The sequence below is a fragment of the Bradyrhizobium sp. AZCC 2262 genome (assembly GCF_036924535.1).
Lineage (GTDB): Bacteria > Pseudomonadota > Alphaproteobacteria > Rhizobiales > Xanthobacteraceae > Bradyrhizobium.
The window spans coordinates 5,423,113-6,345,858 of record NZ_JAZHRT010000001.1 but is presented as its reverse complement, the minus strand read 5'-3'; the positions used below and the strand labels follow the sequence as shown (position 1 = coordinate 6,345,858).

General features: G+C 60.7%; 801 protein-coding genes, 5 tRNA genes, 28 pseudogenes and 1 riboswitch (2 of these 835 cut by a window edge). Of the genes and pseudogenes, 479 read left to right on the top strand and 355 right to left on the bottom strand.

Going from position 1 to position 922,746, the window contains the following annotated elements; genetic code table 11:
• The 3 genes in view from V1283_RS29690 to V1283_RS29680 are tightly spaced (at most 16 nt apart) and all read left to right on the top strand, a layout consistent with a single transcriptional unit that may run on beyond the window.
• Nucleotides 1-101: the end of an amino acid ABC transporter permease gene (locus tag V1283_RS29690; RefSeq protein ID WP_334390158.1), read on the top strand. Its footprint begins 553 nt before the window's first position; only the last 101 of its 654 coding nucleotides appear in the window; its start codon lies off the left edge, out of view; it ends in the stop codon at nucleotides 99-101.
• Entirely contained in the window at nucleotides 98-829 is a 732-nt protein-coding gene (locus tag V1283_RS29685) for an amino acid ABC transporter ATP-binding protein (protein ID WP_334390157.1), read from the top strand. The genes V1283_RS29690 and V1283_RS29685 overlap by 4 nt, the downstream gene beginning before the upstream one ends.
• A 16-nt stretch (nucleotides 830-845) precedes the next feature.
• Complete coding sequence (locus V1283_RS29680) at nucleotides 846-2,138, top strand: NAD(P)/FAD-dependent oxidoreductase (protein WP_334390156.1); 1,293 nt, start codon at nucleotides 846-848, stop codon at nucleotides 2,136-2,138.
• Between the two features lie 302 nt (nucleotides 2,139-2,440).
• Here V1283_RS29680 and V1283_RS29675 read toward each other — a convergent pair whose 3' ends face one another.
• Nucleotides 2,441-2,677, bottom strand: coding sequence for a hypothetical protein (locus V1283_RS29675; protein WP_334390155.1), 237 nt, complete (start codon nucleotides 2,675-2,677; stop codon nucleotides 2,441-2,443).
• 74 nt (nucleotides 2,678-2,751) lie between these two features.
• The gene (locus V1283_RS29670) at nucleotides 2,752-4,344 is read right to left on the bottom strand and encodes a gamma-glutamyltransferase (protein ID WP_334390154.1); all 1,593 of its coding nucleotides are present in this window, start codon (nucleotides 4,342-4,344) and stop codon (nucleotides 2,752-2,754) included.
• A gap of 200 nt (nucleotides 4,345-4,544) precedes the next feature.
• On the opposite strand from V1283_RS29670, the gene V1283_RS29665 reads away from it, so the two are divergent.
• Nucleotides 4,545-5,276 (top strand): gamma-glutamylcyclotransferase, encoded by a 732-nt coding sequence (locus tag V1283_RS29665; RefSeq protein WP_334390153.1) that lies wholly within the window; start codon nucleotides 4,545-4,547, stop codon nucleotides 5,274-5,276.
• A 168-nt stretch (nucleotides 5,277-5,444) separates the two neighbouring features.
• On the top strand, nucleotides 5,445-7,109 hold the full coding sequence (locus V1283_RS29660; RefSeq protein WP_334390152.1) for a flavin-containing monooxygenase: 1,665 nt from the start codon (nucleotides 5,445-5,447) through the stop codon (nucleotides 7,107-7,109).
• 143 nt (nucleotides 7,110-7,252) lie between these two features.
• On the opposite strand, the gene V1283_RS29655 is transcribed toward V1283_RS29660, so the two are convergent.
• The 4 genes from V1283_RS29655 to V1283_RS29640 all read right to left on the bottom strand — a co-directional run bounded on the left by V1283_RS29655 (nucleotide 7,253) and on the right by V1283_RS29640 (nucleotide 10,072).
• On the bottom strand, nucleotides 7,253-7,864 hold the full coding sequence (locus tag V1283_RS29655) for a hypothetical protein (protein WP_334390151.1): 612 nt from the start codon (nucleotides 7,862-7,864) through the stop codon (nucleotides 7,253-7,255).
• A gap of 170 nt (nucleotides 7,865-8,034) precedes the next feature.
• Nucleotides 8,035-8,886: a phytanoyl-CoA dioxygenase family protein gene (locus V1283_RS29650; protein WP_334390150.1), complete on the bottom strand. Its 852-nt coding sequence runs from the start codon at nucleotides 8,884-8,886 to the stop codon at nucleotides 8,035-8,037.
• An 82-nt stretch (nucleotides 8,887-8,968) separates the two neighbouring features.
• Complete coding sequence (locus V1283_RS29645) at nucleotides 8,969-9,469, bottom strand: L-2-amino-thiazoline-4-carboxylic acid hydrolase (protein WP_334390149.1); 501 nt, start codon at nucleotides 9,467-9,469, stop codon at nucleotides 8,969-8,971.
• 219 nt (nucleotides 9,470-9,688) lie between these two features.
• On the bottom strand, nucleotides 9,689-10,072 hold the full coding sequence (locus V1283_RS29640; protein WP_334390148.1) for a nuclear transport factor 2 family protein: 384 nt from the start codon (nucleotides 10,070-10,072) through the stop codon (nucleotides 9,689-9,691).
• Between the two features lie 176 nt (nucleotides 10,073-10,248).
• Between V1283_RS29640 and V1283_RS29635 the strand changes: the two genes are divergently transcribed.
• A complete protein-coding gene (locus V1283_RS29635) occupies nucleotides 10,249-10,656 on the top strand; it encodes a TfoX/Sxy family protein (RefSeq protein ID WP_334390147.1) in 408 nt (135 codons plus the stop codon).
• A gap of 52 nt (nucleotides 10,657-10,708) precedes the next feature.
• On the opposite strand, the gene V1283_RS29630 is transcribed toward V1283_RS29635, so the two are convergent.
• On the bottom strand, nucleotides 10,709-13,384 hold the full coding sequence (locus V1283_RS29630; protein ID WP_334390146.1) for a flavin-containing monooxygenase: 2,676 nt from the start codon (nucleotides 13,382-13,384) through the stop codon (nucleotides 10,709-10,711).
• 380 nt (nucleotides 13,385-13,764) lie between these two features.
• Nucleotides 13,765-14,709 (bottom strand): LysR family transcriptional regulator, encoded by a 945-nt coding sequence (locus V1283_RS29625; protein WP_334390145.1) that lies wholly within the window; start codon nucleotides 14,707-14,709, stop codon nucleotides 13,765-13,767.
• A 219-nt stretch (nucleotides 14,710-14,928) separates the two neighbouring features.
• Here V1283_RS29625 and V1283_RS29620 point away from each other — a divergent pair, with 219 nt between their 5' ends.
• Entirely contained in the window at nucleotides 14,929-15,906 is a 978-nt protein-coding gene (locus V1283_RS29620) for a Bug family tripartite tricarboxylate transporter substrate binding protein (protein ID WP_334390144.1), read from the top strand.
• 127 nt (nucleotides 15,907-16,033) lie between these two features.
• Here the strand turns inward: V1283_RS29620 and V1283_RS29615 are convergent, their stop codons facing one another.
• The 25 genes and pseudogenes from V1283_RS29615 to V1283_RS29495 form a co-directional block, all read right to left on the bottom strand.
• A complete protein-coding gene (locus V1283_RS29615; RefSeq protein WP_334390143.1) occupies nucleotides 16,034-17,224 on the bottom strand; it encodes an ABC transporter permease in 1,191 nt (396 codons plus the stop codon).
• Nucleotides 17,225-17,226: 2 nt separating this feature from the next.
• A complete protein-coding gene (locus tag V1283_RS29610) occupies nucleotides 17,227-18,387 on the bottom strand; it encodes an ABC transporter permease (protein ID WP_334390142.1) in 1,161 nt (386 codons plus the stop codon).
• Nucleotides 18,384-19,064, bottom strand: coding sequence for an ABC transporter ATP-binding protein (locus V1283_RS29605; protein ID WP_334393226.1), 681 nt, complete (start codon nucleotides 19,062-19,064; stop codon nucleotides 18,384-18,386). Before V1283_RS29605 ends, V1283_RS29610 begins: the two co-directional genes overlap by 4 nt.
• A gap of 49 nt (nucleotides 19,065-19,113) precedes the next feature.
• A complete protein-coding gene (locus V1283_RS29600; RefSeq protein WP_334390141.1) occupies nucleotides 19,114-20,196 on the bottom strand; it encodes an efflux RND transporter periplasmic adaptor subunit in 1,083 nt (360 codons plus the stop codon).
• A 415-nt stretch (nucleotides 20,197-20,611) separates the two neighbouring features.
• Complete coding sequence (locus V1283_RS29595; RefSeq protein ID WP_334390140.1) at nucleotides 20,612-21,625, bottom strand: zinc-dependent alcohol dehydrogenase family protein; 1,014 nt, start codon at nucleotides 21,623-21,625, stop codon at nucleotides 20,612-20,614.
• Between the two features lie 72 nt (nucleotides 21,626-21,697).
• Nucleotides 21,698-22,324 carry an FMN-dependent NADH-azoreductase gene (locus V1283_RS29590; RefSeq protein ID WP_334390139.1) on the bottom strand — a complete coding sequence of 209 codons (627 nt, stop codon included), beginning with the start codon at nucleotides 22,322-22,324 and terminating at the stop codon, nucleotides 21,698-21,700.
• 13 nt (nucleotides 22,325-22,337) lie between these two features.
• Nucleotides 22,338-23,915: an isochorismatase family protein gene (locus V1283_RS29585; protein ID WP_334390138.1), complete on the bottom strand. Its 1,578-nt coding sequence runs from the start codon at nucleotides 23,913-23,915 to the stop codon at nucleotides 22,338-22,340.
• Nucleotides 23,916-23,937: 22 nt separating this feature from the next.
• Entirely contained in the window at nucleotides 23,938-24,786 is an 849-nt protein-coding gene (locus V1283_RS29580) for an MBL fold metallo-hydrolase (RefSeq protein WP_334390137.1), read from the bottom strand.
• Between the two features lie 30 nt (nucleotides 24,787-24,816).
• Nucleotides 24,817-25,707, bottom strand: a complete 891-nt coding sequence (locus tag V1283_RS29575) for an amidohydrolase family protein (RefSeq protein WP_334390136.1) — start codon at nucleotides 25,705-25,707, stop codon at nucleotides 24,817-24,819.
• Nucleotides 25,704-26,822, bottom strand: coding sequence for a vWA domain-containing protein (locus tag V1283_RS29570; RefSeq protein ID WP_334390134.1), 1,119 nt, complete (start codon nucleotides 26,820-26,822; stop codon nucleotides 25,704-25,706). Before V1283_RS29570 ends, V1283_RS29575 begins: the two co-directional genes overlap by 4 nt.
• Nucleotides 26,819-27,700 carry an AAA family ATPase gene (locus V1283_RS29565; protein WP_334390133.1) on the bottom strand — a complete coding sequence of 294 codons (882 nt, stop codon included), beginning with the start codon at nucleotides 27,698-27,700 and terminating at the stop codon, nucleotides 26,819-26,821. The genes V1283_RS29570 and V1283_RS29565 overlap by 4 nt, the downstream gene beginning before the upstream one ends.
• Before the next feature lie 8 nt (nucleotides 27,701-27,708).
• Nucleotides 27,709-28,731, bottom strand: a complete 1,023-nt coding sequence (locus tag V1283_RS29560; protein WP_334390132.1) for a xanthine dehydrogenase family protein molybdopterin-binding subunit — start codon at nucleotides 28,729-28,731, stop codon at nucleotides 27,709-27,711.
• Between the two features lie 2 nt (nucleotides 28,732-28,733).
• Nucleotides 28,734-30,326, bottom strand: coding sequence for a xanthine dehydrogenase family protein molybdopterin-binding subunit (locus tag V1283_RS29555; RefSeq protein ID WP_334390131.1), 1,593 nt, complete (start codon nucleotides 30,324-30,326; stop codon nucleotides 28,734-28,736).
• A gap of 11 nt (nucleotides 30,327-30,337) precedes the next feature.
• On the bottom strand, nucleotides 30,338-30,817 hold the full coding sequence (locus V1283_RS29550; RefSeq protein ID WP_334390130.1) for a (2Fe-2S)-binding protein: 480 nt from the start codon (nucleotides 30,815-30,817) through the stop codon (nucleotides 30,338-30,340).
• Between the two features lie 5 nt (nucleotides 30,818-30,822).
• Entirely contained in the window at nucleotides 30,823-31,641 is an 819-nt protein-coding gene (locus V1283_RS29545) for an FAD binding domain-containing protein (protein WP_334390129.1), read from the bottom strand.
• A 16-nt stretch (nucleotides 31,642-31,657) separates the two neighbouring features.
• Nucleotides 31,658-32,101, bottom strand: a complete 444-nt coding sequence (locus tag V1283_RS29540) for an SRPBCC family protein (protein WP_334390128.1) — start codon at nucleotides 32,099-32,101, stop codon at nucleotides 31,658-31,660.
• A 1-nt stretch (nucleotide 32,102) separates the two neighbouring features.
• On the bottom strand, nucleotides 32,103-32,540 hold the full coding sequence (locus V1283_RS29535) for an SRPBCC family protein (protein WP_334390127.1): 438 nt from the start codon (nucleotides 32,538-32,540) through the stop codon (nucleotides 32,103-32,105).
• 9 nt (nucleotides 32,541-32,549) lie between these two features.
• Nucleotides 32,550-35,432 carry a flotillin family protein gene (locus V1283_RS29530; protein WP_334390126.1) on the bottom strand — a complete coding sequence of 961 codons (2,883 nt, stop codon included), beginning with the start codon at nucleotides 35,430-35,432 and terminating at the stop codon, nucleotides 32,550-32,552.
• 24 nt (nucleotides 35,433-35,456) lie between these two features.
• Nucleotides 35,457-36,290: a phosphoenolpyruvate hydrolase family protein gene (locus V1283_RS29525; protein WP_334390125.1), complete on the bottom strand. Its 834-nt coding sequence runs from the start codon at nucleotides 36,288-36,290 to the stop codon at nucleotides 35,457-35,459.
• 2 nt (nucleotides 36,291-36,292) lie between these two features.
• Nucleotides 36,293-38,521: an ABC transporter permease gene (locus tag V1283_RS29520; protein WP_334390124.1), complete on the bottom strand. Its 2,229-nt coding sequence runs from the start codon at nucleotides 38,519-38,521 to the stop codon at nucleotides 36,293-36,295.
• The gene (locus V1283_RS29515) at nucleotides 38,514-39,296 is read right to left on the bottom strand and encodes an ABC transporter ATP-binding protein (protein WP_334393225.1); all 783 of its coding nucleotides are present in this window, start codon (nucleotides 39,294-39,296) and stop codon (nucleotides 38,514-38,516) included. The genes V1283_RS29520 and V1283_RS29515 overlap by 8 nt, the downstream gene beginning before the upstream one ends.
• Nucleotides 39,289-40,371, bottom strand: coding sequence for a branched-chain amino acid ABC transporter permease (locus V1283_RS29510; protein WP_334390123.1), 1,083 nt, complete (start codon nucleotides 40,369-40,371; stop codon nucleotides 39,289-39,291). Before V1283_RS29510 ends, V1283_RS29515 begins: the two co-directional genes overlap by 8 nt.
• A 1-nt stretch (nucleotide 40,372) precedes the next feature.
• On the bottom strand, nucleotides 40,373-41,383 hold the full coding sequence (locus V1283_RS29505; RefSeq protein WP_334390122.1) for a branched-chain amino acid ABC transporter permease: 1,011 nt from the start codon (nucleotides 41,381-41,383) through the stop codon (nucleotides 40,373-40,375).
• Nucleotides 41,384-41,512: 129 nt separating this feature from the next.
• Nucleotides 41,513-42,340: a helix-turn-helix transcriptional regulator gene (locus V1283_RS29500; RefSeq protein WP_334393224.1), complete on the bottom strand. Its 828-nt coding sequence runs from the start codon at nucleotides 42,338-42,340 to the stop codon at nucleotides 41,513-41,515.
• 142 nt (nucleotides 42,341-42,482) lie between these two features.
• Nucleotides 42,483-43,734, bottom strand: a pseudogene (locus V1283_RS29495) (ABC transporter substrate-binding protein).
• Between the two features lie 474 nt (nucleotides 43,735-44,208).
• On the opposite strand from V1283_RS29495, the gene V1283_RS29490 reads away from it, so the two are divergent.
• Entirely contained in the window at nucleotides 44,209-45,114 is a 906-nt protein-coding gene (locus V1283_RS29490) for a DUF2066 domain-containing protein (protein WP_334390121.1), read from the top strand.
• Nucleotides 45,115-45,175: 61 nt separating this feature from the next.
• On the opposite strand, the gene V1283_RS29485 is transcribed toward V1283_RS29490, so the two are convergent.
• Entirely contained in the window at nucleotides 45,176-45,910 is a 735-nt protein-coding gene (locus tag V1283_RS29485) for an SDR family NAD(P)-dependent oxidoreductase (protein ID WP_334390120.1), read from the bottom strand.
• Nucleotides 45,907-46,956, bottom strand: coding sequence for a LacI family DNA-binding transcriptional regulator (locus tag V1283_RS29480; RefSeq protein ID WP_334390119.1), 1,050 nt, complete (start codon nucleotides 46,954-46,956; stop codon nucleotides 45,907-45,909). The genes V1283_RS29485 and V1283_RS29480 overlap by 4 nt, the downstream gene beginning before the upstream one ends.
• A 183-nt stretch (nucleotides 46,957-47,139) precedes the next feature.
• Here V1283_RS29480 and V1283_RS29475 point away from each other — a divergent pair, with 183 nt between their 5' ends.
• From V1283_RS29475 to V1283_RS29435, 9 genes are all read left to right on the top strand, one after another.
• On the top strand, nucleotides 47,140-48,441 hold the full coding sequence (locus tag V1283_RS29475; RefSeq protein ID WP_334390118.1) for an ABC transporter substrate-binding protein: 1,302 nt from the start codon (nucleotides 47,140-47,142) through the stop codon (nucleotides 48,439-48,441).
• 50 nt (nucleotides 48,442-48,491) lie between these two features.
• Nucleotides 48,492-49,379 (top strand): carbohydrate ABC transporter permease, encoded by an 888-nt coding sequence (locus V1283_RS29470; protein ID WP_334390117.1) that lies wholly within the window; start codon nucleotides 48,492-48,494, stop codon nucleotides 49,377-49,379.
• Nucleotides 49,380-49,387: 8 nt separating this feature from the next.
• Complete coding sequence (locus tag V1283_RS29465) at nucleotides 49,388-50,215, top strand: carbohydrate ABC transporter permease (protein ID WP_334390115.1); 828 nt, start codon at nucleotides 49,388-49,390, stop codon at nucleotides 50,213-50,215.
• Between the two features lie 8 nt (nucleotides 50,216-50,223).
• A complete protein-coding gene (locus tag V1283_RS29460) occupies nucleotides 50,224-51,228 on the top strand; it encodes a zinc-dependent alcohol dehydrogenase family protein (protein WP_334390114.1) in 1,005 nt (334 codons plus the stop codon).
• 5 nt (nucleotides 51,229-51,233) lie between these two features.
• Nucleotides 51,234-52,307, top strand: coding sequence for an ABC transporter ATP-binding protein (locus tag V1283_RS29455; protein ID WP_334390113.1), 1,074 nt, complete (start codon nucleotides 51,234-51,236; stop codon nucleotides 52,305-52,307).
• A complete protein-coding gene (locus V1283_RS29450; protein ID WP_334390112.1) occupies nucleotides 52,304-53,263 on the top strand; it encodes a sugar kinase in 960 nt (319 codons plus the stop codon). Before V1283_RS29455 ends, V1283_RS29450 begins: the two co-directional genes overlap by 4 nt.
• On the top strand, nucleotides 53,260-54,297 hold the full coding sequence (locus tag V1283_RS29445) for a tagatose 1,6-diphosphate aldolase (protein ID WP_334390110.1): 1,038 nt from the start codon (nucleotides 53,260-53,262) through the stop codon (nucleotides 54,295-54,297). Before V1283_RS29450 ends, V1283_RS29445 begins: the two co-directional genes overlap by 4 nt.
• A gap of 285 nt (nucleotides 54,298-54,582) precedes the next feature.
• Entirely contained in the window at nucleotides 54,583-54,867 is a 285-nt protein-coding gene (locus V1283_RS29440; RefSeq protein WP_334390109.1) for a hypothetical protein, read from the top strand.
• A 476-nt stretch (nucleotides 54,868-55,343) separates the two neighbouring features.
• Nucleotides 55,344-58,481 carry a CHAT domain-containing protein gene (locus tag V1283_RS29435; RefSeq protein ID WP_334390108.1) on the top strand — a complete coding sequence of 1,046 codons (3,138 nt, stop codon included), beginning with the start codon at nucleotides 55,344-55,346 and terminating at the stop codon, nucleotides 58,479-58,481.
• 94 nt (nucleotides 58,482-58,575) lie between these two features.
• On the opposite strand, the gene V1283_RS29430 is transcribed toward V1283_RS29435, so the two are convergent.
• The 9 genes from V1283_RS29430 to V1283_RS29390 form a co-directional block, all read right to left on the bottom strand.
• Nucleotides 58,576-59,412: a shikimate dehydrogenase family protein gene (locus V1283_RS29430; RefSeq protein ID WP_334390107.1), complete on the bottom strand. Its 837-nt coding sequence runs from the start codon at nucleotides 59,410-59,412 to the stop codon at nucleotides 58,576-58,578.
• A gap of 81 nt (nucleotides 59,413-59,493) precedes the next feature.
• The gene (gene aroQ / locus V1283_RS29425) at nucleotides 59,494-59,946 is read right to left on the bottom strand and encodes a type II 3-dehydroquinate dehydratase (protein WP_334390106.1); all 453 of its coding nucleotides are present in this window, start codon (nucleotides 59,944-59,946) and stop codon (nucleotides 59,494-59,496) included.
• Nucleotides 59,943-61,352: an alpha/beta fold hydrolase gene (locus V1283_RS29420; RefSeq protein ID WP_334390104.1), complete on the bottom strand. Its 1,410-nt coding sequence runs from the start codon at nucleotides 61,350-61,352 to the stop codon at nucleotides 59,943-59,945. Before V1283_RS29420 ends, aroQ begins: the two co-directional genes overlap by 4 nt.
• Before the next feature lie 62 nt (nucleotides 61,353-61,414).
• On the bottom strand, nucleotides 61,415-63,049 hold the full coding sequence (locus V1283_RS29415) for an AMP-binding protein (RefSeq protein WP_334390103.1): 1,635 nt from the start codon (nucleotides 63,047-63,049) through the stop codon (nucleotides 61,415-61,417).
• A 53-nt stretch (nucleotides 63,050-63,102) separates the two neighbouring features.
• Nucleotides 63,103-63,870, bottom strand: coding sequence for an SDR family NAD(P)-dependent oxidoreductase (locus V1283_RS29410; RefSeq protein ID WP_334390102.1), 768 nt, complete (start codon nucleotides 63,868-63,870; stop codon nucleotides 63,103-63,105).
• Nucleotides 63,871-63,900: 30 nt separating this feature from the next.
• A complete protein-coding gene (locus V1283_RS29405) occupies nucleotides 63,901-64,377 on the bottom strand; it encodes a lipocalin-like domain-containing protein (RefSeq protein ID WP_334390100.1) in 477 nt (158 codons plus the stop codon).
• A 63-nt stretch (nucleotides 64,378-64,440) separates the two neighbouring features.
• Nucleotides 64,441-65,079 carry a protocatechuate 3,4-dioxygenase subunit alpha gene (pcaG, locus tag V1283_RS29400; protein ID WP_334390098.1) on the bottom strand — a complete coding sequence of 213 codons (639 nt, stop codon included), beginning with the start codon at nucleotides 65,077-65,079 and terminating at the stop codon, nucleotides 64,441-64,443.
• Nucleotide 65,080: 1 nt separating this feature from the next.
• Nucleotides 65,081-65,806: a protocatechuate 3,4-dioxygenase subunit beta gene (gene pcaH, locus V1283_RS29395; protein ID WP_334390097.1), complete on the bottom strand. Its 726-nt coding sequence runs from the start codon at nucleotides 65,804-65,806 to the stop codon at nucleotides 65,081-65,083.
• 160 nt (nucleotides 65,807-65,966) lie between these two features.
• Nucleotides 65,967-67,370: an MFS transporter gene (locus tag V1283_RS29390; protein WP_334390096.1), complete on the bottom strand. Its 1,404-nt coding sequence runs from the start codon at nucleotides 67,368-67,370 to the stop codon at nucleotides 65,967-65,969.
• 1,077 nt (nucleotides 67,371-68,447) lie between these two features.
• Here V1283_RS29390 and V1283_RS29385 point away from each other — a divergent pair.
• The 12 genes from V1283_RS29385 (at nucleotide 68,448) to dhaK (ending at nucleotide 78,489) form a co-directional block, all read left to right on the top strand.
• Nucleotides 68,448-69,779 (top strand): ABC transporter substrate-binding protein, encoded by a 1,332-nt coding sequence (locus V1283_RS29385; RefSeq protein WP_442895892.1) that lies wholly within the window; start codon nucleotides 68,448-68,450, stop codon nucleotides 69,777-69,779.
• Nucleotides 69,780-69,888: 109 nt separating this feature from the next.
• On the top strand, nucleotides 69,889-70,848 hold the full coding sequence (locus tag V1283_RS29380; protein ID WP_334390095.1) for a carbohydrate ABC transporter permease: 960 nt from the start codon (nucleotides 69,889-69,891) through the stop codon (nucleotides 70,846-70,848).
• Nucleotides 70,845-71,798, top strand: a complete 954-nt coding sequence (locus tag V1283_RS29375; RefSeq protein ID WP_334390094.1) for a carbohydrate ABC transporter permease — start codon at nucleotides 70,845-70,847, stop codon at nucleotides 71,796-71,798. Before V1283_RS29380 ends, V1283_RS29375 begins: the two co-directional genes overlap by 4 nt.
• Nucleotides 71,795-72,007, top strand: a complete 213-nt coding sequence (locus tag V1283_RS29370; RefSeq protein WP_334390093.1) for a hypothetical protein — start codon at nucleotides 71,795-71,797, stop codon at nucleotides 72,005-72,007. Before V1283_RS29375 ends, V1283_RS29370 begins: the two co-directional genes overlap by 4 nt.
• Before the next feature lie 5 nt (nucleotides 72,008-72,012).
• Nucleotides 72,013-73,110, top strand: coding sequence for an ABC transporter ATP-binding protein (locus V1283_RS29365; protein WP_334390092.1), 1,098 nt, complete (start codon nucleotides 72,013-72,015; stop codon nucleotides 73,108-73,110).
• Complete coding sequence (locus tag V1283_RS29360) at nucleotides 73,103-74,110, top strand: ABC transporter ATP-binding protein (protein ID WP_334390091.1); 1,008 nt, start codon at nucleotides 73,103-73,105, stop codon at nucleotides 74,108-74,110. The genes V1283_RS29365 and V1283_RS29360 overlap by 8 nt, the downstream gene beginning before the upstream one ends.
• Nucleotides 74,107-74,721, top strand: coding sequence for a dihydroxyacetone kinase subunit DhaL (gene dhaL, locus V1283_RS29355; RefSeq protein ID WP_334390090.1), 615 nt, complete (start codon nucleotides 74,107-74,109; stop codon nucleotides 74,719-74,721). The genes V1283_RS29360 and dhaL overlap by 4 nt, the downstream gene beginning before the upstream one ends.
• Nucleotides 74,718-75,119 (top strand): dihydroxyacetone kinase phosphoryl donor subunit DhaM, encoded by a 402-nt coding sequence (gene dhaM, locus V1283_RS29350; protein ID WP_334390089.1) that lies wholly within the window; start codon nucleotides 74,718-74,720, stop codon nucleotides 75,117-75,119. The genes dhaL and dhaM overlap by 4 nt, the downstream gene beginning before the upstream one ends.
• Complete coding sequence (locus tag V1283_RS29345; protein WP_334390088.1) at nucleotides 75,112-75,426, top strand: HPr family phosphocarrier protein; 315 nt, start codon at nucleotides 75,112-75,114, stop codon at nucleotides 75,424-75,426. Before dhaM ends, V1283_RS29345 begins: the two co-directional genes overlap by 8 nt.
• A 5-nt stretch (nucleotides 75,427-75,431) precedes the next feature.
• On the top strand, nucleotides 75,432-77,030 hold the full coding sequence (gene ptsP, locus V1283_RS29340; RefSeq protein ID WP_334390087.1) for a phosphoenolpyruvate--protein phosphotransferase: 1,599 nt from the start codon (nucleotides 75,432-75,434) through the stop codon (nucleotides 77,028-77,030).
• Nucleotides 77,027-77,458 carry a hypothetical protein gene (locus V1283_RS29335; RefSeq protein ID WP_334390086.1) on the top strand — a complete coding sequence of 144 codons (432 nt, stop codon included), beginning with the start codon at nucleotides 77,027-77,029 and terminating at the stop codon, nucleotides 77,456-77,458. The genes ptsP and V1283_RS29335 overlap by 4 nt, the downstream gene beginning before the upstream one ends.
• 41 nt (nucleotides 77,459-77,499) lie before the next feature.
• Nucleotides 77,500-78,489, top strand: coding sequence for a dihydroxyacetone kinase subunit DhaK (gene dhaK / locus V1283_RS29330; protein ID WP_334390085.1), 990 nt, complete (start codon nucleotides 77,500-77,502; stop codon nucleotides 78,487-78,489).
• Between the two features lie 959 nt (nucleotides 78,490-79,448).
• Here dhaK and V1283_RS29325 read toward each other — a convergent pair.
• Together V1283_RS29325 and V1283_RS44820 are read right to left on the bottom strand one after the other, a co-directional pair.
• Nucleotides 79,449-81,281 (bottom strand): tetratricopeptide repeat protein, encoded by a 1,833-nt coding sequence (locus V1283_RS29325; RefSeq protein ID WP_334393416.1) that lies wholly within the window; start codon nucleotides 81,279-81,281, stop codon nucleotides 79,449-79,451.
• Nucleotides 81,282-81,695: 414 nt separating this feature from the next.
• Nucleotides 81,696-82,544 (bottom strand): annotated as a pseudogene (locus V1283_RS44820) (AAA family ATPase); the annotation flags it as partial.
• A 458-nt stretch (nucleotides 82,545-83,002) separates the two neighbouring features.
• On the opposite strand from V1283_RS44820, the gene V1283_RS29310 reads away from it, so the two are divergent.
• Complete coding sequence (locus tag V1283_RS29310) at nucleotides 83,003-83,191, top strand: hypothetical protein (protein ID WP_334390084.1); 189 nt, start codon at nucleotides 83,003-83,005, stop codon at nucleotides 83,189-83,191.
• Nucleotides 83,192-83,238: 47 nt separating this feature from the next.
• Nucleotides 83,239-83,967, top strand: a complete 729-nt coding sequence (locus V1283_RS29305; protein ID WP_334390083.1) for a sulfite exporter TauE/SafE family protein — start codon at nucleotides 83,239-83,241, stop codon at nucleotides 83,965-83,967.
• Nucleotides 83,968-84,941: 974 nt separating this feature from the next.
• Here V1283_RS29305 and V1283_RS29300 read toward each other — a convergent pair.
• From V1283_RS29300 to traA, 4 genes are all read right to left on the bottom strand, one after another.
• Nucleotides 84,942-85,208, bottom strand: a complete 267-nt coding sequence (locus V1283_RS29300) for a helix-turn-helix domain-containing protein (RefSeq protein ID WP_334390082.1) — start codon at nucleotides 85,206-85,208, stop codon at nucleotides 84,942-84,944.
• A gap of 131 nt (nucleotides 85,209-85,339) precedes the next feature.
• Nucleotides 85,340-85,567 carry a hypothetical protein gene (locus V1283_RS29295; RefSeq protein ID WP_334390081.1) on the bottom strand — a complete coding sequence of 76 codons (228 nt, stop codon included), beginning with the start codon at nucleotides 85,565-85,567 and terminating at the stop codon, nucleotides 85,340-85,342.
• A 317-nt stretch (nucleotides 85,568-85,884) separates the two neighbouring features.
• Nucleotides 85,885-86,097, bottom strand: coding sequence for a helix-turn-helix transcriptional regulator (locus V1283_RS29290; RefSeq protein ID WP_334390079.1), 213 nt, complete (start codon nucleotides 86,095-86,097; stop codon nucleotides 85,885-85,887).
• 129 nt (nucleotides 86,098-86,226) lie between these two features.
• Nucleotides 86,227-89,190, bottom strand: a complete 2,964-nt coding sequence (gene traA, locus V1283_RS29285) for a Ti-type conjugative transfer relaxase TraA (RefSeq protein ID WP_334390078.1) — start codon at nucleotides 89,188-89,190, stop codon at nucleotides 86,227-86,229.
• Between the two features lie 171 nt (nucleotides 89,191-89,361).
• Here traA and V1283_RS29280 point away from each other — a divergent pair, with 171 nt between their 5' ends.
• Nucleotides 89,362-89,688, top strand: coding sequence for a conjugal transfer protein TraD (locus V1283_RS29280; protein ID WP_334393222.1), 327 nt, complete (start codon nucleotides 89,362-89,364; stop codon nucleotides 89,686-89,688).
• A gap of 1 nt (nucleotide 89,689) precedes the next feature.
• A complete protein-coding gene (locus tag V1283_RS29275) occupies nucleotides 89,690-89,959 on the top strand; it encodes a conjugal transfer protein TraD (protein WP_334390077.1) in 270 nt (89 codons plus the stop codon).
• A gap of 1,195 nt (nucleotides 89,960-91,154) precedes the next feature.
• On the opposite strand, the gene V1283_RS29270 is transcribed toward V1283_RS29275, so the two are convergent.
• From V1283_RS29270 to V1283_RS29260, 3 genes are read right to left on the bottom strand one after another with little or no spacing between them, the layout of a single operon-like run.
• The gene (locus V1283_RS29270; RefSeq protein ID WP_334390076.1) at nucleotides 91,155-92,171 is read right to left on the bottom strand and encodes an ADP-ribosylglycohydrolase family protein; all 1,017 of its coding nucleotides are present in this window, start codon (nucleotides 92,169-92,171) and stop codon (nucleotides 91,155-91,157) included.
• Nucleotides 92,172-92,180: 9 nt separating this feature from the next.
• Nucleotides 92,181-94,331: an ADP-ribosylglycohydrolase family protein gene (locus tag V1283_RS29265; protein WP_334390075.1), complete on the bottom strand. Its 2,151-nt coding sequence runs from the start codon at nucleotides 94,329-94,331 to the stop codon at nucleotides 92,181-92,183.
• A 23-nt stretch (nucleotides 94,332-94,354) separates the two neighbouring features.
• Nucleotides 94,355-95,401 carry a LacI family DNA-binding transcriptional regulator gene (locus tag V1283_RS29260; protein ID WP_334390074.1) on the bottom strand — a complete coding sequence of 349 codons (1,047 nt, stop codon included), beginning with the start codon at nucleotides 95,399-95,401 and terminating at the stop codon, nucleotides 94,355-94,357.
• Nucleotides 95,402-95,475: 74 nt separating this feature from the next.
• Between V1283_RS29260 and V1283_RS29255 the strand changes: the two genes are divergently transcribed.
• The 4 genes and pseudogenes from V1283_RS29255 to V1283_RS44815 all read left to right on the top strand — a co-directional run.
• A complete protein-coding gene (locus V1283_RS29255) occupies nucleotides 95,476-96,819 on the top strand; it encodes an ABC transporter substrate-binding protein (RefSeq protein ID WP_334390073.1) in 1,344 nt (447 codons plus the stop codon).
• Nucleotides 96,820-96,827: 8 nt separating this feature from the next.
• Nucleotides 96,828-97,676, top strand: coding sequence for a carbohydrate ABC transporter permease (locus V1283_RS29250; RefSeq protein WP_334390072.1), 849 nt, complete (start codon nucleotides 96,828-96,830; stop codon nucleotides 97,674-97,676).
• 29 nt (nucleotides 97,677-97,705) lie between these two features.
• Nucleotides 97,706-98,500 carry a carbohydrate ABC transporter permease gene (locus tag V1283_RS29245; protein ID WP_334390071.1) on the top strand — a complete coding sequence of 265 codons (795 nt, stop codon included), beginning with the start codon at nucleotides 97,706-97,708 and terminating at the stop codon, nucleotides 98,498-98,500.
• A 1,592-nt stretch (nucleotides 98,501-100,092) separates the two neighbouring features.
• Nucleotides 100,093-100,284, top strand: a pseudogene (locus V1283_RS44815) (hypothetical protein); the annotation flags it as partial.
• Here V1283_RS44815 and V1283_RS29240 read toward each other — a convergent pair.
• From V1283_RS29240 to V1283_RS29230, 3 genes are all read right to left on the bottom strand, one after another.
• Entirely contained in the window at nucleotides 100,282-101,217 is a 936-nt protein-coding gene (locus tag V1283_RS29240; RefSeq protein ID WP_334390070.1) for a glutathione S-transferase family protein, read from the bottom strand. The pseudogene V1283_RS44815 and the gene V1283_RS29240 sit on opposite strands and share 3 nt — an antisense overlap.
• Before the next feature lie 324 nt (nucleotides 101,218-101,541).
• A complete protein-coding gene (locus V1283_RS29235; RefSeq protein ID WP_334390069.1) occupies nucleotides 101,542-102,036 on the bottom strand; it encodes a cupin domain-containing protein in 495 nt (164 codons plus the stop codon).
• A 109-nt stretch (nucleotides 102,037-102,145) separates the two neighbouring features.
• On the bottom strand, nucleotides 102,146-102,541 hold the full coding sequence (locus V1283_RS29230) for a putative quinol monooxygenase (protein ID WP_334390068.1): 396 nt from the start codon (nucleotides 102,539-102,541) through the stop codon (nucleotides 102,146-102,148).
• 146 nt (nucleotides 102,542-102,687) lie between these two features.
• Between V1283_RS29230 and V1283_RS29225 the strand changes: the two genes are divergently transcribed.
• From V1283_RS29225 to V1283_RS29205, 5 genes are all read left to right on the top strand, one after another.
• On the top strand, nucleotides 102,688-103,197 hold the full coding sequence (locus V1283_RS29225; protein WP_334390067.1) for a MarR family winged helix-turn-helix transcriptional regulator: 510 nt from the start codon (nucleotides 102,688-102,690) through the stop codon (nucleotides 103,195-103,197).
• A gap of 159 nt (nucleotides 103,198-103,356) precedes the next feature.
• The gene (locus V1283_RS29220) at nucleotides 103,357-103,848 is read left to right on the top strand and encodes a (2Fe-2S)-binding protein (protein ID WP_334390066.1); all 492 of its coding nucleotides are present in this window, start codon (nucleotides 103,357-103,359) and stop codon (nucleotides 103,846-103,848) included.
• Nucleotides 103,845-106,136: a xanthine dehydrogenase family protein molybdopterin-binding subunit gene (locus tag V1283_RS29215; RefSeq protein ID WP_334390065.1), complete on the top strand. Its 2,292-nt coding sequence runs from the start codon at nucleotides 103,845-103,847 to the stop codon at nucleotides 106,134-106,136. Before V1283_RS29220 ends, V1283_RS29215 begins: the two co-directional genes overlap by 4 nt.
• A 137-nt stretch (nucleotides 106,137-106,273) precedes the next feature.
• Nucleotides 106,274-106,849: a MarR family winged helix-turn-helix transcriptional regulator gene (locus tag V1283_RS29210; protein ID WP_334390064.1), complete on the top strand. Its 576-nt coding sequence runs from the start codon at nucleotides 106,274-106,276 to the stop codon at nucleotides 106,847-106,849.
• A 705-nt stretch (nucleotides 106,850-107,554) separates the two neighbouring features.
• On the top strand, nucleotides 107,555-108,502 hold the full coding sequence (locus V1283_RS29205) for an MBL fold metallo-hydrolase (RefSeq protein WP_334390063.1): 948 nt from the start codon (nucleotides 107,555-107,557) through the stop codon (nucleotides 108,500-108,502).
• 361 nt (nucleotides 108,503-108,863) lie between these two features.
• On the opposite strand, the gene V1283_RS29200 is transcribed toward V1283_RS29205, so the two are convergent.
• From V1283_RS29200 to V1283_RS29185, 4 genes are all read right to left on the bottom strand, one after another.
• Nucleotides 108,864-109,991, bottom strand: a complete 1,128-nt coding sequence (locus V1283_RS29200) for a hypothetical protein (protein WP_334390062.1) — start codon at nucleotides 109,989-109,991, stop codon at nucleotides 108,864-108,866.
• Nucleotides 109,992-110,044: 53 nt separating this feature from the next.
• On the bottom strand, nucleotides 110,045-111,154 hold the full coding sequence (locus V1283_RS29195) for an NAD(P)-dependent alcohol dehydrogenase (RefSeq protein ID WP_334390061.1): 1,110 nt from the start codon (nucleotides 111,152-111,154) through the stop codon (nucleotides 110,045-110,047).
• A 12-nt stretch (nucleotides 111,155-111,166) separates the two neighbouring features.
• Nucleotides 111,167-112,249 (bottom strand): phosphotransferase, encoded by a 1,083-nt coding sequence (locus tag V1283_RS29190; protein ID WP_334390060.1) that lies wholly within the window; start codon nucleotides 112,247-112,249, stop codon nucleotides 111,167-111,169.
• Nucleotides 112,250-112,414: 165 nt separating this feature from the next.
• Nucleotides 112,415-113,683 (bottom strand): cytochrome P450, encoded by a 1,269-nt coding sequence (locus tag V1283_RS29185; protein ID WP_334390059.1) that lies wholly within the window; start codon nucleotides 113,681-113,683, stop codon nucleotides 112,415-112,417.
• A gap of 103 nt (nucleotides 113,684-113,786) precedes the next feature.
• Here V1283_RS29185 and V1283_RS29180 point away from each other — a divergent pair, with 103 nt between their 5' ends.
• The 3 genes from V1283_RS29180 to V1283_RS29170 are packed head-to-tail and all read left to right on the top strand — an operon-like array spanning nucleotide 113,787 to nucleotide 117,699.
• Nucleotides 113,787-114,425 (top strand): TetR/AcrR family transcriptional regulator, encoded by a 639-nt coding sequence (locus tag V1283_RS29180; RefSeq protein ID WP_334390058.1) that lies wholly within the window; start codon nucleotides 113,787-113,789, stop codon nucleotides 114,423-114,425.
• 25 nt (nucleotides 114,426-114,450) lie between these two features.
• Nucleotides 114,451-115,548, top strand: coding sequence for a hypothetical protein (locus V1283_RS29175; protein ID WP_334390057.1), 1,098 nt, complete (start codon nucleotides 114,451-114,453; stop codon nucleotides 115,546-115,548).
• Between the two features lie 57 nt (nucleotides 115,549-115,605).
• Nucleotides 115,606-117,699, top strand: a complete 2,094-nt coding sequence (locus V1283_RS29170; protein WP_334390056.1) for an alpha/beta hydrolase domain-containing protein — start codon at nucleotides 115,606-115,608, stop codon at nucleotides 117,697-117,699.
• A 63-nt stretch (nucleotides 117,700-117,762) separates the two neighbouring features.
• On the opposite strand, the gene V1283_RS29165 is transcribed toward V1283_RS29170, so the two are convergent.
• Together V1283_RS29165 and V1283_RS29160 are read right to left on the bottom strand one after the other, a co-directional pair.
• Complete coding sequence (locus V1283_RS29165; protein WP_334390055.1) at nucleotides 117,763-118,254, bottom strand: hypothetical protein; 492 nt, start codon at nucleotides 118,252-118,254, stop codon at nucleotides 117,763-117,765.
• 13 nt (nucleotides 118,255-118,267) lie between these two features.
• Nucleotides 118,268-118,561 (bottom strand): annotated as a pseudogene (locus tag V1283_RS29160) (IS110 family transposase); the annotation flags it as partial.
• A 1,126-nt stretch (nucleotides 118,562-119,687) separates the two neighbouring features.
• Between V1283_RS29160 and V1283_RS29155 the strand changes: the two are divergent.
• Nucleotides 119,688-119,961 (top strand): annotated as a pseudogene (locus V1283_RS29155) (DNA -binding domain-containing protein).
• A gap of 531 nt (nucleotides 119,962-120,492) precedes the next feature.
• On the opposite strand, the gene V1283_RS29150 reads toward V1283_RS29155, so the two are convergent.
• Nucleotides 120,493-122,493, bottom strand: a complete 2,001-nt coding sequence (locus V1283_RS29150) for a molybdopterin-containing oxidoreductase family protein (RefSeq protein WP_334390054.1) — start codon at nucleotides 122,491-122,493, stop codon at nucleotides 120,493-120,495.
• Between the two features lie 240 nt (nucleotides 122,494-122,733).
• On the opposite strand from V1283_RS29150, the gene V1283_RS29145 reads away from it, so the two are divergent.
• The 5 genes from V1283_RS29145 to V1283_RS29125 all read left to right on the top strand — a co-directional run bounded on the left by V1283_RS29145 (nucleotide 122,734) and on the right by V1283_RS29125 (nucleotide 130,678).
• Nucleotides 122,734-124,131: an MFS transporter gene (locus V1283_RS29145; protein ID WP_334390053.1), complete on the top strand. Its 1,398-nt coding sequence runs from the start codon at nucleotides 122,734-122,736 to the stop codon at nucleotides 124,129-124,131.
• Between the two features lie 75 nt (nucleotides 124,132-124,206).
• Complete coding sequence (locus V1283_RS29140) at nucleotides 124,207-125,631, top strand: 6-hydroxynicotinate reductase (RefSeq protein ID WP_334390052.1); 1,425 nt, start codon at nucleotides 124,207-124,209, stop codon at nucleotides 125,629-125,631.
• A 214-nt stretch (nucleotides 125,632-125,845) separates the two neighbouring features.
• Nucleotides 125,846-126,619, top strand: coding sequence for a ferredoxin--NADP reductase (locus V1283_RS29135; protein WP_334390051.1), 774 nt, complete (start codon nucleotides 125,846-125,848; stop codon nucleotides 126,617-126,619).
• Between the two features lie 43 nt (nucleotides 126,620-126,662).
• Nucleotides 126,663-127,166 (top strand): (2Fe-2S)-binding protein, encoded by a 504-nt coding sequence (locus tag V1283_RS29130; protein WP_442895891.1) that lies wholly within the window; start codon nucleotides 126,663-126,665, stop codon nucleotides 127,164-127,166.
• Between the two features lie 2 nt (nucleotides 127,167-127,168).
• Nucleotides 127,169-130,678, top strand: coding sequence for a molybdopterin cofactor-binding domain-containing protein (locus tag V1283_RS29125; RefSeq protein WP_334390050.1), 3,510 nt, complete (start codon nucleotides 127,169-127,171; stop codon nucleotides 130,676-130,678).
• Nucleotides 130,679-130,766: 88 nt separating this feature from the next.
• On the opposite strand, the gene V1283_RS29120 is transcribed toward V1283_RS29125, so the two are convergent.
• The gene (locus V1283_RS29120) at nucleotides 130,767-131,492 is read right to left on the bottom strand and encodes a GntR family transcriptional regulator (protein WP_334390049.1); all 726 of its coding nucleotides are present in this window, start codon (nucleotides 131,490-131,492) and stop codon (nucleotides 130,767-130,769) included.
• Nucleotides 131,493-131,692: 200 nt separating this feature from the next.
• Here V1283_RS29120 and V1283_RS29115 point away from each other — a divergent pair, with 200 nt between their 5' ends.
• The 7 genes from V1283_RS29115 (at nucleotide 131,693) to V1283_RS29085 (ending at nucleotide 140,247) form a co-directional block, all read left to right on the top strand.
• Complete coding sequence (locus V1283_RS29115; RefSeq protein ID WP_334390047.1) at nucleotides 131,693-131,851, top strand: hypothetical protein; 159 nt, start codon at nucleotides 131,693-131,695, stop codon at nucleotides 131,849-131,851.
• A 144-nt stretch (nucleotides 131,852-131,995) separates the two neighbouring features.
• A complete protein-coding gene (locus V1283_RS29110) occupies nucleotides 131,996-134,041 on the top strand; it encodes a hydantoinase/oxoprolinase family protein (RefSeq protein ID WP_334390046.1) in 2,046 nt (681 codons plus the stop codon).
• A gap of 1 nt (nucleotide 134,042) precedes the next feature.
• On the top strand, nucleotides 134,043-135,737 hold the full coding sequence (locus tag V1283_RS29105) for a hydantoinase B/oxoprolinase family protein (RefSeq protein WP_334390045.1): 1,695 nt from the start codon (nucleotides 134,043-134,045) through the stop codon (nucleotides 135,735-135,737).
• A gap of 558 nt (nucleotides 135,738-136,295) precedes the next feature.
• Complete coding sequence (locus V1283_RS29100) at nucleotides 136,296-136,658, top strand: RidA family protein (protein WP_334390044.1); 363 nt, start codon at nucleotides 136,296-136,298, stop codon at nucleotides 136,656-136,658.
• A gap of 231 nt (nucleotides 136,659-136,889) precedes the next feature.
• Nucleotides 136,890-138,029, top strand: coding sequence for an ABC transporter substrate-binding protein (locus V1283_RS29095; protein WP_442895890.1), 1,140 nt, complete (start codon nucleotides 136,890-136,892; stop codon nucleotides 138,027-138,029).
• 101 nt (nucleotides 138,030-138,130) lie between these two features.
• Nucleotides 138,131-139,165 carry an aromatic ring-hydroxylating dioxygenase subunit alpha gene (locus V1283_RS29090; RefSeq protein ID WP_334390042.1) on the top strand — a complete coding sequence of 345 codons (1,035 nt, stop codon included), beginning with the start codon at nucleotides 138,131-138,133 and terminating at the stop codon, nucleotides 139,163-139,165.
• Nucleotides 139,166-139,185: 20 nt separating this feature from the next.
• A complete protein-coding gene (locus V1283_RS29085; RefSeq protein WP_334390041.1) occupies nucleotides 139,186-140,247 on the top strand; it encodes a hypothetical protein in 1,062 nt (353 codons plus the stop codon).
• 88 nt (nucleotides 140,248-140,335) lie between these two features.
• Here V1283_RS29085 and V1283_RS29080 read toward each other — a convergent pair whose 3' ends face one another.
• On the bottom strand, nucleotides 140,336-140,701 hold the full coding sequence (locus tag V1283_RS29080; RefSeq protein ID WP_334390040.1) for a 5-carboxymethyl-2-hydroxymuconate Delta-isomerase: 366 nt from the start codon (nucleotides 140,699-140,701) through the stop codon (nucleotides 140,336-140,338).
• 884 nt (nucleotides 140,702-141,585) lie between these two features.
• On the opposite strand from V1283_RS29080, the gene V1283_RS29075 reads away from it, so the two are divergent.
• The 7 genes from V1283_RS29075 (at nucleotide 141,586) to V1283_RS29050 (ending at nucleotide 147,532) form a co-directional block, all read left to right on the top strand.
• Nucleotides 141,586-142,341 (top strand): SDR family NAD(P)-dependent oxidoreductase, encoded by a 756-nt coding sequence (locus V1283_RS29075; RefSeq protein WP_334390038.1) that lies wholly within the window; start codon nucleotides 141,586-141,588, stop codon nucleotides 142,339-142,341.
• A gap of 41 nt (nucleotides 142,342-142,382) precedes the next feature.
• Nucleotides 142,383-142,583, top strand: coding sequence for an SDR family NAD(P)-dependent oxidoreductase (locus V1283_RS44810; RefSeq protein ID WP_442895788.1), 201 nt, complete (start codon nucleotides 142,383-142,385; stop codon nucleotides 142,581-142,583).
• On the top strand, nucleotides 142,486-143,103 hold the full coding sequence (locus V1283_RS29070; RefSeq protein ID WP_334390037.1) for an SDR family NAD(P)-dependent oxidoreductase: 618 nt from the start codon (nucleotides 142,486-142,488) through the stop codon (nucleotides 143,101-143,103). The genes V1283_RS44810 and V1283_RS29070 overlap by 98 nt, the downstream gene beginning before the upstream one ends.
• Nucleotides 143,104-143,663: 560 nt before the next feature.
• Nucleotides 143,664-145,556: an ABC transporter permease gene (locus tag V1283_RS29065; RefSeq protein WP_334390036.1), complete on the top strand. Its 1,893-nt coding sequence runs from the start codon at nucleotides 143,664-143,666 to the stop codon at nucleotides 145,554-145,556.
• The gene (locus V1283_RS29060) at nucleotides 145,553-146,320 is read left to right on the top strand and encodes an ABC transporter ATP-binding protein (protein ID WP_334390035.1); all 768 of its coding nucleotides are present in this window, start codon (nucleotides 145,553-145,555) and stop codon (nucleotides 146,318-146,320) included. Before V1283_RS29065 ends, V1283_RS29060 begins: the two co-directional genes overlap by 4 nt.
• Nucleotides 146,317-147,021: an ABC transporter ATP-binding protein gene (locus V1283_RS29055; protein ID WP_334393220.1), complete on the top strand. Its 705-nt coding sequence runs from the start codon at nucleotides 146,317-146,319 to the stop codon at nucleotides 147,019-147,021. The genes V1283_RS29060 and V1283_RS29055 overlap by 4 nt, the downstream gene beginning before the upstream one ends.
• A gap of 334 nt (nucleotides 147,022-147,355) precedes the next feature.
• Complete coding sequence (locus V1283_RS29050; protein WP_334390034.1) at nucleotides 147,356-147,532, top strand: GntR family transcriptional regulator; 177 nt, start codon at nucleotides 147,356-147,358, stop codon at nucleotides 147,530-147,532.
• Nucleotides 147,533-147,647: 115 nt separating this feature from the next.
• Here V1283_RS29050 and V1283_RS29045 read toward each other — a convergent pair whose 3' ends face one another.
• The gene (locus V1283_RS29045) at nucleotides 147,648-148,448 is read right to left on the bottom strand and encodes a carboxylesterase family protein (protein ID WP_334390033.1); all 801 of its coding nucleotides are present in this window, start codon (nucleotides 148,446-148,448) and stop codon (nucleotides 147,648-147,650) included.
• A gap of 589 nt (nucleotides 148,449-149,037) precedes the next feature.
• Here V1283_RS29045 and V1283_RS29040 point away from each other — a divergent pair.
• The 3 genes and pseudogenes from V1283_RS29040 to V1283_RS29030 form a co-directional block, all read left to right on the top strand.
• The gene (locus tag V1283_RS29040; protein WP_334390032.1) at nucleotides 149,038-149,463 is read left to right on the top strand and encodes a PaaI family thioesterase; all 426 of its coding nucleotides are present in this window, start codon (nucleotides 149,038-149,040) and stop codon (nucleotides 149,461-149,463) included.
• A gap of 328 nt (nucleotides 149,464-149,791) precedes the next feature.
• The gene (locus V1283_RS29035; protein ID WP_334390031.1) at nucleotides 149,792-150,118 is read left to right on the top strand and encodes an SDR family NAD(P)-dependent oxidoreductase; all 327 of its coding nucleotides are present in this window, start codon (nucleotides 149,792-149,794) and stop codon (nucleotides 150,116-150,118) included.
• 60 nt (nucleotides 150,119-150,178) lie between these two features.
• A pseudogene (locus V1283_RS29030) lies at nucleotides 150,179-150,744 on the top strand (acyl-CoA dehydrogenase); the annotation flags it as partial.
• Nucleotides 150,745-150,761: 17 nt separating this feature from the next.
• Here the strand turns inward: V1283_RS29030 and V1283_RS29025 are convergent.
• Entirely contained in the window at nucleotides 150,762-151,994 is a 1,233-nt protein-coding gene (locus V1283_RS29025; RefSeq protein ID WP_334390030.1) for an acyl-CoA dehydrogenase family protein, read from the bottom strand.
• 513 nt (nucleotides 151,995-152,507) lie between these two features.
• On the opposite strand from V1283_RS29025, the gene V1283_RS29020 reads away from it, so the two are divergent.
• From V1283_RS29020 to V1283_RS29005, 5 genes and pseudogenes are all read left to right on the top strand, one after another.
• Nucleotides 152,508-153,275, top strand: a complete 768-nt coding sequence (locus V1283_RS29020) for an SDR family NAD(P)-dependent oxidoreductase (RefSeq protein WP_334390029.1) — start codon at nucleotides 152,508-152,510, stop codon at nucleotides 153,273-153,275.
• 85 nt (nucleotides 153,276-153,360) lie between these two features.
• A complete protein-coding gene (locus V1283_RS44805) occupies nucleotides 153,361-153,444 on the top strand; it encodes a hypothetical protein (RefSeq protein WP_442895889.1) in 84 nt (27 codons plus the stop codon).
• A gap of 296 nt (nucleotides 153,445-153,740) precedes the next feature.
• Nucleotides 153,741-154,259, top strand: a complete 519-nt coding sequence (locus V1283_RS29015; RefSeq protein WP_334390028.1) for an SDR family oxidoreductase — start codon at nucleotides 153,741-153,743, stop codon at nucleotides 154,257-154,259.
• A 195-nt stretch (nucleotides 154,260-154,454) separates the two neighbouring features.
• On the top strand, nucleotides 154,455-156,089 hold the full coding sequence (locus V1283_RS29010; RefSeq protein ID WP_334390027.1) for a GMC family oxidoreductase: 1,635 nt from the start codon (nucleotides 154,455-154,457) through the stop codon (nucleotides 156,087-156,089).
• A gap of 450 nt (nucleotides 156,090-156,539) precedes the next feature.
• Nucleotides 156,540-156,755: pseudogene (locus V1283_RS29005) on the top strand (transposase); the annotation flags it as partial.
• A gap of 26 nt (nucleotides 156,756-156,781) precedes the next feature.
• On the opposite strand, the gene V1283_RS29000 reads toward V1283_RS29005, so the two are convergent.
• From V1283_RS29000 to V1283_RS28980, 5 genes are all read right to left on the bottom strand, one after another.
• On the bottom strand, nucleotides 156,782-157,189 hold the full coding sequence (locus V1283_RS29000) for a hypothetical protein (RefSeq protein ID WP_334390026.1): 408 nt from the start codon (nucleotides 157,187-157,189) through the stop codon (nucleotides 156,782-156,784).
• On the bottom strand, nucleotides 157,086-157,634 hold the full coding sequence (locus V1283_RS28995) for an SDR family NAD(P)-dependent oxidoreductase (protein ID WP_334390025.1): 549 nt from the start codon (nucleotides 157,632-157,634) through the stop codon (nucleotides 157,086-157,088). The genes V1283_RS29000 and V1283_RS28995 overlap by 104 nt, the downstream gene beginning before the upstream one ends.
• Before the next feature lie 111 nt (nucleotides 157,635-157,745).
• The gene (locus V1283_RS28990) at nucleotides 157,746-158,897 is read right to left on the bottom strand and encodes an acyl-CoA dehydrogenase family protein (RefSeq protein ID WP_334390024.1); all 1,152 of its coding nucleotides are present in this window, start codon (nucleotides 158,895-158,897) and stop codon (nucleotides 157,746-157,748) included.
• Nucleotides 158,897-159,967, bottom strand: coding sequence for an acyl-CoA dehydrogenase family protein (locus V1283_RS28985; protein WP_334390023.1), 1,071 nt, complete (start codon nucleotides 159,965-159,967; stop codon nucleotides 158,897-158,899). Before V1283_RS28985 ends, V1283_RS28990 begins: the two co-directional genes overlap by 1 nt.
• Before the next feature lie 171 nt (nucleotides 159,968-160,138).
• The gene (locus tag V1283_RS28980; RefSeq protein ID WP_334390022.1) at nucleotides 160,139-161,572 is read right to left on the bottom strand and encodes a cytochrome P450; all 1,434 of its coding nucleotides are present in this window, start codon (nucleotides 161,570-161,572) and stop codon (nucleotides 160,139-160,141) included.
• A 949-nt stretch (nucleotides 161,573-162,521) separates the two neighbouring features.
• On the opposite strand from V1283_RS28980, the gene V1283_RS28975 reads away from it, so the two are divergent.
• On the top strand, nucleotides 162,522-163,292 hold the full coding sequence (locus V1283_RS28975) for an SDR family NAD(P)-dependent oxidoreductase (protein ID WP_334390021.1): 771 nt from the start codon (nucleotides 162,522-162,524) through the stop codon (nucleotides 163,290-163,292).
• Between the two features lie 478 nt (nucleotides 163,293-163,770).
• Nucleotides 163,771-165,006, top strand: a complete 1,236-nt coding sequence (locus V1283_RS28970) for an ABC transporter substrate-binding protein (protein ID WP_334390020.1) — start codon at nucleotides 163,771-163,773, stop codon at nucleotides 165,004-165,006.
• Nucleotides 165,007-165,760: 754 nt separating this feature from the next.
• Here the strand turns inward: V1283_RS28970 and V1283_RS28965 are convergent.
• From V1283_RS28965 to V1283_RS28955, 3 genes are all read right to left on the bottom strand, one after another.
• Complete coding sequence (locus V1283_RS28965) at nucleotides 165,761-165,991, bottom strand: hypothetical protein (protein ID WP_334390019.1); 231 nt, start codon at nucleotides 165,989-165,991, stop codon at nucleotides 165,761-165,763.
• Nucleotides 165,992-166,307: 316 nt separating this feature from the next.
• The gene (locus tag V1283_RS28960) at nucleotides 166,308-168,089 is read right to left on the bottom strand and encodes a class I adenylate-forming enzyme family protein (protein ID WP_334390018.1); all 1,782 of its coding nucleotides are present in this window, start codon (nucleotides 168,087-168,089) and stop codon (nucleotides 166,308-166,310) included.
• 112 nt (nucleotides 168,090-168,201) lie between these two features.
• Complete coding sequence (locus V1283_RS28955) at nucleotides 168,202-169,047, bottom strand: enoyl-CoA hydratase/isomerase family protein (RefSeq protein WP_323050570.1); 846 nt, start codon at nucleotides 169,045-169,047, stop codon at nucleotides 168,202-168,204.
• A 108-nt stretch (nucleotides 169,048-169,155) separates the two neighbouring features.
• Between V1283_RS28955 and V1283_RS28950 the strand changes: the two genes are divergently transcribed.
• Entirely contained in the window at nucleotides 169,156-170,118 is a 963-nt protein-coding gene (locus tag V1283_RS28950; RefSeq protein WP_334390017.1) for a winged helix-turn-helix transcriptional regulator, read from the top strand.
• A 161-nt stretch (nucleotides 170,119-170,279) separates the two neighbouring features.
• Here V1283_RS28950 and V1283_RS28945 read toward each other — a convergent pair whose 3' ends face one another.
• The 5 genes from V1283_RS28945 to V1283_RS28925 form a co-directional block, all read right to left on the bottom strand.
• Complete coding sequence (locus tag V1283_RS28945; protein ID WP_334390016.1) at nucleotides 170,280-171,386, bottom strand: NADP-dependent oxidoreductase; 1,107 nt, start codon at nucleotides 171,384-171,386, stop codon at nucleotides 170,280-170,282.
• Between the two features lie 155 nt (nucleotides 171,387-171,541).
• Nucleotides 171,542-172,726, bottom strand: a complete 1,185-nt coding sequence (locus V1283_RS28940; RefSeq protein ID WP_334390015.1) for an ABC transporter substrate-binding protein — start codon at nucleotides 172,724-172,726, stop codon at nucleotides 171,542-171,544.
• Nucleotides 172,727-172,870: 144 nt separating this feature from the next.
• On the bottom strand, nucleotides 172,871-173,845 hold the full coding sequence (locus V1283_RS28935; protein WP_334390014.1) for an NADPH:quinone oxidoreductase family protein: 975 nt from the start codon (nucleotides 173,843-173,845) through the stop codon (nucleotides 172,871-172,873).
• A gap of 267 nt (nucleotides 173,846-174,112) precedes the next feature.
• On the bottom strand, nucleotides 174,113-175,684 hold the full coding sequence (locus tag V1283_RS28930) for an AMP-binding protein (RefSeq protein WP_334390013.1): 1,572 nt from the start codon (nucleotides 175,682-175,684) through the stop codon (nucleotides 174,113-174,115).
• Between the two features lie 74 nt (nucleotides 175,685-175,758).
• Entirely contained in the window at nucleotides 175,759-176,817 is a 1,059-nt protein-coding gene (locus V1283_RS28925) for a phosphotransferase family protein (RefSeq protein ID WP_334390012.1), read from the bottom strand.
• Between the two features lie 318 nt (nucleotides 176,818-177,135).
• Here V1283_RS28925 and V1283_RS28920 point away from each other — a divergent pair, with 318 nt between their 5' ends.
• The 7 genes from V1283_RS28920 to V1283_RS28890 all read left to right on the top strand — a co-directional run bounded on the left by V1283_RS28920 (nucleotide 177,136) and on the right by V1283_RS28890 (nucleotide 183,497).
• Entirely contained in the window at nucleotides 177,136-177,906 is a 771-nt protein-coding gene (locus V1283_RS28920; protein ID WP_334390011.1) for an SDR family NAD(P)-dependent oxidoreductase, read from the top strand.
• A gap of 449 nt (nucleotides 177,907-178,355) precedes the next feature.
• Entirely contained in the window at nucleotides 178,356-179,552 is a 1,197-nt protein-coding gene (locus V1283_RS28915; protein ID WP_334390010.1) for an ABC transporter substrate-binding protein, read from the top strand.
• A gap of 37 nt (nucleotides 179,553-179,589) precedes the next feature.
• Nucleotides 179,590-180,753, top strand: a complete 1,164-nt coding sequence (locus tag V1283_RS28910; RefSeq protein ID WP_334393219.1) for a thiolase domain-containing protein — start codon at nucleotides 179,590-179,592, stop codon at nucleotides 180,751-180,753.
• A 3-nt stretch (nucleotides 180,754-180,756) separates the two neighbouring features.
• Nucleotides 180,757-181,161: a Zn-ribbon domain-containing OB-fold protein gene (locus V1283_RS28905; protein WP_334390009.1), complete on the top strand. Its 405-nt coding sequence runs from the start codon at nucleotides 180,757-180,759 to the stop codon at nucleotides 181,159-181,161.
• A gap of 83 nt (nucleotides 181,162-181,244) precedes the next feature.
• Nucleotides 181,245-181,922 carry a 3-oxoacid CoA-transferase subunit A gene (locus tag V1283_RS28900; protein ID WP_442895888.1) on the top strand — a complete coding sequence of 226 codons (678 nt, stop codon included), beginning with the start codon at nucleotides 181,245-181,247 and terminating at the stop codon, nucleotides 181,920-181,922.
• Entirely contained in the window at nucleotides 181,910-182,584 is a 675-nt protein-coding gene (locus tag V1283_RS28895; RefSeq protein ID WP_334390006.1) for a 3-oxoacid CoA-transferase subunit B, read from the top strand. The genes V1283_RS28900 and V1283_RS28895 overlap by 13 nt, the downstream gene beginning before the upstream one ends.
• Before the next feature lie 43 nt (nucleotides 182,585-182,627).
• Nucleotides 182,628-183,497: an MBL fold metallo-hydrolase gene (locus V1283_RS28890; protein ID WP_334390005.1), complete on the top strand. Its 870-nt coding sequence runs from the start codon at nucleotides 182,628-182,630 to the stop codon at nucleotides 183,495-183,497.
• A gap of 68 nt (nucleotides 183,498-183,565) precedes the next feature.
• Here V1283_RS28890 and V1283_RS28885 read toward each other — a convergent pair whose 3' ends face one another.
• From V1283_RS28885 to V1283_RS28870, 4 genes are all read right to left on the bottom strand, one after another.
• Nucleotides 183,566-184,489, bottom strand: coding sequence for a Bug family tripartite tricarboxylate transporter substrate binding protein (locus V1283_RS28885; protein ID WP_334390002.1), 924 nt, complete (start codon nucleotides 184,487-184,489; stop codon nucleotides 183,566-183,568).
• Nucleotides 184,490-184,669: 180 nt separating this feature from the next.
• Nucleotides 184,670-185,893, bottom strand: coding sequence for an ABC transporter substrate-binding protein (locus tag V1283_RS28880; protein WP_334390001.1), 1,224 nt, complete (start codon nucleotides 185,891-185,893; stop codon nucleotides 184,670-184,672).
• Between the two features lie 221 nt (nucleotides 185,894-186,114).
• Complete coding sequence (locus tag V1283_RS28875) at nucleotides 186,115-187,125, bottom strand: LysR substrate-binding domain-containing protein (RefSeq protein WP_334390000.1); 1,011 nt, start codon at nucleotides 187,123-187,125, stop codon at nucleotides 186,115-186,117.
• Nucleotides 187,126-187,182: 57 nt separating this feature from the next.
• Nucleotides 187,183-188,001, bottom strand: a complete 819-nt coding sequence (locus V1283_RS28870; protein WP_334389999.1) for a FadR/GntR family transcriptional regulator — start codon at nucleotides 187,999-188,001, stop codon at nucleotides 187,183-187,185.
• Nucleotides 188,002-188,284: 283 nt separating this feature from the next.
• Between V1283_RS28870 and V1283_RS28865 the strand changes: the two genes are divergently transcribed.
• From V1283_RS28865 to V1283_RS28805, 13 genes are all read left to right on the top strand, one after another.
• On the top strand, nucleotides 188,285-189,991 hold the full coding sequence (locus tag V1283_RS28865; protein ID WP_334389998.1) for an FAD-dependent oxidoreductase: 1,707 nt from the start codon (nucleotides 188,285-188,287) through the stop codon (nucleotides 189,989-189,991).
• A complete protein-coding gene (gene prpB, locus V1283_RS28860; RefSeq protein WP_334389997.1) occupies nucleotides 189,988-190,914 on the top strand; it encodes a methylisocitrate lyase in 927 nt (308 codons plus the stop codon). The genes V1283_RS28865 and prpB overlap by 4 nt, the downstream gene beginning before the upstream one ends.
• 55 nt (nucleotides 190,915-190,969) lie before the next feature.
• Nucleotides 190,970-192,016: a cupin domain-containing protein gene (locus V1283_RS28855; RefSeq protein WP_334389996.1), complete on the top strand. Its 1,047-nt coding sequence runs from the start codon at nucleotides 190,970-190,972 to the stop codon at nucleotides 192,014-192,016.
• Between the two features lie 27 nt (nucleotides 192,017-192,043).
• Complete coding sequence (locus V1283_RS28850) at nucleotides 192,044-192,943, top strand: fumarylacetoacetate hydrolase family protein (RefSeq protein ID WP_334389995.1); 900 nt, start codon at nucleotides 192,044-192,046, stop codon at nucleotides 192,941-192,943.
• Nucleotides 192,944-193,135: 192 nt separating this feature from the next.
• Complete coding sequence (locus V1283_RS28845) at nucleotides 193,136-193,954, top strand: SDR family NAD(P)-dependent oxidoreductase (protein WP_334389994.1); 819 nt, start codon at nucleotides 193,136-193,138, stop codon at nucleotides 193,952-193,954.
• Nucleotides 193,955-193,970: 16 nt separating this feature from the next.
• A complete protein-coding gene (locus tag V1283_RS28840) occupies nucleotides 193,971-195,173 on the top strand; it encodes a cytochrome P450 (protein WP_334389993.1) in 1,203 nt (400 codons plus the stop codon).
• Nucleotides 195,174-195,193: 20 nt separating this feature from the next.
• Nucleotides 195,194-195,391, top strand: coding sequence for a ferredoxin (locus V1283_RS28835; protein WP_334389992.1), 198 nt, complete (start codon nucleotides 195,194-195,196; stop codon nucleotides 195,389-195,391).
• A 36-nt stretch (nucleotides 195,392-195,427) separates the two neighbouring features.
• Nucleotides 195,428-196,696, top strand: coding sequence for a CaiB/BaiF CoA transferase family protein (locus V1283_RS28830; protein ID WP_334389991.1), 1,269 nt, complete (start codon nucleotides 195,428-195,430; stop codon nucleotides 196,694-196,696).
• A 61-nt stretch (nucleotides 196,697-196,757) separates the two neighbouring features.
• On the top strand, nucleotides 196,758-197,924 hold the full coding sequence (locus V1283_RS28825; RefSeq protein ID WP_334389990.1) for a 2-methylaconitate cis-trans isomerase PrpF family protein: 1,167 nt from the start codon (nucleotides 196,758-196,760) through the stop codon (nucleotides 197,922-197,924).
• A gap of 127 nt (nucleotides 197,925-198,051) precedes the next feature.
• On the top strand, nucleotides 198,052-199,011 hold the full coding sequence (locus V1283_RS28820) for a Bug family tripartite tricarboxylate transporter substrate binding protein (RefSeq protein WP_334389989.1): 960 nt from the start codon (nucleotides 198,052-198,054) through the stop codon (nucleotides 199,009-199,011).
• A 68-nt stretch (nucleotides 199,012-199,079) separates the two neighbouring features.
• On the top strand, nucleotides 199,080-199,586 hold the full coding sequence (locus V1283_RS28815; RefSeq protein ID WP_334389988.1) for a nuclear transport factor 2 family protein: 507 nt from the start codon (nucleotides 199,080-199,082) through the stop codon (nucleotides 199,584-199,586).
• Nucleotides 199,587-199,618: 32 nt separating this feature from the next.
• Nucleotides 199,619-200,806 (top strand): NAD(P)/FAD-dependent oxidoreductase, encoded by a 1,188-nt coding sequence (locus V1283_RS28810; RefSeq protein ID WP_334389986.1) that lies wholly within the window; start codon nucleotides 199,619-199,621, stop codon nucleotides 200,804-200,806.
• Complete coding sequence (locus tag V1283_RS28805) at nucleotides 200,799-201,311, top strand: MarR family winged helix-turn-helix transcriptional regulator (protein ID WP_334389985.1); 513 nt, start codon at nucleotides 200,799-200,801, stop codon at nucleotides 201,309-201,311. The genes V1283_RS28810 and V1283_RS28805 overlap by 8 nt, the downstream gene beginning before the upstream one ends.
• 188 nt (nucleotides 201,312-201,499) lie before the next feature.
• Here V1283_RS28805 and V1283_RS28800 read toward each other — a convergent pair.
• The 3 genes and pseudogenes from V1283_RS28800 to V1283_RS28790 form a co-directional block, all read right to left on the bottom strand.
• A pseudogene (locus V1283_RS28800) lies at nucleotides 201,500-201,805 on the bottom strand (carboxylesterase family protein); the annotation flags it as partial.
• A gap of 207 nt (nucleotides 201,806-202,012) precedes the next feature.
• Complete coding sequence (locus V1283_RS28795; protein WP_334389984.1) at nucleotides 202,013-202,612, bottom strand: NADPH-dependent FMN reductase; 600 nt, start codon at nucleotides 202,610-202,612, stop codon at nucleotides 202,013-202,015.
• Nucleotides 202,613-202,727: 115 nt separating this feature from the next.
• Nucleotides 202,728-203,120, bottom strand: a complete 393-nt coding sequence (locus V1283_RS28790) for a winged helix-turn-helix transcriptional regulator (RefSeq protein WP_334389982.1) — start codon at nucleotides 203,118-203,120, stop codon at nucleotides 202,728-202,730.
• A 26-nt stretch (nucleotides 203,121-203,146) separates the two neighbouring features.
• Here V1283_RS28790 and V1283_RS28785 point away from each other — a divergent pair, with 26 nt between their 5' ends.
• Nucleotides 203,147-203,452 carry a hypothetical protein gene (locus tag V1283_RS28785; protein ID WP_334389981.1) on the top strand — a complete coding sequence of 102 codons (306 nt, stop codon included), beginning with the start codon at nucleotides 203,147-203,149 and terminating at the stop codon, nucleotides 203,450-203,452.
• Nucleotides 203,453-203,693: 241 nt separating this feature from the next.
• On the opposite strand, the gene V1283_RS28780 is transcribed toward V1283_RS28785, so the two are convergent.
• Both V1283_RS28780 and V1283_RS28775 read right to left on the bottom strand, forming a co-directional pair.
• Nucleotides 203,694-204,335: a LysR substrate-binding domain-containing protein gene (locus tag V1283_RS28780; RefSeq protein WP_334389979.1), complete on the bottom strand. Its 642-nt coding sequence runs from the start codon at nucleotides 204,333-204,335 to the stop codon at nucleotides 203,694-203,696.
• Between the two features lie 339 nt (nucleotides 204,336-204,674).
• Complete coding sequence (locus V1283_RS28775) at nucleotides 204,675-205,316, bottom strand: HD domain-containing protein (RefSeq protein WP_334393218.1); 642 nt, start codon at nucleotides 205,314-205,316, stop codon at nucleotides 204,675-204,677.
• 521 nt (nucleotides 205,317-205,837) lie between these two features.
• Here V1283_RS28775 and V1283_RS28770 point away from each other — a divergent pair.
• From V1283_RS28770 to V1283_RS28750, 5 genes are all read left to right on the top strand, one after another.
• Nucleotides 205,838-206,497, top strand: a complete 660-nt coding sequence (locus tag V1283_RS28770) for a nuclear transport factor 2 family protein (protein WP_334389978.1) — start codon at nucleotides 205,838-205,840, stop codon at nucleotides 206,495-206,497.
• A gap of 780 nt (nucleotides 206,498-207,277) precedes the next feature.
• Entirely contained in the window at nucleotides 207,278-208,024 is a 747-nt protein-coding gene (locus V1283_RS28765; RefSeq protein ID WP_334389977.1) for a response regulator, read from the top strand.
• A complete protein-coding gene (locus V1283_RS28760; RefSeq protein WP_334389975.1) occupies nucleotides 208,021-209,346 on the top strand; it encodes an ATP-binding protein in 1,326 nt (441 codons plus the stop codon). The genes V1283_RS28765 and V1283_RS28760 overlap by 4 nt, the downstream gene beginning before the upstream one ends.
• Before the next feature lie 169 nt (nucleotides 209,347-209,515).
• On the top strand, nucleotides 209,516-212,014 hold the full coding sequence (gene bamA / locus V1283_RS28755; protein WP_334389973.1) for an outer membrane protein assembly factor BamA: 2,499 nt from the start codon (nucleotides 209,516-209,518) through the stop codon (nucleotides 212,012-212,014).
• Between the two features lie 62 nt (nucleotides 212,015-212,076).
• Nucleotides 212,077-212,562 (top strand): EF-hand domain-containing protein, encoded by a 486-nt coding sequence (locus tag V1283_RS28750; RefSeq protein WP_334389972.1) that lies wholly within the window; start codon nucleotides 212,077-212,079, stop codon nucleotides 212,560-212,562.
• A 175-nt stretch (nucleotides 212,563-212,737) separates the two neighbouring features.
• Here V1283_RS28750 and V1283_RS28745 read toward each other — a convergent pair whose 3' ends face one another.
• Nucleotides 212,738-213,637: a LysR family transcriptional regulator gene (locus V1283_RS28745; RefSeq protein ID WP_334389970.1), complete on the bottom strand. Its 900-nt coding sequence runs from the start codon at nucleotides 213,635-213,637 to the stop codon at nucleotides 212,738-212,740.
• Between the two features lie 137 nt (nucleotides 213,638-213,774).
• Between V1283_RS28745 and V1283_RS28740 the strand changes: the two are divergent.
• Nucleotides 213,775-214,759, top strand: a pseudogene (locus V1283_RS28740) (aldo/keto reductase).
• A 329-nt stretch (nucleotides 214,760-215,088) separates the two neighbouring features.
• On the opposite strand, the gene V1283_RS28735 reads toward V1283_RS28740, so the two are convergent.
• The 10 genes and pseudogenes from V1283_RS28735 to V1283_RS28690 all read right to left on the bottom strand — a co-directional run bounded on the left by V1283_RS28735 (nucleotide 215,089) and on the right by V1283_RS28690 (nucleotide 223,824).
• Nucleotides 215,089-215,301, bottom strand: a complete 213-nt coding sequence (locus tag V1283_RS28735) for a hypothetical protein (RefSeq protein ID WP_334389969.1) — start codon at nucleotides 215,299-215,301, stop codon at nucleotides 215,089-215,091.
• A gap of 332 nt (nucleotides 215,302-215,633) precedes the next feature.
• The gene (locus V1283_RS28730; RefSeq protein ID WP_334389968.1) at nucleotides 215,634-216,857 is read right to left on the bottom strand and encodes a tyrosine-type recombinase/integrase; all 1,224 of its coding nucleotides are present in this window, start codon (nucleotides 216,855-216,857) and stop codon (nucleotides 215,634-215,636) included.
• Nucleotides 216,858-217,040: 183 nt separating this feature from the next.
• Nucleotides 217,041-217,121: transfer RNA gene (locus V1283_RS28725), tRNA-Ser, on the bottom strand.
• Nucleotides 217,122-217,125: 4 nt separating this feature from the next.
• Nucleotides 217,126-218,328 (bottom strand): tyrosine-type recombinase/integrase, encoded by a 1,203-nt coding sequence (locus tag V1283_RS28720; protein ID WP_334389967.1) that lies wholly within the window; start codon nucleotides 218,326-218,328, stop codon nucleotides 217,126-217,128.
• Between the two features lie 1,329 nt (nucleotides 218,329-219,657).
• Nucleotides 219,658-219,837, bottom strand: a pseudogene (locus V1283_RS28715) (acyl-CoA dehydrogenase); the annotation flags it as partial.
• A gap of 363 nt (nucleotides 219,838-220,200) precedes the next feature.
• On the bottom strand, nucleotides 220,201-221,199 hold the full coding sequence (locus V1283_RS28710) for a SphA family protein (protein ID WP_334389965.1): 999 nt from the start codon (nucleotides 221,197-221,199) through the stop codon (nucleotides 220,201-220,203).
• Nucleotides 221,200-221,403: 204 nt separating this feature from the next.
• Nucleotides 221,404-221,676 (bottom strand): helix-turn-helix domain-containing protein, encoded by a 273-nt coding sequence (locus V1283_RS28705; protein WP_334389964.1) that lies wholly within the window; start codon nucleotides 221,674-221,676, stop codon nucleotides 221,404-221,406.
• Between the two features lie 246 nt (nucleotides 221,677-221,922).
• Complete coding sequence (locus tag V1283_RS28700) at nucleotides 221,923-222,627, bottom strand: glutathione S-transferase N-terminal domain-containing protein (RefSeq protein WP_334389962.1); 705 nt, start codon at nucleotides 222,625-222,627, stop codon at nucleotides 221,923-221,925.
• A gap of 282 nt (nucleotides 222,628-222,909) precedes the next feature.
• Nucleotides 222,910-223,365 carry a carboxymuconolactone decarboxylase family protein gene (locus V1283_RS28695; RefSeq protein WP_334389961.1) on the bottom strand — a complete coding sequence of 152 codons (456 nt, stop codon included), beginning with the start codon at nucleotides 223,363-223,365 and terminating at the stop codon, nucleotides 222,910-222,912.
• A 42-nt stretch (nucleotides 223,366-223,407) separates the two neighbouring features.
• On the bottom strand, nucleotides 223,408-223,824 hold the full coding sequence (locus V1283_RS28690) for a cupin domain-containing protein (RefSeq protein ID WP_334389960.1): 417 nt from the start codon (nucleotides 223,822-223,824) through the stop codon (nucleotides 223,408-223,410).
• A gap of 619 nt (nucleotides 223,825-224,443) precedes the next feature.
• Between V1283_RS28690 and V1283_RS28685 the strand changes: the two genes are divergently transcribed.
• From V1283_RS28685 to V1283_RS28665, 5 genes are all read left to right on the top strand, one after another.
• The gene (locus V1283_RS28685; RefSeq protein ID WP_334389959.1) at nucleotides 224,444-225,676 is read left to right on the top strand and encodes an urea ABC transporter substrate-binding protein; all 1,233 of its coding nucleotides are present in this window, start codon (nucleotides 224,444-224,446) and stop codon (nucleotides 225,674-225,676) included.
• Between the two features lie 107 nt (nucleotides 225,677-225,783).
• On the top strand, nucleotides 225,784-226,650 hold the full coding sequence (locus V1283_RS28680; protein ID WP_334389958.1) for a branched-chain amino acid ABC transporter permease: 867 nt from the start codon (nucleotides 225,784-225,786) through the stop codon (nucleotides 226,648-226,650).
• A complete protein-coding gene (locus tag V1283_RS28675; RefSeq protein WP_334389957.1) occupies nucleotides 226,650-227,693 on the top strand; it encodes an ABC transporter permease subunit in 1,044 nt (347 codons plus the stop codon). The genes V1283_RS28680 and V1283_RS28675 overlap by 1 nt, the downstream gene beginning before the upstream one ends.
• A gap of 50 nt (nucleotides 227,694-227,743) precedes the next feature.
• Nucleotides 227,744-228,415, top strand: coding sequence for an ATP-binding cassette domain-containing protein (locus tag V1283_RS28670; RefSeq protein ID WP_334393217.1), 672 nt, complete (start codon nucleotides 227,744-227,746; stop codon nucleotides 228,413-228,415).
• The gene (locus V1283_RS28665) at nucleotides 228,415-229,119 is read left to right on the top strand and encodes an ABC transporter ATP-binding protein (protein WP_334389956.1); all 705 of its coding nucleotides are present in this window, start codon (nucleotides 228,415-228,417) and stop codon (nucleotides 229,117-229,119) included. Before V1283_RS28670 ends, V1283_RS28665 begins: the two co-directional genes overlap by 1 nt.
• A 136-nt stretch (nucleotides 229,120-229,255) precedes the next feature.
• On the opposite strand, the gene V1283_RS28660 is transcribed toward V1283_RS28665, so the two are convergent.
• On the bottom strand, nucleotides 229,256-230,254 hold the full coding sequence (locus V1283_RS28660; protein ID WP_334389955.1) for a helix-turn-helix domain-containing protein: 999 nt from the start codon (nucleotides 230,252-230,254) through the stop codon (nucleotides 229,256-229,258).
• A gap of 282 nt (nucleotides 230,255-230,536) precedes the next feature.
• Nucleotides 230,537-231,460, bottom strand: a complete 924-nt coding sequence (locus tag V1283_RS28655; protein WP_334389954.1) for a LysR family transcriptional regulator — start codon at nucleotides 231,458-231,460, stop codon at nucleotides 230,537-230,539.
• 441 nt (nucleotides 231,461-231,901) lie between these two features.
• Here V1283_RS28655 and V1283_RS28650 point away from each other — a divergent pair, with 441 nt between their 5' ends.
• The 3 genes from V1283_RS28650 (at nucleotide 231,902) to V1283_RS28640 (ending at nucleotide 235,653) form a co-directional block, all read left to right on the top strand.
• Nucleotides 231,902-233,086, top strand: coding sequence for a cytochrome P450 (locus tag V1283_RS28650; RefSeq protein ID WP_334389953.1), 1,185 nt, complete (start codon nucleotides 231,902-231,904; stop codon nucleotides 233,084-233,086).
• Between the two features lie 12 nt (nucleotides 233,087-233,098).
• Complete coding sequence (locus V1283_RS28645; protein WP_334389952.1) at nucleotides 233,099-234,067, top strand: PDR/VanB family oxidoreductase; 969 nt, start codon at nucleotides 233,099-233,101, stop codon at nucleotides 234,065-234,067.
• Between the two features lie 107 nt (nucleotides 234,068-234,174).
• Nucleotides 234,175-235,653: an amidase gene (locus V1283_RS28640; RefSeq protein ID WP_334389950.1), complete on the top strand. Its 1,479-nt coding sequence runs from the start codon at nucleotides 234,175-234,177 to the stop codon at nucleotides 235,651-235,653.
• Between the two features lie 266 nt (nucleotides 235,654-235,919).
• On the opposite strand, the gene pdxR (V1283_RS28635) is transcribed toward V1283_RS28640, so the two are convergent.
• The 6 genes from pdxR (V1283_RS28635) to V1283_RS28610 all read right to left on the bottom strand — a co-directional run bounded on the left by pdxR (V1283_RS28635) (nucleotide 235,920) and on the right by V1283_RS28610 (nucleotide 242,113).
• The gene (gene pdxR, locus V1283_RS28635) at nucleotides 235,920-237,398 is read right to left on the bottom strand and encodes a MocR-like pyridoxine biosynthesis transcription factor PdxR (protein WP_334389949.1); all 1,479 of its coding nucleotides are present in this window, start codon (nucleotides 237,396-237,398) and stop codon (nucleotides 235,920-235,922) included.
• A gap of 366 nt (nucleotides 237,399-237,764) precedes the next feature.
• Entirely contained in the window at nucleotides 237,765-238,679 is a 915-nt protein-coding gene (locus V1283_RS28630; protein WP_334389947.1) for a LysR family transcriptional regulator, read from the bottom strand.
• 105 nt (nucleotides 238,680-238,784) lie between these two features.
• Nucleotides 238,785-239,963, bottom strand: a complete 1,179-nt coding sequence (locus V1283_RS28625; protein ID WP_334389946.1) for a muconate/chloromuconate family cycloisomerase — start codon at nucleotides 239,961-239,963, stop codon at nucleotides 238,785-238,787.
• 70 nt (nucleotides 239,964-240,033) lie between these two features.
• The gene (locus V1283_RS28620) at nucleotides 240,034-240,903 is read right to left on the bottom strand and encodes an intradiol ring-cleavage dioxygenase (protein ID WP_334389945.1); all 870 of its coding nucleotides are present in this window, start codon (nucleotides 240,901-240,903) and stop codon (nucleotides 240,034-240,036) included.
• Nucleotides 240,904-240,983: 80 nt separating this feature from the next.
• A complete protein-coding gene (locus V1283_RS28615; RefSeq protein ID WP_334389944.1) occupies nucleotides 240,984-241,508 on the bottom strand; it encodes a flavin reductase family protein in 525 nt (174 codons plus the stop codon).
• Entirely contained in the window at nucleotides 241,505-242,113 is a 609-nt protein-coding gene (locus V1283_RS28610) for an FAD synthetase (RefSeq protein WP_334389942.1), read from the bottom strand. The genes V1283_RS28615 and V1283_RS28610 overlap by 4 nt, the downstream gene beginning before the upstream one ends.
• Nucleotides 242,114-242,391: 278 nt before the next feature.
• Here V1283_RS28610 and V1283_RS28605 point away from each other — a divergent pair, with 278 nt between their 5' ends.
• The 5 genes from V1283_RS28605 to V1283_RS28585 all read left to right on the top strand — a co-directional run bounded on the left by V1283_RS28605 (nucleotide 242,392) and on the right by V1283_RS28585 (nucleotide 247,045).
• Complete coding sequence (locus tag V1283_RS28605; protein ID WP_334393216.1) at nucleotides 242,392-243,975, top strand: 4-hydroxyphenylacetate 3-hydroxylase N-terminal domain-containing protein; 1,584 nt, start codon at nucleotides 242,392-242,394, stop codon at nucleotides 243,973-243,975.
• Nucleotides 243,976-244,164: 189 nt separating this feature from the next.
• On the top strand, nucleotides 244,165-244,554 hold the full coding sequence (locus tag V1283_RS28600) for a hypothetical protein (RefSeq protein ID WP_334389941.1): 390 nt from the start codon (nucleotides 244,165-244,167) through the stop codon (nucleotides 244,552-244,554).
• The gene (locus V1283_RS28595; protein WP_334389939.1) at nucleotides 244,551-245,396 is read left to right on the top strand and encodes an alpha/beta fold hydrolase; all 846 of its coding nucleotides are present in this window, start codon (nucleotides 244,551-244,553) and stop codon (nucleotides 245,394-245,396) included. The genes V1283_RS28600 and V1283_RS28595 overlap by 4 nt, the downstream gene beginning before the upstream one ends.
• Nucleotides 245,397-245,469: 73 nt before the next feature.
• Nucleotides 245,470-245,865 (top strand): RidA family protein, encoded by a 396-nt coding sequence (locus V1283_RS28590; protein ID WP_334389938.1) that lies wholly within the window; start codon nucleotides 245,470-245,472, stop codon nucleotides 245,863-245,865.
• Nucleotides 245,866-246,229: 364 nt separating this feature from the next.
• A complete protein-coding gene (locus V1283_RS28585; protein ID WP_334389937.1) occupies nucleotides 246,230-247,045 on the top strand; it encodes an alpha/beta hydrolase in 816 nt (271 codons plus the stop codon).
• A 330-nt stretch (nucleotides 247,046-247,375) separates the two neighbouring features.
• On the opposite strand, the pseudogene V1283_RS28580 reads toward V1283_RS28585, so the two are convergent.
• Nucleotides 247,376-247,597: pseudogene (locus tag V1283_RS28580) on the bottom strand (cupin domain-containing protein); the annotation flags it as partial.
• A gap of 88 nt (nucleotides 247,598-247,685) precedes the next feature.
• On the opposite strand from V1283_RS28580, the gene pdxR (V1283_RS28575) reads away from it, so the two are divergent.
• A complete protein-coding gene (pdxR, locus tag V1283_RS28575) occupies nucleotides 247,686-249,092 on the top strand; it encodes a MocR-like pyridoxine biosynthesis transcription factor PdxR (protein WP_334393214.1) in 1,407 nt (468 codons plus the stop codon).
• A gap of 247 nt (nucleotides 249,093-249,339) precedes the next feature.
• On the opposite strand, the pseudogene V1283_RS28570 reads toward pdxR (V1283_RS28575), so the two are convergent.
• The 5 genes and pseudogenes from V1283_RS28570 to V1283_RS28550 form a co-directional block, all read right to left on the bottom strand.
• A pseudogene (locus V1283_RS28570) lies at nucleotides 249,340-250,071 on the bottom strand (LysR substrate-binding domain-containing protein).
• A gap of 290 nt (nucleotides 250,072-250,361) precedes the next feature.
• On the bottom strand, nucleotides 250,362-251,000 hold the full coding sequence (locus tag V1283_RS28565) for an HD domain-containing protein (RefSeq protein WP_334389936.1): 639 nt from the start codon (nucleotides 250,998-251,000) through the stop codon (nucleotides 250,362-250,364).
• A gap of 100 nt (nucleotides 251,001-251,100) precedes the next feature.
• Complete coding sequence (locus V1283_RS28560; RefSeq protein WP_334389935.1) at nucleotides 251,101-252,123, bottom strand: RES family NAD+ phosphorylase; 1,023 nt, start codon at nucleotides 252,121-252,123, stop codon at nucleotides 251,101-251,103.
• Nucleotides 252,124-252,244: 121 nt separating this feature from the next.
• On the bottom strand, nucleotides 252,245-252,499 hold the full coding sequence (locus V1283_RS28555; protein WP_334389934.1) for a hypothetical protein: 255 nt from the start codon (nucleotides 252,497-252,499) through the stop codon (nucleotides 252,245-252,247).
• Nucleotides 252,500-252,928: 429 nt separating this feature from the next.
• Complete coding sequence (locus V1283_RS28550; RefSeq protein WP_334389933.1) at nucleotides 252,929-253,843, bottom strand: LysR family transcriptional regulator; 915 nt, start codon at nucleotides 253,841-253,843, stop codon at nucleotides 252,929-252,931.
• Nucleotides 253,844-253,947: 104 nt separating this feature from the next.
• On the opposite strand from V1283_RS28550, the gene V1283_RS28545 reads away from it, so the two are divergent.
• The 4 genes from V1283_RS28545 to V1283_RS28530 all read left to right on the top strand — a co-directional run bounded on the left by V1283_RS28545 (nucleotide 253,948) and on the right by V1283_RS28530 (nucleotide 256,620).
• Nucleotides 253,948-255,057: an S-(hydroxymethyl)glutathione dehydrogenase/class III alcohol dehydrogenase gene (locus V1283_RS28545; RefSeq protein WP_334389932.1), complete on the top strand. Its 1,110-nt coding sequence runs from the start codon at nucleotides 253,948-253,950 to the stop codon at nucleotides 255,055-255,057.
• Between the two features lie 33 nt (nucleotides 255,058-255,090).
• Nucleotides 255,091-255,654 (top strand): S-(hydroxymethyl)glutathione synthase, encoded by a 564-nt coding sequence (gfa, locus tag V1283_RS28540; RefSeq protein WP_334389929.1) that lies wholly within the window; start codon nucleotides 255,091-255,093, stop codon nucleotides 255,652-255,654.
• 46 nt (nucleotides 255,655-255,700) lie between these two features.
• The gene (locus tag V1283_RS28535) at nucleotides 255,701-256,150 is read left to right on the top strand and encodes a hypothetical protein (RefSeq protein WP_334389928.1); all 450 of its coding nucleotides are present in this window, start codon (nucleotides 255,701-255,703) and stop codon (nucleotides 256,148-256,150) included.
• Nucleotides 256,151-256,218: 68 nt separating this feature from the next.
• On the top strand, nucleotides 256,219-256,620 hold the full coding sequence (locus V1283_RS28530; RefSeq protein WP_334389927.1) for a hypothetical protein: 402 nt from the start codon (nucleotides 256,219-256,221) through the stop codon (nucleotides 256,618-256,620).
• A 53-nt stretch (nucleotides 256,621-256,673) separates the two neighbouring features.
• Here the strand turns inward: V1283_RS28530 and V1283_RS28525 are convergent, their stop codons facing one another.
• From V1283_RS28525 to V1283_RS28515, 3 genes are all read right to left on the bottom strand, one after another.
• Nucleotides 256,674-257,150, bottom strand: a complete 477-nt coding sequence (locus V1283_RS28525) for a hypothetical protein (RefSeq protein WP_334389926.1) — start codon at nucleotides 257,148-257,150, stop codon at nucleotides 256,674-256,676.
• A 245-nt stretch (nucleotides 257,151-257,395) separates the two neighbouring features.
• Nucleotides 257,396-257,551: a hypothetical protein gene (locus V1283_RS28520; protein WP_334389924.1), complete on the bottom strand. Its 156-nt coding sequence runs from the start codon at nucleotides 257,549-257,551 to the stop codon at nucleotides 257,396-257,398.
• 95 nt (nucleotides 257,552-257,646) lie between these two features.
• Nucleotides 257,647-257,865 (bottom strand): hypothetical protein, encoded by a 219-nt coding sequence (locus V1283_RS28515; RefSeq protein ID WP_334389923.1) that lies wholly within the window; start codon nucleotides 257,863-257,865, stop codon nucleotides 257,647-257,649.
• Between the two features lie 285 nt (nucleotides 257,866-258,150).
• Here V1283_RS28515 and V1283_RS28510 point away from each other — a divergent pair, with 285 nt between their 5' ends.
• The 5 genes from V1283_RS28510 (at nucleotide 258,151) to V1283_RS28490 (ending at nucleotide 263,276) form a co-directional block, all read left to right on the top strand.
• Nucleotides 258,151-258,858: an ABC transporter substrate-binding protein gene (locus V1283_RS28510; RefSeq protein WP_334389922.1), complete on the top strand. Its 708-nt coding sequence runs from the start codon at nucleotides 258,151-258,153 to the stop codon at nucleotides 258,856-258,858.
• A 179-nt stretch (nucleotides 258,859-259,037) separates the two neighbouring features.
• Complete coding sequence (locus tag V1283_RS28505) at nucleotides 259,038-260,504, top strand: amidase family protein (protein WP_334389921.1); 1,467 nt, start codon at nucleotides 259,038-259,040, stop codon at nucleotides 260,502-260,504.
• 37 nt (nucleotides 260,505-260,541) lie between these two features.
• Nucleotides 260,542-261,891, top strand: coding sequence for an MFS transporter (locus tag V1283_RS28500; RefSeq protein WP_334389920.1), 1,350 nt, complete (start codon nucleotides 260,542-260,544; stop codon nucleotides 261,889-261,891).
• 253 nt (nucleotides 261,892-262,144) lie between these two features.
• Nucleotides 262,145-262,891: a hypothetical protein gene (locus V1283_RS28495; RefSeq protein WP_334389919.1), complete on the top strand. Its 747-nt coding sequence runs from the start codon at nucleotides 262,145-262,147 to the stop codon at nucleotides 262,889-262,891.
• The gene (locus tag V1283_RS28490) at nucleotides 262,857-263,276 is read left to right on the top strand and encodes a hypothetical protein (RefSeq protein WP_334389918.1); all 420 of its coding nucleotides are present in this window, start codon (nucleotides 262,857-262,859) and stop codon (nucleotides 263,274-263,276) included. Before V1283_RS28495 ends, V1283_RS28490 begins: the two co-directional genes overlap by 35 nt.
• 56 nt (nucleotides 263,277-263,332) lie before the next feature.
• On the opposite strand, the gene pdxR (V1283_RS28485) is transcribed toward V1283_RS28490, so the two are convergent.
• Entirely contained in the window at nucleotides 263,333-264,769 is a 1,437-nt protein-coding gene (pdxR, locus tag V1283_RS28485) for a MocR-like pyridoxine biosynthesis transcription factor PdxR (protein WP_334389917.1), read from the bottom strand.
• A gap of 605 nt (nucleotides 264,770-265,374) precedes the next feature.
• Entirely contained in the window at nucleotides 265,375-265,626 is a 252-nt protein-coding gene (locus tag V1283_RS28480; RefSeq protein ID WP_334389916.1) for a hypothetical protein, read from the bottom strand.
• Between the two features lie 446 nt (nucleotides 265,627-266,072).
• On the opposite strand from V1283_RS28480, the gene V1283_RS28475 reads away from it, so the two are divergent.
• From V1283_RS28475 to V1283_RS28455, 5 genes are all read left to right on the top strand, one after another.
• Nucleotides 266,073-266,936 (top strand): VOC family protein, encoded by an 864-nt coding sequence (locus V1283_RS28475; protein WP_334389914.1) that lies wholly within the window; start codon nucleotides 266,073-266,075, stop codon nucleotides 266,934-266,936.
• Nucleotides 266,937-267,917: 981 nt separating this feature from the next.
• The gene (locus V1283_RS28470) at nucleotides 267,918-269,420 is read left to right on the top strand and encodes a class I adenylate-forming enzyme family protein (RefSeq protein WP_334389912.1); all 1,503 of its coding nucleotides are present in this window, start codon (nucleotides 267,918-267,920) and stop codon (nucleotides 269,418-269,420) included.
• A complete protein-coding gene (locus tag V1283_RS28465; RefSeq protein ID WP_334389911.1) occupies nucleotides 269,420-270,427 on the top strand; it encodes a zinc-binding dehydrogenase in 1,008 nt (335 codons plus the stop codon). Before V1283_RS28470 ends, V1283_RS28465 begins: the two co-directional genes overlap by 1 nt.
• On the top strand, nucleotides 270,424-270,876 hold the full coding sequence (locus V1283_RS28460; RefSeq protein WP_334389910.1) for a PaaI family thioesterase: 453 nt from the start codon (nucleotides 270,424-270,426) through the stop codon (nucleotides 270,874-270,876). The genes V1283_RS28465 and V1283_RS28460 overlap by 4 nt, the downstream gene beginning before the upstream one ends.
• A gap of 467 nt (nucleotides 270,877-271,343) precedes the next feature.
• Nucleotides 271,344-272,834, top strand: a complete 1,491-nt coding sequence (locus V1283_RS28455) for an aminotransferase class V-fold PLP-dependent enzyme (RefSeq protein ID WP_442895787.1) — start codon at nucleotides 271,344-271,346, stop codon at nucleotides 272,832-272,834.
• A 482-nt stretch (nucleotides 272,835-273,316) separates the two neighbouring features.
• On the opposite strand, the gene ald is transcribed toward V1283_RS28455, so the two are convergent.
• Both ald and V1283_RS28445 read right to left on the bottom strand, forming a co-directional pair.
• Complete coding sequence (gene ald / locus V1283_RS28450; RefSeq protein ID WP_334389909.1) at nucleotides 273,317-274,429, bottom strand: alanine dehydrogenase; 1,113 nt, start codon at nucleotides 274,427-274,429, stop codon at nucleotides 273,317-273,319.
• 402 nt (nucleotides 274,430-274,831) lie between these two features.
• Nucleotides 274,832-275,311, bottom strand: a complete 480-nt coding sequence (locus V1283_RS28445; RefSeq protein ID WP_334389908.1) for an Lrp/AsnC family transcriptional regulator — start codon at nucleotides 275,309-275,311, stop codon at nucleotides 274,832-274,834.
• Between the two features lie 713 nt (nucleotides 275,312-276,024).
• Here V1283_RS28445 and V1283_RS28440 point away from each other — a divergent pair.
• From V1283_RS28440 to V1283_RS28430, 3 genes are all read left to right on the top strand, one after another.
• A complete protein-coding gene (locus V1283_RS28440) occupies nucleotides 276,025-277,689 on the top strand; it encodes a pyridoxamine 5'-phosphate oxidase family protein (RefSeq protein ID WP_334389907.1) in 1,665 nt (554 codons plus the stop codon).
• A gap of 353 nt (nucleotides 277,690-278,042) precedes the next feature.
• Nucleotides 278,043-278,906 (top strand): VOC family protein, encoded by an 864-nt coding sequence (locus V1283_RS28435; protein WP_334389906.1) that lies wholly within the window; start codon nucleotides 278,043-278,045, stop codon nucleotides 278,904-278,906.
• Nucleotides 278,907-279,160: 254 nt separating this feature from the next.
• Nucleotides 279,161-279,682, top strand: coding sequence for an Lrp/AsnC family transcriptional regulator (locus tag V1283_RS28430; RefSeq protein ID WP_334389905.1), 522 nt, complete (start codon nucleotides 279,161-279,163; stop codon nucleotides 279,680-279,682).
• Between the two features lie 54 nt (nucleotides 279,683-279,736).
• On the opposite strand, the gene V1283_RS28425 is transcribed toward V1283_RS28430, so the two are convergent.
• The 9 genes from V1283_RS28425 to V1283_RS28385 all read right to left on the bottom strand — a co-directional run bounded on the left by V1283_RS28425 (nucleotide 279,737) and on the right by V1283_RS28385 (nucleotide 286,987).
• A complete protein-coding gene (locus V1283_RS28425) occupies nucleotides 279,737-280,900 on the bottom strand; it encodes a M20 aminoacylase family protein (protein WP_334389904.1) in 1,164 nt (387 codons plus the stop codon).
• 311 nt (nucleotides 280,901-281,211) lie between these two features.
• Entirely contained in the window at nucleotides 281,212-281,769 is a 558-nt protein-coding gene (locus tag V1283_RS28420; protein ID WP_334389902.1) for a molybdopterin-dependent oxidoreductase, read from the bottom strand.
• Between the two features lie 9 nt (nucleotides 281,770-281,778).
• Complete coding sequence (locus tag V1283_RS28415) at nucleotides 281,779-282,552, bottom strand: ABC transporter permease (protein ID WP_334389901.1); 774 nt, start codon at nucleotides 282,550-282,552, stop codon at nucleotides 281,779-281,781.
• On the bottom strand, nucleotides 282,549-283,349 hold the full coding sequence (locus V1283_RS28410; protein WP_334389900.1) for an ABC transporter permease: 801 nt from the start codon (nucleotides 283,347-283,349) through the stop codon (nucleotides 282,549-282,551). Before V1283_RS28410 ends, V1283_RS28415 begins: the two co-directional genes overlap by 4 nt.
• Nucleotides 283,346-284,140 carry an ABC transporter ATP-binding protein gene (locus tag V1283_RS28405; protein ID WP_334389899.1) on the bottom strand — a complete coding sequence of 265 codons (795 nt, stop codon included), beginning with the start codon at nucleotides 284,138-284,140 and terminating at the stop codon, nucleotides 283,346-283,348. The genes V1283_RS28410 and V1283_RS28405 overlap by 4 nt, the downstream gene beginning before the upstream one ends.
• Nucleotides 284,137-285,204 carry an ABC transporter substrate-binding protein gene (locus V1283_RS28400; protein ID WP_334389898.1) on the bottom strand — a complete coding sequence of 356 codons (1,068 nt, stop codon included), beginning with the start codon at nucleotides 285,202-285,204 and terminating at the stop codon, nucleotides 284,137-284,139. Before V1283_RS28400 ends, V1283_RS28405 begins: the two co-directional genes overlap by 4 nt.
• Nucleotides 285,205-285,412: 208 nt before the next feature.
• Complete coding sequence (locus V1283_RS28395) at nucleotides 285,413-286,042, bottom strand: HD domain-containing protein (RefSeq protein WP_334389896.1); 630 nt, start codon at nucleotides 286,040-286,042, stop codon at nucleotides 285,413-285,415.
• A gap of 44 nt (nucleotides 286,043-286,086) precedes the next feature.
• Nucleotides 286,087-286,548, bottom strand: a complete 462-nt coding sequence (locus tag V1283_RS28390) for a carboxymuconolactone decarboxylase family protein (RefSeq protein ID WP_334389895.1) — start codon at nucleotides 286,546-286,548, stop codon at nucleotides 286,087-286,089.
• Between the two features lie 22 nt (nucleotides 286,549-286,570).
• Nucleotides 286,571-286,987, bottom strand: a complete 417-nt coding sequence (locus V1283_RS28385; RefSeq protein ID WP_334389894.1) for a cupin domain-containing protein — start codon at nucleotides 286,985-286,987, stop codon at nucleotides 286,571-286,573.
• A 90-nt stretch (nucleotides 286,988-287,077) separates the two neighbouring features.
• Between V1283_RS28385 and pdxR (V1283_RS28380) the strand changes: the two genes are divergently transcribed.
• The 3 genes and pseudogenes from pdxR (V1283_RS28380) (at nucleotide 287,078) to V1283_RS28370 (ending at nucleotide 290,604) form a co-directional block, all read left to right on the top strand.
• Nucleotides 287,078-288,484, top strand: a complete 1,407-nt coding sequence (gene pdxR, locus V1283_RS28380) for a MocR-like pyridoxine biosynthesis transcription factor PdxR (protein ID WP_334389891.1) — start codon at nucleotides 287,078-287,080, stop codon at nucleotides 288,482-288,484.
• Nucleotides 288,485-288,939: 455 nt separating this feature from the next.
• Nucleotides 288,940-289,234: pseudogene (locus V1283_RS28375) on the top strand (integrase core domain-containing protein); the annotation flags it as partial.
• A gap of 326 nt (nucleotides 289,235-289,560) precedes the next feature.
• Nucleotides 289,561-290,604 (top strand): substrate-binding domain-containing protein, encoded by a 1,044-nt coding sequence (locus V1283_RS28370; protein WP_334389890.1) that lies wholly within the window; start codon nucleotides 289,561-289,563, stop codon nucleotides 290,602-290,604.
• Here the strand turns inward: V1283_RS28370 and V1283_RS28365 are convergent.
• The 3 genes from V1283_RS28365 to V1283_RS28355 form a co-directional block, all read right to left on the bottom strand.
• Nucleotides 290,547-291,194 (bottom strand): hypothetical protein, encoded by a 648-nt coding sequence (locus V1283_RS28365; RefSeq protein WP_442895786.1) that lies wholly within the window; start codon nucleotides 291,192-291,194, stop codon nucleotides 290,547-290,549. The two genes, V1283_RS28370 and V1283_RS28365, sit on opposite strands and share 58 nt — an antisense overlap.
• Nucleotides 291,195-291,268: 74 nt before the next feature.
• Complete coding sequence (locus V1283_RS28360) at nucleotides 291,269-292,003, bottom strand: amidase (protein ID WP_334389889.1); 735 nt, start codon at nucleotides 292,001-292,003, stop codon at nucleotides 291,269-291,271.
• Nucleotides 292,004-292,016: 13 nt separating this feature from the next.
• On the bottom strand, nucleotides 292,017-293,462 hold the full coding sequence (locus tag V1283_RS28355; RefSeq protein WP_334389888.1) for an amidase: 1,446 nt from the start codon (nucleotides 293,460-293,462) through the stop codon (nucleotides 292,017-292,019).
• A 555-nt stretch (nucleotides 293,463-294,017) separates the two neighbouring features.
• Here V1283_RS28355 and V1283_RS28350 point away from each other — a divergent pair.
• From V1283_RS28350 to V1283_RS28280, 15 genes and pseudogenes are all read left to right on the top strand, one after another.
• On the top strand, nucleotides 294,018-295,562 hold the full coding sequence (locus V1283_RS28350) for an ABC transporter substrate-binding protein (protein ID WP_334389887.1): 1,545 nt from the start codon (nucleotides 294,018-294,020) through the stop codon (nucleotides 295,560-295,562).
• Between the two features lie 116 nt (nucleotides 295,563-295,678).
• Entirely contained in the window at nucleotides 295,679-296,635 is a 957-nt protein-coding gene (locus V1283_RS28345; RefSeq protein ID WP_334389886.1) for an ABC transporter permease, read from the top strand.
• 10 nt (nucleotides 296,636-296,645) lie between these two features.
• A complete protein-coding gene (locus tag V1283_RS28340) occupies nucleotides 296,646-297,545 on the top strand; it encodes an ABC transporter permease (protein WP_334389885.1) in 900 nt (299 codons plus the stop codon).
• An 80-nt stretch (nucleotides 297,546-297,625) separates the two neighbouring features.
• The gene (locus tag V1283_RS28335; RefSeq protein WP_334389884.1) at nucleotides 297,626-298,660 is read left to right on the top strand and encodes an ABC transporter ATP-binding protein; all 1,035 of its coding nucleotides are present in this window, start codon (nucleotides 297,626-297,628) and stop codon (nucleotides 298,658-298,660) included.
• A 38-nt stretch (nucleotides 298,661-298,698) separates the two neighbouring features.
• A complete protein-coding gene (locus tag V1283_RS28330; protein WP_334389882.1) occupies nucleotides 298,699-299,535 on the top strand; it encodes an ABC transporter ATP-binding protein in 837 nt (278 codons plus the stop codon).
• A 159-nt stretch (nucleotides 299,536-299,694) separates the two neighbouring features.
• Nucleotides 299,695-300,234, top strand: coding sequence for a cysteine hydrolase family protein (locus tag V1283_RS28325; protein WP_334389881.1), 540 nt, complete (start codon nucleotides 299,695-299,697; stop codon nucleotides 300,232-300,234).
• Between the two features lie 371 nt (nucleotides 300,235-300,605).
• Entirely contained in the window at nucleotides 300,606-301,028 is a 423-nt protein-coding gene (locus V1283_RS28320) for a MarR family winged helix-turn-helix transcriptional regulator (protein ID WP_334389880.1), read from the top strand.
• A gap of 244 nt (nucleotides 301,029-301,272) precedes the next feature.
• Nucleotides 301,273-301,635, top strand: a complete 363-nt coding sequence (locus V1283_RS28315) for a hypothetical protein (protein ID WP_334389879.1) — start codon at nucleotides 301,273-301,275, stop codon at nucleotides 301,633-301,635.
• Between the two features lie 102 nt (nucleotides 301,636-301,737).
• Nucleotides 301,738-302,190: an urease accessory protein UreE gene (gene ureE / locus V1283_RS28310; protein WP_334389878.1), complete on the top strand. Its 453-nt coding sequence runs from the start codon at nucleotides 301,738-301,740 to the stop codon at nucleotides 302,188-302,190.
• A complete protein-coding gene (locus V1283_RS28305; protein ID WP_334389877.1) occupies nucleotides 302,183-302,860 on the top strand; it encodes an urease accessory protein UreF in 678 nt (225 codons plus the stop codon). Before ureE ends, V1283_RS28305 begins: the two co-directional genes overlap by 8 nt.
• Before the next feature lie 9 nt (nucleotides 302,861-302,869).
• Nucleotides 302,870-303,568, top strand: coding sequence for an urease subunit beta (ureB, locus tag V1283_RS28300; RefSeq protein WP_334389876.1), 699 nt, complete (start codon nucleotides 302,870-302,872; stop codon nucleotides 303,566-303,568).
• 4 nt (nucleotides 303,569-303,572) lie between these two features.
• Complete coding sequence (gene ureC / locus V1283_RS28295; protein WP_334389875.1) at nucleotides 303,573-305,279, top strand: urease subunit alpha; 1,707 nt, start codon at nucleotides 303,573-303,575, stop codon at nucleotides 305,277-305,279.
• Entirely contained in the window at nucleotides 305,276-305,908 is a 633-nt protein-coding gene (ureG, locus tag V1283_RS28290; RefSeq protein WP_334389874.1) for an urease accessory protein UreG, read from the top strand. Before ureC ends, ureG begins: the two co-directional genes overlap by 4 nt.
• Nucleotides 305,909-305,931: 23 nt before the next feature.
• Entirely contained in the window at nucleotides 305,932-306,726 is a 795-nt protein-coding gene (locus V1283_RS28285) for an urease accessory protein UreD (RefSeq protein ID WP_334389873.1), read from the top strand.
• A 6-nt stretch (nucleotides 306,727-306,732) separates the two neighbouring features.
• Nucleotides 306,733-306,894, top strand: a pseudogene (locus V1283_RS28280) (protocatechuate 3,4-dioxygenase subunit alpha); the annotation flags it as partial.
• 289 nt (nucleotides 306,895-307,183) lie between these two features.
• On the opposite strand, the gene V1283_RS28275 reads toward V1283_RS28280, so the two are convergent.
• Nucleotides 307,184-308,161, bottom strand: a complete 978-nt coding sequence (locus tag V1283_RS28275) for a GlxA family transcriptional regulator (RefSeq protein ID WP_334389872.1) — start codon at nucleotides 308,159-308,161, stop codon at nucleotides 307,184-307,186.
• A 110-nt stretch (nucleotides 308,162-308,271) separates the two neighbouring features.
• Here V1283_RS28275 and V1283_RS28270 point away from each other — a divergent pair, with 110 nt between their 5' ends.
• The 6 genes from V1283_RS28270 to V1283_RS28245 all read left to right on the top strand — a co-directional run bounded on the left by V1283_RS28270 (nucleotide 308,272) and on the right by V1283_RS28245 (nucleotide 313,197).
• Nucleotides 308,272-308,913, top strand: a complete 642-nt coding sequence (locus V1283_RS28270) for an HD domain-containing protein (protein ID WP_334389871.1) — start codon at nucleotides 308,272-308,274, stop codon at nucleotides 308,911-308,913.
• Nucleotides 308,914-308,961: 48 nt separating this feature from the next.
• Nucleotides 308,962-310,443, top strand: a complete 1,482-nt coding sequence (locus V1283_RS28265) for a catalase (RefSeq protein ID WP_334389870.1) — start codon at nucleotides 308,962-308,964, stop codon at nucleotides 310,441-310,443.
• Nucleotides 310,444-310,644: 201 nt separating this feature from the next.
• A complete protein-coding gene (locus tag V1283_RS28260; RefSeq protein ID WP_334389868.1) occupies nucleotides 310,645-311,370 on the top strand; it encodes an alpha/beta hydrolase in 726 nt (241 codons plus the stop codon).
• Between the two features lie 370 nt (nucleotides 311,371-311,740).
• Nucleotides 311,741-312,070: a hypothetical protein gene (locus tag V1283_RS28255; protein ID WP_334389867.1), complete on the top strand. Its 330-nt coding sequence runs from the start codon at nucleotides 311,741-311,743 to the stop codon at nucleotides 312,068-312,070.
• A gap of 27 nt (nucleotides 312,071-312,097) precedes the next feature.
• A complete protein-coding gene (locus tag V1283_RS28250) occupies nucleotides 312,098-312,826 on the top strand; it encodes an autoinducer binding domain-containing protein (protein ID WP_334389866.1) in 729 nt (242 codons plus the stop codon).
• A 200-nt stretch (nucleotides 312,827-313,026) separates the two neighbouring features.
• Nucleotides 313,027-313,197 carry an acyl-homoserine-lactone synthase gene (locus tag V1283_RS28245; RefSeq protein ID WP_334389865.1) on the top strand — a complete coding sequence of 57 codons (171 nt, stop codon included), beginning with the start codon at nucleotides 313,027-313,029 and terminating at the stop codon, nucleotides 313,195-313,197.
• Nucleotides 313,198-313,551: 354 nt separating this feature from the next.
• Here the strand turns inward: V1283_RS28245 and V1283_RS28240 are convergent.
• The 5 genes and pseudogenes from V1283_RS28240 to V1283_RS28220 all read right to left on the bottom strand — a co-directional run bounded on the left by V1283_RS28240 (nucleotide 313,552) and on the right by V1283_RS28220 (nucleotide 318,448).
• Nucleotides 313,552-314,133 (bottom strand): annotated as a pseudogene (locus V1283_RS28240) (amino acid synthesis family protein).
• Nucleotides 314,134-314,192: 59 nt separating this feature from the next.
• Nucleotides 314,193-314,999, bottom strand: coding sequence for an IclR family transcriptional regulator domain-containing protein (locus V1283_RS28235; protein WP_334389864.1), 807 nt, complete (start codon nucleotides 314,997-314,999; stop codon nucleotides 314,193-314,195).
• A 102-nt stretch (nucleotides 315,000-315,101) separates the two neighbouring features.
• Nucleotides 315,102-316,436 (bottom strand): Rieske 2Fe-2S domain-containing protein, encoded by a 1,335-nt coding sequence (locus V1283_RS28230; protein WP_334389863.1) that lies wholly within the window; start codon nucleotides 316,434-316,436, stop codon nucleotides 315,102-315,104.
• A 172-nt stretch (nucleotides 316,437-316,608) separates the two neighbouring features.
• A complete protein-coding gene (locus V1283_RS28225; protein WP_334389862.1) occupies nucleotides 316,609-317,460 on the bottom strand; it encodes a sugar phosphate isomerase/epimerase family protein in 852 nt (283 codons plus the stop codon).
• A gap of 103 nt (nucleotides 317,461-317,563) precedes the next feature.
• Nucleotides 317,564-318,448, bottom strand: coding sequence for an alpha/beta fold hydrolase (locus V1283_RS28220; RefSeq protein WP_334389861.1), 885 nt, complete (start codon nucleotides 318,446-318,448; stop codon nucleotides 317,564-317,566).
• 604 nt (nucleotides 318,449-319,052) lie between these two features.
• Between V1283_RS28220 and V1283_RS28215 the strand changes: the two genes are divergently transcribed.
• The 5 genes from V1283_RS28215 to V1283_RS28195 all read left to right on the top strand — a co-directional run bounded on the left by V1283_RS28215 (nucleotide 319,053) and on the right by V1283_RS28195 (nucleotide 323,395).
• The gene (locus tag V1283_RS28215; RefSeq protein ID WP_334389860.1) at nucleotides 319,053-319,850 is read left to right on the top strand and encodes an ABC transporter ATP-binding protein; all 798 of its coding nucleotides are present in this window, start codon (nucleotides 319,053-319,055) and stop codon (nucleotides 319,848-319,850) included.
• Nucleotides 319,851-319,980: 130 nt separating this feature from the next.
• Entirely contained in the window at nucleotides 319,981-320,604 is a 624-nt protein-coding gene (locus tag V1283_RS28210; protein WP_334389859.1) for an ABC transporter permease, read from the top strand.
• 17 nt (nucleotides 320,605-320,621) lie between these two features.
• Complete coding sequence (locus tag V1283_RS28205) at nucleotides 320,622-321,587, top strand: ABC transporter substrate-binding protein (RefSeq protein WP_334389858.1); 966 nt, start codon at nucleotides 320,622-320,624, stop codon at nucleotides 321,585-321,587.
• Nucleotides 321,587-322,435, top strand: coding sequence for an ABC transporter permease (locus V1283_RS28200; RefSeq protein ID WP_334389857.1), 849 nt, complete (start codon nucleotides 321,587-321,589; stop codon nucleotides 322,433-322,435). The genes V1283_RS28205 and V1283_RS28200 overlap by 1 nt, the downstream gene beginning before the upstream one ends.
• A 162-nt stretch (nucleotides 322,436-322,597) precedes the next feature.
• Nucleotides 322,598-323,395: an IclR family transcriptional regulator domain-containing protein gene (locus V1283_RS28195; protein ID WP_334389856.1), complete on the top strand. Its 798-nt coding sequence runs from the start codon at nucleotides 322,598-322,600 to the stop codon at nucleotides 323,393-323,395.
• 75 nt (nucleotides 323,396-323,470) lie between these two features.
• Here the strand turns inward: V1283_RS28195 and V1283_RS28190 are convergent, their stop codons facing one another.
• The 3 genes from V1283_RS28190 to V1283_RS28180 form a co-directional block, all read right to left on the bottom strand.
• Entirely contained in the window at nucleotides 323,471-325,156 is a 1,686-nt protein-coding gene (locus V1283_RS28190; RefSeq protein WP_334389855.1) for an amidohydrolase, read from the bottom strand.
• Between the two features lie 107 nt (nucleotides 325,157-325,263).
• Nucleotides 325,264-326,955 (bottom strand): amidohydrolase, encoded by a 1,692-nt coding sequence (locus V1283_RS28185; RefSeq protein WP_334389854.1) that lies wholly within the window; start codon nucleotides 326,953-326,955, stop codon nucleotides 325,264-325,266.
• A gap of 537 nt (nucleotides 326,956-327,492) precedes the next feature.
• A complete protein-coding gene (locus V1283_RS28180; RefSeq protein ID WP_334389852.1) occupies nucleotides 327,493-328,242 on the bottom strand; it encodes a GntR family transcriptional regulator in 750 nt (249 codons plus the stop codon).
• Between the two features lie 173 nt (nucleotides 328,243-328,415).
• Between V1283_RS28180 and V1283_RS28175 the strand changes: the two genes are divergently transcribed.
• On the top strand, nucleotides 328,416-328,907 hold the full coding sequence (locus V1283_RS28175; protein ID WP_334389850.1) for a 3-hydroxyanthranilate 3,4-dioxygenase: 492 nt from the start codon (nucleotides 328,416-328,418) through the stop codon (nucleotides 328,905-328,907).
• A 137-nt stretch (nucleotides 328,908-329,044) separates the two neighbouring features.
• On the opposite strand, the gene V1283_RS28170 is transcribed toward V1283_RS28175, so the two are convergent.
• Nucleotides 329,045-330,073, bottom strand: coding sequence for an amidohydrolase family protein (locus tag V1283_RS28170; RefSeq protein WP_334389849.1), 1,029 nt, complete (start codon nucleotides 330,071-330,073; stop codon nucleotides 329,045-329,047).
• Nucleotides 330,074-330,076: 3 nt separating this feature from the next.
• Nucleotides 330,077-330,481 (bottom strand): Rid family hydrolase, encoded by a 405-nt coding sequence (locus tag V1283_RS28165; RefSeq protein ID WP_334389848.1) that lies wholly within the window; start codon nucleotides 330,479-330,481, stop codon nucleotides 330,077-330,079.
• Between the two features lie 381 nt (nucleotides 330,482-330,862).
• Between V1283_RS28165 and V1283_RS28160 the strand changes: the two genes are divergently transcribed.
• A complete protein-coding gene (locus tag V1283_RS28160) occupies nucleotides 330,863-332,227 on the top strand; it encodes a 3-carboxy-cis,cis-muconate cycloisomerase (RefSeq protein ID WP_334393208.1) in 1,365 nt (454 codons plus the stop codon).
• Here V1283_RS28160 and V1283_RS28155 read toward each other — a convergent pair.
• Nucleotides 332,220-333,197 carry a LysR family transcriptional regulator gene (locus tag V1283_RS28155; protein WP_334389847.1) on the bottom strand — a complete coding sequence of 326 codons (978 nt, stop codon included), beginning with the start codon at nucleotides 333,195-333,197 and terminating at the stop codon, nucleotides 332,220-332,222. The two genes, V1283_RS28160 and V1283_RS28155, sit on opposite strands and share 8 nt — an antisense overlap.
• 531 nt (nucleotides 333,198-333,728) lie before the next feature.
• Here V1283_RS28155 and V1283_RS28150 point away from each other — a divergent pair.
• The 7 genes from V1283_RS28150 to V1283_RS28120 all read left to right on the top strand — a co-directional run bounded on the left by V1283_RS28150 (nucleotide 333,729) and on the right by V1283_RS28120 (nucleotide 339,027).
• Nucleotides 333,729-334,943, top strand: a complete 1,215-nt coding sequence (locus tag V1283_RS28150; RefSeq protein ID WP_334389846.1) for an ABC transporter substrate-binding protein — start codon at nucleotides 333,729-333,731, stop codon at nucleotides 334,941-334,943.
• On the top strand, nucleotides 334,919-335,662 hold the full coding sequence (locus V1283_RS28145; protein ID WP_334389845.1) for a nitroreductase: 744 nt from the start codon (nucleotides 334,919-334,921) through the stop codon (nucleotides 335,660-335,662). Before V1283_RS28150 ends, V1283_RS28145 begins: the two co-directional genes overlap by 25 nt.
• Before the next feature lie 23 nt (nucleotides 335,663-335,685).
• Nucleotides 335,686-336,225 (top strand): 4-hydroxylaminobenzoate lyase, encoded by a 540-nt coding sequence (locus V1283_RS28140; RefSeq protein WP_334389844.1) that lies wholly within the window; start codon nucleotides 335,686-335,688, stop codon nucleotides 336,223-336,225.
• 94 nt (nucleotides 336,226-336,319) lie between these two features.
• Nucleotides 336,320-337,024: a protocatechuate 3,4-dioxygenase subunit beta gene (gene pcaH / locus V1283_RS28135; RefSeq protein ID WP_334389842.1), complete on the top strand. Its 705-nt coding sequence runs from the start codon at nucleotides 336,320-336,322 to the stop codon at nucleotides 337,022-337,024.
• Complete coding sequence (gene pcaG / locus V1283_RS28130) at nucleotides 337,024-337,614, top strand: protocatechuate 3,4-dioxygenase subunit alpha (RefSeq protein WP_334389841.1); 591 nt, start codon at nucleotides 337,024-337,026, stop codon at nucleotides 337,612-337,614. The genes pcaH (V1283_RS28135) and pcaG (V1283_RS28130) overlap by 1 nt, the downstream gene beginning before the upstream one ends.
• A 14-nt stretch (nucleotides 337,615-337,628) precedes the next feature.
• Entirely contained in the window at nucleotides 337,629-337,970 is a 342-nt protein-coding gene (locus tag V1283_RS28125; protein ID WP_334389840.1) for a 5-carboxymethyl-2-hydroxymuconate Delta-isomerase, read from the top strand.
• 433 nt (nucleotides 337,971-338,403) lie between these two features.
• Complete coding sequence (locus V1283_RS28120; RefSeq protein WP_334389839.1) at nucleotides 338,404-339,027, top strand: FMN-dependent NADH-azoreductase; 624 nt, start codon at nucleotides 338,404-338,406, stop codon at nucleotides 339,025-339,027.
• A 40-nt stretch (nucleotides 339,028-339,067) separates the two neighbouring features.
• On the opposite strand, the gene V1283_RS28115 is transcribed toward V1283_RS28120, so the two are convergent.
• The 3 genes from V1283_RS28115 to V1283_RS28105 form a co-directional block, all read right to left on the bottom strand.
• Nucleotides 339,068-339,631, bottom strand: coding sequence for a cupin domain-containing protein (locus V1283_RS28115; protein WP_334389838.1), 564 nt, complete (start codon nucleotides 339,629-339,631; stop codon nucleotides 339,068-339,070).
• A 277-nt stretch (nucleotides 339,632-339,908) separates the two neighbouring features.
• Nucleotides 339,909-340,715, bottom strand: a complete 807-nt coding sequence (locus tag V1283_RS28110; RefSeq protein WP_334389837.1) for an aminotransferase-like domain-containing protein — start codon at nucleotides 340,713-340,715, stop codon at nucleotides 339,909-339,911.
• Between the two features lie 110 nt (nucleotides 340,716-340,825).
• Nucleotides 340,826-341,707 carry an SDR family NAD(P)-dependent oxidoreductase gene (locus tag V1283_RS28105; RefSeq protein WP_334389836.1) on the bottom strand — a complete coding sequence of 294 codons (882 nt, stop codon included), beginning with the start codon at nucleotides 341,705-341,707 and terminating at the stop codon, nucleotides 340,826-340,828.
• Nucleotides 341,708-341,860: 153 nt separating this feature from the next.
• On the opposite strand from V1283_RS28105, the gene V1283_RS28100 reads away from it, so the two are divergent.
• Both V1283_RS28100 and V1283_RS28095 read left to right on the top strand, forming a co-directional pair.
• A complete protein-coding gene (locus tag V1283_RS28100) occupies nucleotides 341,861-343,084 on the top strand; it encodes a Rieske 2Fe-2S domain-containing protein (RefSeq protein ID WP_334389835.1) in 1,224 nt (407 codons plus the stop codon).
• 69 nt (nucleotides 343,085-343,153) lie between these two features.
• On the top strand, nucleotides 343,154-343,477 hold the full coding sequence (locus V1283_RS28095) for a Rieske (2Fe-2S) protein (protein ID WP_334389834.1): 324 nt from the start codon (nucleotides 343,154-343,156) through the stop codon (nucleotides 343,475-343,477).
• Between the two features lie 83 nt (nucleotides 343,478-343,560).
• Here V1283_RS28095 and V1283_RS28090 read toward each other — a convergent pair whose 3' ends face one another.
• The gene (locus V1283_RS28090; RefSeq protein ID WP_334393206.1) at nucleotides 343,561-344,748 is read right to left on the bottom strand and encodes an ABC transporter substrate-binding protein; all 1,188 of its coding nucleotides are present in this window, start codon (nucleotides 344,746-344,748) and stop codon (nucleotides 343,561-343,563) included.
• Nucleotides 344,749-345,066: 318 nt separating this feature from the next.
• On the opposite strand from V1283_RS28090, the gene V1283_RS28085 reads away from it, so the two are divergent.
• On the top strand, nucleotides 345,067-345,600 hold the full coding sequence (locus V1283_RS28085) for a MarR family winged helix-turn-helix transcriptional regulator (RefSeq protein ID WP_334389833.1): 534 nt from the start codon (nucleotides 345,067-345,069) through the stop codon (nucleotides 345,598-345,600).
• A gap of 19 nt (nucleotides 345,601-345,619) precedes the next feature.
• Here V1283_RS28085 and V1283_RS28080 read toward each other — a convergent pair whose 3' ends face one another.
• The 3 genes from V1283_RS28080 to V1283_RS28070 form a co-directional block, all read right to left on the bottom strand.
• Nucleotides 345,620-346,417 (bottom strand): IclR family transcriptional regulator domain-containing protein, encoded by a 798-nt coding sequence (locus tag V1283_RS28080; RefSeq protein WP_334389832.1) that lies wholly within the window; start codon nucleotides 346,415-346,417, stop codon nucleotides 345,620-345,622.
• A 65-nt stretch (nucleotides 346,418-346,482) separates the two neighbouring features.
• The gene (locus V1283_RS28075) at nucleotides 346,483-347,721 is read right to left on the bottom strand and encodes an NAD(P)/FAD-dependent oxidoreductase (protein WP_334389831.1); all 1,239 of its coding nucleotides are present in this window, start codon (nucleotides 347,719-347,721) and stop codon (nucleotides 346,483-346,485) included.
• Nucleotides 347,718-348,041: a 2Fe-2S iron-sulfur cluster-binding protein gene (locus V1283_RS28070; protein ID WP_334389828.1), complete on the bottom strand. Its 324-nt coding sequence runs from the start codon at nucleotides 348,039-348,041 to the stop codon at nucleotides 347,718-347,720. Before V1283_RS28070 ends, V1283_RS28075 begins: the two co-directional genes overlap by 4 nt.
• Nucleotides 348,042-348,268: 227 nt before the next feature.
• On the opposite strand from V1283_RS28070, the gene V1283_RS28065 reads away from it, so the two are divergent.
• The 17 genes from V1283_RS28065 (at nucleotide 348,269) to V1283_RS27990 (ending at nucleotide 367,075) form a co-directional block, all read left to right on the top strand.
• Nucleotides 348,269-349,975, top strand: a complete 1,707-nt coding sequence (locus V1283_RS28065) for an amidohydrolase (protein WP_334389827.1) — start codon at nucleotides 348,269-348,271, stop codon at nucleotides 349,973-349,975.
• A gap of 35 nt (nucleotides 349,976-350,010) precedes the next feature.
• Nucleotides 350,011-351,369: an aromatic ring-hydroxylating dioxygenase subunit alpha gene (locus tag V1283_RS28060; RefSeq protein WP_334389826.1), complete on the top strand. Its 1,359-nt coding sequence runs from the start codon at nucleotides 350,011-350,013 to the stop codon at nucleotides 351,367-351,369.
• 37 nt (nucleotides 351,370-351,406) lie between these two features.
• Nucleotides 351,407-352,843: a glutamine synthetase family protein gene (locus V1283_RS28055; protein WP_334389825.1), complete on the top strand. Its 1,437-nt coding sequence runs from the start codon at nucleotides 351,407-351,409 to the stop codon at nucleotides 352,841-352,843.
• A gap of 55 nt (nucleotides 352,844-352,898) precedes the next feature.
• Complete coding sequence (locus V1283_RS28050) at nucleotides 352,899-354,074, top strand: ABC transporter substrate-binding protein (protein ID WP_334389824.1); 1,176 nt, start codon at nucleotides 352,899-352,901, stop codon at nucleotides 354,072-354,074.
• A 135-nt stretch (nucleotides 354,075-354,209) separates the two neighbouring features.
• Nucleotides 354,210-355,076, top strand: coding sequence for a branched-chain amino acid ABC transporter permease (locus V1283_RS28045; RefSeq protein WP_334389823.1), 867 nt, complete (start codon nucleotides 354,210-354,212; stop codon nucleotides 355,074-355,076).
• A 1-nt stretch (nucleotide 355,077) separates the two neighbouring features.
• On the top strand, nucleotides 355,078-356,079 hold the full coding sequence (locus tag V1283_RS28040; RefSeq protein ID WP_334389822.1) for a branched-chain amino acid ABC transporter permease: 1,002 nt from the start codon (nucleotides 355,078-355,080) through the stop codon (nucleotides 356,077-356,079).
• The gene (locus V1283_RS28035; RefSeq protein WP_334389821.1) at nucleotides 356,076-356,840 is read left to right on the top strand and encodes an ABC transporter ATP-binding protein; all 765 of its coding nucleotides are present in this window, start codon (nucleotides 356,076-356,078) and stop codon (nucleotides 356,838-356,840) included. The genes V1283_RS28040 and V1283_RS28035 overlap by 4 nt, the downstream gene beginning before the upstream one ends.
• A complete protein-coding gene (locus tag V1283_RS28030; RefSeq protein ID WP_334389820.1) occupies nucleotides 356,821-357,534 on the top strand; it encodes an ABC transporter ATP-binding protein in 714 nt (237 codons plus the stop codon). The genes V1283_RS28035 and V1283_RS28030 overlap by 20 nt, the downstream gene beginning before the upstream one ends.
• A gap of 29 nt (nucleotides 357,535-357,563) precedes the next feature.
• Nucleotides 357,564-358,514, top strand: a complete 951-nt coding sequence (locus tag V1283_RS28025; RefSeq protein WP_334389819.1) for a glutaminase — start codon at nucleotides 357,564-357,566, stop codon at nucleotides 358,512-358,514.
• 25 nt (nucleotides 358,515-358,539) lie between these two features.
• Nucleotides 358,540-359,475 (top strand): MBL fold metallo-hydrolase, encoded by a 936-nt coding sequence (locus tag V1283_RS28020; RefSeq protein WP_334389818.1) that lies wholly within the window; start codon nucleotides 358,540-358,542, stop codon nucleotides 359,473-359,475.
• Nucleotides 359,476-359,817: 342 nt separating this feature from the next.
• Nucleotides 359,818-361,503 (top strand): amidohydrolase, encoded by a 1,686-nt coding sequence (locus V1283_RS28015; protein WP_334389817.1) that lies wholly within the window; start codon nucleotides 359,818-359,820, stop codon nucleotides 361,501-361,503.
• Nucleotides 361,504-361,555: 52 nt separating this feature from the next.
• Nucleotides 361,556-362,500 carry an ABC transporter substrate-binding protein gene (locus V1283_RS28010; RefSeq protein WP_334389816.1) on the top strand — a complete coding sequence of 315 codons (945 nt, stop codon included), beginning with the start codon at nucleotides 361,556-361,558 and terminating at the stop codon, nucleotides 362,498-362,500.
• A 42-nt stretch (nucleotides 362,501-362,542) separates the two neighbouring features.
• Entirely contained in the window at nucleotides 362,543-363,415 is an 873-nt protein-coding gene (locus V1283_RS28005; RefSeq protein ID WP_334389815.1) for a polysaccharide deacetylase family protein, read from the top strand.
• A 141-nt stretch (nucleotides 363,416-363,556) separates the two neighbouring features.
• Complete coding sequence (locus V1283_RS44800) at nucleotides 363,557-363,868, top strand: helix-turn-helix domain-containing protein (protein WP_442895887.1); 312 nt, start codon at nucleotides 363,557-363,559, stop codon at nucleotides 363,866-363,868.
• 206 nt (nucleotides 363,869-364,074) lie between these two features.
• Nucleotides 364,075-364,713 carry an acyl-homoserine-lactone synthase gene (locus V1283_RS28000; RefSeq protein ID WP_334389814.1) on the top strand — a complete coding sequence of 213 codons (639 nt, stop codon included), beginning with the start codon at nucleotides 364,075-364,077 and terminating at the stop codon, nucleotides 364,711-364,713.
• Between the two features lie 57 nt (nucleotides 364,714-364,770).
• Nucleotides 364,771-365,307, top strand: a complete 537-nt coding sequence (locus V1283_RS27995; protein WP_334389813.1) for a hypothetical protein — start codon at nucleotides 364,771-364,773, stop codon at nucleotides 365,305-365,307.
• A gap of 358 nt (nucleotides 365,308-365,665) precedes the next feature.
• Complete coding sequence (locus tag V1283_RS27990) at nucleotides 365,666-367,075, top strand: DUF1254 domain-containing protein (protein WP_334389812.1); 1,410 nt, start codon at nucleotides 365,666-365,668, stop codon at nucleotides 367,073-367,075.
• 534 nt (nucleotides 367,076-367,609) lie between these two features.
• On the opposite strand, the gene V1283_RS27985 is transcribed toward V1283_RS27990, so the two are convergent.
• Nucleotides 367,610-368,779, bottom strand: coding sequence for an IS110 family transposase (locus V1283_RS27985; RefSeq protein WP_334393204.1), 1,170 nt, complete (start codon nucleotides 368,777-368,779; stop codon nucleotides 367,610-367,612).
• Nucleotides 368,780-369,311: 532 nt separating this feature from the next.
• Between V1283_RS27985 and V1283_RS27980 the strand changes: the two genes are divergently transcribed.
• The 22 genes from V1283_RS27980 to V1283_RS27875 all read left to right on the top strand — a co-directional run bounded on the left by V1283_RS27980 (nucleotide 369,312) and on the right by V1283_RS27875 (nucleotide 395,215).
• Nucleotides 369,312-371,324 carry a ParB/RepB/Spo0J family partition protein gene (locus V1283_RS27980; protein ID WP_334389811.1) on the top strand — a complete coding sequence of 671 codons (2,013 nt, stop codon included), beginning with the start codon at nucleotides 369,312-369,314 and terminating at the stop codon, nucleotides 371,322-371,324.
• 804 nt (nucleotides 371,325-372,128) lie between these two features.
• Nucleotides 372,129-372,440, top strand: coding sequence for a DUF736 domain-containing protein (locus tag V1283_RS27975; protein WP_334389810.1), 312 nt, complete (start codon nucleotides 372,129-372,131; stop codon nucleotides 372,438-372,440).
• Nucleotides 372,441-372,829: 389 nt separating this feature from the next.
• Nucleotides 372,830-374,020 carry a DUF932 domain-containing protein gene (locus V1283_RS27970; protein WP_334393202.1) on the top strand — a complete coding sequence of 397 codons (1,191 nt, stop codon included), beginning with the start codon at nucleotides 372,830-372,832 and terminating at the stop codon, nucleotides 374,018-374,020.
• Nucleotides 374,021-374,540: 520 nt separating this feature from the next.
• Nucleotides 374,541-375,362, top strand: coding sequence for a DUF2285 domain-containing protein (locus V1283_RS27965; RefSeq protein WP_334393200.1), 822 nt, complete (start codon nucleotides 374,541-374,543; stop codon nucleotides 375,360-375,362).
• Between the two features lie 156 nt (nucleotides 375,363-375,518).
• Complete coding sequence (locus V1283_RS27960) at nucleotides 375,519-375,737, top strand: helix-turn-helix domain-containing protein (protein ID WP_334389809.1); 219 nt, start codon at nucleotides 375,519-375,521, stop codon at nucleotides 375,735-375,737.
• 10 nt (nucleotides 375,738-375,747) lie between these two features.
• A complete protein-coding gene (locus V1283_RS27955; RefSeq protein ID WP_334389808.1) occupies nucleotides 375,748-376,266 on the top strand; it encodes a S26 family signal peptidase in 519 nt (172 codons plus the stop codon).
• Nucleotides 376,267-376,540: 274 nt separating this feature from the next.
• Nucleotides 376,541-377,728, top strand: a complete 1,188-nt coding sequence (locus V1283_RS27950) for a Fic family protein (protein WP_334389806.1) — start codon at nucleotides 376,541-376,543, stop codon at nucleotides 377,726-377,728.
• Nucleotides 377,729-378,108: 380 nt separating this feature from the next.
• On the top strand, nucleotides 378,109-380,073 hold the full coding sequence (gene rlxS / locus V1283_RS27945; protein WP_334389805.1) for a relaxase/mobilization nuclease RlxS: 1,965 nt from the start codon (nucleotides 378,109-378,111) through the stop codon (nucleotides 380,071-380,073).
• Between the two features lie 214 nt (nucleotides 380,074-380,287).
• The gene (locus V1283_RS27940; protein WP_334389804.1) at nucleotides 380,288-381,874 is read left to right on the top strand and encodes a DUF2235 domain-containing protein; all 1,587 of its coding nucleotides are present in this window, start codon (nucleotides 380,288-380,290) and stop codon (nucleotides 381,872-381,874) included.
• Between the two features lie 341 nt (nucleotides 381,875-382,215).
• Nucleotides 382,216-384,243 (top strand): conjugal transfer protein TraG, encoded by a 2,028-nt coding sequence (locus V1283_RS27935; RefSeq protein WP_334393198.1) that lies wholly within the window; start codon nucleotides 382,216-382,218, stop codon nucleotides 384,241-384,243.
• Between the two features lie 11 nt (nucleotides 384,244-384,254).
• Nucleotides 384,255-384,809: a CopG family transcriptional regulator gene (locus V1283_RS27930; RefSeq protein WP_334389803.1), complete on the top strand. Its 555-nt coding sequence runs from the start codon at nucleotides 384,255-384,257 to the stop codon at nucleotides 384,807-384,809.
• Nucleotides 384,802-385,785, top strand: coding sequence for a P-type conjugative transfer ATPase TrbB (gene trbB, locus V1283_RS27925; RefSeq protein WP_334389801.1), 984 nt, complete (start codon nucleotides 384,802-384,804; stop codon nucleotides 385,783-385,785). The genes V1283_RS27930 and trbB overlap by 8 nt, the downstream gene beginning before the upstream one ends.
• An 88-nt stretch (nucleotides 385,786-385,873) precedes the next feature.
• Nucleotides 385,874-386,173 (top strand): TrbC/VirB2 family protein, encoded by a 300-nt coding sequence (locus V1283_RS27920; RefSeq protein ID WP_334389800.1) that lies wholly within the window; start codon nucleotides 385,874-385,876, stop codon nucleotides 386,171-386,173.
• Nucleotides 386,173-386,430, top strand: a complete 258-nt coding sequence (locus V1283_RS27915) for a VirB3 family type IV secretion system protein (RefSeq protein ID WP_334389799.1) — start codon at nucleotides 386,173-386,175, stop codon at nucleotides 386,428-386,430. The genes V1283_RS27920 and V1283_RS27915 overlap by 1 nt, the downstream gene beginning before the upstream one ends.
• Nucleotides 386,424-389,018 (top strand): conjugal transfer protein TrbE, encoded by a 2,595-nt coding sequence (gene trbE / locus V1283_RS27910; protein WP_334389798.1) that lies wholly within the window; start codon nucleotides 386,424-386,426, stop codon nucleotides 389,016-389,018. The genes V1283_RS27915 and trbE overlap by 7 nt, the downstream gene beginning before the upstream one ends.
• A gap of 45 nt (nucleotides 389,019-389,063) precedes the next feature.
• Entirely contained in the window at nucleotides 389,064-389,819 is a 756-nt protein-coding gene (gene trbJ / locus V1283_RS27905) for a P-type conjugative transfer protein TrbJ (protein ID WP_334389796.1), read from the top strand.
• Nucleotides 389,820-389,830: 11 nt separating this feature from the next.
• Nucleotides 389,831-391,012, top strand: a complete 1,182-nt coding sequence (trbL, locus tag V1283_RS27900) for a P-type conjugative transfer protein TrbL (RefSeq protein ID WP_334389794.1) — start codon at nucleotides 389,831-389,833, stop codon at nucleotides 391,010-391,012.
• Between the two features lie 4 nt (nucleotides 391,013-391,016).
• On the top strand, nucleotides 391,017-391,721 hold the full coding sequence (trbF, locus tag V1283_RS27895; protein WP_334389793.1) for a conjugal transfer protein TrbF: 705 nt from the start codon (nucleotides 391,017-391,019) through the stop codon (nucleotides 391,719-391,721).
• The gene (trbG, locus tag V1283_RS27890; RefSeq protein ID WP_334389792.1) at nucleotides 391,718-392,743 is read left to right on the top strand and encodes a P-type conjugative transfer protein TrbG; all 1,026 of its coding nucleotides are present in this window, start codon (nucleotides 391,718-391,720) and stop codon (nucleotides 392,741-392,743) included. Before trbF ends, trbG begins: the two co-directional genes overlap by 4 nt.
• Entirely contained in the window at nucleotides 392,740-394,023 is a 1,284-nt protein-coding gene (locus tag V1283_RS27885; RefSeq protein WP_334389790.1) for a TrbI/VirB10 family protein, read from the top strand. Before trbG ends, V1283_RS27885 begins: the two co-directional genes overlap by 4 nt.
• Nucleotides 394,020-394,313, top strand: a complete 294-nt coding sequence (locus V1283_RS27880) for a DUF2274 domain-containing protein (protein ID WP_334389789.1) — start codon at nucleotides 394,020-394,022, stop codon at nucleotides 394,311-394,313. The genes V1283_RS27885 and V1283_RS27880 overlap by 4 nt, the downstream gene beginning before the upstream one ends.
• A gap of 674 nt (nucleotides 394,314-394,987) precedes the next feature.
• Nucleotides 394,988-395,215 (top strand): helix-turn-helix domain-containing protein, encoded by a 228-nt coding sequence (locus tag V1283_RS27875; RefSeq protein ID WP_108519123.1) that lies wholly within the window; start codon nucleotides 394,988-394,990, stop codon nucleotides 395,213-395,215.
• 125 nt (nucleotides 395,216-395,340) lie between these two features.
• Here V1283_RS27875 and V1283_RS27870 read toward each other — a convergent pair whose 3' ends face one another.
• The 5 genes from V1283_RS27870 to V1283_RS27850 form a co-directional block, all read right to left on the bottom strand.
• On the bottom strand, nucleotides 395,341-396,036 hold the full coding sequence (locus tag V1283_RS27870) for an AbiU2 domain-containing protein (protein WP_334389788.1): 696 nt from the start codon (nucleotides 396,034-396,036) through the stop codon (nucleotides 395,341-395,343).
• Nucleotides 396,036-396,794: a hypothetical protein gene (locus tag V1283_RS27865; RefSeq protein WP_334389787.1), complete on the bottom strand. Its 759-nt coding sequence runs from the start codon at nucleotides 396,792-396,794 to the stop codon at nucleotides 396,036-396,038. The genes V1283_RS27870 and V1283_RS27865 overlap by 1 nt, the downstream gene beginning before the upstream one ends.
• Nucleotides 396,795-396,796: 2 nt before the next feature.
• A complete protein-coding gene (locus tag V1283_RS27860; protein ID WP_334389786.1) occupies nucleotides 396,797-397,867 on the bottom strand; it encodes a competence protein ComEC in 1,071 nt (356 codons plus the stop codon).
• A 698-nt stretch (nucleotides 397,868-398,565) separates the two neighbouring features.
• Nucleotides 398,566-399,810: a hypothetical protein gene (locus V1283_RS27855; RefSeq protein WP_334389784.1), complete on the bottom strand. Its 1,245-nt coding sequence runs from the start codon at nucleotides 399,808-399,810 to the stop codon at nucleotides 398,566-398,568.
• A gap of 254 nt (nucleotides 399,811-400,064) precedes the next feature.
• Nucleotides 400,065-401,402, bottom strand: a complete 1,338-nt coding sequence (locus V1283_RS27850; RefSeq protein ID WP_334389782.1) for a hypothetical protein — start codon at nucleotides 401,400-401,402, stop codon at nucleotides 400,065-400,067.
• A 163-nt stretch (nucleotides 401,403-401,565) separates the two neighbouring features.
• On the opposite strand from V1283_RS27850, the gene V1283_RS27845 reads away from it, so the two are divergent.
• Together V1283_RS27845 and V1283_RS27840 are read left to right on the top strand one after the other, a co-directional pair.
• Entirely contained in the window at nucleotides 401,566-401,826 is a 261-nt protein-coding gene (locus V1283_RS27845; RefSeq protein WP_334389780.1) for a hypothetical protein, read from the top strand.
• Between the two features lie 27 nt (nucleotides 401,827-401,853).
• Nucleotides 401,854-405,546 carry a hypothetical protein gene (locus V1283_RS27840; protein WP_334389779.1) on the top strand — a complete coding sequence of 1,231 codons (3,693 nt, stop codon included), beginning with the start codon at nucleotides 401,854-401,856 and terminating at the stop codon, nucleotides 405,544-405,546.
• An 11-nt stretch (nucleotides 405,547-405,557) separates the two neighbouring features.
• On the opposite strand, the gene V1283_RS27835 is transcribed toward V1283_RS27840, so the two are convergent.
• Together V1283_RS27835 and V1283_RS27830 are read right to left on the bottom strand one after the other, a co-directional pair.
• A complete protein-coding gene (locus V1283_RS27835) occupies nucleotides 405,558-410,882 on the bottom strand; it encodes an ATP-binding protein (protein WP_334389777.1) in 5,325 nt (1,774 codons plus the stop codon).
• 119 nt (nucleotides 410,883-411,001) lie between these two features.
• Entirely contained in the window at nucleotides 411,002-411,856 is an 855-nt protein-coding gene (locus V1283_RS27830; RefSeq protein WP_334389776.1) for a hypothetical protein, read from the bottom strand.
• Nucleotides 411,857-411,928: 72 nt separating this feature from the next.
• Between V1283_RS27830 and V1283_RS27825 the strand changes: the two genes are divergently transcribed.
• Complete coding sequence (locus tag V1283_RS27825) at nucleotides 411,929-412,897, top strand: DUF4917 family protein (RefSeq protein WP_334389774.1); 969 nt, start codon at nucleotides 411,929-411,931, stop codon at nucleotides 412,895-412,897.
• A 49-nt stretch (nucleotides 412,898-412,946) separates the two neighbouring features.
• Nucleotides 412,947-413,402, top strand: coding sequence for a hypothetical protein (locus tag V1283_RS27820; RefSeq protein ID WP_334389773.1), 456 nt, complete (start codon nucleotides 412,947-412,949; stop codon nucleotides 413,400-413,402).
• A 44-nt stretch (nucleotides 413,403-413,446) separates the two neighbouring features.
• Here V1283_RS27820 and V1283_RS27815 read toward each other — a convergent pair whose 3' ends face one another.
• From V1283_RS27815 to V1283_RS27800, 4 genes are all read right to left on the bottom strand, one after another.
• On the bottom strand, nucleotides 413,447-414,484 hold the full coding sequence (locus V1283_RS27815; protein WP_334389772.1) for a restriction endonuclease: 1,038 nt from the start codon (nucleotides 414,482-414,484) through the stop codon (nucleotides 413,447-413,449).
• 35 nt (nucleotides 414,485-414,519) lie between these two features.
• A complete protein-coding gene (locus tag V1283_RS27810; protein ID WP_334389771.1) occupies nucleotides 414,520-415,362 on the bottom strand; it encodes a hypothetical protein in 843 nt (280 codons plus the stop codon).
• A gap of 113 nt (nucleotides 415,363-415,475) precedes the next feature.
• On the bottom strand, nucleotides 415,476-416,138 hold the full coding sequence (locus V1283_RS27805) for a hypothetical protein (RefSeq protein ID WP_334389770.1): 663 nt from the start codon (nucleotides 416,136-416,138) through the stop codon (nucleotides 415,476-415,478).
• Nucleotides 416,139-416,635: 497 nt separating this feature from the next.
• Nucleotides 416,636-416,711: transfer RNA gene (locus V1283_RS27800), tRNA-Ile, on the bottom strand.
• Nucleotides 416,712-416,880: 169 nt separating this feature from the next.
• Here V1283_RS27800 and V1283_RS27795 point away from each other — a divergent pair.
• Nucleotides 416,881-417,846: a TAXI family TRAP transporter solute-binding subunit gene (locus V1283_RS27795; protein ID WP_334389769.1), complete on the top strand. Its 966-nt coding sequence runs from the start codon at nucleotides 416,881-416,883 to the stop codon at nucleotides 417,844-417,846.
• A gap of 150 nt (nucleotides 417,847-417,996) precedes the next feature.
• Here the strand turns inward: V1283_RS27795 and V1283_RS27790 are convergent, their stop codons facing one another.
• Entirely contained in the window at nucleotides 417,997-419,208 is a 1,212-nt protein-coding gene (locus V1283_RS27790; protein ID WP_334389767.1) for an ABC transporter substrate-binding protein, read from the bottom strand.
• Between the two features lie 188 nt (nucleotides 419,209-419,396).
• Here V1283_RS27790 and V1283_RS27785 point away from each other — a divergent pair, with 188 nt between their 5' ends.
• The 3 genes from V1283_RS27785 to V1283_RS27775 are packed head-to-tail and all read left to right on the top strand — an operon-like array spanning nucleotide 419,397 to nucleotide 423,648.
• On the top strand, nucleotides 419,397-420,503 hold the full coding sequence (locus V1283_RS27785) for a molybdopterin-binding protein (protein WP_334393196.1): 1,107 nt from the start codon (nucleotides 419,397-419,399) through the stop codon (nucleotides 420,501-420,503).
• A 13-nt stretch (nucleotides 420,504-420,516) separates the two neighbouring features.
• Entirely contained in the window at nucleotides 420,517-422,466 is a 1,950-nt protein-coding gene (locus V1283_RS27780; RefSeq protein ID WP_334389766.1) for a molybdopterin biosynthesis protein, read from the top strand.
• Between the two features lie 51 nt (nucleotides 422,467-422,517).
• A complete protein-coding gene (locus V1283_RS27775; RefSeq protein WP_334389764.1) occupies nucleotides 422,518-423,648 on the top strand; it encodes an FAD-dependent monooxygenase in 1,131 nt (376 codons plus the stop codon).
• 8 nt (nucleotides 423,649-423,656) lie between these two features.
• Here V1283_RS27775 and V1283_RS27770 read toward each other — a convergent pair whose 3' ends face one another.
• The 3 genes from V1283_RS27770 to V1283_RS27760 all read right to left on the bottom strand — a co-directional run bounded on the left by V1283_RS27770 (nucleotide 423,657) and on the right by V1283_RS27760 (nucleotide 425,984).
• Nucleotides 423,657-424,274, bottom strand: coding sequence for a hypothetical protein (locus V1283_RS27770; RefSeq protein ID WP_334389762.1), 618 nt, complete (start codon nucleotides 424,272-424,274; stop codon nucleotides 423,657-423,659).
• 158 nt (nucleotides 424,275-424,432) lie between these two features.
• The gene (gene mobA, locus V1283_RS27765) at nucleotides 424,433-425,104 is read right to left on the bottom strand and encodes a molybdenum cofactor guanylyltransferase MobA (RefSeq protein ID WP_334389761.1); all 672 of its coding nucleotides are present in this window, start codon (nucleotides 425,102-425,104) and stop codon (nucleotides 424,433-424,435) included.
• Nucleotides 425,097-425,984 (bottom strand): formate dehydrogenase accessory sulfurtransferase FdhD, encoded by an 888-nt coding sequence (locus tag V1283_RS27760; protein ID WP_334389760.1) that lies wholly within the window; start codon nucleotides 425,982-425,984, stop codon nucleotides 425,097-425,099. The genes mobA and V1283_RS27760 overlap by 8 nt, the downstream gene beginning before the upstream one ends.
• A 195-nt stretch (nucleotides 425,985-426,179) precedes the next feature.
• On the opposite strand from V1283_RS27760, the gene mobB reads away from it, so the two are divergent.
• The 8 genes from mobB (at nucleotide 426,180) to fdhF (ending at nucleotide 438,641) form a co-directional block, all read left to right on the top strand.
• On the top strand, nucleotides 426,180-426,707 hold the full coding sequence (mobB, locus tag V1283_RS27755; RefSeq protein WP_334393195.1) for a molybdopterin-guanine dinucleotide biosynthesis protein B: 528 nt from the start codon (nucleotides 426,180-426,182) through the stop codon (nucleotides 426,705-426,707).
• An 8-nt stretch (nucleotides 426,708-426,715) separates the two neighbouring features.
• The gene (locus V1283_RS27750) at nucleotides 426,716-427,972 is read left to right on the top strand and encodes a molybdopterin molybdotransferase MoeA (protein WP_334389759.1); all 1,257 of its coding nucleotides are present in this window, start codon (nucleotides 426,716-426,718) and stop codon (nucleotides 427,970-427,972) included.
• Nucleotides 427,973-428,013: 41 nt separating this feature from the next.
• Nucleotides 428,014-428,265: a sulfurtransferase TusA family protein gene (locus V1283_RS27745; protein ID WP_334389758.1), complete on the top strand. Its 252-nt coding sequence runs from the start codon at nucleotides 428,014-428,016 to the stop codon at nucleotides 428,263-428,265.
• Nucleotides 428,266-428,361: 96 nt separating this feature from the next.
• Nucleotides 428,362-429,795: a sigma-54-dependent transcriptional regulator gene (locus tag V1283_RS27740; RefSeq protein WP_334389757.1), complete on the top strand. Its 1,434-nt coding sequence runs from the start codon at nucleotides 428,362-428,364 to the stop codon at nucleotides 429,793-429,795.
• On the top strand, nucleotides 429,788-431,812 hold the full coding sequence (locus tag V1283_RS27735) for a sensor histidine kinase (protein WP_334389756.1): 2,025 nt from the start codon (nucleotides 429,788-429,790) through the stop codon (nucleotides 431,810-431,812). Before V1283_RS27740 ends, V1283_RS27735 begins: the two co-directional genes overlap by 8 nt.
• A 412-nt stretch (nucleotides 431,813-432,224) precedes the next feature.
• Nucleotides 432,225-433,880, top strand: a complete 1,656-nt coding sequence (locus V1283_RS27730) for an OFA family MFS transporter (protein WP_334389754.1) — start codon at nucleotides 432,225-432,227, stop codon at nucleotides 433,878-433,880.
• 286 nt (nucleotides 433,881-434,166) lie between these two features.
• Nucleotides 434,167-435,879 carry an NADH-ubiquinone oxidoreductase-F iron-sulfur binding region domain-containing protein gene (locus V1283_RS27725; protein ID WP_334389752.1) on the top strand — a complete coding sequence of 571 codons (1,713 nt, stop codon included), beginning with the start codon at nucleotides 434,167-434,169 and terminating at the stop codon, nucleotides 435,877-435,879.
• Nucleotides 435,876-438,641, top strand: coding sequence for a formate dehydrogenase subunit alpha (gene fdhF / locus V1283_RS27720; RefSeq protein WP_334389751.1), 2,766 nt, complete (start codon nucleotides 435,876-435,878; stop codon nucleotides 438,639-438,641). The genes V1283_RS27725 and fdhF overlap by 4 nt, the downstream gene beginning before the upstream one ends.
• A 56-nt stretch (nucleotides 438,642-438,697) precedes the next feature.
• Here fdhF and V1283_RS27715 read toward each other — a convergent pair whose 3' ends face one another.
• The 4 genes and pseudogenes from V1283_RS27715 to V1283_RS27700 all read right to left on the bottom strand — a co-directional run bounded on the left by V1283_RS27715 (nucleotide 438,698) and on the right by V1283_RS27700 (nucleotide 441,831).
• Nucleotides 438,698-439,846: a LysM peptidoglycan-binding domain-containing protein gene (locus tag V1283_RS27715; protein WP_334389750.1), complete on the bottom strand. Its 1,149-nt coding sequence runs from the start codon at nucleotides 439,844-439,846 to the stop codon at nucleotides 438,698-438,700.
• Between the two features lie 108 nt (nucleotides 439,847-439,954).
• Nucleotides 439,955-440,970: pseudogene (locus V1283_RS27710) on the bottom strand (CorA family divalent cation transporter).
• A gap of 124 nt (nucleotides 440,971-441,094) precedes the next feature.
• Nucleotides 441,095-441,310: a hypothetical protein gene (locus V1283_RS27705; protein ID WP_334389748.1), complete on the bottom strand. Its 216-nt coding sequence runs from the start codon at nucleotides 441,308-441,310 to the stop codon at nucleotides 441,095-441,097.
• A 2-nt stretch (nucleotides 441,311-441,312) separates the two neighbouring features.
• A complete protein-coding gene (locus V1283_RS27700; RefSeq protein ID WP_334389746.1) occupies nucleotides 441,313-441,831 on the bottom strand; it encodes a hypothetical protein in 519 nt (172 codons plus the stop codon).
• A gap of 235 nt (nucleotides 441,832-442,066) precedes the next feature.
• On the opposite strand from V1283_RS27700, the gene V1283_RS27695 reads away from it, so the two are divergent.
• Nucleotides 442,067-442,333 (top strand): hypothetical protein, encoded by a 267-nt coding sequence (locus V1283_RS27695; RefSeq protein WP_334389744.1) that lies wholly within the window; start codon nucleotides 442,067-442,069, stop codon nucleotides 442,331-442,333.
• Entirely contained in the window at nucleotides 442,330-442,512 is a 183-nt protein-coding gene (locus V1283_RS27690) for a hypothetical protein (RefSeq protein ID WP_334389743.1), read from the top strand. The genes V1283_RS27695 and V1283_RS27690 overlap by 4 nt, the downstream gene beginning before the upstream one ends.
• Before the next feature lie 45 nt (nucleotides 442,513-442,557).
• Here the strand turns inward: V1283_RS27690 and V1283_RS27685 are convergent, their stop codons facing one another.
• The 5 genes from V1283_RS27685 to V1283_RS27665 form a co-directional block, all read right to left on the bottom strand.
• Nucleotides 442,558-442,956, bottom strand: coding sequence for a hypothetical protein (locus tag V1283_RS27685; protein ID WP_334389742.1), 399 nt, complete (start codon nucleotides 442,954-442,956; stop codon nucleotides 442,558-442,560).
• Nucleotides 442,957-442,967: 11 nt separating this feature from the next.
• The gene (gene dapA, locus V1283_RS27680; RefSeq protein WP_334389740.1) at nucleotides 442,968-443,933 is read right to left on the bottom strand and encodes a 4-hydroxy-tetrahydrodipicolinate synthase; all 966 of its coding nucleotides are present in this window, start codon (nucleotides 443,931-443,933) and stop codon (nucleotides 442,968-442,970) included.
• 70 nt (nucleotides 443,934-444,003) lie between these two features.
• Complete coding sequence (locus tag V1283_RS27675) at nucleotides 444,004-444,267, bottom strand: hypothetical protein (RefSeq protein ID WP_334389739.1); 264 nt, start codon at nucleotides 444,265-444,267, stop codon at nucleotides 444,004-444,006.
• Nucleotides 444,268-444,393: 126 nt separating this feature from the next.
• A complete protein-coding gene (locus tag V1283_RS27670; protein ID WP_334389738.1) occupies nucleotides 444,394-444,663 on the bottom strand; it encodes a hypothetical protein in 270 nt (89 codons plus the stop codon).
• A 13-nt stretch (nucleotides 444,664-444,676) separates the two neighbouring features.
• Complete coding sequence (locus tag V1283_RS27665) at nucleotides 444,677-445,144, bottom strand: hypothetical protein (RefSeq protein WP_334389737.1); 468 nt, start codon at nucleotides 445,142-445,144, stop codon at nucleotides 444,677-444,679.
• A gap of 376 nt (nucleotides 445,145-445,520) precedes the next feature.
• Here V1283_RS27665 and V1283_RS27660 point away from each other — a divergent pair, with 376 nt between their 5' ends.
• The 7 genes from V1283_RS27660 (at nucleotide 445,521) to V1283_RS27630 (ending at nucleotide 454,386) form a co-directional block, all read left to right on the top strand.
• The gene (locus V1283_RS27660) at nucleotides 445,521-445,610 is read left to right on the top strand and encodes a K(+)-transporting ATPase subunit F (RefSeq protein ID WP_016846764.1); all 90 of its coding nucleotides are present in this window, start codon (nucleotides 445,521-445,523) and stop codon (nucleotides 445,608-445,610) included.
• A 119-nt stretch (nucleotides 445,611-445,729) separates the two neighbouring features.
• A complete protein-coding gene (gene kdpA / locus V1283_RS27655; RefSeq protein ID WP_334389736.1) occupies nucleotides 445,730-447,433 on the top strand; it encodes a potassium-transporting ATPase subunit KdpA in 1,704 nt (567 codons plus the stop codon).
• 25 nt (nucleotides 447,434-447,458) lie between these two features.
• Nucleotides 447,459-449,573: a potassium-transporting ATPase subunit KdpB gene (gene kdpB, locus V1283_RS27650; protein ID WP_334389735.1), complete on the top strand. Its 2,115-nt coding sequence runs from the start codon at nucleotides 447,459-447,461 to the stop codon at nucleotides 449,571-449,573.
• Nucleotides 449,574-449,584: 11 nt separating this feature from the next.
• Nucleotides 449,585-450,187: a K(+)-transporting ATPase subunit C gene (locus V1283_RS27645; RefSeq protein ID WP_334389733.1), complete on the top strand. Its 603-nt coding sequence runs from the start codon at nucleotides 449,585-449,587 to the stop codon at nucleotides 450,185-450,187.
• Nucleotides 450,188-450,228: 41 nt separating this feature from the next.
• Nucleotides 450,229-452,940 carry a sensor histidine kinase KdpD gene (locus tag V1283_RS27640; RefSeq protein WP_334389732.1) on the top strand — a complete coding sequence of 904 codons (2,712 nt, stop codon included), beginning with the start codon at nucleotides 450,229-450,231 and terminating at the stop codon, nucleotides 452,938-452,940.
• On the top strand, nucleotides 452,937-453,626 hold the full coding sequence (locus V1283_RS27635; protein ID WP_334389731.1) for a response regulator transcription factor: 690 nt from the start codon (nucleotides 452,937-452,939) through the stop codon (nucleotides 453,624-453,626). Before V1283_RS27640 ends, V1283_RS27635 begins: the two co-directional genes overlap by 4 nt.
• 154 nt (nucleotides 453,627-453,780) lie before the next feature.
• Nucleotides 453,781-454,386 carry a pyridoxamine 5'-phosphate oxidase family protein gene (locus V1283_RS27630; RefSeq protein WP_334389730.1) on the top strand — a complete coding sequence of 202 codons (606 nt, stop codon included), beginning with the start codon at nucleotides 453,781-453,783 and terminating at the stop codon, nucleotides 454,384-454,386.
• Between the two features lie 12 nt (nucleotides 454,387-454,398).
• Here the strand turns inward: V1283_RS27630 and V1283_RS27625 are convergent, their stop codons facing one another.
• Nucleotides 454,399-456,006 carry an AMP-binding protein gene (locus V1283_RS27625; RefSeq protein WP_334389729.1) on the bottom strand — a complete coding sequence of 536 codons (1,608 nt, stop codon included), beginning with the start codon at nucleotides 456,004-456,006 and terminating at the stop codon, nucleotides 454,399-454,401.
• Nucleotides 456,007-456,160: 154 nt separating this feature from the next.
• Between V1283_RS27625 and V1283_RS27620 the strand changes: the two genes are divergently transcribed.
• Nucleotides 456,161-456,388, top strand: a complete 228-nt coding sequence (locus tag V1283_RS27620; protein ID WP_334389728.1) for a DUF6496 domain-containing protein — start codon at nucleotides 456,161-456,163, stop codon at nucleotides 456,386-456,388.
• Nucleotides 456,389-456,514: 126 nt separating this feature from the next.
• Here V1283_RS27620 and ku read toward each other — a convergent pair whose 3' ends face one another.
• On the bottom strand, nucleotides 456,515-457,399 hold the full coding sequence (gene ku, locus V1283_RS27615) for a non-homologous end joining protein Ku (protein ID WP_334389727.1): 885 nt from the start codon (nucleotides 457,397-457,399) through the stop codon (nucleotides 456,515-456,517).
• Between the two features lie 61 nt (nucleotides 457,400-457,460).
• Between ku and ligD the strand changes: the two genes are divergently transcribed.
• Nucleotides 457,461-460,142: a DNA ligase D gene (gene ligD, locus V1283_RS27610; protein WP_334389726.1), complete on the top strand. Its 2,682-nt coding sequence runs from the start codon at nucleotides 457,461-457,463 to the stop codon at nucleotides 460,140-460,142.
• A gap of 152 nt (nucleotides 460,143-460,294) precedes the next feature.
• Here the strand turns inward: ligD and V1283_RS27605 are convergent, their stop codons facing one another.
• Entirely contained in the window at nucleotides 460,295-460,459 is a 165-nt protein-coding gene (locus tag V1283_RS27605) for a DUF3309 family protein (protein ID WP_021080901.1), read from the bottom strand.
• 163 nt (nucleotides 460,460-460,622) lie between these two features.
• On the opposite strand from V1283_RS27605, the gene V1283_RS27600 reads away from it, so the two are divergent.
• On the top strand, nucleotides 460,623-460,934 hold the full coding sequence (locus tag V1283_RS27600; protein ID WP_334389725.1) for a polyhydroxyalkanoic acid system family protein: 312 nt from the start codon (nucleotides 460,623-460,625) through the stop codon (nucleotides 460,932-460,934).
• A 7-nt stretch (nucleotides 460,935-460,941) separates the two neighbouring features.
• Here V1283_RS27600 and treY read toward each other — a convergent pair whose 3' ends face one another.
• From treY to treS, 5 genes are read right to left on the bottom strand one after another with little or no spacing between them, the layout of a single operon-like run.
• Nucleotides 460,942-463,731 (bottom strand): malto-oligosyltrehalose synthase, encoded by a 2,790-nt coding sequence (gene treY, locus V1283_RS27595; protein WP_334389723.1) that lies wholly within the window; start codon nucleotides 463,729-463,731, stop codon nucleotides 460,942-460,944.
• A 4-nt stretch (nucleotides 463,732-463,735) separates the two neighbouring features.
• The gene (gene treZ, locus V1283_RS27590; protein WP_334389722.1) at nucleotides 463,736-465,493 is read right to left on the bottom strand and encodes a malto-oligosyltrehalose trehalohydrolase; all 1,758 of its coding nucleotides are present in this window, start codon (nucleotides 465,491-465,493) and stop codon (nucleotides 463,736-463,738) included.
• A complete protein-coding gene (gene glgX, locus V1283_RS27585; RefSeq protein WP_334389721.1) occupies nucleotides 465,490-467,565 on the bottom strand; it encodes a glycogen debranching protein GlgX in 2,076 nt (691 codons plus the stop codon). The genes treZ and glgX overlap by 4 nt, the downstream gene beginning before the upstream one ends.
• A gap of 3 nt (nucleotides 467,566-467,568) precedes the next feature.
• Entirely contained in the window at nucleotides 467,569-469,716 is a 2,148-nt protein-coding gene (gene glgB, locus V1283_RS27580) for a 1,4-alpha-glucan branching protein GlgB (protein WP_334389720.1), read from the bottom strand.
• Nucleotides 469,713-473,027 carry a maltose alpha-D-glucosyltransferase gene (gene treS, locus V1283_RS27575; protein WP_334393194.1) on the bottom strand — a complete coding sequence of 1,105 codons (3,315 nt, stop codon included), beginning with the start codon at nucleotides 473,025-473,027 and terminating at the stop codon, nucleotides 469,713-469,715. Before treS ends, glgB begins: the two co-directional genes overlap by 4 nt.
• 275 nt (nucleotides 473,028-473,302) lie before the next feature.
• Here treS and malQ point away from each other — a divergent pair, with 275 nt between their 5' ends.
• Nucleotides 473,303-475,249 carry a 4-alpha-glucanotransferase gene (gene malQ, locus V1283_RS27570; RefSeq protein WP_334389719.1) on the top strand — a complete coding sequence of 649 codons (1,947 nt, stop codon included), beginning with the start codon at nucleotides 473,303-473,305 and terminating at the stop codon, nucleotides 475,247-475,249.
• A gap of 116 nt (nucleotides 475,250-475,365) precedes the next feature.
• On the top strand, nucleotides 475,366-477,165 hold the full coding sequence (locus tag V1283_RS27565; protein WP_334389717.1) for a glycoside hydrolase family 15 protein: 1,800 nt from the start codon (nucleotides 475,366-475,368) through the stop codon (nucleotides 477,163-477,165).
• On the opposite strand, the gene V1283_RS27560 is transcribed toward V1283_RS27565, so the two are convergent.
• Nucleotides 477,116-478,147, bottom strand: a complete 1,032-nt coding sequence (locus tag V1283_RS27560) for a helix-turn-helix transcriptional regulator (RefSeq protein ID WP_334389716.1) — start codon at nucleotides 478,145-478,147, stop codon at nucleotides 477,116-477,118. The genes V1283_RS27565 and V1283_RS27560 overlap by 50 nt on opposite strands.
• Nucleotides 478,148-478,741: 594 nt before the next feature.
• On the opposite strand from V1283_RS27560, the gene V1283_RS27555 reads away from it, so the two are divergent.
• The 3 genes and pseudogenes from V1283_RS27555 to V1283_RS27545 all read left to right on the top strand — a co-directional run bounded on the left by V1283_RS27555 (nucleotide 478,742) and on the right by V1283_RS27545 (nucleotide 482,296).
• Nucleotides 478,742-479,734 carry a formylglycine-generating enzyme family protein gene (locus V1283_RS27555; RefSeq protein WP_334393193.1) on the top strand — a complete coding sequence of 331 codons (993 nt, stop codon included), beginning with the start codon at nucleotides 478,742-478,744 and terminating at the stop codon, nucleotides 479,732-479,734.
• 130 nt (nucleotides 479,735-479,864) lie between these two features.
• Nucleotides 479,865-480,219 (top strand): annotated as a pseudogene (locus tag V1283_RS27550) (efflux transporter periplasmic adaptor subunit); the annotation flags it as partial.
• 13 nt (nucleotides 480,220-480,232) lie between these two features.
• Nucleotides 480,233-482,296: an adenylate/guanylate cyclase domain-containing protein gene (locus V1283_RS27545; protein ID WP_334389715.1), complete on the top strand. Its 2,064-nt coding sequence runs from the start codon at nucleotides 480,233-480,235 to the stop codon at nucleotides 482,294-482,296.
• Between the two features lie 645 nt (nucleotides 482,297-482,941).
• On the opposite strand, the gene V1283_RS27540 is transcribed toward V1283_RS27545, so the two are convergent.
• The 8 genes from V1283_RS27540 to V1283_RS27505 all read right to left on the bottom strand — a co-directional run bounded on the left by V1283_RS27540 (nucleotide 482,942) and on the right by V1283_RS27505 (nucleotide 491,915).
• A complete protein-coding gene (locus tag V1283_RS27540; RefSeq protein ID WP_334389714.1) occupies nucleotides 482,942-483,745 on the bottom strand; it encodes an HAD family hydrolase in 804 nt (267 codons plus the stop codon).
• A complete protein-coding gene (locus tag V1283_RS27535) occupies nucleotides 483,742-484,230 on the bottom strand; it encodes a gluconokinase (RefSeq protein WP_442895886.1) in 489 nt (162 codons plus the stop codon). Before V1283_RS27535 ends, V1283_RS27540 begins: the two co-directional genes overlap by 4 nt.
• A gap of 22 nt (nucleotides 484,231-484,252) precedes the next feature.
• Nucleotides 484,253-485,008, bottom strand: a complete 756-nt coding sequence (gene pgl, locus V1283_RS27530; protein ID WP_334389711.1) for a 6-phosphogluconolactonase — start codon at nucleotides 485,006-485,008, stop codon at nucleotides 484,253-484,255.
• Nucleotides 485,009-485,011: 3 nt separating this feature from the next.
• Nucleotides 485,012-486,523, bottom strand: a complete 1,512-nt coding sequence (gene zwf, locus V1283_RS27525; RefSeq protein ID WP_334389710.1) for a glucose-6-phosphate dehydrogenase — start codon at nucleotides 486,521-486,523, stop codon at nucleotides 485,012-485,014.
• Between the two features lie 6 nt (nucleotides 486,524-486,529).
• Complete coding sequence (gene gnd, locus V1283_RS27520) at nucleotides 486,530-487,525, bottom strand: phosphogluconate dehydrogenase (NAD(+)-dependent, decarboxylating) (RefSeq protein WP_334389709.1); 996 nt, start codon at nucleotides 487,523-487,525, stop codon at nucleotides 486,530-486,532.
• A gap of 12 nt (nucleotides 487,526-487,537) precedes the next feature.
• Nucleotides 487,538-490,384, bottom strand: coding sequence for a bifunctional transaldolase/phosoglucose isomerase (locus tag V1283_RS27515; protein ID WP_334389708.1), 2,847 nt, complete (start codon nucleotides 490,382-490,384; stop codon nucleotides 487,538-487,540).
• A gap of 402 nt (nucleotides 490,385-490,786) precedes the next feature.
• Nucleotides 490,787-491,236, bottom strand: coding sequence for a DsrE family protein (locus V1283_RS27510; RefSeq protein ID WP_334389707.1), 450 nt, complete (start codon nucleotides 491,234-491,236; stop codon nucleotides 490,787-490,789).
• 73 nt (nucleotides 491,237-491,309) lie between these two features.
• Nucleotides 491,310-491,915: a hypothetical protein gene (locus V1283_RS27505; RefSeq protein ID WP_334389706.1), complete on the bottom strand. Its 606-nt coding sequence runs from the start codon at nucleotides 491,913-491,915 to the stop codon at nucleotides 491,310-491,312.
• A 503-nt stretch (nucleotides 491,916-492,418) separates the two neighbouring features.
• On the opposite strand from V1283_RS27505, the gene V1283_RS27500 reads away from it, so the two are divergent.
• Genes V1283_RS27500 through V1283_RS27490 form a run of 3 tightly spaced genes read left to right on the top strand, consistent with a single transcriptional unit; the run spans nucleotide 492,419 to nucleotide 497,197 of the window.
• Nucleotides 492,419-494,362 (top strand): PrkA family serine protein kinase, encoded by a 1,944-nt coding sequence (locus V1283_RS27500; RefSeq protein ID WP_334389705.1) that lies wholly within the window; start codon nucleotides 492,419-492,421, stop codon nucleotides 494,360-494,362.
• Between the two features lie 13 nt (nucleotides 494,363-494,375).
• A complete protein-coding gene (locus V1283_RS27495; RefSeq protein ID WP_334389703.1) occupies nucleotides 494,376-495,656 on the top strand; it encodes a YeaH/YhbH family protein in 1,281 nt (426 codons plus the stop codon).
• On the top strand, nucleotides 495,653-497,197 hold the full coding sequence (locus tag V1283_RS27490) for a SpoVR family protein (RefSeq protein WP_334389702.1): 1,545 nt from the start codon (nucleotides 495,653-495,655) through the stop codon (nucleotides 497,195-497,197). Before V1283_RS27495 ends, V1283_RS27490 begins: the two co-directional genes overlap by 4 nt.
• An 18-nt stretch (nucleotides 497,198-497,215) precedes the next feature.
• On the opposite strand, the gene V1283_RS27485 is transcribed toward V1283_RS27490, so the two are convergent.
• The 11 genes from V1283_RS27485 to pqqA all read right to left on the bottom strand — a co-directional run bounded on the left by V1283_RS27485 (nucleotide 497,216) and on the right by pqqA (nucleotide 509,090).
• Nucleotides 497,216-498,271, bottom strand: coding sequence for a 2-oxoacid:ferredoxin oxidoreductase subunit beta (locus tag V1283_RS27485; RefSeq protein WP_334389701.1), 1,056 nt, complete (start codon nucleotides 498,269-498,271; stop codon nucleotides 497,216-497,218).
• Nucleotides 498,272-498,401: 130 nt separating this feature from the next.
• Nucleotides 498,402-500,252 carry a 2-oxoacid:acceptor oxidoreductase subunit alpha gene (locus V1283_RS27480; protein WP_334389700.1) on the bottom strand — a complete coding sequence of 617 codons (1,851 nt, stop codon included), beginning with the start codon at nucleotides 500,250-500,252 and terminating at the stop codon, nucleotides 498,402-498,404.
• Nucleotides 500,222-502,021 carry an FAD-dependent oxidoreductase gene (locus tag V1283_RS27475; RefSeq protein ID WP_334389699.1) on the bottom strand — a complete coding sequence of 600 codons (1,800 nt, stop codon included), beginning with the start codon at nucleotides 502,019-502,021 and terminating at the stop codon, nucleotides 500,222-500,224. Before V1283_RS27475 ends, V1283_RS27480 begins: the two co-directional genes overlap by 31 nt.
• A 296-nt stretch (nucleotides 502,022-502,317) precedes the next feature.
• Nucleotides 502,318-503,514: a chromate efflux transporter gene (gene chrA / locus V1283_RS27470; protein ID WP_334389698.1), complete on the bottom strand. Its 1,197-nt coding sequence runs from the start codon at nucleotides 503,512-503,514 to the stop codon at nucleotides 502,318-502,320.
• A 456-nt stretch (nucleotides 503,515-503,970) separates the two neighbouring features.
• Nucleotides 503,971-504,633, bottom strand: coding sequence for a hypothetical protein (locus tag V1283_RS27465; protein ID WP_334389697.1), 663 nt, complete (start codon nucleotides 504,631-504,633; stop codon nucleotides 503,971-503,973).
• Nucleotides 504,634-504,645: 12 nt separating this feature from the next.
• Nucleotides 504,646-505,632 (bottom strand): prolyl aminopeptidase, encoded by a 987-nt coding sequence (gene pip / locus V1283_RS27460; RefSeq protein WP_334389696.1) that lies wholly within the window; start codon nucleotides 505,630-505,632, stop codon nucleotides 504,646-504,648.
• Nucleotides 505,622-506,830, bottom strand: a complete 1,209-nt coding sequence (gene pqqE / locus V1283_RS27455; RefSeq protein WP_334389695.1) for a pyrroloquinoline quinone biosynthesis protein PqqE — start codon at nucleotides 506,828-506,830, stop codon at nucleotides 505,622-505,624. The genes pip and pqqE overlap by 11 nt, the downstream gene beginning before the upstream one ends.
• On the bottom strand, nucleotides 506,827-507,138 hold the full coding sequence (pqqD, locus tag V1283_RS27450) for a pyrroloquinoline quinone biosynthesis peptide chaperone PqqD (protein WP_334389694.1): 312 nt from the start codon (nucleotides 507,136-507,138) through the stop codon (nucleotides 506,827-506,829). Before pqqD ends, pqqE begins: the two co-directional genes overlap by 4 nt.
• Before the next feature lie 6 nt (nucleotides 507,139-507,144).
• On the bottom strand, nucleotides 507,145-507,900 hold the full coding sequence (gene pqqC / locus V1283_RS27445) for a pyrroloquinoline-quinone synthase PqqC (RefSeq protein ID WP_334389693.1): 756 nt from the start codon (nucleotides 507,898-507,900) through the stop codon (nucleotides 507,145-507,147).
• Between the two features lie 32 nt (nucleotides 507,901-507,932).
• A complete protein-coding gene (pqqB, locus tag V1283_RS27440) occupies nucleotides 507,933-508,862 on the bottom strand; it encodes a pyrroloquinoline quinone biosynthesis protein PqqB (protein ID WP_334389691.1) in 930 nt (309 codons plus the stop codon).
• A gap of 147 nt (nucleotides 508,863-509,009) precedes the next feature.
• Nucleotides 509,010-509,090, bottom strand: a complete 81-nt coding sequence (gene pqqA, locus V1283_RS27435; protein WP_138835738.1) for a pyrroloquinoline quinone precursor peptide PqqA — start codon at nucleotides 509,088-509,090, stop codon at nucleotides 509,010-509,012.
• Between the two features lie 306 nt (nucleotides 509,091-509,396).
• On the opposite strand from pqqA, the gene V1283_RS27430 reads away from it, so the two are divergent.
• The 7 genes from V1283_RS27430 (at nucleotide 509,397) to serA (ending at nucleotide 515,537) form a co-directional block, all read left to right on the top strand.
• Nucleotides 509,397-509,654 carry a DUF6894 family protein gene (locus tag V1283_RS27430; protein WP_028347078.1) on the top strand — a complete coding sequence of 86 codons (258 nt, stop codon included), beginning with the start codon at nucleotides 509,397-509,399 and terminating at the stop codon, nucleotides 509,652-509,654.
• Nucleotides 509,655-509,839: 185 nt separating this feature from the next.
• Nucleotides 509,840-511,123: a PQQ-dependent sugar dehydrogenase gene (locus V1283_RS27425; protein WP_334389690.1), complete on the top strand. Its 1,284-nt coding sequence runs from the start codon at nucleotides 509,840-509,842 to the stop codon at nucleotides 511,121-511,123.
• Between the two features lie 127 nt (nucleotides 511,124-511,250).
• Nucleotides 511,251-511,817, top strand: a complete 567-nt coding sequence (locus V1283_RS27420) for a c-type cytochrome (RefSeq protein WP_334389689.1) — start codon at nucleotides 511,251-511,253, stop codon at nucleotides 511,815-511,817.
• A 73-nt stretch (nucleotides 511,818-511,890) separates the two neighbouring features.
• Nucleotides 511,891-513,282 carry an amidase family protein gene (locus V1283_RS27415; protein WP_334389688.1) on the top strand — a complete coding sequence of 464 codons (1,392 nt, stop codon included), beginning with the start codon at nucleotides 511,891-511,893 and terminating at the stop codon, nucleotides 513,280-513,282.
• Nucleotides 513,283-513,298: 16 nt separating this feature from the next.
• A complete protein-coding gene (locus tag V1283_RS27410; protein ID WP_334389687.1) occupies nucleotides 513,299-513,775 on the top strand; it encodes a glutathione peroxidase in 477 nt (158 codons plus the stop codon).
• Complete coding sequence (locus V1283_RS27405) at nucleotides 513,772-514,041, top strand: DUF3297 family protein (protein ID WP_334389686.1); 270 nt, start codon at nucleotides 513,772-513,774, stop codon at nucleotides 514,039-514,041. The genes V1283_RS27410 and V1283_RS27405 overlap by 4 nt, the downstream gene beginning before the upstream one ends.
• A 227-nt stretch (nucleotides 514,042-514,268) precedes the next feature.
• A complete protein-coding gene (gene serA / locus V1283_RS27400; protein WP_334393192.1) occupies nucleotides 514,269-515,537 on the top strand; it encodes a phosphoglycerate dehydrogenase in 1,269 nt (422 codons plus the stop codon).
• Between the two features lie 7 nt (nucleotides 515,538-515,544).
• Here the strand turns inward: serA and V1283_RS27395 are convergent, their stop codons facing one another.
• The 3 genes from V1283_RS27395 to V1283_RS27385 form a co-directional block, all read right to left on the bottom strand.
• Complete coding sequence (locus V1283_RS27395) at nucleotides 515,545-516,711, bottom strand: DUF418 domain-containing protein (RefSeq protein ID WP_334389685.1); 1,167 nt, start codon at nucleotides 516,709-516,711, stop codon at nucleotides 515,545-515,547.
• 46 nt (nucleotides 516,712-516,757) lie between these two features.
• On the bottom strand, nucleotides 516,758-518,110 hold the full coding sequence (locus V1283_RS27390) for a malonyl-CoA decarboxylase (protein WP_334389684.1): 1,353 nt from the start codon (nucleotides 518,108-518,110) through the stop codon (nucleotides 516,758-516,760).
• A gap of 115 nt (nucleotides 518,111-518,225) precedes the next feature.
• On the bottom strand, nucleotides 518,226-519,026 hold the full coding sequence (locus tag V1283_RS27385; RefSeq protein WP_334389683.1) for an AraC family transcriptional regulator: 801 nt from the start codon (nucleotides 519,024-519,026) through the stop codon (nucleotides 518,226-518,228).
• Between the two features lie 68 nt (nucleotides 519,027-519,094).
• Here V1283_RS27385 and V1283_RS27380 point away from each other — a divergent pair, with 68 nt between their 5' ends.
• Nucleotides 519,095-520,273 (top strand): MFS transporter, encoded by a 1,179-nt coding sequence (locus V1283_RS27380; RefSeq protein WP_334389682.1) that lies wholly within the window; start codon nucleotides 519,095-519,097, stop codon nucleotides 520,271-520,273.
• 23 nt (nucleotides 520,274-520,296) lie between these two features.
• Here the strand turns inward: V1283_RS27380 and V1283_RS27375 are convergent, their stop codons facing one another.
• Complete coding sequence (locus V1283_RS27375; protein WP_334389680.1) at nucleotides 520,297-521,913, bottom strand: GMC family oxidoreductase; 1,617 nt, start codon at nucleotides 521,911-521,913, stop codon at nucleotides 520,297-520,299.
• Between the two features lie 78 nt (nucleotides 521,914-521,991).
• On the bottom strand, nucleotides 521,992-522,750 hold the full coding sequence (locus tag V1283_RS27370; RefSeq protein ID WP_334389679.1) for a bestrophin-like domain: 759 nt from the start codon (nucleotides 522,748-522,750) through the stop codon (nucleotides 521,992-521,994).
• A gap of 174 nt (nucleotides 522,751-522,924) precedes the next feature.
• Between V1283_RS27370 and V1283_RS27365 the strand changes: the two genes are divergently transcribed.
• From V1283_RS27365 to V1283_RS27345, 5 genes are all read left to right on the top strand, one after another.
• A complete protein-coding gene (locus tag V1283_RS27365; protein WP_334389678.1) occupies nucleotides 522,925-523,344 on the top strand; it encodes a hypothetical protein in 420 nt (139 codons plus the stop codon).
• Nucleotides 523,344-524,018, top strand: coding sequence for an OmpA family protein (locus V1283_RS27360; RefSeq protein ID WP_334389676.1), 675 nt, complete (start codon nucleotides 523,344-523,346; stop codon nucleotides 524,016-524,018). The genes V1283_RS27365 and V1283_RS27360 overlap by 1 nt, the downstream gene beginning before the upstream one ends.
• A gap of 118 nt (nucleotides 524,019-524,136) precedes the next feature.
• Nucleotides 524,137-524,886, top strand: a complete 750-nt coding sequence (locus tag V1283_RS27355; protein ID WP_334389675.1) for a transporter substrate-binding domain-containing protein — start codon at nucleotides 524,137-524,139, stop codon at nucleotides 524,884-524,886.
• 651 nt (nucleotides 524,887-525,537) lie between these two features.
• Nucleotides 525,538-526,362, top strand: coding sequence for a formate/nitrite transporter family protein (locus V1283_RS27350; protein WP_334389674.1), 825 nt, complete (start codon nucleotides 525,538-525,540; stop codon nucleotides 526,360-526,362).
• 162 nt (nucleotides 526,363-526,524) lie between these two features.
• Complete coding sequence (locus tag V1283_RS27345; protein ID WP_334393191.1) at nucleotides 526,525-528,264, top strand: bifunctional protein-serine/threonine kinase/phosphatase; 1,740 nt, start codon at nucleotides 526,525-526,527, stop codon at nucleotides 528,262-528,264.
• Between the two features lie 170 nt (nucleotides 528,265-528,434).
• Here V1283_RS27345 and V1283_RS27340 read toward each other — a convergent pair whose 3' ends face one another.
• Both V1283_RS27340 and V1283_RS27335 read right to left on the bottom strand, forming a co-directional pair.
• Entirely contained in the window at nucleotides 528,435-529,229 is a 795-nt protein-coding gene (locus tag V1283_RS27340; RefSeq protein WP_334389673.1) for a substrate-binding domain-containing protein, read from the bottom strand.
• A gap of 223 nt (nucleotides 529,230-529,452) precedes the next feature.
• The gene (locus V1283_RS27335) at nucleotides 529,453-530,676 is read right to left on the bottom strand and encodes a polyhydroxyalkanoate depolymerase (protein WP_334389672.1); all 1,224 of its coding nucleotides are present in this window, start codon (nucleotides 530,674-530,676) and stop codon (nucleotides 529,453-529,455) included.
• A gap of 163 nt (nucleotides 530,677-530,839) precedes the next feature.
• Between V1283_RS27335 and V1283_RS27330 the strand changes: the two genes are divergently transcribed.
• Complete coding sequence (locus V1283_RS27330) at nucleotides 530,840-531,493, top strand: glutathione S-transferase family protein (protein ID WP_334389671.1); 654 nt, start codon at nucleotides 530,840-530,842, stop codon at nucleotides 531,491-531,493.
• A gap of 308 nt (nucleotides 531,494-531,801) precedes the next feature.
• Nucleotides 531,802-532,236, top strand: a complete 435-nt coding sequence (locus tag V1283_RS27325; RefSeq protein ID WP_334389670.1) for a cupin domain-containing protein — start codon at nucleotides 531,802-531,804, stop codon at nucleotides 532,234-532,236.
• A gap of 245 nt (nucleotides 532,237-532,481) precedes the next feature.
• On the opposite strand, the gene V1283_RS27320 is transcribed toward V1283_RS27325, so the two are convergent.
• Nucleotides 532,482-532,697, bottom strand: coding sequence for a hypothetical protein (locus V1283_RS27320; RefSeq protein WP_334389669.1), 216 nt, complete (start codon nucleotides 532,695-532,697; stop codon nucleotides 532,482-532,484).
• 185 nt (nucleotides 532,698-532,882) lie between these two features.
• Between V1283_RS27320 and V1283_RS27315 the strand changes: the two genes are divergently transcribed.
• Nucleotides 532,883-533,287 (top strand): hypothetical protein, encoded by a 405-nt coding sequence (locus tag V1283_RS27315; protein ID WP_334389668.1) that lies wholly within the window; start codon nucleotides 532,883-532,885, stop codon nucleotides 533,285-533,287.
• A gap of 10 nt (nucleotides 533,288-533,297) precedes the next feature.
• On the opposite strand, the gene V1283_RS27310 is transcribed toward V1283_RS27315, so the two are convergent.
• Nucleotides 533,298-534,404, bottom strand: a complete 1,107-nt coding sequence (locus V1283_RS27310) for a mandelate racemase/muconate lactonizing enzyme family protein (protein ID WP_334389667.1) — start codon at nucleotides 534,402-534,404, stop codon at nucleotides 533,298-533,300.
• A gap of 119 nt (nucleotides 534,405-534,523) precedes the next feature.
• Here V1283_RS27310 and V1283_RS27305 point away from each other — a divergent pair, with 119 nt between their 5' ends.
• The 5 genes from V1283_RS27305 to V1283_RS27285 all read left to right on the top strand — a co-directional run bounded on the left by V1283_RS27305 (nucleotide 534,524) and on the right by V1283_RS27285 (nucleotide 539,277).
• Nucleotides 534,524-535,360 carry an AraC family transcriptional regulator gene (locus V1283_RS27305; RefSeq protein ID WP_334389666.1) on the top strand — a complete coding sequence of 279 codons (837 nt, stop codon included), beginning with the start codon at nucleotides 534,524-534,526 and terminating at the stop codon, nucleotides 535,358-535,360.
• A 147-nt stretch (nucleotides 535,361-535,507) separates the two neighbouring features.
• Entirely contained in the window at nucleotides 535,508-536,434 is a 927-nt protein-coding gene (locus V1283_RS27300) for an SMP-30/gluconolactonase/LRE family protein (protein ID WP_334389665.1), read from the top strand.
• 154 nt (nucleotides 536,435-536,588) lie between these two features.
• Nucleotides 536,589-537,182 (top strand): GNAT family N-acetyltransferase, encoded by a 594-nt coding sequence (locus V1283_RS27295; protein ID WP_334389664.1) that lies wholly within the window; start codon nucleotides 536,589-536,591, stop codon nucleotides 537,180-537,182.
• Nucleotides 537,183-537,206: 24 nt separating this feature from the next.
• Nucleotides 537,207-538,850 (top strand): GMC family oxidoreductase, encoded by a 1,644-nt coding sequence (locus V1283_RS27290; RefSeq protein WP_334389663.1) that lies wholly within the window; start codon nucleotides 537,207-537,209, stop codon nucleotides 538,848-538,850.
• Between the two features lie 16 nt (nucleotides 538,851-538,866).
• Nucleotides 538,867-539,277 carry a hypothetical protein gene (locus V1283_RS27285; RefSeq protein WP_334389662.1) on the top strand — a complete coding sequence of 137 codons (411 nt, stop codon included), beginning with the start codon at nucleotides 538,867-538,869 and terminating at the stop codon, nucleotides 539,275-539,277.
• 21 nt (nucleotides 539,278-539,298) lie between these two features.
• Here V1283_RS27285 and V1283_RS27280 read toward each other — a convergent pair whose 3' ends face one another.
• Genes V1283_RS27280 through V1283_RS27270 form a run of 3 tightly spaced genes read right to left on the bottom strand, consistent with a single transcriptional unit; the run spans nucleotide 539,299 to nucleotide 542,096 of the window.
• A complete protein-coding gene (locus tag V1283_RS27280) occupies nucleotides 539,299-540,279 on the bottom strand; it encodes a PDR/VanB family oxidoreductase (RefSeq protein WP_334389661.1) in 981 nt (326 codons plus the stop codon).
• 10 nt (nucleotides 540,280-540,289) lie between these two features.
• A complete protein-coding gene (locus V1283_RS27275) occupies nucleotides 540,290-541,042 on the bottom strand; it encodes a GntR family transcriptional regulator (protein WP_334389660.1) in 753 nt (250 codons plus the stop codon).
• Nucleotides 541,043-541,046: 4 nt separating this feature from the next.
• Nucleotides 541,047-542,096 (bottom strand): aromatic ring-hydroxylating dioxygenase subunit alpha, encoded by a 1,050-nt coding sequence (locus V1283_RS27270; protein WP_334389659.1) that lies wholly within the window; start codon nucleotides 542,094-542,096, stop codon nucleotides 541,047-541,049.
• Between the two features lie 286 nt (nucleotides 542,097-542,382).
• On the opposite strand from V1283_RS27270, the gene V1283_RS27265 reads away from it, so the two are divergent.
• Nucleotides 542,383-543,426, top strand: coding sequence for a Bug family tripartite tricarboxylate transporter substrate binding protein (locus tag V1283_RS27265; protein WP_334393190.1), 1,044 nt, complete (start codon nucleotides 542,383-542,385; stop codon nucleotides 543,424-543,426).
• A gap of 20 nt (nucleotides 543,427-543,446) precedes the next feature.
• A complete protein-coding gene (locus tag V1283_RS27260; protein WP_334389657.1) occupies nucleotides 543,447-544,406 on the top strand; it encodes an MOSC domain-containing protein in 960 nt (319 codons plus the stop codon).
• 7 nt (nucleotides 544,407-544,413) lie between these two features.
• Here V1283_RS27260 and pdxR (V1283_RS27255) read toward each other — a convergent pair whose 3' ends face one another.
• Nucleotides 544,414-545,919 carry a MocR-like pyridoxine biosynthesis transcription factor PdxR gene (gene pdxR / locus V1283_RS27255; RefSeq protein WP_334389656.1) on the bottom strand — a complete coding sequence of 502 codons (1,506 nt, stop codon included), beginning with the start codon at nucleotides 545,917-545,919 and terminating at the stop codon, nucleotides 544,414-544,416.
• Between the two features lie 339 nt (nucleotides 545,920-546,258).
• Here pdxR (V1283_RS27255) and V1283_RS27250 point away from each other — a divergent pair, with 339 nt between their 5' ends.
• The 12 genes from V1283_RS27250 to V1283_RS27195 all read left to right on the top strand — a co-directional run bounded on the left by V1283_RS27250 (nucleotide 546,259) and on the right by V1283_RS27195 (nucleotide 560,463).
• Nucleotides 546,259-547,827, top strand: a complete 1,569-nt coding sequence (locus tag V1283_RS27250; RefSeq protein ID WP_334389655.1) for an extracellular solute-binding protein — start codon at nucleotides 546,259-546,261, stop codon at nucleotides 547,825-547,827.
• A gap of 65 nt (nucleotides 547,828-547,892) precedes the next feature.
• Nucleotides 547,893-548,870, top strand: a complete 978-nt coding sequence (locus V1283_RS27245; RefSeq protein WP_334389654.1) for a carbohydrate ABC transporter permease — start codon at nucleotides 547,893-547,895, stop codon at nucleotides 548,868-548,870.
• Complete coding sequence (locus V1283_RS27240; RefSeq protein WP_334389653.1) at nucleotides 548,867-549,727, top strand: carbohydrate ABC transporter permease; 861 nt, start codon at nucleotides 548,867-548,869, stop codon at nucleotides 549,725-549,727. Before V1283_RS27245 ends, V1283_RS27240 begins: the two co-directional genes overlap by 4 nt.
• A complete protein-coding gene (locus V1283_RS27235; RefSeq protein WP_334389652.1) occupies nucleotides 549,724-550,821 on the top strand; it encodes an ABC transporter ATP-binding protein in 1,098 nt (365 codons plus the stop codon). The genes V1283_RS27240 and V1283_RS27235 overlap by 4 nt, the downstream gene beginning before the upstream one ends.
• An 11-nt stretch (nucleotides 550,822-550,832) precedes the next feature.
• Entirely contained in the window at nucleotides 550,833-551,948 is a 1,116-nt protein-coding gene (locus V1283_RS27230; RefSeq protein WP_334389651.1) for an ABC transporter ATP-binding protein, read from the top strand.
• A 22-nt stretch (nucleotides 551,949-551,970) separates the two neighbouring features.
• On the top strand, nucleotides 551,971-554,022 hold the full coding sequence (locus tag V1283_RS27225; protein WP_334389650.1) for a molybdopterin-containing oxidoreductase family protein: 2,052 nt from the start codon (nucleotides 551,971-551,973) through the stop codon (nucleotides 554,020-554,022).
• A 72-nt stretch (nucleotides 554,023-554,094) separates the two neighbouring features.
• Nucleotides 554,095-554,838 (top strand): type 1 glutamine amidotransferase, encoded by a 744-nt coding sequence (locus tag V1283_RS27220; protein ID WP_334389649.1) that lies wholly within the window; start codon nucleotides 554,095-554,097, stop codon nucleotides 554,836-554,838.
• A gap of 24 nt (nucleotides 554,839-554,862) precedes the next feature.
• The gene (locus tag V1283_RS27215) at nucleotides 554,863-556,245 is read left to right on the top strand and encodes a glutamine synthetase family protein (protein ID WP_334389648.1); all 1,383 of its coding nucleotides are present in this window, start codon (nucleotides 554,863-554,865) and stop codon (nucleotides 556,243-556,245) included.
• Nucleotides 556,245-557,702 (top strand): amidase family protein, encoded by a 1,458-nt coding sequence (locus V1283_RS27210; RefSeq protein ID WP_334389647.1) that lies wholly within the window; start codon nucleotides 556,245-556,247, stop codon nucleotides 557,700-557,702. Before V1283_RS27215 ends, V1283_RS27210 begins: the two co-directional genes overlap by 1 nt.
• A gap of 997 nt (nucleotides 557,703-558,699) precedes the next feature.
• On the top strand, nucleotides 558,700-559,551 hold the full coding sequence (locus tag V1283_RS27205; RefSeq protein WP_334389646.1) for a recombinase family protein: 852 nt from the start codon (nucleotides 558,700-558,702) through the stop codon (nucleotides 559,549-559,551).
• On the top strand, nucleotides 559,437-559,781 hold the full coding sequence (locus tag V1283_RS27200) for a zinc ribbon domain-containing protein (protein ID WP_334393189.1): 345 nt from the start codon (nucleotides 559,437-559,439) through the stop codon (nucleotides 559,779-559,781). Before V1283_RS27205 ends, V1283_RS27200 begins: the two co-directional genes overlap by 115 nt.
• Nucleotides 559,684-560,463, top strand: coding sequence for a hypothetical protein (locus V1283_RS27195; protein WP_334389644.1), 780 nt, complete (start codon nucleotides 559,684-559,686; stop codon nucleotides 560,461-560,463). Before V1283_RS27200 ends, V1283_RS27195 begins: the two co-directional genes overlap by 98 nt.
• Before the next feature lie 916 nt (nucleotides 560,464-561,379).
• Here the strand turns inward: V1283_RS27195 and V1283_RS27190 are convergent.
• Nucleotides 561,380-561,447, bottom strand: a tRNA-Met gene (locus V1283_RS27190).
• Nucleotides 561,448-562,155: 708 nt separating this feature from the next.
• Nucleotides 562,156-562,268: riboswitch (guanidine-I (ykkC/yxkD leader) on the top strand.
• A 77-nt stretch (nucleotides 562,269-562,345) separates the two neighbouring features.
• On the opposite strand from V1283_RS27190, the gene V1283_RS27185 reads away from it, so the two are divergent.
• From V1283_RS27185 to V1283_RS27160, 6 genes and pseudogenes are all read left to right on the top strand, one after another.
• Nucleotides 562,346-563,419, top strand: coding sequence for a putative urea ABC transporter substrate-binding protein (locus tag V1283_RS27185; RefSeq protein ID WP_334389642.1), 1,074 nt, complete (start codon nucleotides 562,346-562,348; stop codon nucleotides 563,417-563,419).
• A 36-nt stretch (nucleotides 563,420-563,455) separates the two neighbouring features.
• Nucleotides 563,456-564,274 carry an ABC transporter permease gene (locus V1283_RS27180; RefSeq protein WP_334389639.1) on the top strand — a complete coding sequence of 273 codons (819 nt, stop codon included), beginning with the start codon at nucleotides 563,456-563,458 and terminating at the stop codon, nucleotides 564,272-564,274.
• Nucleotides 564,271-565,062, top strand: coding sequence for an ABC transporter ATP-binding protein (locus V1283_RS27175; RefSeq protein WP_334389638.1), 792 nt, complete (start codon nucleotides 564,271-564,273; stop codon nucleotides 565,060-565,062). Before V1283_RS27180 ends, V1283_RS27175 begins: the two co-directional genes overlap by 4 nt.
• Before the next feature lie 40 nt (nucleotides 565,063-565,102).
• Nucleotides 565,103-565,942, top strand: coding sequence for an urea amidolyase associated protein UAAP1 (locus V1283_RS27170; protein ID WP_334389637.1), 840 nt, complete (start codon nucleotides 565,103-565,105; stop codon nucleotides 565,940-565,942).
• Between the two features lie 2 nt (nucleotides 565,943-565,944).
• Nucleotides 565,945-566,586: an urea amidolyase associated protein UAAP2 gene (locus V1283_RS27165; protein ID WP_334389636.1), complete on the top strand. Its 642-nt coding sequence runs from the start codon at nucleotides 565,945-565,947 to the stop codon at nucleotides 566,584-566,586.
• A gap of 4 nt (nucleotides 566,587-566,590) precedes the next feature.
• Nucleotides 566,591-570,143, top strand: a pseudogene (locus V1283_RS27160) (5-oxoprolinase/urea amidolyase family protein).
• 343 nt (nucleotides 570,144-570,486) lie between these two features.
• Here V1283_RS27160 and V1283_RS27155 read toward each other — a convergent pair.
• Complete coding sequence (locus V1283_RS27155; protein WP_334389634.1) at nucleotides 570,487-571,473, bottom strand: GlxA family transcriptional regulator; 987 nt, start codon at nucleotides 571,471-571,473, stop codon at nucleotides 570,487-570,489.
• Nucleotides 571,474-571,693: 220 nt separating this feature from the next.
• On the opposite strand from V1283_RS27155, the gene V1283_RS27150 reads away from it, so the two are divergent.
• The 3 genes from V1283_RS27150 to V1283_RS27140 all read left to right on the top strand — a co-directional run bounded on the left by V1283_RS27150 (nucleotide 571,694) and on the right by V1283_RS27140 (nucleotide 574,880).
• Nucleotides 571,694-572,335, top strand: a complete 642-nt coding sequence (locus V1283_RS27150) for an HD domain-containing protein (RefSeq protein WP_334389633.1) — start codon at nucleotides 571,694-571,696, stop codon at nucleotides 572,333-572,335.
• A gap of 76 nt (nucleotides 572,336-572,411) precedes the next feature.
• Nucleotides 572,412-573,860 (top strand): catalase, encoded by a 1,449-nt coding sequence (locus V1283_RS27145; protein ID WP_334389632.1) that lies wholly within the window; start codon nucleotides 572,412-572,414, stop codon nucleotides 573,858-573,860.
• Between the two features lie 93 nt (nucleotides 573,861-573,953).
• Nucleotides 573,954-574,880, top strand: coding sequence for a LysR family transcriptional regulator (locus V1283_RS27140; protein WP_334389631.1), 927 nt, complete (start codon nucleotides 573,954-573,956; stop codon nucleotides 574,878-574,880).
• Between the two features lie 26 nt (nucleotides 574,881-574,906).
• On the opposite strand, the gene V1283_RS27135 is transcribed toward V1283_RS27140, so the two are convergent.
• Complete coding sequence (locus tag V1283_RS27135) at nucleotides 574,907-575,935, bottom strand: LacI family DNA-binding transcriptional regulator (RefSeq protein ID WP_334389630.1); 1,029 nt, start codon at nucleotides 575,933-575,935, stop codon at nucleotides 574,907-574,909.
• Between the two features lie 184 nt (nucleotides 575,936-576,119).
• Between V1283_RS27135 and V1283_RS27130 the strand changes: the two genes are divergently transcribed.
• Genes V1283_RS27130 through V1283_RS27115 form a run of 4 tightly spaced genes read left to right on the top strand, consistent with a single transcriptional unit; the run spans nucleotide 576,120 to nucleotide 579,684 of the window.
• On the top strand, nucleotides 576,120-576,965 hold the full coding sequence (locus V1283_RS27130; RefSeq protein ID WP_334393188.1) for a dioxygenase family protein: 846 nt from the start codon (nucleotides 576,120-576,122) through the stop codon (nucleotides 576,963-576,965).
• A 44-nt stretch (nucleotides 576,966-577,009) separates the two neighbouring features.
• Nucleotides 577,010-577,732: an SDR family NAD(P)-dependent oxidoreductase gene (locus tag V1283_RS27125; protein WP_334389629.1), complete on the top strand. Its 723-nt coding sequence runs from the start codon at nucleotides 577,010-577,012 to the stop codon at nucleotides 577,730-577,732.
• Nucleotides 577,733-577,742: 10 nt separating this feature from the next.
• Nucleotides 577,743-578,654: a 3-keto-5-aminohexanoate cleavage protein gene (locus V1283_RS27120; RefSeq protein ID WP_334389628.1), complete on the top strand. Its 912-nt coding sequence runs from the start codon at nucleotides 577,743-577,745 to the stop codon at nucleotides 578,652-578,654.
• 19 nt (nucleotides 578,655-578,673) lie between these two features.
• On the top strand, nucleotides 578,674-579,684 hold the full coding sequence (locus V1283_RS27115) for a quinone oxidoreductase family protein (RefSeq protein WP_334393187.1): 1,011 nt from the start codon (nucleotides 578,674-578,676) through the stop codon (nucleotides 579,682-579,684).
• A gap of 207 nt (nucleotides 579,685-579,891) precedes the next feature.
• Here V1283_RS27115 and V1283_RS27110 read toward each other — a convergent pair whose 3' ends face one another.
• From V1283_RS27110 to V1283_RS27085, 6 genes are all read right to left on the bottom strand, one after another.
• Nucleotides 579,892-580,530 (bottom strand): hydrolase, encoded by a 639-nt coding sequence (locus V1283_RS27110; RefSeq protein ID WP_334393185.1) that lies wholly within the window; start codon nucleotides 580,528-580,530, stop codon nucleotides 579,892-579,894.
• Nucleotides 580,531-580,733: 203 nt separating this feature from the next.
• Nucleotides 580,734-581,816: a LacI family DNA-binding transcriptional regulator gene (locus tag V1283_RS27105; protein WP_334389627.1), complete on the bottom strand. Its 1,083-nt coding sequence runs from the start codon at nucleotides 581,814-581,816 to the stop codon at nucleotides 580,734-580,736.
• A gap of 127 nt (nucleotides 581,817-581,943) precedes the next feature.
• Nucleotides 581,944-582,930, bottom strand: a complete 987-nt coding sequence (locus V1283_RS27100; protein ID WP_334389626.1) for a sugar ABC transporter substrate-binding protein — start codon at nucleotides 582,928-582,930, stop codon at nucleotides 581,944-581,946.
• Between the two features lie 65 nt (nucleotides 582,931-582,995).
• A complete protein-coding gene (locus tag V1283_RS27095) occupies nucleotides 582,996-583,979 on the bottom strand; it encodes an ABC transporter permease (RefSeq protein WP_334389625.1) in 984 nt (327 codons plus the stop codon).
• Nucleotides 583,976-584,953, bottom strand: a complete 978-nt coding sequence (locus tag V1283_RS27090) for an ABC transporter permease (RefSeq protein ID WP_334389624.1) — start codon at nucleotides 584,951-584,953, stop codon at nucleotides 583,976-583,978. The genes V1283_RS27095 and V1283_RS27090 overlap by 4 nt, the downstream gene beginning before the upstream one ends.
• Nucleotides 584,950-586,455 carry a sugar ABC transporter ATP-binding protein gene (locus V1283_RS27085; RefSeq protein ID WP_334393184.1) on the bottom strand — a complete coding sequence of 502 codons (1,506 nt, stop codon included), beginning with the start codon at nucleotides 586,453-586,455 and terminating at the stop codon, nucleotides 584,950-584,952. The genes V1283_RS27090 and V1283_RS27085 overlap by 4 nt, the downstream gene beginning before the upstream one ends.
• Before the next feature lie 377 nt (nucleotides 586,456-586,832).
• Between V1283_RS27085 and V1283_RS27080 the strand changes: the two genes are divergently transcribed.
• From V1283_RS27080 to V1283_RS27070, 3 genes are read left to right on the top strand one after another with little or no spacing between them, the layout of a single operon-like run.
• On the top strand, nucleotides 586,833-587,297 hold the full coding sequence (locus V1283_RS27080) for a RidA family protein (protein ID WP_334389623.1): 465 nt from the start codon (nucleotides 586,833-586,835) through the stop codon (nucleotides 587,295-587,297).
• An 18-nt stretch (nucleotides 587,298-587,315) separates the two neighbouring features.
• Nucleotides 587,316-587,639 (top strand): DoxX family protein, encoded by a 324-nt coding sequence (locus V1283_RS27075; protein WP_334389622.1) that lies wholly within the window; start codon nucleotides 587,316-587,318, stop codon nucleotides 587,637-587,639.
• 2 nt (nucleotides 587,640-587,641) lie between these two features.
• Nucleotides 587,642-588,076 (top strand): RidA family protein, encoded by a 435-nt coding sequence (locus V1283_RS27070; RefSeq protein ID WP_334389621.1) that lies wholly within the window; start codon nucleotides 587,642-587,644, stop codon nucleotides 588,074-588,076.
• Between the two features lie 116 nt (nucleotides 588,077-588,192).
• On the opposite strand, the gene V1283_RS27065 is transcribed toward V1283_RS27070, so the two are convergent.
• On the bottom strand, nucleotides 588,193-588,573 hold the full coding sequence (locus V1283_RS27065; RefSeq protein ID WP_334389619.1) for a nuclear transport factor 2 family protein: 381 nt from the start codon (nucleotides 588,571-588,573) through the stop codon (nucleotides 588,193-588,195).
• A 318-nt stretch (nucleotides 588,574-588,891) separates the two neighbouring features.
• Here V1283_RS27065 and V1283_RS27060 point away from each other — a divergent pair, with 318 nt between their 5' ends.
• The 11 genes from V1283_RS27060 to V1283_RS27010 all read left to right on the top strand — a co-directional run bounded on the left by V1283_RS27060 (nucleotide 588,892) and on the right by V1283_RS27010 (nucleotide 598,485).
• Nucleotides 588,892-589,212 (top strand): 2Fe-2S iron-sulfur cluster-binding protein, encoded by a 321-nt coding sequence (locus V1283_RS27060; RefSeq protein WP_334389618.1) that lies wholly within the window; start codon nucleotides 588,892-588,894, stop codon nucleotides 589,210-589,212.
• 477 nt (nucleotides 589,213-589,689) lie between these two features.
• Nucleotides 589,690-590,484 carry an alkene reductase gene (locus tag V1283_RS27055; protein WP_442895785.1) on the top strand — a complete coding sequence of 265 codons (795 nt, stop codon included), beginning with the start codon at nucleotides 589,690-589,692 and terminating at the stop codon, nucleotides 590,482-590,484.
• A complete protein-coding gene (locus V1283_RS27050; RefSeq protein ID WP_442895885.1) occupies nucleotides 590,375-591,157 on the top strand; it encodes an ABC transporter substrate-binding protein in 783 nt (260 codons plus the stop codon). Before V1283_RS27055 ends, V1283_RS27050 begins: the two co-directional genes overlap by 110 nt.
• Nucleotides 591,154-591,945, top strand: coding sequence for an ABC transporter ATP-binding protein (locus tag V1283_RS27045; protein ID WP_334389616.1), 792 nt, complete (start codon nucleotides 591,154-591,156; stop codon nucleotides 591,943-591,945). The genes V1283_RS27050 and V1283_RS27045 overlap by 4 nt, the downstream gene beginning before the upstream one ends.
• On the top strand, nucleotides 591,929-592,714 hold the full coding sequence (locus V1283_RS27040) for an ABC transporter permease (RefSeq protein ID WP_334389615.1): 786 nt from the start codon (nucleotides 591,929-591,931) through the stop codon (nucleotides 592,712-592,714). The genes V1283_RS27045 and V1283_RS27040 overlap by 17 nt, the downstream gene beginning before the upstream one ends.
• Nucleotides 592,711-593,529 carry an ABC transporter permease gene (locus V1283_RS27035; RefSeq protein WP_334389614.1) on the top strand — a complete coding sequence of 273 codons (819 nt, stop codon included), beginning with the start codon at nucleotides 592,711-592,713 and terminating at the stop codon, nucleotides 593,527-593,529. Before V1283_RS27040 ends, V1283_RS27035 begins: the two co-directional genes overlap by 4 nt.
• 11 nt (nucleotides 593,530-593,540) lie before the next feature.
• Nucleotides 593,541-594,344: an enoyl-CoA hydratase/isomerase family protein gene (locus V1283_RS27030; RefSeq protein WP_334389613.1), complete on the top strand. Its 804-nt coding sequence runs from the start codon at nucleotides 593,541-593,543 to the stop codon at nucleotides 594,342-594,344.
• Between the two features lie 78 nt (nucleotides 594,345-594,422).
• Nucleotides 594,423-594,803, top strand: coding sequence for a RidA family protein (locus tag V1283_RS27025; protein ID WP_334389612.1), 381 nt, complete (start codon nucleotides 594,423-594,425; stop codon nucleotides 594,801-594,803).
• A gap of 332 nt (nucleotides 594,804-595,135) precedes the next feature.
• Entirely contained in the window at nucleotides 595,136-595,864 is a 729-nt protein-coding gene (locus V1283_RS27020) for an autoinducer binding domain-containing protein (protein WP_334389611.1), read from the top strand.
• Between the two features lie 589 nt (nucleotides 595,865-596,453).
• Nucleotides 596,454-597,653 carry a Fic family protein gene (locus V1283_RS27015; protein ID WP_334389610.1) on the top strand — a complete coding sequence of 400 codons (1,200 nt, stop codon included), beginning with the start codon at nucleotides 596,454-596,456 and terminating at the stop codon, nucleotides 597,651-597,653.
• Between the two features lie 379 nt (nucleotides 597,654-598,032).
• The gene (locus tag V1283_RS27010; protein ID WP_334389609.1) at nucleotides 598,033-598,485 is read left to right on the top strand and encodes a hypothetical protein; all 453 of its coding nucleotides are present in this window, start codon (nucleotides 598,033-598,035) and stop codon (nucleotides 598,483-598,485) included.
• A 119-nt stretch (nucleotides 598,486-598,604) separates the two neighbouring features.
• On the opposite strand, the gene V1283_RS27005 is transcribed toward V1283_RS27010, so the two are convergent.
• The gene (locus tag V1283_RS27005) at nucleotides 598,605-599,516 is read right to left on the bottom strand and encodes a LysR family transcriptional regulator (protein WP_334389607.1); all 912 of its coding nucleotides are present in this window, start codon (nucleotides 599,514-599,516) and stop codon (nucleotides 598,605-598,607) included.
• A gap of 178 nt (nucleotides 599,517-599,694) precedes the next feature.
• On the opposite strand from V1283_RS27005, the gene V1283_RS27000 reads away from it, so the two are divergent.
• From V1283_RS27000 to V1283_RS26975, 6 genes are all read left to right on the top strand, one after another.
• On the top strand, nucleotides 599,695-600,441 hold the full coding sequence (locus tag V1283_RS27000) for an SDR family NAD(P)-dependent oxidoreductase (RefSeq protein ID WP_334389606.1): 747 nt from the start codon (nucleotides 599,695-599,697) through the stop codon (nucleotides 600,439-600,441).
• Between the two features lie 92 nt (nucleotides 600,442-600,533).
• Nucleotides 600,534-601,280, top strand: coding sequence for an SDR family NAD(P)-dependent oxidoreductase (locus tag V1283_RS26995; RefSeq protein ID WP_334389605.1), 747 nt, complete (start codon nucleotides 600,534-600,536; stop codon nucleotides 601,278-601,280).
• A 168-nt stretch (nucleotides 601,281-601,448) separates the two neighbouring features.
• Entirely contained in the window at nucleotides 601,449-601,886 is a 438-nt protein-coding gene (locus V1283_RS26990) for a GlcG/HbpS family heme-binding protein (protein ID WP_334389603.1), read from the top strand.
• Complete coding sequence (locus V1283_RS26985) at nucleotides 601,883-602,764, top strand: alpha/beta fold hydrolase (protein ID WP_334389602.1); 882 nt, start codon at nucleotides 601,883-601,885, stop codon at nucleotides 602,762-602,764. Before V1283_RS26990 ends, V1283_RS26985 begins: the two co-directional genes overlap by 4 nt.
• A gap of 51 nt (nucleotides 602,765-602,815) precedes the next feature.
• Nucleotides 602,816-603,562: an SDR family oxidoreductase gene (locus V1283_RS26980; RefSeq protein WP_334389601.1), complete on the top strand. Its 747-nt coding sequence runs from the start codon at nucleotides 602,816-602,818 to the stop codon at nucleotides 603,560-603,562.
• A gap of 156 nt (nucleotides 603,563-603,718) precedes the next feature.
• Nucleotides 603,719-605,290, top strand: a complete 1,572-nt coding sequence (locus V1283_RS26975) for an MFS transporter (protein WP_334389600.1) — start codon at nucleotides 603,719-603,721, stop codon at nucleotides 605,288-605,290.
• Between the two features lie 231 nt (nucleotides 605,291-605,521).
• On the opposite strand, the gene V1283_RS26970 is transcribed toward V1283_RS26975, so the two are convergent.
• Nucleotides 605,522-606,781, bottom strand: coding sequence for a hypothetical protein (locus V1283_RS26970; RefSeq protein WP_334389598.1), 1,260 nt, complete (start codon nucleotides 606,779-606,781; stop codon nucleotides 605,522-605,524).
• A gap of 281 nt (nucleotides 606,782-607,062) precedes the next feature.
• Here V1283_RS26970 and V1283_RS26965 point away from each other — a divergent pair, with 281 nt between their 5' ends.
• On the top strand, nucleotides 607,063-607,302 hold the full coding sequence (locus V1283_RS26965) for a hypothetical protein (protein WP_334389597.1): 240 nt from the start codon (nucleotides 607,063-607,065) through the stop codon (nucleotides 607,300-607,302).
• Nucleotides 607,303-607,616: 314 nt separating this feature from the next.
• A complete protein-coding gene (locus V1283_RS26960) occupies nucleotides 607,617-608,120 on the top strand; it encodes a methyltransferase family protein (RefSeq protein ID WP_334389595.1) in 504 nt (167 codons plus the stop codon).
• A gap of 275 nt (nucleotides 608,121-608,395) precedes the next feature.
• Here the strand turns inward: V1283_RS26960 and V1283_RS26955 are convergent, their stop codons facing one another.
• The 5 genes and pseudogenes from V1283_RS26955 to V1283_RS26930 all read right to left on the bottom strand — a co-directional run bounded on the left by V1283_RS26955 (nucleotide 608,396) and on the right by V1283_RS26930 (nucleotide 614,093).
• Complete coding sequence (locus V1283_RS26955) at nucleotides 608,396-609,031, bottom strand: tyrosine-type recombinase/integrase (protein WP_334389594.1); 636 nt, start codon at nucleotides 609,029-609,031, stop codon at nucleotides 608,396-608,398.
• Between the two features lie 617 nt (nucleotides 609,032-609,648).
• Nucleotides 609,649-611,826 (bottom strand): xanthine dehydrogenase family protein molybdopterin-binding subunit, encoded by a 2,178-nt coding sequence (locus V1283_RS26945; RefSeq protein ID WP_334389593.1) that lies wholly within the window; start codon nucleotides 611,824-611,826, stop codon nucleotides 609,649-609,651.
• An 11-nt stretch (nucleotides 611,827-611,837) separates the two neighbouring features.
• Entirely contained in the window at nucleotides 611,838-612,287 is a 450-nt protein-coding gene (locus V1283_RS26940; RefSeq protein WP_334389592.1) for a (2Fe-2S)-binding protein, read from the bottom strand.
• Between the two features lie 215 nt (nucleotides 612,288-612,502).
• Nucleotides 612,503-612,781, bottom strand: a pseudogene (locus V1283_RS26935) (tyrosine-type recombinase/integrase); the annotation flags it as partial.
• Between the two features lie 448 nt (nucleotides 612,782-613,229).
• On the bottom strand, nucleotides 613,230-614,093 hold the full coding sequence (locus tag V1283_RS26930; protein ID WP_334389591.1) for a LysR substrate-binding domain-containing protein: 864 nt from the start codon (nucleotides 614,091-614,093) through the stop codon (nucleotides 613,230-613,232).
• On the opposite strand from V1283_RS26930, the gene V1283_RS26925 reads away from it, so the two are divergent.
• From V1283_RS26925 to V1283_RS26900, 6 genes are all read left to right on the top strand, one after another.
• A complete protein-coding gene (locus V1283_RS26925; RefSeq protein ID WP_334389590.1) occupies nucleotides 614,092-614,859 on the top strand; it encodes a flavin reductase family protein in 768 nt (255 codons plus the stop codon). The genes V1283_RS26930 and V1283_RS26925 overlap by 2 nt on opposite strands.
• A 119-nt stretch (nucleotides 614,860-614,978) precedes the next feature.
• Nucleotides 614,979-615,458, top strand: coding sequence for a (2Fe-2S)-binding protein (locus V1283_RS26920; protein ID WP_334389588.1), 480 nt, complete (start codon nucleotides 614,979-614,981; stop codon nucleotides 615,456-615,458).
• Complete coding sequence (locus tag V1283_RS26915; RefSeq protein ID WP_334389587.1) at nucleotides 615,455-617,656, top strand: xanthine dehydrogenase family protein molybdopterin-binding subunit; 2,202 nt, start codon at nucleotides 615,455-615,457, stop codon at nucleotides 617,654-617,656. The genes V1283_RS26920 and V1283_RS26915 overlap by 4 nt, the downstream gene beginning before the upstream one ends.
• A 38-nt stretch (nucleotides 617,657-617,694) precedes the next feature.
• Nucleotides 617,695-618,414, top strand: a complete 720-nt coding sequence (locus tag V1283_RS26910) for a hypothetical protein (RefSeq protein ID WP_334389586.1) — start codon at nucleotides 617,695-617,697, stop codon at nucleotides 618,412-618,414.
• A 384-nt stretch (nucleotides 618,415-618,798) separates the two neighbouring features.
• Nucleotides 618,799-619,998 (top strand): ABC transporter substrate-binding protein, encoded by a 1,200-nt coding sequence (locus V1283_RS26905; RefSeq protein WP_334389585.1) that lies wholly within the window; start codon nucleotides 618,799-618,801, stop codon nucleotides 619,996-619,998.
• Between the two features lie 5 nt (nucleotides 619,999-620,003).
• Nucleotides 620,004-621,638 (top strand): long-chain-fatty-acid--CoA ligase, encoded by a 1,635-nt coding sequence (locus tag V1283_RS26900; protein ID WP_334389584.1) that lies wholly within the window; start codon nucleotides 620,004-620,006, stop codon nucleotides 621,636-621,638.
• An 88-nt stretch (nucleotides 621,639-621,726) separates the two neighbouring features.
• On the opposite strand, the gene V1283_RS26895 is transcribed toward V1283_RS26900, so the two are convergent.
• The gene (locus V1283_RS26895; protein ID WP_334389583.1) at nucleotides 621,727-622,239 is read right to left on the bottom strand and encodes a winged helix-turn-helix transcriptional regulator; all 513 of its coding nucleotides are present in this window, start codon (nucleotides 622,237-622,239) and stop codon (nucleotides 621,727-621,729) included.
• Between the two features lie 252 nt (nucleotides 622,240-622,491).
• On the opposite strand from V1283_RS26895, the gene V1283_RS26890 reads away from it, so the two are divergent.
• Together V1283_RS26890 and V1283_RS26885 are read left to right on the top strand one after the other, a co-directional pair.
• Nucleotides 622,492-623,130, top strand: coding sequence for a 2-hydroxychromene-2-carboxylate isomerase (locus V1283_RS26890; RefSeq protein WP_334389582.1), 639 nt, complete (start codon nucleotides 622,492-622,494; stop codon nucleotides 623,128-623,130).
• 121 nt (nucleotides 623,131-623,251) lie between these two features.
• On the top strand, nucleotides 623,252-624,451 hold the full coding sequence (locus V1283_RS26885) for a CaiB/BaiF CoA transferase family protein (protein ID WP_334389581.1): 1,200 nt from the start codon (nucleotides 623,252-623,254) through the stop codon (nucleotides 624,449-624,451).
• Nucleotides 624,452-624,482: 31 nt separating this feature from the next.
• Here V1283_RS26885 and V1283_RS26880 read toward each other — a convergent pair whose 3' ends face one another.
• Together V1283_RS26880 and V1283_RS26875 are read right to left on the bottom strand one after the other, a co-directional pair.
• Nucleotides 624,483-625,160 (bottom strand): glutathione S-transferase family protein, encoded by a 678-nt coding sequence (locus V1283_RS26880; RefSeq protein WP_334389580.1) that lies wholly within the window; start codon nucleotides 625,158-625,160, stop codon nucleotides 624,483-624,485.
• Nucleotide 625,161: 1 nt separating this feature from the next.
• Entirely contained in the window at nucleotides 625,162-625,905 is a 744-nt protein-coding gene (locus V1283_RS26875; RefSeq protein ID WP_334389579.1) for an SDR family NAD(P)-dependent oxidoreductase, read from the bottom strand.
• Nucleotides 625,906-626,151: 246 nt separating this feature from the next.
• On the opposite strand from V1283_RS26875, the gene V1283_RS26870 reads away from it, so the two are divergent.
• From V1283_RS26870 to V1283_RS26825, 10 genes are all read left to right on the top strand, one after another.
• Nucleotides 626,152-627,726 (top strand): class I adenylate-forming enzyme family protein, encoded by a 1,575-nt coding sequence (locus tag V1283_RS26870; RefSeq protein WP_334393183.1) that lies wholly within the window; start codon nucleotides 626,152-626,154, stop codon nucleotides 627,724-627,726.
• A 26-nt stretch (nucleotides 627,727-627,752) separates the two neighbouring features.
• Nucleotides 627,753-628,490, top strand: coding sequence for an SDR family oxidoreductase (locus V1283_RS26865; protein ID WP_334389578.1), 738 nt, complete (start codon nucleotides 627,753-627,755; stop codon nucleotides 628,488-628,490).
• A gap of 13 nt (nucleotides 628,491-628,503) precedes the next feature.
• Nucleotides 628,504-629,685: an acyl-CoA dehydrogenase family protein gene (locus tag V1283_RS26860; protein WP_334389577.1), complete on the top strand. Its 1,182-nt coding sequence runs from the start codon at nucleotides 628,504-628,506 to the stop codon at nucleotides 629,683-629,685.
• 21 nt (nucleotides 629,686-629,706) lie between these two features.
• A complete protein-coding gene (locus V1283_RS26855; protein ID WP_334389576.1) occupies nucleotides 629,707-630,837 on the top strand; it encodes an acyl-CoA dehydrogenase family protein in 1,131 nt (376 codons plus the stop codon).
• A 48-nt stretch (nucleotides 630,838-630,885) separates the two neighbouring features.
• Complete coding sequence (locus V1283_RS26850; protein WP_334389575.1) at nucleotides 630,886-632,073, top strand: acetyl-CoA C-acyltransferase; 1,188 nt, start codon at nucleotides 630,886-630,888, stop codon at nucleotides 632,071-632,073.
• A 54-nt stretch (nucleotides 632,074-632,127) separates the two neighbouring features.
• Nucleotides 632,128-633,132, top strand: a complete 1,005-nt coding sequence (locus tag V1283_RS26845) for an NAD(P)H-dependent flavin oxidoreductase (RefSeq protein WP_334389573.1) — start codon at nucleotides 632,128-632,130, stop codon at nucleotides 633,130-633,132.
• A gap of 76 nt (nucleotides 633,133-633,208) precedes the next feature.
• Nucleotides 633,209-634,033 carry an enoyl-CoA hydratase-related protein gene (locus V1283_RS26840; RefSeq protein ID WP_334389572.1) on the top strand — a complete coding sequence of 275 codons (825 nt, stop codon included), beginning with the start codon at nucleotides 633,209-633,211 and terminating at the stop codon, nucleotides 634,031-634,033.
• Nucleotides 634,034-634,179: 146 nt separating this feature from the next.
• Nucleotides 634,180-634,884 carry an SDR family NAD(P)-dependent oxidoreductase gene (locus V1283_RS26835; RefSeq protein ID WP_334389571.1) on the top strand — a complete coding sequence of 235 codons (705 nt, stop codon included), beginning with the start codon at nucleotides 634,180-634,182 and terminating at the stop codon, nucleotides 634,882-634,884.
• 57 nt (nucleotides 634,885-634,941) lie between these two features.
• Entirely contained in the window at nucleotides 634,942-635,559 is a 618-nt protein-coding gene (locus V1283_RS26830; RefSeq protein WP_334389570.1) for a TetR/AcrR family transcriptional regulator, read from the top strand.
• A 30-nt stretch (nucleotides 635,560-635,589) separates the two neighbouring features.
• A complete protein-coding gene (locus V1283_RS26825) occupies nucleotides 635,590-636,363 on the top strand; it encodes an enoyl-CoA hydratase-related protein (RefSeq protein WP_334389568.1) in 774 nt (257 codons plus the stop codon).
• 27 nt (nucleotides 636,364-636,390) lie between these two features.
• Here the strand turns inward: V1283_RS26825 and V1283_RS26820 are convergent, their stop codons facing one another.
• From V1283_RS26820 to V1283_RS26805, 4 genes are all read right to left on the bottom strand, one after another.
• Nucleotides 636,391-637,245, bottom strand: coding sequence for an FAD binding domain-containing protein (locus V1283_RS26820; RefSeq protein WP_334389567.1), 855 nt, complete (start codon nucleotides 637,243-637,245; stop codon nucleotides 636,391-636,393).
• Nucleotides 637,242-639,614 (bottom strand): xanthine dehydrogenase family protein molybdopterin-binding subunit, encoded by a 2,373-nt coding sequence (locus tag V1283_RS26815; protein ID WP_334389566.1) that lies wholly within the window; start codon nucleotides 639,612-639,614, stop codon nucleotides 637,242-637,244. The genes V1283_RS26820 and V1283_RS26815 overlap by 4 nt, the downstream gene beginning before the upstream one ends.
• Complete coding sequence (locus V1283_RS26810; RefSeq protein WP_334389565.1) at nucleotides 639,607-640,104, bottom strand: (2Fe-2S)-binding protein; 498 nt, start codon at nucleotides 640,102-640,104, stop codon at nucleotides 639,607-639,609. The genes V1283_RS26815 and V1283_RS26810 overlap by 8 nt, the downstream gene beginning before the upstream one ends.
• 77 nt (nucleotides 640,105-640,181) lie before the next feature.
• The gene (locus tag V1283_RS26805) at nucleotides 640,182-640,907 is read right to left on the bottom strand and encodes a hypothetical protein (RefSeq protein ID WP_334389564.1); all 726 of its coding nucleotides are present in this window, start codon (nucleotides 640,905-640,907) and stop codon (nucleotides 640,182-640,184) included.
• 148 nt (nucleotides 640,908-641,055) lie between these two features.
• On the opposite strand from V1283_RS26805, the gene V1283_RS26800 reads away from it, so the two are divergent.
• The 4 genes from V1283_RS26800 (at nucleotide 641,056) to V1283_RS26785 (ending at nucleotide 644,494) form a co-directional block, all read left to right on the top strand.
• Complete coding sequence (locus V1283_RS26800; protein WP_334389563.1) at nucleotides 641,056-641,523, top strand: winged helix-turn-helix transcriptional regulator; 468 nt, start codon at nucleotides 641,056-641,058, stop codon at nucleotides 641,521-641,523.
• Between the two features lie 224 nt (nucleotides 641,524-641,747).
• The gene (locus V1283_RS26795; RefSeq protein ID WP_334389562.1) at nucleotides 641,748-642,545 is read left to right on the top strand and encodes an enoyl-CoA hydratase/isomerase family protein; all 798 of its coding nucleotides are present in this window, start codon (nucleotides 641,748-641,750) and stop codon (nucleotides 642,543-642,545) included.
• Nucleotides 642,546-642,547: 2 nt separating this feature from the next.
• Nucleotides 642,548-643,813 carry a CaiB/BaiF CoA transferase family protein gene (locus V1283_RS26790; RefSeq protein WP_334389561.1) on the top strand — a complete coding sequence of 422 codons (1,266 nt, stop codon included), beginning with the start codon at nucleotides 642,548-642,550 and terminating at the stop codon, nucleotides 643,811-643,813.
• 165 nt (nucleotides 643,814-643,978) lie between these two features.
• Nucleotides 643,979-644,494 carry a winged helix-turn-helix transcriptional regulator gene (locus tag V1283_RS26785; RefSeq protein WP_334393182.1) on the top strand — a complete coding sequence of 172 codons (516 nt, stop codon included), beginning with the start codon at nucleotides 643,979-643,981 and terminating at the stop codon, nucleotides 644,492-644,494.
• Nucleotides 644,495-644,792: 298 nt separating this feature from the next.
• Here V1283_RS26785 and V1283_RS26780 read toward each other — a convergent pair whose 3' ends face one another.
• Both V1283_RS26780 and V1283_RS26775 read right to left on the bottom strand, forming a co-directional pair.
• Nucleotides 644,793-646,430, bottom strand: coding sequence for a GMC family oxidoreductase (locus tag V1283_RS26780; RefSeq protein WP_334389560.1), 1,638 nt, complete (start codon nucleotides 646,428-646,430; stop codon nucleotides 644,793-644,795).
• Between the two features lie 44 nt (nucleotides 646,431-646,474).
• A complete protein-coding gene (locus V1283_RS26775; RefSeq protein ID WP_334393181.1) occupies nucleotides 646,475-647,716 on the bottom strand; it encodes an MFS transporter in 1,242 nt (413 codons plus the stop codon).
• A 644-nt stretch (nucleotides 647,717-648,360) separates the two neighbouring features.
• Between V1283_RS26775 and V1283_RS26770 the strand changes: the two genes are divergently transcribed.
• Nucleotides 648,361-649,548, top strand: a complete 1,188-nt coding sequence (locus tag V1283_RS26770; RefSeq protein ID WP_334389559.1) for a cache domain-containing protein — start codon at nucleotides 648,361-648,363, stop codon at nucleotides 649,546-649,548.
• A gap of 19 nt (nucleotides 649,549-649,567) precedes the next feature.
• On the top strand, nucleotides 649,568-650,923 hold the full coding sequence (locus tag V1283_RS26765) for an ATP-binding protein (protein WP_334389558.1): 1,356 nt from the start codon (nucleotides 649,568-649,570) through the stop codon (nucleotides 650,921-650,923).
• A gap of 136 nt (nucleotides 650,924-651,059) precedes the next feature.
• Here V1283_RS26765 and V1283_RS26760 read toward each other — a convergent pair whose 3' ends face one another.
• From V1283_RS26760 to V1283_RS26740, 5 genes are all read right to left on the bottom strand, one after another.
• Complete coding sequence (locus tag V1283_RS26760; protein WP_334389557.1) at nucleotides 651,060-651,794, bottom strand: response regulator; 735 nt, start codon at nucleotides 651,792-651,794, stop codon at nucleotides 651,060-651,062.
• Nucleotides 651,795-651,798: 4 nt separating this feature from the next.
• Nucleotides 651,799-652,032, bottom strand: a complete 234-nt coding sequence (locus tag V1283_RS26755) for a hypothetical protein (protein WP_334389556.1) — start codon at nucleotides 652,030-652,032, stop codon at nucleotides 651,799-651,801.
• On the bottom strand, nucleotides 652,029-652,913 hold the full coding sequence (locus V1283_RS26750; RefSeq protein ID WP_442895884.1) for an alpha/beta fold hydrolase: 885 nt from the start codon (nucleotides 652,911-652,913) through the stop codon (nucleotides 652,029-652,031). The genes V1283_RS26755 and V1283_RS26750 overlap by 4 nt, the downstream gene beginning before the upstream one ends.
• Before the next feature lie 137 nt (nucleotides 652,914-653,050).
• On the bottom strand, nucleotides 653,051-655,246 hold the full coding sequence (locus tag V1283_RS26745; RefSeq protein ID WP_442895784.1) for a molybdopterin cofactor-binding domain-containing protein: 2,196 nt from the start codon (nucleotides 655,244-655,246) through the stop codon (nucleotides 653,051-653,053).
• 13 nt (nucleotides 655,247-655,259) lie between these two features.
• A complete protein-coding gene (locus V1283_RS26740; RefSeq protein WP_334389555.1) occupies nucleotides 655,260-655,712 on the bottom strand; it encodes a (2Fe-2S)-binding protein in 453 nt (150 codons plus the stop codon).
• Between the two features lie 275 nt (nucleotides 655,713-655,987).
• Here V1283_RS26740 and V1283_RS26735 point away from each other — a divergent pair, with 275 nt between their 5' ends.
• Complete coding sequence (locus V1283_RS26735; protein WP_334389554.1) at nucleotides 655,988-656,464, top strand: MarR family winged helix-turn-helix transcriptional regulator; 477 nt, start codon at nucleotides 655,988-655,990, stop codon at nucleotides 656,462-656,464.
• 198 nt (nucleotides 656,465-656,662) lie between these two features.
• Here V1283_RS26735 and V1283_RS26730 read toward each other — a convergent pair whose 3' ends face one another.
• A complete protein-coding gene (locus V1283_RS26730; protein WP_334389553.1) occupies nucleotides 656,663-656,881 on the bottom strand; it encodes a hypothetical protein in 219 nt (72 codons plus the stop codon).
• A gap of 1,014 nt (nucleotides 656,882-657,895) precedes the next feature.
• Between V1283_RS26730 and V1283_RS26725 the strand changes: the two genes are divergently transcribed.
• From V1283_RS26725 to V1283_RS26705, 5 genes are all read left to right on the top strand, one after another.
• Nucleotides 657,896-658,777: an AraC family transcriptional regulator gene (locus V1283_RS26725; RefSeq protein WP_334389552.1), complete on the top strand. Its 882-nt coding sequence runs from the start codon at nucleotides 657,896-657,898 to the stop codon at nucleotides 658,775-658,777.
• Nucleotides 658,778-659,374: 597 nt separating this feature from the next.
• Nucleotides 659,375-660,115, top strand: a complete 741-nt coding sequence (locus V1283_RS26720; RefSeq protein ID WP_334389551.1) for a response regulator — start codon at nucleotides 659,375-659,377, stop codon at nucleotides 660,113-660,115.
• Between the two features lie 107 nt (nucleotides 660,116-660,222).
• On the top strand, nucleotides 660,223-661,707 hold the full coding sequence (locus V1283_RS26715; protein WP_334389550.1) for a xylulokinase: 1,485 nt from the start codon (nucleotides 660,223-660,225) through the stop codon (nucleotides 661,705-661,707).
• Nucleotides 661,708-661,819: 112 nt separating this feature from the next.
• The gene (locus tag V1283_RS26710; protein ID WP_334389549.1) at nucleotides 661,820-662,083 is read left to right on the top strand and encodes a hypothetical protein; all 264 of its coding nucleotides are present in this window, start codon (nucleotides 661,820-661,822) and stop codon (nucleotides 662,081-662,083) included.
• Between the two features lie 587 nt (nucleotides 662,084-662,670).
• Nucleotides 662,671-664,053 carry a glycosyltransferase gene (locus tag V1283_RS26705; protein WP_334389548.1) on the top strand — a complete coding sequence of 461 codons (1,383 nt, stop codon included), beginning with the start codon at nucleotides 662,671-662,673 and terminating at the stop codon, nucleotides 664,051-664,053.
• 128 nt (nucleotides 664,054-664,181) lie between these two features.
• Here V1283_RS26705 and V1283_RS26700 read toward each other — a convergent pair whose 3' ends face one another.
• Nucleotides 664,182-664,952 (bottom strand): SDR family NAD(P)-dependent oxidoreductase, encoded by a 771-nt coding sequence (locus V1283_RS26700; protein ID WP_334389547.1) that lies wholly within the window; start codon nucleotides 664,950-664,952, stop codon nucleotides 664,182-664,184.
• Between the two features lie 77 nt (nucleotides 664,953-665,029).
• The gene (locus tag V1283_RS26695) at nucleotides 665,030-666,697 is read right to left on the bottom strand and encodes a flavin-containing monooxygenase (RefSeq protein WP_334389546.1); all 1,668 of its coding nucleotides are present in this window, start codon (nucleotides 666,695-666,697) and stop codon (nucleotides 665,030-665,032) included.
• A gap of 120 nt (nucleotides 666,698-666,817) precedes the next feature.
• On the opposite strand from V1283_RS26695, the gene V1283_RS26690 reads away from it, so the two are divergent.
• A complete protein-coding gene (locus V1283_RS26690) occupies nucleotides 666,818-667,225 on the top strand; it encodes a MerR family transcriptional regulator (RefSeq protein WP_334389545.1) in 408 nt (135 codons plus the stop codon).
• A 374-nt stretch (nucleotides 667,226-667,599) separates the two neighbouring features.
• Nucleotides 667,600-669,342: an FAD-dependent monooxygenase gene (locus V1283_RS26685; RefSeq protein WP_334389544.1), complete on the top strand. Its 1,743-nt coding sequence runs from the start codon at nucleotides 667,600-667,602 to the stop codon at nucleotides 669,340-669,342.
• Nucleotides 669,343-669,491: 149 nt separating this feature from the next.
• Here V1283_RS26685 and V1283_RS26680 read toward each other — a convergent pair whose 3' ends face one another.
• Nucleotides 669,492-670,289: a crotonase/enoyl-CoA hydratase family protein gene (locus V1283_RS26680; protein WP_334389543.1), complete on the bottom strand. Its 798-nt coding sequence runs from the start codon at nucleotides 670,287-670,289 to the stop codon at nucleotides 669,492-669,494.
• Between the two features lie 723 nt (nucleotides 670,290-671,012).
• Between V1283_RS26680 and V1283_RS26675 the strand changes: the two genes are divergently transcribed.
• The 4 genes from V1283_RS26675 (at nucleotide 671,013) to V1283_RS26660 (ending at nucleotide 674,141) form a co-directional block, all read left to right on the top strand.
• Nucleotides 671,013-671,405: a hypothetical protein gene (locus V1283_RS26675; protein ID WP_334389542.1), complete on the top strand. Its 393-nt coding sequence runs from the start codon at nucleotides 671,013-671,015 to the stop codon at nucleotides 671,403-671,405.
• 62 nt (nucleotides 671,406-671,467) lie between these two features.
• On the top strand, nucleotides 671,468-671,746 hold the full coding sequence (locus V1283_RS26670; protein ID WP_334389541.1) for a hypothetical protein: 279 nt from the start codon (nucleotides 671,468-671,470) through the stop codon (nucleotides 671,744-671,746).
• 247 nt (nucleotides 671,747-671,993) lie between these two features.
• Complete coding sequence (locus tag V1283_RS26665; RefSeq protein WP_334389540.1) at nucleotides 671,994-672,692, top strand: alpha/beta fold hydrolase; 699 nt, start codon at nucleotides 671,994-671,996, stop codon at nucleotides 672,690-672,692.
• Nucleotides 672,693-673,676: 984 nt separating this feature from the next.
• Nucleotides 673,677-674,141, top strand: a complete 465-nt coding sequence (locus V1283_RS26660; RefSeq protein WP_334389539.1) for a hypothetical protein — start codon at nucleotides 673,677-673,679, stop codon at nucleotides 674,139-674,141.
• 479 nt (nucleotides 674,142-674,620) lie between these two features.
• Here the strand turns inward: V1283_RS26660 and V1283_RS26655 are convergent, their stop codons facing one another.
• The 3 genes from V1283_RS26655 to V1283_RS26645 all read right to left on the bottom strand — a co-directional run bounded on the left by V1283_RS26655 (nucleotide 674,621) and on the right by V1283_RS26645 (nucleotide 677,381).
• Nucleotides 674,621-676,123 carry a flavin-containing monooxygenase gene (locus V1283_RS26655; protein WP_334389538.1) on the bottom strand — a complete coding sequence of 501 codons (1,503 nt, stop codon included), beginning with the start codon at nucleotides 676,121-676,123 and terminating at the stop codon, nucleotides 674,621-674,623.
• 73 nt (nucleotides 676,124-676,196) lie between these two features.
• Nucleotides 676,197-677,039: an AAA family ATPase gene (locus V1283_RS26650; RefSeq protein ID WP_074273765.1), complete on the bottom strand. Its 843-nt coding sequence runs from the start codon at nucleotides 677,037-677,039 to the stop codon at nucleotides 676,197-676,199.
• A 99-nt stretch (nucleotides 677,040-677,138) separates the two neighbouring features.
• Nucleotides 677,139-677,381 (bottom strand): GlsB/YeaQ/YmgE family stress response membrane protein, encoded by a 243-nt coding sequence (locus tag V1283_RS26645; protein ID WP_334389536.1) that lies wholly within the window; start codon nucleotides 677,379-677,381, stop codon nucleotides 677,139-677,141.
• A 140-nt stretch (nucleotides 677,382-677,521) separates the two neighbouring features.
• Here V1283_RS26645 and V1283_RS26640 point away from each other — a divergent pair, with 140 nt between their 5' ends.
• The 3 genes and pseudogenes from V1283_RS26640 to sseA all read left to right on the top strand — a co-directional run bounded on the left by V1283_RS26640 (nucleotide 677,522) and on the right by sseA (nucleotide 680,120).
• The gene (locus V1283_RS26640) at nucleotides 677,522-678,697 is read left to right on the top strand and encodes a vWA domain-containing protein (RefSeq protein WP_334389535.1); all 1,176 of its coding nucleotides are present in this window, start codon (nucleotides 677,522-677,524) and stop codon (nucleotides 678,695-678,697) included.
• Nucleotides 678,698-678,752: 55 nt separating this feature from the next.
• Nucleotides 678,753-679,161 (top strand): annotated as a pseudogene (locus tag V1283_RS26635) (rhodanese-like domain-containing protein).
• Nucleotides 679,162-679,265: 104 nt separating this feature from the next.
• Nucleotides 679,266-680,120: a 3-mercaptopyruvate sulfurtransferase gene (sseA, locus tag V1283_RS26630; RefSeq protein WP_334389534.1), complete on the top strand. Its 855-nt coding sequence runs from the start codon at nucleotides 679,266-679,268 to the stop codon at nucleotides 680,118-680,120.
• A gap of 16 nt (nucleotides 680,121-680,136) precedes the next feature.
• On the opposite strand, the gene V1283_RS26625 is transcribed toward sseA, so the two are convergent.
• Complete coding sequence (locus V1283_RS26625) at nucleotides 680,137-680,949, bottom strand: hypothetical protein (protein ID WP_334389533.1); 813 nt, start codon at nucleotides 680,947-680,949, stop codon at nucleotides 680,137-680,139.
• A 345-nt stretch (nucleotides 680,950-681,294) separates the two neighbouring features.
• Between V1283_RS26625 and V1283_RS26620 the strand changes: the two genes are divergently transcribed.
• On the top strand, nucleotides 681,295-682,635 hold the full coding sequence (locus V1283_RS26620; protein WP_334393178.1) for a L,D-transpeptidase family protein: 1,341 nt from the start codon (nucleotides 681,295-681,297) through the stop codon (nucleotides 682,633-682,635).
• Between the two features lie 212 nt (nucleotides 682,636-682,847).
• Nucleotides 682,848-683,813: an NAD-dependent epimerase/dehydratase family protein gene (locus V1283_RS26615; RefSeq protein WP_334389532.1), complete on the top strand. Its 966-nt coding sequence runs from the start codon at nucleotides 682,848-682,850 to the stop codon at nucleotides 683,811-683,813.
• Between the two features lie 222 nt (nucleotides 683,814-684,035).
• Here the strand turns inward: V1283_RS26615 and V1283_RS26610 are convergent, their stop codons facing one another.
• Together V1283_RS26610 and V1283_RS26605 are read right to left on the bottom strand one after the other, a co-directional pair.
• Nucleotides 684,036-684,995 carry a D-2-hydroxyacid dehydrogenase family protein gene (locus V1283_RS26610; protein ID WP_334389531.1) on the bottom strand — a complete coding sequence of 320 codons (960 nt, stop codon included), beginning with the start codon at nucleotides 684,993-684,995 and terminating at the stop codon, nucleotides 684,036-684,038.
• Nucleotides 684,996-685,120: 125 nt separating this feature from the next.
• Nucleotides 685,121-685,315 carry a hypothetical protein gene (locus V1283_RS26605; RefSeq protein ID WP_334389529.1) on the bottom strand — a complete coding sequence of 65 codons (195 nt, stop codon included), beginning with the start codon at nucleotides 685,313-685,315 and terminating at the stop codon, nucleotides 685,121-685,123.
• A 231-nt stretch (nucleotides 685,316-685,546) separates the two neighbouring features.
• On the opposite strand from V1283_RS26605, the gene ettA reads away from it, so the two are divergent.
• From ettA to V1283_RS26575, 6 genes are all read left to right on the top strand, one after another.
• On the top strand, nucleotides 685,547-687,196 hold the full coding sequence (ettA, locus tag V1283_RS26600; protein WP_334389528.1) for an energy-dependent translational throttle protein EttA: 1,650 nt from the start codon (nucleotides 685,547-685,549) through the stop codon (nucleotides 687,194-687,196).
• Nucleotides 687,197-687,346: 150 nt separating this feature from the next.
• The gene (locus tag V1283_RS26595) at nucleotides 687,347-687,619 is read left to right on the top strand and encodes a hypothetical protein (RefSeq protein ID WP_334389527.1); all 273 of its coding nucleotides are present in this window, start codon (nucleotides 687,347-687,349) and stop codon (nucleotides 687,617-687,619) included.
• A 9-nt stretch (nucleotides 687,620-687,628) separates the two neighbouring features.
• Complete coding sequence (gene grrM, locus V1283_RS26590; protein ID WP_334389525.1) at nucleotides 687,629-688,759, top strand: cyclophane-forming radical SAM/SPASM peptide maturase GrrM/OscB; 1,131 nt, start codon at nucleotides 687,629-687,631, stop codon at nucleotides 688,757-688,759.
• Nucleotides 688,760-688,771: 12 nt separating this feature from the next.
• Complete coding sequence (locus tag V1283_RS26585) at nucleotides 688,772-691,177, top strand: hypothetical protein (protein ID WP_334389524.1); 2,406 nt, start codon at nucleotides 688,772-688,774, stop codon at nucleotides 691,175-691,177.
• A gap of 305 nt (nucleotides 691,178-691,482) precedes the next feature.
• Nucleotides 691,483-692,073, top strand: a complete 591-nt coding sequence (locus V1283_RS26580; RefSeq protein WP_334389522.1) for a TIGR00645 family protein — start codon at nucleotides 691,483-691,485, stop codon at nucleotides 692,071-692,073.
• Between the two features lie 73 nt (nucleotides 692,074-692,146).
• Nucleotides 692,147-693,340 carry a lytic murein transglycosylase gene (locus tag V1283_RS26575; RefSeq protein WP_334393177.1) on the top strand — a complete coding sequence of 398 codons (1,194 nt, stop codon included), beginning with the start codon at nucleotides 692,147-692,149 and terminating at the stop codon, nucleotides 693,338-693,340.
• A 214-nt stretch (nucleotides 693,341-693,554) separates the two neighbouring features.
• On the opposite strand, the gene V1283_RS26570 is transcribed toward V1283_RS26575, so the two are convergent.
• A complete protein-coding gene (locus V1283_RS26570) occupies nucleotides 693,555-693,827 on the bottom strand; it encodes a hypothetical protein (protein WP_334389521.1) in 273 nt (90 codons plus the stop codon).
• Between the two features lie 234 nt (nucleotides 693,828-694,061).
• On the bottom strand, nucleotides 694,062-694,376 hold the full coding sequence (locus tag V1283_RS26565; protein ID WP_334389520.1) for a hypothetical protein: 315 nt from the start codon (nucleotides 694,374-694,376) through the stop codon (nucleotides 694,062-694,064).
• Nucleotides 694,377-694,556: 180 nt separating this feature from the next.
• Here V1283_RS26565 and V1283_RS26560 point away from each other — a divergent pair, with 180 nt between their 5' ends.
• The 3 genes from V1283_RS26560 (at nucleotide 694,557) to bfr (ending at nucleotide 695,913) form a co-directional block, all read left to right on the top strand.
• Nucleotides 694,557-694,835, top strand: a complete 279-nt coding sequence (locus V1283_RS26560; protein ID WP_334389519.1) for a hypothetical protein — start codon at nucleotides 694,557-694,559, stop codon at nucleotides 694,833-694,835.
• 178 nt (nucleotides 694,836-695,013) lie between these two features.
• Nucleotides 695,014-695,289, top strand: a complete 276-nt coding sequence (locus tag V1283_RS26555; protein WP_334389517.1) for a (2Fe-2S)-binding protein — start codon at nucleotides 695,014-695,016, stop codon at nucleotides 695,287-695,289.
• 138 nt (nucleotides 695,290-695,427) lie between these two features.
• Nucleotides 695,428-695,913 (top strand): bacterioferritin, encoded by a 486-nt coding sequence (gene bfr / locus V1283_RS26550; protein WP_334389516.1) that lies wholly within the window; start codon nucleotides 695,428-695,430, stop codon nucleotides 695,911-695,913.
• A gap of 143 nt (nucleotides 695,914-696,056) precedes the next feature.
• Here the strand turns inward: bfr and V1283_RS26545 are convergent, their stop codons facing one another.
• From V1283_RS26545 to V1283_RS26525, 5 genes are all read right to left on the bottom strand, one after another.
• Complete coding sequence (locus tag V1283_RS26545; RefSeq protein WP_334389515.1) at nucleotides 696,057-696,659, bottom strand: MSMEG_1061 family FMN-dependent PPOX-type flavoprotein; 603 nt, start codon at nucleotides 696,657-696,659, stop codon at nucleotides 696,057-696,059.
• A 65-nt stretch (nucleotides 696,660-696,724) separates the two neighbouring features.
• The gene (locus V1283_RS26540; RefSeq protein WP_334389514.1) at nucleotides 696,725-697,078 is read right to left on the bottom strand and encodes a hypothetical protein; all 354 of its coding nucleotides are present in this window, start codon (nucleotides 697,076-697,078) and stop codon (nucleotides 696,725-696,727) included.
• Nucleotides 697,079-697,343: 265 nt separating this feature from the next.
• Complete coding sequence (locus tag V1283_RS26535) at nucleotides 697,344-697,631, bottom strand: MmcQ/YjbR family DNA-binding protein (RefSeq protein ID WP_334389512.1); 288 nt, start codon at nucleotides 697,629-697,631, stop codon at nucleotides 697,344-697,346.
• Between the two features lie 29 nt (nucleotides 697,632-697,660).
• A complete protein-coding gene (locus V1283_RS26530) occupies nucleotides 697,661-698,725 on the bottom strand; it encodes an alpha/beta fold hydrolase (protein ID WP_334389511.1) in 1,065 nt (354 codons plus the stop codon).
• 228 nt (nucleotides 698,726-698,953) lie between these two features.
• Nucleotides 698,954-699,193, bottom strand: a complete 240-nt coding sequence (locus V1283_RS26525) for a DUF2188 domain-containing protein (RefSeq protein ID WP_212420341.1) — start codon at nucleotides 699,191-699,193, stop codon at nucleotides 698,954-698,956.
• A gap of 130 nt (nucleotides 699,194-699,323) precedes the next feature.
• Between V1283_RS26525 and V1283_RS26520 the strand changes: the two genes are divergently transcribed.
• Entirely contained in the window at nucleotides 699,324-699,590 is a 267-nt protein-coding gene (locus V1283_RS26520; RefSeq protein ID WP_108518865.1) for a DUF2277 domain-containing protein, read from the top strand.
• Between the two features lie 42 nt (nucleotides 699,591-699,632).
• Here V1283_RS26520 and V1283_RS44795 read toward each other — a convergent pair.
• A pseudogene (locus V1283_RS44795) lies at nucleotides 699,633-699,809 on the bottom strand (transposase); the annotation flags it as partial.
• Between the two features lie 46 nt (nucleotides 699,810-699,855).
• On the opposite strand from V1283_RS44795, the gene V1283_RS26515 reads away from it, so the two are divergent.
• On the top strand, nucleotides 699,856-701,838 hold the full coding sequence (locus V1283_RS26515) for an adenylate/guanylate cyclase domain-containing protein (protein WP_334389508.1): 1,983 nt from the start codon (nucleotides 699,856-699,858) through the stop codon (nucleotides 701,836-701,838).
• Between the two features lie 67 nt (nucleotides 701,839-701,905).
• On the opposite strand, the gene V1283_RS26510 is transcribed toward V1283_RS26515, so the two are convergent.
• Nucleotides 701,906-702,043 (bottom strand): hypothetical protein, encoded by a 138-nt coding sequence (locus V1283_RS26510; protein WP_334389506.1) that lies wholly within the window; start codon nucleotides 702,041-702,043, stop codon nucleotides 701,906-701,908.
• 34 nt (nucleotides 702,044-702,077) lie between these two features.
• Between V1283_RS26510 and V1283_RS26505 the strand changes: the two genes are divergently transcribed.
• A complete protein-coding gene (locus tag V1283_RS26505; RefSeq protein WP_334389505.1) occupies nucleotides 702,078-702,302 on the top strand; it encodes a hypothetical protein in 225 nt (74 codons plus the stop codon).
• A 101-nt stretch (nucleotides 702,303-702,403) separates the two neighbouring features.
• Nucleotides 702,404-702,817, top strand: a complete 414-nt coding sequence (locus V1283_RS26500; protein WP_334389504.1) for a hypothetical protein — start codon at nucleotides 702,404-702,406, stop codon at nucleotides 702,815-702,817.
• A gap of 16 nt (nucleotides 702,818-702,833) precedes the next feature.
• Here V1283_RS26500 and V1283_RS26495 read toward each other — a convergent pair whose 3' ends face one another.
• Nucleotides 702,834-704,006: a cytochrome P450 gene (locus V1283_RS26495; RefSeq protein WP_334389503.1), complete on the bottom strand. Its 1,173-nt coding sequence runs from the start codon at nucleotides 704,004-704,006 to the stop codon at nucleotides 702,834-702,836.
• A 9-nt stretch (nucleotides 704,007-704,015) separates the two neighbouring features.
• A complete protein-coding gene (locus V1283_RS26490; protein ID WP_334389502.1) occupies nucleotides 704,016-704,783 on the bottom strand; it encodes an SDR family NAD(P)-dependent oxidoreductase in 768 nt (255 codons plus the stop codon).
• Between the two features lie 233 nt (nucleotides 704,784-705,016).
• Here V1283_RS26490 and V1283_RS26485 point away from each other — a divergent pair, with 233 nt between their 5' ends.
• On the top strand, nucleotides 705,017-705,562 hold the full coding sequence (locus tag V1283_RS26485; RefSeq protein ID WP_334389501.1) for a DUF2380 domain-containing protein: 546 nt from the start codon (nucleotides 705,017-705,019) through the stop codon (nucleotides 705,560-705,562).
• A gap of 101 nt (nucleotides 705,563-705,663) precedes the next feature.
• Here V1283_RS26485 and V1283_RS26480 read toward each other — a convergent pair whose 3' ends face one another.
• A complete protein-coding gene (locus tag V1283_RS26480) occupies nucleotides 705,664-706,053 on the bottom strand; it encodes a RidA family protein (RefSeq protein ID WP_334389500.1) in 390 nt (129 codons plus the stop codon).
• A gap of 378 nt (nucleotides 706,054-706,431) precedes the next feature.
• Here V1283_RS26480 and V1283_RS26475 point away from each other — a divergent pair, with 378 nt between their 5' ends.
• Both V1283_RS26475 and V1283_RS26470 read left to right on the top strand, forming a co-directional pair.
• A complete protein-coding gene (locus V1283_RS26475) occupies nucleotides 706,432-706,872 on the top strand; it encodes a hypothetical protein (RefSeq protein WP_334389499.1) in 441 nt (146 codons plus the stop codon).
• A 129-nt stretch (nucleotides 706,873-707,001) separates the two neighbouring features.
• Nucleotides 707,002-707,547: an HD domain-containing protein gene (locus V1283_RS26470; RefSeq protein WP_334389497.1), complete on the top strand. Its 546-nt coding sequence runs from the start codon at nucleotides 707,002-707,004 to the stop codon at nucleotides 707,545-707,547.
• A 3-nt stretch (nucleotides 707,548-707,550) separates the two neighbouring features.
• On the opposite strand, the gene V1283_RS26465 is transcribed toward V1283_RS26470, so the two are convergent.
• Nucleotides 707,551-708,054: a DUF1993 domain-containing protein gene (locus V1283_RS26465; protein ID WP_334393176.1), complete on the bottom strand. Its 504-nt coding sequence runs from the start codon at nucleotides 708,052-708,054 to the stop codon at nucleotides 707,551-707,553.
• Between the two features lie 250 nt (nucleotides 708,055-708,304).
• Complete coding sequence (locus tag V1283_RS26460; protein WP_334389496.1) at nucleotides 708,305-709,669, bottom strand: lytic murein transglycosylase; 1,365 nt, start codon at nucleotides 709,667-709,669, stop codon at nucleotides 708,305-708,307.
• 331 nt (nucleotides 709,670-710,000) lie between these two features.
• Here V1283_RS26460 and V1283_RS26455 point away from each other — a divergent pair, with 331 nt between their 5' ends.
• The 4 genes from V1283_RS26455 to V1283_RS26440 all read left to right on the top strand — a co-directional run bounded on the left by V1283_RS26455 (nucleotide 710,001) and on the right by V1283_RS26440 (nucleotide 714,471).
• Nucleotides 710,001-710,873: an FAD binding domain-containing protein gene (locus V1283_RS26455; RefSeq protein WP_334389494.1), complete on the top strand. Its 873-nt coding sequence runs from the start codon at nucleotides 710,001-710,003 to the stop codon at nucleotides 710,871-710,873.
• Nucleotides 710,874-710,889: 16 nt separating this feature from the next.
• On the top strand, nucleotides 710,890-711,381 hold the full coding sequence (locus tag V1283_RS26450; RefSeq protein ID WP_334389493.1) for a (2Fe-2S)-binding protein: 492 nt from the start codon (nucleotides 710,890-710,892) through the stop codon (nucleotides 711,379-711,381).
• A 16-nt stretch (nucleotides 711,382-711,397) separates the two neighbouring features.
• On the top strand, nucleotides 711,398-713,659 hold the full coding sequence (locus tag V1283_RS26445; protein WP_334389492.1) for a xanthine dehydrogenase family protein molybdopterin-binding subunit: 2,262 nt from the start codon (nucleotides 711,398-711,400) through the stop codon (nucleotides 713,657-713,659).
• A gap of 242 nt (nucleotides 713,660-713,901) precedes the next feature.
• Nucleotides 713,902-714,471: a DinB family protein gene (locus V1283_RS26440; RefSeq protein ID WP_334389491.1), complete on the top strand. Its 570-nt coding sequence runs from the start codon at nucleotides 713,902-713,904 to the stop codon at nucleotides 714,469-714,471.
• Nucleotides 714,472-714,548: 77 nt separating this feature from the next.
• On the opposite strand, the gene V1283_RS26435 is transcribed toward V1283_RS26440, so the two are convergent.
• Nucleotides 714,549-715,244 carry a class I SAM-dependent methyltransferase gene (locus tag V1283_RS26435; protein ID WP_334389490.1) on the bottom strand — a complete coding sequence of 232 codons (696 nt, stop codon included), beginning with the start codon at nucleotides 715,242-715,244 and terminating at the stop codon, nucleotides 714,549-714,551.
• Between the two features lie 103 nt (nucleotides 715,245-715,347).
• Here V1283_RS26435 and V1283_RS26430 point away from each other — a divergent pair, with 103 nt between their 5' ends.
• Nucleotides 715,348-715,761: a VOC family protein gene (locus V1283_RS26430; RefSeq protein ID WP_334389489.1), complete on the top strand. Its 414-nt coding sequence runs from the start codon at nucleotides 715,348-715,350 to the stop codon at nucleotides 715,759-715,761.
• A 136-nt stretch (nucleotides 715,762-715,897) separates the two neighbouring features.
• Here V1283_RS26430 and V1283_RS26425 read toward each other — a convergent pair whose 3' ends face one another.
• From V1283_RS26425 to V1283_RS26415, 3 genes and pseudogenes are all read right to left on the bottom strand, one after another.
• Nucleotides 715,898-716,173, bottom strand: coding sequence for a hypothetical protein (locus V1283_RS26425; RefSeq protein ID WP_334389487.1), 276 nt, complete (start codon nucleotides 716,171-716,173; stop codon nucleotides 715,898-715,900).
• A gap of 258 nt (nucleotides 716,174-716,431) precedes the next feature.
• Entirely contained in the window at nucleotides 716,432-716,686 is a 255-nt protein-coding gene (locus V1283_RS26420) for a hypothetical protein (protein ID WP_334389486.1), read from the bottom strand.
• Between the two features lie 941 nt (nucleotides 716,687-717,627).
• Nucleotides 717,628-719,074, bottom strand: a pseudogene (locus tag V1283_RS26415) (helix-turn-helix domain-containing protein).
• 181 nt (nucleotides 719,075-719,255) lie between these two features.
• On the opposite strand from V1283_RS26415, the gene V1283_RS26410 reads away from it, so the two are divergent.
• The 4 genes from V1283_RS26410 (at nucleotide 719,256) to V1283_RS26395 (ending at nucleotide 722,672) form a co-directional block, all read left to right on the top strand.
• Nucleotides 719,256-720,893: an isocitrate lyase gene (locus V1283_RS26410; RefSeq protein ID WP_334389485.1), complete on the top strand. Its 1,638-nt coding sequence runs from the start codon at nucleotides 719,256-719,258 to the stop codon at nucleotides 720,891-720,893.
• Nucleotides 720,894-720,915: 22 nt separating this feature from the next.
• On the top strand, nucleotides 720,916-721,122 hold the full coding sequence (locus V1283_RS26405) for a DUF4170 domain-containing protein (protein ID WP_212033207.1): 207 nt from the start codon (nucleotides 720,916-720,918) through the stop codon (nucleotides 721,120-721,122).
• Nucleotides 721,123-721,373: 251 nt separating this feature from the next.
• Complete coding sequence (locus tag V1283_RS26400) at nucleotides 721,374-721,931, top strand: hypothetical protein (protein WP_334389482.1); 558 nt, start codon at nucleotides 721,374-721,376, stop codon at nucleotides 721,929-721,931.
• A gap of 75 nt (nucleotides 721,932-722,006) precedes the next feature.
• Nucleotides 722,007-722,672 (top strand): glycine-rich domain-containing protein, encoded by a 666-nt coding sequence (locus V1283_RS26395; RefSeq protein ID WP_334389481.1) that lies wholly within the window; start codon nucleotides 722,007-722,009, stop codon nucleotides 722,670-722,672.
• 8 nt (nucleotides 722,673-722,680) lie between these two features.
• Here V1283_RS26395 and V1283_RS26390 read toward each other — a convergent pair whose 3' ends face one another.
• Nucleotides 722,681-723,571, bottom strand: a complete 891-nt coding sequence (locus tag V1283_RS26390; protein WP_334389480.1) for a metallophosphoesterase family protein — start codon at nucleotides 723,569-723,571, stop codon at nucleotides 722,681-722,683.
• 88 nt (nucleotides 723,572-723,659) lie between these two features.
• On the opposite strand from V1283_RS26390, the gene V1283_RS26385 reads away from it, so the two are divergent.
• The 4 genes from V1283_RS26385 (at nucleotide 723,660) to V1283_RS26370 (ending at nucleotide 726,924) form a co-directional block, all read left to right on the top strand.
• Nucleotides 723,660-724,148 carry an NUDIX domain-containing protein gene (locus tag V1283_RS26385; protein ID WP_334389478.1) on the top strand — a complete coding sequence of 163 codons (489 nt, stop codon included), beginning with the start codon at nucleotides 723,660-723,662 and terminating at the stop codon, nucleotides 724,146-724,148.
• Between the two features lie 77 nt (nucleotides 724,149-724,225).
• Nucleotides 724,226-725,365 carry a hypothetical protein gene (locus tag V1283_RS26380; RefSeq protein WP_334389476.1) on the top strand — a complete coding sequence of 380 codons (1,140 nt, stop codon included), beginning with the start codon at nucleotides 724,226-724,228 and terminating at the stop codon, nucleotides 725,363-725,365.
• A gap of 42 nt (nucleotides 725,366-725,407) precedes the next feature.
• A complete protein-coding gene (locus V1283_RS26375; RefSeq protein WP_334389475.1) occupies nucleotides 725,408-726,343 on the top strand; it encodes a glycosyltransferase family 2 protein in 936 nt (311 codons plus the stop codon).
• 68 nt (nucleotides 726,344-726,411) lie between these two features.
• Nucleotides 726,412-726,924, top strand: a complete 513-nt coding sequence (locus V1283_RS26370; protein WP_334389473.1) for a GNAT family N-acetyltransferase — start codon at nucleotides 726,412-726,414, stop codon at nucleotides 726,922-726,924.
• Between the two features lie 44 nt (nucleotides 726,925-726,968).
• On the opposite strand, the gene V1283_RS26365 is transcribed toward V1283_RS26370, so the two are convergent.
• The 7 genes from V1283_RS26365 to V1283_RS26335 form a co-directional block, all read right to left on the bottom strand.
• On the bottom strand, nucleotides 726,969-728,768 hold the full coding sequence (locus V1283_RS26365) for a cation:proton antiporter domain-containing protein (RefSeq protein WP_334389472.1): 1,800 nt from the start codon (nucleotides 728,766-728,768) through the stop codon (nucleotides 726,969-726,971).
• 120 nt (nucleotides 728,769-728,888) lie between these two features.
• Nucleotides 728,889-731,279 carry a TonB-dependent receptor gene (locus tag V1283_RS26360; RefSeq protein WP_334389471.1) on the bottom strand — a complete coding sequence of 797 codons (2,391 nt, stop codon included), beginning with the start codon at nucleotides 731,277-731,279 and terminating at the stop codon, nucleotides 728,889-728,891.
• Nucleotides 731,280-731,383: 104 nt separating this feature from the next.
• Entirely contained in the window at nucleotides 731,384-731,797 is a 414-nt protein-coding gene (locus V1283_RS26355) for a DUF2946 family protein (protein WP_334389470.1), read from the bottom strand.
• A 134-nt stretch (nucleotides 731,798-731,931) separates the two neighbouring features.
• Nucleotides 731,932-733,995, bottom strand: coding sequence for a hypothetical protein (locus V1283_RS26350; RefSeq protein ID WP_334389468.1), 2,064 nt, complete (start codon nucleotides 733,993-733,995; stop codon nucleotides 731,932-731,934).
• Nucleotides 733,996-733,998: 3 nt separating this feature from the next.
• On the bottom strand, nucleotides 733,999-736,809 hold the full coding sequence (locus V1283_RS26345; RefSeq protein WP_334393175.1) for a DUF4159 domain-containing protein: 2,811 nt from the start codon (nucleotides 736,807-736,809) through the stop codon (nucleotides 733,999-734,001).
• A complete protein-coding gene (locus V1283_RS26340; protein ID WP_334389467.1) occupies nucleotides 736,809-737,753 on the bottom strand; it encodes a DUF58 domain-containing protein in 945 nt (314 codons plus the stop codon). Before V1283_RS26340 ends, V1283_RS26345 begins: the two co-directional genes overlap by 1 nt.
• Nucleotides 737,753-738,754, bottom strand: coding sequence for an AAA family ATPase (locus V1283_RS26335; protein ID WP_334389466.1), 1,002 nt, complete (start codon nucleotides 738,752-738,754; stop codon nucleotides 737,753-737,755). The genes V1283_RS26340 and V1283_RS26335 overlap by 1 nt, the downstream gene beginning before the upstream one ends.
• A gap of 260 nt (nucleotides 738,755-739,014) precedes the next feature.
• Here V1283_RS26335 and V1283_RS26330 point away from each other — a divergent pair, with 260 nt between their 5' ends.
• From V1283_RS26330 to V1283_RS26310, 5 genes are read left to right on the top strand one after another with little or no spacing between them, the layout of a single operon-like run.
• On the top strand, nucleotides 739,015-739,626 hold the full coding sequence (locus V1283_RS26330) for a DUF1285 domain-containing protein (RefSeq protein WP_334389464.1): 612 nt from the start codon (nucleotides 739,015-739,017) through the stop codon (nucleotides 739,624-739,626).
• A gap of 8 nt (nucleotides 739,627-739,634) precedes the next feature.
• The gene (locus tag V1283_RS26325; RefSeq protein WP_442895783.1) at nucleotides 739,635-740,297 is read left to right on the top strand and encodes a CoA pyrophosphatase; all 663 of its coding nucleotides are present in this window, start codon (nucleotides 739,635-739,637) and stop codon (nucleotides 740,295-740,297) included.
• The gene (locus tag V1283_RS26320; RefSeq protein ID WP_334389461.1) at nucleotides 740,294-740,557 is read left to right on the top strand and encodes a DUF6111 family protein; all 264 of its coding nucleotides are present in this window, start codon (nucleotides 740,294-740,296) and stop codon (nucleotides 740,555-740,557) included. Before V1283_RS26325 ends, V1283_RS26320 begins: the two co-directional genes overlap by 4 nt.
• The gene (locus V1283_RS26315; protein WP_334389460.1) at nucleotides 740,554-741,813 is read left to right on the top strand and encodes a CCA tRNA nucleotidyltransferase; all 1,260 of its coding nucleotides are present in this window, start codon (nucleotides 740,554-740,556) and stop codon (nucleotides 741,811-741,813) included. Before V1283_RS26320 ends, V1283_RS26315 begins: the two co-directional genes overlap by 4 nt.
• Nucleotides 741,810-742,571, top strand: a complete 762-nt coding sequence (locus V1283_RS26310; protein WP_334389459.1) for a TSUP family transporter — start codon at nucleotides 741,810-741,812, stop codon at nucleotides 742,569-742,571. The genes V1283_RS26315 and V1283_RS26310 overlap by 4 nt, the downstream gene beginning before the upstream one ends.
• A gap of 4 nt (nucleotides 742,572-742,575) precedes the next feature.
• Here the strand turns inward: V1283_RS26310 and V1283_RS26305 are convergent, their stop codons facing one another.
• The 7 genes from V1283_RS26305 to V1283_RS26275 all read right to left on the bottom strand — a co-directional run bounded on the left by V1283_RS26305 (nucleotide 742,576) and on the right by V1283_RS26275 (nucleotide 747,352).
• On the bottom strand, nucleotides 742,576-743,616 hold the full coding sequence (locus tag V1283_RS26305; RefSeq protein WP_334389458.1) for a hypothetical protein: 1,041 nt from the start codon (nucleotides 743,614-743,616) through the stop codon (nucleotides 742,576-742,578).
• A gap of 143 nt (nucleotides 743,617-743,759) precedes the next feature.
• Nucleotides 743,760-744,488 (bottom strand): HAD family hydrolase, encoded by a 729-nt coding sequence (locus V1283_RS26300; RefSeq protein WP_334389457.1) that lies wholly within the window; start codon nucleotides 744,486-744,488, stop codon nucleotides 743,760-743,762.
• A gap of 141 nt (nucleotides 744,489-744,629) precedes the next feature.
• Nucleotides 744,630-744,893 (bottom strand): YodC family protein, encoded by a 264-nt coding sequence (locus V1283_RS26295; RefSeq protein ID WP_334389454.1) that lies wholly within the window; start codon nucleotides 744,891-744,893, stop codon nucleotides 744,630-744,632.
• 69 nt (nucleotides 744,894-744,962) lie between these two features.
• On the bottom strand, nucleotides 744,963-745,850 hold the full coding sequence (gene hemF / locus V1283_RS26290) for an oxygen-dependent coproporphyrinogen oxidase (protein WP_334389452.1): 888 nt from the start codon (nucleotides 745,848-745,850) through the stop codon (nucleotides 744,963-744,965).
• 5 nt (nucleotides 745,851-745,855) lie between these two features.
• Complete coding sequence (locus V1283_RS26285; protein WP_334389450.1) at nucleotides 745,856-746,221, bottom strand: 6-carboxytetrahydropterin synthase; 366 nt, start codon at nucleotides 746,219-746,221, stop codon at nucleotides 745,856-745,858.
• 16 nt (nucleotides 746,222-746,237) lie between these two features.
• A complete protein-coding gene (gene queE, locus V1283_RS26280) occupies nucleotides 746,238-746,870 on the bottom strand; it encodes a 7-carboxy-7-deazaguanine synthase (protein WP_334389449.1) in 633 nt (210 codons plus the stop codon).
• Nucleotides 746,867-747,352, bottom strand: coding sequence for a tRNA (cytidine(34)-2'-O)-methyltransferase (locus tag V1283_RS26275; protein ID WP_334389447.1), 486 nt, complete (start codon nucleotides 747,350-747,352; stop codon nucleotides 746,867-746,869). The genes queE and V1283_RS26275 overlap by 4 nt, the downstream gene beginning before the upstream one ends.
• Nucleotides 747,353-747,631: 279 nt before the next feature.
• On the opposite strand from V1283_RS26275, the gene petA reads away from it, so the two are divergent.
• From petA to V1283_RS26255, 4 genes are all read left to right on the top strand, one after another.
• Nucleotides 747,632-748,162 (top strand): ubiquinol-cytochrome c reductase iron-sulfur subunit, encoded by a 531-nt coding sequence (petA, locus tag V1283_RS26270; protein WP_334389446.1) that lies wholly within the window; start codon nucleotides 747,632-747,634, stop codon nucleotides 748,160-748,162.
• Between the two features lie 66 nt (nucleotides 748,163-748,228).
• Nucleotides 748,229-750,301 carry a cytochrome c1 gene (locus V1283_RS26265; protein WP_334389445.1) on the top strand — a complete coding sequence of 691 codons (2,073 nt, stop codon included), beginning with the start codon at nucleotides 748,229-748,231 and terminating at the stop codon, nucleotides 750,299-750,301.
• Between the two features lie 237 nt (nucleotides 750,302-750,538).
• Nucleotides 750,539-751,213, top strand: coding sequence for a dienelactone hydrolase family protein (locus tag V1283_RS26260; RefSeq protein WP_334389443.1), 675 nt, complete (start codon nucleotides 750,539-750,541; stop codon nucleotides 751,211-751,213).
• A gap of 140 nt (nucleotides 751,214-751,353) precedes the next feature.
• On the top strand, nucleotides 751,354-752,253 hold the full coding sequence (locus tag V1283_RS26255; protein WP_334389442.1) for an NAD-dependent epimerase/dehydratase family protein: 900 nt from the start codon (nucleotides 751,354-751,356) through the stop codon (nucleotides 752,251-752,253).
• Nucleotides 752,254-752,391: 138 nt separating this feature from the next.
• On the opposite strand, the gene V1283_RS26250 is transcribed toward V1283_RS26255, so the two are convergent.
• Nucleotides 752,392-753,396, bottom strand: a complete 1,005-nt coding sequence (locus tag V1283_RS26250) for a VOC family protein (RefSeq protein WP_334389440.1) — start codon at nucleotides 753,394-753,396, stop codon at nucleotides 752,392-752,394.
• Between the two features lie 327 nt (nucleotides 753,397-753,723).
• On the opposite strand from V1283_RS26250, the gene V1283_RS26245 reads away from it, so the two are divergent.
• Both V1283_RS26245 and V1283_RS26240 read left to right on the top strand, forming a co-directional pair.
• Complete coding sequence (locus V1283_RS26245; RefSeq protein ID WP_334389439.1) at nucleotides 753,724-755,886, top strand: anthranilate synthase component I; 2,163 nt, start codon at nucleotides 753,724-753,726, stop codon at nucleotides 755,884-755,886.
• A gap of 115 nt (nucleotides 755,887-756,001) precedes the next feature.
• Nucleotides 756,002-756,541, top strand: a complete 540-nt coding sequence (locus tag V1283_RS26240; RefSeq protein WP_334389438.1) for an adenine phosphoribosyltransferase — start codon at nucleotides 756,002-756,004, stop codon at nucleotides 756,539-756,541.
• Nucleotides 756,542-756,688: 147 nt separating this feature from the next.
• Here V1283_RS26240 and V1283_RS26235 read toward each other — a convergent pair whose 3' ends face one another.
• The 9 genes from V1283_RS26235 to V1283_RS26195 all read right to left on the bottom strand — a co-directional run bounded on the left by V1283_RS26235 (nucleotide 756,689) and on the right by V1283_RS26195 (nucleotide 766,909).
• Nucleotides 756,689-757,021: a GIY-YIG nuclease family protein gene (locus tag V1283_RS26235; protein ID WP_334389437.1), complete on the bottom strand. Its 333-nt coding sequence runs from the start codon at nucleotides 757,019-757,021 to the stop codon at nucleotides 756,689-756,691.
• Nucleotides 757,022-757,125: 104 nt separating this feature from the next.
• Entirely contained in the window at nucleotides 757,126-757,794 is a 669-nt protein-coding gene (locus V1283_RS26230; RefSeq protein WP_334389435.1) for a hypothetical protein, read from the bottom strand.
• A gap of 60 nt (nucleotides 757,795-757,854) precedes the next feature.
• Entirely contained in the window at nucleotides 757,855-758,607 is a 753-nt protein-coding gene (locus V1283_RS26225; RefSeq protein WP_334389434.1) for a hypothetical protein, read from the bottom strand.
• A 170-nt stretch (nucleotides 758,608-758,777) separates the two neighbouring features.
• Complete coding sequence (locus tag V1283_RS26220) at nucleotides 758,778-759,962, bottom strand: M48 family metallopeptidase (RefSeq protein WP_334389433.1); 1,185 nt, start codon at nucleotides 759,960-759,962, stop codon at nucleotides 758,778-758,780.
• Between the two features lie 116 nt (nucleotides 759,963-760,078).
• On the bottom strand, nucleotides 760,079-760,639 hold the full coding sequence (locus V1283_RS26215; protein ID WP_334389432.1) for a LemA family protein: 561 nt from the start codon (nucleotides 760,637-760,639) through the stop codon (nucleotides 760,079-760,081).
• A gap of 234 nt (nucleotides 760,640-760,873) precedes the next feature.
• Entirely contained in the window at nucleotides 760,874-761,842 is a 969-nt protein-coding gene (locus tag V1283_RS26210) for a small ribosomal subunit Rsm22 family protein (protein ID WP_334389431.1), read from the bottom strand.
• A gap of 110 nt (nucleotides 761,843-761,952) precedes the next feature.
• Nucleotides 761,953-765,417 (bottom strand): chromosome segregation protein SMC, encoded by a 3,465-nt coding sequence (gene smc, locus V1283_RS26205; protein WP_334389430.1) that lies wholly within the window; start codon nucleotides 765,415-765,417, stop codon nucleotides 761,953-761,955.
• 239 nt (nucleotides 765,418-765,656) lie between these two features.
• A complete protein-coding gene (locus V1283_RS26200; protein WP_334389429.1) occupies nucleotides 765,657-766,313 on the bottom strand; it encodes a DsbA family protein in 657 nt (218 codons plus the stop codon).
• 116 nt (nucleotides 766,314-766,429) lie between these two features.
• Nucleotides 766,430-766,909 carry a DUF721 domain-containing protein gene (locus V1283_RS26195; RefSeq protein WP_334389428.1) on the bottom strand — a complete coding sequence of 160 codons (480 nt, stop codon included), beginning with the start codon at nucleotides 766,907-766,909 and terminating at the stop codon, nucleotides 766,430-766,432.
• 202 nt (nucleotides 766,910-767,111) lie between these two features.
• On the opposite strand from V1283_RS26195, the gene mutY reads away from it, so the two are divergent.
• Both mutY and V1283_RS26185 read left to right on the top strand, forming a co-directional pair.
• Entirely contained in the window at nucleotides 767,112-768,215 is a 1,104-nt protein-coding gene (gene mutY, locus V1283_RS26190; RefSeq protein ID WP_334389427.1) for an A/G-specific adenine glycosylase, read from the top strand.
• Nucleotides 768,216-768,293: 78 nt separating this feature from the next.
• Nucleotides 768,294-768,749, top strand: coding sequence for a PaaI family thioesterase (locus tag V1283_RS26185; RefSeq protein WP_334389426.1), 456 nt, complete (start codon nucleotides 768,294-768,296; stop codon nucleotides 768,747-768,749).
• On the opposite strand, the gene V1283_RS26180 is transcribed toward V1283_RS26185, so the two are convergent.
• The gene (locus V1283_RS26180) at nucleotides 768,718-770,004 is read right to left on the bottom strand and encodes a flavin-dependent oxidoreductase (protein WP_334389425.1); all 1,287 of its coding nucleotides are present in this window, start codon (nucleotides 770,002-770,004) and stop codon (nucleotides 768,718-768,720) included. The two genes, V1283_RS26185 and V1283_RS26180, sit on opposite strands and share 32 nt — an antisense overlap.
• A 166-nt stretch (nucleotides 770,005-770,170) precedes the next feature.
• On the opposite strand from V1283_RS26180, the gene V1283_RS26175 reads away from it, so the two are divergent.
• Both V1283_RS26175 and V1283_RS26170 read left to right on the top strand, forming a co-directional pair.
• A complete protein-coding gene (locus V1283_RS26175) occupies nucleotides 770,171-770,788 on the top strand; it encodes a glutathione S-transferase family protein (protein WP_334389424.1) in 618 nt (205 codons plus the stop codon).
• 79 nt (nucleotides 770,789-770,867) lie between these two features.
• Entirely contained in the window at nucleotides 770,868-772,031 is a 1,164-nt protein-coding gene (locus V1283_RS26170; RefSeq protein ID WP_334385105.1) for an IS110 family transposase, read from the top strand.
• A 437-nt stretch (nucleotides 772,032-772,468) separates the two neighbouring features.
• Here the strand turns inward: V1283_RS26170 and V1283_RS26165 are convergent, their stop codons facing one another.
• A complete protein-coding gene (locus V1283_RS26165) occupies nucleotides 772,469-773,389 on the bottom strand; it encodes a LysR family transcriptional regulator (protein WP_334389423.1) in 921 nt (306 codons plus the stop codon).
• Nucleotides 773,390-773,481: 92 nt separating this feature from the next.
• On the opposite strand from V1283_RS26165, the gene V1283_RS26160 reads away from it, so the two are divergent.
• Nucleotides 773,482-774,039, top strand: coding sequence for a carboxymuconolactone decarboxylase family protein (locus V1283_RS26160; RefSeq protein WP_334389422.1), 558 nt, complete (start codon nucleotides 773,482-773,484; stop codon nucleotides 774,037-774,039).
• 53 nt (nucleotides 774,040-774,092) lie between these two features.
• On the top strand, nucleotides 774,093-774,524 hold the full coding sequence (locus tag V1283_RS26155; protein WP_334389421.1) for a nuclear transport factor 2 family protein: 432 nt from the start codon (nucleotides 774,093-774,095) through the stop codon (nucleotides 774,522-774,524).
• A 146-nt stretch (nucleotides 774,525-774,670) separates the two neighbouring features.
• Here V1283_RS26155 and V1283_RS26150 read toward each other — a convergent pair whose 3' ends face one another.
• The 3 genes from V1283_RS26150 to V1283_RS26140 all read right to left on the bottom strand — a co-directional run bounded on the left by V1283_RS26150 (nucleotide 774,671) and on the right by V1283_RS26140 (nucleotide 777,247).
• On the bottom strand, nucleotides 774,671-775,357 hold the full coding sequence (locus V1283_RS26150) for a glutathione S-transferase family protein (RefSeq protein ID WP_334389419.1): 687 nt from the start codon (nucleotides 775,355-775,357) through the stop codon (nucleotides 774,671-774,673).
• Nucleotides 775,358-775,543: 186 nt separating this feature from the next.
• The gene (locus V1283_RS26145; protein WP_334389418.1) at nucleotides 775,544-775,870 is read right to left on the bottom strand and encodes a hypothetical protein; all 327 of its coding nucleotides are present in this window, start codon (nucleotides 775,868-775,870) and stop codon (nucleotides 775,544-775,546) included.
• A gap of 243 nt (nucleotides 775,871-776,113) precedes the next feature.
• On the bottom strand, nucleotides 776,114-777,247 hold the full coding sequence (locus V1283_RS26140) for a site-specific DNA-methyltransferase (protein ID WP_334389417.1): 1,134 nt from the start codon (nucleotides 777,245-777,247) through the stop codon (nucleotides 776,114-776,116).
• Between the two features lie 254 nt (nucleotides 777,248-777,501).
• Between V1283_RS26140 and ypfJ the strand changes: the two genes are divergently transcribed.
• Nucleotides 777,502-778,437: a KPN_02809 family neutral zinc metallopeptidase gene (ypfJ, locus tag V1283_RS26135; RefSeq protein ID WP_334389416.1), complete on the top strand. Its 936-nt coding sequence runs from the start codon at nucleotides 777,502-777,504 to the stop codon at nucleotides 778,435-778,437.
• A gap of 106 nt (nucleotides 778,438-778,543) precedes the next feature.
• Nucleotides 778,544-779,104: a molybdenum cofactor biosynthesis protein B gene (gene moaB, locus V1283_RS26130; RefSeq protein ID WP_334389415.1), complete on the top strand. Its 561-nt coding sequence runs from the start codon at nucleotides 778,544-778,546 to the stop codon at nucleotides 779,102-779,104.
• Nucleotides 779,105-779,230: 126 nt separating this feature from the next.
• Here moaB and V1283_RS26125 read toward each other — a convergent pair whose 3' ends face one another.
• Complete coding sequence (locus V1283_RS26125) at nucleotides 779,231-780,160, bottom strand: bifunctional helix-turn-helix transcriptional regulator/GNAT family N-acetyltransferase (protein ID WP_334389413.1); 930 nt, start codon at nucleotides 780,158-780,160, stop codon at nucleotides 779,231-779,233.
• Between the two features lie 141 nt (nucleotides 780,161-780,301).
• Nucleotides 780,302-780,874 carry a glycosyl transferase gene (locus V1283_RS26120; RefSeq protein WP_334389412.1) on the bottom strand — a complete coding sequence of 191 codons (573 nt, stop codon included), beginning with the start codon at nucleotides 780,872-780,874 and terminating at the stop codon, nucleotides 780,302-780,304.
• Between the two features lie 190 nt (nucleotides 780,875-781,064).
• Here V1283_RS26120 and V1283_RS26115 point away from each other — a divergent pair, with 190 nt between their 5' ends.
• From V1283_RS26115 to V1283_RS26095, 5 genes are all read left to right on the top strand, one after another.
• Nucleotides 781,065-782,225 carry a PA0069 family radical SAM protein gene (locus tag V1283_RS26115; protein WP_334389410.1) on the top strand — a complete coding sequence of 387 codons (1,161 nt, stop codon included), beginning with the start codon at nucleotides 781,065-781,067 and terminating at the stop codon, nucleotides 782,223-782,225.
• 67 nt (nucleotides 782,226-782,292) lie between these two features.
• Entirely contained in the window at nucleotides 782,293-782,739 is a 447-nt protein-coding gene (locus tag V1283_RS26110) for a VOC family protein (RefSeq protein WP_334389409.1), read from the top strand.
• A gap of 61 nt (nucleotides 782,740-782,800) precedes the next feature.
• Complete coding sequence (locus tag V1283_RS26105) at nucleotides 782,801-783,376, top strand: GNAT family N-acetyltransferase (RefSeq protein WP_334389408.1); 576 nt, start codon at nucleotides 782,801-782,803, stop codon at nucleotides 783,374-783,376.
• Between the two features lie 59 nt (nucleotides 783,377-783,435).
• The gene (locus tag V1283_RS26100; RefSeq protein WP_334389405.1) at nucleotides 783,436-784,215 is read left to right on the top strand and encodes a ribonuclease HII; all 780 of its coding nucleotides are present in this window, start codon (nucleotides 783,436-783,438) and stop codon (nucleotides 784,213-784,215) included.
• A gap of 80 nt (nucleotides 784,216-784,295) precedes the next feature.
• Nucleotides 784,296-785,804 carry a glycosyltransferase family 39 protein gene (locus tag V1283_RS26095; protein ID WP_334389404.1) on the top strand — a complete coding sequence of 503 codons (1,509 nt, stop codon included), beginning with the start codon at nucleotides 784,296-784,298 and terminating at the stop codon, nucleotides 785,802-785,804.
• A gap of 43 nt (nucleotides 785,805-785,847) precedes the next feature.
• On the opposite strand, the gene V1283_RS26090 is transcribed toward V1283_RS26095, so the two are convergent.
• Nucleotides 785,848-786,675, bottom strand: coding sequence for a uracil-DNA glycosylase (locus V1283_RS26090; RefSeq protein ID WP_334393174.1), 828 nt, complete (start codon nucleotides 786,673-786,675; stop codon nucleotides 785,848-785,850).
• 134 nt (nucleotides 786,676-786,809) lie between these two features.
• Between V1283_RS26090 and V1283_RS26085 the strand changes: the two genes are divergently transcribed.
• The 3 genes from V1283_RS26085 to V1283_RS26075 all read left to right on the top strand — a co-directional run bounded on the left by V1283_RS26085 (nucleotide 786,810) and on the right by V1283_RS26075 (nucleotide 791,427).
• Nucleotides 786,810-788,468, top strand: coding sequence for an electron transfer flavoprotein-ubiquinone oxidoreductase (locus V1283_RS26085; RefSeq protein ID WP_334389403.1), 1,659 nt, complete (start codon nucleotides 786,810-786,812; stop codon nucleotides 788,466-788,468).
• A 265-nt stretch (nucleotides 788,469-788,733) separates the two neighbouring features.
• Nucleotides 788,734-790,515 carry a tetratricopeptide repeat protein gene (locus V1283_RS26080; protein ID WP_334389402.1) on the top strand — a complete coding sequence of 594 codons (1,782 nt, stop codon included), beginning with the start codon at nucleotides 788,734-788,736 and terminating at the stop codon, nucleotides 790,513-790,515.
• A gap of 27 nt (nucleotides 790,516-790,542) precedes the next feature.
• Entirely contained in the window at nucleotides 790,543-791,427 is an 885-nt protein-coding gene (locus tag V1283_RS26075; RefSeq protein ID WP_334389401.1) for a 4-(cytidine 5'-diphospho)-2-C-methyl-D-erythritol kinase, read from the top strand.
• On the opposite strand, the gene V1283_RS26070 is transcribed toward V1283_RS26075, so the two are convergent.
• Both V1283_RS26070 and V1283_RS26065 read right to left on the bottom strand, forming a co-directional pair.
• Complete coding sequence (locus V1283_RS26070; protein ID WP_334389400.1) at nucleotides 791,424-792,050, bottom strand: LysE family translocator; 627 nt, start codon at nucleotides 792,048-792,050, stop codon at nucleotides 791,424-791,426. The two genes, V1283_RS26075 and V1283_RS26070, sit on opposite strands and share 4 nt — an antisense overlap.
• A 4-nt stretch (nucleotides 792,051-792,054) precedes the next feature.
• Nucleotides 792,055-793,065, bottom strand: coding sequence for a polyprenyl synthetase family protein (locus V1283_RS26065; protein WP_334389399.1), 1,011 nt, complete (start codon nucleotides 793,063-793,065; stop codon nucleotides 792,055-792,057).
• A gap of 133 nt (nucleotides 793,066-793,198) precedes the next feature.
• Between V1283_RS26065 and V1283_RS26060 the strand changes: the two genes are divergently transcribed.
• The 7 genes from V1283_RS26060 to V1283_RS26030 all read left to right on the top strand — a co-directional run bounded on the left by V1283_RS26060 (nucleotide 793,199) and on the right by V1283_RS26030 (nucleotide 799,620).
• Nucleotides 793,199-793,426: a putative signal transducing protein gene (locus tag V1283_RS26060; RefSeq protein ID WP_212420243.1), complete on the top strand. Its 228-nt coding sequence runs from the start codon at nucleotides 793,199-793,201 to the stop codon at nucleotides 793,424-793,426.
• On the top strand, nucleotides 793,419-794,186 hold the full coding sequence (locus tag V1283_RS26055) for a tRNA1(Val) (adenine(37)-N6)-methyltransferase (RefSeq protein WP_334389398.1): 768 nt from the start codon (nucleotides 793,419-793,421) through the stop codon (nucleotides 794,184-794,186). The genes V1283_RS26060 and V1283_RS26055 overlap by 8 nt, the downstream gene beginning before the upstream one ends.
• A 247-nt stretch (nucleotides 794,187-794,433) precedes the next feature.
• Nucleotides 794,434-795,345, top strand: coding sequence for a S49 family peptidase (locus tag V1283_RS26050; RefSeq protein WP_334389397.1), 912 nt, complete (start codon nucleotides 794,434-794,436; stop codon nucleotides 795,343-795,345).
• A 120-nt stretch (nucleotides 795,346-795,465) separates the two neighbouring features.
• Nucleotides 795,466-795,654 carry a hypothetical protein gene (locus tag V1283_RS26045; RefSeq protein WP_334393173.1) on the top strand — a complete coding sequence of 63 codons (189 nt, stop codon included), beginning with the start codon at nucleotides 795,466-795,468 and terminating at the stop codon, nucleotides 795,652-795,654.
• Nucleotides 795,655-795,838: 184 nt separating this feature from the next.
• Nucleotides 795,839-796,774 carry a glycine--tRNA ligase subunit alpha gene (locus V1283_RS26040; RefSeq protein ID WP_334389396.1) on the top strand — a complete coding sequence of 312 codons (936 nt, stop codon included), beginning with the start codon at nucleotides 795,839-795,841 and terminating at the stop codon, nucleotides 796,772-796,774.
• Nucleotides 796,774-799,014, top strand: coding sequence for a glycine--tRNA ligase subunit beta (gene glyS / locus V1283_RS26035; protein ID WP_334389395.1), 2,241 nt, complete (start codon nucleotides 796,774-796,776; stop codon nucleotides 799,012-799,014). The genes V1283_RS26040 and glyS overlap by 1 nt, the downstream gene beginning before the upstream one ends.
• Nucleotides 799,015-799,017: 3 nt before the next feature.
• Nucleotides 799,018-799,620: a class I SAM-dependent methyltransferase gene (locus V1283_RS26030; protein ID WP_334389394.1), complete on the top strand. Its 603-nt coding sequence runs from the start codon at nucleotides 799,018-799,020 to the stop codon at nucleotides 799,618-799,620.
• A 106-nt stretch (nucleotides 799,621-799,726) separates the two neighbouring features.
• Here the strand turns inward: V1283_RS26030 and V1283_RS26025 are convergent, their stop codons facing one another.
• Complete coding sequence (locus V1283_RS26025) at nucleotides 799,727-800,089, bottom strand: DUF1236 domain-containing protein (protein WP_334389393.1); 363 nt, start codon at nucleotides 800,087-800,089, stop codon at nucleotides 799,727-799,729.
• Between the two features lie 231 nt (nucleotides 800,090-800,320).
• Between V1283_RS26025 and V1283_RS26020 the strand changes: the two genes are divergently transcribed.
• From V1283_RS26020 to V1283_RS25980, 9 genes are all read left to right on the top strand, one after another.
• On the top strand, nucleotides 800,321-800,476 hold the full coding sequence (locus tag V1283_RS26020) for a DUF3096 domain-containing protein (RefSeq protein WP_171708346.1): 156 nt from the start codon (nucleotides 800,321-800,323) through the stop codon (nucleotides 800,474-800,476).
• Nucleotides 800,477-800,692: 216 nt separating this feature from the next.
• Entirely contained in the window at nucleotides 800,693-803,566 is a 2,874-nt protein-coding gene (ppdK, locus tag V1283_RS26015) for a pyruvate, phosphate dikinase (protein ID WP_334389391.1), read from the top strand.
• Nucleotides 803,567-804,039: 473 nt separating this feature from the next.
• The gene (locus tag V1283_RS26010; protein WP_334389389.1) at nucleotides 804,040-805,488 is read left to right on the top strand and encodes a cell wall hydrolase; all 1,449 of its coding nucleotides are present in this window, start codon (nucleotides 804,040-804,042) and stop codon (nucleotides 805,486-805,488) included.
• Between the two features lie 308 nt (nucleotides 805,489-805,796).
• A complete protein-coding gene (locus V1283_RS26005) occupies nucleotides 805,797-807,053 on the top strand; it encodes an MFS transporter (protein WP_334389388.1) in 1,257 nt (418 codons plus the stop codon).
• A 43-nt stretch (nucleotides 807,054-807,096) separates the two neighbouring features.
• Nucleotides 807,097-808,083, top strand: coding sequence for an acrylyl-CoA reductase (NADPH) (gene acuI, locus V1283_RS26000; protein ID WP_334389387.1), 987 nt, complete (start codon nucleotides 807,097-807,099; stop codon nucleotides 808,081-808,083).
• Between the two features lie 107 nt (nucleotides 808,084-808,190).
• Complete coding sequence (locus tag V1283_RS25995; RefSeq protein WP_334389385.1) at nucleotides 808,191-808,799, top strand: hypothetical protein; 609 nt, start codon at nucleotides 808,191-808,193, stop codon at nucleotides 808,797-808,799.
• A 230-nt stretch (nucleotides 808,800-809,029) separates the two neighbouring features.
• A complete protein-coding gene (locus tag V1283_RS25990) occupies nucleotides 809,030-809,263 on the top strand; it encodes a DUF6894 family protein (protein WP_334389383.1) in 234 nt (77 codons plus the stop codon).
• Nucleotides 809,264-809,432: 169 nt separating this feature from the next.
• Nucleotides 809,433-811,118 carry a methyl-accepting chemotaxis protein gene (locus V1283_RS25985; RefSeq protein ID WP_334389382.1) on the top strand — a complete coding sequence of 562 codons (1,686 nt, stop codon included), beginning with the start codon at nucleotides 809,433-809,435 and terminating at the stop codon, nucleotides 811,116-811,118.
• A 391-nt stretch (nucleotides 811,119-811,509) separates the two neighbouring features.
• Entirely contained in the window at nucleotides 811,510-813,480 is a 1,971-nt protein-coding gene (locus V1283_RS25980) for a methyl-accepting chemotaxis protein (protein ID WP_334389381.1), read from the top strand.
• A 19-nt stretch (nucleotides 813,481-813,499) separates the two neighbouring features.
• Here V1283_RS25980 and V1283_RS25975 read toward each other — a convergent pair whose 3' ends face one another.
• The 7 genes from V1283_RS25975 to ygfZ all read right to left on the bottom strand — a co-directional run bounded on the left by V1283_RS25975 (nucleotide 813,500) and on the right by ygfZ (nucleotide 820,827).
• Nucleotides 813,500-814,474, bottom strand: a complete 975-nt coding sequence (locus V1283_RS25975; RefSeq protein WP_334389380.1) for a zinc-dependent alcohol dehydrogenase family protein — start codon at nucleotides 814,472-814,474, stop codon at nucleotides 813,500-813,502.
• Between the two features lie 49 nt (nucleotides 814,475-814,523).
• Nucleotides 814,524-815,099, bottom strand: a complete 576-nt coding sequence (locus V1283_RS25970) for a TetR/AcrR family transcriptional regulator (protein WP_334389379.1) — start codon at nucleotides 815,097-815,099, stop codon at nucleotides 814,524-814,526.
• A 45-nt stretch (nucleotides 815,100-815,144) separates the two neighbouring features.
• On the bottom strand, nucleotides 815,145-817,853 hold the full coding sequence (locus V1283_RS25965; RefSeq protein WP_334389377.1) for a DUF2339 domain-containing protein: 2,709 nt from the start codon (nucleotides 817,851-817,853) through the stop codon (nucleotides 815,145-815,147).
• 174 nt (nucleotides 817,854-818,027) lie between these two features.
• Complete coding sequence (locus V1283_RS25960; protein ID WP_334389376.1) at nucleotides 818,028-818,534, bottom strand: tyrosine phosphatase family protein; 507 nt, start codon at nucleotides 818,532-818,534, stop codon at nucleotides 818,028-818,030.
• Nucleotides 818,535-818,627: 93 nt separating this feature from the next.
• Nucleotides 818,628-819,239, bottom strand: coding sequence for an HD family hydrolase (locus V1283_RS25955; protein WP_334389375.1), 612 nt, complete (start codon nucleotides 819,237-819,239; stop codon nucleotides 818,628-818,630).
• An 86-nt stretch (nucleotides 819,240-819,325) separates the two neighbouring features.
• The gene (locus V1283_RS25950; RefSeq protein ID WP_334389373.1) at nucleotides 819,326-819,949 is read right to left on the bottom strand and encodes a DNA-3-methyladenine glycosylase I; all 624 of its coding nucleotides are present in this window, start codon (nucleotides 819,947-819,949) and stop codon (nucleotides 819,326-819,328) included.
• Nucleotides 819,946-820,827, bottom strand: coding sequence for a CAF17-like 4Fe-4S cluster assembly/insertion protein YgfZ (gene ygfZ / locus V1283_RS25945; RefSeq protein WP_334389372.1), 882 nt, complete (start codon nucleotides 820,825-820,827; stop codon nucleotides 819,946-819,948). Before ygfZ ends, V1283_RS25950 begins: the two co-directional genes overlap by 4 nt.
• A gap of 162 nt (nucleotides 820,828-820,989) precedes the next feature.
• Here ygfZ and V1283_RS25940 point away from each other — a divergent pair, with 162 nt between their 5' ends.
• Nucleotides 820,990-822,324, top strand: a complete 1,335-nt coding sequence (locus V1283_RS25940; RefSeq protein WP_334389370.1) for a dihydroorotase — start codon at nucleotides 820,990-820,992, stop codon at nucleotides 822,322-822,324.
• A 160-nt stretch (nucleotides 822,325-822,484) separates the two neighbouring features.
• Here the strand turns inward: V1283_RS25940 and V1283_RS25935 are convergent, their stop codons facing one another.
• The 5 genes from V1283_RS25935 to V1283_RS25915 all read right to left on the bottom strand — a co-directional run bounded on the left by V1283_RS25935 (nucleotide 822,485) and on the right by V1283_RS25915 (nucleotide 825,019).
• Nucleotides 822,485-822,751, bottom strand: coding sequence for a hypothetical protein (locus V1283_RS25935; protein ID WP_334389369.1), 267 nt, complete (start codon nucleotides 822,749-822,751; stop codon nucleotides 822,485-822,487).
• A gap of 152 nt (nucleotides 822,752-822,903) precedes the next feature.
• Nucleotides 822,904-823,548, bottom strand: coding sequence for an HAD family hydrolase (locus V1283_RS25930; RefSeq protein ID WP_442895782.1), 645 nt, complete (start codon nucleotides 823,546-823,548; stop codon nucleotides 822,904-822,906).
• 4 nt (nucleotides 823,549-823,552) lie between these two features.
• Complete coding sequence (locus tag V1283_RS25925) at nucleotides 823,553-823,930, bottom strand: TIGR02301 family protein (RefSeq protein ID WP_334389368.1); 378 nt, start codon at nucleotides 823,928-823,930, stop codon at nucleotides 823,553-823,555.
• Nucleotides 823,931-823,993: 63 nt separating this feature from the next.
• Nucleotides 823,994-824,413, bottom strand: coding sequence for an NUDIX hydrolase (locus tag V1283_RS25920; RefSeq protein ID WP_334389367.1), 420 nt, complete (start codon nucleotides 824,411-824,413; stop codon nucleotides 823,994-823,996).
• Between the two features lie 93 nt (nucleotides 824,414-824,506).
• The gene (locus V1283_RS25915) at nucleotides 824,507-825,019 is read right to left on the bottom strand and encodes a hypothetical protein (protein ID WP_442895781.1); all 513 of its coding nucleotides are present in this window, start codon (nucleotides 825,017-825,019) and stop codon (nucleotides 824,507-824,509) included.
• A gap of 62 nt (nucleotides 825,020-825,081) precedes the next feature.
• Here V1283_RS25915 and V1283_RS25910 point away from each other — a divergent pair, with 62 nt between their 5' ends.
• Nucleotides 825,082-825,849: an SOS response-associated peptidase gene (locus V1283_RS25910; RefSeq protein WP_334389366.1), complete on the top strand. Its 768-nt coding sequence runs from the start codon at nucleotides 825,082-825,084 to the stop codon at nucleotides 825,847-825,849.
• Between the two features lie 109 nt (nucleotides 825,850-825,958).
• On the opposite strand, the gene V1283_RS25905 is transcribed toward V1283_RS25910, so the two are convergent.
• Complete coding sequence (locus tag V1283_RS25905; protein ID WP_334389365.1) at nucleotides 825,959-826,381, bottom strand: Tautomerase enzyme; 423 nt, start codon at nucleotides 826,379-826,381, stop codon at nucleotides 825,959-825,961.
• Nucleotides 826,382-826,524: 143 nt separating this feature from the next.
• On the opposite strand from V1283_RS25905, the gene V1283_RS25900 reads away from it, so the two are divergent.
• Nucleotides 826,525-827,085: a TetR family transcriptional regulator gene (locus tag V1283_RS25900; RefSeq protein WP_334389364.1), complete on the top strand. Its 561-nt coding sequence runs from the start codon at nucleotides 826,525-826,527 to the stop codon at nucleotides 827,083-827,085.
• 25 nt (nucleotides 827,086-827,110) lie between these two features.
• Here V1283_RS25900 and V1283_RS25895 read toward each other — a convergent pair whose 3' ends face one another.
• The 4 genes from V1283_RS25895 to V1283_RS25880 are packed head-to-tail and all read right to left on the bottom strand — an operon-like array spanning nucleotide 827,111 to nucleotide 830,604.
• Nucleotides 827,111-827,695 carry a GDP-mannose pyrophosphatase gene (locus tag V1283_RS25895; protein ID WP_334389363.1) on the bottom strand — a complete coding sequence of 195 codons (585 nt, stop codon included), beginning with the start codon at nucleotides 827,693-827,695 and terminating at the stop codon, nucleotides 827,111-827,113.
• A 16-nt stretch (nucleotides 827,696-827,711) separates the two neighbouring features.
• Nucleotides 827,712-828,173 carry a GNAT family acetyltransferase gene (locus V1283_RS25890; protein WP_334389362.1) on the bottom strand — a complete coding sequence of 154 codons (462 nt, stop codon included), beginning with the start codon at nucleotides 828,171-828,173 and terminating at the stop codon, nucleotides 827,712-827,714.
• Nucleotides 828,170-829,597: an FAD-binding oxidoreductase gene (locus V1283_RS25885; RefSeq protein WP_334389361.1), complete on the bottom strand. Its 1,428-nt coding sequence runs from the start codon at nucleotides 829,595-829,597 to the stop codon at nucleotides 828,170-828,172. The genes V1283_RS25890 and V1283_RS25885 overlap by 4 nt, the downstream gene beginning before the upstream one ends.
• A gap of 20 nt (nucleotides 829,598-829,617) precedes the next feature.
• Complete coding sequence (locus V1283_RS25880; RefSeq protein WP_334389360.1) at nucleotides 829,618-830,604, bottom strand: L-threonylcarbamoyladenylate synthase; 987 nt, start codon at nucleotides 830,602-830,604, stop codon at nucleotides 829,618-829,620.
• Between the two features lie 69 nt (nucleotides 830,605-830,673).
• On the opposite strand from V1283_RS25880, the gene V1283_RS25875 reads away from it, so the two are divergent.
• Nucleotides 830,674-830,750, top strand: a tRNA-Pro gene (locus V1283_RS25875).
• Nucleotides 830,751-830,921: 171 nt separating this feature from the next.
• On the opposite strand, the pseudogene V1283_RS25870 reads toward V1283_RS25875, so the two are convergent.
• From V1283_RS25870 to V1283_RS25860, 3 genes and pseudogenes are all read right to left on the bottom strand, one after another.
• Nucleotides 830,922-831,623: pseudogene (locus V1283_RS25870) on the bottom strand (tyrosine-type recombinase/integrase); the annotation flags it as partial.
• Nucleotides 831,624-831,720: 97 nt separating this feature from the next.
• Nucleotides 831,721-832,113: a hypothetical protein gene (locus tag V1283_RS25865; protein WP_334389359.1), complete on the bottom strand. Its 393-nt coding sequence runs from the start codon at nucleotides 832,111-832,113 to the stop codon at nucleotides 831,721-831,723.
• 128 nt (nucleotides 832,114-832,241) lie between these two features.
• Nucleotides 832,242-832,946 (bottom strand): hypothetical protein, encoded by a 705-nt coding sequence (locus tag V1283_RS25860; RefSeq protein ID WP_334389357.1) that lies wholly within the window; start codon nucleotides 832,944-832,946, stop codon nucleotides 832,242-832,244.
• Between the two features lie 113 nt (nucleotides 832,947-833,059).
• Here V1283_RS25860 and V1283_RS25855 point away from each other — a divergent pair, with 113 nt between their 5' ends.
• The 5 genes and pseudogenes from V1283_RS25855 to V1283_RS25840 all read left to right on the top strand — a co-directional run bounded on the left by V1283_RS25855 (nucleotide 833,060) and on the right by V1283_RS25840 (nucleotide 842,991).
• Entirely contained in the window at nucleotides 833,060-833,587 is a 528-nt protein-coding gene (locus tag V1283_RS25855; protein WP_334389356.1) for a hypothetical protein, read from the top strand.
• 14 nt (nucleotides 833,588-833,601) lie between these two features.
• Nucleotides 833,602-834,072: pseudogene (locus tag V1283_RS44790) on the top strand (DEAD/DEAH box helicase); the annotation flags it as partial.
• A 273-nt stretch (nucleotides 834,073-834,345) separates the two neighbouring features.
• Complete coding sequence (locus V1283_RS25850; RefSeq protein WP_334389354.1) at nucleotides 834,346-840,192, top strand: helicase-related protein; 5,847 nt, start codon at nucleotides 834,346-834,348, stop codon at nucleotides 840,190-840,192.
• The gene (locus tag V1283_RS25845) at nucleotides 840,192-842,306 is read left to right on the top strand and encodes a UvrD-helicase domain-containing protein (protein ID WP_334389353.1); all 2,115 of its coding nucleotides are present in this window, start codon (nucleotides 840,192-840,194) and stop codon (nucleotides 842,304-842,306) included. The genes V1283_RS25850 and V1283_RS25845 overlap by 1 nt, the downstream gene beginning before the upstream one ends.
• A gap of 217 nt (nucleotides 842,307-842,523) precedes the next feature.
• Nucleotides 842,524-842,991 (top strand): metallophosphoesterase family protein, encoded by a 468-nt coding sequence (locus V1283_RS25840; protein WP_334389352.1) that lies wholly within the window; start codon nucleotides 842,524-842,526, stop codon nucleotides 842,989-842,991.
• Nucleotides 842,992-843,786: 795 nt separating this feature from the next.
• Here V1283_RS25840 and V1283_RS25835 read toward each other — a convergent pair.
• The 3 genes and pseudogenes from V1283_RS25835 to V1283_RS25825 form a co-directional block, all read right to left on the bottom strand.
• A complete protein-coding gene (locus V1283_RS25835; protein ID WP_334389350.1) occupies nucleotides 843,787-844,074 on the bottom strand; it encodes a hypothetical protein in 288 nt (95 codons plus the stop codon).
• A gap of 550 nt (nucleotides 844,075-844,624) precedes the next feature.
• A pseudogene (locus V1283_RS25830) lies at nucleotides 844,625-845,080 on the bottom strand (transposase); the annotation flags it as partial.
• A gap of 1,685 nt (nucleotides 845,081-846,765) precedes the next feature.
• The gene (locus V1283_RS25825) at nucleotides 846,766-847,644 is read right to left on the bottom strand and encodes a hypothetical protein (protein ID WP_334389348.1); all 879 of its coding nucleotides are present in this window, start codon (nucleotides 847,642-847,644) and stop codon (nucleotides 846,766-846,768) included.
• A 511-nt stretch (nucleotides 847,645-848,155) separates the two neighbouring features.
• Here V1283_RS25825 and V1283_RS25820 point away from each other — a divergent pair.
• From V1283_RS25820 to V1283_RS25760, 13 genes are all read left to right on the top strand, one after another.
• Nucleotides 848,156-849,391, top strand: a complete 1,236-nt coding sequence (locus tag V1283_RS25820; protein WP_334389347.1) for a metal-dependent hydrolase family protein — start codon at nucleotides 848,156-848,158, stop codon at nucleotides 849,389-849,391.
• Between the two features lie 6 nt (nucleotides 849,392-849,397).
• On the top strand, nucleotides 849,398-850,636 hold the full coding sequence (locus V1283_RS25815) for a metal-dependent hydrolase family protein (RefSeq protein ID WP_334389345.1): 1,239 nt from the start codon (nucleotides 849,398-849,400) through the stop codon (nucleotides 850,634-850,636).
• A 70-nt stretch (nucleotides 850,637-850,706) separates the two neighbouring features.
• Nucleotides 850,707-851,537 (top strand): ABC transporter permease, encoded by an 831-nt coding sequence (locus V1283_RS25810; protein ID WP_334389344.1) that lies wholly within the window; start codon nucleotides 850,707-850,709, stop codon nucleotides 851,535-851,537.
• A gap of 2 nt (nucleotides 851,538-851,539) precedes the next feature.
• Entirely contained in the window at nucleotides 851,540-852,592 is a 1,053-nt protein-coding gene (locus V1283_RS25805) for an ABC transporter ATP-binding protein (protein ID WP_334389343.1), read from the top strand.
• 31 nt (nucleotides 852,593-852,623) lie between these two features.
• A complete protein-coding gene (locus V1283_RS25800; RefSeq protein WP_334389342.1) occupies nucleotides 852,624-853,667 on the top strand; it encodes an ABC transporter substrate-binding protein in 1,044 nt (347 codons plus the stop codon).
• A 21-nt stretch (nucleotides 853,668-853,688) separates the two neighbouring features.
• On the top strand, nucleotides 853,689-854,573 hold the full coding sequence (locus V1283_RS25795) for an ABC transporter permease (protein WP_334389341.1): 885 nt from the start codon (nucleotides 853,689-853,691) through the stop codon (nucleotides 854,571-854,573).
• Nucleotides 854,574-854,592: 19 nt separating this feature from the next.
• A complete protein-coding gene (locus V1283_RS25790; protein WP_334389340.1) occupies nucleotides 854,593-855,810 on the top strand; it encodes a M24 family metallopeptidase in 1,218 nt (405 codons plus the stop codon).
• A gap of 332 nt (nucleotides 855,811-856,142) precedes the next feature.
• Nucleotides 856,143-869,477, top strand: coding sequence for a SpvB/TcaC N-terminal domain-containing protein (locus V1283_RS25785; RefSeq protein ID WP_334389339.1), 13,335 nt, complete (start codon nucleotides 856,143-856,145; stop codon nucleotides 869,475-869,477).
• 267 nt (nucleotides 869,478-869,744) lie between these two features.
• Nucleotides 869,745-870,877 (top strand): IS3 family transposase gene (locus V1283_RS25780; RefSeq protein ID WP_334389338.1). Its coding sequence is split into 2 segments (ribosomal slippage): nucleotides 869,745-870,000 and nucleotides 870,000-870,877, totalling 1,134 coding nucleotides; the frame shifts between segments, so codons are not numbered across the junction.
• Nucleotides 870,878-872,001: 1,124 nt separating this feature from the next.
• Nucleotides 872,002-874,689 carry a GAF domain-containing protein gene (locus tag V1283_RS25775; RefSeq protein ID WP_334389336.1) on the top strand — a complete coding sequence of 896 codons (2,688 nt, stop codon included), beginning with the start codon at nucleotides 872,002-872,004 and terminating at the stop codon, nucleotides 874,687-874,689.
• Nucleotides 874,679-875,434 (top strand): hypothetical protein, encoded by a 756-nt coding sequence (locus V1283_RS25770; RefSeq protein WP_334389335.1) that lies wholly within the window; start codon nucleotides 874,679-874,681, stop codon nucleotides 875,432-875,434. Before V1283_RS25775 ends, V1283_RS25770 begins: the two co-directional genes overlap by 11 nt.
• Nucleotides 875,364-876,170, top strand: coding sequence for a CHAT domain-containing protein (locus V1283_RS25765; protein ID WP_334389334.1), 807 nt, complete (start codon nucleotides 875,364-875,366; stop codon nucleotides 876,168-876,170). Before V1283_RS25770 ends, V1283_RS25765 begins: the two co-directional genes overlap by 71 nt.
• An 11-nt stretch (nucleotides 876,171-876,181) precedes the next feature.
• On the top strand, nucleotides 876,182-877,474 hold the full coding sequence (locus tag V1283_RS25760) for a hypothetical protein (RefSeq protein ID WP_334389333.1): 1,293 nt from the start codon (nucleotides 876,182-876,184) through the stop codon (nucleotides 877,472-877,474).
• Between the two features lie 554 nt (nucleotides 877,475-878,028).
• Here the strand turns inward: V1283_RS25760 and istB are convergent.
• Together istB and istA are read right to left on the bottom strand one after the other, a co-directional pair.
• The gene (gene istB, locus V1283_RS25755) at nucleotides 878,029-878,892 is read right to left on the bottom strand and encodes an IS21-like element helper ATPase IstB (protein ID WP_334387784.1); all 864 of its coding nucleotides are present in this window, start codon (nucleotides 878,890-878,892) and stop codon (nucleotides 878,029-878,031) included.
• Between the two features lie 8 nt (nucleotides 878,893-878,900).
• Nucleotides 878,901-880,363: pseudogene (istA, locus tag V1283_RS25750) on the bottom strand (IS21 family transposase); the annotation flags it as partial.
• A gap of 229 nt (nucleotides 880,364-880,592) precedes the next feature.
• Here istA and V1283_RS25745 point away from each other — a divergent pair.
• Nucleotides 880,593-881,615: a branched-chain amino acid ABC transporter substrate-binding protein gene (locus V1283_RS25745; protein ID WP_334389331.1), complete on the top strand. Its 1,023-nt coding sequence runs from the start codon at nucleotides 880,593-880,595 to the stop codon at nucleotides 881,613-881,615.
• A 366-nt stretch (nucleotides 881,616-881,981) separates the two neighbouring features.
• Here V1283_RS25745 and V1283_RS25740 read toward each other — a convergent pair whose 3' ends face one another.
• Nucleotides 881,982-883,646, bottom strand: coding sequence for a recombinase family protein (locus V1283_RS25740; protein WP_334389330.1), 1,665 nt, complete (start codon nucleotides 883,644-883,646; stop codon nucleotides 881,982-881,984).
• A 115-nt stretch (nucleotides 883,647-883,761) separates the two neighbouring features.
• On the opposite strand from V1283_RS25740, the gene V1283_RS25735 reads away from it, so the two are divergent.
• The 4 genes from V1283_RS25735 to V1283_RS25720 all read left to right on the top strand — a co-directional run bounded on the left by V1283_RS25735 (nucleotide 883,762) and on the right by V1283_RS25720 (nucleotide 889,558).
• The gene (locus V1283_RS25735) at nucleotides 883,762-884,115 is read left to right on the top strand and encodes a hypothetical protein (protein WP_334389329.1); all 354 of its coding nucleotides are present in this window, start codon (nucleotides 883,762-883,764) and stop codon (nucleotides 884,113-884,115) included.
• A gap of 285 nt (nucleotides 884,116-884,400) precedes the next feature.
• A complete protein-coding gene (locus tag V1283_RS25730) occupies nucleotides 884,401-884,859 on the top strand; it encodes a TIGR03668 family PPOX class F420-dependent oxidoreductase (protein WP_334389328.1) in 459 nt (152 codons plus the stop codon).
• A 67-nt stretch (nucleotides 884,860-884,926) separates the two neighbouring features.
• On the top strand, nucleotides 884,927-885,769 hold the full coding sequence (locus V1283_RS25725) for an LLM class F420-dependent oxidoreductase (protein ID WP_334389327.1): 843 nt from the start codon (nucleotides 884,927-884,929) through the stop codon (nucleotides 885,767-885,769).
• A 579-nt stretch (nucleotides 885,770-886,348) separates the two neighbouring features.
• Complete coding sequence (locus V1283_RS25720; RefSeq protein WP_334389326.1) at nucleotides 886,349-889,558, top strand: heparin lyase I family protein; 3,210 nt, start codon at nucleotides 886,349-886,351, stop codon at nucleotides 889,556-889,558.
• A 545-nt stretch (nucleotides 889,559-890,103) separates the two neighbouring features.
• On the opposite strand, the gene V1283_RS25715 is transcribed toward V1283_RS25720, so the two are convergent.
• The 3 genes and pseudogenes from V1283_RS25715 to V1283_RS25705 form a co-directional block, all read right to left on the bottom strand.
• Nucleotides 890,104-890,961, bottom strand: a complete 858-nt coding sequence (locus tag V1283_RS25715) for an SDR family oxidoreductase (RefSeq protein WP_334389325.1) — start codon at nucleotides 890,959-890,961, stop codon at nucleotides 890,104-890,106.
• A gap of 71 nt (nucleotides 890,962-891,032) precedes the next feature.
• The gene (locus V1283_RS25710; protein ID WP_334389324.1) at nucleotides 891,033-892,631 is read right to left on the bottom strand and encodes an FAD-dependent oxidoreductase; all 1,599 of its coding nucleotides are present in this window, start codon (nucleotides 892,629-892,631) and stop codon (nucleotides 891,033-891,035) included.
• Between the two features lie 79 nt (nucleotides 892,632-892,710).
• Nucleotides 892,711-893,430 (bottom strand): annotated as a pseudogene (locus V1283_RS25705) (DUF72 domain-containing protein).
• A gap of 270 nt (nucleotides 893,431-893,700) precedes the next feature.
• On the opposite strand from V1283_RS25705, the gene V1283_RS25700 reads away from it, so the two are divergent.
• On the top strand, nucleotides 893,701-894,216 hold the full coding sequence (locus tag V1283_RS25700) for a YciE/YciF ferroxidase family protein (RefSeq protein WP_334389323.1): 516 nt from the start codon (nucleotides 893,701-893,703) through the stop codon (nucleotides 894,214-894,216).
• Between the two features lie 134 nt (nucleotides 894,217-894,350).
• Here the strand turns inward: V1283_RS25700 and V1283_RS25695 are convergent, their stop codons facing one another.
• Nucleotides 894,351-894,545: a hypothetical protein gene (locus V1283_RS25695; protein WP_334389322.1), complete on the bottom strand. Its 195-nt coding sequence runs from the start codon at nucleotides 894,543-894,545 to the stop codon at nucleotides 894,351-894,353.
• Between the two features lie 986 nt (nucleotides 894,546-895,531).
• Between V1283_RS25695 and V1283_RS25690 the strand changes: the two genes are divergently transcribed.
• Nucleotides 895,532-896,170, top strand: coding sequence for a ParA family protein (locus V1283_RS25690; RefSeq protein WP_334389320.1), 639 nt, complete (start codon nucleotides 895,532-895,534; stop codon nucleotides 896,168-896,170).
• Nucleotides 896,171-896,270: 100 nt separating this feature from the next.
• Complete coding sequence (locus tag V1283_RS25685) at nucleotides 896,271-897,005, top strand: phasin family protein (RefSeq protein WP_334389318.1); 735 nt, start codon at nucleotides 896,271-896,273, stop codon at nucleotides 897,003-897,005.
• 1,499 nt (nucleotides 897,006-898,504) lie between these two features.
• Here the strand turns inward: V1283_RS25685 and V1283_RS25680 are convergent.
• Both V1283_RS25680 and V1283_RS25675 read right to left on the bottom strand, forming a co-directional pair.
• A complete protein-coding gene (locus V1283_RS25680; protein WP_334389317.1) occupies nucleotides 898,505-898,684 on the bottom strand; it encodes a hypothetical protein in 180 nt (59 codons plus the stop codon).
• Complete coding sequence (locus tag V1283_RS25675) at nucleotides 898,669-899,028, bottom strand: nuclear transport factor 2 family protein (RefSeq protein ID WP_334389316.1); 360 nt, start codon at nucleotides 899,026-899,028, stop codon at nucleotides 898,669-898,671. Before V1283_RS25675 ends, V1283_RS25680 begins: the two co-directional genes overlap by 16 nt.
• Before the next feature lie 313 nt (nucleotides 899,029-899,341).
• Between V1283_RS25675 and V1283_RS25670 the strand changes: the two genes are divergently transcribed.
• Entirely contained in the window at nucleotides 899,342-899,686 is a 345-nt protein-coding gene (locus tag V1283_RS25670; protein WP_334389315.1) for a response regulator, read from the top strand.
• A 38-nt stretch (nucleotides 899,687-899,724) separates the two neighbouring features.
• Here V1283_RS25670 and V1283_RS25665 read toward each other — a convergent pair whose 3' ends face one another.
• The 3 genes and pseudogenes from V1283_RS25665 to V1283_RS25655 form a co-directional block, all read right to left on the bottom strand.
• Nucleotides 899,725-899,922, bottom strand: a complete 198-nt coding sequence (locus V1283_RS25665; RefSeq protein ID WP_334389313.1) for a hypothetical protein — start codon at nucleotides 899,920-899,922, stop codon at nucleotides 899,725-899,727.
• A gap of 1,080 nt (nucleotides 899,923-901,002) precedes the next feature.
• The gene (locus V1283_RS25660; RefSeq protein ID WP_334389311.1) at nucleotides 901,003-901,518 is read right to left on the bottom strand and encodes an inorganic diphosphatase; all 516 of its coding nucleotides are present in this window, start codon (nucleotides 901,516-901,518) and stop codon (nucleotides 901,003-901,005) included.
• A gap of 1 nt (nucleotide 901,519) precedes the next feature.
• Nucleotides 901,520-902,637 (bottom strand): annotated as a pseudogene (locus tag V1283_RS25655) (YihY/virulence factor BrkB family protein).
• Between the two features lie 255 nt (nucleotides 902,638-902,892).
• On the opposite strand from V1283_RS25655, the gene V1283_RS25650 reads away from it, so the two are divergent.
• Nucleotides 902,893-903,114 (top strand): hypothetical protein, encoded by a 222-nt coding sequence (locus V1283_RS25650; RefSeq protein ID WP_334389309.1) that lies wholly within the window; start codon nucleotides 902,893-902,895, stop codon nucleotides 903,112-903,114.
• Nucleotides 903,115-903,165: 51 nt separating this feature from the next.
• Here V1283_RS25650 and V1283_RS25645 read toward each other — a convergent pair whose 3' ends face one another.
• The 3 genes from V1283_RS25645 to V1283_RS25635 form a co-directional block, all read right to left on the bottom strand.
• Entirely contained in the window at nucleotides 903,166-903,507 is a 342-nt protein-coding gene (locus V1283_RS25645; RefSeq protein ID WP_334389307.1) for a DUF1236 domain-containing protein, read from the bottom strand.
• A gap of 567 nt (nucleotides 903,508-904,074) precedes the next feature.
• Complete coding sequence (locus V1283_RS25640; protein WP_334389306.1) at nucleotides 904,075-904,266, bottom strand: hypothetical protein; 192 nt, start codon at nucleotides 904,264-904,266, stop codon at nucleotides 904,075-904,077.
• Nucleotides 904,267-904,384: 118 nt separating this feature from the next.
• Nucleotides 904,385-904,579: a hypothetical protein gene (locus tag V1283_RS25635; RefSeq protein WP_057852314.1), complete on the bottom strand. Its 195-nt coding sequence runs from the start codon at nucleotides 904,577-904,579 to the stop codon at nucleotides 904,385-904,387.
• Between the two features lie 283 nt (nucleotides 904,580-904,862).
• On the opposite strand from V1283_RS25635, the gene V1283_RS25630 reads away from it, so the two are divergent.
• From V1283_RS25630 to V1283_RS25605, 6 genes are all read left to right on the top strand, one after another.
• On the top strand, nucleotides 904,863-905,453 hold the full coding sequence (locus V1283_RS25630) for a hypothetical protein (protein WP_334389305.1): 591 nt from the start codon (nucleotides 904,863-904,865) through the stop codon (nucleotides 905,451-905,453).
• On the top strand, nucleotides 905,453-905,725 hold the full coding sequence (locus V1283_RS25625) for a hypothetical protein (protein WP_334389304.1): 273 nt from the start codon (nucleotides 905,453-905,455) through the stop codon (nucleotides 905,723-905,725). Before V1283_RS25630 ends, V1283_RS25625 begins: the two co-directional genes overlap by 1 nt.
• Before the next feature lie 174 nt (nucleotides 905,726-905,899).
• Complete coding sequence (locus V1283_RS25620; protein WP_334389302.1) at nucleotides 905,900-906,067, top strand: hypothetical protein; 168 nt, start codon at nucleotides 905,900-905,902, stop codon at nucleotides 906,065-906,067.
• Between the two features lie 1,363 nt (nucleotides 906,068-907,430).
• Nucleotides 907,431-907,652 (top strand): hypothetical protein, encoded by a 222-nt coding sequence (locus V1283_RS25615; protein WP_334389300.1) that lies wholly within the window; start codon nucleotides 907,431-907,433, stop codon nucleotides 907,650-907,652.
• A gap of 972 nt (nucleotides 907,653-908,624) precedes the next feature.
• Complete coding sequence (locus V1283_RS25610; RefSeq protein ID WP_334389298.1) at nucleotides 908,625-909,392, top strand: hypothetical protein; 768 nt, start codon at nucleotides 908,625-908,627, stop codon at nucleotides 909,390-909,392.
• Nucleotides 909,393-909,595: 203 nt separating this feature from the next.
• Nucleotides 909,596-910,306 (top strand): tyrosine-type recombinase/integrase, encoded by a 711-nt coding sequence (locus V1283_RS25605; protein WP_334389296.1) that lies wholly within the window; start codon nucleotides 909,596-909,598, stop codon nucleotides 910,304-910,306.
• A 63-nt stretch (nucleotides 910,307-910,369) separates the two neighbouring features.
• On the opposite strand, the gene V1283_RS25600 is transcribed toward V1283_RS25605, so the two are convergent.
• Together V1283_RS25600 and V1283_RS25595 are read right to left on the bottom strand one after the other, a co-directional pair.
• Nucleotides 910,370-910,439 (bottom strand) — tRNA-Ser (locus V1283_RS25600).
• Nucleotides 910,440-911,291: 852 nt separating this feature from the next.
• Nucleotides 911,292-911,621, bottom strand: coding sequence for a tyrosine-type recombinase/integrase (locus V1283_RS25595; protein ID WP_442895883.1), 330 nt, complete (start codon nucleotides 911,619-911,621; stop codon nucleotides 911,292-911,294).
• Between the two features lie 73 nt (nucleotides 911,622-911,694).
• Between V1283_RS25595 and V1283_RS25590 the strand changes: the two genes are divergently transcribed.
• The 8 genes from V1283_RS25590 to V1283_RS25555 all read left to right on the top strand — a co-directional run bounded on the left by V1283_RS25590 (nucleotide 911,695) and on the right by V1283_RS25555 (nucleotide 919,398).
• Nucleotides 911,695-912,864 carry a transporter substrate-binding domain-containing protein gene (locus V1283_RS25590; RefSeq protein ID WP_334389294.1) on the top strand — a complete coding sequence of 390 codons (1,170 nt, stop codon included), beginning with the start codon at nucleotides 911,695-911,697 and terminating at the stop codon, nucleotides 912,862-912,864.
• Nucleotides 912,861-913,475, top strand: coding sequence for an ANTAR domain-containing response regulator (locus V1283_RS25585; RefSeq protein WP_334389292.1), 615 nt, complete (start codon nucleotides 912,861-912,863; stop codon nucleotides 913,473-913,475). The genes V1283_RS25590 and V1283_RS25585 overlap by 4 nt, the downstream gene beginning before the upstream one ends.
• Nucleotides 913,476-913,721: 246 nt before the next feature.
• The gene (locus V1283_RS25580) at nucleotides 913,722-914,612 is read left to right on the top strand and encodes a nitrilase family protein (protein WP_334389291.1); all 891 of its coding nucleotides are present in this window, start codon (nucleotides 913,722-913,724) and stop codon (nucleotides 914,610-914,612) included.
• A 52-nt stretch (nucleotides 914,613-914,664) separates the two neighbouring features.
• Nucleotides 914,665-915,834, top strand: a complete 1,170-nt coding sequence (locus V1283_RS25575) for a substrate-binding protein (protein WP_334389290.1) — start codon at nucleotides 914,665-914,667, stop codon at nucleotides 915,832-915,834.
• 67 nt (nucleotides 915,835-915,901) lie between these two features.
• Nucleotides 915,902-916,738: a branched-chain amino acid ABC transporter permease gene (locus V1283_RS25570; RefSeq protein ID WP_334389289.1), complete on the top strand. Its 837-nt coding sequence runs from the start codon at nucleotides 915,902-915,904 to the stop codon at nucleotides 916,736-916,738.
• Nucleotides 916,731-918,575 (top strand): branched-chain amino acid ABC transporter ATP-binding protein/permease, encoded by a 1,845-nt coding sequence (locus V1283_RS25565; RefSeq protein WP_334389288.1) that lies wholly within the window; start codon nucleotides 916,731-916,733, stop codon nucleotides 918,573-918,575. The genes V1283_RS25570 and V1283_RS25565 overlap by 8 nt, the downstream gene beginning before the upstream one ends.
• Nucleotides 918,572-919,273 carry an ABC transporter ATP-binding protein gene (locus V1283_RS25560; RefSeq protein WP_334389287.1) on the top strand — a complete coding sequence of 234 codons (702 nt, stop codon included), beginning with the start codon at nucleotides 918,572-918,574 and terminating at the stop codon, nucleotides 919,271-919,273. Before V1283_RS25565 ends, V1283_RS25560 begins: the two co-directional genes overlap by 4 nt.
• Entirely contained in the window at nucleotides 919,270-919,398 is a 129-nt protein-coding gene (locus V1283_RS25555) for a hypothetical protein (protein WP_334389286.1), read from the top strand. The genes V1283_RS25560 and V1283_RS25555 overlap by 4 nt, the downstream gene beginning before the upstream one ends.
• A gap of 129 nt (nucleotides 919,399-919,527) precedes the next feature.
• Here V1283_RS25555 and V1283_RS25550 read toward each other — a convergent pair whose 3' ends face one another.
• Together V1283_RS25550 and V1283_RS25545 are read right to left on the bottom strand one after the other, a co-directional pair.
• Nucleotides 919,528-920,973 (bottom strand): PepSY domain-containing protein, encoded by a 1,446-nt coding sequence (locus V1283_RS25550; protein WP_334389285.1) that lies wholly within the window; start codon nucleotides 920,971-920,973, stop codon nucleotides 919,528-919,530.
• 2 nt (nucleotides 920,974-920,975) lie between these two features.
• Nucleotides 920,976-922,746, bottom strand: the 3' portion of a protein-coding gene (locus tag V1283_RS25545; RefSeq protein WP_334389284.1) for a TonB-dependent receptor. Its footprint extends 503 nt past the window's final position; the window shows 1,771 of its 2,274 coding nt (coding positions 504-2,274); its start codon lies off the right edge, out of view; the stop codon is at nucleotides 920,976-920,978.

Below are 922,746 nucleotides of genomic sequence, written 5' to 3'. Positions count from 1 at the left end.
ACACCAGCGTATTCACCCTGGTGGCGCTGATGTATCTGACCATGAGCATTCCACTCATCCTGCTGGTTCGGCATTTCGAGAAGAAGGCGAACCGGAAATGATCGAGCTCCAGGACGTCCATAAGAGCTTTGGCAAGGTCGAGGTGCTCAAGGGAATCTCCGCATCGATTGCCAAGAGCGAGGTCGTCTGCATCATCGGCCCCTCGGGCTCCGGCAAGTCGACCATTCTCCGTTGCATCAACGGACTCGAAAGCTACGATCGCGGCGACATCCGCATCGAGGGCGCCCGGGTCGACCGCAACGCGGCCTCGATCGTTTCGGTCCGGACGCAGGTCTCGATGGTGTTCCAGCGCTTCAACCTGTTTCCGCACCGCACGGCGCTCGAAAACGTCATCGAGGGGCCGGTCTATGTGAAGAAGGAGCCGCGTGCCGAGGCGCTGGAGCGTGGCCGCGCGCTGCTGGCGCGGGTGGGGCTGGCTGAAAAGGCCGATGTCCATCCGCCGCAACTCTCGGGCGGGCAGCAGCAGCGCGTTGCGATTGCCCGCGCGCTGGCGATGCAGCCGAAGGCGATATTGTTCGACGAGCCGACCTCCGCGCTCGATCCGGAACTGGTCGGGGACGTGTTGGGCGTGATGCGCAAACTTGCCGATGACGGCATGACCATGGTCGTCGTCACCCATGAAATGGCATTTGCCAAGGACGTCGCCGATCGCGTGCTGTTCATCGACGGCGGCGTGATTGTCGAACAGGGGCCGGCAAAATCCGTTCTCAACCAGCCGCAGCATGCGCGCACGCAGGACTTTTTGCGGCGCGTGCTGCATCCGCTCTAAACTTGGGTTGCTGTCCATGATTTCGCCTGTCTCGCTGCCGCTGCCGCCAAGTCTCTACGCCGATACGGCGGTGGCGCCGACACCGACGCCGCCGCTCGATGCGGACAAGAATATCTCGGTCGCGATCATCGGCGGCGGTTTTACGGGCCTGTCCACCGCGCTGCATCTCGCCGAGCAGGGCGTCGACGTGACCGTGCTGGAGGCGCAGCAGCCGGGTTGGGGCGCGTCGGGCAATAATGGCGGCCAGGTCAATCCGGGACTGAAGCACGACCCTGACCAGATCGAGGCCGATTTCGGCACTGAGCTTGGCGACCGCATGATCGCGTTTTCCTACGGCACCACGAACTACACGTTCGACCTGATCCGCCGCCACCAGATCCCCTGCGAGGCGCGGCAGAATGGCACGCTGCGCGCGGCCTACAATGAAGCGAGCGCGGCGGGAATCGAGAACACCGCAAAACAATGCATCCGCCGCGGCATGCCTGTGTCGCTTTTGGGTCGCGAGCAGATGCGCGAGATGACCGGAACCGACCGCTATCTCTGCGCCATGCTGGACAATCGCGGCGGCGACCTGCATCCGCTGAGTTATGCGCGCGGCCTGGCACGCGCCGCGATCGCGGCCGGCGCTGCCGTTCATGGCGAGACGCCGGCGCTCTCGCTGTCGCGTGAAGGTGCCGGCTGGCGCATCGAGACGCCGCGTGGAATCGTGAACGCCGAAAAGGTGCTGCTGGCGACCAACGGTTTTACGGATGATCTGTGGCCGGGCCTGCGCCGCACCATCGTGCCGGTATTTTCCTCGATCGCGGCCACCGCGCCGCTGCCCGAGGCGATCGCGCGCGAGATCATGCCGACGCGCCCGGTGCTGTACGAAAGCGGCCACATCACGGTCTATTACCGCATCGATGCGCATAACCGGCTACTGATGGGCGGCCGCGGGCCGATGCGCTGGATCAGCAAGCCGTCGGATGTTGCCTATCTCATCCGCTATGCGGAGCGGTTATGGCCGGGCGTGAAGGGTGCGACCTGGACGCACGGCTGGAACAGCCGGCTCGCAATCACGCCCGATCATTATCCGCATGTGCATGAGCCGGCGGAGCATCTCCTGATCTCGCTCGGCTGCAACGGCCGCGGCGTCGCACTCTCGACCGCGATGGGCGGGCAGCTCGCGCGCCGTCTGATCGGCGGCAAGAACGCCGCGATCGACATGCCCGTGACCACCATCAAGCCGATGCCGCTGCACGCGTTCTGGCCCGTCGGCGTGACCGCGGCGGTGCTGGCGGGACGGGTGCGGGACCGGCTGGGGATGTAGTCGGAACGGATCGTCGGACTTCACCATCGCGTCTATTCGCGAGCAGCATGGTGAACGTGGAGAATTTCTACCGTGTCACCCGATACCCGATAGAAAGATTTTGTATGGATATCGGATCAGCGGTGCGACACGAACTCCTGGTCGCTCGGAAACTTCCTGTGCGCTCTCTGGCCATCGGCCGACGCGCGCAATGACTGCGTGAAGCCGATGTTGGAACGCATCGGAAATGGCGGGGTAATGGTTAGCGATGTAGTCGAGGATACCATCGAGGTCAGCAAGCGCCTCGGTAGTATACACCACGTTCATGCAGGGCGGTGTTTCTGAAAAACCTGCTTGACCTGATCGTCGGTAGCGAAGCGGCCTTCGCGCGCTGCCTTCAAGCCTCTATCGATACCCTCAAGTTCCTTCGGTGTCGCATGATACGTACCCGCAGCCAGGCCTGCTTCAATCTCCAATGCGATCTCTGCGAGTTCGACCTGAGCTGCCTCAGGCCAAGCCTCGACACGGCGCAATGCGTCCTGAAGGATCTTGGTTGTCATGCCAGCAAATATAGCATGTTGTTCGCCCAATTAAAGAGGCGGTCGCGCTGGCGCGCATCTTCGTGTTTTAGACCTCACCCCTCCGCCACCGCCTCGCTCCACGGCTGGAACACCTCGGTCGCGCCGCTGTTGGTGTCGCCGTCGCGCAGCACGATGCTGGGGCAGGCGAATTTCATCGGCAGGGTCTGGACGCGCGCTTCCTCATAGTCGAAGCGCGTGCGCAGGGCCTCGCGCGCGGCCTGCGGCAGGCGCATATCGCCGATCACAACGGCGCCTTCGCTGGCATCGATGCGGGGCTGGTGGATCACCGCATCGAGGTCCATGCCGTAATCCATCACAAAGGACAGCAGCTGGCTCACCGCCGGCAGGATGCGCCGGCCGCCGGAAGCGCCGATCGCAGCGCGGCGGCCGTCGTGGGCCTGCGCCAGCACCGGCGTGTAATTGGTCAGGCAGCGCTTGCCCGGCGCCAGCGAGTTCGGCGCGCCCGGCGCCGGATCGAACCACATGATGCCGTTGTTCATGGTGATGCCGGTCTGGCTAGATACGAATTTGGAGCCGAAGGTCGACAGCAGCGTCTGCGTCACCGCGGCCATGTTGCCGTCGCGATCGACCGCCGAGAAATGCGTGGTGCAGGCCGGCGCCAGCGCTTCCGCGCCGAGCGCGCGCCTGCCGTCTTGATCGCCCATGTCCTTCAGCCGTTCGCGATAGGCCGCCTGCAGCGCCGAGGCGTAGGCGACATAGGCCGCCGCATCCGGTACGCCGCGCGCGGGCTTGAGATCGTTCTGCAACAGGCCGAGCGTGCGCGAAAGCGTTGGACCCGCGGTGAGTTCTGGTGTCGCGAACACCTCGCCGCCGCGATAGGGAATCGCCAGCGGCTCACGCACAGCGCTGCGGAACGGCTTGAGGTCTTCGACCGACAGCGCGCCGCCGGCGGCCTGGATGTCGGCGGCGAGGTTTTGCGCCAGATCGCCTTCGTAGAAGTCGCGCGGGCCGGCGCTCGCCAGATGCGCCATCGTGGCCTTGAGCCGGTCCTGGGGCATGCGGACGTTGGCCTTGATGCTCCATTGCGGATTTGGCGGCAGCCCGTCCTGCAGATAGGCCGCGGCGCTCGCGGGGTAACGCCGCAGATCCGCAGCCGCACTCGAAATCATCAGCGTGGTCCACCAGTCGACCGCAAGCCCTTCGTCGGCAAGCTTGACGCTCGGCGCCAGCAATTCCTTCCACGGCAGTTTGGCGTGGCGGCGATGCGCTTCCTCCATGCCGGCGACCACGCCGGGTACGGCGATCGAGCCGGGACCATGAAGGTTGCGGTCGTCCTTGACCCGCGGCCAGGGAAAAATATCCGATGCCGCGCCGTCGCCGGTCAGCGGATATTCCGCAAGGTTGAGGCTCGCCGGCGCGCGCATGCCGTAGTCGATCACTTCATAGCGGTCTTCGCGCGCCCGGTAGAGCACCATTGCGCCGCCGCCGCCGAGCCCGCTCATCCAGGGCTCCAGCACGCCCAGCGCAAACGTGGTCGCGATCACGGCGTCGACGCAGTCGCCACCCGCGGCCAGCACCTCGGCGCCGACGTGCCCGGCCCGGCTCGATTGCGCTGCGACGATGCCGCCTTTGGAGGTGACGGCGGGTTTGCGGATCGCTTGCGTGTTGGAAAACTGGTCGCGCATCGGGTGACTTTCGATATCGGGTGGAAGTTTGCGGGGAGGGCGTGGTCGAGGTGGACTTCATTACACCCTAAAAATCCTGGGCGAGCCATGACAGAATAACATGCAGGGGGAGCGCATCTGTTCGTCTTCATGGTTGGCGCCGGGCGGCCGACAATGGCAGATTGCGGAGAATTGTCGCGTCACCAAAGGGGCATGCCGGCTTGACTGCGGACGCATTCATTCATTTGCCCGAGCTTCGGACCCGGGTGACGCATCCGGAAAAATCGCTGCTGCGGCTGACACCGGAGATGTTTGCGATGTGGGAGCAGCGTGCGCGCGCCGCGGGATGGCCGGAAGGCTGGCGGCTGCCGGACGAGGTGATCGAGGCGTCACGGCTTGCGGTGCTCGGCGATCACAGAGCGGGCTGCGACCTCTGGATCTATTCCTACGGCTCGCTGATGTGGGACCCCGGATTTCATTTCGCCGAAGTCCGGCTCGCCGATGTCGAGGGCTATCAGCGCCGCTTTACGCTGAAGATCAATCTCGGCCGCGGGTCGCACGACTATCCAGCGCTGATGCTTTCGCTGGAGCCGCAGGAAGGACGTTGCCACGGACTGGCGTTCCGCATCGCTGCCTCCTCCGTCCATACAGAGACCGCGATCCTGTGGCGTCGCGAGATGCTGCGCGGCGGCTATGCGCCGGCGATGGTGCCGTTGCTCACGCCGCAGGGGCCGATCGAGGCGCTGGCCTTCGTGTCGAACCCTTCGCACCCGAGCTATGTCGGCGAACTGCCGTTTGCGGAGACCGCGCGCCTGATTGCGAGCGGGAAAGGTATCCTCGGCACCAACAGGGACTACCTCGTGCAACTGGCGACGCAACTCGACGCGCTGGGGATCGAGGATCCCTATGTCGCGCAGCTCCACGCCGAGCTTGGTGTCACGCCGGATATCTGAAGCAGCTAGCGGGGAGGCGACAACACGCGCCGCTTTTCAAACAATGTTTGAGCGCCCGTTTCCGCAGGCCCACCGGCATCCTGACGCAAGTGCATGGCGCGAATAATTCGGTATAGTCGAACCCGACTGCGCCAAATCGTCCAAGAAACAACAACGGGGAAGCCGCGCATGACCGGGGACATCAAGTCGCATTACGAGGTCGTCGTCGTTGGCGCGGGCGTGTCGGGCATTTACCAGATCAAGCGGCTGGCCGATCTCGCGGTGGATGCGCTGGTGTTGGATGCCGCCCCCGACCTCGGTGGAACCTGGTACTGGAACCGCTATCCGGGCGCGCGTTTCGATTCCGAGAGCTACACCTACGGCTATTCCTTCTCGAAAGAGCTGCTCAACGAGTGGCACTGGAAGGAGCGGTTTTCGGCGCAGCCGGAAAACCTCCGCTACCTCAACTACGTCGCCGAAAAGTTCGACCTGCGCAAATACATGCGGTTCAACCGCAGGGTGGCGGCGGCGGTCTTCGACGAAGCAAATCATCTGTGGCGGCTCAGACTCGACGACGGCTTTGAGCTGACCTGCCGGTTCGTCATTCTAACGGTCGGGTTGCTGGCGATACCGACGCTGCCGCGGCTGCAAGGCATGGACGCGTTCAAGGGGCGCTCGTTCCACACGTTTCATTGGCCGCACGAGCCGGTCGAGCTGGCCGGCAAGAGGGTCGGCATCATCGGCACCGGCGCCACCGCGATCCAGGTGATCGGCGAGATCGCGGACAAGGTGGGTGAACTCACGGTGTTTCAGCGGCGTCCGAACTGGAGCGCGCCGCTCAACAACAGCCCGATCTCCGACGAGGAGATGGCCGACATCCGCGCGCGCTACGAAGACATCTTTGCCGCCTGCACCCGCACGCCCGGCGGCTTCGAGCATGAGCCGGACCGGCGCGGCTTTTACGAGGTTACGGCCGAGGAGCGGATCGCGCTGTGGGACAAGCTCTATGACGAGCCCGGCTTCGGCATCTGGCTGAGCAACTTTCGCGAGATCTTTACCGATGAGGCGGCCAACGCCGAATTTTCCGCCTACATCGCCGGCCGCATCCGCCGGCGCGTCAAGGACCCGGTGACGGCGGAAAAGCTGATCCCCAGGGATCATGGCTTTGGCGTGCAGCGGGTGCCGCTGGAGACCAATTATTTCGAGGCCTATAACCGCTACAATGTACATCTCGTCGACATCAGCGAGACCCCGATCGAACGGGTGACCCCGACCGGCCTGCGCACCAGCGCACGCGATTACGAGCTCGATATCCTCGTCTATTCCACCGGCTTCGATGCCATCACCGGCTCATTCGATGCGATCGACATCACCGGCGTCGGCGGGGTCAAGCTGGCCGACCAATGGCGCGACGGACCCTCGACCTTCCTCGGCATGATGGTCCACGGTTTTCCGAACCTGCTGATGCCGACCGGGCCGCAGAGCGGTTCGGCTTCCACCAATTTTCCGCGCGGCATCGAGAACGGCGTCGGCTGGTGCATGGGCCTGCTCGAGCACATCTGGCGCCGGGGCTACACGCGGGCGGAGCCAACGCCCGAAGCGCAGGCGCGCTGGACCGCGCATGTAACCAAGATGTACGCCATTATGCTGATGCGCAAAGCCAAGTCGTGGTTCACCGGCTACAATTCCAACATCCCCGGCCACGAGCACGGCAAGACGCGCTATCTCGTTTATAATGGCGGCACGCCGAAATACGTTGCCGCCATCACCGACGTTGCACAGAAGGGCTATGAGGGCATCATGTTCGATGCAGACGCGCGGGCATCTGTAAGGTCCGCGATCGCCGCGGAGTAAGTCTGGACAGGATGGGTAGAGCGCAGCGAAACCCATCATCTTCTCGCCGCGCCAGCCGCGACGATATCGAAATTGGTCGCGCAGATCGGCAGCGCGCCGAGTCCAGTTCGCCGAACGCACGAATCGAGCGGGAAGGACCACCGTCAACCGAACCCCATTTTGGTAAGTTGGCCAAGCCAAGCCAAAACCGAAGGGGCGAAGATTTCCAATAGAGCGACGACGATCAGAAGTAAGGCTGTATAAGTTGCTGCTCCGCGCAGCAGCCGCCGCGTTAGCGGCGGATATGGGGGTTCATTGTTCGCGGGCCAGGCAAATTGCTCTTCCCAGGTTTTCTGGGGAATGTCGGACGGCCTTATTTTCTCAAGCGGCAGCCAGGCTCGGTAAGCCTGAATGCCACGATCCCGCGCAATGAGATTTCTTGACCACAAGAAATTCCGTTTCCCCATCAAATCGATTGCAGCTCTGAATATGACGCGCCAAAGGAGCAGAATTAACAAGCAGGCGAGATAGACATACGCAATCATGAATCCTGACGTAAGCCATGATTTTGTGAAAGACTTCACTGTGAAAATTCTGGAAAACAATTGCACGGTAGAGTCGACGAGTTTATCGAGGCTATTGAATATCTGACCGAACGTCGATGCATCATCGGCAGCCTGGAGCCACAGAATGACGACAATAACGATAATGAGCTGAAAGAGGGGAAACCTTACGACAGTGCGGATTGGAGCCGAAAGCAACTTGATCACGCTCATAGTTGCTCCTGTTCATGCTTGGCAAGGCTAGAGCTGATTTTCGTAATTGCGCAGGATGGTTGAGCGCGGCGAAACCCATCATCCTCCGAGAAGCCAGGCGATGGGTTTCGCAAGAGCTCAAACCATCCTATGAGTTCTATCGTCCCGCTCGTGCCTTCGCCAGCATCGCGTCATTGCGTCCGAAGCAGGCGCCTGGGATGGACGCCGTCGACATATCCCATGAACGGCGGATGGATCGAGTAGCCGATCAGCTCGCGGGCGCGCTCCGGCAATTGGCTGGCCACTTCGGCAGGGACGGCGAGCGCCATGTTCTCGAGTTGCCGCACCCAGCCCACGCAATATTGCGGCGTGATGATCAGGCGCGGGTGGTCGGACCAGTTGGCGCCGCCACGGTGCCACAGTGTTCCCTTGGTGATCGCCAGCGATCCCGCCGGCATGGTCAGCTTGACGGCGTCCGGCCGGTTGCCCTCATCGTGATGGGCCTGGTGGGTGAAGTGGGCGGGCTGCACCGCGCCCTCGATATATTGCCCGTCCCACAGATGGCTTCCCGGAATGATTTCGGTGGCGCCGTTCTGTTCGGTCGTGTCGTCGATCGCCCAGAACGTGCTGATGCCAAGGGCAGGGCGGGGCCGCGGGATCTTGACGCCGCCGTCGTCGAAGTGCCAGGGCTGCACCGTCTCGCCGGGATGCAGGTTGATCGCGAGCATGGCAGACAGCAGGCAGCTCTCGCCGAGTTCGGCTTCGACAAAGGCCATGGCGAGCGGATGGGTCGCAAGCTCCGCGAAAACAGGTGATTTCGCCAACAGGGCATACACCCGGTTGGTTTTGGTGCCTTCAAAATCGTTGCGGCCGAGCAGGTCGCGCGCCAGATGCGGCGCCAGCGCCGCGCGGATTTCAGCGACGCGCTCGGGCGCCAGAACGCGTTCGAAGATCAGGTAACCGCTGCGGTCGAACTCTTCCCTTAAGGAGGCGAATGATCGCCCCTTGAGCCAGGGTGACGCTTGCTCCGCTGTCGCTGCCATCGGCGCTCTCCCTTGCGAGCCGGTAAGACCACGGCTTCTTTGGGAAGCATCATACGCAATTGAGAGCACTTTCACGAGGTATTTATGATCGCGGCGCGAACCTGTAACGGAACGTGCAGCTTGGCGCGCCCTGCATCAGGGTCTGGTCGCGCGTGAGGCCGACGTCGCTGCCGCCGGCGGCGACGATATCGAAGTCGGTGGCGCAGACCAGCAGCGCGCCGAGCTCCGGCTCGCCGAGCGCGCGAAAGAATTCCGCGAACCGGCAGTGCGTGACGTCGAATTCCAGCGCTTCCTTGTCGTGCCGGTGCATCTCCACCGTCACTTCGCGCTCGGTGATTTCGGTCAGCGCGGTCTGCATGGCCGCCCATTTGCGCCGCGAGCTACCCTCGACGCTCTCGCCCACAGCGGCGAAGAGCTGCTTCGACCAATCGCGCAAGGCTTGTCGCGCAATCGCGTCGGCTCTTTCCTTGCCGAGTTCCGCGCGCAACGCCCGCAGCACCGGCACAAGGACCTGGGCCTGGATCCGCGTCTTGTCCAAGAGCGACAGGCGGGGATCGACCATATAATCGTCGAGTACGTTCATCGCGGGCCTCCTTCCATGTTGCGACGCGCGGTTCTCTTCAACCTCGCCCCGCTTGCGGGGAGAGGTCGGATTGCGAAGCAATCCGGGTGAGGGGGTACAGGTCTCACGTCGTTCAGAGCTCGCGGATAGAGCCCCTCACCCCGACCCTCCAAGAGCGAGCTTCGCTCGTCTCGACCCCCGCAAGAGGCGGGGAGAGAGAGTGGAGAGAGCTTGCGGAGATCATTCCCGCAGCTCGGTCATGAAAACTTTTTGCGCGATCTGCCAGCGGCCATCGATTTTCAACAGCGACAGCTGATCGGTAAAGAAGCGCGGCGGAATCGCACATCGGAGCTTGACGTAGGCCATCGTCGGACCGACGAGGTCGATCGACAGGACTTCATCGTGCCGCGGCAGGCCCCGGTGCTTCGGTGATGGCCTGTTGCGGACGTTCTCCAGCCAGGCGTCGCGGGGCGTGATCGCCAGCTCGCCTGCCTCGGAGATGCTGGTCAGCGCGCTGGTCGGATGAAAGGCGCTGGCGATCTTGGCTGGATCGCCCTCGTGGAGACCGTCGAGGTAACACTGAATCACGCCTTCGATGGCTTTTGCGTCGTCTGTAGCGGTCATGAGATTTGATTTCCGATGTTTTGCGATCTTGGTAGGAAGCCCGGATGCAGCCCGGGGTCACGGCGACAATAAGCGAAATTCATTGGGCGGTTGACGTAGAAAATCTATTGCATGACAGTCTGCCTTATCCCGCAAATAAGCGGCGCGACCGAGTTTGAACCAGGCCGGATGGAAGGATGGTTGCCAGCGAAACCTATGCCGAGTTTCTGCGCGAGCAGCTCGCGCCGCTCGGCCGTGTTACCCTGCGGCGCATGTTCGGCAAGAGCGGCGTGTTCTGCGATGGGGTAATGCTTGGGATGGTGACGGAGAACACGCTTTATTTCCGGGTGGACGATCAGAACCGGGAGACGTTCAAGGAAGCCGAGGTGTTTCCGCCGCTCAATTACGCGAAGCAGGGCGAGACGATAGATCTCGCATTCTGGCGTGTACCGGAGCGGCTGTTCGACGAGCCCGACGAGTTCATCATTTGGGCGCGCGCCGCGCTGGCGGCGGCGCACCGGGTTGCGGCGAAGAGGCCGGCGCCGAAGCAGCCCAAAGGGTCAAGTCAGCGCAAAGGCTCAAGGCCCCATAAACGTCCGTCGTGAGCGGCCCGCACCTTGAGGCCGCTCAAAGGACAGGCCATCATTGCCTTGCGCGCTATCCCGCGGCAGCGTTCACGGCGATCGGCGAGATGTCCGCGCTCTCTTCCAATTTCCGGGGCAGACCCGCAAAGCCGCGCAACGCTTCCGCCATCTTCACACGTCCGCTGACGCCGGTGATCACCACGTCCACCATCACCAGGGATGAGTGGATGTGGCCGCGCGCCTGCAGTTGCTCGACCGGGACACCGGCGGCAGCAAGCGCTTCGGCGTATTCGATGCCCTCGTCACGCAGCGGGTCGAACTCGCAGGTCGCAACGAACGCCGGGGGCAGGTTCGCCAGATTGCCGCGCAGGGGCGACGCGCGCGGGTCGGTGCGGTCGGCGGGCGAACAATAGATGTCCCAGAACCAGAACATCAGCGCCCGCGTCAGGAAATAGCCGACCGCGTTGTCGGCGTAGGACGGACGGTCGAACCGGCAATCGGTGACCGGGCATACCAGGAGCTGGCCCGCAATCTGGGGACCGCCGCGGTCGCGCGCCAACTGGCAGGTGACAGCGGCAACGTTGGCGCCGGCGCTCCAGCCTGCAACCAGCACCGGTCCCGGCCTGCCGCCAAGGTCAGCGGCATGCTCGGCGATCCAGCGCGTCGCTGCATAGCCATCCTCGGCCGCCGCCGGGAAGCGATGCTCGGGCGCATGGCGGTAGCCGACGCTGACCACGATCATGCCGCTGCGGCGGCAGAGGTCGCGGCAGAACGGATCGTCGGATAATTCATCACCTAATACCCAGCCGCCGCCGTGGAAATAGACCACGATCGGGTGCGGTCCCGGCGTTGCCGGCCGATAGAGGCGATAGGGCAGCGGGCCTTCGGCGCCTTGCAGCGCGCCGCTGCCGACCTCGCCGACCGGGCGGCCGGCGGGACGGCCCTTGTTGAATTCGGTGAGGAAGTCGCGTGCGCCTTGCGCGCCCAGCGACTCGATTTGCGGCAGGTTCATCTCCGCCAGCATGCCCAGCACCAGCCGCACATCCGGCTGCAAGCGAACCACCTCGCCATCGTTGCATTGCCCGGCAACGTTGGGGCCGGTCAGCTTGAAGCCGAGCATGCCGCGTCCGACGACCTCGTTGCAGATGCTGCGGTAGGGGCCGACGCCGCCCGTGTAGGGCATCAAGCCCTGCACCTTGCCGGGAACGTTGGCGCCCGTGTACCAGGTGTTGGCGAGCCGATGCAGCGTGATCATCGAACAGTCGGCCATGTGCTGCGCCCAGCCGGCCTGCGCGGTTTCGGTTGCTTCCATGGTCGTGAAGCCGGCGTCGCGCAACGTCGCCAGGCGATCGACCACCCAGTCGGCATGCTGCTCGATCGAGACCGCCATGTTTGAGAGCACCGAGGGGCTGCCTGGGCCCGTGATCATGAACAAATTGGGGAAGCCGGCCACGGTAAGCCCGAGATAGGTCTGCGGGCCATCGGCCCAGACGTCGGACAGCGATTTGCCATCGCGGCCCGTAATCGGATGCACCGCCTTGATGGCGCCGGTCATGGCGTCGAAGCCGGTCGCGAACACGATCACGTCGACATCGACGCTGCGCCTGTCGGTGGCGATGCCGGAGGCGGTGATCGCCTTGATCGGCTCTTGCCGCAGATTCACCAGCGTGACGTTGGGACGGTTGTAGGTCGCGTAGTAGTTGGTATCGAGGCACGGCCGCTTGGCGCCGAATGGATGGTCATGCGGGCTCAGTGCCGCGGCAGTTTCGGGGTCCTTCACGACCGCGCGGATCTTCTCGTGAATCAACTTGCCGATCAGTGCGTTGCCGTCGAAATCGACGCCCTGGTCGGCCCAGAGCTGGGTCAGGATGTGGACGAGATCGCCGGCCGCCCACGCTTTCTCGAAGCGCTCGCGGCGCTCGGCATCGCTCAGTTGCCAGCTCACCGCCATCTCCTGCGGATACGGCACGCCCGCGAGAGACCAGCGCGCCTGCTCGCGATAGGCGGCGCGGTCAGCCTCAAAGTAGGTCTTGCGATCGTCGGGCGCCGGACCGTTATGCGCGGGCAGCGCAAAACTCGGCGTGCGCTGGAACACGGTGAGATGCGCCGCCTGTTCCGCGATCAGCGGAATCGACTGGATGCCCGATGATCCCGTCCCGATCACGGCGACGCGCTTGCCTGCGAGATTGACGCCATCATGCGGCCAGCGCCCGGTGAAATAGATCTCGCCCTTGAAATCCTTGACGCCATCGATCTCCGGCGGTTTTGGCGCGGAGAGGCAGCCGGTCGCCATGATGTAGTGGCGGCAGGAAATGCTCGCGCCGTTATCGGTGACGAGCTGCCAGCGCTCGCTGGTGGCATCCCAGTTCGCGGCGTTGACCCTGGTGCCGAAGCGGATGTCGCGACGGAGGTCATAACGATCGGCGACGAAGCCGAAATAGCGCAGGATTTCCGGTTGCGTTGCGTATTTTTCCGACCAGGTCCAGGCGCGATCGAGTTCGGGATCGAACGTGTAGCCGTAGTCGATGGTCTGGATGTCGCAGCGTGCGCCGGGATAGCGGTTCCAGTACCAGGTGCCGCCGACGTCGCCGGCCTCCTCGATCACGACAGCCGAGAAGCCGGCCTTGCGCAGCTTATGCAGGAGATAGAGGCCGGCAAACCCGGCGCCGACCACCGCGACGTCAACTTGTTGCGTTGCACCGCTGTTGGTCGTTTCAGAAGAACGTGCTGCGACCGCTGCGTCTGGCATGCCACTCCTCCCATGTGTTTTATATTTTGGGGCAGGCTACTGCCGCGTATTCAGTTTGTCATCAGGACAAATGCAATCGTTGGATGTTTCGTGCAAATGCGATGTGCCGAGGCTCCAGGTTCATGATTTGGCGAATTTCTTCGTGCGAAGCAGCGACTTACCCGCAACGCTCTGCACTCTCTCAACGTCGTCCCTGCGAACGCAGGGACCCATACGCCGCGGCCGTCGGAATGGGCAGGAGAGGAGACGGCTTTGCTTCGGCAACTCACAACAGTAGGCGGCCAACGCAGGGCGTCTGCGACCGCGCTTCCTTGATGGATCACGCGGTATGGGTCCCTGCGTTCGCAGGGACGACCATGAGTGTGCCGCGCGCTCGTTCGCTATATGCGCCTGCGCCGTTCGCTCGTGCGGCGGCGCTCGTTGCCGATCGCCGTCCAGTTGGGGCTGAAACCGAGCGTGAAGTCGCGAAAGCTCTCCACGGCGGGCGAGAGCGATGCGCTGTTCGTTACGAACATCGCGATCTTCCATTTGACGGCCGGCTGCAGCAGCGGCAGGAACGTCAGTCCGAAGCCGCGCACCAGCGGCTCCGCCATCGAAGGACAGATCACGGCGCCCTGTCTGACCCGCAGCATCGACAGCGCGGTGTTCACCCGGTGCACCGGCACCAGCTCCCTGGGGTGATGCCGGGACGGGACGTTGCTCAACACGTTGATGGCGATGTTGGGCATGTAGTTGAGCAGCGGCCGCTCGCGCAGATCCTTCCAAGCGACCGACTTGCCTTTTGCCAGCGGGTCATCGCTGCGCAGCGCCACAAAGAGCGGGTCGGCGCAAATCATGTGCACTTCGACCGATTGATCGGGGACGACGCCGGCCGGGCCGAAGCCGATGTCGGTGGAGCCGCTTTGCAAGCCCGCCAGCACCTCCTGGATCGGCACGTCGTCGAAGCGGACGTCGACGCCGGGATGGCTGTTGTTGTATCCGGCGATCAGCTCCGGCAGCAGCGTGCAGGATAGCGTTTCGGGGGCAGCTACACGCACCAGGCCACGGCGCAGCTCCTTGAGATTGGTCAGGTTGTCGAGCGCCTCGTCCAGGTGCGAGAGCACGCGCCGCGCCATCGGGGCAAAGGTCTCGCCGACCGCAGATGCAGAAACTTTTCGCGTCGTGCGGTCCAGCAGGCGGACGCCGACGCGGCTTTCCAGCTCCTTGATCAGGCCCGAGAGCGCGGCCTGCGACAGGTGCATGGCCTTCGCGGCTTCCGAGAAGCTCGCGCTCTCCAGCACGGCTACATAGGCGCGCAACTGCCGCAATGTCACGTCCATCGCCATGTCGAGCCTCCCGGCGTCGCCGTTTCGGTATTCATAGGCCAGGCTTATCAATCGGTCAAAAAATACACATTGTTCGATAGAAGGCGCCTCTTTATCGTTGCAGCCTCGATAAGACGAAGGCCCGGCGGTCCAGCAATGCGATCGCGCCAACGCGGCCCGACGAAGACGGGACGGACTGGCCGCCACTGCAGGCGGCTCCTTTTTCCCCAGGAGGCATTCATGAAAATCACCCGCCGATCCCTGCTGGGGACCATCGTCGCCGGCTTCGCCGCAGCTCCGCACCATCAGGCGTTTGCCGAAGGCGATTGGCCGTCACGGATCGTGCGGCTGGTGTCGCCCTACGGCGCGGGCGGGGCAAGCGACATCTCGTTGCGTATCCTGGCCGAGCAGTTCGGGCGCAGCTTCAACCAGCAGTTCATTGTCGAGAACAAGCCGGGCGCGGGCACCCGCGTCGCCAACGAGCTGGTCTCGCGCGCAGCGCCGGACGGATACACCTTCCTCTATGCGGCCGCGCCGTTTGCGACGGCCGAAGCCCTGTTCGAGAAACTCAACTACAACCGCAAGGATCTGCAGCCGGTGGCGATGGCGATGATGGCGCCGTTGTTCCTGGTGGTGAACGCGCAGGCGCCCTTCAAAACCCTTCAGGAAATGATCGACTACGGCAGGTCGAAGCCCGACGGCCTGACCTTTGGTTCTCCGGGCGCCGGCTCGCAGCCGCATCTCGCCGCCGAGTTGCTGTTCAGGGACGCCGGCATCAAGGGCCTCATCGTTCCCTTCCGCGGCGACAACATGGCCTACACGGAGCTGCTGGCGGGCCGTCTCGACGCCACGTTGACTGCGATCAGCACGGCCTTGCCGCACATCCAGAGCGGTCAGTTACGTGTGCTGGGTGTGGCATCGGCCGAGCGCAGCCCGATTTACCCCGAGGCTTTTACCTTGCGCGAGCAGGGACTTTCCAAGGTGATCGCTTCCGGCTGGTACGGCTTCATGGCGCCGGCGGCAACGCCGGGCGCGATCGTTGATCGCTTGCAGGCCGAGGTTATTCGCGTGCTTGCCGATCCCGAGGTGAAGCAGAAGCTGCTGGTCCAGGGGCTGGAAGCACGCCCCGGCACGGCGGGCGAGTTCGGCAAGTTCATCGGCGACGAGACGCGCAGATGGGACGAGGTGATCCGCGCGGCAGGCCTCAAGGGGGAATAGCTCAAAAGCGTTTTCGAGCGAAAGCCTGCCCCGGACTTGATCCGGGGTGGACGCCGGTTCGCGTCAAGAAAACGCGTCAAAACAAGAATCTAGAGCTCGGTTCTGATCCGATCAGAACCGAAAGGCTCTAGTGCGCGTAAAGGCCTTCGACGATCGGCAACCGCGCGGCCCGCAGGGCCGGAAACAGTCCGCCGATCAGGCCCACGATCAGCGCAAGCGCAACGCCCTCGGCGATCAGCCAGGGGCTGAGCTTGAAGTCGAACACCACCTGCGTGAAGTTGCCGCCAAGGGTCGAGGCCGTAACGCCGTCGAAAATCAGGTAGGTCGCGGCGGCGCCGAGCACGCCGCCGATGACGGCGAGCAACAGCGATTCGGCCAGTGTTCCGACAAACGCAGGAAAGCCACCGAAGCCGATGGCACGCAGTGTTGCGATTTCCGTCGCGCGGGCTGCGACCGATGAATACATCGTGTTGAGCGCGCCGGCGACCGCGCCGAGCGCCATCGCGATTGCCAGCGGCCAGCCGAGTTTCTGAATCAGATCTGAGGTCTGCGAGGCCTGTTCGGCGAAGTAGGCGGCTTCGGATTTGACATCGAGCTTCAGCCGCGGATCGTTGTCGCTGTAGCTCTTGAGTTCATTGAGCGCGGCCGGCCCGGTGAGGCGCGCGCGCACGGTCTGGACGACGTTGTTGCGGTTGAACAGGCTCTGCACCACGTTGAGATCGGCCCAGATTTCGGATTCGAATACGCTGCCGCCGGCCTCGAACACGCCGACGACGTTCCAGCGCGTGGCGCCGAACGACACGGTAGAGCCGATGTCGAAGCCTTCGAATTCCCGCAGCAAGGCCTTGCCGACCACCACCTCATTGCTGCCGCGATTGAACATGCGGCCGGCGGTGATGGTGATGTCCTTGCGCAACGCGGTGCCCTGTTCGCCGATCCCGCGCAGCGGCAGGTTGGCCTTGGTCCTGGTCGAACGCTTGATGCCGTCGACCACGAGATAGAGTTCCGGCGAGATCAGGGGCTTGCCGTCGCCGCCGCGCGCGATGCCGGGACCGTCCTCGATCAGCCGCACCTGATCGCGGCTGACCGTGCTGTTGATTTCGGCCTGCGAGCCGGCCCGCAGCACGATCGCGATGTCATCAGCTCCGGAGCCTGCGATGGTGCGCTGAAAACCGTTGGCCATCGCCAGGAAGGCGAGCAGCACGATCACAACAAGCGCGATCGCGATCACCGTCGAAAGCGAGAGCCAGCGCCGCTGTCCAATGCTCTTGAGATTGATGGCAGTGACGGCAGCCACCTGAAGCCAAAGCGAACGCATGCCTATCCCCGTCCGAGCGCGGTTGCAATTTTGAGGCGCATGGCGTTGAGCGCCGGAATGATGCCCGTGATCAGCCCAAGCGCGATCATCAGCGCCAACCCTTGCAGGGCGATGGTCGGCGATACGGCAAAAGCCGGCGCGACGTTGGCGAGGCTGTTGCGGAGCGCCACTGCGATCAGCGCCGCAATCACCAGCCCCGGAATGCCGCCCAGCAGCGCCAGCAGCACCGATTCGCCGAGCACCATTGTCAAAATTCGCGGGCCTGAAAACCCGAGCGTCTTCAGCACGCCGATCTCGCGGGTGCGCTCCCGGATCGACAGCGCCATGGTGTTGCCGACGATCATCAGGATGGTGACGAAGGCCGCACCGACCACCAGCAACACGATCAGCGCGATGTTGCCGAATTGCGCGGCGAACGCCTTGCCGAATGCCTTTTCGGTGTCGGTCGAAGTCTCGGCGGTGGAATTGGCGAACATTGCGTCGATCGCCTTTGCGACGCGATCGTTGTTTTCCGGCGAGGTGGTCTGAAGGATCATCCAGCCGATGGTGTCCTTGCCGAACGAGCGGGTCTCGTCGAAATAGGGGTACTGGAACAGCATGAAGTTGGTGTCGACGTGCTCGGCCTTGCCCTTGACGATGCCGGCAATGGTGAGGTCCCAGGTGTGGCCGCCGCTCTTCTGGCTGAAGATGTTGCTATTGAGAGGGATGCGATCGCCGATCTTCCAACCCCACTTTCGCGCCAGCTTTTCGCCGACCACCGCGCTGCCGCGGTCGCGGGTGAAGGCCTGAAGCTGGTCAGGCGCAACCTCGAATTCGCTGCGATATACGTCGAAATAGGTGTTCGGCTCGATTGCGAGCGCCATGATGAAGTTTTTCGGGTCCTGATAATAACCGCCGAACCAGTTGGCGAAGGTCACCTGCCGCACCCCTTCGACCGTTTTCACGCGGTTGAAATACGCAATCGGCATCGGCTGCGTGAAGTTGATCTTGTTGACGGTGATCATCCGGTCCGCGGCCGCGCGATCTTCGCCGGCGGTGAAGGCGCGGTAAAATCCCGCGAGCACGCCGAAGATCATGAAGGCGATCAGGATCGACACGATCATCAGGCTCGCGCGCAATTTGCGGCGGAACAGGTTTTTCCGGACCAGGTCGAAATCGTTCACGCGGCAAGCTCCCGTTCGACGAAGCGGCCCTTGTCGAGATGCAGGACGCGCTTGGCATAGTTTGCCGCGGCGGGATCGTGCGTCACCATCACGATAGTCTTGCCGAGCTCGCCATTGAGCAGTTGCAGGATCGAAAGGATCTCGTCGGCGGATTGCCGGTCGAGGTCGCCGGTCGGTTCGTCGCACAGCAGCAAGTTCGGATCCGAGACAATGGCGCGCGCAATCGCCACGCGCTGCTGCTGTCCACCAGACATTTCGCGCGGGCGATGCTTGATGCGATCGGCGAGACCGACCACGGAAAGCGCGGTATGAACGCGCTCGGCGCGCTCCTTGCGGTTCAATCGGGTGAGCAACAGCGGTAGCTCCACGTTCTGCGCCGCCGTCAGCATCGGCATCAGATTATAGAACTGGAAGATGAAGCCGATATTGGCGGCCCGCCAGGCGGCTAGTTCGCCCTCAGAGAGACCATCGATGCGGCGGTCTGCGACGGAAATTTCGCCGGCGTCGGCGCGGTCGATGCCGCCGAGCAGGTTGAGCAGCGTGGTCTTGCCCGAACCTGATGGTCCCATGACCGCGATGAAATCGCCGCGGGGGATCGCCAGATCGAGATGATCGAAGATCGAGATCGTTTCCTTGCCCTTGGTGAAACGCTTAGCTACGCCGGTAAGGCGAACCATCGGATGCTCGGCTGTCACGCTTGTCTCCTTCAGGGATTCCGGCTGGAAGCTAGTTCGCGGCGGTGGTTTCGGTGGCGCCCTTTGTCTTGCCGTTTTCTTTGGCGTCGGCCAGAAAATTCACCTTCACCGCCATGTCGGGCAGAATGCGCGGGTCCTTCTTGTCGAAGCGGATGCGCACCTTCACCGTGGCCTTCTCGCGGTTCGCGGTCGGCACGATCGCGATCACCGAGGCGGGAATGGTCCAGTCCGGATAGGCATCCAGCATCGCGTTCACGGCGCCTCCAGGGACGACCCGGCCGATAAAGGCTTCGTTGACGTCGACTTCGATTTCGATCGAATCCATGTCGACGATGGTGCAGATGCCGGTGCGCGTGTAGCCGCCGACCGACATCGGCGAAATCATCTCGCCGGGCTGCGCGCTACGGTCGATGACGACGCCGGAAAATGGCGCACGGATTTGATGCTTGTCGAGCATCGAGGCGCTGCGCTTGGCGTCGATCTTGGCGGTCTCGAATTGCGACTGGGCCTGGCGCAATTGCGCGCTGAGCACGCCGACCCGGGCCTGCGCCTTGGTCAGGTCGGCCTCGGTCGCGAAATTCTTCTGCGACAGTGTCTGGACCCGCGTCATGATGCGGGTCGCGTCCTCCAGATCGGCGGTGATCGCGGCGATCGCAGCATCAGCCGTCTCGACGCGCGAGCGGGCCAGCTCATAGTCCCTTTCGGCGAGCACGCTGTCGAGCCGGGCGACGACCTGGCCCTCGGTCACCGTCATGCCCTCGTCGATGAAGACCTCGACCACCTTGCCGGTGATCTCGGCCGCGACGGTCGCCTTGCGGCGCGCCACCACATAGCCGGAAGCCGCCAGACTGCCGGCCGTCTTGCTATTCGTTGGCGCCTGCGGAGGTTGCTGAGGTGTCTGTGGCTGCGCGGCGGACTGTTGCGCGATCTGCGATGCGGTTTCTTTCGGCGGGTCTTGCCTGCGGAACTCGTAAGCGCCAAAGGCCGCGAATGCGACGACGCAGGCAACAATCGCAGCCGAAATCGGCAGCCAGCGGCGACTGGATCGCTCGGCCTTGTTGGCGCTGCGATCGATGGAAAGCGATCTCAGCAATTTGCTCTTGTCGTCGGTCATTATTCATTTCCATCCGGCTGCTCGCTGCAATTTTCGCGCGGGCGGCATCATCTCCAGCGCTGGTGGTCTCGCTCACAGCCGGTTCACATGTCTCGCCATCGAAGGGGGGCAGGCCTCAAGCTTTCCGCACGGCAGCGACCCCAGCTCGGTTGTAATCCCGTTGAGCTCTCGCGAGCGCCGGGCGGCGCCCGATTTTCGACGAGGCGAGTGTACCACGAATTTAAAGCCTATTGGCGACGGAGGCAATTCCGGAAACCAGCAAGAGTTGTACGCTCCGTGTTGCCAGTTGTGGCCATGCGCATCGAGGATCCTTCGCTGAGAGGCCTGTCGATCGCGGAAATACGCTCAAAACCCGGCAAAATCTTGCTGCGGGAACCACCCGCTGGAATCGGCAGTCGATGGCGAAATGTCGCGGTCAGCCGATCTCGATCGCCACTTTGCCGAAATGCGCGCCGCTTTCCATATGGGCAAATGCCTGTTTCACCTGATCGAACGAGAAGGTCTTGTCGATCACCGGTTTCATGCGACTTGCCGCGATGCCATCCACCATCGCCTTGAGGTCCTCGACCGATCCGACGGTGACACCCTGCAGCCGCTGCTGTTGCATGACCATCAATGGCAGCCGCGAGTTGGACGGCGGCGGTCCGGCGAGCACGCCGATGAACGCGATCGTGCCGCCGATCCTGGTCGCCCGGATCGATTCGTTCAGCGTGCCGACGCCGCCCACCTCGACGACCAGATCGACGCCGTGGCCGCTCCATTCGCGGGCTTTCTTTCCCCAGTCGGGTGTCGCTTTGTAGTTCAACGTGAAGTCGGCGCCGAGCATCTTGAGACGTTCGATCTTCGCATCGCTCGACGAGGTCGCGATGACGCGCGCGCCGCACATTTTCGCAAACTGAATTGCAAAGAGAGATACTCCGCCGCTGCCTTGTGTCAGAACGGTCTCGCCGGGTTTCACGCCACCGAGCTTGACGACCGCGCTCCACGCCGTGAGCGCGGCGCAGGGTAGCGCTGCGGCCTCGATGTCACTGAGGTGCTCCGGCGTTCTGACCAGCGCGTGCTTCGGAAAGATCCGATACTCGCTAAGGACGCCGTCCACGGCGCCGCCGAGGTTTGTGCGCATCTTTGCTTCGCTGGGCTCGCCGCTGATCCAGCTTTCGAAGAAACTGCCGATGACGCGGTCGCCGTCGGCGAATTCCCGCACGCCCGGGCCAACGCGCTCGATCACCCCCGCACCGTCGGACACCGGCACAAGCGGAAATTTCTGACGCGAACCGTAACCGCCCTTGACGATGAGAAGATCGCGATAGTTCAGCGTGGCCGCCCTGAGCCGAACCAGCACCTCGTTCTCACGGGGCTCCGGCACAGGCTTGTCGACGAGGGCGAGTCCATCGATTCCGCTCGGTCCCTGTAGCTCGTAACACTTCAAGGGGGCCTCCTTCGGCGCAGCCGGGTAAGTGCCATATTGCCGCAAATGTTACGGTTCCGCCAAGCCTATGGATCAGAATCGCGCGGCCATCTCGGCCAACCGCCGATGCGCACCGTGGCGTGCGGTGCGGATCGGCTCTAGCGGCCCGGTGGTCGGTCCGATCGGCACGAAACGCACGTCGCTGATGCCGATGAAGCGCAGCGCCTCGCGCAGATAGGGGGTCGCCATATCAATGCGGCCGCGATTCATGCCCGTGATGAAATCGCTGCCGCTCGCCAAGATGACGACCGTCGGCCGGTCCTTGAACAGCGGCAGATATCCTTGCGCGGGATCGAAGCGGAACGCCAGCCCGGGTTGCGTGATGACGTCGATCCATTGTTTCAGCTTGTAGGGAATGCCAAAATTCCACATCGGCGTCGAAATCAGCACACGGTCCGCGAGCGCGAACCGGAGTGCGATGCGCTCAGTGACCGCAAAGGCATCGCGCTGCGAATCCGTGAACGCCCGCCCGCCGATGCGGGCGTATTTGGCTTCCAGTACATAACCCTCGAATTCCGGCAGGTGATCGCGCCACAGGTTCATCACGTCGATGTCCCAGTCCGGCCGTGCCTGGCGGAAGCGGTCGATAAAGACCCGCGCGCCGGCGGAGGATTCCGAGTCTGCGCGCGGTGAGCAGCTCAGATGAAAGAGTTTGGGCATGGCCGCGCTCTGTTCATCCCAATCCCCTGATGACCGCATCGGCGTTGGTGACGACGGCGACGTTCTGCATCGCGAAATTGATGGAGGCGTTGTGCCAGTCGGCGTTCATGGTCGAGCAGCAGTCTTCAGGCACGATCATGAAGTAGCCCTTGTCGGCGCCGGTGCGGGCGGTGTGCTCGACCGACATGTTGGTCCAGGCGCCGGTGTTGATGATCATGTCGCGGCCGGTCGCCTTAAGGATGGTTTCCAGCCTGGTGCCTTCCCAGGCGCTCATCCGCATCTTTTCGACGATGAAATCGCCGGCGCGCGGCTCCAGTCCCGAAACCGGCGCGGCGCCCCAGCTTCCGCGCACCATCGCGCCGCTGTCGACCAGTCCTTCGAACAGCGGCGCATTGAGCGTGACGCCGGGCGCGCCGGGCTCGACGATGAACCATACATGGATGATGACGACTCCGCGCGCCCGCGCCGCCTCGGCGAGGCGGCGGACATTGTCGACCACCCGCTGCTGGCGCGCATGGCCGGGCGAGCCGGAATCGGCGAACGCGCCGCCCTCCATGATCACGTCGTTCTGCAAATCCTGAATGATCATCGCGCAGCGACGGGGATCGAGCTGCATGTCGCCGCCGGCGAGTTGAGGAGAGGTTGGCGCAGCGGAGGCCGTATCGGGGCCCGTCGAAGCGCGGCCGCTCATATAGGGTTCGTGGCGCGGTCCGGCCTTGACCGGGATGGCATAGACCGAATGGGTCGCGGTCAGATAGAGCGTGCGAAACTCAGGCCCGCCCCAGGCAAGATTGGCGACGAGTTCGGGCACGCGCACCTTGCCGAGCAATTCGCCGGCCGACGAATAGACCCAGACGCCGCCGGGTGCGGTGACCCAGACATTGCCGCGCTGGTCGCACTTCATGCCGTCGGGCAGGCCGGGTTCGAGTTCGGAGCGAATGCCGCTGGCGAAGACGCGTGCATTAACGAGCGAGCCGTCGGCTTCGACATCGAAGACGCGGATCAGCGCCTGCACGGTGTCGTTGACATAGAGCAGGCGTTCGTCGGGCGAGAAGCAGAGGCCGTTGGGCTGATCGAACAGATGGCGATCGACGACGAGTTTTGGTGGGCCGCCGCCCGGCGGAACGCGATAGACGCCCTGGAAGCCGAGCTGCCGCGGCCGCTCGACACCGTAGACCGGCATGCGGCCATACCAGGGGTCGCTGAAATAGATCGCGCCGCTCGAATGCACGCAGACGTCGTTCGGGCTGTTGAGCTCCTGATTCTCGAAATGCGAGGCGATCACCTCGCGCCTTCCGTCGGGCCGCTCGCGGATCAAGGAAGAGGTGGCGTGCTCGCAAACGATCAGGTTGAGCTCGGCGTCATAGGTCATGCCGTTGCATTTGTTCGACGGCCGCTTGGCCTCGACGACGCCGCGCTTGGCATCCCATCGCCGGCGCACATCGCCGGGCATATCCGAAAACAGGAGATAGTGATGGACCGGATGCCAGATCGGCCCCTCCGTGAAATCGAAGCCAGTGCCGACCTGGCCGACCGGCGCGTAGGGGTCGATCAGGGTTTCGAATTCCGGGCGCAGCGTGACATGCGTCATCGGTCCGTCCTTTTCTCGGCGCTCAGGCCGGGAACCAGTTGCGCTGGGGCAGACTCTGAACCACGGGGCCCGGCACCTGGTCGTGCAGCCGGCCAACCACCACGCCGCCTTCGATCTTGGCCGGACGGTCGTGAACCGGGAGCAGATAGCGCGAACTGCTCAGGAGCTTTTTGATCGCTGCCTTTTCCGCGCGCTTGCTGGTGCCGTGGTTGCCGGTTGTGCGCGGTTCGGCGTCGTGGATTTCGTTGAAGGGGGTGACGATCTGGTCGTTGAAATCGTAGATGACGTCGCCGCAGATGGTGGCGATGCCGTCAGCCGTATGAACATGGATGTTCATCGAGCCTTCGGTATGCGCGTTGGCGGCGTCGCAATAGACGCCCGGCATCAATTCGATCGGGCCGGTCACTTCGAGATCGAGAAAGCGCAGCGCGCTTTTGGTGTGCAGGCGGTCGATCAGGTGCTTGATGTCCGGCGCCGGATATTGCGGGTGCATCAAGCCGGAGACGGAGTATTCCAGCTCCTTGCGGTTGAGCACGACCGTCGTGTTCATCGGAAACAAATCGTCCTTGCCGGCGTGGTCGATGTGCAGATGGGTGTGGCAGACATAGCGGACATCGCCCATGCGCACGCCGTGACGCGCGAGCTGGTTCTCGATCATGTTCTCGTGAAACTGCAGGCCGCGCATGCCCAGTGTTTCCATGATCTGGTTGGAGCGATAGCCGGTGTCTATGACGACGGGGTAGGGCCCGCCAACGATCAGAAAGCCGAGCGTGAGGACACGGCGGGTCCGGCCGCAATCGCGGCCGAGCACGAGAAAGCTCGATTCCAGTTCGATATCCCCATAATCCAAAATCTTGATTTCAAGCGGCATGTCTCTCTCTCCCCGAATCCTCTTATTCGCTTAACTTCCCAGCCGATAAACGCGCAGCGCGGTTGTTCTTAAGATTGCATCGCGCTGGTCTGCGCGAAGATGCGCCGTCGCGGCGAGATAGGCGTCCACCAGTTCGCGATAGCTGGTCCAAAGTTTTTCGATTGGAAAATTGGATCCGAACAGGCAGCGCTCGGCGCCGAAGATCGTCACCGTCTCGGTGAGGACATCGAATACATGCGCGGGATCGTTGCGATGGATGAAGGTGCCGAGCCCGGAAAGTTTTGAAACGATATTGGGGCAGGCCGCGAGCCGGGTCATGCCGGCGCGCCAGGCGGATCGGCCTTCCTGCGAAAGATCTTCCAGCATGCCGGCATGCTGCAGGATGAAGGTCACGTCGGGACAGGTTTCGGCGAGCCCGGCGGCGCCCGCCATCTGCGGCGCGAACACCTGCAGGTCGAAGCTGAAGCCGTAGTCGGCGAGCCGGGCGATATTGCGCTGGATTTTTGGATCGGCGCAGAGGTCCGGCCGGGCCGCAAAGCGATAGAGCGGGTTGTCGTGCCAGTGCAATTGCATGCGCACGCCGCGCACCAGCGGATAGCGCGCGAGACGATCGAGTTGCGGGCGGACATCGTCGACATTGAAATCGGCATAGGAGACGATGGCGTGCGGCCAGCCATGATCTCTCGCGGTCTGCTGCACCCAGGCGGTTTCGTCCTCGAAGCGGTCGTTGGCCCAGTTGGTCTGCACATAGACCGAGCGCGTCACCCCGGAGCCAGTGAGGTCGCCGAGATATTCCTGGATCGGATAGTCGCGCCTGATCGGCTCGTAGGGGCCGAAGATGCGCGGCTGCATCGGGCCGCTCAGCCAGGGCAGGTCGGCCTGACGCCAGATATGATGATGGGCATCGATGATATCGGTCATGCGGCCTTCTTCTGTCCAAGTGAAAGAACGTGCGAGACGATCGCGGCGGTTGATCCGCCGTCGACCAGGTCATCCACAAAACGGCGGATGGCGATCAGTGCCTCGGTCTGCGGTTGAAAACCGGGACCGGCGGCGAGCGGCGTCAGCCAGCTCAGCCGCCAGGCGCGCCGCGACAATCTTGCGACGGCGTCCTGCAAGGCAGAAGGATCGCCGCGCTCAAGGCCATCCGAGAGAATGACGACGGCGGCGCCGCGCGCATAGCTGCCGAATCTTGGCACCGCCAGGAACGCCTGCAGCGCGTCGCCGATGCGGGTGCCGCCGTCCCAATCGCTGACCAGATGGGCGGCGGCGGACAGCGCCTGCTCGCGGCGCTTGAGACGCAGCGCGCGGCTGACGCGGGTGAGCCTTGTGCCGAACGTGAAGACCTCGACGTGAGGGATGGCGTGCGATAGCGCATGCGCGAGCTTCATGTTGTCGTCGGTGCGCCCCTTCATCGAACCGGAGACGTCGATCAGCAACAACACCTTGCGCGGGCGGGCGCGGCGCTTCAGGCGTCCGAGCCGCAGCACCTCGCCGTCGTTGCGCACGCTTTCGCGCAGGGTGCGGCGGAGATCGGCCCAGGGGCCGCGGCGGGCGCGCATGCGGCGATGGCCGCGCCGCCGGGGCAGCCGGGCAGGGGCCTCGCGCGACAGTTTTCGTAAGGCATCGCCGGTTGCGCTTACCGCGAAGCGGCGTTCGACCAGCGCCTCGGCGCGGGCTGCGGCAAGTCCTGATTCGTTGGCTTCGTCGGCCAGCAGCGTTTCGTCCTCGCCGCGGCCTTCCTCCTGCAGGCGAACCACTCCCTCATCTTCAGCGCCCGCTTGGTCGATCGCTTCGCTGCCGATGAAATGGATGTCGAACAGCCGGTCGTAGGTCGCGCGCCGCTCGGGCGGCGGGGCGAGCGTCGCCAGCCCGGCCTGCCGAATGGCTTCGAGGCTGCGTGGGCCCAGCAGCTCGATCGCGGCCAGGAACGCCGTTGTCTGTTCGGGCGCCACGGCGAAACCATTGATGCGCAGCAGCGCGACAAAGGAGACGAAGACGCGGGCCGCGTGCGGTAGCTGAAATTCTTCGCTCACGCGGCAGCCTCCGCAATGAGGGCGTCGAGCCGGCCGGAGATGAAGGTCAGATCCTCCTCGTCCTTCAGCGCAACGCCGATCGAGCGCTTGAAGGCATCCGGCCAGCGGGCGCCGCGCTCGTGCAGCAGCGTGGCGGCTTCGGCCCAATCCACGGCCTCGGCGATGCCCGGCGCCTTGCTGAGCGGCTCGCGCCGGAGCTTGCCGACGGCCGCGACGATGGCGCGTGCGGTTGCTTCGGCGACGCTCGAAGCCCGCATCATCACGATGCGCGCCTCGCGCTCGGCCGTGGGGTACTCGATCCAGTGATAGACGCAGCGCCGTCGTAACGCCTCGTGCAGATCGCGGGTGCGGTTCGAGGTCAGCACGACAACGGGCCGTTCTGCGGCACGCACCGTGCCGCGCTCGGGGATGGAAATCTGGAAGTCCGAGAGGAATTCGAGCAGGAACGCCTCGAACTCCTGGTCGGCGCGGTCGATTTCGTCGATCAGCAGCACGGTGGAGTCAGGCGCGCGCAAGGACGCGAGCATCGGCCGCTCGATCAGAAAAGTCTCGCCATAGATGTCGATGCTCTCTTCGCCGGCCTGGCGGATCGCAAGCATCTGGCGCGGATAGTTCCATTCATAAAGCGCGGCTGATGCGTCGATGCCCTCATAGCATTGCAGCCGGATCAGGCGGCGGCCGAGCACGGCGGCGATGGCTTTTGCGGCTTCGGTCTTGCCGACACCGGGCGAGCCTTCCAGCAGCAGCGGCTTGCCGAGCGCGAGCCCCAGATAGGCCGCCGTCGCCAGGCCGTCGTCAGCGAGGTAATACGCTGTCCGCAGCGCCCGTTCGAGCGCCTCGGGACTATCGATGCCGACGATGTTGCCGCGAACCGTCATGTTGTGCCTCAGCGCCGCGCCTGCGGCCGCGCGCCGCCCTGGGCCTTGATCGCCCGCAAGACTTTCTCCGGCGTGATCGGCAATTCATCCATCCGCACGCCGACCGCGTTGAAGATGGCGTTGGCGACCGCTGGCAGCACGGGGTTGGCGCACATCTCGCCGGGCCCCTTGGCACCGAACGGTCCGTCGGCTGCGGGGCGTTCCAGCACCGCGATATCGTGCGGGCAGATGTCTCCGGGGCCGGGCATCAGATACTCGACAAAGTCGCGCGGGCCATGCGCGGGATCGGGATAATAAGGCTCGGGCGTTTCAAACAGGGTGTGGCTGATTCCCATCCACGCGCCGCCGACGAGCTGCTGCTCGACGAGGCGCGGATTGAGCGCGCGGCCCAGTTCATACGCACTGTCCATGCGTACCATCGCGATCTCGCCGGTCTCGTCGTCGACCTCGACCTCGGCGACCAGGCAGGCGTGCGCGTAGCAGGTGGCGGGGGACATCTCGCCGGTCTCGGGGTTCACCTCCGATAGCGGCACCAGAAAGATGCCGCGTCCGGATATCGTCTTGCCTTGCTTGAACTGCGCGGCGATGGCGACGTCCTTGGTGGAGATCGAGCGGTGCGGCGCGCCCTTGACGTGGATGTTGCCGCGCCCGTCGGTATCGAGGTCGGCGGCGTTGACCTCCAGCTCCTCGGCGGCTGCCTCCATCATGACGCCGCGCGCTTCCTTGGCCGCCGCCATGACGGCGTTGCCGACGCGATGGGTGCCGCGCGAGGCGAACGAGCCCATGCAGTGCGGGCCGGTGTCGGAGTCAGCGGTGTCGACATAGACGTCCTCGACCGGCACGCCGAGCGTCTCGGCGCAAATCTGCCGCGTCACCGATTTCATGCCCTGGCCGAGATCGATCGACGACAGCGACACCGTGAACTTGCCGCTGGGGTTGGAATGAACCAGCGCCTGGCTCGGATCGCCGCCAAGGTTCATGCCGATGGGATAGTTGATCGATGCGATGCCGCGTCCGCGATGCCTTGCCATGGTCAGCGCCTCCTGGTGCCGAAGACGGAAGAGAAACGGGCCGCGCCATGCGACGGCGACGGAGCCTGTGCCCGTGGGGGAGGGGTCGGCGGCGTCGGCGTGGGGGGCGGCGGGGGCTGGATCGTCGCAGGCGGCGCACGGTCGTAGGTTGTTCGCTGTTGCGATGCCGCGGCGCGTTGCGGTACAGGCTCGCGCGGCGTCAAGGATATCGCGGCACGCATGCCGCCGCCGTCCTTGAGCGACGACATGCGCTTGACCTCTTCGCGAAGCGGCCACTTGGCCTTTTCGGCCGCGACCTGGACGCATTCGATCAGCGCGGTGTTCTTGGCTTCGCGCCGATGCGCCTTCATGTCGCCGTCGCGATAGGCGTTGAGGATGCGGAATTCCATCGGGTCGATGCCGACGAGATGGGCGAGCTTGTCCATCTGGCATTCGAGCGCAAAATCCATCGCGGTGACCCCGAAGCCGCGCATCGCCGTCGCAGGCGTGCGGTTGGTGAACACGCAGTAGATATCGCCGTAGACGTTGGGGATCGTATAGGGGCCGGGCAGGTGCGCCGCGCATTTGACGACGGCGTAGCTGGACAGCCGGGTATAGGCGCCGCTATCGAAATAGGCGCGAATCTTGCGCGCGACGATGCGGCCGTCGCGCATCACGCCGTCCTTGATGAAGATGCGCTCGGCGCCGCGCGGCGAGCCGAACTGCATCTCCTCCTCCCGGCCGAGCTGATAACGTACCGGACGCCCGGTCAGCATCGCGCCGAGAATGGCGAGCGGTTCGGTGAGGGTATCCACCTTGCCGCCGAAGCCGCCGCCGACAGTGCCGCCGATGAAATGAAAGGTGTTGGAGGGCACGTCGAGGATCTTTGCGCAGGTATCGAGCGAGAAGAACAGCGCCTGCGTCGAGGTGTAGACGACATAGCGACCATTGGTGTCGGGCGCTGCGATCGAGCCGTTGGTTTCGGTCGGCGCATGCTCGATCGGCGACATCTGGTAGCGCTGTTCGAGGATATGGTCAGCCTCGGCGAAACCGCGCTCGACATCGCCGAACCGCAGTTTCTGGTGATCGTAGACGTCGTGGTAGACGAACGTGTTTTTGGGGTAGGTCTCGTTGACGACGGGCGCGCCCGGCTTCAGCGCCTCCTCGACGTCGAACACCGCGGGCAGCGGCTCATAATCGACGCGCACTTTCGCGAGTGCCTCAAAGGCTTCCCGCGGACTGTCGGCGACGACGGCGACGATCGGCTCGCCCTTGTAGCGCACTTTATCGACGGCGAGCGACGGCTCGTCGTCCTTGCCGAAGTTGATCAGGCTGAGGAGCGTGTTGAGATTGATCGGCACGTCGGCCCCGCGAATGATGCGCCGAACGCCGGGCGCGCGTTCCGCTTCCATCGTGTCGATGCGGCGCAGGCGGGCGTGGGCGTGCGGGCTGCGCAGCACTTTAAGATGGAGCATGCCCTGCAGCTTGTGGTCGTCGAAATAGGTCGAGGTGCCCGTGACATGCCCGAGCATGTCCTGGCGCTGCGTGCCCTTTCCGATCTCCTTCAGATTATCGTCGCGCTCGTCGGCGAAGATGTCCTTGCGCAATTCCAGCATGGTCGTTCCCTCTAAGCGCGTGCGCGTCCGCTCGTGGCGGCGGCGAGGACGGCATTGATGATCGGCTCATAGCCGGTGCAGCGGCAGATATTGCCCGAGATCGCCTCGACGACCTCGGCGCGGGTCGGCGAGGGGTTGCGATCGAGCAGCGCCTTCGCCGCCATCAGCATGCCCGGCGTGCAATACCCGCACTGCGCCGCGAACTGCTCCATGAAGGCGCGTTGCAGCGGATGCAGATTGGGCCCGTCCTTCATCCCGTCGAGCGTTTCGATCGCGCGGCCGTTGACGGTTTCCGCCAGCGTCAGGCAGGAGAGATGCAGTTCGCCGTCGATCAGCACGCTGCAGGCGCCGCAGCCGCCCTGGCCGCAGCCGAATTTCGGCGTCATGTCGCCGATCAATTCGCGAAGCGCGACCAGCAGATTGACGCCACCGTCGACGAACAACGCGACGTCGCGGCCGTTGTGACTAAACTGGAGCGGGGTCTTGGTCATGAATCTTACTCCAGGCCGGACAGCAGGCGGCGCAGATGGACGCCGACGATCTCGCGGCGATACCACGCGCTGCCAAGGGCATTGTCGGCGGGCGATACGCCCTCCGTTGCGGCCGCGGCCGCGGCGCTGATCGCTGCATCGTCAAGCGGGCGGCCCTCCAGTGCGCGTTCGGCGGCCCTTGCGCGAATCTGCGTCGCGGCCATCGAGCCGAGCGCGATGCGGGCTCCCGATATGCGGCCGCTGCTCGACGGAAGGTGCGCCGCCAACGTGATCACCGAGCCGCCCTTTGGCTTGATGCGGGCGATCTTGCGATAACGGAAGGCGTCGGCGCTTGCGGGCCTCTGACAGGAGACAGCCAGCACAAGCGCACCGCTCTGGCGCTCGCGGGATTGCAAAAATTCCTCGATCGGAATGTCGCGGGCGCCTAGTCCGCCCTGGACGGAGACGGTCGCGTCGAGCGCCAGCAGCGCGACGGTGAAGTCGCCATAGGGAATGGGCGCGAACAGATTGCCACCGACTGTACCCATGTTGCGCACCGCCGGCCCGCCGATCGAACGGGCGGGGGCGTGCAGAAAGCCAAGATCGCGTTCGGCCAGAATTTTTGCAAAAGTGACGCCGGCGCCGAGCGTGATCCGTGCGCTCGCGACATCGATGCGGGACAGCGCCTGATCGGTCGCACGCACCACCGTCGAGATCGAGACGTCGCCCTCGTTGAGGGCGCGCATGACAAGCGTGCCGCCGCCGAGATAGCGCGCGCCGCGATCCGACGACAGCGCCGATGCCGCTTCGCCAGAACTGGCAAATGTCCTCACCGTGACGGGCATCGTTTTGCCTCCGCTTTCATGCGGCCTCCTTCAGGTGCCGGCGAATGGAATCGAAGCCGGCTTGATAGATCTGTTCCGCGACCATCTGCGTCAGCCTTTCGGCATCCGCGGGCCGCGTGGTGAAGCGGGATTCCCAATGCCAGAAGGTGCGGTCGCCGTCGGTGACCGGCAGCAGGCGAACATGGGCCACGTAATTGAACATTGGGATCGGCGTATCGAGCAGGCAATAGCTGAAGGCCTGTTCGAGGTCCGACAGCGCCAGCAGTTGCTCGCGCAGCTCCGAGCCGTCCTGCAGCTTGAAGCGTCTGATACAGCCGATCTTGTCGGAGGCCTGCGCGCGCTCGATCGTGCTGGTGGCGACCGCCGGGTGCCAGCGGTCGTGACCGTTGAAATCGCGCAGCACATTCCAGACCGCGCCGGTCGGCGCGTCGAGGATGGTGCTTTTGACGATATGCGGCACGCTAGCCTCCGAAGGCGCGCTTGAGAGCATCAAAGCCGCCCTGAAACACACCGGTCCCGATATTGCCGACCAGTTCGTTCTCGCGCTCGGGTGCACAGTCGAACTCGGCGGTCCATTCGAGAAAAGTCTGGTCGCCGTCGGTCACTGGCGTGAGCCGCAAGGTAGCGACGTAGTTCTCCACCCCCATCGGGGACTCCAGGATGGAGTAGGTGCAGAACATGTCGTAGTCCGAGAGCCCGAGCAGCTTTTCGCGGATGCGATCGCCGTTGCGCAGGCGAAAATCCCGCACGCATCCGATCTTGTCGGCGGGTTCGCCGCCCTCGATGCGGCTCTCGGCGATGGCGGGATGCCAGTTCGGCAGGCCGTTGAAGTCGCGCACCCGCGCCCAGACGCGGTCGTTGCGGGCGTTGACGACGGTGGAGACGTAGACCCGGGCCATGGCGTGATCTCAACCTTTCTTGCGTGGTCCGCGTTCGGGGGCCGGCTCGCCGGAGGCGGCAGGGGGCGCGTCAGGCTTGGTTTGGCTGCCCTTGCGCGTGGATTCCTTGATGCCCTGCATGTCGCGCGCCTCGCGAATGAGGCCGGGCATTTTGGCAAGGCTGCCGCCCTCGACGCCGATATCGGCGAGGATCGAGTCGATCAGCGGCGCCTGCACCCGGTAACGCAGCGCCGAGTCGATCACCTCGTCGGTGGCGCTGCGGCCGCCATTGCCGCCGCCATTGAGCCCGTCCACCTGAAGGATGCGGATGCCCTCGATCTTCTCCATCGGCTTGACGCTCTCGCGCACGATGCCTTCGATGCGATCGAGCAGCTTGCGGCGGAACAGCGAGTAGCGTGCCTGGTCGGTGAGCACGTTTTCGGCTTCGTTGAGCAGCCGCTGCGCCTCGGCCTCGACGGCGGCGCGTACGCGCTCGGCGTCGGCCGCGATCTTCGTCTCCTCCGCCCGTTTCTCCGCCAGCAGCACCTCGATGGTCTTCTGGCGCTTGGCGATCTCGCTGTCGCGGGCGGTGACGACGCGCTCGGCTGCCTCGGTCGCTCCCGCGCGCGCATCCTCCGCCGCCACCTTGGCGGCCGATTCCTCGAGAGACTTCTGATACAGGGCGATGGCCTTTTCCATCAGCGCCGTTTCGACTTCCTTCTCGCGATTGACCTCCAGCTTGCGCAGATCGCGCTCGCGGCCGACGCGCGCTTCGTCGAGACCGCGGTCTGAGGCGATGCGCGCCCGTTCGACTTCCTCGCGGGAGGCGATCTCGGCTTCCTGCAGCGCCTGGACGCGGCCGACTTCGAGCTGCTCGATCGCACGACGGCGGGCGAGCCGCGCGGCTTCGAGCGCCTGTTCGCGCGCGACATCTGTTGTCTCGACTTCCTTGCGCGCGATGATCTCGGCCTGCTTGACCTGGCGATCGGCATCGATGCGCTCGGAACGTTTGGCGGCGAGCGCGATTACGCGCTCCTCGTCGGCGATCTCGACCGCCTTCTTCTGGTCGATATTGAGCACCTCGCGGGTCTTCGACGAGGCGATGCGTTCAGCTTCGAGCGCCAGCTCAACCTCGACACGCCGACGTTCGATGGCATCGCGCCGCTTGAGTTCGGCGGCCTCGATCGATTCGGTGCGGTCGATTTCGAGCCCCCTGGTTTCCTTCTCGGCACGGATGCGCTGAGCGGCGATCACCTTCTCCTGGGCAATGCGCGCGGCCTCGATGGCTTCGCGCGAGGCGATGTCGGCCTCCTCGATCGTGCGGTTGCGCGCGATTTCGAGCGAGCGAACGCGCTCTTCCTGGGCGATGCGGGAGGCTTCCGTTGCCTCGCGCGCGGTGATCCCTGCGACTTCCAGCGCCTGGTTGCGCTCGATTTCCAGCTTGCGCGTAGAGTGCTCGGCGCCGATCCGCTCGGCCGCCAAGGTGCGCTCGCGGGCGATCCGTGCGGCTTCCACCGCTTTTTGCGCCTCAATCTCCGCTTCCTGAATAGTGCGCACCTGCGCAATCTCCAGCGAGCGGGTGCGTTCGTCGGAGGCGATACGTTCGATGTTGACGATCGTGGTCTGGGCGATGCGAGCCTTTTCGGTCGCCTCGCGCGCCGCGATTTCGGCTTCGTCGATCGCGCGGGTGCGCTCGATCTCGCGCCTTCGAGTCTCTTCCTCGTTGGCGATCCGCGCATCCGTGATCGAGCGATCCTGCTGGATACGTGCCTTCTCGACCGCTTCGCGCGCCGTGATCTCGGCTTCCTCGACCGATCGCGTGCGCTCGATGTCGCGCTGCCGCACCTCGCGCTCGGAGGCAATGCGGGCGGTATCGACCGCGCGCTGATTGGCGATTTTGGCCTTTTCGATTTCCTCGCGCGCTAGCAGTTCCTTTTCCTCCACCGCGCGCGTACGCTCGATCTCGCGGTGACGGGTCTCACGTTCGGAGGAGATGCGGGCTTCGGCGATCGCCTGTTCGTTGGCGATGCGGGCCTTCTCGATCGCCTCACGCGCCGAAATCTGCGCCTGTTCGGCCTCGGTCTCGCGAAGCGCGCGTTCGCGCGCCACCTCGGTGCGCTGCAGCGCACGGCGCATCTCGATGTCGCGTTCCTGTTCGAGGCGCGCGGTCTCGCTCTCGCGCTCGATCTCCAATGCCTGGCGCTCGGCATCGAGGTTGCGGGTGCGGATCTTGATCATCGAATCCTGTTCGATGTCATTGCGCAGCTTGCGCTTGGCCTCGATGTCCTCCATCAGGCGGGTCAGACCTTCGGCATCGAACCGGTTCGACGGATTGAAATATTCCAGATCGGTTTGATCGAGATCGGTGATGGCAACAGATTCAAGTTCAAGTCCGTTCTGAGCCAGCGCCTCGGCTGCGGCGGCCTTGAGCCGCGTGACGTATTCGCCGCGCTGCTCGTGCATCTGTTCCATGGTCATTTCGGCGGCGACCGATCGGATCGCGGAGACGAACTTGCCGGAGAGCAGGGCATGCAACTGCTCGGGTTCGAGCGTGCGCCGTCCGAGCGTGGCGGCGGCGATTGCGACCGCCTCGCGCGTCGGCTGCACGCGGACGTAAAAATCGGCTTCGATGTCGACACGCATGCGGTCGCGGGTAATGACCGCGTCGTGCTTGGCCCGCACGATGCCCATTGGCAGCACGTTCATGTTGACGGGCGTAAAGTCGTGGATGAACGGCAGCACGAAGGCGCCGCCATTGATCACGACGCGTTCACCGAGCAGACCGGTTCGCACAAAGGACACTTCCTTCGACGAACGGTGGTAGAGCCAGTTCACGATGTAGACGACGATGGCGATCACGACGATCGCTATGATCAGCCAGAGAATCAATTCGCCAACCAGAGTCCCCGACATCTTCTCCTCCTTTTGGTCTCGGCGTTACCGCGCGCCGATCGCCTTGAATTTACGAACCTGTTCTGTCAGCGCCCGCTCCACCGGCAGGCGCTCCATCGAGGAGGCGCCGTAGAAGCCGTGGCACTTGCGCGTGTGTTTCATGATGAAGTCGGCGTCATCAGGCTCGGCGATCGGACCGCCATGGGCCAGCACAAAAATGTCCGGATTGACGCTGAGCGCCGCCGCCGCCCAGGTGTCGATCTGTTCCGGGCAGTCTTCGAGTTTTAGCGCGGTGTGTGCGCCGATCGCACCGCCGGTGGTCAGGCCGAGATGGCAGACGATGATGTCGGCGCCTGCGATCGCCATCGCCGCGGCCTCACTTTCGCTGAATACATAGGGCGTCGTCAGCATGTCCTTGTCACGCGCCTTGGCGATCATGTCGATCTCGAGCGCGTAGGACATTCCGGTCTCCTCGAGATTGGCGCGAAATACGCCATCGATCAGCCCGACGGTTGGAAAGTTCTGCACGCCGGCAAAGCCCAGCGCCTTTAACTGATCGAGAAAACTGTCCATGTCGCGGAACGGATCGGTGCCGTTGACGCCGGCCAGCACCGGCGTCTTCGTGACGACGGGGAGCACCTCGCCCGCCATCTCGACGACGATCGCGTTGGCGTCGCCATAGGGCATCATGCCGGCGAGCGAGCCGCGCCCGGCCATGCGATAACGTCCCGAATTGTAGATGACGATCAGGTCGACGCCGCCAGCTTCCTCGCATTTGGCTGATAATCCAGTGCCGGCGCCGCCGCCGACGATCGGCTCGCCCCTGGCGGCCATGTTGCGAAACTTCTTCAGAATGGCTGAACGTTCGAACTTCGCCATGGTCACCTCGCGACTTTCCGACGGGTCCCCGGGCGTCCGACCAGAGGGCGGAGCGCGTTGACGATGGCGGATGCAAATTCGGGCTCGTTGATGTGGCGCTTGACGCGGATAAGCTGGCGATTGCTGGTCTGGCGCACGCTGCGGTCCAGCGCGCCAAACAACGCCGCATCGGCTTCCGGATCCCAGAATGGCTGGCCCGGCGCATCGAGCGCGGAAACGCCGCCTTCCGGCAGAAAGAAGCGCACCGGCCCGTCCATGCGGTTGAGCTTGTCGCCGATCCAGCGCCCGATGCGCTCGTTCTCCTCCGGCGTGGTGCGCATCAGTGTCACCTGCGGATTGTGAACGTGGAATTTGCGCTGGCGGTAGCGTTCGGGGATGGTGTCGGGCGCGCCGAAATTGACCATGTCGAGCGCGCCGACAGAGCCGATGAAGGGCACGCGGCTGCGGATGATTGCGCCAAAGCGGTCGTCGGTGGCGGGAAACACGCCGCCCATCAGGAGATCGCAGACTTCCGTCGTCGTGAGATCAATGACCCCGGCGAGCATTCCGGAATCGACCAGCTTTTCCATCGAGCGGCCGCCAACGCCGGTGGCGTGGAAGACGAGACATTCGAAATCGCCGCGCAAGTCGGCCGCGATCTTCTGCACGGCCGGCGTCGTCACGCCGAACATGGTGATACCGATCGCCGGCAGATCAGCCGGCGCGCTGCGCTCGGTCCTGGCCTGATTTTCGAGCCGTGCCTTCACCATGCCGGCGATGGCGTTGGCGCCGTTGGCAAGCACCGCGCGCGAGATCGAGTTGAGGCCCTGCACGTCGGTTACCGAATACATCATGGTGATATCGGCAGGCCCGACATAGGGGCCGACATCGCCCGACGCGACGGAGGAGATGATGAGCTTTGGCACGCCGACGGGGAGGGCGCGCATGGCGGGCGCGACCAGCGAGGCGCCGCCGGAACCGCCCGCCGAAATGATGCCTGCGACATTGCCCTGACGGCGCAGCCAGTTGGCGAAGGCGTCCGCCATCGCCGTCACCGACGCGCCGCGGTCGGACCCAAACACGCTCGATCCGCCGCGCCCATGGTTGAGCGCGATTTCCTGGGCGGAGACGTCGCAGGTGGATAGCTTGCCGCTGGTGGACACGTCGACCAGCCGCGTCCGCAGACCGTGCCGGGCGATCAAATCGCGAATGAAACGCAACTCCTCACCCTTGGTGTCGAGCGTGCCGACGACCAGCACGACGGGCGGGCCCGATGCGTTTTGCAGTCCGGCGCCGCTTTGGCGTTTCTGCCGTGCAGCGTCTTCGATCCGCGTGACGCCCGTCGAAAGCGTGCGCGCTGCGCCCTCGATGCGCGCAATGGGCGCTGGTTGCGACCAGCGCGTCGGCAGCGTGGGATTGGAGATGTAGACCCGGATCGGTGCGGCGCCGGTGGCGCGGGGTGCCGCGGGACGGCCCCCGGCCTCGGCGCCTGTATCGACAGCTTCGACATCCGCTTCCTGTCCGACATGGACGCCGACGCCGAGCAGACGCTGTTGCAACTCGCGGTCGGCCGCCAGACGCGCAGAGTCGATGATGCGATTGACGCGGCCATTGACCATGATCGCGACGTTCTTTGAGATCGCGGTGGCGACGCCGATATTCTGCTCGATCACGAGCACCGACATGTCGCCGTCCTCGCCGAGGCGCACCAGCATTTCCTCGACCTGGGCGACGATGACGGGCGCGAGGCCTTCGGTCGGCTCATCCATGATGAGCAGATGCGGATTGGTCAGAAGCGCGCGCGAGATCGCCAGCATCTGCTGCTCGCCGCCCGAGAGCTGACCTCCGCCATGGTCCTTGCGTTCGGCGAGGCGGGGAAATGTCTCGTAGATGCGGTCGATGGTCCAGGCGCCGCGTCGCATCCCGGCGGCCAGGCTCAAATGCTCGGCGACGCTGAGCGAGCGCCACAGCCGCCGCCCTTGCGGTACATAGCCGACGCCGAGCCGCGCGATCCGCGCCGGGCTGAGGCGGGTGATTTCCTCGCCGCGAACACGAACCGAACCGCCGCTTGCCCGCAACAAACCCATGATGGTCTTGCACAGGGTGGTCTTGCCCATGCCGTTGCGGCCGACCACCGAGAACACGCCTGAGTCCAAAGTCAGGTCGACGCCCTGCAATGCGTGCGAATGGCCGTAATAGACGTCGAGGCCCCTGACTTCGAGGGCGGGTGCGGAGCGGCGGACCTCACTCATGGCCGGCCCCCAGATAGAGTTCCTGGACCTCGGGGTCGGCTTCGATCTCGTGCGGCAGGCCTTCCTTGAAGATACGGCCGTTGTGCATCATCGTGACGCTTTCGACGACGCGCAGCGCGACATCCATGTCGTGCTCGATGATGATGTAGCCGATATGGGCGGGCAGCGATGTCAGGATTTCGATCAGCTCGCGCCGCTCGGCAGGCGACAGGCCCGCGGCCGGTTCGTCGAACAGGATGAAGCGCGGGGCGCCGGCGAGTGCGAGCGCGATCTCGAGCTGTCGCTGCTGGCCATGCGCGAGTTCCGCGACCAGCTGTTCCCTGACCGGCGTCAGATGCACCGCCTGGATCAGCGCTTCGGCTGCATGCATCAAGGCGTCGTTCGCGCCCGGGCGCAGCGGAGAAAATCGTCCGCGGGAAACGCCGCGGCAGGCGAGGTAGACATTGTCCCGCACCGTGAGGCCGGGGAACAGCGCCGATATCTGGTAGGTGCGGCGCAAGCCGCGCCTGATACGTTCGTAAGGCGGGAAGTGGGTGATGTCCTCGCCGAAGAAGCGGATGGTGCCGGAGGACGGCGGAAAATCGCCGGTCACGCAATTGAACAGCGTGGTCTTGCCGGCGCCGTTGGAGCCGAGCACGGCGCGGCGTTCTCCCGGGCGAACCGTGAGGGTGACGTCGGTCAGCGCCGCAAGCGCGCCGAACAGCCGCGTCACGCCGCGCAGCTCCAGTGCGGCGCCGGCACCGACGGCCGAGAAGCGTGGCGCGGCGCTATCCATGGCCATGGCCTCCGCCTCCGCGTTTTTCTGGAGTGGCCGCACGGTGGCGCCATCGCTCCCAGAGCCCGATCACGCCGTCTGATGACCAGAACACGATGGCGAGGAAGCCGAGGCCGATCAGCAACCGGAAGCGATTGCCGTCGAGTCCGAACTTGACCAGGAGATCGAGCGCAAAGGTGCGCAGGATGACGAAGATGAAGGCGCCGATGAAGGGGCCAACGGGGCGGGTGATGCCGCCGACCACGGCGATGATCAGGATATCGATGCAGGCGCCGACGCTGACCGAGCCGGGCGAGATCTGCCGGTAGTTCCAGACCTGCAGCACGCCGCCGAGCGCGGCGATAAAGGACGCGAAGGCGTAGGCCGCCACGCGATGCGCGTTGACATTGAAGCCGAGCGCCGCCATGCGGCGGGGATTGTCCCGCACGCCCTGCAGCGCGAGGCCGAACGGCGCGCGTGAGACATATTGAACCGCGAAATAGCAAAACGCCGCGACGCCCAGCGTGATGTAATAATAGGGGACGTCGGAGCGCCAGTCGACGCCCCAGAACTTCGGCGTGGCGATGGTGTTGATGCCGGTGTGGCCGCCGAAGATCGCCCAGTTCTGGTTGGTGAAATAGTAGAAGGCCGCGCCGATCGCGAGCGTGATCATGATGGTGTAGATGCCCTCGGTGCGCACCGCGAGTGTGCCGCCGAGCGTGCCGAAGATGGTCGCGAGCACCAGCGCCATCGGCGTTGCAAGCCACCACGGCCAGCCGAGGCTGATATTGGTGTTGGCGCTCATGCCGAACACCGCGACCATGTAGGCGGCAAAGCCGGCGATGGTGAGCTGCATCAGGCTGACCATGCCGCCATAGCCCGCCAGGAACATCAGGCTGAGGGCGATGGTCCCCAGGATCAGCGTGGTGGCGAAGATCTCGATCAGGAAGAAGCCGCTGGCGATGAACGGCATGATCAAGAGGATCACCGCCACCAGCCAGACAGCCGGCTTGTTGAATTCCGGCCACGCCAGCAGCGTCGCGCGCGCATCTCGCGGCTGTCTGGTCTCTTGATGCGCGCCCTGGACCAACGACATGTCAGCGCCTCGCCAACAGGCCCTGCGGCCGCAGCGCCAGCACCAACACCATGATGAGGAAGGTCACGACGATCGCGTAGGTCGGGATGTAGACGGAGCCGAGCTGCTCGGCGAGGCCGATGATGACGGCGCCCAGCGCAGCACCGGGGATCGATCCCATGCCGCCGACGATGACGACGACGAGGGAAGCCAGCAGAAAGCGGGTGTCTTCGCCGGGCGAAAGCGACTGAAAGGTTCCGCCGACCACGCCCGCGATGCCGGCAAGGCCAGCGCCGAGCGCGAACACGACCACGAAGACGAGCTGGATCGGCACGCCGGTCGCGGCGAGCATATCGCGGTCATCGACGCCGGCGCGCACCATCATCCCGACGCGGGTTCGATTGAGCGCCAGCCACATCACGATGCCGATCGCAACGGCAGCAACGAAGATCACGAGCCGCACCATCGGATACCGCAGATAGACCGCCTCGCCCGACGATTTGACCGCGGTGACCAGCGGCAATTCGACCGGGCCGACCAGCCAGTTCGGGGTCTGGATCTGATAGAAATCGCCGCCGAATACCCACAGCATCAGATCCGCAAACACGATCGAGAGCCCGATCGTGACCATGGTCTGGCGCAAATCCTGCCCCTCCATGCGGCGGAAGACGGCGATCTGCAGGACGATTCCGAGCAGCGCCACACCGAGAAACGCGATGATGAAGCCGAGGATCCAGGAGCCGGTCCAGGTACTGATGGCGTAACCGATGTAGCCGCCGAACAGATAGAGCGAGCCATGCGCCAGATTGACGTTGCGCATCAGGCCGAAAATCAGCGTGAACCCGCTGGCCACCAGGAAGTAGAGGCTGCCGAGCGTGATGCCGTTGAAAACGGCGTTGAGAAAGACCCGCTTCCGGCCGATCGCCTCTTCGAGGCCGGGTGGCCAGACGGCAAGGATCAGCCACAGCATCACCGCGACCGCGATCAGCAGGATCAGCGCCCATGCCGGATGACGTTCGATGAACCTTGTCACGGTTTTGGCCCGGCCGTCGCCATGCCGTCCTCCCAGACGCCGCGGCCGTTTCGGCTCGCGTTTTCGGCCATCCTAATGGCGCCGCGGGCCTTGCACTTGATTGTCAGTATCTTTTCGCGCCGGGTGCGCTCAGGGGCGCAAGACTTTGGCGGCGCGGCGGTATTCGGTCGGCGCCATCCCGACATTGGCCGCGAAGAAGCGGGTGAAACCGCTCTGGGAGGAGAACCCGAGATCGAAGCCGATATCGGCGATCGGCACTTCGGTCGCGACCAACGCGTCCAAGGCCTGTTCCATGATGAGCGTGTTGAGATAGAGGTTCGGGGTGACGCCGGTCTGGGTGCGGAACAGCCGGTAGAAGTGTGGGCGCGACAGCCCGGAGGCGCGCGCGATCGAATCCAGTTCGATCTCGGCGCCAGGACTTTCGGACATCAGCTTGATGGATTTGCGGACGCGAAAGTCGGTGACGGCGGCGGCGGTGCGGGTCTCCTGGACCGGCTCGGACCTCTGCCAGCTCTCTTCATAGCAGCTGTCGATCAACTGCCTGAGTTCGCAATCGAGGCTGCTGAGTGAAGGCGCGCCGCAGACAAGTGCCGCGGATCGGCGAATATGCCTGTCCAGCGTGGCCGTGCGCTTGAAACAGGTGCGGCCGAACCGCAGGCCGTGGGCCCGCGCCGCATCGGGAGCGAACCATTCGGCGTTCACGTAGAGCACGAAGAAGATCGCGCCGTTCTCCATATCCGTCGGGACAAAATTGTGTGGTTCCCAAGGGTTGATGGCAACAATCGAGTCTTCCATGAGGAGCCATCGCTCATCGCACACATCAATGCGGGCTGGCGTTCCACCGACATGAAAAATCAGATGCCCTTCGCGATGCGCATGCATGTTGAAGGGGCGGTTTAACTGATAGACCGTCGCGCGACCGAACCGGCCGTGGAAGACGGCGAGAGCCTTGCTCATGCCTTCCCTCCCGCGGGGATGTTCTTGTCTTTTCAATAAGCGTTCAACATCCGCCGTGAGAATGCAAGGGAAGATCACATCCCGCCGGGTCCGGCCCGGGCCCCGGCGCGTGACCGGGGCCCGTTCGCAAATGCGAAGAAACTCAGTACTTCTTGCACTCCGGAACCGTCCGGCTCGGCAGTCCGATCTTGGAGAATACCGCCGGGTCGTAGCCCAAGGTCTGGTTCACGTTCGGGATCACCTTCACGACCTTGCTGAACAAGGCACCCTTGCCGTCATCCACCACTTCGGTGACGAAGTTGGTGCCGATGGCCTGGCGGTTGGCGTCGAGCTTGATCTTGCCGTTGGGGGCATCGATCTCGGTCTTGGCGAGGGCTTCCTTGAGCTTCGCCTGGTTGTTGCTGAGGTCGCCGTTGACCTGGCGCAACGCCTGAATCAGTGCCATCGTCGAGCCGTAGTAGTTGGTGGCGAGCAGCGACGGGCTCGGGAACCGCTTGTTCGGCGGGAAGGCATCCTGATAGGCCTTCACGAACTTCTGCCAGCCCGGATCCCTCCCAGGTGTCGGCCTGGCCGCTCGCCGCAATGGTGCCGAGCAGCGCATTCTTGGCGTTGCCCTTGGCGGAGAGGATGGTCTGGTCGACCATGATCGAGCCGCCCATCAGATGCGCCTTGCCGCCGGCCTGCTGATACTGGTTCAGGAAATTGACGGCGTCCGCGCCGCCAAGGCCGAGATAGATCGCATCGACATCGTCGGGCAGCGCGGCAATGACCGAGGCGAAGTCCTTGGTGCCGAGCGGCACCCATTGCCGGTTGGTGACCTGCCCGCCGGCGCCGCAGAACTCCAGCACCAGTCCGAACACCTGCGTGTAGATAAATGAGTAGTCTTCGCCGACGGTTGCGATCTTTCGATAGCCCTTGGTCTCATAGGCATATTTGCCAAGGCCGACCTGCCACTGGGCGCCGTCCATGTTGTAGCGGAAGAAGTTCGGCGCCGGATCGACGTAAGTGGTTTCCTGCGCGCCGGAGGCGGCGTTGACGAAGGTCAACTCGGGCCGCGTCTTGGCAAAGTTCTTGACCGCAATGCCTTCGTCGCCGGACAGCGGCGAGAGCAGGATCTGGACCTTGTCCTGCTCGATCAGCTTGCGCACGGCGCGAATGGCGGAGTCGGGCGTGGCATCCGTCGACGCGATGATGAATTCGAGTTCCTTGTCGCCGACCTTCTTGCCAAGCGTATTGAGCGCCGTCTGATGGCCCCGTATGCCGTCCTCGCCGAGCACCGTATAGGTGCCTTCGAGCGTCGCGGTGACACCGACCTTGATCTTCTCTTGAGCTAAGGCGGCGCCGGAAAGCAACAGGCTGCTCAGCGCGACCAGTCCCGCACAGCTTTTAAACATCGAACCCCTCCCTTGTATCGCCAGTTTTTAGGTCGTTCCAAATCGCCATGCGGCCGATGCCGGTTGCGTACCGTGCAGCCGGAATGCATTGCGACAGAGATCGCCGGGGCTGAAGCTAACCGATGACGGGGGCCGCGCACGCAACTTCACCTGCTGCAACTTGACAGGTAGTCTCATTTTGCATGCTGCGCCGCGACGAGGTTTGCGGTGATTTGGCAGCGGTGATTGAAGCATGTAGGACGTACAGACGAAGCAATAAGTCCCTGATTTCACTCGCGGGTGCCGCAGGACTTGAATCACGACCGGAGCGCCGGTTGAGTTGCTGGTTGAAGCATCGCAAGAGCGCCACCGCGATGAGTCCGCTCGTGGCCCTTTGCGCGGCTGCAAGCGGTCTCGGAAAATTTGCGTTTCCGCAAAAACGAACGAATGTTTGGAGAAAAGAACATCCCCAGGCGGAATCGCGGAGGCATCGTCATGGCCGATCTGCATAGGACGACACGCCGGTCTATCCTGACAGGCCGTGGTGCGGACCGCGCGATTATCAGCATTTTTCTGACAGCCCTCCTGACCTGGTGCGCCGGCACCATGGCCGCGGCGGCGGCTGATCTCTATCGTACGAAGGTCACCGTGACAGGCCAGGGTGAGGCGAACCGCATGACCGGCTTTGCCGCCAGTCTGGAGGACGTCCTCATCAAGGCATCCGGCGCACAGAAACTCAGTGGTGACCGGCGATTGGCCGCCTACAAGTCGAAGGCAAAGGATTTCGTCAGGGCATTCAGCTATCGCGATCAGTTCTTTGGCAAACCTATTCGTGACGAGCAGGGTACCCGCGACCGGCCTTTCGATCTCACCGTGGAGTTTGAGGAAGACAAGATCGACGACATTCTTGGGGCGTTTGGCCTCAAGCCCTGGCTTTCACATCGCCCGTCCCTTGCCGTCTTTGTCGAGATGGAACAAGGCGCGAAGAACTATATCGTGACCGCGGATGGGACCCAGTCCGACTTGCAGCGTGACGCGCTGCTCGCCGCGGCCGACAAGCGTGGCATGGACATCGTGCTGCCCGGCACGGCGGCGTTGGCGAAATCGAACATCACCGGCGCGGAGCTCAGGACGCCGTCTTTCCCGGCGCTGGCGCCGGTTGCGGCGGCGCAGGGTGGCGAAGTCGTTTTGGTCGGGCGATTGGTCTGGGATGACCGGGACCTCGGCTGGGCCACGCAGTGGCAGATGGACTGGCGCGGCCAAACGCACCGTTGGCAAATTCGCGGCGTCACATTCGATGAAACCTTTCGACGCGGCATCGGCGGCGCGGCCCAGATCCTGTCAGGCAATGGCGATCCGGTCACCCGATCGTCGTCAGCGGGAGCAAACAAGCTTCATTGATACGGTTGATGCTTGACGCGTTTTCTTGACGCGAACCGTTCCCACCTCGCGGGAAAACGCGTTATCCGGCGAGAAAGCCGCCATCGACCGCGACCACCGTTCCGGTCGCATATTGCGACGCCGGCATGCAGAGGAAAGCGACCGCGCCGGCAACGTCTTCCGGCTGCCCCCATCGCTTGAAGGCGGTGCGGTCGGCGATGCGCTGGTAATGCGCAGCGTCGGACCGGCCGGCGGCGTTGATCGAGGTCTCGATATAGCCCGGCGCCACCGCATTGACGCGGATGCCTTCCTCGGCCCAGGCCAAGGCGAGCGACTTGGTCAGCATCACGACGCCGCCCTTGCTGGCGCAATAGGCGGGAATGCGTGGCAGCGCCAGCGTTGCATTCATCGAGGCGATGTTGACGATCGAACCCTTGGCCTTGGCCAGCAGCGGGCGGAACGCCATGCAGGTCCGGAACGTGCCGGTGAGATTGACGTCGAGCACCTTGGTGAAGGTCTCGATCTCATATTCCTTGTCGCGGGCGAGGATGCCGGCGCAATTGACCAGCGCGTCGACGCGGTGGTGCCGTTGCGCAAGTGCTGTGACCGCGGCGTCGTTGGTGACGTCGAGCGTCGTCAGCTCAAGCCCGGCCCGCGGCTCAAGCGGCGTCCGGGCAAGATCGGCTTCGTTGACGGCGGTGGCGGTGACGGTTGCGCCTAATTCGCACAACAAATTGCTGATGGCGGCGCCGATATCGCCGGCGCCCCCGATCACGACGGCATGAAAACCCTGAGCCAGCGAGAAGGTGCAGGTCATCGCGATCGTCCGTGTCGTTTCAGGGGCGGGGCCGTCGACTCGCGAACGACGAGCGAATGGTCGATCTCGTGATGCATGATGGTCTGTTCGCCGGCCAGCCGCCGGACCAGATACTCGCCGGCGCGCTGCCAGGTCTCGCCGGTGGGAACGTGAATGGTGGTCAGGCTCGGCCGCAAATGCCGGCTCCAGTCGAGATCGTCGAAGCCGACCACGGAGAGGTCGCGCGGCACCGAGAAACCGCTGCGCTCGGCTTCCAGCAGCACGCCGTAGGCGATGACGTCGTTGCCGCAGACCACCGCCGTCGGACGGTCATCGAGGCTGAGCAGATAGCGCGCCGCCTCGCGCGCATCGTCGAGCGTGTAGGGCACCTCGACATGCCATTTCTCCGGCAGTTCGATGCCGCCTTCGGCAAGCGCGCGGCGGAAGCCGGCGACGCGGGCGCTGGCGCGATCGTTGTTGCGCTGGAGGGCGGAGACGATCCCGATCCTGACATGTCCGAGTTCAACGACATGGGCGGCAGCGCGGTAGGCCGCGGCCTCATTGTCGGTGCCGACGCAGGGGTAGGGACGATCGGGCCGGTAGATGCCGACATTGATGAAGGGCACTGCGTTGTCGGCGAGCATCTTGCGCAAGGCGTCATGATGGCAATCGCCGCGCAGCACCAGCCCATCGACGCCGCGACTGATGAGGTTGCGCGCCTGTTCCAGCTCGGCTTCGAGATCGTAACCGCTGGTGGTCAGGAACAGCATGTAACCGACGGAGGAAAGATATTTTTGCAACGAGGCGATGCCGCGCGCGAACATGGTGTTGTCGATGGTCGGCACGATCGCACCCAGCGTGCGCGAGCGGCGCGACGAAAGAATGCGGGCAGGCGCATGCGGGATGTAGCCGACCGCCTCGATCGCTTGCGAGATGCGTGCGCGCAAGGAGGGGCTGACCGCTTCGGGATTGTTGATCGCGCGCGAGACCGACGCCGTCGAGACGCCGGCGCGCGCAGCGACGGCGCGGATGCCTTGCTTCAATGAACTGACGGCAGTCGGGCTCATGGGTTTGTCAATGTAACGTTACATAAATGGTTGAGCGCTTCATCGAAGATCGCTTCGCAATTCTGCTCGATGTTCGATGAATTGTCCATCTCTTGACAGGCGGAGGACGGCGCTTAGGATGTAAACGGTTTCAGAAAGGCGCTGCCGAACAGGCAGACAACAAGCCGGTCAGGGAGGAGTTCAATGAACCCCAGGATGTTTGCGGCGCGCGTCGCGTTGCCGGTTCTCGCGGCGGCCGCCGTCAGCGCACAGGCGCGTGCGGCCGATTTCGAATGGAAGAAGTTCCAGGGCAAGACCGTCACGTTCCTCGCCAACAACAACCCCGTGGCGCTGGCGCTGCTGACCTACAAGGCCGATTTCGAGAAACTCACGGGAATAACGCTCAAGGTCGACGGCTACCAGGAGCAGCAGATGCGCCAGCGGCTGGTCACCGTCATGAATGCGCGCAGCGACGAGGTTGATGTGTTCATGACGTTGCCGTCGCGGGAAGGCGAGCAGTTCGCCGCCGCAGGCTGGTATGCCGATCTGGCGGCGATGTCGAAGAACGAGGTGGCGACGGACTACGATCTTGCCGGCCTGAGCCAGGCGCTGCTGAAAGCCGGGACATACAACGGCAAGGTGACCAGCATGCCCATGAACATCGAGGGGCCGATCCTCTATTACCGCACCGACGTCCTCAAGAAATGCGGCGTCGAGAAGCCGGCGACCATCAAGGACGTCGAAGCCGCGGCGCAAAAGATCAAGGCCTGCGACTCTACCATCACGCCGTTTGTCTCGCGCGGGCTGAAGCCCGCGATCGCCTACACCTTCAGCAACATGCTGCACAATATCGGCGGCAGCTACATGGCAAATGGAAAATCCAATCTTTGCTCGGCGAAGGGCAAGGAGACGCTGGATACCTACAGCCGGCTGCTGCGGGACTATGGCCCGCCCGGCGTCGTCAACTACAGCTTCCAGCAGATATCGGCGCTCTATCGCAGCGGCCGCGTCGCGATGTCGTTCGAATCCTCCAATGAACTGCGCACCGTGATGGACGGCGGCGAGCGGCTCAAGGACACCGGTCTGGCGCCGTTCCCGGCAGGCGAGGCCGGGCAGGTGCCGACCGCGATCGGCTGGGGCATGGCGGTGTCCGCCTACAGCAAGCAGCCGAGTCCCGCCTGGTACTTCGTGCAATGGGCAACCAGTCCGGAGATCCAGAAGCGCATGGCGCTGCAGGGGATCGCGCCGCCGCGGCCGGCGGTCGCCAACGATCCCGAATACCGCAAATGGATCGACGCCGAGCCGGTGCGCAAGGAATGGCAGGCCGCGCTCGACGTGCTCGCAACCAAGGGATCCTCCGAGGTCGGCTACCCGATCGTCGCCAATCCCGAGTCGCGCGAATTCATCGGCCAGGCCGTGCAGGATCTGATCCTGAAGCAGAAGAGCGTCGATCAGGCCTGTGCCGATGCGGACAAGGCGCTCGATGCGCTGATCGCGCAAAAGTAGCGGCTGGCGTGACGTCGACGGGTGGGATGATCTGAAAGGGAAGTGTACGCATGTCGGATGCGGCTGCGACATTGACAGAGGACCGGCAACGGCTGGAACTGTCGGCGCTCTCGGCGCCGGCAGTGATCTTCACTGTCGCCATGATCGCGTTCCCGGTCGTCTACACGATCTGGCTCGGCTTCCAGAGTTTTTCGTCGACCGGCAAGCAGTCCTTTGCCGGCCTGGCGAACTATTCGAAACTCATTTCCGATTACGAGTTCTGGCACGGGCTGTGGGTCACCATCGCGCTCTACGTGCTCTCGCTGGTTCTGCAGCTCGTGTTCGGCGTCTGGCTGGCGCTGGTTCTGTTTCACGCCAAGCGCCTGCCCGGAATCGTGCGGTCGATGTTCATCTCGCCCTTCATGATGCCGCCGGTGGTCGCCGGCATGATGTGGCTCGTGATCCTCGATCCGTCGCTCGGGGCGGCAAACTACATCCTGCAATCGCTCGGCCTGCCGCCATCGGAGTGGCTGGCCTCGCCGAGGTGGGTCATTCCGACCGTCGCGCTGATCGACAGTTGGCAATGGACGCCCTATGTCGCGCTGATCGTGCTCGGCGGGCTGCAGTCATTGCCGCCGAGCGTCTATGAAGCAGCCCAGATCGACGGCGCTTCGGCGTTCAAGACCTTTCAGCGCATCACGCTGCCGCTCCTGCTGCCGACCATCGTCACCGCAGCCATCCTGCGTAGTGTCGACCTGCTGCGCTTCTTCGACATCATCTACATCACTACCCAGGGCGGTCCCGGCAACGCATCGAACACGCTCAATATCTACGGTTTCCGGGTCGGATTCGAATTCTTCAACATCGGCTATGCCAGTGCGTTGATGCTGACGCTGACCGCGATCGTGTTCGGCGCGGTGCTCGCATTCAACCGCTTGCGCGGCGCGGTCGCCTGGTAGGTGCTGACATGACCGACGCACCGACCACCGACCGCTGGATTCGCCACCTCAACCTGCTGCAACTTGTGCTCGCCGGCATCATCATCATGACGCCGACGGTATGGATGGTGGTGTCGTCGCTAAAACCCTCGTTCGAGGTGACGGCGTATCCGCCGACATTGATGTTCTCGCCGACGCTGGAGAACTACGTCCAGCTCATGAAGACGACACCGTTCGTGAGCTATGCGGTCAACAGCCTGATCGTCACCATCGGCTCGACCAGCCTCGGATTGCTGTTCGGAATTCCCGCGGCCTTCGCCGTGTCATGGACCCGGATTTCATGGCCGGCCATCCTGACGCTGGCGGCGCGCATGGCGCCCGGCACGCTGTTCCTGCTGCCGTGGTACGTCATGTTCCGCCAGGTCGGCATGATCGGCTCCTACACGGCGCTCATTCTCAGCCACGCCGTCATCACGCTGCCGATCGTGATCTGGGTGCTGATGCCGTCCTTCGATGGCATCCCGCGCAGCGTCTTCGAAGCCGCGCAAGTCGACGGCTGCAGCGTCACGCGGATCCTCTGGCGGATCGCGCTCCCGCTGGTTGGTTCGGGCATCGCGGTGGCGGCGATCCTGGCCTTCGTCTTTTCCTGGAACTATTTCCTGTTCGCGCTGGTGCTGTCGAACGGTGACAGCAAGACACTGATCGCGGCCGCCTTCAATTTCATCGGCGAAGGCTCGACGCAATGGGGCGCGCTGATGGCGGCGGCGACGCTGATCGCGCTGCCGCCGCTCATTCTCGCCGCGCTGGTTCAGCGCTGGCTGGTCTCCGGGCTGACGCTCGGTGCGGTAAAGGGTTAGGTGCTCCGATGAACGTCTCTCCATCAGCGAATTCGATCATGCGCGCTGCGGTCTTCCACGGCCACGAACGCATCACCATCGAGCGCGTAGCGACGCCGGAAGTCGCTGCTGGCGAGGTGCTGGTGCGCGTCTCGCGCACGGCGCTGTGCGGCTCCGACTTCAAGCTCTGGCACAAGGGCGCGGAGTTCACGGCGGGTCACGAGATATTCGGCGTGGTCGAGCAGCCGGGCCATCGCCTGCATGGCCGCCGCTGCGCCGTCTATATCCCACTTCATTGCGACCGTTGCGCCGCCTGCAAGCGCGGCGACACCCAGATGTGCCTCGAAGTATCGAGCCTGATCGGCTGGAACCGGCCGGGCGGCTATGCCGAATATGTGCCGGTACCGGAGAACTGCCTGCTGCCGGTGCCTGACGACATCGAGGACAGCCTCGCGCCGCTGCTCCTCGATGTGATCGGCACCTCCGGTCACGCGGTGCGGTTCGTCAGCCGCGTGGTGCCGCCGCAGGAGGCTGCTCCTGTTCTGGTGATGGGGGCGGGGCCGGTCGGGCTTGGCGTCGTGCTGGCGCTGCGCAGCCTCGGCTATGACGACATCCATGTCGCCGATCCCAACGCTGCGCGGCTTGCCATCGCGCAATCCTTCGGCGCAAGCGCGCACCCGGTCGGCGACACCTCGAAACGCTTTGCGCTGATCATGGAATGCTCGGGCGCGCATGCGGCGCGCAATCTCGGCATCGAACTGGTGCTGCCCCGCGGCGCGCTGGTGCTGGTCGGCGAGAACGCCGCGCCCTGGACCATCGAGGAAGGCAAGGTGTTTCGCCGCAAGGATTTTTACATGATCCGCACTTTCTATTTTCCGATCGCCGATTTCGAGCCGAACGTTGCGCTGTTGCGCCGCTACAAGGACGAATATCGCGTCCTGGTCGACGGCGAATTCGGCCTTTCGAGCTTGCCGGAAAATTTTGCACGTTTTGCCAAAGGCGAGCTGATCAAGCCCGTGCTGGCGCTGGACTGACCATTATGGCCTCGATCTCGATCCGCAATCTCGTCAAGCGCTACGGCACCTTGGCCGTGATCCCCGATCTCAATCTCGAGATTGCCGATCACGAGTTTGTCGTCTTTGTCGGCCCGTCCGGCTGCGGCAAGTCCACGCTCCTGCGGATCATCGCGGGGCTCGAGCCGATCACGGCGGGCGACGTCTATATCGGCGACAAACGCGTCAACGGCATCCCGGCGGCGCAGCGCGATATCGCCATGGTGTTCCAGGACTACGCGCTCTATCCGCATATGCGGGTCTACGACAACATGTCCTTTGCGCTCGAGCTGCGGGGGACGCCGAAGGCCGAGATCGATGCGCGGGTGAAGCGCGCCGCGGCGCTGCTGCACATCGAGCCCTATCTCGACCGCAAGCCGAAGGAATTGTCCGGCGGCCAGCGCCAGCGCGTGGCGATGGGACGCGCCATCGTGCGAAATCCCAAGGCGTTTTTGTTCGATGAGCCGCTCTCCAATCTCGATGCAAAGCTGCGCGGGCAGGTGCGGGCCGAAATCAAGGCGTTGTCGCAGGAGCTGAAGACCACGATGGTCTTCGTCACCCATGATCAGATCGAGGCCATGACCATGGCCGACCGCATCGTGGTGTTGCAGAGCGGCACGGTGCAGCAATACGACACGCCGGAGGCGGTCTATGAGCGGCCGGCCAACCAGTTCGTGGCGGGCTTCATCGGCTCGCCGACGATGAATTTCTTCCCCGTAGAGTGGCGTGGGGACGGCGTGGTGTTTTCCCAGAGCGGCGCGGTAGTGCCGCTGGGTGCTGCGAGTTGCAGCCCGCTGCGCCAGGCCGCCAAGGGCGTGCTCGGAATCCGTCCCGAGCATTTTGTCGTGGCGGCGGATCCGGCCGACGGCATCGCCGTGACGATCAAGCTGGTCGAGCCGCTCGGCTCGGATACGCTGATCCATTTCGACCTGGCAGGCGCCTCGGCGATTGCGCGCGTCGATCCGTCGCTGCGGCCGAGGGTCGGTGACCTCCTCAGCCTTCGCCCGCAGCCGGGGAAAACCCATCTGTTCGACAGCAACGACGGCCGGGTGCTGCAGTGACCGCGCGCGAGGCGACCGAAGATCGCGGGGTGATCGCGGATATCGCGTCGAGGGCCGGGCGGGTCCGTATCATCTGCCTCGGGCTCTCGGCGCTTGATCAGGTGTGGCGCGTCGACCGGTTTTTTTCTGGCCAAAGCGAGAAGATCAGGAGCCCCGACTATGCGACGCTCGGCGGCGGAATGGCGGCAAACGCCGCCGTGACGGGGGCGCGGCTCGGCGGCTCCGTCGCATTCTGGGGCCGTGCGGGAGACGATGCCGCGGGGCGCGAAATGCGGTCGGCGCTGGCTGCCGAAAGAATCGACGTCGCAAATTTCAGATTGTTTCCGGACGGACGCTCCTCGGTCTCGGGGATCATCGTCGACAGCGCCGGCGAGCGGCAGATCGTGAATTTTCGCGGGACCTTTCCCGAGGCTGCCGATTGGCTGCCGCTGGATGAAGTAGTGCAGGCGTCCGCGGTGCTTGCCGATCCGCGCTGGGTCGAAGGCGCGATCGCGCTGTTCGGCAAGGCGCGCGCGCTTCGTATTCCGACCGTGCTCGATGGCGATGTCGCCGGCGCCGAGGTGTTCGAGCGCCTGCTGCCGCTCACCGATCACGCCGTTTTCTCCGAGCCTGCGCTCGCTTCCTTTGCCGGGTCGGCGGACGATGCATCCCTGAACAAGCTCGCGCGCTTCAATTGCCGTGTCATGGCCGTCACGCGCGGCAGCGAAGGGGTGAGCTGGTACGAGGACGGCCATCTGCGGCGGCGCGCCGCATACCCTGTTGCCGTCGTCGACACGACGGGTGCCGGCGACGTCTTCCACGGCGCCTATGTCTTCGCGATCGGCGCGCGCCTCGATGTGCAGGATGCCATGGCATTCGCGGCTGCGGCCGCTGCGCTGAAATGCACCCGGTCGGGCGGCCGCGCCGGAATTCCTTCCATCAATGACTGTCTTGCCTTCATGAGGACGCACCAATGAGAACGATCGGAAAGAACCGGGGCATCGCGCGCCTGGCGGATGCGGATGGCCACTTTCGCATGGTTGCGCTGGATCAGCGGCCGCCGCTGTTCGACGCCATCGCCCAGGCAAAGGGCATCACGCGCGATCAGGTCGAGTATTCCGATGTCACCGCCGCCAAGCGCCTGCTGGTGGAAAGCCTCGCGCCGCATTGCAGCTCGATGCTGTTCGATCCGAACTTTGCCGTCCCGGCCGCGATCGACCTGCTGCCCGCGCGCTGCGGTCTCATCATGACGCTGGAGGAGCACCGCGTTGAGGAGGCCGCCGGCGGCCGCAAATCACGCGCCATCGCCAACTGGAGCGTGGAGAAGATCCGCGCGATCGGCGGTGACGCGGTCAAGGTGCTGGCCTGGTACCGTCCCGATGCTGACGCTAGCGTCAACGAACATCAGAAGCGGTTCGTCCGCGAGATCGGGCAGGAGTGTGCGCGCCACGACATTCCCTATGTGCTGGAGCTGCTGGTCTATCCGTTCCTCGGCAGCGCCAATCACACCGCTGACTATGTGGAATCGCCCGGCAAGCTGCCAGGACTGGTGATCGACAGCGTGCACGAGTTCGTCAAGCCGGAATACGGCGTCGACCTGCTGAAGCTGGAGAGCCCGCTCGCCGCCAACAGCCTGCCGCCGCGGGACGGGAGCGCGGCGGCGCAAGCCGCGCAGAAGGAGTTCGATGCCATCGGCGTGATCTGCCGCGAGCGGAACATTCCCTGGGTGCTGCTGTCGGGTGGTGCAGCGCCCGAGAAATTCGAGCGGGTGCTGGAGTTCGCCTATGCGGCGGGCGCCGGCGGCTTCCTTGCGGGACGCACGATCTGGCTTGACGCCGTTCGCAAGCATTTTCCGGATCGTGCGGCGGTGGCGGCAAGCCTGCGCAAGGACGGCGTTGCGGTGCTTGAAAGCCTCAATGCCCTGACAAAGGCCAAGGGCACGCGATGGCAGGCGCGCTTTCCGGCCTTTGGCGAGATCAAGCAGGAAGGTGATTTCGCACGCGCTTACTAGTCGCGTACTGGTAAATGTCGTGTGGCCTTCTCCGTTCGCACAATCCAGGCGTTCGGTTACCGCTATCCGCTGTCTTGCCCCATCGGGTCTTGACGCACCCACCGGGTCCGACGGCACCCGTTGCTGCAACGCCCGATTGGCGCAGAAGCGGATCGGCCGAGATGAGGCCTTCAGCGCAGAATCCTGTCGGGATTGTAATGATCTGCTCGCGCAATCGTGTGCGGCCGGGCGGCGCGCGGCACCTACCTTTAAGTTCAGGTCGTCGCAACGCATGGAGTGTGAACCATGAAACCAGTTTCGCTTCTCTTGTTCGCCGCCTGCCTTGTGCTCTCGGAAGCCGCGTTTGCCCGTGGCGGGATGGGATCCCACATGTCGATGTCGATAGCAGGCGGCGGAGCGCTCGGCACGAGCGGTGCTGCACCGGGGACGAATTCTCTGGGTACGGCACTGCCATCCGGCATCGGTGGCCACGTCATGAACGGGCCGTTGCTTGGTACGGACCCGACCATCGACAAGGAAGACGCGCGGCTCCAGAAGATGCTTGAAGGATCAATCTGCCGCGGCTGTTGAGGAAAGCTCGGCTGGACTCGAACCTGCAACCAGACCGCTATGAGCGGCGTAATCCAGGTCGCGTCTGTTGATTTTCCTGCACTTTTCGTGGCTTTCGCACGCGATCGCCGTATCTCGTCAACGCCCATTCTGGTGCGAAACCTGTGCAAGCGCCCTCTCCAGGTTCGGCAAGCCTGCGAACTCGGCCCAAACGAGGGATGATAGTTTACGTCAATCCGATGACGATCCGACAACAAGGGTATCAATCATTCTGGATCCGCACGGCGTCTTGCGAAAGCCTGTGATGCGGCAGAGTTTGGCTTTCGCCATGCTACGGCCTCAGAGAGCAGCGATGTCAAACTTCTTGCAGTGCGGATTCGGGCGGTTGAGGCATGCGAGTAAGTCGAAGATTTGCTGGCTTAACTATTGTCACCGTGTTTCTCGCAGGCATGGCTGTGTTGCCTTGCCGGGCGGGCCCGCAGGAAATGCTGACGCTGATGCAACGCATTACGGCGCTTGCTCAGGAAGGGCGATACGGGGAAGCCGTAGCGCTGGCGCGCAAACTGACAAGTGAAGCCGAAAAAGTTTCAGGACGGCAGTCGCCTTTGACGGCGACGACCCTTGTCGTGCTTGGTCAGACGCTGCAAGCGCAGGGCGAAACGACCGAGGCTGCAACGGTGCTTGGAAGAGCGCTTGCCATCCGCCAGAAGACGCTCGGTGTAAATCATCCTGATGTTGCCGCTGTGCTCGCCCCGCTCGGCCAAATCGCATTCAGCCAAAACCGGCTGAAGGACGCCGAACGCGATGCTTTGCGCGCGATCGCCATCGATGAAAGCACATTGGGCCGCGACCATCTCACGACGGCATTGGCGCGGATGCAACTGGGCAATGTCCGTCACAATCAATTGAGAGAGGCGGAGGCGCTCGATATCTACGGCCAGGCGCTGGAAGTTTTCAAACGCGCATCGGGGCAAGCGGATATCATGGTCCCGGTTGCCCTCAACAACATAGCAGAGGTGTACAAGGCGCAAGGCAGGCTGCAGCTCGCTGAGGAGCGCTTCCTTGAAGCGCTTGCGCTTCAGGAAAAGCGACATGGCCCCGATAGCCTCCATGTTACCGCAACGCTCAACAATCTGGGAGAACTGAGGCGTCTGCAGGGGCGGCTCCAGGAGGCCGAACAACTGGCGCGACGTGCATTGGCCATCAGGGAAAAGGCGCTGGGGGCCGCTCACCCCGACGTCGCCGCCAGCCTCAACAATCTTGCGATTGTTTTCTCGAGAGAGGGCAGGGCTTCAGAAGCAGAAGGCCTGCTTGTTCGTGCCCTTGCCATTCAGGAAAAGGCTTTCGGACCGGATCACCCAAACGTGGCGATTGCACTGAACAATCTCGCTGACGCGAAGGCATACGCCGGTCGAAAGAAGGAAGCCGAACCGCTGTTTCGCCGATCGCTGGCCATTCGCGAAAAAAGCCTCGGACCGAACCATCTCGATGTCGCTATCGCGCTCGACAATCTCGTGACGCTGATTAGCGACGATGAGCGTTACGCCGAAGCAGAAGTTTTGGCGCGCCGGTCTCTTGCCATACGCGAGGGCGCGCTCGGCAAACTCCACCCGCTGGTCGCCAACAGCCTCAATAATCTGGCTGTGATCATGGATAGCAGTGGAAGGCCTCAGGAGGCAGAACCGCTCCTGAAGCGGGCGCTGGATATCCGTTTGAGTGTCCTGAGCGAGGTGCATCCGGACGTCGTCACCAGTCTCATCAATCTCGGCGCGCACTACCTGGACTCGAAGGATTGGCAGCAGGCCCACGATGCGTTTGCACGCGCCTCGGCAGCATCGATCGGCCGCAGCTCCAATGAATTGAGCGAGGCGCAGACAACAGCCGAGCCAAAGATCCGCGACACCACAAATCCTTTCCCCGGGGCAATCGTTGCCGCCTACCAGCTCGCAGAGACCTCCGACAACGCCAAGGCGATCACGTTGCGATCCCAGGCTTTCGAGGCTGCGCAGTGGATCGGCGACGGGCAGGCGGCAAGGGCGATTGCCGGAATGTCAGCGCGCGTTGCGGCGGGCAGCGGGGACCTGTCGGCACGGGTTCGTCAGCGGCAAGATCTGAGTGACCAGGCGCTTGCGATCGATCGATTGCTGATCGCGGCCATTTCACAGCCGAATGCCGCGCGCAACCCGCAGACAGAGCAGGAAATTCGCGCGCAGGCGTCGGGCATTGCCAACCAGATAAGAGAACTGGATCGCTCGATCGCCGCCCAATTCCCGGGATATGCAACGCTCATCACCAAGGCCCCCATTGCCATCGAAGATATTCAAAAGCAGCTCGGTCCGAATGAGGCGCTGCTGTTGTTCACTACGACCTCGCGCTTCACCTTCGTCTGGGCCGTCACGCGCCTGGACGTCCGATGGCATGCCACTCCGATCGGTGCAAAGGAACTGGCAGAAACGATCGGCATCTTGCGCTGCGGCGTTGATCAGGAAGCATGGATGGACGCCACCAGGGCTTGCGCTGAAAAGCTCGGCCTTGGCCGGTCACCGGCTGCAGGCGACCCATTGCCGTTCGATTTGAACAAAGCGTTCGGGCTTTACCAGGCGCTCCTTGAGCCGGTCGCAAAGGATATTGCGGGCAAGGAGCTTATTCTTGTGCCATCCGGTCCGCTGGCCACGCTGCCGTTCCAGCTTTTGCTGACCGAGAAGCCGGCGCCGGGCGGCAGCCGGCAGGATCTCGCCAAGGCGCCATGGCTGGTCAAACAGTTTGCGGCGACCGTCCTGCCGTCGGTCTCAAGCCTCAAGGCGCTACGTCAAGTCGCGCAAAAGAGCAGGGCGCAAAAGCCGTTCATCGGTTTTGGAAATCCGCTGCTGAACGGAGATGGTCAGAGCTGGGTTTTGGATCGCGTCAAGCAGGCGCGCCTTTTTCAGAATTGCGCGGAAAGCTCGGAGCTGCGAACGAGTCAGCTAGCTCAAAGAGGGCGACGTTCAGCCGTGGCGCTTTCAGGCGGCACCGCCGACATCGAGCAGCTCAAGCGCTTGACGCCGCTGCCCGAGACGGCCGTCGAATTGTGCATGGTGGCGAGTAGCTTTACGCCGAAAGGCGACGTTTATCTCGGCAATGAGGCAAGCGAAGCCAGGATAAAGTCGCTTAGCGAAGGCGGACGCCTCGAACAGTATCGCGTTCTCCACTTTGCGACGCACGGGGCGCTTGCAGGCCAGGTCCATGGTTCGATCGAGCCTGGATTGATCCTGACACCGCCTGCCGCAGCCACGCAGGCCGATGACGGCTATCTCTCGTCATCGGAGGTTTCCGCCCTCAAGCTCGACGCCGACTGGGTCGTGCTTTCAGCCTGCAACACCGCAGGCGGCGGCGACGCATCAAATTCTGAAGCCTTCTCCGGCCTTGCCAGAGCGTTCTTTTATGCAGGCGCACGTGCCCTGCTGGTCTCACACTGGCCTGTCGGTTCGGACGCGGCCGTAGCTATCACCACGGGCGCAACCCGTGCCATGGCGTCGCATTCCGATATCGACCGCGCCGAGGCGCTTCGCCGCTCGATCGCGACCTGGATTGCCAAGGGCGGCGAGACTGCGCATCCCAGCGTCTGGGCGCCTTTTGTGCTGGTGGGAAATCCATAGTGCCACGCGGCAGCGTTCGCTCGCTTCGCGAGCGAACGTGTTTGGCTTGCCTGGCCGTAGCTGGCTCGAACGGCCCGCCCTGAGGACGATCTTCTCAGTAGTCGATCTGCGCGACAGCCCTGAGTTCCTCCGGCGTGGTGGTGCGAAAGCCGAAGAACTCGAGATAGGCTGGTATTTGCTCGAACAGCATGTCGGTGCCGACCTGAATTTCGCAGCCACGCGCCCTTGCCGCCGCCAGAAACGGCGTGATTTCCTGCTTCATCACGACTTCGCCGACGAGCGTCGAGGAAGCAATTCGATCAACGTCCATCGGCAACGGGTCACCATCCTTCATTCCGAGCGGCGTTGCGTTGACGACAACATCGAATCCGGCCGGATCCCTGGAACCGACCTCTATCTTCAACGCCGGATAATAGGCTCGCAAACGCTCCGCCAAACCGTTCATTGTCGCAGCAGAGGCATCGAACAGCGCAAGCTCGGCCACGCCAGCCTTGGCCAGTGACGCCACAATCGCTGAGCCGACGCCACCGCCCCCAACGACCAGCGCGCGCGCTCCCGCCAACACCCGGCCTTTGCGCAGAATGCCGCGAACAAAACCTTCGCCGTCAAACATGTCACCGACGAGGGTGCCACCCGGGCCAAGACGGACTGCGTTGCACGCACCCGCGACCTTCGCCGTGGTCATGACCTCATCCAGCAATGGGACAGTGGTCACCTTGTGCGGCATGGTGACAAGCGCACCATGGATATTGGAAAGCTTGAACACGAGCTCGAGAAAGGCAGGGTAGTCCTCGGCTTTGCAGCCCATCGGAACGACAACGGCGTCAATGTTGTATCTCTCGAAATAGGGGTTGTAGATCATTGGCGCCTTGAAGCTCTCGGTCGGATAGCCGAGATGGGCAATGAGCTTTGTGCGTCCGCTGATCGTCATTGGCGTGTTCCTCTTCTCATCAAGATGGCCGTGCAGAGCGGAGGATGGCGATTTTCGACGCCGCCGCCCTGGAATCCGAACTCATTTTGCGGCTGATTTATCGAGCAAGTGCGCAAGACGGCGCAGCGCCAGCGCATATCCCTGGGTTCCAAGCCCGGCGATCACGCCATCGGCGCGAAGCGAGACATAGGAGTGATGGCGGAATTCCTCGCGCTTGTGAACGTTCGAGATATGGACTTCGATGACGGTGGCTTCGAAGGTATTGAGTGCGTCAAGGATCGCAACCGACGTATGTGTAAATGCGGCAGGATTGATCACGATGCCGGACGCAACTTCTCTTGCCTCGTGAATCCAGTCGATGATCTCGTACTCGCGGTTCGACTGGTGAAAGCGAAGTTCAAGTCCGTGCTCGCTGGCGACCTTGCGGCAATCGGCCTCGACGTCAGCAAGAGTTTCGTGGCCGTAGATGTGAGGCTGGCGTTTGCCAAGGAGATTAAGGTTGGGACCGTTCAATACGTAGACGAGGCGGCTCATGGTGACTCCGATGGTTCGATCAGTTCGATCTGAATGTTTCGCAACACTTGTGGCAAAGCGGCCATGGCAAGAAGCAGCGACCAGCCGGACGCGATGAAATGGGATCGAATGCCGGAAGGCATGTCAGGGTGGCGGGAAGCATTGAGTACGACGATGTCGGACACCCATTCCTTATGGGCCTCGGCCATCGCCGATGCGAACGGCACACCGGAGGCGGCAGCTACCAGCACCGCCTTCCTGCCGATTCGTTGGGTAACGGCGCCTATCAAACCCGTTACCGATTGGTCGTCCATATTCACGGACAGGCCGGTGGTCGCCGGGCGATAGCCGAGCACCTTGAGCCAATTCGAGAGCAGCAGGAAAGGCAGATTGTTGCTGAAGTCCGGGACGAGGATTATTGGCTTGCCGTCACCAAACTGAGCCTTGCCTGCGAAATAGATCGATTGCCGGGCGATCGTCATCGTATCGATCCCGGCTCCCGCCAGCATCCACGGCAAGTCCGTAAAAAGGTCGACTGCGGGCGTGAAAAGGCCGACGAAATCTTCCAGCGTGTCGTCACCGTCTTGCGAGACAGGCGAAGCCATATTTTCGCGACGCTCTTCGGAAACGCTCAGAAATTCCGTGACGAACCCGATACATTCATCGGTGGCTTCCCACATCATTCGATGACCGCAGCGAGGAATGACGACCAGGCTCGCCCCCGGAATGTGACTTGCGATGAGTTTGGAGTTCTGCGGTGATACCAACCGGTCGAGATCGCCGGTCAGCACAAGAGTTGGGGCTTTGATGTTCGGAAGCGCTTTGGAGCAATCGAATTCCGCAAACGCCTGAAACTGTAGATCCGCGGCGTGCAAAGGGGTTGGCGCCGCGATCTCGCGCCGCATCTGGTCTTCGGCCAGGTCCCGGTGGTTCTCGAGGTATCCCGGCGAATATGTAACCTCCCAGATCCGCCGGGCGATTTCCTCCGGTTTCAACCCGTCGAGCTCTCGCATCACGCGGACAACGGACGGTGGTGCGTATACTGCGCGTGGACCGCCGCACGTCGTCGCGCAAAGCACCAGACCCAAGACCCGATCGGGAAATTGCCGAATGAATTCCTGCGCGATCGCGCCTCCCATTGAATAGCCAAGGACATGGGTCCGCGCGATTTTCAAATGATCTAGAAGGCCCCCTACATCCCTGGCCATATTTGAGATTTCATAACCGAATGTGGGCTTGTCGCTTGTACCCGTCCCGCGATTATCGAACAGCACCACGGTAAACCGCTCCGCCAGCGCCTCGATGAAGGCGAGCGGCCATGCGAGCGAACCGAGGCGATAACCCATGATGAGAACAAGCGGTGGCCCCGAGCCCCGGACGCCGTAAGCGATCGTGATACCGTTGGCCTCGGCGTGCTGCATCGTCATGGAACGCCCAACCGGTGAGCGGTCCACCTTGCGATGCTCTTTCGCGCTATCAGGCCCTTTGTTCACAATGCGCCCGCCTGATCACGGAGCACAAACTTTTGTATCTTTCCTGTCGATGTCTTCGGCAGCGCGCCGTAGATAAAAACCTTGGGAACCTTGAAACGTGCCAGGCGTGCCTGACAGAAGGCAACGACCTCTTTGTCGTCGGGCCGGGTCGCGCCTGGCTTGAGTTCGAGGAATGCGCAGGGTGTCTCGCCCCACTTCGGGTCAGGACGGGCGACGACTGCCGCTAACATCACTGCAGGGTGCTGCGTAAGCACCTCTTCGACCTCAAGGCTCGAAATGTTTTCGCCGCCGGAGATGATGATGTCCTTGGAGCGATCCTTGATCTCGATCGCACCATCGGGATGCCAAACAGCGAGATCACCGGAGAGGCACCAGTTTCCGACGAGGGTTTTTGCCGTTGCAGCTTCGTTCTTGAGATACCCCTTCATCACGGTGTTGCTGCGCACCATGATCTCGCCGACTGTCGTGCCATCGCGCGGAACCGGGACCATTGTCTTGGGATCGGCGACGGTAACCGCCTCGACCATGGGATATGCAACACCTTGCCGCGCCATCCTGGCAAAGCGCTCATCATCCGGCAGCGCGTTCCACTCCGGCTGGAAGACGCAGGAAGTCGCGGGTCCGTAGGTCTCGGTAGCCCCATAAAGATGTGTCACCCGAAAGCCGAGGGCTTCCATCGACCGGAAGACGGCAGAGGGCGGTGCCGCGCCACCGGTCGCAACCGTCACCGTGTGCTGGAACGGCACTCGCTGTTCTGCGGGCGCGTGAGCCAGCATATTCAGGACGATAGGTGCACCGCAAAGATGCGTGACCCGATGTTCTGCGATCAGCCGGAAGATCTGTGCTGGCTCGACCTTGCGAAGACATATCTGCGTGCCGCCCGCGGCGACAACTGCCCATGGATAAGACCACCCGGAACAGTGGAACATCGGCAATGTCCAAAGGTAGATGCTGTCGAATGTGAGTCCGAAGCTGAAGCCGTTGCCGAGCGCCGAAAGATAGGCGCCGCGGTGACTATAGACGACGCCTTTTGGGTCGCCGGTGGTCCCTGAAGTATAGAGCAGGCATAGCGACTGCCATTCATCTGTAACGCCAGGCCAGTCAAAATTCGGGTCGCCGGTGCCGAGGAGCGCCTCGTAGGCATGCGTGCCTAGTGGGTCGACCGGTAAATCAGGGGAAGCGATATCGATGACGACGATCTCTCGATCTACCTGTTGCAGGGCTTGCCGCACCAGCGGCGCATATTCCGCGTCGACGATCAAAACCTTGGCGCTTCCATGCATCAGTGAGAAAGCGATATTCGCAGCGTCGAGGCGCGTATTGAGTGGATTGAGTACAGCTCCAAGCATCGGTACGGCAAAATGCGCTTCGATCATTTCTGGAATGTTCGATGCGATGATCGCCACGGTGTCGAGCCGCTTGACCCCAAGCCGCGCCAATCCGGATGCGAGCCTGATACAGCGATCAAGGAGCTGCGCATAGGTATAGCGACGCTCGCCATCGATCACGGCCAATTTGCTGGCGAAGGCGCTTGCGGCGCGGGTCAGGAAGCTGACGGGCGACAACGGTATGTAATTGGACGGATGCCGGTCCAAGTTGGTCTCGAAAGGATGCCTGTCGTTTGCGTTCATTGGAACATCATCCTTGCTTCGCTGAAGCTTTGAAGTCCGTAAGAAGCCACCATTCAAAGGGTCGAAACGACGTGGCCGCCGTCTGCGACGATCACGCTTCCGGTCATGTAGGAACCAGCCTGCGAAGCCAGCAGCAGAAGCGGCCCCTCGAGTTCCCGCAATTCGCCAAGCCGCCGCTGCGGAATCCGCTTGATGAGGGCCTCGCCCGCGGCCTCCCGAAAGAAATCGTCGTTGAGTTCGGTTTCGAAGTAGCCGGGCGCAAGTGCGTTCACACGAATGCCATAGCGCGCCCATTCCAACGCCAGCGCCTTCGTCATTTGTACCACGCCGGCTTTCGAGACGGCATATGGAGCGACGGAACTTGCGACCCGCAGGCCAAGGATCGAAGCCACGTTGACGATCGAGCCCTTCACCTCATGCGCGACCATTCGTCGTCCAACTGCTTGCGCGACCAGCCAGACTCCTTTCAGATTGGTATCGATAACCTTGTCCCAGTCTGCCTCGTCCTGCTGCAGGGCCGGTCGGGTCGCCGTCACGCCGGCGTTGTTGATGACAATCTCCACCGGACCGAAGTGTGCTTCGGCGGCGTCCAACGCGGTCTCAATGCTCGCTGCGACAGTGACATCCATCACGACGCTTTGAGCCTGGCCTTTGGCGTTGCCGATATCTTCGACGGTCTTTGCCAACGCTTCGGCACGGCGCGCACCGACGGTTACGCGCGCCCCTCGCGCGGCAAGAAATACCGCGAAAAAACGTCCGAGGCCGCTCGAGCCGCCCGTAACCAGCACATGCGCTCCCTCGATTGTAAATGGATCATTCATCGCAAATCTCTCGCGGATAGAAGCGTGGCATCAGGACACCTTGTCCCAGACGAGAATCGACCGGCCCATGGTGCCATCCAGATAGCTCTTGTACGGAGCGGTCGTGATCGTCAGGGTATTCGCCTCCAGTACGAAGTGCCGGATCTGGTTGGTGCCGGTCCATGCCTGATTCCAGGATGTGTCGATGTGATGAACCACGACATTTTCTCCCAATGAGAAAGTGCCGGCATAGGCGACCATGGTACCGAGCAATTGAACGCCTTCTTCGTCAGTAGGCACCACGTCGCGAGGCGCCACGCGGTCGTCGCGCGTGAAGATGGCGTACATCCTGCCGTCCGGCGCATAACCGATGTAGCCGTCCGGTGCTTCTCCGAACTGGTTGTGCCGTTGGCCGTCAGACAAGCGCTCGCGAACATAGGTTCGCAGCCGCCAGGTGCCGAGCACGGGGCAATTGACCGGTGGCTTGCCGGGCCTTACCGAGGCTAGGATCTGCTCGTCCGTCGCCATATCATCTTCCTCCGTTGGTGGTTGGTCCAAAACCCATCTGTGCCGATCGTCGGCGCAGTCACTTCAAACATCGAAGAACACAGTCTCCCGATCGCCCTGAAGATAAATGTCGAACGTATAGACGAGCGCACCGTCGCGTTCCGATCGCGGCGCTATCAATGTTTTGCGCCGTTCCGGTTGCTCGATAATGTTCAGGACCGGATCATCGGAATTCGCCGCTTCCTCGTCGCCAAAATACATGCGCGTAGCGAGGCCGATATTGATGCCGCGAGAGGCCAGCCAGAAATTGACGTGAGGCGCCATCGCCTTGCGGCCCTTACGGCCCGCCACGCTTCCCGGCTTGATGGTGCGGATTGTGTAAAGTCCGGTGGCGAAGTCCGTTCCGGTCCGAGCCCACCCGCGGAAGTTATGGTCGATTGTCTTGTTCTGCATGTCAGCCGGATGATTGTATCGCCCGGCCGCGTTCGCTTGCCAGGTCTCCACCAGGACGTCCTTTGTCACGTGGCCGGCGCCATCGAAGATTCGTCCCTCGATGATGATGCGTTGGCCCACGACATCCGGACCGGCGATATCGCCGCTGAAGTTGTTTTCGAAGATTTCAAAGCCCGCTTGTTCCGGTATGAGACCGATGTGAACGTAGGGGCCGGCCGTTTGTGACGGCGTCTCCGGCAGATAGGAAGGAATGAAGGGGGGCGGTGTCATGTCAGCTTCCCTGAAGCTTGTTTTCGAACAAGGTCTGGCGGCGCCCGCGCAACACAATATCGAAGCGGTAGGCGAGGCACTCCAGCGGGCGCGATGCGTTGAGGTCGAGCCTTGCGGTCAAACGATCTGCCGCCGACTTGTCGGGGATGGTTGCGATGATGGAATCGTGGGGGATGAGCAGATCGCCTTCGAAATACATCTGGGTTATCAGTCTTTGCGCAAAGCCGGTTCCGAACACCGAAAAATGGATGTGGGCCGGCCGCCAGCTGTTGATGCGATTTCGAAACGGATATGCGCCAGGCTTGATCGTCCGGAAGAAGTAATAGCCCCGCTCATCGGTCAGCATCCGGCCGCAGCCACCGAAATTCGGGTCGATCGGCGCGATATAGGTGTCGTTGCGGTGACGGTAGCGTCCGCCGGCGTTGGCCTGCCATACCTCGACTAGCGTGTTGGATACCGGCTGGCTATTGCCGTCGAGTACGTAACCGTGAACGATCGTCTGCTCGCCGATCGCCTCGCCCTGTTTGGCATAATTGAGGACGAGATCGTTATCGAGCGGACCGAGTTCGTCAGGCGAAAATATCGGGCCGGTTACCTCCGATAGCGAATTTTGCAGAGACCAAAGCGGGATGCGCGGTGAGCGCAGTACGCTCGTCTTGTAAACGGGCGTGTGCGCCGGAGGATGAAGATCGCGATCGCGTTGGTGAAACTCGGCTTGGGGTGTCATGCTGCCGTAGTCTCTCGTGTCTGGTTAAATTATCGGGAGCCAGCTGCCGCCTTCGTTCGGTTTGCTTCGATGGCGGCAGCTTCACATTTAGGCACGGTACACCGCGCAATCGCTGCGACGTTGCGGCTTTTCCCTCGTCTCTTCGGGTCTCATCCAACCATCACGTCAGAACAACAGCTGCTCCACTTGCGGCCTGAGCCCGCATCCTCTCATAGTCTGCCTTCGGCATTGGAACAGCGCCGGGATTTCCGAGATCATTGATGTTGATCCGATAGGTTTCCCGGGCAGTCACAGCCGCCAGCGCTGCGATCACGGTAATAGCGAAGGCGATTGCTCCGACGGTGAGGGGGATGTTGGTCGAGCCCGGAGGCGCCACGATTGCAAACAGCGCAGGAAGCAGAGCCGTGATCGTTGTCCCGATGTTCTGGGATATCGCCATCGCCGAGACCCGGGTTCGCGTCGGGAATAGTTCGGGGTAGAAGCTCGGGAAGATGGCGTTGTAGCCCTGGTAGACGACGCCCCACATCAACAGCGATATGAAGATTGCCAGCGGCACATTGTGGATGCTGATCGCGTAAAGATAGCCGAACGCAAGCAATCCGGAAGAGAGGGCGCCGACGATGATCGGCGGTTTGCGGCCGACCTTGTCCGACAGGTTGCCGACGAACGGGATGACGAACACGGCCAGCATGTTGCCGAGAACCGGAATCCACAGGTAGACATCTTTTTCGAAGCCGATGCCGTATGCCGGTTGGACCGCATAAGCCGCGCCGAATATCGTGGCGACCACCGGGATAACGTTCATGAGCGCCATGCAGACGACACGGATCATGTCTCTCCAACTGTGCTTGACGGCCTGGACGATCGGCGCTCTCGGAACGTTGCCCTCCTTGTCCTCCTTGGCAAAAGCCGGCGTCTCGTCAACTTCACGACGGATGATGTAGCCGGCGACGATGACAAAGAAGCTGAGCAGGAAGGGTATCCGCCAACCCCAGCTGTTGAACGCCTCGGTAGGCATGTAGGCTGCCAGTGGCAGGAAAACCGCCGCCGCAAGAATCTGTCCGGCCTGTACGCCTTGCAGCGTAAAGCTCGCATAGAATCCGCGCCGGCCAAACGGAGCATGTTCCAGGATCATTGAGCTGGCTCCGGATATTTCTCCGGCGACGGCGAAGCCCTGGATGAGGCGCAAGATAACGAGAAGCACCGGCGCCAGTATACCGACCTGCTGATACGTGGGCAGGAGGCCGACTGCCATCGTGGAGATGCCCATCAGGAACATGCAGAGGATCAACACGGTTTTTCGGCCGTGGGTGTCGCCCCAGTGCCCGAGAAAGAATGCGCCGATAGGCCGTGCAACGTAGCCGACGCCGTATGTCGCAAGCGAAGCGACGATGGCGACGGTAGGATTCTCCGATGGGAAAAATATCTGCGGGAATACCAGCGACGCTGCCGTCGCATAAATAAAGAAGTCGTAGTATTCGAGCGCCGATCCAATCCAGCCGCTGGCGGCGGCCTTCTTCGACTGACTCTTATCGTGTTCGCTTTGAGCTGGTGAACTTGCCACGTTGGTTTCTCCCAATTGTGTTTGCTGAAAGTCCCTTGACGGGCTTCTTCGAAAAATTGCATGCAACGAGCCGAGCGCTTGTTGCGTCTCGACTTTCCAGTTCGCGTATTGACGGTTGTGCATTTCACTATCGACCTGGACTGCGCCGCCGGTCGAATGCCGCGCCACGATAGTTCATCGACGAAATAACACAATTACTCTGTTATTCGAGAAACATAACACAATGTTAAGTGCCGCTTTGCGCGACCTGGAGCGTCGTTGGCCTGAGATACCCGCTTTGATAGAAATCAATAAGCGCAGATTTTTTAATCGCGCCTGAAGCCAGCTGGCGTGTCGCAACGTGAGCGACGGGAAGTAGTGATGTTTTCTCGTGGCGGATTTTCTTATGGCTACTTGCGAAGAAGTGGCCGACACCGCACACGTTGGGATCGGGTATTGTGCGAGTCCTCGGCACGAGGTCTGAACCGCAAGTTCGATCTCGAACGGATGGGCTCGAATTGCAGGAGCAGCAAATTGACGCGTTTCTGGTGTGGTGAGCCAACAGGCCGTTTCTGGTGCGAAACTGGTGCGGATGCTCGGTTCGCCATTCGAACGATGCGCGATCGCCTCGCGCCCCCAAGTTGCCACGTTGTCGCGAGCAATCCGGAATATCGATGGGTGACCGCAGCGGACTGTGAACTGGCGCAGCAAAATGAATTGCGTTGATATTGGAGCGCCAGCGGGCCGCGCGAATCCGCCGCCCAAAGCGTCTGAGCTAATTGCTTTGTGAGCTTTGCCCCGGCTGCCACAAGCAAGCGGGGAAACCACGATAAGGGACACTGGCTTGGGATCCGGCTCATTTCGAGCCCACATCGCGCCTGGCAGCGACAGCTCACTTGCAATGTTTAGTAAATCGTGCCTAACTAAACAAATCGAGCTTCGCCGGTCCTTAAGAATCCGGGAAAGCGCGAGGAAACGTTAGTTTAGTGAATCAAACCGTCACGGACTGTGTCGCACTGCTCGAAGCATTCGAGCGGGCAGGAACGCCGCGCCATGTCGATGGCGGGGCTCAAATGGAGGGAAATGCGCATGAACACGATGAAGGCGCTTCTTGTTGCAGGCGGTGCCCTTGGCGCCGTGCTCGGTAGCGGAGCTATGACCACGCCCGCGCAAGCCCAGGGCAAAACCATCACGCTGTGCTGGGCCGCTTGGGACCCGGCCAACGCACTGGTCGAACTGTCGAAGGACTTCACCACCAAGACCGGGATCGGCATGAAGTTCGAATTCGTGCCCTGGACCAACTACGCCGACCGCTTCCTCAACGAACTCAATTCGCGCGGTTCGCTGTGCGACCTCCTGATCGGCGATTCACAGTGGATCGGCGGCGCCGCCGAGAACGGCCAATACGTCAAGCTGAACGATTTCTTCAAGAAGGAAGGCATCAGCATGGACGACTACATGCCGGCTACCGTGGTCGGCTATGCACAGTGGCCGAAGAACACGCCGAACTACTGGGCGCTGCCGGCGATGGGCGACGCGGTGGGCTGGACCTATCGCAAGGACTGGTTTGCGCGGCCCGACGTGCAGAAGGACTTCAAGGCCAAATATGGCCGTGATCTCGCCGTGCCGAAGACGCTCGACGAACTCCGTGACATCGCGCAATTCTTCCAGGGCCGTGAGATCGACGGCAAGAAGGTCTATGGTGCGTCGATCTATACCGAGCGCGGCTCGGAAGGCATTACCATGGGGGTTTCGAACTATCTCTACGACTACGGCTTCAAATACCAGGACCCCAACAAGCCCTATGCGATGGACGGCTTCGTCAACTCGCCGGGTGCCGTCAAGGGGCTCGAAGCCTACAAGGAACTGTACAAGTGCTGCACGCCGCCGGGCGCTTCCAACTCCTACATGTCGGAAGGCCTTGACGCCTTCAAGTCCGGCCAGGTGGCATTGCAGATGAACTTCTTTGCCTTCTTCCCGGGTCTTCACAAGGATCCGAATGTCGGCGGCGACAAGATCGGCTTCTTTTCCAATCCCGCCGCCACCACCCGGGCAACCCAGCTCGGCGGACAGGGAATCTCCGTGGTTTCCTATTCCAAGAACCAAGGCGAAGCGCTGCAATACATCAAATGGTTCGCCGGCGGCGACGTGCAGAAGAAGTGGTGGGCGCTGGGCGGCTATTCCTGCGCCAAGTCCGTGCTGAACGACCCAAGCTTCCCGGACAGCGCCCCGTTCGCCAAGGAATTCCTGACGTCGATGGGCATGGTCGTCGACTTCTGGGCCGAGCCGTCCTACGCCCAGCTCCTGCAAGCCGAGCAGAAGCGCGTCCATGACTACGTGGTCGCCGACAAGGGCACCGCGCAGGAGGCGCTCGACGGGCTGGTGAAAGACTGGAAAGCCATCTTCAAGGAAGAGGGCAAGAAGTTCTAGGATAGCGGCCTGGAGCGCGGTTCGCTCGCGCTCCAGGCCATTCTTTCCGGGAATACCAGGACTTGCTTCAGTCGCCGACAATAGCGGCGCATCAGGACCAGTCGACGCCATGAACGATTTGAGTGCCTCATCGCGGATTACTTACGGCGCCGTGCCCGTGCAGGCCGCCGTGGTGCGTCGTATCCGGGGCTTGTCCGACAAGGTGCTCGCATGGCTGTTCATCACCCCGACGATCGTGCTGCTGCTGGCGATCAACATCTTCCCGCTGGTCTGGACCATCTATCTGTCGTTCACCAACTATCGGGCCAACCGGGCCAATGCCCCGGTGAAGTGGCTCGGGATCGATTGGTATCAGACCATCCTGACCGATCCGGACATCTGGGCGGCGATGCAGGTGACGGCCCATTTCGTGTTCTGGACCGTCGTCATCGAAACCGTGATCGGATTTGGTCTTGCTTTCCTGATCGACAAGAAATTCCGCGGCCACGGCATGTGGACGACCATCATTCTGCTGCCGATGATGCTCTCGCCAGCTGTGGTTGGCAATTTCTGGACGTTTCTCTATCAGCCGCAGATCGGGCTGTTCAACTATGTGGTCGGCTTTCTCACGGGCCGCTCCGCCTCGTCGTTCCAGATGCTGGGTGATGTGACCCTGAGCCCCTGGGCGATCGTCATCGTCGACGCCTGGATGTGGACGCCTTATGTGATGCTGATCTGCCTTGCCGGCCTGCGATCGATACCGGACTACATCTATGAGGCGGCGGAGGTCGACCGCGCATCGAAATGGCGGCAGTTCTGGTCGATCACGCTGCCGATGGCGTTGCCGTTCATCATGCTCGCCGTGCTGTTTCGCGGCATCGAGAACTTCAAGATGTTCGACATGGTCAACCTGCTCACCGGGGGCGGGCCGGGATCGACCACGGAGGTCGCCTCGATCACGCTCAAGCGCGCGGCGTTCGAGAGCTGGCGGACCGGCTATTCGTCGGCGTTTGCGATCATTCTTTTCGTGACGGTGTTTGGTCTCGCCAACATCTATGTCAAGGCGCTGAACCGGGTGAAAAGCCGATGAGCATCGCCAACACAGCCCATTCCGTCGTCGAACCATCACCCAATACAAGGCGATTGGCTGGTTCGCTCGTGGTTCTCTACGCCGTGATCACGATGATTCCGTTGGTCTGGATCGTTCTCACCTCGGTCAAGTCGCCGGACGATGCGATCTCCTATCCGCCCAAGGTCTTCTTCACGCCGTCGCTCGAAGGCTTCTGCAATCTCTTCACCACGCGCTCGCGCCAGACGCCGGAATTCATCCGCACGCTGGGACCGCCCCAGGGAACGTGCGATGAAATTGCTCGTAGCCGCAACATGGTTGTCGCCGGACCGTCGAATTATGTGCCGCGCTTCGTCAATTCTTTGATCATCGCCTTCGGCTCGACGGTGCTCGCGGTTGCTCTCGGCACGTTGTCGGCCTACGGGTTCTCGCGGTTCCGCGTGCCGCTGAAGGACGATCTGCTGTTCTTCATCCTGTCGACGCGGATGATGCCGCCGATCGCGGTCGCGATCCCGATCTACCTGATGTACCGCACCATCGGGTTGTCGGATACACGGCTAGGCATGATCCTGCTCTACACCTCGGTCAATGTCTCGCTCGCCGTCTGGCTTCTCAAGGGCTTCATCGACGAGATCCCGCGCGAGTACGAGGAAGCGGCCATGATCGACGGCTACACGCGCTTTCAGGCCTTCGTGAAGGTGGTGCTGCCGCAAGCAACGACAGGGATCGCGGCAACTGCGATCTTCTGCCTGATCTTCGCCTGGAACGAGTACGCCTTCGCAGTGCTCCTGACCTCCGGGAACGCACAGACAGCGCCGCCCTTTATTCCGATCATCATAGGCGAGGGCGGGCAGGACTGGCCCGCGGTCGCCGCCGGCACCACGCTGTTCCTGGTGCCGATCGTCCTATTCACGGTGCTGTTGCGCAAGCATCTGTTGCGCGGCATTACCTTTGGAGCCGTTCGCAAATGAGCCTCGGTGCAAACTCCTCCATGACGGGCCGCCGCTTGACGGACAGAATTCTGCGGCGCGGTCCGCTGGAAGCCGTCGCGACGGCGATCATCGCCGCCGGCGTCTTCATGCTGATGCAGCCGTTTTCGCTGACACTCTATTCCTGGTCGTTCGCGACCACGCTGCTCGGTACCGTGATGTTCACCATCGTTTCGAAAATCAGGGAGTAGGGAGGATGGCACAGATCAAGGTCGAAGCGCTCGACAAGTCGTTCGCCGATTTCCATGCTGTCAAGGCTGCCAGCTTCACGGTGGAAGATGGCGAGTTCCTCTGCCTGCTCGGACCTTCGGGCTGTGGCAAGACAACGACGCTCCGCATGATTGCAGGGCTTGAACTGCCGACGGCCGGTACCATCCGGCTTGACGGCGAGGACGTCACGATGAACCGCGCCTCGGCGCGCGATATCGCCTTCGTATTCCAGCTCTTTGCCCTCTACCCGCATATGAACGTCCGGCGCAACATCGGATTCCCGTTAAAATGCGAGGGCATCGGCGCGGCCGAGTCCGACCGGCGGGTCGTGGAGGCCGCGCGGATCCTGCGCATTTCGCACCTTCTCGACCGGCCGGTGTCGGGTCTTGCCGGCGGCGACCGGCAGCGTGTCGCGCTAGGGCGGGCGATCGTGCGCAAGCCGAAATGCTTTTTGATGGACGAGCCGCTCGGCGCACTCGATACCGAAATGCGCGAGGCGATGATCCGTGAATTGCGTGCGCTGCACGACCGGCTCGGAGCGACCACGGTCTATGTCACGCACGACCAGCTGGAGGCCATGGCGATGGCCGATATGATCGCCGTGATGAACAACGGTGTCGTCGAGCAAGTCGCGAGCCCGCGCGACATCTATGATCGGCCTGCCTCACTCTTTGTTGCAGATTTCATTGGCTCGCCGCCGATGAATTTCCTGCCGTTCCGCGGCGACCTGCAAGCCGGCGCGCGGGCGATCCGACTCGGCGAGCGCGATGTTGCCATCCCCGCGGCGCGCGAAGGGCTGCCGGAGCGCGATCTCGTTCTCGGGGTCAGGCCCGAGCATGTGCGCTTCGCCGATCTCGGCGCCGTGCGGGGCGAAGTCTACGGATCGGAATATCTCGGCACGACGCAGATCGTGACGGTGACGACGCGCTATGGCGCGCTCAAGGCCCGGTCTCCCGCCAGCGTGTCATTTCGAACCGGGCAGAATGTCGGGCTCGACTTTCGGCCCGATACGCTGTCGATCTTCGACAAGACGTCCGGCCGGGCGATCCGCACTGCGTTGCATGACGGAGGCACGCATGGCTGAGGTCGAAATCAGGGCGGTCTCCAAGGCGTTCAAGAAGGCACAGGCGGTCAGCGATCTGTCGTTGACGGTAGGAGATGGCGAATTCGTTGCCTTGCTCGGGCCGACGGGGGCCGGCAAGACGACGACATTGCGCCTCGTTGCCGGACTGGAGATGCCGGACCGCGGTTCGATCCGGATCGGCGGACGCGACGTCACCGGGGACGCGCCGGCCGATCGCGACGTCGCCTTCGTCTTTCAGCAATATTCACTGTACCCGCACCTTACCGTGTTCGAGAACATGGCGTTTGCGCTGCGTGCGCCGATCCGTCGCGTAGCGGAGGCCGAAATCCGCGCCAGGGTGCGGGAAGTCGCGCGCCTGCTTCACATCGAGACCAAGCTGGAAAACAAGGCAACCCAGTTGTCGGGCGGACAGATGCAGCGCGTCGCGATCGGCCGGGCCCTGGTACGGTCGCCCGCGATCTATCTGATGGACGAGCCGCTCTCATCGCTGGATGCCAAGCTGCGCGGTGAAATGCGGCTTGAACTCAAACGCATCCAGACCGATCTCGGCGCGACCATCCTCTATGTCACCCATGATCAGACCGAAGCCATGACCATGGCTTCGCGCATCGGTGTCATCGAGGCCGGGCGACTGATGCAGATCGGTACGCCGCGGGAGATCTACGAGAACCCGATCAACGCCCATGTCGCCGCGCGGCTTGGGCAGCCGGCGATCAACCTGTTGCCGGCGGCTCTCTTTGCCGGCGCGCCGGTCGGGGCCAGGACCATCGGCGCTCGCACCGAGCACCTGACCATCGCCCGCGGTGGCGGCGACGTGTCGGCGACCGTCACGCGGATCGAGCATCTCGGCGACCAGAGCCACCTCCACCTCGATCTCGGCGGCCAACCCGTCGTGACGCTGTCCGACCCTGAAGCAAGGCTCGGCGCCGGGGACGTCGTGTCGCTCCAGCTCAAGAACCCGCTGTTCTTTGACGCGGCCGGTGTGAGGGTCGCGGCATGACTCTCGATAGGGAAGCGAGGGAAAGACTGGTGCGGGCATTGGCGGCGACGGTGATCGCGCACGCCGAGGAGTTGACTAGCCTCGACCAGGCGATCGGCGACGGCGATCATGGGTTGAACATGAAGCGCGGCTTCGAGGCCGTGCTCGCGACGCTGCCTGGCCTTGCAGATAAATCCTTGCCGGAGATGCTGAAGGCGATCGGCATGACGCTGGTGATGAAGGTTGGTGGTGCATCCGGACCGCTGGTCGGCACCTTCTTCATGGAACTTGGCAAAGCCCTTCCGGACGAGCCGGCGCGTGCCGATCTCGTCGCGGCGGTGGGCAATGCGATTGCGGCGGTCAAGACGCGCGGACGTTCGGAGGCGGGGCAAAAGACCCTGCTGGATGTCCTGGTGCCGGTGCAGGCCTTACTTGCTGGCGGCGGTGATGCGAGGGCGATCGTGGCCGAGGCGGCGCAAGCCGCCGATCGCACAGTGCCGATGCTTGCGACCCGCGGTCGGGCATCTTTCCTCGGCGAAAGATCCATCGGCCATATGGACCCTGGGTCGCGTTCGGCGTCCCTATTGATCAGTGCAGCGATTGCGGCACTGGAATTCGAGGCAACTTCATGAGCAATTCAAGTTCCGGCAATGTCGGCATCGTCATCGTTTCGCATTCCTCCAAAATCGCGGAAGGCGCGGCGGATATGGTGCGCCAGATGGTAGGCAACGCCGTGCCGCTCGGCTGGACCGGCGGCGATACCGATGGCGGGCTCGGCACAAATGTCGCCGGCATCCTCGAAGCGATCGAAACGGCATGGTCGCCGGCAGGCGTGGCGATTCTGGTCGATCTTGGCGGTGCGGAGACTAATTCGGAAATGGCTGTGGAGATGCTGGCTGAAGATCGGCGCGCGCGCGTCGTTGTCTGCAATGCGCCGGTGGTTGAGGGTGCCGTGATCGCCGCGACCGAGTCCTCGGGCGGTTCGTCGCTCGCCGCGGTCAAACGTAGCGCGGAGGAATTCTATGCATGATGTCAACGCCAGCCGGGCGGCCAACGCCTTCGCGCCGCTGACGGCCTCGGCGGTTCTCGTCAACGCCGTCGGTCTTCATGCGCGGCCGTCGGTCAAGCTCACGCAGTGCGCGAAAGGCTTCGCAGCGAAGATCGAATTTGCGCTTGCGCCGGACGGGCCCTGGACCGATGCGAAGAGTCCGGTGAAGGTGATGCGCGTCAAGGCACCGCAGGGAGCGACGCTGCATTTCCGCGTCGCCGGCCCCGATGGCAAGGCAGCGCTTGCTGCCGTGCTTGCGCTGGTGCAAGACGGTTTCGGCGAGGCCTGATCGCGGTGGCAGAGATTCATCTCATCGGTCGTGCTGCCTCGCCGGGTCTCGCGATCGGACCGGTCACCATGCTGACTGCGGCTGTGGCCAGGCGAACGGCGAGCGACGATCCCGCGCAGGAGGCGGCGGCACTGCGGGCGGCGATTGAAGGCGCGAGGGCGGAGATCGCCGAGCAGATCAAGACGATTCAGGGCGAGGTGGCCGACATTCTGGAATTCCAGGTCGCCATGCTTGAAGATGATGCGCTGGCGGTTGCGGCATATGAGGTCATCTCGGTGGGGATCACGGCCGACCATGCCTGGCGCTTGGCACTCGATACAGAGATCGATGGCTATCGCAGCGCTGAAGATGAATACTTCCGTGCCCGTGCCGCGGATATCATCGACATCCGCGACCGCGTGCTCGCGCATCTGAGCGGCGTGGACACCGTCGCCAGGATTGCCGGTGGCGCGATCGTTGCGGCCGACGACATCACGCCTTCCGCCTTTCTTGCCGCCGACTGGACGCGGGGCGGCGCCATCGCGCTGGCCGGGGGCTCGCCTTCCTCGCATGTTGCGATGTTGGCGCGCGCGCGGGGTGCACCCATGGTGGTTGGACTCGGCCCGTTACCGTGGAACGGTCACCCGCCGGCGCTGGCGCTGGTCGATGGCGATTCCGGCACCGTGATCTTCGATCCCGAGCCGGAGACGCGCCGCCTGTTCGAGCAGCGCATGGCGACCGCGAACGCCGCGCAAGCCGCCGCCGAGATCGGCCGCGTTGCGCCGGCCTGCACCGCCGACGGCCGGCGCATCGCGGTTCTGCTCAACATCGCCGCCCCTGAAGACCTTGCGGGCCTCGATCCCGAGATATGCGACGGCATCGGCCTCGTGCGCACCGAATTTTTGTTTGAGGCATGCCATGGCTTGCCGGACGAGGACACGCAATACGACTTCTATCGGCGCATTCTCGACTGGGCCAGGGGAAGGCCGGTGACGATCCGCACCCTCGATGCCGGCGGCGACAAGCCAATTGCCGGTGTGACCATCGATGGTGAGAGCAATCCGTTTCTCGGCCTTCGCGGCATTCGCCTCTCGCTGGCGCGGCCGGAAGTGTTTCGCGTGCAATTGCGGGCATTGGCGCGTGCGGCCGTGCACGGGGTGCTGAAAGTAATGCTGCCGATGATCGCCGTCCCCTCGGAACTCGATCGCGCCGGCGCGATGCTCGACGAGGAGGTCGCCGCACTCCAGGCGAAAGGGGTCGCCTGCGCTCGCCCACCGCTCGGCATCATGATCGAGGTTCCGGCGGCGGCACTCTGCGCCGAGGATTTCGGGGCCGCGTTCTATTCGATTGGTTCGAACGACCTGACCCAATACACGATGGCGGCGGCGCGCGATATCGGTGCGGTCGCCGACCTCAACGACGCGAGCCATCCGGCGGTGCTGGCGCTGATTGCCCGCACCGTTGAGGCCGCCCGCAAGCGCGATGTCGAGGTCTCGCTGTGCGGCGACGCCGCGGCCGACACCCGCTTGACTACGGCGCTGCTGGCGACCGGCTTGACGACCCTTTCGGTGGCGCCGGTGACCGTAGCGCGGCTCAAGGCGGCGATCGCAAAGGTAGGTTCATGACGGACGAAACAGCCGAAGACGCCCGGGCACCTGGCGACAGCAATGTTGCCGACTACAAAGCCATCCTGCGCCGGGTGCTCGACAACCGGCCGTCCGGGACCAGGCTCAAGCTTGCGGCGGCGCTGGGCAAGAACCGCTCTTTCGTGACCCAGATTACCAATCCGGCCTATCTGGTGCCGATTCCGGCGAAGCATGTCGCGATCATTTTCGAAATCTGCCATTTGTCCGGTACCGAGCGTGCGGCCTTCCTGCAAGCCTACGGACGCGCGCATCCTGGCCGGCTGCGAGCACCCCATCGTGAGGCGCGCACGCGTACCATCGCGGTGACGGTGCCTGACCTCGGCGACGACAAGAAGAACCGTGCGCTCGAACAACTCGTGATCGATTTTGCGGCGCAGCTCGCGCGCTATGCCGAGAGCGTCGGCTGACGGACTGATTCGAACCGCAAATAAACCATCGGGAGGGCGTTATGAAAAAGCTGATCAACGGCGCCGATACGGTACTCGAAGAAAGTCTTGACGGCTTTGCGGCCGCGCATGCGGATATCCTGCTGCTTGGTGCCGAGCGCAAATTCGTGCGCCGCCGGTCGTTGAAGCCGGGCAAGGTCGCACTGATTTCAGGCGGCGGTTCGGGGCATGAACCGCTGCATGCGGGGTTTGTCGGCCGCGGTATGCTCGATGCCGCCTGCCCCGGCCAGGTCTTCACCTCGCCGACGCCGGACCAGATGGTCGAGGCCGCCGAGGCCGTCGATACCGGTGCGGGCGCTCTCTTCATCGTCAAGAACTACGAAGGCGATGTGATGAACTTCGCCATGGCTGCCGAGATGGCCGGCCGGGAAGTGGCGAGCGTGGTGACGAACGACGACGTAGCGGTCGAGAAGTCGACCTACACGACTGGTCGCCGCGGTGTCGCGGGGACGCTAATCGTGGAAAAGATGGTCGGCGCGGCGTCCGAGACCGGAATGGCGTTGGCGGCTCTCAAGGCGCTCGGCGACGACGTCAACCAGCGCACCCGCTCGATGGGCGTGGCGCTCATGCCGTGCACTGTGCCGGCGGCGGGACGGCCGAATTTCACGCTGGCCGACAATGAAATGGAAATGGGGGTCGGTATTCATGGCGAGCCCGGCCGGCGCAGGGTCGCGCTCGTTCCCGCCGATGCGATTGCGGCAGAGCTGGGCGAGGCAATCCTCAAGGATCTTGCGCCGAAGCCGGGCAGTGAAGTGCTGCTGCTTGTCAACGGGTTCGGCGCAACGCCGCTGATCGAACTCTATCTGATGGTCAACAGTGCCAGGCGAATTCTGGACGGTGCGGGGCTCAAGGTGACACGTTTCCTGACCGGGTCCTACGTGACATCACTCGACATGGCCGGCGCCTCGATCACGGTATCCGTGCTCGACGACCAGGCAAAGGAGTTATGGGATGCGCCGGTGCACACCGCAGCGCTCCGCTGGGGAGGCTGATCCGATCTCCCGGCCATTGTTGTCAGTTATTTTGGCTCATGACTCCGTCGATGGACGAAGAATGACACCTTGCGGCGGCTGTCTTCGAGGAAATCATTTCACCTGATTGCCGGAATATTTCATCGGCAATGTCTGAAGGTGGGCACAACACGGACCCATGCGTAACACGGTCGACCGTTGATAGGCAGATCGACGATGGAAGCGCAAATCGCTGTTCGGCTGTTTGGTGCGACAGGGCCGTCGATTCTGCGACCGAGTGGAAAAGCCGTAGCCCGATCGGACGTGACGCCCTAGCTTAGAGGCCATGGGGACCATGACCACGCGGGACGATAGATTCGTCCCACTGATTTGCCCGACGTGTCAAATGCCGCGGCTTCGCCGGCATAGCTGCCGGCGATCGCCATTTCTACTGTGCATGGGGTTGTTTTCGATATTTTGGTTGAGAGCGAGAGACCGGCACGGGTCCGCCTTCGCCCTGCGAGCTTCGGCGCGACGGCCTTGGCTCGCTTCGCTGAGTGCTCTCGGCACAGGCTTGCCGAGCCGAAGCTCGCGAAGCGAGCGAAGGCTGGTGGGCCCGGCAGGACTCGAACCTGCAACCAGACCGTTATGAGCGGCGGAATATCGAACAAGTTCGTTGATTTTGTTGTCTTTTCGTTTGAATTCGATGGCGCTCGTTGCGCTTTGGTTGGAGCGTTTCTGGTGCGAAACTGGTGCGGTTCATCTGGAGGTCGATTACCCGAGGCTTTGTGCTTAAGAATTCCGCTTCCGGATCAACGCGGACAATCCTTGGTTCATCGAGGTTCGCCTTGGGCCCAAAAGCAGACGTCAAGTGCGGATGATGCGTGTGCACTTTGAATGCGAAGCCGGCGTTCGCTTTGGCGGTACTCCAATGCGACGCACAGCCCCGCTGGCCGGTATCGAGGACGTCAGTCCCAAACGCGTGTGGCAAGCCCCGTCGGCTAAGCGGGCCGCGAAGGCAGCGAGGTCATCGCTTCCAGTTGCGCTGTTCGCGTTGCCAACACAGCGAGCAAGCTCTTGTGCAGGCAATCCTCGGGTTCGAAATTTTGCGCGAGCCTTCGGACGGTCTCGACAAATCGCAAGCGATACGTCGCGGCCCTGTCGATGTCTCCGTACTTCGCGAAGATCTCGGCGGCCGTGCGGTACACCCGCCAGGAAGCGATCGGGAAGTCGGCATTGTCGACGATCTCCAGCGCGCGGGACAGGTGCAACTGAGCCTCCGCTGAATCACCCAAGCCAAGCGCCGTACGCGCGAGCAGTCCGTGGGCCTGGGCCAGGTGATTGAGATCTGGAGCCGATGCCACATAGTCGTGGAGCTGGCGCGCACAGCTTTGAGCCTGCGTAAAGTCGTCAACCTGCAAGTAATATTCGCCGAGGCAATGATACACCTGCGTCGCGGCGGTAAATTCGATGTCGATGCCTTCTTCATGCCTGCGGCGCTCAATATCGTCAAATTGCCTGCGAGCTCCCGACGGATCGTTCAGGCCGACATAGGCCTTCGCAAGGACGGCCCGCTTGTGGAAATAGGTCGACTGATCGCCGACCAGCAGACTATCGTCGACGCTTTCGCAGAGCTCCCGGGCTCCATCAAAATCCATCGCTTCGACGTGCAACCACGCAAGCGTCAGCCGGCACAATGCGCTGCTGGGGCCGTTCGCGTTCCTGACGGCCAGTTCCAGGCCAGCCGTGATTTCACGTCGCAATTCGCGCCATTCGCCCAGATGGATGAGCGCGATTGATTCAAGAACGTTGAACAGAACAAAAGTGTAGACGTCGCCAGCCAAACGCGCCAATCGCTTTCCTTCCGTGCCCGCGCGGCGGCACTCCTGGTACCGCGACCTCCAGCAATCAACGATACCGGATATTCCATTGCGTCTGATCAAGATGCCATAGTTCGTGGCACTCGCACTCAGCTCGATCGCCCTGTCGCAGAGCGTGGCGTCCTGTTGGCGCCAGCCATTGAGGAAAAGGTTGACGCTCGCGCTGCTGCCCTGGATCAGAGCCTTGAATGTGTCGTCGGCAAGCGCCTGGCTTCGCGACAGTACGTCTTCAGCGGCCTCAAGGCAGGCGTGGCGATCCACGCGCAAGCAGAGACTGCTCACAGCCGTGAGGCCGTTGAGCTGTTGCTTGATCTCGCCCGCCTGTTCGGCGCACGCAATCATGTCTCGCAGATCGCGGATGGAGCCGACGAGGTCGCCGCACGAGCGAAGAGCCCAGCTTCGCTGCCGCAGAAGAGCGACGCGAGCTGAGAATTCGTCGGCAGCATCGAAACGATCAAGTATGCCAAGCGCGCGGGTGAGATAGCTTGCGGCCTCCGCATGGCCGAGGCGTTTCGTCGAGCTCTCTGCCGCTTCCCGGAGGTAGCGCAACGCGTTCGGAAATTCGCGACCCTGCTCAAAGTGAAGTGCGAGCACGGGCGCTATTTCAGGAGTGCGGCCGGCATGGGCCTCCTCCAGCCTCTTGCCCAGGCGCTTGTGCGTTTGTGCGCGGTGTCCCGGCGGCAGATTCTGGTAAATGATATTCTGATAGAGAATGTGACGGAAAGCGTAGGAGCCCGAATATGTTCCATCGGGCCACTCGGAAACCCCCGAACGAACAAGGATATGATCCTTCCGGATCAATGCTTCGATGTCCCTTTCAACGTCGATCGCATCATCGGACAGGCCGGCTGCAACGAGAGCCGCAGAAAAATCTTCGCCGGCAACGCTGGCGACATCGAGCAGACGTCGTTCGTTGTCGGTGAGGCGGTCGAGTTCATGGCCGATCATGTTCAAGAGGCTGTCTGGAATGCGATCTTGAGCAAATGCCGCCTGCGAAGACAGGCGCCATCGGCCGTCCATTTCGACGATCGACTCCTGGTCGATGAGGTGTTTGAGCAGCGAGGCAACGAACAGAGGGTGCCCCAGCGTCCGCTCGAATACCGGCTTTGACAGGCTCGAGGCCAATTCCGCGTCGTCGAAGCGCAATGCGAGATAGCGCTCGACCTCCGAGTGCGACAATCGATCGAGGCGCAATTCGCTGCAACATCCATGAATCTCGAGATCACGATGCAGGCGACGGATCGGATGCCCGTCCGCGGCGCTGTCGGCTGGACGATAGGAGCAAAGGGCCAGCACGCGCGCCTTGCCGTTCGCGCGCGCGAAGCGAGACACCACGTCAAGCGTCGCGAAGTCGCTCCAATGCAGATCTTCGAGAACGAGGACCCACGGGCGGCCGGCGCTCAGCGCTTCCAGAAGATCGCAAAACTCCCGCAGCATCCGCTCGCGCGTCGCACCGAACACCTCATCCTGGAAAGCCGCGCGTTCCGATGCGTCGATGGCACCTGGCAATTGCAATATCCAGGTGGGCGCGTGCGCGCGAACGGCCGAAATCAGTTCCGGGCCGTTCGCCCGATAACGGTTCACCAGCGCATCGATGAGTGGCAGGAAGACTTCGTCCGTTCCAAACCGTTCGGTGCAGCGTCCATAGAGCAGGTCGAAGCCCTGTTCCGTCAATCGCTCGATCGCCTTGGCGATGAAGGCCGTCTTGCCGATCCCGGCTTCTCCCGTGACAAAGGCCATTTGCCGTTGACCGGACAATGCGTGCCGCGTCATCCGGTCGATCGTCTCGAAGGGGGCTGTCCGGCCCACCAGGCTGGATATCTCGACCTTCGGAGGTGCGACCGCGCTCTCGACCTCCTTGGCTGCTTCGCGCACCGCGCCGATAAAGCGCACGCCTTTGCGCGGCAAGGTCTTGATTAGTCGCTGCGCCTCGCCGGAATCGCCTATTCCCGTGCGGGCTGCGTTGATGCGGGTCGTGAGCGATGACTCCGAGACGATGCGACCGCCCCAAATTGCACCGATCAGATCGTCCTTGGTCACCACCCGGGCTCGGTGGCGGATCAGATACGCGAGGAGGTCGAAAACCTGAGGCTGCAACGGAATCGGAGATCCGTCACGGCGCAATTCCCGCTGGTCGGTGTCGAGAACGAAATCGTCAAATAAATACAGCAAAACAATGCCTTCGCAGCAGCGGTGAGGTGGATATTCAACCGGCACGCGGGCCCGAAATCAAGGACATCCTTCAAGAATCAAGGAAACGATAAGGACAAGTTAAGCTCGCGTTAAAGCGTGGCCCGGCGTCCCGTTCGATACTTCCAGCCGCATCCAGTCACTCACATACGGTGTTCGTGTCATGCGCATGGAAGAAAAGGCACGGCGCCTCACTCGCGTGTTCTATGGGTTGTTGTTTCACAAGATGTTTCAGTCGATCGCGGCATCGTTCGTACCATTGTTTGACAGCAGAGCTTCAACCAGGAGTGATGCATCATTTTCAGCGAATTTGTTTGCTGCCTCCGAGAGGTCTTCTCGAAAGGAAGGCTCGTTTGGGCGCCTCCTTCAAGCGTTGCACTATTCGCGACGGCTGCAGGCAGGGCGCACCCTTCGACAGTATCGTCGCCTGATCGACGATAGGTGGCACCAGTTTGACTCTCGGTCAGATGTTGGAGGACGTGACGATGTCGCTCAGTGAAACGTCGTCCGAACGCAAACGTCAGATTTCGGCACCGGGCGAGAATAGGCTGCTGGCAACGATCGCCATCTGCTTTGTCATTCTGCACATCCTTGCGGCCACGATATTGACCTCCGCCCGCCAGAGCGACGCCGGGGCAGCGCCCGAGTCGCCCGGACTGTCGTCCGGCGACTAATCGCCAAGCTGTTATTCCAGGATATTATCCACCGGGAGGGTTCGCTCATGGGCGACATGGCGTCGTTTTGCCTGCTCAGTATCGCCGTGTTTTGCGGCGCCTTCGTCTCGGGCCTCGCGGGCTTTGCCTTTTCGGCGGTGGCCGGCGCGATTCTCCTTCACGTTCTCCCACCACTGGAGGCGGTCCCGCTGATGATGGCCTGCAGCATCACCGTGCAGGCCACGAATCTTTGGGCGTTGAGAAAAAGTATCCGCTGGAAGCAGAGCTCGGTATTGATCGTCGGCGGATTGCTTGGCGTCCCGATCGCCGTCTGGTTGCTGCAAGCTGCAGACGCGCGGATCTTCAGGGAGAGCTTTGGTCTCGCCATCGCCTGTTATGCAGTCTACACGTTATTCCGGCCGGTGCTTTCTCACCGCCTGCAGATGAATGTGGGACGCAATGCACTAATCGGCTTCGGCGGCGGCTTTGTCGGCGGGTTGACGGCAATGCCGGGTGCAATACCGACCATATGGTGTGACATCCACGGCGTGCCAAAAACTGAGCAGCGCGGGCTGGTTCAGCCTTTCATTGCTGCCATGCAGATTTTCGCGCTCGTGCTGATGTTGTTACAAAATGATTTGTCTTCGAAGGTCTTGGTAAAGTTCGTCGCCAGTATTCCGGCACTGCTTGCCGGCGCGGCGCTGGGGATTTTCGCTTTCCGCCGTGTCAATGAAGCGTCGTTCCGGCGGATCATCCTCACCATGTTGCTATTTTCTGGATTGCTGCTGGTCTTGTAGTTACGCCAGTCGCGCCTCTGGTTACGATGGCAGCCATTCGAGCACGTACGGGCTCGCTTTACGTCGGCTTCGGGTCAAACGGTGACCTCGTGCGAGCAAAGCGGACACTTGCGAGCGGCCGTTCATTGGCAGCACAAACACGCTGCTTCGGCCTTTTCTTGCGATAAAGCCCGTCGTAGCTACGATCGATTGGAAAGGCCATCGTAAGATCCGAATATGGAGCGGTAGCTTGATGGTTCGCTGAAGCAGAGCAACAAGCGACGATGGAATAGTGCCGCTGATTTGCCCGACGTGTCAAAATGTTTTCGCCGGATCGCTCGAGGCATCGACCGCGTGGCTACTTTGCATGGGGTTGTTTTCGATATTTTGGTTGGGAGGGGCGTCGTTCACCTTGCAGCTGCCTTCCGGAGATGATCGCAGGGTGGCTTGCCGAGCCGTAGCTCGCGGGCCGCGCCCGCCTTCGCCCAAGTGGGGCTTCGGCGCGGCAGCCTCACTCGCTTCGCGAGCGAAGGCTGGTATTTTGGTTGGGAGGGGCGTCGTTCACCTTGCAGCTGCCTTCCGGAGATGATCGCAGGGTGGCTTGCCGAGCCGTAGCTCGCGGGCCGCGCCCGCCTTCGCCCAAGTGGGGCTTCGGCGCGGCAGCCTCACTCGCTTCGCGAGCGAAGGCTGGTGGGCCCGGCAGCGGCCATATGAAGCTACTTTTCTTGAGGGGTTTCCTGGTCTTAGCAAAATGTTGATTCAACGAGTACCAACAAAGATACCAACAAAGTTGCCAAGGGGAAGAAGATCGGTCCGCCGCCCCTACGCGCAGTCGCCAGCGGCGCTCAGGTCGTCCATCGCGTCCGATCGAACTACGAAGGCAGCTCGATCGCTATCAGTCGGAAAAGTATTTTTTGAAGTTGGTCCGGCACGAGCAGCTCGATTGTCGATGCCACGGCGAGCTGTAGGTCAATCTTGCATTTCGGCGCAAATATCTAGCGATGCCCGTGATCGACCTGGCTCTCATCCGATTCGCTCAGGTGCCGAAGCCGTGCCATAAACGCGGCAAGGTCGGCAGCGTAAAACAACGTCTTCTTGCCGAACTTGACGCGTTTGAGGTCACCTCGTTTGACCGCTGCGTACAGCGCAGTGCGGCCGATACTGAGCAACTCAAGTGTCTCGCCGACCGCGTACGCTACTTTCGTGAAGCCGAGGGCCGAAGGGTCGATCGGATCAACTCCGGTGCTCTTATCGTCGTCCACACTCGACACTGCCTTGTTCGTCGAAACGTGGTCATGGGATGTGCGAGGGTGAGCCATGGTACGCATTGTGTCACGCGCCTTGGCTTAAATGAACAGCCCAAGTCTGCGCTACGCTACGCTATGGCGTCCTCTCAGTGGGCGGTGAGACTGTCCTGTTTGGCCTCAAGCTCGGTCAGCCGGTCGGACAGGGCGCGGTGCCATCCGCGTTGCTCGATGACGAGCACGATCTCCGCGATGGGCTTTCGCGGCTTAGGCAAGCTTGGGCGGGTGGATTCCGATGAGCTTCGGCGCTGGCGGTTGAGCCGATTGGTTTCCTGCGTATAGGTGCGCATGGCCTCGGCGGCGATCTCCGGCGTCATCATGCTCGCGCAGCCCGGTCAGCACGCGGCTTTCCAGAGCCTTGCGGTCCACGGTGCGGGCGTTGTCGCAGCCAGTGCCAAGCACATGGTTGGTACAGGTATAGCAGTCCGGATTGGGAGCGCTGTGCGCCCCTAATCCGCCTTTGTCTGCTTGGAGAGCCCAAACCGGGGCGGCATCAGGCCGTCAAGGCCGAAGCCGCGAAGCGGGGGCGCGACAGCGCCAGCCTTTACGGCCTGAGGCCGGTCCGGTTCACTGCTGTCAGCAGCAAAAGGACATGCCGCCGGATGGTCTGGCCGAAGGCAGGCAACCACCGACCTCACAAGATCTCATCGAACTCGCGCGGACGCCATGAGACGGGATCGGCGACCCAGCGGTTGATGTCGGATTCATGCCACCCAGTCCCGTTGGTGCTGATTTTGAGCTGAGCCGGGAACGTGCCCTCGGCGATCTTGCGGTAGATGGTGGACCGGGACAGCCCGGTCCGGGAAAGAACGGTTCTCAAGCGAATGATACGGTCTGGTTCGCGCATAGCCGCGCCGCCTCCTGCTGGCTGTTTCTGACGGCTTCTGAGACCAGACAGGGCAGGCATTCAAGGGCACGCAAGCGGGTTCTACACGTCGCCGTACTTTGGCGAAGAGTCGGCGGTAAATCGGATGGGTCAAATTCCGATGCCCCGGCCTCTGCCAATGTCGATGCCGTGAGTGAAGGCCAATTCCTGGCCGAGTCGGCGGCCTGATTCAAATGCGATGCCAAGTTCCTGCTTGCGGTTGGCGAGGATGGATTCCAGTTGCGGATCGCGTTCGAGGATTTTCGCCATGTTGCCCATCGCCGAGCGCGTCGCCTTGTAGCCGGAGATGTCGCCCGCCTCATACTGGCGCTGACTGGCCTGGTCGAGCTTCTGCCAGCGCTCCACGAAACGGTCGGCGCGGCGGCTTGGATCGGTCCGCAGCTCGGTTTCGAGTTGGAGAGCGCGGATGGCGCGGTTGACCTGGCCGCCAGCCGCCTCGCGGACAAGTTCCGGCTTCTTCTTGTAGGCGGCTTCGGCGTCCTGCGAACCGTAGGGCCGCACCTCCTCGAAGACCTTGCGGGCCTCCTGCAATTCCTTTACCTGCGCCGGGCTGGCCTTGCCGCCCCGCTCCTGCATCTCGAAGATCGCATCCACGGCTCGGGCATGGCGGGTGAGGGCCTTGGTGCGGGCTTTACGCAGCGCCGCTTCCGGGTCCTCCGCCGTCTTCCTTTCCGACGCTTCCCGTTCCGGCCTCCGCGCGCTGTCCGTGCCAGGCACAGCTTCGGCAGACGGGCGCAGGCCATCGAACATGTTGCGCACCCTCTCGGGCACGACCCTGCGCAGGATCTCGGCAACGCGCTCGCCGAAGGTGATCCCGCGCCGCTCGGCATAGACTTGCGCCGGATCGCGCTGCTCGTAGTCGGAGGCCATGTCCTTGGCCCGGTCACGCGACAAGGTTCGGGTGAGGCGGTCCGGATTGGCAAAATCGTCGCGGCCGTAATGCAGCGCCAAGCCATCCCGGTGTCGCGACAGGGCGACATAGCTGCTATGGGCATCCATGCCCGGCGTCGCCAGCACATGGATGCGGTCCACAGTCATGCCCTGCGCCTTGTGAATCGTCGCCGCATAACCGTGGTCGATCCGATTGTAATCCCTGAGGTCGAAGCCAACGGATCGGCCATCGTCGACGCGCACAATCATGGACCGCGCGTTCACCTGTTCGATGGTGCCGAGCGTGCCGTTCTTTACGCCAAGGCCTCGTTCGTTTTGCAGAAACATGACGCGATCCCCGCTGGCGAAGCCGCGCTCGCCGCGCTCGACCGTCACATGCACCTCACTGCCCAGATCACCGGCGACACGCATCCGCATCCGCGCAGCCTCGTTGAGGGCCCGCACCTCGTCATTGGTATGGGTGAGGATGATGCGGCTCCCGTCGGGCGACGTTTGCCGGTCGTGATCCCAGCGGTCGATCAGATCACCGCGCGCCTGCTCGCGTGTTGGGGCCTCATGCACCATGCCGTGGGAGCGGTAGGCTTCCAGCGCGTTGCCGGTTCGGCGATTGGCGAGATCACGCGTGGCGTCCCGCTGCCACTCCTGACGCTGGCGGCGCACCTCGCCGATTTCCGCGCCGCCATGGCGCTCATGGATCGAACGGAACCCCGCGCCCGCCTCTATTGATTGCAATTGCTGCGGATCGCCGACCAGGACAACCTTTGCGCCAGCTTCGGCAGCATGGGACATCACGCGTTCCAACTGCCGTGTGCCGACCATGCCCGCCTCGTCGATCACCAGCACATCGCGGGTCGTGAGCAGGTCGCGGCCCTGTTGCCAACCATACTCCATGCTGGCGATGGTGCATGACGCGATGCCCGATCCGCTTTCGAGGTTTTCGGCGGCGATGCCGGACAGCGCCGTGCCCCGGACCTCGTAGCCCGCCGCTTCCCAGGCCTCCCGCGCCACGCCCAGCATCGCGCTCTTTCCCGTTCCGGCATGGCCGACCACGATGCCGAGATCGCGCCCATCCGTGACATGCGCCAGCGCATCGGCCTGCTCGCCGGAAAGGACAAGGCCGCGCTGTACGGCGCGCGCCACGGCGGCTTCTCTGTCCCTGTCATAGACGTCATGGCGTTGCCGTTCTGCGATGAGTTTGGCGGCGCGGTGCAGGCGCTGTTCCGCCTCGATCATGGCGCGGGTCGTGAAGCGATCTTCGCCGCGAGCGTCCTTGCCGAGTTCGACCAGATCGGGCGCACTGCGCATCGCGCCCATGACCGCGTTGAACTGATCGATCCCATCGCTGTGCCGGTGCACGAAGACAGCCATGTCGCGGCGCGTGAACGTCGATTGCTGATGCGTGATCGCGTCCAGCCCAAGCGATGGATCGGCGATGATCCGTGCGCCGTTGCCGCGTGCGATCTCGCGGTGCATCTCCGCGCGGTTGGCCTCGATCCTCTCGCCCTCGATGCCCCGAACCTCGATACGTTTGGCGGGCGCGCCGATCTGGCTCTGCGGCTCCAGCGCGATACCCTGCGCTTCCAGACTGCGATGGTCGATCCGCGCGTCGATGTCGAGTTCCGCCAGGCGCTCGTTGACAAGCTCGGCCCAGCGTTCGCGCCAGCGCTCGACCATCTCGGTGCGGTTCCAGTCCCGCACCTTCGGACCAAAACCGTTCTCGTCCACCGCGCGCATGGTGAGCATGACGTGGGCGTGGGGTTTGGCCAGGCCGTCTTCGGCGATGTCCCAATGCACGTTGAGATCGGCGACCATGCCCAAACCTACGAACTCCGCCTGCGCGAAGTCGCGGGCGAGTTCAATGCCCTGTGCTTGCGTCATCTCGCGCGGAAGGGCGAACTCGACCTCGCGGGCAAGCTGCGCGTCTTTTCTGACCTCGAACGCCTCGACATCGTTCCAGAGCCGTTCACGGTCGCTCCATGCTTCCGGTGCATTCTCCGGCAGCAGCACCTCGGAATGGATGACACTGCGCTTGGCGGAAAAATCGTGGCTGCGATCAAGCCGCTCGTCGCGCAGCCGCGAGCCCGAGCGGTAGGCAGCTGACGCCACCGCGCTGGAGCCAGACTTGCGGCCAATGACCTTGACGTGAAGATGATAGATCGCCATCGCGATCAGATCAGTGGCACGGTCAAGCGCACGTCGGAACGACGTATAAGCGCGCCCTCCCTCGAAAAATTCTCGGGCGGGACTACCGCATCCCAGGCCGTCCCGGCGACCTTACAGCATTATGCCCAGGGCTCAACTATCATCCCCTCATTAACATTGCTGGAGAACGTGATGCGTAAGCCGCGAGATTTCGACGGGGAACTGAAAGCGCTTCAGGACAAGGCGCGAGACCTCAAGAGCCGCAAGGTGCAGCAGCTCGGCGAACTGGTCATCGCCACCGGGGCAGATAGCCTCAACGTCGATGAACTGGCAGGCGCGCTGATCATGCTGACTGAGACCAAAGATGCTGGAAAGAGGGAGGCGTGGGCCAGGCGAGGAACCGCGTTCTTTCAGAGCCGGGCGCGGCGAACTGCGCCGGCAGCTGAGCGCCACACTGGCGGCGCTCGGGCGCAACCGGGCGGCACGCAGCCGTCAACAGGCAGCAAGGGCGCGGCATGATATGCGCGCCTGGCAAGTCGAGCGCCGCAAGCGCACGCGGCACCTGATCGAACTGGGCGGCCTCGTCGTCAAGGCTCGTGTGGTGGACCTGACTGGCGATGATCGCGCCATCATCCTCGGCGCGCTGCTCTGGATGGCAGACAAGCTCAAAAGCAATCAAGGCGAACAGGCGCGAGCGCTCTGGGCCGCAAAGGGAAAGGAGGCATTCGCTTTGGAACGGGCGACAGATGTGCCCACCATCTCGCAGGAAACGCCGCAGGATTGGGCATGACCGATGGCGCGCGGCGCGGAGACTCGAAATATCGCAGCGCTGCCCGCCATCGCGCGGCTTGGCACCTGTGAATCGGCGCGGGGTCCCGACGCCGATGGGCACGTTAAGCTATTGATCCAATTTGCGGTGGAGGGGGCACTCTCGGGCGCTTATTCACAATAGCCCTGATCAGTGCCATCGGCTCGTTCGGTGGTGCCGCGTGCCCGGCATTTGTTGGCTGGCTGACCGTCAAAACCGGAAGCCTTTATGGCGCGATCGCCGCCGTTGGGGTGCTGCACGCCGTCGGAATGATCGTGCTTCTGATCTGGGCGCCGCTGGGCATCCGAGGTGGGGAAGCGAGTAGCACCACATGCTGCGAGGGGCCTGCAAAGAGCGCACGATGACGCTAGCCTCGACTTCGTGTTTGGCGGCATGCTGGACTTCTGCCAGCGTCTGACTTCTCGTAGCGAGAATCTGCGACGGACGGTGAGGATCCCCTTTTGCGCTTACAGTCCACAACGACCCCTTCTGGCCGCAAAGCGGTCGTTGGCCTAAATTGCCATGTGCGCTAGGCAGCCCTGCGACGACTCCTTGGTCAAGCCTCAATGAAAAACCGGACCTTTATGCAGCAGCCATCTGCATAAAGGTCCGGTCAGACTGTTCGTTGCGCGGATATTCTGCGACGAAGGCTGCCGCCGATCCGTGCGGCGAAGAATGGACCTCAGACGCAATCTGATTGCAATGAGGTTTCGTCGAACGATTACTTCTTTTTCGACTTGGCCGTCTTCTTGGCTGTCTTCTTTGCCTTCTTCGCTTTCTTGGCCATGTTACCCTCCATCATCCCAAAAGTTGTCTCAATGCAGGTCGACCATCGACATGCATGCATTCAGAGTACACCATAATATTAGAATTGATACCGCGCGCTTCGAAGAGGGTAAACGATGGTCGCGCCGTCTTCCGACCGGATGAAGCCCTCGCGTGATGTGTCCACACGCCTTGCTTTGCCGGATGAGTGGATGACCCGGTATTTTCGAACTCGACGAATGCACCAGAGAGACCGCGGATACCTGTTCAGAAAGTCGTGTTTTATGGCTGTCCACATCATTTCCGGCTTGAAGTCCCTCAGATCGCTGCCTGCAGCATTACGTTCGCGCGAGCCTGGTTGTGTGCTGCTCAAGGACCTTCACCTTTGTCTGAGATATGAGGTACGGTGCGGTCACCGCGCGCCGATCGGACAGCGCGCTATTGCTTTCAACTCGCTCTCCATTTTGCTGCGCGTCACGGCCGTCAGTCGCGAGGCCAGATCCGCCTGGGCACGCTGCGCTTCGATCGGCAAGCGCATGACCAGCTCCGTATTCTCGGCCGAAATGCCACTCAGCGCGCCGCAGATGCCAGCCGCGATGCACGCGATGGTATCGGCGTCACGCCCGAAATTAGCGCCGAGACAGGCGGCAAGCCTCGGATCGCCCCGCGCGAGGCGGACAATCGCGAGCGATGCCGGCACCGTTTCGCGGCTGTCGCAGGCAATCCGTTGCCGGAATTTGAGGTGATAGCGATCGCGGAACGCCTTGTAGTCGCCGGCTTCATCGGCAAGTTCCAGCGCCGCCGTGATCAGAGACCGCATCTCCCCGCCACTCCACGGCTTTAAATGCGCTATCGAAACCTTCAGCACCGAATCAACAGTGGCTTCCGGTATCAGCGCTTCCGCGACGGCGGCAGCAACCGCCGCCGCGCCATCCTGACAGAATGCGACATCCGTCACATGGATCAGGCTTGCGATTTCCATTGCCTGCGCAGCCGCGGCCCTCGGGTTGCCGGCATTAACGATGCCGACGGGGGCGATCGCCATGGCCGAGCTCGAACTCGGCATCGTGCCCGCCGCAATGGTGCGCGGCGCGTAGCCGTGGCGCAGCTTGGCGGCCGCGTGCAGAACGGACGGAAAAAAGCGCCCGACCTTGCCGCCGAAGATCGCATCGTGCCTATCGCGCCATTCCTCGGCCCAATGGTCCGCGTCGGCATAGCCACCGGTGCGGATCAGCGCGGAGGCGACCAGGTCCCGCATGATCGTGTCATCGGTTCCGTCACCCTCGAACCAATCCACCCAGCCGAAGCGCTGTTCGATCTCGGCAGGCTCGAGATTCTCGGTTGGCGTTCCCGTTGCGTCGCCGATCACGCCAAACACCAGGCACGCCAGAACGTGGGCTTCAAACCGGCTGGCCGTGGCGGTCAACATTGCAATCCCTCATATTGGAGAAACGTGAACCGCCTGGGTGGCGATCGATCCCGTATCGACGACGAGTCCGATCGCTCCGCCACGCAGCGGCTGTCCGTCTTCATCGCGCACCAGGAACATCTCCTTGCCGTCGATGAGGGCCTGGATCTCCGTGCCGCGCAGTCGCAATTCCACGGCGTAGGGCCGGTCCAACTCCCATCCGAAGCGATCCGTGGCCAAGATGGTCTCGTCGTGATCGCGCTTGACGAGCTTGACCCGACCGCCATCGACCGCCTCGAACATCAGCGCATAGTAGCGTTCGCGTCCCTGCACCCGGGCAGCAAGGCCCCACGATCTGGCGAGCAGCGGCGTGATCTCTGACCTGACGCGGTAGTCGCGCCAGTCCCGTGTGCCCTGCGAAATGAAACCGATGCCTTCGCCGTTGGCGACGCGCAGTCCCTCCCAACGGGTCTCAAACTGGCTGACATTATTCACCCAGGCATGCTTCCACATCGTGCTCTGATTGTTGTCCGGCCGACGAAGCTCGACCTCGGGCGCGCCCGCCCAAGTCAGATAATCGAGGTAGGCCTTGCCATCGATTCCGAACGAGTCCTGTGTTTCAAGTTCGAGGCCGATTTCAAAAATCGGATAGCCGCCGCTATCCGGAACGCGCCAGGCCAGGATGGTTTCGCCACCTGGCGCCAACGGCTGGCGCTCGCCATGGATATAGCCAAGCTCGTCACGCTCGTTGTACACGCTCGCAAAAAGACGCACCGAAACGTCCTTTGCGCCCGGTTCGGCCTCAACCCTGCATTCGACGTGCTGCCCCGAGTACAGGGTCGGACACGCCAGAAGCTGATAGATCGGCATCGTGAAGACGTCCTTGTCGAAAAACGTCGGCGTGGCAACGCGCGCGACCCGGCCCTGCGACAGACACCGAAAGCCGATCGCAAGGCTGCGACGGCCGTCCCGGCTGTGACCTTCCACGTTGCCGATCTCAACGTCGTGAAGAAAAGCCGGTCCGCTGGACGTTACGGAAAATCCCTGCAAACTGCCGGGAAATTCGAAATTGAACCGCGCTCCATTCTTGACCGGAGCGGGCGCTTTCGATCCCGCGAGAATATGACCGGCTTGAATCAATGCATTTGCCTCGATGACGGCATCGGTGATCGACGCGCCGCCATCGGCCGTCGAAATATACATCCGGTCCGCGATCGGCTTGCGAAAATCGGGGCCTGCATCGATGCCGGCAAGCCCTCTCCTGATGCCGAACAGGCATCCGACGTTGCCGGCATTGCAATCGGTATCCCAGCCTGCCGTGTTGGCGATGCGCATGGCGCTCTGGAAATTGTCGGCGCCATAGAGCGTCGCCAGGATGATCAGGGCGTGGTTGGGAATGACGTGGCAGTTGCCCTTGAACTTGTCGTAGCCATAGCGCTCTGCGATCAGCGCCCGAGTCCTCTCCCAATCATTCCTGTTGTCGCCCGCATGCCATTCGCGAACATCCTCGACCACGCGGCGGACAAGGCAGTCCTCGGGAACAAATCCAAGACCGACATCCAGCAGTTTCTGGATGTCCACTTCGACAAAGGCCTGCGCCTCAATCGCTGCAAGCAATTTGGCCGCATGGACGGATTCGCCATCGTGACTGACACGGCCTGCCTGCTCCGCGAGGTAGGCGGCCTGTTCGGGGTTGCCGGGGCTCGCCATCGCCCAGCCATCAATGAAGATTTGAGCCCCGATCTGCTCGGCCACGGTCTTGCCGTTGAGTTCGATCGAGCCGCTCTGCGGCGCCGGGATGCCGGACTTGAGCCGCAGATAGGCGGTGTGTTCGGTCGAATTGCCCAGGCCGCCCCACCACAGGACCGAGCGATCCTCGACGATATAGTTCAGCCAGCCGTTTCCGATTTGCTCTGAGCTGATGCGTGCGGGAAAGCCGCAATCGGCGAGCGCGCGTGGGAACGCGAAGGTGCCGGAAATATCGTCGTCGGTCACGACGAGATGGTGTGAGCGCAGCGCGACGTCGCGCCGCTCGTTCACGTAGAAGTTGATCGGACCGAGCTCCTGCATGATACGTTCATAGGTCCAGCCCTCGAACGGACGCCCCAGATAGACGCCAATCAGCTTCCCGAGTACGCCCGCATAGACGCGCTCGGCATAGTCGCTTGGTATGGCTGGCACGCCTGGCTCCCTTGTCCGCCCGTTCAAGCCGACGAACGCTTCATGATTTCGAATTTCAGTTCGAGGCTTTGGCCGTGCAGCTTCAACCCGCCGGGCTGAAGCCGTTCGACCAGTGTGCGCGCGGCGAGCGCGCCCAGATCGAACTCCGGCTGGCGGACGGTGGTCAGGCCAAGCAGCTTCGCCGCGGGGATGTCGTCGAATCCGGCGATCGCGATGTCGCCGGGAACCGACAGGCCTGCGCTACGCGCGAAAACCATCGCACCGACCGCGAGCATGTCGTTGGCGCCAAATATCGCTGTGGGTCGCTCTTGCCCTCTTGCGAGGATCTCGCTCATGGCACGCGCGCCCGATTCTTCCGAATACCGGCTGTCCGTCACTACGTCGGGACGGAGTCCGGCAGCCCGCATGACCGAGGCGTAACCCAGCGCTCGCTGCCGGCTCGGCCCGACTTCGGCGAGGATCATGGCGATGCGACGGTGTCCGCGCTCTATCAGGTATCGCGTCATGGCTGCCGATGCTTCGGCGTTATCGATATAGACGCTGTCGATCGGCAAATCGCCGCCTGCCTTGTGCTGGCTCTCCAGACGCACGATCGGAACGCCTTGTCCGGCGAGGGCCGCCAGCTTCGGAACGGGGAGATGAAAGAAAGTGCCTACCACGCCATCCGCGCGTCCCTGCAGCAGCCAGTTGACGGCGCGGACCTCGCCATCTTCGCGGCCGTCAGTATTGAACATCAGCACATCGTAGCCGGTCGGGGCCGCAATTGATTGCACGCCCCGGACGAGGCCCGGATAGAATGGGTTGGTGATGTCGGGCACCACGCAGGCGAGCGCCATGGTCCGGGCACGGCGCAACATGCGCGCGGGATGGTTTGGCTGGTAGCCCATTGCGCGGGCGACTTTGAGGATGCGCGCCCGAGTCGTGTCGGGAACGGACGGCGTTTCGGCCTTGTTGAGCACGAGCGACACGGCCGCCTGCGACACGCCGGCGGCGAGCGCAATGTCCTTTTGTGTCGGGCGCAGTCCTGCGCGCGCGCTGCGTCCGCCCAGTGTTCGTGTTGACGCTCTCATGGAAACTAGTTATACGTATTACCAAAGTAATATCAACAGTCATGTTCAGCTGTCCGCAGGGAAGGGGAAGCGCCATGCCAGTCACCCGACGCCAAATCGTTGCTGCCATACCAGCCGCGGCCGTTGTGGCGAGCCTGCCGCGCGCACGTGCCGTGGCGCAGGACGGACGCAAGGTCGTGACCTTCTGGTTTGCGCAGGCCAATTCCGACGGCCAGGCGGCGCTGCACAGCAACCTCGTCGACGCCTTTAACGCCTCGCAGGACAAATATCTGCTTCAGCTCGAGGTAAAGGGCGCGGCGGTCAACAATCTCCTCAAGGTCGCGCTGCTTGCCGGCAACGGGCCCGACATCGTTCAAACATCGGGCCCGTCCTACCTCACAGGCATCGCCAATGCGGGCCACCTGCTGCCGCTCGACGATTTTGCGGCGAGGTACAAATGGAAGGAGCGTTTCCTGCCCACGTTGCTCAACACCGGCGTCTATAGCGACAAGCTCTATGCGCTGCCGCGCGACTACGAATCGATGCACCTGTTTTACAACAAACAGTTGTTCAGCCAGAACGGGTGGAAGGTTCCGACCAACCGTGCGGAGTTCGAGCAGGTCGCAGATGCCGCTCTTGCCAAGGGCATCACTCCGTTCAGCAACGGCAATGCCGACTGGAAGGGTGTCAATGAATGGCTGATGACGGTTTTCTTCAACAACGTCGCGGGACCCGACAACGTGCGCAAGGCGCTCGGCGGTGAACTGCCCTGGACCGCGCCGCCTTTTGTCGAGGCTGTCGATCTCTCCAAGGCCTGGTACAACAAGGGTTACTTCGGAAAGAACTACTTCTCGCTCACCAATGAACAGAGTTTTCTGCAAGTGGTGAACGGCAAAGCGGCCATGGCGTGGAACGGCACATGGTCGTTTGGCACCAAGTCCTACGGCATGTCCAAACCGGATACCGTGATGGACGTGGTTCCGATCCCCGGTCTGAGCGACAGGGTGACCGAGCCGTTGTTGCATCTGGCATGCGGCGCCACCCTTTCGATCGCAAAGACCTCACCGAATGCGGAAGGTGCGGCGGCGGTGTTCGAGTTCATGCTGTCGCGGAAGTTCTACCAGGACATGAATCGCGACTGGCCCGGCAAATGGGCATTGCCGATCAAGGACCTGCCGCCCGATCTGTTGCAAGGCATCGGCTATCCCCTGTTCGAAAAGACCATCGTCAGCCTGCAAGAGGCGTTCAGCAAGGGGCGGTATGGCTTCACGACCTGGACGTTCTGGCCGAATGCCGCCAACGTCTATGTCATGGAAGGGATCGAGCAGGTTTGGCTCAACCGGATCACTACCGAAGCTTTCCTCAACCGCCTGCAGACGGTGTTCGCCCAGGAATTGAAGGAAGGCAAGGTGCCGCCGCTTCCTCCCCGTTCGGCGTGAGCGGCGCGATGTGGCTGTTTGCGCTGCCGGCGTTGCTCATCAACGTCTGCATTATCCTGATTCCGGCGCTCCTGACGCTCGCAGGAGCGTTCTTCCTTTGGGACGGCATCGGCACGCCGGTATGGGCGGGACTGGCGAATTTCCGGGCCCTGTTCGATGATCCCGTGTTCTGGTCGGCGCTGACCAACAATTTCATCTGGACCGCGATCTTTCTGATCGTACCGATGTGCATGGCGCTGATCATGGCAGCCGCGCTGATGATGGTTCCACATTCCCGCATCGTGGTGCAATCGATCATTTTTCTGCCGCGGATTCTCGCTGCCGCCATCACCGGCCGCATCTTCCAGGGCATGATCTTCAGCCCGGCGACCGGACTGGTGGGTTGGCTGAACGGGTTAGGCCTGTCCATCTCGGATCCGCTCGCCAACCCCGATCGATCACTCTATGCCGTTGCCGCGGTCGACATCTGGCATTGGTGGGGATTTCTCGCGGTAGTGTACTTCGCCGCCATGCGGCAGATCAGCATCGATCAGATTGAGGCCGCGCGCCTCGACGGAGCCGGCTTTTTTGCACTCTTGCGTTACGTCCTGTTACCGGGGATACGACCTACGCTGGTGCTGATGATGATCCTAACGGTGATCTGGTCTTTCCAGGTCTTCGAGTTCATCTACATCGTGACCCAGGGCGGCCCTGCCTACGGCAGCGAAGTACTGGCGACGCTCGCTTACCGTCAAGCGTTCTTCGCAAACGACATCGGCAAGGCGACTGCCGCAGCTTGCGTGATGAGTTTGTTCGGTCTGGGCGCGACATCGCTGTATCTTTGGCTGCAAATTCGCGAGGGCGCGCGCGCCGCATGATGGACAGCCGCCTGAACCGGACGCTTTGCTTGACGTTGATCGGCGTCGCGTTGTTCGTCTCGCTGCTGCCGATCGTGCTCGCGGTGATGAATGCGCTGAAGACGACGGTCGAGATCAGCACCAATCCACTCGCGCTGCCCAGTCAGTTCCAATGGCAGAATTTCGTCAATGCGTGGAAGAACGCCTCGCTCGGCCCGAGCCTGCTGCACAGCGCCCAGGTGGCCGGCCTCACCATTGTCCTGGTGTGCCTCACGGCCGCGCCTTGCGCTTACGTGCTGGCGCGCCAGCGGGGACAAGGATTCCGCTTCCTCACCTTTTACTTCATGGCTTCGATCACTGTTCCGGTGCAGCTATATCTCTATCCGCTGTATTTCATTTTTGCGAAGCTCGGTCTGGTCAATTCGATCCCGGCCGTAGCCGTGGTCTACACGGCGATGTTCTCGCCCTTTTCGATCTTCCTGCTGCGCACCTACGTTCTCTCGATTCCCGAGGCGCTGGAGGAGGCCGCCGAAGTGGACGGCGCGACGGCCTGGCAGAAATTCTTCTATGTCATTCTGCCGATGATGCGGCCGGGTCTGCTGACCGTTGCTATCATCGTCGGCCTCAACGCCTGGAATGAATTTGTCATCGCCGTAACGTTCCTGCAGAACGACGCCAATGTCACGGCCATCGTGAAATTCTACAATTTAACCGGGCAATATTCGACCGATTGGGGCGAGATGCTTGCTGCAGCGGTGATCATCGTGCTGCCGGTCGTATTGGTCTTCGTGCTGCTGCAACGTCGCTTTATCGACGGCATGACGGCTGGCGCAGTGAAGTCGTAAATTCCGCGATCAGCCCTCTTTGATTCGGACGGGGGACATGATCGGAGGAATGGTCGCGTTGCGTCCGAATTCACCAAAATAATTTGGCCTTTCCATGTCGCTTCTGAAGTTGCCTCGAAGGGTGGTGTCCATGGTGCGGTTTCTGTGCCCTGGGCGCGCCATCAGGTCGCTGCCTTCTGCTGAGATCCAATTCACGAGATAGCAATTGTGGAATGACTTCTTCTGGCGCAAAGCGGCCGTTTCCTTAGTATTCCGCTGTCACTATGGGCTAATTCGGAAGAACAAAAAGAAAGAGCAGCGCCCTTCCTCGCAGGCATCCTTGAGCTTGCGGACCTGTGGCCGACCGCGAGAATAGCCTTTCGATACACCCGCCCCCAGTTTCTTCGAAGCCCCAAGAAGTCGTTGGCCACGATCAGCCCCTTCGCCGTCTTGCGAGCGTCGCCGCCGCAGGCGGAAATGGCCCGCTCGGTGGCTGCGTCCAGCTCGACGCAGATGACGCAAAGGGTTGGGGCGCAGCGGACGCTTGGGATGGGCCAATGGCTGGTAGCCAGGACCGTAGGTTCCCACGTGCCGAAATGAAAAATAGCTTTTGCATCAATGGGGATTGACTGACACTCTCTCTGCCATATCCTATTGAAATATAAGGAAAATCCGTGTTTTCGATAGTTGACCGCCGGATTACTTCTAGGCGGGGCAAGGGTTTGGAAAGCTAGTGCGATCCGTTCTGAAATTCGGTCGAGAGCCGAGCTTGACTGCGCTTTGCCTTTGTTTCTGCACCCTTCACACCAACGAGATACCGCGCACAGACCTATTGGTACAGGTCGACTACGCGCTCGTCGTAGATTTGGATATTGGCGCGAGCAAATCGGACATCTGCGCGATCAGAGTGGTCACCATTTCGGAGCGCGCCGGCAGAACTCGAGCCCGCAACCGCGGGTTGGTGTAGAAACAGCTATCGAAAACGTTGAGTCTACGGTCGTCCGGCGATTGATCGCTAAAGAGGCGGGGGTTCGAGCCTTCCGCCCCGGCCAGGCATTCATGCGTTCGGCCAAGTTTCCCAAGAAACGCGAGAATGGCCGGGAAAATCCGGCATTTTGCACATTCGATTTCGTCTCCGGACTGCTGGTTCGCCGATCCTGTGCAATTTGCTGAAAGTCTCCGGCCTTGATGGCGAATATTCCCGTTTTGCGGAGACTATCGCCGGAGACCAGTTTGATCACCCGCACGTGGCTTTGTACTCGCTATTCTGAGCCACGCCACGGTGATGATTAAGGACTAGACTTTCATTGGTTTTGGCGGGCGACCGGGCTGGCCCGGTTTAAAGGTAGAGCAACCACTTTGAGGATCTACATTCGCGAGCGCTGGTTAACCTGGACCAAGAAGCACCGCGATCAATAGCCGTCGTCGCTTGCCCGACGCCAATCGATGTCGGAGACTCAAGTTTCTGCCGCCGACTCGAATCCCCGACGGGTCGAAATAGAGCCGCGTGTGCTTGTCTTCCGACGAGGCACCGAGATATCCGGTCAGCATCAATGTGGCGGGTGAATTCACGATTGCGCATAGCGAACTTCCGCTCGACCGGCCACCCTTCGCGCCGGCTGGATGATCCCGAACTCGCGCCGGCGCGCGTTTCGCAAGCCGAGGGAATTTCGGAACGATATCTGCAGAAACTGTTCGAGGGCGCCGGCGACAATTTTACCCACTACATTCCCGAGCGAAGATTGCAACGAGCCTGGGCCGATCTCGAATCCGCACCTGTTCAATCTCGCGACGCTTCGCGCTTAGGCGGCTTGCCTTTCCGCAAGAGTCGCATCAAAGCCGACTCGCGGGAAGCGCAGGTTCACTTTGCCAACCGAAGGGTCTTCATGCCGGATGACAATCTCATCGGGCGCCCAAGCAAGAATGCTTCCGCACACGGGATTGCCATAGTCGTCGGGAGTTACGCTGACCCAGTCACCACGCCGGAGGCCGACATTCTGCGCCTCTGACGACCATTCGTCGGGCTCACTCGGTTCATTCGCCTTGGCAACTTCGATCGCTTGGTCGGGTGTCATTTCGGAGAATTTGCCGTGCCCAATGGCCGCAACTCTCGCGTACCACGGGTCGATCACGGTTGCGAAAGAGATCAGCTCATTTACCTCGCTGCCACCATTCTGCCGTGCAAACCAAATCGGGTGGTAAACTGATAAGTCGGCCGCGGAAGGATCTGTCCCGAATACGAACTTGCGACCATCGGCCAGGACTTCAGCGAGCCATGCAATGTGTGCGTTGACCCTCTGCAAGTACAGCGCTCGCTTGGGACGTAATGCCTCCGGGTCCAGATTGACCCGGAAGAGCGGACGTCGTTCCTCGACAAGTTCTTGAGGCAGCCCTGCCATGTTGCCGATCGTGAGACAGACCGCATTCATGAAGGAGCCTTTCTCGATCCACCAGCCAAGAGCCTTTGCGAGCCCTTCCTGACCTTTCGGATAAAGCGATCCCGAAGAGCCCAATTCTTCAATGGCTCGGAGAATGTGCAGCGTATCGCAGTGGAACTCCGCCCCGACTTGAAGGATCGGAGTTCGCCGGTAGCCTCCCGTCATCGGCGTCAGTTTGGGGCGCGGCGTCCATACCGGAATATCGACTGAGTTCCAGCTTACGCCCTTGAGACCCAGGGCAAGGCGTATCTTTTCCGAGTAAGGCGAAAGTGGGTAGTGATGCAGGATGACCTGTGACATCTGTTTCCCTCCCTGGGTTGTCTGCCGGACATTCCGTTCCGGCTAATTGTTGAAGTCCGCCCCCCTTTGTTCGGGAGCGCTCGTTCGCCGGCATTTCGCGAGAGTGGGGCCCGGGCGAGCCCGGGCCCTTGAGCGGCATCCCGGCCGCCGCACTTGAGGGACGGCGATGAGGAAACGCTTTGCACGGTGGAAGCTGCCAACTACCTACTTTCGCAATACCGGCATATCGAAACCGAAGAATTCAAACGCCGCGTCGCCGTTGACCCAGCCATGCAATGGGGTTGCCACCATTGGATCTTTGCTCGCGCCGATGGGCTGGCGTTACTATTTCTTCGGCGCCTGCATGTCGAAGCCGAGGAATTCGAACGGCGTATCGCCATTGACCCAGCCGTGCCACGTATGCGGCTGGAACAGAATGACGTCATCGGGCTTGTAGGTGATATCGCCGTACTTTTTGCCATCCTTGTCGTTCAGGGTCATCTTGCCAGTGCCGCTGATGACGTAAAGAACGTATGTCTGTTCCGCTGGTCCCTCGTGAAGCGCGATCAAGCCGTTGGCGTCGACGTGCCCGCGCATCACATTGATGCCTTTGCCGATATCAATGCTGTTTGGTGGCACTTGATAGAGTGCCCCATAGTTGAAACCCTTGTTCGGTATGCCGCCAATGTCCGGTATCGGCGCGAGCTTTCCAGGCTCCTTCTTGACCGCAATCGCTTTGCCGCTGGGATCGACTTCAATGCTCGTCAGATCGCCGGCAAGCGCCGGAGCAGCAATTGCGAGTGCCACCACCGCACCTAACCCATAGATTAGACCACGCATTCTTCCCTCCCCGTTGCTATACTTGCTTCGAGATATCGATCGAGTGTCGTTCCGGGCCGCTGCGGAAGCAGCGCCCCCGCCGTTGGGTAATATTCAGCAGACCTTCTGCTTAGCCGCCCGTTCGCGCGTCGAGGAAAAGCTGAGTGAACGGCTTTGCCAGAACGGGCTCGAGCTTTGGCACGATTGCCTTGATCTCCGGGGTAACCATGTGGCCTTCGAGGGCAGCCTTGTCGGTCCAGCGCTCGAAGGTCAGGAAACGCCCTGGCTCGCCGATCACTTCCATCAGCGTGTAGACCAGGCAACCTGGTTCCTTGGCCGACTTCTCGGCGAAGGGCACGAGCAGCGCGCGGAGATCGTCCGCCTTGTCCTTCTTGGACACGATTTCGGCGATCACGAAGTAACCGGTCTGCCCCGCCGCCATCGCGGATGAAGCGGCAAGAACGGCAGCCGCCACGCCACCCACAGCGGCGGCGCCAACGAATGCACGGCGATCCATATCAGGCATGATGATTTCTCTCCCTTGAGTTTGTTTTCTTGTGATGACCAGCTGCCGGCCTAAAGGCGGAGGCAGGTCACGCCTTCTTCTTAACAGTCGTTGACAGTTACAGAAGACACTATTAGTTTGCACACGATATAATAAGAGTCAATGATATGGGACGCTATGTAAGAAGAAAAAGCTCGATTGCTCCGGTAGAAATGCCAGGGCTCGACAGCCATCTTTGCTTCGCGCTCTACGCCGCCAGCAATCACATGACACGTCTGTTCGTGCCCTTCCTTCAAAAGCTCGGCGTGACCTATCCCCAATATCTGGTTCTCGTCGTGCTTTGGGAGCGTGGCGCGCAAGGCGTGGGAGACCTCGCCTCACTGCTGCGTATGGAGTTCGGCACTCTTTCCCCGATGCTCAAGCGTATTGAGAGCAAGGGGCTGATCACGCGGCAACGGCCGCCCAGCGACGAACGTCGCGTGCTTGTCGCTCTAACATCGAAGGGGGCTTCGCTTCGGAAGCGAACCGAGCAGATGTTGGGTGAGTTTTACTGCTTTCTGAACATGCCCTTGGACGAACTCACTGACCTGAAGGATCGGCTTCATCATTTCGTGAAATCGGCAGGACCGAAGGAGTCTCCGGCACTTCCCCGCAAAATTTTGAAGGTGGTTTCCTGAGCTTGTCGCTTGGTCGATCGAGGCCGGTAGCTGCGAGACTGCCGGAGGGCACGAAAGTCGTGTGTTCGTAGAGACAAATATTTCCACAAGAAGATGGAGTGACATGGCCGGATAGGCGGATGGCCATGTTAACCGATAGACACCGCCTTCGGAGGAAACATGACCACCTTGAACGTCAACGGGCGGAATATGTCCGTCGAGGCGGCCAATGATACGCCGCTGCTCTGGGTCATCCGCGAAAACTTGCAGATGACCGGCACGAAATTCGGATGCGGCGCCGGCCTGTGTGGCGCTTGCACGGTTCACGTCAACGGCGAGGCCGTCAGGTCCTGCCAGACCTCGGTCAGCGACGCCGTCGGCAAGAAGATCACCACCATCGAAGGCCTCAGCGCCAAGGGCGATCATCCGCTGCAGAAGGCCTGGATCGCCGAGCAGGTTCCGCAATGCGGCTACTGCCAGTCCGGCCAGATCATGCAGGCGGCTTCGCTGCTGTCGAAGAATTCCAATCCGACCAAGGATGAAGTCGTTGCGCATATGGACGGCAATCTGTGCCGCTGCATGACCTATTCCCGAATCCAGAAGGCCATCATGCGCGCCGCCGCCGACATGCGCACCGCGTCCAACGCCGGCACCGAGCGGAGGCCCACATGAATACGCACGTGAAAACAATCTCCGGCGAGCCCGCCGACCTCAGCCGCCGCTCGTTCCTGGTCGGCACCGCCGCCGCGGGCCTCGCGCTCGGCTACTCCGCCGTTCCCGGTCTTGTGGGCTCCGACCAGGCCTTCGCAGCACCGGCGAATTTCGATGCCAGCGTCTGGTATTCGATCGCACCCGACGGCATCGTCACGGTAACGTGCGGCAAGGCCGACATGGGCCAGCACATTGCCTCGACCATGGCGCAGATCGTGTCCGAAGAACTCGGCTCGAGCTGGAAAGACATGCGGGTGCAGCTCGCTTCCAACGATCCGAAGTTCAACGACCCCGTGCTCGGCGCGCAGATTACCGGCGGCAGCTGGAGCACGATGATGAACTTCGACGCGATGAGCCGCGCGGGCGCCGCGGGGCGTATCGCGCTGACGGAAGCCGCAGCCGCATCGATGGGCGTGCCGGCCAGCGAACTCGTGGTGCGCAATTCCACGGTCTCGCATCCGAAGTCGAAGAAGTCGATGAGCTTTGCCGACATCGTCAAGAGCGGCAAGATCACCAAGACCTTCACGCCGGATGAACTCAAGGCGCTCAAACTGAAAACGCCCGATCAGTACACCATGGTCGGCGTCTCGGTGCCGCAGCTCGATATCCCGCCGAAGACCAACGGGTCAGCCAAATACGGCATCGACGTCAATCTGCCGGGCATGGTCTACGGCAAGGTGGTCACGCCGCCGGTGCGCTTTGGTGCTACGGCGAAGGCGGTCGACGAGTCAGCGGCAAAGAAGGTGCCGGGCTTCATCAAGGCCGTCACGCTCGACGACAAGACCGGAAGCACCACCGGCTGGGTGGTGGCGGTGGCCAATACCTATGCCAACGCCCGCAAGGCGGCCGATGCGCTGAAGATCAGCTATGACGGCGGTCCGAACGCAAAATTGTCGAGCGAGTCGCTGCTGGCGGAAGCCAAACGGCTGCAAGGCCTGGAAGATTCCGGGCAGTTCTTCGTCAAGGACGGCGATACCGCAGCCGCCTTCGGGACGGCGGCGAAAGTGCTGGAGGCGGAATACACCACCAGCATCAACATCCACGCGCCGCTCGAGCCGATGAACGCCACCGCCGAGCTGAAGGGCGATATTTGGCACATCTATTCCGGCAACCAGTTTGCGACACGCTCCGGCGCGATCGCGGCGGGAGCTGCCGGGGTCGATCCCAAATTCGTCGTGATGCATCAGATGTGGCTGGGCGGCGGCTTCGGTCGGCGTCTCGACGCCGACATGATGGTACCGGCGGTGCAGGCGGCCAAAGCCGTCGGCAAGCCGGTCAAGGTGATCTACTCCCGCGAAAACGACATGACCATGGACTATTCGCGGCCGCTGACGTTCCAGAAGGTCAAGGCGGGCCTCGATGCCGATGGCAAACTGATCGCGCTCAATCACGACGTGGTCAGTGCGTGGCCGACGCAGCGCTGGGGCATCCCCGATTTCCTGTCGCCTTCGGTCGACAAGAAAGGACCGCTGGATGCCTTCACCGTGAACGGGGCGGATTTCTTCTATTCCGTGCCCAATCACAACGTCCGTGCGATCAAGAACGAGATGGCGCACAACGCCACCCCGTCGGGTCAGTTGCGGTCGGTCGCGCCCGGTTGGACCTTCTGGGCGATCGAAAGCATGATCGACGAACTCGCCAACGCCGCCGGCAAGGATCCCGCGCAATACCGGATCGCGCTGCTGGACGGCAAAGGCAAGAACGATGGTGGTGCGCAGCGTCTGCGCAACACCCTGCTCGCGGCGATGGGTCTTGCCGGTTACGGCACCAAGCAACTGCCGAAAGGTGAGGGCATGGGCGTGGCCTGCGTATCGTCGCAGGAACGGGCGACCGCAAGCTGGACCGCGTGCGTGGCCCATGTTGCGGTGTCATCAAGCGGTGAGGTCAAGGTCAAGAAGCTGACCGTGGCCACCGACGTCGGCATGCAGGTGCATCCCGACAACATCCGCGCCCAGGTCGAGGGTGCGGCGCTGTGGGGCATGTCGCTTGCGTTGTTCGAAAAGGCGACGCTGAAGGATGGCGGTATCGAGCAGACCAACTTCGATACCTACACACCGTTGCGGATGAGCCAGATGCCGGAAGTCGCCGTCCACGTCATTGCCAATGGCGAGAAGCCGACCGGCGTCGGCGAGCCGGCGGTGACGGTGATCGCGCCCGCACTCGGCAACGCCATCTTCAACGCCTGCGGCGCCCGCGTCCGCGCGTTGCCGATCACGGCGGAAGCGGTCAAGGCGAACATGAAGGCGTAAGCCAACCGCGCGTCAGGCGACAACAATGATCCGCCGGAGGAAGCTCCGGCGGATTTTTTGTGCGCGACTTGCGTGGCCGGGACTGCTAACTGTACGATTCGGCTCAACTAATGCTTTATACACGAAACGGCGGTCTAATGGGCCCGTATCCATATGCTCTCAAGCGGTTGTTGGCAGCTATCCCGGAAGTCGGTGGTATGCAACGCGAACTTAGAAGAAAAAGCCTGAACGCTAAAAGCACCATTGCGCCGGTGGAAATGCCGGGGCTCGACGGCCACCTTTGCTTCGCGCTGTACGCCGCCAGCAATCACATGACACGACTGTTCGTCCCGTACCTCCAAAAGCTCGGCGTGACCTATCCCCAATATCTGGTTCTGGTCGTGCTTTGGGAGCGTGGCCCGCAAGGCGTCGGAGATCTGGCCACCGTTCTACGAATGGATCTTGGCACGCTTTCGCCTATGCTTAAACGGCTCGAGGCCAAGGGACTCGTTACTCGACGACGGCAGGCCACCGACGAGCGTCGCGTACTTGTCGATCTAACACCGAAGGGGGTTTCCCTTCGGAAGCGAACTGAGCAGATGTTGGGTGAGTTTTACTGCTTTCTAAACGTGCCTTTGACAGAACTTTTCGACCTGAAGGATCGCCTTCGTCATTTCGTCCGCTCAGCGGGACCTAAGGAGATAAGGACGAATCCTGTCAAAGGGTCAGAGTGAGCTTTCTGAGCTATCGTTTCAACGCCACCTTCCGACGAGTAATCGCGACCTCAATCCCAATCTCCGCTGTCACCTTCGTTCGCCTTCGATCCGGGTATCATCAAGCCAGCCTCGCGACGGGGCGCAGGAGATCGGGGCAAACCTCGGAAGCAGGGACGGCAGCACTAACCCGTCTGCTCTTTGCATTCGATGATCGGGCCGGATTGCTGCGATTGGCGTGCTGCAATTAAGGATGCAGACTGCCCAGCCACCTGAGCAGAGATCGCGACACTTCCGTCGACTGCTCCTGTTGAGTCCAGTGGCCGCAGCCCTTGAGTATGTCATCCCGCGAAGTTGGGGAACTAGCCCACGCATTGCGCATAGGGATTTCGAGCTTGCCCGCGTATTATTCTGGAATGCTCGACGGCACTTGTTACCGTGACAACTCGCCAACACTTTAAGCCCAGTCGACTTCATCATTCCGTTGATTTAAGCGGGAGTAGGTAGCATGGCCACGGCGACGCAGGCTGATCTATTTTTCGTTGGCCAATTCGGTTGTTGGCACCTTTGAGACATGTTGACCGTTCTAGGAATTGTCCGCATATGGAGAAGATCGGAACCGATCGGCCCTCCTATTTCAACCATGAGGCTTTGGCTATGTACAATTGCGCCGAAAAAACATCAAATCTCGTGACCCGTCGTGGAGTGTTGTATGGCGGCGCTGCGATGATAACGGCAGGTACAGCCCTGTCGCATGAAACGACGGTTCACGCGGCCGCGCCCATCGCGGCGAAGCAGGCTCCCGGCTTCTATCGCTACAAGGTCGGCGACTTCGAGGTCACTGTCATCACTGATGGTGCGCTGGCATTCCCGGTCGAGAACTTCGTTTCAAACGCGACAACGGAGCAGGTCAAGGCGGCGCTTGCGGCTGCCCATCGCGCGACCGATGCCCTGTCCGTTCCATTCTCGCCCATCGTCGTGAACACGGGGTCGAAGCTGATCCTGATCGACACCGGTCTCGGCGATGCGGCGTTTGAGCGAAGCAAAGGCACAGTCGGGCAATTCGCGACGAACCTGAAGGCCGCGGGTCTTGAACGCTCGAATATCGATGCCGTCGTGATCTCTCACTTCCATATCGATCATGTCGATGGCCTGGTTGCGGCGGATGGCAAGCCGGCATTCCCGCATGCGGAGATCTTCGTGCCGGCCGCTGAATGGAAATTCTGGATGGACGAGGGCGAGATGAGCCGGGCGCCGAAGGGCCGGATCGAGGGCTTGTTCAAGAACAGCCGCCGGGTTTTTGGCGCGCTTGGCGGCAAGGTCACGCCTTACGAGGAAGGCAAGGAGGTCTTGGCCGGGCTAACCGCCATTGCTACGCCCGGGCACTCCGTTGGGCATACGTCGTTCGTTCTGTCCTCCGGCGCCAGCAGCGTATTTATTCAGGGGGACGTGGCGCATATTCCGGTGCTGTTCGTCGCTAATCCTGGTTGGCATGCATCGATTGATCAAGACCCGGTCATGGCCGAAGCCACGCGCCGAAAGGTCTACGACATGCTCGTGGCCGAAAAGATGCTGGTTCAGGGCTTCCATTACCCATTCCCCGCTCTCGCCCATGTAGAAAAGACCGCGAACGGTTATCGCGAAGTCCTGATGCCGTGGAATCCCAACATCTAGGTATCCCTGGAGAATGACTCCTGACTAAACGAATTTGGCACCGGCACGTAGCTCCATGAGGAGCCTTGCTCTCTCGCCAAATGGGCGCGCGCCTTGAGGCTTCTTCTCTGCAGAATGACGCTGGGTCGGCCGCTGTAGGCGGGCGCCAAACCATCCCAGGAATCCGGGCAAATGTCCGTTGTCGGGAACTAAGCTCCGTTTGAGTATTTCGCAGTTTGAAACCGAAGCGGACCTGGGTTGCGCACATTTCGATGAGTATGTGAGATTTTATCGGTGGGATCGCGAATGGTCCGGCGACAGCACGCCATGGGGGAAGTTTCTCGATGCGTATCGAAATATCGATACAAGAAGTTGCTGGTCTCTAATCTTTTGCTCCGTCGAAGAGGCCGGTGAACCGGGACGGCTCATAGGGACCGAGACAGATCTGCTCGAGCACACCGACGCCGGTGCGCTGTCCATCGCTGGCGCGGACAACCTGCTGGACGTGAAGATGCTCCGGCGCGAGTGGGTCAAGCTGTTGCGGATCGAATGACTCCCCACCGATCTCCAACTCGCCCTTCCACATCCCCTGTCCCCATTGGGGATGGCCGTAGCCAAGGCCCTTCATCTGGAACTTCAGGATTGGTTCGAGGGCGATCGTACGTGTCTTGCCGTCGTGATCAATCAAGTCGATCTCGGCGGACCGCGCCAGCCGCGTGCCGGGGACATAGTTCACCCGATGACGCGCTGTCGCCATGCGCTGGTCCTTCCCGTCCTCAACGCCGGGCACGTCGGCTTCGGCCGGATAGAGAGGCGCAACGATGCCTTCCCTGATCAAGGCCTCGCCGCGCGGACCATCGAAGAAGATGGCGTGGGAAATGTGGTCGTCCCACACCAGCGGCGCCCAGAGGAAGAACACGCTCGGCGGTGCAGCCGGCGCACCGCCGACCTCGCGCTCGCCGACGCTGCGCACGCCCCAGGAGCGGTCCTTGGTCCCGTGGCAGACCGCTTCATCGACCTTGATCTCCCCGTCCGGATGGTGCACCACGCCGCTCCAGCGGCCGAACTGGTCGAAGCGGGTGGCGTCCATCACGCGCCGCGCGCCCCTCCACAGGGTCTGGCGGGCTTCCCGGATCGCCGCCGTGCGGGCAGAGAAGGTCAGGTCGCAGGAGATGCCGCTGGCGTTGTCCTCCAGCACCACCCGGGCTCGGCGCATCGGCTCGATTACCTGTAGACGGAAGGGACCGACCTGCATGTCGGTGCGCTCGAGCGGGGCGCGGCGCGAGCCGTAGAAGCAGTGCTGTCGCCCGCCCGGCTGCACGACGCTGAAGGCGCAGTCGAGGATCCCGCGATGCGGATAGATCGCCATTCCGACTCCGAAATAGTAGGAGCCGTCGCTGGAGTAGCCATTAAACCATGTCCGATCGTAGACATTGCGGTCGCTGGTCACGGGAACAGCAATCGGCTCTGGTGTCTGGTGGATCGGGAAGTCGTCGAGCTTGTTGAGCATAGGGCTTCCGTTACTGGTCCGACGGCAGAACCGGCGATCGTGATTAAGTTTGCTCAGGCGGATGGCAAGGTCAGTACCACTTTGACGCAGTCGCCTTGGTGCTGCGCCAAGATGGCGTGGTTGATCTGGTCAAAGGGAAAGGCGTGGATCAGCATCTCTAATGGCAGCCGGCCGGCGCGCCAGTGATCGATCAGTATCGGCAGGAAGAACTCCGGGTCGCTATCGCCCTCGATGATCCCCCGCACGGTCTGACCCAATTGGAGCACGACCCCAAGTTGGCCCGGCATGGGTGTGCCTACCGGCGGAATCCCGACGATGCCGAGCACACCCTTGGGCGCCAGCGCGCCCATCGCGGCGGTGAGGATCTCAGGCTGGCCGGTAGTGTCGAAGGCATAGTCCACCCCGTTTGGCAGGATGGCTCGCACCGCCGCGGCGAGGTCCGGACATTCGTTCGGGGCGATCAGGTGCGTGGCACCCAATTGTTGTGCCAGGACACGCCGCGCCGCATGTGGCTCCACCACGATGATGGTCCGGCAGCCTTGGATCGCTGCTCCCATCACCGCCGACAGCCCAACAGTCCCGCCGCCGGTGATCAGGATTGAGGAGTTCCGGGGGCAGGCGAGGGCCAGCATCACCCCGCCCGCGCCGGTCTGGACGCCGCAGCCCAGGGGTGCGGCGATCTCGAAGGGGATGTCGTCCGGGAGCTTCAGGACATTGCGTTCGTAGGCCAGCGTATGGCTGGCGAAGGACGACTGGCCGAAGAAGTTATACGAGATGGCGATGTCGCCATGACGGATCGCCGTTGAGCCGTCAGGCCTCATGCCGATATAGTTGAGTATCGGCATGGTGTAGCAATAGGCTGGATCGCCGCTCCCGCAGCGGTCGCACGATCCGCATGATCGGAAGATGATGGCCACGCGGTCGCCTGGCGCGATCTTGGTCACCGCCGAACCGACCTTCTCTACGGTCCCGGCGCCCTCGTGGCCCAGCACAGCCGGCATGGAGAAGGGCATGACGCCATCCCGCGCCACGAGGTCGGTGTGGCAGACGCCAACCGCGGCGATGCGCACTAGAATCTCGTCAGCCCGCGGCTCGTCGAGCTCGACAGCCTCCAGGGTGAAGTTTGCGCCCGGCTCGCGGACGACTGCGGCTGTAATCTGCATGGGCGTTTCCCGTCAGGCCTGCCAGAGTTCAATGCTTTGGTGGTCGAGCGCCTGTTCGCAGGCGCCCCTGGTCATCTTCAGGAAGAGCGCATCGCCCCGTTCGGTCCGCTCGACGCTGAGGGCGGAGAACACGCCCATCAGAATGCCGTGGAAGGTCTGACGCCGATACTCATGCCAGCAATGATCCCAGTCATAGTTCCGCACGCCACGCCGGGTCAGCTCGGCGTGATAGAAATGCACCAGATCGGCTTCGTGCTGCCGCCGCTCGGACGGCTCGAGGCCCGCGGACAGGAAATAGGCCACGTCCATGGCACCCGGTCCGATTCTCAAGGTCTGCCAATCGAGCGTCGCCATCGGCCGCGCTCCGCCCTTGACGTCGAACAGCACATTGTCGAGCCGGAAGTCCGCATGCTGGACCGTGCGCGGTGACGATTGGTCCTCGCGGCTGCGCGCCAGCACTTCGGGAAGTTTTTTCACGAGCGCCAGGTACTCCGGTTCGAGGGCGTCCCGGTAGCGGTCCTTGAAGAGACCGATGATGGGAGGCAGCGTCTCATGGACCGCGGCCGAGGCCCGAGCCGGGCGGGCCACCAGCCAGTCCAGCGATTGCAGCGCCGGGTCGTCCCAGCGTGATGCGTGCAACGCCGCAGCCTCCGCCATCACGGTCATGGCGTCGTCGAGTGAACAGCCGGCGAGCTGATCGGCTTGCCGGAAAGGTGTCAGGTCTTCCAGGATCAAGATGAAGTCGTCGGATTCCGGATCGATCTCGGCGACGAAGGGGCGGGGCGTATGGATGGCGAGGGTATGCGCGAGCTCGCGATAGAACGACACCTCGCGCAGATAGAGCAGGTGCTCAGATCCCGAACGGCGGCTGTTCGGATCGGCCGCAGGAAACTTGCCGATTACGCTGGCCGGCGCGCCGGGCTCGACCCCTTCATAGGTCAGGCTGAAACGGTAGCTGTCCCCAACAAGTCCGTTACCTACCGGCTTGCAGGTCATGTCTACAACCCTGGCCTCGCGTATCGCGTCAGCCCGCCGCAACGCATCCGTCATCCACTCCGGGTCGATCTGGAGCGGGCCCGGGATCAGAAAATTCATCGTCGCACCCTCCCCATTCCTCCAAGCAACCGGCGTTTGGGCGGTCTTCTTCATTAGCCGGTGAAGGTCCGTCAATTCGCGCTGGGCATCGACCCAGGTACGGATGGGCGCCGTCGCGAAACGCCAGCCGAGCGATTTCGGCTCGGCATCGACGCGCCCGCGGGCCTAAGAGAATTCGAACCGGATCGGCAAGCTCTTCAGCCCGTTGACGAACAGGGCCTGGGACATCTTCGGCTCGCCTGCGAGTTCGACGGATTTCAGCCGCGGCAGAAGCTCCTCGTAGAGTATGCGCATTTCCATTTTGGCGAGGTGCTGGCCGAGGCAGAGGTGCGCGCCATAGCCGAACGCAAGCTGCTTGTTCGGCTTGCGGTCCGCGCGGAAGCGATTCGGCTCATCGAACACGGCCTCGTCGCGATTGCCCGACGCGTAGCAGAGCATCAGCCAATCGCCCTTGGCGATCGCCTGACCGCCAACCTTTGCGTCCGCCGTCGCCGAGCGCATGAAGGTCTTGACCGGCGTCGTCCAGCGAATGGCCTCGTCGATGAAGCCCGGCACGCGCGAGAGATCTTCCTTCACATAGGCGAACTGGTCCGGGTTCTCGCACAAGGCCCGCATCGCCCCGGCGGTGGTCGATGAGGTGGTATCGTGCCCGGCGGTGGCGACGATGACGTAGTAGCTCATCGCCTCGAATTCGGAGATGAGCCGTCCATCGACCTGGCTGGTTGCAATGACCGTCGCCAGATCGTCGCGGGGATTGGCGCGGCGATCCGCGCTGATCTTCGCGAAGTATTGATAGAAGTCGGCCAGCACCGCCTGGATCGAACCGATATCACCGGGGACGGCCGCTGCGCCGGGGGCGCGACCGAGCTCAGGATCCGTCGCGCCGAACAGTTCTTGAGTCAGCATCAACATGCGCGGCTCGTCCTCCTCCGGCACGCCCAGAATTTCCATGACGACGTGCAGCGGATAGTGGAGGGCGACCTCGCGGACGAAGTCGCATTCGCTGCCTTTCGCGGCCATGCGCTCGACCGAGGCGCGGGCGATGTTGCGGATTCGCTGGTCGAGGCCGACGATGTTGCGTGGCATGAACCAGGCCTGGGTCAGGGCGCGATATTTCGCATGATCCGGCGCGTCCATCTGAACCAGGCTGCGTACAAGGTGCGGGCTGCCGCCGGTCTGCTTGCGGATATGATCGTCGGCCGCCTTGTTGGTGATCGTCGTCGCCCGATCGCCGCTATGAAAGAGATCGTTCTGGCGGCTGATATCGAGGATATCCGCGTGCCGGGTGACGACCCAGAACGGATCGTAGCCTGCTGGTTGTGCTACCCCGAGCGGATTGTTGGCGCGAAGCCAAGCATAGCTCTCGTAAATTTTTCCGTCCGCGTAAGCCTTGGGATCGACGATGGTGTCCGCCACCTCCTGGGGAATGGTCATCTCAAATCTCTCCCTTGCGGTATTCTTGGACGTCGGCTGCGGCTCTGCGACGGCAAGCTAACATTAAGATAGTAGTTCTCCAACTACTAAGTTATAAGGGGGTATGTTTCAGATGATCGACCGATCAGCCATGCGCGTTCGCCGTACCCAGGCCGAACGTCGGGAAGATTCCGAACGCGGCCTCGTCAGGGCCGCAATCTCCGTTACCGCCGAACACGGTGTCAGCGCGGCTACGTTCGAAGCGATCGGCCAACGAGGAGGCTATAGCCGCAGCCTGGTCACACGCCGGTTTGGCTCAAAGCAAGGGCTGATCGACGCCGTAATCAGTTATCTCCATGACCGCCGAACTGTGTTGGCCGCGGAGCTCGGCATCGATCAGATGCCTGGGCTTGATGCGCTACTCGCCGATACGGACCTCTATCTGCGGAGCCTGTCCGAGAAGGGCGAGCTGAAAGCTTACTTTATGTTGTTGTCGGCCGCGGTAGCCGATGCGAGTTCATTGCGTACGGCGTTCGCCGCATCGCATGAGCAAGTAAGGACGCGACTTCGGGGCTATGTCCAAAAAGGACAAGCCGAGGGCTGCATCCGATCCGATCTGGACGCCGACGCCGCGGCGCTGATGGTGGGCAGCCTGCAGCTGGGCCTCTCCATGCAACTGCTCGTCGATCCAACGATGAACCTTGATCCGATCCGCAAAACCACTCTCGCCACGCTGCGTCTCAGTTTTGAGGCCAGACGATAAAGCCATGCCAGGAGAAGCCGGACCCATGCATCGCAGCAAGAATGGCCACGTTCGGCTGGCGGATCGTCCTGCCGATTACGAGAGACTTGGCATCGACCCCGTCCAAATAGCGCAGTTTGAGGACGGTCAACGCATCGGTACGGAAAAAGGCCTCTACGAATGGTGGTACTTCGACGCCCATCTCGACGATGGTGCGACTGTAGTCGTGGTTTTCTATACCAAACCCAATGTCAGCCCGAGCGGTCCACTTGCACCAAGGGTCACCATCAACATAACCCTGCCTGACGGCCGGATCTACGACAAGCTCCTCGACACCACCCCGGAGATGTTCACCGCATCGAAATCTACCTGCAACGTTAAAATCGGAACGAACCACTTCGTCGGAGATCTCAATCGCTACCACATCACGGCAACCATCGGGGAAATATCGGTCGACATCGAATTGACGGGAGACGTTCCCGCCTGGCGTCCCAAGTCCGGTCATTCATATTTTGGGGTCGAAGGGCGAGAAAAGCTGTTTGCGTGGCTTCCCGCCGTGCCCCATGGACTGGCAAATGTCCGCTACAGCATCGGCAAAGAGGAATATGGCGCCTCCGGCAGCGGATATCACGATCACAATTGGGGCGACGTCCCCATGCAGACGCTCATGCACAACTGGTACTGGGCGCGGGCCAGCGTCGGTCCCTACACGGTCATCGCATCCTACATCACAGCCACCGAAGCCTACGGCTATGAAACGCAGATCGTCTACATGCTGGCCAGGGACGGCAAGATCATCGCTGACGACGATGCCAAAGTATCCTTCGAGATGGATCGCGTCGTGATCGACGGCAAGACCGGCAAGCCGGTGGCTGATGTCACGCGCTACACCTATCGCGACGCTGATACGCGCTATGTCGTGTCATTCGAGCGCGAGGAGACCATTCTGCAAGCCATTTTCACCGAACGTATGCCGCTCCTGAAGCGGATCGTCGCCCGGCTGATCGGCTTTGACGGCGCCTATCACCGCTTCACCGGCAAGGTCACGATCGAGAGATTCGAGGGGGATGCGCGGGTGGAGCATTTCGACGATCGTGCGATCTGGGAACTAATGTATTTCGGCAAGGCGCGACCCGGCGTGTAGAGTTCTGAAATTTCGTGAAGGGGATCGAGGCTGAGTTCGAAGGGATAGGAACATCTAATGAGAATCCTTCGCGGGTGCATTTCCGTAGCGGCGTTGGCGGTAGCTTTGGTTGTGACCCACCTGGCGCAGGCGCGTGTCACCCGGATCGTCGTGGATCAAACGATCGCACTTCCTGGCGGACGAAATAAAAGTCTGTCTGGGCGCGCTTACGGTGAACTCGATCCCAAAAACCCCCTCAACGCTATCATCACCGATATTCAATACGCGCCCCTAAACGCGCGCGGTCAGGTCGAATATGTCTCGCATTTCACGCTGATCAAGCCTGTCAATATGAGCATGGCGAGCGGGGTGCTCTGGTATGACCTGGTCAATCGCGGCCGGCCGGTTGCCATGAACAACAGTCCCAGCTCGATTGGTCCGTCCGCCACCAAACCCCAGGATTTCGGTCACGTTGCGCTGATCAGCGGTTGGCAGGGCGATATCGAGCAGACGGCGGTCAATTGGACGGTTCAGGTTCCAGTGGCGCGCAATCCCGACGGGTCCTCGATCACAGGAGTCGTACTGGCCCGCATCGCGAATGCACCAAATGGCTCCAACACCCGTCCACTGGGGATGGTCGCGACGCTGATTCCCTACGATGCTGCGTCCCTTGATACGACCAAAACTCGCTTAATCGCCAAGAGCTCGGAGACACGCTCTGGCGAAACTGGCGTTTCAAAAGAAATCCCCGACAGCGATTGGGCCTTTGCTGACTGTACGAAGATTCCATTTCCCGGCAGCGCCAACCCCCGCTCGTTGTGCTTGAAGAACGGGTTTGATCCGGGTCTGCTGTACGAACTTGTCTACGAGGCGAAGGATCCAAAGATACTGGGCATAGGCCTCGCGGCGATGCGCGATGTCGCATCGTTCTTCCGTTTCGAAGCCGCTGACGATCAGGGCTCGCCAAATCCGATCGCGGGCACGATCCATCATGCCGTGGTGCAGGGCATTTCCCAGTCGGGTAACGCATTGAAGACTTTCATCCTGCTCGGCTTTAATCAGGACGAACAAAAGCGCCGCGTGTTCGACGGAGCTAACCCTCACATTGCTGGGCGACTGACCTCTATCAATGTCCGCTTTGGACTGCCGAGTGGGTCTGGAACCCTCTACGAGCCTGGAGGAGAAGGAGTTTTATGGTGGGCCTCCTACATCGATATCAAGCGTGGTCGAGGCGAGGCGAGCCTTCTGGACAGGTGCACCGCGACCGGGACTTGCCCAAAAATCTTCGAAACCTTCGGCGCCAGCGAGTATAATGCCAGACTGATGACGATCGCGGAGACGGGTACAGACGGGAAGGCTGATCTTCCCTTGCCGCCAATCGTGAGGCGTTACTATTTTCCGGGTACCACGCATGGCGGAGGGGCCGGCGGTTTCGGCCTGACATCTCGCCCGGCCGCCGGTTGCGTTCTTGCTCAGAATCCCAATCCCGAAGACGAAACGATGAACGCGCTGCAGGTTGCGTTGGTCGACTGGGTCGTGCAGGGGATAGAACCACCACCCAGTGTCTATCCGACGCTCGGCGGTGGCGATTTAGTGCCCAACACGATGGAAGCCATGCATTTCCCGTCAATCCCCGGAGTGCCTCCGCCAACTGGCCTGGCGGTCGGGCTGTTCGACTATGACTTCGGAAGCAAGTTGGACTACGCGAATTTCTCTGGGATCATCACGCGACAACCCCCTGCCATCAAACAGATCATCCCAGCTCTTATGCCGCGAGTTAATCAGGACGGGAACGAACGGGTAGGCGTGGCATCGGTGCTGCATCAGGTGCCGCTCGGCACTTATACCGGATGGAACGTTACGGCAGCAGGGTTTTTCAAGGGGCAACCCTGCGGTGGCGGTCTGACCGGGGGATACATCCCGTTCGCCAAGTCGAAAGCCGAGCGTGACGCCATCGGTGATCCACGGCCCTCGTTGGAGGAGCGATATGGCACCCAAGCGGGCTATATCTGCGCGGTGAAGAAAGTTGCCAAACAAGAAGTCGCGCGCAGGTTTCTGAGATCGGAAGACGCCGATCGTCTGGTCGCAGAGGTCTCGACGGTCGACAATTTCTCGGACATTCCACCAAATCCAGAGAGAGACAAGGTGGCCAGGGCTCTCTGTGAGTTCTAGCCGCAACATGTGAATCGTCGTGGGGTCCGGAAGCCGATCGGCGCCGCAACCTTATGACTCTACTCACACCAGAGGGGTCAAGGTCTGGCGCCGATCCACAGCGGACGCTACCGAGACGAGTTGAAAGCTGGAGAACGCGAGGCAGGAAAGCAGCTTCAGCGTGCTAAGATCCTGCTCGCGGGTCGATCGCTTGGCGTTGTCGAACGCCCGCGTTTTGGGCGAATCCACGCAAAGGGTCCCGGCCACGAGCATCTGCTTGTATATAAACCAGTCCTTCGTTTCGCGGGCATCGGCATTGGGCAAGGTTCCGTAGATCGGATACACCGCAAGCGAGCGATAGAAGGGCAGCGTCTTGTCGTTAGGATGGAGAAAGCGTTCATCCCGCAACTGGAGCACGAGGGGCTTAATATCCCTGTCGATGTAAAAGTCCTCGCTGATCTGCGTCGAGAACATGCGGTTGTGGACGTAATTGTCGGCGATCCTGGTCGGTTGGCCGAACTGGTCTTTCTCAAAGGCGAGCCGCGCATCGCCGTCGGCGCCGACATAGCGGGTCAATTGGGAATATTGAACACAACGCCTCGGCGTCGGCCGCGTCGTTCTTACCGCGCTTCACGTAAGCCTTCACATACTGAGGTGGGATCAGCTTCACCTCGTGACCGAACGACTGCAGCAGGCGCGCCCAATGATGCGAGCTGCCGCAGGACTCAATGGCGACTAGAACCGGCGGAAGCCGCTCGAAGTAGCGGATCATCTCGGCTCGCCGGAACTGGCGGCGGACAACCACCACCTCGTTCTCGTCAACACCGTGAAGCTGGAAAACCGACTTAGAAGTATCCATACCGATGCGAATAGGAAGATTCATCAGACTTTCCTCTCATCTAGCTGTGACGCCGAGAGCGCCATAGAACCGTGGGGATGAGAGGCCGTCCACACCAGCACATGAATTGCAGCGTTACTGCTGATCCTTCGGCGTGGCCCCGCCCGCCGCGTCGGGGACCGACGGACCGGACTCTTCGGATGGCGTACCTGTTCTTAGCTCCGGTGTCGCCGTGCATTCGCCCGCCCAGAGCTTCGTTCCCTTGACCGTTCCGACGAGCTTGCAACCAACGGGCGCTCTCGGCTTCGTCTGAACGAACGGCTTCGCGCTGACGATCGGCCGCTTTGCAGTTGTTGCGCCTTGAGCGAGCGCAATCGTGGGAATGAGCAACATAGCGAAGCAAAGCGCTGTCCTCATAACGGGGTTCCACTTCTTCAAAAAGGGCGAGCGTCCGCAAAAATCAGCTCACCAACTTGTTGGCGCGCGCCAGATCCTCCAGTGCGTCGGAAAAATCAAAATCGGCTCATCGGCCCAAGCATTGTACCATCCCCCCAATTTTCGACGGCAGGGAAAACCCAATGGGATAATGCCAGTCTTATCAAGTTCGCCAACTTCCAAATCGCAATCTTCCGGCGCGAGTTGGATCGGTCGCCACCGCAGAGCCCGACACGACATCCCTGAGAGCCTAAAGGGCGCGCGTAATTAATGCCGCCAACCGGCTATGGAAGCCGCCAATCTGTCTGAAAGCATCCTGCCGTTCGGATGATCCCTTAGGAAGCCGTTGCGCGGCTTCCCATAAGCTCGCTAACACCCTTGTCATGTCTTTCAATTCATCGGCCTCGGGCATTCCAAATGTGCGTCGGCTCAAGGTTAGGTCCTCGTTGTACGAACGGATAAATGTGGGTGTGGGGGCCGCGACGGGATAGCGCGGCGAGTAAAGGAAGAGAGTAAGTACAAATGGCAGTATCTATGCAGTTGCCGCGCGGGAAGTACTGGCGCAGCAAAAGGTGCTCTTCTCCACGCACGCGGCGTAACATCGATCTCCTCGTTTTACTCATGTTGAAAACGAGGAGATCGGCCAGCATTTGCGGCATACATTTACGGGAGTTCCCTAGGTCATTGGGGAGTAGCTGTTCTTTCTGACGCGTTTCGCTAAAAACCGAGCGCGCGTATGAAAGAGCCGCAACTCAATCCGCAAGTCACTGATGTTTGCGCCAAGCGGGCCAGTCCTCACTGCTTATGACGAGGAACACATGATCACGTACATGCGGGTACTTGATGCTGATCAACAAGGCGCTGACTGGCGTGAAGTCTCTCGGATCGTGCTGCGCATCGATCCAGACACTGAGGCCCACCGCGCGCGGCGAGCCTTCGAAAGCCACCTCTCGCGTGCCAGATGGATGACCGAGCAAGGTTATCGCCAACTGCTGCGCGGCGGCGCGTGATCACCGAAGCCTGCCTTTGCCTATAGCTCTCGATCATCACGGGCGTCACATCGCTAGGATAGCAAAGCGGTGTCGCGCTGCCCGGCCGAGAATAGGCGCTCCGAGAGCCGCACGCTCTGCCGTTGCGCATGGTGTCATCCGGGCAGGCGCATGACCTACCGGTGGCATGATACTGGTCTCGACTTGCCTTGATTAGGATTGCAGCGATTGCCGCGGCCTTCAGTGCGATCTCAGGAGCAGCTTCCGCAGCTTCCTGATTGCCGCGCTTAGAGAAATCTGCGGTCTGACATGCGCCGCTCAATCCCCGCTCAAGGCGGGCGATCCAGGTCCCGTTCCCCAGTTCAGCACCGTCCGTGATCTCGACGCAGGACGGCAGTCTGGTCGTATGTCGGAGAACGCATTCGAACCCATCACTACGGACTTCCTAGTTGCCGGCTCTTCGGGTTCTGGCGGATTGCCGTGCCTCGAATTGCTTTTAGGATTCGCGCGTGCTGCCCGACAATCGCCTGCATCCTGAAGCTGGGGAATTCATCATGCGGTCATTTGCAAATCAACGCCGCGAGTAGCGGCGGCCAGCGCCGGTTCCAGCGGCTCAAGAAGAACGCGTGTTTCTCCGTACGCGGCCATCTCTCCGAAATTCGTCATGATGTCTTCCGTCAGAATGTTTACGCCGCCGTGGCGTTTCATCCATGTCCCGACGGCCATGATCACCATCTCCTTGCCGACGCGCGGATCGACCTGTACCTCGACCACGAGTTCTCCGACAGCGGAGCGTAGCCGCATCTGCCGGCCGTTCTCAATCCCATGGTTTGCGGCCCAGTCGGCGCCGACGCGGACAGTGGCAAGCTTGGGATGTTCGGCTTCCGTCATCTGTGACAGCAACCATTTCTTGCTAAAATTGGTAACCAGCGTGAGGGGAAACGCCGGATCCCTCCGTTGCTCGACTTCGATCTCGGAGATGAATTCGAAGTGCCCCGACCTCGTGGGAAACTTCTTGTCTGCAAACGGTATAAGAGGCGCCACCGGGCAGCGAATGGGGCCGTCCAGAAGTGCATCGACCGTCACACCCTTTGCCTCCATCGGGCTCATGACGCGCCTCAACCACTCGCGCGGCGTGCCGGCCATCTCTTCCCCGATACCCAACCGATCGGCGAGCTGCTGCACAATACAGAGATCCGACCTGGATTCTCCGACGGGATCAATGGCGGGGTTTACACCGCCGAGAATGTTGTGGCCCCACGAGACGAGTGCGTCTTCTTCCTCCAGAAACGTCGTCGTCGGAAGGAAGATATGTGCGTAGTCCGTCGTATCGGTTAGAAAACTGTCGACGACGACAACAAAATCTAGTTGCGTGAGCGCCTTGGCGACCAAATTTGAGTTAGGCGATTGGTTTACCGGATTTCCGCCGTTCACGAACATCATGCGGACGGGAGGATCGGAGGCTTCCAGCAATCCGCGGCCCAGGAGAGGCTCTGGAATCGCCCGATGAAATTCCGCCCTGTCGGATGCTTCTATCGTCTTGTCGAAAAGACGTTGGGTGTCATAACCGTGGGTCACGCCGCCGCCGGGAATGCCGATCTGACCGCAGAGCGCGGCGAGGGCATCGACGCAGCGGAAGATCTCCGCGCTGCTCTTGTACTTGTTCAATCCCCATCCGAGCTGGATGGACGCCGGCTTCGTTGTTGCGTATTCGCGCGCCAACTCCCGCAGGTCCTCGATCGACAATCCGCAACGGTCGCTGAGCGATTGGAGCGAATGGGAATCGACGAGAGTTCGGAATTTTGCGAACCCGTCGGTGTGACGTTCAATGAAGTCCTTATCCTCCAGGCCCTCTTCCAGGACGATTTTGGCCAGAGCAAGCGCAAATGAGGCGTCCGTTGCGACGCGCGGCTGGACGTGCCGATCGCAAATCGTCGCTGATTCGCTTTTAACGGGATCGACAAGGATCACCCTGCCGCCTTGCTCACTGACCGTTTTCAGTAGTGGCACCAAGTGCAGGTTCGTGGCTAGAGGATTGCGTCCCCAGAGAAGGACAAGCTTGCTGTTGACGATGTCTGAAGGATCGTGACCTAAGCGAATGCCAAAGTCGAGCTTCTGTCCGGCGCGCGCGGCTCCGCTGCACAGTGAGCCGCTTGGCGTTGTTACACCGCCCAATAGATTCCAGAAGCGGTGGTTGAGTTTCTTCGTCACTCCCCACGATCCGGTCCGCTGATAGTGCATGATCGAAAGCGAGCCCGTTTCCGCCTTGAAGCGGCGGATTCTGTCGGCCACCAGGTCCAGCGCTTCATCCCACCCGATGCGTACCCACGGCGAGTCGATGGATCCGTTTGCGCGCTTGAGCGGATGAAGCTGCCGCTCAGGACTATAGAGCCGCTTCGGAAATCTATAGGTCTTGGCGCAGAGGTAACCCTTCGTAAATTCGTGATCCGGATGTCCCTCAAGCTTCACCACGCGGCCATTGTCGACATGGGCAATGATTCCGCACCCGTCGGGACAATCCAGTGTGCACGATGTGTAGATCTTTTTGGTCATTGCCGGCCTCCCACTCGAGCTTCAGTGCCAGTTTGGCAACCATTTGTCGACAAACGAACCCTGAACGAAGATTATAGTATCCAAGATTATTAGTACTGGATGTATAAATTATAGACTTGTATGCTTAAATTTTAGCCCATAAGTTAGCTGTGCCGGCGATAGCCGGCAAAGGAAATAACGCAGAACGTTGTTTTAACTACATAATTCTGGATATGGTGTCACGGATCGGCGGTTTGGCAGGTGGCACGAACCTTGCGAAGTCGCTCATTGGTCAAAAATAGGAGTATTTCCATGGGCAGTGCTGTCTCGACCTCGGTGCGTCAACCCGAGCGCGCCGCCACCGCCGCCTTCGCGGGCACCACAATCGAATGGTACGATTTCTTCATTTACAGCACGGCTTCCGCACTGGTCTTTCCGCAGCTCTTCTTCCCCAACAGCGACCCCAACGTGTCGCTGCTGATCTCCCTTGCCACTTTCGGCGTCGGTTTCTTTGCGAGGCCGCTTGGAGGTTTCTTCTTCGGTCATCTGGGTGACCGGTTCGGCAGAAAAAAAGCGCTCATTGCGACGCTGCTGCTGATGGGATTGTCGACGTCGGCTATCGGCGTCCTGCCCACCTACGCTCAGGTCGGAATATGGGCACCCGTGATGCTCATTGTTCTTCGGATCTGCCAGGGCATCTCGGTAGGTGGAGAGTGGGGCGGGGCGGTTCTGATGGCCGGCGAACATGCGCCCGAGGGTCGTCGGACCTGGTATGCCTCGTTCGCGCAACTTGGCAGCCCCGCCGCGGTGTTGCTCTCGATGGGCATCTTCGCGATCGTTTCACGCGCGTCGGGCGACAGTTTCGCGGTCTGGGGATGGAGAATTCCGTTCCTGTTGAGCCTTGTTCTCCTCGTTGTCGGAATAGCGATTCGTCTGGGGGTCAATGAGTCGCCCGAATTCACCGCGGCGAGCGAAAGCAAGAAGCTGGCGCGCTTCCCGATCGCCGAAGCCTTCCGGCAAGCTACGTGGCCGATCCTGTTCACGATGCTGGCCTTCACCATCGGCACCGCCGGGTTCTACTTCACGAACACATTCCTGATCGCCTACACCACCCGCACCCTGGGCCTCGATCGTGCGGTAATTCTCGACTGCCTCGCCATGGTGGCGGTCGTGCAATTCCTTGGGCAGCTCGCGGCCGCTAAAATCGCGGAGCGGATCGGTGACAGCAGATTTTTGCTCGTGGCTTCGGCGCTCGCAATGCTTGCGCCCTATCCGATGTTCCTGCTGGTTCAATTAAAGACGACAACCGGCATCGTCGCCGGGGTTTCGATCGCGACACTGTGCGCCTCCGGCTTCTATGCGGTCATCGCTGGTTACGCGAGCAAGGTGTTCCCGGTGGAGGTTCGGTACAGCTCGATCTCGGCATCGTATCAGCTCGGAGGCGCCATCTTTGGCGGCTTCACACCGGTGATCGGCGTGGCTCTGTCGGCCAGTTATCCGGGCCAGTGGTTCCCGCTGGCGATCTTCTACAGCATCCTCGCTGGAGTCTCGTTCCTTGGCGTGCTGCTTCTCGCGATGGCCGGCTTCGCGACAAAGACGAAAACGGACGGCGTCGCGGTCATGATCGCGGCGCCCACCCACGAGGCAGTGGCGCAGTAACCGACGAAAGGGCGCGACGTTTGACCGCGCTGCGCCCTTCTTCGGCCCGATAACTTTCCACAGGACGATACCGTCATGAATCCCCCAGCGACCCAATTGGACGCCGCCAGCGACAAGATCAGATGCGATGCCTGTCCGGTGATGTGCTACATCAAACCAGGCGCAGCGGGCGCGTGCGACCGCTATGCGAATGTCGAAGGGGAGCTGGTCCGCGTCGACCCGCACGTAATCCTCGAAAGGACGGTTGCACAAGGCGGACATCTCGTCCCGTTCCGAAGCAGCAAAGATTGGGACGGCTCGCCGCTTCATGAGCGCAGAACTTTCGTGACCGCCATTGGTGCGGGCACGACGTATCCCGACTACAAGCCGGCACCGCTGATCGTATCCTCCGCAATCGACGGCGTCGACATGGTGACCGTCGTCACCGAGGGAATATTCAGTTACTGCGGCGTCAAGATCAAGATCGACACGGACCGTCACCTCGGCGCGGAAGCGGCAACGGTTCGCTCGCAAGGCGAGGCGGTCGGGCACGTCACGACGAGCGAATACGGCTCGCAGATGTTTTCGCTGGGCGGCGTGCACCACCTCACCGGAGGATCGAAAAAGGAGGGACGCGCGACCTGCGATGCCCTGGTGTCACTCTGCAACGGCAATCCGCTTGAACTAACGGTGGACGGCGGTGCTTCCGTTATCGTGCAATCCGGACACGCGCCCATCGTGAACGGCGTCGACGAACTGCGCATGCGCGCCGGCTGCGGCTCGGCAACGATCGGAATGTTCGCCAAGCAGTGGTTAGGCCAAATCGACGAAGTGGTGGCTGTCGACGACCACATTACCGGCGTGTTGTCCGAACATCAGGCCGGCAAGATGCTCGGCATTCCGGGAACGGGAATTAAACTGAAGGGCCGTCGCTCGACCCCGGGCCGCTATTTTCAGGTCGCCGAGCCGGGAAGCGGGTGGGGCGGCACCGATATCGCCGACCCGCTTACGATTCTCGGCCCTTTCGATACGAAGCAGGCCTGGCCGGGTCTGCGATTGCTCATGGTAAGCACAACGGGCGAGCAATGGGCCTACTATGAACTCGACCAGGGCCTGCGTCCTATCGAGAAGGCGTTGCCGGTCCATCTAACACCGTCGATCGAACGCATCAGCGAAAACTGCGAGCCGGGAATGTGCACGGTGTTATTCATGGGCGGGGCCGGAGGCTCGCTGCGGTCCGGCGTCACCGAAAATCCCGTGCAACTGACGAACTCAGTGAAGGAAGCGATTACGTCAGTCACGTGCGGCGGCGCGCCTGTATTTGTCTGGCCCGGCGGCGGCATCACGTTCATGGTCGATGTTTCTCAACTTCCCAAGAACGCATTCGGCTACGTGCCGACGCCGGCGGTCGTTGCACCTATCGAATTCACGATGCGGCGTGATGACTATGCAAGGCTAGGAGGGCATGTCGATCACATCCAGCCGCTGTCTTCGCTGAAGGCGATGAAGACATGGCAATGATTCGGGCAAAGCTCAACGCGCGAAAACTGTCGCGGTCAACTCTCCAGATAGGCATCGATCAAAGATCAGCATGATGATCCGATCGATCTGATCACGGAATAGGCCCCCTCGTCGAACACAGACGTCTCCTGGCCCCAAACGCAAATCGCAGCAAATGCGGACGCGACCGTCAACACAGTTTCGGTCGGGCCCGCCAATGGAAAGAGAAGGAACGATGGCAAATTTCAACCAGGAAAGTGTCCTGAACGTCCATCACTGGACGGACAACCTGTTCAGCTTCACGACCACCCGCGATCCGTCGTTCCGCTTCCGCAACGGCGAGTTCGTGATGATAGGACTTGAAATCGGCGACAGGCCGCTGATGCGCGCCTATAGCGTCGCGAGCGCGAATTACGAGCCCAACCTCGAGTTCTTCTCCATCAAGGTGCCGGACGGGCCCCTCACGTCGCGGCTTCAGCATCTGAAGGAGGGCGACCAGATCATCGTCGGGCGCAAATCGACGGGGACACTCGTCATCGACAACCTGACAAACGGCCGAAATCTTTATCTGATCGGAACGGGTACGGGCCTCGCGCCGTTCCTGAGTGTGATCAAGGATCCGGCAACCTACGGCCGCTTCGAGAAGATCGTTCTGCTCCACGGATGCCGCCGTGTCGTGGAACTCGCATATGGCGAGATGATCACGGAGAAGCTGCCGCAGGATGAATTGATCGGCGAGTTGATTAGAGAGCAACTGATCTACTATCCGACTGTGACGCGCGATCCCTTCCGCAACCGTGGACGCATCACCAGTCTCATTACTTCAGGCAATCTCTTCTCCGACATTTCGCTGCCGAATCTGGACGCGGCAAAGGACAGGATGATGATCTGCGGTAGCCCGGCCTTGCTCGCCGACACGAAATCCATCCTCATCGAAAAAGGATTCGAGGAAGGCAATCACGGGCAAGCCGCGGATTTTGTCGTCGAGAAGGCTTTCGCGGAGCGATGATCTCATGACGAGTTCGTCCGGCCTGAAGACCGGCCACTCCACGATGCCGAACAAGCCGTCGGAAGCGAAATCTAATCAGACCATGCTCCTGCAGGTTAACGGAAGCACGTGCGAGATCGTAGCTGCCCGTACTACGCCGTTGCTGTATGTGCTGCGCAACGATCTGAAGCTGAACGGCCCCAAATTCGGATGCGGCCTCGGAGAATGCGGCGCATGCACAGTCATCCTGGACGGACTGCCTGCGCGATCGTGTGTCATTCCCGTCGGCGGCTGCGTCGACCGAAGCATCCTCACACTTGAGGGTTTAGGCTCGCGGTATGATCTAGATCCGATCCAAAGCGCTTTCATTGCGGAAGAAGCGGCGCAATGCGGCTATTGCCTCAACGGGATGATCATGACGACAAAAGCCTTGTTGGCGCGAAACGCCCGCCCGTCCGAACAAGAAGCTGCCGAGGCGCTGAAATACAATCTTTGCCGATGCGGCGCCCATGTCGAAATTCTGCGGGCGGTGATGAGGGCAGCCTCCGAAACGGCAAGTTCGGAGTAGTCATGCCGAACATTGAAATCCCGGCGGTAACCGCCGGTACCGGTCCCGATGGAACCTTATCCGTCGTGCGGCGATCGTCTAGAGGTGCGACCGAGAACTTTCTCGTTCTAACGTCGGACGGGTCGATAACTGCCTTCAGCGGTCACGTGGATCTTGGAACGGGCATTCGTACCGCTCTCGCGCAAATCGTTGCCGAAGAGCTCGATGTGGCATTCGAACGCGTCGTCATGTCCCTCGGCGATACCGCACGAACGCCCGATCAAGGCCCGACGATCGCAAGCGAGACCATTCAGCTCGCTGCAGTGCCGATCAGAAAAGCGGCTGCCCAGGCCCGCCAATTCCTGGTTGCTCGTGCCGCGGAGCGCTTCGATGTGCATCCGGACGAACTATCCGTCGAGGACGGACTCGTCCGTTGCAGCGGAAACCGCGGCGCGAGTTATGGCGAGTTGATCGCGGGGCAAACATTCGCGATAGAGCTTACCGACAACGTCGCGGTGAAATCCTTTGAATCGTACAGAGTCGTGGGCAAACAGGCTCCGCGTGTCGACCTTGTCGCAAAGGCTACCGGCGAACTCACCTACGTCCACGACGTGCGTGTCCCCGGCATGGTCCATGGGCGCGTCGTGCGTCCGCCTTATGCCGGCGTCGATGCAGGAGATTTCGTCGGAAACAGCCTGATTTACGTCAACGAAGCATCGGTCGCGGACCTTCCCGGGATGATCGGCGTCGTGACAATCGGGGATTTCGTCGGCGTCATCGCAGAACGCGAGGAAAATGCCATCAAGGCGGGCGAGCTTCTCGAAGTCGCGTGGAAGCCGGTGCCGCCGGTTCCAGACCTGAAGGACATCGAAACCGCGTTGCGCGCCAACCCGTCAACGCCCAGGACGCTGATCGACAAGGGTGACGTGGGGGAGGCTATCTCGAAAGCCGATAAGCGGATCAAGGCCAAATATATCTGGCCTTACCAGATGCACGCATCGATCGGACCTTCGTGTTCGGTGGCGGACTACCGGGATGGCTTCCTCCGCGTTTGGTCCGGTACCCAGAATCCTCACATACTCCGCGCCGATCTTGCGTTGCTTATGCAGATGGACGAAGCGCAGATCGACATCGTGCGCATGGAGGCCGCGGGCTGCTACGGACGCAACTGTGCAGACGACGTCTCGGCCGATGCGACACTGCTATCGCGGGCAACCGGCCGTCCCGTGCGCGTCCAACTGAGCCGCGAACAGGAGCATGTCTGGGAGCCGAAGGGCACCGGGCAGTTCCTCGAGGTGGACGGTGGCCTCAACGCTGACGGCAGCGTCGCAGCTTACGATTTCACGACGCGGTATCCCTCGAACAATTCGCCGACGCTCGCGCTTCTGCTCACCAACACCATATCTTCCGCTCCCGAGGTGATCGGGATGGGAGACCGCACCGCCATCCCCCCATACGAATTCGACTCGATGCGCGTGGTCGTGCACGACATGCCACCGATCGTGCGTGCATCATGGCTCCGGGCCGTGTCGGCACTCCCGAACACGTTCGCGCATGAATCCTATATCGACGAGCTTGCCGCGGAAGTCGGCGCTGATCCGATCGAATATCGTCTGCGCTATTTGAAGGATCAACGCGGAATAGATCTCATCAAGGAGGTCGCCGCGCGGGCCGAATGGACGCCCCGAACTCCGCATCCGAATCAGCTCGGGGAAGGCGATGTCGTCTCGGGCCGGGGATTCGCATACGCCCTTCACCTCCACGGCAAGTTTCCAGGTATTGCGGCGGCCTGGTCGGCATGGATCGCCGACGTGACGGTGAACAAGACCACCGGCGACGTCAACGTGACGCGTGTGGTCATGGGCCAGGACGCCGGCCTGGTGATCAATCCTGATGGTGCGCGGCACCAGATACAAGGCAACGTCATACAGTCGACGAGCCGGGCGCTGATGGAAGAGGTGGCGTTCAATCGCGCGGGTGTCGTGAGTCGAGAGTGGGGCGCCTATCCGATCATCAAGTTTCCGGACGTCCCCAGAATCGATGTTTTGCTGATGCCGCGCCAGGACCAGCCGCCACTCGGAATCGGAGAGGCGTCTTCGATCCCGAGCGCTGCGGCGATTGCAAATGCGATCTTCGACGCAACCGGCGTGCGTTTCAGGGAGTTGCCCTTCACGCCAGACCGTATCAGGGTCGGCCTGAACGGCGCGACGTCCGGGGCACTGTCGCGAGCCAAGAAGCGCACCGGCCTTTTTGCCGGGTTGATAAGCGCGTGGGTCGCGGTGGCCGGCTTCGCTACGATGGCAATGCCTTGGAAGTCGGCGATAGCGCCGATCCCAAGACCCGATGCGACCGTTTATTCAAAGTCGACGATCAATCGCGGAAAGCAGCTTGCCGCGCTAGGCAATTGCGCGGTATGCCACACGACGGATAACGGTATCGCGAACGCTGGGGGACTCGCCATAGAGACGCCGTTCGGGACGATCTACAGCACAAACATCACGCCCGATATTGATACCGGAATCGGAGATTGGTCGTATCCCGCCTTCGAGCGGTCCATGCGCGAGGGCATCCACCGCGACGGACGGCATCTTTACCCGGCGTTTCCATACAATCATTTCGCGAAGACGTCTGATGCCGACTTGCAGGCGCTCTATGCGTATCTCATGTCCCAGTCCCCGGTCCATGCGGAAAATCGCAATTCGGAATTGGCGTTTCCATTTGGCGCGCGTCCTCTGGTTTCAGTTTGGAACGCCGCATTTCACAGCGCCGCCGTGTTTCAGGCGGATCCGTCGAAATCTGAGGCTTGGAATCGCGGCGCTTATCTTGTGGAAGGGCTTGGCCACTGCGGCGCGTGTCATACTCCGCGCAATCTCTTTGGCGCGGAGAGGGGAGGGGCGCCGGCTCATCTCGGTGGGGCGATGGTCAAGGGTTGGGAGGCTCCGGCGCTGAACTCCCTATCTCACGCGCCAATTCCCTGGACCGAGGAAGAGCTGTTCGCCCATCTGCGGACCGGTACGTCCCGCTTTCACGGCGTAGCCGCCGGACCCATGGCGCCCGTCGTCAAGGAGCTCGCGGTCCTCCCCGACAGCGACATCAAGGCAATGGCCAGCTATATCGCCTCTTTCAATGCCGACAGACATGATCCGGTGGGGCAGGAAACATTGGCCAAGCAGATCGAAACGGCGGCAGGCGCCAGATTCATCACGGCGTCGTCGATCGGCGAGAAAATCCATGAAGGCGCCTGTGCAGTCTGCCATCAGGCAAGCGCGCCGGGGCTGTTCGGTACGAGGCCATCGCTCGCCCTCAACAGCAATCTCCACAGCCAGAGGCCTGACAATCTGATCCAGGTGATCCTTCACGGGATTAGCTCGCCCGTCTCAAGCGACCTCGGCTACATGCCCGCCTTCAAGAACAGTCTGGACGACGAGCAGGTTGTCGAACTCGTTTCCTATCTGCGGCAAAAATTTGCGCCCGAGAAACAAGCCTGGATCGGTGTCCCCGAAACCATTCGGCGGATCCGAATGAGCCGGTAAGCCGCTTGCAGCGATTGGAGGAGCCGGCGAAGGCCATCGCAAAGTGTCGCTGCAGGCCGGGGCGTGCACCTGCCCACGGAGCATTATCTTAACTGTCGGCCATTTGGTTCGAAAATGATGCGATAACGAATTCGCCGGATTCCATGACGTGATCCACCATGGCCCTGCGCGCACGCGCCGGCTCGCGGTCCTCAAGCGCTTTGAGGATTCGTTCATGCTGGACGATGTTCTGCTCAATTCGGAAGCTATTCATGCCGAAGGCCGAAGACAGCATGACGCTCCTCGCATATCCCGATGTCACATCCAGAATGGTGCGGGCGAGATATCGATTGTTCGACGCATCATTGATGGTCTTGTGAAACTTCGCGTTCATGTCGATCCAGCGCTGCGCGGCCTGCTCGAACCACTTCGGATCGGCGCGCGACGTGGAATCCCGATCGCCGCGAAGCTCCTTCACAGCTTGCACGAACTCGTCATGGGAAATTCTGAGATCCACCAATTGCTGATCAGTGATCCAGCGCGCCGCAAGCTGCGCGGCCAGGCCCTCAAGTTCGGCTCTTACCTGGTACATTTCGGATATTTCACGGCTGGAAGGCGCGCGGACCACCGCGCTGCGGCGCTGGGCCTGACTGACGATCCCCTTGGCCTCCAGCCGCGAGAGTGCCTCCCTGATTGGAGTACGGCTTACGTCAAATTGCTGGGCCAGCACTTCCTGCTTCAAGCGTGTTCCCGGTGGGTATTCGCCGGCGACGATCTTGGCCTGGATCCGGTTGGCCAGATCCTCGATAAGCTTCGGAGAAGCTGCTGCTTTCAAGGGAGTTCCGCCTTTCTTCTATGTGACATCCGGTAAGGCCGACTCGGCGGCAAAGCAAGCCGGGGAGCGGACATCCGTGACTAAAATGTTAGCTGTTCTTGATGAACCGAATACCACCAAGCGAACAATCGCGCTTGACTAGCATATTTTTGGATACAATGATATAAATTATGGATGTAAAATTCCACCGGGAGAAGACCATGACCACCGATAATCCCACAGATTTCGCGCCAGAGTACTGGCACGTAAACGACATGGAATGGGTAGTGGGCCGGCCGCAAGATCATCTTCCTCAAGTATCCCGGTCCGAGGACGTGCGCGACGCCGATCTACGCCGGCCGCATGAACCTCAAAGCTGAGCAAGTAAAGCGAGCCTCCTGACCTCGATCACTAAGCGTACGGAACCGGCGCCGAGTTTGCCCTGATCGGGCATCTATCGCCGCGATCCGGGCACAGGAAATGCATCGAATTATTCACTGAGATATCATTGGAGATAGTTGGAAATGGGTGCGGTCATTGTCGGCTGTGATGTCGGCGGCACGTTTACGGATCTAATTCTGCATGACCCCTCCAACGGAGGGCTGCAGTTGGCAAAGGTGCCGACCACGACCGCCAACCAGGCTCATGGCGTGATCGCTGCGCTCGAAAAGACCGGAATGAGTGCGCATGGGGTCGACCTTTTCATTCACGGCACGACCGCGACGACGAACGCCGTGCTTGAGCGCAAGCTCGCGAAATGCGGACTGATCACGACCAGAGGCTTCCGAGACGTCCTCGAACTCGGCCGACGAACACGGCCGAACCCCTACGGTTTGATCGGAACGTTCGAGCCCATTATTCCCCGCGACCTCCGTTTCGAAGTCACGGAGCGCATGGATGCTTCGGGCTCAGTCGTAGATCCGCTTTCCGAGGACGAGGTCCGCGAAGTCGTGAAGAAGCTGCTTGCGCTGGGCGCCGAGTCCGTCGTTATCCATTTTCTGCATTCCTACGCCAATCCCGATCACGAATTGCGAGCCGCGGAGATCGTGAGATCGCTGTGGCCCAACGAGTACGTTACGGCAGGCCACCAAATCATCGGGGAATGTCGAGAGTACGAGCGCGGCGTGACCGCTGCCGTCAACGGTTCGGTCCAGCCGATCCTGCATCGTTATTTGAACAAGCTCGAAGCTGAACTCAAGGACCGCGGGCTGAAACGCCAGCTTCTCGTCATGCAGGGAAACGGCGGTACGGCATCGTCCTCGATCGTGACCCACACCGCCGTCCAGACCGTCATGTCGGGCCCCGCCTCAGGCGTGATCGCAGCTGCCAGTACAGCTACGGCTGCCGGATTTCCTAACGTCGTTACCTATGACATGGGCGGCACGTCGACAGACGTCGCTCTGATTCAGGACGGGGTGCCGCTGGTCTCCTCCGAACTGGAAATCGAATATGCGATGCCCATCCACGTACCAATGGTGGACGTTCACACCGTTGGTGCCGGAGGAGGTTCGATCGCGCACGTCGACGAAGCCGGCCTGCTTAAGATCGGGCCGAAGAGCGCCGGAGCCATTCCCGGCCCGATCTGCTTTGGCAGGGGCGGGACCGAACCTACAATCACAGACGCCAATCTGGTCCTGGGCCGGCTAAACCCCGCGCGGCTGCTGGGCGTGCAGAACTTGACAACGATGACCGTTGTGGAAGAGGCCTTGATGACCCAAGTGGGAGCTGCGCTGAAACTTAGCGCGGAACAGGCCGCAGCTGCTGTCATCCGGGTGGCCAACGACAAGATGGCCGGCGCCATCCGGCTTGTCTCGCTGTCGCGTGGGCATGATCCTCGGGATTTCATCCTTCTGGCATTCGGCGGTGCAGGACCGCTCCATGCGGCCGCGTTGGCGCGCGAGCTTGGCATTCCCAAAGTTCTTATTCCGGCCCGTCCTGGTCTGACGAACGCTTTGGGTTGTCTCGTTGCGGACTTGCGGCATGACTTTGTGCGGACAATCAACAAGCCGCTTTCCATGGTCAACGAGGTGGACGTCCTCTCCGTGCTCGACGCGCATATCGAAGAGGGAAACAAAATTCTTCAGCACGAAAATATCGAAATTGAAAACGTGCAGGTCTTTCACACAGCTGACATGCAGTTCCAGGGTCAGACGCATATCCTGAACGTCGCGTTGTCAGGACGCGGAGTAAAGATTGCCGACCTCGACAAGGCGTTTGCCGAAGCCTACTGGAACCGCTTCAGGGTTGCGCTTCCCGAAATCAAACCCGTGCTCGCCAATCTGCATACCGCTGTGATCGGAAAGAGAAGGCCTTTCCCAGTCGACGCATTGACATCCAGCACCGCCGCCAAGAATCTCGACGACGCAAAGATAGATATGAGACGCGTCTGGTTCGAAGACGGATGGCTGTCGACACCGATCTTCGATCGAGACCGCTTGCCGCTGAATAGCGAATTTCTGGGTCCCGCGATTCTGGAGCAATTGGATGCAACGACCGTGATTCATCCCGGTGACCGGGCGCAGGTGGACCTATTGGGTAATGTGATCATCCATGTTGGGAAGGGACAATAACGTGACGACGATCGATCCGGTAACGCTAGCGGTCATTCAGAACGGATTGCAGCAGGTCTGCAACGAGATGGACACTACCTTCGTCCGCGCGGCGTTCAGTCCGGTGATCGCAGAAGGCCTCGATCGCTCCGACGGCATCTATCATCGCTCAACCGGGGAGCTCATCGCGCAGGGTGAGTTGGGGCTCCCGATCTTCGTGGGGACGATGCAGTTCTCGACGCGCGCGGTGATCGACCGCGCCAAGAACCTCGAGGAAGGCGACATCTTCATTCTGAACGATCCCTATCTCGGCGGCACGCACCTGATGGACGTGAAATTCGTCAAGCCATTCTTCTACAGGGGGCATCTTTTCGCCTGGCTTTCGAACACTGGCCACTGGCCGGATACCGGCGGCATGGTGCCCGGAGGCTTTTCAGCTAAGGCGACCGAAGTCGAACAAGAAGGACTTCGAATTCCTCCGGTGAAGCTCTACAAACGTGGCGTGATCGACGAGGAAATACTGTCGATCATCCTCTCAAACATCCGAATAGCTGATCAGCGGATCGGCGATATCAGGGCGCAAGCAGCCGCGCTTGAGATCGGAGAGCGCCGCTTGACCGCGCTGCTCGATCGTTATGGCGCTGACACTGTCGAGCTCGCGATCGAACTTCTCAAGCAGGGCGCCTGCCAGCAGATGAAGGCCAAGATCACTGCGATACCGGATGGCGACTACCGCAGCATTACGATCGTCGATTCCGACGGCGTCGTCGATGAGCCGCTCGAGATTAACCTTTTGATCCGCAAGCGAGGCGAGAGTCTCGAGTTCGACCTTTCGAAATCAAGCCCGCCTTGCCGCGGACCTATGAACAGCGTGATCGCGACCACCAAGTCCGCAATCTACCTCGCGATCAAGCATATCTTCCCGGAGGTTCCAATCAACGCCGGGACGTTCGAACCACTCCACGTGCCCGTGCCGACCGGTACATTCCTCGATGCACAATATCCGCGTCCCGTGTCCGGATGTGCCGCCGAAGTCAGCCAGCGCATCGCGGAAGCCGTTTTTCTGGCCCTCGCCGAAGCGCTACCGGAACGACTGTTCGCAGCGCCCGCCGGCACGAGCGGAAACCTGGCGATAGGGGGCACGGACCCCGAGACCGGCAGCAACTTCGTTATGTACATCGTGACTGGCGGCGGATACGGCGGATCGATCGAGTTCGACGGCATCTCGAACGGATGTTCGACAATTGGCATTGCGAAGACGCCGCCTATCGAGATCCTGGAGCAGCGTTTCCCCGTTCTGTTCAAGGAATTTGCGATAGCCGAAGAGTCTGCCGGCGCGGGAACGCATCGCGGAGGATTCGGTGTTCGCTATTCCATTGCGCTGCGGCGCGGCGAAGCTCGCGCCTCCTTCGTGATGGATCATGGCAGGGTGGGGCCGCCTGGCGTCCTCGGCGGCGAGGCCGGCCAGCCGAACCGCATTGTGATTCAACAAGGCGGCAGGACGTTCGTGCCCCTGCACTTGTCGAAGGACCAGGACATTCAGCTTCGCGCCGGTGATATCATCAACGTGCAGACGCCCGGCGGCGGAGGCTATGGAAATCCGGCGGATCGACCTGCCAAGCTAACGGCGAAGGATGCGAAGCATGGCTACCGGGCCTTTCCATCGACTTCGGGAGCCGCAGATCGTTCTGTCGCCAAGCTGAAGGCAGCTGAATAACTTCCAGACGGCTATCAGAAAAGTGGTTTCGGCTAACGGCCACTTCAATGAAAGCGTACCTATCCGTGGATAAGGACGCGCCAGTCACACGCGCGTCGCGAAAGCTGGACCGCATCATTGCCCGCCCCAATCATTGAGGTTTGTACCTAGCCAATCGAAATCGCGGGCAGGGCGGCAGACCCATTCCTGCCCGGATACCGCTCGGCCGAACCGCGTCTCCCTCGGAGATTGCTGCTCTGGTGCTTTGGCTGGTTGAAGGTGAGGGGAGAGATTGGCCAGCACCTCAACTTAGACTTTCGGGCTTTTAGGGACAGCCCTCGCTATTGATCGCAAAGGTGTCCGACCGCTGTGTGGGATACACGTGGCTATTATTGGATACAGTTGCTATAATTTTGGACTCGTATTTTCAGGACCCGTATCCTTTAGTGGAACTCCGGCCGATGCCAGAAACGGAAACAACATGGTTGCCAGCAATTTCGGAGCCCGTCTCGCTGCACGGGGCCTCACCCTTCCTCCAGCGGTTGTGCCGATAGCGAATTCTAATACTGGGCCGGTGAGATGATGGTCCTCGCTGGTTTCGGCCATTGGAAGTCGGATGGCACCTGCATCCGGGGTCACGTGGGAAAAGGGCTCACCGTGGAGGAGCGTTATGCAGCAGCTCGGCTCAGCGGGCTTAGTTTATTAGCAACTTTCCGCCCCGACTTCGGAACGCTCGACGGCGTAGAGCGCATTGTGCCCGGATTCATGGCGTCGCCGCCGGCCTCCGCCGGCCATTCGAGCGTCGTCGAGCGCTGCACAGATCTTTTTGTCGACTTGTTCGGTGACGAGGGGCGGTCCGCGCGATCGGCGTCGCGTGGTTTCGCGGTCGAGATCGAGGCCGCGGCCTGGGCGCGCCTGCCTCACACACCGCAGCCATCTTAGTCCTCACGGTCGGGGATAAGGGGACTTTTCAGCTGTCAGAACCAAAATCGGAAACGTCCGCAAACTAGAATCAAGCAGAGGGGACTTCAGATGTTAGAACTCAAATGTACCAAGCCGGACGTCGCCAAATCTGGCGCGGCGATCTCGCGACCGAGCAAGTCTCTTCGACGAAACTACTGGGCGTTCGCGCTTGGTACGGTGCTTACCGTTTTGTGTGCGCCCACCGCTGCGATGGCCCAGACGCCGATCAAGGTTGGGGACATCAACAGCTACAGCAACCAGGCGCCGTTTACGGAGCCCTATCGCCGGGGTGCCGAGCTCGCCATCGAAGAAATCAACGCCGCCGGCGGCATCAACGGGCGGCCGCTTCAGGCTATTTTCCGTGACGACGCCGCCAAGGCCGGTGATGCTATCCGCCAGGCCGAGGAACTGACCGCATCGGAGGGGGTCAGCGTGCTCGCCGGCGGCTTCCTCTCCAGCGTCTGCCTCGCCCTCGCGGACTTCGCCCAGCAGCGCAAAGTACCGTTCGTCTGCGGCATTGCGTCCAGCGACGCCATCGTCTGGGAGAAAGGCAACCGCTACACCTTCCAGACCGCAGCCACCACTTACATGAACACACTGGCTCTTGCGGAAATCGCGGCGAAGCTTCCTGCAAAGACATGGGCGACGGTTGCACCTAATTATGAGTATGGCACTTCGAATATAGCCCGTTTCAAGCAACACCTCCTGCGCCTGCGCCCGGACGTGAAGTTCGTGGCTGAGCAATGGCCGGCTCTCGGCAAAATCGATCCGGGACCGACCATCGACGCGCTCCTGGCCGCGCAGCCAGACGCAATCTTTAATGCGGAATTCGGCACCGATCTTGTCCGCCTGGTGCGCGAAGCTAATACACGCGGCGCGTTCAAGGGCAAAACAGTGGTGAGCACCCTCACCGGGCAGCCCGAATATCTCGACACGCTGCAGGACGAGACGCCGGAAGGCTGGATCGTCACCGGTTATCCCTGGCAGAGCATCGATACGCCCGAGCACACGGCGTTTCGTGCCGCCTACGAAAAGAAGTTCAAAGACTATCCCCGCGTGGCATCGATAAACGGTTACATGACCTACAAGGCCATCGCCGCGGCAATTAAGAAGGCCGGCAGCACGGATCCGGAAAAAATCGTTGACGCGTTCGCCGATCTCACCATTCCGACGCCATTCGGTCCAATCACTTACCGTGCGGCCGACAATAAATCAACAATCCCTGTGTTCACAGGCAAACTTGCCAAGAAGGATGGCAAGGGCGTGATGGTGGACTGGACCGTTATCGACGGCGCCAAGCTGCTGCCGCCGCCAGCGGAAGTGGCAAAGCTACGCCCGGGCAAGCCGTGACGTCACGGCAACACCTGAAGATGCACCCACCAGCACAACATCCGCGAGCGCGCCCACACGAGCGCCTAAACGGAAATCCAATAGGTAGCGAAGAATCTGACATGCGATATGTACGCAACACGTGGTACCCGCTCGCTTGGTCGCACGACATAACGCGCACGCTCACGCGTCGGACCGTCATTGAGCAGAATGTAGTTCTTTACAGATCGAGCGACGGCTCTGTTGTCGCGCTCGACGACTTATGTCCTCACCGCATGCTTCCGCTTTCCCTTGGCCGGTTGAAGGGGGACGCGATCGAGTGCGGTTATCATGGAATGACTTTTGACGGCGCGGGCAAATGCATCCGTGTTCCCGGTCAGAACGTCATTCCAAGGAATGCCGTCGTGCGATCTTATCCGACGGGCGAAAGACTCGGTCTGGTTTGGATCTGGATGGGAGATCCGGAATTGGCCGACCGGAGCAAAATTTTTGATCTTCCCGAGTTTCACGACCCGAACTGGTCGGTCGTCTTCGGTGACGCCCTGCACAATCAGTCCAACTACCTCAACCTGGCTGACAATCTCTGCGATCCTTCACACGTCAGCTTCGTTCATTCCGGTTCATTGGGCAATGCGGCGAGCGAAGACATTCCCGTACAGAGCGAAAGGGATGGCGAGAAGATCTTGGTCTGGCGCTGGGTTCCCGATGCGCCCCCGATCGGAATTTTCCAGAACTATCGAAAATTCAGCGGCAACGTCGATCGTTGGCATTATTATCATTACTATGCACCGTCGATCGCCGTAATCGACTTTGGAACGGCGCCGGCCGGCAGTATTCCTGTAGACGGCGATCGCAACCGAGGAATGCGGATTTTTGCCGGACATTTCATCACGCCCGTCGACGAGCGAACGAGCATCGACCATTGGCTTCATATCCGGAATTTCAATCAAGACGATCCGGATGTCGCGTCGCAGTTGAATAGCGATTTTCGCGCCGTCTTCGACGAAGACAGATTGATTCTCGAAGCGCTGCATCGTGAAGAGGAGGCGCGTCCTGATTTCAAACGGATCAACCTGGCTATCGACGCAGCGCCGAACAAGATGCGTCGTATTGTGGATGATATGATCGCCCGTGATCAGACTCTCGCAAGCCAATGAACATTTTGAGAGCCGCACCGATGACCTCGAATTTCAAGATCGGATGCAACGGACGCGGTGCCCAACAGTCGTCTCTTCAGAATCCGGTTGCGCTGGAAGAAGCGTTCATCGACGAACAATTTCGCCTGGTAAAAGAGGCCGGCGTGTTCGACTACTTCGACCGGCTTCCGTCGGCTGAAAACCTAGATGAATACCGAAAGGCTATAGACAAGTACGATCTCCCGGTGCTTACGGCGAGCTGGTTTTACCGATTGGGAGAAGAGGACGACTTAATACCGAAAAACCTTCGGATCGCCAAAGAGATCGGTGCATCGCTGCACAATATCATGATCTATACGCGTCATGCCGATGGTCATGTTTTGCGCAACGAGGAAATAGTCGATTGTTATCTGCGTACCTATGACGAAGGATTGAAGATCGGAGTCGAGCCGACTTTCGAACTTCATGTCAACATGTGGTCCGAGGATTTTCGTCGCGTAACGCCCGTCGCGTCGGAGGTGCAACGACGCGGCGTGCCCTTTAATTTGACGCTTGATTACAGCCATGTAAATTTCAAGATTGGAAACCCGGAGGAACTGGATATCTCGTGCGTCCGCGAGGACGTCGAAACCGGTCGCTTGATTCTGGACCCGTTCGAGCAGGGTAACCTGTGTGACGAGTGGCTAGCGATGGGCATCGTACGCTGGATGCAAGTTCGCTCCGCTGCGCCGGACGGACCAAGAAATATCTGGTCCAGATTCGATCCCGGCAACGTCATCGCCGCTGTTCCCAGCGATGCGACAGATACAAACAGAGCCGGCGATCCAGGTCGTGGGATATTGTATCCCTTCACAAAGCCCCTTCCCGGTGAGTGGCATTCGGCATGGCATGCCTACAAACTGGAGCCTACAAAGGAAGTCGTGCGAAAAGTCTTGCGGCACCATAAAAATGATCCCGCAAAAAGGCTAAAATTCATCACCACGGAAATGATCAACCTTCCCGACTATGCTCACAACGCCAAATTCTCGTTGATAGGCCAGAATGCAGCGATCGCTCAGTTCGTGCGGGATACTTGGGCCGAAATAGACTCAAGCGTCGCATGAACAATGCAACTCTCGAATCCTTGTTAGGAGGCCGGCCATAAGCAGCAGATGAAGAAGTCACCGCAGATGGCGTCGTGATCACTAATAATCAACCTTCCAATGTTTCAACTCGATAAGTGTCTCGATTCATTTCTATCATCTCGACGCTAACTAATATGCGAACTCCCGGTAGGCGTGGCACGTGTCGACGAAGAACGGATGCGATTCGGTTCGCGAGATCCTTCCTGGTTTCCGGTGACCTTCCAGGGAAGAGATAAAACTGAGCGTACACAAAGGCTCGGTTTTCCTCTTGAGTGCCAATCTTGTAGTTGGATAAGGCGCTGACACTTGATTTTAGATCGAATTCGTCGCGAATGGCTTCGCTTTCGGCCAGCAGTTCATTGACTTTCGCGAGTATCACGGGTGCGGGAAAGTCGAGTAGGTTATCGGTATAGTCGATTTTTAAGTATGGCATTGAGTGATCCCACAAGTAGTCGGTACCAGTGTACGCGTCAGGTACGTCACGCAAATCGAAAATTATGTCACGTTAAAAATAGTCCGGATAGCTTGATAGGGTGCTTCACGAATGAATGTGATGTCGGGGCACCAGAGTTGAATAGGGATCGCGGCGCCGCTTTCCAGCCATAGGTCTCGGTGGGTGGTGCGAAATCCATTCAGCCCACAACATTTGCCGGCGTCGCATTGAAGCCACTGGTGAGTTGTTATCAATGTCGTAGGCCACGAGTGTCGCCGCGGATGGTCGCCTCATCCGAAGCCGTCCCACCGCAACTTGATGAGATCGCCCATATTGGCTTGCCGTCGAAGCCAGCCTTCGCATCGGCGTACCGCGGCTAGCGGCGGCCAAGGCCGCGCTCGAATGCAGACGGTCGCGCACGATCCAGCTTAGCTTCGGACGGCGGACGACGAGATGGTTCGTCGGAATTCCGAAAACACGGTGACGTAGGATATGCACACCGCGCATGTTTGCGCGGCGAGCATGTAAAAAAATTGTCTGAGGGTTGACGGCATATGCGCGCTTATGCCAAAAATTGTATCCACAAAAAGATCTTTTGCATCCGAAAATGGTTGCGATCACAGAAGGTCTAAGGAGAAGGTTTTCATGATCGCAAGTCATAAGCGGGGTTTGCTGACGGAGGCATTGGTTGGGCTCGCCGTTCGCGGAAACCACACCTTTGCTGAGACCCGATTCTCCTACGATCAGATCGGAATTCTTACGGACATATCCGGTCTCTGCGCCGTTCTGGCCGGACCTGGCTCGGCGGAAGCGGGCGTGGGGTACACAAACGCGGTCGCTTTTGCAGATCAGATTGATCGCCAATCGCTCGGGGGGACGAATACGTGACGATTCAATCGGAACAGATCGAGGGCTGGATCGTCGTCACCGGCGCTGGCAGGGGCATAGGCGCAGGCATCGCGCGACGCCTCTGCGAGCGAGGCGCTTGTGTGATGGTCGCGGACCTCGATCTCGCGGCGGCGGAGGAGACGGCGGAGTGCCTGTGCCGCGATGGACACCGAGCGCAGGCCGGACATGTTGATGTCACCGAAGAGAATTCGGTTGAAGCACTGGGAGATGTGACCGTACGGCTCGGCAAACTTGTCGGCTGGGTCAACAATGCCGGGATTTCCGAGGTCATTCCGCTGACCGACATGTCTGTCGAGGCCTGGGACCGCATGATGAGCGTCAACGTCCGGGGTGTCTTTCTCGGCACGCGAGCGGCTGCGAGAAGAATGGAGAGCGGCGGAGCCATCGTGAACCTTGCAAGTGTGTCCTCAGTCATCGCGTTTCCCCACCGATCCCATTACGGCGCATCCAAAGGTGCTGTCGTCGCGTTTACAAAGCATGCAGCGATAGATCTCGCGCCACGGGGTATTCGCGTCAACGCCGTCGGGCCGGGAACGATCGAGAGCCAGATGACACAGGGTCGCCTCTCGGATCCGGAACAATTGCGATGGACGCTGCAGCGGGTACCTGCCGGTCGAGTTGGCCAGCCGGAAGATATTGGCAACGCCGTGGCGTTCTTGTGTAGCCAGGATGCAGCTTACATCACCGGTGTCGTGCTGATGTGCGATGGCGGCTGGACCGCTGCTGCCTGAACCTTATTCGCTTCTGTTCTATTTGATTCAATCGGAAAGACATGCCAATGCCCTCCACCGAAAAGCCTCTTGTCGTTATCTCGGGAGCAGCGAAGGGAATCGGGCGGGCCTGTGCGGAGGCATTCCTGGCGACTGGATGGCACGTTGCGGCGCTTGATTACGATGCCGAGCCGCACCTTCGCGGCAGGAAAAAGCAATGTCTCTCCAATCGTGACAGACGTTGCCGATCGGGCATCGGTTGAGGCCGCAACGAGCCAACTGACGCAGCCAGCACGGGCCCTCGTCAATGCTGCCGGAATTTTTCCTCTGTCGTCACTGGCGACTGCCGACGTTGCAACCTACCGGCGCATCTTTGATATCAACGTGCTTGGAACAGTGTTGCTCAGTCAGGCCATCGCGCGAACGATGCCCGCTGGCGGCGCGATTGTTCACTTCGCGTCGATCAACGCGTTCATGGCCAAGCCGGACCAATTGCTTTACAACGCGTCCAAAGCGGCGGTTGTGAGCCTGACGCGGGGTATGGCTGCGGATCTTGCCGAACGTCGTATACGGGTCAACGCTGTTGCGCCCGGCCCCGTCGATACCGAAGGCTTGCGCGCAATACCCGGACGACTCGAGAAAATTTCCGCTCAGATACCGCTCGGCAGAACCGCGTCTCCCTCGGAGATGGCTGCTCTGGTGCTTTGGCTGGTCGAAGGTGAGGGGGCCCAGTTGATGACCGGGGAGACAGTCGTGAGCAGCGGCGGCGTGCTGATGCGATGATGACCGGCCCATGTGCCGAGCCAGGGGTAGATACGGATTACGACGTTGTCCGGCTGGCACCGCTGGATTGTGCGCGCCTCATCAACAGCATCGTCGTTCGGAGACCCATCGCCTGGGTGACGGGTCATCATCGCGACGGCGTGGGTCGATATCCGACCTCGACAATATCGAACAGGCGCTTACGGAGTGTCCAATGCGACGCCCACCTTTCGGATCCGAACGAGCCCTGGTCCGGTAAGCGTTGCCGGATTTGGCCAGGTTAGCACTGCTTGCCGATGGCTTCGCGAGTCCGGTGCGAAGCGTAGCTGACATAGATACCAATTTGAACAAGCCGGCCAGGTCGGCACCCCCGAACGGGATGCATACGACTATTTTTTGGATACAACTGCTACAATTTTGGACTCGATTTTTCCGGAACCTTGTCCTTCAATGGAACCTAGGCAGAAGACGGAAACGCCAAGGTCGCCAAAAATTTCGAAGCCTATCTCACTGCGCTGGGACTTCCTCCGGCGACGCCCAGGCAGGCCGCGACGTCACCGCAACACTAAAGGCGTTTGCTTATGCACCTCGATGCGCAGACCTTCTTCTCGCTGCTGATGAACGGATTGGCCAGCGGTTCGATGCTCTTCATCGTCGCTTGCGGTCTGTCGCTTATCTTTGGGGTCACGCAGATCGTCAATTTCGCCCACGGCTCGTTCTACATGTTGGGCGCCTACATCGCCTACACGCTGACTCGCCATTGGGGCGGAAGCGGGTTTGGTTTTTGGACTGGCGTAGCCGCATCGGCTGCACTAACGGGGGTGATCGGCGGGCTCGTCGAAATCATTATCCTCCGGCGCCTCTATAAGGCGCCGGAACTACTTCAATTACTTGCTACGTTCGGCGTTGTACTCGTGGTGCAAGACGTCACACGTTACGCCTGGGGCAATGAAGACCTCATAGGGCCGCGCGTGCCGGGCCTTGCGGCAGTTGAATTCTTCGGCGTCCGTTTCCCGTCCTATAATTTGTTCCTGATGTTGCTAGGGCCTGCGATTCTGGGCCTGTTATGGCTTACGTTTCATCGCACTCGATGGGGCACGCTCGTACGCGCTGCGACCGAGGACCGGGAAATGGTAGGGTCCCTTGGAGTAAACCAGCGTTGGCTGTTCACTTCCGTTTTTGTTCTCGGCTGCGCCTTGGCCGGTCTTGGCGGCGCGGTGCAGTTACCGCGGGATGCCGCTAACTTGGGCATGGACTTTAATCTGCTTACTGAAGCCTTCGTTGTAGTCGTTGTGGGTGGGCTCGGCAGCATCCCCGGTGCCTTTGCGGCAGCGCTGATGATCGGCGTCGTCCAATCGTTCGGCACGCTGCTTATGCCATCCATGACCTTGGTCACAATTTTCATAGTCATGACCGTGGTGCTCGTCTTTCGGCCCCACGGTCTTGCCGGAAAGCCCCAAGTGCTGGTACGCGATCCTCGGCAGGCTGACGATACAGTGCTGTCGCCCGGCGGCCGGGAGCAATGGATCTACTGGGGATTGGGCATCGCCTTCGTAGTGTTCGCGCCGTTGCTGCTCGGCGACTACGGCGTCACACTGGTGATCGAAGCTCTCATATTCATCCTGTTTGCGGCTAGCCTACATTTTCTGGTGGGGCCGGCCGGCATACTTAGCTTTGGTCATGCCGCTTATTTCGGACTCGGCGCCTATTTCGTTGCACTCGGCGTGAAGTATTTCCACCTACCGTTTATCGCGGCCCTGATCGGTGCGCCGATAGCGGCCGGACTGGGCGCGGCTCTGTTTGGCTGGCTATGCGTGCGGCTCAGCGGCGTCTACCGCGCAATGCTTACGCTTGCACTTGCGCAAATCGTTTGGTCTGTGGCTTGGCAGTGGATCAGCGTGACAGGAGGCGACAACGGCATTTTGAAGGTGTGGCCGGATACTTGGGCGCGCAATCACATCGTCTATCTCTATCTCACCTTCGCCATTGTGGCGGCTGCAATCTTTGTCTTGCGCAAGGTGGTTTTCTCGCCTTTCGGCTACGCCTTAAGAGCGACGCGCGATTCACCGTCCCGGGCAGATGCCGTCGGCATCAATATTCGACGAACGCAATGGTTTGGCTTCATTCTCGCCGGCGCGGCCGCCGGACTCGCTGGAGCTCTTTACGCTTTCGCCAAAGGCAGTGTGTTCCCGGATGTCGTGTCGATTTCTTTGTCGGTTGATGGCCTCGTCATGCTTCTGCTTGGCGGGTTAGAGAGCATGGCCGGTCCCATCGTCGGCGCCGCCGGTTATCATTGGCTTTTGGCGGAGCTTCAGCGCACCACAGAATTCTGGCGCGCGCCTCTTGGCGTCGTGATCGTGCTTGCCATCATGTTCTTTCCGCGTGGCATTGTCGGGATGCTCCAGAAAATCTGGCCTTTGGTGTGGCGCAGCATGCCGATTTCCAAACGCGTTTCTGTGGGGGACGCGCCATGAGTGTCGCCGGCGAACTCACTGTTCGATCCATCCAGAAGGCCTTTGGTGGCGTGAAAGCTGTGGACGACGTCTCCTTCCTCGTTAATCCGGGCGAGATGGTTGCAATCATTGGCCCCAACGGCGCCGGAAAGTCGACCTGCTTCAACATGCTGGGTGGCCAGATCACGCCGGACGCGGGCGAGATACGTTTCGACGGCCACCTCATCAACGGCCTTGGCCCGTCTAAGATCTGGCGGCTCGGCATTGGCCGGACATTCCAAATCGCCGCTACGTTCCCATCCATGAGCGTGCGCGAGAATTTGCAGATGGTACTGCTGTCGCACCACAAAAAACTCAGTAGTTCGTGGCGACCTGCACCATCTTACTTTCTCGATCAAGCAGATCATCTGCTCGATCGCACGGGTTTGCGCGCGCAGGCTCGCCGGCCTTGCGGTGTGCTCTCCTATGGCGATCTAAAGCGCCTGGATCTTGCCATGGCACTCGGTAATAGCCCTAGGCTGCTGCTGATGGATGAACCAACGGCAGGCATGGCGCCGACCGAGCGTATCGCCATGATGAAGCTGGTACGTAACCTCATGGAGAGCGAAGGGGTCTCCATCCTGTTTACGGAACACGATATGGACGTGGTCTTCGGCCATGCGGACCGCGTTATTGTGCTCAATCGCGGCCAAGTCATCGCTAGCGGGGTGCCCACCGCCATTCGCGAAGAAAAGCTCGTGCAAGATGTGTATCTGGGCGGCGGTACGATGTACGGGGCGGCATAATGCTGACAGTTAGCAACATCAATAGTTTCTATGGCGCCGCGCATATCCTGCACGACGTGTCGCTTACCATTAGCCAGGGCGAGGCCGTCGCATTGTTGGGTCGTAACGGCGCGGGAAAATCGACGCTAATGAAATCGATCATCGGAATTGTCCCGCCCCGTTCGGGCAATATCATGTTCGAAGGGAAGGAAGTAAGCGGGCTCGATCCCTTCGTGATCGCTCGGCGGGGTGTCGGCTTCGTTCCAGAAGATCGACGGATTTTTGTAAGCCTAACCGTCGAGGAAAATCTTGAGGTGGGACGCCGCCACGCCCCGATGGGGCGCGAACCCTGGACGCGCGAAAAGCTCTACTCAATTTTCCCCAATCTCGCTGAAATGCGCGGGCGCCTGGCCGCCCATATGAGTGGCGGTGAACAGCAGATGCTAACCGTCGCGCGCACACTCATGGGAAACCCCTCTCTCATTCTTCTGGACGAGCCCTCCGAAGGCCTCTCGCCCAAAATCGTCGAGCAAGTCGCGCAAGCAATAATTCACGTCACTGCGTCCGGCATTACAGTCTTGCTGTCGGAGCAGAATATGCATTTCGCCAGTTTGGTCTCGGAGCGCGCCTATGTGATCGAGAAGGGCCAGATTAAGTTCTCCGGTACCATCGATAGTCTTCGATCGAACGATGATATCCGGCGAAACTATCTCGCCATTTAAAGGTCGACCGATAATGTGGATATCGGTGATGCGGCTCTGTGCCAGTGCGTCGAGTCCATGCGCGGCGACGTCGGTGTGAACCAGATCGCTGGGCGTCTTCGCCAATATACGTGACACGTCCAACGCAACCTTGCCATTGCCGACAATTACCGCGACTTTGCCGCAGAGGTCGAACGCAAAGTCGCGATAGTGAAGGGTGCCCATTGTACCATTCGACGAATTCGGTTGCGGTATTGCTGCCGGAGAGTTTCTCGCCGCGAATGTCCATGGTGAACGTGGCAACGGTCATTCTCGGATATAACCCAAATCTCAATTATTTTACCCAGAGCAGGAAATGCTGGCTGAAGAATTCGCCGTAAGCCGAACGCCGATCCGCGAAGCGCTGTCCCGCCTGGAGGCGCAGGGGATCGTTGCCCAGGAGCAGCAGCGCAGCACGGTAGTCTCGACGCAGGCCCTTGCCGTTCGGATTGCCGGTCCTGGCGAAGTTGGTCCAGTGAGCGTTTTAGGATAATCCTCCCCAGTCATTGGCTTCTTGATGTCGAGTTCGGTGAGACTCGTAAACCAGGTCCATTCGTCGGCATTGTTGCTCATCAGAATAGGCACCTTGTGGAACTTGCCTTCCGCCATCAAGGCCTGCATCTGCGCCGGCAGGATTGTGCCGTGCACCGAGCGCACCGCACCGTTGAGGAAGCGGCCCGCCTTGGCGATGATCTCGTCCACGGACTTGGAGCGCATGCATACCGCGGTCGGTCCTCGCAACCCATCGTGGACGCGAAGTCCAAACCTGTCTTTTCGGCCATCTCAAGCGGAGTCTGCGCTGGCGCCGACACCCCGCTTTCAAGGATGACCTTTTGAAACAGGCCCGCGGCGCCTGGCGAAACGAGGTTGAACATGATGGCTATGCCACCGGCGCTTTCGCCGAATACCGTCACATTGTTAGGGTCACCGCCGAACGTCTTGATGTTCTGTTGCACCCATTTCAGCGCAGCCTGCTGGTCGAGCGTGCCGTAATTGCCGAACGGATGGCCTTCCTTGTCGAGCGACGGATGCGCCATATAACCGAACACGTTCATGCGGTAGGTCGTGGACTCCACGACGAGGTCACCGTCTTTGACCAGCTTGCGCGGGTCATAGTCGTTGGTACGGCCGTTGAGCAGGCCGCCGCCATGGAGCCACACAATCACCGGGCGTAGCTTGCTGCGGCCCGACGCCGGCGCGAAGACATTCAGATAAAGACTGTCTTCCGTGGTGCTGCGGACAGCCATGACACCGAAGAGGTGTTTGTCTGCACGCAAGCGGGGCGAAGGCACGGGCGTCACGCTCGCCTGTCCACTCGGCAGGCGGAGCGGGCGCTTCCAGCGCAGTTCGCCGACCGGCGGCGCCGCGAAAGGAATGCCGAGAGAAGCGCCTGATGCCGTTCGCGGCATAGCCTTTCAGCGACCCGTCGCTGATCTTCGCCACTTCGGGCTTGCCTGACTTGACATTGCCGAACAGATCTTGGCGTCTGCCGAAGTCGCGCAGGACAGCGCCGGCGTCATCAACGCCGCTTTGCCGGAGTGACCGCCTTTGGCGCAACAACTGGCGTAATGAAGGGGTTATGGAATGACGTTTTTGGCGTGAAGCGGAAATAGGCCAAAACGGCGAGATCAGCTAAGCCGCGGCTAACGAGTCGTGCCGCGTTCATGATACCTAAATCCTCTAAGGTCATCGGGAATGAGTATTTGTGTTGGCACCGAGACCAAATCATTGTTGGCGATCCTAGGCCGTGCTTCCTGGCAACTGCCACAAAGCACAAACTACAGAACGTACCTTTTTGACGCGTGAGCAAGGCTGTGAAACCCACTTGTTTCAAGTTGCACGCTTGTATTCCTGCAAGTTATCGAAGTTGTCGCCGGCGAAGGGGAGGTGGCAATGAGTGCGGTGGCTCTCGCGACTAAGGTCGCTCAATTCGTTTTTGGGCCGAACGAATCCCTTTGAGAGCCGCGGGGCGCCGCTCGACTAAACCAAGGATCATCGGTGGAAGATATCGCACCAGACGATTTTGAGCCGATTTTTCGAACGAATGGCTTCGATTCGGCTTTTGGCACAGTTTATCTGAATCGAAAGACGACGACGCTTGGATTCCGTGTCATGGAGTACCACACCAATGCTACCGGAAATTGTCATGGTGGCGCGATGGCAACCTTTGCCGACATGCAGATCGCAGCCATCATGCGTTCGGGATTAATAACCACGGAACGTCATACGCCAACAATCAGCCTATCCGTCGACTACATCGCTCCTGCGCCGCTTGGTGCTTGGGTTGAGGCAAACGTGATTCTTATTAAAGAAACCAAATCGCTGATTTTTACCCAGGCTCTTATCACGGCGAACGGTGAACCGGTCGCCCGGGCAAATGCAACTTATCGAAACTATAGCGCGGTGGCTGTTCCTCGTCGCTGAGGCCTGCCTTTTGCTCTCAAGGAGACGAAAACCTACTTTATGAATAAATTTGGAAAACCTCCGGCGATGCCCTGCCGGAGTTGTCTTGTCCAGAGCTCATTACGGAATGAGTCCCAGCCAGTGGATCGGGCGCTAACGAATCGGCGCACTGCGCGCCTATTCTCATGCACGCAGATGCAACACTATTTTCTTGGGAAGATACTGTCCATTCTGGAGTATTCCGAAATACAAACGAATTCGGGAGATGGCGGACGGATAAGAGTTAGCACGCATCCTCAGCTTGCGTCGGCCGCGGGGTCATCCGCGAACCGCTGCATCTGAGTTATCCATGATTGCGAGGAAAGACAGAATGGACGAGTTATTTGATCTGACCGGAAAGGTCGCCTTGGTCACGGGAGGCTCCCGAGGGCTTGGTCTGCAAATGGTGCGCGCATTCGCCCAGCGTGGAGCCGACGTGGTTATTTCGAGCCGCAAGCTTGATGCCTGTGAGGCGGCCGCTGAGGAAATGCGAAGGCTCGGTCGTCGCGCGCTGGCCATCTCGGCAAACGCCAGCCGGTGGGATGACGTTGATCGGCTCGCCGCAGCCGCCTATCAGGCGTTCGGTCGTATCGACATCCTCGCGGCACGTCGCCCGCCATTCCTTCCCACGAGATAGCGGAAGCGATGTTTGACAAGATCGTTTCCCTCAATTTCAAAGGTCCTTTCCGGCTCGCTTCTCGCCCGGAAGGGCTATCCGACCCAGGACGGAATGCACGCGGCCGACATCGCCTTCACGGGCGTCGAGGTCGATGCCGATGCAGCGATCGGCGACCCCGAGAATGGCCTGCCACTGATCGAACGCGTGGTCGATGACGGCCGCATCGCGTTATGCGCCGCAGCCGGCGGGGCGATGGATGAATCGTTCAAGACCACCGTCGAATATCTCAAGACGCGAACCCAGTTCGGCGTCGCCATCGGCACCTTCCAGACCCTGCAGCACCGCGCCGCCGACATTTTCGTCGCCGCCGAGCAGGCCCGCAGCATGTCGATGTTCGCGACCGTGGCTTGCGATTTCGACGACGCCAGGGGACACGCCACCGCGGTCGCGGCGGCGAAGGTGCAGATCGGCAAGTCGCTGAAATTCGTCGGCCTGCAGTCGATCCAGCTCCATGTGACGGCATCGGCATGACCATGGAGGCCCGGATCGGCCATTACTTCAAGCGGCTGAGCATTATCGAGAACACATGTGGCGATACGGACTTTCATCTCCGCCGCGTGGCCGGGTGCGGGGGTTTGATCTAGCCCGCCCGTTCCGCACGTCAGATCAAATCGCCGCCAGCGGCTGAAGCCGTGGTGCCGTGCTTGCGGAAGGCCTTGATGACGTTACGGCCGACTTTCCATTTGTGCACCTCGTCAGGACCGTCGACCAGACGCTGCATACGAACCTCCGTATACCACTTCGCCAGCGGAAGATCCTGGCTGTAGCCCAACGCACCATGCAACTGGATCGCGGTATCGATGACTTTGTGCACCATGCGAGCCAGATAGACCTTGGCGATGGAGTTTTCCTGCGTTAGGTCCAGGCCCTTTTCAGCCTTGTAAGCAATATGCAGCAGCATCAGCCGAGCCATATAGAGCTGGCTGGCGCAATCGGCCAACATGAACTGGACAGCCTGCCGATCGGCGAGCAGCACGCCGAAAGTCGAACGCTTGGTGACATATTCCGTCGCCATATCGAGAGCCCGCTGGGCCTTGGCGACGTTGTGCATGCCATGGCGCAATCGGCCGTAGGCAAGGCGGTGTTGTCCCATATCGAAGCCGTTGCCTTCGCCGCCCAGCAGATTTTCGGCGGGCACCTTGAGATCCTTGATCTCGACCTCCGAATGTCCGCCGGAAAGCGCGTGGGCATGCGGCCCCTCGATCGCCATGGTCTTGATGTCGCGTTTGATGTTGTAGCCGGGGTTGGGCAATTCCACGATGAATGTCGAAAATTGCTTGTGCCGTGGCGCGTTCGGATCGGTCTTGGCCATTACCAGGGCCAGGTCGGCGACACCGGCGGATGACGTAAACCACTTCTCGCCGTTGAGAATATAATTGGCATTGCCATCTCTTTCCGCGCGGGTCTGCATGCCCGTAGCATCGCCACCCGCCACCTTCTCAGTCATCGAGAAGCAGATGCGCTTCTCCCCGTTCAATAACGGCTTGAGGAATTTTTCCTTCTGATGTTCCGTTGCGTGCGTCATGATCGTCATGATCGAGGCATCATCGGGCCCCTGCGTGTTCATCGACAGCGCACCGAGTGTGCTTTCGCCGAGCTCCATCTGCACCAGTGAGTTGGCGAGCGGGCCGAGCCCCATGCCGCCATATTCCTTCGGAGCGAACGGGCACCAGAGGCCTTGCGCGCGCGCTTTGGCGCGCAGCCTGCCCAGCACTTCCTTCAACGGCTTAGTGTCCAGTTCCTTTTCCGCCGGGATACATTCATCGTGAACCCATTTGCGGACTTTCTCCCGGACCGCCTTCGCCTCTGCCGGGATTTCGAAATCTATCGACATAATTCTTCCTCGCTGTACTGGATAATCAAGCTTATAGGGTGACATACGCCCGTGGCGAGGCGCTTGGTGGCGTGATTAAGATCGATACGATATCGAATGAGATCGATACGATATCAGCCCATATTTGCCTTGACGCCGTCAGGCGAGTGATGATGTTGATCGCGGACGTAGGCTTTTAATCGCTGTTTGGCGTCCCATGGAAACTGCCGGCGGCGGATAGGGGAAAAACGTTTGCGTGGAGGACATCCCACAGGGGCCTGTAAGGCCGATCAAGCTACCGACGACCGGCTTCATGTCGCACCTCGTCTCTGTGTAACGCAGTGAAGGGCTCAGCGCGTGAAGCCGCAGGGAGCTCCGATGTGCCAAGCGAGAACTACGGGTTGGTCTGAGCCCAGACTGACTTCTGCTACACTGACTTGTCGTTACATTTATTGTTTTCACAATGGTTAGCTTGATTGAAGCGGAAAGCGGGCTCACCTGACGCCGGGCAAACATCTAAGAAATGAGGGACGCATGACTCTGTTCGATATGTCCGGGAAAGTTGCAGTCATCACTGGCTCTTCGCGGGGGATAGGTCGTGCTATCGCGGAGCGGATGGCCGAACACGGTGCTAAGGTTGTGATCTCCTCACGCAAGCAACAGGCTTGTGACGAAGTGACGGAGGCGATTAACGATACGGCCGGCAAACAGGTCGCGCTCGCCATTGCGGCGAACATCTCGGTCAAGGAAGAACTCAAGGAGCTCGTCGAAAAGGCCAACGGCGCGTTTGGCAAGGTCGATACGCTGGTCTGCAACGCGGCGACGAACCCATATTACGGACCGCAGGCGGGAATTTCCGACGACCAGTTTCGCAAGGTTCTCGAAAACAACATCATAGCCAACCATTGGCTAATTACGTTCGTAGCGCCCCAGATGATCGAGCGCAGAGATGGTTCGATCACCATCGTCTCATCCGTCGGCGGTCTCAAAGGGACGACAAATCTGGGCGCCTACTCGATTTCGAAGGCTGCCGATATGCAACTCGCCCGGAATCTGGCCTGTGAATACGGCAAGCACAACGTCCGCGTGAACTGCATCGCGCCTGGCCTGGTCAAGACGGATTTTGCCCGGGCGCTTTGGGAAAATCCGGAAACGCTGAAAGCCATAACCGCCACTGCGCCGCTGGCACGCATCGGAGAGCCCGATGAAATTGCCGGCGCCGCGGTTTTTCTGGCATCAGCGGCCGGTACCTTCATTACGGGACAGACAATCATCATCGACGGCGGAGCATTGATCAGCTGAGTGCTGCAATTGTGGCTTTACCTGCGCTGCGATTTAAGCTCGCCAAAAAGCCAACACCCGAGATCTCATTGTCGGCGTCCCCGAGATGATCGCGATGGCCTCCTCAGTCATGACGCTCTATCCGGGTGACATCATTGCAAACGGGACCCCGCCGGTGTCGGGCCGCTAAAAGCGGGAGATCGGGTCGCAATCCGGATCGCAGGCGTCGGTGAGATGACGCTGGATGTAAAGCAAGGAAGGAACGGTGCGCATCCAGTTTGGAAATAAAGCGCCGGCCATGAGTCCTGCATAAGATAATGGCGGTTCTCTCCGGAGGGCCGCTCATGTTCGGGCGGCGCTTGTTTCGCGCTGCAGATGGCTCGCATCAATGCATTTTCGGCACCGCTCCAATGCATCACGGTGGCCGTGTTGACCTTCGAAGGCTATGGGTCTATGGTTGGACCAAAGAACATATGAGGGCCAGGGATGGCGGCAGACGGTTTTGATGCGGCGGCACAGGTGGCTGTCGTTACCGGCGGTGGAAGCGGCGTCTGGCAGGCGCTCTGTGGGGCACTTGCCCAATCCGGCATTCGCGATCTCGAAGCAGCCCGACGGGTAGCGGCTGCGATCAATGAGACGTACTCCCACAGTCCCGCGCTGGCGCTTGAACTCGATGTAGTTGAAAGCCGATCCGTCGAAGCCTTGGTGGAGAAGGTCGAAACGGAGATCGGCCCGATCGATCTCTGGTGCTCGAACGCTGGAATTCACGCCGGCGACGGCCTTGGCGAAACGACTAATTGGCGGAGGTCGCTCGACGTCAACCTGATGGGTCACGTCAACGCCGCGCGAGCCGTCATTCCACGCATGGTCGAGCGCGGAAACGGACACTTTGTCGTCACCGCTTTCGCGGCCGGGCTGCTGACGGACTTCCGCTGTGCGCCTTACGCAGCTAGCAGGCACGCCGCCGTCGCGTTGGCCGAATGGCTCGATTACGTATGCCGATGATGGCGTCTCGGTCTCGTGCGTCTGCCCAGAGGGTGTACGGACCGGAATGACGAAGCCCGACAGTCTCAGGGCTGGAGTTTCGAGCAACTTTCTCGCGCCGGAAGACGTCATTCGAGAAATTATCGAGGCCGTGTAGTAGTGATTGTGCTCTGAATTATTCGCGAAACGCCAACTTCATGTTCGTTGAGAGCGGTCGTGCCAGAAAAATATGATTATATCATTGTCGGATCCGGTTCGGCAGGCGCGGTCATAGCAAACCGCCTCACCGAAACAAGCCGCACCCGCGTATTGCTTTTGGAAGCCGGCGGGCCGGATAATAATCCTCTGCTTTCTATGCCTCTTGCTTTTCGAACGGTGTTCAGCAGGCCAGCCTATAGCTGGAATTATATGTCGGAGCCTGAACCCGGTCTGGGAGGGCGGCGGCTGCCAATCCCGCGAGGACGGACGCTCGGAGGGACATCGAGCATCAACGCTATGATCGCGATTCGCGGAAATTCGCGCGACTTCGATCAATGGGCTGACTCGGGGCTGCAAGGCTGGGGCTATCAGGACGTTCTTCCCTATTTCAGACGTCTCGAGCGGAGTTGGCGCGGCGACAACGTCTACCATGGTGGAAGCGGGCGGGTCGAAATCACCCAGATGACGTCGCCGGACATGCTCTACGAGCCTTTGCGGAAGGCGGCGGAGAGCATCGGAATTCGCTCGAACGACGATCCTAACGGCCAGTCCCAGGATGGAATCAGCAGGATGGAGGCCACGATCGGCGGAGGATATCGTTCGAGCACGTCGCGAGCCTATCTGAAGGACGCGAGAAAGCGGTCGAACTTAACTGTCCTGACCAAGGCCGTAGCTTCGAAAATCATTCTTGAAGGCGTGCGAGCCATCGGCATCGAGTATGTCCGAAACGGGCTTCGGGAATCTTCTTTCGTTGGAAAAGAAATCATTGTTTCGGCAGGGTCGTACAACTCACCCCAACTGCTGATGCTGTCCGGCATCGGTCCTGCCGAGCACCTCCGCGAGAAGGGTATCGTTCCTGTGGTTGACTTGCCTGGCGTGGGACGAAATCTGTCCGAGCATCCCAATATTATTATGGCGTTCGGTACGCCAGGCAAACTGGGATATACGAAGTTTCTGAGGTTTGACCGCGCAGCCATGGCCGTTGCACAATGGTTTCTCTGGCATAGCGGGCCTTTCGCAACGAACGGAGCGGCTGCAAATATCTTCCTCCGTACTCGCCCCGAGTGTGACCGTCCCGATATGCAAATTATTTGCATGCCCGTGAACAACACGGCGACCCTCTGGTTTCCGGGAGTGCGGCCTCAGGAGATCGTCGGACTTTCGGCGCGATTGGGAGCACTTCATCCGAAATCGCGCGGTGCGGTCGAACTGCGTTCCAGCGATCCGGCGGAAAGCCCACGGATCTCTTTCAACATGTTTTCCGAACGGGACGATCTTGCCACCATGGTCGCGGGGGTTAAACTGTGTCGCGAGATTTACAAGGCGCTGCATCGCGACGGCATCGTCACAGAAGAAATTCTGCCCGGTTCGCAGGTTCAAACAGACCAGGACATCGAGGAATTCATCCGCGAAAATGCGGGTCATCGATCGCATCCTGTGGGGACTTGCAAAATGGGGACAGATCGGATGTCCGTAGTTGATGAGCAATTGCGGGTCAAGGGCATCGCCGGTCTTCGCATTGCAGATGCCTCGATTATGCCGGAGTTGCCAAGCGGCAATACGAACCTGCCGTCGATCATGATCGGAGAGAAGGCGTCCGATCTATTGAAAGGCAAACTGCGTTATGATAGCGAGGGCGCGGGTCGCGCATGATTGCGCGCGTTTGAGTTTTCCTTCCCCGCCGCCAGACGCGCCATGGGACCGCAGCGGCGGTCGGTTTTCCCGGCCTTGTGCTGATCAGCCTTTTCATTGTCGGCCGCTCGATCCCAGACATCACCTAGGATTCAGGTACTCCACGATCCGATCTTTCAGATGTATGTGGCGTTCTGGATTTTCGTCTGCTTCACCATTCGTCCGAGACCAGCTTTTTTCGACCGGGCCGATCGGTGTGACGCATCTCACGCAAAGCAGAAACGATCACCAGACAAGCCGTCTCACGATGAGGGCGACATCGGCCGCTGGGCGCTTAGCTTACGCGCCGTGATATGCCCGATACCAATCCACTAACCGCCGATGCGGGTTTCGATCGGCGTGGCGGTGGTCTGCCCCCCTTGAAAGTGGTCCTCCCTGAAGTATGGCTTTAAGCCTGATGGGGGATGCAGAATGCCCGAGAAGAGACATATGGCGGAAGAGATTGTCGCGAAGTTGCGGCAGGTTGAAGTGCTGACAGCGCAGGGCAAACCGGTCGCTGAAGCGATCCGATCGATAGGGGTGACGGAAGTTACATTCTATTGCTGGCGGAATGAGTATGGCGGGTTGAGGGGCGACCAGGTGAAATGGCTGAAGGAGTTGGAGGCGGAGAACACCCGGCTTCGGCGTTTGCAGTCTCGGTGTCAATCGGCGCCTCAGCTTTTCGGAAGGATGGTCGGGCGTCCTAGTCCCATCCATGCGATCGGTGAGGAACAGGCCTCCGGATTGCTTTCCACGCGCCATTCGGCCGCGACGATGCGTCGGGCGGTAAAGTTGTTGGCCTGATCGGAGACCAGCCACTTCAACGGTTCGGCCATGATTTTCGGTTGCAGCATCGCTTTCCGGTCGAGGCCGGATTGCATGGGCACGAAGTCCGTATTAACGGGACCGCCTGGGACGAGGACATTGGATGTGACGCCGGTTCCTTCCAAATCGGCAGCCATGACGGCGGCCGCCGCCTCAGCCGATGCCTTGCATGGGCCGTAAGGAATGCGCCCGCGATAGATCATGCTGTTGAGACCCGTGGTATTGACGATAAGGCGTCCCCATCGCCGCGCAATCATCGCCGGCGTAACGGCCCGTGCGAGCCGGAAGAGTCACTTCAGCATGGATTGCGCTGAATTCGCGCCACTGCTCTGCCGTAACCTCCCAAAATGGCACGGGATTTTGCCAGCTATCCGCCCGGATGGAGCCCGTGCCGATGCCGGCATTATTAATCAGTACGTCGATCCGCCTTTCGCTTTCGAGGACCTTCGCGACCGTATCTTCCGGCGCCTGACCTGAGGCGAGATCAACAAACATCGTTCGTAGCCGTTCCGTATTGCCGCCGAGCGCCTCGCGCAATTCACGGGTGCTTTTCTCGTATCGCCCGAGAGCGACAACGATGAACCCTTCCTCAAGAAGCGCTTGCACCATGACGCGCCCCATTCCTCGCGTGCCACCAGTGACGAGGGCAACCTTCGGGGTTTGTCCGACCGAGCGCTCCGAAGAGCTGATTTCTGTTTCCATTTTGAGTGGCGGCCTTCGGAGTTGCATGATGTTTAGCGTGTCGCTATTCAACTGACTCGAAGATAATCTCAAGCGGCATGATTGGTAGAATAAAGTCCAAGACAGGCCGTTCTATCTCGGAAGTCCCAGGACGCCCGCGGCCAGAATATTGCGCTGAATTTCCGATGTTCCGCCAAAAATGGTGGTCGGTCTGGCGATGAGAAATTGTTCGCCGACCGAGACGTCAGTGCCCGGCAGGGCACCGACCCGGCCCGCATCTTCCTCGCAGATCAGGAGCGTCCATTCGGTCAACCTCTGATAAAGCTCCGACTGGTTTATCTTCAGCATGGACACGTCGGCGCCCAAGTCGCCGCCGTCCCGAAGACGATCGACGAATGTCTGATAGAGCGCTGTGTGATCTTCCAGATCCAGGCGCAGTTGAACGTACCTGCTCACCGAAACGGGATCGTCCCATGCCTTGACCCGTCTCATGACCTCATTAAGTTGGGCAAGAGCATTTTCCGATTGCTTTGGAGATCCTAGCGAAATTCGCTCGAAGCCTAAAATGGCGTTTGCCATTTTCCATCCCTGACCGACTCCACCGACCAGATAATCGGCTGGCACTCTCACATTTTCGAAGCGAACCTGGCACAGATCCTCATCGCCCGAAATGTCGAGAATGGGCCTAACGCTGATGCCCGGAGCATCCATAGGCAAGAGCAGAAAGCTGATACCCTCCTGCTTTCGCTTCTCTTGGCTTGTCCTGAAAAGCCCGAACATCCAGTTGCAATTCGCGCCTCTCGTCGTCCAGATCTTTTCGCCGTTGATGACCCATTCATCTCCTTGGCGCTCAGCCCTGGATTTGAGGCTCGCAAGGTCGGACCCGGCATTCGGTTCGCTATATCCTTGGCACCAGGCGTCTTCGCCCGACAGAATCCGGGGAAGAAAATGGGCTCGCTGGGCGTCGGTCCCGTAATGGATGATGAGCGGGCCGATCATGACGATACCAGTTTCATTTAGGCGAACGGCGCCGAAGCGGGCCAATTCCTCCGTGATGATCAGCTGCCTGACGGACGACATGCCTTGCCCGCCATACTCCACCGGCCAGCCGGGCGCCAGCCAGCCGCGCGCATGAAGCGCCTGATACCAGGGCAGGGCAACCTCGAACGGAACCCGCTTTGGTGAATTGCGCACTTCGAAGGGGTAATTGTCCGCAATCCACTCGCGCGCACGTAACCGAAATTCCTCGTCGCTCAGTTCATTGTCGGAAGCGACTTGCAACATCACAACTTTCCTCGTGCTGCGCATACAAGCGTCAAATAGCGAGCGCGGTGCGCAGTCGCTGATCCGTAGCAATTCATAAGGGCCATCGCTTTGCGCAGGAACAAGCCTATGTCGGCTTCATCCGTGTAGCCAATGCCGCCATGAAGTTGAACCGCCTGCCTTGTGACCAGAAGAGCCACATCCGAAGCACGAGCCTTCGCCCGTGACACTGCCTGTTTCGCTGCCGCAAGAGAGGGGCTCGATTCCAGTATCGCTGCGGCCTGCTGGATGGATGCGCTCACCAGCTGAATCTGGATATAGAGATCTACCATGCGATGCTGGATGACCTGAAAACTACCGATCGATCGATCAAATTGCGTCCGCGTCGTAACGTAATCCTTTGTGATCGCGAACGCTCTGCGCATGACGCCCAGCAGGTAAGCAGCGATTCCAAGCGTAATTTCTTCCTGGACCGTTTCGAAGGACCCCTTGATCGGCTCGGTCGGCGTGTTGTCGAACGTCAATTCGGAAAAATGCCCACCATCCTGCAGGGGCGTCGTCAGCACACTTAGTCCGGGTGCATCCTTTCGTACAAATTGCAGTCCGTTAGAGGTCGTAACCACGAAGCCGCCTGCGGCCTCAGCCATATGAACGTATTTTTTCGACCCGATCAGCTTGCCTTGCGCCAAGCGAACCGTCGGCGCTTTCGATTCAAGGTCCCCCGCGCGTTCCTGCCATGCCGGCAGCACGATCAAGGATCCACTCATCACGTCTTCGAGAAGAGTGCCGCTCAGAAAAGGCGCGGTGCATATCGCCTCTGGAACGGGCTCGGGCGCCATACAGGCTCCCAAACGCTCGGAGAGAACGCATAACTCCTGAATTCCAAGACCGATGCCGCCCTGTTCGTTTGGCACGCGCAGCGAAAGCCAGCCGAGCTTTGAAACTTGTTCCCAGAAGTCGCGGCTAATTCCTGGCCGATGACCTCGAAGCGCACGCGCGCGCCGCAATTGTTCCAACGATTCGAGAAAGGCCGCGCTTCCAACAATGAGCGCAAGGGTTTCCGCGCGATCGCCGGTCTCCTTGTCTGTCATCGCGCTGCCTCCTTACTAATGATTAGCGCGTCCACGGCCTGTCCCCGCGGGCTTGCGATTTCTGGATGCCGTGCAATTGCCGCTTGGATTTCCATTTGCAACCTTTATCCGTGGGTTCTCGGTCGAGTTTTCGAGTTTCTGATGAATTGACCTGGTTCACTCATTCTTTCACTACGCCGCAACTTTCCGCATCGTGTAACTGATGGGAAGCCGTTCGAGGCCGCACACGAAATTGGCATCCGCCCATGACACATCGCCATCGAGGCTTACGGCATCGAGGCGCGGTAACAATTGAGCGTAAAGCGCGCGCATTTCCATTCTGGCTAGGTGCATGCCGAGGCAAAGATGCGCGCCATAACCGAAGGCCAGGTGACGGTTGGGCGATCGATCGACCTTGAACGAGAAGGGATCGTTAAATGCCTCCTCGTCCCGATTGGCCGACTGGTAGCACATCATGAGAGAGTCGCCCGCTTTGATATTGCGACCGCGCAACACGTAATCTTCCTGCGCGGTGCGGAAAAAGTGCTTGACCGGAGTCACCCAACGGAACATTTCCTCAATGGCGCTCGGTATCAGGGCGGGATTGTCCTTGAGCTTTCTGAGTTCGTCCGGATTTTGCATCAGCGCAAGAAGTCCGCCAGCGGTGCTGGCGCTCGTCGTGTCGTGGCCGGCGGTGGCGACAATCACAAAGTACGAAATTGCCTCGCGAGCATCGATCGGCTTTCCAGCGATGGTCGCGTTGGCGAGCACCGTAGTAAGGTCATCGCGCGGATCCGAATGGCGTTCCGCCGACAGCCTACCAAAATACTCCGAAAATCGTTTAACCGCGTCCAAACGCACTTGTGAACTCGTACGTCCTCGCATCACGTCCGGATCATTCGAACCGAACAGCTCTCGCGTCAAACTCAGCATCAGCGCATCGTCCTCGCGCTGGACTCCGAGGATCATCATAATGACGCGCAGTGGATACCACACCGCGACGTCTTTCACAAAATCGCAGCGTCCACCTAGGGCCTCGAGGCGATCGACAAATTCCCTCGCAAGAATGGTGAGTCCCTCTTCCAACTTCTTCAAGTTTGGCGGCATAAACCAGCCTTGGGTCAGCGCGCGGTAAACCCGATGATCAGGATTGTCCATGCTGACCAGGGTTCGAACACTGGACACGCTTCCAGTTGCAGCCTTCATCCGTTCGTCGTCCGCGGCGAGCTGAAGGATTATACGCTGTTCGTTGGTGAATCGATCATTTTGGCGTTCGATTTCCATGACGTCCGAATGTCTGCTGACAGTCCAGAACGGATGATAACCTTCGGGCTCGGTCCAATGGACTGGATCGTCGCGCCGAAGGTCGCGAAACAGATCGTCGTATGCGCCCGGCGTTGAGTAGGTAGTTGTTGCAACAATCTTGCTGTCCATGGTCTTGCTCATAATGCCTTTGTCCATGATGCCCTTGTGTGCCGTGACGTTGGCAAATGCATTCAATTCGACGAATTTCGGCGGTCTGGAGGCGTTGATTGAGACCATCAGGGATAGCCGCAAGGCCGGATCGCGGTACTGTTGGCTAGCTTCATGCACAATGAAGTAGAAACGGCGTTTTCCTCGTTGCAACTATCTTTGCGTCGTTATTGTTTTTGCTGGGTGACGCGCTTTTATTGGGTGAGCGCGCTTAGAGAGAGTACTTATGACAGCCTTCCGAAGGCGGCGTCTAATATCCTTATAGTATCCGGTGATACTGCTATCCTATTAGTAGAGACGAACTTACGTTTGATTTCAGACCGGACATAAGAGAGAACCGGAGGATCAGTCGAAGCAAAAAGGAGCAGAGGATGGAAGAGGTGATGTCTTTAAGGGGAAAAGTAATTGTTGTTACGGGCACAGCGCGCAGGGGATTGGGCGCGCGATTGCAGCGGCGAAAAGTGGTCTTCTAGGGATGACAATGACGGCCGCAAAGGAATGGTCGAAGTTCGGCGCCGCACGAATTCGGTTTGTTTCGGAGTGGGCAAAACCCCCATGACGGAAACGATCCGGGCGACTAATTTCGCGATGGCATTTTGGCGCGGATCCCGATGGGCCGTTGGGCACAGGCGGAAGAGGCCGTGAAGCCCGTTTGCTTTCTGCTCTCTGACGCCGCTTCATTATTACGGGTCAACACATCGCGGTTGACGGCGGATTCCACATCTCTATCTAGCGGAATGCTGCTGAACGACCTTCTCCAGGCGCGGTTGATCTCCGCAAGCTGAGTGTGCGCGGCTTGCCTAAGTGTTGCGACGACGTCGCCTTCGTCCGCGGCTTCGTGTTTCAGTTCTCGTCCATAATAGGCACGTCGCGTTTCGCGTTTACTATACGTAAATCCTCTAAGGTCATCCGCAATGAGTCTTTGTATTCGCACCGAGACCATCTCACTGTTGGCACTCTTGGGCCGCGTTTCCTTGGCAAGTGCCGAAAAACGCAAACTACAGAACGTGCCTTTTACTAAGTTGCGCGCTTCTATTCCCGCAAGTTGGCGAAGTTGTCGCCGGTGACGCACGCTAGCGCGCGATCTTGAAAGGAAAATGTAATGGGGTCGGGACCTCAGAGAGTCGCTCTCGTAACCGGAGGAAGCCGCGGTATTGGAGCTTCGACGTGTTTAGCTTTGGCCCGGAATGGGATCGATCTCGCGATTGGGTACCGCACCAGCGAAGACTCAGCACATCGGATCGCTCAGGAAGTTCGAGCGATGGGTCGAAGAGCTGAAATATTTGGCGCAGATGTCACGGTGGAGGCGGAAGCTCAGACGCTTGCCGAGCAGGCACTCGCAGCCTTCGGCGCGATCCACATTCTAATCAATAACGCCGGCTTCGGAAGTGGTGTTGTAGGACGGCCTCAAATTACAGAAAGCCGGCTGGATCATCTAGATCTTCTCATGCGCGCTCACGTTTACGGACCCCTTACACTGTGTCGCGCACTGGTGCCCCAGATGAGAAAACACGAGCGAGGAGATGTTATAATGGTGTCTTCCTCGAGCGTTCAGATGCTCGGCAGAAATATGGGCACTTACATCATGGCTAAGGCTGCAATGGAAGCGATGGCGGGCGTCCTGGCGCGTGAAGAGCGATCTCACGGCATCCGCGTCAACATAGTCGCTCCAGGTCTTACCGATACCGACATGGGTCTTGGTTTCATGAGAATGCGCGCGGGGATCGAAAGTATGCGAGATGTTGATGCTAAGATGCCATTTGGCTTCGTTTGCCAACCGTCCGACGTCGCGAATACAGTCGCGTTCTTAATCTCGGATAAAGCGCGCTATATTGCTGCTCAACGACTAACGCTCGATGGGGGTAATTTCTAAACGATACTTTGCTGCCACTGAATTCGCGCGGCTATCATACGGAAAGGCGCCGCGCACCGAACCATACGCAACCCGTATGACGTCGGTCGCAAGCAATCTTAGACAATGGCTTCCCCGGTCCGCATGGTGCGCAGGCACGAACTGTTGACGGGACCGGGCATCCTGAGGATGCCGGGGCATTGCAGACGAAGCAAGCCGGTTTCAAGGCGCTCTATCTGTCAGGCGCTGCGATGTCGGCTTCGATGGGCTGCCGGACCTCGGGATCATCAGCAAGGAAGACGTCTGTATCTTTGTGAGGCAAATCTGCGGCTCTTGGCGTGAAGCGGCCGACGCTAGAGTCTGCTGGCGGCTGACAAACCCGTTCGCTACTCGATTTCGTCGATCCTCGAGATCGTCGTTTGCTGCGCCGTGGGCGTCAGCCCACGGGGATGTGTATTAGTTTATCTGGCAGGCCTTCTCAAACGCCAAGGATTTGGACATGGTTTCATTGGACATGGTTTCAAGGAGTGTTGCGGTCGCGGTCGGTGCGTTTCTGCTTGCGGTTTCTCAACCTGCTTTGGCCGAGAAGAAATACGGTCCGGGCGTAACAGATACCTCGATCAAGTTCGGCCAGACAATGCCATATAGTGGCGGGGCATCCGGCCTGAGTGCGGTCGGTAGGGTCCAGACCGCTTATTTCAAAATGATCAATGCTCAAGGGGGCATTAACGGGCGCGCGATCAACCTGATCTCGAAGGATGATGGATTCAGCCCGCCCAAGACAGTCGAACAGACGCGCTCCCTGGTCGAAGGTGACGAAGTCCTGGCAATGTTTTCGTCGATGGGATCAGCGCCAAATCTGTCCGTCGCCAAATATTTAAATAGCGCGCAGGTCCCGCAAATAATGGCGCTGGCCGGTACTCCGAAGGCCATCGACCCCGTTAACTTTCCCTGGACGACAACATTCTATTCGACGTTGACAGTCGAGGCGAAAGTGTTGGCGGCTTACTTGCTGGAGGTGAAGCCGAACGCCAAGATAGGTATTCTTTATCAGAACGACGAAAGCGGTAGGACATATCTCGAGGGTATGAGGGCTGGCCTGGGTGACAAGGCTGGAACGATGATTGTGAAGGAAGTTGGATTCGACCTGAGCTATCCGACTATCGATTCTCAGATCATCTTGCTTCAGTCGTCTGGGGCCGACACCGTCTTCGTCGCGTCAGCGGCGCCGAAATTTGGTGCTCAGAGCATCCGCAAGATCGGTGAGCTCGGTTGGAAACCATATCTAATTTTGGCGCCAGGCGCGTCAGTGATCGAGACCTCGCTAAAGCCGGCTGGCCTGCAATATGCTGTGGGCGCCGTCAGTGTGCAATTTTACAAACAGCCTGGCGATTCCAAATGGGATGCGGACCCCGGGATGATGGAGTATTATACGTTCATGAAAAAATGGGCGCCGGCAGAGGTACCTGAGGACGCGCTCGCGGTCATTGGCTACAGTGCGGCGCAGATGCTCATCGACACGCTAAAGCGATGTGGTGACAATCTGACGCGAGAAAACCTAATTTACGAGGCGACCCATATTAAAGACTACGAGCCAACTTTGTTCCTCCCGGGCGTAAAGGTCAATGTCACTCCGGAAAGTCGCATCCCGTGGCGGCAGAGGCAGATAATCCAGTTCGACGGCACGAACTGGACCTTTGTGGGCGGCGTTGTGACTGCAGGCGGTGAACGATAATTCGATAGGACGTCTCCAGGCAGATAGCCGTGCTAGCTGGAGCGCACAAACAAAAGCTGACGGGCGAGGGTGTCTCCTACGGGCAATCATCCGTTTGGCCGCATTCGCGGTGCTTTGATCAATTGGGCATCCTGTCCGCTGGCGCCATTGCGACGGCACACGAAATTAGTCGTGAATGCGTTTAGTTGCGGTTGGAGATATGAAAATCGTCTTCGGAGTGTGCCGGTTCCGTGACGCGTCGAAGCGGGCTGGTTACGTTTCGGCGGTTGCTTTCGTTGATTTAAGAATGGGAATTTTATGAGGACTCTTCGCGGAAAGTTTGCTGTCGTTACCGTTACCGGAGCCGGTGGCGGGATGGGACGGGTTTACGTACATCGGCTGGCCAGCCTCGGCGCTGATGTTGCAGTCCTCGATGTCGATCTCAACGTCTCTAAGCGTTATAATGAACGCCTATACCTGGTCTCGGGCGCAGGAAGCCCTGTCACAAGTGGTCGGGCTTGATCCGGATCCTTCGACGACACGCTTCTCGAATATCAGAACCCTCTGACCGGCGGTCCCGCGCTGCCGACAATCGGCACCGCAATCCAGACGCTACGGCCCGGCGCAAATGCAAACCGCATCGTCGCACAATCCATTCTGGCGGAATCGGAACTCCTTGGCGCGATTTTGTTCCCTACTTCTGGTCAGACTTGTACGGAGTAAGTCTACAAATGTTCGGTTCCGCGGTTGATGCCGACGACATACGGATTGTGCATCAAGACAACGAAAAGCAGGCGTTCGTGGTGGAGTAGTCATGGTAGCTGTCGAGGAGCGCGGGCCAGCGCGGAACCTGCTGCTCCAGAAAGCCATCGATCTTGCCGAAATCTTCCAGCCCAGCTGCCTTGTAATCGAAACGCCCGAGCGCCAAAGCGCCGTCGACCAGCGCAAATCCCGTGCGCCGCCGGACCGCGGCATCTCCGGCATGGAGCGGCGGCAGCGCAACCATGGCACTGAACCCCGCCACCGGCTCCATCAAATAAAAGGCCGCGCCGATTACGTCGGTCGATGAGCAGGCAGCGATCAGGCCGGGATGCGAACGTCGGAACCGGCGAGGGCGCCGAGCACCCGCGCCTCACGACGGTTGGTGGCATTGCCGTCGCCACGCGGACTGCGTGCCGACCGCCGTAGGACGTAGCTGCGACCGTCGCGTTCGAACCGCAACAGAATATCCGAGCATTGTCATGTACCTTTCTCATCATTAATTGCGTTGCTTTCTCGCCATCGCGTCGCGCGAACCTAAGGGCCGTGGGGTGCCATCGCCGTCAAATAGGCCGTGAGCAGGGTGGCGTCGGGACAACTGTTCTCAGGCCCCAAGTGTCGGTCAATTCGGACCGGATTTGGGGCTTGAGCAGCTTTCCCGTGGTGTTCCTGGGGAGCGGTGACCGCCTCAGCTCGATCATCACCGGAATCTTGAATGCTGCCAGACGCGTCGAAAGAAATCGCTTCAGCTCTTCCTCACTCACGTCGTCGTTTTGGGGGATTTCAACGACGGCGGCGACTTGTTCACCGAGTGTTGGATGGGGAAGGCCGATGACAGCCGCATCCTTCACCGCCAAATGCTCAAGCAGAGCGTTTTCCACCTCGACACAGTAAACGTTCTCGCCGCCGCGGATGATCATGTCCTTCGCGCGGTCGACGAGGTAGACGAATCCATCTTCGTCGAGCCGACCGAGGTCACCGGTGCGCAGCCAGCCATCGACGATCGTAGCCTTAGTCGCTTCGGGATCGTTCCAATACGCCTTGATCACGCCAGGACCGCGAACCCGGATTTCGCCGATTTCACCGGCTTGCGCCTCATGGCCGTCGGCGGCGATGACCGCGATATCGACCACCGGCATGGGATATCCGGCGCTGGCGGGATGATCGGCGCAGTCGGGACCCACAACCATCGCAATCATTCCGGAGGTCTCGGTCAGCCCATAGCCAGTCGCCGGCACTACCGTAGGAAACGCCTTCATCAGCCGCGCCGCGAGCTCGGGCGGCGATGGAGAGCCACCATAACTGATCATCTGAATGCTGTCAGTGGCAACCTTGCCGTTCTGGGCCTCCTCAACCGCCTGCAACATTGCCGTCGGTACACCGCTGAAATTGGTGATGCGCTCCTGCTCGATCAGCTCGAATCCACGGGCCGCATTCCATTTGTACATAAGGACGAGCTTAGCACCGCCCGCGACAGCCGGGAGTAGCTGCGCAAAGCAGGCAATTACATGGAACAGCGGCCCCATGGCGAGCAGCGCGCGCGGCGGCATGGGTTTGGCCAGATCGCTTAGAGCGCCGCCCGAGCGGAGTTTTGCGCGCGCAAGAGACACCGCGCTATTCATGAGACTTGTGCACGCGCCGCGGTGAGACCCCAGGGCCCCCTTCGGCCGGCCGGTAGTGCCGGACGTGTAGAAGAGGGTCGCGCGGTCGTCTGGCCGCAACTCGCGGCTTGGCATCGCAACGCTTGTATTGGAGCGATAGCTTCCGTGCTCGCCAATGATCGACTCCAGGCGACAGGCAAGGGCGGGTAATTCCTGTTCCTTCAGGCGCGTGACTATTGCCCCGCGAAGCGGAAGGTCAGGAAGGAACGGCGCGAGTACGCTGTAGCGCTCAGCGTCGAGGAGGATTACCTTCGTGCCGCTATCCGCTAACGCGTAGTTGAGCTCGGTGCCGACCCACCACGCGTTCAGCGGCACCACGATAGCACCGATCGCCACGCCGGCCCAGAACGAGATCGACCATTCCGGGAGATTGCGCATCGCGATTGCAACCCGATCGCCCTTCCCGACGCCGTAGCGTTCAACCAATTCGTGCGCGAGCAACGCCACAGCCTGATAGTGTTGCTCAAAGGTCAGACGTTCGCTTTCATAAACGATGAACTCCCGGCTGCCCCAGTTCCGGCTTGTCTCAAGAAGCTCACCCAGATGTCGTGGTGCCTTCTTGTAGGTGCGTAGGGGAATGCCATCGATCTCTTGGGTCTGAAGCTCGAATGGTGCTCCCGGACCGGTAAGAACCCGATCAACTTCGGGTAGAGTCGGCAGCGCTTTCGCCATAAGCGACGACATGAGATATCTCCCTAGTTTTATTGATCTTTCTAACGGCCGCTTGCGCGGCTTCCACCGCGCAAGCGTAACGTTTCACTCTTTCCGAGGCGTGCGCCCAGGATAGTCCCGCGGCTCAGTCCTTCCAGATCGCGTTGGCGAGTACCCGGCGTCTGTCCCGCCCTTCCTTGTTTACGAAATCGCGCACACCCTCCGGGCGGCCCCTGCTCGTCGTGCGCGGCGGCGCACCCTCGAATGCAAGGCCGATCTCGGTCGAGCATTCGGCGGCAGCGTTAAGGAAGTGCTTGGTGCAGCGAACGGCCGTCACGTCCTTTTCGAGCATGGCCGCGGTCAGGTCCTGAACATCGCGTTCAAGGCGCTCCGGCGTCGTCAGGCGGTTAACGAGATCATAGCGCTCTGCGGTCTCGCCCGTGAACATGGCGCCGAGCAGGTTCCACTCCTTGGTCTTGCGGGGTCCAGCGTACCGAGCGAGGCGGGAGCAGCCGCCCCAGCCGGGCGTAATGTCCCAATTGATCTCCGGCATGCCCCAGCGCGAGCTGCTTGTCGCAATGACGAAGTCGCATACCAGCGTCAGCTCGAGGCCGCCACCGGTGCACACCCCATCGACCGCTGCGATTGTGATGGGATACATGTTTTGAATGATATCGACCGTCTCCTGATACTGGCGGATCTGCCACGGACCGTCGTTCGGCCCCCATGTGCTGATCTCCTTGATGTCGTCACCAGCGCAGAAGGTGTTGCCGGCGCCTTTGAAGATCACGACGCGGCAGTCGCGATCCACGTTGATTTCTTTCACAACCGCATTGAGCTCCGCCGAAATTTCCTTGTCGAGGGCATTGTGCACTTGAGGGCGGTTCAACGTGACAGTCGTGACGGGACCATTGCGCTCCACGAGCAGTTTTCCGGACTTGGACGGTACAGCACCGGACGACTTGGTAGCTTGAGCTGAGTTGGCAGACATGTGTTTCCTCCCATGGGTTTGACTTGCGTAAGGGAACTTAATGCAACTTAGTTCCCATATGCAAGTCGAAATTTGCATGTTTTGTTGCTTTTTGCGATACAGGATGGAATGACCGCGACCGTCCGTAAAATGGGACCCGATCTCTTGGCCGCCGATCTGCTCGGTGATGCCTGGTCGTGGATGATTTTGCGTGACGCCATTTACGACGGCGTAACCCGGTTCGAGGAGTTCCATCAGCGGCTGGGCATTGCGCGCAAGGTTCTCAGCAAGCGGCTGGAGAATCTGACGATGAGGGGCTTATTCCTACGCCGGCACGTTCGCCAGGACGGCGGGCACCTGGAGTACGTGCTGACAGAGATGGGCCGCGATTTTCACCCCTGCCTTCTCACCGCCCAACGCTGGGGCGATCGCTGGTGCAGCGACAGGGGAAATACGACCCGTCGCGCGCTCCATGTTCCGTTCGGTCATTCCATGGAGGCCGTGCTTTGCTGCTCGGAATGCGGACACAAACTCGAGGCACGTGAAGTCACTGTCGCCTCGGTTTACCGCGCCTCTACCGAGTCGACCGGCGCGCGACGGCATCGGTCGCCGGACCTCGACTTGATCGAACGTTCGCAAGCCTGTTCGATTGCCCGAGCGCTGCGGATCATAGGAGATCGCTGGAGTTCGCTGATCGTCCGCGAATGCTTCCTCGGCACCCGGCGGTTTGGCGAATTCGAGGCGTATCTCGGGATCGCGCCGAATATCCTGGCCAGCCGGCTCAATCGGTTGGTCGACCTGGGCGTGCTGGTGAAAACGGCCTACCAGAAGACGCCGGAGCCACGCGAATATCGGCTGACCGAAAAGGGCCTCGATTTCTACCCGGTCCCCTTGGCGTTGCTGACTTGGGCTGGAAAATGGCTCTCAAACGGCCGGCCTGTAATCGATCTCCGACACAAGCCGTGCGGCAAACACGTTGTTCCAGTGCTGACCTGCGCGACGTGCGGGGAGCGCGTGGGCGCTGACGACATTGCCATCGAGCACGTTCCGCGTGGCAATTCTGCTGCCCATGACACAGCCGTCGCGGGTTAGAGCAAGTTTGCCACTTCATTATCGATCTCGATCACAAGCTTTCCGGCAGCCTCGACTAGCCAAGGATCTCCGGGCACGCCTGCGTTTGTACCGAGGGGAAAACCGGTTCCCGCTTTTCCGGATTATGCTCGGCTCTAGGAATTCCCCGGCCTTCAGTTTGATTAGAACCGCACCTGCAATTTGCCGGAACGCGAATTCGCATAAAGGCCAGCGACCGCGCCCGGCAGATTCTCGAAACCCTCCACGACATTGTTGACAGGCTTCAATGCGCCGCTGCGTAAATGTCGGGACAGATCGTCCTCGGCTCTCAGCCGCTCATGATAGAAGGCATCGACGATCCAGCACTCTGACTTGATGTTGCGTTTCTTCAAGACGGCTTCGACATACTCCGAAATGCCAAAGGCCTGCCGCAACGAGGGACGCTGCTGCGGCGCGTCGGGCTTGTCGGCATAGTAAGCCGCCGCACCCCCGTAGGAAAACAGGCGCCCATTCTGGTTCACGAAGGAGATAACGGTCTCCGTCATCGCGCCGCCAATCCCGTCGGAGAAGAAGTCAATGCCTTCGGGGAACGCGGATTCGAGCTGCCCGGCGAGATCGCCAGCGCGATAGTCGATGCACTTGTCGATGCCGAGTGTATCCACCACCCATTGGCAGCGCTCCGGCCCGCCGCCGAACCCAACCACATGACACCCGGCTATTCTGGCGAGCTGCGCGGCAATTGAGCCGACCGAGCCGGTGGTGCCGGCGACCGCGACATTATCCCGCGGTATCAGCGGACCGCATTCCCTCAGACCGAAATAAGCGGTCATTCCCGAGGTGCCGAACATTTCCATCAGCACTTCGGTCGACCACATCTTCACCATCGCCGGCCTGAAGACGTAGTTCCATTGCGAGTTGGTGCCATTCAGGGCCTTCGTGAGGTCGCTGGCGGGGCCGTAACCCACGCAGGCGTCTTCGCTGCTGACAATCTGGTAATCCTGCCATCCCGCCTGACACGCAATCACATCACCTTCCTTGAAGGTGCGGTCACGCGACTGAATCACTTCAGCACAGGCATAGTTGCTTTTGTCGGTATCGCCGAGCTTGGTCATCCCGTTGGTCATGCGCGCGCGCGTGCCGGAATGAATGTTCACAAGCTTGACGCGGACCAGCGCCTGCTCCTGCAGCAGTTCGGGAATCGGGACTTCACGCAGTTCAAACTGCTCCGGTCCGAGGATGTTGTCGACCATCGGCCGGGAATAAATCCACCGTCGCAATTTTTCAGGCATCTTCAGGCTCCAGCTCCGAAGGACCAGGGACTTCGAACGCGGCCCAGCGCTGCGGCTGCATTACGATACGTTCTAGGGTTAGAACGCATCAATTCTTCCAGTCTGACAAATACGATTCTACTTTCCTTTTTGCGAAGGTCTGACCGCCCACATATCTAGTCGACGAGCCACCATCGATCGCCCTTGAAGACCTGCAGGCGAATGTTCTTGATAGGACGGTAATCGTCAGGGGATATCTTATAGCGGATGCCGGGCAGCAGCATCGGCCTTTCGAGGTCCAGATTGGTTGCCTGCTTGAGGATGTTCTCGCGGCTAAGATCGCTTCCGCATTGTTCAAGGACCTTGGCCATCACCTGCGCATTGTTGAAGCCGCTGATGTAGAGACCCTCCGACTTGTTCGCACCCGGAAGATATTTGTCCATCCAGGCCGCATATTCCTTGTAACCCGGATCGTTCGCCCATCTCGGATCGTCCGGATCCTTGAGATAAGCGCCCGAGTTGATGCCCTGAGCTGTTTCTAACCCTGCCGGCACTAGAGCCGACGCGAGCGAGCTTCCCGTTGCCGCGACATAGGTCTTTGCATTCCAGCCGAGCAGATGCTTTCTTCGAAGGATCTGCGCGCTGAATTTGGGGGTCGCCTGATAAAAGAACACGTCCGCGCCTGTCGCCGCCAATGCTACGACCTGGGAATCCACAGTCGGATCGGTCGATTCATATTTCAGCTCGCTGACGATTTGACTGACCTTGGCGCCAAGTCCCGCCTTGAAGGCGGCGGCATAGTCCCGGCCGGCATCATCGTTAGAATATAAAATTGCGATTTTGGCATTGGGTGTGTTCTTGAGGATGTCCGCGGCATAGAGTTTCGCCTCGTCGGAATAGATCCATACGCCCGGTATGGTCCATGGAAAATGCTCCGGATCGGCGAAAGCCGATGCGCCGGCCACGATGAACAACTGCGGAATCTTGCGCCCATTCAAGTATTTTTTGATAGCTGAGTTCGTAGGTGAACCCAGTGTTCCGAAGATTGCCGCGACCTCATCTTGCTCGACGAGGCGGCGCGTCTGTTCAAAGGTTTTGGGTGGGCTGTAAGCGTCGTCCAGGCTGATCAGATTGACCTTGCGGCCATTGATGCCACCGTTATCGTTGATCATCTGGAAATAGGCGGTCTCCGCTTTGCCCTGAAGTCCGTAGGCTGAGGCGGGACCGCTATAAGGCTTGGTTTGACCCAGCTTGATTTCCGTCGCCGTGACGCCCGGGGTTTGCGCGACGGCGATGCCGGCCACACCCCAGTCCATGCTCAGGAAACCTAGAAGCGCTAATAAGACCTCAAGTTTCTTCATCTTCTTCTCCGTTAAGGTGTTCGAAGCCTGACGCCCATTTTCTCTTCCGCGCATCAATCCGCGATCTGGTTTGAAGCATTTCCGGCCATGGCATAGCCACGACTAGCCGCTTCATAGGCAAGCCGAACTCCATTCAGGCTTTTGCTAATCGATCTCGATCACGAGCTTTCCGGTCGCCCGACCTTCCATTAGGTCCGCGATGGCGCGCGGGGCTTGCTCAAGACAGTAGCGCGCCCCGATGTGCGGCTTCAGCTTGCCCTCCGCGAGCCACCCAATGAGATCTTGCATATCGGTCTGGAATTGCTCCGGCTGCTGCTCAACGGAGGCCCCCCAAAAAACACCGATAACCGAAGCACCCTTCAGCAAAGGCAAGTTGAGGGGTAAGGCTGGAATCCGACCGGCTGCGAAGCCGATCACAAGAAACCGCCCGTACCATCCGAGTGAGCGGAAAGCCGGCTCCGACAAATCCCCGCCAACGGGATCATAAACGACATCCACTCCCTTGCTCCCGCAGAGTTTCTTCATCTCCTGACGGAGATCGACCATGCGATAGTTGATCAAATCATCCGCGCCACAACGCGCCGCGACATCGAGCTTCTCGGCGCTGGAGGCTGCAGCAATGACCCGTGCCCCGAGCAGCTTGCCAAGTTCCACAGCAGCGCTGCCGACGCCACCGCCGGCACCCAACACGAGCAACGTCTCACCCGGACGAATTCTCGCCCGAGTCCGCAAGGCATGGATGGTCGTTCCATAGGTCACGGTGAAAGCTGCCGCGATATCAAAACCGACCGACGCGGGCAGGTGCAGCGCCCGGTCCGTGTCGACGATCACCTGCTCAGCGTAGGAACCTCTGACGAAAGCCGCCACCCGGTCGCCAGGCACGAAGGCCGTAACGCCCTTTCCGACAGCATCGACGACGCCCGCACCTTCTCCTCCCGGCACGAACGGCGGCTCGAGCTTCGTCTGATAACTGCCCGCGACGATCAACCCGTCGGGGAAATTGACGCCGGCCGCATGCAACCGTATCCGGATTTGGCCGGGGCCAGGCTCGGGTGTCGGCAAATCCCGCACCTTTAATAGGTCTGGGCCACCGAATTGTTCGCAGACGACTGCACGCATGCTTACTCCCAATTTCCATCAGGTCATCGACGCTGCACAACAGATCGCGCAGCGTCGCGATGTCGTCCGGCGGCTAGACGGAGGTGACAGACCGATCGATCCGGATCACGTCAGCGCCGTTGTCCGCCAGCATCATCCCAGCGAACGCGCCCGGCCCACGCTGCCGATTTCGATCGCGCGCAAGCCTTGCAATGGCCCGCTCATCGTCTTCCCGGAAATGCTCCGCTCTGGATGTCGTCGGGACAGCCTCTATTTGGCATACCCGCATCAAGCCGCCTCGCTACCACCGATACTTACCAACTTCAGATAGTGCTCCCGCAACTCACGCTTCAACATCTTGCCGTTCGGCAACCGTGGGAGTACCGCGAAATCAACTGTCTTGGGACATTTGTAGGAGGCGATACGTTCTCGACAAAAGGCGATCATATCGGCACCGAGTTCTTCGCTTTCCTTGGCGCCGGCCTTTAGTTCGACGACGGCTTTGACATCCTGTCCGAACTCGAGGCTCGGAACACCGATAACTGCGACGTCTAACACCGATGGATGTTGGATAAGCACATCCTCGATTTCCCGCGGATAGATGTTGACGCCGCCGGAAAGGATTAGATCCGCGCGCCTGTCACACAGATATACAAATCCGTCCGCATCGACGTGACCAATGTCGCCCAGCGTGCTCCAGCCCCGCGCGTTATGTGATGATGCTGTTTTTTCAACGTCCTTGAAATATTCGAACCGGCTGCCCCCACTGAAATAGATCGTGCCGACTTCGCCGGTGGGCAATTCTTCGCCGTCCTCGCCAACGATGTGAACCTGGCCAAAAACGGGACGGCCTACCGTGCCGGGATGACTGAGCCAGGTTGGCGTGTCGACTGCCGTCAGGCCGCTAGCCTCGCTCCCGGCGTAATACTCATAGACGATGGGGCCTAGCCATTTGATCATCTTCCGTTTGATTTCCGGCGGACAAGGTGCCGCCGCGTGAATGACGACCTTCAGACTGGAGATGTCATATTGCGTCCTCTCCGCTTCTGGCAGGCGCAGCATTCGCACGAACATCGTCGGAACGAATTGGGAGTGCGTGACCTTGTAGGTTTCAATCAGCCGGAGCGTCTCGAGCGAATCGAACTTGTTAACGACCACCACTGTGCCGCCGGCGCGCAGTACGTTCATGCTCCACGCGAGGCCGGCCGCGTGATAGAGCGGCGCCGGAACCAGATAGACGGTGTCACGATCGAATCCGTAAAATGAGCGCAAGAATTGAGTGATAGGAGGTTGCTGCCCCCACGAAAGTTGTCCGCGTTCCGTCTTGAAGATGCCCTTCGGACGGCCTGTTGTGCCGGACGAATAGAACATGCATTCGCCCTCCAAGAGGCCAACGTCCGAACCATCCGAGGTGCTCTCGATGACCTCTCCGAGATTGCGAAACCTCCCGAAAGCTTGCCCATGCGTGAGGGCAACGCTCACGCCCGGGATATCTTGCGAAATCGCTTCAGCAACATGGCGGACCTCTTCCGACACGACGAGGATTTTGGCTTCGCAATTCTGCACGATATAGGCTACTTCGCTCGCGGCAAGATGCCAGTTGATAGGCGTGTAGATCAGGCCCAAACGCTGGGCGGCCCAGCAGACGACAAAATAGTCTTTGCTGTTGTTCATCATGATCGCGAGGTGGTCCCCTGGAACAATACCTTGTTCGTTCAAGTATCGCGCGAGTTTGCGCGACTGCCTGTCCAGTTCGGAATAGCTGATCACGTCGCCAGTCGTCCCCATCACAAACGCAGGCCGGTTCGGGGTTTCTTTCGCATAGATTGCGATATGGTACGGGCGCTGTTCGATTGTCATATAACCTTCCCTTGTCGTCTCTTCTCTTGTTCGTCCCACTGTTCTTTTGGGCGCATCGGCTGCCGCCAATCCGCCTAGATCAACTTATCCCGCTCAAGCCATCCCAGCGCGCGCTGGAATAACGTCACAGATGCACCGTGCAGCCGATCTCCCGTCAACTTTGATGCGACGCCCGCGCATGCACGCGCGTGAGTGCCTTCAAGAATGATCCCCAATTTGTAGCAACCGAGAACGCCGTACCAACGCATATACGAAGTGTCGCGAGTGCTTCCCGCCGCATAATGGGCGAGCAGTTCCTCAATGCGCGGAAAGCCCTCCCATGGCTCAATCGGGTTCCCGGAGATGGACCGGCCGTCGGGCTCTGGCCAAGTCGCCATAACCCAACCCATGTCGAGCAGCGGATCACCAATCGTGGCTAGTTCCCAATCAACGATCGCGGCAAGCTCGGGACCATCGTTGCAGAACATGACGTTGGCTAGATGATAGTCGCCATGCAGAAGACCCGGCGTGAAGCGGGGTGGGGTATTGCCGATCAGCCAATTTGCTACAGTCGCAATGCCCGGGATCGAAGCCGGACCGGGCCAGTCCTTATAGTCACGGTAGCTGTCGAGGAGCGCGCGCCAGCGCGGAACCTGCCGCTCCAGAAAGCCATCGATCTTGCCGAAATCCTCCAGACCAGCTGCCTTGTAATCGAAACGCCCGAGCGCCAAAGCGCCGTCGACCAGCGCAAATCCCATGCGCCGACGGGTCGCGCCATCTCCAGCATGGAGCGGCGGCAACGCAAGCGTGGCATTGAACCCCTTCACCGGCTCCATCAAATAAAAGGCCGCGCCGATCACATCGGTCAACGAGCAGGCAGCGATCAGGCCGGGATGCGGAACGTCGGAACCTGTGAGGGCGCCGAGCACCCGCGCCTCACGACGGTTGGTGGCGTTGCCGTCGCCACGTGGACTGCGCGGCGATCGCCGCAGGACATAGCTGCGACTGTCGCGTTCGAACCGCAACAGAATATTCTGGGTGCCGCCCGCCAAGGCCGTGGGATTCTCAATCGGGCCTCCTCCAAGGTCACGAGCGTCCATCCACGCGCGCAGCTTCCCGAGATCGACGAGATCCTGCCAGGGCTCCCCGCTCATGCGTCACTCCCAATAGGCCGCGATCAATTTCAACTTCGACAAAGACTTCATCTTTCGAGGCTGGATCAAATTGACCGGTTCAATCGATGACGGCATTTCCGGATGTCGTGTATTCGGCGCTTCCTGGGTGAGAGCCGAGTGTTATGAGTGAGCTCTTCGAGTAGGTGTGACTATGACAGCCTTCCGAAGGCGACGTCTAAGATGATTATTGTATCCGGTAATACTGCTATCCTATGAGAAGCGACTAATCTCACATTTGATTTCTGAGTGGAGATAAGAGAGAAGCGGAGGATCGGTCGAAGCAGACAGGAGCAGTCGATGGAAGAGATGATGTCGTTAAGGGGAAAAGTAATTGTTGTTACGGGCGCGGCGCAGGGGATTGGGCGCGCGATTGCAGCGTTGGCGATTGACTTAGGTGCGAGGGTTGTCGGTGTTGATCTCAACGCAGAGAAGCTGGAAGCATTGGCAACAGCCAAGAACGGTCACCTGCTGCCTTACGTTGGCAGCGTCGCGGACCCGGAATTTGCCGAGGCGACTGTGCGCGACGTCACTTCACGTTTCGGCTCCATACACGGCCTCGTGAATAATGCTGGAATCACCAGGCCGGCGATGATCGAGAAGATGACGTTGCAACAGTGGACCGAGGTCATTGCGGTACACCTGACAGGAGCCTTTCTGTGGACACAGGCCGTCGGTCGGACCATGGTCAAGGAGGCAAAGGGCGGTCAGCAAAACTCCGGATCGATCGTCAATATATCGTCGGATGCGGGACGAGCCGGGGCTATTGGCCAGATAAACTATGCTGCGGCGAAGAGTGGTCTTCTCGGGATGACAATGACCGCCGCAAAAGAGTGGTCGAAGTTCGGCGTCCGCACGAATTCGGTTTGTTTCGGGGTGGTCGAAACACCAATGACTGAAACGATCCGGGGCGACAAATTTCGCGATGGCATTTTGGCGAAGATCCCGATGGGCCGTTGGGCGCAGCCGGAAGAGGCGGTCAAGCCTGTTTGCTTTCTGCTCTCTGACGCCGCTTCGTATATTACCGGCCAACACATCGCGGTTGACGGCGGATTTCACATTTCAGTTTAGCACAGAGCACCCGAGCAACCTTCCGAGGAGACTGCTTGCCTAAAGTCCGCTTCGCTTGGCGGAAGCGGAAGAAACATTGTTTCGGAACGAAACGTCGCGAAGGCTGTCGGTGCCCGCCGAGGCCGTGATCCCGGCATGCGCAACCAAAAAGGGGGGCCGACAGAGATCAGCGACGCGATCGCAGTGTCGACGTATTGCAACACGTTTCGGCAAACTTGCAGCCAACCATCACCCCATCGTCAAGCTGGCAGCTATCCAGTCTGGCTACGTACGCCGCGTCAATCATATGTATATCCTCTCAGGTCATCGGCAATGAGTATTTGCGCTTGCTTTGTGGTCATCTCATTGTTGCGTTCCAGGGGCGTGTTTCGTTGGCAAGCGTCCGCAAAAGACGGACCCCGCTCTAAGTAAAAACTACCGAACATCCCTTTCGAAGAGTGAGCAAGGCTGTGAAACTGCTTTTCCTAGGTTGCGCGCTGCTATTCTTGCAAGTTGGTGAAGTTGTCGCCAGCGACGCAAAGCCGGTTCCAGGCGTGAGCGCCACGGAAATCAAGATCGGCAATCTGATGCCTTATAGCGGTCCGGCATCCGGATATAGTCTCTTGGGAAAAGTAGAGGAGGCCTACTTCAAGAAGATCAACGACGAAGGCGGCATCAACGGCCGAAAGATTGCCTTCATTTCCTATGACGACGCCTTTAGCCCTCCCAAGTCCGTCGAACAAACGCGAAAACTCGTTGAAAGCGACGAGGTATTCGCGATTTTCAGTTCCCCCGGAACAGCATCGAATACCGCTACGATGAAGTATCTAAATCAAAAGAAGGTCCCGCAGATATTTGTGGCCTCCGGAGCTACGAAATTTGGTGATCCAACGAGATTTCCATGGACGATGGGATGGATCCCTCACTACCAACGCGAAGGGGTGATTTACGGAAAACACATCATTTCGCAGAACCCGAGCGCCAAGATTGCGATTCTTTATCAGAATGACGATTTTGGTCGGGACTACTTAGCCGGTCTAAAAGAAGGACTTGGCGAACGAGCTCCCGAAATGCTTGTTGCCCAAGCGTCTTATGAGACTTCCGAGCCGACGATTTCGTCGTCGGTGATCACTCTAAAGGCGGCTGGAGCCGATACACTCGTTGTCGCGGCTATTTCTAAGTTCGCAACTCAGGCCATCAGAACTGTTGCCGAGTTGGCGTGGAAGCCTACGATCTATGTCAGTAACACAGCCGCGACAATCGACACCACGCTGAAGCCCGCGGGTTTGGGGAATGCGGTCGGAATAATGTCGGCCGCCTATAGGAAAGATCCAGAGGATCCGGCTTGGGCCAAGGATCCGGGAATGCTGGAATTCTTCGCCTTCATGGACCGGCATTATCCATCTGGTGCCAAAGACGATATTGCCGCACTCGGTTACGCTTCTGCGCAGAGCCTTGTGTATTTGCTTCGCCAATGCGGAGACGATTTGACCCGCGAAAACTTCATGACGCAGGCGGCGAATCTTCGCAATGTAGAAATCGGGCTGTTGCTTCCCGGTATTACGATGAACACGAGCCCTACCGATTTTGTTCCGATCGATCAATTCCAAATGATGCGGTTCAACGGCGAGCATTGGGTTCTGTTTGGGCCGATCCTAAGTCCATAAGCCGCAAGAAACCGTTGAAATCCAGGAGCGCAAGTTGCTGACGAGACCATCAAACCCGGGAGCAGCATACATCGCTGGAGCCTTCGAGCATCCGACGCGGCTTGCGACTGGTCTAAGTATTGCCCAGCTTCATGCCGAGGTCGCCCGGGGCGCGTTGGAAGACGCGGGGCTAGGCATCGCGGACGTTGATGCCTTCTATACGGCGGATGCCCCCGGTTTAGGCCCCATCGCCATCGTCGAGCATCTTGGGATCAAGCCGCAAATCGTTGACTCGACCGATGTCGGAGGGTCGTCCTATTTACTGCACGTGAATCACGCGACTCAGGCCATAGCAGCGGGCAAGTGTTCAGTCGCGCTTATCACACTGGCGGGTCGACCCAGGGCTGAGGGAAAGATCACTGTTGCGTCGAGATTCGCAGGGCCCGACGTCGGTTTCGAGAGCCCTTATCGATCATCGGTCGTTGGTATGTACGCGATGGCCGCTGCACGCCATATGCACGAATTTGGCACGACGGGCGAGCAACTCGCGTGGATCAAGGTCGCGGCTTCCGTCCATGCCCAACACAACCCGCTGGCGTTGCTCCGAAACGTCGTGACGGTGGAGGAAGTTGTCAATTCCCCAATGGTGGCCGATCCTTTGCACCGGCTGGACTGCTGCGTCATAACTGACGGTGGAGGAGCCCTCGTTGTTGTAAGCCCTGAGATCGCCAGGTCGCTCGCTCGCCCTAAGGTCAGGGTCCGAGGCGCCGGAGAGTTCGTGAAGCATATTCGTGGCGGCTATCCGGATATAACGTCGTCCGGCGCGGTCGTCTCCGGCGCACAAGCTCTTGCCGAGGCGGGCGTTACTCCGAAAGATATTAAGTGCGCCTGCATTTACGACAGCTTCACGATTTCTGTTCTTATCGCGCTTGAGGATTTGGGTTTTTGCGAGAAAGGGAAGGGCGGCCAGTTCGTCAGCGAAGGAAATTTGATCTCTGGGGTCGGTCGGCTGCCGTTTAACACCGATGGAGGCGGCCTTTGTAACAACCATCCATCAAACCGCGGTGGAATGACCAAGGTGATTGAAACAGTTCGTCAGCTGCGCGGTGAGGCCCATCCCCGTGTCCAGGTCCCGAACTGCGATATTGCGCTTGCTCATGGCACGGGCGGCTGGATTGCCTCGCGTCACTGCAGCGCGACACTGGTTCTGGAAAGAGAGTAGACGATGGCCGAAACCATTCAGACCGATGTGCCGCCCCCTAATGTTGATTTGGACAACGAGCAGTTTTGGGCCGCGGCGAACAGGCGACAACTCCGAATCGGCCAGTGCACGAAGTGTCAGAAGGCGTTCTTTTACCCGCGGCATTTTTGTCCGTTCTGCCTTTCTGCCGACGTCGACTGGGCGTTGGCTTCGGGCAAGGCACAGATCTACTCATATACCGTGATGCGAAGGGTCGATAATCCGTATGTACTCGCTTACGTGCAGCTCGACGAGGGACCAGCGATGATGACGAACATTGTCGAGTGCGACTTCGAAAGCCTCAGAGTCGGCCAGATAGTCGAGGCTGTATACGCTACGTCAAAAAACGGATCGCTCGTTCCGATGTTTAGACCGATAGATGGACATTAGTCGAGGCTGTTCACTTAACAAACGAGCGTCGATTGTGGGTTTCCTATTCGCCGAGCGATTGCGCATGAAGGGGTCTAAGGTTGATCAATAAAGAAGTAAAAACATGTGCCGAAGCGGTGGCTGGGATCAGCGACGGCGCTATCGTGCTGGTCGCGGGGTTTGGTGCGGTAGGTGTGGCCGATCATCTACTGGATGCACTTCACGACCAGGGCGCCAAGGAGCTAACTGTCGTTGCCAACAACGCTGGCACCGGCGACTACGGACTGGCGAAGTTGATCGATTCGGGTCGTGTCCGAAAAGTGATCTGCTCATATCCTCGCTCTGGCGACTACCGTGCCTTCCTTGCAGCCTACCGGGCCAAGTCGCTTGAGCTTGAACTGGTGCCGCAGGGTACCATTAGCGAGCGAATGCGATGCGCCGCTGCCGGTCTCGGCGGCTTTTTTTCACCGGTCTCCGCTGGCACCAAGCTCGCCGAGGGTAAAGAAACCCGCGAGATCGGCGGCCGGCTCCACGTGTTCGAGAGCCCACTCAAGGGTGACGTCGCGTTTATCAAAGCCAGAACGGCCGATCGTTGGGGCAATCTAGCTTACGCCAAATCGGCGCGAAACTTCAATCCGGTCATGGCAACGGCCGCCGAACTTACTGTGGTGGAGGTAGACATGATGGTTGAACTTGGTGAAATGGATCCGGAAGCGATCGTGACGCCAAGTATATTCGTTGATCGGGTCGTCGTGGTCGGAGAAGGCGCATGGTCAAGCTGACGCGAGAACAGGTCGCATGGCGTGCCGCGCAAGACCTGAGAGAAGGTGCCTTCGTCAATCTCGGAATTGGCATTCCGACACTGGCAGCAAACTTCGTGCCGAAGGATCGAGAAGTCATCTTTCATAGCGAGAACGGCATTCTGGGCCTCGGGCCACGGCCGACATCCGGGATGGAAGATCCGAATTTAATTGACGCAGGCAAGAGTCCAGCGACTTTGGCCATTGGCGGTTGCTATATGCATCACGCCGATGCGTTCCTGATGATTCGTGGTGGGCACCTCGACGTTAGCTTGCTGGGTGCCTTTGAGGTTTCAGAGGCGGGAGATCTGGCAAACTGGGCTACCGACGATCCGACGTTTCCGCCCGGCGTTGGCGGAGCAATGGACTTGGCGGTTGGTGCCAGACAGGTTCGCGTCCTCATGGACCACGTCGGAAAAAACGGCGAACCGCGTATCAGGCATCGGTGCACCTTGCCACTCACGGCATCATGCGTTGTCAAGCGAATCTATACAAATTTGGCGGTCATCGATGTTCAGCCGAACGGACTCTTGGTGAGGGAGATCGTCGGTGGGATAAGCAACATTGAGCTTCAGTCGCTGACGGAGCCGAAACTCCAGTTTTCCACCAACTTGCAGATCTTGGCTCCGCCACTTGCGGCCTGAGCCTGGGGAGGCTGCTTCTGATTCTCGCGCGGTTCAATCGATCATGATGCAATATTCGATCGGCGAGATATCGATAATTCAAGTCATCGAGCAGCGCGGAGCTAGCTTTGCGCCCGAGGTTCTGTTCCCGGATTGGGACCCTGCGCTTTTGCAGCAGTATCGGGCGCTGATGGTGCCGGCGTGCTTCGATGAGCGGGAGGGGCGCCTGATCTCGAGCATTCACACGTGGGTGTTGCGGACCCGACACCATACGATTCTGATCGACAGTTGTGCCGGCAATCACAAGAACAGACCCGGTGCCCCGCGCTTTCATCAACTCGATCTGCCGTTTCTTAAGGGGTTGGCGGCAGCCGGAGTTTCACCGGAGTCCGTGGACTACGTGATGTGCACACATCTTCACGTCGACCATTGTGGATGGAATACAAGGCTGGTCGACGGCCGCTGGGTGCCGACGTTCTCCAATGCGAGATATCTGTTTTCCAGGGCTGAATATGAGCATTGGCGAGGTCCTGCGGGGAAGCAGGGTGTCAACGCCGGCGTCTATGAGGACAGTGTTCTGCCGGTGGTCGAGAGCGGGCAGGCGGAAATCGTCGACGGAGAGGGCGCGGCGGGAGATGGCCTTATGTTTCATCCGACGCCAGGACACACGGTTGGTCACGTCGCCATAAAGCTCTTAAGCGGTGCAGACCAGGCCGTCTTCAGCGGAGACATTATGCATCAGCCGTTGCAGGTGTTTCGTCCCGACTGGAACAGCGCGTTTTGCGAGGATCCGACCCTTGCGCGTGCCTCGCGCCGTTGGTTGCTTGAGCACGCGGCGGATACCGGGTCGACGGTATTTACCGCGCATTTTGCGAACAGCTCTGCTGGCCGCATTACACGCCACGGCGACCGCTTCGACTGGCGTTTTATCTGAAGAGAACAGTCCGCGCTGACCCAGGCAGTCGCAAATCTGCGAGGTGGTCTTTCATGACCTCACCTCGCTTACTCGATCGCTATCTTCTGTGCAGCAATAATTGGTCTCCAGCGCTCCACTCCGTCTTTCCGCATCTGATCGATTTCTTCGTATGATCTTGGTTGTTGTGGAAGAAGTCCGGATCTCAGAAGCAGGGCCCGGAATTCCGGATCGACGATGGCGCGGTCGGCACTCGACTTCAGCGCGAGCGCAATGTCGGGTGATATGCGCGAGGGCGCGGCGATTACGAACCATGAACCTGAAATGAAGTTAGGATATCCGCTCTCTATCATTGTCGGGACGTCTGGAAGCAACTCCAGACGATCGGAACTTGTGACCGCGAGAGCCCGCAAGTCACCATTCTTGACGTAGGGTAAGAAAGTTGATGTTTCTCCGAAATAGAAGTCGATCTGCTCACCCAAGAGAGCGGTTGAGGCTGGGTTTGAACCGGAAAACGGCGCGTAAGTAGAATCTATCTTTGCATGAACCTTCAGCATTTCGGCCGTAACATGGGTAATACTCCCCACACCCGCCGAGCCAAAGGTCAAAGTCTTTCCGCTCTTCGCCAAACTCACTAGTTCGGCAACTGTCGTCGCAGGGGAAGATTTTTTCACCAAAAGTATAAATGGTGAGTCCGCGACGATCGACAAAAGACGAAAATCACTCTGTGGATCATACTGAAGGTTCTTATAGATATGCGGATTAAGAACGAGCGGCGAACTCGACATCATGATGAAGGTGGTACCATCTGGGGTCGATCGCGCGACTGCGGTTGCGCCAATTCCCATCCCAGCGCCGGCTCGGTTTTCAATTATAAAAGTCTTCTTGAGATCCTTTGCCAGAAATTGAGCGGTAGCTCGACCCAAAAAGTCTACGATTCCTCCCGGTGACACTGGAACGACAATCTTAATCGTACGGTCGGGCAGGGGACTGGCTTCGGTAATCGAAGGCAAGCAGCAAGCTCCTGCTGCCAAGAGTACTGAGCGTCGAGAAATGTTCATGGCTCATTCCTGATTTGCTCTACCTACGAGCGTTTTTTTGCGTTGCAGTTGCCGGAAAAAGCCGCTGTCGCACCAAGGCGACAGCGGTCCAGTCAAGGGAGAAGCAGACTAACCGGTCTGCAAGCGGAACTATTAGTTGTTTTTCATCACAAACGAACACTTCCCGTCAGCGAGCGAGCGATACGCCTGGTCGCCGGGAAGCGATCCGATCTTTTTGAAATAGTCCCAAGGGTATTTCGATTCCTTGGGCGATTTTACCTCGAACAGATGCATGTCACGGATCACGCGGCCATCCTCCCGGATGTAGCCGGAGGCGCCGGTCGGGTCGTCGACCTTTAGCTCCTTCATCTTCTTCATGACCGCCTGGGTGTCCATCGTTCCCGCGGCTTTGATCGCCTTCAGGTAATGGTAGAGGCCCTCATAGGCGTTCACCTGCGGTGCGGTCGGCATCTTGCCATTGCGATCGAAGAAGCGCTTCGACCAGGCCCGGGTCTTGTCGTCCAGGTCCCAGTAGAACGTGTCGACGAACTCGATGCCCGCGGTGTCTGTGAGTCCAAGGCTGTGGACTTCCATGATGTAGAGGAGGAAGACGGCCGTCTTCATTTTGAGCCCGAATTCGTGCGATTGCTTGACCAAATTGGCCATATCGGCGCCGGGGCTGGCGATCGCCAGGACCTTTGCGTTGGAAGCCTGCGCCTGCAACAGCAAGGAAGCAAAATCAGACGTTCCAAGCGGGTGCTTCACGGCGCCGAGCACCCTGCCGCTATTTTCTGCGATGGCCTGACTGGCCGAATTCACCAAGGCGTGTCCCAAGGCATAGTCGACGCTGACAAAAAACCAGGTATCGAGACCGTTCTTTGTCAGCATAGAAGCGATGGTCCGCGAATTGGAATAGGTATCGGGCAGCCATTGCACCAAATTGGGCGAGCAATCCTTTCCTGTCAGGCTGTCCGACGCCGCGGCCGTTGCGAGCAGGATCTTGTTCTTGGCCAGGACCAAATTGTTGGCGGCGAGGGCAATCGCGGAATTGTTCATGTCCATGACCGCGTCGACGCCATCGACGTCGAGCCATCGCCTCGTGATGCCGGCGCCGATATCGACCTTGCCCTGGTGATCTCCTACCAGGAGTTCGATACGCCTTCCGAGAATCGTTCCACCAAAGTCCTCGATGGCCATACGAGCGGCATCAACGCCGGCAGGGCCGTCGTTGCTCGAACTCGGACCTCCAACGTCGGTCAGATAGCCGATCCGTATCGGCGGGTCCTGGGCTTGCGCCGAGGCCGGTACGATGCCTTCTCCGGCAGCGAGGCCGATCAGGATTGCCAGAGTCGAGGCGATACGAAATCCGGTCTGCAACTATACCTCCCCGCGTGCCTTGATTTACGGAATTTTGTTCTTGGATCGTCAGCCGCGCTGCGCGATCGCAAACGGCAGGGCAGACGATTATTAACTGAGGATGCATTTCGGCCCCTGTGCTGTCTAATACACAGATCGATCGTGCTGAGACCGGATTCGTCTAAATAGCTGCCAAGCTGGTGATGGCAGACTCAACTGGGCACTTGCTTCGGGAATCCTGGCTAACGCTGATCCGATGGTTTGCCGGTGCCGAGCGTGGCTCCCAGCTCCGGCGCCAGGCTTTCGACCATGCGGACGAAATTGCCCAACACGGCCGACGAATTCTCCCTGTTGTACACGAGTTGAAGCGTTGTAATCGGAGTCTTCTCGCGCATTCGAATGTATCTGACTTGCGCAATTTGCAGGTTCTGGAGCGACGCCGGCACCAATGACACCCCGACTCCTGCGGCAACCAGTCCGAGGAGGGTGTGTGTGTCCGAAACCTCTTGCACGATGTTGAGCTTGTGTCCTTGGTCGAGCAGGGCCCCGAACATGCGCCGGCTGAAATCCCGGTTTGCGGTGGGATAAATCCGGATCAGAGGCTGGTCCGCGATCTGGGCTAGCGTAAGTGATTTCTCCCGACAGAACTCGTGGCCACTCGGAACCACGGCGACGAACGGTTCCTGAAACAATGTCACCGCTTCAAGCTCCCGCTCGTTGATCGGACCACGAAGGATGCCGGCATCGATACGATGTTCTTTCAGGGCCGAAATCTGCTGCGAGATGGTCATCTCCTGAAGGTGCAGCTTGACCTTGGGATACTTTTTTATGAACGGCGGGAGGATGCGGGGAATGACCGCGTAGATCGACGAGAAGATGGCGCCCAAAGCGAGCGGCCCATCCTCTCCGCGCGCGATCGCCTGAACGACTTGCGCTGCCATCTGGGTGGTGTTGTTAAGGCGGCGGGCAAAGCTTACCAGCGCTTCGCCTTCCGGCGTCAGCGCGACGTTGCGGCGTGACCGGACGAAGAGCTTGACGTCTAATTGGCGTTCGAGCGCCAAAATATGCTGACTGAGCGGAGGTTGGGCAATTCCCATCTGTTCCGCGGCGCGCGTGAAATTGAGGTGTTCGGCGACAGCCAGGAAATATCGCAGCTGTCGGAGTTCGATCCGTGGCGTGTGCTCGTAGACGTCGGCCCGTCCGCCTTTCTCGTCCAGCGGCACGGGACTGCGGGTCTTTCGGTTGCGTGCCAATTCAGTCCTCCGAGTTCATGCGAAATCCCCGTCCGGCCGCCAATCCGACCGAATTAGTCAGGTGACCGGCTTGAGCGCCGGGCCGCCACGCCGCTTGCGGGGCGGTTTGCGAGGGGAGGCTGCTCCGGTGTTTTCGCCGCGGAGCCAGAGTTCATGGAGTTCTTCCAGATAGGTCTCCAGTTCCTTGTGCGCGGCCTTGGCATCACCGGCCCGCAGGTTCTTGACGATGGCCCGCCGGGACCTGATCACCCGGTTGCCGCTCAACGAGCCGAGCCGGACCACCCATTGCTGCAGGAGATCGACGAAGGAATCGGCGATGGTGACGAGGATCTTGTTTTCGCTCGCTTCCGCAAGCTGGCGATAGAACTGAATAAGAATGGCCGAGCGTTTCTGGGGATCGTCGATGACCGCTTCGGCTGCCTTGATATTGGCTTCCATGGCCTGCAAATCGGCCTCGCCCAAAGTCGGCATCGCCGCATCCAGCAGCATGACGGTGATGGCGCGCATCGCCTGGGTCAGATCAGCCACGGAAAAATCCGTCAGCCGAAGCGCGCTCGTCAGCTGGCTGTTGAGAATTTTTGGATCGCTGGCCGCGACGAATGCGCCGCCGGTCGGTCCTCGTTTCAGCGTTATGAAGCCGCTTATCTCCAGCGTTCGCAGCGCTTCGCGCACGGTATTGCGGCTGACCTGGAATTGCGCGGCGAGCGCACGTTCGGTAGGCAGCTTGTCGCCGCGTTGGAGCCGCCCGTCCTCGATATTGGCCTTGATCTGGTTGATGATCTCTTCAAACGTCCGGCGTGGCCTCGCCGGACTGAACATCGGATTCTTTCCGGACTCCGGAAAGAGCTCTGGTTTCTTCACCGGCGTGGGGCTCATGGGATTCTCATTGACTGCGAAAACGCTGATCGGAACTCGGGGGAACCGGGGACGGTAATGCGATTTACCCGCTTATAGGCTTATTCGGCGCTTGGTCCAACCTTAGACCGTTTTGTCCGGGCTGGCGCGGATGGGCATCGGGCCTGCCGGGTCCGGGCGCCGGAACCATAGCGAATGCGTATGACGTTGGTCGCAAGCAATCTTAGACAATGGCTTCCCCGGTCCCCATGGTCGAGCCCAGGCATTGCCGACGGCAACGCCTTTGGCTCGGAGGTTTGTTCGAATGACCAGCCGCAAGGTACCGGTCCTTATTGTCGGCGCGGGGCCGGTCGGGCTCGCTTTGGCCGGAGATCTCGGCTGGCGAGGCGTGCAATGCTGCCTGGTCGAGAAGACCGACGGAGCGATCTATCAGCCCAAGATGGACATGGTCGGCATTCGTACCATGGAGTTCTGCCGGCGATGGGGAATTGCCGGTTGGGTCGAGAACTCGCCCTATCCCCGCGACTATCCGCAGGATAACGTCTGGCTCGAATCCCTGACCGGCTTCGAGTTTGGCCGCGAGCGCATGGCCAGCAAGAGCGAAGAACCGTGCCCGCCGCAAAGTCCCCAAAAGAGGGAACGGTGCCCTCAGGACATGTTCGATCCGATCCTTCGCCGCTTCGCCGGTCAGTTCAGCGCGGTCGAATTTCGCTATCGAACGGAATTGATAGATCTTGAGGAAGGCCGCACAAGCGTCGTGGCAACGCTTCGCGATATCGAGACCGGACAGGAAGACAACGTCGTCGCCGACTATCTGGTTGGAACCGACGGCGCGGCAAGCATCGTCCGCGAAAAGCTCGGTATCTCCATGCGGGGGGAACCGGTTCTCACCTACACCACCAACGTGATCTTTCGATGCCGCGACCTTCCGTCATTGCACGACAAGGGCAAGGCATACCGCTTCATTTTCATCGACCGCGAGGGGACCTGGCTAACGATCGTCGCGATCGACGGCGCCGACCGATGGCGAATGTCGATCATCGGCGACAAGTCGAAGCGGGAAATCCCGGAAAGCGAGATCCGCGCATTGATCGTTCGGGCCATGGGCAAGCCGTTCGACTTTGAGATCGAATCGATCATGCCCTGGGTGCGACGCGAACTGATGGCTGAAAGCTATGGTACCGATCGCGTCTTCCTGGCCGGCGACGCCTGCCACCTGATGTCGCCGACCGGCGGCTTCGGCATGAACACCGGCATTGCCGACGCGGTTGATCTGTCGTGGAAGCTGGAAGCCGTCGTCGAGGGATGGGGCGGCGAGGGGCTGCTGCGGTCCTACGGCATCGAGCGCAAGCCGGTTGCGGAGCGGGCCGTGAAGGAAGCAAGCGGCAATTTGGGACGCATGCTCGCGGCGCGCAGGAAGGGTCCACCGGAGATCGCCTTCCAGCCCGGTCTGGCGGGCGACGCGGCGCGGAAAGTGTATGGCGACTGGTACACCGAGACCATGAAGCGGGAATGGTACTCGACCGGCATCCATCTCGGATTTGATTATTATCACTCTCCCGTCGTCTGCCCCGACAATACGCCGGCGCCACCCGATGAAGTCTCGAACTACGTCCAGACCGCGCGACCTGGTCATCGTGCGCCGCATGCCTGGCTGAAGGATGGCAGATCGACTCTTGACCTGTTCGGCCGCGGCTTTGTGCTGGCTTGCTTCACAGTGGCCGGTTCCGTGGGCGACAGCTTTGCTGCGGAGGCAAGAAAACGCGGCTTTCCCCTGCTGCTCGTAGATCTCAACGATGAAACCAAGATCCGCGAACTTTACGGCGCGAATTACGTTCTTGTCCGTCCCGATGGACATGTCGCTTGGCGAGGCAACGCACAGCCTGAAAGTGTGGGGCACGTTATCGATGTCGTGCGCGGCTTGGCAGCGCGCCGCGCGGGAGCGCGCCTTGCAGGGGCCGATCATCAATTAGTCAAGGAACAGGCGGTTCCGGCCGGGAGCACTCAATGACCTATCTTGTTGCAACATCGCGCGATGCGCGACCGGCGGGCGATCGCTTTCGCGAGCTGTTGACTGGGCCGGGCATCCTGAGGATTCCGGGAGCCTTTAATGGCTTGGCAGCATTGCAGGCGAAGCTGGCCGGTTTCAAGGCGCTTTATCTGTCAGGCGCTGCGATGTCGGCTTCGATGGGGCTGCCTGACCTCGGGATCATCAGCAAGGAAGACGTCTGTTTCTTTGTGAGGCAAATCTGCCGTGCTGCCGATCTTCCCCTCGTGGTGGACGGCGATACCGGGTTCGGCGGCATCTTAAATGCCATGGACATGGTACGCAGCTTCGAAGATGCGGGCGCTGCCGCGGTTCAGATAGAGGACCAGGAACTGCCGAAAAAGTGCGGACACCTCAACGACAAGAAATTGATCTCGCCCGATGAGATGGCCGCCAAGATTGCGGCTGCGGCCCGTGCGCGCAAACATCTCTACATCATTGCCAGGACGGACGCGGCGGCCAGCGAGGGATTTGAGGCGGCGGTCCGCCGGGCGAAGCTTTACCTCGAGGCCGGCGCGGATGCGATTTTTCCGGAGGCCTTGACCACAGAGGACATGTTTCGTGACTTCGCCAAACAGGTAAAGGCGCCGCTGCTCGCGAACATGACGGAGTTCGGCAAGACGCCCTATCTCTCCGCAAGCGCGTTCGAGGCGTTCGGGTACAAGATGATCATCTGGCCGGTCAGCGCACTCCGCATTGCGGCCAAGGCGCAAGGGACCTTCTACGATCACGTGCGGCAATATGATCGCGCGGACGGAATGCTGGGCAGCATGCAGACACGCGCGGAACTCTACGATCTCATCGGTTATGCGGACCATGAGGCACTCGACGGTTCGCTCAAGAAGACCGTCGTTACGGATGCGATGCGCGGTGTCGCGGCCGAGTAGCCGCGACAGCAGGCTTCGGCTTCATCTGAAGCCTAGGAACGAAAGGGAGAGAAACATGGCCTCTGAAGTCATGAGCGACGCAAGGCAGCGTCAGGAACTCGCCGATGAATTGGCAAAGTACGGCGTTCGGGTCGCGCAACCGGACGATCCTCCGTTGTTCACCAAAGAGCCCAAAAGCACAATGCAGCCGTTTCACTGGAAAGCGGCTGATCTAGCGCGGCTGCTTGAAAGGATCGGCGCATCGCTCAAGCTCGAACAGGGAGGACAGCGTCGCACGCTGCGCCTGACCAATCCGGGCCTGCCCTACGGCACGACGCCGACGTTCTGGGCTTCCATTCAATATATTCTTCCCGGCGAAATCGCGAGCGCGCATCGTCATGCGGCGACCGCGCTACGGTTCATCATGGAGGGCAGCGGCGCCGACACCATCGTCAGCGGCGAGCAATATGTGATCAACGAGGGCGATCTCGTCCTGACGCCAAGCTGGACCTGGCACGACCACGAGCACAAGGGCAGCAAGCCGATGATCTGGCTTGACGTACTCGACATTTCGCTGGTGCGCTTGCTGCATGCGACGTTCTTCGAGGGGTCAAGCGAACCGCGCCAGAGCGTCAACCGGATCTCGGATCGCTCCTATCGCGAGTTCGGAAGCGGTCTGCTACGGCCGATGCATGAAAAGCGGGCCAGCGGTTCGAGTCCCGTTCTGGCCTATACCTGGTCGCGAGCGCAGGAGGCTCTCTCGCAAGCGGTCGGGCTTGATCCGGATCCCTTCGACGACACGCTCCTCGAATACCAGAATCCCCTGACCGGCGGTCCGGCGCTGCCAACGATCGGCACCGCGATCCAGGTGCTACGTCCCGGCGCGAAATGCAAGCCGCATCGGCATACCGGAAGCGTGGTCTACTACGTCGTGCGCGGGCAGGGCACGACCGTGATCGATGGAAAACAGTTCGACTGGTCGAAAGGCGATTTCCTGGCCTTGCCGCCCTGGGCCGTCCACGCCCACGAAAACCGCTCGGACAAGGCAGACGCGGTGTTGTTTCAGGTCAACGATATCCCGGTGTTGAAGTCGCTCGGCCTTTACCGAGAAGAAGCGGCCTGACGGCTCGATATTACGAGGAACAGCAGCATGAAGATCGCGAATTTCAATCAAGGGCGAATCGGAATCGTCGAGGATACGGCCATCGCCGACATCTCCGGCGTCATCGGCTACGACCCGATCGCATGGCCGCCAACGGGCATGCTGCGCTTCATCACGGCGTTCAATCACATCAAGCCGCGAATCCTTGAGAAACTGCAGACCGCGGAACGGATCCCGTTCGCGGAGGCACAACTCAATTGCCCGGTGGCATGGCCGAACAAGGTCATCGCCTATCCCGCCAATTATCACGCTCATATCGACGAGATGAAAACGGGCACAGGGCTGATCTCGAAATTTGATGCAAGCGGACAAGGGTTTTTCCTTAAGGCGAATTCGAGCCTTAGCGGGCCGAACGATCCCATCGTGCTGCCTGTTCTGCCCGATCGTGAAATCCACCACGAGTGCGAACTCGCGATCATCATCGGCAAGGGTGGCCGCAGCATTTCGCGTGAGCGGGCGCTCGAGCATGTGTTTGGCTATTCGTGCCTGATTGACGTCGTCGTTCGAGGCAAGGAGGAGCGTGTGATGCGCAAGTCATTCGATTCGTTCTGCCCGATGGGCCCCTACCTCACGACAGCAGATGAGGTTCCACGTTACGACGACATCGATCTCGAACTGAGCGTCAACGGCGATCTGCGGCAAAAGGCTAACACACGCAACCTCATCGTCGGCGTTCCCGAGATGATCGCGATGGCGTCCTCGGTCATGACGCTCTATCCGGGCGACATCATTGCAAGCGGGACCCCCGCCGGTGTCGGGCCGCTAAAAGCTGGAGATCAGGTCGCAATCCGGATCGCGGGCGTCGGCGAGATGACCCTGGATGTAAAACAGGGAAAAGACGGCGCGCATCCGGTCTGGAAAAAAGTCCCGACAATGAGCCTCGCATAAGGCGATCTCGGTTCCCTGCAGAAACATTCACTAAGGCGAGCCATGAGTGTTTTGGCCGCACGGATTGTCTCGCGCTGCAGATTGCTCGCCGTCAATGCATTTCAGCATCGCTCCAATGCATTGCGGCGAACGGGTTGACGTTCGGAAAGTTATGGGTCTATGGTTGGACCAAAGAGCATATAAGGACCAAGGATGGCTGACGGCTTCGATGCAGCAGGACAGGTAGCTGTGGTTACCGGTGGCGGGAGCGGCATCGGGCAGGCGCTCTGCCGGTCGCTAGCGCAATGCGGCATTCGCAGCGTGGTCGTGGCCGATCGCAATATCGAAGCAGCCCAGCGGGTAGCGGCTGCGATCAATGAGACATGTTCCAGCGGCCCCGCGCTGGCGCTTGAACTCGATGTGGCCGAAAGCCGATCCGTCGAAGCGGCGGTGGCGAAGGTCGAAGGCGAGATCGGTCCGATTGATCTCTGGTGCTCGAACGCCGGAATTCACACCGGCGACGGTCTTGGCGAAGCCAGCGATTGGCGGATGTCGCTCGATGTCAACCTGATGGGTCACGTCAACGCCGCGCGAGCCGTCATCCCACGCATGGCCCGACGCGGAAACGGACACTTTTTCGTCACCGCCTCTGCGGCCGGCCTGCTGACGGATTTTCGCTCCGCCCCCTACGCGGCCAGCAAGCATGCGGCGGTCGCACTCGCCGAATGGCTCTCGATCACCCACGCCGACGATGGCGTTTCGATCTCCTGCGTCTGCCCGGAGGGCGTTCGCACCGGCATGACGAAGCCCAGCAGCCTCAAAGCGGGCGTGTCGAGCAATTTTCTCGAGCCGGACGACGTTGCCCGGGAAATTATCGAGGCGCTCAGGACACGACACTTTTTGGTGTTGCCCCATCCGAAGGTCGCCGAATACGAGCAGCGCAGGGCGGCGGACCGGGAAAACTGGCTGGACCGGATGCGTGCGGCCCGACGCAAACTGACGCAGGCGACGCCGTCGGCGGCTGCGTCCTGAGATCAAGGAGAACAAGATGTCACAGACTGTTGCCGAACTCGCCTATCCAATGAGCCGGACTGAGCCGTTCAATCCGCCCGACGACTATGCGGGACTGCGCGCGCACGAGCCTTTTGCGCGGGTGCGGCTATGGGACGGGACTTATCCGTATCTCCTGACCAAATTCGACGACATCCGTGCCGTGCTCAGCAATCCCATGTTCAGTTGTGAGCCGAACCGGGAAGGGTTCCCTCACGTCTTCGAAGGGCGCATGGTTGCGGACAAGGCGGACAGGTCGTTTCTTCGCCTGGACAATCCCGAGCATGATCGCCTGCGCCGGATGGTGACAAAGGAGTTCACGGTTCGCCGGATCGAGCAGTTGACGCCGCGCATCGAGGAGAGTGTGGACAGGCTAATCACGCAGTATTGCCAATTGCCGCAAGGGGCCGATTTTGTCGAGCATTTCTCGGCGCCGCTGCCGACCGAGATCATTACCTTCCTGCTCGGAATTCCCTACGAAGACCACGCGTTCTTCCACGAGGCCACGCGAATCCAGTTCGGATCGAAATCCACGCCGGCCGAAGTCCGCAAGTCGCTCGACGACCTCTTCGGCTATCTCGACGCGCTGATCACCCGCAAGGAGCGCGAGCCGCAGGACGATATCGTGTCTCGGCTGGTCGTCGAACAGCTCAAGCCGGGTCACGTCGACCGGTTGACGCTCATCAACATTGTCCGCCTGCTGCTGAGCGCGGGTCATCAGACCACCCAGAACATGACGGCGCTGGGCGTGCTCACCCTTCTGCAGCATCCAGACCAGCTTGCCCTGATCAAGAGCAATCCCGAAATGATCCCGGGGGCGGTCGAGGAACTGTTGCGGTTCTCAAGCGTGCTGCACGTCGGCGCGCGCCGCGTGGCAATGGAGGATATCGACGTCAACGGCAAGCTGGTAAAGGCGGGGGAGGGCGTCATTTGCTCGATTCCGGCCGCCAACCGCGATCCTGATCTGTTTCCGGATCCGGACAAATTCGACGTGGAACGGGACGCGGCCCGCCACGTCGCATTCGGCTTCGGCATCCATCAATGCCTGGGCCAGGTGCTCGCGCGGGCTGAGCTGCGCATCGTCTATGGATCGCTGTTCAACCGGCTCCCCAACCTCCGCCTCGCCGTCCCATTCGAGAAGCTCCGCTTCCGCCATGACATGTTTGTCTACGGAGTGCACGAGCTTCCCCTGGCCTGGTGAACCAACCGAAAGCAACTCTCATGCGTATTACCATCAATAGATTACGTTGCATTGCGGCCGGACAATGCGTTCTCAAGTCGCCCCACGTATTCGACCAGGACGAACAGGACGGCATCGTGGTCCTCCTGACCGAAAATCCGGCGCCCGAATTCGAAGCCTCGGCGCGGCTCGCCGCGCGCGTCTGTCCGTCCGAAGCTATCACCGTTCATGACGAATAATCGTCGGCGAAAGACGCGAGAGCGTGGGGAATTCATATGAATCAGCATCAGAAGACCATTTCGGCCGACGTCGCATCGGAGCACCCCCGCGCGCTGACGGGGGTCAAGATCCTTGACCTCACACAGTGGGAGGCAGGATCGGCGTGCGCGCAGTCACTCGCTTTTCTCGGCGCCGATGTCTTCAAGGTCGAAAGGCCGAAACTTGGCGATCCCGCGCGTATTGCCTCGGCGGATTCGCCCGACGCCGACTCGCTCTATTTCCTGGTGCTGAATTCGAACAAGCGAAGCATCACGATCGATTTGCAGAACAGCAAGGGTAAAGAAGTTCTGACCCGGCTGATCCGCGAGTGCGATGTCTTCCTGGAGAATTTTGCGCCGGGCACCACAGATAAACTCGGCCTCAGTTATGAAGCCGTCAGCAAGATCAATCCGCGGATCATTTACGGCACCGTGCGCGGGTTCAGCGAGGAAAGCCCGTACAGAGACTTTCGCTGCTTCGATGCGATCGCACAATCCGCCGGAGGCGCGGTCGCATTCACCGGCGAGCCGGATGGACCGCCGATCAAGCCTGGTCCGACTTTTGCCGATACCGGGTCCGGGCTGCATCTGGCAATCGGCATTTTGGGCGCGCTCTATCAGCGGGAGTTCACCGGCAAGGGGCAAAGCATACGGGTCGCGATGCAGGAAGCTGTCATGAACTTCAGCCGGATCACGTTCGCTCGCCATCAACTGACCGGGAAGCCCGTGACGCGTGTAGGTAATGGCTCGCCGAGCAGCACCGCGGCGCCGTCGGGACTTTATCCGTGTAAGGGCGGGGGCCCCAACGACTATTGCTTCATCTACACGGCGCGGGACGAACTGACCGGCAATCGCCAATGGCGCGCCCTGCTGAAGACGATCGGGCGATCCGATCTGCTCGACGACATCAGGTTTGTAACTCCGGAAGCCCGCTTCGAGCGCAAGGAAGAGGTTGATGAGATCATTCGTCCCTGGATGTTGAGCCAGGACAAACGGACCGCGATGGAGATGTTGAACGGCGCCGGCGTTCCGGCGGGAGCCGTATTCGATACTGGTGACCTGATGAACGATCCGTCCTTCCGGGCTACCGGCATGCTGACGGAAATCATCCATCCGACACGGGGTCCTGTGGTGCTGCCTGGTTGGCCGGTCAAGATGAGCGGATCGCCGACACCCCCGATCAGTTGCCCGCCGATGCTTGGGCAACACACGGACACCATCTTGCATGATCTCCTCGGGATGGACGAATCCGAGATCGGCGACTTGCGCAGCAGCCAGGCGATTTGAGACGACGGATTTCCGGTGACGGCGAAGCGGTACGAGGGATGCCGCAATTCGGGAGAAAGTCTTGAGCCAGCAACGATTAAGGGCGGCATTCTATCGCGGCGGAACCAGCAAGGCGGTGATCTTCCGCAAGGCCGATCTGCCGCCTGGCGAGCCGCCGGAGAATTGCGCCGAATGGGACCGCTTGTTTCTTTCGCTCATGGGCAGCCCCGATGGCGCCGAGCGTCAGCTCGACGGCATGGGGGGCGGGATCTCTTCGCTCTCGAAGATCGCGATCATCTCTCCGTCCGCACGAGAGGGAATCGATATCGACTACACCTTCGCCCAGGTTGGTATCGAAAAACCGGTCGTGAGCTATCGGGCAAACTGCGGCAACATCAGCTCAGCTGTCGGGCCGTTTGCCCTGGATGAAGGTTTGATTTCCGCGGCGGATGGGCAGGTGACCGTGCGGATTTTCAACACCAACACGAACAAGAAGCTGGTCGCAGAGTTTGCGGTTGAGAGCGGCAAGGCCAAGGTCGCCGGCGTTTACAAGATCGACGGCGTATCGCGGCCGGGCTCCCCGATCAAACTGACATTCGTCGACCCGGCCGGGGCGGCGACCGGCAAGCTCTTGCCGACCGGCAATGTTCGCGACTTGCTGGATATCGGGAGAGGTCGCAGGATCGAGGCCTCGCTTGTCGATGTCGCCAATCCCGTCGCCATCATCAACATGGACGATGTTTGTTCGGAGGTGCAAGGGTTTGATACGGCGTGGTTCCAATCGGTCGAGCAGCGCCAATTGCTCGAAGAGGTCAGGATTGCTGCCGCGCTGGCGATGAACCTTGTTGCTGACGAGGATACCGCCCGCACCCGAATGACCAATCTGCCGCTGGTCGCGATCGTCAGAAAGGCGACCGGCTACAAAACGGGTTCCGGGGCCGATGTCGATGCGAACAGGGTCGATATCGTCACGCAAATGATGTCCATGGGCTTGCCGCACAAGGCAACGCCTCTGACTGGCGCCATGTGTCTGGCAGCGGCATGCAAGATCACCGGCACCGTCGCCAACGCCGTCGCGAGTCCGGCTGGCCTTGGCCGGGAGGAGTTCCGGATCGGCCATCCGTCCGGCGTTCTGCAACTGACGGCGGCTTGCGAATGCGTCGAAGGCGCGTGGCGGGTAGCGGAGGCCGGCGTCTTCCGAACTGCCCGCCGGCTGTTTGAAGGAAGCGTTCTGCTTCCAGCTGCTTGAAGAGTTCTGAGCGACATCGTTTCGATGCGTCATCGAGGAGTAGTTGAAATTGCATCGGATAAATTCAGTTGCATCGAAACGCAAAATTTCGTCGAGAATCGAGTGGCGAACTATCGCGACGCTTGCAGTGGGGGCATTCATTGCGCTAGCAATCAGCGCTGGCCTTGCCAGCGCCGTTCACGCACAAAGCTATCCGTCGCGTCTCGTGCGTTTCGTCGTGCCGTTTCCCGCCGGTGGCGGTGTCGATCTCGTCATTCGCGCTGCCGCACAGGAGCTCAGCTCGAAATGGGGCACGCCTGTCATCGTTGAAAATCGGGTGGGTGCCGGTGGTACGGTTGGAACGGAAGCGGTGTTTCGCGCAGCGCCCGACGGCTACACCCTGCTGGCCACCGTCAATCAAACCATCACGACGGCGCCCTATTTGTTCAAGTCCCTGCAGTACGATCCGTCAAAGTTCACGCCGATAACCCTGATGGTGCAGAGCGACAACTTTGTCCTGGCTCATCCGGCGGTGCCGGCCAACAGCCTTCGCGAACTGGTCGATCTCGTCAAAAAGCAACCCAAGAAATGGAACTACGGTTCGTTCGGACGCGGTTCACAACCGCAATTGCTGTTTGAGTATTTGAACAGCAAGGAGCGTCTCGACCTCCAGCATATTCCTTACAACGGGATATCGCCGCTTCTGATCGCGATGATTACCGGAGAGGTGTCATTCACGACAGGAAGTGCGGGCGTCGCCGGCGAATTCCTGCGAGCGGGAAAACTGAGGGCGCTCGCGATCGCCGGCAAGAAACGATCGCCGCAGTTTCCGGATGTGCCGACAACCGAGGAGGCGGGCTTCGGTTACCTGCAATCCTCGATCTGGTACGCCGTGTTCGCCCCACCAGGTACATCCGATGAGATTGTGCAGAAAGTCGGAAGCGATCTCCGTGCCATTCTTAAGCAGCCGGATTTTGTCGAACACCAGATAACATCGAAGGGCCTCGAGGTCATCGCTAGTACGCCCCAGGAACTCGCCGACGTCGTGCAACAAGAAAATGCCTCGTTCAAGACGATGATCGAAGCGGCCGGCATCCAGCCTGAATAGGGACATTCAACTACGTCGGTCTGCATTGCCAGACCGCGAATTACGGAGAGCTCGATATGAATCGTCCAGTGCCTGGCCTTGGCGCGCTTCTCAAGAGCGATGAAGATCCATCCGATTCGCCCATCGGGCGACGAGCGGCCAAGGATGCCATCCTTCGCTTCTTTAAGGCGATCGCCACAAGGGATGCTGCGGCTATCGCCGACGTCATCACTGAAGACGCGGTGCATGAAATTCCGTTCAGTGAGAGCGGATCTACCGCCCCGGGAGGGTTTCGCCGCTATGTAGGAATTGCCGAGGTGGTCGACTTCTGGATGACCACCACCGCCAACGGTCTGAAGAATCTGGGAGCCGAAGAGGTGGAGCTTTCCATCACGGGCGATGGCAGCCGGGTCTTCATCGAGCAGCGCGGCAACATGATTTTGTCCGACGGACGCGAGTATCGCAATCGATATGTATTCCGGTTTTCGATCCGCGACGGGCGGATCAGCCACGTCCGGGAATACGTCAATCCGGTGATCGCTGCTTATGCGTTCAGGCGAAAGATTGCCAATTCGTTTATCGTCGAGACCCTCTGAATAATCGGCGTTGGCCGCAAGAAGGCGAAAGCATGGCGGATAGTGTACTCATCATCGGTGCTTCGGTAGCCGGCGTAGGCGCGGCGAATGAGCTGCGGCGATGCGGCTTCCTTGGCAGGATTACCCTGGTCGATGCACAGGCTCACTTGCCTTACGACCGGCCGCCATTGTCCAAGGCGGCGTTGCAGGTTGAAGTAGCGTTGCCGGACCTGCTATTTCATGATCGTGGCCACTATGCGCGATCAAAGATCGATCTGCAACTCGGAAGCGCTGTGCAAAGGCTCGACCTCCATACGCGTACGGTCTCCCTCGAATCGGGTCAATCGCTCACCGCAAAACGCATCATTATTGCGACGGGCGCACGCGCCCGGCCATTCCATGCCGATCGTTGCACAGGCACAGTTCATTTGCTGCGTGGTCTGGACGACGCAACGCAGTTGCGTGCCCTTTTTCGCCCGGGCAAGCGCCTCGTGGTCATTGGTGGGGGCTTTATCGGGGCTGAGGTGGCATCTACCGCTTCTAGTCTCGGGCTCGACGTCGTCGTGATCGAAGCGGCGAGGCTTCCGTTCGAGCGGATTCTGGGTAGCCAGATCGCCGCTCGGCTTGCAGATTTGCATGTCCAGGCTGGCGTCGAACTTCTGTGCGGCGTTGCCGTCGAAAGGATCGAAAGGGCGGCTTGCGGGCAGCGAGTTTTCATCGCCGATGACATGCGAATCGACGCGGACGTCGTGGTTGCGGGCCTGGGCTCGCTACCCAACGTGGAATGGCTGGCTTCCTCCGGACTTGAGTTATCGAATGGTATCCTCTGCGACGAGAAGGGAAGGACGGGGGCGCAGGGCATTTTTGCAGCAGGAGATGTCGCGGCGTGGCTTGATCCATTGAGCGGACTGCATGTACGACACGAACACTGGACGGCAGCGAGGGAGCAGGCTCGCATCGTCGCACAATCCATTTCTGGCGGAATCGGAACTCCTTGGCGTGATTTTGTTCCCTACTTCTGGTCAGACTTGTACGGAGTACGTCTACAAATGTTGGGTTCCGCGGTTGATGCCGACGACATACGGATTGTGCATCAAGACAACGAAAAGCGGGCCTTCGTGGCGGAGTATCACAAGGCGGGGGAACTCATCGGCGTCGTAGGATGCAACGCTGGTGCAAAGACCATGCGTTATGGTGCTAGGCTTGCCCGTGGCGTTATGGGCCTTGGTGCCGATGCATAAGGTTAAGACCAAGTCGCCCAAGGCCGAAGCTCGTTCCGCTGTGGGAGACAAATCGCTCGAAGACATTGCCCGCACGCTCAAGCTCGACAAGGGACTTGGCTTCCTCGTGCGGCTGCTCGATACGCGCTTCAAGAGTCTATACGAGCAATTGACCACACAGAGTGAAATCACGCCACGTCAGTTCGGTGTGTTGTTGACCTTGTACCAGTGTGGCACGCTTACGCTGACGAAACTCGCGGGACACATCCGGGTCGATCGCAGCACGCTAGGCGAAATGATCAGTCGCATGGAGGAACGTTCCCTGATCACCAAACGCATCAACAAGAATGATCGCCGCTCAGCCGAGGTATCTTTGGCTCCTTTCGGAAAACATGCGCTGTTGGAGCTGGTTTCTGGTGTATCTCAATTGCAAACCGTACTGCTCGCGCCGCTGGCACCCGAAGACCGACCGCATTTCATGAGGTGCATGAAGTTTATCGCAGAGCCTGGAATTGAGAGAGGCTAAGCGGGCATAATTTTGCGAGTGGATGACCTCAGTTTTTGACCAAGGCTGCGTGAAACGCTGTCTGAAATGATTCTCCTGCGATTCGGCCGGAGGCCTTTCTTAGTTACATTGCGTTACAATATGTCCCAGAAGTCGCATTTGCGGTCCTTGGCGAATTCCGTGCCCGTCGCGATCTTCATATCGAGCATTTAGGACTGTTCCGTGGCTCGCGTCCATTGCGGCCAGTTCGGCAGGCCCTTGCCGTTCGGATTGCCGGTCCCGGCGAAGTTGGTCCAATACTTGATCATCGCGTTGGACAACATCTGCTGGTCGGCACTGAGCGGCTTCTTCACACCGGCCGCGCCATGATAGCCCGGGAAGATGTACTGCAGCTCAAGCGTATGTGCCGCGCCATACGGGTAGGACGCTGGCGGGAGATATTGCGGTGCTTTGCGGTCATTGAATTCGAAGACATAGACCGGTGAATCGCTCTTCGACGCCGAGCGCATCGCGCGGCGGGACGGGTTCGGTTCGCGACAGCTTCCCCGACTAGACTCGCCTGGTCGGCGTAGGAGGGCATGCTGAAAACTTCCGCGACGCTAGTGTAGTCCATGTAGCCGAGCCGGGCCAACGGTCTGATTGCCCCGCCGCGTGCAACTTTCCATATCCCACGCAGCCGCACGGTAGTAGCGCACTTTTGCCGATCCCGTGGTGACCAGAACTCAGGCTGCCTCGGCGACCCTGTCGCCGGAGCGGCCTTCCTTGAGCGTGTTGGCCCACCAGACGAGTTCGTCCAGCATCGGCTTGGCGTAGTCGTCGAGGTAGGGATAGTCCGCCATGGACTTGCCCTCGCGCATCATGCCCATCATCTCGATCATGCCGATATGAACGGCGCGCGGGAGCGAGGCCACTTGCGCCGTGGCGAGGATATTCCGCAAATGCTCGACGGCGCGGGCTGCGCCGCCCCCGCCATAGCCCAGGAAGGTCGCCGGCTTGCGGTGGATCTGGGACCAAAGATAGTCGAGGGCATTCTTCAGCACGGCCGGAATGCTGTGATTGTATTCCGCCGTGACGAAGATGTAGCCGTCGAGGCTGGCGATCTTCTCGCCCCAGCGCAGTGCGACTTCGTTCTGCGGCGGCGCAACGTGCAGCGGCACCCTTTCCTCGAAGAACGGCATGGGATAATCGCGGAGATCGACAATCTCGAAATCGGCGTCATTGCGGTCCTTAGCGATATTGAACAGCCAGTTCGTCGGGACTTCCCCGAACCGCCCGGGACGGGTTGTGCTGATGATGATGCCGATTTTGGGTCGTTTTTGCATAGTCGCTTTCCTAGACACTTACGATTGGTAAGCCACCATGTAGCGGTAACCGCGGTGGGCGCAAGATCGCACTTTTTCCGCAGTGACTTACCCGGCAGTAAGTGAGGTCGCGGCTTTAATCGTCGATGACGGCGCTATCCTCAGGGGATTGCTGTCGGAGTCGCTCGCGCGCCTCTTCGATGTCGGTCTGGTTCTCCATCACCCACCTACCGATCGGGGCCAGCGCAAGCTTGAGCGAGCGTCCGCGGTCGGAGAGTTCGTATTCGACCCGCAGCGGAATCGTGACGTAGACTGTCCGGATCAGGATCCCGTCGTGCTCGAGATTTCGCAGCGTAACGGTCAACATGCGCTCGGAGATGCCATCGATCGCCCGGTGCAATTCCGTGAAGCGCATCCGCCGGTCGCCGAGCACCATCAGAAGCAGGATTGTCCATTTGTCACTGACCCGCGCTAGGATGTCTTTGGCCCGGCGGCAATCAGCGGGAAGTTGTTCTGGTTCAATGCTCATGCAGCAAACATAAGGTCGATCACGCCATGAATAAAGACCGCAGGCGCATCGATTTTCGTGATGGGCTTTCATCTGGCCGCGGGGAAAGCCATCAAGCTGATGGCCCCTACAGCCTCCAGCGTGTCAATCGGCTCGGGCTCAGGGCGCTGCGGTGCCGGTCTGATCAGGCGGACAAACCGGATGATTGCTCAGGCGTGGTCGAGCAGCATCAGCTTTTTGCATCGGCGCTGACCGGAAAAAATCCCGAGCGGGCGTCGAGAGAGGCATGGCTTCACATCGAAACCTTCGGCAGAGAGCTGATGTCACTGATGCGAGACGAGAATAACGCTTGATAGTACGAACTTGGGATTGTCGAATGCCAGTAATCAACGCGCCTCTGCCCAGAGCAAGAAGGGCGAAACAACCGGCCCCTTCGCAGCAAGCTTCGGTTTCACCAAGGCAGAAGCGCACCGCGTTTCGGTGTTCTCGAGGTTTAAAGACAAAGCTCGGTGCTAGATGGTGGTCAGTCGCCGGCTGATCGAGTGGTTCCTAGGAGACGCCTGAGCCGACCAAATACTTGGCTGTATGCGCGCATCATATGTAGCGCTGAGAATCAGCGTCGTTCGTTCCAACGATGCATCTGAAATAAGTCGACACCGCATCGGCGTGCGCCGTTCCCAATTCATGAAGCCATTCCCTGAACGCGCGAACCGGAGGCCTGTTCTCCTGGCCCGTTCTGCACAGAACATGGTAGCTATCGTCTGGCGCCATCAATTCTGGAAACGGCGCGATCAAGCGGTTTGTGCGCAACTCGGCCTCTATCAGATAGACAGGAGCGATCGCACCAAGCCCGTCCATCGCGGCACCGAGTGCGAGGTTGGTGTGGTCGAACGTCACCCAGCGCGCCGGGCTCAGGCCCGCCAGCCCGGCTTTGGCAAGCCAGCGCTGCCAGTCATCCGAGCGCATCGTCGCCGTCAGCCAGGTCGTATTGGCAAGATCCGCTGGCGCGCGGATGTTGTCCCGACCGGGCAGGCCCGCACCGAACACCGGCAACAGGGCTTCTGGCATGAAAGGATCGGCGGAGAAGCCGGTCGCATCTGCCAGCCCGCGACGGACAGCGACATCGGCATGTTCCGGCAACGCCCGACTTCGATCCCGCTTGTTGTCGAGTTGGATCTCAATGTGCGGATGGCGCTGTTGGAACAGGCCGAGCCGGGGCACCAGCCAATACGCCATGAAGACGGGGGCGCGCTGATGCGCAAGGCGTTGGGCGATCGACGATCGACCTGCCGGCTGGCGGCTTCGATCTGGTCCAGGGCCGGCCCGATCTCTTGCAGCAGGCGCCGTCCTGCCTCGATCAGGAGGAGTCCGCGACCGGCGCGCTGAAACAGGGCACACCCGAATCACCGCTCCAGCCTTATGATCTGCTTGCTGACGGCGCCTGCCCAGGGCGCCGTCGCGACCGAGTATGGGATCGGCGGGTGTCAAGCGTCAAAGCCGATTGACACATTGGGCAATACCCAAGACTTTTCGGAACGCATAGATTCCGGCCAAGCCGACAATCTTGCGAGAAGTTTACCCTCGCCAGGCGGAGGCGCGGATCACGCTGCAGAAATTGCCGCGCCTGAAGGACGGATCCTTATCCGCCAGAACATCTGCTTTCACATTGCCGAAGGTCGTCTCCGGCTTGTGCTTGATCCCGCCATAGAAGGCTTGGATGATGTCTTCTTTGAAATGCGCAGTACGCGGATGTGCATGCACCACCGCCTCGCGCTCTACGTCGCTGTACTCGGCATAGCTTAACCCGAGCACATCCATTTCGACGCCGGCGGTCACTAGAGCTACGACCGGGTGCATGTGCTTCGGGATGCCGGGCGTCGTGTGCAAGGCGATGGCGGTCCAGACCGTGTCGATATCTTGTTGCGCGATGCCGTGGCTGCGCAGGAAGTCACGGGCGACATTCGCGCCGTCAACTTCGAAACGCTCGTCCGCGCTGCTGTGCTGATGGGTCAGGCCCATGTCGTGGAACATCGCGCCTGCATAAAGCAGCTCGGGATCGGACCTGAGTCCGCGACGCTTACCTGCCAGAGCGCCCCAGTAATAGACGCGGCTCGAATGGTGAAAGAGCAGCGCCGATTCGGCGTCCTGCACCAATTCCATTATTTCGCGAGCAAGCTTGCTATCGGGAATTCTGATCCCCGCAAGATCGATAGTCATCGTGAGATCGATATTCATTGCACGTCTCCTGGCGATTGATCTTGAGAGAAGATTGTCAGGTGCGGCCCGGCACGACGTCTGTTGACGGAATTGCGATTGCGAGAACCGGGCACGAAATGAAAATGTATCCATCCGCTTCGCAATGACTTGGTTCTGTTGCTGTGGTTGCACCGGTCTTGCTTCAATCTTCAGAAACCGAAAATTATTCTGCTGTCGCTGCCCAGGAGCCGGTGCATACGAGCGCACAGCGTCGATCAGAGGGATGCCGTCTCGAGCCGGCAGCAACCGGGTTGTCTCGAACATATCAATCTGCCAGAAAACCAAGTCCCTTGCTGTGATTGCCTGATCTTGCGCCAATCCTCTGTGGCATCACGTCTTGGTCTCGCCGCAACGCGGCGGTCTTCAATTCAAACAATCGTGGGGGCAGCTTCAACACTGCGTGAGGAGCCAGGCTGCGCGTCTTGATCGTCCCTATTAGGAGCGTCTGGGCCTGAACAGGCATCATAGCAGGGAGTCGAATAGTGGTTAGCTCCGCCGAAACGACCTTGAATCAATCCGCTGCTCTTGCGCCCCGTCCCGCACGTCCGATTGGAGAGGAACCTCGAATGCAAACGAACCTGCAAGACAGGATGGATATCGCTGACCTGATGACGGGCTGGATTCATCGCGATCTCGCTCAGTGGGATGACCTACGCGCCCTGTTCCATCCGGACGGCGAGATCGAGGTCACGTGGTTTGAAGGTAAGGCGAGCGACTTTGTCGATGCCTCGATGCGCATGGGCGCATCGGATCTGCGGACGAAACACCTCATCACTTCGCCGGTGGTGGCGTTCAACGGCTGCAAGGCAGTGGTCGAGACCAACGTAGTGATAATTGGCGAGAACCTGAAGCTTGGTCTCGGCTGCGCGGGACACAGCCGCTTCTACGATCTCGTCGAAAAGCGCGGCGGCGTCTGGAAAACAGTCAAGCGTCAATGCATTTACGACATGGGATCTTTCACATTTCCGACCGGGATTGTCGACATCGACAAGGCAATCGTTGCCCGTTATCCCAGCGCTTATGCACCGCTTGCCTATCTGCTCGAAAAAAGCGGCTTTCCGGTGCGCCGCGTCTTTGCGACGAAGGGTAGCGACCTCGAAGTACAGATGAAGAAGGGTGGGCAGGCCTGGCTCGCGCAATGATCGCGTACGACGTCGAAGGCACAGTCCACCGTTGCTGCCGGTGGTTGGCGGCAACGGCGACAGTAAGCCGTGCGCGGGTCCCTCCCGTACTTCTCGACCTCCCACAACTCGACTACCTGATTTCTCTTTTCGGGGCTGAGCAGGAAATCACGATCATACTTCCGATCCGAATTGGCTGAGCTTTTGTGTCGCCATAAGGCCCCCCTTGCGTATGACCTGCCCCTTGTAAGTGCCATGCGCGCGGCGGCATGCATGGGGCATGGTTGGCAGCATGCACGACGGTATTTCGGGCGGTATGCATAGTTATGGCACGAGCGGGTTGATGGCACCGGCAAATCCGACCGTCCCGCCCGCAGCGCGCACCCCTTCCACTGGATCAACAACCGACGTACGCCAACAGTGCTTCGCCAGACATTCTGCTTAGACCTGATCCGGAGGACGCAGCGGTTGCTGACGTCCGCCGAACCGATACTGAAGGCCTGTAACGCGGCTTGACGTGTGCGTGATTGGTTCTTGGCTGTCGGTTTGCTTTGGGTGTTTTCATTGCAGCAACACAATGAAACGTCGTGGAAACAAATGGAAAAGATGATCTTGGATCACACGCGCGTGTTCGGCGGAAGCGACTTATTGTAGCGGCAAATGGCGGTGGTGACGCCGTAACCCGATGGGCGTTGACGGCGCAAGCACGGCCTTTTTATTGCCTTGCTGGCATGTTGCCTCATGTTGCGAGGACGACGTCAGAACTATTCCGAAACAAGAATCTCACGTAAAGACTTGGGCATGGCCACGGCATCGCCGAACATTCTTGTCGTCGAAGACGATCGCGAGACGCGGACGCTGATCGCGAAATATCTGCGTACCAACGCCTGCAATGTGACGACGGCAAACGACGGACGCGAAATGGCGCGGGCGATGGCCGACCGTCGCGTCGATCTTCTTATCCTCGACGTCATGCTGCCCGGCGAGGATGGCCTCAGCCTGTGCCGCAAGGTTCGCGCAGAGTCGCAAATGCCCATCATCATGCTGACCGCGCGCGGCGAGGACGTCGATCGGATTCTCGGGTTGGAAATGGGCGCCGACGACTACCTTGCCAAACCGTTCAATCCGCGCGAATTGCTGGCCCGGATCAACGCCGTGCTTCGCCGCCAGGCATCCGCCCAGACCGTCAGCGCCACCGATGGCGCAACCGCCCTCAGCTTTCTGGGGTGGCGGATCGATTTCAGGTTGCGGGAGCTTCGCAATCCAGCCGGCGCGCGGGTTGCGATGACCAGCGCCGAATTCGATCTGCTGCGTACCTTCTGCGAGCGGCCAGGCCGCGTGCTGTCGCGCGACAGCCTGCTCGATCTCACCCAGGGCCGCAACGTCGGCTCATTCGAGCGAAGCATCGATGTGCTGGTGAGCCGTATCCGGCGCAAGATCGAACCCGATCCACTAGACCCCACCATGATTAAGACGGTGCGTTCCTGCGGCTACATGTTCACCCCCACGGTGGATACGGTCACACCCCCAGCAGACAGCCGATCATGAAGCTGCTCGGTTTTCTGAATCTGAGGGGTATCAGCGGACAGATCGCAGCGCTGGTAATCGCCTCGATCATTGCAATTCACCTGATCCTCACCACAACCTTTCTTATCTACCGGCCGGACTTGACGCCGGTCGGCCGCGGACACAGTCAGCTGGCCGCGGTGGTCCAGCTTCTCGGCGCCACGCCCATGGCCGAACGGCCACGGCTTTTCGCCGACGTCGCGCGGGCCTTTCCGCAACTGGACATTAGAGATCTTGCGCCGGGTGCTGCTCCAGCGGCGGACCAACCGGATGGTCCAAATCTGCGCAGTCTGCATCGCCACCTCGGCAGCAACTACCGGATATCGTCACTCCCGCATGAAGACACCCGCAAGGTCGGTATTGCGCTGCCGGATGGCGCGATGATTTCCGCAAGTCTCCTGCCGGACCAGCGGCCACGTCCGTTCTGGATTGGACCGTGGTTCCTGACATTGCTGTTTGCCGCCATCAGCGTCACGTTGCTTGGCCTGTGGACGGCGCGCGCCTTGACGGCGCCGCTGTCGTCGTTCGCCAGCGCCGCCGAAAGCTTCAGCCTGAACGGCGCCCCTGCGCCGCTGCCCGAACGCGGCCCCGAAGAAATTCGTTCGGTTGCAAAGGCGCTCAACCGCATGCGGGAACGGATCAGCACCCTTATCGACGACCGCACCAGGATGCTGGCCGCGATCAGCCACGACCTGAGGACTCCGATCACCCGAATGCGCCTACGCTCCGAATTTATCGAAGACGATGGGCATCGTAGCTGCATGTTGGGCGATCTCGATCAGATGCGATCGATGCTGGAGTCGGTGCTTTCCTTCCTGCGCAACGACCGTAGACTCGAATCCATGACGCTGGTCGACATCGCCAGCACGTTGCAGCTCATCACCGATCAATTCGCCGATATGGGACACAAAGTCGCTTACTACGGGCCGCAACACGCGATGGCCACGTTGCGGCCAGACGATCTGCATCGCAGCATTACCAATCTTGTCGAAAACGCGGTCAGATTCGGTGCCGAGGTCACGATCCGTCTAAGGATGTCGCCAGATACCGTGACGATCGACATTGAGGACGACGGTCCCGGCATTTCCGATGCGCGCAAGGATGCGATGCTCGAACCATTCGTGCGTGGCGACGTCGCGCGGAACATGGATGAGGCCGCCGGCTTTGGTCTCGGGCTTTCGATCGCCCGTGCTATCGTGCTGGCGCACAGCGGCGAGCTGTCGCTCCATGATCGGCAACCTCATGGGTTGATTGCGCGCGTTGAATTGCCGGTTCACCAGCAGAGCCAGGAGGCCGCGGCCTGAGCACGCAAAATCCCGAGCAATGATGTTCGCCCGAAGCCACATGAGCCGAACTCGTTGCGGCTCCAATTACCATTGAGCAACATTTCAAAATGACTGGAAACGTTTCGGAGGCTTTTTAGCCGCATCCACACTTTAGCGTGCCGCTCGGAATGGCGAGGGCGCGTTGGGCATGAATGTTGGAATGCAGTTGCGGGGAGGCTTACTGGCCGTTCTGATGATGTTGGCAATACCGGTCGCTGCTACGCTGTCATCGTCGCCTGCGGTCGCCCAAACGGTGTCTTCGATTGAGGTCGAAGGTAACCGGCGGGTCGAAGTCGAGACCATTCGCTCGTATTTCAAGCCGGGTCCCGCCGGGCGCCTGGATCAGGCGCAGATAGATGACGGTCTGAAGGCGCTGATCGAGACCGGATTGTTCCAGGACGTGAAGATCACCCAGACCGGTGGTCGCCTGCTGGTGACCCTGGTCGAAAACTCGGTGATTGGCCGCATCGCCTTCGAGGGCAACAAAAAGGTCAAGGACGAGCAGCTTTCGGCCGAAATCCAGTCCAAGCCGCGCGGAACGCTGTCGCGTCCCATGGTGCAGTCGGACGCTCAGCGCATCGCCGAAATCTATCGTCACTCGGGGCGCTACGACGTGCACGTTACCCCCGAAATCATCGAGCAGCCGAACAACCGGGTCGACCTCGTCTTTACGATCGAGGAGGGGTCGAAGACCGGCGTCAAGTTGATCGAGTTCATCGGCAACAACGCGTATTCGTCCTATCGCCTCAAGGACGTCATCAAGACGCACGAATCCAATCTGTTGAGCTTTCTCGGCGGCAACGACGTCTATGACCCGGACCGGGTCGAGGCCGACCGCGACCTAATCCGCCGGTTCTATCTCAAGAACGGCTTTGCCGACGTGCAGGTGGTGGCCGCGCTGACCGAATACGATCCGGAGCGCAAGGGTTTCCTGGTCACCTTCAGGATCGAGGAAGGCCAGCAATACCGGGTCGCGTCGGTGGATTTCCAGTCCTCAATCGCAACCCTGGCTCCGAACGTGCTGCGCTCGTTCTCGCGCGTCAGCGTTGGTTCGCTGTACAACGCCGAAGCACTTGAGAAGTCGGTCGAGGAAATGCAGATCGAGGCGTCGCGACGTGGCTACGCCTTCGCGATGGTGCGTCCACGCGGCGACCGCAATTTCGAAGCGCACACCATCTCGATCGTCTTCACCGTCGACGAGGGTCCGCGCAGCTATATCGAGCGCATCGATATACGCGGCAACACCCGTACCCGCGATTACGTGATCCGCCGCGAGTTCGATCTTTCCGAAGGCGACGCCTACAACCGCGCGTTGGTCGATCGCGCCGAACGCCGCCTGAAGAACCTCGACTTCTTCAAAAGCGTGAAGCTCGTCACCGAGCCCGGTTCCTCCAGCGATCGCGTGATTCTGATTGTTGATCTTGAGGAGAAATCGACCGGCGACTTCTCGATATCGGGTGGCTATTCGACCACCGACGGCGCGCTCGCGGAGGTCAGCATTTCCGAACGCAACTTCCTCGGCCGCGGCCTGTTTGCGAAGGCGTCGGTAACCTATGGCCAGTATGCGCGTGGTGCTTCGCTGTCGTTTGTCGAGCCCTATTTGCTGGACCACCGCGTCGCCCTCGGCCTTGACGTATTCTATCGCGAGCAGCTTGCGAACGATTACGTTTCGTACGGCACCACCACGCTCGGCTTCAGTCCGCGACTTGGATTTACCTTGCGAGAAGATCTGTCGCTGCAGCTTCGATATTCGCTCTATCAGCAGTCCATCACGCTGCCCACCACGCTCAACAACTGCAATAACCTCGCGGGGCCGGCATTTTTCCCGACGCCGACTTACATCAATACGGTTCTGGGCGGTGTCGACCCGACCGGTAATGCCCAGGCCGGACTGCTTCCGGGCTGTTTGTCGGACGGAGAGTCTTCACTACCAGTCCGACAGGAATTGGCAAACGGCGCGACATGGACGTCGTCGCTGGGCTATTCGCTGAACTACAACACCCTCGACAACAACAAAAATCCGACAGACGGCCTGCTGATCGACTTCAAGCAGGATTTTGCCGGTGTCGGAGGCGACGTCAGCTACCTGAAATCCGCCATCGATGCGAAATACTACACCCCGCTGGTTGCCGATATCGTCGGGGTGATCCACGCCCAGGGCGGCATGCTCAACAGCATGGGCAGTCAGCTTCGAATGCTTGACCAATTCCAGATGGGTCCAAATCTTGTTCGTGGCTTTGCGCCAAACGGGATAGGTCCGCGCGATCTCACCTTCTACCCCTATACCGGATCGGGCGACGCCTTGGGGGGTACCAAATATTGGGGCGTGTCGGCGGAACTACAGATGCCGTTCTGGTTCCTGCCGAAGGAGGTCGGTCTTAAGGGCGCGGTCTATGCCGATGCGGGGTCGCTTTGGGGCTATCAGGGTCCCACCTCCTGGACCGCAACGGGGGAAGTGAATTCACCGACCTGCCCGACCTGTGCCATGCAGTATGACGACACCAACATTATCCGGACTTCGGTGGGTGTGGGCTTGATTTGGCAGTCTCCCTTTGGACCCCTTCGCTTCGACTATGCGGTCCCGCTGACCAAAGGCAAGTACGATATCGTGCAGCAATTCAAGTTCGGTGGCGGGACGTCGTTTTGACATTCAACTCCAGAATATGTTGCTTCAGATGGCGGGAGGCACCAAAACAGAAGAGAGATTTGTTGCGCACGACGTCCGCTCGCGGCATGAGCATCGCCGTGGGATTGCTCATGATGGCCGCACCCTACGCTTCTGCACAATCCGTTCCAGCCGGAGACGCGGGGCGTGGCCCCAAATCGACCAAAGACGCTCCGCCGACAAACGGCCCCGATATCTGGGACGCCAATCATGATGGTATCAATACCTGCGAGGAGTGGAAGAGTTACCTTGATCGGCTATTTAACCTGGCCGATCGCAACCGCGACGGACATCTCGATACAGCCGAATTCACCATCATCCGTCGAGTCGGGACTGCCTTCGCCGATGCAGACTTCGGCTACTTTGACGAAAATCAAGACGGAAAGATCACCCACAGCGAATTTGTGGACAAGCCGAGTGAATTTATTTTGCAGAATGACAAGAACGGTGATTGCCGCGTCACGCAGGACGAAATGAAAGGCGCAAGCGCTGATCGAAAACCGCAGAGTGGCAGGGGCAAGAAATTCTGAGGGGCGACGTCGCCTCTTGCACGACGCAAGCGCGGGCCAGCCAACAATGTGTTGCGCCGTATTGCGCCAGAAAAAGTTAGCGCATTGTTGTCTCGGTTTGTTTGGTCTCCAGCACAGAGACAGCGCGGCCCTCAATCAGCCGCTGGCCTGGATGTGGGGCCGTCATTCGGCCTGCTTATAGATGAGAGTTGGCCCGGAGTTCCTCCAGCAGCGCGGCGAACGCCGGAGAGGGGTGACGCCGGTTAGGGTAATAGAGATGGTAGCCGGAGAACGGCGGGCTCCAGTCTTCCAATACCCGGACCAGGCGTCCATCGGCGATGAACGGCGCCGCCATGTCTTCCATCACGATCGCCAACCCCGCGCCATGCAGGGCGGCGTCGATGAGCAGGTGCATGTCATTCAGGACGAAGGGGCCATCGACCTGGAAGTTGACGCTGCGTCCGTCGCGCTCGAACTCCCAGGCATAGAGGCCGCCGGAGGTCGGCAGGCGGATGTTGCAGCAGCGGTGATGCGTGAGGTCCTGCGGTTCGATCGGGATGCCGTCGTCAGCGAGGTAGGCCGGGCATCCGACCACCACCATCGGTAGATCAGAGCCGATGCGCAGGGCGATCATATCCCGGGCGATCTGTTCCCCCAGCCAGACACCGGCGTCGTACTGTTCGGTGACGATGTCCGTGAGAGCGGGTTCGATCGACACCTCAACCTTGATGTCGGGATAGCGCGAATTCAGCCGAAGCAGGGCGGGCCACAACACCGTCTGAACGGCATGCCGGCCGGCGGTAAGCCGGAGCGATCCCGAGGGCAATTCGCGCAGCTCGCTGAGCGCATTAAGCTGGGCCTCAATCTCGCTCAGAGCGGGGCGAAGGGTGCTTAAGAGTCGCTCGCCCGCAGGCGTCGGCATCACGCTGCGGGTCGTGCGCGTGAGCAGACGCAGCTTCAGGCGCTCTTCCAGCCGGCGAACCGACTGGCTTAAGGCTGACTGCGACTTCCCAAGCTTGGCCGCCGCCCGTGTAAAACTGCGGGCATCAGCGACGGCGGCGAAGATCGCGAGATCGCTCAGTTCGTCGTTCAGCATTCATAAGTCCGACTAATAACTTCATGCGCGATTACCACTCTAATCGGCTGCACGCGGCCAGTCCATCTTCACACCACACCACCGACGGCCAGCGCGCCGACGGCGCTCGGCCGATCCGGTTCGATAGGAGTTGCAACATGCGTATGAGAAAGTTGGGCGCCCTGGAGGTGTCTGAACTCGGCTTTGGGACCCTGAGCTTCGCTAGGACCTACGGCCAAGCGCCGGAAAAGGCCGAGAGCATCCGTGTCATTCGCGGGGCCCACGAGCTTGGCGTCACCCTGTTTGACACTGCCGAGGTCTACGGTCCCTGGACTAACGAAGCCCTGGTCGGGGAAGCGCTGGCGCCCGTCCGCAACGAGATCGTGATCGCCACCAAGTTCGGCTTTGACATTGATCCTACGACGGGCGAACGCCGCGGGCTCAACAGCCAGCCGGAGCACATCAAGCGCGTAACGGACGCGATGCTGCGACGCCTCGGCACGAGCCACATCGATCTTCTCTACCAGCACCGCGTCGATCCGAACGTCCCCATCGAGGACGTCGCCGGCGCGGTGAAGGACCTGATCGTGGCCGGCAAGGTGCGCCACTTCGGTCTTTCAGAAGCGGCGGCGGACACCATTCGCCGTGCCATGCCGTCCAGCCTGTCACCGCGATCCAAAGCGAATACTCACTGTGGACCCGCGACCCAGAGCCGGAGGTGCTGCCTCTCTGCGAGGAACTGGGCATCGGCTTCGTGCCCTGGGGCCCGCTCGGGACCGGCTACCTGACCGGCAAGATTGCGAGTACCTCGAGCTTCGGTGTGAACGACTTCCGCGCGGGATCCCCGCGATTCACTCGCGAGGCGATGAAGGCCAACCGGCCTGTGGTCGAGGCGGTCGAACAGCTTGCCGCGGCCAAGGCTGCCACGGCCGCGCAGGTGGCGCTCGCCTGGCTCCTCGCAAAGGGCCCAGCATCGTGCCGATCTTCGGCACGCGCCGCCTGGACCGCGTGAAGGAAAACCTCGGCGCGGCCGAGGTGAGCCTTTCCGATGAGGACATGGCCGCTATCGAAGCGCGCCTGGCCCGGATCGAGGTCGCTGGCGAGCGACTACCGCCCGCTGTCCTCAAAATGTCTTACCGCTAATCACCGCACCCGGAGTAAGAAGATTAAGAGCGTGAATCGGGCCGGAGCGGCCTTGTGGTCTCTGCCATCGGCCTCGGCTGTATGGGTATGAGCGCAAACTACGGCCCGCCAGCCGACAGGGTCGAGATGATCGCCCTGCTGCGTAGCGACAACCGTCAACTACACCTCAAACCTCCTTACATGCACCGCCGCAGCCGTTATTGAGCGGGTTGGGGGCACTTGAAGAATCGAATGCTGCACCGCGTTCAAGGGTGTGGTCCTGCCCAATTGGCGCACAGACCCCAATCGGCGCGTGTTTGGCGGCCGGAGCCGGTGACGCCGCCAGCCTGTCAATCTACAGTCGGCAAATGCCGGATCGCAAATTCAATCTGACCATCGGGAAGCTGTCGCCATTTCTCGATGACTGGCAAGAAGCCGCTGCGTGGAGGCTGGTCAATAAACTCGCGGGCTTTGCAGCGAGCCGCATCAACGGGCAGCGTGAATATTTGTGACTGCTGCGTGCCGGACATTTGGTCTGCCAAATCACGCGGGCGGGCGATCATGTCAGAACTCCGAGGTTGGTCAAACCGACGATCGCGTACATCCGACCGTGGGATTAGATAATTGCAATCAATCCGGCTGTCTTGTCCCCGCTGTCCACCGAGCTAGCGGAGCGGCTCCATCCATCTATCTCGCGCACCTTTGGCGTCGCTGCATGGCGCCGCTCCAGGTAACGGCGGAAGCGCAATGGGCGTTCTCATCACCGATAGCCGCCGCGGGCTGAGCATCTTTAGCTGTTGAGCCTCGCCGGATTGAATGTTCCTCTTCACCGTGAGCAGCGATGAAATATTCGCCGCGTCAGGCGCAATACGACCGCTTGGTGCAATTCACTTAGCTAGCCGGCGCGCGACAACGGAATGATTTTATCTCCTTCGAGAGCCAACGCTGTAATATGGTCTGCCCACCACTGCATCATTCTTCGACGGTCAGGCATCCACTCCGCAGCGTTGTAAGCGCGTCGCACTTCATTTCGTTCTACGTGCGAAAGCTGGCGTTCGATCCAATCTCGGTTGAACAAGTTGGTTTCGTTCAAGATCGTGGAAGCGACGGCGCGGAAACCGTGCGTCGTGGCGCGGCCGTGATATCCCATCCGGTAGATGGCATAGAGCATGGTGTTGCTGGACATGCAGTCGCCTTTTCCGGGCGAAGGAAAGATGTTGGGGCTGCCGCCCGAAAGCGCGCGCAGCTCGCGCAATACCGCGACGGCTTGGCGTGACAGAGGCACCAGATGCTCCAGGCGCACTTTCATGCGTTCGGCCGGAATGCGCCACACAGCGGAATTTTCATCCAGGTTCTCCAGTTCGCTCCACTTGCCGGCGCGCAGCTCAGTCGTTCGAAGAAACGTCAGGGTTACCAGTTTCAATGCAAGTTTGGTCTGCTGCTCGCCACTGTAACATTCCAACTTCTGCAAGAACGTTGGTAGCTCTGAAAGCGGCATCGCTCTGTGACGCTGCGGTTCTCCGGTGGCTCGTAAGGCGTCCTTGAGATCAACAGAGGGGTCCCGCTTCGCTCGGCCGGTTACGATAGCGAAACGGAATATTTGTCCGACGAGTTGCTTTAGCCGTCGCGCCGTTTCGTTCACCCCGCGCTTCTCGACTTTGCGCAGCATGTCCAGCAGTTCTGGCGGTTCGAGCGCCGCAATCGGACGGCGGCCGATCGCCGGGAAAGCATCCGCCTCCAGACGTCGGAGGATCTGGGCAGCGTAGTAGGGGCTACGTGCACCTTTCCAGTTTTCGTGCCACTCGCGCGCGACGGCCTCGAAGGTATTGTCAGTCGCAATCTTTGCGGCCCGCTTACGCTCCTGTTTGACTACGGAAGGATCGATGTCAGCAGCAAGGTTACGTTTGGCTTCATCCCGCGCAGCGCGCGCCTCCATCAACCCAATGGCCGGATAGACGCCGATTGCGAGGGTGCGTTGCTTGCCACGCCACCGATAGGCCAAGCGCCAGTATTTGGCTCCGTCAGGATTGATTAAGAGGTGCAAGCCACCGCCGTCGGAGAGCTTGCATGGCTTGATTTGCCCCTTGGCATTCCGGCACTTCGTATCCGTGAGCGGCATGTTGGTATCTCGCTTGGGCTTCGATAAGATACCAACAAATATGCCAACAAAACGGCGGGATGTTAGCAAACGGCATGCGAACGTCGGCGAACGTTTGAACGCCGCAGACCATTGGAAAATTGGGAAAAGTATCGTTTTAGCGAATGAGGACGCATCGTTGCGAACGCTGGCGGACTATCAATGTGGTGGGCCCGGCAGGACTCGAACCTGCAACCAGACCGTTATGAGCGGTGGAAACTCGTAGTATTCCCACTAGAAATGCCCATTTTCATTGAATTTTGACGACGTTCGTTTCCTTCTTTTCCACTCGTTTCTGAGGCGAAGCTGAGGCGGTAGGCTTGGCCGTCATCTTGGCGACGGCATCCTTCAGGTGGTCCGGGTGGTGGTGCCCGTACACGCGCAACAATGTCTCGACGCTCATGCCGAGATACCCGGCGGCTTGCCATGGGTCGGTACCGTTCTGCATTAGCCACGTTGCTGCGGTGTGCCGTAGCGTATGCGGCGAAACGCCGGGCCCGAGCTTGGCCAGCGTCACCGCATGTTTGAACGCGGTCTTCACGGAAGATACACCGTCGCCGTTGAACTCGACAAAGTGTCGCGCAATAATCTTGCGTTCCTTCCAGCGTCGCAGGTGTGCCAGCAGGCGCGGTGGAATCGGCATCGGCGGCTGCCGTTTGTTAGTCTCCTGCTTTCCCTGGGCGCGTCGGTAATAGACGCCACGTTCAAGGTCGACAAAGGACCGCCCGATAGCTGCGGTCGGCGATGCTGACGCAATAGCGCCCGCGCGTGTCCCGCTATAGACCCCGATAAGGATGAACCGGGCGAGATGGCGGAGGGGTCGCTTATTCGTTTCAACCTGCTGTCCCTTATTGGGTCCGCGGTGCACGGTCTGTATCTCGCGGGCGCGCCAACACGTCCAGATTAGATGGGCAGCTTCACCGCGGGTCAGCCATCGATCGCGGGCAGGGCCCTTCTTGGGAAGCGTGACCTTCACAATGGCACGGTGCAGCCCTTCCGCCGCATGGTTGGCGATGGCTGCCCTGAGATCCTCCAGATCTCGGCGGGCACCGCCTTTATTGCCACGGTGTTGTTGGTACTCACGGCACGTGGTCCGTGTTACCTCCGACAACATGAGCTTTCCCCAAAATTCTTTGAGGCGCCCGATCCGGTTGAGATACTTCTGAGCGTCGGAGTTCTCGACGTAAAGGTCGGGGCGGTCGTCAATGAAAATCGAAAGCACGTCGGCGACGGGGATTTTCTCTAAGTCTTGTTCCTTGCGCGCCGGCGCGTACTTTTTTGCAATATAGTTCTTGAGGACTTGCTCAGCCGCTGCAACTTCGCGTTCAGCGCATCCAGTGGCGTAATATCCCGTGCCGTCCCGGATGACCCAAGTGGCTTGATGAGTGAGCTTTCCGGCCCTGTAGCGGGCTGGTCTGAGGTGGAGACGGGCACCCTTACTTCTACGCGGCATCGGCCACGCATCCTTTCAATTTCATTGAGGGTCGTAAACGCCTTGCCTGCAATAATCTCGATCGTAAGCCGCCCGCGCTTCGCTTCTCGTCTCAAGCTGCTCTCCGAAATACTCCGATCCGGAAACGCGATCGCAGCTGCTACGGACAGCCTCAGCGGTGTATCAGGTCCTATGTTCTCGAACGATGTTAGCGCTGATTTGCGCAAGGGTCATCTCACAAATGATTCAAGCGAGCAAGCGGCCGCAAGTAGCGCCCACGGAAGCCCTCAAGGTGCTCGGCTACGATATTTCCGACTTAATACGTTCGAGCGAAGCACCGCATTTGTGCAGAACTCCCTATCGCATCGCCCAGCAGTTCCAGGAAGAAAGCCGAAGTGCTTTTGCGGTTCTCGATTTCTATGACCAACTCAAACGCTCTTTTGCGTCTTACTCAACTGCGTGCAGGAGAAATTTGCCGCAACATGGCCCGAGGCTAGGAAAGTGGGCTTCACTTCGTATGGTTTAGTGCAACTAGAGCCGTGCGATCATATTTTTGTAATCAATGCCATTTCCTCACTCTGGAGGAATTCGCGTTGGACCTGCCGAGCCTCCATTTCGGTCCCATTGTTGGACTGGACGACTGAGCAGAAAAAGCAAGGCACGATCAGTAGTTAAGCATGGTCGCCGTCAGCCATGCTGTACCAAATGCAGTACTGGCCATCTTCAAATAGCCAACTAGCGGGCAATTTCGCGTTGTTGTTTTCGGTTGGTAGCCGCTTCGTAGCGCAGCGTATCGTGCCAATCCAGCAACTGACCTCTTCGAACAAATGGCCGCTCTGAGATATCCCAGGAAGGTCCAGCGCAATTCAGGAGCATGATCGTCACCCATCTTCCCGGTCGAAGGCCCTTCGTGGCGAAGGGTCGTTGACGTTCAGGCGTTAGATCTCGCTAACTGCGGATGGATGGGCCTAGCTAAAACCCTATCACGGACTGGACCGAATAGCATTGTCGTGCCTCCAACGCCTAGTGAGGCGGTAGCCCTAAAAGAGTATTTTCGTGGAATTGTCGGCCTTCGGATTCCAATCTCGCGGATCACGGCGGCCATACACACTACTCGCACGGAAGGTTCGACGACCCGATCGTATCGCCAATCCGAAAAAATGCCGGGATCTTTCGCAAGACCCCGGCAAGTTAGGGAGGAGACACCTGACAGGTGTCTACCGCTATTTGCCAGTCGATTGTGACCGGCTCCGTAGCGGCGTACGGAATCAAAATTCGGGCAGTCAGCTGCTCGGAAGGGTCAACGAATTCCAACCGCATCGAGCCGCGTCAGTACCTTACGAGAGCGCCATAGATGTTCACGGTTTCCAAATTCGCGGTGTGGCGCATCACGTGATATTCGATCTGGATGCCGTTGCCACCACCGTGCACGTCGCGGGACACGCGTGCGATATCGAGCACCTCGCCGCAATTGTTGCACTTGACAATCGAGATCATCTCCGAGGCCATCTTGCCCTCGTCCATCTTGCGGTATGCCTCGGCCCGAAGACAGATTCAGTCTCATGGTATTGGTGGCATACGCAATCCGCGCTGCACGGCCGGCCGCGCCAGCCCCTGCTCGAGCCAGGGCGGTCTAGTACGGGAGCGAATGGATTGGGCTCCCGCACATTGTTGCCGATACTAAGAAAATACACCCCACGAGAAGCGTCGGTTGTGCCTGCTGCCCGGAAAAGTGGAAACGCGGCGAATGACACCGCGTTTCCAAGTGTAGCGCTCCTCTAGGGAGACGCGCCGGGAGGACCTCTAAACGATCTGCAGGGCCCTTTGCTCCGCGACCTCAGTACGGAAACTCAATTCCCTATTGATGGTCCTCTAAGCGCGTGGGGATCACTTTCACTTACGAAACTGCGGCCGCGTTGGAGATGACGAAGCGTCTGGCGCCCAGAGCCGAAAGCTCAAATTCGCAAACACACTCGTGCCCTTTGCGATGGTCGCGGAATCAATACCCGTAGCCGGTGTGCCACCGGAAGCGTTCGCCGAGACGTCTTGAAAGGCCCAGACCGTCAGAGATGCCGGCCCGAAGTTGTAGCCGACCATGCCACCAACCGCCCATTTGCTATATCGATCGACGTTGATGGCACCGTTATAAAATGCGCTGGATTTGTCGTCGCTGACCTGGCCTACGTAGTACGCAACCGGCCCGACCGTCCAGTTCCCGATCGTCTTGGCAGCCGTAAATTCCGCATGAAAGACGTTGCCGCTTCTATAGTCGGTGATCGTATTCTTGGTGTTAATCTCTTCGTAAAGGAACGTCGTAAGATTCCAGCCATCCTTCAGGTAGGAGACAATCAACTCGGGCTGAAACGTCCACCAGGGATTCCCGACGTTGCCGAGCCCGTTGGCGCCAGTCTTTGTGCCGTCCGGCACATACATACCGAGGCCCGCCTTGACGAAGAAGCCACTTTCTCCGAGTTTCCAGCTTAGCTCCGCAGGCACGATATAGGTGTTGTGCATGCCCGCCGCCTGCACATTCACGGGACTTCCGACGCTGTCCATCACAAACGGCTGCACCAGCACGGCGCTGTAGTCTCCGCCAAGAAAGGTCCAGCCGGGAACGAACAAGAAACCGGTCGCGCTGACCGCGACCTGAACACCTGTCTTCGTGCCGGCAGCGTTGAGTAGTGCGCTGCCAGGCCCAACCAAATTTGCTTGGGTGGTGAAGACCTGATTGAACGAATAGATACCCGGCGGTGGAAGCCCCGCGCTTGCTCCGATCGTGACACCAGGTGTTTGCGTAAATCCAGGATAGCCCAACTCATACGCGTTCGCGTTGGTGAGCGCGGCGCCTGCAAGTAGAAATGCAGCACCGCTCAATACCGTCCTCAAATTCATTTCCCCCTCCAGATCACCGGTGCCGGCACATTTGCCGCGCACTTCGGTTGCAGCACCGCTGACAAGCTCCGGCGTGCGGGAGAGATGACAAATCAAAAACGTTGATCAGGCAAGTATAGGCATAAGTAACTCGTACGTATTATTTCCAATGTTGTTCACTCGATACATGGTGATCAAAGTCGATATCTCAGATATCAATCGGTATTACTTTTGACCTTTCTCCGTGCGGTGCGAGGCACAGCTGGCAGTCAGCCGTACGCACACACCGGGAGAAGGCTCTCCGACAAACTCGATGCCGGCTTCTTCAAGCGTGCGCCTGATCTTCTCGACGGTCTCGAAATGCGCGTTGATAGGTCCACTCATTCTTTCCAGACGTCGAATCGTTGCGATACCGACACTCGCCTTCGTTGCGAGTTGGAACTGCTCCCATCCGATGAGTGAACGCGCGGCTTTGATCTGGCGCGCCCAAACCAACATCTGTGATGTCCCTTACTGTGAATCAGCCAGTCACGCATCGTAGCCCAGCCGATATCGCCGAAACGAGCAGTCAATCAGTATCTATCAAGATGTTCTTACGAGCGAGTTGCCGCATCCGTCCAGTCCAGGTGACCATATCTCAACCGACATGTCAGGTGCACGCAGCTGCAGCTCCATCTACATAAGGTAGCTGCTCTCGTGGTAGCCATCTTGCGGTATGCCTTGGCTGCGAAGGCAGAGTCAGTTTCATGATAATGATGGCAGGTGCAATCCGCGCTGCACGGCCGGCCGGGCCAGCCCCTGCTCGAGCCAAGCCGGGACGTTCTTGAGGCTGTCGAAGTCGACGAGCTCGCGCGCCTCGTAGAAGTCGATGACGTTGCGCACCCAGCCCAGCATCGAAATGTCGGCGATCGTGTACTCGTCGTCCATGAACCATTTCCGGCCGGCGAGATGTTCGTCCATCACGCCAAGCAGGCGCTTAGCCTCATTTACGTAGCGCTGCAGCGGGCGCTTGTCCTCGTAGTCCTTGCCAGCGAATTTGTTGAAGAAGCCGACTTGGCCGAAGATCGGGCCGATTCCGCCCATCTGGAAATGCACCCACTGGATGGTCTGCCAGCGCCGAGCCGCGTCCGATGGCAAGAGCTTGCCAGTCTTCTCGGCAAGGTACTGCAGGATCGCGCCACTTTCAAACAGGGGCAGTGGCTTGCCACCGGGGCCATTTGGATCAATGATCGCGGGGACCTTGCCGTTGGGATTCAACGACAGAAACTCCCGCGTGTGCTGGTCGCTCTTGTTAAAGTCGACGAGGTGCGCCTCGTAAGGTAGTCCTGTTTCCTCCAACATGATCGACGCCTTGACGCCGTTAGGCGTCGGTAGCGAATAAAGTTGCAGGCGGTCAGCGTGTTTCGGAGGCCAGCGTTGGGCTACCAGGAATGCAGAAGCGTTAGTCATCTTTCAACTCGCTCGTTCCGGTGGGACTGAGGTACTTTTCGAGAGTGGGTAACGTCGAGGCTGCGTGCGCAAGGACCGGTTCATGTGACAGCGGAATGTTTTCGAGGCGCGAGTATGCGTCTCATGAAATCAATGCATGACGGAATCAATCGCCGTGCGGCGCGTCAAGCTGCGCCCGCGACGAATATCTTCCTGAGTAACCCGTACTTGGCGCACAACATCGCGGAACTTGGAACATATCCGGAATGAGAGTAGCGCCACTTCGCGAGCCGCGCTCAGCGCTTACTTTTCGTGTACGGCCTGTGGTGTGTTTCTAAAGCTGATTGCCATGCGGTTGTAGGCGTTCATCAGGCTGATTGCGATCGTAAGGTCCACAAGGTCGCGCTCACCAAACACGGCTCGTGCCGCTTGGTACGCTTCGTCGGGCACACCAGTCTCGGCAACGCGCGTCACCGTTTCTGCCCAGCCGAGGGCGGCCCGCTCCCGCTCGTCAAACAGACTCCCTGCTTCCGCCCAGGCTTGCACCAGCGCGATTTTATCGACCTGTTGCCCGTTCTTCAACAAGTCGCGCGTGTGCATATCGAGGCAGTAGGCGCAGTTGTTGATCTGAGAGATGCGCAGATACACCAACTCGACAAGCGTGTTGGGGAGGCTGCTTTGCGCGACGTAGCCATAGACACCACCCAGAGCCTTGATACCTGCCGGCGCGAGTTGTGTGTAGTCGAGACGCTTGCTCACTCGTTTCTCCTTATTACTTAATACAACGTCTGGGAGTCGTAATCATTTGTCAGGTGTAGTGAGCGCGCGATCTTTGGTATCGACCACGAACACCGCGAGTAGTTTCGCGGGCTCCGTCGAACTAGCATTGCGGCTGACGACGTGGTGGGCGCCTGGGAGCTCGAAGAAGCTCTCGCCGGCATGGTAGATCCGCTGTTGCCCGTCGTTCACCTGCGACTCGATGTTGCCGGAGATGACAAAGGCGTAGATAAAGGCGGACTTGGCATGGCTGTGCGAGGGCGAGGCTGCGCCAGGAGCATAGTCGACGGTCACGGCGATCAACGATTTTCCTGGAATCCCAGGTAGCGCCTGATCGAAGTTCGGTGTGACTACCTCGCCTTTGTTTTGTGCGACGCTTGGCGTCGCAGCAGCGATGGCGATGCAGGTGCATGCCGCACCGAGTACGGTTCTTATATTCATCTAAGCGCCCCCTTTGATTGTCAGATCGATTGCTTTACTTACCGTTCTCCGATCGACGGGAAAGTACCAAGAACGGAGAAAAATTGTGCACTACCATGGGCACATGATACTGGCGTTGCCGAGTGTGAAGCGCCAATCTTGGACGCGAAGGTCCTTCGTCCGACCCGATGGTGGCAAAGGTTTCGCGAAACGCAAGGAGCGTTGTCGGTAGGGCGGGCGAAGAGAGGCGACTCTCTGCCACTACACCATTCTCCACTATATCCAATCGTTCGGATCGACTGCAAAAGTATCGGGTAGCGTGACGAAAGCTGTTGTGGCTATCCGCTCTTGCACCGACCAATGTATGTCTCTCCGGCTGCGGTGCTCGGTTTCGGCGTTTCCTTTGTAAGACCGTTGGACGTGTGGCGCTTCACTAATAATGACAAGCCAGAGAGCCTGGTGCTCGACAGCCCCTGAGGGCAGGCTACGCGAGCGGACTTGTCAGCGCAGCCGGAAAAGCGATTGACTGGCACACTCAGACAATCTCGTGGCAACTCCAAGCAAGCGGGGGACCAAAGTCCGAGCTAACCTCCGATCGGTCAACCTGTTGTGATCAATAGCCCCGGGGGGAGGCATTGCCATGGTTATGAATCGAAGATCCTTGCTGAAGGGCGGTGCGGCTGCGACGGTGTTCGCTCCCACATTGCTTCGCCAAGCCGTTGCGGAAGGCGGCCCGATTGTCGTCGGCAGCATGTACGACCTGTCCGGCGGTCTTGAAGCGTACGGAAAGTCGATGTCCGACGCTCTCAAGTTTGCGGTGGACGAACTGAATGCAGCCGGCGGGCTGCTTGGCCGTCAGATAAAGGTCGTCAGCTTCGATACCCAGTCCAATATGCAGCTTTACGCGCAATATGCCCAGGAGGCGGCGCTCAAGAGCAAGGTTGCCGTCGTGCACGGAGGAATTACGTCCGCCTCGCGCGAAATCATCCGGCCGGTGCTCAACAGGTACAAGACGCTCTACTTCTATTCGATGCCGTATGAAGGCGGTGTCTGCGACCGGAACGTGTTCGTAGATGGCGCGACCCCCGGACACAATACCGAGGTGATGGTCGACTACGCAGTGAAGACCTGGGGAAAGAAGGGCTATATTCTTGCCGCGGACTACAACTATGGCCAGATCAGCTCCGACTGGGTGAAGAAGTATGCCAAGGAGCGGGGCGGGGGGGTTATCGGTACTGAGTTCTTCCCGATTGACGCGACTAACTTCAGCAGCACAATTTCCAAAATCCAGGCTGCGAAGCCCGACTGGATCATGACAGTGCTTGTCGGTGGCGGCCCGATCTCGTTCTATCGGCAGTTCAATGCGGCTGGGTTGTCCGGCAAGATTCCGATCATGTCGACCACCTTTGGGGGTAGCAATGAGCAGATGGTACTCACGAATGAAGAGTCCAACGGTATCGTTGTTGCGTACAACTATGTAGAGGATATCGACACTCCCGCAAACAAGGACTTCTTGCGGCGCTTCCGCGCGAAGATGGGGGCTGACTATCCGCCGGTGACGGACTTGACGATGTCGAGCTACCTAGGCGTCCTGCAGTGGGCCGAGGGTGTCAAGAAGGCAGGCACGATCGACCGCGACAAGGTGATCGAGGCGCTTGAGAGCGGACTGACGATCGATGGGCCGAGCGGAAAAATAATGATCGATCCGCAAACCCATCACAGCATCTTTGACGTTCGCCTCGCAAAATTCAAGGACAAGAAGACCGTCATTCTCGATACGCTGCCCCAGCGCAAGCCGATCGATGTTGCCGCAGTCTGTGACTTGAAGAGGAATCCCCGTGAATCGAAGCAGTACGTGATCACTGTCAAGTGAGACGTGATTGTCATTCAGGTGTCTGCGGCCCGCCGGTAGTACGATCGTAACATCGTCTGAGAAACAGCGCTCGCACGACCTCTCGGTCCAATTCTGGAGATATTTAGTTGGATTTCGTCATCCTCGTTGGAATTGATTTCGTTAACGGCATTGCGACGTTGGCTCTCATGAGCATCGGCCTTGCCGTCGTCTTCGGCATGATGCGCATTATAAACCTGGCACACGGAGAGTTTATGGTCATGGGCAGCTACAGCGCCGCTGTCGCAACCCATTTTCACGTCAACATATGGATTGCGATCCTGATTGTCCCACCGATCACGGTGGCCATCATCGGGTTGCTCGTTGAGCGCGTCATCATGCGTCATCTGTACGGACGGATGGTGGAAACAATGCTGGCGACCTGGGGGCTGAGCCTATTCATAGTCGGCTGCCTGACAATGGTTTTCGGCGATCACACCGAAGGCGTTCCGGCTCCCCTGCCAGCGATCAAGGTGGGAGACTATCAAGCGAGTGGCTATGGGCTCTTTGTCATCTTCATGTCGACGGTCACGATTGCCGGGGTGTATGCGGTCTTGCGCACGACGCGGCTCGGGCTGTTAGCCAGGGGAACGATGCAGAACGCCGAGATGGCTGCAGCCCTGGGTGTTGATACCTCGAGGATCTATGCAACAACATTTGCGTTTGGCGCGGGGCTCGCCGGACTGGCCGGGGGGGTGCTCGCGCCGATCTCCGGTGTTTTCCCGTCCATCGGCGGGTCCTATATTGGTCGTGCCTTCATCACCGTCATAGGCGGCGGGCCGGCGCCGCTTGTGGGTACGATTTCGGCTTCCGCCGTATTCGGATTCGTCAATCAACTTGCAACATTCGTCTCCAACCCCGTCTACGGGGAGGTGGCGCTGCTTATTGGCGCGGTTATCTTGATCCGTCTGTTGCCAAACGGGATCACCGGCCGATATTTCCGACGAGCACTCTGATGTACGCTTTTGTTCGCTCCAATGCTTCCCTTTTCGCAGTAGGCGTCATCGGGATTGCGCTGCTCATCGGGTTGCCTCTCGCACTTGACTTGTTCGCTCTTCTGCGGGCCACGTTGTATGTGATCTTCGCCATTCTCGCCCTCAGCCTGGCCTTCATCTGGGGCTATGGCGGGATTCTTTGCTTCGGCCATTCCGCCTTCTTCGGCCTGGGGGGCTACGCCTACGCGGTGGGTGTGCTCAATCTTGGAGACAGCACCATCCCTATGGCAATCGCGATGGCGTTGCCGGCCCTGCTCGCGGCCACGCTCGGCTATTTCATGTTCTATGCGCGCATCAGTGACGTCTACGTCGGGGTGATCACCCTGACGGTGACGCTGATCTTCTATAACGTGGTCAATTCGACCGCGGGGCCGCAGTATCGTATTGGCGACGTTCCTCTCGGCGGATTCAACGGGATCCCGAACGTACCCGCCCTGAACGTGCCCTTTAATCCGGACGTGGTGCTCGATCCCGAGGGCATGTTCGCCGTCTGCATGGTCGTGCTGATACTCGTCTACTTCGCATTGCGAGCGTTGCTTCGCATGCGGTTCGGGCGGGTGCTCGTCGCAATCAGGGAGAATGAGAGTCGGGTCGAATTCCTGGGCTACGATGCGCGGCTCCACAAGCTGATTGCATTTGCAATCGGCGGCGCGATTGCGGGCCTCGCTGGTGGGCTGTTTACGGCGTGGGCAAATTTCATAAGCCCGACGGCGTTCAGCGTGGTTCAATCCGCCCAGATCATCATCTGGCTGATGGTCGGGGGAGTCGGAACGTTGGTTGGCCCAGTGATCGGCGCGGTGTTGATCGCATGGCTGACCGCAAGCCTTGGATCCCAGCAGACCATCGATGCGAACGTCATTCTGGGGACGGTTCTGTTAGCCTTTGTGCTGCTTGTTCCCAAGGGCGTGGCGCCTATCGTGACGGACCGGCTGGTCCCTTGGCTGCTCTCGCTGCGCCGTTGGCCGATCGCAGTTACGAACGCGCCGCAGAAGGATAAACCGTGAGTACCCCTCCACTGATCGAGACGGTTGGGCTGGTCAAGCATTTCGGCGGCATGCAGGCCATTCGCGGCGTCGACTTTTCGCTCGCGGAAAGCGAAATTCGTTGTCTGATTGGACCCAACGGCGCGGGAAAGAGCACTTTCTTCAAGCTTCTCACCGGCCAGATCAAGCCGACGAGCGGATCCGTACGTTTTCGAGGCAACGACATCACGTCGCTTCAGGCCCATGAAATCGCCCGGCTTGGCATCGGCATCAAGACTCAGCAACCCAGCATCTTCGACGGCCTCTCGGTGCGCGAGAATCTGTGGATCGCCGCGGCACGACGCAAGAAGGGAAAAGCGATCGAACAGGCGGTCGATACCCAGGTCGAACGGTTGTTGCTTGGCGGTTTCGTGAACAGCATGGCAGGACAACTAGCGCATGGTCAGCGCCAGTTGGTCGAATTGGGGGTGGTGTTATGCGGCGACCCCGAATTAATCCTGCTAGACGAGCCTGCCGCCGGGATGACCGAGGAAGAGCGAGTGAAGACGGCGACGCTCATCGTTGAGATCAATCGAACGCATCCGATAATTGTGGTCGAGCACGATATGTCTTTTATTCGAAGCATCGCGAAGCGTATTACGGTATTCAATCAGGGAACGATACTCATCGAAGGGGGAGTCGAAGAGGTCTTCAGCGATCAGGTAGTCAAAGACATCTATCTCGGCAAGCGGGCTGCTGCGTGATGCTCCAAGTTGAAAACGTTCACGCCGGTTACGGTCGCATTCCGGTCCTCACGGGCATCAACTTCACCCTCACCGATGGTCAGGTCATCGGCGTGCTCGGACACAACGGAATGGGAAAGACGACTCTACTCAAAACGTTGGTCGGACAGACCTCACTGACAAGCGGTGCTATTAGATTTGATGATGCCGATATCACGCACAAATCGTCGTTTTTGCGTGCACGGGCCGGTATCGGCTACGTACCGCAAGGTCGCGCCATTTTTCCGAAACTGTCGGCTCTTGACAATCTGCGGATGGGCTTTGTTCCAAGCCGCGACCTTTCGGAAGAAGAGGCCATCAAGGGTATCGTGACCGAGTTTCCTCGGCTTGCTTCCATCCTCGATCGCGCCGGAGGAGCGTTATCGGGAGGCGAGCAGCAGATACTGGCGCTTGCGCGCTGTCTCTGTGGGCGTCCCAAGCTGCTCCTGCTGGACGAGCCGACGGAGGGAATTCAGCCTTCAATCGTGGACGAAATTCTGCAAGTTCTGATCCGGTTGCACCTCGAGCGGGGATTGGCCATCGTTGTTGTTGAACAACACCTCGACTTCATTCGCCGCTTGTCCGATCGCGTGCTGCTGATTGAGAAGGGCGCGATCACGGGAGAGATATCGCCCGATAAGGTGGACGAAGTTCAAGAGTATGGCGGGTATGTTTCCGCCGGATGATGTCATCCTTGGTTGAGACCAAGCAGGAGACGGCATTCCAATCAGGTCATGCCGGCCAATTCCCAGCCCAAAACAGAGCTCCGTCGGCGCTGCGGTCACGGTTGCGCTCACCGACTGTCGCCGCCCCAAGATCGAGTTAGCGGCGCGGGTCGCTCGCAATTCCCGCAAAACCCGACGGCGGATGTATGCGCCCGCGAATAAGCGTCTGTGGAGATTGGCCATATGCGGCCTTAAACGCGCGACTGAAGTGCGCACAATCGCTGAAGCCAAAGTTCAATGCCGCGTCGGTCACATAACTGACGTGTCCTTCCGCAAGTGCGTTAAAACTCGCGGCCAGCCGCTGTTGCCACAACCAGCGAATTGGCGTCGTGCCTTCCGATGCAAACAGGCGATTGAGGGTGCGAGTTGACATTTTCTGGATCTTGGCGATCGTATCGAGGTCCAGCTTGGGATTGTGGAGGTTTGCCCTGACAAATCGTTGCACCTGAGCCAGGCGCCGCGTCTGCGCCGTGGTGTCATCCGTTCTTTCCGCCAGCTGAACCTCAATCGTGGTAGCCAAAATATCGAGCGCCGAAGAACCGACGCGCCCGGCTACCTCGTCGGACGTGTCCCCCAGCGCAATTGATTGACGTATAATCGCGGCGGACAGTTTCCCGAGATTTGTGTCGCCTGAGATTCGACGGGCAACGAACTTGCTCGCTGCGGGTAGGCGCGAGATCATCAGGGGGCGCGGAATTGTTATCAATATGGCGTCGTGCCGGGGACCGAACTCCAGAGCGAAAGGGCGAGCCTGGTCCTGCAGGACCAAGTCGCCGGGCTGCATCCGTGCTTCGAGCCCGCCCTGTGCAAATACCGCGCTACCCGCAGTTATAAGCCATAGCTGAAAGTCGTCCCGACAATCTCTTCGAAGGTGGGCCGGCGTGCGGGTGATTGTGATCAAGTTATCGACGGCGGTGCTGCAGGACAGGTCGCTGATCACCAGTGCGCCGAACCGCCAAACCGAGATATGCGCGCAGAAATGTTTGATGGAGACGGGTCTACATTCCGTCACGGAGTAGTTGCGGCAAGTGACCTCATGCCAGTGGTCGAAGCTGTCGCCACGCTTGACGTTGATCGGGATTTTTTCCGCGAGCATTGGTCAACCTCCCCGGGATTTGTCGACCACGTAAAGTTGAACCTTTCGCAGTCCAGTTCACTCCGCAGTTCCTAGTTCTCGCATCCGAACGGCATTGTGTCGTGGTCACGACCGCAACGCGAGACAAAGCACCACGCTAACATCGTTGCAACGCGAATGTATATGGCAATTCCAGTCAGTGGGCAGGGCAGCCATGGTCAAGCCGTCGAAAGCCGAAAGAGCGTGTTTGCAAGAGGTTCGGCGCGCGGCATGCGTCGAGAGATCGAGCAACATAGTCACGAGTCACGCTTTCAGTCCCGCGCGTGCCGACGTGACCTTTTTCGCAATCTTCAGGAAGTTGAAGAGATGAGGCATGCGGTTATCGCGCCTGTAGTTCAGCGAGAGAGACGCGCCAGGATTGCTTCCTATATAAGTGCAATAAGTGACGCCTGGTCGTTCCGACTGGGAAACGGATTCCGGTACCAGCGCAATCCCGACTCCGACGGAAATAAGACTGATTGCGGTCTGAAAATCCTGGGCCAGCACCTGCGATTTGGGAATGAAGCCCTCATCCAGACAGATCTTGAGAATGTAATCGGCGAAGCTCGGGCGTGGCTTTCGCGGGTAAAGAACGAACGTATTGCTCTTGATATCTGCCAGCCGTATTGGGCGCGCTTGAGCCGACGCTAACGCGGCGGGCAAAGCGAGAATCAGGGGCTCATGGTGAAGAGGTTCCACTTTAAGTTCCTCATCATCTAGTGATGGCCGTGCGACGGCAATGTCGATTTCGCGCTGGATGACGGCCCGCTTCAGCTCAGCATTGTTCATCGCCGACAGTGCCAGTTCGACTTCTGGATATGCCAAACGAAATGCCTTGATGACGTTAGGAAGAACACCATAAGTAGCTGAGCCAACGAACGCGACGCGAAGATGTCCCGAAAAACCTTCTCCGATTCGCTTTATCTCGCGCTGGGCGCGATCGAGCCGTTCCAAGACGTCGCGTGCACGCTCAAGCAGGACAGATCCGGCTTGGGTCAAACGTATCTGCATCCGGCTGCGGTCAATGAGTATGACCCCCAAATCGGCTTCGAGCTGAGCTACCTGGCGGCTGAGCGGTGGCTGCGCGATTGCAAGCCGCGCTGCTGCCCGCCCAAAATGCAGCTCCTCCGCCACTGCAACGAAATAGATGAGCCGCCTTAGATCTATCGCATCTGCGCGGTCGTTCACGGTCTACCTGATCCTTCGCGAGCGTTCTTCAACAAAGTGCAATCGGATCACTCGTGGGTTCTCGCTCGTCAGAAAATGTCCAGTGTTGACCGTATCACATGGTCGCATCTGGGGCATCGTATCCGCTGCTTAACTGAGCGTTCTCTGATCGTTGGAAAAAGTACCAAGAATTGAGAAAAATCATGTACCACAAGGCCTGACAAAACAGTTGCTATTGGGACTCGACCGATCTGCAAAAATGCCGCTGGCGAAGCAAATCCGAAAGGGTATCAGCGCGGCAATCAAGACCCTGCCGCAATCGCTTTGACTCGTCTGGATTCATCTATTTCAGATCCGCTGGATCTATGTGGCACGCCCCGCATGACCTACGGTCATGACCAACTTGCCGCAAAGGAACCGCTACGTCAGTAGTTGGTCACCCGGTTCGGAACAAATGGGGGGATGTTTTTCATGCCAAGCGACTTGCCGCGCTTTGACGTCGACTTGTTTTCTGATGAAGTCTTGAGTGATCCGCATCCCACCTACAAGCGCTTGCGTGACGCCGGGCCGGTTGTTTGGCTCGAGCAGCTGCAGGCCTACTGTTGCGCTCGATATGCAGAGGTGCGGCAGGTCCTTGGTGATAATGCGACCTTCATTTCGGGCAAAGGTGTAGGATTCAACGAGTTCCTGAATCAAGCCTTCGAGGGATCTATTATCCAGAGCGACCTTCCACAGCACACCGCTCTTCGAAATGCCCTCGGTGATCGACTTACGCCCAAGGGCATGAATGAAATTCAATCTTATGTCCAGGCCGAGGCGGATGCCCTCGTCAGAGCGGCAGTACAGCGTCGGAAGTTCGACGGCGTTAGCGATCTTGCCGCTGTGTTTCCTCTGAAAATCGTCGGCGAACTGATCGGGCTGCCGAAGGAGGGGAGCGACCAGCTGCTCGCGTGGGGCGCTGCAAACTTCAACGTTATGGGGCCCCAGAATGAACGTTACGAACGTTCTCTTCCCGTGTTTGTGGAATGTTTTGAGTACATCAAGTGGCTGGACCAGGATCCGAACCGGCTCCGTCAAGGCAGCTTGGGCGCTGCGCTGTACGAAGCAGCCGAAAAAGGCATCATCCAGCGTGATCAATGCCCGCGCCTTATGGCGGCTTACCTGGTAGCAGGTATCGACACGACCATAAGCTCAATAGCGAATGCGATTGATCTGTTCGGGCGAAATCCCGACCAATGGGAAAAGCTGCGGGAGCGGCCTACAATCGTGGGGCGCGCTTACAACGAAATCCTGCGCATCGAATCGCCTGCGTTGGGCTTCAAGCGGGTGACAAGTCGCGCCACCGAATTGGCCGGAGTTGCCCTGCCCGAGAACGCAGACGTTGTTGTTCTGTATGCATCGGCAAATCGAGACGAAAGAAAGTACAGCGATCCAGATCGCTTCGACATTGGCCGTAACGCGGCAGACCACGTCGCTTTTGGTCACGGCTTGCACGTGTGTGCCGGCCAGATGTTGGCAAGACTTGAGGCTAGTGCCGTACTTACGGCGATGGCAACTCAGGTCGCTCGGATAGAAATCGGTGAGAGGAAACATCAGTTGAACAACACTGTGCGGAGTCTTGAATCTCTGCAGGTTACGTTTCATTGATGAGCCCTGACAATGCTAGATAAGGATGCGATCACAGTTCAGGTCGCGAAGAAAGTGCAGCGTGCGCCTGACGTGTATTCATTCGAACTTGTGCCAACCTCCGGCGCCAGTCTTCCCGAATACACGCCCGGTGCACATATAGACGTCGAGATCGAGGCCGGAATCGTTCGACCATACTCCCTCTATGGCGATCCCGGCGACCGCACTCGCTATTGTATTGCTGTTAAGCGCAGCGCGGAATCCCGAGGTGGATCGAGCGCGCTTCACAGTCATACTGCGGTCGGCAGTATTCTTCGTGTGGGCGCCCCACGGAATCTCTTTCAGCTGAATTCGGAAGCGAAGCCGCGAATGTTCTTGGCTGCCGGCATCGGGATTACGCCCATCTTTTGCATGACAAACTGGCTATTCCAACGAGGGGAGGATTTCTGCCTTCACTATTCGGCTCGGTCTTCTCGCGAGGCCGCGTTCTATGAAGAAATCTGCAGCTCTGGCCTTCGCGGACATGTCACGTTTCATTTTTCGAAGGATGGCTCATCGCAGCGAATTGATCTTCGTGCGTTGGAGCAGAGGATGCGATCTTTTGCAGAGATCTATGTCTGCGGTCCTGCCGGCTATATGAAAGATGTTTGCGAAACGGCGCATCGAGCGGGGTACGAACCGGCCAATGTGCACTGCGAGCTATTTATAGGTGAGGATCCACGCGTCGAGGAGAATTCCTCGTTCGAAGTCGAACTCGCGAAGACGGGAAAGATTCTAGTGGTTCCGCCGGAGCATTCGGTCGCAGAAATCTTGAACCAGAACGGTGTTTCCGTTGGGCTATCCTGCGGCCAAGGCCTTTGCGGGAGTTGTCTAACTGGCGTGTTGGCGGGCCAGATCGATCACCGGGATCGCTATCTGACGGAGGAAGAGCGGTCGCGCCATGACTGCTTTACCCCCTGTTGCTCGCGCGCGCTGAGTTCGCGCCTTGTCATAGACCTCTGACACGTGCGTTCGCGTCGGTCTAAGCTTCTCTGAATCGGACGGGCAGCCCCGACACCACTTGATCTCGTACCGTTGGCCGATAAGGCCGCACAATTAGGGTAAGTACCATGTCGACAAACGATGCATCGAAGGACACCTGCTTTCTCACTGCGACAGAACAGAAGGCGCTTCTGGCGTCGCGACGCATCAGCGCACTCGAATTGCTCGAACTGCACCTCGATCGGGTCAGGCGCGTCAATCCATCTTGCAGCGCCGTTGTGGCAACGGATGAAGACGGGGCGCGTCGTCAGGCTCGCGCCGTCGACGAGAAACTCGGGCGCGGCGAAATGGCGGGACCACTTCACGGCCTACCCGTGACCATCAAGGATTCGTTCGCCGTCGTGGGCATGCCCGCGACCTGCGGCTTGGAAGAGCTGCGCAACTATCTGCCGGGAGAGGACGCGGTCGCGGTCGCGAAGATCCGCGCGAGCGGTGCGGTCATCTTCGGCAAGACGAATTGTCCACCGGGAGCCTCCGACCACCAGTCCCGCAACACGCTGTTTGGGTTGACGCGTAATCCCTGGAATCCCGAACGAACCGTCGGCGGCTCCTCAGGCGGTTCGGCTGCAGCGCTTGCGACGGGGCTGACGTCGCTTGAACTCGGTAGCGACCTCGGTGGATCTATTCGCGTGCCAGCCCATTTCTGCGGCGTTTACGGCCACAAACCGAGCTACGGCCTCGTCAGCACCGAGGGACACATTCCGCCGCTCGGCCATCTTGCACCCGGCGAGTTAGGCGTCGCCGGGCCTCTAGCCCGCAGCGCATTCGATCTTGAACTGCTGCTCGACGTGGTGCTCGGAACGCCCGATCTTGAGGCGGCCGGTGCGGAACTCCGGCTGCCGGCCGCGCGGCACGACGATCTCAGTTCCTTCCGAGTCGCGGTCTGGAACGATGCGCAAGCCTTTCCACTTGATCAGTCTTATGCGATCGCAATTGACGGGCTGGTTGATGATCTTGCGCGCCTTGGCGCAACGGTGAACAGGGTCGCGCGACCGTCCATCGATCCTGCCGCGAGTCATGAGGTGTATCTGCAAACCCTGTTCGGGGTCATCGGCACGCGCTTGCCGCCGCCAGCGCGCGAAACGCTGATAGCCGCCGGCGAGGGAGCCGAGAGCGGAAGCTACGCGCAACGGGTCGTGGACGCCGTCCGTCAATCGCTGCCACAATTTGTCGCCGCGACGGAAACGCGACATCACCTATTTCGCGCATGGCATCGCTTCTTCGCCAATTATGATGTGCTGCTGTGTCCTGTTACGCCCACCGTGGCGTTCCCCCACGACGCCGAGCGCCTCGAACTTGAGGCGCAATTTACCCGGCACCTTGTCGTGAACGGCGCCACGGTTCCGTACATGGACAATCTGGCCTGGCCCGGTCTCGCCACAGTTGCCAATCTGCCGGCCACCGCTATTCCGACAGGCCGCTTGGTCGGTGGCCTCCCCGCCGGTGTACAGGTTATTGGCCCATATCTCGGCGACCGTACCACGCTGAGATTTGCTCAACTCGTCGAGCGCGCATTGGGTGGATTCACTCGTCCGCCGAGCGTGTAATCGCTGCTGTCGGAGAGACCTTCACGCGAGGATGTAAGTATCAGCACCGGAGTGGTCGTCCACGTAGCGGCAAGATATGTAGGTTAATGTGCGTCGGGGTCCATCGACCCAGCCCTACGTTTGAGCGCAGCGTGACCCCATGGGGTCACCTCGCTAGTGGGGTTGCAGCTTTACTTTTGGCGGGCGAGCACAGGACATGGTCAGCGGCGGCGGAATAGGTCGACGATGCAATCACTCAGCATAGCGCGGTAAGAGATCGCAGTTTGCTAACTGGCACGTTTGCCAATCACGGTAGCGAGTCGAGCAATCGCCGTGCGGATTTCAGCCTCGGATAAAGCGGCGTAACCAATGACCAACGAGCGGTCACGGTAGCGTGGTAAACTACCGTATTCATGCGCTCCCGCTCGCTGAAGCGGATAGAGACCGACTCCGCAATTCAACGCCAAATTCTGCATTTCATCAGCGGCAGGAAGATAAGGCGGGAGCGTCCACATCACGTGCATTCCGCACTCCCTGCCTAACAGGGCGCCGCCCGGGAAGAATTGCTCGATCGACTCGATCAGAGCATCTCTGGCGCCCATATACATTCGTCGGATACCCCGAAGGTGTTGGAGAAATGCACCCTTGTTCAGGAAATCCGCGACGATCGCCTGCTCCAGCCAAGGCGCTCCAATATCCAGCAAAGTCTTTACGCTCCTGGCTTGATCGAGGAGATGCGGAGGTAGAACCGCGTAGCCAACCCGAATTCCGGCGCCGATCGATTTGGAGAATGTGCCAAGGTAGATAACGTGCTCGCGACGGTCTAAACCCGCCAGAGCGGTCAAAGGTGGACCGTCGTATCGGAAATCGCTGTCGTAGTCATCTTCGATTACATAGCTTCCGGTCTGATAGGCCCAATCTAATAGTTGAAGCCTCCGATCGTGGCTCAACGTGCAACCAGTTGGAAACTGGTGGGACGGTGTCACATAGACCAGGTTGCCTGAGAATCCCCCCAACTGCGATACGATCAGGCCCCGGTCATCCAGCTCTATTGGGTACAAATGGGCGCCGTAGCTCCTGAACAGGAAGGCCGCCCCTTGATAGCATGGATTTTCGACCGCAACCGATTGGTCCGATCCGTCAAGGAACAGGCGAGCTAACACGTTGAGCGCTCCCTGAACGCCTGAGGTAATCATCACCTGATCAGGGTCAGCATCAATGCCCCGCGCGGCTCCCAGATGGTCGGCCACTGCTTTGCGCAGCGTGTCCAGACCACGCGGATCTCCGTACTCTGTTTGAAGGCCGCGCGAATGGGCCAGAAAATGCGCCGCGGAGCGTTGCCAGAAGCTCGCTGGAAAGCTTTTCGCATGCGGACGCCCAACAGCGAAGTCAAATTGGGGACGTGTCCGCCTGTCACTCCATGCCTCTAGAGCGCGCCCGGAGGAAACATGCTTCTTCTTTAGGTGAACGCATCTCGCCTGTGAAACTTCGTCAGGGCGCTCCACCAAAAAGGTCGTATCGGGGATCTCATTGACAAAGATACCGGTCTTTGGGCGCGCGGCGATATAGTCCTCGACGGAAAGACGCTCGTAGGCCAGTGTTACGGTGTTGCGGGCAATACCCAACTGCTCCGAGAGACTTCGGGAGGAGGGCAGTTGCTTCCCCGCTTTGAGCGCGCCACTTATGATCAACTCGCGGATCGAATCGTAGAGCTGAACTTGCAATGGTCGCTTGTCCGCGCGGTTCACATTGATCAACATATGCATCGAAGTCCCTAGAAGCAGATACGTTAGACGATGTTCGATAATTCGTTGTGCTGTGGTTTTCGACGGCAGCGCAGGTCGCCTCTGCTTTCAAGTTGCGCTGATACCCCACTCCAGCCCAGCATCGTTACAGTGCAACAAGAGGCTGATAGGTCGAGTAGAGACACGGCAGTTCTTGACTTCCGGTGAAGGCGCAGCAGACGAGCTAAGTTGGCTAGCAGCTGCACCGACGAGAAAAGATCGCGAATGCCAACGGTACCGACTGCTAGTATCGTAGTCTCCCAACGGCGAAGTGTGCAGCACAGCCTGCGGTGGTGAAAGAAAGTGGATTCATACGGACGTCCTCGTTTTAGTTAACCAAGTGATTCATCAGTCGCGCGCGTGCCGGATGAGTTTCTGCGCAATCTTCAGGAAGTTGAACAGGTGAGGCATGCGGTTGTCGCGCCTGTAATTCAGCGAGAGAGAGGCGCCGGGATTGCTTCCTTCATAAGCGCAAAAGGCGGCGCCTGGTCGTTCCGACTGGGAGACGGATTCCGGTACCAGCGCAATCCCAACTCCGACGGAAACAAGACTGATTGCAGTTTGAAAATCCTGGGCCAGCACTTGCGATTTGGGAATGAAGCCCTCAACCAGACAGATCTTGAGAATGTAGTCGGCGAAGCTTGGGCGTGGCTTTCGCGGGTAAAGAACGAACGTATTGCTCTTGAGACCTGCCAGCCGTATTGGACGTGCTTGAGCCGACGCGAACGTCGCGGGCAAAGCGAGAATCAAGGGTTCATGGTGAAGAGGTTCCGCTTTCAATTCCTCATCATCCAATGATGGCCGCGCGACAGCAATGTCGATTTCGCGCTGAATGACGGCCCGCTTCAGCTCAGCATTGTTCATCGCCGATAGTGTCAGTTCGACGTCTGGATATGCCAAGCGAAATGCCTTGATGATGTTAGGAAGAACACCATAAGTAGCTGAGCCAACGAACGCGACGCGAAGATGCCCCAAAAAACCGTGCCCGATCCGCTTGACTTCGCGTTCAGTACGATCGAGACGCTCCAGCACGTCACGTGCGTGTTCGAGAAGAACGGTCCCGGCTTGCGTCATACGTAGCTGGCTCCGGCTGCGATCAATGAGTATGATTCCCAAATCGGCTTCGAGTTGCGCTACCTGGCGGCTGAGCGGCGGCTGCGCGATCGCAAGCCGCGCTGCTGCCCGCCCAAAATGCAATTCCTCCGCCACGGCCACGAAATATGCGAGCCGCCTGAGATCCATCGCATCTTCGCGATCGATCACGGTTTACTCGGGCATTCGCTTGTGTACTCAAGAAAGTTGCGAGTTCTGCCGATCGCCTCCGCGTTCCAAGGTTTGCGACTGCGTCCGCCTGTCCCTGGCATTGCTTCAGTCCGTGCGCGCAAAGGAGCGAAGTTTATCCTCGTCGATCTCGACGCCCAGACCAGGTCCGTCTGGGACGTAAACCTGAAATTCTTCAAATCTGAGAGGTACCACCGCAAGATCCTCGACCAATATGCGCGGACCAAAGTGCTCGGTACCCCATTCAAGCTTCGGTAAGGTCGAAAATGCGGCAAGGTGGGCCGCGGCCCCGATGCTGCTTTCAAGCAGGCAACCACCATAGAGCTCAATACCGTGGGCGGCCGCTACGCCTGCGGCACGCTTCATCTCGAAGAGACCGCCGCTCTTGACGAGTTTGAGAGAGTAGACGGTTCCGCAGCCCATACTGGCAGCTCGCGCTATTTCCTCTTTGGTAAAAGCGGCTTCGTCTATAAGTAGCGGAATGGAGGTGCGAGCAGCAATTCGTGCCATGGCCTCGAGTTGGAGCGCCGAAACGGGCTGTTCGACCAATGCCACGTCAAGTTCTTCCAGGGCCGGCATGAAGCGCAGGCACTCGGCCTCGCTCCAACCCTGGTTTACGTCAACGATGAGGGGCACCTCGCCGCCAAGGCCCAAACGCAAAGTCTGCAGCCGCTTCAAATCGGCCCGGGGGTCCTGAAAGCCGAACTTGATCTTGAACTGTCGATGCTCGCGTCGTCGGAGCTTTTCCTGTGCTTCCTCCAATTCCTGGCTGCTGTCACCCGAAGCCAGCGCCCAGATAACTTCCATGCGGTCGCGGACGCGTCCTCCGAGTAGTGCGCTCGACGAAAGACCGAGCGTTTTTCCGGCTGCGTCGAGAACCGCCGATTCAATCGCCGCCTTGGCCGCGAAATTGCGGGTGGCTGCCTTCCCGAGGCGAACTGCGTTCGCCTCGAACGCCAATGCTGATTGACCATCCATCGTCGGCGCAAGATACTTCGTGATCACAGCCTGAATTGATTCTACGCTTTCCTCGGCCCACCGCGGGCCTCCGAGCGTCGACGCTTCGCCGATACCCGACACTCCATTTTCCAGTAGAACGCGTACAAGAACGAGCCCCTGATGCGTGATCTCCGTGTTGGAAAGCCTATGTCGACGGCGCGTCGGGGCGTCCACAATGGTAGCGCTAATGCTACGGATCGCGGTGTCTTTGGCGGCAGCCCGCGCGTCCTCCACGGTTTTGGCGATTTCGACCAAAGCAGTTTCCATAATTCCTCTCACTTGCAACTCCGGTATCCCTGCCAAACGTCAGACGTTTGGCAGGGATTACGCCGTCTGCTTACTCGGCCGCGATGAGCGTCTTTGCCGACGCCTTCTTCAGTTTGAAGTCGAAACTCAAGACAAGATCAGTCTCAGAGCCTGCTGGTGCTCTATTGAACTTACCGATGAGGCTTTCCTTGACCGCGAATACCGAGTCGTTGTCGAGATATTTTGTGTCGGCGTCGTAGATTTGCGAGATGAGCGATTGATATCCAATTCTGGAGATCATGAAGTGAATGTGGCCAGGTCGCCACGGATGGTGGCCCATATACTTCAAGAGTTCGCCGCCAGCACCGTCATAGGGAATTGGATAGGGTATCGGACGGAGCGCGATGAAGGCATACTCCCCGTTTTCGTCCGTCGTGAAACGACCTCGCAGGTTGTAAGCGGGTTGCTCGGGGTCCTGAAGGTCATAGAGACCATTCGGTGCATCTTCCCAGATATCGATCGCAACACCTTCAATGGGATTTCCGGCGGTATCGGTGATCCGGCCACTGACCTTGACCGTCTCCGAGTTCTCGAAGTTCTTCTGGATAACCGACGCTCCCTTGGGCAGAACTGGTGGGTTCTCTCGATAAAACGGTCCAAGCACAGTCGATTCGCTTTCACCTTCGGTGATGCGATGATCGAGCATATCCACTAACACCTCGACTCCGAGGATATCGGAGATCAGAATGAACTCGTTTCGCTTTTCATTCGAGATATCGCCGGCACGACGCAGAAACTCGCAAGCTGAAAGCCACTCTGCAAAGGTAAGATTTACCTCTTTACAGAAGTCGTGCATGTGCCGGATCAGGCTTGTCATGACCTCGCGATTTCGCGGCGGAATGTCATTCGAGAGAGCCTTTGTCACCACTTCCGTGATGTTTTCCTTGGTTACGTTTCGCATCTTGGAGCCTCCTTTTGTGCAGTCGATCGCGACTGCTTGCTGGTCATGGTCGATAGTGAAATCAAGGTCGTGTTATATTCTCACCAAATAAATTCGTGATGCGCGCAGTCCAGCATCGGCGGGGCAGGACGCGGATCGGCCAGGCCACCAAATCGACCTCGGAAGAACAAAAGCGGGCGTTTACCGGAATCGTAGGACATCTCGCGGACGTGGCCGATGAAGATCGAATGGTCACCGGCTTGAATCTCGTTGGCGAGATCCGTCACAAAGTACGCGGCGGCGTTAGCGATGGTGGGCATCTGGTCGTGGCGGTTGAAAAAGTCGCAGAGTCCTGTCTTTGGCTTTCCGCCAAAGTGCCAAGCGAGATCTTCCATGCCTTCCGCCAGAATGCTTACCGCAAACTGTCGAGACTGCTCGACTTTGGCATGCATCTTGGCGTGCTTCGAAATCGAGATCGCCACAAGAGGGGGATCAAGCGAGATCGACATGAATGCGTTTGCCGTCATGCCATGGTCGTGCCCGTCGTGTCGTGTCGTGATGATCGTCACTCCCGTGCCGAATTGACTGCAGGCGTCGCGCAGTTGCCGGGTATCGATTACGCTCATGAGTCAACACTCCTGGCCAGCATGGGAAGTTCCTTCGGGTTGAAGAGTGCGCTGCTCCACCCCTCCAACGCCGCAGCCGCGGCAGTGAAGCCGGATCTACGCAGAGAGCGGATTCTGCTGCTGGACACGATCTGCCCTTGGCTGCACCGAACGGGCGGCACCGTAAAAGTATCGAAATGCCGCTGCAAAAGACTAACGTTCCCGCCCTTACATGAGCCAAAACGGAAGTCTTCGCCCACGATAAGCAGCTTGGGATTGAGGCTCGCGAGCTCCGTCACGAAATCTGCTGCGGTGCGCCGGGCATAACCGAGGTCGAACCGAGCAACTATGATGTGGTCGGGTAGAAATGCAGAAATGCGGTCGAGTTTCTCGGTCAGAGGAATCAATGCCTCGGCTTCGCCGAAGAAGACTTTTGGCGGTGTATCGAAAGTGTATACGACGGACGGTACGCTGAGTTGTTGCGCTCTTCCGACCGTCTGCCAGATCAATTCTTGATGACCCCGATGCACGCCGTCAAACGCGCCGATCGTCACGACGCTTGCAGCGAGATGCAGCTCGTTTTCGTGATGGAAACGCACAGCCAAGCTGTCGAGCCCGTCGCTCATAATTCGCTCCCCAGCCGATGGTGCGGGACTTCGCCCGCTGCGGCATAAGCGCCAGCAATTGGTCGTTGACGACCAGGCCGCGCGCCTTAGCCATAGCGGAGGTGAGTAGCTAATGCGATGACCGCCGAAGTATTGATTGATACCTTTCTCCGCTTTGATCCGGCGTTTAGCGTGCCGTTCGACAGCCGCGACTAGAGCGTTGGCGACAAACCGTCGGACCGGCTCGGCTTACGCTGTCCGGTCGACTAACCACCGGAGGAGGAGAAACGTTCATGACCATGGCAACTGCCGCGCCACCCGCGCCACCCAAGACTGACACGATTACGAAGACCGGAGCCTTTACCGGGGCCGAATTCCTGGAAAGCATCCAGGACGGACGCGAGATCTATATCTATGGTGAGCGCGTCAAGAATGTTACTACACATCCGGCGTTTCGGAATAGCGCGCGCATGGTCGCGCGCTGGTATGACGGCTTTCACGAAAAGAAACAGCAAATCGGCGTGCTGACTGATACCGGCTCGGGGCAATTGACCCATCCGTTCTTTCTCGGTTCGAAAACAACCGAGGATCTCATCAAGTGCCAGCAGGCGATTGCCGAACTTCAGAAGATTTCATTCGGCTGGATGGGGCGATCGCCTGACTACAAAGCGTCGTTCCTTGGTACGCTCGGTGCAAACTCTGGCTTCTATGGTGAATATGCCGGCAATGCCAAGAAGTGGTATGCTCGCTCTCAGGAACGACTTGATTTCTGGAATCATGCAATCGTCAATCCGCCTGTTGACCGCGACCGCCCGATCGAAGAAGTGCGCGACGTCTTCATGCATGTCGAGAAGGAGACGGATGCGGGTGTGATTGTTTCGGGTGCAAAGGTAGTCGCGACCGGATCCGCGCTGACGCACTTTAACTTTATCGCCCATTACGGTATCCCGATCAAGGACAAGTCATTTGCGCTGATCTTCACTGCGCCCATGGACGCCAAGGGCGTTAAGCTGATTGCTCGATCGTCCTACGAATTTATGGCTGCGGCCACGGGCTCGCCTTTCGACTATCCCTTGTCCAGCCGGCTTGACGAGAACGATTCCATTCTCGTGTTCGATAAGGTTCTGGTTCCTTGGGAGAACATCTTCGTCTACGGCGACATCGAGAAGATCAATACGTTCTTCCCGGCGTCCGGCTTTATACCGCGCTTCACGTTGCACGGAGTGACGCGTTTCGCCGTGAAGCTTGATTTCATCGCGGGCTTGTTTTCGATGGCCGTGGAGGCAACCGGGACTAAGGATTTCCGCGGCGTTCAGGCTGCGGTTGGAGAAGTGATTGGTTGGCGCAATCTCTTCCACGCCATCTCTGACGCGATGGTGAAGTCGCCGATCGCATGGCAGGGCACAGACGGCTACAACTTGCCCAATATGAACTATGCTCTCGCTTACCGCATTTTCGCCCCGATGGCCTACCCGCGTATCAAGGAGCTGATTGAGCGACATGTCGCGAGCGGTCTGATCTATCTACCGTCGAGTTCGGCTGATCTGGAGAGCGACGCTATCCGTCCTTACCTCGACCGCTATGTTCGGGGCTCCAACGGCTATGCTGCTATCGACCGGATCAAGCTGCTCAAGCTTCTCTGGGATGCGGTGGGCACGGAGTTCGGCGGGAGGCACGAACTCTACGAACGAAACTATTCGGGCAACTACGAGAACTTGCGGGTGGAAACGTTGTTGACCGCAACTGCAACCGGAGACCTCGCGGGCATGCAGGAGTTTGTTCGTACTTGCATGAGTGACTACGACGTCTCGGGCTGGACCGCTAAGGATATGATAAATCCGGATGACATCAACCTCATTAGCCGAGGCATGGTGCAGGGGTGAGGTGTACAGCTTTCTTGGCACGGTCGTAAGGTCGGACCGTATCAAGCAGGCCTCTAGCCAGCGTTCGCTACCCCCGCTCGTCGTGCCCGGCGGGTGGGGGGCGGAACATGCCTCGAGTTGCCGCATCGCCTTGGAAGCGTCGAAACCACGTGGAATCAACAGCAGGCGCGAAAGAGAAGCACTGATCCTATGCCGCTCAACTCCGAACAACTATTATCGCGATTCCGTGGAATGGGAGAGCGTCTCACCGCGATCGAACATTTGCGTCAGTTGGGTCGGCTATTCGATGCCACGGTGCTGATTGAGGTCGATGGCACCGAAATCTATCTTACGTTTGATCGCGGCAGCATCACTCGGATCGTCCAAGAAATGGGTCGGAAGATTCCCTGGCAGTTTGCGTTCCGAGTGAGGGCTGAGGCTTTGCAGCGATTCTGGGAGCCGCTGCCTGCGCCTGGGTACCACGATATCTTTGGTCTTGTGAAGCTTGGAGTTGCCCGCATCGACGGAGACATTCTGCTCCTCGTAAAGAACCTGCGTTTCTTCAAGGAATTTTTGGCTTTGGGGAGGACGGGGTCGTGAGCGCCGAGATCGAGTTAATTAATGGTCGTTATGTGCGTCTCGAAATGCCCGCCGTCTGCCATCGACTTTACTTCGAGGAGGCGGGGCGAGGCCGTCCAGTCGTGCTCTTGCACACGGCAGGAGCCGATAGTCGGCAGTGGCGGCACGTGCTGAACGATGCGGAATTGACATCGCGGCACCACTTTATTGCGTTTGATATGCCGTGGCACGGCAAGTCATTTCCGCCTGACGGGTTCGAAACGGCGGAGTACCTGCTCACAACAGAAACATATATCGAGACCATTCTGTCGTTCTGCGAAGCTCTGCAACTTGAGAAGCCCGTTATCGTTGGGTGTTCGATGGGCGGGCGGATCGCACTGCAGCTTGCCGCATTGTATCCAGAAAGGTTCGCGGGGGTCATCGCGATTGAGGCGTCCGACTTCCAGCCAGCATGGTATGATATTGATTGGTTTCATCGCCCTGATGCCCATGGAGGCGAGATGGGTGCCGGCCTTGTCTCGGCCAATATCGCACCGCAGGCGCCGAATTCCGATCGATGGACGACGCTCTGGATGTTCATGCAATCTGGCCCGGGCGTGTTTCGCGGCGACCTCAGTTTCTATACCAGGGATGACAGCTTGGTCGGACGCTTGTCGCGGATCGATACAACGAAATGCCCCGTACACGTACTCTGTGGCGAGTATGATTTGACCTGCACACCAGCGGACGCACAGCGAACGGCCGCAGGCATACCTGGAGCGACGATCGAGATCATGCAAGAGCTGGGACACTTTCCGATGAGCGAGAATCCGGCCGCTTTCAGGCGGTATTTCGTCGAGGCGCTCGAGAAAATGCCGCAATAAGTCTACTCGGTTTCGAAGGCACCTTCAGCCGAGTTTTCACTGCCAGGATCCGGTTTCGACTATATTAGCCACGATGGAGTTCGATCGAATGTCAGCTAACAGCCCGGCTAGGCCTCGCTACTCGCCCGCCCGACGTGTCCCGCTTGGCGCCAGCGGAGATCTGCTTTTTTTGTCGGGTGTCGTCTGCCACGATGAAGATGCACGCGACAACATCGAAATACAAACTCGTCGAATCTTTGCCCGGATCGCTCAAGTACTTGAGGAACATGGGGCCGCGTTGACCAGCATTATCAAGACGACATCGTTCCTTGTGGATTTGGCAGATTACGATTGCTTTAATCGCGTCCGCGTCGAAACCTTCAAGGATTGCAGGGAGCCACCTGCGAGCACAGCCGTAGGTGCCGGCTCGTTGCTCGGCCAGGGCACGCGGTTAGAAGTGGAAGTTGTCGCATTGGTTCGTCCGTACTGACGAAGCAACTGTCGGTATTTGTCTCGCGGCGTTATCGTCCGGTGCTGCTGGGTGTGTTTGTGGAGTACTAGCATGAGGATCAGTGATCACGGTGACCGGCTACGTGTAGTTCAAGCGCTACTGCTCGGTCTCGACGTTCGTCAGACGGCAGCACTGCTCATCGTGATACTGCTTGGTACGATTGCCGGCGTCTATGTTTGCCGCGGAGTCCTCGTCAACAGTACCGGGAGTGACCCCGAAAATCCTGCGTTGTGCTTAAGCTCTGGCTCGGCGCCGAGGGGGCTGAATTGAAATCACAACCTCTTCGCGCTGCCCTATCTCCCGTGCCGGGCTTGATCCTGGTGAATTCCTTCGGAGCAACAGAATGACTAGTGCAGTCGACAAGAGTGGAGTGTCGCGCCGCGACGGCATCAAGATCTGGTCAGCCTTCGCAACGGTCGCCTTGGCTGGCGGATCTCAACCCGTCTTTGCGCAAAATGCCAAACGAACATTCGTTCTTGTGCATGGCGCTTGGCATGGAGGTTGGGTTTGGAGAGAGGTTGCAGTCGCGCTACGTGCAGCGGGTCATACGGTTACGACACCTACAAACACCGGTCTCGGCGAGCGCAAACATCTTCTGAGTGACAAGGTCGATCTTGAAACGCATGTAGAAGATATTGTCTCTCACATAGAGATGGAAGATCTCCGCAATATTGATCTTGTCGGCTGGAGCTACGGGGGCATGGTGACGACGGGAGTGCTCGCGCGAATTAAAGACAGAATTCGTTCGATGATCTATCTCGATGCCTTCGTTCCAGAAGACGGCAAAGCACTTGTCGACTATGCCGATGCTGATACCAAGGCTCTTCTTGACAAGAGCAAGATGGCAGGCCAGCCGTTACCACCCATCCCATTTGAGGCGTTCGGCGTCAAAGATCCCGAGGTCATCAAGTTTGCAGGACCAAGGCTCGCGCTCCAGCCGTGGCGGACCTTCTACCAGCCGGTGAGCGCGCTCAAGTCCAGGCCCGATATTCCTCACACTTACGTGCGTGCGCTCGGTTTCAATCCGTCGCCGTTTATCTATTTCTACGAGGAGATGAAAAAGGATCCAAAGGTCAAGACAATTGAGCTCCAGGGCAGTCACCTCTGCATGTTGACCGAGCCCAAAGCTGTGATCGACATTCTCCTCAATACAGTTTGATCAGTCAAAGTCACAAACTCGCGCGGCCGGCATCTGGGGTGATCGCATTGCGGTCCTCGCGACATTCAGGCGAACTCTTCTTAGAGCGCTTGGAGTATCGCAAAAGTTGGTCGTCGCGCTGAACGAAGTTTCTCCCGTGCTGATGATCAGCACTACCTCTACGGGGGATCCACTTTGGATCCCCCGTTTTTTTTCAGAGCTCAATCTGCCCTCCAACTTCCCGTAGGCTTGTCGAAGGGCAGCAAAGCCTATGCACCGCTGCCGGTTGATAACGGATTATCGAGCGCATCTGCGAGTGATTGAGCCGCAGGCGCAGGGCTATGATTTCTCTAGGACGTAGCCGAAGATGAAAGCCGACTTCGCATGCGATGGCGATGCTCCGCCCGGCGCATAGTCGACGACCACGGCGATCAGCGACTTGCCAGGAATGTTGGGGATCGCCTGTTCGAAGTGCGGCGTGACTTTTGCGCCGGCGTCCTGGGATGCGGAAGGCGTTGCAGTGGCGATGGCGACTGTGGTGCAGGCCGCGCCGATGATGGATCCTATTCTCATGGTGGTGTTTCCTTTGTCCCCACAAATGCTCCTCTCATGGTCCATAAAAAAGGACCAATAAGTGATAAAAATCGTGTACCACGAAGACATGACCAAGCCACTGAACTTGCCGCTCGATCGGTCCGCGAAGACGCCACTGACTGAGCAGATCCGCAAAGGCATCACGGCCGCCATCGAGAGCGGCGTGCTCGCGCCGGGAGTGCGTCTGCCATCCTGGCTGGACCTGGCCGCCCAGCTTGGCGTCGCCCGAGGCACCGTTCGCTCGGCGTACGAAAAACTGTCTGCTGCCCAGCTCATCGTCGCCTCGCGCGCGACCGGAACCCATGTCGCGGATCGGCTTTCCACCACCGTTCGACAGGAAGTCGCGCCCGCTCCTGGCGCGTTCATGCGAATGTATCAAGAGCTCACCGTTGGGCCGGCGATTTTCCAGATGGGTGTGCCCGCGCAGGAAACCTTTCCCGCCAAAATGTTCGCCAGAATTCGCTCATCCGCCGTTCGCGCAGAATTGAGCGCGCCGGCCCTCTATCCGGACCCACGTGGCGAACTGGAACTGCGGCGGGAAATCGCCGCCTATCTGGCCATCGCGCGTGGCATCGAGTGTTCGCCGTCCCAAATCATCATCACCGGCGGCTTCAGCAGCGGCCTCGGACTGGCGCTTCGTGTGCTCGGACTTGAAGGGCAAAAAGTCTGGGTCGAGAATCCCGGCTTCCCGTTCACGCGGCGCGGCCTGGAGCTCGCAAGATTATCGCTCGCGCCGATACCGGTTGATGCGGATGGCATGGATGTCGATTACGGCCTCAACCATGCCTCGGATGCCGCGCTGGTTGTCGTAACGCCGGGGCAGCAGGCGCCGCTCGGGTTCACATTGTCGCTGGCGCGGCGTTTACGCCTACTCGACTGGGCCGCTCGGGAAGGGGCGTGGGTGGTCGAGGATGATTATCTGAGCGAGCTTCAGCTGAAGGGTCGGGCAACGCCTGCGCTTGCCTCGCTCGATCGCGCCGGGCGCGTCATTCACATCGGATCCTTCAGCAAGACACTGACCCCTGCCTTGCGCCTCGGCTTTCTCGTCGCTCCCTTCCAGCTGGCGAGCCGGTTTGCCGAAGTCTCAGCGTGCCTTTCGCCGGCGCCTGGGCCGGCGGTGCAACTCGCGACCGCGGCGTTCATGCGCGACGGCCACTACATGCGGCATCTCCGGCGCACCAAGCGCGTCTATGCAGCGCAAAGCGACGCGCTGCTGAAATTTCTTCGCCCACGCGCCAGCGACGTTTCGATTGCCGGATTGGCCGTGCTGCTGCGATTGCCGGACGGCGCTCCGGACCTCTCGATCGCCAGAGAGACGCTGCCGTTCGGATTGGCGCCCACGCCGCTGTCACTCTGGTATGCGTCGGCGGCTTCGGCGCGACCTGGTCTGTTGCTTGGCATCGCCACTTCTCCACAAAAGAGAATCGAGGCGTCCTGTGATCGGCTCATTCGGATCATCGATCGCCTTAGGTGACGAACGCAGATGCCGCAGGCGATCGTGGCTTGAGGGCTCCAAAGTCCCAAATTGGAGTTAGAACGGCAGGACTTTCCGGCTGCTGGGTGTGCGGCTGGCCGGGGTCAATACGACCCCTGACGGCTACCGCCTGATCAAATCGCTCCGACCGCAACGCTTCGATGGAGAGCGTTGGGTTCCGATTTCGAGCACCACGGCAGCTCAATAGGGGCGTAGCACCAGTCTCCTGAGCTAAGCTTACTATCCGCTACCGCCCGCGCCGGAGTTCCTCGGTCGCGCGCCGGAGGATTTCGTGAAGCCATTCGTGCGATGGCTCGCCCTCAACACGCTCGTGCCACAGCAGTCGGACCTCGACGGGTGTCGTGGTGTAGGGCAGCTCGTGGGTCGTGATCGCATGGGTGTGCTCGAGCGCCCTCGCCACCGGGCGTGGGACAATCGCCGCCAGTTCGGAATCCACGAGCAGCGCGGGCAGGGTAAGAAAATGCGGCAACGAGACCGCGATTCGCGGCGGCCGGTCGCTTTCGGACAGCGCCCGTTCGAGCGCGGCGCGGTCGTACATTTCCGACCGCCTGGCAAGACCCCGCTCGGAGATGAAGCCCCCGATCGCTCCCTCCTGTTCGCCGCCAAAGGAGACGACGACCACCGGCAGGCGTACGCGTTTAGCCTTGTCGAGCCGGCCGAGCTAGCGTTTCCCGCCGGCGATCAGCACGACGTCATACTCGAACAGCAGTGCCGTGCGGAAACGGGTTGGAGGGACCGAGAAGACGCCGATAGCGACGTCGATGCGGCCAAAGTCGATCTGCTCGGCAAGGTCGATCCGCGTTACCGGCTTGATGACCAGGTCGATCGCTGGCGCCTCGCGACCGAGTATCTTTAGCAGCGGAGACGCCAACACCATCGTGGTGAAGTCGTTGGCGGCAAGCGTGCATTGCTTGGTGGCGACCGCCGGAACGAAAGTCGGCAGCTCCTTTGCGGCCATGGTATCCCCGACCCGAAAGAGGATCTGGTCTGAGAGAAGGCAGTGAGCGGGTGACCGGCGGCGGGCAGTCCAGCGTTCAGATATCGGGCCAAGCCAGACAACAGCCTAGCGACCGCAAAGCCTGCGGTGCCTATTGCGAAGGCGCCGAGAGCTAGCCAGAGGAGGTAGTTGAGTGATCTTGGTATGGGGCTCGCAACACGGAACGGTACACTTCCACGGCAGCAACGAGTTGTGTGGATGCCACAACCATCGCCCATTCAGAATTCACGGGAACAAACGTCCACGGCGGTTCAGCTACGCCAAGGCGCGTTGCGGATCAGAATGCATGCATTTGGCATGTGAAATTTGTGGTCGTGTTCTTGGATGTAGTCGGAATTGACGGTGCCGTGAGTCGTCAGAGGCTTCTTTAAGGCCGAGCAAGTCTGAACCTGGATAAAATCTCTTTTGAAATTATCACCGCGGGGAAGGGCGGCGATGACCTGGTCGCGTTGCTCTGGCGTGTATTCATCATATCCAATCCCGACGACGTCCACCAGGACACCCGCGTTTGTGAGACCGATCTCGGGCCGCATAAATTGGGGGATGCCGGGCGTGGTATGTAGCGCGATCGCTTCCCACACCAGGTCCGCTTTCGGGTCGGGAATGCCATGGCTGCGGAGGAATTCGCGCGCAGCGTCGGCGCCATCGACTTCAAACCGCTTTGTGTCGGTATGATAAGCATCGACAAGCCCTAAGTCGTGAAACAGCGCTGCGACATAGAGAAGTTCAGAGTCGAACTTTAGATTCTGGCGAATGCCTTTCATCGCACCAAAGACAAAAACGCGAACTGAGTGGTTGAACAACAGCTCAGACTCATGCTGTCGTACGAGCTCGGCGGCTTCGCGCGCGATCTTGCTATCGGGAATCTTGATGCCAGAAATGTCAGCCATTGGAACGCCTATCTCTGTGTGTGTGTGTGATGTACGCCGTCTGCATTGACCAGGTTAAGGCGAAGCCTGATCGCTCCGATCGCTGGTGTTAGCGACCGGTCTAAAAATTGATGCTGTCCTGTTGTTTCCGACGGTGCCTTTTCACCCCAAATTCGTCCGTCGCGAAATCGAGGCGCTTTACGCGATGCACCACCACGCTTTCCGGCACGATGCGCAAACTATGGTCGCGCCAATCGTCATCCCCAGGATTAAGAGGCATTGCTTCCGCAATTGCGGTAGACTCCGGCCATCCCGACTCGTTCTTATCAATTTCCCCGTGCAAAGGCGGAACTTTCTCAAGCACTTCGTAATCTTCCACCCAACCATCCTCTGCCCAACGGCCCGTGCTCGCGCTGATCTCTGTTCCCTCTGGAACGTTCAGGGGCTCGACGCGGGCTGCCTTATGAAAAAGGATGACATTGAGGACGTCTCCGGCGGCCTGCACTGATGGAAAAATGATGCCGTCAATCGGCGCCGAAGCCTCGGTCGCAAGAAAATCGACTATGGCCTGCGTTGCGACGTATCCAAGCGGTTCGTCATCGGGCATTGTCGGCCGCGTGATATGTCCACTCAGCGACCGCAGGAACACGGCGCTCTCCATTCTCCCAGCTAACCCGAAATCGGCAAGGCTTCCAGTGACGCGGACGTCCCTAAGAGCGGTCAAGTCGAGCAGTCGAAGATTCCTAACGATTTCGAATTGGGCCACCGCGACCTGACTACCAACAGGCGGCCGCACCTCGGCAACAACCGCATTGTGATTGTTTGCACCATAGAAGACCGAGATGCCACGTGCGTTCATTCGGTTGGCCGCTGCCAAGGGGGGCGGCGGCGAGCCGAGGTGGATGTCCGGCCTGCCGAGGGCGGCTCTGAGTTTGTCGTCAGATTGAAAGACCCGAGCGCGATAGAGGATATGAAAATCCGTTCCAGGACCCGCATCCACGACGAGTGGGCGACCGTCGCGCGTTTGCAACTCACCAATACCATCGAAGATTGATGTAAGCTGACTTGCTGCCGTGCGACTGAAAAAGTGGGCCTCGGTTTCGAATGAATTCTCGAAGCTGCGCCAATCCGGGCCTTGAATCATCTAAATTCTCCTTAAGAAGCATCAAGCTTTGGTCGAGTGCCAACGCTGATCGTGCGGCTCCTTCCGCTTTAGACCCAATCACAAGAGATTGAGGTTGCATCAGAGCCGCTCGGGCCGTTGGTTATGGCGAATAGATGCGTTGCGCTTGCGCATAAAATAGCACCAAGATTGATGATTCTGGCTGTACCACAGCGCGATGGCTACCCTCCCCATCCAACTCGATCGTGTCAGTCTGGCCCTGCCAAGTCGTGATGACGTGCCAGTTCGTCTTGCCTTTTTCAGGTTCGCGCTTGACGTCGTCGATCCGCGCAAACAGGTCGTCAATATTGATGCCGTTGACGACTGTCTGTTCGGCTGTCTTCGTTGATGCACCCATGATGGGCTTCCCTTGTTTGGAGTGGGGTGGACTTCACATTTGGATTATTGCAGCGTTGCGAGTACCTGCTGGATGCGCTGGCCCTGTTCACGAGCGGTAGCGACAGGCGGCGAGGCGCACCTGACCCGGAATTACGGGGGAGATCAGGACAACCTCGCCAGCGACGTGCAACCGAGTTTCGTGACCGCGGCGGCGGGTCGAGCAGGCGTTGTTCGGGGAGCGGTTGACCATCTGTAGACAACACGAGTCACGCGCTCATCCGAGAGCAGCCTAACGCGGTTGTCGCTGCCGTCCGCAACTAGGAGAAAGAAGATGCTCTAGCCCTGATCCCCTCGCGGGCACAGCTCGCGCCGGACGAAGCGTGCCAATGAACATTGCCAGCGAGCCGATGCCGACGCGGCCCTTTTCGAGCACGCGGGGTTACGATGTTCATCGCGCAGCATTGTGATCATCGACATGGCGGATCTCGGATGATAGGGAAAGATTCACCTGCAAGAATCTGATCAAAGCGGCGATCCTCGACGGCTGGGGCGATCGCTTCGGAAAAACCGCCCAAATCGCCTGGTCAGAAGGGCGTTCTTCGGCAAGCAGCTCTACCAGCGTTCCGTCGCGTAGATGATCCTGCACGTAGAAATCGGGAAGCTGGCAGAGCCCCAGGCCTTGAATTGCGGCATCCAGCACCGAAAAGCCGCTGTTGCAGCGCCACCGTCCCTGCGGGGCGATTTGATTTTCCTGTCCTGCGGTCTTGAATTGCCAGCGTTGGGCTGTTCCAAGCAGGCATGCGTGGGCGTTTATGTCCGACGAACTCGCGGGAGCGCCGTGGCGTTCCACATAGGCAGGAGCTGCACACACGTGAAGCGACCTTGACCCAAGTTGAACCCGACCAAGACGAGCGTCGGTGATTTCCCCAATCCTCACTCCGAGATCCACGCCGTCGGCGACCAGATCGAGCACACGGTTGGTGAGCTCCATGTCGACGCTGATTTCGGGATGCTCGGCTACGAATCGTCCAATGATCGGGGTGATTGTTCGCTCGCCGTAAGCTACGGCGCAAGTCAATCGGATCAGCCCCTTGATCGCATCCTTGCCGGAAATAACGGAATCGAAGGCCGCTTCGCGGTCATCGATTAGTTGACGGCAGCGCTGCTCAAACAGGCGTCCGTTTTCCGTCAGCGCAACACGTCTGGTATTGCGCACCAACAGCTGCGTGCCTAGGCGCTCCTCAAGCCGATTTATTTCCCGGCTGACCTGAGAGATCGATACTCCGAGGCGGCTGGCCGCGCGGGTAAAGTTACCAGTTTCGGCGACAGCCACGAAGGCATCGAGACCCTCCCAGCTCTGCATTTACATCCTCATCTTTGCGAATTGGGAAAACTGTTTTCAGAAAAAGCTGGATTATCACCATGTCGCGAAGCGACTAGCGTTCGGCCACAGGGAGGACGACATTCATGAGGACGCGCGCTGCCGTTGCGTTTGAAGCCAAGAAGCCGCTTGAGATTGTCGAGATCGACCTTGATGGGCCAAGGTTCGGTGAGGTTCTGGTGGAGATCATGGCAACAGGGATCTGCCATACTGATGCCTATACGCTCGATGGTTTCGACAGCGAAGGTATCTTTCCGTCCGTCCTGGGACATGAGGGCGCTGGAGTTGTCCGGGAGATCGGACCAGGAGTGAGCTCGGTCAAACCGGGTGATCACGTGATCCCGCTTTACACGCCCGAGTGCCGTCAGTGCAAGTCGTGCCTGTCGGGCAAGACCAATCTCTGCACCGCCATCCGTGATACGCAAGGTAAGGGAGTGATGCCGGACGGAACGTCGCGCTTCAGCCACAAGGGCAAGACGATCTTCCACTACATGGGCTGCTCGACGTTCTCCAATTTCACCGTCTTGCCGGAGATCGCAGTTGCCAAAATTCGTGAAGACGCGCCATTCGACAAGAGCTGCTACATCGGCTGCGGCGTCACCACGGGCATCGGCGCGGTGGTCAACACCGCCAAAGTCACGCCTGGCGCCAATGTAGTGGTGTTCGGGCTTGGCGGAATCGGACTTAACGTGATCCAGGGCGCCAGGATGGTGGGCGCCGACAAGATCATTGGGGTTGATCTCAACGACGCCAAGGAGGAATGGGGGCGCCACTTTGGCATGACGCATTTCGTTAATCCATCCAAAGTCGGTGGCGATATCGTTCAGCATCTGGTGACGCTTACCGATGGCGGCGCCGACTACACCTTCGACTGCACCGGCAACACGACCGTGATGCGCCAGGCACTCGAGGCGTGCCATCGCGGTTGGGGCGTCTCCGTCGTGATCGGCGTGGCGGAATCCGGCAAGGAAATCGCCACACGGCCGTTCCAGCTGGTGACCGGCCGGATCTGGAAGGGCACCGCGTTCGGCGGCGCGCGGGGCCGCACCGACGTGCCGAAGATCGTCGACTGGTACATGAACGGAAAGATCCAGATCGATCCGATGATCACCCATGTGCTCAAGCTGGAGGAGATCAACAAGGGATTCGATCTGATGCACGAAGGCAAGTCGATCCGCTCGGTCGTCATATTCTAAAGCAAAAACGCCAAACACTAGGAGGACAGACCTATGACTGCTCATATTCATCCATCGGTTGACAACGGAATAAAGAAAGGCTCCGGGCACTTTGCCGGCGGAACCTTGGCCTGCAAATGCAAGGACAGACCGGTCAACGTCGGCATCAAGGGCGACGTCGCCCATAATCATGCCTGCGGCTGCACCAAGTGCTGGAAGGCCGCCGGCGCGATCTTCTCGGTGGTCGCGGTGGTGCCGCGCGAGAACGTGACCGTGCTCGAGAATGGCGACAAGCTGCACGTTGTCGACGTCTCGGCGGCGATTCAGCGCCACGCCTGCAAGGTCTGCGGCACGCATATGTATGGCCGCATCGAGAATAAAGGCCATCCCTTCTATGGCCTCGACTTCATCCACCCCGAACTTTTCCAGGAAGCCGGCTCGGCAGCCCCGGGGTTTGCCGCGTTTGTGTCGTCCGTAATCGAGTCTGGCGTCGCCCCATCGGCGATGGCGGGCATTCGATCGCGTCTCAAGGAACTCGGGCTTGAGCCTTATGATTGTTTGTCTCCGGCGCTGATGGATGCGATCGCGACCCACGTCGCGAAATCGAAGGCGGCCTGAAACCCCAGCGAAAATGGCGCAGCTTGCGTGACACAAGCTGCGCCTGTTGCTGTTTAACAATCACGGTGCCTTCCATGTTGCCCAGAACTTCCGGGACTTCGATAAATATGGTGATCGAAACCATGTCGCTCTTTCAGTCGCACAGCGGAATGCAGGGCGTATATCTTCCGTCAATAGCCGGGGTGGATCGTCCTGCACGTATAACGTAATTATCGATAGTATCGCCGTTCCTCTGACCGGCAATCCCGGCGAACCGGCGTTCAAGAACACGCTCGGCGCGGGCGATCGCAATACCCTAGCACTGGCTTTCTTTTTTGCATCCCTTGATCGGGATGCGCACCTCGCGCAAAAAATTGTCGTGATCGATGATCCAATGACGAGTTTAGACGAAAGCCGATCACTGACCACAGTGCAGGAGTTGCGCCGCCAGGGTGGGGCAAGTTATCGTGCTCTCCCACTCGCGACCCTTTTTATGCACTGTGTGGGAGAAGGCTGATCGAGTTTTCCCGTGCAGCCATAAAGGTCATCAGCGAAAACGATGGATCGAGCCTAGTTGCTTGGAACGTGCAGCAGGACTCGATTACCGAGCACGATAAGCGGCATGCCAAGGTGGTCGCATACATCGCTTCGAACAACGCCGCCGACGAGCGCGAAGCTGCTGCATCGCTCCGGCCACTTCTCGAAGCCTTTATGCGGGTGGCATATCCGCAGGAGTTTCCGCCCGACACATTGCTCGGCCCCTTCCTCGGCCTATGCAGGCAGCGTCTCGGCAAGCCAGATGAGATATTGGCGGCGACGGACTCCGCAGAACTACAGGATTTGCTCGAATATGCGAACAAGTTCCATCACGACACCAATGCCGCCTATAAGACCGAAATCATCAACGATCAGCAGCTGCAGCAGTTTTGCCAACGCTCTATCAGGTTAACTCCCGACGATAAGATAGGGCGTAGCAATACATTCTGAACTAGATGCCGGTCCCAACTGTCCGCCGGTAGGAACGCGGCCTTCTCTCTATGTCAAACGGCATCAACGCAATCCAAAGCTTTGAGTACCAGGCCACGGTCATCTTGGATCGCCTCTTCGACCATTTCGATCGCAATGGTCCGGCTGCGCGCGTGCGTCCAGAAGGCATCGAGGACCTCGATCTCTACTGGACGGTAGGTGCGATCGAACGACGTCACTACTTGCAGATAAAGAAGCCGAGAGAAGATAACGACGGTCATCTTAAGCCGAAACCCTGGACGCTGTCTGAGGCAGTTACCGAGCTGCTGCCGAGCACAATCAGAAATCTGCGTGGCAACCAATTCGAGCAGACCTGGCTCATCGGAGACGCCGTCTCCGATGAGCTGCGGTCCCTTCTTGATGGTGGGGTCGATGCCCCAGCCGTCGCCGCGGAAGCCTATTGGACTGCAGTGCATCTGCTTGTGCGCAATGAAATAATAGACGGCGAGAAACACCGCGCGCCGGTCTGGCTTGTGTGATTCGGGCTGCACGTGCGTCCCCTCTTTAGCAGCTTGCACGCCGTGCCTTGCGAGACCGCGCCAAGCTTTCCTTGAAGAGCTTTTCTGGGGCGTCGTCGGGTAACCCGAGATATCCTGCTGTTGCTCGCGGGATTGCGCCGCCGTAACTCAAGCCCTTGGCGGCGATAGAATCAGCGTTTGTGTCGCCGTAGATCAGATTGTGCGAGTAGCCGTCGTGCGGCAAACAAGCCGATCGGAAGCGTACGGCGTACGCCGTGTCATCCACCCGTGACGGCGAGCACCGTTTTCTTGACCTTCGTGACCGCGTAATTCTCGATCTGCTCTAGATCGAGATGCGGCAAGTTCGGCACTTCGTCCGGCGCTACGAACACATCGATGATGGCCGGATTATGTAGCTGGAAGTCCGGTGGCAATTATAATGCTTCCTTACATATCTCACTGGCCGATTGGTTTATTGTGGTTGCCAGTTCGTCGACGACGGGCTGCACTGCATCACCTTGTGTAAGGCTCACTTGCCCAGGGAGCGAAGTCCGGCGCGGATTTCGCTCACGAGCTCTTCGGGTTTTTCCAAAGCTGCGAAATGTCCGCCGGACGGCATCGCGGTGTACTGAACGACGTTGTAACCGCGCTTCGCCGCGCTTAGCGGTGGGTTGGAGATCGGATAATCACCCGGAAAGATAGTGATTGCGGTCGGCGTCTTCACGTACCTAGTGAAAAAAAAGGCCATTTCACCTTAAGCAGGTTCAAGTCCAATGTCTTGAAAGAAACGGACACGATATGGATCCAATCGATGGCGAACCGTCCGCCCACGTGTTGCTGCGATCGATTCCAGTTAAAGCCAGACGCGCTGCAGACCCAACTGAGTGGACGAAGAATGCTGCGGCGTTGCAGACGCCGGCAGTATGAATGCTGTTCAGGACCTCTCTGCAAGAGTTTCACTTCCGCAACCGGGCGATCCCGTCATTATCGTGGCAGCCGTGGGTGGAGGAGACGGGCAGTGAGATTTTGCGTGATGTCGATCGCAGCTGTCAAAGGCAATGCTATCGGGGCCGTCATGGCGTCGACACTGTTCGTGACGTCCGCGATGCAGGACGGTCCGGTCAAGCTCGGGGTCCTGACCGACATGTCCTCGCTTTACGCCGATAATGGCGGCCAGGGATCGGTGGTTGCGGCGCAGATGGCCGTTGACGACTTCAAGGGCAAGGTACTGGGTCGTACCGTTCAGGTTGCCGGCGACCATCAGAATAAGGCAGATGTGGGATCGATGATCGTGCGGCGTTGGCTGGAGAATGAGGGCGTCGAGGAGATCCTCGACGCGCCGAATTCCGCCGTTGCTTTGGCGGTGCAAGGCATCATGCGAGACAAGAAGAGGCTGTTTCTCGCCACAGGCGCCGCGACGTCTCGCCTGACCGGAGATCAATGCTCGATGACGGGCATTCACTGGACCTATGATACCTACGCACTGTCTCAGGGTACAACCAGGGCGATCTCGCGTCTCGGCGCAAAGACATGGTTCTTCCTCTCGGCCGATTACTCTCTCGGCTCGCAGCTTGAGGCCGATAGCCGCAAGGTCATCGACGCGACGGGCGGCAAGGTCGTCGGCGCAGTGAAGCATCCGATCAACACGTCTGAGTTCTCCTCGTTCCTGCTGCAGGCGCAATCCTCCAAGGCGCAGCGCATATCCATAAGTGCAGGATTCAACCAGCAGTCCGCTGCTTGATAAGACCGAATGCAATCAGGTCGCATTACGTTGTCGATTGGGCCAATGCTTAATGACATTGCTACCCGACACTTGGCCGAAATTGCGCCAAGTTTGTCCGATCGCGACGTTTAGGATTTCTGTTGTCAGAGAGGCGAACTCGACGCAATGCAAAACGACGCGGGTAGAAAGGGATTGTGATGAGTTTCAAGTTTGGATCAGGTGACGCGGCTGATCGTAGCACATCCGAGTTGCCGTCTGAGGTGTGGCGCTGGGATGCTAAGGACGTTGCTGATCAGATACGTGCTGGCACAATCTCATGCTCTGAAGTTGCCGCAAGCTATTTGAAACGTATCTCTCAGGTGAATCCGAAGTTGAACGCCATTGTTCATCTGGACGAGGAGCGCGTTCTCCGAGCTGCCAAGCAGGCTGACGAAACGCTAAAGCGTCAAGGCGCGGTCGGGCCGTTGCACGGTGTTCCAGTCACGATCAAGCTCAACGTTGATGTAAAAGGTGAGGCGACGACGAACGGAGTCGTTGCCAATAAGGCGCTTATCGCTCCCGAAGACAGCGCTGTGGTCACCAATCTTCGTAGGTCTGGAGCCATCATTCTGGGCCGTACCAATGTGCCATCTTTCTCGTACCGATGGTTTACGGAAAATCCGCTCTACGGGCGAACGCTTAACGTTTGGAGTGATGAGATTACAAGCGGTGGATCCAGTGGCGGCGCCGCGGTATCCGTTGCGGCCGGAATGTGCCCACTTGCACATGGCACCGATATCGCAGGGTCAATTCGCTATCCCGCCTATGTTTGTGGTGTGGCTGGCCTCAGACCGACACCGGGGCGAGTTCCGGCGTATTCATCGACGGTGTCGTTGCGTGCATTCGGTTTGCAGACGATGTCCGCGCAAGGACCGATTGCTCGATCCGTTGGTGATCTCCGTCTGTCGCTGAAGGAGATGGCGCAGCGGGATACGCGTGATCCCATGTGGGTCGATGCTCGGCTCGAATATGAAGATGACGACAAGCCGGTCCGAGTCGCTCTTGTTGACGATATGGACGGAGTTGTCATCGCACCTGAAATCAGGGATGCGCTGGTGCGGGCCGCTGGATGGCTTTCAAATGCCGGCTATTTTGTCGAACGCGTCCGCCCACCGTCGATCGTTGATGTAGCTCAGATGTGGCTTTCGTGTGCGAGAACGGAAGCAGAGACTGGCATGCTCGCGGCAGTCGAGGCGACAGGCGATCCGATCATCATGAAATCAGTTCATGATTTGTTTGGCTTGGCAAAACCTTTGGATGCTAGTGGATACGTGAATTTGATGAAGACGCGGGATGTGATGCGGCGTGAGTGGAATGAGTTATTTGCTCGCTTTCCATTAGTGCTGATGCCGACATCGTGTCAGCTTCCGTTTCAATGGGGTGAAGATTTGCAAGGGCCAAACCGATACGAACGGATGGTGTCGGAGCAGAGCCCTCTGATGGCAACGGCTGCACTTAGTCTTCCCGGCTTGAGTGTGCCGGTTGGACTTGTGAATGATATTCCGGTCGGCGTTCAACTCGTCGCTGAGAGTTTTAGGGAGTTTCGTATGCTGGCTGCTGGCGAGGTCATCGAGCGGGCAGCTTCCATGCCCAGGAGTTATGACCGGATCTTCGACATCAAGTGACGATTTCAATCTGACCCTCGGACGTTAAGAGAGCGACATGTTGAATAAGGAAGTTCCTAGCAGCCAACCTTCCCGTGTAGATGTGGCAAAGGTAATCGACGAGGCAAGCTTTGGAGGATTCCATCTCCGGACTGCACTCCTGCTATTCGCGATTATGTTGCTTGACGGATTTGATACTCAAATCATTGCGTTTGTCGCTCCGGCCATTGGCAAGGAATTGCATATTCCTCCTACAAGTTTTGGAATTATCTTTTCGGCTGGCCTCTTTGGGGCGGCATGCGGGGCCTTCGTTCTAGGGAGGTTGGCCGACCGAATTGGCAGAAGAGTTGTCCTTCTTGCATGTATATTTGGATTTGCGCTCGCAACTCTCGCTTGCGCCTATGCGAAGTCGTACGAGCTTTTGGTTGCCTTGCGGGTATTGGGAGGGATCGGGTTGGGGGGGGCCATGCCAAACCTGTTTGCATTGGCTTCGGAATATTCGCCTGCCAAATACCGTATAACGGTTGTAACGATGACTTTATGGGGGATTCCGCTTGGCGGTGTTCTGGGCGGGTTCCTAACGGCTGCGCTTATTCAGGACTTTGGCTGGCCCATAGCTTTCTGGATTGGTGGTGTTGTGCCGCTCTTTTTGTTGCTGATTTTCTACTTCGTGGTGCCGGAATCGGTTCGATTCCTCACTCTTCAGGGGCGCTCTCCCGAAGTAGTCGCTCGGACCTTGAATAAAATCGTTTCGGGCAACCAGTTTGCACCGACGGACAAATTTGTGCTCCAGGAAACCAAGGTATCGTCCGCTCGAATATCGGATCTTTTTAGTCGTGAATTCAGGGCTGGAACGGTGCTTCTCAGTCTGACGCTGTTTTTCAGTTTCGTGATTGTTTTCCTGCTGACAAGCTGGATCCCGTTAGTGTTGACAAATTCGGGGCTGCCCATCGAGCGAGCGGTGATGGGTACCGTTGTCTTTAATATCTCGGGAATTGTCGGAAGCTTGATCGTGTCTTGGATTGTGCAGCGCGTGAACCCATTGCCGATCATATGTGGGGGTTACTTCATCGGTGCGTGTGCTGTCGTTGCGATTGGGCTCGTTCCTGCGCAGGCCACTCCTTTAATGATTTGCATTTTTCTTGGTGGCTTCTTTATTGTGGGAGTGCACCTTTCGATCGTTGGCTATATCGCCGCGTTTTATCCCACCCAAATTCGCGCCACGGGCATTGGATTTACGCAATCCATCAGCAGAATCGGCTCGTTCATCGGTCCAATGCTGGGTGGATTACTGATCTCATTCAACCTGTCGCACGATCATCTCTTTCAATGGATCGCTCTGCCTTCTGTGATTGCTGCGATAACGGTATTTGCGTTGGAAAAGAGTCAGTCCGGCAAGGTTGCCTAACGCTGGCGCAATGCCGCGCCGGTAAGCTCGTTGCAGCGAGAGGCGGCTTCGTGCCATCGCAGCCTCCAATCACCACATTTCGACGCCGAGTCGACACATCGCCCAACGCATATCATCAGGAGGCTGCTTCGTGAATGCCGCGCCCATGAGCTACGCCGACTATTACCGCTCTATATAGCCGTTCAAGCAAGAGCACAGATCTGCTGGTGGACTGAAGCTGTTCCGTGCGCCGCGGCACCTAGCCGGTGAGTACGTGGAATCTGCCCATGGAGTATCGCTTCAGATTAGCCGCGCGTCTCGGCCCGGTCGGTCTGTCATCGATCTCGGCGCAGGCCGTTTCACCGCCGATCTGTCCGCACCAAACTATCTAGTCGCGCCTCCCGATCATGCCTGCACGTATAACCTCACCTCCGACATCGATCTTCTCGTCGTTGAATTTTCGTCCAAGATTTTTTGGGATGATCCCTGGCGCCTCCAAGACTGCGGACCGCTCTATCATGGCGCGCGCTATGACACGTTGCCGCTTCTGCTCGCCGAGCAACTTTGGGAACTAAGCGCGCATGGATTGACGCAGTTGGAGGCCGACAGTCTTGGCATGGCGCTCGCGACCTTGCTCGCGCGAGCCTCGCAGCCTGCGTTCGGCATGAAACCGGCGAAAGGCGGGCTAATACCGAAAGAGTTGAAGCTCCTTACTGAGTACATGAAGGGCCAACTCGCGAGTGACTTGTCGCTCGCCGAGCTTGCTGCACTTGTTTCTCGCTCTCCTTATCATTTCGCACGCGCCTTCAAGGTCAGCACGGGAGTTCCGCCCTGTCCTCGCGTTCGCCTTAACGCTCGTTGTTGCGGTCGTTCTGCGCGCGTTTACTTTAGTGTCTGCCGAAGAGTGGCGAAACCGAGTGCGTATCCTTTTTCGAGCGGTATCGGCAAGCATTCTGGTCATTGTTTCGGGAGCCATGATTTGGCTCATGATCATGCCGCGCGCCGATCAGCCGATGCTTGACCTCCTGGAGTGGGCTAGTGGCATCGGTCCCGAGGCGTTCTTGACGCCGATCGAGCGAGCGGTCTATGCGGATGCCGCGAGGGACGCCGGCCTTCGGCAATCGCAGGCAACGGAGCTGACCAACTTAGAGCGGCAGTCGCGCTGGCAGGGAGCGGAGCTTTCCGACGAGGCAGTGCGACGCCTCAGCACTTTCCAGCAAGCCTTCAATGAGATGGCTCGCGGTGAGGAGTTCGTGCTCAAGTCGCTGTCTGCACGCGCCCGCGAGCGCGAGCGCTGGGACGTCGGGGCGCCCCTGCTTACGGTAGCCGTTTTGGGCCTTCTGGTCCTGCTGCCGGGTAAATGGGCCGCTGGCCGGTGCGGACCACGCCCGGCGCAATCGGCCTGATCCTCGTCCGCGTTACCCTTACGCCTCGGACGCCGAGATATGGAGCAGACTAGACACTAGATACCTCTATGTATCTTCCTAGGAAGATTAGCGTCCTTTCCCTTGTTTGCGGCAGCTTTCGGATATCGGCGCGCCGAAAGTACCACCTTTAAGCGGTCCATAGTTTCCCCGAGCACGGTGGGGGAGCAGGCCGAATATCCGAGCACCAGGCCTGGATGACCGCGCCGAATGCGGAAGGATGCGAGAGGGGCGGTCTCCACGCCGACCCGTCTCGTCATTTCGGAAAAGGCGACGTCGTCGACGCCTTCCTCGAAGAGGGCAGTCAGATGCGTGCCGCCCGCTGCCTCGATCGGTTGGAGTCGACCATTGGTCCTGTCGGCGATCGCGGCGACAAGATCTAGTCGGCGTTTGCGATACAGAGCCCTCATCTTCCCGAGATGGCGGTCGAAGGATCCCTCTTCGATGAAACGACGCACCGCATCCTGCATAAAATACGGTTGGTGGCCGTCCATGACCTGACGCATCTCGGAGAAGCGCCCCACCAACGCGGGCGGTATGACGGCGTACCCGATGCGTAGGGAGGGAAACAGCACCTTGCTGAACGTCCCGATGTAGACAACCCTCTCGTCGCTCATGGTGCCAGCCAACGAATCGGGAGGCTTACCGGCGAAATGGAATTCCGTGTCGTAGTCGTCTTCGACTATCCACGCCCTCGATGATCGGGCCCAGTCCAGCAACTGCCGGCGCCTTTCGTCGCTCATCGACATTCCCAATGGGAATTGATGTGCCGGGGTCACCACCGCCAGCTTGGCATCCGGCCACAGATCGGTCCCGGCCTTCACCATCATGCCATCGGCATCGATGGGAACGGGGCGCGCTGCCATGCCGTTGAGCCGGAGGGTGTCCCTAGTGGGACCATGTCCAGGATCCTCAACCCATACCTGATCTCCGTGCTGGAGCAGCGAGCGGATGACGAGGTTCAGCCCCGCCTGGTAGCCAGGAACAACCACGATCTGGTCGACGTCGCATCGCAAGCCCCGTCTAGTGAGAAGGTAGGCGGCAAGCAGCCGACGGAGACCAATGTGTCCGGAGGTGTCCTGATAGGCCAGGTCGCCAACGGTCTGTGCGCGGGCGCTTCGGTTGACCGTTGCGTTCCAAGCGCGCATCGGGAAGTTCAGGTAGGCTGGCACCCCGACCTTGAACGGCGCATGCTGTGGCACGGACGTCGAAGGGTCGTGCGAGAATGGAACCTGATCGAGTTCGCGATGCTCGAAGTCGAAGCGCCGTTCGGACAGCGGCCTCACCGTGGTCCCGCCGCCAATCTGCGCTTCGATGAGTCCTTCTGTATCGAGAAGTTCGTAGGCAGTTACGATAGTGTTTCGGGACACGTTCAACTCGGCGGCCAGACTCCTCGTCGAGGGAAGTCTGGCGCCAGGCTGAATCTGTCCCGACAAGATCGCGTGTTTCAGCCGCTCGAACAGCTGGCGGTGCAAGTGCGTTCTTACGCCGACCGGAGCTCTTAGTGAATAGAGGAGCGAGGCCCGCGAGAGTCCCCCGGCTCGTGTCGATAAATGTCCCCTCGCGCGATCCAAAGTGGCCTCCTCGAGAGATCGGGAATTGGTACTTCACCACCTTGAAATTGAAACCGCAACAGGGCGAGGAGTGGATTCACGAAATCAAGTACGACGTATATCGCGTCCCGGTGCCCGTTGAAAAGGGCGTGTGAGGATCTTTACCCGCCGGCCACGATTGGAAAAACGCCTCCATCTCATGCGTGCGCCACCAACACGTCAGCTGCAAACGCAATCATCGACGGCGAGCTGGTGGTCGTTCAGTGAACTGCAAGCCGATCTCGGTTCAGGCAAGCAGCGCCGGCTCGCCTTTTATGCCTTCGATCTTCTCTAAGTCGACGGCTCGATTTGAGGAGCTCACTGCAGCTCGATCGTAAGCTGGCGTTAAAACAAGTCTTCGATCGAGCTAAGCTCAAGTCCCCGATCATCTATCGACGCCTGCTCACTGATGCTCAGCGGATGTTGAACACACCTGCAGTCTGATTTGGGAAGGCATCATCTCAAAACGCGCAGACGCGCCGTATCACTCAGACCGCAACGAAGGTTGGCTCAAGATCGAATGCTCGCAGCGCGGCAAGTTTCCGGTGGTTGGCTTCGTCAAAGAGCTCGGTGGGATCGCTGCGCGTTACCTCGGAAAGCGCGAGGGCGGTGAGCTGACCTATGTAGGCAAGGTAGGCACTGACTTCGCAACGCCGCATCGGCGGACATGCGCCGACGTCTTGAGCTCTGGTGACGCCAGAACAGAAGCTGACACGCACAACAAGAAAACCAAAGGCCACCTGGGTCCGTCCCGAAGTCTTGGGCTGAGGTCGAATACCGAGACATCACCTCAGACGGACAGCAACGTCAGACCGGCAGGCCCATCCCCACCTTCGGCACGCGCGTTCTTCAGCGCTCAAGCCACATCATCGTCGCCATCACGTCCTTACTAATGTCCGGGAAAAAATCCGAGCGGTAATCGCGCGGGAGAGGAAGTCTTCAATCGGCGCCCGTTTTTCCGCTGTATCCCTGGTCTCGACCTCGTTTCTCCTGCGAGCAATCGCTCCACCCTTTCCCGCGCTCTGCGGCTAACCGGTCGCGCTGTGCAGAGGCCCCGTATGGGCATTTGATTGCGTAAAAGGCTAGATTGGCGCGCGACTTTGCAAGCCAATACCAACCGCTGTGTGGGACGTTCCAGTTGCTTTTAAGGACAAAGCTTTTAACTTGTAAGTGGTAGGGGAACTAGATGCAGGCAGCTCTCGACCATCTCGTGGTCAACGTGCGGGACAAGATGGACGAGGCGGCCATGCGCTATCGAAAGCTCGGCTTCCACCTTCCTCCTGAGGGCCGGCATTCGCTTGGGTCGAATAACCACGTCATGGTGTTCGAGACCGAGTATCTCGAGCTGATGGGCCTGCCGCCTGAAGTTGCGGCGAGAGGCGGAGGGCCGGACATCACGCGCGACCCGGTCGGTCTCGCGGCCTGCGCGCTGACCACCGTTGACGCGGGGGCGACCCACCGGGACCTCCAGGCGCTCGGCATTTCCGCGAAGGAGCCTGCTTCCTTCTCCCGGCCGGTGGACCTCGGGGAGGTGACGCGCGAAGCGGCATTTACCATCACCCGCATCGACCCGGCCGAGACGCCGGCCGGCCGGGTCTTCTTCTGTCAGCATCACACCCGCGATCTCGTCTGGCGCCCGGAATGGCAGACGCATCCGAACGGCGCCCTCGGGATCGCGGAAGTTGACGCAGTCGTGCCTGAGCCCGCGGAGTCCGCAGTCTTCTACGAAACCCTTCTCGGTCGCGACGCGGTGCAACGAACGGCGGGTTCGGTCCACGTCACCCTCGGATCAGTGACGCTGCGGCTGATGACCAGGGCCGAGCTGTCGGCCTTGTACGGAGTGGGCTCGGCTCCGAACGACAGCAGGCCGGCCTACCTGGCCGCGGTGACGCTAAAGGTCGCCGACGTGGATAAGACGGCGACCTATCTCAACAGCAAGGCTATCGTCTACGCAGTCGCGGACAGGGCAGTGGTCGTGCCGGCCCACGAATGCATGAACATGATCGTGCGGTTCCGGAACGATCCAGAACCGAGGTCGCCTCACCCGTGAACTTCGTCCATCTCGTGGACCGCGTTTGGGCGGCTTAGCCGGCGCTGGTCGAGGTAGGCGAGCCAGCCTCCTCTCGCGCACCTTAGCCCTCCGGGAATTTGCGCGAGCAACCGCCGACGGCCTCGCCCACACCGGCGACGTGCTGCGACCGACGAGGGGTACTTCGATTTCGTCGGCCGGACCGACGACATGTAAGGTCTTCCGGCACACGGTCGAGTTCATCCTCGAACGTCATCCCGCCATACGCAAGATCGTGCGTCGCTTCCGTCCCAAACCCCAATCAAGCGCGCTAAGCCGGTCGCCTTCGTTGCGCATCTTGCGGCGATCAGCGCCGCCTACGCTTCAACGTGAGGCGATCATGCTCTAGGAGGCGATCCGCCGTCACGCGATGTCGCACGGTCCGCCTTCCAGCATCCCTAGCTCGTCTTCGTTCCGTAGAAGGCACGCGGTAAACCGTGGAGAGTTTTGGGTACGTGCTATCGCCAAAAGGCGAAACCGACGGAGCGCAAGCTCATTGTTTGATAGCGTCATAAATCGAAATCAGCTTCTAAGGCATCGGAAGAATATAGGGCAATTTGGCACCCAGCTGTCTAACGTCTTGTGTAGGGTCGTTACCGGGATTGTAGATCTCTGACGCGGGGGTTCAGCGGTTCGCGACGTTTTGGTATGCCGCGTGACTTTTCTGAAGAAGCAGGCGAATGGCGTTGAATCTTACAGCGACTCTATCATGTCGTGATAAATGCGAGGGAGAGATGGATGAGCCTGCCGACTTCTATCGCCGCCTTGGTTTCACGCTCGCGGAACGAGGCTATTTCGGTTCGATCAATCATCTAGCGTTGTTAGGCGCCGACCCTCTGGAGTTGATCGGCATCCCTAACGGCGCGCCGGCCGGCCGAATCGGACTGCTGGAGGTCTCAAGGGCCTCGTGTTTGGCCTTGTGCTCGCGCGTAACGCTATGAACATGGCTCTGGAGTTTGTCGAATGATGGAAATCGATCGGGACAATCAGGGCGCCGCGATCTCTGGTGCGGTGCCGGAGGACAGTCTGGCGCTTATCGATGTCGGCGGGAACGGCGAGGGGCGACGTTACAATTATGGCGAACTAATACGACTGAGCGGTGGGTTCGCGAGAGGTTTGCTCAAACGTGGTTTACAACGCGGCGACGCTGTTGCCATTTTCTCCGCCAACCGCGCGGAATTTCTTATTGCGTTCCTCGGTACTTTGCAGGCTGGACTAATTGCCGTCCCGGTGAATTGGAAACTGCCGAGTGATACAATCGCGTTCATTCTAGACGATTGCCAGGCGAAGCTCGTTGTTGGAGATGACGAGCGCCTGAGATTGTCGCCTCGGCATCTACCACGCGTCTCCTTCGACTCAGCATTTCCCCAGTTTCTGGACAATGGTCCATTCGTCGCCGTGAAGATGCAGCCGGATCATCCGGCGATGTTCTTATATACATCTGGTTCGACCGGCCGCCCAAAGGGCGTGGTGTTATCACACTACTCGCACTTATGGTGCATGCATCAACGCAAGCGCGGGCCTGTCCCTCACGGGCAACGATCGTTGGTTGCCGCCCCCCTCTATCATATGAACGCGTTAGCGGTTTGTCAGAACGCGTTTAATCAAGGGGATACGATCATTCTGTTGCCGAGTTTTACGACCAAAGGTTTCGTCGAAGCTGCCGCAGAATACCGAGCCGACATCCTAACAGCCGTGCCAACAATGATCGCGATGATCATGCGCGAAAAGGACTTGTTGGCCAACAACGATCTTTCAGCCGTGAAAGCCGTCAGGATGGGTTCGGCGCCCCTAACCCAATCGCTGATAGATCGCGTTCGCGAGGTGTTTCCTCGCGCGTTGATCGTCAACGGATATGGGACCACGGAAGCTGGTCCTATCGTTTTTGGTCCGCATCCAGGCGGGCTCCCTCAGCCGCCGCTATCTACCGGTTATCCACATCCAGCGGTTCATCTCCGACTTACTCGCGATGGTCAGAGCGTTTCTGACGAAGGCGTCCTAGAGATGAAATGTCCGGCGGTCATGACCCGCTATCACAATTTGCCTGACGCAACAGCAAAGGTAATCACCGCGGACGGCTACTATCGTACTGGCGACGTCTTTCGGCGAGATGAAAATGGTTTCTTTTTCTTCGTAGGGCGTGCCGACGATATGTTCGTTTGCGGTGGTGAGAATATCTATCCCGGTGAGGTCGAGAAGATGCTCGAGCGCCATCCGGGTATCCACCAGGCGGCCATTTTGCCTGTCGCTGATGAATTAAGAGGCTTCAAGCCGATCGCGTTCGTCGTCCGGAGCCCGGCCTCCGAGATCAATGATGATGACGTAAAACAGTATGCGCTTGAGAATGCGCCAGCCTACCAGCATCCCCGTCGTGTCATATTCGTCGACGAGATGCCGCTAGCCGGAACTAATAAAATCGATAAGCGCGTACTAGCCGCAAAGATTACCCCTGAGGAGATGTCTTGATGAAAGCCGCAGTCGTTCGCGAGCATGGTGGCTCTGACAAACTTAATTTTGAAACTGACTTTCCCGACCCGATACCACGGGAAGGCGATGTGATTGTTGCTGTGAAGGCGTCGTCGTTGAATCATCATGACGTATTCACGCGAAGAGGTATGCCCGGCATTAAAATTCCCATGCCGGCCATCATGGGTCTGGACGTCGCGGGCGAAATCGCGGAAGTGGGGCCGAGGGTTATCGGGTGGAAGAAGGGAGATCGCGTCCTTGTCGATCCGATCAACCGTGTGGAAGGCGGATTGTTGGGGGAAACCGTGCATGGCGGCCTGGCAGAGCTTTGCCGGGTGCCTGCGCATCAATTGATCCGCGTTCCTGATGGCGTCAGCTTTCCAGATGCCGCGGGTCTACCCGTAGCTTATGGCACCGCCCTACGCATGATGAACACTATCGGTCAGGTTGCAAATGGCGAAAGGGTCCTCATCCTAGGCGCTTCCGGTGGCGTTGGCGTTTGCTGCTTGCAGCTTGCCAAGCTCGCGGGGGCGCACGTTGTAGCGTGCGCGGGCACCGACGCCAAGGCAAAGCGCTTGATGGAAATAGGGGCTGATAAGACCATCAATTATACGACGCATGATTTCAAAGAAGAAATCTACAAGATGTATGGCAAGCCGACCCGTCGGGGGACGGATCGAGGAGTTGATGTCGTCGTCAACTACACCGGCGGTGACACGTGGGTAAAATCTTTGAAGGTTTTGAAGGTTGGCGGACGGATGCTCACTTGCGGCGCTACTGCCGGCTTCGATCCGAAAGAGGATATTCGGTACATCTGGACCTTCGAATTGAAGGTGATGGGATCCAACTCGTGGGCTCGATCCGACATCGAGAAGTTGCTTGAGCTGGTGGAGGTCGGCAAGCTTAAGGTGATTGTCGATAAAGTATTCCCTTTAAAGGAAGCTCGCGAAGCTCTCAGGGTCCTCGAGGACCGCGAATCTTTCGGTAAAGTCGTGGTGGCACCATGATTAACGCGACCAACACCCTCGGGGCCGACGATATCCAGAATATGCTTCGTCAGTCGCCATTCATTGCGTTCCTTGGCCTAACGGTCGAACAAATTGATCCCAGAAACGAAACGATCATTATGGAATGCGCCATGCGGCCGGAGTTCGAGCGCGGCAAAGGCTCAGGTCAATGGCACGGCGGTCCGATTGCAGCAGTCATCGACACGGTTGGCGATTACGCTCTTGTCATGGCACTGAGGCGACCACTACCTACCATCAATTTCCGCGTCGACTATTTACGGCCAGCGGTCAATACGAAGCTCGTCGCGAAAGCTACGGTGCGGCGTAACGGAGCAACCGTGGGGGTCGTGGATGTCGATGTTCGGAACGAACAAGGGCAATTACTCGCCATCGGCCGGGCAACGTACGCTACAGCATCCGCTTCAACATCATTGAGTAACGTCGGCTAGCGTTATGCCAAGCCGCTTGCGTAAGGACATTGGTCGCATTGCGCCGGGCGTCCTGCTGTGCTCGACGATCGCTCTCGTGGCGGCCGCCGTCCAGACGGCAGAGGAACATGTTTTCGGCTACCCGTATGTCGAAGGGCTCGTGGCGGCGATAATTCGCGGCGTAGGCATTCGCACGGTGTGGTACCTGGGTCAGCGATGGCGACCATGCATTCCGTTCAGCGGGACACTTTTCGGAAGCAATATTGCTCATACGCGCAATTCGAAACGTATTCCTTGTCGAACGGATTGCGGTGTAACGATGGTTCCAGCGCGCCGAAACCGTAATGCAACGCCGCGTCGACAAGTGCTTGAGACGGTATTGTCATAGCACCGCGGCCCGTGAGTACCTCGTCCTCATAACGCGCACCGGCGGTCAAACCAAATCCGCGGAGCCATTTTAGAAGATTACGCAGTTGGAGGGTTATGCGATGAACGCGGTGAGTCACGAGCTGGAGATACCCACAGACTCGTTTGCGGGGTTCACAGAAGCGCTTATGGAGGGCGACCATCTTTCTCGTCTCTCCGCGGATCTAATTGGCGGTGACGCGAAGGTCATTGGTCCTTTTGGGCCTAAGACGTTGGTGTACGCTGATTACGTAGCATCTGGCCGAGCGATGTATTCGGTCGAGCGCTTCGTGATGGAACGCGTTCTACCCTATTATGCTAACAGCCACACAGAGGCGTCGTACTGCGGGGGTGCGATGACGCGCCTGCGCCGCGCTGCCCGTAGTGCAATTGCGAAATGCTGTGGGGCTGATGAAGATTGCGCGGTGATTTTTTCCGGATCGGGTGCCACGTCCGGCTTAAATCGTCTGGTTCATTTGCTGGGAGTGCACGACAGTGTTCGCGCCGGCATAATTCCCCGGATTATTATCGGCCCATACGAACACCATTCAAATATTCTACCCTGGCGCGAGAGTGGCGCAGAGATTGTCGAGATTGAAGAGGCTGCAGTGGGGGGGGCAAGTATCACCCACTTGGAATCGGCGCTTCGTAGCGCGAAGGGACGATCAGTAATCTGCGCGTTTTCCGCCGCTTCTAACGTAACGGGAATTATCGCGGACGTGACCGGTATAACGAAGCGGGTTAAGGAAGCGGGTGCCAAGATCATCTGGGACTACGCTGGCGCAGGCCCTTATCTGCCGATTTCGATGAATCCTCCGAATGGATCGCTCATTGACGCCATAGTCGTCTCTCCTCACAAGTTCATAGGCGGGCCAGCAGCTTCTGGCGTACTCATTGTTCGCCGTAGTGCGGTGGTTGCTACCAAGCCTACGTGGCCCGGCGGAGGTACCGTAAAATTTGTTACGCCAAAGGCACACGACTATAGCGACGCGTTAGAGGTACGTGAGGAAGGGGGAACGCCTAATGTGGTCGGGGATATTCGTGCAGCGCTTGCGTTCCTCGTAAAGGAAGCGATCGGTGAGCGGGCGATGTCGGATCGTAATGTGGCGCTTCGCTCCCGCGCATTACTTTCGTGGAGTAAAGTTGACCGGATCGAGCTTCTCGGCAACTTGCAGGCCAAGAGTCTCCCCATTTTCTCGTTCCGAATAAAGGACGGGAAGGGCGGTTATGTTCATCAGCAACTTATAACTCGCCTACTTAGCGACCGGTACGGAATTCAGGCGCGCGGTGGGTGTGCATGTGCCGGACCTTACGTGCATAGGCTCCTGAATATCGATGAAGTGTCGTCGGATGCATTGCGAGTTGCGATTGCTGAGGGCGAGGAGATTCGAAAACCAGGCTTCACTCGCCTAAATTTGAGTGTTCTGCTTAGCGACGAGAAAGTGCAGTATATTCTGGATTCTGTTTCAGCGCTGGCGAATGATGCTGTCGGGCTGTCGGGCAGATATGCCGTCGATTTACGCAGGGCTATCTTTTTTCCGCGCGAGGAGTCCGTCCTATCCGACATTCAATGACATCCAATTCAAGATCGGGACGCGAGTGAGCTGCAACACCCAAGGTCCAATATGATTGAATCCAAGCCTGGAAGGCCGCAGGTCGAGGCGTTTTTCGATCCGAAGACATCGACGCCGTCTGTCCAGCGGAACGCACGTTTTTAAGCGTGTATTGTTCTGTGTAATGTTCGTTGTAGCAATTTGCGTTATTTATCGGAGTGGGCAGTCGATCTAAGTTTAAGGAAACGGTAGTTCGCACTGGAGCGGATTGTGTCGTCAGTCAATCCGATGAATCGTGTAAAGTGTAATCGGGTTCTCATCAGCGCTTATAAGCGTTGAAGGAGCGGGGCTGACATTTGGTCGTCGGACATACCCGTGAAATGCTGAAGGAGAACTCCAGCGGTTAGCGCCAATCTTTAACCCTGCTGCGCATTCCGTATGGCGCCGCAGTGAAAGAGGTGGCCGCGGTCCGACGAACCGCGGCCCAAGTTGGGAGGATACAGCTAGGCCAACAGAGCCTCTGGTGTCCGATATGGCAGGTTGAGGCTTTTTGCGACTGCAGCACAGGTTAGCTGTCCTCGGCGGACGTTCAGGCCAGCACGCAAATGTTCATTGTCTAGTATTGCTGCGAAGCCCCTATTCGCCAAAGCAAGACCAAACGGAAGCGTCGCATTGTTCAAAGCGATGCTGGAGGTTAGTGGAACAGCGCCCGGCATGTTCGCCACACAATAGTGAATTATGCCGTCTACTTCGTAAGTTGGATCGTCGTGCGTAGTTGCGCGAGAGGTTTCGAAACATCCTCCCTGGTCAATGGCGACATCAACGAGAACAGAACCTCGCCGCATGCTTGATAGCATTGCCCGACTTACGAGTTTGGGCGCGCTTGATCCGGGCAGCAAGACTGCACCAATCACAACGTCTGAATCTAGGACCTCATCTTCGACAGCCTGAATAGATGAGAAGCGAGTTTTTACCCGCCCTTGGAACAATTCATCAAGTGCGCGAAGACGGGGAATGGAGCGGTCTAGGATGGTGACATCCGCACCAAGTCCAACAGCCATACGGGCCGCGTGAGTACCGACAACGCCACCGCCCAAAACCAGGACTTTGGCTGGCTTGACGCCGGGTACGCCTCCAAGGAGAAGGCCACGACCGCCCGCGTGACGCTTCAGTGCTACACCCGCGGCCTCTATTGACAATCGGCCCGCTACCTCGCTCATTGGAGCCAACAAGGGAAGGCCGCCTCGTTCGTCCGTGACAGTCTCGTAAGCCACTGCCGTACAACCCGACTCGAGCAGACCGCGTGTTTGATCCGGATCGGGTGCCAAATGCAAATACGTAAAGAGAATTTGATCTCGCCTGAGCTTTGTCCACTCCTGCGGTTGCGGCTCCTTCACCTTGACGATCATGTCTGCCGTTGCGAACACCTCGGCTGCACTCTCCACGCACCCGGCGCCGGCGGCATTGTAAGTAGCGTCAGTCGCACCAATGCCGCTACCGCAACTGTTTTCCACAATAACAGTGTGGCCCGCAGCAGCATATTCCCTGACCGCATCTGGCGTTAGGCCTACTCGGTACTCATGCCTCTTAATCTCTCGTGGGACGCCGACAATCATTTGGTTGCTCCATGTTGAACACCTCTATTGTTCACACGGTTGTCTAGGGCGGTTCCTGCAAATATCGGCGGTGATCAAGCGTCGTTTGCTGGGAAGCGGCGCGGAATGCAGAGATGACGCAGGAATCCGACAAAACGATTAAGAGAGAATCGCGTTTGCAGTGATGCTCAATGATTGTTTGAGAAGGCCTCTGCAAGGTCTGCAATCAACTTGGACGAGGTATCGAAAATCTTAGATCATTTGTGATAAATTTCGGATTTGTAGATTACCTGACAGCAAATCGACCGAAAACGTCCAAAGGAAGGTGCGGATTTGGTTGCTTCCTACGAGTATTCTCCCCTAACTACAGTATCGACACGACAGCATGTCGGCCCAAAAAGCGTCATTGAGTGGAACGAGACGCTAGTCGCCAACTAGAGCAGACGTGGAAATGCTTCGCTTTATCACGCTGCGCATCACAAAGCTGGACTGCAGTCTTATGACACCCGGCAGGCGCGATAGGTATTGGTTATGGACGCGTTCATAGTCCTCCATGTCCCGAACCAGTACTTGAACGAGATAGTCATGGCTGCCGGACATTAGATGACATGATGTGACGTCGGGACAGTTCCTTACCGCTCTCTCGAATGCTGCAAGCGCGTTCTCGTTCTGATGATCGAGGGAGATGTGTACGATCGCTTGCATGCGATAGCCGAGAAGAGAGGGATCTATGTCCGCTGAGTATCCGTAGATAATCCCGATCTTCTCCAGGTGCTGTAGACGACGTGCACAGGCAGTTGAAGAAAGCCCGACGCGTTCCGATAAGATTACGTGACTAATTCTTGCGTCGTGTGAGAGTTCACGCAGTATTTTGTAGTCAATCGGATCAAGATCGGTGGGCATCAAAACTCTCGGGGTGAACAACTTGAATCAAGCGTCTGGCGAGCTCGTAATATACTTTATTATGGAGCATTTCGTCAGCGGAATATGTCTCTAGGTACCTAATGAATCCGACGATAGTGAAAATCGAGCGAGAGTGATGCATCCGGCATTGGAGCGGCGACGCGTTTTTCTGCCATAGGGGCATATGTTGATGCGGTGGATGCCGCAATGGACGCTATGAGTGGGGCAACGTCTCGGCCGGCCTTTGGATCAATGGCTGACGGTCTAAAGAGCACGGATCGCGCCACGGGGCCGTCGTCGGAATCGATCCACCAAATCAGCTCGTATTGGGAGGCTGTGCGAGACACTACAAACCATTTTAAAGTGGGTTAAGAGCTGGCACGTCCGATGTCTACCGTCATCAAAATGCCCGGTGGCCACTTTAAATCTGAAAGAAACTCCTAGTCGAAGGAAGTCTCGCGCCAGGCTGTATCAGTCCCGACAAGATCGGTTGTTTCAGCCGCTCGGACAACTTGCGGCGCAAGTGCGTTCTTACGCCGACGGGAGCTATCAGTGAATAGAGGAGCGAGGCCCGCGAGAGTCCCCCGCTCGTGTCGATAAATGTCCCCTGTACGATCCAAAGTGGTCTCCTCGAGAGATCGGGAATTGGTACTTCACCGCGATTAAAAACCACAACAAGATCGTCGTGCAAGTTTCGCGAGAAGGAACCTGGAATGTCGGACGAATTTGAGATCACGGAACGGTCCAGGGTAAGCCTGTTCGGGAATCGGGCAAGTCATCGGAAGGACGATATCTACGCCGCGATCGACGCTTCGCTCTATGGAACGATCGCCTATTCGATCGGCGATCAACCCTACGCGACACCTACGATGATCTGGCGGCGAGGTGACTACATCTATTGGCATGGTTCCGCGGGAAGCCGGATGCTGAAGACCGTCGCCGCAGGCGCTAAGGTGAGCGTCACATTCGTCCACGTCGATGGTTTCGTGCTGTCGCGCTTGGCCTCGGCCCACGCGATGAACTACCGCTCCGTGATGGTGTTCGGAAATGCGGAACCGGTCGAAAGCCTCGATGAGCGCCGGAGCCAACTTGAGTTCTTTCTCTCGCGGCTGTTTCCGGGTCGTTGGGATGAGGTGAAGCAGCCGTCGCCGGAAGAGTTGAAGGGCATCATCATGGTCCGGATGCAGATCCAAGAGGGTTCGCTGAAGAGGCGGGCTGGTTTGCCGGGCGACGGCCGTCCAGTCTTCGGAGGCGAAAAGCTCTTCGAGCAAAGTTGTTGGGCCGGCACCCTTCCAATAGAATCTTGCGTCGGAATTGCGGAGGACGCCAATCGCTTGAAGGAGCCGGTGAGGCTTCCAGATTACATTTCGGATTTCGCGCAGCGGTTCGGAATGGGTACCAGGCAAGAGCAGCGGACGGCGAACGTGGAGGCCGAGGTCGTGGCCGTCCGCAACGTTGCGCGTAGCGTAAAGCTCCTGCGTCTGAAACCGAAGGCAGGGCTTTTCCCGACCGCGAGTGCCGGAGCCCATGTCAAGATTAGCGTGATTCTGGTCGATAGAACGAGGGATTTCCGCCAATACTCGATAGTCAAATCCGATCCCGGCGGCCGGTGGTACGAAATCGCAGTGCGTCGGGATCCGGCCGGGCGAGGCGGCTCGATGTATGTGCACGACGAGCTCGGGCTCGGACATTCTGTCAGCGTCATGCCAGCGGAAAACGACTTTCCGCTGGACAGCAACGCCACCCATTCCATCCTCATCGCGGGCGGAATAGGCATTACTCCGATTCTCGCGATGGCCAACGAACTCGAGACGTCGGCGCGATCCGCCGAACTCCACTATAGTGCGAGGGGGACCGAGGAAGCTGCCTTCGTCGACGCCCTTGGAAACCTACGGTCGGTGCGCACTACTTTCTACGACACCTCCGCAGGCGCCGATCGACGCATGGATCTCAAGAAGGTGCTCGGACTGTTCGAGAAAGGACGGCACGTCTACGTCTGCGGACCAGAGCGACTGATCGGCGATGTCATCGCTGCGGGCGAACTTCTCGGGTATCCGCCGGATCACGTGCATAGCGAGGCCTTCGCCGCGCCGACTCCGCAATCTTCGGACAAGCCGGTGGAGATCAAGTTTGCCAGGACGGGCAGATCGGCCACCGTGCACCCCGGCCAGTCCATTCTCGACGTTGCCCTCGCTGAAGGTTTCGCTGTGAATCACAGTTGCAAGCGCGGCGAATGCGGCCTCTGCGCCACGACGGTCCTACAGGGCATTCCCGATCATCGGGATCGCTTCCTGACGGCCGGCCACAAGGAGCAGGAGCACAAGATGTGCATTTGCGTTTCCTGGGCGAACTCGCCGTCTCTACTTTTGGACTTGTGATGGGCCGCGCTTTCTTCGGCGCGCATCATGCGGTGCCAGCGGGAGGGAAGACAAAGAATTGTTGTGCCGGGTCACCGGCGACGGCCCGATGGGAAATGCGTCGTGCTGGTCTGACCAAAAAACGCGGAACGCTCGTGTAGGGACCGACGCTCCCTGCGATCGCCAACCCGGCCGCCTTTGCCTAGTCATGAGCATTCTGCACAGGCTCAAAAATTTTTCTTGCAAGGGAGGGTCTTCCCGTGCATTCTCATCTCCGAACTTATGTTCGCCTATCGAACAATTCTGCTCCACCTGCTTTGAAGTACAAAGCTTTCTGACTTTAACTTTTAGCTTGGAAGTTACAGGGGAACTAGATGCAGGCGGCCCTCGACCATCTCGTGGTCAACGTACGGGACAAGATGGACGAGGCGGCGATGCGCTATCGAAAGCTCGGCTTCCACCTTCCTCCTGAGGGCCAGCATTCGCTTGGGTCGAATAACCACGTGATGGTGTTCGAAACCGAGTATCTCGAGCTGATGGGCCTGCCGCCTGAAGTTGCGGCGAGAGGCGGAGGGCCGGACATCACGCGCGACCCGGTCGGTCTCGCGGCCTGCGCGCTGACCACCGTTGACGCGGGGGCGACCCACCGGGGCCTCCAGGCGCTCGGCATTTCCGCGAAGGAGCCTGCTTCCTTCTCCCGGCCGGTGGGCCTCGGGGAGGTGACGCGCGAAGCGGCATTTACCATCACCCGCATCGACCCGGCCGAGACGCCGGCCGGCCGGGTCTTCTTCTGTCAGCATCACACCCGCGATCTCGTCTGGCGCCCGGAATGGCAGACGCATCCGAACGGCGCCCTCGGGATCGCGGAAGTTGACGCAGTCGTGCCTGAGCCTGCGGAGTCCGCAGTCTTCTACGAAACCCTTCTCGGTCGCGACGCGGTGCAACGAACGGCGGGTTCGGTCCACGTCACCCTCGGATCAGTGACGCTGCGGCTGATGACCAGGGCCGAGCTGTCGGCCTTGTACGGAGTGGGCTCGGCTCCGAACGATAGCAGGCCGGCCTACCTGGCCGCGGTGACGCTAAAGGTCGCCGACGTGGATAAGACGGCGACCTATCTCAACAGCAAGGCTATCGTCTACGCAGTCGCGGACAGGGCAGTGGTCGTGCCGGCCCACGAATGCATGAACATGATCGTGCGGTTCCGGAACGATCCAGAACCGAGGTCGCCTCACCCGTGAACTTCGCCCATCTCGTGGACAGCGTCTGGGCGGCTTAGCCGGCGCTGGTCGAGGTAGGCGAGCCAGCCTCCTCTCGCGCACCTTAGCCCTCCGGGACTTTGCGCGAGCGACCGCCGACGGCCTTGCCCACACCGGCGACGTGCTGCGACCGACGAGGGGTACTTCGATTTCGTCGGCCGGACCGACGACATGTTCACCCGCGGCGGTATTGGAACGACACTGTCTCGAAAATGGCCACCTTGGAATAGCATTTCATGGATCGCATCGATTGTAGGATTCTAGTGGCGTTGCAGGAAGACGCTGGGCTTCCATTGGCGGAGATCGCGGAGCGCGCGGGCCTTTCCCCGTCCCCATGCTGGCGACGAATGCAAAAGCTCGCTGACTCAGGCGTCATCCGAAAGCGGGTTGCACTCGTCGACCCGGAAACGTTGAACGTCGGCACTACGGTTTTTGTGAGCATTCGCACCAACTGCCATGATCCCAAGTGGTCTCGCGACTTTTGCGAAGGGGTCGCGCGGATTCCGGAAGTGATGGAATTCTACCGCTTGTCAGGGCAGGTCGATTATCTTCTCAAGATCGTCGTTCCAAATATCGCTGCCTATGACAAAATCTACCATAAGATAATCCAAATCGCGGCGATATATGACGTAAGCTCCAGCTTTTCGATGGAGACCATCAAATACACGACTGCTCTCCCGGTCGCTTACGCCGAACTGGACGGATCTTCCAATAAACTTGTCAAAAAGACCAGGCGCAAAACTTCGCGCCGGGCCTGATTTCAGAGGAGGGCATGTCGCGACATGATAAGGACATGCCCCGATCAAGACAATTCAACCAAGGCGATGTTCGACCAATTTTGCCCAATAGTTGATCCCTATCGGAATTATCTCATCATTGAAGTCGTAACGAGGATTATGGAGTCCAGGCCCGTCGCCCTGCCCGATAAATATAATGGCTCCCGGACGCGCTTCTAACATATAGGCGAAATCTTCGCCGGCCATGATGGGGTCCATGGCGCGATTGACCTCAATGCCGGGCATTGAAGCAGCTGCATCGGCAGCGAACTCCATGTATGCCGCATGATTGAATGTCACCGGATAGTCGCGGTTGTAACGTACCTCCGCCTCCATGCCGAACGCCGCGGCCGTACTGTGCACTAACTCGCACAAACGCTTTTCTGCCAGATCGCGCGTTTCGTTCGTGAGAGTGCGGACAGTGCCTATCAATTCGACGGATTGAGGGATGACATTGTGCGTGGTCCCGCCATTGATCGTGCAGATTGATACAACGGCGCTCGAAAGGGGGTCGACATTTCGAGACACGATCGATTGGGCGTTCATGACAATAGCACACGCCGTCACGACGGGATCGCCGCAGAAATGAGGACGTGCTGCATGGCCGCCTTTCCCGTTGACTTGGATCCTGAAATTGTCGACCGAGGCAAAAATAGAACCGGCCCGTATGCCAAATTTCCCGACTGGCATACTAGGAGTGTTGTGCATCCCGTACACCTCCTGGATGCCGAACCGCTCCATCATTCCATCCTGCACCATCTCTCGGCCGCCGCCACCGCCCTCTTCCGCAGGCTGAAAGATAACGACAACAGTCCCGTCAAAATTGCGCATCTCCGATAGGTATTTGGAAGCTCCAAGAAGCATCGCCGTATGCCCGTCATGCCCACAGGCATGCATCTTACCCTCGTGCGTAGAAGCGTAAGGCTTGCCAGTCTCCTCGACTATCGGCAATGCGTCCATATCAGCGCGGAGGCCGATGACCCTACCTGATCGGTTGGACTTGCCATGAATGACGCCTACGACGCCGGTCCTGCCCAATCCCGTGACAATCTCGTCAACGCCAAACTCCTTCAGTTTGCCTGCCACAAACTCTGCCGTTCGATGAACGTCGAAGAGAAGCTCAGGATGCTTATGAAGATCTTGCCTCCATTCGGTTACCGTCGAATGCATATCTGCAATTCGGTTGTTGAGGACCTGCATGGGGTTACTCCTTTTGCTTTCTATCGGGGCAGGGGGCACTCGCGCCAAACGTATCCACGGCTGGCCAATCGAATGCAGTTACACGCGGTGGGGAAACGTCTTCCACGAGAATGGTCTCCGCTGCGGGCGAATGCCAAAGTTTTGACGTTCCGGAGCCGAAAGTGACGACATTTGGATTGCCGTGCTCCTTCAGAGAACCCGGCTCCCCAGGCACCTCAGGATCGCAGTTTTCGGTCATAACGGCGTCCAAATCATCTGGCTTTGATCCTTCGAATCGTCGCGGGACGGGCTAGTGTTGAGCAAACGATTGTTCAACTTTCGTGCGTGCTCCGTCCAAGCTGGAGTGTCGTGCAATGTTGCACCACTCGAGTCGATCGCCGTGTTCTTAAGATGCCCCCAGACATCGCGACTAGCTTCGTATGCGCCGCAACCTCGGGCCAAAGTGTCACAAGAGCGAACGCGTCCGAGCGCCTAAGGACCTGGGGAACGATGCCAGCTGCGGCACCGAAGCTGTGGTTGCTGAGCTTGTCGACATAGCCGCCAATTAGCTCAAGGAACCGTTTGAGAACACTCGGCAAATGATGAAGCCGCCCGGCACTTGCCCAGCCGTACGAGCCCCCGTAGAAAGATTCGTTACCAAAACCAGCGCGAACGCGTCGCAACTCTTGTTCAATAGGGGTCAACGCGGCTTCCCAGATCACGGGGCCAAAGAATTCGCCGCCGCGATTGCTTTTATCAGCGGCATTGCGCTTCAAATAGTCGTTGCGCTGGTCGCAAGCGAACGGCGTGACCGAACCAATGGAGCCATCGCGGGAGGTTTCGACGTTGTATACGCCCCAATGCGAAGCCGTTTGCGTATGTCGAGACATGGGCGCGCGCTATTGCGTCTGCACGCGCGCAGCGGCTTGCCAGAACACAATACGCCTGTGAAGGTACCGGGTGGCAGCGGAAGCGATTGAGCCAATGAGCGCCAGCAGGACGATAGCGGCGAACATCGAGGAAACGTCAAGTTGATCGGAAAGCACCTTAATTAAATGACCAAGGCCATGAACTGAAGACACAAACTCGCCGACCACGCAGACGATCAAACTTACAACGACGGCTACCTGGAGCCCTGAGAAGATGTAGTTCAGCGCGCTTGGAAGACGAAGCTCCCACAGGGTCCGAAACCTGCCCGCAGCAAACACTCTGAAAAGATCGCTGAGGTCGCCATTTGTAGCGGCAAGCCCCGCCACCGTACTTATAAAAACCGGAAAGAAGCAGCTGAACGCGACCAATATGATTTTTGATCCCAGATCGATACCCAACCAGACAGCAAGCAGAGGTGCGATGGCGATCGTCGGCATCGATTGCGCGCCTAATATCACGGGATAGAAAAAACGGCTGACGGTCTTGGATTCGCCGACCAATATTCCTGCGACGAGGGCTACGAGCGATCCGATAATTAGTCCGGCACCAGCTCCATACAGCGTATAGAGAATATCGACATGCATGACACCGCCGATGACGCCTCGGTTCAAAACGCCCAGCACGGCCTCTGGAGGAGGCAAAATCGTTTGATCCCACTTCAATGTGTGAGACCCGAACCACCAGATGCTGAAGAGCATCAGTACGCTGATCGACGCCAGCACTATCCGCAAGCTCGCTGTCATTGGTCGGCTCTCGCAACGCTCAATCGACGACCCTCTGTCGGTTCCCAAAAAATTAGTCGCTGACGTAACCTGCGTATGGCGAGGCCTGCCGATGCACCTATGAACGCCAGCAAGACCATCGCAGCGACACCCGACGCCGTATCGAGGTGATTGGCAGAGTCTTGTATCAGAAAGCCGATACCCTGTGTCCCGACCAAAAATTCAACAACGACACAACCAATCAACGAGAATCCCACAGCGATTTGAAGGCCGGCGAAAATCTGCCCCGCCGCGGCAGGAAGGGCGAGATGCCAGAACTTAAACCATCTGCTTGCGTTAAAAGTTCTGAGCAAATCGACGAGCCGGCTATCAATCCCCTTAAAGCCGGTGAGCGCGCTGCTAAAAATTGGAAAAAAAACGATCAGCGCGACAAGAATGATTTCTGAGACTATGCCATACCCCGTCCAGATGAGGAGAAGGGGAGCCATTGCGACTTTCGGTATGGCTTGGAAACCGGAGAAAAGCGGGTAGGCAAGGGCATCCAATATTTGGCTCTCACTCAGGACCCCAGCAATAGCTAAAGCAACGATTGTAGCTATCAGGTAGCCGCATACGGCGGTAACGAGGGTCCAGTAGAGACTGGTAAGAAGGTCGCCTCTAACAAGTCCCGCGTAGAAGCGCGTTGCTACCAGCCAGGGCGACGGAAGCACATGCGACGGCAGGCTGGAGGAGACCACGACGATCTGCCAGCCGACGAGCAAGACAACTACCGTCGCAAATGGTGCGGCAGCGCCGAAAATGCGCTTAGGTAGGCTCAAGATACCTGCCCCTCAGACATGTGTGTGAAAAGGCTCCGAAGATACCTCGCCTTTTCGCCGAATTCCGCAGTGCTTAACATATCTATCGATCGAGGCCTTTCCGCGTCGACATCGACAACGTGGATAACCTTGCCAGGCCTATGGCTAAACACGACGATGCGATCCGAGAGGAACAGAGCCTCGGGAATGGAGTGCGTAATGAACAAGACGGCCTTGTGGCTTTCCATCCATATCCGCTGCAACTCCACCATCATGTTCTCTCGCGTCATGGCGTCGAGTGCAGCAAAAGGTTCGTCCATGAGCAGCAGTGACGGATCATGAATGATGCCGCGCGCAACAGCGGCCCGTTGTTGCATTCCACCCGACAGTTCGTGCGGGTAGGCTGAAGCGAATCGTTCCAAACCGACAAGCTTTATAAGGTTGTCGGCACGCGCTTGATACGAGCGCAAATCGCGTCCCATGGCTCGCAGTGGCATCATGATATTGCCGCGCACGGTCTGCCACGGCAACAAAGTCGCCTGTTGGAAGACCATGCCGACATCGGGGCGCGGCGTACGAACAACAGCACCGTCGAGTTCAATAACGCCAGAGCTTGGAGCGATGAGTCCTGATACAAGGCGCAGCAATGTCGATTTGCCGCAGCCTGAGGGTCCGAGTACTGAAACGAACTCACGCGGCTTTACGTCCATGGATAGCCCGTTGAGAACTTTAAGATCGCCTCTATTTGTCGAATAGGTGAGATGTACATCGCGGATGGACAATCCGCTTCTTTGCAAGCCCTGAGCGTTCATTGCGCTGCTTTTGCGCGCGCTGCGATCTCTGCGCGGTTCCAGTTGTTAATTCCAGTGAGGAACTCTCGAGTATAGACCTGCTCGACAGGGAGAGACTTTGAAGAAACTTGGCCGCCTTCGTACATCAGATCTGCGAGATCGCGCCAAATGGCAGGGTCGTAATCTCCCCACCGGTCCTCTTTCGCGCCGGCGATGAAGGTATGATATCCTGCGAGGAATAGGGACACGTTGCGAGCAATGGTCTCAGCTTCCTTGTCCGCAGGTGGCCTCGCAGCGGGATTGTAGTCCCAATAGGATCGCATGCAGCTTTCCGGATTTTCTCGGCATGCGAAATATGACTTTGCCCAGGCGCGGCCAAAACCCTCCACGAGTTTAGGATTCGCCTTCATTGTATCTGCATTAGCGACGATGGCATTAGAAAACAGACGCTTGAATTTGTCTGGCATAGGAAGGCGGCGTATCGCCGTCCCGGACGCGGCCATCTGATTGTTCGTACCCGTGTAGAGATTGAGCGCATCGACATCGCCAACGCGCAATCTACGCCAAGCGGTAGGACCGATTCCGACAGGCACCACCTGAACGTCTTTCATCCACTCGACGCCGGCGTCTTTTAAAAATACACGCGACATGGGAAGGTTTCCCCACGTCAGCGCGCCGACGCCGAGTTTTTTTCCTTTCAGATCCGAGAGCGTCTTTATCGGGCTATCTTCGAGAACGGTGAATTCAAACACCTGCTCGCGCATGTAGTTGAAAAAAGCCTTGACGGGGTAAGGCTCGCCCTTGTCCAAGGCGACTAGCATCAGGTCTGGATTTGTTATAGCGAATTCCACGGCCTTGCTCGCTACCTGAGGGTAGATCGCCGCAGAACCCTGCAGGGCAATGAATTGCGGGTCCAAACCTTCTTCAGCAAAAAAGCCGAGTTTTTTGCCAAAAATTGGGGAAGGGTCATGTGCTTGCCACTCCGCAGGCGTGGCAACGCGGACTTTTGCGAATTGGGCAAATGTCGCTGTGCTCGCGCACAGCAGACTTACGAGACCACATAAAATCGTCAGCGCTTTACGCACTCTGTCCCCCCCGAACACCGGTTCACAAGCATGTCGCATATCATATGAGGTGGCGGGAGAAATCGCTTGCCTCACTTCGCCACATAAAGAGGTTTTTTTGGAATTTGGGGCCGTCAGAACCTAGAAAAGCGGCATTCAATGCTAAAGATCCTCCGAAGAAGGCGCGCGGTAAACCGTAGAGAGTTTTGGGTTAAACGCCCACAATAGTTCAGGTAAGCCAAGGAGTGTTGCGGATCCGAGTGCATGCGTTTGGCTTGTGAAATGTCAGGTCGCGATGTTCGATGTAATCGAAATTGACCGTGCCGAACGTCGTCAGGGGCTTCTTCAAGGCCGAGCAAGTCTGAACCTCGATGAACTCGTTCTTGAAATCACCGCGAGGAAAGTCGGTAATGACTTGGGCCCGTTGCTCTGGTGTATAGTCATCATATCCAATTCCGACGACGTCCACCAGGACACCCGCATTAGTGAGAGCGATCTCGGGCCGCATATATTGGGGGATACCGGGCGTCGTATGCAGGGCGATCGCTTCCCACACCAGATCTGCCTTCGGTTCGGGGATGCCATGGCTTTTGAGAAATGCGCGCGCGGCATCGGCGCCGTCGACCTCAAACCGCTTGGTCTCGGTATGATAGGCGTCAGCAAGACCCAAGTCATGAAACAGCGCGGCAACGTAAAGCAGTTCAGAGTCGAATTTTAGATTCTGGCGGATGCCCTTCATCGCCCCGAACAGGAAGACGCGAACCGAGTGGTTGAACAGCATCTCGGATTCGTGCTGCCGCACCAGTTCGGCGGCTTCACGCGCGACCTGGCTGTCAGGAATTCTAACGGCGGAAATCATGGGGTCTCCTTATCTAATTGCGACTTGGTCGGCCGGGCGGCGGGTCAGGCGGCCTTCTCGATCACGGCTTGCGGCGTGTTGCGGAAGCTGATCGCCATGCGGTTGTAGATATTCATCAGGCCGATCGCGATCGTGAGATCGACAAGCTCGCGCTCCTTGAAGACCGCGCGTGCAGCCTGGTACGCTTCATCCGGTACGCCGGTCTCGGCGACACGCGTCACCGTTTCTGCCCATGCAAGAGCGGCGCGCTCGCGCTCGTCAAAGAGGTTGCCGCCTTCGGCCCATGCCTGTACCAGCGCCAGCTTTTCGATCTTCTGCCCTTTCTTGAGCAGGTCGCGCGTGTGCATGTCGAGGCAATAGGCGCAGTTATTGATCTGCGAGATTCGCAGATAGACCAGATCGACCAGCACAGCGGGAAGGCTGCTCTGCGTGACGTAGCCGTAGACGCCGCCCAGCGCCTTCACGCCTGCCGGTGCGATCTGGTTGTAGTCGAGACGCTTACTCATTTTCTTTCCCTTGATGGTCGGATTATTTGACTGAAGTGGTTAGTTCCTTGTCGTCAGTATCGACGACGAACACCGCGAGCAGGCTTGCAGGGTTGGTCTTACTCGCATTGCGGCTGACGGAATGGCGATCGCCCGGAGCTTCGTGGAAGCTTTCGCCGGCACGAAAGACCTTCTTGGGTCCGTCGTTCACCTGCGACTCGATTTCTCCCGACAGGACATAGGCGAAGATGAAAGCCGACTTGGCGTGGGTGTGCGCAGGCGATGCTCCGCCCGGCGCATAGTCGACGACCACGGCTATCAGCGACTTGCCGGGAATGTTGGGTATCGTCTGTCCGAACTGCAGCGTGACTTTTGCGCCGGCGTCCTGGGCTGCGGAAGGCGTTGCAGTGGCGATGGCGATAGCAGCACAGGCTGCGCCGATGATGGACCGCATTCTCATGGTGGTGTTCTCCGTTGCCCCTACAAATGCTCCTCTCCTGGTTTATAAAAAAGTACCAAGAAGTGGAAAAAATCGTGTACCAAGCAGGCTATGACCAAGCCACTGAACTTGCAGCTCGATCGGTCCGCAAAAGCGTCACTAACCGAGCAGATCCGCAAAGGCATCACGGCCGCCATCGAAAGCGGCGTGCTCGCGCCGGGAGCGCGTCTGCCGTCCTGGCTGGACCTCGCCGCCCAGCTTGGCGTCGCCCGAGGGACCGTTCGCTCGGCGTACGAAAAACTGTCTGCTGCTCAACTCATCGTCGCCTCGCGTGCGACCGGTACCCATGTCGCGGATCGGCTTTCCATCATCGTTCGACGGGAAGAAACGCCCAATCCCGGCTCGTTCATGGAGATGTATCAAGAGCTCACCGCGGGGCCGGCGATTTTCCAGATGGGCGTGCCCGCGCAGGAAGCCATCCCCGCCAAACTCTTCGCCAGAATTCGCTCGTCCGCCGTTCGCGCAGAATTGAGTGCGCCGGCGATCTATCCGGACCCGCGCGGCGAGCTGGAACTGCGGCGTGAAATAGCCGCCTATCTTGCGATCGCCCGTGGCATCGAATGTTCGCCCTCCCAAATCATCATCACCGGCGGCTTCAGCAGTGGCCTCGGACTGGCGCTTCGTGTGCGTGGCCTTGAAGGGCGAAAAGCCTGGGTCGAGAATCCCGGCTTCCCGTTCACGCGGCGCGGCCTGGAGCTCGCAGGATTATCGCTCGCGCCGATACCGGTTGATGCGGACGGTATGGATGTCGATTACGGCCTGAACCATGCACCGGATGCCGCGCTGGTTGTCGTAACGCCGGGGCAGCAGGCGCCGCTCGGGTTCACCTTGTCGCTTGCACGGCGTTTGCGCCTGCTCGACTGGGCCGCCCAGCAAGGGGCGTGGGTGGTCGAGGATGATTATCTGAGTGAGCTTCAGCTCAAGGGCCGGGCCACGCCTGCGCTTGCCTCGCTCGATCGCGCCGGGCGTGTCATTCACATCGGATCCTTCAGCAAGACGCTGACCCCTGCCTTGCGCCTCGGCTTTCTCGTTGCTCCCTTGCCGCTGGCGAACCGGTTCGCCGAAGTCGCAGCGTGTCTCGCGCCGGCGCCTGGGCCGGCGGTGCAACTCGCGACCGCGGCGTTCATGCGCGACGGCCACTATATGCGGCATCTCCGGCGCACCAAGCGCGTCTATGCAACGCAAGGCGACGCGCTGCTGAAATGCCTTCGCCCGCGCGCCAAGGACGTTGTGATTGCCGGATTGGGCGTGCTGCTGCGATTGCCGGACGGAGCTCCGGACCTCTCGATCGCCAGGGAGACGCTGCCGTTCGGATTGGCGCCCACGCCGCTGTCACTCTGGTATGCGTCGACGGCCTCAGCGCGATCCGGTCTGTTGCTGGGCATCGCCATGTCTCCGCCAAAGAGAATAGATGCGTCCTGTGATCGCCTCATTCGGGTCATTGACCGCGTCAGGTGACAAACGCTGATGCACCAGTTCGCGGTCAAATACGAGTTCGCCGAAACTAAATGCTACGGCCAGGGTACACAACCTCCCGGGTCGCGAGATCGATGATCAAGCGCTGATCTACACGGTTCAGAAAAGCTGACAAGCCTCAATGATTTCAGTGGCCCGACCGAACTGAAAATTTGGTTCTCCTGCAATTCTACTCAACGAGCCGCAAGCGTTGTGTATCATGCGAACCGCTCGCGTGATGGCGGCGACTAGAACGCAAGTATTCCGGGCGAGGGGGGCGACCCTGATGCTGTTCGCGAGCAAGTCACCGATTTGACGAGCTATTACTTCGATATTCCACTGCAGGGCAAAGATATGCGGCTCTGTCGCGCCCTCGTGTACCCAAAGTAAAGAAGAAATGTTGCCGGGTATCGGCTAGAGCGTCAGTCTTGCATACTGGCTTGTCAGGATCGTCGCGGCACGTGCGGGGAGCACCGTATCACCCGCAAACCCAGGGCAAGATCGAGCGCTGGCACCAGACTTTGAAGAATCGCATTCTGCTCGAAAACTACTATCTACCCGGAGATCTCGAACGCCAGATCAGAGATCTTTGTCGAGCACTACAATCACGTTCGCTCTCACGAGAGCATCGAAAACGTCACACCGGCCGATGTCTACTTTGGCAGAGCGGAGAATATCCTTGCAGAACGCAGACGCATCAAACTTGCCACCATTGCAAACCGTCGCTTGCAGCATCGACTGCAGGCCGCTTAAACTCTAACCTTGATTAGCCAGAGCCTCTCTTCTCGAAATGCCTGATCAGTCTCGAATTGCCTGACGACGAACAATCTTTGCTTCCGGCCACGGCTCGTGGCTGCGGGCAGACACGGGGCTTTGTCCAGCGACATGCATCGTCCGTTCCGCTACCCAGAGAATCATCGGGATAAAATGCGCTTTGACAGGTTGGAGCCTTCGTTGCACAGTGGACCGGTCCAAATAAACGCAGGCGCCACGGGAACTGCATGGCACTGCTTCCAACGGAGCGAAAGCTTCATTCGGAAGTGCCAGGCGGTCGTGGTAGAGCCATGGGAACAGGACCGATGAAGATTGGACTGCTTTATAGTCGAAGCGGTGCTTGTGGCATCTGGGTGCCTGCCAAGGACGCCGCCGCAACCGTAGCCGCCGCCGAGATCAATGCCGGCGGCGGGATTCTGGGCAAGGATGCCGAACTCGTCATCGCAGATTGCGGCTCCTGCAATTCCCAGGCGATCGAGGCCGTTGATACACTGGTCAAGGTCGAGGGTGTCGACGTCATCATCGGCGTTCATCCCAGCGGCATTCGCTATACCATCAGCAACAGGCTGGCCGGCCAGGTCGCCTATGTCTATACCTCGCAATACGAGGGGGTCTTGTGCGGTCCCTCGACACTTGCGATCGGCCCGCAGGATGAGGACTTCCTGACACCGGCTCTGCGTTGGCTGCATCAGGAAAAGGGCATGGAGCGGTTCTATTTCGTCGGCAACGATTACATCTGGCCGCACATGGCGTTCGATACGACGTGGAAGCTCGTGGCGGAGCAGGGTGCGCAGGTGGTTGGCGCCTCCATCCTGCCGCTACAGGTTCCCGATTACACGGAACTCATGGCGAAGATCGCCAGGAGCGGCGCCCAGGTCGTCGTTCAGGCGCTGGTCGGTCAGGCCGCCGTCGAGTTCAATCGCGCCTTCGCCGCTGCGGGGCTGGACGAACGTATCCTGCGCTTCGGTTTGATCACCGACGAAACGATCATCTGTGCCACCGGCGCGGATGCGTCCCGCAACCTGTTCACGGCGGCACGGTTTTTTGCCAGCCACCGTTCCCGCACCAACGACCTGTTTCTCGAAACCTATCATGGCATGTTCGGGGAATATGCGCCGCCGATCTCTTCGGTCAGTCTTGCCTGTTATCAGGGTGTCCACTTCGTTGCCGAACTGGCGCGTACGCTGGGCACCCGCAATCGCCGCGATCTAGCGCGCCATCTGCGCAGGCCGATGGAAAAGCGCTCCACCTACAGCCTGCTCGACGGCAAGCCGGGCGTAGCGCCGGAAGTCTACATGGCAAGCGCCGATGGCGTGAGGCTCGAGGTCGTCGCCAAGCTGACCCGGTGACGACCTCGATTGTCCTGTTTCAAAAGCCGGCGGGTCGGCGGGTGTGCCAGTCGGTTGCCTGCTGGTGGGCGTCCGCAACGCGCAGAAGCAGGGCTTCCGAGCTGTGCGTGCCGACCAGCTGGAACGCCACGGGGCGTCCGTCCTGTGAGAAGCCGCAGGGCAGGGTGACCGTTGGCACGCCCGCCGCGTTCAAAGGCGAGGTGAAGCAGAAGAGGGCGTTCGCATCCCCCGCGATGGCTGCCCGCATTTCGCCCCAGGTCGGGGTCATCAATCTTGAAGACCGGCAGGACCGTGATCTGGACGTCATCGAACATACGCCGGACGCTGCCTGTGAACTTGCGCCGCTCCCAATGCGCCTTGGCAAGATCCGTCGCCTTGGCGGCAAGACCGGTTTCCAGTCCCTTGCGAATGTAGGGGCCATAACGGTCAGCCTTGGCCGGATAGGTTTCCTCATGCGCCGCCGCCAGTTCCGACATGGACATGAAGCGGTGCCGCTTGATCAACTCCTCGATCGACGGGAAAACGGTGGGGACCACGTCGGCACCGAGGGTTTCCAGCATGTCGATGGCGGCCTCGACCAGCGCCAGCACGGCGGGATCGGCATCGAGGCCGATGAAATCGCGATCGATGCCGATCTTGACGCCGCGGGCGCCGTCGATTCCGGTCAGGGCTGCCAGATAGTCCGGCAGCGGTGCCGGAGCGACGTCGTGTCGAGAGGATCCCAGCCCGCCAGAACCTGCAGCATGGCGGCGCAGTCCGCCGTCGAGCGCGCCATCGGCCCGAGATGATCGAACGTGGCGGCCAGATCGAAAATGCCGTGGCGGCTGATGAGGCCCCAGGTCGGTTTCACCCCCGTCAGATTGTTGCAGGCAGACGGGAAGCGGATGGAACCGCCTGTGTCCGAGCCTATCGACGCGTAGGCCAGGCCGGCTGCCGGCGCGACACCGGAGCCGGACGAGGATACGCCCGTCCACAGATCGGATTTCCACGGATTGACAGGTTGCGGCAGGTCGGGATGGTGCTCCATGGTCGCCCCCTCCGTCATGTGCAGCTTGCCCAGCAGCACGGAGCCGGCGTCACGAAGACGGGTGACGACGGTGGCGTCATAATCGGGCATGAAGTCGGCGTGGATCGCCATGCCGCCGGTCGTGCGGATGCCCTTGGTGAAGCACAGATCTTTCACGGCAACTGGCACGCCATGCATCGGGCCGCGATAGCGGCCGCAGACAATCTCCGCCTCCGCCGCGCGGGCCTGATCCATCGCCAGTTTGGCTGTGACCGTCGTGTAGCTCTTGAGGCCGGGATCGAAGGTCCCGATCCGGCCCAGGAGCGTTTCGGTCAGTTCGACCGGCGATATTTCCCTGCGACGGATGGAATCGGAAATCACGGTGAAGGGCAAGTAATGGATGTCGTCAAACGGTATGGAGAGCTCCAGTCGGCATGGTGGCGGTGACCGTCGAGGACATGGGACGGCGGGTGTTGAGGGCCGCCGATGCCTCGAAGGCGGCAGCGATACGAAACAGCGTGGCTTCGTCGAAGGCGCGGCCGACAAGCTGGGCGCCAAGCGGCAGGCCGTTCGCGGAGAAGCCGATCGGAAAGGCGAGGGCGGGATGGCCGGTGGCGTTGAACGGCCCGGTCATCATGCCGCTCCATGGCGCAACGTCCTCGCTGTAGGTGTCCATCGCAGGGGCGGGCGTCAGCCCGGTCGGCGCGAGGATCGCGTGATAGGGGCCGAGAACCGTGTCGCTGATATAGGCCGCAAGTTCGCGGCGCAGTCGCAGCGCCTGGAGATAGTCGGCGGCGGACAGGATGCCACCCTGCAAAAGGCGCTGATAGGCGTAGCGGCCATAAGCCATCGGCCGGGTCTTCAGATCCTGTTCGTGAATGGCGAACGCCTCGGCATACATGATGGTCCGCTGGCAGGCAGCGAACTTGTCGTAGGGCGGCAGCGTCACCTCCTCGACAATGGCGCCAAGCGTGGCGAGGCGTTCGGCAGCGGCGTCCAGCATCGCGACGATTTCGGGATTGGCGACCGGATTGCCCACAAGGAAGTCACGGGCATAGGCGATCCGCATGCCTTTGAGATCCTGGCCGAGCCCCGCCGTGAAATCGGGAACGGGGACATCGACGGAATGGGGGTCGAGTGCATCGTGGCCGGCGATGACCTGCATCGTCAGTGCGGCATCCTCCACCGTCCAGGTCAGCGGGCCAGCATGGTCGAGCGTGTAGGACAGCGGGAAAATGCCGCGCTTCGGCACGCGGCCATAGGTCGGCTTGGTGCCGACGATGCCGCAATATGCCGCCGGACCGCGGATCGAGCCGCCGGTATCGGACCCCATGGCCATGGGAACCATGGAGGCCGCCACGGCCGACGCCGATCCCGAGGAAGAGCCGCCCGTCGTGTGATCGCGGTTCCAGGGATTGCGGGCCGGCGGATGGAACAGATCGAAACTCGGACCGCCGATGGCGAACTCGTAGGTGCCGAGCTTGCCGATCAGCACGCCGCCGCCAGCCGCCAGTCGTTCGGCAACCGTGCAATCCTGTTCCGGAACGTTTTCCAGACGCAGCCGCGAATGGCATGTGGTGCGGATGCCGGCGGTGTCGAAAATGTCCTTCAGGCCGTAGGGCACGCCCTGCATCGGTCCCTTGTCCACGCCCGCGGCAAAGTCGGCATCGGCCTTTCGGGCATCGGCCATCGCGCGCTCGGGTGTGAGGAGGACGAATGCGTCGAGATCGCCATCGACCGCCGCAATGCGGGCAAGGCTCGCTTCGGTCAGTGCGACCGACGATGTTTCCCCTGCCCGGAGTGCCCGACCCGCCTCGGCAATCGTCATTTCATGAAGGATCTTTGCAGTCATCACTCGGCTCCCGGCTTGAGCGTGAAGATATTGGAAGGCTCGGCCGCCGCCGTGCGTGGCCCGCGCAACCAGAACAGGATGCCCAGCGCCCGCTCGGCCTCCTCGACGCACCCTTGGCGCGTTCGGCCGGAATGCTGATGCCGGCCGTCATGAAGCGTGTACGCGCGCCGCCGTCGGAGGGTGGCTTGATGTCGGACATTTGTCGTCTCCCTGATGTTAGAATTTCTAAATAGTTGAAATTAAAAATATCAAAAAGCGATGTCTGAAGGCAATTGCCGAAGAAATATACGTATCAACATGTTGAAATAAAAGAATAAATTAACAAGTGCACAAAATCGCATAGTAGGCATGCGCAATAAAAGTTTGATATAGATAATATTGCGTGCGTCCATAACGCACGCAATGTGCGCCATGTCGGAGATATGGCTTCAGCACTCGAAACTTCTCTGCCGTTCAAGCCGGCTCATGGTCACGGAGATGTCACCGCCAATGAAACCACTATCCATGCACGGGGTTTGCAAAGGGGCTGCAGCCCGAGGTGTCGCGATTGCGACGATGTTGGTCGCAACCATGGCGGCTGTGCCCGCGTCGGCGGGGGGAACGCTGCGCGTGGCGATGACGGCCGCCGATATTCCCGATTGGGGCAGTGTGCCCGACCAGGGTTACGAAGGCCGCCGTTTCGCCGGATACACGCTCTATGACGGACTTGCGAACTGGGACCTTTCCAAGCCGGATGTGGCCGCCGACATCAAGCCTGGCCTTGCTACCGGCTGGCAGATCAATCCGGCCAACAACAAGCGCTGGACGTTCAACCTGCGGCCGGGTGTCAAGTTCCACGATGGTTGCGAGTGGAATGCGGACGGCGCGCTATGGAATTTCGAGCGCCTGCGCAACGACAAGGCGCCGCAGTACAACATCCGCCATGCCGGTCCGAGTGCGTCGTTTCTCATCAACGTCGATACGATCGAGAAGGTCGATGACCTGACGATCGCCATCAATACGAAAATTCCCGATTCGCTACTGCCCTACGAGATGTCGCTGGTCCTGATGATCTCGAGATGTGCGGTTGAAAAGGCCAATTACGACTACACCGCCGCATTGCAGACGCCCATGGGCACCGGCCCTTACAAGTTTTCCAGCGTCGTTCCGCACGAGCGGCTGGAACTGATACCCAACACGGAATACTGGGACAAGGAACGTATTCCTAAGCAGGACAAGCTTGTTCTCCTGCCGATGCCCGAAGCTTCGACGCGCGCTGCGGCACTTCTGTCTGGCCAGGTCGATTTCGTAGAGGCTCCGGCGCCGGACACGATCCCACAGCTTAAGGGTGCCGGAATGCAGATCGTCACCCGGCCCTATCCGCACAACTGGACCTATATCCTCCGCCACGACCGTCCGCCGTTCAGCGACGTGCGCGTTCGACAGGCGATGAACTACGCGATGAACCGCAAGGAAATGGTCGAGATGCTGCAAGGGCTTGCAGTTCCCGGTTACCAGACGCTGACCGAAAGCCAGCCATGGTATGGCAAGCCGGTGCGCTACGAATATGACCCCGACAAGGCCCGCAAGCTGCTTAAGGAAGCCGGCTGCATGCCGTGCAAATTCAAGGTCGGTATCTCCACGTCCGGTTCCGGACAGATGCAGCCCCTGCCGATGAATGAACTCGTCAAGGAACAGCTCGAGGCTGTCGGCTTTGAAGTCAAACTGGTTCCGATGGACTGGAGCGCGCTGGTCGGCGTGTGGCGCGGCGGCGGCCAGAAGAGCGAATTCGACGCCATCAACTTCTCGCTTGGTCCGATGGATCCGATGCAGGGTATCGTCAAAAAGTGGACGACGCGCTATTTCACGCCCAACGGCTTCAACTGGGGCCGTTACGCCAGCGCCGAGATGGACAGCCTTGGCGATCAGGCCCTTGCCACATTTGACATTCCCGCCCGCGATGCGCTCCTGACCAAGATGAACGAGCTTTCTGTGAAGGATGCGGTCGAACTCTACGTCGTGCACGATCTCAATCCGCGGGCCATGTCACCCAAGGTTAAGGGCTTCGTGCAGGCCCAGAGCTGGTTCCAGGATCTGACGCCGATTTCTGTCGATCCCTGACCCGTGTCTTGCGCTCTTCCTCTTCATGCCGGGGAAGGGCGCCGGCCGGGCGGACGGCCGCGGCAAACCGCTTTCGCCTCGCCATTTCCGCAACTCGAGCCGAGTGACACCGAACGATGTGGCTTTATACGCTCAGACGAATCCTGATGACCGTCCCCATTCTTTTCGGGGTAACGATCATCTGCTTCGCGCTGGTGCATATCGCCCCCGGCGATCCTATCCAAAACCTCCTGCCACCCGATGCGACCGAAGCCGATGCCGCACGCATGCGCTCCTTTTACGGTCTCGACCGGCCGGTACCGATCCAGTATCTGGTGTGGCTAGGCAACGTTCTGCGCGGCGATTTCGGCTTTTCGATCTCGAATAATTCCGCCGTGCTGGGTGAAATATCCCGCGCGTTCGGCAATACGGTGGTCGTCGCTATAGTATCGGTCCTGCTTGCGTTTTCCCTGTCGCTCGTTCTCGGTATCATTGCCGCCTACAACAAGGGTGGCACAATCGACAAGATCATCACGGCCATCTCCGTTTTCGGCATCAGCGTTCCCATGTTCTGGCTCGGTGTTGTGCTCGTCATCATCTTCGCGGTCGAGTTGAACTGGCTGCCGGCCACCGGTATGGGCGCGCAGGGTTCGGAGAACTTCAGCTATTTTCGCTGGGCGGACCTGCGCTTCGCAGTTTTGCCGATCATCGCGCTGACCCTACCGCCGCTGGCGATCATGACGCGCACCACCCGTTCGACGGTCGCCGAAATCCTCAACCACGATTTCATCCAGACCTTGCGCGCCAAGGGATTGAGGGAGCGGTCGGTGGTTTCCCATGTGGTGCGCAATGCCATGCCCCAGGTTCTAGCGATGCTTGGCCTGCAGCTCGGCTATCTGCTCGGCGGGTCCGTTCTGGTCGAAACGGTGTTTACCTGGCCCGGCACGGGCTTTCTTCTCAACAAGGCAATCCTGACCCGTGACATCCCGTTGCTCCAGGGAACGATTCTGTTTCTGGCGGTGGTGTTTGTCGGGATCAACCTGGTGGTCGACCTTTTGCAGTCGCTCATCGACCCGCGCATCAAGCGCAACTGAGCGAGGTGACATGATCGATACCATGGCCAATTTCGATATCGCCAATACGAAAGCACCCGCCGAGGTCAAGATACGCAGCTACTGGCAGAACGTGTGGCATCGGTTACGCTACGATTATGTGACGCTGTTCTGTATTGCCGTCATCGTTCTGATCGTCGCCGCCACGGTTCTCGCGCCCTATCTGGCGCCGATGGACCCCAACAAATCGAGCATTGCCAATCGGTTGAAGCCGATGGGCTATCGCAATTTCCTGCTTGGCACCGACGAGCAGGGCCGGGACATGCTGAGCCGCATCCTGTTCGGCGGCCGTGTGTCGCTGGTCATGGGCATCGTGCCCGTGTTCCTCGCCACGGTGATCGGCGGATCGCTCGGCGTGATCGCCGGTTACTTTGGCGGTTGGGTGAACATGGTGATCATGCGCACGATCGACATCTTTTTCGCGTTTCCGTCGATCCTGCTTGCTGTCGCCATCGCTGGGAGCCTTGGCGCGGGGATGTACAACCAGTTGGTCTCGCTGACCATCGTCTTCATTCCGCCGCTTTGTCGCGTGGCGGAAACGGCATCGAGCCAGATCAGGTCGATGGATTTCGTCGATGCCGCCAGAGCCAGCGGTGCCTGGTCCGGGTCCATCCTGAACAACCACGTCGTGATCAACGTCATCTCCCCGGTGCTTGTCTATGCCTCGACGCTGGTTTCCGCCTCGATCATCCTGGCGGCGGGCCTCTCCTTCCTCGGTCTCGGCGTCTCTCCGCCCACGCCCGACTGGGGACTGATGCTATCGACGCTGCGCCAATCTATCTACGTCCAGCCTTTCGTCTGTGCCATTCCGGGTCTGGCCATTCTTGTCACCTCGGTCGCCCTCAACCTCGTGAGCGATGGCCTGCGGGAGGCCATGGACCTCAAGTCCTGACGGAGCAAGCCATTACAAAAGACACCCAGACCCTCGCAACGGCAGCTGCCGATCGCGATCGCGGCGGCCCGGCCCAGCCGATGCTCATCGTCCGCAACCTGAAGAGATACTTTCCCATCCGGGCGGGGCCCGTGAACCGGCATGTCGCCGACGTCAAAGCGGTGGATGGCGTTTCCTTTACGGTGCTGAAGGGGGAGACGCTCGGCGTGGTCGGTGAATCCGGCTGCGGAAAATCGACGCTTGCCCGACTGCTTATGCATCTGATGCCGAAGGATTCCGGCGAGGTGATCCTCGACGGCGAGGCCGTGGGCGACGAACGCGGGCTCAGCCTGCGCGATCTGCGACGTTCGATGCAGATGGTTTTCCAGGACAGCTATTCCTCGCTCAATCCACGCCTGTCCGTTTCCGAATCCATCGCCTATGGACCGAAAGTGCAGGGCGCGACCAAAGACAGCGCCCGCAAGCGGGCCGGAGAGCTGCTCGACCGGGTCGGGCTCAACCCCGGCATCTTCGGCGCGCGCTATCCGCATCAGCTGTCAGGAGGGCAGAAGCAGCGTGTCAACATCGCGCGGGCGCTGGCGCTTGATCCGCGCGTGCTGATCCTCGACGAGGCGGTCTCCGCTCTCGACAAGACGGTGGAGGCACAGGTTCTTGAACTGCTCGAAGAGTTGAAGACGCAGTTCAACCTGACCTACATCTTCATTTCCCACGATCTCGAAGTCGTACGCCATATTTCGGACCGGGTGCTGGTCATGTATCTCGGTCGTGTGGTGGAGATCGGACCGGTCGAGAAAATCTACGCCAATCCGCTCCATCCTTATACAGCCGGATTGCTGGATTGCCGGCTGAGCGTCGATCCGCGCTACAGGGTCGAGGCGGCCCCTCTGGCCGGCGACCCGCCGAACCCTGTCAATCCGCCGTCAGGCTGTCATTTCCACACGCGATGCGCCTTTGCGGAAGGCGTTTGTAAAACGGTGTCACCCAACCTTGGCGATGCGCTTGCCGCCCCGACGGATGCCCATCTCGTGGCTTGTCATCGAAACATCGCTGGCTCGGGCCATTCGGCGGCGCCAGCGGTCGACGCGAGCTGGACCGGCGAACGGTGGATTGGCTGATGCAACTAATGACAAGAAAACCGACCGTGGAGCACCCGATGCCATCAGCCGCGCCACCCCCGATGGTTTCGGTTCGCGATTTGAAAGTGTCCTTCCTCAGTCGCGATGTCGTCACCCATGCGTTGAAGGGTATCTCATTCGACATCGCCAAGGGCGAGGTTTTGTGCGTGATCGGCGAATCCGGTTCCGGAAAGTCCGTCATGATGCGATCGCTGCTGAGGCTTCATCATCCGAAGCGGACCCGCGTTGAAGGCACGATGTCGGTGGCCGGCCATCAGATCGACAGCATTTCCGAAACGGCGATGTCGAACCTGCGTGGCTCGATGATCTCGATGATCTTTCAGGAGCCGATGACCGCGCTCGATCCGCTCTACACGATCGGCGACCAGATTGCAGAGACGGTGCGCCGCCATGAATGCTGTACCCGCAAGCAGGCCATGGAGCGGGCGCTGGAACTTCTCGAACTCGTGCGCGTGCCGTCGCTCGAGCGGCGACTGAAGGCCTTCCCGCATGAGCTTTCGGGGGGCTTGCGCCAGCGCGCCATGATTGCCGTCGCTCTGTCGTGCAAGCCACAGCTCCTGCTCGCCGACGAGCCGACGACCGCCCTCGATGCTTCGGTGCAGATCCAGGTCCTCGTTCTCCTGCGCAAATTGCAGCGGGATCTGGGCATGTCGATGATCTTCGTCACGCACGATCTGGGGGTTGCCGCGCAGATCGCCGACAAGGTTGCCGTGATGTACGATGGTCAGATCGTCGAATACGGCACGGCCGAGAGCTTGCTGCTCGATCCGCAGCATCCTTACACGATCAAAATGCTGGCCTCGACTGCCAAGGCCGGCCGGCACAGCGTCCCCCGGACCTTGAAACACACCTGAGCCAATTTGTGAGGACAAGATGCATCAGATCCAGATCGGACAACATGCCATAGACCGCGTCATGAAGCATCGGGACAAGGTGGAACTTTACGCTTCTATCGTGCTGGAGAAGTCAGCACTCATCGTCGTCGCCATGTAGAACTGCTTCGTGTCACCCGCATGCCGGCCGAGATGCCGCACGCCCGCGATGGCGTACCCAATATCAACCGCCTTGCGGCCGCCTTCCGGGCTGCCGGCGGCCACGTCGTCTGGATCAAGAATGCGATCTATCCGGAAACCCGGAAAAACTGGTCGGTGTGGGTCGACAATATGATGCATGACGACCTGCGCGAAGAGATGTGCCGCGAGATGCATCCCGGCAGCAACGGTTACGAGTTGTGGCCGGAACTCGACGTGAAGGCGCAGGATGCGCAGATCGAGAAGACCCGCTTCAGCGCTTTCATTCAAGGGTCTTCCGGCCTTGCCGAGTATTTCGAGAAGATCGGCGTCGATACGATCGCCGTTACCGGCACGGCGACCCAGGTGTGCTGCGAGTCCACCGCCCGCGACGGGATGATGCTGAATTACAAGGTCATCTTCGTCAGCGGTGGCTGCGGCGCGCCGACGGATGCCGACCACAATGCGACGCTGACCTCTTTGTTGCAGTCCATTTGCGACATCCGTCCAACCGACGACATCATCGCCTTGCTCGACGCCTAACCGGTGTCTGTCGTTGCCGGGTGGCGTCCATCCGGCGCCTGGCGGGGCCGGTGCGCTCTCACCGTCACGCTTGCGTTTTCGGCTCAGCCGGTTTGGCGGGCCGGCATTCGGGTATCCCTCCAGGGTTGCGTCTTCCGGGCGCCGACTTGGCCAAGAAAGGAATATCGCGTCCCGGGATGCGGGGAACGACGCAACCGATCCCGGTTCGATCAAAATCGTAATTTTCCGATGTGATTGTTGCAATTTCAAAATTGTATTTCGAATAGCATTATGCTATGCGGCAGCAACAATGAGCGGAGCAGCCGACGAGATTGGAGTAAAGCCGGCGGGCGTTTCGATTGATTCCACGGAGAGGAACAAGGTAGGCGAACATGAGTCAGAGTGCCATCAATGAACGACTGACCTATCTCATCACTAGCCTCAACAAGCAGATCGAGAACGATCTCGAGGATCGGCTGCGCCCGGGTGGAATTCCTGTGGAACAGTTCCGCATTCTCGAAGTGCTCGACGCCAGCGAACCATGCTCGATGGGCGAGATCGCCGCGCAGTCTCTGATCGAGCCGCCGACGCTGACGAAGATTATCGACAAGATGGTGACCGCCGGATACGTCTATCGGGCGCCCGATTCCAACGATCGCAGACGGGTTCTCATCCTGACTGCAGCTGGCGGAAAGGCGCTGTTCAAGAAATTGCGAGGCGTTTCCAGCGCCAACGAGAAGCAGCTTCTGGCGCATTTGCAGGACGAGAAGGCGAGCGAATTACGCGAACTCCTGCGCGGACTGATCCGCGACTGATCCGAACCGCTTTTACCGCGACAGGTGGCCCCCCGGCTGCTTTCGCAGTCGTTCCCCGTTCGGACCGACGCGTTGCCGCCCCGTGTTTTCACACAGGGCGTTTTTGCGCGTGCCGTTCGCCGTCGCAGGCGGGTTGAGGGATTTCCGGTCCTGCCGATGCGAAATTCCTCTTGTGTGGTCCGGGAATGTAGAATATTAATCATTTTCATATTCAACTATTTCTAAAGGCGCATAAGGCTCGGATATGAGTTCTCCGCTCTCCATCGATTCCGCCCGTCTCCGGTCCGATCTCATGGTCATGGGCGCCATAGGCGCAACCGCCGGAGGCGGGTGTTTTAGTCCGGCTGCTTCGGATGCCGTTCGCGAAGCGCGCAATCTATTGGCGTATTGGGCGAAGGAGGCTGACCTCTCGGTTTCCATCGATGCGATTGGCAATATGTTCGCTCGCCGCCAGGGAGACGATCCTTCGCTGCCTCCGCTTGTGATCGGCAGTCATCTCGACACGCTGACGCCGGCGGCCGCCGATCCGGCCAACCCGACGGATGCCGAAATGGCGGCCTTCACCGCCGCCAAGGCGGCTTATCAGACGATTTTCGATACGCACTAGGACTGTTCCGCGAAAAGCGGAAACACCCTGTCCCTATGTTTCAACGCATTTCCGAACGCAAAGCCGTTTTACACTTTTGCTGGAAATGCTCTAGGAGGCGAAATGCTGCGGCTTCATGGCGTTCTCGGCCATAGCAGCGATCCCAGTTTCCGGGGCAGGCTGCACAGGCTCGAACATAGTGACGGCATAGAGCTTCTGTTCGTGCCGCCTGAGGATGTCGGTCGCCGGCGTTTTCGCGCCGATACCGACCGTGGCACGGATTGTGCCGTGAGCTTCGACCGCGATGGCGATCTTCAGGACGGCGACGTGCTTTATCTCGACGAAGCCCGCGCCGTCATCGTCCGCTTCGGCGCCGAAAAGGTCTGGCGTTTGCGCCCGCGCGATCAGGCGGCGGCGTTGAAACTGGGCTGGAACGCCGGAAACCTGCATTGGCGCGTGCGCTTCGACGGCGATGGCCTCGCCATTCTCCTCGATGCGCCGCTTGAGACCTACCGCGCCCGCGTTAGATCTCTCCTGGAGGATGGGTCGGTCGAGGAACTCGGCGCCGATGTTTGACGTTCCCGCCGCCCTTGCCCTGCTTCATTACGGCGACAGCGCCTATCCGGCGGGAGGCTTTGCCTTTTCCTGGGGCGTCGAGGGCCTGATGCTCGACGGGCGACTCGACGGTGCGGTGGATCTCGACGATTTTGTTGCCGATCAACTGGGCATGCGCTGGAACGGGATGGATCGTGTCCTGTTTCTCAGGGCCTATGCCGCCTCCGACTTGGGGGCGGTGCGTATTGTCGATCTCCTGGCCGAGGCAATGACGCCGCTTGCCGAAATGCGCGAAGGTTCGCGCCGCGCCGGCAGGGCGCTGCTCGGTGTCGCCGCCCGTCATGGAGGGGCGCTTTCTTCGGCCTATCGCAGCCAGTCTTCCACCGATACGCGCCTCGGTCATCTTCCGGTCGCGCAGGCGCTGAGTTATCGCGATGCGGGCCTCGACACTGCGGCGGGCGAGATGCTTTCCGCGTGGACATTGGTCACCGGCCTCGTCAGCGCGGCCGTCCGGCTGGGCGTCATCGGGCATGTCGAGGCGCAGCACAGCGTTGTTCGCGCCCGCGGTGTCGTCGCCGGTCTTCTTTCCCGGCGTGCCGATCCTGACGCGGAACCCTGGAGTTTCACGCCGCTCATCGACATTGCCATTTCGCGCGGACCCTGCCGCGACGTGCGCATGTTCTCAACCTGAGGATCGACCATGATCAACCTCTCTCCCACCGAGATGGATCGCCTGATCGTCTTCACCGCCGCCGAATTCGCCAGGCGCAACCGCAGTCTCGGCATCAGACTCAGCCATCCCGAGGCGGTGGCGCTGATCACCGACGAGGTGATGACGGCCGCGCGTCGCGACATGGCCTATGAGGACATCCGGGACATGGCGGGCCGGCTTCTGACGACCGACGACGTGGAGCCCGGCGTCGCCGGCATGGTGAAAATGCTCTACATCGAATGCATGTTCGCCGAAGGCACCAAGGTGGTCGTGGTGTTCGAGCCGATCGCGCCGGGCGACCTGCCGTTGTCCGACGACATCGTTCCCGGCGACGTCATTCCGATGGATGGCGACATCGAGCTTTTTCCCGGAGCGCCTGTAGTTGCAATCGATGTGGTGAATACCGGCGACCGCGACATCCAGGTGCGCAGCCATTCGCATTTTTTCGAAACCAACCGCGCCCTCCGGTTCGACCGGGCGGCGGCCTGGGGCATGAAGCTCGACACGCCGGCAGGAACCGGCATCCGTTTCGAGCCGGGCGTCGTCAAGACGGCCCGGCTCGTTCCGCTTGAGGGCGGGCGCACGGTCATTGGGGAGGCGGGACTGGTGGACGGGCCGCTCGATGCACCGGATGCCCGCGAGAAAGCACTCGAAACCGCCCGCCTGCGCGGCTATCTGGGAGCCTGAGACTATGGTTACGATCAGCCGCCGCGTCTATGCAAATCTTTACGGCCCCACGACCGGCGATATGGTCCGGTTGGGCGATACCGGGCTTCTTGCCGAAATCGAAGAGGATTTCACGCCGCCCGGCCACGAACTTATGATCGGCGCGGGCAAGAACTTGCGCGACGCCGAGGGCATCAGCAGCCATCTGAAATCGTCGGACGGTACGCTCGACGTCGTCATCACGAACATCGTCATCATCGATGCGATGGTCGGTATCATCAAGGCGGACATCGGTATCCGCGAGGGCCGCATCGTCGGCATCGGCAAGGCGGGCAATCCGGATATGATGCCCGGCGTCGATCCGCGCATGATCGTCGGCTCGACCACGACGATCGTTCCCGGCCACGGGGTGATCTGCACCGCCGGCGCCGTGGAATGCCACGCTCATCTGGGGTCGCCCGAGCAGTCCGACCATGCGCTTTCCGGGGGCACGACCACGCTTGTCGGTTCGGCCGGCGCGGGCGCATCGGATGTCGGTTCGGGCACATGGACCAATTTCGGCCGCTTCCTGCAAGCCTGCGAATTCTCGCCAGTCAACTACTGCCTTTTCGGGCGAGGAGCTTCGAACGCGGCGGCGGTGGAAGAATCCGTTGCGGCCGGCGGCATGGCCATCAAGATCCACGAGGATTACGGTGCCGCGCCGGCAGTGATCGACCAGAGCCTGATCGCTGCCGACCGCAACGATTTCGCCGTGCACCTGCATACCGATTCCATCAACGAATTCGGCTTCTGCGAGGATACGATGAACGCGGTCGATGGCCGCACCATCCATATGTACCATGTGGAAGGGGCAGGCGGCGGCCACGCGCCGGACCTGATCAAGGTCGTATCCTATCCGAACGTCATTCCCTCTTCGACCAACCCGACAAGCCCCTACTCGCTTTATGCGACCGAGGAAGGCGTGCCGATGGGCATGATCGCCCACAAGTTGAACTACAATATTCCCGAGGACGTGCTCTTCGGCGACGCGCGCGTGCGCGCCCAGACGATGGCAGCCGAGGATCTCCTCCACGACATGGGCGCCATTTCCATCTTCGGTACGGATTCACATGGCATGGGTCGCCTTGCCGAGAATGTCGCCAATTGCTGGCAGCTGGCGAGCGTCATGAAGGAGCGCGTTGGCCGTCTGCCAGAGGAAAATACGGCGCGGGCGGATAACGAACGCATCAAGCGCTACGTCGCCAAGCTCACGATCAATCCGGCGATCGCGGTCGGCATCGACGACCATGTCGGTTCGATCGAGGTCGGCAAGATGGCGGATATCGTGCTGTGGCCCTACAATTCCTTTGGTATCAAGCCGCTGATGGTCATCAAGAGCGGCTTCATCGTCTGGGCTCCGAAGGGCGACGGCAACGGCAGCCTCGGTGTCGCCGAGCCGATGGTGCAGAAGCGCATGTGGGGTGCGCTTGGCGACGCGCCGCGCCATCTCGGCGTCACCTTCGTCTCCTCGCTGGTCGATGCGGATGCCGCGATGCGACGGCTTAACCTGCAAAAGCGCATGGTGACGATCAAGAGTGTGCGTTCGCTCACCAAAGGGGACATGGTCCGCAATGCCGAAATGCCGCATGTGGAGGTCGATCCCCAGACCTTCGAGGTGCGCGCCGACGGCAAGCTTCTGATGTGCCCGCCGGCGACGCGGGTGCCGCTGGCAAGGAGGTACATGTTGCGATGAACATGGCTTTGACAAACCGTCGCGGCGCGGCGCGGGTCGGGATCGGCGGCCCGGTCGGTTCCGGCAAGACCGCGCTTGTCGAGCGGCTGATCCCCGAACTTCTGGCGCGTGGCATCGATATTGCCGTCATTACCAACGACCTCGTGACCAATGAGGATGCCGAGCGCATCCGCCGCTCGGGCCTCATCGATCCGGCGCGGGTGGTGGCGGTGGAGGCGGGCGCCTGCCCGCATACCGTCATCCGCGAGGACCCGACACTGAACATCGAGGCCGCAGAGGATCTCGAACGCCGGTTTCCCGGTGTCGAACTCATTCTGCTCGAAAGCGGCGGCGACAATCTCGCCTCGACCTTCTCGCGCGATCTCACCGATTTCTGGATGTTCGTGATCGATGTCGGCGGCGGCGATGACATTCCGCGCAAGAAGGGGCCGGGCGTCATCCGGGCCGATGTACTTGTCATCAACAAGACCGACCTTGCGCCCCATGTCGGCGTCGACCTCGAACGAATGCATCGGGAAGCGCTTTCCGTGCGTGGCGAGCGGCCGGTGCTGATGACCAATTGCCGTAAGGGCGAGGGGATCGACCGTCTGGTCGAACTGATCGAGCGCGAGGTGCTGTTTCGCGCGTGAACGCTATGGCTCCCCCGCCGGCCTTGCTCGACCTCGGCTTTTCGCTACGTGGCGGCCGCACGGTGCTCGATCGCCGTGTCTTCCGCTGGCCCTACGTGCTGACGCGCACCTTTCAGGTCGATCCGTCTATGGCTCACATGCTGACCGTCATCGTTCAGTCGAGCGGTGGCGCCATCAACGAGGGCGACCGGCTTGAACAGCGGTTGCGCCTCGAACCGGGTGCCGCTGCGCATCTGACCAATCAGGGCGCGTCCGTCGTTCATCGCGCGCGACCGGGCATGGCGGCCAGCGAGCGTGTTACCCTGTCGGTCGCCGCCGGCGCCATGCTCGAATACATGCCCGAGCCACGCATCCTGTTTCCCGACGCTGTGTTGAACCAGGAGATCGACGTCGATTGCGACCCGGAGGGCACGGCGATTATCGCCGATGGCTTCACGTTGCACGATCCCGAAGGACTTGGCCGACCCTTTCGGGGGCTGACGTCAAGGATCCATGTCCGGGTTGCCGGAGAGATGGCGATGATCGACCGTTTTACGCTCGATGGTACGGCGCGGTTGCGGGCGAATGCCTTCGGCTCGCTCGTCGTTGTCACCCGGCAGACGATCGATGCCGCCGCCCTGTCGCAACGGCTGGCCACGATTCCGGGGCTTTACGCGGTCGCCAGTCCCATGCCGAATGGCGCGGGTATCGGCATACGTCTCGCCGCCGAGGATCTTCGCGCACTGCGCGCCGGCACCGCTCTCGCGTGGCGGCACCTGCGACAGTGCTTCTTCGGGGTAGATTCAGCAGAGAGGCCTGTCGCAGGGGGTGGCGGGTAGCGGTCGTCCGGCGAGGCGAGCAACGCGATCGACCCGGTGCTGGCGCTGGTGCCGGCCGATCGCCGCGCGACCTTGATCGCGAAGCGCAAGGCGGGCGGGGCGAACGCAACCTATTCGCTGGACATTCGCCTGCAGGGCCACGAGGAAACCGTATTCTTTGAGGAGTAGGAAGGCATGAAGGGACAACTACGAAAGGACGGCGCTCGACCGCCAAATTGAACGATGAGAACTATCAAATAGTTGTCCTATCGGCGCTGTCCGATCGATCGCGCGACGTGATCGCGAGCTCGTGATTGACCGCGGTCGCCCAAAACCTGTTGAGCTTGCCGGCGTTCCTCTCTGGCGTGCCGCGCCTGAGCTCAGCCGCAACAGGCCGATGTCGTTAGCCGCCAGCATGTCTTTGGCGTCCTCACCTCCGACCATCATTTGTGGCAAGCACAACGGTCGCTCCCCGCTATCACGCGACAACTCGCGCAAAGCGCTTGCGATATTCGGCGGGGGTCACCCCAACGTGGCGTGCAAAAGCACGCCTCAATGTGTCAGCATCAGCAAAGCCACAATGGGTGGCTACTCGTTTGGGTGTCTCATGGCCAAGCTCAAGTAAGCGTCTAGCGGCGTTAACGCGGACTTCTTCGACCCAGGTCGCGGGCGTAATTCCGACTTCGCTGCGAAACAGCCGAGCAAAATGTCGGGGGCTGAGCCCCAACCGCCTCGCCAATTTGGCGACGCTGTGATCCAATGCGGGATTGGCGGCGATCCAGCGCTGCAGCTCCTGCAGCGCCGAGCGACCAGCCGGCACCGCTTCGCCCTTGCGGCTGAACTGCATCTGGCCTCCAGGGCGCTTAAAGAACATTACGAGCTGGCTAGCGACTCGCATGGCGATCTCGCGTCCGAGATCCTCCTCCACAAGATTGAGTGCCAGATCAAGACCCGCGGTCACGCCGGCCGCCGTTCTAAGTCGTCCGTCGGTGACGTGAATTGCGTCCCGGTCTACGACGACGGAGGGGAATTTCTCGGCCAACACGTCCGCCACTGCCCAATGCGTAGTGACCCGCCGGCCATCAAGCAGCCCTGCGGCCGCGAGGAAGAACGCGCCGCTGCACACCGACCCGAAGCGTCGTGCCGTGGGTGCCCGGCGACGAAGCCACTCGACCACAATGCTATCCGCTGGTGCCTCGGCGGCGTTCGGGCATCCCGCGACGAGTAGCGTGTCGATCCTCTCGGTAAAGCCACGATCAATGATCCTGTCGGGCATCAGGTGCACACCCGACGAGCTACGGATCGGACCCGGACTTCCTGCCGCCACGAATAGCCGGTACGCCGGACAACCGGCCTGAGTGTTTGCTTCTGCGAAAACGTCTAGCGGGCCGGCAACGTCCAGGAGCTGCACGCCGGGCAGGGCTACGATCACAACAGTCTTTGCTTTCACTTTCATATCGGTGTCCGCTTCAACCTGCTTTTGTCCGTTTTTTACGTATTACGTCATTTGCTGACAAGCAGGCGTAGCCTTAACGTGGGGACGAGTAAAAAGTACAGGAGAAAGCAATGACGCCTATCGTCGAAGAGGCCGCCGTTCCCGATAGCAAATTGGGACGCGCGATCACTGAATATGTCCGTGAAACCGAGACGGAATTGCTCTTCAACCATTCCAGCCGCGTGTATCATTTCGGCGCGCTCGCTGGTGTTCATCGCGGGCTTAAGTTCGATCGCGAGCTACTCTATGCCGGTGCGATGTTTCACGACGTTGGCCTGATGCCCAGCCACAGCAGCAAAAACGAGCGGTTCGAAGTTGACGGCGCCCATGCCGCGCGCAACTTCCTGCGTAGCCACGGCATTGCCGAGCATGACGCCTACACCGTCTGGACGGCCATCGCACTTCACACCACGCCGGGCGTGCCGGAGCATATGCACCCCGTGGTGGCCCTAGTCACCGCGGGCGTCGAAATGGATGTGCTCGGGCTTACGTACCAAGAATACTCCGAGAAGGAACGCGAAGCCGTCGTGAAAGCGTTCCCGCGCACGCCGCGCTTCAAGGACGACATCATCCAGGCTTTCTACGACGGCATCAAACATAAACCGGAGACGACGTTCGGCAATGTCAAAGCCGACGTGATCGCCGACAAGCAACCAGGCTTCCAGCGCGGCAACTTCTGCAGCGTGATCCGCTGCTCGCACTGGCACGGCTGAACGCCCTTACCCCGTGGCGCTGCCAGCCATCCAACAAGGAATCGTCCCATGATTAACAAGCCACAACATCTGACCTATGCCACCGGCGCTCCAGTCAACGACAATCTCAACGTCCTCACTGCTGGGCCTCGCGGACCGACTCTTTTGCAGGACATTTGGTTGATCGAAAAGCTCGCCCATTTTGACCGCGAAGTGATCCCGGAGCGGCGCATGCACGCCAAGGGCTCTGGCGCGTTCGGCACCTTCACGGTTACTCACGATATCACTCGCTACACGAAGGCGAAGATCTTCTCGCAAATCGGTAAACAGACGCCAATGTTCGCACGGTTTTCGACCGTCGCCGGCGAGCGAGGTGCGGCCGATGCCGAGCGCGACATTCGGGGCTTTGCTCTCAAGTTCTACACCGAGGAAGGCAATTGGGATTTGGTCGGTAATAATACCCCCGTGTTCTTCTTCCGGGACCCGCTGCGATTCCCCGATCTCAATCACGCGATTAAGCGCGACCCGCGCACTGGTATGCGTAGCGCTGACAATAACTGGGATTTCTGGACTTTGTTGCCGGAAGCCCTGCATCAGGTCACCATCGTGATGAGCGAACGCGGGCTCCCGCGTAGCTACCGCCACATGCATGGCTTTGGGAGCCACACTTACAGCTTCATCAACGCTGCCAATGAACGCACCTGGGTGAAGCTCCACTTCCGCACCCAACAGGGTATCGAGAATCTAACCGACGCCGAAGCGGAAGCTCTGGTCGGCAAGGATCGCGAGAGCCATCAGCGCGATCTGTTTGAGAGCGTCGAGCGTGGGGACTTTCCACACTGGACACTGTTTGTCCAGCTCATGACGGACGAACAGGCCAAGTCCGTCCCCTTCAATCCGTTCGACTTGACGAAGGTCTGGCCGAAGGCGGATTTCCCGTTAATCGAGGTCGGCTATTTCGAGCTGAACCGCAATCCGGAGAACGTCTTCGCCGAAGTCGAGCAGGCCGCGTTCTCGCCAGCCAACGTCGTGCCGGGCCTCAGCTTTTCGCCCGATAAGATGCTTCAAGCACGCCTATTCTCGTATGGAGACGCGCAGCGCTACCGGCTTGGGGTCAACTTCAACCACATCCCGGTAAATGCGCCGAAATGCCCCTTTCACAGCTATCACCGCGACGGCGCGATGCGGACGGATGGCAATCTCGGCCGGACGCCGACCTACTCCCCAAACAGCCACGGCGAGTGGGCGGACCAGCCCGACCTCAATGAGCCACCGCTCGAGATCGATGGATCGGCCGCACACTGGGATCATCGCATCGATGACGACCACTACCAGCAGCCGGGCGACCTATTCCGCAAGATGAACGCGGCCCAACGGCAGATACTGTTCGACAACACAGCGCGCGCCGTCGGCGGCGCGGCGATACACATCCAGGAGCGGCATATTGCCAATTGCACGAAGGCCGATCCCGAATACGGCGCGGGGGTTCGCGAAGCGCTCTCGCGGCTCGCGGCCATCCGGTCCGCGAAGAACAGCCTCGCTGCAGAATGAACGGAATATCCGCGCTTGCACTTGAACAAGACGCTGCGCTGGGTTGATCCGGCCGGAGACGAGCGGCATTTGGTGGTGCTTTCTGCGGCACCTGCTTTTGGGTGCGTGTCGTCCGCCAAACATAGACGGGATAAGGCCACTGGTGCTGGCCTTCCGATCCTTGCCAAGATCTGATCGGCACCGTAACGACAGGAAAACGATATGGCGCACTACGTGCTTGTCCACGGCGCTTGGCATACGGGTACCGAGCTTGGGCCGACGGCCGCTCTAATTCGGGCTGAGGGACATCAGGTCTATACCCCTACGATAAGGGGCAACCGCCCAGGCGATTCGAAGACGACCGGCTTGGCCGAGGCCATCGAGTCCATCGTCGAGTACCTGGACGAAAATAATGCAAAAGACGTCATCCTCGTCGGACACAGCTACGGAGGAATGGTGATTACCGGTGTTGCCGACCGTGGCGCCCACCGCCTCCGACGACTGGTCTACTGGAATGCCTTCGTTCCCAACAACGGCGAATCCCTCCTCGACATGGGGGCGCCGGGTAGCGTCGACATAATGGAGGCGTTCGCGGCGGAGCGAAATGACGGTTCCATCGAGTTGCCGTTTCCGTTCTGGCGTGAGGCTATGATCAACGACGCCGACATCGAGACGGCGAAAAGAACCTACAATATGCTCAACCCTCATCCGATGAAGACTTTCGGGGACAAGATCTCTCTCTCCCAAAATCCCGCCGAGATGGCTATTGCAAAGTCCTACATCAACTGCACCGAAGATACCGCCATGCCGCACAGCCATCCGTGGCACCCGAGACTTTCGGAGAAACTTGGACTTTTTCGTTTGATCCAGGTTCCAGGCAGTCATGAACTTTGTTTCTCAAACCCCGTAAAGTTGGCGCAAGCGATCATGGACGCAGGGCGTGACTGATGTGGCCGCAGGCCGGCATAGCCAAGCTGGATAGTGATTTCGGCGGCAACGCTTTTCGCTGCTCTCGACACGTCGCTGGAATGCGAAACTTTTAAATCACATGACCGCTGATCGCGGGAGCCAATTTATGCCCACGAGCTCGAAGGTGTCGCCCCGATCTAGCAGGAAGAGAGAGCAGAGAGATGCCAAATCTTTCTGCCTTCGTGATCACACAACGCTGGACCGCAAGTATCCCGATCGCCTGCAGCCTTATTCATTGCTGACGCCGAACGGCGTCAAGGTCTCGGTTGTGTTGGAGAAAATCAGGCTATTATAGGAAGCGCATCTCGTAAACGTCAACAAGGACGACCAGCATAGATAGGGTTCGAGAATGACCGACGTGATTTCTGGCATTGAGAGTTCCGACAGCGCGATCGCGCGGGAGGCTGCCAAACTGGTGCGGCAACACGAAACTGAGATGTTGTTCAACCACTCCCTTCGCATAGCTGAGCCGCCACTTCCCCGCATCGCGGTAATGGCGATCAGCCTCGAAGCCTTGTGGGTGTTTTCCTCTCAGACTAGCCGGGGTCTTCGGATCCCGGCGTTTTTTTGGCTGGATGGCCGAACGGACAGTCCGCAACTATCGCGCATTGATTGCTGTCTACAAGGCGCAGAAGTTCGACGACTTGCCCGACCGCCGGTGTCGCTGGCCAATGATTGAAAGGAACGTTTAGAAAGGGAAACGAACATGAAGGCGATCGAGCACTCGTTCCAGACGTTCGTCGACGCCATGTATACGGCGGACGACGAACTCGAATTCGAGAGAGTAGCCACGCGCCTGGCTCAACGCCTCGGCTTTCGATGGTTCGCCTATTTGCACCTGATCCAGAATGAGCCGGCGTTGATCTCCTCTTACCCGAAGTCCTGGACGGGGCGATACTTCGACCTCGGCTATCAACGCCTTGACCCGGTAGTGCGGAGGGCGAGCAGGGAGCATGACGCCTTTCCCTGGAGCGGATCAACGCCCAGGGCCGCTGGCACCCGTGAACAGCGCAGGTTCTTTGACGAAGCCGTGACATTCGGCATCCGTTCCGGAATCACGGTGCCGATCCGAAGCGGCTTCGGACGCATGGCCGCATTTACGCTCGCGACTGATGAACGGTCCGCGCGCGCCGAGCAGCTCTTGTCAGAGGCCAAGGATCTCGTTCAGCTGGCAGGACTTTATTTTCACATACACGCCACAACGAAGCTGAGGAGCCGTTCGGGTAGGCAAACAAAGCCAGACGTCCTGACCCAGCGTGAGCGCCAGTGCCTCGCATGGGCCGCCCAGGGCAAGACCGTAAGCGATACGGCCATGCTTGTTGAGATCGCGCCGCGCACGGTCGTCTTTCATCTGGAAAACGCCCGGCGCAAGCTCGACGCAGCGTCGATTGCGCAATGCGTCGCGGAGGCCCTGCGTCGCGGGCTGTTGCCCTGATCAGACAAGGCGGCCGATGTTACCGAGATCTAGCGAAACAGCCTTGCGACCACGCAGGTTGCGTTTCATGTCGGCCGAACCTATTGGTTTTCCTGATGCCTTTCGTTTCCCGGTTCACCTGCTTCGAACTGTAAAATAGATCAGGCGCGACTGCCGCAGGCTTTTGTTGTCGTGACCTCCTACTTAAACCGGAGGTCACCATGCACGTCATCACACTTAGCAATCGTCAATTTGGCCAGCATCTGGGTCTACTGTCCGAGATGTATCGGTTGCGGCGTCGGGTGTTTAGGGATCGTCTCGACTGGAGCGTCTCAGTCTCGGGCGACCTTGAGCTCGATGTCTTTGATACTCTAAATCCCCTAGTGCCTTGACGCCCGCAGCATGTTTTGGTCGACCGGGTACATGTACCTCGGAAGCGGTGATGGCAGTCGTTGTGCCGCCGTGAAGGTAGCTTTCGAGGAATCCGACAACACGCTGGCGCGGCGAATAGTCCCCAAAGGTGATATGGACATGACTGTCAATCAAGCCGGGGATCGCCGTGGTCCCGGCAGCATCGACAACGACATCGCAAGCCGAAGTGCTTTCCGACGAAAGTGTACCGACCAAAGTGATACGGCCGTCCTCCATCAGGATGCCGTCGCCTGCGCCGAAAGGCGCCTTGACGTCGCCAGTGACTATATTACCAATATTGGTGATCGCCACTCGCATGCAAGTCTCCGCCAAATCTAGCATAGCCCGTCTTCGCCGACGACCGCATTTGCGGCTAGGCCTCCGACGCGGGGGTTCAGGCGTCCCCGGTTGGCAAGACACACGATTAGCGCGACTTCGTCCGCGCCAGGTGCATCTCGCGGCAGGGTCACCGACACGCCGCCATAGTGCGAACGAACGTAGAGGGCGTCCTTGTGGGCCAGCGGGACATCGATCAAGGAACCGGGCGAAGCGAGCTTGGTGAAGGATGGGATTCAGGCTTTCGCGCCGCCAACGGCATCGCGTAGCGGCTTTGCAAATACCGTGGTCAGCATTGCGTTGGCGTGCTCAATCTCTCCATCCAATCCAACAACGCCGCCCTTGCCATAGCTGTCTACCCTGCAGGAACCCATGGCCTCGACCGCGAGCTTCGAGAGCACTTTGCCGACCCCGGCGCTGGCAGCGATCATTGATGACAGATCCTCAACATAGCGTCCGGCATAGGGATTGGCGACTACCGCGACCGCGGCGACACGACGCAACGGCTCCTCATGGCGGCGGCCGGCCTCCACCTCCTTGTGATCGGTAAAGCAGAGTAGCCGTCGGATATCGAGCTTCATGTGGATCTCGCATGATGTGTAGGCTGAAACGCTTTGGAGAATTCGTCGTCGCCGCGGGGTTATCCAGATGACGGCAGTTTGATTTTGTCGCGCTCTTCGAGAAGGCGAGGGAGCATCGTCGAGCGCATCACCTTTTCCGATATCAATTCGACACGACCACTGGCTGACAACGCGGCCACTGTCTTTCCATCGAACCTGCGCAACGAAACGGCTACCGATCTAAACCCGATGTTTGCCTCTTGGTTGGCAAACGCATAGCCACGCTTTCGGGCGAGCTCAATTTCTTCACGTATGTCCTTCTTTTTGGTCTTCGTGAATGTCGTCATGTCCTTCGGCACGAGACGCTTCATGTAATCCGACAACTCCGAATCGCTGAGTCCCGTGAGCAAGACTCTGCCAAGCGCGGTCGAGAAAGCTGGCAGTCTCGAGCCGACTATACCTCGATCGCCTGAAAACAAATGATTTGGGTAGGAGCGGACAATAAAAACGATCTCATCTTGATGAAGAACGGCAACCGAGATTCCCGTATCCAGCTCCGAGGCCAGCTTATCGCAGAGCGGTTGAAACACGGTCGAGAGCATATTGGAAAGCAGGTAAGCGCCCGCCAATTCGAGGACCTTCGGGGTGAGCCAAAAGAGCCGGCCGTCGGTTTCAACATACCCGAGGATTTCAAGCGTAATCAGGGCTCTCCGCACTGTTGCGCGAGGAAGACCGAGCGTCTTTCCTGCGGCAGCTAATGTCATTTTCGGGGAATCTTTGCTGAACGCCGAAATTACGCTCAGACCTCTGGCTAAACCCTCAAGATACTCCGCCGGCCTCTTGGCTGCCTTGCGGTTGATTGCGTGTTCGGTTCCAAGTCGTGACATTAATCAAATCCTATCGCGAGCCGCGTACACCGCGGCTGGAGACTTCACTCAATCGGCATCTGAGCTGCAGAGACTGGAAGCGTCCCTGCAGCCTGAAATGTTCTACTCTGCCGCCTTCGCTAATGACGTGGGTACGAAGTCACCTGCGGGGCTTAGTGCTTTTTGGGATATGTCCGCATAAGCAACAAGCCAGTCGACATCATTAGCAGCTATAAAGGAGCCACTTCTTGCACCTCGCAACACTGATGGTCGGTCAAGCCAGGGCGCCAACTCTCGACCACGCTCGTTGTTGGCCACAGCCCGAAGAATCGCCCGGCGCGTTACGACAACCATTCGGTCGCTGGGGGCCAAATGTTCCGCACCCCGATCAACGATTTCGCCCATGCTTTCAATAATTGACTGATCCTGCACAACCACGCTCTCGATTCCCGTAAAGCTGCTCGTTCGCTGTGCTTCCCGGTCAATCAGATAGTCGTTTGCTCGATTTGCGACACCACGCCAACGCCCGTACCAGTCTGGGGTGTTCTCCCTAAACTGAATATCTGTTCCAAGCCCAGGAACATCACTACCGTCTTTCTTCGTTCTAAGCGCTTGCGTTCTCTTCTTGTAGCTAAAGTTGAAGACCATAGTATGCGTGTCATCCATGGGCACCCAGGCTTGGGATACTATGTGATCCTCAAACGTGCCGTCCGGATAGAGGGTATAGAACGGAAACACATAATGCGCGAAGCGGTAATAGGTATTGCCGGGATCCGCATCTCTATACCCACAGTACATGGTGCCCCAATCGGTTTCCTGAACGTGATAGAGGGGCTGCCGGTTGGTGACAGCATAGCTGTGCATGTTAAGTGGATCAACGTCGTCGCCGCTGATAGACCCCATGTGCAGGAAGCCGAAGTGTGATGTGTCGATGTCACCCTCCAAAGCCTGCAACCAATTGCATTCGCGTTGAACGCATCTGACCGTGACGAGGTCAGACGGAAGCAGCGTTGCCTCAAGCTCCGGCATCGGAGGAGGGGCCTCTTTGCTTCCCATGTATGTCCACACGACACCATTTCGTTCAGTCGTACGATATGCCTTGGCCTTGACCCTGGGGCTGAAGTCCCATGGCGGGATTACGTTCGGCATTTCCAGGCAATTGCCGTCGACGTCGAATTTCCACCCGTGATAAACGCAACGCAAGCCGTCATGCTCGTTGCGTCCAAAGAAGAGTGAAACGCAGCGATGTGGGCACTGCTGATCCAGGATACCTACCCGTCCTGACGAGTCACGAAATCCGATCAGCCTCTCGCCCAAAATCAGCAAACGCACTGGATCACGGTCAGCAACGAGCTCGCTGGAAAGGCAAGCCGGGACCCAATACTCTCTCATGAAGCGGCCCATTGCGGTATTAGAGCCCACTCTAGTCAGTGTCTCGTTGTCTTTAGGTGAAAGCATTCCAACCTCCCTGGCAAATGTTCTACTACCGAACAACCGTTCGATTATAGCATTTGGGACACGGCTGGCAACGCGGTAAGCCCGGGGGGCAAAGTTGAGGGGGAATATCGCTGAGGTGGACCGGCATAGCCGACAGGTTGCTTTGGCCAGACCCGCTTGTTCGGCATCGTCGTCATTCTCGCCCGGATCGAGCCGTTGGATCACAAAAATCGCTAAAATCCGTTATTGCCATTTGAATGGCTTGGTTGACTTGCTTACCATCCAGGTCTCGCGCGAAGAGTTCAAACTCGAAGCGCCCGCGGTAGCCGGCGCGCCGCAAGAGATTTAAGGTTCCACTGATATCAACAACACCATCGCGCATTGCGCAGCGCTTCGGCAGTAGATTGGGTCCCCTCGGCTGGGTCACGCCGCACAATTGAACGAGCGTCAGACGGTCGGCGAGCCGTGCTAACGCCAACTCCAAGTCCGGCTCCCACCAGGAGTGAAAGATATCAAGAACAATACCCAAACCCGGAAGACGGTCGCATAGTGCGGCCGCCTGCGCGAGCGTGTTCACGGTACCCTTATTGAAGATTTGCACCGGATGCATGGGTTCGATGCCCAGTCGGACGCCATAACGGCTCGCGGTTTCAATTAGCGACGGCAGCTCTGTCTCGAGCGTGGCGCGAGCCCGCGGCAGATCGGCGGCAGTGTCTTGCGGCCCCATGTCATGAAGACCACCTCCAATGATGACGAGCGTGTCGGCCGACAGTTCGCTCGCAGCCTCGATCAGGGCCCTGTTGATCGCCTGCTGTTCTCTCGATCGCTCAGGGTCATCCCACAGAAAGAAGCCGGCACTATTTACCGAAGTGATGTCGAGCTGACGCTCTCGCAGCATGCGCTTGAGCGACGGCATCTCAGTCTCGGAGAGCGCGCGCTCCGTCACGCCAACGCTTCGAGCCCCAGCGGCTGCGGCATCGTCCAAGAAGCGCGAGAGCGGATAGCCGGGCGGAGCCACATAGTGGTTTATCGACAACCATGTCATAAGTTGCGTACTCCGTCGCGTCTCGTGACATAACTCTTGGCGCGAGGGGGGCGATGTCTCATGGGCTCGGATGTTTCGGAGGAGCGACCGGCATCGGTGTAGGCTAATTGTCTATGCCAGTGATCGAGTTGCGAAGTGCCCTCGGATCCCGGTTTGGCCAACGTCCGCTTTCAACCTGGCTCAGAAAATCTCCGACGATGCGGTTATATTCATCCGGCTCCTCAATATTGATGGCGTGGCCTGAGTTCGGCATTACGCACAAGGCCGCTGAACTGATAGTCTGCTTCATCAGCAGACCCGGAAGCAGGCAAGGCCAGTCCTCATCTCCGGTAATGATCAATGTAGGCACCGTGATGCGCTTCATCTCGTCAACCAGATCATAGAGAGAGGGACGTTCCTTTTGGACGCCCGATTGCGTATTGGCCGAACCTAGCGGAGAGTGTTCGGCCAGGATGCGCCTGAATTCCGCAAACCCCCGCGGGTCCTTTCTTTGGAACTGGACGCGCGTTGGCCCCAGCGAATATTGCTCGGCGAAAGCCGGCATGTCGCCTTTTAAGAGCTTTTTGGCGATCATGTCTGCCTCCGTGCGAAAGGAGTCGCGCTTTTCGAGCTCGGCGCCGTAGCCGCAGCCGCCAATGCACAAGGATAATGCGCGCGCCTGATGACGGAGCCCGAAGTGGAGTGTCGCAAACCCACCCATCGACAGGCCGACAACGTGGGCTTGCTTTTCACCGATGTGGTCCAGCACAGCGAGAATGTCATCTGCCGCTCGAGCCTGCGAATAGGAGGAGACGTCTGTCGGTACGTCTGAGGGCGGAAACCCGCGAGCATTGTATACAACCGTGCGATATCGTTTTCCGAAGTGACGCATCTGCTGTTCGAAACTGCGCATGTCGCCGGCGAATTCGTGCACGAGAATAAGCGGACGTCCTGATCCTGTTTCCTCGAAGTACAGTTGCACGCCATCGCTTGTCGTCGCGTAAGGCATTCTTCGCTCCTGCTGCTTGCCGAATAAATGCTCGGAATTGTCTGTGGCTTCGTCGAAGGCTAGATGGGGTTGATGTCTCAGCGCCGAGCGATTGCTCTCCAAAGTTAAATGTGTGGTCGAGAGTGAGACAAACCGACACAGGCGCCAATCAAGCACGTCGTGAGAGGCGCTGAAACCCTATCCTCAAAGCAAAGTTTTACTTGCGTGCTCCAAGATCAGCTATTACGCTCTTACGAACGGTCGTTCGATAGGCGAACATTCCTCTGATTGCTTATTTGTGCCCTTTATGGATGAGACAACAATGCGCGACCGGGTTCGCGACGGTGCGAGGTGTTCCGTTGCCCAACTTGTCGAAAACACTTTCCGAAACGCGATGACTTTGATCGCGCGATGCCAGATGAAATGAGCCGGTCCACCGCTGATGCTCGTAGTCTCTTGAATTGGGCGGCGCCAAAGAGTGCACCGAGTCCGGGCGGAGGCATCATTCGTCTGGAACCCGAGACAGGCGAACTCAAGGCATGTCGAAGAAGAGGTCCCAAGTTCGTGCGTACGGCGCCACCGGCGGGCGTACGAGCGCCGGAATAGACCAATTGGAGGAAGAGCGGTGGTAAGCCTGAAGTTCGACGAGGTGACACAGGTCTATGGCGGGACGGGCAGAGAGCCTGCTTTCGTCGCGTTCGACAACATTTCGTTTGAGGCGGGGTCATCGGAATTCCTGGCGGTCGTCGGTCCATCTGGTTGCGGCAAATCTACCCTCCTTCGCATTGCTGCCGGCTTGATGCCGCCGACGGAAGGACGAGTCCTCCTCGACGGCCATCTTGTTTCGGCGCCTCCTCAGGGCGTCGTCTATCTTTTTCAACAGTATGCGAAATCACTGTTTGCGTGGCGCACCGTGATCGAGAACGTGATGTTTCCGCTGGAAGGTGCGCCTCTCAGCCAGCGGCGGACGAACCGGCAGCGGTGTAGCGACTATCTCCGCCAGGTCGGCCTATCGGGTTTTGAGAATAAGTACCCTTGGCAGCTTTCGGGTGGAATGCAGCAGCGTGTAGCCATCGCCAGGGCGCTTGCGGCGGAACCGAGAGTTCTGTTGCTCGATGAACCATTTAGTGCAGTCGACGCGCTTACTCGCATGGAGTTGCAGTCGTTGATCCTTGAACTGTGGGGACGCAACAAGTTTACCGCGTTGCTTGTAACCCACGATGTCGAAGAGGCCATCTTTCTTGCGGACCGCGTTGCAGTGCTCAGCGCGAGGCCGACGACGTTGGCAGAAACAATCGAGGTCGGCTTACCTCGGCCGCGCGATCAGATCGTGACCCGCGAGACCGCACGATTCCTTGAGCTTCGGCATCGTCTCACCAGTTCTTTGCTCGGCAGGGGCAACATGAATGCCGTACTTAACTGAAAGATGGACATCGATTGCGGTGGGAACGGCCTCGCTGGCCGGAGTTCTATTATTGTGGGAGTTGGCTGGGGCGGCCCGTTGGATCAATCCAACGCTCTTGCCACCTCCGTCACGCATCTTCGAGACGTTGGTGGCCATCGTCGCGAGCGGTAAGTTTCTTGGCCCCCTCTGGCATACCTTCGCCTTGTTCGCCACGGGCTACGCCATCGCGTGCGCGCTCGGCGTCGGCCTCGGCGTTGCCATGGGCACGAGCCCCGCTCTGTACGGCCTTTTGGAACCTCTAGTCGAGATCATACGGCCGATTCCGAAGCCTGCTCTTGTCCCGGCGCTATTTCTGTTCTTAGGGATTGGGAAGACGACGATGGTGACGGTCATCGTTCTGGCGGTGCTGTTTCCCGTCCTGATTAATACCTTGCAGGGCGTCCGAGGGCTCGATCCAGTATTGTTGGATACGGCAAGGACATTTCATGTGTCGCGATTCAGGACGATCTGGACAGTTGTCCTTCCCGCAACGCTGCCTATGATTCTTGCGGGAATGCGGCTCGGACTTGGTCTTGGCCTTGTGCTGGCCATTCTCGCGGAAATGCTTGCCGGCGAAACGGGCTTGGGATTTCTAATTCTGGATTTGCAGCGTTCGTTCCAAATCCGGGAAATGTTTGCCTGGATAGTAATCTTGGTGGCTTTGGGAGGCGGACTCACCGTCGCTTTCGATGCCATGGAAAAGCGCTTCGTGCCATGGCGCGGTCGCGCCTGATCTTAGGGAGGGCAATAATGCCGACGTTCAATCTCACCCGGCGCAGCGTACTTGCCGGGGCTTTGGCCTCGGCCGCCACTTCTGGCAGGGCGTCGGCACAGACATTTGAGAAGGTGCGCGTAAGCATTATCCCTACTAACGATGTGGCACCTCTGTTCTCCGCTATCCATAATGGGTATTTCCGCGAACTTGGCCTCGAAGTCGACACAAGCCCTTCAACTGGCGGTGCCACCGGAATTCCCGCGCTGATAGCTGGCAGCTTCGATGTTGCATACGGTAACGTCGTGTCGACGCTCCTAGCGGTTCAACAGGGGCTTGACCTCAAGGTGATTGCGGCGGGAACGAAGATCATTCATGTCGATACGGACACCACGGCGATTATCGTCGGCAGTGAGAGTGGGATAAAGAACGGAAAGGATCTCGAAGGTAAAAGCATTGCCGTGAATACTCGCAACAACGTGATCTGGCTCTACTCAAGAGCTTGGATCAAAAAGACTGGCGGCGATCCCGACCTGGTCGCATACCGCGAAGTGCCGTTTCCACAGATGGAAGACGCGTTACGTCAAAAGCGGGTAGATGCCGCTCATGTCGTTGCGCCATTCTCAGTCATTGCAACTGCGAAACCTGGGCTTATTGCCATCGCCAAAGCCTATTCTGAGGTCCAGCCTGGCGCTGATGTGGGCCAATACGCGACCACAGGCAAATTTCTTGCTGAAAGACCAGAAACGGTAAGGAAGTTTGCCGCGGGATTGCGACGTGGTGCTGAGTGGTTCAATGCAAACGTAAAGAGCGAGGATGTCCTAAACATCATCACCGGCTACACAAAGGTCAACGTCGCTGTTCTAAAGACGATTGACATGGCTCCCGCACCGCTCCGCTGCGATCTGCTGCAGATCAAAAAAACCATGGACCTGATGATCGAAAACAAGCTTCTCAATGGCCCTCTGGACTTGACCAACATCGTGTCCCCCGTCGCGCTGTGATGACTGTGCTCAATCAGACTAGTCGCCCACCGGCCATCGACGCAAACAAGCGTATCGAGGAACAGAGGCGTTCTTTGGGTTGGTCGCACCGGCTCCGGCAGGAAAAGCGGCTGTACGGGCTCGCTCTAATTGCGGCACTTCTGATCCTTTGGGAAGCTTCGGTCCGGCTCGGCTGGGTGGTCAGTTCGTACTGGCCACCGGTTTCCGTCGTCTTTCTCGCCGCACTACGTGGATTGGCTGGCGGCGATATCGCGCTGACGCTCTTGGCGACTCTGCGGCGCGGAGCAATCGGATACGCATCGGGAAGTGTGGCGGGTATCACGCTCGGACTGCTGCTGGGGGTGAATCGTTGGTTGCGTTATCTTATCCGTCCAATCATTGAGGTCATACGTCCGATACCAGCGCCGGCCGTGATACCGCCGTTGATCTTGTTTCTCGGCGTCGATGATGCCTTGAAGATATTCATCGTGGCGCTTGCGAGTTTCTTTCCTGTTTTTACGAATGCGTTTTCCGGCGTGCAGGCCGTTGACGATACGTTGGTGCAGACCGCTCGCACATTCCGGGTCGGCTGGTACCGTACGATGATGAAGGTCATTTTGCCGGCAACGTTACCGCCGATCACTGCGGGCCTTAGGTCGGCTATCAGCATTGCGCTCGTGGTAGCCGTGATTGCCGAGATGATCGCCGGTTCGAGTGGGATCGGCTACTTCATCGTAGAGATGCAATATGCCATGCGACCAGACCAAATGTACGCTGCCATTATTTATCTCGCGGCGACCGGGTACATTTTGAACAGGTTGTTCCTGGCCGTTGAAGCACGCCTGATACCTTGGATGGGTAAGGTATGACGCGTAGTGCTGCGCCACGCGGACTTCTGTAGCTACCAAGGCGCAGTCGCGAACTGGCTCTGTCCACGCCCGCTCAGGAGTGCCTGCCCGGCATGAACGCGATAGCCATCGCCGCCCAGGGGCTTTATGCTTGTGCGAAAGCCAACCAGCTGGGATTAGCGTATGCCGAGAGCGACCCGATCGCAAGAGGAGGAAGAAAGTGTACAGGCTTTCGGGCCAGACTTTCTCGAAGGTACTGCGCGCAGCCTGCGCATCCTCAACCTTTTCGGACCGGAATTGCAGCGTATGACGATGAGCGATGCGGCGAATCGCCTCCAGATTTCGCGCGCGACCGCGCGCCGGACACTGTTTACTCTTGTTCAGCTTGGCTACCTGAGGGCGGAGGGAAATTCGTTTGTTCTTACGCCGCGAGTTCTTTCTTTTGCGTCGGCTTTCCTGTCGTCCGACACAGTGGCGACGGTGATGCAGCCTCTCGTCCAAACGGTTAGCGACAAACTCAATCATGCGTCCGCTGCCGGCGTCCTCGACGGCGACTGTGTCGTGATGGTGGCCAGGGCTAGTCCTTCTCGGGCCACCACGGCGGATATGCGGATCGGCTATCGCTTGCCCAGCTACTGCACATCGGTCGGTCGTGTGCTGCTCGGAGGTTTGAGCGACGCGGAACTCGACAAGATCCTGGATACGCCGCCGGCGCGACTGACGGCCAGGACCATAGTCGATCCGGCCGTATTGCGGACGCGTGTCATTGCTGATCGAAAGAAAGGCTTTTCGATTGTGGATCAAGAGGCAGAGGAGGGCTTCCGCTCGATTGCCGTTCCTGTAGCCAACCGTCAGAATCGCGTTGTCTGCGCAGTGCACGTCGGCGTTCACACCGGCCAAGCTTCCATTGGCCAGATGATTGACGAGTTCCTGCCGGTATTGAAGGACATCGCGGCCGAAGCCCAGACCATGGTCATCTAAGAGCGCTCTCACCTCCAGCGGCGTCCTAGAGGTGCTTGGCCCGCCGGCGTGGGACCAGCAGGCGAGCCCTTCGTTCTATCGGTGGTAGACGATATCGCCCCCGACGATTGTCTGGACAGGCTTGATGTCCTTGATCTGCTCCACCGGAACCGTGAAGTAGTCGCGGTCAAGTACGACCATGTCGGCGAGTTTGCCAGGTTCGATCGGGCCTTTGATCGCTTCTTCGAAGGTCCCGTAGGCGCCTGACACCGTGTAGAGCCGCAGCGCTTCCTCCCGGGTGATGGCCTGGTCAGCGCCATAAACGTTGCCCTTCGAATCCTTGCGCGTTACGGCGAGGTAGATATTGGTCCAGGGATTCATCAGGTTGCCCTGGAAATCGGTGCCAGAAGAGACGTTGTTGATCCCCAAAATGTCGATCGCCATGCGATTGGGGATGACTCTATGCGCGACGTCCTTGCCCAGGTTTCGCTCGATCGTGGGCCCCTTTTCCCAAAGGAATGCGTTCTGCAGTTGGAGGATCACGCCGAGCTTCTTCATTCGCTCTAGCTGGTCGCGGCGGATCAGGCTTCCGTGCTCGATGGAAAATCGCCGACCGACGATCGACTTCTCTTTGCTGGCCGCTTCGTAGGCATCCAGGACCCGATCGATAGCGGCATCGCCAACGGCATGAATCGAGAAGCGCCAATCGTTCTTGTTGCCGATGCTGACGTTCGAATTGACGTGCTCGGCGGCCATCGCAGCCACACCGTGGTAGTTGGGGTCGCCAGGATAGGCGTCCCGGGTAAAGGCCGTGCGATAGGTCATGCCGCCGTCGACGGGCATCTCGCCAATCGCGTCGATCCTTAGCCACTCGTTGCCGGAACCGGAAGAGATTCCAATCCCGTTTGTTGCCTCGGCCCAGCGCTCCTGGGACGCATTGAAGTCCGGCTTGTACATGACAGAATAGCGGAGCGTCATCCGATGGGTCAGCATGAGCCTCTGCAGCACTCTGATATTGGGCGGCACCAAACCGGGGTCGAGCACGCTGGTCAATCCATAGGCGTTGGCCACCTTCATCGCCAAGAGGTAACGCTCTTCAAGCTCGTCTTGACTTGGTGCGGGAATGTGCTGCGTCACCAGCCTTGATGCCAACTCTTGAAAGACACCTGTCGGATTGCCGGCGTCGTCTTTTTCGATCACCCCGCCATCCGGACTCTGAGTGTTGCGGTCAACGCTCGCAATCTTCATCGCTGCTGAATTGAACGACGACACGTGGCCGGGGAGGGCGACCGGGTTGTTGGGCGCGACGCTATCGATCTCCGCCGCCGTCAGATAGCGATGTTCCGCCAACTGGGAGTTCGGGAGCCAGGTGCCGCCGAGAATCCATTCACCCGGCTTTCGCGTTGCGGCGAACGCCTTGATCCGGGCGAGCGCGTCTGCAACCGTTTTGACGTCCAGCAGTTGAACCCGAACCGCGTCCTCACCGGCCCATACCGTGTGAATATGAGAGTCGTTGAGCCCAGGAACGACGGGTGCGCCCGCCAGGTCGATGACCTTGGTCTTGGGTCCAATGTAGGGTTTGACAGAGGCCCCGCTGCCGATCGTTAGGAACCGGCCGTCTAGGACCGCAACGGCCGAGACAACGGACGACTTGCGGTCAAGCGTGTAGATCTTTCCGTTCGTATAGACGACGTCCGCTTGGATTTCCGCCATCGCCAACGCCGGGTAGAGCACACACACTGCGCAAAGTGCAGCCAATCCGCTCGTCTCAAAGCTTCTCATGTATTTCCCCTTTCTAGATATCGTTTGTATCGTCGTAACGTCTTGCCCAGAGCGGCGGACCGAGGTGCTCGGCCTGTCTGCGTCGAGTTCGCAGGTTGGTCCTTACCCTACCGGTGATAGACAACCTTGCCCCCGACGATCGTTTCGACGGGTTTGATGTCTTTGATTTGTTCGACCGGGACGGTCATGTAGTCGCGGTCAAGCACGACCATATCGGCAAGCCTTCCGACCTCGACTGAACCTTTCTTCTTTTCGTCAAATGTCGCGTACGCAGTGGAGGTGGTGTAGAGGCGCAACGCTTCTTCACGGCTGATCGCTTGGTCAGCGCCGTAGACGTGACCTGTAGGGTCTTTGCGGGTCACCGCAATATACAGGCCGAGGAACGGATTGAGCAGGTTCACCGGATAGTCCGTACCCAGTGAAACCTTATCGATGCCGAGCAAGTCGATCGCCATCCGGTCGGGAATTACGCGATTGGCGGTATCGGCGCCGAGGAAACGTTCGACGGTTGAGGCTTTATCCCACATGAAGATGTTCTGCAGTTCGATGATGACGCCCATCGATTTGGCGCGCTCAATCTGATCGTGGCGAAGCATGCTGCCATGGATGATGGCGAACCGGCGTCCGACAATGGATTTCTCCTTATTGGCCGATTCGTAGGCATCGAGTACGCGGTCGCAGGCAGCATCGCCGACGCAGTGGATCGCGAACTTCCATTCGTTCTTGTTCCCCGTGCTGACCACCCAATTGAGACGCTCCGCGGGAGTTGACGGTATCCCGTGGTAGTTGGGGTCTCCGGGATAGGGATCACGCGTGAACGCTGTCCGCAACGTCATCCCGCCGTCGATCGACATCTCGCCGATTGCGTCGAGTTTCAGCCAATCGTTGCCAAATCCAGATGACACTCCGATGCCTTCGGTTGCCTGATCGTATTGTTCGGGCGTGACGTTATTGCTGAGGCCATTCATCACGCTGTAGCGCACGGTCATGCGACCCATGGTCATCAAACGCTGCAGGGCCCGGATATTGGTCGGTCCGAGTCCCGGATCGGTCAAACTGGTCAGCCCAAGACTGTTGGCGTACTTCATCGCGTCGGCATATTGGTCGACGAGGTCTTCCAGGCTCGGCGGCGCAATATGACGCGTGATCAAGTTCATCGCGCGCTCGAACATGATGCCGTCCGGCTCGCCAGCCTTGTCCTTTTCGATTACGCCACCCTCGGGGTCGGGCGTGTTGCGATCGACGCCGGCGATCTTTAATGCGGCGGAATTGAACATAGCGATGTGGCCGACTGTCCGCAGGTGCACGGGGTTGTTTGGCGCAACGCTGTCGATTTCGGTGCGGGTCAGGTAGCGATGTTCTTCCAGTTGGGAGGCGGGGTGCCAGCTCGTCCCCAGGATCCACTCGCCGGGCTTCTTGGTGGCGGCCGCCGCCTTTATTTGGGCCAGCGCTTCGGCGACGGTCTTGGTGTCGCGCAGTTGCACCTGGCGCGCCTCCGCGCCGCCGGCAAGCGAGTGCGCGTGATTGTCGTTCAGGCCGGGAATCACCGTTTGGCCATGCAGATCGACCACCTGAGTGCTGCTGGCCAGGTAGGGCTTTACGGTCGCGTTGTTGCCCACCGCGATGAACCGCCCATTCCATATCGCTACATCTGAGGCGACCGAAGAGTTGCCGTCTAGCGTATAGATCTTGCCGTTGCGATAGACGATGTCCGCTTTGACCTGCGCAAAAGCCAAACCTGGACCAAGAGCAGTAAAGGCACAGACAGCGGCCACAGGGGCGAGCCGGGATAACTTCATTGGTTTTCTCCTCGTAGTCTCGACGCGTTGTTCAAGCGTCCTGTTCTGTCGGATCGGCTCTCTTGCATCCGAAGCTCACGTCTCGCTCGATCAGTGATTGCTGAATTCCGTTCTCTCACCGAACACTTCCGCGCGCGGGTTGATGTTCAGGCCAGCATTGTCAGAGCGCCGCGCGGGAGAGTCAATATATGACGATATGTGCGGTAGGCGCACAAGTTGAAGGACGCGGGTTCCGTGGAATTTTGGATTCACGATGACCCGGACCGCTTCGGATACACCTTGCCCATCGAGCTGATTGCGTCGGTGACGATGCCGTTACTCGTCGTGGATGGTGAGAAGACCGAAGTTAGTTTCGACATGCGGTGCTGACAGTCGCCGAAGCTCTTCCCGACGCGGAGCACAAAACAACGCTTAAAGGGCAGACCCACAACGTGTCTGCGGCAGCCCTTGCTCCCGTGTTGGCGAAATTCGTCGCCTGAAAACCACGTTCTTCTACAGTTGGTAAGACGACGCGGCTTATGCCGCGCAATGGGCCACCTATTTTTTTTTGGTTTGGCGGCCCGTCGCCGAAGAGCGGCGTGCGGATGATCCGGTCAAATGCTTACGGGCTAATTCGCCGGCATGTCGGATGTGCTTTTCGAGTATGACGGTGGCCTTGGCGGTATCGCGTTTCAGCGCGGCGGCCAAGAGGGCCTCGTGCTCGTCGGTAATCGACTGCTCGATGCTTTTGTACTGCACGAAAGAACGCCGATAGCGCTCGCCGTTTTGGATGAGAAGTTCGCAAAAACGCAATAGCCAGGATGAGCCGCACATGCAGTACAGTGCGAAATGAAACTCTCGGTGTCGCTTTTCCCAGAGGTCGGCGGCTTTGCCCTTACTTAGATCGGTCGTGGATTGGATACCTTTCAGCTTGTAAAGCGCAGCGACAGCGTTGGCTTCCCAGTTGAGGTCGCCGTTGATGATCGAACGCCGCAGCGCTTCGCCCTCCAGTCTGATCCGCCAATCCACGATATCGACCAGCTCTTTTTCGTTGAGCTCCGCCACGCGGAAACCCTTTTGCCCGTCTGCGCGGACCAAGCCTTCCCCGGCGAGTTGGAACAGGGCTTCGCGGATCGGGCTTGTACCGACCCCGTAGAGCTCCTTTAAGTTCTCTGATTTGACCTTTATGCCCGATTTCAAGCGGCCCGATACGATGTCATCCCGAAGCCGCTCAAGGGTGGCGTCGGTCAAGGTCTTGGGCTCTAGTCCGGACCCGATGCGGATCGGCGGCCCCCAGCTTTCAGTCATCGTTCGGCCTCTCGGTAGTCCCGGCCGGGACGGCGGACTGTACATCGGATTTGCTGCCAGGCAAGTTACCGAGGGCCGCTATCGAGAGGGTCGACCTTCGAAGAATTTCGAAATATGGTAATAAATCGAAGAAAATGGCTGAGGGAGATTTCCTGATGTTTCCGTTGCCTCTGGTGGACCTGGAAGCCGTTACCCGGAGGCTTACGGAATCCCAAAAGCGCGTCGAAGTTCTATGGCAGGAGCCAGAGTCGCTTGCCTTCGTGGCTCGGGGCCGCGAATACCGAAGCGAATTCCACATCAACGACAGCGACGAGTTCACGTACATGATCAAGGGTACGATGAAGCTGCACTACCGCCCGCCCGGTGGCGGCGAGCAGATCATCACCATCGATCAGGGCTCCGTCAATTTCATGCCTGCCGGAACCCCGCATTCGCCGCGGTTCCCGCCTGACGCATTTGCGCTCATCGTGGAACGCGGAAGAAGAACCGGTGAGATCGACAAGTTTCAGTGGTTTTGTCCGAAGTGCGACCATCTCTTGCACGAAGAGACCTTCGTCGTAGAGGACTACCGCGCCGATCCGGTTTCGAAAGCCTACAAGAACTTCTTCGACAGCGAGCAAGCACGCACGTGCAAGGGCTGCGGGAACGTGATGCCGAAGCCTTAAGCGCGGCCGTCAGCCGGGGAAGCTATTCCGCCGGGTGTGTCTTTCGGAGAGAAATGCCGTCGGCAAGTCTGTCGTAGTCGCGGTCGCAATTACGGGATCGGTGTGCCCTTTTGGGCTTTCTTGGGCTTATCTCAATGCTATGTTTTGACCCGTTTCGTCGCAGACAATGCGTGCACGTTGGTCTGCTCTTTAACCCCTTGCCTATCCAACAACCGGATCGCGTTATGGCGACTTATGTTGTCGAATAATCCCTGCTGTAGGCCAAAACACGAGAGCGCCTTGACGGAATTTGCCATCGTCGCTTCGCCGGCGTGTGGATAGTCGCTTCCGAAAACCACCTGGTCGGGCGAAACGAGACGAAGCAGACCGCCGAGTGCGAACGGGTTGACCGAGAGCGCCGTGTCGTAGTTTAGAGCGCGGAGCTCGTTCATGACACCACGAGTTACCTTCTCCCGAAGATGCTCTCGGCTCTCTAGCCGGGCGAGCCTTTCCGCCAGGAATGGCACGGTCCCACCCGCGTGCGAGAAGATGAACTTGATATTCGCGTACTTGGACAAGGCTCCCGAAAACAGCAGACTAGCGACGGCCCTGGTCGTTTCGAACGGGAATTCGAAGGTCGCGGAAGGTAGATCTGGCAGTGGGGACAGGGGCGGGTTCGTGGGATGGACGAAGACGACGATACTGCGGCGGTCGATCTCCTCGAACAACGGAGCAAAGTGCTCGTCACCGAGGTACTTTCCGCCGTGGTTCGTGAGCAGGCAGACTCCGTCGGCCGTCAGCTCGTCCAAGCAGTAAGTCAGCTCCAAAAGGCTTGCATCGATATCCGGCAACGGAAGTGTCCCAAAGGAGCGGAATCTGCCCGGATAGTCACGCCCCATTCGCGCTGCGTACTCGTTACACTCCCGCGCCAGCGACGGCCGCCTGCCGGCGCGCACCGGGGCCACGGCGGGAGCTGAAAGCGAGAGGACCGCCAGTCCGATGCCGTGCCGGTCCATTGCTTCGATCGAAGCTGATGGGGTCCACATGGGAGCGCGCCCGGAGACCAGCATACGCGCAATTTCGTCGTCGCCGATTTCCTGCATGTATTTTGGAGGCAGGAAATGATGGTGGGTATCTACGGTCCGCATTTGCGGCTCATTGCTCGGCTGGCTGGTCGGGCCCTGCATCGCTCAATCAAACATCGCTACGCAATCGATCTCGATGTTCACGCCGGTCCGGTGAGGCGTGCCACCGACACAGGTCCTGGTGACCTTTTCAGCGCCGATCTCCCTGCGGAACACCTCGTTGAACTTCGCAAAATCGCTTACGTCTCGCAGAATGACCCGCATGTTGACGACGTTCGCCAGGCTTGCACCGGCAGCGTGGAGGACAGCTTGGAGGTTTTCCAAGGTCCGCAGGGCTTGTACTTCAATTCCGCCGTCGACAACCCGCTTCGTCTCAGGATCGAGCGGACCTTGGCCGGACACGAACAGCATGTTTCCGAACCTTATCGCCTGGACGATCGGAGATGCGTTCTGCGCGTCGGTAAAGCCGGTGACAGGGGCATTTTTCGAATTCACGATCGTCTTCGGCATGAGTTTTCCTTGACTTCGGCGCCCAACAGGATCCTAGACCTGCATAGTTCGGTTACTAACTGCACCGAGGGTAACGGACGACCAATGTTGTCGGGCGTGGCCGCACCGCAAAAGGTACTTGAAAATTTCGAAAATCTCAATAATAACCAAAATCAGAATACGGGGACGGATTCTAACCCATTCACTGCGAAGTCACCCGCATTCAGATTAGATCGCCATTCGGTCCGGCGGACAGCCGTGATCGTGACCGACTGGGAGCGCGTCTTACGGCCGTGCTCTCGGTGCCCCTTTGGGGGCTTTCCTCCCTAGACTTGGCGCCATTGGCCAAACCCCGTCGTTCATCATCGAACGACGGGGTTTTCTTTGAAACGGACCGTCGCGATGAACTCTCCAATCTGGTCTTTGCTGGCACCAATGTTTTCCAGCGCCGCGGTTCGAGGGGCCTTGGAAGATGCGCCGTACATTCAGTACATGCTCGATTTCGAAAACGCGCTTGCACGGGCAGAGGCGGTAATCGGCGTTATTCCGGAAAGCGCGGCCGGTCCAATCGCGAAGGCTTGCAAGGCCGAACGCTTCGATCTCGGTGCGCTTGCGGGGGCTGCGTCGCAGTCGGGTAATGTGGCGATTCCGCTAGTAAAGGCCTTGACGGTGAGTGTCGCTAGGACCGATCCGGACGCCGCGCGCTTCGTCCACTGGGGGGCTACGAGCCAGGACGTCATCGATACGGCCACGATGCGGGCTATTCGGACCGCGATCGATGCATTGTTGCCGCTGCTTGATCGCTCGGTCGCGGCATTCGCGCGCTTGGCCCGCAGGCACCGCGAAACACCAATGGTTGCCCGGACCTGGCTGCAACATGCGCTGCCGATGCCCTTTGGCCTCAAGCTTGCCGAATACGCCGCTGCGTTACACCGTTCACGCCGACGTTTGAAGCGCGTACGTGCCGAGGAACTGGCGCTGCAGTTCGGCGGCGCTGCCGGAACGTTGGCCGCGCTCGGTGACAAGGGACTGCTGGTTGCCGAGAAACTAGCACTGGCCCTCGGGCTACCGTTGCCCGAGGCGCCCTGGAATACGCACCGGGACAGAATTGCGGAAATCGCTTCCGTGCTGGCTATCCTGACCGGGACATGCGGCAAGATCGCGCGCGACGTCTCGTTGATGATGCAAACGGACGTAGCGGAGGCCTTTGAGCCGTCAGGGCAGGGGCGGGGCGGCTCTTCGACGATGCCGCATAAACGCAACCCCGTGGCGGCCGCGAGCGCACTGGCGGCGGCCACGATGGCTCCGAACCTGGCTGCGACGATTTTCGCCGCTCAGGTCCAGGAGCACGAACGGAGCGCCGGAGCCTGGCACGCGGAATGGTCAACCCTGCCGACGCTTCTTGCCATCACGTCGGGTGCGATTGCCGCCGTAGTCGACATCGCGGAAGGACTTGAGGTCGACGTCGACCGCATGCGGGTAAACCTCGACGCGACCCACGGCCAGATCATGGCCGAGGCCGTGACTTTCGCCCTGGCGGAAAAGTTGGGAAAGAGCTCCGCTCACCACCTCGTCGAGGCGGCAAGCAAAAAGGCGGTCGCCGCAAAGCTTCATTTGCGCTGCGTGCTGGCCAGCGATCCTAAAGTGACTGCACAGCTCGATCCGGACCGGCTCGCGGAGCTCTTCGAGCCCAGCTCCTATCAAGGAGTTTCACAGGCCTTGATCGACCGTTTGCTGGGGTCCCTCGAAGGCCGTTGCGTCACGTAACGGCAACTCGGAGGTGTTCCGTTGCCCGTCTCATGACTTCATGAAGCCAGTCTTGCGATGCGTCGCCTTCATAGCGCTCGTGCCAGAGCGACCGGACCTCAAGGCGTGTCGTCGGATATGGAAGCTCGTGAATCGAGATCGGATTAGTTTGGGCAAAAGAGTTGGCCAGAGGGCGCGGGACGATGGCGGAAAGTCCCGAACCGTCCAGGAAAGTCGGAAGCGCGAGAAAGTGGGGGAGGGAGACGGCAATCCTCGGCACGCGTTCTGACGCGGACATCGCCCGTTCGAACGAGGCTCGGTCGTACATCTCGGATCTGCGCGCCAGGCCGCGTTCCGAGATGAATCCGTCGACGGCTCCCTCCGGTTCGCCTCCAAACGAGACGACGACAATGGGCAGCTCGGAAAGTGTCTCGGTGGTGAGCTGGCCGAGGTGGTGCGATGAATGCGTGACAAGGACGTCGTCGTATTCGAACAGGAAGCCGGACTTGAACCGCGAGGGGACGGCGGAGAAGGTACCGATGGCAGCGTCAATCCTGCCGAGGTCAATTTGCTCCGCGAGGTCGATCCGGGTGACCGGCTTGATCACGATGTCGACGTGTGGTGCTTCGGTTCTCAAGATGTGAAGCAGGCGGGGAGCGACGACCATGGTGGTGAAGTCGTTTGCTGCGATCGTCAATTTCTTAGTCGAGGTAGCCGGTTCGAACTTAGGTAGCTCGATCGCCTGCTCGAGGGATTTCAGCGCTTCCCGGACCAGGGGCGCCATAGCCAGCGCCCTGGCGGTTGGCTGCATGCCTGTCGCCGTGCGGACGAACAGCTCATCGTCCAACATTTCTCGCAGGCGCGCGAGCGAATGGCTCACGGCGGACTGGCTCAAGCAGACCTTCTGACTGGCCCGCAGAACGCTACGTTCCTCCATCACCGCATCGAAGACGCGAAGCAAATTCAAGTCCAACGTATTGAAGGAACCCATCATATCAGAACCGTGCCAAGCGCGCCGGACGGCGCCGCTGATCCAGAAGATACTTTCCTCGAAAATCGGTCATTTCCGAACCGAAATGGTTAGTTCGACATTCGTTCGCTCGGTCACAGCGGGCGTACCCCTTCCTTGCTAGACCGGAATACGAGGGTTTCCAAGCGTCATTGGGCGCGCGGTGCATGGAGCTTCGATGTTGCGAAGAGGTGGCCGCATGCGCCTGCCAGTGGGATGGACCCGCGTTTCATCCCTTGGCTCGGGAAGACCTACGGGGCGCAGGGAGGGTGCAGCGCTGGCCTGCAGACGGCGTCCGAAACAGGCGGCAGTTTCGGTATGGCACCAGTGGCGTTTTGACCTGAGCCGGGCAGGCCCGTTGGCCCGGCTTTTTAGCTCCTTTTGCCCGAATTAGCGGGGGTATCGGCCGGGTTTCGTCGAACTGAACGAGGCGCATTTTGACCCTGAAGTACTTTCACTTCCGCTGTTCGTCACTCTCCTGAATATCACGGGACTTGCCAAGGGAGGGGAATCATGGTTGGCGGAAAGCGACTAGTGGCGACGATTTTGTGCCTCGTGGCGGTTGTCGGTTCGAACCGGGCGAACGCTCAGGCGACAGGTCCCTTGAAGCTCGGCGTGTTGACGGACATGTCGTCGCTCTACGCGGATAATGGAGGCCTTGGCTCCGTCGTAGCGGCTCAGATGGCGATCGATGATTTCGGCGGTAGCGTTCTCGGCAGGAAAATTGAACTCATCGCCGCGGACCACCAGAACAAGGCCGACGTCGGCGGCGTGATAGCGCGCCGCTGGATCGAAAACGAAAATATTGAAGCAATATTGGACGTACCCAATTCGGCTGTTGCGCTCGCGGTCCAGGGCATCACTCGTGAGAAGAAGAAACTATTTCTTGCTACCGGCGCAGCCACCTCGCGTTTGACCGGGGACGAATGCTCGCAGACCGGGATCCATTGGACCTACGACACGTATGCGCTTTCGCAAGGAGCCACTAAGGCGGTCTCTAAGCTCGGTGTGAAGTCGTGGTTTTTCCTGTCGGCCGATTACTCGTTGGGCGCACAGCTTGAGGCCGACAGTCGCAAGGTCATCGATGCGGAGGGGGGCAAGGTCGTCGGCTCTGTGAAGCATCCGATTAATACGCCGGATTTTTCGTCCTTCCTCTTGCAGGCTCAATCGTCGAAGGCTGAAGCGATCGCGCTGGCCGATGCGGGTGGGGATTTCATCAATGCTGTCAAGCAGGCCGGTGAATTCGGTGTGACCAAGACTCAGAAGCTGGTGGGTCTTCTGGTGTTCATCGCCGACGTCAACAGTCTCGGGTTGCCGAGTGCCCAAGGGTTGATACTGAGTTCCGCGTTCTATTGGGATCTCAATGACGATACGCGCGCCTGGTCGAAGCGCTTCATCGACAAGACCAACAAGGTTCCGACGATGATCCATGCCGGCACCTACGGCGCCGTTATGCATTATCTCAAAGCAGCGGCAGCCGCTGGTTCCGTTGACGGTCCGACGGTTGCTTCGAAAATGCGCGAGATTCCTGTCAACGATTTCATGACCAAAAACGGCAAGATCCGAGAGGACGGCCGCCTGATCCGAGACATGTATCTCTTCAGGGTCAAGAAGCCCGAGGAATCCAAGTACAGGTTCGACTATTATCAGCTTCTGGCAACAATACCGGGCGACGAGGCTTTCAAACCTCAGGAGGAGGGCGGATGTCCTCTAGTAAGCAAGAAGTAGCCGCCAAGGACCCCTCGCATTGCGGCGGCGGCGAAGGGCGGGAGGCTGTCGATAGGATCATAACGGGTCGCTTCGCCAGTCGGTCCTTTACGAGTCGAGCGGTCCCAAAGCAGACGATCGAAGACATTCTCGACGTCGCTAGGTTCGCGCCGAGCGGAGCCAATATCCAACCTTGGAATGTTTACGTCCTCGGTGGGAGCGAGAAGGAAGAGGTCTCGCGGGCGCTACTTGAGGCCCACAACAAGGCTAGGGATCAGCATAAGTCCGAGTACCAGTACTACGCCACGGAGCTGCCTGAGCCCTATCTGTCACGGCGCAATCAGTTTGGCCGCCTCTTCTATGGATCGCTTGGAATCGAGCAGGCGGACTTGGTGGGTCGCGCAGGTCAAACTTCGAAAAACTATGGGTTCTTCGGCGCACCGGTTGGGCTGATCGTCACCATCGATAGGCGGCTGCAGGTCGGAAGTTGGCTCGATCTTGGAATGTTCGTCCAAAATGTGATGATCGCGGCGGGCGCGCGGGGACTTCAGACCTGCCCGCAAGAGACATTCTCGAAGTATCACATTGTGCTTAGGGAATTTCTTCCGATCCCGGCCGAGCAAATGGTCGTCTGCGGCGTTTCAATCGGCTTTGCGGAAGACGAGTTGGTGAGTTCAGGCAGATTGATGCCGAGAGTCGCCGTAAGCGAATTCACAAGGTTTATCGGCTTCGAAGACTGAGCACGAGCGAAAGGATAGGATCGATGGGACACCGGGAAGACTTAATTCAACGTAGTATTCCATTTCTTCAGGAGGTCAAGGACATGACCCCGGGCGCAGACATGGAGAAGTGGCTGAACAAGAAGTACGGTGAAAACAGTGAGCTCTATAAGGACCTCGCCAGGCTGATCAAGCTCGGCGTGAAAGAGGGGTGGGCTGCCAATCAGGAAGTGGACGGACCCAACTACCGGCGCAGCAGGATACTGGAGCCATCGCCTGAGAGCTTCCATTTCAGCATCACCGCTGTCTACATGGACAGCAAGGACCCCAAACGATTCAAGGACAAGCACGACGACGATGTACTGCGCGGCCAGTATCACGGCCACCCCTATGGAGAGCTGAATGTAGTCATTCCGATCGATGAGGGCGCAGAGCTCAAAGGCTTGCAGGGCTGGCAAGGACCGGGTTGGACCGCGCCGGATCCTGGAAGCCGGCATTATCCCGAGGTAAGAGGGGGAGCCGTGATTGCCCTGTTCTACCTTCCGGCGGGCCGTATCTCGTACGATTTCGAAGCGCCGAAGTAATTGTTGCCGGCCGCTGGTTTGCAGATTGCTTGTGGGGCCCTGTAACCGAGCCACCCTGAGTTTCGATAGTGACAACCGAAGTGAGAAGAGTCTTATGACGTTCGTCTATCCGCGCGAAAGTACCGAGGAAAGCTTCGCCCCGCGGCTTTTTGCTGGTTACAAGAGCACGATCAAGCGTGCGCCCGCGAAGCCCTTGATCATCATGCCGCTTACCTTGTCCGAACTGACGGGACCGGTCTATGGCCACGAAACCGTGCGTGAGCGTGACAACGACCTGACGGTCCAGCACGCCGGTGAGCCCATTGGCGAGCGTATCATCGTCCATGGCCACGTGCTGGACGAGGATGGTCGCGGCGTCGCCAACACGTTGGTCGAGCTATGGCAGGCCAACGCCTGCGGCCGCTACATACACGTCGTCGATCAGCACCCAGCGCCCCTGGATCCCAATTTCACGGGCGCCGGGCGCGCGGTGACCGACGAAAAGGGCTACTATCGATTTGTCACGATCAAGCCTGGCGCCTATCCTTGGGGAAATCACAAGAATGCCTGGCGGCCGGCGCACATCCATTTTTCAGTGTTTGGGCACTCCTTCCTGTCGCGTGTCGTGACGCAGATGTATTTCCCCAATGATCCCTTGTTCGAGTTCGACCCGATTTTCAATTCCGTGGCGGACGAAAAAGCCCGGATGCGCATGGTGTCCAGTTTCGACCTCGACAGCACCCAGCCCGACTGGGCGCTTGCCTATCGTTTCAATATCGTGCTGCGAGGGCGCAACGCCACGCCGCTGGAGACCCATTGATGACCGGCATTACCCCATCGCAGACCGTCGGCCCATATTTCAAATATGGCCTGACGCCGGGTGACGACTATGCCTGGAACGACGCCTTTACCAACGATCTGGCCACTCCGGATGTGTCGGGCGAGCGCATCCGCATCGAGGGTAGGGTGTTCGACGGCGACGGCAAGATCGTTTCGGATTCGATGCTCGAAATCTGGCAGCCCGACGGGCAGGGTCGCTTTAGCGATCCGCAGGGCGGACGCTCGCTGCAGAACCTGGCATTTCGCGGGTTCGGACGCTGCGGTACGAGCAGCGATGGAAAGTACAATTTCAAGACAATCAAGCCGGGTTCGGTGCCGGGCCCAAACGACAGGCAGCAGGCGCCGCACATCGTGCTTGCGGTCTACGCGCGGGGCATGACGCGGCAGGCGCAAACCAGGATTTATTTCTCGGATGAGGTCGCGAACGCATCCGATCCTATACTGGCGCTCGTACCTGCGGATCGTCGTGATTCTCTGGTGGCCAAGAAGGAAAGCGACGCTCAGGGTACGGTCTATCGCTTCGACATCCACCTGCAGGGCGACAACGAAACCGTATTCTTCGACATTTAAACAGAGGGACGCGATTGCCCCATATTGTCTGTCACTACTCGGCGAAACAGGAAATGCCGCCGATCGGCAAGATTCTCCTTTCCCTGCATAACGCGGCTGCTTCGACCGGTGTCGTTAAGGCGGAGGATTTGAAGATCCGAGCTCAAAGGTTTGACGACTTTTTGGTGGCTGGAGAAGCCCGATCATTTTTTCATGTCTCGCTATACTTGCTCGCCGGCAGGACGGGACAACAGAAGCAAGCGCTGAGCGTGGAACTTCGAAGAGCACTGTCCGAGCTCCTCACGAGCACATACAGCATAAGCGTCGATATCCGCGACATGGACCCGGATGCATACAAGAAGCGTCTGCTCGAATGAGAACGGTTTCCAATACTCAATTTCAATCATCGGGTATGAGACGGCGGCGTTCTATGCGGGATCATGTTCAGTGAGATCGGGGATAGGCGCAACGGGAGCCGGATTCAAAAGTTGAACAGTTGAACGGCGCTGCTCGTTATGGAAATGGCTCGCGTGTTGTGCACATCGCACCAAGTTGGTCGGCATGATTCAGCGACCAATGTCGGTTCAACATCTTAGACTAGTCATCATATAATCTTCCAAGGAAGATAGTGTGTCAAGGTGTGTCGCGCGGTTGGGCAAGCGACGAAATCAGCAAAACTACCTAGGCTCGCTAATCCGCTAAATTTGCCGCATCATTCAGCAACGTTGGCCGCTTTTTGCGCACGACAGGATGGATTGCCTGGCGTTATAGAATTATCATCCTAGGAAGATAACTGGAGTGTTGTTCGTCATGGCCCGAATTCTCCGCATATCGTCCTCGCCTCGCCCGCGAGGTTGCTCTACAAAGATCGCCGACGCCTTCGTCAACGAATACGTCTCGATAAATGGATCTGACGTCGTGGACCGAATTGATTTATGGTCGTACGACCTTCCTGAACTCGACTCCGTCGCAATCGAGGCGAAGTATGCGGTGCTGCGACGCGCTAACCATTCCGAATCCGAACGGTCAGTCTGGCGCCGCATTGTGGATGAAGCCGAGAAGTTCAAGGCTTACGACAAATACATTTTTAGCGTGCCGATGTGGAATTGGGGTATCCCGTTTATTCTAAAGAAGTACATTGATACAATTACGCAGCCTGGATTGTTGTTTGAGTGGTCGCCAAAAGCCGGATATGTCGGGCTTGTTAACAAGCCTGTCGTCGCAATCTACAGTAGTTCGTTCGATTATGGGGAAGGGTCGGGGATGACCGGCATGGACCATCAGAAGCGGTATTTCGATCACTGGTTACGCGTTATCGGATGCAGAGACATCCAATCGATCGTCGTTGCGCCGACGTCAGCCGCATTTTCTGAGTCGGTAGTGGCTCTCGAAAAAGCGAAACAGCAAGCGCGAGAAATTGCCCGTATATTCTAGTGAGCTGCAGCAACTCGCCTCTTCCGTCCGGTGTGGTGGTTCAGAAATGTGTGGTAAGCGTCGCCCCCTCATCGTGAACAAAAACCGCAAGCACCTCTGCGGAGTCAGTGCGGCTGACGTTCTCAGCAAATATATGAATCGCTCCCAACGGCTCAAAGAACGTCTCTCCTGGACCGTAGGTTGCGGCCGGCGTTCCCTCGATCTGCGAACGAATGGTACCAGAGAGTACGTGGACTGTTACGGAGCCTCCATGGTAATGCTTGGGCGACCAGCCTCCCGGAGGAAATTTCACTCGAACCAGAGAGATATTCTTGCCCGGAACGTGAGAAAGTTTTTCGGTGGAGATGACCTCTGCGACGGCCCCGGGGCGTTCTGCGGCAGACTCCATGGTGTAGCTGCGATCAGTTTGCGAGCTGCAGAGATCCGCAAAAGTCGCGTACAAGAACTTGGGCAAGAGAAGCGAGGCGCTTGTTGACGGAGCGGGGCCGAGAAAAGTTGCGAACAGGATTGCCGCTAAGACGCCGCTAGCAGCTGATGTCACGGCCGCGATGGGAAGCGAATTCGGGGCCATTGTAGGGATTTGTGCGTTACGGTTGTTGGGCAAGAGTTTCTCTCCTCTTTCGCATTTTGGCTTTGCAGTCTATAAAAGCCATAAAGCTTCCTGGGAAGAGAAGCATCCAACGCGCTTTGCTTTCCAAGTGCGGCCGGCCGGCGTTGGACGGAGGCGTGTTTCCAACCGCCGCAAGCTTCCATGCAGAGGTTGGGCGACGAGATCCGACTGACCCGTCCGCATGATTTACTTCTAGCGAAACGGCACCTGCAGATACCCTACAGCCCACTCCATTAATGGACCCGCGTAAACGGCTTCCGCATCTCCCCTTTCACGATCCGCTTGTGGTTCTGCTGCATTTCGCTGGCGCCGGAATGGCCGCCTCCGGACGGTGCGGGCCGAGCAACCTCGCTTGAGGCCGCTTTGCAATCGTTTTCGGGTAGGAAGCGGACGAAAGAGTCTTGTGAAGCTGGTTCATGGCACCGTCAAGCGCCGAGTGCGAGCAGTTTGAAGATCCGAGTACCAGTCCCGGCTCACCGGATCGAACGCGGAACGACGTGAGAGGTGTCATTTTAACACCGGCGCGTTTGATTGCTTGGGCGAACGCAACATCATCAATGTCTTCATCAAACAGGGCAGTGAGATGTGTACCGCCAGCCGCCTCGATCGGCCTTAAGCGACCGCCGGTCTCGTCTGTGATCGCTGCTACGAGATCGCGTCGCCGTCTCGGATACAGCGCCCTCATCTTGCCAAGATGGCGATCGAAGTTCCCGTCTTCGATGAAGCGGTGCACAACAGCCTGCATGAAATGCGGTTGGTGGCCATCGATGATGCGACGGATTTGGGAGAACCGCTCGACCAGCGCGGGCGGTACCACGACGTAGCCGATACGCAACGACGGATTCAGCACCTTGCTGAACGTCCCGATATATACAACGCGCTCGTACCCGCCGGCGCCCGCGAGAGAGTCGGGAGGCTTCCCGACGAAATGAAATTCGGTGTAGTAATCGTCCTCGACTATCCAGCCCTTCGAGGACCGAGCCCAGGAGAGCACGCGACGACGCCTTTGTTGGCTGAGAGCCATCCCAGCGGGAATTGATGGGCAGGCGTCACCACAGCCAGCTTGGCGCCGGACCATAAATCGATGCCGGCATCCACGACAATGCCTTCGCTGTCGCCGGGACAGGTCGGGCAATCATCCCGGTACGACGAAGCGCGTCCCTCGTTGGACCGTGTCGCCGGCGCACATCACGCGCCGCTGGGGCCGGCGGGCTTGAAGACAGACAGGGGCGAGGGGTCGCGACTGGGAGCTGGTGGCACGCGCCCGTCGATGTCGGTGAACCCGTATTCCGCGGCCAATTCGGAAGCAAGCAGGATCTGCCCAGTCTTGTTCATGACGAGAGAATCGCTGGCTAAGGCCGCGACCGCACGTCCGACGAAGATCGGTGTTTCGCCTCTCTCTGCGATGAGCTTGGCGAGCGCCGGCGGAACGCGATCCGGTTGGGCGGCGAGCTTCTCGCTTTTTATGTATCCAGGCCAGATCGATACCGCGGCGATGCCGTAAGGCTTCAATTCGTGCGCCATGTCGCGTGCCATCCTGTCCACGCCCGACTTTTGAACGCCGAACGGTACGTTGAAGGTGTACCGGATCCCTCCGCCTGACGATGTGTTCACGATGAGCCCATTCCCGCGACCAAGCATCAACGGAACGCTTAATTGGCTGGCAACGAAATGGGAGCGTAAGCCCACGTCGTGCATCAGATCCCAGACTGAGACCGGCACTTCCCAGAACGGCACGTTCACCGGCATCACGTTTGGTGCGGCGAACACGTTGTTCACGAGCAAATCGAGACCGCCGCAGTCCCGCTGGATGCGGAGGAACACTTCCTTCACGGCCTTGTCGTCGGAGTGATCGCACTCGAGTCCGATGCCAGTGCCGCCGGCCTGCGCTATTTCGGCGATCGTCTCGTCCAACGAGCCGGGCCAATCGGCTGTTCCGCTCTTGCGGGTTCGTGCGGTCACGAAAATCGTCGCGCCCGCTTCCGCAAGCCCCAAGGCCACCCCCTTGCCGACACCGCGGCTGCCACCGGTAACCACTGCAATGCAGCCTTCCAGACGTTTGGTCGACATAGATCGTTCCTCCCTAGGAGCGACGCGCTCCTTTGGCTTGGTCGAATTTCGAAACCCCGGCGCCGATCGAACGACGCATTGACAACAATCTTCCTAGGAAGATAATATGACTCATGCTTCCTCTCGCGTCAACTCAATCAAAGGAAGGTTCCAATGGTCACCAGGGAAGAAAACGAATTGTTGTGTCGTGTTACCGGCGACGCTCCGATGGGAAAGATGCTGCGGCAGCATTACTGGCTGCCGGCCGTCCTTTCGGTCCGTGTCAAGAAAGGCGAGGCACCCGTACGGGTGAAGCTCTTCGGTCAGAACTTCGTCGCATTCAGAGGCGCCGACGGCAAGGTCGGATTCCTTGACGAAGCATGCCCTCATCGGGGGGCCTCGCTTGCCTTGGCACGCGTCGAGGACTGCTCACTGCGCTGCCTGTTCCACGGATGGAAGATCAGCTCCGGGGGCGAGGTGCTCGATGTACCGAACGAGCCGAACAGTCCGAAGGAGTTCGCCAAGACAGTGAAGGTGAAGGCGTATCCGGTCCGCGAGGGCGCCGGCCTTGTGTGGGTTTGGCTGGGCGAGGGCGAGGCTCCGCCGTGCTGCGATTTCGAATGGATGGATCTCCCGCCCGACCAGGTCTACGCCGCCGGTATCGAATTGAACGCAAACTGGCTCCAGGGGGTCGAGGCGACGATCGATTCTTCGCATGTTGCGCTTTTGCATGCGAGTTGGACGACAAACTCCGCGACCGACTTCGCCGCAACCCGCGAAAACACGGCGGTCAGCTACGAGTTCGACAGAAAGTCCTACGGTTTCCGGGCCGCCGCGCTCCGCTCGGCGCCGGACGGATCTTGTGTCGCGCGCGTCACCGAATTTGTGATGCCGTACTACGGGCTGATCGCTCCGATCTTTACCGGACCGAACCAGGATCGCACCGCCATCATCGCCGTTCCGATCGACGATGAGAACCTCATCCAGTGGTACATCTACTACAACCCCGTGAAACCGGTCGACTCCTGGCGTCGAACGCAGCGGGCCAACCAATGGCCTATGGCCGGGGGTCTGCCCGGCGACAAGAGCACCAATTGGGGACAGAACCGTCAGATCATGGACGCCGGCAACAACACCGGTTTCTTCGAGATCGTCATCGAGGATTTTGTCGTCATGGTCAGCATGGGACCGATCGTCGACAGGTCAGCGGAGTATCTGTGCTCGGCCGATCAGGCGATCGTTCGCGTACGCCGGCAGCTACTCGAAGAGGTCAAGGCGTTCATGGCCGGAAAGACCCCGAAGAGCGCGCAATGCGAGACCATGTCGTATCGGGACATCCGCGCCGTCGGCGGCCGGCTGGCGACAGCCTCCGAAGACTGGAGACAGATCGCGCCATAGGCGCGATCGATAACCGGCGCGGCGGCCAGCGCCGCCGCGCGCTTTCTCACTGATCAGGAGGATATCAAGATGTCGGCTTGGCAAGCCTTGTGTCCCGTCTCGAAGCTCTCGGATGGAGAACCGGTCGGGGTAAAGTTAGGGGACCTGCGCGTCGCCTTGTATATGGTGAATGGAGAGGTGTTCGCTACAGACGACGTCTGTCCTCACGCCTACGCGCTATTATCGAGCGGCTTTCTCGAAGAGTACGTCATTGAATGTCCCTTACACGGTGCGATGTTCGACGTAAGGTCGGGTAGGTGCCAGACCACGACATACAGGGACGTGCGGACTTACACGGTCGAAGTGCGGGACGGCGAAGTATTCGTCGATCTCGATACTGCGGACGCGGCCTGATTGGATTCTCGACCAGGCACCTCTCACTAAAATGGCCGCGCTGCGGGGGGGCCTGATTTGCGATCGCGACGCGGGCCCCGGCTTTACTGGACCGACAATTTTTCCGCGAGGGGCGTCCAGTGGCTTCCGTCGAAGCGCTGTGCCCGGAGCGTCTTGATCAGGCGATAGTCGTCGGCACTGGTGTTGACAGTGACGCCCGGGATCAATCCGGGAAGCTCGACCTTGTTCAGTGAAGTCGCCTGCTTCATGAGATTTGCGGACGACACGTCAGATCCGCATGCTTCGATCACTTTCGTCATGAGCACCGCGATGTTCCAACCCGTGAAGTTCAGCTGATCCTCCAGGTCCCCATCCGGGTAGTACTTCTTCATAAAGGCGAGCCATTCGAGGTAGGCCGGGTCGTTCGCCCACTCCGGATCGCCGACCGACTTCGTCGGCGTGGCCGAGATCGCGCCTTTTGCGTATTCGAGGCCTCCGGGCCGTAGGATTGTTGAAATAAAATTGCTTCCGATCGGAAGAAACTGTTGCGCACGCCAACCGATCTCGCCTGCCTTCCTGATTGCTTGTGATGTGAACTTTCCGGTCGATGCGTTGAGGAACACGCTCGCGTTGGTGGCCGCCAGCGCGATGACCTGGGACTCGACTGTCGGGGACGTCACTTCGTAAGCGGTCGCCGCTACGATCTCCGCGGCGGGATCCCGTTTGGCGAGCTGAGTCTTGAACCCTCGCAGGTACTCCCTGCCGTAATCGTCATTCTGGTAAAGGACCGCGACTTTTGCGTGTGGAATGGTGTCGGCGACTAGGTCCGCGTATATCGTTGCTTCGGTGCTGAACAACGTCATCCCCGATATGCTGTATGGGCTGGTTTTAGGGTCCGCGAAGCGGTCGCTTGCTGCAAATACGAAGAGTTGAGGTACCTTCTTGGCGTTGAGATACTTCTGCACCGCGGAGTTCTGCGCCGTTCCCATACTGCCGAAGATGGCGATGGCTTCTTCACTCTCGACCAGCTTGCGGGTCTGCTCGACGGCCTTCGGCGGGCTGTAGGCATCATCCAGGGAGATCAGTTTGATCTTTCGCCCGTTGATGCCCCCGCGCTCGTTGATCATCTGGAAATAGCGGGTCTGGACCTTTCCGATCGCGCTCAATGCGGATGCCGGACCGCTGTAGGGCATGGTTTGCCCCAACACTATTTCGCCGTCGGCTGCGTGCGCGGTCGATAACATGGCGGAAAAGGCCACTACGAGCGCGAGTTGTCGTCTTGAAATCTTCATTGTCAGCACCAGAACCTCGAAGTGAGCAATAATCTTCCTAGGAACAATCTTCCTAGGAAGTTAAATTGTCAAGGCGCAGCCAGCTGTGCTGGTCTGCACATTTCGTCGCAGTTTCAAACGATTCAAGGAGCGGGCCCGTTTCGCCCCAACTTCCGGGCGGACATTCCAACGCGGGAATGCTAGACCCTGTCGTAAGCGATGCCGCAGAATCGGTTCTCCGCTCTGCGACGACGGATGGGAAAGAATCGGATGAAAAGGGAAAGTGCAGGTCGAAATAAGTCGACTGCCGCTGCTTCGCGAACACATCGAAAGGAAATGATGTTCGACGACATCGAATCCGCGTGGCTGGTCGAACGGCCTGATCTCAATCTGGCGGTAGCTTGCACGCTGCTACGGATGGAGCGCGCCAATCACTTGCACGAGGCCAGGGTTCACGCGATCTCGAAGACAATCGGGCTGCAAACCGGCGAACTCCATGTCCTGCTTGCGCTAAGGCGTTCCGGGAAGCCTTACGAACTGCGCCCGACAGATCTCTTCCGTGCATTGCTTGTAACGTCCGGCGCGATGACAAAGCGCGTGGGGCGGCTGCAGGACGGCGGATTTATCCTCAGGGTTTCGGCCAACGACGACGGCCGGTCGGAACTGGTGCGGTTGACGGCCAAGGGATTAGCCGTGGCGGATCGAGGTATCGCCGAAATAGCCCGCGTCGTGGAGCACGTGAAGATCGCGAGCGGCTTGACCGACCAGGAGATAGACGGCCTGGACCGTTCCTTGCGAAAGCTACTGAGCGTCCAAACCCTCAAGCTTCCGAATGAGTTGAAGAAGAGCGCCGCAAGGCGGCGTGCCTCGTAGCGCCGGAAAGCGCGGACGCTTAGACCAATAGGGGCTTTGCGGTCGCCGACATATCGCGCAGCAGCGGAACAAAGCGGTCAATCATCTCGCCGGTGGTGATGCGATCGATGTGCGCTCCGATATTGGCAGCCGCGATGATCGTTCCATCATATCGGTGGATCGGAACGGAGACTGACCGAAAACCGGCCTCGGCCTCCTGGTCCACAAGCGAATAGCCCTTGCTTCGATCGGTGATGATGGTCGCGACGATGAGGTGCTTGTCCACGATCGTCTCCGGTGTCTCCGATTTCACGGGGATAGCGTCGATCGCTGCAGCCAGGTCTTCGTTGGAGAGGCGGCCGAGCAGGACACGCCCGACAGAAGTGCAGAATGCCGGAAGACGATAGCCGATGTCTATTCCGGAGGGGAACACCCGAGCGGGGCTGGCCCGTGCAACGAAGACGACCTCGTTCCCGTCGAGCAGTGCCAGGGAACAGACTTCCTTGGCCTTGCTGGAGACGTCGTCCATGAGCGGTTGCATGACCGTGCTGATCTGATTGGAAGCCAGGTAGGCCGACGCCAGGGTCAATACGTGCGGCGTCAGCGAAAACAGCCTTTCGTCGCCACTCACGAAGCCCGACTTCTGGAGCGTCATGAGGATCCTGCGGGCCGTGGCGCGCGGCAGGTTCGCGATCTTTGCGATGTCGCTGAGGGTCATCGGCCGGCGGTCAATCCCGAAGGATTGCAGGACGCGAAGACCTCGATCGAGGCTTTCGATGAACTCGGGTCCCTCCCGTCTGGCTTCCGTTTCTTCAGCCGTCCGCTTGAGTTTAGGCATTTCGCGTGAGCCGTCCGTTCCTCGTTGTTTGCCCTGCTTGGCAGAAAAGACCCCGAATCTCCAGACTATACACCAACGCCGGCGGCCGATTTGAGCAGGGATTTAAGATCGAAGGACGGATCCCTGATCTGATCCGGGGCCGGGGATATTCCCCCGGCAATAAGCCGCCGGGCCGCCATCTGGTCCCCGGCCCGGTTGATGCTGTCAACTGCGACGAGTTTGCTTTTCCTATAGTAAAAAACCGAGAATTTTCCGTCGTCGATCGAACCCCGTATGGCCTGGTCGTCGAAGTTGCGAGATAACCCGACGATCTGCAGCTTCGCGTCGTATTGGTCGGACCAGAACCGCGGAACACTCGCATAAGGGCCGGTGCTTCCGGCGATCGCCAGGCCGGCGGCCTTTGCTTGATCTTGGGCGTTCTGCACCGATTCGAGGCGCAGCCAATCGGAGGCGAAGGTATTGAAGTGCGTGGCGCAATCCCCTGCGGCGAATATGTTAGGGTCGCTGGTGCGGCCGTGGTCATCGACCACGACCCCGTTGAGGCAGTTCAGACCGGCGCTCTTGGCGATCTGATCGTTCGGAAGCCCGCCGACGCCGACCAGAACGAGGTCCGCTCGGATGCTCGCTCTGTTCTTGCAATTTACCGACGTGACCCGACCGCTTTGTCCATCCATCGAGACGACGGTCTCGCCGAGCTGCACGTCCACACCGTGTTGCAAGTGCATGTCGAGCAGGAATTCAGAGATGGTCGGTGATACCGCCCGCTCCAAGAGACGACCCGCGCTTTCCAGCACGGTGACCTTCTTGCCGAGTTTGCTGGCCGAGGCAGCCACTTCGAGACCGATGAAGCCGCCGCCGACAACGACGATTTCGGTAGCGTCCCGCAGCGCAGCCTTGAGATCGATCGCGTCCTGCATCGTCCGGAGGTAGCGGACACCGTCCAGGTCGGCTCCCGGAACAGGAAGCTTCCTCGCGTGGGATCCTGTCCCAATGAGTAGCTTGTCGAACACGAGCTCGGAATGGTCGCCGAGCACGACCTTCCGCGAACTTCTGTCGATGTCCGTTGCGCGGGCGCCGAGCACGAGTTCGATGCCTTTGTTCGCGAAAAAAGCCTTGTCGCGAAGGACGAGACTATCTTCCGTCGCGAGATCGACGAGGAAATCCTTGGACAGGGGAGGCCGCTGATAAGGCATCCACTCTTCGTCCGCCACGATAGTGATCGGTTCGGAATACCCCGAGTCACGTGCGGAAAGGGCACCTTGGACGCCGGCGTACGATGCGCCGATGACGACGAGACCGTTCATGATTGTGCCTCCGGAACGTAGATAGTCAGCGTATCGGTCGGGAAGGGCGGTTTGAGCTGACAGCTCAATCTGCTGTTGGGCTTTCTTGGTGCCGCGACAGTGCCGAGGAGTTCGAGTTCGTCGTCGTTCGGCGAAGGGAGCGCGCCCATCTGCGCTTCGTCGACGTAGACGTGGCATGTCGCGCAATCGAGACATCCGCCACACTCGCCCTCAATTCCGGATACGCCGTTGCGGACCGCGGCGAGCATGACGCTTACCCCGGATCCGATCTCGAGCACGCACTCCGCGCCGTCCTGCTGGACGTACTTCACTCTCGACATTGCAACTCTCCGTCGGTTCGATGGACGAACATAAGTTCGTGGAACGAACAAATCAAGAAGAATTTCTTAACTAAATCCAAGAGCTTGGTCTAATCGATCCTTTTCTGGAGCTTAAACAGGCCGCTTGGAACTAACATAGCACTTGCACCGGAATAAAATTAGATGCATTCTGCGAATATCGAACTAATGTTCGTCTATTGAACAAAATAACGAGCGAGTCAAATTCCATGTTCGGGAAGCTGAAAGCGTTGGTGGTCCTTGGGGTCGGCATGTGTGTCGCCGGCATAACGCACGCCGCTGCGGAGCAGATGGGCGTTAGTCCGGCCGAGTTGGTCTTGATCAAGGGAAAAATTCTGACGATGGACCTCGGCTCCACGGTTGCCGAGGCGTTGGCAGTTAGGGACGGCAAGATTCTCGCGGTCGGTAGCAATGCGGCGATCAAGCTTTTCGAAGGTCCGCAAACGCAGGTCATCGATCTCGCAGGCAAAACGGTCGTTCCGGGAATGATCGACACGCACGCTCACTTTAAGGCTGCGGGTCTCGCCGAATACGTCGTCAACATGAGCAGGGCAAAATCCGTCGCGGATGCTTTGGACGCGCTCAAGTCGTTCGCTGCAACCAAGAAGCCCGGCGAATGGATTATCGGCAGCGCATGGCATCCGCCGTCTCAACTCGCGGAAAAGCGCTACCTCACTCGTCAGGAGATCGACAGCGTTGCTCCGAACAATCCGGTCTATCTCCGGACGGTTGGCCATTTTTCGATGGCCAATACGCTCGCCCTCCAAAAGGCGGGCGTAGACAAGGGCACGCCGAACCCGAGCGGGGGGTCTTTCGAGCGAGACACCTCGGGCGAGTCGACCGGCGTCCTGGTTGAGACAGCAATCGACCGCGTCGAAAAGGCCGTGCCCCCATGGTCGGAAGACGACGAAATCCGGCAATTCCGATTGGCCGAGGGTACTCTGAACAGTTTTGGCATCACAAGCGTTGTCGAAGGCGCAACGGAAGCTCGAGATGTGCGGACTCTTCAGAAGCTCGCCCTGTCGGGAGATGCCTCGGTGCGTGTCGGCGTCATGTACCGTCCCGAGCCGCCTGCAGAGATGTCGGCCTGGGAAGCCATCATGAGCGGCAACGGCGCGTCCTCCGGCTTTGGGGACGACTGGCTCAAGTTTGCCGGAATCAAGATTTTCTATGATGGCGGCATGACGTTGAAGACGGCGCTGACCCGCGAAGTTTATCCCGACTCCCACGACGACTACCACGGCATAGCGCAGCAGACTCCGGAGCGGCTTAAGCAACTCGTCTCGATCTGTAACCGATACAATTGGCGCGTAGGTGTGCACGTCGTCGGGGACCTAGGCATCGACCAAGTACTGGATGCGTTTGAAGCCGCCGATAAGGAGAAGTCGATCCGCGATCGGCGTTTCATCCTCATCCACGCAAGCTTGATCAGACCCGAACAGATGGAGCGCGCCCAAAAGCTGGGAGTCCGCATCGATTTTCAGAACGTGTTCATGTGGGATAAGGCGGCGACGGTCGAGCGCTTTCTCGGGAAAGCGACTGCTGACCGCGCGGTACCCACAAAAACGCTGATCGAGAAAATGAGCCTAAACAACCTCGGCGCCGGTACGGATTTCCCCGTCAATCCGATCAATCCGTTCCTCAACATGTACATCATGGTTACAAGGAAAGATCCCAACGGAAAAGTCTACGGTGCCTCCGAGGCGATCAGCCGGGAACAGGCCCTGCGTCTCTACACCAGTGCGGCGTCCCGCTACATGTTTGAGGAACAGCGGAAGGGATCTCTTGAACCAGGAAAGCTGGCGGATTTGGTCGTGCTCTCTGCGGATTTCATGACCCTCCCGGAAGACGAGATCAAGGACATCAAGGTCGAAAAGACATTGGTTGGCGGCAAAGTTGTGTTCAATCGCTTCTGAAACAATCCTAGCAAGACTCGAAGGAGAACCTCACCATGATGAGTCAACAGCAGAATGACCTGATCACCCGCATCGGTCCGGCGGATCCCGCAGGCAAGCTCATGCGGATGTACTGGCAGCCGGCTGCACTTCTCGATGAACTGCAAGGCGAGCGTCCGATCAAGGCGGTAAAGCTGCTCGGGCAGAGCTTCGTACTATTTCGCGACGAAAGCGGACGATACGGAATGATGGATCGCGATTGTCCGCACCGCGGCGCGGATCTGGCCTTCGGGCGGCTGGAAAATGGCGGCCTGCGCTGTGCCTTCCATGGCTGGCTCTTCGACGTCAATGGCCAGTGCCTGGAAACGCCGGCGGAGCCGGTCGGCTCCTCGCTTTGCAAGAACATCAAGCAGCGCGCTTATCCGGTCATGGAGAAGGGCGGGATTCTCTGGACCTATCTCGGGGAAGGCGAGCCGCCGGCGTTTCCGGAGATCGACTGCTTTGCGGCACCGGAAGCATATACCTTTGCTTTCAAGGGATTGATGGAATGCAACTGGCTTCAGGCCCTGGAAGTCGGCATCGACCCGGCGCACGCCTCGTTCCTGCATCGCTTCTTCGAGGATGAGGACACTTCCGTCGCGTACGGCAAGCAGTTCCGCGGCGCCTCCGCTGACAGCGAAATTCCCATGACGAAGGTCCTGCGCGAGTTCGATCAGCCGATCATCAATGTCGAACACACTGAATTCGGTCTGCGGCTCGTCGCGCTGCGTGCCATCGACGAGGAGCGGACGCATGTCCGCGTCACCAATCAGCTTTTCCCGCATGCTTTCGTCATTCCGATGAGCACGGAGATGACGATTACGCAGTGGCACGTGCCGGTGGATGACAAGAATTGCTATTGGTACGCGATCTTCACCAGCTACACCGTCCCGATGGACAAGAAGAAGATGAAGGAGCAGCGGCTCGAGCTTTACGAGTTGCCCGAATACCGGTCGCGCAAGAACAAGGCTAACGACTACGGCTTCGATCCGCACGAACAGGCGCATGAGACCTATACGGGGATGGGCGCAGACATCAACGTCCATGATCAGTGGGCTGTCGAGTCGATGGGAGCGATCCAGGACCGTACTCGCGAGCATCTCGGCCAGACGGACAAGGCGATCATCCAGTACCGCCGGCTCCTACGGCAGGAGATCGAGAAGGTCGCTCAGGGCGGAAAGCCGTTCATGTTCCTGGACCAGGCACACGCCCGAGGCATCCAAGGACCGGCGACGATGGATGGCATCGGCCCCACCAAGGGCTGGGAAACCTACTGGATGGAAGTCGATGTGAAGCGGAGGAGGGGGGCGCCCTGGGCGGCTCCCGTGCCTGCCGATATCGCGCAGAAAGTCTCCCATTTGACCGCTGCCGAGTAATTGCTGCCGCGGATCCCAGTTTGGAAAGGAAGCTACCTTGAGTTTCGTCAAGAAACACGGGCTCTGGTCCGATGAACAGAACGACGCCGCGACCCGCTTACGGCGGGTCGCCGAAGACAGCAAGCTGGAGACCATCCGGCTGTCGTTTCCGGACCAGCATGGCATCTTGCGCGGCAAGACCCTGATTGCGTCCGAAGCGCTAAGCTCGCTCGAGAGTGGCTGTTCGATCACTACGACGATGTTGGCGAAGGACACGTCGCACCGGACGGTTTTCCCGGTGTTCACCGCCGGCGGCGGCTTCGGCATGAGCGAGATGCAGGGTGGCAGCGACGTCCTGATGATCCCGGATCCGACGACCTTCAAGGTGCTGCCTTGGGCGCCGACGACGGGATGGCTGCTGTGCGACCTCCATTTCGCCGACGGGCGGCCGGTGCCTTTCGCGACACGCGGCCTCTACAAGTCGGCATTGGAGAAGCTGGCCCAACGCGGCTACGACTTCGTGGCCGGACTTGAGGTCGAGTTTCACATCTTCAAGGTCACTGACCCGAAGATGCGGCCGGAACATGCGGGCCAGCCAGGTGAGCCTCCCGAAGTCAGTCTCCTTTCTCACGGATACCAGTATCTGACGGAGCAGCGCTACGATCAGATGGAGCCAATCCTCGAGCTCATTCGTCGTGATATCGTCGCGCTCGGCCTTCCGCTCCGTTCGATGGAAGTCGAGTACGGTCCCAGCCAGGCGGAGTTCACATTCCAGCCCACGGTCGGTCTCGTTCCAGCCGACACGATGATTCTGTTTCGCAGTGCCGTTAAGCAAATCGCCAGGCGTCACGGCTATCACGCGACTTTCATGTGCAGGCCGCGCATTCCGAACGTCGTATCGTCCGGATGGCATCTTCATCAGTCGATTGTCACTCGCAACGGCGGCGAGAACGCGTTCATGTCGAAGGTGGCCGGCGAGCCGCTTTCTCCGTTCGGAAGGCACTATCTTGGTGGTTTGCTCGAGCACGCGCGCGCCTCGACCGTATTCACCACCCCGACGATCAATGGTTACAAGCGGTACCGGTCCTATTCGTTGGCGCCGGACCGGGCGATCTGGGGACGGGACAACCGCGGTGTGATGCTTCGTGTCCTGGGCGGTCCGAACGACAAGGCGACGCGCCTGGAGAACCGGGTCGGGGAACCTGCGGCAAACCCGTATCTCTACATGGCATCGCAGATCCTCTCCGGGCTCGATGGTGTCGACCGCTCGCTCGATCCCGGACCGTCGGCTGACACGCCCTACGAAACGAAGGCGAGCTTGTTGCCAAAGTCACTACGCGAGGCGGTCTTCGCGCTGCAGGAGGATCCTTTCTTCCGAAACGCGATGGGAGCGGAATTGGTGGACTACTACGTCCACATCAAGAACGCGGAAATCGAGCGTTTTCAGGAGGAGGTCACCGAATGGGAACAGCGCGAATACTTCGAGATGTTCTGAGAGAACACAAAACGTGCAAGCGGCCGGATCAGCCGTCACTTGAGAGAGGATTGAGATGAATCAGCCAGTTAGATTGCTTTCTGTTTTGGCCGCTCTCGGCTTGATGAGCACGGGGGCGTCGGCCGACGTCATCAAGGTCGGCGTAATCGGGACGATGTCCGGCCCGTACGCGCTGTTCGGACAGAACTTCAAGATGGGTATCGACGCTTGGGTCGCGCAGCACGGGAACAAGGTCGGTGACCACCAGATCGAATTCGTCTATCGCGACGAAGAATCGCCCAACCCGGCAAAGTCGAAGGCGCTCGCCCAGGAGCTGCTGGTAAAGGACAAGGTTCAGTATCTCGCTGGTCTGTATTTTACGCCCGACGCCATGGCAGTCGCTCCGTTGCTGGAGGAGTCCAAGACGCCGCTCGTCGTATTGAATGCCGCGACCTCCGCGATCGTGGAGAAGAGCCCGTACATCGTGCGCACTTCGTTCACGATGTGGCAGAATACCGTTCCGGCGGCCCACGTCGCGAGAAAGAACGGCTCGAAGAAGGCCGCGATCGCTGTTAGCGACTACGGACCGGGTATTGACGCCGAGAACGCGTTCAAGAAGACCTTTGAGGCCGACGGCGGCACCGTGACCGAAGCGATCCGCATGCCGTTGAACACGACCGACTTCAGCCCGATCATGCAAAGGATCAAGGACTCGGGCGCCGACACGATCTTCACGTTCCTGCCCGCCGGACCGCCGACGCTCGGGTTCGTCAAGGCTTATATCGACAACGGCCTGAAGGTTGCCGGCGTCAAGTTGATGTCAACCGGCGATGTGGTGACCGAGCCTGATCTCCCGAACATTGGAGATAGCGGCATCGGTATCCTATCCACCTACCACTACGCGGTCTCCCACGATTCGCCGGAGAACAAGGCCTTCCTCGATCAGATAGTGAAGGGCGGCGGCAAGCTCGACGAGGTGACGATGACGTCGGTTGCCGCTTACGACGGTGCCCGGTTGATCTACAAGATGATCGAGGCGACCAACGGGCAGCGCGATCCCGAGAAGGCGATCGCCTCGGTGAAGGGAATGAAGTGGGTGAGCCCGCGTGGGCCGGTCTCGATCGATCCCGATACCCGGCATATCCGCCAGAACGTCTACCTTCGCGAAGTGGCGAAGCAGGATGGCAAGTTTATCAATAAGGAAATCCAGACGTTCGACGCCCAACCGGATTGGGCGCTGAGCAAGAACTGACCTCTCTTGATGCCTCGCGGCCCTGCCGCGGGGCATCATAGCTCAATTTGCGTAGTGGTCTGCCAATTGCAGGGCCGCCTTGGACAAATAATGATCTGGCGCGGCGCAATTCCGTCGACGCGATAGGATATTACCTTGCGAACGATTTTCAGTATCGTTGTCGACGCGGTAGCATACGGCATGGTGCTATTCACGATCTCGATCGGCCTGTCCATCATGATGGGCCTGATGCGCGTCGTGAATCTCGCCCATGGCGCCTTTGCGATGATTGGCGGCTACCTTGCATCGTACGCCATACGTTCGATGGGGGCGAGCTATGTTGTCGCCATCCTCGTTGCGGTGGTCGGTACGATCCTGATCTCAGCCCCGCTGGAGTTCTTGCTGTACCGCCGAATCTACCGAAAGTCCGACGCGCTGACCCAATTGCTACTGACGATCGGAATCACGTTCTTCATCATCGGGATGGCGAACTTCGTCTTCGGTCCCACGCTTAAGTCGATCCCGCTCCCGGCGGCGTTGAGTGGTCCGCTGGATATCGGCTTCCGAATGCTCCCGACGCATCGGGTGTTCGTAATTGCGTGCGGCGGCGTCATTGCGGTGGCACTTTGGTACCTGCTTGAGCGGACGGAGTTCGGCGTACGGCTGAGGGCGGCCGTCGACAACAGCGACATGGCGGAATCGCTCGGGATCCGGACTGAGCTGATCTACTCCGCCACTTTTGCATTGGCCGTCGGGCTCGGTGCGTTCGGCGGCGTGATCGGGGCCGAACTTCTGCCCATCGAACCGTTCTATGCGCTTCGCTACATGGTGGTGTTTCTCGTCGTCGTTTCGGTCGGCGGCGCGGGCTCTATCCTGGGAGCGCTGTCCGCGTCGCTGCTGCTCGGACTGGCCGACACGACCGGAAAGTACCTCGCCCCCGAATTCGGTGAGTTTTTCTTCTATCTAGCAGTCATCCTGATCGTATTTCTGTTTCCGAACGGTCTGTTCGGAAGGGCTCATTGAGATGAACACGGCGTCGACGACTTCCGAGGTACCGATTGCGAGCTCGTGGCTTCCGCCCGAATTGATTGGCGTGGCGACGATCGCGGTGCTTGGTGCGGCCGGCTTCTTCCTGTTTCCTGAGGATCTCGCATTTTTGACGCGGTTGATCGGTATCGCGTTCCTGGTCCTTTCGCTCGATCTGGTCACCGGTTATTGCGGTATAGCGACGCTCGGACAAGCCGCACTTTTCGGTATCGGAGCCTATGCCGCCGGCAACGCCTGCATCGCGGGAGTAACCGAGCCATTCTTGCTCCTCGGGGTCGGGGCAGCCGGGGGCGCGCTTACGGGCTTATTGTCGGGCGCATTGATCACGAGATTCAGGGGATTGCCGCAACTCGTCATCTCCATCGCTTTTGGGCAGCTTGTCGCGGCGCTGTCCAACAAGTTGTCTTCGATCACTGGAGGGAGTGACGGCTTGTCGGGGATCGTCCCTGCGCCGGTGTTGCGTACGTTTTCCTTCGATATGTATGGCCGGACCGCCTTCGTCTTTTCCGCCGTCGTACTGGCAGTCGTTTTTGCGCTCCTGCTGCGGTTCGTGCGATCGCCGTTCGGTCTCCTGTGCCGCGGCATAAAGGACGACGATTTACGGGCGCAGATGATCGGGGCTGCTGTCTATCCGCGGCTCGTCGTGATGTATGGCGTGGCGGGCGCCGTGGCGGGCGTGGGCGGCGCGTTGACGGCAATCACGACCGGAGTGGTCGGCCTGGACAGTGTCGGGTTTGAGCGCTCGGCGGAGGCGATGGTGATGCTGGTCCTCGGCGGAGCAGGCAACCTGTGGGGGGCTGTGGTAGGGGCGGTACTGTTTCAGGTCTTCGAGCATATTGTTTCGGCGACGAACCCCTTCCACTGGATGACCTTGGTTGGACTGCTGCTGATATTGATCGTGATCTTCGCGCCGAGGGGCATATCGTACGGTGCGACGGTCGCCTGGTCGAAATTGTTTCCCAGGGAGCCAGCGCGATGACTGTGCTCCTGAGATTGCACGGCGTTTCGAAGTCGTTCGGCGGGTTACACGTCAACCGCAACGTATCGTTCGACCTTTCCAGCGGAGACCGGGTCGCACTGATCGGTCCAAACGGAGCGGGCAAGACTACGCTGGTCAACGTGATTTCGGGCGATCTTCAGCCGACAGATGGACGGATCATCTTCGGCGGCGAGGACGTCACGAACCTCTCGATTGCGCATCGTGCGCACCGTGGGCTCGTACGAACGTTTCAGATCACGCGGCTCTTCTCATCGCTGACGGCGACGGAAAACGTCGCCTTGGCGGTCATGCAGCGCAAGGGCATGACTCGACAGTTCTGGTCGGTCGTCGGAAGGGCCCCCGAAGTCCGTCATGAATGTCAGGAGTTGCTCCTGGCGCTCGGCATCGGCCATCTTGCGGGGCTTCGCGTGTCCGAGCTTGCCTACGGTCAGCAACGGCTTCTGGAGATGGCCATCGGCCTCGCCCTTGAGCCGAAGGTCCTTCTCCTCGACGAGCCGGCGGCTGGAGTTCCGCACGACGAAGCCCCGAAGATCCTTGAGGCCATCGAACGTCTGCCACCCGACATCGCCGTCCTGATGATTGAGCATGACATGGATCTGGTGTTTCGCTTTGCGAAGCGGGTTCTGGTGCTGGCAAACGGTAAACTGATCTTCGAGGGCACGCCTTCGGCCGTTACGGCCGATGCGGAAGTCCGTCGCGCCTATCTTGGGAGCTATGCCGATGCCCGCCGCACGGCTTGAGGTCGTCAACGTGAGCGCCGGCTACGGCGCGACACAGATCATTACGGACATGTCGTTTGACGTGCCGGCCGGAGACCGCCTGGCGATCCTTGGCCGCAACGGCATGGGCAAGACGACGTTGCTCGCAACGCTCATGGGGCTTTCGAGCCGTCATGGCGGAGAGATCAAGGTCGGCGGAATCGACCTGGCGGATCTTCGTACGTCGTCGCGGTCGCGTTTCGGTGTCGGTTATGTGCCGCAGACCCGCGGCATATTCCGCTCTCTGACTGTCGAGGAGAACCTTTCGACGGGACTGAAGGACAGGTCCCGTGGCGCGATCAAGGAGGCATACGAAATGTTTCCGAGATTGGGGGAGCGAAGGCGCAATCTTGGAATGCAGTTGTCGGGCGGCGAACAGCAGATGTTGTCCATGGCGAGGACCCTGCTCGGAAAGCCCTCCGTATTGCTGCTCGACGAGCCGTTGGAGGGGCTCGCGCCGGTGATTTGCGACGAACTGATGGAGATGATCTCCCGTTTGGGCTCATCCGGGGATGTGACGGTGGTGCTAGTCGAACAGCAAATCGAGCGCGCCTTGGATTTCGCCGATCGTGTCCTGATTCTCGAGCGTGGCAGGCAGGCCTGGCTGGGGCCGTCGGTTGAACTGAGATCGAACCGGGATCTCGTCGATCGTCTGCTGGGGGTAGGCATCCATTGAGCTGCTCGGTCGAGGCGAGGGTTTAGCCGATGTTGACGGCGAAGGAGCGTCAAGGCCGGAGGCTGCGCGCGGTTTTGGACGCGATCTTGCACGACGTGTCGGCTCGGCGCGACTACGGCGCGTTGGCGGATTACATCGCCCCGCTCGGCAGGATCGACCCGAGAAAATTCGGAATCGCGGTAGCCACGCGCGATGGGCGGGTGTTCGCGGCGGGCGATGCGGACGAGCCGTTTTCCATACAAAGCATTTCGAAGGTGTTCGCGCTCACCTTGGCCCTCGGCAAGGTCGGTGACGCGCTGTGGGAACGTGTGGGTCAGGAGCCTTCCGGCAACCGGTTCAACTCGATCGTTCAGTTGGAGTACGAGAGCGGCGTTCCGCGGAATCCATTCATCAACGCGGGGGCCATCGTCGTTTGCGACGTTTTGCTTGCCGGACATGAACCGAAGGAGGCTCTCGGAGAGACGCTCAGGTTTCTTCGGTTCTTGGCGGACGACGGCGGCGTCTTCATCGATTCAGGAGTGGCAGTAGCGGAGAAGGCCGGAGGATTCCGGAATGTCGCCCTGGCGAATTTCATGATGGCCTGCGGGAATCTCCTTCATCCTCCTGAATTGGCGCTCGGGGTGTATTTCCATCAGTGCGCGGTGGCGATGAGTTGCCGGCAGCTTGCCCTTGCAGGGAGATATCTTGCATTCGGCGGAGTCCACCCTTCCACCGGCCGTTCGGTCGTCTCTCCGCAGCGCGCTCGTCGCGTCAACGCACTCATGCTGACATGCGGCCATTATGACGGTTCGGGAGATTTCGCTTTCCACGTCGGTGTTCCCGGCAAGAGTGGTGTCGGCGGCGGCATCCTTGCGGTCATACCGGGTGTTGCGTCGGTCGCGGTCTGGTCGCCGGGCCTGAATGAGTACGGCAACTCCAAGTTCGGGACTGCCGCCCTCCAAAGCCTCACCACGGAAATGAACTGGTCGGTGTTCGGATGAATCGGTGCAAAAGGAGTACTCGCAAATGAATCGACGTCAGGTAATTGGATCGATCGCAGGAACGCTGCTGGCGGCGTCGTGGCGGAGCGCGCAAGCAGCGACTTCCGGGGGAACCAAGATTGTCCTCCTCGGCACTGCCGGCGGTCCAAGTCCGAAGGTCTCACGCGCGGCGCCGGCGAGCATGGTCGTTGCAGGGGGATCTCTGTACGTCGTGGACTGCGGTAATGGGATCGCCCGTCAAATCGTTCGATCGGGATACCAGCTAAAGGCGTTGCGCAGCATTTTCATCACCCACCAGCATTCGGATCACAACCTCGACTACGGCAATCTGTTCTACCTTGCATGGAGCGCGGCGTTGCGGAATCCGGTAAATTCGTACGGACCGCCGCCGTTGGTCGAAATGACGAAGAAGTATTTCGAACTCAATTCCTTCGACATCAATCTTCGCATTCACGACGAAGGCAGGCCTGATCCGGCGCCGCTACTAATACCGCACGAAATCACCGGCCCCGGGCAGGTGTTCAAGGACGACAACGTGACCGTCCGGGCCGTGCTTGTCGATCACCCGCCGATCAAGGTCGCGTTTGCCTACAGGTTTGACGCCGCGGACAGGTCGGTGGTGTTCTCAGGCGATACCCGGAAGACCGACAGCCTGATCGAACTGGCTCGCGGCGCGGATGTCCTGGTTTGTGAAGCCCAACATCTACCTGGAATCCGGGGGCTTGCGAAAAGGCTCGCGGCTGATCCTTCGAGAGAGCAGGCCATCTACGACAGTATCTCCGGCAATGCGCTCAGCGTCGAGCAGGCCGGCGAGGTAGCTGAGGCAGCCGGCGTGAAAACCTTGGTTCTCAATCACTTTGTCCCAGGGGACGACACGGTTCCTGAGGACGTGTGGCGCGAAAGCGCGGCGAAGGCGTTTTCTGGTGAAATCATCGTCGGCAAGGACTTGCTCGAGATCTAGCTAACGCGAAAAGCACGTGAAGAACGAGGCCGCCGCACCGCCTCCTGAATCGGAAAGGGCCGTGCTGGCCTCAGTGTCGTTTCCGGACAATACGTCATATGTCGAACAAATGTTCGTAATTTGTTTCGCGTCTTCGTCGGTGACTTAGATTCCCGCAATGCAGATATGTTGCCTGAAATGCAGGCTATAATCGAAACTAGCTTGCCTGGAAGAAAGATCCAACGTAGGATTTTTAACCGATGTACGAACTTTTGTTCGTTAATATTTCGCTCGAAGCGCCCCGGTTGGGTCGGCCAATTCCTTGTGACTGCCCACCGGCCCAGGTCTTTGGAGGATCGAAAGATGAATATTGAAGTGGGCTCGGTCGCGAAATCGGCGGCGAACATCGCGACGGTCCTGGGCTTTCCCGACACCGTGTACCTCAATGCCAAGGTAATAACCGCGGACAAGGATTTCAGCATCGCAGAAGCGGTCGCGATCCGTGGCGATCGCTTTCTGGCCGTCGGCAAGTCGTCGGATATCGAGCGCCTCGTGGGGCCTGACACAACGATCGTGGACTTGAAGGGCAGCACGGTCCTTCCGGGGCTGATTGACACCCATGCCCATGTCGAACGGGCGGGATTGTTGAAGTTCGTCGTATCGCTCAACGACGTCGCGACCGTGGCGCAGGCGCTGGAACGTATCGCAGATCAGGCGAAGCGGGCGCCGAAAGGCAGTTGGATTCGCGGCGGCATGTGGCACCCCGTTGCTCAGCTTGCCGAAAAGCGGGTCCTGACGCGGCAGGAGCTGGACCGGGCCGCTCCCGACCATCCTGTCTACCTGCCGATCGGGCATTTCGGCCTAGCGAATTCGCTCGCGTTAAAGTTGGCCGGAATAACCAAGGATAGCCACGATCCGGATGGTGGGATCATCCATCGGGATCCGGCAACGGGAGAACTTAACGGCACGCTGGAGGAAGGAGCCGGAGACATTGTAGCCAACATCCTGCCGGAGTGGACACCTGAAGAGCGCGTCGTCCAGGTCAGGGCGGCGATGGACTACTTCAACAGCTTCGGGATCACCAGCGCGATCAGCGCCGCAGTGGACCCTGCAACCATTCGCGCCCATCAGCAGGTCCGCCGGAGGGGTGACGCATCGCTCAGGATCAGTGCGATGTATGCCCCGACGGGTGGCCTCAACCCGACGATGACGAACGACGAATGGGAGAAGTTTTTCTCCCGCATCGGCGCTGCGTCGGACTTTGGTGACGAATGGTTGAGCTTTTCCGGCGTCAAGCTTCAGATCGACGGAGGAATGACGCTGCGAACTGCTGCGATGCGTGATGGATATCCGGACGATCGGAACTACCACGGCACGATCGTGATTGAACCAGACCGCTTCAATGCGCTCGTAGCCACCGCGAATCGTTACGGCTGGCGGGTCGGTGTCCACGCCGTCGGCGACGCGGCTATCGACCGCGTGCTCGATGCCTACGCACTCGCCGACGCCGAAAAGTCGATCAAGGATCGACGCTTTATTGTCATCCACGGAAGTCTCATTCGTCGCGACCAGATGGAGAGGGCGCTCCGTTTGGGGGTAAGGGTGGATGCGCAGAGTTCGTTCCTTTGGGACAAGGCCGCGGTGGTCAAACGATACCTGGGGCAGGAGAACGTCGACAGCGCGTTCCCGATGCGGACCCTTATCGACGTGATGGGACTAGATTCCGTTGCCGAAGGAACAGATTATCCGATCAATGTGCTTAATCCATTCGTCAACATCTACGTGATGGTGACGAGGCGCGATAAAAACGGCGACATCTATGGTGCGTCGGAGGCCGTTACGCGCGAGGAAGCAATCCGGCTCTACACGAGCGCAGCCTCCCGCTATTCGTTCTCGGAATCGCTCACGGGTTCGATAGAGCCGGGCAAGTTGGCCGACATGGTCGTCCTGTCCGACGACATCCTGACCGTAGGCGACGAGGCTCTCAAGAGTATCACCGCGAAACGTACGGTGGTCGGCGGCAAAACGGTGTTCCAGTCCGCGGACTGACGCCGCCCGCAAGGCTGGATCTCAGGAATGCGGCGAACTCGGAGTGTGCAAAGTGCTCAAAATCGTTTCAAGTTTGTTGTTTGCCGCATTCTTGTCAGCCGCCTTGCCTGTAGGCGCGACTGGGGCCGTCGCCCTCCGCGTAAGCGTGATCCCAACATCGACAATTGCGCCTCTATACATCGCCAAGAAGTTCGGCTTCTTCGCCGACGAGGGGCTAGACGTGCAGTTCGCACCGACCGCGGGTGGTGCTATCGGGATTCCGGGACTAGTAGGCAAGTCGTATGATGTCGCCTTTAGCAACAATGTCTCCGCGCTCGCCGCGGTCGCTCAAGGCATCGATGTACAGCTTGTGTCGCCCACGCCGGGTGGTGGGACTGTGGACTCGGCTCTGATCGCGCGCCGTGCGGACGGTGTGAAATCAGGGAAGGACCTTGAAGGCAAGATTGTCGCGGTAAACACCAATCGCAACGTGATCTGGCTCTATGTCCGAGAATGGATCAGGCAAACGGGAGGTGATCCTGCCAAGGTGACGTTTAGGGAAGTGCCGTTCCCGCAGATGATCGATGCCTTGAAGCAGAAGCAGATCGATGCCGCCTTCGAGGTCAATGTGTTTGTAATTGCGGCATCCCACGATCCGGCGCTTGAGGTCGTTTCGAGGCCCTATGCCGAGGTTCAACCGGGTGTGCAATCCTCGCAATACCTTGTTATGCGCAGCTTCATCGAGGCCAATCGCGACACCATGGACCGTTTCCTGCGCGCCATGCGACGTGGCGGCGAATGGTACGACGCGCATCTGGAGAGCGATGAACTGGTCGAGCTTGTGGCCGAGTTCACCAAGGTTCCCAAGACAGTGCTCAAGGAACTGAAGTTCTTGCCGATGGAGGACAAGATCGACGTCGGCGAACTCGAGAAGACAATGATCCTGATGCGTAAAGAAGGACTTCTGGCCAAGGACATCGATGTTCGGCCAATGGTCTACGCGCCAAAAGCGCAATGACGGGCAGCGGTATTCGCCGGCCCACAACATGACGAGGACTAAATGACGAAATTCTCCGCCCGTCGTAGGTCTTGGCGCTGGCCGCAGAATCAGAAAATTGCGGTATCAATCGGTCTTGCGTTCGAGGCCTTTGAACTTCAGTCGCAGTACAAGGTTCGGGACACGCCGGGCAAGCCGAACCAGCTTTCGCTTTCTTACGCCGAGTACGGCGCGAACGTAGGCGGATGGCGCCTGCTGGATCTGCTCGATTCCTATGGACTGAAATGCCATATTTCGACGAACGGATTGGCGGCGGAGCGGCATCCCGAGTTTCTTTCGACGGCCGTCGAGGAAGGTCACGAGATCGTCGGGCACGGCTGGGTCAACGACCGCACCTTCACTTCCGAGGACATTGACGCCGAGCGTGCCGACATCAGCAAGACGACTGAAGCGATAGTTGCGGCCACCGGCAAACAGCCCTTAGGATGGGCCAGTCCGGGCGCGAGCCCGACCGCGAATACGCTGCGGCTCCTGTCCGAACAGAATTACGTCTGGTGCGGGGACGACGCCAGCGATGACGTACCGTTCGTCCGCCAGGTTCCGGGTGGTCGATCCATGGTCGTGCTGCCGCAAACCAATGCGCAGCACAACGATGTGCAGATTTACCTCGCCCCCCGCAACGCGCCATCGATCATTTGGGAAGGCTTCAGGGATTCCTTCGATCAGCTTTATGCGGAAGGGAATGATGGTAATCCCGGTTGGACGGAGATCCTGATCCATTGCCACATCGGCGGACGTCCGATCTTGATTCCTACTTTGAAAAAGTGTTTCGACCACATCAAGCGCCATGAGGGCGTCTGGTGCGCCACGAGGAGCGAAATCGCACGATGGTCAGCGGCTCTTGCCGACGATGACGCTATTAAGTCTTCGGACTGATCCAGGTCGCGACTTGACGCAACTCGTTTGAGGAGGACAGGCACGAACAATTGGGAGCGATCGGACCGCATTTCACGCACTTTTGTATGGGTAAGCAAGGTACGAAAGGCGGCGTTTACCTTGGCCACGGACGATCGGGCCATGCGGCCGGAACGGCTCATCGCCAAGTCGAGAGATGTCGTCCAGCTAGTGGGGCTGTATTTCCAAACACACGTCGCAGCGCGGCTGGGCACAGTATGTGATCAACCGGATGCCGGTGACGTCTTGACCCAGCGCGAGCGTCAGTGCCTTGCGTGGGCCTCGCGAGGCAAGACGGTGGCTGACACGGCGGTCCTCGTTGGCATTGCTCCGCGCACTGTCGTGTTTCATCTTGAAAACGCGCGACCCAAGCTGGAAGCAACATCGACTGCACAATGTGTGGCGGAAGCGGTGCGTCGCCGGCTGTTGCCCTGAGTAAGCTGATATTCCCTGCATCTTCCGAATGCGAACCGATCAGCTTCTCCGGGGAAGCGGAATTGATTCTCGACGCATAAACAGTCAGTTTTGTTTGCTGGGACTTCTTCTCTTTGGCAAACAGCGAGAGCTACCTGTAAAAAAGTGCAGGCGCGTTTCACTTTCGTTTCTGTTGTTGTGACCTCTCTCTTCAACCGGAGGTTACCATGCACGCCGTCGCACTCGACAATCATCAATTTGGTCAACATCTCGGTTTGCTCACAGAGATGTATCGGCTGCGCCGCCGCGTCTTCAAAGACCGGCTTGACTGGGCTGTCTCGATCTCCGGTGACCTGGAGCTGGATATCTATGATGCGCTCAATCCCACCTATCTTCTTGTAAAGTCGGATCAAGATAGCCTTGTTGGCGGCGTGCGGCTTCTTCCGACCACGGGACCGACCATGCTTGCCGACGCCTTTCCTGCTTTGCTTGGCGGGCAGGCCGTGCCGCGCAGCGAACGAATCCTCGAGAGCTCGCGGTTTTGCGTGGATACCAAGATTGCGGCCGAGCTTGGAGGGAACGGTCTCAATCGTGCAACCTTTGTTCTGTTTGCGGCCATGATCGAAGGCGTGCGAGCCGTCAACGCCGAATCTATCGTAACAGTTACTGACGTGCGAATGGAGCGCATCCTCCGTCGCGCGGGCTGGCCGCTCGAACGCATCGCGCCTCCACAGCGGCTCGGGCAAACCATGGCGCTTGCCGGATATCTGCATGCAACAGATGACGCGCTTGCAGCGATGTATCGTAATGCTGACGTCAAGGGCCCGGTCCTTCTTGCGTCCCATTCGCTCCGGGCCGCTGCATAGTAATGATGAGGCGCGGTTGCTAAGTCGCGGCACAGACCGGCTGTACCAGGAATCCAAATGCTGGCAGATCCGCGGCGCAGCCGAGTTGTACTGATCAATCTGACGCGCGGCGAACAGGCCAATATGCCGGCCGAGTTCGTCGTGCGCCGCCGTGCGAGCTTGACTTTGCTGCCGATATGCCAGGAAATCTTCGATGTCCCTCCGCTTGCTGTCGGTGAATATGAGCCTCGCCAAATTCCCGATAGGGTTGCTGATTGGATCGTCCCGTTAAATATCGACGGTCTTTGCGTGTGGCGCGACCAGCAGTTTTTGACATCACTCGCAGCATCGAACATTGGCGTCGTATTTTTAGGCGGAGCGTGGCTCGAGGAGGAGGTTTTCGTTGCGGCCCTGGAAGGGGCGAGGCTTGGATATGACGTGCGAGTGCTTGCCGACCTCTCTGCCGCGCGGGTCGAAACTGACCGATCGCTGGTTCTGGATCGCCTCGCGCTTCACGGCGTGCTGGCCACGACGCTCCGGCAAACATTGCTGGAATGGGCGATGTGCCTGGACGATCTTGTCCTGATACAGAGGGTGCGGCAGTTCTTGGCGTAGCAGGGCGCCACCCGGCGCTTCGCGAGCGGGTCGGGCTTATATGAACGGAGCCTTGTCAACCCACCAATGGCCCACCAAAACCACCGCGGACCCGCCGTTTTCGCCTATCGGCGATGTCCGCTACTGGCAAATGCGGACATTCCACCGGAGTCACCTCGGTCGCGAATGACCCTAAGCAGACTTCATCAGGTCATACGTGCCATTGCTGACCGATTTTGCATAGCGCGCCTGCCGGACTGGTCCCTAGAATGCTTGATGGAAGTGACGGCACCATAAAATTACCCTTTTTAGGATACCGTCCCCTCGACAACGACAATGCCTGAAGTAGTTGTTGTCAATCAACGATGGAGCGACTGTCATGTTTTTGAAACAATTTGTTGCTGCGCTCTCGCTTGTCGCGCTCTTTTCAAGCGCTCCGGGCCAAGCACAGACTGTGACGCCTGCCGAGGCGCAAGCAATCGCAGAGGAAGCATACGTCTACGGCTACTCCCTGATTTCCGTTGAGATGTCGCGCAGGGTGATTACCAACGTGGAGAAGCCCGAAGCAAAGCGCGCCCCGATGGGGCAGTTCGCCAATCTGCGCGAATATCCGAATGCCGCTTACCGCGATGTCACCGCGCCAAACGCAGATACGCTCTATTCGAATGTCTTCGTGGATGTTTCCAAGGAGCCGTGGGTAGTTAGTTGGCCTGATATGGGCAATCGTTACTACGTTTGGGAATTCTATGATGGTTGGGTGCCAGTGGTCTTCGACCCCGGCACACGCACGACCGGGCAGAAAGCACAGACTTATGCGGTCACTGGTCCGAGCTGGACTGGTACACTCCCCGAAGGGGTCAAGCAGGTCAAGTCGCCCACGGCCACCATGTGGATACTTGCCCGCACATACAGCACAGGAACGCCGGAAGACTACAAAGCCGTTTGGGCCTTGCAGGACCAGTACAAGGTTTATCCGCTCAGTTCGTGGGGCAAAGAGTACGTCCCGCCACCGGCTAAGATTGATCCAACCGTGGATATGAAGCGATCTGTACGAGACAACGTCAACGCGCTGAACGCCGCTCAGTACTTCGGGTTGATGGCCCAGTTAATGAAGAATAATCCTCCTGCTTCCGAAGACGGTCCCATCATCGCTAAGATAGCTCGGATCGGCCTTGTGCCCGGTCAAGATTTCGACTTGGGCAAACTCGACCCCGCGATGGCCAAGGCAATTGAGCAGGCCCCCAAAGCTGCTTGGGAAAAGATTGCCGCCTATACCGCGAAGTCGGGTGTGGTCAAGCAGGGCTGGGTCATTAATCTCAAGGTCGGCCAGTACGGCACCGACTATATGGCACGTGCTTGGCTTGCTGCTTTTGGTATCCCGGCCAATGCACCCAAGGACGCAGTCTATCCCATGGGGCTCACTGACGCCGACGGACATCCGTTAGACACTTCCAAGAATAACTACGTCATTCGCTTTGCAAGCAAGAATGACCTACCACCGGCTAACGGCTTCTGGTCGCTCACAATGTACGACAGCGGCTATTTCTTTGTTCCGAATTCACTCAATCGCTACACACTTAGTGCGCGCGACCAGCTCAAGGTCAATGCGGACGGTTCAATCGATCTATTCCTTCAGAAAGCCAATCCGGGGCCGGATAAGGAGTCTAATTGGCTTCCGGCTCCTGATAGCAAGTTTATCCCGATGTTCCGTCTATACTGGCCGAAGGAAAATCCTCCGTCCGTCTTGGACGGCTCGTGGTGGCCGCCAGCCATTCGCAAGGTTACATAACCAACACGCAAACGGACGCCCGGCCTTCATTGGACCGGGCGTCTAGGTCCGCCTGTGGCACAAAGCGACGCTTTTGCCACTCAGTTCACTTCCGCTTCCGATCAAAGCGGACATACTTCTCGACGCCGCTCAGTCGCAGTCGAATGCATTGGGGCGACCCCCGCGCCAGGCGGGGCCGCGCTCTATCTCGCGGCCAAGCGACCGCTCAACCGAGCCCGCAAGCGGTCTCGGCCCATTCGGGTCACGATCGCTCCGCCAAGAACACCGGCGGCACACGCTACGCCCGCTTCCATAACGCGAACAATCAGGACTGGAGCCGTTGTCCCGCCTGCATGCTGCACCGTGGCAGCCGCATCAACTTATATCCGGTCGAGCGCCAGCGGCTCGTACCAAAATCCTGCATACTCGTGGCAGCTCGGCTCCAAGATGGATGGGACTCATCTCTCGTACGGCTGATAGGGCCAACCCGGCATCCTCAGTCACACATCCGTCCCGGCATTGGCCCGGAAGCGTGGGCCAAACTCATTTAACTGATCAAGTAGTGACGATGGCGCCCGTCGGAACCCTGCCGGTTTCGACGTATCGCCAGAGAGCGATCACCAGCTTGCGCGCGAGCGCGATGATCATGATGCGCCGGACGCGACCCTTCAGGTCTCCGACGCGCCTGTAATACCAAAGGGACAGTTCGCTTTTCGATTGGTACCTGAGCCACAGCCAAGCCATTTGCACGGCGATCACACGGGCTCGTGTGTTGCCGGCTTTATTGATTCCCTGGTCGTGTTTGGTGTCTCCGCTGTCGTAGGGTGCCGGCGTCAAGCCGACGTAGCTGGCGACTTGCCGGCGGTTCTGGAACGGTCGATAGAAGACTTCGCGCGTGAGCACCGTGGCAAACTCGGCGCCGATACCGTGCAGCTTGACGAGCTGGCGCATCTTTTCGGTGCAAGCGTCCCCTGATGGTTCGCTTCCTTTGACGAGCCTGTCACGTTCGGCTTCGACCTCCCGGACTTGCTCGGCGACCACCTTGAGCCGCTTCCATTCGCGCTCGATCTCGATCTTCAGCCGCGCCGGAATCGGCCGACCATCGCCGGTCCGCATCTTGTCAAGACGCTCACACCACTTTCCATCCGTGATCCGGAGCGCCCGAATGCCATGCGTTATCAAAAGGGCCTTGATCCGGTTCAAATGGCCAGTACGTTCGCGCACCAGTCGCTGCCGCTCGCGATGGAGGCGCCGCGCATCCTCTTCCTCGGGCGTTGGCGCCCGAACCACGCGGCAACTTTGCGGATCGCCTTGCACGAAGCCTACAATTGCCCTGAGCAGACGTTTGGCGTCGATATTGTCTGTCTTGATATGCTTGGCGCGACGATCGATCGGAAGACTCGCTGCATCGAGGACGTGGTTCTCGATGCCGTGGTTGACGAGCACCCTATGCAACCAGAACCCGTCGTAGCCTGCCTCATAGCAGCATACCGTCCGCACCCGGCTGACGCCCTTGTCTCGAAGCTTCGCTTGCAGGCGGCCAATAAGCGCAAGCAAACGCTTCGTGTCCCCGCCCGGTATCGCATGCACGCTGATCTTGTCGCCAAGCCGCGGTGCGAACGTCGCCACCAGCCAGGTCGAGCGGCTCAACTCCATGGCCACAAAAAGCGTATTCTTGAAATCTTCTGGCTCTACTTTCGCGGTGAAATCGGTTTGACCATTCATGTTCACCTCCTGTGTCAGCGAATCAGAAGCGCCTATTGGAGCACTCTTGCCTGCTGCATAGGATCTCTCGTGAACCGAGCCCGCTCGCGCGGTCTCGGCCTTCGGCTTCGATCCCTGGCGCGATACGGTGTCGCTCGCCGGAGGCACTCGCCCTCGGTCCCGCCGTCATTTCATGCCGGCGTCGCTATCACTGCCCTTCGTTCGGGTGCCTTTTTAACCGGTCTCGCAACTGCCGACTGACCTTCGCTTCGCTGCGGCGCAGACGCCCTCTTTCTGTTTGGGGGCTAAGGGCTCCGCCCTCGCGCGGGCAAGGGTGAAGTCCCGGAAGATCCGGGACCGGCCGGGGCGGTCTCCCCGACCTTCCGCGCGGACTTCAAGACCGATAACTGCCACTCGCGGAATCCGCTTGTGCAGGCCGGGTGATCCCCCTCCGCCCCGGCCGCCCTTGCCCTTGCTACCCCCGGTCTCGCCGACGGGCAGGGGTGCAGGCGCGAGGTGCGCTCTGCACCCACGCCCTAAAAGGAGATTGATCATGACTGCCAAGAACGTTGAAATCGTCGCGGCGAGCGGGACCGAGAACTTCATTCCGCTCAACAAGCTCAAGAAATCCCCCAAGAACGCCCGCAAGACGCCGCACAGCGAGGCGTCGATTGAGGCCTATGCGGCCAGCATCGGCGCCAAAGGCATCCTGCAAAATCTTGTCGTCGAGCCGGAACTGGATACCGATGGCGCGGCCACTGGGTTCTATTTCGTCACCATCGGCGAAGGCCGCAGGCTGGCGCAGCTTCTCCGTGTCAAGCGCAAGGAGATCAAGAAGACCGAACCGATCCGCTGCATCATCGACACTGCGAATGATCCCCACGAAATCAGCCTCGATGAGAACGTCACCCGCGAGAACATGCATCCCGCCGACCAGTTCGAGGCGTTCAAAAAGCTGGCCGAGGAACGCGGTTTCGGCGCGGAGGAAATCGCCGCCCGGTTCGGCGTGACGCCGCATGTGGTGCGGCAGCGCCTGCGGTTGGGCGCGGTTTCCCCCAAGCTGATGGAGAATTATCGTAACGGTGAACTGGCGCTCGACCAGCTGATGGCCTTTGCGATCACCGAGGAGCATGCCCGGCAGGAAGCCGCCTTTGAACGGCTGTCCTATAACCGGGACGCCAGCACCATCCGCCGCCTGCTCATGGAAACCAACGTCGCCGCCACGGATCGCCGCGCGATCTTCGTCGGCGTAGAGCCCTATACCGAGGCGGGTGGTACGATCCTGCGAGACCTCTTTACGGAGGATGGCGGCGGCTACTTCGAGGATGTGGCGCTGCTCGAGCTGTTGGTGACCGGAAAACTCGGGCGCGTGGCAGATACCCTCCGGGAGGCCGAGGGTTGGAAATGGACCCAAGCCCATCTCGACTTTCCGCACGCCCATGGTCTGCGCCGGACGTACCCGCATCCGGTGGAGCTTTCGGCGGAAGATCAGGCCGCCCTTGATGCTGCGCAGACCGAATTCAACAGTCTGACCGAGCGGCACGAGACGGACGAGGAACTTGCTGACGAAGTGGACGCGCGGTTTGGCGAGCTTGAGGCAGAAATCGAACGTCTGGAAGCCAGACGACAGGCCTATGACCCTGACTACATTGCGCGGGGCGGAGCATTCATCATCCTCAACCATGATGGCACCGTCCGGATCGAACGCGGCTTCATCCGAACGGAAGATGAAAAGCCCCAACCCGAATCCGAGCTTGCGGGCGATGCTTCGGAGCGCCCCGACGCGGAGAGTGGTGACGGCCGGTCAGCGGAGGATGGGGAGACGGGCGAGGAAGAAAACGACAGTCTTCTGTCGGATATCCTTGTTCGTGATCTCACCGCCCATCGCACCTTGGGGCTCAGGCTCAATTTGAGCGAACAGCCCGAAACAGCCATCGTAGCCGCCACACATGCGCTCGCCGCCCAAATCTTCTATATTGGCGCGGACGTGCATGTTGTCGGCATCCAGCCGGTCAAGACCGATTTGGCAGGGCATGCGGACGGGATCGAGGACGCCCCGACCGGTAAGGCTTGGGCGGATCGACATGCCAATTGGGCGAGGCAGATGCCCCGGGACGTGACCGGGCTTTGGTCCTTTGTGGCCGAACTCGATCACGACAGCCGCATGGCCTTGTTCGCGCATTGCGTTGCCCTGACGGTCAACGCGGTCAAGTTGCCTTGGGAGCGGAAACCACGGGCCCAGGCCACAGCCGACCAATTGGCGGAAGCCGTCTCGCTCGATATGACCGGGTACTGGCGGCCGACCGCGCGGGCTTATTTCGGGCGGATTACGAAGGCGCGCATCCTGGAGGCGGTGCGGGAAGGCATCAGTCACGAAGCGGCCGAACGTATGGTGGATATGAAGAAGCCGGATATGGCGGAAGCCGCCGAGCAACTGCTGGCCGCGACGGATTGGCTGCCCGCGCTGATGCGGACACCGAAAACCATGGAAGAGCGCGTCAAGCAAGCGCCGATGGATGCTGGTACGGAAGCGCATGCCAGCGTTTATGCTGACGCGGCCGAGTGATCGGCATGGCCGGGACCGTCAATGCGGTCCCGGCTTGTCACCGTGGAACAGTCGAAATTTTTGACCGCGCGCCGTCGGGCGCGCGGCCAATCTCAAGGGTACTCACGCCGTCGACCGGGCGCACTGTCCAGCGAAAGCGAGACGCTTGTTAGATTGGGACCGGTGGAGCAGGGCGCGTTGTGGTCAGCGCCTCAGAGCCCGCCCAAAGGATGGCACGTTGCAGCGAACCGGGTGGATCAGTTGCCGTTGCGACGGGACCAGATCAGCGTAAAGCTGTCGTCGCTGTCATCCTTCACCAGCGAGGCGTCGTCGGGGCGGACTATCGGCTCTCTGTGACATCAAGATCGTGAGCCGGACTCCGCGGGGTCTTGTATCAGGGGGCGCGCGAAACCGAGTGCGCGCGTGATGCGAATCGTGCGCCATCGTTGGCCAGGGTCGCGCCGTCGCCTTCACTGGTTCGCAGACGCGCGTCTTTGCCCAGTGAAACCCTTGTCCTTGGGCGGGGACGGTGATGGCATTCATGGTGGTCTCCATCAGTCTGTTTGATGGGCGTACTCCTCACGCGACCTCGAATGGACGGATCAGGCCCGAGGGACGGCTTCGCCTCGATCGCCTTCCCGCAACGGCTACGCCGGCTTTTTTCCCCTGCCGCGAAGTGGCGGCATTCCTCGTGAGGCAAAAAAGCCGTCTGACGCCGTCCTCCGCTGTGCTGCGGGCCTGACGGCTGCGGGCCGATCGCTCCCCGGGCCAAGGACCGCCATCGAGGCCGCGATGGTCGCGGCCCGACAACAGACGGAGACCACCATGGCTACCATCGGAACCTTTACCGCAGCGGACAACGGCTACACCGGCTCGGTCAAGACGCTCACGCTCAACGTCAAGGCCAAGTTCGTTGCGACCGAGAAGGACAACGACAAGGCGCCCGACTATCGCATTTTCGCCGGCGCCACCGAGTTCGGCGCCGCCTGGAAGAAGACCGCGCGGGAGACCGAACGCGAATACCTCTCAGTCAAACTCGACGATCCGAGCTTCCCGGCCCCGATCTACGCCTCGCTGGTGAAGGGTGAGGGCGACGACAGCTTCACGCTGATCTGGTCCCGCCGCAACGGCGACTGATCCAACCGGATCGACGCACCCCGCCTCTTCGGAGGCGGGGTTTTTGCTGCGCTCATGGTCGCAACGGAACGGAAGAAAGAGTGCAAGGACCTTCGGCCCCCTTGTTCACGCAGAAACGCTAAGGGCTCCGCCCTCGCGCGCGCAAGGGTGAAGCGCCGAAGCCGGCGCCGGCCGGAGTGGTCTCCCCGGTCTTCCGCGCTGTCGCACAATATTCATGAAGACATGAGCGCCAAGCGCGTGCAGACGCGCGCGTCGCGCGCCCCCTTGGGCGGGTGATCCCCCTCCACTCCGGCCGCCCTTGCCCTTGCTACCCCGGTCTCGCCGACGGGCAGGGTTGCAGCGCAGCGCTGCGCTTTAACCCAGCACCAGAAGGAGAACGAGCGATGACGATGATAACCCTGCCCCAGAACGAGCAGCCTGTTTCCGGCGGCTTTCGCGTGGATATATCGCGCGGCGAGCGCGTTGGCCGCGTGTCGTCGGAATGGTTTTCACGGCCGGACGATGAGAGATATCTGAACCTGACTGACTTATACGATGCTGTCCGCGGCCGCGCCGAGCGCGCGCAGGCCCGCACCGTGGAGAGCCGTGCCGTAAAGGTGGAGGTGAGCCGCGACAACGCCGAGCGGCTGGCCCTGATCGTGCCGGGACGTGACGAACCGGTCGTGCCGACGCATTGGAGCTTTGGGCAGTTGTGCAGTCTTGTTGGCGCGCCGTCATCCTATATGCGGCAGCTTCCCGCGCCGCTGGCCGGGATCAATCTGCAACATGGCTTGCTGTCACACCGCGCCGAGTTGATGAAAACACTGGAGGCCGATGACGGTCGCGTCGAACTTCGCGCGGTCACTGGGCCGGACTACGGGCGTATCTGGGATCACGAACTTGTCGCAGCGGTCATGAAAATCGCAGGCAACGGGACTGGAGATACGCGGTGGAAGGTGCCGGGCGTGCTCGATTGGAACAGCATGACGCATAATCCATTTGTGGACATCACCAAGGACACCACGACGCTTTACGCCAGCGACCGCGACGTGTTCCTGTTTCTGGTTGACGATGTCAATCCCATCGAGGCGGGACGTTTGCCGGATGGATCGCCGGATCTGTACTTCCGGGGGTTCTATTGTTGGAATAGCGAGGTCGGTTCGAGAACGCTGGGGATCGCCTCGTTTTATCTGCGAGCGGTGTGCATGAACCGCAATCTGTGGGGCGTCGAGAATTTCGAGGAAATTACGATCCGGCATTCCAAATTTGCCGCCCAGCGCTTTGCGCATGAGGCCGCTCCCGCGCTGACGCGCTTTACCGATTCGTCACCGGCGCCATTCATCGCCGGTATCAAGGCCGCGCGCGAACGGATTGTGGCGCGCAGCGATGAGGACCGTGATGGCTTCCTGCGCAAGCGCGGGTTCTCCAAGTCGGAGACGGCAAAAATCATCGAGACCGTCTTGCATGAGGAAGGCCGCCCGCCGGAAAGCCTGTTCGATTTCGTGCAGGGGATATCAGCGCTGGCCCGCGGCAAGTCACATCAAGACGCGCGTCTTGAGCTTGAGGGCAGGGCGAAGCGCCTGCTGGAACGCGCCACCTGACCACCGAAATCGCAGGGCCGCGCAACCGGAGGCCAGGTTGCGCGGCTGCCCGTCTTGAGGCTTGAAATTTGCGATTTTCCGCCGACCCGGTTGTCCGGATCGGCGGCGGGCGCGTTTCCGCGCCCGCCGCTCGCCGGGCCTGCGGCCCGGCTCGCGGAAAGCACTGTCCAACTCGTGACAAGAAGTTCACAGGGCTAAGCGCGAGATTGGTTTGGCCTCTCTTTTTTCTCCGGTCGGAGATCGTCGGCTGTGCAAATCTGCCGCCTCAACATCGGGAACCCGACCCACCCGACTAAGGACAATGTGAGCCTGTCGCTCGCAGCAGCCGAGTTCTGACTTCGCAAGCTCTGCGTCGATCTCGTCCGCGTCGCCAGCCAGGGACGACGACAGCTTCTTCGCTGTGATCTGGAACCCGGCAGATTCGTAGGGGCAGACCTCGCGCTGTCAGCGCGGGGGCCGTTCTGTCGCCGCATTTTGTTTCGACGATCATGGCTCGCTTGTCTGAACGCCGGGGCTTCTCCTGAATCACGACATCGCCGATCCTTCGCGCGCGCTCCCGCGCGACGCAGCCATTTCCTACGGTCCAACGTCCTACGATCCAAGCGACTGGGCGTGGGAATTCCTGCGCCGCAATCCGGATTACGGCGCGGACTGGCGTAGCTCCGTGCCCCGGCGCCTACCGCATGTGACGCTGAAAGACGGCACCCACCTGTTGCGGCTGCGGAGGCGCTTTCCCCGCGCCGAACGATGGGGACTTTACGCCTTCGCTGATCCCTCGGTCGCCGCCCGGCAAGCCCCGGTTTTCTGGCATGTCGCCGCGTTGAAACAGGTGGTCCGGGTCAGGGCCGCACCTCCGGCCCGTCGTGAAAATGTCACACCGCTCACGCTGTCGAGCTTCACTGTTGGCCGTACTGCTGCGATCGGCGTCGATGATGCTCCGTTGGTGCTGATGAAGGGACCAGGCATCCACATTCCCCTCGAAATCCATGACGTGGCGGTCCTGACCAATCCCTTTGTGCCCGTCTTCGAGATCGATGGGTTTGCAGACCTGAACACCCAAACCGAACTGCTCAAGCGCCTTCATCGCTTTGCGGAACAGGCTCCGTCCGCGGGCAGCCGGCCGCCATTTGCCATCGACGAACGCCTTCATCATGCGCTGATCGCGCTCGATGAAAGCCTGCGCGGCAAGACCTATCGGCAGATCGCCATCACCATCTTTGGCGAGAAGAAAGTAGCCGAGGAATGGCAAGGACCGAGCCAGTTCCTGAAAGACCGCACAAGGCGGCTGGTCGCCAAGGGCACCGAATTGATGAAGGGCGGGTACCGCGATCTGCTCTTTTAGCTGGTCCGGATATTTGCCGGTTTGACCATCTTGGCCGGCCTGGGGTGGCGAAATCGGCCGCCATCATCTTCGCCACTCCCGCCGATGCCGCAATCTGACGACGCTGCCTCTCGCCCGCGCATCTTGCCGAGCCGCGGGACAGGGAGAGCGTTGGACATGACGGATAATGAGAAGAAAGAGCCTGAACGGCCTTTTCTGAATACGGCGGAGGCTGCGGCCTGGCTACGGCTGACCAAGAATACCCTGGAAAAAATGCGGGTGCAGGGTACCGGTCCTCTCTACCGCAAGCACGGACGCTACGTCCGTTACCACATCGAAGACCTCGTCGACTATTCGCAAGCCAGCAAGCGGAGGTCGACCTCCAATGGGAGCTAACCGTGTTTCATTGCGTTCGAAACTCATGATCCTCGCGGGCGTGTCCGTGGGCCTTGTCGCGACCTTGGCCTCTATCCCGCCACAGACGCCGCTGATCGTCTACAACGCCAGCGGCAGTGCGCCGCTCGGCTTTTATCTGGTCGAGAGCCGGCTGCCCGCGCTCGGCGAAATCGCCGTGGTACAGCCACCGCCGCTGATCGAGTTGATGATCGTCGCCCGCGGAATCTTGCCGCCGGCGGTGCCGCTTATCAAACAGGTGATGGCCGCCGGCGGCGACGAAGTGTGCCGGTCGGAGCAACCAACCGGGACGGTTTCCATCAACGGCAAGGTCGTGGCCGAAACCTACGCGACCGATCTGGAAGGACGAGCTTTGCCGGCGTGGCAAGGATGCATGCGTCTCATCGACGGCGAATTCTTCCTGCTGCAGCCGCATCCGCTTTCGTTCGATTCACGGTATTTTGGTCCGGTCCTTCGTTGCGATATCGTCGGCGTCGCGCGTCCTTTATGGACCTGGAATCCCTTGGGCTAGTGGTCTGCCAGACCGGGCTTCGGTGCCCTGAGATCGCAAAATAGCGGCCGATCCAGCCAGGATCGGCCAGAAAAGCGGCCAAAATCTCTGAAATATCAAATATTCGTAATATATATCAATAGGTTATTAGATAAGTCAGATCGGCCAGAACTGGCTGTCGATCGATCGGCCTAAGATCGGCCACAAGATCGGCCAAAGCTGGCGATCTTTACAAGAAAATCATTTATATTGAATATCTTAATACCACGGCAGATCGGCCAATATGAGCCCCGACATGGAAACCGTCGAACGCATCGAGCCTGCCCGGCTGGAAAACTTGCCGGAGGCCATTTCGGACGTGGTCGCCGAGCTCTCAGCGGCGGCCGCGAAGCTTGGTCACGCGCTCAATCCGCAGACCGCCGCCAATCTCGCGGGCCTCGTGCGGATCATGAACACCTACTACAGCAACCTGATCGAAGGCCATAACACCAGGCCGCGCGATATCGCGCGCGCCATCGACGGCAATTTTGACAACGACGAGGCGCGGCGCAACCTTCAGATCGAGGCCGCCGCCCATGTGCGCGTGCAGTCCGAAATCGATGCAATGGCGCTGGAAAATCGCCTGCCTGAACCGGCCTCGGTCGATTTCATTCTCTGGCTTCATCGCGAATTTTACCGCGACGCCGCGCCTGAGATGCTGCGCATCCAGGGTGCCGGTACCGAATTCACAATGCAGCCCGGGACATGGCGCTCAAGCTCCGAACACGATGTCGCGGTCGGCCGGCATCAGCCGCCCTCCAGCGGTCGCGTCGAAGCGTTCATGACGTATTTTGCCGAGCGCTATCGCTTCGAGCGCCTCGGCAAATCGGCGCGGATCACCGCCATTCCGGCCGCGCATCATCGCTTCAACTACATCCATCCTTTCCCTGATGGTAATGGTCGCGTCAGCCGCCTGATGAGCCACGCCATGGCACATCTCGCCGGAATCGGCGCGCACGGACTATGGTCGGTCTCACGCGGACTGGCGCGCGGCCTGACCGGTCCTGGCGATTACAAACGGATGATGGACCACGCCGACATGCCGCGGCAGGGCGATCTCGACGGCCGGGGAAACCTCTCGCAGCGTGCATTGAACGAATACGTTCTCTGGTTCCTGCAGGTCTGCCTGGATCAGGTAACCTTCATGACAAGCCTGTTCGAGATCGAGACCCTGGCCCAGCGAATGCGCAGTCTCGTCGAACGCAGCGAGCAGCTGAAGCCCGAGGCGGCGCGGCTTCTGAAGGAAGCACTGATCCGCGGACAGTTCGACCGCGGCGAAGTCCCGCGCATCACCGGCCTTCCCGAACGAACGGCACGGCGCGTCTTTAATGACGTCATCGCCGCCGGCCTTCTTGCCTCCGATACACCCAAGGGCCCGGTGTCGCTGCGCTTTCCTTTTGATACGCTCGACGTGCTGTTTCCGCGATTGTTTCCGGAAATCTAGTGGCACCAAGAAGCGTCTTGGGAGCCTCGCGCGCGTCTGTTTTGCGGGCAAAATGGTGGTGCTTTTTGAACGCGTTCGCCGTCAACCAGGCTCTTATCGTAACCGCGCGCCCGGGCCTCGGCGTGTGCTGATGTTTCGCTAAAAGACCCGTTAGCCAGGATGAGCCAATCAACCCGTAGATCAAGCGGGAGGGCAAGATAAAAGCACTGGCGCCCAAACGCGCCTAAGTCGTTGTCTGCACATCCAGGATTTGTCGCCACCGTCGAAGACGGTGGCGACAACTCACAGTTAAGTACCTTTCGCGATTGATGAACCACGTCTGCGTCTTGACGCAGCGGAAACCCGTTCACACATGCGCCTGCCATTCGCGGAGAGCGCTTGTGTCCGATACCGACGACGAGTTCAGGGTCAGGCTTGGCCGCATCGGCAACCACCGCGGCCGCAAGGCAATCAGCTACGTCAAGCGCGTTGGCAAGATCGCGCAAAAAGCCGGTATCGGAACAACGCACCGAACTTCCAGCTTCACCGGCTCACGCATCGGCCGTGGCTATGCGCAGGGAACGGTGTCTGCAAGCCGTCGCTCCGCGGGCCAGCGCCGGGTCGTCATCAAGGCGCGGATCGTCCGCATCAAGGCGGGCAATGCCGGCGCGGTGCGGGCTCATCTGCGCTATGTCCAGCGCGACGGCGTCACGCGCGAGGGCAATCCCGGCGAGCTCTACGACGAGGGCAGGGATCACGTTGACGGCAAGGCGTTCGCGGAACGAGCGGAAGGCGACCGCCATCAGTTTCGTTTTATCGTGGCACCGGAGGACTCTAGCGAAATCGCCGATCTCAAACCGTTCGTCCGCGACCTGATGCGGCAGATGGAATCTGATCTCGGCACCAGGCTCGACTGGGTCGCCGCCGATCACTTCAATACCGGCCACCCTCACAGCCATATCGTAGTGCGTGGCAAGGACGATCTTGGCAGCGACCTCGTGATCGCCCGCGACTACATCGCCCACGGGATGCGGGCCCGGGCAAGCGAGCTGATTACCCGCGAGCTAGGCCCCGAAAGCGAACTGGACCAGCTGCGCAAGCTTGAGCAGGAGGTCGGCGCGGAACGCCTCACCCGCCTCGACCGCGCGATTCTCCGCGACGCACGCGACGGCGTCCTTGCGCTTTCCGCCAAACCTGAGCGTGATCCGCGGCATCATGCTTTGCGGATGGGGAGGCTCCGGGCGCTCGAGCGCCTGGGTCTGGTGGAAGAGACGATGCCGGGTACCTGGCGGATCGCCGGAGATATCGAGCCGACTCTGCGGCGCATGGGGGAGCGCGGCGATATCATCAAGACCATGCACCGCGACTTGAAGGACGCCGGACTCAATCGCGCTGCGGCCGATCAGGCGATCTTCGACCCCAAAGCCGGCGGCCGCGTCGTCGGACGTCTGGTCGCGGAAGGGTTCTCGGATGAATTGCGCGAGCGACGCTATGCGGTTGTCGACGGCGTCGATGGCCGAATCCATTACGTCGAACTCGGGTTGCGGCGCGCCGAGGACGAGCCGCTGGTTCGTAATACGATCGTCGAGCTCCGTGCGCGGGACGTCGGTCCGCGTCAGGTCGACCGCACCATTGCGGAGGTCGCGTCCCGTAATCAAGGGCTCTACAGCGCGGATCTTCATCGCGACACCGAACCCCGCGCTTCATCTGAATTCATCGAAAGTCACGCTCGCCGCCTTGAGGCGATGCGAAGGCAGGGCTTGGCCGAGCGGTTGCCGGATGGACGATGGCAAGTTGGGGAGGGTCACCTCGACCGGTCAGAGCGCTTCGAGGTCGCCAGCCGTTCAGAACGCCCCGTGCGAATGACGGTGTTGTCGTGGCAGAATCTGGAGGCGTTGCCCAATGCCAACGGCGCGACCTGGCTCGACCGCCAGCTGGTCGCGAAGGGGCCTGAGACGATCGCCCCGATGGGGCTAGGGTCAGAGGTCGGCTCGGCCCTTCGCGCCCGGCGCCAGTGGCTGCTTGAGCAAGGGCTCGCGCGCGAGCAGGAAGGGCGGTTCGTCTACGCCCGCAATCTGGTGCAGACCCTGGAGCGGCGAGAGCTTGCCGAGGTCGGCGCTCGCATTGCCGGCGAAACCGGCCTTGGATATTCCGAGATCAAGCCCGGCGATCGGCTGACCGGCACCTATCGGCGGACGCTGACGCTGAACAGTGGACGGGTTGCCCTGATCGAACGGGCGCAGGAATTCAGCCTGGTGCCATGGCGCCCGGTTCTTGAACGCACGAAGGGGCAGAGCGTCATCGGCGTCGTGGGCGGTGAGGGGATTTCTTGGTCGATCGGGATCAAGCGCGGTTTGGGGCGATAAGAGACCCTCTTGGCTATTGCGCGTGCCTGCCGCGACTGACCGTGATCGAGGCCCATGACCGGCTCGCTGCCTGCAATGCCAACGGGCTGATCGCGCCGCTCGAAAGCTGCCGCAAAAGGGCATCTGGCGAGTTAGGACATTTGACTGGACTCAACTACCATAGCGTGTGGCTGCTTGATAACATTTTGCTGCTCAAGCAACGGAGACGCTTTTCATGCCGAAAAACATTGTCGTTTATTCCGACGGAACCGGCCAGGACGGGGGCGTCCGGCCCGAGCAGCGCATCAGCAACGTCTACAAGATGTACCGGTCATCACGGGTGCATCCCGATAATGCAATCGATCCGGCCGAGCAGGTCTGCTTTTACGATCCCGGTCTGGGAACGGACAGCGGCGCGAGTGGTTTCACCGGCCTCATGCGCAAGCTTGACAAGCTGCTGCAGTCGGTGACCGGTCGCGGCATCACCAAGAACATGACCGACTGTTACGAATTCATTATCAATCACTACGAGGAAGGCGACAGGATCTACCTGATCGGCTTCAGCCGTGGCGCATACACCGTCCGCTGTCTTGCCAACACGATCATGCTGTGCGGCATTCCCACAATGGCTGAAAATGGTCCACTGCTGCGCTACCGCAAGCAGGTTCATGATATCGCCAGGGAAGCCGTTGAGACCGTCTATGAGCACGGCGCTGGACACGCGCGCGGCGATTATGAAACCGAGCGCGACGAGCAAGCTCGAAGATTTCGTGCGAAGTACGGTTCGAATTTTGTCGGCAAAGATGTCGACAAGGATAGGTCCAATGCGGCGGCCCATTTTGTTGGCGTATTTGACACGGTCGCGGCGCTCGGCGCCAGTGGCATGCGCAGGTTTCTGATCCAGGCGGGTCTGACGGTCCTCTTCGCCGGCGTCGCTGGCTTTGCATCCGCCGTACTGGCAATTATACCGTCGCTAATCGTAAGTCAGTACTTTGACTTCGGCTTCTGGTGGTCGGAACTTGCGACAAGTACCGTGCTGATCGTGCTGTCAATTCTTTGGTTTCTATACAGGCAGCGCGCGCAATACACCAAGACGATCTATGATTTCCCGAACAAGGGCGACAAACGCTCCCATCAGGCCGAATGGAAGTCAGGTAACTTCGACCGCCTATTATCGAGGTACGTCGGAACGGCGCGTTCGGCCAATGCCATTGACGAAAGGCGGAAGGACTTTGACCGCGTCACCTGGGGGCAGCCGGACAGCACGCAATTGTCGCAAGCGTGGTTTGCGGGAAACCATTCCGACATTGGCGGCAGTTATCCGGAGACGGAGTCACGGCTTTCCGATATCTCGCTGCATTGGATGCTGGAGCAGATACTTGAGCTGGAACATCCGATCAAGTTGGGACCAGTAACGGTCAACGGTGAAGCACTGGCGGGGGCGGGCGCTGCCGGAACGCCTCTACACCTCTATCCTGATGCGAACAGCATGCAGCATAGCGAGATTGCGGGTACGCGAGATGCAATTGACGCATTCAGGGAGCGATTGCCCCGCATCTTTCGAGGTCTCCTGGCGAACGCCAATTATGAGATCATCAAGCGATCTATTCTGCCCCAGGCAAAGATTCATCCAACGGTAAAGGAGCGGTTTGCGCTGGAAACGATTATTGATTGCGCGGGCGAAAAAGTAGGCTCCTATCGTCCGGAGGCACTTCGTCAGCACGACGACTTCAAGCAATTCTACCCTGCTTCACCACCAGTCGACGCACCACCGCCCGGCAGAAGCGAGGAGCCGGCGCTTCCAACGCAATTGCCCCCGTAAGCGCAAACGCTTCTCATTTTGCGGGGCGTTCTATCAGGCGCAGACATGCGGGTCGTTCGACCCGGCCGACCCGGCGAATCGTGGAACGCCAGGGACGGATGCGTGCAACAACTTGCCGTGGTTTGCGCCGGCCGGACATATGATCCTGTTTCGTCAAACCGCTCACTTTCTATTGAGGTGTTTGCCTAGGTACGTCGAAGTTGGATCACGCACGATCCCTTCTCGGTAAGCTAGATCAACGTAGAGTTCGTTGTTGCGCCCGAATTTTATTTCGATTGAATGTGCATCGTTCTCGCCGTCTTCATCGCGCCGTTCACGTGGCGTTGTGAATGGGGCAGGGAATGTTTCCGGCAAAAATCTATGTTGGCCAGATTGCCGTTGTCTTCGGCATTGTTGTCACGTCGACGTGGGGCGCGACGCAATGGACGGCTAGCGCGCTAGGCTATCAGGATGGCCTCGGCTCGCCCTGGTTCGCGCTATCGGGCTATCCGGTCTATCTGCCGTGGCGCCTATTTGAGTGGTGGTACGCATACGAGGCGTACGCGCCCGAGATCTTCGAGCGCGCCGGTGCGGTCTCTGCAGGCGGAGGCGTTGCGGGCGCATTTTTTGCGGTGGTCAATTCCGTCTGGCGCGCGCGCCAAAATCAGTTGGTCACGACCTACGGCTCGGCGCGTTGGGCGACGCCAAGCGAGATCGCAGGCGCTGGCCTATTCCAGGCCAAGGGCGTTCTCCTCGGCCGCGTTGGCGACGACTATCTCCGTCATGACGGCCCAGAACATGTGATGTGCTTTGCACCGACGCGCTCGGGCAAGGGCGTCGGTCTGGTGCTACCGACCTTGCTGTCCTGGACATCGTCGGCCGTGGTCCACGATATCAAGGGCGAGAATTGGCATCTGACCGCGGGCTGGCGGTCGCGCTTCTCACATTGCTTGTTGTTCGATCCGACCGACACCCGGAGCGCCAGGTACAATCCCCTCCTTGAGGTACGCAAGGGCGCTGCCGAAGTCCGTGACGTCCAAAACATCGCCGACATTCTGGTCGATCCGGAGGGCGCGCTCGAACGTCGTACCCATTGGGAAAAGACGAGCCACGCACTGCTTGTCGGCGTGATCCTTCACGTCCTCTACGCCGAGGAGAACAAGACGCTTACCCGCGTCACAGAAATCCTCGCTGATCCCGCCCAATCATTCGAGAAGACGTTGCGGATCATGATGGCGACCAACCATCTTGGCACGAAGGACGCACCGAAGGTTCATCCCGTAGTCGCGGCAACGGCACGCGAGCTGCTGAACAAGTCCGAGAACGAGCGCTCCGGTGTGCTGTCGACCGCGGTGAGTTTCCTCGGGCTTTATCGGGATCCAACCGTCGGCCGCAATACCGAGGCCTGCGACTGGCGGATCGCTGACCTTGTTGCTGGCGAGAGACCAGTCACGCTCTATCTCGTGGTGCCACCGTCCGATATCAGCCGCACCAAGCCCTTGATGAGGCTGATCCTCAATCAGATCGGTCGCCGCCTCACCGAAACGTTGAACACGAATGACGGAGCGCCGAAGCCGCGGCAACTGCTGATGATGCTGGACGAGTTCCCGGCGCTGGGGCGGCTTGATTTCTTTGAGAGCGCGCTGGCGTTCATGGCTGGCTACGGCATCCGTGCCTACCTGATCGCGCAATCGCTCAACCAGATCGCCAAGGCCTATGGCGAGAACAACGCCATCCTCGACAATTGCCATGTGCGGATCGCGTTTGCAGCCAATGATGAGCGGACTGCCAAACGGATCTCGGACGCGCTCGGCACTGCCACGGAACTTAGGGCGCAGCGCAACTATGCCGGCCATCGCCTCGCGCCCTGGCTAGGGCACGTCATGGTCAGCCGGCAGGAGACCGCACGACCCCTGCTAACGCCGGGCGAGGTGATGCAGCTCCCCCAGGATGAAGCGATTGTGCTGGTGTCTGGCCTTGCACCCGTGCGCGCCAAGAAGCTGCGGCACTATGAGGACGCAAACTTCAGCAAGCGGCTGCTTCCGCCGCCACAGCTTGAGAGCGGCGCATACGCCGATTGTCCCCGCTCACGAGCCCATGATTGGCAAGACCAGCTTCGGCAGGTCGATCTCCGGCTGACAACGCTTCCGTTCCGTGAGCTGATGCAGGGCGCCGATGAAGAGGGCGGGCTCAAGCAGCAACTGCCCCTGTTCGACGACCTCGCGCATGACGCTGGCGAGACGTCCCCTGGCGAGGAACGCCTCTTTGAAGACGACTCCGACGCGGCCTCCGATCGCAATCAGATGCAGCGCGCTGCCAACGGACCGGCAACGGTTCGCCGCGCCCATGCGGTCACGCGCGACGATGACGATCTGCTTCCGGCCTTTTGATGGACAAAATCATGAAACCGAAACTGTCGATCTATCTATCCGACCATGTCGCCGAGCGCCTCACGCTGGCGGCCAACCGACCAGGAACCAACAAGTCGGCGATCGTCGATGCCGCGCTCGATCGCTTTCTTAACCCGGAGCGCGATCAAAGCGGCGATGCAGCTCTGGTGCGGCGTCTCGACCGCATGAGCCGGCAGCTTGGTCAGATCGACCGTGATCTCTCGATCACGGCGGAAACGATTGCTCTCTTTGTCCGCTACTACCTCACGATCACGCCGCCATTGCCATCTGGCGATCAGAACGCCGCGCGTGCCTTGGGACGTGAACGCTTCGATATGTTTGTCGCACAGGTCGGCAAACGCGTCGCCTCAGGCGGGCGACTGGTGGCCGACGTCATGGAGCGGGTCAGTACGTCCAATCCGGATCTGTTTTTCCGGAATTTGGAAGAAGGCGCGCCGCTAGGCCAGCCAGCGGCAGACGATGAGACTAATCCCCGTGCAACGCAAGCAACGGGCGAGCCGCCGGAGCATCCTCCGGAAGGACGAGAGGAGGTCGGCAATGTCTGATCTCCTCTCGCCCGAGACCCGTGAGCGGCGCCGCAACATGTTGCGCACCGCCATGGGCCCAGCCATCGCATTGGCTCTCGATGAGCCGGACGTGGTCGAAGTTCTGGTCAATCCGGACGGACGGCTTTGGCTCGACCGTCATGGTTCCGGGCGCGCCGACACTGGCGTGGTTCTGACGCCCCACGAGGCCGAGCGGATCGTCCGGCTGGTCGCAAGTCACGTTCGTGCTGAGGCTAGTGGCTCTTCTCCGATTGTCTCGGCTGAGTTGCCGGAAACTGGCGAGCGGTTCGAAGGGCTCTTGCCGCCGGTCACGCTGGCGGCCTGCTTTGCCATCCGCAAACCGGCAACGACGACCTTCCGCCTGGCGGACTACGTCAAGGCCCAGATTGCATCGCCCGTTATGGCGAGGATTCTCGCCGCGGCGGTTGCGGAGGGTCGCAACATCCTGGTCGCCGGCGGGACTGGCTCCGGCAAGACAACGCTCGCCAATGCGCTGCTGGCCGAGGTCGCGGGCCTCGATCAGCGTGTCGTGATCATTGAGGACACCCGCGAGTTACGATGCGACGCCAAGGACGCGGTGCTACTTCGGACCAAATCTGGCGTCGCAACGCTCGCCGATCTGGTGCGCTCGACCCTTCGGCTGCGCCCCGATCGGATCGTGGTCGGTGAGGTCCGGGGCGGGGAGGCCCTCGACATGCTGAAGGCCTGGAATACCGGCCATCCCGGCGGAATCGCGACGGTCCATGCGAACTCGGCTCGTGCGGCGCTCTATCGCATCGAGCAGCTGATTCAGGAGGCGGTAACGATCGTTCCCCGCCGCCTTATCGCAGAAGCCGTCGATCTCGTCGTGTTCATCAAGGGGCGGGGACCGGGGCGTCGGATCGAGGCAGCCGTCGAAGTCAAAGGCCTCGACCTTTCAGGCGAGTACGCCCTCGAAATTCCGCACGGCCTGCCAAGCCCAATCAATCATCCCTGATCGAAAACCGGAGAAACCCATGATGTTCGGATTACGAAAATCAACGCGCGTGCGCCCCGCAAGGCTTTGCGACGTTGCAGGCCCTTTGATGGTGGAGATTGGCGCGAGTGCAATCGTCACGTTGCTGACGGTATCTGCCGCGCTTGCAGCCGGCTCGGGCATGCCGTGGGAAGCGCCACTTGAGCGCATTCTGGAGTCGGTGCAGGGGCCGGTCGCGAAAATCGTCGCTGTCATGATCATCACGGTGACGGGAATTTCGCTCGCCTTTGGCGATACTTCCGGCGGTTTCCGAAAGATGGTCCAGGTCGTCTTCGGCCTATCCATCGCCTTTGCCGCAAGCTCGTTCTTTCTGTCGTTCTTCTCGTTCGGCGGCGGAGCGCTGATCTGATGCAGCGCGATGGTTTTGAACTGGTCCTTCACCGTTCGCTGACCGAGCCGATTCTGATCGGCGGCGCTCCGCGAGCTGCCGCCATCCTGATTGGCACGCTCTCGGCCGTACTGGCGCTTGGCTTGCGGCTTTGGCTCGCTGGTCTCGTGCTCTGGATCGTCGGGCACGGCATCGCCGTCTGGCTCGCCAAGCGCGATCCGGCCTTTGTCGAAGTCGCAGTCCGCCACACCAAGCACAAGGGATGGCTCGCATGCTGAATTTGCGCGAATTCCGCTCCCACGCAAATCGCCTGGCCGATTGGCTGCCATGGGCTTGTCTGGTCGCGCCCGGAATCGTCCTGAACAAGGACGGCAGCTTCCAGCGGACCGTTCGTTACCGCGGTCCTGATCTCGACAGCGCAACCGAAGCGGAACTGATGAGCGCCGCGTCTCGCGTCAACAATGTCCTGAAGAGATTCGGGTCCGGCTGGGCGCTTTTCTTCGATGCTACCCGCATGACCGCCTCGGACTATCCGCGGTCGCAATTTCCCGACGCAGTATCCTGGCTGGTCGACGAGGAGCGACGCGCGTCCTTTGAGGGAACGGTTGATGCAGCATGGGATGGTCCTTCGCGTCAGGCTGGCCAACATTTTGAGAGCATCTCGCATCTTACGTTTGTGTATCTGCCGCCGATTGAGCGGGTCTCAAGGCTGGAGGCCTTGTTTCTGGAAAACCCGGGCGATGAGAGATCCAGCTGGAGTCCGTTATCGGGCTTGTTCCGGCGAAAGAGCGCCCCCCATGCACTGGTGACAGCCGACGATAATTCAAAGGAGACCAATGGCGAGGTTGATGAGCCGGCAGAACGCGGCACCGGGGCAGGTCGTAAAGGCGGGTACCAGGAGCACCTTCAGCGCTTTATCCAGGAGACAGATCGTGCCGTCGATCTGCTGTCATCGGTCCTGCCGGAAGTCGCCCCGCTCGATGACCAGGACACCCTGACCTACCTGCATGCTTGTGTCTCGACCAAGCGCCATCCGGTCGTTGTTCCCGAAATTCCGGCCTATCTGGACGCATTCCTGAGCGACGAGCCGTTGACAGGAGGACTTTCACCAGCGATCGGCCGCAGCCACCTTCGAACGGTCACCGTTCTTGGATTTCCGGCTGTCACCTTTCCGGGCGTGCTTGACGACTTGAACCGGCTTGGCGTTGCCTATCGATGGGCGACGCGCTTCCTACCGCTCGACCGGACGCAAGCCCACGCTGCACTTTCCCGCTATCGGCGGCAATGGTTTGCCAAGCGGAAATCCCTGGGCGCCATCCTAAAAGAGGTGATGTTCAACGAGCAGGCCGCCCTGCTCGATAGCGATGCCGATAACAAGGCGGTCGACGCGGATGCCGCGCTCCAGGAACTCGGCGATGACCTCGTGGCATTCGGGTACATCACCACGACCGTCACAGTCTGTGACGAAGATTCCCATGCCGCCGATGAGAAGATTCGCGCGGTCGAGCGGGCCATTAACAGCCGCGGCTTCACCACCATCAGGGAGAGCGTCAACGCAGTGGAAGCCTGGCTCGGCAGTCTGCCCGGGCAAGCCTATGCAAACCTTCGTCAGCCGATCGTCCATACCCTCAACCTTGCGCATATGTGTCCGTTGTCGGCGGTATGGGCTGGCCCGGCGCGCTGCGACCATCTGGACGGGCCTCCGCTTCTGCTCGCCAAGACCAAGGGTGCGACGCCATTTAGGCTTTCGCTGTATGTCGGCGATGTCGGCCATAGCCTGATCGTCGGCCCGACAGGCGCCGGTAAGTCCGTCTTTCTGTCCGTGCTCGCACTCCAATTCCGCCGCTACGAGAACTCCCAGCTCATCATCTTTGACAAGGGGCGATCGGCGCGTGCGACAACGCTCGCACTCGACGGCGCTTGGTATGAGTTGGGGGTAAAGGGTGGACTTTCTTTTCAGCCACTTCGCGATGTCGACGACGAGGGCGCGCGGCTCTGGGCACTTGATTGGTTGTGCGGCGTCCTTGCCCACGAGCATGTCGCGATTACGCCCGAGGTCAAGGAAACCATCTGGTCGGCCTTAAAGAGCCTTGGCACAGCACCGGCCAGGGAACGCACTATGACCGGCCTCGTAGCCCTTCTGGCGCGCGACGCGCTACGTCAGGCGCTGGCTCCATATACGCTCGAAGGTCCGTACGGCCGTTTTTTGGATGCCGACGCCGACAGGCTGTCCGGCGTCGACGTACTGACGTTCGAGATGGAAGAACTGATGGCTCTGCCGGGGCTGGTCGCGCCGGTTCTGACCTATCTGTTTCATGCACTCGAAGCGCGTTTTGATGGCCGTCCGACGCTTCTGGTTCTGGATGAGGCCTGGTTGTTCCTGGACGATCCGCTGTTTGCCAGCCGCATCCGCGAATGGTTGAAGACGCTTCGCAAGAAGAATGTAGCTGTGATCTTTGCGACCCAGTCGCTGACCGATATTGCCGACAGCCAGATTGCACCGGCGATCATCGAATCCTGTCCAACCCGGATCTTCCTGCCCAACCCCCGGGCGCTGGAACCCTCGCAGGCGGAGACTTATCGTCGCTTCGGCCTCAACGATACGCAGGTCCGTCTGATCGCGGAAGCCTTTCCCAAGCGCGATTATTACCTGCAATCGCGCGCCGGCAACCGGCTGTTCGAGCTTGGGCTCGGCCCGATTGCGCTCGCGTTCGCGGCCACCTCGTCGCCGGAAGATCAGCGGTTGATCGAAATGGTCCTCGACAAATTCGGTCCTAGCGAATTCGTCGAACGATATCTCGCCGCGCGAGACCTCCAGTGGGCCGCCAATCTCATAAGAACACTCGAACAGGTCAGGAAGGCGTGACCTCTCGTGCCCTTTACCCATTTCCCTCAAACTTGGAGCTATCCGATGCTGGAAAAGCTTTTCGGTAAACCCGTCCCCCGAAAACTGTTCACTACCGTTGTCGCAGCCGCAGCGTCACTTGTTTTGGCCGTCAATGGGTCGCAGCGGCTTGGCGCCCAGGTCGTCGTGTTCGATCCGTCGAACTACAGCCAGAATATCCTTACCGCCGCGCGGGCGCTGGATCAGATCAACAATCAGATCAAGAGCCTCGAAAACCAGGCGCAGATGCTGATCAACGGCGCCAGGAATCTGACAAACCTGCCGAGCAGCGTCGTTGGGCAACTCACCTCGCGGATCAACGAGATCAATAGCCTGATCGCGCAGGCCCAGGGCATCTCGTTTGACGTCCAGAAAACCCAAAGCGACTTTGAGCGGCTCTATCCTCGTCAATACACCGCTGCTGTCTCTTCGGATCGGATGGTACAGGACGCCACAGCTCGCTGGGACAATACCTACCAGGCATTGAAGCAAACGCTGGTGACGCAGGCCACGATCGCTTCGGCGCTCGATCAGGACGGCCAGACGCTCCGCACCCTGATGGCGAATTCTTCGGGCGCCGTCGGGTCCCTGCAAGCCCAGCAGTCCGGCAACGAACTGCTTGCACTTCAGGTCAAGCAGTCGCTGCAGGCCCAGGCACTGGTTGCGACGCAGGCCCGGGCTGAAGCCTTGCGAACTGTCGAGCAGCAGGCCTCCGCTGCGGCCGCTCGCGAGCGTTTCACTCGCTTCATCGGTGATGGTCGCGCTTACACCGGCGGACGTTAGGGGAGGGGACCATGGCTGATCTCGCGGTCATCGACCGTTTCACCGATACGTTCTCCCGCTACATCGATTCCGGCTTCGGAATTCTCGGCGGCGATGTTTCGTTTCTCAGTTCGACGCTTGTCGCGATCGATTTGACGCTTGCCGGCCTCGCGTGGAGCCTGCGGGCTGATGATCACATCCTGGTCACGCTTGCCAAGAAGGTGCTCTATGTTGGAGCCTTCGCCTTCATCATCGGCAATTTCAAGTCGCTCGCCGGCATCGTCTTCAGCTCGTTCTCAAGCATCGGGCTGAAGGCGAGCGGCGGTACGCTCAGTGCGGCGGATCTGATGCGGCCGGGCTTCGTGGCCTCCGCAGGATTCACCGCGGCCCATCCGCTGCTGGAGGAAACCAGCCAGTTTTCGGGCTTCGACATACTGACCAATCTGCCGACGATTCTGATCCTGCTGTTCTGCTGGATCGTGATCGTGCTCGCGTTTTTCATCCTCTCGGTTCAGCTATTCGTCACCCTAATCGAGTTCAAGCTGACGACGCTTGCAAGTTTTATTCTCGTACCGTTCGCGCTCTGGGGAAAGACGTCATTCCTCGCCGAAAAGACGCTCGGCAATGTGATCGCAACCGGCGTCAAGGTGATGGTGCTTGCCATCATCATCGGCATCGGATCGACCATCTTCAGTGAACTCGCCACAACGCTGACCCGGCCGGTCGATATCGTTTCTGCCATGAGCTTGCTGCTGGCCGCGCTTTCCTTGTTCGGGCTCGGCATTTTTGGCCCAGGCATCGCAGCAGGTCTGGTGTCGGGCGCGCCACAACTTGGCGCCGGCGCTGCCGCCGGCACGGTTGCGGGGGCTGCTGCGGTCGCGATCGGTGGCGGTGCGATGGCACTGGGCGGTTTGCGGATGGCGGCAGGTGGGTCGATGAGCGCCGTCCGTTCAGCGGCATCGCTTGCGGGTACACCGGCAAGGGGGGCTACCGCGGCTGCAGATTCGGCAGGGAGTGGCCCGAGTTCTCAACCGGCGGAATCTGCTGCAGCCGTTGTCGGTAACTCCGCTGTTTCAACCGGTGAGTCCTCGGGGATAGCCAGCCGATTTCGTCGCGGACAACAAATCCAGGAGGCGGCGCATGTCGCCGGTCGAACTTTGAAGGAAGGCGACAAGGGCGGGCAGGCCTCCGGCCCAAAACTGGGGGAGGACTAAAGCCATGGCGTCTCATCCATTCCATCGGCCGTCCGTTCGCTATGGCGACATGCCTGAACCGGTCACGCCCTATCAGAAGGCACAGCAGGTCTGGGACGAACGGATGGGTTCGGCCCGCGTGCAGGCCAGCAACTGGCGGCTTGCCGCTCTGGCTGCGACGGCACTTTCAACCGTGTTGGGTCTCACGCTCTCGACGGTGATCGGCCGGTCCGGCGTGGTGCCTTACGTCGTCGAGGTCGATCGCCTCGGCGAAGTGCGCGCGGTCGGTCCGGCATTTGAGGCCTACCAGCCGTCCGATGCCCAGATCGCGCACTTCCTGGCGCGCTTCGTCGAAAACGTCCGCTCGCTGTCGATCGATCCGGTCATCGTCCGAACGAACTGGCTGCATGCTTATGACTTTGTCACTGACCGCGGGGCCCAGGCGCTTAATGAGTATGCCCGCGAAGCCGACCCCTTCACCAAGATCGGCGCAAGAACCGCTACCGCCGAGGTGACCTCGGTCGTCCGGGCATCCGGCGACAGTTTCGAGATTCGCTGGAAGGAGAACACCTACGAGAACGGCGCGGTCGCAAAGTCAGAGCGCTTCACCGGCGTCGTAACAATCATCCTGAAGCCTCCAACCAACGCCGAGATACTGCGGAAAAATCCGCTCGGCCTCTACGTTCATTCCCTCAACTGGTCGCGCGACCTGATCGGAGACGCAAAATGATTTCCTTTGGCACGAAGAGCTGTGCGTCGATGAGTATCCTTGCCCTGGCGCTCTCACTTGGAGGCTGCGCCACAAAATTGAATCTTGAGGCGCCGTACGATGAAATGGCGTTTGAGAAGGCTCTTCCGGAAGCCGAGCCACCGAAGCCGATTCAGGTTGTTGAAATACCCAAGGTGCTGCCTCTACCCGGCCAACTCAAGCCTTGGCCTACCAAGGGCGGAAAGGAAGAAAAAGTTCCCCCGGAGCAGGCGATTGCTACCGCCAACAAAGCCGCACGGATCGAACCGACCCGGGCTGGTTATATCAACGCCATCCAAGTCTACCCTTGGACGGAGGGTGCGCTCTATCGGCTCTATGCCAGCCCAGAGAAGGTCTCGACCGTCGTGCTTCAGCCAGCCGAAGAGCTGATCGATGTCTCGACCGGCGACACCGTGCGCTGGGTCATTGCCGACACAATAAGCGGGCAGGGGAGCACTCGGCGGGTACATATCCTGGTCAAGCCGACGCTGCCGGATATTCAGACCAATCTCGTGGTGTTGACCGACCGGCGCACCTACCACCTCGAGCTCGTCTCCACCAAACAGACGTACATGGCCTCGATTTCCTGGACCTATCCGACTGATAGCTTGCTTGCGCTTCACAAGCAGAACCAAGCGGCGCAGGAAACCGAGGAACGCGTCGCTGATCGCGGCGTGCGGTTGGATAGCCTGAACTTCCGTTACCGCATCGAAGGGGACGATCCGCCGTGGCGGCCGCTGCGGGCCTTCGACGATGGCCACAAGGTCTTTATTCAGATGCCGTCGGGCATATCCCAAGGCGAAGCGCCGCCGCTATTCATCGCCGGCGCCGACGGCCGGCCAAACCTCGTTAATTATCGTGTACGAGGCTCCTACTACATCGTCGACCGAATGTTCGGCGCCGCCGAACTTCGCCTTGGCGAGAACCCCCAGCGGACGGTTCGGATCATCCGCACTGACGCTCACCCGATCTCGCAGATCTTCAGCACTGGAGGCGCATCGTGACTGAAGATTCCGACAAAGTTCCACCAGAGCGGCTTGAGTTGCGGGCGCGGCCGCGGCCGATCCGCCGCCTCAACAAACGCACCCTCATGATTGGCTGCGCGGTCGCCGCGCTATTCATTGCGGGAGCGACGATCGTTGCGCTCAGTCCGCCTCGGACGTTCAAACCAGGCGAACGAGCCGAGTTATACAACACCGACCGGAAGCAAACGGCGGACGGGCTCGCGAAGTTGCCCAAGTCCTACGAGAATTTGCCGCCCAAGCTAGGGCCGCCTTCGCCAGGCGACGTCGGCCGTGCCTTTGCGGAGAGTGAAAAGAAACTTGGAGCAGGGCCGGTATCCGAGACGCCATTCCAGGCAAACGCGGAACAGGATGCAGAGCGGGCGGAGCGGATCCGGCAGGCTCGTATTGCACAGCAGGCTAAGGAGTCGGGCCTCTTATTTCGTCTGTCCGACAAACAGGACCGCCGCAAACAGTCGACGCCTGCGGCCTCAACGACCGAGCAGCCCTCGGCGTTTCGCCCTGCGACCGCGGACAATGCTCCGACGACATCTGATATCCTTGCGAAGACGTCACCGGGTTTGACGGATCGCTCCAGCGAGATCATTCCATCTTCTCAGGCACGTAAGCTCGCCTTTGTCAGCGCCAAGGCCGACAAGGAAACCACGAACCCGCACTCCCTCGCAGCCGCGCCATCTCCCTATGCGATCATGGCGGGGTCGATCATTCCGGCGAGCCTGATTACCGGTTTGAATTCCGATCTGCCTGGATCGACGATCGCGCAGGTAACCGAAAACGTATACGACACGGTGACCGGCGAGCATCTTCTGGTTCCGCAGGGGACGAGGCTCTTTGGCAAATACGACAGCGTCGTTGCCTTTGGACAGAAACGTGCGCTGGTGGTCTGGACGCGCCTGATCCTGCCGAACGGCAATTCGATCGTAGTCGAGAATTTGCCAGCGACAGACGTAGCGGGTTACGCCGGTCTCGAGGATGAGGTCGATTTCCATACATGGCAGTTGCTCAAGGGAATTGGTCTTGCGACGCTTCTTGGCGTCGGGACCCAGCTTTCGCTCGGCAATGATGAAGGCGACCTGGTCAAAGCGCTGCGCGAAAGCATTCAACAAACCACCAATCGCGCAGGCCAGCGACTTGTCGAGCGTGAACTCGATGTCCAGCCGACCATCACGGTGCGGCCAGGCTGGCCGCTGCGGGTGATTGTTTCGAAGGATCTGGTGCTGAAGCCCTATCAGGACTTTCAAACTGCAACGACGACGAGATGACCCTGATGAAGCTCTCGAAGCTGCCAGATCGCACCCCGGTCAAGCTCAGCATGACATTGCCGCCCAATCTCGCAGCGCGGCTGCGCGACTACGCCAATTTTTACGCTGAGACCTACGGCACCCGCGAGGAGGTGGCGGACCTAGTGCCGTTCATGCTGGAGGCGTTTCTGGATGGCGATGCGGATTTTCGGCGAGTCAGCCGGGCAAACGGCGTGAGGGACTTGTCCGATGCCGCTCCACGGAATCCTGAGGACCGGCGCACCCGCAAAGGGCAGGACCAGGGTGAGTAGAGCCCTCGCCAGGGTAGACGAGCAATTTGGCGCCGGCGCCAGTGATGAATGCGCAAAAGTCCAACTATTCGTTTAGCTGGGGAGGCGAGGGCAGAGCCCGAGGTACCCATCATTTATGTTAGGGCCCCTTCGAGCACCTGGCCATCCCATCAATGGCCTCCCTCACAAGGTCGACCGAACTCTGAAGGCGCTGGAGTAGGATTCTTAGATCAGCAGCGCTAGCCTCCTCCATGCGCAGGTTTTCGAAGTTCAGCGCATTTCGTACTAAATTGTCGATAGGGGCGGCTCCGTGCAAGGCGGATTCCACGGAATTCGAGTAAGATACTGCGACTGCAACCTCACCATCCGGCGTGATGGTCAACGCTACCGACCCACGCAAATTCACAATCTTTTCAATAATTTCAGCAGTTACAGTTGTTGATGTAATAGCTTTGCCGTCTGGACCCATGCGGTATCCAATTCGATAGCCAGCGGCACCATTGAAATCAAGCGTCCTATCGATAGGCTCGACAAAGGGTTCGAGTGATACGGGTGGGGACATCAAGGCAAGCCTCAATTGATGGTCAATACGTTCAAGCTGCCGATGGGAAAAACCAGCTGCACGAGCGCAGGATAGCTCTTTTTATGACTCATAGTCTATGGGCTAACGTCGCGCGGTCTTCTGCTCTACCTGCATGGATCTGCGGGACCGAGTCGGATTGAATGTTCAGGAATTGCGCCGAGCCAAGAAGCTCAGCCAAGAGGAGCTGGCCTATCGGGCAAAGATTCACCAGACCTATTTGAGTGGAGTGGAAGGCGGCAAACGCAATCCATCGTTATTGGTCCTTGACCGAATAGCGAAAGCGCTCGGAACTGATGTCGAGGATTTGGTTCGTCGCAGACGTCGAGCGAGGGCCGATTAACCGTATGACTTTAGGAAGTTTCGTTTATTATCCAACGACCCCAAGCAGCTATGATTGGAGTAACGAGGAGTGCGAACCACTTCGCGCCGATACAGCCGGGCTTTCGAGGATGTTTCCCGATCGCGTTATAGGTCTCTGATCGGAAACGGATCGATTGCGTAGTTACTCCCTACCAGTCGTTTCTTTCGCTCAGCTTGAAGCACGTGACCGTCGTCGAGCAGGTACAGTAGCTCCAGAGCACCGTGCAGCCTGATACTGTGATCGAACGATGTTGTCGAGTTCAAGTAGGGAAGCGCGATGGCGTTCATGATGTTTTCGAATGATGCCAGCGCATCGTTGACGTGCTTTATCGGGACTGAGGGGAGCGGCTTTGCCTTCCCGCCCAGAGCCAGATCAAGATCCCGATGCGCGATGCGGCGGTTGCGCCAATCACGAGCGAACTTCGTGTTCGCCGTGGCCTCGTCACAGAGAAGTTTGACTTCACCCTTCAACTTCAGGTCTGGGATTAACGCCGGTAGATTGTGAAGAGTGAGGTTTTGTCGGTCTTTACCACCCGGGGATTGTGGCGGGTCGGTAACGCGCGCTATGTGCAGAACTATCGCTTCCCATATACCGTCTTGAACCATTCGGAAGAAGGCGCCCGCAGAGCGGTTCAACAACTCGATCCTGCTGGTCTTCGTCCCAAAAAGCTCGATGAACTCTTTCCAAATAATGTTCAGTTGCGCAATCTCCTGCCAGAGCTGTGTATATTGAACACCCAACGCCTTACCCATGGCCTTGATATTTTGCTCTTTGGCTTCCTCGCCTGTTTGCTCAGCCATCAGTGTCCAGCTTTCTTTGCGGAAGTATGAGCGGGAGCCATCAGTGCCTCGGTAGATAGGATCAGCTCCCGACCGTATTTTCGGGCACTCTCCTTGACGCTATTCTTGGTGACGACGAAAGCGAAGTAAGCCGCGTGAATGACCGCGACGACAAAAACCAGCGTCGTTCGTGTCGTCAGATCAATGCCCATATCAAGGGTCGTTCGATACCAAAGCAGCGCGGCGCATATCGCTACCACTATCAGGTTGAGCGCCAGTGCCACCCACTTTAAGCCAAACTGGTTGCGCCGGAAGCCGTAACCGACATTTTCGCCGAATACTAAAGGGAATTTCTTCGCGTCGCGTGTATGAGTACGCAGCCATGTCCCGCACGCCTCATAGAATGCATCGGCTACAGATTGATTTGCTGATTCTTGCCGTGACGACGGTACGGGTTGATTTATTTTCCCGGCGATGAACGTCCGGTACCGGTCCTTCGTGGAGTCCTCGATCGTCTTATCCGACCGGCGAAACATGGTTACCGACGGCTTGCCTCCCATTTCAGCGTAAATCTTCGGCTCGACATAAACACCAAGCTTGCGGGCGAAATCAGAAAGGGCGAACAGCAAGACGAGGAGCGTAGTGGTCGCGATGATGTTTGACAGATGGATGTGCTGCCAAGAAATCAGCAAGGCGAGCGCCGCCAGTGCAGGCGCCGCGCCGAGGATGGCAGGGAATAGCCGTGCCCGAATGCTGTACGCGTCGAGGAACTTGAACATGCTCACTCTTCCTGCTCGTCGGGGTAGGGCACATTTTTCATGGAGTTCCAGGCAGGTGCGGGCGAGTTCAAAGCAACGCGCATTGGTCCGTCTTCAGTTGTTCCGATAAATGCCCCGCGATGGAGCATTGCTCGAAGAACGGCGTTACGCGGGTGGGCTGTATCTTCCTTTGCCGAGCTGATCATCGCAGTAAAGGTTTCAAGGCCTGGCGGCAGAATATTGGGAAGTCGCGGCCCGAGCCATCGATCAACGATATCGGTAGACAGGTTTCTTCGTCCGCCATGGTGTGGCACTTGGAAACGGAAGATGCCGGGCAAGAACAACCCGACCGTCGGCGCGAAGTCAGCGGCTTCAGTCATTCCATCCCTGCCGGCGTCTCCAGTGAGTAGGATCCGATGCCCGGCAATGTTGGCGTACTGAACAACGCTCATTTCATTTTCGACGCTGGTGTTTTCCGAGGAAAAATTCTCGCTACCCCAACCGGACTTGATCAAGGTGACAAGCGGTTCAAGGGCGTTGAACAGGCCCGACAGGATACCCGCGGTGGCGGTCCTGATCTGCGGGGTTCGATCCGAGCTTAATATGAGCTGCCCATATCGCAGGGGCGACGGTGCAAGCACCGTGAAGGCTCCAATGGCGCGACCTTGAAATGGCTCGTCGATAGGAATCCCTCGACGGAGCGCGATTTCCTCAAGGGCTGCGATATACGGGTAGTCGTCCCGGAGTCTCTTTTGCAAATTTTCGACAGACCCGATCCGCGGGAAATGCGGCAGCAGTTCTTGCGCGTAAATCCACGGCCGAAGCATCCAGAGTTTGCCGACCTCGAAGTGTTCGAGGATGGGTGCCAAGCCTTCTGCGTGATCTTGATCTGGGTGGGTGACGACGACGTGGTTGATCAGCTTCGTGGCAAAATACTTGCCGATATGCGCGGCTAGGTCGGGCGCCGTGGCCGTATAGCCGCCGTCCACTACGTGGAGCGTCCATGTACCCCCAACCTGGTACCGGGCACAAATGCAGTCGCCGCTTTTCGACGTGTGGACAGGCAGAAAGTCGATTTCGTAAAAGTCGGCCATTCTTGGCCCCTCAATATCTAGTGCATTTTACCCCCTCGCGCTTGATATGGGGTTCCGTCGGGTTCCATGCAGCCCCTGATTCTCCTTCAATCAGGATGCCACCTTACTTCATCATTGATCTATGTTCCAGTTTTGTTCTCGCTAGGGGGTGGCCAAAATTCGCCGTTTTCCCCCCTTGGACCGTGGAGCGCTCCCACGAGGACGCCTTCACGGTGAAGGGCGCCAACGGCTTGGTGCTGGCGACTGTCCACTGCCGGGATGATCTTCAGAAATGGTCATTCGGGCACAAGCTTTCATCGGAGGAGGCCCGGAGAATCGCCAAGCAATCACGCGCATCCCTGAGTTTATGATGCAGCGGCGCGGCTTTTATTCTAGAGGGTCGGGTAATTATCGATGGAAGCCGCCTCGCCCGTATCATGTCGCGTTAGAGGACAGTTACATCCGGGCGCACTACGACGGCATCACTGCCCTGTGCAGATTGAATGGCATCCCGTTTGACCCGACAGGGGAAAAAATCCGGCTTGACGGACTGTGGTGCGTTCATGAGTTTGGACAGCTCGACGCCATGATGTTTTGGGATAGATTCCAAGGCCGATGGTTGCGAGGCGAGGAGTTCTCATATCCCGGGCGGCCGGAGAATATGCCGGTCATGAAAGAGATCGAGCGCGCCAGACCCTGGAATGAGAAACCGCCGGACCTCAGGAGGTGAATATGACCCATGCGGACCTTGGCCAGGACGCGCCCACGAACTTACGGCCAGCGGCGGGATTACCACTCGCGAATGGATTTGTTCGCCAAGCGGACAATCCAAACCCAGAGGAGTGAGCGGGTGCGGTGTTGGTCCGGTAGCGCACCCGAGGATTTAAGGGGCAGTTTGTTCGGATGGACCAAGCGACTTCCACCAATTCAGCAGCGCACCGCGCGCGATATGCTCGAATGTGTTCAGCAGCATCGGCGTCTGCTCTGCCTTCCAGCTTGCATTGCGGGAATACATAGCGTGCCCTTGCGGCGTTCTCTTGAACGCTAAAGAGAACTTCAGCCGACTGGGTATATCGGGGCGGTTCGCACATCGGCAATGGAAAAGCCGTACCACGATGCAAGCTCTTCGAGCGGTGGCCGTAGATCAACTCCATGGCCTTCCGCAAATCCTTCGGCGCAAACGAAAACTGGGCATAGGTTTCCGCCCGCGTGAGCGGCGGCGGCGGCACGAACGCCTCGATAAACCCGACGAAGCGCTTGGTTGAACGCGTGAGCTGCTTCAAAATATCGGCGACGGGACCAAGAAGTTCAGGGCTGTCACTTCCTGCAATCAGCTTCACTAATTCGGGGAAGGCTGTTTCAAGCTGTTCAACGGGCGTTGCATCCGATGACCATTCCAAAGCCGCCGTCTCAATCGCGGAAACGAGCATCAACCACGCAAGCGAGGGATCGGAATCGGCGATCCAAACCGCCTGCTGGTATTGGCGCGCCGCTTTGATAAGGGCGTTTGTCTGCTCGGCGGTGCGATTTGGAAAGTCATTCAAGGGGGCGAGGCCCGCATTTAGGTTTACCGACAGCGCCAACCGCGGAATCTGCGGCCGTCCTTCAAGCAAAAGCTGCGGATCGGGCTTGCTGCCAATTTGCATCGGCCGCCCAAACCGGTCTTGTTCACCGCGAAATTCACGGTTCACGCCTCCGGCTTTCAGCCGTATGCCGAGGAAGAGGGAGGCCAGCGCCGCCATTTCATCGAGAGAGTCGCCGCCGTGATAGTGCTCGAAATCATTCTGCATCGGCGACCGATAAGCCGGATCGGTCGCAGGCTCGTAGTGATGGGCGATGCGCATCACTACAGCGGGCCGAAGGATACGGCCGCCCTGGTTGCCTGCATGGGCGATCGTATTGATGAGAGAATAGGGGCCTAGCTCGGGTATCTCGCCTGTAATCCACGTATCCGTAAACAGCATAGCTTCTGTCGTCTCCTGGCCTGCTTTGCCTTGAAGGGCTCGCTGCCAGTTTGCGTAGGTATAACTCGCTGTCTGTGTCGAAGTGGATGGGCTCATCCTGTGAGAATGAAGCTGAACCGCACGCGATTGCAAACTTTCTATGCCGCGTCCGGCGGATTTTCGCGATTTCTCCGATTGTTTCCCACGGGGTTGCTCCTGGCTTGGGGCAGCGTGCCAGCCTTGAAAGGGTGGGATAATGGGCATGGCGATCGGCACTAGCTATTCACTTTCAATTTGCTGATGGCAGGATCTGGTACGCTGAACCTGACCTCCAATAAGTCGTCGTCTCCATCCGGTATTTTGGTGAGGCTTATTGCATCCATTGTCTGGCCGAGGCGTAGAGCCCTCTCGAAGGGATTCTGAAACCGTTCTCCCGGACGCTCGTACTCGGAAAACAACTCTTGCGATGTTATTTTGCCGGCCAGCACTTCCTGAATTTTGCGTGCTGAAATCTTGATTGTTTGCGACATAAGTCCGCCTCCGTGAGTAATGGTGCCGATAGTGCGCCCCTCGTTGGCCTCTAACCGGGCAATCCAATAGAGGGCGTCACGTGGCGTCGCTGTTGGTTGAGGAAGTGCAGCAAGGCCCTGATTGATCAAACTTAAGAGTTTGTCAGCCGGCGGCGCGTTTGATGAGCGCGGATTTGAATAAATGCGCCCGGTGATTTTCAGTTCTTTGACAATGCCCGTGAAAGCTTCGGCCCGCGTCGGCGGGAATACGAGAATGACGACGAAACTGACGGAAGAGTTCTGCCGGAAGAATTCCGCGATGACTTCGTCAACGCTAACTTGCTGCGGTTGCCGTCCCGTTTTTGCCAGCAGCGTGCATCCGCCGTCGCAAAGGAAAATGCCGAACGGATCAGTCGCACCAGATTGCTTAAGCTGGCGGGCCTTGGCCTTGAGCGTGGTGTAGACAGGGTTCCTCGTCGGCGAGTAAGCGGCAGTGTATGATGGGTAGTGACCGCCGCTATATCGTTGGCCTTCGGCATAGGTAACCGAAAATTCGACCCCGGGTTGGTTGACGGTAATTGTCGCCGTCGCGAGCTTTTCCTCGGCGATGCGCCGGAACTCCGGTCCAACGTGTGTTTCCAGAAACCGGTCGAGGTCGGCTATTCGTGGCAATTTCAACTGCATCTTGCGATCGCGGTCGTTGCGGCCTGCGGAATCTCCCTTGATGTTGTAGTTCAATACCCCCGGCAGCCGACACTTCCTCTTAAGTCGGTGCAGACTCTGCGAAAAGCGCATGACCGGGTTTTCTGCTTCGAGACCCGCATCCGAGATCGTCGCAACGTCCGCAACGAAGCGAATTGGCCCATCTTGCCCTTCCACGAATGCTATGTCCGGCCGGCGCGTTCCCCGCTGCGACTCAGCTTCATATGTGACTTGACCGACACGGCTAAGCGCAAACAGAAGCGCCAGTTCCCATTCATAGCCAAGAGCCGACGCATCCTGGCGGTTTAATTCGTGCACGAGCTTTTGGCGCGCCTCGAAAGACAGCTTGCCTTCGAGGTCGATCAGGAAGCGTTGCAATGAACGGCGCGCAAACATCGCCATGCCGGATCGCCTTATGCGAGGATGCTCTGGAAAAGACCGAATCAGGCCCAATCGTTCTAGTATAGGGAATGAAACGAGACCGCCGGGGACTATGTAATCTGCTTGTAAGTGCTGCCCTGACGGGGATTTTATAGGCTCTGTGCGAAGATCGACGAGGTTGCCGATGAACATCATCCATTGCTTGGCTATCGCCTTTGCCTTTGCGGGTTTAGGCACTGCAATCGCGGCTGCCATTTATTGGCTGAGGGCAAGCCGCGTCCCGATCCAGACCCCTGCGGCCTCGATTTCTGACGTACCCGAGTTGCACATCATGAGCGGGCATGTCGCGTTCTACGAATCCTCGCGACTGAACAGCACCGCCGCCGTGCTGACAGGTGTCGCCGCAGTTCTCAGCGCCATCGGTTCGGTGCTGGGCGTTGTCTAAACCATTGCTTTCATAACTATGGTCGAAATGTCGAATACTACGGTAAAATTATTATCGACAATATCGGATGAAGGCTTTTTCGAGCGCCTCGCGACCGCGATTCTACGTGAAGCGGAGCCGCGCTATTCGGCACTTGTTCATCCCGGCGTGAATGCTGATGGCAAGACGGTCAAATCTCCCCTCGACGGGATCACGTTTGTTCCAGGCGCAAATCCTGCCCACCTCATTGCGGTGCACCACACTACGACCAAAGCTTCGGACCTGAAATCAAAATGGTTGCACGACCCCGCAACAGTCACTCCGCGAAAAGGCCGCCGCCCAACAGAGCCAGCGGGTGACCTTGTGAAAACGGCGAGCATCGTTGGCGATCAACGCAGCCGCTCACCTGAGCTTGAGGCGACGTTAGTATTGACGACCAATCAAGAACCCTCGATCGAAACCGTACAAGACCTGAACGACGCAGCGCAAAAGTACGCGATCACCGTCGATCTTTGGCATCGGTCACGACTTGCGCACTTTTTGGACAAACCAGAAGGGCAATGGATACGTCACACCTATCTGGGCATTGAGCCCGAATATATTTCCCGCGAACTATTAGCGAAGCTATCCCGCGACAGTGCACATAGCTCTAAGCCGATAGACGATCATAGTAATGCGTGGATTGATCGATCGCTCGACCGGGTCCTGGAGGCGGCGCCAAATGACATCGTATTCGTTGTTGCGGAATCGGGGTTCGGAAAATCCGTTGCTTGCTACAGAAAATTGCTTAAGCACATTGGTCAAGGCGGGTTCGGTATCATTCTTCCTCATGAGGTATTGGAGACTTCACTCAACATTGACCACGCAATTGATGCCGCGCTCCGCCAGCTTCATCCCCAACTGGTACCGAATGCTGCCAACGAAGCTCGCTTGTCCTGTGACAGCACCCATCCGTTTCTTATCGTTGTAGAAGATATCAACCGCTCTGGACGCGGTGCCCAACTCTCGGAAAAGCTTGCGACCTGGAGCAGGCCGGACAACCACGGAAAGAATGATCAGGCCGACACGTCCCGCACGTGGCAACTTCTTTGTCCGCTCTGGCCGGAGGTAATGCTTTCACTGAATGACCAGGCGCGCAAACGGGTTGAGGCGCTCTCGGTATCGTGTGCGCCGCTGACAACCGAGGAAGCCCGGCATGCCGTGCAACGTCGCGCCGCGATTGCAGGCCGAATTCTGACCGATATCGACGCAAACGCAATCGCAGATGCGCTCGGACACGATCCGTTACTCATTGCGCTGCATGATCTGAGTAAAACACCCGATGCATATAAGGTTGTTGATGAATTTATAGTGGCCAGCCTGTCACGTGCCGCCTCCAAGCATCCGGAATTTACCGCGCCTGACTATCACGCGACCTTATCAGCATTATCCCAGCAAATGCTTGCGAGGCGGCAATTGGAGCCCGCTTGGAGCGATATTGTCACTTGGTTCGGCCTGACCGGGGGAATAACGAACATTATTCGCAGACTGCTGGAACACGGAGAGATTGTTCGCCTTGCCGCGGGAGCAGCTAACGCCCGATTGCGTTTTCGGCACGACCGGGTGAGGGAGTCGCTGTTGAGTTCTGCGGTTGCCGAAATGATGACCGCTCGTACGCTCGACGGTTCCATTTTAGCCGATCCCTTCTTTGCCGAGGTTATCGGCGGCGCGCTAGCCGACCAAGCGAGTGACGCAGCATCTATCGAAGCGGCGCGCGATACCAATCCGCTCGCGCTGTTCTACGCACTGCGGCGGCTTGGAAAGCCAAATGCACCCAACTACCACCCTGTCATGCAGGCAATCAACACGTGGCTCGACCGACAGGGTAGCTACGGAGCGGCCACGAAGCATCTAATGTGGCACGCGGCTGGGGTATTAGCGCAGACAGACTCTCCCGACGTCGTGGCGCTGGCGAAACGCCTTCCTGTTCGGGGCACCACCACGCAATTTGCGCGCTTGCGCAACGGGGATGTTGGGGGAGGCATTGAACTCTGCCAGACGATCGATTTCGGTTCACTTGCTCCTTGGCGTGATAGTCAAATCGAACACGCGAAGATGCGGTGCGGAAAGAATCTTACGTCTAGACTTTCCGAGATTTTGCAACAGTCCGGCATCGGCGAGGGGGTGCGGTCTGGAGCGCTTAGGTTGGCAGGCCATCTTGCCGACCCGAGCCTATACGAAGCCATTGCGGTAAGTTGGAATATTGACCCTGAGCGGGCCGACCACCTTCAGGACTATCTGTGGGCTGGCGCCGAGTGCTGTTCCGACGATCCCGCAAGAGTGCTGGGCCCGGTTTGCGATGCGTGGGCGGCGTTACCCGATAAACCGGAGAAGGAACATCACTCATCGCCCCGCGATAGTTTGGCGGCCTTTGGTGTTCGGTACGCGTTTCGCCAGACACCGCCAGTTCGCGCGATCAAATACCTGATTGAGCGCGTGAACCAATCGGAATTGAATTGGCCGATCACCTATCTCTTGCATGAAATAGACAACCCAGATGCAGTCGAATTCATTGCACGTCAACTTGGAGATACAGCACGGAGGCTGCAAGAAACCGGAGGTTTCTCGCCGTTCGCCATGACAGCCGTAGACCGGTGGGATCCTGATCGGCAGCGGGGTCCCGGCCCGATGTCCGCTCCGTCAAAATCACGGCTTCTAGGCTTGTGGACCGAGCCAGAGTGTGACGCGTTTCTTCGTGAACAGGCGTTTCGCCTGTGGTCAGCGTCGGCAGCGGAGGGGGATCTGGAGATTCTCCGCCAAATTGATGCAACCGACGGCTTGTTCGACGCCGCATTGTACCAGCGTCTGAAACGTGGCGATCACCAAGCCATTCCAAGCCTGTTGGATAAACTTAAAACGGAACGGGAATCGTTCTGGTGGCAAGCAGGCCGATACCTATGGTCAGACGCCATGACGGCGGCGCTCGACGCCTCATTTCAGCGCCGGGCAGAAACGGCTGAGCGTAGTTGGGACGCAAAAGAACGAGACGGCGACTGGATCTCCTCCGAGAATCTTCTTCGCCTGCCAAGCGATGTCGCGGAGAAGCTCCTGCTGAAGCATTGGGAACATTTTCGCTATGTTCCAAATTTCGTTCAAGCGGCGCTGTTTGTCGCGACCCCAGAGCTTCGGTCCCTCGTGGCAGCAACGATGGCGGAATGCCCCGATCCAAAGGCCCTCATGCAATTCATCGACACTCATTACAATATAAAGAGGGGAGGCGGTTCTGGCGTGACGCGCCTCGTGCAAGTCGAGGCGCTTGTCCCGTATCTTGATCTCTTAGGTGATCTAGCGATCGATCACTTTTGGAGACGTTGCAACGAACGGGGTTGGTTCGAGTTCCGGCGACAGCACTTGGATTCCCGGCTATCTCACCCACGCTACACAGAACTTCTTGGCGAAGAAAACACATTCAAGGCGCTCGATGAATTTGCCGAGAAGGACAGAATACATTGGGTCGACCATTATCTCGAACGCCTCTTAACCACGGGAGTAACGCTCGACGACGTTGTCCAGGAAATTTACAGGTGGTTCAATTCAAGGGGGACTATTGACGCGCTTCGCATAATGTCTGTTGTCTTGATTGAGATCGGGCGCAGGAGCGATCTTGCCGCCTTGGATAACGTTCACGTCGAGCCACACGAGATCGCGGCTCAGATCAAGGCCGATACCGTGTTTGCGGTAATGCGCCGCACACTTCACTAAACGCCGCGGCCCTAGCGCAACCGGCGCACGCGTTCCTGCAACGCGAGCGCCCGTGGCAACTGGCGCGCTACGGCATGCGCAGTAAGATCGACGAGGGCCTGCCGGGCGGCTGAATTCCTCGTCAGTTCGTCGGCATCTTCCAAGACGGCTGCTTCCAATAATCCCATGAACGCACTGGAGATGGAATCCCGGTACCACTTGCCGGTTTCGGGCGTAGCGCACATGACAGCCGCGATCCATTGAAGGCCATCCATACGCAGCACACGCCCTGCATCGCTGCTCAAGAAGCCGCAGAACCCAGCCATGTTATCTTGATTGGAAGGCAGGCGTGTTTCGGCCCAGCTCTTGTAAAGGTCTCGCATGCCACCAATCAAGGTTACATGACCGGGAACGCGCGTGATAAAACCACTGGCACCAAAGCCAAGAACCTCGCGTTCCAGCCGTTGAGCGTAGTACCACTTGCCTTCCGCCGCCCATTGTTTGTTATTGAGCGTGTACGCGATCATTGGCCGCCAACGTTTCGAGAATTCAGCGACATCGGTTGGCTCTTTAATTAGCGTGAACCATTCCGTGAGAAACACTCCAATGGCTTGATAGCCCCTTGGCCCAATCGCAAAGACCTGTTCCCAAATCGCGTTGGCCTTGGCGGCCGGCGAAAGCAGCGCGAGGCGTGCCAACGCACACACGATCGGGTAGCCAAATTGGCCTCTCCATTTGAAATCGTCGTCATTGTCATCAGTGCTTCCGCGTAAACACCAAACTTCGTGGGACCAGAACGCACCCAAAAGGGCTGCCTGTTCGGTAGGGTCGGGTAGGCCGGCACCCTCCACAAACAGCCATCCAAAGGCTTTCTGCAGAAAATGTGTGTCCAGACCACCCGACATTCGCCGATCTGGTTTGATCTCCTCTCTGCGGCCATCCCGGGCATATCGCTGCTGCCATCGCCGCCGTTCAAAGTTCTCAACGCGCTTTGCTACGCTGAGCGGATCAATGTTGCTCATTGTCGCCGAAATGCCCGAAATTCGCCGTGTTCGAAGCCACCGCAACCAGCGCTGCCAGCGAGGCTCGATATCGTCTCCGTCGCCAAATCTGGGGACCAGGATGGACAAGCCTGAGCGCAGCAACGCCAAGGAGAGGAGCCGCCACCAAGCGTTCCTGAGTGCATCCCTGCTGCGATAGGCTAGGCTAAATAAGACGGTAACGGCGACATCGTCGCCGCTAGTCATAATCCGCATGACGGCTTCGTCGGTTTCTTTGGACGGTGTGGCGATCCAGTTCTCAGCCACGACGTGTGCCGCGAATTCCATTTCTGGATCACCGCGAATTGAGCGTGAGCGAACGTCCTGGAAATCCGCGCCGATGCCGTCCACTACGGCATTTATGATTGCGTGCGCGCGTTGTGCGACATTGGGATGCTCGGCAAGCCATTCGGGTGTTTTAAGGAGCAACGTCGCTGCCGCCGCGACGCGTGCGACTTTCTTGAAATCGTCCGTCAGCTTTATGTCAACGTCGCTACTTGCGACGTCCATCATCTCTGCGAGGTATGGCCCCGAGTTTGATGTCAACGCCTTCGCGCTGTTGAGGGCCGACCGGCACTTATACGGCAGCTCATTGATCTGCCGAGCCAAGCTAACTCCTTGGTCGAACGCCTGAGCGGCTCCCATCACATCGGCCGGGTACTGAAACTCCTCCTTGTGTTGACCAGAGACTGGGTCAGGCACACGCACATAATTTCGATGGTCAAGCTCGGCCACTAACATACGAAACTCGACGGCCTCCTTTTCCAGCGTGGGCGCTTTCCATTTGGCGGTCGCGGCTAGTAAATACTGGGCGACACCGTCGTCCTGCGTGACGATGCTGGCCACAATTTGCTGAAGTTTTGCTTTCCGATATGGCGCCAAGACCCAATCCCGGCCCATCTGGAAGATAAGTTCACCGCTTCGGGCCCAGCTCGACAAATCCACGCCCATTGCCGCATTATCGACGCGGTAATGGTCCCAGAAGTAGAGCCCGTCGTCGCCAAGAAGTGGCTTCAAAGTACCTTTGAACAGGTCGGGCTTGTATTTTCCGACGTTGATAAGCACCCCTACCACTGCGACCGAGTGGGATGTGCGCAGGAGATCGTCGAGATAGGGTGCAATATCGACGCCTTGATCGATCAAATTGCACAACCATTTTTCCAGCGCCGCAAGGGCAGAGAATAGCTGGCCGTTACGGTTGGAATTCTCCTGCGACCACGAAAACACTCCGCCATCACCGGTAAATTCCCGCACCGTGCCGTCAGCCATCGTGAACGAGATTTTTGTCGGAGAGCCGCCTTGGCGGGCCACCTCATGCGCCCATCGTTCGGTGCAGAAATTGACAAGCTGGTTTAGGCCACCCAATGCGGCGACTGGATTGATTTGCAGGAACGCGAAAAAGGGGCTTTTCCAATAGACCGTCGGGTAACTGCCATGCTCGTACTCGATGCCGAGGTCGTCGTCGATGCGGATGCTGCTGCGGTATTCCTCCTCCGGTGAATCTTCAACGATTGCTGCGACAAGAATTTCAGACGCCGCCGCAGGCCGCGCGCGCATCAACACCTGAAATAGTGGTGAGCCCAGAACGGTTTCACGGAAGCGCTTCTCCACGCTGCGCTGCGGGCCAAGTGGCCAAGGCGGCAGCTTCCTCGCTGATGGAAAGGCTGGAGAGAACGACCTCTTTCGTTCTTCACGTTCTGCCCGGTATTTAGGATCCGTTTCCAGTTTCTTGCGGTGCTCTTCCGCTTCCTGCCTTTTGAATTCGCGAATCCTTGCGACGACGTCGGCACCAAACGAGCGCCGTTGGATCATTTCGAGCGCCCATTGCGCTACATCATCGGGAAGGTCGGCAGCGCTGGCGAAGGCGGCGCAGTAGATCGCCTTTTCGGGGTCGCGGTACCAGACAATCGTCACTTCATTGGCGTATTGAAGCTCCCGGGCCGACGCCAGGGCAATCTCCGCAAATTCCTTGCGGAAGGGCATCCCAACAGGCGTCGTAGTAAGCCAGCGTTCGCACACGGCGGCCACAACGGGGGACGTCAGCGCAACGATGCGATCGCGGTGTTGCGTTAGGAAATTCGCAATCGCCGGCCAACGCGGATAGATCGGCGTGCGATACTGTGCTTCGAGGTAGAGGCTGATATCCAAGCCGCCAACAGGCAAACTCGGCTGATTGCCCGGCACCGATGCTACATGCTCGAAACGGCGCAGCAGGCGCGTGAGCCGCTTGGCTCCGTTCGCGAACAGCATGTCTGCGCGTTCATTCAAGAACGCCTCGGCATTCGGGTCTAGAAAGAGCGCATCCAGTAAGACATCGGCGGCTAGCGGCATGGTATCGTGCAGTTGCTCGGCTTCCTCGAACGCGGCGTCCCATTGCGTGCGCGTGCCGTTGGGTTGCCGCAGCAAATACTGGCCCAGCATTCGCAATGCATTATTCCATAGGGGATTGCCAGCAAGGGCAGCCCAAGCCTTTACATCATCGCTATCCTGTTTGAGGCGTTGGAACCGCGCCCAGTCGGCGGCTAGGTCATGCTCAAACTGAAAGCGGTTGTTGCTACCACTTCTTAGAGGGCATGCTTTCGGAAGGGCGTTGAGTTCCGTGACTTCGCCGCTGTCAAAGCTTGTCAGCGCAAAACTATGCTCGAATGATGCTTCACGTTCACCGAGCTTCATGAGCAGCCGTTGCAGCGAGGGTCTGTTCCCAGTCCAATAAGGCCATAGCCGGTCCGCGATGGTGGTCAGTGACAATTGTTGCGCGCCGCTTGTCGCTTGGAACAGTGCGGCACCGTCTATCACCCATGCGAGCGCCTTTAGATTTCGTAATGCTTCGACCGCGTCATCCTGGGCCGCCAGCCACCGCAGTCCCTCCGTTGCCCAAAGCACTTCGGAAACTTCCTTTGCTTCGAGGCGCGGAATCTCGACGGTGGGTGGTGGGGCTGAGCCGGCCAATTGTTGCAAGGTGCCACGCACGCCGGCGTCGGATTGCCCGACAATCAAAACGCGACAGCCGATCGTTGAAAAATTGGCGGCGAGGGCTGCGATAAGGCCTTTCGTTTTCACCATGCACCCGTCGGTAAGGCGCTCGGCGGCATCAATAACCAAGATCGTTTCTGGTTTCGCGCTCGACCGGAGCACGTCAAGCAAAGGCGCCATAAGGCCCAGCGTAGACCGCGTCGCCTCGTTCAAGGCAGTTTCAAGCTGTTCAGGTCCGAACCATACTTGGGTTGCATTTGGGAATTCTGAATCCAACACCATCCGGACGAGGGCCGATTTGCCGGTGCCGGATTCACCGTACACGACGCAGACCGGCTCATTCGCCATGGCCTTTTTCAATCGGTCGGCGTCAGATTCACGCGTGAGGGCATAGTTTGACGGTAGGGTCGTTTGAATTTCGGCCCGGTAGTCGGCAGTGATCGCGCGAAGGCGACGCCATGCTGCCGCGAAGTCGGGATGATCCTTTAACGCATATCGCGTACGTAGCCCTTGCCAAAGCGTTTCCACGCCCAGCGTGCTGGGTGAGAGCCTGACTTTTTCAGCCTGCCCAACGAGATCAATCCAAAGTGCACGGGCTTCGGCAAGGCTGCTACTCACAAGCAGGGATCGGCACGCGTTTTCGGCAAGCTGTTGGAGTTGCCCGCCCGCGATATCAAAATCAAGTGGCATGACCTCGATGTGCCGGATCAACGCCAGTACTTCAGCATCGCGTACCGTGAGGCCAGCCGCGGTCGCGGGGGTCTTCACGCTATCGAAGATGCGGCGATATTTGGCGGTTGCTTGGATGCGCGCAAGTCCGAGCGCCGGGTCAGCATCCGCTGCGGCCGACTTGATTTCAGACCACGTCGCTTGAAACGGATTATGCCGTTGCCGTGTTGCCAGCATCAGGCAGTCCGCATCCCGCCTCATCGGATGTTGGCCCTTGGGGTCCCACTGCTTCCACGCGCGCTCGACAAAATCGGCGGGGAGGCCGTTGGCGGAAACCTGCTCGTTGCTCTTGCATGAAATCGAGAGGTGGCGTGCGTCGCCCGGGCCCGCATCGGTGGTGAAGAGCACGTCGTCGTGCTGCCAGCCGAGCGCATTTACCTGCATCTGCAAACGGGTGACAGTGCCTGTGACGCCTGGCAGTTCCTGCCCGCTTAGCGCCTGCAACAGCAGCCACGCGGCCACCTGGTCTTCGAAACGAAATCCCGGCCCCGCCGTCGACCGTGTGGTCGCTGCCGTTGCCTTTTTCTTCTTTTTTGCTGCTTTTGCTTTCTTTTGCTTCTTCTTTGCCACTTCAATACCCGGCGCGAGATTCTGATAGCGAACCACGCACGACATTTTGCTCCGCCACGACCACAAGTGGAAGCGGCAATAAACTCGATCAACAGGTAGGGGCATCCTGCCGTTTGGCAGCGGCAGAACCGGCTAAATCACACACCCAATTGCAGCTTGTCGCTTTAGCCCGCCATGCGACGCAATTTGCCGTCTTCGCCAATTTCGAGCGGTGTCCGCCATACCCGGGCCAGGTAGTCGTCGGCTGGAGCCAGGAGCGACGCGTCACAGTGGTCTTCCGGCTTGAGGGTGGTTGCAAACATGCAGACCGGTGATGAAATCGGTTTTGCCGCATCGTTGAACTCGATCTGTACCCTCACTTCCAGAATGCCGTGCCGGTTGGCGCATCCGGCAAGCAATTGAGCGCTTGTGCCGTCCTCAAGCGCAATGGCCGTGCCGTGCATGCGGATCAATGCGTAGAGAGAAACAAGATCCCGCGCCGCCTGAAGGGCGGGCCGGTCCGCTTGTGAGACGATTTTGTTGAGCGTCAGCACATCGCAGAAATCCTTGACGACTTCATCGTCGGTGAAGGCCGGCTTCCACATAACCCGGTTGGCAAGATAAAGGAGCACCCGTAGCTCCTCGTCATCAATTGGCCCGCCGCTTTCGAAGCGGGGCAGAGCGCGGTCGAGAATTTTCCTTACAGCGGGCCGCTTGAGACCGCACCCATCCTTAAGCTGCTGGTCGAAAGCAAGACGGAAATTGGCCCGCGCTGCCTGGGCAAGTTGGGGGTAGGTCGGCTTCTTGTCTCGAAATCCTAGGCTCCAGACGCTGACGCTCGTTATGATGTCGCGGGCGACCTGCGTCACGGGTCCTCTATCGCGCTCGCCGCGATGCGCTACGAAATCGCCAATCTCGCGGAAGCTTGCGCGGCCGTACGTTCGCTCCCGAAGGTCGAGATAGAAGCGGTCAAGGTCGTCCACCCGGTGTTTCCCACCGAGAAAACGTTTGGCGCGCAGGCGAAGGTCGTCATCGATCATGTGTTCCACTATAGCGCGTACCAGAAGAATTGACTAAAATGGATGCTTTCCCTTCTTGTTTGGTGCCTACCTATGGCTGATGTCATTTCCTTTGAAAACGCCCTAAAGGGATCGGGCGAAAAGCCCCGGTCGCTGCTCGTGGCCAATGGGTTCTCGATCAAGTATTTTCATTATGGCACCCTGTTGGATAATTCGGGGCTTCAGAACACGGACTCGCTGCGGCGCCTGTTTGACGAGATCAAGACCAAAGACTTCGAGCGTGTCCTGCGCATTCTGAAGGACGCCGCCTCTGTGTGCCGCGCCTATGAATGGAAGGAACAGACCGGCCTGCTTGCAGCCGATATCCCCAAGCTGCGAGATGCGCTCGTCACTGCAATCCGAAAAACACACCCTCCGCATCGCGACGCCATAGCGGCCATCATTCCACCGTGCGTCGAGTTTCTTGAGAAGTTTGAGCGCATCTTCACCTTGAACTATGACCTCCTGCTAAACTGGGTCACGCTCGAAAATGGCACCTTCAGCGATGGCTTTGGCCTGGGAAAGAAGAGTAACGGGTTTATCGCGCCATTCACAACAGGTGCCAAATGCTCAGTCTTCAATCTTCACGGCGGGCTTCATCTGTTCCGCGGTTCCGGCGACACATTGGAGAAACGCATTGACGAAGGTAACGGCGTGATCGACGCCATTTCTTCCACAATCAAGAAGGGGGAGCGCTTACCCCTATATGTCGCTGAGGGTACCTCAGAAGCCAAGCTCTTCAGGATACGGAACAATGCGTACCTTCAACATTGTTATGAACACTTCGAGGCTAACACGAACACACTCTTCGTATATGGCCATTCAGCCGACGACAACGACGCCCATATCCTCAACGCCATATTCAAATCGCGCATCGAACGGGTCTATTTTTCGGTCTACCCGCCAAGCAACGACACCAATGCCATTGATGGCCAACTTGCCAAATACAAGGCGCGTAACGGATCAAAAGTAGAGTATGCGCTATTTGACGCGAGGACGGCCTCGGTTTGGGGAGCCGCTTAGCGTGCACCGGTCGCTCGACTAGAACATTGGATAACGGCCCGAGGCACAAATGACGATTACGAATAACTTTCAGCGCGTTGGCGTAGCCAGCAACACGGAGGCGGGGCGCGAATTCGAGGATGCCGCCCATATCTTTTTCGATAAAGCGGGCATCAAGCTCACGCGCGGATTTACAGCACCGGTCGGATTCAAGGTAAAGAAAAACAAGCTATTCGATCTCGGCAGTGATCAACCGCCCATCCTCGTGGAATGCAAATCATACACCTGGACCTCGGGTGGAAATTCACCGAGCGCCAAAATCCGGGGCATGAACGAAGCCATGCTGGTATTCAGCGTTGCGCCTCCCGAGTATCGAAAAATACTCTTTCTGCTGAAGCACGCGCATCAGCGTTCAGGCGTAACGCTTGCATCGCACTATATTAAGAATCAAGGGCATCTCATTGGCCCCGACGTCGAGATATGGGAGTTCGATCTGGACGCCAAACAGGGGCAGAGAGTGTTTTAGGATCGTCATTGGCGCATGGGGGCCCAGCGCCGAAACTTACCCGGTTAGAACGAAGCCCAGCGAATTTCCCGGTCGAGACAGGTATAGATCCTGGAGGCCCACGTATAACCCGAAGACACACTAGCTGTGGCCCTGAACCTGCGGTCTACTTCCTTCTGGCAATCATCTGGCAAGATACCCCGCAATCGCCGCCGCATATCATCGCGCACGCCCTTGGAGGGAAGATCATCCACGTGGTGATATATCCGCCCCAGCGTGATGCCCGTCTCCAGCACGTTCCCTTCCGAAATCGGCAGAAGCGACGATAGCGTGTTGGCATGTGTGGCGATGCGCTTGGCGCAATCTTCCACGTGATCCCACGACGCCTGGTTCTTACGCTTGGCATAGCTGCCATCGACGATTACTTTGATGCACTTGGTAATTGCTTTCGCTTCTTTCGGCGCAAACAGCTGCTGGGCGCGCTGCTCAACCATTCGAGCAATGACTTTGACCGTGTCCGGCTCCGTGTTGGCCATCTGGCCGACTTCGCCAAATGTGAGCAGAATGTAGTGCCACAAATACGGTGCGTAGTAGCCAAATTCCAGGGCAGCCAGGAGCCGCTCCCGACTTGGCATCGTCCGACTCTCAATCTGAATTTGGGGGTAATGAGCACGAAGCAGGGCAGGATTGGCTACGAGACCGTCAACGATATCATCCCAGAACAGCAGTGCCACGGCAAATTTACCCGCTGCGACACGGGTGTCGGACAGAAGGCGCACTTCCTCCTGTAGCCTCGCATCGGTCTCGGCGGTTGTCGCCACAAAGAGCGCTGACAGACTACCCTTGAATTTTGCGGCGCGGTCGATTTCCTTTTGAACGGTCTTCAAACCCAGCGCGCCTTTGAAGTTCTTGCACTGGATTCCGACTCTTCTTCCGATATCGTCAGACCCATAGACATCGACGCCTGCCTGCGCTTGGCCCGATCGGCCGTTCCTCTGCAGCGTCGTTGTCTTCCAGCGCTGTCCGAGCGAGGCGAGCACGAGGTCCTCAAATTCCTGCCAGGCCTTTGGCGGCGGCAGTCGCATGGTCGTCAAAGTAGGCATGTCGAGTTCTCTTCTGAAAGTATCGGTACCCCAGCTCAATCGTTGCCGTAGTCCGGTTCATATTCGCGCTGGCGCGTTTCTGTCTCGACATGGTCGACGTCTAACCCGACCGCCTCGATGGCATCCCGGCTTTCAAGGTGCAGATTGCAGGAAGGGCAAAGGAATTCTTCCGCGACATAAGAAACATCGACCATTTCTTCATAGGGATCGTCTTCGTTGTCGTCCTCGGAGACCTCCTCATCATATTTGACCCCCGCAAGGAACGAGCGCGATTTGCATGCCGGGCATTCCGCTTCCCAGATGTTATGGGCCTGCAATCTGAAACTGCGCCGCATCGTCCAAACGTCGATGGCGGCTGCCCGCGCATGCGCCTCTTCGCGTTCCTTCTTCGGGCGAGCGGCAAAGGCACTGGCCGCTGTCTCGACCCGAACTTTTGCGGCCTGTTCGATCGCGTGCGTGTACTCGGCGAGAAGCGCCTTCGGTGCTTTTGCCTTATCGGCACCGATCCAGGTCTCGATTGAACCGTCACCGACTTCAAGAATGATTTCCGCCGTATGCCAGTAGCGGCCTTCCCACGAGGCCGCCACTGCACCCGCAAAGGGAGCCTCGCCGGAATGTAGTTCGGCATTCCGTTTCAGGCTCATATTGGTGCAGAATTCTTTCGTCTTCTCGTCAAACCGCTTCGACACATGCGTGAGCCGGTCGAACAAGGTGGTGGCGGTGATGGTCTTTATGTCGGGACTGATACTCAGCCCCGCAGCGGCAAATAGCGAAACCTTGCTCTGGGGATCGGCGACAAGGCACGGGTGGATCTTTGCCAGTGCCGCCTTACCGACCAGTTCAAGCGCCAACGATGCCCAGAGTTGATATTCGCCCATCGACCCGGTTGTCTTTGCCGCTAGCGCGCGGGTGATATAGGCCTGTGATTTTCCCATCAGCGCATCGGGCGAGAGGGCTGTAGTCTCAGCTGGAGCTTTCATAGCCGGCGCTTTCATTGCACGCTCACGCGCAAGAGTTTCCTGTCGTCAGAAGCTTCGGTGGCTCCGAGACCGCGTCCGTGCAGCACATTCCAGTTATCAATGACGAGAACATCCCCCATCCGCCAGTGCACCGGGGTAAAGCCAACCTCGCCGGCGCGATGCGCGATGAGGCTGGCGCTCGCTTCGCTTTCCGCGCCCTGCGGCATCATGCAGCCCGCGTCAAACCGGATGAACATCCGGGACGGACTGCAAATGGTAGAGTAGAACGACCGTCTGCCGTTGCGCACGAGGAAGGGTGCCGCTTCAAGTCGCTGCCGCTCGGATGCGCTGATTTGCAGGTCACGAAACCGGATCATGATCGTGGGGACCGGGGACGTGCCTGGTGAAGCACACGCCAGCACCACGAACCGAGGCGGCTGAAGCCGGTGCGCGCCATCTGTGTGCATCGGGAACGACCCAAGTCCGTGCACCACGCTTAGCGATTTTGCGTTCGCGGAGGCCTGTTTCGTCGGTATCAAAGGCTCGGTCTTTCGTCCTGAGCGACCCGTAACCGGGTTACCGAGTAGTTTTGCGATATTCTCCGGCGCTGAGCGCATATCATGGCCCATCTCGGTCACAGTCGATTTGAACCAGCCGTCCCGCAGCACGCGGTCAGAAAGATTGTTGGTATCCATTAGATGATCGATGGGACCCGGATTAGCCTGCATGTCTCAAGCTTACACAACCTACCATCGTGTCGTCGAGATCGGTTCAATCAGGGGGTATCCAGCTTCGCTGGTCGGCTCTAGGCGCAAGCGCCCCGAGCCCCAGCTTCGCATGCGCTCCGCCCAAGGCCTCGGCCCTTCGGCTAACGATCACACTTGCCCCTTCGCAGGGTGGCGCCCTCGCCGCCTGACACGCTATTTCAATTGATGGGATGCGCATCAGCCGCGCACCTCGCTTCGTTGCCCCGACAAAGGCGGAGCAAACCGTTCAAAGCCTCTATCTCAAGTTCTGCCAGATGAGACTCCCGGCAAACCCGCCGAACATCTGCAGCGCATGACGATCCTGTCTGTCTCGGCGGTGTCAATCGAGACCATCACACGAACAAAACGGCAATCAATTCTGTGGCGGTAGCTGAGGCGGTACGAAATAATCAACCTTCAAAAATGTAGTAAGGTCCTGTAATCATTGGTGGGCCCGGCAGGACTCGAACCTGCAACCAGACCGTTATGAGCGGCCGGCTCTAACCATTGAGCTACAGGCCCCGCCGCGGAGCGGCCGCGGGGCGCGGCCGGCAACGGTGCCGCCATCGTTTACAGGCATGACAGCGATACGGCAATGCCGGGTTGGGGCCCAAGAACAGGCTTTCATCAGGCTCCGTGCTTGCCTACAACCTGTCTCGCGTCATTCGTCACCGAACGCTTGAGGCCAACAATGAAACTCGCTGGGTTCGCCTGTGCCGGCCTGCTCCTGTTCGCCGGCGCCGCCGCGGCGCAGGATGGAGGAAAGACCATTACAAAGACCACGATCAGTTTGGGGACTGCGACGCCGGGCGGCGGTTTTCCGGTCTACGGCAATGCGTTCGCCGAAATCATGAACGCCGCCGATCCGGGGCTCTCGATCGAGCCTCGCAACACCAAGGGCTCCAACGAAAACATCCCGCTGCTGGAATCCGACCAGCTCGACATCGCGCTGGTGGCGGGCGAGCCGTCCTACGAAGCCTTCATGGGCATCGGGCGGGCGCCGACAAAGCTGAAAATTCTCACCGCGATGTATTCCAGCCCCGGCATGTTCGTGGTGCGCGCCGACAGTCCCTACAAGACGATCAGGGATCTCGTCGGCCAGCCGGTTGCGTTCGGCGCCAAGGGCTCCGGCCTGCCGATCCTGTCGCGCTACATGCTCGACGGTATCGGCCTGAAGCAGGACGAGGATTTCAAGTCGATCTATCTCGACCGCGCCGGCGACGGCCCCGCCATGGTACAGGACGGCCGTGCGGCCGCGCTGTGGGGCGCGGGCATCGGCTGGCCGGGTTTTGCCGCGATGGCGCAGGCGCCCGGCGGCGCACGCTTCATCGCACCCGACGCCGGTGAGATCGTGCGCGTCCGCGCCAAGCACACGTTCCTGAAACCCCTGACGGTGCCCGCCAACAGCTATCCGAACCAGCCGGCCGCCATCGATTCCATCGGTTCATGGAGTTTTGTGCTCGCGCGCGAAAGCCTGCCTGACGACGTCGCCTACCGGCTGGCGCACACGCTGCACGGGGCCGAGGCCGCGCTGTGCAAGAAGCTGCCGCAGGCCTGCGAGACGACGGCGGCGAACACGGTTGCAGCCGCGCCAAATGCGGCGCTGATCCATCCCGGCGTGATGAAATATTTCCGCGAGGTGGGGGTGGTGAAATAGGGCGCGCCTGTTTCCACACGTCGTCCCTGCGAACGCAGGGACCCATAACCACTGATGCTTGTTGTTACATCAGCAAGCGGCCCCAGCCTTTTTGCAACACGGTGGGCCGGTGGCTATGGGTCCCCGCTTTCGCGGGGACGACGGAGAGAGTTATTTCTTCGCCATCGCACACGCCGGATCCGGCGGGCCGAACGCTTCATCGCCGGAAATCTTGGCGAGGATCTGATAATAGTCCCATGGATATTTCGATTCCTCGGGCTTCTTGACCTGCACCAGCCACAGGTCATGCACCATCAGATTGTCCTCGCGCAGCTTGCCGTTGCGCGAGAAGAAATCCTCGATCGGCTTTTCGCGCATCTTCGCCGCCACTTTCAGCGGTTCGTCGGTGCCGGTCTCCTTGATGGCGTTGAGATAGCTCATGACCGAGGAATAGACGCCGGCCTGCCACATCGTCGGCATCCTGTTCATCTTGGCGAAGTAGCGTTTTGACCATTCGCGGGTCTTGTCGTCCATGTCCCAGTAGAACGAGGTCGTCAGCAACAGGCCCTGGGCCGCCGGCAATCCCAGCGAATGGATGTCGGTGATCAGCGCCAGCAATGCCGCCATCTGCTGGCCGCCCTTCAACACGCCGAACTCGGCGGCGGTCTTGATCTCGTTCATGTTGTTGGGCGGACCCGCGGCGATGCCGATGATCTTGGCCTTGGAAGCCTGCGCCTGCAGCACGAAGGACGACAGGTCAGGCGTTGCGAGCGGCGGGCGCACCGAGCCCAGCACCTTGCCACCATTGGCGGTGACGACGCTGGAAGCGTCGCGTTCCAGCGAATGGCCGAAGGCATAGTCGTCGGTGATGAAGAACCAGCTATCGCCACCGCGCTTGACCACGGCCTGCGCGGTGCCGACCGCGAGCGAACGGGTGTCGATCACCCACTGCATCGCGTAGGGCGAGCAGAATTTGCCGTGGAAATCCGCGGCGAGCGTCGAATGCGTGATGAACAGTTTCTTCTTCTCGTTGGCGATGTTTTGGACGGCGAGGCCAACCGCCGACACCGGAACGTCGACGATCAGATCGACCTGGTCGACATCGTACCAGCGCCGCGCGATGCCGCCGCCGATATCGGGCTTGAGCTGGTGGTCGCCGACGATGATGCTGATCGGCTTGCCGAGCACCTTGCCGCCGAAATCGTCGATCGCCATCTGCGCGGCGGTGACCGAGCCCTGACCGGTCGGCGTCGATGCCGGACCGTTCATGTCGGTGAGGACGCCGATCTTGACCACATCGTCCGAGACTTGCGCGAGCGCGGCGGTCGACGCCAGCAGCGCGGCCGCGAGAATTCCCAGCCTGGAAAGGTTCCTGGCGAACATCCTGTCTTCTCCTCCCTGGAATCGGCGCGTTGGCCGTTGGTTTTCGCAGGCGGTTTGATCCCGCCAATTGGTCTCATTTGCAACTATTTTGTCCCGGCGTCAACGTGGCCAAATGGAGGGGGCGCCTGCAAGCGGTACCGGGTTCTGTTTATTTCCGGCCCGATTCAGGGCATAGGCGAGCCATGACCTTGCCGCAGCGCCTGCCGACCTCGCTTACGCCGCTTGATAAGACGCTCGACGCCCTGCTGCAGGGCGTGGAACCGGTCGCGCCGGTAGAACTGACGCTTGTCGAGGCGCTGCGTTGCATTGCCGCCGACATGCCGCCGCTCGAGGCTCATCCGCCGCGCGACGTTGCCGCAGTGGACGGCTATGCATTCGGTGCGCGCGATCTGGTCGGCGTGTCGTCGTATTCGCCATTGCCGTTGACGACGTCTCCGGTCTGGGTCGAGGCCGGCGAGGCCATGCCGGATGGTTGCGACTGCGTGCTGGATTCCGATTCCGTCGATTTGTCCGGGCCGCTGCCGCAGGTGCTGGCGGAGGCGATCCCGGGGCAGGGCGTGCGCCGGGCCGGCGGCGATATCGCCGCAGGCAGTCTCGTCGCGGAGGCCGGGCGGCGCGTGCTGCCGCGCGATCTCCTGATGGCGCGCGCGGCCGGAATAGCGCGGTTGAACGTGCGCCGTCCGCGGCTCGGCGTCGTCAATGTCCCCGGCGGCGCGGTGACGGCGGATCTGATTGCGGAGAGTGCGCGGGCTGCGGGCGCCGAAATCGTGTCGTCGACGGCCGCGGGCCGCGATGCCGAATCGATTGCGGCGGCACTTGGTGACGGCGCATACGATTTGCTCCTGACCGTCGGCGGCTCCGGCGTCGGCCGCACTGACACGGCGGTGACGGCATTGGCTGCACGCGGCGAAGTTTTCGCCCATGGCATTGCCCTGCAGCCCGGCCGGACCTCGGCCGTCGGGCGCCTGGGCAAGACGCCCGTCGTGGTGGTGCCGGGCGCGCCCGATCAGGCGCTTGCGGCATGGTGCACGCTGGCGCTTCCTGTACTCGATCGTCTCTCGGGCCGCCGCCCGCGCGAGACGGTCAATTTGCCGCTGGCGCGCAAGATTGCCTCCCACGTCGGCCTCGCCGAGATCGTGTTGCTGGAGCGGAAGCAGGATATGTGGATCCCGCTGGCGGTGGGCGAATTGTCGCTCGACGCGATCGCCCGCGCCGAAGCCTGGCTCGTGGTATTAGGCGGCTCGGAAGGCTTTGCGGCAGGCACCCCGGTCGATGCCTATATGTCGTGGGACTGATATGAATTCAGAAATGACCAATACGCCCGCTCCGAAAGATCGTGACAGCAGCGAGCAGGACCAGTTCCTGACGATTCTGTCGCGCGAGGATGCGCTGGCGCGTTTCGAGGCCGCTCTGTTCCCGCGTGCGGTGGCTGGAGAGCAGCGCCCGCTCGCCGACGCACTCGGCTGCGCGCTTGCCGAGGACGTGGTGGCGCCGATCGACGTGCCGCCATTCGACCGCTCCAATGTCGATGGCTTTGCGGTGCGTTCCGCCGATCTTGCGGCTGCCGGCGAGGCCTCGCCGGTGCGCGTGATGCTGAACGACGAGGTGATCGCCTGCGGCACCGCGCCGACGCGGCCGGTATTGTCGGGCACGGCCACGCCAATCGCGACCGGCGGTCCGGTGCCGCGCGGCGCGGACGCCGTCGTGATGGTCGAGCACACGCAGCCCGCAGGGGCTCGCGCGATCGAAATCCGCCGCGCCGCGTCCCCCGGTCAATTCGTGTCCTATGCCGGTTCCGATATCGCGCGCGGCGAGGCGCTGCTGCGCGCCGGCACCGTCATCGGCTCGCGCGAGATCGGCATGCTGGCGGCCTGCGGCATCGCGCAGGTCTCCGTCGCGCGGCGGCCGCGCGTTGCGATCATTTCCACCGGCGATGAACTGGTCCAACCCGGTCAGCCGCTGCGCCCGGCCGCGATCTACGACACCAACGGCGCGATCGTCACGGCCGCGATCTCGGAGAATGGCGGCGAGGCTCATTTTTTTGGCGCCATCCCGGACGACGAAGCGCAACTCGAAGCCGCCATGCGCAAGGCGCTGGAAGCCAGCGACATGCTGGTGCTGTCGGGCGGCACGTCGAAGGGCGCGGGCGATGTCTCCCACCGCATTATCGGCCGGCTCGGCAAACCCGGCATCATCGCGCACGGCGTGGCGCTGAAGCCGGGCAAGCCGCTGTGCCTTGCGGTGTGCGACGGCAAGCCGGTGATCATCCTGCCGGGATTTCCGACCTCGGCCATGTTCACCTTTCACGACATGATCGTGCCTGTGCTGCGGCGAATGGCGGGCCTGCCGCCGCGCTCGGACGCCAAGGTCAATGCACGCGTGCCGGTGCGGATTGCATCCGAACTCGGCCGCACCGAATTCGTCATGGTGTCGCTGGTCGAAGGGGCGGACGGGTTGATCGCATACCCGACAGGCAAGGGCTCGGGCGCCATCACATCATTCGCGCAGGCCGACGGCTTTCTGAAGGTCGATGCGCTGGCCGACCAGATGTCGGCCGGCAGCGAGGCCGAGGTGACGCTGTTCACGCCGCATGTGCGGGTGCCGGATCTCGTCATCGTCGGCAGCCACTGTACCGGGCTCGATCTCGTCACCGCGCCGCTGGCGCATGCCGGGCTCGTCGTCCGCTCGATCGCGGTCGGCAGTCTCGGCGGGCTTTCGGCCGCCGAGCGCGGCGAATGCGATTTTGCGCCGATCCATTTGTTCGACGAGAAGACCGAGACCTACAACACGCCGTATCTCAGCGATGGGCTCGAACTGGTGCCCGGCTGGCGTCGCATGCAGGGCATCGTGTTCCGCAAGGACGATCGGCGGTTCGAGGGATTGTCGGCGGAAGACGCCGTACGTGCGGCGCTCGCCGATCCCGCCTGTATCATGGTCAACCGCAACCAGGGCGCGGGCACGCGCATCCTGATCGATCGCCTGCTCGGCGGCGCGCGGCCGGACGGCTACTGGAATCAGCCGCGTTCGCACAATGCTGTGGCGGCTGCGGTCGCGCAGCACCGCGCCGACTGGGGCATGACGATTGCGCCGGTCGCGCATGCGTCAAACCTGGGTTTCATTCCCTTTTCCGAAGAGCATTATGATTTTGCACTGGTGAAGGCGCGCAAGCAGCGGCCGGCGGTGCAGGCCTTTCTCGATGCGCTGGCATCGGAAGCGGGCCGCACAGCACTTGAGCAGGCGGGTTTTCGGCCGGCCTGACGCGGGACACTTAAGAAGCCGTCGACAGAAGCGGCTTGGGCAGGGACGGGAATGGCAGGACCGCTATCGATTGCGATCATCGGCGCCGGCATGGGTGGACTCGCGACCGCCGCGGCGCTGCGGCGGGTCGGCATCGACGTCACCGTCTACGAGCAGGCCACGCAATTCGCGCGGTTAGGGGCCGGCATCCAGATCGGCTGCAACGCCATGAAGGTGCTGCGCGGGCTCGGTCTGGAAGCGAGACTGCGCGCGCAATCGTTCTATCCGCGCTCCTGGAACAACCGCGATTGGCGCACTGGCGAGATCAAGTTCGACATGATTTTCGGCGAGAGCGCCGAGCAGAAGTTTGGCGCACCCTATCTCCTGGCGCACCGCGGCGATCTTCATGCGGCGCTCGCCAGCGCCGTTCCGGATGAATGCGTCAGGCTCAATCACAAACTGGTCGGGCTGGAGGAAACCGGCGAGGGCGTTCGGCTCACGTTTGCCAACGCCGCGACCGCAACCGCCGACGCCGTGATCGGCGCCGATGGTGTTCACTCGGTCGTGCGAGATATGCTGTTCGGCGTCTCACCGGTGAACTTCACCGGGCGGATCGCCTACCGCACCACCTATCCTGCCGCGTTGCTCGGCGGCGAAAAGATCGACGATTGCACCAAATGGTGGGGCGAGGACCGTCACATCGTCATCTACTACGTCAAGCCGAACCGCAGCGAGATCTACCTCGTCACCAGCCAGCCGGAACCGGATTTCCGGATCGAGTCGTGGTCGGCGAAGGGCGACGTCAGGGAATTGCGCAAGGCATTTGCTGGCTTCGACCGACAGGTGGAGCAGGTGCTGGCCGCATGCCCCGACGTGCACAAATGGGCGATCGTCGATCGCAATTCGCTGGAGCGATGGACGGATCGCAACGTCACACTGCTCGGCGACGCCTGCCATCCGATGACGCCCTATATGGCGCAGGGCGCTGCGATGGCGATCGAGGACGCGGCGGTGCTGTCGCGCTGCCTTGACGGCGTGGAGCGGGAAGGCGTTACAGATGCATTTCGCCGCTTCGAAGCCACGCGCAAGGAGCGCACCGCGCGCATCCAGCAGACCTCCCGCGCGAACACCTGGCTTAGCGGAAGGACTGATACCGATTGGGTGTATGGCTACGACGCCTGGACCGTGCCGCTTGCGGCGTAACCTTTCCCTCACCCCTGAATGCGCAACAGCTCGCTGATGATCCGTGACTTCATCCAGCCGACGTTGTCCACGATCTCCCTGCGCAGCGCGTCCTGCTCCGCCTCGAACTGCTCTCGAGTCAGGCCCTCTCCGCCTGTCGCTGTAACTCCGAATGCTTCCAGCGCGACTTCATAGCGCCGCTTCCATTCGATCACGCGCTCAGTCATGACTTCCGTAACCGCCGGCACCGTGCCGGGATGGCCTGCCATGTCACAGGCCTCCTTGGTACGCACATCCGCTGCCAGCATGAGTACGTTCCATTCATCGTATCCAATGAGCTTCAACTGGGCATACAGAAACGCCCCGTGTTCGCCGTCCCAGATCGTATTGTCGATGACCAGAAAAGGCACGGCACGGCAATAGCCATGGCGCATCGTCATTTCCCGGTTGAAGGCCTCGGTGCGCTCCTCCAGCCGCTTCTTGGCTGCGGCGAAAAGCGCGATATAGTCGTCTGCCGTTGGCAGGATGTTGCGTGCATCATCCGGGGCAAAGCCAACTTCCCGCAGCAGCGTGCCGATCTTTGGATCGTCCCAGAGTTCCCTTGGGAAGACGCGGGTCACACCATCCGCGTCCGGTGTCGGACGCATGGTCTCCTTCAACCCGGTGAAGCTTTCCGGCTTCCTGCGTCCGAATATTGCCACGGTGCCTCGCGCTAAAGTTCGTCGCGGCAACTCTATCGGCAGGTATGTCCAATTGAATTAATCTGAAGCTGAAATCATGATCGAATTCGTCAATCTTTAGGTAGTCAAGAGGGTTGCTCCCCATCCAGCGCTGCCAGCCGTTCTGCCTCGGCAATGTCGTCCATGGTATTGGCGTTGAAGAATGGGTCGAGCGGTGAGGTCGGCCATGTCACGGTCGCCAGCTTGTAGCGCGCGGTCCAGCGGTCGATCTTTCTGATGTCTTCGACGACAAGCGCGTGGCGGAGTTGGTCTCGCAAGGCAACGCTCCACAATCCGATCACCGGATGCGACTGTCCATCGGAGGCGGCGACCGCAAGCTCGGCCTTCTCCGCTTCGAGCGCGCCATGCAGCCGCGACACCAGATCGCGCGGGAGGAAGGGGCTGTCGCCCGCGGCGCTTAGCACAAGTTTTACATCTGGCCGGTTGGCCGCAGCCCAGTCGAGCGCCGCTAGAATGCCGGCAAGCGGCCCCGGAAAGTCGGCGACGCCATCTGCAATGACAGGCAGGCCGAATGCCGCAAAGCGCGCGGGATCGCCATTGGCGTTGAGGATGAGGCCGTTGCATTGCGGCTTCAGCCGCGCGATCACCCGATCGAGGATGGTGCGGCCGGCGATGGTGCGCATCGGCTTGTCGCCGCCGCCCATTCTGCGCGCGAGGCCACCAGCGAGCAACACGCCGGGAATGTCCAGAGCGCCTCTTGGCGTCGCCCGCGCGTCTCTTGACGTCGCGTCAGTCATCGGCTTCGCCCTTGCGCTTGTGCCGCGCGGATTCGTCTTCGACATAGTCGAGGTTCTGGTCGAACACGATTCGCTCCTGTCCGGACAGCGCAATGAAGCGCTTGCCCCGCGTGCGGCCGACCAGCGTCAGCCCGACCTGCCGCGCCAGTTCGACGCCCCATGCGGTGAAGCCCGAGCGCGAGACGAGAATGGGAATGCCCATCCGCACGGTCTTGATCACCATCTCGGAGGTCAGGCGGCCGGTGGTGTAGAGGATCTTGTCGGCAGGATCGACACCGTGGCGATAGATCCAGCCGGCGATCTTGTCGACCGCATTGTGGCGGCCGACGTCCTCGGTGTAGCACACGGGTGTGCCTTCCTTGCACAGCACGCAGCCATGGATCGCGCCAGCTTCAAGATAGAGAGAGGGCATGGTGTTGATCGCGTGCGTCATCTGGTAGAGCCAGGAGGTGCGCAATTCCGCCTTCGGCAGCGCCACGCTTTCGACCGCTTCGAGCAAGTCGCCGAACGCCGTGCCCTGCGCGCAGCCTGAGGTCTGCGTGCGCTTCTTCAGTTTGGCTTCAAAATTGGTGTGGTGCTCGGTTCGCACCACCACCACCTGAAGGTCGTCGTGATACTCGACCTCGGTGACGACGTCGTCATATTTCAGCATGTTCTGGTTCAGGAGATAGCCGAGCGCTAGATATTCCGGGTAGTCGCCGATCGTCATCATGGTGACGATCTCCTGCGCGTTCAGATACAGCGTCAGCGGGCGCTCCACCGGCACCCTGATCTCGACCGCCGCACCGGTCTGGTCGGTCCCGGCGACGCGCTCGGTCAGCCGCGGATCCTCGGGATTCGGCACGATCAGTGGGGCGGGGGCTTTGTCGATTTTCATCATAAGATACAACGTAGCATGACATTGCCTGTAGGCTGATATAAGCACCGGAGTGAACAAGTCACGGTTTACTCCGTCATGGCCGGGCTTGTCCCGGCCATCCACGCCTTTTCTTGCTGCGATAGCGTCAAGACGTGGATGCCCGGGTCAAGCCCGGGCGTGACGATCCTGCAAGGCAATGCAGGCTCGGAGCGCAAGATGAAAGTGATAGGCCTCGCGGGATGGAGCGGCGCCGGCAAGACCACCTTGCTGACGCGGGTGATCCCGTATTTGCTGAAAGACGGCCTGCGCGTCTCCGTCATCAAGCACGCCCATCATGCCTTCGATGTCGACGTGCCCGGCAAGGATTCCTGGAAGCATCGCGAGGCCGGTGCGGCCGAAGTGCTGGTGTCCTCGACCCAGCGCTGGGCGCTGATGCACGAGCTGCGCGGCGCCGCCGAGCCGCGACTGCCGGAACTGCTGGCGAAGATGTCGCGGGTTGATCTCGTCGTCGTCGAAGGTTTCAAGCGCGAGCCGCTCCGCAAGATCGAGGTTTTTCGCGCCGCTAACGGCAAACCGTTTCTGTTCCCCCACGATCCCGACATCGTCGGCATCGCGACCGACACCCCGGTTGAAACCGCGCTGCCGACTGCCCATCTCGACGAGATCGAGGCGGTGGCGGCGATGATGCTGAAATCGGCGATCTCGCTCGAAGACGTGCTGGCCAAATGCGAAGCTGAGGGCTGATCAGGCACATGGCGCAATTGTCCGACGATTGCTTTGCTTTCGGCGGCCCGATGATGTCGGTCGATGAGGCCGTTGGTCTCATCGCTGCGCGCGTGACGCCGGTTGTGGATGTCGAGACGGTTACGCTGGCCCACGCCGATGGCCGCGTTCTCGCGCACGATATTTTGGCGCCGCTGCCGCTGCCGCCGTTCACCAACTCCGCCGTCGACGGCTACGCGGTTTCGAGCCGCGATCTGCCGCAGACAGAAGCGCAGGCATTCCCCGTCACCGGGCGCGTTCAGGCGGGCGGCTCTTCGAGTTCGCCGGTCATGCCGGGGCAGGCGATGCGCATCTTCACCGGCGCGCCGATGCCCGAGGGCGCCGACACCGTATTCATGCAGGAAGACGTCCGCGTCGAAGGCGACAAGGTCGTGCTTCCCGCGGGCCTCAAGCCCGGGGCCAATGTGCGCCCCGCGGGCGAAGATATTCCTGCAGGCTTTGCGGCGCTGAAGGCCGGCCAGCGGCTGCGGCCGCAGGATGTTGCGCTTGCCGCGGCCTTCGGCCTGATGCAGCTCGATGTCGTCAGGCGCCTTCGCATTGCGGTGTTCTCCACCGGCAACGAACTGGCCTCGCCGGGCGAAGCGCGCGCGGCGGCGCAATTGTTCGATTCCAACCGCTTCATGCTGATGGCGATGTTGTCGCGGCTCGGCTGCGACATTAGCGACCTCGGCATCCTCAGGGACGATCGCGCCGCGCTCGCACGCGCCCTGCAGGAAGTGGCGGGCACGCACGATTTGATCCTCACCACTGGCGGCGTTTCGACCGGCGAGGAAGATCACGTCAAGGCGAGCGTCGAAAGCATCGGCCGCCTGGTGCTGTGGCGAATGGCGATCAAGCCGGGACGCCCCGTCGCGATGGGCGTCATCGGCGGCACGCCGTTCATCGGATTGCCCGGCAATCCGGTGGCGAGTTTTGTCACCTTCGTTCACGTGGTGCGGCCGACCATTCTCGCGCTATCAGGTGCGCGGCCGGAGAAGCTGCTGCCGATGCCGGTTCGCGCCGCCTTCAGCTACAAGAAGAAGATTTCGCGCCGCGAATATGTCCGCGTTACCTTGCGCAAGGCCGCGGATGGGGCCCTCGAAGCCGTGAAGTTTCCGCGCGAAGGCGCGGGACTTCTGTCCTCGCTGGCGGACACCGACGGACTGGTCGAACTCGGCGAGGACGTCACGCAGGTGACGCCCGGCGAGATGATCGGCTTCCTGCCCTATGCGACCCTCATCAACTGATGTCCGTTGACGATGCGGACCCCCTTCACCAAGGTTGGAACATGACGACGACAAAACTCGATCTTGCCGGGCTGAAATGCCCCTTGCCGGCATTGAAGACACGCAAGGCGCTGAAGACGCTGCCGCCCGGTGACAGGCTGGAAGTGCTCTGCACCGATCCGCTGTCGGTGATCGACATCCCGAACCTCATTCGCGAGACCGGCGACAAGGTCGAGATTATCGAGCGCAGCCAGGACCGTATTGTTTTTTTGATAGAAAAAACAAATGGTTCCGTGGAAAACGCAAATGCCTGAACGGCCCCGGGCGGGCGCAACTTGCGCGCGTCAATTAGACGACTTCATTAAATCGCATGATTGCCGGGTGCGACGATCGGTCCTACAAATTCCGGCATGAATTTCCCGACATCGAAGGCGAGCGCAGCGGCTTCTCCTGCCGCGGTCAATGAACCGGCGGCAAAGCTCGGCAAGTCGGCCGGCGGCCCCGAGTTCGGCGCGCTGGCGCAGGCCTCGATCCTGATCGTCGACGACGAGCCCGGAATGCGAAATTTTCTCGTGCGCACGCTGGGGCCGCGCTGCAAGCATGTGGAAGAGGCCGCCGACACCGACGAAGCCTCGCGCAAGCTCGACAAGAGCCGGTTCGACGTCGTCATCCTCGACAATATCATGCCGGGCAAGAATGGCGTCGAGTGGCTGGCGGAGCAGCGGGCCGTCGGCTTCTTTGCAGATGCGATCCTGATTACGGCCTATGCCGATCTCGACACGGCGATTCAGGCGCTGCGCGCCGGCGCGGTCGATTTTGTGCTGAAACCGTTCCGTTCGAACCAGATATTGAACGCCGTGGCGCGCTGTCTCGACCGGGTGCGGCTGCAGCGCGAGAACTACGTGCTTCGTTATGCGCTGCGTGCTTCATCCGACCGCACGTTCCTGCGCGACAATCTGATCGGAGCGTCGCCGGCGACCCGCAATGTGCGAGCAACCATTGCCCGCGTTGCCCGCCTGCCGACATCGATCCTGCTCACCGGCGAATCCGGCACCGGCAAGGAAGTCGCCGCACGCTCGATTCATTCGCTCTCCGACCGCGCCGACAAGCCCTTCGTGCCGGTCAACTGCGCAGCCATTCCGCCCGAGATGATCGAGGCTGAACTGTTCGGCCACATCAAGGGAGCCTTCACCGGCGCAGACAGCGGCCGCGAGGGCCTGTTCCTCTATGCGCATGGCGGCACGCTGTTCCTCGATGAAATCGGCGAACTGCCGCTGCCGATGCAGAGCAAGTTGCTGCGTGTTCTGGAGGACCGCCGCGTCCGTCCTGTCGGCTCCGAACGCGAAGTGCCGGTCGACCTTCGCTTCATCTTTGCGACCAATGCCGATCTGCCGAAGGAAGTGGAACGGGGGCGCTTTCGGGCCGACCTCTACTATCGCCTGAACGTCATGCAGATTCATCTGCCGCTGCTGAAGGACCGCGGCGACGATGTGCAGGAACTCGCCACCATCTTCATGAGCAAGCTCTCGACACAACTCGGTATGCCGCCGGTGTCGATCGACAGCTCGGTCCGCGCCGCATTGGCGAGTTACGACTGGCCCGGCAATGTGCGGGAGCTGCGCAATCTGATCGAACGCACGCTGATCCTCGGCGCGTTCCCTGACGATTTCGCCGGGCCGCGTGCCGATGGGCAGGCCGCCACCGCCGACAGCCTGGCGGACATGGAGCGCCGCCACATTCTTTCGGTGCTGAAGGAGACCGGCGGCAACCGCGAGGAAGCGGCGCGGCGGCTCGGGGTCTCCCGCAAGACCATCGATCGCAAACTTGCGTTATGGAATGGCTGACCAGGCAGGCGGCACGGACGGGCCGGTACGCGGGCGATCCGTCCGCTTCCGGCTGCTCGCCATTGCATTGTTGCCCATGCTGGTCATCCTGCCGCTGCTGCTTGGCGTTGCCGTCTATCGCTGGAACGCGAGGTTCGACGCGACGCTGATCTCGAAGGTGAATGGCGATCTCACCATTGCGCATCAATATCTGGCTCGCATTCTGGAGAAGACCGGCGTTCAGATCCGCGCCCTCAGCCTCTCCGCCCGCTTCCGCGATGTGGAAGAGCACGATCCGCTGTCGGTCGTGAACGACCTGCTCGAAACCTCCCGCAAGGAGATCGGTCTCGACTTTCTCTACCTTATGGACGCGAGCGGAAATATCCTCGCCTCGTCGCCCGCGTTTCCGGGACGGCCAAAGAGCGACTGGCCGATCATCGCTTCGGCGCTGTCGGGGGAAGCTCCGGCAGCCGGCATCGACATCTTCAGCAATGACGAGCTTGCGGCGATTTCCCCCGCTCTTGCCGAACGCGCGCGTCTCGACCTGGTGCCGACGCCGAACGCCGTACCGACCGATCGCAGCACGGAAACACACGGCATGGTCGTGCATGCGGCGAGCCGGGCGGCGACCCCCGGGGGAGCGCCGGCTGCGTTGGTCGGGGGCATTCTGCTCAATCAGAATCTCGAGTTCATCGATACAATCAACGATCTCGTCTATCAGTCGGCCAGCCTGCCGGAGGGCAGCCAGGGAACGGCCACGCTGTTTCTGGACGACGTTCGGATCAGCACCAATGTCCGGCTGTTCGAGGGCCGGCGCGCGCTCGGGACTCGCGTATCGGCGGCCGTGCGTTCTGCGGCGATGGGTGAGGGGCATACCTGGCTGGACAGTGCGTTCGTCGTCAACGACTGGTACATTTCTGCCTACGAGCCGCTGGTCAACACGTATGGCAAGCGCGTGGGCATGCTCTATGTCGGATTTCTGCAGAAACCGTTCAACGACGCGAAGTTTGAGACGCTCCTGATCATTGCGCTCGCGTTCATCGTGATCACGGCAGCAACCGTGCCGATCTTCCTGCGCTGGGCGCAGTCGATATTCATGCCGCTCGAACGCGTCACGACGACGATTGGCGAAGTGGAGAGCGGCAACCTGTCCGCCCGCACCAAACTGCCGGCATCGGGCGATGAGATCGGCCGCGTGGCGTTTCACCTCGATACCCTGCTCGACCAGATTCAGGAACGCGACCGGCAATTGCGCGAGTGGAACGAGGAACTGAACGCGCGGGTGCGCGAGCGCACCAGGGATCTCGAACACGCCAATCTGAAGCTGGAGGCGACCACCAAGCAGCTCATCATGTCGGAGAAGCTCGCCGCGATCGGCGAGATCACCGCCGGCGTGGCCCATGAAATCAACAATCCGATCGCGGTGATGCAGGGCAATCTCGACGTCATCCGCAGCGTGATCGGCCCTGACGTCGAAAAGGCCAAGGTCGAATTCCGGTTAATCGATGAACAGATCCATCGCGTCAGCCAGATCGTCACCAAACTGCTGCAGTTTGCGCGGCCGGAAGAATATGCCGGCTATGTCGAGCGTCACGCGCCCGGCGGCGTCGTGCTGGACTGCCTGCCGCTGGTCAAGCATCTCCTGAACAAGACCGACATCGCTGTGGTCCGGGATGATCGGGCAACCCGTCTGGTCCTGATGAATCGCAATGAACTGCAGCAGGTGCTGATCAACCTGATCGTCAACGCGATCCATGCCATGCCCGACGGCGGCACCCTTGCACTGCGGTCATTCGATGCCGAGCGGGACGGCAATCCGGGTATCGTTATCGAGGTGTCCGACACCGGCATCGGCATGCGTGAAGACATGATGGAGAAAGTGTTCGATCCGTTCTTCACGTCAAAGCGCCGCGAGGGCACCGGCCTCGGCTTGTCCATCAGTCAGACGCTGATCAAGCGCCAGCGTGGTCAAATCACGGTGGAAAGCGAACAAGGCAAGGGCAGCACATTCCGCGTGTGGCTTCCGGAAGCCGACTGATACTTTGGTTCAGCCCGTCGGACATTTTGTCCAATCGCGTCCGGACATTTTGTCCAATGTTGCGGCGCGGTTGTTTGCAAGTCATTGATATCTGGTATCGCGTCATTTGGCACATGGATTGCTCACTTCTTTTTAAGCAAGTGAGGGGGCGATGACCGGCGATGCGGCAGAGCTGAATTGTTGGCTGCGCATGTCATGCCGGCACAATCTCACCTCAATTGGCCGGCAATGCCGCGGGCGCAATCACTGCATCAGAAGTTTGGGTTTCTCGAGTGCGCTTGTCGATCTCGCGCATTCCGGAATGGCGTGGAACAGCAGGATGGGCGCTGTTTCCGCTGCATAACTGACGACATGGGATCGAAGACGGCAAAGAAACACCCGCTTCAGGAGCGGGCTGCAGGGGAAAATAGCAATGACGACAATCAGTAGCGCCGGGAGCGTGCCCGGTGCAGGAGCGGGATTCCTTGACAAGGAGCGGACGATCGCGACCGCTGGCTTCAACCGCTGGCTGGTGCCGCCGGCGGCGCTTTGCATCCATTTGTGCATCGGCATGGCCTATGGCTTCAGCGTGTTCTGGCTGCCGCTGTCGCGCGCGCTCGGGCTGAGCGCGCCGAAGGCATGTCCCGACATGACGCTGGTCCAGGAGCTCTTCACCACCACCTGCGACTGGAAGGTCGCCAGCATGGGCTGGATGTACACGCTGTTCTTCGTGCTGCTCGGCATTGCCGCGGCGGTGTGGGGCGGCTGGCTGGAGCGCGTCGGGCCGCGCAAGGCGGGCTTCGTGTCGGCGCTATGCTGGTGCGGCGGTCTGTTCCTCGGCGCGCTCGGCGTCTACACGCATCAGCTCTGGTTGCTGTGGCTGGGCTCCGGCGTGATCGGTGGCATCGGCCTTGGTCTCGGCTACATCTCGCCGGTGTCGACGCTGGTGAAGTGGTTTCCGGACCGGCGCGGCATGGCGACCGGCATGGCCATCATGGGCTTTGGCGGCGGCGCCATGATCGGCGCGCCGCTGGCGAACCTCCTGATGAACTATTTCAAGTCGCCGACTTCGGTAGGCGTCTGGGAGACCTTCGTCGCAATGGGCGTGATCTACTTCGTGTTCATGATGATTGGCGCGTTCCGCTATCGCATTCCGCCGGCCGGCTGGCGGCCCGAGGGCTGGACGCCTCCGGAAAAAGCCAACGCGATGATCTCGCAGAACAACGTTCATCTCAATGACGCGCACAAGACGCCGCAGTTCTGGCTGATCTGGTGGGTGCTCTGCCTCAACGTGTCGGCGGGCATCGGCGTGATCGGCATGGCTTCGCCGATGCTGCAGGAAATCTTCGCCGGCAAGCTGATCGGATTGCCCGACGTCGGCTTCAACCAGCTTGACGCGACGCAGAAGGCAACGATCGCCGGCATCGCGGCCGGTTTCGCCGGCCTGCTTTCGCTGTTCAACATCGGCGGCCGCTTCTTCTGGGCGTCGCTGTCGGACAAGATCGGCCGCAAGAACACCTATTATACGTTCTTCATCCTCGGCATCGCGCTCTACGCGCTGGCGCCGACCTTCGCCGCAATGGGCTCGAAGCTTCTGTTCGTGCTCGGCTTCGGCATCATCCTGTCGATGTATGGCGGCGGCTTCGCCACCGTGCCGGCCTATCTCGCCGACATGTTCGGCACGCAATTCGTGGGCGCCATCCATGGCCGTCTGCTGACGGCGTGGTCGACCGCGGGCATCATCGGCCCGGTCGTGGTGAACTACATCCGCGAGTTCCAGCTTGCCGCCGGCGTGCCGCGCGACCAGCTCTACAACACCACGATGTACATCCTGTGTGCCATGCTGATCGCGGGCCTGATCTGCAACTACCTGATCAAGCCGGTCAATTCGAAATGGCACATGAGCGATGCCGAGGTCGCCAAACTGCAGGCGGCGACGGCGAGCGCGGGCGCATCGGGACCATCGGGCTCGTACGGCATCGGATTTGGCGGACTTGACGTCAAGGCCGCGCTGTTCTGGGCCTTCGTCGGCATCCCGCTGGCCTGGGGTGTCTGGAAGACGCTGGAAAGCGCCGTCAAGATCCTCTGACGCCGAGGACGCCGCGGGACGGCCAACCAGGTCTCCCGCGGCGTCTCCCGACCTCGGTTCCGACCGGCGGATCGATAGGCATTCGCAATCGCAGCATACGATGGCTTTATTGATCTTGCGGTCATTTCGCGGTCTCATTCGCTGCAGACAGCGGGCGTGGGTCGAGAGCAGTGATTCCGCGACCCCGCTCACGTAAATCCTTGCCACAGCCCTATAATTCGCTTGGCATCTGGTATGCCAGAGATTAGAGTCGATCTAATCAGGTCCAGAGAACGAGACGCTATCAATGACTGTCCATGACGTACAAACGGTCCGCGCGTTCGATCATCCCGGCGCGGGCCGGAAGCGGGCCAAGGCGACCCCGAAGGGCCGCCAGGTCGACCCCACCGCCGCCCACGAGATCGAGCTTCTGCTCGGCGAGCGGCCGCGGCGCCGCGATCTCCTGATCGAGCACCTGCACCTGATCCAGGACAAATACCACCAGATCTCGGCGGCGCATCTGGCGGCGCTTGCCGACGAGATGAAGCTGTCGTTTGCGGAAGTATTCGAGACCGCAACCTTCTACGCCCATTTCGACGTGGTGAAGGAAGGTGAGCCTGATATCGCGCCGCTGACCATTCGGGTCTGCGATTCGCTGACCTGCGCCATGCTGGGCGCGGAAAAGCTGCTGCAAGAATTGCAGGACAATTCCGGCCCCGGCGTTCGCGTGGTGCGTGCGCCCTGCGTCGGGTTCTGCGATAGTGCCCCGGTCGCCGAAGTCGGACACCGCTATGTACTCAATGCGACTTCGGCCGAGGTCCTCGATACCGCGGCGCGGGGCGAGACCCATCCAATCATCCCGTCCTACGTCGATTACGAGACCTATGTCAGCGAGGGCGGCTACAAGCTGCTTGGTGACCTGCGCGCGGGTCGGATCGGCAAGGAAGACATTCTCAAGGATCTGGACGATTCCAGCCTGCGCGGGCTCGGCGGCGCCGGCTTTCCCACCGGCCGCAAATGGCGGGCAGTGCTGGGCGAGCCGGGTCCCCGGCTGATGGCCGTCAATGGTGACGAGGGCGAGCCCGGCACGTTCAAGGATCGCTTCTATCTGCTCCGCGACGTTCACCGTTTCCTCGAAGGGACGTTGATTGCTGCGCATATCATCGATGCAGAGGACGTCTACATCTATCTGCGTGACGAATATCCTGCCGCTCTCAAGCTGCTTCCGCTCGAGATTGCCAAGCTGCCCGCAGGCGGTCCGCGAATTCATATGCGTCGCGGCGCTGGCGCCTATATCTGCGGCGAAGAGTCCGCGCTGCTCGAGAGTCTTGAAGGCAAGCGCGGCTTGCCGCGGCACAAGCCACCCTATCCGTTCCAGGTCGGCCTGTTCGGCCTGCCGACGCTCATCAATAATGTCGAGACTCTGTTCTGGGTGCGCGACATCGTCGAGAAGGGCGCCGACTGGTGGAAGAGCCACGGCCGCAACGACCGTGTCGGCCTGCGCAGCTACTCAGTCTCGGGCCGCGTCAAGAATCCCGGCGTCAAGCTGGCGCCGGCGGGCGTCACGGTCCGCGAATTGATCGACGAGTTCTGCGGCGGCATGGCCGATGGACACACCTTCCACGCATACCTTCCGGGCGGCGCGTCGGGCGGCATTCTGCCGGCCTCGATGGACAACATCCCGCTCGATTTCGGCACGCTGGAAAAATACGGCTGCTTCATCGGTTCCGCCGCCGTCGTCATCCTGTCCGAGCAGGACAGCGTGAAGGGCGCGGCCTTGAACCTGATGAAATTCTTCGAGGATGAGAGCTGCGGCCAGTGCACGCCCTGCCGGGTCGGAACCCAGAAGGCGGCGATCCTGATGGAGCGCCCGGTCTGGAACCGCGAATTGCTCGATCAGTTGAGCCAGGCGATGCGCGATGCCTCGATCTGCGGGCTTGGACAAGCCGCCTCGAATCCGCTGACGTCAGTGATTAAATATTTTCCGGAAGAATTCGTGCCGAAAGAGGCCGCGGAATGACGAAGATCAAGTTCGAACTCGACGGCAAGCAAGTCGAGGCCAACGCGGGCGAAACCATCTGGCAAGTTGCAAAACGCCACGAGAGGGAAATCCCGCATCTCTGCTATTCACCGGAGCCGGACTACCGGCCCGACGGCAACTGCCGCGCCTGCATGGTCGAGATCGAGGGCGAGCGCGTGCTGGCAGCTTCCTGCAAGCGCACGCCGAGCGTCGGCATGAAGGTGAAGACCGAGAGCGCGCGTGCGGTTGCGGCGCAGAAGATGGTGATGGAGTTGCTGGTCGCCGACCAGCCGGCGCGCGCGACCTCGCACGATCCCGATTCGAAATTCTGGCACTGGGCCGAAAAGGTCGAGGTGACCGAGAGCCGTTTTCCGGCCGCCGAGCGCTGGCAGGGCGATAGCAGCCACCCCGCCATGAGCGTCAATCTCGACGCCTGCATCCAGTGCGGCCTGTGCGTGCGCGCCTGCCGCGAGGTGCAGGTCAACGACGTCATCGGCATGGCCTATCGCAGCCACGAAGCCAAGATCGTGTTCGACTTCGACGATCCGATGGGCGAGTCCACCTGCGTCGCCTGCGGCGAATGCGTGCAGGCCTGCCCGACCGGCGCGCTGATGCCTTCGGTGATGCTGGATGAGAACCAGACCCGCGTCACCTATGCCGACAAGAAGGTGGATTCGCTCTGCCCGTTCTGCGGCGTCGGCTGCCAGGTCACCTATCAGGTCAAGGACGAGAAGGTCATTTACGCCGAGGGCCGCGACGGCCCGGCCAACCACAACCGCCTCTGCGTCAAGGGCCGTTTTGGTTTCGACTACATCCATCACCCGCATCGCTTGACAAAACCGCTGGTGCGGCTGCCGAACGCGAAGAAGGATTCAAACGACCAGGTCGACCCGGCCAATCCGTTTACGCATTTCCGCGAAGCCTCGTGGGAAGAGGCGCTCGATATCGCGGCCAAGGGCCTCGTGAAAATCCGCGACGAAAAGGGCGTCAAGGCGCTGGCCGGTTTCGGCTCCGCCAAGGGCTCGAACGAAGAGGCGTACCTGTTCCAGAAGCTGGTGCGCACCGGCTTCGGCTCCAACAATGTCGATCACTGCACGCGGCTATGCCACGCTTCATCGGTGGCGGCGCTGATGGAAGGGCTGAATTCCGGCGCGGTGTCGGCGCCGTTTGCTGCCGCCATGGACGCCGAAGTCATCATCGTGATTGGCGCCAACCCGACCGTGAACCATCCGGTCGCGGCGACCTACATCAAGAACGCCGCCAAGCGCGGCGCAAAGCTGATCATGATGGATCCGCGCCGACAGTCGCTGTCGCGCCACGCCTGGCGGCATCTCGCCTTCAAGCCCGGCAGCGACGTCGCCATGTTGAACGCGATGCTACACACCATCATCACCGAAGGGCTGACCGACCAGCAGTACATCGCGGGCTACACCGAAGGCTTTGACGAACTCGCCGAGCGCATCAAGGAATTCCCGCCGGAGAAAATGGAAGCGATCTGCGGCATTCCAGCGGAGACGCTGAAGGAAGTCGCACGGGTCTACGCCCGCTCGCGGGCCTCGATCATCTTCTGGGGCATGGGCATCAGCCAGCACATCCACGGCACCGATAACGCGCGCTGCCTGATCGCGCTGGCGCTGACCACCGGTCAGGTCGGCCGTCCCGGCACCGGCCTGCATCCGCTGCGCGGCCAGAACAACGTGCAGGGCGCCTCCGACGCCGGCCTGATCCCGATGTTCCTGCCGGACTACCAGCCGGTCGGACGCACCGATCTGCGCGAGCCCTTTGAAAAGCTCTGGCATCAGGACCTCGATCCCGTGCGCGGCCTGACGGTGGTCGAGATCATGAACGCGGTCCATGCCGGCGAGATTACGGGTATGTATATCGAGGGCGAAAACCCTGCGATGTCGGATCCCGATCTGCAGCACGCGCGCGGGGCGTTGGCGATGCTCGACCATCTGGTCGTGCAGGATCTTTTCGTCACCGAAACCGCCTTCCACGCCGACGTGATCCTGCCGGCCTCGGCCTTTGCCGAGAAGAGCGGTACCTTCACCAACACCGACCGCCGCGTGCAGCTCGCGCGCGAAGTGATCAAGCCGCCGGGCGATGCGCGGCAGGATCTCTGGATCATCCAGGAGATCGGCAAGCGGATGGGCTTGCCCTGGAACTATGACGGCCCGGCCGATGTGTTCACCGAAATGACGCAGGTGATGCCGTCGCTGAAGAACATCACATGGGACCGTCTGGTGCGCGAGGGCGCGGTGACCTATCCGGTCGACGCTTCCGACAAGCCCGGCAACGAGATCATCTTCACCACCGGCTTCCCGACCGCGAGTGGCCGCGGCAAGATCGTGCCGGCGAAAGTGATCGCTCCGGACGAGGTGCCGGACGCCGAATATCCGATGGTGCTGTCGACGGGCCGTGTGCTCGAACACTGGCACACCGGCTCGATGACCCGCCGCGCCAGCGTGCTCGACCAGATCGAGCCGGAAGCGGTGGCGTTCATGTCGCCCAAGGACATGCGGCGCTTAAGTGTCTGGCCGGGCGATTTCATCCGCCTGATGACGCGGCGCGGCGCCGTCGAGGTCAAGGTGCGCTCCGACCGCGACGTGCCGGAGAATATGGTTTTCATGCCGTTCTGCTACGCGGAAGCGGCGGCGAACCTGTTGACCAATCCGGCGCTCGATCCGTTCGGCAAGATCCCGGAATTCAAGTTCTGCGCCGTGCGCGCCGAAAAGGTCGAACTGCAGTCGGCGGCGGAGTAGGCGAGAGCTGATCGTCAACGGCGACGTTACTGCGCCGCCGCGATGCCGGCGACGCTTCATTTCGCCGGAACGACAAACACCTGCCCGGGATAAATCAGGTTGGGATTGCGGATCTGTTCCCGGTTCGCCTTGTAAATGACGGCATAGCGCGTGCCTGCGCCATACGAGAGCTGGCTGAGGCGCCAGAGGCTGTCACCGCGGGAGACGGTGGTGGTCGCGATCTTCGGCACCACCACGGTGGAGGGCGGCGAGCCGCTGTCCGGCAAAACGGTGGTCCCCGCGGCGGCCAGCCGCGGATCTGCTGTGTCCGGGCGCTTGGACGCCGTGGCCTGCGCCGTCACGGATGCGGTTGTGTCGGGAACGCTGAACGGCACCTCGGCGCGTGCGCGCACCGAGCCGGCACTCGACGCCTCGTCCACCCTGACACGGTAGCTGCCCGCAGCGACGCCTTCATTGATGGTGACTGCAAAACGTCCATCCGCGCCGGCTGTTACCCCCGTAACAAAGCTGTCGTTGAGATAAAGCCTCAGCGCCGCGCCCGGCTGCGCCTGGCCGCTCACATGGAACTTGCCGCCTGCCTCGATCTCGACCGTCTCTACGACCACAGCGCCGGCCGGTTTTGACGCGCCCGGTTGCGACAACACGACGGTGGGTTTGTCCGGCGTGACCAGCGCCACGACCGGTCGCTCGGTCGATCTCGGCTCCAGCGCCGTCGTCACGCGCTGTTTGGACGTGGCGACCGTGCCGTCCGCCTGTTTTGAGCGCAGCGTCAGGTCGTACGTGCCCGGAGGAAGCTTGGGCGGGACCATGACGAATTGTCCGGATTTATCTGCGACCGCGCGATCATGTACTTCACCGTCGCGCAGCAGTTCCACTGTTGCGCCCGGCGCTGCCCGGCCCGCAACGACGGCTTCACCTGTCGGCTGGATGCTGGCGACGTCGAACGTCGGCACACCGTCGCTGCTCTCGGGCGGTGGGGGCGATCCGATCAGCGCGTCTACGACGGCTTTTGTTTCAGCTTGCGCCTTGGCGAGGGGGGCCGGAGCTTGCTCTGGCTTTGAGATCGCCGGCGCTGTCGTGGCCGTGCTGGTGTCGACCGGCAGCTCGCGGCGGGCGTGCTGAATGGCGAGGGCAAGCGCTGCACCACAGGCGAGAAACGCCAGGAAGAGGATGATGATCGTTCGGCTCGCCGATATGGCAGTCATGATAAACTCACCCGTCTGCCGGATCGCTGACTCCCCGACATTCTATATCGTCTCAAGCAGGGTGGGTACCGGTTTGCGCCAAGAAAACACGGCTTTCTGCCCGTCAGGTCATAGCCAGCCGACGCGCCGGAACCGCCAGAACAGTGCCGAGCACACGAGCAGGATCGTCCCGACTACCGCGAAATAGCCGTATTCCCCTCCAGTTCCGGCATGTGCTTGAAGTTCATGCCGTAGATGCCGGCAATCGCGGTTGGGACTGCGATAATGGCGAGCCATGAGGCGAGTTTCTTGGAGACCGCGGTCTCCTGCGCTTGGCCAACCAGAAGGCTTGCCTCGAAGGCAAATGCGAGCACCTCGCGCAGCGAATCGATGTGCTCCTGGACCGTGCGGACGTGGTCCGTGACGTCACGGAACAGCGGCCGCATGGTGGACCGCACCATCGGCAAATTGTCATGCTCCAGCTTGCGGCAGACCTCGACCAGGGGTCCGACGGCGTTTCGCAGCCGCAACAGATCGCGGCGCAGCAAATACAGCCGCTCGATCTGCGCGCGCGTCATCGCGCTCGCGAGCACCTGCGCCTCCATGGCTTCGACTTCCTCGTGAATGGCTTCGAGCACCGGCGAGTAATTGTCGACGATGAAATCGAGTATGGCATAGAGGATGTAGTCCTCGCCGCGGGCGAGCGCGCGCGGGCAGCTCTCGCAGCGTTCGCGTACGGGCTTGTAAGACGTCGAGGGACCGTGACGCACCGAGACCAGGTATCCTTCGCCGACGAACAGATGCGTCTCGCCGAATGCGATGCTGTCGCCGTCGAGCTGCGCGGTGCGCGCGACGATGAACAGCGCGTCGCCATATTGCTCGATCTTCGGTCGCTGATGAGCGTGGTCGGCATCCTCGATGGCGAGATCATGCAGTTCGAATTGCTGCTGCACGCGGTGCAGCAGCGCCATATCCGGCTCATGCAGGCCGATCCACACCACGTGGCCCGGTTTGCTGCGCCAGCTCGAAGCTTCTTCGATGGCGATGTTGGCGACGCGCCGGCCATCGACATACACACCGGCAGCGACGACTCCTTCGGAGCTGGCGGGCGCGGTGGTTCCAGCGGTTGTGGCTGCTACGTCCATGGTTTCCGTCCCTCAATGATCGTGTCCGAATCTTGCCTTGAGGCAACGTTTTTCAGGAAGGCTAGCACCGGCAGTTCTGCCGTCAATGCGTCGGGGGTTCCGGCGGTGTTGTCACCGCGTGCGCTCAACCCCACCCGTGGGAAAAGTGCGAGAGATAGGCCGCCGTCTTCAAGGCGATGATGCCGCCGACGGCGTATAATGCCAGCACCGAGGTCAGCGCGATCAGACAGACACGCTTGATCGTTTCGAGGTGGGCGTTCGCCGCGCCCGTCTGCTCTCGTTTTTCCGATGAATAGGGAGCCCGCTCGAAAGGGCGGCCGGTGTGCGTCAACAGGGTCATGTTCAAGCCTTCTTGCAGCGCTCGATCGCTGATGCGATTTGTCCGACGCCGGCGTTGGCCCGCTGCTGCAAATGCAGCGCAAGGTGCATCAACAGCCGGAGATAGGGGATAAGCGGATTGCCGCTGTTCTCCAGGTCGAGTTCGAACCTGTCGGCCGGGAAGATCGTTGCGCATCCCGCAGGTCCGCTCTGCGCCCTTGCGAATGACACCGCGGAAGCCTTGAGCAGGAAAAGCCCTCCGGTCCGCCCCTTCGCGTCGCGGGCAACCCAGAAGCCGTCTCCGTTGCGGCCGATGAAGAATGCCGGAATTGCTTCGTTGACGATGCCGGCGTCAAGCGGCTGAAACGGCATGGTGGTGCCCGCGAGTTCGTCGTCCGGCGGTGTGCGGGCGGGTTCGGCCTCGGCCGCCGCTTGCCTCATCTGGTAGCTGACAAACACATCGAACTTTTCACCCACGGCCGTCAGCACGGCCTCGAGTCGTTCCGCTGCACGCTGTGCGGTATTGAAGGTGATCGTGGCCATCGTGGCCTCCTCACAAATCCAGTGTCCATGATGTGAAGGCAAGGCCATAGGAATTCGAGACGAACCGATGGTGCATCGCATAGTGGGAATATAGGAATTCGAACGAAACGGCGTTCCGGTCGGTACTTATGCCGCCCTTATGAGAGGAGAGAGGCCGTCGCCTCGATTTCCCATGCGGTCGTCCGCATCTTGCGCATCAGGCGCCCGCCATCCGGGCGCACCGTGGAGATGCATGATGGCTCACTTACTCACTGGCGACGACAAATTCCGCGAGGAGTCTTCGGGCGATTACCGGTTTGCCCGGACGTATGCAAAACGCGGCAACCGGATGCGCAGCGTTTTGCAGCGCGTCAACGGCTACCTGAAAACCATGATCGAGGCCATCGCCGACTCGAAGGTGCGCCGGATGCAGCGCGATCTCGCGCTTCGCGGCATTCATTTCGATCCGCACGGCAATAACTGGGGGGTGCGTGATTCCGTGCCGAGGGAGCATTGGCGATGAACAGGCCCGTCCTCATCCCGCTGTTGCGCGGTGTCGTCAGGTCTGTGGTGAGGTTTTTCGGTCCGTCCTGGGATGGGCCGGCCAAACGATACCATCCAGAAGAACACGACATGCGCGGTCCCGGACCGAAATGGCGGGAGAAGCACTTTCTCGACCGTGCGTCGGCCGGCGGCGCGTGAGGGCGCCAGGCGAACCTGAGCCGGCTCCGCAGCAATGCTTCCTCGTCAACGGCCTCCGCGGGAGGCAAGGCCCTTCCACAAATCATTCCCGCGTCCGACGGCCCGGCGGGCAGGCAACACAGCTGGCTCGCTGGCGTCGATCGCCGCCGCGAGAGCCCGTTTGAGACGGTAATCATCAATCCGCGCCAGGTATTGCTGCAGGTTCGCTGACGCGCCTGCGTTCGGCTGCAGGATCGCGGTGCAGAGCTCCACGCTGGTCCGGCGGAAGAAGTCGAAATCCGCGCCGCCGTCCTGCCCGGGTTCAAGGCTGTCGATCTCAAGCGCGATCCTGAACACGGCCAATCGGTCGGCATTGTCCCTCGTCACGGCGTAGCGCAGGATCGCCAGATGCCAGGCACGCAGCGTGCCGGCATACCACTCCATTGCATGGGCACTGGAACTCATCCGGGCTGCGCCTAGGATTGAGCCAGGGAATTCTCATGAAGATGAGGACCATGCCGGCTTTCAACCGGGCAGGCGATATCTTCATCGCCGATCGCGGCGATCGCGCTTGCGACCTCCCCTTTTGCGGCGTCCGCCAGTTCGACGATGGGCAGGCGGGTGGCCGGGGACATGAAGCCGAGCAGGCAGAGCGCGTATTTCAACGCGGCGGGGCTCTCCTTCGTGAGGGCCGCGGTCAACGGCGCCAGCCGGTTCTGCAGGTATCTCGCGGTCTGCGGACGCCCCATCCTCGAGCTCGAAAAGACCGTCTGGCACAGCTCCGGTGCGACATTCGAGACGATGGAAATGCAGCCATCGCCGCCATTGGCGATAAAGGCCAGCGCCGTTGCGTCGTCTCCGGACAACAGGCGAAACCCTAATGGCAGCCGTGACCGCAGGCGCAGCAGCCGCGTGATGTCGCCGCTGCCGTCCTTTAGGCCGATGAAGTGCTTGGATTCGGCGAGCCGCAACAGCGTGTCGTCCGATAGCTCGCGCATGGTCCGGGATGGAACGTCGTGCAGGATGATCGGCAGCGCGGTGGAGATCGCGATCGCCCGGAAATGCGCGTGGATACCGGCCTGCATCGGCTTGTTGTAGTACGGCACCACCGAAAGCACGGCGTCGGCACCGATCGCTTCGGCGCGCTGCGTCTGCTCGATCGCCTGACTGGTCGAATTCGAACCCGCCCCGGCGATGACGCGGACGCGGCCTTGCGCCACTTCGACGGCGGTGCGGATGATGCTTTCCTGTTCCGCGGGGCTCAGTGTGGAGGCTTCCCCACCGGTCTCGCTGACGAGGATGGCGCTGATGCCAGCCCGGATCTGGCGCTCGCACAATTCCGCAAAAGCTGCCAGATCGAGCGCGCCATTGTCATCGAACGGCGTGGGAATGTCGGGAATGTAGCCCGCCAGCCAGGTGGCGGGAGTTGAAACTGAGGTCATGGGGATCCGCGGTCTGCAACGGGACGAGGCCGAACGCTTGCTCCGTCCCTGAGGGAGTCTGTCGCCTCTGTCAGGCGACGCGTCGGACGGGCGCATCTCCCGGGGAGGCCGTCGCACCACCCATGTCGAGTTCGATTTCGCGCGCCAGCTCGACGATCGTTTCGGGATGATGGCCGTTTTCGAACAGCGCGTATTTGACGGCTTGCGCATGGTTGACGAACAGACCGCCATAGAGACCGTTCTGTTCCTGGGCGACCCATTGGCCGCACCGGTTCCTGCCAATGAAGACGATTGCGGAGGGAGAGCTACACGATGGAGGTTCGACGAGCTTCACGTTGGTATTCCTTTTCGGAGATGGTAGTGCGCGCCCAATATGTTTTTCGCCGGGTATGAATTCGAGCGGGGTACATCGGCGATCTCATAAGGACCGCATAGGACCGAGGGTGGATTTCGATGAAAGTCAGCCGAGAGATCGGGTGAGCGCACACAGCGCGCTATAGGCCGCCATCTCGTCCCAGTGGTTGAGATCGTGATCGAGAAGCCGCTCCCGCCGGATGCCCGCGATCAGGGCGCAGAGGACCGCAGCCATCCAGAACAGCGCCAGCAGAGTTTGATTCAAGCCGATGCTGCCGAAGCCTGCGAAGGCGATCAAGATGAGCAGGCGGACGCCAAATCGTATCAGGACCTGGGACGATCGCAGCCGTCGTGGCAGGTTCAGCCAATGTTGCACGATGGCCCCGCGGTCAGGCGAAGTTGTCGCTGTAGACCGGCTCGCAGAGGGCGTCGACGCGCTGTGGCGCGCTCGGCACGCTGGTCCGGTGCGACGGCGCGCTGACGCGCCGGGCCTCGACGAACGCGCTCAGGATCGCCAGCGCCAGGTCGGCGTGGCGGGTCTCGATCGATTGATCCAGCCAATCGGGCAGTTCGCGCTGTCGCGACAGCGAGCAGTACCATTCGCCGTCGTCATAGGCGAGGCGGCGGATTTGCCATTGCGGCAATTCCAGATCGATCAGCGCCAGCGCTGCATCGGTCCATGCCTGCGACTGGATCAGCCGCTCGACACGAGCGGCTTTGGCGCTGCCTTCCGTGGACGGAAAGCGTCGGCAGGTCTCGCTGATGATGTCCGACAGGAATTCAGCCGTGACGCCATAGGCATCGCGAAGCCGGTCGCTGAGGGAGGTGGGGACTGCTTGCTCCAAGAGAATCGACATGGCTCATCTCACTTTTGGCGCGGCTGATACGGCAGCCGCACCTGCAAAATTGGCCAGATCGCCATTTGAAAACGAGAGGAAGCGAGGGGCGGAGAAATAGGGATTCCATAAAGGGGCCCCCGTCACAAGGCAGGGACGATTGGGGGTGGGTCTTTATGAGATTCCTATAACGTTGCCGTTGCTCCCTTCTCGAAAACCTATGTGCCTGGTGGCACCTCAGTCCGGCAAAACGCGAAAACCGTCCATTCGGTTCGCGGGCCACGATGCACAGGAACTTTCCCATGCTGGACATTGTCATGCTGGCGCTCGCCCTCGGTTTCTTCGTGGCAGGCATAAGTTACGCCTACGCCTGCGAACGTCTCTAAAGGAGCGGGCCATGATTTTCGATTATTCACTCGCCGGTCTCGTTTCGCTCGGCCTGCTGTTCTACCTGACCTACGCGCTGCTGCGGCCAGAGCGCTTCTGAGTGCGCCATGATTACGCTGGTGGAAGTCGTACTGGCGTTTGTCGTCACCTCGGCGCTGCTGATTGCGCTCGTTCACCTGCTGCTGCCTGCAAAGAAGAAATCGTGAAGGGTTCCCGACTATGACCGTCATCGGCTGGATTCAAATTCTTCTGTACTGCGCCATCGTGGTCGCGCTCGTAAAGCCGCTCGGCTGGTACATGACCCGCGTCTTCAACGGCGAGACGACCTTTCTGTCGCCGGTGCTGCGCCCCGTCGAACGCGGGCTTTACTGGATCGGCGGCGTCGATGAGAAGCGTGAGCAGCACTGGCTGACCTATACGGTCGCTATGCTGCTGTTTCATGTCGGTGGCTTTCTCATTCTTTACGCGCTGATGCGGCTGCAGGCCTTGTTGCCGTTCAACCTGCAGGAACAGTCCGCGGTCGCGCAAGATCTTTCCTTCAACACCGCGATCAGCTTCGTCACCAACACCAACTGGCAGAATTACGGTGGCGAGAGCACGATGTCTAACCTGACGCAGATGCTGGGACTGACGACCCAGAACTTTGTCTCGGCAGCCGTCGGCATTGCCATCGCGATGGCATTGATCCGTGGCTTCGCCCGCTCTTCGGCGCGTACCGTCGGCAATTTCTGGGTCGATGTAACGCGCTGTACCCTTTATGTCCTCCTGCCGATCTGCGTCGTCTACACCCTGTTCCTCATCTGGCAGGGCATTCCGCAGACGCTGGGTTCGTATGTCGATGCAGCGACTCTCGAAGGTGGCAAACAGACCATTGCGATTGGTCCTGTCGCATCCCAAATCGCGATCAAGATGCTTGGAACGAACGGTGGTGGCTTCTTCAATGCCAACGCCGCGCATCCGTTCGAGAATCCCACGGCACTATCCAACTTCGTCCAGATGATCTCGGTCTTCGCGCTCGGCGCCGCGCTGACCAACGTGTTCGGCCGCATGGTCGGCAACCAGCGTCAGGGCTGGGCGGTCCTGGCCGTGATGGGCGTGCTGTTCATCGCTGGCGTCGCCGTCACCTACTGGGCGGAAGCCAATGGCACCACCGCGCTTCATGCGCTAGGGCTCGCCGGCGGCAACATGGAAGGCAAGGAAGTCCGCTTCGGTATCGTTGCATCGTCGCTGTTCGCAGTCGTTACGACGGCGGCGTCCTGTGGCGCTGTGATCGCCATGCACGACTCCTTCACCGCACTTGGCGGTATGATCCCGCTGATCAATATGGAACTCGGTGAAGTCATCATCGGCGGGGTTGGTTCAGGTCTCTACGGCATGTTGATCGTCATCATCGTCTCGATCTTCGTGGCGGGTCTGATGGTTGGCCGCACGCCGGAATATGTCGGCAAGAAAATCGAGGCGCGGGAAGTCAAGATGGCGATGCTGGCCATGCTCGTATTGCCGTTGTTCTATCTCGGTTGGACCTCGGTAGCTGTTGTAGTGCCGTCGGCAGTGGCGTCGATGGCCAACTCCGGTCCGCACGGCTTCACCGAGGTGCTCTATGCCTTCACCTCGCAAACCGGCAACAACGGCTCGGCGTTCGGCGGCCTCACAGGCAACACCTTCTTCTACAATCTCACAGGGGCCAGTTCGATGTTCTTCGGCCGCTTCTTCGTGATCGTGCCGGCGATGGCGTTGGCGGGTTCGCTGGCGGGCAAGAAGTCGATTCCGCCGTCGGCCGGGACTTTGCCAACGACGGGCGGCCTGTTCGTCGGCCTCGTCGTCGGCGTCATTCTGATCGTCGGCGGCCTGACGTTCTTCCCGGCGCTCGCGCTTGGGCCGATCGTCGAGCACCTCGCGATGAACGCCAATACCCTGTTCTGATCGATCCCTCTTCGGAGTTACTTCCATGGAATCCATGAAACTGCAGAAAAAGGTGACGGCGTCGACAATGCTCGACCCGAAGATCCTCGTGCCTGCGATCAAATCGGCCTTCGTCAAGCTCGACCCGCGCCTGATGATCAAGAGCCCCGTGATGTTCGTGGTCGAGGTCGTGGCCGCGCTGACCACGGTCATCTTCGTCCGCGATCTCGTCACGGGTGGCGCCAGCCTCGGATTTACGTTCCAGATCATCCTGTGGCTGTGGTTCACCGTGCTGTTCGCCAATTTCGCGGAAGCCGTCGCCGAAGGCCGCGGCAAGGCGCAGGCCGAGTCGCTGAAGAAGACCCGCACCGAGAGCCAGGCCAAGCTGCTCACCGGCTCCGACAAGACTTATCGTCTCGTTCCCGGTACCGCGCTCAAGGTCGGCGACATCGTCCTGGTCGAAGCCGGCGATAATATCCCGTCTGACGGCGAGGTGATCGAGGGCGTCGCGTCCGTGAACGAGGCCGCGATCACGGGCGAATCCGCGCCCGTCATCCGCGAGTCCGGTGGCGACCGCTCGGCGGTGACCGGCGGCACCCAGGTATTGTCCGACTGGATCCGCGTCCGCATCACCGCGGCGCAGGGATCGACCTTCATTGACCGCATGATCAAGCTGGTCGAAGGCGCCGAACGGCAGAAGACGCCGAACGAGATCGCGCTCAACATCCTGCTCGCTGGGCTCACCATCATCTTCGTGTTCGCGACCGTCACCATCCCGAGCTATGCGGCCTATGCCGGCGGTTCCATTTCGGTGATCGTATTGGTGGCGCTGTTCGTGACGCTGATTCCGACCACGATCGGCGCGCTGCTGTCGGCGATCGGCATTGCCGGCATGGATCGTCTGGTGCGCTTCAACGTGCTGGCGATGTCCGGCCGCGCGGTCGAGGCGGCAGGCGATGTCGACACGCTGTTGCTCGACAAAACCGGCACCATCACGCTCGGCAACCGTCAGGCGACGGCGTTCCGCCCCGTCCGTGGCGTTACCGAGCAGGAACTGGCGGACGCGGCCCAGCTCGCCTCACTCGCCGACGAAACGCCCGAAGGCCGTTCGATCGTCGTGCTGGCGAAGGAGAAATACGGCATTCGCGGTCGCGACATGAAGGAGCTCGCCGCGACGTTCGTTCCATTTACCGCGCAAACCCGCATGAGCGGCATCGACGCCGGGTCGTCATCCGTCCGCAAGGGCGCGGTAGATGCGATCCTCAACTATATCGGCGGCGGCACGGCGCAGACCATGGCGAGCGGCAACGCGGTTCGTGCGCTGCAGCCGACCGTCAACACGGAGGCGGCCCGCGAACTTCAGGCGATTTCGGACGAGATCGCCAAGGCGGGCGGCACGCCGCTGGCGGTGGCGAAGGATGGCCGCCTGCTTGGCGTCATCCACCTCAAGGATATCGTCAAGGGCGGCATCCGCGAGCGCTTTGCCGAACTCCGTCGGATGGGCATCCGCACCGTCATGATCACCGGCGATAACCCGATGACGGCCGCGGCGATTGCCGCCGAGGCCGGCGTCGACGATTTCCTGGCGCAGGCGACCCCTGAAGACAAGCTGAAGCTGATCCGCGACGAGCAGGCCAAGGGCAAGCTGGTCGCAATGTGCGGCGACGGCACCAACGACGCGCCGGCACTCGCGCAAGCTGACGTCGGCGTCGCCATGAACACGGGAACGCAGGCCGCCCGCGAGGCCGGCAACATGGTCGACCTCGATTCCAACCCGACCAAGCTGATCGAGGTGGTCGAGATCGGCAAGCAGCTGCTGATGACACGTGGCGCTCTGACGACGTTCTCGATCGCCAACGACGTCGCGAAATACTTCGCCATCATCCCGGCGATGTTCCTGGCGTTCTACCCGCAGCTCGAGGTGCTCAACGTCATGCATCTCGCCAGCCCGCAAAGCGCGATCCTGTCGGCGATCATTTTCAACGCACTGATCATCGTCGCGCTGATTCCGCTGGCGCTGAAGGGTGTCGCCTATCGTGCCGTCGGCGCCGGCGCGCTGCTCCGCCGCAACCTGCTGATCTACGGTCTCGGCGGCATCATCATTCCCTTTATCGGCATCAAGGCCATCGACCTCGTCGTCGCGGCCCTGAACCTGGCTTAAGGAGCCACACCATGCTTCGCGAAATCCGTCCCGCCATCCTCATCCTCGTCCTGCTGACCGCGATCACGGGGCTTGCCTATCCGCTCGCGATGACCGCGATCGCCGGTGTGATCTTTCCGAAGCAGGCGCAGGGCAGCCTGATCGAGAAGGACGGCAAGGTGGTCGGCTCCGCCCTGATCGGGCAGGAGTTCAAGGACGACAAATACTTCCACGGCCGGCCCTCGGCGACCCTGGCGCCTGATCCTGCCGATTCCGCCAAGACGGTGTCGGCACCCTACAATGCGGCCAATTCCGGCGGCTCCAACCTCGGCCCGACCAGCAAGGCGCTGAATGACCGGGTCAAGGAGGACGTCGAGAAGCTGAAGGCCGAGAATTCCTCCGCCGCCGTGCCGGCCGACCTCGTTACAACGTCGGCCAGCGGGCTCGATCCGGATATCTCGCCGGAAGGCGCGCTGTTCCAGGTGCCGCGCGTCGCCAAGGCCCGCAACATGCCGGAGGATCGCGTCCGTCAGCTCGTTACCGATAACACCAAGGGCCGTCTCGCCGGGATTCTGGGCGAGCCCCATGTCAACGTCCTGGCGCTCAATCTGGCACTGGACGCGGCTTCCAAGTAGCGGCGGCTAGGCTCATTCGAAAGCGGCGACTATAATGCCTCATGGCAAATCGCGACCCTGAACAGCGGCCTTCGCCGGATGCGTTGCTGGAGGCCGCCCGGCGGGAAAGTGACAACGCCGGCCGGCTGAAGATCTTTGTCGGCGCCGCTCCCGGCGTCGGCAAGACCTATGAGATGCTGCAAAGCGCGCACGCCAGGAGGAAGGCCGGCGTCGATGTCGTGGTCGGCGTGGTCGAGACCCATGGCCGGGCAGAGACCGAAGCGCTGCTGCATGGCCTTGAAGTTATTCCGCGCAAGAAGCTCGAATACAAGGACCAGATCCTCGAGGAGATGGACCTCGATGCGCTGATTGCGCGCCGTCCAAAGATCGCCCTCGTCGACGAACTCGCGCATACCAACGCGCCGGGCAGCCGCCACCCCAAGCGTTATCTCGACGTCGAGGAGCTGCTGTCTCACGGCATCGACGTCTATACCGCGGTCAACATCCAGCATATCGAAAGCCTCAATGACGTGGTCGCGCAGATCACGCATGTGCGGGTGCGCGAGACCGTGCCGGACAAGGTGTTCGACCTGGCCGACGCCATCGAGCTGATCGACCTCACGCCCGACGACCTGATCCAGCGCCTGAAAGAGGGCAAGGTCTACATTCCCAAACAGGCGGAGCGTGCGCTGGAGCATTATTTCTCGCCCGGCAATCTCACCGCGCTGCGCGAATTGGCGCTGCGGCGCACCGCCGAGCGGGTCGACGAGCAGTTGCTGACCCATATGCAGGCCAATGCCATCGCAGGACCCTGGGCAGCGGGCGAGCGCATCCTGGTCTGCCTGAGCGAGGATCCGCGCGCCGCCGGTCTCGTGCGCTATACCAAGCGGCTGGCGGACCGGCTGCACGCGCAGTGGACCGCGATCAGCATCGAGACGCGGCGCAGCCTGCAACTGACCGACGAGCAGCGCGACCGGCTGGCCGACACCATGCGGCTCGCCGAAGCGCTCGGTGGCGAGGCCCTCACCATTCCCGGCGTCGGCCGCCGCATCGCCGACGACGTCATTCATTTCGCGCATGCCAACAACGTCACGCAGATCATTATCGGCAAGTCGACGCGCTCCTGGTGGTTTGAACTGACACGCGGTTCCGTGGTGCACGATCTGGTACGCCGTTCCGGCAACATCAGCGTGCATGTGATCGCCGGCGACGAACAGGGTGTGGCGAAGGCGGCGGTGCAGACCGCGGCGCGGCAGGAAACTTTCAACCCGCGACCTTATATGATGGCGCTGCTGTTCGTTGCGATCGGTCTTGCCGCCGCCGCACTGATCCAGCCCATGTTTGGCGGCATCGAGAACGTCGATCTGGTGTTTCTGACCGCCGTGGTCGCTGTCGCTGCCCGCTATGGCTTGTGGCCGTCGCTGCTGGCAAGTGTGGTGGCGTCGCTGTGCTACAATTTCTTCTTCCTGCCGCCGGTCTATACCTTCACCATCACCGATCCAACCAATGTCGCGGCGTTCTTCTTCTTCATGCTGATCGCGCTGCTGGTCTCCAACGTCGCGGCGCGGGTGCGCTCGCAGGCCGATACCGCCATCGGCCGGGTGCGCACCACCGAGTCGCTCTACGCCTTCAGCCGCAAGCTGGCCGGTACTGCGACGCTTGACGACGTGCTGTGGGCGACCGCCTATCAGACCGCGCTGATGCTGAAAGTGAGGGTGGTGTTGCTGTTGCCGGAGGAGGGCGTGTTGACGGTGAAGTCCGGCTATCCGCCGGAGGACCAACTCGACCAGGCCGATCTCGCCGCCGCCAACTGGGCCTGGAGCAACGATCGTCCCGCCGGGCGCGGCTCGGATACGCTGCCGGGGGCAAAACGGCTGTTTCTGCCGATGCGAACCGGGCGCGGCGCGATCGGCGTCATCGGCATCGACAACGACCGGACGGGTCCCTTGCTGACGCCGGATCAGCGTCGCCTGCTGGATGCGCTGGTCGATCAGGGCGCGCTCGCGATCGAGCGGGTGCTGCTGGTCGAGGACATGGACCGCGTCAAGCGCACGGTGGAGTCCGACCGGCTGCGCGGCGCGCTGCTGACCTCGATCTCGCATGATCTGAAGACGCCGCTGGCTTCCGTGCTCGGCGCCGCCTCTACCTTGCGCGATCTCGGCGCCGGCCTCAACGACGCCCAGAAGAACGAGCTGCTCGCCACCATGATCGACGAATCCGAGCGGCTCAACCGCTTCATCGCCAACCTGCTCGACATGACCAAGCTGGAATCCGGCGCCATCGTGCCGAACACCGCGCGGCATGATGTCAGCGAGATCGTCGGCAGCGCGTTGCGCCGTGCCGGCAAGATCCTCGTGCATCACAAGGTGTCGCTGGAGCTCAGCCCCAACCTGCCGATGCTGGAGCTCGATGCCGTGCTGTTCGAACAGGTGCTGTTCAACCTGCTGGACAACGCCGCCAAATACGCGCCTGCCGATACCACGATATCGATCAGGGGCGTGCGGGATCGGGAGCAGGTCACGCTGCAGATCGTGGATGAGGGGCAGGGCATTCCGCAAGCCGAACTGGAAAGCGTGTTCGACAAGTTCTATCGTGCGCAGAAGGGCGACCATGTCCGTCCGGGAACGGGTCTTGGTCTGGCGATCTCCCGTGGCTTTGTCGAGGCGATGCACGGCACCATCTCGGCCGCCAACCGCATCGATCGCCGCGGCGCGGTAATAACCATTCGGCTGCCGATACCGGTCACCGACAGCGCGCTGGATACCGCCGCATGAATGCCGCAGCGATCAAGGTTCTGGTCATCGACGATGAACCGCCGATCCGAAAACTGTTGCGGATGGGGCTCAGCACGCAGGGCTATGACATCCTCGAAGCCTCCAACGGCAAGATCGCGCTGGAGAAGCTGGCCGAGGGGCCGGCGCTGATCATCCTCGATCTGGGCCTGCCGGACATCCAGGGGCACGATCTGCTGCGCATGATCCGTGGCCGCAATGAGAGCGTGCCGATCGTGGTGCTGTCGAGCCGTGGCGACGAGGCCGGCAAGGTGCAGGCGCTCGACCTCGGCGCCGACGATTATCTGACAAAGCCGTTCGGCATGGATGAACTGCTGGCGCGGATGCGCGCAGCGCTGCGGCACCAGTTGCAGGTGCAGGGCGAGCGGCCGGTGTTTCGCGCCGGCGATCTCTCCGTCGACCTCGTGCGCCGCATTGTCAAGACCGGCGAGCGCGAAGTAAAACTGTCGCCGAAGGAGTATGAATTGCTGCGCGTGCTGGTGCAGCACGCCGGCAAGGTGCTGACCCATCGCTTCCTGCTGAAGGAGCTCTGGGACGAACTGACGGATGCGCAATATCTGCGCGTCTATGTCCGCCAGCTCCGCCAGAAGATCGAGGCAGACCCGGAGCGTCCGCAATTCGTGCTGACCGAGACCGGCATCGGTTACCGGTTGCGGGCACCGGATTGATCATACTTCTGATGGTGGCGGTCCCGGTACCTGGCTTGTCGCGCGGGTCAGCTTGCCGCATCCGGTGCTTTCGTAAAGTGATATGCTTCCCCGTGGGGATCTGACCCGGGCTGACCACGCAACGCCCTGGTGAATCGGAGGAGGACGTACGGCCATGGCTCAAAGCGTCATGTACCACGAAGGCAATCGGCAACTGCAGGACCGGTTCGACAGCCGCCGGATTTCCGATCGGTTGGAAGAGAAGCTGATGCGCACGGAATTTTCGGCTGACGACAAGCGGTTCATCGAAAGCCTGCCTTATTTCTTTCTCGCGACGGCGGATGCCGAGGGGCGACCCGATTGTTCGTTCAAGGGCGGGGCGCCCGGCTTTGTGCGCATTACCGGACCTTCCGAGATCGCATTCCCCGACTATGACGGGAACGGTATGTTCAAGAGCCTCGGCAACATCGTAGCCAATGCCGATGTCGGCCTGCTCTTTATCGCCATGCATGACAAGCCACGGCGGCTGCGGGTCAACGGCAGCACCAGCGTGAGCGACCGCGATCCGCTGCTGACGGAGACCGTCGGCGCGCAGCTGATCGTCCGCGTGACCGCGCGCGCGATCTTTGCGAATTGTCCGCGCTATATTCCAACGATGAGTTCGATCGAACCGTCGATATACGTACCGATCGCCGGACAGGAAGCAGCGGAGCCAGCCTGGAAGGGCTTTGCAGATTTCAAGGACTGCATCCATCCAAGGCAACCGACCTTCAAAGGATAGGTGTTGCGATGACTAGATCGCCGTCATCTCGCCCTTGGTCCAGGCTTCGCGCAGCTTGAATTTCTGGATCTTGCCCGATCCCGTCAGCGGGAACGCGTCCACCACGAACCAGTGCTTTGGTGTCTTGTGCGGGGCGAGCGAGGCGCGCATGTAGTCGATCAGTTCTTCCTTTTCGATTGTTGCGCCGGGCGCCGGGCGGATGAAGGCGGCGACCTCTTCGCCCCACTTCTCGTGGGGAATCCCGACCACTGCGACCTCGCCGACTTTCGGATGCTTGAACAAGAGCTCCTCCAGCTCGCGCGGATAGATGTTCTCGCCGCCGCGGATGATCATGTCCTTCAGCCGGCCTTCCACCGTGCAGTAGCCGCGCGCGTCCATCGCGCAGAGGTCGCCGGTATGCAGCCAGCCGTCGGCATCGATTGCGGCTGCTGTCGCATCCGGCATTTCGAAGTAGCCGATCATCACGTGATAGCCGCGGGTGCAGAACTCGCCGATCGTCCCGATCGGCACCGTCTCGCCGGTGTTGGGATCGATGATCTTGTTTTCCATATTGGGCAGCGGCAGGCCGATCGTGTTGGCCTTGTCCTCGACGCTGTCGATGGTGCGGGTTTGCGCCGCGACTGGCGAGCACTCGGTTTGGCCGAAGACAATGGTGAAGGGCGCGCCGAGCTTTTCCTCCAATAGCCGCACCAGCGCGGCCGGCACTGTGGAGCCGCCCGAGCAGATCGCCTTGACAGAGGAGAGATCGGTCGTCGCGAAGGTCGGGTGCTCCAGCATCGCGACCAGCATGGTGGGAACGCCGAGCATCGCATTGCCGCGATAAGTCCCGAGCATCTCTAGCACTAGTCCGGGCTCGAACGCCTCGACCAGCACCGTGGTCGCGGCCTTCGATACTGCGCCGATCACGCAGCAGACGCAGCCGCCGGTGTGAAACAGCGGCATCGGGGTGACGAAGACATCGCCGGGATCGACGCCCATCCGGTCGGCGGTGTCGGCGCCGTTGTTGAGGAGGCCGCGATGCCGGAGCAGGGCGCCCTTCGGAAAGCCCGTGGTGCCGGAAGTGTACTGGATCATGACGGGGTCGTCGGGACTGACCGCCGGCAGCTCGATGGCAGCGTCGTCGCCCGTGGCGATGAAGGCGTCCCAGTCGTCGAAGCAGATGATCTCGCTCAGTTCGGGGCAGTTCGGCGCCACCGCCTGCACCGTCTCCAGCATCGGGTTGCCGCGAAAACCGTTGACGACGAAGATGCCGGCCGAGCGCGACTGCTTCAGCACATACTCCACCTCGCGCGCGCGAAACGCCGGGTTCACGGTGACGAGGACCATGCCGGCCATGCCGGCGCCGAATTCGAGCATCATCCATTCCGGGATGTTCTGTGCCCAGACGGCAATGCGCTCGCCCCGTTTGAAGCGCGACAGCAGCGCGCGTGCGGTGCGCTGGGTTTCGCGATAAAGCTGCGCGTAGGTCCATTGACGGCGCAGTTTTGGGTCGGGGACGCCTGCAATCAGGGCCAGGCGATCGGGCGCCGCTTCAGCCGCCTTGCGCAAGAGATCGCCGAACGTCATCTCCCGCACCGCAGGCGTGGTGGGTCCTGCGACATGAGATTGCGTCAATGCCATTCAATCCTCCCCGGTCTTGTGGGACGGCGCCGTTCTTGTCGCCGGCCTTTCAGGTGTCCCCAAGGGCCAAAATGCCTGCCGTCGCCGGTCAATGCAAGCAGATCCGGAACCTCGCCTGATGAAGGGAATTGATTTTGTGCAACGGAGAAAAGCCATGGCACGCAAATACTCAAAGAAAGCGTCAGCCGACGTCGAGCGCGCAATGAAAAAGCGCAAGGCCGGCACCTTGCGGAGCGGCCGTTCCGGCCGGAAGGTCAAGAGCCGCAAACAGGCGATTGCGATCGGGCTGTCGGAGGCGAGGGCCAAGGGCAAGAAGGTGCCGAAAAAGGCATCGAAGAAACGCAAGGCTTCGAAGAAGAAAGCAAAGAAGGCGAAGCGGTAGGGCGCTCGCCTCCGTCATTGCCTGCGACAAACGCGAAGCGTTTGCGCAAGGGAGCAACGCGACGAAGCAATCCAGAATTCCGATGGGACTTTGGATTGCTTCGCTTCGCTCGCAATGGCGGTGGCGTCACCCTGCCTTGCGGTGCCGGGCCGCGGACCGGTGCGCTTTCTTCGCCGTCCGTCGCGCCGGCGCCCGCCGCGACGCCGGAGCATGCGCCCGCCGTTTTGCCGCTGATTTTCCCTTCAGGCTCGCCTTCAGCGCATCCATCAGGTTGATGACGTTGTCAGGCTTTTCCTCGCGCTCGGCGACCTTGATCGGCTTGCCGGAGGCCTTCCGTCGCACCAGCGCCTTCAGCGCGTCCTCATACTCGTCCTTGAACTTCGAGGGATCGAAATGCGCGGCTTTGGTGTGCAGGATGTGGCCCGCGAGTTCGACCATGTCCTTGGTGATCTTCGGGGTCTTGATGTCATCGAAATATTCGTCCTCGTCGCGCAGCTCATAAGGATATCGCAGCGTGGTGCCGAGCAGGCCCTTGCCGAGCGGCTCGATCGCCATGACGTGCTCGCGGTTGGTCAGCACGATGCGGGCCAATGCGACCCGGTCCTCATCCTTCATGGCGTCGCGGATCACGGCGAAGGCGTCCACTGCGGCCTTGCCGTCCGGGGCGACGTAATAGGGATGATTGTAATAGCGCTTGTCGATTTCATCCCGCGGCACAAAACTATCGATCTCGATGGTGTGATTGCTCTCGATCTGGACGGCTTCGAGCTCATCCTTTTCGATCTCGACATACTGGCCCTTTTTCAGCTCATAGCCGCGGCCCTTCTGGTCGCTCTCGACGATATCGCCGGTCTCGGCGTCGACCATCTGCTGTTTCAGGCGGTTGCCGGTCTCCCGATTGATCATGTGAAAGCGGGTTTTCTCGACCGATGTCGAGGCCGGGTACAGCACCACCGGACACGACACCAGGGAGAGTTTTAGCGTGCCTTTCCAGTAGGCGCGGGGGGCCATTGCAATCTCCGGCATGGTTGGGTTTGGGAACTTCAACGGCTAGTATGGGTTTTCGTTCCAGATGCCGCCGCGCGAGCGGTCCGGATGGTCGAGGTTTGCCGTGGCGTTGAAGAAACTTAGCACGTACCGGAAGAAGCGCGATTTCGGCAAGACGGCCGAGCCCTCGGGCGACGTCAAGGTCGCGCCGGCGAAGCAGCGTCGGTTCGTGATCCAGAAGCATGATGCGACGCGGCTGCATTACGACCTTCGGCTGGAGTTCGACGGCATCTTCAAATCTTGGGCGGTGACGCGCGGACCGTCGCTCGATCCGCACGACAAGCGGCTCGCGGTCGAGGTTGAGGATCACCCGCTGGACTACGGCGATTTCGAAGGCACCATTCCGGACGACCAGTATGGCGGCGGCACCGTGATGCTGTGGGATCGCGGCACCTGGGAATCCGATGATCCCGAGCGTGGCTTCAAGAAGGGCGACCTGAAATTCACCCTGCACGGCGACAAGCTGCATGGCAGCTGGGTGCTGGTGCGGATGAAGGGCGACCGCTACGGCGGCAAGCGCACCAACTGGCTCTTGATCAAGCACCGCGACGAGTTCGCGAAAGAAGGCGAGGCCAACGATATACTGGAAGAGGATCGCTCCGTGGCCTCGGGGCGCGCGATGGCGCAGATCGCGCAGGGCAAGGGCAAGGCACCAAAGCCCTTCATGCTGGCCAAAGGCAAGACTTCGGCCGATGCGGTCTGGCAATCCAACCGGGGCGAAGCCGCCGAGGCGCGTGCCAGGGGCACGACCGCGGCATTGCGATCCACGCCGGAGACGAAAACCCGCGCGCCGGCGCAAGGCGCCGGGCCGAAGAAGGTCGCATCGATGCCGGATTTCGTCGCGCCGCAACTTTGCGCCTCCGTCGAGCGGCCGCCGAACGCGGAAGGCTGGTGCCATGAGGTCAAGTTCGACGGCTACCGTGTGCAATTGCGGATCGAAGATGGCGATGTGGCGCTGCTGACGCGAAAAGGGCTGGACTGGCGCGACAAGTTCGGCGCCATCGCGAGAGCCGCCAAGCCGTTGCCCGATGCGCTGATCGACGGCGAAATCGTCGCGCTGGACCACAACGGCGTGCCCAGTTTTTCCGCACTGCAGGCGGCGATCGCGGACAACAAGACCGGCGATCTCATTTTCTTTGCGTTCGATCTCCTGTTTGCCAATGGTGAGGATCTGCGCGGGCTGCCGCTGCGCGAGCGCAAGCAACGCTTGAAGCGCCTGCTGGAGCAGCGGAACGGAAAGGAAAAGCTGATCCGCTATGTCGATCATTTCGAGGATCGCGGCGATACCGTCATGGAATCGGCCAGGAAACTCGAGCTGGAAGGCATCGTCTCCAAGAAACTGGATGCGCCCTATCGGTCGGGACGCACCGAAAGCTGGACCAAGGCCAAGATCCGCGGCGGGCAGGAGGTCGTGCTCGGCGGCTGGAAGACGACCAACGGCAAATTCCGTTCGCTGATGGCCGGCGTCTATCGCGGCGATCATCTGGTGTTCGTCGGCCTTGTCGGCACCGGCTTCGGCCAGGATACGGTTCGCCGCATCATGCCGGCGCTGAAGGCGGCGGCGTCCGACAAAAGCCCTTTCGGCGGCAAGGACGCGCCGAAAAAGGCCCGCGACGTGCATTGGCTGAAACCTGAGTTGATCGCCGAGGTCGAGTTCGCCGGCTGGACCGATGGCGGCAACATCCGGCAGGCCGCGTTCAAGGGGCTGCGTCAGGACAAGCCGGCGAAGGAGATACGCGCGGAGAGGCCTGCCATGACTGGAATCGCAAAGCCCGCAGCGCGGTCCGTGAAATCATCGGCCAAATCCGCCGAGGTGATGGGCGTTGCCATCTCGAAGCCCGAGAAGGCGTTGTGGCCCGACGGAGGCGACGGCGAGGCCGTCACCAAGCTCGACCTGGCGCAATATTTCGAGGCGGTCGGCGAATGGATGATCGGGCACCTCAAGGGGCGTCCGTGCTCGATTCTCCGCGCACCCGACGGCATCAGCGGCGAAAAATTCTTCCAGCGCCACGCGATGCAGGGCGGCTCCAATCTCATGAAGCTGGCCAAAGTCGCGGGCGACCGCAAACCCTATTTGCAGATCGATCAGATCGAGGGGCTGGCGGCGGTGGCGCAGATCGGCGGACTGGAGCTGCATCCCTGGAATTGCGCGCCTGACGACTACGACACGCCGGGGCGGCTGGTGTTCGATCTCGATCCCGCACCTAACGTTGAATTCTCTGATGTGATCGAGGCCGCCAAGGACATGCGGCAGCGGCTAACGGCGGTCGGCCTTGAAAGCTTCTGCAAGACCACCGGCGGCAAGGGCCTGCATGTCGTGACGCCGCTGCTTCATGGCGCAAAGGACAAGGTGGGCTGGAAGGAAGCCAAGGCCTTTGCGCAAGGCATCTGCCAGTGGATGGCGAACGACGACCCCGAGCGCTATCTGCTCAACATGTCGAAGAAGCTGCGCAAGGGAAAAATCTTCCTCGACTATCTCCGCAACGACCGTCTTTCGACCGCAGTTGCAGTGCTGTCGCCACGCGCGCGCGACGGCGCCACCGTCTCGATGCCGCTGACCTGGCCGCAGGTGCGCGGCGATCTCGACCCGAAGAAGTACACGGTCCGCACCGTGCCTTCGTTGCTGGCAAAGACAAAGGCGTGGGATGGCTACGACAATGCGGCGGCGTCGATCAAGACGGCGATGAAGAAGCTGGCCGGAAAGTAGGATGGGCAAAGCGAAGTGTGCCCGCCGTTCTTGATCGCGTAAGAGAAGGTGGGCACGGCTGCGCCTTTGCCCACCCTAAGATCTGTCGCAGCGAACAAGACGTGGATGGCCGGGACAAGCCCGGCCATCACGAAGACCAGAATTGCGCGTGTCTATAGTCTCCCGAGCAGCAGCAGGATCAGCAGGATCACGATCACCAGGCCTAGCCCGCCACCGCCATAGTATCCGGTGCCGTAGAACGGACCGCCGCCGATGCCGCTGAATCCGCCCAGCAGGGCGATGACGAGAATAATCAGAATGATTGTGCCGATAGACATAAAACTCTCCTCAGCCCGAGCGGGCGTTCTGTATGTTCTGCCCTTCATGGGGAACAACAGCCGGGAGTCCTCTAAGTTCCGTTTTGCGCCGCGATAATGCGCGCGGCTCTTCTTTTCGAAGCGCGTGTGATTACATGAAGTTGGATAACTGAGGAATTTTGCGATGACCAAACCGCTGGCTGTTTCCATCCCGCATAGCCTGGGACGCGAAGAGGCCATGCGCCGCCTCAAGACGGGGCTTTCGCGTGCCGCCTCCGGCGTGCCGGTGCTGAGCGTCGATGAGGAGCGATGGGAAGACAACCGCATGATCTTCCGCGTTCGCGCCCTCGGGCAGGCTGTGGCCGGCCATGTCGACGTGGCGGAAGATCATGTGCAGGTGGAGGTCGTGCTGCCATGGCTGTTGCAGCGCTTTGCCGAAGTGGCCCAGGCCGCGATCCGCAGCCGCGGCCAGTTGCTCCTGACCAAGAAAAGCTGATGTTACCCTAGGCGGGGCTGCGCTTTCGCGCCTGCGTTATGGCGCCGTTGAACCTTGCTTTCAGCACGGCGGCCGGCAAATGGGTCAGCAGATCGGACAGGCGCAATTGCGTGGCGTCGGCGTCAGCAAAGCCTTCCACCGCATAGCCGCCGAGGTTCAACGCGGCGTCATAACTCTCCGGACGAGGCCAATGTCTGCCGCCGTCGGTCAACGGCGCAAACCAGCGCGTGACCACGACGATCGCAGCGTCGCGGCCCCGCCGCCGCGCGAAGGCAACGAAATGATCGCGATGCGCTCCGTTCACTTCGAGGGGGTCGTAGTCGCCGTCCGCGAATACGGCCGCGAGCTCCGTCCGCAGCTTGAGCTGATGCCGTGTCCAGGCCAACTTCAGATCGCCGCTCGGCCACGCCTCGACCAGCCGGTCCCAGTCCGGATTTTCCAGCGCGCCGAGCCGGCGCGCGCGATCGGCAAAGTCGACCGGCCGCCGGTTGTCGGGATCGACCAGCGAGAAATCCCAAAGCTCCGTGCCCTGATAGAAATCCGGTACGCCCGGCATCATCGCCTTCAGCGTGATCTGACTGAGCGAATTCAGCGCGCCCAATAACGACAGGCGCTGCGTCAGCGTTTGCAGTGCGTTCAGGAATTCGCCTGAGCGCGAAGGATCGAGAATTTTTTCGATGAAATCCTTGACGCCCGCCTCATAGGCTTCATGAGGATTGAGCCAGCTCGTTTCCTGCTTGCCCTCGCGCGCGGCCTTCAGCGCGTACTCCTGCATCCGCGCCGGAAGCGAAGCGTCGTTCGGCTGCCATGCCCCGAGCAGCGCCTGATACAGCATGTATTCGAACACAGCCGACGGCGCGCGAACATCGCCATCGACAAGCAGATGCGGCGCGTTGAGCAGCTTCCACCGGGCCACCGCGCTGGTCCATTCGCCCGGAATTTCCGCCAGCGCCATGATGCGCGCCCGCGCATCCTCGCCGCGCTTGGTGTCATGTGTCGCGGTGGCCGTCATGCCAAGCGGCCATTCGCGGGCGCGGGCTTGCATCATCCGGTGAAACTCGTCGGCCGAAATCGCTTTGGCCGCCGGATCGCCGCCGACCTCGTTGAAGGCGAGCAGGCGGTGGTAGCGGTAGAACGTCGTGTCCTCCAGCGACTTCGCCATCATGGGGCCGGTGAACTGCTGCACCTTCAATGCGAAACGTCTGACGCGCGGCGCGCTGTGGTGCGCGCGCCCGGGCTTGATCAGGTCCATCGTCAGGGTGTCGCGGAGAAAGTCGAAAATGCCGTCATCGGCGGCAAACCAGTCGGCGCGCGCCCGTTCGATCGTCCCTGATATCAACTCGCGATCATGCGCGGATGGGCCCGAGGATGTCAGGTAGGTGCGGTACACCGGGAAGTGCAGCACATAAAGTTCGAGGGCCTGCCGCAAACTGTCGGCGGAATAGTCGCGGGTGGAGTAATGCCCGCTGGCAATTCGAGCGAGGAGGCGCGTCAGCACCGTGAACTCGCTGGTCAGCAGCGTTTCCAGCACGCGGCGTTTGGCCTCTCGGAGGATCGGTTCGAGTCTTGGCGACTGGTTGCTGACCTGCCGCCAGATCTCGTCGAGGGGTTCAAGACCATTGCCATCGGTCAGCACATGGGTGATCGCGTTCATCCACTCATAGCCGGTGGTGCCGTGAACGCCGGCGAATGACGGGAGCCTCTCGTGTTCGCCGAGAATTTTCTCGATCACCACGTAGAAGGGCTGGCCTGGGCCGCCATGCGCCTCGCGCACCAGCCGGCGCAGGCGCTGGAAATACTGGACGGGATCGCGCAGGCCATCGATGTGGTCGAGCCGCAGCCCCTGCAGCTTTCCTTCCGCGATCAGCCGTTTGACCAGCCGATGAATCGCCTCGAAGGTGCCTGCGTCCTCGACGCGCAAGCCCGCCAGCGTATTGATGTCGAAGAAGCGCCGGTAGTTGATGTCGCTGGAAGCAAGCCGCCAGTGACCGAGCTTGTAGTGCTGGCGTTCGAGCAGATGGTGCAGCGAAAGCGTCGGCGCAGTGCGATCGGCGCCGGCGCGATAGGCATCCAGTCCTCGCGCGATGATGTCTGCGGCGCCGGAGATCGCCTTCAACTCGGCCTTGAAGCCAGGCGCTTCCTTGCGGTTGGGGCGTCGCGGCCCCTGATAACGGGAGGCCAGCGCCAGCATCGCCTTGCCTGGTGCGCTTTCCTCCGCGCCCGTCTCCTTGACGATCATGCGCAGGATTTCGCCGTAACGTTCCGGCGCGATCGGCAGCCGATGCTCGAAATACCAGGCTGAAAAACTGCCTTCGGCGGGATCGTAGCGCAGTTCGATATCACCATTTTCCAGCGCCTGACCATAGGATGAGCCGATGATCGGCAGCAGCACGCCGCCACGGGCGCGGTATGGCAACTGCTCCCAGTCGATGTCGAAGGAGGCCGCGTGCGGCGAGGCGGGACCCCATTCCAGCACGTCAAGCCACCATGGATTATCCGCAAAATGCACGCCGATATGGTTCGGCACGAAATCCAGGATCAGCCCGAGACCGTGTTGCCGCAGCGCGGCGCTCAGCCGCTCGAAGCCGGCTTCGCCTCCCAGTTCGGGATTGAATCGCGCGTGGTCGGTGACGTCGTAGCCATGCGTGCTGCCCTTGCGGGCGCGCATGAAGGGCGACGCATAGAGATGGGTGATGCCGAGCGCCTTCAGGTAAGGCACCACGGAAGCGGCGGCCTCGAAATCGAAATCCGCCGATAATTGCAGGCGATAGGTCGCGATCGGGATCGCCGGGGGCATTGTCCTATCCGATGCGCCAGAGCACCGTCCATGGCGGGACGCTGTCGCCCAACTCGTTTCCCCAGATCAGGGTTCCCGCGGACACGCCGGGCGCATGGCTGATGGCCTGGTCCGACAGGTTGGCGAGCAGGCGAAGCGTGGCGCCATCGCCCATTTGCCAACTGGCCGTCAGCAGGCGGGTGGGTGCCGCATGCGCCTCGCCGAAGGCGACGCCCGCGAGCCGCGGGACAATCTGCTGCCGGCGGACACTTAACAGCTCCCGCACCAGCTTCAGCCGCCTTCGTGCCTCAGGCGCGTCACGCTCTTCCCAGTCGAGCACGGCGGAGTCGCGGGTTGCAGGATCGAGCGCGTCCGGCACTTCGTCGCCGAATTCCGCATAGGCCCAGGCATATTCGGCGCGGCGGCCCTTGCGGACGGCATCGGCGAGGTCGCCGCCGAAATCGCAGAAGAATGGGAAGGGCGCCTTCGAGCCCCATTCCTCGCCCATGAACAGCATGGGAATGGACGGCGCCAGCAGCAGCACCGCGAGTGCCGCTTCGATGGCGCGCGCATCCGCATAGCTTTCGAGCCGGTCGCCCAGCGCGCGATTGCCGATCTGGTCGTGGTTCTGCACGAAGTTGATGAAGGCGGTCGGCGCCAGATGGCCGCTCGGCTCACCACGCTTGCCGCCGCGAAAGGCCGACGGCTCGCCCTGATAGACGAAGCCTGATGACAGCGAGCGGGCGATATCGGAGATCGGCGAACGCTGGTAGTCGACATAGTAGCCCTGCTTCTCGCCGGTCATCAGCACACGCCAGGCATGATGATAGTCGTCGTTCCACTGCGCGCGATATTTTCCCTGCGGCGGATCCTCGCCGGCATCCAGAATGCTGGCACGGTTGTCGCCGTTCTCCAGCACGAGATGAATGTGCCGGCCGTTTTGCGCGGCGAGCTTGCCGGCGGCCGTGCTGAGATCGCGCAGCAGCGACAGCCCGCCCGGCTCGACGATCGAGTTGACGGCATCGAGCCGCAAGCCATCGAATCGATAATCGCGCAGCCAGTGCAGCGCATTCTCGATCGCAAAGGCGCGGACTTCCTTCACCCGATAATCGATCGCGCTGCCCCAGGGCGTGTGCGCTTCGGTGAAGAAGGACGGCGCATAGCGGCCGAGATAATTTCCTTCGGGGCCGAAATGGTTATAGACCACGTCGAGCATCACCATCAGCCCGCGCAGATGCGCCGCGTCGATCAGCGCCTTGAGATCTTCGGGGCGGCCATAGGCGCTGTCGGGCGCGTACCACAGCACGCCGTCATACCCCCAGTTGCGCACACCTGCGAAGTCCGCCAGCGGCATCAATTCCAGCGCGGTGATGCCGGTCTCTGCGAGATTATCGAGCCTGTCGATCATCGCGCGGTAGCTGCCTTGCTTGGTGAAGGTCCCGACATGGGCCTCGACGATCACGGCTTCCTGCCACGGCCGGCCACGCCAGTTGGCCGCGCGCCATGGATAGGATTCGTGGTCGATCACTTCGCTCGGGCCGAAGACGTCATCGGGCTGAAACGCCGACGCCGGATCCGGCACGTCGATCTCGTCATCGATGCGGAATTTGTAGCGTGCGCCGGCTTTCACGCCGGCGATGTCGGCCGTGAACCAGCCGTCCTCGCCGCGCTTCATCGCATGAGGTCGCTCCAGCATGACATCGACGCGCTTCGCTGCCGGCGCCCATAGCCGAAACCGCGTGCCGTAGTTTGCCAGACACGGGCCGAATTGCCGGTCGCTCATGCCGCGCCCGCAAAGGCAAGAACCGAGCGCGGTGGCGCTTTGGTTTCAGCGCCCGATGCGATGGCGGCGAACGTCTGCACCGCCTCGGTGGTGTTCAGCACCTGCTGCCAGTTCTTGTATTCGGCCATTTTGGGCAATGTGAAAGCGATCTCTTCGGGTGCGGCGTTCAGTACGATAAAGATCGGCGCTTGCCCTTGTTCCATCGGCGCGAGCACATAGGCGAGGAATCGGCCTTCCGGAAAATTCCAGTCGGCTTCCTGCATCTCGGCGGCCGCCGGCGTCAGCCACAGCACGCCATAGGAGCCGTCCTTGCGCCGCCCATCGAGCCAACGCTGGCTGCGGAGCTGGGCGAAGCGCCGGCGCAGGGCGGTCAGATGGCCGACGAAATCGGTGAGGTCGTCGCCCTGCTTGCCGAGATTGTCCCAGCTCACCCAGCCGATCTCGTTGTCCTGGCAATAGGCGTTGTTGTTGCCGTTCTGCGAATTGCCGACCTCGTCGCCAGCCAGCAGCAACGGCGTCCCCAGCGCGAGGAACAGGCAGGCGAGCTGGTTCTTGCGAAGTTGCCGGCGTAGCGCTCTTATCGTGGCGTCGTCTGTCGGGCCCTCGTGGCCGCAATTGTTGCTGTGATTGTCGTTGGAGCCGTCGCGATTGCCCTCGCCATTGGCCTCGTTGTGTTTCTCGTTGTAGCTGAACAGGTCAGCCAGCGTGAATCCGTCATGGACGGTGATGTGATTGATGCTGGCGCGCGTCGCGCGGTTGTCGTGATGGAATAGGTCGGATGAGGCGGTCATCCGGCGCGAAACTTCGCCGATCAGGCTGCCTTCGCCGCTCCAGTAGCGCCGCATGGCGCCCCGATAACGGTCGTTCCATTCCGACCATTGCGACGGATACGCGCCGACCTGGTAGCCGCCCATGCCGAGATCCCACGGTTCGGCGACGAGTTTTGCCGTCGCCAGCACCGGGTCCTGCCGCACCGCGGTCAGAAAAGCGGCATTGCGGTCGTATCCGTTCGGCCCGCGTGCCAGCGTGGTGGCGAGGTCGAAGCGGAAACCGTCGACGTGGCAGACCTCGACCCAGTAGCGCAGCGAATCCATCACCATCTGCAGCACGCGCGGATGGGCGAGGTTGACCGAGCTGCCGCAGCCGGTGAAGTCGTCGTAGTAGCGCGGGTTTTCCTTGTTGAGCCAGTAATAGGACGCGTTGTCGATGCCGCGGAAGCTGAGCGTCGGGCCGAGATGATTACCTTCGGCGGTGTGGTTATAGACCACGTCGAGCATCACCTCGATGCCGGCGTCGTGCAGCCGCGCCACCGTGGTGCGGAACGCGTCGAGCGCGTTGTCCTGCGCATAGCGCGGCTCCGGCGCGAAGAAGGCCAGCGTGTTGTAACCCCAGTAATTGGCAAGTTTCCTTTCCACCAGCATCCGGTCGTCGATCAGCCCGTGGATCGGCAGCAATTCGATGGTGGTGACGCCGAGTTTCTTGAGATGGTCGATCATCGCCGGCGAGCACAGCCCGCCATAGGTGCCGCGCCAGCCTGGTGCGACGTCGTCGCGCTTCTGCGTCAGGCCCTTGACGTGGGCCTCGTAGATGATGGTGTCTTCCCAGGCGATGTTCGGCCGCATCTCGCGGCGGCCCCAGTTGAAGGTTTCGTCGACCACGACCGCCTTCGGCATGCCGCGCGCATTGTCGCGGCGGTCGAAGGAAAGATCCTCGCGCGCGCTCCCCGTTCGATAGCCGAAATGCGCGTCGCTCCACACCAGCCGGCCGGCGAGCCGCTTGGCGTAGGGATCGAGCAGCAGCTTGTTGGCGTTGAAGCGGTGCCCGCGCTCAGGCGCATAGGGGCCGTGGACGCGGTAGCCATAGAGCTGCCCGGGCGAGACGTCGTTGAGATAGGCGTGCCAGACGTCCTCATTGCGCTCCGGCAGTTCGATCCGCTCGAGTTCGCGGCGGCCCTGGCCGTCGAACAGGCAAAGCTCGACCTTCTCCGCATTGGCCGAGAACAGTGCAAAGTTGGTGCCCCGTCCGTCCCAGCTTGCACCTAAGCGGGCGGGGCTTCCCGCGGACAATCGCATGCGTCAGCTTTCCGGTACGAGAAAGATCGCAGCCAGCGGCGGAATGGTCAGGCTGAGCTCGGGGATACTGCCTTCCAGGGTGTGGACTTCGCCGACATTGCCGACATTGCTGCCGCCATAATGGGCGGAATCGGAATTGAGCGCTTCTTTCCACTTGCCGGCGAACGGCACCCGGACGCGATAATTTTGATAGACGTTCGGCGAGAAGTTCACGACCACGAGACAGCGCGCGTGCGCGTCGTAACCTTTGCGCAGCCAGGCAAAGATGTTGTTGGCGGAATCATGGGTAATGACCCATTCAAATCCCGCCTGGTTGCAGTCCATCTCGTGCAGCGCCGGTACGCTGCGATAGAGCCAGTTGAGATCGCGGATCAGGTTCTGGATGCCGGCGTGCCGCTGTTGCCCCAACAGGTGCCAGTCCAGCGAATGATCGTGATTCCATTCGCGCTGCTGGCCGAACTCGCAGCCCATGAACAAGAGCTTCTTGCCGGGATGGCCGAACATGAAGCTGTAATAGGCGCGCAGGTTTGCAAATCGCTGCCACTCGTCGCCCGGCATGCGGCCGAGGATCGAGCGTTTGCCGTGCACGACCTCGTCATGCGACAGCGGCAGGATGAAATTCTCCGAAAACGCGTAATGCAGGCCGAACAGGACGTCGCCGTGATGGTGCTTCCGGTACACCGGATCCTTGCCGATATATTTCAGCGTGTCGTGCATCCAGCCCATGTTCCATTTGAAGCCGAAGCCGAGCCCACCATATTCAACCGGCTGCGAGACCTGCGGCCATGCGGTGGATTCTTCCGCGGCCGTGGTGGCCTCCGGAAAATGCCCGAACAGTTCGATGTTGAAGCGGCGCAGGAATTCGATCGCTTCGAGGTTTTCCCGGCCGCCATGCCGATTTGGAATCCACTCGCCGGCGGGCCGGCTGTAGTCGAGGTAGAGCATCGAGGCGACGGCATCGACGCGCAGGCCGTCGATGCCGTAGCGATCGAGCCAGAACAGCCCGTTGGAGACCAGGAAGTTGACCACTTCGGTGCGGCCGTAATTGTAGATCAGCGTGCCCCAGTCGAGGTGGCGGCCCTGCATCGGATTGGCGTGCTCGTAGAGCGCGGTGCCGTCGAAATAGCCGAGCCCATGCGGATCGTCGGGAAAATGTCCGGGCACCCAGTCGAGCCACACGCCGAGCCCCTCGCGATGACAGGCATCGACGAGAGCGGCAAAGTCTTCCGGCGTGCCGAACCGGCTGGTCGGCGCGTACAGGCCGGTCGGCTGATAGCCCCATGATCCGTCGAATGGATGCTCGCTGACGGGCAGAAACTCGAGATGGGTAAAGCCCATATCCTTCGCATAGGCCGGGAGCTGTTCGGCGAGGTCACGATAGCTCAGCCATTCATTGCCGTTCTTGCGGCGCCAGGAGCCGAGATGCACCTCGTAGATCGAGATCGGCGCGCCCAGCGCGTTGATGCCAGATGGCGCGGGGCGCGGATGCGGGATTCTGCTTTCGTCTATGACAATCGAAGCGGTCGAGGGCCGGATCTCCGCCGCAAAGGCCACCGGGTCGGATTTCAACGGCAGATGCCGTCCGTCGGGTCCGGTGACGTCGAACTTGTAGCGGTCGCCGGCGCGGGCGTGCGGCACGAACAATTCCCAATAGCCGACGCCGCGCACCCGCATCGGATGCCGCAGCGCGTTCCAGAAATTGAAGTCGCCGACCACGCTGACGGCCTTCGCATTCGGTGCCAGCACAACGAACGCGACGCCGTCGACGCCGTCGAGTTTCATCGGATGCGCGCCGAGCTTGTCGTAGATCCTCCGGTGGGTGCCTTCGCCCAGGAGGTAGAGATCGAAGTCGCTGAGCACCGGCGGGAAGCGGTAGGGATCATCGAGATCGACAACGTTTTCGCCGAAGCGGGCACGGAGCTGGTAACGTTTCGATCCGTTCGGCAGCGCACCGGCGAACAGCCCGGCATCGTGAATTCGCTCAAGCGGCGCCGCTTCGCCATGCTCGACGATTGCTTCGACGTCAGAAGCTTCGGGGATGAAGGCGCGCACGACGCTGCGGCCGCCCTCGCTGTGCAAGCCGAGATAATGAAAGGGATCGGAATGCTTGCCTTCGATGATTGCATAGGCCTCGGCAGGTAGCTTGGTCATGAGGCCTCGAATGGCGGTTGCGACAACGTTCGGATGATTCCGGTCAGGGGCATGCGTAGCCAGTCTGGTCGATACAACAACTCGTGTTCGATTTCGTTCAGGGCCTTCTCGAGCAGGAAGAAGATCAGCAAGCCCTCGGCGGCGGTCGGATCGGTCGGCCACAGCCGTTGATCGGTCATGGCGTCGCTGTAGGCGGCGAAAAATGCGACGGTCGCCCGGTCGCGCCATTCGCCAAGCGCCGCGCCGAGCTTGCCCTGCTCATCGTGGGCTACTTTGAGCGCGCGCTCAAGGGCCGCGGTTGCCGAATAGTCGATCGAGCGGATCAGGCTGGCGACGTCGCGCGCCGCAGGCACCTTGCGTCGGCGTTCCGCGATGGTTCGCCCCGGCGCACCCTCGAAGTCGACGATGAAGATGTCGTCCTTGACGATCAGCAACTGACTGAGATCGAAGTCGCCGTGGCAGCGGATGTTGGCGACATCGAACTCGCGTGGCAGCAGCGTTTCGAGGCGATTGCGCAGGGTCGGCTGCAGCGCCAGCACCTGGTCGGCCAGCGTCCGGTCGGCCTCCTTCAGCGTATCGCGCCGCTGCCTGAGCGCATCGAAGACGCGTCCGGCGCAGATCGTCAAATCGTCGATCCAGCGCTGCACGTCGTCGCGACTGGTCAGCTCCGGCGCGAATTCGGCAAGCTCGCTGTTGCCGGCGAGCGCGACGTGCAGCTCGGCGACGCGCCGCCCAGCCTGCGACATCTGCCGAAGATAGGGCATCTCTTCCTCGCGTTCGCCGGGATGGATGCTGCTCGTCAGCAGACGCTGCTCCTCGACAAAGCGATCGAGATAGCCCGCGCTCAGGGTCCAGAGATCGCCCTGATTGGCGACGAAGGCGTGAACGACGCCGACCGCGCTCTTCTCGTTGCCCTCGACCAGTTCGACGCTGCCGAGCAGGGCGGGTGTGTTGGGAAAGTTGGCGACGTCGGTCAGGAAGCGCCCCATCTCGATCTCGGGATTGGGGCCGGCCTGAAGCGTCCGATAGATCTTGACGACATAGTCGTTGTCTACCAGGGCGGTGCTGCGGGGCTGGTCGGACTCGACGGTGCGGATGTGCTCGGGCTGCCGGATCGGCTTGTCGCCAAAGCGGTTGGTCGGCCGGAATTCGAGCCGCAAGCCCTGTTCGCTCTCGTCGACCGTCAGCGATTGCTGCAGGTTGCGCAACAATAGCGCGATGAAGATCTGGTCGGTGGCGACGTCGAGCAGGGTGCCTTCGCGGGCGCCTTGCCGAACGGCGGCCAGCGCCTGTGGGTTGTAGCGTTCGCGATCGAAGCGCACCCATTCGATCTGCATCGGTAGCACGTAGCGCGTGCTGACGCCGCGTTGAGTCGTTTCGAAAAAAGCGAGCCACGGCCGGTTGTCGCCGATGTCGCAGAACGGAATGGCCGAAGTCAGGGCCGGACGGATCGCCTTCGGCGATCGTTCCGGATACCAGCGGCTGCGTGCCAGATGTCCGGGAAGCACGTCGCGCTCGAACACGCCGCGTTCGCGCGCCAGCGACACCCAGGTCGCGTTCAGCGGCACGACCAGCGTTTCGAACTCGGGCACGGCACGTTGCACCACCGGCGCCGATTTGTCGCGCTCCTGCAGTTCGAACCAGTAGAAGCCGTAAGGCGCCAGCGTGATCATGTAGGGCAGTTCGCCGATCGCCGGAAAACGAGTGCGGCCGAGCATCTCCAGCGGGATGCGGTCCTTGAAGGCGGAAAGATCGAGTTCGGTCGCCTGCGCGGATCGCGACAGGTTGGCGACGCACAGGATGACTTCGCCCTGGTACTGGCGCACGTAACACAGCACCGAGCGGTTCTCCGGGCGGATGAACGTCATGGTGCCGCGGCCGAAGGCGAGCGTGGATTTGCGGACCGCGATCAGCCGTTTAGTGGCCGAGAGCAGCGATGACAGGCTGCGCGACTGCGCCTCGACATTAACTGATTCATAGCCGTAGACCGGGTCCATGATGGTCGGCGCGTAGAGCCGCGCGGGGTCTGCGCGGGAGAAACCGCCATTGCGGTCCGGCGTCCACTGCATCGGGGTGCGGACGCCGTTGCGGTCGCCGAGATAGATGTTGTCGCCCATGCCGATCTCGTCGCCGTAGTAGATGATCGGCGTGCCCGGGAACGACAGCAACAGCGAATTCATCAGCTCGATCTTGCGCCGGTCATTGTCCATCAGTGGCGCGAGCCGCCGCCGGATGCCGACATTGATGCGGGCGCGCGGATCGTTGGCGTAGGTCGACCACAGATAATCGCGCTCGACGTCAGTGACCATTTCCAGCGTCAGTTCGTCGTGATTGCGCAGGAACAGCGCCCATTGGCAGTTGTCCGGAATATCCGGCGTCTGGCGCAGGATGTCGGTGATCGGAAAGCGGTCTTCCTGCGCGATCGCCATGTAGATGCGCGGCATCAGCGGGAAGTGATAGGCCATGTGGCATTCGTCGCTGCGGCCGAAATATTCCTGCACGTCCTCCGGCCACTGATTGGCCTCGGCGAGCAGCACTTTGCCCTTGGCATAGGCATCGAGTTCGCTGCGCAGCCGTTTGATGATGGCGTGCGTCTCGGGCAGGTTCTCGTTGTTGGTGCCGTCGCGCTCGCAGAGATAGGGAATGGCGTCGAGCCGGAAGCCGTCGACCCCGGTGTCGAGCCAGCGCTTCATCACCTGCACCAGCGCGCTCACCACGCGCGGATTGTCGAAATTGAGGTCCGGCTGGTGCGAGAAGAAGCGGTGCCAGTAGAACTGGCCGGCTTCTGGGTCCCAAGTCCAGTTCGATTTCTCGGTATCGGTGAAGATGATCCGCGTGCCCTGGTATTTCTGGTCGGTATCGCTCCAGACATACCAGTTGCGGGCAGAGGAATTCGGGTCAGAGCGGCGGGCGCGCCTGAACCAGTCGTGCTGGTCGGACGTGTGGTTGACGACGAGCTCGGTAATGACCCGCAGGCCGCGCTTCTTGGCTTCCTGGATGAAGCGCCGGAAATCCTTCATCGTCCCGAAATCGGGATTGATGTCGCCATAGTCGGCGATGTCGTAGCCGTCGTCGCGGCCGGGAGAGGGGTAGAACGGCAACAGCCACAGCGTGGTGACGCCGAGATCCTGCAGATACCCCAGTTTCTCGGTCAGCCCGGCAAAGTCGCCGATGCCATCATTGTTGCTGTCGGCGAACGCCTTGACGTGGAGCTGGTAAATGATCGCGTCCTTGTACCAGAGCTCGTCGGTGGTGACGTCGGCGGTTGGTACCTCTTTTGCTTCAACGACAAGGCTGCCATCCGGATTCAGCGGATAGGCACCGTCGACAGGAAGGGAGACGCCGGCGTTGGAGCTCTCGGCGGTTTGCGCTTTTTTGTTCACGGTGATGCCATTGCCATGGAAATGACGTCCCCGTTTCGTTTGCAGAAAGGGAGACGTTCCGGACTGTGATAGAAAGCGCTCGGCTCGCTTTGGTTCCCTCGGAACCGTTGGTGGACCGCGGCGTTAGACACCCTCTATCTCCTTCCCGTAATTGGACAATTTCGCGACATCCGTTTGATGTTTGCGTGCAAAGTACGTGCCGAATGGACCTTTTTGCTCAAGCCAAAGCCCTGGGAATCCAGACCGAGTTCCTGGACGGTCAGGGTCACCGCCGTGTGACGGATGCCGCTGCGCTAAAAATTATCCTGGATGCCCTGCCGCCGCAGGCCCCGGGACCGCTGGTTGGCCACCCGGTCGTGGTGCGGTGCGGACGCCCGTCGCGAACCGAACTCCCCAAAGCCGAGCTCCCGGTGGAGTGGAAAATCGTTGCAGACACAGGAGTTATCGCCAAGGGTGAAAGCTCGGATCACGCCATCGACTGGCCCAAGGAGCTGCCGCTCGGCGTCTACCGGTTACAGCTGAGCGACGCTGCGACCGCCGAGGACGTACCGCTGATCTCGGCGCCGGAACGGGCGTTTGGCGGCGAGTTCGACCGTTGCTGGTTGCTCGCGGTCCAGCTTTACGGTGTCCGCTCGGCGCGCAATTGGGGTATGGGTGACTTCACCGACCTCGCCAGCCTGATCGAACTCGCCGATCATCTCGGCGCCGACGGCGTCGGCCTCAATCCGCTTCATGCCCTGTTCGACGATCGGCCGGGCGATTGCAGCCCCTATTCGCCCAACAGCCGGCTGTTTCTCAACGCGCTCTATATCGACATCGAGAAGCTTCCCGAATTTCAGCCCGATTCCGAAACAAGCGAGGCGCTGGCGCCGTTGCGGGCGGGCGATGTCGTCGACTACGTCAGCGTCGCCGGCCTGAAGTGGCGGGCGCTGCGCACGGCCTTTGCTGCTTTCAAGGCCAACGCCAGGCCGGGCCGCCAACAGGATTTTGACAAATTCCGCGCCGAGCGCGGCGCGTTACTGTCGCACTTTGCCTGCTTCGAGGTGCTCCGGCACAAATTCGGCAAGCCATGGTGGGAATGGCCGGACGAGTGGCGGCAGCCGGACGATGCCAGGTGCGCCGCGTTGCGCCAGGGCGAGGACGCCTCCGAAATCGAGTTCGTCGAATTCGTGCAATGGACCGCCGACCGGCAGTTGGGGGCGGCCGCCGATCTGGCGAAGCAGCTCGGCTTGAAGGTCGGGCTCTATCTCGATGTCGCGGTCGGCGTGCAGGCCGACGGCTTCGACGCCTGGAACGAGCAGGTCGCGATCTCCCGCCATCTCGGCGTCGGCGCGCCGCCCGATCCGCTCAATACCGCGGGCCAAACCTGGGGCCTTGCCGGCTTCAATGCGGCGGGCCTCGAACAGCAATCGTTTGCCCCGTACCGCGACATGCTGCGCGCCTCGATGCGCCATGCCGGCGCCATCCGTCTCGACCATGTGCTCGGGCTGAAGCGGCTCTATCTGGTGCCGCAAGGCTTCAGCGCACGCGACGGCGTCTACGTCCAGATGCCGTTCGAGGCGCTGTTGGCGGTGACTGCGCAGGAAAGCGTTGCTAATCGTTGCGTCGTGATCGGCGAAGACCTCGGCACCGTGCCGGAAGGTTTTCGCGACCAGATCGCCGATTGGGGCATCTGGTCCTATCTCGTGATGATGTTCGAGCGCGACGACGCCGGCACGTTCCGCAACATCGATCATTACCTGACCAACGCGCTCGTCACCTTCAACACCCACGATCTCTCGACCTATGCCGGCTGGCGCTCGTTTGGCGACCTGAAGCTGAAGCGCTCGCTCGGGATCGATCCCGGGGAGAGCGACGATGCACGCTGGCACGCGCTGGCGATGCTGGACGAGGTGCTGCGCCATCATACCATCGACCGCAACGACCTCTATTCGGTGGCGAATTTCCTGGCGCGCACCAAATCGCGGCTGCTCGCGGTCTCGCTGGAGGATCTGCTCGGGGTGGTCGACCAGCCCAACATCCCCGGCACCGTCAACGAGCATCCGAACTGGCGGCGGCGGCTGCCGGTGCCGCTCGAGGAAATGACATCGACGGTCGACGTCGCCGCGCTCAAAGCGGCAACCCATGAGCGGTCGCGCGCCGCGATCTGATACAGCATGATCCGGAAAAGTGGTTGCCGGTTTTCCGAAAAGATCATGCTCAAAGATGAAGGTGGAGCGGGATGCCAGTTCGAAGAAATGCCATCCCGCTCCAGCGGTGAAGCATCTTGCCGTGCCGTATCGAAGATTATGGGCTGATCGGCGACTGCGAGACCGCCGCGCTGGTTGGCCGGAACGGATCGATCGACTGGCTGTGCTGGCCGGCCTTCGATTCGGATGCCTGCTTTGCAGCCCTTCTCGGCACCGAGAAGCACGGCCGCTGGCTGATCGCGCCGGCGGGGGAGGTCACTGGCACCTCGCGCCGCTATTGGGACAATACCCTGATCCTGGAGACCCGGTTCGAGACCACTGATGGCGCGGTCGATCTGATCGATTTCATGCCGCCGCGCGGCAAAGCCTCCGATGTGGTGCGGCTGGTGCGCGGCGTTCGCGGCCGGATCAGGATGCACATGCAACTGGTGATCCGCTTCGGCTTCGGCATCGATATTCCCTGGGTCAAAAAAAGCGAGGACGGTTCGGCGCTGCTCGCAATTTGCGGGCAGGACATGACGGTGTTGCGGACGCCGGTCGAGACCCGCGGCGAGGACCTTACGACGGTCGCCGACTTTGAAGTAGGCGAGGGTGAGACCGTCCCCTTCGTGCTCACCTACGGCCCTTCGCATTTGCCGGTGCCGAAGCCGATCAATCCCGCAGACGCCTTGCAGGACACCGAGGCGTTCTGGACCGAATGGTGCAGCCGCTGCTCCTATGAAGGGGAATACCGCGACCTCGTGATGCGCTCCCTGATTACGCTGAAGGCGCAGACCTACGCTCCGACCGGCGGCATCGTCGCCGCGCCGACGACATCTCTGCCGGAAAAGCTCGGCGGCAGCAGGAATTGGGACTATCGCTTCTGCTGGCTGCGCGACGCCACCTTTACGCTGCTGGCGCTGACGAACTCGGGCTATACCGAGGAAGCTTCCGCCTGGTACCGCTGGCTGTTGCGCGCTGCGGCGGGTTCTCCCGCCAACATGCAGATCATGTACGGCATCATGGGGCAGCGACGCCTCCTGGAATGGGAGGCCTCATGGCTGCCCGGTTACGAAGGCGCAAAGCCGGTGCGGGTCGGTAACGCCGCGCATGCGCAACTGCAGCTCGATGTCTATGGCGAACTGATCGACGCCTTTCACCAATGGCGCGTGGTGGCCAAGCTCGAAATGGATGAAACGAGCTGGGCGATGGAATGTGCCGTGCTGCAGCACCTTGCCGAGGTATGGGACCAGCCGGATCACGGCATCTGGGAGCGCCGCGGCGAGGGCAGGCATTATGTCTCGTCGAAAGTGATGACGTGGGTCGCGTTCGACCGCGGCATCAAGAGCGCGGAAACATTCGGCTTCAAGGCGCCGCTCGAGAAATGGCGCGTGCTGCGCGACGCCATCCACCGCGACGTCTGCGCAAGGGGATTTGATCCCGAACTGAATTCCTTTGTCGAGTCCTACGGCTCGAAGATGCTCGATGCCAGCATCCTGCTGCTGCCGTCGGTGGGATTTCTGCCGCCGGAGGATCCGCGCGTCCGCGGCACGCTCGTCGCGATCGAACGGCATCTGATGCGCGACGGCTTTGTGCTGCGGCATGATCCCCGCGAAGCGGAGAAGCAACCGGCCGAAGGTGCGTTTCTCGCCTGCACGTTCTGGCTCGCCGATGCCTACGTGCTGTCGGGCGAGTTCGCTCACGCGCAAGAGCTGTTTACCCGCGTGGTCGCGATCGCCAACGATCTCGGCCTGCTGGCCGAGGAGTACGATACGGCGGCCAAGCGCCAGACCGGCAATTTCCCGCAGGCGCTGACGCACATCGCGCTGATCAACACCGCGCACAATCTCAGTGCGGCGAGGTCGACCGAGAAGCCGGCGATGCAGCGGTCGAAATAGCGGCAGGCTCCGGCCGCCGCAGCCGGCCCCGGCCGGGATAACGCTTGCCGAACGTCTCGGACGGATATTCGTCGAACAGCGCGCGGTAGTAGCCGGAAAACCTTCCGAGATTAAGAAAGCCATGCTGCAGGGCGATTTCCGCGATGGTCGTCGTGGCGGGATCGCAGTCACGAAGCGCGGAATGAATATCGCATAGCCGCTTGCGCTGAAGGAACGTGACCGGACCGATGCCGAGCACTTCGTCGAACGCGCGATGAAGGCTGCGGCGGGATACGCCGCACTCGGCGCAAATCTCGGAGACGTGCACGGGCCTGGGGCCGGCGGCTTCGATATAATGCTCGGCATTCCGCGTTAACCGGATCGCCGACGGGACCGGTTCTGTCGTGGGCGGTTGCGAATGCATGACGGTCGCGGTGACGACATCGATGATCGCCCGTCTCCAGAAGTCGGCGGCCTCCGGCGACACGCGCCCGTCCGGATCGGAGAGCCGCGACACGATCGCGCGCAATTTTGTCACGGCCTCTGCGCCGACGCGCGGGTCGGCGCGATAGCGATTTCTGCGGCGCCAGTTCGCGGGATCGTTCATCCAGCTCTCGCCCTGGAACACGCCGGCCACGTCGGCCAGATCGAGCCGGAGCGCCGCATACGACGAGGCGCCGTGGAATCGGCCGTCATGGTCGATGCTAGGCGGGATCACCAGAACATCTCCGGGATCCATGTCGTACGACCAGTGTGTGACGCGGTTTTCGGCGTGCAGCAGCATGCCGACGATCAGCTTGGGATCGGACGAGGTCCGCTGTGTCCGGAGCCCGACAGAGAACGATCCGACGCTGAGGGAGAAGTCGCCGACGCCGATGTGGGTCAGCAGGCCGCGAAACCGGCCGGGCTGAAGCTGCATCACATCGACATGCGAGCCGTGGACGGCGTCGCGAAAACCTTCAAAACCATCGACGCGAGACGTACTGACGGTCAAGTCGTCCATCGGTCAAAGCCCGCTGATTCGCTGCTCTATTCGATAGCATTCGACGGAATGCGCCTGAATCGAGGTGCAGGTCGTATGTCGTCCTGGAATTTGGCCTTTATGCTCTTGCCCGCATCGACTGTCATTGCATTGGTATCAAGGGCTAGCGGCAGCGACACCGTGAAGTAGCCTTCCATTCGGTTGACGGTTGCGAACTCCCGATAGACCTGGATAAGGTTATGCGAAACCCGGACAAGCACAACTCAATTTTTGAGCGAGCGTCACTTTGACGGTTCCGGCGCGATGCGAAGCTTTGATTTGAATTGTCGGACAAGCCTGTGTTCGCAACAGCTGAATGGTCAACGATTGTGCTGCAGCGTTTTTGCAGGGGAAGTGCGGCTTCGAAGATTGGCACAAACTGTACATCACATCAGCACTGACTTCGGTTACGTTGCGGGAATCGCTGAGGGAAAATGGGGAAGGGGAACTTACCGATCACTGATCTGTCAACGTAAGGGTGAATCTAGGGAAACCAAGAAGCTCGGACCTGGGAATTCATGGGGCGCTTGTCCGCAGCAATTGGAATGAAAAACCGGTTGAAATGCCATGACAGCGATGCTGCGGCTGGACAAGGAGCAGGGCGTTCGATCATCCGATGATCGCGCCGACGACATGGTCTGGATCCCCGGCGGTACGTTTCGGATGGGATCGGACCGGCACTATCCCGAGGAAGCGCCAAGCCACCGGGCTGCGGTCGACGGCTTCTGGATCGACCGGACGCCGGTGACGAACCGGCAATTCAAGCAATTCGTCATGGCGACGGGCCATGTGACGACGGCGGAAGTCCCCCCCGACCCGAAGGACTATCCCGGCGCCCTGCCGCATATGCTCTATGCGGGCTCGCTCGTGTTCATAAGGCCGCGATCGACCTTCGATCTGTGCGACTGGAGCCAGTGGTGGTCGTTTATGGAAGGCGCCGACTGGCGTCATCCCTACGGTCCCAGGACCAATATCAACGTGCTCGATAATCACCCTGTCGTGCATGTCTCGTTTGCCGATGCGCTGGCCTATGCTAAATGGGTGGGCAAGGATTTGCCGAGGGAAGCGGAATGGGAGTTTGCCGCACGCGGCGGACTTGACGGCGCCGAGTTCGCCTGGGGCGACGAGTTTACGCCCGGCGGCGTGCATATGGCCAACACCTGGCAGGGTGATTTTCCACGGCATAACCATAACGAAGACGGCTACGAGCACACCTCGCCAGTGACGGCCTTTCCACCCAACGGCTACGGCCTGCACGACATGATCGGCAACGTCTGGGAGTGGACCTGCGACTGGTGGTCGCAGAAGCATGAAGCTGATGCGCCGAAGGCGTGCTGCATCCCGCTCAATCCGCGCGGCGGCCCCGAAGCAGCAAGTCTTGATCCATGTCAACCGAACATCCGCATTCCGCGCAAGGTTCTGAAGGGCGGCTCGCATCTTTGCGCACCAAACTACTGCCGCCGCTACCGCCCGGCCGCGCGCCATGCCGAAGCGGTGGATACCTCGACCAGCCACGTCAGTTTCAGATGCGTTATCCGTCCAACAGCAGCGAACGAAAGGAGCGGATAGCCAGTACCAAGAGGCCACGGCGCAAGCGATCCACTCGGTCTCCCCCGTAACGCGATGCCCGGTGTGAGACGAAGCTGAATGCGGTCGACTGAAGAAGGCTCAACAACGAAAGCAATAAAGGGAGAAAGCGTTGCTGGGCGCCGAGATCCAGCAGATCAACGCCCGCTACATCGAAAGCGGGCAGCCGGTCGAGGTTACCTTCAAGACGTTTCCGGGACAGGTCTACACCGGCCGTGTTGAAACAGTACTGCAGGCGATCTCGACCGGGCAGGTCACGATCCGGCCTGGCCGTTACCCCGTCGCAGATCCAGTCGGCGCCGTTCGTCGTCCGGATCAAGCTCGACGATTCCGCGCTCGCGCCGCGATTGCCTGCCGGCAGCACGGGCGTCGCCGCGATTTTTACCGATCATGTCAAGGCGAGCCACTTCATCCGGCAAGTGCTGCTGCGGCAGGTCGCAATCACGAACTACGTCAATCCCTTCTAGAAGGGTCTGTTGAATGCCAGCGTCGCCCGAACCACGCTTTCAAGTCGGCTTCAGAGCCTCGATCATCGCGCTGTTCGTCGGGATCGTTCTGTTCGTCGGCCTTACGCTTGTCTATCTGAGCTTCAGCCGGGTTACGGAGATCACGCGGTCTGCAGCTAGCTCTTTCCTCGATACGGTCGCGGAAGTTTCGGCTGACCGGATCGACGCCCAGCTCAAGACCGTGCGCGATAGCCTCGAAATTCTTGCGGGACTGACCTCGGTACAGTCGGCGGATATTCGGGACAACCCGCGGCTGCTCGTCGTGCTGGCGTCGATGCTGCGGAACAACAAGCAGCTCTACAATCTGTATATGGGCTACGATGACGGCTCGTTCCTCGAGATGGGTTTCATCGATCGTGTTGGTGCCGCGGGGAGGGCGCGTCTTGGGGCTCCGGATGACGCCAAATTCCGGCTTGTCATCATTGCAAAATCCAACGGCGGCGAGAGCCCAATGTCGTCCGTCCAGTTTTTGTCCGACAAGCTGGTACCTGTTGCACCGCTCCCGCGACCGACCGACTACGATCCGCGCGAGCGGCCCTGGTTCAAGGGGGCCCACGAACCCGATGCCGGCCTGCTCACCGAGCCCTACATGTTCTTTGCGACCGGGGAGGCCGGCTACACCCTTCGGGTGCCGATCGCCGAAGGCCGCCGCGGCGTCGTGGCCGGCGATATTTTTCTGACGGAAGCCCAGACCATGCTGCGCAAGCAGCAACTCGGCCAATCCGGGCTTGCCTTCCTGTTCGATGATGCCGGCCGGGTACTCGCCCATCCCGACATGACGCGGCTGATGGCAATGGCGCGGGTGCAGGGGCGGTCGGATGGGCTGCCGCGGCTCAGCGACATCGATACCATCGGCATGTCCGGTGTGATCGCGTCATGGCGGAAGGGCGGCATTGCGCAGCGATTCTTCAGGGATGGCGAGGGCAGAACCTATGCGGCGGCGATCCGTCCCATTGCGCTTGCCGGCCCCGCGAACCTTCGTCTCGGCCTGTTTGCGCCGGTTGACGAATTTTATGCCGAGATCGAGGCCGATCGCCGGAGGCTGTTTATCGTCGCCCTCGTTTTCGTGCTGGCCACTCTGCCGATCGCCTTCGCGCTGGGGTCGATGCTGTCGGGTTCATTGCATACGCTGGCCCGCGAGACGGACGATATCCAGAATTTCCGGTTTACCGGCTCGCCGCAATTGCACTCGCCAATCCGCGAGATCGACGATCTGGGCCGATCGGTCTTCACCATGCGTACGCTGGTTCAGACATTTTCGAACTTCGTTCCGAAACGTCTGGTCCAGCAGCTCGTGGAAACCGGCGATGCGATGACGCTCGGAGGCGCGCGACGGGAGGTGACGGTGCTGTTCACCGACGTCGCCAACTTCACCGGCCTCACCGAGAACAGGGATCCGACCCAGGTGATGCAGTTCACCTCCCGCTACTTCGCGGCCTTGTCAGAGGCCATCATGGCGAACAAGGGCACGGTCGATAAATTTATCGGCGATGCCGTGATGGCGATCTGGAATGCGCCGATCGAGGACGAGGACCATGTCGCGAAGGCGTGCGCGGCCGTGCTTGCCTGCATCAAGGCCAACCGCGAACTCAACGCCGCGTTCGAGCGTGAAGGCTGGCCGGCCTACCACACCCGGTTTGGCCTGCATGTCGGCGATGTCGTGGTCGGCAACATCGGCTCGCCGGATCGGATGAACTACACGGTACTGGGAGCGACCGTTAACCTCGCCGCGCGCCTTGAATCGCTCAACAAGGAATACAGGACGACGGCGCTGGCCAGCGAGGCTGTCAAGCAGCGGGTCGAAGCGCGTTTCGAATTCAGGAGCGTTGGTCGGATCAAGCCGAAAGGCTTTGCAGCCGAGTTTGAAGTTTACGAACTGACAGGAGAGAAAGCCGGAGGCAATCGAAATGTCCGCCTGATCTCTCCGGTCGGCTTCGAGTTTTCCCGACAGGCAAATCAATTCGGATTTTCCGAAGTCGTGTCAAGCCCGGGAATCAAAAATATTTCGCTTAACGCGAGAGGCAAATCAGCCGCATAACTCCGCTCGTCTCACGGCAGATGAGGGGCGCTTCGCGATCGTCACGAACGTGCGGTGAGATGCGGTGGACGTGAATGGCGCAAGACGTACGCGCCGGACGCGTACGGCGAAGTCGTGTGGTTCGGGCGCCGCGGTGCTGGCGTTAAGTTGGCGGGATCCGTCTCGCTGGCGACGGAGGCAAAAGAGCCGTTCTCCGGGGAGAGCACGAAGTAAGCCGTAAAGCCATTGCGCAGGGAAGGCCGGAATGCTCCCGCTGCCCTGTATGCTCGTGTGCACTTTTGTTTGCGCAAATAGCACGCGAGACCGCGGGTGCAGCAAGCACCCGGTCTTCCCTGCGCCCTCTGACTTTCGGGAGGGCAAACGAAGATGCAAACCTCGGGCGCAAGGCGTCGCGAGATCGCGGAGTCGCGTTTTGTGGCTACAAATCCCTAACGAGACCATTATGAGAGCGGTCGCGCGAGCCGGCATCCGCCTTCGCCGCGGCAGGCCCGGGCTGGGGTGAACCTGCCTTCATGGGAGGAGGCGGCGGTCGGACACCGGCTCGCGCTTGCCGATCGTGCCGGCCAACAGGAGCGGATTCACCGCATGAAGACTTTGAGAATTCCTCGATTTATCCTTCACCCGCGCTTGATACGCCGGCCCGGCCTATCCGAGCTGCAGCACCGTCTCGATCGCGCCGGCAAAGCCGTCCCGCTCGTTGCTGTCGGTCACATGCGTCGCGCGCTGCTTGATGTTGTCGGCCGCGTTGCCCATTGCAAACGACACGCCGCTTTTTGCGAACATCGGAAGATCGTTCTCCATGTCGCCGATAGTTGCCACCGCCGCGGCCGAAATACCCAACCGCTTCGCCATGGCTTCCACGAAGGTGCCCTTGTCGTGACCGGGCGGCGTGACGTCGAGATAATAGGTCTGCGAGCGAACCGCGGTAGCCTCGGCGCCGACCGCCTCCTTCATCGCCACCTCGCAACGCTGCAGTAACGCCGCGTCCGAACTGGCGCCGACAATCTTGCAGGCCGCTCCGATATACGGCGTGAAATCCGGAATGATGGTCGGATCGGCCTTGATCGCGCGTTTTTCGTGGGGGACGTATTCGCCGTCGGGATTGCGCGTGTACCAGCGCTCATTGGTGAACAACCAGATATCGACGCCGAACGCATTGAGTACGTCGAGGCTGCGCTGCGCCGCGGCGGGGGCGATCAGATGCTGCTCGATCGGCCTGAGCTTGTCATCGACGATCGAGCTGCCGTTGAAGGCGCCGATGGGAAGGGCGATCGAAAGCGGCTCGATCAGAAATCCCATCCCGATGGTCGGCCGGCTGGAGACGATGGTGAAGCCGATGCCGGCCTCGTGCAGTTTGCGCACGGCCGCTCTTGCGCCATCGGTCAGGACCTTGTCCTTCGTCAACAGGGTGCCGTCGACGTCGGAGACAACAAGCGCAATGCGGGTCATTGGGGAACCAGGTTCAATTGAGTGACGATGTCATCCACGATTTTTTCGACCGGCGCATCGATCGATACCGTGATCGGCCGTTCGTGCGTTCCCGGCCGCTCCAGTGTCTTGAACTGGCTGGCGAGCAGGCCCGGCGGCATGAAGTGCCCCTTGCGCGCGGCGAGGCGGGCCGCGATCAGATCCTGCGTTCCGTCGAGAAAGACGATGCGGACATCGTCGCGGCCGTGCACGAGAATGTCGCGATAGGCGCGCTTCAGCGCCGAACAGGCGATCACGGCGCGCTCACCGGCGGCCGCAAAGCGGTCGATCTCGTCGGCGATCGCCTGCAGCCACGGCCAGCGGTCCTCGTCCGTCAGCGGATGGCCGGCGCTCATCTTCGCGACGTTGCTTGCCGGGTGAAACCTGTCGCCATCCTCGTAGCACCAGCCGAGCCGTCCAGCGAGATGATCGGCGATGGTGCTCTTGCCCGAGCCGGAAACGCCCATCACCACCAGCGCACAAGGGGTCTTACTGCCCACCAAAATTCTCCGGAATCGCGGCGCGGTCCACCAGCCAGACCGTCTCGCCGGTGGATCGCGCGCGGTTGGCGGGCAGGTTCTCGGCTGCGAAGAGGCGCGTCAAGATCGCACGCTTTTCCGCGCCCGCAACCTCGAACAGCATTTCGCGGCAGGAGGCAAGGGTGGGCAGCGTGAGGGTAACTCGCGGGACGAACGGCTCGACATTCGCACGTGGCACGCCGACCACCCAGCGCGCGGTCTCGTCGAGTGCGCCATCGCCGGGAAACAGCGATGCGGTATGGCCGTCGGGACCCACGCCCATCAGCACGAGATCGAACAGCGGCCTGGCTTGATCGAGCGTGTCGGCCCCGTAAAACGACTGCAATTCCCGCTCGTAAAGCGCGGCGCCCCGGTCGGGATCAGCAGGGTCGGCGGTCGCGGTCGGAATCGGATGAATGTTCTCCGCCGGCGCGCATCGATCCAGGAAGGCCGTTCGCGCCATGCCCATGTTGTTGAGCGGGTCGTCCGCCGGCACGAAGCGTTCGTCGCCGATGAACCAGTGCACGCGCTGCCACGGGATCCGGCTGCGATACGCCTCGGTCGCCAGCAACTGATAGAGCTGCTTCGGGCTCGATCCGCCGGTCAGGCAGATCGCCACGCGGCCGCTGTTGGCGGCTGTTCTGGCCAGCACGTGTTCGGCGGCGGTCGCCGCCAGCGCCGTTGGGTCGGCGACCGTGATCAAGTGGCGGTTGTCGTTCGCGGCCATTGTTCACCCGAGCTTTCGCCAGCTTCGGCCGTCGCGTTCAAGCAAATCGTTGGCTTCCTCCGGTCCTTCGCTGCCCGGTTCGTAAACCTTCAACCCCTTGCCGCCCGCCTTCTTCCAGGCATCGAGGAACGGCTGCACCGCCTGCCAGCCAGCCTCGACGCTGTCGGCGCGCTGAAACAGGATGTTGTCGCCGATCATGCAGTCATAGATCAGCGTCTCGTAGCCGGTGGAAGGTTCGGCCTTGAAGTAGTCCTTGTAGCGGAACTTCATCTCGACGCCGTCGATGTTGATGTTCGGCCCCGGCACCTTGGTGTTGAACTGCAGCGCGATGCCTTCGGTCGGCTCGGTCGAGATGATGAGGTAGTTCTGCGACAGCCGGTCCACCGGCGTGTCGCGGAACATCGCGAACGGCGCCTGCTTGAACTTGATGGCGATTTCGGTGCGCTTGACGCCGAGCGCCTTGCCGGTGCGCAAGTAAAAGGGCACGCCGGCCCAGCGCCAGTTGTCGATGGTCAGCTTCAGCGCGGCATAGGTCTCGGTGGTGCTGTCGGGCCTGACGTCGGGGGTCCTGCGATAGTCGTCGATTTCGGCATCGCCAATCCTGCCGCTCCGGTATTGGCCGCGCACGGAATTGTGCAGCGCCTCCTGCTCGCTCTGGGGCTGGATTGCGGAGAGCACTTCGGCCTTTTCGGAGCGCACCGAATGGGCGTCAAATTTCACCGGCGGCTCCATCGTGACCAGCGACAGCAGCTGGAACAGATGGTTAGGCACCATGTCGCGCAACGCGCCGGTCGCGTCGTAAAAGCTGCCGCGATGCCCGACGCCGAGTTTTTCATCGACGGTGATCTGGATGTGGTCGATATGGTTGCGGTTCCAGATCGGCTCGAACATGCCATTGGCGAAACGCAACACCAGGATGTTCTGCACCGTCTCCTTGCCGAGGTAATGATCGATCCGGTAGATCTGGTGCTCTTCGACCAGCTTGAGCAATTCACTGTTGAGCGCTTTTGCCGAAGCGAGGTCGGTCCCGAATGGCTTTTCCACCACCAGCCGCCGCCATGCGCCATTCTCCGCCAGCATGCCGGTGCGGCCGAGTTCACGGCTGATCGGCAGGAACGCGTTGGGCGGCGTCGCCAGGTAGAACAGGCGATTGCCGCCGGTGTCTCGCGCGGCTTCGAGTTGGTCGAGCTGTTTGCTCATGGCGTCGAACGATTCAGGCTCGCTCGGATCGGCCTCGATGCAGGTCACGCATGCCAGGAGGCGCTGGGCGATCGCGTCGTCCACGGGGCGGGTCGCAAACTGCCGCAGGCCTTTCATCAGGCTGTCGCGCAGTTTGTCGCTCGTCATGCCCTTGCGGGCGACGCCGGCCAGGCAGAACCTGTCCGGCAGAAGATCGCTGGCGGCGAGGTTATAGAGGGCAGGGACGACCAGCCGGTGCGCCAGGTCGCCGGTCACGCCGAAAATGACGAAGGAGCAGGGATCGGGTTTCTTCTGCGCTATCTGACCGACCGCCATGACTGCTCAGGCCTTCGTGCCAGGTTTCTTCGGCGGCTCCTTGTGGCCGCCGAAACCTGCCCGCATCGCGGACAGGATCTTTTCCGCAAAGGTGTGATCCTTGCGCGAACGGAAGCGCGCATAGAGCGCCGCCGTCAGCACTTCCGCCGGCACGGCCTCGTCGATGGCGGCGTTGACGGTCCAGCGGCCTTCGCCGGAATCCTCGACATAGCCGGAGTAGTTATCCAACGTCTGGTTTTCCGCGAGCGCAGAAGATGTGAGATCGAGCAGCCAGGACGGGATCACGCTGCCGCGCCGCCACACCTCGGCGATATCGGCGATATCAAGGTCGAAGCGGTGCTCGGGCGGCAGCGCCTCGATGTTGGCGTTCTTCAGAATGTCAAAACCCTCGGCATAGGCCTGCATCAGGCCATATTCGATGCCGTTGTGGATCATCTTGACGAAGTGTCCGGCGCCCGACGGGCCGGCGTGGATGTAGCCTTGCTCGACGCGCGGGTCACGGCTCTCGCGGCCGGACGTGCGCGGGATGTCGCCGATCCCAGGCGCCAGCGTCTTGAAGATCGGATCGAGGCGGTCAACCACGGCCTTGTCGCCGCCGATCATCATGCAATAGCCGCGCTCGATGCCCCAGACGCCGCCGCTGGTGCCGACGTCGAGATAATGCAGGCCTTTTGCCTTCAGCGCCGCGCCGCGGCGGACGTCGTCCTGCCAGAACGTATTGCCGCCATCGATGATGACGTCGCCGGGCTGCATCAGCTTTGCCAATGCCTCGATGGTCGCCTCGGTGATCTTGCCGGCCGGCAGCATCACCCAGGCGGTCCGCGGCTTTTCGAGTTTCGCCACGAAATCTTCCAGTGTGCTGGCGCCGGCTGCGCCTTCGCCGGCGAGGCCGGCGACCGCCTTCGCGTCCTTGTCGTAGACCACGGCGGTGTGGCCGTTCTTCATCAGCCGGCGGACGATGTTGCCGCCCATCCGGCCGAGCCCGATCATACCGAGTTGCATATCCCGATTTCCCTAGCTGAGCGCTTCCGCAATCGCGGCATCGAGTGCAGACAATCCCGATCCGAGATCACCCTTGAGATGGACGCGCAACGCGCGCCGCCCGCGTTCGGTGAGCACGTCGAAATCGCCGCGCGCCTGCGCTGCCTTGATGATGCCGAAACTTGCCTTCTGTCCGGGCACCGGCAGATCCTTGGCGTCGTCGGCGGTGATCTGCAGGAACACGCCGCTGTCGGGGCCCCCCTTGTAGGCCTGCCCGGTGGAATGCAGGAAGCGCGGGCCGAATTCGGCGCAGGTCGCGACGTGACGGGTGTCGCGCACCGCAAGCCGCATCTTCTGCAGCGAACCGATCGTCCCGGGGTCTCGCGCGATATAGGCGAGCAGGGCGACGTAGTCGCCGCTCTCCGAACGCGAAAGATGCGCCTTGATCCAGGAGCCGAGCGTGCCGTCGGCGCCGGCCTTGCGCAGCTCGGCCGCGTTGTGCGCGTCGGTGTAGAGATCAGCTTCGTCGGTCGAAATGACAGGCTTCTCCGCCGGCAGCGTGCCGGTCTTCTCGAACGCAGCCGTCAGTTCGCGGGTCTTGATCTTGGCTGCTTCCACATCGGGCTGGTTGAACGGATTGATGCCGAGGATCGCGCCCGCCACCGCGGTCGCCATCTCAAACCGGAAAAATTCCTGGCCGATATGGTCGATCGACTTCATGACGATGCGGGCCACCGGATGCCCGGCCGCTTCGAGCGCTTTGAGCCGGTCGTCATGCGAGGCGTCGTCTTCGCCTTCGGTCCGGATATCGATGAAGAAGCGGTCGTTGCCGTAGAGCGAGGGATCGCCGAGCGGTTCGCCGTCGATCGGGATCAGACCCTTGCCATCCTTGCCGGTGGATTCGGCAATCAGTTGTTCGGCCCAGGCGCCGAAATCGGCAACCTTCTCCGACGAGGTTATCGTCACCTTGTCGCGGCCTTCGAGGCCGGCGAGGCCCATCGCCAGCCCAAGCTGTACGCCCGGGTTTTCATGCGGCGGCACGTCGGCGCCGCAGGAACGCACCATCGCGAGCGCGTGCGTGATCAGGTTGCGAATGTCGATACCGGCGGCAGCCGCCGACACCAGGCCGAACGGCGACAGCACGGAATAGCGTCCGCCGATCGCGGGATCGCCATGGAATATCCGCGCAAAGCCCTGCTTGATCGCCGTCTTCTCCAGCGAGGAGCCGGGATCGGTGACGGCGATGAAACGATGCCCGGCCTTGTCCTTGCCGACGGTCTTGGAGACGCGATCGAAGAAATAATCCTTCATCACGTTCGGCTCGGTGGTGCCGCCGGATTTGCTGGAGACGATAAACAGCGTGTGGGCGAGGTCGACCGTCTCCTCCATTGCGCGCACCTGCGCAGGGTCCGTGGAATCGAGCACGTGCAGCTTCGGGAAACCGGATTTCCTGGCGAAGGTTTCCGCCAGCACTTCCGGGCCGAGGCTCGATCCGCCCATGCCGAGCACGACGGCGTCGCTGAAATTCTGTCCCTTCACGCGGTGGGCAAAATCCTCGTAGTCGGCGACATCGGCCGCCGCGGGGCTGTTCAGCCAGCCCAGCCATTTGTTCTCGTCGTCGTCGGTCCAGACCGATTGGTCCTTCTGCCACAGGCGGCGGATGGTCGCCGATGCACGCCAATCCTCGGTGCTGTCAGCCACGGCCTTGCTGATGCCGTCGCCGAGCGCGAGTTGCTGCCGGTCGATGCCACCGCCGAGCGAGGCCGCGCGCTTCTGCGCGACCGCGCCATAGAGCTTGTCGGCGGCATCCGCAAACAGCTTGACGCCGTCCTTGACCAGTTCTTCCGTGATGGCGTCGAGCGAGATGCCGGACTTTTCGAGCTCTTCCAGCACCAACCTCGCGTCCTCGATATTCTCCTCAAGGCTGTCCCTCGGCTTGCCATGGTCGCGGAATGCATCGAGCGTTGCCGGCGGCACGGTGTTGACGGTGTTGGGACCGATCAGTTCCTCGACATACAGCACGTCGCTGTAGTCCTTGTTCTTGGTGCCGGTGGATGCCCACAGCAGCCGCTGCGGCTTTGCGCCCTTGGCCGCAAGTTTTTCCCAACGCGGCCCGGCGAACAGCCGCTTGTAATCCTGATAGGCGAGTTTTGCATTCGCGATCGCGACCTTGCCTTTCAGCGCGCTGAGCCGCTCCTTCTCGCTGGGGTCGTTGGCCCGCGCGATCTTGTCGTCGAGCTGCTTGTCGACGGCGGTATCGATGCGGCTGACGAAGAAAGACGCGACGCTGGCGACGTGGGAGGGATCGCCACCCGTGGCGACGTATTTTTCCAGGCCCGCGATATAGGCCTCCGCCACCTCGCGATAGACGTCCTGCGAGAACAGCAGCGTGATGTTGATGCTGATGCCTTCGCCGATCAGATGTTCGATCGCGGGCAGCCCTTCCGGTGTGGCCGGCACCTTGACCATCAGATTCTTGCGCTTGACGTCCTTCCAGAGCCGTTCGGCTTCCGCAATGGTCCCCTTGGTGTCCATCGCCAGATAGGGCGAGACCTCGAGGCTGACAAAACCGTCATTGCCGTCCAGGCGGTCGTAGGCCGGGCGCAGCACGTCGGCGGCGTTCTGGATGTCCTCGATCGCGAGCGCCTCGAACAGGTCGGCGACGGGGCGGTCGCCGGCCTTCAGGGCGTTGCCGATCGCACCGTCATACTCGTCCGAACTGCCGATCGCCTTTTCGAAGATCGAGGGGTTCGACGTCACGCCCTTGACGCCATCGGTGTCGATCAGCGCCTTGAGGTCGCCCTTGGCGACGAAGCCGCGGGCGAGGAAATCCAGCCAGATCGCCTGGCCATGGTTTTCGAGTGCTTTGACGGGATTCATGGTGCCTGTTCTGTTCGGTCGGTTTCTTGGGTTTCCGGCAGCTTTCGGGGGCAGGGCCGGAAAGTCAACATTTGGTTGGGTGTGCCGCCGGATGGAATGGGGCGGTCCGGGACGATAACGCCATTGGCACCGGTTCGATCCCGAAAATGGCTGGTCTTGTCGGCCTCGTCCAGCAGATCGGTCGAGCCGGCCTCCCGAATTGTGATACCAACGGGCACAAGCACGAATTCGTGAAGGAGGCCGTCATGACATAACCCGCATGTCGGCGTGGGAGCGGGCAGGCAGGCGCCGTCGCGGCTGAATCCGAACACAGGAAGTATTCAGCTCGATGCAGCGGGCGAAAGTACGGCGATTAAACCGCCCAGCGATTGACATGAAAGCTTCACGTCAATCGGCAACGCCTCAAGGTCGGAGGTAGAGATAGCCTTGCGATTGCAGCTCCGCGATCCGCACCACGCCGCCGCGCTCGGCGGCAATGAAGCCCGGCAGCAAGTCCTTCAGCGTGACATTCTGCGACTTCATGGTGTTGCCACAGACGGCGAGTTCGAGGCCGGCTTTGGAGAACTGGTTGAAGCGCTTCGAAAGATCAGGACTGGCGGAAGCCGAATGAAACGCCCGCAACGCCTGGCCATGAACCACCAGCGCGATCGTGACATGGTCGGGACCGCCGACGCCGTCGAGATGGTTCTGGATGTTGCCGAGGACGAAGCTGACCTTGTCGAGATCGTTGAGGTGATAAACCACTTTCAATTTCGCCGGAGGTGCTGCCTCGCTGGCCGCGTTGGCGCGAGAGGCGGCAAAGGCTGCGCCGAAAGCTGAAATCGCGCCCCACAGGATATTGCGTCGATGCATGAAAATCTCTCCGACCAAAGTAATGTGGATCACAGACCTAAGTAGTGAGGCGTACCAACCTATGTAGTATGGCTCACTTGTGCCGGAGTGCCGCAAGCTCCTTGCGATCCGTCACCAACTCGGAGCATTCGTGCAGATCGGAGCGATCAACGCGGAAGATATTGTCGTCGGCGCCGGCAACCAGATCATTGCTGGCGTCGTCGTCGGGCTTGTTGCGCTGCCAGATCCTGATGCGCTCCAGCCGGATCAGCGCGGATCTGTCGTCCTTCATCGCCACTTGAATGCCGCCGCCTTCGCAATCGACGCCGCAGCCAAGCGGGATTTCGCCGCCGGTGTTCTCGGCGACGATGTGACTGCAGAAGCCACTGGAATCGAAATTGCCGGCGCGGTGGCGATATTTGAAGCCGAGGCGGAACGAATAGTTGACGGTCTTGTCTTCCGGTGCGTCCTCGGCGGTCACCAGCAGCTTCATCGCGCTGACCTTCTGCTTCGGATGCTGTGCCAGATGGCTGGCGTCATAACGACGCACGAAGCAGGCATAGGTCTTCTGGCTGAGCGGGCCGCCGAACATCCGGGTATCGAAGGCGGTGGCTTTGGCTTTGTCGACGCCCTCCTGGGCGTGACAGGCATGGGCTCCGACGACGAAGGCAATGGCGGCGGCGATGCAGGCGTATTTCATGGCAGACTCGGATTAAACGTGCGGCATTTGACTTTAGTTGCAGTTGGCGGCCGCCACGTTCAACGCGCGGGTGGCCAAATGAATGCGTGTTCATCTTGGCCATATTTGCCGCGGGCTGGCCGTCCGAATGTCAAAAAAGGCGCTGCTATCGTGCGTTCGGGCCGTTCAGAACCCCGGATTTTTCAGCTTTGCTGCTTGGGATCGCCAAACCGACGCCGATTCGAGCCGGCACGACCACTCGGAATCCTTAAAAAGTCCCTTACATGTTGTTCAGTAGTTACCCGGTGAAAATGTTGCAGCACGGATACAACGCGAGCGAAATGGGACCGTATCTTTACGAGGCAAGCGCCCTTAGCACGACTATTGCATTGCATTGTGAAGTCGCTCGCGTGTCCAATTGGTGCATGTGCTGATGGTGATTCGCGAACGGAAGCTGTGACGCTCCGACACTGGAACCCGAGTGGTGCGTCCGGCATTTACAGGTGACCATGGAGAGACGGATCATGTACAACGATTCTCTGTTCAATGCTTTCGCCCGGTCCTTCGAAGCTCGAAGCCAGACCGACATGTCGATGGCGGAATATCTGGAGTCGTGTCGAAGCGATCCGATGCGATATGCCAATGCTACCGAGCGGTTGCTAGCTGCGATCGGTGAGCCTCAGATGATTGACACGGCCAAGGATCCACGCCTTGGCCGTATCTTTTTGAACCGCACGATGCGGCTCTATCCCGCCTTCGCCGGTTTCTACGGAATGGAAGAAACGATCGAGCGCATCGTAGGCTTCTTCCGCCACGCGGCGCAGGGTCTCGAAGAGCGCAAGCAGATACTCTATCTGCTCGGACCTGTCGGTGGCGGAAAGTCCTCGCTCGCCGAACGCCTCAAATCGTTGATGGAAGTTCATCCGATCTACGTGCTGAAGGCGGGTGACGAACTCAGTCCGGTGTTCGAGAGTCCGCTCAGCCTGTTCGATCCGGATTCGCTGGGGCCGATGCTCGAGGAGAAGTACGGCATTCCGCGCCGTCGCCTCACCGGACTGATGAGCCCGTGGTGCTACAAGCGCCTCGAAGCCTTCGGTGGCGACATCTCGCAATTCCGCGTCGCCAAGATCCAGCCGTCGCGGTTGCGCCAGATCGCGATCGCAAAGACCGAACCCGGCGACGAAAACAACCAGGACATCTCGTCACTGGTCGGCAAGGTCGACATTCGCAAGCTGGAGACCTACGCCCAGAACGACCCAGACGCCTACAGCTATTCGGGCGGCCTCAACCGCGCCAACCAGGGCATTCTCGAATTCGTCGAAATGTTCAAGGCGCCGATCAAGATGCTGCATCCGTTGCTGACGGCGACGCAGGAAGGCAACTATATCGGGACCGAGAATATCGGCGCGATCCCGTTCACCGGCGTGATCCTCGCCCACTCCAACGAGGCCGAGTGGCAAAGCTTCAAGACCAACAAGAACAATGAAGCCTTCATCGACCGCATCTGCGTCATCAAGGTGCCGTACGTCCTGCGCGTCGCCGAAGAGCAGAAGATCTACGAGAAGCTGATCCAGGGCTCGGAACTCGCCAACGCGCCGTGTGCCCCGGCCACGCTGGAGACGATGGCGCGCTTCTCGGTGATGTCGCGCTTGCGCAAGCACGAGAATTCGACCGTGTTCGCCAAGATGCGGATCTATGACGGTGAGAGCCTGAAGGAATCCGATCCGAAGGCACGCAGCGTTCAAGAATACAGGGATGCTGCGGGCGTCGATGAAGGCATGGACGGCGTTTCGACCCGCTTCGCGTTCAAGGTTCTCGCGGCGACGTTCAACCACGACACCAGCGAAGTCGGCGCCGACGCGGTCCATCTGATGTACACGCTGGAGCAGGCGATCCGCCGCGAGCAGCTTCCCGACGAAGTCGAGAAGCGTTACCTCGAGTTCATCAAGGCTGAACTGGCGCCGCGCTATGCCGAATTCATCGGCCATGAGATCCAGAAGGCCTATCTCGAATCCTATTCGGACTATGGCCAGAACCTGTTCGATCGCTATGTCGACTATGCCGATGCCTGGATCGAGGACCAGGATTTCAAGGATCGCGACACCGGACAAATGCTCGATCGCGAACTACTCAATCAGGAGCTGACCAAGATCGAGAAGCCGGCCGGCATCGCCAACCCCAAGGATTTCCGCAACGAGGTCGTCAAATTCTCGCTGCGGTCGCGGGCCCAGAACAGCGGGAAGAACCCGTCGTGGACCAGCTACGAGAAGATTCGCGAAGTGATCGAAAAGCGGATATTCTCCCAGGTCGAGGACCTGCTTCCCGTCATTTCGTTCGGTTCGAAGAAGGACGGCGAGACCGAGAAGAAGCATGGCGAGTTTGTCGCGCGCATGGTCGAACGCGGCTACACCGAGCGGCAGGTCCGCCGGCTGGTCGAGTGGTACATGCGCGTAAAACAGGCTGGCTGAGGCGGATGAAAACGTGGCCATTCACATCGTCGACCGGCGCCTGAATCCGGGTAGTAAGAGTCTGGAGAATCGGCAGCGCTTCCTGCGCCGGGCCAAGGCGCTGGTGCAGGGGGCGGTGAAGAAATCGTCGCAGGACCGGGACATCAAGGATGTCCTGGAAGGCGGCGAGGTCAGCGTCCCGATCGATGGCATGGACGAGCCGCGCTTTCGCCGCGAGGGCGGCACGCGCGACATGGTGCTGCCCGGAAACAAGAAGTTCGTCGAGGGCGATATCCTTCCGCGCCCGAACCCGAGCGGTGGCAAGGGAAGGGGTGCGGGCGAGGGCGACAGCGAAGATACGTTCCGCTTCGTTCTCAGCCGCGACGAGTTTGTCGACCTGTTCCTGGACGATCTGGAATTGCCCGATCTCGCCAAGCGAAAGCTGGCGGAGGTCGAGAGCGAGGGCATTCGCCGGGCGGGTTACTCGACGTCCGGCTCGCCCGCCAACATCTCGGTGAGCCGAACCGTAAGCCGCGCCCTGGCGCGGCGTGTTGCGCTGCGGCGGCCGAGGCCGGAGGCGCTGGCGGCCCTTGAGGCGGAACTGGCGGACTGCAGCGACGAGGCGCGCCGCGCCGAGCTCATGGCCGAGATCGAGGCCCTGCGGGCCAAGATAAGTCGCATCCCGTTCATCGATCCGATCGACATCCGGTACCGGCGCTTCGAGACGGTGCCGAAACCGGTGGCGCAGGCCGTCATGTTCTGCCTGATGGACGTCTCGGGTTCGATGACCGAGCACATGAAGGATCTCGCCAAGCGCTTCTACATGCTGCTCTACGTGTTCCTGAAGCGCCGCTACCGTCACGTCGAGATCGTTTTTATCCGGCATACCGACCGGGCCGAAGAGGTCGACGAGCAGACGTTCTTTTACGGACCGGCTTCCGGCGGCACGCTGGTGTCGAGCGCGTTGCAGGCGATGCATGACATTGTGCGCACGCGGTTCCGGCCGGCGGACTGGAACATCTATGCCGCGCAGGCTTCCGACGGCGACAATTCCTACGCGGACGGCGAGGTCACGAGCCGTCTCCTGACCGACAAGATCCTGCCGATCACCCAGTTCTTTGCCTATCTGGAAGTCGGCCAGGAAAACGGCCTGTCCTACGAAATGCCCAATTCGTCGCTGTGGACCCTTTACGAGAGCCTGCGCGCGAGCGGCGCGCCGCTCTCGATGCGCAAGGTCAACGAGCGCAGCGAGATCTTCCCGGTGTTTCACGATCTCTTCCAGCGCCGTAGCCAGCAGGAAAGGAACGCGTCATGACCGCGACCGACCAACTGCTGTTTCGGGGCGCCGATTGGGACTTTCGGACGCTGCAGCGGATCTGCGACGCCTGCGAGCAGGTTGCGCGGGACGAATTGGGACTCGATGTCTATCCCAATCAGATCGAGGTCATTACCGCCGAGCAGATGCTGGACGCCTATTCGTCGGTCGGCATGCCGCTGTTCTACAAGCATTGGTCATTCGGCAAGCACTTTGCCTTTCAGGAGGCGTCCTATCGCAAGGGACTGATGGGGCTGGCCTACGAGATCGTCATCAACTCGTCGCCGTGCATTTCCTACCTGATGGAGGAAAATACCGCGACGATGCAGACGCTGGTGATCGCGCATGCCGCCTTCGGCCACAATCATTTCTTCAAGAACAACTATCTGTTCAAGCAATGGACCGACGCCGACGGCATTCTGGATTATCTCGAATTCGCCAAGCGCTATGTGGCGCATTGCGAGGAGCGCCACGGTCGGCTGGCGGTCGAGCACACGCTCGATGCCGCGCATGCCTTGATGTCGCACGGCATCGATCGCTATCCCGGCAAGAAGAGTCTCGACTTGCGTGCCGAGGAAAAGCGGGCGGGCCGGCGTCGCGCCCATGAGGAGAGCGCGTTCAACGATCTGTGGCGCACCGTTCCGGGCGGCAAAGTGAAGAGCGACGCGATACTGGACGTCGAGCGCCGCCGCCAGATGCTCGGTTTGCCCCAGGAAAACCTGCTGTATTTTCTCGAGAAGACGGCGCCGCGCCTGCGTCCCTGGCAACGCGAATTGCTGCGCATCGTGCGGCACATCGCGCAGTACTTCTATCCGCAGAGCCAGACCAAGGTGATGAACGAGGGCACGGCGACCTACGTTCACTATCGCATCATGAGCCGGCTGCACCAGCAGGGACGGCTGACCGACGGCAATTTCCTCGAATTCCTGCAGTCGCACACCAACGTCGTGTTCCAGCCCGAGTTCGACGATCCCCGCTATTCCGGCTTCAACCCGTATGCGCTCGGATTTGCGATGATGCAGGACATCGAGCGCATCGTCACCAATCCCAAAGACGAGGATCGCGAGTGGTTTCCGGATATCGCCGGGAAGGGCGATGCGATGGGCGTGCTGCGCGACGTCTGGGCCAATTATCGCGATGAAAGCTTCATCAGCCAGTTCATGAGCCCGCGGCTGATGCGGCACTTCCGCCTGTTCCATCTGCATGACGATCCGGAGGAGCGCGCCGGTATCCTGGTCGACGCCATCCACAACGAGCGCGGCTACCGCCGGCTGCGCCGCGAACTGGCGCGGCAGTACGACGTCGGCTTCATCGACGCGAACATCGAAGTCGTCGACGTCGACCTTGCCGGCGATCGTCGCCTGATGTTGCGTCACACCGTGGTGAAGGGCGCCCAGCTCAGCGAGGCCGACACCAAGCGCGTGCTCCAGCACCTAGCCGATCTCTGGAGCTACGACGTGTCCCTCGTCGAGACCGACGGGGTCGGCAAGGTGCTGAAGGAGTACGTCGCAAACCCGCGGAACATCGCCGTGGCGGCCTAGCTACTCGCGGCAGCGTGGTTACCGCAGGCTGGCGTTGATCTTCTCCAGCGCTGATGTGCCGGGGCACAGGTCCTCGGCTTCTAGCGTATTGAGCGGCCTCTCGACGGTGTCGAGATGGGTGTGCAGGTCTTCCGAATCCGGGTCGACATAGAGCAGTCCGGTCACAACCTGGCCCTTGGCGGCGTGCTTCTGCAGGAAGGTCATGGCTGCGAGCCGGTCGTTGGCGTCATAGTCGGCGTCGATCTTGCGCAGCGCCAGCTTGGTGCCGTCATGCTGTTCGACGACCTGCACCGTGCCTGGCGCGTAGTCGACCGTGATCGGGTCGCGGCCGGTGAGCACGTCAAGCCGGTTCACCGCGTCGTTGTGCTCGCGGACGTAATCAAAACTCTTGGTCGAGCCGGCATGGTTGTTGAAGGCGATGCAGGGGCTGATGACGTCGATGAAGGACGCGCCCTTGTGCCGGATCGCGGCCGCGATCAGCGGCACCAGTTGACTCTTGTCACCGGAAAAACTGCGCGCCACGAAGCTCGCGCCGAGCTGCAGGGCGATCGCCACCAGATCGATAGCGTTGTCGGTGTTCGTCACACCCTTCTTGGACTTCGAACCGCGGTCGGCGGTCGCCGAGAACTGGCCCTTGGTCAGGCCGTAGACGCCGTTGTTCTCGACGATGTAGGTCATATTCACGGCGCGCCGGATCGAATGCGCGAACTGGCCGAAGCCGATCGAGGCACTGTCGCCGTCACCGGAGACGCCGAGATAGATCAGGTCGCGGTTGGCGAGGTTGGCGCCGGTCAGCACCGACGGCATGCGGCCATGCACCGAGTTGAAGCCGTGCGAATTGCCGAGGAAATAGTCCGGCGTTTTCGACGAGCAGCCGATGCCGGAAATCTTGGCGACGCGATGCGGCTCGATCGACAGCTCGTAGCAGGCCTCGATGATGGAAGCGGTGATCGAGTCGTGGCCGCAGCCGGCGCACAGCGTCGAGATCTTGCCCTCGTAGTCGCGGTGGGTATAGCCGAGCTCGTTCTTCGGCAGGCCGGGATGATGAAACTTCGGCTTTGCAATGTAGGTCATGAGAACACCTGCGGATCCCAGCTCGTCATGGCCGGGCTTGTCCCGGCCATCCACGTCTTGGCCGGAAAAAAGGAAGACGTGGATGCCCGGCACAAGGCCGGGCATGACGCCGGAGAGAGCAACGCACAGGTCATGACACGGCCTTGCGGAGAGGGGTCACTTTGAGATGGTCCTGATGGTCGCCGATCGCGTTGGCGATGAAGCGGGCGGTGATCGGCGTGCCGTCATAGTGCAGGATCGGCACCAGGCGGACCGGATCGATGCCGTTCTCGTTGACGATCAATTGCCGTAGCTGGCCGTCGCGGTTCTGCTCGACCACGTAGACGAAGTCGTGATCGGCGATGAAGCTCGCCACGCTGGAGTGGAACGGGAACGCACGGATGCGCAGACGGTCGAGCTGATGCCCGCGCGCTTCCAGCAAGCCAATCGCTTCGTCCATCGCAGGTGCGGTCGAGCCGAAATAGATCACGCCGTATTTGGTCGGCTTGGCGGCGTTGGCCTGCAACGGCCGCGGCACCATGTCCTGCGCGGTCTCGAACTTGCGCACCAGCCGCTGCATGTTGTCGGCATAGATCGCGCCTTCCTCCGAATAGCGCGCGTAGCGGTCGCGCGAGGTGCCGCGGGTAAAGAAAGAGCCCTTGGTCGGATGCGTACCGGGATAGGTGCGGTAGGGGATGCCGTCGCCGTCGACGTCGAGATAACGGCCGAAATCGCGGCCAGGCTCGTCAAGCATTTCCGCGGTCATCACCTTGCCGCGGTCATACTGCCGGGCGTCGTCCCACTTCAGCGGACGGCACAGCCGGTGGTTCATGCCGATGTCGAGGTCGAGCATCAGGAAGATCACGGTCTGCAGCCGCTCGGCGAGGTCGAACGACTGTGCCGCGAACTCGAACGCTTCGGCCGGATCTTCCGGGAACAGCAGGACATGCTTGGTGTCGCCGTGGGACGCATAGGCGCAGGCGATGATATCGCATTGCTGGGTCCGCGTCGGCATGCCCGTCGAAGGGCCGGCGCGCTGGATGTTCATGATCACGGCCGGAATTTCCGCAAAATACGACAGGCCGATGAATTCCGTCATCAGGGAGATGCCGGGGCCGGAGGTCGCGGTGAAGGCCCGCGCGCCATTCCAGGAGGCGCCGATCACGATGCCGATGGATGCGAGCTCGTCTTCGCCTTGCACAATCGCGTATTTTGCCTTGCCGGTCTCCGGGTCGTGCCGCAGTTTCTTGCAGTGGCTCGTAAAAGCCTCCGCCACCGACGACGACGGTGTGATCGGATACCAGGCGCAGACGGTGGCGCCGCCGTAGACGGCGCCGAGCGCGGCCGCGCTGTTGCCTTCCATGAAGATGCGGTCGCCGACCTTGTCTGATTTCTTCACCTGCAGCCCGATCGGGCATTTCAAATTCTGCAGCGCCCAATCGCGGCCGAGATGCAGTGCGTGCACATTCGATGACAAGAGCTTTTCCTTGCCCTTGTATTGCTCGCCGATCAGTTGCTCGACGAGCTTCGGGTCGAGGTCGAGCAGCGCACAGAGCGCGCCGAGATAGATGATGTTCTTGAACAGCTGGCGCTGGCGCGGATCGGTGTAGGTCGAGTTGGTGATCGCGGTTAGCGGCACACCGATCACGGTGATGTCGGCGCGGAATTTCGACGTCGGCATCGGCTTGGTCGAATCGTAGAACAGATAGCCGCCGGGCTCGATCGAGGCGACGTCCTTGTCCCAGGTCTGCGGGTTCATCGCCACCATCAGGTCGACGCCGCCGCGGGCGCCGAGATGGCCGGCTTCGGTGACGCGCACCTCGTACCAGGTCGGCAGGCCCTGGATGTTGGACGGGAAGATGTTGCGCGGGCTGACCGGCACCCCATGGCGCAGGATCGAACGCGCGAACAGCTCGTTGGCGCTCGCTGAACCCGAGCCGTTGACGTTGGCGAAGCGGACGACGAAGTCGTTTACGCTGCTGATCGGGCTTTGGACTGACATGTTGATCCCGCGTGAGTCATATCGATGAGGTACTTTTGCATGTCCCAGGCGCCGGTAGGGCAGCGCTCGGCGCACAGCCCGCAATGCAGGCAGACGTCTTCGTCCTTCACCATGACGCGCCCGGTCTTGAGTCCTTCGGCGACATAGAGCGCCTGGTCGTGGTGCGGCGAGGGCGCTTTCAGCCGCAGCCGGAGGTCCTCTTCCTCGCTGTTCTCTGTGAATGTGATGCAATCCATTGGGCAGATGTCGACGCAGGCGTCGCATTCGATGCAGGCGGGCGCCGAGAACACGGTCTGCACGTCGCAGTTCAGGCAACGCTGCGCCTCGCCGAGCGCGAGCTTGACATCATAGCCGAGCTCGACCTCGGTCCGGATGTCCTTCAGCGCGATCACCTTGTCGCGATGCGGCACCTTGTAGCGCTTGTCGCCGGAGATGTCGTTGTCGTAGCTCCACTCGTGGATGCCCATCTTCTGCGAGGAGACATGCACTTCGGGCAGCGGGCGTTCGTTGATGTCCTCGCCCGATATCATCTTGTGGATCGACAGCGCGGCATCATGGCCGTGCGCGACCGCCCAGATGATGTTCTTGGGGCCGAACGCGGCGTCGCCACCGAAGAAGACTTTCGGATTGGTCGATACGAAGGTCTTTGCATCGACCTGCGGCATGTTCCACTTGTCGAACTCGATGCCGCAGTCGCGCTCGATCCAGGGGAACGCATTCTCCTGGCCGACCGCGACCAGCACGTCGTCGCAGGGAATGGTCTGGTCGGGTTCGCCCGAGGGCACCAGGTTGCGACGGCCCTTGGCGTCGTATTCGGCCTTCACCTTCTGGAAGGTGACGCCGATGAGCTTGCCGCTGACATGCTTGAACGCCACCGGGACCATGAAATTGAGGATCGGAATGTCCTCGTGAAGGGCGTCTTCCTTTTCCCAGGGGCTCGCCTTCATTTCCTCGAAGCCAGAGCGCACGATGACCCTGACGTCTGCGCCACCGAGGCGGCGCGCGGTGCGGCAGCAATCCATCGCAGTGTTGCCGCCGCCGAGCACGATCACGCGCCGGCCGATCTTCTCGACATGGCCGAACGAGACCGACGCCAGCCACTCGATGCCGATATGAATATTGGCGGCCGCTTCCTTGCGGCCGGGGATGTCGAGCTCGCGGCCGCGCGGGGCGCCGGAGCCGATAAAGATCGCGTCGTAATTTTCGCTGAGCAGCTTCTTCAGGCTGTCGATGCGATGGCCGCCCTTGAAGTCGACCCCGAGGTTGAGGATGTAATCGGTCTCCTCGTCGATGACAGTGTCGGGCAGACGGAACTTTGGAATCTGGCTCCGCATCATGCCGCCCGCCTTGGGATCGGCATCGAACACGGTGCAGTGATAGCCGAGCGGTGCGAGGTCGCGCGCCACCGCCAGCGAGGCGGGGCCGCCGCCGACCAGCGCGATGCGCTTGCCGTTCTTTGCCAGCGGCTTCGGCATGCGGTGCTTGACGTCGTCCTTGAAGTCGGCGGCAACGCGCTTCAGGCGGCAGATCGCGACCGGAGTTTCCTCGACACGACCGCGGCGGCATGCCGGCTCGCATGGACGATCGCAGGTGCGTCCCAGAATTCCGGGAAACACGTTCGATTTCCAGTTGATCATGTAGGCGTCGCTATAACGCCCCTCGGCAATCAGTCGGATGTACTCGGGAACTGGCGTGTGAGCGGGGCAGGCCCATTGGCAATCGACCACTTTGTGAAAGTAGTCTGGCGCCGAGATATCAGTCGGTTTCATTCCTACCTTATCCGCGCCAGCAACGAGAACGCGGCCTTGTTTGCCTGCGAACGCTTAACGAGCGTTCTTGTGGTTTTTGAATTGGATCATAGGCTTATCTTATTAGAGCCATTCCAGACGCGGCACAAAGGCAAATTTGCGCGATCTGCAGCTTTCATCTGCATGGGAGCGTGGACTTAGCGTCGCAGTGTCGATGCGGCAGTGCAGCATGTGCGGTGCAGTTGGTCTTAACGGTTTCAAGCGCGATGAACTCGCGCATTTCGAGCAGACGAATACGCGCAAAAAGGATGACGTGCTCAGCGCAGTTGCAGAACCGCTGCCGTCGCTGCCAGCTGGACCACGACAATCCAGGGGGCCAGTTTCCAAACCGTCAGCAGCAGGAAGCCGGTGAGCGCCACGGCGAAATCGCGCGGGGTGAGCACCGCGCTGGTCCAGACCGGATTGTAGAGCGCCGCGCCAAGGATGCCGACGACGGCGGCGTTTGTGCCGCGCATGGCGGCCTGCGCGGAGGGACGCAGGCGCAGCGCGTCCCAATATGGCAGCATGCCGTAGACCAGCAGCAGTCCTGGCAGAGACAGTGCGATGAGTGCAATCGCAGCGCCGGCCAGACCATTGGGAGCGGGTCCTATGGCGCCGAGATAGGCTGCAAAGGTGAACAGCGGTCCGGGTACCGCTTGCGCCATGCCGTAGCCGGCGAGGAAGTCCGCATTGCTGACCCAGCCCGGCGTCACGACTTCCGCCTGCAACAGCGGCAGGACGACATGGCCGCCGCCGAACACCAGCGCGCCGGAACGATAGAACGCGTCGAACAGCGCAAGCCCTTGCGAGCCGGTCCTTGCAGCCACCAGCGGCGTGAGCAGGAACAGGACCGCGAACAGCACCAGCGCGACCGCGCTGTGTCGGCGCGATACCGAAAAGCCGAGGTGGCCCGCAGGAGTGGCCCCGTCGCCGCGGCACAGCCAGAGCCCGGCCATGGCTCCAAGCGCGATGGCGCCGATCTGTCCAAACGATCCGCCGATGAAAACCACGATCGCAACAGCCGCAAGCGCGATGGCAGCCCGCGCGCGATCCGGCGTCAGGCTGTTTGCCATGCCCCAGATCGCCTGCGCGACCACGGCGACCGCGACCAGCTTCAGGCCGTGGAGAATCCCTTCAGCGGAAGGGCCGGTGAAGGCCGTCGCACTAAGCGCGAACGCGAAGAGAATGATTGCTGACGGCATCGTGAAGGCGAACCACGCCGCCAATCCGCCGAACAGGCCATTGCCGCGCAGGATGCCGAGCGTGAAGCCGACCTGGCTGGAAGCCGGCCCCGGCAAGAACTGGCAGAGCGCGACGATGTCGGCAAAACTGCTTTCGCTGAGCCATTTCCGCCGTTCGACGAATTCCGCCCTGAAGTAACCGAGATGCGCAATCGGCCCGCCGAACGAGGTGAGTCCGAGCTTGAGGAAGGCGGCGAAAACCTCGGCGACGGTGCCTGCGGACTTATCCGCCATGCAATTCAACTCCAGTGTCGGCTGACGATAGCGGGAACCGATAACGTCACCAAGCGCTTGGGGCGATCTTCAGCAAAGAGAAGTGTGATGCACATGGCATCCTCAGCCGATTGGTTGCGCCAGCACCCGGAAGAAGGAGCGCTTCCGAGCGACGATCGCACATCTGAGAGATAACATCAGCAGGGCAATTGGAAGCGATGTTAGAGACTTCGGCGGAAGTTCTCATTCGCGCTATCAAAGCCTTCGCACATTACGAGAAGAGCGAAACTGCAGCTCTGAGTCGAGCAATACCGGCAGAAGCCAAGTCTCGGCCACCTCTTTACTCGACACCTCGTTAACAGCGCCTTGATCCGTAGTTCTACGGCCGCGCTATTGTCAATTCCCGTCCCGGAACGCCCGGATCAAGCCGCCACGGCTCACTTAACTTAGCGCGCCCATTGGCAGCAGCGAAAGCGCCTAGCCGATATCGCGCTTCGCCAGATCCCACATCAGCCGGTAGACGCCGCTTGAGATGGTCAGCGGCTTCAGTGCGATGTTACCGCTGAAGCGCAGCATTGCCGCAGGCACCGCGTTCACATCGGTGCCATCGATCAGCACGAACCAGTCGCCGGCGCCGGGATTGGGCGCGGAGGGATCGTCGGTGATCGGCTTCGACAGCGCCGGATCGCTCTCGATCAAATGCATGGAGATGATCCCGTCGAGCGTGGCCGGATCAAGTTGCTCGCTCAGCGCCGCACGCAATTTGTCCTCGCCGCCTGCCGGACGCAGCCTGACAATGCCGAGCGCCGCGCCGCGGCCGGTGCCGCGGCTGACCGTGATGCGTGCGACCGCCCGGATCATGTTCTGGAAGCGGGCGATGTTGGCCTTCGACCACGTGGTCTGGTTCGAAAGCGCGGTGCGATAGGCCGGGCTGTCCAGCACCTCAAAGGTTTCGGTGGAGTAGAGGCTGAGATATTTTGGGTTGCCGTCGTGGGCGACATAGCGGCGGGCTTCGATGAAGCCGTCGATCGCCACGCGCTCTTCGAGATGTTCGCGGTCATACCAGCGATTGAATTCGGCCTCGTGCACGGCGTCTATGTTCATCGACGTCAGCAGCATGCCTTTTCCGGCCATCGGCATTTTTCTTGATTCCTACTTGCTGGTTCTCGATGCCATGTCCGCGATCGCCTTCATCACGGCGTCGCGGACGCCGGGATCGTACAGCGTGTGGCCGGCGCCCTCGACGAAACGAATTTCGGCCTCGCGCCACAGCGCGCCAAGCGCGTGCGAGGTCGCGGGCGGGCACAGCAGATCGTAGCGGCCCTGCACGATGATCCCTGGGATGCCTTTGAGCCTGCCCGCTTCGCGCAGCAACTGGTTGGGCTGCATGAAGCAGTCATTGGCGAAATAGTGCGCTTCCATGAACGGCGTGGCCGGCAGGCCGCGCGATGAACCAAGCGCCGCCAGATCGAGCCGTGTGCGGTTCGGCGCGTGTTCGGAAAGAATGCGTTCGGTTTCGCCCCAGGCCCGCGCCGCCGGAATATTCACGTCAGGATCGGGGTCGAGGATGCGGCGGAAATAGGCCTGGATCGGTTGAGCGCGTTCGCCTTCGGGCAGCACGCTCATGAAGTCGTTGTAAAGGCCAGGATAGAAACGCGGCAGCGTGTTGAGAAATCCGTTTTCGATTTCCTGGATCGTGCCCAGGAAGGTAGCCCGCAGTACGATGCCCGTGACGCGGTCGGGATGGGCTTGCGCATACGCCAACGCCAGCGTCGCGCCCCAGGAGCCGCCGACGATCATCCAGCGCTCAAGTGCGAATTTCTCGCGGATCGCTTCCATGTCGGCGATCAGATGCGGCAGCGTGTTGGCTTCGCGGCGGCCCTTGGGGCGGCTGCGGCCGGCGCCGCGCTGGTCGAACAGCACGGCGTGGAAGCGCTCGGGATCGAACAGTCGGCGATGGTCCGGCTGGCAGCCGCTGCCGGGCCCGCCATGCAGGTAGACCGCGGCAACGCCACCGGGCCGGCCGACGCTTTCGACATAGATGTCGTGACCGTCGCTGACGACGAGTTGCTCCGACGTCAGCGGGGCAAACGGATCGGCGCGTTTGACGGATTTGCCGGCGTCGGCGTCAGGCGCCATGCTCGCCTTCCGTCTCCAGCGTGCCGCCGGCGAAATTGCGATAGAGGAAGCGGTCCTGGTGCGCGGCCGCCTCGCGCTCGGCGTCCTTGAAGATCTGCTCGTGCATCGGCGACAGCGTACAGGCCGGATCGGTATTGCCGGCATCGCCGGTCAGCGCAAAGGCCTGGCAGCGGCAGCCGCCGAAATCGATTTCCCTGAATTCGCAGCTCTTGCACGGCTCGGGCATCCAGCCGGTGCCGCGATAGCGGTTGAAGGCCTCGGAATTCTGCCAGATCCAGGCGATCGAATGATTGGAGCGCACGGATTCGAATTCCAGCCCGGTGATGCTCTCCGCCGCGTGGCAGGGCAGGACCTTGCCGGCCGGCGAGATGTTGAAGAACTGCCGGCCCCAGCCGCCCATGCATTTCTTCGGCCGCAGCGCGTAGTAATCCGGCACGACATAGTCGATGGCCAAAATGCCTTTCAGCCGCACGGCGGCTTCCTCGACGATCCGGCTGGTCTCCTCGATCTGCTCGATCGTCGGCATCAAGGCGGCGCGATTTTTCAATGCCCAGCCGTAATACTGGACGTTGGCGACTTCCAGCCGGTCGGCGTCGAGATCGACCGCCATCTGGATGATGTCGGAGAGCTGGTGCAAATTCTGGCGGTGCATGACGGCGTTGACCGTCAGCGGCAGGTCAAGCTCGCGCGTCCATTTCGCGGCCTCGATCTTCTTCTCATGCGCGTTCTTCAATCCGGCGACGCGATCGGCAACCATGGGCTCGTTGCCCTGGAAACTGATCTGCACGTGGCAGAGGCCGGCATCGGCCAGCGCCGAAAGCCGTTCCTTTGTCAGCAGCACCGCCGATGTAATGAGATTGCTGTACAGCCCGACGTCGGTCGCATGCTGCACCAGCTCTACCAGATCCTTGCGCGCGGTCGGTTCGCCGCCGGAGAAATGAATCTGCAGCACGCCGATTTCGGCGAGTTCGCTCAGAACTTTTTTCCATTCCTCGGTCGTCAGCTCGCTGCCGCCGCGGTCGAGTTCGATCGGGTTTGAGCAATAGGGGCATTGCAGCGGGCAGCGGTGCGTCAGCTCCGCGAGCACGGCAAGCGGAATGCCGAACGTCTCTGCGGTCGATCGTTGCGATTCCAGAACCGCGAGCCCGTCACTGGGCGCGGCGCCGGTGGTTTTGCTTCCAGCGAGAATGTCGCTCATGACGTCTTCTCACGCACTTCGGTCAGAAAACCCTTGTCGGCAAGGTCCTGCAGCATCGCGATGACGTCGGTCAAGATCGCCTCACGCGGCGCGGCATATTTGGCGGCGAGCTGGTCGGCCATATCGCCGACGCTGCGCACCCCGTCGCAGAGCTGCAGCACTTCCACCGCAATCTCGTCCGGCGCCAGCACGCGCTCCGGCGCCAGGATCACCCAGACCTGCCGCGTCTCATCGAATTTCAGCCGCGTGTGTCGCGGCAATTTCGGCCGGCTCGCCTCGCTGACACTGATGTTGCGGCTCGCAGCCATCGATCGCTAGTCTCCTCCGGGCACGAACGCCCCGGGCGGTATATGGCCCTCGACATAGGCATGATACAGCGCGTCGAGCTGAACCCATAGCACATTGGTCTTGAAGATCAGCGCATTGCAGACCGCCTCGCGCTCGGCGGGCGTCTTCGCGTTGGCCTTGACGTATTCCAGCGCAAAACCCGCGTCGCGCGGGGCCTGCGTCAGGCGGCGGCTGAAATAGCTCATGATATCGGGGTTGACGAAATCATAGTGCTGCAGCATGCCGGAGATGCGTTCCTCATGCAGGTTCGGCGCGAACAGTTCCGTGAGCGAGGAGGCGATCGCTTCCAGCGGTGTCTTGTCACGGCAGAAATGCACATAGGCCTCCACCGCAAACCGCGTCGCGGGCAAAATGCCTTCGGTCGATTCCACATAGGCGCTGTCGAGCCCAAGGCCCTCGGTCAGCTTCAGCCAGCGCTCGATGCCGCCTTCGGAGCCGATATCGCCGTCGTGGTCCTCGATCCGGTGCCGCCATTCGATCCTTGTGGCGCGGTCGCGGAAGCGGGAGATCACCATCGCGTCCTTGAGCGGGATCGTGCTCTGGTAGAAATAGCGGTTGAGCGCCCAGGCCTGCACCTGTCCCTTGTTGAGCTTGCCGCCGTGCAGCAGCCGGTGGAACGGATGCAGATTGTGATAGCGCGTCGCGCCGATGTGGCGGAGCATCGCTTCCAGTTCATCGGCGCTGTTGAGCGTGATGCCCTTGCCGATCGATAGGGCGGTCATTTCCGCGGTCATTTTCCCCTTGGCCATGACATTCACAGCGTGATCTCCGTTCCATCGGCTGGAATCTGCCAGCCCGCCTGTTCCAGTGCCTTTCGCTCGCCCGAGCCGGAGAGCAGGGCGGGGTTGGAGTTGTTGATATGCAGGAACATTTTTCGGCCGATATCGAGGCCGGCAAGGCTTTCGATCGCTCCGTGTTCGCCCGACATCGAAATATGTCCCATCCCTTGTCCCGTCTTGGTGCCGAGGCCCTGGACGATCAATTCGTCGTCGCGCCACACGGTGCCGTCAAAGAACACCAGCGCGGCGCCCGCCAGGCGCGATTTGAGATCGTCGGTCACGTCAGCGCAGGCGGCCAGGAAATAGAAGTACCTGCCGCTGCCCTTGTCCAGAATCCGTAAGCCCAGCGTATCACCCGCGCCATCGCCGCCCGCCGGATGCGCCTTGCCTTCGAGATACCACGCGCCCTTGCCGGGAACCGCGAAGGGGAGGATTTCCATGCCGGATGGCGAGCCGTCGGGTAAAGTAGGCTCGAATGGCCTGTCTACCTCGATCGGCCGCCGCTTCACGTTGTTCTCGCCGAGCACGTTAAAGATGTTGTTGGATCGCAAAATCGCAAGGACCCGCTCATGCGCATAGAGCGTAAACGGTGAACCCTCGCGCATCGACAACAGGCCTGCGACCGCATCGACTTCGCCATTGGTCAGGATCACGCCGGCGATCGGGCTGTGACGGAGCTGTCCGGCTTTGGGGTGAAGCTGCGGCGTTGCAATAAGCTGCTGGCGCAGGTCAGGCGAGGCGTTGATCAAATACCAGTGCGCACCGTCGGCGCTGACCGCGATCGACGCCTGGGTGCTTCGCAGTTCGGGATTTTCGCTTCGTGCTTTGCGGCACACCGGACATCCGCAATTCCACTGCGGAACGCCGCCGCCGGCCGCGGCGCCCAGGACGACGACGCGAAGCATGATCCGTCTCCTGGCGCTTCCAGACTTGAAGACACAAACTGAATTACGAACGCCGCAAAGTGGACACCGGCGTCGGACACAATCCCGCTCTCGGGAACGTGTCAGGCCCGGAAGTCCACCTGCGTGAGATGTGAAATGCGCTACCGCTTACTTGCGGGTGGCGCACATATACATGTTGATTTCCATGCCGACCGATACTTCGACGATTTTCGGCGTCTTCCAGGCCATTTGGCTCTCCCTTTGCTGTCGGACGAACTCCGCCCTCAGGGTTAAGGTAGCGTGGATCAAAAAGTTCGCCAGTTAAATCTTTTGCTGAAACAGGAGGTATGTTTATGCTGCGTCGCGAAAGGTTTCACGGAGTTGTGCGGGAACCCCTGGTCAAAACAACGTGGGATCAAGTGTTTCCCGGTTGTTCGGGCCAATGCGAATGACGATGCTTGGCTTGCGTGGCGCTCCCGGCGTCCCATAAAGAAACCCGTGAGGGAAGTGCGGTCCCCCGATTTCTGGACCCCAACGAGAGTGAAGTTTCCGCCGATGCCGCGATATTATTTCAACACCCGTATCGGCGATGAGCTGATTTCCGACCCCGACGGCGAAGTGCTCAGGGATCCCGACCGCGCCTGGGAAATGGCGCGTGCCATGATCCGGGAGCTGCTCAAGACCGATGGCGCCGACGGCGCGCTTCTCAGCGCGACCATCGAGGTCACCGACGACGACGGCGAGATCGTGCTGGAGTTTCCGTTCGCGGAAGCGATTCTCGACGCCCCCGGCGGTCCCATCACCAGACACTGACAGCGCGCCAGGCCTGCGGGCGTCGGCGTTTCGCGCTTCGTCCGTTTTGGCAGTACAACTTCCGGACGCCATGTTTTCCGATTGCGCACCGGCGGATAAATATCGGAGAGTGCCGCCCGGGAAGGCCTCCGGCGCCGGCATCATATCGGCCTGCGCGAAGAGAAAGGCTTCCAGGGAGAACGTGCATGATAAGTTATTTGCCGACACCGCGCAGCCTGTTGCTGGCCGGTGCTTTTTTTAGTGCCCTTACATTGAGTGTTGCCGCCCAGCAGCCCGCCACGCCGCCGGCCGCCGGCGCAGCCCCCGCGGCCGCGCCCGCGCTTCCGCCGGGGTCTCCGCTGATCGGACGCCCGGCCGGCAGTGAAGCCGCTGCCAAGCTCGCGCCGATTGCGCCGCCGCCGATCCCCGCGGCGCCGGACAAACTGCCGACCGCAAAACTGAAGGTGCCGGCCGGCTTCAACATCGAAGTCTATGCCGCCGGCATGGCGAACGCCCGCTCGCTCGCGCTCGGCGACAAGGGGACGGTGTTCGTCGGCAGCCGCCTGGTCGACAAGGTCTATGCCATCGTCAACAAGGACGGCAAACGGGAAGTCAAGGTGCTGGCCTCCGGTCTCTATCGGCCGAACGGCCTCGCCTTCAAGGATGGCACGCTCTACATCGCCGAGCTGTCGAAGGTCTCCAAGATCGAGAAGGTCGAAGACAACCTGGACAACCCGCCCAAGCCGACCGTGATCTACGACAAGCTGCCCAAGGACGAAGCCCATGGCTGGAAGTTCATCGGCATCGGCCCCGACAACAAGCTCTACGTTCCGGTCGGCCAGCCCGGCAACAACGTGCTGCATGACGACGATCACGGCCAGATCCGCCGGATGAATCTCGATGGCTCCGGGGTGGAAGTGATCGCGAGGGGCGTCCGCAACACGGTCGGCTTCGACTGGAATCCGGAGACCAAGCAGCTCTACTTCACCGACAATGGCCGCGACTGGATGTCGGAAGATGTCCCTGAGGACGAGCTCAACCGCGTCACCAAGGTCGGTGAACATTTCGGCGCGCCCTACTGCCTGCAGGGCAACATCGTCGATCCCGAATTCGGCTGGGGCAAGTCCTGCAGCGAATTCACCCCGCCCGTCGGTCTGTTGGGCCCGCATTCGGCCTCGCTCGGCCTGCGCTTCTACACCGGCAGCATGTTCCCGAAAGCCTACAAGAACGCGATCATCGTCGCGCGGCATGGATCCTGGAACAGGTCCAAGAAGGTTGGCGGCGACGTCGTGGTCGTCAAGCTGAACAAGGACGGCACAGTGAAGTCGATGGAGCCGTTCATCACGGGCTTCCTGGAAGACAACAAGTATATCGGCCGGCCGGTCGATGTGATGCAAATGAAGGATGGCTCGCTCCTGGTCTCCGACGACTGGAACGGCGCCGTCTATCGCGTCACCTACGGCAAGCAGAAGGTGGCGGGGAAGCAGTAACCCAGACCGTCATTGCGAGGAGCAGTCATTCCGGGATGGTGCGTGAGCACCAGACCCGGAATCTCGAGGTTCCGGGTTCGATGCTTCGCATCGCCCCGGAACGACGAGAGCGCGAGGAAAGGGTACGATGCGTAAGACAATAACGGCGCTGGCGTTCGCCTCGATCGCCTTTGCCGCAAGCGCCGAGACGATCGAAGAACGCATCGTGCCGTGTCTCGCTTGCCATGGCGAAAAGGGCCAGTCCGAAACCGAGAACACGCCCTCGCTCGGCGGGCAGCAGGCGCCTTACGCGCTGATCCAGCTTTTCTTGTTCCGCGAGAAGCTGCGCACCTTCGAGCCGATGAACGAGATGGCGAAGCCGCTGACCGACGACGATCTTCGCCTCTTTTCCGATTTCATCGCCAGGATGCCGAAGCCCGCGCCACCCGCGGACGCCGGTGATCCTGTGCGGTTGCAGCGCGGCCAGGCGCTGGTGCAGCAGCACCGCTGCGACACCTGCCATAACCCGGATTTGTCCGGCAAGGAAAACGTCCCGCGCATCGCCAATCAGCGTGAGGATTATCTCGCCAAGACCCTTGCCGAGTACAAGGACAACAGCCGCCACGGCTATGACGCCAGCATGGCTGACGTGATGGCGCCGATCACGCCGGAGCAGATCGCCGATCTCGCCTATTTCGTCGCCCGCATGCGCTAAATTCGGCCGGCGGGCCCGCTGGCATTGCCCTGCGCCCGGCGCTACAAGGGCTCCAATCGATATGGAGTTTTGCATGCAGGATCTATGGCGCCTGTCGGCCGCGGAAATGGCTTCGCTGGTCAAGTCGAAGAAAGTCTCTGCGAAGGAGGCGGCGACCGCGGCGCTGGCGCGGCTGGACGCGGTCAATCCCAAGATCAATGCCGTGGTCGACCACAGGCCTGAAGACGTGCTGGCGCAGGCTGCCGCCGTCGATGCCGCCATCGGGCGTGGCGAAGATGCCGGGCCGCTCGGGGGCGTGCCTGTCACGGTGAAGGTCAATATCGACCAGGAAGGCTTTGCCACCACCAACGGGCTCAAACTGCAGCGCGACGCCATCGCTAAAAGCAATAATCCCGTGATCGACAATCTGCGCAAATCCGGCGCCGTCATTCTGGGTCGCACCAACTGCCCGGCATTCTCCTATCGCTGGTTCACCACCAATCTCATTCATGGCGACACCAGGAATCCGCGCGATCCCGCCATCACGCCGGGCGGCTCGTCCGGCGGCGCGGGGGCGGCGGTCGCGGCCGGCATCGGCCATATCGCGCACGGCACTGATATCGCGGGATCGATCCGCTATCCGGCCTACGCCTGCGGCGTGCATGGTCTGCGGCCGACGATGGGGCGCATTGCGGCGTTCAACGCGGCGCTCCCCGAACGGCCGATCGGGCCGCAGATCAGCGCCGTCTCGGGCCCGTTGGCGCGCACCATCGGCGATATCAGAATCGCGCTGGCCGCGATGTCGGCGAGGGACTATCGCGATCCCTGGTGGGTGCCGGCGCCGCTCGAAGGACCGGCGATGCCAAAGCGCGTCGCGATGTGCCTCAACCCTGACGGCCTCGATCCCGTCCCCGAAGTGAAGGCCGCCGTGGCCGATGCCGGCAAGCGGCTCGCGCGCGCGGGCTGGATCGTCGAGGAAATCACCAACACGCCGCCGCTGCGCGAGGCCGCCGACCTCCAGACAAAGCTCTGGCTCGGCGACGGCTATGAGGCGCAGCTGGAAACCGCCGAGCGCGAAGGCGATCCCGGCGCGCTGGCCTGCCTGCGCGGCAACCGCGCAAAAGTGCATCCGTTCGACCTGTCGAAAGCGCTGACGCGGCGCGCGACGCTGACGCGCGAATGGCTGGCGTTCTTCGAAAACTATGCCGTGCTGCTGATGCCGGTCTCCGGTGAATTGCCGTTCCCCGATCAGCTCGACCGCAAGGACGACGCATCGTTTGCGCGCGTCTGGCATGCGCAATTGCCGCAGATCGCCATTCCCTTCATGGGGCTGCCCGGGCTAACGGTCTCGACCGGACTGGTCGGACGCGTGCCCGTTGGCGTGCAACTGGTTTCCGGCCGTTATCGCGAGGATTTATGCCTTGCTGCCGGCGAGGCGATCGAAGCCGGCGGAACGCCGTCGGCGGCGATCGATCCCGCGGGCTGACTTCGAGAGAAACAGGATGCCAGGCGTTTATGATTTTACGGCGCAGTCGCTCGCCGGCGAGGAGGTTCCGCTCAAGCGGTTTGAAGGTCAAGTGCTCCTGATCGTCAACACGGCGAGCGCCTGCGGATTCACGCCGCAGTACAAGGGCCTGGAGCAATTGCAGCGCGAACTGTCGCCGCGCGGCTTTGCGGTGCTTGGTTTTCCCTGCAACCAGTTCGGCGGGCAGGAGCCGGGCGACGCCAAACAGATCGAGGCATTCTGCGAAACCAAGTATGACGTGACGTTTCCGATGTTCGCCAAGATCGACGTCAACGGCAGCCATGCGCATCCGTTGTTCAACCATTTGAAGAACGCGAAATCGGGATTGCTGGGTCCGTCGATCAAATGGAATTTCACCAAATTCCTGGTCGACCGATCGGGCAGGGTGGTGGGGCGCTACGCCCCGACCGCTACTCCCGAAGGAATACGAAGAGAAATCGAGGCACTGCTGTGAGCGAGACCAACAAAGCGATGAGCGACCAATTCCCCGACCGTCTCTCGGTCGATCCGGACAGCCCGTATTACAATGCCGATATCCTCGCGCGCGATGTCGGCATCCGCTTCAAGGGCGTCGAGAAAACCAATGTCGAGGAATATTGCATCAGTGAAGGCTGGGTGCGCGTCACCGCCGGCAGCGCCAAGGACCGCTACGGCAACCCGCTGACGATCAAGGTGCACGGCCCGGTCGAGCCGTACTTCCGCGACAAGCCGTCGTCCTGATTGAAAACGCGCTGCGCGCGCATCACGCACCGGTCATGCCCGGGCTTGTCCTGGCTTGTCCCGGGCATCCACGTCTTGACAGTGTTGCAGCAAGAAAGACGTGGATGGCCGGGACAAGCCCGGCCATGACGAGAAACTAGAGGCTTGGATAGGAAAATCGGCTTGGCGCCAATAGTGGATTTCCAGGCCGTCAGCTTACCGATCATCTGTCTCTGAAGGATGCCGCGATCTTGCCCAGCAAACTTTCTCTTCCCCAACTCTCGCTCGCAAAGGACAAGATCCGGGTCTTGCTCCTCGAAGGCGTCAACGACAGCGCCGTGCAGCTGATCGAGGCTGCGGGCTATTCCAGCATGACGCGCTTGTCCAAGGCGCTGGAAGGCGATGCGCTCAAGGAAGCCATCAAGGGCGTGCACCTGTTGGGCATCCGCTCACGCACGCAGATCACCACGGACGTTCTGGAGGCCGCGGACCGCCTCATCGCGATCGGATGCTTCAGTGTCGGCACCAATCAGGTGGATGTTGACGCCGCTCGCCAAAGCGGGATTCCCGTATTTAACGCACCGTTTTCCAACACGCGAAGCGTCGCGGAGCTGGTAATAGGCGAGATCGTCATTCTGCTGCGCCGGATCGTCGCGCGTTCCAATGCAGCGCATCAGGGACGTTGGGACAAGTCCGCAAACGACAGCTATGAGGTCAGGGGCAAGACGCTCGGCATCATCGGATACGGCAATATCGGCTCGCAGCTCTCAAACCTTGCGGAAGCGCTGGGAATGAGGGTGATTTTCTACGATCACACGGACAAGCTTCGTCATGGCAACACCGAGCCGACCGCGAGCTTGCGTGATCTGCTGGCACAAAGCGACGTCGTGACGTTGCATGTGCCGGAGACGTCAGCCACGCATGGCATGATCGGGCGCGAGGAGATTGCGGCGATCAAGCCTGGCGCGTATTTCATCAACAACAGTCGCGGCACGGTGGTTGACCTTGACGCGCTCGCGGACGCGCTGCGCGAAGGCAGGCTTCGTGGCGCCGCGGTCGACGTTTTTCCAGTCGAGCCGCGCTCGAATGCGGATCGCTTCGTGTCACCGCTGCAGGGTCTGGAAAATGTCATCCTGACTCCGCACATCGGCGGCTCGACCGAAGAGGCGCAGGAGCGCATCGGCGCCGAAGTGGCCCGAAAGCTGGTCGACTACAGCGATTCCGGCTCAACAATGGGCGCCGTCAATTTCCCCCAGGTCCAGCTGCCGGCGCGGCCATCGGGCACGCGGTTCATTCAGGTGCAGCGCAATCTGCCGGGCATGCTCGGGCGTCTGAACGAAGTGCTCGCGCGCCACTCAGTCAACATTGCCGCGCAATATTACGAGACCGACCACGACGTGGGCTATGTGGTGCTCGACGCCGATGCCTCCGCAGCCGACGGCCAGCGTGTGCTCGCGGACATCCGGGCGCTGGAAGGCACCATTCGCGCCCGCTTGCTCTACGAATACAAAATCTGAGCCGGCGCTAGGCAGTCTGCCGCATCGGCTGTCGCACGCCATACATCAGCGTGCGCCACAGCCATTCGACCGGACCGTAGCGGTAGCGGCGCAGCCACCAGGCGCTGAAAAATATCTGTCCGATGTAGACGGCAACGCCGATGGCGAGTGCGCTGGCAACGCTGAGGCGGTCGAACAGGCCGAGACCGTAGCCATAAAAGATCCAGCCGAAGATCAGGGATTGCGCGAGGTAGTTGGTGAAGGCCATGCGCCCCAGCGGCGCGGCCCAGCCGAGCAGCATCTTCCCGCGCTCGAGATTGGCGATGCCGATGATACCAGCACCATAGCCCAGTGCCAGCAGGATGGTGCCGAGAGGTTCCGCCAGGGTGCCGATCCGGCCGACCCTAATGTAGCCGCCGGCCTCGAAAAGGATCAATGCCGCGCCAAGGCTGATACACGCGGCGGCGATCGAGAAGAGCAGATGGTGAGGCGGTTTTCGCAGAATGCCGGTGCGCCAGGCGAACGCGCCGAGAAGAAACAACCCGATCGTGCGCGGAAAGATAAAGGCGTGCAGGGAAGCGAAAAGGGGAAGCTCGCGAAGCCGGAATGCCAGCACGTCGAGGAAGCCGCCCGTCGGATAGATGCGATGCGCCTCCGCGATATCCTGCCTTAGCGCGACCGTGCCGGGCCACCATCCGGACGGGGGAAAGACCTGCATCTCAAGGTACAATCCGAGAGACGCCAGCGCGGCGAGCGCCAGCAGCCAGCGCGGACCAAACAGGAACGGCAGGACGATCAGGCCGGCAAGCGCATATTCGGTGAGAATGTCGCCGTTCCATATCAGGCAAAGATGAATCAGCCCGAACGCCAGCAACACAACGAGCCGGCGCACGAGCAGCGACGTGCGGCGCTCGCTCTTTGCAAGCCGCTCGAACTGGATGGCAAGGCCCGTGCCGAACAGCAGCGAAAACAGCGCAAGCGCCTTCAGATCGACGAACAGCATCAAGATCGTTTCGACGGCCCTGTCGATCGGCGATCTCGTAGGCTGGTGGGAAAGGAACCGTTCAAAGATCGAAACGCGAAATATCGTCACGACGTTGATTGCAAGAACGCCAAGCAAGGCAACGCCCCGCAATACGTCGATGGCGTCGATCCGCTCTGCCGGGCTTATCGGCCGTGCGACGCCATCGGCCATTGCAACATGGTTTCCAATTCAGCGAAGAATGAAATCCGCCGGCGGACTACGACAGCCGCATATCCAGCAATCGCCGGCCTTCGGTTTTGAGCAGCTTCCTCACGGCGCCTGACGCTGCGATCTCGCCCTGATTGGCGTAGGCCTCGTGGTTCTTCTCGATATCCTCGAGCCGGTAGAGATAATTGACCATGACGCCTGCGGATTCACGCAGGCCCTTGGGCGAGAGGTCGCCGAGCCAGTCGATCTTCTCCAACCGCGCGCCGTTGCCGATGTGGAAGCGCGCCACCGAATCGATCAGCCGGCCTTTCGGCGTCCGTGCTTTGAGGAAATAATGCGCCGCCAGCGGCTCGACCACAGCCCGCAATTGCGCAGTCAGTTCCGCGTTCTCGAACCAGTCCGGCCTGTCGAGGGCTTCCAGCAGCGTCCGTTCCTCGTCGCTGACCGGAATGTCTTCGGCCTGCTTCAGCCATTGCATGAAGCCCGGCACCGGCGACAGCGTGATGAACGTATCCAGCTTGGGCAATTCGCGCCGCAATTCCTCGACCACCTGCTTGATCAGGAAGCTGCCGAAGGAAATGCCGCCAAGCCCCTTTTGCGTATTCGAGATTGAATAGAACACGGCGGTCCGCGCGCGCTCGACCGGCACCAGCTGCCGCTCGGCGGCGAGCAGCGGCGCAATCGCGGTCGGAATCGTTTCGGTCAGCGCGACCTCGACGAAGATCAGCGGGTCATCGTTGAGCTGGGGATGGAAGAAGGCGTAGCAGCGGCGGTCTACGGGATCGATGCGGCGGCGCAGATCGTTCCAGTCGCGGATTTCGTGCACGGCCTCATAACGGATGATCTGTTCCAGAATATTCGCTGGCGTCGACCAGTCTATCCTGCGCAGCACGAGAAATCCCCTGTTGAACCAAGAAGACAGTAGATGCACCACATCGCGGTCGAGCGCGGCCAGATCCTTGTTGCCCTTCATCAGGGCAAGCAGGTCGGCGCGCATCGCCACCAAATCGCTGGTGCCGCCCGGCGCGCGGTTGAGCCTGCGGATCAGCTCCTGCCGCTGCGGCTCGGAAGCAAAGTGAAGGTCGCTGGCATCGCTGTCGTTCGGCTGGCTGCGCCAGCTCTCGATCGCCTGCGACAGTTTTTCGCGGTCGGGGCCGAAGTCTCTCGCCAGCGTTTCGAAAAAGGTAAGCCGGCCGGCGGCGTCGAGGTCGTGGTAGCGATCGAGCACCTCGCGCGCCATCGCGGTGCCGGACGCTTCGCCGCGGCCGGACAGCAGCGCCTTGCATAATTCAAGCAGTTCGGCGGCGTCTTGCCGGGCGACTGACGGCTCGCCCCGCCGAAGCAGCGTGCGGCCACGTTCTGATATCGTCGAGAGAAGGTCGGAAAAAAAGGCGTTGGCCATGCGGTGGGTCGAATCCAGCTGATATTGCGGAATCTTATATGAGATTTAGGACGGTGCCGATCACAATCAAGCGTATGGATCGTACGTAAATATGTCATGCCTCTAAGTCGGGCGTTTATTCCTTCCCGGCAAATTCCGTCGGCGTTTTTCCGGTAACCTGCCGGAAGGCATGGGAAAACGCAGGCACGCTGGCATAGCCTAAATCCGAGGCAAGCTGCTTGACCGAGACGCCGGCGTCCGTCGACAGCCTCTCGATTGCCGCCGCGATCCGGGCGCGCTGGCACCAGCTCTTGAAGCTCAATTGCGTCTCCGACGAGAACAGGCGTGACAGCGTCCGCACCGAGGTCCCGACCTCGTGCGCCAGCGTCTCGATCTCATGGTCGCCGGTCGGGTCCGCCAGCACGATGTCGGCGGCGCGCCGGCAGCGCGGCTCACGCGGCAGCGGGATGAAGGTGGCGGAATCCTCCGCCTGGTCCAACTCCATCATCGCCAGTCGCAGCAACAGCGCGGTTCGTTCACGGTCGCCCCGATCGTCGAACAGGGCGAGAATCGTCTGATGCAGCAGCGGCGACACCCGCACCACGAATTCCGCATCCAGGCTGTGGCTGCGCGCTTCGCGCTGCAGCCAGTCGAGCTCGAAATAGAGCGTCCGCATCTCGATATCGGCGAGCACGTCGATCGCATGTTCCGACAGGGCAGGGACCCAGACCGCGCGATCCGGCGGCACCAGCCAGCGGCCTTTCGGGGTCGTCACCTGCATCGTGCCCTTGGCCGCATAAACCAGCTGCGCCTCGCGGTGCATGTGGGTATGGATCCGGAAGCCCTTCCTGTAGCCGTTGGCGATCATGTGGATGCCGTCGCCGGTTGAGGTCAGGCGTCCGATAATGGCGGCAATTGGCTTTTCGGCGATATTCATTGGCGACATCCCGTCAGGACAACCCCGTATAACCTATTTCGGAAAATTGCGGGATTCGGGAATCGACCATGAACAGCCCCAGCCGGGTGATCACCTTCGTTAACGCCGCCCATTTCATCGACCATTATGCGATGCTGATTTTCGCCGCCGCCGTCATCATCATGGGGCCGGCGCTCGGCATGGCCTATTCGGAACTATTGCCTTACGCCACCCCGGGCTTCGTCGCCTTCGGCGCGGGTTCGCTGATCACCGGCTGGCTCGGCGACCGCTGGAGCCGCCGCCACATGATGGTGATCTTCTTTTGGGGTATCGGCGCGTCGATGATCGCCGTCGGCTTCGTGCAAACGCCGCTGCAGCTCGGCGCGGCGCTGCTGGCGATCGGCCTGTTCGCCTCGATCTATCATCCGGTCGGCACCGCGATGATCGTGTCCTATGCCGACAAGCTCGGCCGCGAGATGGGTCTGAATGGCGTCTGGGGCAATCTCGGCGTGGCGTCCTCGGCGCTGGTCACCGGCGTGATCGGGCAGTATCTCGGCTGGCGCTGGGCCTTTATCGTCCCGGGGGTCGTCACCATCCTGATCGGCGTGGCCTTCGCGCTGATGGTGGTGCACGAGGACCGAACCGGCACCAAGCAGGCGGCGGCGCAGGCGAGGGTGGCCAAGCAGGACATGTGGCGGGTGTTACTGGCCTTGCTGATCGTGGTGATCGCGATATCGACCACCTTCAACGCAATCACGGTGGCGATGCCAAAACTGTTCGCCGAGCGGCTCGCCGGCGTGACCCAAAGCCCGGCGCTGCTCGGAGTCATCGCGGCCGGCGTCTATGTGTTCGGCGCGATGACACAATATACGATCGGTAGATTGATCGACCACTACTCGCTGAAAACCGTGATGCTGCCGCTGTCATTCATGCTGGCTCCGTTCATTTATTTCGCAGCCACACTGTCGAACCTGCCACTGATCATCGCCTCGATCGGCATCGTCATGGGCGCGTTCGGCCAGGTCACCGTCAATGACGCCATGGTCGGCAAATACACCAGCGAGGAATGGCGCTCGCGCGCCTATTCGATACGCTACTTCATCGGCTTCACCGCGGCGGGCGCTTCCGTCGGCCTGGTGGCGTGGCTTTACGAGAAGGGCGGCTTCGTCACCATGCTGCAGGCGTTCGGCGCGCTGTGCCTGCTGGTGATCGTGGCTGCGATTATCCTGCCACAGGAGATCAAGGTGCCGGCGGCGCAGACGAATTGATCGCCGTTGAGTTTTTGCGACGGTCAGTTCGCCAGCGTCCTGGCGATGATATCTGAGCTCTTCTCCGCGACCATGATCGTCGCCGGGTGAATGTTCGGCGAGGGCATCGTCGGCACGACGGAGGCGTCGACGACCCGGAGACCATCGATGCCGCGAACGCGGAGCTGGCTATCGACGACGGCTCCGTCATCCTCGCCCATCCGGCAGGTGCCGCAGGGATGATAGACGGTCGAGCCGAACTTCCGGACGTAATCGGCTATCTGTTCGTCGCTCGTGATCTCCGGAGCGGGCCTGATCTGTTCGGTCACCAGCGAGCGGAATGGCTCGGCCGCGACGATTTGTCGGGCAATGCGAAAGGCCGCCAGCATGATGCGCATGTCGTCGGGGTCGGTCAGGTAATTGGCCTGGATGCGCGGTGGCGTGCGCCCCTCCGCGTCGCGCAGCGTAATTTCACCGCGGCTTTTCGGCCGGCAGACGCTGAAGATGAAGGTAAATCCCGGCCAGCGATGCAGGCCGGTCTTGAAGCCATCAGTCGAAAAATTGAGGCACTGGTACTGGATGTCAGGCACCGGCTCGGAGGGGGCTGATTTCGCAAACAGCGTCGCTTCGGTCGCGCCGACCGAGAGTTGTCCGGATCCCCTGAGCAGCCATTCGAACGCGAGTTTTACCGACTTGGCCGGGTTCATCACGGCTTCGTTCAGGGTATCGGTCGCGTTGGTCTTGAACGTGAAGCTTGACTGATAATGGTCCTGCAGATTCTTGCCGACGCCGGGAAGATCGCATTTCACGTCGATGCCAAGCTTCGTCAGTTCTGTGGCCGGGCCGATGCCGGAGGCGAGCAGCAGCACCGGAGAATTGATTGCGCCGCCCGAAACGACTAGCTCGCGTCGCGCGCCGATGCGCTGGATCTGGCCGTCACGCTCGATCTCGACGCCGATGGCGCGGCTTCCGTCGAACAGGATGCGGCGGACCCGGGTTTTCGTCATCAGCTCGAGATTTTTCCGCTTGAGGTTCGGCTTGAGATATCCGACCGCCGTCGAGCGGCGCCAGCCATTGTGGACATTGAGAGGTGCGAAGCCGACGCCGTCAATGCGCTCGCCGTTGAAGTCGGGGTTGCGCGGATACTGCAGGCGCTCGCAGGCCTCCACAAATGCCCGTGCTGTCGTCGAGGGGCGTTTGATGTTCGACACCGTCATCGGGCCGCCGGTGCCGTGCCACGCGTTGGCGCCATCAACGCTGTGCTCCATCCGCTTGAAATAGGGCAGTACGTCCTGGTAGCTCCAGCCGCGCGCGCCGAGGCGCTGCCATTCGTCATAGTCGGTGGGCGCGCCGCGCAGGAAGACGAGGCCGTTGATGGAACCGGAGCCGCCCAAAACCTTGCCGCGTGGCCAGATCACGGTTCGGCCGCCGAGACCTGGTTCGGGCTCGGTTTCGTAACCCCAGTTCATCTTCGGGTTCGGGACCAGTTTGCCGAAACCCATCGGAATGTGAATCCAGGGATTGCGATCGCGTCCGCCGGCCTCGATGACGCAAAGCGACACTTTTGGATTTTCCGTCAGTCGCGCCGACAGCACGCAGCCGGCGGAACCGCCGCCTACCACGACGACATCGAATTCAGCATCAAAACCGGATTTACGCATCAAGACGTTTCGCTCCCGATCTGCTTTTGCCGCAGAGGATAATGGCCGGCGGATGGTCCGGATAGGCTTGTGTTCGCGCTACTCGATCTTCGGCAGCACCATGTGCAGGTGATGGTTCGAGATCTGCATCAAGCCGTCAAAGGGCTGGCTGAGGTCGACGATCAGGAACAGCGCGCTCGATACGGAGAATGCGAAAACCAGAATGGACGCGATCACGATGGGGCTCGGTTCGGCGAACACGCTGAAGCTTGCAAAAATCACCACCAGCCAGAACGTGAGCACGATGAAGAACGGCACCGGGATCGCGTTGTCGCTCTGCGTGAAGACGAGTACCCGCGTCCGGCCGATCTCGGTGGTAGCCTGGACGATACGCGACTTCAGCGAGGTCTGTTCTTCGTTGGCCGGCGTCAGGCCCTCAACCGCGTTGTAGAACCGATCTGCAGTCCCGCTGACGACGAAGGTCGATTCGTGCCTGTTGCGCTCGGCATTCTCCTCCCAGATGCGGGAGGCGGCCGTCGAGATCAGCTCCCGCAGCAGCGTTCGCGCTGTTTTGGTTTCCGGCCCATATTTCAGGAGCATCTGGTCGACCAGCACGACATTGGCACCGAGCTGCCGGATGTTGGTATTCTGGCTGTCGTAGGAGTTTTTCGCCGACGCGATCATCAGGCCGATGACCAGCGCGGAGAGGGTCGAAAGAAAGCCGGCGCCGAGGCGGACGGCCTCCTTCGAGCCGCCGTCGAGCACACCGGCGGGCAGGAAGCGCTTCAGGCCCATGCCGATGGCCGCGCCGATCAGGATCGAGGCAAAGGAAGCCAGGAAAGCGGCGGTCGAACTCATGGTGTCGTCACCCTGTCATGATGCGGGCCGATGGGCATGGGAGTACTGCATATCGGGGCAAGCGCCCTCGGGCTACCCGCGACGATTTGCTGCGGCGCAATAGCAGGGGTGGTAACGTAGCCATATCAAACAGAACACTTGACCATCGCTACCCTCCTTGTGTGAGGTGAGGGCATGACCCGAATCCGGCTTTTCCTGTTCATAATTGCGGTATTGGCGCCTTCGCTTGCGGCGGCGCAGCAGTCCATGAAATTCGAGGAGGCTGCGGCCATGCTGGCCGCGAGCTGCGGCAAGGACATCGATGACAATTGCCGCGGCGTCAATCTCGATGCGACGCGCCTGAAGGAGTGCCTGGGCCGCAACCAGGACGTGGTGTCGGCGAAGTGCAAGGCCGATTATCCCCAGGCCTTCGGCGCCATCCAGCAGCGCATTACCGCGCGGACCTCCCTTCTAAAACTGTGCAATTGGGAATTTAAACACCTGTGCGGCGAGGTTCGGGAGGATCCCGTCAAGGGTCTGCAATGCCTGTTGGAGGCGACCAAGAAGGCGACCCCGAACTGCAACAAGGCGATCAGCGCAGCGGGGTATCGCTGATGCTTTGGGAGAAGAAGCTGCGCGGCATCGCTCTCGTGCTCGGCGCATCGGCGCCGCTTGCCTTGCCGATGGTGCCGGGCCGGGCGCAAACGGCGATGTCGAGCGGAGACATCATCGAGAAACTTGCCGTCGAAGCCGAGTCGGATATCGATCTGGCTGCTCTGAAGCAGCAGGCTGCCGATCGCATCAAGGCAAGGGCCGACGCCCAGCCGCAGAAGCGCCCACCGATCGTGCCTCAACTGACCAAACTGCCGCAAATCCGTTTCGACGTCGTGTTCGACCAGGACTCTTCCCTGATCCGGCCGGCCTCCTACCAGACGATCGGCAGCATCGCCGATGCGCTGACCGATCCGAAATTGCGGCCCTACCGCTATCTGATCGTCGATCATGTCGAATCCGCCGGAAGGCGTGACCACAATCTGATCCTGAGTCAGCGGCGCGCGGAATCGGTTCGGGATGTCCTGGTGAACACCTTCAAGGTATCGCCGAAGCGGCTTCAGGCTCTTGGTCTGGGCGAAGAACAGTTGCAGGATGTCAATCGCCCGGCGTCGCCTGCCAATGCGCGTGTCCAGCTCATTGCGATCGGCAAGTTTGAAGTGGCCGAACCGGCCAAGCCGGCAGCGCCGGCCGCTGCGGCCCCAAAAGGGGGCGCGGCAAAGAAAAAGAAACGCTGACCATTCTGCGGATGGATCAGCGCTGACAGGTCTGCGACGAGATGCCGGGCCGGGAGGAGTATCAATGTACAAACAGTTTTGGTCGGGAATGTCCGGCCTCCTTGTGGGATTAGCCATCATGACAACAACGCCCGCCGGCGCCGATGCGCTGAAAGACGAAATCGCGCCCACCGGCAAGCTGCGGGTGGCGATTGCGATCAGTCCGGCCGGTGGCGCGTTCTGGTCGACCAAGACCGAAACCGGTTATGCCGGCGTGCCGGTCGATCTCGGCAAGGCGATGGCCGAGCAACTTGGCGTCCCCGTCGAATATGTCGCGCACAACAATTCCGGGCAGATCGTCGATGCGGTGGGCAAGGGCGCCTGGGACATCACCTTCCTGCCGAAAGATCCCGAACGTGAGGGCAGGATGTCATTCGGGCCGATCTATGAGGTTGCGGACGCGACCTACATCGTCAAGCCGGGTTCACAGGTCACGAATTTCGCCACGCTTGATCATCCCGGTATCAAGGTCGCTGCCGTCAACAACACCACCACGATGCGCGGCGCCATCGCGCATCTGAAGAACGCCAAGGTCACGGGCTACCAGACCTACGACGAGATCTTCGGCCTGCTCAAGGCGGGCGAGATCGACGCGTTCGCGCTGTCGCGCGATCAGCTCAACGCCATGGCAAAACAGATCCCGGGCACGCGCGTGCTCGACGAGACCTTCAAGCAGACCGTGACGGCGGTTGCGGTGCCACCCAATCATCCGCTGTCGCTGGCGTTTGCGGTCAAGTTTCTGAACGAAGCGATCGCCAACGGTACGTTGCGCAAGGCCTATGACAACAACGGCCTGAAGGATCGGCCGGTGCGGACGCAGGCGAATTAGCTGGGACTCGCCTCTGACGGCAATCTGTCCACACATCACTCGCGCACTCTCTCTCCGTCATCCTGAGGTGCGAGCGAAGCGAGCCTCGAAGGATGGACGGCCCGTGGCCGTCGCCCTTCGAGACGCGCTTCGCGCTCCTCAGGGTGACGGATCACATTGGATTCAAGCTGCGCTCATCATGCTCCAGGCTGCGCGGCAGGCGCCAACATCTGTGCAACTGCACAAATACAAGGCATCCATGCCTGTCGGGACGTGCGCGATAAGGCAATAACCACGTAGAAATACGCGCTTTTTCGGCTCGGTGGCCAGATTCTCGACTGGCACATCGATTGCTTAATTGCTTCTCAGTCAATGACGACTGCCGTCTTACGGATCGCCAAGGCCAGCGTTGGCCCAAGTGCAGGGATCGAGCGACCTCACCGAGGCGCTTTGGAGCAGTCATCGGGACCATTCCCACGAAAGCTTGTGCATCTCTGTCTCTGATCGAGCGTGACCGTGTCACCCGCGGCGCCCAGGCGGAGCCCTCGCTCCTGCCGATGGCGCAGTGTCCGGCACGCCCGCCCACGAGATCGGCTTAGCTCTTTCACATCGGCGCGGCTTTTGTTGCCGGCGCTTTCTTGAATCCTTTCTGAGGAAATAAGGGGAACTGTAATGGCCTATCTCGTGCCTTCGGAATTCGTGACCAAGATGGTAGATGCCGGAGAATCCAAAATCTTCATGTCGACGCGCGACACGGTGATCCGCGCCTACATGGCAGGAGCCATTCTCGCGCTCGCCGCGGCCTTTGCGGTGACAGTCAACGTGTCGACCGGCGTTCCGATCGTCGGGGCGGCGCTGTTTCCGGTCGGCTTCTGCATGCTCTATTTGTTCGGCTTCGATCTCCTGACCGGCGTGTTCGTTCTGTCCCCGCTCGCCTGGATCGACAAGCGCCCGGGCGTGACGCTCGGCGGCGTGCTGCGCAACTGGGGCCTGGTGTTCATCGGCAATTTTCTCGGCGCCTTCACGGTCGCCGTGATGATGGCGATCGTCTTCACCTTCGGTTTCACCTCGCCGCCCGACAAGGTCGGCCAGGTGATCGGTACGATCGGCGAAGGACGCACCGTCGGCTATGCGGCGCATGGCGCCGGCGGCATGCTCACGCTGTTCGTTCGCGGCATGCTGTGCAACTGGATGGTCTCGGCCGGCGTCGTCGGTGCGATGATTTCGACCACCGTCAGCGGCAAGGTGATCGCGATGTGGATGCCGATCATGCTGTTCTTCTTCATGACCTTCGAGCATTCGATCGTGAACATGTTCCTGTTCCCGTCGGGCCTGCTGCTCGGCGGCAAGTTCACGATCATGGATTACCTGATCTGGAACGAGATCCCGACGGTCGTCGGCAATCTCGTCGGCGGTCTCGCCTTCACCGGCCTGACGCTGTACGCCACGCACATCAAGACTGCGCCGAAGCGCATCGCCGACCGTATCGCCGCGTGATGGGCGATTGACTTGAGTGGGCCTCGACCGTCCAGAGCGTTTTCGAGCGAAGTGGATACCGGTTCGCGTTAAGAAAACGCGTCAAAACGAAAATCTGGAGCTTCGGTTCTGATTTAATCAGAACCGAAGCTCCAGTCGAGGCCCTGCTCAATGGTCGTGAACATGCCGCGCGAACTGAAAATATCGGTCGGGCAACATTCTGACAAAGGTCGCAAGGAGACCAATCAGGATTTTCACGGCGTTCTGATTCCGGACGAACCTCTCCTGAGTCTCAAAGGCATCGCCATCGTGCTCGCCGACGGGATCAGCAGCAGCAGCGTCAGCCGGGTCGCGGCTGAGTCGGCGGTCAAGGGATTTCTCACGGACTATTACTGCACGTCGGAATCCTGGTCGGTGCGGACCTCGGCGCAGCGCGTGCTGGAAGCCACCAATTCCTGGCTGCACTCGCAAACCCGGCGCAGCCAGTATTCCTATGACCGGGATAAGGGATATGTCTGCACGCTGAGCGCCATGGTCCTCAAGTCGACCACCGGCCACATCTTTCACGTTGGCGACAGCCGGATCTACCGTCTTTCGGGCAATTCGCTCGAGCAATTGACCAACGACCACCGCGTCGTCATTTCCGCGGAACAGAGCTATCTCGGCCGTGCGCTCGGGGTGAATTCGCAGGTCGAAATCGATCATCTGACATTCAAGATCGAGAAGGGCGACACCTTCGTGCTGGTCACCGACGGCATCTACGAGCATGTCGGCGATCGCATCATTGCGAGGGCGATCAGGGACGGCTCGGCCGATCTGGACCTGGCCGCGAAGAACATCGTCGAAATGGCGTTCGATCTCGGCAGCAAGGACAATCTCACCGTCCAGATCGTCCGCGTCGACGAGGTGCCTGACGGTGCCGCCAGCGAAGTGTTCGCGCAGCCCCATGAACTGCCGTTGCCGCCGCTGCTGGAGGCGAGGGCGGTTTTCGACGGCTACAGAATCGTCCGCGAGCTGCACGGCTCCAGCCGCAGTCACATCTATCTCGCCGTCGACATCGAAACCGAGGCCGTGGTCACCATCAAGATCCCGTCTATCGATCTGCGCGACGATCCCGCCTACCTGAAGCGGTTCATGATGGAGGAGTGGGTGGCGCGGCGGATCGACAGCCCGCATGTGCTGAAACCCTGCCTGCTGCAGCGCAAGCGCAATTTCCTGTATGTCGCGACCGAATACATCGATGGGCAGACGCTGACGCAATGGATGATCGACAATCCGAAGCCGAGCCTGGAAACCGTGCGCGGCATCGTCGAGCAGATCGCCAAGGGGCTGCGCGCCTTCCACCGCAAGGAGATGCTGCACCAAGACATCAGGCCCGACAACATCATGATCGACGCCACGGGCACGGTGAAGATCATCGATTTCGGTTCGACCAAAATCACCGGAGTCGTCGAGGCCGCGCCGTCCGGCATGGGCAACGACATTCTGGGTACGCAGCAATATGTTGCGCCGGAATATTTCCTGGGTGAGCCGGCCACATCGCGCTCGGACCTGTTTTCGCTCGGCGTCATCACCTATCAGATGCTGACCGGAAAATTGCCCTACGGCGCGCAGATCGCAAATGCGCGGACGCGATCGCAGTTCAACAAGCTGGTCTACCGTCCGGCGACGCATGGCGACCGCGAATTGCCGCAATGGATCGACGGGACGCTGGAGAAGGCCGTGCATCCCAATCCATACAAGCGCTATGACAGTTTTTCGGAATTCCTGTTCGACCTGCGTCATCCCAACGCGAACTATCTCTCGACGTCCTCGACGCCGCTGATCGAGCGCAATCCGCTATTGTTCTGGAAAAGCACGACCATCGTGCTGGCGCTGGCGGTGATCGTGCTGCTTGCCATGCAGCACGGGATGCATCGCTAGAGCGTAATGAAGTAAGTCTGAATCAATGTGATCCGTCACCCTGAGGTGGCCGTGCGCAGCGCGGCCCTCGAAGGGCGACGGCCACGGGCCGCTCATCCTTCGAGGCTCGCTTCGCTCGCACCTCAGGATGACGGAACTGCGAGCGCGTTGCATCGACCTAATTAGCTGCTTTAGTTTGTTGCCCCCGCCGGAATCGGATCCATACCGCTCTTGACGATCTCGCCGCGCGCAGCGGGCGAGGCGAGGAACTTGATCAGCGCCTTGCCGGCATCCGGTTCTTTCGAGGCGTTGGCGATCCCGGCGGAGAATATCGTGATCTTCTGGAGCTCGTCCGGCAGCGGGCCGATGATGTCGATGCCTTCGACGGGCTTCAATTCGCTCATCTGCTGGAAGCCGATCTCGGCATCGCCATGGGCGACGATTTCGCCGACCGGGGTCGCCGGAATTTTTCGTGCCTTGCCCTGCATGGCCTCCTTGATGCCGAGCTTGTCGAACATCTCGGTCGAAACATAGACGCCGCTGGCGCTGTCGGAGTAGGCGATGGTCTTCGCGGCGAGAAGCGCGCGCTTGACCGCGTCCGCCGTAGAAATGTCCGGCTTCGGCGTGCCCGATTTCACGGCAACACCGATCGGCGACTTGACAAGATCAACGCTGCTGCCCGCGATCACCTTGCCATTCTTGGCGAGATCTTCGAGCGCATAGCCGACCATGATCAGGACATCGGCAGGCTCGCCGCGCTCCAGCCGCACCGGAATGGCATTGGTGGTGGTGCCCATCGAGGGCCCATAGGCGGTAAGCACCTTGTGGCCCGTGGCGCGTTCGAATTCGGGCACCAGTGCCTTGTAGGCCGCCGTCAGCCCGCCCGAAATCATCACGCGGACTTCGGCGGCGCCGGCCGTGACCGAAAGCAGGAATACGCTGAGGATGCCGAGCGCGAGGGGGCGAAGAGTTTTTGAAAGCCGCATGAAAATCCTCCCGGGACGACTCTTGAGCGGTCGGCCTTGGGAGGGTTTTACAGCGTGAGGGCGAGGGCGGCTAGTGCCACCTCGTCATTGCGAGCGGAAGCGAAGCAATCCATCTCTCCGCGCATGCGGGGGCCGATGGATTGCTTCGTCGCTTTCGCTCCCTTGCGCAAACGCTTCGCGTTTGTCGCAGGCAATGACGGGAAGAGAGTGGCGCGAACCCCTCTCACGCATTCATGTGCACGAAATCCCGCAGCAGCGGATAGATTTCGTTGTTCCAGCGCTTGCCGGAGAACACGCCGTAATGGCCGACGCCGGCCTGCATGTGGTGCACCTTGCGATAGGCGCGCACGCCGGTGCAGAGGTCCTGCGCCGCCAGCGTCTGCCCGATCGAGCAGATGTCGTCCTTTTCGCCTTCCACCGTCATCAGGCCCATGCGCTTGATCGAGGCCGGGTTCACCGGCCGGCCGCGATGCATCAGCTTGCCTTGCGGCAGCAGATGCTCCTGAAACACGTCGCGCACGGTCTCGATGTAGAACTCTGCCGGAAGATCCATCACCGCGAAATATTCGTCGTAGAAGGTCTTGATGAGTTCGGCCTTCTCCTTCTCGCCCTTCGCCAGGTGATTGGCGAGGTCGATGTGCTGCTTGATGTGGCGCTCGAGATTCATCGACACGAAGGCGGTGAGCTGAACGAAGCCGGGATAGACCTTGCGGAACGCGCCCTTGCACTGCACCGGAACGTAGTTGATCAGATTATCCGTGAACCAGTTGATCGGCTTGCTCTTGGCGAACTCGTTGACCTTGGTCGGCTGGATCCGCGTGTCGATCGGCCCGGCCATCAGGGTCAGGGTCGCCGGGCGGGAGGGATGGTTGTCTTCCGACATGACGGCGGCGGCGGCCAGCGCCGAGACTGACGGCTGGCAGATCGCCACCATGTGCGCGCGCGGTCCGATCTTGTCGAGGAAGGTGATGAGGTGGTCGGTGTAATCCTCCAGCCCGAAGCGGCCGTGGCCGAGCGGGATGTCGCGCGGGTTATGCCAGTCGGTGATGTAGACGTCGTGGTCCTGCAGCAGCGTCTTCACGGTGCCGCGCAACAGGGTGGCGAAATGGCCGGACATCGGCGCCACCAGCAACAGCCGGGGCTGCTCCGGCGCGTTCTCCTTCTTGAAATGCAGCAGTGAGCCGAACGGGGTGGCGAAGGTGACCTCCTCGGTCACCTCCAGTTCCTGATTGCCGACCAGTACCCGGTCGATGCCGTAGGCAGGCCGGTGGTAGGTGAGGGAGGAGCGCGAGATCAGTTCGAGCGAAGCGGCGAGCCGGCCAAACAGCCTGTCGGAGACGCCCTGCGGCACCAGATTGAGGTATTTCAGGGCCGCCGCGGCCCCGGTCCGCCATGGCGACGTCAGGTCCATGTGGTTCTGATAGGCTTGGTACATCATTGGCATCATTCACATCCGCCTTACTCCCTTGGTGTCATGCAATATCGAAGCCAGAGCAGGGCGGACCGCCTGCAAAACTGGCACGTGGCTTGCTCGGTAAAAGGCCTGGCGCACAGGCTTTGGGCGGCTCCCCAGCCTGCCAGGCGGGCGTTTGCGTTCGAGGGAAGGCCATATGGCGAAGACCACACTGACCATCTCCAGCAAGAATTATTCGTCCTGGTCGCTGCGCGGCTGGCTGCTGGCGAAATTCTCAGGACTTGAGTTCGAGGAGGTCGTCACCGCCCCCGACGATGCGTCGGCGCGGGCCGAAATCCTGCTGCTGTCGTCGTCGATCCTGGTGCCGTGCCTGCGCCACGAGGGTGCCACCATCTGGGATACGCTGGCGATCGCGGAATACCTCAACGAGGTCATGCCGGACGCCGGCCTGTTGCCGGCGGACCGTATCCAGCGTGCGCATTGCCGCTCGATCTGCGGCGAAATCCATTCCGGCTTCACCACGCTGCGCGCCTCGCTGCCGGTCAACCTGAAGGGCCATTTCCCGGGCTTCAAGATCTGGTCGCGCGCGCAGGCCGATATCGACCGGGTCAGCACCATCTGGCGCGAATGCCTGGCGGAGTCCGGCGGCCCGTTCCTGTTCGGCGAGCGCACCATGGCGGACGCGATGTACGCGCCCGTCGTCACCCGCTTCATGACCTATGACGTAAAGCTCGAACCACGGCTTGCGGCCTACGCCAGTACCATCATGGCGATGCCCGAAATGCAGCAATGGATCGAGGCCGCCAAGGCCGAGCCAGCCGACATCGAGGAGCTCGAGGTCGAATATTAGGCAGGCCTGGCGCGGCCTTGCCCGGGCGAAGGGCTCAGGCAACGGGCAGGTCTTGCTCAAGCCCGTGCCAGCCGTGAGCGGCGTGCAGCCGGTCCGCTGGCCGTTTTTCGCCGGGTCCTGAAACCGGATTCCTGCCTGCGGCCAAGCGGTTCGGTGCACCGCTGCAGGCTCTATCGCCGCACTGCAGCGCGCGTGGCGCGGATTTCGCATAGCAACATGCAGCCGTGAACGCGACGCTGCGACGCTGCCGAAAATTTGGACGCCTTCGCCTGGTCGCGATCTCGCCAACGCGAACCGTGGAGGCTTCAATGAACAAGCAGGCTGTCGTCAGCAAATTCTCTCACGTCAAACCCGGCGATACCGAATTCAAGGGCGGGGGTCTGCGCGACTTCTTCCTGTATCGCGATCTCGGCATCGCCGATGCGACCAGCGGGCAGGTGATCTGCCATCTGGTCAAGGCCAACCCCGATCTGCCGCCCGAGGAAGGCACCGGCTGGCACAAGCACGAATGCGAATTCCAGATCGTGATCATGACCAAGGGCTGGGCGCGGTTCATGTATGAGGACAAATCGACCCTGGTGCAGGCCGGCGACGTCGTCCACCAGCGGCCCGGCATCACGCATTACCTGTACGACTACTCGGAGGACATGGAGTACCTCGAGATCGTCAGCCCGGCCGATTTCAAGACCGTCGACGTGCCGCCAGCCGTCGACAAGGTGCCACCGCCGACCCCCTGGAAGTGACGATATGTCGTCCCCCGAGGAATTAACCTTTGTCGTCGGCCGCTGGCTGCGGCCGATTGTTGTGGTGCTGGATGTGGTGCGCCGCCTCGGATGGCGGACGACATCTAGCCGTGAACAACGGAGTACGGCGCCAAACAAGTGATTCGGGCGCGATTCGTTCCGTCGCCGTTCCGAACGTAAAGATCACGCGCAGTTCCGTCGCATTCTGACACAATGCGAGGGGTTCGGCTGCGCTTGCGGCATCCTCACATCGCGCTGGAACGCGGAAGCCGCCATCCGACCACCGTGGCCTCGACCATGCCGCCGGTCCTGTCATTGCGCCATTGGCCATCGATCCAGCGGCAGGCGAAGGGCAGTTGATAGGTTCCGCTGTGATCCTCGCAAAGAACTTCCACTGGCTGGTCGGGCGGCGGATCTCCGTTCCCGTCGAACTGCGCCAGCCGCTTTTCACGCGTTGCCATACAATCAATCTCCAATGCTACGGCCGTTTGAGGCGCGCGGCAAAATCCATCCACCGTTAACGGAATGAAGCACAACGCCTGAATGAGGTATCAGTATGGTATCATCGGGCTGGCGGGTCTGCTGCGTGCAAATTGCCGTGATGGACATTCCCCGTCCGCTGAATGCTTTTGGAACGAGGATTTTGATGGCCAGGATCATCTACGTCGCTGCCGCGCTGCTGATGGCGTCACTGCCGGCGACCGTTCGCGCGCAGGATGTTCCCGGCATCGAAATCTGCACCGTTGAAAAGACGATGGAGCGGCGCACCTCCTGCCTGCAGAGCAATGTCGACTTCCTGCAGAAGACGATCAACAAGCTCACGACCGATCATCAGCAGAAGATCGACGCCGCCAACCGCCAGATCGAGGCGCTGAAGGGCGCGGTCGCAGGTCTTCAGAAGGTCGTGAGCGACATGCAGGCGTCGCAGAACAAGGCAGCGGAAGACGCGAAGAAGGCCGCAGCGCCTGCGGCGAAGGATGCTGCGCCCGCGGCGAAGGATGCTGCGCCCGCCGCAAAGGATGCCGCGCCGGCAAAGGACGGCACGAAGTAGCGGCTCGCAGTCACGACACGCGGTATTGCTCCATCACGGCCTTGTCCGGTTCATAGCCAAGGCCGGGCCCCTGCGGGACGTCGACATCGCCGTTGGCATCGACGTCGACGCGGCCGCGCCAGAGGCATGCGGCGCGCTTCATGTAAAACATCTCGACGAAGGATGCGTCGTCGCGCAGCGACAGCAACTGCAGCGTCGCCAGCAAGCCCGGCCCGAAATAGGGCGAATGCGGCGCGAGCCTGACGCCAAGTTCGTCGGCCAATGCGACAACCCCGAGATATTCGCTGATGCCGCCGACCTTGATGACGGAGGGCTGCGCGTGGCTTACCGCGCCCGCCTTCATCATCTGCCTGAACTGATGAACCGTGCAGGCGTTTTCGCCGGCCGCAACGTTGAGCCCGCCTTTGGCTCGCACTTCGGCGAGCGTTGCAAAATCTTCCGGCGGCCAGACCGGCTCTTCGATGAACATCGGCGCGGCATCGCGGCAGGAATGCGCGAAAGCGATCGCCTCCTCGCCGTTCAGCGGACAGTTCAGGTCGACCATCAGCGGAATGCCGGGGCCGATCGCTTGCCGCGCGGCAAATACCGCAGGTGTTGTGGTCTCATGCAACTTGATCGCCTTGTAACCCTGCCGCAGCGCGGTCTCGCATTCGCTTGCGATCAATTCGGGTTTGCCGATCCGCAGCAGGCTTGCATAGGCGGGAATCCGCGTGCGTTTCGCCGCGCCGATCAAGCGATGCAACGGCACGCCCTTCGCTTTGGCGGCCAGGTCCCACAGCGCGATATCGAGCGCCGATATCGCGAACATGGTGATGCCATAGCGGCCGAACAGATGCAGGTTGCGCTGGATCTGTTCCATGACGGCGGGAATATCAGCCGCGTCGGGGACCTCGAGGCCGCGTGCTTGCGGCGCGATCATTTCCTCGACGGCGGTGTATGTTGTTCGCGGGCAGACATACGCAAAAGCATCACCCCAGCCGGTGATGCCGACATCGGTGGAAACCTCGACCATGACGATTTCCAGCGCGGAGATTGCAGATGCGCCCTGCTTGAAACTCGCCACCCCGGCGTCATAGGGGATGCGGACATGGTGCGCCCGGACATTGGTGATCAGCATGGTTCCCTCCAATCGTGCTCCGGTACATTGTCAGCGGCAGAAACAGAGAGCAAGGATTGTCAAATGAAACGCGAAGCAAACGATCATAATCGGATCGCTTCGTAGGAAAGCTGTCAGTCATGAATCCGGCCCAGAAAGCGCTCTGGTATATCGAAAGTCATCTCGCCGAACCATTGACGCTCGATGACGTCGCCGGCGTTGCCGGCGTCTCGCGCTTCCATCTGGTGCGGGCGTTCGCCACCGCCACCGGCATTTCGGTGATGCGCTATGTGCGTGCCCGAAGGCTCAGCAAGGCCGCGCAGGCGCTCGCGGCAGGCGCCCCCGATATTCTCAGCCTCGCGCTGGATGCGGACTACGGCTCTCACGAAGCTTTCACCCGCGCGTTCCGCGACCATTTCGGCGTCACGCCGGAGATGGTTCGCGCCGCAACGTGCCTCGATCGTCTCAAGCTTCAGGAGCCCATCGTCATGGACTCAACCCTGCTCGACAATCTCAAGCCTCCGCGTTTCGAAACCGGCAAGCCGTTTCTGGTCTCCGGCATCGCCGAACGCTGCACCCATGAAAACTGCGGCGCCGGCATTCCGAACCTGTGGCACCAGTTTCACCAGAGCGTCGACCACATCCCGGCGCGGATCGGCAAGGTCGCCTATGGCGTCTGCTGCAACGGCGACGACGCCGGCAATTTCGACTACGTCGCCGGCGTCGAGGTCGCCGACTTCTCCGACCTGCCGCGCGAGTTCGCGCGCGTGCGGATTCCCGAACAGAAATATGCTGTCTTCACCCACGCCGAGCATATCTCGACCATCCGCCGCACCGTCAACACGATCTGGAATCACTGGCTGCCGGCATCCGGCATGAAAGCGGCCGACGCCCCGAGTTTTGAGCGCTACGACGAGAATTTCGATCCGGCTACCGGCAATGGCGGGCTGGAGATCTGGGTGCCGGTGAGGGAATAGCATCACCGCAATGCTGCCCTGCGCCGCGGGATTGCCCGCGGTTGCTTGGCAAGCGTGATCTGCTTTGCCATAACATGACGCAACGAAATGTTGCGCGTGCGGTCGAGCCTGGAATTCGCCTGCGCCCAAGAAATGCCGGGAGGATTCATGGCCGATATCCGCGTTCTCGCCACCGATCTGGAATTTCCGGAAGGCCCTGTCGTCATGCCCGACGGCTCGGTCGTGCTGGTCGAAATCCGCGGCAAGCGGCTGACGCGGGTTTATCCCGACGGGCGGAAAGAGGTCGTCGCGCAGATTCCGGGCGGCCCGAACGGTGCCGCGCTCGGCCCCGACGGCAAAATGTATATCTGCAACAATGGCGGCTTCAGCTGGATTCCGACCGGCAAGATGATCATGCCGGGGCCGCAGCCCGATGACTATCAGGGTGGCTCGATCCAGCGCGTCGATATGCAGAGCGGCAAGGTCGAGACCGTCGTCGACAGATGCGGCGAGCATGCGCTGCGGGGCCCCAACGACCTGGTGTTCGACAAGCACGGCGGCCTCTGGTTCTCCGACCTCGGCAAGCGCCGCGCCCGCGACATGGATGTCGGCGCGTTCTACTATCTCAAGCCGGGCATGAAGGAGATCGTCGAGGCCGTGCACGGCGTGCTGCCCGCCAACGGCATCGGCCTGTCGCCGGACGAGAAGACGGTCTACATCGCGGAGACGCCGACCGCGCGGCTGTGGGCCTACGAAATTGCCGAGCCCGGCACCATCAAGCCGCGCGACGTGATTTATCGCGGCGAGCGCGGCAAGCCGATCGCGGGGCTCGGCGGCTACCAGATGTTCGATTCGATGGCAGTGGAAGCCAACGGCAATGTCTGCGTAGCGACGCTGGTCTCGGGATGCATCTCGGTGATCGCGCCCGACGGCAAGCTCGTCGAGCAGGTTCCGACCGGTGACCGCGTCACCACCAACATCGCCTTTGGCGGGCCTGAACTGAAGACCGCCTACATCACGCTGTCAGGCAAGGGCGAGCTGATCGCGATGGATTGGGCGCGCCCTGGACTGGCGCTGAATTTTTTGAACAAGTGACGATTGCGCCAAAACGCAATCGTCATCCCGGGGCGATGCGAAGCATCGAACCCGGGATCTCGAGATTCCGGGTTCGATGCCTCGCGTCGCCCCGGAATGACGATGATGGATCGCTGTCGCTCCTCGCAATGACGGTGAGAGAACGGAGTTTTGAATGGCCTTTCTTGAACCGGTTACCCTTCGCGGCGAGTACGCGCGGCTGGAGCCGTTGTCGCACGATCACATCGACGGACTCGTGGAAGCCGTGAGCGACGGCGAGCTGTGGAAGCTCTGGTACACCTTCATCCCGACCGCCGAAAACATGAAAAAGGAAATCGACCGCCGGCTCGGCCTGTTCGCGGCCGGCTCGATGCTGCCATTCACGGTGTTTGATGCCGAGGGCAAGATCGCCGGCATGTCGACCTATATGAACGTCGATGCCGCCAACCGCCGCGTCGAAATCGGCTCCACCTGGTATGCCAAGCGCGTGCAGCGCAGCGCGCTCAATACGCAGTGCAAATTGCTGTTGCTGACGCATGCCTTCGAGCAGCTCAACTGCATTGCGGTAGAGTTCCGCACGCACTTCTTCAATCACCAGAGCCGGCGCGGCATCGAGCGTCTGGGCGCCAAACAGGATGGCATCCTGAGAAGCCACCAGATCGCGCCGAACGGCACGTTGCGCGACACCGTGGTTTACAGCATCATCGCCAGCGAATGGCCGACGGTGAAGGCACATCTCACCTATCAACTCAACGACAAGCCGCGGTAACTAAGCCGCGCCAGAAGCGAGACGATGGAAACGTTCGATTATGTGATTATCGGCGCGGGCTCCGCAGGCAGCGTGCTCGCCAACCGGCTCAGTGAAGATGCTGCGAGCCGCATCTGTGTACTGGAAGCGGGACCAACTGATTGGCACCCGTACATTCATCTGCCGGCCGGCTTCATCAAGACGTTCCACATGAAGAGCGTCAACTGGGGCTACAGCCAAGAGCCCGGCCCGTGGACCGGCGGTCGCAGCATTTACGCGCCGCGCGGCAAGACGCTGGGCGGATCGTCGTCGATCAACGGCCACATCTACAACCGCGGCCAGCGCCAGGATTTCGACACCTGGGCGCAGCTCGGCAACCGCGGCTGGGGCTATCCGGATATCTTGCCGTACTTCAAGCGTCTGGAGCGACGGGTCGGCGAGGGCGATGAGACCTTTCGCGGACGCAACGGCAACCTCACCGTCACCACCATGGACTGGAACGATCCGCTCTGCGAAGCCTTCATGGAAGGCGCCATGAGCCTCGGCATTCCGCGCAACCCCGACTACAACGGCGCGATCCAGGAGGGCGTGTCCTACTGCCAGCGCACCATCGAAAATGGCCTGCGCATGAGTGCCGCGAAGGCGTTCCTGCATCCGGCACGCAAGCGCGGCAATGTCGATGTGCGGACGTACGCGCATGTCACCAATCTCATTTTCGAAGGCAAGCGCGCGGTCGGCGTGCGCTATCTCAAAGGCGGCAAGGGCGGTGCGCCGGTCGAGGTGCGCGCCAGCAAGGAAGTGATTCTTTCCGGCGGCACTTACAACTCTCCGCAGGTGCTGCAATTGTCCGGCGTCGGCTCGCCGGAATTGTTGCAATCGCACGGCATCGAGGTCCGTCACGCGCTGCCGGGCGTCGGCGAAGGCCTGCAGGACCATTACGCGCCGCGTTCGGTCGCGCGCGTCAAGAACATCAGGACCATCAATGAACTCAGGCGCGGCGTGAGCCTCTGGGTCGAGGCGCTGAAATGGGCGACGACGCGGCGCGGCCTGCTGTCGCTGTCGCCGACCATGGTCTATTGCTTCTGGCACTCCGGCGAGACTACCGAAAGCTCCGACCTGCAGCTCACGTTTACACCCGCAAGCTACAAGGAAGGCGTGCAGGGCCAGCTTGAGGATGAGCCCGGCATGACGGTTGCCTCATGGCAGCAGCGCCCCGAGAGCCGCGGTTATGTCCGCATCCGCTCCGCCGATCCGTTCGCGCCGCCGATCATCCAGACCAATTACCTCGTCGAGGAGATCGACCGCCGCGTCGTCGTCGCCGGCATGAAGCTGGCGCGCCGGCTGCTCGCGTCCGCGCCGCTCGCGCCGTACTATGCTTATGAGGATTTCCCCGGGCCCAAGGTGCAGAGCGACGACGAATTTTTGGCCGCCGCCACCGAGCGCGGCACCACCACGTTCCATCCCGGCTGCACCTGCCGCATGGGACCGGCGGACGCCAAATGGGCCGTGGTCGACGACCAGTTGCGCGTGCACGGCCTGCAGGGCCTGCGCGTGGTCGACGCCTCGATCATGCCGCGGATGATCTCGGCCAATCTCAACGCCTCGACGCTGATGATCGCCGACAAGGCCTCCGACATGATCCGCGGCAAGACCGCGCTGGAGGCGGTCAGGTTCCCGGTGCCGGCCTAGAATTGGCGCGAGGAGCATGGCGTTCGCGATCAAGGCCGAGGTTTCCGATCCGCGGTCGAAGACGTTCGCGTTCACCGCGCAAAAGACCATGTATGGCGGCAAGCATATCGCCGAGGGCGATACGGTTTTCGTGTTCGCGAGCGAGAACGAGGGCGGTCAAGGCCTGATTGCGTGCGGCGTTGTCATTTCGGCCGAAGCGACCGCCAGGAAGCGCGGCATCATCAGGCAAACGCCGCGCGTGAGCGTCACCATCGGACGCACCGCGCGCGCGAAGCGGCCGCTCGGGCGGAGCGAACTCAAGCATTTCACCGACTGGAATGACGGCCAACCCGCGACCGAACTCAATTTCAAGTTCTATCGTCAGGCAACGAACAAGATCGTCGGCATCTCGGATGAAGCAGCGGCGTTTCTCGGCGAATTCTTCTAGCGAGACAGGCGCCTCCAGGCGCTAGGCCACGTCAGCCCGGTACAGCGTGTCGATGGTCACAACGCCGATCGCGCGGGACACACAGGGGCAGATCTTGCGGTTGTCCTGCTTCTGCTGGTCGCTGAAGAACACGTCGCGATGGTCGATCTCGCCCTCGACGGCAACGACGTCGACGGCGCAGATGCCGCATTCGCCGCGCTGGCAGTCCGAGATCACCTCAAAACCGGCGCCGTTCAGTGCGTCCAGCATCGAGCTGTTCTGCGGCACGACGAGTTCGGTGTCGGTATCCTTCAGGCGCACGCGGAATTCGGCTGTCGGCTTCAGGCCGCTGGAGCCGAAGGTCTCATAACGCAGATCGGCCGGCGCTCTTCCCGCGTTATTCCAGGCGCGACGCGCCGCTTCCAGCATCCGCATCGGTCCGCACATGATGGCGATGGCGTCATCCGGCAAGGCCCGGAAGGTGGTATCCAGATCGAGCCGGGCGCCTTCATCGGAGGCGTGCACGATCAAGAGATCACCGAGCAGCGCGGTGAGTTCGTCGAGGAAGGCGGCGTCGGCGCGTGATTTGACGGCATAGTGCAGGGGAGCGTCGATATTCCTTCGGCGCAGGGCGGCTGCGATACCAGTGACCGGCGTGATGCCGATGCCGCCGGCGATCAGGCAATAGTTCTTCCTGGTCCAGTCGATTTCGAGCAGGGACGCCGGATTTGAGGTCTCGATCCGCGCGCCGGCTCGCAAATTCCACATGCCGCGCGAGCCGCCGCGGCTGTCCGCTGCGAGCCGCACCGCGATGCGATAGGTGCTGGGATCGCTGTTCTCCACCAGCGAATAGGAGCGCCGCGCCGGCTGCCCCTCGATCAGCACGGAAACGCCGATGTGGCTGCCGGCCGGGTAGGGCGGCACGCGGCCGTTCTCGGGGCGCAATCTGAATTCGCGGATCGCGGGCGTCACGTCGCGGACAGTTTCGACGGTGCACCAGCTCCATTGCTCGGCAAAACGCATGGGCGCTTTCCTATTCGGCTGACGATTTGAGCAAAGCGAGCGCAGGCATCAGTTCGAGATGCGTGCGGTTTCGGATCGCGAGCCGGAGATTGCGCGCGGCGAGGCGCGAATGCTCGCGCAACACGGCTTCGGCCCGGGCACCCTCGCGGTTCTCGATCGCGTCGACCACGATGCGATGATGATCCTGTGCGAGCAGCAGGATCTGGTGCGCTTCCGGCAATGCCGACTGCGCCATCACAAACGCGCTGGGGGAGGCGAACGGCAGCGCGGAGACGCGATCGATTTCGCGGATCAGTGGCGCGCTCGCGGATAGTTCATTGAGCAGCGCGTGAAACCGCGCATTCATGGTCACATAGGCGGAAAACGCTTCGACTGAAATCGGATCCTGCCGCACCAGTTGATCGAGGTCGGCGAGGCATTCCTTCAATGGCTCGAGGCTCCGCGCGCTGACGCCGCGCTCGGCCGCAAAGCGGGCAGCGAGGCCCTCCAGCGTGCCGCGCAGTTCGATCGAATCCAGGATGTCGCGTTCGGTAAACGCCTTCACCATGAAACCGCCGGAGGGGATCGCCTGCAGCAGGCCTTCATCCTCCAGCCGCACCAGCGCCAACCGCACCGGCGTCCGCGACACGCCCGTGATGTCGACCGCCTGCAGCTCGGAGATGCGCTCGCCCGGGCGCAGCCGCCCCGACAGGATCATGTCGCGCAGCGCGAGTTGCGCGCGCACGGTCTGTGAGACGGAGCGCTCGGCGTCGCGTTCGCTCATGGTCTCACTCCGCGGCTTGAACGGTCTGCGGCGCGGACTCGCGCGCGACCATGCGGTCGATCACGCGCCGCGCCCACATCGCGCCGGCATCGATATTGAGGTTGTAGAAGGTGCGGTCGGGATTTTCGTTCATCGCGCGCTGCTGCGCTTCGAGGATGATCTCATCTTCGTGGAAGATGCCGGCAACGCCTTCGCGGATCTCGGTGGTCAGCTTCTGCTCGGTGGTCCGGTAATTGCGGACGAAGGCCCAGAAATAGTGACAGGTGGTATCGGTCTCCGGCGTCATGGTGTTGAGCACAAAACCGTTGACGCCCCGCGAGCGGTCGCCCTCCGGCGCGCCGGTCCCGGCGGGGGCGACGCCGACGTCGATATTGACGGTGCCGGGCGCCTGGAAGTTGATGATCTGCCAGCGGTCGACGGGGCCGGACTTCTGCAATTGCGCGGCCCAGAATGGCGGGGCGTCGATGCCCTTCATCCAGCGCGTCACGGTTACGGTCTTGTCGCCATGGGTGACGTCGAACGGGGCTTCGGCGACGTGGTCATTGCCGATGCTGGAGCCATGCACGAAGGTCTCGTGGGTCAGGTCCATCAAATTGTCGACCACGAGGCGGTAGTCGCACTTCACATGAATGGTCTTGCCATCGCCGGCCCAGGCCGGATCGTCGTTCCAGTGCATGTCCGGCACCAGCGCGGGGTCCGCGAGCGCCGGATCACCCATCCATAGCCAGATGAAGCGATGGCGTTCGACCACGGGATAGGAGCGCACGCAGGCGGACGGGTTGATGGTGTCCTGCGAGGGCATGTAGGTGCAGCGGCCCTGCGCGTTGTATTTCAGCCCGTGATAGCCGCAGACGACGGTGTCGCCATCGAGCCGTCCCTTCGACAGCGGCACCAGCCGATGCCAGCAGGCATCCTCCAGCGCGCAAACCCGTCCGTTGGACTGGCGGTACATCACGACATGCTTGCCGCAGATCGTGCGCGGAAACAGCGCGTGCTTGAGATCGACATCCCAGGCGGCGGCGTACCAGGCATTGAGCGGGAACGATGACGGCATGGCTGCACTCCCTGATGAGTGCAAGATGTATACATTATAGTCGATGGTATGGCAACTAAAGCAAAATTAATAGTATTATACTACCTTACAAGTATACAGGAGCTTTGTGGACTATCTCATTCCGTCAACTCAGGTTTGCCGTCACCCTGATCGCAAGCCCAGCAGGCTTCTGCACGCGGCAGGCCTGCACGCGCCATCGAAGCAAGTGACCGCTCGCCTGAGTAACGGGTCGACGAAAGCCGCAGCGTCGATCCAAGCCCCTGACCGATGGGAGGCAATCGTGACGATGTTCTCGCCGATGTCTCGTGGTTCAGCCTGGACCGCTGATCGCTCGGCTCCCGGAAGGTCCGGCTGGCGCAACGCGCGGCGGCTGCGCGCGCTCGCGGGCCTTGCGGCCTTGGTTATGGCTCTCGTCGCGCCCATGTCCGCGAGTGCGGATTGGCCCGAGCGGCAGGTCAAGCTGATCGTGACGTTTCCGCCGGGCAGCGCCAACGATGCCGCGGCCCGGATTTTCGCCGACGCGCTTGGCAAGAAATGGGGCAAGCCGGTCGTCGTGGAGGATCGGCCCGGAGGCGAGGGCACGATCGGCGTCGGTTCGTTCGTCGCAAGCCAGGATGATCATACGCTATTGTATACCGTGGCCGGCTCGATCACCGTCGCGCCGATGCTGGTCGAGAAGCTGCCATACGACGTCAACCGCGATCTGGTGCCGATTTCTGCTACCACCGCAATCGTGTTGATGCTCACCGTCGGTAACCAGCTATCCGTCAACAGCATCCCGGAGTTGATCGAGGCGTTGCGAGCCGGCCCGGGGAAATATGCCTGGACTTCAGGACCGACGTTGCCGCGCTATGTATTTTCGGCGTTCCTGAAGCAACACGATCTCAAGATGAACTTCGTCAGCTATCGCGACGCTTCGCAGCCCCAGGCTGATCTGGGCGAAGGCCGCATCCAGGCTCTTCTGACCTCATTGACGGCGTCGTCCTCGCCCGTTCAGGCCGGAAAGGCACGCTTTCTCGCGGTCGTCAATCCAGACCGCGCCGCCACGCTGCCCGACGTCAAGACCGCTCGCGAACTCGGATATCCCGAGCTTGAAATCGAGGGGCTGGCAGGAATTTTTGGCGGCAAGACCTTATCCGAAGCGCTGAGAAGCCGAATTGCTGCGGACGTTGCCGCGATCTGCGGGGACGCCGATGTGCGCCGCAAACTTGAGGCAGGCGGGCACAATGTGCTGAGCGGCACAACTGAGGAACTGAAGGCAGGGATCGAAAAGCAGCGATCGGCAATGAACGAACTGGCCAAGATAATCGATATCCGGAATCCGCAGTAATGCGGTGATTAGGAGGCGCGATGGCAACTCAAGTATCCGCTCTCAGGCTTTTCGATCTGATTCAGTCGCACCGTGTGACGGCGGTCATCTATGTAGCGGCCAGGCTCGGCATTGCCGAGCTGTTGCGCGACGGACCGCGCCCGCTTGGCGAACTCGCAAAGGCGACCGGTGCGGATGAACGTTCGCTGGGGCGTCTGCTTACCGCGCTCTCCACCATCGGCATATGCAAAAGGACCGGCGAAGATTCTTACGCATTGACGGAGATGGGTGCCGGTCTCGACGGCGAAGCGGAGCAATCATTCAAGAGCTGGGCAATCTTTGAAGCCGAGATGCTTTCAAAGAGCTGGAGCGGAATGCTTGAATCCGTGATTACCGGCAAGACGGCGGCGGAGTTGCAAGGTCTTGCCAACAGTTTCGATCTGATGGGACGCGCGCCCGAGATCGTCTACAAGTTCAACGCTGCGATGACGGAGCTCACGCGGCTGGTAACGCCGGATAGAGGATTTCTTCCGTGGCTACATTGGAGCGGCCTGCAAAGGAGCTCCAAGGTTAGTTGGACGAAAGATCACAAGTTCACAGATGCGAGTTTTCTGTCGCCGACCTTGATGCGCGCGGTCTCGCTCATCAACCTGGCTTCAGTGCGAGCTTTGGAAGAAAAAATCGGAATGACACTTAATCCGCTTCGATTCCGAGGCAATATTTACGTTTCGGGATTGGAGCCCTGGCAGGAACTGGATTGGATTGACAAAGAGTTTCAGATTGGCCGGATCCACGTTCGTGGCCTGGCACGCACGCCGAGATGTGCCGCGGTCAACGTTAATCCGGATACCGCGATCCGTGATGCCAATTTGCCAAAGGCGATAAGTCAGCATTTTGGTCACGTCGATCTAGGTATCTATCGTCAAGCACTTTCCGATGGCGAGTTAAAGGTAGGTGATGAAGTTTTGGAGGCAATGACGCTTGCGAAATGCGTTTCTTAAAAACAAATCAAATTGCGAGCATTGGATCTATTGTCATTTTCAATCTGGACAGGCGTGTGAGGCCCTGTTCGATCTCTTCGAGGTTGTAGGCCGAAAAGCCGAGCAGAAGTCCCTGGCGTTTTTGACGGCCGGCATAGTAGGGCGACAGCGGACGTAGAACCACGCCGTGTTCCATGGCTTTCTTGGCGATTGCCTGATCATCGGCCGACTGGTCGAGCGGTATGATGACATGCATGCCGGTGTCAGTCGCCGACAGACGAAGACCGTTATCAAAAATATCCCTGAGACCGCCAATCAGCCTGACTTGACGCGCCCGATAAAGATTGCGCATCCGCCTGATATGGGCGACGAGCAGACCACGGTGCATGAATTCCGAGAGAACCATCTGCTCTATCAATGATGCGTGCCGATCAACGACCGCGCGCGCCTTGGCAAAGGGTTCGGCAAGATCCGGTGGCACGACAACATAGCCTAATCGGAACGACGGAAGTAGAATCTTGGAGAAGGTCCCGAGATGGATCGTGCGCTGCCCGCCGTCGAGGCCGTGAATTGATGTCGGAGTGTGGCCGACATATCGAAATTCGTGGTCGTAATCATCCTCGACAATCCACGCGCCGCAACGGCTCGCAAGTTCAATCAGGACGGAGCGACGTCGCAGCGAAAGCGTCGCACCCAGGGGATAGTGGCGCGACGAGGAGGTGAAGATCAGGCGAGGCGAGGGGTGCCTGGCAAGCGCTTCTTCAATACATAAGCCTTGCTCGTCGACCGCAATCGGGCACAGCGAAGCGCCATTGGCGCTGAATATGGAACGAGCCCCGACATAGCCCGGCTCCTCCAGCCAAATCGGATCACCGGGATCGAACAACATACGACTGACCAGATCGAGACTTTGCTGCGAGCCGGTCGTGATGATGACCTGATCCGATGTGCATGTCATGCCTCGTGAGATGTTGAGGTGGTGTGCGATTGATCGCCGCAGCGGCTCGTATCCCGCGTTGGATGTATCGGCGAGAATTTCACCGCGAAGGCGGCCCGAGGTTTCGTTGAGCAGACGAAGCCAGGTCTTGATCGGAAATTCGCGCAGGTCGGGTAGATCCGGCATGAACGCCGTGGGACGTTCCGGGAAAGCGTCTGTGGCCGAAGCAACGAGGCTCTTTCCTCTGCGTGATAGGGATCGGAACGGATAGTGTTCGCTCGCTGTCAACGTCTTTGATTCGACCGCCACCAAATCCGGCTTGCCAAGCACCAGCGCTAGAACGTAAGTGCCGTCACCAATGCGGCTTGAGAGAAGTCCTTCATCGATCAATCTGTCGAAGGCTTGCAAGATCACATTGCGTGACACACCGAGTTCCTCCGCGAAAATGCGGGTCGACGGCAATTTGATGCCGGCTGGTATCCGTCCGGCTTCGATAGCTCCGCGCAGATGGCCGGCAATCTGCTGATACTTCGGGAGCGCGGAGTTAGGATCGATCTGAAGGTCGATCAACGATCCGGTGACTGCCGTTTTGGACATCGAGCAGTTCCTATCGCCATTGCGTGCGCGGATTGCGCCGCCAAATTCGCCGGTAAGAAAAAACGATTGGTACCAAGCTTAAATTCAAAATGGCTCTGCTCGCTGCCGAATATTCATCATAGCGTTTGCGCCGCAACATTAGCTAAGGGCCCATCGGAAGCAACTCGTTTGTTTCGATTCGAGTTTGATCCGAGAGCGACCCGAAATCGTTTGGTTAGTCGGCCGAATTTACTTCGGCCGAAATAGTGGAGCGCGCGCATTCACCGGGATGTGTGATGACTTGAGCAGGTTGCCACGAAGTTGTGCAAACCCCGTCAAAGGCTGTCGCCAGAGGAAGATATGGACCCGAATATTTGCGAGATCAGGAGAGCCATCGGAGAATACGAGAGCGGTGAAATCGATCGCCGCAGCTTTTTGCGTTCGCTGACCTTGCTTGGCGTATCGACGTTCGTCGTCAACGCGATCGTGCAATCGCCGCTCGGCGCGTCGAAGGCATTCGCGGCGATCGGCGGTCCGGAAGAAAGAGCGTGGGCGCTCGCCAAGGAGGCCGCCGCCAAGGCGACCAAGAAGTCCCTGACCTTGTTGATCCCGACCGGTTCGATCGGAAACATGACTCCCTATGTTGAAAAGTGGACGAACGAACTCGGTATTACGCTCGAGTTCATCGAAGAACCCGATGAAGTAGTTCACACCAAAGGGATGCAGGAAGCTGTGGCCAAGACAGGCCGCTACGACGTGATGATGCCTACCGCGATGTCCTATCCGGACTGGATCGACTCTGGCGTCATCTTTGATCTCACTGAATGGGTCGAGAAGTACAATCCCGAAATCTTCGATAAGGAATGGGGTGTCGTATTCCCTGCCAGTCATCACGCGCAGCTTTATAACGGTCGCGTCGCGGGCCTTCTGAACGACGGTGACCAGATCACTTTGCTCTGTCGGGACGATCACCTCAAGATTCCTGCGAAAATGAAGGCTTTCGCAGACAAATTTGGCTATCCGATCGGCGTTCCGAAGACCTGGAAGGAATATTACAATCTCGCGCAATTCATGCACGATCCTGCCAATAAATTCTATGGCAGCCTCGAGTATCGCTCACGGTACTACGTGAAATGGATGTTCATGCAGCGCCTCATCTCCAAGGGTAGGCTGTATTTCGACCAGGACATGAATCCGACGTTCAACTCGGACGAAGGTCTCGCGGCGCTCGAAGACATGCTGGCCGTCAACCAATATCTGCATCCTGACGCCTTCAGCTTCATCTGGTCGTCGAATTACAATGCATTCGGCCGCGGTGAAGGGTTCATGAACATCGTCTGGCCGTCCGGTTTCAAATACTCCAAGGCGCCGTCGACCGGGCCGGCCACGACCGGAAAGATCGCCGCCACGGTTATGCCAGCGGACAAGTTGAAGGACGGTAGTCTGCTCTACGCCGGTTTGTTCTGCTGGGGCTACGGCTATGCGGTGTCAAAATATTCGGCCAATCCCGAACTCGCCTACGCCTACGCGCAATGGATGACATCACCGACCATTTCGTCCGACGCGATCCCCTACCTTGGCGGCTACTCGGATCCCTACCGCAAGAACCATATGCTGGCTCCCACGCAGCGATTGAAGGACACCTATTCTCCCGAATATCTCCAGACGTTGTACGACAACATGGTCAACACCGTTCCGGATTTCTGTCTGCCGGGCGGATTTGAATACCAGGATGCGCTGGATAAAGAGGTGCATTCCTGCATGACCGGGCAGAAGAAACCGAAAGAGGCGCTTGACGATGCATCGCGTGCATTCGAGCGCATCACCCGACGCATTGGCAAGGACAAGATAAAGAAGTCCTGGCTGGCGTTGGCCAAGAATCTTGCAGAACCGATCAGGAAGGCCAGCGGCGCGAGTCAGTGGAGCTAATCTCGCACAAACGAAGTTCACCGGCGCAAGCCGCGCCGGTGAAGGCTGGTTTCGGACCTGACGCGATGAGTGAAACGAACGAATTGCGGGCGGTTTCGCAGATCCCAGATCTAGCTACGGACGACGTTCCGAAAGCTGGAATCGTGCGGGGTAAGCTGCCCGGTAACCGTCTCGGACAGCTATTGATGCTGCCGGGCCAGATCGTCTCCCTGTTGGTGCTGGTGATACCGCTTCTAGTCGCGTTTTACATCAGTTTCACCGACTGGACGCCGACGCGCGGCTCCCTCGTACAGGCCGCGCTGGTGGGGTTGGAGAATTATAAGGAACTGCTCGTCTATGACACGCGGTTCGTCGAAGCGGTGGTGCGGACATTGCTGATCTCCGCAGTATGCTTGGCGCTGGAATTCGTGTTCGGCCTCGCTTTGGCCGTGCTGTTTCTTCGCGAGTTTCGGGGCAAGGCAATCTTGTTTTCGGCATTTCTGACGCCCATGATGATACTTCCAGTTGTCGTCGGGTACACCTTCTGGATGTTGTTCCAATCGAACGGCCCGATCAACCAGGTCTTGATGCTCGTGTTTGGGGAGGCGGCGGGCTTGCAATGGTTCAGAAGCGCGCCACTGGCTATTTCAGCAGTCATTATCACGGAGGTTTGGCACTGGACGCCACTGTTCTTCCTGATCCTGCTATCTGGACTTAATGCCGTACCGGAAAACCCCGTGCGCGCGGCGGTGATCCTGGGCGCCACCCCGCGTCAGGTGTTTTGGCGGATCGTACTGCCAATGCTCAAACCGGTGATCATCGTCGCCTTTGTCATTCGCGCGATGGAAATCATCAAATTGTTCGACGAAGTGTTCATGCTGACGCGAGGAGGCCCGGGCACCTCGACCGAAACCATCAGCCTCTACATCTACAAGCTCGCCTTTTCCGATTTTCAGCTTGCCTATGGTGCGGCGGCGGCCTTTCTGGTTCTGCTAGGTACGCTTGTCCTGATCCATTTGCTGCTTTCGCCCATCCGTAACCAGTTGCTCGAGGCGCGGCGATGATTGGACGCAAGCTCACATGGCCGCTGGCATTCGTGCTATTTGGCGCATTGATCGTTAGTCTCTTTCCGGTGTTTTGGATTGTCATAACAGCGATCAAGCCGCCGACCGACTGGAACGCCTCGCCGGCAATCTGGTTTCCGTCGCATCCGACACTGGTCAACTTCAGGACGCTATTCGATCCCGATGCAATCCGTGCCTACGGCGTGGGCGGTGTCAGCCAGGCCGCCACAACGTCGGTCTATGGTTCGCTTTTGGCCTCGATTGTCGGAACCGTTCTGTCGGTGGCAATAGGCCTCTTCGCCGCGATCGGTATATCCCGATACGCGAACGGCGGAAAGGCGACGCCCCTCATTATTCTCTCAGGCCGGATGTTTCCGCCGGCGGCAATTGCGGTGCCGTTCGTCATTATCTACTCGAACGTGGGGCTGATCGACACATTCCGCGGGCTTATCGCGATCTATGTCGCGGGCACGTTGCCGTTTTCGACCTGGATGCTGAAAAGCTTCGTCGACGACCTGCCGCGGGAAATCGAGGAAGCCGCCATGATCGACGGCCGTTCCCGGTTGATGGCAAATCTTGTCGTCACCATTCCCTTGATCCGGGGTGGTCTGCTGGCCACAACCTTGTTTATCTTCATTCTGAACTGGTCGGAGTTCATGTTCGCGCTGGTTCTGTCCTACTCCAACGTGACCACCATCCCGGTCCAGCTTGCTCGGTATGTTACCGCAACGGCGGGCACCCTCTACGGTGTTCAGGCTGCGCTCGCCGTTCTTGCGATGCTTCCGCTGATCCTCGCCGGTCTGTTCATTCAGTCCCATCTCGCGCGCGGAATGACATTTGGGGCGGTGAAGCGATGAGCGTTCCGAAGCTTGAAATCATCAACCTGCGTAAAGTGTTCGGCAACGGCTCCTTTGTGGCCGTGGACGGCATCGACTTCGCCATAGAGACCGGCGAAACCGTGGCCCTGCTTGGACCGTCCGGTTGCGGAAAATCGACGACGCTCAATATGATTGTCGGCCTGGAAGATCCGACCTCTGGTGATATCCGGATCGATGGTCGCTCGGTCGTCGCTGTCCCCGCCGGCAAGCGCAATGTTGGTCTGGTCTTTCAGGATTACGCGGTTTTCACCCATATGACCGTGTTCGAAAATCTCGCGTTCGGATTGGTCATTCGCGGTCGCCCAAAGGCGGAGATCACACGAGCGGTCCACGACGTCGCCGAATTACTGGGGATGCAGAAGAGCCTGAAACTGCCAGCCGCGGAGCTTGGCGGATCGGAGCTGCAGAGAGTGGCGATCGGGCGCACGCTGGTGACGAAGCCGGCCATTCTTTTGCTCGATGAACCGTTGTCGAACCTGGAGGCGTCGGCGCGTCTCGCGATGCGACGGGAGCTGAGGCGATTGCAGTCCGAAATAGGGTTGACAGTCATCTATGTCACTCACGATCAGGTCGAAGCCTTGTCCCTCGCTGATCGCATTGCCGTCATGAATGCCGGAAAGCTGCAGCAGATCGAGCGCACATCGGTCATATGCGAGAAGCCGGATCACGTCTTCGTCGCGGGCTTCATGGGGTCTCCGCCGATGAACCTGCTTCGCGGTGAAATCGCCTGGGACGGCGCGATCACCGGGTTCAGACGCGAAAGTCTCTTCATCCAGCTTCCGCCAAGTGAAATGGTCAGCTCCGGCCGTGCCGGTCAGCCGATCATTCTTGGTGTCAGGCCGGAATCCTTAAAACTGGCACTCGCCAACGAATCCATGATCTTCGGCAAGGTCACGATCGTGGAGCCGCGAGGACCAGAAGCCGTTGTGACCGTTGAAGCCGGCACCATTTCACTCAAGGCCGTCGTACTCGCGTCCGGCCGGCCGCAGGAAGGCTCGAATGTCGGTCTCGTCGCTGATCCCTCATCATTCGTATTCTTTAGCGGCGAAACCGGTCGTCGGCTGGCGTCCTGATGGAGTTAGATTTGAAGCCTTTACGCATCGACTCCATATTTCCGGCTGCACTCGAAGTCTGCGGGCTTTCCAAGGCCTTCGGTAAGAACGCGGCCCTGAACGATATTGGTTTTACGGTTCCCGAGGGATCGTTGACAGTATTGCTCGGGTCGGCTGGAGCCGGAAAGACCACTACGCTTCGCTTGATAGCGGGTCTTGATCGGCCGGACTCCGGCCGCGTAGTGATGCGTGGCTGCGATGTGACGGCGCTTGAGCCGAAGGACCGCGATATCGCAATGATCTTCGATAACCTCGCACTTTATCCTGACAAGACCGGATTTGCGAATATCGCAAGCCCGCTGTCGATTCGAGGTGTTGAAAAGTCGGATATTGAAAACCGCGTCGCACAGATCTCAAGCACGCTGCGGATAGCGCATGTCCTTAATCGTTTGCCGAAGACAATGAGCGGCGGCGAACGGCAGCGCGTCGCGCTCGGGCGGGCGTTGATACGAAAGCCGGGCCTGTTTCTACTGGACGAGCCTTTATCCAGTCTCGACGCAATGTTGCGAACTGAATTGCGTGCTGAACTCAAGCGGCTTCAGCGCGATCTGGGAGCAACATTCCTGCTCGCCACGCCGGATTTTTCTGAAGCATTGGCGGTGGCCGATTCCGTGATCATGCTGCGGGGCGGCTGCATTGTTCAGGTGGCGACCGCCCAGTCGCTTTACGACGATCCGGTAGACCGTGAGGTCGCACGATTTGTTGGAACTCCGGAAATCAACCTGCTCGAGGCGGTCTACGAGCCCGCAAGCCAAGGGACGATCCGGTTCGCCGGTGCCTCAATCGCCGGGTTGGCAAGGCTGCAAAAGTCGCTTCCGACGGGTGGCGGTCCATTCGAGATCGGTATTCGTCCAGAGCAGTTGAATCTGTCGCCACTGGAAGCAGCGCCGATCCAGGCCAGGGTGTTCGACGTCGAGCCCCTCGGTCTGAAATCGATGCTGACGGTCAAAAATGAAGAGGCGGAAATGCGGCTGGTAATCGATGCAGATTCTGCTCGGGGGCACGTCGTCGGGGATGCCGTCGGGATCAACGTGATCGATGCAAACCTGCTGGCCTTCGACACGGTTTCCGGCATCCGGATAGCCTAAAGAAAAATCGATCGGGAGAGTTATGGCGAAATCACTGACGATTAAAACGACCTGTCCGCGCGATTGCTACGATGCCTGCGGAATTTCTGCGACGGTAGTCGATGGAAAGATCAGCAGGGTTGTTGGAGATTCCGAGCATGCCATCGCCCAGGGAGTTTTGTGCGGCAAGTGCGCGATCGCCTATAATGGAGCCTGGCGCGATGATACGCTGCGGCTCAGCCGTCCGCTCAAGCGAACCGGATGGAAAGGCGATGGCAAATTTACGCCAGTGTCTTGGGGCGAAGCGCTCGACGATATCGCGGTTAGGTTCCGGGCTTTGGCGGACGCCGGCGAAGGACACAGGATCCTACATACCCATTACACCGGTACGGTCGGGCTGATCGGAGGTTGGTATCCAATTCGCTTGTTCAACAGGCTGGGTGCGACCGAAGTGGACCCCGATACTGTTTGCAACAAAGCGGGGCATGTCGCGCTTGAACTCGTATTTGGAAACTCGCTTGAGGGATTCGATCCTCGGACGATCAAGGATGCACGGACAATCCTGGTTTGGGGCGCGAATCCATCGCATTCTGCACCTCATCAAGACAAAGGATGGCTGAAACCGGCGCAGGATGCAGGGGTGAAGATCATTGCGGTCGATCCGATCGCACATGGTACGGCAGGTGCCGCCGATCTGCATCTAAAACTCTTCCCTGGAACCGACGCGGCGTTGGCCTTCGCCTTCCTGCATGTGCTCCGGGTCAATGATCTGATCGACCTGGAGTTTGTTTCCCGCCACGTGCAAGGAGCTTCCGACCTCAGCGCCGATATCGATGCCATGACACCTGCCAAGGCATCCGAGCTGTGCGGCGTGCCTGCGGATCTGATTGAGGAAGCCGCAATTGCTTATGGACGCGGCCCGTCACTCCTATGGCTAGGGCAGGGAGTTCAACGGCAGCCGCACGGCGGCAACGTATTTCGCGTTCTGTCAGCCCTTGTGGCGATGTCCGGCAATCTTGGCAAAGCCGGTGCCGGGTTGCTCTACATGAACGGTCCTGGAATGCGCGGGATCGATATGGCTTGTCTGACCGAGCCCGGACTGGCGCAGAACGGCATTCCGTCGATAAGTCATATGGACCTTGCTGCAAAGCTCGAGGACCGGTCCGGCTTCAAGATATTCTGCAACTGGAACAACAATCCCGCGGCGTCATCGCCTGAGCAAGGTCGGCTCCGGAATGCGCTGAAGCGTGATGATCTTTTTCACGTCGCGATCGATCTGTTTCATACCGATACCACGGCTTACGCCGACTATATCCTGCCGGCTGCCAGTTTTCTGGAGTTCGATGATTTGGTCGTTCCGTATTTCGACCTGACATTGTCGGCCCAGGTCAAGGTTTGCAAACCGCCTGGCCAAGCTCTCCCCAATCAGGAAATATTCAGGCGTCTCGCAGCGGCCATCGGATACGAGGACGGCAGATTGTTCGAAAGCGATGCCGATTTGATCGAGCGTCTTCTCGGACAGACTTCGTTCGCCGGCTCTTTCAAGGATCTGGCGGAGGTCGGGACCGTGACGCTCTTCCCCGAGCCACGAATCCAGTTTTCGGATCTTCAATTTTCGACGCCTTCTGGCCGGATCGAAATTTCGAGCGATCGCGCCGTTGAAATGGGGCTGCCGCGCTTTCCAATACCGCGCGCCGATGAACGTCCAGCCGGGGGCAGGCTGCGCATACTCTCGCCCGCATCGCTTTGGCTCATGAATTCAAGCTATGGAAACGACAAAAACATACAACGGCGGCTTGGTGAACCGAAGATCACGCTGCATCCGGACGACGCCAGGGATCGAAAGGTTGCAGACGGAGACGGCATCATCCTGGCCAACGAGGGCGGGGAACTGACGCTCACGGTTGTAATCTCGGAGATTACTCAGCCCGGCGTCGGCATTGTTCACAAGGGTCGTTGGCCGAACGCGTCGATAGGCGACGCCAATATCAATCTGCTGGTGCGGGGACGGAAGAGCGATATTGCTGAGAGCACGACGGTTCATGGTACCGAGGTGGAGCTAAAGACCGTGGAAATGATGAAAGCAGCCGAGTGAAAAAGCACCTAATGGTTTCGCGGGTTCCGGTCCGTTTTGCCGTTACCGCAAACATGACAGTCGAAGGATCTGATGCGAATACTGGTATTTCAACACGTAGCTGTCGAACACCCCGGTATATTCCGGGACCTATGGTCCGAGGGCGGCCACAGCATGGACCAGATCGAACTGGATGAGGGTGATCGAATTCCCGACATGTCGTCCTACGACCTTCTGGTCGCGATGGGAGGGCCTATGGACGTCTGGCAGGAAGACATCCATCCCTGGCTGGTGTTGGAAAAAGCCGCGATCCGCCATTGGGTGACCGAATTGAAGCGGCCGTATCTCGGCATATGCCTCGGGCATCAGTTGCTGGCAGAAGCGCTCGGGGGCAAGGTCACCACGATGTCCCGACCCGAAGTCGGGATCGCTGAAGTAGAACTAACGGAAGCCGGTCGGCGCGATTCGATCCTTGCCGGGTTCGGCCCTCGCTTGGAAACGTTCCAATGGCATGGAGCCGAGGTGTCGATGCTCCCGGAAGGCGCGGAGGTTCTCGCTTTCAATGAAGCCTGCGCGGTACAGGCCATGCGCTGGGGCGCCCATGCCTACGGCTTTCAATATCATTGCGAAATCATCCCGACCACCGTCGACGAGTGGAAGCGCATCCCCGCCTACAAGGCGAGTCTCGTCGAGGCGCTCGGCAAGGAGAAGGCCGGGAAATTAGGTGAGGCCGTCGCCGGACGTCTGCCGGAATTCCGGCGTTCGGCAGAGCACCTCAACCTAAATCTTCTGAAGATGATCCAGGCCGCGATCGAGCCCGCGCGCAATAGCGTCTAAGAAAGACAGATACGGAGCTTACCTATGCTGAAAGTCGTCGAAGAAGGACATCACGATCACGCAATGCCGACGCTTGCGCTATCGACTCCGGAAGCAGCCAGCGCATTCGTGGAAAAGGTCAAGGCCGCCGGATTCGATTTCGTCCGGTTTGAACTACCAGATATGGCCGGTCTCAGCAGAGGCAAGACCATCCCGATCGGTCATATCGCGGGATATATGAAGTCCGGCCTGAACCTCTATGGAGGCACCGTCGCGCTCGACAGCTATTCGATCCCGGTACGGAATTCAGGTTACAACGAGGAAATGAACTACCAGGATTGCGTGATGGTCGTCGACCAGGACACGCTGTCCCCGGTACCTTGGCTCGAGAAGACGGGCCGCGTGATCTGCGACACGATGTGGTACGACGGGCGGCCGCAAATGGCCTCACCGCGGCTTCTGCTCAAGAAGATGCTCTCGCTCGCGGCCGCGCTCGGCTACACCGTCAAGATAGGCCATGAATACGAATTCTATGTAGTCGATGCGAAGACCCGCGAACCGGTATTCGGTGGCCAGCCGATTTTCGTCACGGCCCGCACCCATCAAGTGCCGGCGATCGATGATCTGATCCGCGTGTTGCAGAGCCAAGGCATCGATATCATCACCTACAACGTCGAACATGGGCCCGGCCAGGTGGAGATCAACTATGACGCGCTCGATGGCGTAGCGGCATCGGATTGTGCTTTCGTCTTCAAGGGCACGGTGAAGGAATATCTGGCCAAGCACGGCTTGCTCGCGACGTTCATGACCAAGCCATATAAGGGATTGTCCGGAAGCTGTTCGCATTTCCACATCTCGCTGATCGACAAGGCGGGGTCGAACGCATTCCTCGATCCTGATGACGAGAACGGAATGTCGGAGACGTTCAAGCGTTTTATTCAAGGCGTCCTCGATCACATGCCCGCAGCGATGGCGGTCTGGAACCCGACGCCCAATTGTTACCGGCGGATTCGCCCGAAGACATATGCGCCCTCCAACGTTTCCTGGGGTGTCCAGGACCGATCCGCCAGCGTGCGGGTCAAGGCCAGCCGAGATCAATCGACTCACATGGAGGTGCGCGTTCCCTCTGCGTTGTCGAATCCCTATCTGGTCGCTGCGACGACCATTGCGGCGGGTCTCCTCGGCATGGAACAGGAACGTCTGTTGATCCCAGCGGGAAGCGGGCCGAAAGAAGACGACGACCGCTACGCCAAATTGCCGACCGAAATGCACGATGCGCTGGACGCATTCGAGTCCGATACGGCGCTTCGCGAGATGCTTGGTGAGGAATTTGTAAAAGTCTACCTGTCGATGAAAAGACAGGAAATGGCGCGATTAAGGGACGAAATCCCCGCGGCGGAAATAAACGAGTATTTCGAGCTGTATTGATGCAGAGGATGACAGAAACGGTTGTCCAAGTTATTCCGGCGATACAAGAGGATGACGGTATCGCATCTCTTAATGCGCTTGCCCTTTCGAAGGCTTTCCTGCACGGCAAGTTATCACCGGTCGAGGCGGCCCGCACCTTGCTGGATCGCATTGAACGGCTCGATCGACACGTCAATGCGATCGTGCATGTCGATCGGGAAAAGACGCTCGGGATGGCTCGGGCCTCAGAACGGCGCTACCTCACCGGCAAAGTGCTTTCTCCACTCGACGGCGTTCCCGTTACGATCAAGGATCTGTCGTCGATTGCGGGATGGCCGCGACGTCGCGGCTCGCTTGCATTTGATGGGTCGTCGGCCTGCGCCGAAGATACCCCATGCGTGGCGCGGTTGCGCGAGGCCGGTGTCGTTTTTCTCGGCAAAACGGCCACCCCCGATTCCGGCTGTAAGGTCGTGACGCGCAGCGCCGTGCACGGCGTTACCTTGAATCCCTACGATCCGACAAAGACCCCGGGAGGCTCTTCCGGCGGCGCCTCGGCGGCGCTTGCTATGGGTTTCGGCCCCATCGCCGTTGGCAGCGACGGGGCGGGATCAATTCGGATCCCGGCCGCATTGACCAACGTCTTTGGACTGAAGCCGGGCTTCGGTCGGGTGCCGGCGTTCCCGCCGGATATCGACATGCCTCATTCGGTCGTGGGTCCTATGTCGCGTTCGGTGGCAGACGCCGCGGTCATGTTGGCCGTAATGAGCCGTCCAGAACCGCGCGATCCGTTTGCGTGGCCCATTCCGTTCGTCGTGCCGGACGACCTCGGCGACCCCGATCTCAGCGACCTCACCGTGGCGTTCTCACCGCGCATGGGCTGCGACGCTCCGCTGGCCGACAGGGAGGTCGACGAGCTCGTTGCGGGCGCGATACCGCTACTCGCCCGCGCCGGAGCCCGGACCTGTGCGGAAGATCCTGGTTGGCCGGTCGATCCGGCCCGGCCGTTTCAGGTCTTTTGGGACACCGTTTGCTCCGCGACGGTCGATGGTTTCGCGCAGGACAGGCGATCACTACTTGATGCCGGAATCCTGCGTGCGGCCGAGGCCGGCCGACGGGTGAGCATCGGCAGCTATCAACTCGCGATGGAACAAAGATTGAAGATCACCGCCGCGTCGCGGGAGTTTTTCAACCGTTTTGACCTACTAATTTGTCCCGTCCTTCCTACCGCCGCGTGGTCCGCCGAACGCAATGTCCCGGAAGGTTTCGAGGATGATGATTGGCGATGGTGTCCGTACACGTTCCCTTGGAATATGACGGGCCAGCCCGCTGCTTCCGTCCCTATCGGATTTACGACGAGCGGGCTACCGGTGGGGGTCCAGATTATCGGAAGATGGGGAAAGGAGGAAAATGTTTTGCGCGCAGCAGCGGCGGTCGAGCGACGGAGAATGCTCGCCATCGTTCATCCACACAGTAGGTAGAAGACTAGCCGCACTTCGTGGTCGGCGCTGATCGCGGCCGAATGGTCACATTCGTCGGCGCTCCATTCGCCATCGAAGGCGAGATCAAGGATTTTGCTTCGGAGGAGCGGGTGCGCGTTGGCCGGGACCAACGTTGTAAGTTAGTCACCGAACTGCAGTCCCCTGGTGCTTACTTGCTCGAATGAGCCGGCGCCGGGGTTTTTATCGGAACGCGTATACGGGGGTGTAAATTAAGAAAAAGATGGCGCATCCGACACGATTCGAACGTGTGACCTTTGCCTTCGGAGGGCAGGGCTCAACGACACCTTGCGTGCCCACCACCAGCAAATGGCGGCGGGCGCGTTCCGCGCCCCCGCTTCCGCGGCTGGCGGCCTTGACCGGCTGTCGCCGGCCCGGCAAGGGCTTGCCAAGCAAGTAAGGCTCATTGGGGAACGGAACGCTTCCTCATCCAGAAAGGGAATTCGGGAAAGGGCTTCGCCGTTCTTGTGAGCGTCTATCCGCTCGAAACGTCTGGGATATAGGCATCCAACGAGCAGAAACCGCCAGCAGCAAGTATTTTTGCGTTCCGCTACGATGGCCCGACTTTCAGCCTTCCGCTCTTCGCTTCCTCATCGTTTTTCGTTCGATGGACCTGACGAGGAGCGTCGGAATAGCGGTGAAAGAGGAAAGGAAAGGGTCACGTCCGGCCAATGACAACGGACCGCGCACGAGCGAACCGCTCGACCCGCGCATCCTGCGTATTGCAGAAGCTATCGGCCGACAGCTTGCTCGTGAGCAGGCTAAGTCGCCAGCCGCCGCCAATGACAACGAACCGCGGCCACGATAGGGACAGCTTCTTCAGCAACAATTTCACCTACTCGGCTCGTTTGCACGTGACGGTGACCCCTGAGCAAGACGGGCAGAGACGGAGCGTGGGGCGGACGCTGGCGAACACATGCATCTTGACGGCGACGGAAATTATCGAATCGATGTGAAGGCCTGATCCGGAGAGAACATCATGCCCAAGGTTGCGCTTTACGCCCGCTATTCGACCGACAATCAGAGCGTGGCGTCGATCGAGGACCAGTTCCGCATCTGCCGTGAGCACGCGGGCAGGGAGCGTTGGCAGGTCGTCGATACCTATCATGACGCCGCAATCTCTGGCGCCAGCGTCATTCTTCGGCCGGGTGTCCAATCGCTGTTGCAGGACGCCCGGCGCGGCAAGTTCGACATCGTGCTCGCCGAGGCGCTGGATCGCGTTTCGCGCGACCAGGCCGATGTGGCGACGCTGTTTAAGCATCTGCGCTTTGCAGGCGTGCAGATTATCACCCTGGCAGAGGGCGAAATTTCCGAACCTCATGTCGGTCTCAAAGGCACGATGGACGCTCTGTTCCTGAAAGACCTCGCAGCCAAGACCCATCGTGGTTTGCGCGGACGGGTGGAGAAGGGCAAGGCGGGCGGCGGGCTCTGCTACGGCTACGAGGTGGTGAAGCGCACCGACAGTGAGGGCGAGCTGGTGCGGGGCGAACGCAAGATTAATGAGGCCGAGGCCGTTGTCGTCCGCCGCATCTTCCGGGAATTCGCGGCGGGGAAATCGCCGCGCGCCATCGCGACCGATCTCAACCGGGACTGCATTCCGGGTCCGTTCGGCCACACCTGGGCGACACGACGATCCGAGGCCACGCCTGCCGCGGTAACGGCATTGTCAACAACGAGCTTTATGCCGGGGTGCTGGTCTGGAACCGGCAGCGCTTCATCAAGGACCCAAACACGGGCAAGCGTGTGTCGCGTCCGAACCCCGAGGCGCAATGGATCAGGACCGAAGTGCTGGAGTTACGCATTGTCGATGACGAGTTGTGGCAGCGGGTGAAACTGCGCCAGGCCGAGCTTGCAAAGCAGTTCGAGGCGACGACGAAGGGCGTTCGCGCCGCTCGCGCGGAACGGCTGAACCGCCTGCGCCGCCCTGCTTTCCTTCTGTCAGGCTTGCTCACCTGCGGATGCTGTGGCGGCAAAATATGGCATCGTCGTCAACGACCGCTACGGCTGTCTTGGTCGTTTCCGCAAAGGGACCTGCGACAATGGCCGCACCATTCGTCGTGACGACATCGAGCGGCGCGTGTTGGCGGGCCTTACCGACAAGTTGGTATCTCCCGAGGCGGTAGCAGTCGCGGTGCGTGCCTATGCGGAAGAGACCAATCGCCAGAACCATGAACGGCGAGCGCAAGCAGAAACGAGCCGCCGCGCCCTTGAGAAGATTGAGAGGAGCATCAAAGGGATCATGGACGCAATCGAAGATGGTATGTACCAGCCGGCCATGAAGGCAAGGATGGGAGACCTGGCGCAGCAGAAAGCCGAGACCGAGGCACGTCTTGCAGAGGTTCCGGCCGATCTGCCGGACATACAGCCGAACATCGCTGAGCACTATCGTGCCAAGGTGATCCGTCTCGCGGAAACGCTGGCTGAGCCTGAGTCCAACGGGGAGGCCCGCGAGGACATCCGCTCGCTGGTTGGCGAGGTCGTGATAACCCCCGGTGAGAAGCGGGGCGAGAGCCACGCCATCCTACGCGGCGAGTTGATGGCTATCCTCGATCTTGCTACCGGCCGTCGGACGTCTCCCAGGCCAGAAGTTATAACAAACGGGCTTGCGGGTCCCCGATTTGAACCTATCGCCGCGACGCGAGATGGAAGCGTTGTGGCGCTACCTAGCCGCCAGCCATGTCACTGTCGTCTCGACCGATTATGTGAGTTGGTCGGAAACCGAAAAACGACTCCGACATGCTGAAGAACGCATCTGCCGATCCAGGGATCGAAGTTCTTTACGCGCTGCTGCTCAAGGATCTCTCGAGCACGGACTGGACTTCAGGTGGGCCGGGCGGTTGCTCGCAGCTGACCCAGCTCTGTTGTTCGCCCGGCCGTCGCAAGCGCGCGATTGAGCCAGGCCGCGACGCCGATCTCGTGGTGATGGCACACGAACCCGCGTCCAGCGGGCACAATTTCGTGGGATGGAGCCCGTACGAGAGAATCGAGCCGCCTTTCAGACCCGTGCAACCTTCCTGCGCGGGAGGCCGATCTTTGACGGCAGGACTGTGACGTCAGAATCCGGAGCAGGCGCCTTCATAAGGCCGACGCCGTAGAATCTTCCCGATTTCGGGGGGGGGGGCAGCTCGGCAGAGTTATACTCATTCAGCGGAATGAGTATAACTCCGCTGTTTCGCGGGGGACAGGCTGAGATGCGCCCCGCGTTGGCCCAAAAAAAGATGGACATTTCGATCGCCCGGTGTCGCATCGCGCGGTGTCCTGTGCCGGACGCGCTCCTGATCCAACGCGCTCACGGACCGATCCAGCCGTGTGGTCCAATTTCATCATGTTGCTCACGTTCTATTGAGGTGTTCCCTGAACTACGCCAACGCTGTGGCACCTATGATTTGCCCGGGCCGGGTTTGATCAATGCCGCCCTCACTGCCAAAGCTGATTTTAATTTCGCTTGAACGTGCGTCGTTCTTGGCGTTTTCATTGCGAGGTGAATGGAGAAATGAATGATTTCGGCCAGTTTCCGGAATGCAAGGAGTGAACTTCGTCATACGTGTGCACTCGGGTTTTCGGGTGCACGCATGCAGTGAGTATGCAGACGTGCAGCGTATCTGAGGCGGTTCGAAAAAAACACTTCTAACCGTGCAAGAAACGCCGCCCAATTTTATTGGTGGGCCCGGCAGGACTCGAACCTGCAACCAGACCGTTATGAGCGGTGGAAACTCGCTGTATTCCCAGCAGAAGCATCTATTTTCATTGAACTTTGACGACGTTCGTTTTTTCTTTTCGGTTCGTTTCTGAGGCGAAGCTGAGGCGGTAGGCTTGGCCGTCATCTTGGCGACGGCATCCTTCAGGTGGTCCGGGTGGTGGTGCCCGTACACGCGCAATAGTGTTTCGACGCTCATGCTGAGATACCCGGCGGCTGGCCATGGATCGGACCTTCACAATGCCACGGTGCAGCCCTTCCGCCGCATGGTCGGCGATGGCTGCCCTGAGCTCTCCCAGATCTCGGCGGGCACCGCCTTTATTGCCACGGTGTTGTTGGTACTCACGGCACTTGGTTCGAGATAGTTGCGCGCTGGCCAGTTAGGAATTCGCTAGTTGTAATCCTAGCTTTCTGACGCGGGCTTGTAGGGCGCGCTGGAGAATTCCTCCGATCGCCTTTTGGTAAGAAGCCGAACCGGCCATGCAGGCCGCGCACCAATGTGATCAATATGCTTCGGATCAAACACACTGGAGATCCCTTTCGCGCACAGGAAGATCACCAAATGTGCGCGGGCCGAGCCGCAAAAGACAGGTTCAATTAGGTGCACAGGGTGCGCAGTTAATAGGCAATTGCCTCTTGGCAGGGCTCGGGTAGCAAAACCCGTAAAGCACCCGTTTCGCAAAAATCGTTGTGTTTGAATGAGTTTTCATTTTGGCACGCCTTCTGCATTAATGGGCTTGAGTTGGTTGCTAGGGTTCCGGCTTTGCACAGTGCAGGGTGCTGGTCCGAGAGCGGCCGCTTGTGGGGGAGACATCCCCACAGGTGCACGGCGGGACAAAAGCCCGGGAGACCTCGTTGGCCAAGGGATTGGCGGAGCGATGGTCTATCGCCATTCCCTTTTTGTAATTTTTTACAAGAGGGATCTGCAATGAACAGGCTCACATCCTTTCTCCGCTCGGTCGTTGTTGCCGCGGCACTGACGGCTGCGCTCACCTCGATTGCCTGCGCAGCACCGAAGAAGGACTTCAGGATCGCGTGGTCGATCTATGTCGGATGGATGCCTTGGGGCCATGCGGCGGATACTGGCATCGTGAAGAAGTGGGCGGACAAATACGGCATCACGATCGAAGTGAAGCAGTTCAACGATTACGTCGAGTCGATCAACCAGTACACCGCCGGCGCCTTCGACGCAGTAACCATCACCAATATGGATGCACTGTCGATTCCCGCGGCTGGTGGTGTCGATACCACCGCCGTCATCATGGGTGACTTCTCCAACGGCAACGACGCGATCATCCTGAAGGGGAAGTCCGACCTTGCGGCTATCAAGGGCCAGAAGATCAATCTGGTCGAGTTCTCGGTCTCGCACTATCTGTTGGCGCGCGCGCTTGAGACCAAGAAGCTCGCCGAGAAGGACATCAAGGTTGTCAACACCTCGGATGCGGATCTTGCGGCAGCTTACAAGACATCGGAAGTGACCGCGGTGGTGACATGGAATCCCATCGTATCCGAAATTCTCGGCGCAAAGGATGCGAAGAAGGTGTTCGATTCATCGCAGATTCCCGGCGAGATCATGGACTTGATGGTAGCCAATACCGCGGTGGTGAAGGAAAATCCGGACTTCGCCAAGGCGCTCGTCGGCATCTGGTACGAGACGATCACCAAGATGAATGCGGCAGGTGCTGACGGCAAAGCGGCGAAGGAAGCCATGGCCAAGGCGTCCGGCACCGATCTCGCCGGCTTCGACAGCCAGCTCGCATCGACAAAACTGTTCGACAAGCCCGCGGACGCGGAAGCCTTCACGAAGAGCAAGACTGTTGGGACAACGATGGACCGCGTGCGCAAGTTCCTTTTCGAAAAGGAATTGCTCGGAAAGGGCGCGAAGTCCGTTGACGCCGTCGGCATCGAACTTGGCGACAAGTCGGTGCTTGGCGACAAGACCAATGTGAAGCTGCGCTTCGATGCCACCTACATGGACGCCGCAGCCAAGGGCAAGCTCTGACCGCAGCGTTGATGCAGCTTCGACAGGAGCACGGCCATGCGACTTGTAAACATCCGGCCCGGCCGGCAGATGCGGTTCTATCTCGCTGCACTGCCGTTCGTGTTGCTGGCGGTCGCATACCTCCTTGGTTCGAATGCGAGGCTTGCAGAAAATCCGAATGACAAGTTGTTGCCTGCGCTGTCGAGTATGGCGCAGGCAGTGAAGCAGATGGCGTTTCAGGCCGATACGCGTACTGGCGCGTATCTCATGCTATCCGACACGGTCGCGAGTCTCGGCCGACTGGTCTCAGCACTGGCAATCTCGACTGTCGCCGCGCTGGTTCTAGGAATTGTGATCGGACTGTTGCCGGGCGCGAATGCGTTGCTCGGTCCGTTTGTTTCGGTGATGTCGATAGTGCCGCCATTGGCGCTGCTTCCCATCCTGTTCATCGTTATGGGCCTCGGTGAAAACTCCAAGATCGCGCTGATCGTGATCGGAACGTTGCCCTGTATCATCCGCGATCTCGCGATGAAGGTGCAGGAGCTGCCGCGTGAGCAACTGATCAAGGCGCAGACGCTTGGCGCATCGACATGGCAGATGGCGCTGCGCGTGGTGACACCGCAAATCCTGCCGCGATTGATCGACTCGCTGCGGCTCCAGCTTGGACCTGCGTGGCTGTTTTTGATAGCCGCCGAAGCCATCGCCTCCGATTCTGGACTTGGCTATCGCATCTTTCTGGTCCGGCGCTATCTCGCCATGGATATCATTATTCCTTACGTGATTTGGATCACCCTTCTTGCCTTCCTGATGGATGCTGGACTGCGCCTGCTCCAGCGCAAGGCGTTTCCCTGGTTCGCGTCGGTGAGGGCGGAATGAGCGGGATCCGCTTCGACAATGTCTGGAAGGAGTACGGTGATCACATCGTGCTCGAACAAATCACGCTCGACGTCGAGCCGCGCGCATTTCTCGCGCTTGTCGGTCCCTCAGGATGCGGCAAGACCACGTTTCTGCGCATGCTGCTCGGCGAGGAGAGTCCGACGCGTGGGAAAATTCTTGTGGATGGTGTCCCGCTCTCTCCTGAGCCCAATGCCGACCGCGGCGTGGTGTTCCAACGTTACTCCGTCTTTCCGCATCTGACCGTGCTGCAAAATGTCCTGCTGGGACGTGAGTTGCAGCATGCCAAGATCACCAGCCGCTTGTTCGGCGCCGCGCGCCGCGCCGCGGTCGACGAGGCGATGGCCTTGCTCGCCGAAGTGGGATTAGCCGGGCAGGAAAGCAAGTATCCGGCGTCGCTCTCGGGCGGCATGCAGCAGCGGCTGGCGCTGGCGCAGGCGATCATGCGCGGTCCCAAAATTCTTCTGCTCGACGAGCCGTTCGGTGCGCTTGACCCTGGCATTCGTGCCGACATCCATGTGCTGATGAAGCGGCTGTGGAACGAGACCGAACTTACGGTGGTCATGGTTACGCATGATCTCAGCGAAGCCTTCCGGCTGGCGACACGGGTGATCGCATTCGAGCGTAACCGCAACCGGCCCGAGGAACGCGAGCGCTACGGCGCCACTATTTCGCGCGATCTCGAAATCTTTCCACGCCGCACTGCCGAGGTGCGGCAGCTTCCAGCATTCCGCTCTGGCCGGGACGACCCGGCCAAACAAGGAGCATGAGCCGGGACGACCCGGCGTGTCTGTCTGAGAAGGGCAAACCATGATCCTGACCAACGAGCAGCAGGCCGAAGTCGCGGCCAACAGAAAGCGCTACGAGGAATTGAAGGCGGCGGGGCAGGGCCACGCGCCGCGTGCGCTGCCGCCGCCGACACCGCGCGATGGTGCGGGTATCGTCGCGTCGGCGATCATCCATCGGGAGATCATTCCCGGCGGCTGGTACTGGACTACGCGGCTCAACTGCGGCGAGGCGCTTCGGCTTATCACCACCGAAGGCGCATCCAGCATCGGTCTGCTGGCATGGAGCGCGGCCGATACAAGCGAACGGTTGAATCATGCGGATACTATCAAGGTTCAATGGGCGGCCAACCTGCGCAAGGGCCGCGTTATCCTGTCCGATATGGGCCGCGTGCTGTTCAGTATTGTGGAAGACACCACCGGCGGCGCGCATGACGCGCTTGCGGGCGGTTCGACAACGGCAACGAACGAAGCCCGCTATCACACGACGACTCTTCGCAATACGCACGATAATTTCATTCTCGCGGCCGGGAAATTGGGCCTCGACCGCCGCGACGTTCATCCGTGCATCAGCTTCTTTGCGCCGCTGTATGTCGACGCCGAAGGACGCTTCCAGTGGGACCCACGCCGCCGGCAAACAGGCGATTTCATCGACCTGCGCGCCGAGATGGATGTGCTGGTGGCGTTGTCCAATTGTCCGCATCCGCTGGACCCGTCTCCGACCTATGCGCCGGGCGATGCGGAGATCGTACGCTATCGCACAGGAAGCGTGGGAGACGACGACCTTTGCCGCACGGCAAGCGCGGAAGCCGCGCGCGCCTTCGAGAACAACGCCTTCTTCCTCAATTCCGGCGCGGAGGCGTGACCATGTCGATTCATACAGTACCCGTCGCTGGACGCGTTGTTGTCGACATGGAGATTCCCGCGAACGCTCCGTGGTCTTTCGTTATTCGCAAGGGACAAACACTGCGCATCATCGACAGCCACGGCCAGCAGGCGGTCGATACGCTGTTCTATAGCGCCGACGACTATCAGGAGCGTTACAGCGGCCAAGACACCTTGCGCGCGCAAGGTTCCGCCTATGTCAGCACCGGCACCCGCATCATGTCCAACGAGGCGCGCGTCATGCTGCGCGTCACCGCTGATACTTGCGGCTTGCACGATACGTCTGCAGGCGCCTGTTCGTGTGAGAGCAATACCGTTCGTTTCGGTCACGGCACGAAATATCTCCATGCCTGCCGCGAGAATTTCCTGATCGAAGCGGCGAAACACGGCATGTCGAAGCGCGATATCGTACCGAACCTAAACTTCTTTATGAACGTGCCGATCGATCCGTCCGGCAATTTCACTGTGGTCGACGGCGTTTCAAAGCCCGGTGACTATGTCGAAATGGTCGCGGAGATGGACGTGCTGTGCCTGATCTCCAATTGCCCGCAGATCAACAATCCCTGCAACGGCTTCTTTCCAACGCCGATCCAGGTCATGATCTTCGAAGCGCAAGAGGACTGATCGCATGTTCAGCAAAGTCCTGATTGCCAACCGCGGCGAAATCGCTGGGCGGATCGGCAGAACACTGCGCCGCATGGGTATCGCGTCGGTTGCCGTCTTTTCCGATGCCGATCGGTTCACTCGGCCTGTGCTTGATGCGGACGAGGCGGTGCGAGTCGGTCCCGCGCCGGCCGCGGAGAGCTACCTCAACGTCGATGCGATCATCGCTGCGTGTCTGAAGACCGGCGCGCGAGCGGTACATCCGGGTTACGGGTTTCTCTCGGAGAATCGCGGTTTTGCCGAGAAACTGGCCGAACAGGGCATCGCGTTCATCGGGCCGCGTCCCGAGCATCTCGATGCGTTCGGGTTAAAACACAAGGCCCGCGAGATCGCGCGGTTAAGTCGCGTTCCGCTTCTGCCCGGGTCCGGACTGCTCGAGACCGTCGAGGAGGCGTTGGCTGAAGCCGAGAATGTCGGGTATCCGTTGATGCTGAAAAGCACCGCAGGTGGCGGCGGCATCGGCATGCAGCTTTGTTATGATGCGGATACACTCCGCGAACGCTTTGCCACCGTGCAGCGGACGGCACGGGCGAGCTTCGGCGATGCGCGGGTTTATCTGGAGCGGTTTGTCGCCGAGGCGCGGCACATCGAGGTCCAGATATTTGGCAACGGCAAGGGCAACGTTGTGGCGCTCGGCGAGCGCGACTGCTCGCTGCAGCGGCGCAATCAAAAGGTGATCGAGGAAACACCTGCGCCGGGCCTGAGCGATGAGACGCGCGCGCGACTACATGAGGCAGCGGTAGCGCTGGGCGGGGAGCGTTGCCTACGAGTCGGCCGGCACGGTGGAATTCATCTACGACGTCGAGCGCGAGGATTTCTATTTTCTTGAGGTCAACACCCGGCTTCAGGTCGAGCATCCGGTGACCGAAGTCGTGTTCGGCATCGATCTCGTAGAGTGGATGGTGCGGCAGGCCGCCGGTGAAGATGTACTGGTTGGATTGGGTCCGCTTGTGCCGAAGGGCGCGGCCATCGAGGTGCGGGTCTACGCAGAGAATCCCAATGCTGGTTTTCGTCCCAGCGCCGGACGCCTGACCCGTGTTCATTTTCCGGATGATGCGCGTGTCGACGGCTGGATCGAAACCGGGATCGAGGTCACGCCGTTTTACGATCCCATGTTGGCGAAGGTGATTGTCGCGGCGGACACGCGCAAGGACGCGATAGAAAAGCTCGTCAGCGTGCTGGACAGCGCAACTGTCGCTGGAATCGAAACCAACCTTGGCTATCTCCGCGCGATCGCCAGCTCGGAAGTCTTCCGCAGCGGGCGCGTCGCTACCAATGTGCTGAACAATTTCGTGTTTTCCCCGCGGACTGTCGATGTGCTGGCTCCCGGCGCGCAATCCGGTTTGCAGGAATTGCCGGGCCGGTTGCATCTGTGGCACGTCGGCGTTCCGCCGAGTGGCCCGATGGACGAGCGTTCGTTCCGCTTGGCCAACACCATCGTCGGGAACCCCGAGACGACAGCCGCACTGGAATTGACCGTCAACGGGCCGACATTGCGCTTCAATGCGGACGCCACCATCGGCCTTGCCGGTGCGCAGATGTCGGCGAAGCTCGACGGTGTCGCGGTCGAGCATAGCTCACCCGTCGTAATACGGGCGGGGCAGACGCTTGCGATCGGAAAAATCGAGGGCGCGGGCCAACGCTGCTATCTCGCCGTGCGCGGCGGATTCGATGCGCCCGAGATCTTCGGATCGCGCGCGGTGTTCACGCTCGGCATGTTCGGCGGCCACGCCACCGGCGCGCTGAAGGCAGGAGACGTGCTGCATATCGCTGAGAATACTGACGCTTTGAAGACTCCGCGCTCCCTGACAACCACTGAGCGCCCGGTATTGACCTGCAACTGGGGGATTGGAGTGATCTACGGGCCGCATGGGGCGCCCGATTTCTTTCGCGACGATGACATCGCAACATTGTTCTCCGCGCAATACGAGGTGCATTTCAACAGCGCGCGCACTGGCGTGCGGTTGACGGGGCCTAGGCCGGCATGGGCGCGGGCGGACGGCGGTGAGGCGGGGCTGCATCCTTCCAATATCCACGACAATGCCTATGCAGTTGGATCAATCGATTTCACCGGTGACATGCCGATCATTCTCGGCCCTGACGGGCCTAGCCTCGGCGGTTTCGTTTGTCCTGTCGTGGTGGCGCGCGACGAACTCTGGAAAATTGGGCAGCTTCGGCCCGGCGACGCCGTTCGTTTCGTCGCCGCTACCCGGAAAGACGATCCGGTTGCTGGGCCACTGCCATTGAATGGAAACCCGGCTCTCGGATCGGCCATTGTTGGGCATAGCGATGACGGGCCACTCCCGGTGATCTATAGGCGAGCAGGCGACGACAACTTGCTCGTCGAATATGGTTCGATGGAACTCGACATCGCGCTGCGGCTTCGCGTTCATGTTCTGGCGGAAGCCGTCGCCAAGGTGGGTCTGCCTGGCGTCATCGACCTCACGCCTGGAATCCGATCGCTGCAAATTCACTATGATAGCAAGGTTCTTTCGCGCCGCCGCCTGCTTGATGTTTTGCAGGAGCTTGAACGAGGCCTGCCGCAGGTCGATGCCATGAGAGTGCCGAGTCGCATCGTGCATCTGCCACTGTCGTGGAACGATCCGCAGGTCGTAATGGCGATGCAAAAGTATCAAGAACTGGTGCGTGCCGACGCTCCGTGGTGTCCATCGAACATCGAGTTCATCAGGCGCATAAACGGCCTGGATAGTGAGGACGATGTTAAGCGGATCGTGTTCGATGCCAGTTATCTCGTGCTCGGCCTGGGCGATGTTTACCTTGGTGCGCCAGTGGCAACGCCCGTCGATCCGCGTCATCGGCTTGTCACAACGAAATACAATCCGGCGCGCACCTGGACGCCGGAAAATGCCGTGGGCATCGGCGGGGCCTATATGTGTATCTATGGCATGGAGGGGCCGGGCGGCTATCAATTGTTCGGTCGTACGATTCAAATGTGGAATACATGGCGAACCACGCCGGTGTTTGAGCCGGGGCATCCATGGCTGCTGCGATTCTTCGACGAGATTCGCTTCTTTCCCGTCAGTGCGGAGGAATTGCGGGAGGCCCGCGCGGCGTTTCCGCACGGCGCCTATCCGCTAAAGATCGTAGAGAGCGAATTTTCCTACGCTGACTATGCCAAGGGTCTGGCCCGTGACCGCGACAACATTGCGACGTTCAAGCAGCGGCAGCAAGCGGCCTTTGAGGCAGAACGTCAACGCTGGAAGGATCTGCGTATCGATGAGGTGCCGGACGATACTGGAGTAGGCGCAGGCGCTGATGCCGAAGATATTCCAGACGGCAACACAGGCGCATTTTCGGAGGTGCCAGGCAACGTCTGGAAAATTCTGGTGGATGAAGGCGCAGATGTTGCGGCGGGCGATTCGCTTGCGATCATCGAGTCGATGAAGATGGAAATTAACATACAGGCTCCCGTCGCCGGTCGCGTAATATCTATCCGCATCAAGCCCGGGCAGACATTGCGCGCAGGCGACGTTGTGGCAGTGATCGACTCCCTCTAAAAGGCAGTTGGCGACGATCGGGGCGGATGATAGCTAGGGCTACTTTCGGTGCGAAGCGGACGAGCGTCTTGGGGCAACTAGTGACTTGCAGTTGCTCGCCGACTTCTATCTGGGCGCGATGCACGACCGGATCGGCGACAATCGCGCGAAAAGGCCTTACTCGAACTGGCGGCCTTCGTCGAAATTCTCCGTCTGCGCGTCTCGGGAGGGTAAATCGGCGTTCGTTGACGTGCTCCGGGCATTGAAGCACGGATTCGACCCCGGCCATCAAAGCGGCCTGCGCCGCTGCAAACGGATCCGGTTCGGCACCCGTCCGTCCCAACTCAGTATGGAAAAGTTCCAATCATGGATCCGCACCGCCGTTTTCGGAACGCCGGAAGCTCGCGCGATACTGGGCCGGTGTCACGCCCAGGCGCTCGCTGAACACGACGCGCATCCTGTCCGCCGTGCCGAATCCGCAGTCATAGGCGACGGACTTGAGAGGCTGTTTACTGCCTTCCAACCGCATGCGCGCCGCGTCGACACGAGCCCGTTCGACAAACTCGTGCGGCGTGATCGCCGTCTCCAGAACAAAATGGCGGGCAAGGTTGCGCGTGCTCATGCCAACCAAGTTTGCGAGAGACCCAAGCGTATGGCGCCTTCCGATATGGGCCATAACGTGATCCTGGATGCGCGCGATTGGCGAAGTAGGGTCGGCTTGCGCCGTAAGGTACGGACTGAACTGCGATTGCCCGCCTTGCCGCTGAGCCACGACGACCAGGCGCTTGGCGACCGCCACAGCGACCGCAGGGCCGTGACGTTCGCCGACAAGGGCAAGCGCGAGATCAATGCCCGCGGTCACTCCGGCCGACGTAACCAACCGACCATCGCGCACAGAGATCAGATCCGGTTCGACATACGCTTTCGGGAAACGCATCGCAAGTTGCGCGGCATTCTGCCAATGCGTCGTTGCTCGCCTGTCATCGAGGAGCCCGGCATTGCCGAGCGCAAAGGCGCCAGTACAGATCGACCCGTAGATGCTGGCGCGCCAAGGTGCTTCGCCCAGCCACTCCGTTAGGAGTGGATCTGCTTCGGCGTCCGGAAGCGCCGGGCCGCCTGCGACGAACAGCATATCGAAACCGCCCGTCGCTTCCGCGAAACTCAAGTCGGGGAGCAACCGCATCTTGTTCGAAGCTCGAACCGGCTTGTGATCGGCGGCAATGAGTACCGTTTCGTACCGTACATCCTCCGCGAGAAAGCCGTTGGCCTCGGCGAAGACGTCGACTGGTCCGGCCACATCAAGGGCCTGCACGTCCTCGTGAATGACGATACCTATCTTCTGGCCGACCATTTTCGTCCTTCCATAGATGTTGGCACGAAATGGTGTGCCATTGGCCTGATCCGACGGGCAAGCGTTAGTGCGGTCACAGACCGAAGTCGCCATAAAACTGCTGGATCGCCGTCATTTCCGCGTCAGTTCCTCGAGCAGTGCGACCCACTTTCCAGCGTCGTTCGGGGTCCCATCATCCGTATCATGCGGGTCCGGCGCGCATAACCGAAGGAATGCTCTGATGAATGAGTTTATCGCTGGTATCCGTGTTCCCGACAGCGCCATGGCCCGGGCCGCCACGCAGCTCGTCCGTGATACCGAGGACGATCTGCTCTATAATCACAGCCGGAGGGTGTTTTTCTGGGGTGCGTTGACTGGTGAAAGGAAGGGTCTGCAGTACGATCCAGAATTGCTCTACATGGGCGCGATGTTTCACGACATGGGACTGATTGAAGCGCATTCGAGCCCCGATCTGCGTTTCGAGGTCGACGGTGCCAATACCGCACGCGACTTCCTCAAGAGCTACGGTGTGCCCCAGCGCGACATCGAGGATGTTTGGACGGCAATCGCGCTGCACACGACGCCGGGTATCCCCGAGCATATGCGGCCGACGATCGCACTCGTTACCGCAGGCGTCGAGATGGATGTGCTGGGGATCGCCTATCATGACTTCACGCATGAGCAGCGCGATCACGTCTGTGCCCATCATCCGCGTGAGGCGAACTTCAAGGAGAACATCATCGATCACTTCGCCCAAGGCATCATCAAGAAACCCCTGACGACGTTTGGCAATGTCAAGGCCGACGTGCTGGCGCTCAAGGACATGAACTACACCCGCCAGAACTTCTGTTCGATCATCCTGGGTTCGGCGTGGCCGATCTAGCATCGAGAACCAAGTCTATACGCGCAACTGCAACAATCGACATCGGCCGTTTTTCAACTATGGAATGCTATAGATCATGACTGACACCCGTCCCCCAATGACTCATGCGACCGGAACGCCGGTCGTCGACAATCTGAACACGATGACGGCCGGACCACGGGGGCCCGCGCTGCTCCAGGACATCTGGCTCATTGAGAAAATGGCGCATTTCGACCGGGAGGTGATCCCAGAGCGCCGGATGCATGCGAAGGGTTGGGGGGCCTACGGCAAGTTTACGGTGACGCACGATATCACCCGCTTTACCAAGGCCAAGATCTTTTCCAGGATTGGTAAGGCGACCGACCTGTTCGTGCGTTTCTCGACTGTCGCCGGCGAGCGCGGAGCGGCGGACGCCGAACGCGACATCCGCGGCTTTGCAGTCAAGTTCTACACCGAAGAAGGCAACTGGGACATTGTCGGCAACAATACTCCGGTCTTCCTCTTCCGCGATCCGATGCGGTTCCCCGACCTGAACCACGCCATCAAGCGCGATCCACGTACGGGTTTGCGTTCGGCCGACAACAACTGGGACTTCTGGTCGCTCTTGCCCGAGGCGTTGCACCAGGTGACGATAGTGATGTCGGATCGTGGAATACCGAAGAGCTTCCGACACATGCACGGCTTCGGCAGCCACACTTTTTCGATGGTCAACGCGTCCAATGAGCGAGTCTGGGTCAAGTTCCACTTTCGCACCAAACAGGGAATCAAGAACCTCTCCGACCAGGACGCGGCCGCACGCGTAGCGGGCGATCGTGAAACTCACGGCCGTGATTTGCTCGAAGCTATCGACAGCGGCAATTTTCCGAAATGGACGCTGTTCATCCAGGTCATGACGGAGGCACAGTCCCATAGTCACAAGCATAATCCGTTCGACCTCACCAAGGTCTGGCCGAAAGCTGACTATCCGCTGATCGAAGTCGGTGAGATGGAGCTGAACCGCTATCCAGAGAATTATTTTGCGGAAGTGGAGCAGGCTGCCTTCTCGCCGGCGAACATCGTTCCCGGGATTGGGTTTTCGCCCGACAGAATGCTCCAGGCGCGGCTCTTCTCCTATGGAGACACCCAGCGCTATCGGCTTGGCGTCAACTTCAATCACATTCCGGTCAATGCGCCTCGCTGCCCGGTGCACAGCTACCATCGCGACGGCAAGATGCGTACAGACGGCAACGCCAGCAGCAAACCGACCTACTGGCCGAATTCGAAGGACGCCTGGATTGGAGATGCCCCCGAGTTGATGGAACCGCCGCTCAAACTGGAAGGCGACGCCGCGCATTTTGATCATCGCGTCGACGAAGATCATTTCGAGCAACCGGGCAACCTGTTCCGGATGATGTCGCCAGCGCAACAACAGCTTCTGTTCGATAACACGGCGCGCGCCATGGGCGATGCGCGCCTCGAAGTGAAGCAACGCCATGTCGACAATTGCGCCAAGGCCGATCCGGCATACGGTGCAGGCGTTGCCAGGGCGCTGCGGGTCGAGCGTTAGCTGGGCATTTGCTCAACGCCGGTTCCGTCGGCTAAGGTCGGGCGAGGGGTGTTCCTCGCCCGCTCGCCCGGGTTCGGCAATCGGAGGCGCACATTGAACGATCCTTTCGACAAGCTTTCCTGGGATGATTTGCGCATCATAAAAGCAATTGCCGAGAGCGGAGCCCTTTCCGCCGCCGCAACATTGCTCTCCGTCAACAATTCAACGATATCCCGACGCCTCTTGCGGCTCGAGCAGACACTAGGTGTGGCGCTCTTTGATCGCCGCCGCACCGGCTATTTGCCGACTGCGGCCGGTGCAGAATTAATTGCGCTCGCTGAACGCGTCGAACTTGATATCGTCAGCGTGGCGCGACGCGTCTCGGGGCCTGTCCAGGGCCACACGGGTGACCTGCGCGTGGCGACCAGTGACGCGCTGCTGCTCGATTTTCTGACACCGATCGTTGCGGAATTCAAAACGCTCAATCCGGCCGTCAGGGTCGAGGTAGTCGTCGGCAATAATTTGCTGAACCTTGCGCGTGGGGAATCGGACATTGCCTTCCGCGCTTCGACCGCGGCGCCGCCGGATAATCTTTTCGGTCGGAAGGTCGCAAACGTTGCATGGGCTGCCTACGGCCGCAGGTCAGAATTTGCCGGAGGGCGGCCTGATCCTGCCGACCTCTATGAGCGCCAATGGGCCTCGTACGGAAGTGGGCTGTCGGGCCTCAAGGCGTTCAAATTCGTCGAGGAGCGTGTGTCCCGCGAGAGGATCGGTTACCGAAGCGACTCTGTCGCCGGCATGGCGGTGGCGATCGCTGCCGGGATGGGTATTGGCTTCTTGCCCTGCATGCACGGCGATCTTTCGCACCAACTCATGCGCGTTAGCGTTGTGGAGCCTGATATCAGCGACGAACTGTGGATCCTGACCCATCCCGACATCCGCAAGTCGGGACGGGTGTGCGCGTTCATGGCGCATTGCATGGAGGCAATCGGCAGGCGGCGCGCCTTCATCGAAGGGCGGGAGACCCATGGGTTGCCGTGACACCGCTGGTGAGCGCTAGTCTTCGATCAGCCGACCATTGGTGCGGTTGATCCGCGCACGACGAGCTTGGGTGGCAGCACGATGTGCCGGGGGGTAGTATCGCGCTGTTCGAGGGCATCGAGCAGCAGCCGCGCAGCGTTACGGCCCATGTCCCGATGCTCGATTCGTATCGTCGTCAGCGGAGGTGATACCACATCCATCAGTGGCATGTCGTTATGGCCAATGACGGAAATTCCCTCTGGGCAGTTTTGGCCTAACTGCCGCAGCGCGATTAGTACACCAAGCGCCAGCAAGTCGTTGGCGGCGACGATCGCCGATACGTGGTGACTACCGAGCAGGGCGTGTGCCGCCGCTTCGCCGGCCTCGCGGGAATAAAGCGCGGCTTGCTCGATGGCTCCGGTCAGGCCGTGCTGTGCCATGGCCTGAACGAAGCCGTCACGCCGAAGCAGGCCGGTCGACGTGTCGAGCGGTCCGGCAATGTGCGCAATAGCGCGATGACCGTTCGAAACCAGATGATCGACCGCCAGCGCCATTCCCTTTGCGTCATCCGAAACGACCGAGGGAACGCGGTCAGATGCCTCGGAGCGGTTGACGAGTACCACGGGCAATCCGCGTTCCAGGCAATGGCCGACCAGCGCATCATCGCGCGAGACGGTAGCGAGGATCAAGCCATCGACGCGCTGATTGAGGAGGCGGTCGACGAACGCAATTTGTTGCGAGGCGTCGTTACCGGCATCCGCCACGATCGGGGCCAATCCTTCCTTCGAAAGCACTTCAGCGATGCCGGCAAGGATCGGCGCGAATACGGGGTTGGTAATATCGGGCAGCAATATCCCAATGAGCTGAGTTCGCCCGCGCCTAAGGCCTGCCGCGAGATGATTGGGTCGGTAGCCGAGCGATTGCGACCGCGAAATAATCCGCTGGGCGACCTCGTCGCCGACCAGATGCCGCTTGCGGGGATCGAGTGCGCGCGAAACCGTCGAGGGATGCACGCCGATTTCCTCGGCGATTTCCTTGATTGACGGTGATCGATTTCCCTGTGTTTTCCGAAGCATATCTTGATCTCACCGGAACGTTATAAAGAAGAATTTGACTCTATGCAATCGATTGCATACGAAACTGCAATCGATTGCATAGGAGGATTTGATGAAAATTGAAGCTCGGGAGCAACCATCCAGTGGGCTGCCGGCGGGCATCGTCGGAAGCCTTGGCGATGTCACGCCAGCGGTCATCCGAGCTATGGAGACCGCTAGCAATCCGCGGATTCGGCAGGTCGCGGAGGCCTTCGTGCGGCACGTGCATGCCTTCGCGAGCGAAGTGAAATTAACCGAGCGCGAATTCGAGTTCGGCATCGATTTTCTCAACCGGATCGGGCAGGCCACGAACGACAGTCACAACGAGGGGATCCTGTTTGCCGATGCGATTGGTCTGTCGACGCTTGTTTGCCTGCTGAACAATGGCAATGCAGGCGCGACCGAAACCTCCGCCGCCTTGCTTGGACCGTTCTGGCGCGCGAGCTCTCCCCGAACCGACAATGGTGGAACGATCGTTCGGTCGCCCACGCCCGGGCCCGAACTGTTCGTGACCTGCGAATTTATCGAGGCCTCCGGCAAACCGATTGCCGGCGTCGAGGTCGACGTGTGGCAGTCGTCACCGATCGGTCTCTACGAAAACCAGGACGAGACGCAGGCCGATATGAACCTTCGCGGCAAGTTTACCACCGATGCTGCGGGCCGCTTCGGATTCCGCTCGGTGAAACCGGCCGGCTACCCCGTTCCGACCGACGGGCCGGTCGGCGACATGCTGCGTGCGCAGAGCCGGCATCCGTACCGGCCCGCGCACCTCCATTTCCTCGGTTTCAAGCATGGCTACAAGACGCTGATCACGCAAATCTTCGTCGATGACGACACTCATCTCGAAAGCGACGTGGTGTTTGGCGTAACCCGCGCCCTGATCGGCGACTATCGCCGGCACGACAACGGCACGCCCCCGGCCGATGGCGTCTCTGCGCCCTGGTACACGCTGGAGCATCGCTTCGTAATGGAACCGGGTGAAGCCGTGCTTCCCCAACCGCCGATCAAGTAGGACCCATGACAATATCATCAAACCTGCAGAACAAAATTGTCCTTGTGGTCGGCGGTGCCGGCGCCATCGGCGCTTCGGCCGCCCGGCAATTTTCGTCTCTTGGCGCTCGCATCGTTATCAGCCATCGGGATGATTCAAGGGAAGCTGCTGCCGCTGCCGACGTGCTGGCAACGCTGACTGGTGAGGGCCATGTTGCGCTCGCCGCGGATGTCGCTCAAACCGCAACCCTGATTGCACTCCGACAGGAAATCGAAGCACGATTCGGAAGATTGGACGTATTGGTCAATGCCGCAGGTTTCACCAAGCCGGTGCCACATGCCAATCTCGAAGCGCTCGACGATGAACTTATCGACCGGATGTTCGCTGTAAACTGGCGCGGGCAATTTGCTGCGATTCGCACCTTTGCGCCGCTGCTCAAGGCTTCGGGCGACGGTCTGATAGTATCGATCTCCTCCATTGCCGGTAGCAACGGCATCGGCTCGTCTATTGCTTATTGCGCGGCGAAGGCTGGCATCGACGTCATGACAAAGTCGCTGGCGCGGGTGCTCGCGCCGGAAGTGCGGGTGCTCGCAGTGGCGCCGGGTGTCGTCGACTCCGGCTTTGTTCCTGGCCGTGATGCCGATTTCAACACCAGGACCGCAGCGACAACACCACTGAAGCGGATCGCATCTGCTGACGACATTGCCTCCGCGATTCTCGCCTGTGCCACCCAACTCGGCTTTTCCACCGGAACGACCTTCGTGGTCGACGGCGGCCGCTCACTTTAAAGGACACGACATGCGATCTCCCCGCGACAAGGTCATCATCACCTGCGCTGTCACCGGAAATCTCACGACGCCGGCGCAAACGCCATACCTGCCGATCAGCCCCGAACAGATTGCCGATGCCTGTCTCGGTGCTGCCGAGGCCGGCGCTGCCATCGTGCACATCCATGTGCGCGACCCCGCGACCGGTCGCCCTTCGATGGCACTCGAGCATTATGTCGCCGTTGTCGAACGGATCCGGGCTGAGAATCCAGAGCTGATTCTCAACATCACCACGGGCCCCGGTGGCCGTTTCGTTCCCTCGCAGTACGATCCGAAGATCGCAGATGAAGGAACCACATTGATGGTCCCGGAAAAGCGGGTCGAACACATTACCGCGTTACGCCCCGACATTTGTACGCTCGACCTCAACACCATGAACTCCGGGAATGAAGTCGTGATCAATACGCCGGCAAATGTACGGCGGATGGCCAAGGTGATCTCGGAGGCAGGCGTCAAGCCGGAAATCGAACTGTTCGATTCCGGGGATATCGCTTTGATGCGTGATCTTCTTGCGGATGGCACGCTTCGGGGGCCTGTGCTCTGCTCATTCGTCCTGGGTGTAAGATACGGCTTCCAGCCTCATCCGGAGACCGTGCTCTATGCGCGGGATCTGCTGCCGATGGACGCGGAATTTACAGCGGTCGGGATCGGGAAGGCGGCCTTCACCGCGGCTGGGCAATCCTATCTGGCCGGGGGCCACGTCCGCGTCGGCCTGGAAGACGCCGTCTATCTGTCGCGTGGCCAGCTAGCCACCTCCAATGCAGAAATGGTGACGAAAGCGCGTCGGATCGTCGAGGATCTCGGCGGCGAGATTGCGAGTTTCTCCGAGGCACGTCAGATCGTCGGGTTGCCGGTCTCGCCGTCCGCCATCCGCGCAGCCTAGGACGACGAAAATGAACGCAATGACGGAGCAGGACAAGATCGCGGTGGAAGCCGATTGCGTGCGGCTCAACGTGAAGGCAGCAAATGCAGCGTCGATCGCGCCGGTGATGGAGAGGCGCCGCATGTCGCGCGGACCTGACGACGTCCTGGTAGAGATCAAGGCCGCTGGCGTCAATCCGTCGGACGTCAAAGCGGCCACCGGCTTGATGCCCTATGCCGTATTTCCGCGCACGCCTGGCCGTGACTTCGCCGGCGTCGTGATTGATGGGCCTGCCGAATGGATCGGCAAGTCTGTGTTTGGCTCTTCCGGTGATCTCGGTGTCCGCAGGGACGGCACCCATGCATCGCATCTGATCGTGGAAGCCGCTGCGCTGGTCGAAATCCCGCGAGGGATCTCGATGGAAGAGGCCGCCGGCATAGGCGTGCCGTTCGTGACTGCGATCGAAGGTTTTCGCCGAACCGGAATGCCTGGCCGGGATGAGCACGTGCTGATTTTTGGTATCAATGGCAAGGTCGGGCAGGCGGCAGCTCAGCTCGCGACTTGGCAGGGTGCCAAGGTTATCGGCGTGATGCGAAGGGACGAGGGCTATCAGGGCCATGCCAATGCGCCGATCGAGATGATCAACTCGGACGCGACCGACATTCCGGAGCGGGTTCGGGAATTGACGGGCGGAAAAGGCGCCGACATCGTCTTCAATACGGTCGGCGACCCCTATTTTCAGGCGGCGAACCGCTCGCTTGCCAAGCGCGGCCGCCAGATACTGATTGCCGCCGTCGACAGGATTGTGCAATTCAACATTCTCGAATTCTATCGCGGTCAACATACCTATGTCGGTGTCGACACGCTCGGCTTTTCGTCGATAGAGAGTGGCGATATCCTGCGCGGTGCGCTGGCGGGATTTGCGGGTGGATGGCTCCGTCCGTTCCCGATTTCAGATTCGGCCATCTATCCCCTCAGCGAGGCGAGGACCGCTTACAGCGCGGTGATAGGCTCGGCACGCGACCGCATCGTCCTGCGGCCGGAAGGTTGAGGTGCACGTCGTGGGCTTCACGCAAGCCAGCAACATGCCGGCTCAGGCGATCGCTTGATGCATCGGATACCTGATCTCCGTGATACCGTTGTCGGTCGGAAATCAGAGCAACACAAAGGCATGAAACAGGAGCCTGACAGGAGCGGTGCTATTTCCAAGAGCGGCGCATGAACGGCTCCCACGCCGTTCATACGCCGCTGATTGAACCTATTCGCCGAACATGGTCTTGGCGTACGAGATGCCGATGCCAAATGCGCCGCCGTACTTCTTCGCGATGCCGGTGGTGAGATCATAGGTCTCGACGCGAGCCCAGTCGCGCTGCAGTTCGAGCAGGTAGGTCAGTGCCGTAAGCGGACGCGCGCCGGCCTGGATCATGCGCTCAACGGCCCGCTCGTGGGCTTCCGGCGTGCAGTCGCCGCATGCGTCGGTCACCACATAAACCTCGTAGCCCTGGTCAAGCGCGGACAATACCGGGCCGTTGCAGCACACAGAAGTCCAAAGACCGCAGATCACGAGGCGATCCTTGCCGATTGCGTTGATGCGGGCGATGAAGTTCTCGTCCTCCCACGCGTTCGACGTTGTGCGGTCGGTGACCTCCGCGTTCGGAAAGGCATCCGTGATCTCATCGAACAGCGGACCCGCGAAGGTGTCTTTCGAAATTGTCGAGATGATTGTGGGGACGTTGAACCCCTTTGCGGTATGCGCGAGAATTCCGGCGTTGGTCCGCAGATTGGTCACGTCGATCGACTTGGTGTTGAATGCCATCTGTGACTGATGATCGATCATGACCAGGGCATGATCCTTTGGGCTTAGCAGCGCCTTGGCGGGCTTTGCCGTCGCTTTGATGCTCACGTTGAGTTCCTTGTAATTTGGCCGAATTGCAGGATATGGCGCCGACGCGACCCGGAGGAGTGCGAGAACGTCGGATGCGTGAGGGTTACGATGCAGTTTGGCGCCGCGCGAGCGGCATTTTCGCGGAGATACTTTTGCAAAATTGCAGCGCTGGGCGCGCGTCGACACCGCGTGCCGACAACGGCCGGTACGCCGGATCACATGCGTTCGTCGGATCGGGCTGTTTTGAGTTTTTGGGACGACGGCACCTTTGCGGTCGAACCCCGAACGACCATGGAAGCCGGGAGGAGGACATGCTTGGGGAGCCGTTCCTCGGGACTAACCTTCATATCGGCGAAGAGGATCTCGGCCGCCGCCTTGCCCGCCTGGAAGGGGTCGACCCGCACCGTCGTCAGCGGCGGCGACCACCGTTCGGCCATGGGAATGTCGTTAAATCCAGTGACGGAGATATCATTCGGGCATTGAAGGCCGTGCCGCTGCAGTGTCTTCAAGGCGCCAAACGCCAACAGGTCATTGGCAGCCATCAACGCCGTAAAGGGTACACCGGATCGCAGCAGCTCCTCGGCACAGCGTGCGCCTTCCTCTTCGCGGTACTCTTTGCTGTAGACAATCAGGTCGTCCGCGCTGACTGCCTTGACCCGGTCGATCCAGTATCGATAAGCGGCCAGCCGTTCCTCAGCGGTCGACCAGGACGAGGGGCCGGAGATGAACGCGATGCGTTTGTGGCCCAATTCGGTAAGGTGCTTGACCAGAGCGCCAATGCTTGGCCGCACGTTGTAGCTGACCGACGATACGGTGTCGTCGTCGACATGACTGTTCACCGTAACAATCGGCGTACCGTCATGAGCGACGGCCGAGACAACCTCGTCTTCGCGCAGGGCGCTGGCAACGATCAGTCCTTCGATCCCGCGCGAAAGGAAGGTGCTTATCAGCTTTCCTTCCTTTTCCGGGCTGTTGTCGGTGTCGCCGATTAACGCGACATAGCCGTGCTGGGTCGAAATGCTGTCGATGCCTTTAATGATTGGGCCGAACAGGCTGTTTGTGATGTCGGGAACGATGATTCCGATCGTCTTGCTCGAATGGGTACGAAGCGTAGCGGCCGCGACGTTGTGGCGATAGTTGAGTTCAGCAACGGCCGCAAGAATGCGCGAGCGGACCTCGTCCGTAATCCGATGTGCGGTCGTCGGGTCGAGCGCACGTGACACAGTGGAGTAGTGGACGCCGACATGCGCCGCCACGTCCTTGAGGGTAGGCCGTTTGCCTTTCGAAGGGCCTGCCAACTGTTAAAGGTCCTTGCATTGTCCCGCAGCCAGTAGACGCTGCATCGGGCGTAGGCGTAAGCAGTAGCAAACGTTCTTCCGCGGGGCAAACTCGCCCCGCGTGCCGTACAAACCATCGAGCATTCGGTTACTGTCCGATATAACTCGCCGCTGCGGGACATGTGCGCTCGGGATAAGGCACCAGCCATTCGGCATGATTCGACTTGGTAATGATTGCGGCGGGGATGACGACCTGCTTGGGTACAGGTTCGCCTCGTATCGCCTTCAGACCGATCTCGGTTGCGACGCACCCGATCTTGAAGCCGTTGAACTCGGCGATCGCCAGCAAGCTGCCGGTCTTGACCGCCTCCACGGCTTCAGGAACGCCGTTGATCGAAACCACGGGAACGTTGCCGCGCCCGGCAGACTTCAGCGCCTCGGCCGCACCGAGCGCGGACGCATCTGCTGCAGCGATGACGCCGTCTATATCGTTGAACTGCTGGATCAGGTTTTCCATCACCTGCAGGCCGAGCAGGCGCTGGAAGTTGGCGGGCTGCGAAGCCAGCAACTTGATATTGGGATACTCCTTGAGTGCCGCATCGAACCCGCGCTTGCGTTCGTCGCCGGTGTTGGAGCCCTTGATGCCCTCGAGGATTACGATCTTGCCCTTGCCACCGAGGTGGTCGAACAGCGTTTTGGCGATATCATAGCCCAGTTTGTAATCATCCTCGCCGACAAATGCGAGATAGGGTGCATCGCCCGCACGGTCGTTGTAATTGAGAACCGGTGTTTTGGCGTCAATTAACCGCTTGATGGTTGGCAGCTGGGCCTTCGGATCGATCGGCATGAAGAGGACGAGGCTCGGCTTGGTTACACCAACGTCTTCGAGCTGCGACATACCCTCGGTGATGTTGTTAGGCTTCGTGGGGACGTATTGCCGAACCGTCGCATTCATTTTCTTCGCCATCTGCTCGACACCGGCGCGAACGTCTTCGAAGTGCGGGTCGACCTGGTTCTTGGTGAAGGCCGCGATGATCTCGCCGGCCGCAAGCGCGGGCGAGGCGGCAAGCCCGTAGAATGTCAGACCCATTGCGGCAGACAGTATCCAGATATTTCTGACACTTCGATTCGTCATGACACCTCCCAACAAATGTAATTGCCCATTGAGACGACCGTCCGCATGCGCTGACGGCGAGACCTTCATTTCCGCATACCGCGGTTGACCACCGCATCCGCAAGCATCGCCAATAGTACGATGGTGCCGGTAACGAACGGGTGCCAGCTGGCGCTCACGTTCAGGAGGTTCAATGCGTTGACGATAAGGGTGAGAATGATTGCGCCCAGCAGCGTCCCGAACAGACCGCCGCTTCCTCCTGACAGCGAGGTACCGCCGACCAGCACCGCAGCGATCGCCGGCAGCAGCAAGGGTTCGCCAATGCCGGGCTCGGCGGCGTTGAGGCGGGCGACATAGATGAGTGCCGACAGTCCCGCCATCAGGCCACTCATCACGTATAGAAAGACACGGTGACGGGCGACCGGGATACCAGACAGCACCGCGGCTGCTTCATTGGCACCCATGATGTAGACTTCGCGGCCAAACGTCGTCCGCGACAGGAAGATCAGGCCACAGGCGCCTGTCACCAGCATCACCCAGATCGGAACTGGAACGCCGAACCAGAATCCACTGCCGAAGAAGCGGAAGGCCGGCGAGAATCCGTAAATGACCTGGCCTGCCATAAACCAATAGGCAATTCCCTGCGCTACCCACAGCATACCGAAGGTGGCGAGGAAGGCTGGAATCTTCACGCGATTGATCAAAACTCCATTGGCAAGCCCGACCACAGCGCCGCAGCCGAGTGCGACGGCGATACCTGCAGCCGGCTGTCCGATGCTCTTGATCGCGGCGGCAGCGAGGCAAGCACACAGAGTGAGGTTGGCGCCGATCGACAGGTCGAGGCCGCCACCGATAATCACCAGCGTCAGACCGGACGCCACCAGGAATAGAAGACTGGCTTGCCGCAGAATGTTGAGGAAATTATCAGCGGATACAAAGCCTGGACTAACGCTCGCCATCATCAGACCGATACCGATGATCAAGCCAACCCGCACGATGATCGCGAGGGTGCCTGGTGCCAGGGATTGTCGCGGATGGGATGTCAGGGCAGGGGCTTCCATTGTCGTCATGCCATGCCTCTTGAAGGCCTCTTCCGGTTGCGATCGATCAGCAGCGCGGCAATGAGAAGCAACCCGACGCAGACGACTTGCAGCGCGGGCTGCACAGAGAGAACATTCAGGCCGTTGCGGAGCACAGAAATCGCCAGCACGCCGAGGACGGTCCCGAATAGCCAGCCTTGGCCTTTCTCGAATGAAGTGCCGCCGAGGACCACTGCGGCGATTGCCTCGAACTCCATTCCGACAGCAACTGACGGATGCGCTGAATTTGTTCGTCCCAACAGCAGCAGGGCCGACAGTGCGACCGTCGCACTGCAAAGCAGATAGACGCCCATATGAACGAGATTGGCGTTGATGCCGGCGAGATGCAGCGCATCCTTGTTGCCGCCGATGGCAAAAACATAGTTGCCGAAGCGCGTGCGATAGAGCACCAGCCAGAGCAGGCCATAGAGCCCAATTGACGCCAGTACCGGAACAGGTACCGAAACTATTGTGGAGCGGTAGAAAGTTTCGAGTGCCGGCGTGAAATTACCGATCGGATCTCCGTTGGTAATGACAAGGGACAGTCCTTCGCATAATCCCATAGTACCGAGCGTGACTACGAACGCCGGCAACCCGAGATGGGCGATCAAGAATCCGTTGACTGCGCCGACCATGAGCCCGACCGCCATCGCAGCTCCAATGGAGGCCGGCAGGCTCCATCCCGCGACGAGCAACGCTGCAATCACGACGCCACATAGGCCGAGCAATGCTCCCACCGAAAGGTCCAGGCCCGCGGTGAGAATGATGAGTGTCATCGGCAATGCCAGCATCAACAACAGCGATGCCTGCAGGCCGACATTTGTCAGATTGGCGCCAGACAGGAACCGCGGATTCCCGACCGTGAAAAGCACGATCATGCCGACAAGGATGAAGGTTACGCCGGGCGTTCGCCGCAATAGCGCGCCTGGTCCGATCTTGTTTTCATCGGCAATATGATAAGTCATTGGTGCACCGCCAGGTCGAGAATCGCTTTTTCCGACAGCTCTTCGCGGACGAGATGCCCGACGATACGATAGTCGCGCATGACGTAGGCGCGATCGCACAGGTGAATCAGCTCGGGCAGCTCGGAGCTGATCATCAGTACAGCAGCTCCGTCTTTCACCAGATCATCAATCAGCCGGTATATTTCGGTCTTTGCGCCGACGTCGACGCCGCGTGTCGGCTCGTCCAGCATGAACACACGGGATCCGGCCGCGAGCCACTTTCCAAGCACGACCTTCTGCTGGTTGCCGCCGCTGAGATTGCGCACGACCTGCCCGGAGCCGGGTGTTGCGATGTTCAATCGGGCAATCAGTTCCCGGCAGATGCGTTCTGCTTTCGCCGGTGCGAACCAGCCGCGCCGAAATAGTCGCCACATTGCCGCTGCTGTCGCGTTTTGGCCAACCGCTAGTGACAGCGCCAAGCCTTCGCGCTTGCGGTCTTCCGGCAAGAGCGCGAGACCGGCTCGAGTGCTGCGATCCGGACGCTGCATGAAGTCTGTGCCGCCGAGCTTAATTGTTCCTGCCAGGACGGGATCAGCGCCAAAGACGGCGCGCACGACTTCGGTGCGACCGGAGCCGACCAGGCCTGCCAGGCCCACAACTTCGCCGGCGCGCACCTCGAGCGAGATGTTTGCGAGTTTTGCAGTCCGCAGGTCGGTCACGGTCAGTGCCGACGTCCCAGCGGCAACGGGCTTGCGCCGTTCCAGGCCCTCGAGCGACCGTCCGATCATGGCGCGGACCATCGCGTCCGGGGTCACCTCGTTGCGGAGATAGGTTGCCACCACGGAACCGTCCCGCATCACGGTGATGCGGTCTCCCAAAGTGACGACTTCCTTCATTCGATGTGAGATGTAAACGATGGCCACGCCGCGTTGCTTAAGTCTGGCAATGACTTCGAACAGCCGGTCGGATTCCCGATCGGAAATCGCTGCGGTCGGCTCGTCCATCACCAGGATTCTAGCGTTTTGCGACAGCGCCTTGGCGATCTCGACCATCTGCTGTTGCGCCACGCCGAGCTCGCCGGCGAAAGTTCGGGTGTCGTATTGCAAGCCGAGCTGCGCAAGAACGTCGCGTGCGGCGGCATGCATTGCCGCCTTGTCGATCATACCGCCCTTCACAAAAGCGCGTTCGCGGCCGAGAAACATGTTTTGCGCAATGTCGAGGAACGGTGCGAGTGAGAACTCCTGGAAGATGACAGAGACGCCGATCGCATTGGCGTCGGCAGGGCCGCGGATCGCGACGCTGCGACCTTCGCACTCAATCGTGCCTTCGTTGGCGAGATAGGCGCCGCATAACACCTTGATGAGGGACGACTTGCCAGCTCCGTTCTGTCCAAGGATGACGTGCACCTCGCCGGACTGGATCTCGAGCGAAACCCCCTTCAGCGCTTGCACGCCAGGAAATGACTTGCTGATGCCGATCAGGCGCAGCAACGGCTGCGCGCTGTGGGTTACCGCATCTGCCATCGGCATCACCGCCGTCCCGCCAGGGCCCCGAACGGGGCTTTGCTCGTCCGCCAACACGCGTATTCGTCCCCTTTGCTGAGCGACGACGCTCATTCGTTAAAGGATGCCATACCTGCAAACGTTTGCACAATCAAGTCTGAAGTGTTGGCAGATTCGGAACAAAATTGTCGCAGGGAGCAATCGTCGTCAAAGGAATATCCGAATAATGGCAATAATTGGCGATTTTCCTCGGGGGCTCGTATAGGCAAACGTTTGCATAAAAGCTTCGGATTTCGTACAGAAGCTTGCGCGAGTTGGTCCATGCAGCGGTCGGCTCGCGCCCGACGGGGGCGATCAGCCTCCATTCGAAAATTCGAACAGGCTGGAGACAAATGCCCATGACGAGACGACCTGCTTTCGCAACTTCACCTTCAAACCCGGATATCAAGGAGATTCAGACGCTCCCCGAGCGCAAGATCGATATGCCCTATGCGCCGGCGATCCGTATCGAAAGCCCTTGCGGATTGTTGTTCATCTCGGGGGCGACGCCGTCGCCGCTCTATCACAAGCACCCGCATGTGCTGGCCGAGCACGAGCATCCCAACTCCATCATTGACCAGACTCGTCGCGCCATGGAGACGATCAAGACCATTCTCGATCACGAGGGCCTGACCTGGACCGATGTCGTGAAGGTAACGAAATATCTCACCGATATCCGCGATCAGGATGGAATGGTGACGGTGCTCAAGGAATATTTCGGAGCCTGGACTCCGGCAAGCACGACGATCTGCATCAACCAATTGTCGACACCAGGCGCACGGGTCGAGCTTGATATGATCGCTGCACTTCCAAGGGCTGGCTAGCGGATGGTTGTCGCGGACGTGCTTTCCATCCTGCTCGCCGTCGTTTTGGTTCGGGCAGGATGGCTCAATCCTGTAGCGCCGGATTTCATTCGCGCGGAATTTAAGGCATGGGGATATTCCGATAGCTTGCGCAAAACGGTTGGAGCGCTCGAATGGATTTCGGCCGCTGCGCTTCTGATGCCGCCGTTGCGAATGATCGGTTGTGCGGTCGCCATCGCGATCACGCTGGGTGTGCTCGTTACCCTGTCGCGGCAGCGTGAGTTCATGCGGCTTGAATATCCGGTGGTGCTGATGGCTCTGGTTCTGCTCGTCGTCGTCGACTCGTTGATAACGCGCGTGTAGTGATGTCCAATCAAGTCGGGATACATTTCTATCAAAAAGCAGGAAGGTTCAGTCTCATGTCGACAACAAACCCAAATAGACTGCGATATTCACCGGCCCGCAGCGTCCCGCTTGGGACAAGTGGAGAACTGTTGTTCTTGTCGGGAATCCTCTGCGTCGACGAGGACGCGCGCGACAATATCGAATTGCAGACCCGTCGCATCTTTGACCGTATCGCTGGCGTGCCGGCAAATCACGGCGCTTCCCTGTCGGACGTCGTGAAGACGACATCCTATCTAGCCGACTTGGCCGATTATGATGGCTTCAACCGAGCGCGCGTCGAAACGTTCATGGACTGCAAAGAGCCGCCGGCCAGCACGGCCATCGGAGCCGGGTCACTACTTGGCTCTGGTACGCGAGTGGAGATCGAGGTCGTGGCCTTCGTGCCTCCGCGCTAGGAGGAATCTGCACGCAAAGCGTACGAAAAGTATTCCTACTGACTCGATTGCGGTGAGAGCCGCAGTGACGTCGGGCGCGTGCATTCACTGCGTGAAGGAAGAGTGAACCTTCCTTATCAAACCATTCCGTTAGAATTCAGCGCTGTGGACGGCACAGCTTCAACAACGTCCCAGTGCTCGACTACTTTACCGCTTTCGACCCTAAAAATATCGACGACAGCCAAGCCGGGCTCTCCTGGAATCTTGATGATGTGGGCATGTGTTACCACCAGATCGCCTTCCGCGATGACACGCTTGATCATCAACTTCATATCCGGAAAGGAATTCAATAGACCGCGTACGAACGCGATAAATCCTTCGGTGCCGTCGGCTACGCGTGGGTTGTGCTGAATGTAAGTCTCTCCCGCGTAATCTCTTGCGGCTCGCTCAGGGTCGCCTCGAAACGCCGTCTCATAGTAGGCTAGCACGAGTTTCTTATTGGCTTCTACGTCATGCATGCTGGACTCCAGCGATTGGAACAAGAATGGTGAGCCCAGTCAGCGGTGTTTAAAGGCAAGCGCTGAGTAGTTCTCATCCTCGAACACGCTGTTCATTTGGAGATTGTACTACCATCAGTGTTCTTCGGACGTGGTATTGCGACAATGCGAAAAGCATTCGCAAAATTGCGCCGGTCAAGTTCGAGAACCAGAATTGCGATAACGGCGACGTTCGGCGATCTGGCCGCAGCCATCACGGCAGAACCGCCACCTAGCGCAGAGCGGATCGACCCGTTATAGGACTGCCCGACTTTATCTTTCCCGGTAACACGAGCAGTCATGACCAAGATTCAATTCAACGACAATTCCGGCGAGACCCGCATTATCGATGTCGAGAACGGCACGACCGTGATGGAAGCGGCGATCCGCAACGCCATCCCGGGAATCGAAGGCGAATGCGGCGGGGCCTGTGCCTGTGGGACCTGTCACGTCTATGTCGATGAGGCCTGGCGCGAGAGGGTCGGCGGGCGGACCCCGATGGAAGAAGACATGCTCAATTTCGGCTTCGACGTGCGGCCGAATTCGCGCCTGTCGTGCCAGATCAAGGTCAGCGACGCGCTCGACGGTCTGGTAGTGACGACGCCGGAGCGGCAGGCCTAGTTGTTGGTGTGGATCATTGACGTTGATGAGTGGCGCGTCATCTCGATGCGCAGCTCGCGACAAGACCTGGTTTATCCCGGCGAAGACGGGATCGACGATCATGTTCCATGGACTCCCCGGAGCATCGAATGAGATCCGCGTCCGGTCGGAGCTCGGCCCGCTTGTTGTGCGATCGGCTTTTCCTAGGGCGCAAAGTGAATGGCGCCGTCTTGGGGCACGACACTGATCGCCGAAACGAATCGTCAAAGCGTCGGAATGAGAGAGGATCATTCCGACCCCACGATCTCCCGCGTGATGCGCGACTTGTCCCTTCGTCGGTCAGGGGCGGCCGATTCAGCTCTTCGTAGGCGTGCCGAGCGATCGACAGTCTCCCCGAAATTCTCGCTTTGAGAATTTTTGAACTTCAACCAACCGTCATCAGCTGCAATCGTTCTCAGTGCCTATTGATTTCCAGCTGCTACGCAAGGGTGTGCCATGATGAACGATGATGCTGTTGACCTTTTCTCTTCTCTGACACTGGGGCCCGTCCAGCTTCCAAATCGGATTGTCATGGCTCCCATGACGCGCAGTCGGGCCGAGGCGGGTGAGGTGCCCGGCGACATGAGCGCGACGTATTATACCCAGCGCGCAACTGCAGGTCTTATCATCACCGAAGCCACTCAGATTTCGCAACAGGGCATCGGCTATCCCGGTACGCCCGGTCTCCACTCCGGCGAGCAGGTAGCGGGCTGGAAGAAGGTCACCAAGAGCGTCCATAATGCGGGAGGGCGCATTTTCGCGCAATTATGGCATGTCGGGCGGATTTCGCATCCCTCCCTGCAACCTGGAGGGGCGCTCCCCGTAGCGCCTTCGGCTCTGAAGCCAGCCGGCGAGATCTTCACATTTTCTGGGATGCAACCCTTTGAGACGCCGCGAGCCCTGGGTACTGACGAGATCAAGGGGATCGTCGATCAGTACCGCCAGGCCGCGCAACACGCAAAACAGGCCGGCTTCGACGGGGTAGAGCTCCATGCAGCAAATGGCTATCTGATTGATCAATTCCTTCGGGATAAGACCAATCACAGGACCGATCGCTACGGCGGCAGCGCCCTGAACCGATCTCGGCTGTTGATGGAGGCCTGCGTCGGCCTGGCTTCCGCTCTGGGTGGCAAAGGACAAGGGCATCTTTCTGCAGAGAGGTCTCGACGTCGATATCATGCCGGTGCAGAACCTCTCCACGACGATCGGCGCGCTCGGGCGTCAGTTGGAGATTTCGGGCGCCACCACCATTGATATCGTGAAGGCGGCGGCCGGCGGTCTCGATGTCGTGGGCGTGTGCGGCAACACGATCGAGACCGCGGCCAATATGCAGATGCGGCTCATGGCCGGTAGTCAGTCCGGGATCACCTCGGTCGGCCAGCTGCACGGCAAGACGATCGGTACGCCATCGATCAATGGCGCCGTTCATATCGCTACTCTGCTCGCGCTGAAGCGCAGCGGGGTTGATCCGAAAGGCGTGCGCTTCGTCGAGATGATGTTCCCCAACATGACGGACCAACTCAAGGCGCAGCGGGTCGACGCCGCGGAATCGGTCGAGCCGTTCGTCAGCGCACAAAAGAAGGCTGGTCACATCGACCTGGGCGATCCGATGCTGCAGGTCGGCGACCCGGTCACGCTGACGTGCTGGATGGCGAATGGCGCCTGGGCGCGCGCTAATCCCGATGCGATCGCGCGCTGGGTTGCCGCGCTCGACGAGGCACGGGCGTTCATCGAGGCTCATGCCGGAGAAGCGCGCGAGATCCTCGCCAAATGGACCCGCTTGCCGGCGGATGTCATCGAAAGCATCGTTCTTCCAACATACAGCACATCCTTGACTGCACAGGACGTCTCCGCCTGGATCGAGGCAACCCGCGAGGTCGGTCAGCTCACAGCTTCGCTGGAAGCATCCAAGCTGGTGCTCAAATGACGCGAGCCGTGGCGCAGATACGCAGTTTTGAATGCGAGGGCCTCTGCATCGATCTGCCGGGTGCTCCGGGCGTTCGCCGGATCATAGAGGGGCTTGATCTGCAAGTTGGCCGAGGTGAATTCGTGTCGATCCTCGGCGGATCCGGCACAGGAAAGACGACACTCCTCCGGGCACTGGCAGGGCTAACGCCTTATGCGTCCGGTCGCGCGGTCTACGACGGGAAGGACGTCCGGTCTCCCGTGCCCGGCATGGCCATGGTGTTTCAGGATTACGGACATGCTCTCCTGATGTGGCGAACTGTGCGGAGAAACGTCGCTCTCGGTGTGGAAGGTCGACTTCGTGCTGATGAGCTGGAGCGAAAGGTTCAGAACGCTATCCGCATGGTCGGGCTTGAGCGCTTCCAGGATGAATATCCTTGGAGGCTGTCGGGCGGCATGCAACAGCGGGTACAGATTGCCAGGGCGCTGGCCATGGAGCCGAACGCGCTGTTGATGGACGAGCCGTTCGGCGCATTGGACGCGATGACGAAGGCTGCCCTGCAGGATCAGCTTCTGGCCGTCCAGGCTGAGACAGGCGCGACCGTCCTGTTCGTCACCCACGACATCGAGGAGGCCATCTACCTCAGCGATACGATCATTATCCTGAAGGGTAGCCCGGCCCATGTCGCGCAGCGCATTACCGTCGACCTCCCACGGCCACGGGACCAGATCGTGACGAAGGAGCAGCCTGAATATCTGCGGCTGCGTCATCAGCTCTACGAGGCGTTCCGCCATGAAATCCATGCTTAGGCGGTCCGGGGCGTTTTTCAACTTGCCGGCACTTGCGACCGCGATGGCACTTCTGGCCACATGGGAGATTGGTGTCAGCGCCGCGGCGACCCGGTTCGAATTCCTTCCATCCCCGACAGAAATCGCCCGGGGGTTGTTCGTCGCGATCCGCTCCGGTGAGATCCTCGGCGATTGCGTGCATACGGTCGGCTGCGCCTTGACCGGATGGGCCATTGCGAGCGTTCTTGGAGCTTCAATCGGGCTCGCGCTAGCGTTTTCACGGACGGTCCGTCGCTTCTCGAACGCGTCGCTCGAACTGCTTCGGCCTTTGCCGGCGGTGGCGTTTGTTCCGGTCGCGGTCTTGCTGTTCGGGTTCACGGTCTACACGGAAATCACGGTAATCGTCTTCGCGAGCGTATGGCCAATCATCGTCAACACCGTCGCCGGGGCGAGGTCGATTCACCCGAGGCTGCTGGATACGGCGGCGACGCTGCACCTGTCACGGGCGCAACGGCTCGGCAAGGTGATCCTTCCAGCGGTTCTGCCATCTATCATTGTCGGCGCTCGCGTTGCGCTCGGCCTTGCCCTTGTCGTCGCCGTCATCGCGGAAATGGTCGGCAATCCGACCGGGCTCGGTTGGGGACTGGTGTCGGCACAGGAGGCGCTACGGCCCGACCTCATGTTTGGTTACCTCGTTGCTACGGGCGTGCTCGGCATCGTCCTCAATGCATGGCTTCGCGTGACTTTTGCGCGGCTATTTCCCGGAATTCGGGAGATACAGGGGCCATGATCGCGACCAGCGCGCCCGCGCGCCTTTCCTTTGGTGACAAGCGGCGCCGGTTGGCGCTCTCCGCGGCCAGCCATGTCTGGTCCACGCTGCAAGGGCTCTTGCCGCTGATCGTTCTGTTGTCGATCTGGCAGGTGCTCGGCGATCCACGGTCACCGTACTTCCCACCGCCGTCCGCATGGATCGTGGTCCTCAGCGAACGATCGGCAGCGGGCGATCTGCTTCCCGCCGTGCTGGTGACGTTTCAATCGGTCGCGGTGGCGCTCGCCCTTGCGACGACATTAGGCGTCGGTCTTGGCGGGCTGATCGGGGCCTCGCCGGTTCTCGCGCGCTGTCTCGGGCCGGTGTTGGAGTTCCTGCGCACGTTGCCGCCGCCGACCATCGTGCCGGTCGCAGCGCTGATCATCGGCGTCAACGAGACGATGAAGCTGTTCGTGATTATCTTCGCTGCGCTCTGGCCGGTTCTGCTCAACACCACCTCCGGGGTACGCTCGCTGCATCCCACGTTACTTGAGACGGCGCGGTCCTTGCAGCTCGGTGCGGTGGCCCGGACGACCAAGATTTTCCTCCCCGCACTTCTTCCATCGATTCTGACCGGCGTGCGCGTGGCCGCGCCGCTCGCGATCATCGTATCGCTGGTCGCGGAGATGCTCACACTGATGCCGGGGCTGGGCGCATTGCTGCTGATGGCCCAACGTAATTTCAACGCGGCCGAGGTCTTCGGTTTGCTGGCCGTCGTCGGTTCGTTCGGCTTCGTCCTCAACGCGGCGCTTGCCGTTTTTGAAGCCTGGGCCTTGGCGCCTCAAGGCCGAACCTAAAGGAAACAGTCATGCCCATCGATTTTGAACGCAAGGGTGCCATCGCGCTCGTCACAATCAATCGGCCAGATGCCATGAACGCCTTGGACGTCGAGCACGACCAGGCGCTTGCTGAGGCCTGGAAGGAGTTTGAGACGGACCCGACGTTGCTTGTCGCCATCCTGACCGGGGCAGGCGGACGAGCGTTCTGTTCGGGCGGTGATCTGAAGACGTATATGCCCTGGCGCCGCGATATCGCCCTGCGCGGAAAGGAAAGCACCATCAGTTTTGGCGGCATGACGCTTGCGGGCGAGATCACCAAGCCGGTCATTGCCGCCGTTCACGGACACTGCATTGCTGGCGGACTTGAATTGGCGATGGCGTGCGACATACGGATCTGCACGCCGGACTCGCGGTTCGGATTGGCCGAGGTGCGGTGGGGCGTGCTTCCCGGCGGTGGGGGTACCCAGCGGCTTCCGCGGCTCGTCCCTATGGGATATGCCCTGGAGATGATCCTGACTGGGGAAACGATCGACGCGGAGCGAGCGGAACGGATCGGGCTGGTCAACCGCATCGTCGGCGCCGATGTGTTGCTCGATACGGCTTTCGCAATCGCAGAGCGCGTTGCGGCGAACGGACCCCTTGCCGTCAAGGCCGCAAAACAGGCCATCCATGACGGATTGGACCGCTCGCTACAGGACGGGTTGGCACTCGAAGGCACGCTGCAAAAGCGGTTGCTCCAAACTGCGGATGCGGAAGAGGGGCTTCGTGCCTTCGCCGAACGGCGGCGTCCGGTCTATGCAACTAGTGCCTTGGCCAAGGCGCCAAAGACCTGATCCCGTTCGCCCCTCGGCTGGCGACCATCCATTCAAGTCGGGATACATTTCTATCGAAAAGCAGGAAGGTTCAGTCTCATGTCGTCAACAAACCCAAATAGACCGCGATTTTCGCCGGCTCGCAGCGTCCCGCTTGGGACAAGTGGAGAGCTGTTATTCTTGTCGGGGAGCCTCTGCGTCGACGAGGACGCGCGCGACAATATCGAATTGCAGACCCATCGTATCTTTGCCCGTATGGCTGGCGTGCTGGCAAAGCACGGCGCCACCCTGTCGGACATCGTGAAGACGACATCTTATCTCACCGACCTGGCCGATTATGACGGCTTCAATCGGGCGCGCGTCGAGACGTTCAAGGACTGCAAGGAGCCGCCCGCCAGCACGGCGATCGGAGCCGGATCGCTACTTGGTGTTGGCACGCGCGTGGAGATCGAGGCCGTCGCCTTCGTGCCTTCGCGCTGAGAAGGGGTTTTCGGGCAGCGGACGGAGCGCTCCTGCGGACTCGATTAAGGCGAGAACCGGTAGTATCGATGGGGTCTGACTGCTTCATTGATACGCCGGCTGCGTTTGGGCCTCGGGCGCGGCGAGGAGTAAATAGCACTAGTCGGCTGCTTGGCTGACGACGAGGCTATTGAGCATCGAACTGATCAAGGTCGCGCCTTGACGCAACCCGTTTGAGGAGAAAAGGCCCGAACAATTGGGAACGGTAGGTCCGCACGCACACCCTTTCGGATGGATAAAGCAGGTCCCGTAACGGCGGGTAGTTCAACCAATAATGCACATCTGGCGGCAGCATGAATTCGATAGAGCACTCATTTCAGGAGTTCGTCGACGCCATTCAGACGGCCCATGATGACGCCAGTTTTGAACGCGTGGCAACGCGCGTGACGCAGCGTCTCGGCTTTCGATGGTTTGCCTATCTGCGCATTGTTGAGGACGCACCGAAACTGATTTCCTCCTATCCCAAGTCCTGGACTAGCCGGTATTTTGACCTGCACTACGAACAACTGGACCCCGTCGTTCGGCGTGCGCGGCTTGAGCATGATCTATTCAGCTGGGGTGCTGGCGCACCGACCCCGGTGGGTAATCGTGCGCAACGAAAGTTCTTCGAAGAGGCGACGACTTTCGGCATTCAATCCGGTATCACTGTGCCGATAAGAAGTGGCTTCGGAAGAATGGCCGCGTTTACCTTGGCCACGGACGATCGGGCCATGCGGCCGGAACGGCTCATCGCCAAGTCGAAAGACGTCGTCCAACTCGTGGGGCTGTATTTCCATACGCACGTCGCGGCGCGGCTGGTTACGGCAGGTGATCGACCAGATGCCGGCGACGTTTTGACCCAGCGCGAGCGTCAGTGCCTGGCGTGGGCTTCGCGAGGCAAGACAGTGGCTGACACCGCGATCCTCGTTGGCATAGCGCCGCGCACCGTCGTGTTTCATCTTGAAAACGCGCGAAGCAAGCTGGAAGCAACATCGATTGCACAATGCGTGGCGGAAGCGGTGCGTCGCCGGCTGTTGCCCTGAGCAAGCTGAATTCCTTGCATTCTTTGAATCCGATCGACCAGCTTCTTTCGGGAAGCGGGATTGATTTTCGGCGCATTAACAGTCAGCTTTGTTTGCTGAAACTTCTTCTCTTTGGCAAATGGCGCGAGCTACCTGTAAAAAAGTACAGGCGCGGTTCACTTTCGTTTCTGTTGTTGTGACCTCTCTCTTCAACCGGAGGTCAGCATGCACGCCGTCGCACTCGACAATCATCAATTTGGTCAACATTTCGGTTTGCTCACAGAGATGTACCGGCTTCGCCGCCGCGTCTTCAAGGACCGTCTTGGAATCCCCTGGGCTAGCGGCCTGCCGGTCAGAGACCGAGCTCCAATAGGCCCGAGATCGCAAAACGGAGGCCGATCCAGCCCGGATCGGCCAGAAAAGCGGCCAAAATCTCTGAAATATTATATATTTATAATATATATCAATGGGTTGCATGAAATGTTGGATCGGCCAGAATTGGCCATCGGTCAATTTGCCTAAGATCGGCCACAAGATCGGCCAAAGCTGGCGATCTTTATAATAAAATCATTTATATTGAATATCTTAATATGATCGCAGATCGGCCAAGATGAACCCCGTCATGGAAACCGTCGAACGCATCGAGCCTGCCCGGCTGGAGGACTTGCCGGAGGCTATTTCGGACGTTGTCGCCGAACTCTCAGCGGCGGCCGCGAAGCTTGGCCACGCGCTCAATCCGCAGACCGCCGCCAATCTCGCAGGCCTCGTGCGGATCATGAACACCTACTACAGCAACCTGATCGAAGGCCATAACACCAGGCCGCGCGATATCGCGCGTGCCATTGACGGCAATTTTGACAACGACGTGGCGCGGCGCAACCTGCAGATCGAGGCAGTCGCCCATGTGCGCGTGCAGTCCGAAATCGATGCAATGGCGCTCGAAAATCGCCTGCCTGAACCGGCTTCGGTCGATTTCATTCTCTGGCTCCATCGCGAATTCTACCGCGGCGCCGCGCCTGAGATGCTGCGCATTCAGGGCGCCGGTACCGAGTTCACGATGCAGCCCGGGATATGGCGCTCAAAGTCCGAACACGATGTCGCGGTCGGCCGGCATCAGCCGCCGTCCAGCGGTCGTGTCGAAGCGTTCATGACGTATTTTGCAGAGCGTTATCGCTTCGAGCGCCTTGGCAAAGCGGCGCGGATCACCGCCATTCCGGCCGCACATCATCGCTTCAACTACATCCATCCCTTCCCCGACGGCAACGGTCGCGTCAGCCGTCTGATGAGCCACGCCATGGGGCATCTCGCCGGAATCGGCGCGCACGGACTATGGTCGGTCTCGCGTGGACTGGCCCGCGGCCTGACCGGCCCTGGCGATTACAAACGGATGATGGATCACGCCGACATGCCGCGGCAGGGCGATCTCGATGGCCGGGGAAACCTCTCGCAGCGGGCATTGAACGAATACGTTCTCTGGTTCCTGCAGGTCTGCCTCGATCAAGTAACCTTCATGACAGGCCTGTTCGAGATCGAGACGCTGGCCCAGCGCATGCGCCATCTCGTCGAACGCAGCGAGCAGTTGAAGCCCGAGGCGGCGCGGCTTCTGGAAGAAGCGCTGATCCGCGGACAGTTCGATCGCGGCGAAGTTCCGCGCATCACCGGCCTTCCCGAACGAACGGCGCGGCGCGTCTTCAACGACGTCATCGCCGCCGGCCTTCTTGCCTCCGACACGCCCAAGGGTCCAGTGTCGTTGCGCTTTCCTTTTGATACGCTCGACGTGCTGTTTCCGCGATTATTTCCGGAAATCTAGCGGTAAGAAGCGGCGCCGTGGGAGCTTCGCGCGGTCTGTTTTGCGTGCAAAATGGTGGTGCTTTTTGCGAGCGTCCGCTGTCAGCCAGGCTCTGATCACAACCGCGCGGCTGCGTCTCGGCGTGTGGTGATGTTTTCGCAAAAACACCCGTTAGCCAGGATGAGCCAATCAGCCAGCAGATCAAGCGGGAGGGCAAGATAAAAGCACTGGCGCCCAAACGCGCCTAAACCGTTGTCTGCACATCCAGGATTTGTCGCCACCGTCGAAGACGGTGTCGCCAACTCGCAGCTAAGTACCTTTCGCGATTGACGAACCACGTCTCCGTCTTGACGCACCGGAGATCCATTCACACATGCGCTTGCTGCCAAACGGAGCGCGCGTGTCCGACATCGATGACGAGTTCAAGGTCAGGCTCGGCCGGATCGGCAACCGCCGCGGCCGCAAGGCAATCAGCTACGTCAAGCGCGTTGGCAAGATCGCGCAAAAAGCTGGCATCGGAACAACGCACAGAACTTCCGGCTTCACGGGCTCGCGCATCGGCCGTGGTTATGCGCAGGGAACGGTGTCTGCAAGCCGTCGCTCCGCAGGTCAGCGCCGGGTCGTCATCAAGGCGCGGCTCGTCCGCATCAAGGCGGGCAATGCCGGCGCGGTGCGGGCTCATCTGCGCTATGTCCAGCGCGACGGCGTCACGCGCGAGGGTAATCCCGGCGAACTCTACGACGAGGGCCATGATCGTGTTGATGCCAAGGCGGACATTCGTGCCAGCCGGCGAGCGTTCCACCACCTCACTACGGCGGTGCGGACAAATCACATGCGCGCAGCGCGTGGGTAGCAAATCTCTACCAATGCAGTCCTCAAGGTCACTAGCCGATCCGAATTCGCGCGCCAGCCGCGCGCAGCCGTGCCCTGTAATCGGCCTCAGACAAAGGATGGGATGCGATGCCGATCTAGTCACGGAGCCTTCCAGCCCTTGCTGGACATCTGGGCGCTCAAATCATCGATTCTCGAAAGGAATAGTTTCAGGATCAGCGATCTATTCGCCTTGTTGTAGCCGACAACCAAGTCGATCGTTGGGGCATCTCCTCGGATCGGACGGCTGGTTACGGACCAAGGAAGAAGAATATTTGGGTAGGCAGGCAGAAGCGCTACGGCGCCGGTCGACGCGATCATGGATATCGCATGGGTAATGTTGTCCACTTCGTGAGCCGGAACGATAGCCAGTCCGGACCGCTTCAAGTAGTCCTCGATCACAGCGCGCGAGGTCGGGGCCGTCTTCGATGGTATGATGAATGTTTCGCCCACGATCTCTCGCAGATCGATGGCGTCATGCCCGGCAAGGCGGTGGTCGCTGGGGAACACGACGACGAATGGCTCCGTAATCACACGCCTGTAAATCAGATCGTCCGCCCGCTCTTCCGGCCGCATGAACGCGGCGTCAAGCCTGCCCCTCATTAAGGCGTCAGCGAGGTCCGGGGAATTCTGGCTAAAGACCGTGACCTCTATATTGGACAGTTCATCGTGAAGGATGCGCATCGCTTCAGGCAACCAATCTATTTCCTTCCCCGTGAGACACCCTAGAGCGAAGGTCGGCTTGGCGGGTTGAGCCGCCCGCCGCGCTGCTTCCTTGGCTGCCTCTGCCTGGGTGAGCGCCAGCCGTGCATGGTCGAGAAAGGCCTTGCCAGCGGCGGTCAATTCAATGCCGTGCACGCTACGGCTCATCAACTCGACGCCAACCTCGTATTCGAGATCGCGGATTTGGCGGCTGAGGGAAGGCTGCGCCGTGTGCAGCCTTTTCTCAGCCGCGACCGTCAGGCTGCCTTCTTCGGCGACCGCTATGAAATAGCGAAGGTGCCGTAGCTCCATAGCGCTCCATATCTCCTAGGCATGCCGCCAAGCTTACAAAGTCTTTTTCGCGGGCGCCAGAGGAGCTTACATCGCTTTCAACGAAAGGACCTGAGACTGGGCTCGGTCACTAAAAGCCGAAGCCACAGGTTCCAGGTCCATGCTCTGCCGGTAGGGTAGCAAATTGCGAGGATCACAAATGAGTAACTCAGTCGTATTGATCACTGGCGCCTTGACCGGCATCGGTCGCGCCGCCGCCGTCGCCTTCGCCAAGAAGGGCGCGAAGGTGGTCGTAGCCGGCCGGCGTGATGAGGCCGGCAACGCACTCGTTAAGGAGTTGCGCTCACTCGGTTCGGAAGCCGAATTCATCAACGCCGATGTTCGCAGAGAGGATGATGTCCGCGCCCTGGTCGATAAGACCGTCGCACGGTTTGGCCGTCTCGATGTCGCGGTGAACAACGCCGCCACCGAGGGCCAAGGCGGCCCGATCACGGACCAGACGGCGGAAAGCTTTGCTGCGACGTTCGATACGAACGTTCTCGGGATGGTTCTGAGCATGAAGCACGAAGTGCGCGCCATGCAGGCCCAGGGAAGCGGCAGCATCATCAATATCTCCTCGACCTATGGGCACAGGGGCGCGGCCGGGGCCTCGATCTACGTCGGCGCCAAGCACGCCGTCGAAGGCATCACCAAGTCGGTGGCGCTCGAGCTCGCCAAGTCGGGGATTCGAGTGAACGCCGTTGGGCCTGGCCCCACGGATACCGGCATGCTGACCCGCTTCACTAGCACGCCGGAGAGCAAGGCGGCCCTGGCGACGCAGGTTCCGCTCGGTCGGCTCGGCCTCGCCGAAGAGGTCGCCGACGGCATCGTGTTCCTCGGCTCGGACGAAGGCCGGTTCATCACGGGCCACGTCCTCAACGTCGACGGTGGCCACAGCGCTAACTGATCATGTCCGGGCGCCGGCGGTTTGCTCCGCGCCCGAAAGCCACGGCTTCGAATACGTTTTAGGTCAACAACAAGATTCAGAGGACGACCGCTATGGGCGCTCCTGTTATCCTCATTACCGGTGCTCTGACCGGCATCGGTCGTGCCACGGCATTTGCCTTTGCCAAAGAAGGCGCAACGGTCGTTGCGTCCGGCCGCCGCGAGGCCGAAGGTAAGGCACTCGAAGCCGAGCTTCGTAGCCTCGGCGTTGAAGCCGCTTTCATTCCGGCGGACGTGCGCCACGAAGATGACGTGCGCAACCTTGTCGAACAGACGGTCGCGCGCTTCGGCCGCCTGGATGTCGCGGTCAACAATGCCGGCACCGAAGGAAAACCTGGCCCGCTGATCGAGCAGACTTCCGAGAGCTATGCAGGAATGTTCGACACCAATGTGCTCGGCACTATACTGAGCTTGAAGCACCAGTTACGGGCCATGCAGCCGCTGGGCTCAGGCAGCATCATCAATATTTCTTCGACCATGGGCGAGCGCGGTGCGGCGAATCTCGCACTCTACACCGCAAGCAAGCACGCGGTGGAAGGTCTCACGAAATCCGCCGCTCTCGAAGCCGCCCCTTCGGGCGTGCGCGTCAATGCAGTCGCGCCTGGTCCGACCGAGACCGCGATGCTCGATCGTCTGACCGGGACGCCCGACAAAAAAGCAGCGTTCTATGCTGCCATACCGCTTAAACGCGGTGCGAAGCCGCAAGAGATCGCCGACGCTATTGTGTTCCTAGCTTCAGACAAAGCGTCCTTCGTCACCGGCCAGATCATCAGGATCAACGGCGGCAAAACCGCCTCGTGATCACTCGCGGCAAGCTGATCCTGCCGGGATTTTCATCTTCCGATCTTTGGAGCCAGATCCTGACCACCGACAACCACCAGGGATACGCAAGAGAGTCGATTCATTGCGACCTACACCCGATCAACGCGCAGTGCATATGCAGTGCATATCAAGTGAGGAGTGAGCCCAATGGCTAACGTTGTGAAGAAACACAGCATCTCTTCTGAGCTGGCACAGAAAATGGTGGATGCAGCAGTGGCAAAAGCCAGAGAACTTGGCGTTAGCGAGAACGTGGCGATCCTCGATGACGGAGGCAATCTCAAGGCCTTCAGCCGGATGGATGGGGCCTCGATGCCTACCATCGAGATTGCGCAGAAGAAGGCGTACACCGCTCTATTCGGCGTCTCCACTCAGGACTTTTTCAACTTCATCCAGGGCGACCCGTCGCTTTTGGCCGGCATCCCCACGCTTGCGCGTGTAGCGGCGTGGGGTGGCGGGTTTCCCATCAAGGTGAACGGCGAGGTTGTCGGGGCGATCGGGGTGAGCGGAGCGCCCATGGTGCAGAACGACATCGATTGCGCGAGAGCAGCCCTGGCGCTCCTACCGGATGCGGTACCCACTGAGTGAAAAGGCCCGACCAGATGGTTCACACCCACCAGACCGCGCCGACGCAGTTCGTCGAAGCGAACGGCATCCGCTTTGCCTATCGCCGCTTTGGCAAATCGGGCGGCGTGCCACTCGTCTTCAACCAGCACTTCACCGGGACGATGGACCATTGGGATCCAGCGGTGACCGACGGTTTCGCCAAGGACCGCGAGGTCGTTCTGTTCAACAACGCCGGCGTCTCCAGCAGTTCAGGGCAAGTGCCGACTTCGATCGAGGGTATGGCCGCCAACGCCATCGCCTTCATCGGAGCGTTGGGTCTTTCAAAGGTCGACGTGCTGGGTTTCTCCATCGGTGGCTTGGTCGCCCAGGAGATCGCCGGCCAGGCGCCTGGCCTCGTTCGCAAGTTGATCCTTGTCGGGACCGGACCACGCGGGGGCGAGGGTATGGCCAATCTGACGCCCGAAGCGCAGCAAATTTTCGGCGCAAGCTACGAAGACCCCGACCACCTCTGGCTCGCCGTCCATTTCACTAGGTCGGAGGCAAGCCAGGCGGCTGGCCGCGACTTCCTCAAGCGGTTCCGCCTGCGCAAAGAAAACCGAGACCCCGAGGTCAACGAAAGGGTGGCACCCGCACAACTCGAAGCCTTGGGCAAATGGGGCATTCAGTTCAAAGGGTCTTACGACTATCTGAAGGCGATCAGCCAGCCGACGCTGGTGGTGAACGGCGGCAACGACGTCATCGTCTACTCCGTGAACTCGTTCATCCTGCAGCAGCACCTGCCGAACGCCCAACTCATTCTCTACCCCGACGCCAATCACGGCTCGCAGTACCAGTATCCCGAACTCTTCGTCCGTCATGTCTCGATGTTCCTGTCGGCGGGCGAGCGCCGAGGCGTGTGAGGATCGAAAGCGGTCACGCTATCCGCCGCAGCAACTATAAGGACGACGATCATGGCTAGTCTGGCCGGCAAAACCGCTCTCGTTACCGGCGCTTCGCGCGGCATCGGCCGCGCTAGTGCACTGGCGCTCGCCGCCGCCGGCGCCCAGGTTCTCGTGCATTACGGCCGTGGCGCGAAGGAAGCGGACGGTGTTGTCGCAGAGATACGCAAAGCCGGTGGCCGAGCAGATGCCATTGCGGCGGATCTTGCCGCCGCGGACGGCGCCGGCAAGCTTGCCAGGCAGGCCCGCAGCATTGTCGGAGATCGCCTGGACATCCTTGTCACCAATGCAGGGGTCTTGAAAGCGGCGACCATCGAGGAAACGACGGTCGAGGATTTCGACAGGCTGTTCGCAGTCAACGTCCGCGCACCGTTCTTTCTTGTGCAGCAGCTGCTTCCGATCATGTGCAAGGGAAGCAGCATCGTTTTCCTCTCATCGCTCGCGGCGCGCGCCGTTGTTGGAACGGAACCCGCGTATGCGGCAACCAAGGGTGCCGTCGACACTCTGGTGAAGCATTTCGCCTCGATGCTTGGCGCACGTGGTATCCGCGTCAATGCCGTCGCGCCCGGTATGGTCGAGACGGACATGTTGAACTTCACCAGGACAGGCGCGGGCCGCGACTTCGCGCTGGGCATTCAGGCGCTGAAGCGCCTCGCGCAGCCCGACGACATCGGCGGCGTTATCGCCTTCCTGGCATCCGATGATGCCCGATGGATCAGCGGCGATACCATCCGCGTCGATGGCGGCTCGAAGCTCTGAAGTTGGCACACCGGGAGCGCCGGGAGTAAAGCGATGATCAAGGGTCCCCTTCTGTCTCCAGCCGCTTGCGGGCCTCACCGGCCCGGCTGCTGTACCCAGCGGAACTCCGCACCGTACGAGCTTGGGCAACGCGCAAGCTTCTGGGTTGCGGCCGGCGTGGTCGCGCACACCTTGTGGACCAGCGCTGCGCCGGCGATGACCTATCCGCTATTTGCCGAGGAGTGGCATCTCACCCACACGGTTACGACCGGGGTCTTCGCCATCTATCCTATTGTCGTAGCCGTCGTTCTGGTCGGCTTCGGCGATGTGTCCGATTATGTCGGCCGTCGCGCCGCAATCCTGTGGGGTGTCGGCGCTTCGCTCTTTGGCACTCTGCTCTTGGCGCTGGCGCCCGATGTGCTCTGGCTGTTTGCGGGGCGCGCCTTCATGGGCATCGGCGTCGGCCTCACGGCAGGCCCCTCGACCGCCGCAATGGTGGAGTTCAGCGGCCAAGGGGCGGCGAAGCGCGCCGCCACGATCACAACCATCGCCCAAGCCGTCGGTTTTGCCGCGGCCCTGCTGCTCGGCGGTGCCCTCATTCAATATGCTCCACTGCCCACGCGGCTGAACTTTTGGGTGCTGTCCGCGGTCCTGGCCGCGCTGTTTGTCGCGGCATGGTTCCTGCCGCGCCGTACCGGCAGCGAAGCCCATGGCCGCTGGCGTCCCAAAACCCCCTTCATACCGAACCATTTGCGCAACGTTTTCGCGGTCGCGGCGGCGGCGGTAACCTCCGCGTACACGCATGGCGTACTGATCCTGTCGCTCGGAAGTCAGGTTGCCCGCGATCTCGTTGGATCGCCCAACGCGCTCGTGAACGGCGCCGCTCTTTCCCTATTCGCGATCGCCTCGGCCGTGGTCGGAATTGGCGCGAGGAGGCTGCAACCTCGGGCCGCGATGACCGGTGGCGCCGCCGCATCTGCTCTAGGCATGGTGCTGCTGGCAGCGGCAGTCGCCCACCATCATTTGCCAGTCTTCCTCGCCGCCACGGCGATCTCCGGCGCCGGATATAGCCTGCTGTTTTTCAGCGGCCTGGAGGCGATCAACAGCGCGGCGCCGGCCGAGCACCGCGGCGGCGTGCTCTCGGCAGTCTATTTGCTGGCTTATGTGTCGCTGGGTGCCGTCTCGCTCCTTCTCGGCGCGGTGGCGACCGCGCACGGGCTCGGTTTCGCCGTCAGCTTGGGCGCGGGCGTGATCGCTCTGTTCAGCGTGATCACGGTCGCTTTGGTCGCGATGACCCGCGCCGGATCGATCCAGATTGCTATTCCGTCGAAAAGCGAAGGACAACACATGATCAGGACCACACCGGAGCAAAACAAGGCACTCGTGCTCGAAGCATTCGACACGCTGTTCAACAAACGTGACTACGACGCAGCATCCCGCTTCTGGTCCGACAAATACACGCAGCACAGCGCGCACATCGAACCGGGCCGCGAAGGTCTCTTCAACCTCATCAAGGCCTCTCCCGCGTCCCTCAAATATGAGCCGGGCCTGATCTTGGCCGAAGGCGACTTTGTCATCGTCCACGGGCGATTCTCTGGCATTGGACTCCCGAGAAACTGGATTGCCGCCGAAATCGTGCGCATTGCCGACGGGGTGTTGGCCGAACACTGGGACGTTCTCCAGGATGAGGCGGCTCGCGCGGAGTCGAAGAGCGGTCTGCCAATGTTCGGTGACAGCTTCACCGGTTGATCTTCGGGCGTCATCGAGGGTTGCATGCAGCGAGGAATAGATATCTTTGAAGGGTTTTTGACTTCCGCTGTTGGCACTTTTCGGACATGCCGAGCGCGCTGAGGAATGTCCGTTCTCAGGGCAGAAGCGGGAGTAGCGCAGACCGACCGCGATTTCCGAAAATGACCCTTTGCGGACATATCGAAATCAAAAAAGACCGAAAAGGCCGAGACGAGAAGCCCTGCGGCTCAACTACGGAAGTCCTTTTGTCATCGTAAAGGGATTGAACCCACGTTCCGCGAGGGCAGCCCACGAAGCTGCGCCAAGATGTGACAATCGGAAATAGAGTCGCGGCTTGGTCGGGTCGGTGTCCAACACGAACCCAGTCGGTAACTCGCGGACAGTCGTGGCATAGAACCCACCATCGGGCGACCTCTGGGATTCGATTACAGCGATCAACGACTCTGCCCTCTCAGTCCTGCCGAGCAATTTCATCAAGAGAGCCATTTGGCCCGTCCCTTCGGTCCACACACCGTCCCGGTCTTCACCGTAAGAAAAGCCCCCGCCGACACTCATTCGCTGTTCGGCGGTCGTCATTGCCGCTGCAAATTTCCCGGCCGCTCCGTGAAGCGCTGTTAAAGGCCAGATCTGAGCATCCAGAGCCAAAGTCGGATTGTGCGTGACGCCGTCTTCAGCTGTCCCTGCGGCGAAACAGGCGCATGCCGGAGCCCACATCGTATCTACGAAGTGCTCAGCAGCCGTTGCCTTATCACGCCAGTGCGAATCGCCTGTACGGATCGCAAGAAGGCCAAACGCGGCGGCGAGGTCAGTATTATGTTCAGTCGATTTCCACGTCCGCACTTCCGGCGTCGGTTCGTGCCCAAACGTACCGCCCGTGAAACCGCCAGTACCGCGCGTATCGGCCCATTGCGCGACCCAGACGCCAAGCCGTGCTGCACCATCGCGGAACCGAGAGCCGGTGTTCACATCATCAATCGACAGCAACGCCAACATCGCCCATGCCATGTTACCATTATCGCTGCCCACCTGATATCGATCCTCCAACCATTTGTTCTGAGTATTGTCCCACCACCCCGGAAGTTTGACGGGGCCATTCGCCACCACAGCCGCGGCGTAAGCGTTCCGGAGCCGTCCATCATGCCAGGTGCGGTCGTTATCGATGGCCCAGAGAATCGCGGAGCCAATCCGATACGCTTTGTCCTGCTCACCGCAACCGACCAATGCGATGGCGGCTACCGCATTGTCATAGAGATAGGCGGCACCATGGAGAGGCCCCGATTCGACGGTCGGATAGCTGGGTAGGAACAACGGTCCTGATGGCGGTGCCTTATCAATTAGACCAGCGAGGTATCCGCACGCTGACGCTTTTGGTGCTACGGAAGCCTGTAGTGGAGCGGCGGCCATCATGATTGTGAAAGTCGTGACAATCGAGGTGTGAAGACAGAGCCCGCGATAACGGTAGAAACAGTAAGTAATTGGTTCCGGTAGCATTTCGCTGCCTCTCGTGTCTTTTCAACCAAGATAGACTTTGGGACATCGGGAAGAAAGCAGGTCAGGATCGAGTAAAAAATCGTGCCTTCATCTTCAATGGCAGTTTATGGCCCTTTTCGGACCTGACAGGCCCAGCCGGCGACGTCTGTTCTTGAGGGTAAAGCGGACCTCGGGACTTCGCGCGCCCAAGTCTGAAAATGACCCATAGCTGGCATCCTCGATGGCGTGTAAAATGGCCATCCAAATCTTTTTCCCGCGAGAATTGGCGAGGCAAATACGCGATGAGCAAAGCTGGGGTTTTGACCGAACGTGAACGGAAGCTGTTGATCGCACTCGTCAAGATGGTCGACCAGTATTTGGATGAGTACGGCGACGAGGTGGACAGCCGCGCCATGTCCGCTGGCGAACATGCAATAGAAGCCCTTGCGACTTTTGGTTTGATGGAAAACATCAATACTCGCTTCGGACGATGGACAGAAGCAGGAAACCAGTTTCGCGAAGAGTTCAACAGGATAAAATGACTCGCGTCGGTCGAAAATCCCGGCGGCATCAAATTGGTCAGGCGGCCAAAACCGGAAAGCTGATCGATCATCCGCTTGTGGCACATTCGAGACATGCCGACCCACGGTAGCGATGTCTGTTTATAGGGGTCCAACGGAAGTCGTCGGCACGTGGCCAAACCGACGCGAATGACCCATACCGGAACTCAGCCTGAAGATCAGAAGCGAGGTGAAGAGAACTCGACGGCCGGGACAACTAATTGTGGAGCCGCGTTCAATGCTCGTAGCAGAAAGTGATTTGCTAAGCTATTCTTGTCGGGTCGCGGGAGCACGCAATGTCGAAAGCAATTGCCGTCTTGGGCTCCGCTCTGTTCTTCGTCATTGCGCCGTTGGTGCTGGCAGGCTTCGTCCCCTGGTGGGTCACGCAGTGGGAATTTCGGCCAGCTTTTTTCGGCGTCGATCTAACCCGCATCCTCGGCGGTATATTGATTATCGTCGGAGTGCCCGGACTTGTGGATTCATTTGCTCGTTTTGCGCTGGAGGGGCTGGGGACGCCCGCCCCGGTCGCGCCGACACAAAAGCTCGTAGTGACTGGCCTTTATCGCTACGTGCGAAATCCGATCTACATCGCAGTCGTCGCAGTCATTTTTGGTCAGGCCCTTTTGTTTGGTGACTGGCGTCTCCTCTGGTACGGCGCTCTACTCTGGCTTTTTTTTCATGTCTTTGTGGTGATGTACGAAGAACCGACGCTCAAGCAAACATTCGGCACGGAGTACGAGAGCTTTCGGACTAATGTGCCGCGCTGGATTCCGCGGTTGACGCCATGGCGAGCCGCATAAAGGAAAATCGCTGCGAGCGGCTCGATGCCGGCTGCAACAAACAGTGCGAGACGGCGAAGCATAGCAAGCGCGCCTAGCGGCCTCGCCCCCGGAGGGCCCACTACCTTAGCCGCCAAGGTCGAAATAACGCATGGGCCGGGCAACTGCTCCGCACGCCGTGTCTTTCCGATCCCGGAGGAAGACCGGCCGTCTGCGCCTGCGCATTATGAGGACCGAATCTGGCCCGAAGCCGCCCAAAATGGACGGGCAGAGCATGTCTGCTCTGCCCACCGAATTCAGACGTCAACCTGTTCTGCTATGGCGAGCGCGTCGTCGACCTCAATCCCAAGATATCGAACGGTGCTCTCGATTTTGGTGTGCCCCAAGAGTAGTTGCACGGCCCGCAAGTTGCCTGTGCGTCTGTAGATAAGGGTGGCCTTTGTTCGACGCAGTGAATGCGTTCCGAATAGGTGTGGGTCCAGCCTTATGTCGGCAAGCCAGCCGGACAACAGCCGCGCGTACTGCCGAGTGGTTAGGCTGCGATCGGGTCCCCTCCGGCCGGTGAACAGATGTTCGCCCGGCTTCGTGCCGGTCGCCCTCAGATAGTCATCGATGGCTTGGCGAGTGGACTCAGTGAGTTCAAATTTGACGGGCCGTCCAGTTTTCTTCTGGCGGACGCTTGCGCGATCGGCCGCATAGCCGCTCGGCGCGATGTCGTCGACTCTGAGGGCTACTACGTCACAGCCACGAAGTTTGCTATCAATGGCAACGTTGAACAATGCCAGATCACGGGTGCGTCCTTCGACCTGGAGCTTCGTCCGGACGGACCAGACGTGCTTCGGGCGGAGTGGCGGCTTCGCTCCGACGATCTTTCCTTTGTTCCATGGGACGTGCTTCGAGATGTTGTCACTGGTGCTTGGGGCGTCGGTCATGATGACCTCCTCAGTTAATGAGGCTGGCCATTCTCAAACCGGTAACGTTCCTGAACCTACGTCGGCTTTCAGACGGTTGGAGACGTAGTTAGGCCCAATTCGATCGATCGGAAGGACGCAATTGACCCAAACCGGACGGCATCGCGAGACCTGCGCTGCGTCGGGATGTCCTGTTACCAAAAGTGCGAGACATCAAGAGCCAAGGGTTAAGCTATGTCATCCGTGGCTAGAGTCTGCCGCGCGGTCTTTTCTTGTGCGATAAGTCCTTCCAGCCGCGATATGTTCTCGAGCAAGCGCTGGCTGGTCAGCACAAGACAGTAATAGCCGAATTGTGGATTCTGAAAATATATCTCGAGCAGCTTTTCATAAGTAATAGTCATCACTTGCCGCGGCGCGGCGTGAGACCGTCTCGCGTATCTCACGTCTCACGGTATCACAGGCTCAATGCCCCGATGCGAGAACAGGCCGACGAAGGTTTCGGCGAGCGCGCCGCTTTATCGCGCCTCAACTGAGCTGCCCCCAGTCTGCTCAGCACGCAAAAGAAGGCCCCGCCAAAGCGGGGCGCCGTAAGCTTCCGAACGCTGCGGGGCTCTTCGCTTTGGCCGCCGGCGCTTCGTTCACGCTAACGTCATGTTATGGTTCTTCAGCGGGAACGACCGAATGCGTTTGCCGGTCGCTGCGAAGATCGCATTGAGCACCGCCGGCGCGGCCACGAAAATCGTCGGCTCGCCGACGCCGCCCCAGAATCCGCCGGACGGCATGATAATGCACTCGACCTTCGGCATCTCGCCGATGCGCATCGACTCGTAGCTGTCGAAATTGGTCTGCTCGATGCGGCCGTTCTTGACCGTGCACTCCTGGTAGAACAAGGCGGACAGCCCGTAAACGAACGAGCCGGCGATCTGCCGCTCGATCTGCGCGGGATTAACCGCGTGGCCCGGATCGGTCGCGGCAACGATGCGGTGGATTTTGACCGCTCCTTTGTCACTCACCGAGACTTCTGCACACGCCGCCACATAGCTGCCGTAACCCATGTGTTGGCAGAGGCCGCGATAGACACCCTGGGGCGCTGGTTTGCCCCAGCCCGCGCGCTCGGCGACCGCATTGAGGACCGCCAAATGCTTGGGGTGATCCGCCAGCAGCTTGCGGCGGAACTCGAGCGGATCCTGGCCGACTGCGTGGGCAAGCTCATCCATGAAGCATTCGAGGTAGATGGCATTATGATTGTTGTTTACGCCGCGCCAGAAGTGCGGCGGGACATGCGGGTTTCGCATGGCATGGTCAATCAACAGGTTCGGGATCGTGTAACCGAACACGCCTTCTGTCCCACCGGCGTTGAGACCCTGGAACACGAACGGATCCTTGCCGTTCTGCAGGCCCTGCGGATTGACGAAGGCAAGGATTGACTGGCCGGAAATCCGCATGTGCAGCGCGGTGAGGTTGTCGTTGGCATCGAACGCACCGACCATCTTCGCCTGAGTGACTGGATGGTAGCGCCCGTGCGTCATGTCCTCCTCGCGCGACCAGATCAGCTTCACCGGTGTGCCGGGTATCTGCTTTGCGATCGCGACTGCCTGATGCACGAAGTCGTGGGCGGTGCGCCGGCCGAAGCCGCCGCCGAGCGGAATCTTGTGGACGTCGCATTTGGGAATCGGCAGGCCGGAAGCCTCGGACAGCGCGGCCAGTGCCGCCTCGGCGACCTGCGTGGGCACCCACGCTTCACAGCGATCCGCCGTATAAAGCACGGTGGTGTTCATCGGCTCCATGGTGGCGTGGTTCTGGTAAGGATAGGCGTAGACCGCCTCGACCTTCTTCGCCGCGCCGGCAATGGCTTGTTTCACGTCGCCGTGCTCATTGCCGACGAAGGCCTTATCGGCGTCGAGCCCAGTCTTGAGGAACTCCGCGATGCTGGCGCTCGAGACCTTGGCGTTCTCGCCCTCGTCCCAGGTCGCTGGCAGCGCGTCGAGCGCGGTTTTCGCCTGCCACCAGCGCTCGGCAACGACCGCGACAGCGCTGTCGCCAACCCTCACCACATGCTTGACGCCGGGCATCCCCTGCACCTTGGCGGCGTCAAAGCTCGTGAGCTTGCCGCCGAAGACCGGGCAGTCCTTGATTGCGGCGCACAGCATGCCGGGCAGCTTCAGATCGAGACCGTAAATCTGCGCTCCGGTGAGCTTGGGCGCGGTGTCGAGACGCTTAAGCGGTTTGCCGGCGATCTTCCAGTCCTTCGGATCCTTGAGCGGCACATCCTTGGGCTGCTCGATCTTTGCAGCGGCTTCGGCGACCTTGCCGAAGGTCGTGGTTCGCCCAGACGGGTTGTGTTTAATCACGCTGTTTGATGCGCTGCACTCCGATGCCGGCACCTTCCACTCGTTGGCGGCGGCTGCAATCAACATCGTGCGCGCGGTCGCGCCGGCCTTGCGCACGTATTCATTCGATTCGCGGATAGCGCGGCTTCCGGCGGTGAACTGACTGCCCCAGACGCGGTTGCGCGCGAGGTTCTCGCCCGGCGTCGGAAATTCAGTCGAGACTTTGGACCAGTCGCATTCCAGCTCCTCGGCCACAAGCTGGGCGAGGCCGGTCATGCTCCCTTGCCCCATCTCAGAGCGGGCTACGCGAATGATCACGCCGTCATCCGGCTTGATAACAACCCAGGCGGTAACCTCGGGAGAGCCGTCCGCGGCGCGAACGACGTTGGCACCAAATGGAAGATCGACCCCAAGCGCGAGCCCGCCGCCAAAAGCAGCCGCACTGACGACGAAGGCACGCCGACTGATCTGTGGTACGTAGTTCATGGTCGCCTCCCTCACGCGCTCGCCGCAGCGTGGATTGCCGCGCGCACCTGCTGGAAGGTGCCGCAGCGACAGATGTTGGTGATGGCGCTGTCGATGTCGGCATCGCTCGGTTTCGGCTTGTCTTTAAGCAAAGCCGCCACGGCCATGATCATTCCGCTTTGGCAATAGCCGCACTGCGGCACGTCCTGCTCGAGCCAGGCTTTCTGAACCGGATGCAGATTGCCGTTCTCAGCAAGGCCCTCGATCGTGGTGATCTGCTTGCCGGCGGCCAGGCTAAGCGGCGTTACGCAAGACCTGGTGGCGACGCCGTCAATATGCACAGTGCAAGCGCCGCACTGGGCAATTCCGCAGCCGTACTTGGTGCCCGTCATGCCGATCCATTCCCGCAGCACCCACAATAAGGGGGTGTTAGGATCGGCGTCGACATCGTGTGTTTTCCCATTGACTGTGAGATTTGCCATTCGCGTAGCTCCTCAGTCGAAGACAATCGGGATTAAACGGCCGCCGCAGAGCGGATTGAATTTATGGGAGTGATCCGGCAGCAGCGGTCTCGTTTCCTAGATTACCTATTACCCGGGCACGCCGCCAGCCACAGTTTGGTGTTGCCAAGTCATTGAAATTGCAGCAAATGCGACCGCCCTCCGAGCGCGCCATAAGATCGCAGGGTCTGGCATCTCTAGAGCTGCTGGCGCACCTCGTTTCTGCTGAGCGTTTGCATGAACTCCTCCAAAGAGGGTTGCGGCGCCGTTTGTAGTTTGTGGAGTTCTTCCGGCTTCAGTTTGGTGTATCGCCGCAACGTTCGCCAATCCTCGTGACCAGTCACTAATGCAACCTTTTCGATTGTAAGACCGGCCTCAAAAAGACGGCTGGTACCTTCGTGTCGTAGATCGTGAAAATGAAGATCATCGATCTTCAGCTCATCGCACGCTCGCGTGAATGCCGCGCTCACTGAACGGTGGTTACGCGCCTGTACGTGCACTCCCCAATTCGTGTGCGCTACGTGTGCACCGAGAGGTCAAAACGGGTACAAACGTGTGCAATTTCGGCTAGTTTGAAGTGCACACGTTCCTCTTTCATCCCATTGAGATGGTAGGGTAAATTATTGAAATCGCAAGACTATCGATTTTCTGTGGCTCCGATCATGGATTGGAGCGAGAGTTCAAGTTTTTCAAATGGTTAGAAGGCTGCGTGTGCACGATGTGTGCGCCGGGAGATCAAAGAAAATCCAGAGACAACTAACGTGAGTACGCCGAATTGAACCTGCTCCCGTGTCGGCGTTTCGAGAGTGTGTGATCTCATTTGCCAAGCCGGTAATTTGCGAAGCCGATCTTCGCCGACCCATGGCGACTCGAGGGCCATGTTCTTGGCTCTTGCGGGGCTCCGTTGAACTTGCGTTGCCGATCTCATCCATAGACCTCAGCGACAAAGTCGATAAACGCGCGAAGTTTTGGCGGCATTCTCCGGTGCCGCTGCCAGACAAGGTGGCGTGGCCGGGACTGCGTCTTGTAGTTTGACAGCAATACTTGCAGGCGTCCCGCCGCGATGTCCTCGGCGACAAGTTCGGCGCGTTGCATTGCGATGCCCGCACCCGCCAGCGCAGCGTACCTGATTCCGAATCCGTTATTGATCTGCAGGCGGCTTTTGACGTCGACATGCACTTCGCCCTCCGGTCCCAGGAAACTCCACCGCGGCCCCTCGGTCCAGTCCGGAAAGTTCAAGCAGTCATGATCGACGAGGTCTTTCGGGTGGATTGGCGTGCCGCGCTCGGCGAGGTAATCGGGCGAAGCGCACACCACGGTTCTGTAGGGCGAAAGGGAGCGCGACATCATGGAGGAGTCGGCGAGCGAGCCAACCCGCACAGCGACATCGATCCCTTCCTCGACCAGGTCAACCATCCGGTCGTTCAGCGTCAGTTCGACCGTTACCTGCGGATATTTCTTCATGAACTTCACGATGGTCGGCGCGAGACTGTGAGCTCCAAACGCGATCGAAGCCGCGATGCGAAGCCTGCCGCGAGGCGCCCTTAGCGCTTCTTCGGCCAGCGCGTCGCCGGCCTCGGCTTCTTCCAGCAGATGACGACAATGATCGAGATAGTCGCGGCCGAGCTCGGTCAGGCTTTGCCGGCGGGTCGATCTGTTGATCAACAGTGACCCCAGCCGCTCTTCAAGGTGACGCATGTGCTTGCCGATCATCGTCGGCGACAGGCGCAACTCCTTGGCAGCCGCGGCAAAGGAGCCGAGATCGGCGACTTTTACGAAGACGGACATGCTTGCCAGTCGGTCCATGATTATAAACCAATGGTGTTTTCATTGCGTACAGGAAGCGACTTTATCGTCGGATAGTAACGATTTAATCGAAAGGATCAACGAAGCGCTCGGGGAGTGGCAGGTGCAGTTCGATTTCACGGAAATGTCGCCGCTCGAGCGATACAGGCTTTTGCTGGCGACCGTGTTGCCGCGGCCCATTGCCTGGATCACCACCAGGGATCCGAGCGGCAGCGTCAACGCCGCCCCGTTTTCCTTCTTCAATGTCTTTGGCAGTGACCCCGCGACCGTCGGCGTCGGCATCGGCAGCAAAGGCCCGGGCGAGCCCAAGGATACGCGCGCGAACATTCGCGCTAATGAGCAATTCGTCGTCAATCTTGTGCCGTTCGCCCTGGCACACGAAATGCGGGTTACCTCGATTGCTTTTCCAAGGGGCGTGGAAGAGCCGAAGGAGGCCGGGCTCTCGCTCGCACCGTCGGAGCATGTCGGCGTGCCGCGCATCGCGCAGGCTCCGGTTTCGATGGAATGCACGCTGATGCAGGAGGTTCTGCTCGGCGGCTTCAGCTTGGTTCTCGGACGGATCCTGCTCGTTCACGTTCAGGACCAAGCGGTCATGGATCGCGGGCGTCAGCATATCGACGCAAACAAACTCGACCTCATCGGTCGAATGGAAGGCGGCTGGTACACAAAGACCACCGATCGATTTGAGATGCCACCGATCGCCCTGGACGATTGGAAGGCTCGATCGCCCATCGATGCCGTGTCCTGATTCGACGGATAAATGACCTTTGCCGCGCGCCGGCGCACGCTTAACTCCGCAACGTAGCAGGGCGCAGCAGCGATGCTGCGGTCGGCCCCGGTGCTTGTTCGATCCCGCAGGAGCTCACCTTGACGTTCAAAATCAATATCAACGGGTCGTCGCGTTCGATCGACGTGGACGGCGACACGGCGTTACTGTGGGTGCTCCGCGATGTGCTGGGGATGACCGGCACCAAGTTCGGATGCGGCATTGCTCAGTGCGGCGCCTGCACCGTACAGATCGACGGCGTCGCGACGCGGTCATGTATCACCACGATCGACAGCATAGGAAAGTCGACGGTTACGACGATCGAAGCGATCGGTCGGACCCCAGCCGGTGAGAATATCCAACGGGCCTGGCTTGAGCGCGAGGTCGTGCAATGCGGCTACTGTCAGTCCGGTCAGATCATGTCGGCGTCAGCCCTGCTGGCCGCCAACCCGCATCCCACGGATGCCGACATCGACGACGCGATGGCAGGCAATATCTGCCGCTGCGGCACCTATCCGCGGATTCGCGATGCCATCAAGCTAGCCGCCGCGTCCGGTTCCAAGCAGGGAGGGCGCGGATGATTATCGATCGATTGTTGACGGCCATGGCAACGGATGACGATGCAGGCAAACATGATCTGTCGCGGCGGATGCTGCTGAAAGCCGGCCTTGCCAGCGGTGGCGGCCTCCTTCTCAGCATGCGCATGCCGATGTTCGCCGCGCATGCGGCCGCGTCGTCTGCCGATTTTGCTCCCAACGCCTTCATCCGGATCGCGCCAAGCGGACAGGTCACGCTGACCATGCCCTATGTCGAGATGGGGCAGGGCACCTACACCTCGATCCCGATGCTAATCGCGGAAGAACTCGAAGTCGGACTCGGCGAGATCACGCTCGAGCATGCTCCGCCGGATGAAAAGCGTTACGGCAATCCGATTCTGGGCGGTGTGCAGGCGACCGGCGGCTCGACCACCATCCGCGCGGTTTGGCAACCGTTGCGACTGGCTGGCGCAACCGCCCGCACCATGTTGATCATGGCGGCTGCCAGGCGCTGGAATGTCGACCCTGCATCGTGTCATGCCGAGAAGGGCAATGTCATTCACACCACGGGCTATCGCAGTCTTGGGTATGGTGCGCTAGCGCGCGACGCCGCGGCGCTGCCGGTGCCGGAAAGGGTCGCGCTGAAGCGGCCCGAAGATTTCAAGCTGATCGGCACGCCGGCCAAACGGCTTGATACCCCGGCGAAAGTCAACGGCAGTGCAGTGTTCGGCATCGATGCGCGGCCACCGGGTGTGAAGATCGCGACGCTGGCGCAGTCGCCGGTGTTCGGCGGACGGTTGAAGAGCGTCGACGACAGCAAGGCCAAAGCGGTTCGCGGCGTGCGCCAGATTGTGCGGCTGGACGATGCGGTTGCAGTCGTGGCCGACCATATGGGTGCCGCGAAGAAAGGTCTCGCAGCGCTGGTAATCGCGTGGGAGGATGGACCCCACGCAGCGCTCAATACCGAAGACATCGCCCGCGATTACACCGCAGCGCTTGAAAATCCCGGCGCGGTGGCCGAAAGCCGCGGTGACGTCGACGCCGCGATGGCGGCGGCGGTCACCAAGGTCTCGGCGCAGTATCAGGTGCCGTTTCTGGCCCATGCCGCGTTGGAGCCGATGAACTGCACGGTGCATGTACGCAAGGATGCTTGTGAGATATGGGTCGGCAACCAGGTGCTGGCGCGGGCGCAAGCCACCGCGGCGGAAGTCACCGGTCTGCCGCTCGAGAAAGTCATCGTGCACAATCACCTGATCGGCGGCGGCTTCGGGCGGCGTCTGGAAATCGACGGCGTCACCCGTGCCGTGCAGATCGCCAGGCAGGTCGAAGGACCGGTCAAGGTCGTGTGGTCCCGCGAGGAAGACATCCAGCACGACATGTACCGGCCGTTCTTCTCGGATACGTTTACGGCGGGCCTCGACGACAAGGGCATGCCGATCGCATGGCGCCATCGCTTTGCCGGCTCATCGATTCTGGCGCGATGGCTGCCGCCCGCCTTCAACAAGGGGATCGACCCGGAGACGATCGATGGCGCGGTGCATCTGGTCTATGCGCTGCCGAACTTTCATGTGGAGTTCATTCGTAAGGAACCGCCGGCTGTTCCGACTGCGTTCTGGCGCAGCGTCGGGCCATCGCATAGCGTCTTCGTGGTCGAAAGTTTCCTGGATGAACTGGCGGCCGCTGCGAAGCGCGATCCGGTTGCCTACCGGCGAATGCTGCTCGACAACGCGCCACGCGCCCGTGCCGTGCTGGATCTGGCCGCGGAAAAGGCCGGCTGGGGAAAGCCGCTGCCGAAAGGTGCCGGCCGCGGCGTGTCGCTGCAGTTCGTGTTCGGCACCTACATGGCGCAAGTTGCCGAGGTCGAGGTGGCGAAGGACGGCAGCGTCCGGGTCAAGCGGGTGGTCTGTGCGGTCGATTGCGGCAGCGTCGTCAATCCCGACACCATCGAGGCGCAGGTGCAAGGCGCGGTGATCTTCGGCATTTCGGCCGCGCTCTATGGTGAGATCACACTGAAGAACGGTCGCGTCGAACAGAGCAACTTCGACAACTACCAGGTCGTGCGTATCAACGAGGCGCCCGCGATCGAGGTGCATATCATCAGAAACAATGAGACGCCGGGTGGCATGGGAGAGCCGGGAACATCGGCGATCATGCCGGCGATCGCCAACGCGATCTTTGCCGCAACCCGCAAGCGGCTGCGAAAGCTGCCGGTCGACCCCGCGGTCTTGAAGCAGCCGGCGTGAACGGATGTTGAGTCGAAATTTTTAAGGAGGGAGGCCGGATGACCGAATTGCTCACCAGAGTTCTTGACGCGCATGGCGGCATGGACCGCTGGAATGGCTACCAGAAGGTGGGGGCCACCATCGTAACCGGCGGCGGCTTTTTCGCGCTCAAGGGCGTGCTGCAGGATCCAAACCCGCGCCGCATGACCGTCTGGCTGCATGAGGAACGATCGTCGGTCACGCCCTATGGGGCTCCCGATCAACGAACAATGTTCACCCCGGACCGGATCGCCATCGAAAAGCTCGACGGCACGCTGGTTGCCGAACGTCACGCGCCCAGGGATTCCTTCGCCGGCCATCAGATGAACACGCCATGGGACCCCTTGCATCGCGCCTATTTCAACGGCGAGGCATTGTGGACCTATCTCACCACGCCGTTCCTGCTTGCGATGGAAGGCGTGCGGGTCGAAGAGACCGAACCCTGGCGGGAGGGCGAAGAAACGTGGCGTGTGTTGCGCGGATACTTTCCCGGTTCAATCGAGACCCACAACCTGGTGCAGGATTTCTTCTTCGGCGAGGACCTGATGCTGCGACGCCACGACTATAGCGTGAATATCGCGGGCGGATTTGCTGCCGCGCAGTTGACCTCGGATCACGCGACGGCGGATGGTATTCGGCTGCCGACCCGGCGCCGTGCCTACCCGCGCGGACCCGACCGCCGGCCGATCCTCGAACTGCTGATGGTGTCGATCGATATCAGCGCGGTTCAGTTCGAGTAGCGACTGATCTATAAGTTCAATAAAAGAATTATATACGGAGCGGCGGATCGATCGGCGTTCCGCCGCTCGCTTTCGTGACGGCGTTGTGCGCTCGGACCGCAAGCCCTGCCTTTGGTGACCTCAACAAATTGAATGATAACGTATAAATGGCTGCTATGGCAGCTTCTCGTGCTTCAGATGCCGTCGCGATAATCGGCTCGTTTTCCCATGCGGATGTCGGGCCTTGTTACCAGCATCCCAGACACCGAATTTCGGAATCGCTTGACTAGTTCAAAAAAAGAACTGTAGTTTGCACACGAAGACGACCGATCACAACGGTCGCGCCGCGCCACGGGGCGCACATTGCTGCGGGTAGACCCCGCGTATCCACGATGGGAGGAAGTCATGTTCGGGAAGTCAAAACTTGCATTGGCGCTGGTGCTCGCGCTGTCTGCACCGGCGTTTGCCGCAGATACACCGGGCGTCACGGCGACCGAAATCAAGATCGGTGGCGTTTTTCCCTTCAGTGGACCGGCGTCATCGATTGGCCTCGTCGGCAAGGGCGTTCTTGCCTACGTTCAATTGATCAATGACCGCGGCGGCATCAATGGCCGCAAGATTAATTACATCGCGATGGACGACGCCTATAGCCCGCCAAAGTCGGTCGAGCATATCCGCAAGCTTGTGGATGGCGACGAGGTGTCATTCATTTTCAGCCAGCTCGGCACACCCGGAAACACGGCGACGGCGAAATACCTGGCCGTGAAGGGCGTCCCCAGTATCGCGATCGTCTCCGGCTCGAGCAAGTTCACCAACGTCCAGGATTATCCCCTGACGATAACCGGGCTCGTCAGCTACGATGTCGAAGGACAGATCTACGCCAAATACCTAACCAGGACGGTACCGACCGGCAAGTATGCGATCCTCTACCAGAACGACGATCTCGGAAAAGATTATGTCAATGCGTTCCGTACGTTTCTGAAAAGCGATTTCGAAAAGCGGGTCGTGACCGCGGCTTACGAAGTCACCGAACCGACGGTCGATTCGCAGGTCGTCAATCTGAAGAGCTCAGGCGCGGAGGCGTTCTTTATCGCGGGCACGCCAAAATTCGCGGCCCAGGCCATCCGCAAGGCCGCTGAAATCGGCTGGAAGCCAACGGTGATCATCGATTTTCCGTCAAGCTCGATCGCAGGCACGCTGAAGCCTGCCGGCCTCGACAAGTCGGTCGGCGTGATCGTCGGTACCACGAACAAGGATCCCACCGATCCGAAATGGACCAACGATGAGGGCATGAAGGCCTATCTTGCGTTCTTTGAAAAATACCTACCGGGTGCCGACATTTCGAACACGAGCTATCTGACCGGCTATCAGCAGGGCATCCTGCTCGAGCAAATCCTGAAGCAGTGCGGCGATGATCTGTCGCGGGCCAATATTCTCCGCCAGGCCAAGTCATTGAAGGACGTCGAGATTGCCACCGCCTTGCCCGGCATCAAGGTGAACACCAGTGCGATGAACAACATGGTCTGGACGCAGATGCGGCTTCAGCGCTGGAACGGCACCAGTTGGGAATTGTTCGGTGACGTTCTCGACGCTGCTTCCGAGTGACGGCCATGAAAGGACTGATGCAAAATCAGCCATTGTTGCTTTCGTCGCTGCTGAAGCATGCGGATCGCTTTCATTCCGGCACCGAGATCGTCTCACGTACCGTCGAAGGCCCGATCCATCGATACACCTATGGAGATGCGGCGCATCGTACGCGGAAACTAGCCGATACGCTGCGCCGGCATGGCGTCGCGCCGGGCGACCGGGTCGCCACGCTTGCCTGGAACAATTTCCGGCACTTCGAGATCGAGCACGGCGTCATCGGTCTTGGCGCGGTGTGGCATGCGATCAATCCGCGACTGATCCCGAGCCAGATCTCCTACATTGTGAACCACGCCGAAGACCGCGTGCTGTGCTTCGACAGTTCTTTTCTTCCTCTCGTCGAGAAGCTGGCCCATGAATGGCCGACCGTCGGCCTGTTTGTCCTCATGGTGGACCGGTCATCGATGCCGGCGAACCGCTTGCCCAACCTTGTATGCTACGAGGATTTCATCAGCTCGGGCGACAGTGGGTTCGAATGGCCGGTCTTCGACGAACTGTCGGCATCGTCGTTGTTCTATACGTCAGGGACAACCGGCAATCCCAAGGGCGTGCTGTATTCCCATCGGTCGGACGTGCTGCATGCGCTCACCCTTGGTGGAGCCTGCGGTTTTGGATTCGTAGCGCAGGACACGATCCTGCCGATGACGCCGATGTTTCATGCCAACGGTGCCTGGGGCTTTACCCATGCGGCGCCGATGGTGGGAGCCAAACTTGTACTGCCTGGCCCCAAACTAGATGCCGCCAGCATTGCCGAGTTGATTGAAGGCGAGGGCGTCACCGTGACTGCGGGCGTCCCGACGCTTTACAACAATCTGCTGAAGCATTTTGAGGAACAGGGGCGCGGCGCCGGTACGTTGAAGCGCATCGCGGTGGCGGGATCAGCCCCCGCACCCCGTATGATAGAAGGGTTCGAACGGCTAGGCGTTGCGGTAAACCACGTCTGGGGGATGACGGAAACCAGCCCAAGCGGAACGTCTCCGCAACCATCGCGGCGGACGGCGAAGCTCTCGCCGCCGGAGCAAATCGCCAGAAAGACCACGCAAGGGCACCCGCTTTATGGCGTCGACCTGAAGATCGCCGACGAGTTCGGCAACGAGATGCCGCGCGATAGCAAATCTGCCGGCCGGCTTATGGTTCGCGGGCCCTGGATCATCAGCGGCTACTACCGCGACGATAAACCTCTGCTCCAGGACGGCTGGTTCGACAGCGGCGACGTTGCTGTCCTTGATGACGACAATACCGTCCGGCTTACCGACCGGGCCAAGGATGTCATCAAGTCAGGCGGCGAGTGGATCAGTTCGATCGACGTCGAGAACCTGACCATGGGATGTCCGGGCGTGGCCGAAGCCGCGGTAATCGGCGTTCCCCATCCGAAGTGGGAGGAGAGGCCGTTGCTCGTTGTCGTGCCGCTGGCCGGCGCGACTGTGACCGCGCATTCGATTACAGCCTTTCTGGACGGCAAGATCGCCAAATGGTGGATGCCCGACGATGTCGTTTTCGTCGATGCGCTCAGCTACGGGGCAACCGGCAAAATCCAGAAGATGGAGTTGCGCCGGCGCTTTGCCGACCATTATGCGTCGATGGCGAGGTCGACCGCGTGAGAATGCTGGAGGTCGCCCCGCGACCGGCAACGATCGCGAAGCGCGCAGGTACATTGGCGCCCGGAAGCGGCTCGCTGGAAGAGGCGCGTCAGGCTGCCTTGCCGGCCTTGGCTTTGGCCGGCTTGTCGGCGGCTCGTCGTGCCGAGGGATCGCGCGCGCCGGGACCCGGATGGGTATGAACCTGCTTGGCAAGCAGCGGTTCGTTGCATTCGGAGCACACCATCACGGGATCGAACATCTTCCCGCAGTTGCGGTGTTCGTGCAGCAGCGGCCGTCCGCGTTCGTCGACCATGTGGGTATCGCCCCAATGGACCAGCGCCATCATCACCGGATAGAGATCAAGGCCCTTTTGGGTGAGGATGTATTCGTGGCGTTTGGGCGACTCCTGGTAAGGGATGCGCCGCAGCACACCCTGCCGGACCAGCTTCTTCAGCCGTTCAGCGAGCAGGTGGCGGGTGATGCCGAGTGCGGACTGAAACCCCTCGAATCGTCGCGTGCGCAGAAAACATTCCCGCAGGATCAGAAGGCTCCAGCGATCGCCAATCACACCGATGGTGCGGGCCAGCGAACACGGCTCTTCCTCAAGTTCATCCCACTTCATTCCTGCGCTCTCCAGTGACGTACGGCATATCGAATCGAACGACGGAACCGATGCCGTCATGCCATTCTAAATAGGTACTCAGAATGAAACAATCACCCAAGTGCCCCTTATTGTTACAATAATCTACCAGAAACAGGCTCTATTTGACAGTTCGTTTTTAGAACTGTATGAACAATTTGTAGCCAAGGCACGGCTGCTGGTTAGGTTTACCAGCCTCTGAATCAACAACGCGTGCGCCCGAGGAGAACGCCGGTGGTCAGTCCCCTGAAAGTGGAATTTCAGTTCGATTTTGGAAGCCCGAATGCCTATCTGGCGGAGCTGGCGCTGCCGGCGATCGAACGGCGCACCGGCGTGAAATTCGAATATGTTCCGGTTCTGCTCGGTGGAATTTACAAGGCGACCAATAATATGTCGCCGGCCGAGTCACTTCGTGGGATCAAGAACAAGCCGGAGTATCAGGCGCTGGAGACCCAACGCTTTATTCGTCGCCACAACATCACGAAATTCCGTTCAAATCCGTTCTTCCCGGTCAATACGCTGATGCTGATGCGGGGCGCCGTCGCGGCCCAGTTCGAAGGCCTGTTCGAGCCGTATTTCCGTGTCGCCTACCATCACATGTGGGAAGAACCGAAGAAGATGGACGACGTTACGGTCTTCAAAAGCGCATTTACCGCATCCGGGATCGATATTGAACGGCTGATGGCGCGTGCGCAGCAGGATGACGTCAAGAAACGATTGCTTGATGTGACGAACGACGCGGTCAGCCGTGGCGCATTCGGGTCGCCGACGTTCTTTGTCGGCAAGGAGATGTTCTTCGGCAAGGACCAGCTTCGCGACGTCGAGGAATCGATCGTCGAACAGACCCGTCATCTTGCCGCCAGAACGGCCTGATTGGGTGCGTCCTTGCGAGCGAAGCGAAGCAATCCATCGCGCCGCATAAAGGAAGAATGGATTGCTTCGTCGCTTCGCTCCTCGCAATGACGAGGTCCAAATTTGATCAAGGGAGAGCATCATGTCGGGTCCACTCACTGGGGTTCGTGTCCTTGATCTCACCGGCGTGGTGTCGGGTCCATTCGCGACCATGTTCCTGGCCGATCAGGGCGCCGACGTGCTCAAGATCGAGCCGATCGGCGGCGATATCACGCGCCGCAGCCGTGCCACCATCGACAAGGGTGGCGAATTTTCCGCGCTGTTCATTTCCTCCAACCGCGGCAAACGCTCGCTGTCGATCGACGTCAAAAGCACGGTCGGCCGCGAGGTCCTCGCCAAGCTGGTGGCGCAGGCCGACGTCCTGGTGCAGAATTTCCGGCCCGGCGCCATGGAGCGCCTCGGCCTCGGTGCGGACGAATTGCGGGCGCGCCATCCGCGCCTGATCTATGTTTCGATCAGCGGCGTCGGTGATACCGGACCCTATGTGAAGAAGCGGGTTTACGATCCGATCATCCAGGGCCTTTCCGGTTTCGCCGACATTCAGTCGCAGCCGGTGACCAATCGCCCGCAGATGATCCGCACCATCGTTTGCGACAAGACCACCGCCGTGTTTACCGCGCAGGCGGTGTCGTCGGCGCTGTACGCCCGCGAGAAGACCGGGCAGGGCGATCACATCCAGGTCGCGATGCTGGACGCCATGATCTCGTATCTGTGGCCGGAAGGCATGATGCAGTACACCGTGGTCGGCGCGGAAACCACGGCGGCCGATCCCAACGATCGTCCGGATCTGGTGTTCAAGACCAGCGATGGCTACATCACCGCCGGCACCATCTCGGATTCCGAATGGCAGGGCTTCTGCAAGGCGTCGGGCGATCCGGAACTCGCCAAGGATGCGCGGTTCGCGACGCCGTCGGCCCGGTCAGTCAACGCCACCGCCCGCATCAACAAGATGGCCGAATACATTGCGCAACATACGACGGCCGAATGGCTGGAACGGCTGGATGCCGCCGATGTGCCCTGCGCGCCGATCCTGCGCCGTGGCGAGATCATTCATAACAAGCAGGTCGTCGCACGCGATCTCATCGTGGAGTTCGATCAGCCGATGGTTGGACGGGTGCGGCAACCAAAGCCCGCCGCGCGTTTCGAGATCAATCAAGCCGCGATCGGAGGGCCGGCGCCCCGTGTCGGCGAGCACTCACGCGACGCGTTGCGCGAGCTGGGCTATGACGACGGCGCCATCGACAAGATGGTCGGAGATCGCTCGGTTCGCGTAGCGGTCTAGGCAAAGCGCTGCGCGCAATTGATGCCGGTTGTCAGCTTTTCTGTGCCACCGGCGTGACTGGCGCCAGTGGCACGTTCGCCACCTTGGCGAGCTGATAGGCGTCTCGCGCCTGCATGCGTTCGAGATAGGGCTGGGCGTTGTCGCAAATGCCGACGCCGTAAGCGATCGCCCAATCCAGACATGTCGTCAGCAGGATGTCGGCGCTGGTGAACTTGTCGCCCATCAGGAACTGCCGGCCATCTGCCAGTGCGACTTCAACATGGCGCAACTGCTCGCGAAAATACTCGCCGGCCTTGGCGACCACCTCGGGCGCAACGCCGTAGATCGGTCCAAGCGCATCGGCCCGGTGCCTTCGCATCACGTAAAGGCTGGTGGAATCCAACTCGGCCACGACGAAGAAGCACCACTCCAGCCAGGCGGCATATTCGCGCGGCGTTTCGGGTATCAGCGCGCGTTCGGGCGTTGAATACATCCGAGAAAGGTAGGCAACGATCGCCGCACTTTCGCCGATACAGAAGTCGCCGTCCTGCAGCAGCGGGACTTTCTGCCGGGGATTCAGTCTGGTGTATTCGGCGGTCTTGGTCTCGCCGGTCCGCGGCCCGATCGGCTTCGTCTTATAAGACAGCGCCAGCTCGTGCATCGCCCAATGTGGCCGGATCGTGCGGCTCGTGCCAACCCCCCACAGGGTCAGGTCCGGTGCGGCGCCCATGTTACCATTTCTCCACGGAGGGACGTAGATCGAGTTCATGGGTCCAGCCGTCCCGGGTTTGCTGGTGGGCGAACCAATAGGCGTCGGCGATCGACGATGTCTTCGTCAGGCTGTCGGCGGGGATATCGCTGGCCTCGATCCCTTTCGCCGCTTTCATGCGCTGGTGGATGGCTTCGCTGTCCACGCCGGCGTCGATCAGCAGATGCACGACGTGGATATTCTTGGGGCCGAGCTCGCGTGCCATCGCCTGAGCCACCGCACGAAGCCCGAATTTCGCTGACGAAAACGCTGCAAAACCCTGTCCGCCACGGATGCTGGCGGTCGCTCCGGTAAAGAAAATCGTGCCGCGGCCACGGGGAAGCATGTAGCGCGCGGCCTCGCGTCCGACCAGAAACCCGCCGTAACATGCAAGCTCCCACGCCTTGAAGAACAGCTTCTCGGTGGTGTCCAGCAGCGGCTTGTTGACGTTCGATCCGGCATTGAAGAGGCAGACCTCGATCGGGCCGATATTCTTCTCGACGTCGGCAAACAGGCTCTGAACTTCGGCTTCCTGACGGGCGTCGATGCTGAACGCGTGGGCATCGTGACCCGCGGCCTTCAGCTCGTCGATCAGTTCCTGGGATTTGGCTGCGTCGCGCCGGCAGATGCAAACCGTATAGCCACCCGTGGCAAAACGGCGGGCGACAGCGGCGCCGATGGCATCGCCGGCCCCTACGAGGATCGCTACACCACGACTTGCCGTCATCTTTCCGCCTCCCATTAGTTCTTATTTGGTACTTAAATAAGTATCCCGGTTTAGGCCGCCTGTAAACAGCGGACCCGCCACAGCCAATACGCTATGGGGGTAAGTCACGGTTCCTGACCAAGTCGAAAAATGGCGTGCGCAGAAATCGATTGACGAGTTCTAAAAAAGAACGTTAATTGAGGTCGACGATAAGGCCGCGCGAACAGGCAGCTTGATAGACGTGGGAGGGCGAAAGTGCCGGAAGCGATGGATATCGGCGAGATTGCCGCTGGGCTTCCACGCCGCATGCATGAGGTCATTGACCGGCACGTTGCCGCATCTCCCCACCGCGCGGCGCTGATCGAAGATGGTGCCTCCTGGAGCTATCGAGAGCTGGATCGAGCGGTCGTAGATGTCGCCGCTGGTCTCAAATCGCTCGGTGTCAGGACGGGCGATCGTATAGTTATCGTCAGCGAAAACTGCATCGCTCTTGCTGCGCTGCTTCTGGCGGCGAGCCGGATTGACGCATGGGCGATCGTCGCCAATCCCAGACTCTCGGCGCGCGAACTGGACCAGATCCGCGATCACAGCGGTGCGCGGCGAATGCTTTTTTCTTCGGAGGTTTCGAAGGAAGCCGCGGCTCACGCGCAGCGTTATGGCGCGGAGGTATGGCGGCTCGGAGCCTTGATGGCGGTCGACGTCGGCCCGATGAACGAAGCGGCCGTAGCTGAACCGGTCGAGAAGGAAGCGGCGAAACAGGTCGCCGTGCTGATCTACACATCGGGAACAACGGGTACGCCGAAGGGCGTGATGCTTACGCACGAAAACCTGCTCGTCAGCGCGAAGACCACCGCGCATTTCCGCCGAATGGGTGCCGGCGACAAGGTATATGTCGTGCTGCCAATCTCACACATTGTCGGCATCTCGTTGCTGATCATGACCCTGATGGTCGGCGGGACAGTCCGCCTGGTAAGCAAGTACGATCCCGCAGCGCTCGCCAAGGCGATCGCCGAAGAAGGAATCACCATTCTCTGCGGCGTGCCTGCGACCTATCAGCGCCTTTTGGAATACAAGGCAGTGGCAGGTCTGAGGCATTTAGATCCGGGATCGCTGCGGCTGATTGCGGTGGCGGGCGCGCCACTCGATCTCGAACTGAAGTCGCGCGTCGAACGGGAGCTCGGCCTGCCGCTATCCAACGGCTATGGCATCACCGAATGCTCGCCGGGAATATCGGGGGTTCGCTTTGATACGCCGCGCAGCGATCAGGCCGTTGGAACGCTGCTGCCGGGCGTCGAGGCCCGCATCAGGACTGTCGATGGCATTCCGGTGGCGAGGGGGGAGATTGGCGAGCTTCACGTCCGGGGGCGAAACGTCATGCGTGGCTATTATCGCGCGCCCGACCTGACGGCGAAGGCCATCGATAGCGAGGGATGGTTCAATACCGGCGATCTTGCGCGCTTCGATGGCGACTGCCTCTATATCGTCGGCCGCACCAAGGAAATGATCATCCGGTCGGGTTTCAACGTCTATCCGGCGGAGGTCGAGGCCGTCCTCAGTTCGCACAAGGATGTCGTGCAGTCCGCCGTGGTGGGCCGCTCCGTCGACGGCAACGAGGAAGTCGTCGCCTTTGTGCAACTGATCCAGGGGTCGAAGGTGACGCCCGCCGATCTGTCGGCGTTCATCAACCCGCAATTGACTTCGTACAAGCGGCCGTCGGCGATCTTCGTGCTCGATGCGTTGCCGGCAACCTCGACCGGCAAGATCCTGAAGCACAAGCTTGCGGAGTCCTTGCAGGGCACTGCGTCAAGGACCGAGCCGGCGATCGCCAGCCGACATTCGTAACTGCCAGATTGACCGGGAGAACAGCTTTGCAGAAGAGAAACGCGACCGTGGCCGTGATCGGCGCCGGTGACTATATCGGCGGCGAGATCGCCAAGAAGTTCGCTTCCGAAGGCTTCACGGTGTTTGCCGGGCGGCGCAACGGCGCCAAGCTCGAGCCGCTGGTGAAGGAAATCGAAGCGGCGGGGGGAGAAATCCACGCCCGTTCGCTCGATGCGCGAAAGGAGGAGGAAATCACCTCCTTCCTCGGCGACGCCGACAAGCATGCGCCGCTCGAGGTCTGCATTTTCAACATTGGCGCCAACGTCAACTTCCCGATCGTCGAGACCACGGAGCGCGTGTTTCGAAAAGTCTGGGAAATGGCCTGCTATTCCGGTTTTCTTGCCGGTCGCGAAGCGGCTCGCCTGATGCTGCCGCGAGGCAAGGGCAATATTTTCTTCACCGGCGCGACCGCGTCCCTGCGCGGCGGGTCCGGCTATGCGGCCTTCGCCAGTGCCAAGTTCGGCCTGCGCGCCGTGGCGCAAGCGACCGCGCGCGAACTCGGGCCGAAGAATATTCACGTCGCCCACCTCATTATCGACTCCGGCGTGGACACGGAATGGGTGCGACAGCGGCGGATCGAGGCTCTGGGGCCGGATGCGCTTAATGATCCCGATCTGCTGATGCCACCAGCGTCGGTCGCCGAATCCTATTGGCTGCTCTACCAGCAGCCGCGCAGTGCCTGGACCTTTGAGCTCGAAATACGTCCCTTCGGCGAGAAGTGGTAGCAGGAGCGTCACGGTGGAACTCAACCTTTCCAGCGAAGATGCCGCGTTTCGCGACGAAGTGCGCGCCTTCATCGCGGAGAATTATCCATCGGAAATGCGCGTTCCCAATCCCGAGACCGACCTGACCAAGGAGCAGATGCTGCTGTGGCACCGCATCCTTCACAACAAGGGATGGATCGCGCCGCTGTGGCCGAAGGAATATGGCGGGCCCGGCTGGTCGATCACGCAACGCTTTGTGTTCGAACAGGAGACCTCGCGCGCCGGAACGCTGCCGCCGCTGGCGTTCAGCGTCACCATGGTCGGTCCGGTGATCTACACGTTCGGCAACGACGCGCAGAAGAAGAAGTTTCTGCCGCGGATTCTGTCGGGCGAGGATTGGTGGTGCCAGGGCTACTCGGAGCCGGGCTCCGGCTCCGACCTTGCCTCGGTCCGAACCAAGGCGGTGCGGGACGGTGATTACTACATCGTCAACGGTCACAAGACCTGGACCACACTGGCCCAGCACGCCGACTGGATCTTCTGCTTGGTGCGCACCGACACCGCGGCAAAGCCGCAGGCCGGCATATCGTTCCTCCTGATCGACATGAAGTCGCCGGGCGTTACCGTGCGCCCGATCATCACCATCGACGGATCGCACGAGGTCAACGACGTGTTCCTCGAAGAGGTGCGCGTTCCGGTCGAGAATCTGATCGGTGAGGAAAACAAGGGTTGGACTTACGCGAAGTTTTTGCTTAGCAACGAACGTACCAGCATGGCCGGCATCGGCCGTTCGACGCGCTACCTGAACCGGCTTAAGCGGATCGTAAAGACCGAAATTGCCGAGGACGATCCATCCTTCGGAGAGTTCATCAAGGACATTGCGCGCGTCGAGCTTGATTTGCTGGCCCTGGAGGCGACGGAGTTGCGCGTTGTTGCCCAGATGTCGCGCGGCATCGATCCGGGGCCGGCGGCCTCGCTGTTCAAGATCCGGGGCACCGAGATATTCCAGCGCATTACCGATCTGACCCATCAGGCGATCGGCAATTACGGTCTTGCGATCCGCGAGCATCCGGTGAGCGCCAATCGCTTTATGCCCGGGCCGGATTACGGGCATACCGCGTCCGAGAAGTATTTGAATTCACGCAAGCTCAGCATCTATGGCGGGTCGAACGAGATCCAGCGCAACATCATCGCGAAAGCGGTGCTGGGACTTTAACGGCAGTGAACGAGGCGTCCGATGGACATTCAGTTGACGGAAGAACAGGAATTGCTTCGTGGCAGCGTTCAACGACTGCTGCGGGATCAGTACGATTTCGACGCGCGCCGCAAGATCGTCGCGACCGACGAAGGCTTTAGCCGCAAGCACTGGAATGCCTTTGCCGAACTCGGCCTGTGTGCCGCGCCGTTCCAGGAAAGTTCCGGTGGCCTTGGCGGCGGACCGCTGGCGACGATGATCGTGATGCAGGAGTTCGGGCGCAACCTCGTGGTCGAACCGTTCTTCGAGACGGTGGTGCTCGCAGGCGGCCTGATCGAGGACGCCGGCACGCCGGCGCAACGCGAAGCGTATCTGCCGCAGATCATGGCCGGCGAATCCATTTGGGCGCTGGGCTGGGCGGAGGCGCGCTCGCGTTACGATTTCAGCAATGTCGATACGACAGCGCGGCGTCAGGGTGAAAGCTACGTTTTAAGCGGTACCAAGGCGGCGGTAATCGGAGCGCCGTGGGCCGACAAATTGATCGTCTCGGCGCGGACATCGGGCGGCCCGCGCGATCGTAGCGGGGTCAGTCTCTTTGTGGTCGATCGTCATTCGCCCAATCTTCACTTGCAGGGCTTCCGGACGATCGACGGCCGGCGCGCCGCTGAAATGACGCTGATGAATGTGCGGGTGCCGGCCGGCCAGTTGCTGGGAACCGAAGGGGAGGGTGTCGCCATACTGGAGGCGTGCCGCGCCCGCGCCATCGCGGCGCTGTGTGCGGAAGCTGTCGGCGCGATGACGGAACTGAATTCGTCGACGCTCGAATACAGCCGGACGCGCAAGCAGTTCGGCGCTGCGCTCGGGACGTTCCAGGTGCTGCAGCATCGCATGGTCGATATGTTCATCGCCCTCGAGGAGGCGGTCTCGTTCACGCAGCATCTGAATCTGAGCCTCGCGGCGAAAGAACCGCACGGATCGAAGCTGGCATCCGGCGCCAAATCGAAGGTCGGCAATGCCGCACGGTTCATTGCCGAGCAGGCGGTGCAGCTTCACGGCGGCATGGGTATGAGCGACGAATTGAACGTCGGTCACTACTTCAAGCGGATCGCGTCCATCAACACCCAGTATGGCGACCCGACCTACCATCTGATGTGGTATGCGCAACAGGCTTAGCGTTTTTTCGACGTGGCAGTCGATGTCGCGTCCAACCAGAGGTGAATGATGACGGATGCCGTGATCGTATCGACCGCCCGTACACCGATTGGCAAGGCCTACAAGGGTGCACTGAACCATACCGAAGGTGCGACCTTGCTCGGTCACGCCATTTCCGAGGCGTTGTCGCGGGCGAAAATCGAGGGTGCCGAGGTCGAGGACGTCGTGATGGGGTGTGCCATGCAACAGGGTACCACCGGCACCAACATTGCGCGCAAGGCGTTGCTCCGCGCCGGACTTCCGGTGACGGTCGCCGGAACGACGATCGATCGCCAATGCGCATCCGGACTTCAGGCGATCGCGTTGGCTGCAAGGTCAGTGCTGTTCGATGGCGTGGAGGTTGCCATCGGCGGTGGCGGTGAATCCATCAGTCTGGTGCAGAACAACCAGATGAACGGCTTTCATGCCGTCGATCCGGAGCTGCTCGCGATGAAAGGCGATGCTTACATCGCGATGCTCGACACCGCCGAAATCGTCGCGAAGCGTTACGACATCTCGCGGGAGCGCCAGGACGAGTACAGCCTTGAGAGCCAGCGCCGGACGGCGTCGGCCCAGCAGGGCGGCCGCTTCAACGACGAATTGGCACCGATCAGGACCGCCATGGCGGTGACGGACAAGGTCACGGGCACGGTATCGTACAAGCACGTGACGCTTTCGACGGATGAGGGGCCGCGTCCCGACACGACCGCGGAAGGTCTTGCAGGTGTCAAGCCGGCCAAGGGGCCGGGCTTTACGATCACCGGCGGCAATGCCAGCCAGCTTTCGGACGGCGCCAGCGCCGCCGTCATCATGAGCGACAAGCTCGCGGCAAAGAAGGGCCTCAAGCCGCTCGGCATCTTCCGCGGTTTTGTCGCGGCGGGCTGTGAACCCGACGAGATGGGGGTCGGTCCGGTCTACGCCGTGCCGCGGCTTCTCAAGCGGCATGGATTGTCCGTTGACGATATCGATCTCTGGGAGCTGAACGAGGCATTCGCGGTGCAGGTGATCTACTGTCGCGACAAATTGGGGATCGATCCGGAAAAGCTCAACGTCAATGGTGGTTCGATTGCGGTCGGCCATCCCTACGGCATGACCGGCGCGCGTCTGACCGGCCACGCGCTGATCGAGGGCCGGCGACGCAAGGCGAAATATGCTGTCGTCACAATGTGTGTCGGCGGCGGCATGGGAGCTGCAGGCCTCCTTGAAATCGTCCATTGAACCCCGGCTGCAAGCCGGTAGAGTTCAGAGCTCAAAAACATATTGGAGGCGCGCGTGAAGACAGCAATTACCGAGATGTTCGGCATTGAACATCCGATCATCCAGGGCGGAATGCATTATGTGGGATTTGCCGAGCTTGCGGCAGCGGTGTCGAATGCCGGTGGTCTCGGCATCATCACCGGCTTGACGCAGAAGACGCCGGAATTACTGGCCAAGGAGATCGCGCGGTGTCACGACCTGACGGACAAGCCGTTTGGCGTGAACCTGACCTTTCTGCCGACCTTCAGCGCGCCGCCCTATCCGGAATATATCGCCGCCATCAGGGAAGGCGGCATTAAGATCGTCGAGACGGCCGGGCGCAGTCCCGAGCAATATATGCCGGCGCTGAAGGCGGGCGGCATCAAGGTGATCCACAAATGCACCTCGGTTCGGCATTCCCTGAAGGCCGAGCAGATCGGCTGCGACGCCGTCAGCGTCGACGGCTTCGAGTGCGGCGGGCATCCCGGCGAGGACGATATGCCCAACATGATTCTGCTGCCGCGCGCGGCCGAAGAATTGAAGATTCCCTTCGTGGCGTCGGGCGGCATGGCCGATGCGCGAAGCCTGGTTGCGGCGCTTGCGCTCGGCGCCGCCGGCATGAACATGGGGACGCGCTTCATCGCCACCAAGGAAGCGCCGGTGCACGACAACGTCAAACAGGCGCTGGTGGCCGCTACCGAACTCGACACAAGGCTGGTGATGCGGGCGCTCCGGAACACCGAGCGCGTGCTGAAGAACAAGGGCGTCGATCGCCTGATCGAGATCGAGCGCGAAAAAGGCGCCAAGCTGCAGATCGCCGACATCCATAACGAGGTCGCGGGCGTCTATCCCAAGGTCATGATCGACGGCGAGATGGATGCCGGCGCCTGGAGCTGCGGGATGGTGGTGGGCCTGATCAAGGACGTTCCAACGGTCAAGGAACTAATCGATCGCATCATGGCAGACGCTGAGCGCATCATCATGGATCGGCTAGCGGGATTTGTTGGCGCAGACAGCAAGGCAGCGTTGCGGGTCGCGTGACCCGTCGCGATGCGTGAATGGTCGGTGATCGCGATGCCGGAGATGGGCATCGCGGGCAGCAACGGGAGCGGTTGAGATGGCAGAAGGTCGGATCGAGATCGACACCGGAACCGGCGAGCTGTTGTGCGAAATCCGCGACCGGGTCGCGCTGATCACGCTCAACCGTCCCGAAGCGCGCAATGCGCTTTCCGACCACCTCACGCCCGCGCTGCGGCGGATGATCAAACAGTGTGGCGACGACTCAAACGTCGGCGCGCTGTTGATATCAGGGGCGGGCACTGCCTTTTGCGCCGGCGGCGACGTCAAGGGCATGGGCAACAGCAACAAGGCAGAAATTACCTTCGAAGAACGCGTTGCCGATTTGCGAACCAAGCAGCGCACCTTGACCGGGGCGCTGGTGGCGGTACGAAAGCCGACGATTGCAGCGCTTCCAGGACCCGCGGCGGGCGCAGGGCTGGCGCTGGCGCTGGCCTGCGACATCCGCATTGCCGCTGAATCCGCGATCATGGCCACCGGCTACGCCCGCATCGGGTTGACCGGAGACTACGGCATTACGTGGTTGCTGACCCGGCTGGTCGGAACATCGCGGGCACGGGAACTGATGTTCCTGTCGGAACGGATTGCCGCGCGCCGCTGCGAGACCCTCGGCCTCGTCAATCGCGTCGTGCCCGACGCCGAGCTCCGCGAGACGGCTTTTGCGCTCGCAAGGTCGTTGGCCGAGGGGCCGTCGATCGCATTGGCCCGCATCAAGGACAATCTCGACCACGCCGTGAATTCCGACTTCCTGGATTCAATGGATCAGGAGGCCGAAAACATGGTTCGGTCCGCGCGGACGACCGACCACAAGGAAGCCGTGCGCGCCTTTATCGACAAACGAAAACCTGCCTTCGTCGGGCAATAGCGCCTCTCGACGAAAGGACGCGCCGATTGCCGTTGCGTTGTATGACGATAATCATCTAATATAACCGCGATTGCAACCGATGCGTGGTGCGGCAATGCCTTCTCAAATCGTATTCGATCGACATGGATGCTGGAGGGGCCGCCGCCATGGCTGACAAGCCGATTGCCATTGTCACAGGTGTCGGCCCCGGCACCGGGTCCGCGATCGTGCGGCGTTTTGCTGCCGGAGGATTTCGCGTCATTGCCTTGGCCCGCTCGCCGGATCGCATCCGCGCGTTGGAACAGGAACTTCCGGACACCCATGCGGTGATCTGCGATGTCTCGCGCGAGGCCGAGGTTGCGGATGCGGTTGCCAACATACGCAAATCGTATGGTTCTCCCAATGTCCTCATCCACAACGCGGTGGGCGGCGGTTGGGGGACATTCCTTGAAATCGAGCCGGAGATGCTTGATCGGAATTTTCAAGTGAACGTCATGGGCTTGTTGTATCTGGCGCGCGAAGTGGCGCCGGACATGATCAAGGCGGGCAACGGCGCGATCCTCGTCACCGGCAATACCTCAGCCATTCGCGGCAAGGCGAACTTTGCTGGCTTTGCCCCGACCAAGGCGGCCCAGCGCATTCTATCGGAGTCGATCGCGCGCGATCTCGGACCGCGCGGCATCCATGTCGCTTATGTCCTGATTGACGCCGTGATCGACGTGCCGCGCATGCGCGAACGCCTGAGCGACGCGCCGGACGAGTTCTTCATCAAGCCGTCCGCAATCGCCGACGAACTGTGGCACCTGTACAATCAGGACCGCTCGGCGTGGTCATTCCTTACCGAGATTCGTCCGTTCGCCGAGAAATGGTGAGATGAAAATGCGTCGCGTTGGCATCGGACCTTTTCCGACTTTTCCATGGAGCCGGCAATGCGCTACGTGAAAGGCCACGGGCTGCAGACCCGGAGCCGGATTGTCGAGAACGCCTCCTATGGCCTGCGCCAAAGCGGCGCCGAGGGTATCAGCGTGGTCGACTTGATGAAGCTCGTTGGTCTTACACATGGCGGATTCTACTCTCACTTCGATTCACGCGAAGCCCTTTTTATCGAAGCGTTCGCCCTCGCAATGGATCAAACAGTCGCCGATTGGCAGCAGCTCTTTGAGGCATTACCCATCGAGAAGCGATTTGATGCGCTCGTTGACGGATATTTGAGCGCCCGCCACCGTGACAATCGGGCCCGCGGTTGTGTGCTTCCGGCCTTGGGCGCTGATATCGCGCGTTCAAGCCCGAAGGTGCGCCAGAACTTCGCGAGGAAGTTCGAGGAGATGATCGATTCGATCGCGCTGCTATTCACGGAAGAACCACCGGGGGAGGCACGACAGATCGCTACCAGCACGCTTGCAACCATGTTGGGCTCGATCGTGCTCGCGCGCGCAGCCGGCGACAAGACGCTGTCCGGCGACATTCTCGAGGCCGGGCGGCAAGCGCTGCGCAGTCAATCGCCGCTCCGGAAGTCGGGCAAGCCACGCGGAAAATGTGGTCGCTAGACAAAGAAAAGAATTTGGAAAGGAACGATCATGACGGAGCATGTGAAGACCGAGGTCGCCGAAGGCATCATGACCTTGACGCTGGCTCGCGCCGACAAGAAGAACGCACTGAGCAACGCCATGTACAGCGCCATGTCGGATGGGCTGGAGCGGGCGGAGAAGGATCCGGCGGTCCGTGTGGTTCTGTTCCAGGGCGACGGCGACAGCTTTACCGCCGGAAACGACCTGGCTGATTTCAGCGCCCAAGCCAATGGCACGGCCACCGGTGAGCCCCAGGCGCATCGGTTCATCGGCAACCTCGGCAAGGCCACCCGTCCGCTCATTGCCGCCGTGCAGGGCAACGCCGTTGGCGGTGGGACCACGATGCTGCTCCACTGCGACCTGGTATTCCTGGCCGACACCGCAAAACTGATCACGCCGTTCGTCAATCTGGCGCTGGTTCCTGAAGCAGCCTCGAGCTGGCTGCTGCCTGCGCGGATCGGGCACGTCCGCGCCTATGCGATGTTTGCGCTGGGTGAACCGCTCGACGCGGCTACAGCCTTGAGCTGCGGATTGGCCAACGCCGTCGTGCCGGCGGCGGAATTGCGCGCCAGGGCTCGGGCGGCGGCCGAGGCTCTGACCAAACGGCCGGCCGGTTCACTGAACCACACCAAGGCGTTGATGCGCGACATGGACAGGATCGCCGCTCAAATCAGCCGGGAAGGCGCGTTGTTCCGCGAACGCCTGCAGACCGGTGAAGCCCGCGAGGCATTCGCGGCGTTTGCCGAGCGCCGCAAGCCCGACTTTTCGAAGGTCGCGCGCTAAGCCGCCGTCCGATTGCAAACGGGGCGTTCAGGCATCACTCAACGACGTCAACGCCCTGGCCACCTCGGTCTTGACGAGATGCTTGCGATAATCCGCTGACGCGTAGCCATCCGACAGGCAGTCGGCCTGTTCGCTGGCGAGCGCTGCGGCGCGAGCGATGTTTTGGCTGGATAGCGGCTTGCCGGTCAGATGCGCGCTTGCGGAGTCCGCCCTGAAGGCATGGCCGGTCGCGCCGGTGATGCCGATCGTGGCTTGCGAAACCGTGCCGTCGCGCCGGCGCAACGAGACGGCGACACCGACCACGGCATAGCCGCTCGCGGGATGGCGGATCTTGCGGTATCGGAACTGCAAGCCGGGGTCGGGACGAGGGATGTGGATTGCCACGAGTACTTCGTCCAGCTCGAGGGCGGTGGTCATGATATCGACGAAGAAATCCTTTGCCGCGACATGCCGGCGGCCGCCCGGGCCTGCGAGCTCCAGTTCTGCGTTCACGGCGATCGCGACCGCCGGCCAGTCGGCCGCCGGGTCGGCATTTGCCAGGGAGCCGCCGATCGTGCCGCGATTGCGCACCTGCGGGTCGGCAATCAGGTCGGCGGCTTGATTGAAGATCGGCAGCACCTTTCGCAGGGGTTCGGAGGCGAGCAGTTCGGCATGCGTTGTCAGGGCGCCGATCCTGATGCGGTCGGCGACCTCGATTCCCTTCAATTCGCCGACGCCTCCGATATCGATCAGCAGCGCGGGCGACGCCAGCCGCAATTTCAAAGTCGGGATCAGCGTATGGCCGCCGGCAACGAGCTTGCTGCCGTCGGGATCGTTTTGCAGCAGGCCGATCGCGTGGGCGAGCGAGGTTGCGCGAACATAGTCGAATGATGCCGGGATCATTGGGCCGCTCCGGCGCGTGCGTTGTGGATCGCAGACCAGATGCGCGGTGGCGTCATCGGCATGTCGAGATGTTTTATCCCGAACGGCGAAAGCGCATCGAGCACGGCGTGCACCATGCAGGGCGGTGCGGCGATCGAACCGCTTTCGCCGATACCCTTGACGCCGATCGGGTTGGTGGGTGAGGGCGTCTCCTGAAACAGCGACCGTATGCTGGGGACATGTTCCGCGCGCGGCACCGCATAGTCGAGCAGCGAGCCGGTCATCAACTGCCCGATATCGGGATCATAGCTGACCTCTTCGTAGAGCGCCTGCGCGATACCTTGCACGACCCCGCCGTGGATCTGCCCGGCGGCAAGAAGCGGGTTGATGATCGTGCCGGCGTCGTCGACGGCGACATAATCGAGAATATCGACGATCCCGGTTTCGGGATCGACATCGACATAGGCCATGTGGATTCCCGAAGGCGAGCCCATTCCCTTCGGATCGTAAAACATCGTCTCGTCGAGACCCGGCTCCATTCCGTCGGGAAGCTTGTGGCCGACATAGGCCATGCGGGCCACGGTGCCGAAAGTCAAAGGGGCGATGTCGGTCCCGGGAACGCTGAATTGGCCTGCCCGGTAGGAAATATCCTTTTCGTCGACTTCGAGCATGCCCGCCGCAATCTTCCTTGCCTTGGCGACGATGCGGCTGGAGGAGACATGGACGCTGGATCCGCCGACCGCCATCGACCGCGAGTTGAACGTGCCGTGACCGGCCTGAACCTGTCGGGTGTCGCCCTGCACCACGTCGATATGCTCGATCGGTACCTGCAGGACGTCGGCGGCGATCTGCGCCAGCGAGGTGTTGTGACCTTGTCCCTGACTCATCGAGCCCGAATAGATCGTGGCCCGGCCGCTCGAGTCGATGCTGACGCGTGCGCTTTCCCAGCCGCCGCGGTTGAAGCCTATCAGCGCCAGGCGGCGTGACGGCGCCATGCCGCACATATGGGTATAGGCCGCGACACCGATGCCGCGATAGCGGCCCTGAGCGCGCAATTGATCGCGTTCACTGCCGCGCGCCGCGTAGTTGAAGGCGTCCATCGCCTTTGCCAGGCAACCTTCGTAATTGCCGCTGTCATAAGTCACCGCCGGCCCGTTGTAGGGCTTGTACGGAAAATCGGCGCGCTGAATGAAATTGCGCCTGCGTATCTCGACCTGATCGATGTCGAGGTGCCGTGCAACCGCGTCGATCGCCCGTTCGGCGATGTAGCCGCCCTCGGGCCGGCCATACCCGCGATAGGCGTCGACCGGAACGGTGTTGGTCACGATCACCCGGGAACGTGCCTCGTAGTTCTCGATCTTGTAGGCGCCGGTGCCAAAATTGATCGTATTCACCGTCGGACCGCCGGTTGCCATGTTCGACAAATAAGCGCCGACATTGCCCAGCGTCTCAACCTTCAGGCCGAGTATCTTGCCGTCGTTACGGATCGCGATCTCGATCGTCTCCGTATGGGCGCGGCCGTGGTTGGTGGATTGATGGCTTTCGGAGCGCGATTCCCACCACTTGACGGGTACGTCGAGCCGGCGCGCCAAGTACGGGCAGAGCAATTCCTCCGGGTAGAGATGCATCTTCGCGCCGAAACCGCCGCCAATGTCCGGCGCAACGATCCTCAACCGATGTTCTGATATGCCGACGGTGTCGGCAATCCATCGGCGATGCATGTGCGGGACCTGGCTCTGCAGGTAAACGGTCAGGGTCCCGTCGACATTCGGTTCGGCCAAAATGGAGCGCGTTTCCATGCAGGTCGGGATCAGGCGATTATTGGCGACGCGAAGACGGATGACCTGATCAGCCTGTTGCATGGCCTTCGGGTAGTCGCCGCCACCGACCTTGTAGATCGTGGTAATGTTATTTGGCACGTTGTCGTGAAGTTGCGGGGCGCCGTCGTGGATCGCGGCTTCTTCATCGACAACCGCGGCAAGCGTTTCATAATCGACATCGATCAGCCCGATGGCATCGTGGGCCATGGCCTGGGTTTCGGCCACCACCAGGGCGACGCATTCGCCGACGAAACGAACCCGGCCGATGGCGACGACAGGCCGGTCCGGCACCTTGGTCCCCGGCATGATCCAGTTGGGCACGATCGAGCCGATCTTGCCTGCGAGGTCGGCACCGGACAAAGCCAAACGGACGCCGGGTGCCGCCATTGCGGCAGCGAGATCGACGTGCTTGATGATGGCGTGCGCGTGAGGCGATCGCAGCAACGCCATATGCAACGTGCCCGGCGCCTTGATGTCGTCGGTATAGCGTCCTTTGCCGGTGACGAACTTGAAGTCTTCGCGCCGCCGCAACGGTTGGCCGACATATTTGATCGCGGTTGCTTCAGTCATGGCGATGCGCCTCCGAGGCGAGGGATTGAACTGCGCGGACGATGTTGGTGTAGCCGGTGCAGCGGCAGATATTGCCGGTGAGGTGATGGCGGATTTCACTCTCGGTCGGGTCAGGGTTTTGCTTGAGCAATTGGCGGACAGCCATGATCATCCCCGGCGTGCAGAAACCGCATTGCAGGGCGTGGTGCTCGTGGAAAGCCGCCTGAACCGGATGCAATGCGCCACCGCCGGGCGCGAGGCCCTCGATCGTTGTGATCGACGATCCATCAGCCATCACCGCCAGCACCGTGCAGGACTTGACGGCCTGTCCATCGATATCGACAGTGCAGGCGCCGCATTGCGAGGTGTCGCAGCCGATGTGGGTTCCGGTGAGGCCAAAATCGTCTCTCAGCAGATGAACCAGCAGTTTCCGCGCTTCGATCGAAGCGCTTCGACTGATACCGTTGACCTCGATAGTGACGGCGTGATGCCTTTCACCTGCATCGATCATTGATTCCTCCGATATGATCCTGCGAAACGAGGGTGTCTAAACAAGGCAGGGAAATGCCCCGTGTCCGGACGGTATGGTTACGAGAAGCGGACGTCGGCGATATCGATCGCCACGAAGATCGGCTCCGGAATCGTGCCCCCGTCAGATTTTCTGCGAAGCGCCCGTCGTTTCGTGGCGACCTTGATTCCGGAAAATTCCTTGTGGTCGGACATGTAGTGCGCCGTCGGCGCACCGCCCGCGATGGGGGCGCTGTAGTCCACTCGGCAAATCAGGCCCTGCTCATTGATGTGGAAAATCTGCTCGGCGCAGTGCGTGGCAATGTGATCCGGAAACACGACCTTAAGCCGCCGGCGCTTTTCGCTGTGCTCGTCCCAACGTTCGATTTCTTCCGTCTTGAATCCTGGCAGCGCAAAGATGAAAGGCGTATTCAGGTAGTTCCACATTGCATAACCGCTGAAATAGGCGAGATTCAAATCGTCCCACGGAGTTTCGACGGTATGGCCGTCAAAGGCGGCGCGGGGATTCGTCCGATCCTTGATGGGTTTTCCGTCTAGCGTTTCGATGACGGTATGGTCGGGGGTGCATGAACTACGCATGCCTTCGCTGATGAAGGGCCTGTAGCTGATCCATTGTTTCCCAGTGGCGGCGGTGACGTGAACGTCCTTGAGGGCGTCGGGCCACCCCTTTCGTGCCCACATTGCACCGGTGATGGACATGTCACCTTCAATGGCCTTCACTTTGTTCCAACGCTCGATGCCTCCATGCGCATCGATCACAAGGTCGCGAAGCTCGCTCATGCTCATTGTGCCCTTCCGCCGAATTTTGCGGGCCCTGTTATTCCTTGTTCCGGGCCGTTCCGTGCCAGCGCAGACAGCGCTGGACAGACAGTCACTCTAATGATAAGAGTGATGGGGAGGCAAGCAATTTATGCGATCAAAAGGTTTTGATGGGATGGCGTGCTCGATAGCCGGCGTCCTGGAAGCGATCGGTGACCGTTGGGCGGTATTGATTCTGCGCGACCTGTCGCTCGGGTTGAGCAAGTACGAGGACCTGCGCCGGTCGACCGGCGTCACCAATGCGACTTTGTCCGATCGGTTGAAGCATCTTGAGGAGAACGAACTGGTCGAGCGGCGGCGATACCAGCTCAATCCCGAGCGGTACGAATACGTTCAGACCGCGAAGGGCCGGGACATCATTCTGGTGATTCAGGCGCTCGCGCAGGTAGGAGACAAATGGGCGGTTTCCGGAAACGCCGGGCCACCGCTCAAATTTGTGGATCGAAAAACCGGACACATCGTGAAGCTTGCAATGGTCGACAAGGAGACGGGGCAACGCGTCAGAGCGCAGGATTTGCTGCCGCAGGAAGGTCCGGGAGCTGATGAACTGGTCCGGTGGCGTTTGACATATTTTCAGAAATAGGGGCCCCGCCGAACCGGCCTTGGGTCTGAGAGAGGTCGCGTCGCGCGGCCGGTCGGGCTCACGCCACGCGACTGATGCAAGCCTCGGCCATCTATGTGAAATGACGAGGATCATCTAATCACTGTAATCCGCAAACATGACTTGCAAACTGCAAGTCATGTTGTAAGCTGGCCCGAATAAATAAACCGGGGCGCATCGCGGTGCGCGAAAAATGGAGGTGCGTTGTGTCCGAGGATGCACTGATTACGCGCGAGCAGCGCGGCAATATTTCCGTATTGAGCATGGTTTATCGGCCCTACAATCTGCTTGGACCGAAGCTCATCAATGCCATCGTCGAACAGATCGAACAGGCTCAGAAAGCCGGCGGCCGGGCAATCGTCCTTCGCAGCGGGCTTCGGCATTTTTCGGCCGGCGCCGATCTCGATATTTTCGACAAGCGCGTGGAGCAGGGTAGTGGCGACTCAGGCGGTGAAAACCGCCGCTTGAACGGCGTCGAGTTTCTCCGCTTCATGGAATTGCTGCCGATCCCGCTGATCGCGAGTGTCCATGGCGTTTGCCTTGGCGGCGGCCTCGAACTGGCGCTGTCTTGCGACTACATCATCGCGGCGTCGTCGGCGAAGATCGGTTCGGTGGAGGCAACGCTTGGACTGCATCCATTGCTGGGCGGTATCCAACGTCAGGTGCAGCGCATCGGCGCATTGCGCGCCAAGGAGATGTCGATGCTGGCGCGTCGCTATGATGCGCCGACGCTGGAGAAGTGGGGCCTGATCAATCTCACGGTTCCGGAGGAATCGCTGGAGAAGGCGACGATGGCGATCGCCGAGGAATTCGCGCAAGGTCCGACACTGGCCCACGCTGCGACCAAGGAGCTCGCCCACATCGCCGTCAACGAAGGTGTGGCCGCGGCCGACGAGGCGATGGCAAGGGTGCAGGCGCCGATCTGGGCATCAGAAGATCTGAAAACCGGCCTTGCCTCGTTCCGCAAGAACGGACCCGGTCTCGCCAAATTCGCGGGACGCTGATCATGAGTGGTCCTCTCAGCGGAATTCGCGTCGTCGACTTTTCCCGCGTGCTCGCAGGTCCATTGTGTGCGCGGACATTGCAGGATCTCGGCGCGGAGGTCATCAAGGTCGAACCGCCAAGTCCCGACGTGTCGCGCTTTGCGTTTCCATCCACCGACGGCATGTCGGGCTATTATGCGCAGCAGAACGCCGGCAAGCGCAACGTCAGCATCAATCTGAATATTCCCGGCGCCTATGATCTGGCGTTGAAGCTCTGCGATACCGCCGATGTCGTGGTGGAGAACTTTCGCGCAGGCACGCTCGGCTTCTTCGGTCTCGACTACGCAACCTTGTCGAAGCGGAATCCGCGATTGATCTACGCGTCGATCACCGGTTACGGCCAGGGCGGTCCCTGGCGCAGCCGGATGGCATATGCTCCGACGGTGCAGGCCGAAGCCGGTTTTACCGAGAACAGCGTTCGGCACTATGGCGAGGCCTTGAAGGAGCCGCGCACCGACAGCCTGTCGCATGCCGACGTCTATGCCGGATTGCAGGCGGTCATCGCCATTCTCGCGGCGCTCCACTGCCGCCAGACAACCGGGCAGGGCCAGTATATCGACGTCGCGATGGCGGCGACCTTGCTCGCGGTCAACGAACGCGCGCATGTCGATCTGTCGGATGAGGACATCGGCGCAGAGCCTGCCGTGCTCGGCGCCACCGACTGCTCTTTCTTCACGGGTCCGCAGGGTGAGCATTTCACCGTCGCCACCAGCATTATCGGCAGTCGGACGTTTCCGTCCTGGCTGCGCGCGATGCGGCGCGTCGATTTGATGGACGACCCGCGATTTTCGAGCGCCGCGGCGCGGCGGCTGAATTTCGGCGCGTTGCACCAGATCATCCAGTCCTGGATGCTGACATTCCCGGACATGGCGACGCTCGACGCGCAGTTTGACGAGGCCAAGATCGCGATGGGTGAAATCCGCTCGATCAAGGAGTTGACCAAGTCGGATTGGAGCGACTACTGGGGGGCGATCCAGCTCGTACCGGATCGCAGCGGCGGCGAATACAAATTGCCGGGCCGCCCCTGGCACTTTTCCGGAGATGAACTGACGCCGATCGGCACACCGGCCTTCCAGGGCGAACACAACAGAGAGGTGTTTGGCGAACTGGGCGTGAGCGAGGCGGAGCTGCAGAGGCTTTCCGAGACGGGGGCGCTCGTCGCGCACCGCCGTGCGCTTGAGCCCGAGGCTGCGGTCAAACCGCTGGAGGCTCCTGGCCAGGCCGCCTGAGTGCGATGCCCCTTGGCGACGCGATCCCACAATCAAAAAGGCGGTAGACCGCAAGCATTGGTTTCCTGCTATAAGTGATCGGGAATCACCGAAGCCAAATGGGCTGCGAGACATAACGTGAAGCGTTCCCGTTCCACCAACAAGGAATGCTCCATCGCCCGCGCCATGGAGGTGGTCGGTGACCGCTGGTCGATCCTGCTGCTTCGGGAAGCCTATTACGGCACCCGGCGGTTCGACGAGTTTCAATACTATCTTGGCGTCGCGCCAAACATTCTCAGCACGCGGCTGAAGAAATTCGTTGATCTCGGCATGATGACGCGTGTGCCATTGCCGGAGCATGGCGGGCGTTATGAATATGCATTGACCAAGAAGGGGCGCGATTTTTTCCCGACTTACATGGCACTTAAGAAGTGGGGCGATGACTGGCTTGCGGAGCCGAAGGGGCCGCAGTTGGTTTTCAAGGATCGCACAAGCGGGCGGCAAATCGAATATCCCACCTTGCTTTCAGCGCGCGGCAAGCCGTTGCAGCTCGAAGACGTCGAAATTGTTGCGGGATCTGGCGCCGTGCCTTTCAACCGAAAGCGATTCGGCGGTCAACTCCCGCACGCAAAGGTCAAACCAAAGGGTGCGAGTCGAGTTCTGCGCAAATCCGTAAAGAAAATCCAAGGATATTCAACGTGAGCAGCCTGAACGCCGCGAGAGAACCCGGTGTTTCGAGGAGCGCGATCTCGTTCGGCAGGTGGGATTGGAGCAGCCAATTTTACTGACCACCAAAACTCGCGGGAGAGTTGTTATGAAGCATCAGCGATTCGAAAGTATCGTGGATCAGTGCCGCCGTAAGCGGCGGAATAGCTGGAACTCCTGCCCGGCAGCAACGTCAGCCAGTTCACCCTGAGAGTTAGCATTGTAAGGCCATGACCGGCCAACAATGGTTCGATCGGGCAACGAACATGCTGCTCAAGCCCACACATAGCCGAGCTTATGATGGCTGCAGATGCGGGGATGCCGCCTTTTTGATGATCAGGTCAGCAGCTTTCTCGGCGACCATGACCACGGCTGCATTGATGTTGCCGCCGATAAGATCCGGCATCACTGAAGCATCGACAACACGCAGGCGTTCGGTTCCCAGCACACGAAGTTCGGGATCGACGACCGACGCTGAATCGGTTTCCTTGCCCATGCGACAGGTCCCGAGTGGATGATGTACGGTGATTCCCGTCGCGCGAATGTGGGCGTCGATCGCCTCGCGTGACGCGTTCGGCCCGGGTGCCAGCTCTCTTTCGACGAACGGAGCGACCGATGGTTGACGCCCGACGTCCTGCACCAGGCGAATGCCGTCGCGAAGTACCGCCCAGTCATTTTCGGTGGCCAAAAAATTCTGCCGGACCGTCAACGCGGCGCGCGGATCGGAACTAGCGAGGAAGACTTGGCCGCGGCTTTCCGGCCGCAGCAGCACCGCACGACAGCCAAAGCCATCAGCAAACGGCTTTCTGAATGGTGAAAGATACGGATGAGCCGTCATCGGAGCCGCTACGAAGAGAAGCTGTACATCCGGCAGCGGGGCCTCTGGCCGGGTCTTCAGGAAAGCCGTGAGCCCGCCAGGAAGATCGCTAGCCAGGCCTTGCCCGAACAGATAGGCGCGCGCCAGTTCAGGCACGATCCGATCGAGTCGCATCTGCCGGTGGAACGCTCCCGGCTCTCTGCGGCTGTAGCTGACGGCGGCGGAGATGTGATCCTGCAAGTTCTTGCCGACCGCGGGAAGCGACAGCTGCACCTTGATGTCATGCGCGCGAAGTTGCCCTGGCTCGCCGATACCGGACAGCATCAGCAATTGCGGGGAATTGATCACGCCGCCGCAGAGCAAAACCTCCCTCTCTGCGCGGACAGAATTCAGCGCCCCGTGGCTCAGATACTCTATTCCAACGGCCTTGCTTCCCGCGAACAGGACACGGGTCGCGAGCGCACCCACGCGCACCGTCAGATTGCGCCGCTTCAACGCCGGCCTCAGATAGGCGACGGCGGCGCTGCAACGTCGGCCATTGCGCATCGTGCTCTGCACAACTGCGAAGCCTTCCTGCTGCGCTCCATTGTAATCTTCAGTCGTCGGAAACCCCGCGGCGGCTCCAGCCGCGAACCAGGCATCAACCAATGGATCCTGGTATCGCGAATACTGCGTCGTCAACGGACCGCACCCGCCGCGATAGGAATCGGCCCCGCGCTCCCACGTCTCCTGGCGCTTGAAGTATGGCAGGACCTTTTCGAACGACCATTCCGGTAGTCCCGACGCCGCCCAGCGGTCGTAGTCGCCCCGGTTCCCCCGCACGTGGGTCATGGCGTTGATCGACGACGAGCCACCGATCACCTTGCCGCGGGCGCATTCTACGCCGCGGCCGTCCATGGTGGCTTCGGGCTCGGCGAAATACATCCAGTCGTGCTTGCGGTTTAACAGAATATGGGGCCACCCCAGAGGAATGTGGATCCAGGGGTCGCGGTCCCAGCCGCCGGCCTCAAGCAACAGAACTGACACGTCTGGATTTTCGCTCAACCGCGCAGCCAAGACGCAGCCAGCCGAACCCGCGCCAACGATAATGAAGTCGTAACTTGCCGTCTGTGACATGTCCGTCCCGCCGAAATAAATTGCCGATGATCCGAGTCCGAAGGTTATTCCGCGGCAGATCTGCTCAATCGCAGGAGCGCGGCCGCGCTCGCCGCGCACAACGCGGGTATCGCGCAACACACAAAAATGCTGCTGATCGTTAGGCCTCTGATCATCAGCGCGCCGATGACGAGCGGTCCCGTCACCTGGCCCATACGGCCGAGTGCCATCGCCCAGCCGACACCGGTTGCACGTATCGCGCTGGGATAGATCAATACCGCGACACTCAGCAGTCCGGATGTTCCGCCCCCCAGAAAAAAGCCCGACAGCGCGCCTAACAGTTCGAGCAGCATTACAGAATGCGTGACGTAGCCGAACGCCCCCACGCTGAAGGCACCCGCAACGAAGAGAACTGGCAGGATCAGGTACGGATCGAAGCGGTCGACCAGTCGCCCGCCGAGCGCGGTGCCCACGACGCTGCCGAGATTGTTCAGGCCAACGATCAGCACTGCCTGCGATCCGCCGATACCTGCTTGCCGCAGCAGCGCCGGCGTCCACAGCACCAGGACAATCAGCAAGACGAAGCACATGAAGCACGCGATCCACAGCAGCAGCGTTGATGCGGCGCGTCCGTCGGAGAACAAGTGCCTAAAAGGAAGGCGGCCGAGTTGTCCCTCGGTGTCGGGATAGAAGACCTGGCCCGCCTGAGACCCCGGGGCGATTCGACGAGCGATTGCCGCCACTTTGCGTTGTCCGTCCGGTTGCCGGATCAGGAAATGCAGTGACTCCGGCAGAGCCCAGGCGGCAAGGACTGCAAGCAGCAACGGGATCGACCCGCCGACGTAAAAAAGCGCGGGCCAGCCTAACCGCGGAACCAGATATGCACCGGTCACCGCGCCTATTGCTCCGCCGAGCGGGAAGCCGGCCCAGAGCAATCCGATCAGCAGACCGCGAATGCGACGCGGCGTGTATTCCGAAGACAACGCCAACAGGTTGGGAATTGCGCCACCAAGCCCGAATCCCGCAAGAAAGCGAAGATACGACAACGAGGAGAAGTTGGCAGCGTGCGGTGTCAGCAATGAGAACATTGCGAACGTGATCGCTGAGCCGACCAGCATCCACCTGCGTCCGAAGCGATCGCCGAGCGGCCCCAGGACAAATGCTCCCAGCATGGCCCCGAGCAGTCCGGCAGAAAACACTGGTCCGAAGGCCGTGATCGGAATGTCCAGCGAAGACGCCATGTCTGTGGCGACGAAGCCGATGGCCTGCGTGTCGAAGCCGTCCATGAGGACTATCAGGAAACACATGACGACGATGCCGGTCCGATAGGCGCCGAGCGGCAAGTGGTCGATGACCGACGCAATACTGGTTCGCCTTGGCTCCATGACGCCTCGCTCTGGCTGTCGTTCCGGTGGCCGCCTTGACTTAGGCGTATGTGCACGTACGTGGAAGCAAACACAGGTATGTTCAAGGGACGAATGACGATGGCTTCGGCATGGATCTAGAGAAACGCGTTACGGTCGTAACGAGATTCCCGGCGCTGAAATCGCGCCGTAACAAAGCCAGTGCACCTCCTCTTCTCATGGAAAGAAAAAGGTGGGAGATGGCACAGATCTGTCTGGCGCGACGTCGGCTCGCCAGTCGCATAGCGGCTTGGAACGCGACAATCTTCGAGAGCATCACCGACAGCGTCCTCGTCATCGATCATGGCCAGCTCATCAATCCGCGATCGAAACGAAAAATTGTACCCAATATCGTGAGGCTATTGCGGAACAGCGCCCGACCTCCTTCGAGGGCTGCAGCGGAGCGTGCATCGCGTGAATTCGAAAGGCGCGCTCACCGAGGGTGCACCGGCGAACTGCTCCGCACGCATGGCGTCATTTACTACCTTGAAACGCAGAGGCCCAAGAGCTGGCCGCCTCCAGATTTCTAATCTTTGGTAAGATGAGAAGTGGCCCTATTATCACGCCTATTCGTGCTCGTGGCGGTTGCGCTTCTGCCAGCGATCGCGATTCAATCGTACAATGAATTCGACCTGCGCCGCTCGCGCCAAATGGAAGTGCAGGACCAAGCGCTTGGCCTCGCCAAGCTCGCCGCCGCAGAGCAGCAACAGATCGTCCAGGGAATTCGTCAGGTCCTGATTGCGCTTTCGGAACTCCCGGCGATCAAAGCGAGGGACACCCAAGCATGCAGCGCATATCTTTCCACGATCAATCAGCGCTATCCGGCGTTCCTCACCTTTGTCGTCGTTGACATGAATGGCCAATCCTTTTGCGCCACCAACGGCAAGACAACGAGCGTCGCCGGGCGGGCCTACTTCGCCAACGCCGTGAGAACCGGCGAATTCACAGTCGGAGAGTTCTCGATCGGCCGATTGACCGGCCGCAAGGTTATTCAATTTGCCTTGCCGTTTTACGGTGACGATGCCCGCATGGGCGGCGTCATCATAGCGCCTCTCAGCTTAGGTTGGCTCGCCGACTACATCGCTCGGATGGGTGTTCCGCAGGGCGGCGCGCTCGCCATTACAGACCGCGACGGCACATACCTTGCACACTACCCTGATAACGGCCAGTTCGTCGGCCGGAAGATGCCGGCTGTCAAACATTTGCGCGTGGACCATCCGGGCACGACTGCCGCGCTCGACCTCGATGGCGTGGAGCGGATCGTCGGTTACTCAGCCCTGCAGGCTGAGTCCGGAGGGCTTCTTGTCAGCTTTGGCCTCGACAAGACGCAAGCATTCAGGGGGATCCAATGTCGTACGCGCCGCGGCATCCTTCTCATCGTCCTGAGCACGTCGCTGGTGCTGATGCTGACACGGTTGGGCGCCCGCCGGTTCATCCACCAGCCGCTCGGCCAATTGGTCGACGCCGCCAACCAATGGCGGCTTGGAGACTATGCGCGCCGTGTGAACATCCTGGATAAACAGTCTGAAATCGCCCGGGTCGCCGACGCATTCAACACCATGGCCGACGCGCTCGCGGACCGCGAGCGCGAGCTGTACCACGCCAAGGAGAAGGCCGAGGAAGCGGCGGCTCGGATCACGACGATCTTTGAGAGTACGACCGACTGCGTCCTCATCGTCGATCCAGACTGGCGCATCAATTATCTCAACGAGCGGGGCCAAGGCGCAGCTTTCTGAAGAACGCGACCTCATCGGTATGAACCTCTGGGAGGCCTTTCTAGACGCTATCGACACGGACATCTCGATCCAATTTCGCGAGGCCATGTCGGAACAGCGCTTGGCCTCCTTCGAAAAGTTCTGCCCGCGCCGGGTTATCTGGTACGCGATCAATGCGTTCCCATCCGGCCAAGGCCTCGCGGTCTTTTTCCGAGATATCACCGAGCACAAGCACGCGGTGGAAACGCGCCGCCTGATCGAGGAGCAACTTCATCAGAGCCAGAAGATGGAGGCCGTCGGCCAACTCACCAGTGGCGTGGCCCACGACTTCAACAATTTGCTCATGGTGATCTCCGGAAACCTCGAGCTCATCGAGGACCGTGCAGCGGATAGCGACAGCGTCCGGCAGCTCGCGGCAGCCGCACGACAGGCTGCCGACCGGGGTGCAAAGTTGACGGCACAGCTTCTCGCCTTTTCTCGCCGACAGAGACTGAACCCAAAAGCGGTCTATGCAGACCAGCTCGTTCGGGACTTCCAGGGGCTCATCCGCCGAGCGGTCGGAGAAGGGTGCGAGGTCAAACTGGTTGCCGATGATCGATTGTGGCCGTGCCATGTCGACTCGGCACAGCTGGAGGCCGCACTCCTCAACCTAACCCTGAATGGGGGCGACGCCATGCCGGACGGCGGTACGCTCAAGATCGAGGTGCGAAACGTGACCCTGGGCGAAGACGCCATCGCCGGCGTTGCGTGCGGATCATACGTCAGGCTCTCCGTCAAAGACACCGGCTGCGGGATGGCCCCCGAAACTCTGGATCGGGTCTTTGAGCCCTTCTTCACCACAAAGGAGGTCGGCAGGGGGACCGGACTCGGTCTGAGCATGGTCTATGGATTCGTCCGACAATCTGCCGGCCATGTCGCCATCGAGAGCGCGGTCGGAGTGGGGACCACGGTCAGTCTGTACCTGCCCAAATCCACCCAAACGCCCGATGCGGAGGCGGAAGTCGTCCAAATGCAGGCCCTACCAGCAGGCTCGGGGCTGATCCTCGTGGTCGAGGATGACGACGATGTCCTGAAAGTCACGTCGGCGATGCTGACTGAGCTTGGCTATCAAATTCTCTGTGCCCGCAATGGTACCGACGCAATCCAGATGCTCAAGAGTGGCAAGGGATTTGATCTCCTGTTCAGCGACGTCTCGATGCCGCAGGGAATGAGCGGCGTTGAACTTGCGCGCGAAGCGAAGCGGCTGGGCAACGGCATCAAGGTCCTGCTCACCTCGGGCAATGCGGGAGATGTGTTGGCGCAACACGGGGCGGTGGACGAGTTTCCAATCATCAGCAAGCCTTTCCGACGAGCAGACCTAGCGCGATGTCTGGGGTTGGTAATGCGCGAGGCGTGACGTCACTCCTGGCTGGGGTCGTCTTGGTTTGACGCGACTAAGCTGCTCGGCGCTAGCGTGACCGGTGCTACTTATTTGATGGGTGCTGGCGACGCGGTGTGTTGCCCTGCGCGTCGCCTCCGTGAGGAGGCGCCGGTCAGAACCGCTCGACCGGAAGGGCAAACAAGTAGCCGACGCCACGCTCGGTCTGAATGACGCCCGGCGCGCGTGGATCGATTTCCAGTTTGCGACGAAGCCGCAGCACCTGGACGTCAATGCTGCGATCAAATATATCCTCGTTCATGCGAGTCGCTTGCAGCAGGGTCTCGCGGCTGAGAGGTCGCTGTGGAGCATTGAGGAAGGCGACCAGAAGGGCGTATTCGCCCTTCGTCAGCGGGACTGGAGCGCCGTTCGGATCGGTAAGGCGCCGAGTTCGACCATCGAGCTGCCAGCCGCCGAAGCGCCAGCGGGCTGGCGCCGCATTTCGCTGAGGTTCGAGGCGCGCCGAGTCCCGCCTCCGCAACACTGCCCGTACTCGCGCCAACAGTTCCCGGAGGCTGAACGGCTTGATAACGTAATCATCGGCGCCAAGCTCAAGCCCGAGGACCTGGTCGGCCTCGTCGCGATGATGGCCGGTGGTGATGATGACAGGGACGCTGGAGCGCGACCTGATCTCGCGCAAGAGGTCGAGCCCGTTCTCCCGGCCGAGCTTCAGATCGAGGATCACCAGGCTAGGTTCTCTCTGGGCGAAATGACGGACCATCTCGTGCCGTCCGGACGCCGAAAGACAGCGTATGTTGTGTCCATCGAAATAGTTGACGACCATACGCCTGATGTCGGGATCGTCTTCGACTACGAGGATGCAAACCAGCTGACTGCCTCCGTCGTTCATATTCTCAACGCCCTGGACGCCGATCCGTGGCAGTCCTCACTGCTGTCTCGAGTGAATCAGGGCAGTCGCCGCGGCCACGGTGAGGCCGCGTCGCATCGTCGGCACCCTCGTCAATCTTCAGCCGATAGGCTTTGAAATTGCGCTGCTCCGCTTGCTTGTCGTTCAGCGCGCCCGCGCTGTGCGGCGCGGCGGTCGGCCCGAACTCGGTCGTCGGGTGGAACATGTCGGTCCCGCTCAAGGATGCGCTCCCTGCAGTGTTGAGGCCGACGGCTGCTGCTCGCCGAGGAAGCTCAAGAGCGCGTTGTTGAATGTGATAGGATCCTGCAGAAATGCGAAATGGCTGACATTGGCGAGAATCAAGAGACGCGCGCCTGGAATCGTTGCGGCGATATGCTCGGTGTGCTCCCGCTTGATTCCTTCGTCGTGTTCGCCGTCCACCACCCATACCGGTGTTCGAATCTCCCGGAGCTGCGTGTCGGTCCAGTTCGGCTCGTGTTCCCACATCCTGCCGATCTGATCGCGGAATGTGGTGTATTGCTCAGGCGTTGCCGAGAGCTGCGCATATTCCCGATTGGCGCGCGCTACAAACGCGGCGAAGGTAGGATTCTTCTCAAAGTCGTCCTTGAGCCCGGAGACCGAGGTATTGCCGCCGAATGCGAACACGCGGCTCACCCGCTCGGGATGACGCATGGCCAGATCGAGGCCGATGATGGCCCCGTCGCTCCAGCCGAGGATGGCCGCTTTGTCGATTTTCAGTGTGTCGAGTAGCGCGACGACGTCGTCAGCCATCAGGTCGTAGCCAAACGGCCTCTGGTCCCGCGTGCTGCGCCCGTGACCACGGCTGTCCACCAGGATCACACGGTAGGCCTGCGCGAGGGCGCGAGCCTGGTTGCCGAAATAGTCGGAGTTGGCAAGTCCCCCGTGCAGCAACACGACGGGAGGACCAACGCCGATCTCGGCATAGAAGAGTCTGATACCGTTCACGTCCGCGAAGCCGGCGCTACCGCCAGAGACCGCAGCCGGTGTTGGCGGCAGCGTCTGCCACAGTTCGTCCGCGGCAGCGGGTCGGAGCGGCGTCGCAGCCACGAGCAGGAAAACCAGCAGGCTGAATCGTGTCATCATCTTCTTCAATGGTGAGCTCACATTTTTGTCCCCGTAGAAGGCCGATTTGTCACCGTGAGAGGCCGAGGCGGGACAGGCTGGCGAACCCGTGCAGACGTTTGCAGGACGACAGTGGTTGCCTTTGTGACATGCTATTATGACGGCTTTTTCGGCGCTGAACCCGCGGATCTCAACAGGTCGGTGTTGATTGGCAGAGTGCGGATGCGTTTGCCCGTAGCGGCGAAGATCGCGTTCGTCACCGCTTGGGCGACAGCGGCGGTCGCAGTCTCACCGATTCCGCCGGGGGCCTCGGTGCTCTTGACCAGATGCATCTCGATCTCCGGCACCTCATCGATCCGCATTGGCCGATAGGTGTCGAAATTGCCTTGTTCCACGCGTCCATTCTTCAGGGTGATTGCACCGTGCAGGGCGGCGGTCAGGCCGAAGATCGACCCGCCTTGCATCTGGGCCGCGATCGTGTCCGGATTGACCACGAGGCCGCAATCGACAGCGCAGACGATGCGATGAACCCTGACTGAGCCGTCGACCGCGACTTCAACCTCCGCCACTTGCGAGAGGTAGGTGCCGAATGCGAACTGAACCGAGACGCCGCGACCGCGCCGCGCCGGTAAAGGCTGTCCCCAGCCCGCCTTTTCCGTCGCCAACGTCAGAACGGCCAGCGCACGCGGATTGTGCCCCAGCAGCGCCTTACGATAAGCGACCGGATCCTGCTTCGCCGCCGCCGCCAACTCGTCGATGAAGCTTTCGACGACGAAGACGTTATGAGTGGTGCCGACACCGCGCCAAAAGGCGGTCGGAATGCCCGGCGGCTCGACCCGGACATAGTCGACATGGATATTCGGCAAGGCGTAGGGCGGTTCCGCCGCTCCCTCCACCGCATCGGGATCGAGACCATTTCGGAAGAGAGGAGGAGTATAGCGGGCCATGACGGAGGAGCCAGAGATACGGTGGGTCCACGCCACCGGCTTGCCGTCCGCGTCGAGCCCGGCCGATATCCGGTCGTAGTAATAAGGTCGGTACATGTCGTGCTGGATGTCCTCCTCACGACTCCAGACGACCTTCACCGGCCCATCCACCTGTTGCGCGATCTTAACGGCGCGAACGCTGCCGTCCACGTCCAGCCGTCGGCCGAAGCCGCCGCCGAGCAGGTGGTTGTGGATCTCGACCGCATCCTTCGGCAGGCCGGTTATCTCTGCGACTGCGGCCTGGGTCAGGGTCGGCGCCTGCGTGCCGACCCACAGGTCGCAGCGATCCTTTTGGACGTGAACGGTGCAGTTCATCGGCTCCATCGCGGCATGAGCCAGGAACGGCACCTGATAGACGGCGTCGATCCGCTGCGCCGCCCCGGCGAGCGCATTTTGAGCGTCGCCGTCATTGCGCGCCATTGCGCCGGGTTTCTTCGACGCCTCCTCTAGCTGGCGGATGATATCGGCACTGTTGACCGCCGCATGTGGGCCGTCGTCCCATTGGATGGCGGCCGCCTCCAGCCCTTTCTTGGCCGCGCCCATGTGATCGGCGACCACGGCAACGGCATTGTCGATCCGGACAACCCGACGCACGCCTCTGATGGCGCGCATTGCTGCCTCGTCCACCGATTTCGGCTTGCCGCCGAAGACGGGCGAGATGGCGATCGCCGCGATCTTCATTCCGGGCACCTTGCTGTCGATGCCGAATTCCGCGCGCCCATTGACCTTGTCCGGTGTGTCTAACCGCTTGGCCGGAGTGCCGATCAGGGTAAAGTCCTTCGGCTTCTTCAGCTGTACACTGCCGGGTGACAGCACCGGCAGGGCGGCAGCGGCGTCGACCAATTCACCGTAGCCCAGGCGACGAGAGCCGGCGGAGACCATGCCATGTCTCGCGCGGCAATTGGCGGGGTCGACGCCCCATCGCTTGGCTGCAGCCGCAATCAACAGTGTGCGACCAACCGCGCCGGCATGGCGCAATGGAATCCAAAAGGCCCGGATCGATGCCGAAAGGCCGGTCGTCTGAACGTGGAGAAGCGAATTCGCATACAGCGCATCGTCGGGCGGAGCGTGCTCAAGGCGGACCTGATCGAGACCGACCTCCAGCTCCTCAGCCAGCAGCATGGCGAGCGAAGTATAGGTGCCCTGGCCCATCTCGACCATTGGCATCACCAGCGTTACCGCGCCTTGGCGGTCGATGCGCACGAATGCGTTAGGGGCGAAGCCGTGCGACGTCTCGGCCGCAGCCCAGGCGGGGCGGAGCCCGTGCGGCACGACAACGTTGACGGTAAGGCCGCCTCCGAGAGCGGCCCCGGCTTTCAGGAAGCTGCGGCGATCGAGCGGTTGTGTCAGTAAATGGTCAAGCATGATTGATCCTCCGTTAGATCGCTGCGCTACGGATCGCGGCGCGGATGCGCTGATACGTGCCGCAGCGGCAGACGTTGCCCGACATCGCATCGTTGATGTCGGAATCCGAGGGGTGCGGATTACCAGCGATGAGCGCCGACGCGGACATGATCTGGCCGGACTGGCAATAGCCACATTGGACGACCTCGTTAGCGAGCCATGCCTTTTGGATCTTGGCGCCGGCAGTCGTCGCGCCGACGGCTTCAATGGTCGTGATCTCCGAGGTGCCGAGACTTTCGATCGTGGTGATACAGGAGCGGATCGCGGCGCCATCCAGATGGACGGTGCAGGCGCCGCAGAGCGCCTTGCCGCATCCGAACTTCGTGCCGGTCATGCCGAGTACATCGCGTAGTACCCAGAGCAGCGGCGTGTCGCCATCGACATCCACGCTGTGCGAGGTTCCGTTGACTTTGATAGTGTAGGCCATGATCACCTCGAGGCTGATTAGAAGGGTAGTTGGTAAGAAAGGAGTATATACGCGTAAATAGGCGCGTCGGCACCATTGTCAAGAAAACGGCAGTCTCCGGTCCCGAGTAGTCGGAACCGGTCGGCGATGGCGACGGTCTGCTCTTCACGCGGAGAAGATCGTGCTGTCGGCAGGCGGAGTTCAGGGCTGTTACCGGATGTCAGACGGCTTCAGTTGACACCCGCGTATATGCGCCTATATACGGCAAACATTTGTCAATCGATTGAGGAACTACGATGCCGGTCGATGCCGCACAGTCTTTTGATGTGTGCAACTGCCTCGCCGTTCGTTCGGCGGCCAGGCATATAACGCAATTTTATGATCAAGTATTGGCGTCGACGGGCTTGCGCACGACGCAATTCACGATCCTTGCGAATCTGCAGGAAAAGGGACCTTCGACAATCAATGTGCTGGCAGAGGATATTGTAATGGATCGCACGACGCTCGGACGCAACATTCTTCCGTTGGAGCGAGACGGTCTGATCAGAATCGAATCATCTGCAAACGATCGGCGCTCCAAGGAGCTTCACTTGACCAAGGCAGGAGAGAAGCGCCTACAGGCAGCGGCCAAGAAATGGTCCATAGCCCAGGCTCAATTCGAAGGTACGTTCGGCCGGAAGCGCTCGGCGGACTTGCGCGCAATGTTGCAAGCTGCCGTTGCGACTGACTTTGAGGCGCCAAGTGCTCGCCGAATTGCTTGGCCCATAAGATAATCGTCTGTGCCAAAGAGTGCTTACGCCGAACGCGCGTGTCGTTCGACGACTATTGTCTTGAAACATGAGTAGCATGCCTGACCTCGACTGCGGCGGTGAGGGGTGGCAAGGGACTCGACAAAGGTGTGAGGCGCCCCCTGCAAAATGGCCCGGCCCTGCTACCGCCCCCATCTTCCAGCAAGCGAGGCATACGGGTGGTTAATCCGACAGCTGCGCAGCGATTTTGTCCAACGCCGAAGATTTCAAACGTTCAAGGTCCCGTTCGCCGGTCGCAGCTTGTCCAAGTATGAATTCGGCAATTTCAAGTGCGGACGTTGAGGTCGACTTCAAAAATAGATGATCAGTCAGCACCTCGTCCAGTACACGCCGCAAAACTGCAAGGGTCGGTGGATCATAGACTGGTTTCGAATGTAGCATGGTTAGCCTCCACAGCTTCCATTTAGGCGGCGGCGTTGACACGTCTATGTCGAAAGACGTTAGATAAAGCTGATCTTTGCTACGAATGTAATGACAGCACTCCCCAACACGACTGCGGTATCGAATTCACTTTTTCACAGCGAGCAAACGGGGGAAGGCGTGCGGTTTCGAAACGCCTAGCGAGCTCGCGCAGGGGCGTAAGAGCGGGGGATGGCACCCCAAAGAAAACTATCGGCCGATTAGTGTGCCCCGGAATACGATTACCCGGGTCCGGCCTGGCGCCCACTCGGAATTTCGTGACATGGCCCGGGACGATTACTCGTTGAGCGGATAAAGCCTTCAGCGTTTGATCGGTTTAGTTGGCGACAAACCGGTCATCCTGTGATGCTTGTCGGAGAGTTGAACTGAATCAGCTCGCTAGGCATTACAACGGTAACGATTTCGCACCGCTCCGAAATCGAGATGTAACCGCGACCGTCCAGCTTCTTCTCTGCTTGAGCCAATTAGCCGGACTGCTCTCTAGATTAGGTGCTCGTGGCTGGGTTTTTTCGGCTATCAGAGCCACAGGATCACATGAAAAATCTCATTGCTTTGGCTCCCTTGACGGGAAATCTTAACGCGCTACTAGCGATTGGACGCATCTTGATCGCCGAGGGTATCTACCTCGGTGAGTTTGGACCGATGAAGGCGGCAGGCAAACCCTTGGAGTTATCCGTCTTCCACCTCTTCAGCGCGGCGTCTCGCGTTATAGCGGGGCTCCCGTGCCGCGTTTGGGACTAGCGGTTTGCCCGCCTCGCAGGTGGAGAAGGCACTGGCGGCGCGCTGGGACGGATCGACTCGGGCGGATGTCGCTCACACCCGCGGCTTTTTTCATGCAAGTCCCGCAACGCAACGAGATCCTCGTCGCAACTCCGAACGAAGTGAGTATGCTCGAAAGGAAAAGTTCGCGCACGCGCGGTCGACGAATCTAATGGGCCTTGCCCGTCAAGACGCGCCTCGGCGTGGAGGAGAGTAATGCCGGGGTCTTTCAAGGTTTTCCATCCGCGTTCGCTCGTAGATATTGTGGACGCAATCTGGGATTGGGACGTTGCCGATGGCGCCGCGGCAAGGGCGCTTACAATTAAGCATCCGCCAGGCACCGCGATACTTTTGATCGCGCAATACAGAGTGCCGTTGCGTTCGGACTGGCGATTCGGTTCCAGGAGCCACAGCCGCAGCGAGTACCAACTCTTCGCGACCCAAGGTCAGACTGGTGTTGTCAGCACGCACCCCAGGGGTCCGCTCGGAGTCATCATTGCTTGCCTGAAACCGGAGGTGGCCGTCCGCATGCTCGGCGCACCCCTGCAAGAGTTTGCGGACACTAAGATCGAGCTCGGTAGTCTATTTAACGTCGGCGAAGTGATCTTGCTGGAAGAGATGCTGGCGGAGGCTAGGGACAGCGCTGAGAGGGTGGCGTACGTCGAAAGCTTTCTACTGGGTCACATGCGCCACATCCGGCCAGAGTCCGCAGCATCCCGTGCCGCATTGCTCTTGCGGCGCTATCCCGCCTTACCTGTGTGGCGGCTCGCCTCGAAACTTGACATCAGCCAGCGGCACCTACAGCGCCACTTTCAGGGCACGTTTGGGACAAGCCCGAAGCAGTTTGCACGCATCGCCCGCATCGAAAAGGTTCTGGAGGCGAGGCGAGACGGACGGGCCTGGGTGGATACTGCTTACGCCTGCGGCTTCACCGATCAGGCACATATGATCAATGAGTTCAATCGTATAATCGGCCAGCCGCCGGAGGACTTCTTTCGTACGGCGCCGGCCGAGGAAGTTCACACGGTAAACGCAAACTTCCGCGTAACTTATGCAATCTCTCGTGCTGCAAACTCCCTTTCACCAAGTCGCGCATGAAGCAAAAAGGCCATTACTTCGAGGTGTGCGGGTGAGTTGGGGGGAGCGGTCGCGGAAAAATTGAGGCGCAACAACCATGAATGCCTTCGTCAAATGTGACGCTATCGACGCTGAACCGACGATTTGACCGATCCGAACCCCAAGTCCAAAACCTCCTCAACTAAATCGCTGATCCCGTGGCGTCCGCCGTGCCGCGCTGCTTCCAAGGGCGATGCGGCGATCTCACGGTCATCCATTGCGCCTATAGAGGCGATGATATCCCTTTCGAACATGTGCTCCTAAAGAAGCGCTGACGGCGAAGTCACGACGACGTGAGCGACTTGTCCAGAAACGCCAATTGGCCCCGCTCCAGTAAGAGCAACATGTGTTTCGCAAATGGCAGCGGGTGCCATTGGAGGGACTGGAATGGTGATTGCTTCTCTACGCAAAAACGAACCGCGCGACAAACTGCCTACGAGTGTCGCGTCGAATTGGTGGAGCGTGAACAAGCCTAGACGCTCAAGCGCAGAACTAGGCGAGCCCAAACCGATGACTGACGGCCCCGGTGGATGGAGGTACTCTTGCGGAAACTTGGATCTCAATCGAGATAGCCCCCGCATGAGCGATGAGGCCCGCAAAAGGGGCGGGGGCCACGTCGTTATTGTTGACGATGATCCGGCGATGCGCCGAATGGTGGCCCGCTACTTCGAAGAACACAATGTGCCTGTGAGCGCGGTGTCTAACCGAGCGAGTTTGAATCATCATCTGGAGGCGATGAATCCCTGCTTGATCCTCCTCGATCTCCGCTTGGGACAGGATGACGGACTGGATCTCCTGAGCGAAATACGGGCGCATTCGGATGTTCCAATCATCATCATGACGGGCCACCGTCTCGACGAAGTCGATCGTGTCGTCGGCCTCGAGCTCGGTGCTGACGATTACATCGTCAAACCTTTCAGTCTAAGGGAATTACTCGCTCGCGTCCGAGCTGTGTTGCGGCGGCAGGAAATGGGACGCGTCGCGCGAGTTCGCGATAGCGAACGAGGCGGGTACACATTTGGCGGGTGGCAGGTTGAACGTCGCGCACGAAGACTGGTCGATCCCAACGGCGCTCCAGTGTCGCTCACTAAGGGCGAGTATACCTTGTTGCTTGCCTTTCTTAAAGCACCTCAGCGTCCGCTTACGCGGGAGCAATTGCTGCAAGCTACCCGAACTCACGAGGACGTCTTCGATCGAAGCATCGATGTTCAAGTCCTACGGCTACGGCGCAAATTGAAGGCCGATCCAGGTGCACCAAGCGTCATCCTGACCGAACGAGGTATCGGCTATGTTTTTGCAGTAACAGTAGAATCGTTTTGACAGATTACGCGTACATGTTTCAGCGAACTGTCGTGCACAACGATCGTAACTGATTTTCCCACCCCGGCGACCACTGCCACTCGCATCTCTTAGCAAAGGGCTCCCTCTTGAATCAAATACTCGTCTTCGATGTCGGGTCTTCGGTACTGAAGGCTGTGCTTTTCGACCAGTCCGGCGCCGTCACAGGATCGGCATCGGCTCCGATAACGACTCGAACGAAAACCGATCGTTCCGTCGAGCAGAGTGTCGATGACTGGTGGCAGGCCGTGCTCACCGCTTCGGCGAAGCTGCCTTCGCGTGACAATGTGACGGCAGTCGTTTTGACCGGCTCAATGCAAAATCTGATCGCCTTGTCAAACGACGGCACTGCGGCCGGACCCGCGATCCTCTATTCCGACCGTCGGCTCGGTGGCGATGAGGTGGAAATGATGCGGGCCCGGCTTCCGGCTGATTATGCCGAGCGCACCGGAAATAGGCTGGATCCGGCTCACCCAATCCTGAAGATAATACGGCTCGAACGATATTCACTGACCGGGCGAACTGTCGCCCGTTACCTGTTCGGCGCCAAGGATGCGGTAATCCATCGCATGACCGGGCAAGCGGTGATCGACCCGACAACAGCGACGACCACAGGCCTCTTCAATATCCGGAAATATGACTGGGACACAGAACTTTTGGCCGCAACGGGCGTCACGCTGGATCGTTTGCCGCGCGTTGTGCCAGCCGATGCTGTCGTCGGGCCGTTGCTCGGCGCCCCGGCCGCCGCGCTTGGGTTGCGGCCGGGTGTTCCGGTCTTCAACGGTGCAGGCGACGGTGCGGCGGCGACTTGGGGTGCGCTGGCCGAATGTCCCCAATCTGCCTATGTTTATATAGGCACGACCGGTTGGGTTGCGGCGACCATGACCCTGTCGGAAGCCAATCCGCCACGCGACATCTATACGTTGGCGGACCCTATCCATCGCGACCGGGCAATTCTGATCTCGCCGTTCCTGAATGCGGGCTCGGCGCTGGATTGGCTTTCGGAGGTCACGTCAGTCACCGTCGAAACTCTGCTTGACAATGCCGAGCGTGAGCGGCCCGGGCCGCTGTTCCTGCCCTATCTGTCCGGTGAGCGCGCGCCCTTCCAGGACCAAGCCGTGCGCGGTGCCTTTCTTGGCCTGGACCGCCAACACCGATCGGGCGCGCTCTGCCGGGCAGTACTGGAGGGCATCGCCTTCGCGGTCCGCCACAATCTGGAGACAGCCTGTCTGCCCGCCGTGCCGCTGACGGTCATCGGTGGCGGCGCGCGCAGTCCGCTCTTGCGGCAAATCCTTGCCGATAGTCTCGGGCAGACGACGCACTGGCCTCTCGCCAGCCAGGAAATACCGGCGCTTGGCGTCTACCGCATGGTCGCGGCGAAACTCGGCTTCTCACCGGTGGAGCGGCATCATGGTTCGGAAACTGTCGACCCCAGATCGGAGGAGGCCGAATCCACCCAGCGCCGCTACGAGTCCTATCTGGAGGCCTCGTGCTTCTCTCGAACCCTGTCGCCGTCGCTCGCACTGCGTGGCTCCGCAGACCCGGAGGCTTCTCAACTTTGGAGGAAGGAATAACGAGGGCAATTTCACAGCTGACCACCGTTGCGGTCGCGTTGTTCGCCACAACGGCTTACGCCGCTGATGTGGCGGTACTCACACCCTATATCAGTTGGTCGCCACTAACGAAGTGGTCGACACCTTCAAGGTGAGTGCCGAAGCCAAGGGCTGGTCGATCAATGTCGTCGATACGCGGGGCGACTTCCAGCAGCTTGCCGGCCGTGTCGAAGATGTCACCAACGCCGGCGTCAAGGCTATCGTGCTGGTAAGCGTCGATCCGATCCAGACTGCCGACCAAGTGGCCGCAGCTGCCAAAAAAGAAAATCCCGGTGTTTCTCGCTTGACGGCTTTAGCATGGTCTGGGGCATGGTCTGGCTCCCTTTTCGGGAGCTGAGTTTTCTGGATCTCGATCACGGGACGATTTCGCAAGCGGGGATTTTGTCTGCAGATGAAACGGAATTGCTTCTTGCGGGAACCGCACTCGTCCGTCGGTTTTGCCGGGCAGCGGCTATTCCAGCGCCACTTCAGTCTGCGCGTCAACGCATAATGTTTCCGTTGATCGGGCAGGGGGGGTATCGGGCGGGCCGGACTAATCGCGCTCTGCTATCCGAGGTCAGCCGGGGACCTAGAAATCTCCTCGGCGAATGCACCGACCCTCGGTCGTGCGAATACATCGTGCCTGGTCCCGGTTCGATTGTTTGGCCAGGGCCAGGACCCGCTACATCCGTTCCGATCCCATATCAGGTCGATGGGTTGATTTAAGTACCTTCACACAGGGACGAGAGTAGAGATTCTCGACGTGCATTCTGCTTCCGTCTCGCACCTTCGCAAAGCCGTCACGCGTTGCAACCGTAACTCATTCGCGCCGCTCTGAAGTCGAGCCGTAACCGTGGTCTCTCAACCTCCCTCTGCTCGGGCCAACTTGCCGGAATCCTCACCGGCGAGTGGCCGTCTCCTCGACCATCAGAGCTGCAGGTTCACATGAAAATTCTCATTGTTTCGACCCCCGCGACGGGTCATCTCAATCCGCTGCTTGCGATCGGCCATCTGCTGATCGCCGAAGGCCACGAGATCGCCTTCCTGTCGGGCAGCGTTCTGCGCGACCGCATCGAAGGCATCGGTGCAAGATTCCACGCTTTTCCCGCCGACGCGGACTTCGATCTGCGCGACTTCGACACGGTGGCCCCCGAACTGAAAACCACACCGCCGGGGCCGGAATGGCTGCGCATCGGCATGGAGCGGGTGTTCGTCGACTCCGTCCCCGCGCAGCACCAGGGCATGCAGCAGGTTCTGCAAACCTTCCCGGCCGACGCCGTCATCGGCGACGATATGTTATTCGGCGTGTTGCCGATGTTGCTCGGGCCGCGCTCGAAACGGCCCCCCATCTTGCTGTGCGGCACGTCGATCCTGCACTGCTGCCGCGACGACGGCGCGCCAAATTTCGTCGGTCTGCCGCCCGCCACGACGCAAGCGCAGCGCGAGGAGTACGCGGCGATCTATCAGGAACACGACAGGATGATTTATCAGCCGGTGGCCAATCGCCTGAACCGGACGCTGGAAAAGATGGGCATCGAACCGTTGTCAATGACGCTGCTCGATTCCGTCGTGTACCTTGCCGATACCTATCTGCAGCTGACGGTTCCAAGCTTCGAGTTTCCGCGCGACATTCCGCGCTCAGTGCATTTCGTCGGCACGCCTCCGATCATTCCAAATCAGGTGTCGCTGCCGTCTTGGGCCCGCGAGCTCGACGGCTCGCGCAAAATCGTCCTCGTCACGCAGGGAACGGCGGCCAATCATAATTTCGGCCTGCTAATCGCCCCGACGTTGCAGGCGCTAGCCGATGAGCCCGATCTGCTCGTGGTCGCGACCGCCGGCGGGCGCCCGATCGAAGCCATCCCCGGTCCCATTCCCGGCAATGCGCGCCTGGCGCAGTATCTGCCGTTCGAATGGATACTGCCCAAGGCCGACGTGTTTGTCACCAACGGCGGCTACGGCAGTGTGAACCAGGCCATGAGCTTCGGCGTTCCGCTGGTCACCGCCGGGTTGACCGAAGACAAGGCCGACGTCAACGCGCGTGTCGCCTGGTCCGGCGTCGGGATCGATCTTGCCACCAATGAACCGGCGCCACAGCCGCTGCGCGACGCCGTTCGGACCGTGCTCGACACACCGAATTATCGGTCGCGCGCGTCGCTGATGGCGGCTGAATTCGACGCGATGGAAACGCGATCCGAGATCGTTCGGATCGTCAGCGAGATCGCGCGTCCCGCAACTGAGTCTGGTTCGCGCCAAATAGAGATGGCGGTCAAGCGGAATCAGCGTGGAACCCGCCGCGCGCAGCGCCTCGCTCCGAACTCTCGCGCGTAACATCAAACGGCTTCGCGCGAAGGCGGCACAGCTACAACAGTCCGGGTAGCCCGCGTTGCCGCCTGCGCCGAAGGTCGAGCGGTCCACGCCAGTCGAACTGGGCCGGACGCGCCGGCCCGACATCCGGGTTAGAGGAAGGAAGCATGACCGGTCGACGCATCGAGTCCGCCATCGACTGGCAGGTTTACTCCGTTGACGAAGCTCGCGTCGTCACTCGCAAGGAACGCGATGACGCTCGCGACTTCTTCGGGCTGGGCGGCGCGACCGAGTGGGATGCGTTCGAGTTGCCGCCGTAGTAACTCAGGGAATCGCTCGAAGGTCGGCATATTCAACTCGGTGAAGGTGATGCTCGGACAGACAGCGTTGATTCTTATGCCTATCGGGCCAAATTCGGCGGCGAGGCTGCGCGTCAGATTACTCACCGCACCCTTTGCGGCATTGTAGAAGTTCAGTCCCCGATCACCACCGAGTCCGGACAGGGACGACACGTTTATGACTGTCCCCTTTGTCTCGATGAGATGAGGCAAAATGCTTCGCGTCATGTTGAAAACGCCACCGACATTGATTGCGAACACGCGATGCCATTCCTCGACCGGCAGATCCAAAAAGCCTCCGCGCGCACCGACCCCTGCATTGTTGACGAGAACGTCGATCCTGCCGAAGCGGCGGACGGTGTTGGCGGTCAGTTGCTCCACGTCTTTGACATCCGAGACGTCAGAGGCCTGGATCAGGTAACGGTCGCTCCCTAGGCTCTGCCCGACCTCCGCCAGTTTGGCCTTCCTTCGGCCGCTCAATACGACGGCGGCTCCCTCGGCGTGAAAACGACGTGCGGTCGCGGCACCAATACCTGTTCCGGCGCCCGTCACGACAACTATCTTGCCTTCGAACCTTGAGCTCATCACTGTCTAGCTCCGATCTATGTCCATCAACACTCTCAATAGCTCACTCGATCCAGCAAGAGGCAACCTCGCAATGGCTACGATTGTAACAGCCCAGCCTCTATAGCGCGCGCGGTGCCGCAAGCTTCGACGGGATTTGTGATGCCTGGAACACCACACAAGAAACAATCTTCATGGAGAAGCAGGATTCCATGACGCCTTGGTATGTGCTGCGCTCCTACCCTAGCGAACAACAATATTAGCATGAGCAAGGGCAAACTGGGCTTGACGGACTTCGTACTCCGCGGGGCGCATCTTGGCGACGCGATTGCGGAAGGTGAAGGTATAACTCGGCCATAGCGCGGAATTGCGTCCGGTCGCATCGAGATACCAGCTTTCGCAGCCGCCGTCCACACCGTGCCACGCATCTGACGATCGAACCACGACGTAAAGCGTTGCTGCGCGTCGGCACGTGGCTCGATAATGGCGCAGCTCTTCCGCTCCGCATAACGCATAACGCTCAATGCATGCTCAATCTGGGCCTCCAACATCAAAATGACGGAGGTGTGCGCTAGGCCGACATTGGGGCCGTTCACCAAGAACAGATTTGGGAAACCATGCACCGTGGTGCCGGCCAGGGCTATCGGACTTCCCGCCCAGGTTTGCGCCAGCGACTTGCCGCCGGTGCCGACAACGTGGTGGGCATAGGGAGGATCTTTGATCTGGAAACCGGTGCCGAAAATGATGACGTCTACCGGGCGTTCGACGCCGTCGCCTCCGATGACTCCCGTCGGCGTCACGCGCGCGGCGTCTGCGGTGATCAGATGCACATTCGGTTGCGTCAGCGCCGGATAGTAGTCATTCGAAAACAGGATGCGCTTACATCCCTGCGTGTAGTTCGGCGTCAGCTTCTTGCGCAGTTGAGGATCTTTGACGGCGCCATGCATGTGCTTGAGGGTGCCGCGCTGGCTGACGCGCATGACCAGGGGATGGCGAAACGCGAAAGCCAGCATTTCGTGCTGGATATAGAGTTTGGTGCGCTCCAGCCGCAGCCGCCAAGGATGTGTCCGGTATTCGTTTTGCGTTTCCCCGCTGATGGGGCCGTCGTGACGGGGCATCACCCAGGGCGCCGTCCGCTGAAAAATATACAGCTTCGCCACGCTGGGCTGGATCTTCGGAATGAACTGGACAGCCGAGGCGCCGGTGCCGACGACGGCAACAGTCTTGCCATTCAGATCGATATCTTGCGGCCAATTGGTCGAATGGAACGCTTGTCCCTGAAAGCTCTCAAGACCCTTCAAATCGGGAATCAAGGGATTGCTCAACGTGCCCATCGCGGTCAATACGAACCGGGCCCGGAAGTCACCCTGACTGGTGTCGATCAGCCACTCGCCGGCCGCCTCGTCCCAAGCCATGCGTCGGACGTTCGTCGAAAAGCGGATGTGCGGCAGCACGCCAGCCTCCCGCGCGCACTGCTTCAGGTAGGCATGGATCTCCGGTTGCGGCGAAAATTGCCGGCTCCAGTTCGGATTGGGAATAAAGGACAACGAATACAGATGCGATTCGACATCGCAGGCGCAGCCTGGATAGCGGTTGTCGCGCCAGACACCGCCAAGATCAGTTGCGCGTTCCAGCACGACGAAGTCGTCGTCACCAGACTGCTTCATCCGGAGCGTAGCGGCAATCCCGGCAAATCCGGAACCAACGATGGCGAGCTTCACGCGATGGCTCGGCTTGCAATCCTTTGGGGCGAGTGTCTGCAACATGTAGGATTCTCCAAAAAACGGCCGCCGTCGTAATCAAAGCGCGCCTTGTTGACGATGAGCGAGCCTAGGGTTAAAGCGAACTTTAAGGTCAAGTTTTGCGAGAGCTTACGGAGTCACAACATGATGATCGGTGAACTGGCTGCGCGCAGCGGACTGACGCCATCGCGAATCCGCTTCTACGAGATGAACGGTCTGCTCCCCGGGGCCCAGCGCCGCACCAATGGCTACCGCGAATTCAAGCCGCAGAATTTGCAGATGCTGGAGATCATCCGCAGCGCCCAGCAGGCCGGCTTTACACTGGACGAAATCCGCGCGCTGCTGCCGACGAACCTGGACATGAACACGTGGTCTCACGACAAAATGCTTGAAACTCTCAAGCGTAAGGTCCGGGAAATCGAAACCCTGCAGAGGCGGCTGAAGAAGAACAAGGCGCAGTTGCAAGCAATTATCGACGCCGTTGAAAACAAGCCTGACGATATGGACTGCATTGCTAATGCGGAGCGCGTGATCGCAATTCTACGAAAATAGGCCGCAGATTTCAGCTGCGCAAGATTCGAACCAGCTCGATCGTCTGCACGCATACGTGGAGCGATGACGTGCTGCCGATCATCTCCCGGCGTAACGGTGGTTCTGCCTGATCCGCCGGCCGTGGGTTCTCGCAAACGCCTCGCCTTTCTAGAACTCGCCCGACATCTCGCTCAACTTCGGAACACAAGGCCGGCGTCAAATATCGCATCAGAGCACGCTCTCAGCTGTGCGCGACCGTGGCCAATTTTTATATTACATTGGTAATTTAATGATTGTGTTTTGAAATCATGTCGCCATCTCGCACTGGCATCGTCTGAGCCCAAAAAAATTGAAGTTCGGCTTCAGAACAGGCAAGCGTTTTAGGGGACATCGTCATGGCTAAAACTGAGGCGTCGGGGAACGGCGCTGCCGAACACGCAACTGTCCGAACGGATGTGCTCATCGTCGGTGCGGGCCCGGTTGGTCTTGCCCTCGCGGTGGAGCTTGGCTTGCGCGACGTCGACTGCCGACTCGTCGATAAGGTGCCGGAGATCGGCCATTGGTGGACGCGCGCCATGAATATGAACAAGCGGACCATGGAGCATATGCGCCGGTGGTGTCTCGCCGAGGACTTGAAGCGCATTAATTTCGTTCCGCCCGGCTGGCCCGGCAATGTGACCGCAGTGGATACGCTCGGTGGCCGGCCGCTTGCGACCGCTCGGGCAGAGGGAGTGGGTTGGCACCGCACGCTCGATGATGCCGCGGAGGATGCGCTGTGGGTGGCCCAGGGACAGGTGCAAAACCAGTTGCTCGAGAAAGCCGGCAAGCTCGGAGTAAACACCGCTTTCTCGTCGGAGGCTGTGTCGGTTGCCGTTGCTGAAGATGGCTGCGTGGAGGTGGAGGTCGAGAACCAGCAGACACACACGCGTCAGCGCATCATCGCGCGCTATGTCGTGGGGTGTGATGGCAGCCGCAGCATCGTACGGCAGGCCGCTAGCATTGCCTACCGGGGACCGGGGGCGCTATCGCGCCAGGTAATGACCTTCTTCCGCGCGCCGGATCTGCTTGCCGACATGCGAAGACGCAAGATTCCGGATTCGGTCATGTACCTGTGTGCTCAGGCCGGGTGCGCCGGGTTGGCGCGGTTGATTGCCGGCGACCGGTGGGAGTTCTCCTACAATCTCCCGACAGGAGTGCAAGAAAGCGACCTTGATCTCAATGCCCTTATTCGCTCCGTCGTCGGGCCGGATATTTCCTTCGAAATCGAGCGCAGCGTGCCGTTCTCCTACTTCGCGGCGGTTGCCGACCGCCTGCGCGAGGGGCCGCTGTTCATCGCCGGAGATGCCGCGCACGTCATCCCACCGCTCGGCGGCCATAACCTCAATGTCGGCTTCAACGACGCGGTCAATCTGGGCTGGAAGCTCGCTCATGTCCTCCGTGGATGGGCGAGTGAGGGCATTCTCGACAGTTATGGGCCGGAACGATTGCCGATGATCCATCGCACCGCGAGCGAAGCCTTCAACAATTACGAGCGGTGGCAGTTGACATTCGTATGTCTTTCCGAGGTCATGGCGATCGAGGGCGACAATGAAGACGCCTGGAGTAAGCGGTTTGAACTGAGCCAGATCATCGCGCGCGACCTGGAGCCGCAATGGCATTCCGACGGCACCGTTCTGGACCAGCGCTACGCGGACTCGCCGATCGTCGCACGAGAGAAGAGCTCTGCTCCACCCTATGATCGGGCGAAAAACCAGCCGTTCGCGGCGCCGGGTCACCGTGCACCGCTAAAGCGCAATGCCGAAGGCGTGCCGCTGTATGATTTTTTCGGCGACGAATACACGCTGCTCGATTTGGCGGAGGCACCGAACAATGGCCTGTCCGTTATCCGTCACCTGGTTGAGGCCGGTATTCCCGTCAAGCACCTTCGCTTGGATAACCCCGATTTGAGGATGCTTTATGGAGCGGACCTCACGCTCGTTCGTCCGGATCAGCAGATCGTCTGGCGCGGCAACGCAAGCCCGGAGAATTTCGCTGAATTGATCGATATCTTGACCGGCCGTGTGCTGGAGGTTGCGGGTGGCACTGTGCGTGCGTCATCGTACGTTATCGAATCGAGGGGACTGGTCGCGGACCGTTGAACGATCCCCTGCGCGACGAGCAAATTGGAATATGATCCGGAAAGATGGGAACTGGTTTTCCGAAAAGATCATGCTCCAACAAAGACAGGAGATGATCATCCGATCCAATCAGATCATGATCTGGTGGGCGGTAGTCGCCGGTAATGCGATCAACCGTGTGAGACTTTTTGCACCCGCTTTTCGAGAAACGCGCGCAGCCTCAATTTAGCTTCATCGTCCGCCACAGCCACGGCAGCCATGAGGCTTTCCAGCAGGAAGCCGACATCCGGATCTGCACGCGCTATGCGGGGTAGGGCCTGAAGCACGGCATAGTTTGATAGCGGCGCATTTGTGCTGATCTGCGTCGCCAGTTCGAGGCCCTTGGCCAGTCCCTCGCCGGGCTCCACGAGATACTGCGACAGACCAAGCGCCACACCCTCTTCCGCTCCGTAGGTGCGGCCGGTCAACATCATGTCCAACATACGCGGAACGCCGATCAGCTGCGGCACTCGCACGGCCGCGCCACCGCCAACAAAGATGCCGCGGATTCCTTCTGGTAGCGCATAGAAGGTGTCGCGCTCGGCCACGCGAATATGCGCCGCTGCCGCCAGTTCTAAACCAAGGCCGATCACTGCGCCGTGCAGCACTGCGATGACGGGCACGGTGCAGTGCTCAATTTTTTCAAGGACGCGGTGAATGGAGCGGGAGCCAAACAACGCGGAGGATGCGTCGCTCTCGGACATCATGGAAAGATCGACCCCGGCGGAAAAATGATCGCCCTCGCCGTGGATCACGACAGCGCGGATGCCCTGCGGCAACTCACCAAAGAAGCGGTCGATGCCTTCCGCCATCACACGGTCTATCGCATTGCGTTTTCTAGCGCGCGACAATCGCAGAACTGCCGTCTCTCCGCGCACTTCGACGGACAGGGAGTCGGGCAGGCCGAGCTGTGTGGTGTGGTAGGTCATCTCGCAATCCAATCCAGATAAGTACCCCGTCATATTCGAGGTTCGCGGGTTCTTCGCAACGTGGGATATTGATGCAGCCGCGTTACGGATTGATGTCGTTTCCCGCAAGACACGTTACCGACGTAGCATCCGGACAAATAGATCCTCGTTGGTCCTCCGACAGTGCTCGGTTGACCAAGGAATTGATGAAGTATCATCAAGCGATCGCTGAGGGCGTTCTAAATAACGAAAGAGTTGCGCCGATCGAGGGCGGAGCTCGTTTCCGAACAGCCGATCTGGTCGAGGTCGTCGACTGCCAAGTCTTTCGTGTCCGTCTTCGCTGCTCCCTCCAAGTAATCCGTTATGCGGTGTTCTGAACGGTGATCGCGGTGAACCATCCTGCTCGAGCAAAATGATCACGAGCACGATCAACAGGAATCGGTAGCCGACAGCATCGCTCAGCCCGTCGGTCATGGCTCCATATTACGTTTGTAGGCATTACAACATCCGCCAGTAACTTGACGTATGCATTGTCATGACCTCGGACTCGCGCCGAGAAATGGAAATAGAAATAACAACGCACTGATCTGAGGAGATCCAATTATGCGAAACTTGATGACGACAGCAGCATTGCTTGCCCTGCTCGGTAATCCGGCGGCGATGGCGGAGACTATCGGAGGCGGGACATCGTCGGTTGAACCCGCAAGTCCGGCCGTGTCTTCATCGCTGACGCCGGGTGCGCGATTGATCGGCGGCACCGGCCGCGACGTTTTCATCGGGCGCCTTGCGACGGGCTACGCCGCTGGCGCTACGGCCGGCCGAGCCACCGACCAGGGCCCTTCCGGTGTTGAAACCTTCTGGCCAATTGAAGGGATCAGCTATCAACTCGGATCGAAGCGTGCGGTGGGATATTTCGAACCTCGCAACGGCAAGTGCCAAGTCACGTTGATGATCGCCGAAGCGGTCGATCCAGACCAGGCGCAGCCCTCTTCGGCCGCGCGTCTCTCGCTTCCAATGCAGCCGGGCGAGAGTGCCGCGCTCGCGAGCGAAGAAGGTCGCTCGATAGAGCTGACTTGCGGCGCGGGCGCCCAGACCGTCGCCGTCAAATGCAGCACGAGTTGCCGCGGGCATCCGTGAAGCTTTGGCACCAAAGGACATGGAGACCGCGTCACGCGCTCTAATTCTCAGGAGATCCAATCATGCGAAGCTTGATCACGACGGTAGCATTATTAGCCCTGCTCGACAGCCTGTCAGCCATGGCGCAGACCTTAGGAAACGCGAGATCGTCGGCAGGCCCCACAGGTCCGACCATATCTTGGTCGCTGAAATCTGACACCCGATTGATCGGCGGCGCGCCAGTCGGTCACCGCCAGCCGCACGTGAGCGACATTCCGTCGGAGGTCCGCAACGATCTCGGGCATATCAATGAGGAGGACGCCACGCTTGATCGCAAGATCATTATTTGCCGGGGCTGCTGAGGTTATTGACGGACAATGAACGGCTGGTGGGAGACAGGCGCCATGCTTTGCCTCCCTTTCGCCATCTGTTCGTTCGTCCGCCTACAATAGCGACCGCTTTCTCGAAGCTGAAATAGCGCGGTAGCGCGGCTCTTGTGACGAGCCGTCGATCGATCGCCCTTCCTCAGCAGATGAGCCGCGCCGGGATGTGATCGAAGAGATCAGCATCGGCGCACCTTCCACCTGGAAACGTTCAGGAGATCCGAGAGTGACAAACTATGTTCTTGTTCACGGTGCATGGCATGGCAGTTGGTGCTGGAAGCGCGTTCGTGATTTTTTGGCCGCTGCCGGACACCACGTCTTTACCCCGACATTGACCGGTCTCGCGGAGCGCGTCCATTTGTTGAGCCGCGACGTTGATCTCGAAACCCACGTCGCTGACGTGACAAACTTGATGATATACGAGGAACTTCGTGACATCGTCCTGGTGGGGCATTCCTACGGCGGAATTGTCGCGCGACATGCCGCCGATCGTATGCCGGATTGCATTCGTTCGCTCGTCTATCTTGATGCCTTTGTTCCTGACGAAGGAAAGGCCCTCCTCGACTATTTGCCCGAACGCGGGAAAATGCTTCGCGACCTGGCCGCCTCTCAAGGCGATGGCTGGAGGGTGCCGCCGATCCCGGCGTCGGTGTTCGCGGTTAATCAGGCCGATGCCGCGTGGGTTGATCGCCAATGCACCCCGCACCCACTATCCACCTTCGAAGCTGTTGCCAAAATCGGCGGAGCCTGTGATCGCCTCCCTCGTCTCGGATACATTTGGGCCAGCGGTCATGACGGACCGTTCCAGCAGTTCTACAGCATGGCTGAAGATCGTGGTTGGTGGCGGGAGGAGTTGAAGTGCGGGCACGACGTCATGCTCGATATGCCGCGAGAGCTCACGACATTGCTGCTGCAATACATGTAACCGCGTTCGCCGGATTTTCTGGGGTCCGCTTCGATCCCAACGGAGCTGTGGCAGAGTGAAATTTCGACTTCAAGGGTCAACTCAAAGCGAACTTAATATTGGCTCAAATGTGGGGCCAAACAGTCTGTGTCAATATTCACGCAGAAAGGTCGGGCTTTGCCAGGTAGTTTGTCAGCTTGGCGATGCTACCATCGCCCGGACAACCTCACTCTAACCGGACAACCTCACCCTAATATGATTTCGTTAGATATCGTTTACTGCAGTTAGCTCAAACTTGCCCGTGATGGATTGTTCAGTTATTTCAAGAAGTTATGGGGTGGTGTGTGCACGAGATTTGTGAAGATCCTCAGGCTTGAAGATTGGTGTAGCGCTGCAGCATTCGCCAATCTTTGTGTCCGGTCATGACGGGACGCGTAGAGCGTTGCGGAGAGCGATGATCGTTTGCGCATTCATTCGCACAAGAGCGATTGCGACTGCGAGAAATCACCACAGGACGAACAACGAGTTTGTGCCCGTTATCCAGGTGGTGTCACGGCCTTGCTTCTGGTGCTCCCACGTACCGTAAAGCGTGTCTGCATGCCGCAAGGGCTTGCACGTGTTTCGACCCGATGTTTTCCTCGGCCCGATCCCTATTACTCGAAATATTCTCCCTGTTATCTCAAAAGAATTCTCTGTTAATCTGCGCAGGGAATTAGCTGAAAATCGCTGCGGCACACCGGTTTCTTGCGCTCGAATTAGCTACGCAAGCCCAGAATCGTGAAAATTCCCTGTAAAATTCCCTGTTAGCAGGGAATTTGCCTAGAGACGGGCGCGATCAGCACTGCGTCGCCAGCCAGAATTTAGCAAATAAAATCAGGCACTTCCTTCTTTTGGTGATTTTTCATTCCGAATCGTGTTTTCCTGCTCATTCCGAATAGATGTTGCCAATGCGTTCGCCATCAAATGAGCGTGTCGTTTTCGCGTAGCCGAGAGTGCACGCGTCAAATGCCGCTTCGCGTAGACTTGTTCTCGAGTGAATTCCTGACTGACCTTCCGAAACTCGTTCGCAAGCCCCGGCCAGGGCGCGATTTGGAGCCTTTGGATATCTGTCGGCTTGCCAAAACGGCCGTCGTCGCGGCGGTTGGCGGGGCAACTGTGCTTAGTTATACGATCCTGGCCGAATATTTCCCTAAAGAGTTTGCGGGGCGGGCCAACGGGGCGCTGAATGTTTTCCACATTGGTGGAGCGTTTGTCCTGCAATACGCAACCGGCGTAGTGCTTCAGCACTGGACGCCTCAAGCGGGGCATTATCCCGAAATCGCTTATCAGACCGCCTTTGCTCTCAATCTTGTCCTCCAGATCGCGGCGTGGGTCTGGTTTGCACTGCCGCGAGTGCAAATGTTGTTGAGTCAAAGGCTCACGCGATATCTCACCGGACCGACGCCGAATACAAGACTGAAGCGCCTGTGATGGACTGGACTGACCCACGTTCGCTGTCACTGGATGGAATTTGATGGAGCGACCCAACCGCGAAGGAATGAAGCACACCGAACAGATTCCATCCCTGGCGCGTTCAGCACGCGGGATGTCGTTTGCCTCGTCCTTCCACGTGATCGCGAAGGTCCTTTGAAAGAAAAGTTGGTCAGCGGAGTGTCAGCGACGTTGAAAGGCCAAACGATAGCAGGTCCCACAAGCATCCCGAGGCAGAACGATCCCACGGTGGCGGACCTTGTCGCTCATTCGACCACAGGATTGGCGTGCCGTGTTCGCATCGGGATCGAGGCGGCGGGCGACGGCACGACTTATGATTCCGTTGGCAAATCGTCTCACCAAGATTTTTTTGCCATCGGCAGTTGACTTCGAGATGTTGGTATTTGTGTTGGTATTGGTCAGAATCGTCGAAAAAAAGTCGCGAGATTTCAAGTAGTTATATGCCAATATCCATTACCTCAGCCGTAAACGAACGCCTTGTCCTTCAGGTCGATCGCCGGGAATTCGTCCTTCTCCGCCCAGTAATCCTGGTTGTGCTGCCATTCCGGCTTTTCGCCGCGCTTGGGCAGCAGGTGCATGCCGCGCATCATGTAGCCGGGATTGAAGTTTTCGGGATCGATCCATGGCAGCAGCGGCATGTTGTGGTCTTCAGGGCGGAGCTGCGGCGTCACTTTCCTGGCGCCGGTCGCCTTCATGTGCGTGAGCAGCCGGCAGACGAAGTCGGCGACCAGATCGACGCGCAGCGTCCAGCTCGCGCGGAAATAGCCGAACACCCAGACCAGGTTGGGCACGCCGGTGAACATCATGCCGCGATAGGTCACGGTGTCGGCGAAATCGAGCGGCTTGCCGTCGATGGCGAATTCGATGTCGCCATTGGCGCAGAGGTGGAAGCCGGTCGCGGTGACGATGATGTCGGCTTCGAGCTCCTTGCCGGATTTCAGCAAAATGCCCTTTTCGGTGAAGCGGTCGATCTCGTCGGTGACGACGGAGGCCTTGCCGGACTTGATGCCCTGGAACAGGTCACCGTCCGGGATGAAGGCGATGCGCTGCCGCCACGGCCGGTACTTTGGCGTAAAATGGGTCGCGATGTCGTAATCCTTGCCGAGATAGGCTTCGACCGCCGACAGCAAATCCTTCTTGGCCGCTTCCGGCTCCTCGAACGTCTTGCGGGTGAAGGCGTCCTGGTCAAACAGGATTTTCCGCCGCGTGATTTCGTGGATCCATTTTTCATCGACCTGCAACTGGCGCAGCTGCTCGGCAATCTCGATCGCATTGCGTCCGGTGCGGAAATAGGTCGGCGAGCGCTGCAGCATCGTGACATGCGCGCAATCGTTGGCCATCGCCGGGATCAGCGTCGCCGCGGTAGCACCCGAGCCGATCACGATCACGCGCTTGTTCTTGTAGTCGAGGTCTTCAGGCCATTTCTGCGGATGGACGATCAAGCCCTTGAATTTGGCCATGTCCGTCCACTCCGGCGTATAGCCCTCGGTATGGCGGTAATAGCCCTGGCACATCCAGAAGAAGTTTGTGGTGAAGCGAAGTTTTTCGCCGGTGTCGGTGCGCGTGGCCTCGATGGTCCAGAGGTTTTCCTCGCTCGACCATTTCGCCGAGGTGATGGTGTGCTGATAGCGGATATGAGGCGCGAGATCGTTCTCCTCGATCACGTCGCCCATGTATTTCAGGATTTCCGCCGCGCTTGCGATCGGCGCCGTGGTCCACGGCTTGAAGCGATAGCCGAACGTATGGAGGTCGCTGTCGGAGCGGATGCCGGGATAGCGGTGGGTGGTCCAGGTGCCGCCAAACGTCTTCTGGGCTTCCAGTGCGACGAACGTCGTGCCCGGGCATTGCGTGGTGAGGTGGTAGGCCGCGCCAACGCCCGAAATGCCGGCGCCGGCGATCAGGACGTCGAAATGCTCAGTGGTGCGGGGCGACGCCTTGTCGATCTGGGTTTGAACGTTCATCTGCCCTGTTCTTTTTTCGTTTGAAAAGCCAAACGCCAGAACCTGAGTTCTGGCGCCGTAGATCGTCAGCTAATTACACTTCGCGGCGGCTGAGGAAGGCCAGCCGCTCGAACAGGTGCACGTCCTGTTCGTTCTTGAGCAGCGCGCCATGCAGCGGCGGGATCAGCTTCCGCGGGTCGCGTTCCCTCAGCATTTCCGGCGTGATGTCCTCGTTCAACAATAGCTTGAGCCAGTCGAGCAGCTCGGAGGTCGAAGGCTTCTTCTTCAGGCCCGGCACTTCGCGCACCTCGAAGAAGATGCGCAGCGCTTCTTCCACCAGGCGTTTCTTGATGTTGGGGAAGTGCACGTCGACGATCCGGCTCATGGTGTCGGCATCGGGGAACTTGATGTAGTGGAAGAAGCAGCGGCGCAGGAACGCGTCCGGCAGTTCCTTCTCGTTGTTCGAAGTGATCATCACGATCGGACGCAGGCTCGCCTTGATGTTCTCGCCGGTCTCGTAGACGAAGAACTCCATGCGATCGAGTTCGAGCAACAGGTCGTTCGGAAATTCGATATCGGCCTTGTCGATCTCGTCGATCAGGAGCACCGGGCGCTTGTCGTGGGTGAAGGCGTCCCACAATTTGCCGCGCTTGATGTAGTTCGAGATATCCGAAACCCTGGGGTCGCCGAGCTGGCTGTCGCGCAGGCGCGATACGGCGTCGTATTCGTAGAGGCCCTGCTGCGCCTTGGTGGTCGACTTGATGTGCCAGGTCAGAAGCGGCGCGCCGAGCGCTTTGGCGACTTCCTCCGCCAGCACGGTCTTGCCGGTGCCGGGCTCGCCCTTGATCAGCAGCGGCCGCTCGAGCACGATCGAGGCGTTGACGGCGACCTTGAGGTCGTCGGTGGCGACATAGTCCTTGGTGCCGGTAAATTTCATCTATCCGTTTGCCTTGTTGCTCGTTCTTGGACCATTCGCGGCCTGAACAGTAAACGACCGCCGGTCCGGCGGTCGCGATTGGAGTTGAGGCGCTTGTCCTCAGCGTCTGATCAGCGACAGGATCACCAGAATGATCACCGCGCCGATGGTGGCGTTGATGATGTCGCGGACCCAGCCGCCGCCGAGGTTGACGCCCAGTTGCGGCAACAGCCAGCTCGCCAGCAGCGCGCCGATGATGCCGATCACGATGTTGCCGAGGACGCCAAAACCCGCGCCGCGCACGATCAGCCCGGCAAGCCAGCCCGCAATACCGCCAATGATCAGTGCCGCAATGATGCCCATTGAATTTCCCCTGCCGGAATAAGTCCTTTATGGCTCAATTGTAATTGAAAAAGCCACCCGGTCTAGGCCTGACAGCTATGCGCTGGCCTTTGGCGTTGCTGGCTCTTGACGTGTGCCGTCCGGCGGGCAATCTGTACCCCATGTTCCTGCAATTCTTCACATCGCTGCGCGACGCGCAGGTCCCGGTGACCCTGCGCGAATATCTGACGCTGATGGAGGCGCTCGACGCCGACCTCGCCGATCAGACCGTCGAGAATTTCTATTACCTCTCCCGCGCCGCCCTGGTGAAGGACGAGCGCAACCTCGACAAGTTCGACCGCGTCTTCGGCAGCGTGTTCAAGGGGCTGGAAAGCCTTCTGGATGCGATGGAGAAGGCGGACATCCCGGCCGAATGGCTGAAGAAGCTCGCGGAAAAATACCTCACCGAGGAAGAAAAGAAGCAGATCGAGGCGATGGGCTGGGACAAGCTCATGGAGACGCTTCGTCAGCGCCTGAAAGAACAGCAGGGCCGCCACCAGGGCGGCAACAAGTGGATCGGCACCGCCGGCACCTCGCCGTTCGGCGCCCATGGCTACAACCCCGAAGGCGTCCGGATCGGGCAGGAAAAGAACCGCAACAACCGCGCCGTGAAGGTGTGGGACAAGCGCGAGTTCAAGGACCTGGACGGCAATGTCGAACTCGGCATCCGCAACATCAAGATCGCGCTGCGCCGCTTGCGCAAATTCGCCCGCACCGGCGCCCCCGACGAACTCGATCTCGACACCACGATCCGGGAGACCGCCAACCACGGCTATCTCGATGTCATCATGCGTCCCGAACGGCGCAACGCGGTCAAGGTGCTGGTGTTCTTCGATATCGGCGGCTCGATGGATTCGCATATCGAGCAGGTCGAGGAGCTGTTCTCGGCGGCGAAGTCCGAGTTCAAGCACATGGAGTATTTCTACTTCCACAACTGCCTCTATGAGGGCGTCTGGAAGCAGAACAAGCGCCGCTTCACCGACCGCACGCCGACCTGGGACGTGCTGCACAAATACCCGCACGACTACAAGGTGGTGTTCGTCGGCGACGCCTCGATGTCGCCTTACGAGATCATGGTGCCGGGCGGCTCGGTCGAGCATGTCAACGAGGAGGCCGGCTCGGTCTGGCTAGATCGCATCACGCGCACCTATCCGCATACCGTGTGGCTCAATCCGGTGGCGCAGAAGCACTGGGATTATTCGGAATCCACCACCATCATCCGCCGGCTGTTGTCGGAGCGCATGTACCCGATCACGATCGAAGGCCTCGAAAGCGCGATGAAGGAACTGGTGCGGTAGCCATCGCCGTCATTCCGGGGCTGGTCCTTCGGACCATCCCGGAATGACGGTGTTCATGCCCCAGACCATCCACCGCGGCATCAAATCCCTGATCGACGAAGCCAACGCTGCGATCGAGACTGTCAGCGCGGCTGATGCCATCAAGGCCGCGCAGGACCCGGGCGTCGTAATCGTCGATATCAGAGACCCCCGCGAGATCGAGCGCGATGGCAAGATCCCCGGCGCATTCTCCTGCACCCGCGGCATGCTGGAATTCTGGATCGATCCGCAAAGCCCCTACGCCAAGCCGATCTTCCAGGAAGACAAGAAGTTCATCTTCCACTGCGCCGGCGGCCTTCGTTCGGCAGGCGGCCAAGACCGCGCAGGACATGGGCCTGAAACCGGTCGCCCACATGGGCGGCGGTTTCGCCGCCTGGCGCGACGCCGGCGGTCCGGTCGAGAAGTGGGAGCCGAAGAAGAAATAGTTTTCCCGCGTCATTCCGGGGCGATGCGAAGCATCGAACCCGGAATCTCGAGATTCCGGGTTCACGCTTCGCGTGCCCCGGAATGACAGCAAGGATTTTGCACCATGCCCGCCACCAACGATCCGCTCGTCTCCACCGAATGGCTCGCCGCGCACCTGAACGATCCCAACGTCAAGGTGATCGACGCCTCGTTCAAGATGCCGGGCGTGCTGCCGCTGCCGAAGGACGACTATCTCGCCGCGCATATTCCCGGCGCGGTGTTTTTCGACGTCGACGCGGTGTCCGACCATTCCAACCCGCTGCCGCACATGTTCCCTTCCGCCGAGCAATTCGGCCGCGATGTCGGTGGGCTCGGGATCGGCAATGACGACACGGTCGTGCTCTACGATTCCGGCGGCTGGGTCGCCGCGCCCCGGGTGTGGTGGATGTTCCTGTCGTTCGGCAAGGAGGTGCGCATACTCAATGGTGGCCTGAAAAAATGGGTCGCCGAGGGCCGCAAGGTCGAGAAGGGCGAGGTGACGCCGAAGCCGAAGACGTTCACCGCGACGTTCGATGCGCGGCGCACGCGCAGCATGCAGCAGCTGGCTGCCAATCTCGCCAGCCGCGCCGAGCAGGTGATCGATGCGCGCGCCAACGAGCGCTATCAGGGGAAGGTGGCCGAGCCGCGTGCCGGCCTTCGCTCCGGGCATATTCCGGGCAGCCTCAGCCTGCCTTACAACAACCTGTTCGATGCCGCGACCGGCACGATGAAGCCGCTGGACGACTTGCGCGCGGCGTTCTCGGGCGCGGGCGTGAAGCTCGACGCGCCAATCGTGACGAGTTGCGGCTCCGGCGTCAGCGCCGCCGTGCTGACGCTGGCGCTCTATCGCCTCGGCGTCGAGAATCCGGCGCTGTATGACGGCTCGTGGACGGAGTGGGGCGCCGCCGACGGCCCGCCGGTCGCGACCGGCCCAGCCTGATCCTTAAGTCCGGACACTACCTCGTCGCGGGCGCCAGCGGGAATGCGAACGGATTGGGTTGTTGCTGCTGCAGAGACGGATTGGGTTGTTGCTGCTGCAGAGTCAGCACCGCCTGCCGTGCGAGGCGCGCGCGACGTGCTGCAGCAATCCGCCGCCGTTCCCGGACCCGCTCTGCGGCCCGCTTCTTGACGGCGCTGCGGTCCGGCTTCGCTGCCGTGGTCGATGTCTGTTCATCGATGAGGACGGCGGGACCGCCGAGCGTCGCGATCAGGGTCGTGGCGATACTGCCTTCGAACGGCGAGATGTCCGCTGCCGGCTCCGGCGAAGTTGCAGATGGCGTGGCCGTGGCCGGTTCCGGCGTCCCCGCGATGGCGGTGATCTTTACTTCCGCATTGGCGACGGCCGCTTCAGTTGCGGTCGCGGGGGGCGGAGCGACCAGCGTCTCCGCGCTTGCCTCCGTGGCCGGGGTTTCCGGCTTTGCCGCTTCGACCTGCATCGGCTCTGCCGGCGTCAGCGCCGCCAGTTTCTCCGGCTCGGCCGGAGCCTGCCCGGCCGGCGCCGCGATGTCCGCGGTTGCTGCCGGAACCGCGGCGGGGACATTCTCCGCCGGCTTCTCCGCGACCGGCGGATCGACGCGCAGCAGCGCCAGCATCGGCGGCGCGTCGTCGTTCTGGCGGGCAAACATCGGCTGGGGCGGTGCACGTCGGGATGGAAGGTTGGCAAATTCCTCATGCGCGGCACGCAACAGGGCGGCGGCGCCAAGGCCAAAAACCAGGACCGACATCGACAGGACGATCGCGGTGAACAGGAAACGAAAGCCGGGAAGCATGGACGCGAGTTCCAGCCCTCCGTGAATCTGGAGGGTTATTGATGCCAAGGGAACGCGGTGACCACTCTGTGGCTGTGATTCGCGAGGGGTGAGCGCTGGGCGAATCAGGCCGATTTAAGAGTATCTCAGCGCACGGCGGCTTTTTGTTACAAAAATCTGCGGCGAAGGAGTCGCGCATCATCCGCAAAGGCGATTTCCGGCGCTCTGAGGCATCTTTGCCGCAGTCTGGTAGCGATCACAAATGACTGGCAGGGGCCGAATTTCGCGGATGTGTCTTGAATGTGCCGCTATCTTCGGTCATCTGCCGTTAACGGTCCGGTGGGGCTTGGGGTCTATACAAAGGCGATGATGATTAACCGCATTCTGACGATTTGTGCTGCCATTGCCGCTGGCATGGCGGGAACTTCGCTCGCCCATGCGCAACAAGGCTATCCGGCTCCCGGCCAGGTCTATTCGACAGCTCCGGGTCCGTATGTGCCCGGTGGTTATGCGACCGGCGAACGCCGCGGCCCCGGCGAGCCCGATTTCGACGCGCTGGATGATGACGATGCGCCGAACGGTCAGAACGCGGGAGCGTTGCCGCCGCCAGGCCCGGTGCTGTCGCCCAGCGATCCCCGTTATGGCCGTCCGGCCGGTGCCCCGGTTTATTCAGACCGTGGCGCTCCGACGCCCACGGGTCCGATTCTCTCTCCCGACGATCCGCGCTATGGCCGCACCGCGCCAGCCCCGGTTTATTCGGACCGTGGCGCAGCAACGCCCACCGGCCCGGTCATGTCGCCCGACGATCCGCGTTATGGCCGCCCGGCCGGTCCGCCGCCGGTGATCTATGCTGACCGCCCGCCCGGTTCGCAGCCGCCGGCATTTTCGGATCGCGGCGATAGCCGCATTCCCGGCGCCAGCATCCTCTATCCGAACGACGACCGCGCTGGCCTGCGCCCGCCAGGGGCGATCGGCGACGCGCCCGGCGTTGCCGGCGCGCAGCCGCAGCAACCTGCCGTCGGCGCCGACGGCAGGCCGGTGCAGCTCGCCGCGCTGCCGCCGGAAGAGCAGCCGGAAGTCGGCCCTGCGCAGCTTCCGCCGCACCTGCGCCGCCAGGAAGTGACCTTCCCGACCAAGGAGCCCGCGGGCACCATCGTCGTCGATACCGCCAACACCCACCTCTATTACATACTCGGTGGCGGTCGCGCGATCCGCTACGGCGTCCGCGTCGGCCGCGACGGTTTTACCTGGAACGGCGTGCAGAAGATCAGCCGCAAGGCGGAGTGGCCGGATTGGCATCCGCCGACCGAGATGATCGAGCGCCAGCCCTATCTGCCGCGCTTCATGGCCGGCGGCCCCGGCAATCCGCTCGGCGCGCGCGCGATGTATCTCGGTTCGACCGTCTACCGCATCCACGGCACCAACCAGCCTTCGACGATCGGCAAGTTCGTCTCGTCGGGCTGCATCGGCATGCTGAACGAGGACGTCTCCGATCTGTTCGACCGCGCCAAGGTCGGCACCCGCGTGGTGGTGCTGCCCGGTGGCGCGCCGCCCGCCAACACCGCAAGCGCCTCGGCCGCTCCGCCTGCCGCTGGCGCGGCTGCCGCTGCGGCCCCTGGAGGACCGGCACAGGCGCAACTGGCGCCGGTTCCCGGCGCGCAGCCGACTGTCGTGCCGCCGCTGCCCGCCCCGGTGACCGTGCGTTAGGCCCAGGGTCACAAACCACGTTTCAAAGGCGCGCCCCACGGCGCGCCTTTTTACTTTTGGTCGATACGCCGCGCGGATATGCGGCCGAGCTGTCCTGGAACAAGCCGAATCGACGACCGGGGGCTTTTTCGGGGTCGCCACATTCGCCCGCTTGATTTCACATTTGCTTCGACTACCTGCCGGGCGGTCGCAACGAATATGAGGATCACGCCATGCGAATTCTTGTTGCGGGCGCCACTGGCGCCATCGGTCTTGAGCTCGTTCCGCAGCTGATTGCAGCTGGTCATTCCGTCGTCGGCACGACGCGGACGGCGGCGAAGGCCGAAATCATCAGACGGATGGGCGCGGAACCCGCGATCGCCGATGGGCTCGACGCGGCGGCCGTTCGTGCCGCCGTGATCGCGGCAAAACCCGAAATCGTCATCGATCAGATGACCGATCTTGGGGCGGTCACGGATCTCCGGCATTTCGATCGCGCCTTCGCCACCACCAATCAGTTGCGCACGCAGGGCACCGATTTCCTGTTGGCCGCCGCGCGCGAAGCTGGCGTAAAACGCTTCATCGCCCAGAGTTTTTGCGGCTGGACCTACGGCCGCGGCGGCGAAACGATCAAGACGGAGGCCGACGCGCTCGATCCCGATCCGCCGGAGGAACTGCGCAGCACGCTGCAGGCGATCCAGCATCTGGAGGATGCCGTCACCGGCTCGGCAAACCCCGAGGGAATTGTCCTGCGATATGGATCATTCTACGGGCCGGATACCGGAATGCTCTCGCGCGCGATGATCGATCAGTTGCGCCGCCGCCGTGTGCCGCTGATCGGCGGCGGTGGCGGACGGTGGTCGTTCATCCACGTCGAAGATGCGGCTGCCGCTACCGTTGCAGCCGTCGAGCGCGGCAAGCCCGGCAGTGTCTACAACATCGTCGACGATGAACCGGCGCCCGTAAGCGAATGGCTGCCCGCCCTTGCCACCCTGCTCGGTGCCAGGCCGCCGATACGTGTGCCAGCCTGGCTTGGCCGGTTGTTCGCCGGTGAGCACCTGGTTTCGATGATGACCGAGGTGCGGGCCGGCTCCAATGCCAAGGCCAGGCGGGAGCTCGGCTGGCGGCCGGCGCATCCGTCGTGGCGCGAGGGATTTGCGGAGATCGCGAGCCGGGCCGCCGCGCAACATGCTGCCTGAGCCGGGCTATTAGCTAGGGCATTATGAAGCAAGCCTGATGTCATCCGTCACCCCTGAGGTGGCCGTGCGTAGCGCGGCCCTCGAAGGGCGACGGCCACCAGCGGGGCCGCTCATCCTTCGAGGCTCGCTTCGCTCGCACCTTCGGAATAAGCGCAAGTGCGCTTATTCCTGAGATGACGGAAATAGCGCAAGCGCCTTGCTTCGACCTAATCTCATTCCGCTCTACGCAAGCCGCTGTTTCGGCTCGCCTTTGAACCAGGCGTCGATGCCCTCGACCATCTGCTGATAGTGGTTTCGAAAGCTGTCCCCGGTGACGTAGCCGAGATGCGGCGTCAGCACCATGTTGTCGAGCTTGCGGAAGGGATGGTCGACCGGCAGCGGCTCGACCGAGAACACGTCGACGCCGGCGCCGGCGATCTTCTTTTGCGTCAGCGCTTCCAATAGCGCGCCTTCATCGACGATCGGCCCGCGCGCGGTGTTGACAAGGTAGGCGGTCGGCTTCATCCGTGCCAGCTCCGCAGCGCCGACCAGCCCGCGCGAGCGCTGGCTTAGGACCACATGGATGGTGATGATGTCGGCGGTCGAAAACAGCTCTTCCTTGCTGGCATAGGTAACGCCGACTTCCTTGCACTTCTCCGGCGTCAGGTTCGGGCTCCAGGCAATCACGTTCATGCCGAAGGCTTGCGCCAGCTTCGACACCTTGGTGCCGAGCTTGCCGAGGCCGATGACCCCGAGCGTGCGGCCCTCGATCTCCATGCCGACGAATTTCTGCAGGGGCTCGCCGGCATGCATGCGGGCGTTCTCGCGGCCGATATTGCGGGTCAGCTCCAGGATCAGGCCCATGGTCAAGGGCGCGGTCGGGTCGCGGCCCCATTGGGTGCCGCACAGCGTAACCTGGTGGTCCTTGGCCGCTTCCATGTCGATGGCGGCATTGCGCATGCCCGAGGTGATCAAAAGCTTCAGGTTGGGCAGCGCAGCAAACATGGTGCGCGGGAACGGCGTCCGTTCGCGCATCGCGCAGATAATCTCGAAATCCTTCAGGGCGCTGGCCGCGGCTTCCGCGGTCGCAAATGGCTGGTTGAACACCGTGACGTCGACCCGGTCAGAGACTTTTGACCAGTCGGCGACCGAAAGCGCCACATTGAGATAGTCGTCGAGGATTGCACAGCGCAGCCGCGTCATGGGAGGTCCGTTGATGGCGAGGATGACGGCCGGAAGCGGCCGTCCGGGAGGTCGCCATGGTTGCGCGCAATCAGGAAGCGCGCAAGCGGACTTAAACGCGTAGCTGCCTCAAATAACCGGGCAGCTCAGTTCGAGCGGCCGGGATGCTTGGCGTGCCAGGCCGGGCCGGGACCGCGCATATAGTGCAGTTCCGGGCGGTAGGGGTCGAAAGCCTTGGCGATGAACTTGCGCCAGAAGGCGCGGAGTTCTGCGAAGGGTTTTTCCAGTCCGTCGCGGCTGTTCGCCGGGGCGTGCAGGGATGCCGAACTGATCGTAGCCATGACGCGGGCCCTTGTTTTCAAATCGCCTTTTTCGGCGCTGAAGACGAGTTTTCGCCTGATTTATTAAAAGAAGGTTTCAATTGTCTGGATCTCGGCCCACATGGTGACCAACCCGTATTCATCCGTGGTGAACGGATGGAAAACGGGTTCCCGTGGTTGCCCTTTGGCGGCCACGCCGCTACATCAGCGGCAGCAAATCTCCGTAAAATCCAACGATTCTAAGGGCTCTCGATGGCGCGCCAGTTCGTCTATTTCATGCAGGGTTTGACCAAGAGCTACCCGACCCGGAAGGTGCTCGATAACGTCCATCTCTCGTTCTACCCCGACGCCAAGATCGGCGTGCTCGGCGTCAACGGCTCCGGCAAGTCGACGCTGCTCAGGATCATGGCCGGCCTCGACAAGGAGTATAATGGCGAGGCCTGGGTCGCCGAGGGCGCCCGCGTCGGCTATCTCGAGCAGGAGCCGCATCTCGATCCTTCCAAGTCGGTTCGCGAGAACGTCATGGAGGGCGTCGCCAAGCAGAAGGCGATCCTCGATCGCTACAATGAGCTGGCGATGAACTATTCGGAAGAGACCGCCGACGAGATGACCAAATTGCAGGACGAGATCGAGGCCGCGGGCCTGTGGGATCTCGACAGCAAGGTCGACCAGGCGATGGACGCGCTGCGCTGCCCGCCCGACGATGCCGACGTCACCAAGCTTTCGGGCGGTGAGCGCCGCCGCGTCGCGCTCTGCAAGCTGCTGCTCGACCAGCCGGAGCTGTTGCTGCTGGACGAGCCGACCAACCATCTCGACGCCGAATCAGTGTCGTGGCTGGAAGGTCATTTGCGCAACTATCCCGGCGCGATCCTGATCGTGACCCATGACCGCTACTTCCTCGACAATGTGACGGGCTGGATCCTCGAACTCGATCGCGGCAAGGGCATTCCTTACGAGGGCAATTATTCGTCCTGGCTGGTGCAGAAGCAGAAGCGCCTCGAGCAGGAAGGCCGCGAGGATGCCGCGCACCAGAAGACGTTGGCCCGCGAGCAGGAATGGATCGCGTCCTCGCCGAAGGCGCGCCAGGCCAAGTCCAAGGCCCGCTATCAGCGCTATGAAGATCTGCTGAAACAGGCGAGCGAGAAGCAGGCGACCACCGCGCAGATCACCATTCCCGTGGCCGAACGCCTCGGCCAGAACGTCGTCGATTTCGAAGGTCTCAACAAGGCCTTCGGCGACCGTATGCTGATCGAGAATCTCACCTTCAAGCTGCCGCCGGGCGGCATTGTCGGCGTGATCGGTCCGAACGGCGCCGGCAAGACCACACTGTTCCGGATGATAACGGGGCAGGAAAAGCCGGACCAGGGCACGATCACCGTCGGCGAAAGCGTGCACCTCGGCTACGTCGACCAGTCGCGCGACGATCTCGACGGTAAGAAGAATGTGTGGGAAGAGATTTCCGGCGGCAATGAACTGATCCTGCTCGGCAAGCGCGAGGTCAATTCACGCGGCTATTGCTCGTCGTTCAACTTCAAGGGCGCCGACCAGCAGAAGAAGGTCGGCGCGCTGTCAGGTGGCGAGCGCAATCGCGTGCATCTGGCCAAGATGCTCAAGTCCGGCGCCAACGTGCTGCTGCTCGACGAACCGACCAACGACCTCGACGTCGATACGCTGCGCGCGCTGGAAGAGGCGCTGGAGGACTTTGCCGGCTGCGCCGTCATCATCAGCCATGATCGCTGGTTCCTCGACCGCATCGCCACGCACATCCTGGCCTTCGAAGGCGAAAGCCATGTCGAATGGTTCGAAGGCAACTTCCAGGATTACGAGAAGGACAAGATGCGGCGGCTCGGGCAGGACAGCATCATTCCGCACCGCGTGAAGTACAAGAAGCTGACGCGGTAGCAAATTGGCGCGATAGCGCGTGGGCGGCGAAAAGGGCTTGCGGGGCCATTTCGCCGTGCTATGCTATTTGAAGTTGAAGATCCCGTTGCGATCTCGATAGATAGAAATTTATTTTAAGATAGTGATCGCGCGGCATTGCAGGGGCGCGCTATGGCTGGAGCAAGGGTTGGGCCGGTTCCGTTTGCCTTTTTGCTCGCGTTGGCGAGCGAGGCCAATGCCAGCCAGATTTCGCCTGCGGTGGATGGCAAGGATCAGCTCAAGCCCGGCATGTTGTCCGGCCTGCTGAAGCTGAATGCAAATCCGGAGTTCAGCATCAAATCCGTCGAGCAGATGCGGGATGGCGAGACCACCACCGTAGTCCAGTACTTTCCGAATTTTCCCAACTTCCGCAACTGCTTCTCCGGCTACTGGCGGAACTGTTAGGGGTTGATGATGATCGAGCCTCGTCTCATCATCCTGCAACCGACACCCTACTGCAACATCAACTGTTCCTATTGTTATCTTGGTCATCGCGACGATAGGCGCTTGATGTCGCGCGATGTACTCGAAGCCCTGCGTGAAAAGATATTTCGACGCCTAGCATCTCAGTCCGCTCCAATCGTCGTGTGGCATGCTGGCGAACCGACGGCGGCCCCGATCGAATGGTATGAGCATGCTTATGGCCGCCTGAGGGACGTTGCGCCGGCTCACACCAGTTTTGCGATGCAGTCGAACGGGATCGCCATCAACGACCGATGGGTCGATCTGTTCCGTCGTACCAACACCAATGTCAGTCTGAGCATCGACGGTCCGCAGCGGTTTCATGATGCGCGCCGTCGTACGCGCAATAACAGGCCCACCTGGCAACTGGCCGTCAGGGCGTTAAGGCGCCTTCAGGACGCCGGATTCGACCCTAGCGTGATCACCGTTTTGCATCCGGATGGCCTGAACTGTCCTGGGGACTACTACGCCTTTTATCGCGACCTCGGAATTACGCAGATCAGCTTCAGCGTCGATGAACTAGAAGGCGCAAACAAGGTTTCGAGTTTCTCAGGCAGGGATTTCAAGGCTGCCGTAACAGATTTCGTTCTTGAGATACTCAACCAGGCATACCGCGATGATTTTCCCCTGCATATCCGCGAAGTCGAGCGCATTGCGCAGAAACTGGCGGGTGTCGAATTGTCCGAAAACGAGCAGGTCGATCCGTGGGCCGCCATCGTGGTTGCAGCTGACGGTAGCGTCTCAACGTTCTCTCCCGAGTTCATGGAAATGAACGCGCCGGACTACGACAATTTCGTATTCGGCAATATTCTGGAAGGCGGCCTCGAAGATTTTTCTAACACCCAGGCATTCCTGCGAGCAAGCCGGGAGATCGCGCAAGGCGTTGCGGCCTGCAAGAGTTCCTGCCGCTATTTCGCTCTTTGCGGCGGTGGTAGTCCAGTCAACAAGCTCTCCGAAAAGGGAGACATGAGTGCGACGGAAACCGAGTTCTGCAGATTGACTACGCAGACATCGGCCGATGCGTTGTTAGGTTTGTTGTCGAAGCAATCCCGACCCAAGTCATTTGAAGCAAGTACATTTTGAGAGAGGCAGAAAATGGCATCGTACGGTGAAATACTGCAGCTTTCCGACCTTAGATCGTTGGCGACCTACTGCCTCGGCTTGCTGATCATAGTGATGTATTCGAAAGATAAATTTAACATGCCAACATACGACAAAGAGTCTGTTGGTCCATTTGCCCAATTGCCCCCGCAATCTCTAACGATCGATTCTCGCTACCAGTGGGGCCGCATGGTTTACGTGCTCCTGCTGGCGGCACTTTACACTGCGATTAGCATCATCGGCCCAACGATATTCAGTCTTGATCAGAGTAATGCCAACCAGACCAAATTAAGCTTGGTGGCCAGTGCGCAAACATGGCAAGTCGCCGCGGCGACATTTCTGATATCAACCGGAGCTGCGCGCGATGATTCCTTGCTTGGTCGCATCGAGCTGTTTATTCGGCAGTACGCCCACAAGATCGCTTACATTCCGGGAGCGGTGAGCGATCTCGCCTTCAGTTTGAGAAATTTTAAGGTAGGAACCTGGCTACTGAACGATCCGTCCATAGACGGGACCAAATTGATCGAACGGCGAACTGCCTTGATGGGTTTGGTCGGCGAAGAAAGCATAGCAAAATTTGAACGAAATCCGGAGATCGAGGACGAAACGACGGCATTTCTGCGCGCGAATATCCTGTTCTTTACTTTAAGCCAGATGTTCAACAAGAGTCCCGGTATCTCGAACCCGCGGCTCGATAATCTTACCGATTTGCAAGAGAATAGAGACGCGTTCGAGCGGTTGCAAAATTCGCAGCGCAATCTGCTGGCCCAGATCGGAAGCCCGGATAAGGGACGAGAAGGTCCTGATCACCTTTATGCTGACATACAGCGATTTTCGAGGGAGATCTCGCTTACGATTGCCGTGCTATTGTCTCGAACTGCTCGAAATGGAAACGATCTGGCGCATCGATTGGATCAACTAGGCTTCTCTAGTGCCTATGTAAACAACCGTTCGGATCACGTTGGTTATGTGTTCCTCGTCAATGCCTTCATATTATCTGGCGTCGTTATTTCTGGCTTGTTCCTATTTGCGCCGATGCTTTCTAAGACAGTCGGTGTTGACTGGACAAACAGGTACCTGCTCCAGGGTTTTTTAACGATCTTGACCGGCTTTCTGATCTACATCGTGACTTTCAGGGTCCTGGACTACTCGCGTGACAAGTTATTGGAAGCGCAAGCGTGGAAAGAGAGTTTGGAGAGCTACAGCACGGTAGCATTGTCGTCGAGCCTGTTGAGTAGTGTCATTTGCATCGTGTCGGCTACATTGATTCTGACGCTGTTCAATTGTCTGCAGTACGTAGCCTACAATCCGATGTCGTTTGTCTCGTTTGTATTGTTTAACACCATCATAGCGGGCGTCGGAACGGCATTCGGTCTGCTCTATTTTCGCCAAGCCGCTCGTCTTCCTCGCTCGCGTCTTTCACTCTTTGCTGGTTTGTTCAATGGGGCGGCCTTTGCTCATGCTTGCCTAGCCGCTCTTTTGGTCGGCATCCTGAACACAGTATCTAATTCATACCAGGTAAGCACATCGCCGAGGGAAACCTACAATCGGATCATGACCGATTTTACCGCCCTTCAGCCGATCATTGAGAGTAAGTCGGTCGACCCAAAAGCGGTGTATTCAATATTGTCTACCAGTGATCTGAAATCGATTTCGAAAAATTTGAACTCGCTCGGAAAATTGATGAATGTAAACCCTGACCAGGTTGAGCGGCAGCTAAAGGAGATTGCAGCCATCTGCATTTCACTGCAGAACAAGTTCAATGCGCAAAGCAAACCTGTCGTTCCAGGAGGGGTGGGCGATGATGCGGATGATATGCATTTGTTTGAAGAGCCAAAGGACTGTACTCTGGGCGCGTTGTTAAGCTCTTATTCGGCCAGTAATCGTTCACCGCCCGTTGGTTCGACAGATATTGCCATTCAGCAGCAGGTAGCGACATCGAGGAATGAAGGATTGTTTTCGAGCTTTGTATTTTCGCTGCCGCAACTCTATGCAAGCATACGTGCGACGAAAGGTGACGGCGGATCCAAAATTGCAGAGTACCAGATATGGATATTTCCGACCGTTGTTGCTTTCATAACTGCTCTCGGCTTTGGCATTGGATGTCGTCATTGGCGTGCATGGTGGCTTTACAACGAAGCCAATCGCGCTGACGGAAATGGCCAGAAGCTTCGGGAACTCATTCTGAGATATTACGGGAACGAGTTGGATCTCGACAAATGTCTGGTGTTTCCCATTCCGTCGCTTGGCAATCTCACACCGCTGGAAGCCGTTCGGTACGAGGACTATTGCGCGAGGCTGTTTGCAAAAGTTCAAAGACGTCAGGTCGAGTGGATTGACTGTGGTATCGATCAAGCCAGTGAGTCTAAAGAGGCGAAACTGAATGCCGTGACAGCCTGAGTCGCCGCTTCAGTACGGCATGGCTTCGCTGTGGCGGGAAGCAGGCCGCTACGAGACACTGCTCGTCCTCGGTTGGCACGATGGAGCTCCCGCAAGTCGTGCCGTCCGAATGCTACAGATGCAGTCCCCCTTCACGGCCGGCCGGGCAACGCCGTTATTTCGCCTTGTAAGTCTGGAACAGGCTTGCTTGACGTGACGTCGTGATAACGTGCGCTGCGGCCAGTTGTCGCTTCACAGCGCGGTCAGATTGCGTAGATATAGGCCTCCTTCCGCAATTCGAATCCCCCTGCAGCGAGCCCTCCTGAATGTCCCTCACTCCCGAAACACCCTTGCCGTCCGAAGCTCTGCGGAAGGGATTGCGGCCGATTCCGCTGCTGATCTTCAGCTCCCGCTGGCTGCAGCTGCCGCTTTATATCGGCCTGATCGTCGCGCAGGGCGTCTATGTGGTGCTGTTTCTGAAGGAGTTGTGGCACCTGTTCGCCCACGCCTTCGATTTCAGCGAGCAGCAGATCATGCTGGCGGTGCTGGGCCTGATCGACGTGGTGATGATTTCCAACCTGCTGGTGATGGTCATCGTCGGCGGCTACGAGACGTTCGTCTCCCGTCTCAATCTGGAAGGACATCCCGATCAGCCGGAATGGCTTAGCCACGTCAACGCCAGCGTGCTCAAGATCAAGCTCGCGATGGCCATCATCGGCATCTCGTCGATCCACCTGTTGCGCACCTTCATCGAGGCCGGAGGATTGGCCTCAGGCAAGAGCGGGTACACCGAAACCGGCGTGATGTGGCAGACCATCATCCACACGGTTTTCATTCTGTCGGCGATCGGCATTGCCTATGTCGACAAATTGTCGAACGTTTCCACCGAACATGCCAAGCAGGCCGTCTCGCATTGATGGGCGGCGTGTCGACCGACAGGATTCCGGTTTGCGACAGAGGTTGATAGCCGCGGTTCTGATACTGGCAGCGATGATGCCGGGCGCGGTGCGCCCGGTTCACGCCGCCGACGCTGCCTTCACCCAGTTCATCGCCTCGCTGTGGCCGGAGGCGCAGGCGGCCGGCGTGTCGCGGGCGACGTTCGATGCCGAGACGAAGGGGCTGGAGCCCGATTACAAATTGCCCGATCTGATCCTGCCGGGCCGGCCCGCCACCGGTGCGCCGTCGCAGGCCGAGTTCGTGCAGGTGCCGGCCGATTACGTGAAAGAGGCTTCCATCGCGCGGCTCGCGGCCGAGGGGCAGAAGCTGATGCAGAAGCATCGCGCGGCGCTCACCGAGATTGAAAAGCGCCTCGGCGTTCCCGGCAGCGTCGTACTGGCGATCTGGGGACGCGAGACGGACTATGGGCGCTACCGGCTGCCTTACGACACGCTGCGCGTGGTGGCGACGCAGGCCTATGTCGGCCGCCGCAAGGAGCAGTACCGCACCGAATTCATCCTGGCGCTGAAGATCCTCGGCGAGGGCGCGGTGGCGCGCAATGAGTTTCGCTCGTCCTGGGCCGGCGCCACTGGCTACACCCAATTCCTGCCGTCGGAGTATTACAAGCACGGCGTCGATCTCGACGGCGACGGCCGTGTCGACATCTGGCATTCGGTGCCGGATGCGCTGGCCTCCGCCGCGCAGCAGCTCGTCAACAAGGGCTGGCAGGGCGGCGTGCGCTGGGCCTATGAGGTGAAGGCGCCCGCCAACGTCGATTGCACCATGGGCGTGCCCGAGGTGACGAAGCCGATCGCCGAATGGCTGCGCGCAGGCTTCGTGCCGGTGCGCGGACAAAGATTGAGCGCGGCCGAGCAGGCGCAGCCGGCCTCGCTGCTGCAGGTGGAGGGCATCTACGGTCCGGCGTTCCTGACCACCAAGAACTACTTCGTCATCAAGGAATACAATTTCTCCGACTTGTATGTGCTGTTTGTCGGCCATCTCGCCGACCGCATGGTGAGCCCGCAGCCGTTCGCAACCCCGTGGTCCGCCTCGACGCAATTGCGCAGTTCCGATGTCGAGGCCATGCAGCGCCATCTGACGCGGATCGGCCTCTACAAGGACAAGCTCGACGGCAAGGCGGGGATGCAGACCCGCGCGGCGCTCGGGGCGTATCAGAAGTCCGCCGGCCTCAAGGTCGACTGCTGGCCGAGCGAAGCGGTGCTGCGCTCGATGAGTGCGGGGCGGTGACTATTTCGTAGACTTCGTAGCCTGGATGGAGCCAACGGGTCGCGCGAATGCGCGCCCGATGACAGGCTCCGCGCAATCCGGGATTCTCGCAGCATCGGATGGAAGCCCCGGGTTTCGCCCGGGCTACGGCACCGACTACCGACTAAAGAAAAAACCCGGCCGAGATCTCGGCCGGGTCTTGGATCAGAACGCGCTCGCGCGCCAAGCGATCAAATCAGTTGCAGACCTCGACGCGGCGGAAACGCCACTCGTAGCCGTCCCAGAAGCGTTCGCGAACCATGCGGCACGCCGGGTAGGGCGCTTCTTCCACGTACACCGGGCCGCCATAGGCCGGGCGGCTGGAGGCGATCGCACCACCGACGATCGCGCCACCGATCAGCCCGGCAGCCACGCCTGCGGCAACGCCACGCTGTGCGCTTGCGGGGGTCGCTGCGAGCGAACCGGCGATCGTTGCAACCGCGACGAAGGCAGCAAATGTCTTCTTCATGTCCTGGCCTCTCCTGGGGGTGACGCCTTCGGGCGCCGGGGGTTTAGGGATGACTCACACGCCGTTTTCGAACTGCCGTTTCGCTAAAAAAGCGCACATGGGTCAATCGAAAGTAAACGTGCCGGAACCGTCGTCGAAAAAAACGGTCTTTTTCAGGCCGGAAATGACGTACATCACGGAAAGCGGCACCGTTCCGTGATGCGGGGCGCTAATTTAATGAAGATGAACGGCTCGCTAGTCGCAAACCCTGATGTTGCGGACCCGCCAGCCATAACCATCCCAGAACCGCTGCCGCTGCCAGATGCAGGATTCGCCGTAGCCGGGATCGACGACGTACGCCGGGCCGCCGCCATAGTAGCCGGGCGCATAATACCCTGGGCCGTAGTAGCCGTTCTGCGAGGCGATCGCGCCGCCGACGATGGCGCCGCCAAGCAATCCGGCCGCGACGCCTGCCGCGACACCGCGCTGCGCATGGGCGGGAGCCGGGATTGCCACGGCCGAAACGGTCAACGCGGCGGCGGCACCGATCGCCATCAATGTCTTCTTCATGGCCTCACCTTTCTCGTGGGAGCAAAGGACGTTAAGTTTTGTCCCGGCAAAAGTTCCACATCTCGCTTGAATGATCAATGAACAGCCGTGCCTTTGGAGGCGACAAATTGGGAGAAACCGGCAAACTGCGGTGCAAAGATACCTAAGATCCTGCCCGGGCCGCCTGGAGCGAAGAACGCAATGACGAGCGGAATGACGGCATTCATGGTCGCGGTCAGCGGGACGTCGCTGATCTGCTACCTGCTGATGGTCCGGGTGCAAAACCGCAAGGACCAGCGCCAGAGCGCAGGCAGCGACACTTCCGGCATCGGCCCGGGCGACAGTTCCGGTGGCGAAGGCTGGAACCCGTTTTCCTGGTTCGGCAGCGACAGCTCTTCGTCGGATAGCTCCAGCTCGTCCAGCGATTCCAGTGGGGATAGCGGAGGAGGCGGCGACGGCGGCGGTGGTGGCGGCGATTAATGCCCGGAAAACCCGCCGATTCAGTGCCGGTGTGATTTACCGCACGGCCTTTTTAGATTCATTCCAGTATTTCCCTGGCATCAGTTTGGAATTGCTTGAAAATGCAGCTTTTCCTTTTGCATCTCGTCGCGCTCTTAAATATCGATGAGGTCGCATCACCCTAGGGTTCTTCTGTTTCATGATCGTCTGTTCCTGCAACGTTTTGAGCGACCACGATGTCCGCAGTGCCGTAAGCGCATCCTCGGACCTGCCGCGAAATCCGAAACAGATTTACGGTTGCCTCGGCTGCAGCGCCGAATGCGGCCGGTGCGCGCGCACGATCAAGACCATCATCGATGAAGCCCTCGGCGCCTGCGCCAAGGAATGCTGTTCCGGCTGCCCGCACAGCCGCCACGCCGCCAACGACGAGCCCGCGCAGGAAGCTGCCCCGGCCTTCGTGCTCGCGGCCTGCTGAAAACCCCTTCGAATTCCCCTGATTTCCGCCGTTCCCACCGCTTTTTTCGCGGTACGGTTGCTCTCGGCCCTAAACTGATTTAGAAGCATTCTAAATACAGTTTCAGGCCGTCTTTGGCCTCAAGAACCGGAGTGCACCATGCAGGGCGACCCAAAAGTCATCGATTATCTCAACAAGGGCCTTCGCAGCGAGCTCACCGCGATTAACCAATACTGGCTGCATTACCGGCTCCTGAACAATTGGGGCCTTCTGGAAATGGCCAAGGTCTGGCGCAAGGAATCCATCGAGGAGATGGAGCACGCCGACAAGTTCACCGACCGGATTCTGTTCCTTGATGGCTTCCCCAACATGCAGGTGCTCGATCCCTTGCGCATCGGCCAGAATGTCAAGGAAATCATCGAATGCGACCTGGCTTCCGAGATCGCCGCGCGCGCGCTCTACCAGGAAGCCGCAACCCACTGCCACGGCGTCAAGGACTACGTCTCACGCGACCTGTTCGAGAGCTTGATGAAGGACGAGGAACATCACATCGATTTCCTCGAAACCCAGCTCGACCTGATCCAGCGCATCGGACTCGAGCTCTACACGCAAAAGCATGTCGGCGGGTTGGAGAGCGGGGACTAGACGACGATCCCGGAACGCCCACCGACGTCATCACCCGCGAAGTGATCCAGTATTCCAGAGACGTCAGTGACTGAACCGAAAAGCCGCGGCGTACTGGATACCCCGCCTTCGCGGGGTATGACGGCGAGATTTTGGGTCACCAGCTAAAGCTGCGTCTTGTAGCGCTCGTAAATCACCTCCTGGCTTTCGCGCTCGCCGAGGCCGGTCTGGTCGTGGATCACTTCGCCGATGCTCGGCATCACCGAGCGCTCGACCCGCTCACCTCCCCACAGCTTTGAGCGCATCAGCGCCTTGCCGCAGTGGAAATAGACCTCCCTGACGTCGATGCGCAGCACCGCACGCGGCGGCTTGCCGAACTCCACCATCGAGGCCATCAGCTCCGCTTCCGCCGACACTTTGCCCTTGCCGCCGACACGCAGCGTCTCGTCGATTCCGGGTACGAAGAAGATCAGCTGCACGAAGCCACTTCCCTCGACGATGTTGCGAAAACTGTCGATGCGGTTGTTGCCCGAGCGATCCGGCATCAACAGCAGGTTCGGCCCCGCGACATGGATGAAGCCGGGATTGCCGCCGCGTGGCGAAGCATCGACGCTGCCGTCCGCGCCTGAGGTGGCCAGCACGCAGAACGGCGACATGCCGATGAATTTCTTCGCATGGACGTCGATCTCCGGCCGCGCCTTGGCGATCACGCGAGGCGAGGGCGCGGGATAGATCGTGGCGAGGTCGCTGGCTTCGAGATCGGACAAGGGCGGCTCCTTTCGATTTCGCCGGAGATTATCATCCCGCGGCACGGGCGTCATCTTGAGACAATCTAGACCGCGTCCGCCGGCACGAAGCAGCTGATGATGATGCTGCCGCGGTGGTGCACATACCACACCACGGCCTCGCCGACCGGATTGCCCTGGTCGCGAATGACCGCGCGCTCGGGCACCTGCATCCACTGACCCTCGATCGGAACCCAATAGGCGCCGGCGCGAACGTCGTAGCTGGTGCGATGTCCGTCCGAAACATCGCAGCAGGGCACGCCGTTCGGCGCGATCACGCGCTTGAACCAGGCGCGGATATCAGGCGGCACATGGTCGAACTGGCCCCTGTCGACGGCGAGTGCTGTGCTGGCCGGCACCGAAAGGCAGGCGAGCAAGACGAATGGCGCAAGCCTTCGCATCCGATCCTCCGCAGCGTCTTGTCCTCGCGGCATGCCACCCGCGATTCGCAAATCCTGAGGACAATTCAAGCGGAGGCGGCGTGCGGATGCACGCTCAAATAATGAGCGATGTGGCGGCAGTGAATTGATGCGGTGCGAAATCAGCGCGACGTTTTCTTGGCCGATTTCACCGGCGTTTTCGGCGCGACATTCTTCCACGCCATCGCAAGCGCGCTCTTCCAAAGCAAGATGGCTTGCCGAGCCGAAGCTCGCGGCCACGGCCCGCCTACGCCCGTTGGGCTTCGGCGCGGCAGCCTCGCACGCTTCGCGAGCGAAGGCTGGTGTAGCCCTGCCTGCCCCATCCGCCTGGAACGGGGCGGAAAATTTCCGGCTCGGCGTCAACCAGCATCGATTGCTGCGCTTGTGTCAGTTTCACCATGCCCCAGGCATCGTCGGGATAACCGAGGGTGGCGAAGATACGTTTGCCGACGCGGAAATCGGCCGTGCGCTGATGCGCGCCTTCGACCGCGCCGGGGAGAGCGAGTGCCGTGCGGCGAAAATGACTGGCCGACATCGCGTGCTCGCTTCAATGCCCGTACCCGTTCACATCGCCTTCTGCGGTGCGGTCTGCAGCAGTTCCTCCAATTGCTTCCTGTAGAATTTCGCATTGCCGGTCGTGAGATGGCCGCGCGTGTCGCTGGAGGCCGGGATCAGGAACAGGCGGCCGTTTTTGACGCGCTTCAGCGCGGCATCGGTGACGCCGGTTTCCGGCGGATTGCGCTCGTCGTCGGCGGCATTGATCAACAGCAGCGTGGCTTCGATCTTCTCGAGCATTGGGGCCGGATTGTAATCGTGCGAGGCTTCCCACTGATAGATGAAGTCGTTGGCATCGGCAGTGATGGCGGTTGCCAACCGCTCGTCGACCATCTTGTCGGCCTGCGCCGCTGTCGGCGCCAGCGCCTGATAGGCCAGCGTGCCGCCACCGGTCGCGATGCCATAGGCATTGATGGCGTATTTCATCATGCGCGGCTGGGTGATGTAATTGCCGCTGACGTAGTCGGGATCGTTCTTGATCGTTTCCAGCATCATCCGCCGCAGCATCCAGTTGCGCGCCGCCATCTCGGTCGGCTGCGACGCCATCGGCACCAGCGCGTCCATGAATTGCGGATACTTGCCGCCCCAGATCCAGGTGTGCATGCCGCCCATCGAATTGCCGATCACGAGCCGCAGATGTTTTACGCCGAGCCCTTCCTTGAGGAGGCGATACTGCGCATCGACCATGTCCTCGTAATTGTATTTCGGAAACGCCGTCTTCATGCCGTCGGAGGGCTTTGATGATTTGCCGTGGCCGACACCATCCGGAATGATGATGTAGTATTTGGCGGCATCCAGCGGCTGGCCGGGACCGAACAACTCGCCGCCGAAAGTCGCCGTCAGCATGCTCGCCGCCGAGCCGCCTGAGCCGTGCAGCACCAGCACCGGCTGTCCGGTCGGCTCGCCGATCGTGGTGTAGTGCAGCCGCAGCTCCCGCATCGTCTCGCCGGTGTGGAATTTGAAATCTCTGGCGATCCACTCGCCCTGTTTCGGTGCGGGATAGTCCGCGGCGAAAGCGGTGATGGTGGTCAGGGCCAATGCGGCGGCCGCGAAAGCGGCGTGCGAAAAATTCATGATGGTCTCCCCGGGCTTGCGGTTGTCTTTGCGGACCGCTTGGCAGGGAGCCTAGCACACCGGCTGTTTCCGTCACCAGATCGCCGGACGATAGCGTTTTAGAGCGAAGTGGATACCGGTTCGCATAGCAATCAAAGTTCACGCAGATTGCGTAGACTTATCTGCGGTAGAAAACGCGTCAAAACAAGAATGTAGAGCATTGGTTCTGATTCGATCAGAACCAATGCTCTAGCCCTCGACCTCGGTTTCCGGCCGGTCATTGCCGGCGGCGGTCTCCGAGTGCCATCGTCCGTCCGGGGTTTCGTATTCGATCACCTCCGTGCGGCCCGGCACCCGCTGCTCGGCGGCCGCGCGCCGGGCGGCTGCCAGCGCCGCGGCGCGGTTCGGAAACGGTTCGGAAAACACGCCGTCGACGGTGTAGGCCCAACCGCCGTCATGTTCGACGATCTTGTAGGTCACATGGGTCATCGGGAACTCGCTGTTTGCAGGTGCCGACAGGGGTGAACGCGCCGCGTGATCCATGACAGAATAGGCCATGCTGTCGGATTTTGCACCGGCCGTTCGTCCTTGACCGACGACGGGTGCAGAGGAGAAAACCATGTGCCGCAACATCAAGACCCTGTTCAATTTCGATCCCCCGGCGACCCACGCCGAAATCCACGCTTCCGCGCTGCAATTCGTGCGAAAACTCTCCGGCTTCAACTCACCGTCGCAGGCCAACGCCGAGGCGTTCAACCGCGCGGTTTCCGAAGTGTCCGACAGTGCGCGGCGCTTGCTGGCCTCGCTGCAGACCAACGCCGCGCCGCGCGATCGCGAGGTCGAGGCCGAGAAGGCGCGGGAGCGCTCGCGGGCGAGATTCGGCTAGGGGCGCGGACTCCTCAGCGCCCAACCAAATGCGCGGGTCTGCGGGGCCATCGGTTTCCGGCAGATCGCTCCAGGAGCATCCGGGCGCAAGACCCAAAAGATACCGTTCAGGACGCGTCGATCGTCAACGCGGAGAAAAGCCACGCGGCTTGTTCGGAAGGACGACCTGATCGCAACCCGCCGCGAATGACCCAATTGCGACATTTGCCAGTATGGCCATCTCAGGTGACGCGTTGTACAAATCGCGTTCAGGTTGGATCGCAGGCATGGAGCAGGAGCGGCCAGACCGAGTCGAGCGGAGGCTGTCGGCGATATTGGCCGCCGACGTAGCTGGCTACTCGCGGTTGATGCACCATGACGAAGAGGCGACCCACGCCAAACTGGCCGCTCTCCTGGCGAACGGCGTAAAGCCAGCGATTACCGACCACGGCGGCCGCGTCGTGAAGAACACCGGCGACGGGTTCTTGGCGGAGTTTTCGAGCGCCGTCGAAGCCGTCCGAGCTGCTGTACAGTTCCAGACCCGGATTGACGAACTGACAATCGGAGACGCTGAAGATAGGCGCATTACTTTCCGTGTGGGCATCAATATCGGCGACGTAATCGTGGAGTCCCACGACATCTTTGGAGACGGCGTTAACATTGCGGCGCGGCTTGAAAGTATCGCAGAACCGGGCGGCATCTGCATCTCTGCCTCTGCCTACGATCAAGTCCGGGGCAAGGTCAGCGTTGAGTTCGCCGGTCTGGGCGAGCAGAACCTCAAGAATATCGACCGCCCGGTGCGGGCCTATGCCGTGATCAGGGATAGACCTGGCCCGGCTACCCAGACTGAACGCGCAAGACAAGGTCGGCTTTCGCCGCCTCGTCGTTCCATGGGTCGGATCCGAGCGCGTTTGGCGCATGTCGGTGGCGCGCTTGCAGTCGTCGGTGCGGTGGCCGGCGGCCTCGTCGTCTATTGGAATGTCGGGAAGACGGTCCCCGCGGGTGCTTTGCAGGAAGGGCAAAAGACACAGAGAGAGGCAGCGGCCCGGCCTGATATCGCTCCCCGCCTGTCCCTTGTCGTCCTGCCCTTTGCGAACCTCAACAACGATCCGGAGCAGGATTATTTCGCGGACGGTATTGCGACTGACCTGACGACCGACCTCGCACAGATGCCCGATGCATTCGTGATCGGGCGCGGGACGGCTTTTACCTATAAGAACAAGCAGGTCGATCTTAAGACGCTCGGCAAGGACCTTGGTATTCGATGGGCCGTACAGGGCGCCGTGCAACGGGCCGGAGATCGGGTCCGGATGAACGTGTCGCTTGCCGACCTTTCGACCGGTCGCGACGTCTGGTCGGATCGTTTTGACGGTGATCGGATGAATCTCGCCGCCTTGCAGGAGCAGGTCACGGCGCGGCTCGCGCGCTCTCTCAACGTCGAACTCATCCAGGCCGAAAGTCGGCGCGGCCAAATGGACCAGTCAACGAATCCCGATGCTGTGGATTTCAGCATGCGCGGCTGGGCAAAGCTCTATGAGCCGCGGACCAAGGTAACAAACGCGCAGGCAAACAACCTGTTCGATAGCGCGCTGCGCCTCGATCCGGATAACATTGATGCGATGCTCGGGAAAGCGTTTTGCATAGCCAGTGGCGTGATAAACGGATGGTCAACGTCCGTGGTCGAAGACAAAAAGACGGCGATCAAACTAATTGATCAAGTTCTCGCAAAGCGCCCGGCGACCGCAAACGCGCACATAGCCAAGGGAAACATTTTGCAGCACGGAAATCCCGAGGGAGCGCTGCCTGAATACGATGCAGCTTTGGAAATCGACCCTAATTCGCCGGGCGCGCACGCATCAAAGGGAATGGCACTTGTCACGGCGGGACGCGCGCGCGAAGCGTTCTCCCCAGTTCAGATCGCTTTGCGCCTGAGCCCCAAAGATCCGTCCGCTGGCGCCTGGCACTTCTTCCTCTGTCATGCTCACGTACATGTGCGCCAATATGACGAAGCCGTTGCGGAATGCAGGCGCTCGATCAATCTGAACAAATTGGACTGGTTGCCGTATGTGGATCTGATTTCAGCTTATGGAGCCACGGGCCAATTGGAAATGGCGCAGCAAACGTTAGCCGAATTGAATGCAATCCGACCGGACTTCACGGTCCAGTGGTTCCATCAAAACGGCTACGCACGTTCGAACAATCCGCAGTTTCGTCGTGAGTACGACGACATCCTCGATGGACTGAGAAAGGCCGGCGTTCGCGAGCAATGAGGTGACAAGGATCTTCATTGCCTGTTTGCGGGCAGACAAGAGGAGTAACAAGGTCTCCTGCTGCACCTCACGCGATGTCCGACGTGAGTCCCGAATGCGCATCAAAGCGGAAGTTCGCCAACCACTTTGGATTTATGGATTCATAGCCGCCCGGTTCCGGCGCGGCGTGATGCACCTCACGGTGCGGCGAGGCCGTGGCTTCCATGATTGTCTCGGATGTCAGCCATCGGAGGGATGTCATGGATCAGGCAAGGCGATTGAAGCTCGGCGCGATTTTCTTCACCGTCTTCTGGATCGGTGGGATGCTGTGGTGGAGCGGTGAGTATCATCCCGCCTACATCATCCTTCTTGCCGTTTGCGGGAGCATCGGAGGCTACCTCTGGTATCTCGCCATGCGCTGGGTGTTTCAGCACATGCACCTGCTGACGCGAAACGGCAATGCCGGCGGGCAGGGGCGGCCGTGATGGCGCGCAGGCTCGGCTGGGCATTGCTGTTGATCGCCCGGTGACGCCTTCGCCGATCGCTGCTAGTTTCCCTCGTACAAAGATGAACCGGGCAGGTGGCCATGCGAGCTCTCGCCGTTCTTGCATTCGTCCTGATCTCCTCCACGTCCTTTGCCGCCACCTCGGAAAGATATGGTAAGGGCGGCTGGTACAAGGATTTCCAGCCGGAGATCGAGCGCGCCAATTCCAGCGGCGAACTGTTTCGCATCAAGGGTCACTGCCAGTCGAACTGCACGCTGTTTCTCGGCTTGCGCAATGTCTGCGTCGAGCGCAGCGCCACGCTGTTGTTCCACGCCGGCCACGACCGCCAACGCAATATCAATGCCGGCTCCACGCAGCGGATGCTGAGTGCCTACAACGCCAAACTGCGCAAGTATGTTCTCGACAATCACTACATGGATACGCTGGAATTTCATGCGATCCCAGGCAGCACGATCATCGACACGTTCCGCTACCGGGAATGTCCGCGCCAGTAGAAGCTCGCTGCAACGATCAGCCTGCGTCCCACTGCACCGGCAGATTGAGCAACCCGCGAAACGCCCAGCCGCGGATCCGCACCGGTTCGCGCTCGTCCAGCCTCAGGCCTTTCAGCCGGGCGAACAGGCTCGGCAGGGCGACGTCGGCCACCATGGCGCGGGAGGCGAACGCGCCGGCGCAGTAATGCGGGCCGGCGCCGAAGGCGATGCTCTTCTGGGTGTTGCGGGTGATATCGAACCGGTCCGGCTCGGCGAAGCAGGCCTCGTCGCGATTGGCCGAGCCGAACATGAAGAACACGCGGTCTTCCGGCTCGAAATCGATGCCGCCATACGTCCACGGCTTGGCGACGCGGCGCGGCGACATCTGGATCGGCGCGATCCAGCGCGCATACTCCTCGAACACGTCGATCCACTTTGCTTTTCCTTCGCGCACCAGCGCGAGCTGCCCGGGATGCGTCAGCAACGCCCATGTCGCGCCGGCAATTGCATCGCGCGGCTCGTTCTGCCCGCCGGAGATCGCAAGCTTGATGTTGGCGCGGATGCTTTCGATTGGTTGGCCCGAAGCCAGCAGCACGCTGAGGATCGAGGTGTTCGGGTGTTGCTTCACCACCGGAATCATGTCGTCGATCGCGGCATCGATGCCTGATGTCGCCGCATGGCAGCGCGCCTCGACCTCCTTGTTGCCGGTGTAGTTGGCGATGCCGTCAATCATCGCCTGCGACCACGCGTCCATGTCCTGGTAGCGCATGTTGGTGAGCCCGGTGACGTCCTTCAGGCATTCGGCCGACAGCGGCAGCGCCAGCGCCTTGCAGAGATCGGCTTCGCCTTGCGGCGCCAGCTCGTCGAGGATGCGGTCGGCGTGCGCCTGGAACTGCCTGACCCAGGTGTCGCGCACCGTGCGCGGCGACACCGCGGGAAACATCGCCTGCCGCTCCGTCATGTGCGCGTCGCCATCCTTGCGCATCATGTTATGGCCCATCAGTACGTTCATCAGCCCGTTCGGCTGGTGCGAGGAGAACACGTCGATGCGCTTCTCCTGGGTGAAGATGTCGTCGCGGCGGGTGAACACGGTGGAGCCGAACTGCGGCACGAACGCGATCGGCGCCTCCTTCCGCATCCTCGCCAGTGCGGGGTAGGGATCGGCCCAGAACGAGGGGACGTCGATGTCGAAATGCGGGGCGTTGGACATGATGCGCGCTCACACCGCCCGATAGCCGCCGTCGACCATCACGATCGATCCGGAGACGTAGGCCGAAAGATCGGACGCCAGGAAGATCGCGGGGCCGACGATGTCTTCCGCGGTGCCGGCGCGCCCCAGCGGGGTGTGATCCATGAATGTCTTCACCAGGTCCGGATTGTTGGCGCGGGCATTGGCGTTCAGCGGCGTCGCGATAAAACCCGGGCCGATCGCGTTGACGCGGACGCCTTCCTTGCCGAGTTCGGCGGCGAGCGCCTTGGTGAAGCCGAGCACGCCGTGCTTGGAGGCGGTGTAGGCCGGCGAACTCGGCGTGCGCACATGCACGAAGGACTGGATCGAGCCGATATTGACGATGCGCCCCTTGCTGGCGCGCAGGGCTGCGAGGAACGCATGCGTCACATTGAAGACACCCGTGAGGTTGATCGCGATGATGTCTTCCCAGTCGTTGATCACGGCCTCCGCCTCGCCCAGCATGCCGTTGCGGCGGACAATGCCGGCATTGTTGACCAGGATCGAGACCTGGCCGACCTTGTCGGCGATCTGCGTTGCCATCGCGACGCAGTTTTCGCGGTTCGCGACGTCGAGCGCAAAGCTGTCGGCCTTGCCGCCGGCGTCGCGGATTTCCTTCGCTGCCTCAGCCGCCGCCTTCTCGTCCCTGTCGAGCAGAACGACGCGCGCACCTTCGCGGGCGTAGCCGATCGCGATGGCGCGCCCGATGCCGGAGCCTGCGCCGGTGACGACCGCGATATGATTCTGGAGAAGGGGCATGCGCGTTCCTCTGCTTTTGGTTTTGGCGGAGGATAGCAAGCGTGCCCGCTTGTACAAGGTGGTCAAGACGGTTTCGCAGGGTGGGTAAAGCGCAAGCGTGCCCACCTCGAAACAAGGAAGGTGGGCATGGCGGGAGGCGGGTTGAAGCGGCTTAGCGAAACCCTCGCACCCTGTTATGGTTCGCCCCGGCGGCAGTGGGGTGATGCCAACGCCCCGGTTCAAGGAGACGAAGCATGATGCGAGCAGCAACCCCCTGGCGCGCGTTAAGCCCGCGCAACGGCGCGATGGCCGTGCTGATGCTGTGCGTGGTCGCCGCGCTGTCGTTTCATTCCGGCGCATCGGCGGCCGCCGCGCCGATCGCGGTGGCGGTTGCGGATTTCGATTATTTCGACACCTCCGGAGAAGTCACGGACCAGAGCGCGGCGCATCTCGCGCGCGTGGCGTCGTTTGCAAAATTGCTGCGCGATAACCTGGCGGCGCAGGGCGATTATCGCGTGGTGCCGATCGAATGCCCCGATCACCCCTGCACCGCCACCAGCATGTCGCAGGATGTGTTCATCGCCGCCGCGCGGAAGGCCGGCGCCCGGCTGGTGATCTATGGCGGCATCCGCAAGATGAGCACGCTGGTGCAATGGGGCGAGATCCAGTTGCTCGATCTCGAAGCCGAGAAATTGCTGATGCGGCGAACGGTGACGTTTCGCGGCGACAACGATGCCGCCTATCGCCATGCCGCCAATTTCGTCGGCGATCAGCTGAAGGAAACGATGCCGAAGCCGTGATAGGGCAGAGCAAGCCGACTTGTCCGCCGTAGCTCGGAGAGCGAAGGCGGAAGCCGTAACCCACCGATGACGCAAGATCGGCGATGACGCTCTCGCCAATCCTACGCCTTCGCCAGTGATGCAACAGCTTCGATCTCGATCAGCATCTTCGGATCGGGCAGCGCCTGCACCACGCAGGTGGTGCGGGCGGGGTAGGGCGCCGGCCCGAACGCCGACGCATACAATACGTTCATCGTGGCGACGTCGGAGGCGCGCGTCAGCAGCACATTGACCTTGACGAGATTGCGAAACGTGCCGCCTGCCTCGCCGAGCACGCGCTTGATGTTGGCGACGACGAAGCCGAACTGCGCCTCAAAACCATCCGCCAGCGCCCCCTTGTCGTCAAAACCTGGAATGCCCGAGATGAACAGCAGGTCGCCGGTGCGCGCGGCGAACGAGAGCGGTGGGGACTTGATGCCGGCGGGCGGCGCAAAATGCTGGATCGGGGCCATGGGACACCTTCATGAACGGTTCGGTGTTTTGAGCCTAACGCGCCGCTGCCTCGCTGGAAAGGCAGCGGCGCCGGGCTTACGACCCGCCGATAGCTTTGAAGGTCCCGCCTGTCAGTAAAATTCGCCCGTCACGAAATAGCGTGACACGCGCACCGTCGCAGTAATGCAGTTCACAGGTCGGCGTTTTTTGTTCGTGCAATCGTGATGAAATTGTGTCGGATACACGGCGCGGAATGGCGTGCGCCGTGTAGCGCGTAAAGCGTCGAATACATTTTGCCCCTTGCGTCGATCGATTACAATCCGATAGTTGCGACTCAATCTGCACTACGCAGCCCGCCCGACACGTTCCGATTTGCAAGACCTCCGGAGATACGATCCATGAAAATGCCATCCGCCATTCGCGCCACCGTGCTTGCGCTTGCGGGCCTGACCGGCGTCACGCTGTCCTCCGCCGTACGTGCCGACGAAGGTTTCGTGCAACTCACGATCTACAAGGCGGGATGGATCATCGGCGGATCCGGTGGCGGCGGCGTTCTGAACTTCCACGGGCGCCGCTATCCGCTGTCGACCGGCGGGCTCGATTACGGCCTGGTGTTCGGCGGCTCGAAGACCATTCTGCGCGGCCGGGTGAGCAATATCTGGCGCCCCTCCGATGTCGCCGGCGTTTACGGCGCGGCCGGCGCGGGCCTTGCGGTCGGCCGCGGCGCGCGCGCGATCGTGCTAACCAACCAGAAGGGCGCGGTGCTGGAATTGACCGGCCACCAGGTCGGATTGATGGCGAACGCGGATCTCAGCGGCCTCGCGATCACGATGCGGTAGGAGACGTAGTTTCGTAGGGTGGGCAAAGGTGCGAAGCGCCGTGCCCACCATCTCGGACGCTGATCAAAAGGGTGGGCACGCTTCGCTTTGCCCACCCTACGCGCTACGGCAGGGAGGCGGAGCCTGGCGATGAACCGCGAAGAGTTGGTTGCCGCCTACACTGCGCCGGGCCGCCACTATCACAACCTCACGCATATCGAAGACTGCCTCGGTGCGCTCGCGCGCGTCGACAATCTTTCGGCGGCCGAGCGCGAAATTCTGTCCGAGGCGATCTGGTGGCACGATGTCGTCTACGACGCGACTCGTTCTGATAATGAAGAGCTCGGCGCGCATTTGGCCGAACAGCACGTTCGCGAGGACCTCCGTCAGGAAGTCGGCCGCCTCATCCGTCTGACACAGACGCATGACGTGCAGCCCGATGATCGCCTCGGCGCCATCCTGATCTCGATCGACCTCAGCATCCTCGGCGTGGAGCCCGCGCGATATGATGCTTACGCCGCGGCGATCCGGCAGGAGTTCATCCATGTGCCGGAGGCCGACTATCGCGCCGGCAGCGCCAAAGTGCTCGGCCGGTTCGCCGCACGGCCGGTCATCTTTCCCGATGCAGTCTTTGCCGCGAGATATGACCGGCAGGCCCGCGAGAACCTTGCGCGCGAACTGGCTTCGTTGCGCTGACGATTACCTCACCCCGAGAAAATCCCGCTTGCCGATCTCCACGCCGTTGTGGCGCAAAATGCCGTGGGCGGTGGCGGCGTGGAAATAGAAATTCGGGAAGGCGAAGCTGACGAGATATTGCGCTCCCTTCATCGTCATGGTGTTGCTGGGGCCGATCGGGAAAGTCACGTCGCGCGTATCGCCGCCGTCGAACTGCGCCGGCTTGAACGACTTCACGTAGTCGGTCACTTTCGCGATCCGCTGCTGCAGCTCCTCAAAACTCTTTTCGGTGTCCGGCGTGGAGGGCACCTCGCTGCCGGTGAGGCGCGCGCAGGTTTTCGCGGCGAAGTCGCAGGCGGTCTGGATCTGCCGCGTCAGTGGATACATGTCCGGGTAAAGCCGCGCATTGAGCAGCACTTCCGGCTGGATGTTCTTCGCCTTGCAATGCGCTTCCGCCTTGGTGAGCACGCCGGAAAGGCTGCCGAGAATCTGCAGGAAGGCCGGCACGGTTAAGTCGTGGAAAGACATGTGATGCTCTTTTCGTGATGTGGAATAACGCCTCAAGGAGGATGAGGTGTTTTGCGACATGGGGAGGGGAGAGGGAAAATACAACGCTCGCTGTCTGCCGATCGCAGTCAATTATTCCCCTAGCTGTCATCGCCCGCCTTGTGCGCAATTGCGCACAGGGGCGGGTGATCCAGTATTCCAGAGACGTCAGTGACTGAACCGAAAAGCCGCGGCGTACTGGATTCCCCGCCTTCGCGGGGAATGACGGTGCCTACCGCGCCGCCGGCATCACCATGCCGGCGGGCTGCGCCTGTGCGCTGGGCCCGCGCATCCGCGCCAATAGCTCCGCCGTCGGCCAGGAATCCGCCGGCAATCCGTATTTCACCTGCATCGCCTTCACCGCCGTGCGGCTCAACTGACCCATCACGCCGTCGACCTTGCCGACATTGAAGCCCGCGCGCGCCAGAAGCTGCTGCAGCTCCTTCAGCTCGTTGAGCGGCAGCTGCGCCACCGGCGCGGATGGTTGCCGCATCGGCGCGGCGCCGGCGATGCGGCTCGCGAGATAGCCCGCGGTGGTCGAATAGATCAGCGAGTTGTTCCACTCGGTATAGACGGTGAAATTCGCGTACGCCAGAAACGCTGGTCCGGTGCGTCCCATCGGCAGCAACAGCGAGGCCGGCAAGTCGTCGTTCGGAAGCGGCCGGCCATCGGGATAGGTGACGCCGAGCTGCGCGAATTTTGCGCGCGGCAGTTTGATGGTGAGGTCGGCCTGCTCCCACGGGAAATTTTGCGGCGCGCGGACTTCCTGCAGCCACGGCTCGCCTCGCCGCCACTTCAAGCCGGTGGCGATGTAGTTCGCGGTCGAGCCGATCACGTCGGGCGCACTGCTCAGCAAATTGCGATGGCCGTCGCCGTCATAGTCCACCGCATAGTTGAAATAATGCGTCGGCAGGAACTGCGTCTGGCCGAGCTCGCCGGCCCATGAGCCGATCATCTCGGAAGCCGTGAGATCGCCGCGGTCGATGATCTTCAGGGCGGCGATGGTTTCCTTCTGGAACATCTCCGAGCGGCGGCAGTCATAGGCCAGCGACACCAGCGACGGCAGCGTATGCAGCTTGCCCAACTCGGCGCCAAAACTGCTCTCCAGCCCCCAGAACGCGGCGATCACGGCCGGCGGCACGCCATATTCCTTCTCGGCACGGTTGAACGCCGCCGCATGCATCCGGATTCGCGCCTGCGCATTTTTTGCAGCACCTTCGGACGCCCTGTTCCGTGCGAATTCGGTGAAGACCTGGCCGAACACGCGCTGGCCGCGGTCGCGGTTGACGATGCCCTGGTCGTAGACGAGGTAGGGCGCGGCCTCAGTGAGCGCGCGCTGCGACACGCCGTCCGCCAGCGCCTGCTGTTTCAGATCCGCAAGGAATCGGTCGAACGGCATGCCGTTGTGACAGGCCGCCGCACGGGGCGCGCGCGGAGCGGCGACCGGCTGCTGCCCTGGCACCGGCGCGACCGCCGGCCTCGGCGCCGCAGCGGCCGGCCGGGCTGGGCGGACGGGAGCGGGGGCTGGTTGGGCGATGGCGAGGGAGGAAAGGAACAGCGACGCCGCGGCACTAACAAGGAGTCTGAAAAGCGGCATCAATGTCCCCGGCAATCGTGAATCCGAATGCCGGATTTTAGACTGTCCGAGGCGGATTAGCCAACGGGCCGGTCTCGTAGCCCGCATGAGCGGAGCGATATGCGGGACCAGCGCCCCCGCATATCGCTGGCGCTCATGCGGGCTACAAGGTCCCGCCTCGGAGCAATCCGGCCCGCAAGTCCCGTCGCGCGCATAGGAGCCTGCCGTATCAACCTGATCTCGCAGGCTGTTCCAACCGTTCATCCCCGTGTAGGCTTGCCGCGCTGCCGGGCCAATATAAGGCCATCGCCCATATGGGGCGGGCAGACAAAATGGGAGATCGCGGAAGACCATGACGGAACTCCGATACCTGGCGCCCACCTCGCTTGACGAAGCGATCGGCGTATTTGCGAAAGCCGGCAGTGCCGCGCGCATCCTGGCCGGCGGAACTGATCTGCTGGTGCAGATGCGGTCCGGCGTGCTCAAGCCCGGCGTGATCGTCGATATCAAGAAAATCCCCGAGATGACGGCCATCGAGCAGACCGCCGATGGCGGCTTTCGCATCGGCGCCGCGGTTTCCGGCATGGCGCTCCACGACCATGCTCATTTCGGCAAGATCTGGCCCGGCGTGCTGGAGGCCGTGAACCTGATCGGTTCCAAGCAGGTGCAGGGCCGGGCATCCGCGGGCGGCAATCTCTGCAACGGTTCGCCCGCCGGCGACAGCGTGCCCGCGATGGTCGCCGCCGGCGCCATCGTCACCGTGCAGGGCCCGAACGGCCGCCGCGAGATCAAGGTGGAGGACGTCCCCGCCGGTCCCGGCCGCATCAATCTGAAACCCGGCGAGATCCTCGTCAGTTTTGCGCTGCCTCCGCGTCCACCCGGATCGAGTGATGCGTATTTGCGCATGATCCCGCGCACCGAAATGGACATCGCCGTCGTTGGCGTCGGCGTCAGCCTGACGATCAAGGACGGCACCGTCACCGCCGCCCGCGTCGGCCTCGGCGCAGTGGCGCCGACCGTGCTGCTGGTCGAGGACGCCGCAAAGGCGCTGATCGGCTCAAAACTCGACGACGCCGCGCTGGCAAAGGCCGCCGCTGCATGCTCCGCCGCCTGCCGTCCGATCGACGACAAGCGCGGCACCATCGCCTATCGCACCAAGGTGGCCGGCGTGCTGCTCAAGCGCACGGCCGCGATCGCCGCCCAACGCGCGACTCAGAAAAATTAAGATCGGAAAGTAGTTCATGGCCAAAGTTCACGTCACCACCACGATCAACGGCGAGCCGATGGAGTTCCTTTGCGAGCCCGGCGACACCATGCTCGACGCCTTGCGCGGAACCTTGAATCTTACCGGCTCCAAGGAGGGCTGCGCCTCCGGCGATTGCGGCGCCTGCTCGATTACGCTCGACGATCGCCTGATCTGCTCCTGCCTGATGCTCGCGGTCGAATCGCAAGACCACGAAATCCGCACCATCGAGGGAATGGCGAACGGCGAAAAGCTGCATCCCTTGCAGCAAAAATTCCTGGAAATGGCAGCGCTTCAATGCGGCATCTGCACCTCGGGCATGCTGGTCGCCTCCGACGCGCTGCTGAAGAAAAATCCTGACCCGAGCGAGGAGGAAGTCCGCTTCTGGCTCGCCGGCAATCTCTGCCGGTGCACCGGCTATGACAAGATCGTCCGCGCGGTGATGGAAACCGCCCAGGAACTTCAAAATCAAGAAATGCGCGCCCAATAAAAGCTGGAGCAGTCCAATGAATCTCGTCACCAACAACAAATGGATCGGCCAGCGCACCATCCGTCCCGACGGCATGGACAAGGTCACCGGCCGCGCCCAGTTCGCCGCCGACACCACCATGCCCGGCATGATCTGGGGCAAGGTTTTGCGCAGCCCGCATCCGCATGCGCGCATCAAATCGATCGACACCTCGAAGGCGGAAAAACTAGCGGGCGTAAAAGCCGTCGTCACCGCGCGCGACATCGTCGATTTCCCGATCGACAAGGGCGCCGTCATGCTCGGCATCCAGGACATGCGCTGGATGTGTCGCAACGTGATGGCGCGCGACAAGGCGCTGTTCCCCGGCCACCCCATCGCCGCCGTGGCCGCGACCACGGAGGCGATCGCAACTGAGGCCTGCAGCCTGATCGAGGTCGATTACGAGGTGCTGCCGTGGTCGATCGAGATCGACGATGCGATCAGGCCCGATGCACCCATCCTGCACGAGTTCAACAAGTTCGAAGGCAAGCCTTCCAACATCGCCGGCCGCATCGAGCACAAGAAGGGCGACCTCGCCGAAGGTTTTGAGAAGGCCGATGTCGTCATCGAGCGCACCTTCACCACGCGTCCCGTTCACCAGGGCTATATCGAACCGCATGCCTGCCTGATTTCGGTGGCGCCTGACGGCAAGACCACGATCTGGAGCTCCAGCCAGGGCCAGTTCATGGTGCGCGCGATGACGGCCCATCTCACCGGCATCCCGCAGAGCGACATCCGCGCCATCCCCGCCGAGATCGGCGGCGGTTTTGGCGGCAAGACCATCGTCTATCTCGAACCGCTCGCGACTTTGCTGGCGAAAAAATCCGGCCGCCCGGTGAAGATGGTGATGACGCGCGAGGAAGTGATGCGCGCGACCGGCCCCACCTCGGGCTCGAAGAGCACGGTGAAGATCGGCGCGACGAAAGACGGCAAGATCGTCGCCGCGCATGGCACCTTCTATCTGCAGGCCGGCGCCTTCCCGGGCTCGCCGATCCGCGGCGCAGCCGGCTGCAGCTTCACGCCCTACGACATCCCGAACCTGCTCTCCGAGGGTTTTGACGTCTGCTCCAACCGCTCCAAGGTCGCAGCCTATCGCGCGCCGGGCGCGCCGATCGGCGCCTATGCCGTCGAGTGCGTGCTCGACGAAGTCGCCGAAGCCTTGAAGATGGACCCGCTCGACTTCCGCCTGAAGAACGCCGCGAAGGAAGGAACGAAAGCCGCGCACGGCCCGATTTTCCCGCGCATCGGCTATATCGAGACGCTGGAAGCCGCAAAGAACTCCGATCACTACAAGGCTCCGCTCGGCAAGCTTCAGGGCAGGGGCGTCGCGTCCGGATTCTGGTTCAACGCCGGCGGTGAATCCTCCGCGCAGGTCAACATCACGGAAGACGGCAACGTCGTCGTCACGACCGGCCATCCCGACATTGGCGGTTCGCGCGCGGGCATCGCCAACATCTGCGCCGAATTGCTTGGCATCGACTACCGCCGCGTCTCCGTCATCATCGGCGACACGCAGACGATTGGCTTCTCGAATCTCACCGGCGGCAGCCGCGTGCTGTTCGCCTCCTCGATGGTGGTGACGCAGTCGACCGACAAGATCATCCAGACGCTGCGCGAGCGCGCGGCAAAAATCTGGGAGATCGATCCCGAGGCGGTGAAGTGGGAGAACGGCGCGGCGCACCCGGTGAGCCCGAACGCCGGCCAGTTCGAACCGCTGACGCTGGAAGAACTCGCCGAGAAGGCGCCCGCGATGGGCGGTCCGATCGGCGCCGGCGTCCAGCTCAACACCACGGGCGCGGACGGCGGTTTTGGCACGCATGTCTGCGACGTCGAGGTCGACGTCGATCTCGGCATCGCGCGCGTCATCCGCTACACCGCCGTGCAGGATGTCGGCCGCGCCATTCACCCCGGCTATGTCGAAGGCCAGCTCCAGGGCGGCGTCGCCCAAGGCATCGGCTGGGCGCTGAACGAGGAATACATCTACACGCGGGAAGGCAAGGTCGATAACCCCGGCTTCCTCGACTACCGCATGCCCGTTTGTTCGGACCTGCCGATGCTCGACTGCATCATGGTCGAGGTGCCGAACCCGAAACACCCGCAAGGCGTCAAGGGCGTCGGCGAAGTGCCGCTGGTGCCCGTGATGGCGGCGGTGGCTAACGCCATCTACAACGCGCTCGGAAAACGCTTCTACGCGCTGCCGATGTCGCCGCCGAAGGTGCTGGAGGTGCTGGAAGCGCCGACGCGAGAGGCGGCGGAGTAGGCGCGACGATATCGCCAAGCCGTCATTGCGAGGAGCGAAGCGACGAAGCAATCCATCTGTCCGCAAGCGGCACTATGGATTGCTTCGCTTCGCTCGCAATGACGCTACGATAAACATGCGTAGCCCGGATGAGCGGCTTGTCCGCCGTAGCTCAACGAGCGAAGGCGGAAGCGATATCCGGGACCTTCGTTATCGTTCCCGCATATCGCTGCGCTCATGCGGGCTACTGATCGGCAACGCAAATGAATGATGTGCTTCCCTACCGCACGATGGCGTACAACAACGCCTGGGCAAACCACCGGCTGCTCACCGCCTGTCTCGGGCTTTCACCGGACGAATTCACCGCAAAACGAACCGGCTTCTTTCCGAGCCTGCGCGCCACGCTCAACCACATCCTGATCATCGACCATTTTTACGTCGACGCGATGGAAGGCGGCACGCTGGGGCCAGCGGCCTTTGCGGATCAGGAGCCCTGTGCGACGGTTGTCGTGCTGAAGGAAGCCCAGGCCGCGGTCGACCGCCGTTTGCTCAAGGTCGTCGAAACGCTCGACGGCGGCGGACTGCAGCGCATCGTCTCCGTGCATCGCGGCACCTCCATCCAGCGCGAGCGGATGGACCGGCTGCTGCTGCACCTGTTCCAGCACGACGTGCACCACCGCGGGCAGGCCCACAGCATGCTCTCGGGCACGTCAGTGAGCCCGCCGCAACTCGACGAGTTCTTCGCGGTAGGTGAGGCGCCGTTGCGGGCGGCGGAGTTCGTGGTGCTTGGGTGGACGGAAGAGGGGATTTGGAGCTCGGACGCTGGGGCGTGAGCAGGCGTAGCCCGGATGAGCGAAGCGATATCCGGGACCTCATCGTTCCCCGCATATTGCTGCGCTCATGCGGGCTACTACCCCTTCCTCGCGCGCACGAAGATGAACGCCGGCAGCCGGCATAGCCGATCATACCCCTTTGGGTCTCTCAGCTTCAGTTCCTCGCCCGGCGTCGGCTCGCACAATCGTTCAATGACAAACCCGGCATCCCTGAGCGGCTCGGTCAGATCGCGTAGCGGTCTTCGGTAGTAGCGCATTTTGCTTCCGAGCCATCCCCATTTCTCTTCGATCAATTCGGCATTCAAATAGCCGGGATCGAGAATGCTGACCTCATCCTGAACGGGATGATGGGTCGAAAACACGAGCGTGCCGGATGGCCGAAGCAACCGCGCGCATTCGGCGAAGACGGCCAAGAGGTCCGCCTGGTAATGCAGCACGAGCGAGGACAGCACGAGATCAAACGTTTCGTCGGCGAGAACGCTTCGCAAATCGCTGATGTCACCCTGTATCACGCGGGCGCGGCCGGCCACGCGGTTTTGCGCAAGGGCAACCATGGCCGCACTGCGATCGACCGCAACCACGCGGGCGCCGTGACGCACGAGCCACTCGGCGTACCAGCCGTGACCGCAACCGGCGTCAAGAACATCTATCTCGGTGACCTCTGGCAGAAGCGCCAATGTCGTTGGCCGCTCGTAAAGCGCATTCCAGGGCCGTTCATCGATTTTTTCGGCATAACGTTCGGCGATGGTGTCATAGTCCGTCGGTTCGGGCACAGCGATCACACCTCCGGGATGCATGTTGTTGCCGGATCAATATCACCGATGTCCGCTCTTGGCTCACGCGGGCTACTGCTGCATGCCGAATATGAAAGCAATCATGAGCAACCAGAACCCACCCACCACTTCACCCTTCCAGTCCATCCGCGCCATCGACTACACCGTCATCCTCGTGCGCGACATGGCGGCGATGCGGCGCTTCTATGAAGGCATCCTTCGCTTTCCGCTGACGCGCGAGCTATCGGCCGGATGGATCGAGTATCAGATCGGCGGCAACACGCTCGCGCTGTCGCGGCCGGGCCGGACGGCGAAGGATGCGCCGACGCCCACAGGGAGCGCTTCGCTGCAACTCGCGTTCAAGGTTGCGGTTGATGACGTCGATCGCTGCGCCGACGAGCTGGTCCGGCAGGGCGTCGATCTGCTCGAACCGCCGACCAACCAGCCCTTCGGCCATCGCACGCTGTTCTTCAGGGATCCCGATGGGAACCTGCTGGAAGTGTATGCGGAGATTTGACGGGGGGCAAAAACCGTAGCCCGGATGAGCGACTTGTCCGCCGTAGCTCAACGAGCGTAGGCGGAAGCGATATCCGGGATTCACCGGTCCCGCATATCGCTTGCGCTCATGCGGGCTACATTCTTACCGCTACGCCCTAATTCAGCGTCAGCCACACCAAATTGCCGTCGTGGTTGCAGGTATTACAGTGCGCCGGCTGGTTGAAGGTATTGGCGAGCTGCCATTCCTGCGCCTCGTTGCTCCACTGCGCCGTGGCATGGCAGATGATGTCGTCGGAACCGCAGGCGGCGCAGACCGGCGTGGAACGGCCGGCGCGATTGATCACCTTGAGCTCGGCGGGCTGCGGCCGCTCCGGCGCAATCCGGTCCTGGACGATTTCGAACGGGTTCATCAGCTTGACACGTCGCAACATCGGTCCTGCATCCATCCGCGAGGTCTGGGAATCGCTGCTTACAAAACTAGCGAATCGGCTTGGCCGTTCCATCGCAAAATTGCGGAATACCCACGTTTTAAATGTGATCGTCACCAGCGGGACACAGAAGTGGCTTTTCCGTGAGGGAGGTCCATTGATGCATCGCACTGCGTCAATGACGCTGGAGACCTGTAGAAAGAGTGAACCTGCGCGCACGCAAAACGGCCCGGTGTCGATGCCGGGCCGCGCGTTGGAGAACTAGTATTTCTTCTTCGTAGCCATTCCGGTCGTCGTCTGATGACCCGGTGCGCTTCCCGAATGGCCCGGGGCCTTCGCCGATTTCTTCTGATGTCCGGGCGCGTATTCCGACGCACCCGGCGCGGTCGATGTCTTGGCCTTCTGCATCTTCTGTCCTGGGGCGGCTTCCGAGGACCCCGGAGACTTCGTGCCGGTCTGCGCAAACGCCGCGGTGGCGAGCAGCACGGTCGAAACGGTAATCAATGTCTTCAGCATTGGTCTCTCCTCTTGCAGGTGATCCAAGCAACGCTGCGCCCGCGGCGATGGTTCCACTTTTTCCCGATGGCGCAGCGCGATGCAATGCTGACGAACAGATCTTCATCTTCGCGCCGAAATGCCAGACCTCATCCTGAGGAGCGGCGTCTTCGCCGCGTCTCGAAGAATGAAAGCCGCCCACCCGGCGGCCGTTGCGCCAAAACAAAAAGTTTCTCAATCCTTTCAACCTGATTTGCCCGGTCCAGTCCTGCGCGAAAAAAGAATCGCCTTCGCGCGAGACCCAAATCAGTCCTACAACTCCCGCCATCCCGGCCCGCAAGAGGGGCGTATCGCGATCGTCATGGACGTTGGGTCGGGGATGCGGTGGACGCGAAAGCGCCGGCGCGTGATGCGGATCGCAGGGCGGGTTTCCCGTGAGCGATCTCCAGCGTGTCAGACGAACGGCGCAGTTGCGTACGGCAAAACCGTGTGGTCCCGGCACCCGTGGCTGGTGTCAAGTCGGCGGAGGTTTGCAAAGCTCAAGCGGGCGATGCGAGCCGCCAATTCGCCGGCGATGGAGGCAAGACGAATTCGTCTCCAGGGAGAGCGCGGCATAAGCCGTCAAACCATTGCGCAGGGAAGGCCGGATGCCCCGGCTGATACCTGTATGCTCGTGTGCGTTTTCTTTGCGCTTGTTGCACACGAGACCGCGGGTGCCAGCCAGCACCCGGCCTTCCCTGCGCCCTCTGATTTTTGAGGGGCAGAGATGAGAGCACAACTCGGGCGCATCGCGCCGCGAGGATGCGAAGCCATATCTATCCGTCGTCCCTGCGAAAGCAGGGACCCATAACCACAGGAAGCAGTATTTTGCTCGCTCATCGTTGCATCGCGTTTCAACAACAACGGCCGCGGCGTATGGGTCCCCGCGTTCGCGGGGACGACGTGTTGAGAGAGCGTGGCCCTCACAACTCCCTTGCATTCGAAAACGCGAACGAGCTCACCCGCCGCGTGTTCTCGTCCAAAATCAGCGTCCGCGTGATCGGCGGCTCGGCGCGCTGGCTGCAGTTTTCGCGTTCGCAAAGCCGGCAGTTGACGCCGATCGGCGTGCCCTCCGCCTTCTCCAGGTCCATCCCGGCGGCATAGACGAGTTTTGCCGCGTGGCGGATTTCGCAGCCGAGACCAATGGCAAAGCGCGGCTGCGGCTGCGCGGTGCGGGGCCACCGGGCGGCGCACCATCTGCGCGATCGAGAAATAGCGCGTGCCGTCGGGCAGTTCGATCACCTGCTTGAGCAGACGGTCCGGCGTGTCGAAGGTCGAGTGCACGTTCCACAGCGGGCAGGTGCCGCCGAATTTCGAGAACGGAAACGTGCCGGAGGAAAACCGTTTCGAGACGTTGCCGGCATTGTCGACACGCAGCAGGAAGAACGGCACGCCGCGCGCGTTCGGCCGCTGCAGCGTGGTGAGGCGATGGCACACCTGCTCGAAGCCGGCGTTGAAGCGTTGCGCCAGCACGTGGACGTCGTAGTTCAGATTTTCCGCAGCGGTGTGGAACGGCTGGTAGGGCATCATCACGGCGGCGGCGAAGTAATTCGCGAGCGTAATCCGATAAAGCCGCCGCGGCGTATCGTCGAGCGGGCCGGCGCGATTGACGATGGCGTCGATGCTGGCGCCGGATTCGGCCAGGCCCATCTGCATCGCGAGCTGGAAGGCGCGGCCCGATCCGTCGACCAGTTCGGAGATCAGCAATTGCCGGCGATGACGGTCGAACCGCCGCAGCGTCTCGCGCATCACGTCGACCGGCATGATGCGGGTGACGATCGAATGCTTTTCGCGCAAGCGCGCCGAAAGTGCGGCGAACAGTTCCTCCGCGGAGATGTTGAGTTCATCGCGCAAATTCTCCGCGGCCTGCTCGAGTTCCGGAAAATAGTTGCGGTTGGCCTCGATCAGGTCACGCACGCGCTCGATCGGGTTGGCCTCGAAGCGGGCGCCCTCGTCGCGGTCGGCCATTTGCGCCGCCACAAGGGTCTCGCCGCGGCGGGCCTCGGTATAGGCGGCGTAGAGCCGTTGCAGGGAATGAGTCACGCCGGGGCAGAGTTCGGCGAGGTCGCGCAGTTCCTGCTTCGGCAGGTCAATCTGTCGAAACAGCGGATCGGAGAAGATTTCGTTCAGCTCGGCAAAGAACCGGTCCTCGTCGGCGGTCGCGAGGTCGCGCAAATCGAGGTCATAGGTCTCGGCCAGCCGCAGCAATATCTGCGCCGTCACCGGGCGCTGGTTCCGCTCTATCAGGTTGATATAGCTCGGAGAAATGCCCAGCCCTTCGGCGATCTGGGTCTGTGACAGCCCGAGCTGCTGGCGGATCCGCCGGAAGCGGGGGCCGACGAAGAGTTTCTTTCCGGAGTCGGCGGCCATGGCAGGTTCCTTGACCTGATTTGTGACAAAATTTACAAGATGACATCTATGACAAGTTTATATGTTACATGACATCACCATTCGAAATCAAGCAGTCTATGCGAAATTGAGATTTTGGCGTTTAGCTCTCAGGACGTTTCGCAATGCACTGTCAAGAATGTCGATTGAAGGGATCAAGATCATGAACTACCAGCCGCGCGGCATCAGCGATAAGGCTATCCAGGGACCCGCTTCCTATGCGAGCGAGATCGGCGCCGCCAAGGCGCTCCTCGAGACCCAGCCGACCTGGAACGGTGTCACCGCCGAAGCCGTGGCGCGCATGCGCCTGCAGAACCGCTTCAAGACCGGCCTGGACATCGCCCGCTACACCGCGGCGCTGATGCGCGCCGATATGGCGGCCTATGACGCCGATCCCACCAAGTACACCCAGTCGCTCGGTTGCTGGCATGGCTTCATCGCGCAGCAGAAGCTGATTTCGGTCAAGAAGCACTTTGGCAAGACCGATCGCCGCTATCTGTATCTCTCGGGCTGGATGATCGCCGCACTTCGCTCCGAGTTCGGGCCGCTGCCCGACCAGTCGATGCACGAGAAGACCTCGGTGCCGGCGCTGATCGAAGAGTTGTACACCTTCCTCCGTCAGGCGGACTCCCGTGAGCTCAACGACATCTTCCGCGCCATCGACGCCGCCCGCAAGGCAGGCGACAAGGCGAAGGAAAAGGAACTGATCGAAAAGGTCGACAACTTCCAGACGCATGTCGTGCCCGTCATCGCCGACATCGACGCCGGCTTTGGTAACGCCGAGGCGACCTACCTGCTCGCGAAGAAGATGATCGAAGCGGGTGCCTGCGCCCTGCAGATCGAGAATCAGGTCTCCGACGAAAAGCAGTGCGGCCATCAGGACGGCAAGGTGACGGTGCCGCACGAGGTCTTCCTCGCGAAGATCCGCGCCTGCCGCCATGCATTCCTTGAACTGGGCGTCGAAGACGGCGTCGTCGTGACCCGCACCGACTCGCTCGGCGCAGGCCTGACGCAGCAGATCGCCGTCAGCCACAAGCCCGGCGACCTCGGCGACCAGTACAACAGCTTCCTGGATTGCGAGGAAATCACCGCCGACAACGCAAGGAACGGCGATGTCATCATCAATCGCAACGGCAAGATGATGCGTCCGAAGCGGCTTGCCAGCAACCTCTACCAGTTCCGTGCCGGAACGGGCGAAGATCGCTGCGTGCTCGACAGCATCACCTCGCTGCAGAACGGCGCCGACCTGCTGTGGATCGAGACCGAGAAGCCGCATATCGAGCAGATCGCCAAGATGGTCGACCGCATTCGCGAGGTCATTCCGAACGCGAAGCTGGCCTACAACAACTCGCCCTCGTTCAACTGGACGCTCAACTTCCGTTGGCAGGTGTACGACGCGATGAAGGAAGCCGGCAAGGATGTCAGCAAGTACAACCGCGCCGACCTGATGAAGGTGGAATACGACGATACGCCGCTGGCCATTGAAGCCGACGAGCGCATCCGCACTTTTCAGGCCGATTCAGCGAAGCGCGCCGGCATCTTCCACCATCTGATCACGTTGCCGACCTATCACACGGCGGCGCTGTCGACGGATAATCTCGCGAAGGAGTATTTCGGCGACCAGGGCATGCTGGGCTATGTGAAGAATGTTCAGCGCCAGGAGATCCGTCAGGGCATCGCCTGCGCAAAGCACCAGAACATGGCGGGCTCCGATATCGGCGACGAGCACAAGGAATATTTCGCCGGTGAAGCCGCGCTGAAGGCGGGCGGCGCCCACAACACGATGAACCAGTTCGGCTAACGGAAACAGCAGGAGACTAGTCATGACGAAGAGCAATTTCTGGGTGATTGGCGGCGAGTTCGGATCGATGAACTTCCACAAGCTCGTGGAAGGCTCGGCCCAGGTGCAGGGACCCTTCAAGACCCGCAAGGAGGCCGAGGATGCCTGGCGCGCGGTCTCTGAGGAGAACCGCCACAAGGCCGGCGTGCGCTTTTCGATCGTCGAAGAGCCCTCCCGCGTCTCGGCCTGATAAAAAACTGAGGAAGCCCAAGGACAGGCGGCCCCATCCGGAAAACCGGGTGGGGCCGTTTGCGTTCGGGGGTCTCCCTCTCCCCGTCCTTCACGGGGTCGAGATGAGCGAAGCTGGGCGGGGTGAGGGGCTCCCGCCGCAGCCTCAGAACCCGGTGGATCGCTAACCCATTGCAAATAAACAGCCATTGCGCGCGAGGTAGTTACTGATAGGTTAACCGGGCCCACCTCTCAGGATAAAGGCGGCTTACGATGGCAGACGCGCAAAACACCGGCAACCAGGCCCGCCACACGCGACCGACGCGGCTGCGCGACGCGCTCCGCCAGGCCCGCATCGAGGCTGCCGACCGCACCGGCGTTGTGGTCGAGCTGCGCGATGCCGAGGTCGCCCGGCTCGAGATTCTGAACGAAGCGCTCGATCCGCTGTTCGCCCAGGTGCCCGAGCAGGTCGACCTGTTCGATCGCGGCGTCAGCCAGGGCGAGACGCCGCGGCTGTGGATCGACGTGGTGGCGCATGTGGTGATGGGGCGCGACAAGCGCATCTATCGCTTCGTGCAGGATACGCGCTTCGGCCGCATCGTGATCGCCGAGTCGCATGACGTGCCCGTCATCGTCGATGCCGTCACCGGCTATGTCGCGCGCCGCATGATCGAGCGCGAGCATGCGATGGTGGCAACGCCGGTGGCCGCCGAGCCGGCCGTGGAGAAAAAGCCACGCCGCCGCGGCTTCGGCTTGTTCGTGCTCGGCTTCCTGCTGGGCGCGGTGGCGCTGTTCGGATTGGCGCTGTATGCGAGCCTGAAGAATCTCTAGCCCAGGTCGGCGGTTCGGGCATTCGGGGGCATTGTGGCAGCGTCAACTTCGCCGGTACCGTTCGTCATCCTGCTCGTGGCCGCGCTGTTCGGAACTTCATGGCTGTACGGCAAGTGGCGCACGCTGCGCCGGGCCGAATTCATCCGCACCTTCCGCTGGCCGCGCGGGCTGCTCGAGCGGTTGGAGAAACATCACCCTGGCTTTGCGCGCAAGGACAGCGCGCTGGTCTCGCGGGGCTTGCGGCAATTTTTCCTCGCCTACCTGATGAGCGGCAAGCGCCACATCTCGATGCCCTCGCAGGTCGCCGACGATCTCTGGCACGAATTCATCCTGTACACGCGCGATTACGACGCGTTCTGCCGCCGCGCCTTCGGCGGCTTCCTCCACCACACCCCCGCCGTCGTCCTCAGCGAGCACCGCAAGAGCAACGAGGGCCTGCGCCGTGTCTGGTGGTATTGCTGCAAATACGAGAACATCGATCCGGTCCGGCCGACACGCCTGCCGCTGTTGTTTGCGCTCGACAGCAAGCTCAATATCGCAAACGGGTTCGTCTATCACCCCGACTGTGAAGCGCTGCGCAAGAACGGCAGCGGGGCGTCGTATTGCGGCGGCGATTTCGCAGATACATCGTTCGACGGCAGTTCGGACGGGTTTGGTGACACCGGCAGCGACGCAAGCGGTGATGGCGGCGGCGACGGTGGTGGTGGCGACGGGGGCGGCGGCTGCGGCGGCGGGGATTGAGGATTTCGCTAGAGCAGCGTCGCCCGCTTGATCTGCTTGACGCGGAAGTCAGCGTCGATGGCGCGCACGGTCTGCACGCAGCGCCATTTATCGCCGTCACGCGCGATCGAAAACAAATTGTAGGCGGCGGCCGGATAATGCCGGTGCGCCAGCGCCGAGGCCGACGGCACGCCGACCGCGGGGATCTGGCGGTCGGCGCCTTCGAACCACATCGTCGAATGGATGTGGTCGTGGCCGTGCAGGACCAGTTCGACACCGTGCCGCTTCAGCACGGCGCGGAGCGCCTTCGAGTCGGTGAGCCGCTTCATCCGCGAACGCGAGTGCAGGGGATGATGCACCAGCAGCACCCGGAAGGCGTCATCGGCGGACATCTGCGCCAGATGGCGGTCGAGCGCATCGAGCTGCGCGCGGCCAAGCCGGCCGGTGGCCATCAGCGGCGGTGTCGGCACCGCCGAGGAGACCCCGATCAGTGCCAGCGGCCCGCGCCGACGCACGAACGGAAACGGCGTGCCGTCGGCTACGGCATCGCCGCGCAGATATTGCTCGAACGCGCCAGTGAAACGATGCCGCGTCGCCCGCACATAGGCGTCGTGATTGCCGGGAACGACCGTGACCCGTTGCGGCGTGCCGACGCTTTCGAGCCAGGCCTGGGCCGGGGTGAATTCCGCCTCCAGTGCCAGGTTGACGAGATCGCCGGTCACCGCGATGTGGTCCGGCCGCTGCGCCTGCATGTCGGCGACCAGCGCATCCAGCACTTCGCGGAGATGATATTTGTGGCGATTGCGGGTCCAGTTGAGATAGCCGAGCGCACGCTTGCCCGCGAGTTCGCGAAGCTGCGCTTCGGGCAACGGCGGCAGATGCGGATCGGACAGGTGTGCGAGCGTAAAGGTATCGGTCATTCGCCGCAATCCCTGTGATATAGAGCCGTCGCACGATCATACCGGCGATATAAGGATCAAACGTGATAGCTGTCCATCCGAGGTTTGCGTGACGGCGCTGCAGCACTTGCGAAAACGCATCGAACCGCAATTACGGCGGGCCTTCCACCTCTATTGGCGGATGGCCCGCGGCATGACGCTCGGGGTCCGCGGCGTCGTGCTCGATGGCGACGACAAGGTGTTCCTGGTCAGGCACAGCTATGTCGCCGGCTGGCACCTGCCAGGCGGTGGGGTCGAGGTCGGCGAAACCTTTCTCGAGGCCTTGCGGCGGGAGCTGGTGGAAGAGGGGCGGATCGAACTGACCGGGGAGCCGGTCCTGCACGGCCTGTTCTTCAACGGCCACGTCTCTCGCCGCGACCATGTCGCGGTCTATGTCGTCAGGCAGTTCCGGCAGGACCGCCTGCCGGAGCCCAATCACGAGATTGTCGAGACCGGCTTCTATGACGCTGCGGCGCTGCCGGCGGAGACGACCAAGGGCACGCGCCTGCGGATCGCCGAAGTGCTTGACGGCGCAAAGCCCATCGCGACCTGGCGTTGACCCTGCGGTGCCGGGCTGGTTGCGTGCGGCCGGCACAGCGCCTAGAAGCGAGGAATTCAGCCAATAGTCGGTTCGACATGGGAAAATTGCAACTATTCAGGCTGCTCTGCGGTCTCGGCTTCCTGCTGGTGCTGGCGAGCAACGTCTGGAACATCGCGCGCTGGAGCGAGAGCCGCGGCGTCTATGACGACATCTGCTATCTGCGGCAGGCGCATCTGTTCGAGAGGTTCGGCCTCCGCGGCATCGATACCAACGTCGCCTTCGACGACGATGACTATCTCAAAAACGGCCTGAAGGCGATCGGCTACGCGGAATGGCATGACGTGAAGCGCGCTCCATGCCACCCCTTCATTCCGGCGGTGGGCAAGTATGTGCTGCAGTATCCGCCGGGGACCGGCTTCGTCCTCTCGCTGTTTCCCGCCGGATTTCAGGCGGTCCCGCTCTATGTGCTGGCGAATGTCACGATCTTCGCGTTTGCGCTGTTTGCGCTGTTCCGCGCGCGCGAACCGGCATCGCTCACGCTGGCCGCGGTGTTCGGCTTCGCGGCGCTTTACCTGATGATCAACCCGAGCAAGGCGAGCTATTCGGTGGCGCCAACCATGATGGTTTGCTCCGTCGTGGGGTTATTGACTGCGGCGTTTTTCGTGGCTCGGTCGCGACAGCGGCTCTTGCTGATCACCCTGATTGGGCTGCTGATCGGCCTCTCCGTCAATTTCCGCTTGCCCAACATGTTTCTGGCTGCGGGGTATTGCCTCTACCTTGCCGGCGCCTTTGCGATGGCGCGAAGCAAGGACGCATTCCTGCAGGGCCTCGCGTTCGGGGTGGCGTTCGTGACCGGAATGACACCGACGCTGATTGCGAATGCGATCAATGCGGGGAGCCCGCTTGCGACGACCTATGGCAGCGTTGACGCCCTGCCGCCGGAGCTGAACGCCACCGTCCTGCTAAGCTATCTCGTTGACGTTCAGTTCACCTTGCTGGCGATATCGGCGATCTGGACCGCCTGGCTATGGCGGGCCGATCAAGGCCGCGCAAAGCATGTTGCAATTCTGGTCGCCGCAAATCTCGCCGTGAACCTGATTTTCTTCATGACCCATCCGATCTTTACGCCATATTATATTATTCCAATCGACATGCTCTCGCTCTGGACCCTCTTGTTCGCAACACTCGATCTGCGGGCGGACAGGTCGGCCCTCCCTCGGCAGGCCAAAGCCTGATTGCGGTATGAGCGCTCCATGGACAGCTTCGGTGAGCCAGCAATGACGAAATCAGGATTGCGGGTTGCGGTTCTGGTGCCGTGCTTCAATGAGGAAGCCGCGGTCGCCACCGTGGTCGCCGACTTCCGCAAGGCACTGCCGACAGCCGAGATTTTCGTCTACGACAACAATTCGCGCGACCGCACCATCGAGGTGGCGCGCGCGGCCGGCGCCATCGTGCGCAGCGAGCGCCGCCAGGGCAAGGGGCACGTGGTGCGGCGCATGTTCGCCGATGTCGATGCCGACGTCTATGTGCTGGTCGACGGCGATGCGACCTATGACGCGCCGAGCGCCCCGCGCATGATCGAAGCGCTGGTCAACGATCATCTCGATATGGTGGTGGGCTTTCGCGTCGACCAGTCGGCCACTGCCTACCGGCCTGGCCACCGCACCGGCAACTGGATGCTGACGAGCTTCCTTTCGGCGGTGTTCGGCCAGGCGTTCAAGGATATCCTTTCCGGTTACCGCGTGTTCTCGCGCCGCTTCGTCAAATCCTTTCCGGTGTTGTCCGACGGCTTCGAGATCGAAACCGAGCTCAGCGTGCACGCGCTCGAGCTGGCGCTGCCGGTGGTGGAAATCGAGACGCCTTATTATGCCCGTCCCGAAGGATCGTTCAGCAAGCTGAACACCTGGCGCGACGGCTTCCGGATTCTCGGCACCATCCTGAAGATGTACCGATCGGAAAAGCCGCTGCGGTTCTTCACGGTCATCGGCGTGTTCCTGATGCTGGTCTCGATCGGTCTCGCGATCCCCGTGATCATCACCTATCTCGAGGAAGGCGTCGTTCCGCGGCTGCCTACAGCGGTGCTGTCGATGGGCCTGATGATCGTGGCGGTGCTGTCGGTAACCTCGGGACTGGTGCTGGATACCGTGACGCGCGGCCGCCGCGAGATGAAGCTTTTGGCCTATCTGTCCCAGCCGGCCATCAAAAGGGATTAAGGCAATACGGGGATTGCGGTCTCCGGCGATGGACCGCGCCGCCGCCAGATGCTATCCCGCGCCCCATCATGAGCGAACTTGACGTCACCATCCTGACCGAAACACCAAAAGACGCGCAGGCGATCGAGCGCCTGCACGAGCGCACATTCGGTCCCGGCCGTTTCGTGCTGAGCGCCTACCGCCTGCGCGAGCATGTCGATCACCTGCTCGACCTCTCGTTCACGGCGCGGATCGGCACATTGCTGGTCGGCTCCGTGCGGCAATTGCCGATCTGCATCGGCGACACGCAGGCCCTGATGCTCGGGCCGTTGACGGTCGAGCCGCCGTTCCGGAAGCGCGGCGTCGGCCGCATGCTGCTCGATCGCTCGCTGCAGGACGCCAAGGCCAAGGGCCATCGGCTGGTCATACTGGTCGGCGATGAACCTTATTACGGCCGCGTCGGCTTCAAGGTCATACCGAAGGGACGGGTGATCATGCCGGGTCCCGTCGATTACAGCCGCTTGCTGGTAGCGGAGCTGGTCGAGGGCGCCTTCGACGGTGTCTCCGGCGATATTCGGCCGGACTGGAGCAAGGCGCGGTAGCGCCGATGGCGAAGCGACGCAGTGGGGGACGCCCGGTCTCGTCGCTATCGGAAAAGTCGCCGCCTTTTGGTGCCGGCCACCAGCTTCGATGCGGACCCCGTGCTTCCGGCTGCGTGCTGCAGTTCGTGCCGAAACTCCTCACGCTTCTCGTGGATGGTAGCAACGACCAGTCCCATCGCCACTCCCAGGCCGATCAGGGCTGCTTCGGACAACAGCAGGCTTGCCTCGATGGTTTCCGGCACTGCGTCGGTAACGCCAATTCCGTAGAGATGTCGCGCGTGGTCGGCGTCGCGCGCGCGCGAAACGATCAGTACATCTTTCCGTAGCGCGCGAACCTGCGCGACAATTTCGTCAATGCCTTTGGGTTCGTTGATCGTGACGATGACCGCGGCAGCCTCCATGAGGCCGCAGCTCTTCAGGAATTCCGGGTTTGTCGCATCGCCGTAGAAGACGGTGCGGCCCTGCTTGCGCTGCTCCGGGACGGCCGCAGCATCGTTGTCGACGGCAGTGTATTTGAACTGATGGCGATCGAGCATCGCGCAGACGACTTGTCCAACCCGGCCATGTCCGACGACAATGGCATGGCCACTCCCGCCGCTCGGTGCAACGGTGAGTTCTGGATCAAGCGGTTTGTCCTCGCGAACCATCGGCGCCAGCCGCCGCGCGACATGAGACAGTGCTGGGGTGAGCATCATGGTCAGCGTGATCAGCGCGACGGCAAAACTCGATATGTTGGCGTCAATCAGGCCAAGCGTCGTCGCCATCCCAATGCCGACGAAAGCGAACTCGCCGCCGGGACCAAGCAGCAGTCCGACCTCGATCGAAGCCGGCCAGGAGAGGCGAAACATCCGGGCCAGGAAGACGAGGATGGTGGACTTTACGACAATCAGTCCGGCCGCACCCGCAATCAGCCAGACCGGATCGCGCGCAATCTGACGAAAATCGATGTTCATGCCGACCGTGAAGAAGAACAGGCCAAGCAAGAGGCCCTTGAAAGGATCGATGGCGGTTTCGATCGCTTTGCGGAATTCCGTCTCGGCCAGCAACAGGCCCGCGACAAAGGCGCCGAGCGCCATGGAGAAGCCGGCCAGGGCAGCGGCTACTCCGGTCGCGACGATCACGAACAGCGTCGTGGCGACGAACAGGTCGCTCATGCCGACCGATGCCACAAGACGGAACAGAGGACGCATCACCACGCGGCCCACGACGACGATCACGCCGAGCGCGAGGGCGGCATTCGTGAGCGCAAGCAACAGTGTCGCGATGACCGATCCGGAGTCTCCCGCGCCGAAGATCGAGATGAAAAGCAGAAGAGGGGCGACTGCCAGATCCTGCGCGAGGAGGACTGCGAAACTTGCCCGTCCCGCGCTTGTGTTGAGCCGCTTCTGCCTGGAAAGAATCTCGATGACGATGGCGGTCGAGGACAAGGCGAAACACGCACCAAGGATGAGCGGCACCGGAGCCCTGCTGCCGGCCAGCGTGGCGACGAGGCCGATCACGACCGTCGAGAAAATGATCTGCAGGCTGCCCAATCCGAAAATCAGGCGGTGCATCGCCTTCAATCGGTCGTAGGACAACTCCATGCCGATGAGGAAGAGCAGGAACACAACGCCGAGGTTCGCGATGCCGGAGACGTTTGCCGGATCGACGACGGTGAACCAGTAGAGAAACGGAAATTTCTCAATGAACGATCCCAGCCCGAGAGGGCCCAGGATCGCGCCGGCTCCGAGATAGCCGAGAACGGGATTGAACCCGAATCGCCGTACTAACGGAATGACGACGCCCGCGGTGCCGAGCAGAACGAGCGCGTCGCTGTAGACGTGAACATTGATGGACGAAGTCATCTATTCGATGTGCTTCCGTTTCCAGTGGAGTGAGGGAACGTCCTTCGCATCGGTCGTCTCCGCCTCGAACGTTAACTGGTACCACCAGCTAACGCCACCCCGTGGCCCGGTACCTCCGTCCTAGAACTTCAGATTGGCAAACGCGCGCACGCCGATGCCCGGCAGCAGGACCTCGTCCTTGTTGTAGGATACCGAGTTGCGGATGTTCTCGTTCAGGAGGTTGTTTCCGACGAGGCCGACCGTCATCTCGCGCGCGCCGAACAAGGATGGATCGAGCTTGGTCCTGTAGCTGACCTCCGCCTTCAACAAATTATAGCCTGCGGTCGGCGTCTCGCCAATCGGGGCGATATCGTTCTGCGCGAAGGCGTGCAGCAGGTTGATCCGTGTCAGCCAATTGGCATCGCGCCAGAACAGGCCGCCGCCGACGCGCACCGGCGGAATTCGCGGAACATTGCTGCCATCGGCGAAGGTCGCGCGCACGACATCGAACTGGCTCTCGACGCCCCAGACGCCACCGTTGAGCGGCCCGACGTCCAACTGGCTCTGGAATTCGCCACCACGGAAAGTGGCGTCGCGCTGCGAATAGATCGCCTGCTTAAGCTCAAGTGGAAAACCCGGATCGGCAGGACCGACACAAGCGACATCCTCGCATGTGTTGCCGGTGAGACGACGGAAAATGAAGCCGTTGAACTTGGTGTAGTAAGCCGTCGCTTCGAATCTCAAGGGGCCAGTCGCGCGTCGTAATCCGATCTCGATCGATTTGGCGGTTTCGATGCCGAGATTGGGATTGCCGATATCGAACGTCGCGGTCGCATCGTGTGCGCCGCGCGAAAACAGCTCGGCCGGTTTGGGTGCGCGTTCGACGTATTGCCCGGTAATGCTGGCGACAAGACCCCACGGCAGGTCCTGGAGCAGACCTACGCTCGCGCTCTTCGGCGTGAAATGTAGGTTGCGCGGCGTGGCGGGACCGATGGCGGCCGGGTCGACGTTCAGGTCGAACACGTCGGGGATGAACCCCGGCGTTGTTCCCGTCAGATTGACGCGCTCGATGCGGCCGGCAATCTGCGCCTTGGTGGTTTCGCTGAATTTCAGTTCGTTGAAGACGTAGCCGGCGACCCTGTTGTTCCTGTTGGGATCCCACAATCCGTTGAGCGGACTGGTTGGATCATCCGGGCTTGGCGCCGTCAGTTCCTGATGCCCTGCCTGCAGGCCGAAGGCCGTCGTCACCGCCGCAAAGCGCGCGTTGAACGGCATCATCTGGACTTCGAGGCGGCCCTCCTGTTCCTTGTTGGTGAATTGCTGCCGGATGCCGACGGTAGAGGGATCGGCAGGATCGGCAAGTCCGATCTCGTTATGGTGATAGTTGGTGGCGCCCGCCCAGAAGCGGACGGCGTCGATCGCCGCGGCATCCGGCCGGTATTCGCCCTTGGCGGTGAATTTGGTCTGATGGCCGTCGATCCGCGTCTGATGATCGGCGCCGTCGATGCCGGGAATGCGATAAAGCGTGTCGTTCTGCGTGATCGCAGCGCCGATGAAGCCACCCTGGAAGATGTAAGAGCCGCCGATCGACGCACCATCCGCCTGCATCGCCGAATTCGGCTGGCGGCCGTTGACTGGCCGGGTCTGGTCGAACAGATAGGGATAGCTCGGGATGCTGTAGTCGCTGGCCTTGCGACCATAGGCGTCGGCGTGAAATGCAAAATTGCCGCCGCCGGTATCGAGCAGGATACCGCTATCGACACCCCGGTCGACCGAACTCACGGACGTTCGCGTCTCGACATTTACGCATGACGATGTTTGCGCGTTCGCCAGTGGCGCCTTCGCGGGCAGCCCATAGCTCTGGAATGGCACCGCGGCGCAGGTGGGCAGCGCATCCGGGATGCGATTGTTGGTCGCGCTGACGACGCCGCCGATCGATGTCGATCCGTAGCGCATCGCCGCCGGACCGCGGATGACTTCGACCTGGTTCGTCGCCAGTGGATCGATCGGCACGAAATGGTCTTCGCCAAGATCGGAAGCGCCGCCGGCGTTGTTGCCGTTCTCCAAGATGCCGACGCGATTGACGTCGAGGCCCCGGATGATCGGTCGGCTCGAGGCACCGGGCGCGAAGGTTGAGCCGGTAATGCCCGGCTTCGAGAACAGGAGATCGCCAAGCTGGGCGGTGCCTTGGCGGCGGATCTCCTCGTTCGGCACCACCGTGACGGTTGCAAATTGATCCGTGACGATCGGCAGCACGCCCTGTTGAGGCTCGGGAGCAGCCGGCGCCGGTTGTGGCGGCTGCGGCGCGCGCTCCCTGGGGCGGCCGGGCGCGGTGCGGGCGACGCGCACCGGCGTCTGCGAGGGAACGACTGCCCTGCGTCGCACGATCGGGCTTGGCGCCGTCACGGTGATCTCAGGCAGTTTTGTCGAGGAGGATGGCGCGTCCTGCGCCAGCGCGCCGTCGGCCATCGCGCACAGCAATAGCCAGCTTGCTCCACCGAAATGGAACGCTCGTTTCTTCTTGAATGTCATTGTCCCGATCCTGATCCCGTCAATGTGCGACGGGCCGATTCCGATTTTCCCTCGGAAACCGCGCGGGCGCGGCAATCCGTCGGGAGTGCATCAATCAATCGAGGTCAGGAGACGGGAGGCGCGCGGGACTGGAACGCGCGATGAATCGAGCCGAGATGCACGAACTCGGCGCCAGTGGTCAGGTGCAGAAGCTCGACCGCCTGCGGCAGTTCCAAGAGCGGCGGCGTGGCGAACAGGAAATTGTTGGCAAGCGAAACGACGGTGCAGATTGCGCAGGCGTCGGTGCGTTGCTGGTCGGAATCGTGATTGGAAGGCTGCTGCCGCGCTTCGGAGTTTATCCCTTGAGCATCAAGGGTCGCTGCGATGGCAAGATCGGCATTGGTCAGACCGGTCTGAATCGCCGGCGCCGCCTGGGCGGCGACCCCGTGGAAATGCCCGAACGACAGCGCAAACTGGATCGCGAGCGCAAACAGCGCCAGCCGCGAGCCGGTTTTCACGTGTTTTCGGAACCAGTTCATCCGGGTCTTCGTCCCAATGTTATATTATAACATCTTAAGGGAAGGACGAAGTCAACCGCAGCGCAAGCAGGCCGCGGTGAAACGGCGAAAGCTGTGTGATTGATGCAACGATTTGCGTCCGAGGGTCCGCGCGGCTAACGCCCCTCGCGCACCCAGGTCGCGGCGAACGCGCCGAGCAGCAGCAACAGCCCGATCAGGCCTGCGAACATCGGCAGTACACCGACGCCCTTCACGACGCTGGCGTCGCGCATCTTGACGCCCATCCAGCCGTCGCCGTGGAAGATGCCGGAGGCGCGCACCGGGACGACACGGGGCAGGTCGACGCTGGTGCCGTCGACCACGCGGCGGGCGTCGCCGCCGGTGGCCTGCGCCAGCGGCTTGAGCATCTCGGTGGTGGACGTGACTTCCGAAAATTCCTTCGGGTTGGTCGGCCCGACGTTGATCAAGGCTTTCAGCGCGCCATCGGTTGCCTGCCACAGCCCGAGTTCGTTGGCGGGAAGGGTGGAGCGCCAGGTGCCGGGCTCGCTTGCGGTCAGCGTGAGTTCCTTGGTGGCGCCGCTCGGCGACGTCACGGTCACCGGCGGCACGTTGTCGGCCATGGTCTGGCGCAGCACCACGAGGTCTTTGCCCTGGATCTGCAGGCGCAGCGCCTCTTCGTCCAGATCAGGCTGCTTCATCAGCCAGTGCGACGTCCGCCGCAGCAGATCCAGATGCGGCCCGCCGCCTTCATAGCCACGCGCCCACAGCCAGATGTGGTCCGACAGCAGCAGCGCGACGCGGCCTTCACCGAAGCGCGACAGCAACAGCAGCGGCTTGCCATCGGCGCCGGTCATCACGGGCGCGCCGATCGCGTTGCGCGTATCCACGGTGCGGAAGAAGCGGCTCCAGCGCGGCGGCTCGCTGGCGGAGCCTTCAAGGCCGCGCGTCACCGGGTGGCGTTTGCCGGCATCGCTCAGATGCGCATAGAACGGTTTTTCAGTGACACCGACCGGTTCTGCCGGCAGCACCGTGTCGAGCGGCGTGCGCCAGATGCTGGTGGTGGAGGCGTAGTCGGGGCCGGCCGACACCAGCACCGCGCCGCCGGCGCGGACATAGCGCGCGATGTTGTCGAAATAGGCGATCGGCAGCACGCCCTGGCGGGCGTAGCGGTCGAAGATGATCAACTGGAATTCGTTGATCTTCTGCTGGAACAATTCGCGCGTCGGAAACGCGATCAGCGACAGTTCGTTGATCGGCGTGCCGTCCTGCTTCTCCGGCGGACGCAGGATCGTGAAATGCACGAGGTCGATACTGGCGTCGGACTTCAACAGATTGCGCCAGGTGCGCTCGCCGGAATGCGGCTCGCCGGATACCAGCAGCACGCGCAGCTTGTCGCGCACGCCTTCGATCGCGACCACGGCGCGGTTATTGACCAGCGTCAGCTCGTTATCGAGCGGCGAGGCCTCGATCTCGACGATGTTCGAGCCGGCATGCTTGATGTCGACCTCGACATTGGAGGTCTGGCCACTCACCAGATTGCGCTCGCTGATCACCTCGCCGTCGCGGCGCACCACGATCCTGGCACGCTGGCCGGTGACCCCCTGGTCGTCGAGCCGGTAGGTGATGGTCTGGGGCTGCCCGACGATGCCAAACCGCGGCGCGGCCGAAATCGCGATACGGCGGTCGCGCTCGTCCTTGCGTCCGGTGACCAGCGCATGCACCGGCGCCTGGAAGCCGATGGCGGCGGCGTTGGCGGGAATGTCGTGCACCCGGCCATCCGTGATCAGGAACGCGCCGGCGACGCGGTCGACGGGAACGTCCGACAGCGCCGAGGACAGCGCGCCGAACAGCTTGGTGCCGTCGGTTTCGCCGTCGGCCTGTCCGGCCTCGACGACGCGGACTTCCAGTCCCTTGATTTTCTTCAGCGTGTCGACCAGCGCTTCCTGCGCCTTGGCCGTCTCCTGGTTGCGGGTGCCGAAATTCTGGCTCGGGCTCTTGTCGACCACGATCGCCGCGACCGAGGATAGCGGCTCGCGGTCCTCGCGGGTGAAGGAGGGGTTGGCGAGCGCCAGCAGGATCAGCGCCAGCGCCGCGACGCGCACGGCAGCCCCGCGCGACCGTCCGAGCAGCAGCAGCACCGAGATCGCGACGATCGCGGCCAGCGCGATCCAGAGCACGATCGTCGGAACCAGCGGGGTAAACGCGATGCCGTACTGCATGGCCTATTGCCCCAACCGCTCGATCAGGGCCGGCGCGTGCACCTGGTCGGCCTTGTAGTTGCCGGTCAGGGTGTACATCACGATGTTGACGCCGGAGCGGAAGGCGAATTCGCGCTGGCGCGGCTCGCCTGGCGTCAGCGGCAGCATCGGCTGCCCGTCCGGACGGTGCGCCCAGGCGCCGGCCAGATCGTTCGAGGTGATGATGATGGGCGAGACGCCGTCGCCGCCACGCGCCGGGCGCGAGGCCGCGTCGTCGTCATCCTCGCGCGGCAGGGTCTCGACCCAGGTCTGGCCCGAGTTGAAGCGGCCGGGGAAGTCGCGCAGCAGGTAAAACGTCTTGGTCAGCACGTGCTCGCGCGGCACCGGCTCGAGTTCAGGCACGTCGAGCGAGGAAAGAATTTGCCGCAGCGTCTGCATGCCCGGCGTCTGCGACGCGCCGTTCTCGCCGGGCGGCGCCTCGATGGCGTCGCGGGTGTCGAAGACGACCGTGCCGCCCTGTTTCATGTAGGCGTCGATGCGGTTGATGGCGTCCTGCGGCGGCTTCGGCGCGCCCGGCACGATCGGCCAGTAGATCAGCGGGAAGAACGCCAGCTCGTCGCGCGCGGGATCAACGCCGACGGGATCGCCGGCCTCCAGCGCCGTGCGCTGCGCCAGGAACAGCGTCAGTCCGGCCATGCCGGCCTTGACGATGGAATCGACGTCGGCATTTCCGGTGACGACATAGGCAAGGCGCGTCTGCGACACCGACTTGATGGCGAACTCATCGTTGCTCTCGGCACGGGTCGGCGAAGGCGCGATCGAGGTCGCAGATAGAATCAGGGCCAGCAGGACGGTGGCCGCCGCCGTGCGCCGCCGCCACAACGCGGCAAGGCCCGCGCCCAGCATCGCGACCACGACCGCGTCGATCAGGAACAGCGCCAGCGAAGAGGACAGCAGAATGCCGCGCAAATCGCGCGGTTCGGCGTTGGTGTAGCTGGCGCGCTGCGCGCGCAGCGAGGATGTATCGAGCTGCGCGATGCGATCGGCCGGGGCCAGCGTGTTGACCGCGATCGGACCGTCGGCCGGGCCGTAGAAGCCCGGCGGATGATCTGACGTCGCGCGGTCGCGATAATCCGCCGGCATCGGCTTGGCGTTCGATGGCGGAGGTCCAAATGCGCCAAAGCCGTCGAGCGTGCGCAGCGGCGCCACGGTCTCGACATTGGTCGCCTCGCTTGCAACGCCCGCGCCGGGCTTTGTGGTGTAGCCGGACATGTCGACCATCCGCCGCAGCATCTCGACGAAGCTGCCGGACATCGGCAGGTCCGACCAGCGCGAGTCGGCGCCGATATGGAACAGGCTGATGATGCCTCTGCCGCGATGCTCGCCGGTCACCAGCGGCGTGCCGTCTTCCAGCGACGCCCAGGTCTTGGTTGCCAGCACCGCATCCGGCTCGGCCAGCACCTGCCGGTTTACGGTGACGTCCTTGGGCACGGAAAGTCCCGCGAACGGACCGTCGGCGGTGAAGGAAGCCAGATGCTGCGGCTTTTCCCAGGTCAGGCTGCCGCCGAGGATGCGGCCGCCGCGGCGCAGTTTCACCGGCACCAGATCGTCATCGGCCTGCGCCAGACGGGGGCCTGCGAAGCGCACCAGCACGCCGCCCTGATCGATCCATGCGTTCAGCCGCTCGCGAATTTCCGGCGACAGCGTGCCGACGTCGGCAAGCACGATCATCGGCAAGCGCTGATCGAGGAATTGCGCGATCACCTGCTGCGGCGCGCCGCGGTCGCCCAGCCGTACGTCGGCGAATGGCGACAAGGCGCGGGTGAGGTAGAAGGTCGATGCCAACAGCGGCTGGGCGGTATCGCTGGTCGCGCCGGTGACGACGCCGACGGCGCGACGCCGCCATCGCTTGTCGAGCAGTTGCACCGCGCCGGCCGATCGTTCGCCCGATATTTCCAGCCGCGAAATATCGTTGCGGAGTTCGACGGGCAGGTCGAACGCCGCTTCGCTCTCGCGATCCTGCATGCCGAACGCGTAGCGCGCCTCGCCGATCGGCGAGCCCTTGGCGTCGAACGCGCGAACCATGCCGGCTGCGAGGCCGCCGGTGGCGCGCAGCACCTTGACCGTCATCTTCGCCGCGGCGTTTTCAGCGGCGACCAGCGCCTGCGCCGGGGCCGCGCCGCCCTCGAACACCGTCAGCTTGCGGTCGCCGATGGTCTTGCCGAGATTTTCGACGAATTCAGTGCCGCGCCCGGTGTCGACGCCGTCGGACAGCCACGCGATCTCGGTATCACCGGTCGTCTTCAGGAAGCGGTCGAGCGCGCCGAGCGTGTCGACGCGGTCGATCGAATAGGGTTTTGGCGAAATCTGGCGCAGCGCGACCCGCGCGGTGCCGGCCGGCATCAGCGTGATGTCGCGCGCAGGATCGGAGAGCGGAACGAGCGCGACGCCGCGGCGGTCGTTGTCGGCGTTGGCGATCAGTTCGTCCGCTGCCTTGACCCTTGTGTCCCAGCTTGCAGCCGCGCTCCAGCCGTCGTCGAGCAGGATCACCAATGGCGCGTTGCTGCCGCCGACCCCGGTCTGCGGATTCCAGATCGGGCCTGCGGCGGCAAGGATGACCAGTGCCGCGGCGGCGAGGCGCAACGCCGTCAGCCACCACGGCGTCCGCGACGGAGTTTCTTCCCGGGGCCTGATGTCGAACAACAGCCGGGTCGGCGGAAACTCGATCCGCCTCGGCCGCGGCGGCATCACGCGCAGCAGCCACCACAGCACCGGCAGGCTCAACAGGCCGAGCAGGAGCAGCGGTTGCGCAAAGGTGAGGGGGAGCCCCGCGATCATGCGCTACGCCCCGCCTTGACGGTTGAGCCGCGCGCGCTTCCCTTGGCTGCCATCATGCCCGAATGCAGGAACAGCAGGAGTTCGGCGGCGGAACGGCTGGTGGTGTGGGTCGAGAACAACCAGTCGAGCCGGTTGGTCTCGCTGCGGATTTCGTCGCGATGAAGTGCCACGCGCGCCACATAGTCGCTGGCCCAGCTCTCGGCGCGGCCGGCGGTGATGACGCCGAATCCTTCCGGCTCGACGAATTCGATCCGGCCGGCATAGGGAAAGGTTTCTTCGGCAGGATCGACCACCTGGATCAGGGAACCATGGGCGCCGGAGGCTGAAAGCCCGGCGAGCATCAACCTGATCTCGCTCATCGGCGACCACAAATCGGACAGCACGACAATTTCGGCCAGCGCCGACGGGACAAAGGACGGCGGCAGGCTGGCGCGCACCGCATCGTCGTGCAGCATCGCCTGCGCCATCTTGTCGATCACGTTGCGGCTTGCGGTCGGGTTCATCAGGCCGGGAATGCCGACGCGTTCGCCGCCCGAAACCAGCAGTTCGGCGAGTGCAAACGTAACGATCAGGCCACGCTCCAGCTTGGAGTCGCGCGCGCCCTTGGAAGCAAACGCCATCGACGGCGAACGGTCGGGCCACAGCCACACGGTATGCGCAGCCTCCCATTCCTGCTCGCGGACGTAGAGATGATCGTCGCGCGCCGAGCGGCGCCAGTCGACATTCTGCGACGGCTCGCCGGAGACGAAGCGGCGATATTGCCAGAAGCTCTCGCCGGCGCCGGCGCGGCGCCTGCCATGCAGGCCATGGATGACGTTGGCAGCAATACGGCGGGCTTCGAGCACGAGACGGGGCAGCGATGCGGCGAGCGTTCGGCTTTCGCCATCGGCACGTCGGATTGCTAAAATCTCCCTGGCCTCGTGGCTGGTCTTTGCGGCCATCAACCGATCCGCGTCTTCAATTGTCTGATCACGTCGGGAATGGTGCGGCCTTCCGCGCGCGCCGCGAAAGTCAGCGCCATGCGGTGCTTGAGAATGGGTTCGGCGAGATCGAGCACGTCGTCGATCGAGGGCGCGAGCCGGCCGTCGAGCAGCGCGCGGGCGCGGACCGCCAGCATCAGCGACTGGCTGGCGCGCGGGCCCGGTCCCCAGGCGATCAGCTTGTCGCCGCCGTCTTCGGAACTCGGGCGCGCAGCGCGCACCAGCGACAGGATCGCCTCGACGACGCTGTCGCCGACCGGCAGACGCCGCACCAGCCGCTGCGCCGCGATCAGGATTTCCGCGTCCATCGAGGCCTTGGCGAGCGTCTCTTCCGCGCCCGTCGTTTCAAACAGGATGCGGCGTTCGGCGTCGCGGTCGGGATAATCGACGTCGATCTCCATCAGGAAGCGGTCGAGCTGCGCCTCGGGCAGCGGATAGGTGCCTTCCTGCTCCAGCGGGTTTTGCGTGGCGAGCACATGGAAGGGTTTTGGGAGATCATGCCGCGCGCCTGCAACGGTAATGTGCTGTTCCTGCATGGCTTGCAGCAGCGCCGATTGCGTACGCGGGCTGGCGCGGTTGATCTCGTCGGCCATCAGGAGCTGCGCAAAAATCGGTCCGGAGATGAAGCGGAACGACCGTTTGCCGGAGTTGCTCTCGTCCAGCACCTCGGCGCCCAGAATATCCGAGGGCATCAGGTCCGGCGTGAACTGGATGCGCTTGGCGTCCAGCCCGAGCGTGATGCCCAACGTTTCGACAAGCTTGGTCTTGGCGAGGCCGGGAACGCCGATCAGCAGCGCGTGGCCGCCGGACAGGATCGTCACCAGGGTGTTTTCGATCACCCGGTCCTGGCCGAAGATGACGGTGGAGATCGCTTCCTTCGCGGCGCGGATCTGGCCGGCGACCTGCTCCGCCGACCGGACGACCGCGTCCTCGAGTTTCTCGACACCGTCTGCACTCGCCATGTCTTTCTCCTTCAACCGTCTAACCGCTTGATGACACCGCTGGTTGCGTCGTCATGCCACGAACCTCATGCTAAACCCTGCGCAAAGGCTATGTATTCGTTGAATTAAAGTATCCCCACATTATCGGTGTTTCGGGGTATGAACGGCATCACGATATGGCGACCCATCCGCAATAGTACGGACACACACCGTCGGGAACACATATCTCGGTATACGTGCACCAATCGTGCCAGATGACGTGCCGAGACTCAGGGCAAACAATGGCAAAGCAAGGGCAAACCGGCACTCAGGGTCTCGAAGGACTAACCGTCGCTGCGAGGGAAGCCGCCAACGCCACCCCGGCGGGCAAGGGGCTTCCTCCGGTCCATCTGTGGAATCCGCCGTTCTGCGGCGACCTCGACATGCGAATCGCCAGCGATGGTACGTGGTTCTATATGGGGACGCCGATCGGGCGGCCGGCGCTGGTGCGGCTGTTTTCGACCATTCTCAAGCGCGAAGACGGCAAGCACTTTCTCGTGACCCCGGTCGAGAAGGTCGGCATCCGCGTCGACGACGCGCCGTTCATGGCGGTGGAGATGCAAAACGAGGCCGGCGATCGCGGTCGGCTGCTGCGCTTTCGCACCAACGTTGACGACTGGGTGCCATGCGATTCCGCCCATCGCCTGCGGTTCGAGATGGCCGCCGATGGCGGGCTGACGCCCTACCTCCACGTCCGCGCCGGTCTGTGGGCGAAAGTGACCCGCGCGCTCTACTACGATCTGGTTGACATGGGGGAAGAGCGGGTGGTCGATGGTCAGCCGATGTTCGGCATCGAGTCCGGGGGCGAGTTCTTTACGATGGCGGACGCGAAGCAGGTGAGGGACGGGGTTTGAACGAGCCGATGCTGAAAAAGATGGAGGCGGCTCCGATCAACTCGGCGGAGTTCTTCGCCCGGAGCCGCGCTCGGCTGAATTTCGACGTGCCTCCCGGCCTAGTCGATCCCGATATCATTCCGAAAACCGGCGATGCGGGCAACGACCGCATGCTCGAGATCGTGGCGCGCGAGCAGCCGGTGCGCCCGGCGGCGGTGTTGATCGCGGTGGTCGATCACCAGGAGCCGACCGTGTTGCTGACACAGCGCTCGCCGCATCTGTCCAGCCACGCCGGCCAGATTTCCTTTCCGGGCGGCAAGATCGACGCAACCGATGCCTCTCCGCTCGACGCAGCCTTGCGCGAGGCGGAGGAGGAAGTCGGCCTCAAACGCGACTTCATCGAGCCGATCGGCTATCTCGACCTCTACGGAACCGCCTTCGGGTTTCGCATCCTGCCGACGGTGGCGCGGGTCAAGCCGGGCTTCAAGCTGACGATCAACGAGGGCGAAGTGGTCGACGCCTTCGAGGTACCGCTGGCGTTCCTGATGAATCCCGAGAATCATCAGGTCCATTCCAAGGAATTCCGCGGCATGGAGCGCTCCTATTACGCGATGCCGTTCGCCGAGCGCTACATCTGGGGCGCGACCGCCGGAATTCTGCGCGTGCTGTATGAGCGGATTTATCTCGCATGATCCGTCCGGTTCTGACCGAAATCGGAATTTTTCTGATCCCGTTCGCGGTCTATGCGCTGTTTCTGATTGCCACCCGTTCCGGCGTGCTGGTGTCGTCCTCGTGGCCGGTGCATCTGGTCGCCAAGCTGGTGCTGGGATCGCTGCTGCTGGTCGTGATCAGTTTCATCCTGCTCGCGCAATTCTCCGGCGCCGCGCCGGATTCGACCTACATTCCCGCGCATATCGAAAACGGCAAGCTGGTTCCCGGAGTCGAGAAATGAGCGAGGCCCGCGTGCTGTCGGACGCGCCCTGGCTCAGATCCGGTCCGGCCGCGCACGTGCTTGCGTTGCTCAACGGCGATGGCGAGGAAGCCCGCGTGATCGGCGGCGCCGTGCGCAATGCGTTGCTGAATATCCCCTTAGGCGACATCGACATCGCGACCACGGCGCTGCCCAACGAGGTCGCCCGCCGCGCCAAGGTGGCCGGCATCAAATGCGTGCCGACCGGAATCGACCACGGCACGGTCACGCTGATCGTCGATTCACATCCGTTCGAGGTCACGACCTTGCGCGAGGATACCGAGACCTTTGGCCGCAAGGCCAAGGTTGCATTCGGGCGCGACTGGATTCGCGATGCGGAGCGGCGCGACTTCACCATCAACGGGCTTTCCGTCGATGCCGGCGGCGTGGTGCATGACCATGTCGGCGGGCTTGCCGATATCGAAGCCAAACGCGTGCGCTTCATCGGCGATGCCAGGGCGCGCATCGCCGAGGATTATCTGCGCATCCTGCGCTTCTTCCGCATGCATGCCGCCTACGGGGCGGGTGAGCCCGACCGTGCCGGATATCTTGCCTGCATCGGCGGCCGCGCGGGACTTTCGAACCTTTCCGCCGAACGCGTGCGCATGGAAATGTTGAAGCTGCTGATCGCGGAAGGCGCCGCGGTCGCGGTGCGGGCCATGGCGGATGCCGGGCTGCTGCTGCCGATCTTCGGCGGCGTCGCCTACACCGGAACGTTCGCGGCGATGATTGCGGCGGAACGCGCGCTGGGGCTGCCGCCGAACGCGGTACGCCGGCTCGCCGCGCTCACGGTTGTCGTCACCGAGGATGCCAAGCGCATCGCGGCGCGGCTTCGCCTCTCCAACGCGGAAGCCAAAGCGCTGGACTCGATGGGCCATCGCTGGTGGCGGTTCGCCAGCAAGGACGAGGCGCGGGCGCGGCAGCTTCTCTATCGGCTCGGCGAGGACCCCTATCGCGACCGGCTGATGCTGGCATGGGCGCGAGCAGGCGGCATTGGCAATGGCGCTGCGCGCTGGCACGACCTCGCAACCTTGCCGCAGCGCTGGAGCGCGCCGAAATTTCCGCTAAGGGCGGCTGATTTCATCTCCCGCGGCATTGCCGAAGGCCCCGCGCTCGGGCACGTGCTGACGCTTGCGGAAGACGCCTGGCTGGCCGCGGATTTTCCGCTCGAACCATCCGTGCTTGCGGCAATCGCCGACCAGGCCGCCGCCCGATTCACGCGCGATCACCGGCTGTGAATATTCTGGCCGGCTTCGCCGACATTTCGCTCGGCCAACTCGTGCTGGTTGGCGGCATGGCGCTGCTGGCCTCCATCGTCGGCGGTCTTGCCGGCTACGGCACCGGCGCCTTGATGCCGCTGGTGCTGGTTCCGCTGGTCGGCGCCGAGCCGGTGGTGCCGATCATCGCGATATCGGCGATCATCACCAATACCAGCCGCTTCGTGGCCTATTTCCGTTACGCCGACCGGCGACGCGCGCTGATCGTGATTGCTGCGGCCGCACTGACGACGGCGCTCGGCGCTTACGGTTACACGCGGCTTACCGGTGTGGGCGCGGCACTGGTGATCGGCAGCATGCTGATGCTGAGCGTGCCGCTGCGACGGTTGGCCAAGAAGCGCGACATCAGGATTGGCGATACCGGCCTCGGTGCGAGCGCGGTGGGATATGGCGTGCTGGTCGGCGGCACGTCAGGCTCCGGCGTGATCCTGCTGTCGCTGTTGATGGCGTCGGGGCTCGAGGGCGCGGCGGTGATTGCCACCGACGCCGTGATCTCGGTGGTGACCGGCCTGATCAAGATTTCGGTATTCGGCCTGGCCGGCGTGGTCACCGCGCAGGTGCTGGCCTTTGCGCTGCTGATCGGCGCGATCGCTATTCCTGGCGCGTTCCTGGCAAAAACCTTCGTCGAGCGCATGCCGGTGCATATCCACACCGCGATCCTCGACGCCGCCGTGATGGTCGGCGGCATCGTGATGATCACAGCGGCGCTGCGGCAATGATCGGTCAATGAGTGAGCGAGGCTGTGCGGACCGGGAAACAATTCAGGCTTGATATGTTCCAGACAAGCGGCACGTTGCACCAAAGGCCGCCCGGGCGATATTTCACCCGAATTTGCTCCATCTGGTACAGCGCCAGGCTGTTGAACGCGTTGATCCGGCCGGCAAGATCATCAAATTGAGCGTTGGTCTCCTTTTCTCCCTGGAGGACATCGCTTTCCTTCGCGGCGTCGCGGCCGATCCCGGAGGCCCATTGCCGCGCCGCCGCCAGCTTGTTGTGTGCGGCCTCAAGGCAGTAGTGCATCGTCAGGACGTGGTGTTTGGCGCTGTACCAGTTGATTCTCTTGGCTGCCTTGTCGTTAGGGCCGGCGCAGATCCGGATGAACGCGTCTTTCGGTTTAGTCGTCTCGTCGACGCCGCGTTTTTCGGCGATCGCGCAATATTTGTCGTCGGCGACTTCCTTGGGCGGCGTGTCGTCGTCCGGCGCATGCACGTTTCCGAAGGCCGGAAAATTGAACTTGTCGGAACAGTCGAAGGCGTAGTCGCGCAACACCCGCCGTGACAACGGATCCTCGTCGACGTTATGCTTCTCGGCCGGATCGCGATAGCTATCGCTGGCCCTGTCGATATAGATTTCGGCCTTTCGCGTGAGCAGGTCGATATTTTCACGGAGCTCGACCCGCGCTTTCTCATAGCGCTCCGAAATCGCCCGCGCATTGTTGGTGGCCAGCGCCTTGTCGCCGGCATCGGATTTCTCGCCGACGGCGCGCGCGAAATCGGTATAAAGCGTTTGCTGCAGCGCCTGCACTTCGGAGAATGCGTGTGAGATGTCCGTGAAAGTTGCCGCCGCCAAGGTCATGTCTTCCTTGGCCAGGCTGCTCACCTTCTCCTGATAGGCGTTGAGATGCTGGAAATAGCCGACCGCGAGGCTGCTCAGCACGGTGAACGCGGACAGCCCCGTGACGATGTTGAACCCGTGATTGAACTTCGAGAGCCACCTTAGCGGGGCGGCTTTCGGTGCAATGTCATGCGTGTCGTCGTTCGGCATCGGTGAACTCCCCAATCCTTGGACTTCAACCTTGAACCAACGTCGACACAATCTGGGATTGCCGGTCTCCGCGCTGTGAGCCAACTCACACTCGCGATCGTGTGATGGCTCGCCTGGTAGCCGATGGAACTTCAGCGGCTCTATCAGCGCTCGCGGGGCAGCAGTTCCGTCAGCGAGCGGATGATGCGATCGGGCTTGACGGTGGAGTCCGCGGGCAGGCCGTCGCCATGCACGTCGATCCAGATGGCGTAGATGCCGAGCCGCTGCGGCGCCACGACTTCCCATTCCAGATTGTCGCCGATCATCCAGGTCTCGGATGCGGCGACGCCCAGCGTCTGCATGGCGTGCAGATAGGCGCGGTCGTCCGGCTTGCCGAAACCGTGCTCGCCCTCGATCTGGATGTGATCGAAACGGTGCGACAGCGCAAAGCGCTCGACCTTGGCGCGCTGGGTGCCGGCGGCGCCGTTGGTCACCAGCGCGAGCTTGACGCCGCGCGCCTTTAATTCGTCGATGGCGTCGTGCGCGCCGGGGAAGACGAACATTTCCTCTTCGCGGTAGGCGGTGAAGCGGTTGGCCAGCCGTACCGCAAGATCCTCCGGCAGCGCGTGGCCGCCTGCGGCAAGGGCGGCAAAGCCGTTGCTGACGGTTATGCGCCGCGCCTCATCCAGCTTCAGCCGCCATTCGGCGCCCGCGACCGCCCAGAATTTGCGCGCGGAATCCAGAACGGCGGTGGCAACCTGTTGCGAGGTCAACGGCCCGAACTCGGCGGCGAATTCCGCGGCGACGTTGTGCCAGGCGATCTCGGGACGGCCATAGGCCGACAGGATGGTGTCGTCCATGTCGATCAGCATGGCACGGGGCAGGTGGGTCATCGTTTCACGGCCATTTCGCTTCCAGCGCTGTCGGCCGCGGACAACCGCGGTCGATCTGCCGCGAATATCAGATCCCCCGCACGGGGTCCAATTCCAGGAAACGACGTCGCCGGGCCGATGCCGGGCGACGTCGAAATTCGCTCAGGCCACTTTGCTGGCGTGCTCGTCCTCTTCTTCGTCATCCTCTTCTTCGTCGTCTTCTTCGTCGTCTTCCTCATCTTCCTCTTCGTCATCCGACGTATCGGGCTCGGCGAGTTCAAGCACGGCCAATGGCAGCGTCTCGCGAAAGAGATCGCCTTCATTGCCCATCCACACGCACGCGACTTTGTCGTCGTTGACCTCCACCACACTCAGCGGGTGGCCGCCGGATTTCAGGATGACGACGTCGCCTGGTTTCAAATCCATGATCTGCTCCTTCGGAATACATGACACGAATCGCATTTTAGCGATCGGTCATGACAGCTGATCATGCGATCATGGCCACTTTACCTCCGGTGGCATCGACGAGAGGATGGAATCCACATTGCCGCCGGTCTTCAGCCCAAAAATTGTGCCGCGGTCGTAGAGCAGGTTGAACTCGACATAGCGTCCGCGCCGGATCAACTGTTCCTCGCGGTCGGCGGCATTCCAGGGCAGGGCGAAATTGCGCCGGACGAGTTCGGGATAGATCTTCAGGAAGGCGCGACCGACATCTTGGGTGAAAACGAGGTCGGCGTCCCAATCGCCGGAATCATGCCAGTCGTAGAAAATGCCGCCGACGCCGCGCGCTTCCTTGCGATGCGGCAGATGGAAATATTCGTCGCACCATTTTTTGTATTTGTCGTAGTCGGCCGCGCCATTCGATCCCCCGCAGGCTTCCTTCATCGCCTGGTGGAAGGCCTGCGTGTCCGGGTCCTCCTGGGTGCGCCGCCGGTCCAGCACCGGCGTCAGGTCGGACCCGCCGCCGAACCACGCCTTGGTGGTGACGACGAAGCGGGTGTTCATATGCACGGCCGGCACGTGCGGGTTCCGCAGATGGGCGATCAGCGAAATGCCCGACGCCCAGAACCTGGGATCGTCGGCCGCGCCCGGAATCTGGGCACGGAATTCGGGCGCGAACTCGCCGTGCACGGTGGAACAGTGCACGCCGACCTTTTCGAACAGCCGCCCGCGCATCATCGACATCACGCCGCCGCCGCCGGGCTTGCCGGTGTGGTCGGTGCGGTCCCAGGGCGTGCGCACGAAACGCCCGGCGTCGCCGGGGTAGAGCGAGGCGGGCGCCTCGTCTTCCAGCCGCTCGAAAGCCGCGCAGATGTCGTTGCGCAACGTTTCGAACCAGGCTCTCGCGCGCGTCTTGCGATCCTCGATGAGTGACATATCCATGTGGCTTAGCCCTGCGGTCCGAAATACGTGCAGCTTTCGTTGCAACTGTCGCGATGAACGCTGACGCGCGTGATCTTGCCGGCGTGCTGCACACGCTCGAAGATGTAGCGCGAGATGTTTTCCAGCGTCGGCGTCCCAAGCGCTTCGACCTTGTTCAGGAACTTGTGGTCGAGGGACTTGCGGACGTCTTCCATGCTGCGTTCGAGCAGGCCGAGATCCAGCACCATGCCGGTTACGGGATCGGGCGTGCCGCGCACGCTCACCTCGGCGCGAAACGAATGGCCGTGAATCTCCTCGCTGTCCGCGCCGAAGGTCGTTCCCTTCAGGGAATGCGCGGCCTCGAAGCGAAATGATTTCGTCAGTTCCCACATCTTGAAAATCTGGTTCCTATCTGATGCCGAGTGTCTTGTGTGTCTGCAGGCTGAGCCGCCATTGCGGATGGCGCAGGCAGTAGTCGACCGTGCGCGCGGTGTTTTCGATCACGTCGGGTCCGTCCATCGGCTGCAGCGAAAAACGTTCGAAATCGAGCCCCGCAAAATCTTCCGGCGCCGCGCCGGGTTGCGGATAGACCAGCTTCAATTCGTGGCCGCGGCGCACCACAAGCCCGGCGCCGGCTTTCGGGCTGACGCAGACCCAGTCCATCCCGTTGGGCGGTTCGATCGTGCCGTTGGTCTCGATGCCGATGGCGAAGCCGCGGGCATGCAGCGCATCGATGAAGGGGGCATCGACCTGCAGCAGGGGCTCGCCGCCGGTCAGGACCACATAGCGGTTGGTGTTGTCGCCGGTCCATTGCCCGGCGATGATTTCGGCGAGTTCGTCCGCGGTGGCGTAGCGGCCGCCCAGCGTGCCGTCGGTGCCGACAAAGTCGGTATCGCAGAACGTGCAGGTGGCGCTGGCGCGGTCCTGTTCGCGGCCGCTCCAGAGGTTGCAGCCGGAAAAACGGCAAAACACCGCCGCGCGGCCGGCATGCGCGCCTTCGCCCTGCAAGGTCAGAAATATCTCTTTGACCGCGTAGCTCACTGTCTCTCCTTGAGACCCGCATCCGCCTGGATCGCGGAACCCGTCTGCCGCAGCGCCTCACCCAATGCCATGGCCGCCGCCATGGCGACATTGAGCGAGCGCAAGCCCGGCCTGATCGGGATCGCCAGCCGCGCATCGGCCGCGGAGGCAACTTCAGCCGTGACCCCTGCGGATTCCCGTCCGAACAGCAGGACATCGTCCGGCCGGTAGCTGAAATCCAGATAGGAACCGGCTCCCTTGGTCGTAAAGAGCACCAGCCGGAAACCCGCCTCGTTACGCCATTGCTCGAATTTTTGCCATGAGTCATGGCGGGTGAGGGCGACGTGATCGAGGTAGTCCATTCCCGCCCGACGGAAATGCCGGTCTGAGGTCGGAAAGCCGGCCGGCTCGATAATGTGGGCGGCCGCGCCCAGGCACGCGCACAGGCGCAGAATCGTTCCCGTGTTCTGGGGGATATCGGGCTGGAAAAGCGCAATCTGCATGGTGTCGAGGCTTCGGAAGCGCGGGTGAATGTATTGAATAAATCACGGCTGGGCGCGGATTTAGTGCATTGCACGCTTGCGAGCCGATAGCGGGCTTGCGCTCTTACGGCAAGGGTGCCAATAGAACGATTCTGGACTGCTTGTTCCGCCGGGATTGGGGGAGGAAAAGCGGTTTTTCTGCCGCCGCGGGGGCCGCGGGCGCCGGCAGCCTCTTCAGGTCGCGTGTTCAGCGTGTCCGGGGCGGTTCCGCCGGCTGCAGACAAGAAAGGGCTTGGAATCGTGACGACAGCGTCTTCGGCGGACCATCCAACACGCCGTGATTTCCTTTTTGTTGCAACGGGAGCCGTCGCCGCCGTAGGCGCAGCTGCCACGATATGGCCGCTGGTTTCCCAGATGAACCCGGATGCCTCGACGATCGCGGCCGGTGCGCCGATCGAGGTCGACCTGACCCCGATCGCCCAGGGACAGGACATCAAGGTGTTCTGGCGCGGCAAGCCGATCTACATCATGAACCGCACCAAGAAGCAGATCGACGAGGCCCGCGCGGTGCCGGTCGCGAGCCTGCCCGATCCGCAGACCGACGAGGCGCGGGTCAAGGCGGGTCATGACCAGTGGCTGGTCGTGATCGGCATCTGCACCCATCTCGGCTGCATCCCGATCGCCCATGAGGGCAATTACGACGGCTTCTTCTGTCCCTGCCACGGCTCGCAATACGATAGCTCGGGCCGCATCCGCCAGGGACCTGCCCCGGCAAACCTGCCGATTCCGCCCTACACATTCGTTTCCGATACCAAAATCCAGATCGGCTAAGGGCTCGGGCGCCAGCCCGAGACCCCTTAACCCGTCGCGTCGTCTTACTTCCTCAGGATCGCATCAATGAGCGGACCATCCGATTTCCAGCCGACCAATCCCGCCTTGAAGTGGATCGAACGGCGCCTCCCGATCATGGGACTTATGCATTCGTCGTTCGTGGCGTATCCGACGCCGCGTAACCTGAATTACTGGTGGACCTTCGGCGCCATCCTTTCGCTGATGCTGGGCGTTCAGATCCTGACGGGCGTGATCCTGGCGATGCACTACACGCCGCATGCCGATCTTGCCTTCAAATCGGTCGAGCTGATCGTCCGCGACGTCAATTACGGCTGGCTGCTTCGCAACATCCACGCCTCCGGCGCTTCGATGTTCTTCTTCGCCGTCTACATCCACATGTTCCGCGGCCTCTATTACGGGTCGTACAAGGAGCCGCGCGAAGTGCTCTGGATCCTCGGCGTCATCATCTATCTCCTGATGATGGCGACCGGCTTCATGGGCTATGTGCTGCCGTGGGGCCAGATGAGCTTCTGGGGCGCCACCGTCATCACCAACCTGTTCTCGGCCGTGCCCTATGTCGGCGACAGCATCGTGACGCTGCTGTGGGGTGGCTATTCGGTCGGTAATCCGACGCTGAACCGCTTCTTCTCGCTGCACTATCTGCTGCCGTTCGTGATCGCGGGCGTCGTCGTGCTGCACATCTGGGCGCTGCATGTGGCGGGCCAGAACAATCCGGCCGGCGTCGAGGCGAAGACCGAAAAGGACACCGTGGCGTTCACGCCCTACGCGACCATCAAGGACATGTTCGGCGTTTCCTGCTTCATGCTGTTCTTCGCATGGTTCATCTTCTACATGCCGAACTATCTCGGCGACGCCGACAACTACATCCCCGCCAATCCCGGCGTGACGCCCGCGCACATCGTGCCGGAATGGTATTACCTGCCGTTCTACGCGATCCTGCGCTCGATTCCGAACAAGCTCGCCGGCGTCATCGCGATGTTCGGTGCGATCGTCATCCTGGCGTTCCTGCCCTGGCTCGACACCGCCAGGACGCGTTCGTCGAAGTACCGCCCGCTGGCCAAGCAGTTCTTCTGGATGTTCGTGGTCGTCTGCATCGGCCTCGGCTATCTCGGCGCCCAGCCGCCGGAAGGCGTCTATGTGATCGTCGGCCGCATCCTGACCGTCTGCTACTTCGCCTACTTCCTGATCCTGCTGCCGCTGCTCTCCCGGATCGAGAAGCCGCGTCCGCTGCCGAATTCGATCGCTGACGACGTGCTGGCAAAGTCGCGCGGCAAGGTGGCCACCGTGGCCTCTGCCGTGATCGCGCTCGTGGTCGCCGGCGGCTTGCTGCTGGGTGGCGCGCAGAACGCGCGGGCCGAGGATCACGGTGACAGCCCGCCCGGGCAGAAGTGGTCGTTCTCCGGTCCCTTCGGCAAGTTCGATCGCGGCGCCTTGCAGCGCGGCCTCAAGGTCTACAAGGAAGTCTGCTCGAACTGCCACGGCCTGTCCTATGTCGCCTTCCGCAACCTCGCCGAAGCCGGCGGGCCGGGTTATTCGGTGGCGCAGGCCTCGGCGTTCGCCTCCGACTACAAGGTCAAGGACGGCCCGAATGATGCGGGCGACATGTTCGAGCGGCCGGGCCGGCCCGCCGACTATTTCCCGTCGCCGTTCCCGAACGAGCAGGCGGCCCGTGCGGCCAATGGCGGCGCAGCGCCGCCGGATCTCTCGCTGATCACCAAGGCGCGATCCTACAAACGCGGCTTCCCGACGTTCCTGATCGACTTCTTCACCCAGTACCAGGAGCAGGGTCCGGATTACGTCGCCGCGATACTGCAGGGCTACGAGGACAAGCCGCCGGCCGGTTTCACGCTGCCGGAGGGCTCCAACTACAATAAGTATTTCCCCGGTCACGCCATCAAGATGCCGAAGCCGCTGAACGACGGCCAGGTCACCTATGATGACGGCTCGCCGGCAACGGTCGCGCAATACGCCAAGGACGTCACCACGTTCCTGATGTGGGCCGCGGAGCCGCATATGGAGGCGCGCAAGGCGCTCGGCATGCAGGTGTTCGTGTTCCTGATCCTGCTGGCGGGCTTGTTGTACTTCACCAAGAAGAAGGTCTGGGCCGACGCCCACTGATCACTTCTTCATTGCGACTTTCGGAAAAGCCCCTGAGGGGGCTTTTTTGTTGGGCGATGTCATTCCGGGGCGATGCGAAGCATCGAACTATGGGGCGCCCTTGCGCCCCTGAGAATCTCGAGATTCCGGGTCTGGTCCTTCGGACCATCCCGGAATGACGGAGCAAGCCGATTGCTTCCCGAACGCACTGCGGACAAAATGGCCCTCAATCATCCAGAAATCAGCGCGGAGGAACCCATGGGTACCAGCATCACTTTCAAACGGCCGGACGGCAAGGATGCCAGCGGCTACCTCGCCAACGCTGCGCGTGGCAATGCGCCGGGCGTGGTCGTGATCCAGGAATGGTGGGGCCTGCAGGACCAGATCAAGGGCCTGTGCGACCGCTTCGCGGTGGCGGGCTTCGATGCGCTGGCGCCTGATCTCTACAAGGGCACGGTGGTGCCGTATCACGATACGGATGCGGCCGGCAAAGAGATGAACTCGCTGGATTTCATGGACGCCACCACGCAGACCGTGCGCGGCGCCGTGCAATATCTGTCGCGCAACGGCGCCAAGGTCGGGTTGACCGGCTTCTGCCTCGGCGGTGCGGTGACCATCATCGGCGCCACCAGAATTCCGGAACTGGCGGCCGGCGTGGTGTTCTACGGCATTCCGCCGGAGCAGGCGGCAAAGCCTGCCGACGTGAAGATTCCGCTGCAGGCCCACTTCGCCAACAAGGACGACTGGTGCACGCCGCAGGTGGTCGATGCCTTTGAGCAGGGCATGAAGGCCGCCGGCAAGTCGCTCGAGCTGTTCCGCTATGACGCCGAGCACGCCTTCGTCAATGAGCAGCGGCAATCCGTGCATGACCGCCAGGCCGCGGAACTGGCCTGGGGCAGGGCGACGGAGTTTTTCAGGAAGCATCTCGGCTGAGATGTTTCCTCGTCATTGCGAGCCAACGGGTCGCGCGAATGCGCCCGATGACAGGCTCCGCGAAGCAATCCATGTTTCCACTTGCGGCGCGATGGATTGCTTCGTCGCTTCGCTCCTCGCAACGACGGTGGAGGCGGTGAATGCAAATCTTCTGCACGGGCGCGTCGGGCTATATCGGCGGATCGGTGGCGGCTCATCTCATCGCCGCTGGGCATCAGGTGACGGGATTGGTCCGCTCGCCCGAGAAAGCCGAGGCGGTTCGCGCGCGGGGTATCCAGCCCCTGTTGGGAACGCTTGATGACGGGGAAATTCTGGCGCAAGCGGCGCGGGCCGCCGATGTCGTCGTCAATGCGGCAAGCGCCGATCACAAGGGCGCGGTCGAGATCCTGCTTGGCGCGCTCGCGGGAAGCGGCAAGCCATTCATCCACACATCGGGATCGAGCATTGTCGGCACGCGCGCCAAAGGCCAGCGATCGGATGCGATCTACGACGAAGACACGCCCATCACACCGTCGCCTGCGCGCGTGGCGCGGGTCGCGTTGAACGAATTCATTCTTTCCTATCGTGACAAGGGCTGCCGCTCTGTCATCATCTGCCCGAGTCTGATCTACGGCCTCGGCCTTGGCGCCGGACCTGACAGCGTGCAGGTGCCACTGCTGATCAAGCTCGCAAAAAAGCGCGGCAACGCGGCGCATGCCGGACCCGGCGGGAACATCTGGTCGAACGTGCATGTCGACGATCTCGTGAGCATCTATGCGCTAGCCATCGAGAAGGCGCCGGCAGGCAGCTTCTACTTCGTCGAAAACGGCGAGAATTCGATGCGCGAAGCCTGCGAGGCGATCAATCGCATGCTGGGTTTTGCCGGACCGCCAACGGCGATGTCGATGGCAGGGGCGGCCGCCGAATGGGGTGAGGGCACGACGGAGGATACGATGGCATCCAACAGCCGCGTGCGGGCAAAGCGTGCGCGGCAGCTCGGCTGGCAGCCGAATGCGCGTGGACTGATCGAGGAGATCGAGCAGGGGTATTATCGGGAGTAGGTTTCCCGTCGTCCCTGCGAACGCAGGGACCCATACTCCGCGGCCTATCGGCTTCGATAAAGCTGCTCGACGACCTCGCTCAAACAACACCTTCCTGTGTTTATGGGTCCCTGCGTTCGCAGGGACGACGTGGGTTGATCAGCCGCCGCTCCCGCGCACCCCGTCCCACCACGCGCACGTTCCCGACATCAGCTTGTAATTGCCTTCCATCACCTGCACCGGCGCGCGCAGACCGCTCGCTGCGGCGCGCATCCGCATCTCGCGGGCGACCACGCGGTCTTCCGGCGGCAGCCAGACGCGCTCGTGTCCCCACAGGCTGGGGCCGTCATGCATCTCGAGCGGCTGCCATGTCGCGGGATCGATCTCGCGGCCGCCCCAGCCGCATTCGATCATGAAGGACGACGGCGTCTTGGCGTAGAACGAGGTCATGAAATCGTTGGTGTGCCGGCCGAGCGTGACGCCGACGCGGTCGCCCTCGGTCAGCGCGATGTCGTAGCACTGGCCGACATCGTCGAGCGAGAACAACTCCACCATCAAATGATGCATGCCGTTCCTGCCGGTCTCGATCAGCGCCAGGCTGTGATGCCGCGCGTTGACGTGAAAGAAATAGGCGCGGAACGGTTTTTCGATGTAGTCGGAGAGCCCGAAGCCGAGCACGTCGACATAGAACGCCATCATGGGGTCGATATTCTCGACCGTCAGCACGGCATGGCCGAGGCCGAGCGGGCCGGTGCGGAAACCCGAGATCGAACGGCCCGGGCGGAACGGCGTGTCGTCGATCTCGGCGCCGTAAAACGCCTCCAGCCGGTTGCCGGCCGGATCGTGAAAAGAAATCAGGCTGCGGACGCGCCTGGCGTCGGCCAGCGTCTGCGGTTCTGCGGTGACAGGCACGCCGGCTTTTTCCAGCCGCGCCGCCAGCGCATCCAGCGCCGCGCTGTCGGCGACCTCCCAGCCGAAGAAGCGTGTGCCTTCGCCCATCGCGCGGTCGATCACGATCCGCTGCTTGCGGTCATCCATCCGGAACGCCAGCAGCGAATTGCCGCGCTCGACCGCCTGCAGCCCGACCAGGCCGGTACCGAACTGCCGCCAGTCCTCGAGGTTATCAGATCCGAAACCGGCATATCCCAGACCCAGCAATGCCATCGCCTGCCTCCCTTGTTTGCAATCTTTGCGCGTTGAGAGCGCCGCTGCTTGCTCAAATCCTACGCAAGTTTTCCGCTTTCCGACACCCCAAGATGAGCCCCGGGGCAGGGCGTCCTGGCCCGTCCCTCTCTTGACATCATCAGCGGCGGATGTGATTAGGCTCCCATGAACACCGTTATCAGCCCATCCCGTCTCTGGTGGCGCACCTCTTAAAGAGGTGGCCGGTGCGATTTCATTTTTCAATCGTCGAAGGTCGCCATCGCAGTGCGACGGTCCCTTCGTTTGTCCTGTGTGGCGCTCCCTCCCGAAGTTTCGTAAGAGGATCACATGAACAGGACAGCCTTCTCCCTGCCGGAGCACAGCGAATACCGGACCAGCTGCGGTCTCGCGATTTCGCGCGCCGTCGAGCAGTTCACCGGCAACGCCAAGCGGCTCGACGACCTGATCGAATTGCTCGACCGCCGCCGCGGCGTGGTGCTGTCCTCCGGCACCACGGTGCCGGGCCGCTACGAGAGTTTCGACCTCGGCTTTGCCGATCCGCCGCTGGTGCTGGAAACCGCCGGTTCCGACTTTTCGCTTTCCGCCCTGAACGCGCGGGGCGAGGTGTTGATCGCGTTTCTGGGCGACGTGCTGCGCGAACCCTGCGTGGTCATTTCTGAAAAAAGCCCGACCCGTCTCGCTGGCCACATCATTCGCGGGGCGGCTCCGGTCGAGGAAGACCAGCGCACCCGCCGCGCCAGCGTGATGTCGTTGGTGCGCGATATCATCGCTGCCTTGTCAGCCAATGACGACCCGCTGCTCGGCCTGTTCGGCGCGTTCGCTTACGACCTTGTGTTCCAGATCGAGGACCTCGTGCAGAAGCGCGCCCGGGAGAGCGATCAGCGCGACATCGTGCTGTACGTGCCGGATCGCCTGCTGGCCTATGACCGCGCCACCGGCCGCGGCGTGGTGCTGAGCTATGATTTCGCCTGGAAGGGAAAATCCACCAAGGGTCTGCCGCGCGACACCGCCGAGAGCGTTTACGCCAGGACGCCGCGGCAGGGCTTTGCCGATCACGCGCACGGCGAATATCAGGCCACCGTCGAGGTCGCGCGCGCGGCATTCGCGCGCGGCGACCTGTTCGAGGCGGTGCCGGGGCAGCTCTTCGCCGAGTCCTGCGAGCGTTCGCCGGCCGAAGTGTTCCAGCGGCTGTGCCGCATCAACCCGTCCCCCTATGGCGCGCTGATGAATCTCGGCGACGGCGAATTTCTGGTGTCGGCCTCGCCGGAAATGTTCGTCCGCTCCGACGGCAGGCGAGTCGAGACCTGCCCGATCTCGGGCACGATCGCGCGCGGCGTCGATGCGATCGGCGATGCCGAGCAGATCAGGCAGCTGCTGAACTCGGAAAAGGACGAGTTCGAACTCAACATGTGCACCGACGTCGACCGCAACGACAAGGCGCGCGTCTGCATTCCCGGCACCATCAAGGTTCTGGCGCGGCGGCAGATCGAGACCTATTCAAAATTGTTCCACACCGTCGATCATGTCGAAGGCATGCTGCGTCCGGGCTTCGATGCGCTCGACGCCTTTCTGACCCATGCCTGGGCGGTGACTGTGACCGGTGCACCGAAATTGTGGGCGATGCAGTTCGTCGAGGACAATGAGCGGTCATCGCGGCGCTGGTATGCCGGCGCGATTGGTGCGGTGAACTTTGACGGCAGCATCAATACCGGGCTGACCATCCGCACCATCCGCATGAAGGATGGCCTGGCCGAAGTGCGCGTCGGCGCCACCTGTCTTTTCGACTCGGATCCCGCAGCGGAAGACCGCGAATGCCAGGTCAAGGCGGCGGCGCTGTTCCAGGCGTTGCGCGGCGACGCGCCAAAGCCGCTGTCGGTATTTGCGCCCGATGCCACCGGCTCCGGCCGCAAGGTGCTCCTGATCGACCACGACGACAGTTTTGTGCACATGCTGGCGGATTATTTCCGGCAGGTCGGTGCCAGCGTCACCGTGGTCCGGCATGTGCATGCCCAGGAGATGCTGAAGAAGAACTGGGATTTGCTGGTGCTCTCACCGGGCCCGGGACGGCCGGAGGATTTCGGGATTTCGAAGACCATCGGCACGGCGCTCGACCGCAAACTGCCGATCTTCGGCGTCTGCCTCGGCGTGCAGGCGATCGGCGAATATTTCGGCGGCCAGCTCGGCCAGCTCACCCACCCCGCGCACGGACGGCCGTCGCGGGTTCAGGTGCGTGGCGGGCGATTGATGCACAACCTGCCCAATGAGATCGTGATCGGCCGCTATCATTCGCTCTATGTCGAGCGCGACAGCGTGCCTGAGGTTCTGGAAGTCACCGCGACCACCGAGGACGGCGTCGCGATGGCGATCGAACACAAGACCTTGCCGGTCGGCGGCGTGCAGTTTCACCCGGAATCGCTGATGTCGCTCGGCGGCGAGGTGGGGCTGCGTATCGTCGAGAATGCGTTTCGTCTGAACGTGGGAATGAACTGATGCGAACATTGAGGCACGTCATTCCGGGATGGTGCGCTAGCACCAGACCCGGAATCTCGAGATTCCGGGTTCGATGCTGCGCATCGCCCCGGAATGACATTGGAAAGAGCAACCGATGACATTCGATCATGATCTGAAAGCCACCGTCCGCACCATTCCGGATTACCCGAAAAAGGGCATCCTGTTTCGCGACATCACCACCCTGCTGGCTGACGCCCGCGCCTTTCGCCGCGCGGTCGATGAACTGGTGCAGCCATGGGCCGGATTGAAGATCGACAAGGTTGCCGGCATCGAGGCGAGAGGCTTCATCTTGGGCGGCGCGGTGGCGCATCAGGTCTCCGCAGGCTTCGTGCCGATCCGCAAGAAAGGCAAGCTGCCGCACGCCACGGTGCGGATCGCCTACTCGCTGGAATACGGCCTCGATGAAATGGAAATGCATGTCGACGCGATCCAGCCCGGCGAGCGCGTGATCCTGGTCGACGATCTCATCGCCACCGGCGGCACCGCGGAAGGCGCGGTGAAGCTGCTGCGCCAGATTGGCGCTAACGTGGTCGCGGCCTGCTTCATCATCGATCTGCCCGATCTTGGCGGCGCCGACAAATTGCGTGCGATGGACGTTCCGGTACGTACGCTGATGGCGTTCGAGGGGCATTGAGTTTTCGTCAGTCAGCTCTCTCCGTCGTCCCTGCGAACGCAGTGACCCATAGCCCACGTCGGTCGTTGGTGGAGAAGATGTCAGCCATCTCGTTCTCATTGCGAAAGCAACGCGGTATGGGTCCCTGCGTTCGCAGGGACGACGACATCAGACCGCTTCAGCGCCAAGCTGCTTCCGCCAGTGCAACGCGCGCTCCTTCAGCAGCGCGTCGCGGATATAGGGCGTTTCTTCCTCTTCCAGCCGTTCGCATTCCCAAAACGTCAGGCTGTCCGGCCCATGGGTGGTCCAAGCGGCCTGCAGGGTGCGGCAGGTGTGGCTGCTCTGGCGCAGCGTGAACCAGATCCGGTTCTGTATTTTCTCCAGATTAGGCGTCTGGCCGACCCATGTCTGGGTCGAGGCCTTGCAGCGGATGACGAAAACCCCTGCGAAGGTTTTCCGCTCCCTGTAGGCGGCGATGGCTGCCTTTCTGTCTGATGTCACGGGATGGCCTCGCCAGTTGCGGTCAGGCGGAGGCGATACCAGCCGAGGCGGGTCACGTCAATATTACCCGGGTAATATTTATTGTGCGAACCGGCCGATGGGCTTCAGGGCCGCTGGGCGAGCAGGCTGAACTCAAGCTCCCGAAAGCTGATGTAGTTCCTGCGGATCCACTGGTGCAGCTCGGTCGATGAGTCCCTCTCGTTGCGCAGGTAGTCGGTGAAGGAAAAGGTCAGCCGGCCGACATAGGTCTTCAGGAACGAGGGCAGGGCCGTTATTCGCAGTACCCGCCCGGCGCCCATCGCCTCGGGCAGTTCGCCACGCACCACATACTCGTTGTCGACCGTAATCAGCGTTTTCAGCGGAATCTGCTCTCGTAACGTCGGATAGGCGCGCGCGGAAACGCGGTCGGTATCGGCCACGAACAGGACGATCGGCGCGACGCTGCGCCGCGTCGCCTCCTTGAGGAAGCCGATCTCGTTGGTCATCTTGAAGAACTCGTCGAACGCATGAAAGCCGAGGTCGATTACCTTGGCGACACCGTCATGGACGATCAGGCGGTCCATGAGCTGCATCTTGCCGAAGGTGTCCATGACGTCGGCCGTCTCGGTCAGGCGCGGCAGATATTCGAGCAGCGACGGTTCCTTCAGGTTGATGTCGAAGGAGGACACCGTGCCGTCTTTCAGCAGCAGGAACTCGCTCAGGAGCCGCGCGAGCAGCGTCTTGCCGACCAGCGGCCGCGGCGAGCAGATGATGTAGACGGGCGTGGGGTTCATCACCCGCTATATCAAAGGAATTTTTCGCCTAATCCAGCCCTCATCGCGGCGGGTGTGCGACTATTTTTCGCCGCCGCGCACACCCGGCTTGGCGCCGACGAGATCGGTCAACTTGATGCGGTCGAACTCGCTCCAGACATTGGCGAGCCAGTGTCGGACATAGCCGCGCAGCACGAACGAGTAGTTCGCGGCTTCGTCCTCCTTGCCCTTGTTGGCGACGAATTTGAGGAACGGCACCGAGGAAACCTCGACCTGCTCATAGGCCATTTCGTTGAGTTTGGGGATCGTGAGTTCGGTGGCGTCCTTGATGCGGTGGAAATAGGAATTGTAGGTCGCCTGGTCCCACTGGAAGAACTGGGTATCGTTGATGAAGTTCTTCACCAGGTAATATTTGGCGCCATGCATGAAATTCGCGGTCTCGGCGATCTCATCCAGCGAGGCGATCGAGGGGCCCAATATATGGAACACGGCGAAGGTGATCTGACCCGCCTTGGCCGCATCGAGAAAGCCGATGTCGCGCAGCGAGGCCAGCGCCGGCGACAGCAGTCCGGCCCGGACGTCGATCACGGTGACGGAGGGGCTGGCCGCGTTCAGCGTATCGAAGATCTTCATCTGGTCCGAAGTCGTCGTCATGTCGACGATTTCGGTGATGTCGGGGTGGAAGCGCATCAGGGTGCCCCGCGGCGATTCGGTGTCGAATGCCCGGGTCGGCACGTTGTTGGCGCTGAAGTAATCCAGGAGCGTACGCGATACGGTCGTCTTGCCGACCCCGCCCTTGTCCGCGCCCACCACAATCACGACTGGCTTTGCCATGGAATTCCCTTGAAACAGCAGTTCCGACCGCGGGAGCGATCGGCATGCCCCATTGCCTGCTTTGGGCGCGAACATGGCAGAAACAAGGGAGAATTCAATTCCTTAGACGGCCGCTGCCATTTATTCATACGGAATTTGTTAACCCGGTGCGGCGCTAGGCGCGGGGCTGCTCAGCGGTGCGAGCCCCAAGGGCCCTCTAAGGGGCCGGGGCGCGTGCCCGGAACGTCAGCGGGCTCGCCGACATTGCTCCACGGGCCGCGGGGAACTGTCGGCGGGAGTTGCCCGGTGGCTGATTCTTCGGGCTCGTCGGATTCGCCCGCCGTATCCGACGGCAGAGCCAGCGGGCCGGGGTCATGACCGCCGGCAAACTGCACCAGCGCCTTGACGCGCGAATCCACCGACGGGTGGGTCGCGAACAGGTCGGCAAATCCCTCGCGCGGATTGTCGACGCACAGCTCCATGACCGCGGACGTTGCGCCTTCAAGCTCGCCGCGGTTCTCGATCTTGCGCAGCGCCGTGATCATGGCATCGGGATTCTTGGTCAGTTCGACCGAGCCGGCATCGGCCAGCAATTCGCGCGACCGCGACAGCGCCAGCTTGACGACTTGCGACAACAGCCAGGCCAGCAGGATCAGCACCACCGCGATGATGACCGCGATGATCGCGCCGCCCGCCCCCTTGCTGTCACGGTCGGACGAGGAGGAGGAAGACGAGGATGACGAAGACCAGCCTCGACCGGAGGAGTTCCACGACAGGTTGGTGAACATGCGGAAGAACAATTCGCCGAAAAAGCCCACCACGCCGGCGATGATCACCGCGACCACCATCAACTGCACGTCGCCGTTGCGGATATGTGTGAGCTCGTGGCCGAGTACGGCCTCGATCTCCTGGTCGTTGAGCGCCTGCAGAAGGCCTGATGTCACCGTGATGGAATATTGCCGCCGGTTGAGGCCGGCCGCGAATGCGTTCAGCGCCGGGCTGTCCATCACCTTCAGCTTCGGCATCGGGATGCCGCGCGAGATGCAGAGATTTTCGAGGAGATTATAGAGCCGCGGCTGCTGCTGCCGCGTCACGCTCTCGCCGCCGGTCACGGCGTCGATCATGTTCTGGTGGAAGAAATAGGCGATCACGATCCACAGTGCCGCGGCGATCGTGGCCCAGGGGAAGGCCGCGATCAGGTCGTGCGACGCGCGCCTCAGGTAATAGTCGACCGATTTTCCACTGTGCGTCAGCGCTTCGGCGACCAATGCGCCGGCAAAGACCAGCACATAGATCAGGAGAAACAGGCCGGCGAGCAGCAGCATCGAACGAAACTTGTTCGATGCGATATGCGTGTAGAGACCGTACGCCGCCATAGACACTATCCTCCGTCATTCCGGGGCGATGCGGAGCATCGAACCCGGAATCTCGAGATTCCGGGTTCACGCCTTCGGCGTGCCCCGGAATGACGAAAGAGAGACATGGATAGCCCCTAGAACTTCACGGTCGGCACGGCCTCGACTTCGGTGCGGCTGGCGCCGAGGTCGAAGAATTCCTTGCGGGTGAAGCCGAACATGCCGGCGAACAGCGCGGCCGGCATCTGCTGGATGCCGGTGTTGTATTCCTGGACCGCGTTGTTGAAGAAGCGGCGGCTGGCCGCGATCTTGTTTTCGAGGTCGGACAGTTCGCTCGCCAACTGCTGGAAATTGGCGTTGGCCTTGAGGTCCGGGTAGGCCTCCGACAGCGCGATCAGGCGGCCGAGCGCGCCGCTCAACTGGTTTTCGGCGGCGGACACCTGCGCTGGTCCCTGCGCCGACATCGCGGAATTGCGTGCCTTGATGACGTCGTCGAGCGTGCCGCGCTCGTGCGAGGCGTAGCCCTTCACGGTCTCCACGAGGTTCGGGATCAGATCGTGGCGCTGCTTGAGCTGCACGTCGATATCGGCGAAGGCCTGGCCGACGCGTTGGCTGAGCGCGACCAGGCGGTTATACGCCCCGAAGGCAAACAGCACGATGATGACGATGACGCCGAGAACGATCCAGCCGGTCGACATGACGGACAACTCCTGTGGGACGAAGGGGCAGGGAACCTAGACGAAAAACCGGGCGCGCGGCAGCCCGCCCCGAGTTGAGGCATGGCTTTAGTCGGAAGTAGGGCGGGATAAGTTCATGAGGCGACGCTGTCATTCCGGGGCGATGCAAAGCATCGAACCCGGAATCTCGAGATTCCCCGGTGCGCAATTGCGCATCTGAGGTCTGGTCCTCACGGACCATCCCGGAATGACGCGTCAACTAACAGCATCGCCCCACCGCCAGCGTCGGGCCGTGGCGTAATCGGCCTTGGCGCGGCGGGGCACTTTCGTGAAGGAAAGACCTTCCGGAGTGCAGAGTTTGGCTGTTACTTCGACCTTGGTGACGACCGGTTGCGCCAATACCCGGGAAGGGCGCTCTGCAACCGCCGTACGCGTCAGCGCGACATAGGCGAATTTTTCGTCCTCGAACGGCAGCTCCGCACCCTTGACCTGCTTGTGCGCGCGCGAGCGCTGCAGGCGCTGGGTGAAGTGGCACCAGTCGGGCATCTGCAGCGGGCATTTGCCGTCATGCGGGCAGGGCGCTGCGACATGCGCGCCCACAGCGATCAGCCGCTTGCGCAGCGCGATGATCCGGGCATAGCCCGCGGGTGTGCCGGGTTCGACCACAAGCAGCGTGTTGCGGGTCTTTTCCCACATCAGTTCGGCGAGCGCGCGCTGCTCAGTATCGCTGATTTCGCCGATCATGTAGCTCGCCACCACCAGGTCGGAGGTATCGGCTTTTTTCAGTGTGGCGCCGGCTTCGCCGCGTTCGTAGCTGACGTCACGCAGGCGAAAGCTGTCGGTGACGAGGCCGAGCGCCAGCGTGCGCAGGGCGTCGTTGGCGTCCAGCAGTGTGAAATCCTGCAGCGACGGAAAGGCTTCGCCGGCCGCCCACGTGGCTGTGCCCGGCCCGGCGCCGACGTCGAGCAGAGTTTTCGGCGCAAAATCCGGCCTGATCTCGACGAGCGCGTTCAGGCTGGCCGTGACCGCGGCATAGGTCGCGGGCATCCGCGCCAATGCGTACGCGAGCGCATCGGCCTCCGAGCTGATGGCGGCCGAGCCGCCGCCGTCGCGATAGGTCTTTGAGATCGAGGCAGCGCGGCCGGCGGCGTCGCTGCGCGAAAAACCCCGCAGCTTGCCGTCAAGCGCGGCCTTCAGTTCGGCAGGGAGGTCGGGTGAGGTCATGGTCTAGCCGTCATTCCGATGTCATTCCGGGATGGTCCGAAGGACCAGACCCGGAATCTCGAGATTCCGGGTTCGTCGCTACGCGCCGCCCCGGAATGACGGACCAGAAATCACGCCACGTCCTGGTCGAGGATCTTCACGGCGTCGTCGAGGCCGACCGAAACCAGTTGCGAGACGCCGCGTTCGGCCATGGTGACGCCGAACAGCCGGTTCATCCGCGCCATCGTGATCGGATTGTGCGTGATGATGATGAAGCGGGTCTCGGTCGACGATGTCATCTCGTGCAGCAAATTGCAGAACCGCTCGACGTTATGGTCGTCGAGCGGCGCGTCGACTTCGTCCAGCACGCAGATCGGCGACGGGTTGGTGAGGAACACCGCGAAGATCAGCGCCAGCGCCGTCAGCGCCTGCTCGCCGCCTGAGAGCAGCGACAGCGTCTGCGGATTCTTGCCGGGCGGCTTTGCGATGATTTCCAGACCGGCTTCCAGCGGATCGTCGCTTTCGATCAGATGCAGCGCGGCTTCACCGCCGCCGAACAGTTCGGTGAACAGCCGCTTGAAGTGCTCGTTGACGGTCTCGAACGAGGTCAACAGCCGCTCGCGGGCCTCCTTGTTGAGGCTCTGGATGCCCTGGCGCAGCCGCTTGATGGCTTCGACGAGGTCGTCGCGCTCGGTGGTCAGCGCGGTGTGCTGGGTTTCCACCTCGCGCAGCTCTTCCTCGGCGCGCAGATTGACGGCGCCGAGACGTTCGCGGTCGCGGCGCAGCTTTTCGAGGTTTTCCTCGATCTCGTTGAGCGGCGGTAGTTCCGCGCCCGGCTCGATCTCGGCCAGCGCCGCCACCGCATGCGGCTCGACCTCGAGCATGTCGTGGATTTCGCGCTCGATGTCGGAAAGCCGGCGCTTCGTGCCTTCCATGCGTTCCTCGGCGCGGGCGCAGGCTTCGCGGGCGGAGGAGAGCGCCTCGAGCGATGCCTTGGCTTCGCGGTCGGTCTGCGCCATCACGCTCTCGGCGGCGGCGAGCGCGTCGGCGGCGACGCGGCGGGCGCTTTCGGCGGACTCGATTTCGTTGATCAGCGCGCGGCGCTTTTCGGCAAACAGAGCCGGCGCATTGTCAAGCTCGGCGCGCTCGGCCGTCACTTCGGTGATGCGCGCCTCGACGGTGGCGACCTGGGAGGCCGAGCTTTGCCTGCGGTTCTGCCATTCGGTGCGTTCGGCCGTGATCGCCTGCACGCGCTTGTCGGCCAGTTCGGCCTCGCGCGCCAGCGCCTGGGCTTCGGCCCGCACTTGCGCGGCAAAGCGACGATGTCCCTCGATCTCGGTACGAACGGCGGCAAGCCTTGTCTCGGTGTCGAGGGTCGGCGGCAACTCGGCCAGCGCGGCGTTGGAGCTCTCGTGCGCAGCTTCGGCCTCGCTGCGATCGGCGGCGAGGCGGGTATGGGCTTCGGTCAACGCGGATTTGCGCGCGGCGTGGCGATTGATCTCACGCTCGGTCGTGGCATGGCGCTCGCGCGCCGCATCGGCTTCGCGTTGCGCGGCACGCCAGGCCTCGCGGCCGGTGGACTCGGCGGCGGAAGCCGCCTTCAGTTCGGCCTCGGCGTCTTCCAGCGCCTGCCGCTTGTTGGCGGCGTCGGTGCGGGCCTGTTCCAGCTCGTGTTCGATATCGACGAGGCGCGCGCGTTCGGCGAGACGCCGTGCGGCGCCGGTCGGCGCGTGCGCGGCTGTGACAAAACCGTCCCAGCGCCAGACATCGCCTTCCAGCGACACCAGCCGCTGGCCGGTCTTCAATTGCGACACCAGTTCGGCGCCGCGTTCCTTGGGCACGACGCCGATCTGCGCGAGGCGGCGCGCCAGTTCGGACGGCGCCTCAACGTGAGCGGCGAGGGCCTCGACGCCATCAGGCAAGGCCGGATCGTCGAAGCTCGCGCCGGCATTGGTCCAGCGCATCGGCGCCGAGGGATCGACCGGCGCGTCAAGATCGTCGCCGAGCACGGCGCCAAGCGCCTTCTCATAGCCTTTGGTGACCGTGACGCCGTCGATGATCGGCGGCCACAGATTCTTGGTTTCGCCGTTGACGAGCTTTGAAATAGTACGCGCCTCGGTCTCGAGCCGCTGCACGCGCTTGTCGGCTTCGTTAAGCGGCGCACGGGAGGCTTCGAGCTTCTGTCGCGCAGCGACGTGGCCGGTCTCGCTGGCCTGTGCCGCGGCTTCGGATACCGCCAGCGTTTCCTGCGCGGTCTCCATCGCCGCGGCGAGCGCGTCGAGGTCACCGAGACTGCCGGTCTCGTCGCTGAGCTTCTGCTCGTCGGCCGCAACGCTGGCGATTTCCTGATCGAGCCGGGCCAGCCGGTCGCGATGGGTGCGCACGCCGGCTTCGAGCTGGTTGCGCTTGGCGGTAAGGTCGGCGAGCGCGGTGGTCAGCTCGCCGAACATGCGCTCGGCGGCGGAAAGCGTTGCTTCCGCCTCGGAAACGCGTTCATCAATGCCGGAGCGCTTTTCGACGCGCGACTTGATCTCTTCCTTTAACTCGGCGTCTTCGGTGTCGAGCCGCTGCAGCGCGATCTCTGCATCGGAGGCCTGCTGCTGCTCGCGGGCGATGTCGGCGGCGAACTGGGTCAGGCGCCGGTCGAGCTCGGCGACGCGCTCCTTGGCGCGCTCTTCCTCGCGGTCAAGCTGTTCGCGCGCGTTGGTGAGGCGTTGCAGCCCCGCCGCGGCGCGGGCTTCGCCCTCGCGGAGCGCCGGAAGTTCAGAGGCGCGGATCGCCTGGATGCGCGCGGCCTCGGCCTGCTCGCGGGTGCGCTCGGCCATTTCGCGAACGTTGATGTCATGGGTATGCCCGGCTTCCGCGACGTCGGCATTGGCTTCCAGCCAGCGCAGATGGAACAGCGTGGCCTCGGCCTTGCGCACCTTGGCGGCGACTTCGCGGAAGCGAATGGCCTGGCGCGCCTGCTTCTTCAACCCGTCGATCTGGCCGGACAATTGCCCGATCACGTCCTCGACGCGGGTGAGGTTGGTTTCGGCCGCCTTCAGCCGCAGTTCGGCTTCGTGGCGGCGGGCATGAAGTCCGGCGACGCCGGCGGCGTCTTCCAGCACGCGGCGGCGCTGTTCGGGCTTGGCCTGAATGATCTCGCCGATCTTGCCCTGGTGGACCAGCGCCGGCGAACGCGCGCCGGTGGCGGCGTCGGCAAACAGGATCTGCACGTCGCGGGCGCGGACATCGCGGCCGTTGATGCGATAGGCCGAGCCGGACTCGCGCTCGATGCGGCGGGAGATCTCAAGAAGCTGGCTATCATTGACCGCGGCCGGCGCCGTGCGATCGGTATTGTCGATCGTCATGACAACTTCGGCGTGGTTGCGCGCCGGGCGGTTCCCGGAACCGGCAAAGATCACCGCGTCCATGTCGGCGGCGCGGAGCGATTTGTGCGAGGTTTCGCCCATCGCCCAGCGCAGCGCCTCGACGAGATTCGACTTGCCGCAGCCGTTCGGTCCGACCACGCCGGTGAGGCCGGGTTCGATCATGAAATCAGTGGCTTCAACGAACGACTTGAAACCGTGGAGGCGGAGGCGCGTGAGTTTCATGAACACAGATCTCTGTTGGCCGGGCGCGAATCTCCCTGCCGTGACAATACCATAGAAGGCAATGTCGGTGTGGATGGATAGCCCATTGCGGCTCTTCTGGAGCGCGACAATGGCGAGGCTGAGGCCGGAGGGCAACGGCTCCCCGGGGCTTTTCCCAAGAGTTTTAGGAAGCCTTTTGAGGCGCTTTTGTCGAGCCTTTTGCTGGACTTATGGGCTCGAATGAATCTGGCCCGTGCGAATCAGCTCTTCAGCATCGAATTGATGCGCTTCGAGAATTCCTCGAAGCTCTGCTCGCCCTTGAGCATTTCGCCGTTGATGAAGAAGGTCGGTGTCGACTGCACCTTCAGCACTTCGGCGGCGTATTTCTGGTCGGCCGCGATCTTGTCGAGCAGGGCCTGATCCTTCAGGCAGTCCTCGACCTGCGTCTGGGTGAGGCCGGCCTGCTTGCCGATCCGGGTCAGCGTCTCCGTGGTGTTCTTCACCACCCAAGCTTCCTGCTGCTTGAACAGCAGGTCGATGACGGCGAAATATTTCGGGGCGTCGTCCTTGGCAATGCAGCGCGCCAGCATCGAGCCCGCCGCGGCCTTGATGTCGAGCGGGAATTCGCGGAACACGAAACGGATCTTGCCGGTGTCGATGAACTCGGTCTTGATCTTCGGAAACACCTTTTCGGTGAACGCCGCACAATGCGGGCAGGTCATCGAGGCAAATTCGGTGATGGTGACCGTGGCATTAGCCGGACCGATCGCCATGTCGGGCAACGACACCGGCTTCGCCACGTCGGTGGCGGACTGCGCCATCGCGTCGGTGATCAGCCGCAGCGGCGAGAAGCCGGCGAGGGCGGTCAGCCCGGTCAGCGACAGGGCGGCGGTGAAGGCGCGGCGCGTGATCATCAAGGTCTGCTCCCGAATGGCGCGTTCACGCCCGAAAGAAGTACGAAAAGAAGCCTTCGCTAGCTTGAAACGCTAGTTGTGGCAATGGCGGGTTGCGCCGGGCGTGCTGCGCAAAAGGCTCAATTTCGCTTGATCGCGGCGCCGAGCCGCGCCAGCGCGGCGCGCAGTTCCTCGTCCTCGACTGCCGACAGGGTTTCGGCGACCTTTGCCACCGATTTCGGGTCCGGCGCGCGGCTGCGCGCGGCGCCCTTCCGGCGCGACAGCGGCGCCTGCCGCAGCGCCAGCCGGCCAACCGCGCTCCAGCCAAAGAAGCGGTTGACCCGCTGCAGGATCACGTCGGACGAATGCTGGATTTCAAGCGCCGCAGGGCCCTCGACCCGCAATATCAGCGTGGCCGGTTCCTGCGGTTGCCCCTCCACCGGCCGTTGCCATTGCATCTTCAGCGGCTCGGAATGGGCAGCGATTTCGGGCCCCGCAATGTCAGCCCAGCGCGTCACCAGTTCGCGCGCGGCAAAACCCTGCTTGGCGTAGGCGTCCGAAAACACGTCGCTGAGCAGGACGGAAAGCGGTTTTGCCGAGATCGGGCCGGGTTTTGCCATGGGACTCTATAGCATCATGCTCGTCGCAGGCGCCATCTTCACCGTCATGGCCGGGCATAGCCGTCCGAAGGACGGCGTCGCTGCCGCTCACTATGCCCGGCCATCCACGTCTTGGACAGCCGCGAAGAAGAAAGACGTGGATGCCCGGGACAAGCCCGGGCATGACGTGGAGAGATTTGTGTTCCGACACTAGAATGCACGGATGACGTCTTCTGCAGCCGCCAAAACCAAACGACGAACTGAATTGACCGAGAGCAGCGCCTCCCGTCCCATGCTGCTGCTCGACTGGTACGATCGGCATCGCCGCCGTTTGCCGTGGCGGGCCGTAGCCGGCGAGCGGCCCGATCCGTATCGGGTCTGGCTGTCCGAAATCATGCTGCAGCAGACCGGCGTCAAAACGGTCGGGCCGTATTTCGAGAAGTTTCTGGCGCGCTGGCCGGATGTCGCTTCGCTCGGCCGCGCCTCGCAGGACGACGTGCTGCGGATGTGGGCCGGGCTCGGCTACTATTCGCGTGCGCGTAATCTGCATGCCTGCGCAGTTGCGGTGCTGCGCGACCATGGCGGGGTGTTTCCCGATACCGAGCAAGGCCTGCTCAAATTACCGGGGATCGGCCCATATACGGCGGCGGCGATCGGCGCGATTGCATTCGACATCAGAACCATGCCGGTCGACGGCAATATCGAACGCGTGGTGTCGCGGCTTTACGCTGTGGAAGACCCGCTACCGCAGGCGAAGCCGCGCATACAGGAATTGGCATCGACGTTGCTCGGCCCCTCCCGCGCCGGTGATAGCGCACAGGCGCTGATGGATCTGGGCTCCTCGATCTGCACGCCGAAGAAGCCGGCCTGCGCGCTATGCCCGCTGAACGAGGATTGCGTGGCGCGCGCACGCGGCGATCAGGAGACGTTTCCGCGCAAGGCGCCGAAGAAGGCGGGCACGCTGCGCCGCGGCGCCGCCTTCATCGTCACGCGCGGCGATGAACTCCTGGTTCGCACGCGGGCGGAAAAAGGCCTGCTCGGCGGCATGACAGAAGTGCCAGGCTCGGACTGGCTGGCCGGACAGGACGACAAGGCGGCGCTGAAGCAGGCGCCTGCGCTCAAGGGGGGAGTGCACTGGCACCGCAAGGCGGGCGTCGTTACCCACGTCTTCACGCATTTTCCGCTGGAGCTTGTGGTCTATACTGCAAAACTGGCTGCGCGCTCGTGGGCGCCGGAGGGCATGCGCTGGGTGCCGATCGCGACGCTGGCCGACGAGGCGCTGCCCAATGTGATGCGCAAGGCGATTGCCCACGGGCTCGGCCTCTGAACCGGCAATACGCGCGCACTCTGCTGACACCATGCTGGCAGCAGGCCTGCGTTAGGAGGGAGCCTCACGGAGGTCCCCATGATCGCAACCGCCCTCGATAATTTCGCCGCCCCGCCGTCTTCCAGATTGCTCGGCTGGCACCTACTCGACGCGCGGCCGCAGGAGGGCTGGATCCGGATCGGCTTCGACGGCAAGCGGGATTTCTGCAACCCGGCCGGTTTCGTGCAAGGCGGCATTCTCTCGGCGATGCTCGATGACACCATGGGCCCGGCCGTGTTCGTCATGACGGACGGAAAGCTCTACACGGCAACTATCACGATGACCGTGAATTTCCTGGCGCCGGCCAAGCCGGGGCCGATTGCGGGCGAGGCCAAAGTCACCCAGCTCGGCAAGACCGTCGCCTTCGTGGAGGGGCGGCTGATGGCGGAGGATGGCACGGTGTTGGCTACCGCCACGACCAGCGCGCGGCTGGTCGAGACCGCGAAGGCGATCGTGCCGCCCGCTAGCTCGCAGCCCGCGGCGCTTCCCGCGTGAGCTGGACGATCGGCGGCTTGGCGTTGAGGCCCTCGACCTGGAAACCGGCGACGCGCTTGTAGTTGGTGGCGATGTCTTCCAGCTCCTGCAGCGAGAGTACGTCGGTGACGACATTGTAGCCGTTGGGTGCGCGCTCCTCGACCATTTGCATCACCTGCTCGGGACCGTTGCGGCGGTTGAGCATCACGAGATCTGATGTCGCCGTGCGGCGCTCGGCTTCATACGCTGATAACGCGGCGTTGGTTGTGCCCTTCGCGAGGATCTCGCGGGTGATGACGCGCGCGTCCAAAATCGCCTGCGACGCGCCGTTGGAGCCGATCGGGTACATCGGATGCGCAGCATCACCCATCAGCGTGACCCGGCCGAACGTCCATTGTGCAACGGGATCGCGATCGACGAGGGGGTATTCATAGGCGTGCGGGCAGTTCTCGATCAGGCCGGGCACGTCGAGCCAGTCGAATTTCCAGTCCTTGAACCAGGGCAGGAACTCTTCGAGTTTTGCGGTGCGGTTATAGTCCTCGCGCCGCCATTGATAGGTCGGCGGCATGTGCCGTTCGGCCACCCAGTTGATCCTGAACTTGCCCGCGCCGTCGGCCTGTTTGGAAATCGGATAGCAGACGAATTTCAAAATCTCGTGGCCGGCCATGATCATGGTGCGGCCGGACAGGAAGGCATCGCTGTCGGTGATGCCGCGCCACAGGATGCGCCCGTTCCAGATCGGTGGGCCTTCGCCGGGATAGAGTTTTTCGCGGACCGCCGAATGAATGCCGTCGGCTGCGATCAGCAGCGCGCCCTCGTGAGCGCCTTGCGATTTGCCGGTCGCCTTGTCGATGAACTCGGCACGCACGCCGCTTTCCGTCTCGGTCCAGCCGGAAAGATGATGGCTGGTGAGAATGTTCTCCCTTCCCAGCCGCTCGGTCGCGGCATCGAGCAGGATCTGCTGCAGCGTGCCGCGATGGATCGAAAATTGCGGCCATTTGTAACCGGCCTCGATGCCGCGCGGCTCGCTCCAGATCGGCTTGCCGTGCTTGGAGAAATACGCGAGCTCCTTGGTGCGCACAGCGAGCGCATCGAGCTTGTCGTGCAGGCCGAGCTCGATCAATTCGCGCACCGCATGCGGCAGCACGTTGACGCCGACGCCGAGCGGTTTCAGCTCGGAGACGCTCTCGAATATTTTGGCGGGAACGCCGATCTGGTGCAGGCTGAGTGCCAGCGTCAGCCCGCCGACGCCGCCGCCCGCGATGAGAACAGTCATGATAAGCCCCCCGGTACGCCCCGCGATAACCTGAATTTACATGGTCATGACATGGCAGTGCGGCCGTGGGCAACCGCGAAAAGCCCGGCGTCGCTGCTGTAGCCCGCTCGGGTGGACGGCGGAACGCCGGGCCGTTAACATCAGCTCTCCCACCGAGAGGATCACCATGTTCAAGCTCTATACCGCCCCCGGCACCTGCGCGCTGGCTTCGCATATCGCTTTGGAAGAGGCCGGCGCCTCCTACACGGCAGAGCGGCTCGATTTCAAGAACGGCCAGCAGACCACCCCGCAATATCTTGCGATCAATCCGAAGGGGCGGGTGCCGGCGCTGGTGACGGACCGCGGCACCTTGACCGAAACGCCGGCGATCCTCGCCTATATTGCGCAAAGCTTTCCGCAGGCGAAGCTGGTGCCGGACGACCCGTTCGCCTTCGCGCAGGCGCAGTCCTTCAACAGCTATCTCTGCGCGACGGTGCACGTCAATCATGCGCACAAGGGGCGCGGCTATCGCTGGGCGGTCGAGGAATCCTCGTTTGCCGACATGAAGCGCAAGGTGCCGGAAACCATGGCCGCGGCGTTCGCGCTGATCGAGCGCGATATGCTGAAGGGACCGTGGGTGATGGGCGAGCAGTACACGGTCTGCGATCCCTATCTGTTTACGATCTCCGGCTGGTTGGAGGGCGACGGCGTCGATCTTGCGACGCTGCCGAAGGTGGCGGCTCACCGCAAGCGGATGTCGGAGCGGCCGGCAGTGCAGAAGGTGATGGCCGAGGTGAAAGCCTGAACGTGTAGATTCCATGGGGCGGTGAGCGTGCCCTTTCCGGTAGGTTTGGGTTTCCACACTCGAACCATCGGAGAGCCAGATGCAAGCATCGACCGTAGACACGCCCACCGCCGGGCATTGTGGCACGATTTTCGTTGCGATTGAACTGAGCCAGAAGAGCTGGCTGGTAACGCTGCACAGTCCGGACAAAGGCAAGATGTCGCGTCACAAGCTGGAGGGCGGCGATCATGCTGCGCTGCTGGCGCTGATCGGTCAGGTTCGGGAGCGGGCGGCCCGGGCGCTGGGAGCCGTTCCGGCGGTGGTGAGCTGCTACGAAGCGGGCTACGACGGGTTCTGGCTGCATCGGCTTCTGCTGGCTGCCGGGATCACGAACTACGTGTTTGACCCTGCGAGCATAGCGGTGGATCAGCGGGCACGGCGGGTGAAGACCGACCGGATCGATGGCGAGAAGATGCTACGGACGCTGATGGCGTATCTGCGCGGTGAGCCGCAGGTGGTGCGGATCGTGCGGGCACCTGCGCCGGAGCAAGAGGACGCCCGCCGCACCAGCCGTGAACGCGGCCGGCTGATCAAGGAGCAAACCGCGCACACCACCCGGATCAAGGCGCTGCTGCGATTGTTGGGCATGGCGGTGGGGAACCCGCGCCGGCGTGACTGGCTGAGCTGGCTTTCGGCGCAGCGGGATTGGCAGGGCCAGGCGGTGCCGCCACGGATGCTGGCGGAGATCAGGCACGAGCACGCACGGCTGATGCTGGTGCGCGAACGGCTCGAGGAACTCGCACAGGCGTCGGCTCAAGCGGATCCGGCACCTGCGGCGGCGCAGATGACCGAGCGCAGCGAACTGTTGCTCCGGCTCAAATGCCTCGGTCCGGCGTTCGCGACGACGCTGACCAGCGAGGTGTTCTACAAGGACTTTCGTAATCGGCGTGAGGTCGCGAGCTATTTCGGGCTGACGCCCAGTCCATGGCAGAGCGGCGGGACCGACCGCGACCAGGGCATCAGCAAGGCGGGCAATCCACGCGCCCGCTGCGCCGCGATCGAACTGGCCTGGCTGTGGCTGCGGCATCAGCCGGAGAGTGCGCTCACCCGATGGTTCCGCAGCCGCACCCACAACAATGCCAGCAAGCGCAACAAGCGCATCGCCATCGTGGCCTTGGCGCGCAAGCTGATGGTGGCGCTCTGGCGCTACCTCACAACCGGCATGGTTCCCGAAGGAGCCGTGCTCAAGGCCGCGAAGGCGTAAACGTTTCAAGCAACGCGTCAGCGTCGCGGCGTCGGCCGCGGTCAGCGCGGAATGGATGATGACCGTGCCACCCTTGGGCCAAATCAACAGGCCGCTTCGTAGATGGGTCTCATCCTCATGGCTTCCTCGCCGCATGCATGCGGAATGTGGGTACCGGGCTGCAAAACGCCCGACCGGATATGAGGTGATGCAGTGAGATGCTGCATAAATCGCCGGAAGCCAGTTCCTGAGCGCACCGACCGCGGCGGCACGCTGCGCTACGCATGGCTCCGCGCGCCGCCGCTCCACCGAATGCAAAAAATCACATCCAAGCCCCGGTCGGGATGCTTGACTCAAAAGCCCTCATATGAGGGTGGGCAAAGCGAAGCGTGCCCACCATTCAAGTTCACGCCTGATGGAGAGATGGTGGGCACGGCGCAAGGGCGCCTTTGCCCACCCTACGCAACTTTTTTCCCCCGCTCCATCTCGCGGCCGATGCCGAGCATGATGTTGCGCAGCCAGATCGAGCCGGGGTCCATCTGGGCGCGGGTTGGATAGAACATGAACTGCTCGTCGATCCCGGGATCGAGCGGTGGCGCGATCGTTGTCAGCGACAATTGCTTCGACAGCGCACCGATCAGCCGCCGCGGCACGAACGCGACGAGATCGGTGCGCGCGGCCACGTGCAGCGCCTCGATATAGCCGGGCACGACCAGCGCGATCCGCCGCTCGATGCCCTTGGGGCGTAACCAGATGTCTATCAGGTCCTCACTCTGGCCACGGATCGCGACCGCGACGTGGCGCGCGTCGAGAAAGGTTTCGATCCGCTTCAGCCGCGCGCCGATGGGGTGACCCCGCCGCACCGCGAGCGCGTCGCTGTCGGTGTAAAGCCGTTGCCGGTGAAATCCGGTAAAGGCGTTGCCGATCGAGATCACCAGATCGATGGTGCGGGCGAACTCCGCCGTGAAGATCGCCGGTCCCCGCCACGGCACCACGTCGATCCGCACGTTCGGCGCCAGCTTCGTGATCTTCTCCATCAGGGGCGGCATCAGGAGCTCGACCGCGAGGTCCGGCATCATCAGGCGAAACTGGCGCTCACTCCGCGCGGCGTCGAACTCATCGGCGATGAACAGGGATCGCACCTGATCGAGCGCCTGCGCCAGCGGTGCGCGCAGCGCCTGTGCCCGCGGCGTCAGCTCCATGCGCGCGCCGTTCCGCACCAGCAGCGGGTCGCCGATCAGGTCGCGCAGCCGCTGCAGCGCATGGCTCGCGGCTGGCTGCGACAGCCCGATCCGCATCGCGGCGCGGCTGACATTGGCTTCCCTGAGCAAGGCGTCGAGCGCCACCAGCAAATTGAGGTCAAGCGAATTCAAATTCATGCGGCGAATATATACTATGCTGACTATCAATTGGAAGAATGAACGACGACGGCCGAGGATGGCGGGCATCCGAAATAGCGAGACCCGCCTGCATGACCGCACGACTGGAGCCGGCCACACCGCCTTATCCCGACAAAGTTCAGGCCGCCTTCGATCGCATGCCGCGATCCTGGATGCCTCCCTTTCGCCTGTTCACCACGCTCGCGCGCCATCCCGAACTGTTCGAGCGCTTCATTCGCGGCGCGCCGAGCTATCTTCCCGGAACAAAGCTCAGCATCCGGCAGCGCGAGGTCCTGCTGCATCGCGTGACCGCGCGCTGCGGCTGCGAATATGAGTGGGGCATGCGCGTGCACTACTTTGCCGGCGAGGCGGGGCTAACCGCAGCGCAGGTCAGCGCCACGGTGCATGGCGACGCCGACAGCGCCTGCTGGGAGGCCAACGATGCGGTGCTGATCCGCCTCGCTGACGAACTGCACGACACCTGCGACATCAGCGACGAACTGTGGTCGGAATTGCGGGCGGCGTTCGGGGATGAAGCGATCCTCGAACTGCTGCTGCTCGCCGGCTACTACCGGACGGTCGGCTATCTCGCCAACGGCCTGCGCCTGCCGCCCGAACCCGATGTCAGCCAGCCATTTCCGGCGGCCTGATGTCCATCACCCCCTCGGGGGCTCTCGCCCCTCATGCAAGAACGGAGACAATGATGAGTTCAGCCGCCAACAAGAAGCTGGTGCAACAGGTCTACACCGACTCAGCGAACCGGAGCGGGACCACGTTCGTCGACAACCTTGCTGAGGACGCGATCTGGATCGTCACCGGCCAGTATTCCTGGTCGCATGAGTTCAAGGGCCGCGAGGCCATCAACAACGGCCTGATGGGGCATTTCCGATCGTTCTTCGCCGGGCGGCCGCGCACGCTGGCGTTCAATTTTATCGCGGAAGGCGACTACGTCGTCGTCGAAGCCCGCGGGGACAATGTCACCAAGTCCGGGGAGCGCTACGACAATCAGTACTGCATGGTCTGGCGGATCGAGAACGGCAAGATCAAGGAGATCAAGGAATACTGCGATTCCGCGCTGGTGGAGCGTGTGCTCGGTCCGTTCCCCGCGGAGCAAAAGCTCGCTGTCGCGATTTGAGTCATTGAGTCGTTGCGAGGCTGAGCTTGTAGGGTGGGCAAAGCGAAGCGTGCCCGCCATTCCTCAAGCCACATTCGAAAAGAAAAAGGTGGGCACGGCGCAAGTGCGCCTTTGCCCACCCTACAAGTTTTCGGTGTCGGCCGCGCTCAGGCCGCCTTCACCGACATATGCTTGAACATGTTGCCGCGGGCCTCGTCGTCCATCTCGGCCTTGAACTTGAAGTTATCCTTCAGCGCGATCGCCTTGGCCGCGGCAGGCCGTGCCATGATCTCATCGACCAGCCGCTTGACGTTGGGATACTTTGCGACCGCCTCCTCGCCGAGAACGAAGGGGAGCATGCGGGCCCAGCCCCACACGTCCATGTCGACGATGGTATAGGTATCGCCGACCATATAGCGGCGGCCGGCGAGGTGGTCGTTGAGAATGCCAAAATGCCGCTGCGCCTCGAACTGGTAGCGGTTATGCGCGTAGTCGATTTTTTCCGGCGCAAAATGCTTGAAGTGGACGGCCTGGCCGGAATACGGACCTACGCCTGTCGCAGCGAACATCAGCCAGGACAGCAATTCGCCGCGGTTGGCCGGCGTGTTGGCAAGGAGAAACTTGCCAGTCTTTTCGGCGAGGTAGAGCAGGATGGCGTTGCTGTCGAACACCTTGACGCCGTCGTCGTCGATCGCGGGCACCTTGGCGTTCGGATTGATGGCGAGGTATTCCGGTTTGAACTGGTCGCCCTTGCGGGTGTCGACGGCGACCGGCTGGTAGGCGAGGCCGGCTTCCTCGAGGAAGAGGGCGACCTTGGTCGGGTTGGGCGATCCGTTGAAATAGAATTTGAGCATTTGGAATTTCCCCCATTGCTTCTTGTCAGGACAACTTGTTGCGGCACGCGGCGGCATTGCCGCCTTGCGTCATGTCCATGCTCAAATTTTTGCGTGGTGCGCAAGCGACGAGTTTGTGACCGGGCTTGGGCCGGTGCTCCCGAGACGAACGGAGCTCGCGCTCTCGAGACGAGCGAAGCTCGCTCTCTACGACAGCGCCAGACCGCCGATGCCGACGACCGCAAGGCCCGCACCGGCTGCGATCATGACGGATGCGAAGCGCATTTCCGAACGCAGCGCCGTTCGTTGCCCCGTGCGCTCCGATCCTCGCGCATAGCCGTGCACGATGATCTGCTCACTGAAGGTGCCGCTGGCGTCGAGAATGTCGGTCAAGCCCGCGCTGGCAACCAGGATGCCGAGGATGATCAGTCCGGCGGGGCCCATCAAACTCAACAGCAGTATTGGAAACAAGCCGATCAGGAAGATCGGCAGCAGCGGCAGCACGATGAACGATTCAGAGCCTCGCGTGCGCATGGGAGCAATCTCTTGTGGGCAAACGAAAGTTAGCACGTATCCTTTTAAATAGGAGCGAAAAGGTGCATCGCCACCCGCGTACTTGGCACGGCTGCCATGCCGCCGGATTGCGCCGGCTGCGCGGGGTATAGGCAAAGCCGCATTTCGCGCCATTGCGGGCCCGGCGTGCCATGCGCACGCTGCGGTGCTTTGGCGCGGCCATGGGCTGTGCCTGAAGGTCTTATGTCGACGTGAAACGAGGGCTCAGCCCGCCGCCATCCCGGAGCGGATTTCGGCGCGCAGTTCGTCGATCAGCCTCAGGCCGTTCTTGGTCTCGACATGCCAGAAGGTCCAGCCGTTGCAGGCGCCGGTGCCCTGCGCCACCGCCCCGATGCGGTGGATCGAGCCGACCTTGTCGCCGAGCATGATGGCGCCGTCGGCGCGAACCAGCGCGCCGTGGCGCTTCTTGGAGTCGACCAGCTTGGTGCCGGGCGGAATCATGCCGCGCTCGATCAGTTCGGAGAACGCCACGCGCGGCGCGTCGCGCGCAGTCATGAACGGCGCCAGCGTCGCCTCGGGCAGCGGTTCGACGGCCGCGATGCGCGCTTCGGCCGCAGTCGCATAGGTCTTGTCGCGCTCGAAGCCGATGTAACGGCGGCCGAGACGTTTTGCCACGGCGCCCGTCGTGCCGGTGCCGTTGAAGGGATCGATCACGAGATCGCCGGGCTTCGACGACGACAGCAGCACGCGCGCCAAAAGGCCCTCGGGCTTCTGGGTTGGATGCACTTTCTTGCCGTCGGCGCCCTTGAGGCGCTCGTCGCCGGTGCAGAGCGGAATCAACCAGTCGGAACGCGCCTGCACGTCCTCGTTGGCGGCCTTCAGGGCTTCATAGTTGAAGGTATAGCCCTTGGCTTTTTCGTCGCGCGCCGCCCAGATCATGGTTTCATGGGCATTGGTGAAGCGGCGGCCGCGGAAATTCGGCATCGGATTGGTCTTGCGCCAGACGATGTCGTTGAGGACCCAGAAGCCGAGGTCCTGCATGATCGAGCCGACGCGGAAAATGTTGTGATAGGAGCCGATCACCCACAAAGTCGCCGACGGTTTCATGATCCGGCGGCAGGCGAGCAGCCAGGCGCGGGTGAAATCGTCGTAAGCGGCGAAGGATGAAAACTTGTCCCAGTCGTTGTTGACGGCATCGACATGGGATTCGTCGGGGCGCTTGAGATCGCCCTTCAGCTGCAGGTTATACGGGGGATCTGCGAACACCAGATCGACCGAACCGGCCGGGAGCTTCGACATCTCGGCGACGCAATCGCCGACGACGATACGAGCGCTGGAGTCAGACTCGAATTTAGTGCGGGGCGCCCTTGCAGACGCCCCGCGACGCGACACTACCATGACTCAACTACTCTGACTCAGGCGACGCTGTCGGCGACGCGGGACTAAACAACCGACTGGCGGTACATTGACCCGGCAAAGTAAAAATCGACTTAATCGGTAAAGTTGCTGAGAAGAGATTGCCGGGAGAAATTGCGAGGGACGGCGCCCTAGGCAATTTTTGCCGGGCAGGTTATTGATTAATGGAATGGAAATTTTACGTGATTGCTGCGTTGGGTATTCGGGCAAACAGCCGGGGATGAGGAAACACCGCCATGCGTTACGATGATTTCCGCCGCAGCGACGATATCGATGACCGTCGCGACGACGGCGGCGGCGGAATGGGTGGCGGCGGCGGTTTTGGCCTGCCGATGGGCGGTGGCGGGCTTGGCATCGGCACCATCATTGTGCTCGGCCTCGTCGGCTATGCCTTCGGCATCGATCCGCGCATCCTGATCGGCGGCGCGGAAATTCTGACCGGAGGCAACCAGGCGCCGACCTACCAGACCGATCGCCGGTCGGGGCCGGCCAAGACCGGCGCGCCAAAGGATGAAGTCGGCAGCATGATCGCTGGCATTCTCGGCGAGATCGACGACCGCTGGAGCGAGATCTTCCAGTCCAGCGGACAGAATTACACGGGACCGCGCATCGTGCTGTTTCGCAACGCCACCAATGGCGGGCGCTGCGGCATGGCGCAGTCGGCGATGGGACCGTTCTACTGCCCGCCGGACAAACAGATATTCCTCGACACCAGTTTCTTCCGCGAAGTCGAGACGCGCTTCCGCGGTTGCTCGGGCAGTGCGTGCAAGTTCACAACCGCCTATATCATCGCGCATGAAGCGGGGCATCACATCCAGAACCTGCTCGGCATTCTGCCGCGCGTGCAGCGGTTGCAACAGCAGGCCGGCAGCAAGGCGGAGGCCAACGCGCTGCAGGTCAAGGTCGAGCTGCAGGCGGATTGTCTATCGGGCGTCTGGGTCAACCGCGAAGAGAAGAAGCGTCCCGGCTTCATCGAGCCCGGCGATATCGATGCGGCACTGAGGACGGCGACCGCGATCGGCGACGACACGCTGCAGCGGCAGTCGACGGGCAGGGTGGTGCCCGATAGCTTCACCCACGGCTCGGCGGCGCAGCGCAAGCAATGGTTCATGACGGGCTATCAGCAGGGCACGGTGCAGGCCTGCAACACGTTTGCCCAAGGCGCGTTGTAGCCGAATGACGTCATTCCGGGGCGATGCGCAGCATCGAACCCGGAATCTCGAGATTCCGGATCAGCCCGCCACGCGGTCTGTCCGGAATGACGGATGAGAGGTGGGAATGTCGATCGATGAGTCAAAACAATTCGTGCCGCTCAACATCGCGGTGCTGACGGTCTCGGATACCCGCTCGCTGGCCGATGACAAATCCGGCGCCACGCTGGCGGAGCGGCTGACGGCGGCCGGTCATCTTCTTGCCGCGCGCGAGATCATCGTCGACGACGTCGATGCGATCCGCGCCATCATCAAGCGATGGATCGCCGACGAGGGCGTCGATGCGATCATCACCACCGGCGGCACCGGTTTCACCGGCCGCGACGTGACGCCGGAAGCGATCGAGCCGCTGTTCGAGAAGCGGATGGATGGTTTTTCCATCGCCTTCCACATGCTGAGCCACGCCAAGATCGGCACTTCGACGGTGCAGAGCCGCGCCACTGCCGGAGTAGCGGGGGCGACCTTCATCTTCTGCCTGCCGGGATCGCCGGGCGCCTGCCGCGACGCGTGGGACGGCATCCTTGCCGCTCAACTTGATTATCGCACGCGTCCCTGCAATTTCGTCGAGATCATGCCGCGGCTCGACGAGCACCTGCGACGGCCTAAAGCCAAAGGCGCCTCTGCCTGACCAGCAGCCTCCATAGCCCGCGCCACATGTTGCGCCAGGCTTCGACGCGCAACTGATGCGCGCGCTTGATATGGAAGTCGAGGATATCAGGCGTCACGCGCCGCGAGTTGTCGCGACGCACGGGCTTCATAGTTCGAGTTCCCAGGTTTCGCCGACCAAGTCCTGGCCAAAGCTGCGGTGCGGCTCGGTGGCGACCAGCTTGAACCCGGCTTCCTGATAGATTTTGCGGGCGGCGACGAGGATGCTCTGGGTCCAGAGCGTGATCCGCCGATAACCGCAGGCCTTCGCGAACGCGATGCATTCGGTGACCAGGCGATGGCCCAGCCCCTGGCCACGCCCGGCCGGATCGACCAGCAAGAGCCGCAGCTTGGCGATATCGTCGGTGTGCCGCACCAGAAATATCGAGCCGACCTGTGCCCCCTCGATGTCCGCGATCCAGCAACGTTCCCGCGACGCGTCGAACGAGCTGAGGAATTTGGCTGCGATTTCGGCGACGAGCCCCTCGAACGAGGAATCCCATCCGTATTCGCGCGCATAGAGCGCGCCGTGGCTTTGCACCACCCATCCCATGTCGCCGGGACGCGGCTCGCGCAGTGTCGCCGGCCGTGGTGCGGCACTGCTATCGCCGAGCAGTCGCTCGATGTCGGCCATTGCCCCGATCAGGCGTTCCCTGCCGCCGTTCGGCAGCGAGCCAAGCATCGCCGCGACGTCGTCCTTTGTGCTCCGCTCGAGTTTTGCGAACGCCTGACGGCCCTTGGCGGTCAAAGCGAGCCGGTATTGCCGGCGGTCGGACGGCAGCGGTTCGCGGGTGATCAACCCGGCTTCATCGAAATTCTGCACGATCCGGCTGAGATAGCCGGCGTCGAGGCCCAGTTCGGCTCCGATCTCCTTGGCCGAGAGATCCTGGCGGTGGGCGAGTTCGTACAGCACCCGCGCCTCGCTCAGCGAGTAGGGGCTCTTCAGCAGCTGCTGGTCCAGCACGCCGAGCTTGCGGGTGTAGAAGCGGTTGAAGGCGCGAACCGCCGCGACTTCCTGTTCGGAATTCAGTTGGGACATGGAACTTCCTCGATGCTTGCCATTGTCAAATATATAGTTGCCTTTGGCAAGTATATTCTGACCGCAGCATCCGGCGAGGCCCCGCCCGGTCCCGCTCTACTTTGCATGGGGTTGTTTTCGATATTTTATGTCTGGGCCGCCCTAGGCGACGACCATGATCCGGCTGCGCAGCTGGGTGCGCGAGGCGCGGCCGAGCTGGCGTAGCAGCCGGGTCTCGGAACGGCGGGAATCCGGCCGGTAGCCGCCAAGCCGCTCATAATGATCGCGCGCAATCAGCAGCCCCTGTTCCGCCGACGGGCCGGCAATCAGGCGGACGACGAATTTGAAGCCATCGCGCAGCCGCGTGTCGGTATAGGGCGAGCGGGCATAGCGAAACACCCCGGCGCGGGGCCGGTCGCTGCTTGATACGTTCTGGATGAACTGCGTGGTCTCTTCGATCCAGCCGTTGTCGAGCACCGCACCGGCGTGCAGGAACATCAGCCATGGCGAGCGCGCCGCCCGCGCACCGGCGGCCAGCGCCGCGGCGCGCGTTCCTTCAAACCTGAGAAAACTGCAGCCGGCGACGTCGGCCACCCGTTCGATCACGCCGTTGCCGGCCCTGTCGACCAACAGCACCTCGCGGATGACGCCGGCTGCGGCTCCCGGCACCAGCGCCGCCAGCGTAGCGACGGCGGGCTGCTCGACCCCTTCGGTTGGAATGATCACGCTCAACATGGATGAGGCTTCGGTGGCTCAAACGAGGAAAAACGCTGCACTGTTATCACCTTGTCACAATCAAAGCAGCCGGCTTGCGTGCAGTTTTTTGCGGCATCTGAAGCCGCTGTCTTTTCCACGTGCGCGTCTCATTGCGAATTGTTGTCGATGATGTTCTTGATTTGTTCTTTTGACATGCTATGTTCGCTTCATGAGCCGAGCATCCTCTCATGCCCTCAAGCACCCGCCGGTCACGGCGCCCTCCGAGCCGGCGGGTGCGACACCTTTTGCCGAGCTCGCGGTCGCCATCGAACGCAAGCGACGGCGCGGGCGCGGCGCGCAGTCCAACGATAGCGGCCGGTTCGAGGCCGAGGCGCGGGTCGCCTTCGACGATGGCTGGCAGAGCCTGGACGACCTGCCGCCGTTCAAGACGACGGTATCGCTCGATACCTCGCGCAAGGTCATCACCCGCAACGACTCGCCCGATATCGGCTTCGACCGTTCGATCAATCCCTATCGCGGCTGTGAGCATGGCTGTGTCTACTGCTTCGCGCGGCCGACGCATGCGTTTCTCGGACTGTCGCCCGGGCTCGATTTCGAATCCAAGTTGCTGGTCAAGCCGGACGCGCCGGAACTGCTCGAAAAGGAACTGGCCGCCTCGGGTTACGAGCCGCGCATGATCGCGATCGGCACCAACACCGATCCCTATCAGCCGATCGAGCGCGAACACAAGATCATGCGCGGCATTCTCGAAGTGCTGGATCGGGCCGGGCATCCGGTCGGCATCGTCACCAAATCGGCGCTGGTGACGCGCGACATCGATATTCTGCAGCGGATGGCGAAACGCAATCTGGCCAAGGTCGCCATTTCCGTGACCACGCTCGATCCCAAGCTCGCGCGCACCATGGAGCCGCGCGCCTCGACGCCGCCGAAGCGGCTGGAGGCGCTGCGGCAATTGTCGGAGGCTGGCATTCCCGCGACCGTGATGGTCGCACCGGTCATCCCGGCGCTGAACGATTCCGAGATCGAACGCATTCTCGATGCCGCGGCCCATGCCGGCGTCAAGGAAGCAAGCTACGTGCTGCTGCGGCTGCCGCTGGAAGTGCGTGACCTGTTTCGCGAATGGCTGATGGCGAATTATCCCGACCGTTACCGTCACGTCTTCACCCTGATCCGCGACATGCGCGGCGGGCGCGACTACGACTCGCAATGGGGGACGCGGATGAAGGGCACCGGCCCGATGGCCTGGATGATCGGGCGGCGGTTCGAGATCGCCTGCGAAAAGCTCGGCCTCAACAAGCGCCGCTCGAAACTCACCACCGATCATTTCCTCAAGCCGAAGCGCAGCGGACAGCAACTGAGTTTGTTCTGATCGTCATTGCGAGCGAAGCCAAGCAATCCATCTCGCCACGCAGGGAAAGACGGAGAGGAAGAGTAGCATGAGTAGCAAGCCCACCCCGCGGTTCACGGTCATCACGCTCGGCGTCAGCGACATGCACGCCAGTATCGCGTTTTACGAAGCGCTCGGCTTTGCGCGAAAGTTTCGGGCAACCGGCGAGGCGGTCGCCTTCTTCGACACCGGCGGCACGGTGATCGGGCTTTTTCCGTGGGATCAACTCGCCCGCGACGCCACGCTGCCGGACCAGCCGCGGCCGAAAACCTTTCGCGGATCGACGCTCGCCTGGAATTGCGGCTCCGTCGAGGAGGTCGACGCCGTGCTGGATTTCGCCATTTCCTGCGGCGCGTCGCTGTTGAAGCCCGCGCACAAGACCGATTACGGCGGTTATTCCGGCTATTTCGGCGATCCCGACGACCACCCCTGGGAAGTCGTGGTTGCGCCCGGCATCGAGGTCGGCGACGACCGGCGGGTTCACCTGCCGGATTAATCCAGGCGGTGTTACCACAGCGCCGCTTCTCTCTGCCGGCGAATTGCCGTATTGCGGCTCGATGGACCAGAAGCCCGCGCCGCTATCGGAAAAGCAGCCGCTCGTCATCTTGACGACGCCGCGCCTGATTCTGCGCACTGCGGTCGAAGAGGACATATCTGTTCTGCAGAATCTGATCTTCGGCGACGGCGAAGTAATGCGCTTTGCATTTTCCGGTGCGCCGATGGCCGGGGACGCCGCCGAAGATTTCATCCGGAGATTCTTCACTTTCGGCGACAGCCTCACGGGGTTTGCGGTTCTGACTGAAAAGCCCGCGGGCGAAATTATCGGCTTTGCCGGCTTGGCCTCCTGTGGCGCGCTGGGAGCCGACGATTTTGAGATCGGGTTTGTCCTTGCGCGCCCGGCATGGGGCAGGGGGATCGCAACCGAAATCGGCGAGGCGCAGCTCGCCTTTGGGTTCGAGCAACTCAAATGCGGCAGATTGCTCGGGATGGTCGATCCGCGAAATGCACCGTCCATTCACGCGCTCGAGAAGCTCGGAATGCGTTATCGGGCGACGATTGCCGACCCCAAGCGCGGAAGCCGGAGCGTTTACGTGATTGAGGCCGGAGAGTGGCGGCGGCAGCGCGCTGAATAACGGGAATTGTGCCGTGTTCCCGGTTGCGCCCGGGCGCGCGCTTACGCACGATCCCGGCCATGATTCGAGACAGGTCTGCCAAAAAGATCGACAAGGAAGCCGGCAAGGAACAGGCCGGGCCGCCCAAGGGCGTCATCGCGGTCGCGCCGCCGAGCTTTCGCCGCGAGCGAACGCTGATCAAGCGCGGCGTCTGGCCGGTGGCCGGCTGCGACGAGGCCGGGCGCGGTCCGCTGGCGGGTCCGGTGGTGGCGGCTGCCGTCGTGCTCGATCCCAAGCGAATCCCGAAGGGTATCGACGATTCCAAGCGGCTGACCGCCGATCGCCGCGAGGAACTGTTCGAGGAGATCTGCGCGACCTCGTCCTTTGCGGTCGCCTTTGCCTCTCCGGCCCGGATCGATCGCGACAATATCTTGCGCGCCTCGCTCTGGGCGCTGGCGCGCGCGGTTCGGGCACTGCCCGAGATGCCGAGACATGTGTTTGTCGACGGCCGCGACAAGATCGATGCCCCTTGCGACTGCGACGCGGTGATCGGCGGCGACGGCATCGTGATGTCGATTGCAGCCGCCTCGATCATCGCCAAGGTAACGCGCGACCGCCTGATGAGCGCATTGGCGCTGGATTGCCCGGGCTACGGTTTTGAAAGCCACAAGGGCTATGCCGTGCCGGAACATCGCGAGGCGCTGGACCGGTTAGGCCCGAGCATCCACCACCGCCGATTTTTCGCGCCGGTTATTGCCGCGCGGCTGAAACACTATCCCGAGACCGTCGAAGAGACGGTCGAACCCGATCTCTTCACCGTCGAAGGAGAGATTACTTCCGAGATTTCAGCGACGATCTGAGGCCGGTTGCCTCGGCGGCGCGTGCGCACTATCAAACGTCTTGGGGACAGAGCGGCTCGGCCCGTGCATTCGGACGTTTCATGCGTTTCACCTCGCTCGTTGTCGAACTGATCCGCGCCCGGCCGCGGCTGGTGGTATGGATCGTGGTGCTGGTCCAGGCCGGCCTTTGGCTGTTCCTGCCGATGCTGCTCTACCGCAGCCCGCCCGGCGACCTCGCGACCGTGCTGGCGTTCGGCCGGGAATACCAGGTCGGTACCTGGCTCGGTCCGCCGCTGGCGTTCTGGCTCGCCGACATCGCCTTCCGCGCCGCCGGCAACAACATGTTCGGTGTCTACCTGCTGGCGCAAGCCTGCGCTGTCGTCACGTTCTGGATCTATTATCAGCTGGCCCGCGCGATCGTCGGCGGGCAGCAGGCGGTGCTCGCGGTCCTGCTCTCGTTGACGGTGGTGGCATTCAGTTCGCCCGGCGTCGAATTCGGCCCGCTGGTGCTGGCGCGCCCGCTGTGGGCGCTGCTGTTGCTGCATTCCTGGCAGTTGATCGGCCAGAACCGGCGCAATGCGTGGTTCGCCTGGTCGATCGAGGCCGGGCTGTTGCTGCTGACGACATCGGCCGCGCCCGGGATACTGCTGCTGCTCGCCGCATTTGCCGTTGCCACCCCGCGGGGGCGGCGAGTCCTGATGTCGCTGGATCCGCTCTATGCGCTGCTGGTGATCGCCGTCCTGGTGTTGCCCTATCTGATCTGGCTGCTTCGCGCCGACGCATTCGCCATGCCGCCATGGCCTGCGATCTCCGATCTCGGCGCGCGCACTCTGCAATGGGGCTGGCTGCTCGTCGGCCTCGTGCTTGCGATGTCCGCCGTCGTGCTGCTGGTGATCCTCAATTCCGGCTGGCTCGCCCGCAACGCCGGCGAAGCGCCGATCATCTACCGCCCGCCGGTCGATCCGCTGGCGCGCGACTTCGTCTATTTCTTCGCCGTCGCCCCGGCGCTGCTCGGAAGTTTCCTGGCCGGGCTGTTCAATTTCGACCATGTCGTGGGCGGCGCAGGCGTTGCCTTGCTGATGTCCGGGCTTGCCGTGATCGTGGCGACCGGCGATCTGCTCTACCTGCGGCGTCAGCGCGTGCTGCGCACCGTGTGGGCTGCTGCGCTCGCCGCTCCCGCCCTCGTGGTGATTGCGACCACATTTTTTGTGCCGTGGACCGGTGCTGCCGAAGTGCCGACCTCGCTGCCCGCGAAAGCAATTGCCGCATTCTTCGGCGACAATTTCGAACGGCGAACCAACCAGCGCCTGCGTGCGGTCGCCGGCGATCCGCAACTGGCGAGTTTCATCGCGATGAGCGCCGGGCGTCCGCATCTGTTGCTCGACGCCACGCCGGAACGAACGCCATGGCTGTCGGTCGCGAAATTCAACCAGACCGGCGGCGTCGTGGTCTGGCGCGCCTCCGATACCTCAGGCACGCCCCCTCCCGAGATCGCGCAACGCTTTCCGGGCCTCGTGCCGGAAGTGCCGCGCGCCTTCGAATGGATGGTGAACGGCCGCCAGCCGCTGTTGCGCGTCGGCTGGGCCATCGTGCGGCCGAAGGCGCAGTAGTCTCTCGCTCCGCTGGTGGTTCCAAAGTGCGCCTTGGTTCACCCTACGAAGGTGTCTGCTCCAGCGCCTTCGCAATCGCGCGCAGATCCTGCCACGACATCCGCTTGTAGGACGGCGACCGCAGCAGATACGCCGGGTGGAACGTCGCCATGGCGCGGATGGTGCGGGTGCCGGTGTCGTAGTCGAACCATTTTCCGCGCGTTCTCATGATGCCCTCGCGGGTCGACAGCAGCGTTTGCGTCGAGGGATTGCCGAGCGTCACCAGCACATCCGGGTTCACGAGTTCGATCTGCCGCTGGATGAACGGCAGACAGATTTGCGTCTCCTGCGGCGTTGGCGTGCGGTTGCCGGGAGGCCGCCAGGGAATGACATTGGCGATGTAGGCCTTGCTGCGGTCGAGCCCGATCGCCGCGATCATCCGGTCGAGCAGTTTGCCGGAACGTCCGACAAAGGGCAGGCCCTCGATGTCCTCGTCGCGCCCGGGCGCTTCGCCGACGAACATGATGCGGGCTTGCGGATTGCCGTCGGCAAACACCAGCCGCGTCGCGGTGTTTTTCAGCGCACAGCCCTCGAAATTTTCCAGGAGCGCACGCAGCACTTCCAGCGTCGGCGCCGTTCGCGCCGCCTCGCGCGCGATCGCGATGGCCGCTTCCGGTGGGGGCGCTGTTTCGCTGCGCGGAACTGCCGGCGTCGCGGCGGGCGTTTCCCGCAACTGTTGGGGTGGCGCAGTCTCGCGGACCGTGACGGGGGCGGCAGGGGCGTCGGGCTCGCTCAGCCGATCGACCGGCTCCTCCGTCAACGCGCAATCGACCCCGGCCTCCAGATAAAAGGCCAGCAATTGCCTGACATTAGGCGCGGGTTCGGGGATCAAATCCATTATGCCAATGTAATATGGATCGCGCCGGCGTGAAACGCCTCGCATTGCCATTTCCATGGTTGTCCTCCCCGCAAAAATCGGAAACAACGAGCCTTTAGAGCCGTTCTCAATTGGGCTGAGATCAGATCATGAGTGCAGAAGAACTTCCTCCTCGCGAATCCATGGAATTCGACGTCGTGATCGTCGGCGCCGGGCCGTCGGGCCTCGCCGCGGCGATCCGGCTGAAGCAGCTCAATGCCGATCTCAGCATCGTCGTGGTGGAGAAGGGTTCCGAGGTCGGCGCGCATATCCTGTCGGGCGCCGTGATCGATCCGGTCTCCCTCGACAAGCTGATTCCTGATTGGCGCGAGGATGCCGATTGTCCGCTGAAGACAGAGGTCAAGGACGACCGCTTCTACTGGACCACCGCAACCAGTGCGATTCGGCTGCCGGGCTTCGCCATGCCGCCGCTGATGAACAACCATCACTGCTATATCGGCTCGCTCGGCGATGTCTGCCGCTGGCTGGGGCCGAAGGCGGAGGCGCTCGGCGTCGAAATCTATCCAGGTTTTGCCGCGGCCGAAGTGCTGTACGACGACAACGGCGCGGTGCGGGGGATCGCGACCGGCGACATGGGCATCGCCAGGGATGGCAGCCTCAAGGATTCTTTTACGCGCGGCATGGAGCTGCTTGGCAAATACACGCTGTTCGCCGAAGGCGCGCGCGGCAGCCTCAGCAAGCAGCTGATCGCGAAATTCTCGCTCGACGCCAACAGCGAGCCGCCGAAATTCGGCATCGGGTTGAAGGAAGTCTGGGAGATCGATCCCGCAAAACACCAGAAGGGACTGATCCAGCATTCGTTCGGCTGGCCGCTCAACAATTCGACCGGCGGAGGCTCGTTCCTCTACCATTACGACGAGAACAAGGTGGCGGTCGGTTTTGTCGTGCATCTCAATTACGACGATCCGTATCTGTCGCCGTTCGACGAATTCCAGCGCTTCAAGACCCATCCCTCGATTCGTACCGTGTTCGAAGGCGGCAAGCGGATTTCCTATGGCGCGCGCGCGATCACCGAGGGCGGCTATCAGTCGGTGCCGCGGCTGAGTTTCCCGGGCGGCGCGCTGATCGGCTGCGCCGCCGGCTTCGTCAACGTGCCGCGCATCAAGGGCGTGCACAACGCGATGGACAGCGGCATGCTCGCCGCCGAACATGTCGCCGCCGCGCTCGGCGCCGGCCGCGCCAACGACGAATTGGTCGAATATGAGAACGCCTGGCGGGATTCCGCCGTCGGCCGAGACCTGCACCGGGTTCGCAACGTCAAGCCGCTGTGGTCGAAGTTCGGCACCATCATCGGCGTGGCGCTCGGCGGCTTCGACATGTGGTGCAATACGCTGGGCTTCTCGCTGTTCGGAACCCAGTCGCACGCCAAGCCCGACCGCAAGACGCTGGATGCGGCGAAGACGCACACCCCGATCGCTTACCCGAAACCGGATGGCAAGCTGAGTTTCGACAAGCTGTCCTCGGTGTTCCTCTCCAATACCAACCATGAAGAGGACCAGCCGGTTCATCTCAAGGTCGCCGACATGAACCTGCAGAAGACATCCGAGCACGATGTCTATGCCGGTCCGTCGAACCGCTATTGCCCGGCCGGCGTGTATGAATGGGTCGAGGAAAGCTCGGGTCCGCGCTTCCAGATCAACGCCCAGAACTGCGTCCACTGCAAGACCTGCGACGTGAAGGACCCGAACGGCAACATCACCTGGGTTCCGCCCGAGGGCGGCGGCGGGCCCAACTATCAGGGTATGTAGAGAGCCGTATCGACCACGATTGCGTGAGCTGGAGGAGGGTGATACCGCCTCCGGTCACGATACCGCCATAGTAAAAGCGTTTCCCGGATGGGCTGGCTAAATCGAGGCCCTAAGGGCTTAATCTGCCAATCGATTCGCCAACCCCTATCCTTGCGGTTGAGGGCCAAAAGCGGCATTGTCGCTGGCCGAGATGCTGCCGTTTGGGTTTGCATTCGAGACCGGTCGTAACGATCCTGCCATACATCCTGGAGCTAGGCGAACCGTGATGCTTTCCACTCGTATGAACCGTTGGACGATCGCTGCAATTACTCTCGCCGCACTGGCCGCGCCGGCTGCGGTTTTGGCCCAGACGCCCGAACACACGGGCGATAATGGCGCGCAATTCCCCAGCAAGGCCGATCTGAAATCGCTGACGACGTCCGGCAGCTATTTGGCCGCCCGCCACGCCAGCGTCGAGCGCGACGCGGCTTCCGCGGCAGCGTTCTATCGCTCCGCGCTGCGCACCGATCCGAAGAACAACGAGCTGCTGGACCGCGCCTTCATCTCCTCGCTGGCCGACGGCGACATCGATGAGGCCGTCAAGCTTGCCGATCGCATCCTGACGATGGACAAGGCGAACCGCGTCGCGCGGCTGGTAGTTGGCGTCCGCGACCTCAAGCAGAAGAAATATCCGGCCGCGCAACTCAACATCAACCAGTCGATCCGCGGGCCGATCACCGACCTGGTGGCGACGCTGCTGTCGGGCTGGGCGAGCTACGGCGCGGGCGATGCCAAGGCGGCGGTTGCCAGTATCGACAAGCTGACCGGCCCTGAATGGTATCCGATCTTCAAGGATCTCCACACCGGCATGATCTTGGAAATATCGGGCAAGGACAAGGACGCCGGCACGCGGTTCGAGCGCGCCTACAAGCTCGACGATTCGATGCTGCGCGTGTCGGATGCCTATGCGCGCTGGTTGTCGCGCAACAAGGACGGCGCGGCGGCAGCCGGCATTTACGAGGCGTTCGACAAGAAGCTGCCGCGGCACCCGCTGGTGCAGGAAGGGCTGCGCGAGACCAAGGCCGGCAAGAAGCTGCCGCCGCTGGTCGATTCGGCGCAAGCCGGCGCGGCCGAGGCGCTGTACGGCATCGGCGCTACCCTGACCCGCCGCGGTGGCGAGGATCTGGCGCTGGTCTATCTGCAACTCGCGCTCTATTTGCAGCCCAATCATCCGCTGGCGCTGCTGTCGCTTGCCGATCTCTATGAGTCCGTGAAGAAGCCCCAGATGGCGATCAAGGTCTACGAGCGCATGCCGGCGAGTTCGCCGCTCAAGCGCAACGCGCAGATCCAGCTTGCCACCAATCTCGACGCCGCCGACCGCAGCGACGAGGCGATCAAGATCCTGAAGGGCGTCACCGCGGAAGCGCCGAAAGATATCGAAGCCATCATGGCGCTCGGCAACATCGAGCGCGGCCGCAAGAAGTTCGGCGATTGCGCCACGACCTATACGCAGGCGATCGACGCGACGCCCGGGCTGACGGACAAGAATACCTGGGTCACCTACTATTATCGCGGCATTTGCGAGGAACGTTCCAAGCAGTGGAGCAAGGCCGAGGCCGACATGCGCAAGGCGCTGGAGCTGCAGCCCGAGCAACCGCATGTCCTGAATTATCTCGGCTATTCCTGGATCGACCAGGGTATCAATCTCGACGAAGGCATGAAGATGATCCGGCGCGCCGTCGATCAGCGCCCCGACGACGGCTACATCGTGGATTCGCTGGGCTGGGCGTTTTACCGGATCGGCAATTTTGAGGATGCGGTGAAGAATCTCGAACGCGCGATCGATCTCAAGCCCGAGGATCCGACCATCAACGACCATCTCGGCGACGCCTATTGGCGGGTCGGGCGGGCGCTGGAAGCCAAATTCCAGTGGGCCCATGCCCGCGACCTCAAGCCCGAGGCGGAAGAATTGCCGAAGATCGAAGCCAAGATTGCCAATGGTCTGCCCGAAGACACCTCTTCTGCGGCTTCCGCCGACAAGAAGAAGGAAGACGGCAAGGGCGGTTGACGGCAGGACTTTGGGGGCTGTTCGGTAATGCCGGCATTGAGTGACGAGGGACGCGCCAAGGTCAACCTGACCTTGCGGGTGAATGGCCGCCGTGCGGACGGCTATCACGATCTCGACAGCGTGGTGGCGTTCGCCGATTGCGCCGACCGGCTGACGCTGTCGCCGGGTTCGGATCTGAATTTGAAGATGTCAGGACCGCTGGCGCAGGCATGCGGCGAGACGTCGGATAATCTGGTGCTCAAGGCCGCGCGTCTGTTAGCCGAGCGCGTACCCGGAATGAAGGCCGGCAGTTTCTCGCTCGACAAGGTATTGCCGGTCGCGGCCGGCGTCGGCGGCGGCTCGGCCGATGCCGCTGCCGCCCTGCGGCTGCTTTCGCAGTTGAACGGGCTCGCGCTCGACGATCCCCGCATCATCGAGGTCGCGCAACTGACCGGCGCCGACGTGCCGGTCTGCGTCAACTCGCGCGGCTGCGTCATGACCGGCGTCGGCGAAACGCTGCAGCCGCTCAGCCTGCCGAAAATGCCCTGCGTGATGGTCAATCCCGGCGTTCCCGTCGCGACCAAAGACGTCTTTGCCGCGCTGGGCCTGCGCAACGGCGAATTGCTGGTCGGCGCCACCGATGTGCTGCTGCAGGACCGCTGGCCCGACGAGGGTGCATCGCTCGAAGACTGGGTTGAAGCGCTCGCCGCCAGTTCCAACGACCTCGAAGCGCCCGCCATGCGTGTCCAGCCCGTGATCGGCAAGGTCATCTCGGCGCTCAACGCGACCAACGGCGCCTGGCTGGCGCGGATGTCCGGATCGGGCGCCACCTGCTTTGCGATCTACGAGAACACCGCCGAAGCCGGCCGCGCGGCCGAAAAACTCCGGCGCGATCACCCCGGATGGTGGGTGCATGCGGGAACGCTGAGCTAGCTCGCCGGCCGCCGCGCCAGCGCCAGCGAAATGCCGAGGCCGGCGATGAACAGCCCCGAGCCCTGTCGCAATCGTTGAAGCAGATTCGGATTGCGCGTGAGACCGGCGCGCGCGGAAGCGGCCATCATCACCACGACGACATCGGCGAGTGTGTTGAGCGCCACCGAGATCAGGCCAAGTATGATGAACTGGAAAGCGACGTAGCCGGCCGGATCGATGAATTGCGGAATGAAGGCCAGAAAGAATGCCGCGGTCTTCGGGTTCAGGGCTTCGACCAGCACGCCTTCCCGAAACACCCGCTGTGTACCGGCAGCGATGGCCTGCTGCGGCAGCAGATCGCGTGCCTCGCGAAACGTCTTGAGGCCAAGCCAGACCAGATAGACCGCGCCTGCGAATTTGAGCGCGGTGAACAGTTCGGCGCTCGCAAGGATAAGCGCCGAGACACCAACTGCGCCCGCGATCACATGCACGAGTCCGCCGAGTGCCGTTCCGAACGTCGACGCGATGCCGGCGCGCTTGCCGCCCGACAGCGTCCTTGCCGCGACGTAAAAGATTCCGGGGCCGGGCACGGCCGCAACAATGAGCGCGGCCAACAGAAACAGCGGAAAATTGATTCCGTTCATCCGCTTAATGCGACCGCGCCAGACAGAACGCCACGACCTGTTCGAGCGCGGTCTTCATCGGCGAAGCCGGGAACAGCGCCAGCGCGTCGACGGCCATTGCGCCGTAATGCTGGGCGCGGCTGATCGTGTCTTCCAGTGCGCGGTGCTTGGTCATCAACCCGATGGCATGATCGAGGTCGCTGTCGCCGATCTCGCCGCGCTCCAGCGCCTTGACCCAGAACTTGCGCTCGCTGTCATTGCCGCGGCGGAACGCCAGCACCACCGGCAGCGTGATCTTTCCCTCGCGGAAATCGTCGCCGATGTTCTTGCCGAGTTTTGCGGCTTTACCGCCATAGTCCAGCACGTCGTCGACGAGCTGGAACGCAATGCCGAGATTCATGCCGACCGAGCGGCACGCGGTCTGCTCGGCCTTTGGCCGGTTGGCGATCACGGGTCCGACTTCGCAAGCCGCGGCGAACAGTTCGGCCGTCTTGCCCCTGATGACGGCGAGGTACTCGTCCTCGGTGGTCGCGGTGTTCTTGGCCGCCGCAAGCTGCATCACTTCGCCTTCGGCGATGGTGGCGGCAGCGGAAGAGAGAATATCGAGTGCGCGCAGCGAGCCGACTTCGACCATCATGCGAAAAGCCTGGCCGAGCAGGAAGTCGCCGACCAGCACGCTCGCCTCATTGCCCCACAGCATCCGCGCCGACAGCTTGCCGCGGCGCAGTTCGCTTTCGTCGACCACGTCGTCATGCAACAGCGTTGCGGTGTGCATGAACTCGACGGAGGCGGCGAGCTTGATATGGCCGTCGCCGGAATAGCCGGTGAGGTTTGCCATCGCCAGCGTCAGCATCGGGCGCAGACGTTTGCCACCGGATGAGATCAGGTGGTTGGCGACTTCCGGAATCATGGTGACTTCCGACCCGGTCCGCGACAGGATTGTGGCGTTGACCCGCTCCATGTCGGCGGCGACGAGCCCGACCAGCGCATCTATCGAAGCGTTCGACGGACTTTCGAAGGGTACAATAACCGCCACGCGGGTCTCCAATTTTGGCCAATTCGCACTATCCTTATTCTACAATAGAAAGTGCCGGGTAAGGCGGCAAGGGTAGGTAACGGTTGACAGGCCCGGTGCCGTTGCCGCACCCCGGTGAAAAGGAGAGTATCGCTTGCGGGAATTGGTCAGGACCAACGATATCGTGCTGGTTTCCGCAGTTGGCGCGCTGCTCGACGGCGCCAATATCCATCATCTGGTGCTGGACCAGAACATGAGCGTCATCGAGGGATCGCTCGGTATCCTGCCGCGCCGCATTCTGGTTCACGAAGACGACAATCGCGCGGCCCGCCAGTTGCTGGCCGAGGCGGGCCTGGCCCACGAATTGCGCCCCGATGACTGACCCCGTCCTCGAACTCACCGAGGATGCGTTTCTCGGCGGCCAATTGCGTCTGAAGCAACTGAAATCGGGACATCGCGCCGGTCACGATGCGGTGTTGCTGGCGGCGGCGACCGCGGCCCGTTCGGGTGACCGCGTGGCTGATCTTGGGGCCGGCGCAGGCGTCGCGGGCCTGGCGGTTGCCAGGCGCGTGGCCGGCATCGCTCTGGTCCTGGTCGAGATCGATGCGGCGCTGGCGGGCCTTGCGCGCGCCAATGCGGATGCGAATGCGATTGCCGCTGACGTGATCGTGCTCGATGTGGAGGCCGATGCCGCAGCTTTTGCCGCGGCCGGATTGGCTCCCGACAGTGTCGATGCGGTGCTGATGAATCCGCCCTTCAACGATCCCGCGCGACATCGCGTCTCGCCGGACACGGCGCGCGGCATCGCGCATATGGCGACCGCAACGACGCTCTGGAAATGGGTTCACGCGGCGCGGCGCATTCTCAAATCGAGGGGCGCGCTGACGCTGATCTGGCGCGCCGATGGGATCGCCGAGGTGTTTTCCGCGCTCGATCACGGTTTCGGGAGCTTGCAGGTCCTCGCCGTTCACGGCGACGCGCGGGGGCCGGCCAATCGCATCCTGGTTCGCGCCACCAAGGGTGGGCGGGCGCCGACGCAAATCCATCCCGCCCTGATGCTCAATGATGAGTCAGGCGTGCCCAATAAAAGGGTGCAGGAGATTTTGGCCGGGAAGGGGAGCTTGCCGCTCGCGAACCCGTAAAGGTGGCTTTTTCGAACAGGACGCTATTGCGGAAGCGTCTCTGACTGTTGTTTCGGCGCCGATGTAAAGTGGATCGCGGCCAGAAGGCTGCCAATGAGCATGATCAGCAGGTAGATTTTCATGTCAGTCTCCGCTGCGCCATTGCAGCTTTGGCATCTGCAATGCAAAAGGCATTCCGGCCAAAAAGGCGTCTGCGCCTTTCCAATGACAGTGGTGCGATAAAAAATGGTTAATTCGAGGTAACGGCATGAGTGAACAATTAAGTGATCGCGCGGGATTGCCGAACCTCTTTGACAGGGTGAAGCAACTCATTCCGGCAAAATTCCGGCGCGACGTCCCTGTCGTTCCGGTGGTGCGCCTGTCGGGAGTCATCGGTGCGGTGACGCCGTTGCGGCCGGGCCTGACGCTGGCGGGCATCGCCAAGACGCTCGAGCGTGCTTTCGCCACCAAACACGCCAAGGCGGTGGCGCTGGTGATCAACTCGCCCGGCGGCTCGCCGGTGCAATCGCGGCAGATCTACTTGCGGATCAAGCAGCTTGCCGCGGAAAAGAAACTGCCGGTGCTGGTGTTCGTCGAGGACGTCGCGGCCTCCGGCGGCTACATGATCGCCTGCGCCGGCGACGAGATTTTTTGCGATCCGTCCTCGATCCTCGGCTCGATCGGCGTGGTCGGCGGCGGTTTCGGTTTTCAGGATTTGATCAAGAGAATTGGCGTCGAGCGGCGGCTTTATACGGCAGGCGAGCACAAGGCGATGCTGGATCCGTTCCTGCCCGAAGATCCCGATGACGTGGCGCGCCTGAAAGCGCTTCAGCGTGACATCCACGCCATCTTCATCGCGCTGGTCAAAGGCGCCCGCGGTGCGCGGCTCAAGGGAACCGAGGACGTCCTGTTCACCGGCGAGTACTGGGCCGGCGAGAAGTCCGTGTCGCTGGGCCTCGCGGACAAGATCGGCGATATCAGGTCGACGCTGCGCGAGCGTTATGGCGAGAAGGTGCTGACGCCGGTCATCGCGCCCGCCAGCGGGATGCTGTCCGGGCTGTTGGGCCGGAGGTCGCCGGGCGCGGGTTCGCTGGCGGCCCTCGATGGTATCGGAGGACTGCCGGATGATCTGATTTCCGCCCTGGAGACAAGGGCAATCTGGGCCAAATTCGGGTTCTAGAAATCAATTGGAGGTCATCGAGCCGCGCCATTTAGTCCCAAAAGCGGAATTGCGGTGCAGGCCGGCTTGGGCGACAATGCACCTATTGGGGGCTGACACGTGAACGACAAGGATCGACCGATGCCGCCGCTGATCGCATTCGCGGGTGCCCTGGGAGGGCTCGCCGTGGTCCGCTGGGCCTACAAGACTGCCGTCCGCATCAACAGGGAACTGGAAGAGGCGCGCCAGGCACGCGTCGCCGAGGCCCGGACGGCCGATATTCCGACGCTCCGTCGCGACCCCGTCACCGGAGCTTATCGCCCGGGCTAGCTGCTGTCATTCCGGGGCGATGCGAAGCATCGAACCCGGAATCTCGAGATTCCGGGTTCGCCCTAATGCGCGCCCCGGAATGACTGGAGGCGGTGCCATACCACCGGCACCGCCTTGATTCCCTGCCGCCGCGTCGATACGGTCCCGCGCTCTTAAACCCCCCTTCGCGAGACCGATTCTGCCGATGGACGCACTCCCTGCCCATATGCGCCCGGAACGTTCGTTCCAGGGCTTCATCCTCGCCCTGCAACGATTCTGGGCGGAGCAGGGCTGCGTGATCCTGCAGCCCTACGACATGGAAATGGGCGCCGGCACCTTCCATCCCGCGACGACGCTGCGTGCGCTCGGACCGAAGCGCTGGAACGCGGCCTATGTGCAGCCCTCGCGGCGGCCCAAGGACGGCCGCTACGGCGAAAATCCCAACCGGATGCAGCACTATTACCAGTTTCAGGTGATCATGAAGCCGTCGCCGCCGAACCTTCAGGACCTGTACCTGAAGTCACTGGCCGCCATCGGCATCGACTCGAGCCTGCACGACATCCGCTTCGTCGAGGACGACTGGGAGAGCCCGACGCTCGGCGCATGGGGGCTGGGCTGGGAGTGCTGGTGCGACGGCATGGAAGTCAGCCAGTTCACCTATTTCCAGCAGGTCGCGGGCGTCGAATGCGCGCCCGTTGCCGGCGAGCTCACCTATGGGCTCGAGCGGCTGGCGATGTATGTGCAGGGCGTCGACCGCGTCTACGACCTCAACTTCAACGGCCGTGACGGTGCCGACAAAGTCACCTATGGCGACGTGTTCCTGCAGGCCGAGCAGGAATATTCGCGGCACAATTTCGAATATGCCGACACCACGATGCTGTTCGAGCAGTTCAGGATGGCCGAGGACGCCTGCCGAAAATATCTCGCGGCTGGCTGGAATGAGGGTAGCAACCAGAAGGAACATCTGATGGCGCTGCCGGCCTATGACCAGTGCATCAAGGCGAGCCACGTCTTCAACCTGCTGGATGCCCGCGGCGTGATCTCGGTGACCGAGCGGCAGAGCTACATCATGCGCGTGCGCGAACTGGCAAAAGCCTGCGGCGAAGCCTGGGTTCACACCGAAGCGGGCAGGGCGGTCTGATGCCTGATCTTTTGCTGGAGCTGTTTTCCGAGGAAATCCCCGCGCGCATGCAGGCGAAGGCGGCGGATGATCTGCGCCGCATGGTCACCGACAAGCTCGTCGCCGAGGGCCTGGTCTACGAAGGCGCAAAAGCGTTCGCGACGCCGCGGCGGCTGGCGCTGACCGTGCATGGCATCCCGGCGCGGCAGCCTGATCTGAAAACCGAACGCCGTGGACCGAAAATCGGCGCGCCCGATGCAGCCGTGCAGGGTTTTTTGAAAGCGACCGGCCTCAAATCGCTCGATGAAGCCAAGATTCAGAGCGACCCGAAGGGCGATTTCTACATCGCGTTGATCGAAAAGCCCGGCAGCGCCGCGATCGACGTGCTCGCGGAGATTCTGCCCGTCATCATCAGAACCTTCCCCTGGCCAAAATCGATGCGCTGGGGCGAACGTTCGGCCAAATCAGGCTCGCTCTCCTGGGTACGGCCGCTGCATTCGATCATCGCGACCTTCGGGCCGGAGACCGAAGAGCCCGACGTGGTGAAGTTTTCCGTCGACGGCATCGAGACCGGGCAGACCACATTCGGCCACCGCTTCATGGCGCCGGCTGCAATCTCCGTACGCCGCTTCGAGGATTACGAAGCCAAGCTGAAGGCGGCCAAGGTCGTGCTCGACCCGCAGGCGCGCAAGGACATCATCCTCGCCGACGCCAAGCAATTGGCGTTTGCGCAAGGCTTTGAGCTGGTCGAGGACCAGGTGCTGCTGGACGAGGTCGCCGGCCTCGTGGAGTGGCCGGTTACGTTGATGGGATCGTTCGACAAGGAATTCCTGTCGATCCCGGACGAGGTGATCCGCGCCACCATCAGAAACAATCAGAAATGCTTTGTGGTGCGCGACCCCAAGAGCGGGAAGCTCGCCAACAAGTTCATCCTGACAGCCAACATCGAAGCCACTGACGGCGGCAAGACCATCATCGGCGGCAACGAGCGCGTGATCCGCGCGCGGCTAAGCGACGCAAAGTTCTTCTATGAGACGGACCTGAAGACGAAACTCGAAGACAGGTTGCCCAAATTCGAACAGATCATCTTTCACGAGAGAATTGGTACGCAGGCTTCGAGAGTTGTTAGCAACACAGCATCTGCTGGGTATTTGGCAACGATTGTCGGCGCCGATGTCCAACAGTCCGAGCGTGCAGCTAGACTTGCGAAAGCCGATCTTCTTACCGAAGTAGTGGGCGAGTTTCCCGAAGTCCAAGGTTTGATGGGCCGCTACTACGCGGAGCATCAGGGGGAGGACGAAGCGGTCGCTTTAGCTATTGAGGATCACTACAAGCCACAGGGACCCACCGATACTATTCCCGCAGCTCCAGTGTCGATTGCTGTCGCCCTGGCAGATAAGCTGAACATGCTGGTAGGTTTTTGGGTCAGTGGCGAAAAGCCAACTGGATCAAGGGATCCCTATGGTCTTCGCAGGGCAGCATTGGGAATAATTCGGACCGTTATCGAGTCCGATGTCAGGCTTCCACTGAGTCAAGTAATCCCGAACATTGTGCGCCGCGTTGTTGAATTCACAACGCGGATAGTTCCAGCAGGCAATGCTGTCGAAGTTTCAGCTATGCTGGCAGGCCAGGTGCTGAAATTGCATCACAAAGCAGTCTCGGAGAGACCTATACCGGACGCGTTCGTGAAATCTCTTCGGGACGAATTTGAATCTCAATTCTCTGCAGATGTTGCCACCGACCTGCTTTCCTTCTTCGCCGACCGCCTGAAGGTCCAGCTTCGCGAGCAGGGCGCGCGTCACGACCTCGTTGATGCCGTGTTCTCGCTCGGCGGCCAGGACGATCTGCTCTTGGTCGTCCGCCGGGTCGAGGCACTCGGAAAGTTCCTTGACACCGACGACGGCAAGAACCTGCTTGCAGGGACCAAGCGCGCGAGTAACATCCTTGCGATCGAGGAGAAAAAGGACAAGCGCACGTTCGACGGCGCGCCGGATGCCGGGCTATACAAGCTGCCTGAGGAAAAGGCGCTCGCCGGCGCGATTGATCAGGTCAAGAGCGAGGCCGGTGCTGCGGTGCAGAGGGAAGATTTCGCCACCGCGATGAGTGCGATGGCAAAGTTGCGTCCGGCGGTCGATGCGTTCTTTGACAAGGTCAAGGTCAATGACGATGAACCCAAGGTGCGCGAGAACCGACTAAAGCTCCTGAACGAGATCCGCGCGGCGACCCGCGCGGTTGCGGATTTTTCGAAGATCGAAGGCTAGATCATGGATCGTCAGACGCTCGCCGCTTACGAACTGGATGCGGCGGCGTTCGCGAAGGATTGGCTCGGTCAGCCGTCGCCGGTCGACCTGCAGGAAGTCGTCGAGCGGTTTTTCGTGCGCGGCGGCACTTCGGCCGATATCGGCTGCGGCTGCGGCCGCGAGGTCGCCTGGCTCCACGCGAACGGGTTTTCAGTAGTCGGCTTCGACCCCTCGGAAGGCCTGCTCAACGAGGCGCGCCGACGCTATCCCTCGTTCAAATTCACGCAGGCCGAATTGCCCGATCTGCGCGGCGTCGGCACGTTCGACAACGTCCTGTGCGAAACCGTCATCATGCATCTCGACCGCAAGCAGATTGCGGCGTCGGTTCGCCGTCTGCTCGATATCGTCAAGCCCAGCGGCATTCTCTATCTGAGCTGGCGCGTCACCGAGGGCGCCGACCAGCGCGACGCGCAGGGACGGCTGTATGCGGCGTTCGATCCGGCGATCGTGTTGGCGGAATTGAAGACGACGACGGTGTTGCTCGATGAAGAGGCGGTCAGCGCTTCATCGGGGAAGAAGATTCACCGGCTCGTCGTGAAGAAGCCGGGACTGGAAATTCGGGAATAAACAAAACCCCGCCCGGGGGGGACACTCCGGGCGGGGCTTTTGTCCGGTCGTATCTCGCGCACATCCGCTTGCGCGGCGCCCGGACCAACCGTTCAGGCTACTGAGGTCAATCGACCACCTGAACGATGCGACGCGTACGCGGTTCGACCAGCACCGTCTGGCCGTTCACCACCGTGTAGCGATAGGGCGTCATGCCGAACGTTTGCGGCACGTCGTAATAGGTGACGCCGGTTTCCGGCAGCACCCCGCCGACGATCACGCGCTCGGGAATCGTATAGTTCGGGACGCGTTCACGCACGATGTATTCGCGGAAGGCCGGACGCTGGTCGGCAACGATGCCTTCGTGTTCACCGATGACAACCGTGCTGCCGCCGGCGGTTCCGGTGGTGATCGTGGTCTGCGCCTGTGCCGCGATCGGGGCAGCCATCGCGCCTGCGATCGCCGCAACGGCAAATAGTTTGTTCCGCATGGTCAACTCCTTCGCGAGAAGAGCGCCAGCTTGCGCCAGCGCATACGATGCGGGCCAATTCATCGCGTGCGGCATTGTTCCTGAAATCCGCGGCCTCATACGAGGCATTTCTGGGGAATTGTTGCGGAGCCTGGAACCCGTTGAAGTCGTGAGCGTCTTGCTATTCCGAAACCGCGCCAGCGGTTAAGTTGCGGCCCTCGATTCGATTCCCCTCATCAGCCGGAGATTTCAATGACCATCACCGCTGCGCACGTTCCCGCGATCGTCGCCCTTGTCGCGGGGATTTTTATCCTGATCATGCCGCGACTACTCAATTACATCGTGGCTATCTATCTGATCTTCGTAGGTCTGGTCGGTCTCGGCGTGCTCAAGATGTTTCGGTTCTAGAGCTTCGGTTCTGATTGAATCAGGACCGGAACTCCAGATTCCTGTTTTGACGCGTTTTCTTCACGCGAACCGGTATCCACCCCCGGATCAAGTCCGAGGGCATGCTTCGTTCGAAAACGTTATACCGCAGGAAAGCAGGGTTTCGCGGCTTGCGCGGAACCCCTCAAAATGGTGTAAGGCGCGCAATCTTCTCATCTTTTCAGATAGTTGGAATCCATGGCCAAAGCCGTCGCGAAGTCCAAGAAGGCTGCAGTGAAATCTGTAGCGAAATCAAAGCCATCGGCCCAACCCAAGGCCGCCGCCGCGGCCCCTTCCGCCCGCAAGGCGCTGAAGAAGACCCCGGCCAAGCCGGTCGCCAAGGCAGCGGCCAAGAAGGCTGTGGTCCGCAAGCCGGCCGCTGAGGCGGTAAAATCCGGCAAGTGGGTCTATACCTTCGGGGACGGCAAGGCAGAGGGCAAAGCGGGCCTGCGCGACCTGCTTGGCGGCAAGGGCGCCAACCTCGCCGAAATGGCCAATCTCGGCCTGCCGGTGCCTCCCGGCTTCACCATTCCGACCTCGGTCTGCACCTATTTCTACGCGCACGACAAATCCTACCCCGCCGCACTGAAGGCGCAGGTCGAGAAGGCGCTCGATCACGTTGGCAAGCTGACCGGCAAGGCATTCGGCGATTCGAAGAATCCGCTGCTGGTGTCGGTCCGCTCCGGCGGCCGCGCCTCGATGCCGGGCATGATGGACACCGTGCTCAATCTCGGCCTCAACGACAAGACGGTCGAAGCGCTCGCGGAGCTCTCCGGAGATCGCCGCTTCGCCTATGACAGCTATCGCCGCTTCATCACGATGTATTCGGACGTGGTGCTCGGCTTCGAGCATCATCACTTCGAGGACATCCTCGACACCTTCAAGGACGGCCAAGGCTACACGCTCGACACCGACCTCACCGGCGACGACTGGGTCGAACTGGTCGGCAAGTACAAGGAAGCCGTGGCGCGCGAGACCGGCAAGGATTTCCCGCAGGACCCGCACGAGCAATTGAGGGGCGCGATCGGCGCGGTGTTCTCATCCTGGATGAACGCGCGCGCGGTGACCTACCGCCGCCTGCACGACATTCCGGAATCCTGGGGCACCGCGGTCAACGTGCAGGCCATGGTGTTCGGGAACATGGGCGAGACGTCCGCGACCGGTGTTGCGTTCACGCGCAATCCCTCGACCGGCGAGAGCAAGCTCTACGGCGAGTTCCTGATCAACGCGCAGGGTGAGGACGTGGTGGCGGGCATCCGCACGCCGCAGGACATCACCGAGGAAGCGCGTCAGGAATCCGGCTCCGACAAGGCGTCGATGGAAAGCGCGATGCCGGAGGCGTTCAAGGAACTGACGCGGTTCTACACGCTGCTCGAAAAACACTACCGCGACATGCAGGACATGGAGTTCACGGTCGAGCAGGGCAAGCTGTGGATGCTGCAGACCCGCGGCGGCAAGCGCACGGCGAAAGCTGCGCTGCGCATCGCGGTCGAACTCGCTAATGAAGGCCTGATCTCGAAAAAGGACGCGGTGATGCGGATCGATCCGGCGTCGCTGGATCAATTGCTGCATCCGACCATCGATCCCGCCGCCAAGCGCGACGTGATCGCGACCGGCCTGCCGGCCTCGCCCGGCGCCGCATCGGGCGAGATCGTGTTCTCGTCCGACGAAGCCGCAAAACTTCAGGCCGACGGCCGCAACGTCATTCTGGTGCGGATCGAGACCAGCCCGGAAGACATTCACGGCATGCACGCCGCCGAAGGCATTTTGACTACCCGTGGCGGCATGACCTCGCACGCCGCCGTGGTCGCGCGCGGCATGGGCAAGCCTTGCGTCTCCGGCTGCGGCGCCATCCGCGTCGACTACGGCCGCGGCACGATGAGCATCGGCTCGCGCACCTTCAAGACCGGCGACGTCATCACCATCGACGGTTCGCTTGGCCAGGTGCTGGCCGGCCGGATGCCGATGATCGAGCCGAAACTGTCGGGCGAATTCGGCACGCTGATGGGCTGGGCCGATCAGGTTCGCAAGCTGGGCGTTCGCGTCAACGCCGACACGCCGGAAGATGCACGCACCGCGATAAAATTCGGCGGTGAGGGCATCGGGCTGTGCCGCACCGAGCACATGTTCTTCGAGGAAACCCGCATCCGCACCGTGCGCGAGATGATCCTTTCCGAGGACGAGCAGTCGCGCCGTGCCGCGTTGTCGAAGTTGCTGCCGATGCAGCGCGCCGATTTCGTCGAACTGTTCGAGATCATGAAGGGCCTGCCGGTCACGATCCGCCTGCTCGATCCGCCGCTGCACGAGTTTTTGCCGCACACCCAGGCCGAGATCGAGGAAGTCGCGCGCGCGATGAACACCGATCCGCGCCGGCTCGCCGATCGCGCCCGCGATCTTGCCGAGTTCAACCCGATGCTCGGCTTCCGCGGCTGCCGCCTCGCCATTGCCTATCCTGAAATCGCCGAGATGCAGGCGCGCGCGATCTTCGAAGCGGCGGTCGAAGCCGAAAAGCGCACCGGCAAGGCCGTCGGCCTCGAGGTGATGGTGCCGCTGATCGCGACCAAGGCCGAGTTCGACCTGGTCAAAGCGCGCATCGACGCCACCGCGCAGTCGGTGATGAAGGAGACCGGCAAGAAACTCGCCTATCAGGTCGGCACCATGATCGAGTTGCCGCGCGCGTGCCTGATGGCCGGCGACGTGGCGCAGACCGCGGAGTTCTTCTCGTTCGGCACCAACGACCTGACCCAGACCACCTACGGCATCAGCCGCGACGACGCTGCGAGCTTCCTCGGCACCTACGTGAGCAAGGGAATCCTGGAAATCGATCCGTTCATCTCGGTCGATCGCGACGGCGTTGGCGAGCTGGTGAAGATCGGCGTCACCCGCGGCCGCAAGGTCCGGCCGAATCTGAAGGTCGGCATTTGCGGCGAGCATGGCGGCGATCCTGCATCGGTGGCGTTCTGCCACGAGATCGGGCTCGACTACGTGTCGTGCTCGCCCTATCGCGTGCCGATCGCCCGCCTTGCCGCCGCGCAAGCCGCGCTCGGCAAGACGGTTGCGAGCCAGGCGTAGTTTAAGCGCTGACTATCAGCGGATACGACGGCATGCCCGGGCCAGTCCCGGGCATTTCGCGTTTTGCGCAGGCGCGAGAGCCGTCATTGCGAGCGCAGCGAAGCAATCCATCTATCCGCTATGCCCTGCGATGGATTGCTTCGCTGCGCTCGCAATGACGTGGATGGTTCGTGCGCAAGCATCTGACGACATTCACCCGCCAAACGTCACTCACTCCGCGCAATAACCGGTTCCCGTGTTCACACGACGCACAATTTCTTCATCATTTTCGTTGACGGGATATTTACCACTTTCATCGCGTAGCCGTTTACCAATACTTCTCATGCGTTCCGCAAAAATCGCACGATGTCTTGCGTGTAGCACGCAGGCCACGCCGGTTAACTCCCCGGCAACCTAAATTCGATACCAACAAAAAAGGTCGAATTGCACGGATGTACTGACGTTCGATCGTGTAAGCGTTGCGTGAGCGTACAATGTTTGTGTTGCGTAGCCAGCCGAAGGGCGCGCGGTTCGCGTCCTTCGGCCTCGGTCTCTGCGTCTTCGCATTGATGCCGACCGAGATCGGATATCAGGATATTGCTTCGCTGCTGGCACGCCAGCCCGGCGTCGCCGAGCGCTGGCAGAAGCGGGTGTTCTCCTCCGCCGGCACCATCCAGGTCGCTACGTTCTCTTTCGGCAGTCCGATCGGAACCTCCTCGCCGCAGACCGCGACCTACCGGCTGGCCAGCCTCGACAATCAAGGCATCGACATCACGGGTTCAGTGACGCGCAATCCGCTCGTCGCGCCGCCGCCGCGTTATCACGCCGCCGATTTCCCCAAGGTCGATCGCACGCTGAAGGGCGACCGCCTCGTCGTAACGCTGCCTGCGGAAACCCCAGCCCCCACTGAGCGTGCGCCGGCGACCGAGGATCCCGCGACATCGAATTCGTCGGTCAAGGGCGCCAAGACCGCCGAGACGGCGCCGTCCGTCGAGCGCGCGCCGCTCGATCCGGAACTGCAGGCCGCGCTGAGCGCGCCGCCGCTGGCGCAATACGACATGTCGCTGTCGCTCGAAACCAGACCTCAGGACGATCTCAAGATTGTTCCGGAAACGCGCGAGGCCACGCGCGCTCCTGCGTCACCGCGCGATGGTTTCTCCTTCAAGACCGCGAGCCTGTTCTTTGGTTCGTCGCTCGGCTCACCGGAGAGCATCGAGCGCTGGCGGCCCGGAGAAGAGCCCGTCATCGTGATGCCGGGCGCTATTCCCGATCCCGACATGAAGGTGATGGCCTCGCTGCCGGTCGATGCCGATGGTCCGGTGCGGGCCGGCGAGATGGGCGAGAGCGTTGCGCCGAAGGGCGAGGTCAATTCCGACAACCAGCACGCCAAGACGCCCGCCGAACGTCTCGGCCTGTTCGACGAAAAGTCGCGCGCCAAGTCGGAAAAGTGTCTTGCCGAGGCGGTCTATTTCGAAGCCCGCGGCGAGGCGGTGCGGGGCCAGATCGCGGTGGCGCAGGTCGTGCTGAATCGCGCCTTCTCCGGCAAATATCCGGAAACCGTGTGCGGCGTGGTTTACCAGAACAAGCACCGCCATCTGGCCTGCCAGTTCACCTTCGCCTGCGACAACAACAAGGACGTCATTCGCGAACCCGACATGTGGGAGCGCGCGCGCAAGATTGCGAAAGCGATGCTCGACGGCCAGCTCTGGTTGCCGGAAGTCGACAAGTCGACGCACTACCATGCCTATTGGGTGCGCCCGTCCTGGGTCAATGAAATGAAGAAGATGTACAAGACCGGCGTGCACACCTTCTACCGGCCGCGCGCCTGGGGTAACGGCAGCGACGCGCCGAGCTGGGGAAGCCCGGCCGAAACCGCGGCGATCTCCGCCAGGCTCGCCGAAGCCGCGCAAAGCTCGGCCGAGCAGGCGAGCGCGAAGCGATAGCGCTATCCGTCGTCCCTGCGAACGCAGGGACCCATAACCACCGGCGGTGGATCTCGAAACGAAATCGAACGACGGGCACCTCCTCAAATTGCGCGACCGCGGCGTATGGGTCCCCGCGTTCGCGGGGACGACATCCGGGTGCCGGCGCTAGCCCAACAAATTGCTCTCATTGCCCTCGCTAATTTTGCAGGGCTGCCTTGCAGCGGAAAATTTTTCTCCGGCGACCCCTTGGGATTTTCATGCAAATGCATTAACTGCGCGTAATGTTTCGTCCGGTAGTTCCGGGCGGCATACAGGCGGGGAGACATATGTCAACAACGACCGGCGACCTTCGTCCATCATCCGGCCTTGGCACGTGGCGCACACCGCTGGTGATCATCATCTGCGGATGCGCGATCGCGCTGTTGAGTTTTGGGCCGCGCTCAAGCCTCGGCTTTTTCGTCCAGCCGATGGGCCGCGAGTTCGCCTGGGGCCGCGACGTGTTCGGCCTCGCGCTGGCGCTGCAGAATCTGTTGTGGGGACTGGGCCAGCCGATCGCAGGCGCCATTGCGGACCGGTTCGGCATCCTGCGTGTGATGATTGTCGGTGCGTTGCTCTACGCGGGCGGCCTGCTGCTGATGCGCTATTCCACGACGCCGCTATCGCTCGATCTCGGCGCCGGCGTCCTGATCGGCTTCGGTCTTTCGGGCTGTTCGTTCAATCTGGTGCTGTCGGCGTTCAGCAAGCTGCTGCCGGTGGAGAAACGTGGTCTTGCGCTCGGCGCCGGTACCGCGGCCGGCTCGTTCGGGCAGTTCCTGTTCGCCCCATTCGGCGTGGCGATGATCGACAATTTCGGCTGGCAGGCGGCGCTGACGGTGTTTGCCTTGCTGATGCTCTTGATCGTGCCGCTGTCGCTTGCGATCGCGACGCCGCCTTCGACCACGTCAGCGTCTGACGTTCCAGCCGCCGACCAGCAAACGTTCAAGACCGCGCTGGCGGAGGCGTTCGGCCATCGCTCCTATGTATTGCTGGTGCTCGGCTTCTTCACCTGCGGCTTCCAGCTTGCCTTCATCACCGTGCATCTGCCGGCCTATCTCGCCGATCGCGGCGTCTCCGCGCAGACCGGCGGCTGGGTTGTTGCGGCCATCGGGCTGTTCAACATCATTGGCTCGCTCAGCGTCGGCTGGCTGCAGAACAAATATCCCAAGCGTTATATCCTCTCGATCATCTACCTTGCCCGCGCGCTGTCGATCATGGCGTTCATCTCGTTTCCGATCACCACCTTCTCGGCGATCGTGTTCGGCGCCGCTACCGGCCTGACCTGGCTCTCCACGGTGCCGCCGACCTCGGCGCTGGTGGCGCTGATGTTCGGCACCCGCTGGTTTGCCACGCTGTACGGCTTTGCCTTCGTCAGCCATCAGGTCGGCGGCTTCCTCGGGGTCTGGCTCGGCGGCGTGGTGTTCGAGCAGTTCGGCTCCTACACGCCGATCTGGTGGCTCTCGATCTTCTTCGGCGTGCTGTCGGCGCTGATCAACCTGCCGATCGTCGAGCAGCCGGTCGCGCGCCCGGTTGCGCAACCTGCCTGATGCGGTAAACACTCCGGACAGAGAAAAGTCCGGGGAGTTCGCCATGGGAACGTTCAAGGCCGTCAGGATCGACAAGGCGGAGAAGGGCACCACCGTCGCATTGACGCAGTTCGACGAAGCCGAGCTGATGGAAGGCGACGTCACGGTTGCGGTCGAGTGGTCGACGCTGAACTACAAGGATGGCCTGGCCGTCACCGGCAAGGCGCCTGTGGTGCGGCGCTTCCCGATGATTGCCGGCATCGATTTCGCCGGCACCGTCGAACAATCCTCGCATCCGGCGTGGAAGGCGGGCGACAAGGTCGTCTGCAACGGCTGGGGCATGGGGGAAACCCATCTCGGTGCCTATGCCGAAAAGGCGCGCGTCAAGGGCGACTGGCTGGTGCGGCTGCCGGAAAACATCTCGACCCGCGAAGCGATGGCGATCGGCACCGCCGGCTACACCGCGATGCTGTCGGTGCTGGCGCTGGAGAAGCAAGGCCTGACGCCTGCGAGTGGCCCTGTCGTGGTGACCGGCGCCGCCGGCGGCGTCGGTTCAGTCGCCACCGCCGTGCTCTCCAAGCTCGGCTATCACGTCATCGCATCCACCGGACGCATGTCGGAGGCCGACTACCTCAAGGGACTCGGCGCCGCCGAGGTGATTGACCGTGCCGAGCTCGCAGGGCCCGCCAAGCCGCTGGCAAAGGAGCGCTGGGCGGGTGGCGTCGACAGCGTCGGCTCGACCACACTCGCCAACCTGCTGTCGATGACGAAATATGGCGGGGCTATCGCGGCATGCGGCCTCGCGGCCGGCATGGATTTACCGTCCTCGGTCGCGCCGTTTATTTTGCGGGGGGTGTGCCTTCTGGGCATCGATTCCGTGATGTGCCCGTTGCCCCAGCGCAAGCTTGCCTGGAACCGACTTGCAAGCGATTTGGATAAGGGTAAACTGTCTGAAATTACTCAGGAAATTAACCTTGACCAGGTGGTCAGAACCGGTGCGCAAATCCTCGCTGGCCAGGTCCGCGGTCGAATCGTGGTAAAAATTCTCTAACGGCGTTCAGACTTTACCAACCAACCTGCTCCAATGTTGCCACGGTTGGTATGGTAAGCACGGGGTAAAGGCGGGCGCCCGCGCTATTGTTAAGTTGGAGTAGCAGCATGCTTGCGCGTTTGGTTTTGGGGGCCGTCACGGCCGGTGCGATGATCGTTCCTGCGCTGGCCGGGATGATGAATGCCGACGAGGCGCGCAGGTTTGTGAACGGCAAGGTGTTCGCCTTCACCTGCTTTGACGGCACCCGCGGCGCTGGTCGTATCATGGACGATCTCGGCGCGGCCGGTTCGGTCCAATTCAGCGGCTCTGGCCCGATCCGCCATGTGCGCCTGCCCGGCAATACGCTGCAGATTCGTGGCCAGGCCGTTTGCGCTTCCATCAAGGGTCTTCCGTTCGAGCCCTGCTTCAATCTCGACAAGCGCGACGATCGCTCGTTCCGTGGCTCGGTCTCGGGCATGGGCTTCGCCTATTGCGATTTCCGCCATCAGGGCGCCTCGCAGATGCTGATGGCGCGCTCCGTGGCCCGGCCGCGTTCGCTGCATCGCCGGGAGGAGCCTTCGCGCGACGCACGGGCCGAAGTAACGGGGCGGGTCGAGACGCCGGCGGTGGAGAACACCAAGCTTGAGCCGGTGAAATCCGAGCCGAAGGTGGAGCAGGTCAGGTCCGAACCGGCCAAGGCCGAAAGCGCCCCGGAGCTGCGCCGCTCGACCGATTGATCGCGGAAAACCGCGTCCGGGACCGCAACAACCCACTTTTGGATTGAATGGGCGTGCAGCCGGTCAGAGTGCCGGTGACCGGCCGGTGAACCGGCGGCCATGCCGCCCGTCGGCGAGGCGCGAAGCCGTAGTCATACGGGCTGGCGCATTCATGTCCTGGTAGCGAATCATATTCCAACTTGGTGACCGGCGACGAAGGCCGGGAGGCGGCCCAACACATGAGATCAATCATGCCGCTGTATTTTTTCCGGATCAGTCACGGCCGCTACGCAGGCGCGTCCGATCAGGGGTCCGAATTCGAAAGCCGCGAGGCCGCCTGGACCGAGATGACCAAGGTCTGCGGCAACCTGCTCGGCAGTCTTTCGCGTGGCCTGAAACAGAACGCGGAATGGCAGATGGAGCTTCTGGACGAGGCCAAGAAGCCGGTTTTCCGGATTCGTCTTGTCGCCGAATCCGTTGGTTAGCGCTCAATCCGGCATACGCCCCCGCACCACGTAATTTTACGGACTCCAAGTTAACCATCGCTTGGAACCTGAAGCGTACGATTGCCGAATATTCCCGGCGTATCGAAGGCTTGATGGCGGTTCCTCATGATTCAGCGGCGCCTGTCTCCAACGCTTGAGAGAGCCAGCCATGCCCGCACTTTCCATCCGCGCCAAGGTCATCGCCGTAATTGCATTCATGCTGATCGCGATGTCCGGATTGGGCCTGCTGGCGATCCGCAGTATGCAGGCGATCAATGCCCATACGGTGGAAATCGCATCGAGCTGGCTTCCGAGCGTCCGGGTGCTCGGTGAACTGCGCGCGGACATCAATCTGTTCCGCATTGCGCTCCGGGCCCATGTCATGGCGGAAACGCTGGAGGCGAAGGCCGCCAACGACAAGCGACTGGCCGGCATCCTCGAAAGGATCGCGAAGGATCGCAAGGCTTACGAGCCGATGATTACCTCTCCCGAAGAGCGCTCGATCTACGAGAACTGGGCGCGCGCCTGGGACAAGTACATGACCGGCGTCCAGGACGTCATCGAACTGTCGCGCCAGAGCATCGGCCGAATTCCCCATGAGGCCAGCGAGGCGATCTCCAAGAAGGTTGCAGTGATCGCTGCCGAATCCGATGCGTTTCTTGAGAAGGACATCAATCTCAACAACGCGGGCGCCGATACCGCGACCCAGCAGGCTGCGGAAGGTTACAATTTCGCATTCTGGATCGTCCTGGGCGTTGTCGCCGCCGTCATCATCTGCGATGTCGGCGTCGGAATGTATCTGGTCCGCGACCTGTCGAGCGGAATTGCATCCATCGTGAAGCCGATGCAGGCGCTGGGAAGCGGGGACCTGTCCGCCGAAGTGAGGCGCCGCGGAGAGAAGACCGAAATCGGCGTCATGGCGGACGCCTTGCAGGTGTTCAAGGATGCGCTGATTGCCAAGAAGGCTGCCGATCAAGCCGCCGCTCACGATGCCGAAGCCAAGATCGAGCGTGGCCGCCGTGTCGACAGCATCACGCGGGACTTCGAAGCCATGATCGGCGAGATCGTCGAAACCGTGTCGTCGGCCTCTACCGAACTCGAAGCTTCCGCAGGCACGCTGACCGCGACAGCGGAGCGCGCGCAGGAACTCGCCACCACCGTCTCGGCAGCCTCGGAAGAGGCTTCCACCAACGTGCAGTCGGTCGCATCTGCGACGGAGGAAATGGCATCCTCGGTCAACGAGATCAGCCGGCAGGTTCAGGAATCGGCGCGGATGGCCGGCGACGCCGTGGATCAGGCCTCGAGGACCAACGATCGGGTCGGCGAATTGTCGAAAGCCGCCGCCCGCATCGGCGACGTGATCGAACTCATCAACAACATCGCGGGCCAGACCAACCTGCTTGCGCTCAACGCCACCATCGAGGCGGCACGCGCAGGTGAAGCCGGCCGTGGCTTCGCGGTCGTTGCGTCCGAAGTGAAGGCGCTGGCGGAACAGACCGCCAAGGCCACCGGCGAGATCGGGCAGCAGATCACCGGTATCCAGGCTGCGACCCAGGATTCGGTCGGCGCCATCCAGGAAATCTCGGGCACCATCGGAAAGCTCTCCGAAATTTCCTCCGCGATCGCGGCCGCCGTGGAAGAGCAGGGCGCGGCGACGCAGGAAATCTCCCGCAACGTGCAGCAGGCGGCGCAGGGAACGCAGATGGTCTCCGCCAACATCACCGACGTGCGCGGCGCGACCGAGACGGAGACTGCCTCGTCACACGTTCTCTCCGCGGCGCGGTTGCTGTCGGGCGACAGCAACCGTCTCAAGGTCGAGGTCGCCAAATTCCTCGAGTCGGTACGCGCCGCCTAGAGGCCCTTGTTCGCATTTCGCGTTTTGCCGGAATCTCCCGGCAGGACAAGACTCCAACGGCCCTTGAACTGGCCAGCCGCCGCTTGCTCCGCCCATTTGAGCATCACCCTGTCGCAATCCGCGCCAGGGATTTCTCTCATCCCTGCGCCGCTTTAGCATTCCTGGGCCCGCATCCATGTGTGCATTTGCGCCATAAGTGCAGATTTAGCGAAGGTTTTACGAGTTCTCAGTAATCCTACGGACTTCGCGTTAAGACTAATCACGAACATCAGACTGTATTGATTGTGCTTGCTAGTTAGGCATTTCCACGGTCGCAACGGCGCAGACCCAAGGCATGGGCGTGTTGCGTTAGCCCGGATCGCACCGATACTTAAGACATCAGGAAACCCTTATGAGTGGCTTTTCCGTTCGTCTCACCCACAAGGTCATGGCAATCGGCATTGTCGGACTGATCGGGCTCCTCGCATTCGGTGCGATCTATCAGGCTGGAAGCTGGTCGCAGGACGCTTCGCGTACGGTTGCGAAAAGCGCGCGGGAGATCTCCGACCTCAGCAAGCAGCTTTCGATCGAAATGCTCGAGGCCCGGCGCAACGAAAAGAATTTTCAGCAGCGCCGTAATGAGAGCTACGCAAAATCGCACGCCGAGCTCGTGGTCAAGATCGATCGCGATTTCGGCCGACTGGAAGACCTGACCCGGGCCGCCGACCTCGGCGCGTTGACGGAGAAAGTCAGGCTCGCGCATGACGGCTTCAGGAAATACGCCGCCGATTTCGCAAGTTTGGTAGGCGCGGAGATCAAGCTGGGCCTCAACGAAACGTTGGGCCTGTCCGGTGCGTTGCGCGGCGCGGTCCATGATATCGAGAGCAAGCTTAAGGAGATCGACGATCCGCGTCTGACCAGCTGGATGCTGATGATGCGCCGGAACGAAAAAGACTTCATGCTGCGCCGCGACCAGAAATATGTCGCGGAGATCAAGAAATCCGCCGCTGAATTCTCAAAAGCGCTTTCCGCGGTGGCGATTGCTTCGCCGGTCATGGCCGAGATAACCGCGAAATTGGCGACGTACCAGAAAGAGTTCGCGGCGTGGGCCGAGACGGCCCAGCAAACCGCGGCCTACGACGACGGCATGATGAAGACGTTTCGGGGCTTCGAACCCTTGATGGTCGAGATTGGTCAGGGCGTCGAACGGCGCTACAAGGAGGCCGAAGCGGCCGAGGCGTCGACGCGCGATGCTGTGAGAACATGGATGCTGATTGCGTTCGCGCTGTCCGTGGTCGTCGTATGCGGCCTGTCGCTTTTGATCGGCCAATCGATCTCCAAGGCATTGGCCTCGATGGTATCCGCCATGACACGGCTCGCCGGCGGCGATGTCAGGATGGCGATCCCGGGCCTCGGCCGGCGCGACGAGATCGGCGAAATGGCCGGCGCAGTCGAAGTGTTCAAGAACAATATGGTTGAAGCCGAGCGGTTGCGCGCAGCGCAGCGCGACGCCGAAGCGCGGCAGGCGGAACAGCGCAAGGCGGACATGCGCGAGCTTGCCAATGCGTTCGAAGGTGCGGTCGGCGAGATCGTCGAGACAGTGTCTTCCGCTTCGACCGAACTTGAAGCCTCTGCCAATACGCTGACGAAGGCGGCTGAACGATCTCAGAGTCTGGCGAGTACCGTCGCCGCCGCTTCCGAAGAGGCCTCCACCAATGTGCAGTCGGTATCCTCAGCCAGCGAGGAGCTGACCTCATCCGTCAACGAAATCAGCCGTCAGGTTCAAGAATCGTCGCGCGTTGCCAGTGAAGCTGTGGACCAGGCGCAGAAGACCAATAGCCGCGTCAGTGAGCTGTCGAAGGCGGCAAGCCGCATCGGCGATGTGGTCGAGCTGATCAATACCATTGCCGGCCAGACCAATTTGCTAGCCTTGAACGCCACGATCGAGGCCGCACGCGCCGGCGAGGCTGGCCGCGGCTTTGCAGTGGTAGCATCCGAGGTGAAGGCGCTTGCCGAACAGACGGCAAAGGCGACCGGCGAGATCAGTCAGCAGATATCGGGCATCCAGGCCGCGACCCAGGATTCGGTAGCGGCGATCAAGGAGATCGGCGACACCATCGGCCGCATGTCGGAGATTTCGTCGACCATTGCCGCCGCTGTGGAAGAGCAGGGCGCGGCAACGCAGGAGATCTCACGGAATATCCAGCATGCCGCAACTGGCACGCAGCAGGTCTCCTCCAACATCACGGACGTGCAGCACGGCGCGACCGAGACCGGATCGGCCTCGGCTCAGGTCCATTCGGCGGCGAAATCGCTGTCGAGCGAAAGCAACCGGCTCAAGCTCGAGGTCAGCAAATTCCTCAACTCGGTCAGGGTAGCCTGATCGCTCGCGGCCGCCCGACTCAACCGGGCGTGAAAAGCACCTTGCCGCGATTTTTTGAGGCCACGGCCACGGCTTCGGCGATTTGCCCGAAGCTGAACGTGCCGGCAACCGGTGAGCTAATCGCGCCCGATGTGACGAGCGGCGTCAAGCGATCGTACATCGCGGTGATCTTGTCTGATGTGGCGGCGTCGAACCAATTGGCCAGCCAGAATCCGCGGATCGATACGTCGCGGAATATCAGGGGTTGCGCGGGGCCGACGAACGGTTTGCCACTCATCGCACTGTAGAACACCAGAACACCTTTTGCCGCCAGACAACCCAGCAGGTTCATCGTCGAGGTATCGGCAACGCCATCGACGGCGAGCGCAATGGGTGCGCCGCCAGTTTCAGTTGCAACCCGCTTGGCGAGATCCGGTCCATCGACCAGCACGACGTCGCCGCCGATCGCCTTGATCTCGGCGACTACATCCTCGCGCCGGACCACATTGACGGTCTTCAGGCCAAGCGATTTCGCGATCGCGATCAGCGCCCGACCGACGCCTGAGTTGGCGCTGTTGTGGATGACCCAGGCACCTGATGGCAGCGCGACGTATTCGGTCAGCAGCAGATAGGCCGTCGCGGGATTGATGCCAAGCATCGCAAGTTGATGGATGTCGCCGCCGGCAAGCGGCCGCAGCCGGCTCCCGTCCGCCTTGATCCGTTCCGCCCATGCAGCGGACGGATAGGGTACGAGCGTCCGGTCGCCTTCCTTCAGATGCGTGACACCGTCACCGACCGCGACGACACGGCCGACGCCTTCCGCTCCCACGATGCTGGGAAGCTTCGGCCGGTACCCGTACCGACCGGAGATCATCAGGAGATCGCTCATGTTAATGGGTGAGGCTTCCAGCGCGATCACCACCTCACCCTCACCAGGCGCTCCGACATCGGGAACGTCGACCAACTTCATCACCTCGGCCGGATTGCCGAACGCCTCGATCTGGATCGCTTTCATGACCATTCTCCATGTTCTGTACTACAAAGTACATAATGGAGATGTGCTGTCAAGCAAGCAGTTTCAAGGCCTGATCAAGCGTGGCACGAACGCGCGTCGCATCGGGCGCATCTTTGGCCAGCACCATCAGCCCGGTATAGATCGCCATGATCGTATGCGCGGTGGCGTCCGGATCGAAGCCGTCGGCGAATTGCGCGCGATCGGCGCGCAGCCGGTCTTGCAGCAGTTCCTCCAGCTTCCGGTTGAAGCTTTCGATCCGCTTGCGGACTTCCTTTTGCTCGGCCGCGCCGTCGGCCGATGTATTGATCGAAAGGCATCCGCGCTTGCCTTTGACGCCCGAACAGAGCGGGACAAAGCCGGTCAGCCAGCGGTGGACCGCGTCGCGGGCCGACGGGCCGTCGTTGATGATGCGTTCGGCATGGGCGACGATGCGCGCATGATAGCGCTCCAGAACCTTGAGGAATAACGCGTTCTTGTCGCCGAAGGCGGCATAGAGGCTCGGCTTGGCGAGCCCGGTGGCCGCGGTGATGTCGTCGAGCGATGTGCCCTGGAATCCTTTTTGCCAGAACACATCGCGCGCGAGGTCCAGCGCCTCGTCGGGATCGAAACTGCGCGGTCTTGCCATCTGCCCTATGTACGCGACGCCAGAGAAATCGCAAACCGCACCGGCTTAGCCTGGTTCAGGCGCCGCGACCTGCGCCGCGGCCTGCCTGCGGAACAGGATCCGCTGGTACAGCCAGCCGATCGCCACCAGCACCAGGCCGAGGCACATGAAGGACAGCGCGCGGTAGACACCCGTGAGCGTCGACATGTCGATCAGGAAGGCTTTCAGGATCGTCAGTGCGATGACGATCGCTGACACCAGCCGCGCGCGCTGCGAGTTGAAGAGAATGCCGATCCCGAGCAGCACGACACCGAACGCCAGATACGCGATCGAGTAGGTGTATTGCTCGGCGCCGGTGGTCGGGCCGTGGGCCATGATTGGGCCGTGATAGATTCTGCGAATTTCAAAGGTCACGTAAGCGAGCGCGAGAATGAGCGCGCCTGCCGCGATCGTGTTGGCGTAGGCGACGGGACGGCGGCCCGCCACCGCATAGGACAACAGCAGCGCGAGCACCGCGGGCAGGGCGTAGCCGAGCAGCAACAGGTTGATAATGGTGCCTCCGACATCGATCGACCAGAGAACCGGGTTTTCCAGCCCCATCAGCCCGAACAGCGCCGCCAGTCCGGCAAACGCCGTGAGCAGGATAGCGCCCGCATTGTGAATGACGCTGCGAGTGCGGATGCGCAACCGCTCCAGCCCGATCGCCATTGCGAGTGCGACGCAGATCTGCAGCGCAACTTCGGTGAGGTCGGCGCCTCCGCGATAAACGTCCCCATTGTTGACGGCGTGACGGATTTCCATGAACGCCAGCAGCACCGTGAACAGGATGGCTGCCGCCTCCACGGTTCGCAGCGGCGCATCATCGCCGCCACGGCGCAGCAAGATGCTGCCGGCCCAGAACGATGCCGCCGGAATGCCGTAGCCCCACAATAGCGAGTTGAAGATCGGCGTCGTGCCGACGGCCTGGCCGACAATGCGCGGATCGTCAGCGATCCGCAGCACCACGATCGCAGCCAGGAACGCGGCCAGCGCGCGCAAGAACGGAATCGGCCGCTGCGTCGAAATCCAGGCGGTACCTGCCGACATCAACGCCAACGCAATCGTGAGCCAGCCTTTTTCCAGCGCGAAGGTCAGCGCCAGCGCCAGTGCTGCGAGCGAGCCGGTCGCAAACAGCGCGATCGAGGCCTGCAGTCCCGGCCGGTCCTCGCGCTTGGCGAGGATCTCGGTCGCGGCGGCATAGGCCGCGGCCAGCGCGACCGCGAGAATCGCGAACGGGATCGAACGATCGAGATGGGCGATGCGGGCGTAGAGTGCGACCAGCAGCGCCAGCGGCGTGAAGACCGCCGCGGCCGACCAGATCACCGGTATGATGGGTCCGACGGAGCGGCCCTGCGCCAGGAAGCCCGCCACACCAAAACCTGCGGCGAAGATCGCGGCCGAAATCAGATGCAGCGACACCGACCCGTCCGTGGCGTTAGGTCCGATACCCGGCAGCGGGCCGCCGGGCAGCACCAGCATTTCTGAATTGGCGCGAACGGCCCATTCGGCGAATACGACAAACACCAACGCAGCCGCAGCCCCGACCGCGCCGGCGGCGGCATCGCTGCGCCAGGCGACCAGGAGACTGCCGGCCACCAGCAGGCCGAACACGATCATCGCGGTGTCGGCATGAAAACCGTTCAGCACGATCAAGGTCGCGCCGAGCAGATAGGCCGCGAGCGAACCCGACGAGATCGGCTCGACCTGGCCTTCGTCCGCGGGCGGCCCGAACACGAAGCCGCACACCACCAGCAACGCGGCGAGAATGAATCCGGCGAGCACGTGGAACGCATGCGGGCCGATCATCGACGGACCGCATTGCAGGCAGGGGAAGGTCCACAACAGCACGAACGCGATCGTGGTGACCGCGAGCCAGCGCCACAGCCTGACTCGCGCCAGGCCGAAAGCGGCGGCGGTGACGATCGCGAGATAGACGTAGAGCGCCCAGAAGTCCGGCTTGCCTGATGAGACCAGGACCGGCGTGACAAAGGCGCCGACGACGCCGAGACCGGCGAGCGCCGGCCCGTGCAGCAGCGCCGCGGCCAGCGTGCCCAGCGCCACCAGTCCGAGCAGGATGAAGGCGGTGGCGGGCACCAGGAAGCCGTACAGCGCATAGGCCGCATACACCGTGGCAAACGCGACTGCCGTTCCGGCGGCGGTCAGAATGGCCGGGATATTGGCGATCGGCGTTGCTTCTATGGCGGAGATGCTTTCCTTGCGGCGGGTCCATTCGCCGGCCAGCAGCAGGGCCAGCGCGAGCACGCCGCCCAGCATCGTGCGGACGCCGGGGCCGAGCAGGCCGGCCTCGATCGAATAGCGAACCATGAAGAACCCGCCGAGCGCCAGCGTCAGCCCGCCGATCCACACCACCCAGCGGGTGCCGATCGTTTCCTCGAAGCCACGATCGGGCTGTGGCAATGGCGGTGGCGGTGCCGCCGCGCCGCCTGCGGCCTGCTCTGATGCCTCGGATGGCGCAGCGGGCGCGACGGATTCTGCGTCGGGAACGATGGGCGGTGGCGCAGAGGTGACACCTGGCGACACCGGAGGCTGGGCATGCTCGAACCTCGTGAGCGGCGGGAGCGGTGGAGGCACGGCCGCAGCGGCTGCCGCCGGCGTCGCTTCGATCGCCTCCAGGCGCTGGCGCAGCTCCGCCACCTGGTTCATGGCCTTCCGCGCGAAGATCAGGGCGACGATCGCAATCACGAGCGCGAAGAAAACGAAGGGGTCGTCGAACATCTAGCCTCCAGGCGGGCGCGTCAAAACGTTAACCGGCCACGTCCGCAGCCTGGTTGCAATCCTGTGTGCGCCGTTGTCCGCTAAAAGTTCAAATCAAGCCCGCGAGCCAATGTCGCACGCTTCGCAGCAAAGGATATGGCATTTTCGTGCCATAACCTCAGCAGCTTACACGCGCTATTCCAGATCAAGCTGGAACGGCCGGCCTTCAACCATCATGCTGCCGGGCCCCATTTCGTCCAGCGCGCGCAGCATCCGGCCCTCGCGCCCCAGCGCCTTGTCGGCGAGGCTGACGATCAGCCGGTTGGGGGAAGCGATGGCGGAGCGGGCGCGAATTTGCCGCGCGATCTCGATCTCGTCGCGATGCGGATTGAGCGCGCAGGCGGCGGCAAAGGCGCTTGCGGTCGAGCGGCTGATGCCGGCATAGCAATGCACCACCATCGGCGCGCTGCGGTCCCAGTTGCGAACGAAGCTCAGCACCCTCTCGATATGCTGGTCCGACGGCGCGACAAAGCCGTCCATCTGCTCGGTGATGTCGTCCATCGATACTTTCAGATGGTTGGCCTCGAGCACCGAAGCCGGGCGCTGCACCTGATCGACATTGGCCATCACGGTGAGGATGTGACTGGCCCCGGTGGCCCTTACGGTCTCGGGAAGTGCGGCAAGCGAACAGACGTGAAGCATGATGATCCTTCGAAGCGTTTCCCTGGAAGGTCCTGTTTTGTCGCAATTATAGGCTTGCGGGTAGGGCGGTGAAAGCAGGTTTGCGCGGGGCAATCAACCGAGCAGCAGCTTGAATCGGGCCAAAAACTGCTTCTCGGCCCGGGCCGCGGTCCACGGCGTCAGATAATCGCGCACCGTGGCCTCGGGCAGGCCGGGGTCCCTGCCGAACAGGCGCTTCGCCTCTGCTTCCGAAAATCCGGCCAGATGGGTGGCTTCGAGATAGGCCGCGCCGCGATCGGCCGCCTTGATGGCCTTGGTGACTTCATCGGCGAGAATTGGCGGCAGGCCGAAGCGAATATGGATTGCCGCCAGCAGACGCTTCTCCACCACCTTGTAGTCGCCGCCGAGCACCGCCTTGAACGGCGAGATCATGTCGCCGATGACATATTCCGGCGCGTCGTGCAGCAGGGCTGCGAGCCGGAGGCGGGCGTCGACACGCGGCATCTGCTCGCGCATCACGGTTTCCACCAGCAGCGTGTGCTGCGCCACCGAGAAAATATGCGCGCCGCTGGTCTGTCCGTTCCAGCGCGCGACGCGCGCCAGCCCATGGGCGATGTCGGCGATCTCGATATCGAGCGGGGAGGGGTCGAGCAGGTCGAGCCGCCGCCCCGACAGCATCCGCTGCCAGGCGCGGTTGGCGATGCCAGACGTTTTGCGGGCCGTCATTTGATTCCAGAGCGGGATGAGGTCATCCCGCTCTGCCTTTGTCTGAGCAATGATCTTTTCGGAAAACCGGTTCCCACTTTTCCGGATCATGCTTTGAGGCGGGGCTTGCGAAGTTTGCCGCTGCAGTTCTCGTGGCAGAAGCAGGTGACCAGGTGGTCGTTGACCATGCCGGTGGCCTGCATGAAGGCGTAGACGATGGTCGGCCCGACGAATTTGAAGCCGCGCGCGCCGAGCTCCTTGGAAATCTTGATCGAGACCGGCGTCGAGGCCGGCACGCTGGCGGTGGTCTTGAACTGGTTGACCTTCGGCTTGCCGTCGACGAAATCCCAGAGAAACCGAGAGAAGCCAGGGCCTTCTTCCATGATCTTCAGATAGGACTTCGCACTGTTGACGGTGCCCTCGATCTTGGCGCGGTTGCGCACGATGCCGGCATCGTTCATCAGCGCATGGACTTTCTTTTCGTTGTAGCGCGCGATCTTCTCCGGCTGAAAGTCGTCGAAGGCTTTGCGGAAGTTTTCGCGCTTCCGCAAAATCGTGATCCACGACAGTCCGGCCTGAAAGCCGTCGAGGATCAGCTTTTCATAGAGCGCCCGGTCGTCATATTCCGGCACGCCCCACTCGGTGTCGTGATAGGCCATGTAGAACGGGTCTTCGCCCGGCCACGGGCACCGTGTTTTGCCATCGGGGTGCAGGCGCGCAGATCTGCTCATGCGACGGTCTGCTTCGGTGGGGTGCGAACGTCGTTCGGGTCGGTCAGCCGGATCGCAAGGCCGCCGGCCGTCAACGCCAGTCCCGCATCGAGCGCGTCCGCAACGCGGTCGATCCGGACCAGCGCGAGGCCGTGGCCGCCGGCGGTCGATCCCATGGTGCCGAGCTGCTTGTCGCCGCCGAGAACGGCGACGCCGGTCTCCGGCGAAAAGTCCTCGAGCGTGACGCGCACGATCCGCGTGCGCGCAGTGCCGCGATGCTGCATCCGCGACACCACTTCCTGACCGACATAGCAGCCCTTGTCGAAATCGACACCGTGCAGGCGGTCCATATTGGTCTCGTGCGGGAACGCGTCGCTGTACATGAAGTCGAGTCCGCCGCGCGGCACGCCCATAGCAATGCGATGGGCCTCGTAGGCGTCACTGTCGACGAGGTCGGCGCCGATCAGATCGGCCACCTTCTGCTTGAGATCTTCGGGCACGAGAATACGCCAGCCCAGCGCCTGATGCCGCGGATCGGCAAACGCCAGATCGGGCTTCATCGCGGGCTCGCCGTTCCATACCGCGAGCACGCCCATGCTGTCGGCGATATTCTCCACCGCGACCTTGGCGCGCAGCTTGTAGAAACCGAGCTTGTCGGCGAGGTTCTGCGCCAGCGCGCGGGGCGCGTCGATCAGGAAGCCGCCGCCATGGCTGGCCGGGGCTTCGGTGATCAGGAAATCGGCCGTGATCTTGCCCTGCGGCGTCAGCAGTGCGCCGAACCGGCCAAGGCCGGGCTGCAGCAGCGTGACGTCTGTGGTGACGAGGCCGTTGAGGAAGTTGCGGGCATCCTCGCCGCTGACCTTGACCACGCCCCGGTCCGGAAGAAACGCTGCTTTCATAAGCTAAATCGGCCTCTTTTGACGTGCTTTTGAAGTTGGCTTTCAAGTTCCTGGGGAAACGCCGGTGGCGGATATCCCATGCGAAGTTAAGGCGCTAAGGTGCCGCCAACAAGGCCTGCGTGATAGCCTTAAAGCGGGTGTCCAGGGACCTTTGAAGCTCCGATGAATCAACGATTTGATACCATTCTAAAATCCGGCACCGTGGTCAATCAGGACGGCGAGGGCGTCCGCGACATCGGCATTTCCAACGGTCGGATTGCCGCGATCGGCGGGCTCGGTCAGGCCTCCGCCGGCGAGACGATCGACTGCAAGGGCCTGCACATCCTGCCTGGCGTGATGGATACGCAGGTGCATTTCCGCGAGCCGGGCCAGACGCATAAGGAAGATCTTGAAACCGGATCGCGCAGCGCCGTGATGGGCGGGGTCACCGCCGTGTTCGAGATGCCGAACACCGATCCCTTGACCGTCACAGAGCAAACCTTCACCGACAAGATAAAACGCGGCCGTCATCGCATGCATTGCGATTTTGCTTTTTTCATCGGCGGCACCCGCGAGAACGTGGCTGATCTCCCCGAGCTGGAGCGCGCGCCGGGCTGCGCCGGGGTGAAAGTGTTCATCGGCTCCTCCACCGGCGCGCTATTGGTCGAGGACGACGAAAGCCTCCGACGAATTTTTCAGGTGATCCGCCGCCGCGCCGCCTTTCATGCCGAGGACGAATATCGCCTCAACGAGCGCAAGCCGCTCCGCATCGAGGGCGATCCGCGCTCGCATCCGGTGTGGCGGGACGAGACCGCGGCGCTGATGGCGACGCAGCGGCTGGTCAATCTCGCGCGCGAGACCGGAAAACGCATCCACGTCCTGCACATCTCGACCAAGCAGGAAATCGAATACTTGAGGGATCACAAGGACGTCGCGTCCTGCGAAGCGACGCCGCATCATCTGACGCTGGTCGCGCCCGAATGCTACGAGCGGCTCGGCACCCGCGCGCAGATGAACCCGCCGGTACGCTCGGCCGATCACCGTGACGGTATCTGGTACGGCATCGAGCAGGGCATCATCGACGTGCTCGGCTCCGACCACGCGCCGCATACGCTGGAGGAAAAGGCCAAGACTTATCCGGCCTCGCCCTCCGGCATGACCGGGGTGCAGACGCTGGTGCCGCTGATGCTGGATCACGTCAATGCCGGGCGGCTGTCGCTGGCGCGCTTTGTCGATCTCACCAGCGCCGGCCCCGCGCGGCTCTACAACATCGCCTGCAAGGGCCGCATCGCTGCCGGCTACGACGCCGATTTCACCATCGTCGATCTCAAGCGCAGCGAGACCATCACCAACCAATGGGTGGCCTCGCGCGCCGGCTGGACGCCCTATGACGGCGTTCGCGTCACCGGCTGGCCGGTCGGCACCTTCGTGCGCGGCAGGCGCGTGATGTGGCAGGGTGAGGTGATGACGCCTTCAACCGGCGAGCCGGTGCGGTTTCTAGAGACGCTGAAGGCGTAGCAGTTTCGGCTGTCGAGCGAAGGCAGGCGCCGCGCCAACTACAGTCGTCACCCGCGAAAGCGGGTGATCCAGTATCCCAGAGACGATAGCGATTGAATCGAGAGGCCGCGGCGTACTGGATCGCCGCCTTCGCGGGCGATGACAGTTTAGTTGAGGCTAGCTACTGCTTCGCCAATTTCAGCGAAAACTCGCCATTGCGGACGCGGGCAGGGACGCCCTCGACGAACTTTGCCACCGCGTCCTCGCCATAGGTCGAGACCAGCTCGGCCAGCGCGGTGAACAGGCTCGCCTGCGCGAGGCAGTCGCCATCGACGCCATCGTGCCGCGCTTCTGCCCACGCCTCGCTCAGGTAGCTCAGGGCAGTCTGCTTCTGATCGAGGTCAGGAAGCGGGTCGCGGGCGGTCGGGAAGGAGGCTGGGCGGCTCATGAAGCTCAACGAAATCTGTGCGCGAACCAGGGCGGAACGCATCCTAACGCGACAACCTGTAGCACGCGCGGCGGGCACGCCTAGACCACATCTTTAGGAAGGGTTAACAGCGCCGCCCGAATTTCGGGCGGCGACGGAAGTTCCCGCTCATATCAGGAAATGCAATCCAAAATGGCTGCCGGCGTCGCGCAAACATGGTGCGCGCCGGCGTCCAGCAGTTCGTCCCGGCTGCCGTAGCCATACAGCACGCCGATGCCCTTCATGCCGTTGTTCTTCGCGCCGACCATATCGTGGCTGCGGTCACCGATCATCAAAGTCTTGGCCGGATCGACCGCTGCTTGCTTCAGCGCGTATTCGAGGAGATGGGATTTGTCCACGCGGGTACCATCGAGTTCGGAACCGAACACGCGCTCGAAATGATCGCGCAGCCCGAAATGATCGATGATGCGCTCGGCGAACACATGCGGCTTGCTGGTGGCGACGAACAGCCGATGGCCGGAGGCGCAGAGTGACGTCAGCACCTCGCCGATGCCGTCGTAGACGCCGTTCTCATAGAGGCCGACATCGGAAAATCGCTCGCGATAATACGACACGGCGAGATCGGCCGACGTTTCCGCACCAAGCAGTCTGACGAAGCTGGCGCGCAGCGGCGGGCCGATGCACCAGGTCAGTTCGTCCTCGGTCGGCATGGTCGGATGATCGAGCTTTTGCAGCGCATACTGGATCGAGCGGGTGATGCCCGGCTTGGGGTCCGTCAGCGTTCCGTCGAGGTCGAAATAGATCGCGTCCAAATCCATCGTCCTAGTTCGCGTAGCGCGCGGTGAGATCGCGCGAAATCTTTGAGCCTTCTTCGATATATCTGCGGATCGCGACGGAGGCCGCGGGCGTGCAGGTCCGGTAGGTCTGCTGAAAGCCGTTATAGCCGCGGTTGAAGCCCGCGATCATGCGGGCGCGGCGGTCGCCGGACGGGGTTTCGGCGTCGATCAGCGCCTGCATTTCGTTGCGCCATTTCGCCCCTTCATTGGAACCGCAGATGCCGCGTAGATAGTGCAGGGTGCCGAGAATCTCGGCCAGCCGCTGCAGGTCGCCGTCAAACGGCGCGGCGGCATCCTGGGCCCGCACGGGGGCCACTTGGCATGCCGAAATGAGGATGAGGGCGGCGAGGGCGTGCTTGAGCATTTGAGGGCCGATATGCCCCCTCAATACGCCCGAGGCAAGGTGTGAGGGCCCTCGAAGGCCCGCCTAGACCAGCTTTCGGGCGGCCTCGATTACCTCCAGGAGGCCGCCGGTTACCTTGAGGTCGCCGAGCCCATCCGGCGCCAGCCATTTGAAATCGTCGTGCTCATCGTTCAGAACCGGGTCCCTGGCGCTCCAACGCGCCGCGAACGACATGATCAGGTAGTGTCCGCCGCCGCCGGCCCCGGGCAGCACCTCGCGCCAGCCGGCCAGGCCCAGAATCTCGATTCTTAAGCCGGTTTCCTCGTCCACCTCGCGATGGAGCGCGGTGTGCAGGGACTCGCCGAATTCGACCCGGCCGCCGGGGAACGAGTAGAATCCCTTGCCCGGCGAGCGGGCGCGGCGGACCAGCAGGACCTTGCCGTCGCGGAAGATCGCGCCGCTGACGGCGAGCTGGGGGCGGGTCGGCTGGACAGGGGAAGCCAAGGGGGTGATCCGGTACGCAGGAAACTTGCTGTAATCATGCCCGATTGGTTCGCGCAGGTCTAATGCGGCGGGCCTGAGCGAAGCGTGGAACGGCTAGTTCGACATGACCGCTTCGACGTCGGTCGCGGCGTTGCCGTTGATGACGCCACCGGCCAGCGCCACCAGCGGCTTGACCCAGGCGGTGGCCTGCTCGGCCAGCGTGGCGCGGGTCTTGTCCTGTTGGGCTTCGCGCATGGCGTTGCCAACCGCGGTCAGGATCGAGGTCATGGAAGCCGTGAGATTGTCGAAGTCGGCACGGATCTTGGGGTCGGCGCTTTCATAGGCCTCGATCGCGAGGTCGCGGGCCTTGAAGTTGGAGGCCCAGAAATGTTCGGCGTAGGACAGCGGAGTCCAGGTCAGGAAATCCTCTGCGCATTCCGGCATGTCCGGAACCATTTCGAGCAGCATGACGGCTTCGTTGAAATGATTCAGGTAGTCGGTGGCGAGCCCGGTGCGGGGATTGATGTTGGCGGCGCGCAATTGTTCCGCGCGGGCCTGGTCTATAAGGCTCGTCGGTGGCGGCATCGGGCGATCGGATCGCACTTCTGTGGTGGCCATTGAGATCATCCGTTCCACTGTTAACATCTGGGGTTAACACTCGTTAAACGGAGGCTTATCTTGGTCAGATAATGTGCGGACGTTTTGTAATTACCTCACCACCCGAGGCACTCCGGCAGATCTTCGGCTATATCGAGCAGCCCAATTTCCCGCCGCGGTATAATATCGCGCCTACTCAACCCGTTCCGGTTGTCATCCTCGAAAATGGCGGCCGCCATTTTCGACTGATGCGCTGGGGACTGATTCCGTCGTGGGTGAAGGAGCCCCGTAAATTTGCGCTGTTGATCAACGCGCGCTCCGAGACGGTTCTCGACAAGCCAGCCTTCAAAAACGCCATCAAGCGGCGACGCTGCCTGATTCCGGCGGATGGCTATTACGAATGGCAGGAGGCGAGCGGCCGCAAGCGGCCGTTTTTCATCCATCGCCGCGATGGCCAGCCGGTCGGCTTTGCCGCGCTCGCGGAAACCTGGATGGGGCCGAACGGCGAGGAGACCGACAGCGTCGCCATCGTCACCGCGCCGGCCAGCCGCGATCTCGCAGCGCTGCATCATCGGGTGCCCGTGACGATCGCGCCTGAGGAATTCGAGCGTTGGCTCGATGGCCGGACCAACGATGCCGACGACGTCATGGCGCTGCTGCGCGGGCCGAATGAGGGCGAGTTCGCCTGGCGCGAGATTTCCACGCGCGTCAACCGCGTCGTTAATGACGACGCGCAGCTAGTGCTGCCGATCACCGACGAGGAGCGGGCGGCGGAGGAGCCGAAGTCTGCGAAGAGGGCCGCGCCGCGCAAGGCCGCTTCGGCAGCTCCGGAAGATGACAATCAAGGCTCGTTGTTCTAGCGGCGTGCGCATCGGGTGAACGACGCGAGATCATTTCCGCCACGTGCCGCGCCGATCACGCCGCACGTGGCGGCGTGATGTGTCGTGGCATGTTCGGGTGTGCAAGCGGTCACGCTGCGGCGGCAGCGACGGCCGAACCGAGTTCGGCGTTGCTGTAGGCCTTGCCGCCGATGCCCCACGCGCCTTCGACCGCATAACTGACGCTTGAATAGATGTTCTCGCGCTTGATGCTTCCCGCGGTCGCCTGCTCGATGATCGCGGTGCCTTCCGAAATCCAGGCGTCCTTCAGCTCCTGAGTGGGGAGGACGAAGGAGGGCACTTTCAGCTCGAAGATTGCGATCGCGGTCGGCTTGCCGCCGGAGAAGGTGCGGCCCTTTGGAGCCACCGTGACTTCGCCGATGACGTTCGGCGTCATGAAGGTGTTGCCAGTGAGGCCATGGAGACGGAGCAGGAGCTCCGTCAGTTTGCGGAACGCTTCGGCCTCCGCGCTCGGGGTCAGGACGCCTTCGGGAACGATGATCTGGATCGGCATGAGAATCTCCAACATGTGGCTGCCCGCCGCCCGTTGCGGCCGGCCCGGCAATCGTTAATAACGATCGTTATCTAGAAAACATAACGATCGTTATGTTGTCAACAATAATATAACGATCGTTATTAGAAAGGAGGCGCTGGCTGATGGCGCGACCAAGAAACAGTGACGGCGATGCCCGGCAGCGGCTGGTCGAGGCCGCGGGGCGCGGCTTCCGCACCGGCGGGTTCGGCGGAGCCGGCGTCGATAGCCTCGCCAAGGGGGCCGGACTGACATCGGGCGCTTTCTACGCCCATTTCGATTCCAAGGCCGAGGCGTTCAGGCAGGTGGTCGCCGAGGGTCTTGCGATGCTGCGCAATGGCGTCCTTGCGTTCCAGGAAAAGCATGGCCGCAACTGGCGCGATCCTTTCATCGATTTCTATCTCGGCGAACGCATGCAGGTTGGCCTCGACGAGGCCTGTGGCCTGCCAAGCTTCTCCCAGGATGTCGCGCGGGCCGACGACGCTACGCGGGCCGTTTATGAGGCGGAGCTCGAAGCGCTCGTGGCGGCGCTGGCGGGTGGATTCCGTGGCGCCAACGCGCGCGAGCGTGCGTTGGCCTTGCTCGCCGTCCTGTCGGGTGCAGCCGCGATGGCGCGCGCCGTGAAGGATGATCGTGCCCGGCGCGACATCCTCGCTGCCGCCAATGCGGCGGCCAAGGCGATCTAGATCTGTGGGCCTCGGCGACAATCATCTACTTCCCGAAGATGTTCAGCGCGGCGTATTGCAGCAGCATGATGGTCTTGGCGTCGGCGATGCGGCCGTCCGATATCATCGCGAGCGCAGAATCGGCCGGCAACTCCAGCACCTCGATGTCCTCGCCTTCCTCGGCGAGGCCGCCGCCATTGCCGACGCGCATCGCCGCTTCATACTCGGCGACGAAGAAGTGCAATTTTTCAGTAACCGAGCCCGGGCTCATGAAAGCCTCGAACACCTTGCGCACATCGCCTAATCGATAGCCGATTTCCTCTTCCGCCTCCGCGCGAATCCGCTTCTCGGGAGTTTCATTGTCGAGCATGCCGGCGGCGGCCTCGATCATGAGGTCATCGTGACCGGCGAGATAGGCCGGCAGGCGGAACTGGCGCGTCAGCACGACGGTGCGGCTTGCAAGATTGTATGGCAACAGCGTCGCGGCATGGCCACGGTCGAAAACTTCCCGTTTCTGTGCCTGCCATTCGCCGTCGCCGCGGCGATAGTCGAACTCGACTTCGTTCAACCGATAATGCCGGTCGGAGAGCACATGAACGTTCTTGACGCGGACACGATCGGAGATGGTCATCGAATTCCTTTCGCCGTCACGGCGTCGGCTCGCGGCCGTCGAGCCATTTGGCGAAAACAATCGTCTGGGCTTCGGAGTAGCCGATTGTTTGGTAGAATGCTCCCGCCCTGGCGTTGTCGCGTCGAACCAGCAATTGCAATTTGGCGATGCCGGCCCCGCGCAGCCAGTCTTCCGCCGCGCTCATGATGGCGCGGCCATAGCCCTTGGCGCGGCGATCGGGATCGGTGGCGACGTAATAGACCCAGCCGCGATGGCCGTCATGGCCGACCATCACGGTCGCGACGATCGCATCACCGTCGCGGCCGATCAGGATCGTTGAATTCGGCCCGCGCCGGGCGAGCGCAATGTCGGCTGTCGGATCGTTCCACGGCCGCGTCAGGCCGCAGGCCTGCCATAGCGCAATCACCGCAGCCACGTCCGCATCCGCGACGTCGGCGATGGCGAGTGCCGGATTTGGCTTCGCAGCGGATACCGTCATAGCACCTTGCCCGGGTTCATGATGCCGAGCGGATCGAGCATCGCCTTGATGCCGCGCATCAGCTCGATCGCGACCTTGTCCTTGACGTCGGGCAGTTCGTCGCGCTTGAGCACGCCGATGCCGTGCTCGGCGGAAATCGATCCGCCCATCCGCAGCACGATCGCGAACACCACCTCGTTCACCTCGTGCCAGCGCGACATGAAGTCGGCGGTGTTGCCGCCGATCGGCTGGCTGACATTGTAGTGGATGTTGCCGTCGCCGAGATGGCCGAACGGCACCGGCCGCGAGCCCGGAATGAGTTTTACCACCGCGGCATTGGCTTCCTCGATGAAGGCGGGCACGGCGGCGACCGGCACCGAGATGTCGTGCTTGATCGAGCCGCCTTCCGGCTTCTGCGCCGCCGACATCTCGTCGCGCAGCTTCCAGAACCCGGCGCGCTGGGAGAGATTCGCCGCGATCACGGCGTCGTCGACGATACCTTCCTCCATGCCCTTGGCGAGGATCGCTTCCAGCGCATCACGGGCGTCGTCGCGCGACGACGATAATTCCATCAGCACGTACCAGGGATGCTTGCTCTCCAGGGGATCGCGGATGTCGATGCCGTGACGCAGGCTGAAATCGACCGCGATGTCGGCCAGCAGTTCGAAGCTGGTGAGGCTGCCGGCCGCCTCGTTCTGCGAGATCGACAGCAGCTTCAGCGCCTCTACGGGCGATTTGAGGCCGACATAGGCGGTCTCCACCGCACGCGGCTTCGGAAACAGTTTTAGCGTCGCCGCGGTGATGATGCCGAGCGTGCCCTCGGCGCCGATGAAGAGGTTGCGCAAATCGTAGCCGGTGTTGTCCTTCTTCAGCTTCGAGAGCCCGTTCAGGATCCGGCCGTCGGCCAGCACCACTTCCAGCCCGAGCGCCATCTCGCGCGCCACGCCATACGCCAGGGCAGCGGTGCCGCCGGCATTGGTGGAGAGATTGCCGCCGATGGTGCAGCTTCCTTCCGCGCCGAGCGACAGCGGGAACAGCCGATCGACTTCCGCCGCGCGAGCTTGCGCGATCTGCAGCACCACGCCGGCCTCGCACGTCATGGTGTTGGAGGCCGGATCGATCTCGCGGATCTTGTCGAGCCGCCGCAGCGAGACGACCACCTCGCCATGATGCGGGGTCTGGCCGCCGACTAGGCCGGTATTGCCGCCCTGCGGCACCAGCGCGATTTTGTGTTCGCTGGCGAGCTTGCAGATCGCGGACACTTCGGCCGTCGAGCCCGGCCGCAACACCAATGGCGAGCGGCCGTGGAACAGGTCGCGTTCCTCGGTGACGTAGGGCGCGATATCGGCCGCATCGGTCACCGCATATTTGTCGCCGACGATGGCGCGAAACTTTGCGATCAGCTCGGGCGGAAGCGGGGGCACGGCGCCTTGAACGATATTCATCGTCGTCTTCTCTTTTTCTTTCATTCTCGCCCGACTGCCGCGCGGCGCAGCCGGTCGTTGATGGCTTCGCCCAATCCCTCGTTCGGAATCGGCATCACCGCGATGGTGCGCACGCCCTTGCTGTCGAGCGCACGAAGATGGCCGAACAGGTTGGCGGCGGCCTCGTCGAGATCGCTGCGCTCCGACAGATTCATCACGACGGGGGCGGCGTCAATTCCCGAAATTGCTCCGAGGCCGAACGCGAGCAATGCTTCGCCGGGCTCCAGCCGCTGCGCGTTGAGGCGCACACGCGCGCGCGGCGCGTAATGGGACGCCAGCATGCCCGGCGCCAGCGGTTGGTCGCTGTCGGCATCCGCCGGCGGCTGCACCAGCGCGCGGCCCAGCACGCGCTCGATCTCCGCGCGCGGCAGGCCGCCGGGGCGCAACAGCATCGGCGCATCGAAGCAGCCGACGATCGTGGATTCGACGCCGACGGCGACCGGCCCGCCATCGACGATCAGGTCGATCCGCCCCGCAAGGTCGCTCTGCACATGGGCGGCGGTGGTCGGCGAGACATGGCCCGAGATGTTTGCCGATGGCGCGACCACCGGGCCGCCGAACACACGCAGGATGTCGCGCGCCACCGGGTGGGCCGGAATCCGGATCGCGACGGTATCGAGGCCTGCGGTGGCGAGGTCGGCGACCGCGCAGCCTTGCGTTTTCGGCAGCACCAGCGTCAGCGGGCCCGGCCAGAATGCCTCGGCCAGCGCGATCGCAGCGGCGTCAAAACGCGCGATTCCGCGCGCGGCGGCGAGTTCGCCGACATGGGCGATCAGGGGATTGAAGGCCGGCCGGCCCTTGGCCTGGTAGAGGTGGGCGATCGCGGCCGGGTTGGTGGCATCGGCGCCGAGGCCATAGACGGTCTCGGTCGGGAATGCGACCAGCCCGCCTTCCGCCAGAATACGCGCAGCCGCCGCCACGGCGGCGTCGCTGGCGTGCAAAATCCGGGTTTTCTGGCCAACATTCACTGTGATTAATTTCCTTAATCCGGCTGCTTGCGGTCGCCGAAACCCAAGGCTATAAGCCGCCTTCCAAGTCGGAGTGTGGCTCAGCCCGGTAGAGCACTGCGTTCGGGACGCAGGGGTCGCAGGTTCGAATCCTGCCACTCCGACCAGAAATCATTAGGTTTTTCCTTCTGATCGCTGGTCCTTCCCGAGTCAACCACCGTTTCAACCACCGAAACGTACCGGCCTTTTCGGCCAATGGCCGTTGCCGCCCCTTGCAGAAAGTCGGGGTGGTGGTGCCCATAGGTATCCTGCAGGACCTCCGGCGACATGCCTAGGAACCCTGCCGCCTCCCAGATCGGCACCCCGCGCTGCATGAGCCACGTGGCGGCGGTATGGCGTAGCGTGTGGGGCGTCACCTTCCCCGGCAGGCCGGCAAGCCCCACGGCCGTCTTGAAGCCCTTCTTCACCGAGGCGACCGGCCTGCCGTTGAATTCGACGAAGCACTCCGCGATCAGCTTACGGTTCCACCAGCGCCGAAGGTGGGCGAGCAGCCGGGGCGGTATCGGCGCCGGCGTCTGCCGTTTCTTTGTTGTGCGCTTGCCAATGGCCTTCCGATAGAAGATGCCGCGTTCCAGATCCACGTAAGACCGGCCTGAGACGGCATACGGCGACGCCGTCGCTATCGCGCCGGCCCGAGTGCCCGTGTACAGGCCGATCAAAATAAACCGAGCGATATGGCGCAGAGGTCTGCGGCTCGTGGCGACTGGTGCGCCCTTTGACGTCCCCGAGTGTATTGTCTGCTTCTCACGGTGCCGCCAGCAGTGCCAAAGCAACGCGGCAGCCTCTCTGCGAGTCAGCCACCGATCGCGCGCCTCACCCTTGGCAGGTAGCGATACGCGTACCACGCCGCGGTGGAAGCCTTCCTTCGCGTGGTGATTGATCGCGGCGCGTAACGTTTCAAGATCGCGGCGTGCGCCGCCTCTGCTACCACGATGTTTGGCATATCCCGCGCAGGACTGCGCGTTGACCTGCGCGAGCATTTTGCCGCCCCAGTACTCGTTCAGACGTTCAATCCGAGGCTCAATCTCCTGTTGTTCACCAGGCTCGCCGATGTCCGTCAGATAGATTGACAGCACATCAGCGCAGTCGATGTCCTCTATGTCCCGTCTGCTTCGCTCGGGTTGGTACTTGCGTGCGATGTAGGCCGCAGATGTTCTTTGTGTTGGCTCCAATGACCCGATCTGCCAGCACAAAGGTTTTGAGGCCGGGGCGCCAACCTGTCGCGGCCGCATAAGTAAACCGTGTTTCTGGAGCCGATGCGGCCGCCGCTTCGACGGTCGATTTGCTCAGCAGGGATGGATGAGCGTTTCTGTTGCGCAGTTGGTCACGGAGCGACCTCCATTTGTCGGCTTCGGCGGGGCGTAACTCCACAGTTCCCTCGCCCTTATCCTCTCGCGTGAAAGCATATCGTTGAAAGAACTGTCCGTCGGACAGATCTTCAATCAAAGCGGTCTTCTTCAAAACTGGCAAATGAGTCTCCTGGGCTGAGCCTGCACACAATGCACGGCCGATTTCGAAGGCCCGAAACTAGTCATTTGACTGAAGAAGAGTAATAAGCCGGAGGTTTGCTGGTCTAGGCCAGTAGTTTGTCGGCCTACTTAGTCGATCAGCTTTGGAGGTCTGTACCGTTTTAGAATGGCGGTTTGTGCAGAATCAAGCTCCAGGAGCTCGACGTCAACTTGGGCCACATTGGGCGGGAATTTGAGAAATCGGAAACGAGATCGGCTCCTCTTGTCCAAGCGAGAAATCAGTCTTGTTTGACAAAAGCGAGCTAACTCGAAGAATTCCATGACTTTGCTTTTCTTTGCCAAAAACTGCTCGACTCTATTGATCGTCGATTTGAGATCCGGGGAGAGGCGGGTGATGAATTCGTATTTGGATTGCATCGCGGACCAAACGAACGGTCCTGATATTGCGTAGTTCACCCAGCTGACCTTCAATGTAGAACGAGATCGTATGTACGCGTCCCGGTCGCTCTCAATAACGTCATCTGGTACAAAACCTCCCTGCTCAATGAAATGTAGTGCCTTCAGCAAGGAAGGCTTTTGCTCAATCGGGCAGATCATGAAGAATTCGATCAACTCGCTTATGTTGGCGAGTTCATTGAACGCAGATTCAAACTCCATACTGAACGTGTCTCCCAAAGGAAACTTTAGTAGGGTTTTTGCAAACGCGGCCTGCGCAAAGTAAGGATTCGCTTGAACAAGACTCGCGCGGCGTGTTTTTGGAAGATGGATAAAGTAATTTGCCGCACCAATAATCTGCGCTGTTCGAATGGTTTGAGGCCTCGTCGGAAACAACATCCACGTGACGAATGGGAAAGCAGCACGTTAATGAAGAGCTGTTGCAGCACTTCCCTATTGTTGCAGGGGTGTATGCTGGGCCACTAGCGGCACGAATGCTTCGGCTTGTTTCGGTGACCGATCACTACTCACCACTTTGGGAACGCAACTTCGCCGTCGATATGCGACACGATGGCTGGACTTGTGAAGATTCGCGCTTGGTCTACGACCACGAACTAGCTTGGTCGGATCTTCCCGCGTTTTGGGAGCGTCGCTGCGCCTTGCGGAGTGATTTCGCCCGACGACAGGCCCTGCTGGAGGTCGACGTGCTGGTAGCGCAGGCGTTCGATCTTACGCTCGACGAACTGCTGGTAATCTATCGAGTTCAATTCGCGGTAATGCGTCAATATGAAAATGCCGATGAATATGACGCCACGGGCCGGCGTCTCCCCAATACCGTGCGGAAGGACCCGGGGGCGAAGGAGTTGCGCGACGCCCGAAAAACGCATGATGGAACGAGCCCGCTCACCATATCCTGGAAAGTTGACAACGGCCTTGCCACCGTCACCAAGACCTTCCATCCGCCCTTTACAAAGGTCCATCGGGAGGAAGACTACCGCCGTGCCTGGGCAAGCTTCACTGCCCGCTTCAACGCCCACTGAGAGAGGCCGGCCCTATGCTCCCCGCCACGCTCGCGCAGGACGTCAAGCGCCAGATCCGACACTATCTGGAAGCCACCTTCAATTTCCGACGCCGCGACGAGGAGACCGCACTCAGCGCCTTCATCAATGACCCCGAAAACGGGTTGTTCAAAGGGCCGTGGGTGCAGCTACGGCGCCCATACCGGCCAGCGCACGAAAGCTATGATCCGGCGGAGCACTTCGATATCCGGCCTGATTTCCATCCTTTCCGCCATCAGTGGCAGGCGTGGAAGCGCCTGTCCTCCAAGGGACACGATCCGGAAAGCACGATCGTCACGACAGGCACCGGCTCAGGCAAGACCGAGTGCTTCCTGTTCCCCCTGCTCGACCACTGCCTTCGTTCGGTCAAGCGGGGTGAGAAGGGCGTCAAGGCCATCATCCTCTACCCGATGAATGCGCTGGCGGCCGACCAGGCCGGACGATTCGCTAACGAAGCTTTTTCGCGGCCAGAGTTGCACATCGGCACTGGAAACGATCGCAAAGCGCTGGTTAGGATCGGGCTCTATACCGGGCGCAGCGGGTCCGGCGAAAGCGGCGGGGAGGACTCAACCGCGATCAAGGCGATGCGAGCTGAGGGCGATGCTTGCTTTCACATCACCGACCATGACGCCATGCAGGAGGATCCGCCGGACATCCTGCTGACCAACTACAAGATGTTGGACTATCTGCTGCTGCGTCCGAAGGATCAGCGCATCTGGCGTTTCAATGAGCCCGGCCGATTGCGCTTCCTGGTGCTCGACGAGCTGCACACCTATGACGGGGCACAGGGCGCCGACGTCGCCTGTCTGGTTCGCCGCATCAAGGCCCGACTGGACGTGCCGGAAGGTGGGCTCTGCTGCGTCGGCACCAGCGCTACCATCGCCGGCGGTCTTGAGGAGGAGGAGATGGATCCCCTCCAGCGGCTGGCTGATTTCGCCGGCATCCTATTCCAGGAATCCTTCACGCCGGCGATGATCATCAACGAGGACAACAATCGTCTCGACATCGCCGCGATGGTCGTACCTGAACCGGAGGCGCCGGAGACGTTTCCGTCGGCGGCGGACTGTACGCCGCGCGACGACGAGACCGCGGCTGCGTTTGCGCAGCGGGTTGCCCCGCTCTGGGGTGCACCCGAATTTCCGCTCATGGCTGGCAATCCCTGGTTCGATTGCAGGATTCACCGGCCGGCGCCGGAAAAATACTGGGGGCTCGCCGTCGGCGACTGGCTTCGACGTCGAGAACTGTTCAAAGCGCTGCTCGAGATTACGGTTGCGCCAGTGTTGACCTGGGACGCACTGATCGAGGAGCTGTCGGCGCGGTTCTACGTTCTGAGGGCGGTCGGCGACCATGAATCCCGCAGCCAGGTTGTTGCCGCCTTCTTCGCTCTGGTTGCCCAGGCGCGCGATCTGCGCAGCGGGCGGGCGCTCCCGAAGGTCCCGACCCATGTTCAGATTTGGGTGCGGGAGCTGCGCCGACTTGGACGCTACGTCCAGGATGCGCCGAAGTTCGGCTGGATCGACGAGAAGCGGGTCGGCAGTCCGATCCTGCCAGTCGCCCACTGCTCGGAGTGCGGCGAATCGGTCTGGGTCGGCCTCTCCAATCCGGACATGGATAATCAGATCCGCGCCAAGGGCGTGAATGGCTTTCAGTTGCTCGACGACGCCAGCCGGATTTATCAGGGTTGGGGGTTCGAAGGTTCTTCTCAGTCGCCGAACATGGTCGTGCTGAGTCCGTGGCAGACCGATGACGAGGGTTCGTCGGGGCCCGATCAGCTGCCGCTGCCGACAACCCATTGGTATTTGGCACCGGACAGTCTGGTGGTTCGCGAGGGGCCGGGCAATTGTCCACTGACGGAAGCGAGAACGTTTCGGGTCAAGGTTAGCCGCGAAACCCGCCGGCAGGACAACGGCAAGGTCGTTGGCCAGGTTCGGTGCCCACATTGCGAGATGCGGGGCACCCTGATGTTCATTGGCAGCCGCGCGGCGACGGTTTCCAGCGTTGCGATCGACGAAATGTTCGGGTCGGTTCTCAACAGCGATCCAAAGCTGCTGGCCTTTACCGACAGTGTGCAGGATGCCAGCCACCGGGCTGGCTTTTTCTCGGCGCGTACCTATCACTTCACATTCCGCACCGCGCTTCAGCGCATCATCGATGATGCCGGCTCCGCTGGTGTGCCGCTGACTGAGGTTGGCGACCGTCTGCTTGCCTATTGGTCGGTAAAAGCGCCCGGACGGCCGGGCGTGCCGCTGGAGGCGCTGGCAACCCTGATGCCGCCGGACCTGCATGAATATGGTCCCTATCTGGCGTTTCGCGAGAATGCCGGCAAGGCAACGCCCATCCCCGAGCCGCTCCGCAGCGAGATTGCCGACCGCCTGACGTGGGAGGCGATCAGCGAGTTCGGCTTGATGCTCACCCACGGTCGCACTCTGGAATTGAACGGCAGTTCGTGCGTCTCGTGGGACCTTGACGTCATCGACGCAATCGCGGGCCGCCTCGTGGTGCGACTACCTGGCATCGACACCGCCTTCGAAGGCGTCGACGGCGATCAGCTGCGGCTGTGGATCCTCGGTATTCTGCATCGGCAGCGCACGCGGGGAGGCTTCGCCCATACCTTCGTCAAGGCATATGTCCGCTCCGGACTGTGGGGCAAGAGATCGAGAAAGAAGATTGTCGAAGGGCGAGAGGTCTACCCGCCACACGGGCGATACACACCGCGGCTGATCGCTACGGGCAGCAACCCCAGACACGACCATATGCTGACGGTCACCCGGACCGGTGCCCAGGATCCCTGGAATATCGTGTGGGCGCGACGCGCCCTCGGCCGGGGCGACCTGCGGCTGCACGGCGTTTCCGATGCCGCGATCGCGGACCTGACCCGCGCGTTTCTGAAGGAGGGGGTGGACGCCGGTCTCCTAGAACTACTGCATCGCGATGGCGACAAGGATTACTTTGCGATCTCGCCGAACGCTGCACGGCTTCAGGCCGACGGCCGTCCACTGGTCTGCGACCACAGCGGTCACTTCATGTTGCGGCCGACGCGCGAGGCCGAAATATGGATGGGGGCATCCAGTTTGGCCTATGGCTCGCGACGCGGACACTACGCCGAGGCGCCCTTCACCGATCGTCAGACCTATTACCGGCAACGCTATCGCAAGGGCGCGTTGCGTCGAGTGTTCGCCCAGGAACACACCGGGCTGCTGACCACCGATGAACGGGAGGATCTGGAACGGCGGTTCAACGGAGGACTCCATGCGGACGATCCCAATGTCATCACGGCCACCTCGACCCTAGAAATGGGCATCGATATCGGCGACCTCTCGACTACGATGCTGTGCTCGGTTCCGCCGACCACCGCGAGCTATCTTCAGCGCATCGGCCGGGCGGGACGAAGCACCGGCACCGCGCTGGTGGTTTCGGTGGTCAACCAGCGACCGCATGACCTATTCTTCTTCGCCCGGCCGGAGGAGATGCTGGCTGGCAAGATCGAGCCGCCCGGCTGCTGGCTCGACGCCAGCGCCATGCTGGTTCGCCAGTATCTCGCCTACTGCTTCGACAGCGCGGTCAAGGATCGGGTCATCTCCCAGCTTCCTTCCAGTGGAAAACAGCTCGACGAGCAGCTTCAGACGGATAGCGGTCCGATCATCGACCTCCTGGCATGGATGGTGATGAAGGAAGCCGCCCTACAGGATGGATTCCTCGCGCGGTTTGGTCCCGAAGTAGTCAGGCTGGACACTCGCCAACGCTTTCGGGTGGAGGCAGAAACGATGCGGCTACATCAACGGATCCGTGGCGCCGCGTCCGAGTTCGGCGATCAGCTCAGGAGTATCGAAACGGCGCGCCGGCGCCTGACCGACCAGAAGAAGGAGTTGGCGGGAGCCGATGATCAGGCCGGGCTCCGCGAGATCGAGCGCGAATTGCGCATCCTCAAGGCGCGGACGCTTGCGCTAAACCGCACGTCGGCGTTGGAGGTGCTCACTGAACAAGGTTTGCTGCCGAATTATGCTTTCCCGGAACGCGGCGTACGACTGACCGGTGCTGTCCATAATGAGCACCAGGGCGAAGAAGACGCCACGATCTCCATCGACATCACCCGAGCAGCCGCTGTCGCCATTCGGGAGCTGGCGCCCCGAAACATCTTCTATACACACGGGCATCAATTCGAGATCCAGCAGCTCTCGCTTGGCAATCAGTCGCAGCCGCTGACGCAGGAATGGGGAGTTTGCGGGAAGTGCGGTCACATGCGGCTGGTCGAGGACATGGAGAAGCCCGAGGCCAAGCCGGCCTGCCCGCAATGCGGCTACGACAAGCAGCAGCAATCGCAACTGGACCGAGCGCAACGTAAGACGTTCCTCGATTTCTCCCGATCCGGTGCTATTTCCTACATGGAATACTACGACAGTCTGTCCGGGGATCGGGCCGAAGAGCGCGATCAGCGCTATTATCGGCTGGTCTACAGCTTCGATCAGACGGCCGGTGGTTACAAGGGAGCCGTGGGCACGGAGGACGAGCCGTTCGGACTGGAATTCCGCAGCTCGATGATCCTGCGCCAGGTCAATACCGGACTTGCCGAGACCTCGCAGGGATTTCATTTCGGCGTGGAGCAGAAGGTGCCGGAGCTCGGTTTCCCGGTGTGTCAGGATTGCGGCGTGGCCGCCGACAGCGATGTTACCAAGGACAAGGTCGAGCATCGACGCAGCTGTGCCGGCCGCAAGCGCACCGACAAGGCTTTCCGCGAAGGGCGGACCCAGAATGGATATAAATGGCAGCGGGTCTATCTCTACCGCGAACTCAAATCCGAGGCGATTCGCGTGCTGCTGCCGCCCGACGTCGAATCGGAAGATATCCAGACGCTGCGAGCTTGCCTGTTCCTCGGCCTGCGTCTTCATTTCAGCGGAAACCCCGGCCACCTGCTTATCGAACCGCAGATTTTGCCGGACCACAAGCAGGATATCAGGCGCCATTACCTTGTGATCATGGATGCCGTGCCGGGAGGGACGGGCTTTCTGAAATCACTGTTCGAGCCGAAGCACGCTGGTGAAATTCCGGGTCAAGGCATCATGACCGTGCTGAGCCTAGCGCTCGACGCACTGCAGTCATGCTCCTGCCGCCACATCGGACCAGATGAGGATGACACCGACGGCTGTTATCGCTGCATTCGGGCCTACCGTTTGCAACATCAATCCGAAGAGATCAGCCGAGAACGCGGCATCAAACTGCTGGCAACAATGATTGAGGCCGGCAAAAAGCGAATCGTGGTCGAGGCACTGGATGATCTCGATGCCACTTCCCTGTTTGGCAGTGTGCTGGAAAAGCGTTTCGTCGAACGCCTGGAAGCGGCCGTTACCGAGAGTCATGGTGAATGGCACAAGGCCTTGGTGAAGGGCACCACGGGATTCCGATTCCGCCTCGGAAAGGATTCTCGATTCTGGGAGGTCCAGCTGCAGCCCAGATTGGCACAGGCCCAGGGAGTTATGGCAGCATGCCAGCCCGACTTCATGCTGACGCCTGATGATGCTGACATTCACCCCATCGCGGTCTTCACTGACGGCTTCGAGTTTCATGCCCATCCAGGCCAGCCGACGAGCCGTCTGGCCGACGATGCGGTCAAGCGCCGGTCAGTGCTTGAAAGCGGCACCTACCGGGTGTGGAGCATCACATGGCAGGATCTGTTGGAAGGGCCGCAAGCCGCGCTGAACCTACTGCATCCAAGGATCCATGCGACCCTCGAACGGAAGATGCAGGCTCTTGGAAGGACGGGTCTGGCCTATCCGCCGGTCGCGGAAGCGCTCGGCAACGGATTTGTTCAGCTCGTCGCCTTTTTACGGTCTCCCAATCCGGCCGGATGGCAGCGCCTCGCCAACGAGGCGGGTCTCATCCCGCTGCAGGTGCTGGCCAACAGGGGGGCAAAAGGCGCCACTCCGTCCGATCTGCTCGACCTACACGACCGCTGGCGTGCCGGTTCGGACATCCCAAAGGGTACAGACGAAGGCTGGATGGGCGATCTGCTGCACACGACCGTGTTGGCCGAAGGAGACGATTTCCTCGTAGTGGCCAACCAGGGCGACGTTCTCGCGAGCAGCTCTCACAAGGTCATTGCCCGGCTGCGGCTTGGCGACACCGCTGAGGAGCGCGCGTCGGCGCTTTATCTGGAGCGGTGGGGACGATGGCTCGGGCTCGGCAACTTGCTGCAGTTTTCCGGCAATTGCCGATCCTTCACGACGTCCGAGGTTGCTCTCGGCTCGGCACCCGACCTAGAATTCACCGCCACCGATGGGGTCCCCTCGGAATGGGAAGACGTCTTGGCCGCGTTGCTTCCCTCGCTGGTCGCCCTGGCAAAAAAAATGGCAATCGATGGCGTCCCCGTGCCCGAAGTCGAGCATTACCTCGAAGGCGCGCCGGATAATTGCTTCGCCGAAATGGCATGGCCGCTCGCCGGCCATCGCAGCTGTTTGCTGGTTGGCGACCAGATGCACTTCAGGAAGCAATGGGAGGATGGCGGCTGGCGCGTCGTTGCGCTTGACGAGGTCCATGGAAAAGGCACGCGCTGGTTGGCGGGTCTGCTGGTTCGTGCCGAGGAGAAGGTCTGATGGCGTCGCTGATGTTGCACCGTGATGTACTGACCGGTTTTGGCCGCCTTCCAGCCAAGGTCCAGAAGAAAGTCAGCGAACTGATTCGGAAGTTCCAGGAGGACAGTACCCAGCGCAGCATTCATCTCGAGAAGATCGAACAGGCGCTCGACGACAAGGTGCGAAGCGCGCGACTTGGCGACGACTGGCGCGCCATCGTCATCGCGCCGGAACGGGGCGATACCTTCCTGCTGATGCATGTCGATCACCACGACGAGGCTTATCGGTGGTGTGCCAATAAGCGCTTCGAAGCCCACGGCTCCCTGGGGATGCTTCAGGTCTTCGATGTGGCGGAAGTCGAGGAGGCAGCTGAGCGCAGCGGAGACGGCAATCGTGCCTTGGCAGACGACAGCCGAAGCTACCCATTGGATGAATTGACAGACGACGATCTATTTCATGCCGGCGTCCCCCGGCCACTCATCCCAGCGGTGCGTGCCATTCGCACTGACGCCGCCTTTGAAGAAGTCGCGCCCTATCTTCCTGAGGAAGCGCAGCAGGTCTTGTTCTGGGTCGCAGCCGGGCGGTCGCTCGACGAGGCGCTGAGGGAGACGCTGGGAACCCTGAATGCCGGAGCGGCGCGCCCCAAGAGTCCGGGCGATTTCTCCAAGCTCGATCAGGTCGGGAATTTCAATCTTGTGTTGATCGAAGGGGAAGAGGAGCTGCGCGCTATCCTTGCTGAAGACATCGAAATGTGGCGTGTCTTCCTCCATCCGTATCAGCGCAAGATTGTCGAATGGAACGCGGCCGGCCCGATCAAAATCAACGGAGCCGCGGGCACGGGAAAGACGGTCGCACTCATGCATCGCGCTGTCTATCTTGCGAAGCGACTGACCGATCCGAAGGACAAGATTCTCGTCACCACATTCACGACGAACCTTTCAGTAACGATCGAGCATCTGATCGCACAGCTTTCGCCGGACGCCGCCAAGCGCATTGAAGTCACCAATCTGCATCAGCTTGCGCGGACCATATGCCTACGGTCAGAATGGCGTGGACGGATTGCGGATGACCAGGAACTCGCTGAAATTTGGGACGCGACGCTGCCGCCGGCTTCGGAGGCGGGCGAGTTCGACCGGCAGTTCGTCAAGGATGAATACGAGAGCGTCGTCGACGCAATGGGGATCGACACCGAAGAGGAGTACCTCACCGTCGTCAGGACCGGACGCCCAAAGCTATCCCGGCAGCAGCGTCGGAAGCTGTGGCCGAACTTTCTGGATTTCAACCGCCGGCTTCAGAAGAAGGGACTCCTGACCTTCGAGGGGACGATTCACCAGGCCCGCATGATCGTCGAGAACGCCCGAGGCGAGAACGCAGGACTTCCAAAGTATCGGCACGTCCTCGTCGACGAGCTGCAGGACTTCGGCCTCGAAGGCCTGCGCTTGATTGCGGCATTGAGCCCGCAGGGTGGGACGGCGAACAACCCTCTGTTCATGGTCGGGGACGGACACCAGAGGATCAATCGGAGAATTCCGATCCCGCTGTCGCGTGCTGGCATCAATGTCGTGGGTCGGTCGCGTCGCCTTAAGATTAATTATCGCACGAGTGCGCAGATTCGGGTCTGGGCGCAGTCGCTGCTCGCGGGCATGGACATCGATGATCTGGACGGTGGCAAGGCCGACACGACGGGCGACCGCTCGGTCTTCAAGGGGCCCGAACCCAGCGCCCGCAGGGCGACCAGCATCGAACAAGCAGCCAGCTTGATCACCGACTGGGCGTCGGAGCTGATCGAAAAAGAGGAGTTGGGATCCCACGAAATCTGCGTCGCGCCGGTACGCGACGCGGTGAAATCGGCACTGGCCGCCAAAGGGATCGGCTTCCTTGAGCTTGAGGCGCGGCGCGTTGATCCCGGCAAGGCCGAACCTGGCGTACGTCTCGGTTCGATCCGTCGCATTAAGGGCCTGGAATTCAAAGCCGTTGCCATGATCATTGACCAATCGGACGATCATCCGAGCAGGCTGGAGAGATACGTGGCGGCGACACGGGCGCGCCAACGACTGCTGATAATCGAACTTTCCACGGCTGAAGCAATTGCTCCAGGTACGGCCCTGAAGAGTGCCGCGGACGGACGCGCTTGAGCGAGGCCCCACTTCGTTTGCCGCGAAATCTCTCCGCGAAGGATCGGCGGGCCCGATTCGGATGCACCGCGAGCCGTCCGAGCGATGAGGGCGTAGCGCCTAAGGCGTCGCAAGTGGCGCCTGAACGTTTTGTGAGGTCAGGTGGCTTTACCTTTTCACTTTACTACAATTCTTTCGGCAGTGGTTTGCCGGGCCGCGCATCGAGGGATACTGCGTAGTGCTGAAGATTGGAATCATCTCGGATACCCATGGGCTCCTGCGGCCTGAGGCTGAGCAAGGGCTTGCCGGGGTGGCGCATATCATCCACGCTGGCGATATTGGTTGCGCGGACGTTCTCGTCAGACTCCGTCGGATTGCGCCTGTCACTGTGATCAGGGGAAACATCGATACCGGCGACTTGGCGAAACGTTATCCCGACACTCAGGTGGTACGGCTTGGCGAGCGGTCTTTCTATGTCTTGCATGACCTTCAGCAACTGCAGATCGATCCAGCAGTTTGCGGAATTGACGTGGTGGTTTCCGGCCACTCGCATCGTCCGCGGATCCAAACGATTGACGGTGTGCTCTATCTAAATCCTGGAAGCGCCGGGCCACGGCGTTTCAAGCTGCCTATCACACTGGCTACTTTGGAGCTAACCGCAAGCGACCTTCGGCCAGTCATTCACGACCTGAGTCGCGCCGAGTGATGTGGGCGAGGCTCGACGGAGCACTGAGCAGTGTCCTCTCTAGGTATATTCCAGACCGTGCTGGAACAGGAAGACTAGCAAAAAAGCCCGGGCCTGCATCGCGGCTCGGGCTTTCTTTTTATCCTGCAACCGATCTAGTGAATGGTACGAACCAAATATTAGCCGACACCACCGACAACGATCAGGGTTGGTACGGCCCAAAGTATCAGTACTGGCATATTCGGCCTTCTCTTCAGCCTCCTCACTGCAGCAAGCACTATGCCGCGGTCGTATTCACCATCGACCGAGCGTCACGCTGCCGGTGCAGTCTTGGCGCTCCGATTGCTTCCCCCTTCCTTCCGAACGACAGCGCGAGATGCGAGCGGCGCCGAGGCGGCCTATGGCGAAGTTCACTTAGGGTCAAAACCTGACCGGCTCGAATGCCCGTTTCTGGCTGCCGGCGCAAAGCGGACATTCGCCAAGACCGTGAAGTCAGCTAGGTGCCATGACGGACGTTGGCTCACTGTTGCGCGCTCAGACGACGAAGCTAGGATAGAAACCAAAGGGAGACCTCAATGGCTATCCTGGGTGCCATCTTAGTGGTCGCAGGAGCGCGATTGTACTCGGGTGCGCTATCCTTTGGGCTTGGTCTGCTTACCGGCAGAAGCGATCGAGCGGCCCAGACGAGGGTTCGGATCGTCCACCCGAGGTCTGAGACGGAGTCGGTTCGTCGACTGATAAGTAAATCATACAAATGGAGTCAGTTGAGAAATTTGACAGGTTTGGGTGGGCGAAATCGTGCCTTCGTTGCCAGTATCATTCGTCTTTAGTCAGCAACCACAGACGAGCCAAGGCTTCGTAGGGATCGTGACCGTCGCCTTCTAGGCTACTAGAAGTGTGCGTTGCGACCCAATAACCTGAACGCCGCCTAACGATGGCTTGAAGCTTGTCGCCTAACGCGCCGCACAGCTCCTCGAGCGTTGGGATCGGAATATCCGGCAAATCGGGATGCTGGAATATAGAGATCGCCGTCTTAGGTCGCCCAATGCGTGAAATGTAAGGAAATCCAGCATCGTCGAGTTCCTTGGCCAGCGCATAGTTCATGACTACAGATCCACCAGCGGACTTCTGTCGCTGAGCAAAGCGTGTTTGAATCAAGAGGCAAAACTATCGGCAAAGGCGACTAAGGATCAATCAGTATCCGCAAGCCAGAAGTTTCGAGACCAAGGCGCTCAAGAGTCAGCAAGCCTGGGCCCTTGAAGGCGAAACGAGCGATAGCCAAAGGTACATCCCACTTTTTATCGGTGATGAACTCGCCTCTGATCTTCTGTGTTCCGACGCCTCCGGCCCTGAATATCCAGGTGCTATAGTGTCCTCCATGGGCTGTCTGGCATAACAATGCATAGATGGCGTAGGTGTTTCTTTCGCCGATCTCTTTCAGCATGTCTGGAATTGGCGGCATTCCTTTAGGTGAGTACCCACGGACAACTAGAAGTTTCGACACGTCTCCAGAAAAATCTCGGAGGCTGTCTCTGCGTTCTTCGGAAGGAGTTGGGTCAACGCCCATCGCCTTTGCTTCCCTCGCTTCCTTTTGCAGGTACGCAACCTCTCCCGCCAAATGTTCTTCGTGAACTGCCCGTCGCAACTGATTGGTCGGATACTCCAGGTGCAGCCGATCCAGATGCCGCATGATCGCGAGGTCGGCGGACAACACCGGACGCGGCAGATAATAAACACTGCCGCGGCTGATCTTCAAAACTTCCGCCTGCTTGGTGATCGACAGATCATGTCCACGGTCGATCATCGCTTTGCGCTCAGCAATCCCGCCTTGGTGAGCGCTCCTTCTAAAAAATCGTTCTCCAGCGTCAGCTCCCCGATCTTGGCATGCAGCGACTTCACATCGACTGCAGGTGCTGCCGGCGGCCCGCCCCCAGGTCCGAAAACCCTCCGAAGCATTGCCCTCAAGCTGCGATTTCCACGCCGTAATCTGATTGGGGTGAACGTCGAAATGCTCAGCCAGTTGGGCTATCGTCCGGTCGCCCTTGATGGCTGCCAGCGCCACCTTCGCCTTGAAGGCCGCTGAGTGATTCCGGCGGGCTCGTCTGCTCATGGTCTCTCCTGATTCGCGGGCCTATCGTGCCCGCCGTCAGGCAGAAACTCCACTTATCGTCCCGTTCAGATTTCCGGAACCGGCTCTGGGAGCCTGGGTCTTACTAGCGGTTCAATGGAAAAATTTGTCTCGAGTGCATTGAGAACACTTATCGATACCGCCGTTTTGAGGCGAAAGGCAAAATGCCAGAACTCTGATACAGCAATAAAAACAAGTAGCAAAAACATCAGGGAGCAATGGCTCTGTTGTTCCTGGCAGGATGCCCGGAACATTAACATCGACCAATGAGGAGATTGTATTCTTCGCATGAGGCGATGCAGCAACGATGATCATCAAAAGGACGATCGCTGATAGGGCCAATTGGCGCCACCACTTCCAGTTTCCGATAATCTGGGCGGTCACGATATCGAGGAGTATCTCTCCGAAGTAATCGTAGTTAGGTCCGGTGCGATACTTTTCTCGGGTAGCCTTTATGATTGGGGGCAGGAATCGAAGACGCAAATAAAGCCAAGCCAGGATGTCTATGCTCGTAAAGGCAGCCAATGCTAGTGAGAAATAGAGTTCATTCTTTCTCGTCAATAATACGGCGAGCGAGACAAGAGAAAGAGCCACTACGGAGACAACCGACCCAAACCGAACCCGTCCGCCAGATGGATCAATCAGGTAGACCGAGCTTTGAGCCTTCGTATCGATGGTCGTCCCGGCTGCCCAACAGGCGATGTATAGGCTTAGTAGGATGGATTGGAGGTACTCGGGATTTGTGCTCGAGAGTGCAGGGACGAATGGGATATCTCTTCAGGGTTACTCCTGCGAACACAAGGGCGATGCCCGCCGTCACTCCCCAAATGCACCAGTTTGCAAAAGCTGCGATCTTGGAGATGTCTTCTCGGCTGCGACGGATTGAAGGTGTCCTTGTCTTCTTGCTCAAGGGGGCCCCCAGCAGGAAGTCTACTGAAAAGCGAATAACATAACGGCAAATGGTTGCACATTGATGTTCGCCTTATAGTAGAAGGAAATTTTTGACTCTCGCAAGACCTATCGCAATGCGAAAATTCGGGTTGGGGGCCGGGGCCCGGGGCTATTCGGATCTGGTCCGAAAGGAGTAGGCTCCTGGCGACCGATAGTAACTGGCAAAAATGGAGTCAGTTCGCTGACTGATAGGGTTTGGTCGCAAAGCTTATCAGTTAGCCAGGTAGGTGTCCGTACCAGTCAGTGGGCCTAATGTGCAGAACTGGATCTCCGCGCTATATCTTTGGCCTATGATCAAAATGTCGCGTTGCTTTCCATCGGTCCAGAACGGCATGCCTCAGAAACTCTGCTGTATGCGGGTTGTAGCGGCAGCTGACCTTGAGCTTGTGCGCTAAACGCTGTCGTAGGCCCTCGACCGACGGCGAGGTGGGTCTATTTCAAGATCTTGCAAACAAATCCATCACAAACCCCGACACACAAGTTGTCAGAGCCGCAGCCGCAAGGGGCGTCTTTTGGCTTATAACGGCATTCACCACTGAGTGTGGAGTTCTTGATCCTGGACATGGCATCTTTAGCGGGAACGCTTTGCTGGATTGGTGAGAAAGTCGGTGTCGGAGGACTCGACGATGATTGAGCAAAAGCCGAGAAGGGGAGCGTGAGAAAGGCTAAGATGGCCAAGAATCGAAGCATATTAATCTCCATCAATAAGTGACCAATCATCGGCCGAGAGACGTTGCAATTGCTGAGGCTGATACGCGGGCGTTATGCTGTGCCTGGGCGGAATTATCCAAAGCAGCGGCGCTATATTCGGTTGGCGGTCTGACCGGACCCAATGTGATGATAAGGTCGTTTGTGTAGTTTCGTTGAGCGCCGATCAGGAAGGGAGTTGTGTTTCCAGTGAAACGAGCGAGTTTCCAAGTTGGATTGACGTTGCCACCATATGTAGCGAGAAAGGTAATCTGTTCGGTGAACGTATTGTAGACTGGCCATTGCCACGGTAAGTCGGGCCGCTTGAACTTACCCTTGTTAAAGCCCCCTGATAGCTTGCTGTACTGCGAGGTGTTACCGGTTCGCGCGATAAGCGCCTTATCGAATAAGAATTCTCGAATTTTCAGATCCCCTTCAATCTGCGGTCCGCGGCCAAATTCATCGCCGCACTCCTTCTCACTAGCGGAGTTGATTAGATCCGCATTTAGATAGGTATACTGAATCGTTTCCGTCCTTGTGGCCGTTGCGGCAGCAGACGCGCTCAATCCAATTGAGAAAGTTTGTGAAGGAGTGAAGGACACCCCGGGGTTAATTGCACCTTGGTCCTGGGCCGTAATTGTCAAAGTGACGGCTGTTCCCCAATCATCGAGCCAATGCAGATCGGAAAAGGCGCGTCGAGCAGCAAGTAATCCGTAGGCCAGCTCACACATAACATGCACGACAATTTGGTTTTCGTAGCGGCCTTGCTCTGTATAGCTACTCCTTCCATTTTGAGCGGGAACTGGGACGTCGCTCCGAATCTCACTTTTGAGCGGCGTGTAAAGTCCGCAGCCACCTAGAAGAAATGCCACAGATAAGCCTACCGCCCATCCCGCTTCCCCTCGCATCTGTGCCCCCGATTACTTTGCTCAAAGTCGGGATGACAATCTAGCACAGCCTGAACCTGCAATATGCGCAGCTTGCTCGCATCTGTGACTAATCCCCAGGAAGCTTTCGTTACACCTGAGAAAGGCTGGCAAGAGGGGTTACCAAATGGCGTCTTCCTGGCTGCTGGCCTTCGAAAGGCCTCTTGTTCGCGTCGGCGCTTCGGCGTCGAACGGCAATAGGGTCGGTTGGCGGATTGATAAGGAAATTACACAAAAGGAGTCGGCCTGCTAACTGAAAAAGTTTGGCATAAAACCTTGCCGGTTAGCTTGGGTAGGGACGCGGAGGAGCCTCGGGATAGCGTTCAAACTCCTCCAGGATACGAGAAGCAGTTAATCCGGCCAGTCCGATCCGCCGGAAACGAGGATTGCCCGCGGCAAAGTCCATTTTAGGTCAGTACGCGGCTTATCCATTGACGCCGGCAAATTAGCATAAGACATTTTGATCAAGGCTCGAGCGATTGGAAACCAGGCCATGGATGTCTTCCATTTCAAGAATTTCGAAATGCTCGACCCGGATGCGGGGGAATTACGCGGCGGCCATGAGCTGGTGGTCGAAGGCGATACGATCCGGGAAGTCTCGGCCAAACCGATCAGGCTCGAAAACGCTGATGTGATCGACTGCGGTGGGCGCACGCTGATGCCCGGCCTGATCGACAGCCATGTCCATGCGGTGCTGTCCGAGGTCGTGATCCGCAACATGGAAAGCGTACCGCTGACGCTGATGACAGCGCGCGCCGCCAGGCTGATGCATAAGATGCTCGACCGCGGCTTCACCACCGTGCGCGACACCGGCGGCGCCGACTGGGGCCTGAAGGAGGCGACGGAGAAGGGGCTGATACCCGGGCCGCGGCTGTTCATCGCCGGCCGCGCGATTGGCCCCACCGGCGGCCATAGCGATCCCCGCCGCCGCACCGATTTCGGCTCGCGCTGTCACTGCTGCAACGCGATGTCGTTCTCGATGGGCGTCGCGGACGGTATCACTGAAGTCCGCCGCGCGGTGCGCGAGGAAATGCGCCAGGGCTGCGACCAGGTCAAGATTATGATGTCCGGCGGCGTCGCCTCGCCCTATGACCCGCTCGACAGCCTGCAATTCTCGGTCGTCGAGGTCGAGGCCGCCGTGCAGGAGGCGCATGCCTTCGGTCGCTATGTCTGCGCGCACGCCTATACGCCGGAAGCGATCACGCGGGCGGCGCATGCCGGCGTGCGCACCATCGAGCACGGCAACCTGATCGACGATGCGTCGGCAAAACTGATGGCCGAAAAGGGCATGTTCCTGGTCGCCAATCTCGTCACCTATTTCGAGATGAAGAAGCATGCCGCCGAATTCGGCATGAATTCCGACATGCTGGCCAAGAACGATCTCGTGATCGACGGCGCCCTGAAATCGCTGGAAATCTGCAAGCGTCACGGCGTCCCGGTGGCCTACGGTACCGACCTGCTCGGCGAGCTGCAGGTGGCCCAATCGGAGGAGTTTTCGCTGCGTGCGGAAGTGCTGTCGCCGGCCGAGATCATCCGCTCCGCCACCACGATCGGCGCGAAGGTCACCCGCATGGAAGGAAAGCTCGGCTGCCTGAAGGCCGGTGCCTTTGCCGACCTGCTCGTCGTCGACGGCGATCCGCTCAAAGACCTGAAGCTGCTCGCGGGCCAGGGCCAGCACCTTTCGGTCATCATGAAGGCCGGGCGCTTCCACAAGAACAGGCTGCAGTGAGTTCAGATGCCCCAACAAATCCTGTTCAGGAATTTCGAACTGCTGGAGCCTTCGTTCGGCGAACTCCGCGGCGGCTATCAGTTGCTCGTCGAGGGCGACACCATCAAGGAACTCAGCAACAGGCCGATCAAGGCTGATGAGGCCGATGTCATCGATTGTGGCAAGCGCACCTTGATGCCGGGGCTGATCGACTGCCACGTGCACGCCATCCACAGCGAGGTCAATGTCCGCTTCATGGAGATGCTGCCGCTGACGCTGGTCACCGCGCGCGCGGCGACGCGGCTGCGCGCCATGCTCGACCGCGGTTTTACGACCGTGCGCGACACCGGCGGCGCCGACTGGGGCATCAAGACCGCGATCGAGACCGGTCATATCACCGGTCCGCGGCTTTATATCGCCGGCCAGTCGATCGGCCCGACCGGCGGCCATTCGGATTCGCGCCGGCGCACCAATCCGGGCGGCGAGTGCGTCTGCTGCAACGGCCTGCAATTCAAATCAGCGATTGCCGACGGCGACGACGAAGTCCGAAAAGTCGCGCGCGAGCAGATGCGCCAGGGCGCCGACCACGTGAAGATCATGATGTCCGGCGGCGTCGCGTCACCCTATGATCCGCTCGACAGCCTGCAATTCTCCGATGGCGAAGTCAGCGCGGCGGTGGAGGAGGCGACCGCGTTCGGCCGCTACGTCTGCGCCCATGCTTATTCGGCCGAATCCATCACCCGTGCCGCCCGCCTCGGCGTCCGCACCATCGAGCATGGCAATCTGATCGATGACGCGTCGGCCAAGCTGATGGCCGAAAAGGGCATGTTCCTGGTCGCCAACCTCGTCACTTATTACGCCATGAAGGACCGCGCCAAACAGTTCGGCATGATCGGCGAAAGCCTCGCCAAGAACGAAATCGTGCTGCAAGGCGGGTTGAAGTCGCTGGAGATCTGCCAGCGCCACAACATTCCGGTCGCCTATGGCAGTGACCTCTTGGGCGAGCTGCACTGGGACCAGTCCAAGGAGTTCACGATTCGCCAGGAGGTGGTCTCGCCGATCGAGATCATTCGTTCAGCGACCACGATCGGCGCCGATGTGCTGCGCATGCCGGGCAAAGTGGGCACATTGCAGGCAGGTGCCTTCTCGGACGCCATCCTGGTCGACGGCAATCCGCTGAAAGATCTGGCGCTGCTCGGCGATCAAGGCAAACATCTCTCCCTGATCATGAAGGCAGGGATCTTGCATAAAAACCGGCTGAATTGAACATTCGGCTGAATTGACCAACCGGTTGATTGCAAGCGCTCATCGAGAGGGCGATCTTGGAGAGGCGATCTTGACCGTCGTACCCCGATGGGCTTCATCACGCGTTGTCGGCCGGATGGCGCTCGGGGCGGCGGCTGGCGTATCGCTTGCATATATCCTGCTGCCGATGTTCTTCGTGATCTGGCTGGCGTTCTTCGCACAGGAGATTCCGTCATTCCCTCCGGAAGGCTATTCGCTGAAATGGTTTCGTGCTGTTCCCGGCAATGACAGGTTCGTCAACGGGTTTCTGCTCAGCCTGCAGGTCGCCTTGGTCTCGACGTCGATCGGTCTTGCGATCGGCGTTCCCGCCGCGGTTTGCCTGGTGCGCCGGCGCTTTGCCGGGCGTGAAGCCGTGAACAACCTGCTGCTGCTGCCGCTGATCGTGCCGGGCATCGTGCTCGGCATCGCGCTCTATGTCTTCCATGTCGAAACCGAGATCGCGACCGGCTGGCCGATCCTCGGCTCGCTCGGCGGTCTGGTCGCCGGCCACGTCCTGATCACGATCCCCTGGACGGTGCGGCTGATCACCGCGAGCCTCGTCGGGATGGATCGCGCCGTCGAGGAAGCCGCGCAAAGTCTAGGCGCGGATCGCCTGACCACGTTCCGGCGCGTTACGTTGCCCGCGATCTTGCCGGGCATCGTCGCCGCCGCTCTGTTCGGCTTCATCGCCTCGTTCGGCAATCTGGAAATGAGTTTATTCCTGGTCGGTCCTGGCCGCACCACGCTGCCGATCGCGATCCTGCAATATCTCGAATGGAAGATCGACCCGACCATCGCGGCGGTATCGGTTCTGCAGGTCCTGTTTATCGGCGGGGCGATGCTGCTGACCGATCGCTTCGTCAGGATCGGCCGCGTGGTCTGATCATGGCGCATCTGCAATTAACCGGCATCACCAAGCGCTATGGCGAGTTCAAGGCCGCCGATGACGTTTCGCTCGACATTGCCGATGGCGAGTTCCTTGTCCTGCTCGGCCCCTCCGGCTGCGGCAAGACCACGACCTTGCGCATCGTGGCCGGCTTCATCGAGCCGACATCCGGCAGCGTACGCCTGGGCGATCGCGATATCACCGGGCTTCCGCCATGGAAGCGCAACACCGGTCTCGTGTTCCAGAGCTATGCGCTGTTTCCACACATGACGGTGGCCGAGAACATCGCGTTCGGCCTCGAGATGCGCAAGATGCCGAAGGCGGAGATGGCGCCGAAGATCACGGAGGCCTTGCGCCTGGTGCGGCTCGATCATCTCAGCGACCGGTTGCCGCGGCAATTGTCCGGCGGCCAGCAGCAGCGCGTGGCGTTGGCCCGGGCGCTGGTGTTCCGGCCCGACGTGCTGCTGCTCGACGAGCCCTTGTCCAATCTCGACGCCAAGCTGCGCCAGGACGTGCGCGTTGAAATCCGCGAACTGCAGCGCAAGCTCGGCCTCACCACCGTGATGGTGACCCACGATCAGGAGGAGGCGCTCACCATGGCCGACCGCCTCGTCGTCATGAGCGAGGGCCGTATCCGCCAGATCGGGACGCAGCAGGATCTCTACGAACGTCCTTCGGAAAAATTCGTCGCCGATTTCGTCGGCCGCTCCACCTTCATCGACGGCCGGATGGATGGCCCGGGGCGTTTCGTCTCGGCCGGAGGTCTCGTCGTCGCCTGCGAGGGAAGCGGCACCGGCGATGCCTCGCTGGCGCTGCGCCCGGAACGGCTGGCGCTGATGTCGGCGGCGGCGCCCGCAATGGACAACAGCTTTCCGGGCGCGGTCGAGTTCATCTCGTATCTGGGATCGCAGGTGGATCTGCACGTCCGCCTGTCGCCCAGGGAACGCGTCATCGTGCAGATCCAGAACCGACCCGAACAGCCGCTGCCGGTGATCGGAGAGCAGGTCCATATCGGCTGGAGCAAATCGACAGGCCGCGTATTTCAATCGTAATATCTGCCAACCCATACCGGAGGCATCCGCCATGACCAGATCGAAATCCCGCCGTGAAGTCCTGCTTGGTGCCGCAGCCCTGGCCGGCGCTGCCAGCCTGCCGCGCATGGCATCCGCGCAAGCCAAGGGCCGCATCGTCGTTGGTACCTGGGGCGGCGATTACGCACGCCTCCTGAACAAGAACATCGAGGCGCCGCTCTTGATCAAGGACGGCTGGGAGGTGGTGCAGGACCAGGCCGGTGACCCCGAACGGCGCTCCAAGATGCTGGCCGAGATGCGGCTGCCGCGCGGCACGACGGATGTGCAGGGTCTTTCGGCCATCAACATGTTCCAGATGCATGACGCCGGCAGCGTGCTGCCGATCGACTACGGCAAGCTCAAGAACGCCGGCAATCTGCTGCCGGCGATGAAATATCCCTACGGCGTCGGCCACATCTATTCGGGCAAGGTCGGCGTCTACAATCCGAAGATCGTCACAACGCCGCCGGTCAGTTACAAGGACGTGTTCGATCCCAAGCACGGCAACAAGGTCGGCATCATCGACATCCAGTACCAGTACACGCTCGTCTGCGCCGCGCTCGCCGCCGGCGGCAAGGTCGATGATCTCGAACCCGGCAAGAAACTGCTGCTGGAGTGCAAGAAGGCCGGCATGCGGATCTATCCGACCAATGAGGCGTTTGCGCAAGGGCTGAAGGCGGAGGAATTCGGCCTAGGCGTGATGTGGAAAGCCCGCGTCGTGCAATGGCAGAACGCGGGTATTTCAGTGACGTCGATGACCCCCACCGAAGGCGCGCTGGCCTATGTCTCGGGCTTCGTCATCCCGAAAAACTCGCCCAACAAGGAAGGCGCCTACGCCTACCTCGACGCCATGCTGGACAAGAGCGCGCAGGAGGCCTTCGCCATCGACATGGGTTACAATCCCACGGTCACCAACGCCGTGGTCGCGCCCGATCTCAACAGGCGCATCGGCTTCACCCCCGACGAGATCAAGCAGCTCGTCGATCTCGACTACAACTATCTCAACAAGAACGACGTCGCGCTCAAGGAATGGTGGGACAAGGAGCTGAAGGGTTGAGCCGGCACTGGCGAGCAACCGATGGCCGCGACCGCTACAGCGCAGTTCCAGTCCGACGAGAGGCCGACGTCGTTGCTGTCGGCTTCGACGCTGGTCGGGCCGGCGACGGTGTTCGTGGTCGCCGGTCTGCTGCTGCCGCTGGCGATCCTGTTCCGCTACAGCTTCGACAAGGTCGACGCGCGGCGCATCATGATCGATACGTTCTCGTTCGACAATTACGTCAAGTTCTTCTCCGATCCCTATTACACCGGCGTGCTGGCGACGACGTTGCGGGTGGCGGCGCTTTGCACCGTCATCTGTCTCGCCATGGGTCTGCCGCTCGCCTATGTGCTGGCGCGCACCCAGTCGCGGTACAAGAACGTGCTGATCATGCTGGTGGTGCTGCCGCTGTTCGTCGGCAATGCGGTGCGCGCGGCCGGCTGGATGACGCTGTTCGGCTCCAAGGGCTTTCTCAACGTCACCCTGATGCAAATCGGTGTCATCACCCAGCCGCTGCAGATCATGTTCACCGAGGGCGCCGTCATCGCCGGCATTATCGCCGTCAATCTGCCTTACATGGTGCTGACATTGCAAAGCGTGATCGAGGGCATCAACCGCAATGTCGAGGAGGCCGCCTTCAGTCTCGGCGCCGGGCCAGCGACGATGTTTCGCCGCGTGCTGCTGCCGCTGTCGCTGCCGGGCATCCTCGCCGGCACCATCCTGACCTTCATCCTCGGCATGAATGCCTATGCAACCCCGGTGCTGCTCGGCGGCCCCAAATTCAAGATGATGGGGCCGCTGGTGTACGGACAGTTCCAGCTCAACAACTGGCCGTTCGGCGCGTCCGTGGCGTTCGTCCTGATGACCGCAACGCTGACGTTGACCGCGACGGCAAACATTCTGATACAGCGCCGGTTCCGGCGCTGACAATTGAAAGGGACGACTAATGACGGTTGGTGTGGGCGGTTCGACCGCGGAAAAGGAACTCGCCGCGATCAAGAACATGCGCGGCGATGTGCCGCCGATCGGCGTCGAGGAACGCCTGCAGCGCATCGCTCGCGCCCAGACGATCATGCGCGAGAAGGGCATCGACGCGCTCTATCTCGACGTCTCCTCCAGTATGACCTATTTCACCGGTCTGAAATTCCGCCGCACCGAGCGCATGCACAGCGCGGTGCTGCCGGCTAAGGGCGAGATCGTCTATATCTCGCCGGCCTTCGAGGTCGAGAAACTCAAGACCATGACGTCCTTTGGCGAAAAGATCGCAGTCTGGGAGGAGGACGAGGACCCGACCGCCACCGTCACCGAGACCGTGCGCGCCCTCGGCTATCCCTCCGGCACCATAGCGGTCGATGAGGCGACGCCGTTCTTCACCTTCGACGGGTTGCGCCGCGCCGGCAACGCCTACACCTTCATCAACTCGATTGACGTCACCGCTGGTTGCCGCATGATCAAGTCCGAGCACGAACTCGCGCTGATGCAGACGGCCAAGAACATTACGCTGGAAGCCCACAGACTGGCTGCTCGCATCATGCGCGAAGGCATCTCGACGACAGAGGTGCAGGCGTTCCTCACTGCCGCGCATCGCAAGCTAGGTTCCGAAGGCGACCCGCCGTTCAACGCGGTGCTGTTCGGCGAGGCGACCGCCTATCCGCACGGCGTTCCCTATCTGCAAATGCTGAAGGAAGGGGACATGATCCTGATCGACACCGGCGCGCCGGTCGATGGCTATCTCTCCGACATCACGCGCTCCTACGTGTTCGGCGAACCGACCAAGCGCCAGCGCGACGTCTGGAATCTGGAGAAGGAGGCGCAGGCCGCAGGCTTCGCCGCCGCCAAGCCCGGCAACCGCTGCGAGGATATCGACATCGCCGCGCGCGGCGTCATCAACGGCGCCGGCTTCGGTCCTGGCTACGCCACGCCCGGCCTGCCGCACCGCACCGGCCACGGCATCGGCCTCGATGTGCACGAATGGCCCTATCTCGTGAAAGGCGACACGACCGTGCTAAAACCCGGCATGACCTTCTCGAACGAGCCGACCATTTGCATCTACGGCGAATTCGGCGTGCGCCTCGAGGACCATATGGTCATCACAGAAACCGGCGCCCGCTGGTTTACCCAGCCGGCGCATTCGGTCGACGATCCTTTCGGTTTGGAGAGGTAACTGACAAGAAGGGATCGAAACTATCCAATCGCCAACTGGCCAAGAAATGGCAATTTGCTTATCAGTCGTGGCGGTATGCCACGATTTGAGCCGAGCGCTGGCGACGCGCTGATTATGAGGAAAACCCGAAGGTGATGTCGAGGCCGTGAGCATGCCGGATCGCGGAAGGGTTTGTTGCCGGTGAAGAGCATCATGACGGAGCGTGCGGCTGACTTGATAAGGCGATTTTTCAGTCAATCGGCCCGCGCCGCCTCATCCATCTGGTAGCTTCCCCCTTTTCTAATCGATTAAGTTGTGTAATCATTCGTGTTATTTCCTGGGGGCGGGAAGTTATGCTGAATGGTATTTCAAAGCCGCGCGATGCGCGGCGTGCGATAACTATTGCTACGAATTGTTTTGGATCGAGCCGCAAGCTCCGCATTTTGGCGTGCGGGCTCTTAAAAGACGGTCTCGTCCTTCTATGCGCGGTTGTGATTGGAGTTGAGCCGGTATTGGCAACAGCGTTGCCGCAGGCAGCCAAAGCGGCGCCAATAGACGCTCCAGAGTCAAATCCGTCAGTCCGATCTCGGTTTGCGTCGATTGGTGCAAACCAAGATCGCCTGCAGGTCTTTGGACTGTCGGTCGGGCGTCCAAAGCGAGCGCAGCTTGCATCCGTGAATCCGGAAATTCATGTGCTTGTCGCGTGCGAGGGGCGGGCAAGTATAGATGCGCGTCTGTTGAATCTCACGGCTGGTTGTGCCGCATTCAGGGTACTGTCGAACGCGCCGGTCGAGCTTGGCGTACCTTATGATCCCTCAACACTTCCCGAAGGGATTGCGGAGAGCGAGATTCGCTTGTTCAAGCAACCCGGCATTGCGCTCGCCAGCGTGATGATGCCGGTCGATGCCTATCTAGATATTGATAACAAAGCGACCATTACGACGTTATCCGAACAGTCTGGTCGCTTTATCGCGGGCGTTCTCAAGCCAGGTGAGCGGCCCGAAAAGGCACTGGCGAATTTCTCCGCCGAAACTCTGAAGGGTTTGCGCCAAGCGGACCCTACCAAGGGGATCCCCAAGCTCGCCGTGCCTCAGGCGAATAACCATGGCGATCTTCGTCTCACCTACCCACTTGATCTGCCGGGCGTCCGTGAAAGTTTGAAGCCGCAGATCTCGATAGACTACAGTGCGCAATCCAGCGCGGGAAATATCGCAAACGGTTGGAACCTGTCCGTTCCGACCATAACTGTCGAGACGCGCTGGGGCGTTCCCATCTACGACCCAAAGCTGGAGACGGAAACCTATCTGTTCAATGGGGAGCAGCTCGTCCCGGAGGCGGGGGAGGCCTTCGTTGATGCGCAAAGTGGAGCAAGTCGTGTCGGCGACGGCATCCGTTCCGATGAGAAGGACGCACTCGACCGCAGAATGGCTACACTTAATCTGGTGCCGCAGCCTCACAGAACGACTCATCTGCGACCACGCAAGACCGGGAAGGCTCATTTCGTGCTTCGGCGGGATGAGGGACTATGGCGATTCGTACGTCACGGAGATGAGCCTTCCAGTTATTGGTGGGAGGCATGGCAGGAGAATCCGGCCGCAGAGACAGCCCGAGTGATGTATTTTGGCCGTGCACCAGGCCGCATTGCCGGCGACATCGAGCCTGTGAATCTCGTCCATGACATGTCCCTCGTAGGCGGATCGCCACAAGCCTATCTGGACCTCGGACCCAAGGTGGGATTGCAAGGGATAGCGCGCTCGATCTCTACTTGGGGACTGGCGCGTGAGAAAGATGCGTTCGGAAACATCATCGATTACGAGTGGGTGTCGACATGCCTTGATGGAAGCAACCAGCCCTGTCCTCAGGGTTCAGTGCCCGGAATGCTCATGGACCGGGGGCTTTATCTCAAGCGCGTCCTTTTTACAGGTCACCAGGATATTGAGGAAACCATCCTGCGATGTCGCGAGCGGCCGTCCGCCAAGGGATGTCTGCGCAAGCAGGGGCTGTTCGAACTGAATCTGTTCTGGACGCCAGATGACAAGCTCGGTGGCATGCTGCACCGATCAGATGCGAGGTCGGGTGGTCTTGTCGTGCAAAGACGCCTACTGGAAAAGGCGGAACTGAGATTCCGGCGCAGGGATCCCTACAAGGTCGACGGTGACAAGAGAAACGCGGTTCCGCTGCACCTGGCCGCGTGGCAATGCTCGGCTCCCTTCTTGTCCTACGGCTTTCAAACCCAGGCGGACCCGCTGTATCAATCGAAGCCGGGAGCTCGACGGTGGCTGAGATCGATCACGAAGTACGCCTCGGTTCAAGTGACAGACAGGCTTGCCGACGAGGACGCAATATTTCCCGCGGGAATGGACGGAAGGGCCTGTTTGGGCGCGCCGCTGCACGACACCTCCTCAAGTCAGGTATCGCACTATGAAATGCGCTTCGATTACCGAAAGCCAGCGTTGGACGGTGCGAATGTTCAGGCTTTCAGCCAGAGTGACCCGACGCCCACCAAGTTTCCTGATTCACCCACCGATCGCGGTGCTCTGGTCGACTCCATCAGGACTGTGGTCGAACCGATCGGTCAGCTTGGCGACGCGGAGGGCCCGTTTGCTGCTTCCAAGATGGGAGCAGTCGAGACGGAAAGCTTCAATGCCGGCTTGTATGTCGGGTTTGGCGTTATTCCGCTGAAGGGGTTGAGCGGTGGAGCGAAGTTCACCTACTCCAGGCGGACTTCCCATCGTGAGTCGACGCTTTTGCTGGATGTCAATGGAGACGGCATCCTCGACTGCCTAGTCCAACAGGACGGCAGGTGGGTTGCGTATCTCGGGTCGGTCGATTCCAGTGGTCATCTGTCATTCGCTGCTGCCGGAACGGACATGCAGCTGCCGTCGGGTTTTCGCTTTCAGCACGAGCCGGTGATGGAGACGACCAACAGCGGAGGTGAAGCCCATGTGTATGGCGTGATTGCCGGAGCGCTAACGGGTAATTCGCACACGGTCCAGACGGTGCAACTTGCCGACATGGACGGTGATGGCCGCATTGATGTCGTCACGCCGGGAGGTGTCTTCTACAACACCTCGACCTCGGCGGCGGGCGCAATAAACTATCAGTTTGCAGGCAACACGCCATTCATACTCAATGGTACTGGGGAGCAGCCGGCCGCCGCTCCCGTCCTTCAATCTGTCGCGATGCCCAAAGTCGACTCATTCCCGGCCTCGAATGAACACCCGCGGTTCGATGTCGTTCGCACATGGCGTGCGCCATTCAACGGTCTCGTTCGCATTACCGGCAATGCTGCAGGGGTTGCTGCGAATGACGTTGCGGAAGAGGTTTGGGGCGTAGAGAAATCGGCGCGCTATCCGGGCCGCGAAAGGCAACCGCGTCCGGATAAGCTCTTACCGGCTCCTCATCGCGATGGAGTCATCGTGGCAGTCGAGCGATCCAGCGGCTCAACGGTCCAATCGTGTTCAGCAGGTCACTTGGGTCCGCGAGTGCTCGATCGCCTCACGTCACCCGAACCAGCCGGTCCTGGCAGCTGGTCAATACTAGGAGCAAGGTTGACACCGCGCGACGGCACAGGAACGGCCGTCCTCGATTACCGTATGGCGTTGTCCGGACGTGCGTTCCTGGGCTTGCAACCAAAACCGTGGACAAGCTCGATCAGGGTCCGCCCCATTGGGCGTGACCGGATGCCACTCGAGGTGCTCAAGGCGGCAATCGATGAAGCGATTGTCGCCTGGAATGACCAGTACGGAAAAGATGCCGCGGGTGCCGTCGTCGGCATGATGGAGTCTGGAATCCTTGTCGACAGCGCCGGAAATCAAAACGGTGTCAGGCTTACCTTCTCGGGAGAGATGCAATCGGTGCCTCCCTTCCGGATGGCCGTCAAGATCGAGTACGGCGCAGACACCCAGTTGATGGGAATCGAACTCGACACGATCGAACCTGATCTCTCGAAACTTCCTGCCAAGGACCAGGACGGCAGCCCCTCGGATGGCCACTCCCGGGTCGAGACGAGGATCGTTCCTTCGGTGTTTAACCCCGTAGGCGAGACTTGCGCAGCGGGCCATCAGGATCTCGATGCAGCCAAATTGCTGCTTTCCAACAACGGCATTGAATCGAGCCTGCTCGCGAAAGTCGACAAGGGCGACGTCTTCTATTTTCGCGTCCACAGTATCGACAATGGCGAGGACGACGCCGTCAGATGGAGCCCAAGGGTCGATTATCTTTCGGCCTCGGAACAGCTCCTGCCTGCCAGCGCGAGCGGCCCGACATTTCGAAAGATTATCGGACCGGGCCATTCCGGTTCTCCGGACTCTTTCATCGTTGCTCAACTCCAGGCGGCTTCTTCAATTTGTCTGGCCGCCGAGCAGCCGGCCTTTTGCGATATGACCGGCAGGAGCATGCTGCGATACAAGCTTACCGATTTCTCCGATCTCAACATACCCGGCGATCTTGCGCCGATGGCTTTGCCAATTCCGGGTACGCTGGCTCCACTGACCGGGGCGGTCGAATTTTCAGGGATCATGGAAAAGCCGGCGACAATCGGCGGTGCCTATCTGGAGTACGTTATTGTACCAATCGAGGTGCTGGCAACGCATAAGGCCACACACCTCGACGGCGTCTCGCTCAAGGGCGCAACAGAAGATGAAAGGAACGCCGGAGCGAATCCGATCAGGTCATGCGATGCCGACGCGACACGCATCGGGCGAAGCATCACGATAGCTGGCAAGGCCAGTCCTTTCAGACTTGAAGGAGGAAAACTCAACCTTGAGCATCTATCTTCGACCACGTCCGCGCTCATGACCGAAATGGCGCCAGATGCCGGCCGATACAGAATTCTGAAGAGCGGCTGGCTTGGTCAGGCGGGCTTGGAAACCAAATGTGACACGCGCGCGAACAGACGTGCCAACCCGGCTGATTGCGGTCGGCTCGGCAACGAGCTCGACATCAGGGCAGGGGACAAGATCTGTCTGTTCGTCCGCAGCAAGGCGCCAAATGACAGCCGCGATCCCGATGCAGATGCGACGCTCGGATATTGGCCAATTGACGCTGCGGGATTCAGGATCGCTGGCGATGGTCCGCTTGCGCTTAGCTACAACACTGAGTTGGCGCCTGTTCCAAAAGATGCCGATCGAGGCGAAAATCCGGCTGCGCCCTATCCTCCGGTGGAATGCATTGGACCATTGGGCGACAGGCCCGCTTTGGGCGAAGACGGCAAGGCCGAGCCGAGTGCAAATCCAAACGAAACAGTTTGGGAGTGCCGGCAAGGTTCGCGAAAGCTCTTTGCCGTCCCGCATATTCAGAACGGGCCGGCGAGCGTGGCAAACTTCGGGCACCTGCTCGATCCGGTTCCACCGCCCCCGCCCGGCCAGACCAGGGCAACTCCTGTCAGATCGGAAAATCCGCGCCGCGCTGCGTTCTTGCCGCGCCTGGCCGTATCGCCTGGAGTAAACGCTCCCAAGCAATCCTGTGTGTGGGGCCAGCAGCAGGACGAGGCGGGGAATCGCCTTTATGAACGGCGCTTTGCGCTGGAGATTCGAGGGATCGGCCCAGCGGAGCCTAATCCATCCGTCTTGGGCGAAAACTACGTTGATCCCGCAAGGCTTGATCAAAGGCTGGGCGAGCGAGTTGCGAAGCTGAGAACGAGGGTGCTCGCTTGGCGGGACGGTAAGGCACGGGAACTACCCGTAAAGCGTTTCGCCGTGTTCGAACCGTTTCCGCCCGGAACGCCGGGTGGCGCCGGCCTGTTCACAAAGCGGACCCGGGCTCTTTCTCCGGGAGCGCTTGTCGAAACGCCCGATCCCGTTCCGGGCACGATACCTGAGCTGCTCTACGACCATCGCGAGCCGCAGCAGTTGATTGCGCAGAACCTGCGATTTGTGCGCGGCGTCACCGGTACAACGACTTTCTCGAATTTCAGTGAAGAGCGAAAAGCCGGCGGGAATCCGAGCCAATACCGCGTCCATGAACTTCCATCGAGCCACGCTGGCTTCGCTGTCTGTGCCGCCGAGGATGAGGAGATTGTGTTGGAAACGGCGATCGACGATCGGATCGCCGACGGACTTTCAGCTCGTAGCCTGGGAGACCAGCTTGATCGTCTGCTCGGCGCCGCGCCATGCGCCAAGCTGCCCACGGATCAATTTGGCAAGCTCGATCCATCGGAAGACGACAACTCCAATGTACCGTTAAGCCGGGGTAATGATAATGTGTGTCCGCTCGGCCCGGCCAGAATCCTGCTCGCTGAGTTGAACGCTGCCGGCAACGCGCAATTCACAGCAGGGCCCACCGCGCTCTCTATCGCGCATCGGCTGAAGGTTTCGCCGGAGGCGGCAATTTCGCCACGCGGACGACTGCCGATTGAAACGATCACCACGAGATCCGTCGCCGTCTCTGCAATTCGTCACCGGGCCGACGCACCGGCTGGTGCCAGCGAATGGGACATCAAGGATCCGGTGCTGCCCGATTCGTTCCCGGGATTCCCAAAGAATCCGGCAAATGCACCGCTCGACAATGCAAACGCCTTAGCGAGCCTGCCTAGCTTCGTGTCGCTCGTGAATGCTTTGAGAAACCTTCCCTATGAAAGGGACTACCTGGACCTGAAAAAAGCCGAAGCCAGCGGCAGGAAACACCGAGACGCGGCAGCATTCGCGCTCGTCCCGGAATTCCGAGCCGGGCGCGAAACTGTGACCGCGAGAGCGGACAAGGCAAGCCTCGTTGACAAATCGGGTACGACAGGGCCCGCGACCGCCAGCGGCGCTGCGGCAACCGTAGACCTTGCCCACGCCTGTCAATGGCCTCCGGTTCAGACTCTCCCGCAAAAATCGAGAGTTACCCAAGGTGAACCCGCCGAAGACGTCAAGAACGCCAAGTCCAACGGCCCTGCACTTGAAGTGAAAAGCACATGGGCCCGCGATAACGCGAGCCTCGCGGCGGCTGCGGGAACCTATGGGGGCTTTCCAAGCCTATGCCTCACGGGCCGCGATCAGGCGATCTGGACATTCGGAGAGTACATATCCGCGAGCAGGCTTGGTTCAAAGGATTTGCATTTTGGTTCGAAACTCGTCGCGTACGATGCATATCGTGACAGGTCGAATCTGCGGATTATATCTTCGCCGACTCGTGGTGTCGGGCTAGTGGCGACCTCGAAACGATCGGATACGAAGCTTGAGACGCTGTTCGCCGACTTCGGGGCGGGTGTCTCGACATCGAAAAGTAAAACGTCGAGTGATCAGGATGCCATCGATCTTAACGGCGACGGATTTCCCGACCTCGTGGCTGGCGGTACGGTCATAGCGACCGACGCCCGCGGTGGAAATCGCTGTGCGCCGACCAGCCCATGGGCCCGTACCCATGCATGCAACAGCGCCATGGCATATCCAGCGTCGCCCCTGCGAAAATCGGGCAACCAGACCGACGGGACATCGTTCGGCTTTCCGTCGGCAAAAAAATCGGCGGAAATCGCTGTCGCGTCCGCGCGTGCAGCCTTTACGAGTTCGAGCGGAGGCACCTCTTCGAACGACAAGGGGCAACACAGCCAGGAATCCTTTTTCCCGCTCAACATCAATGTCGACAGGAAAGTTGCGGAGGGAGACCGCATAAGAGACGTGATGGATGTCAACGGCGATGGTCTGCCTGATATCGTGCAATGCGTCGACGCAGGGAGTGAATACACTTGCGGCAAGTTCAAGGTCAGGTTGAATCTCGGCAATGGTTTTGACGGCAGTGAGATCGAAGTCGACAGGCTCGCCCTCTTCGGTGAACGATCACGGAATCTCGGCCTCGGGCTGACGCTCGGGTTCGCGTTTCCTCTCAATGACAACTCCATGGAAGGAGGACTTGCGGCCAGCTCTGCGACCGGCGATCAATACCGGACCATGGCTGACGTCAACGGTGACGGTCTGATCGACATTCTGGAGATTGGCGAAAACTCCCAGATCAAAGCCCGATTGAACACGGGTTGGGGGTTTACTGATGTGATTGAACTGGGGAAAGCGGCGGCACTCAACTCCGGAACGTTTGGCCGCTCTGAAACCGACAATGCTGCTGCCGGCGGCGCTTACACATGGTCCACGTGCCTTTACCCAATTCCGGTCTGCTTCCACATCAACCCCAACGCTGGTCTAAGCGGAGCATTGACGCGACAAAGCATCGTTTTTCGTGACGCCGATGGTGACGGTCTGTCGGATTTCATTGTCGGCGACAGTCTTTTGCAGGGGCCAACCAGCCTCAAGCTCAAGTTCTCGCGCGAGAATGCCACGGTCGTGGCAAACCGGCTTGGCCAGCATGGGCTGCTCGAGCGCGTCTGGTTGCCAACCAATCCTTCGAGCGATCAGGCAAAGGCCAACCTTGAGTTCGCTTATGCCCGGACATCGCGAACAGTCCAGGACCCGAACCACCGGTGGGTGATTGCACGCGTAACGGCGCGCGATGGTGTCGGGGAAGATGATGCGGCGGACGTCAGCAACAACAGTCGTCACACGTGTTTTTCCTACGCCGACGGCCGCTACGATCGCTTCGAGAGACAGTTCGTAGGCTATAGTGGCGTATACACGGTCGAGGGATGCAACTCCGACGCCCGCACTCCGATCGAAGTGGCCGACCGGGAATGGGCTGTGAAAATTGCCGGCGTCAGACGGACCGAACGCCGATATGCGAATGGATCCATCTTCGAAGCTGGTCTGCTGGTGGAGGAGCGCGTCTACGACATCTCGCAAGGTACAACTGGCAATGAGCCACGGCGTACGCTCCGCCAGGATTATGTTTTGGTCGACACCGCGCTCTCCAACCCTGCGCGAGTCGTTTGTCATCACTTGCGGCATGTCCAGCCGACGGACGTGGACAGGAAGCTTTTGGCACTGGGCCTCGTACGGAATGTTTACCTCGCCCACGATGACCAGCAAGACTCCGTTGAGCAACTGGGTTGCAGAAAAACCTTCCCGGCTGAAACGGAAACGCACAGCACGATCGAATCCGTGTTTGACACCGGCCCGCGACGCCTCACGCCTGTCCTGGTGCAGATCGTACGCGAGACGGCCGAAGGCGAGGCCGCAAAGGGCCGTGTGCTCCGCACGGCAGTTCAGTACAATCTCGACGATGCGGCGAGGCCGCGTCGCGTTTGCGATCTGGGTGAAATTCTCGAAGGTCCCGGCGTCGTGCTGCATACCAGGGGCACGGTTTGCTCGGACGTCGTCTACGACGACACCGTGCGGCCGCGCTTTACCCATGGTGCGACGGGTGGCGGAACCATCTTCGTCGAGCAGCGCAATCGTATCAAGGAGGTGCTCATCAGCGACAGATCGGGCAAGCTTGTTCGCGACAACATCACGTCCGGATTCGACGCGGCGCCCGACAAACTAGACGGAGATGGCCGGCTTCTCCGCCGGCGGACTGCGTCGAACGATACCCAGACCGGCACGGTCCTGACGCTCTGCCACTTTCTTGACGCCGGTTCGACCAACGATCCGTGTGCTCGGGCTGGTCATTTTCCTGAGCTGACCTTTAGTCTTGAACAGGCCGCGCGAGCTGGCGTGGTCATGCGCGCCTACAACTACGATGAATTCGGAAATCTTGTCAGATATGTGGGACCAATCGGGTCCGGCAAGACGTACGCGGCCAAGGCTTACAGCTTTGATCCGTACATATCCCTTATCGAGACGGCCGAACGGACCGAACACTGCGGGCCTTCGGGAGCATACAAGGGGTCCACGATCTGCCTCTCGGGCAGCAAACCCCAACTCGGCAGTCTGAACTCCTATGGAGCTGCGCTGGACTATCGTCATGCGGTCGCAACGGTCTCGATCGACGTCAACAGAAATGCGACCTACGTGCCGCTCGACCAGCTTGCGCGGCCGACCAAGGCTCTGGTCAGCTGGAAGGCTGCCGGGCCATCCTGCGGTGCGGAATGCGCCGGTCTGAATGCCAATCTCACCACCGGCATGACCTTCACGCAGATTGCTGCGTATGCATACGGGAATCCCGCCCTGGTTGTTTCGCCTCCGTCAGCGATCATTACACGCTTTGTCGACAGCCAGGCCTATAGTGACCTGCCCAACAAGGCATTGCTGTCCAAGATGTTCTTCGATCAGTTCGGTGTCGCCGTGCAGTCGATTGTGGAAGCGTCGGTATGCAAGCGCTTGGCCGGATTTTCCGATGCGGCATGTGACGAGAAGGATAACTATTCGGCCAGTGGCGTCGTCAGGAAGGACCGGATCAATCGTCCGGTCAGCGACGCCTATCCTGTTTCGCTGACAGTTGACCCGGATCCCGTGACTGACCCGAATGGGCCCACCATCAATCTGGCGAAGCAGGGCCTTCTCGCGACAGAGGTTGGTCGAAACCAGATTTCGTTCGACGGACTGGACCGTCCGCTGACGGTTCAACTGCCGGATGGCAACGGCTATGACTTGCAATATGCGATCGAGCCATCCGAGAATCCGGCGAATCCCATTCTCCGTCATCGCACGAGCATGCGGAACGCACTCTGCGCACCGTCGGCGATTGAGCGCGACGTTCGGGGCGCCATCCGAGGTGTGGTTGAGAGTTATGAGACGACTACGGTTCACAAGGTAGTTTCAGCGGCGGAAGGCTCAAATCCTCCGGGAATGCTGCCGAACTCGAAACTTGTCGCGGACGTGATTGCCCGCGATGGCAAACAACAGATCTATGCCTGCCTGCCTGCACGCGCGCAGCCGTTTGCGCTGGCCAGCAATCGTTCCGTGGCGAGCTACGATCGAGATGCGCTGGGCCAGCTTGTCGCCATTAGGTTGCCACGCCGGTCAACGGAAGTCGGCGAGAAAATCGACGCGATCCTAGTCGGTTATGATGCGCTCGGCCGACGAGTTCTGGTTGACGATCCTGACCGTGGGTTCGAACGCATCGTGATGGATCTGTCTAGCAACTCAATGTGTACTTACAGTGGCCCCCGCAGGGGTACGCTGTCTGAGCCGGACCGCCCCAAACTCGACTTCGAGGAAATGGCGAAAAGCGCCTGTCGTGATCCCAAGACGGGCAAGGATGCGCCGCACAGCGAACGCGATCTCCGCCGCGTGGTGCGCACGGACTTCATCGTCAACCTGCCGCGCAAAACGACCTATAAATTATTCAGCTCGGACAGCAAGGACAAGGATGATGTCGAACGCGCCGCCAAGCGCGAAATCGCGATCGAATACGGCAAGGGCTCGGAAGACGACGGCAAGCCTTCGGAAGAGAACCGGAAGCAGAATAGGGTAGGCCGCCCCTACAAGACGGTTGATATGGTGGGCATGGAGACGAAAAGCTTCGATGCCCTGGGCCGTGCCGTTCGGAGCGAGCGCGAGTTCAGCAAGCTCGACGCAATGTCGCTCGACGATGGCCGCTATTCGACGCTGGTCGTGGAGGACAGCTTCGATTTGTGGGGGCCGCATAAGTCGCGGACGTTCAGCATCAAGGTTCCCGGCAAGGCAGCGACCGGGAAGCCAAAGCCTCCGGCGGCCAACATCAGCGAAAGCATGGAATACCGCTACAATTCGGCTGGCCAATTGCTGGACGTTCTTGCCGGCTCGAATCCAGGTCCTGGGGCTGCGAAATCGCCGCTCACTGCCATCGCTTCGGACATGATGTACGATGCCCGGGGCAATCTGCTCAGCATGAATTACGCGACTGGAGTAGGTGTTCGTCATTCCTATGACGAGAAATCGAACAGGCTGATGTCGTCGATGGCCCGAATGGGTTCGCCGTTGGCCGATGTGCCGCGCATCTATTTCCAGAACGTGGACTATCGCTACGATGCTGCCGGCAACGTGCTCGCCTACAACAACAAGCCGATCATCGCGGAGCCGTGCACGCTGCCGCTTCCGGAGATCGGTTGCAGCGAGGCCATCCCGCCGCTTGTCGCGCAACGCCACGGTCTCCTGATAAGCAATTCCCAAAATAGCTTCTCGTACGATCAGTCGAATCGAATCCGCGCTGCGAAAAAGTCTCTAACCAGTCTGCACACCAAGCGTACCGACAGGGAAGGCGAACCCAATCTGCTTGACGACACCGAGATCGCCAAGGCGCCGAAATTGACGGCTGATTTTGATGAGACATTTGCCTTCTATCCGACCCATGAAATGGCGCTGCAGCGGCGGGCAGAGGTGCGTGCTGTCGAGGTCACCAAGCCGGCGACAAAGACGTCGGAAGAAAGCAAAATTGTAGAGAAAACCACAGCGACGTTCACCTCCGTCTATACGTCGGACGGCGATCCCCGCCACGCACCCGGAAAGGTCAATACGTTCCATGATGAGGGCAAATTCCGGGAGATCACTAAATTCGGCTTTGACGATTTCGGCCGCATGACGGCCAGCCTGTGTGACCGGCCGGACAAGAAAGGTTGCCGGCCGGACCGCTATTTTGACTGGAACGTGGATGATTCGTTGCGCAGTCAGATCGTCCAAACTCCCTCGGAACGGCTGCCGAAGTCCAAGACGGATGGCGCGAACAAGCCCATCATCTACTACGACCACGTCCAGTCGGAATACGATGCAAGCGGGCAGCGATCCTATAAGAAATTGACTGAGCAGCATATTCGCAAGGTCAACGGCAAGGACAAGGTTGTCGGCGAACCGTTCGTGTCCGATACCCTCTATGCGGATGCACAGCTGACGATCTCCCGCCGGGAAGGACAGGCCCCGCAGGCGATTATGCATTACTTTGCCGGACCACTGCGTGTCGCTTCCAAATGGGTTGGCGATGAACGGATGTTCACCTATCACGCACAACTGCTGACCAGGAACGTGAGTGATGTCGTAGTAGGCTCACCAGGCAAAGCGGAAACAGCGCGTTTGAACGGGCAGCAGGAATACGCAGCCTTTGGGCAAGTATTGCACGAGCGCGAAACGTTGCTCGCGGGCAACAAGGATGGCACGACCAACCACGCCTGGCCGGGGCTGCCGCGCTATCGCTTCAACGCCAAGGAGCAGGACGAAAGTGGTCTGCAGGATTTTGGTGCGCGGTTCTATGACAACAACCTTGCAGTCTGGCTACGGCCGGATCCCATACTTCATGATTATTTGGGGGGTAGAAACCACGGCGGGGTCTATACTCCGAAGAATCTAGCAAGTTATGGTTTCGGGTGGGGCAATCCAATACGATATGGCGACTCTGATGGCACCAGTCCATTTGAGAGCCAAATAGATGAGCGCTACTTCACAGACGATAGTTGGACCATTGTCACCGTCCCTCCACCAACAATATTTGCATTGTACTTTCGCGAGAACAAAAGTGAGTCTGGCGGTGGCGGCGTTTACGTACCAATTGCTGGCTCTGAATCTCTGTTTGGTAAAATGTCCAAATCCGGCGGAATAGCTTCCCGCGACTTTACGATCGGCACAAAGCACCTTTTAGTCAAAGGCATACCAGTTGACGTGGCGGCCAAGATTTCCTTTTTCGGCACTTACGATCGTGAAGAAGGGCTAATGGCCGGCATGGGCACCGGACCAGAGGTGTCAGTTGGTCCGGTTCACGTTGGTGCAGAGGTTTTTCACCTGTCGGGGTGGGGTCACGGCGAGACAGGTATCCTTGCTGGTGGGGGTTGGAGGAAAAACAACTTCTTACTTGGGGCGGGAGTCCCTAACCCGCGTGTCGAGCCTGGTGGCAAGCTTCTACGCTTGATAGGTGATTTCCAACGGAACATCGAGTACTGGATTGCTCATCCCACCTACAACGCGGAGTGAGCAGTAGTTCTACGCTCTGTATCGATTTACGACTTAACACGCCCGACGTCGGTGTTGCTCAGCGATATATTCCGGAGGAGGAGGCTAATTCAAGGCGGGACAAGGAAGACGATCACAAACCCAGCGGGTCTGCTGAGTAGGAAGATTTCGGAACGGATCAACCTGCAATCTGATAAGATTAGAGCCGGTTCCGGAAATCTGAACGGGACGATAAGTGGAGTTTCTGCCTGACGGCGGGCACGATAGGCCTGCGAATCAGGAGAGACCATGAGCAGACGAGCCCGCCGGAATCACTCAGCGGCCTTCAAGGCGAAGGTGGCGCTGGCAGCCATCAAGGGCGACCGGACGATAGCCCAACTGGCTGAGCATTTCGACGTTCACCCCAATCAGATTACGGCGTGGAAATCGCAGCTTGAGGGCAATGCTTCGGAGGTTTTCGGACCTGGGGGCGGGCCGCCGGCAGCACCTGCAGTCGATGTGAAGTCGCTGCATGCCAAGATCGGGGAGCTGACGCTGGAGAACGATTTTTTAGAAGGAGCGCTCACCAAGGCGGGATTGCTGAGCGCAAAGCGATGATCGACCGTGGACATGATCTGTCGATCACCAAGCAGGCGGAAGTTTTGAAGATCAGCCGCGGCAGTGTTTATTATCTGCCGCGTCCGGTGTTGTCCGCCGACCTCGCGATCATGCGGCATCTGGATCGGCTGCACCTGGAGTATCCCTTCGCCGGTTCGCGTATGTTGCGAGGCCTGCTGGCTTTGCAGGGGTGCAAGATCGGCCGCCGTCATGTGAAGACGCTGATGCGGCGGATGGGGATAGAGGCGCTCTATCGCCGTCCGCGCACCACCAAGCCCGAACCGGGGCACAAGATCCATCCGTATCTGCTGCGCGGTCTGGCGATCGAGCGGGCCAACCAGGTGTGGGCGATGGACATCACGTACATCCCGATGGCACACGGCTTCGTTTATCTCGCCGTGGTGCTCGACTGGTTCAGCCGCCGTGTGCTGTCATGCCGTGTATCGATTACCATGGAGGCGGCGTTCTGCGTCGAGACGCTGGAGGATGCGATGGCCCGTCACGGCAAGCCGGACATCTTCAACACCGATCAGGGCTCGCAGTTCACCGGCGCGGCGTTCACCGGCTTGCTCGCCAGCAATGGTATCGCGATCAGCATGGACGGCAAAGGGGCTTGGCGGGACAATGTGTTCGTCGAACGGCTATGGCGCAGCGTCAAATACGAGGAGGTCTATCTGCGGGCCTACGAAACCGTCGGCGAGGCGCGACATTCGATCGGCCGGTATCTCGATTTTTACAACGGCCGACGTCCTCATTCGAGTCTTGACGACATGACCCCGGATCAAGCCTACTTCAACCTTCCGCCGCTCCGCGCGGCGGCCTAACCCCGGCAGAGGCTCCACTTATCGACGCGGAGAATCTGTTCAGACAACCGGAACCGGCTCTATTTCATGAAATTAGAGTTCGGTCGGCGCACTGATAAGCAAAGAGTAGAAATGTAGTCAGCTGGTCAGTTTGCTGACCTGATAAGGCTTGGTCGCAAATGGAGTCGGTTGTCCAACTGATAAGGTAATTACACAAACGGAGTCAGTTGGCTGACTGATAAGGTTTCATACGAAAGCTTATCAGTTGACGGGTTTGGATGTGCGGGCGAGGCGAGCAGATAGCCCGAGCAATTCGTAGTTGAATGCGAACCGTTTTACAGTGCTTCAGCGGCCTACGCATCGGTGCGGCGGATGAAGAGATTGGCAGGCGGTAACAAGCGGGGTCATCTCCCGACCAGCGGATCGGATGTGATCTCAGTCTCCCTGCCTCCTTGGAATTGCTGGACCAAGCCAGCGCCGCCCGTTGACGGTCTCCACTCTGTGAAGATTGGCGCTGGCTCGCTCCGCTTGCTGGCCGACTAGATCGCCATAGGCGTGTTAGTCGATCCAGTTCAGCAGCGCGACGAATTCGTCACGGAAGTAGTTGCGGTGCGTTGGATCAAAAAGAACTCTGATTGGTGTGCGCGTGAATAGGGGTTGAGCCATTAGAAACTCGTGAGCTACGAGAAGTCGCATTGCAAACGGTGATGGAATGGCGGCACGTGAGGCGACAATCGCTAGGGCGATACTAGTCCTATCGCAACCGGAGCGAGCGTATTTCGCGTTGCCTCGCTGATTTCCGCCTCTCAATCGTGGTCATTCCCCATCGAATGTGAACTCCCTCACATTACGTGTATTCCAAACGCGATATTATTAGAGATAGTAAGAAGAAATCTTGTGACGAGCCAAACGAAACGTTCAGAAGGGGCAGACCAAGGGAGTGATAGGCAGACGGGCTAGCGTGTTGTTCTTCTACAGCTGGTGTCTCGATTCTGCTGGCGATCGATTTTACGCCGCTCGATCCGCAAAATAATGGCTCGACGCAGCAGCGCGCCAAGTTCAGGCGGATCGGGCTCGTCTCCGTAGGTATTCTACTAGGTGCTCAACTTGTAATGGATCGTATGTTGAGTTGAAAGGCATTGTAGATGCCGGAGTTAATGGTCCAGGGCGATATTGCTGCCGAAGACCTTCTGTCTTCGCCGCTGCCGTGCCTTCTCGTTAATGACGACGGCATTATCTTGGACGCGAGTCTGGCCGCGAAACGCCTCTGCGTCTCGGCCGTGAACCGACCGCTGTCGGAAACATTCGGAATTTCCCGAGAAGCTTTAGCAGAACACCTGGCAACCCAAGGACAACGCGTTCTTGTCGGGGAAAGCGTCGACATAAGAGAACGGACTAATCATGTTCTCGCTCAAGCAATCGGAGTGCTCGAACGGTCGGCGACGCTGGTCGTGCTCACAGACCTTAAGCCGTCGCGCCAAGCGGAAGAACAACGATTCAATCTTACACCCTATCCCGTTCTGCGGCTGTCATTTGATGGGCGCGTGCTATTTGCCAATGAGGCAGCACAAAGTGCGCTTGGGGCAAACATAATAGACCGACTACTGCCGGATATATTTCCGGTGAGTGAGCGAGTCGGTTTAGTTAGCGAGTTTGCGACCGATCCTCGTGAAAGTTCGGAACGCGTCTTGCCAGCGCCGGACGCGCTGCAAAGTTCCCAGGGAGTTACGAAGGCGCGGCTGTTTCTGATGCCCGATTTTGGTCCCGGCGAATATATCATAGGACGAATCGCGGTGATCTCATGGGACCGTTACGAAAAATACCGCGATGCTCTCAGCAATGCAGTCAATCAGGGCCATGGGTGGGAGCGTGATTTTCGTGGGATGCTGGATGCGCTCCGCGAGGCCGTGCCCCATGATCGCGCCATCTTCGGCGCGTTCGCTGAAGATGGCACACGCTTTCGCTCAATGCTTGTCCATCCCCAGCCAGAAACGCCATGGCCTCACCGTTGGGTTAACGTTCCACCCGAGCGTCGGGCAAAGGTTGCCGAAGGGCCATACATCGATAACAACTGGAACGAGGCGATAAGAGGGTTTCCCGAGCTTTTGGAAGATCCCACCGTGCGACGCAGCGTCGACGACGGGATAGCTGGAGTACTTGTGCTGCCCATAGGCGCGCACGGTATCCCGGACGGAGTTCTCACGCTCTGTAGCCGCAGCAATGCTGCGTTCGATGACGAGACGCTGTTCCTACTTAGCTCATTGCGCATAGAATCCTACGTGGCCACGCTGCAGCGAGCGGCTGATCGCGAGCGCAATGCGGCGATAAGGCGAATTGGTGATGAAATCATCAAGGCACAAAATGCCGGTGATGCCGCCGATTTGCTGCTGAAGCGCCTGGTAACTCAATTCCAGTGGGATCATGCAGCGATTTTTTTTGCGGACATTGCCGACAAGCGCACGTTGTTGGCGCGCCAGTACCCTAACTTGAGTGAATCCGGCTCGCTGCACGAATTGGCCGTCACGCCGGGATACTCGCAGCCTCTGGACCCGGATCTCCCGGAGGAATCCGGAATGTTGGGAGCGGCTTTTTTCGCGGGCGAGCCGCTCGTAATCGAGGATACCGAGGCGCTCGGCCCCGACGGTAAACCGCTCTTCCACTATCGAACCCCGGAGGGTTGCAAGCCTCGACGTTCTGCAATGACTGTGCCGGTTCGGGTGAATGGCGAGATTCGTTGGCTGCTTGATATTGAATCACTGACCACCCGTGCGTTCGGCAACGAAGACAAGCGCGTGGTCGAAAGAATTGCCCGCCATCTCGAGCAGAGGGTGGCTTTGCTGAGCGAGCGGATCTGGAGCGTGGCACTATTAAATGCCACCGAACAGGGCACGATCATGGCGGACCGTGGGGGCCGGATTCTGCGCACTAACCGAAGGGCAGAAGAATTGCTGCGACTGAAAGGTCCGCGCGCCGGATGGGGCAGGATTGGCGATTACGGTGCCGATACGCAGAGCCGAAATGTTCTCGCAAGTCACGCGATCGTCGAGCGGCAACCGCTTCGAGTTTGTGGGCTGGAAGGAGGAGTCGGGAATGCCGTTCTGGCCTCCAGGCGAGATTTGGATTCCGATACAGGTGACTCGGTTTGGCTTTTCACCGATCTACGCGTCGATGAGTGGCAGCATGATTCACACTTCATTGAAAGCACCATCCGCGAAGTGGCCCGGCAAGCGCGCGGGCCTTTAATGTTGGCGGCTTCCTTCATCAAGCGAATAGCTGAAGGGGCGGTTGACAGCGACTTGGCATTGCGTGCCGTGGAGGAACTAAAAAAGGCCGACTTGACCTATGAGCGGATCGCCGAATCCGTCGAGGCTCGTAAAACGCCGCTGCGCGACCGCTGTCCTCTGCAGCTGAACGCGCTGCTTTCCGATTTATATGAGGCTCTGCCTAAGTGGGACGCTGACAGGATCAAGCTAGTTCTGCCACGCGAGCCCATGTTTATATCGGGTGACGGCGGCCGCATCGAACTAGCGCTTCGCGCCATTGTCGCATTTTTTCTCGCCAAGGCCCAGTATCATGGGGTCGACGGAAAGATTATCGATGTTGCGCTGCTTCAGCGGGCGGGAGCGGCGGTGATCAAATTCTCATTTCCGCACGCCGAAAACTCCGGCTCTCGTTTGAATAAGCCGAGCGGGCAACCAGGCGCACCGTTGCAGACGGCAACTATCATTATCACCGCTCATAAAGGACGAATTGTCGGAGCAGAGCTGGACTCGGGCACGCCGCGCATGGAGATCCGCCTGCCGCTAGTTTCGGAGGTCGATCATGGCTCTTAATCCGAAAATCAGTGGGGATCACGAAATTCTCGTGATCAGCGGTGACAGCACGATACCTAAGCTTCTGCAGAGTGAAATCGAGCGTTTGAACACCCGATTGCCGCTGGTAAATCCGCGCATCAGGATATCTCTCAACCTCAAGGATGCCCATGTCCAGATAGGCGAAGTTCGGCCAACCTTGATAGTCTTGGATCCGGAAACGCCACCAAGTGACGGAATGCAGTCGTTGCGTGAGATACCAGCACTGCTTGAGCGAATTGGCGCGGGGGCCCCCATACTCGTTGCCTTACCACGCTCGGATAGTGGTTGGGCGCGCGAAACGATTCTTCGTTCCGACCTTTTGGTCTGGAATTGGGACAACACAGACTCCAAATTGGAGGATCTTCTTCCGTTGCTTCTCGATCCGTCCAAAAAAAGGCGGCTGCGGGCTGTCATCCGGCTGTGCCAACCCGAACCGGTCTGCGATATCAAGATCGGAGACGCTAGTCTCTTTCAGAACCTGCGGCTGAGCGTCAAGGCAGGCTATCGGCGAAATTGGCGCGAAGATGAGCTGCAACATCTGTTCGATATGGAAAACCGAACAACAGCGTGGACCAGTCTCGCAGAAAAGGGATATTTTCTATTCAGTGCGATTTTTGAGGAATTCGGCGGCGCGTTGGTAGACGCGAGAGATCATGGCACCGCCCGTCGACCTCCGGTTCGAAATCGATCCAGACGAAACCAGTTTGTTCGCAATGCCAATTGAGCTTCTCAATCGGGAAGGGACATGGCAGGGCTTTTTCTGCCGGATAACGGCCATGGCGCGGCGGGTGAAGCCTCGCAAGGCCCATGAACACCGGAACGCCGCGGATCGACCGGTTCTGCTCTTCGTGGACGCGTCGGCGACGCGAGGGGCCATGCAGGTAATCGGCCTGAACGGTGAATTGGAGAGCCGATCCTTCCGCGATTTGTCCAGTGCCGTGGCCGCAGAACAAGACGAACTTGAAAGGCTCACGAAGTTCTGCTCGCTTGAAGTGTTGAAACCCGCAGCGGAGACCAGTCTGAAAGACGCCCTGCGGAATCGGTTATCCGACACTTCCAAGCCGCCCCCGGAAATAATCCATTTCACTGGCCACGCCATATCGCCGACAGTCGGCAGCACCGAACTTATCTTTCCCAGCAGCCGCCTCGGCGAGGTCGAACGACTCTCCGTTGAGGTTTTGGCGACCTGGCTTCCCGAGGAGGTCCAACTGGTCGTTCTGTCTGCTTGCCAGGGAATTTCCGTGGATACGGCCCGGTTTCTGCACGCCGCCAAGGGCATCGCCGTGCTTGGCTTCCGGTGCGAGGTTCAGGCAAAGGCAGCGGCCGAGTTTATGATAAATTTCTACAAGGAACGCCTGAAGCAACGCGAGTCCGTCGCTGACGCATATAAGAACGCCTGCTTCATGGGCAACGTCGCCAATTCTGCGTGGGCTGCGGCAGTATTGCTTGATCATGATTGACGGAGAAAAACATGTGGCGTGCCATTCAGCCGATCGTTGACTCCCTCAGTGCAGAATTCCGCGGCCGGCCTAATCTGCGCCAGATCTATGCGCCGATCGTCTCGGAGAGGTCTGAACCGGGGCTTGCCGGAGAAAAATTCGTCGCGGGCAAGAGTTATTTCAGTGTACGCTTAATTGAACTCCGGCTCGCGACGGCAGGCCGCTATCTGATCGAATTCTTGCCGATGTGTACCTGCGTCTTAAGCTTCCAGCAAGCTTCGGACAAGCGAACTATCCCCTTCATCGCTGGGGTGGAGATGATCCGCGGACTGGTCGGTCCGAACGCGCCACCGGACGCTGCCAAGCGGATCGCGTTCGCAAATCTTATTGTCGCCAAAAGCGTGCCAGTACCCGGCTCCGATGTGACAATGTATCTGTCGCTTTGCCGGTTCAAGGACAGCCATCTGGTACGCGGACTACTGGACCTCGCCGCAAAAACGGCTACGGCAGTTGGCGGCCCGGTTGTCGGACCCATGGCAACGGCAGCAAACAGTTTTGCCTCCGGGTTGATGAATATCTTTTCGATTGATGGAGTTGAAACCCGGTTTGGGCGTCTTGACGGAAACGCGATCGCGACTAGTGGCTATCGTCTGCTGGCCGGCTCGGCAGACCCTTCGCTCGACCCTCAGGAGCTGCGCGTGCAAGACGGTCAGCTCATCCGCCGTGCCGCCGGAAAAGATGTTCCGATAGACGACGTCGACTACCTTGTGGTGGCCTTCGAACATCGGTCGACCCTGATAGACGACACCTTCTCGCTCGTAGAGGCACTGCCTTTTCACGCGCATTGGCTGGCCGTCATCGACAAAATTGCGCGTGCCAAAGGCGCTCCTGACGCCGCTGAAGCCGAGATGATTGAACTTCGAGCGGCCGTACTGCAATCGGCGGAGCTGACAGAAACGGATCGGCTACCGATGCTGCAGCTCTACGATGTAAAGCGGGAACAATGGGAAGCGCAATTCAAGCCAAACAGAGAAAAGAAAAGTGGAGAAATAGGATTGCAGGCTGCACTGGCCCGGCGTGTGGAAATCGAGCGCAACAGTGGTAAGGACGCCGCCCCCCTGCTCGAGGCGGCGAGCGCAGCCATCGCCGATGTGCTGCTTTCGGGAGAAGATAATGTTCACGCGGATAGACGGCCTGACGGCAAGAGTATGGCAATAACGTTCAACGAGATCGTAAAAAGACAAAGGAAGGAGCTAGCCGCAGCTAGTCGCGAACAGCTTTCGGCAACAGCGCGCGCGTATGTGGCGGCCGTCGCACGACGCTAGCTCAGATGTTTGACAGTTAGGGCGCATCTTTAAGAAGGTGTCCTTCACGCCGATTAGCCTTTGCAGCCTCAGCTATCACCAACGTTCGAAGCCGCCGTTGGTCTACACTGATAGAAGGTAGCGGCCATGGTCGCCAGGGCGCCGACTTTGGCCAAATCAGTTGAGCATGTCCGTGTTTTTCGAAACTAGGTTTGGAAACCGTGGCACTTGGTGGGCTGTCGCACCACCACTGCTCAGCTACGGCTCAGTAGCATACAAGCGATGCCGGCCCGCAGTCCGGGGTCCCATGCAGTTTACCTTTTGCCGATAGACGGCTTGAGCAGGCGTCTGAATTTCCTGGCCGTGAATGTGTGCCATCTGGTCGAGATCGCGCATCCCGAAAGAGCGGACCGCACAGAGCGCACGAGATCGCGCGCAGCCAGGCGGCATTGGCGGCCGCACGGTTGGCGAATCTGCCCAACAGCGCATTGCGGTGATTGCGACTGCAGCGCCAATAGCGGTTCTGGCGTATCCAGTGTTTCGGTTTGTGCGAGCTCTATGTCACGTCGCCGTTGTCAATCGGCTTGCAAATTTGACCCCTCATCGGCGTCCAATTTTGACCCCTTTGCGCGGCGGGGTTTGCTGGTAGCGCTCGTCTCGTCGGAGCTGGCCGGGATAGCGGAGGCGAGACGAGCGCGGGTGGCGTGATCGTCGTCTCGGCTTTTGAACCGCCAGCTATCGTTGCCGGTCTCGACGATGTCGCAGTGATGGGTCAACCGGTCGAGCAGCGCGGTGGTCATCTTGGCGTCGCCGAACACGGTCGGCCATTCGCCGAATGCGAGATTGGTGGTCACGATGACGGAGGCGCGCTCATAGAGCCGGCTGACGAGGTGGAAGAGAAGCTGGCCACCGGACTGGGCGAAGGGCAAATAGCCGAGTTCATCCAGCACGATGAAGTCCATCCGGGTCAGATGCTCGGCGAGCCGTCCTTGCCGTCCGTTGCGGGTCTCGGTCTCGAGGCGATTGACGAGGTCGACTACGTTGAAGAAGCGACCGCGGGCACCGGATCGGATGCAGCTTCTTGCGATGGCAATGGCCAGGTGGGTCTTGCCGGTGCCGGTGCCGCCGACCAGCACGACGTTGCGTTGTTGGGCGATGAAGCCGCCGCCAGCGAGATCATTGACGAGAGTCTGATTGATCGGCGTGCCTTCGAACTGGAAGTCGGCGATGTCCTTGGCAAGGGGCAGCTTGGCAATGGTGAGCTGGTACTTGATCGAGCGGGCCTGCTTCTCGTTGATCTCGGCGGAGAGCAGGTCGCCGACAATGCGCTGAGGTTCGTGCTGGCGCTTGACGGCAGTTGCCATGATCTCGTCGAAGGCAGCCTTCATGCCGTAGAGTTTGAGTTCGCCCATGAGGTCGAAGATTTGGGTTCGTTCCATCAGATGGTCCTCCGGAGGTTGTCGTAGCGGGCACAATCGGCGATCGGCGCATGGCGGAGCGTCAGTGCGGCCGGCGTCATGATGTTGGCCGGTGGGGTGGGTTCGCGTTGACGAGCCAGGATGTTGAGCACGACATCGGCGGAATGGACGCCATGACCGAGGGCTTCGGCACAGGCGGCTTCCACCGCAGGCAGACCGTCAGTCAGCACCGCGTTGAGGATGTCGACCATCTGCCGGTTGCCGTCATCGGTGCTGGCGAGCCTGCGCCGGATCCGCTCGATCGCGGCCGGCAGCACCCAGTCCTTGAACGGAGCGCCGTTGCGCAAGGCGCCGGGTTTGCGGGCGAGCACCGGCACATAGTGCCAGGGGTCGTAGACAGTCTCGCCGCGGCCAAAGGATCGCGGGTGCTCGGCAACGATGCGGCCATCCTGACGGATCACGATGCGATCGGCATAGGCTTGAACCTCGACCGGTCGTCCGACTGCGCTGGCTGCGTTGTCGAAGCGCACCAGGTAGGTCTTCGAGACCGATGCCGTCACCGCATGGAAGCCGTCGAAGCGGCCGGCATAGGGAACGAGTTTGGGGCGTTCGGCTTCGAACACTTCCAGACCAGCTCCGGATGGCGATGCGCCTTGGCGTAGGCGATGCATTTGTCGAGCAGCCAGGCGTTTAACTCGTCGAGGTTTTTGAACCGCAGCCGCGGCGTGAAGAAGCGTTCCCTGACCAGCCCGACCTGGTTCTCGACCTGCCCCTTCTCCCAGCCTGACGCTGGCGTGCAGGCGACCGGATCGACCAGATAGTGACTGCACATCTGCAGGAAGCGGCGATTGTAGAGACGGCCTTTGCCGACGAAGATCGTCTCTACGGCGGTCTTCATGTTGTTGTAGATGCCGCGGGTGCAGGTGCCTTTGAACAGGGCGAACGCCCGGTCGTGGGCGTCGAACACCATCTCCTGCGTCTCCCGTGGATAGGCCCGCACGAACAGCATGCGGCTGTGACAGAGCCGGACATGGGCGGCCTTCACCATCACCGTGGTGCCGCTCAGCAAGACCACCTCGTGGCTCCAGTCGAACTGGTAGGCTTCGCCTGGGGCAAAGCTCAGCGGGACATAAGCGGCCGCGGTCGATTGCCCGCGTTCTTTGCTCCACCGTCTGGCGTAACGCCGCACCGCATCGTAACCGCCGTCATAGCCGCGGCCGCGCAGCTCTTCGAAGATCCGGATCAACGTCAGCTGTTCACGAGCCGATTTAGCCGCGTTCGCCGCCAGCAATCCGTCAAGCTCTACTGCCCATCGTCCCAGCTTTGGCCGCGGCTGCACCTGCCGCTCGTACTCGAAGGAGGTCTCTCCCGACCTCAGCACCTTCCGAACCGTGTTCCGCGACACCTTCAGGTCACGGGCGATCTCCTTGATCGTCTTGCCCTTGATGAAGTGCTCGCGCCGGATCCGGGCAATCGTCTCCACGATCAGCATCCCCCACCACCTGCTTCGTTCCAAAGCAGGCAGCGCAACAGATCAATCTGTAGGGGGTCAATTTTGGACGCCGATCCCCCGGCTTAGGGGGTCAATATTGCAGGCCGAATGACAGCCGTCTTCGCCGATTGATAAGCTTTTCGTACAAATGGAGTCAGTTCGCCAACTGATAAGCGAAGAAGCGAAACGGAGTCAGTTGGCGGACTGATAAGGAAATTCGTCTTACCGCTTGACGGACGCCGCGAGCAACAATGGATGGCGCAACGTTTTCCTGATGGCCGGGAGCACTCAGACGCAGGGCTTCGCTGCGGGTACCTACCTGACGCGACGTTACAAAGGAAACGGTATCGCACTGATTTCCGACAAATCCGCGTACGGATCCGGTTTGGCTGATGGATTCAAACTGGCGCTCAAGGACCGGAGCGCCTCCCCGAAATACGAAACTGCGCTTACAGGTAACGTCGTCGACGTCTCCCCTACCGTCGAGCAGCTGATAGCCAGTAAGCCCTCGGCGGTCTATCTCGCCATGACGCCAGCCAACGCGGCGGCTCTCGTCAAGCGGGCGAAGGAAAGCGGTCTCGATACGACATTCGTCTCAGGCAGCGCCGTCGCCCGTCGGGAGTTTTACGATATTGCGGGCTCGGCCAGTGAAGGCGTCGTCGGTACTTCGTTGCCTGACGCTCGATCATCGGCGATGGCTGCAGAAGCGGTCGCTCGCTTGGGCTCGCGAGGCTACGCCGCCGACGGCTATACTCTTTACGCTTATGCGGCCATCCAGGTGATGGCGCAAACCATCGATCAAGCGCGCTCCGAACGCTTCGAAGTGATCGAACCGGTACTACGACGTCAATCCTTTTCGACGGCAGTCGGTAAGGTGAAGTTCGACGCTACCGGTGATAGAGATGTGTCGGAAGTCGCCTTCACGCAATGGCAAAATGGAGTCACTACGCCTTTCAACACGACGGACTACTGGAACGTCATCCGAGATACGATGGCGATTAATTCCACCTTCGCGTCTGGATCAAAGCGTCCGGTTCTGATCGATAGCAGCGACGTGCCAATCATAGAAGCCAAAGCGCTCCAGGGAGTCTACCACCACCGATCCTTATCGTATGCGCGGTTTCGGTTCGCGGTGCCGTCGTGGGCCGACTGGATTAGGCAGAAAAAGAGCGTGATCGCAAACAACAAGCCAAAGCCATCCAGCCCTGTCCTGATTTCAGGCCTGATCTTCGCGCGGAGTCGCTTCAGATGATTCATGAGATTGACCCCTCGGGATCGGCGCATGATCGGGCGTTGGCGTATTTCAGTGATAGCTGCTCCCTATCAAGGTTGGAAGTTCGGCGTGCGCTGTGTCGATTCTTTTCCGTTGCGTTGTCGGGCAAATCAGTGGTCTAAGGCCAAACTACCGCTAGGCTCTTGTGATTTCCCTCTCAAGCCCCTAAGGGCGGCTCCCATTCCCATCCCCTAGACTTGCACAGCGGCGCGCAATCCGATCGCGTGGCCGAAGGAGATCCCATGTCCGACCGATCTTCCGAGCTTGTCGAGATTTCGAAGCTCAACGGCGATTTCAAAAGAAACTACGGCAAGCTGATCGGCGCTTTTCTCTATCTACGATCCGTCAGTGCCGCGCGTGGTCGTTCTTGGTTTTGGGCCGGCTTAATTTCGTTCGCTTGTTCTGCAGCATTGGCTTGGCTGGCGTGCCGTGGCTGGACGCAATCAATCTGGTTTTGATCTCTTTGATTAATTCGTCCACGGTCTCAACGCGAATCGCACTGTGGCGAACCAAGGAGGCGTCCGAAAGCGTCTGGTACCGCTTCGGATTGTCTGGCGCGGGAACGAGCAAATAGTCTTCAATCTCCTTGTTTACGTCGTTTAGTCGCAAGACCACGCGCAACTCCGCCGCGCCTGGCTTCGGTCGATGGGCTCGCCATTGAGCGGCACGGCTTGCGGACTTCTTTGCCATTTGGCGAACCACATGAAATGAGATCTTTCGTCTTCCATTCAGTGTCAGCCCCGGACTACCCACGGTGAGATCTACCCGGACGCCGAGGTCGCTCCTCAGCGTCTCAGCAACGCGCGCTGCGAGATTTAAGCGAACTTCGGACCAGTGAAGCCGCGAATCATACCAGGTACAGTCGCGGGGCGTTTCATAGCCTATGAGTGCATAAGCTTTCCGCATGGAACCAAAATGCTTGACGTACGAAGTGACGGAGGGGAGTCCGGGTGTATCGGTGATGATGCGGGAGTTGAGCTTTCCTTTGCGAGCGAGTGTCAGGCGTAGCCGGCGCAACATTTGGTCCTCTGGAATAACGATGTATCGCTCGGCCATGATTTTTTGGGCACGCGCGAAGAGTTCTTCGTCGACGATCGGGTCCAGCACAGACACACTTCGGATCCACAGGTGATGAGGATTGTTTACCAGCTTCTGTCCGAGGCGGCGGGATGTACGATTGTAGACGAGATTTCCGACATAGTTCTCGTTCTTGAGAATCGCCTGGATCATGATATCCGTCCAAGGACGGCCATGGTGGTTGGCGATGTTTGCCAAATTGAGCCGCCGTGCAATTTCAACGTTCGTTTTTCGCTCGAGAACAAATTGCTGAAATATCCACCTGATAATGGCAGCCTCTTCGTCAGACCCTAGCCGAAGCCGCACACGATCTGTTTTTAGAGCCTTGCACTCGCCCTTCGCTAGCTTACCTTTCGAGCGTTGTTTCTCATCGACCATTTCCCTGCGGAAGCCAAATGCGAGCGGGCCGCCGACGCGATAGCCGAGACTCGCTATCCGGCAGTGACCGGCGTGCACCTTCACCCCGAGCTCTCGGCTATACTCAGCCGCCATAACACGCTTTATGTTCTTGACGATGCTCGACAGGAGGCTTCCGTCGTTGTCGAATTGCTCAGCGCAATAGGCAACCTTGATGCCGCTTCGCCTACAGACAAACTCGTAATGCGCACTCTCGTCTACATCCTGAAAGCGTCCCCATCGGCTGACGTCGTAAACTAGGATGTGATCAAAGTCTGCGTGTCCTGATTGAACATCCTCGATCAGCTCGATCAGGCCCGGCCGCCTGTTGATCGTGAGACCGCTGCGCCCTTCGTCGACATAAGTCCGAACGATCGTGAGTTTTCGTTGCTGAGCGTATGCCGCGATGGCGGCGGCTTGGTTCTGTATCGAATAGCGCTGAAGCTCGGTCGACATTCGAACATATTGCGCAGCGCGGAGCGCCTTCTGGGCCCTTGCCAGTTGCGTAGTGCGGCGGATGACGAGCGCATTGACCATGGATCAACTAGCTCCGCCACCGTTTCATGATACCAAGCCGTTGATATCTATGCAATTCCTAGTTGATTTTACCGCAAGGCTGCGATTGGATAGACTTGGCCGGGGGACATTTCCAATGCGTGTTTTTGCGATTTTGGCTCTAACTGCAGCGCTGGTTGGATGCATGGAGACAACTAATCAGTCCTTCAAGGGACCGTCGGGCGCGACCGTCGAAACCGCGAAATGTAATCAATCATCCACGGCTTGCTTACAGAAAGCCGCACAAACATGCGGCGGTCCTTACTTAGTTCTAGATAGCGAAAGTCATGCAGGCGGCTTGCTGGCCGATACCGGTGCAGGCCCCTTCACCTGGTATTCAATGACCTATGAGTGTGGTCGGTCAGATGGAAAAATGCCGACCTTTGCTTTCAGGGGGCCACAATACGTCGAACCAGCCCGTATGAACGTCAACGTTCAAGTGCAGCGATAAAGCAAATGATCCGTGCGATCAGCAAGGAATGGAGCATACCAATCGATGCGTTGACAGCTCAGTATGAGTTAAGTCGCGCGTAGGCCTTGCACCGCAACAAAATTCGTCCCTATTCGCCACGTCGTTGCATCGGATGCGCTATCACCGGATTGATCGCGACCGCGGTTTCGAATCAAGCCGGCAGGCCTGCCGACGTTTGGTCGAACGCAGATTTCTGGCTGGCGAAGCCGAGCCAAGCCGTGCAGTATCAGCGCGATTGACAGTCATCGCGCGGCGGACCGTCACATGCTGTCACACCACGAACGCAGGTTCCTGTCGGCGCAACGGGTCGGGCATCTTGCCACGGCCGATGGCAGGGCCATTCCGCACGTCGTGCCAGTGTGTTTTACGATTTCGCAAGGCACCCTTTACATCACCATCGACGAGAAGCCGAAGCAAGTGGCTGGAGCAGCACTCAAGCGCGTCCGCAACATCGAGCGCAACCCGATGGTCGCCATCGTGGTTGATCGGTACGACGAAGACTGGACCCGGCTTGGCTGGGTGATGCTGCGTGGACGGGCCGAGATCCTGCGCGCCGGGACCGAGCACGATTACGCGCAGGAGCTGCTACGCTCCCGGTACCGCCAGTTGGCGGCGATGCAGATCGCCGATCGGCCCGTCATCGCGGTCCGCCTGGAGCGGGTGAAGAGCTGGGGCGACCTGTCCGTGGGCGCGGACGAGACCGACCATGATGGTCAAGCCTAGACGCTGTTGCGATCGTCACGTGCGGTCGCGTAGGCTGGAGCTTGGCCGCAACCGGGGAGTATGGGACATGCATGTCGGGCTTACGATGTTTCCGACGGATTACGCGATTCCACCGCACGACCTTGCGGTCGCGGCGGAGGCGCGAGGTTACGATTCATTGTGGTTGCCGGAGCACAGTCACATTCCCACCAGTCGCAAATCGCCGTGGCCGGGCGGCGCCGAGCTGCCGAAGTATTATTACGATGCCTACGATCCGTTCCTCTCGCTGGCCGCTGCCGCCGCGGTGACGAAAACCATCAAGCTTGCGACCGGGATCTGTCTTGTCGTCGAGCGCGATCCAATCCACACCGCCAAGGAGGTATCGACCGTCGACCAGCTTTCCTCGGGCCGGTTCATTTTTGGCGTTGGCGGGGGTTGGAACGAGGAGGAGATGGCCAGTCACGGCACTGCGTTTGCAACCCGCTTCAAGCTGATGGGTGAGCGGATCCAGGCGATGAAGCAAATCTGGACGCAGTCGACGGCGGCATTCGACGGCGAATTGGTCAAGTTCGAACCCATGATGCAGTGGCCCAAACCGGTTCAAAAACCTCACCCGCCCATCGTTGTTGGGGGCGCATTTCCCCACGCAGCAAAACGGGCGATCGCCTATGGCGACGGCTGGATTCCGATCGGCGGGCGTGCGCTGGATCCGCTTGAGGTGCTGCCGCAATTCCGACAAATGGCAAAGGACGCCGGCCGCGATCCCGCGTCGCTCTCCTTCAACGTCTTCGGGGCGCCCCGAGACCTGGAGGTGCTGAAACGCTACCGTGACGCCGGCGTTGATCGGGTCGTCCTGATGCTTCCGCCCAAGCCCCGAGACGAGATTTTGCCCATGCTGGATGAAAGCGCGACCCTCGTGACGGCGCTCTAAAGAGTCTGTGAGTCCATCACCTGACGGAACCAAAACGCTGGACTGCAGCGGCAGCCGTCCCCGCAATGAACTCTCGCCGTTGACCGCTTTTTCAATAAGCACGCCCAAACCTCGCGGCGCTTCTGGTAATTGCGCAAACAGTCAACGTCACCGCCGGGACGACACCGGAAGACAAATGAGATCGCGATCCTGCTGCTGGTGTCGCAAGGCTGGTTGATGGGCCGTATGTGCAGCACTGCGTCATTCCTCGCCGAATGTTTTTCTCTCAACGGTAATAGCTCTCAGGCTTTTCAGACAACTTGCGTTGAGAGGTTATCTCCATGTTTCGTCGACGCCGATACTTTGAGACCTGCATAGCGTGATCGGGTGAGCAACTTGCATCACACGTTACGCATCGGACGCCGTCAGATCGAGGTGAGTTCCAAGCCAAATTGCTAGAGGCGACTCGCCATAGTTTGGCCCGCACTCTCCTTTGTGTCGCCTTGCTTTGGTCAAAGCCGGCTAGTTAACCGGCCCCCTGTCATGCGCGTGAGATCGGCCCGCATTGGACAAGCGGCGGCGAAAATTGGGGAGCCTTAGATGGCCATTCAAAAGCCTACGATTAGCAACTTCTTTGCAGATAGCGGTACCCGGGGTGATGGTATCACCGACGCGAACGTGGTTACGGTGTGGGGGAGTGCGGATCCAAATACGACAGTGTCAATTTATGACGGATCGACCCTTCTAGGCACAGCCACGTCGAACAGCTCCGGTGCATGGGCGTTTGAGACACCAAAGCTCTCCGACAGCACCCATAGCTTGACTGCCACAGCGACTGATGCGTCGGGCGCCATCAGTGCGCCATCAAGCGCCTTGTCGGTCACCGTAATTCCGAGCGTTACGGACTTCAGGCCGGCCAGCAACAATTGGGCGAACCCGATTACGATCGACGGCCAGGGTTGGTTCGTCGAATCCGGCAATAAACCTTGGAGCCTTACCAATCCGGATGCGCACACCGTTCGCATGGAAGTGCGGCCCGGAGACCTGTGGGCCGATGACGAAACGGCTCGATCCGAAATCCTGACGGTCGACGAGGCGCTCGACCACCAGGTCTTCAACGCGGCTTACACGATGACTGTGGAGCCGGGGGCGGTGAATCCCGTCGATTGGCTATCGGTCGCCCAAATGCACGAGGAATCCGGCATCCCGTTCTCGATCTCGATCAAGGGCGACAAGCTGCAGGTGATTGTGAATATCAATGAGTCCTTTGAGCAGACCGTTTATGTAGATCCGAAATCCATTGTACGCGGCCAACCTTACGACATCCAAATTCAGGCCAATTTCTCCACCGATTCAACCGGTTTCCTAAAGATTTGGTCTAATGGCGTCCAAATCGTCGATTATCACGGCCAACTGGGGACCGAGACCGGCGGCCAGTATTTGAAGCTGGGGGTTTACGAAGGATATCCCGAAGGGGTGACGTCGCCGATAGCGGTCGACTACAGCAACATCGTACTCTCCTACAATAATTCGTCGTTTCCGACTCCTTCCACTTACGGTGGCTCAACGGGGCAGACCGGAGATACCACGGCGCCGACGGTTGCCTCGCTGGTTGCGTCCGGCACCGGCATCACGGCTGGCACAGGTAATCTCTCGACCGGCAACGTGGTGACGCTGACGCTCAATCTGAGCGAGGCGGTGACGGTTGCAGGCGGCACACCGACACTGACCCTCAACAACGGCGGCACCGCGACCTATACCAGCGGCTCCGGCAGCAAAGCGCTGACCTTCAGCTACACGGTCGGGGCGGGCCAGAACACCGCTGACCTCGCCGTGACAGCGATCAACAAAGGCACGGCGACCATCAAGGACAGCTCTGGCAACGCCGCCAATCTCGCCGGCGCGGTGGCCAACCCGGCCGGCACGCTGCAGATTGACACCGCGATCCCAGACACGACGCCCCCCACGGTTGCCTCGCTGGTTGCGTCCGGCACCGGCATCACGGCTGGCACAGGTAATCTCTCGACCGGCAACGTGGTGACGCTGACGCTCAATCTGAGCGAGGCGGTGACGGTTGCAGGCGGCACACCGACACTGACCCTCAACAACGGCGGCACCGCGACCTATACCGGCGGCTCCGGCAGCAAAGCGCTGACCTTCAGCTACACGGTCGGGGCGGGCCAGAACACCGCTGACCTCGCCGTGACAGCGATCAACAAAGGCACGGCGACCATCAAGGACAGCTCTGGCAACGCCGCCAATCTCGCCGGCGCGGTGGCCAACCCGGCCGGCACGCTGCAGATTGACACCGCGATCCCAGACACGACGCCCCCCACGGTTGCCTCGCTGGTTGCGTCCGGCACCGGCATCACGGCTGGCACAGGTAATCTCTCGACCGGCAACGTGGTGACGCTGACGCTCAATCTGAGCGAGGCGGTGACGGTTGCAGGCGGCACACCGACACTGACCCTCAACAACGGCGGCACCGCGACCTATACCGGCGGCTCCGGCAGCAAAGCGCTGACCTTCAGCTACACGGTCGGGGCGGGCCAGAACACCGCTGACCTCGCCGTGACAGCGATCAACAAAGGCACGGCGACCATCAAGGACAGCTCTGGCAACGCCGCCAATCTCACCGGCGCGATGGCGAACCCGGCCGGGACGTTGCGGATTGACACCGCGATCCCAGACACGACGCCGCCAACAAGAGTTGAGTCGTCCGGTTCGACAGCGCTGGATATCGTTGGCAACCATTACTTCCTGAATCCCGTTGGCGGCGGGACCGGCCCTCAACTGAAGTATAATGGCTCGCTCGTCACGGTGGGGCAGTACGCCGGTTGGACCTTTATCGGCGCGGAAAAGACCGCCAGCGGCTACGAGGTTGCGCTGAAGTCTACGCGTGGGAATCAGTACAAGGTTTGGAACACCGACAACAACGGCAACGTGATCGGCAATGCGGTCAGAGGCGTCGTGTCGGGCTCCAGTGCGGCGCTGCAAGGGATTGAGGCGAGTTTCCACCAGGATCTGAATGGCGATGGCACGATCGGTCCTGTCGCGATAAGAGTCGAATCATTTGGCGCAACCGCGCTGGATAAGGTCGCCAACCATTACTTCCTGAATCCCGTTGGCGGCGGAACTGGCCCTCAGCTGAAGTATGGTGGTCCCCTGACGGTCGGGCAGTACGCCGGCTGGACCTTTATCGGCGCGGAAAAGACCGCCAGCGGCTACGAGGTTGCGCTGAAGTCTACGCGTGGGAATCAGTACACGGTCTGGAACACCGACAACAACGGCAACGTGATCGGCAATGCAGTCGGAGGCGTCGTGTCGGGCTCCAGTTCGGCGCTGCGGGGGATCGAGGTGAGTTTCCACCAGGATCTGAATGGCGACGGCACGATCGGAAGCGGAAGCGCCGTCCCTGTGAAGAGCCTTTTGATCGGTCGTGGCGCAAGTGAGGAGAGCGACGTAGCCAAGCCGACCAGCAGCGCTCTCGCCAGCAACTATTCTTTGGCGAACTTCACTGCGTCGACTGATGACCATGGTGAGACAAATGTCGTCAACCCGCCGCCGCTAACCGACCAACCCGGCCGTTTGACATCGGAAAATTCGGGGACCGATCCCGCGCCCTCGCTTGCAGCCCTGGACCAGAGATTAGCACTGTGGACACAGCACATGGCTTCGGCATTTGCTTCTTCGGGCTGGGATAGCGCTGTCACCTCGTCACTTGGCGCCGGTGAACCGGGAGGCGCAGGCTTGCTCCCGCAATTGGCCCAGGCCGTTACAGACCGCCAGCATCCCGGAATCAATGGATAGATCCTCACGACCTGGGATGTCGGAAGATCAGGCGCGCGATAGGGTCCGACAACCGCTCTCGGAACCGCGTAGGCGGAGAAGGTTCGATCCCAGTTCCTCTCCCTCCGCCAGCTTGGCCTCAGCTGTCCATTCTCTGCGCCAGGACCTACAATTTCTCAATGAACATAAACGACGGCGTTGTGACGCATCCCAATCTGGTGAAGTTTAGGGGGCATGTCGGAAGATCAGGCGCGGTTCGCGCGTCGGTAACGGTCCACGACAAATACGCATCAGGTTCGGGAAAGTTGACGCGAGACTCAGGCGGCGGGACCTGGAGCGGCCGCGCAGAAGGTGGGCGCTGCTCGGGATATTGGACCGCGCAACGAAGCAACTAGGACGGCCTGTGTCGGCAATAAGCGTCTCGGCGTCTGGCGGCATTGGATAGATCAGAGCCGCGCCCTTATGGTCACTCATTTGTCCTTCTGTAAAAGGAAAGATAACCGGCCGGCCGGCGCCATCGCAAACCGCGTGTAGCATAGCTTAGCCGCGTTCTCTCCTTCGCGCGTCTACAGAAAGGGCTTGCCGCCGGTAACGGCGATGGTCGCGCCGGATACGTAGCTCGAAAGCGGATCGGCCAGCATGACGTAAGCCGTGGCCAGCTCGACCGGCTGGCCGGGGCGCTTCATCGGGACCTGTTTGCCGAAATTCTTTACAGACTCATCTGGCAAGGTCGAGGGAATGAGCGGTGTCCAGATCGGTCCCGGGGCGACCGCGTTGGCGCGAATGCCCTTTTCTGCCAACATCTGTGCTAGACCTGCTGTAAAATTATGAATCGCGCCCTTGGTCGTTGCATAGGCGAGCAGTGTCGGGTTAGGGACATCCGAATTGATCGAGGCGGTGTTGATAACGCAGCTACCCGGCTTCATGTGGCCGACCGCAGCCTTGGTGAGATAGAACATCGCGTGGATGTTCACTTTGAACGTCAGTTCCCATTCCTCGTCGCTGATCTCGTCGATTGACTTGAAGCTGGCCTGGCGGGCCGCGTTGTTGACGAGGATGTCGATCGCGCCCAGCTCCGATACAGCCTTCGCAACGACTGCACGGCACTGGCCCGGATCTTGGATGTCGCCGGGCAGCAGAACGGCCTTTCGGCCGGCTTCCTTCACCAAACGCTCGGTCTCCCGGGCGTCGTCGTGCTCGTCAAGATAGGAGATCAGAACGTCGGCACCCTCCCTGGCATAGGCGATGGCCACTGCTCGGCCGATTCCGCTATCACCACCGGTGATGATGGCCTTCTTGCCGTTGAGGCGGCCGCTGCCCTTGTAGGATTTCTCGCCGTGATCGGGCGCCGGTTTCATTGCGGCAGTCTTGCCGGGCATGCGCTGGTGCTGGCTCGGGAAGGGAGGACAGGGATAATGCAGCATTTTCGGTTCTCCAAGAGAGCACGGAGTGCTCGAACGTCGCCGGTGGTGTGTGCCGTAATGGTTGAGGCGATTCAGGTTTCCGAATGGAGTGCAGTCTGCCGTCCGCCGTCTTGATCTTCGCCGGCGTATTCCCCGGAGCGCGTCTTGATGTCCGCCTCGGCCAGAGGCCCGATGGCGGGGGCATTGAGCGGCGTGCCGTCGATGGCAAAATGAGATCCGTGACAGGGGCAATCCCAACACGTCTCGAAGGAATTCCAGTGCAGGTGGCAGCCCACATGCGTGCAGGCGGCAGAGCGCGCATATAGTTGGCCGGAAGGATCACGATAGGCGGCGATCTTGCTCATACCTTGCCGGATGACGGCGCCGTGTCCGGCTTTCAGATCGCTGACGTCACTCAACTCGCCGGGCGCGAGATACTCGGCAAAGTCCTTTACCGCGGTCATATTCTCCCTCAAGAAGTTGCTCATCCCGGCGAGCGTCTTGCGCGAGGGCTCATAAACTTCGGCCCATCTGGCCTCTCGTCCGAGAATCAGCGCCGAATTGATCATGGCGCCCACCACGCCGTGGGTCATACCCTGGCCGGAATCGCCGGTATGGACGTAGATATTATTGCTTCCCGGATTCCTGCCGATGAAGCCAGCGTAATCGATGGTGTCGAGGACCTGTCCCGACCAGCGATGGGTGACGTCTTTCACCGCTGGAATGAGATTGCGCGTCCAAGCTTCGAGAGCTTGAAAGCGTACATGGGCGTCGTCGGCTTCGCCGCTCTTGTGGTCGCCGCCGCCGACGATCAGAAAATCGGTGCGACCGTCGCCCGGCTGCAACCGTACATAATGGTAGGGGGCGAGCGTGTCCCAATACAGGGCGTCCGGGATTGCACCCTTCGGAATCGAAAAGGCCATCGCGTAGGTGCGATAGGGAGCCATTTTGGTGTGCAGGGCGAATCGATCGACGGTGGGAGAATTGGTGGCCACGATGGCTGCCCGAGCAGTTATAGTCCCGCCGCCGGCCGTGACGACAACCTTGCCGTCGTCACGCTCTTCGAAGCGTTCGACAACCGTGTCAGAGTGGAAGCTGCCGCCCTTTGCCTCGATAGCGGCGACAAGACCTTTAAGGTATTTGAGAGGATGAAAGGTGGCCTGGCGCGGATAGCGCAACACATGCTGCTGCTCGCAATGGGCAAGGGGGACACCGACCAGCCGATGAACGGGTGCACCGACCTTGCGGACCGCCTCCAGCTCGTCCTCGATGATCTTCGAGTCGGTGTTGAGCGCCTGAAACAGATAACCGTCGAGGCGACGAAAATCGCAGTCGACGGATTCCCGCTTCTGGATTTCCTCGATGCGATCCACCGCGGCCGCCTGACTCTCGTAGAACAGGCGGGACATTTCCTCACCCCGGAGGCTAATCATCGCAGATGTCAGGTCATCGCATAGCGGCGCCAGATGTGCGCTGGTGCGGGCCGTGATGCCGCCCGCGATCTTCCCACGATCGAGCACGACGACATGAGAGCCTTCGATGACCAGTTCATAGGCCGTGGAAATCCCGGCAATTCCCGCGCCCACGATGACGACATCGCATTCCCTGTCCCCTTGAAGCGCTGTAGCGCTCGGGGCCACCGCAACGTTCATCCAAAGTGATTTGCTACGCCGGTCGACGATATCGTCCATCGCGGAACCCGATTAATCGAATTGATCCTGTGGGATCAAACGGCCGATTGGGTGACTGGTTCCTGGGAGCACTGCGGCATCAGGCCTGACCCATCAGCTCACGCAAGAATCTGGCGTCGGCAGGTGCTGCGCTTTTCTGGTCGTTGTCGAAATAGACGAACACATCGCACCCCTGCTTCTTCCACGACCTGATGCGGCGTGCCCATTCCGAGAGGGTTCGCTGAGGATAGTGGGCCTTTGTAGCGGCCGGTGGGGCCGTGTCCGCGCACATAGACAAAGCGGGCGGTGCGCGCTTCCAGGGCGCGGGCGCGTCATGATGATCGGATATGCATAGCGCGATGTTTCGCGCCCGAAGCAGTCGCAATATCTCCGGTGCGTACCAGCTTGGATGCCGGAATTCGAAGCTATAGCGCCGTTTCTTCGGCAGCAGCTTCAAGAAAGACGCGAGCCGATCGGCGTCCACCTTAAAGTTCGTCGGCAACTGAAACAGAATCGGCCCCGCTTTGGAGCCGAGCAGTGACAGGCGATCCTCCAGCAGTTCGAGGCTGTTGACCGAGTTGCCTTAGAGCCGTTTCCAATGGGTGATGAATTTGGATGCCTTCCAGGCAAAGATGAACTGATGCCCGGTCTGATCCCGCCAGCTCTCCACGGCCTTTGACGTAGGCGTCCGGTAAAACACGCCATTGAGTTCGGTCGTCGAAAACTGGCTGCTGTAATTGTGGCGCAGGCCTTTGGGGAAAAATGGTCCGCGCCAGGAATCGTAGTGCCAGCCCGATGTACCGATCAGGACCCGCGCCATGAGGTCACGGCTTCACCATGCCGCTGCTTTCATCGTCGAGCTTCTCCGCATTGGTCGCTGAGAAGAAGATCGGGAAGGATGACTTGTTCCTATCGACCGGCGACGGCGAACGTAACCCAGCCGGCGGTTTGGCGAGTCCGCATTGCAAAATGGCTAAGTCCGGGTCCGCGAAGCGGCTCTGGCGACCTGGGCCTGCGATGGACCAAAGGGCCGCTCTTGGAACAATCGTCCCGGGCGGAGCGTTCAACGGCATTCACTCAGGAGGATGCCATGGGATTATTCACTAAAGACATTAAGACGATGGACGACCTGTTCCTGCTCGGTCTGCAGGATATTTATTATGCCGAGCAGCGGATCACGAAGGCTTTGCCGAAGCTGATCGAGAAAGCCACCAACCGCGATCTGATCGCGGGCCTCAAAGCGCATCTGGAGGAGACCAACAAGCAGATCGAGCGGCTGGACAAGGTGTTTTTGAAGCTGGAGAAGCAGCCGAGCGGTACCCAATGCCCGGCGATCGATGGCCTCATCAAGGAAACCGACGAGGTAGCCGGCGAAGTGGACGACAAGGCCGTGCTGGATGCGGCTATCGTCGCCGGCGCGCAAGCCGTCGAGCATTACGAGATCTGCCGGTACGGTACGCTGATCGCATGGGCCGAGAAGCTCGGTCACGACGAAGTGGTCCGCTTCCTGACGACCAACCTCAACGAGGAAAAGGCGACGAACACCAAGCTCAATACGATCGCGGTTCGGAAGGGCGTCAACACCAAGGCGTCCAACGCAGCCTGATGCAGCAGCCCGTAGGGTGGGCGAAGTAGCTCAACGAGCGAATGTCGATGGTGACGTTCTTCCTGGCGCACCCCAATTCTCGCTGGCGACCTTTCCGTTCGATTGCGGCCTTGCACACGTTCTGCAGCAAAAGCCTACCGCTCCGAACCGGTGCCGTGACGTTTGAATTCTAGGTCATTGAGCGTAAGCGGACTGCGAGCCGGGGAGTCATCGTCTTCGTACCGCGCAGCTAAGTCCAGAAGACGCCTTTTTGTGAAACGATCGGTTGCTATCGCTGCCAACTCGCGCGCCGTTTGGGCGCGTTGTTTCTTAAATTCGGTATCCAACATGACACATCTCCAAAGCCGTCTCCCGAAAAGCTAGATGCTACTCAAGACAATGACATGCGCAAAATGGATGCGCGGATGGATGTGGATAAGCCGAATGGGGAGTACCAATCGCCGGCGTGAGCGGTTCGACATGCGCGGCTCGCGAGTTCCAATTCTGCGATATTTTGGTCACACCGTGTACTCAATCGGATTCATTGCAAGCCACCCAAGTTTACAACGGCAGACCTCGGTAGATACTCGCGCCGACGCAAACTTCGAAGGGAGTCGTGCGGTGTCGGCAGTTCAGTTTGACAGCGAAATTGGCTGGGACGGCAATAGCCTGACTGTCTGGGCTACCGTGAATGGTTCTGCGAGATTCCTCGGTCTACTATTCATGGAGTGCCGCTCTTACGCGACGAGATTTCGTGGGAGATTTCACGGGATCGTGCAGCAATTTTTGATCGTCTGCGACCAGCCGTTGTTGCGAAAATCGTTCGCAGTCGTGACAAGTCGATACGGCTTCATTCGTCCGACATCAGTGCGCCAGCACTCGAGCTGGCCGTGGGCTGATGTCCTGAAATTAGACGGGCAAATTTCGATAGTGCGTCGCCTTCTCTCTAATGCTGCCGCGAATGCTCTGTGGGATATTTTCTGCAATCAGCCTCCAGAGGTGGGGGTGTCGTGAGGCAAAGGATATTGACGATGAGGTCACTGCTCATTCTCGTTGCTATCTGCTTTTCGGCAACCGCATTCGCTCAGAGTGTGCCGCGAAAGGTCGGTAACAAATCGCTGGTTCAGGTAAAGCCGAAAGAGCCGATGGGCTGCAAACTCGTTGGAACGGTCCGGGGCACAAAGCTATGGGCTGGTGACTGCACAGGGTCGGAACTTAGGGGCTCGACAACCACGACGGAAACGCAAGCCTTGCCTGAGCAAGCGACCGCAGTAATCCCGCCCGGTCAGAAAGAGGAATAGCGGCTCGGACGCCTGCCATTTGGGGAAACGCAGGAATGTACGTCGTCACGCTGGTCACGCAAAAAGGCGGAAGCGGCAAGAGCACGCTCACCGTGGCCCTTGCTGTCGCTGCGATGGAGGACGCAAACGGCGTTGCCGTGATCGAAGCAGATTCGCAAGGCACGGTATCAAGCTGGCGCCGACGGCGCACCAACCCCTATCCGCGCGTTGATCGGGTTGCCGATCGCGGTGAAATTGAGCGTGCAATACCTCGCCTCAGGGCCGAGGGGGTCAGGCTCGCAATTATCGACACCGCAGCCACGAACAACAACTTGAGCAGCTGCGCCATTTCGATGGCTGATTTTTGTCTGATCCCGGCCCGTCCGAGTCCGGCAGATATAGAAGCTGCGCTGCCCACGCTTACCACCATTCGCAGGTTCAACCGCCGATTTGCCTTCGTCCTCAACCAAACGCCGCCTCGCGGCTGTCGGCTGAGCGAAGCTGCGACGGCACTCAATTCGCTCGGGGTACTCGCGCTGCCCTTCATCGTCCAGCGCAACGACTACCAGGACGCGCTCGGGGCGGGTTTGGGCGTCACAGAATTTGCCCCCAAAGGAAAGGCCTCAGAGGAAATTCGCGCGTTGTGGGGCTGGGTTTCGAAACAACTCAACAGGGAGGCGGTCGTTCATGGGTAAACCGCGGTCAAGGCAGCCTGCTTATGCGCGCCCCGTTCGTCGTTCGCTCGTGGAGCTCACGGCCGCTGCAGTGAGCAGTGCCGTACGTGATGGAGAGCGCGTGACGTCGCCCGCTCCGATCGCGACTTTCTTAGAGGACGTAAAAGCGGGTGAAGCCGCAGCTGAGAGCGCTGACGAGCTCACCACGAGCATCACGGTTTCCCTTCCGGTCACGGGGCATGCGGAGGCCTCGGCCGTAATCCAATTGCCGGATCCGGCAGACGCGCTCACCTCGAGCGTTCGCCCGATCTCAAATTCCGCCGATGGTACCATCGAAATGGCTGTGGAGGCCGTTGAAGATCATCGGGCTCCTGTCCTGCAAAACCCGAAAGTCTGTGTGAGTGCCTCACCGGGTGATGTGAAGGACATTGCCAGCCAGGAGTTGCCGACCGGTACAACGCTGGAACCGGCGACTCAGGAAGCGAGCAGCAGCCATGGTGCTGTAAGCTCGGAGAAGACGATCCCGGCGGCTGCCGCTGCTGCGACCGTTGCTGACTACCAGGCCAAGGCGTTTGGACTCACGGAGGCGAACATGAGCGCCGCACTGGAATACGCGCAGCAGCTGGTCAATCTGAGGTCGGCCTCCGATTTCATCAAATTGTCGAGCACGCATGCGCGAATACAGATCGAGCTGATGGTCAAGCAGTCCAGCGAATTGCGGTCGCTTGCAATGAACTTGATGTCGTCCTACGACACCCACACCGCTGCTGATCCCCAGGTGTTAACAAAATCCACTGACCGGCCGCAGAGCGCGTTGGTTCCGAGCGTGATGTTTTCTTCCTGCGTGGACTTCTGATCTGGTTTGCCGAAGGAAGGATTGATGAACGCCCGTCCTGATCACGCTTGGCGCGGCTTGAGGAAGCACTGCTTGGGCGCGCATCCGAGATCGCGAAGGCTCATTCCGAATCGGGCGAGCATCATTGCCGTTCTCTTGAGTAATCAAGCAGAGGTGGTGCAACTGTTTGGTTGCTTCAAATCCGAGCGGCGTGAGCGCCGGAAGAAGGTTAGACAGGATCGCAAACAGCTTGAAGTAAGGGCGCGGCGATTCCTAAAAAGCTACCTAGAAGCAGATGAAGCGCGAAAGCCTGAGTTCTATCGCGCCGTTGAAGACACCAGCAGGAAATGCCGTCCCCCGATTTAGATTTTTCCCAACCAGATTTGAACGATGGTCAAATTGCCGAGGCTACGTCGAAAGCTGCGATGCAGATGGTTTTGGAACGTGAGAGCCGCCGAGTTGGAGATTTCGTGACTGGTGCCTGCGCAACGGTAGCGGTCGCATACCATCGTGCCGCAGGGCTCTACGAAGCCGACGCAGACATGCAAGAGTTGGGAACTGCCGCTGTCCACCTGCTAACGATAGCAACGTCCTATACCAACGCACAGAAAGAATGATTTACGGCAACCAATTTAGAGCGCTAACAGTCGGTGACTGCGTTTGCTGGAAAAACATCGATATCGGACCTTGTCACGATTGCTTGGAGCGGAGTTTCGACTGATTGGGATGACAGTCATTCGGCTTCAATCCGGCGCAACGATATGGCGCGGGTCGAGAAAGTTAAGTGAGTTCGCGTCGGCGGGGCTAGAGCCGAAGCGAAGGTCTATACGGCAAGTAGGTGGTGGCCTTGTGTCTTAGGCCGCTTGGTACCTATTGCAGCCACCTCTTTCGAAGACTTCCCGAACATGGCGATCCGCTTGCTTGTGAATTCTGCAATAACAGTGAAAAACTCGACGGGGCGACCTAATTGTCGCTAGCCTCTGGCTGAATTCAAAAGCAAATGTCATGTTAGCTTGCGCCATTTCCAGTAGCTTTGCTTGATAAGCGCGCACGTTTGCGGTGGCTGAAGATAAATCAAATCGTTTGCTCAAATTGTTATCCGTCATCGCCTGAGAGACATCTTCTTGTAGGGCTGTCACTGTATTCTCGATTGCAAGGGGGCCGCTGGTTTTGAGTCGTTATGAGGCTTGGGAGGCGATTCAGCCGAGCTTGCCGCAACCGAGCGACGGACCTTCGAGCTTCTGACGAGGCCCGCTGGGCCTTCGCGGCTATTTTCGGCCGCGCGCTCTAGACGCCGTTGCCGGTGTGCGTTTGCGCATCTTGCACTCCAAAGGACGGATTGGGACCACGGCGGTCATTCGTGCAAAGACACCACGCGTTGCAGTTTAACGTTCCAAACGGAAAGTTATGGAAGTTCCACATGTTCAACCCGATTGAGCCCTTCCGAGGGCTGAACCCGTTGTGGCAACGCCCGACGTGGTCGTCCCAACCTCATGCGTCGGTCCATTGGTATCGCAACCTTATCCCTTTTTCCCGTTCTCCAAAATCGCCTGCTCGACTTCGGATGCTAGCTGCGTCAGATGGGCCGCCAGCCGGTCGAACAGCTCGCGTTTTTTCGGATCGGTCGCCAAATCACGGACTAGCTCGCACTCTGCCGCGTCCCTGCGTAACTTTTCCAACTGCGCTAGCATGTCCTGCATTGGACCGCCCCTATCTCATGCTCGTATCCATCATCACGTATAGGACCACAGCGACAACGATTGATCATCCCATCTTCTGCGATGTCGAGCAGTGCTTGAACGATCCCGCCACTGGTTCGATAGGAGATAACCACCGCACCACCGTCTACCTGCAAGTCTTCCAGTTCGAGCGCGGGCATTGTGATGAAGCGATGTCGCCAGTAGGCCGCGATGCCTTCCTGACCATGGTTAATCTTGCGGCCTCCGCAGGCGTACTCGACCACCGCGTCCGGGCTGTGCATTCCCATAATCTGATTAATTCGGGCAGCGCGGTAAGCGTCCAGCCAATCGACCGCGACGGCCATCGGGTCACAGGGTGTCATTAGTCCCTACCTACTTGCCATAATGCAGCCGAGTTAGATCGGCGGGTGTGAATGAAGTCTGAATGGAAACGAAACTTACTCGACCGATTTAACTTAACATTTGTTGGGCGACTAGTGCAGGTACGGTCCCGCTTTACCCATCGGCAAGAAGGGATGCCGCGCAACGTCGGAAAACCGAGCGGGTCGCTAATGCTTTGTTGTCGGGGCTTCAGCCTAGTCCGAAGCAGATGGGACATTCGGGTCCGAAGTGAACTAAGTCCGACATTCCGAATTATCGTGTAATTCGGAGTTGCTGATGTCGAACTTCGTGACCCTGTTGGTCGAGGATGATGCGTTTCAGCGTGAGGCATTCGCCGATCTACTGAAGGATGAAGGATTTGAAGTGATCGAATGTACCACCGCCGAAGCCGCGGAATTGATCATCGCGTCAACTGGTAAAGAATTGCAGGCACTCATCACCGACCAACACCTAGCCGGTGCAATGTCCGGGGCACAGCTTGCTCAATATGCCCGCCGCCGCCACCCGCATATGAACATCATCATTATGTCCGGCAAGACCGTGGAGCCTATTCCGGTCAACACCACGTTCTTACAAAAGCCCTTCACTGCAGCGCAGTTGCTCGAAGCAGTCCGTGATTGAAGTCTGCTGCGCGGCACCACCCAGCCCAGATGGGGCAGTCAGGGCTGGGCATGCCGTGTGCGCGAAGGTCGATCTCCACGGAGAAATTTCACTCCTTCGACGGATAGCTGACGGGCGCTGTCGTCCTTGCCCTTCAAGAACTCGGTCAAGCGCTCCCTTGCAGACTGCTCTTCTTCCGGTGTGAGGTTGACCATCATCCCGTAGGTGCGCATCACCCGGTCAATGACCTTTTCCATGCACATCACTCCTAAAAATGCCGCAACGCTGCATCGGAACGAAAGTTCCTGAAGAGGGTTGAGGGGGCGCGGATCTAGGAGGTCGCCATGGAGGACTGCGTTACGCGCTGTTTGCACTGCGGGAAGCGTGCGGTGCCCATGCCTAGTTTGAGCGGACGCACGGAATTGAAGTGCTTGTTCTGCGACAAGCTAGGCCCGATGGAGATGACGGCGGCGAACAAGTGGGCCGATAGCCCGCTCGCCACGCCTATTTCCGAGACGGTCCCAGAGACAGTTTTTTAAACGAGCTAGCTCGCAGTAAGCCTTCCGACGTGATGTCCCGGTATTCAACGCTCATAAGGACTTCGAGGCTCACCAGGTCACCTATCCTGGTGGGCCCCCGTGTCGTTCGAAGTGCTACCATGGAGACGCTTGTTCCGGCAGATCGCCTTCCTCTAAGACGCAATGGTCAGCCCCTGCTCCGCTCTGAAGCGCTGGTAGGAGGCAATTGCTTTATTGGAGAGAAGGAGTGGTCGCCTTTCGCCGTGCCGGACCATGGCCTCGATGGTATCGAGAAGGTGGCTCGCAGTCCTATCGGGGTTCCCGAGTTCACCCATTGCGTCCAGATAGTCCCGAGCAATCTGGAATGACGTTGCGAAGATGTATTGCGTCGTCTCGCTCATGAAGAGCGAACGTTGTTAGGTACGCCCCGTTCCCTTCCATTGGGCAGGGAGGCCTTAGAAGGGCAAATTAGCCGGTACTTGGCGCTTTAGGATCGTGGTGTTGCCATCCGGCTCCAGCCGATCTTAGCGTGTCATTCTCAGCGCCCTCCGTGGCATACGCGATGGCAACCGCGCGGCCGATCCCGCTATTAGCAGGCGGCCCCTGATGGTAGCGGACGTGGGCTCTGCCTACGCTTTGGAGGCGCCCTGACCGTGACGTGAGGTCCACCGTCAAACGAAGTTTGCTCCGGACGATCGCGTCATCTGCCTGCGTCGTCGGTGACGGCCGGCTGCCGGCGCCCCGATGGCATGGCAAGCACTCGCAACCACGCAGCTCGCGAGAGAACCCGGGCGAGTGCTTCCTAGCGTATGCCGGAAGCTATGCGGAGAGCCGCTTGATGGTTTTGGCGGCCTGCTTTGGGCCGCGCCATCCCAAAAACTCGAGTTCCTTGTCTTCGAGCGCATTCGTGGCGCGGAAGAAGCGCTCCAATTCCTCGCGTGCGCGGGACGGAAGGTGGCGGATGTCCTTCAGATCGGTCTCGAGAGGAGAGCGGTCTGGCACCGCGAACACGCGGTCATTTCGCTCCTTCTTGCCTTTGCTCGTCTGCTCGACTTCTAGGATGCCCACGGGCCGACATCGCAACACGACCCCGGGATAGGTCTGCGCGTCGTGGATTACCAGGACGTCGAGGGGGTCGCCATCTTGCGCCTTGGTCGACGGGATGAATCCCCAGTCGTACGGATAGGTGAGGCCAGCCATCAAGGGCTTGGCAAGCGTGAACACCCGCAGCTTCGGATCGAAGTCCAGTTTGCAGGTGCTTCCACGAGGTGTTTCGACGATGGCGTGGACGTTCTCCTCATCGGCCCAGGTCGGAATCTTGAGCAGGTTCGTCATATCAGTCGCCCTTCGCCGCACAGACCGTTTCGGCCACCCGCGCGCCCCGCACGCTCATCGGCTTGGGCGATCCCGTCGTTGTGTCTCGCGCGGTCTGGTGCTCCATCTCGGCGTCGAGTTCGGCACCCAGCAGAATCACGATGGCAGAAATCCAGAGCCACGTCATGAAGCCGATTACGGCCCCGAGAGAGCCGTAGGTTTCGTTGAACTTCCCGAAACTGGACGCGTACCAGGAGAACAGCGCCGAGATTCCGAGCCACAGGAGCGCGGCCAGGGCGCTGCCCCAGGTGATCCACCGCCACCGCGGCGTCTCGCGGCTCGGCCCGTAACGGTAGATGACGGCCAGAGCGAGGGTCAGGACCACGAACATCGCCGGCCACCGGCCAAGACGCAGGAGCAGATCGGCCGCCTCGGAAAGCCCGATGTATTTAAGCGCGACGGGCATGACTACGATGGTGCCGAGCGCAGCCACGACGAAGAGGATGCCGCTGACCGTGAAGAGGAGCGATATCGCGTTCAACTTCAAGAAGCCTCGCTTCTCCTCCTCGCCGTACACGATGTTCAGGGTGTCAAAGAGCGACTTCATCGCCGCGTTGGCACTCCAGAGCGAGATCCCCAGGCCCACCAGAAATGTGAGCCCGAGGGTCTGCGGACCTTCGAGGCGACGCGCGTGAGCTGCTCCCGCGCGACATCGATGGCGCCGCCGGGCAAAACTCCGGAGACCTGATCGAGGTGCCTCGCTATCGCCGACGGGTCAGCGAAAAGCCCGTACACTGCAACCAGCGCTGCGAGCGCGGGGAAGATGGCAAGCAGACTGTAGTACGTCATGCCCGCGGCAAGAGCCAGGTTCCGGTGCTCCGATACGTTCGAATACACCCGAAGCAGGATGTCCTTCAAACCGCTTGGCGGGATCTCGGAAGCCGTCGTGGCGAGCCGGCCGCGGCCATCGTCATCCCTCGCGGCGCGCGAGCCGGCGGATAAGGACACCCTCGGCCGCTCGCCGCCGCCGGGGAAGAGGTATTCAATCGCCGCCGCAGCAGCCAACAGGGCAACGACCGGAAAGAGGGCCCCACCGTCGGAAGGGGAGGCATCCGTCTCTGTTCGCTTGCTTCGCAACATCCGCTTCACCGATCACCGGAAGACGTTCAAGTGAAAAGAGAAAGAGCAGGTGCGCAGGAACGTTCCTGCTGCTATAGCCGTACTCTTTTGGAACATTGTCCCCGTACCATCTTGGCTCGACGGACCACTGCCCGCCGTTGGCGGACGGCGCTGTAGCGGATAGCCAAACGCTCGCCCCGCTCTTCAAACATGGGTCAGCGCGGATAGCGGAAGGCGGTGGTCCCGGATCATCCGCCTCAGACCAGGAACGGACGCTTGAAGAAGCCAGCAAAAACACGTGAAGAACTCGAGGCCGCGATCAGGCTGGAGATGGAAGACATCTGCGAATGGCCGACGGGCCTGGCCATTTCCGTGGCGCCCCACGAGGATACCTGGAAGGTCTTGATCATGACGGAAGGACCGCAAGATGCGGGTCGCTCCGAGATGATCGAAGCGATCGCGGACAGACTGCGCACCCAGTTCGACTTGAAGGGCTGACGACCCAGCGCAAAGCGAAGCCCCCAAGGGACCCCGCTTCGCGCGAAGGCGTCAGTCGACTTCCTGTACGACGGTCCGGCTACCCGGATCGACCAACATTACGCGGTCACCCGAATACACATAGCGATACTTGGTGAGAGATGGACCCCAGTCAGCGGGCACCGATTCCAGTTCGACGTCGGCCGGCACACGACCGCCGACCACGATCTTCTCCTTCGTGGTCACGGGGCGGATCTTGTGTTCGGTGACGTAGCTTTTGATCTTGGTGCGGTACTGCGGCTCGATCTGGACGGTTGCTCCGGCTGTGCCGGTTGTGGTCGTAACCGTCGTCTGAGCGAAGGCTGCAGTGGCCAGCAGCGAGGCCGCCGCCGAAATCAGAAGCAATTTCTTCATTTGTCTTCTCCTTGTCCGCACCATGCGGCTCATCCCCACCAATGACTGCGACACCGGCTGGTTCCTCCATCCGGGAAGAATCGGCAACGGCGTAGGGAACACTCGGTACGTCTTGCTGGTTCTCGCATGGTCGCCAAGGAGCAAAGGTCCGGACCAGCTGTCATGCGAATTGCCCAGATCGCGCCCTTATTGGGACGTCAACATGATGGCATCGACTGGCCGGCAGAAATGACGACGCGCCGAGGCGCCCCGAAAGGGGATGGATTGACCAGATCAGACTAGGAGGCGTGAGGGAACTCTATAACCGAGTCTCGTGACATTTCGGCTTCAACTGCAACGATGGCAGCGTTGGCGAGCGCTATCTTGTGCGTCACGCCTCGGTCCGACGCTGCTCTTATCGATTTAGCAGCAAGCTCGGATACATATACGTAGTTCAGCGCTTGGCCCGTCTGCTCAAGGTACTGCAATGCGATATTCAGGGGCTCTTCAAGGGAAGGTCTTGTCTCGTTCAGGGGCCAAGCGTGGCGCATCGATCCAACTCACAAACGTCGCAGACCAATGAACTGCCTACGTCGTCGAACGTTCCTCGCTGGGGCCGATGGGATCAGGTTTCGTCTTGAGTGCTTGCGCCGCCAGTTCGGCCTGAGCCACTTGCTCCCGCAACGAGATTACTTCCGACATGCTTTGGAACAGCCGATCTTTAGGGGCACGGTGGGCGGCCGGCTTGGCGCGCTTACGATGATCGCTTCGATGTCGCATGGCAGTCTCCCTTGCCGACGAGAAAGAAGTCCCCGGCGAAGGATGAGTTCCTATTCACGATCGCGGTCAGTGAAAGTTCCAGCCAACCGGCTTCAATTTTGAAAGGCAGTTGAGCGACTCATTTTTTCGCCTTCAGCCCGATCTCGACTGCCTCTCGCGCCAGCCTTTCTGCTCTAAGGCGTTTGTGGTTTGCATGGAATTCTGGCTCGGCTTGGCTGTCCGATATCGTCTGTCTCGACGAAAGCGGGTGGAGAGCCCGTCGCTCGAGCTCGTCCGCAACCTGTTGCTCGGCAGACCGCTTCGGCTTGATCATTTGCTTTTTCCCTTCAGCCCCAGCGCTACCAAGCGCCGGATCGCGTGAGCGCGGGTAAGGGTTTTGTCGCTCGACGCTGCGATCCACGCATCAATCGCGGCAAGCTCGGAGGGGTGCCACCGCTCGCCGACTTGAACCCCTTTTCCTGTCGGGGCAGGGCCGCGCTTTTTCTTTGGTACCACACTTGTCTTCGCCATAAACCGTGGTACCATAGAAGCAAGCCGAGGGGAAGCTGTAACTTCCCGCTCGGCTCTAACCCGAGCCACGAAGGACGCAAATCCAAATGACCCGAGCTGACCGCGTGCATAGCACGCCACCCCTAAGCACGTCCTTAAACAACACCGCCGATTCGTCCGCCACCGATGGTGTCGACACCTCTCGGCGCCGCTTCCTATCCCAAGCCGCAGCAGTCACCGCAGGAGGCGCTGTCCTTGCGACGTCGCTCTCGGTGTCCGCATCGGCCGCGGGCGCTATGCAAGCCCCTGATCCGATCCTGGCGGCCATTGAAGCGCACAAGGCGGCACACGCCAAATTTGTCTCCTGGGTCGGCCGCCACTGCAAACTCGAGAACGAGCTTCCCAAGGAACGACGCTGCTCCAGCATCACTGCCTGGGAGGAGGAGATCGTGGAGGCCGACGATCCCAGGTGGATCGAGGCCGAACGGCAGGTTGGCCTGACCTGCAGCACCGAGATCGATGCTGCGTACACGCTCATCGAAGTAATCCCCACCACGCGGCTTGGGATGCTGGCCTTGCTCGAGCACGCTGTCAGCCACGACGCAGACGGCCATGCTTGGCCCGATGAATGGCGCGAGGGCTTGCTTGAGAACCTCTCCGAAGTTCTTCCACAGCTCTGGCAGGGGAGGATGGTCTGATGTTGCTACACAGCGCGGATTTATCACAAGGCTTACTGCAAACTGATATCGGCTTGATTGCTCTCAATGAGACCCATGCGGTCTTCTCGATTCGGGTCGCGCGCGCCACGCTCGCGGAGAACCACTTCTTCCTCAACGTGGTCTCGGACATTGCCGGCGGCGACGGCAGGCTTCAGATGCCGGCGCCCACTCCAGCACCGAAAAGCAACAGGCTCAGGGCCGCTGCGGCATGGTGGGGGAGTTGGATTAGGCCCAAGAAGCCCGCCAGCTAAGTCGTCCCGATATGGGCGATTTTCCCGTCGCTGATCTCCAGGCGCGCCCGGTTCATGCGGGCGGGCCTGGAGCCCCCGCATGGTGTGAGCCGGCCGCGGCCGCTCGACCGTTCGTTCCGGGACCTATAGCCGGTTCTGCCTGGAACCACGCGCTGGGCTGGCAATTAAACTCTCATGAAGATGGCCAAAGCAATCCGACAGCAGGCGGGCACCGCAGAACGGGTTGCGGCGACCTCCGCTGACGCGTTTGTGGCCGATCAGATGAAGTCTTTGGCCCAGGCCTTCAGAGCTCAGGCCGAAATCATGAAGAAGAACAAAAAGAACAAGAAAAAGAAGAAATGAGATTCTCGATAAAGGCGAAGTGCAAGGACGGCGAAATTCTCCACCGGAGGAAGACGCCCGAAGCTGCGCTGAAGAAGGCTCGCGAGATGTCGCAAACAGGGTGTTACGACATTCGCATCACAACGCCCGAAGGCCGAGACTACCATTCGTCAGAGTTTGCAGATCTACCCCGCACGCCGGTTGCGCGGCGACCTTCTCAGCCGTCCCGCGGAGGACATCGAAGCCGCTAGGATTGATTGCGGCTAAGAATGCCGCCCGGCCTAGCGCCGGGCTTTTTCATGGGTAACGACGCGACGGCCGGGAGGCGCCACTTTTTCCCGTAGTTGGAACGACTCTTCTCGCTGCGCTTTTGTAGTGCGTCATGTCATGGCGCAGCGCCAGGGGGAGCGGAACCACATGAGAGTTCCTCTGAGTTCAATGCTATTTCGCCGTGCACCGGCATCCGACGATGATCTTAAAGTCGCTATGGAAGAACTCTGGGCATTGCGGACCGAGGTGGCGGCAGCCGAACGGGCGGAAGCAGCGTCAGCAGACACGCTATGTCAGTCCGCCACCCTATCTTCGCACTATGCCAAAAACGCAGTAGTTCTGCGTTTCCACCGGCGAACCCGTGCCGACCGGCAATGATTGGTTCGACGAGATGAACTTCGCACCCGAACCGTACGGCGGGCCTTCCAGTTAGGGCACCCGTGCTGACAGGTGTCCTACGTTGTTGCCAATTTTTCTCAGTAAACGTTGCTGCATGTCGGTCGTGTTGCTCACCCAGCTGTCGCGGCCGGGCGGGGTTGTCGATGTAATGCCCCTTCGGCGGCCCCACTCATTCAGCCTCGACCATCGCCGCCTTAACAACCACGCGGGCCGATCCTTGTTGAACCGTGTCGGCCGCACCGGGTGGGTTCCAGGGCGGTCGGCGGGGGTCGCTGTTGGATAGCTCTCCTCTGGCGGCCCCAAGTAGCCTTTCGGCGTGGGCTAGGGGCGCCATACCCACTGTATCAGTTTGCCGACGGCAAAAACGATTGCGACGATTCCAACGGCAACGGCAAAGATGGTGTTTGGATCGTACATCCAGCTTCAAGAGACCGGGCAACGGAACGTTCCTCGTTGATTGGCCGCATCGCATGGGGCCGCTGACGAGCACGGGATCGCTGTGTTGATTTCTGCTCTCACCGGCGTGCCAATTGGGGTCGACCACGCTATCGAGTTGGCCGTCTAGTCAACACCGCAACTTGGGAGCCCGCCGGTTCACGCCGGCGGGCCGTTTTCGTTCTCATAGCAAGAATTTAATTCGACTCCCGGTCCAAAAGCGAATCTAGTTCCCTCACAGGAACTAGCCGGGTCTTGCGTCGGTTTGAGGGGCGGGACAATGCCAATCGATCGGTTGTTGAAAGACGGCCAACACACGCCGGAGCAAATCGAGCTTTTGAACAATGCCTTCAATCACGCCCTAAACTTGCTGAGCGTGGCTGACCGTAACGACCCCCTTTGTGAGATGGTGGCTCGCACCGTTATCGAAGTCAGCGCGACCGGCACTAGAAAGCCTCGCAAGATAGCGGAAGTAGCCGTGGCGCTGATCGGCCTAAGATAAGGCCGCCTCAGTTGGCGGCCTCTTCGTTCCCGAATCTCATAAATGCAACAAGCCGGGGCGGCGTTTGCTACAACCGCCCCGGCTCTAACCCGAGCCACAAAGGTTGCTGGAAATCATGACCCAGGCTCACAGTGGGATAGCACGCCACCCCTAAGCATATCTGTAAACCACCTCACAGCCGGACCTGGATGGCTGGCCGGCTTTTGAATGAGAAACGGGCCCCAGCCACGGGGGACAGGGCCGGGGCCGTCATTCCAACGCGCCAGACGACGGCGCCGGGCGCGAGCTTAAAACGTTCTTAACCGTAGCCCGTTCCTACCGTGTTCATACGGATACTTAAGCCTGTGGAAAACTGTACGGTAGCTCTTTGGCCGGCGCGGCTTTCATTCCGCATAATTTTCCAGCGAAGGGTCGCGCCAATGCGACCCTTTTGGATTCTTGGCGCTATGATGGGAGGGGAAAAATGCCTCGTAATCAGCCACAGCAAATTGCCGTTACCGAGACCGAGAGCAAACGACTGCGCGAAAGAGCCGTAAACTGTCACCGCCTAGCAGTCGGCGTAGGCGATCTTGAGTTCGCCATTAAGCTAGAGGCAATCGCAGGCGAATATGAAGCCAGAGCCGCCCAAGCGGATGCAAATACGGCCGCACCAAAAGAGTAAGGCCGACTTAGCAACCACCCAGGCCGATCCTTGTTGAACCGTGTCGGCCGCAACGGGTGGTTCCAGGGCGGTCGGCGGGGTCGCTGTTGGATAGCTCTCCTCCGGCGACCCCACCCGGATTTTTAGCAACTCCCCCAGTATTCATTCGCTGAACGCTGTCGGTCGCCGACCTCACCTGGAGGAGCAAGCGGCAGGCCGTGGCCGTCGGTTGGATAGCCCTCCGGCGGCCCCAAGCAGTCCTAAGCGTCGGCTAACGCACTCCGTCCCGCGCGGCGGCTGCTGGCCTGCCGTCTCGGTCACGCAGCAGAACCATGATCCAGATCAAGATGGGTGCTCAACAGCCGCCCAAGGAATTCGCCTTGGGCTGGACGCTCCTCGGCTGGGCCACCCCGCGTACAAACCGCCACCGCTTGTGGAATACGTCAACAATGAAACGCTACCTCGCTCCTTTCGCAATCGCCACCAGCCTGTTCGCGCCAGTTGCGTACGCCAACGACGCCTTGGAAGCCAAGGTGCGGGCTTACGTTCCGGTCGTCTCCCTCGCCAAAGTATGTGACCTCAGGATCAGTGACGCCGCCTCGGGTGAGCACCGCGCCATGTACGAAGCGGTGAAGTCCGACCCGAACGCCAACAAACTCGCCTACCGCGTGCACTACCAAACGCAGACGGCCTACATCAAGGCCCGCGATGGAGGTCAACGGGTCGCCTTCTGCAAGGACTTCATCGCAGCCAACAGCCAATACGCCAAGGCGCGCTTCACCACCGTGGTCGAGGGCCAGATGAGCGACGTCAGCAGTGGCGTACAGAAAGCGATTGCCCACAACGTCTGCGGTGCGCCCCCGGTCAAGCTGTCCAAGGCGGACTGGAAACCGTACGCGCTCATCAAAAAGATGCTTCAGAGCGAGCAAAAGGTGGCCAAGGAAAACGCCGAGACAAACGGCTGGAACGTCGCCGAGGAAACGGCAGGAAGCTACGTTTCTACCACCGGCCGACAGGGACGCCTTTGCCGGGCAAGCCGGGCAGCGCCGAGTTCATGGCGGCCTATCACGGCGCTTGCGGAGACTCGGCGCCGACGCTGACCGTTCTCAGGAAAACCCCCAGGCTGCGAGCCGATGCCGAGGGCAGCATCGACTGGCTGGTGACGAAGTATTTCAACTCGGACCAATGGAAGCGATTGTCGATAGACACGCAGGCCGGACGCCGCCGGATTCTGGAACGCTTCCGCGCCGATCATGGCGACAAGCCGCTCGACAGTTTGCAGGCCATCCACATCAAGGCGCTGATGGATCAGAACGGCGGCACCGCGCACACCAAGCGTAACTGGCTGAAGCACGTCTCCGGCATGTACCTGTTCGCTGAAGAGGAGATGATCCGCCCCGACAATCCGTGCAGGGGTTTCAAGCGACCGACACCGCCGAAGACGGAGGGCTTCCATAGTTGGACCGATGACGAGATCGCGCAGTATCGGCGCTTCTGGTCCAACGGAACGGTGCCGCGCCTTGTGATGGAGGTGGCGGTCGAGACATCGGCCCGCCGAGGCGACGTCACCCGGCTCGGGCCGGAGCAACTGAGCAACGGCAGGTTTGAATTTCAGCATCACAAGAACGGCGTTGACGTCTCGTTTCCGGTGTCCGCCGAATTGCAGACTGCCATCGATGCGATGCCGAAGACGAATTATTCGACGTTCCTGCACACGAAGGCGGGCGAGCCGAGATCGGCGAAGGCGCTGGGCAATGACTTCCGGGAGTGGTGCGACAAAGCGGAGCTGCCGAAGCGTTGCTCGCTGCACGGACTCCGCAAGGGATGCCTGCGCATCCTCGCCGAGGCCGGGTGCAACATTCTGGAGCTGCAATCGCGCAGCGGTCATCTCACATTGAGCGAGCTGCAAAAGTACATCGACAAGGCCGACAAACGCTTCGCCGCAGACCGCGCCGCCGAGAAGGTCATCGCACACAAAGTGAAGCAAAAAACCGGACGCAAAATCGCGGCCTAAATGTCTAACCTTTTCGAGAGGGCGTGTCTAACCGGCCATAAGTTATTGAAATTACAAGGGGGTTGGCGATCCCAGCAGGATTCGAACCTGCAACCCACGGAGTAGAAATCCGCTACTCGGAATTCAAGGGATCGGTGCCCGTCGAATCGAGTGGCTTCTCCAAGATCGACGTGGGCAGCGATCGTTTGGCGCTCTGCCGTTCTTGGAGAGGGTGAGCCCTGTCAGTTCGGATCATGATGACAGCCCCGGCTATGCCCGCGAGCACGCACAACGCCGCGAAAATGTGTTTCCGGTCCAATAAAGAACGTTCCCTAGACGCTCAATCATTCGCCTGTCGTCTCCCCTTCGCCTTGAGCCCAGCTCTATTGGTGCGTCCAGATGTAGATGCCGCAGCACAAAGCTATCAAGATGGCGATTGCCCATTTCCAGGGTGGCGATGAATGCATCTTGTCTGGCTTACGTTCGAAAGGCGGGCGGTTGAAATGCAAAAGCCCGGCTCTTGGCCGGGCGATTTGCAAGTATGAATAAGTGAATGACCGGATGTAAGTGAATGAGTTAAGGTTAGGGCAGCCAACTGGGCGCGTCTGTGAACTACTTCACATTGGTGGCGATTGTTTTGGGCGGGCCGTAATCTTACGGGGGTGGTCTGTCATCCAAACTTAATGCGCGCTGCCTTTAATGACCACGTTTCATCACCAAACCTTATTTCGATCGCCCGGCCGGTTGCCGGGCTTTTCGTTGGCATCGGCGCACTCGCCAGAGGTTTGATTGCTCCCGAAATCAAAGCCCGCCGGTTCACGCCGGCGGGCTCGCCGACCACCGATTGACCACCGAAATTCCGTGAACAAACGGCGATAAAGGTGGTCAATCACAAGCGGACTTAATTGTTTTTGTTGAACTTTCTGGCTGCTACTTACGTTCGGGACGCAGGGGTCGCAGGTTCGAATCCTGCCACTCCGACCATCCTTTCAATTACTTATAGTTTTCATCGGTTTACGGCGCAATGAAATGCGCAATCAATTGGTCCAGCAAGGCAGTTGAGGATCATCCCTCTGGCCGAAACGGAAGGCTCGGCTCGAAGCGGGTGATGGTGGCCGTAGCCGTTTTCCAACTGCTCGAGCGTCATGCCGAGCCAGCCTGCGGCCTGCCAGCGGTCAGTTCCTTCCTGCATCATCCATGTCGCGGCCGTGTGCCGCAGCGAATGCCGCACAACGTCATCACCAAGCCCGGCATCCTCCAAAATTCCTTCCCAAGCTGACCTGATCTTGCCCGCAAGCGGCTGGCCGTCATGCGTCCGATTGACGACGAAACGGATTCACTCTCCTTAGTGACTCATCGAACAAGGGTTGTTAACGATGAGCTGTTTCGGGCTCTTGGGGAGAGGCGTGATGATGGTCAGCAGTACAGCACCTTCGTCAGACACGTGGAGGGTGGGTGTCCTATTCTCCCGCGTGGGGCTGACGGCTGTCACTGAGACCGAGCACTTCCTGGGCACGGCGCTCGCGATTCAGGAAATCAATCAAGCCGGCGGAATCCTCGGGCGCGAGATCGAGGTGGTCGCCTACGATCCTCAATCCGATCCGGAGACCTATCGCAGGCTGGCCGACCGGATGTTGACCGATGACGGCATTTCGGTGGTGTTCGGCTGCAGCTCTTCGGCCGAACGCAAGGCCGTGTTGCCGGCGATCGAACGCCGCAACGGACTATTGTGGTATCCATCCCTCTACGAGGGCTTCGAGTATTCCCCCAACGTGATCTATACGGGTGCTTCGCCGAACCAGAACAGTTTTCCGCTCGCCGAATATATCGTCCGCAACCATGGGCGCCGCGTGTTCCTGGTCGGCTCCGATTACATCTATCCGCGGGAGTCGAACCGCATCATGCGTGATCTCGTCGAGTCCTATGGCGGCAAGATCGTTGACGAGGTCTACGTGCCCATGGCTGCGACGGAGGCGCGCCTGCGTGAGATCGTGGTGCGGGCAAAGGATCTGGCGCCCGACGTGATCTTCTCCACCGTGGTCGGACGTTCGGCCCAGATCTTTTATCGGCTCTATCGGGAGGCCGGTCTCGATCCGGCAGCGATGCCGATCGCCAGCCTCACCATGGCGGAAGGCGAGGTGCGCGAGATCGGTGCAGCGCTATGCGAGGGACATATCACGGCGGCGACCTATTTCGGGTCGTTGCAGGGGCCGACCAATCGCCGTTTCGCGGACAGCTTCAAAAGCGAATTCGGTGCGGACCGGCCGATCAGCATGTGGAGCGCCGGCGCCTATGCTCAGGTCCACTTGTTCGCGCTTGCGCTTGCGCGCGCCGGAACGCTCGACACGCAACGGCTGGTCGAGGCGGCGCTCGGCCTGTCATTCGAGGCGCCGGAAGGTCAAATCCAGATCGATCCCGATAACAGCCACACCTGGCTAACGCCGCGTATCGGACGGGTTCGTAGTGACGGCGGTTTCGACGTGGTCTGGGAAGCGAAGGCGGCAGTAAAGCCCGATCCCTATCTGGCGGTGTCGCCGCTGGGCGGGCGCTGGATTGGGGAGGAGGCATCGGTCGCATGAAGCCGGGCATCCGCCGCCTGATCGAAGAACTGCGCGGCGCGCGCGTCCTTGTCGTGCACCCGCGCGACGCGGAAGGCGACGCGCTGCTCGATCAGTTGAAGCGCATCGGCTGCAACGTGCGCGGCATCTGGCCGCCGCCGGTGGAAATACCCGGTGATGTCGACACGGTATTTCATTTGGTGGAGACCGCCGAGACGCCGGCCTTCGTCGCCTCCGCGTCCGAGGGCGGACCGACCTTCGTCGCGATCGTTGACTATGAGAATCCGACCGTGCTTCGGCGGCTGCTCGACAGTAATGCTCACGGCGTCATCAACAAGCCGATCCGCCCGTTCGGCATCCTCTCGTCGATGGTCCTCGCCCGTTCAATGCGCGGCTACACCCGCCGTCTGGAGAGCAAGGTTCAAAAGCTCGAAGAGACGCTGAAGGCGCGCCGCGATGTCGACAAGGCGGTGAAGATACTGGTGGCCCTGAAGAAGATCGGCGAGGCCGAGGCCTATGAATTGATCCGCTCGCAAGCCACGCAGAAGCGGTTGTCCATGGCCGAGATCGCCGCCACGATCATCAGCGCTCAGGATGTCATGGCCGGACTGGGCCTGATCGACGAACGTTGAGACAGCGGGCGTCTCTGGCGCTTGCACAATCCATCATCACCGGTGCCGATAATTCCGTCCGGTCACGCGATTGACATTTTCATCGCGTTACTGCTCTACTTTGGAAGTCGGCAATGCTCGCCCCTCGCGGTCGAGATTGTCGCGGCGGCCGGTTGGCCGTTTTCAAATGTGGCTATGTAGCCCTCGATAGGTGCCTGACGGCGCTATCGGGGGTTTTTGTTTTGCGCACTCCAGGAGTTTCGCGCGATGACTTCGCACGTCTCTAGCAATACCGCGACCGGATCGATCGTCGTTGCCTGCATCCAGATGCAACCGGCATTCGGAAACGTCGCTGCGAATGTGGCGCACAGCCTGGTGCTGATCGATCGGGCCGCGTCGCGCGGCGCCAATCTTGTCGTGCTGCCGGAATTGGCCAACACCGGCTACATGTTCGCCTCGCGCGAGGAAGCCTTCGGTCTGGCCGAGCCGATTCCGGCAGGACCATCGGTCGCGGCCTGGGCGGAGCGGGCCGCGCGGCACCGCATGCATATCGTCGCCGGCATCGCCGAACGTTCAGGGCCGGATCTCTACAACAGTGCTGTCGTGATCGGCCCCGAAGGCCATGTCGGCACGTTCAGGAAAGTGCATCTCTGGAACGAAGAGAACCTCTTCTTTGAACCCGGGAATCTCGGCTTTCCGGTGTTCCACACGCCGATCGGCCGCATTGGCGTTGCGATCTGCTACGATGGCTGGTTTCCGGAGAGTTTTCGACTCTGCGCGCTGCAGGGCGCCGATATCGTCTGCGTGCCGACCAACTGGGTCCCGATTCCTGGACAGGCCGAGGGCCGCGAAGCGATGGCCAACGTGCTGGCGATGGCCGCCGCCCACAGCAATTCGATCTTCATCGCCTGCGCCGATCGCGTCGGTGTCGAGCGCGGACAGCCCTTCGAGGGCCAGAGCCTGATCGTCAGTTATACCGGGTGGCCTGTCGTCGGGCCGGCCAGCCGGGACACAGAAGACATCCTCATCGCCGAGGTCGATCTCGGCGAGGCCCGGCGCAAACGCAATTGGAATGCCTTCAACCAGGTTCTGCGCGACCGCCGCGTCGACGTCTATGACGAGATGCTGGGCTCCGGCACGAAGCGCGGCTGGTACTGACCCTTGCCCGCCCATCCAGATCAGTTTCATTGAACTCACAGGAGTATCGATCATGACGCTTACCCGTTCGCTTTCGACGCTGCTGGCCGCCGCGGCATGCACAGCGCTCCTAGCCTCCGCGGCGCCGGCGGCGGATCCCATCAAGATTGGCGTGCCGGTCGGTTTGTCCGGCGCAAACAGCGTAGTTGCCCCCTCGGTGGTGCAGTCGGCACAACTCGCCGTCGACGAGATCAATGCCAAGGGTGGCGTTCTTGGCCGTCAATTGGCGCTGGAGGTCGCCGATGATGCGTCCGGCGCCGCCGGTGCGCAGAAGGCTTTCGACAGTCTGGTGTTCCAGAAAAAGGTCGACGTGCTGATCTCGATGGAGACGAGCGCGGCGCGCAATGCGGGCCTGCCGATCGTAACGCGCGGCAAGCTGCCCTACATCTACACCTCGTTCTACGAAGGCAAGTCGTGCAGTCCGTTCCTGTATGTTAACGCCTGGGTGCCCGAACAGCAGGTGCCGCCGATCGTCGACTATTTCGCCAGGGAGAAGAAGGCCTCGAAGTTCTTCCTGATCGGTTCCGATTATGCCTTTGGTCGGGGCATGCTGGCCTTCACCAAGGCCTATGTCGAGAAAATCGGAGGCAAGGTGGTCGGCGAGGAATATCTGCCGATGGATGGCAGCGACTGGACGCCGATCATCTCGAAGCTGAAGGGCGCGGCGCCCGACGCGCTGATCACGTCGACCGCCGGTGGGGCGCCGAACGTCACCTTGACCAAGCAGCTTCGCGCCGCCGGCGTCACGCTTCCCTACGGCAATCTCGCGGTCGACGAGGGCACCGCCAAGGGCATGGGAGCCGACGCGGAAGGCATCTATCTGTCGGCTTCCTATGTCACCGGCATCGACAGTCCCGCGAACAAGGCCTTCCTTGCCGCCATGCAGAAGAAGTTCGGCACCGAGCTGAAGACCCCGAACGACCTTTCGGTGCCGGAATATGAAGCGGTCTATGCCTACAAGGCGGCGGTCGAGAAGGCCGGCGGTACCGACGCTACCAAGGTTCTGAAAGCGCTCGCCGAGATCTCGGTGGAAGGTCCGCGCGGCAAGATTGCGATGTCAAAGCAGCATCACGCGCCGTTAACGATGTATCTCGGCCAGGTGCAGGCCGACGGCGGGGTAAGGGTCATCAAGAGTTTTGCCAACGTCGATCCAGGCGAACAGTGCCCGAACCTGAAGAATTGATGTCGACCATCGGCGGCGGGAGGAGGATAGTGCCTTCTTCCGCCGCGGCCCAACTTGGTTCGCCCTCATGATCACACTCGTGCTCGATATCGTCACCACGGCTGCGATCCTCTTCATCGTGTCCGCCGGCCTGCTGATTGTGTTCGGCGTGATGAAGATCATCAACTTTGCCCACGCATCGTTCATCACCATCGGCGCCTACACCGCACTGGTTGCCTCCCGCTTCGGTTTGCCGCCGGTGCTGGCTCCTGCTGTTGCCTTCCTGGTCGGCGGATTGACCGGGGCTGCGGCCGAACGCATCGTGGTGCGGCAGCTCTACGGTCGTCCGCTGGACGCGATCCTGGCGACTTGGGGTCTGAGCATCGTCATCGGCCAACTGGTGACCCTCGGCTTCGGGCGGGAAGTGCAGTTTGTGCCGGCTCCTGTCTCGGGCACGCTGGCGATCTTCAGCGAGGACTATTCGAGCTATCGCCTGCTGCTGGTGGTGGCGGCGTTCGTCATCGCCGGACTGTTCACGATGCTGCTCAACGGTACGCGGCTTGGTCTCTCCACCCGCGCCGTCATCATGAACGAGAACCTGGCGCAGGGTCTCGGTATCGACAGCACGCGTGTTCGTCTCATCACCTTCGGCATCGGTTGCGGCCTGGCGGCCATCGCAGGTGCGCTGATCACGCCGCTGGCGAGCGTCGATCCCAATATGGGGCTGTCCTGGTTGATCGGCGCGTTCATGCTGGTCATGATTTCAGGCGGATCGCTGCCGACACTCGGCCTATCCTGCCTCGTGCTCGGCGGGCTGCAGGTGCTGGCCTCGACGTTCATCAGCCCGATCCTCGGCGGGCTCACCATCGCCGTGCTTGCTGCCGTGGCGCTGCGGCTTCGACCGGAAGGATTCGCCCGTGCCTGACCTCGGCTCCGCCCTCTGGTCCCACGCGTCGCTGTCGTTGCCGGGCTTGCCGCGCGCACTTGTCCGCGTTGCGATTCCTTCGCTCCTGGCGGCGGCGCTTGTCGTCGTCGGCCCATGGATACTTGATACCTACACCTTGAATATCCTGGTCCGTGCGCTGTTTGTCGCGATCGCCGCGCTGACGGTGGATGTGCTGTGGGGATACAGCGGCACGCTCACCTTCGGGCAGTCCGCCTTTTTCGGCATCGGCGCCTATGCCCTGGCGATCGGTTTCACCCAGTTCGGCTTCGGGCCGTGGCAAGCGCTGCTGGCGCTCGGCGCGGCGGTCGGACTTGCCGCCGTTGTAGCGGGATTTGTCGGCTGGCTTTCTTTCTATCCGGGATCGACGCCGCTCTATGCCTCCGTGGTCTCGCTGGTCCTTCCGATCGTCCTGGTACAGCTACTTTACTCGGGCAGCACGTTTACAGGCTCTTCCAGCGGGCTGGTCGGTTTCGACAGCTTCGACCTTTCGCTCGAGAACTGGTTCCGCCTCGCCGGGGGCGCCGTCCTCGCCACGCTCGTTATCGCCTGGATCGTGCTCTCGAGCGATGCAGGTCGGGTGCTGGGTGCGATGCGCGACAATGACGAGCGCTGCGCCTATCTGGGAATCGATACGGCGCGGGTGCGCATCGCTCTCAGCGTCGTGATGGGCGTCGTCGCGGCTTTGGCCGGGTTAGGCTATGTCGGCTTCAGCGGCGTCGCCGCGCCCGAAAATGCCGGTTTCGTATTTGGCACCCAACTCGTCGTCATGGTGGCGCTGGGGGGACGCGGATCCCTGATAGGTGCGGTCGTCGGCGCCTTGGTGATCGAAGTTGCAAGCGCCTATCTCTCAAGCAGTCTGCCCTTTGTGTGGGAGCTGATTGTGGGCGTGGCGTTCGTGCTGGTCATCGTGGTGCTGCCGGGCGGACTGTTTGGCAGTTTGCGCGACGCAAGCGCGGCGATACATCCCCGCCTGCAGGTGTTGCTTGGGCGCGCCCTTTCGCCCGTCAGTCTGACGACGCTCGAACGCACCGCCCCAGCGCCGGACCGCGACGCTGTCGTGGTGGAGGTCGACAGCGTCTCCAGACATTTCGGCAGTCTTTCGGTGCTATCAGGCGTTTCCTTCACGGCGCGGCAGGGCGAGCTCGTCAGCATTGTCGGGCCGAATGGCGCCGGCAAGACGACATTGATCCGCTGTCTGGCTGACGGGCGCGAGCGCTCGGAAGGTGCCGTGCGCATTTGTGGACAGTCGATCGGCCGTCTGTCGCCCGATCGCATCGTGGGCCTTGGCCTTGGACGCAAGTTTCAGGCGGCATCCGTTTTCGAGACGTTGAGCGTGGCCGATTGCCTGCGCGTCGCGCGGACGAGGAGTGAGCGGCCATCCCTGATCGCAGCCTCGCCGGTGCTGGCCCTGCCGGCAGCGGCGCGCGCCGTGGTGGAGAGTTCGGGTCTGGCCGAACGGCTGGACCAGGAGGCGCGCTTTCTCAGCCACGGCCTGAAACAGGCCCTTGAACTCGCGATGGTCCTGGCGCTTGAGCCGCAGGTGCTGCTGCTGGACGAACCGACGGCGGGGCTGACGCGCGCCGAACGTCAGGGGTTCGCCGCGGTTCTCACCGATCTGGTGGCGCGTGAACGGCTATGCGTGTTGATCATCGAGCATGATCTCGATTTCGTCCGCCGGATCTCCTCGCGCATCATCCTGTTGCACCAGGGGCGGGTCGCCCTCGACGGGCCGGTGGCCGAAATTGTCGATGACCCGCTGATCCGCGAGATCTACACCGGCAGCACCCGGCCGAAGCAAGCAGGGGTGACGCCATGACCGCTGCGCTCGAACTCGTCAATCTGACCAGCGGCTACGGCAGTTCGACCGTCATTCATGGGGTTTCGCTGCAGGTTGGACCAGGCGAGATCGTCGCCCTTGTCGGCAAGAACGGCATGGGCAAGTCGTCGCTGCTGAAAACGATCCTTTCGTTCCTGCCGGCATGGGACGGGGCAGTCCGCCTTGATGGACGCGACGTCACGCGGCTCGCTCCGTTCCGCAAACGCGCGTTGGGCCTGGCTTACGCCCCGCAGGAGCAGGCGCTGTTCCAGGATCTCAGCGTGCGCGACAACCTGCGGCTCGGTCTCAGCGATGATCGCGGCTTCGAAGCCAGGCTCGCCGATATCAACGACTGGTTTCCCGTCATCACTGCGCGGCTCTACCAGCGTGCCGGCACGCTGTCGGGCGGTGAGCAGAAGATGCTGATCGTGGCGCGCGGACTAATCGCCGAACCGCGCCTGTTTCTTCTCGACGAGGTGACCGAAGGGCTGCAGCCTTCGGTCGTTGACCGGCTCGCCGAAGTTCTGGCGGCGGTCAGGCGCGACCGCGGTACCGCAATGCTGGTGGTTGAGCAGCATTTGTCCTTTGTTCTCGGACTTGCGGATCGGTTTGCGGTGTTCAAACGCGGCGAGGTAGTGGATACCGGATCGGTCGATGTCGGTTCGGCCGCGCGGATCGACGAGCACATGCGCTTATGACGCACTTCCGCGCCAAGAGCCTCACCAACAAGCTCTACGCGGCCTGGGGTGATCCCGGATACACGGACCGGATCATCCTCGGCGCGCCGCGCAGCTACCAGGTGGCCGCTTCCTTTAAGTGGTGATGTCCTACACTTGGCTTATTTCATAACAGAATCAGGAGCTTTGCGGTGAGCGATTGTGAGCGAGCCAAGCGTCATTGTAGCTGCTCGCTCTTAGCGCAAAAGTCGAGTCATCTGCGGGGCGGATTCGCTTCAGCCGCGCAAATAGCGCCAGCCGATCACGACACCGCTCACCGACACGATGGTACCGAGGATCGACAGCAGCCACACCACAATGTCCCACGCCGGGCGATACATCAGCAGTAGTTGAAAATCGAAACTGTGCAGTGCGTTGAACATCCAGCGATAAGTGCGCCGGCTGCTGTCCACGCGGCCAACGATGTCGCCCGTGACCGGGCTGATGTGAAACCACGTCTTCGCGTCGTCATCAAACATCGCACGCAGCACCGGCAATTCGCGGTCGTGATGATGTGCGTACCAATAAGCGTCGTATTCACGGAGGATTAGTTGCTCTGTGATCTGAGCTCGCGGCAGCAATTTCGCCGCGGCAGCTCCGAGGCGATCCTGTGTCAGTTTTGCAGATTCGCCCGATGTCGCATCCAGCGGCGTTTGCACGCCGTCGCTCGATGCGACGATCATCATCGGGCTGCCATCGAGCCAGACGAAGCGCGCTTCGACCGCTTGAGATTGTGGTGTTGGCAGCTTCGCCGCAATGGTCGGCGCATCGTGGCCAGCATAGCGTTGCAGCACCTCGGGCGTCGTGTTGCGGCCTGCAAAATATTCGCCGGGATTGAGCGACAGCCAGCCGGAGAACATCCAGGTCAGCACGAAGATGCCGGCAATCAGGCCGGTGAGGTGATGCCATGCCATCCAGCCGCGATATGGCGTGATCCTACCGCTCGCATAGCGCCGCTTCAGCCGCACGCGCAGGATGCCGATCCAGATGCCGGTGACGCTGACGATCAGGCAGATGCCGGATATCCACAGCACCACCAGCCGCCACAACGGTCCGTCTTTGCGCAGCACGGCGGGGTAGATCCAGTGCGGAATCGAGCCGAGCCAGTTCCAGACGCGTTCGGTGCGGTTGGTGTCAAGCGCGATCTCGCCGGTGCGCGAGGAGACATAGAGTTTGGTGCCGGCATCGTCCCCGAGTGTAATCAAATACAGCGGTCGCAGCGGATCGTAGCGGGCGGTGACGCTCCACTGGTCGCGATCGATGATCTCTTCGAGCTGAGGTGATCTACTTGCGCGATGGTGTCGCGCGACCGCAAGCGCCTGCTGTTCGGACAGGTTGACAATGGTGCGGCCATCGGCCGCAGAGATCGCCTGCCGTTTTCCGTCCCAGGCGGTCATCCGATAGACCGGTTCGTCGGCGAGCATCGAAAGCCTGAGATCGCGCGGATAGCGTGTAGCGGCCGCCGCCTTCATCGCGTCGTCCGGCGATAGCGCCACCTTCTCCCACTGAATATGAGGAAGCGCCGCCAGCCTTTCCTTGTCGGAAAGGCCGGGAAAGGCGACATACATCATCACCACGCCGGAAATGAACCACATCGCGAAGAACAGGCAGGTGACGATGCCGACCCAGCGGTGGCCGATATACAGCCACCGCCGGAGTGTTCGTTTCAGACCGCGTGCCACGCTCAGAACTTCACGTTGACCGCGAGCTGAGCCGTGCGCGGCATGCCGAGCAGCCACTGAGTGGTGCCGCCCGACGTCGTGTAAACCTCATCGAAAAGATTGTAGACGCGGAACGACACGGTGGTGTTGAGGTCGGGCTTCCACTGCACGCCGGCATTGACAATGTTGTAGGCCGGACGCGTCATGGTGTTGGCATTGTCCGCGTAGGTCTTGCCGACGATCTGGACGCCCGCATTGGCCGACCAGTTCGGTGCAAAGGCCCAGGTCGCCCAGATGTTGGAGACGTTCTGCGGCACATTGACAGGCACGTTGCCGGCATAATTCACGCTTCCGTTGCCGACCGCCTGCACGAAGTCGTCATACTTCGCGCGTAGGAAGGCGGTGTTGGCATCGATTCGCCAACCGTAATCGAGCAGGAGGCCGACCGATGCCTCGACACCGCGCGACGATTGCTGGCCGACCTGAACGGTCAGCGATGGAATGTTGGGATCGCGTGCGAGCAGGTTGTTCTTCACGATCTCATAGCCGGCCAGAGTCCATTCGCCGCGGCCGCCCCAGAACGATTGCTTGACGCCGATCTCGATCTGCTTGCCGGTAGCCAGGTCGAAATTCTTGTTTGCGGATGACAGCGAGATGAGGCCTCCGACCGGATCGACTGAGGTGGAATATTGGCCATAGAAAGCCAGGTCCTTGACAGGAGTATAGACCGCACCCGCACGCCAGGTCGTCGAGGAGAACGATTTTTCGAAGCTGTTGCCGGGTATGACATAGTCGGTGCGTGTGATTGTCGGCCCATCCTGACGGATGCCGGCAATCAGGGAGAGTTGCTCGGTGACCGACAGCCTGTTCTCGGCGAATAGCGCGTATTGGTTGGTCACGCTGCCAAAGCCGGGAACCGTGGCGTTCGGGCTGTTGAATATGCCCGGAACGAAGTTGAACGGGTTGACGGACGACGAGCCGCCAAAGGGCGAATTGTTGGTATGGGTGAAATTGATGCTGTTGACGTCGAAGCCTGCGAGGAACTCATTGACCATGCCAAAGATATGCCCGCGGAATTTCGCATCCATGCGGTTGCCGAACTGCTGCTGATCGTGAAAGATCTCGATGTCGCTGCTGCGATTGATCAGGCCGGTGGCGGGGTTATAGGCGTAACTTTCGACGTCCTTCCAGTGTCGCTTGGAGTTCAGATAGTAAAGCGTGTTCTGGATCGAGATGCCATCGGCGACCTGCCATTCGGTCTTCACCTGATTCCAACTGTCCTGGTAGCGGATGTGGCTGTCGCTGACGTTGTAATTTTTGAAGCGTAGCGACTCATCGAGCCTGCCGTTGATCAGCGGCGTGCCGAAATAGCGCGACGGGTTGCGGTCGCCGTAATCTGTAGACAGAGTCCAGGTGACGTCTTCGTTCTGTCTGATCTGGACCACGGCATGAAGTGCGACATTTGAAGTGTTGTCGCGATCGACCCAGCCGTCCGACATATTGCCGGAGGCGGTGATGCGATAAGCGACGTCCTTGTTGACCGGGCCGCCGCTGTCCACCGCAATTCGCCGCGTCATGTTGCTGTCTAGCGAGAGCTCGGCCTGGTTGCGAGGGACCCACAACGGTAGTTTCGAAACCACGTTGATGGCGCCGCCGACCGCGCCCGCGCCGTACATCACCGACGCAGGGCCGCGCAGCACCTCGATGCGCTCGGTCGACCAGGTGTCGAACGGGAAGGTCACAGTGCCGGCGCCGATATAAAGCTGGGTGCCGTCATACAACGTCATCACGGAC

Excerpts from the sequence above, each read along its gene's own strand:
- V1283_RS29685 (WP_334390157.1), top strand. The coding sequence starts at position 98 with ATGATCGAGCTCCAGGACGTCCATAAGAGCTTTGGCAAGGTCGAGGTG.
- V1283_RS29680 (WP_334390156.1), top strand. The coding sequence starts at position 846 with ATGATTTCGCCTGTCTCGCTGCCGCTGCCGCCAAGTCTCTACGCCGAT.
- V1283_RS29675 (WP_334390155.1), bottom strand. The coding sequence starts at position 2,677 with ATGACAACCAAGATCCTTCAGGACGCATTGCGCCGTGTCGAGGCTTGG.
- V1283_RS29670 (WP_334390154.1), bottom strand. The coding sequence starts at position 4,344 with ATGCGCGACCAGTTTTCCAACACGCAAGCGATCCGCAAACCCGCCGTC.
- V1283_RS29660 (WP_334390152.1), top strand. The coding sequence starts at position 5,445 with ATGACCGGGGACATCAAGTCGCATTACGAGGTCGTCGTCGTTGGCGCG.
- V1283_RS29655 (WP_334390151.1), bottom strand. The coding sequence starts at position 7,864 with ATGAGCGTGATCAAGTTGCTTTCGGCTCCAATCCGCACTGTCGTAAGG.
- V1283_RS29650 (WP_334390150.1), bottom strand. The coding sequence starts at position 8,886 with ATGGCAGCGACAGCGGAGCAAGCGTCACCCTGGCTCAAGGGGCGATCA.
- V1283_RS29645 (WP_334390149.1), bottom strand. The coding sequence starts at position 9,469 with ATGAACGTACTCGACGATTATATGGTCGATCCCCGCCTGTCGCTCTTG.
- V1283_RS29640 (WP_334390148.1), bottom strand. The coding sequence starts at position 10,072 with ATGACCGCTACAGACGACGCAAAAGCCATCGAAGGCGTGATTCAGTGT.
- V1283_RS29635 (WP_334390147.1), top strand. The coding sequence starts at position 10,249 with ATGGTTGCCAGCGAAACCTATGCCGAGTTTCTGCGCGAGCAGCTCGCG.
- V1283_RS29630 (WP_334390146.1), bottom strand. The coding sequence starts at position 13,384 with ATGCCAGACGCAGCGGTCGCAGCACGTTCTTCTGAAACGACCAACAGC.
- V1283_RS29625 (WP_334390145.1), bottom strand. The coding sequence starts at position 14,709 with ATGGCGATGGACGTGACATTGCGGCAGTTGCGCGCCTATGTAGCCGTG.
- V1283_RS29620 (WP_334390144.1), top strand. The coding sequence starts at position 14,929 with ATGAAAATCACCCGCCGATCCCTGCTGGGGACCATCGTCGCCGGCTTC.
- V1283_RS29615 (WP_334390143.1), bottom strand. The coding sequence starts at position 17,224 with ATGCGTTCGCTTTGGCTTCAGGTGGCTGCCGTCACTGCCATCAATCTC.
- V1283_RS29605 (WP_334393226.1), bottom strand. The coding sequence starts at position 19,064 with ATGGTTCGCCTTACCGGCGTAGCTAAGCGTTTCACCAAGGGCAAGGAA.
- V1283_RS29600 (WP_334390141.1), bottom strand. The coding sequence starts at position 20,196 with ATGACCGACGACAAGAGCAAATTGCTGAGATCGCTTTCCATCGATCGC.
- V1283_RS29590 (WP_334390139.1), bottom strand. The coding sequence starts at position 22,324 with ATGCCCAAACTCTTTCATCTGAGCTGCTCACCGCGCGCAGACTCGGAA.
- V1283_RS29585 (WP_334390138.1), bottom strand. The coding sequence starts at position 23,915 with ATGACGCATGTCACGCTGCGCCCGGAATTCGAAACCCTGATCGACCCC.
- V1283_RS29580 (WP_334390137.1), bottom strand. The coding sequence starts at position 24,786 with ATGCCGCTTGAAATCAAGATTTTGGATTATGGGGATATCGAACTGGAA.
- V1283_RS29575 (WP_334390136.1), bottom strand. The coding sequence starts at position 25,707 with ATGACCGATATCATCGATGCCCATCATCATATCTGGCGTCAGGCCGAC.
- V1283_RS29565 (WP_334390133.1), bottom strand. The coding sequence starts at position 27,700 with ATGACGGTTCGCGGCAACATCGTCGGCATCGATAGTCCCGAGGCGCTC.
- V1283_RS29560 (WP_334390132.1), bottom strand. The coding sequence starts at position 28,731 with ATGGCAAGGCATCGCGGACGCGGCATCGCATCGATCAACTATCCCATC.
- V1283_RS29555 (WP_334390131.1), bottom strand. The coding sequence starts at position 30,326 with ATGCTGGAATTGCGCAAGGACATCTTCGCCGACGAGCGCGACGATAAT.
- V1283_RS29550 (WP_334390130.1), bottom strand. The coding sequence starts at position 30,817 with ATGACCAAGACCCCGCTCCAGTTTAGTCACAACGGCCGCGACGTCGCG.
- V1283_RS29545 (WP_334390129.1), bottom strand. The coding sequence starts at position 31,641 with ATGCCCGTCACGGTGAGGACATTTGCCAGTTCTGGCGAAGCGGCATCG.
- V1283_RS29535 (WP_334390127.1), bottom strand. The coding sequence starts at position 32,540 with ATGGCCCGGGTCTACGTCTCCACCGTCGTCAACGCCCGCAACGACCGC.
- V1283_RS29530 (WP_334390126.1), bottom strand. The coding sequence starts at position 35,432 with ATGTCGGGGACTCTGGTTGGCGAATTGATTCTCTGGCTGATCATAGCG.
- V1283_RS29525 (WP_334390125.1), bottom strand. The coding sequence starts at position 36,290 with ATGGCGAAGTTCGAACGTTCAGCCATTCTGAAGAAGTTTCGCAACATG.
- V1283_RS29520 (WP_334390124.1), bottom strand. The coding sequence starts at position 38,521 with ATGAGTGAGGTCCGCCGCTCCGCACCCGCCCTCGAAGTCAGGGGCCTC.
- V1283_RS29515 (WP_334393225.1), bottom strand. The coding sequence starts at position 39,296 with ATGGATAGCGCCGCGCCACGCTTCTCGGCCGTCGGTGCCGGCGCCGCA.
- V1283_RS29510 (WP_334390123.1), bottom strand. The coding sequence starts at position 40,371 with ATGTCGTTGGTCCAGGGCGCGCATCAAGAGACCAGACAGCCGCGAGAT.
- V1283_RS29500 (WP_334393224.1), bottom strand. The coding sequence starts at position 42,340 with ATGAGCAAGGCTCTCGCCGTCTTCCACGGCCGGTTCGGTCGCGCGACG.
- V1283_RS29490 (WP_334390121.1), top strand. The coding sequence starts at position 44,209 with ATGGCCGATCTGCATAGGACGACACGCCGGTCTATCCTGACAGGCCGT.
- V1283_RS29485 (WP_334390120.1), bottom strand. The coding sequence starts at position 45,910 with ATGACCTGCACCTTCTCGCTGGCTCAGGGTTTTCATGCCGTCGTGATC.
- V1283_RS29480 (WP_334390119.1), bottom strand. The coding sequence starts at position 46,956 with ATGAGCCCGACTGCCGTCAGTTCATTGAAGCAAGGCATCCGCGCCGTC.
- V1283_RS29475 (WP_334390118.1), top strand. The coding sequence starts at position 47,140 with ATGAACCCCAGGATGTTTGCGGCGCGCGTCGCGTTGCCGGTTCTCGCG.
- V1283_RS29470 (WP_334390117.1), top strand. The coding sequence starts at position 48,492 with ATGTCGGATGCGGCTGCGACATTGACAGAGGACCGGCAACGGCTGGAA.
- V1283_RS29465 (WP_334390115.1), top strand. The coding sequence starts at position 49,388 with ATGACCGACGCACCGACCACCGACCGCTGGATTCGCCACCTCAACCTG.
- V1283_RS29460 (WP_334390114.1), top strand. The coding sequence starts at position 50,224 with ATGAACGTCTCTCCATCAGCGAATTCGATCATGCGCGCTGCGGTCTTC.
- V1283_RS29455 (WP_334390113.1), top strand. The coding sequence starts at position 51,234 with ATGGCCTCGATCTCGATCCGCAATCTCGTCAAGCGCTACGGCACCTTG.
- V1283_RS29445 (WP_334390110.1), top strand. The coding sequence starts at position 53,260 with ATGAGAACGATCGGAAAGAACCGGGGCATCGCGCGCCTGGCGGATGCG.
- V1283_RS29440 (WP_334390109.1), top strand. The coding sequence starts at position 54,583 with ATGAAACCAGTTTCGCTTCTCTTGTTCGCCGCCTGCCTTGTGCTCTCG.
- V1283_RS29435 (WP_334390108.1), top strand. The coding sequence starts at position 55,344 with ATGCAACGCATTACGGCGCTTGCTCAGGAAGGGCGATACGGGGAAGCC.
- V1283_RS29430 (WP_334390107.1), bottom strand. The coding sequence starts at position 59,412 with ATGACGATCAGCGGACGCACAAAGCTCATTGCCCATCTCGGCTATCCG.
- aroQ (WP_334390106.1), bottom strand. The coding sequence starts at position 59,946 with ATGAGCCGCCTCGTCTACGTATTGAACGGTCCCAACCTTAATCTCCTT.
- V1283_RS29420 (WP_334390104.1), bottom strand. The coding sequence starts at position 61,352 with ATGACGATGCAGCACGCCGAGGCCAACGGTATCACGATCGCTTACGGC.
- V1283_RS29415 (WP_334390103.1), bottom strand. The coding sequence starts at position 63,049 with ATGAACGCAAACGACAGGCATCCTTTCGAGACCAACTTGGACCGGCAT.
- V1283_RS29410 (WP_334390102.1), bottom strand. The coding sequence starts at position 63,870 with ATGAATGATCCATTTACAATCGAGGGAGCGCATGTGCTGGTTACGGGC.
- V1283_RS29405 (WP_334390100.1), bottom strand. The coding sequence starts at position 64,377 with ATGGCGACGGACGAGCAGATCCTAGCCTCGGTAAGGCCCGGCAAGCCA.
- pcaG (WP_334390098.1), bottom strand. The coding sequence starts at position 65,079 with ATGACACCGCCCCCCTTCATTCCTTCCTATCTGCCGGAGACGCCGTCA.
- pcaH (WP_334390097.1), bottom strand. The coding sequence starts at position 65,806 with ATGACACCCCAAGCCGAGTTTCACCAACGCGATCGCGATCTTCATCCT.
- V1283_RS29385 (WP_442895892.1), top strand. The coding sequence starts at position 68,448 with ATGAAGGCGCTTCTTGTTGCAGGCGGTGCCCTTGGCGCCGTGCTCGGT.
- V1283_RS29380 (WP_334390095.1), top strand. The coding sequence starts at position 69,889 with ATGAACGATTTGAGTGCCTCATCGCGGATTACTTACGGCGCCGTGCCC.
- V1283_RS29375 (WP_334390094.1), top strand. The coding sequence starts at position 70,845 with ATGAGCATCGCCAACACAGCCCATTCCGTCGTCGAACCATCACCCAAT.
- V1283_RS29370 (WP_334390093.1), top strand. The coding sequence starts at position 71,795 with ATGAGCCTCGGTGCAAACTCCTCCATGACGGGCCGCCGCTTGACGGAC.
- V1283_RS29365 (WP_334390092.1), top strand. The coding sequence starts at position 72,013 with ATGGCACAGATCAAGGTCGAAGCGCTCGACAAGTCGTTCGCCGATTTC.
- V1283_RS29360 (WP_334390091.1), top strand. The coding sequence starts at position 73,103 with ATGGCTGAGGTCGAAATCAGGGCGGTCTCCAAGGCGTTCAAGAAGGCA.
- dhaL (WP_334390090.1), top strand. The coding sequence starts at position 74,107 with ATGACTCTCGATAGGGAAGCGAGGGAAAGACTGGTGCGGGCATTGGCG.
- dhaM (WP_334390089.1), top strand. The coding sequence starts at position 74,718 with ATGAGCAATTCAAGTTCCGGCAATGTCGGCATCGTCATCGTTTCGCAT.
- V1283_RS29345 (WP_334390088.1), top strand. The coding sequence starts at position 75,112 with ATGCATGATGTCAACGCCAGCCGGGCGGCCAACGCCTTCGCGCCGCTG.
- V1283_RS29335 (WP_334390086.1), top strand. The coding sequence starts at position 77,027 with ATGACGGACGAAACAGCCGAAGACGCCCGGGCACCTGGCGACAGCAAT.
- dhaK (WP_334390085.1), top strand. The coding sequence starts at position 77,500 with ATGAAAAAGCTGATCAACGGCGCCGATACGGTACTCGAAGAAAGTCTT.
- V1283_RS29310 (WP_334390084.1), top strand. The coding sequence starts at position 83,003 with ATGTCGCTCAGTGAAACGTCGTCCGAACGCAAACGTCAGATTTCGGCA.
- V1283_RS29305 (WP_334390083.1), top strand. The coding sequence starts at position 83,239 with ATGGGCGACATGGCGTCGTTTTGCCTGCTCAGTATCGCCGTGTTTTGC.
- V1283_RS29295 (WP_334390081.1), bottom strand. The coding sequence starts at position 85,567 with ATGACGCCGGAGATCGCCGCCGAGGCCATGCGCACCTATACGCAGGAA.
- V1283_RS29290 (WP_334390079.1), bottom strand. The coding sequence starts at position 86,097 with ATGCGCGAACCAGACCGTATCATTCGCTTGAGAACCGTTCTTTCCCGG.
- traA (WP_334390078.1), bottom strand. The coding sequence starts at position 89,190 with ATGGCGATCTATCATCTTCACGTCAAGGTCATTGGCCGCAAGTCTGGC.
- V1283_RS29280 (WP_334393222.1), top strand. The coding sequence starts at position 89,362 with ATGCGTAAGCCGCGAGATTTCGACGGGGAACTGAAAGCGCTTCAGGAC.
- V1283_RS29275 (WP_334390077.1), top strand. The coding sequence starts at position 89,690 with ATGCGCGCCTGGCAAGTCGAGCGCCGCAAGCGCACGCGGCACCTGATC.
- V1283_RS29270 (WP_334390076.1), bottom strand. The coding sequence starts at position 92,171 with ATGTTGACCGCCACGGCCAGCCGGTTTGAAGCCCACGTTCTGGCGTGC.
- V1283_RS29260 (WP_334390074.1), bottom strand. The coding sequence starts at position 95,401 with ATGAGAGCGTCAACACGAACACTGGGCGGACGCAGCGCGCGCGCAGGA.
- V1283_RS29255 (WP_334390073.1), top strand. The coding sequence starts at position 95,476 with ATGCCAGTCACCCGACGCCAAATCGTTGCTGCCATACCAGCCGCGGCC.
- V1283_RS29250 (WP_334390072.1), top strand. The coding sequence starts at position 96,828 with ATGTGGCTGTTTGCGCTGCCGGCGTTGCTCATCAACGTCTGCATTATC.
- V1283_RS29240 (WP_334390070.1), bottom strand. The coding sequence starts at position 101,217 with ATGTCACAGGTCATCCTGCATCACTACCCACTTTCGCCTTACTCGGAA.
- V1283_RS29235 (WP_334390069.1), bottom strand. The coding sequence starts at position 102,036 with ATGCGTGGTCTAATCTATGGGTTAGGTGCGGTGGTGGCACTCGCAATT.
- V1283_RS29230 (WP_334390068.1), bottom strand. The coding sequence starts at position 102,541 with ATGCCTGATATGGATCGCCGTGCATTCGTTGGCGCCGCCGCTGTGGGT.
- V1283_RS29225 (WP_334390067.1), top strand. The coding sequence starts at position 102,688 with ATGGGACGCTATGTAAGAAGAAAAAGCTCGATTGCTCCGGTAGAAATG.
- V1283_RS29220 (WP_334390066.1), top strand. The coding sequence starts at position 103,357 with ATGACCACCTTGAACGTCAACGGGCGGAATATGTCCGTCGAGGCGGCC.
- V1283_RS29215 (WP_334390065.1), top strand. The coding sequence starts at position 103,845 with ATGAATACGCACGTGAAAACAATCTCCGGCGAGCCCGCCGACCTCAGC.
- V1283_RS29210 (WP_334390064.1), top strand. The coding sequence starts at position 106,274 with ATGGGCCCGTATCCATATGCTCTCAAGCGGTTGTTGGCAGCTATCCCG.
- V1283_RS29205 (WP_334390063.1), top strand. The coding sequence starts at position 107,555 with ATGATAACGGCAGGTACAGCCCTGTCGCATGAAACGACGGTTCACGCG.
- V1283_RS29200 (WP_334390062.1), bottom strand. The coding sequence starts at position 109,991 with ATGCTCAACAAGCTCGACGACTTCCCGATCCACCAGACACCAGAGCCG.
- V1283_RS29195 (WP_334390061.1), bottom strand. The coding sequence starts at position 111,154 with ATGCAGATTACAGCCGCAGTCGTCCGCGAGCCGGGCGCAAACTTCACC.
- V1283_RS29190 (WP_334390060.1), bottom strand. The coding sequence starts at position 112,249 with ATGAATTTTCTGATCCCGGGCCCGCTCCAGATCGACCCGGAGTGGATG.
- V1283_RS29185 (WP_334390059.1), bottom strand. The coding sequence starts at position 113,683 with ATGACCATTCCCCAGGAGGTGGCGGACACCATCGTCGATCCCAAGGCT.
- V1283_RS29180 (WP_334390058.1), top strand. The coding sequence starts at position 113,787 with ATGTTTCAGATGATCGACCGATCAGCCATGCGCGTTCGCCGTACCCAG.
- V1283_RS29175 (WP_334390057.1), top strand. The coding sequence starts at position 114,451 with ATGCATCGCAGCAAGAATGGCCACGTTCGGCTGGCGGATCGTCCTGCC.
- V1283_RS29170 (WP_334390056.1), top strand. The coding sequence starts at position 115,606 with ATGAGAATCCTTCGCGGGTGCATTTCCGTAGCGGCGTTGGCGGTAGCT.
- V1283_RS29150 (WP_334390054.1), bottom strand. The coding sequence starts at position 122,493 with ATGACCAAAAAGATCTACACATCGTGCACACTGGATTGTCCCGACGGG.
- V1283_RS29140 (WP_334390052.1), top strand. The coding sequence starts at position 124,207 with ATGAATCCCCCAGCGACCCAATTGGACGCCGCCAGCGACAAGATCAGA.
- V1283_RS29135 (WP_334390051.1), top strand. The coding sequence starts at position 125,846 with ATGGCAAATTTCAACCAGGAAAGTGTCCTGAACGTCCATCACTGGACG.
- V1283_RS29130 (WP_442895891.1), top strand. The coding sequence starts at position 126,663 with ATGCCGAACAAGCCGTCGGAAGCGAAATCTAATCAGACCATGCTCCTG.
- V1283_RS29125 (WP_334390050.1), top strand. The coding sequence starts at position 127,169 with ATGCCGAACATTGAAATCCCGGCGGTAACCGCCGGTACCGGTCCCGAT.
- V1283_RS29115 (WP_334390047.1), top strand. The coding sequence starts at position 131,693 with ATGACCACCGATAATCCCACAGATTTCGCGCCAGAGTACTGGCACGTA.
- V1283_RS29110 (WP_334390046.1), top strand. The coding sequence starts at position 131,996 with ATGGGTGCGGTCATTGTCGGCTGTGATGTCGGCGGCACGTTTACGGAT.
- V1283_RS29100 (WP_334390044.1), top strand. The coding sequence starts at position 136,296 with ATGATGGTCCTCGCTGGTTTCGGCCATTGGAAGTCGGATGGCACCTGC.
- V1283_RS29095 (WP_442895890.1), top strand. The coding sequence starts at position 136,890 with ATGGCCCAGACGCCGATCAAGGTTGGGGACATCAACAGCTACAGCAAC.
- V1283_RS29090 (WP_334390042.1), top strand. The coding sequence starts at position 138,131 with ATGCGATATGTACGCAACACGTGGTACCCGCTCGCTTGGTCGCACGAC.
- V1283_RS29085 (WP_334390041.1), top strand. The coding sequence starts at position 139,186 with ATGACCTCGAATTTCAAGATCGGATGCAACGGACGCGGTGCCCAACAG.
- V1283_RS29080 (WP_334390040.1), bottom strand. The coding sequence starts at position 140,701 with ATGCCATACTTAAAAATCGACTATACCGATAACCTACTCGACTTTCCC.
- V1283_RS44810 (WP_442895788.1), top strand. The coding sequence starts at position 142,383 with ATGCCAATGCCCTCCACCGAAAAGCCTCTTGTCGTTATCTCGGGAGCA.
- V1283_RS29065 (WP_334390036.1), top strand. The coding sequence starts at position 143,664 with ATGCACCTCGATGCGCAGACCTTCTTCTCGCTGCTGATGAACGGATTG.
- V1283_RS29060 (WP_334390035.1), top strand. The coding sequence starts at position 145,553 with ATGAGTGTCGCCGGCGAACTCACTGTTCGATCCATCCAGAAGGCCTTT.
- V1283_RS29050 (WP_334390034.1), top strand. The coding sequence starts at position 147,356 with ATGCTGGCTGAAGAATTCGCCGTAAGCCGAACGCCGATCCGCGAAGCG.
- V1283_RS29045 (WP_334390033.1), bottom strand. The coding sequence starts at position 148,448 with ATGCCGCGAACGGCATCAGGCGCTTCTCTCGGCATTCCTTTCGCGGCG.
- V1283_RS29035 (WP_334390031.1), top strand. The coding sequence starts at position 149,792 with ATGATTGCGAGGAAAGACAGAATGGACGAGTTATTTGATCTGACCGGA.
- V1283_RS29025 (WP_334390030.1), bottom strand. The coding sequence starts at position 151,994 with ATGTCGATAGATTTCGAAATCCCGGCAGAGGCGAAGGCGGTCCGGGAG.
- V1283_RS29020 (WP_334390029.1), top strand. The coding sequence starts at position 152,508 with ATGACTCTGTTCGATATGTCCGGGAAAGTTGCAGTCATCACTGGCTCT.
- V1283_RS44805 (WP_442895889.1), top strand. The coding sequence starts at position 153,361 with ATGATCGCGATGGCCTCCTCAGTCATGACGCTCTATCCGGGTGACATC.
- V1283_RS29015 (WP_334390028.1), top strand. The coding sequence starts at position 153,741 with ATGGCGGCAGACGGTTTTGATGCGGCGGCACAGGTGGCTGTCGTTACC.
- V1283_RS29000 (WP_334390026.1), bottom strand. The coding sequence starts at position 157,189 with ATGATTGCGCGGCGATGGGGACGCCTTATCGTCAATACCACGGGTCTC.
- V1283_RS28995 (WP_334390025.1), bottom strand. The coding sequence starts at position 157,634 with ATGGAAACAGAAATCAGCTCTTCGGAGCGCTCGGTCGGACAAACCCCG.
- V1283_RS28990 (WP_334390024.1), bottom strand. The coding sequence starts at position 158,897 with ATGTTGCAAGTCGCTTCCGACAATGAACTGAGCGACGAGGAATTTCGG.
- V1283_RS28985 (WP_334390023.1), bottom strand. The coding sequence starts at position 159,967 with ATGACAGACAAGGAGACCGGCGATCGCGCGGAAACCCTTGCGCTCATT.
- V1283_RS28975 (WP_334390021.1), top strand. The coding sequence starts at position 162,522 with ATGGGGTCGGGACCTCAGAGAGTCGCTCTCGTAACCGGAGGAAGCCGC.
- V1283_RS28970 (WP_334390020.1), top strand. The coding sequence starts at position 163,771 with ATGGTTTCATTGGACATGGTTTCAAGGAGTGTTGCGGTCGCGGTCGGT.
- V1283_RS28965 (WP_334390019.1), bottom strand. The coding sequence starts at position 165,991 with ATGGTTGCGCTGCCGCCGCTCCATGCCGGAGATGCCGCGGTCCGGCGG.
- V1283_RS28960 (WP_334390018.1), bottom strand. The coding sequence starts at position 168,089 with ATGTCGTCGCTTATGGCGAAAGCGCTGCCGACTCTACCCGAAGTTGAT.
- V1283_RS28955 (WP_323050570.1), bottom strand. The coding sequence starts at position 169,047 with ATGTCTGCCAACTCAGCTCAAGCTACCAAGTCGTCCGGTGCTGTACCG.
- V1283_RS28950 (WP_334390017.1), top strand. The coding sequence starts at position 169,156 with ATGACCGCGACCGTCCGTAAAATGGGACCCGATCTCTTGGCCGCCGAT.
- V1283_RS28945 (WP_334390016.1), bottom strand. The coding sequence starts at position 171,386 with ATGCCTGAAAAATTGCGACGGTGGATTTATTCCCGGCCGATGGTCGAC.
- V1283_RS28940 (WP_334390015.1), bottom strand. The coding sequence starts at position 172,726 with ATGAAGAAACTTGAGGTCTTATTAGCGCTTCTAGGTTTCCTGAGCATG.
- V1283_RS28935 (WP_334390014.1), bottom strand. The coding sequence starts at position 173,845 with ATGCGTGCAGTCGTCTGCGAACAATTCGGTGGCCCAGACCTATTAAAG.
- V1283_RS28930 (WP_334390013.1), bottom strand. The coding sequence starts at position 175,684 with ATGACAATCGAACAGCGCCCGTACCATATCGCAATCTATGCGAAAGAA.
- V1283_RS28925 (WP_334390012.1), bottom strand. The coding sequence starts at position 176,817 with ATGAGCGGGGAGCCCTGGCAGGATCTCGTCGATCTCGGGAAGCTGCGC.
- V1283_RS28920 (WP_334390011.1), top strand. The coding sequence starts at position 177,136 with ATGGAAGAGATGATGTCGTTAAGGGGAAAAGTAATTGTTGTTACGGGC.
- V1283_RS28905 (WP_334390009.1), top strand. The coding sequence starts at position 180,757 with ATGGCCGAAACCATTCAGACCGATGTGCCGCCCCCTAATGTTGATTTG.
- V1283_RS28895 (WP_334390006.1), top strand. The coding sequence starts at position 181,910 with ATGGTCAAGCTGACGCGAGAACAGGTCGCATGGCGTGCCGCGCAAGAC.
- V1283_RS28890 (WP_334390005.1), top strand. The coding sequence starts at position 182,628 with ATGATGCAATATTCGATCGGCGAGATATCGATAATTCAAGTCATCGAG.
- V1283_RS28870 (WP_334389999.1), bottom strand. The coding sequence starts at position 188,001 with ATGAGCCCCACGCCGGTGAAGAAACCAGAGCTCTTTCCGGAGTCCGGA.
- V1283_RS28865 (WP_334389998.1), top strand. The coding sequence starts at position 188,285 with ATGACCAGCCGCAAGGTACCGGTCCTTATTGTCGGCGCGGGGCCGGTC.
- prpB (WP_334389997.1), top strand. The coding sequence starts at position 189,988 with ATGACCTATCTTGTTGCAACATCGCGCGATGCGCGACCGGCGGGCGAT.
- V1283_RS28855 (WP_334389996.1), top strand. The coding sequence starts at position 190,970 with ATGGCCTCTGAAGTCATGAGCGACGCAAGGCAGCGTCAGGAACTCGCC.
- V1283_RS28850 (WP_334389995.1), top strand. The coding sequence starts at position 192,044 with ATGAAGATCGCGAATTTCAATCAAGGGCGAATCGGAATCGTCGAGGAT.
- V1283_RS28845 (WP_334389994.1), top strand. The coding sequence starts at position 193,136 with ATGGCTGACGGCTTCGATGCAGCAGGACAGGTAGCTGTGGTTACCGGT.
- V1283_RS28840 (WP_334389993.1), top strand. The coding sequence starts at position 193,971 with ATGTCACAGACTGTTGCCGAACTCGCCTATCCAATGAGCCGGACTGAG.
- V1283_RS28835 (WP_334389992.1), top strand. The coding sequence starts at position 195,194 with ATGCGTATTACCATCAATAGATTACGTTGCATTGCGGCCGGACAATGC.
- V1283_RS28830 (WP_334389991.1), top strand. The coding sequence starts at position 195,428 with ATGAATCAGCATCAGAAGACCATTTCGGCCGACGTCGCATCGGAGCAC.
- V1283_RS28810 (WP_334389986.1), top strand. The coding sequence starts at position 199,619 with ATGGCGGATAGTGTACTCATCATCGGTGCTTCGGTAGCCGGCGTAGGC.
- V1283_RS28805 (WP_334389985.1), top strand. The coding sequence starts at position 200,799 with ATGCATAAGGTTAAGACCAAGTCGCCCAAGGCCGAAGCTCGTTCCGCT.
- V1283_RS28795 (WP_334389984.1), bottom strand. The coding sequence starts at position 202,612 with ATGCAAAAACGACCCAAAATCGGCATCATCATCAGCACAACCCGTCCC.
- V1283_RS28790 (WP_334389982.1), bottom strand. The coding sequence starts at position 203,120 with ATGAGCATTGAACCAGAACAACTTCCCGCTGATTGCCGCCGGGCCAAA.
- V1283_RS28785 (WP_334389981.1), top strand. The coding sequence starts at position 203,147 with ATGAATAAAGACCGCAGGCGCATCGATTTTCGTGATGGGCTTTCATCT.
- V1283_RS28780 (WP_334389979.1), bottom strand. The coding sequence starts at position 204,335 with ATGGCGTATTGGCTGGTGCCCCGGCTCGGCCTGTTCCAACAGCGCCAT.
- V1283_RS28775 (WP_334393218.1), bottom strand. The coding sequence starts at position 205,316 with ATGACTATCGATCTTGCGGGGATCAGAATTCCCGATAGCAAGCTTGCT.
- V1283_RS28765 (WP_334389977.1), top strand. The coding sequence starts at position 207,278 with ATGGCCACGGCATCGCCGAACATTCTTGTCGTCGAAGACGATCGCGAG.
- V1283_RS28760 (WP_334389975.1), top strand. The coding sequence starts at position 208,021 with ATGAAGCTGCTCGGTTTTCTGAATCTGAGGGGTATCAGCGGACAGATC.
- bamA (WP_334389973.1), top strand. The coding sequence starts at position 209,516 with ATGAATGTTGGAATGCAGTTGCGGGGAGGCTTACTGGCCGTTCTGATG.
- V1283_RS28745 (WP_334389970.1), bottom strand. The coding sequence starts at position 213,637 with ATGCTGAACGACGAACTGAGCGATCTCGCGATCTTCGCCGCCGTCGCT.
- V1283_RS28735 (WP_334389969.1), bottom strand. The coding sequence starts at position 215,301 with ATGATCGCCCGCCCGCGTGATTTGGCAGACCAAATGTCCGGCACGCAG.
- V1283_RS28730 (WP_334389968.1), bottom strand. The coding sequence starts at position 216,857 with ATGCCGCTCACGGATACGAAGTGCCGGAATGCCAAGGGGCAAATCAAG.
- V1283_RS28720 (WP_334389967.1), bottom strand. The coding sequence starts at position 218,328 with ATGCCGCGTAGAAGTAAGGGTGCCCGTCTCCACCTCAGACCAGCCCGC.
- V1283_RS28710 (WP_334389965.1), bottom strand. The coding sequence starts at position 221,199 with ATGAATTTGAGGACGGTATTGAGCGGTGCTGCATTTCTACTTGCAGGC.
- V1283_RS28705 (WP_334389964.1), bottom strand. The coding sequence starts at position 221,676 with ATGTTGGTTTGGGCGCGCCAGATCAAAGCCGCGCGTTCACTCATCGGA.
- V1283_RS28700 (WP_334389962.1), bottom strand. The coding sequence starts at position 222,627 with ATGACTAACGCTTCTGCATTCCTGGTAGCCCAACGCTGGCCTCCGAAA.
- V1283_RS28690 (WP_334389960.1), bottom strand. The coding sequence starts at position 223,824 with ATGAATATAAGAACCGTACTCGGTGCGGCATGCACCTGCATCGCCATC.
- V1283_RS28685 (WP_334389959.1), top strand. The coding sequence starts at position 224,444 with ATGGTTATGAATCGAAGATCCTTGCTGAAGGGCGGTGCGGCTGCGACG.
- V1283_RS28675 (WP_334389957.1), top strand. The coding sequence starts at position 226,650 with ATGTACGCTTTTGTTCGCTCCAATGCTTCCCTTTTCGCAGTAGGCGTC.
- V1283_RS28670 (WP_334393217.1), top strand. The coding sequence starts at position 227,744 with ATGCAGGCCATTCGCGGCGTCGACTTTTCGCTCGCGGAAAGCGAAATT.
- V1283_RS28665 (WP_334389956.1), top strand. The coding sequence starts at position 228,415 with ATGCTCCAAGTTGAAAACGTTCACGCCGGTTACGGTCGCATTCCGGTC.
- V1283_RS28660 (WP_334389955.1), bottom strand. The coding sequence starts at position 230,254 with ATGCTCGCGGAAAAAATCCCGATCAACGTCAAGCGTGGCGACAGCTTC.
- V1283_RS28650 (WP_334389953.1), top strand. The coding sequence starts at position 231,902 with ATGTTTTTCATGCCAAGCGACTTGCCGCGCTTTGACGTCGACTTGTTT.
- V1283_RS28645 (WP_334389952.1), top strand. The coding sequence starts at position 233,099 with ATGCTAGATAAGGATGCGATCACAGTTCAGGTCGCGAAGAAAGTGCAG.
- V1283_RS28640 (WP_334389950.1), top strand. The coding sequence starts at position 234,175 with ATGTCGACAAACGATGCATCGAAGGACACCTGCTTTCTCACTGCGACA.
- pdxR (WP_334389949.1), bottom strand. The coding sequence starts at position 237,398 with ATGCATATGTTGATCAATGTGAACCGCGCGGACAAGCGACCATTGCAA.
- V1283_RS28625 (WP_334389946.1), bottom strand. The coding sequence starts at position 239,963 with ATGGAAACTGCTTTGGTCGAAATCGCCAAAACCGTGGAGGACGCGCGG.
- V1283_RS28620 (WP_334389945.1), bottom strand. The coding sequence starts at position 240,903 with ATGCGAAACGTAACCAAGGAAAACATCACGGAAGTGGTGACAAAGGCT.
- V1283_RS28615 (WP_334389944.1), bottom strand. The coding sequence starts at position 241,508 with ATGAGCGTAATCGATACCCGGCAACTGCGCGACGCCTGCAGTCAATTC.
- V1283_RS28610 (WP_334389942.1), bottom strand. The coding sequence starts at position 242,113 with ATGAGCGACGGGCTCGACAGCTTGGCTGTGCGTTTCCATCACGAAAAC.
- V1283_RS28605 (WP_334393216.1), top strand. The coding sequence starts at position 242,392 with ATGGCAACTGCCGCGCCACCCGCGCCACCCAAGACTGACACGATTACG.
- V1283_RS28600 (WP_334389941.1), top strand. The coding sequence starts at position 244,165 with ATGCCGCTCAACTCCGAACAACTATTATCGCGATTCCGTGGAATGGGA.
- V1283_RS28590 (WP_334389938.1), top strand. The coding sequence starts at position 245,470 with ATGGAGTTCGATCGAATGTCAGCTAACAGCCCGGCTAGGCCTCGCTAC.
- V1283_RS28585 (WP_334389937.1), top strand. The coding sequence starts at position 246,230 with ATGACTAGTGCAGTCGACAAGAGTGGAGTGTCGCGCCGCGACGGCATC.
- pdxR (WP_334393214.1), top strand. The coding sequence starts at position 247,686 with ATGACCAAGCCACTGAACTTGCCGCTCGATCGGTCCGCGAAGACGCCA.
- V1283_RS28565 (WP_334389936.1), bottom strand. The coding sequence starts at position 251,000 with ATGGCTGACATTTCTGGCATCAAGATTCCCGATAGCAAGATCGCGCGC.
- V1283_RS28560 (WP_334389935.1), bottom strand. The coding sequence starts at position 252,123 with ATGATTCAAGGCCCGGATTGGCGCAGCTTCGAGAATTCATTCGAAACC.
- V1283_RS28555 (WP_334389934.1), bottom strand. The coding sequence starts at position 252,499 with ATGGGTGCATCAACGAAGACAGCCGAACAGACAGTCGTCAACGGCATC.
- V1283_RS28550 (WP_334389933.1), bottom strand. The coding sequence starts at position 253,843 with ATGCAGAGCTGGGAGGGTCTCGATGCCTTCGTGGCTGTCGCCGAAACT.
- V1283_RS28545 (WP_334389932.1), top strand. The coding sequence starts at position 253,948 with ATGAGGACGCGCGCTGCCGTTGCGTTTGAAGCCAAGAAGCCGCTTGAG.
- gfa (WP_334389929.1), top strand. The coding sequence starts at position 255,091 with ATGACTGCTCATATTCATCCATCGGTTGACAACGGAATAAAGAAAGGC.
- V1283_RS28515 (WP_334389923.1), bottom strand. The coding sequence starts at position 257,865 with ATGGCCTTTTTTTTCACTAGGTACGTGAAGACGCCGACCGCAATCACT.
- V1283_RS28510 (WP_334389922.1), top strand. The coding sequence starts at position 258,151 with ATGTCGATCGCAGCTGTCAAAGGCAATGCTATCGGGGCCGTCATGGCG.
- V1283_RS28505 (WP_334389921.1), top strand. The coding sequence starts at position 259,038 with ATGAGTTTCAAGTTTGGATCAGGTGACGCGGCTGATCGTAGCACATCC.
- V1283_RS28500 (WP_334389920.1), top strand. The coding sequence starts at position 260,542 with ATGTTGAATAAGGAAGTTCCTAGCAGCCAACCTTCCCGTGTAGATGTG.
- V1283_RS28490 (WP_334389918.1), top strand. The coding sequence starts at position 262,857 with ATGATCATGCCGCGCGCCGATCAGCCGATGCTTGACCTCCTGGAGTGG.
- V1283_RS28475 (WP_334389914.1), top strand. The coding sequence starts at position 266,073 with ATGCAGGCAGCTCTCGACCATCTCGTGGTCAACGTGCGGGACAAGATG.
- V1283_RS28470 (WP_334389912.1), top strand. The coding sequence starts at position 267,918 with ATGATGGAAATCGATCGGGACAATCAGGGCGCCGCGATCTCTGGTGCG.
- V1283_RS28465 (WP_334389911.1), top strand. The coding sequence starts at position 269,420 with ATGAAAGCCGCAGTCGTTCGCGAGCATGGTGGCTCTGACAAACTTAAT.
- V1283_RS28460 (WP_334389910.1), top strand. The coding sequence starts at position 270,424 with ATGATTAACGCGACCAACACCCTCGGGGCCGACGATATCCAGAATATG.
- V1283_RS28455 (WP_442895787.1), top strand. The coding sequence starts at position 271,344 with ATGAACGCGGTGAGTCACGAGCTGGAGATACCCACAGACTCGTTTGCG.
- ald (WP_334389909.1), bottom strand. The coding sequence starts at position 274,429 with ATGATTGTCGGCGTCCCACGAGAGATTAAGAGGCATGAGTACCGAGTA.
- V1283_RS28445 (WP_334389908.1), bottom strand. The coding sequence starts at position 275,311 with ATGCCCACCGATCTTGATCCGATTGACTACAAAATACTGCGTGAACTC.
- V1283_RS28440 (WP_334389907.1), top strand. The coding sequence starts at position 276,025 with ATGTCGGACGAATTTGAGATCACGGAACGGTCCAGGGTAAGCCTGTTC.
- V1283_RS28435 (WP_334389906.1), top strand. The coding sequence starts at position 278,043 with ATGCAGGCGGCCCTCGACCATCTCGTGGTCAACGTACGGGACAAGATG.
- V1283_RS28430 (WP_334389905.1), top strand. The coding sequence starts at position 279,161 with ATGGATCGCATCGATTGTAGGATTCTAGTGGCGTTGCAGGAAGACGCT.
- V1283_RS28425 (WP_334389904.1), bottom strand. The coding sequence starts at position 280,900 with ATGCAGGTCCTCAACAACCGAATTGCAGATATGCATTCGACGGTAACC.
- V1283_RS28420 (WP_334389902.1), bottom strand. The coding sequence starts at position 281,769 with ATGTCTCGACATACGCAAACGGCTTCGCATTGGGGCGTATACAACGTC.
- V1283_RS28415 (WP_334389901.1), bottom strand. The coding sequence starts at position 282,552 with ATGACAGCGAGCTTGCGGATAGTGCTGGCGTCGATCAGCGTACTGATG.
- V1283_RS28405 (WP_334389899.1), bottom strand. The coding sequence starts at position 284,140 with ATGAACGCTCAGGGCTTGCAAAGAAGCGGATTGTCCATCCGCGATGTA.
- V1283_RS28395 (WP_334389896.1), bottom strand. The coding sequence starts at position 286,042 with ATGATTTCCGCCGTTAGAATTCCTGACAGCCAGGTCGCGCGTGAAGCC.
- V1283_RS28390 (WP_334389895.1), bottom strand. The coding sequence starts at position 286,548 with ATGAGTAAGCGTCTCGACTACAACCAGATCGCACCGGCAGGCGTGAAG.
- V1283_RS28385 (WP_334389894.1), bottom strand. The coding sequence starts at position 286,987 with ATGAGAATGCGGTCCATCATCGGCGCAGCCTGTGCTGCTATCGCCATC.
- pdxR (WP_334389891.1), top strand. The coding sequence starts at position 287,078 with ATGACCAAGCCACTGAACTTGCAGCTCGATCGGTCCGCAAAAGCGTCA.
- V1283_RS28370 (WP_334389890.1), top strand. The coding sequence starts at position 289,561 with ATGAAGATTGGACTGCTTTATAGTCGAAGCGGTGCTTGTGGCATCTGG.
- V1283_RS28355 (WP_334389888.1), bottom strand. The coding sequence starts at position 293,462 with ATGACTGCAAAGATCCTTCATGAAATGACGATTGCCGAGGCGGGTCGG.
- V1283_RS28350 (WP_334389887.1), top strand. The coding sequence starts at position 294,018 with ATGTTGGTCGCAACCATGGCGGCTGTGCCCGCGTCGGCGGGGGGAACG.
- V1283_RS28345 (WP_334389886.1), top strand. The coding sequence starts at position 295,679 with ATGTGGCTTTATACGCTCAGACGAATCCTGATGACCGTCCCCATTCTT.
- V1283_RS28340 (WP_334389885.1), top strand. The coding sequence starts at position 296,646 with ATGATCGATACCATGGCCAATTTCGATATCGCCAATACGAAAGCACCC.
- V1283_RS28335 (WP_334389884.1), top strand. The coding sequence starts at position 297,626 with ATGCTCATCGTCCGCAACCTGAAGAGATACTTTCCCATCCGGGCGGGG.
- V1283_RS28330 (WP_334389882.1), top strand. The coding sequence starts at position 298,699 with ATGCCATCAGCCGCGCCACCCCCGATGGTTTCGGTTCGCGATTTGAAA.
- V1283_RS28325 (WP_334389881.1), top strand. The coding sequence starts at position 299,695 with ATGCCGGCCGAGATGCCGCACGCCCGCGATGGCGTACCCAATATCAAC.
- V1283_RS28320 (WP_334389880.1), top strand. The coding sequence starts at position 300,606 with ATGAGTCAGAGTGCCATCAATGAACGACTGACCTATCTCATCACTAGC.
- V1283_RS28315 (WP_334389879.1), top strand. The coding sequence starts at position 301,273 with ATGAGTTCTCCGCTCTCCATCGATTCCGCCCGTCTCCGGTCCGATCTC.
- ureE (WP_334389878.1), top strand. The coding sequence starts at position 301,738 with ATGCTGCGGCTTCATGGCGTTCTCGGCCATAGCAGCGATCCCAGTTTC.
- V1283_RS28305 (WP_334389877.1), top strand. The coding sequence starts at position 302,183 with ATGTTTGACGTTCCCGCCGCCCTTGCCCTGCTTCATTACGGCGACAGC.
- ureB (WP_334389876.1), top strand. The coding sequence starts at position 302,870 with ATGATCAACCTCTCTCCCACCGAGATGGATCGCCTGATCGTCTTCACC.
- ureC (WP_334389875.1), top strand. The coding sequence starts at position 303,573 with ATGGTTACGATCAGCCGCCGCGTCTATGCAAATCTTTACGGCCCCACG.
- ureG (WP_334389874.1), top strand. The coding sequence starts at position 305,276 with ATGAACATGGCTTTGACAAACCGTCGCGGCGCGGCGCGGGTCGGGATC.
- V1283_RS28275 (WP_334389872.1), bottom strand. The coding sequence starts at position 308,161 with ATGAAAGTGAAAGCAAAGACTGTTGTGATCGTAGCCCTGCCCGGCGTG.
- V1283_RS28270 (WP_334389871.1), top strand. The coding sequence starts at position 308,272 with ATGACGCCTATCGTCGAAGAGGCCGCCGTTCCCGATAGCAAATTGGGA.
- V1283_RS28265 (WP_334389870.1), top strand. The coding sequence starts at position 308,962 with ATGATTAACAAGCCACAACATCTGACCTATGCCACCGGCGCTCCAGTC.
- V1283_RS28260 (WP_334389868.1), top strand. The coding sequence starts at position 310,645 with ATGGCGCACTACGTGCTTGTCCACGGCGCTTGGCATACGGGTACCGAG.
- V1283_RS28255 (WP_334389867.1), top strand. The coding sequence starts at position 311,741 with ATGACCGACGTGATTTCTGGCATTGAGAGTTCCGACAGCGCGATCGCG.
- V1283_RS28250 (WP_334389866.1), top strand. The coding sequence starts at position 312,098 with ATGAAGGCGATCGAGCACTCGTTCCAGACGTTCGTCGACGCCATGTAT.
- V1283_RS28245 (WP_334389865.1), top strand. The coding sequence starts at position 313,027 with ATGCACGTCATCACACTTAGCAATCGTCAATTTGGCCAGCATCTGGGT.
- V1283_RS28235 (WP_334389864.1), bottom strand. The coding sequence starts at position 314,999 with ATGTCACGACTTGGAACCGAACACGCAATCAACCGCAAGGCAGCCAAG.
- V1283_RS28230 (WP_334389863.1), bottom strand. The coding sequence starts at position 316,436 with ATGCTTTCACCTAAAGACAACGAGACACTGACTAGAGTGGGCTCTAAT.
- V1283_RS28225 (WP_334389862.1), bottom strand. The coding sequence starts at position 317,460 with ATGACATGGTTGTCGATAAACCACTATGTGGCTCCGCCCGGCTATCCG.
- V1283_RS28220 (WP_334389861.1), bottom strand. The coding sequence starts at position 318,448 with ATGCCTTACGCGACGACAAGCGATGGCGTGCAACTGTACTTCGAGGAA.
- V1283_RS28205 (WP_334389858.1), top strand. The coding sequence starts at position 320,622 with ATGCCGACGTTCAATCTCACCCGGCGCAGCGTACTTGCCGGGGCTTTG.
- V1283_RS28200 (WP_334389857.1), top strand. The coding sequence starts at position 321,587 with ATGACTGTGCTCAATCAGACTAGTCGCCCACCGGCCATCGACGCAAAC.
- V1283_RS28195 (WP_334389856.1), top strand. The coding sequence starts at position 322,598 with ATGCCGAGAGCGACCCGATCGCAAGAGGAGGAAGAAAGTGTACAGGCT.
- V1283_RS28190 (WP_334389855.1), bottom strand. The coding sequence starts at position 325,156 with ATGAGAAGCTTTGAGACGAGCGGATTGGCTGCACTTTGCGCAGTGTGT.
- V1283_RS28185 (WP_334389854.1), bottom strand. The coding sequence starts at position 326,955 with ATGAAGTTATCCCGGCTCGCCCCTGTGGCCGCTGTCTGTGCCTTTACT.
- V1283_RS28180 (WP_334389852.1), bottom strand. The coding sequence starts at position 328,242 with ATGACTGAAAGCTGGGGGCCGCCGATCCGCATCGGGTCCGGACTAGAG.
- V1283_RS28170 (WP_334389849.1), bottom strand. The coding sequence starts at position 330,073 with ATGCAGGGCCCGACCAGCCAGCCGAGCAATGAGCCGCAAATGCGGACC.
- V1283_RS28165 (WP_334389848.1), bottom strand. The coding sequence starts at position 330,481 with ATGCCGAAGACGATCGTGAATTCGAAAAATGCCCCTGTCACCGGCTTT.
- V1283_RS28160 (WP_334393208.1), top strand. The coding sequence starts at position 330,863 with ATGAACTCTCCAATCTGGTCTTTGCTGGCACCAATGTTTTCCAGCGCC.
- V1283_RS28155 (WP_334389847.1), bottom strand. The coding sequence starts at position 333,197 with ATGGGTTCCTTCAATACGTTGGACTTGAATTTGCTTCGCGTCTTCGAT.
- V1283_RS28150 (WP_334389846.1), top strand. The coding sequence starts at position 333,729 with ATGGTTGGCGGAAAGCGACTAGTGGCGACGATTTTGTGCCTCGTGGCG.
- V1283_RS28145 (WP_334389845.1), top strand. The coding sequence starts at position 334,919 with ATGTCCTCTAGTAAGCAAGAAGTAGCCGCCAAGGACCCCTCGCATTGC.
- V1283_RS28140 (WP_334389844.1), top strand. The coding sequence starts at position 335,686 with ATGGGACACCGGGAAGACTTAATTCAACGTAGTATTCCATTTCTTCAG.
- pcaH (WP_334389842.1), top strand. The coding sequence starts at position 336,320 with ATGACGTTCGTCTATCCGCGCGAAAGTACCGAGGAAAGCTTCGCCCCG.
- pcaG (WP_334389841.1), top strand. The coding sequence starts at position 337,024 with ATGACCGGCATTACCCCATCGCAGACCGTCGGCCCATATTTCAAATAT.
- V1283_RS28120 (WP_334389839.1), top strand. The coding sequence starts at position 338,404 with ATGGCCCGAATTCTCCGCATATCGTCCTCGCCTCGCCCGCGAGGTTGC.
- V1283_RS28110 (WP_334389837.1), bottom strand. The coding sequence starts at position 340,715 with ATGGTCCGGCGCCAAGCTGGCTGTGGTGACGCCTGCCCATCAATTCCC.
- V1283_RS28105 (WP_334389836.1), bottom strand. The coding sequence starts at position 341,707 with ATGTCGACCAAACGTCTGGAAGGCTGCATTGCAGTGGTTACCGGTGGC.
- V1283_RS28100 (WP_334389835.1), top strand. The coding sequence starts at position 341,861 with ATGGTCACCAGGGAAGAAAACGAATTGTTGTGTCGTGTTACCGGCGAC.
- V1283_RS28095 (WP_334389834.1), top strand. The coding sequence starts at position 343,154 with ATGTCGGCTTGGCAAGCCTTGTGTCCCGTCTCGAAGCTCTCGGATGGA.
- V1283_RS28090 (WP_334393206.1), bottom strand. The coding sequence starts at position 344,748 with ATGAAGATTTCAAGACGACAACTCGCGCTCGTAGTGGCCTTTTCCGCC.
- V1283_RS28085 (WP_334389833.1), top strand. The coding sequence starts at position 345,067 with ATGTTCGACGACATCGAATCCGCGTGGCTGGTCGAACGGCCTGATCTC.
- V1283_RS28080 (WP_334389832.1), bottom strand. The coding sequence starts at position 346,417 with ATGCCTAAACTCAAGCGGACGGCTGAAGAAACGGAAGCCAGACGGGAG.
- V1283_RS28075 (WP_334389831.1), bottom strand. The coding sequence starts at position 347,721 with ATGAACGGTCTCGTCGTCATCGGCGCATCGTACGCCGGCGTCCAAGGT.
- V1283_RS28070 (WP_334389828.1), bottom strand. The coding sequence starts at position 348,041 with ATGTCGAGAGTGAAGTACGTCCAGCAGGACGGCGCGGAGTGCGTGCTC.
- V1283_RS28065 (WP_334389827.1), top strand. The coding sequence starts at position 348,269 with ATGTTCGGGAAGCTGAAAGCGTTGGTGGTCCTTGGGGTCGGCATGTGT.
- V1283_RS28060 (WP_334389826.1), top strand. The coding sequence starts at position 350,011 with ATGATGAGTCAACAGCAGAATGACCTGATCACCCGCATCGGTCCGGCG.
- V1283_RS28050 (WP_334389824.1), top strand. The coding sequence starts at position 352,899 with ATGAATCAGCCAGTTAGATTGCTTTCTGTTTTGGCCGCTCTCGGCTTG.
- V1283_RS28040 (WP_334389822.1), top strand. The coding sequence starts at position 355,078 with ATGAACACGGCGTCGACGACTTCCGAGGTACCGATTGCGAGCTCGTGG.
- V1283_RS28035 (WP_334389821.1), top strand. The coding sequence starts at position 356,076 with ATGACTGTGCTCCTGAGATTGCACGGCGTTTCGAAGTCGTTCGGCGGG.
- V1283_RS28030 (WP_334389820.1), top strand. The coding sequence starts at position 356,821 with ATGCCCGCCGCACGGCTTGAGGTCGTCAACGTGAGCGCCGGCTACGGC.
- V1283_RS28025 (WP_334389819.1), top strand. The coding sequence starts at position 357,564 with ATGTTGACGGCGAAGGAGCGTCAAGGCCGGAGGCTGCGCGCGGTTTTG.
- V1283_RS28020 (WP_334389818.1), top strand. The coding sequence starts at position 358,540 with ATGAATCGACGTCAGGTAATTGGATCGATCGCAGGAACGCTGCTGGCG.
- V1283_RS28015 (WP_334389817.1), top strand. The coding sequence starts at position 359,818 with ATGAATATTGAAGTGGGCTCGGTCGCGAAATCGGCGGCGAACATCGCG.
- V1283_RS28005 (WP_334389815.1), top strand. The coding sequence starts at position 362,543 with ATGACGAAATTCTCCGCCCGTCGTAGGTCTTGGCGCTGGCCGCAGAAT.
- V1283_RS44800 (WP_442895887.1), top strand. The coding sequence starts at position 363,557 with ATGCGGCCGGAACGGCTCATCGCCAAGTCGAGAGATGTCGTCCAGCTA.
- V1283_RS28000 (WP_334389814.1), top strand. The coding sequence starts at position 364,075 with ATGCACGCCGTCGCACTCGACAATCATCAATTTGGTCAACATCTCGGT.
- V1283_RS27995 (WP_334389813.1), top strand. The coding sequence starts at position 364,771 with ATGCTGGCAGATCCGCGGCGCAGCCGAGTTGTACTGATCAATCTGACG.
- V1283_RS27990 (WP_334389812.1), top strand. The coding sequence starts at position 365,666 with ATGTTTTTGAAACAATTTGTTGCTGCGCTCTCGCTTGTCGCGCTCTTT.
- V1283_RS27985 (WP_334393204.1), bottom strand. The coding sequence starts at position 368,779 with ATGAATGGTCAAACCGATTTCACCGCGAAAGTAGAGCCAGAAGATTTC.
- V1283_RS27980 (WP_334389811.1), top strand. The coding sequence starts at position 369,312 with ATGACTGCCAAGAACGTTGAAATCGTCGCGGCGAGCGGGACCGAGAAC.
- V1283_RS27975 (WP_334389810.1), top strand. The coding sequence starts at position 372,129 with ATGGCTACCATCGGAACCTTTACCGCAGCGGACAACGGCTACACCGGC.
- V1283_RS27970 (WP_334393202.1), top strand. The coding sequence starts at position 372,830 with ATGATAACCCTGCCCCAGAACGAGCAGCCTGTTTCCGGCGGCTTTCGC.
- V1283_RS27960 (WP_334389809.1), top strand. The coding sequence starts at position 375,519 with ATGACGGATAATGAGAAGAAAGAGCCTGAACGGCCTTTTCTGAATACG.
- V1283_RS27950 (WP_334389806.1), top strand. The coding sequence starts at position 376,541 with ATGGAAACCGTCGAACGCATCGAGCCTGCCCGGCTGGAAAACTTGCCG.
- V1283_RS27940 (WP_334389804.1), top strand. The coding sequence starts at position 380,288 with ATGCCGAAAAACATTGTCGTTTATTCCGACGGAACCGGCCAGGACGGG.
- V1283_RS27935 (WP_334393198.1), top strand. The coding sequence starts at position 382,216 with ATGTTTCCGGCAAAAATCTATGTTGGCCAGATTGCCGTTGTCTTCGGC.
- V1283_RS27930 (WP_334389803.1), top strand. The coding sequence starts at position 384,255 with ATGAAACCGAAACTGTCGATCTATCTATCCGACCATGTCGCCGAGCGC.
- trbB (WP_334389801.1), top strand. The coding sequence starts at position 384,802 with ATGTCTGATCTCCTCTCGCCCGAGACCCGTGAGCGGCGCCGCAACATG.
- V1283_RS27920 (WP_334389800.1), top strand. The coding sequence starts at position 385,874 with ATGGTGGAGATTGGCGCGAGTGCAATCGTCACGTTGCTGACGGTATCT.
- V1283_RS27915 (WP_334389799.1), top strand. The coding sequence starts at position 386,173 with ATGCAGCGCGATGGTTTTGAACTGGTCCTTCACCGTTCGCTGACCGAG.
- trbE (WP_334389798.1), top strand. The coding sequence starts at position 386,424 with ATGCTGAATTTGCGCGAATTCCGCTCCCACGCAAATCGCCTGGCCGAT.
- trbJ (WP_334389796.1), top strand. The coding sequence starts at position 389,064 with ATGCTGGAAAAGCTTTTCGGTAAACCCGTCCCCCGAAAACTGTTCACT.
- trbL (WP_334389794.1), top strand. The coding sequence starts at position 389,831 with ATGGCTGATCTCGCGGTCATCGACCGTTTCACCGATACGTTCTCCCGC.
- trbF (WP_334389793.1), top strand. The coding sequence starts at position 391,017 with ATGGCGTCTCATCCATTCCATCGGCCGTCCGTTCGCTATGGCGACATG.
- trbG (WP_334389792.1), top strand. The coding sequence starts at position 391,718 with ATGATTTCCTTTGGCACGAAGAGCTGTGCGTCGATGAGTATCCTTGCC.
- V1283_RS27880 (WP_334389789.1), top strand. The coding sequence starts at position 394,020 with ATGACCCTGATGAAGCTCTCGAAGCTGCCAGATCGCACCCCGGTCAAG.
- V1283_RS27875 (WP_108519123.1), top strand. The coding sequence starts at position 394,988 with ATGGATCTGCGGGACCGAGTCGGATTGAATGTTCAGGAATTGCGCCGA.
- V1283_RS27870 (WP_334389788.1), bottom strand. The coding sequence starts at position 396,036 with ATGGCTGAGCAAACAGGCGAGGAAGCCAAAGAGCAAAATATCAAGGCC.
- V1283_RS27865 (WP_334389787.1), bottom strand. The coding sequence starts at position 396,794 with ATGTTCAAGTTCCTCGACGCGTACAGCATTCGGGCACGGCTATTCCCT.
- V1283_RS27860 (WP_334389786.1), bottom strand. The coding sequence starts at position 397,867 with ATGGCCGACTTTTACGAAATCGACTTTCTGCCTGTCCACACGTCGAAA.
- V1283_RS27855 (WP_334389784.1), bottom strand. The coding sequence starts at position 399,810 with ATGCTGTTTACGGATACGTGGATTACAGGCGAGATACCCGAGCTAGGC.
- V1283_RS27850 (WP_334389782.1), bottom strand. The coding sequence starts at position 401,402 with ATGGCGATGTTTGCGCGCCGTTCATTGCAACGCTTCCTGATCGACCTC.
- V1283_RS27845 (WP_334389780.1), top strand. The coding sequence starts at position 401,566 with ATGAACATCATCCATTGCTTGGCTATCGCCTTTGCCTTTGCGGGTTTA.
- V1283_RS27840 (WP_334389779.1), top strand. The coding sequence starts at position 401,854 with ATGTCGAATACTACGGTAAAATTATTATCGACAATATCGGATGAAGGC.
- V1283_RS27835 (WP_334389777.1), bottom strand. The coding sequence starts at position 410,882 with ATGTCGTGCGTGGTTCGCTATCAGAATCTCGCGCCGGGTATTGAAGTG.
- V1283_RS27830 (WP_334389776.1), bottom strand. The coding sequence starts at position 411,856 with ATGATCGATGACGACCTTCGCCTGCGCGCCAAACGTTTTCTCGGTGGG.
- V1283_RS27825 (WP_334389774.1), top strand. The coding sequence starts at position 411,929 with ATGGCTGATGTCATTTCCTTTGAAAACGCCCTAAAGGGATCGGGCGAA.
- V1283_RS27820 (WP_334389773.1), top strand. The coding sequence starts at position 412,947 with ATGACGATTACGAATAACTTTCAGCGCGTTGGCGTAGCCAGCAACACG.
- V1283_RS27815 (WP_334389772.1), bottom strand. The coding sequence starts at position 414,484 with ATGCCTACTTTGACGACCATGCGACTGCCGCCGCCAAAGGCCTGGCAG.
- V1283_RS27810 (WP_334389771.1), bottom strand. The coding sequence starts at position 415,362 with ATGGGCGAATATCAACTCTGGGCATCGTTGGCGCTTGAACTGGTCGGT.
- V1283_RS27805 (WP_334389770.1), bottom strand. The coding sequence starts at position 416,138 with ATGGATACCAACAATCTTTCTGACCGCGTGCTGCGGGACGGCTGGTTC.
- V1283_RS27795 (WP_334389769.1), top strand. The coding sequence starts at position 416,881 with ATGAAACTCGCTGGGTTCGCCTGTGCCGGCCTGCTCCTGTTCGCCGGC.
- V1283_RS27790 (WP_334389767.1), bottom strand. The coding sequence starts at position 419,208 with ATGTTCGCCAGGAACCTTTCCAGGCTGGGAATTCTCGCGGCCGCGCTG.
- V1283_RS27780 (WP_334389766.1), top strand. The coding sequence starts at position 420,517 with ATGACCAATACGCCCGCTCCGAAAGATCGTGACAGCAGCGAGCAGGAC.
- V1283_RS27775 (WP_334389764.1), top strand. The coding sequence starts at position 422,518 with ATGGCAGGACCGCTATCGATTGCGATCATCGGCGCCGGCATGGGTGGA.
- V1283_RS27770 (WP_334389762.1), bottom strand. The coding sequence starts at position 424,274 with ATGCGTCCGACACCGGACGCGGATGGTGTGACCCGCGTCTTCCCAAGG.
- mobA (WP_334389761.1), bottom strand. The coding sequence starts at position 425,104 with ATGACTGACGCGACGTCAAGAGACGCGCGGGCGACGCCAAGAGGCGCT.
- V1283_RS27760 (WP_334389760.1), bottom strand. The coding sequence starts at position 425,984 with ATGATGAAAATCGACAAAGCCCCCGCCCCACTGATCGTGCCGAATCCC.
- mobB (WP_334393195.1), top strand. The coding sequence starts at position 426,180 with ATGAAAGTGATAGGCCTCGCGGGATGGAGCGGCGCCGGCAAGACCACC.
- V1283_RS27750 (WP_334389759.1), top strand. The coding sequence starts at position 426,716 with ATGGCGCAATTGTCCGACGATTGCTTTGCTTTCGGCGGCCCGATGATG.
- V1283_RS27745 (WP_334389758.1), top strand. The coding sequence starts at position 428,014 with ATGACGACGACAAAACTCGATCTTGCCGGGCTGAAATGCCCCTTGCCG.
- V1283_RS27740 (WP_334389757.1), top strand. The coding sequence starts at position 428,362 with ATGAATTTCCCGACATCGAAGGCGAGCGCAGCGGCTTCTCCTGCCGCG.
- V1283_RS27735 (WP_334389756.1), top strand. The coding sequence starts at position 429,788 with ATGGCTGACCAGGCAGGCGGCACGGACGGGCCGGTACGCGGGCGATCC.
- V1283_RS27730 (WP_334389754.1), top strand. The coding sequence starts at position 432,225 with ATGACGACAATCAGTAGCGCCGGGAGCGTGCCCGGTGCAGGAGCGGGA.
- V1283_RS27725 (WP_334389752.1), top strand. The coding sequence starts at position 434,167 with ATGACTGTCCATGACGTACAAACGGTCCGCGCGTTCGATCATCCCGGC.
- fdhF (WP_334389751.1), top strand. The coding sequence starts at position 435,876 with ATGACGAAGATCAAGTTCGAACTCGACGGCAAGCAAGTCGAGGCCAAC.
- V1283_RS27715 (WP_334389750.1), bottom strand. The coding sequence starts at position 439,846 with ATGACTGCCATATCGGCGAGCCGAACGATCATCATCCTCTTCCTGGCG.
- V1283_RS27705 (WP_334389748.1), bottom strand. The coding sequence starts at position 441,310 with ATGACCCTGTTGACGCACACCGGCCGCCCTTTCGAGCGGGCTCCCTAT.
- V1283_RS27700 (WP_334389746.1), bottom strand. The coding sequence starts at position 441,831 with ATGGCCACGATCACCTTCAATACCGCACAGCGTGCAGCGGAACGACTC.
- V1283_RS27695 (WP_334389744.1), top strand. The coding sequence starts at position 442,067 with ATGGCTCACTTACTCACTGGCGACGACAAATTCCGCGAGGAGTCTTCG.
- V1283_RS27690 (WP_334389743.1), top strand. The coding sequence starts at position 442,330 with ATGAACAGGCCCGTCCTCATCCCGCTGTTGCGCGGTGTCGTCAGGTCT.
- V1283_RS27685 (WP_334389742.1), bottom strand. The coding sequence starts at position 442,956 with ATGAGTTCCAGTGCCCATGCAATGGAGTGGTATGCCGGCACGCTGCGT.
- dapA (WP_334389740.1), bottom strand. The coding sequence starts at position 443,933 with ATGACCTCAGTTTCAACTCCCGCCACCTGGCTGGCGGGCTACATTCCC.
- V1283_RS27665 (WP_334389737.1), bottom strand. The coding sequence starts at position 445,144 with ATGTCGATTCTCTTGGAGCAAGCAGTCCCCACCTCCCTCAGCGACCGG.
- V1283_RS27660 (WP_016846764.1), top strand. The coding sequence starts at position 445,521 with ATGATTTTCGATTATTCACTCGCCGGTCTCGTTTCGCTCGGCCTGCTG.
- kdpA (WP_334389736.1), top strand. The coding sequence starts at position 445,730 with ATGACCGTCATCGGCTGGATTCAAATTCTTCTGTACTGCGCCATCGTG.
- kdpB (WP_334389735.1), top strand. The coding sequence starts at position 447,459 with ATGGAATCCATGAAACTGCAGAAAAAGGTGACGGCGTCGACAATGCTC.
- V1283_RS27645 (WP_334389733.1), top strand. The coding sequence starts at position 449,585 with ATGCTTCGCGAAATCCGTCCCGCCATCCTCATCCTCGTCCTGCTGACC.
- V1283_RS27640 (WP_334389732.1), top strand. The coding sequence starts at position 450,229 with ATGGCAAATCGCGACCCTGAACAGCGGCCTTCGCCGGATGCGTTGCTG.
- V1283_RS27635 (WP_334389731.1), top strand. The coding sequence starts at position 452,937 with ATGAATGCCGCAGCGATCAAGGTTCTGGTCATCGACGATGAACCGCCG.
- V1283_RS27630 (WP_334389730.1), top strand. The coding sequence starts at position 453,781 with ATGGCTCAAAGCGTCATGTACCACGAAGGCAATCGGCAACTGCAGGAC.
- V1283_RS27625 (WP_334389729.1), bottom strand. The coding sequence starts at position 456,006 with ATGGCATTGACGCAATCTCATGTCGCAGGACCCACCACGCCTGCGGTG.
- V1283_RS27620 (WP_334389728.1), top strand. The coding sequence starts at position 456,161 with ATGGCACGCAAATACTCAAAGAAAGCGTCAGCCGACGTCGAGCGCGCA.
- ku (WP_334389727.1), bottom strand. The coding sequence starts at position 457,399 with ATGGCCCCCCGCGCCTACTGGAAAGGCACGCTAAAACTCTCCCTGGTG.
- ligD (WP_334389726.1), top strand. The coding sequence starts at position 457,461 with ATGCCGCCGCGCGAGCGGTCCGGATGGTCGAGGTTTGCCGTGGCGTTG.
- V1283_RS27605 (WP_021080901.1), bottom strand. The coding sequence starts at position 460,459 with ATGTCTATCGGCACAATCATTCTGATTATTCTCGTCATCGCCCTGCTG.
- V1283_RS27600 (WP_334389725.1), top strand. The coding sequence starts at position 460,623 with ATGACCAAACCGCTGGCTGTTTCCATCCCGCATAGCCTGGGACGCGAA.
- treY (WP_334389723.1), bottom strand. The coding sequence starts at position 463,731 with ATGCCCCCGGCGATCCCGATCGCGACCTATCGCCTGCAATTATCGGCG.
- treZ (WP_334389722.1), bottom strand. The coding sequence starts at position 465,493 with ATGAGCGACCGGCAATTCGGCCCGTGTCTGGCAAACTACGGCACGCGG.
- glgX (WP_334389721.1), bottom strand. The coding sequence starts at position 467,565 with ATGCGATTGTCCGCGGGAAGCCCCGCCCGCTTAGGTGCAAGCTGGGAC.
- glgB (WP_334389720.1), bottom strand. The coding sequence starts at position 469,716 with ATGACCAAGCTACCTGCCGAGGCCTATGCAATCATCGAAGGCAAGCAT.
- malQ (WP_334389719.1), top strand. The coding sequence starts at position 473,303 with ATGGACCTTTTTGCTCAAGCCAAAGCCCTGGGAATCCAGACCGAGTTC.
- V1283_RS27560 (WP_334389716.1), bottom strand. The coding sequence starts at position 478,147 with ATGGACGACTTGACCGTCAGTACGTCTCGCGTCGATGGTTTTGAAGGT.
- V1283_RS27555 (WP_334393193.1), top strand. The coding sequence starts at position 478,742 with ATGCTGCGGCTGGACAAGGAGCAGGGCGTTCGATCATCCGATGATCGC.
- V1283_RS27545 (WP_334389715.1), top strand. The coding sequence starts at position 480,233 with ATGCCAGCGTCGCCCGAACCACGCTTTCAAGTCGGCTTCAGAGCCTCG.
- V1283_RS27540 (WP_334389714.1), bottom strand. The coding sequence starts at position 483,745 with ATGACCCGCATTGCGCTTGTTGTCTCCGACGTCGACGGCACCCTGTTG.
- V1283_RS27535 (WP_442895886.1), bottom strand. The coding sequence starts at position 484,230 with ATGGGCGTTTCCGGCTCGGGCAAGAGCACCATCGCCGATCATCTCGCT.
- pgl (WP_334389711.1), bottom strand. The coding sequence starts at position 485,008 with ATGGCCGCGAACGACAACCGCCACTTGATCACGGTCGCCGACCCAACG.
- zwf (WP_334389710.1), bottom strand. The coding sequence starts at position 486,523 with ATGGCGGTCGGTCAGATAGCGCAGAAGAAACCCGATCCCTGCTCCTTC.
- gnd (WP_334389709.1), bottom strand. The coding sequence starts at position 487,525 with ATGCAACTCGGTATGATCGGGCTCGGCCGGATGGGCGGCAACATCGTC.
- V1283_RS27515 (WP_334389708.1), bottom strand. The coding sequence starts at position 490,384 with ATGAATCCCGTCAAAGCACTCGAAAACCATGGCCAGGCGATCTGGCTG.
- V1283_RS27510 (WP_334389707.1), bottom strand. The coding sequence starts at position 491,236 with ATGCATCGACGCAATATCCTGTGGGGCGCGATTTCAGCTTTCGGCGCA.
- V1283_RS27505 (WP_334389706.1), bottom strand. The coding sequence starts at position 491,915 with ATGAAATACGCCTGCATCGCCGCCGCCATTGCCTTCGTCGTCGGAGCC.
- V1283_RS27500 (WP_334389705.1), top strand. The coding sequence starts at position 492,419 with ATGTACAACGATTCTCTGTTCAATGCTTTCGCCCGGTCCTTCGAAGCT.
- V1283_RS27490 (WP_334389702.1), top strand. The coding sequence starts at position 495,653 with ATGACCGCGACCGACCAACTGCTGTTTCGGGGCGCCGATTGGGACTTT.
- V1283_RS27485 (WP_334389701.1), bottom strand. The coding sequence starts at position 498,271 with ATGACCTACATTGCAAAGCCGAAGTTTCATCATCCCGGCCTGCCGAAG.
- V1283_RS27480 (WP_334389700.1), bottom strand. The coding sequence starts at position 500,252 with ATGTCAGTCCAAAGCCCGATCAGCAGCGTAAACGACTTCGTCGTCCGC.
- V1283_RS27475 (WP_334389699.1), bottom strand. The coding sequence starts at position 502,021 with ATGAAACCGACTGATATCTCGGCGCCAGACTACTTTCACAAAGTGGTC.
- chrA (WP_334389698.1), bottom strand. The coding sequence starts at position 503,514 with ATGGCGGATAAGTCCGCAGGCACCGTCGCCGAGGTTTTCGCCGCCTTC.
- V1283_RS27465 (WP_334389697.1), bottom strand. The coding sequence starts at position 504,633 with ATGCCGATGGCCGGAAAAGGCATGCTGCTGACGTCGATGAACATAGAC.
- pip (WP_334389696.1), bottom strand. The coding sequence starts at position 505,632 with ATGGCGCCTGACGCCGACGCCGGCAAATCCGTCAAACGCGCCGATCCG.
- pqqE (WP_334389695.1), bottom strand. The coding sequence starts at position 506,830 with ATGAGCGACATTCTCGCTGGAAGCAAAACCACCGGCGCCGCGCCCAGT.
- pqqD (WP_334389694.1), bottom strand. The coding sequence starts at position 507,138 with ATGGCTGCGAGCCGCAACATCAGTGTCAGCGAGGCGAGCCGGCCGAAA.
- pqqC (WP_334389693.1), bottom strand. The coding sequence starts at position 507,900 with ATGACCGCCCTATCGATCGGCAAGGGCATCACGCTCAACAGCGCCGAT.
- pqqB (WP_334389691.1), bottom strand. The coding sequence starts at position 508,862 with ATGCTTCGCGTCGTCGTCCTGGGCGCCGCGGCCGGCGGCGGCGTTCCG.
- pqqA (WP_138835738.1), bottom strand. The coding sequence starts at position 509,090 with ATGGCCTGGAAGACGCCGAAAATCGTCGAAGTATCGGTCGGCATGGAA.
- V1283_RS27430 (WP_028347078.1), top strand. The coding sequence starts at position 509,397 with ATGCCGCGATATTATTTCAACACCCGTATCGGCGATGAGCTGATTTCC.
- V1283_RS27425 (WP_334389690.1), top strand. The coding sequence starts at position 509,840 with ATGATAAGTTATTTGCCGACACCGCGCAGCCTGTTGCTGGCCGGTGCT.
- V1283_RS27420 (WP_334389689.1), top strand. The coding sequence starts at position 511,251 with ATGCGTAAGACAATAACGGCGCTGGCGTTCGCCTCGATCGCCTTTGCC.
- V1283_RS27415 (WP_334389688.1), top strand. The coding sequence starts at position 511,891 with ATGCAGGATCTATGGCGCCTGTCGGCCGCGGAAATGGCTTCGCTGGTC.
- V1283_RS27410 (WP_334389687.1), top strand. The coding sequence starts at position 513,299 with ATGCCAGGCGTTTATGATTTTACGGCGCAGTCGCTCGCCGGCGAGGAG.
- V1283_RS27395 (WP_334389685.1), bottom strand. The coding sequence starts at position 516,711 with ATGGCCGATGGCGTCGCACGGCCGATAAGCCCGGCAGAGCGGATCGAC.
- V1283_RS27390 (WP_334389684.1), bottom strand. The coding sequence starts at position 518,110 with ATGGCCAACGCCTTTTTTTCCGACCTTCTCTCGACGATATCAGAACGT.
- V1283_RS27385 (WP_334389683.1), bottom strand. The coding sequence starts at position 519,026 with ATGAATATCGCCGAAAAGCCAATTGCCGCCATTATCGGACGCCTGACC.
- V1283_RS27380 (WP_334389682.1), top strand. The coding sequence starts at position 519,095 with ATGAACAGCCCCAGCCGGGTGATCACCTTCGTTAACGCCGCCCATTTC.
- V1283_RS27375 (WP_334389680.1), bottom strand. The coding sequence starts at position 521,913 with ATGCGTAAATCCGGTTTTGATGCTGAATTCGATGTCGTCGTGGTAGGC.
- V1283_RS27370 (WP_334389679.1), bottom strand. The coding sequence starts at position 522,750 with ATGAGTTCGACCGCCGCTTTCCTGGCTTCCTTTGCCTCGATCCTGATC.
- V1283_RS27365 (WP_334389678.1), top strand. The coding sequence starts at position 522,925 with ATGACCCGAATCCGGCTTTTCCTGTTCATAATTGCGGTATTGGCGCCT.
- V1283_RS27360 (WP_334389676.1), top strand. The coding sequence starts at position 523,344 with ATGCTTTGGGAGAAGAAGCTGCGCGGCATCGCTCTCGTGCTCGGCGCA.
- V1283_RS27355 (WP_334389675.1), top strand. The coding sequence starts at position 524,137 with ATGACAACAACGCCCGCCGGCGCCGATGCGCTGAAAGACGAAATCGCG.
- V1283_RS27350 (WP_334389674.1), top strand. The coding sequence starts at position 525,538 with ATGGCCTATCTCGTGCCTTCGGAATTCGTGACCAAGATGGTAGATGCC.
- V1283_RS27345 (WP_334393191.1), top strand. The coding sequence starts at position 526,525 with ATGCCGCGCGAACTGAAAATATCGGTCGGGCAACATTCTGACAAAGGT.
- V1283_RS27340 (WP_334389673.1), bottom strand. The coding sequence starts at position 529,229 with ATGCGGCTTTCAAAAACTCTTCGCCCCCTCGCGCTCGGCATCCTCAGC.
- V1283_RS27335 (WP_334389672.1), bottom strand. The coding sequence starts at position 530,676 with ATGATGCCAATGATGTACCAAGCCTATCAGAACCACATGGACCTGACG.
- V1283_RS27330 (WP_334389671.1), top strand. The coding sequence starts at position 530,840 with ATGGCGAAGACCACACTGACCATCTCCAGCAAGAATTATTCGTCCTGG.
- V1283_RS27325 (WP_334389670.1), top strand. The coding sequence starts at position 531,802 with ATGAACAAGCAGGCTGTCGTCAGCAAATTCTCTCACGTCAAACCCGGC.
- V1283_RS27320 (WP_334389669.1), bottom strand. The coding sequence starts at position 532,697 with ATGGCAACGCGTGAAAAGCGGCTGGCGCAGTTCGACGGGAACGGAGAT.
- V1283_RS27315 (WP_334389668.1), top strand. The coding sequence starts at position 532,883 with ATGGCCAGGATCATCTACGTCGCTGCCGCGCTGCTGATGGCGTCACTG.
- V1283_RS27310 (WP_334389667.1), bottom strand. The coding sequence starts at position 534,404 with ATGCTGATCACCAATGTCCGGGCGCACCATGTCCGCATCCCCTATGAC.
- V1283_RS27305 (WP_334389666.1), top strand. The coding sequence starts at position 534,524 with ATGAATCCGGCCCAGAAAGCGCTCTGGTATATCGAAAGTCATCTCGCC.
- V1283_RS27300 (WP_334389665.1), top strand. The coding sequence starts at position 535,508 with ATGGCCGATATCCGCGTTCTCGCCACCGATCTGGAATTTCCGGAAGGC.
- V1283_RS27295 (WP_334389664.1), top strand. The coding sequence starts at position 536,589 with ATGGCCTTTCTTGAACCGGTTACCCTTCGCGGCGAGTACGCGCGGCTG.
- V1283_RS27290 (WP_334389663.1), top strand. The coding sequence starts at position 537,207 with ATGGAAACGTTCGATTATGTGATTATCGGCGCGGGCTCCGCAGGCAGC.
- V1283_RS27285 (WP_334389662.1), top strand. The coding sequence starts at position 538,867 with ATGGCGTTCGCGATCAAGGCCGAGGTTTCCGATCCGCGGTCGAAGACG.
- V1283_RS27280 (WP_334389661.1), bottom strand. The coding sequence starts at position 540,279 with ATGCGTTTTGCCGAGCAATGGAGCTGGTGCACCGTCGAAACTGTCCGC.
- V1283_RS27275 (WP_334389660.1), bottom strand. The coding sequence starts at position 541,042 with ATGAGCGAACGCGACGCCGAGCGCTCCGTCTCACAGACCGTGCGCGCG.
- V1283_RS27270 (WP_334389659.1), bottom strand. The coding sequence starts at position 542,096 with ATGCCGTCATCGTTCCCGCTCAATGCCTGGTACGCCGCCGCCTGGGAT.
- V1283_RS27265 (WP_334393190.1), top strand. The coding sequence starts at position 542,383 with ATGTTCTCGCCGATGTCTCGTGGTTCAGCCTGGACCGCTGATCGCTCG.
- V1283_RS27260 (WP_334389657.1), top strand. The coding sequence starts at position 543,447 with ATGGCAACTCAAGTATCCGCTCTCAGGCTTTTCGATCTGATTCAGTCG.
- pdxR (WP_334389656.1), bottom strand. The coding sequence starts at position 545,919 with ATGTCCAAAACGGCAGTCACCGGATCGTTGATCGACCTTCAGATCGAT.
- V1283_RS27250 (WP_334389655.1), top strand. The coding sequence starts at position 546,259 with ATGGACCCGAATATTTGCGAGATCAGGAGAGCCATCGGAGAATACGAG.
- V1283_RS27245 (WP_334389654.1), top strand. The coding sequence starts at position 547,893 with ATGAGTGAAACGAACGAATTGCGGGCGGTTTCGCAGATCCCAGATCTA.
- V1283_RS27240 (WP_334389653.1), top strand. The coding sequence starts at position 548,867 with ATGATTGGACGCAAGCTCACATGGCCGCTGGCATTCGTGCTATTTGGC.
- V1283_RS27235 (WP_334389652.1), top strand. The coding sequence starts at position 549,724 with ATGAGCGTTCCGAAGCTTGAAATCATCAACCTGCGTAAAGTGTTCGGC.
- V1283_RS27225 (WP_334389650.1), top strand. The coding sequence starts at position 551,971 with ATGGCGAAATCACTGACGATTAAAACGACCTGTCCGCGCGATTGCTAC.
- V1283_RS27220 (WP_334389649.1), top strand. The coding sequence starts at position 554,095 with ATGCGAATACTGGTATTTCAACACGTAGCTGTCGAACACCCCGGTATA.
- V1283_RS27215 (WP_334389648.1), top strand. The coding sequence starts at position 554,863 with ATGCTGAAAGTCGTCGAAGAAGGACATCACGATCACGCAATGCCGACG.
- V1283_RS27210 (WP_334389647.1), top strand. The coding sequence starts at position 556,245 with ATGCAGAGGATGACAGAAACGGTTGTCCAAGTTATTCCGGCGATACAA.
- V1283_RS27205 (WP_334389646.1), top strand. The coding sequence starts at position 558,700 with ATGCCCAAGGTTGCGCTTTACGCCCGCTATTCGACCGACAATCAGAGC.
- V1283_RS27185 (WP_334389642.1), top strand. The coding sequence starts at position 562,346 with ATGAACAGGCTCACATCCTTTCTCCGCTCGGTCGTTGTTGCCGCGGCA.
- V1283_RS27180 (WP_334389639.1), top strand. The coding sequence starts at position 563,456 with ATGCGACTTGTAAACATCCGGCCCGGCCGGCAGATGCGGTTCTATCTC.
- V1283_RS27175 (WP_334389638.1), top strand. The coding sequence starts at position 564,271 with ATGAGCGGGATCCGCTTCGACAATGTCTGGAAGGAGTACGGTGATCAC.
- V1283_RS27170 (WP_334389637.1), top strand. The coding sequence starts at position 565,103 with ATGATCCTGACCAACGAGCAGCAGGCCGAAGTCGCGGCCAACAGAAAG.
- V1283_RS27165 (WP_334389636.1), top strand. The coding sequence starts at position 565,945 with ATGTCGATTCATACAGTACCCGTCGCTGGACGCGTTGTTGTCGACATG.
- V1283_RS27155 (WP_334389634.1), bottom strand. The coding sequence starts at position 571,473 with ATGGTCGGCCAGAAGATAGGTATCGTCATTCACGAGGACGTGCAGGCC.
- V1283_RS27150 (WP_334389633.1), top strand. The coding sequence starts at position 571,694 with ATGAATGAGTTTATCGCTGGTATCCGTGTTCCCGACAGCGCCATGGCC.
- V1283_RS27145 (WP_334389632.1), top strand. The coding sequence starts at position 572,412 with ATGACTGACACCCGTCCCCCAATGACTCATGCGACCGGAACGCCGGTC.
- V1283_RS27135 (WP_334389630.1), bottom strand. The coding sequence starts at position 575,935 with ATGCTTCGGAAAACACAGGGAAATCGATCACCGTCAATCAAGGAAATC.
- V1283_RS27130 (WP_334393188.1), top strand. The coding sequence starts at position 576,120 with ATGGAGACCGCTAGCAATCCGCGGATTCGGCAGGTCGCGGAGGCCTTC.
- V1283_RS27120 (WP_334389628.1), top strand. The coding sequence starts at position 577,743 with ATGCGATCTCCCCGCGACAAGGTCATCATCACCTGCGCTGTCACCGGA.
- V1283_RS27115 (WP_334393187.1), top strand. The coding sequence starts at position 578,674 with ATGACGGAGCAGGACAAGATCGCGGTGGAAGCCGATTGCGTGCGGCTC.
- V1283_RS27100 (WP_334389626.1), bottom strand. The coding sequence starts at position 582,930 with ATGACGAATCGAAGTGTCAGAAATATCTGGATACTGTCTGCCGCAATG.
- V1283_RS27095 (WP_334389625.1), bottom strand. The coding sequence starts at position 583,979 with ATGACGACAATGGAAGCCCCTGCCCTGACATCCCATCCGCGACAATCC.
- V1283_RS27090 (WP_334389624.1), bottom strand. The coding sequence starts at position 584,953 with ATGACTTATCATATTGCCGATGAAAACAAGATCGGACCAGGCGCGCTA.
- V1283_RS27085 (WP_334393184.1), bottom strand. The coding sequence starts at position 586,455 with ATGGCAGATGCGGTAACCCACAGCGCGCAGCCGTTGCTGCGCCTGATC.
- V1283_RS27080 (WP_334389623.1), top strand. The coding sequence starts at position 586,833 with ATGACGAGACGACCTGCTTTCGCAACTTCACCTTCAAACCCGGATATC.
- V1283_RS27070 (WP_334389621.1), top strand. The coding sequence starts at position 587,642 with ATGTCCAATCAAGTCGGGATACATTTCTATCAAAAAGCAGGAAGGTTC.
- V1283_RS27065 (WP_334389619.1), bottom strand. The coding sequence starts at position 588,573 with ATGCATGACGTAGAAGCCAATAAGAAACTCGTGCTAGCCTACTATGAG.
- V1283_RS27060 (WP_334389618.1), top strand. The coding sequence starts at position 588,892 with ATGACCAAGATTCAATTCAACGACAATTCCGGCGAGACCCGCATTATC.
- V1283_RS27055 (WP_442895785.1), top strand. The coding sequence starts at position 589,690 with ATGAACGATGATGCTGTTGACCTTTTCTCTTCTCTGACACTGGGGCCC.
- V1283_RS27045 (WP_334389616.1), top strand. The coding sequence starts at position 591,154 with ATGACGCGAGCCGTGGCGCAGATACGCAGTTTTGAATGCGAGGGCCTC.
- V1283_RS27040 (WP_334389615.1), top strand. The coding sequence starts at position 591,929 with ATGAAATCCATGCTTAGGCGGTCCGGGGCGTTTTTCAACTTGCCGGCA.
- V1283_RS27035 (WP_334389614.1), top strand. The coding sequence starts at position 592,711 with ATGATCGCGACCAGCGCGCCCGCGCGCCTTTCCTTTGGTGACAAGCGG.
- V1283_RS27030 (WP_334389613.1), top strand. The coding sequence starts at position 593,541 with ATGCCCATCGATTTTGAACGCAAGGGTGCCATCGCGCTCGTCACAATC.
- V1283_RS27025 (WP_334389612.1), top strand. The coding sequence starts at position 594,423 with ATGTCGTCAACAAACCCAAATAGACCGCGATTTTCGCCGGCTCGCAGC.
- V1283_RS27020 (WP_334389611.1), top strand. The coding sequence starts at position 595,136 with ATGAATTCGATAGAGCACTCATTTCAGGAGTTCGTCGACGCCATTCAG.
- V1283_RS27015 (WP_334389610.1), top strand. The coding sequence starts at position 596,454 with ATGAACCCCGTCATGGAAACCGTCGAACGCATCGAGCCTGCCCGGCTG.
- V1283_RS27005 (WP_334389607.1), bottom strand. The coding sequence starts at position 599,516 with ATGGAGCTACGGCACCTTCGCTATTTCATAGCGGTCGCCGAAGAAGGC.
- V1283_RS27000 (WP_334389606.1), top strand. The coding sequence starts at position 599,695 with ATGAGTAACTCAGTCGTATTGATCACTGGCGCCTTGACCGGCATCGGT.
- V1283_RS26995 (WP_334389605.1), top strand. The coding sequence starts at position 600,534 with ATGGGCGCTCCTGTTATCCTCATTACCGGTGCTCTGACCGGCATCGGT.
- V1283_RS26990 (WP_334389603.1), top strand. The coding sequence starts at position 601,449 with ATGGCTAACGTTGTGAAGAAACACAGCATCTCTTCTGAGCTGGCACAG.
- V1283_RS26980 (WP_334389601.1), top strand. The coding sequence starts at position 602,816 with ATGGCTAGTCTGGCCGGCAAAACCGCTCTCGTTACCGGCGCTTCGCGC.
- V1283_RS26970 (WP_334389598.1), bottom strand. The coding sequence starts at position 606,781 with ATGCTACCGGAACCAATTACTTACTGTTTCTACCGTTATCGCGGGCTC.
- V1283_RS26965 (WP_334389597.1), top strand. The coding sequence starts at position 607,063 with ATGAGCAAAGCTGGGGTTTTGACCGAACGTGAACGGAAGCTGTTGATC.
- V1283_RS26960 (WP_334389595.1), top strand. The coding sequence starts at position 607,617 with ATGTCGAAAGCAATTGCCGTCTTGGGCTCCGCTCTGTTCTTCGTCATT.
- V1283_RS26955 (WP_334389594.1), bottom strand. The coding sequence starts at position 609,031 with ATGACCGACGCCCCAAGCACCAGTGACAACATCTCGAAGCACGTCCCA.
- V1283_RS26945 (WP_334389593.1), bottom strand. The coding sequence starts at position 611,826 with ATGAACTACGTACCACAGATCAGTCGGCGTGCCTTCGTCGTCAGTGCG.
- V1283_RS26940 (WP_334389592.1), bottom strand. The coding sequence starts at position 612,287 with ATGGCAAATCTCACAGTCAATGGGAAAACACACGATGTCGACGCCGAT.
- V1283_RS26925 (WP_334389590.1), top strand. The coding sequence starts at position 614,092 with ATGCTTGCCAGTCGGTCCATGATTATAAACCAATGGTGTTTTCATTGC.
- V1283_RS26930 (WP_334389591.1), bottom strand. The coding sequence starts at position 614,093 with ATGTCCGTCTTCGTAAAAGTCGCCGATCTCGGCTCCTTTGCCGCGGCT.
- V1283_RS26915 (WP_334389587.1), top strand. The coding sequence starts at position 615,455 with ATGATTATCGATCGATTGTTGACGGCCATGGCAACGGATGACGATGCA.
- V1283_RS26910 (WP_334389586.1), top strand. The coding sequence starts at position 617,695 with ATGACCGAATTGCTCACCAGAGTTCTTGACGCGCATGGCGGCATGGAC.
- V1283_RS26905 (WP_334389585.1), top strand. The coding sequence starts at position 618,799 with ATGTTCGGGAAGTCAAAACTTGCATTGGCGCTGGTGCTCGCGCTGTCT.
- V1283_RS26900 (WP_334389584.1), top strand. The coding sequence starts at position 620,004 with ATGAAAGGACTGATGCAAAATCAGCCATTGTTGCTTTCGTCGCTGCTG.
- V1283_RS26895 (WP_334389583.1), bottom strand. The coding sequence starts at position 622,239 with ATGAAGTGGGATGAACTTGAGGAAGAGCCGTGTTCGCTGGCCCGCACC.
- V1283_RS26885 (WP_334389581.1), top strand. The coding sequence starts at position 623,252 with ATGTCGGGTCCACTCACTGGGGTTCGTGTCCTTGATCTCACCGGCGTG.
- V1283_RS26880 (WP_334389580.1), bottom strand. The coding sequence starts at position 625,160 with ATGGGCGCCGCACCGGACCTGACCCTGTGGGGGGTTGGCACGAGCCGC.
- V1283_RS26875 (WP_334389579.1), bottom strand. The coding sequence starts at position 625,905 with ATGACGGCAAGTCGTGGTGTAGCGATCCTCGTAGGGGCCGGCGATGCC.
- V1283_RS26870 (WP_334393183.1), top strand. The coding sequence starts at position 626,152 with ATGGATATCGGCGAGATTGCCGCTGGGCTTCCACGCCGCATGCATGAG.
- V1283_RS26855 (WP_334389576.1), top strand. The coding sequence starts at position 629,707 with ATGGACATTCAGTTGACGGAAGAACAGGAATTGCTTCGTGGCAGCGTT.
- V1283_RS26850 (WP_334389575.1), top strand. The coding sequence starts at position 630,886 with ATGACGGATGCCGTGATCGTATCGACCGCCCGTACACCGATTGGCAAG.
- V1283_RS26840 (WP_334389572.1), top strand. The coding sequence starts at position 633,209 with ATGGCAGAAGGTCGGATCGAGATCGACACCGGAACCGGCGAGCTGTTG.
- V1283_RS26835 (WP_334389571.1), top strand. The coding sequence starts at position 634,180 with ATGGCTGACAAGCCGATTGCCATTGTCACAGGTGTCGGCCCCGGCACC.
- V1283_RS26830 (WP_334389570.1), top strand. The coding sequence starts at position 634,942 with ATGCGCTACGTGAAAGGCCACGGGCTGCAGACCCGGAGCCGGATTGTC.
- V1283_RS26825 (WP_334389568.1), top strand. The coding sequence starts at position 635,590 with ATGACGGAGCATGTGAAGACCGAGGTCGCCGAAGGCATCATGACCTTG.
- V1283_RS26820 (WP_334389567.1), bottom strand. The coding sequence starts at position 637,245 with ATGATCCCGGCATCATTCGACTATGTTCGCGCAACCTCGCTCGCCCAC.
- V1283_RS26815 (WP_334389566.1), bottom strand. The coding sequence starts at position 639,614 with ATGACTGAAGCAACCGCGATCAAATATGTCGGCCAACCGTTGCGGCGG.
- V1283_RS26810 (WP_334389565.1), bottom strand. The coding sequence starts at position 640,104 with ATGATCGATGCAGGTGAAAGGCATCACGCCGTCACTATCGAGGTCAAC.
- V1283_RS26805 (WP_334389564.1), bottom strand. The coding sequence starts at position 640,907 with ATGAGCATGAGCGAGCTTCGCGACCTTGTGATCGATGCGCATGGAGGC.
- V1283_RS26800 (WP_334389563.1), top strand. The coding sequence starts at position 641,056 with ATGGCGTGCTCGATAGCCGGCGTCCTGGAAGCGATCGGTGACCGTTGG.
- V1283_RS26790 (WP_334389561.1), top strand. The coding sequence starts at position 642,548 with ATGAGTGGTCCTCTCAGCGGAATTCGCGTCGTCGACTTTTCCCGCGTG.
- V1283_RS26785 (WP_334393182.1), top strand. The coding sequence starts at position 643,979 with ATGGAGGTGGTCGGTGACCGCTGGTCGATCCTGCTGCTTCGGGAAGCC.
- V1283_RS26780 (WP_334389560.1), bottom strand. The coding sequence starts at position 646,430 with ATGTCACAGACGGCAAGTTACGACTTCATTATCGTTGGCGCGGGTTCG.
- V1283_RS26775 (WP_334393181.1), bottom strand. The coding sequence starts at position 647,716 with ATGTGTTTCCTGATAGTCCTCATGGACGGCTTCGACACGCAGGCCATC.
- V1283_RS26765 (WP_334389558.1), top strand. The coding sequence starts at position 649,568 with ATGAACCTCTGGGAGGCCTTTCTAGACGCTATCGACACGGACATCTCG.
- V1283_RS26760 (WP_334389557.1), bottom strand. The coding sequence starts at position 651,794 with ATGAACGACGGAGGCAGTCAGCTGGTTTGCATCCTCGTAGTCGAAGAC.
- V1283_RS26750 (WP_442895884.1), bottom strand. The coding sequence starts at position 652,913 with ATGACACGATTCAGCCTGCTGGTTTTCCTGCTCGTGGCTGCGACGCCG.
- V1283_RS26745 (WP_442895784.1), bottom strand. The coding sequence starts at position 655,246 with ATGCTTGACCATTTACTGACACAACCGCTCGATCGCCGCAGCTTCCTG.
- V1283_RS26740 (WP_334389555.1), bottom strand. The coding sequence starts at position 655,712 with ATGGCCTACACTATCAAAGTCAACGGAACCTCGCACAGCGTGGATGTC.
- V1283_RS26735 (WP_334389554.1), top strand. The coding sequence starts at position 655,988 with ATGCCGGTCGATGCCGCACAGTCTTTTGATGTGTGCAACTGCCTCGCC.
- V1283_RS26730 (WP_334389553.1), bottom strand. The coding sequence starts at position 656,881 with ATGCTACATTCGAAACCAGTCTATGATCCACCGACCCTTGCAGTTTTG.
- V1283_RS26725 (WP_334389552.1), top strand. The coding sequence starts at position 657,896 with ATGCCGGGGTCTTTCAAGGTTTTCCATCCGCGTTCGCTCGTAGATATT.
- V1283_RS26720 (WP_334389551.1), top strand. The coding sequence starts at position 659,375 with ATGAGCGATGAGGCCCGCAAAAGGGGCGGGGGCCACGTCGTTATTGTT.
- V1283_RS26705 (WP_334389548.1), top strand. The coding sequence starts at position 662,671 with ATGAAAATTCTCATTGTTTCGACCCCCGCGACGGGTCATCTCAATCCG.
- V1283_RS26700 (WP_334389547.1), bottom strand. The coding sequence starts at position 664,952 with ATGAGCTCAAGGTTCGAAGGCAAGATAGTTGTCGTGACGGGCGCCGGA.
- V1283_RS26695 (WP_334389546.1), bottom strand. The coding sequence starts at position 666,697 with ATGTTGCAGACACTCGCCCCAAAGGATTGCAAGCCGAGCCATCGCGTG.
- V1283_RS26690 (WP_334389545.1), top strand. The coding sequence starts at position 666,818 with ATGATGATCGGTGAACTGGCTGCGCGCAGCGGACTGACGCCATCGCGA.
- V1283_RS26685 (WP_334389544.1), top strand. The coding sequence starts at position 667,600 with ATGGCTAAAACTGAGGCGTCGGGGAACGGCGCTGCCGAACACGCAACT.
- V1283_RS26680 (WP_334389543.1), bottom strand. The coding sequence starts at position 670,289 with ATGACCTACCACACCACACAGCTCGGCCTGCCCGACTCCCTGTCCGTC.
- V1283_RS26670 (WP_334389541.1), top strand. The coding sequence starts at position 671,468 with ATGCGAAGCTTGATCACGACGGTAGCATTATTAGCCCTGCTCGACAGC.
- V1283_RS26660 (WP_334389539.1), top strand. The coding sequence starts at position 673,677 with ATGCCGCTTCGCGTAGACTTGTTCTCGAGTGAATTCCTGACTGACCTT.
- V1283_RS26655 (WP_334389538.1), bottom strand. The coding sequence starts at position 676,123 with ATGAACGTTCAAACCCAGATCGACAAGGCGTCGCCCCGCACCACTGAG.
- V1283_RS26650 (WP_074273765.1), bottom strand. The coding sequence starts at position 677,039 with ATGAAATTTACCGGCACCAAGGACTATGTCGCCACCGACGACCTCAAG.
- V1283_RS26645 (WP_334389536.1), bottom strand. The coding sequence starts at position 677,381 with ATGGGCATCATTGCGGCACTGATCATTGGCGGTATTGCGGGCTGGCTT.
- V1283_RS26640 (WP_334389535.1), top strand. The coding sequence starts at position 677,522 with ATGTTCCTGCAATTCTTCACATCGCTGCGCGACGCGCAGGTCCCGGTG.
- sseA (WP_334389534.1), top strand. The coding sequence starts at position 679,266 with ATGCCCGCCACCAACGATCCGCTCGTCTCCACCGAATGGCTCGCCGCG.
- V1283_RS26625 (WP_334389533.1), bottom strand. The coding sequence starts at position 680,949 with ATGCTTCCCGGCTTTCGTTTCCTGTTCACCGCGATCGTCCTGTCGATG.
- V1283_RS26620 (WP_334393178.1), top strand. The coding sequence starts at position 681,295 with ATGATGATTAACCGCATTCTGACGATTTGTGCTGCCATTGCCGCTGGC.
- V1283_RS26615 (WP_334389532.1), top strand. The coding sequence starts at position 682,848 with ATGCGAATTCTTGTTGCGGGCGCCACTGGCGCCATCGGTCTTGAGCTC.
- V1283_RS26610 (WP_334389531.1), bottom strand. The coding sequence starts at position 684,995 with ATGACGCGGCTGCGCTGTGCAATCCTCGACGACTATCTCAATGTGGCG.
- V1283_RS26605 (WP_334389529.1), bottom strand. The coding sequence starts at position 685,315 with ATGGCTACGATCAGTTCGGCATCCCTGCACGCCCCGGCGAACAGCCGC.
- ettA (WP_334389528.1), top strand. The coding sequence starts at position 685,547 with ATGGCGCGCCAGTTCGTCTATTTCATGCAGGGTTTGACCAAGAGCTAC.
- V1283_RS26595 (WP_334389527.1), top strand. The coding sequence starts at position 687,347 with ATGGCTGGAGCAAGGGTTGGGCCGGTTCCGTTTGCCTTTTTGCTCGCG.
- grrM (WP_334389525.1), top strand. The coding sequence starts at position 687,629 with ATGATCGAGCCTCGTCTCATCATCCTGCAACCGACACCCTACTGCAAC.
- V1283_RS26585 (WP_334389524.1), top strand. The coding sequence starts at position 688,772 with ATGGCATCGTACGGTGAAATACTGCAGCTTTCCGACCTTAGATCGTTG.
- V1283_RS26580 (WP_334389522.1), top strand. The coding sequence starts at position 691,483 with ATGTCCCTCACTCCCGAAACACCCTTGCCGTCCGAAGCTCTGCGGAAG.
- V1283_RS26575 (WP_334393177.1), top strand. The coding sequence starts at position 692,147 with ATGATGCCGGGCGCGGTGCGCCCGGTTCACGCCGCCGACGCTGCCTTC.
- V1283_RS26570 (WP_334389521.1), bottom strand. The coding sequence starts at position 693,827 with ATGAAGAAGACATTTGCTGCCTTCGTCGCGGTTGCAACGATCGCCGGT.
- V1283_RS26565 (WP_334389520.1), bottom strand. The coding sequence starts at position 694,376 with ATGAAGAAGACATTGATGGCGATCGGTGCCGCCGCCGCGTTGACCGTT.
- V1283_RS26560 (WP_334389519.1), top strand. The coding sequence starts at position 694,557 with ATGACGAGCGGAATGACGGCATTCATGGTCGCGGTCAGCGGGACGTCG.
- V1283_RS26555 (WP_334389517.1), top strand. The coding sequence starts at position 695,014 with ATGATCGTCTGTTCCTGCAACGTTTTGAGCGACCACGATGTCCGCAGT.
- bfr (WP_334389516.1), top strand. The coding sequence starts at position 695,428 with ATGCAGGGCGACCCAAAAGTCATCGATTATCTCAACAAGGGCCTTCGC.
- V1283_RS26540 (WP_334389514.1), bottom strand. The coding sequence starts at position 697,078 with ATGCGAAGGCTTGCGCCATTCGTCTTGCTCGCCTGCCTTTCGGTGCCG.
- V1283_RS26535 (WP_334389512.1), bottom strand. The coding sequence starts at position 697,631 with ATGTCGGCCAGTCATTTTCGCCGCACGGCACTCGCTCTCCCCGGCGCG.
- V1283_RS26530 (WP_334389511.1), bottom strand. The coding sequence starts at position 698,725 with ATGAATTTTTCGCACGCCGCTTTCGCGGCCGCCGCATTGGCCCTGACC.
- V1283_RS26525 (WP_212420341.1), bottom strand. The coding sequence starts at position 699,193 with ATGACCCATGTGACCTACAAGATCGTCGAACATGACGGCGGTTGGGCC.
- V1283_RS26520 (WP_108518865.1), top strand. The coding sequence starts at position 699,324 with ATGTGCCGCAACATCAAGACCCTGTTCAATTTCGATCCCCCGGCGACC.
- V1283_RS26515 (WP_334389508.1), top strand. The coding sequence starts at position 699,856 with ATGGAGCAGGAGCGGCCAGACCGAGTCGAGCGGAGGCTGTCGGCGATA.
- V1283_RS26510 (WP_334389506.1), bottom strand. The coding sequence starts at position 702,043 with ATGGAAGCCACGGCCTCGCCGCACCGTGAGGTGCATCACGCCGCGCCG.
- V1283_RS26505 (WP_334389505.1), top strand. The coding sequence starts at position 702,078 with ATGGATCAGGCAAGGCGATTGAAGCTCGGCGCGATTTTCTTCACCGTC.
- V1283_RS26500 (WP_334389504.1), top strand. The coding sequence starts at position 702,404 with ATGCGAGCTCTCGCCGTTCTTGCATTCGTCCTGATCTCCTCCACGTCC.
- V1283_RS26495 (WP_334389503.1), bottom strand. The coding sequence starts at position 704,006 with ATGTCCAACGCCCCGCATTTCGACATCGACGTCCCCTCGTTCTGGGCC.
- V1283_RS26490 (WP_334389502.1), bottom strand. The coding sequence starts at position 704,783 with ATGCCCCTTCTCCAGAATCATATCGCGGTCGTCACCGGCGCAGGCTCC.
- V1283_RS26485 (WP_334389501.1), top strand. The coding sequence starts at position 705,017 with ATGATGCGAGCAGCAACCCCCTGGCGCGCGTTAAGCCCGCGCAACGGC.
- V1283_RS26480 (WP_334389500.1), bottom strand. The coding sequence starts at position 706,053 with ATGGCCCCGATCCAGCATTTTGCGCCGCCCGCCGGCATCAAGTCCCCA.
- V1283_RS26475 (WP_334389499.1), top strand. The coding sequence starts at position 706,432 with ATGAAAATGCCATCCGCCATTCGCGCCACCGTGCTTGCGCTTGCGGGC.
- V1283_RS26470 (WP_334389497.1), top strand. The coding sequence starts at position 707,002 with ATGAACCGCGAAGAGTTGGTTGCCGCCTACACTGCGCCGGGCCGCCAC.
- V1283_RS26465 (WP_334393176.1), bottom strand. The coding sequence starts at position 708,054 with ATGTCTTTCCACGACTTAACCGTGCCGGCCTTCCTGCAGATTCTCGGC.
- V1283_RS26460 (WP_334389496.1), bottom strand. The coding sequence starts at position 709,669 with ATGCCGCTTTTCAGACTCCTTGTTAGTGCCGCGGCGTCGCTGTTCCTT.
- V1283_RS26455 (WP_334389494.1), top strand. The coding sequence starts at position 710,001 with ATGACGGAACTCCGATACCTGGCGCCCACCTCGCTTGACGAAGCGATC.
- V1283_RS26450 (WP_334389493.1), top strand. The coding sequence starts at position 710,890 with ATGGCCAAAGTTCACGTCACCACCACGATCAACGGCGAGCCGATGGAG.
- V1283_RS26445 (WP_334389492.1), top strand. The coding sequence starts at position 711,398 with ATGAATCTCGTCACCAACAACAAATGGATCGGCCAGCGCACCATCCGT.
- V1283_RS26440 (WP_334389491.1), top strand. The coding sequence starts at position 713,902 with ATGAATGATGTGCTTCCCTACCGCACGATGGCGTACAACAACGCCTGG.
- V1283_RS26430 (WP_334389489.1), top strand. The coding sequence starts at position 715,348 with ATGAGCAACCAGAACCCACCCACCACTTCACCCTTCCAGTCCATCCGC.
- V1283_RS26425 (WP_334389487.1), bottom strand. The coding sequence starts at position 716,173 with ATGTTGCGACGTGTCAAGCTGATGAACCCGTTCGAAATCGTCCAGGAC.
- V1283_RS26420 (WP_334389486.1), bottom strand. The coding sequence starts at position 716,686 with ATGCTGAAGACATTGATTACCGTTTCGACCGTGCTGCTCGCCACCGCG.
- V1283_RS26410 (WP_334389485.1), top strand. The coding sequence starts at position 719,256 with ATGAACTACCAGCCGCGCGGCATCAGCGATAAGGCTATCCAGGGACCC.
- V1283_RS26405 (WP_212033207.1), top strand. The coding sequence starts at position 720,916 with ATGACGAAGAGCAATTTCTGGGTGATTGGCGGCGAGTTCGGATCGATG.
- V1283_RS26400 (WP_334389482.1), top strand. The coding sequence starts at position 721,374 with ATGGCAGACGCGCAAAACACCGGCAACCAGGCCCGCCACACGCGACCG.
- V1283_RS26390 (WP_334389480.1), bottom strand. The coding sequence starts at position 723,571 with ATGACCGATACCTTTACGCTCGCACACCTGTCCGATCCGCATCTGCCG.
- V1283_RS26380 (WP_334389476.1), top strand. The coding sequence starts at position 724,226 with ATGGGAAAATTGCAACTATTCAGGCTGCTCTGCGGTCTCGGCTTCCTG.
- V1283_RS26375 (WP_334389475.1), top strand. The coding sequence starts at position 725,408 with ATGACGAAATCAGGATTGCGGGTTGCGGTTCTGGTGCCGTGCTTCAAT.
- V1283_RS26370 (WP_334389473.1), top strand. The coding sequence starts at position 726,412 with ATGAGCGAACTTGACGTCACCATCCTGACCGAAACACCAAAAGACGCG.
- V1283_RS26365 (WP_334389472.1), bottom strand. The coding sequence starts at position 728,768 with ATGACTTCGTCCATCAATGTTCACGTCTACAGCGACGCGCTCGTTCTG.
- V1283_RS26360 (WP_334389471.1), bottom strand. The coding sequence starts at position 731,279 with ATGACATTCAAGAAGAAACGAGCGTTCCATTTCGGTGGAGCAAGCTGG.
- V1283_RS26355 (WP_334389470.1), bottom strand. The coding sequence starts at position 731,797 with ATGAACTGGTTCCGAAAACACGTGAAAACCGGCTCGCGGCTGGCGCTG.
- V1283_RS26350 (WP_334389468.1), bottom strand. The coding sequence starts at position 733,995 with ATGCAGTACGGCATCGCGTTTACCCCGCTGGTTCCGACGATCGTGCTC.
- V1283_RS26340 (WP_334389467.1), bottom strand. The coding sequence starts at position 737,753 with ATGGCCGCAAAGACCAGCCACGAGGCCAGGGAGATTTTAGCAATCCGA.
- V1283_RS26335 (WP_334389466.1), bottom strand. The coding sequence starts at position 738,754 with ATGGCGAGTGCAGACGGTGTCGAGAAACTCGAGGACGCGGTCGTCCGG.
- V1283_RS26330 (WP_334389464.1), top strand. The coding sequence starts at position 739,015 with ATGGCAAAGCAAGGGCAAACCGGCACTCAGGGTCTCGAAGGACTAACC.
- V1283_RS26325 (WP_442895783.1), top strand. The coding sequence starts at position 739,635 with ATGCTGAAAAAGATGGAGGCGGCTCCGATCAACTCGGCGGAGTTCTTC.
- V1283_RS26320 (WP_334389461.1), top strand. The coding sequence starts at position 740,294 with ATGATCCGTCCGGTTCTGACCGAAATCGGAATTTTTCTGATCCCGTTC.
- V1283_RS26315 (WP_334389460.1), top strand. The coding sequence starts at position 740,554 with ATGAGCGAGGCCCGCGTGCTGTCGGACGCGCCCTGGCTCAGATCCGGT.
- V1283_RS26305 (WP_334389458.1), bottom strand. The coding sequence starts at position 743,616 with ATGCCGAACGACGACACGCATGACATTGCACCGAAAGCCGCCCCGCTA.
- V1283_RS26300 (WP_334389457.1), bottom strand. The coding sequence starts at position 744,488 with ATGACCCACCTGCCCCGTGCCATGCTGATCGACATGGACGACACCATC.
- V1283_RS26295 (WP_334389454.1), bottom strand. The coding sequence starts at position 744,893 with ATGGATTTGAAACCAGGCGACGTCGTCATCCTGAAATCCGGCGGCCAC.
- hemF (WP_334389452.1), bottom strand. The coding sequence starts at position 745,850 with ATGGATATGTCACTCATCGAGGATCGCAAGACGCGCGCGAGAGCCTGG.
- V1283_RS26285 (WP_334389450.1), bottom strand. The coding sequence starts at position 746,221 with ATGTGGGAACTGACGAAATCATTTCGCTTCGAGGCCGCGCATTCCCTG.
- V1283_RS26275 (WP_334389447.1), bottom strand. The coding sequence starts at position 747,352 with ATGCAGATTGCGCTTTTCCAGCCCGATATCCCCCAGAACACGGGAACG.
- V1283_RS26265 (WP_334389445.1), top strand. The coding sequence starts at position 748,229 with ATGAGCGGACCATCCGATTTCCAGCCGACCAATCCCGCCTTGAAGTGG.
- V1283_RS26260 (WP_334389443.1), top strand. The coding sequence starts at position 750,539 with ATGGGTACCAGCATCACTTTCAAACGGCCGGACGGCAAGGATGCCAGC.
- V1283_RS26255 (WP_334389442.1), top strand. The coding sequence starts at position 751,354 with ATGCAAATCTTCTGCACGGGCGCGTCGGGCTATATCGGCGGATCGGTG.
- V1283_RS26250 (WP_334389440.1), bottom strand. The coding sequence starts at position 753,396 with ATGGCATTGCTGGGTCTGGGATATGCCGGTTTCGGATCTGATAACCTC.
- V1283_RS26245 (WP_334389439.1), top strand. The coding sequence starts at position 753,724 with ATGAACAGGACAGCCTTCTCCCTGCCGGAGCACAGCGAATACCGGACC.
- V1283_RS26240 (WP_334389438.1), top strand. The coding sequence starts at position 756,002 with ATGACATTCGATCATGATCTGAAAGCCACCGTCCGCACCATTCCGGAT.
- V1283_RS26230 (WP_334389435.1), bottom strand. The coding sequence starts at position 757,794 with ATGAACCCCACGCCCGTCTACATCATCTGCTCGCCGCGGCCGCTGGTC.
- V1283_RS26225 (WP_334389434.1), bottom strand. The coding sequence starts at position 758,607 with ATGGCAAAGCCAGTCGTGATTGTGGTGGGCGCGGACAAGGGCGGGGTC.
- V1283_RS26220 (WP_334389433.1), bottom strand. The coding sequence starts at position 759,962 with ATGGCGGCGTACGGTCTCTACACGCATATCGCATCGAACAAGTTTCGT.
- V1283_RS26215 (WP_334389432.1), bottom strand. The coding sequence starts at position 760,639 with ATGTCGACCGGCTGGATCGTTCTCGGCGTCATCGTCATCATCGTGCTG.
- V1283_RS26210 (WP_334389431.1), bottom strand. The coding sequence starts at position 761,842 with ATGACCTCACCCGACCTCCCTGCCGAACTGAAGGCCGCGCTTGACGGC.
- smc (WP_334389430.1), bottom strand. The coding sequence starts at position 765,417 with ATGAAACTCACGCGCCTCCGCCTCCACGGTTTCAAGTCGTTCGTTGAA.
- V1283_RS26195 (WP_334389428.1), bottom strand. The coding sequence starts at position 766,909 with ATGGCAAAACCCGGCCCGATCTCGGCAAAACCGCTTTCCGTCCTGCTC.
- mutY (WP_334389427.1), top strand. The coding sequence starts at position 767,112 with ATGACGTCTTCTGCAGCCGCCAAAACCAAACGACGAACTGAATTGACC.
- V1283_RS26185 (WP_334389426.1), top strand. The coding sequence starts at position 768,294 with ATGATCGCAACCGCCCTCGATAATTTCGCCGCCCCGCCGTCTTCCAGA.
- V1283_RS26180 (WP_334389425.1), bottom strand. The coding sequence starts at position 770,004 with ATGACTGTTCTCATCGCGGGCGGCGGCGTCGGCGGGCTGACGCTGGCA.
- V1283_RS26175 (WP_334389424.1), top strand. The coding sequence starts at position 770,171 with ATGTTCAAGCTCTATACCGCCCCCGGCACCTGCGCGCTGGCTTCGCAT.
- V1283_RS26170 (WP_334385105.1), top strand. The coding sequence starts at position 770,868 with ATGCAAGCATCGACCGTAGACACGCCCACCGCCGGGCATTGTGGCACG.
- V1283_RS26165 (WP_334389423.1), bottom strand. The coding sequence starts at position 773,389 with ATGAATTTGAATTCGCTTGACCTCAATTTGCTGGTGGCGCTCGACGCC.
- V1283_RS26160 (WP_334389422.1), top strand. The coding sequence starts at position 773,482 with ATGACCGCACGACTGGAGCCGGCCACACCGCCTTATCCCGACAAAGTT.
- V1283_RS26155 (WP_334389421.1), top strand. The coding sequence starts at position 774,093 with ATGAGTTCAGCCGCCAACAAGAAGCTGGTGCAACAGGTCTACACCGAC.
- V1283_RS26150 (WP_334389419.1), bottom strand. The coding sequence starts at position 775,357 with ATGCTCAAATTCTATTTCAACGGATCGCCCAACCCGACCAAGGTCGCC.
- V1283_RS26145 (WP_334389418.1), bottom strand. The coding sequence starts at position 775,870 with ATGCGCACGCGAGGCTCTGAATCGTTCATCGTGCTGCCGCTGCTGCCG.
- V1283_RS26140 (WP_334389417.1), bottom strand. The coding sequence starts at position 777,247 with ATGGTAGTGTCGCGTCGCGGGGCGTCTGCAAGGGCGCCCCGCACTAAA.
- ypfJ (WP_334389416.1), top strand. The coding sequence starts at position 777,502 with ATGCGTTACGATGATTTCCGCCGCAGCGACGATATCGATGACCGTCGC.
- moaB (WP_334389415.1), top strand. The coding sequence starts at position 778,544 with ATGTCGATCGATGAGTCAAAACAATTCGTGCCGCTCAACATCGCGGTG.
- V1283_RS26125 (WP_334389413.1), bottom strand. The coding sequence starts at position 780,160 with ATGTCCCAACTGAATTCCGAACAGGAAGTCGCGGCGGTTCGCGCCTTC.
- V1283_RS26120 (WP_334389412.1), bottom strand. The coding sequence starts at position 780,874 with ATGTTGAGCGTGATCATTCCAACCGAAGGGGTCGAGCAGCCCGCCGTC.
- V1283_RS26115 (WP_334389410.1), top strand. The coding sequence starts at position 781,065 with ATGAGCCGAGCATCCTCTCATGCCCTCAAGCACCCGCCGGTCACGGCG.
- V1283_RS26110 (WP_334389409.1), top strand. The coding sequence starts at position 782,293 with ATGAGTAGCAAGCCCACCCCGCGGTTCACGGTCATCACGCTCGGCGTC.
- V1283_RS26105 (WP_334389408.1), top strand. The coding sequence starts at position 782,801 with ATGGACCAGAAGCCCGCGCCGCTATCGGAAAAGCAGCCGCTCGTCATC.
- V1283_RS26100 (WP_334389405.1), top strand. The coding sequence starts at position 783,436 with ATGATTCGAGACAGGTCTGCCAAAAAGATCGACAAGGAAGCCGGCAAG.
- V1283_RS26095 (WP_334389404.1), top strand. The coding sequence starts at position 784,296 with ATGCGTTTCACCTCGCTCGTTGTCGAACTGATCCGCGCCCGGCCGCGG.
- V1283_RS26085 (WP_334389403.1), top strand. The coding sequence starts at position 786,810 with ATGAGTGCAGAAGAACTTCCTCCTCGCGAATCCATGGAATTCGACGTC.
- V1283_RS26080 (WP_334389402.1), top strand. The coding sequence starts at position 788,734 with ATGCTTTCCACTCGTATGAACCGTTGGACGATCGCTGCAATTACTCTC.
- V1283_RS26075 (WP_334389401.1), top strand. The coding sequence starts at position 790,543 with ATGCCGGCATTGAGTGACGAGGGACGCGCCAAGGTCAACCTGACCTTG.
- V1283_RS26070 (WP_334389400.1), bottom strand. The coding sequence starts at position 792,050 with ATGAACGGAATCAATTTTCCGCTGTTTCTGTTGGCCGCGCTCATTGTT.
- V1283_RS26055 (WP_334389398.1), top strand. The coding sequence starts at position 793,419 with ATGACTGACCCCGTCCTCGAACTCACCGAGGATGCGTTTCTCGGCGGC.
- V1283_RS26050 (WP_334389397.1), top strand. The coding sequence starts at position 794,434 with ATGAGTGAACAATTAAGTGATCGCGCGGGATTGCCGAACCTCTTTGAC.
- V1283_RS26045 (WP_334393173.1), top strand. The coding sequence starts at position 795,466 with ATGCCGCCGCTGATCGCATTCGCGGGTGCCCTGGGAGGGCTCGCCGTG.
- V1283_RS26040 (WP_334389396.1), top strand. The coding sequence starts at position 795,839 with ATGGACGCACTCCCTGCCCATATGCGCCCGGAACGTTCGTTCCAGGGC.
- glyS (WP_334389395.1), top strand. The coding sequence starts at position 796,774 with ATGCCTGATCTTTTGCTGGAGCTGTTTTCCGAGGAAATCCCCGCGCGC.
- V1283_RS26030 (WP_334389394.1), top strand. The coding sequence starts at position 799,018 with ATGGATCGTCAGACGCTCGCCGCTTACGAACTGGATGCGGCGGCGTTC.
- V1283_RS26025 (WP_334389393.1), bottom strand. The coding sequence starts at position 800,089 with ATGCGGAACAAACTATTTGCCGTTGCGGCGATCGCAGGCGCGATGGCT.
- V1283_RS26020 (WP_171708346.1), top strand. The coding sequence starts at position 800,321 with ATGACCATCACCGCTGCGCACGTTCCCGCGATCGTCGCCCTTGTCGCG.
- ppdK (WP_334389391.1), top strand. The coding sequence starts at position 800,693 with ATGGCCAAAGCCGTCGCGAAGTCCAAGAAGGCTGCAGTGAAATCTGTA.
- V1283_RS26010 (WP_334389389.1), top strand. The coding sequence starts at position 804,040 with ATGTTTGTGTTGCGTAGCCAGCCGAAGGGCGCGCGGTTCGCGTCCTTC.
- V1283_RS26005 (WP_334389388.1), top strand. The coding sequence starts at position 805,797 with ATGTCAACAACGACCGGCGACCTTCGTCCATCATCCGGCCTTGGCACG.
- acuI (WP_334389387.1), top strand. The coding sequence starts at position 807,097 with ATGGGAACGTTCAAGGCCGTCAGGATCGACAAGGCGGAGAAGGGCACC.
- V1283_RS25995 (WP_334389385.1), top strand. The coding sequence starts at position 808,191 with ATGCTTGCGCGTTTGGTTTTGGGGGCCGTCACGGCCGGTGCGATGATC.
- V1283_RS25990 (WP_334389383.1), top strand. The coding sequence starts at position 809,030 with ATGCCGCTGTATTTTTTCCGGATCAGTCACGGCCGCTACGCAGGCGCG.
- V1283_RS25985 (WP_334389382.1), top strand. The coding sequence starts at position 809,433 with ATGCCCGCACTTTCCATCCGCGCCAAGGTCATCGCCGTAATTGCATTC.
- V1283_RS25980 (WP_334389381.1), top strand. The coding sequence starts at position 811,510 with ATGAGTGGCTTTTCCGTTCGTCTCACCCACAAGGTCATGGCAATCGGC.
- V1283_RS25975 (WP_334389380.1), bottom strand. The coding sequence starts at position 814,474 with ATGAAAGCGATCCAGATCGAGGCGTTCGGCAATCCGGCCGAGGTGATG.
- V1283_RS25970 (WP_334389379.1), bottom strand. The coding sequence starts at position 815,099 with ATGGCAAGACCGCGCAGTTTCGATCCCGACGAGGCGCTGGACCTCGCG.
- V1283_RS25965 (WP_334389377.1), bottom strand. The coding sequence starts at position 817,853 with ATGTTCGACGACCCCTTCGTTTTCTTCGCGCTCGTGATTGCGATCGTC.
- V1283_RS25960 (WP_334389376.1), bottom strand. The coding sequence starts at position 818,534 with ATGCTTCACGTCTGTTCGCTTGCCGCACTTCCCGAGACCGTAAGGGCC.
- V1283_RS25955 (WP_334389375.1), bottom strand. The coding sequence starts at position 819,239 with ATGACGGCCCGCAAAACGTCTGGCATCGCCAACCGCGCCTGGCAGCGG.
- V1283_RS25950 (WP_334389373.1), bottom strand. The coding sequence starts at position 819,949 with ATGAGCAGATCTGCGCGCCTGCACCCCGATGGCAAAACACGGTGCCCG.
- ygfZ (WP_334389372.1), bottom strand. The coding sequence starts at position 820,827 with ATGAAAGCAGCGTTTCTTCCGGACCGGGGCGTGGTCAAGGTCAGCGGC.
- V1283_RS25940 (WP_334389370.1), top strand. The coding sequence starts at position 820,990 with ATGAATCAACGATTTGATACCATTCTAAAATCCGGCACCGTGGTCAAT.
- V1283_RS25935 (WP_334389369.1), bottom strand. The coding sequence starts at position 822,751 with ATGAGCCGCCCAGCCTCCTTCCCGACCGCCCGCGACCCGCTTCCTGAC.
- V1283_RS25930 (WP_442895782.1), bottom strand. The coding sequence starts at position 823,548 with ATGGATTTGGACGCGATCTATTTCGACCTCGACGGAACGCTGACGGAC.
- V1283_RS25925 (WP_334389368.1), bottom strand. The coding sequence starts at position 823,930 with ATGCTCAAGCACGCCCTCGCCGCCCTCATCCTCATTTCGGCATGCCAA.
- V1283_RS25915 (WP_442895781.1), bottom strand. The coding sequence starts at position 825,019 with ATGATCTCAATGGCCACCACAGAAGTGCGATCCGATCGCCCGATGCCG.
- V1283_RS25910 (WP_334389366.1), top strand. The coding sequence starts at position 825,082 with ATGTGCGGACGTTTTGTAATTACCTCACCACCCGAGGCACTCCGGCAG.
- V1283_RS25905 (WP_334389365.1), bottom strand. The coding sequence starts at position 826,381 with ATGCCGATCCAGATCATCGTTCCCGAAGGCGTCCTGACCCCGAGCGCG.
- V1283_RS25900 (WP_334389364.1), top strand. The coding sequence starts at position 826,525 with ATGGCGCGACCAAGAAACAGTGACGGCGATGCCCGGCAGCGGCTGGTC.
- V1283_RS25895 (WP_334389363.1), bottom strand. The coding sequence starts at position 827,695 with ATGACCATCTCCGATCGTGTCCGCGTCAAGAACGTTCATGTGCTCTCC.
- V1283_RS25890 (WP_334389362.1), bottom strand. The coding sequence starts at position 828,173 with ATGACGGTATCCGCTGCGAAGCCAAATCCGGCACTCGCCATCGCCGAC.
- V1283_RS25885 (WP_334389361.1), bottom strand. The coding sequence starts at position 829,597 with ATGAATATCGTTCAAGGCGCCGTGCCCCCGCTTCCGCCCGAGCTGATC.
- V1283_RS25860 (WP_334389357.1), bottom strand. The coding sequence starts at position 832,946 with ATGTTGTTTCCGACGAGGCCTCAAACCATTCGAACAGCGCAGATTATT.
- V1283_RS25845 (WP_334389353.1), top strand. The coding sequence starts at position 840,192 with ATGGCGTCGCTGATGTTGCACCGTGATGTACTGACCGGTTTTGGCCGC.
- V1283_RS25835 (WP_334389350.1), bottom strand. The coding sequence starts at position 844,074 with ATGAACTATGCGCTGGCCAAGGAACTCGACGATGCTGGATTTCCTTAC.
- V1283_RS25825 (WP_334389348.1), bottom strand. The coding sequence starts at position 847,644 with ATGCGAGGGGAAGCGGGATGGGCGGTAGGCTTATCTGTGGCATTTCTT.
- V1283_RS25820 (WP_334389347.1), top strand. The coding sequence starts at position 848,156 with ATGGATGTCTTCCATTTCAAGAATTTCGAAATGCTCGACCCGGATGCG.
- V1283_RS25815 (WP_334389345.1), top strand. The coding sequence starts at position 849,398 with ATGCCCCAACAAATCCTGTTCAGGAATTTCGAACTGCTGGAGCCTTCG.
- V1283_RS25805 (WP_334389343.1), top strand. The coding sequence starts at position 851,540 with ATGGCGCATCTGCAATTAACCGGCATCACCAAGCGCTATGGCGAGTTC.
- V1283_RS25800 (WP_334389342.1), top strand. The coding sequence starts at position 852,624 with ATGACCAGATCGAAATCCCGCCGTGAAGTCCTGCTTGGTGCCGCAGCC.
- V1283_RS25795 (WP_334389341.1), top strand. The coding sequence starts at position 853,689 with ATGGCCGCGACCGCTACAGCGCAGTTCCAGTCCGACGAGAGGCCGACG.
- V1283_RS25790 (WP_334389340.1), top strand. The coding sequence starts at position 854,593 with ATGACGGTTGGTGTGGGCGGTTCGACCGCGGAAAAGGAACTCGCCGCG.
- V1283_RS25785 (WP_334389339.1), top strand. The coding sequence starts at position 856,143 with ATGCTGAATGGTATTTCAAAGCCGCGCGATGCGCGGCGTGCGATAACT.
- V1283_RS25775 (WP_334389336.1), top strand. The coding sequence starts at position 872,002 with ATGCCGGAGTTAATGGTCCAGGGCGATATTGCTGCCGAAGACCTTCTG.
- V1283_RS25770 (WP_334389335.1), top strand. The coding sequence starts at position 874,679 with ATGGCTCTTAATCCGAAAATCAGTGGGGATCACGAAATTCTCGTGATC.
- V1283_RS25765 (WP_334389334.1), top strand. The coding sequence starts at position 875,364 with ATGGCACCGCCCGTCGACCTCCGGTTCGAAATCGATCCAGACGAAACC.
- V1283_RS25760 (WP_334389333.1), top strand. The coding sequence starts at position 876,182 with ATGTGGCGTGCCATTCAGCCGATCGTTGACTCCCTCAGTGCAGAATTC.
- istB (WP_334387784.1), bottom strand. The coding sequence starts at position 878,892 with ATGGAACGAACCCAAATCTTCGACCTCATGGGCGAACTCAAACTCTAC.
- V1283_RS25740 (WP_334389330.1), bottom strand. The coding sequence starts at position 883,646 with ATGGTCAATGCGCTCGTCATCCGCCGCACTACGCAACTGGCAAGGGCC.
- V1283_RS25735 (WP_334389329.1), top strand. The coding sequence starts at position 883,762 with ATGCGTGTTTTTGCGATTTTGGCTCTAACTGCAGCGCTGGTTGGATGC.
- V1283_RS25730 (WP_334389328.1), top strand. The coding sequence starts at position 884,401 with ATGCTGTCACACCACGAACGCAGGTTCCTGTCGGCGCAACGGGTCGGG.
- V1283_RS25725 (WP_334389327.1), top strand. The coding sequence starts at position 884,927 with ATGCATGTCGGGCTTACGATGTTTCCGACGGATTACGCGATTCCACCG.
- V1283_RS25720 (WP_334389326.1), top strand. The coding sequence starts at position 886,349 with ATGGCCATTCAAAAGCCTACGATTAGCAACTTCTTTGCAGATAGCGGT.
- V1283_RS25715 (WP_334389325.1), bottom strand. The coding sequence starts at position 890,961 with ATGCTGCATTATCCCTGTCCTCCCTTCCCGAGCCAGCACCAGCGCATG.
- V1283_RS25710 (WP_334389324.1), bottom strand. The coding sequence starts at position 892,631 with ATGGACGATATCGTCGACCGGCGTAGCAAATCACTTTGGATGAACGTT.
- V1283_RS25700 (WP_334389323.1), top strand. The coding sequence starts at position 893,701 with ATGGGATTATTCACTAAAGACATTAAGACGATGGACGACCTGTTCCTG.
- V1283_RS25695 (WP_334389322.1), bottom strand. The coding sequence starts at position 894,545 with ATGTTGGATACCGAATTTAAGAAACAACGCGCCCAAACGGCGCGCGAG.
- V1283_RS25690 (WP_334389320.1), top strand. The coding sequence starts at position 895,532 with ATGTACGTCGTCACGCTGGTCACGCAAAAAGGCGGAAGCGGCAAGAGC.
- V1283_RS25680 (WP_334389317.1), bottom strand. The coding sequence starts at position 898,684 with ATGCAGGACATGCTAGCGCAGTTGGAAAAGTTACGCAGGGACGCGGCA.
- V1283_RS25675 (WP_334389316.1), bottom strand. The coding sequence starts at position 899,028 with ATGGCCGTCGCGGTCGATTGGCTGGACGCTTACCGCGCTGCCCGAATT.
- V1283_RS25670 (WP_334389315.1), top strand. The coding sequence starts at position 899,342 with ATGTCGAACTTCGTGACCCTGTTGGTCGAGGATGATGCGTTTCAGCGT.
- V1283_RS25665 (WP_334389313.1), bottom strand. The coding sequence starts at position 899,922 with ATGGAAAAGGTCATTGACCGGGTGATGCGCACCTACGGGATGATGGTC.
- V1283_RS25660 (WP_334389311.1), bottom strand. The coding sequence starts at position 901,518 with ATGACGAACCTGCTCAAGATTCCGACCTGGGCCGATGAGGAGAACGTC.
- V1283_RS25645 (WP_334389307.1), bottom strand. The coding sequence starts at position 903,507 with ATGAAGAAATTGCTTCTGATTTCGGCGGCGGCCTCGCTGCTGGCCACT.
- V1283_RS25640 (WP_334389306.1), bottom strand. The coding sequence starts at position 904,266 with ATGCGACATCGAAGCGATCATCGTAAGCGCGCCAAGCCGGCCGCCCAC.
- V1283_RS25635 (WP_057852314.1), bottom strand. The coding sequence starts at position 904,579 with ATGATCAAGCCGAAGCGGTCTGCCGAGCAACAGGTTGCGGACGAGCTC.
- V1283_RS25630 (WP_334389305.1), top strand. The coding sequence starts at position 904,863 with ATGACCCGAGCTGACCGCGTGCATAGCACGCCACCCCTAAGCACGTCC.
- V1283_RS25625 (WP_334389304.1), top strand. The coding sequence starts at position 905,453 with ATGTTGCTACACAGCGCGGATTTATCACAAGGCTTACTGCAAACTGAT.
- V1283_RS25620 (WP_334389302.1), top strand. The coding sequence starts at position 905,900 with ATGAAGATGGCCAAAGCAATCCGACAGCAGGCGGGCACCGCAGAACGG.
- V1283_RS25615 (WP_334389300.1), top strand. The coding sequence starts at position 907,431 with ATGCCAATCGATCGGTTGTTGAAAGACGGCCAACACACGCCGGAGCAA.
- V1283_RS25610 (WP_334389298.1), top strand. The coding sequence starts at position 908,625 with ATGATCCAGATCAAGATGGGTGCTCAACAGCCGCCCAAGGAATTCGCC.
- V1283_RS25605 (WP_334389296.1), top strand. The coding sequence starts at position 909,596 with ATGGATCAGAACGGCGGCACCGCGCACACCAAGCGTAACTGGCTGAAG.
- V1283_RS25590 (WP_334389294.1), top strand. The coding sequence starts at position 911,695 with ATGATGGTCAGCAGTACAGCACCTTCGTCAGACACGTGGAGGGTGGGT.
- V1283_RS25585 (WP_334389292.1), top strand. The coding sequence starts at position 912,861 with ATGAAGCCGGGCATCCGCCGCCTGATCGAAGAACTGCGCGGCGCGCGC.
- V1283_RS25580 (WP_334389291.1), top strand. The coding sequence starts at position 913,722 with ATGACTTCGCACGTCTCTAGCAATACCGCGACCGGATCGATCGTCGTT.
- V1283_RS25575 (WP_334389290.1), top strand. The coding sequence starts at position 914,665 with ATGACGCTTACCCGTTCGCTTTCGACGCTGCTGGCCGCCGCGGCATGC.
- V1283_RS25570 (WP_334389289.1), top strand. The coding sequence starts at position 915,902 with ATGATCACACTCGTGCTCGATATCGTCACCACGGCTGCGATCCTCTTC.
- V1283_RS25560 (WP_334389287.1), top strand. The coding sequence starts at position 918,572 with ATGACCGCTGCGCTCGAACTCGTCAATCTGACCAGCGGCTACGGCAGT.
- V1283_RS25555 (WP_334389286.1), top strand. The coding sequence starts at position 919,270 with ATGACGCACTTCCGCGCCAAGAGCCTCACCAACAAGCTCTACGCGGCC.